Source organism: Luteimicrobium album, from assembly GCF_030161555.1.
Lineage (GTDB): Bacteria > Actinomycetota > Actinomycetes > Actinomycetales > Cellulomonadaceae > Luteimicrobium > Luteimicrobium album.
In genome coordinates this window covers 1,020,021-1,926,739 of sequence record NZ_BSUK01000001.1, presented here as the reverse complement: position 1 = coordinate 1,926,739, position 906,719 = coordinate 1,020,021, and the positions used below count along the sequence as shown (strand labels likewise).

The 906,719-nt window shown below is 72.2% G+C and carries 848 protein-coding genes, 6 tRNA genes, 3 rRNA genes, 136 pseudogenes and 3 riboswitches (1 of these 996 only partly in view); of the genes and pseudogenes, 465 read left to right on the top strand and 528 right to left on the bottom strand.

The window, feature by feature from the left end; genetic code table 11:
- A protein-coding gene (pulA, locus tag QQK45_RS10005) for a pullulanase-type alpha-1,6-glucosidase (protein ID WP_284293138.1) crosses the window boundary here: on the bottom strand, positions 1-1,722 show its 5' portion. Its footprint begins 1,599 nt before the window's first position; only the first 1,722 of its 3,321 coding nucleotides appear in the window; the start codon lies at positions 1,720-1,722; its stop codon lies beyond the left edge, outside the window.
- Positions 1,723-2,402: 680 nt separating this feature from the next.
- Between pulA and QQK45_RS22155 the strand changes: the two genes are divergently transcribed.
- Entirely contained in the window at positions 2,403-2,741 is a 339-nt protein-coding gene (locus QQK45_RS22155) for a DinB family protein (RefSeq protein ID WP_348525197.1), read from the top strand.
- A gap of 18 nt (positions 2,742-2,759) precedes the next feature.
- On the opposite strand, the pseudogene QQK45_RS09995 reads toward QQK45_RS22155, so the two are convergent.
- The 4 genes and pseudogenes from QQK45_RS09995 to QQK45_RS09980 all read right to left on the bottom strand — a co-directional run bounded on the left by QQK45_RS09995 (position 2,760) and on the right by QQK45_RS09980 (position 6,882).
- Positions 2,760-4,225: pseudogene (locus QQK45_RS09995) on the bottom strand (sugar porter family MFS transporter).
- A gap of 112 nt (positions 4,226-4,337) precedes the next feature.
- Positions 4,338-4,754 carry a DUF779 domain-containing protein gene (locus QQK45_RS09990; protein WP_284293136.1) on the bottom strand — a complete coding sequence of 139 codons (417 nt, stop codon included), beginning with the start codon at positions 4,752-4,754 and terminating at the stop codon, positions 4,338-4,340.
- Between the two features lie 13 nt (positions 4,755-4,767).
- Entirely contained in the window at positions 4,768-6,291 is a 1,524-nt protein-coding gene (gene adh, locus QQK45_RS09985) for an aldehyde dehydrogenase (protein ID WP_284293135.1), read from the bottom strand.
- Between the two features lie 135 nt (positions 6,292-6,426).
- A complete protein-coding gene (locus tag QQK45_RS09980) occupies positions 6,427-6,882 on the bottom strand; it encodes a hypothetical protein (protein WP_284293134.1) in 456 nt (151 codons plus the stop codon).
- Positions 6,883-7,404: 522 nt separating this feature from the next.
- On the opposite strand from QQK45_RS09980, the gene QQK45_RS09975 reads away from it, so the two are divergent.
- Complete coding sequence (locus tag QQK45_RS09975) at positions 7,405-9,021, top strand: HNH endonuclease signature motif containing protein (protein ID WP_284293133.1); 1,617 nt, start codon at positions 7,405-7,407, stop codon at positions 9,019-9,021.
- Positions 9,022-9,240: 219 nt separating this feature from the next.
- On the opposite strand, the gene QQK45_RS09970 is transcribed toward QQK45_RS09975, so the two are convergent.
- Positions 9,241-9,798 carry a GNAT family N-acetyltransferase gene (locus QQK45_RS09970; protein WP_284293132.1) on the bottom strand — a complete coding sequence of 186 codons (558 nt, stop codon included), beginning with the start codon at positions 9,796-9,798 and terminating at the stop codon, positions 9,241-9,243.
- A 71-nt stretch (positions 9,799-9,869) separates the two neighbouring features.
- Positions 9,870-11,126 carry a GAF domain-containing protein gene (locus QQK45_RS09965; RefSeq protein WP_284293131.1) on the bottom strand — a complete coding sequence of 419 codons (1,257 nt, stop codon included), beginning with the start codon at positions 11,124-11,126 and terminating at the stop codon, positions 9,870-9,872.
- Positions 11,127-11,203: 77 nt separating this feature from the next.
- On the opposite strand from QQK45_RS09965, the gene QQK45_RS09960 reads away from it, so the two are divergent.
- Positions 11,204-12,070, top strand: coding sequence for an SDR family oxidoreductase (locus QQK45_RS09960; protein ID WP_284293130.1), 867 nt, complete (start codon positions 11,204-11,206; stop codon positions 12,068-12,070).
- Between the two features lie 43 nt (positions 12,071-12,113).
- Positions 12,114-12,715 (top strand): annotated as a pseudogene (locus QQK45_RS09955) (TetR/AcrR family transcriptional regulator).
- Positions 12,716-12,724: 9 nt separating this feature from the next.
- On the opposite strand, the gene QQK45_RS09950 reads toward QQK45_RS09955, so the two are convergent.
- Entirely contained in the window at positions 12,725-13,117 is a 393-nt protein-coding gene (locus tag QQK45_RS09950; RefSeq protein WP_284293129.1) for a DUF6194 family protein, read from the bottom strand.
- 134 nt (positions 13,118-13,251) lie between these two features.
- On the opposite strand from QQK45_RS09950, the gene QQK45_RS09945 reads away from it, so the two are divergent.
- On the top strand, positions 13,252-13,974 hold the full coding sequence (locus QQK45_RS09945; protein WP_284293128.1) for a MerR family transcriptional regulator: 723 nt from the start codon (positions 13,252-13,254) through the stop codon (positions 13,972-13,974).
- Here QQK45_RS09945 and QQK45_RS09940 read toward each other — a convergent pair.
- Positions 13,971-14,971: pseudogene (locus tag QQK45_RS09940) on the bottom strand (IS481 family transposase). The gene QQK45_RS09945 and the pseudogene QQK45_RS09940 overlap by 4 nt on opposite strands.
- 127 nt (positions 14,972-15,098) lie before the next feature.
- On the bottom strand, positions 15,099-15,524 hold the full coding sequence (locus tag QQK45_RS09935) for a hypothetical protein (protein WP_284293127.1): 426 nt from the start codon (positions 15,522-15,524) through the stop codon (positions 15,099-15,101).
- Between the two features lie 190 nt (positions 15,525-15,714).
- Here QQK45_RS09935 and QQK45_RS09930 point away from each other — a divergent pair, with 190 nt between their 5' ends.
- Positions 15,715-16,380 (top strand): biliverdin-producing heme oxygenase, encoded by a 666-nt coding sequence (locus QQK45_RS09930; RefSeq protein WP_348525196.1) that lies wholly within the window; start codon positions 15,715-15,717, stop codon positions 16,378-16,380.
- Here the strand turns inward: QQK45_RS09930 and pdxR are convergent.
- Positions 16,334-17,794 carry a MocR-like pyridoxine biosynthesis transcription factor PdxR gene (gene pdxR, locus QQK45_RS09925; protein WP_284293126.1) on the bottom strand — a complete coding sequence of 487 codons (1,461 nt, stop codon included), beginning with the start codon at positions 17,792-17,794 and terminating at the stop codon, positions 16,334-16,336. The two genes, QQK45_RS09930 and pdxR, sit on opposite strands and share 47 nt — an antisense overlap.
- Positions 17,795-17,935: 141 nt before the next feature.
- Here pdxR and QQK45_RS09920 point away from each other — a divergent pair, with 141 nt between their 5' ends.
- Positions 17,936-18,346 (top strand): carboxymuconolactone decarboxylase family protein, encoded by a 411-nt coding sequence (locus tag QQK45_RS09920; protein ID WP_284293125.1) that lies wholly within the window; start codon positions 17,936-17,938, stop codon positions 18,344-18,346.
- On the opposite strand, the gene QQK45_RS09915 is transcribed toward QQK45_RS09920, so the two are convergent.
- On the bottom strand, positions 18,309-19,232 hold the full coding sequence (locus QQK45_RS09915) for a WxL protein peptidoglycan domain-containing protein (protein ID WP_284293124.1): 924 nt from the start codon (positions 19,230-19,232) through the stop codon (positions 18,309-18,311). The genes QQK45_RS09920 and QQK45_RS09915 overlap by 38 nt on opposite strands.
- Before the next feature lie 245 nt (positions 19,233-19,477).
- Positions 19,478-21,358 (bottom strand): hypothetical protein, encoded by a 1,881-nt coding sequence (locus QQK45_RS09910; RefSeq protein WP_284293123.1) that lies wholly within the window; start codon positions 21,356-21,358, stop codon positions 19,478-19,480.
- Between the two features lie 596 nt (positions 21,359-21,954).
- On the opposite strand from QQK45_RS09910, the gene QQK45_RS09905 reads away from it, so the two are divergent.
- Complete coding sequence (locus QQK45_RS09905; RefSeq protein WP_284293122.1) at positions 21,955-22,335, top strand: hypothetical protein; 381 nt, start codon at positions 21,955-21,957, stop codon at positions 22,333-22,335.
- Between the two features lie 9 nt (positions 22,336-22,344).
- Positions 22,345-22,509 carry a hypothetical protein gene (locus tag QQK45_RS09900; RefSeq protein WP_284293121.1) on the top strand — a complete coding sequence of 55 codons (165 nt, stop codon included), beginning with the start codon at positions 22,345-22,347 and terminating at the stop codon, positions 22,507-22,509.
- Between the two features lie 412 nt (positions 22,510-22,921).
- On the opposite strand, the gene QQK45_RS09895 is transcribed toward QQK45_RS09900, so the two are convergent.
- The 4 genes and pseudogenes from QQK45_RS09895 to QQK45_RS09880 form a co-directional block, all read right to left on the bottom strand.
- Positions 22,922-24,415, bottom strand: a complete 1,494-nt coding sequence (locus QQK45_RS09895; protein WP_284293120.1) for a hypothetical protein — start codon at positions 24,413-24,415, stop codon at positions 22,922-22,924.
- A 370-nt stretch (positions 24,416-24,785) separates the two neighbouring features.
- Positions 24,786-25,160, bottom strand: a pseudogene (locus QQK45_RS09890) (ATP-binding cassette domain-containing protein); the annotation flags it as partial.
- A 142-nt stretch (positions 25,161-25,302) separates the two neighbouring features.
- On the bottom strand, positions 25,303-26,349 hold the full coding sequence (locus QQK45_RS09885) for a FecCD family ABC transporter permease (RefSeq protein WP_284295003.1): 1,047 nt from the start codon (positions 26,347-26,349) through the stop codon (positions 25,303-25,305).
- 86 nt (positions 26,350-26,435) lie between these two features.
- A complete protein-coding gene (locus tag QQK45_RS09880) occupies positions 26,436-27,590 on the bottom strand; it encodes a heme/hemin ABC transporter substrate-binding protein (RefSeq protein ID WP_284293119.1) in 1,155 nt (384 codons plus the stop codon).
- Between the two features lie 152 nt (positions 27,591-27,742).
- Between QQK45_RS09880 and QQK45_RS09875 the strand changes: the two genes are divergently transcribed.
- The gene (locus QQK45_RS09875; protein WP_284293118.1) at positions 27,743-28,345 is read left to right on the top strand and encodes a nitroreductase family protein; all 603 of its coding nucleotides are present in this window, start codon (positions 27,743-27,745) and stop codon (positions 28,343-28,345) included.
- 99 nt (positions 28,346-28,444) lie between these two features.
- On the opposite strand, the gene QQK45_RS23150 is transcribed toward QQK45_RS09875, so the two are convergent.
- From QQK45_RS23150 to QQK45_RS23585, 6 genes and pseudogenes are all read right to left on the bottom strand, one after another.
- Positions 28,445-28,624, bottom strand: a complete 180-nt coding sequence (locus QQK45_RS23150; protein ID WP_431310332.1) for an Ig-like domain-containing protein — start codon at positions 28,622-28,624, stop codon at positions 28,445-28,447.
- Positions 28,625-29,157: 533 nt separating this feature from the next.
- Positions 29,158-30,102, bottom strand: a pseudogene (locus QQK45_RS23145) (beta-N-acetylhexosaminidase); the annotation flags it as partial.
- Positions 30,072-30,419: a glycoside hydrolase family 20 zincin-like fold domain-containing protein gene (locus tag QQK45_RS23140; protein ID WP_431310331.1), complete on the bottom strand. Its 348-nt coding sequence runs from the start codon at positions 30,417-30,419 to the stop codon at positions 30,072-30,074. The pseudogene QQK45_RS23145 and the gene QQK45_RS23140, both read right to left, overlap by 31 nt.
- A 127-nt stretch (positions 30,420-30,546) precedes the next feature.
- Entirely contained in the window at positions 30,547-30,891 is a 345-nt protein-coding gene (locus QQK45_RS23135; RefSeq protein ID WP_431310330.1) for a carbohydrate ABC transporter permease, read from the bottom strand.
- Positions 30,892-31,441: 550 nt separating this feature from the next.
- A complete protein-coding gene (locus QQK45_RS09855; protein ID WP_284293115.1) occupies positions 31,442-32,434 on the bottom strand; it encodes a carbohydrate ABC transporter permease in 993 nt (330 codons plus the stop codon).
- A 13-nt stretch (positions 32,435-32,447) separates the two neighbouring features.
- Positions 32,448-33,586 (bottom strand): annotated as a pseudogene (locus tag QQK45_RS23585) (extracellular solute-binding protein).
- Positions 33,587-33,941: 355 nt separating this feature from the next.
- Between QQK45_RS23585 and QQK45_RS09840 the strand changes: the two are divergent.
- A complete protein-coding gene (locus tag QQK45_RS09840; protein WP_284293114.1) occupies positions 33,942-34,778 on the top strand; it encodes a GntR family transcriptional regulator in 837 nt (278 codons plus the stop codon).
- Positions 34,779-34,802: 24 nt separating this feature from the next.
- On the opposite strand, the gene QQK45_RS09835 is transcribed toward QQK45_RS09840, so the two are convergent.
- From QQK45_RS09835 to QQK45_RS09810, 6 genes are all read right to left on the bottom strand, one after another.
- The gene (locus tag QQK45_RS09835) at positions 34,803-35,972 is read right to left on the bottom strand and encodes a magnesium and cobalt transport protein CorA (RefSeq protein ID WP_284293113.1); all 1,170 of its coding nucleotides are present in this window, start codon (positions 35,970-35,972) and stop codon (positions 34,803-34,805) included.
- A 234-nt stretch (positions 35,973-36,206) separates the two neighbouring features.
- Positions 36,207-36,560: a low temperature requirement protein A gene (locus QQK45_RS09830; RefSeq protein ID WP_284293112.1), complete on the bottom strand. Its 354-nt coding sequence runs from the start codon at positions 36,558-36,560 to the stop codon at positions 36,207-36,209.
- Positions 36,561-36,648: 88 nt separating this feature from the next.
- Positions 36,649-37,374, bottom strand: a complete 726-nt coding sequence (locus QQK45_RS09825) for a low temperature requirement protein A (RefSeq protein ID WP_284293111.1) — start codon at positions 37,372-37,374, stop codon at positions 36,649-36,651.
- Between the two features lie 9 nt (positions 37,375-37,383).
- Positions 37,384-38,106: an HAD hydrolase-like protein gene (locus QQK45_RS09820; RefSeq protein WP_284293110.1), complete on the bottom strand. Its 723-nt coding sequence runs from the start codon at positions 38,104-38,106 to the stop codon at positions 37,384-37,386.
- A gap of 41 nt (positions 38,107-38,147) precedes the next feature.
- The gene (locus tag QQK45_RS09815; RefSeq protein WP_284293109.1) at positions 38,148-38,615 is read right to left on the bottom strand and encodes a hypothetical protein; all 468 of its coding nucleotides are present in this window, start codon (positions 38,613-38,615) and stop codon (positions 38,148-38,150) included.
- A 76-nt stretch (positions 38,616-38,691) separates the two neighbouring features.
- Positions 38,692-39,276, bottom strand: coding sequence for a TetR/AcrR family transcriptional regulator (locus QQK45_RS09810; RefSeq protein ID WP_284293108.1), 585 nt, complete (start codon positions 39,274-39,276; stop codon positions 38,692-38,694).
- A gap of 61 nt (positions 39,277-39,337) precedes the next feature.
- On the opposite strand from QQK45_RS09810, the gene QQK45_RS09805 reads away from it, so the two are divergent.
- On the top strand, positions 39,338-40,102 hold the full coding sequence (locus QQK45_RS09805; RefSeq protein WP_284293107.1) for an SDR family NAD(P)-dependent oxidoreductase: 765 nt from the start codon (positions 39,338-39,340) through the stop codon (positions 40,100-40,102).
- A gap of 26 nt (positions 40,103-40,128) precedes the next feature.
- Here the strand turns inward: QQK45_RS09805 and QQK45_RS09800 are convergent, their stop codons facing one another.
- Together QQK45_RS09800 and QQK45_RS09795 are read right to left on the bottom strand one after the other, a co-directional pair.
- Complete coding sequence (locus QQK45_RS09800; RefSeq protein ID WP_284293106.1) at positions 40,129-40,341, bottom strand: hypothetical protein; 213 nt, start codon at positions 40,339-40,341, stop codon at positions 40,129-40,131.
- A 2-nt stretch (positions 40,342-40,343) separates the two neighbouring features.
- A complete protein-coding gene (locus QQK45_RS09795; RefSeq protein ID WP_284293105.1) occupies positions 40,344-41,564 on the bottom strand; it encodes an MFS transporter in 1,221 nt (406 codons plus the stop codon).
- Between the two features lie 123 nt (positions 41,565-41,687).
- Here QQK45_RS09795 and QQK45_RS09790 point away from each other — a divergent pair, with 123 nt between their 5' ends.
- Positions 41,688-42,545, top strand: coding sequence for a helix-turn-helix transcriptional regulator (locus tag QQK45_RS09790; RefSeq protein ID WP_284293104.1), 858 nt, complete (start codon positions 41,688-41,690; stop codon positions 42,543-42,545).
- Here the strand turns inward: QQK45_RS09790 and QQK45_RS09785 are convergent.
- The 3 genes from QQK45_RS09785 to QQK45_RS09775 form a co-directional block, all read right to left on the bottom strand.
- The gene (locus QQK45_RS09785; protein ID WP_431310253.1) at positions 42,542-44,485 is read right to left on the bottom strand and encodes an NHL domain-containing thioredoxin family protein; all 1,944 of its coding nucleotides are present in this window, start codon (positions 44,483-44,485) and stop codon (positions 42,542-42,544) included. The two genes, QQK45_RS09790 and QQK45_RS09785, sit on opposite strands and share 4 nt — an antisense overlap.
- 35 nt (positions 44,486-44,520) lie before the next feature.
- Entirely contained in the window at positions 44,521-44,976 is a 456-nt protein-coding gene (locus QQK45_RS09780) for a hypothetical protein (protein WP_284293103.1), read from the bottom strand.
- Between the two features lie 122 nt (positions 44,977-45,098).
- Entirely contained in the window at positions 45,099-45,377 is a 279-nt protein-coding gene (locus QQK45_RS09775; protein ID WP_284293102.1) for a nuclear transport factor 2 family protein, read from the bottom strand.
- A 60-nt stretch (positions 45,378-45,437) separates the two neighbouring features.
- Between QQK45_RS09775 and QQK45_RS09770 the strand changes: the two genes are divergently transcribed.
- Positions 45,438-45,716, top strand: a complete 279-nt coding sequence (locus QQK45_RS09770; RefSeq protein ID WP_284293101.1) for a hypothetical protein — start codon at positions 45,438-45,440, stop codon at positions 45,714-45,716.
- A gap of 161 nt (positions 45,717-45,877) precedes the next feature.
- On the top strand, positions 45,878-46,576 hold the full coding sequence (locus tag QQK45_RS09765; protein ID WP_284293100.1) for a S41 family peptidase: 699 nt from the start codon (positions 45,878-45,880) through the stop codon (positions 46,574-46,576).
- A 76-nt stretch (positions 46,577-46,652) separates the two neighbouring features.
- On the opposite strand, the gene QQK45_RS09760 is transcribed toward QQK45_RS09765, so the two are convergent.
- A complete protein-coding gene (locus QQK45_RS09760; RefSeq protein WP_284293098.1) occupies positions 46,653-48,377 on the bottom strand; it encodes an MDR family MFS transporter in 1,725 nt (574 codons plus the stop codon).
- Positions 48,378-48,385: 8 nt separating this feature from the next.
- Positions 48,386-49,039, bottom strand: a complete 654-nt coding sequence (locus tag QQK45_RS09755) for a helix-turn-helix transcriptional regulator (RefSeq protein WP_284293097.1) — start codon at positions 49,037-49,039, stop codon at positions 48,386-48,388.
- A 183-nt stretch (positions 49,040-49,222) separates the two neighbouring features.
- Between QQK45_RS09755 and QQK45_RS09750 the strand changes: the two genes are divergently transcribed.
- Complete coding sequence (locus tag QQK45_RS09750; protein ID WP_284293096.1) at positions 49,223-49,945, top strand: alpha/beta fold hydrolase; 723 nt, start codon at positions 49,223-49,225, stop codon at positions 49,943-49,945.
- A gap of 101 nt (positions 49,946-50,046) precedes the next feature.
- Here the strand turns inward: QQK45_RS09750 and QQK45_RS22140 are convergent, their stop codons facing one another.
- From QQK45_RS22140 to QQK45_RS22130, 3 genes are all read right to left on the bottom strand, one after another.
- Positions 50,047-51,087 carry an alpha/beta hydrolase family protein gene (locus tag QQK45_RS22140; RefSeq protein WP_348525193.1) on the bottom strand — a complete coding sequence of 347 codons (1,041 nt, stop codon included), beginning with the start codon at positions 51,085-51,087 and terminating at the stop codon, positions 50,047-50,049.
- Positions 51,088-51,151: 64 nt separating this feature from the next.
- Entirely contained in the window at positions 51,152-51,454 is a 303-nt protein-coding gene (locus QQK45_RS22135; RefSeq protein ID WP_348525192.1) for a hypothetical protein, read from the bottom strand.
- A gap of 29 nt (positions 51,455-51,483) precedes the next feature.
- The gene (locus QQK45_RS22130) at positions 51,484-52,227 is read right to left on the bottom strand and encodes a TolB-like translocation protein (RefSeq protein WP_348525191.1); all 744 of its coding nucleotides are present in this window, start codon (positions 52,225-52,227) and stop codon (positions 51,484-51,486) included.
- Between the two features lie 91 nt (positions 52,228-52,318).
- Here QQK45_RS22130 and QQK45_RS09740 point away from each other — a divergent pair, with 91 nt between their 5' ends.
- Entirely contained in the window at positions 52,319-53,743 is a 1,425-nt protein-coding gene (locus QQK45_RS09740; protein WP_284293095.1) for a DUF2252 domain-containing protein, read from the top strand.
- A gap of 255 nt (positions 53,744-53,998) precedes the next feature.
- Here the strand turns inward: QQK45_RS09740 and QQK45_RS09735 are convergent, their stop codons facing one another.
- The 4 genes and pseudogenes from QQK45_RS09735 to QQK45_RS23575 all read right to left on the bottom strand — a co-directional run.
- Positions 53,999-54,937: a hypothetical protein gene (locus tag QQK45_RS09735; RefSeq protein WP_284293094.1), complete on the bottom strand. Its 939-nt coding sequence runs from the start codon at positions 54,935-54,937 to the stop codon at positions 53,999-54,001.
- Between the two features lie 291 nt (positions 54,938-55,228).
- Entirely contained in the window at positions 55,229-56,083 is an 855-nt protein-coding gene (locus QQK45_RS22125; protein ID WP_348525190.1) for a cytochrome c oxidase assembly protein, read from the bottom strand.
- Positions 56,084-56,115: 32 nt separating this feature from the next.
- Positions 56,116-56,490: a CopD family protein gene (locus tag QQK45_RS23580; RefSeq protein WP_488803253.1), complete on the bottom strand. Its 375-nt coding sequence runs from the start codon at positions 56,488-56,490 to the stop codon at positions 56,116-56,118.
- 290 nt (positions 56,491-56,780) lie between these two features.
- A pseudogene (locus QQK45_RS23575) lies at positions 56,781-57,104 on the bottom strand (copper resistance protein CopD); the annotation flags it as partial.
- Between the two features lie 472 nt (positions 57,105-57,576).
- Between QQK45_RS23575 and QQK45_RS09725 the strand changes: the two are divergent.
- A complete protein-coding gene (locus QQK45_RS09725; protein WP_284293093.1) occupies positions 57,577-58,047 on the top strand; it encodes a hypothetical protein in 471 nt (156 codons plus the stop codon).
- A gap of 7 nt (positions 58,048-58,054) precedes the next feature.
- On the opposite strand, the pseudogene QQK45_RS23130 reads toward QQK45_RS09725, so the two are convergent.
- From QQK45_RS23130 to QQK45_RS09695, 5 genes and pseudogenes are all read right to left on the bottom strand, one after another.
- Positions 58,055-59,480: pseudogene (locus tag QQK45_RS23130) on the bottom strand (dihydrolipoamide acetyltransferase family protein).
- A 35-nt stretch (positions 59,481-59,515) separates the two neighbouring features.
- Positions 59,516-60,568, bottom strand: a complete 1,053-nt coding sequence (locus tag QQK45_RS09710; RefSeq protein ID WP_431310252.1) for an alpha-ketoacid dehydrogenase subunit beta — start codon at positions 60,566-60,568, stop codon at positions 59,516-59,518.
- Entirely contained in the window at positions 60,565-61,758 is a 1,194-nt protein-coding gene (gene pdhA / locus QQK45_RS09705) for a pyruvate dehydrogenase (acetyl-transferring) E1 component subunit alpha (RefSeq protein WP_284293091.1), read from the bottom strand. The genes QQK45_RS09710 and pdhA overlap by 4 nt, the downstream gene beginning before the upstream one ends.
- A 266-nt stretch (positions 61,759-62,024) precedes the next feature.
- Positions 62,025-62,561 (bottom strand): DUF11 domain-containing protein, encoded by a 537-nt coding sequence (locus QQK45_RS09700; RefSeq protein ID WP_284293090.1) that lies wholly within the window; start codon positions 62,559-62,561, stop codon positions 62,025-62,027.
- A complete protein-coding gene (locus QQK45_RS09695; RefSeq protein WP_284293089.1) occupies positions 62,558-66,070 on the bottom strand; it encodes a DUF7507 domain-containing protein in 3,513 nt (1,170 codons plus the stop codon). Before QQK45_RS09695 ends, QQK45_RS09700 begins: the two co-directional genes overlap by 4 nt.
- A 750-nt stretch (positions 66,071-66,820) precedes the next feature.
- On the opposite strand from QQK45_RS09695, the gene QQK45_RS09690 reads away from it, so the two are divergent.
- Entirely contained in the window at positions 66,821-66,961 is a 141-nt protein-coding gene (locus QQK45_RS09690) for a hypothetical protein (protein ID WP_284293088.1), read from the top strand.
- 148 nt (positions 66,962-67,109) lie between these two features.
- On the opposite strand, the gene hisC is transcribed toward QQK45_RS09690, so the two are convergent.
- Positions 67,110-68,261, bottom strand: coding sequence for a histidinol-phosphate transaminase (hisC, locus tag QQK45_RS09685; RefSeq protein ID WP_284293087.1), 1,152 nt, complete (start codon positions 68,259-68,261; stop codon positions 67,110-67,112).
- Between the two features lie 75 nt (positions 68,262-68,336).
- Between hisC and QQK45_RS09680 the strand changes: the two genes are divergently transcribed.
- Positions 68,337-68,726, top strand: a complete 390-nt coding sequence (locus QQK45_RS09680; protein ID WP_284293086.1) for a phage holin family protein — start codon at positions 68,337-68,339, stop codon at positions 68,724-68,726.
- On the opposite strand, the gene QQK45_RS09675 is transcribed toward QQK45_RS09680, so the two are convergent.
- Together QQK45_RS09675 and QQK45_RS09670 are read right to left on the bottom strand one after the other, a co-directional pair.
- On the bottom strand, positions 68,689-70,113 hold the full coding sequence (locus QQK45_RS09675; protein WP_284293085.1) for a hypothetical protein: 1,425 nt from the start codon (positions 70,111-70,113) through the stop codon (positions 68,689-68,691). The two genes, QQK45_RS09680 and QQK45_RS09675, sit on opposite strands and share 38 nt — an antisense overlap.
- A gap of 4 nt (positions 70,114-70,117) precedes the next feature.
- On the bottom strand, positions 70,118-70,432 hold the full coding sequence (locus tag QQK45_RS09670) for a hypothetical protein (RefSeq protein ID WP_284293084.1): 315 nt from the start codon (positions 70,430-70,432) through the stop codon (positions 70,118-70,120).
- Between the two features lie 107 nt (positions 70,433-70,539).
- On the opposite strand from QQK45_RS09670, the gene purB reads away from it, so the two are divergent.
- A complete protein-coding gene (gene purB / locus QQK45_RS09665; protein ID WP_431310329.1) occupies positions 70,540-71,991 on the top strand; it encodes an adenylosuccinate lyase in 1,452 nt (483 codons plus the stop codon).
- A 197-nt stretch (positions 71,992-72,188) separates the two neighbouring features.
- Here the strand turns inward: purB and QQK45_RS09660 are convergent, their stop codons facing one another.
- The 7 genes from QQK45_RS09660 to QQK45_RS09630 all read right to left on the bottom strand — a co-directional run bounded on the left by QQK45_RS09660 (position 72,189) and on the right by QQK45_RS09630 (position 78,996).
- Positions 72,189-73,415, bottom strand: a complete 1,227-nt coding sequence (locus QQK45_RS09660) for an SH3 domain-containing protein (protein ID WP_284293082.1) — start codon at positions 73,413-73,415, stop codon at positions 72,189-72,191.
- 199 nt (positions 73,416-73,614) lie between these two features.
- Positions 73,615-74,817, bottom strand: coding sequence for an FAD-dependent oxidoreductase (locus tag QQK45_RS09655; RefSeq protein ID WP_284293081.1), 1,203 nt, complete (start codon positions 74,815-74,817; stop codon positions 73,615-73,617).
- A gap of 450 nt (positions 74,818-75,267) precedes the next feature.
- The gene (locus QQK45_RS09650) at positions 75,268-75,405 is read right to left on the bottom strand and encodes a hypothetical protein (protein ID WP_284293080.1); all 138 of its coding nucleotides are present in this window, start codon (positions 75,403-75,405) and stop codon (positions 75,268-75,270) included.
- Positions 75,402-76,940: a cation:proton antiporter gene (locus tag QQK45_RS09645; protein WP_284293079.1), complete on the bottom strand. Its 1,539-nt coding sequence runs from the start codon at positions 76,938-76,940 to the stop codon at positions 75,402-75,404. The genes QQK45_RS09650 and QQK45_RS09645 overlap by 4 nt, the downstream gene beginning before the upstream one ends.
- Before the next feature lie 37 nt (positions 76,941-76,977).
- Positions 76,978-77,229, bottom strand: a complete 252-nt coding sequence (locus QQK45_RS09640; protein ID WP_284293078.1) for a hypothetical protein — start codon at positions 77,227-77,229, stop codon at positions 76,978-76,980.
- Between the two features lie 142 nt (positions 77,230-77,371).
- Positions 77,372-77,707, bottom strand: coding sequence for a DUF952 domain-containing protein (locus QQK45_RS09635; RefSeq protein ID WP_284293077.1), 336 nt, complete (start codon positions 77,705-77,707; stop codon positions 77,372-77,374).
- Entirely contained in the window at positions 77,704-78,996 is a 1,293-nt protein-coding gene (locus QQK45_RS09630) for a glutamyl-tRNA reductase (protein ID WP_284293076.1), read from the bottom strand. Before QQK45_RS09630 ends, QQK45_RS09635 begins: the two co-directional genes overlap by 4 nt.
- A 47-nt stretch (positions 78,997-79,043) precedes the next feature.
- Between QQK45_RS09630 and hemE the strand changes: the two are divergent.
- From hemE to QQK45_RS09595, 7 genes and pseudogenes are all read left to right on the top strand, one after another.
- A pseudogene (gene hemE, locus QQK45_RS09625) lies at positions 79,044-80,140 on the top strand (uroporphyrinogen decarboxylase).
- Between the two features lie 73 nt (positions 80,141-80,213).
- Positions 80,214-80,795, top strand: a pseudogene (locus QQK45_RS09620) (protoporphyrinogen/coproporphyrinogen oxidase); the annotation flags it as partial.
- 113 nt (positions 80,796-80,908) lie between these two features.
- Positions 80,909-81,664, top strand: coding sequence for a protoporphyrinogen/coproporphyrinogen oxidase (locus tag QQK45_RS09615; protein WP_284295150.1), 756 nt, complete (start codon positions 80,909-80,911; stop codon positions 81,662-81,664).
- A gap of 92 nt (positions 81,665-81,756) precedes the next feature.
- Positions 81,757-82,053, top strand: a complete 297-nt coding sequence (locus tag QQK45_RS09610) for a helix-turn-helix transcriptional regulator (RefSeq protein WP_284293075.1) — start codon at positions 81,757-81,759, stop codon at positions 82,051-82,053.
- Positions 82,050-82,178 (top strand): hypothetical protein, encoded by a 129-nt coding sequence (locus tag QQK45_RS09605; protein WP_284293074.1) that lies wholly within the window; start codon positions 82,050-82,052, stop codon positions 82,176-82,178. The genes QQK45_RS09610 and QQK45_RS09605 overlap by 4 nt, the downstream gene beginning before the upstream one ends.
- Positions 82,166-82,999, top strand: coding sequence for a type II toxin-antitoxin system HipA family toxin (locus QQK45_RS09600; protein ID WP_284293073.1), 834 nt, complete (start codon positions 82,166-82,168; stop codon positions 82,997-82,999). The genes QQK45_RS09605 and QQK45_RS09600 overlap by 13 nt, the downstream gene beginning before the upstream one ends.
- A gap of 43 nt (positions 83,000-83,042) precedes the next feature.
- Positions 83,043-83,429 (top strand): VOC family protein, encoded by a 387-nt coding sequence (locus QQK45_RS09595; protein WP_284293072.1) that lies wholly within the window; start codon positions 83,043-83,045, stop codon positions 83,427-83,429.
- A 9-nt stretch (positions 83,430-83,438) separates the two neighbouring features.
- Here QQK45_RS09595 and QQK45_RS09590 read toward each other — a convergent pair whose 3' ends face one another.
- Entirely contained in the window at positions 83,439-84,335 is an 897-nt protein-coding gene (locus QQK45_RS09590) for an alpha/beta fold hydrolase (protein ID WP_284293071.1), read from the bottom strand.
- A 116-nt stretch (positions 84,336-84,451) separates the two neighbouring features.
- Here QQK45_RS09590 and hemC point away from each other — a divergent pair, with 116 nt between their 5' ends.
- The 7 genes and pseudogenes from hemC to QQK45_RS09555 all read left to right on the top strand — a co-directional run bounded on the left by hemC (position 84,452) and on the right by QQK45_RS09555 (position 90,727).
- Positions 84,452-85,477 carry a hydroxymethylbilane synthase gene (gene hemC / locus QQK45_RS09585; protein WP_284293070.1) on the top strand — a complete coding sequence of 342 codons (1,026 nt, stop codon included), beginning with the start codon at positions 84,452-84,454 and terminating at the stop codon, positions 85,475-85,477.
- A 2-nt stretch (positions 85,478-85,479) separates the two neighbouring features.
- Positions 85,480-86,346: a uroporphyrinogen-III synthase gene (locus tag QQK45_RS09580; protein ID WP_284293069.1), complete on the top strand. Its 867-nt coding sequence runs from the start codon at positions 85,480-85,482 to the stop codon at positions 86,344-86,346.
- Positions 86,343-87,331 (top strand): annotated as a pseudogene (hemB, locus tag QQK45_RS09575) (porphobilinogen synthase). Before QQK45_RS09580 ends, hemB begins: the two are co-directional and overlap by 4 nt.
- Positions 87,328-88,662, top strand: coding sequence for a glutamate-1-semialdehyde 2,1-aminomutase (gene hemL / locus QQK45_RS09570; protein WP_284293068.1), 1,335 nt, complete (start codon positions 87,328-87,330; stop codon positions 88,660-88,662). Before hemB ends, hemL begins: the two are co-directional and overlap by 4 nt.
- Before the next feature lie 130 nt (positions 88,663-88,792).
- Positions 88,793-89,380 carry a nucleotidyltransferase domain-containing protein gene (locus tag QQK45_RS09565; RefSeq protein ID WP_284294998.1) on the top strand — a complete coding sequence of 196 codons (588 nt, stop codon included), beginning with the start codon at positions 88,793-88,795 and terminating at the stop codon, positions 89,378-89,380.
- A gap of 2 nt (positions 89,381-89,382) precedes the next feature.
- Complete coding sequence (locus QQK45_RS09560; protein ID WP_284293067.1) at positions 89,383-89,769, top strand: hypothetical protein; 387 nt, start codon at positions 89,383-89,385, stop codon at positions 89,767-89,769.
- Positions 89,770-89,896: 127 nt separating this feature from the next.
- The gene (locus tag QQK45_RS09555; protein WP_284293066.1) at positions 89,897-90,727 is read left to right on the top strand and encodes a siderophore-interacting protein; all 831 of its coding nucleotides are present in this window, start codon (positions 89,897-89,899) and stop codon (positions 90,725-90,727) included.
- A gap of 11 nt (positions 90,728-90,738) precedes the next feature.
- Here the strand turns inward: QQK45_RS09555 and QQK45_RS09550 are convergent, their stop codons facing one another.
- Together QQK45_RS09550 and QQK45_RS22115 are read right to left on the bottom strand one after the other, a co-directional pair.
- On the bottom strand, positions 90,739-91,134 hold the full coding sequence (locus QQK45_RS09550) for a sensor histidine kinase (RefSeq protein WP_348525349.1): 396 nt from the start codon (positions 91,132-91,134) through the stop codon (positions 90,739-90,741).
- Positions 91,120-91,779: pseudogene (locus tag QQK45_RS22115) on the bottom strand (histidine kinase); the annotation flags it as partial. The pseudogene QQK45_RS22115 and the gene QQK45_RS09550, both read right to left, overlap by 15 nt.
- 113 nt (positions 91,780-91,892) lie before the next feature.
- On the opposite strand from QQK45_RS22115, the gene QQK45_RS09540 reads away from it, so the two are divergent.
- Positions 91,893-92,795 carry a LuxR C-terminal-related transcriptional regulator gene (locus QQK45_RS09540; RefSeq protein ID WP_431310328.1) on the top strand — a complete coding sequence of 301 codons (903 nt, stop codon included), beginning with the start codon at positions 91,893-91,895 and terminating at the stop codon, positions 92,793-92,795.
- Between the two features lie 57 nt (positions 92,796-92,852).
- Here QQK45_RS09540 and QQK45_RS09535 read toward each other — a convergent pair.
- A pseudogene (locus tag QQK45_RS09535) lies at positions 92,853-94,883 on the bottom strand (MMPL family transporter); the annotation flags it as partial.
- Between the two features lie 337 nt (positions 94,884-95,220).
- On the opposite strand from QQK45_RS09535, the gene QQK45_RS09530 reads away from it, so the two are divergent.
- Entirely contained in the window at positions 95,221-95,886 is a 666-nt protein-coding gene (locus QQK45_RS09530; RefSeq protein ID WP_284293065.1) for an NAD(P)-dependent oxidoreductase, read from the top strand.
- Positions 95,887-96,028: 142 nt separating this feature from the next.
- Here the strand turns inward: QQK45_RS09530 and QQK45_RS09525 are convergent, their stop codons facing one another.
- Both QQK45_RS09525 and QQK45_RS09520 read right to left on the bottom strand, forming a co-directional pair.
- On the bottom strand, positions 96,029-96,451 hold the full coding sequence (locus QQK45_RS09525; RefSeq protein ID WP_284293064.1) for a carboxymuconolactone decarboxylase family protein: 423 nt from the start codon (positions 96,449-96,451) through the stop codon (positions 96,029-96,031).
- Between the two features lie 77 nt (positions 96,452-96,528).
- Complete coding sequence (locus QQK45_RS09520) at positions 96,529-96,945, bottom strand: hypothetical protein (protein ID WP_284293063.1); 417 nt, start codon at positions 96,943-96,945, stop codon at positions 96,529-96,531.
- A 194-nt stretch (positions 96,946-97,139) separates the two neighbouring features.
- Between QQK45_RS09520 and QQK45_RS09515 the strand changes: the two genes are divergently transcribed.
- Positions 97,140-97,535, top strand: coding sequence for a hypothetical protein (locus QQK45_RS09515; protein WP_284293062.1), 396 nt, complete (start codon positions 97,140-97,142; stop codon positions 97,533-97,535).
- Positions 97,536-97,686: 151 nt separating this feature from the next.
- Here QQK45_RS09515 and QQK45_RS09510 read toward each other — a convergent pair whose 3' ends face one another.
- The gene (locus tag QQK45_RS09510) at positions 97,687-97,851 is read right to left on the bottom strand and encodes a hypothetical protein (protein WP_284293061.1); all 165 of its coding nucleotides are present in this window, start codon (positions 97,849-97,851) and stop codon (positions 97,687-97,689) included.
- 333 nt (positions 97,852-98,184) lie between these two features.
- Here QQK45_RS09510 and QQK45_RS09505 point away from each other — a divergent pair, with 333 nt between their 5' ends.
- Positions 98,185-98,496 (top strand): hypothetical protein, encoded by a 312-nt coding sequence (locus QQK45_RS09505; protein ID WP_284293060.1) that lies wholly within the window; start codon positions 98,185-98,187, stop codon positions 98,494-98,496.
- 21 nt (positions 98,497-98,517) lie between these two features.
- On the opposite strand, the pseudogene QQK45_RS09500 reads toward QQK45_RS09505, so the two are convergent.
- The 12 genes and pseudogenes from QQK45_RS09500 to QQK45_RS09450 form a co-directional block, all read right to left on the bottom strand.
- Positions 98,518-99,026: pseudogene (locus tag QQK45_RS09500) on the bottom strand (glutathione peroxidase).
- A gap of 78 nt (positions 99,027-99,104) precedes the next feature.
- Positions 99,105-100,580 (bottom strand): sucrose phosphorylase, encoded by a 1,476-nt coding sequence (gene gtfA, locus QQK45_RS09495; protein WP_284293059.1) that lies wholly within the window; start codon positions 100,578-100,580, stop codon positions 99,105-99,107.
- Positions 100,577-100,909, bottom strand: coding sequence for an aldolase/citrate lyase family protein (locus QQK45_RS09490; RefSeq protein ID WP_284293058.1), 333 nt, complete (start codon positions 100,907-100,909; stop codon positions 100,577-100,579). Before QQK45_RS09490 ends, gtfA begins: the two co-directional genes overlap by 4 nt.
- Complete coding sequence (locus QQK45_RS09485) at positions 100,891-101,427, bottom strand: HpcH/HpaI aldolase family protein (protein ID WP_284293057.1); 537 nt, start codon at positions 101,425-101,427, stop codon at positions 100,891-100,893. The genes QQK45_RS09490 and QQK45_RS09485 overlap by 19 nt, the downstream gene beginning before the upstream one ends.
- A 71-nt stretch (positions 101,428-101,498) precedes the next feature.
- Positions 101,499-102,179 carry an aldo/keto reductase gene (locus tag QQK45_RS09480; protein ID WP_284293056.1) on the bottom strand — a complete coding sequence of 227 codons (681 nt, stop codon included), beginning with the start codon at positions 102,177-102,179 and terminating at the stop codon, positions 101,499-101,501.
- Positions 102,180-102,280: 101 nt separating this feature from the next.
- Positions 102,281-102,412: pseudogene (locus QQK45_RS09475) on the bottom strand (aldo/keto reductase); the annotation flags it as partial.
- Between the two features lie 70 nt (positions 102,413-102,482).
- Positions 102,483-103,619: a sialidase family protein gene (locus QQK45_RS09470; protein WP_284293055.1), complete on the bottom strand. Its 1,137-nt coding sequence runs from the start codon at positions 103,617-103,619 to the stop codon at positions 102,483-102,485.
- A 240-nt stretch (positions 103,620-103,859) separates the two neighbouring features.
- A pseudogene (locus QQK45_RS09465) lies at positions 103,860-105,217 on the bottom strand (ATP-binding cassette domain-containing protein); the annotation flags it as partial.
- Positions 105,214-105,510, bottom strand: coding sequence for an ATP-binding cassette domain-containing protein (locus QQK45_RS22110; RefSeq protein WP_348525189.1), 297 nt, complete (start codon positions 105,508-105,510; stop codon positions 105,214-105,216). The pseudogene QQK45_RS09465 and the gene QQK45_RS22110, both read right to left, overlap by 4 nt.
- A 28-nt stretch (positions 105,511-105,538) precedes the next feature.
- On the bottom strand, positions 105,539-106,921 hold the full coding sequence (locus QQK45_RS09460; RefSeq protein ID WP_284293054.1) for an ABC transporter substrate-binding protein: 1,383 nt from the start codon (positions 106,919-106,921) through the stop codon (positions 105,539-105,541).
- A 348-nt stretch (positions 106,922-107,269) separates the two neighbouring features.
- Positions 107,270-108,145, bottom strand: coding sequence for an ABC transporter permease (locus QQK45_RS09455; RefSeq protein WP_284293053.1), 876 nt, complete (start codon positions 108,143-108,145; stop codon positions 107,270-107,272).
- Positions 108,138-109,091, bottom strand: a complete 954-nt coding sequence (locus QQK45_RS09450; RefSeq protein ID WP_284293052.1) for an ABC transporter permease — start codon at positions 109,089-109,091, stop codon at positions 108,138-108,140. The genes QQK45_RS09455 and QQK45_RS09450 overlap by 8 nt, the downstream gene beginning before the upstream one ends.
- A gap of 303 nt (positions 109,092-109,394) precedes the next feature.
- Here QQK45_RS09450 and QQK45_RS09445 point away from each other — a divergent pair, with 303 nt between their 5' ends.
- From QQK45_RS09445 to QQK45_RS09435, 3 genes are read left to right on the top strand one after another with little or no spacing between them, the layout of a single operon-like run.
- Complete coding sequence (locus QQK45_RS09445) at positions 109,395-110,534, top strand: four-carbon acid sugar kinase family protein (RefSeq protein WP_284293051.1); 1,140 nt, start codon at positions 109,395-109,397, stop codon at positions 110,532-110,534.
- A gap of 32 nt (positions 110,535-110,566) precedes the next feature.
- A complete protein-coding gene (gene pdxA, locus QQK45_RS09440; RefSeq protein WP_284293050.1) occupies positions 110,567-111,577 on the top strand; it encodes a 4-hydroxythreonine-4-phosphate dehydrogenase PdxA in 1,011 nt (336 codons plus the stop codon).
- The gene (locus QQK45_RS09435) at positions 111,522-112,427 is read left to right on the top strand and encodes a DeoR/GlpR family DNA-binding transcription regulator (protein ID WP_348525348.1); all 906 of its coding nucleotides are present in this window, start codon (positions 111,522-111,524) and stop codon (positions 112,425-112,427) included. Before pdxA ends, QQK45_RS09435 begins: the two co-directional genes overlap by 56 nt.
- Positions 112,428-112,436: 9 nt before the next feature.
- On the opposite strand, the gene QQK45_RS09430 is transcribed toward QQK45_RS09435, so the two are convergent.
- A complete protein-coding gene (locus tag QQK45_RS09430) occupies positions 112,437-112,880 on the bottom strand; it encodes a hypothetical protein (protein ID WP_284293049.1) in 444 nt (147 codons plus the stop codon).
- Between the two features lie 29 nt (positions 112,881-112,909).
- The gene (locus tag QQK45_RS09425) at positions 112,910-113,413 is read right to left on the bottom strand and encodes an HdeD family acid-resistance protein (RefSeq protein WP_284293048.1); all 504 of its coding nucleotides are present in this window, start codon (positions 113,411-113,413) and stop codon (positions 112,910-112,912) included.
- A gap of 319 nt (positions 113,414-113,732) precedes the next feature.
- Between QQK45_RS09425 and QQK45_RS09420 the strand changes: the two genes are divergently transcribed.
- Genes QQK45_RS09420 through QQK45_RS09410 form a run of 3 tightly spaced genes read left to right on the top strand, consistent with a single transcriptional unit; the run spans position 113,733 to position 116,796 of the window.
- Complete coding sequence (locus tag QQK45_RS09420) at positions 113,733-114,068, top strand: metal-sensitive transcriptional regulator (protein WP_284293047.1); 336 nt, start codon at positions 113,733-113,735, stop codon at positions 114,066-114,068.
- A gap of 23 nt (positions 114,069-114,091) precedes the next feature.
- Complete coding sequence (locus tag QQK45_RS09415; RefSeq protein WP_284293046.1) at positions 114,092-114,325, top strand: heavy-metal-associated domain-containing protein; 234 nt, start codon at positions 114,092-114,094, stop codon at positions 114,323-114,325.
- 29 nt (positions 114,326-114,354) lie between these two features.
- A complete protein-coding gene (locus QQK45_RS09410) occupies positions 114,355-116,796 on the top strand; it encodes a heavy metal translocating P-type ATPase (protein WP_284293045.1) in 2,442 nt (813 codons plus the stop codon).
- Between the two features lie 118 nt (positions 116,797-116,914).
- Here the strand turns inward: QQK45_RS09410 and QQK45_RS09405 are convergent, their stop codons facing one another.
- On the bottom strand, positions 116,915-117,934 hold the full coding sequence (locus QQK45_RS09405) for a hypothetical protein (RefSeq protein ID WP_284293044.1): 1,020 nt from the start codon (positions 117,932-117,934) through the stop codon (positions 116,915-116,917).
- A gap of 385 nt (positions 117,935-118,319) precedes the next feature.
- On the opposite strand from QQK45_RS09405, the gene QQK45_RS09400 reads away from it, so the two are divergent.
- The 4 genes and pseudogenes from QQK45_RS09400 to QQK45_RS09385 form a co-directional block, all read left to right on the top strand.
- Complete coding sequence (locus QQK45_RS09400) at positions 118,320-119,108, top strand: CPBP family intramembrane glutamic endopeptidase (protein WP_284293043.1); 789 nt, start codon at positions 118,320-118,322, stop codon at positions 119,106-119,108.
- A gap of 45 nt (positions 119,109-119,153) precedes the next feature.
- Positions 119,154-120,398, top strand: a complete 1,245-nt coding sequence (locus tag QQK45_RS09395; protein WP_284293042.1) for an NAD(P)/FAD-dependent oxidoreductase — start codon at positions 119,154-119,156, stop codon at positions 120,396-120,398.
- A gap of 31 nt (positions 120,399-120,429) precedes the next feature.
- A pseudogene (locus QQK45_RS09390) lies at positions 120,430-121,068 on the top strand (LacI family DNA-binding transcriptional regulator); the annotation flags it as partial.
- Between the two features lie 2 nt (positions 121,069-121,070).
- Positions 121,071-121,439: pseudogene (locus QQK45_RS09385) on the top strand (substrate-binding domain-containing protein); the annotation flags it as partial.
- A gap of 7 nt (positions 121,440-121,446) precedes the next feature.
- Here QQK45_RS09385 and QQK45_RS09380 read toward each other — a convergent pair.
- Positions 121,447-122,337 carry an HdeD family acid-resistance protein gene (locus QQK45_RS09380; protein WP_284293041.1) on the bottom strand — a complete coding sequence of 297 codons (891 nt, stop codon included), beginning with the start codon at positions 122,335-122,337 and terminating at the stop codon, positions 121,447-121,449.
- A gap of 108 nt (positions 122,338-122,445) precedes the next feature.
- On the opposite strand from QQK45_RS09380, the gene QQK45_RS09375 reads away from it, so the two are divergent.
- Together QQK45_RS09375 and QQK45_RS09370 are read left to right on the top strand one after the other, a co-directional pair.
- Positions 122,446-123,813, top strand: a complete 1,368-nt coding sequence (locus QQK45_RS09375) for a hypothetical protein (RefSeq protein ID WP_284293040.1) — start codon at positions 122,446-122,448, stop codon at positions 123,811-123,813.
- A gap of 62 nt (positions 123,814-123,875) precedes the next feature.
- The gene (locus tag QQK45_RS09370; RefSeq protein ID WP_348525347.1) at positions 123,876-125,024 is read left to right on the top strand and encodes a lysylphosphatidylglycerol synthase transmembrane domain-containing protein; all 1,149 of its coding nucleotides are present in this window, start codon (positions 123,876-123,878) and stop codon (positions 125,022-125,024) included.
- Between the two features lie 248 nt (positions 125,025-125,272).
- Here QQK45_RS09370 and QQK45_RS09365 read toward each other — a convergent pair whose 3' ends face one another.
- Positions 125,273-126,025 carry an SDR family oxidoreductase gene (locus QQK45_RS09365; RefSeq protein ID WP_284293039.1) on the bottom strand — a complete coding sequence of 251 codons (753 nt, stop codon included), beginning with the start codon at positions 126,023-126,025 and terminating at the stop codon, positions 125,273-125,275.
- 8 nt (positions 126,026-126,033) lie between these two features.
- Entirely contained in the window at positions 126,034-126,459 is a 426-nt protein-coding gene (locus QQK45_RS09360; protein ID WP_284293038.1) for a hypothetical protein, read from the bottom strand.
- Between the two features lie 74 nt (positions 126,460-126,533).
- Between QQK45_RS09360 and QQK45_RS22105 the strand changes: the two genes are divergently transcribed.
- Positions 126,534-126,938 (top strand): sigma factor, encoded by a 405-nt coding sequence (locus QQK45_RS22105; RefSeq protein WP_348525187.1) that lies wholly within the window; start codon positions 126,534-126,536, stop codon positions 126,936-126,938.
- A gap of 124 nt (positions 126,939-127,062) precedes the next feature.
- Entirely contained in the window at positions 127,063-127,449 is a 387-nt protein-coding gene (locus QQK45_RS22100) for a sigma-70 family RNA polymerase sigma factor family protein (protein WP_348525384.1), read from the top strand.
- A gap of 9 nt (positions 127,450-127,458) precedes the next feature.
- On the opposite strand, the gene QQK45_RS09350 is transcribed toward QQK45_RS22100, so the two are convergent.
- A complete protein-coding gene (locus QQK45_RS09350; protein WP_284294994.1) occupies positions 127,459-128,208 on the bottom strand; it encodes an alpha/beta fold hydrolase in 750 nt (249 codons plus the stop codon).
- 54 nt (positions 128,209-128,262) lie between these two features.
- On the opposite strand from QQK45_RS09350, the gene QQK45_RS09345 reads away from it, so the two are divergent.
- Positions 128,263-128,703 carry a MarR family winged helix-turn-helix transcriptional regulator gene (locus QQK45_RS09345; protein ID WP_284293037.1) on the top strand — a complete coding sequence of 147 codons (441 nt, stop codon included), beginning with the start codon at positions 128,263-128,265 and terminating at the stop codon, positions 128,701-128,703.
- 34 nt (positions 128,704-128,737) lie between these two features.
- Here the strand turns inward: QQK45_RS09345 and crcB are convergent, their stop codons facing one another.
- The 4 genes and pseudogenes from crcB to QQK45_RS09325 form a co-directional block, all read right to left on the bottom strand.
- On the bottom strand, positions 128,738-129,121 hold the full coding sequence (crcB, locus tag QQK45_RS09340) for a fluoride efflux transporter CrcB (RefSeq protein ID WP_284293036.1): 384 nt from the start codon (positions 129,119-129,121) through the stop codon (positions 128,738-128,740).
- A pseudogene (locus QQK45_RS09335) lies at positions 129,118-129,548 on the bottom strand (fluoride efflux transporter FluC). Before QQK45_RS09335 ends, crcB begins: the two are co-directional and overlap by 4 nt.
- Positions 129,549-129,644: 96 nt before the next feature.
- Complete coding sequence (locus tag QQK45_RS09330; protein ID WP_284293035.1) at positions 129,645-131,195, bottom strand: YibE/F family protein; 1,551 nt, start codon at positions 131,193-131,195, stop codon at positions 129,645-129,647.
- A gap of 142 nt (positions 131,196-131,337) precedes the next feature.
- On the bottom strand, positions 131,338-131,619 hold the full coding sequence (locus tag QQK45_RS09325) for an HU family DNA-binding protein (protein WP_284293034.1): 282 nt from the start codon (positions 131,617-131,619) through the stop codon (positions 131,338-131,340).
- Positions 131,620-131,808: 189 nt separating this feature from the next.
- On the opposite strand from QQK45_RS09325, the gene QQK45_RS09320 reads away from it, so the two are divergent.
- From QQK45_RS09320 to QQK45_RS09310, 3 genes are read left to right on the top strand one after another with little or no spacing between them, the layout of a single operon-like run.
- Complete coding sequence (locus QQK45_RS09320) at positions 131,809-132,762, top strand: metal ABC transporter solute-binding protein, Zn/Mn family (protein WP_284293033.1); 954 nt, start codon at positions 131,809-131,811, stop codon at positions 132,760-132,762.
- A complete protein-coding gene (locus QQK45_RS09315; RefSeq protein ID WP_284293031.1) occupies positions 132,749-133,591 on the top strand; it encodes a metal ABC transporter ATP-binding protein in 843 nt (280 codons plus the stop codon). The genes QQK45_RS09320 and QQK45_RS09315 overlap by 14 nt, the downstream gene beginning before the upstream one ends.
- A gap of 2 nt (positions 133,592-133,593) precedes the next feature.
- Complete coding sequence (locus QQK45_RS09310; protein WP_284293030.1) at positions 133,594-134,493, top strand: metal ABC transporter permease; 900 nt, start codon at positions 133,594-133,596, stop codon at positions 134,491-134,493.
- Between the two features lie 38 nt (positions 134,494-134,531).
- On the opposite strand, the gene QQK45_RS09305 is transcribed toward QQK45_RS09310, so the two are convergent.
- From QQK45_RS09305 to rpmB, 7 genes and pseudogenes are all read right to left on the bottom strand, one after another.
- Positions 134,532-135,620 carry a CobW family GTP-binding protein gene (locus QQK45_RS09305; protein WP_284293029.1) on the bottom strand — a complete coding sequence of 363 codons (1,089 nt, stop codon included), beginning with the start codon at positions 135,618-135,620 and terminating at the stop codon, positions 134,532-134,534.
- Between the two features lie 4 nt (positions 135,621-135,624).
- Positions 135,625-135,786, bottom strand: a complete 162-nt coding sequence (gene rpmF / locus QQK45_RS09300) for a 50S ribosomal protein L32 (RefSeq protein ID WP_284293028.1) — start codon at positions 135,784-135,786, stop codon at positions 135,625-135,627.
- Between the two features lie 10 nt (positions 135,787-135,796).
- A pseudogene (locus tag QQK45_RS09295) lies at positions 135,797-135,907 on the bottom strand (ribosomal protein bL36); the annotation flags it as partial.
- Positions 135,904-136,191 (bottom strand): type B 50S ribosomal protein L31, encoded by a 288-nt coding sequence (locus QQK45_RS09290; protein WP_284293027.1) that lies wholly within the window; start codon positions 136,189-136,191, stop codon positions 135,904-135,906. The gene QQK45_RS09290 and the pseudogene QQK45_RS09295, both read right to left, overlap by 4 nt.
- A 58-nt stretch (positions 136,192-136,249) precedes the next feature.
- Complete coding sequence (rpsN, locus tag QQK45_RS09285; RefSeq protein WP_284293025.1) at positions 136,250-136,555, bottom strand: 30S ribosomal protein S14; 306 nt, start codon at positions 136,553-136,555, stop codon at positions 136,250-136,252.
- The gene (gene rpmG / locus QQK45_RS09280; protein WP_284293024.1) at positions 136,555-136,725 is read right to left on the bottom strand and encodes a 50S ribosomal protein L33; all 171 of its coding nucleotides are present in this window, start codon (positions 136,723-136,725) and stop codon (positions 136,555-136,557) included. Before rpmG ends, rpsN begins: the two co-directional genes overlap by 1 nt.
- On the bottom strand, positions 136,725-136,961 hold the full coding sequence (gene rpmB / locus QQK45_RS09275) for a 50S ribosomal protein L28 (protein WP_284293023.1): 237 nt from the start codon (positions 136,959-136,961) through the stop codon (positions 136,725-136,727). Before rpmB ends, rpmG begins: the two co-directional genes overlap by 1 nt.
- Before the next feature lie 101 nt (positions 136,962-137,062).
- On the opposite strand from rpmB, the gene QQK45_RS09270 reads away from it, so the two are divergent.
- A complete protein-coding gene (locus QQK45_RS09270) occupies positions 137,063-138,193 on the top strand; it encodes a CobW family GTP-binding protein (RefSeq protein WP_284293022.1) in 1,131 nt (376 codons plus the stop codon).
- A 23-nt stretch (positions 138,194-138,216) separates the two neighbouring features.
- Here QQK45_RS09270 and QQK45_RS09265 read toward each other — a convergent pair whose 3' ends face one another.
- The 9 genes from QQK45_RS09265 to QQK45_RS09235 form a co-directional block, all read right to left on the bottom strand.
- Positions 138,217-138,492: a type B 50S ribosomal protein L31 gene (locus tag QQK45_RS09265; protein ID WP_284293020.1), complete on the bottom strand. Its 276-nt coding sequence runs from the start codon at positions 138,490-138,492 to the stop codon at positions 138,217-138,219.
- Positions 138,493-138,593: 101 nt separating this feature from the next.
- Positions 138,594-138,932, bottom strand: a complete 339-nt coding sequence (locus QQK45_RS22095; protein ID WP_348525186.1) for a beta C-S lyase family protein — start codon at positions 138,930-138,932, stop codon at positions 138,594-138,596.
- The gene (locus tag QQK45_RS22090; protein WP_348525185.1) at positions 138,929-139,426 is read right to left on the bottom strand and encodes an aminotransferase class I/II-fold pyridoxal phosphate-dependent enzyme; all 498 of its coding nucleotides are present in this window, start codon (positions 139,424-139,426) and stop codon (positions 138,929-138,931) included. The genes QQK45_RS22095 and QQK45_RS22090 overlap by 4 nt, the downstream gene beginning before the upstream one ends.
- Complete coding sequence (locus QQK45_RS22085; protein ID WP_348525184.1) at positions 139,423-139,773, bottom strand: beta C-S lyase family protein; 351 nt, start codon at positions 139,771-139,773, stop codon at positions 139,423-139,425. Before QQK45_RS22085 ends, QQK45_RS22090 begins: the two co-directional genes overlap by 4 nt.
- Positions 139,774-139,864: 91 nt before the next feature.
- Complete coding sequence (locus QQK45_RS09255; protein WP_284293019.1) at positions 139,865-140,563, bottom strand: hypothetical protein; 699 nt, start codon at positions 140,561-140,563, stop codon at positions 139,865-139,867.
- An 82-nt stretch (positions 140,564-140,645) separates the two neighbouring features.
- Positions 140,646-141,092, bottom strand: a complete 447-nt coding sequence (locus QQK45_RS09250) for a hypothetical protein (RefSeq protein ID WP_284293018.1) — start codon at positions 141,090-141,092, stop codon at positions 140,646-140,648.
- A gap of 26 nt (positions 141,093-141,118) precedes the next feature.
- A complete protein-coding gene (locus QQK45_RS09245; RefSeq protein WP_284293017.1) occupies positions 141,119-141,472 on the bottom strand; it encodes an alpha/beta fold hydrolase in 354 nt (117 codons plus the stop codon).
- 46 nt (positions 141,473-141,518) lie between these two features.
- Positions 141,519-142,400 carry an alpha/beta fold hydrolase gene (locus QQK45_RS09240; protein WP_284293016.1) on the bottom strand — a complete coding sequence of 294 codons (882 nt, stop codon included), beginning with the start codon at positions 142,398-142,400 and terminating at the stop codon, positions 141,519-141,521.
- A gap of 132 nt (positions 142,401-142,532) precedes the next feature.
- Positions 142,533-144,290: an ABC transporter ATP-binding protein gene (locus tag QQK45_RS09235; RefSeq protein WP_284293015.1), complete on the bottom strand. Its 1,758-nt coding sequence runs from the start codon at positions 144,288-144,290 to the stop codon at positions 142,533-142,535.
- A 73-nt stretch (positions 144,291-144,363) separates the two neighbouring features.
- Here QQK45_RS09235 and QQK45_RS09230 point away from each other — a divergent pair, with 73 nt between their 5' ends.
- Positions 144,364-144,723, top strand: a complete 360-nt coding sequence (locus QQK45_RS09230; protein WP_284293014.1) for a TraR/DksA family transcriptional regulator — start codon at positions 144,364-144,366, stop codon at positions 144,721-144,723.
- A gap of 82 nt (positions 144,724-144,805) precedes the next feature.
- Here the strand turns inward: QQK45_RS09230 and QQK45_RS22080 are convergent, their stop codons facing one another.
- The gene (locus QQK45_RS22080) at positions 144,806-146,371 is read right to left on the bottom strand and encodes a glucose 1-dehydrogenase (RefSeq protein ID WP_348525183.1); all 1,566 of its coding nucleotides are present in this window, start codon (positions 146,369-146,371) and stop codon (positions 144,806-144,808) included.
- A gap of 434 nt (positions 146,372-146,805) precedes the next feature.
- Here QQK45_RS22080 and QQK45_RS09215 point away from each other — a divergent pair, with 434 nt between their 5' ends.
- Complete coding sequence (locus tag QQK45_RS09215; protein WP_431310251.1) at positions 146,806-148,350, top strand: dicarboxylate/amino acid:cation symporter; 1,545 nt, start codon at positions 146,806-146,808, stop codon at positions 148,348-148,350.
- Between the two features lie 271 nt (positions 148,351-148,621).
- Here the strand turns inward: QQK45_RS09215 and QQK45_RS09210 are convergent.
- A pseudogene (locus QQK45_RS09210) lies at positions 148,622-149,907 on the bottom strand (amidohydrolase).
- Positions 149,908-150,069: 162 nt separating this feature from the next.
- On the opposite strand from QQK45_RS09210, the gene QQK45_RS09205 reads away from it, so the two are divergent.
- Complete coding sequence (locus QQK45_RS09205; RefSeq protein WP_284293013.1) at positions 150,070-150,243, top strand: hypothetical protein; 174 nt, start codon at positions 150,070-150,072, stop codon at positions 150,241-150,243.
- Here QQK45_RS09205 and QQK45_RS09200 read toward each other — a convergent pair.
- Together QQK45_RS09200 and QQK45_RS09195 are read right to left on the bottom strand one after the other, a co-directional pair.
- Positions 150,240-150,539, bottom strand: a complete 300-nt coding sequence (locus QQK45_RS09200) for a hypothetical protein (protein ID WP_284293012.1) — start codon at positions 150,537-150,539, stop codon at positions 150,240-150,242. The two genes, QQK45_RS09205 and QQK45_RS09200, sit on opposite strands and share 4 nt — an antisense overlap.
- An 83-nt stretch (positions 150,540-150,622) precedes the next feature.
- The gene (locus QQK45_RS09195; protein WP_284293011.1) at positions 150,623-151,468 is read right to left on the bottom strand and encodes a helix-turn-helix transcriptional regulator; all 846 of its coding nucleotides are present in this window, start codon (positions 151,466-151,468) and stop codon (positions 150,623-150,625) included.
- On the opposite strand from QQK45_RS09195, the gene QQK45_RS09190 reads away from it, so the two are divergent.
- The gene (locus QQK45_RS09190; RefSeq protein WP_284293010.1) at positions 151,459-152,280 is read left to right on the top strand and encodes an SDR family NAD(P)-dependent oxidoreductase; all 822 of its coding nucleotides are present in this window, start codon (positions 151,459-151,461) and stop codon (positions 152,278-152,280) included. The genes QQK45_RS09195 and QQK45_RS09190 overlap by 10 nt on opposite strands.
- 19 nt (positions 152,281-152,299) lie before the next feature.
- Here the strand turns inward: QQK45_RS09190 and QQK45_RS09185 are convergent, their stop codons facing one another.
- Together QQK45_RS09185 and QQK45_RS09180 are read right to left on the bottom strand one after the other, a co-directional pair.
- Positions 152,300-152,881 carry a phosphotransferase gene (locus tag QQK45_RS09185; RefSeq protein WP_431310327.1) on the bottom strand — a complete coding sequence of 194 codons (582 nt, stop codon included), beginning with the start codon at positions 152,879-152,881 and terminating at the stop codon, positions 152,300-152,302.
- A 313-nt stretch (positions 152,882-153,194) separates the two neighbouring features.
- Complete coding sequence (locus QQK45_RS09180; RefSeq protein ID WP_284293008.1) at positions 153,195-153,689, bottom strand: DUF4829 domain-containing protein; 495 nt, start codon at positions 153,687-153,689, stop codon at positions 153,195-153,197.
- A 75-nt stretch (positions 153,690-153,764) separates the two neighbouring features.
- Here QQK45_RS09180 and QQK45_RS09175 point away from each other — a divergent pair, with 75 nt between their 5' ends.
- A complete protein-coding gene (locus tag QQK45_RS09175) occupies positions 153,765-154,046 on the top strand; it encodes a respiratory nitrate reductase subunit gamma (RefSeq protein WP_348525346.1) in 282 nt (93 codons plus the stop codon).
- Between the two features lie 15 nt (positions 154,047-154,061).
- Here the strand turns inward: QQK45_RS09175 and QQK45_RS09170 are convergent, their stop codons facing one another.
- The 3 genes from QQK45_RS09170 to QQK45_RS09160 all read right to left on the bottom strand — a co-directional run bounded on the left by QQK45_RS09170 (position 154,062) and on the right by QQK45_RS09160 (position 156,790).
- Positions 154,062-154,367 (bottom strand): SHOCT domain-containing protein, encoded by a 306-nt coding sequence (locus QQK45_RS09170; RefSeq protein WP_284293007.1) that lies wholly within the window; start codon positions 154,365-154,367, stop codon positions 154,062-154,064.
- A 261-nt stretch (positions 154,368-154,628) separates the two neighbouring features.
- Positions 154,629-155,327 carry a response regulator gene (locus QQK45_RS09165; RefSeq protein WP_284293006.1) on the bottom strand — a complete coding sequence of 233 codons (699 nt, stop codon included), beginning with the start codon at positions 155,325-155,327 and terminating at the stop codon, positions 154,629-154,631.
- A complete protein-coding gene (locus tag QQK45_RS09160; protein WP_284293005.1) occupies positions 155,324-156,790 on the bottom strand; it encodes a sensor histidine kinase in 1,467 nt (488 codons plus the stop codon). Before QQK45_RS09160 ends, QQK45_RS09165 begins: the two co-directional genes overlap by 4 nt.
- A 112-nt stretch (positions 156,791-156,902) precedes the next feature.
- Between QQK45_RS09160 and QQK45_RS09155 the strand changes: the two are divergent.
- A pseudogene (locus QQK45_RS09155) lies at positions 156,903-157,906 on the top strand (5'-3' exonuclease).
- A gap of 32 nt (positions 157,907-157,938) precedes the next feature.
- Here QQK45_RS09155 and QQK45_RS09150 read toward each other — a convergent pair.
- The 9 genes from QQK45_RS09150 to QQK45_RS09110 all read right to left on the bottom strand — a co-directional run bounded on the left by QQK45_RS09150 (position 157,939) and on the right by QQK45_RS09110 (position 164,115).
- Positions 157,939-158,733 (bottom strand): amidohydrolase family protein, encoded by a 795-nt coding sequence (locus QQK45_RS09150; protein ID WP_284293004.1) that lies wholly within the window; start codon positions 158,731-158,733, stop codon positions 157,939-157,941.
- 5 nt (positions 158,734-158,738) lie between these two features.
- A complete protein-coding gene (locus QQK45_RS09145; RefSeq protein WP_284293003.1) occupies positions 158,739-159,221 on the bottom strand; it encodes an amidohydrolase family protein in 483 nt (160 codons plus the stop codon).
- Positions 159,218-159,958, bottom strand: coding sequence for a sugar phosphate isomerase/epimerase family protein (locus QQK45_RS09140; protein WP_284293002.1), 741 nt, complete (start codon positions 159,956-159,958; stop codon positions 159,218-159,220). The genes QQK45_RS09145 and QQK45_RS09140 overlap by 4 nt, the downstream gene beginning before the upstream one ends.
- 295 nt (positions 159,959-160,253) lie before the next feature.
- Entirely contained in the window at positions 160,254-160,403 is a 150-nt protein-coding gene (locus QQK45_RS09135; RefSeq protein WP_284293001.1) for a BBE domain-containing protein, read from the bottom strand.
- Complete coding sequence (locus QQK45_RS09130; RefSeq protein ID WP_284293000.1) at positions 160,400-161,197, bottom strand: hypothetical protein; 798 nt, start codon at positions 161,195-161,197, stop codon at positions 160,400-160,402. Before QQK45_RS09130 ends, QQK45_RS09135 begins: the two co-directional genes overlap by 4 nt.
- Positions 161,155-161,715, bottom strand: coding sequence for an FAD-binding oxidoreductase (locus QQK45_RS09125; RefSeq protein WP_284292999.1), 561 nt, complete (start codon positions 161,713-161,715; stop codon positions 161,155-161,157). Before QQK45_RS09125 ends, QQK45_RS09130 begins: the two co-directional genes overlap by 43 nt.
- A 56-nt stretch (positions 161,716-161,771) precedes the next feature.
- On the bottom strand, positions 161,772-162,188 hold the full coding sequence (locus QQK45_RS09120) for a hypothetical protein (protein WP_284292998.1): 417 nt from the start codon (positions 162,186-162,188) through the stop codon (positions 161,772-161,774).
- A 14-nt stretch (positions 162,189-162,202) separates the two neighbouring features.
- Positions 162,203-162,859, bottom strand: a complete 657-nt coding sequence (locus QQK45_RS09115; RefSeq protein ID WP_284292997.1) for a sugar phosphate isomerase/epimerase family protein — start codon at positions 162,857-162,859, stop codon at positions 162,203-162,205.
- The gene (locus QQK45_RS09110; RefSeq protein ID WP_284292996.1) at positions 162,856-164,115 is read right to left on the bottom strand and encodes a M24 family metallopeptidase; all 1,260 of its coding nucleotides are present in this window, start codon (positions 164,113-164,115) and stop codon (positions 162,856-162,858) included. Before QQK45_RS09110 ends, QQK45_RS09115 begins: the two co-directional genes overlap by 4 nt.
- 155 nt (positions 164,116-164,270) lie before the next feature.
- On the opposite strand from QQK45_RS09110, the gene QQK45_RS09105 reads away from it, so the two are divergent.
- Positions 164,271-165,020 carry an isochorismatase family protein gene (locus QQK45_RS09105; protein ID WP_284292995.1) on the top strand — a complete coding sequence of 250 codons (750 nt, stop codon included), beginning with the start codon at positions 164,271-164,273 and terminating at the stop codon, positions 165,018-165,020.
- A gap of 54 nt (positions 165,021-165,074) precedes the next feature.
- On the opposite strand, the gene QQK45_RS09100 is transcribed toward QQK45_RS09105, so the two are convergent.
- The 10 genes and pseudogenes from QQK45_RS09100 to QQK45_RS09055 form a co-directional block, all read right to left on the bottom strand.
- The gene (locus QQK45_RS09100; RefSeq protein WP_284292994.1) at positions 165,075-165,404 is read right to left on the bottom strand and encodes an ABC transporter ATP-binding protein; all 330 of its coding nucleotides are present in this window, start codon (positions 165,402-165,404) and stop codon (positions 165,075-165,077) included.
- 24 nt (positions 165,405-165,428) lie between these two features.
- Positions 165,429-165,940 (bottom strand): annotated as a pseudogene (locus QQK45_RS09095) (ATP-binding cassette domain-containing protein); the annotation flags it as partial.
- Complete coding sequence (locus QQK45_RS09090) at positions 165,933-166,787, bottom strand: ABC transporter ATP-binding protein (RefSeq protein ID WP_284292992.1); 855 nt, start codon at positions 166,785-166,787, stop codon at positions 165,933-165,935. The pseudogene QQK45_RS09095 and the gene QQK45_RS09090, both read right to left, overlap by 8 nt.
- Complete coding sequence (locus QQK45_RS09085; protein WP_284292991.1) at positions 166,784-167,629, bottom strand: ABC transporter permease; 846 nt, start codon at positions 167,627-167,629, stop codon at positions 166,784-166,786. The genes QQK45_RS09090 and QQK45_RS09085 overlap by 4 nt, the downstream gene beginning before the upstream one ends.
- Before the next feature lie 118 nt (positions 167,630-167,747).
- Complete coding sequence (locus QQK45_RS09080; protein ID WP_284292990.1) at positions 167,748-168,767, bottom strand: ABC transporter permease; 1,020 nt, start codon at positions 168,765-168,767, stop codon at positions 167,748-167,750.
- Positions 168,768-168,840: 73 nt separating this feature from the next.
- On the bottom strand, positions 168,841-170,280 hold the full coding sequence (locus tag QQK45_RS09075; RefSeq protein ID WP_284292989.1) for an ABC transporter substrate-binding protein: 1,440 nt from the start codon (positions 170,278-170,280) through the stop codon (positions 168,841-168,843).
- Between the two features lie 139 nt (positions 170,281-170,419).
- Positions 170,420-170,851 (bottom strand): amidohydrolase family protein, encoded by a 432-nt coding sequence (locus QQK45_RS09070; protein ID WP_284292988.1) that lies wholly within the window; start codon positions 170,849-170,851, stop codon positions 170,420-170,422.
- The gene (locus QQK45_RS09065; protein ID WP_284292987.1) at positions 170,848-171,426 is read right to left on the bottom strand and encodes an amidohydrolase family protein; all 579 of its coding nucleotides are present in this window, start codon (positions 171,424-171,426) and stop codon (positions 170,848-170,850) included. Before QQK45_RS09065 ends, QQK45_RS09070 begins: the two co-directional genes overlap by 4 nt.
- A gap of 450 nt (positions 171,427-171,876) precedes the next feature.
- On the bottom strand, positions 171,877-172,545 hold the full coding sequence (locus tag QQK45_RS09060) for a GntR family transcriptional regulator (protein ID WP_284292986.1): 669 nt from the start codon (positions 172,543-172,545) through the stop codon (positions 171,877-171,879).
- A gap of 127 nt (positions 172,546-172,672) precedes the next feature.
- Positions 172,673-173,122, bottom strand: a complete 450-nt coding sequence (locus QQK45_RS09055; RefSeq protein ID WP_284292985.1) for a VOC family protein — start codon at positions 173,120-173,122, stop codon at positions 172,673-172,675.
- A gap of 393 nt (positions 173,123-173,515) precedes the next feature.
- Here QQK45_RS09055 and QQK45_RS09050 point away from each other — a divergent pair, with 393 nt between their 5' ends.
- The 3 genes and pseudogenes from QQK45_RS09050 to QQK45_RS09040 all read left to right on the top strand — a co-directional run.
- Complete coding sequence (locus QQK45_RS09050; protein WP_284292984.1) at positions 173,516-174,016, top strand: VOC family protein; 501 nt, start codon at positions 173,516-173,518, stop codon at positions 174,014-174,016.
- A 223-nt stretch (positions 174,017-174,239) separates the two neighbouring features.
- Entirely contained in the window at positions 174,240-174,692 is a 453-nt protein-coding gene (locus QQK45_RS09045; protein WP_284292983.1) for a CBM35 domain-containing protein, read from the top strand.
- Positions 174,611-177,151, top strand: a pseudogene (locus QQK45_RS09040) (CBM35 domain-containing protein); the annotation flags it as partial. The gene QQK45_RS09045 and the pseudogene QQK45_RS09040, both read left to right, overlap by 82 nt.
- A gap of 190 nt (positions 177,152-177,341) precedes the next feature.
- Here the strand turns inward: QQK45_RS09040 and QQK45_RS09035 are convergent.
- From QQK45_RS09035 to QQK45_RS09015, 5 genes are all read right to left on the bottom strand, one after another.
- Positions 177,342-178,091 (bottom strand): amino acid ABC transporter ATP-binding protein, encoded by a 750-nt coding sequence (locus tag QQK45_RS09035; protein ID WP_284292982.1) that lies wholly within the window; start codon positions 178,089-178,091, stop codon positions 177,342-177,344.
- Between the two features lie 23 nt (positions 178,092-178,114).
- Positions 178,115-179,002, bottom strand: a complete 888-nt coding sequence (locus QQK45_RS09030; RefSeq protein ID WP_284292981.1) for an amino acid ABC transporter permease — start codon at positions 179,000-179,002, stop codon at positions 178,115-178,117.
- A complete protein-coding gene (locus QQK45_RS09025; RefSeq protein WP_431310250.1) occupies positions 178,999-179,739 on the bottom strand; it encodes an ABC transporter substrate-binding protein in 741 nt (246 codons plus the stop codon). Before QQK45_RS09025 ends, QQK45_RS09030 begins: the two co-directional genes overlap by 4 nt.
- Positions 179,718-179,891 (bottom strand): hypothetical protein, encoded by a 174-nt coding sequence (locus QQK45_RS09020; protein ID WP_284292980.1) that lies wholly within the window; start codon positions 179,889-179,891, stop codon positions 179,718-179,720. The genes QQK45_RS09025 and QQK45_RS09020 overlap by 22 nt, the downstream gene beginning before the upstream one ends.
- Positions 179,892-180,019: 128 nt before the next feature.
- Complete coding sequence (locus tag QQK45_RS09015) at positions 180,020-180,943, bottom strand: prenyltransferase/squalene oxidase repeat-containing protein (RefSeq protein WP_284292979.1); 924 nt, start codon at positions 180,941-180,943, stop codon at positions 180,020-180,022.
- A gap of 501 nt (positions 180,944-181,444) precedes the next feature.
- Between QQK45_RS09015 and pgi the strand changes: the two are divergent.
- The 3 genes and pseudogenes from pgi to QQK45_RS09000 all read left to right on the top strand — a co-directional run bounded on the left by pgi (position 181,445) and on the right by QQK45_RS09000 (position 184,884).
- A pseudogene (gene pgi, locus QQK45_RS09010) lies at positions 181,445-183,183 on the top strand (glucose-6-phosphate isomerase).
- Between the two features lie 154 nt (positions 183,184-183,337).
- Positions 183,338-184,447: a fatty acid desaturase family protein gene (locus QQK45_RS09005; RefSeq protein WP_431310249.1), complete on the top strand. Its 1,110-nt coding sequence runs from the start codon at positions 183,338-183,340 to the stop codon at positions 184,445-184,447.
- A gap of 101 nt (positions 184,448-184,548) precedes the next feature.
- Entirely contained in the window at positions 184,549-184,884 is a 336-nt protein-coding gene (locus QQK45_RS09000) for a YdeI/OmpD-associated family protein (protein ID WP_284292978.1), read from the top strand.
- Between the two features lie 7 nt (positions 184,885-184,891).
- Here QQK45_RS09000 and QQK45_RS08995 read toward each other — a convergent pair whose 3' ends face one another.
- From QQK45_RS08995 to QQK45_RS08985, 4 genes are all read right to left on the bottom strand, one after another.
- Positions 184,892-185,992, bottom strand: a complete 1,101-nt coding sequence (locus QQK45_RS08995; protein ID WP_284292977.1) for an ATP-binding protein — start codon at positions 185,990-185,992, stop codon at positions 184,892-184,894.
- Positions 185,989-186,606 carry an AlbA family DNA-binding domain-containing protein gene (locus QQK45_RS23125; protein ID WP_431310248.1) on the bottom strand — a complete coding sequence of 206 codons (618 nt, stop codon included), beginning with the start codon at positions 186,604-186,606 and terminating at the stop codon, positions 185,989-185,991. The genes QQK45_RS08995 and QQK45_RS23125 overlap by 4 nt, the downstream gene beginning before the upstream one ends.
- Before the next feature lie 78 nt (positions 186,607-186,684).
- Positions 186,685-187,470 carry a methyltransferase domain-containing protein gene (locus tag QQK45_RS08990; protein WP_284294988.1) on the bottom strand — a complete coding sequence of 262 codons (786 nt, stop codon included), beginning with the start codon at positions 187,468-187,470 and terminating at the stop codon, positions 186,685-186,687.
- On the bottom strand, positions 187,467-188,147 hold the full coding sequence (locus QQK45_RS08985) for a methionine ABC transporter permease (RefSeq protein ID WP_284294987.1): 681 nt from the start codon (positions 188,145-188,147) through the stop codon (positions 187,467-187,469). The genes QQK45_RS08990 and QQK45_RS08985 overlap by 4 nt, the downstream gene beginning before the upstream one ends.
- A 422-nt stretch (positions 188,148-188,569) precedes the next feature.
- On the opposite strand from QQK45_RS08985, the gene QQK45_RS22075 reads away from it, so the two are divergent.
- Positions 188,570-188,803, top strand: coding sequence for a hypothetical protein (locus tag QQK45_RS22075; protein ID WP_348525383.1), 234 nt, complete (start codon positions 188,570-188,572; stop codon positions 188,801-188,803).
- On the opposite strand, the pseudogene QQK45_RS22070 reads toward QQK45_RS22075, so the two are convergent.
- Together QQK45_RS22070 and QQK45_RS08975 are read right to left on the bottom strand one after the other, a co-directional pair.
- A pseudogene (locus QQK45_RS22070) lies at positions 188,764-189,273 on the bottom strand (ATP-binding cassette domain-containing protein); the annotation flags it as partial. The gene QQK45_RS22075 and the pseudogene QQK45_RS22070 overlap by 40 nt on opposite strands.
- Positions 189,274-189,456: 183 nt before the next feature.
- The gene (locus QQK45_RS08975; protein WP_284292976.1) at positions 189,457-190,383 is read right to left on the bottom strand and encodes a MetQ/NlpA family ABC transporter substrate-binding protein; all 927 of its coding nucleotides are present in this window, start codon (positions 190,381-190,383) and stop codon (positions 189,457-189,459) included.
- Positions 190,384-190,880: 497 nt separating this feature from the next.
- On the opposite strand from QQK45_RS08975, the gene QQK45_RS08970 reads away from it, so the two are divergent.
- Together QQK45_RS08970 and QQK45_RS08965 are read left to right on the top strand one after the other, a co-directional pair.
- A complete protein-coding gene (locus tag QQK45_RS08970; protein WP_284292975.1) occupies positions 190,881-191,852 on the top strand; it encodes an ATP-binding cassette domain-containing protein in 972 nt (323 codons plus the stop codon).
- Positions 191,849-192,679, top strand: a complete 831-nt coding sequence (locus QQK45_RS08965) for an ABC transporter permease (protein ID WP_284292974.1) — start codon at positions 191,849-191,851, stop codon at positions 192,677-192,679. Before QQK45_RS08970 ends, QQK45_RS08965 begins: the two co-directional genes overlap by 4 nt.
- Positions 192,680-192,830: 151 nt before the next feature.
- On the opposite strand, the gene QQK45_RS08960 is transcribed toward QQK45_RS08965, so the two are convergent.
- Entirely contained in the window at positions 192,831-193,544 is a 714-nt protein-coding gene (locus QQK45_RS08960; RefSeq protein WP_284292973.1) for an SDR family oxidoreductase, read from the bottom strand.
- A gap of 56 nt (positions 193,545-193,600) precedes the next feature.
- Here QQK45_RS08960 and QQK45_RS08955 point away from each other — a divergent pair, with 56 nt between their 5' ends.
- Positions 193,601-194,686, top strand: a complete 1,086-nt coding sequence (locus tag QQK45_RS08955) for a TetR/AcrR family transcriptional regulator (protein ID WP_284292972.1) — start codon at positions 193,601-193,603, stop codon at positions 194,684-194,686.
- Between the two features lie 10 nt (positions 194,687-194,696).
- Here QQK45_RS08955 and QQK45_RS08950 read toward each other — a convergent pair whose 3' ends face one another.
- Complete coding sequence (locus QQK45_RS08950) at positions 194,697-195,590, bottom strand: diacylglycerol kinase catalytic domain-containing protein (RefSeq protein ID WP_284292971.1); 894 nt, start codon at positions 195,588-195,590, stop codon at positions 194,697-194,699.
- Positions 195,587-196,615: an SPFH domain-containing protein gene (locus QQK45_RS08945; protein WP_284292970.1), complete on the bottom strand. Its 1,029-nt coding sequence runs from the start codon at positions 196,613-196,615 to the stop codon at positions 195,587-195,589. The genes QQK45_RS08950 and QQK45_RS08945 overlap by 4 nt, the downstream gene beginning before the upstream one ends.
- Before the next feature lie 97 nt (positions 196,616-196,712).
- On the opposite strand from QQK45_RS08945, the gene QQK45_RS08940 reads away from it, so the two are divergent.
- Together QQK45_RS08940 and QQK45_RS08935 are read left to right on the top strand one after the other, a co-directional pair.
- Entirely contained in the window at positions 196,713-197,462 is a 750-nt protein-coding gene (locus tag QQK45_RS08940; protein WP_284292969.1) for an NUDIX hydrolase, read from the top strand.
- A gap of 118 nt (positions 197,463-197,580) precedes the next feature.
- On the top strand, positions 197,581-198,246 hold the full coding sequence (locus QQK45_RS08935) for a class I SAM-dependent methyltransferase (protein ID WP_284294986.1): 666 nt from the start codon (positions 197,581-197,583) through the stop codon (positions 198,244-198,246).
- Positions 198,247-198,291: 45 nt separating this feature from the next.
- On the opposite strand, the gene thiC is transcribed toward QQK45_RS08935, so the two are convergent.
- The 6 genes and pseudogenes from thiC to QQK45_RS08910 all read right to left on the bottom strand — a co-directional run bounded on the left by thiC (position 198,292) and on the right by QQK45_RS08910 (position 204,358).
- A complete protein-coding gene (thiC, locus tag QQK45_RS08930) occupies positions 198,292-200,013 on the bottom strand; it encodes a phosphomethylpyrimidine synthase ThiC (protein ID WP_284292968.1) in 1,722 nt (573 codons plus the stop codon).
- Between the two features lie 153 nt (positions 200,014-200,166).
- Positions 200,167-200,604 (bottom strand): SRPBCC family protein, encoded by a 438-nt coding sequence (locus tag QQK45_RS08925; RefSeq protein WP_284292967.1) that lies wholly within the window; start codon positions 200,602-200,604, stop codon positions 200,167-200,169.
- Positions 200,605-200,728: 124 nt separating this feature from the next.
- Complete coding sequence (locus QQK45_RS08920) at positions 200,729-202,117, bottom strand: MFS transporter (RefSeq protein WP_284292966.1); 1,389 nt, start codon at positions 202,115-202,117, stop codon at positions 200,729-200,731.
- A 40-nt stretch (positions 202,118-202,157) separates the two neighbouring features.
- The gene (locus QQK45_RS08915; protein ID WP_284292965.1) at positions 202,158-202,871 is read right to left on the bottom strand and encodes a GNAT family N-acetyltransferase; all 714 of its coding nucleotides are present in this window, start codon (positions 202,869-202,871) and stop codon (positions 202,158-202,160) included.
- A gap of 17 nt (positions 202,872-202,888) precedes the next feature.
- A pseudogene (locus QQK45_RS23120) lies at positions 202,889-203,311 on the bottom strand (GNAT family N-acetyltransferase); the annotation flags it as partial.
- Positions 203,312-203,386: 75 nt separating this feature from the next.
- On the bottom strand, positions 203,387-204,358 hold the full coding sequence (locus tag QQK45_RS08910; protein ID WP_284292964.1) for an NADP-dependent oxidoreductase: 972 nt from the start codon (positions 204,356-204,358) through the stop codon (positions 203,387-203,389).
- A gap of 162 nt (positions 204,359-204,520) precedes the next feature.
- On the opposite strand from QQK45_RS08910, the gene QQK45_RS08905 reads away from it, so the two are divergent.
- On the top strand, positions 204,521-204,955 hold the full coding sequence (locus QQK45_RS08905; protein WP_284292963.1) for a winged helix-turn-helix transcriptional regulator: 435 nt from the start codon (positions 204,521-204,523) through the stop codon (positions 204,953-204,955).
- Between the two features lie 112 nt (positions 204,956-205,067).
- On the opposite strand, the gene QQK45_RS08900 is transcribed toward QQK45_RS08905, so the two are convergent.
- The 3 genes and pseudogenes from QQK45_RS08900 to QQK45_RS08890 form a co-directional block, all read right to left on the bottom strand.
- Complete coding sequence (locus QQK45_RS08900) at positions 205,068-206,726, bottom strand: ABC-F family ATP-binding cassette domain-containing protein (protein ID WP_284292962.1); 1,659 nt, start codon at positions 206,724-206,726, stop codon at positions 205,068-205,070.
- Positions 206,727-206,851: 125 nt separating this feature from the next.
- On the bottom strand, positions 206,852-207,592 hold the full coding sequence (locus tag QQK45_RS08895; protein WP_284292961.1) for a GNAT family N-acetyltransferase: 741 nt from the start codon (positions 207,590-207,592) through the stop codon (positions 206,852-206,854).
- 29 nt (positions 207,593-207,621) lie between these two features.
- Positions 207,622-209,495 (bottom strand): annotated as a pseudogene (locus tag QQK45_RS08890) (cation:proton antiporter).
- Positions 209,496-209,703: 208 nt separating this feature from the next.
- On the opposite strand from QQK45_RS08890, the gene QQK45_RS08885 reads away from it, so the two are divergent.
- Genes QQK45_RS08885 through QQK45_RS08875 form a run of 3 tightly spaced genes read left to right on the top strand, consistent with a single transcriptional unit; the run spans position 209,704 to position 211,079 of the window.
- Positions 209,704-210,117 carry a phage holin family protein gene (locus QQK45_RS08885; protein ID WP_284292960.1) on the top strand — a complete coding sequence of 138 codons (414 nt, stop codon included), beginning with the start codon at positions 209,704-209,706 and terminating at the stop codon, positions 210,115-210,117.
- A gap of 34 nt (positions 210,118-210,151) precedes the next feature.
- Complete coding sequence (locus tag QQK45_RS08880) at positions 210,152-210,529, top strand: SHOCT domain-containing protein (protein ID WP_284292959.1); 378 nt, start codon at positions 210,152-210,154, stop codon at positions 210,527-210,529.
- 22 nt (positions 210,530-210,551) lie between these two features.
- Entirely contained in the window at positions 210,552-211,079 is a 528-nt protein-coding gene (locus tag QQK45_RS08875; RefSeq protein ID WP_284292958.1) for a GNAT family N-acetyltransferase, read from the top strand.
- A 3-nt stretch (positions 211,080-211,082) separates the two neighbouring features.
- Here QQK45_RS08875 and QQK45_RS08870 read toward each other — a convergent pair whose 3' ends face one another.
- The 3 genes from QQK45_RS08870 to QQK45_RS08860 all read right to left on the bottom strand — a co-directional run bounded on the left by QQK45_RS08870 (position 211,083) and on the right by QQK45_RS08860 (position 212,661).
- Entirely contained in the window at positions 211,083-211,742 is a 660-nt protein-coding gene (locus QQK45_RS08870) for a copper resistance CopC family protein (protein WP_284292957.1), read from the bottom strand.
- Complete coding sequence (locus tag QQK45_RS08865; protein WP_284292956.1) at positions 211,739-212,458, bottom strand: YcnI family copper-binding membrane protein; 720 nt, start codon at positions 212,456-212,458, stop codon at positions 211,739-211,741. The genes QQK45_RS08870 and QQK45_RS08865 overlap by 4 nt, the downstream gene beginning before the upstream one ends.
- Positions 212,459-212,523: 65 nt before the next feature.
- Positions 212,524-212,661 (bottom strand): hypothetical protein, encoded by a 138-nt coding sequence (locus QQK45_RS08860; RefSeq protein WP_284292955.1) that lies wholly within the window; start codon positions 212,659-212,661, stop codon positions 212,524-212,526.
- 729 nt (positions 212,662-213,390) lie between these two features.
- Between QQK45_RS08860 and QQK45_RS08855 the strand changes: the two genes are divergently transcribed.
- Positions 213,391-214,128 (top strand): dienelactone hydrolase family protein, encoded by a 738-nt coding sequence (locus tag QQK45_RS08855; RefSeq protein WP_284292954.1) that lies wholly within the window; start codon positions 213,391-213,393, stop codon positions 214,126-214,128.
- A 177-nt stretch (positions 214,129-214,305) separates the two neighbouring features.
- On the top strand, positions 214,306-215,439 hold the full coding sequence (locus QQK45_RS08850; RefSeq protein ID WP_431310326.1) for an ATP-dependent DNA ligase: 1,134 nt from the start codon (positions 214,306-214,308) through the stop codon (positions 215,437-215,439).
- Between the two features lie 16 nt (positions 215,440-215,455).
- Here QQK45_RS08850 and QQK45_RS08845 read toward each other — a convergent pair whose 3' ends face one another.
- From QQK45_RS08845 to QQK45_RS08835, 3 genes are all read right to left on the bottom strand, one after another.
- A complete protein-coding gene (locus tag QQK45_RS08845; protein WP_284292952.1) occupies positions 215,456-215,650 on the bottom strand; it encodes a hypothetical protein in 195 nt (64 codons plus the stop codon).
- Between the two features lie 339 nt (positions 215,651-215,989).
- Complete coding sequence (locus tag QQK45_RS08840) at positions 215,990-218,140, bottom strand: MMPL family transporter (protein ID WP_284292951.1); 2,151 nt, start codon at positions 218,138-218,140, stop codon at positions 215,990-215,992.
- Positions 218,141-218,401: 261 nt separating this feature from the next.
- The gene (locus QQK45_RS08835; RefSeq protein ID WP_284292950.1) at positions 218,402-219,091 is read right to left on the bottom strand and encodes a TetR/AcrR family transcriptional regulator; all 690 of its coding nucleotides are present in this window, start codon (positions 219,089-219,091) and stop codon (positions 218,402-218,404) included.
- Between the two features lie 98 nt (positions 219,092-219,189).
- On the opposite strand from QQK45_RS08835, the gene QQK45_RS08830 reads away from it, so the two are divergent.
- A complete protein-coding gene (locus QQK45_RS08830) occupies positions 219,190-219,609 on the top strand; it encodes a nitroreductase/quinone reductase family protein (RefSeq protein ID WP_284292949.1) in 420 nt (139 codons plus the stop codon).
- A gap of 10 nt (positions 219,610-219,619) precedes the next feature.
- Here the strand turns inward: QQK45_RS08830 and QQK45_RS08825 are convergent.
- From QQK45_RS08825 to QQK45_RS08745, 18 genes and pseudogenes are all read right to left on the bottom strand, one after another.
- Positions 219,620-221,947 (bottom strand): annotated as a pseudogene (locus tag QQK45_RS08825) (S9 family peptidase); the annotation flags it as partial.
- Between the two features lie 77 nt (positions 221,948-222,024).
- Positions 222,025-223,190, bottom strand: a pseudogene (locus tag QQK45_RS08820) (DNA polymerase domain-containing protein).
- A 74-nt stretch (positions 223,191-223,264) separates the two neighbouring features.
- Positions 223,265-223,555, bottom strand: a pseudogene (locus tag QQK45_RS08815) (TfoX/Sxy family protein); the annotation flags it as partial.
- A 58-nt stretch (positions 223,556-223,613) separates the two neighbouring features.
- Entirely contained in the window at positions 223,614-224,159 is a 546-nt protein-coding gene (locus QQK45_RS08810) for a DUF4760 domain-containing protein (RefSeq protein WP_284292948.1), read from the bottom strand.
- Positions 224,160-224,201: 42 nt separating this feature from the next.
- Positions 224,202-225,041, bottom strand: a complete 840-nt coding sequence (locus QQK45_RS08805) for an alpha/beta fold hydrolase (RefSeq protein ID WP_284294985.1) — start codon at positions 225,039-225,041, stop codon at positions 224,202-224,204.
- 28 nt (positions 225,042-225,069) lie between these two features.
- The gene (locus tag QQK45_RS08800) at positions 225,070-226,179 is read right to left on the bottom strand and encodes an AGE family epimerase/isomerase (protein ID WP_284292947.1); all 1,110 of its coding nucleotides are present in this window, start codon (positions 226,177-226,179) and stop codon (positions 225,070-225,072) included.
- Positions 226,143-226,334, bottom strand: a pseudogene (locus QQK45_RS08795) (AGE family epimerase/isomerase); the annotation flags it as partial. The pseudogene QQK45_RS08795 and the gene QQK45_RS08800, both read right to left, overlap by 37 nt.
- A 1,568-nt stretch (positions 226,335-227,902) precedes the next feature.
- Positions 227,903-228,967, bottom strand: coding sequence for a glycosyl hydrolase 2 galactose-binding domain-containing protein (locus QQK45_RS22065; protein WP_348525182.1), 1,065 nt, complete (start codon positions 228,965-228,967; stop codon positions 227,903-227,905).
- Positions 228,964-229,911, bottom strand: a complete 948-nt coding sequence (locus QQK45_RS08785; protein ID WP_284292945.1) for a carbohydrate ABC transporter permease — start codon at positions 229,909-229,911, stop codon at positions 228,964-228,966. The genes QQK45_RS22065 and QQK45_RS08785 overlap by 4 nt, the downstream gene beginning before the upstream one ends.
- A complete protein-coding gene (locus tag QQK45_RS08780; protein WP_284292944.1) occupies positions 229,908-230,861 on the bottom strand; it encodes a carbohydrate ABC transporter permease in 954 nt (317 codons plus the stop codon). Before QQK45_RS08780 ends, QQK45_RS08785 begins: the two co-directional genes overlap by 4 nt.
- A gap of 118 nt (positions 230,862-230,979) precedes the next feature.
- The gene (locus QQK45_RS08775) at positions 230,980-232,320 is read right to left on the bottom strand and encodes an ABC transporter substrate-binding protein (RefSeq protein ID WP_284292943.1); all 1,341 of its coding nucleotides are present in this window, start codon (positions 232,318-232,320) and stop codon (positions 230,980-230,982) included.
- A 243-nt stretch (positions 232,321-232,563) separates the two neighbouring features.
- Positions 232,564-233,346 (bottom strand): LacI family DNA-binding transcriptional regulator, encoded by a 783-nt coding sequence (locus tag QQK45_RS08770; protein ID WP_284292942.1) that lies wholly within the window; start codon positions 233,344-233,346, stop codon positions 232,564-232,566.
- Between the two features lie 152 nt (positions 233,347-233,498).
- Positions 233,499-233,720, bottom strand: a pseudogene (locus QQK45_RS23115) (LacI family DNA-binding transcriptional regulator); the annotation flags it as partial.
- 78 nt (positions 233,721-233,798) lie between these two features.
- Positions 233,799-234,722: a DUF2332 domain-containing protein gene (locus QQK45_RS08765; protein ID WP_284292940.1), complete on the bottom strand. Its 924-nt coding sequence runs from the start codon at positions 234,720-234,722 to the stop codon at positions 233,799-233,801.
- A gap of 463 nt (positions 234,723-235,185) precedes the next feature.
- A complete protein-coding gene (locus QQK45_RS08760) occupies positions 235,186-236,214 on the bottom strand; it encodes an extracellular catalytic domain type 1 short-chain-length polyhydroxyalkanoate depolymerase (protein WP_284292939.1) in 1,029 nt (342 codons plus the stop codon).
- Between the two features lie 47 nt (positions 236,215-236,261).
- Positions 236,262-239,681: an Ig-like domain repeat protein gene (locus QQK45_RS08755; protein ID WP_284292938.1), complete on the bottom strand. Its 3,420-nt coding sequence runs from the start codon at positions 239,679-239,681 to the stop codon at positions 236,262-236,264.
- Between the two features lie 273 nt (positions 239,682-239,954).
- Entirely contained in the window at positions 239,955-241,406 is a 1,452-nt protein-coding gene (locus QQK45_RS08750; RefSeq protein WP_284292937.1) for a glycosyl hydrolase, read from the bottom strand.
- On the bottom strand, positions 241,403-242,965 hold the full coding sequence (locus tag QQK45_RS08745; protein WP_284292936.1) for a glycoside hydrolase family 30 protein: 1,563 nt from the start codon (positions 242,963-242,965) through the stop codon (positions 241,403-241,405). The genes QQK45_RS08750 and QQK45_RS08745 overlap by 4 nt, the downstream gene beginning before the upstream one ends.
- Before the next feature lie 204 nt (positions 242,966-243,169).
- On the opposite strand from QQK45_RS08745, the gene QQK45_RS08740 reads away from it, so the two are divergent.
- The 5 genes and pseudogenes from QQK45_RS08740 (at position 243,170) to QQK45_RS22060 (ending at position 246,999) form a co-directional block, all read left to right on the top strand.
- Positions 243,170-243,919 carry a carbohydrate binding domain-containing protein gene (locus QQK45_RS08740; RefSeq protein WP_284292935.1) on the top strand — a complete coding sequence of 250 codons (750 nt, stop codon included), beginning with the start codon at positions 243,170-243,172 and terminating at the stop codon, positions 243,917-243,919.
- Positions 243,907-244,842 (top strand): glycosyl hydrolase, encoded by a 936-nt coding sequence (locus tag QQK45_RS08735; RefSeq protein ID WP_284292934.1) that lies wholly within the window; start codon positions 243,907-243,909, stop codon positions 244,840-244,842. Before QQK45_RS08740 ends, QQK45_RS08735 begins: the two co-directional genes overlap by 13 nt.
- Positions 244,742-245,518, top strand: coding sequence for a hypothetical protein (locus QQK45_RS08730; protein ID WP_284292933.1), 777 nt, complete (start codon positions 244,742-244,744; stop codon positions 245,516-245,518). Before QQK45_RS08735 ends, QQK45_RS08730 begins: the two co-directional genes overlap by 101 nt.
- Before the next feature lie 39 nt (positions 245,519-245,557).
- Positions 245,558-246,565: pseudogene (locus QQK45_RS08725) on the top strand (glycoside hydrolase family 26 protein); the annotation flags it as partial.
- On the top strand, positions 246,472-246,999 hold the full coding sequence (locus tag QQK45_RS22060; protein ID WP_348525345.1) for a ricin-type beta-trefoil lectin domain protein: 528 nt from the start codon (positions 246,472-246,474) through the stop codon (positions 246,997-246,999). The pseudogene QQK45_RS08725 and the gene QQK45_RS22060, both read left to right, overlap by 94 nt.
- Positions 247,000-247,044: 45 nt before the next feature.
- On the opposite strand, the gene QQK45_RS08715 is transcribed toward QQK45_RS22060, so the two are convergent.
- Complete coding sequence (locus tag QQK45_RS08715; RefSeq protein WP_284292931.1) at positions 247,045-248,004, bottom strand: LysR family transcriptional regulator; 960 nt, start codon at positions 248,002-248,004, stop codon at positions 247,045-247,047.
- Positions 248,005-248,081: 77 nt separating this feature from the next.
- Here QQK45_RS08715 and QQK45_RS08710 point away from each other — a divergent pair, with 77 nt between their 5' ends.
- Entirely contained in the window at positions 248,082-248,813 is a 732-nt protein-coding gene (locus tag QQK45_RS08710; RefSeq protein ID WP_284292930.1) for an aspartate/glutamate racemase family protein, read from the top strand.
- A 104-nt stretch (positions 248,814-248,917) separates the two neighbouring features.
- On the opposite strand, the gene QQK45_RS08705 is transcribed toward QQK45_RS08710, so the two are convergent.
- Positions 248,918-249,370, bottom strand: coding sequence for a MarR family winged helix-turn-helix transcriptional regulator (locus QQK45_RS08705; protein ID WP_284292929.1), 453 nt, complete (start codon positions 249,368-249,370; stop codon positions 248,918-248,920).
- Positions 249,371-249,454: 84 nt separating this feature from the next.
- Between QQK45_RS08705 and QQK45_RS08700 the strand changes: the two genes are divergently transcribed.
- A complete protein-coding gene (locus QQK45_RS08700; protein ID WP_284292928.1) occupies positions 249,455-250,300 on the top strand; it encodes a quinone oxidoreductase family protein in 846 nt (281 codons plus the stop codon).
- Between the two features lie 346 nt (positions 250,301-250,646).
- On the top strand, positions 250,647-250,856 hold the full coding sequence (locus tag QQK45_RS08695) for a hypothetical protein (RefSeq protein ID WP_284292927.1): 210 nt from the start codon (positions 250,647-250,649) through the stop codon (positions 250,854-250,856).
- 14 nt (positions 250,857-250,870) lie between these two features.
- Here the strand turns inward: QQK45_RS08695 and QQK45_RS08690 are convergent, their stop codons facing one another.
- The 8 genes and pseudogenes from QQK45_RS08690 to QQK45_RS08655 all read right to left on the bottom strand — a co-directional run.
- Positions 250,871-251,257 (bottom strand): hypothetical protein, encoded by a 387-nt coding sequence (locus QQK45_RS08690; RefSeq protein WP_284292926.1) that lies wholly within the window; start codon positions 251,255-251,257, stop codon positions 250,871-250,873.
- On the bottom strand, positions 251,254-251,877 hold the full coding sequence (locus tag QQK45_RS08685) for a TetR/AcrR family transcriptional regulator (RefSeq protein ID WP_284292925.1): 624 nt from the start codon (positions 251,875-251,877) through the stop codon (positions 251,254-251,256). The genes QQK45_RS08690 and QQK45_RS08685 overlap by 4 nt, the downstream gene beginning before the upstream one ends.
- Positions 251,878-251,930: 53 nt before the next feature.
- Positions 251,931-252,605, bottom strand: coding sequence for a pyridoxine/pyridoxamine 5'-phosphate oxidase (locus QQK45_RS08680; RefSeq protein ID WP_284292924.1), 675 nt, complete (start codon positions 252,603-252,605; stop codon positions 251,931-251,933).
- A 4-nt stretch (positions 252,606-252,609) separates the two neighbouring features.
- Positions 252,610-253,788 (bottom strand): (Fe-S)-binding protein, encoded by a 1,179-nt coding sequence (locus QQK45_RS08675; protein ID WP_284292922.1) that lies wholly within the window; start codon positions 253,786-253,788, stop codon positions 252,610-252,612.
- Positions 253,677-255,590, bottom strand: coding sequence for an FAD-binding and (Fe-S)-binding domain-containing protein (locus QQK45_RS08670; protein ID WP_284292921.1), 1,914 nt, complete (start codon positions 255,588-255,590; stop codon positions 253,677-253,679). Before QQK45_RS08670 ends, QQK45_RS08675 begins: the two co-directional genes overlap by 112 nt.
- A gap of 998 nt (positions 255,591-256,588) precedes the next feature.
- Positions 256,589-257,161 (bottom strand): annotated as a pseudogene (locus tag QQK45_RS08665) (FAD-binding oxidoreductase); the annotation flags it as partial.
- A gap of 129 nt (positions 257,162-257,290) precedes the next feature.
- Positions 257,291-259,234, bottom strand: a complete 1,944-nt coding sequence (locus QQK45_RS08660) for a heavy metal translocating P-type ATPase (RefSeq protein ID WP_284292920.1) — start codon at positions 259,232-259,234, stop codon at positions 257,291-257,293.
- A gap of 174 nt (positions 259,235-259,408) precedes the next feature.
- Positions 259,409-260,385: pseudogene (locus QQK45_RS08655) on the bottom strand (MFS transporter); the annotation flags it as partial.
- A gap of 79 nt (positions 260,386-260,464) precedes the next feature.
- Between QQK45_RS08655 and QQK45_RS23110 the strand changes: the two are divergent.
- From QQK45_RS23110 to QQK45_RS08635, 5 genes and pseudogenes are all read left to right on the top strand, one after another.
- Positions 260,465-260,581 (top strand): annotated as a pseudogene (locus QQK45_RS23110) (type II toxin-antitoxin system Phd/YefM family antitoxin); the annotation flags it as partial.
- A gap of 124 nt (positions 260,582-260,705) precedes the next feature.
- Entirely contained in the window at positions 260,706-261,110 is a 405-nt protein-coding gene (locus QQK45_RS08650; RefSeq protein ID WP_284292919.1) for a PIN domain-containing protein, read from the top strand.
- Between the two features lie 61 nt (positions 261,111-261,171).
- Positions 261,172-261,357 (top strand): hypothetical protein, encoded by a 186-nt coding sequence (locus QQK45_RS08645; protein ID WP_284292918.1) that lies wholly within the window; start codon positions 261,172-261,174, stop codon positions 261,355-261,357.
- Positions 261,339-263,075, top strand: a complete 1,737-nt coding sequence (locus tag QQK45_RS08640) for a molybdopterin-binding protein (protein ID WP_284292917.1) — start codon at positions 261,339-261,341, stop codon at positions 263,073-263,075. The genes QQK45_RS08645 and QQK45_RS08640 overlap by 19 nt, the downstream gene beginning before the upstream one ends.
- Before the next feature lie 27 nt (positions 263,076-263,102).
- On the top strand, positions 263,103-263,366 hold the full coding sequence (locus QQK45_RS08635) for a DUF6457 domain-containing protein (RefSeq protein ID WP_431310247.1): 264 nt from the start codon (positions 263,103-263,105) through the stop codon (positions 263,364-263,366).
- Positions 263,367-263,373: 7 nt separating this feature from the next.
- On the opposite strand, the gene QQK45_RS08630 is transcribed toward QQK45_RS08635, so the two are convergent.
- Both QQK45_RS08630 and QQK45_RS08625 read right to left on the bottom strand, forming a co-directional pair.
- Positions 263,374-264,753, bottom strand: coding sequence for a carbohydrate-binding protein (locus tag QQK45_RS08630; RefSeq protein WP_284292916.1), 1,380 nt, complete (start codon positions 264,751-264,753; stop codon positions 263,374-263,376).
- Positions 264,754-264,809: 56 nt separating this feature from the next.
- Positions 264,810-266,102: a lamin tail domain-containing protein gene (locus tag QQK45_RS08625; RefSeq protein WP_284292915.1), complete on the bottom strand. Its 1,293-nt coding sequence runs from the start codon at positions 266,100-266,102 to the stop codon at positions 264,810-264,812.
- A gap of 133 nt (positions 266,103-266,235) precedes the next feature.
- Here QQK45_RS08625 and QQK45_RS08620 point away from each other — a divergent pair, with 133 nt between their 5' ends.
- Both QQK45_RS08620 and QQK45_RS08615 read left to right on the top strand, forming a co-directional pair.
- Positions 266,236-267,009 carry a phosphotransferase family protein gene (locus QQK45_RS08620; RefSeq protein ID WP_284292914.1) on the top strand — a complete coding sequence of 258 codons (774 nt, stop codon included), beginning with the start codon at positions 266,236-266,238 and terminating at the stop codon, positions 267,007-267,009.
- A complete protein-coding gene (locus QQK45_RS08615; protein ID WP_284292913.1) occupies positions 267,009-267,275 on the top strand; it encodes a hypothetical protein in 267 nt (88 codons plus the stop codon). Before QQK45_RS08620 ends, QQK45_RS08615 begins: the two co-directional genes overlap by 1 nt.
- A 32-nt stretch (positions 267,276-267,307) precedes the next feature.
- Here QQK45_RS08615 and QQK45_RS08610 read toward each other — a convergent pair whose 3' ends face one another.
- The 4 genes from QQK45_RS08610 to QQK45_RS08595 form a co-directional block, all read right to left on the bottom strand.
- A complete protein-coding gene (locus QQK45_RS08610; protein WP_284292912.1) occupies positions 267,308-267,790 on the bottom strand; it encodes a hypothetical protein in 483 nt (160 codons plus the stop codon).
- Complete coding sequence (locus tag QQK45_RS08605; protein ID WP_284292911.1) at positions 267,697-269,391, bottom strand: glycoside hydrolase family 31 protein; 1,695 nt, start codon at positions 269,389-269,391, stop codon at positions 267,697-267,699. Before QQK45_RS08605 ends, QQK45_RS08610 begins: the two co-directional genes overlap by 94 nt.
- A 157-nt stretch (positions 269,392-269,548) precedes the next feature.
- Positions 269,549-269,860: an alpha-glucosidase domain-containing protein gene (locus tag QQK45_RS08600; RefSeq protein WP_284292910.1), complete on the bottom strand. Its 312-nt coding sequence runs from the start codon at positions 269,858-269,860 to the stop codon at positions 269,549-269,551.
- Positions 269,861-269,994: 134 nt separating this feature from the next.
- Positions 269,995-271,395, bottom strand: coding sequence for an ABC transporter substrate-binding protein (locus QQK45_RS08595; RefSeq protein ID WP_284292909.1), 1,401 nt, complete (start codon positions 271,393-271,395; stop codon positions 269,995-269,997).
- Positions 271,396-272,035: 640 nt separating this feature from the next.
- On the opposite strand from QQK45_RS08595, the gene QQK45_RS08590 reads away from it, so the two are divergent.
- From QQK45_RS08590 to QQK45_RS08575, 5 genes and pseudogenes are all read left to right on the top strand, one after another.
- Positions 272,036-272,566 carry a substrate-binding domain-containing protein gene (locus QQK45_RS08590; RefSeq protein ID WP_284292907.1) on the top strand — a complete coding sequence of 177 codons (531 nt, stop codon included), beginning with the start codon at positions 272,036-272,038 and terminating at the stop codon, positions 272,564-272,566.
- 174 nt (positions 272,567-272,740) lie between these two features.
- Positions 272,741-273,337, top strand: a complete 597-nt coding sequence (locus QQK45_RS08585; RefSeq protein WP_284292906.1) for a hypothetical protein — start codon at positions 272,741-272,743, stop codon at positions 273,335-273,337.
- A gap of 32 nt (positions 273,338-273,369) precedes the next feature.
- Positions 273,370-273,537 (top strand): hypothetical protein, encoded by a 168-nt coding sequence (locus tag QQK45_RS08580; protein ID WP_284292905.1) that lies wholly within the window; start codon positions 273,370-273,372, stop codon positions 273,535-273,537.
- A gap of 58 nt (positions 273,538-273,595) precedes the next feature.
- Positions 273,596-273,967 (top strand): annotated as a pseudogene (locus tag QQK45_RS23105) (serine hydrolase domain-containing protein); the annotation flags it as partial.
- A 17-nt stretch (positions 273,968-273,984) separates the two neighbouring features.
- Positions 273,985-275,031 carry a serine hydrolase domain-containing protein gene (locus tag QQK45_RS08575; protein WP_348525181.1) on the top strand — a complete coding sequence of 349 codons (1,047 nt, stop codon included), beginning with the start codon at positions 273,985-273,987 and terminating at the stop codon, positions 275,029-275,031.
- 229 nt (positions 275,032-275,260) lie between these two features.
- Here the strand turns inward: QQK45_RS08575 and QQK45_RS22055 are convergent.
- Positions 275,261-276,076 (bottom strand): annotated as a pseudogene (locus QQK45_RS22055) (hypothetical protein); the annotation flags it as partial.
- Positions 276,077-276,183: 107 nt separating this feature from the next.
- A pseudogene (locus QQK45_RS22050) lies at positions 276,184-276,666 on the bottom strand (ATP-binding cassette domain-containing protein); the annotation flags it as partial.
- Between the two features lie 281 nt (positions 276,667-276,947).
- On the opposite strand from QQK45_RS22050, the pseudogene QQK45_RS08565 reads away from it, so the two are divergent.
- Positions 276,948-277,459 (top strand): annotated as a pseudogene (locus tag QQK45_RS08565) (pyrimidine dimer DNA glycosylase/endonuclease V).
- Here QQK45_RS08565 and QQK45_RS08560 read toward each other — a convergent pair.
- The 5 genes from QQK45_RS08560 to QQK45_RS08540 all read right to left on the bottom strand — a co-directional run bounded on the left by QQK45_RS08560 (position 277,398) and on the right by QQK45_RS08540 (position 281,528).
- Positions 277,398-277,943 (bottom strand): DnaJ family domain-containing protein, encoded by a 546-nt coding sequence (locus tag QQK45_RS08560; RefSeq protein WP_284292902.1) that lies wholly within the window; start codon positions 277,941-277,943, stop codon positions 277,398-277,400. The pseudogene QQK45_RS08565 and the gene QQK45_RS08560 overlap by 62 nt on opposite strands.
- A 156-nt stretch (positions 277,944-278,099) precedes the next feature.
- On the bottom strand, positions 278,100-278,936 hold the full coding sequence (locus QQK45_RS08555; protein ID WP_284292901.1) for a 2-phosphosulfolactate phosphatase: 837 nt from the start codon (positions 278,934-278,936) through the stop codon (positions 278,100-278,102).
- Positions 278,929-279,315, bottom strand: coding sequence for a cupin domain-containing protein (locus QQK45_RS08550; protein WP_284292900.1), 387 nt, complete (start codon positions 279,313-279,315; stop codon positions 278,929-278,931). The genes QQK45_RS08555 and QQK45_RS08550 overlap by 8 nt, the downstream gene beginning before the upstream one ends.
- 49 nt (positions 279,316-279,364) lie before the next feature.
- Positions 279,365-280,774 carry a Si-specific NAD(P)(+) transhydrogenase gene (sthA, locus tag QQK45_RS08545; protein WP_284292899.1) on the bottom strand — a complete coding sequence of 470 codons (1,410 nt, stop codon included), beginning with the start codon at positions 280,772-280,774 and terminating at the stop codon, positions 279,365-279,367.
- Between the two features lie 55 nt (positions 280,775-280,829).
- Positions 280,830-281,528, bottom strand: coding sequence for an HAD-IA family hydrolase (locus QQK45_RS08540; protein WP_284292898.1), 699 nt, complete (start codon positions 281,526-281,528; stop codon positions 280,830-280,832).
- Positions 281,529-281,587: 59 nt separating this feature from the next.
- Between QQK45_RS08540 and QQK45_RS08535 the strand changes: the two genes are divergently transcribed.
- Both QQK45_RS08535 and QQK45_RS08530 read left to right on the top strand, forming a co-directional pair.
- Positions 281,588-281,923, top strand: coding sequence for an ArsR/SmtB family transcription factor (locus QQK45_RS08535; protein ID WP_284292897.1), 336 nt, complete (start codon positions 281,588-281,590; stop codon positions 281,921-281,923).
- On the top strand, positions 281,920-282,393 hold the full coding sequence (locus QQK45_RS08530) for an SRPBCC domain-containing protein (RefSeq protein ID WP_284292896.1): 474 nt from the start codon (positions 281,920-281,922) through the stop codon (positions 282,391-282,393). The genes QQK45_RS08535 and QQK45_RS08530 overlap by 4 nt, the downstream gene beginning before the upstream one ends.
- A 44-nt stretch (positions 282,394-282,437) precedes the next feature.
- Here the strand turns inward: QQK45_RS08530 and QQK45_RS08525 are convergent, their stop codons facing one another.
- Both QQK45_RS08525 and QQK45_RS08520 read right to left on the bottom strand, forming a co-directional pair.
- Positions 282,438-285,374: a carbohydrate binding domain-containing protein gene (locus QQK45_RS08525; protein WP_284292894.1), complete on the bottom strand. Its 2,937-nt coding sequence runs from the start codon at positions 285,372-285,374 to the stop codon at positions 282,438-282,440.
- 26 nt (positions 285,375-285,400) lie between these two features.
- On the bottom strand, positions 285,401-286,492 hold the full coding sequence (locus QQK45_RS08520) for a peptidyl-prolyl cis-trans isomerase (protein WP_284292893.1): 1,092 nt from the start codon (positions 286,490-286,492) through the stop codon (positions 285,401-285,403).
- Between the two features lie 242 nt (positions 286,493-286,734).
- On the opposite strand from QQK45_RS08520, the gene QQK45_RS08515 reads away from it, so the two are divergent.
- The 11 genes from QQK45_RS08515 (at position 286,735) to QQK45_RS08465 (ending at position 298,079) form a co-directional block, all read left to right on the top strand.
- Complete coding sequence (locus tag QQK45_RS08515; protein WP_284292892.1) at positions 286,735-287,754, top strand: LacI family DNA-binding transcriptional regulator; 1,020 nt, start codon at positions 286,735-286,737, stop codon at positions 287,752-287,754.
- 107 nt (positions 287,755-287,861) lie between these two features.
- The gene (locus tag QQK45_RS08510) at positions 287,862-289,895 is read left to right on the top strand and encodes an FAD-dependent oxidoreductase (protein WP_284292891.1); all 2,034 of its coding nucleotides are present in this window, start codon (positions 287,862-287,864) and stop codon (positions 289,893-289,895) included.
- Positions 289,793-290,557, top strand: coding sequence for an extracellular solute-binding protein (locus tag QQK45_RS08505; RefSeq protein WP_284292890.1), 765 nt, complete (start codon positions 289,793-289,795; stop codon positions 290,555-290,557). Before QQK45_RS08510 ends, QQK45_RS08505 begins: the two co-directional genes overlap by 103 nt.
- Positions 290,443-290,892 (top strand): extracellular solute-binding protein, encoded by a 450-nt coding sequence (locus tag QQK45_RS08500; protein WP_284294983.1) that lies wholly within the window; start codon positions 290,443-290,445, stop codon positions 290,890-290,892. The genes QQK45_RS08505 and QQK45_RS08500 overlap by 115 nt, the downstream gene beginning before the upstream one ends.
- On the top strand, positions 290,889-291,818 hold the full coding sequence (locus tag QQK45_RS08495) for a carbohydrate ABC transporter permease (RefSeq protein WP_284292889.1): 930 nt from the start codon (positions 290,889-290,891) through the stop codon (positions 291,816-291,818). Before QQK45_RS08500 ends, QQK45_RS08495 begins: the two co-directional genes overlap by 4 nt.
- Positions 291,818-292,570: a carbohydrate ABC transporter permease gene (locus QQK45_RS08490; RefSeq protein ID WP_284292888.1), complete on the top strand. Its 753-nt coding sequence runs from the start codon at positions 291,818-291,820 to the stop codon at positions 292,568-292,570. The genes QQK45_RS08495 and QQK45_RS08490 overlap by 1 nt, the downstream gene beginning before the upstream one ends.
- A complete protein-coding gene (locus tag QQK45_RS08485) occupies positions 292,567-292,755 on the top strand; it encodes an ABC transporter permease family protein (RefSeq protein ID WP_284292887.1) in 189 nt (62 codons plus the stop codon). Before QQK45_RS08490 ends, QQK45_RS08485 begins: the two co-directional genes overlap by 4 nt.
- Positions 292,752-294,812 carry a beta-galactosidase gene (locus tag QQK45_RS08480; RefSeq protein ID WP_284292886.1) on the top strand — a complete coding sequence of 687 codons (2,061 nt, stop codon included), beginning with the start codon at positions 292,752-292,754 and terminating at the stop codon, positions 294,810-294,812. Before QQK45_RS08485 ends, QQK45_RS08480 begins: the two co-directional genes overlap by 4 nt.
- The gene (locus QQK45_RS08475; RefSeq protein WP_284292885.1) at positions 294,809-296,056 is read left to right on the top strand and encodes a glycoside hydrolase family 1 protein; all 1,248 of its coding nucleotides are present in this window, start codon (positions 294,809-294,811) and stop codon (positions 296,054-296,056) included. The genes QQK45_RS08480 and QQK45_RS08475 overlap by 4 nt, the downstream gene beginning before the upstream one ends.
- Positions 296,053-296,772: an alpha/beta hydrolase gene (locus QQK45_RS08470; protein ID WP_284292884.1), complete on the top strand. Its 720-nt coding sequence runs from the start codon at positions 296,053-296,055 to the stop codon at positions 296,770-296,772. Before QQK45_RS08475 ends, QQK45_RS08470 begins: the two co-directional genes overlap by 4 nt.
- Before the next feature lie 119 nt (positions 296,773-296,891).
- The gene (locus QQK45_RS08465; protein WP_284292883.1) at positions 296,892-298,079 is read left to right on the top strand and encodes a low temperature requirement protein A; all 1,188 of its coding nucleotides are present in this window, start codon (positions 296,892-296,894) and stop codon (positions 298,077-298,079) included.
- Here QQK45_RS08465 and QQK45_RS08460 read toward each other — a convergent pair.
- Positions 298,069-298,251 carry a PLDc N-terminal domain-containing protein gene (locus QQK45_RS08460; RefSeq protein WP_284292882.1) on the bottom strand — a complete coding sequence of 61 codons (183 nt, stop codon included), beginning with the start codon at positions 298,249-298,251 and terminating at the stop codon, positions 298,069-298,071. The genes QQK45_RS08465 and QQK45_RS08460 overlap by 11 nt on opposite strands.
- Positions 298,218-298,763 (bottom strand): VOC family protein, encoded by a 546-nt coding sequence (locus QQK45_RS08455; RefSeq protein ID WP_348525180.1) that lies wholly within the window; start codon positions 298,761-298,763, stop codon positions 298,218-298,220. The genes QQK45_RS08460 and QQK45_RS08455 overlap by 34 nt, the downstream gene beginning before the upstream one ends.
- A 209-nt stretch (positions 298,764-298,972) precedes the next feature.
- On the opposite strand from QQK45_RS08455, the gene QQK45_RS08450 reads away from it, so the two are divergent.
- Entirely contained in the window at positions 298,973-299,179 is a 207-nt protein-coding gene (locus QQK45_RS08450; RefSeq protein WP_284292881.1) for a hypothetical protein, read from the top strand.
- Complete coding sequence (locus tag QQK45_RS08445) at positions 299,176-299,901, top strand: DNA-3-methyladenine glycosylase family protein (protein ID WP_284292880.1); 726 nt, start codon at positions 299,176-299,178, stop codon at positions 299,899-299,901. Before QQK45_RS08450 ends, QQK45_RS08445 begins: the two co-directional genes overlap by 4 nt.
- A gap of 125 nt (positions 299,902-300,026) precedes the next feature.
- Here the strand turns inward: QQK45_RS08445 and QQK45_RS08440 are convergent, their stop codons facing one another.
- Positions 300,027-300,602, bottom strand: coding sequence for a ClpP family protease (locus QQK45_RS08440; protein WP_284292878.1), 576 nt, complete (start codon positions 300,600-300,602; stop codon positions 300,027-300,029).
- A 176-nt stretch (positions 300,603-300,778) separates the two neighbouring features.
- Between QQK45_RS08440 and QQK45_RS08435 the strand changes: the two genes are divergently transcribed.
- A complete protein-coding gene (locus QQK45_RS08435) occupies positions 300,779-301,234 on the top strand; it encodes a helix-turn-helix domain-containing protein (protein WP_284292877.1) in 456 nt (151 codons plus the stop codon).
- Positions 301,235-301,248: 14 nt separating this feature from the next.
- On the opposite strand, the gene QQK45_RS08430 is transcribed toward QQK45_RS08435, so the two are convergent.
- The 5 genes from QQK45_RS08430 to QQK45_RS08410 form a co-directional block, all read right to left on the bottom strand.
- The gene (locus QQK45_RS08430; RefSeq protein WP_284292876.1) at positions 301,249-302,133 is read right to left on the bottom strand and encodes a PP2C family protein-serine/threonine phosphatase; all 885 of its coding nucleotides are present in this window, start codon (positions 302,131-302,133) and stop codon (positions 301,249-301,251) included.
- Positions 302,134-302,159: 26 nt separating this feature from the next.
- Complete coding sequence (locus tag QQK45_RS08425; protein ID WP_284292875.1) at positions 302,160-303,059, bottom strand: GAF domain-containing protein; 900 nt, start codon at positions 303,057-303,059, stop codon at positions 302,160-302,162.
- 88 nt (positions 303,060-303,147) lie between these two features.
- Entirely contained in the window at positions 303,148-304,881 is a 1,734-nt protein-coding gene (locus QQK45_RS08420; RefSeq protein ID WP_284292874.1) for a glycoside hydrolase family 13 protein, read from the bottom strand.
- Between the two features lie 22 nt (positions 304,882-304,903).
- Positions 304,904-305,122 (bottom strand): helix-turn-helix domain-containing protein, encoded by a 219-nt coding sequence (locus QQK45_RS08415; RefSeq protein ID WP_284294982.1) that lies wholly within the window; start codon positions 305,120-305,122, stop codon positions 304,904-304,906.
- A 145-nt stretch (positions 305,123-305,267) separates the two neighbouring features.
- Positions 305,268-305,498: a hypothetical protein gene (locus tag QQK45_RS08410; protein ID WP_284292873.1), complete on the bottom strand. Its 231-nt coding sequence runs from the start codon at positions 305,496-305,498 to the stop codon at positions 305,268-305,270.
- Between the two features lie 177 nt (positions 305,499-305,675).
- Between QQK45_RS08410 and QQK45_RS08405 the strand changes: the two genes are divergently transcribed.
- The 3 genes from QQK45_RS08405 (at position 305,676) to QQK45_RS08395 (ending at position 308,185) form a co-directional block, all read left to right on the top strand.
- Entirely contained in the window at positions 305,676-305,996 is a 321-nt protein-coding gene (locus tag QQK45_RS08405; RefSeq protein ID WP_284292872.1) for a cupin domain-containing protein, read from the top strand.
- Entirely contained in the window at positions 305,918-306,457 is a 540-nt protein-coding gene (locus tag QQK45_RS08400; RefSeq protein ID WP_284292871.1) for a helix-turn-helix transcriptional regulator, read from the top strand. The genes QQK45_RS08405 and QQK45_RS08400 overlap by 79 nt, the downstream gene beginning before the upstream one ends.
- Before the next feature lie 129 nt (positions 306,458-306,586).
- Positions 306,587-308,185 (top strand): MFS transporter, encoded by a 1,599-nt coding sequence (locus QQK45_RS08395; protein WP_284292870.1) that lies wholly within the window; start codon positions 306,587-306,589, stop codon positions 308,183-308,185.
- Positions 308,186-308,198: 13 nt separating this feature from the next.
- Here the strand turns inward: QQK45_RS08395 and QQK45_RS08390 are convergent, their stop codons facing one another.
- Entirely contained in the window at positions 308,199-309,275 is a 1,077-nt protein-coding gene (locus QQK45_RS08390) for a Gfo/Idh/MocA family protein (protein ID WP_284292869.1), read from the bottom strand.
- Between the two features lie 107 nt (positions 309,276-309,382).
- Here QQK45_RS08390 and QQK45_RS08385 point away from each other — a divergent pair, with 107 nt between their 5' ends.
- The 3 genes and pseudogenes from QQK45_RS08385 (at position 309,383) to QQK45_RS08380 (ending at position 310,387) form a co-directional block, all read left to right on the top strand.
- Positions 309,383-309,781 carry a PPOX class F420-dependent oxidoreductase gene (locus tag QQK45_RS08385; protein WP_284292868.1) on the top strand — a complete coding sequence of 133 codons (399 nt, stop codon included), beginning with the start codon at positions 309,383-309,385 and terminating at the stop codon, positions 309,779-309,781.
- Positions 309,774-309,932, top strand: a pseudogene (locus QQK45_RS22045) (TetR/AcrR family transcriptional regulator); the annotation flags it as partial. The gene QQK45_RS08385 and the pseudogene QQK45_RS22045, both read left to right, overlap by 8 nt.
- Positions 309,933-309,979: 47 nt before the next feature.
- The gene (locus QQK45_RS08380) at positions 309,980-310,387 is read left to right on the top strand and encodes a hypothetical protein (RefSeq protein WP_284292867.1); all 408 of its coding nucleotides are present in this window, start codon (positions 309,980-309,982) and stop codon (positions 310,385-310,387) included.
- Between the two features lie 30 nt (positions 310,388-310,417).
- On the opposite strand, the gene QQK45_RS08375 is transcribed toward QQK45_RS08380, so the two are convergent.
- Positions 310,418-311,242, bottom strand: coding sequence for an MBL fold metallo-hydrolase (locus QQK45_RS08375; protein ID WP_284292865.1), 825 nt, complete (start codon positions 311,240-311,242; stop codon positions 310,418-310,420).
- Between the two features lie 173 nt (positions 311,243-311,415).
- Between QQK45_RS08375 and QQK45_RS08370 the strand changes: the two genes are divergently transcribed.
- Positions 311,416-312,180 carry an SDR family NAD(P)-dependent oxidoreductase gene (locus QQK45_RS08370; protein ID WP_284292864.1) on the top strand — a complete coding sequence of 255 codons (765 nt, stop codon included), beginning with the start codon at positions 311,416-311,418 and terminating at the stop codon, positions 312,178-312,180.
- Here the strand turns inward: QQK45_RS08370 and QQK45_RS08365 are convergent.
- Entirely contained in the window at positions 312,165-312,713 is a 549-nt protein-coding gene (locus QQK45_RS08365) for a hypothetical protein (protein ID WP_284292863.1), read from the bottom strand. The two genes, QQK45_RS08370 and QQK45_RS08365, sit on opposite strands and share 16 nt — an antisense overlap.
- Before the next feature lie 24 nt (positions 312,714-312,737).
- A complete protein-coding gene (locus QQK45_RS08360) occupies positions 312,738-314,015 on the bottom strand; it encodes an MFS transporter (RefSeq protein WP_284292862.1) in 1,278 nt (425 codons plus the stop codon).
- Between the two features lie 84 nt (positions 314,016-314,099).
- Here QQK45_RS08360 and QQK45_RS08355 point away from each other — a divergent pair, with 84 nt between their 5' ends.
- Positions 314,100-314,699 (top strand): TetR/AcrR family transcriptional regulator, encoded by a 600-nt coding sequence (locus QQK45_RS08355; RefSeq protein ID WP_284292861.1) that lies wholly within the window; start codon positions 314,100-314,102, stop codon positions 314,697-314,699.
- 49 nt (positions 314,700-314,748) lie between these two features.
- A complete protein-coding gene (locus QQK45_RS08350) occupies positions 314,749-315,930 on the top strand; it encodes an MFS transporter (RefSeq protein ID WP_284292860.1) in 1,182 nt (393 codons plus the stop codon).
- Positions 315,931-315,933: 3 nt separating this feature from the next.
- Here the strand turns inward: QQK45_RS08350 and QQK45_RS08345 are convergent, their stop codons facing one another.
- The 3 genes and pseudogenes from QQK45_RS08345 to QQK45_RS08335 all read right to left on the bottom strand — a co-directional run.
- Positions 315,934-316,479, bottom strand: coding sequence for an LbetaH domain-containing protein (locus QQK45_RS08345; RefSeq protein ID WP_284292859.1), 546 nt, complete (start codon positions 316,477-316,479; stop codon positions 315,934-315,936).
- Between the two features lie 47 nt (positions 316,480-316,526).
- Complete coding sequence (locus tag QQK45_RS08340) at positions 316,527-317,339, bottom strand: ATP-binding protein (RefSeq protein ID WP_284295149.1); 813 nt, start codon at positions 317,337-317,339, stop codon at positions 316,527-316,529.
- Positions 317,340-317,458: 119 nt separating this feature from the next.
- Positions 317,459-317,614 (bottom strand): annotated as a pseudogene (locus QQK45_RS08335) (ATP-binding protein); the annotation flags it as partial.
- Between the two features lie 128 nt (positions 317,615-317,742).
- Here QQK45_RS08335 and QQK45_RS08330 point away from each other — a divergent pair.
- The 18 genes and pseudogenes from QQK45_RS08330 to QQK45_RS08245 all read left to right on the top strand — a co-directional run bounded on the left by QQK45_RS08330 (position 317,743) and on the right by QQK45_RS08245 (position 331,942).
- The gene (locus tag QQK45_RS08330) at positions 317,743-318,345 is read left to right on the top strand and encodes a histidine kinase (protein WP_284292858.1); all 603 of its coding nucleotides are present in this window, start codon (positions 317,743-317,745) and stop codon (positions 318,343-318,345) included.
- Positions 318,342-319,232, top strand: a complete 891-nt coding sequence (locus QQK45_RS08325) for a DUF4097 family beta strand repeat-containing protein (protein ID WP_284292857.1) — start codon at positions 318,342-318,344, stop codon at positions 319,230-319,232. Before QQK45_RS08330 ends, QQK45_RS08325 begins: the two co-directional genes overlap by 4 nt.
- Positions 319,233-319,376: 144 nt before the next feature.
- On the top strand, positions 319,377-320,342 hold the full coding sequence (locus tag QQK45_RS08320; protein ID WP_284292856.1) for an ATP-binding cassette domain-containing protein: 966 nt from the start codon (positions 319,377-319,379) through the stop codon (positions 320,340-320,342).
- Positions 320,339-320,776: pseudogene (locus QQK45_RS22040) on the top strand (ABC transporter permease); the annotation flags it as partial. The gene QQK45_RS08320 and the pseudogene QQK45_RS22040, both read left to right, overlap by 4 nt.
- Before the next feature lie 116 nt (positions 320,777-320,892).
- Positions 320,893-321,201, top strand: a complete 309-nt coding sequence (locus QQK45_RS08310; protein WP_284292854.1) for an ABC transporter permease — start codon at positions 320,893-320,895, stop codon at positions 321,199-321,201.
- Between the two features lie 126 nt (positions 321,202-321,327).
- Positions 321,328-321,957 carry an NADPH-dependent F420 reductase gene (locus tag QQK45_RS08305; RefSeq protein ID WP_284292853.1) on the top strand — a complete coding sequence of 210 codons (630 nt, stop codon included), beginning with the start codon at positions 321,328-321,330 and terminating at the stop codon, positions 321,955-321,957.
- Positions 321,958-321,985: 28 nt separating this feature from the next.
- Positions 321,986-322,270 (top strand): annotated as a pseudogene (locus QQK45_RS08300) (type II toxin-antitoxin system PemK/MazF family toxin); the annotation flags it as partial.
- Positions 322,271-322,334: 64 nt separating this feature from the next.
- The gene (locus QQK45_RS08295) at positions 322,335-324,554 is read left to right on the top strand and encodes a right-handed parallel beta-helix repeat-containing protein (RefSeq protein WP_284292852.1); all 2,220 of its coding nucleotides are present in this window, start codon (positions 322,335-322,337) and stop codon (positions 324,552-324,554) included.
- Between the two features lie 104 nt (positions 324,555-324,658).
- The gene (locus QQK45_RS08290; protein WP_284292851.1) at positions 324,659-325,741 is read left to right on the top strand and encodes a ketopantoate reductase family protein; all 1,083 of its coding nucleotides are present in this window, start codon (positions 324,659-324,661) and stop codon (positions 325,739-325,741) included.
- A gap of 104 nt (positions 325,742-325,845) precedes the next feature.
- A complete protein-coding gene (locus QQK45_RS08285) occupies positions 325,846-326,418 on the top strand; it encodes a dihydrofolate reductase family protein (protein ID WP_348525179.1) in 573 nt (190 codons plus the stop codon).
- Positions 326,419-326,497: 79 nt separating this feature from the next.
- Complete coding sequence (locus QQK45_RS08280) at positions 326,498-327,001, top strand: DinB family protein (RefSeq protein ID WP_284292850.1); 504 nt, start codon at positions 326,498-326,500, stop codon at positions 326,999-327,001.
- 116 nt (positions 327,002-327,117) lie between these two features.
- A complete protein-coding gene (locus tag QQK45_RS08275) occupies positions 327,118-327,309 on the top strand; it encodes a hypothetical protein (RefSeq protein WP_284292849.1) in 192 nt (63 codons plus the stop codon).
- Positions 327,310-327,415: 106 nt separating this feature from the next.
- A complete protein-coding gene (locus QQK45_RS08270) occupies positions 327,416-327,853 on the top strand; it encodes a hypothetical protein (protein WP_284292848.1) in 438 nt (145 codons plus the stop codon).
- A gap of 50 nt (positions 327,854-327,903) precedes the next feature.
- Positions 327,904-328,488 (top strand): dihydrofolate reductase family protein, encoded by a 585-nt coding sequence (locus QQK45_RS08265; RefSeq protein WP_284292847.1) that lies wholly within the window; start codon positions 327,904-327,906, stop codon positions 328,486-328,488.
- A 349-nt stretch (positions 328,489-328,837) separates the two neighbouring features.
- Positions 328,838-329,353 (top strand): FBP domain-containing protein, encoded by a 516-nt coding sequence (locus QQK45_RS08260; protein ID WP_284292846.1) that lies wholly within the window; start codon positions 328,838-328,840, stop codon positions 329,351-329,353.
- Between the two features lie 68 nt (positions 329,354-329,421).
- Positions 329,422-329,874: a MarR family winged helix-turn-helix transcriptional regulator gene (locus QQK45_RS08255; protein ID WP_284292845.1), complete on the top strand. Its 453-nt coding sequence runs from the start codon at positions 329,422-329,424 to the stop codon at positions 329,872-329,874.
- Entirely contained in the window at positions 329,871-331,322 is a 1,452-nt protein-coding gene (locus QQK45_RS08250; RefSeq protein WP_284292844.1) for an MFS transporter, read from the top strand. The genes QQK45_RS08255 and QQK45_RS08250 overlap by 4 nt, the downstream gene beginning before the upstream one ends.
- Positions 331,323-331,369: 47 nt before the next feature.
- A complete protein-coding gene (locus QQK45_RS08245) occupies positions 331,370-331,942 on the top strand; it encodes an isochorismatase family protein (protein ID WP_284292843.1) in 573 nt (190 codons plus the stop codon).
- Between the two features lie 10 nt (positions 331,943-331,952).
- Here QQK45_RS08245 and QQK45_RS08240 read toward each other — a convergent pair whose 3' ends face one another.
- Positions 331,953-332,324, bottom strand: coding sequence for a winged helix-turn-helix transcriptional regulator (locus QQK45_RS08240; RefSeq protein ID WP_284292842.1), 372 nt, complete (start codon positions 332,322-332,324; stop codon positions 331,953-331,955).
- A gap of 99 nt (positions 332,325-332,423) precedes the next feature.
- Between QQK45_RS08240 and QQK45_RS08235 the strand changes: the two genes are divergently transcribed.
- Entirely contained in the window at positions 332,424-333,281 is an 858-nt protein-coding gene (locus QQK45_RS08235; RefSeq protein ID WP_284292841.1) for an SDR family oxidoreductase, read from the top strand.
- Between the two features lie 261 nt (positions 333,282-333,542).
- Here the strand turns inward: QQK45_RS08235 and QQK45_RS08230 are convergent.
- A pseudogene (locus tag QQK45_RS08230) lies at positions 333,543-333,722 on the bottom strand (GntR family transcriptional regulator); the annotation flags it as partial.
- Between the two features lie 32 nt (positions 333,723-333,754).
- A complete protein-coding gene (locus tag QQK45_RS08225) occupies positions 333,755-334,606 on the bottom strand; it encodes a hypothetical protein (RefSeq protein ID WP_284292840.1) in 852 nt (283 codons plus the stop codon).
- 62 nt (positions 334,607-334,668) lie between these two features.
- Here QQK45_RS08225 and QQK45_RS08220 point away from each other — a divergent pair, with 62 nt between their 5' ends.
- Positions 334,669-335,196, top strand: a complete 528-nt coding sequence (locus QQK45_RS08220; RefSeq protein ID WP_284292839.1) for a hypothetical protein — start codon at positions 334,669-334,671, stop codon at positions 335,194-335,196.
- A gap of 199 nt (positions 335,197-335,395) precedes the next feature.
- Here the strand turns inward: QQK45_RS08220 and QQK45_RS08215 are convergent.
- Together QQK45_RS08215 and QQK45_RS08210 are read right to left on the bottom strand one after the other, a co-directional pair.
- Positions 335,396-336,327, bottom strand: a pseudogene (locus QQK45_RS08215) (aldo/keto reductase).
- Between the two features lie 34 nt (positions 336,328-336,361).
- The gene (locus QQK45_RS08210) at positions 336,362-337,234 is read right to left on the bottom strand and encodes an aldo/keto reductase (RefSeq protein WP_284292838.1); all 873 of its coding nucleotides are present in this window, start codon (positions 337,232-337,234) and stop codon (positions 336,362-336,364) included.
- Between the two features lie 76 nt (positions 337,235-337,310).
- On the opposite strand from QQK45_RS08210, the pseudogene QQK45_RS08205 reads away from it, so the two are divergent.
- Positions 337,311-338,069: pseudogene (locus QQK45_RS08205) on the top strand (LysR family transcriptional regulator); the annotation flags it as partial.
- The gene (locus QQK45_RS08200; protein ID WP_284294981.1) at positions 337,958-338,203 is read left to right on the top strand and encodes a LysR substrate-binding domain-containing protein; all 246 of its coding nucleotides are present in this window, start codon (positions 337,958-337,960) and stop codon (positions 338,201-338,203) included. The pseudogene QQK45_RS08205 and the gene QQK45_RS08200, both read left to right, overlap by 112 nt.
- A gap of 61 nt (positions 338,204-338,264) precedes the next feature.
- Here the strand turns inward: QQK45_RS08200 and QQK45_RS08195 are convergent.
- Positions 338,265-338,734: pseudogene (locus QQK45_RS08195) on the bottom strand (MarR family winged helix-turn-helix transcriptional regulator).
- A 151-nt stretch (positions 338,735-338,885) separates the two neighbouring features.
- Here QQK45_RS08195 and QQK45_RS08190 point away from each other — a divergent pair.
- The 4 genes and pseudogenes from QQK45_RS08190 (at position 338,886) to QQK45_RS08175 (ending at position 341,797) form a co-directional block, all read left to right on the top strand.
- Entirely contained in the window at positions 338,886-340,076 is a 1,191-nt protein-coding gene (locus QQK45_RS08190) for an MFS transporter (protein ID WP_284292837.1), read from the top strand.
- Between the two features lie 24 nt (positions 340,077-340,100).
- Positions 340,101-340,928, top strand: coding sequence for an aldo/keto reductase (locus QQK45_RS08185; protein WP_284292836.1), 828 nt, complete (start codon positions 340,101-340,103; stop codon positions 340,926-340,928).
- 62 nt (positions 340,929-340,990) lie between these two features.
- Positions 340,991-341,283: pseudogene (locus QQK45_RS23100) on the top strand (SDR family NAD(P)-dependent oxidoreductase); the annotation flags it as partial.
- 157 nt (positions 341,284-341,440) lie between these two features.
- Positions 341,441-341,797, top strand: a complete 357-nt coding sequence (locus QQK45_RS08175; protein ID WP_284294980.1) for an SDR family NAD(P)-dependent oxidoreductase — start codon at positions 341,441-341,443, stop codon at positions 341,795-341,797.
- Here the strand turns inward: QQK45_RS08175 and QQK45_RS08170 are convergent, their stop codons facing one another.
- The 8 genes from QQK45_RS08170 to QQK45_RS08135 all read right to left on the bottom strand — a co-directional run bounded on the left by QQK45_RS08170 (position 341,798) and on the right by QQK45_RS08135 (position 345,818).
- The gene (locus QQK45_RS08170; protein ID WP_284292835.1) at positions 341,798-342,121 is read right to left on the bottom strand and encodes a DUF6510 family protein; all 324 of its coding nucleotides are present in this window, start codon (positions 342,119-342,121) and stop codon (positions 341,798-341,800) included.
- Between the two features lie 24 nt (positions 342,122-342,145).
- The gene (locus tag QQK45_RS08165; RefSeq protein WP_284292833.1) at positions 342,146-342,970 is read right to left on the bottom strand and encodes a ferredoxin reductase; all 825 of its coding nucleotides are present in this window, start codon (positions 342,968-342,970) and stop codon (positions 342,146-342,148) included.
- A gap of 2 nt (positions 342,971-342,972) precedes the next feature.
- Entirely contained in the window at positions 342,973-343,569 is a 597-nt protein-coding gene (locus tag QQK45_RS08160) for a molybdopterin-dependent oxidoreductase (protein WP_284292832.1), read from the bottom strand.
- Between the two features lie 50 nt (positions 343,570-343,619).
- A complete protein-coding gene (locus QQK45_RS08155) occupies positions 343,620-343,868 on the bottom strand; it encodes a hypothetical protein (protein ID WP_284292831.1) in 249 nt (82 codons plus the stop codon).
- Positions 343,850-344,335 (bottom strand): hypothetical protein, encoded by a 486-nt coding sequence (locus QQK45_RS08150; RefSeq protein WP_284292830.1) that lies wholly within the window; start codon positions 344,333-344,335, stop codon positions 343,850-343,852. The genes QQK45_RS08155 and QQK45_RS08150 overlap by 19 nt, the downstream gene beginning before the upstream one ends.
- Before the next feature lie 105 nt (positions 344,336-344,440).
- Positions 344,441-345,082: a siderophore-interacting protein gene (locus QQK45_RS08145; protein WP_284292829.1), complete on the bottom strand. Its 642-nt coding sequence runs from the start codon at positions 345,080-345,082 to the stop codon at positions 344,441-344,443.
- 197 nt (positions 345,083-345,279) lie between these two features.
- A complete protein-coding gene (locus QQK45_RS08140) occupies positions 345,280-345,681 on the bottom strand; it encodes a type II toxin-antitoxin system VapC family toxin (RefSeq protein WP_284292827.1) in 402 nt (133 codons plus the stop codon).
- Positions 345,678-345,818: a hypothetical protein gene (locus QQK45_RS08135; protein WP_284292826.1), complete on the bottom strand. Its 141-nt coding sequence runs from the start codon at positions 345,816-345,818 to the stop codon at positions 345,678-345,680. Before QQK45_RS08135 ends, QQK45_RS08140 begins: the two co-directional genes overlap by 4 nt.
- Before the next feature lie 207 nt (positions 345,819-346,025).
- On the opposite strand from QQK45_RS08135, the gene QQK45_RS08130 reads away from it, so the two are divergent.
- From QQK45_RS08130 to QQK45_RS22035, 12 genes and pseudogenes are all read left to right on the top strand, one after another.
- The gene (locus QQK45_RS08130; RefSeq protein WP_284292825.1) at positions 346,026-346,823 is read left to right on the top strand and encodes an ATP-binding cassette domain-containing protein; all 798 of its coding nucleotides are present in this window, start codon (positions 346,026-346,028) and stop codon (positions 346,821-346,823) included.
- The gene (locus QQK45_RS08125) at positions 346,820-347,491 is read left to right on the top strand and encodes a hypothetical protein (protein ID WP_284292824.1); all 672 of its coding nucleotides are present in this window, start codon (positions 346,820-346,822) and stop codon (positions 347,489-347,491) included. Before QQK45_RS08130 ends, QQK45_RS08125 begins: the two co-directional genes overlap by 4 nt.
- Positions 347,492-347,631: 140 nt before the next feature.
- Positions 347,632-348,495, top strand: coding sequence for a class II fructose-bisphosphate aldolase (locus tag QQK45_RS08120; protein ID WP_284292823.1), 864 nt, complete (start codon positions 347,632-347,634; stop codon positions 348,493-348,495).
- Complete coding sequence (locus tag QQK45_RS08115) at positions 348,492-349,295, top strand: HAD-IA family hydrolase (protein ID WP_284292822.1); 804 nt, start codon at positions 348,492-348,494, stop codon at positions 349,293-349,295. The genes QQK45_RS08120 and QQK45_RS08115 overlap by 4 nt, the downstream gene beginning before the upstream one ends.
- Complete coding sequence (gene dhaL, locus QQK45_RS08110; RefSeq protein ID WP_284292821.1) at positions 349,292-349,942, top strand: dihydroxyacetone kinase subunit DhaL; 651 nt, start codon at positions 349,292-349,294, stop codon at positions 349,940-349,942. The genes QQK45_RS08115 and dhaL overlap by 4 nt, the downstream gene beginning before the upstream one ends.
- Before the next feature lie 145 nt (positions 349,943-350,087).
- Positions 350,088-350,974: pseudogene (locus QQK45_RS08105) on the top strand (dihydroxyacetone kinase subunit DhaK).
- A gap of 122 nt (positions 350,975-351,096) precedes the next feature.
- A complete protein-coding gene (locus QQK45_RS08100; protein ID WP_284292820.1) occupies positions 351,097-352,149 on the top strand; it encodes a hypothetical protein in 1,053 nt (350 codons plus the stop codon).
- Positions 352,146-352,652 carry a hypothetical protein gene (locus tag QQK45_RS08095; protein ID WP_284292819.1) on the top strand — a complete coding sequence of 169 codons (507 nt, stop codon included), beginning with the start codon at positions 352,146-352,148 and terminating at the stop codon, positions 352,650-352,652. The genes QQK45_RS08100 and QQK45_RS08095 overlap by 4 nt, the downstream gene beginning before the upstream one ends.
- 31 nt (positions 352,653-352,683) lie before the next feature.
- A complete protein-coding gene (locus tag QQK45_RS08090; protein ID WP_284292818.1) occupies positions 352,684-353,778 on the top strand; it encodes a hypothetical protein in 1,095 nt (364 codons plus the stop codon).
- Positions 353,688-354,137, top strand: a complete 450-nt coding sequence (locus tag QQK45_RS08085) for a hypothetical protein (protein WP_284292817.1) — start codon at positions 353,688-353,690, stop codon at positions 354,135-354,137. Before QQK45_RS08090 ends, QQK45_RS08085 begins: the two co-directional genes overlap by 91 nt.
- Positions 354,138-354,488: 351 nt before the next feature.
- A pseudogene (locus tag QQK45_RS08080) lies at positions 354,489-355,322 on the top strand (DUF222 domain-containing protein); the annotation flags it as partial.
- The gene (locus QQK45_RS22035) at positions 355,296-355,670 is read left to right on the top strand and encodes an HNH endonuclease signature motif containing protein (protein ID WP_348525344.1); all 375 of its coding nucleotides are present in this window, start codon (positions 355,296-355,298) and stop codon (positions 355,668-355,670) included. The pseudogene QQK45_RS08080 and the gene QQK45_RS22035, both read left to right, overlap by 27 nt.
- 57 nt (positions 355,671-355,727) lie before the next feature.
- Here the strand turns inward: QQK45_RS22035 and QQK45_RS08075 are convergent, their stop codons facing one another.
- A complete protein-coding gene (locus QQK45_RS08075; protein ID WP_284292816.1) occupies positions 355,728-357,191 on the bottom strand; it encodes an APC family permease in 1,464 nt (487 codons plus the stop codon).
- Between QQK45_RS08075 and QQK45_RS08070 the strand changes: the two genes are divergently transcribed.
- A complete protein-coding gene (locus QQK45_RS08070; protein ID WP_284292815.1) occupies positions 357,179-357,325 on the top strand; it encodes a hypothetical protein in 147 nt (48 codons plus the stop codon). The two genes, QQK45_RS08075 and QQK45_RS08070, sit on opposite strands and share 13 nt — an antisense overlap.
- Positions 357,322-357,972: a histidine phosphatase family protein gene (locus QQK45_RS08065; RefSeq protein ID WP_284292814.1), complete on the top strand. Its 651-nt coding sequence runs from the start codon at positions 357,322-357,324 to the stop codon at positions 357,970-357,972. Before QQK45_RS08070 ends, QQK45_RS08065 begins: the two co-directional genes overlap by 4 nt.
- Before the next feature lie 29 nt (positions 357,973-358,001).
- Here QQK45_RS08065 and QQK45_RS08060 read toward each other — a convergent pair whose 3' ends face one another.
- The 8 genes and pseudogenes from QQK45_RS08060 to QQK45_RS08025 all read right to left on the bottom strand — a co-directional run bounded on the left by QQK45_RS08060 (position 358,002) and on the right by QQK45_RS08025 (position 363,373).
- The gene (locus QQK45_RS08060) at positions 358,002-358,721 is read right to left on the bottom strand and encodes an ABC transporter ATP-binding protein (protein ID WP_284292813.1); all 720 of its coding nucleotides are present in this window, start codon (positions 358,719-358,721) and stop codon (positions 358,002-358,004) included.
- Positions 358,708-359,715 (bottom strand): ABC transporter ATP-binding protein, encoded by a 1,008-nt coding sequence (locus QQK45_RS08055; RefSeq protein ID WP_284292812.1) that lies wholly within the window; start codon positions 359,713-359,715, stop codon positions 358,708-358,710. The genes QQK45_RS08060 and QQK45_RS08055 overlap by 14 nt, the downstream gene beginning before the upstream one ends.
- Positions 359,712-360,299: a branched-chain amino acid ABC transporter permease gene (locus QQK45_RS08050; RefSeq protein ID WP_348525342.1), complete on the bottom strand. Its 588-nt coding sequence runs from the start codon at positions 360,297-360,299 to the stop codon at positions 359,712-359,714. The genes QQK45_RS08055 and QQK45_RS08050 overlap by 4 nt, the downstream gene beginning before the upstream one ends.
- A 188-nt stretch (positions 360,300-360,487) precedes the next feature.
- Positions 360,488-360,775, bottom strand: a pseudogene (locus tag QQK45_RS22030) (ABC transporter permease subunit); the annotation flags it as partial.
- A gap of 215 nt (positions 360,776-360,990) precedes the next feature.
- Positions 360,991-361,467, bottom strand: coding sequence for an ABC transporter permease subunit (locus QQK45_RS08040; protein WP_284292810.1), 477 nt, complete (start codon positions 361,465-361,467; stop codon positions 360,991-360,993).
- Complete coding sequence (locus tag QQK45_RS08035) at positions 361,464-362,057, bottom strand: branched-chain amino acid ABC transporter permease (RefSeq protein WP_284292809.1); 594 nt, start codon at positions 362,055-362,057, stop codon at positions 361,464-361,466. The genes QQK45_RS08040 and QQK45_RS08035 overlap by 4 nt, the downstream gene beginning before the upstream one ends.
- 78 nt (positions 362,058-362,135) lie before the next feature.
- Positions 362,136-362,486 (bottom strand): type 1 periplasmic-binding domain-containing protein, encoded by a 351-nt coding sequence (locus QQK45_RS08030; RefSeq protein ID WP_284292808.1) that lies wholly within the window; start codon positions 362,484-362,486, stop codon positions 362,136-362,138.
- Positions 362,483-363,373, bottom strand: a complete 891-nt coding sequence (locus QQK45_RS08025; protein ID WP_284292807.1) for a branched-chain amino acid ABC transporter substrate-binding protein — start codon at positions 363,371-363,373, stop codon at positions 362,483-362,485. The genes QQK45_RS08030 and QQK45_RS08025 overlap by 4 nt, the downstream gene beginning before the upstream one ends.
- Positions 363,374-363,788: 415 nt before the next feature.
- On the opposite strand from QQK45_RS08025, the gene QQK45_RS08020 reads away from it, so the two are divergent.
- Positions 363,789-363,992, top strand: a complete 204-nt coding sequence (locus QQK45_RS08020) for a cold-shock protein (RefSeq protein ID WP_284292806.1) — start codon at positions 363,789-363,791, stop codon at positions 363,990-363,992.
- Between the two features lie 82 nt (positions 363,993-364,074).
- Here QQK45_RS08020 and QQK45_RS08015 read toward each other — a convergent pair whose 3' ends face one another.
- The 4 genes from QQK45_RS08015 to QQK45_RS08000 form a co-directional block, all read right to left on the bottom strand.
- On the bottom strand, positions 364,075-364,872 hold the full coding sequence (locus tag QQK45_RS08015) for an amino acid ABC transporter ATP-binding protein (protein ID WP_284292805.1): 798 nt from the start codon (positions 364,870-364,872) through the stop codon (positions 364,075-364,077).
- On the bottom strand, positions 364,869-365,909 hold the full coding sequence (locus QQK45_RS08010) for an amino acid ABC transporter permease (protein ID WP_284292804.1): 1,041 nt from the start codon (positions 365,907-365,909) through the stop codon (positions 364,869-364,871). Before QQK45_RS08010 ends, QQK45_RS08015 begins: the two co-directional genes overlap by 4 nt.
- A 28-nt stretch (positions 365,910-365,937) precedes the next feature.
- Entirely contained in the window at positions 365,938-366,861 is a 924-nt protein-coding gene (locus QQK45_RS08005; RefSeq protein ID WP_284292803.1) for an ABC transporter substrate-binding protein, read from the bottom strand.
- Positions 366,862-366,995: 134 nt separating this feature from the next.
- Positions 366,996-367,697, bottom strand: a complete 702-nt coding sequence (locus QQK45_RS08000; RefSeq protein ID WP_284292802.1) for an LmeA family phospholipid-binding protein — start codon at positions 367,695-367,697, stop codon at positions 366,996-366,998.
- Between the two features lie 26 nt (positions 367,698-367,723).
- Here QQK45_RS08000 and QQK45_RS07995 point away from each other — a divergent pair, with 26 nt between their 5' ends.
- From QQK45_RS07995 to QQK45_RS07980, 4 genes are all read left to right on the top strand, one after another.
- Positions 367,724-368,509, top strand: coding sequence for a uracil-DNA glycosylase (locus tag QQK45_RS07995; RefSeq protein ID WP_284292801.1), 786 nt, complete (start codon positions 367,724-367,726; stop codon positions 368,507-368,509).
- Positions 368,510-368,518: 9 nt separating this feature from the next.
- A complete protein-coding gene (locus QQK45_RS07990; RefSeq protein ID WP_284292800.1) occupies positions 368,519-369,658 on the top strand; it encodes an NAD(P) transhydrogenase subunit alpha in 1,140 nt (379 codons plus the stop codon).
- A gap of 16 nt (positions 369,659-369,674) precedes the next feature.
- Positions 369,675-370,271: an NAD(P) transhydrogenase subunit alpha part 2 gene (locus QQK45_RS22025; RefSeq protein ID WP_348525178.1), complete on the top strand. Its 597-nt coding sequence runs from the start codon at positions 369,675-369,677 to the stop codon at positions 370,269-370,271.
- A 120-nt stretch (positions 370,272-370,391) separates the two neighbouring features.
- Positions 370,392-371,744: an NAD(P)(+) transhydrogenase (Re/Si-specific) subunit beta gene (locus QQK45_RS07980; protein ID WP_348525177.1), complete on the top strand. Its 1,353-nt coding sequence runs from the start codon at positions 370,392-370,394 to the stop codon at positions 371,742-371,744.
- Here QQK45_RS07980 and QQK45_RS07975 read toward each other — a convergent pair.
- The 3 genes from QQK45_RS07975 to QQK45_RS07965 form a co-directional block, all read right to left on the bottom strand.
- Positions 371,731-371,889 carry a hypothetical protein gene (locus tag QQK45_RS07975; RefSeq protein ID WP_284292799.1) on the bottom strand — a complete coding sequence of 53 codons (159 nt, stop codon included), beginning with the start codon at positions 371,887-371,889 and terminating at the stop codon, positions 371,731-371,733. The two genes, QQK45_RS07980 and QQK45_RS07975, sit on opposite strands and share 14 nt — an antisense overlap.
- A gap of 164 nt (positions 371,890-372,053) precedes the next feature.
- Entirely contained in the window at positions 372,054-372,419 is a 366-nt protein-coding gene (locus tag QQK45_RS07970) for a UBP-type zinc finger domain-containing protein (protein WP_284292798.1), read from the bottom strand.
- 73 nt (positions 372,420-372,492) lie between these two features.
- A complete protein-coding gene (locus tag QQK45_RS07965) occupies positions 372,493-373,224 on the bottom strand; it encodes a phosphotransferase (protein ID WP_284292797.1) in 732 nt (243 codons plus the stop codon).
- 161 nt (positions 373,225-373,385) lie between these two features.
- Between QQK45_RS07965 and QQK45_RS07960 the strand changes: the two genes are divergently transcribed.
- Entirely contained in the window at positions 373,386-374,108 is a 723-nt protein-coding gene (locus QQK45_RS07960; RefSeq protein WP_284292796.1) for an HNH endonuclease family protein, read from the top strand.
- A gap of 26 nt (positions 374,109-374,134) precedes the next feature.
- On the opposite strand, the gene QQK45_RS07955 is transcribed toward QQK45_RS07960, so the two are convergent.
- From QQK45_RS07955 to QQK45_RS07940, 4 genes and pseudogenes are all read right to left on the bottom strand, one after another.
- Positions 374,135-374,986 carry a family 1 encapsulin nanocompartment shell protein gene (locus QQK45_RS07955; protein ID WP_284292795.1) on the bottom strand — a complete coding sequence of 284 codons (852 nt, stop codon included), beginning with the start codon at positions 374,984-374,986 and terminating at the stop codon, positions 374,135-374,137.
- Between the two features lie 142 nt (positions 374,987-375,128).
- Positions 375,129-376,148, bottom strand: a complete 1,020-nt coding sequence (locus tag QQK45_RS07950; protein WP_284292794.1) for a Dyp-type peroxidase — start codon at positions 376,146-376,148, stop codon at positions 375,129-375,131.
- A gap of 43 nt (positions 376,149-376,191) precedes the next feature.
- Positions 376,192-376,661: pseudogene (locus QQK45_RS07945) on the bottom strand (aminoacyl-tRNA deacylase).
- 74 nt (positions 376,662-376,735) lie between these two features.
- Positions 376,736-378,538, bottom strand: coding sequence for a PASTA domain-containing protein (locus QQK45_RS07940; protein ID WP_284292793.1), 1,803 nt, complete (start codon positions 378,536-378,538; stop codon positions 376,736-376,738).
- Between QQK45_RS07940 and QQK45_RS07935 the strand changes: the two genes are divergently transcribed.
- A complete protein-coding gene (locus tag QQK45_RS07935; protein ID WP_284292792.1) occupies positions 378,531-378,929 on the top strand; it encodes a hypothetical protein in 399 nt (132 codons plus the stop codon). The two genes, QQK45_RS07940 and QQK45_RS07935, sit on opposite strands and share 8 nt — an antisense overlap.
- A gap of 12 nt (positions 378,930-378,941) precedes the next feature.
- Positions 378,942-379,415 carry a hypothetical protein gene (locus tag QQK45_RS07930; protein WP_284292791.1) on the top strand — a complete coding sequence of 158 codons (474 nt, stop codon included), beginning with the start codon at positions 378,942-378,944 and terminating at the stop codon, positions 379,413-379,415.
- Here QQK45_RS07930 and QQK45_RS07925 read toward each other — a convergent pair.
- The 3 genes and pseudogenes from QQK45_RS07925 to QQK45_RS07915 all read right to left on the bottom strand — a co-directional run bounded on the left by QQK45_RS07925 (position 379,363) and on the right by QQK45_RS07915 (position 381,506).
- Positions 379,363-379,659: a hypothetical protein gene (locus tag QQK45_RS07925; protein ID WP_284292790.1), complete on the bottom strand. Its 297-nt coding sequence runs from the start codon at positions 379,657-379,659 to the stop codon at positions 379,363-379,365. The genes QQK45_RS07930 and QQK45_RS07925 overlap by 53 nt on opposite strands.
- Positions 379,660-380,038: 379 nt before the next feature.
- Positions 380,039-381,061: pseudogene (locus QQK45_RS07920) on the bottom strand (aldo/keto reductase).
- A gap of 34 nt (positions 381,062-381,095) precedes the next feature.
- A complete protein-coding gene (locus QQK45_RS07915) occupies positions 381,096-381,506 on the bottom strand; it encodes a MerR family transcriptional regulator (protein WP_284292789.1) in 411 nt (136 codons plus the stop codon).
- A 36-nt stretch (positions 381,507-381,542) separates the two neighbouring features.
- On the opposite strand from QQK45_RS07915, the gene QQK45_RS07910 reads away from it, so the two are divergent.
- On the top strand, positions 381,543-382,706 hold the full coding sequence (locus tag QQK45_RS07910) for a hypothetical protein (protein WP_284292788.1): 1,164 nt from the start codon (positions 381,543-381,545) through the stop codon (positions 382,704-382,706).
- On the opposite strand, the gene QQK45_RS07905 is transcribed toward QQK45_RS07910, so the two are convergent.
- Complete coding sequence (locus QQK45_RS07905) at positions 382,687-383,010, bottom strand: DUF2087 domain-containing protein (RefSeq protein WP_284292787.1); 324 nt, start codon at positions 383,008-383,010, stop codon at positions 382,687-382,689. The two genes, QQK45_RS07910 and QQK45_RS07905, sit on opposite strands and share 20 nt — an antisense overlap.
- A gap of 102 nt (positions 383,011-383,112) precedes the next feature.
- Here QQK45_RS07905 and QQK45_RS07900 point away from each other — a divergent pair, with 102 nt between their 5' ends.
- The 8 genes and pseudogenes from QQK45_RS07900 to QQK45_RS07870 all read left to right on the top strand — a co-directional run bounded on the left by QQK45_RS07900 (position 383,113) and on the right by QQK45_RS07870 (position 388,367).
- Positions 383,113-383,625, top strand: a complete 513-nt coding sequence (locus QQK45_RS07900) for a hypothetical protein (protein ID WP_284292786.1) — start codon at positions 383,113-383,115, stop codon at positions 383,623-383,625.
- A gap of 69 nt (positions 383,626-383,694) precedes the next feature.
- A pseudogene (locus tag QQK45_RS23095) lies at positions 383,695-384,318 on the top strand (phosphatase PAP2 family protein); the annotation flags it as partial.
- Positions 384,319-384,626: 308 nt separating this feature from the next.
- Positions 384,627-384,695, top strand: a pseudogene (locus tag QQK45_RS23090) (hypothetical protein); the annotation flags it as partial.
- A gap of 60 nt (positions 384,696-384,755) precedes the next feature.
- Positions 384,756-385,397, top strand: coding sequence for a diacylglycerol kinase family protein (locus QQK45_RS07890; RefSeq protein ID WP_284292784.1), 642 nt, complete (start codon positions 384,756-384,758; stop codon positions 385,395-385,397).
- A gap of 7 nt (positions 385,398-385,404) precedes the next feature.
- Positions 385,405-386,459, top strand: a pseudogene (locus tag QQK45_RS07885) (LLM class flavin-dependent oxidoreductase).
- Between the two features lie 134 nt (positions 386,460-386,593).
- Entirely contained in the window at positions 386,594-387,148 is a 555-nt protein-coding gene (locus QQK45_RS07880) for a hypothetical protein (RefSeq protein WP_284292782.1), read from the top strand.
- A 65-nt stretch (positions 387,149-387,213) separates the two neighbouring features.
- On the top strand, positions 387,214-388,044 hold the full coding sequence (locus QQK45_RS07875; protein WP_284292780.1) for a GAF domain-containing protein: 831 nt from the start codon (positions 387,214-387,216) through the stop codon (positions 388,042-388,044).
- 32 nt (positions 388,045-388,076) lie between these two features.
- Positions 388,077-388,367: a sensor histidine kinase gene (locus QQK45_RS07870; RefSeq protein WP_284292779.1), complete on the top strand. Its 291-nt coding sequence runs from the start codon at positions 388,077-388,079 to the stop codon at positions 388,365-388,367.
- Here the strand turns inward: QQK45_RS07870 and QQK45_RS07865 are convergent.
- Positions 388,358-389,041, bottom strand: coding sequence for a response regulator (locus QQK45_RS07865; protein WP_284292778.1), 684 nt, complete (start codon positions 389,039-389,041; stop codon positions 388,358-388,360). The two genes, QQK45_RS07870 and QQK45_RS07865, sit on opposite strands and share 10 nt — an antisense overlap.
- A 154-nt stretch (positions 389,042-389,195) precedes the next feature.
- Between QQK45_RS07865 and QQK45_RS07860 the strand changes: the two genes are divergently transcribed.
- Complete coding sequence (locus QQK45_RS07860; protein ID WP_284292777.1) at positions 389,196-389,894, top strand: universal stress protein; 699 nt, start codon at positions 389,196-389,198, stop codon at positions 389,892-389,894.
- Positions 389,891-390,091 (top strand): annotated as a pseudogene (locus QQK45_RS23085) (universal stress protein); the annotation flags it as partial. The gene QQK45_RS07860 and the pseudogene QQK45_RS23085, both read left to right, overlap by 4 nt.
- Positions 390,092-390,213: 122 nt before the next feature.
- Here the strand turns inward: QQK45_RS23085 and QQK45_RS07850 are convergent.
- Positions 390,214-390,807, bottom strand: coding sequence for a TMEM175 family protein (locus QQK45_RS07850; protein WP_284292775.1), 594 nt, complete (start codon positions 390,805-390,807; stop codon positions 390,214-390,216).
- Between the two features lie 4 nt (positions 390,808-390,811).
- Positions 390,812-391,243: an EF-Tu/IF-2/RF-3 family GTPase gene (locus tag QQK45_RS07845; RefSeq protein ID WP_284292774.1), complete on the bottom strand. Its 432-nt coding sequence runs from the start codon at positions 391,241-391,243 to the stop codon at positions 390,812-390,814.
- Between the two features lie 125 nt (positions 391,244-391,368).
- Here QQK45_RS07845 and QQK45_RS07840 point away from each other — a divergent pair, with 125 nt between their 5' ends.
- Complete coding sequence (locus QQK45_RS07840) at positions 391,369-391,713, top strand: gamma-glutamylcyclotransferase family protein (RefSeq protein WP_284292773.1); 345 nt, start codon at positions 391,369-391,371, stop codon at positions 391,711-391,713.
- Here QQK45_RS07840 and QQK45_RS07835 read toward each other — a convergent pair.
- Positions 391,689-392,318 (bottom strand): nucleoside/nucleotide kinase family protein, encoded by a 630-nt coding sequence (locus QQK45_RS07835; protein ID WP_284292772.1) that lies wholly within the window; start codon positions 392,316-392,318, stop codon positions 391,689-391,691. The two genes, QQK45_RS07840 and QQK45_RS07835, sit on opposite strands and share 25 nt — an antisense overlap.
- Positions 392,319-392,363: 45 nt before the next feature.
- Positions 392,364-392,639, bottom strand: coding sequence for a FitA-like ribbon-helix-helix domain-containing protein (locus QQK45_RS07830; protein WP_284292771.1), 276 nt, complete (start codon positions 392,637-392,639; stop codon positions 392,364-392,366).
- Between the two features lie 305 nt (positions 392,640-392,944).
- On the opposite strand from QQK45_RS07830, the pseudogene hrpA reads away from it, so the two are divergent.
- From hrpA to QQK45_RS07805, 5 genes and pseudogenes are all read left to right on the top strand, one after another.
- Positions 392,945-395,205 (top strand): annotated as a pseudogene (hrpA, locus tag QQK45_RS07825) (ATP-dependent RNA helicase HrpA); the annotation flags it as partial.
- Complete coding sequence (locus QQK45_RS07820) at positions 395,185-396,378, top strand: DUF3418 domain-containing protein (protein WP_431310325.1); 1,194 nt, start codon at positions 395,185-395,187, stop codon at positions 396,376-396,378. The pseudogene hrpA and the gene QQK45_RS07820, both read left to right, overlap by 21 nt.
- A 33-nt stretch (positions 396,379-396,411) precedes the next feature.
- A complete protein-coding gene (locus tag QQK45_RS07815) occupies positions 396,412-397,257 on the top strand; it encodes a DUF3418 domain-containing protein (protein WP_284292770.1) in 846 nt (281 codons plus the stop codon).
- Positions 397,258-397,369: 112 nt separating this feature from the next.
- A complete protein-coding gene (locus QQK45_RS07810; protein WP_284292769.1) occupies positions 397,370-397,615 on the top strand; it encodes a hypothetical protein in 246 nt (81 codons plus the stop codon).
- Between the two features lie 82 nt (positions 397,616-397,697).
- On the top strand, positions 397,698-397,904 hold the full coding sequence (locus tag QQK45_RS07805) for a PspC domain-containing protein (RefSeq protein WP_284292768.1): 207 nt from the start codon (positions 397,698-397,700) through the stop codon (positions 397,902-397,904).
- Here the strand turns inward: QQK45_RS07805 and QQK45_RS07800 are convergent.
- Positions 397,882-400,821 (bottom strand): helix-turn-helix transcriptional regulator, encoded by a 2,940-nt coding sequence (locus QQK45_RS07800; protein WP_284292767.1) that lies wholly within the window; start codon positions 400,819-400,821, stop codon positions 397,882-397,884. The two genes, QQK45_RS07805 and QQK45_RS07800, sit on opposite strands and share 23 nt — an antisense overlap.
- A 43-nt stretch (positions 400,822-400,864) precedes the next feature.
- Complete coding sequence (locus QQK45_RS07795) at positions 400,865-401,014, bottom strand: hypothetical protein (RefSeq protein ID WP_284292766.1); 150 nt, start codon at positions 401,012-401,014, stop codon at positions 400,865-400,867.
- Between QQK45_RS07795 and QQK45_RS07790 the strand changes: the two are divergent.
- Together QQK45_RS07790 and QQK45_RS07785 are read left to right on the top strand one after the other, a co-directional pair.
- A pseudogene (locus QQK45_RS07790) lies at positions 401,013-402,430 on the top strand (beta-ketoacyl-[acyl-carrier-protein] synthase family protein). The gene QQK45_RS07795 and the pseudogene QQK45_RS07790 sit on opposite strands and share 2 nt — an antisense overlap.
- Positions 402,431-402,527: 97 nt before the next feature.
- On the top strand, positions 402,528-404,387 hold the full coding sequence (locus QQK45_RS07785) for an AMP-dependent synthetase/ligase (RefSeq protein WP_284292765.1): 1,860 nt from the start codon (positions 402,528-402,530) through the stop codon (positions 404,385-404,387).
- Here the strand turns inward: QQK45_RS07785 and QQK45_RS07780 are convergent.
- Complete coding sequence (locus QQK45_RS07780) at positions 404,378-404,755, bottom strand: hypothetical protein (protein ID WP_284292764.1); 378 nt, start codon at positions 404,753-404,755, stop codon at positions 404,378-404,380. The genes QQK45_RS07785 and QQK45_RS07780 overlap by 10 nt on opposite strands.
- A gap of 214 nt (positions 404,756-404,969) precedes the next feature.
- Between QQK45_RS07780 and QQK45_RS07775 the strand changes: the two genes are divergently transcribed.
- Together QQK45_RS07775 and QQK45_RS07770 are read left to right on the top strand one after the other, a co-directional pair.
- On the top strand, positions 404,970-405,593 hold the full coding sequence (locus QQK45_RS07775) for a DNA-3-methyladenine glycosylase I (protein ID WP_284292763.1): 624 nt from the start codon (positions 404,970-404,972) through the stop codon (positions 405,591-405,593).
- A 165-nt stretch (positions 405,594-405,758) separates the two neighbouring features.
- Complete coding sequence (locus QQK45_RS07770) at positions 405,759-407,213, top strand: choice-of-anchor A family protein (RefSeq protein ID WP_284292762.1); 1,455 nt, start codon at positions 405,759-405,761, stop codon at positions 407,211-407,213.
- Between the two features lie 149 nt (positions 407,214-407,362).
- Here QQK45_RS07770 and QQK45_RS07765 read toward each other — a convergent pair whose 3' ends face one another.
- From QQK45_RS07765 to QQK45_RS07740, 6 genes are all read right to left on the bottom strand, one after another.
- The gene (locus tag QQK45_RS07765) at positions 407,363-408,106 is read right to left on the bottom strand and encodes an anti-sigma factor family protein (RefSeq protein ID WP_284292761.1); all 744 of its coding nucleotides are present in this window, start codon (positions 408,104-408,106) and stop codon (positions 407,363-407,365) included.
- Between the two features lie 4 nt (positions 408,107-408,110).
- Complete coding sequence (locus QQK45_RS07760) at positions 408,111-408,629, bottom strand: sigma-70 family RNA polymerase sigma factor (protein WP_284292760.1); 519 nt, start codon at positions 408,627-408,629, stop codon at positions 408,111-408,113.
- A 52-nt stretch (positions 408,630-408,681) separates the two neighbouring features.
- Positions 408,682-409,272 carry a YceI family protein gene (locus tag QQK45_RS07755; RefSeq protein WP_348525175.1) on the bottom strand — a complete coding sequence of 197 codons (591 nt, stop codon included), beginning with the start codon at positions 409,270-409,272 and terminating at the stop codon, positions 408,682-408,684.
- On the bottom strand, positions 409,194-410,546 hold the full coding sequence (locus tag QQK45_RS07750) for an App1 family protein phosphatidate phosphatase (RefSeq protein WP_284292759.1): 1,353 nt from the start codon (positions 410,544-410,546) through the stop codon (positions 409,194-409,196). The genes QQK45_RS07755 and QQK45_RS07750 overlap by 79 nt, the downstream gene beginning before the upstream one ends.
- Positions 410,547-410,735: 189 nt before the next feature.
- On the bottom strand, positions 410,736-411,260 hold the full coding sequence (locus QQK45_RS07745; RefSeq protein ID WP_284292758.1) for a gamma carbonic anhydrase family protein: 525 nt from the start codon (positions 411,258-411,260) through the stop codon (positions 410,736-410,738).
- Complete coding sequence (locus QQK45_RS07740) at positions 411,260-411,913, bottom strand: lysophospholipid acyltransferase family protein (protein WP_284292757.1); 654 nt, start codon at positions 411,911-411,913, stop codon at positions 411,260-411,262. Before QQK45_RS07740 ends, QQK45_RS07745 begins: the two co-directional genes overlap by 1 nt.
- A 172-nt stretch (positions 411,914-412,085) precedes the next feature.
- Between QQK45_RS07740 and QQK45_RS07735 the strand changes: the two genes are divergently transcribed.
- Positions 412,086-412,700, top strand: coding sequence for an MBL fold metallo-hydrolase (locus QQK45_RS07735; RefSeq protein WP_284292756.1), 615 nt, complete (start codon positions 412,086-412,088; stop codon positions 412,698-412,700).
- On the top strand, positions 412,697-412,939 hold the full coding sequence (locus QQK45_RS07730; RefSeq protein WP_284292755.1) for a hypothetical protein: 243 nt from the start codon (positions 412,697-412,699) through the stop codon (positions 412,937-412,939). The genes QQK45_RS07735 and QQK45_RS07730 overlap by 4 nt, the downstream gene beginning before the upstream one ends.
- 47 nt (positions 412,940-412,986) lie before the next feature.
- Here the strand turns inward: QQK45_RS07730 and QQK45_RS07725 are convergent, their stop codons facing one another.
- Positions 412,987-413,508: an NUDIX hydrolase gene (locus QQK45_RS07725; RefSeq protein ID WP_431310324.1), complete on the bottom strand. Its 522-nt coding sequence runs from the start codon at positions 413,506-413,508 to the stop codon at positions 412,987-412,989.
- A 123-nt stretch (positions 413,509-413,631) separates the two neighbouring features.
- Here QQK45_RS07725 and QQK45_RS07720 point away from each other — a divergent pair, with 123 nt between their 5' ends.
- The 4 genes from QQK45_RS07720 (at position 413,632) to QQK45_RS07705 (ending at position 418,246) form a co-directional block, all read left to right on the top strand.
- Positions 413,632-414,399 (top strand): MerR family transcriptional regulator, encoded by a 768-nt coding sequence (locus QQK45_RS07720; RefSeq protein ID WP_284292753.1) that lies wholly within the window; start codon positions 413,632-413,634, stop codon positions 414,397-414,399.
- 60 nt (positions 414,400-414,459) lie between these two features.
- A riboswitch (SAM riboswitch) is annotated at positions 414,460-414,562 on the top strand.
- A 39-nt stretch (positions 414,563-414,601) separates the two neighbouring features.
- On the top strand, positions 414,602-415,591 hold the full coding sequence (locus QQK45_RS07715) for a methylenetetrahydrofolate reductase (protein WP_284292751.1): 990 nt from the start codon (positions 414,602-414,604) through the stop codon (positions 415,589-415,591).
- Between the two features lie 34 nt (positions 415,592-415,625).
- The gene (gene metE, locus QQK45_RS07710) at positions 415,626-417,941 is read left to right on the top strand and encodes a 5-methyltetrahydropteroyltriglutamate--homocysteine S-methyltransferase (RefSeq protein WP_284294976.1); all 2,316 of its coding nucleotides are present in this window, start codon (positions 415,626-415,628) and stop codon (positions 417,939-417,941) included.
- 107 nt (positions 417,942-418,048) lie between these two features.
- Entirely contained in the window at positions 418,049-418,246 is a 198-nt protein-coding gene (locus QQK45_RS07705) for a PaaI family thioesterase (RefSeq protein WP_284292750.1), read from the top strand.
- 91 nt (positions 418,247-418,337) lie between these two features.
- Here QQK45_RS07705 and QQK45_RS07700 read toward each other — a convergent pair whose 3' ends face one another.
- On the bottom strand, positions 418,338-418,580 hold the full coding sequence (locus QQK45_RS07700; RefSeq protein ID WP_284292749.1) for a hypothetical protein: 243 nt from the start codon (positions 418,578-418,580) through the stop codon (positions 418,338-418,340).
- Positions 418,581-418,637: 57 nt separating this feature from the next.
- Positions 418,638-419,432, bottom strand: a complete 795-nt coding sequence (locus tag QQK45_RS07695; RefSeq protein ID WP_284292748.1) for a hypothetical protein — start codon at positions 419,430-419,432, stop codon at positions 418,638-418,640.
- Between the two features lie 828 nt (positions 419,433-420,260).
- Between QQK45_RS07695 and QQK45_RS07690 the strand changes: the two genes are divergently transcribed.
- Together QQK45_RS07690 and QQK45_RS07685 are read left to right on the top strand one after the other, a co-directional pair.
- The gene (locus tag QQK45_RS07690) at positions 420,261-420,836 is read left to right on the top strand and encodes a YdeI/OmpD-associated family protein (protein WP_284292747.1); all 576 of its coding nucleotides are present in this window, start codon (positions 420,261-420,263) and stop codon (positions 420,834-420,836) included.
- A gap of 29 nt (positions 420,837-420,865) precedes the next feature.
- A complete protein-coding gene (locus QQK45_RS07685) occupies positions 420,866-421,735 on the top strand; it encodes a PhzF family phenazine biosynthesis protein (protein ID WP_284292746.1) in 870 nt (289 codons plus the stop codon).
- Here the strand turns inward: QQK45_RS07685 and QQK45_RS07680 are convergent.
- Together QQK45_RS07680 and QQK45_RS07675 are read right to left on the bottom strand one after the other, a co-directional pair.
- Complete coding sequence (locus tag QQK45_RS07680; protein ID WP_284292745.1) at positions 421,725-422,129, bottom strand: SRPBCC family protein; 405 nt, start codon at positions 422,127-422,129, stop codon at positions 421,725-421,727. The two genes, QQK45_RS07685 and QQK45_RS07680, sit on opposite strands and share 11 nt — an antisense overlap.
- Entirely contained in the window at positions 422,126-422,374 is a 249-nt protein-coding gene (locus QQK45_RS07675; RefSeq protein WP_284292744.1) for a DUF2630 family protein, read from the bottom strand. Before QQK45_RS07675 ends, QQK45_RS07680 begins: the two co-directional genes overlap by 4 nt.
- An 87-nt stretch (positions 422,375-422,461) precedes the next feature.
- Between QQK45_RS07675 and QQK45_RS07670 the strand changes: the two genes are divergently transcribed.
- The 3 genes from QQK45_RS07670 to QQK45_RS22020 all read left to right on the top strand — a co-directional run bounded on the left by QQK45_RS07670 (position 422,462) and on the right by QQK45_RS22020 (position 425,073).
- A complete protein-coding gene (locus QQK45_RS07670; RefSeq protein ID WP_284292743.1) occupies positions 422,462-423,817 on the top strand; it encodes an MFS transporter in 1,356 nt (451 codons plus the stop codon).
- A complete protein-coding gene (locus tag QQK45_RS07665) occupies positions 423,814-424,497 on the top strand; it encodes an ArsR/SmtB family transcription factor (protein WP_284292742.1) in 684 nt (227 codons plus the stop codon). The genes QQK45_RS07670 and QQK45_RS07665 overlap by 4 nt, the downstream gene beginning before the upstream one ends.
- A gap of 255 nt (positions 424,498-424,752) precedes the next feature.
- On the top strand, positions 424,753-425,073 hold the full coding sequence (locus tag QQK45_RS22020) for a hypothetical protein (protein ID WP_348525174.1): 321 nt from the start codon (positions 424,753-424,755) through the stop codon (positions 425,071-425,073).
- An 18-nt stretch (positions 425,074-425,091) separates the two neighbouring features.
- On the opposite strand, the gene QQK45_RS07655 is transcribed toward QQK45_RS22020, so the two are convergent.
- Both QQK45_RS07655 and QQK45_RS07650 read right to left on the bottom strand, forming a co-directional pair.
- The gene (locus tag QQK45_RS07655; protein WP_284291717.1) at positions 425,092-425,379 is read right to left on the bottom strand and encodes a hypothetical protein; all 288 of its coding nucleotides are present in this window, start codon (positions 425,377-425,379) and stop codon (positions 425,092-425,094) included.
- Between the two features lie 20 nt (positions 425,380-425,399).
- On the bottom strand, positions 425,400-426,311 hold the full coding sequence (locus QQK45_RS07650; RefSeq protein ID WP_284291714.1) for an IS5 family transposase: 912 nt from the start codon (positions 426,309-426,311) through the stop codon (positions 425,400-425,402).
- A 165-nt stretch (positions 426,312-426,476) separates the two neighbouring features.
- On the opposite strand from QQK45_RS07650, the gene QQK45_RS07645 reads away from it, so the two are divergent.
- Both QQK45_RS07645 and QQK45_RS07640 read left to right on the top strand, forming a co-directional pair.
- Positions 426,477-428,138 (top strand): MDR family MFS transporter, encoded by a 1,662-nt coding sequence (locus tag QQK45_RS07645; protein WP_284292741.1) that lies wholly within the window; start codon positions 426,477-426,479, stop codon positions 428,136-428,138.
- 121 nt (positions 428,139-428,259) lie between these two features.
- Positions 428,260-428,613: a MarR family winged helix-turn-helix transcriptional regulator gene (locus QQK45_RS07640; RefSeq protein WP_284292740.1), complete on the top strand. Its 354-nt coding sequence runs from the start codon at positions 428,260-428,262 to the stop codon at positions 428,611-428,613.
- Positions 428,614-428,646: 33 nt separating this feature from the next.
- On the opposite strand, the gene QQK45_RS07635 is transcribed toward QQK45_RS07640, so the two are convergent.
- Both QQK45_RS07635 and QQK45_RS07630 read right to left on the bottom strand, forming a co-directional pair.
- Positions 428,647-429,063: an NUDIX domain-containing protein gene (locus QQK45_RS07635; protein ID WP_284292739.1), complete on the bottom strand. Its 417-nt coding sequence runs from the start codon at positions 429,061-429,063 to the stop codon at positions 428,647-428,649.
- A 95-nt stretch (positions 429,064-429,158) separates the two neighbouring features.
- Complete coding sequence (locus tag QQK45_RS07630) at positions 429,159-429,392, bottom strand: LuxR C-terminal-related transcriptional regulator (RefSeq protein WP_284292737.1); 234 nt, start codon at positions 429,390-429,392, stop codon at positions 429,159-429,161.
- A gap of 343 nt (positions 429,393-429,735) precedes the next feature.
- Between QQK45_RS07630 and QQK45_RS07625 the strand changes: the two genes are divergently transcribed.
- The 5 genes and pseudogenes from QQK45_RS07625 to rlmC all read left to right on the top strand — a co-directional run bounded on the left by QQK45_RS07625 (position 429,736) and on the right by rlmC (position 433,792).
- Positions 429,736-430,362 carry an SDR family oxidoreductase gene (locus QQK45_RS07625; RefSeq protein ID WP_284292736.1) on the top strand — a complete coding sequence of 209 codons (627 nt, stop codon included), beginning with the start codon at positions 429,736-429,738 and terminating at the stop codon, positions 430,360-430,362.
- Positions 430,356-430,772, top strand: a complete 417-nt coding sequence (locus QQK45_RS07620) for an SDR family oxidoreductase (protein WP_284292735.1) — start codon at positions 430,356-430,358, stop codon at positions 430,770-430,772. Before QQK45_RS07625 ends, QQK45_RS07620 begins: the two co-directional genes overlap by 7 nt.
- Positions 430,769-431,140 (top strand): annotated as a pseudogene (locus QQK45_RS23080) (trehalase-like domain-containing protein); the annotation flags it as partial. The gene QQK45_RS07620 and the pseudogene QQK45_RS23080, both read left to right, overlap by 4 nt.
- A 128-nt stretch (positions 431,141-431,268) precedes the next feature.
- Positions 431,269-432,372, top strand: a pseudogene (locus QQK45_RS07615) (glycoside hydrolase family 15 protein); the annotation flags it as partial.
- 271 nt (positions 432,373-432,643) lie between these two features.
- On the top strand, positions 432,644-433,792 hold the full coding sequence (rlmC, locus tag QQK45_RS07610) for a 23S rRNA (uracil(747)-C(5))-methyltransferase RlmC (RefSeq protein WP_284292734.1): 1,149 nt from the start codon (positions 432,644-432,646) through the stop codon (positions 433,790-433,792).
- On the opposite strand, the gene QQK45_RS07605 is transcribed toward rlmC, so the two are convergent.
- The 6 genes and pseudogenes from QQK45_RS07605 to QQK45_RS07580 form a co-directional block, all read right to left on the bottom strand.
- Positions 433,770-434,204: a hypothetical protein gene (locus QQK45_RS07605; RefSeq protein WP_284292733.1), complete on the bottom strand. Its 435-nt coding sequence runs from the start codon at positions 434,202-434,204 to the stop codon at positions 433,770-433,772. The two genes, rlmC and QQK45_RS07605, sit on opposite strands and share 23 nt — an antisense overlap.
- An 80-nt stretch (positions 434,205-434,284) precedes the next feature.
- Entirely contained in the window at positions 434,285-434,992 is a 708-nt protein-coding gene (locus QQK45_RS07600) for a ThuA domain-containing protein (RefSeq protein ID WP_284292732.1), read from the bottom strand.
- Between the two features lie 2 nt (positions 434,993-434,994).
- Complete coding sequence (gene gcvH / locus QQK45_RS07595; protein ID WP_284292731.1) at positions 434,995-435,372, bottom strand: glycine cleavage system protein GcvH; 378 nt, start codon at positions 435,370-435,372, stop codon at positions 434,995-434,997.
- A 66-nt stretch (positions 435,373-435,438) separates the two neighbouring features.
- Positions 435,439-436,620 carry a glycine cleavage system aminomethyltransferase GcvT gene (gene gcvT, locus QQK45_RS07590; protein ID WP_284292730.1) on the bottom strand — a complete coding sequence of 394 codons (1,182 nt, stop codon included), beginning with the start codon at positions 436,618-436,620 and terminating at the stop codon, positions 435,439-435,441.
- Positions 436,621-436,716: 96 nt separating this feature from the next.
- A pseudogene (gcvP, locus tag QQK45_RS07585) lies at positions 436,717-439,643 on the bottom strand (aminomethyl-transferring glycine dehydrogenase).
- A gap of 194 nt (positions 439,644-439,837) precedes the next feature.
- Positions 439,838-439,947: riboswitch (glycine riboswitch) on the bottom strand.
- Positions 439,948-439,973: 26 nt separating this feature from the next.
- On the bottom strand, positions 439,974-440,897 hold the full coding sequence (locus tag QQK45_RS07580) for an alpha/beta fold hydrolase (RefSeq protein ID WP_284292729.1): 924 nt from the start codon (positions 440,895-440,897) through the stop codon (positions 439,974-439,976).
- 26 nt (positions 440,898-440,923) lie between these two features.
- Between QQK45_RS07580 and QQK45_RS23075 the strand changes: the two are divergent.
- The 4 genes and pseudogenes from QQK45_RS23075 to QQK45_RS07565 all read left to right on the top strand — a co-directional run.
- A pseudogene (locus QQK45_RS23075) lies at positions 440,924-441,286 on the top strand (MarR family winged helix-turn-helix transcriptional regulator); the annotation flags it as partial.
- 178 nt (positions 441,287-441,464) lie between these two features.
- Positions 441,465-442,130: a TetR/AcrR family transcriptional regulator gene (locus QQK45_RS07575; protein ID WP_284292728.1), complete on the top strand. Its 666-nt coding sequence runs from the start codon at positions 441,465-441,467 to the stop codon at positions 442,128-442,130.
- A gap of 263 nt (positions 442,131-442,393) precedes the next feature.
- The gene (locus tag QQK45_RS07570) at positions 442,394-442,579 is read left to right on the top strand and encodes a hypothetical protein (RefSeq protein ID WP_284292727.1); all 186 of its coding nucleotides are present in this window, start codon (positions 442,394-442,396) and stop codon (positions 442,577-442,579) included.
- A gap of 94 nt (positions 442,580-442,673) precedes the next feature.
- On the top strand, positions 442,674-442,991 hold the full coding sequence (locus tag QQK45_RS07565) for a hypothetical protein (RefSeq protein WP_284292726.1): 318 nt from the start codon (positions 442,674-442,676) through the stop codon (positions 442,989-442,991).
- A gap of 27 nt (positions 442,992-443,018) precedes the next feature.
- Here the strand turns inward: QQK45_RS07565 and QQK45_RS07560 are convergent, their stop codons facing one another.
- On the bottom strand, positions 443,019-444,224 hold the full coding sequence (locus tag QQK45_RS07560) for a pyridoxal phosphate-dependent aminotransferase (RefSeq protein WP_284292725.1): 1,206 nt from the start codon (positions 444,222-444,224) through the stop codon (positions 443,019-443,021).
- An 8-nt stretch (positions 444,225-444,232) separates the two neighbouring features.
- Positions 444,233-444,886: a TetR/AcrR family transcriptional regulator gene (locus tag QQK45_RS07555; RefSeq protein ID WP_284292724.1), complete on the bottom strand. Its 654-nt coding sequence runs from the start codon at positions 444,884-444,886 to the stop codon at positions 444,233-444,235.
- Positions 444,887-445,083: 197 nt separating this feature from the next.
- On the opposite strand from QQK45_RS07555, the gene QQK45_RS07550 reads away from it, so the two are divergent.
- Positions 445,084-446,667 (top strand): MFS transporter, encoded by a 1,584-nt coding sequence (locus QQK45_RS07550; RefSeq protein WP_284292723.1) that lies wholly within the window; start codon positions 445,084-445,086, stop codon positions 446,665-446,667.
- A gap of 95 nt (positions 446,668-446,762) precedes the next feature.
- Here QQK45_RS07550 and QQK45_RS07545 read toward each other — a convergent pair whose 3' ends face one another.
- Both QQK45_RS07545 and QQK45_RS07540 read right to left on the bottom strand, forming a co-directional pair.
- Positions 446,763-446,939, bottom strand: coding sequence for a YegP family protein (locus QQK45_RS07545; protein ID WP_284292722.1), 177 nt, complete (start codon positions 446,937-446,939; stop codon positions 446,763-446,765).
- Positions 446,940-447,056: 117 nt separating this feature from the next.
- Positions 447,057-447,617, bottom strand: coding sequence for a low molecular weight protein-tyrosine-phosphatase (locus tag QQK45_RS07540; RefSeq protein WP_284292721.1), 561 nt, complete (start codon positions 447,615-447,617; stop codon positions 447,057-447,059).
- Between the two features lie 83 nt (positions 447,618-447,700).
- On the opposite strand from QQK45_RS07540, the gene QQK45_RS07535 reads away from it, so the two are divergent.
- Entirely contained in the window at positions 447,701-449,707 is a 2,007-nt protein-coding gene (locus QQK45_RS07535) for a winged helix-turn-helix domain-containing protein (RefSeq protein ID WP_284292720.1), read from the top strand.
- A gap of 58 nt (positions 449,708-449,765) precedes the next feature.
- The gene (locus tag QQK45_RS07530) at positions 449,766-450,506 is read left to right on the top strand and encodes a DUF4232 domain-containing protein (RefSeq protein ID WP_284292719.1); all 741 of its coding nucleotides are present in this window, start codon (positions 449,766-449,768) and stop codon (positions 450,504-450,506) included.
- 300 nt (positions 450,507-450,806) lie between these two features.
- Here QQK45_RS07530 and QQK45_RS07525 read toward each other — a convergent pair whose 3' ends face one another.
- The gene (locus QQK45_RS07525; protein ID WP_284292718.1) at positions 450,807-451,496 is read right to left on the bottom strand and encodes a TetR/AcrR family transcriptional regulator; all 690 of its coding nucleotides are present in this window, start codon (positions 451,494-451,496) and stop codon (positions 450,807-450,809) included.
- 126 nt (positions 451,497-451,622) lie between these two features.
- On the opposite strand from QQK45_RS07525, the gene QQK45_RS07520 reads away from it, so the two are divergent.
- Together QQK45_RS07520 and QQK45_RS07515 are read left to right on the top strand one after the other, a co-directional pair.
- Positions 451,623-452,222, top strand: a complete 600-nt coding sequence (locus QQK45_RS07520; RefSeq protein ID WP_284292717.1) for an NAD(P)H-binding protein — start codon at positions 451,623-451,625, stop codon at positions 452,220-452,222.
- Positions 452,219-452,581, top strand: coding sequence for a Rossmann-fold NAD(P)-binding domain-containing protein (locus tag QQK45_RS07515; protein ID WP_284292716.1), 363 nt, complete (start codon positions 452,219-452,221; stop codon positions 452,579-452,581). Before QQK45_RS07520 ends, QQK45_RS07515 begins: the two co-directional genes overlap by 4 nt.
- A gap of 130 nt (positions 452,582-452,711) precedes the next feature.
- Here the strand turns inward: QQK45_RS07515 and QQK45_RS07510 are convergent.
- Positions 452,712-453,883 (bottom strand): IS3 family transposase gene (locus QQK45_RS07510; protein WP_431310231.1). Its coding sequence is split into 2 segments (ribosomal slippage): positions 452,712-453,602 and positions 453,605-453,883, totalling 1,170 coding nucleotides; the frame shifts between segments, so codons are not numbered across the junction.
- Between the two features lie 276 nt (positions 453,884-454,159).
- On the opposite strand from QQK45_RS07510, the gene QQK45_RS07505 reads away from it, so the two are divergent.
- Positions 454,160-455,482 carry an ISL3 family transposase gene (locus tag QQK45_RS07505; protein WP_284292202.1) on the top strand — a complete coding sequence of 441 codons (1,323 nt, stop codon included), beginning with the start codon at positions 454,160-454,162 and terminating at the stop codon, positions 455,480-455,482.
- Between the two features lie 1,295 nt (positions 455,483-456,777).
- Here QQK45_RS07505 and QQK45_RS07500 read toward each other — a convergent pair.
- The 6 genes from QQK45_RS07500 to QQK45_RS07475 form a co-directional block, all read right to left on the bottom strand.
- Positions 456,778-457,602 (bottom strand): RHS repeat-associated core domain-containing protein, encoded by an 825-nt coding sequence (locus tag QQK45_RS07500; RefSeq protein WP_284292715.1) that lies wholly within the window; start codon positions 457,600-457,602, stop codon positions 456,778-456,780.
- A gap of 554 nt (positions 457,603-458,156) precedes the next feature.
- The gene (locus QQK45_RS07495; protein ID WP_284292714.1) at positions 458,157-458,618 is read right to left on the bottom strand and encodes a DUF4265 domain-containing protein; all 462 of its coding nucleotides are present in this window, start codon (positions 458,616-458,618) and stop codon (positions 458,157-458,159) included.
- Positions 458,615-461,203: an RHS repeat-associated core domain-containing protein gene (locus QQK45_RS07490; protein WP_488803262.1), complete on the bottom strand. Its 2,589-nt coding sequence runs from the start codon at positions 461,201-461,203 to the stop codon at positions 458,615-458,617. Before QQK45_RS07490 ends, QQK45_RS07495 begins: the two co-directional genes overlap by 4 nt.
- Positions 461,119-462,558, bottom strand: a complete 1,440-nt coding sequence (locus QQK45_RS07485) for a hypothetical protein (RefSeq protein WP_284292712.1) — start codon at positions 462,556-462,558, stop codon at positions 461,119-461,121. Before QQK45_RS07485 ends, QQK45_RS07490 begins: the two co-directional genes overlap by 85 nt.
- Positions 462,555-464,537 carry a SpvB/TcaC N-terminal domain-containing protein gene (locus tag QQK45_RS07480; protein ID WP_284292711.1) on the bottom strand — a complete coding sequence of 661 codons (1,983 nt, stop codon included), beginning with the start codon at positions 464,535-464,537 and terminating at the stop codon, positions 462,555-462,557. Before QQK45_RS07480 ends, QQK45_RS07485 begins: the two co-directional genes overlap by 4 nt.
- A 436-nt stretch (positions 464,538-464,973) precedes the next feature.
- Positions 464,974-467,676 (bottom strand): LamG-like jellyroll fold domain-containing protein, encoded by a 2,703-nt coding sequence (locus QQK45_RS07475; protein ID WP_284292710.1) that lies wholly within the window; start codon positions 467,674-467,676, stop codon positions 464,974-464,976.
- 559 nt (positions 467,677-468,235) lie between these two features.
- Here QQK45_RS07475 and trpS point away from each other — a divergent pair.
- A pseudogene (gene trpS, locus QQK45_RS07470) lies at positions 468,236-469,323 on the top strand (tryptophan--tRNA ligase).
- On the opposite strand, the gene QQK45_RS07465 reads toward trpS, so the two are convergent.
- From QQK45_RS07465 to QQK45_RS07435, 7 genes are all read right to left on the bottom strand, one after another.
- Positions 469,224-469,772 carry an MFS transporter gene (locus QQK45_RS07465; protein WP_284292709.1) on the bottom strand — a complete coding sequence of 183 codons (549 nt, stop codon included), beginning with the start codon at positions 469,770-469,772 and terminating at the stop codon, positions 469,224-469,226. The pseudogene trpS and the gene QQK45_RS07465 overlap by 100 nt on opposite strands.
- On the bottom strand, positions 469,769-470,320 hold the full coding sequence (locus QQK45_RS07460) for a MarR family winged helix-turn-helix transcriptional regulator (protein WP_284292708.1): 552 nt from the start codon (positions 470,318-470,320) through the stop codon (positions 469,769-469,771). Before QQK45_RS07460 ends, QQK45_RS07465 begins: the two co-directional genes overlap by 4 nt.
- A gap of 33 nt (positions 470,321-470,353) precedes the next feature.
- A complete protein-coding gene (locus tag QQK45_RS07455; RefSeq protein ID WP_284292707.1) occupies positions 470,354-470,989 on the bottom strand; it encodes a histidine phosphatase family protein in 636 nt (211 codons plus the stop codon).
- A 112-nt stretch (positions 470,990-471,101) separates the two neighbouring features.
- Complete coding sequence (locus QQK45_RS07450; RefSeq protein ID WP_284292706.1) at positions 471,102-471,371, bottom strand: hypothetical protein; 270 nt, start codon at positions 471,369-471,371, stop codon at positions 471,102-471,104.
- A 142-nt stretch (positions 471,372-471,513) separates the two neighbouring features.
- The gene (locus QQK45_RS07445; RefSeq protein ID WP_284292705.1) at positions 471,514-472,200 is read right to left on the bottom strand and encodes a uracil-DNA glycosylase; all 687 of its coding nucleotides are present in this window, start codon (positions 472,198-472,200) and stop codon (positions 471,514-471,516) included.
- 34 nt (positions 472,201-472,234) lie between these two features.
- On the bottom strand, positions 472,235-472,591 hold the full coding sequence (locus tag QQK45_RS07440; protein WP_284292704.1) for an A1S_2505 family phage non-structural protein: 357 nt from the start codon (positions 472,589-472,591) through the stop codon (positions 472,235-472,237).
- A 75-nt stretch (positions 472,592-472,666) separates the two neighbouring features.
- Complete coding sequence (locus QQK45_RS07435) at positions 472,667-473,629, bottom strand: GGDEF domain-containing protein (RefSeq protein ID WP_284292703.1); 963 nt, start codon at positions 473,627-473,629, stop codon at positions 472,667-472,669.
- 113 nt (positions 473,630-473,742) lie between these two features.
- On the opposite strand from QQK45_RS07435, the gene QQK45_RS07430 reads away from it, so the two are divergent.
- Positions 473,743-474,801 (top strand): hypothetical protein, encoded by a 1,059-nt coding sequence (locus tag QQK45_RS07430; RefSeq protein WP_284292702.1) that lies wholly within the window; start codon positions 473,743-473,745, stop codon positions 474,799-474,801.
- A 10-nt stretch (positions 474,802-474,811) separates the two neighbouring features.
- Here QQK45_RS07430 and QQK45_RS07425 read toward each other — a convergent pair whose 3' ends face one another.
- On the bottom strand, positions 474,812-475,417 hold the full coding sequence (locus QQK45_RS07425) for a TetR/AcrR family transcriptional regulator (protein WP_284294975.1): 606 nt from the start codon (positions 475,415-475,417) through the stop codon (positions 474,812-474,814).
- A gap of 296 nt (positions 475,418-475,713) precedes the next feature.
- Here QQK45_RS07425 and QQK45_RS07420 point away from each other — a divergent pair, with 296 nt between their 5' ends.
- Together QQK45_RS07420 and QQK45_RS07415 are read left to right on the top strand one after the other, a co-directional pair.
- Positions 475,714-476,364, top strand: coding sequence for a hypothetical protein (locus tag QQK45_RS07420; RefSeq protein ID WP_284292701.1), 651 nt, complete (start codon positions 475,714-475,716; stop codon positions 476,362-476,364).
- Entirely contained in the window at positions 476,294-476,677 is a 384-nt protein-coding gene (locus QQK45_RS07415) for a VOC family protein (RefSeq protein ID WP_284292700.1), read from the top strand. The genes QQK45_RS07420 and QQK45_RS07415 overlap by 71 nt, the downstream gene beginning before the upstream one ends.
- Positions 476,678-476,914: 237 nt before the next feature.
- Here QQK45_RS07415 and QQK45_RS07410 read toward each other — a convergent pair whose 3' ends face one another.
- Together QQK45_RS07410 and QQK45_RS07405 are read right to left on the bottom strand one after the other, a co-directional pair.
- A complete protein-coding gene (locus tag QQK45_RS07410) occupies positions 476,915-477,577 on the bottom strand; it encodes a hypothetical protein (protein WP_284292699.1) in 663 nt (220 codons plus the stop codon).
- A gap of 154 nt (positions 477,578-477,731) precedes the next feature.
- Positions 477,732-479,011, bottom strand: a protein-coding gene (locus QQK45_RS07405; protein ID WP_284292387.1) for an IS3 family transposase whose coding sequence is annotated in 2 segments (ribosomal slippage) — positions 477,732-478,708 and positions 478,708-479,011 — 1,281 coding nt in all. Because the reading frame shifts where the segments join, the coding sequence is not laid out codon by codon here.
- A 51-nt stretch (positions 479,012-479,062) separates the two neighbouring features.
- Here QQK45_RS07405 and QQK45_RS07400 point away from each other — a divergent pair.
- Positions 479,063-479,461 (top strand): annotated as a pseudogene (locus QQK45_RS07400) (DDE-type integrase/transposase/recombinase); the annotation flags it as partial.
- Positions 479,462-479,852: 391 nt separating this feature from the next.
- Here the strand turns inward: QQK45_RS07400 and QQK45_RS07395 are convergent.
- Complete coding sequence (locus tag QQK45_RS07395; RefSeq protein WP_036955350.1) at positions 479,853-480,044, bottom strand: hypothetical protein; 192 nt, start codon at positions 480,042-480,044, stop codon at positions 479,853-479,855.
- Positions 480,045-480,325: 281 nt separating this feature from the next.
- On the opposite strand from QQK45_RS07395, the gene QQK45_RS07390 reads away from it, so the two are divergent.
- Positions 480,326-481,324, top strand: coding sequence for an IS481 family transposase (locus tag QQK45_RS07390; RefSeq protein WP_284292406.1), 999 nt, complete (start codon positions 480,326-480,328; stop codon positions 481,322-481,324).
- A gap of 40 nt (positions 481,325-481,364) precedes the next feature.
- Here QQK45_RS07390 and QQK45_RS07385 read toward each other — a convergent pair whose 3' ends face one another.
- From QQK45_RS07385 to QQK45_RS07340, 10 genes are all read right to left on the bottom strand, one after another.
- The gene (locus QQK45_RS07385) at positions 481,365-482,438 is read right to left on the bottom strand and encodes an FtsX-like permease family protein (RefSeq protein WP_284292698.1); all 1,074 of its coding nucleotides are present in this window, start codon (positions 482,436-482,438) and stop codon (positions 481,365-481,367) included.
- Positions 482,439-482,442: 4 nt separating this feature from the next.
- On the bottom strand, positions 482,443-483,132 hold the full coding sequence (locus QQK45_RS07380) for an ABC transporter ATP-binding protein (RefSeq protein WP_284292697.1): 690 nt from the start codon (positions 483,130-483,132) through the stop codon (positions 482,443-482,445).
- Positions 483,129-483,518, bottom strand: a complete 390-nt coding sequence (locus tag QQK45_RS07375; protein ID WP_284292696.1) for a hypothetical protein — start codon at positions 483,516-483,518, stop codon at positions 483,129-483,131. The genes QQK45_RS07380 and QQK45_RS07375 overlap by 4 nt, the downstream gene beginning before the upstream one ends.
- A 631-nt stretch (positions 483,519-484,149) precedes the next feature.
- A complete protein-coding gene (locus QQK45_RS07370; protein ID WP_284292695.1) occupies positions 484,150-485,073 on the bottom strand; it encodes a hypothetical protein in 924 nt (307 codons plus the stop codon).
- A 44-nt stretch (positions 485,074-485,117) separates the two neighbouring features.
- Positions 485,118-485,504: a peptidase inhibitor family I36 protein gene (locus tag QQK45_RS07365; RefSeq protein ID WP_284292694.1), complete on the bottom strand. Its 387-nt coding sequence runs from the start codon at positions 485,502-485,504 to the stop codon at positions 485,118-485,120.
- A 233-nt stretch (positions 485,505-485,737) separates the two neighbouring features.
- Positions 485,738-486,403, bottom strand: a complete 666-nt coding sequence (locus tag QQK45_RS07360) for a ScbR family autoregulator-binding transcription factor (RefSeq protein ID WP_284292693.1) — start codon at positions 486,401-486,403, stop codon at positions 485,738-485,740.
- Between the two features lie 189 nt (positions 486,404-486,592).
- Positions 486,593-487,210 (bottom strand): hypothetical protein, encoded by a 618-nt coding sequence (locus QQK45_RS07355; protein WP_284292692.1) that lies wholly within the window; start codon positions 487,208-487,210, stop codon positions 486,593-486,595.
- Positions 487,186-487,998 carry a hypothetical protein gene (locus tag QQK45_RS07350; protein WP_284292691.1) on the bottom strand — a complete coding sequence of 271 codons (813 nt, stop codon included), beginning with the start codon at positions 487,996-487,998 and terminating at the stop codon, positions 487,186-487,188. Before QQK45_RS07350 ends, QQK45_RS07355 begins: the two co-directional genes overlap by 25 nt.
- A gap of 200 nt (positions 487,999-488,198) precedes the next feature.
- Positions 488,199-488,690 (bottom strand): RNA polymerase sigma factor, encoded by a 492-nt coding sequence (locus QQK45_RS07345; protein WP_284292690.1) that lies wholly within the window; start codon positions 488,688-488,690, stop codon positions 488,199-488,201.
- Positions 488,687-489,346 carry a hypothetical protein gene (locus QQK45_RS07340; RefSeq protein ID WP_284292689.1) on the bottom strand — a complete coding sequence of 220 codons (660 nt, stop codon included), beginning with the start codon at positions 489,344-489,346 and terminating at the stop codon, positions 488,687-488,689. The genes QQK45_RS07345 and QQK45_RS07340 overlap by 4 nt, the downstream gene beginning before the upstream one ends.
- 508 nt (positions 489,347-489,854) lie before the next feature.
- On the opposite strand from QQK45_RS07340, the gene QQK45_RS07335 reads away from it, so the two are divergent.
- From QQK45_RS07335 to QQK45_RS07325, 3 genes are all read left to right on the top strand, one after another.
- Complete coding sequence (locus tag QQK45_RS07335) at positions 489,855-490,067, top strand: mechanosensitive ion channel protein MscS (RefSeq protein ID WP_284292688.1); 213 nt, start codon at positions 489,855-489,857, stop codon at positions 490,065-490,067.
- Positions 490,068-490,300: 233 nt separating this feature from the next.
- Entirely contained in the window at positions 490,301-491,191 is an 891-nt protein-coding gene (locus tag QQK45_RS07330) for a site-specific integrase (protein ID WP_284292687.1), read from the top strand.
- 113 nt (positions 491,192-491,304) lie between these two features.
- On the top strand, positions 491,305-492,798 hold the full coding sequence (locus tag QQK45_RS07325) for a hypothetical protein (protein ID WP_284292686.1): 1,494 nt from the start codon (positions 491,305-491,307) through the stop codon (positions 492,796-492,798).
- A gap of 270 nt (positions 492,799-493,068) precedes the next feature.
- On the opposite strand, the gene QQK45_RS07320 is transcribed toward QQK45_RS07325, so the two are convergent.
- A tRNA-Leu gene (locus QQK45_RS07320) sits at positions 493,069-493,150 on the bottom strand.
- A gap of 269 nt (positions 493,151-493,419) precedes the next feature.
- Between QQK45_RS07320 and QQK45_RS07315 the strand changes: the two genes are divergently transcribed.
- From QQK45_RS07315 to pknB, 8 genes and pseudogenes are all read left to right on the top strand, one after another.
- A complete protein-coding gene (locus QQK45_RS07315) occupies positions 493,420-494,175 on the top strand; it encodes an FHA domain-containing protein (RefSeq protein ID WP_284292685.1) in 756 nt (251 codons plus the stop codon).
- Positions 494,176-494,185: 10 nt separating this feature from the next.
- A complete protein-coding gene (locus tag QQK45_RS07310) occupies positions 494,186-494,482 on the top strand; it encodes a hypothetical protein (RefSeq protein ID WP_284292684.1) in 297 nt (98 codons plus the stop codon).
- Positions 494,467-494,750, top strand: a pseudogene (locus QQK45_RS23070) (FHA domain-containing protein FhaB/FipA). The gene QQK45_RS07310 and the pseudogene QQK45_RS23070 overlap by 16 nt, the downstream one beginning before the upstream one ends.
- Before the next feature lie 6 nt (positions 494,751-494,756).
- Positions 494,757-496,190 carry a PP2C family protein-serine/threonine phosphatase gene (locus QQK45_RS07295; protein ID WP_284292683.1) on the top strand — a complete coding sequence of 478 codons (1,434 nt, stop codon included), beginning with the start codon at positions 494,757-494,759 and terminating at the stop codon, positions 496,188-496,190.
- Between the two features lie 88 nt (positions 496,191-496,278).
- The gene (locus QQK45_RS07290; RefSeq protein ID WP_284294973.1) at positions 496,279-497,757 is read left to right on the top strand and encodes an FtsW/RodA/SpoVE family cell cycle protein; all 1,479 of its coding nucleotides are present in this window, start codon (positions 496,279-496,281) and stop codon (positions 497,755-497,757) included.
- Positions 497,754-499,207: pseudogene (locus QQK45_RS23065) on the top strand (peptidoglycan D,D-transpeptidase FtsI family protein). Before QQK45_RS07290 ends, QQK45_RS23065 begins: the two are co-directional and overlap by 4 nt.
- Entirely contained in the window at positions 499,204-500,667 is a 1,464-nt protein-coding gene (locus QQK45_RS07280; protein ID WP_284292682.1) for a serine/threonine-protein kinase, read from the top strand. Before QQK45_RS23065 ends, QQK45_RS07280 begins: the two are co-directional and overlap by 4 nt.
- Positions 500,668-502,853: pseudogene (pknB, locus tag QQK45_RS23060) on the top strand (Stk1 family PASTA domain-containing Ser/Thr kinase).
- A gap of 87 nt (positions 502,854-502,940) precedes the next feature.
- Here pknB and QQK45_RS07265 read toward each other — a convergent pair.
- The 3 genes and pseudogenes from QQK45_RS07265 to QQK45_RS07255 all read right to left on the bottom strand — a co-directional run bounded on the left by QQK45_RS07265 (position 502,941) and on the right by QQK45_RS07255 (position 504,337).
- Positions 502,941-503,573, bottom strand: coding sequence for an aminodeoxychorismate/anthranilate synthase component II (locus tag QQK45_RS07265; protein ID WP_284292679.1), 633 nt, complete (start codon positions 503,571-503,573; stop codon positions 502,941-502,943).
- Entirely contained in the window at positions 503,570-503,749 is a 180-nt protein-coding gene (locus QQK45_RS07260) for a hypothetical protein (RefSeq protein ID WP_284292678.1), read from the bottom strand. The genes QQK45_RS07265 and QQK45_RS07260 overlap by 4 nt, the downstream gene beginning before the upstream one ends.
- A gap of 97 nt (positions 503,750-503,846) precedes the next feature.
- Positions 503,847-504,337: pseudogene (locus QQK45_RS07255) on the bottom strand (DUF881 domain-containing protein).
- Between the two features lie 487 nt (positions 504,338-504,824).
- On the opposite strand from QQK45_RS07255, the gene QQK45_RS07250 reads away from it, so the two are divergent.
- Both QQK45_RS07250 and QQK45_RS07245 read left to right on the top strand, forming a co-directional pair.
- A complete protein-coding gene (locus QQK45_RS07250) occupies positions 504,825-505,043 on the top strand; it encodes a cell division protein CrgA (protein ID WP_284292677.1) in 219 nt (72 codons plus the stop codon).
- A complete protein-coding gene (locus tag QQK45_RS07245) occupies positions 505,022-505,096 on the top strand; it encodes a cell division protein CrgA (protein ID WP_284294972.1) in 75 nt (24 codons plus the stop codon). The genes QQK45_RS07250 and QQK45_RS07245 overlap by 22 nt, the downstream gene beginning before the upstream one ends.
- A 126-nt stretch (positions 505,097-505,222) precedes the next feature.
- Here the strand turns inward: QQK45_RS07245 and QQK45_RS07240 are convergent, their stop codons facing one another.
- Positions 505,223-505,921, bottom strand: coding sequence for a rhomboid family intramembrane serine protease (locus QQK45_RS07240; RefSeq protein WP_348525171.1), 699 nt, complete (start codon positions 505,919-505,921; stop codon positions 505,223-505,225).
- Between the two features lie 179 nt (positions 505,922-506,100).
- Positions 506,101-506,639: pseudogene (locus QQK45_RS07235) on the bottom strand (peptidylprolyl isomerase).
- 91 nt (positions 506,640-506,730) lie between these two features.
- Here QQK45_RS07235 and QQK45_RS07230 point away from each other — a divergent pair.
- Positions 506,731-507,747, top strand: a complete 1,017-nt coding sequence (locus tag QQK45_RS07230) for a hypothetical protein (protein ID WP_284292676.1) — start codon at positions 506,731-506,733, stop codon at positions 507,745-507,747.
- A gap of 75 nt (positions 507,748-507,822) precedes the next feature.
- Here the strand turns inward: QQK45_RS07230 and QQK45_RS07225 are convergent.
- The 12 genes and pseudogenes from QQK45_RS07225 to dnaA all read right to left on the bottom strand — a co-directional run bounded on the left by QQK45_RS07225 (position 507,823) and on the right by dnaA (position 520,128).
- Positions 507,823-507,894 (bottom strand) — tRNA-Ala (locus QQK45_RS07225).
- 16 nt (positions 507,895-507,910) lie between these two features.
- The gene (locus QQK45_RS07220) at positions 507,911-508,030 is read right to left on the bottom strand and encodes a DLW-39 family protein (RefSeq protein ID WP_284292675.1); all 120 of its coding nucleotides are present in this window, start codon (positions 508,028-508,030) and stop codon (positions 507,911-507,913) included.
- A 23-nt stretch (positions 508,031-508,053) separates the two neighbouring features.
- Positions 508,054-508,130: transfer RNA gene (locus QQK45_RS07215), tRNA-Ile, on the bottom strand.
- A 90-nt stretch (positions 508,131-508,220) separates the two neighbouring features.
- Positions 508,221-508,880: a DUF3566 domain-containing protein gene (locus QQK45_RS07210; protein ID WP_284292674.1), complete on the bottom strand. Its 660-nt coding sequence runs from the start codon at positions 508,878-508,880 to the stop codon at positions 508,221-508,223.
- 209 nt (positions 508,881-509,089) lie between these two features.
- Positions 509,090-511,629, bottom strand: a pseudogene (gene gyrA, locus QQK45_RS07205) (DNA gyrase subunit A).
- Between the two features lie 197 nt (positions 511,630-511,826).
- Positions 511,827-513,938: a DNA topoisomerase (ATP-hydrolyzing) subunit B gene (gene gyrB, locus QQK45_RS07200; RefSeq protein ID WP_284292673.1), complete on the bottom strand. Its 2,112-nt coding sequence runs from the start codon at positions 513,936-513,938 to the stop codon at positions 511,827-511,829.
- A gap of 16 nt (positions 513,939-513,954) precedes the next feature.
- Positions 513,955-514,704 (bottom strand): DciA family protein, encoded by a 750-nt coding sequence (locus tag QQK45_RS22000; RefSeq protein ID WP_348525170.1) that lies wholly within the window; start codon positions 514,702-514,704, stop codon positions 513,955-513,957.
- Positions 514,694-515,293, bottom strand: a complete 600-nt coding sequence (locus QQK45_RS21995) for a DNA replication/repair protein RecF (protein WP_348525382.1) — start codon at positions 515,291-515,293, stop codon at positions 514,694-514,696. Before QQK45_RS21995 ends, QQK45_RS22000 begins: the two co-directional genes overlap by 11 nt.
- A 503-nt stretch (positions 515,294-515,796) precedes the next feature.
- Positions 515,797-515,961: pseudogene (locus QQK45_RS23055) on the bottom strand (AAA family ATPase); the annotation flags it as partial.
- 76 nt (positions 515,962-516,037) lie between these two features.
- Positions 516,038-516,939: pseudogene (gene gnd / locus QQK45_RS07185) on the bottom strand (phosphogluconate dehydrogenase (NAD(+)-dependent, decarboxylating)).
- An 87-nt stretch (positions 516,940-517,026) separates the two neighbouring features.
- A pseudogene (gene dnaN / locus QQK45_RS07180) lies at positions 517,027-518,156 on the bottom strand (DNA polymerase III subunit beta).
- Between the two features lie 436 nt (positions 518,157-518,592).
- Positions 518,593-520,128 carry a chromosomal replication initiator protein DnaA gene (gene dnaA, locus QQK45_RS07175; RefSeq protein ID WP_284292672.1) on the bottom strand — a complete coding sequence of 512 codons (1,536 nt, stop codon included), beginning with the start codon at positions 520,126-520,128 and terminating at the stop codon, positions 518,593-518,595.
- A gap of 665 nt (positions 520,129-520,793) precedes the next feature.
- Here dnaA and rpmH point away from each other — a divergent pair.
- From rpmH to QQK45_RS07135, 8 genes and pseudogenes are all read left to right on the top strand, one after another.
- The gene (gene rpmH / locus QQK45_RS07170) at positions 520,794-520,931 is read left to right on the top strand and encodes a 50S ribosomal protein L34 (protein ID WP_036955291.1); all 138 of its coding nucleotides are present in this window, start codon (positions 520,794-520,796) and stop codon (positions 520,929-520,931) included.
- Positions 520,870-521,289 (top strand): ribonuclease P protein component, encoded by a 420-nt coding sequence (rnpA, locus tag QQK45_RS07165; protein ID WP_348525169.1) that lies wholly within the window; start codon positions 520,870-520,872, stop codon positions 521,287-521,289. Before rpmH ends, rnpA begins: the two co-directional genes overlap by 62 nt.
- On the top strand, positions 521,286-521,594 hold the full coding sequence (gene yidD / locus QQK45_RS07160; RefSeq protein ID WP_284292670.1) for a membrane protein insertion efficiency factor YidD: 309 nt from the start codon (positions 521,286-521,288) through the stop codon (positions 521,592-521,594). Before rnpA ends, yidD begins: the two co-directional genes overlap by 4 nt.
- A gap of 40 nt (positions 521,595-521,634) precedes the next feature.
- Positions 521,635-522,567: a membrane protein insertase YidC gene (gene yidC / locus QQK45_RS07155; protein WP_348525168.1), complete on the top strand. Its 933-nt coding sequence runs from the start codon at positions 521,635-521,637 to the stop codon at positions 522,565-522,567.
- Positions 522,568-522,875: 308 nt separating this feature from the next.
- The gene (locus QQK45_RS07150; RefSeq protein ID WP_284292669.1) at positions 522,876-523,379 is read left to right on the top strand and encodes a Jag family protein; all 504 of its coding nucleotides are present in this window, start codon (positions 522,876-522,878) and stop codon (positions 523,377-523,379) included.
- A gap of 1,867 nt (positions 523,380-525,246) precedes the next feature.
- The gene (gene rsmG / locus QQK45_RS07145; RefSeq protein WP_348525167.1) at positions 525,247-525,990 is read left to right on the top strand and encodes a 16S rRNA (guanine(527)-N(7))-methyltransferase RsmG; all 744 of its coding nucleotides are present in this window, start codon (positions 525,247-525,249) and stop codon (positions 525,988-525,990) included.
- Between the two features lie 657 nt (positions 525,991-526,647).
- A pseudogene (locus tag QQK45_RS07140) lies at positions 526,648-527,580 on the top strand (ParA family protein).
- Between the two features lie 352 nt (positions 527,581-527,932).
- Positions 527,933-529,138, top strand: a complete 1,206-nt coding sequence (locus QQK45_RS07135) for a ParB/RepB/Spo0J family partition protein (protein WP_431310323.1) — start codon at positions 527,933-527,935, stop codon at positions 529,136-529,138.
- Between the two features lie 117 nt (positions 529,139-529,255).
- Here the strand turns inward: QQK45_RS07135 and QQK45_RS07130 are convergent, their stop codons facing one another.
- The 10 genes from QQK45_RS07130 to QQK45_RS07085 form a co-directional block, all read right to left on the bottom strand.
- Entirely contained in the window at positions 529,256-530,227 is a 972-nt protein-coding gene (locus tag QQK45_RS07130) for a D-alanine--D-alanine ligase family protein (RefSeq protein WP_284292667.1), read from the bottom strand.
- A gap of 163 nt (positions 530,228-530,390) precedes the next feature.
- Complete coding sequence (locus tag QQK45_RS07125; protein ID WP_348525166.1) at positions 530,391-531,800, bottom strand: aminotransferase-like domain-containing protein; 1,410 nt, start codon at positions 531,798-531,800, stop codon at positions 530,391-530,393.
- 126 nt (positions 531,801-531,926) lie between these two features.
- Positions 531,927-532,268, bottom strand: coding sequence for a thioredoxin (trxA, locus tag QQK45_RS07120; protein ID WP_284292666.1), 342 nt, complete (start codon positions 532,266-532,268; stop codon positions 531,927-531,929).
- Positions 532,269-532,336: 68 nt separating this feature from the next.
- The gene (gene trxB, locus QQK45_RS07115) at positions 532,337-533,293 is read right to left on the bottom strand and encodes a thioredoxin-disulfide reductase (protein WP_431310246.1); all 957 of its coding nucleotides are present in this window, start codon (positions 533,291-533,293) and stop codon (positions 532,337-532,339) included.
- Between the two features lie 189 nt (positions 533,294-533,482).
- Positions 533,483-533,755, bottom strand: coding sequence for a hypothetical protein (locus QQK45_RS07110; RefSeq protein ID WP_284292665.1), 273 nt, complete (start codon positions 533,753-533,755; stop codon positions 533,483-533,485).
- An 8-nt stretch (positions 533,756-533,763) separates the two neighbouring features.
- The gene (locus QQK45_RS07105; RefSeq protein ID WP_284292664.1) at positions 533,764-534,075 is read right to left on the bottom strand and encodes a hypothetical protein; all 312 of its coding nucleotides are present in this window, start codon (positions 534,073-534,075) and stop codon (positions 533,764-533,766) included.
- Positions 534,048-535,379 carry a protein kinase family protein gene (locus QQK45_RS07100; RefSeq protein ID WP_284292663.1) on the bottom strand — a complete coding sequence of 444 codons (1,332 nt, stop codon included), beginning with the start codon at positions 535,377-535,379 and terminating at the stop codon, positions 534,048-534,050. Before QQK45_RS07100 ends, QQK45_RS07105 begins: the two co-directional genes overlap by 28 nt.
- A 75-nt stretch (positions 535,380-535,454) precedes the next feature.
- Positions 535,455-537,287, bottom strand: coding sequence for a murein biosynthesis integral membrane protein MurJ (murJ, locus tag QQK45_RS07095; protein ID WP_284292662.1), 1,833 nt, complete (start codon positions 537,285-537,287; stop codon positions 535,455-535,457).
- 110 nt (positions 537,288-537,397) lie between these two features.
- The gene (locus QQK45_RS07090) at positions 537,398-539,785 is read right to left on the bottom strand and encodes a DUF6049 family protein (RefSeq protein WP_284292661.1); all 2,388 of its coding nucleotides are present in this window, start codon (positions 539,783-539,785) and stop codon (positions 537,398-537,400) included.
- Positions 539,782-540,390: an NUDIX hydrolase gene (locus tag QQK45_RS07085; RefSeq protein WP_284292660.1), complete on the bottom strand. Its 609-nt coding sequence runs from the start codon at positions 540,388-540,390 to the stop codon at positions 539,782-539,784. The genes QQK45_RS07090 and QQK45_RS07085 overlap by 4 nt, the downstream gene beginning before the upstream one ends.
- Between QQK45_RS07085 and QQK45_RS07080 the strand changes: the two genes are divergently transcribed.
- The 5 genes and pseudogenes from QQK45_RS07080 to QQK45_RS07060 all read left to right on the top strand — a co-directional run bounded on the left by QQK45_RS07080 (position 540,389) and on the right by QQK45_RS07060 (position 544,127).
- The gene (locus QQK45_RS07080) at positions 540,389-541,960 is read left to right on the top strand and encodes a CCA tRNA nucleotidyltransferase (RefSeq protein ID WP_431310245.1); all 1,572 of its coding nucleotides are present in this window, start codon (positions 540,389-540,391) and stop codon (positions 541,958-541,960) included. The genes QQK45_RS07085 and QQK45_RS07080 overlap by 2 nt on opposite strands.
- Before the next feature lie 112 nt (positions 541,961-542,072).
- Positions 542,073-542,276 (top strand): hypothetical protein, encoded by a 204-nt coding sequence (locus tag QQK45_RS07075; protein WP_284292658.1) that lies wholly within the window; start codon positions 542,073-542,075, stop codon positions 542,274-542,276.
- A gap of 112 nt (positions 542,277-542,388) precedes the next feature.
- Positions 542,389-543,527, top strand: a pseudogene (locus QQK45_RS07070) (inorganic phosphate transporter).
- Positions 543,528-543,549: 22 nt separating this feature from the next.
- Positions 543,550-543,822, top strand: a complete 273-nt coding sequence (locus QQK45_RS07065) for a hypothetical protein (protein WP_284292657.1) — start codon at positions 543,550-543,552, stop codon at positions 543,820-543,822.
- Positions 543,823-543,824: 2 nt separating this feature from the next.
- The gene (locus QQK45_RS07060; protein ID WP_284292656.1) at positions 543,825-544,127 is read left to right on the top strand and encodes a DUF3349 domain-containing protein; all 303 of its coding nucleotides are present in this window, start codon (positions 543,825-543,827) and stop codon (positions 544,125-544,127) included.
- A gap of 9 nt (positions 544,128-544,136) precedes the next feature.
- Here QQK45_RS07060 and QQK45_RS07055 read toward each other — a convergent pair whose 3' ends face one another.
- From QQK45_RS07055 to QQK45_RS07045, 3 genes and pseudogenes are all read right to left on the bottom strand, one after another.
- The gene (locus QQK45_RS07055) at positions 544,137-545,501 is read right to left on the bottom strand and encodes an MFS transporter (protein ID WP_284292655.1); all 1,365 of its coding nucleotides are present in this window, start codon (positions 545,499-545,501) and stop codon (positions 544,137-544,139) included.
- A gap of 103 nt (positions 545,502-545,604) precedes the next feature.
- A pseudogene (locus QQK45_RS07050) lies at positions 545,605-546,695 on the bottom strand (inositol-3-phosphate synthase).
- Between the two features lie 88 nt (positions 546,696-546,783).
- Complete coding sequence (locus QQK45_RS07045; RefSeq protein WP_284292654.1) at positions 546,784-547,362, bottom strand: PadR family transcriptional regulator; 579 nt, start codon at positions 547,360-547,362, stop codon at positions 546,784-546,786.
- Between the two features lie 277 nt (positions 547,363-547,639).
- On the opposite strand from QQK45_RS07045, the gene QQK45_RS07040 reads away from it, so the two are divergent.
- From QQK45_RS07040 to rplI, 7 genes and pseudogenes are all read left to right on the top strand, one after another.
- Positions 547,640-549,802 (top strand): transglycosylase domain-containing protein, encoded by a 2,163-nt coding sequence (locus tag QQK45_RS07040; RefSeq protein ID WP_284292653.1) that lies wholly within the window; start codon positions 547,640-547,642, stop codon positions 549,800-549,802.
- Positions 549,799-550,116: pseudogene (locus QQK45_RS23050) on the top strand (PASTA domain-containing protein); the annotation flags it as partial. The gene QQK45_RS07040 and the pseudogene QQK45_RS23050, both read left to right, overlap by 4 nt.
- Positions 550,117-550,226: 110 nt before the next feature.
- Positions 550,227-550,670, top strand: a pseudogene (locus QQK45_RS23045) (PASTA domain-containing protein); the annotation flags it as partial.
- Between the two features lie 30 nt (positions 550,671-550,700).
- Positions 550,701-550,991, top strand: a complete 291-nt coding sequence (gene rpsF, locus QQK45_RS07030) for a 30S ribosomal protein S6 (protein WP_036955255.1) — start codon at positions 550,701-550,703, stop codon at positions 550,989-550,991.
- 127 nt (positions 550,992-551,118) lie between these two features.
- A complete protein-coding gene (locus QQK45_RS07025; RefSeq protein ID WP_284292651.1) occupies positions 551,119-551,628 on the top strand; it encodes a single-stranded DNA-binding protein in 510 nt (169 codons plus the stop codon).
- Between the two features lie 96 nt (positions 551,629-551,724).
- Positions 551,725-551,961, top strand: coding sequence for a 30S ribosomal protein S18 (rpsR, locus tag QQK45_RS07020; protein ID WP_284292650.1), 237 nt, complete (start codon positions 551,725-551,727; stop codon positions 551,959-551,961).
- Between the two features lie 25 nt (positions 551,962-551,986).
- A complete protein-coding gene (rplI, locus tag QQK45_RS07015; protein WP_284292649.1) occupies positions 551,987-552,436 on the top strand; it encodes a 50S ribosomal protein L9 in 450 nt (149 codons plus the stop codon).
- A 102-nt stretch (positions 552,437-552,538) separates the two neighbouring features.
- On the opposite strand, the pseudogene QQK45_RS07010 reads toward rplI, so the two are convergent.
- Positions 552,539-553,830, bottom strand: a pseudogene (locus QQK45_RS07010) (MATE family efflux transporter).
- 381 nt (positions 553,831-554,211) lie between these two features.
- On the opposite strand from QQK45_RS07010, the gene QQK45_RS07005 reads away from it, so the two are divergent.
- The gene (locus QQK45_RS07005) at positions 554,212-555,363 is read left to right on the top strand and encodes a DnaB-like helicase N-terminal domain-containing protein (RefSeq protein WP_284292648.1); all 1,152 of its coding nucleotides are present in this window, start codon (positions 554,212-554,214) and stop codon (positions 555,361-555,363) included.
- A 79-nt stretch (positions 555,364-555,442) separates the two neighbouring features.
- The gene (locus tag QQK45_RS07000) at positions 555,443-557,599 is read left to right on the top strand and encodes a DnaB-like helicase C-terminal domain-containing protein (RefSeq protein WP_284292647.1); all 2,157 of its coding nucleotides are present in this window, start codon (positions 555,443-555,445) and stop codon (positions 557,597-557,599) included.
- A gap of 107 nt (positions 557,600-557,706) precedes the next feature.
- Here the strand turns inward: QQK45_RS07000 and QQK45_RS06995 are convergent, their stop codons facing one another.
- From QQK45_RS06995 to QQK45_RS06950, 10 genes and pseudogenes are all read right to left on the bottom strand, one after another.
- The gene (locus QQK45_RS06995; protein ID WP_284292646.1) at positions 557,707-558,249 is read right to left on the bottom strand and encodes an FAD-dependent oxidoreductase; all 543 of its coding nucleotides are present in this window, start codon (positions 558,247-558,249) and stop codon (positions 557,707-557,709) included.
- Positions 558,249-559,172, bottom strand: a complete 924-nt coding sequence (locus QQK45_RS06990) for an FAD-dependent oxidoreductase (RefSeq protein WP_284292645.1) — start codon at positions 559,170-559,172, stop codon at positions 558,249-558,251. The genes QQK45_RS06995 and QQK45_RS06990 overlap by 1 nt, the downstream gene beginning before the upstream one ends.
- Positions 559,151-559,327, bottom strand: a pseudogene (locus QQK45_RS06985) (FAD-dependent oxidoreductase); the annotation flags it as partial. The gene QQK45_RS06990 and the pseudogene QQK45_RS06985, both read right to left, overlap by 22 nt.
- Before the next feature lie 13 nt (positions 559,328-559,340).
- Positions 559,341-559,997: a bifunctional 4-hydroxy-2-oxoglutarate aldolase/2-dehydro-3-deoxy-phosphogluconate aldolase gene (locus QQK45_RS06980; protein ID WP_284292644.1), complete on the bottom strand. Its 657-nt coding sequence runs from the start codon at positions 559,995-559,997 to the stop codon at positions 559,341-559,343.
- The gene (locus QQK45_RS06975) at positions 559,994-560,956 is read right to left on the bottom strand and encodes a sugar kinase (protein WP_284294967.1); all 963 of its coding nucleotides are present in this window, start codon (positions 560,954-560,956) and stop codon (positions 559,994-559,996) included. Before QQK45_RS06975 ends, QQK45_RS06980 begins: the two co-directional genes overlap by 4 nt.
- Positions 560,953-561,291, bottom strand: a complete 339-nt coding sequence (locus QQK45_RS06970) for an FAD-dependent oxidoreductase (protein ID WP_284294966.1) — start codon at positions 561,289-561,291, stop codon at positions 560,953-560,955. Before QQK45_RS06970 ends, QQK45_RS06975 begins: the two co-directional genes overlap by 4 nt.
- 29 nt (positions 561,292-561,320) lie before the next feature.
- Positions 561,321-561,527 (bottom strand): annotated as a pseudogene (locus QQK45_RS23040) (FAD-dependent oxidoreductase); the annotation flags it as partial.
- 101 nt (positions 561,528-561,628) lie between these two features.
- A pseudogene (locus tag QQK45_RS23035) lies at positions 561,629-562,563 on the bottom strand (FAD-dependent oxidoreductase); the annotation flags it as partial.
- Positions 562,564-562,627: 64 nt separating this feature from the next.
- Positions 562,628-563,248, bottom strand: a complete 621-nt coding sequence (locus QQK45_RS06955) for an enolase C-terminal domain-like protein (RefSeq protein ID WP_284294965.1) — start codon at positions 563,246-563,248, stop codon at positions 562,628-562,630.
- Positions 563,249-563,304: 56 nt separating this feature from the next.
- Complete coding sequence (locus QQK45_RS06950; RefSeq protein ID WP_284292643.1) at positions 563,305-563,766, bottom strand: hypothetical protein; 462 nt, start codon at positions 563,764-563,766, stop codon at positions 563,305-563,307.
- A 182-nt stretch (positions 563,767-563,948) separates the two neighbouring features.
- Here QQK45_RS06950 and QQK45_RS06945 point away from each other — a divergent pair, with 182 nt between their 5' ends.
- The 9 genes and pseudogenes from QQK45_RS06945 (at position 563,949) to QQK45_RS06905 (ending at position 572,676) form a co-directional block, all read left to right on the top strand.
- Complete coding sequence (locus QQK45_RS06945; RefSeq protein WP_284292642.1) at positions 563,949-564,623, top strand: LacI family DNA-binding transcriptional regulator; 675 nt, start codon at positions 563,949-563,951, stop codon at positions 564,621-564,623.
- A gap of 28 nt (positions 564,624-564,651) precedes the next feature.
- Positions 564,652-564,957, top strand: a pseudogene (locus tag QQK45_RS06940) (substrate-binding domain-containing protein); the annotation flags it as partial.
- Between the two features lie 190 nt (positions 564,958-565,147).
- Positions 565,148-566,524: an ABC transporter substrate-binding protein gene (locus QQK45_RS06935; RefSeq protein WP_284292641.1), complete on the top strand. Its 1,377-nt coding sequence runs from the start codon at positions 565,148-565,150 to the stop codon at positions 566,522-566,524.
- A gap of 158 nt (positions 566,525-566,682) precedes the next feature.
- Positions 566,683-567,522 carry a carbohydrate ABC transporter permease gene (locus tag QQK45_RS06930; protein WP_284292640.1) on the top strand — a complete coding sequence of 280 codons (840 nt, stop codon included), beginning with the start codon at positions 566,683-566,685 and terminating at the stop codon, positions 567,520-567,522.
- On the top strand, positions 567,519-568,454 hold the full coding sequence (locus QQK45_RS06925) for a carbohydrate ABC transporter permease (RefSeq protein ID WP_284292639.1): 936 nt from the start codon (positions 567,519-567,521) through the stop codon (positions 568,452-568,454). The genes QQK45_RS06930 and QQK45_RS06925 overlap by 4 nt, the downstream gene beginning before the upstream one ends.
- A gap of 46 nt (positions 568,455-568,500) precedes the next feature.
- Positions 568,501-571,551, top strand: a complete 3,051-nt coding sequence (locus QQK45_RS06920; RefSeq protein WP_284292638.1) for a hypothetical protein — start codon at positions 568,501-568,503, stop codon at positions 571,549-571,551.
- A gap of 2 nt (positions 571,552-571,553) precedes the next feature.
- Positions 571,554-571,727, top strand: a complete 174-nt coding sequence (locus QQK45_RS06915) for a DOMON domain-containing protein (RefSeq protein ID WP_284292637.1) — start codon at positions 571,554-571,556, stop codon at positions 571,725-571,727.
- Positions 571,728-571,810: 83 nt separating this feature from the next.
- The gene (locus QQK45_RS06910) at positions 571,811-571,954 is read left to right on the top strand and encodes an NAD-dependent epimerase/dehydratase family protein (RefSeq protein WP_284292636.1); all 144 of its coding nucleotides are present in this window, start codon (positions 571,811-571,813) and stop codon (positions 571,952-571,954) included.
- A complete protein-coding gene (locus QQK45_RS06905; protein WP_284292635.1) occupies positions 571,951-572,676 on the top strand; it encodes an NAD-dependent epimerase/dehydratase family protein in 726 nt (241 codons plus the stop codon). Before QQK45_RS06910 ends, QQK45_RS06905 begins: the two co-directional genes overlap by 4 nt.
- A 24-nt stretch (positions 572,677-572,700) precedes the next feature.
- On the opposite strand, the gene QQK45_RS06900 is transcribed toward QQK45_RS06905, so the two are convergent.
- Both QQK45_RS06900 and QQK45_RS06895 read right to left on the bottom strand, forming a co-directional pair.
- The gene (locus tag QQK45_RS06900; protein ID WP_284292633.1) at positions 572,701-573,912 is read right to left on the bottom strand and encodes an FAD-dependent oxidoreductase; all 1,212 of its coding nucleotides are present in this window, start codon (positions 573,910-573,912) and stop codon (positions 572,701-572,703) included.
- Complete coding sequence (locus QQK45_RS06895) at positions 573,830-574,960, bottom strand: FAD-dependent oxidoreductase (RefSeq protein WP_284292632.1); 1,131 nt, start codon at positions 574,958-574,960, stop codon at positions 573,830-573,832. The genes QQK45_RS06900 and QQK45_RS06895 overlap by 83 nt, the downstream gene beginning before the upstream one ends.
- Before the next feature lie 106 nt (positions 574,961-575,066).
- Here QQK45_RS06895 and QQK45_RS06890 point away from each other — a divergent pair, with 106 nt between their 5' ends.
- Together QQK45_RS06890 and QQK45_RS06885 are read left to right on the top strand one after the other, a co-directional pair.
- On the top strand, positions 575,067-577,151 hold the full coding sequence (locus QQK45_RS06890) for a beta-galactosidase (protein WP_284292631.1): 2,085 nt from the start codon (positions 575,067-575,069) through the stop codon (positions 577,149-577,151).
- 224 nt (positions 577,152-577,375) lie between these two features.
- The gene (locus QQK45_RS06885) at positions 577,376-578,557 is read left to right on the top strand and encodes a glycoside hydrolase family 16 protein (RefSeq protein ID WP_284292630.1); all 1,182 of its coding nucleotides are present in this window, start codon (positions 577,376-577,378) and stop codon (positions 578,555-578,557) included.
- A 15-nt stretch (positions 578,558-578,572) separates the two neighbouring features.
- Here the strand turns inward: QQK45_RS06885 and QQK45_RS21980 are convergent, their stop codons facing one another.
- Both QQK45_RS21980 and QQK45_RS06880 read right to left on the bottom strand, forming a co-directional pair.
- On the bottom strand, positions 578,573-578,803 hold the full coding sequence (locus tag QQK45_RS21980; RefSeq protein WP_348525340.1) for a hypothetical protein: 231 nt from the start codon (positions 578,801-578,803) through the stop codon (positions 578,573-578,575).
- 147 nt (positions 578,804-578,950) lie between these two features.
- Positions 578,951-580,578: pseudogene (locus QQK45_RS06880) on the bottom strand (alpha-galactosidase); the annotation flags it as partial.
- Between the two features lie 297 nt (positions 580,579-580,875).
- On the opposite strand from QQK45_RS06880, the gene QQK45_RS06875 reads away from it, so the two are divergent.
- Both QQK45_RS06875 and QQK45_RS06870 read left to right on the top strand, forming a co-directional pair.
- Entirely contained in the window at positions 580,876-581,211 is a 336-nt protein-coding gene (locus QQK45_RS06875; protein WP_284292629.1) for a YnfA family protein, read from the top strand.
- 29 nt (positions 581,212-581,240) lie between these two features.
- On the top strand, positions 581,241-581,558 hold the full coding sequence (locus QQK45_RS06870; RefSeq protein ID WP_284292628.1) for a hypothetical protein: 318 nt from the start codon (positions 581,241-581,243) through the stop codon (positions 581,556-581,558).
- Between the two features lie 49 nt (positions 581,559-581,607).
- Here the strand turns inward: QQK45_RS06870 and QQK45_RS06865 are convergent, their stop codons facing one another.
- Together QQK45_RS06865 and QQK45_RS06860 are read right to left on the bottom strand one after the other, a co-directional pair.
- On the bottom strand, positions 581,608-582,048 hold the full coding sequence (locus tag QQK45_RS06865) for a hypothetical protein (RefSeq protein WP_284292627.1): 441 nt from the start codon (positions 582,046-582,048) through the stop codon (positions 581,608-581,610).
- Between the two features lie 79 nt (positions 582,049-582,127).
- Positions 582,128-582,724, bottom strand: a complete 597-nt coding sequence (locus tag QQK45_RS06860) for a TetR/AcrR family transcriptional regulator (RefSeq protein WP_284292626.1) — start codon at positions 582,722-582,724, stop codon at positions 582,128-582,130.
- A gap of 146 nt (positions 582,725-582,870) precedes the next feature.
- On the opposite strand from QQK45_RS06860, the gene QQK45_RS06855 reads away from it, so the two are divergent.
- The 3 genes from QQK45_RS06855 (at position 582,871) to QQK45_RS06845 (ending at position 585,366) form a co-directional block, all read left to right on the top strand.
- Positions 582,871-583,380 carry an NAD-dependent epimerase/dehydratase family protein gene (locus tag QQK45_RS06855; protein WP_284292625.1) on the top strand — a complete coding sequence of 170 codons (510 nt, stop codon included), beginning with the start codon at positions 582,871-582,873 and terminating at the stop codon, positions 583,378-583,380.
- Positions 583,377-585,023, top strand: coding sequence for an MFS transporter (locus QQK45_RS06850; RefSeq protein WP_284292624.1), 1,647 nt, complete (start codon positions 583,377-583,379; stop codon positions 585,021-585,023). Before QQK45_RS06855 ends, QQK45_RS06850 begins: the two co-directional genes overlap by 4 nt.
- A 169-nt stretch (positions 585,024-585,192) precedes the next feature.
- Complete coding sequence (locus tag QQK45_RS06845) at positions 585,193-585,366, top strand: hypothetical protein (protein WP_284292623.1); 174 nt, start codon at positions 585,193-585,195, stop codon at positions 585,364-585,366.
- Positions 585,367-585,370: 4 nt separating this feature from the next.
- Here the strand turns inward: QQK45_RS06845 and QQK45_RS06840 are convergent, their stop codons facing one another.
- On the bottom strand, positions 585,371-586,144 hold the full coding sequence (locus tag QQK45_RS06840) for a methyltransferase domain-containing protein (protein ID WP_284292622.1): 774 nt from the start codon (positions 586,142-586,144) through the stop codon (positions 585,371-585,373).
- A 153-nt stretch (positions 586,145-586,297) separates the two neighbouring features.
- Here QQK45_RS06840 and QQK45_RS06835 point away from each other — a divergent pair, with 153 nt between their 5' ends.
- The gene (locus QQK45_RS06835) at positions 586,298-586,900 is read left to right on the top strand and encodes a TetR/AcrR family transcriptional regulator (RefSeq protein WP_284292621.1); all 603 of its coding nucleotides are present in this window, start codon (positions 586,298-586,300) and stop codon (positions 586,898-586,900) included.
- 38 nt (positions 586,901-586,938) lie between these two features.
- On the opposite strand, the gene QQK45_RS06830 is transcribed toward QQK45_RS06835, so the two are convergent.
- Positions 586,939-587,814, bottom strand: a complete 876-nt coding sequence (locus tag QQK45_RS06830) for a sigma-70 family RNA polymerase sigma factor (RefSeq protein WP_284292620.1) — start codon at positions 587,812-587,814, stop codon at positions 586,939-586,941.
- 82 nt (positions 587,815-587,896) lie between these two features.
- Here QQK45_RS06830 and QQK45_RS06825 point away from each other — a divergent pair.
- Positions 587,897-588,058 (top strand): annotated as a pseudogene (locus QQK45_RS06825) (DoxX family protein); the annotation flags it as partial.
- Between the two features lie 34 nt (positions 588,059-588,092).
- Positions 588,093-588,443: an amidohydrolase family protein gene (locus QQK45_RS06820; RefSeq protein WP_284292619.1), complete on the top strand. Its 351-nt coding sequence runs from the start codon at positions 588,093-588,095 to the stop codon at positions 588,441-588,443.
- Positions 588,444-588,466: 23 nt separating this feature from the next.
- On the opposite strand, the gene QQK45_RS06815 is transcribed toward QQK45_RS06820, so the two are convergent.
- The gene (locus tag QQK45_RS06815; RefSeq protein ID WP_284292618.1) at positions 588,467-588,955 is read right to left on the bottom strand and encodes a hypothetical protein; all 489 of its coding nucleotides are present in this window, start codon (positions 588,953-588,955) and stop codon (positions 588,467-588,469) included.
- A 13-nt stretch (positions 588,956-588,968) separates the two neighbouring features.
- On the bottom strand, positions 588,969-590,135 hold the full coding sequence (locus QQK45_RS06810) for an ROK family transcriptional regulator (protein ID WP_284292616.1): 1,167 nt from the start codon (positions 590,133-590,135) through the stop codon (positions 588,969-588,971).
- Positions 590,136-590,395: 260 nt separating this feature from the next.
- On the opposite strand from QQK45_RS06810, the gene QQK45_RS06805 reads away from it, so the two are divergent.
- From QQK45_RS06805 to QQK45_RS06790, 3 genes and pseudogenes are all read left to right on the top strand, one after another.
- Positions 590,396-594,562: a glycoside hydrolase family 3 C-terminal domain-containing protein gene (locus tag QQK45_RS06805; protein ID WP_284292615.1), complete on the top strand. Its 4,167-nt coding sequence runs from the start codon at positions 590,396-590,398 to the stop codon at positions 594,560-594,562.
- Positions 594,563-595,058: 496 nt separating this feature from the next.
- Positions 595,059-598,054, top strand: a pseudogene (locus QQK45_RS23030) (GH92 family glycosyl hydrolase).
- Positions 598,042-598,404, top strand: a complete 363-nt coding sequence (locus QQK45_RS06790; RefSeq protein WP_284292612.1) for a hypothetical protein — start codon at positions 598,042-598,044, stop codon at positions 598,402-598,404. The pseudogene QQK45_RS23030 and the gene QQK45_RS06790 overlap by 13 nt, the downstream one beginning before the upstream one ends.
- Before the next feature lie 36 nt (positions 598,405-598,440).
- Here the strand turns inward: QQK45_RS06790 and QQK45_RS06785 are convergent, their stop codons facing one another.
- A complete protein-coding gene (locus tag QQK45_RS06785; protein WP_284292611.1) occupies positions 598,441-599,121 on the bottom strand; it encodes a TetR/AcrR family transcriptional regulator in 681 nt (226 codons plus the stop codon).
- A 59-nt stretch (positions 599,122-599,180) separates the two neighbouring features.
- Here QQK45_RS06785 and QQK45_RS06780 point away from each other — a divergent pair, with 59 nt between their 5' ends.
- From QQK45_RS06780 to QQK45_RS06765, 4 genes are all read left to right on the top strand, one after another.
- A complete protein-coding gene (locus tag QQK45_RS06780; RefSeq protein ID WP_284292610.1) occupies positions 599,181-600,038 on the top strand; it encodes an SDR family NAD(P)-dependent oxidoreductase in 858 nt (285 codons plus the stop codon).
- A 47-nt stretch (positions 600,039-600,085) separates the two neighbouring features.
- Complete coding sequence (locus QQK45_RS06775; RefSeq protein WP_284292609.1) at positions 600,086-600,490, top strand: nitroreductase/quinone reductase family protein; 405 nt, start codon at positions 600,086-600,088, stop codon at positions 600,488-600,490.
- Positions 600,491-600,593: 103 nt separating this feature from the next.
- The gene (locus QQK45_RS06770; protein WP_284292608.1) at positions 600,594-601,079 is read left to right on the top strand and encodes an SRPBCC family protein; all 486 of its coding nucleotides are present in this window, start codon (positions 600,594-600,596) and stop codon (positions 601,077-601,079) included.
- Positions 601,076-601,405 (top strand): ArsR/SmtB family transcription factor, encoded by a 330-nt coding sequence (locus QQK45_RS06765; RefSeq protein ID WP_284292607.1) that lies wholly within the window; start codon positions 601,076-601,078, stop codon positions 601,403-601,405. Before QQK45_RS06770 ends, QQK45_RS06765 begins: the two co-directional genes overlap by 4 nt.
- Here the strand turns inward: QQK45_RS06765 and QQK45_RS06760 are convergent.
- Positions 601,380-602,399 (bottom strand): hypothetical protein, encoded by a 1,020-nt coding sequence (locus tag QQK45_RS06760; RefSeq protein ID WP_284292606.1) that lies wholly within the window; start codon positions 602,397-602,399, stop codon positions 601,380-601,382. The genes QQK45_RS06765 and QQK45_RS06760 overlap by 26 nt on opposite strands.
- Before the next feature lie 150 nt (positions 602,400-602,549).
- Here QQK45_RS06760 and QQK45_RS06755 point away from each other — a divergent pair, with 150 nt between their 5' ends.
- Both QQK45_RS06755 and QQK45_RS06750 read left to right on the top strand, forming a co-directional pair.
- Positions 602,550-602,954, top strand: coding sequence for a hypothetical protein (locus QQK45_RS06755; RefSeq protein WP_284292605.1), 405 nt, complete (start codon positions 602,550-602,552; stop codon positions 602,952-602,954).
- A 38-nt stretch (positions 602,955-602,992) separates the two neighbouring features.
- Positions 602,993-603,646: an AI-2E family transporter gene (locus QQK45_RS06750; protein ID WP_284292604.1), complete on the top strand. Its 654-nt coding sequence runs from the start codon at positions 602,993-602,995 to the stop codon at positions 603,644-603,646.
- Positions 603,647-603,648: 2 nt separating this feature from the next.
- Here the strand turns inward: QQK45_RS06750 and QQK45_RS06745 are convergent, their stop codons facing one another.
- Together QQK45_RS06745 and QQK45_RS06740 are read right to left on the bottom strand one after the other, a co-directional pair.
- On the bottom strand, positions 603,649-604,833 hold the full coding sequence (locus QQK45_RS06745) for an FAD-dependent monooxygenase (protein ID WP_284292603.1): 1,185 nt from the start codon (positions 604,831-604,833) through the stop codon (positions 603,649-603,651).
- 37 nt (positions 604,834-604,870) lie between these two features.
- Entirely contained in the window at positions 604,871-605,335 is a 465-nt protein-coding gene (locus tag QQK45_RS06740; RefSeq protein WP_284292602.1) for a hypothetical protein, read from the bottom strand.
- A gap of 102 nt (positions 605,336-605,437) precedes the next feature.
- On the opposite strand from QQK45_RS06740, the gene QQK45_RS06735 reads away from it, so the two are divergent.
- Positions 605,438-605,950, top strand: a complete 513-nt coding sequence (locus QQK45_RS06735) for a TetR/AcrR family transcriptional regulator (protein ID WP_284292601.1) — start codon at positions 605,438-605,440, stop codon at positions 605,948-605,950.
- 74 nt (positions 605,951-606,024) lie between these two features.
- Here QQK45_RS06735 and QQK45_RS06730 read toward each other — a convergent pair whose 3' ends face one another.
- A complete protein-coding gene (locus QQK45_RS06730) occupies positions 606,025-607,164 on the bottom strand; it encodes a winged helix DNA-binding domain-containing protein (protein WP_284292600.1) in 1,140 nt (379 codons plus the stop codon).
- 70 nt (positions 607,165-607,234) lie between these two features.
- Positions 607,235-607,705, bottom strand: a complete 471-nt coding sequence (locus tag QQK45_RS06725) for a MarR family winged helix-turn-helix transcriptional regulator (RefSeq protein ID WP_284292599.1) — start codon at positions 607,703-607,705, stop codon at positions 607,235-607,237.
- Between the two features lie 94 nt (positions 607,706-607,799).
- On the opposite strand from QQK45_RS06725, the gene QQK45_RS06720 reads away from it, so the two are divergent.
- Positions 607,800-608,471 carry a hypothetical protein gene (locus QQK45_RS06720; RefSeq protein ID WP_284292598.1) on the top strand — a complete coding sequence of 224 codons (672 nt, stop codon included), beginning with the start codon at positions 607,800-607,802 and terminating at the stop codon, positions 608,469-608,471.
- Here the strand turns inward: QQK45_RS06720 and QQK45_RS06715 are convergent.
- Positions 608,468-609,211 (bottom strand): IclR family transcriptional regulator, encoded by a 744-nt coding sequence (locus QQK45_RS06715; protein ID WP_284292597.1) that lies wholly within the window; start codon positions 609,209-609,211, stop codon positions 608,468-608,470. The genes QQK45_RS06720 and QQK45_RS06715 overlap by 4 nt on opposite strands.
- A 140-nt stretch (positions 609,212-609,351) precedes the next feature.
- Between QQK45_RS06715 and QQK45_RS06710 the strand changes: the two genes are divergently transcribed.
- The 9 genes and pseudogenes from QQK45_RS06710 (at position 609,352) to pdxH (ending at position 618,524) form a co-directional block, all read left to right on the top strand.
- On the top strand, positions 609,352-609,813 hold the full coding sequence (locus QQK45_RS06710; protein ID WP_284292596.1) for a mobile mystery protein A: 462 nt from the start codon (positions 609,352-609,354) through the stop codon (positions 609,811-609,813).
- Positions 609,810-610,427, top strand: coding sequence for a mobile mystery protein B (locus tag QQK45_RS06705; RefSeq protein WP_284292595.1), 618 nt, complete (start codon positions 609,810-609,812; stop codon positions 610,425-610,427). Before QQK45_RS06710 ends, QQK45_RS06705 begins: the two co-directional genes overlap by 4 nt.
- Positions 610,428-610,522: 95 nt before the next feature.
- A complete protein-coding gene (gene hutH / locus QQK45_RS06700) occupies positions 610,523-612,103 on the top strand; it encodes a histidine ammonia-lyase (RefSeq protein WP_284292593.1) in 1,581 nt (526 codons plus the stop codon).
- Positions 612,100-613,751 (top strand): annotated as a pseudogene (hutU, locus tag QQK45_RS06695) (urocanate hydratase). The gene hutH and the pseudogene hutU overlap by 4 nt, the downstream one beginning before the upstream one ends.
- A gap of 13 nt (positions 613,752-613,764) precedes the next feature.
- A complete protein-coding gene (locus QQK45_RS06690) occupies positions 613,765-614,991 on the top strand; it encodes an allantoate amidohydrolase (protein ID WP_284292592.1) in 1,227 nt (408 codons plus the stop codon).
- Positions 614,988-616,127, top strand: a complete 1,140-nt coding sequence (locus tag QQK45_RS06685) for a formimidoylglutamate deiminase (protein WP_284292591.1) — start codon at positions 614,988-614,990, stop codon at positions 616,125-616,127. The genes QQK45_RS06690 and QQK45_RS06685 overlap by 4 nt, the downstream gene beginning before the upstream one ends.
- A pseudogene (gene hutI, locus QQK45_RS06680) lies at positions 616,124-617,280 on the top strand (imidazolonepropionase). The gene QQK45_RS06685 and the pseudogene hutI overlap by 4 nt, the downstream one beginning before the upstream one ends.
- A 150-nt stretch (positions 617,281-617,430) precedes the next feature.
- On the top strand, positions 617,431-617,727 hold the full coding sequence (locus QQK45_RS06675) for a DUF4287 domain-containing protein (protein ID WP_284292590.1): 297 nt from the start codon (positions 617,431-617,433) through the stop codon (positions 617,725-617,727).
- 122 nt (positions 617,728-617,849) lie between these two features.
- Positions 617,850-618,524 carry a pyridoxamine 5'-phosphate oxidase gene (pdxH, locus tag QQK45_RS06670; protein WP_284292589.1) on the top strand — a complete coding sequence of 225 codons (675 nt, stop codon included), beginning with the start codon at positions 617,850-617,852 and terminating at the stop codon, positions 618,522-618,524.
- Between the two features lie 39 nt (positions 618,525-618,563).
- Here pdxH and QQK45_RS06665 read toward each other — a convergent pair whose 3' ends face one another.
- Positions 618,564-618,836, bottom strand: coding sequence for a hypothetical protein (locus QQK45_RS06665; RefSeq protein ID WP_284292588.1), 273 nt, complete (start codon positions 618,834-618,836; stop codon positions 618,564-618,566).
- 19 nt (positions 618,837-618,855) lie between these two features.
- Between QQK45_RS06665 and QQK45_RS06660 the strand changes: the two genes are divergently transcribed.
- The 3 genes from QQK45_RS06660 to QQK45_RS06650 all read left to right on the top strand — a co-directional run bounded on the left by QQK45_RS06660 (position 618,856) and on the right by QQK45_RS06650 (position 619,799).
- Positions 618,856-619,170 (top strand): zinc-binding dehydrogenase, encoded by a 315-nt coding sequence (locus tag QQK45_RS06660; RefSeq protein WP_284292587.1) that lies wholly within the window; start codon positions 618,856-618,858, stop codon positions 619,168-619,170.
- 99 nt (positions 619,171-619,269) lie between these two features.
- Positions 619,270-619,524, top strand: a complete 255-nt coding sequence (locus QQK45_RS06655; protein WP_284292586.1) for a type II toxin-antitoxin system Phd/YefM family antitoxin — start codon at positions 619,270-619,272, stop codon at positions 619,522-619,524.
- Positions 619,521-619,799 carry a type II toxin-antitoxin system RelE family toxin gene (locus QQK45_RS06650; RefSeq protein WP_284292585.1) on the top strand — a complete coding sequence of 93 codons (279 nt, stop codon included), beginning with the start codon at positions 619,521-619,523 and terminating at the stop codon, positions 619,797-619,799. Before QQK45_RS06655 ends, QQK45_RS06650 begins: the two co-directional genes overlap by 4 nt.
- 18 nt (positions 619,800-619,817) lie before the next feature.
- Here QQK45_RS06650 and QQK45_RS06645 read toward each other — a convergent pair.
- A pseudogene (locus QQK45_RS06645) lies at positions 619,818-621,654 on the bottom strand (oleate hydratase).
- An 86-nt stretch (positions 621,655-621,740) separates the two neighbouring features.
- Between QQK45_RS06645 and QQK45_RS06640 the strand changes: the two are divergent.
- Positions 621,741-622,103: a CHY zinc finger protein gene (locus tag QQK45_RS06640; RefSeq protein ID WP_284292584.1), complete on the top strand. Its 363-nt coding sequence runs from the start codon at positions 621,741-621,743 to the stop codon at positions 622,101-622,103.
- A gap of 65 nt (positions 622,104-622,168) precedes the next feature.
- On the opposite strand, the gene QQK45_RS06635 is transcribed toward QQK45_RS06640, so the two are convergent.
- The gene (locus QQK45_RS06635) at positions 622,169-624,046 is read right to left on the bottom strand and encodes a GAF domain-containing protein (RefSeq protein WP_284292583.1); all 1,878 of its coding nucleotides are present in this window, start codon (positions 624,044-624,046) and stop codon (positions 622,169-622,171) included.
- Between the two features lie 215 nt (positions 624,047-624,261).
- Between QQK45_RS06635 and QQK45_RS06630 the strand changes: the two genes are divergently transcribed.
- Positions 624,262-624,816: a COG4315 family predicted lipoprotein gene (locus QQK45_RS06630; protein WP_284292582.1), complete on the top strand. Its 555-nt coding sequence runs from the start codon at positions 624,262-624,264 to the stop codon at positions 624,814-624,816.
- Positions 624,817-625,202: 386 nt separating this feature from the next.
- Here the strand turns inward: QQK45_RS06630 and QQK45_RS06625 are convergent, their stop codons facing one another.
- Complete coding sequence (locus QQK45_RS06625; protein WP_284292581.1) at positions 625,203-625,844, bottom strand: TetR/AcrR family transcriptional regulator; 642 nt, start codon at positions 625,842-625,844, stop codon at positions 625,203-625,205.
- Between the two features lie 66 nt (positions 625,845-625,910).
- Between QQK45_RS06625 and QQK45_RS06620 the strand changes: the two are divergent.
- From QQK45_RS06620 to QQK45_RS06575, 10 genes and pseudogenes are all read left to right on the top strand, one after another.
- Positions 625,911-627,364 (top strand): annotated as a pseudogene (locus tag QQK45_RS06620) (MFS transporter).
- 353 nt (positions 627,365-627,717) lie between these two features.
- Entirely contained in the window at positions 627,718-628,536 is an 819-nt protein-coding gene (locus tag QQK45_RS21975) for a LacI family DNA-binding transcriptional regulator (RefSeq protein ID WP_348525164.1), read from the top strand.
- Positions 628,463-628,747, top strand: coding sequence for a substrate-binding domain-containing protein (locus QQK45_RS06610; protein WP_431310244.1), 285 nt, complete (start codon positions 628,463-628,465; stop codon positions 628,745-628,747). The genes QQK45_RS21975 and QQK45_RS06610 overlap by 74 nt, the downstream gene beginning before the upstream one ends.
- A gap of 152 nt (positions 628,748-628,899) precedes the next feature.
- The gene (locus tag QQK45_RS06605; RefSeq protein ID WP_284292578.1) at positions 628,900-630,168 is read left to right on the top strand and encodes an extracellular solute-binding protein; all 1,269 of its coding nucleotides are present in this window, start codon (positions 628,900-628,902) and stop codon (positions 630,166-630,168) included.
- Between the two features lie 73 nt (positions 630,169-630,241).
- Positions 630,242-631,084 carry a carbohydrate ABC transporter permease gene (locus QQK45_RS06600; RefSeq protein ID WP_284294964.1) on the top strand — a complete coding sequence of 281 codons (843 nt, stop codon included), beginning with the start codon at positions 630,242-630,244 and terminating at the stop codon, positions 631,082-631,084.
- Between the two features lie 11 nt (positions 631,085-631,095).
- Positions 631,096-631,959, top strand: a complete 864-nt coding sequence (locus tag QQK45_RS06595) for a carbohydrate ABC transporter permease (protein WP_284292577.1) — start codon at positions 631,096-631,098, stop codon at positions 631,957-631,959.
- Positions 631,960-631,995: 36 nt separating this feature from the next.
- On the top strand, positions 631,996-633,174 hold the full coding sequence (locus tag QQK45_RS06590) for a glycoside hydrolase family 1 protein (protein WP_348525162.1): 1,179 nt from the start codon (positions 631,996-631,998) through the stop codon (positions 633,172-633,174).
- A 70-nt stretch (positions 633,175-633,244) separates the two neighbouring features.
- Positions 633,245-634,039, top strand: coding sequence for a glycerophosphodiester phosphodiesterase (locus QQK45_RS06585; protein ID WP_348525161.1), 795 nt, complete (start codon positions 633,245-633,247; stop codon positions 634,037-634,039).
- On the top strand, positions 634,036-634,890 hold the full coding sequence (locus tag QQK45_RS06580) for an HAD-IIA family hydrolase (protein WP_284292576.1): 855 nt from the start codon (positions 634,036-634,038) through the stop codon (positions 634,888-634,890). The genes QQK45_RS06585 and QQK45_RS06580 overlap by 4 nt, the downstream gene beginning before the upstream one ends.
- An 18-nt stretch (positions 634,891-634,908) precedes the next feature.
- Complete coding sequence (locus QQK45_RS06575; RefSeq protein WP_284292575.1) at positions 634,909-635,607, top strand: MgtC/SapB family protein; 699 nt, start codon at positions 634,909-634,911, stop codon at positions 635,605-635,607.
- A gap of 111 nt (positions 635,608-635,718) precedes the next feature.
- On the opposite strand, the gene QQK45_RS06570 is transcribed toward QQK45_RS06575, so the two are convergent.
- Positions 635,719-636,717, bottom strand: coding sequence for an IS481 family transposase (locus QQK45_RS06570; RefSeq protein ID WP_284292574.1), 999 nt, complete (start codon positions 636,715-636,717; stop codon positions 635,719-635,721).
- Between the two features lie 120 nt (positions 636,718-636,837).
- Here QQK45_RS06570 and QQK45_RS23025 point away from each other — a divergent pair.
- A pseudogene (locus QQK45_RS23025) lies at positions 636,838-637,017 on the top strand (peptidase); the annotation flags it as partial.
- 219 nt (positions 637,018-637,236) lie between these two features.
- Here QQK45_RS23025 and QQK45_RS06560 read toward each other — a convergent pair.
- Positions 637,237-640,389 (bottom strand): golvesin C-terminal-like domain-containing protein, encoded by a 3,153-nt coding sequence (locus QQK45_RS06560; RefSeq protein WP_284292572.1) that lies wholly within the window; start codon positions 640,387-640,389, stop codon positions 637,237-637,239.
- Positions 640,389-641,081, bottom strand: coding sequence for a sugar-binding domain-containing protein (locus QQK45_RS06555; RefSeq protein WP_284292571.1), 693 nt, complete (start codon positions 641,079-641,081; stop codon positions 640,389-640,391). The genes QQK45_RS06560 and QQK45_RS06555 overlap by 1 nt, the downstream gene beginning before the upstream one ends.
- Before the next feature lie 238 nt (positions 641,082-641,319).
- Here QQK45_RS06555 and QQK45_RS06550 point away from each other — a divergent pair, with 238 nt between their 5' ends.
- From QQK45_RS06550 to QQK45_RS06515, 8 genes are all read left to right on the top strand, one after another.
- A complete protein-coding gene (locus QQK45_RS06550) occupies positions 641,320-642,396 on the top strand; it encodes a LacI family DNA-binding transcriptional regulator (protein WP_284292570.1) in 1,077 nt (358 codons plus the stop codon).
- The gene (locus QQK45_RS06545; protein WP_284292569.1) at positions 642,393-644,012 is read left to right on the top strand and encodes an FAD-dependent oxidoreductase; all 1,620 of its coding nucleotides are present in this window, start codon (positions 642,393-642,395) and stop codon (positions 644,010-644,012) included. The genes QQK45_RS06550 and QQK45_RS06545 overlap by 4 nt, the downstream gene beginning before the upstream one ends.
- A 71-nt stretch (positions 644,013-644,083) precedes the next feature.
- Positions 644,084-644,614, top strand: a complete 531-nt coding sequence (locus QQK45_RS06540; protein ID WP_284292568.1) for an ABC transporter substrate-binding protein — start codon at positions 644,084-644,086, stop codon at positions 644,612-644,614.
- On the top strand, positions 644,539-645,180 hold the full coding sequence (locus tag QQK45_RS06535; RefSeq protein ID WP_284292567.1) for an extracellular solute-binding protein: 642 nt from the start codon (positions 644,539-644,541) through the stop codon (positions 645,178-645,180). The genes QQK45_RS06540 and QQK45_RS06535 overlap by 76 nt, the downstream gene beginning before the upstream one ends.
- Before the next feature lie 59 nt (positions 645,181-645,239).
- A complete protein-coding gene (locus QQK45_RS06530) occupies positions 645,240-645,413 on the top strand; it encodes a hypothetical protein (protein WP_284292566.1) in 174 nt (57 codons plus the stop codon).
- Positions 645,410-646,111 carry a carbohydrate ABC transporter permease gene (locus QQK45_RS06525; RefSeq protein WP_284292565.1) on the top strand — a complete coding sequence of 234 codons (702 nt, stop codon included), beginning with the start codon at positions 645,410-645,412 and terminating at the stop codon, positions 646,109-646,111. Before QQK45_RS06530 ends, QQK45_RS06525 begins: the two co-directional genes overlap by 4 nt.
- Entirely contained in the window at positions 646,006-646,344 is a 339-nt protein-coding gene (locus tag QQK45_RS06520) for a carbohydrate ABC transporter permease (protein WP_284292564.1), read from the top strand. Before QQK45_RS06525 ends, QQK45_RS06520 begins: the two co-directional genes overlap by 106 nt.
- Positions 646,334-647,281, top strand: coding sequence for a carbohydrate ABC transporter permease (locus tag QQK45_RS06515; RefSeq protein ID WP_284292563.1), 948 nt, complete (start codon positions 646,334-646,336; stop codon positions 647,279-647,281). Before QQK45_RS06520 ends, QQK45_RS06515 begins: the two co-directional genes overlap by 11 nt.
- Here QQK45_RS06515 and QQK45_RS23020 read toward each other — a convergent pair.
- The 4 genes from QQK45_RS23020 to QQK45_RS06500 all read right to left on the bottom strand — a co-directional run bounded on the left by QQK45_RS23020 (position 647,271) and on the right by QQK45_RS06500 (position 650,424).
- Entirely contained in the window at positions 647,271-648,881 is a 1,611-nt protein-coding gene (locus tag QQK45_RS23020; protein WP_431310243.1) for an IS3 family transposase, read from the bottom strand. The genes QQK45_RS06515 and QQK45_RS23020 overlap by 11 nt on opposite strands.
- 95 nt (positions 648,882-648,976) lie before the next feature.
- Positions 648,977-649,321: a transposase gene (locus tag QQK45_RS23015; protein WP_431310242.1), complete on the bottom strand. Its 345-nt coding sequence runs from the start codon at positions 649,319-649,321 to the stop codon at positions 648,977-648,979.
- Between the two features lie 22 nt (positions 649,322-649,343).
- Entirely contained in the window at positions 649,344-649,856 is a 513-nt protein-coding gene (locus QQK45_RS06505; RefSeq protein WP_284292562.1) for an FAD-dependent oxidoreductase, read from the bottom strand.
- A 49-nt stretch (positions 649,857-649,905) separates the two neighbouring features.
- Positions 649,906-650,424, bottom strand: coding sequence for a GNAT family N-acetyltransferase (locus tag QQK45_RS06500; protein ID WP_284292561.1), 519 nt, complete (start codon positions 650,422-650,424; stop codon positions 649,906-649,908).
- Between the two features lie 229 nt (positions 650,425-650,653).
- On the opposite strand from QQK45_RS06500, the pseudogene QQK45_RS06495 reads away from it, so the two are divergent.
- Together QQK45_RS06495 and QQK45_RS06490 are read left to right on the top strand one after the other, a co-directional pair.
- A pseudogene (locus tag QQK45_RS06495) lies at positions 650,654-651,642 on the top strand (threonine aldolase family protein).
- A gap of 123 nt (positions 651,643-651,765) precedes the next feature.
- Positions 651,766-653,202: an amino acid permease gene (locus tag QQK45_RS06490; RefSeq protein ID WP_431310241.1), complete on the top strand. Its 1,437-nt coding sequence runs from the start codon at positions 651,766-651,768 to the stop codon at positions 653,200-653,202.
- 33 nt (positions 653,203-653,235) lie between these two features.
- On the opposite strand, the gene QQK45_RS06485 is transcribed toward QQK45_RS06490, so the two are convergent.
- Together QQK45_RS06485 and QQK45_RS21970 are read right to left on the bottom strand one after the other, a co-directional pair.
- Positions 653,236-654,525 carry an RNA polymerase sigma factor gene (locus QQK45_RS06485; RefSeq protein ID WP_284292560.1) on the bottom strand — a complete coding sequence of 430 codons (1,290 nt, stop codon included), beginning with the start codon at positions 654,523-654,525 and terminating at the stop codon, positions 653,236-653,238.
- A complete protein-coding gene (locus QQK45_RS21970; RefSeq protein ID WP_348525160.1) occupies positions 654,522-654,755 on the bottom strand; it encodes a YciI family protein in 234 nt (77 codons plus the stop codon). Before QQK45_RS21970 ends, QQK45_RS06485 begins: the two co-directional genes overlap by 4 nt.
- A gap of 236 nt (positions 654,756-654,991) precedes the next feature.
- Here QQK45_RS21970 and QQK45_RS06475 point away from each other — a divergent pair, with 236 nt between their 5' ends.
- The 3 genes from QQK45_RS06475 to QQK45_RS06465 all read left to right on the top strand — a co-directional run bounded on the left by QQK45_RS06475 (position 654,992) and on the right by QQK45_RS06465 (position 656,846).
- Entirely contained in the window at positions 654,992-655,363 is a 372-nt protein-coding gene (locus QQK45_RS06475; protein ID WP_284292559.1) for an NAD-dependent epimerase/dehydratase family protein, read from the top strand.
- A 63-nt stretch (positions 655,364-655,426) separates the two neighbouring features.
- A complete protein-coding gene (locus QQK45_RS06470) occupies positions 655,427-655,948 on the top strand; it encodes a DUF1731 domain-containing protein (RefSeq protein ID WP_284292558.1) in 522 nt (173 codons plus the stop codon).
- A gap of 22 nt (positions 655,949-655,970) precedes the next feature.
- Positions 655,971-656,846: an NAD-dependent epimerase/dehydratase family protein gene (locus QQK45_RS06465; RefSeq protein WP_284292557.1), complete on the top strand. Its 876-nt coding sequence runs from the start codon at positions 655,971-655,973 to the stop codon at positions 656,844-656,846.
- A gap of 35 nt (positions 656,847-656,881) precedes the next feature.
- Here QQK45_RS06465 and QQK45_RS06460 read toward each other — a convergent pair whose 3' ends face one another.
- Positions 656,882-657,625: a TIGR03620 family F420-dependent LLM class oxidoreductase gene (locus QQK45_RS06460; protein ID WP_284292556.1), complete on the bottom strand. Its 744-nt coding sequence runs from the start codon at positions 657,623-657,625 to the stop codon at positions 656,882-656,884.
- 279 nt (positions 657,626-657,904) lie between these two features.
- Positions 657,905-658,618, bottom strand: a complete 714-nt coding sequence (locus tag QQK45_RS06455; protein WP_284292555.1) for a TetR/AcrR family transcriptional regulator — start codon at positions 658,616-658,618, stop codon at positions 657,905-657,907.
- Between the two features lie 96 nt (positions 658,619-658,714).
- Between QQK45_RS06455 and QQK45_RS06450 the strand changes: the two genes are divergently transcribed.
- Entirely contained in the window at positions 658,715-659,401 is a 687-nt protein-coding gene (locus QQK45_RS06450; RefSeq protein ID WP_284292554.1) for a nitroreductase/quinone reductase family protein, read from the top strand.
- A 79-nt stretch (positions 659,402-659,480) separates the two neighbouring features.
- Here QQK45_RS06450 and QQK45_RS23010 read toward each other — a convergent pair whose 3' ends face one another.
- Entirely contained in the window at positions 659,481-659,981 is a 501-nt protein-coding gene (locus QQK45_RS23010) for a DUF2000 domain-containing protein (protein ID WP_431310240.1), read from the bottom strand.
- On the opposite strand from QQK45_RS23010, the gene QQK45_RS23005 reads away from it, so the two are divergent.
- The gene (locus QQK45_RS23005; RefSeq protein ID WP_431310239.1) at positions 659,964-660,581 is read left to right on the top strand and encodes an Lrp/AsnC family transcriptional regulator; all 618 of its coding nucleotides are present in this window, start codon (positions 659,964-659,966) and stop codon (positions 660,579-660,581) included. The genes QQK45_RS23010 and QQK45_RS23005 overlap by 18 nt on opposite strands.
- A gap of 28 nt (positions 660,582-660,609) precedes the next feature.
- Here the strand turns inward: QQK45_RS23005 and QQK45_RS06440 are convergent, their stop codons facing one another.
- Positions 660,610-662,196 (bottom strand): ATP-dependent DNA ligase, encoded by a 1,587-nt coding sequence (locus QQK45_RS06440; protein WP_431310238.1) that lies wholly within the window; start codon positions 662,194-662,196, stop codon positions 660,610-660,612.
- 87 nt (positions 662,197-662,283) lie between these two features.
- On the opposite strand from QQK45_RS06440, the gene QQK45_RS06435 reads away from it, so the two are divergent.
- Entirely contained in the window at positions 662,284-662,478 is a 195-nt protein-coding gene (locus tag QQK45_RS06435) for a hypothetical protein (protein WP_284292552.1), read from the top strand.
- Positions 662,479-662,508: 30 nt separating this feature from the next.
- Here QQK45_RS06435 and QQK45_RS06430 read toward each other — a convergent pair whose 3' ends face one another.
- The gene (locus QQK45_RS06430) at positions 662,509-663,090 is read right to left on the bottom strand and encodes a TetR/AcrR family transcriptional regulator (RefSeq protein ID WP_284292551.1); all 582 of its coding nucleotides are present in this window, start codon (positions 663,088-663,090) and stop codon (positions 662,509-662,511) included.
- Positions 663,091-663,185: 95 nt separating this feature from the next.
- Here QQK45_RS06430 and QQK45_RS06425 point away from each other — a divergent pair, with 95 nt between their 5' ends.
- On the top strand, positions 663,186-663,659 hold the full coding sequence (locus QQK45_RS06425) for a DUF1772 domain-containing protein (protein ID WP_284292549.1): 474 nt from the start codon (positions 663,186-663,188) through the stop codon (positions 663,657-663,659).
- Between the two features lie 30 nt (positions 663,660-663,689).
- On the opposite strand, the pseudogene QQK45_RS06420 reads toward QQK45_RS06425, so the two are convergent.
- A pseudogene (locus QQK45_RS06420) lies at positions 663,690-664,678 on the bottom strand (ribose-phosphate diphosphokinase).
- 81 nt (positions 664,679-664,759) lie between these two features.
- On the opposite strand from QQK45_RS06420, the gene QQK45_RS06415 reads away from it, so the two are divergent.
- Positions 664,760-665,335, top strand: coding sequence for a GNAT family N-acetyltransferase (locus tag QQK45_RS06415; RefSeq protein WP_284292548.1), 576 nt, complete (start codon positions 664,760-664,762; stop codon positions 665,333-665,335).
- A 7-nt stretch (positions 665,336-665,342) separates the two neighbouring features.
- On the opposite strand, the pseudogene ppdK reads toward QQK45_RS06415, so the two are convergent.
- Positions 665,343-668,140: pseudogene (gene ppdK / locus QQK45_RS06410) on the bottom strand (pyruvate, phosphate dikinase).
- Between the two features lie 82 nt (positions 668,141-668,222).
- Here ppdK and QQK45_RS06405 point away from each other — a divergent pair.
- Positions 668,223-668,903 carry an MOSC domain-containing protein gene (locus QQK45_RS06405; RefSeq protein WP_284292547.1) on the top strand — a complete coding sequence of 227 codons (681 nt, stop codon included), beginning with the start codon at positions 668,223-668,225 and terminating at the stop codon, positions 668,901-668,903.
- On the opposite strand, the gene QQK45_RS06400 is transcribed toward QQK45_RS06405, so the two are convergent.
- Positions 668,891-669,211 carry a hypothetical protein gene (locus QQK45_RS06400; RefSeq protein ID WP_284292546.1) on the bottom strand — a complete coding sequence of 107 codons (321 nt, stop codon included), beginning with the start codon at positions 669,209-669,211 and terminating at the stop codon, positions 668,891-668,893. The genes QQK45_RS06405 and QQK45_RS06400 overlap by 13 nt on opposite strands.
- Before the next feature lie 102 nt (positions 669,212-669,313).
- Between QQK45_RS06400 and QQK45_RS06395 the strand changes: the two genes are divergently transcribed.
- The 4 genes from QQK45_RS06395 to QQK45_RS06380 all read left to right on the top strand — a co-directional run bounded on the left by QQK45_RS06395 (position 669,314) and on the right by QQK45_RS06380 (position 671,490).
- A complete protein-coding gene (locus tag QQK45_RS06395; RefSeq protein ID WP_348525159.1) occupies positions 669,314-669,745 on the top strand; it encodes a VOC family protein in 432 nt (143 codons plus the stop codon).
- A gap of 322 nt (positions 669,746-670,067) precedes the next feature.
- On the top strand, positions 670,068-670,430 hold the full coding sequence (locus QQK45_RS06390) for a hypothetical protein (protein ID WP_284292545.1): 363 nt from the start codon (positions 670,068-670,070) through the stop codon (positions 670,428-670,430).
- Positions 670,431-670,458: 28 nt separating this feature from the next.
- Positions 670,459-670,794 carry a hypothetical protein gene (locus QQK45_RS06385; protein WP_284292544.1) on the top strand — a complete coding sequence of 112 codons (336 nt, stop codon included), beginning with the start codon at positions 670,459-670,461 and terminating at the stop codon, positions 670,792-670,794.
- Between the two features lie 186 nt (positions 670,795-670,980).
- The gene (locus QQK45_RS06380; RefSeq protein WP_284292543.1) at positions 670,981-671,490 is read left to right on the top strand and encodes a phosphotransferase; all 510 of its coding nucleotides are present in this window, start codon (positions 670,981-670,983) and stop codon (positions 671,488-671,490) included.
- Positions 671,491-671,533: 43 nt separating this feature from the next.
- Here QQK45_RS06380 and QQK45_RS06375 read toward each other — a convergent pair whose 3' ends face one another.
- From QQK45_RS06375 to QQK45_RS06365, 3 genes are all read right to left on the bottom strand, one after another.
- On the bottom strand, positions 671,534-672,325 hold the full coding sequence (locus QQK45_RS06375) for an ABC transporter permease (protein WP_284292542.1): 792 nt from the start codon (positions 672,323-672,325) through the stop codon (positions 671,534-671,536).
- A gap of 10 nt (positions 672,326-672,335) precedes the next feature.
- The gene (locus QQK45_RS06370) at positions 672,336-673,352 is read right to left on the bottom strand and encodes an ATP-binding cassette domain-containing protein (RefSeq protein WP_284292541.1); all 1,017 of its coding nucleotides are present in this window, start codon (positions 673,350-673,352) and stop codon (positions 672,336-672,338) included.
- Positions 673,353-673,458: 106 nt separating this feature from the next.
- Positions 673,459-674,100 (bottom strand): FMN-dependent NADH-azoreductase, encoded by a 642-nt coding sequence (locus QQK45_RS06365; protein ID WP_284292540.1) that lies wholly within the window; start codon positions 674,098-674,100, stop codon positions 673,459-673,461.
- A 190-nt stretch (positions 674,101-674,290) separates the two neighbouring features.
- Here QQK45_RS06365 and QQK45_RS06360 point away from each other — a divergent pair, with 190 nt between their 5' ends.
- Positions 674,291-674,857 (top strand): hypothetical protein, encoded by a 567-nt coding sequence (locus QQK45_RS06360; RefSeq protein WP_284292539.1) that lies wholly within the window; start codon positions 674,291-674,293, stop codon positions 674,855-674,857.
- Entirely contained in the window at positions 674,854-675,177 is a 324-nt protein-coding gene (locus tag QQK45_RS06355; RefSeq protein WP_284292538.1) for a transcriptional regulator, read from the top strand. Before QQK45_RS06360 ends, QQK45_RS06355 begins: the two co-directional genes overlap by 4 nt.
- Positions 675,178-675,278: 101 nt before the next feature.
- Here QQK45_RS06355 and QQK45_RS06350 read toward each other — a convergent pair whose 3' ends face one another.
- From QQK45_RS06350 to QQK45_RS06330, 5 genes are all read right to left on the bottom strand, one after another.
- Positions 675,279-676,310 carry an HNH endonuclease signature motif containing protein gene (locus QQK45_RS06350; protein WP_284294961.1) on the bottom strand — a complete coding sequence of 344 codons (1,032 nt, stop codon included), beginning with the start codon at positions 676,308-676,310 and terminating at the stop codon, positions 675,279-675,281.
- A gap of 11 nt (positions 676,311-676,321) precedes the next feature.
- Positions 676,322-677,047: a hypothetical protein gene (locus QQK45_RS06345; RefSeq protein WP_284292537.1), complete on the bottom strand. Its 726-nt coding sequence runs from the start codon at positions 677,045-677,047 to the stop codon at positions 676,322-676,324.
- Between the two features lie 72 nt (positions 677,048-677,119).
- Positions 677,120-678,373: a D-arabinono-1,4-lactone oxidase gene (locus tag QQK45_RS06340; RefSeq protein WP_284292536.1), complete on the bottom strand. Its 1,254-nt coding sequence runs from the start codon at positions 678,371-678,373 to the stop codon at positions 677,120-677,122.
- Between the two features lie 145 nt (positions 678,374-678,518).
- Positions 678,519-679,019, bottom strand: a complete 501-nt coding sequence (locus QQK45_RS06335) for an NUDIX hydrolase (protein ID WP_284292535.1) — start codon at positions 679,017-679,019, stop codon at positions 678,519-678,521.
- On the bottom strand, positions 679,016-680,050 hold the full coding sequence (locus QQK45_RS06330; RefSeq protein ID WP_284292534.1) for an NAD(P)/FAD-dependent oxidoreductase: 1,035 nt from the start codon (positions 680,048-680,050) through the stop codon (positions 679,016-679,018). Before QQK45_RS06330 ends, QQK45_RS06335 begins: the two co-directional genes overlap by 4 nt.
- 70 nt (positions 680,051-680,120) lie before the next feature.
- On the opposite strand from QQK45_RS06330, the gene QQK45_RS06325 reads away from it, so the two are divergent.
- The gene (locus QQK45_RS06325) at positions 680,121-680,726 is read left to right on the top strand and encodes an XRE family transcriptional regulator (RefSeq protein ID WP_284292533.1); all 606 of its coding nucleotides are present in this window, start codon (positions 680,121-680,123) and stop codon (positions 680,724-680,726) included.
- A gap of 13 nt (positions 680,727-680,739) precedes the next feature.
- On the opposite strand, the gene QQK45_RS06320 is transcribed toward QQK45_RS06325, so the two are convergent.
- The 4 genes and pseudogenes from QQK45_RS06320 to QQK45_RS06305 all read right to left on the bottom strand — a co-directional run bounded on the left by QQK45_RS06320 (position 680,740) and on the right by QQK45_RS06305 (position 683,143).
- Complete coding sequence (locus tag QQK45_RS06320; RefSeq protein ID WP_284292532.1) at positions 680,740-680,922, bottom strand: hypothetical protein; 183 nt, start codon at positions 680,920-680,922, stop codon at positions 680,740-680,742.
- Positions 680,923-681,085: 163 nt separating this feature from the next.
- Positions 681,086-681,646: pseudogene (locus QQK45_RS23000) on the bottom strand (class I SAM-dependent methyltransferase); the annotation flags it as partial.
- Positions 681,647-681,788: 142 nt separating this feature from the next.
- On the bottom strand, positions 681,789-682,466 hold the full coding sequence (locus tag QQK45_RS06310) for an SRPBCC domain-containing protein (protein WP_284292530.1): 678 nt from the start codon (positions 682,464-682,466) through the stop codon (positions 681,789-681,791).
- Positions 682,467-682,585: 119 nt separating this feature from the next.
- The gene (locus QQK45_RS06305; protein WP_284292529.1) at positions 682,586-683,143 is read right to left on the bottom strand and encodes a hypothetical protein; all 558 of its coding nucleotides are present in this window, start codon (positions 683,141-683,143) and stop codon (positions 682,586-682,588) included.
- A 182-nt stretch (positions 683,144-683,325) separates the two neighbouring features.
- Here QQK45_RS06305 and QQK45_RS06300 point away from each other — a divergent pair, with 182 nt between their 5' ends.
- Entirely contained in the window at positions 683,326-685,656 is a 2,331-nt protein-coding gene (locus QQK45_RS06300) for a glycoside hydrolase family 3 C-terminal domain-containing protein (protein WP_284292528.1), read from the top strand.
- 108 nt (positions 685,657-685,764) lie between these two features.
- Here QQK45_RS06300 and QQK45_RS06295 read toward each other — a convergent pair whose 3' ends face one another.
- Positions 685,765-687,240 carry an MFS transporter gene (locus QQK45_RS06295; RefSeq protein WP_284292527.1) on the bottom strand — a complete coding sequence of 492 codons (1,476 nt, stop codon included), beginning with the start codon at positions 687,238-687,240 and terminating at the stop codon, positions 685,765-685,767.
- Positions 687,241-687,350: 110 nt separating this feature from the next.
- On the opposite strand from QQK45_RS06295, the gene QQK45_RS06290 reads away from it, so the two are divergent.
- Positions 687,351-688,256, top strand: coding sequence for a helix-turn-helix transcriptional regulator (locus tag QQK45_RS06290; RefSeq protein WP_284292526.1), 906 nt, complete (start codon positions 687,351-687,353; stop codon positions 688,254-688,256).
- Positions 688,257-688,278: 22 nt separating this feature from the next.
- Here QQK45_RS06290 and QQK45_RS06285 read toward each other — a convergent pair whose 3' ends face one another.
- Positions 688,279-689,112, bottom strand: a complete 834-nt coding sequence (locus tag QQK45_RS06285; RefSeq protein WP_284292524.1) for a peptidoglycan DD-metalloendopeptidase family protein — start codon at positions 689,110-689,112, stop codon at positions 688,279-688,281.
- A 287-nt stretch (positions 689,113-689,399) separates the two neighbouring features.
- Here QQK45_RS06285 and QQK45_RS06280 point away from each other — a divergent pair, with 287 nt between their 5' ends.
- From QQK45_RS06280 to rrf, 6 genes are all read left to right on the top strand, one after another.
- Complete coding sequence (locus QQK45_RS06280) at positions 689,400-691,496, top strand: MMPL family transporter (protein WP_284292523.1); 2,097 nt, start codon at positions 689,400-689,402, stop codon at positions 691,494-691,496.
- A 59-nt stretch (positions 691,497-691,555) separates the two neighbouring features.
- Positions 691,556-692,509 carry an HAD family acid phosphatase gene (locus tag QQK45_RS06275; protein WP_284292522.1) on the top strand — a complete coding sequence of 318 codons (954 nt, stop codon included), beginning with the start codon at positions 691,556-691,558 and terminating at the stop codon, positions 692,507-692,509.
- On the top strand, positions 692,506-693,228 hold the full coding sequence (locus QQK45_RS06270; protein WP_284292521.1) for an HAD family acid phosphatase: 723 nt from the start codon (positions 692,506-692,508) through the stop codon (positions 693,226-693,228). Before QQK45_RS06275 ends, QQK45_RS06270 begins: the two co-directional genes overlap by 4 nt.
- Positions 693,229-693,865: 637 nt before the next feature.
- Positions 693,866-695,384, top strand: a 16S ribosomal RNA gene (locus QQK45_RS06265).
- 534 nt (positions 695,385-695,918) lie between these two features.
- A 23S ribosomal RNA gene (locus tag QQK45_RS06260) occupies positions 695,919-699,028 on the top strand.
- 85 nt (positions 699,029-699,113) lie between these two features.
- Positions 699,114-699,230 (top strand): 5S ribosomal RNA (gene rrf / locus QQK45_RS06255).
- Together the 16S, 23S and 5S rRNA genes form the textbook arrangement of a ribosomal RNA operon.
- 309 nt (positions 699,231-699,539) lie before the next feature.
- On the opposite strand, the gene QQK45_RS06250 is transcribed toward rrf, so the two are convergent.
- The 6 genes from QQK45_RS06250 to QQK45_RS06225 form a co-directional block, all read right to left on the bottom strand.
- The gene (locus tag QQK45_RS06250) at positions 699,540-700,874 is read right to left on the bottom strand and encodes an ISL3 family transposase (RefSeq protein WP_284292520.1); all 1,335 of its coding nucleotides are present in this window, start codon (positions 700,872-700,874) and stop codon (positions 699,540-699,542) included.
- 576 nt (positions 700,875-701,450) lie between these two features.
- Positions 701,451-702,095, bottom strand: a complete 645-nt coding sequence (locus QQK45_RS06245; protein ID WP_284292519.1) for a zinc ribbon domain-containing protein — start codon at positions 702,093-702,095, stop codon at positions 701,451-701,453.
- Between the two features lie 65 nt (positions 702,096-702,160).
- A complete protein-coding gene (locus tag QQK45_RS06240) occupies positions 702,161-702,670 on the bottom strand; it encodes an NAD(P)/FAD-dependent oxidoreductase (RefSeq protein WP_284292518.1) in 510 nt (169 codons plus the stop codon).
- Positions 702,565-703,572, bottom strand: a complete 1,008-nt coding sequence (locus tag QQK45_RS06235; RefSeq protein ID WP_284292517.1) for an NAD(P)/FAD-dependent oxidoreductase — start codon at positions 703,570-703,572, stop codon at positions 702,565-702,567. Before QQK45_RS06235 ends, QQK45_RS06240 begins: the two co-directional genes overlap by 106 nt.
- A 59-nt stretch (positions 703,573-703,631) precedes the next feature.
- The gene (locus QQK45_RS06230) at positions 703,632-704,174 is read right to left on the bottom strand and encodes an SRPBCC domain-containing protein (RefSeq protein WP_284292516.1); all 543 of its coding nucleotides are present in this window, start codon (positions 704,172-704,174) and stop codon (positions 703,632-703,634) included.
- A gap of 129 nt (positions 704,175-704,303) precedes the next feature.
- Positions 704,304-708,140: a discoidin domain-containing protein gene (locus QQK45_RS06225; protein WP_284292514.1), complete on the bottom strand. Its 3,837-nt coding sequence runs from the start codon at positions 708,138-708,140 to the stop codon at positions 704,304-704,306.
- A 329-nt stretch (positions 708,141-708,469) separates the two neighbouring features.
- On the opposite strand from QQK45_RS06225, the gene QQK45_RS06220 reads away from it, so the two are divergent.
- Positions 708,470-709,075: a DinB family protein gene (locus tag QQK45_RS06220; protein WP_284292513.1), complete on the top strand. Its 606-nt coding sequence runs from the start codon at positions 708,470-708,472 to the stop codon at positions 709,073-709,075.
- A 33-nt stretch (positions 709,076-709,108) separates the two neighbouring features.
- Here QQK45_RS06220 and QQK45_RS06215 read toward each other — a convergent pair whose 3' ends face one another.
- The 9 genes and pseudogenes from QQK45_RS06215 to QQK45_RS06175 form a co-directional block, all read right to left on the bottom strand.
- Positions 709,109-711,751: a glycoside hydrolase family 3 protein gene (locus tag QQK45_RS06215; protein ID WP_284292512.1), complete on the bottom strand. Its 2,643-nt coding sequence runs from the start codon at positions 711,749-711,751 to the stop codon at positions 709,109-709,111.
- Positions 711,706-714,000 (bottom strand): carbohydrate binding domain-containing protein, encoded by a 2,295-nt coding sequence (locus QQK45_RS06210; protein WP_284292511.1) that lies wholly within the window; start codon positions 713,998-714,000, stop codon positions 711,706-711,708. Before QQK45_RS06210 ends, QQK45_RS06215 begins: the two co-directional genes overlap by 46 nt.
- A 203-nt stretch (positions 714,001-714,203) precedes the next feature.
- A complete protein-coding gene (locus QQK45_RS06205; protein ID WP_284292510.1) occupies positions 714,204-714,743 on the bottom strand; it encodes a hypothetical protein in 540 nt (179 codons plus the stop codon).
- Positions 714,740-715,657: a BadF/BadG/BcrA/BcrD ATPase family protein gene (locus tag QQK45_RS06200; protein ID WP_284292509.1), complete on the bottom strand. Its 918-nt coding sequence runs from the start codon at positions 715,655-715,657 to the stop codon at positions 714,740-714,742. The genes QQK45_RS06205 and QQK45_RS06200 overlap by 4 nt, the downstream gene beginning before the upstream one ends.
- A complete protein-coding gene (locus QQK45_RS06195) occupies positions 715,654-716,679 on the bottom strand; it encodes an SIS domain-containing protein (RefSeq protein WP_284292508.1) in 1,026 nt (341 codons plus the stop codon). Before QQK45_RS06195 ends, QQK45_RS06200 begins: the two co-directional genes overlap by 4 nt.
- A complete protein-coding gene (locus tag QQK45_RS06190) occupies positions 716,676-717,851 on the bottom strand; it encodes a Gfo/Idh/MocA family protein (protein WP_284294960.1) in 1,176 nt (391 codons plus the stop codon). The genes QQK45_RS06195 and QQK45_RS06190 overlap by 4 nt, the downstream gene beginning before the upstream one ends.
- On the bottom strand, positions 717,848-718,612 hold the full coding sequence (locus QQK45_RS06185) for a sugar phosphate isomerase/epimerase family protein (RefSeq protein WP_284292507.1): 765 nt from the start codon (positions 718,610-718,612) through the stop codon (positions 717,848-717,850). Before QQK45_RS06185 ends, QQK45_RS06190 begins: the two co-directional genes overlap by 4 nt.
- A gap of 29 nt (positions 718,613-718,641) precedes the next feature.
- On the bottom strand, positions 718,642-718,902 hold the full coding sequence (locus tag QQK45_RS06180) for a Gfo/Idh/MocA family oxidoreductase (RefSeq protein ID WP_284292506.1): 261 nt from the start codon (positions 718,900-718,902) through the stop codon (positions 718,642-718,644).
- Positions 718,903-718,991: 89 nt separating this feature from the next.
- A pseudogene (locus tag QQK45_RS06175) lies at positions 718,992-719,690 on the bottom strand (Gfo/Idh/MocA family protein); the annotation flags it as partial.
- A 263-nt stretch (positions 719,691-719,953) separates the two neighbouring features.
- On the opposite strand from QQK45_RS06175, the gene QQK45_RS06170 reads away from it, so the two are divergent.
- The 5 genes and pseudogenes from QQK45_RS06170 (at position 719,954) to QQK45_RS06150 (ending at position 725,481) form a co-directional block, all read left to right on the top strand.
- On the top strand, positions 719,954-721,618 hold the full coding sequence (locus QQK45_RS06170) for an ABC transporter substrate-binding protein (protein ID WP_284294959.1): 1,665 nt from the start codon (positions 719,954-719,956) through the stop codon (positions 721,616-721,618).
- Between the two features lie 113 nt (positions 721,619-721,731).
- Positions 721,732-722,714, top strand: a pseudogene (locus QQK45_RS06165) (ABC transporter permease).
- Positions 722,715-722,813: 99 nt separating this feature from the next.
- Positions 722,814-723,668 (top strand): ABC transporter permease, encoded by an 855-nt coding sequence (locus tag QQK45_RS06160; RefSeq protein WP_284292505.1) that lies wholly within the window; start codon positions 722,814-722,816, stop codon positions 723,666-723,668.
- Positions 723,665-724,525, top strand: coding sequence for an ABC transporter ATP-binding protein (locus tag QQK45_RS06155; RefSeq protein WP_284292504.1), 861 nt, complete (start codon positions 723,665-723,667; stop codon positions 724,523-724,525). The genes QQK45_RS06160 and QQK45_RS06155 overlap by 4 nt, the downstream gene beginning before the upstream one ends.
- A complete protein-coding gene (locus tag QQK45_RS06150) occupies positions 724,522-725,481 on the top strand; it encodes an ABC transporter ATP-binding protein (RefSeq protein WP_284292503.1) in 960 nt (319 codons plus the stop codon). The genes QQK45_RS06155 and QQK45_RS06150 overlap by 4 nt, the downstream gene beginning before the upstream one ends.
- Positions 725,482-725,484: 3 nt before the next feature.
- Here the strand turns inward: QQK45_RS06150 and QQK45_RS06145 are convergent.
- The 4 genes and pseudogenes from QQK45_RS06145 to QQK45_RS06135 form a co-directional block, all read right to left on the bottom strand.
- Positions 725,485-726,248: pseudogene (locus QQK45_RS06145) on the bottom strand (GntR family transcriptional regulator).
- Positions 726,249-726,382: 134 nt separating this feature from the next.
- Positions 726,383-727,860: pseudogene (locus QQK45_RS06140) on the bottom strand (aldehyde dehydrogenase family protein).
- Positions 727,861-727,863: 3 nt separating this feature from the next.
- Complete coding sequence (locus QQK45_RS21965; protein ID WP_348525339.1) at positions 727,864-728,115, bottom strand: copper amine oxidase; 252 nt, start codon at positions 728,113-728,115, stop codon at positions 727,864-727,866.
- A 101-nt stretch (positions 728,116-728,216) separates the two neighbouring features.
- A pseudogene (locus QQK45_RS06135) lies at positions 728,217-729,869 on the bottom strand (primary-amine oxidase); the annotation flags it as partial.
- Between the two features lie 179 nt (positions 729,870-730,048).
- Here QQK45_RS06135 and QQK45_RS06130 point away from each other — a divergent pair.
- The 8 genes and pseudogenes from QQK45_RS06130 to QQK45_RS06090 all read left to right on the top strand — a co-directional run bounded on the left by QQK45_RS06130 (position 730,049) and on the right by QQK45_RS06090 (position 740,471).
- On the top strand, positions 730,049-731,449 hold the full coding sequence (locus QQK45_RS06130; protein WP_284292502.1) for an APC family permease: 1,401 nt from the start codon (positions 730,049-730,051) through the stop codon (positions 731,447-731,449).
- Between the two features lie 366 nt (positions 731,450-731,815).
- Positions 731,816-732,525: pseudogene (locus tag QQK45_RS06125) on the top strand (GntR family transcriptional regulator); the annotation flags it as partial.
- A gap of 166 nt (positions 732,526-732,691) precedes the next feature.
- Positions 732,692-734,350 carry a glycoside hydrolase family 9 protein gene (locus QQK45_RS06115; protein WP_284292501.1) on the top strand — a complete coding sequence of 553 codons (1,659 nt, stop codon included), beginning with the start codon at positions 732,692-732,694 and terminating at the stop codon, positions 734,348-734,350.
- A 97-nt stretch (positions 734,351-734,447) separates the two neighbouring features.
- Complete coding sequence (locus QQK45_RS06110; RefSeq protein WP_284292500.1) at positions 734,448-735,518, top strand: LacI family DNA-binding transcriptional regulator; 1,071 nt, start codon at positions 734,448-734,450, stop codon at positions 735,516-735,518.
- A 132-nt stretch (positions 735,519-735,650) separates the two neighbouring features.
- A pseudogene (locus tag QQK45_RS06105) lies at positions 735,651-736,812 on the top strand (Gfo/Idh/MocA family protein).
- A gap of 41 nt (positions 736,813-736,853) precedes the next feature.
- Complete coding sequence (locus QQK45_RS06100) at positions 736,854-738,050, top strand: dihydrodipicolinate synthase family protein (RefSeq protein WP_431310322.1); 1,197 nt, start codon at positions 736,854-736,856, stop codon at positions 738,048-738,050.
- The gene (locus QQK45_RS06095) at positions 738,047-738,976 is read left to right on the top strand and encodes a sugar phosphate isomerase/epimerase family protein (RefSeq protein ID WP_284292499.1); all 930 of its coding nucleotides are present in this window, start codon (positions 738,047-738,049) and stop codon (positions 738,974-738,976) included. Before QQK45_RS06100 ends, QQK45_RS06095 begins: the two co-directional genes overlap by 4 nt.
- 59 nt (positions 738,977-739,035) lie before the next feature.
- Positions 739,036-740,471 (top strand): annotated as a pseudogene (locus QQK45_RS06090) (NAD-dependent succinate-semialdehyde dehydrogenase).
- A gap of 6 nt (positions 740,472-740,477) precedes the next feature.
- Here QQK45_RS06090 and QQK45_RS06080 read toward each other — a convergent pair.
- The 3 genes from QQK45_RS06080 to QQK45_RS06070 all read right to left on the bottom strand — a co-directional run bounded on the left by QQK45_RS06080 (position 740,478) and on the right by QQK45_RS06070 (position 743,062).
- The gene (locus tag QQK45_RS06080; RefSeq protein WP_284292496.1) at positions 740,478-741,482 is read right to left on the bottom strand and encodes a LacI family DNA-binding transcriptional regulator; all 1,005 of its coding nucleotides are present in this window, start codon (positions 741,480-741,482) and stop codon (positions 740,478-740,480) included.
- A 102-nt stretch (positions 741,483-741,584) separates the two neighbouring features.
- Positions 741,585-742,538, bottom strand: coding sequence for an aldo/keto reductase (locus tag QQK45_RS06075; protein ID WP_284292495.1), 954 nt, complete (start codon positions 742,536-742,538; stop codon positions 741,585-741,587).
- Positions 742,535-743,062, bottom strand: a complete 528-nt coding sequence (locus QQK45_RS06070) for a hypothetical protein (protein WP_284295148.1) — start codon at positions 743,060-743,062, stop codon at positions 742,535-742,537. The genes QQK45_RS06075 and QQK45_RS06070 overlap by 4 nt, the downstream gene beginning before the upstream one ends.
- Here QQK45_RS06070 and QQK45_RS06065 point away from each other — a divergent pair.
- The 5 genes and pseudogenes from QQK45_RS06065 to QQK45_RS06045 form a co-directional block, all read left to right on the top strand.
- Positions 742,989-743,141 (top strand): annotated as a pseudogene (locus QQK45_RS06065) (sugar ABC transporter substrate-binding protein); the annotation flags it as partial. The gene QQK45_RS06070 and the pseudogene QQK45_RS06065 sit on opposite strands and share 74 nt — an antisense overlap.
- Before the next feature lie 143 nt (positions 743,142-743,284).
- Entirely contained in the window at positions 743,285-744,145 is an 861-nt protein-coding gene (locus QQK45_RS06060) for an extracellular solute-binding protein (RefSeq protein ID WP_284292494.1), read from the top strand.
- Between the two features lie 86 nt (positions 744,146-744,231).
- Positions 744,232-744,894: a carbohydrate ABC transporter permease gene (locus QQK45_RS06055; protein ID WP_284292493.1), complete on the top strand. Its 663-nt coding sequence runs from the start codon at positions 744,232-744,234 to the stop codon at positions 744,892-744,894.
- Positions 744,783-745,157, top strand: coding sequence for a carbohydrate ABC transporter permease (locus QQK45_RS06050; RefSeq protein WP_284292491.1), 375 nt, complete (start codon positions 744,783-744,785; stop codon positions 745,155-745,157). Before QQK45_RS06055 ends, QQK45_RS06050 begins: the two co-directional genes overlap by 112 nt.
- Positions 745,158-745,290: 133 nt before the next feature.
- Positions 745,291-746,055, top strand: coding sequence for a carbohydrate ABC transporter permease (locus tag QQK45_RS06045; protein WP_284292490.1), 765 nt, complete (start codon positions 745,291-745,293; stop codon positions 746,053-746,055).
- Here QQK45_RS06045 and QQK45_RS06040 read toward each other — a convergent pair.
- Both QQK45_RS06040 and QQK45_RS06035 read right to left on the bottom strand, forming a co-directional pair.
- Positions 746,052-746,294 carry a hypothetical protein gene (locus tag QQK45_RS06040; RefSeq protein WP_284292489.1) on the bottom strand — a complete coding sequence of 81 codons (243 nt, stop codon included), beginning with the start codon at positions 746,292-746,294 and terminating at the stop codon, positions 746,052-746,054. The genes QQK45_RS06045 and QQK45_RS06040 overlap by 4 nt on opposite strands.
- Positions 746,287-746,973 (bottom strand): DsbA family oxidoreductase, encoded by a 687-nt coding sequence (locus QQK45_RS06035; protein WP_284292488.1) that lies wholly within the window; start codon positions 746,971-746,973, stop codon positions 746,287-746,289. Before QQK45_RS06035 ends, QQK45_RS06040 begins: the two co-directional genes overlap by 8 nt.
- A 95-nt stretch (positions 746,974-747,068) precedes the next feature.
- Between QQK45_RS06035 and QQK45_RS06030 the strand changes: the two are divergent.
- The 5 genes and pseudogenes from QQK45_RS06030 (at position 747,069) to QQK45_RS06015 (ending at position 750,680) form a co-directional block, all read left to right on the top strand.
- Positions 747,069-748,195 (top strand): annotated as a pseudogene (locus QQK45_RS06030) (VIT1/CCC1 transporter family protein).
- A 162-nt stretch (positions 748,196-748,357) separates the two neighbouring features.
- Positions 748,358-749,137 carry an MFS transporter gene (locus QQK45_RS22995; protein ID WP_431310237.1) on the top strand — a complete coding sequence of 260 codons (780 nt, stop codon included), beginning with the start codon at positions 748,358-748,360 and terminating at the stop codon, positions 749,135-749,137.
- Positions 749,134-749,733: an MFS transporter gene (locus tag QQK45_RS22990; protein ID WP_431310236.1), complete on the top strand. Its 600-nt coding sequence runs from the start codon at positions 749,134-749,136 to the stop codon at positions 749,731-749,733. Before QQK45_RS22995 ends, QQK45_RS22990 begins: the two co-directional genes overlap by 4 nt.
- 118 nt (positions 749,734-749,851) lie before the next feature.
- Positions 749,852-750,124 (top strand): HPr family phosphocarrier protein, encoded by a 273-nt coding sequence (locus QQK45_RS06020; protein ID WP_284292487.1) that lies wholly within the window; start codon positions 749,852-749,854, stop codon positions 750,122-750,124.
- A gap of 31 nt (positions 750,125-750,155) precedes the next feature.
- On the top strand, positions 750,156-750,680 hold the full coding sequence (locus tag QQK45_RS06015) for a hypothetical protein (protein ID WP_284292486.1): 525 nt from the start codon (positions 750,156-750,158) through the stop codon (positions 750,678-750,680).
- Positions 750,681-750,693: 13 nt separating this feature from the next.
- On the opposite strand, the gene QQK45_RS06010 is transcribed toward QQK45_RS06015, so the two are convergent.
- Positions 750,694-751,539 carry a helix-turn-helix domain-containing protein gene (locus QQK45_RS06010; protein ID WP_284292485.1) on the bottom strand — a complete coding sequence of 282 codons (846 nt, stop codon included), beginning with the start codon at positions 751,537-751,539 and terminating at the stop codon, positions 750,694-750,696.
- Between the two features lie 75 nt (positions 751,540-751,614).
- Between QQK45_RS06010 and QQK45_RS06005 the strand changes: the two genes are divergently transcribed.
- Complete coding sequence (locus QQK45_RS06005) at positions 751,615-752,463, top strand: alpha/beta fold hydrolase (protein WP_284292484.1); 849 nt, start codon at positions 751,615-751,617, stop codon at positions 752,461-752,463.
- Between the two features lie 494 nt (positions 752,464-752,957).
- Here QQK45_RS06005 and QQK45_RS06000 read toward each other — a convergent pair whose 3' ends face one another.
- The 4 genes and pseudogenes from QQK45_RS06000 to QQK45_RS05985 form a co-directional block, all read right to left on the bottom strand.
- On the bottom strand, positions 752,958-753,539 hold the full coding sequence (locus QQK45_RS06000) for a hypothetical protein (protein ID WP_284292483.1): 582 nt from the start codon (positions 753,537-753,539) through the stop codon (positions 752,958-752,960).
- A gap of 12 nt (positions 753,540-753,551) precedes the next feature.
- Positions 753,552-754,070 carry a matrixin family metalloprotease gene (locus QQK45_RS05995; RefSeq protein ID WP_284292481.1) on the bottom strand — a complete coding sequence of 173 codons (519 nt, stop codon included), beginning with the start codon at positions 754,068-754,070 and terminating at the stop codon, positions 753,552-753,554.
- Between the two features lie 283 nt (positions 754,071-754,353).
- Positions 754,354-755,665, bottom strand: a pseudogene (locus QQK45_RS05990) (ISL3 family transposase).
- A gap of 249 nt (positions 755,666-755,914) precedes the next feature.
- Complete coding sequence (locus QQK45_RS05985) at positions 755,915-757,303, bottom strand: PTS transporter subunit EIIC (RefSeq protein ID WP_284292480.1); 1,389 nt, start codon at positions 757,301-757,303, stop codon at positions 755,915-755,917.
- Positions 757,304-757,500: 197 nt separating this feature from the next.
- Here QQK45_RS05985 and QQK45_RS05980 point away from each other — a divergent pair, with 197 nt between their 5' ends.
- The 4 genes and pseudogenes from QQK45_RS05980 (at position 757,501) to QQK45_RS05965 (ending at position 759,301) form a co-directional block, all read left to right on the top strand.
- Complete coding sequence (locus QQK45_RS05980; RefSeq protein WP_284292479.1) at positions 757,501-758,244, top strand: GntR family transcriptional regulator; 744 nt, start codon at positions 757,501-757,503, stop codon at positions 758,242-758,244.
- Between the two features lie 58 nt (positions 758,245-758,302).
- Positions 758,303-758,545: a PTS sugar transporter subunit IIB gene (locus QQK45_RS05975; protein ID WP_284292478.1), complete on the top strand. Its 243-nt coding sequence runs from the start codon at positions 758,303-758,305 to the stop codon at positions 758,543-758,545.
- Between the two features lie 31 nt (positions 758,546-758,576).
- Positions 758,577-758,837 (top strand): annotated as a pseudogene (locus tag QQK45_RS05970) (PTS sugar transporter subunit IIB); the annotation flags it as partial.
- Positions 758,837-759,301, top strand: coding sequence for a PTS sugar transporter subunit IIA (locus tag QQK45_RS05965; protein WP_284292477.1), 465 nt, complete (start codon positions 758,837-758,839; stop codon positions 759,299-759,301). The pseudogene QQK45_RS05970 and the gene QQK45_RS05965, both read left to right, overlap by 1 nt.
- A gap of 113 nt (positions 759,302-759,414) precedes the next feature.
- On the opposite strand, the gene QQK45_RS05960 is transcribed toward QQK45_RS05965, so the two are convergent.
- From QQK45_RS05960 to QQK45_RS05950, 3 genes are all read right to left on the bottom strand, one after another.
- Positions 759,415-759,621 (bottom strand): hypothetical protein, encoded by a 207-nt coding sequence (locus QQK45_RS05960; RefSeq protein ID WP_284292476.1) that lies wholly within the window; start codon positions 759,619-759,621, stop codon positions 759,415-759,417.
- 29 nt (positions 759,622-759,650) lie between these two features.
- The gene (locus QQK45_RS05955; RefSeq protein ID WP_284292475.1) at positions 759,651-760,100 is read right to left on the bottom strand and encodes a DivIVA domain-containing protein; all 450 of its coding nucleotides are present in this window, start codon (positions 760,098-760,100) and stop codon (positions 759,651-759,653) included.
- 212 nt (positions 760,101-760,312) lie between these two features.
- Entirely contained in the window at positions 760,313-761,014 is a 702-nt protein-coding gene (locus QQK45_RS05950; protein WP_284292474.1) for an NUDIX domain-containing protein, read from the bottom strand.
- Positions 761,015-761,071: 57 nt separating this feature from the next.
- Here QQK45_RS05950 and QQK45_RS05945 point away from each other — a divergent pair, with 57 nt between their 5' ends.
- Positions 761,072-761,836, top strand: a complete 765-nt coding sequence (locus QQK45_RS05945; protein WP_284292472.1) for a DeoR/GlpR family DNA-binding transcription regulator — start codon at positions 761,072-761,074, stop codon at positions 761,834-761,836.
- Between the two features lie 94 nt (positions 761,837-761,930).
- The gene (gene uidA / locus QQK45_RS05940; protein ID WP_284292471.1) at positions 761,931-763,760 is read left to right on the top strand and encodes a beta-glucuronidase; all 1,830 of its coding nucleotides are present in this window, start codon (positions 761,931-761,933) and stop codon (positions 763,758-763,760) included.
- A gap of 72 nt (positions 763,761-763,832) precedes the next feature.
- Here the strand turns inward: uidA and QQK45_RS05935 are convergent, their stop codons facing one another.
- The 4 genes and pseudogenes from QQK45_RS05935 to QQK45_RS05920 all read right to left on the bottom strand — a co-directional run bounded on the left by QQK45_RS05935 (position 763,833) and on the right by QQK45_RS05920 (position 765,605).
- The gene (locus QQK45_RS05935) at positions 763,833-764,300 is read right to left on the bottom strand and encodes a nuclear transport factor 2 family protein (RefSeq protein ID WP_284294957.1); all 468 of its coding nucleotides are present in this window, start codon (positions 764,298-764,300) and stop codon (positions 763,833-763,835) included.
- Positions 764,301-764,547: 247 nt separating this feature from the next.
- Positions 764,548-764,652, bottom strand: a pseudogene (locus QQK45_RS05930) (sigma factor); the annotation flags it as partial.
- A 68-nt stretch (positions 764,653-764,720) separates the two neighbouring features.
- Positions 764,721-765,092, bottom strand: coding sequence for an SgcJ/EcaC family oxidoreductase (locus tag QQK45_RS05925; protein ID WP_431310235.1), 372 nt, complete (start codon positions 765,090-765,092; stop codon positions 764,721-764,723).
- A 72-nt stretch (positions 765,093-765,164) separates the two neighbouring features.
- Complete coding sequence (locus QQK45_RS05920; protein WP_284292469.1) at positions 765,165-765,605, bottom strand: winged helix-turn-helix transcriptional regulator; 441 nt, start codon at positions 765,603-765,605, stop codon at positions 765,165-765,167.
- Between the two features lie 77 nt (positions 765,606-765,682).
- On the opposite strand from QQK45_RS05920, the gene QQK45_RS05915 reads away from it, so the two are divergent.
- Positions 765,683-766,390: an SDR family oxidoreductase gene (locus QQK45_RS05915; RefSeq protein WP_284292468.1), complete on the top strand. Its 708-nt coding sequence runs from the start codon at positions 765,683-765,685 to the stop codon at positions 766,388-766,390.
- Between the two features lie 46 nt (positions 766,391-766,436).
- On the opposite strand, the pseudogene QQK45_RS05910 reads toward QQK45_RS05915, so the two are convergent.
- Positions 766,437-768,216 (bottom strand): annotated as a pseudogene (locus QQK45_RS05910) (pyruvate dehydrogenase).
- A gap of 143 nt (positions 768,217-768,359) precedes the next feature.
- Between QQK45_RS05910 and QQK45_RS05905 the strand changes: the two are divergent.
- Complete coding sequence (locus QQK45_RS05905) at positions 768,360-768,512, top strand: hypothetical protein (RefSeq protein ID WP_284292467.1); 153 nt, start codon at positions 768,360-768,362, stop codon at positions 768,510-768,512.
- A gap of 34 nt (positions 768,513-768,546) precedes the next feature.
- Here QQK45_RS05905 and QQK45_RS05900 read toward each other — a convergent pair whose 3' ends face one another.
- The 3 genes and pseudogenes from QQK45_RS05900 to QQK45_RS05890 form a co-directional block, all read right to left on the bottom strand.
- Positions 768,547-769,131, bottom strand: a complete 585-nt coding sequence (locus tag QQK45_RS05900) for an MFS transporter (protein WP_284295147.1) — start codon at positions 769,129-769,131, stop codon at positions 768,547-768,549.
- Between the two features lie 50 nt (positions 769,132-769,181).
- Positions 769,182-769,649, bottom strand: a pseudogene (locus QQK45_RS05895) (MFS transporter); the annotation flags it as partial.
- A gap of 473 nt (positions 769,650-770,122) precedes the next feature.
- Positions 770,123-772,114 (bottom strand): glycoside hydrolase family 30 beta sandwich domain-containing protein, encoded by a 1,992-nt coding sequence (locus tag QQK45_RS05890; protein WP_284292466.1) that lies wholly within the window; start codon positions 772,112-772,114, stop codon positions 770,123-770,125.
- 195 nt (positions 772,115-772,309) lie between these two features.
- Between QQK45_RS05890 and QQK45_RS05885 the strand changes: the two genes are divergently transcribed.
- From QQK45_RS05885 to QQK45_RS05875, 3 genes and pseudogenes are all read left to right on the top strand, one after another.
- Positions 772,310-773,335, top strand: a complete 1,026-nt coding sequence (locus QQK45_RS05885; RefSeq protein WP_284292465.1) for a LacI family DNA-binding transcriptional regulator — start codon at positions 772,310-772,312, stop codon at positions 773,333-773,335.
- Positions 773,336-773,447: 112 nt separating this feature from the next.
- Entirely contained in the window at positions 773,448-774,047 is a 600-nt protein-coding gene (locus QQK45_RS05880) for a hypothetical protein (protein ID WP_284292463.1), read from the top strand.
- 63 nt (positions 774,048-774,110) lie between these two features.
- Positions 774,111-775,111: pseudogene (locus QQK45_RS05875) on the top strand (IS481 family transposase).
- On the opposite strand, the gene QQK45_RS05870 reads toward QQK45_RS05875, so the two are convergent.
- Entirely contained in the window at positions 775,108-775,572 is a 465-nt protein-coding gene (locus tag QQK45_RS05870; protein ID WP_284292462.1) for a MarR family winged helix-turn-helix transcriptional regulator, read from the bottom strand. The pseudogene QQK45_RS05875 and the gene QQK45_RS05870 overlap by 4 nt on opposite strands.
- Positions 775,573-775,732: 160 nt before the next feature.
- Here QQK45_RS05870 and QQK45_RS05865 point away from each other — a divergent pair, with 160 nt between their 5' ends.
- Entirely contained in the window at positions 775,733-776,830 is a 1,098-nt protein-coding gene (locus tag QQK45_RS05865) for an MFS transporter (RefSeq protein WP_284292461.1), read from the top strand.
- A 9-nt stretch (positions 776,831-776,839) separates the two neighbouring features.
- Positions 776,840-777,115: an MFS transporter gene (locus QQK45_RS05860; protein ID WP_284292460.1), complete on the top strand. Its 276-nt coding sequence runs from the start codon at positions 776,840-776,842 to the stop codon at positions 777,113-777,115.
- Between the two features lie 56 nt (positions 777,116-777,171).
- On the opposite strand, the gene QQK45_RS05855 is transcribed toward QQK45_RS05860, so the two are convergent.
- The gene (locus QQK45_RS05855) at positions 777,172-777,444 is read right to left on the bottom strand and encodes an MFS transporter (RefSeq protein ID WP_284292459.1); all 273 of its coding nucleotides are present in this window, start codon (positions 777,442-777,444) and stop codon (positions 777,172-777,174) included.
- Between the two features lie 150 nt (positions 777,445-777,594).
- Here QQK45_RS05855 and QQK45_RS22985 point away from each other — a divergent pair, with 150 nt between their 5' ends.
- On the top strand, positions 777,595-777,816 hold the full coding sequence (locus QQK45_RS22985) for a zinc ribbon domain-containing protein (protein WP_431310234.1): 222 nt from the start codon (positions 777,595-777,597) through the stop codon (positions 777,814-777,816).
- A 269-nt stretch (positions 777,817-778,085) separates the two neighbouring features.
- On the opposite strand, the gene QQK45_RS05850 is transcribed toward QQK45_RS22985, so the two are convergent.
- On the bottom strand, positions 778,086-778,667 hold the full coding sequence (locus QQK45_RS05850; RefSeq protein ID WP_284292458.1) for a TetR/AcrR family transcriptional regulator: 582 nt from the start codon (positions 778,665-778,667) through the stop codon (positions 778,086-778,088).
- 123 nt (positions 778,668-778,790) lie between these two features.
- Between QQK45_RS05850 and QQK45_RS05845 the strand changes: the two genes are divergently transcribed.
- From QQK45_RS05845 to QQK45_RS05835, 3 genes are all read left to right on the top strand, one after another.
- Entirely contained in the window at positions 778,791-780,341 is a 1,551-nt protein-coding gene (locus tag QQK45_RS05845) for an MFS transporter (protein ID WP_284292457.1), read from the top strand.
- 57 nt (positions 780,342-780,398) lie between these two features.
- Positions 780,399-780,722 carry a GNAT family N-acetyltransferase gene (locus QQK45_RS05840; RefSeq protein ID WP_284292456.1) on the top strand — a complete coding sequence of 108 codons (324 nt, stop codon included), beginning with the start codon at positions 780,399-780,401 and terminating at the stop codon, positions 780,720-780,722.
- An 84-nt stretch (positions 780,723-780,806) separates the two neighbouring features.
- On the top strand, positions 780,807-781,139 hold the full coding sequence (locus tag QQK45_RS05835) for a GNAT family N-acetyltransferase (RefSeq protein WP_284292455.1): 333 nt from the start codon (positions 780,807-780,809) through the stop codon (positions 781,137-781,139).
- A gap of 21 nt (positions 781,140-781,160) precedes the next feature.
- Here QQK45_RS05835 and QQK45_RS05830 read toward each other — a convergent pair whose 3' ends face one another.
- Complete coding sequence (locus QQK45_RS05830) at positions 781,161-782,840, bottom strand: esterase-like activity of phytase family protein (RefSeq protein ID WP_284292454.1); 1,680 nt, start codon at positions 782,838-782,840, stop codon at positions 781,161-781,163.
- Positions 782,841-782,962: 122 nt separating this feature from the next.
- Between QQK45_RS05830 and QQK45_RS05825 the strand changes: the two genes are divergently transcribed.
- A complete protein-coding gene (locus tag QQK45_RS05825) occupies positions 782,963-783,874 on the top strand; it encodes an IS5 family transposase (protein ID WP_284291714.1) in 912 nt (303 codons plus the stop codon).
- Between the two features lie 20 nt (positions 783,875-783,894).
- On the top strand, positions 783,895-784,182 hold the full coding sequence (locus QQK45_RS05820; RefSeq protein WP_284291717.1) for a hypothetical protein: 288 nt from the start codon (positions 783,895-783,897) through the stop codon (positions 784,180-784,182).
- A 103-nt stretch (positions 784,183-784,285) separates the two neighbouring features.
- Here QQK45_RS05820 and QQK45_RS05815 read toward each other — a convergent pair whose 3' ends face one another.
- Together QQK45_RS05815 and QQK45_RS05810 are read right to left on the bottom strand one after the other, a co-directional pair.
- Positions 784,286-784,825 carry an AAA family ATPase gene (locus QQK45_RS05815; RefSeq protein WP_284292453.1) on the bottom strand — a complete coding sequence of 180 codons (540 nt, stop codon included), beginning with the start codon at positions 784,823-784,825 and terminating at the stop codon, positions 784,286-784,288.
- A gap of 130 nt (positions 784,826-784,955) precedes the next feature.
- On the bottom strand, positions 784,956-785,354 hold the full coding sequence (locus QQK45_RS05810) for a MarR family winged helix-turn-helix transcriptional regulator (RefSeq protein ID WP_284292452.1): 399 nt from the start codon (positions 785,352-785,354) through the stop codon (positions 784,956-784,958).
- 128 nt (positions 785,355-785,482) lie between these two features.
- On the opposite strand from QQK45_RS05810, the pseudogene QQK45_RS05805 reads away from it, so the two are divergent.
- Positions 785,483-785,584 (top strand): annotated as a pseudogene (locus QQK45_RS05805) (oxidoreductase); the annotation flags it as partial.
- Positions 785,585-785,762: 178 nt separating this feature from the next.
- A pseudogene (locus QQK45_RS05800) lies at positions 785,763-786,272 on the top strand (SDR family NAD(P)-dependent oxidoreductase); the annotation flags it as partial.
- 107 nt (positions 786,273-786,379) lie between these two features.
- On the opposite strand, the gene QQK45_RS21955 reads toward QQK45_RS05800, so the two are convergent.
- From QQK45_RS21955 to QQK45_RS05775, 6 genes and pseudogenes are all read right to left on the bottom strand, one after another.
- A complete protein-coding gene (locus QQK45_RS21955) occupies positions 786,380-786,676 on the bottom strand; it encodes an RNA polymerase sigma factor (RefSeq protein ID WP_348525158.1) in 297 nt (98 codons plus the stop codon).
- Positions 786,643-787,500 carry an RNA polymerase sigma factor gene (locus QQK45_RS05795; protein WP_348525157.1) on the bottom strand — a complete coding sequence of 286 codons (858 nt, stop codon included), beginning with the start codon at positions 787,498-787,500 and terminating at the stop codon, positions 786,643-786,645. Before QQK45_RS05795 ends, QQK45_RS21955 begins: the two co-directional genes overlap by 34 nt.
- 126 nt (positions 787,501-787,626) lie before the next feature.
- The gene (locus QQK45_RS05790; protein ID WP_284292451.1) at positions 787,627-788,037 is read right to left on the bottom strand and encodes a YciI family protein; all 411 of its coding nucleotides are present in this window, start codon (positions 788,035-788,037) and stop codon (positions 787,627-787,629) included.
- A gap of 93 nt (positions 788,038-788,130) precedes the next feature.
- Positions 788,131-788,769 carry a TMEM175 family protein gene (locus QQK45_RS05785; RefSeq protein WP_284292450.1) on the bottom strand — a complete coding sequence of 213 codons (639 nt, stop codon included), beginning with the start codon at positions 788,767-788,769 and terminating at the stop codon, positions 788,131-788,133.
- Positions 788,766-790,471, bottom strand: a pseudogene (gene pgm, locus QQK45_RS05780) (phosphoglucomutase (alpha-D-glucose-1,6-bisphosphate-dependent)). The gene QQK45_RS05785 and the pseudogene pgm overlap by 4 nt, the downstream one beginning before the upstream one ends.
- A 50-nt stretch (positions 790,472-790,521) precedes the next feature.
- The gene (locus QQK45_RS05775) at positions 790,522-792,015 is read right to left on the bottom strand and encodes an MFS transporter (protein WP_284292449.1); all 1,494 of its coding nucleotides are present in this window, start codon (positions 792,013-792,015) and stop codon (positions 790,522-790,524) included.
- A 64-nt stretch (positions 792,016-792,079) separates the two neighbouring features.
- On the opposite strand from QQK45_RS05775, the gene soxR reads away from it, so the two are divergent.
- Entirely contained in the window at positions 792,080-792,592 is a 513-nt protein-coding gene (gene soxR / locus QQK45_RS05770) for a redox-sensitive transcriptional activator SoxR (protein WP_284292448.1), read from the top strand.
- Here soxR and QQK45_RS05765 read toward each other — a convergent pair.
- Both QQK45_RS05765 and QQK45_RS05760 read right to left on the bottom strand, forming a co-directional pair.
- Positions 792,558-792,929: a type II toxin-antitoxin system VapC family toxin gene (locus QQK45_RS05765; protein ID WP_284292447.1), complete on the bottom strand. Its 372-nt coding sequence runs from the start codon at positions 792,927-792,929 to the stop codon at positions 792,558-792,560. The two genes, soxR and QQK45_RS05765, sit on opposite strands and share 35 nt — an antisense overlap.
- A 20-nt stretch (positions 792,930-792,949) precedes the next feature.
- The gene (locus QQK45_RS05760) at positions 792,950-793,216 is read right to left on the bottom strand and encodes a type II toxin-antitoxin system VapB family antitoxin (RefSeq protein WP_284292446.1); all 267 of its coding nucleotides are present in this window, start codon (positions 793,214-793,216) and stop codon (positions 792,950-792,952) included.
- Between the two features lie 81 nt (positions 793,217-793,297).
- Here QQK45_RS05760 and QQK45_RS05755 point away from each other — a divergent pair, with 81 nt between their 5' ends.
- The 5 genes from QQK45_RS05755 to QQK45_RS05735 all read left to right on the top strand — a co-directional run bounded on the left by QQK45_RS05755 (position 793,298) and on the right by QQK45_RS05735 (position 797,899).
- Positions 793,298-794,377: a M15 family metallopeptidase gene (locus QQK45_RS05755; protein ID WP_284292445.1), complete on the top strand. Its 1,080-nt coding sequence runs from the start codon at positions 793,298-793,300 to the stop codon at positions 794,375-794,377.
- 92 nt (positions 794,378-794,469) lie between these two features.
- Entirely contained in the window at positions 794,470-794,985 is a 516-nt protein-coding gene (locus tag QQK45_RS05750; protein WP_284292444.1) for a hypothetical protein, read from the top strand.
- 74 nt (positions 794,986-795,059) lie between these two features.
- A complete protein-coding gene (gad, locus tag QQK45_RS05745) occupies positions 795,060-796,490 on the top strand; it encodes a glutamate decarboxylase (RefSeq protein WP_284292443.1) in 1,431 nt (476 codons plus the stop codon).
- A gap of 35 nt (positions 796,491-796,525) precedes the next feature.
- Positions 796,526-796,966: a hypothetical protein gene (locus QQK45_RS05740; protein ID WP_284292442.1), complete on the top strand. Its 441-nt coding sequence runs from the start codon at positions 796,526-796,528 to the stop codon at positions 796,964-796,966.
- Between the two features lie 153 nt (positions 796,967-797,119).
- A complete protein-coding gene (locus QQK45_RS05735) occupies positions 797,120-797,899 on the top strand; it encodes an LLM class F420-dependent oxidoreductase (protein ID WP_284292441.1) in 780 nt (259 codons plus the stop codon).
- Positions 797,900-798,073: 174 nt separating this feature from the next.
- On the opposite strand, the gene QQK45_RS05730 is transcribed toward QQK45_RS05735, so the two are convergent.
- Positions 798,074-799,153: a DUF4037 domain-containing protein gene (locus QQK45_RS05730; protein WP_284292440.1), complete on the bottom strand. Its 1,080-nt coding sequence runs from the start codon at positions 799,151-799,153 to the stop codon at positions 798,074-798,076.
- A 307-nt stretch (positions 799,154-799,460) separates the two neighbouring features.
- Between QQK45_RS05730 and QQK45_RS05725 the strand changes: the two genes are divergently transcribed.
- The 5 genes from QQK45_RS05725 to QQK45_RS05705 all read left to right on the top strand — a co-directional run bounded on the left by QQK45_RS05725 (position 799,461) and on the right by QQK45_RS05705 (position 803,078).
- Positions 799,461-799,874 carry a hypothetical protein gene (locus QQK45_RS05725; RefSeq protein WP_284292439.1) on the top strand — a complete coding sequence of 138 codons (414 nt, stop codon included), beginning with the start codon at positions 799,461-799,463 and terminating at the stop codon, positions 799,872-799,874.
- A gap of 5 nt (positions 799,875-799,879) precedes the next feature.
- A complete protein-coding gene (locus QQK45_RS05720) occupies positions 799,880-800,638 on the top strand; it encodes an ABC transporter ATP-binding protein (RefSeq protein WP_284292438.1) in 759 nt (252 codons plus the stop codon).
- Between the two features lie 110 nt (positions 800,639-800,748).
- Positions 800,749-801,783, top strand: a complete 1,035-nt coding sequence (locus QQK45_RS05715; protein WP_284292437.1) for a hypothetical protein — start codon at positions 800,749-800,751, stop codon at positions 801,781-801,783.
- 151 nt (positions 801,784-801,934) lie between these two features.
- Complete coding sequence (locus QQK45_RS05710) at positions 801,935-802,603, top strand: hypothetical protein (protein WP_284292436.1); 669 nt, start codon at positions 801,935-801,937, stop codon at positions 802,601-802,603.
- A complete protein-coding gene (locus tag QQK45_RS05705) occupies positions 802,590-803,078 on the top strand; it encodes a hypothetical protein (protein ID WP_284292435.1) in 489 nt (162 codons plus the stop codon). Before QQK45_RS05710 ends, QQK45_RS05705 begins: the two co-directional genes overlap by 14 nt.
- A 69-nt stretch (positions 803,079-803,147) precedes the next feature.
- Here the strand turns inward: QQK45_RS05705 and QQK45_RS05700 are convergent.
- Positions 803,148-804,319, bottom strand: a protein-coding gene (locus QQK45_RS05700) for an IS3 family transposase (protein WP_431310233.1) whose coding sequence is annotated in 2 segments (ribosomal slippage) — positions 803,148-804,038 and positions 804,041-804,319 — 1,170 coding nt in all. Because the reading frame shifts where the segments join, the coding sequence is not laid out codon by codon here.
- Positions 804,320-804,439: 120 nt separating this feature from the next.
- Here QQK45_RS05700 and QQK45_RS22980 point away from each other — a divergent pair.
- From QQK45_RS22980 to QQK45_RS21945, 3 genes and pseudogenes are all read left to right on the top strand, one after another.
- Positions 804,440-805,270: pseudogene (locus QQK45_RS22980) on the top strand (GTP-binding protein); the annotation flags it as partial.
- A gap of 44 nt (positions 805,271-805,314) precedes the next feature.
- Positions 805,315-806,228, top strand: a pseudogene (locus tag QQK45_RS22975) (elongation factor G); the annotation flags it as partial.
- A 6-nt stretch (positions 806,229-806,234) separates the two neighbouring features.
- Positions 806,235-806,552, top strand: a complete 318-nt coding sequence (locus tag QQK45_RS21945) for a hypothetical protein (protein ID WP_431310321.1) — start codon at positions 806,235-806,237, stop codon at positions 806,550-806,552.
- A gap of 34 nt (positions 806,553-806,586) precedes the next feature.
- Here the strand turns inward: QQK45_RS21945 and QQK45_RS05690 are convergent, their stop codons facing one another.
- Positions 806,587-807,216 (bottom strand): GNAT family N-acetyltransferase, encoded by a 630-nt coding sequence (locus QQK45_RS05690; protein ID WP_284292433.1) that lies wholly within the window; start codon positions 807,214-807,216, stop codon positions 806,587-806,589.
- A gap of 51 nt (positions 807,217-807,267) precedes the next feature.
- On the opposite strand from QQK45_RS05690, the gene QQK45_RS05685 reads away from it, so the two are divergent.
- Both QQK45_RS05685 and QQK45_RS05680 read left to right on the top strand, forming a co-directional pair.
- The gene (locus QQK45_RS05685; RefSeq protein ID WP_284292432.1) at positions 807,268-808,089 is read left to right on the top strand and encodes a DUF5926 family protein; all 822 of its coding nucleotides are present in this window, start codon (positions 807,268-807,270) and stop codon (positions 808,087-808,089) included.
- 145 nt (positions 808,090-808,234) lie between these two features.
- Positions 808,235-809,026: a glycosyltransferase family 2 protein gene (locus QQK45_RS05680; RefSeq protein WP_284294956.1), complete on the top strand. Its 792-nt coding sequence runs from the start codon at positions 808,235-808,237 to the stop codon at positions 809,024-809,026.
- On the opposite strand, the gene QQK45_RS05675 is transcribed toward QQK45_RS05680, so the two are convergent.
- Both QQK45_RS05675 and QQK45_RS05670 read right to left on the bottom strand, forming a co-directional pair.
- Positions 808,965-811,391 carry a hypothetical protein gene (locus QQK45_RS05675; protein ID WP_284292431.1) on the bottom strand — a complete coding sequence of 809 codons (2,427 nt, stop codon included), beginning with the start codon at positions 811,389-811,391 and terminating at the stop codon, positions 808,965-808,967. The genes QQK45_RS05680 and QQK45_RS05675 overlap by 62 nt on opposite strands.
- A 45-nt stretch (positions 811,392-811,436) precedes the next feature.
- A complete protein-coding gene (locus QQK45_RS05670; protein WP_284292430.1) occupies positions 811,437-812,573 on the bottom strand; it encodes a diacylglycerol/lipid kinase family protein in 1,137 nt (378 codons plus the stop codon).
- A gap of 202 nt (positions 812,574-812,775) precedes the next feature.
- Between QQK45_RS05670 and serS the strand changes: the two are divergent.
- From serS to QQK45_RS05640, 7 genes and pseudogenes are all read left to right on the top strand, one after another.
- Positions 812,776-814,055 (top strand): annotated as a pseudogene (gene serS / locus QQK45_RS05665) (serine--tRNA ligase).
- Positions 814,052-814,273, top strand: a pseudogene (locus QQK45_RS21940) (HAD family hydrolase); the annotation flags it as partial. The pseudogenes serS and QQK45_RS21940, both read left to right, overlap by 4 nt.
- 212 nt (positions 814,274-814,485) lie before the next feature.
- Positions 814,486-814,911 (top strand): HAD family hydrolase, encoded by a 426-nt coding sequence (locus tag QQK45_RS21935; RefSeq protein WP_348525337.1) that lies wholly within the window; start codon positions 814,486-814,488, stop codon positions 814,909-814,911.
- 17 nt (positions 814,912-814,928) lie between these two features.
- Complete coding sequence (locus tag QQK45_RS05655) at positions 814,929-815,954, top strand: LacI family DNA-binding transcriptional regulator (protein ID WP_284292429.1); 1,026 nt, start codon at positions 814,929-814,931, stop codon at positions 815,952-815,954.
- A 599-nt stretch (positions 815,955-816,553) separates the two neighbouring features.
- Complete coding sequence (locus QQK45_RS05650) at positions 816,554-817,567, top strand: ABC transporter substrate-binding protein (RefSeq protein ID WP_348525155.1); 1,014 nt, start codon at positions 816,554-816,556, stop codon at positions 817,565-817,567.
- An 85-nt stretch (positions 817,568-817,652) separates the two neighbouring features.
- Positions 817,653-818,633, top strand: a complete 981-nt coding sequence (locus QQK45_RS05645) for a carbohydrate ABC transporter permease (RefSeq protein ID WP_284292428.1) — start codon at positions 817,653-817,655, stop codon at positions 818,631-818,633.
- On the top strand, positions 818,633-819,562 hold the full coding sequence (locus tag QQK45_RS05640; RefSeq protein ID WP_284292427.1) for a carbohydrate ABC transporter permease: 930 nt from the start codon (positions 818,633-818,635) through the stop codon (positions 819,560-819,562). The genes QQK45_RS05645 and QQK45_RS05640 overlap by 1 nt, the downstream gene beginning before the upstream one ends.
- A gap of 74 nt (positions 819,563-819,636) precedes the next feature.
- On the opposite strand, the gene QQK45_RS05635 is transcribed toward QQK45_RS05640, so the two are convergent.
- Positions 819,637-820,026, bottom strand: a complete 390-nt coding sequence (locus tag QQK45_RS05635; protein ID WP_284292426.1) for a DUF805 domain-containing protein — start codon at positions 820,024-820,026, stop codon at positions 819,637-819,639.
- 153 nt (positions 820,027-820,179) lie between these two features.
- Between QQK45_RS05635 and QQK45_RS05630 the strand changes: the two genes are divergently transcribed.
- A complete protein-coding gene (locus tag QQK45_RS05630) occupies positions 820,180-821,079 on the top strand; it encodes an EamA family transporter (RefSeq protein WP_348525154.1) in 900 nt (299 codons plus the stop codon).
- Between the two features lie 12 nt (positions 821,080-821,091).
- Here the strand turns inward: QQK45_RS05630 and QQK45_RS05625 are convergent.
- Positions 821,092-821,750: pseudogene (locus tag QQK45_RS05625) on the bottom strand (bacterial proteasome activator family protein).
- A gap of 18 nt (positions 821,751-821,768) precedes the next feature.
- Positions 821,769-822,746 carry an NAD(P)H-quinone oxidoreductase gene (locus QQK45_RS05620; RefSeq protein ID WP_284292425.1) on the bottom strand — a complete coding sequence of 326 codons (978 nt, stop codon included), beginning with the start codon at positions 822,744-822,746 and terminating at the stop codon, positions 821,769-821,771.
- A gap of 153 nt (positions 822,747-822,899) precedes the next feature.
- On the opposite strand from QQK45_RS05620, the gene QQK45_RS05615 reads away from it, so the two are divergent.
- The 7 genes and pseudogenes from QQK45_RS05615 (at position 822,900) to QQK45_RS05585 (ending at position 831,009) form a co-directional block, all read left to right on the top strand.
- Entirely contained in the window at positions 822,900-823,157 is a 258-nt protein-coding gene (locus tag QQK45_RS05615; protein ID WP_284292424.1) for a recombinase family protein, read from the top strand.
- Between the two features lie 7 nt (positions 823,158-823,164).
- A complete protein-coding gene (locus QQK45_RS05610; RefSeq protein WP_284292423.1) occupies positions 823,165-824,589 on the top strand; it encodes an RNA-guided endonuclease TnpB family protein in 1,425 nt (474 codons plus the stop codon).
- Between the two features lie 317 nt (positions 824,590-824,906).
- Positions 824,907-829,007, top strand: coding sequence for an ATP-binding protein (locus QQK45_RS05605; protein ID WP_284292422.1), 4,101 nt, complete (start codon positions 824,907-824,909; stop codon positions 829,005-829,007).
- A 90-nt stretch (positions 829,008-829,097) separates the two neighbouring features.
- Positions 829,098-829,547 (top strand): roadblock/LC7 domain-containing protein, encoded by a 450-nt coding sequence (locus QQK45_RS05600; RefSeq protein ID WP_036954345.1) that lies wholly within the window; start codon positions 829,098-829,100, stop codon positions 829,545-829,547.
- Positions 829,548-829,640: 93 nt separating this feature from the next.
- Positions 829,641-829,990, top strand: a pseudogene (locus QQK45_RS05595) (DUF742 domain-containing protein).
- Positions 829,991-830,203: 213 nt separating this feature from the next.
- The gene (locus QQK45_RS05590; RefSeq protein ID WP_085998078.1) at positions 830,204-830,758 is read left to right on the top strand and encodes a GTP-binding protein; all 555 of its coding nucleotides are present in this window, start codon (positions 830,204-830,206) and stop codon (positions 830,756-830,758) included.
- A 166-nt stretch (positions 830,759-830,924) separates the two neighbouring features.
- Positions 830,925-831,009 (top strand) — tRNA-Ser (locus tag QQK45_RS05585).
- 18 nt (positions 831,010-831,027) lie between these two features.
- Here QQK45_RS05585 and QQK45_RS05580 read toward each other — a convergent pair.
- Positions 831,028-831,783: an SDR family NAD(P)-dependent oxidoreductase gene (locus QQK45_RS05580; RefSeq protein ID WP_284292421.1), complete on the bottom strand. Its 756-nt coding sequence runs from the start codon at positions 831,781-831,783 to the stop codon at positions 831,028-831,030.
- Positions 831,784-831,906: 123 nt separating this feature from the next.
- Here QQK45_RS05580 and QQK45_RS22970 point away from each other — a divergent pair.
- Together QQK45_RS22970 and QQK45_RS05575 are read left to right on the top strand one after the other, a co-directional pair.
- A pseudogene (locus QQK45_RS22970) lies at positions 831,907-832,284 on the top strand (gamma-glutamyltransferase); the annotation flags it as partial.
- A gap of 118 nt (positions 832,285-832,402) precedes the next feature.
- Positions 832,403-833,434, top strand: coding sequence for a gamma-glutamyltransferase (locus tag QQK45_RS05575; protein ID WP_284292420.1), 1,032 nt, complete (start codon positions 832,403-832,405; stop codon positions 833,432-833,434).
- A 28-nt stretch (positions 833,435-833,462) separates the two neighbouring features.
- Here the strand turns inward: QQK45_RS05575 and QQK45_RS05570 are convergent.
- Positions 833,463-835,270: pseudogene (locus tag QQK45_RS05570) on the bottom strand (GMC oxidoreductase).
- Between the two features lie 258 nt (positions 835,271-835,528).
- Between QQK45_RS05570 and QQK45_RS05565 the strand changes: the two are divergent.
- Positions 835,529-836,185, top strand: a complete 657-nt coding sequence (locus tag QQK45_RS05565; protein ID WP_284292419.1) for a nucleoside/nucleotide kinase family protein — start codon at positions 835,529-835,531, stop codon at positions 836,183-836,185.
- A gap of 18 nt (positions 836,186-836,203) precedes the next feature.
- Here QQK45_RS05565 and QQK45_RS05560 read toward each other — a convergent pair whose 3' ends face one another.
- The gene (locus QQK45_RS05560; protein ID WP_284292418.1) at positions 836,204-838,873 is read right to left on the bottom strand and encodes an LGFP repeat-containing protein; all 2,670 of its coding nucleotides are present in this window, start codon (positions 838,871-838,873) and stop codon (positions 836,204-836,206) included.
- A 467-nt stretch (positions 838,874-839,340) separates the two neighbouring features.
- Positions 839,341-839,943 (bottom strand): annotated as a pseudogene (locus QQK45_RS05555) (LamG-like jellyroll fold domain-containing protein); the annotation flags it as partial.
- A 244-nt stretch (positions 839,944-840,187) separates the two neighbouring features.
- Between QQK45_RS05555 and QQK45_RS05550 the strand changes: the two are divergent.
- Positions 840,188-840,276, top strand: a tRNA-Ser gene (locus QQK45_RS05550).
- Positions 840,277-840,297: 21 nt separating this feature from the next.
- Here QQK45_RS05550 and QQK45_RS05545 read toward each other — a convergent pair.
- Entirely contained in the window at positions 840,298-840,681 is a 384-nt protein-coding gene (locus QQK45_RS05545) for a hypothetical protein (protein WP_284292416.1), read from the bottom strand.
- The gene (locus QQK45_RS05540; RefSeq protein WP_284292415.1) at positions 840,678-842,399 is read right to left on the bottom strand and encodes an MDR family MFS transporter; all 1,722 of its coding nucleotides are present in this window, start codon (positions 842,397-842,399) and stop codon (positions 840,678-840,680) included. Before QQK45_RS05540 ends, QQK45_RS05545 begins: the two co-directional genes overlap by 4 nt.
- 92 nt (positions 842,400-842,491) lie before the next feature.
- Here QQK45_RS05540 and QQK45_RS05535 point away from each other — a divergent pair, with 92 nt between their 5' ends.
- Positions 842,492-843,184, top strand: a complete 693-nt coding sequence (locus QQK45_RS05535; RefSeq protein ID WP_284292414.1) for an SDR family NAD(P)-dependent oxidoreductase — start codon at positions 842,492-842,494, stop codon at positions 843,182-843,184.
- Positions 843,185-843,190: 6 nt separating this feature from the next.
- Here the strand turns inward: QQK45_RS05535 and QQK45_RS05530 are convergent, their stop codons facing one another.
- Both QQK45_RS05530 and QQK45_RS05525 read right to left on the bottom strand, forming a co-directional pair.
- A complete protein-coding gene (locus tag QQK45_RS05530; RefSeq protein WP_284292413.1) occupies positions 843,191-843,814 on the bottom strand; it encodes a hypothetical protein in 624 nt (207 codons plus the stop codon).
- Positions 843,811-844,476, bottom strand: coding sequence for a TetR/AcrR family transcriptional regulator (locus tag QQK45_RS05525; RefSeq protein WP_284292412.1), 666 nt, complete (start codon positions 844,474-844,476; stop codon positions 843,811-843,813). Before QQK45_RS05525 ends, QQK45_RS05530 begins: the two co-directional genes overlap by 4 nt.
- A gap of 103 nt (positions 844,477-844,579) precedes the next feature.
- On the opposite strand from QQK45_RS05525, the pseudogene QQK45_RS05520 reads away from it, so the two are divergent.
- Positions 844,580-845,628 (top strand): annotated as a pseudogene (locus QQK45_RS05520) (zinc-binding dehydrogenase).
- A gap of 6 nt (positions 845,629-845,634) precedes the next feature.
- Here the strand turns inward: QQK45_RS05520 and QQK45_RS05515 are convergent.
- Genes QQK45_RS05515 through QQK45_RS05500 form a run of 4 tightly spaced genes read right to left on the bottom strand, consistent with a single transcriptional unit; the run spans position 845,635 to position 847,611 of the window.
- Complete coding sequence (locus tag QQK45_RS05515) at positions 845,635-845,787, bottom strand: hypothetical protein (protein WP_284292411.1); 153 nt, start codon at positions 845,785-845,787, stop codon at positions 845,635-845,637.
- A complete protein-coding gene (locus tag QQK45_RS05510) occupies positions 845,781-846,380 on the bottom strand; it encodes a hypothetical protein (RefSeq protein WP_284292410.1) in 600 nt (199 codons plus the stop codon). The genes QQK45_RS05515 and QQK45_RS05510 overlap by 7 nt, the downstream gene beginning before the upstream one ends.
- Positions 846,377-847,015: an FtsX-like permease family protein gene (locus QQK45_RS05505; protein WP_284292408.1), complete on the bottom strand. Its 639-nt coding sequence runs from the start codon at positions 847,013-847,015 to the stop codon at positions 846,377-846,379. Before QQK45_RS05505 ends, QQK45_RS05510 begins: the two co-directional genes overlap by 4 nt.
- Entirely contained in the window at positions 847,012-847,611 is a 600-nt protein-coding gene (locus QQK45_RS05500) for an ABC transporter ATP-binding protein (protein WP_431310232.1), read from the bottom strand. Before QQK45_RS05500 ends, QQK45_RS05505 begins: the two co-directional genes overlap by 4 nt.
- A 416-nt stretch (positions 847,612-848,027) precedes the next feature.
- Here QQK45_RS05500 and QQK45_RS05495 point away from each other — a divergent pair.
- A tRNA-Arg gene (locus tag QQK45_RS05495) sits at positions 848,028-848,100 on the top strand.
- A 505-nt stretch (positions 848,101-848,605) separates the two neighbouring features.
- On the opposite strand, the pseudogene QQK45_RS22965 reads toward QQK45_RS05495, so the two are convergent.
- From QQK45_RS22965 to QQK45_RS05485, 3 genes and pseudogenes are all read right to left on the bottom strand, one after another.
- Positions 848,606-848,725 (bottom strand): annotated as a pseudogene (locus tag QQK45_RS22965) (DUF1214 domain-containing protein); the annotation flags it as partial.
- Between the two features lie 26 nt (positions 848,726-848,751).
- Complete coding sequence (locus tag QQK45_RS05490; protein WP_284292407.1) at positions 848,752-849,753, bottom strand: DUF1254 domain-containing protein; 1,002 nt, start codon at positions 849,751-849,753, stop codon at positions 848,752-848,754.
- 44 nt (positions 849,754-849,797) lie between these two features.
- Positions 849,798-850,796, bottom strand: coding sequence for an IS481 family transposase (locus QQK45_RS05485; protein ID WP_284292406.1), 999 nt, complete (start codon positions 850,794-850,796; stop codon positions 849,798-849,800).
- Positions 850,797-851,645: 849 nt separating this feature from the next.
- Here QQK45_RS05485 and QQK45_RS05480 point away from each other — a divergent pair.
- Entirely contained in the window at positions 851,646-851,828 is a 183-nt protein-coding gene (locus QQK45_RS05480; protein ID WP_284292405.1) for a hypothetical protein, read from the top strand.
- A gap of 120 nt (positions 851,829-851,948) precedes the next feature.
- Here QQK45_RS05480 and QQK45_RS05475 read toward each other — a convergent pair whose 3' ends face one another.
- The 5 genes from QQK45_RS05475 to QQK45_RS05455 form a co-directional block, all read right to left on the bottom strand.
- The gene (locus QQK45_RS05475) at positions 851,949-852,395 is read right to left on the bottom strand and encodes an Hsp20/alpha crystallin family protein (RefSeq protein WP_284292403.1); all 447 of its coding nucleotides are present in this window, start codon (positions 852,393-852,395) and stop codon (positions 851,949-851,951) included.
- Between the two features lie 274 nt (positions 852,396-852,669).
- Entirely contained in the window at positions 852,670-853,260 is a 591-nt protein-coding gene (locus tag QQK45_RS05470; RefSeq protein WP_284292402.1) for an MFS transporter, read from the bottom strand.
- On the bottom strand, positions 853,176-853,634 hold the full coding sequence (locus tag QQK45_RS05465; RefSeq protein WP_348525336.1) for an MFS transporter: 459 nt from the start codon (positions 853,632-853,634) through the stop codon (positions 853,176-853,178). The genes QQK45_RS05470 and QQK45_RS05465 overlap by 85 nt, the downstream gene beginning before the upstream one ends.
- Complete coding sequence (locus tag QQK45_RS05460) at positions 853,634-853,897, bottom strand: hypothetical protein (RefSeq protein WP_284292400.1); 264 nt, start codon at positions 853,895-853,897, stop codon at positions 853,634-853,636. The genes QQK45_RS05465 and QQK45_RS05460 overlap by 1 nt, the downstream gene beginning before the upstream one ends.
- Positions 853,894-854,538 (bottom strand): ArsR/SmtB family transcription factor, encoded by a 645-nt coding sequence (locus QQK45_RS05455; RefSeq protein WP_284292398.1) that lies wholly within the window; start codon positions 854,536-854,538, stop codon positions 853,894-853,896. The genes QQK45_RS05460 and QQK45_RS05455 overlap by 4 nt, the downstream gene beginning before the upstream one ends.
- A 103-nt stretch (positions 854,539-854,641) precedes the next feature.
- Here QQK45_RS05455 and QQK45_RS05450 point away from each other — a divergent pair, with 103 nt between their 5' ends.
- A complete protein-coding gene (locus QQK45_RS05450; RefSeq protein WP_284292397.1) occupies positions 854,642-854,806 on the top strand; it encodes a hypothetical protein in 165 nt (54 codons plus the stop codon).
- A gap of 30 nt (positions 854,807-854,836) precedes the next feature.
- On the opposite strand, the gene QQK45_RS05445 is transcribed toward QQK45_RS05450, so the two are convergent.
- Both QQK45_RS05445 and QQK45_RS05440 read right to left on the bottom strand, forming a co-directional pair.
- Complete coding sequence (locus tag QQK45_RS05445; RefSeq protein WP_284292396.1) at positions 854,837-855,169, bottom strand: tryptophan-rich sensory protein; 333 nt, start codon at positions 855,167-855,169, stop codon at positions 854,837-854,839.
- Entirely contained in the window at positions 855,061-855,348 is a 288-nt protein-coding gene (locus tag QQK45_RS05440) for a tryptophan-rich sensory protein (RefSeq protein WP_284292395.1), read from the bottom strand. Before QQK45_RS05440 ends, QQK45_RS05445 begins: the two co-directional genes overlap by 109 nt.
- Positions 855,349-855,489: 141 nt before the next feature.
- On the opposite strand from QQK45_RS05440, the gene QQK45_RS05435 reads away from it, so the two are divergent.
- Positions 855,490-855,627, top strand: coding sequence for a hypothetical protein (locus QQK45_RS05435; RefSeq protein WP_284292394.1), 138 nt, complete (start codon positions 855,490-855,492; stop codon positions 855,625-855,627).
- 697 nt (positions 855,628-856,324) lie between these two features.
- Positions 856,325-857,422: a type I restriction endonuclease gene (locus tag QQK45_RS05430; protein ID WP_284292393.1), complete on the top strand. Its 1,098-nt coding sequence runs from the start codon at positions 856,325-856,327 to the stop codon at positions 857,420-857,422.
- Here the strand turns inward: QQK45_RS05430 and QQK45_RS05425 are convergent.
- Together QQK45_RS05425 and QQK45_RS05420 are read right to left on the bottom strand one after the other, a co-directional pair.
- Positions 857,413-858,399 carry a DinB/UmuC family translesion DNA polymerase gene (locus QQK45_RS05425; protein ID WP_284292392.1) on the bottom strand — a complete coding sequence of 329 codons (987 nt, stop codon included), beginning with the start codon at positions 858,397-858,399 and terminating at the stop codon, positions 857,413-857,415. The genes QQK45_RS05430 and QQK45_RS05425 overlap by 10 nt on opposite strands.
- Positions 858,400-858,461: 62 nt before the next feature.
- Positions 858,462-858,695 (bottom strand): annotated as a pseudogene (locus QQK45_RS05420) (Y-family DNA polymerase); the annotation flags it as partial.
- A gap of 214 nt (positions 858,696-858,909) precedes the next feature.
- Between QQK45_RS05420 and QQK45_RS05415 the strand changes: the two are divergent.
- Together QQK45_RS05415 and QQK45_RS05410 are read left to right on the top strand one after the other, a co-directional pair.
- The gene (locus tag QQK45_RS05415; RefSeq protein WP_284292391.1) at positions 858,910-859,401 is read left to right on the top strand and encodes a hypothetical protein; all 492 of its coding nucleotides are present in this window, start codon (positions 858,910-858,912) and stop codon (positions 859,399-859,401) included.
- Between the two features lie 98 nt (positions 859,402-859,499).
- Positions 859,500-860,396: an HpcH/HpaI aldolase/citrate lyase family protein gene (locus tag QQK45_RS05410; RefSeq protein ID WP_284292390.1), complete on the top strand. Its 897-nt coding sequence runs from the start codon at positions 859,500-859,502 to the stop codon at positions 860,394-860,396.
- A 12-nt stretch (positions 860,397-860,408) separates the two neighbouring features.
- Here QQK45_RS05410 and QQK45_RS05405 read toward each other — a convergent pair whose 3' ends face one another.
- Together QQK45_RS05405 and QQK45_RS05400 are read right to left on the bottom strand one after the other, a co-directional pair.
- The gene (locus QQK45_RS05405; protein ID WP_284292389.1) at positions 860,409-861,473 is read right to left on the bottom strand and encodes a hypothetical protein; all 1,065 of its coding nucleotides are present in this window, start codon (positions 861,471-861,473) and stop codon (positions 860,409-860,411) included.
- A gap of 117 nt (positions 861,474-861,590) precedes the next feature.
- The gene (locus tag QQK45_RS05400) at positions 861,591-862,274 is read right to left on the bottom strand and encodes a hypothetical protein (protein WP_284292388.1); all 684 of its coding nucleotides are present in this window, start codon (positions 862,272-862,274) and stop codon (positions 861,591-861,593) included.
- 98 nt (positions 862,275-862,372) lie between these two features.
- On the opposite strand from QQK45_RS05400, the gene QQK45_RS05395 reads away from it, so the two are divergent.
- Positions 862,373-863,652 (top strand): IS3 family transposase gene (locus QQK45_RS05395; protein WP_284292387.1). Its coding sequence is split into 2 segments (ribosomal slippage): positions 862,373-862,676 and positions 862,676-863,652, totalling 1,281 coding nucleotides; the frame shifts between segments, so codons are not numbered across the junction.
- 317 nt (positions 863,653-863,969) lie between these two features.
- Here QQK45_RS05395 and QQK45_RS05390 read toward each other — a convergent pair.
- From QQK45_RS05390 to QQK45_RS22955, 8 genes and pseudogenes are all read right to left on the bottom strand, one after another.
- The gene (locus QQK45_RS05390) at positions 863,970-864,590 is read right to left on the bottom strand and encodes a hypothetical protein (protein WP_284292386.1); all 621 of its coding nucleotides are present in this window, start codon (positions 864,588-864,590) and stop codon (positions 863,970-863,972) included.
- A gap of 81 nt (positions 864,591-864,671) precedes the next feature.
- The gene (locus QQK45_RS05385) at positions 864,672-866,690 is read right to left on the bottom strand and encodes an efflux RND transporter periplasmic adaptor subunit (RefSeq protein WP_284292385.1); all 2,019 of its coding nucleotides are present in this window, start codon (positions 866,688-866,690) and stop codon (positions 864,672-864,674) included.
- 99 nt (positions 866,691-866,789) lie between these two features.
- Positions 866,790-867,794, bottom strand: coding sequence for a hypothetical protein (locus tag QQK45_RS05380; protein WP_284292384.1), 1,005 nt, complete (start codon positions 867,792-867,794; stop codon positions 866,790-866,792).
- 53 nt (positions 867,795-867,847) lie between these two features.
- Positions 867,848-869,080, bottom strand: coding sequence for an ABC transporter permease (locus QQK45_RS05375; RefSeq protein WP_284292383.1), 1,233 nt, complete (start codon positions 869,078-869,080; stop codon positions 867,848-867,850).
- On the bottom strand, positions 869,077-869,877 hold the full coding sequence (locus QQK45_RS05370; protein ID WP_284292382.1) for an ABC transporter ATP-binding protein: 801 nt from the start codon (positions 869,875-869,877) through the stop codon (positions 869,077-869,079). Before QQK45_RS05370 ends, QQK45_RS05375 begins: the two co-directional genes overlap by 4 nt.
- The gene (locus QQK45_RS05365) at positions 869,874-870,269 is read right to left on the bottom strand and encodes a permuted SH3 domain-containing protein (protein WP_284292381.1); all 396 of its coding nucleotides are present in this window, start codon (positions 870,267-870,269) and stop codon (positions 869,874-869,876) included. Before QQK45_RS05365 ends, QQK45_RS05370 begins: the two co-directional genes overlap by 4 nt.
- A gap of 45 nt (positions 870,270-870,314) precedes the next feature.
- A pseudogene (locus QQK45_RS22960) lies at positions 870,315-870,494 on the bottom strand (RND transporter); the annotation flags it as partial.
- A gap of 188 nt (positions 870,495-870,682) precedes the next feature.
- Positions 870,683-871,222 (bottom strand): annotated as a pseudogene (locus tag QQK45_RS22955) (efflux RND transporter periplasmic adaptor subunit); the annotation flags it as partial.
- A 138-nt stretch (positions 871,223-871,360) separates the two neighbouring features.
- On the opposite strand from QQK45_RS22955, the gene QQK45_RS05355 reads away from it, so the two are divergent.
- Both QQK45_RS05355 and QQK45_RS05350 read left to right on the top strand, forming a co-directional pair.
- A complete protein-coding gene (locus QQK45_RS05355; RefSeq protein ID WP_284292379.1) occupies positions 871,361-871,726 on the top strand; it encodes a DUF488 domain-containing protein in 366 nt (121 codons plus the stop codon).
- Between the two features lie 117 nt (positions 871,727-871,843).
- Entirely contained in the window at positions 871,844-871,993 is a 150-nt protein-coding gene (locus tag QQK45_RS05350; protein ID WP_284292378.1) for a hypothetical protein, read from the top strand.
- Between the two features lie 74 nt (positions 871,994-872,067).
- On the opposite strand, the gene QQK45_RS05345 is transcribed toward QQK45_RS05350, so the two are convergent.
- From QQK45_RS05345 to QQK45_RS05320, 6 genes and pseudogenes are all read right to left on the bottom strand, one after another.
- Positions 872,068-873,648, bottom strand: coding sequence for an MFS transporter (locus tag QQK45_RS05345; protein WP_284292377.1), 1,581 nt, complete (start codon positions 873,646-873,648; stop codon positions 872,068-872,070).
- 348 nt (positions 873,649-873,996) lie between these two features.
- Positions 873,997-874,913, bottom strand: a pseudogene (gene pip, locus QQK45_RS05340) (prolyl aminopeptidase).
- Positions 874,914-874,995: 82 nt separating this feature from the next.
- Entirely contained in the window at positions 874,996-875,319 is a 324-nt protein-coding gene (locus tag QQK45_RS05335; protein WP_284292376.1) for a DUF4235 domain-containing protein, read from the bottom strand.
- Positions 875,320-875,377: 58 nt separating this feature from the next.
- Complete coding sequence (locus QQK45_RS05330; protein ID WP_284292375.1) at positions 875,378-876,448, bottom strand: LacI family DNA-binding transcriptional regulator; 1,071 nt, start codon at positions 876,446-876,448, stop codon at positions 875,378-875,380.
- Positions 876,449-876,572: 124 nt separating this feature from the next.
- On the bottom strand, positions 876,573-876,836 hold the full coding sequence (locus QQK45_RS05325; RefSeq protein WP_284292374.1) for a class II fructose-bisphosphate aldolase: 264 nt from the start codon (positions 876,834-876,836) through the stop codon (positions 876,573-876,575).
- Between the two features lie 119 nt (positions 876,837-876,955).
- A pseudogene (locus tag QQK45_RS05320) lies at positions 876,956-877,564 on the bottom strand (class II fructose-bisphosphate aldolase); the annotation flags it as partial.
- Positions 877,565-877,753: 189 nt separating this feature from the next.
- Here QQK45_RS05320 and QQK45_RS05315 point away from each other — a divergent pair.
- The 11 genes and pseudogenes from QQK45_RS05315 (at position 877,754) to QQK45_RS05270 (ending at position 889,526) form a co-directional block, all read left to right on the top strand.
- The gene (locus QQK45_RS05315; RefSeq protein WP_284292373.1) at positions 877,754-878,974 is read left to right on the top strand and encodes an FGGY family carbohydrate kinase; all 1,221 of its coding nucleotides are present in this window, start codon (positions 877,754-877,756) and stop codon (positions 878,972-878,974) included.
- Between the two features lie 280 nt (positions 878,975-879,254).
- Positions 879,255-880,292: a substrate-binding domain-containing protein gene (locus tag QQK45_RS05310; protein ID WP_284292372.1), complete on the top strand. Its 1,038-nt coding sequence runs from the start codon at positions 879,255-879,257 to the stop codon at positions 880,290-880,292.
- A 31-nt stretch (positions 880,293-880,323) separates the two neighbouring features.
- Positions 880,324-881,316, top strand: coding sequence for an ABC transporter permease (locus QQK45_RS05305; protein WP_284292371.1), 993 nt, complete (start codon positions 880,324-880,326; stop codon positions 881,314-881,316).
- Positions 881,317-881,318: 2 nt separating this feature from the next.
- Positions 881,319-882,139, top strand: a pseudogene (locus QQK45_RS05295) (ATP-binding cassette domain-containing protein).
- Positions 882,139-883,140, top strand: a complete 1,002-nt coding sequence (gene mgrA / locus QQK45_RS05290; RefSeq protein ID WP_284292368.1) for an L-glyceraldehyde 3-phosphate reductase — start codon at positions 882,139-882,141, stop codon at positions 883,138-883,140. The pseudogene QQK45_RS05295 and the gene mgrA overlap by 1 nt, the downstream one beginning before the upstream one ends.
- Positions 883,141-883,216: 76 nt before the next feature.
- Positions 883,217-883,335, top strand: a riboswitch (TPP riboswitch).
- A 70-nt stretch (positions 883,336-883,405) separates the two neighbouring features.
- Positions 883,406-884,509: a thiamine ABC transporter substrate-binding protein gene (locus QQK45_RS05285; protein ID WP_284292367.1), complete on the top strand. Its 1,104-nt coding sequence runs from the start codon at positions 883,406-883,408 to the stop codon at positions 884,507-884,509.
- A gap of 763 nt (positions 884,510-885,272) precedes the next feature.
- A complete protein-coding gene (locus QQK45_RS21930) occupies positions 885,273-885,884 on the top strand; it encodes an ABC transporter permease family protein (RefSeq protein ID WP_348525381.1) in 612 nt (203 codons plus the stop codon).
- Complete coding sequence (locus QQK45_RS21925) at positions 885,779-886,240, top strand: ABC transporter permease subunit (protein WP_348525335.1); 462 nt, start codon at positions 885,779-885,781, stop codon at positions 886,238-886,240. Before QQK45_RS21930 ends, QQK45_RS21925 begins: the two co-directional genes overlap by 106 nt.
- Positions 886,225-887,037, top strand: a complete 813-nt coding sequence (locus QQK45_RS21920; RefSeq protein ID WP_348525153.1) for an ABC transporter permease — start codon at positions 886,225-886,227, stop codon at positions 887,035-887,037. Before QQK45_RS21925 ends, QQK45_RS21920 begins: the two co-directional genes overlap by 16 nt.
- Positions 887,034-888,128, top strand: a complete 1,095-nt coding sequence (locus QQK45_RS05275) for an ABC transporter ATP-binding protein (RefSeq protein ID WP_284292366.1) — start codon at positions 887,034-887,036, stop codon at positions 888,126-888,128. Before QQK45_RS21920 ends, QQK45_RS05275 begins: the two co-directional genes overlap by 4 nt.
- Positions 888,129-888,191: 63 nt before the next feature.
- Complete coding sequence (locus tag QQK45_RS05270) at positions 888,192-889,526, top strand: MFS transporter (RefSeq protein WP_284292365.1); 1,335 nt, start codon at positions 888,192-888,194, stop codon at positions 889,524-889,526.
- A gap of 30 nt (positions 889,527-889,556) precedes the next feature.
- Here the strand turns inward: QQK45_RS05270 and QQK45_RS05265 are convergent, their stop codons facing one another.
- The 6 genes from QQK45_RS05265 to QQK45_RS05240 all read right to left on the bottom strand — a co-directional run bounded on the left by QQK45_RS05265 (position 889,557) and on the right by QQK45_RS05240 (position 895,725).
- Positions 889,557-890,780 (bottom strand): CAP domain-containing protein, encoded by a 1,224-nt coding sequence (locus tag QQK45_RS05265; protein ID WP_284292364.1) that lies wholly within the window; start codon positions 890,778-890,780, stop codon positions 889,557-889,559.
- Between the two features lie 224 nt (positions 890,781-891,004).
- Positions 891,005-891,373: an anti-sigma factor domain-containing protein gene (locus tag QQK45_RS05260; RefSeq protein ID WP_284292363.1), complete on the bottom strand. Its 369-nt coding sequence runs from the start codon at positions 891,371-891,373 to the stop codon at positions 891,005-891,007.
- 40 nt (positions 891,374-891,413) lie between these two features.
- A protein-coding gene (locus QQK45_RS05255) for an IS3 family transposase (protein WP_431310231.1) occupies positions 891,414-892,585 on the bottom strand; the annotation gives its coding sequence in 2 pieces (ribosomal slippage) (positions 891,414-892,304 and positions 892,307-892,585; 1,170 coding nt in all).
- Positions 892,586-892,716: 131 nt separating this feature from the next.
- Entirely contained in the window at positions 892,717-893,640 is a 924-nt protein-coding gene (locus QQK45_RS05250; protein ID WP_284292361.1) for an ABC transporter permease, read from the bottom strand.
- Positions 893,627-894,589: an ABC transporter ATP-binding protein gene (locus QQK45_RS05245; protein ID WP_284292360.1), complete on the bottom strand. Its 963-nt coding sequence runs from the start codon at positions 894,587-894,589 to the stop codon at positions 893,627-893,629. The genes QQK45_RS05250 and QQK45_RS05245 overlap by 14 nt, the downstream gene beginning before the upstream one ends.
- Positions 894,586-895,725, bottom strand: a complete 1,140-nt coding sequence (locus QQK45_RS05240; protein ID WP_284292359.1) for a LolA family protein — start codon at positions 895,723-895,725, stop codon at positions 894,586-894,588. Before QQK45_RS05240 ends, QQK45_RS05245 begins: the two co-directional genes overlap by 4 nt.
- A gap of 128 nt (positions 895,726-895,853) precedes the next feature.
- On the opposite strand from QQK45_RS05240, the gene QQK45_RS05235 reads away from it, so the two are divergent.
- A complete protein-coding gene (locus tag QQK45_RS05235) occupies positions 895,854-896,183 on the top strand; it encodes a DUF4235 domain-containing protein (protein WP_284292358.1) in 330 nt (109 codons plus the stop codon).
- A gap of 72 nt (positions 896,184-896,255) precedes the next feature.
- On the opposite strand, the gene QQK45_RS05230 is transcribed toward QQK45_RS05235, so the two are convergent.
- Complete coding sequence (locus tag QQK45_RS05230) at positions 896,256-897,401, bottom strand: GNAT family N-acetyltransferase (protein WP_284292357.1); 1,146 nt, start codon at positions 897,399-897,401, stop codon at positions 896,256-896,258.
- A gap of 127 nt (positions 897,402-897,528) precedes the next feature.
- Here QQK45_RS05230 and QQK45_RS05225 point away from each other — a divergent pair, with 127 nt between their 5' ends.
- A complete protein-coding gene (locus QQK45_RS05225; protein WP_284292356.1) occupies positions 897,529-897,882 on the top strand; it encodes an RNA-binding S4 domain-containing protein in 354 nt (117 codons plus the stop codon).
- An 80-nt stretch (positions 897,883-897,962) separates the two neighbouring features.
- Here the strand turns inward: QQK45_RS05225 and QQK45_RS05220 are convergent, their stop codons facing one another.
- The gene (locus QQK45_RS05220; RefSeq protein ID WP_284292355.1) at positions 897,963-898,790 is read right to left on the bottom strand and encodes a lytic polysaccharide monooxygenase; all 828 of its coding nucleotides are present in this window, start codon (positions 898,788-898,790) and stop codon (positions 897,963-897,965) included.
- Between the two features lie 59 nt (positions 898,791-898,849).
- Entirely contained in the window at positions 898,850-899,956 is a 1,107-nt protein-coding gene (locus QQK45_RS05215; RefSeq protein ID WP_284292354.1) for a branched-chain amino acid aminotransferase, read from the bottom strand.
- A gap of 316 nt (positions 899,957-900,272) precedes the next feature.
- Here QQK45_RS05215 and QQK45_RS05210 point away from each other — a divergent pair, with 316 nt between their 5' ends.
- The gene (locus QQK45_RS05210; protein ID WP_284292353.1) at positions 900,273-903,650 is read left to right on the top strand and encodes a S8 family peptidase; all 3,378 of its coding nucleotides are present in this window, start codon (positions 900,273-900,275) and stop codon (positions 903,648-903,650) included.
- A 76-nt stretch (positions 903,651-903,726) separates the two neighbouring features.
- Here the strand turns inward: QQK45_RS05210 and QQK45_RS05205 are convergent.
- The 4 genes and pseudogenes from QQK45_RS05205 to QQK45_RS22950 form a co-directional block, all read right to left on the bottom strand.
- Positions 903,727-903,954 (bottom strand): annotated as a pseudogene (locus QQK45_RS05205) (VOC family protein); the annotation flags it as partial.
- Positions 903,947-904,351, bottom strand: a complete 405-nt coding sequence (locus tag QQK45_RS05200) for a VOC family protein (protein ID WP_284292351.1) — start codon at positions 904,349-904,351, stop codon at positions 903,947-903,949. The pseudogene QQK45_RS05205 and the gene QQK45_RS05200, both read right to left, overlap by 8 nt.
- The gene (locus tag QQK45_RS05195) at positions 904,348-905,178 is read right to left on the bottom strand and encodes a deoxyribonuclease IV (RefSeq protein WP_284292350.1); all 831 of its coding nucleotides are present in this window, start codon (positions 905,176-905,178) and stop codon (positions 904,348-904,350) included. The genes QQK45_RS05200 and QQK45_RS05195 overlap by 4 nt, the downstream gene beginning before the upstream one ends.
- A gap of 10 nt (positions 905,179-905,188) precedes the next feature.
- A pseudogene (locus QQK45_RS22950) lies at positions 905,189-906,606 on the bottom strand (MDR family MFS transporter).
- Positions 906,607-906,719: the final 113 nt, after the last annotated feature.

The following is a 906,719-nucleotide window of genomic DNA, read 5'->3' as shown; positions in this document are numbered from 1 at the left end:
GAGGTAGTGGAGCGGGTCGTAGCCCCAGTTGTAGGCGTCGAAGTCCGTGACCGCGCCGACGCAGGCCTGCTGCTGGTCGGAGTCGGGGGCGTACGACGCGAGATCGCAGTCCGGTGTCTTCTGCTGGGAGCGGTCCTCGTTCACCGTAGCGAAGTCGAACGTCGGCTGCAGGTGGACCGTCGTCAGGCCCGCCTTCGCGAGGGTCTTGAGGTGCTTCGAGCCGTCGCTGTTCGTCGCGAAGGCGCCGTACGTCCCGCGCAGCGCGGCCGGGACCGTGGGGTCCGTGGCCGAGAAGTCGCGGACGCTCAGCTCGTAGATCGTCTGCTGCGTCGGGTCGCCGGCGCGCGGGGACGCCGTCCGGGCCCACTGCGACGGCTCGAGCGACCGGTCGGCGAGGTCGACGAGCACCGAGCGGGTCGAGTTCGTCGTGAGGGCGACCGAGTACGGGTCGGTCACGTCGTTCGTCTCGATCCGGCCCGTGGTGGGCGCGTAGACCTTGACCTCGTACAGGTACTGGCGGTTCCTCCACGACGGCGCGCCCGCCACGGTCCACGTGCCGTCCGACGCGCGGTGCGCCTGCACGCGCTGCGCCTTGCCCGTGCCCGACGCCGGGTAGAGCAGCAGGTCGACGTCCTGCGCCGTCGGCGCCCACAGCGCGAGTTGCGGCGCGTCGTGAGCCCACGTCACGCCGAGGCTGCGGCGCTGCGCGGAGGTGCCGTCGACGTCGTCGAGCACACCGGGGACCTGGACGCCCGTGAGGGCCCTGAGCGTGCCCTCGCCGTCCCAGGCCGCGAGGCGGAGCTCGCCCTGCAGCGCCTGCTCGACCGCGGCGCGGGACAGGTGGCGCGGATGGAGCGCGACGTAGCCCTTGAGGGCCGGGAAGCGCTTGAGCTGCGCGGCCGTCAGGCCCTTCGGGTCCGCGGTGAGCGGGATCTTCGTGCCACCGCTGACCGCGCTCCCGTCGCGAGTGAGCGACGCGTCGGACGACGAGTAGAGGGCCCAGGTCGTGGCGTCCGCCGCGAGGTCGGCGGGGACCGCGACGGTCCGGGCGTCGACCCACGGCGCGGCGTCCTCGGCCTCGCCGGCGACGGGCGCGTCGGTGACGTCGATCGCGAGCGCGTGCGTGGCGAGGGTGTACGTCAGCACGACCTGCTTGCCCGAGTCGACCGTGAACGGGATCGGGTCGCCACCCTTCGCGCCGCTCTGGCCGTAGACCTCGTCGTCGGACAGGCCGTGCGCGACACGCACGTGGTACGTGCCGGCCGTCAGCCCGGTGAGCTTCGCCGTGTAGATCCCGTTGCCGTCGGGGTCCTCGAGCCAGGCACCGAGGCAGCCGGCGTCGTCGTCGGACGCGCAGCCGAGCTGCGTCTGGAAGTCGCCGACCGCGGAGACGATCGGGTCGGCCGCCGTGTTGGTCGCCCAGTGCGTGACCGGGTCGTAGAAGAACGTGACGGGCTTCGAGCCGTCTGTCGTGTACGTGATGTTGTCGCCGCCCTGCGCGCCGCCTGCGCCGTAGTTCACGTCCCACGAGTCGTTCAGCGCGGCCTTGTACTCGTAGCTGCCGGCGGGGAGGTCGTAGGTGCCCGACCACACGCCGTCGGGGCGCTTCGTGAGCTCGGCCTGCGAGCAGCTCACGTCCCAGTCGCTCGCGCAGCCCATCTCGGTGTTCTGCGTGCCCGGGATGCTGACGTGCTGAGCGTCCGCAGCGGACGCGGACAGCACGCCCGGGACCGCCGCGAGGGGACGAGGACCGCTGCCGCGGCGCCGGCCGCGAGGGTTCGAGGCACCCGCGCCGTGCGGCGTCGGGCTCTGGAGGGTCTGGTCGACATGCGCTCTCCTTCGAGGGTGACCACCCCGCAGCACGGCTCAACGCACGACTGCAACGTCGTGCAAACCATGCAACAGGAAGAAACGCTGACCACCGTAGACGCCCGAAGAGTCGCGAACAAGACGACGCGGCAGCACAGCGCAGTTCAGATATTGCTGGTGCTCCGCGAAACGTACGTTGCAGCACGTTGCCGCACGGAAGCGGGCGTGACCCGGTGCAGCGAGGGCGGGGAGCGGGTGATGGCGCGCGGTCGTGGTGGGTCTGGCGGGAGCGAGCGAGGGACGAGCGAGCGGATGGTAGACCGCGCGCTATCACCCGCTCCCCGCCCGCCCCGACCACAACCGCCTAGCCACCGACGAGAGCCGTACGCTCTGACACGTGACCGACGACGCGAGCACCAATGGGATCGCCCCCGATACGAAGGACTGGACCTGGGTCCTCGAGCGCCCGTGCGCGGAGTGCGGCTTCGAGGCGGGCCGGCTCGAGGTCGAGGACATCGCCCCCCTGGTGCGCGACTCCCCCGCTGGCGTGCTCGCCTCACCGCCGACGACGCCCGGGTGCGTCCGGAGCCGGGGTGTGGTCGCCGCTCGAGTACGGCGCACACACCCGCGACGTGTTCCGGGTGTTCGACGTGCGTCTCGCGTCGATGCTGGAGTCCGACGACCCGCTGTTCGCCAACTGGGACCAGGACGCGGCGGCCCTGGAGGACGACTACGCGAGCCAGGATCCCGCCGTCGTCGGGCGCGAGCTCGAGGCGGCGGGCACAGCGATCGCGGGACGTTGGGACGTCGTGACGCCGGACCAGTACGAGCGCCCGGGGCGCCGGTCGAACGGGTCGGTCTTCACCGTCCGCACGCTGGGCCAGTACTTCGCGCACGACCTCGTGCACCACCTGCACGACGTCGGCGCCTGACGCAGCCGGCCGGCTCGCTCAGGCGGCGCTCTCGGCGACCTGGGTCTTGCCTCCACGACGCACGACGGCGGCGTCGTCGGACATGTCCTCGAGCTCGCGGCCCTTGGTCTCGGGGACCTGCCAGAACACGAAGAAGAACGACAGGATCGCGAAGAACGCGTAGAACCCGTACGCGAACGTGAGCCCGATCTCGGAGAACTTCGGGAACGTCGTCGAGATGAAGAAGTTGGCGAGCCACTGCGCGGCGGCTGCGACGGCGAGCGCGGTCGCGCGGATCGAGTTGGGGAACATCTCGCCGAGCAGCACCCAGACGAGCGGGCCCCACGTCGCGCCGAAGAACACGACGAAGCCGTTGGCCGCGACGAGCGCGACGGTGCCCCAGGCGCCCTCGAGGCTCGGGTTGTCGCCGGAGCCGGTCGCCTGGGAGAAGGCGATCGCCATGGTCGTCAGGCAGACGCCCATCCCGGCCGATCCGACGAGCAGCATGGGCCGCCGTCCGACCTTGTCGACCAGGAGGATCGCGACGACCGTCACCACGATGTTGGTGATGGACGTGATCACCGACTCGAGGAGCGCGTCGGACTCGTCGAAGCCGACCGACTGCCACAGCGACGACGAGTAGTAGAAGATCACGTTGATCCCCACGAACTGCTGGAACACCGACAGCAGGATCCCGACCCACACGACGGGTTTGAGCCCGAACCGGTTGCCCCGCAGGTCGCCCAGGGACTCGCGCTTCTCCTTGTCGATGGTCTTCTCGATCTCCTGGATCTTGAGGTTGACGTCGAGCTCGCCGGAGAAGTCGTGGAGGACCCGCGAAGCCTTGTCGTAGTCGCCCTTGTGCACGAGGTAGCGCGGAGACTCGGGCAGCCCGAGCGCGGCGATGCCGTACACGGCCGCGGGGATCGCGGTCACGAAGAACATCCAGCGCCAGGCCTCGAGGCCCCACCACAGGGTGTCGGACGCGCTGCCCGCGGTGTTCGCGAGGAGGTTGTCGGACAGCAGCGCGACGAAGATGCCGAGGACGATCGCGAGCTGCTGCAGCGAACCCAGGCGGCCGCGGACCCTGGCGGGCGACACCTCGGCGATGTACGCGGGTGCGATCACGGACGCGGCGCCCACGCCGAGGCCGCCGAGGACGCGCCACAGGATGAAGAGCGGGAGGTCGGGCGCGAGCCCCGTGAGGATCGACGAGACGAGGAACAGCCCCGACGCGATCACCATGACAGGGATGCGGCCGAGGCGGTTCGCCACTCCCCGGCGAACCAGGCACCGACGGCGCAACCCAGGAGCGCGGACGACACCGCGAAACCCTGGAGCCCCGTGTTGGTGATGTCGTAGTGCTTGTTGATGGACTCGACGGCCCCGTTGATGACGGACGTGTCGAAGCCGAACAGGAAGCCACCGAGCGCGGCACCGACGGAGATGAGGACCACCCGTACGTTGAACCTCGAGACGGTGGGCTTCTCGTTGGCGTTCGACATGACGTACCCCCGCTGGTCTCGGCGATCCGGTTCCTCTTCGGACCCTACCGAGCGTGCGACGACCCGCCACCGGAGCGGCGGGCCGTGCACGGTGCGGCGTAGGCTGCGCGATTCACGGGGAGGCGGCGTCGCCCTCGAGCGCGGCCCACTCGTCGTCGGTGAGCAGGCGGGAGCGGATCAGGAACCGCACACCCTCGGGCGCCTCGACGCTGAACCCGGAGCCCCGCCCGGGCACCACGTCGATCGTGAGGTGCGTGTGCTTCCAGTACGCGAACTGCGCGGCGCTCATCCACACGGGCACGGTGAACGACGACGGCGGGTCGCCGTCCGCACCGGGCTCCGCGATCACCAGGTCGCCCAGGCGGACGTCGGCGGGCTCGGAGACGAGGAGGTCGCCGTCGGGGTAGCACATGGGCGACGAGCCGTCGCAGCAGCCGCCGCTCTGGTGGAACATGAGCTCGCCGTGCCGGCGCCGCAGCCGCGCGAGGAGCGCGGCCGCGGCGTCGGTGACGTCGACCCTGTCGGTCACGTCGGGCCGCCGATCAGAAGAAGCCGAGCTTCTGGGGCGAGTAGCTGACCAGGAGGTTCTTGGTCTGCTGGTAGTGGTCGAGCATCATCTTGTGGTTCTCGCGTCCGACGCCGGACCCCTTGTATCCGCCGAACGCCGCCGCCGCGGGGTACGCGTGGTAGCAGTTCGTCCACACGCGGCCGGCCTCGATCTCCCGGCCCGCCCGGTAGGCGGTGTTCGCCTCGCGCGACCAGACGCCCGCGCCCAGCCCGTAGAGGGTGTCGTTCGCGATGCTGATCGCGTCGTCGAAGTCGGTGAAGCTCGTGACTGCGACGACCGGCCCGAAGATCTCCTCCTGGAAGATCCGCATCGAGTTCTTGCCCTCGAAGATGGTCGGCTGGACGTAGAAACCGTCCGCGAGGTCGCCGCCCAGCTCGGCCGGGGCCCCGCCCGTGAGGACCTTCGCGCCCTCGGCCTTCCCGATGTCGATGTACGACAGGATCTTCTCGAACTGGTCGTTGCTGGCCTGCGCGCCGATCATCGTCTCGGTGTCGAGCGGGTTGCCCTGCTTGACGGCCTCGGTGCGGGCCCTCGCGTCCGCGAGGAAACGGTCGTAGATGGACTCCTGGATGAGCGCACGCGACGGGCACGTGCACACCTCGCCCTGGTTGAGGGCGAACATCGTGAACCCCTCGAGGGCCTTGTCGTAGAAGTCGTCCTGGGCGCGGGCGACGTCGTCGAAGAAGATGTTCGGGCTCTTCCCGCCCAGCTCGAGCGTGACCGGGATGATGTTCTGGCTCGCGTACTGCATGATCAGGCGGCCCGTCGTGGTCTCGCCCGTGAACGCGATCTTGCGGATGCGCGGGCTGCTGGCCAGCGGCTTGCCGGCCTCGACCCCGAACCCGTTGACGACGTTCACGACACCCGCGGGCAGGAGGTCCGCGATGAGCTCCATGAGCAGCAGGATCGACGCGGGCGTCTGCTCGGCCGGCTTGAGCACGACCGTGTTGCCGGCCGCGAGCGCCGGCGCCAGCTTCCAGGTCGCCATGAGGATCGGGAAGTTCCACGGGATGATCTGCCCGACGACGCCCAGCGGCTCGTGGAAGTGGTACGCGATGGTGTCCTCGTCGATCTCGGAGATCGAGCCCTCCTGCGCACGGATCGCGCCCGCGAAGTAGCGGAAGTGGTCGATCGCGAGCGGGATGTCCGCGGCGAGCGTCTCGCGGACCGGCTTGCCGTTCTCCCACGACTCCGCGACCGCGATCTCCTCGAGGTGCTCCTCCATGCGGTCGGCGATCTTGTTGAGGATGTTCGCGCGCTCCGTGGCGCTCGTGCGGCCCCACGAGCGCGCGGCGCCGTGGGCGGCGTCGAGAGCGCGCTCGATGTCGGCGGCGTTACCGCGCGCGACCTCCGTGAACGTGTGGCCCGTGACCGGGCTGGGGTTCTCGAAGTAGTCGCCCGACGACGGCGGGACGTACTCGCCGCCGATCCAGTGGTCGTACCGGTCCCGGTACCTGACGATGCTGCCGGTCGTGCCCGGCGCGGCGTACACGGTCATGGCTGCCTCCTCGCAGTCGTGCCCCCGGCGCCCGGGGTGGGGGCGCCGCCCGGCGCGGTGCGCCGTCGGGACCGACGGTAGGAGCGCGACCGTTGCAGGTGCGTTGCACCCCAAAGGGCGCCGGACCGTCGCGTTTCAGGTGGCGTCCGAGCGGTAGCCCGTCCGCCTCTTCCAGGCGATCGGGGGATCGTAGTCGTCGTCCCACGGCATCGGCTGGTACGAGCGACAGCTCGGTTGCCGCGGGCCCGGCCACGGGCCTCCGAACGACCTGCGGCACGGGCAGACGTCAGCCGTGTTCGGGTTGCGGAGCACCCGGAACCGGGGCGGCTTGAGGCGGGCCGTGTAGTCGAGGACAGCGCCGGGCAGCACCGCGGCAGCGGCCGGTCCGACCGCCAGCCACGCACCCGGGCAGCCGTACCGTCGGGCGCCGTCGGGCAGGGCGTCGGCAGGGACGGACGCGAAGACGTAGGTCGAACCACAGCACCCGGCGTCCTCGACGTCGATCAGCACGCACCCGCCGAGCGCCGCGAGCTGGTCGATCGCCGCACGCGTCACGTCGAAGGGCGGGAGCACGGTCACGTCGTCGTCCACGTGGTGTGGTCTACCCTCGCCCACCCACACACCCGTCGACGGTGACATGCTGTTCGCCGACGGCGACGCTCCGGAGGGCGTGCCGCCCGCGGCCGTGGTGCGATCCCCGACGGTCCGTCCGTCGAGAGAAGTCGTGTCCGGGCGGGCACCTTCCCCGGGGCGCGGATGTCGGTGGCATCTGGCACACTCGAACGCATGTTCGAATCGACGTCTCCAGCCATGCACGATGAGGCCGTGCCGTGGTGGCTGGACGTCGAGCTCGAAGCGCATGGTGCTGATCCGCTCGGGCCGGCCGGGGCTGGTGTTCTGGTGGATCCGTTGGATGACCTCCTGGTCGAGGTGGCGGGGTTCGAGCCGCCGTCGGATGCTCCATCGCTCGGCGCCCTGCACACCGGCGCTGCGTTCACCGGCGCCGGGTGTGTCGAAGCGTCGGGTGCCGGGGGTCACGGACTGGAAGGTCTGGAGGACGTGGCCCCGGGGGCGGCTCTCGCGCGCGTGCTGGAGCGGCTCGAGGTTGCGGACGTGTCGGACGAAGCGTTGATCGAGGTGGTCGCCGCGGCCGAGCGGCTGCGGTCGTGGGCACTCGGTGCGCAGGTGACCGCGGTGGCCGAGCTGACAGCGCGAGCGGGTGGGTCGTCGGTCGCGGTCGACGGAGTGGGCGCCCAGGTCGCTGCGCGGTTGTGCGTGACGGGGCGTGCCGCGGACCTCCTGGTGGATCTCGCCGCTGGTCTGGGGGAGCTGCCGGAGGTTGCGGACGCGCTGATGGACGGGCGCGTCGACGAGCGACGGGCCCGCGTGCTCGTCGACGCGGTGGTGGATGTGCCACAGCAGGACCGGCGCGACCTGATCGCCCCGCTGGTCGGAACACGGGCGGTGCCTGGACCGGCGTGTCGCCTGACCGGGCCGCGCCTGCGGGACCGGGTGCGGCGTGTTGTCGCAGCCCACGATCCGACCGGTGCGAACCGGCGACGCGAGCGGGTCCGTGGCACGCGGTGCGTGCGGTTCGAACCGGCCGGGGACGCGATGGCCTACCTGACGGCCTTGTTGCCTGCCGACGACGCAGCGCGGGTCCGTGCGCACCTGGACGCTCTGTCCGTCCCAACTCATCGGATGCCGGACGAGGCCCGGAGCCTCGACCAGGTCCGGGCCGACACTCTCGTCGCGCTGCTCACCGGATCCCGGCCGGCCCTCGGGGACGACGCCGGCGAACCCTGCGATTCCGGCCAGGTCAGGGGCGCCGGCCGCGCCGTCACGGGCGACCCGGTGGGCGTCCACGCTGGCAGGCCCAGCTCTGCGGCCGTGGCTGCCTGGACCCCGCCGTCGGTGCGCACGGTCGTGCACGTCACCGTGGCCGCCTCGACCCTGCTCGGGGCCGACGACGCTCCCGGCGACCTGGCCGGGTTCGGTCCCATCGCCGCCGAGCTCGCCCGTGAGCTGGCCTCCGCCGGCGGGCCGAGTGGTGGGGACGTGACGTGGCAGCGGATCCTGACCGACCCTGTCACGGGCGCCGCGACCGACGTCTCCCGTCGTACCTACCGTCCTGGCGTGGTGCTCGGGGACCTGGTGCGGACCCGGGACGCCACGTGCACGTTCCCGGGCTGCCGGGTGCCCGCGTCTCGCTGCGATCTGGACCATGTCGAGCCCTTCGACCACCGCCGCGCCGAGGCTGGTCGCAACGTTCGAGGCAACGACGGAGGCGACGGCCGCGGAGCGGCCGGGCCGAGGCCGCCGGGGCAGACCCGCGCGGACAACCTGCATCCGGTGTGCCGACGTCATCACAACCTCAAGACGCACCACGGCTGGTCCACGACGCGCGACCCGATGACCGGGACGGTCACGTGGACCACGCCCTCCGGTCACGTGCACGAGGTTGGCGCCCACGTGACCGACCTCGCACGCCTGGACGACGACTTCAGTGCAGCTCCCGGCGACGGCGGCGTCGCGGGCAGCGACACGCGTCAGTCGGGCCCGTGGACCGAGGGTCGCGCGCGCACGTCCCACGGCGTCCGGACCCGACGCCCGAGCCCGAGCAGCGACCGTCGCTCGACAGAACGCCGGCCCGCTGAACGCCCGACGAACAAGGATCAGGCGACCGAAAGCCCGTCGGACCGACAGCCGGACGACGAGCCACCCTTCTGATACCACCCGGTCTGAGGCGCGTCAGAATCAGGCTTGGGGCTTCGATACCCAGCGCGCGGGGCCCCGCTGCACCGCGCGGGGACACCCCGGTCGTGGAGCGTCGCGCGAGCGTCTCGAAGGCCCGCCGCGTTCTCGTCCTGCGAGGCAGTGGCCGGTCGATCGCACTTCGAACACCCGGGCATCCCGCCGGTGGGCGATCAACGCGGGGACGGCCCTGGCTCAGTCGTCAGGAGTCACGGTTCCGATCTCTGCACAGGACTGGCAGAAGCCTGGAGCGAATTCGCAACCGGACTCGTTGCTCCAGCCCTGACCGGCTCCGGAAGGATTCCCGTGCGTGTGGCGCTCACACGGTCGCGGGTGCGCGCTAACGGACGTGCCGGACCTCGGCGAGGTCGAGCTCTTCATCGACGAAGCGTGCGCCGTCGGCCTTGAGGCCGTTGCGCTCGTAGAACCGTCGCGCTCGCGGGTTCTGCTCGACGACCCAGACCTGCGGGGCGTGCGCGGTGGGAGGACCGCGTCTAGCAGAGCCTGGCCGACGCCGGTCCCGTGGTGGGCCTCGAGCACGTAGAGGAGCCAGAGCTCGCGCTCGCGGGCGGGCGGGTGGTCCCCGATCTGCCGCCCGACGCTGCCGAAGGCAATCCCGATGATCTCGCCCGCGTGCTCGGCGACGGTGACGGTCCCGTCGCCCGCGAGCCAACGCTGCCATGTCGCGGCGCGCACCGTGAGGGTGTCGGATTCCCAGTGGTCAGCGGGAAGCAGCACGGAGTACGTCTCCACCCATTCACCGGAGGGGCCGCATCCCGTCTCCCAGCACGTCCGCGCGAGGCGCACTCCGCCGACCATCCAGCTCAGCGGCCGCCCGCACCGCCGAGACCGAACGTCCGGTCGAGGAGTGCGAGGCGACCGAGCGCGCGGGCGCGCGCGGCGCTGCCCGGCGGGCTGAGCCGGGCGAGCCGGGTCCAGGCGGCGTGGTCGTCGGCGCCCTCGCGGCGCCCCGTCCACCGTTCGACGACGGCCGGGTCGGCGCTGCGCAGGACGGCGGAGCGCACGTCGGCCTCGAGCTCGTCGCGCACCCGTTCGACGCCGGGCGCGACGGAGCGCGGGAGCACCGGGCCGGTGTAGGCGTGGAGGGCGCCCGCGACGTCGTCGGCCGCGAGACGCGCACGGACGTCGGCGACGTCGGTGGCGAGCGGCACGGCCAGGCGGTAGGGCCGGCCGCCGTCGAGCAGGGGCCCGACGACGCGGCGCAGCCGGGAGATCTCGGCGCGCACCGTGACGTCCGAGAGCGCACCCGGCGCGAGGAGCACGGCGAGCTCGTCGGCGGTGGACCCCTCGGCGCCCTCGGCCAGGAGGACGAGCAGCTCTGCATGGCGAAGGCTGAGCCGCTGCGTCGGGGCGCCGGGGAGGCGGAGCGCGGGCACCGGGCCGAGCACCTGCAGGCCGGGCCGCGCGTCGGGCGGTCGCCGACCGCCGAGATCGCTCCGCGCGAGCTCGCGCTCGACGGCGGCGGCCGACGCGCGTACGAGCGACAGCATCACGCCCGACGCCGCGGGTGCGCCGCCCGTGACGTCGAGGACGCCCAGCACCTGGCCGGTCGCGAGGTCGCGGACGGGAGCCGCCGCGCACGAGTACGCCTGGACGGGCCGGGTGAAGTGCTCGGGGCCCACGACCTGGACGGGTCGCCCGGTCGCGAGCGCGGTGCCGGGGGCGTTCGTCCCGACGACGTCCTCGCGCCACACCGCACCCTCGACGAAGCCGATGCTCCCGACCTCGTCGCGCACGCGCCGGTTCCCCTCCACCCAGAGGAGGCGGCCGGCGTCGTCGGACAGGGCGACGATCAGGCCGTCGTCGGCGACAGCATCCACGAGGAGGTCGCGGACGATCGGCATCGCCGCGGCGAGCGGGCTGCGCGAGCGTTCGCCGACGAGGTCGGCGTGCGTGAGCGACACCTCGGTGCGCGGGCTGTCGGGGTCGAGTCCGCGGCGCAGGCTGCGCTCCCACGAGTCCGCGACCAGGGCTCGGACGCCCGGACGGCCGTGCACGGACGCGACGTCCCCGGACACGACGGCCTCGTACGCGACGTTGACACGACGGTCGACGGCCACCGGCACCTCCCGGGGTGACGCCCGCGACGTCGCGGGCCGAGGTGCAGCCAGTGTAGGTCGGGGCGCACGATGAGCCCATGGGTGAAGAAGCCTCCCTGGCACGCGTCGCGGTCACGGGCTCGACGGGACACCTCGGCGGCCTGGTCGCGCGCCTCCTCGCCGACGACGGCGTCCCCCAGCGTCTGCTCGTCCGCTCGCCCGAGCGGGCCCCGGACCTGCCGGGCGCGCAGGTGCTGCAGGCGGCGTACGGGGACCGGGACGCCGTCGAGCGGGCGCTGGAGGGTGTGGAGGTGGTGCTGTTCGTGTCGGCGACCGAGTCGGTCGACCGCACCGACCAGCACGAGCGGTTCGCGGAGGCGGCCGTGCGGGCCGGGGTGCGGCACGTCGTCTACACGTCGTTCCAGGGCGCGGGCCCCGACGCGTCGTTCACGCTCGCGCGCGACCACGCGGCGACCGAGGAGATCCTCCGGCTGTCGGGGATGGCGTGGACGTTCCTGCGCGACAGCCTCTACCTCGACGTCCTGCCCGCGTGGGTGGGCGACGACGGCGTCCTGCGTGGGCCGGCGGGCGACGGCGCGGTCGCGGCGGTCGCACGCGCGGACGTCGCGCGCTGCGCCGCGGCCGTCCTGACCGACGTCCTCGCCGACCCCGGCACGCACGGCGGCCGCGCCTACGAGCTCACGGGTCGCGAGGCGATCACGCTCGACCAGGCGACCCGGACGATCTCCGACGTCACCGGCCGGTCTGCCCGCTACCACGCCGAGACGCTGCACGAGGCCTACACGTCACGGGCGGTCTACGGGGCGCCGCGGTGGCAGGTCGACGCGTGGGTCTCGACCTACACGGCGATCGCGGAGGGCGCCCTCCGGCACGTCAGCGGAGACGTCGAACGGCTGACCGGGCGCGAGCCGATGACGCTCCGGGACGTGCTTCAGGCCACGTGAACGGGCGTCCAAGGTTATGACGTCCCGATGTTACCGTGTCAGCATGCCAAAGATCATCGGGGGTCGCTGCACGAGCACCGTGCGCAGACCCGGCAGAAGCTCTTCACCGCCCTGTCCACCCTGATGACCGACCGAGGCTTCGACACCATCACCCTCGCCGAGATCGCCGCGGCCGCCGGCGTGGGCCGCACGGCCGTGTACAACCACTTCCCGGACAAGGAAGCGATGCTCCTCGGCTTCATCACGCACGAGACCGAGCAGTACGTGCACACCCTCGAGCGGGCGCTCGCCGACGTCGACGACCCCGTCGAGAAGCTCCGCACCTACGTCCGTCAGCAGGCCCGGCTGTCGCGCGTGTTCCACCTCGCGCCCGGCCCCGACCTCCGGAGCATCCTGTCCAAGCAGGCCCAGCACCGGCTCCGCGAGCACGTCGTCCTCGTCGAGACGATCCTCCGCGACATCCTCGACGAGGGCGTCCGGACCGGGGAGTTCCCGCCGCAGGACGTCGAGGTGACCGTCGGGCTCGTCAATGCCTGCCTGTCCGGGCGCCTCATCCCCGAGTCCTCACCCGAGCGTGAGCGCTGCATCGCAGCGACCGAGTCGTTCGTCCTGCGCGCGGTGGGCGCACAGCCGGTCGCGGCCTGACCGGTCGCGTCAACCCTCGACCCCACCCCGACCCGCGCGTCTGCGCTCCACACGTCGCTGATCCGCGAGGTGCGCCTGCCGGAGCGCCACCAGAAGGCGGCCCATGGTGCGGCCGGCCGGGTTGACGACAGCCACCCAGCCGTAGTCGCCGTACAGCGGGTGCGGGAGGAACACGTCGGTCTCGCCGAAGTCGATCGCTCCGCGCTCCGCCCCAGCTGGCGGGTAGCCGACCAGCTCGGCGAACAGCTCGGCGCCCACGTGCACGTTGACCCTCCACCGGTCGGGCGCACGCAGGCGCGACCAGGAGTCGTCCGGGTAGTCCTTCGTGACGATCGTCGCGTACGGCTGTCGGGCGCGGGGCACCTCGCCGTCCGGCGCGTAGTAGAAGAAGAAGTCCCCCACGAGATCGGGGGCTGCTTGCTCCCCACCTGCGGAGCGAGCTCGAGCACACCGGGAAGACCCCGGAGTTCCGTGAGAACCTGGTCCATCGACATGGTTCAAGTGTCATCTTGAAGCGCTTGTGGAGGGTTGATCGCGTGGACCACGCGATGACGACGGGCGACCTGGCGGCCGCGGCAGGGTACTCGGTCCAGCAGGTTCGCGACCTCGAACGACTCGGCGTGATCCCTTCCGCCGCGCGTTGCCCCAACGGCTACCGCCGCTTCGGGACCGAGCACGTCGACGCGCTCCGCGCGTACCGCGACCTCGCGGCCGCGGTCGGCCCCGTCGAGGCACGGAGCATCATGCCCGAGATCCGCACCGTTCCTCACGACGATGCCGTCGCCCGGATCGTCGCCCTCCACACCGCGCTGGCCCGGTCCCGCGACGACACGCTCGCCGCCCTCCGAGCGCTCGACGACATCGTCGAGGAGGCCGCGCACGACGACCCGCCGGCGCCGGGCGACGCGCTGAGTATCACCGAGCTGGCGCGTGCGCTCGGGGTGCGGGCGTCCGCGTTGCGCTTCTGGGAGGGTGAGGGCCTCGTCCGGCCGGAGAGGGTTGGCGCGCACGGTGCGCGGGTCTACCCGCCGAGCGCGGTGCGGGACGCGCGGATCGTCGCCGCACTGCGCGCGGGCGGCTACCGGATCCCGGCAGCACGAGCCGTGATGAGCTCCATCGGGAGCGCCCACGGCACGCGCGAGGCGCGCTCGGCGCTCCATGACCGGCTCCGGGCGATCGCCATGCAGTCAGAAGCCCTGCTGCGCGTGGGCGCCGAGCTTCTCCCGCTCCTGCCGGCGCCCACAGACGCCGACGGCTAGATGTGATGTCCAGGGAGGTTGGTCAGCCGGGTGATCGGTGGCTGGTTGCCGATCGCGGAGTGGGGTCTGTGGTGATTGTAGAAGTGGAGCCATCCGGGCAGGGCGGCCCGGCGTTCGGTCTCTGAGGCATAAAAGCGGGCGTAGGCCCAACCGTCGCCGAGCGTGCGGTGGAAGCGTTCGATCTTCCCGTTGGTCTGCGGACGGTAGGGGCGGGTGCGCTTGTGAGTGATCCCGAGCTGGTTGCAGGCATCGCGCCAGGCGTGGGAGCGGTAGGCCGATCCGTTGTCCGAGAGCACTCGCTCGACGTTCACTCCGCGTTCGGCGAACCAGGCCACGGCGCGCTCGAGCACGCCCACCGCGGTCGTGCCCTTCTCATCGGAGCAGATCTCGGCATAGGCCAGACGGGAATGGTCATCGATGACCGTGTGGACGTAGGCGCGCCCGATCAACGGGTTGTGCCAGCGGTTGCGGGGACCACCGGTCCGCTCGGTGGTAGCGATCCGGTTGCGGTCTCCTTGCTGACGCCCGACGTAGCGGTGTCCGCCCCCGTCGGGGATGTTGCCGAACTTCGTGACATCGACGTGGATCAGCGAGCCAGGGTGGTCGTGCTCGTAACGGCGCAGCGGTTCGCCGGTGACCCGGTCGATCCAGGCCAGCCGGTTGATCCGGCACCGCACCAGCACCGCGTGGACCGTGGAGGCAGGCATGCCAAGGCGTCCAGCGATCTGGACCGGGCCCAGGCGGTGACGCCACCGCAACCGCACGACCTGCTTGACCACGTGCTGCGGGGTGCGGGTCGGGCTGCGACGCGGACGCGAGCTGCGGTCGCCCATCCCGCGGCGCCCTCGGCCCGGTACCGATCGGCCCACTTCTTCGCGGTGCGCGCCGAGACCATGAACATCTTCGCCGCGGCCGAGTAGGTCCAGCCGCTGTCCACGACCACGCGTGCGAGTCTCAGCCGCGTCTTCGAGGTCAGCAGGGCGTTAGCGTGGGACATGAAGGCCTCCGGTTGGTGCGAAGTGGTTCCTCGACAGCTCCACTTCACAACCGGAGGCCTTCGTCATCCGGTAACCCGAGCCCGTGTCGCCATCACGAGATCGGAACAACGTCCCTGGACATCACAGCTAGAGGCCGACGAGCTCGTCAGGGGCCAGCCAGCGCACTCCCCGACGGTGGCTGAGGAGCTGGCCCCGCAGCCGCACGCCCGCGGTGCGGCACGCCTGCGCGAGCTGCGCCGCCCACGCCCGGTCGAGCGTCGTGGCCCGGTCGTCGAGCCGCCGCTCCCACACCACCACGACCCGCGCCGCGCCGAGCTCCTCGATCATCGCCGCGAGCGACGCCGCGAGCTGCTCGGCGTGGCCGTCGTCGGGGCTCGGCGGGAAGTCGGGGACGGGCAGCAGCACGGGGAGCTGGCAGTCGTCGTCGTCGAGGAAGAACAGCCAGAGCTGGCGGCGCGCCGCAGGCCCCACGATGTCGCGCACACGCTCGGTCACGTCCTCGTCGGTCGCGAGCGGAAGGTCCGGCAGGTCCAGGGCGTCGGGGATCGTCATGGGCCCAGGGTGTCGCCTGCGAGCGGCCGGCCACCGGCGCCCGACGCACGCTGTGCACAAGCCGCACCTCACCGGCGCAGGGGGTGGCCGTCGTCGGGCAGAAGATCACAGTGTGAGATAAGGGTAGGCAAGGCTAACCTTCCTCGCGTACTCTTCCTGACAACGTGTCATCTGCACCCGAGGAGAGATCGTGAGCCTGACCGTCGCACCCGACGTCCTGCCCACCACCACGCTGTCGCTGCGCCTGCGCGAGGGGACCCGGCCCGAGCACGAGCAGGCCGAGGCGTCCGGGTTCGTCGAACAGCTCCTCGCGGGGAACCTCGACGTCGCCGCCTACGCCGACCTGGCCGCCCAGCAGCTCGCCGTCTACCGCGCGCTCGAGGCCGAGAGCACGGCGGTCCGCGCCGACGCCCGCGGCGCGCGCCTCGTGTTCGACGAGCTCACCCGCACCCCCTCGATCGAGCGCGACCTCGCGTTCCTCGTCGGGCCGGACTGGGCCGAGCGGATCGTGATCCGGCCCGCGACCCTCGCGTACGTCGCGCACCTGCAGGGCGTCGGCGGCGACCTCGCGCGCTACGCGGCCCACGCGTACACGCGCTACCTCGGCGACCTGTCCGGCGGGCAGATCATCAAGCGCATGCTCGAGCGCCACTACGGGCTCGGCCCCGACGGCCTCGCGTTCTACACGTTCGACGAGATCCCCAAGTCCAAGCCGTTCAAGGACCTGTACCGCGAGCGCCTCGACGGGCTCGGGCTCGACGAGGCCGAGGTCGCGCGCGCCGTCGACGAGGCGAGGCTCGCGTTCCGCCTCAACGCGGCGATGTTCGCGGACCTCGGGGCCGTGCACTGCGCCTGACCGCCTCGGCCAGCACGGCCACGGTCGCGTCGATCGCAGCCGCGTAGCCGGACGCGGGCGGCGCCCCGAACCCGACGACGACGCAGCGTTCGTCCGCGTCCGACGGGTCACCGGATCCGGGGCCGCCCGCGCGGAAGTCGGCCAACGCCTCGAACCGGACGCCGTGCCGCTCCCCCGCCGCGACGGCCTCGCTCGCGCGGACGCCGTCGGGCAGCTCGACGACGACGTGCAGCCCGGCGGGGAGCCCGCGGAGCCGGGCGTCGGGCACGCGGTCGGCGAGCGCCGCGGCGAGCCGGGCGCGGCGGTCGCGGTAGGAGGCGCGCACCCGCCGGACGTGGCGGTCGTAGGCGTGCGTCGCGAGCAGGTCGGCGAGCACGGCCTGCGCGAGCCCGTCCGAGCGCACCCCGCTGGCGGCGCGCAGCCGGTCGAGCTCAGCGACCAGCCACCCGGGTCCGACGGCCCAGCCGATCCCGAGCGCGGGCGAGAACGCCTTGTTCGCCGTCCCCGCGTAGACGACGTGCCCGGGCGCGAGGGCCTGCAGGGCGCCGACGGGGCGGCGGTCGTAGCGGAGCTCGCCGTCGTAGTCGTCCTCGACGACCAGCCCGTCGGTCGCCTCGGCCCAGCGCGCGACGGCGACCCTCCGCGCCGGGGCCAGGGGAACGCCCGTCGGGAACTGGTGTGCCGGGGTGAGCAGGACGGCGTCGGCGTCGAGAAGGTCGACGCGGGCGCCGTCCTCGTCGACGGGCAGCACCTGGAGCTCGAGCCCGGAGGCTCGGACGATCGCGCGGTGCGCCTCGTGCCCGTACTCCTCGATCGCGAGCCGTCGCGCGCCGCTCGCCCGCAGGGCCGCGCACACGAGCGCGAGGGTCTCGCTGAAGCCCGTGGTCACGACGACGTCGTCCGGCGTCGCGACGACGCCGCGCGTGCGCCCCACGTACTCCGCCACCTGCGCGCGCAGCCCCGGCAGCCCGACGCGCGGGGTGTAGCCGAGGTCGTCCGGGCCGAGAGTGGCGAGCGCGCGCCGGGTCGCGCCCGCCCAGACGCCCCGGGGGAGCTGGGTGCCGTCGGGCAGGCCGGCGCGCAGGTCGGTGGTTCGCCGGGTGGCGCGTGAGGGCGGCGCCGGGCGGGGTGCCGGGCGAGGCGGCTCCCCGACCCACGTGCCCGCGCCGACGCGCGCCTCGAACCAGCCCTCCGCGACGAGCTGCCCGTACACCTCGGCGACCGTGTTGCGGGCGATCCCGAGGTCGGCGGCGAGGGTGCGCGACGACGGCACGCGCGTCCCTGGGGCCAGGCGCCCGGTCCGGACGGCGTCGCGCAGCGCGTCCTCGAGGGCGCGGCGCGGTCTCGTCCCGCGCGCCGCACCGGGGTCGAGGAACAGGTCGAGGCCCGCGCGAGTGGCCCACGTTTCTGTCATCGAAGTGGACTCTACGCGCGGGCCGATGCCGCGTAACGTCGAGGACATGACCACCACAGAGACCAGCGCCTCGGCAGAGGCCCCCGTCACCATCCCCGTCCGCCTGGCCATCGAGAAGGCCGCCCCGGCTTCGCCGCGGCCATGAACCGCCTGCACCGCGCCGCCGAGGCCGAGCTCGACCGCGTCGGCTTCGACGCGCGCCTGCGCGACCTGGTCCGGCTGCGCGCCTCGCAGCTCAACGGCTGCGCCTACTGCGTCGACCTCCACACCACGGACGCCCTCGCCGCGGGCGAGCATCCGCAGCGCGTCACCGCCGTCCCCGTGTGGCGTGAGGCGCCGTTCTTCACGGCTCGCGAGCGCGCCGCCCTCGACCTCGCCGAGCAGGTCACGCTCCTCGCGCAGACCCACGTGCCCGACGCCGTCTGGCAGGAGGCCACGCGGCACTTCACCCCGGACGAGCTCGGAGCCCTCGTCGCCGCACTCACGACCATCAACGCGTGGAACACCATCAACGTCACGACGCGGACGTGGAACCCGGCGCTCCGGGACTGACCGCCGCGTCACCCACAGCGGGGCGGCGGCGGTCGAGCAGGCGCGGCAGCAGGACGGCGCCCAGCACGACGAGCACCACCACGACCAGCACCGCCCACGGCACCGCCCACGCCGACGCGGCGCCCGACGCGGACGCCGTCGCCCCTCCCCCGACGCCGACCGCGACCGCGTGCACGTCGACGTCCGCCGACGCGCGGCCGAGCGGGCGCACCCCAGGCACGGTGACCGTCCGCACGACGCTCGACCCGGGCAGGACCTCGGGGGCGTCGTCGGGCAGGGAGACCTTCGCCCACCCGAACGGGCCGGTGACCGTGATGGTCCCCGCCGGGACGATGCGGGCGTTGCCCGTGTTGGTGACGCGGTAGCGCACCGTCACGGGCACGGTCGCCACGGGGTTCACCGAGCTGCCAGCGGCGACGTGGACGTCCGAGACGGTCATCGCGGGCGCGAGCGCCCCCGCGACCCGCAGGTGCATGCGCAGCGCGAGGCGGCGGTCCACGGTCACCGTGGACCCGGCGGCCTGCTGCGCGAGCGACGTCACGATGCCGGCGCTGTGATCGCCCGGCGCGGCGTCCTTCGGGACCCGCACCGTGAACCGCACGGTCTTCGACCCGTGCGCCGGGACGTGCACGGACGACGTCGCGACGGTCGTCCACGCACCCAGGTCCACCGACTTCTTGCCCGCGGCGAGCAGGTCGAGCTGGCCCGACGCCGTCGTGAACGCGTCCGCCGCGTACACGCGCAGGTCCAGGGCTTCGGCCGAGTGGTTCGTGACCACGACGGCGTCCTCGACCGTCGTCCCGGGCTTCGCCGCGTACGCGTAGTTGGCGCGGCTACCCCCGAGACGTCGGCCTTCGGCGCCTTCGAGGTGGGAGCGAGCCCCCACGAGACCGTGCCCGACGGCGCGGCGCTCGGCGAGACCGTGGCCGCGAGCGCCGTCGTCGGGAACGCCACCAAGAGGCTGCCGACGACGATCACGAGCGCGACCCCTCGCCGAAGTAGGCCCCCGGGGGCCCAGTTCGCGAGGAGACGGGGCGGGGCGGGGAGGTGGGGGCGTCGATCATCATGTTCCTCCGGGTCGCCCCGGCGGCCGGTCCGTGAGCACGGGCCGGCCGCCGGGGCTCGGGTGCGTCAGCCGACCGCGGTCAGCGTGAGCGTGCCGGCGTAGTCGCCGGCCGCCGTGTCGAGCGGGATCTGCAGGGTCAGGCCGGCGTCGACCGTGACCTCGCCCTTCGGGTGGCCGACGGCCGCCGACGCGAGGGTGCGCGACGCCGCGAGGCCGTCGTTCACGCCGGGAGCGACCTCAGTGCCGGCGACGGCGCCCACGGTGTTGGCACCGACGGCCGGCTTCCAGCCGAGGTACTTGCCGCCGAACGACGCGGCGCCGTCCGACGAGCGGAAGTCGGTCACCGAGCCGGACAGCGTCCACGCCGGAGCGTCGGTGCGCGTGTCGGTGACCTTCACCTGGCGCAGCGCGCCGGTCGCGGTGAACACGTCGGTGCCGGCGGTCGCGGTGCCGAGGTCCACGGCGCCCGAGCCGAGCACGGTCCACGAGAACTCACCGGGGTCGCCGGGCTCGCCCGGGTTCTCGCCCCCGGTCTCGGGGACGGTCACGTCGACCGGGACGTCGCCGTCGCCGACGAACGTCAGCGCGGTGAACGTCTCGTAGCCCGGCTGCGCGGCACCGCCGCCCGGGTAGGTGTAGATGCCGTAGCGGCCGTCCGTGAGGCCCTTGGCGGTCGCGGCCTCGTCGGCGGCGTCCTTCGAGACGGTGAACGTCGTGGTGAACGAGCCGTCGGCCGACAGCTCGATGGCGCCCTTCGAGGGCCCGCCGATGGTGTCGATGTCGGCCGCGGACACGGCCCACTTGACGTCCGCCGTCGGGCGGGTCGACGACGCGGCGCCGCCCGAGGGCTTCCAGTCCTCGGCGAACTTGCCGAACGCCACGTACACGCCGGCGGGCTTGCCGGCGAGCGGCGGGCGCGACGCGATCGCGGCCGACGGGTCGAAGCCGGTGCCCTTGACGGTGACCTCGGTCTCGCCCGACGCGGAGAGCGTCGTCTTCGAGACGGTGACCTTCGGGTCGAGCGCCGGCGCCGCGGGGACGTCCCACGCCACGCTGAGCGGTGCGGCGACCTTGCGGGCGTCGGTCGAGCCGCCCGACGAGTACCAGTACGAGCTCTGCCCCGTGAGCTGCTGGAAGTCGACGAACGACTGCGGGAACGAGCCCCACGTCGCGCCGCTCGTGCTCTGCGCCGTGCCCGAACCCGTGTCCACGGACACGCCCAGGTACTCGGGGGTCACGGTGAAACCGTCCGCGTCGACCGTCACGCCCTTGAGGTTCGCGAGCGTGATCGTCGTGGGGGTGAGGGCCGTCCACTTGGACGTGTCGTTCATGTCGGCGCCCCAGCCCGACGCGGTGCCGGTGAGGGTCGCGGTGCCGTCGGCGGCGACCTTGAGCTCGGGATCGGAGACCGTCCAGTAGGTGAGGCCGCCGTAGTAGACGACCGTGAACGAGCCGTCCCACGTGATGTCGGCGGTGCCGGCCGCGGTGTCGACCGTGCCGGCGCCGTTCTTCAGCTCGACGCGGTTGCCCGACGTGCTGGTCGCGGCGGTGGTGACCGCCTTGCCGTCCTTGTCCTGGCACTTGGTGGCCCAGGTGGGCTGCGCGTAGTCGCCGGCCGCGTTCGGCTTCTCGATCGTGACGTCGCCGTCCTGCGTCTTGTAGAAGCCGTCGGCCTCGGTCCAGAGGCGCGACGAGCCGGCGTTCCCGGCCGCCCCGGCGGACAGGAAGTTGCAGCCGCCGAAGAAGGCCCCGCCGCCCGACTCGGCGTTGACCGCCCAGTCGAGCTCGACGCCGCTGACCGACGTGCCCGCCGCCTGCGCCGCCCCGGCGCCGACCAGCGCGCCCGTGACGCCCAGCGCGAGCGCCCCGACCCCGGCCGCGAGCCGACGGCCCGCTCGCCATCGTGGCGTGTTCGTGTCCATGATGTCCTTTCGTGTCGGCACCACGCGGTGCCTGTCTCGTTGACGCGAGGCGCACGGCTCTGCCGTGCGCATGGGTGCCGTCGCCGGCACGTGCCGTCCCGCCGTCGGCCGGTGTCCAGACCCCGGCGGCGGGGCGGGTTCACCCCAGGAACGGGAGGACGAGCCACCCCCTCCGGAAGCCGTGGACCGCGCCGGCCGCGAGCACCAGCAGCCCGGCCGTCGCGTACGTGAGGACGTCCCCGCCCGACGGCGCAGCCGCCGTGAGTGCCGGGACGAGCGCCTTGCCCCCGCCGACCGTGGGTGCCGCAGCGGCGACGAAGGCCGCCTGGCCGGGGTCGGAGGCGATCGGGTCGGTGGGGTCGAGCGCCGACGGGGTGCCCGCTCCCCCGGAGCCCGGGCTTCCCCGGGAGAGCGGGTGCCGGACGTCCCGGAGCCGCCGTCGTCCGCGCCGCCCGAGCTGCCGAAGCCGCCCGTCCCCCGGACGACGCCGGCGGCTCGCTGACCGCGTTGGTGGGCCCGTCGCCGGACCCGCCCCCGTGCCCCCGCCCGTGGTCGTGTCGCCTGGGTCGACCGCGACCGGCGCGTCGGCGTCGTAGCTCACGTAGACCGGCGCGGCGACCTTGAACGGATCCCGCTGCCCGCCCGACGCGAACCAGTACGAGAGCTGTCCGGTCTTCGCCTGGAAGTCGACGAAGCTCTGCGGGAACGAGCCCCAGTACGACGCGTTCTCCGACGTGCGCGGCGCCTGCGCCGTCGCGCCGGCGGGCACGGTCACGGCCGTCCCGACGTACGCCGGGACCACCTTGAAGCCCTTGGCCCCGGTGAGCGGGACACGCTTCAGGTCCGCCAGAACGACCGTCGTCGCGGGGAGCGCGTCCCACTTCGACTGGTCCTCCATGGACGTGCCGTACCCGCCCGCGGTCGCGGTGAGCGTGCCCGTACCGTCGGCCTTGACCGTGAGCACCGGGTCGCTCGCCCACCAGTACGTGAGCCCGCCGTAGAACACGGACGTGAACGTGCCCTTCCAGCGGATCGTCGCGGTGCCCTGGTCGGGGTCGACGGTCCCGGTGCCGCCGTCGACGACGACCTGCGTGCCCGTGCTCAGCCCGTTCCCCGTCGACACCGTCTGCCCGCCGGGCGCCTGGCATCGCGACGCGAACGTCGCCGCCCGGTAGACGCCCTTGGCGTCGGGCTTCTCGACGCTCACCTTCCCCGCGGTCGCGTGGTAGTACGTCGCGTCGGTCCAGACCTTCCCGCCGTGCGTGTTCCCGTCCGTGCCGGGCCGACCCGCCATGAGGAAGTTGCACCCGCCGAAGTAGGCGCCGCTCCCCGCCTCCGCGTTGAGCGCCCAGCGCAGGCTCGCGTCGGACACGGTGAACGGTCCGTCCGCCTTCGCCGTGTCCGGGACGGTCACGGTGATCGGGATGTCGTCGTCCGTGGCGACGGCGCCCGACGACGTCGCGGACGCGGGTGCACCGGTGGCGGCCGCGAGAGGCGCGCCCAGGGCGACGGTGGCGAGCACGAGGGCGGCGACACGTCCGACCGTGCGCGTCGCACGGCTCGTGGCGCGATGCGTCGCGCGGCGCGTCACGCGTGCCTCCCCGTCGGGACGGGCTGGGTAGACGGCCCCGTCGGCGGCTTCGCCAGGATCGGGAAGAGTGCCTCGGCCTGAGCGGCGGCCGCGTCGGGCGGCTCGGGCGCTGCCTGCGGCGCCGAAGGCTCGACCGGCTCGCCCGGTGTCCTCTCCGTCTCCGGCGCGGCCGGCGTCCCCGGTTCGCTCGGCAGACCCGGCTCGGTCGGCGCCTGCGCCCGCGCGGCCCGCTTGCGCCGTCGGGCCGTGACGAACGACGACAGGATCACAGCGAGCAGCAGGAGCGCGGCCACGCCGACGGCGATCTCGGCGGGCGACCAGCCGTCGTCCTTCGCGCTCGCGGCGGCCGCGGCACGGGCGGCTGCGTCGGCGGCGGACGCCTCGGCCGGGTCGCGCCGGACGGTGAGCGCGACCTCGGGCGCCTGGCCCGACTTCGCGCCCGTGAGCTTGAGCGTGTGCGTGCCGAGCCGGGTGTCGTCCGGGAGCTGGAGGACGCCCGCGACGTCGCCCTGCGCACCCGCGGTGAGCGGGCCGACCGCGAGGACGCCGTCGTCGAACGAGCCCACGACCTGCTCGCCGGGCGTGAAGCCCTGCGCGACGAAGCTCAGGACGTGCCCGGCGACCGCCGTCGTCTTGTCGACGCCGAGCGTCGCGCTCGCGGGCGCCTCGGCGTTCTTCGCGGTCGTGCCGGTTCCCGCGGACGTGCTCGCCGCGCCGTCGGCGGCCGTGTCGGTGCCGGCCGAGCCGGCGCCCGACGAGCCCGCGGTCCCGCTGCCCGCCGAGCCGGCGCCGCTCGAGCCGGCCCCGTTCGCCGCCGAGCCTGACGCCGAGCCCTGCGCGGCGCCCGAACCCGAGGCGCTCTTCTTCGTGGCCGACCTCGCGCCCTGCAGGTCGACGAAGCTCACGGCCGTGAACGTCTCGTTGCTCGGGTTGACGACGCCGTGCGCGCCGATCGTGATGACGCCGCACGTGACCTTGCGGCAGTCGACCGTGACGGTCGTGCCGTCGCGGTCCTGGGTCTGGAACGTCGGGCCGGGGACGACCAGCGTGGTCTTCCAGGTGCCGTCGGCCTTGATCTCGCCGCCGTTGGCCGCGTACTCGGTGTCCGAGCCGGGGAACGACACGAACTTCTCGAAGCCCTTGTTGTCCTTGGTCTCCGAGTCGGGGACGTAGCGCAGGTCCGTGCCGGTCTTGCCGCCCTGGCTGGGCCGCCAGGAGCCGCCCTGCGGGTCGTCGACCCACCCGAACAGCACGTAGATCCCGCCGAAGCCGCCCTTGATGGACTGGAACCCGCTGCCCGCGAGGGTGAGCGTCGTGGAGTAGGTCAGGTCGGCGTGGGCGGCGCCGTCGGGCCCGCTCACGGTGACGCGCGGCTCGGCGGACGCGGGGACGGCCGCGGCGACGAGGCCCGCGCCGGCGAGCAGCGCCGTCGCGAGCGTCCCGACGACGGCGCCGGCGAGGCGGGCGCCCGGGCGGCGGACGTGGGTCATGCTCGGCTTCCTTCGGTGGTGGCCGTGCTCGCGGAGGAGCGCCCCGCACCGGGAGCACGAGCAGCTCGCCGGTGTCGGGGTGGCGCAGGGTCTGCACGGGGTGGTCGTAGACGCGGCTCAGCAGCTCGCTCGTGAGGACGTCGTCGGGCGTGCCGACGCCGGCGACCTGCCCGCGCTCGAGCACGACGACCCGATCGGCCCAGGCCGCGGCGAGGGACAGGTCGTGCAGCACGACGACGACGGCGTCGCCCGCCCGGGCCCGCGCGCTCGCCTGCGCGAGCACGTGCTCCTGGTGGCGGATGTCGAGGGCGGCGGTGGGCTCGTCGAGCAGCAGCAGGCGTGGCGTCTGCGCGAGGACGCGTGCGAACGACGTGCGCGCCTTCTCCCCGCCGGACAACGTGGGGAACCGTCGCTCGGCGAGGTGCAGGACGTCGGCGGTGAGAAGCGCGCGGGCGACGACCGTGTCGTCGTCCTCGGGCTCCGGCTCGCCGGGGACGCCGCCGCGCGCCCAGGGCGCGCGACCCATCCGCACGACGTCGACGACCCGGAACGGGAAGCTCAGGGTCTGCTCCTGCAGGAGCACGGCCCGGCGGCGGGCGAGCTCAGCGACCGGGAGGGACGCGACGGGCTCGGCGGCGAGGAGCTCGCGGGCGAGCGGGTCGTCGGCGGCGGCGCCCGGGACGGGCGGGAGCGTCGACATCCACGTGAGCGTGCCGGTCGTGGGCGTGACGTCGCCCGCGAGCACGCCGAGCAGCGTGGACTTGCCGGCGCCGTTCGGCCCGACGAGCGCGAGCACCTCCCCGCGCGGGCCTCGACGTCGACGCCGTCGAGGATCGTGTGCCCGTCGATGCGGTGCCCGACGCCGCGCGCGACCAGGACGGGGGCGCTCATGCCCAGCCTCCCGCGCTCTTGCGCGTGCGGCGCAGCAGCCAGAAGAAGAACGGGCCGCCGACGAGCGCGGTGAGCATCCCGATCGGCAGGTCGGCGTAGGCGACGGCGGTGCGGGCGGCCAGGTCCGCGGCGAGCAGCAGGACGGCGCCCCCGAGCGCGCTGGCCGGCACGAGCACGCGGTGCCCGGGGCCGACGATCATCCGCACGAGGTGCGGCACGACCAGCCCGACGAACGCGATGATCCCGCAGAACGCGACGGCGGCAGCGGTGAGCAGCGCGATCGCGACGATGCACACGAGTCGGAGCCGCTCGACGTCGACGCCCACGTGCCGGGCGGCACGCTCGCCGAGCGAGAGCAGGTCCAGCCGGGGCGCGAGGATCACCGCGACCGCGATCCCGACGACGACGAACGGCGCGACGATCCCGACGTACGGCCAGCGGGTCCCGTTGAGGCTGCCGAGCTGCCAGAACACGATCTGCTCGCGGGCCTGCTGGTCCGCGAGGAACGTGAAGAACGCGATCGCGGCCCCGCACACCGCGTTGACCGCGATCCCGGTGAGGACGAGCGTGACGACCTCCGTGCGCCCGTTCGAGCGCGCGAGCACGTAGACGAGGAGCGTGGTGACGAGCCCGCCGACGAACGCCGCGGTCGCCGTCGTCCACGGGCCGAGGGTCGACAGGCCGAACACGATGGTCGCGCAGGCCGCGACCGCGGCCCCCGCCGAGACGCCGATGACGCCGGGCTCGGCGAGCGGGTTGCCGAACACGCCCTGCATGAGCGCGCCACCCGTCGCGAGCGCGGCCCCCACGAGGAGCGCCATGGTGACGCGCGGGAACCGGATGGTCCACAGCACGGCGTCACCGTTGACGTGCTCGGGTGTCGGCCCGACGCCGAGGCCCAGGTGGTGCAGCACCGACCCGACGACCTGGGCGGGCGGGATGTCGAGCTGGCCGATGCCGGCGGAGAGGACCGCGAGCACGACCAGGAGCACGCCGAGCACGACGAAGAGCGCGGTCGCGCGGGCGGGGCGCGCGGGCGGCAGGACGGCCGGGCCGTCGAGCGCGCGGACGGCGTCGACGGCCTGGCGCTCGTCGAGCTTCGCGGCCGGCGCGGGCGCGGTGGGTGCGCTCACTTCGCGCTCCCCGGCGCGTAGACGGCGCGGGTGACCGCGTCGAGGACGTTCGCGGTCTCCGGACCGAAGCTCAGGATCTCGGTGTCGTCCATGTCGACGATCCGGTGATGCTTCCCGGCCGGCGTCTGCGCGACGGCGGGGAGCTTCTCGAGCAGACCGTCGACGCCGCCCACGGACTCGAGGCCCTTGGTCATCATGAGGATGACGTCGGGCGCCGCCTTGACGAGTCCCTCGTCGTTGATCGGCTTCATGCCCTTCCAGCCGATCTGGGACGCGACGTCGACGCCGCCGATCGAGTCGATGAGCGAGTCCGCGCCCGAGCCCTTGCCGAACATGTAGTAGATCCCCGCCTGTCCGCGGACGTAGAGGAAGACGATGCGGGGGCGCTCGGCGACGTCCTTCGGGACGATCGCGGCGATCTCGGCGGTCTTGGCCTTGATCTCGTTGTCGGTGCGCTCCGCGAGCGCGTCACCCTGCTCGGGGACTCCCAGGGCGTCGGCGACCTCGTGGACGAGCGTGCCCACGTTGTCGAGGTTGCGCTTGGAGTCGACGACGACGACCGGGATGCCCGCGTCGCGCATCTGCAGGACGACGTCCCACGGGCCGAGCGACGTGTCCGTGATGATGACGGTCGGCGCGAGCTCGAGGATCGCCTCGGCGTTCAGGTCGTGCCCGTTCTGGGTGACCAGCGGCTTGTCCTTGATGCCGTCGAACGCGGACGACACGTCCCGGCCGACCACGCGATCTCCCAGGCCCAGGTCGTAGACGATGCGCGACGTCGAGCCGTACAGGTCGAGTGCCAGGATGCGGCTCGTGTCGGTCACGGTGACCTTGGTCCCCTGCGCGTCGGTGACGGTCGCGGGCAGCGTCGCCTTCGGGTCCTTCGCGACCGGGTCGACGGCGTTCTTCGCGAGCCGCGCCGTGCTCGGGCCGGTGAGGTCGCGCGGGTGGGCCACGACGTCGAGCTTGCTGAGCGGGGTCGTGTCGACCACTCCGCCGTCGTCGGAGCCGCTGGTGCCCGACGCGCCGGCGAGCGAGCAGCCGGTGACCGCGAGCGCCGTGACGAGGAGCGCGGCGAGCGAGGCGACGACGCGCGGTCCTCGCTGACGGGACGCCGGGCGGCGACGGACGGGCGGCTGCGGTGCGGGCATGGCGGGGCTCGGGCTCCTCGGACGGGGTGCCCGGCATCCACGGCCAGGCGGTAAGTCTCGCCTAACCTAAGTGAGGCCAGCCTTACCTGACAAGCCCGTGTCTCAGGATCTGAATGTGTGTCAGATCACGCCGACGGTGGGATGCTTCCCGCATGGAGTTCCAGGACGTCGTCGACCGCCGCCGCATGACCCGCAGCTACACGACCGAACCGGTCGACCCGGCGGTGGTCGACCGGGCGCTGCGCAACGCGGTCCGCGCCCCCAGCGCCGGCTTCAGCCAGGGCTGGGGGTTCCTGGTCCTCGACACCCCCGACGACGTCCGCCGCTACTGGGAGGCCACCGCCGACTCGGAGGACCCCGACGCGTGGCTCGAGGGCATGATGCGCGCCCCCGTCGTCGTGATCCCGTGCAGCAGCAAGAAGACGTACCTCGACCGGTACGCCGAGCCCGACAAGGGCTGGACCGACCGCGACGAGGCGCGCTGGCCGCAGCCGTTCTGGGACCTCGACACCGCGATGGCGAGCCTGCTCATCCTCCAGACCGTCGTGGACGAGGGGCTCGGGGCCCTGTTCTTCGGGATCCCGCCCGAGGCCGACGCCGCCGTGCGCGAGGCGTTCGGGATCCCCGACGACCACGACCCCGTCGGCGCCATCACCATCGGCCACCCCGCTCCGGGCGGGGCGACCGGGTCGGCCGCGCGCCGCCCACGCCGCGCGATGGACGACGTCGTCCACCGCGGCCGCTGGCAGGCGTAGGTCTATGGCGGCCCGACCGCGCGGCCGCAAAGAATAGCTGGCGATCGCGCACGATACTTTCCGCCGACGACGACGCCGACGTCGTCCACGAACCCCGCCTCAGCCGCGCGGGAGCACCCCGAACTCATGGGCGGCCGAGGCGAGCGGGATCCCCGCGGCGTCCGTCGAGCGGACGTGGACGGCGTGCCGTCCCGCCGGCAGCGCGCCGGGCGTCGTGTACACCCACTCACCCAGGGCGACGCGGTCCGCCCGGGTCCACGCGGCGCCGTCGACGCGCACCCACACGTCGGCGTCCGCCTGCCCGCTGACCTGGCCGGTGAACACGATCCGTTCGTCGTCGCGGTGATGCTGATGGTCATGGCTGGTCCTTCCGGGCTGCCCTGGTCGTCGGTCGGCGCGAACCGTTCGCGCGTCGTGGTTCGATCCAACCCCGGACCGGGCCACGCTTCCGACCACGCCGCCCCGCCCGTGCGCGGATCGCCCGACGACGTGCGCCCGGACGGCCCGGCCGTGCGTCGGGCGCCGGACCTCGTGCGCGGCCGGGGCGCCGCGTCGCGGTCAGGCGGGGCCGAGTCCCACCAGCCGACGCAGGTGCGCGTCGAGCTCGTGCCGCTCGAGCGGCGAGCCGGGGACGCCGGGGCGCTCCTGCCAGGGCCGCGGACCGTCGGCGCGCCGCAGCTCGACCCCCACGCCTCGAGCCGGCGCTCGTGGACGGCGAGCCGCTCCCGGAAGTCGTCGGGATCCGACGGCGCACCCCGCCACACGACCTCGGCGAACGCGGCTAGCCGCGGGAACACGCGGTAGTCGAGCGCGCGCGGCGAGTCGAGGTGCTCGGTCCACAGGTGCGCCTGGGCCCCCAGCAGGCGGCCCGACTCGTCGCCGGTCACGCCACGGCGCGGGTCGAACCGCAGCACCCGGTCGACGTCCGTGACGACCCCGACCGGGACGGGCTCGCGCGGGTCGTCCGACTCGCGGTAGTCGAGGTACACCTCGTCCGCGGGGGCGGCGACGACGTCGTACCCCTGGGCCAGGCCGGTCGCGACGCCGTGCGAGCCCCGCCACGACGCGACGACCGCGCCGCGCACCGGGGCACCCTCGAGCACCTCGTCCCACAGCAGGACCCGGCGACCGCGCACGCGGGCCCGTTGGGCGAGCCAGTCGAGGAGCCAGTTCTGCGCGTCGGCGTCGCGGTCCAGGCCGAGCTCGGCCCGACGCCGGACGACGTCCGGGTCCGCATGCCAGCGGACCTTGGGCGACTCGTCGCCGCCGAGAGCGAGCACCGGGCCGGGGAACTGGTCGAGGACGTCGTCGAGGATCGCGCCCACGGTCTCGACGACGTGCTCCGAGAGCCCGAGCACGTGGTCCGAGATCCCCCAGCGCGTCCACACCTCAGGCGCCACGGGGCGCCCGTCGGGGGCCCGGTCGAGCCCCGCCCCCAGCTCGGGGTACGCCGCGAGCAGCGCCTGGACGTGGCCCGGCAGGTCGATCTCGGGCACGACGGTCACGTGCCGCTCCGCGGCGTAGGCGACGATCTCGGCGACGTCCGCGCGCGTGTAGTACCCGCCGTGCGGCCTCCCGTCGTCGGGTGCGTCGTCGCCGGCGCCCACCTGCGACGCACGCCGCCACGACGCGACGGCCGTGAGCGCCGGGAACCCGTCGATCTCGAGCCGCCAGCCCTGGTCGTCGGTCAGGTGGAGCTGGAGCGTGTTGAGCCGGTGCGCCGCCATCAGGTCGACGAACCGCAGAACCTCGCGCACGGGCAGGAAGTGCCGGACGACGTCGAGCAGGACCCCGCGCCACGCGAACGCGGGCTCGTCCCGGACGGTGCCGCACGGGAGCTCCCACGGCGGCGGCACGACGACGGCCGCGCGGTACGCGTCGGGGGCAGGAGCTGGCGCAGCGCCGCGATCCCGTACGACGCCCCCGCCGGGCCGCCGGCCCGCACCTCGACCCGCTCGGGCAGGATCTCGAGGACGAACGCCTCGGGCCCGAGCGCGTCGTCGAGCCCGAGCCGGACGGTCGCGGAGAAGTGCCCGGCGGGTTCGAGGTCGAGGCCGCCGCTCGCGCCGAGCAGGCGGCGCAGCCGACGCGCCTCCCCGCGAGCGCGGGGTCGGCGTGCAGGGTGGAGCGCTCGTCGAGCACGTGGACGCCGGGCCGGGGGCGCCAGGCAAGGGGCGCCGGGACGAGCGGCGGGACGGCGCTCATCCCTTGACCGCCCCCGCCGTCAGGCCGCCGGTGACACGGTTCTGCAGGACGACGAACACCAGCAGCACGGGCAGCATGAACAGCGTCGACGCGGCCATGGTCGCGCCCCAGTCCGTCCCGAACACGTTGTTGAACGACGACAGCCAGACGGGCAGCGTGCGGCTGTCCTGGTTCTTGATGATGAGCGTGTTCGCGAACGCGAACTCGTTCCAGGCCGTGATGAACCCGAAGAGCGACGTCGAGAGCAGGCCGGGTGCGAGCAGCGGGAAGACGATGCGCCGGAACGCCGTGGCGCGCGAGCAGCCGTCGACGCGCGCCGCCTCCTCGAGCTCGACGGGGATCGCCTCGAGGAACCCCGGATCGTGAGGATCGTGAACGGCAGCGTGATGACCATGTAGATGACGAGGAGGGTCACGAGGCGGTCGAGCAGGTCGACGTCCCGGACCACGATGTACATCGGGATGAGGAGCGCCTCCCAGGGCGCCATCTGGGCCGCGAACACGACGAGCACGAAGATGCCGCGACCGCGCCAGCGCAGGCGCGCGACCGCGAACGCCGCGAGGGCGGCCACGACGAGCGCGACGAGGACCGAGCCGAGCGTCACGAACAGGCTGTTGCGCCAGAACGCCCAGAAGCCGTCGGCGTCGAGGGCCGTGCGGAAGTGGTCGAGGGTCAGGGCGCGCGGCCAGAGCGTCGGCGAGCCCGACTGCAGGTCGCGCGTCGGCTCGAGCGCCGTGCGGACCATCCAGTACACGGGGAAGACCGACGCGAGGATCGTCACGACGGCGGCCGCGGCGAGCGCGACGCGCCCGGGCCGTACCCGCCGTCGCCGGCCCGACGGCGCCCGGCCGGCGGGGGCAGTGGTGGTGGGGACGGGGGTGGTGGCGCTGGTCATCGGTCGCCCTCCTGACGCAAGGTCTGACGGAAGTACACGAGGAGCAGCAGGGTGAGCATCACGACCGTCACGACCGAGATCGCCCCCGAGAGCCCGTAGCGGTGGAGCGACTGGGCCACCTGGTAGGCATAGACCGGCAAGGTGGTGGTCGCGTCGTCGGGCCCGCCCTGGGTGATCGCCCAGATCTGGGCGAACGCCTTGAACACCCAGATCACCTCGAGCGAGGTGATGAGCCCGAACAGCGGCCGCAGGATCGGGAACGTCACCGACCGGAACAGCCGGAACCCGGACGCGCCGTCGATCCTGGCCGCCTCGAACAGCTCGTGCGGCACGGTCGTGAGGCCCGCGTAGAGGGTGAGCGCGGCGAAGGGCACGGACTGCCAGACGATCAGCAGCACGAGCATCGCGAACGCGGCGGTGCCGTGGGCGAGCCACGAGTAGCCGTCGAACCGGTCCAGACCGAGCCCGACGAGCGCCCAGTTCACCACCCCGCGCTGCGACTGGAAGAGCCACTGCCAGATGGTCGTCGCCGCGATGATCGGGGTCGCCCACACGACGACGAGGCCCGCCATCACGGAGAACCGCAGGACGCGGCCGAGCGCGCCGATCATGAGCGCTACGAGCGTCGACAGCACCATGATCAGGACCACGTTGATCGCCGTGAAGACGAGCGTCCGCACCACGACACCCCAGAACGTGCCGTCGGAGAGCAGCTCGGTGTAGTTGTCGAGCCCGACGAACCCGGCTCCCCCACGGATCAGCTCGCGCAGGCCGTAGTCCTGGAACGACATCACGACGTTGCGGACGACGGGGTACCCGAGCACGACGGCGATCGCGACGACCGCCGGCGCGATCAGCAGGTAGGGCCAGGGGCTCGGACCCCGCCGCGGGACGGACGACCCGGCGCCCGTCGCCGCCGGGGCGGGCCCGGAGGCCCGCCCCTCGGTGAGGAGGGGGTCGCGGGGAGCGGGAGACGCCGCACCTCCCACGACCCCCTCCAGCTCAGCTCGACGCATTGAGCGTCTTCGCGATGGAGTCGGACGCGGCCTTGCCGGCGACGGCCGGGTCCGCCCCCGTCAGCACCTGCGTCATGTAGTTCTTGATCGGGTTGTTCGCCTCGACCGCAGCCCAGTTGGGCGAGTTGGGCGTCGCGTGGCCGTTGGCCGCGCCGACGGCCATGGCGGCCGCGCCGGGGTCGCTCGCGAGGGCGTCCGCGAGCGTGGTCTTGTTCGGCACGTAGCTCATCGCGACGGCGAGCTTCTTCTGCCACTCGTCGCCCGTGAGCTCCTTGATGAACGTGTACGCCTGGTCGGGGTTCGCCGCCGCGGTCGGGATCACCAGGTCGGAGCCTCCCGTGAAGACGGCGCCGGGCTGGTCCGCCCTCTTGCCGGGGATCGGGAAGAAGCCGATCTTGTCCTTCATGGCGGCGTTCGCGGCGGTGACCTGGGCTGCGGCTCCCGGTGTCGCGATCATCTGCGCGACCTTCCCGCCCGCGAACACGTCGATCTGCGGCGGGTGCTGCTCGTCGGCGTCCTTGGGGCCCTTGCCGAGCTTCTGGAGCTTCCCGTAGAAGTCGATCGCTGCGGCCGCGGCCGGGGTGTCGAGCCCGCCCTTCCAGGTGCCGCCGTCCTGCGTCGCGAGCTCGCCGCCCTCGTCCCAGAGGAAGCCGGCGAAGGTGTACCAGTTCTGGCCGGCCAGGTAGATGCCCTGGTTGCCGCCGGCGTCGAGCTTGGTGGTGTCCTGGAGCCACTCGTCGCGGGTCTTCGGGGGTCGGTGATCCCGGCCTTCGCGAAGAGGTCCTTGTTGTAGAGCACCACGCGGTTCGCCGCGTAGTACGGGATGCCGTACTGCTTGCCGTCGATCTTGCCGGGCTCGGCGAGCCCGGGGATCCAGTCGGAGCCGCCGAGGTCGGACACCTTGTCGGTCAGGTCCCCGAGCCCGCCGCTCGCGGCGTACTGGGCGACCTGCGTGTTGCCGACCTCGATCACGTCGGGGGCGTCGTCGCTGGCCAGCGCCGAGATGATCTTCTGCCCGATGCCGTCCCACTCCTGCACCTGGACGTCGACCTTGACGTCCGGGTGAGCCTGCTCGAACCCCGCGACGAACTCCTGCTGGAACGCGTCGGAGATGCTGTCTCGCATGAGCCAGACGTCGATCGTCGTGGCGCCCTTCGTGCTCGTGCCCGGGTCGTCCGAGCCTCCGTCGGACGAACAGGCCGCGACGGTCAGGGCCAGGGCCGCTGCCGTCGCCGCGGCCGTGCCCGCGGTGCGGAACTTCCTCATGGTTCACCTCGCCTCGTTGTTTACCAGTTGGTCAACTGGTAAGTGAGAGTGAAGATGGCACGCCGCGCGACGCGGCGTCAAGAGGTTCCGGTGGTCGTGATCAGAACGAGATTCCGCGGTCATCGGCCCGAAGCGATCCGAGTCGAGCCGCAGACCGCAGCGAGGGTGGCATACTCACCAGTGGTCAGTTCTGTGGCAACCAGGAGGAGCACGCGTGCCCGACAGCCCCGCCGCGCCCACCCGCAAGCGCGAGCTCGTGCGCGACCACATCCTCGAGCTCGTCGAGTCCCAGCCCGCCGGCCACCCCCTGCCGTCGGAGCGCGACCTGTCGCACCAGCTCGGCGTCTCGCGCCCGACCCTGCGCGCCGCCGTCGACGAGCTCGTCGGGGCGGGCCTCGTCGTCCGCGAGCACGGGCGCGGCATGTTCGTCGCGCGTGCGAAGGTCACGCAGGAGCTCGTCGCGCACGACACCGTGGCCGAGGTCCCGCGTGCGGGCGGCACCTGGTCGAGCCGCGTCCTCGACCTGGGCACCCAGCCCGCCGGACCGCGCGTCGGGCGGCGCCTGCACCTGTCGCCGTCGGCGACCGTCGTCCACGTCGCGCGGCTCCGGCTGGTGGACGGCGAGCCGATCGCGATCGAGTACCTCTACCTGCCGGCCGAGGTCGTCCCGGACCTCGACCCCGCCGACGTCGAGTCGGGCGACTTCTACGAGCACCTCGCCGCGCACCACGGCGTGCGCGTGGCCAGCGCGACCCAGGCGATGGAGGCGACCGTGACGAGCGAGGAGGAGGCCCGCATCATGGGCGTGCCACCGTTCTCCGCCGCGCTGATGTTCGAGCGCCTCACGCTCGACGACGCCGGCCGGCCCGTCGAGTACGTGCACTCGGTCTACCGGGGCGACCGGTACCGGATCGTCTCGCGGCTCTCGCTCGCCGAGGTGCGCACCGGCGAGCCGACCGAGACTCCGAGCCGGACGACGGGTCACTACCCGGGCATGCCCGCCAGCGACACCTCGGTCGCGTACGTCACGCGCGGCGAGGTCCAGCGCTGAGCCGGGCCCGCGCCGTCGGGCAGGTCAGATCCAGCGCCTCGCCTTGAACACGCCCCACAGCCCGACGCTCACGAACGCCATGGCGACCAGCGCCAGCGGGTAGCCGTAGTGCCAGCCCAGCTCGGGCATGTCGTCGAAGTTCATGCCGTAGACCGTCCCCACGAGCGTCGGCGCGAACAGGATGGCTGCCCATGCGGAGATCTTCTTGACCTCCTCGTTCTGGGCGTTGCTCGCCTCCGACAGGGCCCGCATCTCCTCGTTCTGCCGCTGCGACACGAGGGTCGCGTTCACGGTGAGGATGTCCCGCAGCGCGACGCGGAAGCTGTCGATGCGCTCGGCGACCTCGGTCGCGTGGTCGGCGACGTCGCGCAGGTAGCTCTGCAGCTCCTCGTCGATCTGGTACTTGTCGAACCCGGCGCGCAGGGCCGTGAGGATCTGACGCAGCGGCCGCACGGCCCGCTGGAACTCGACGACCTCGCGGGACAGCTCGTAGATGCGCCGCGACACCGACGCGTCCCCGCGGAACACCTCGGTCTCGATCTCGTCGATGTCGTTCTCGAGCCCCGCGACCACGGGCGCGTAGCCGTCGACGACAGCGTCCAGGATCGCGTAGAGCACGGCCTCCGGGCCGCGGGCCAGCATCGACGGGTCCGCCTCGGTACGGCGGCGCACCGCCGTGAGGTTGGGCGACTCCGCGTGCCGGACGGTCACCACGAAGTCCGGCCCGACGAACACGTGCAGCTCGCCGAACTCGACCTCCTCGGTCGCGTCCACGTAGCGGGCGGCCCGCAGGACGACGAACAGCGTGTTCCCGTACCGCTCCAGCTTGGGGCGCTGGTGGGCGACGATCGCGTCCTCGACCGCCAGCTCGTGCAGGTCGAACTCGACCGCGAGCCGGGTCAGGTCGTGCTCGCTCGGCCGGTACAGGCCGATCCAGGCCATCGCGTCGTCCTCGGCGCGCAGCGCGCGGAACGTGTCCGCGAGCGACGCGGGGGTCGCGACACGGCGGCCCTGCACGTAGATCGCGGAGTCGACGATGCTCGAGCCGGGCTCGGTCGCGGGGAGGGCGCCGTCGGGCACGGGCAGGGCGGGGAGGCCGCCGCGGCGGCTGCGGGCGACGTCGGCGTCACGGCGCGTCAGCAGGTGCGGGCGGCGGGCGAGGGTGGCGAGACGGGTGATCGAACGGTCGGTCATGACGGGCTCCGGGACAGCGCTGGCGCACCGTCGAGCACACGGGTGCTGCGGCTCAGGGGCCCGCGGCGCCGGGCGCGCGCGGGTCGTCAGCCGCGCGCGAGGCGTGCGGGACGGTGCTGGAGGTGCAGGGACACACCGCGGCTCAGGCCGCGGGAGCGACTATCACTGGGAGGTTCGCTGCGCATGGCGGTCCTCCTCGCTCAGCACGCGTCGCGTGCGGTGTCGGTGCTGCTGTCAGCCCTGACCGGGCCGTCGTCCAGGATAACGCCGTTCGCCGCCGATCGCGGCCACCACGACGAGCGCGAGGACCACGAGCTGCACCGCGAGCGACGTCAGGCGTGCGAGCGGGACCGTCGCCAGGCAGACCGCCGCCGCGACCACCCGCCACGCCCACGGACCCAGGCGGAGCGTGCGGCGGTAGTCGGCATCGCCGACGAGGAACGCCGCCGTGCCCCCGGCGACGAGCCACGCCGCGGCGACGTCGGGCGGCTCGAACGGCTCGCCCGCCGCCAGGTGCAGCCCCGCCCCCAGGCCGATGAGCCCGAGCAGCATGAGCAGGTGGTCGACGTAGAACGCGTGCAGCGCCACGGACGTGCGCCGCAGAGGGGCGCCGCGCCGAACGCGTGCTCGGCACGCTCGTCGTCGCCGGAGAAGTAGCACCACCAGAGCGACCCGATCACCGCGACCGCGAGGACGATCGCCACGACCGCCTGCCCGCCCAGCCCGTGCTCCCCGACGTCCGCACCACGGACACGACCGACTCGCCCAGCGCGATGATCACGAGGAGTCCGTGGCGCTCGACGAAGTGGCTCGCGGTCAGGTCGAACGGGCTCCGACGGGCGATCGACGACGCGACGAGGATCAGCGCCACCGGGAGGAGCGCCAGCGCCCAGCGCGCGGCGTCGCGGCCCTCACCGAGCAGCGCGGCGACGAGGAACGGCACCCCGATCAGGACGTTGAGGGGCGCGACGCAGAGAAGCACGGCCGTCGTCCCGGCCCCGCCCCTGGCCAGGTAGAGGCTCCCGTGGATCGCGGCGACGACCATGAACGCGACCGCGAACGGGACGCCGCCGGGCTCGAGCGCGTCCGGGAGCCCGACCGAGAGCACGAGGAAACCGGCCATCGCGCCGATGAGGAGCAGGCGCACCGCGGCGGTGTCACGGACCGCCTGGTTGGTGAGCCACGCGAACGCGTCGTACATCCACCACACGGCCACCATGACGAGCACGACCCGCCCGATCGTCGGCCAGGTCGGGTCCTCCGCCACGACGTGGGCGACCTGGCTCACCGTGAAGACGAAGACGAGGTCGAGCAGGAGCTCGAGCGTCGAGACGCGCGAGGCGGCGCGACCGGGACCGACAGCCCGCGCGACCGGGCCGGGCGACGCTCCACCGGTGCTCACGCGAGCAGGCTACGGGGCGCCGAGCAGCAGGTCTGTGAGCTCGCGCGGCGTGTGCACGACGGCGACCGCGCCCGCGGCCTCGAGCTCGCCGGGTTCCGCGTAGCCCCAGGCCACGCCGACGGTGGCGATCCCGTGGCGGCCCGCACCGAGGACGTCGTGCTCGCGGTCGCCGACCATGACGGTCGTCGCTGGTCGCGCGACGACGCCGCGCTCGGCGAGGCTCGCGAGCGCGTGCGCGACGACCTCCGCCTTGCCCGCACGCGTGCCCAGGTCGGTGTCCGCGCCGAACACCCCGTCGAGGCCGTGGGTCAGGTGGGCGTCGAGGCCGAAGTGCTCGGCGATCTGCCGCGCGTAGACCTCGGGCTTGGAGGTCGCGACGGCGAGCACCGCGCCGGCGTCGCGCAGCGCGTCCATCGCTTCCTCGATGCCCGGGAAGACCGCGTTGTCGAACATGCCGCCCGCCGTGAAGTGGCGGCGGTACGTGGTCACGAGCTCGTCCACCCGGTCGGCCGGCGCCCCGCTCGCCCGGAGCATGCCCGGCAGGGGCGGGCCGACGAACCGGCGCAGGGCTGCGTCGTCGGGCACGGGGAGGCCGGCCTCGGTGAGTGCCGCGCGGAGCGAGCCGACGATGCCGGGCGCCGAGTCGGTGAGGGTGCCGTCCAGGTCCAGGAGGACGACGCCGGGCGGCAGGGCGGGCAGGTCGAGCGACGAGGCCGGGGCAGGTACGGTCACGGTCGGAAGGCTACGGGTTCGGCGCGCGGAGCCGTACGCCGCTAACCCGCGGACGCGGTCGAGCTGTGGCTCCGGCGCCGCTCGGAGGCCTCGACGACCCCGAGGAGGAACGCCTGGTCCTGCAGCGGGACGTCGGGCGGGACGACGAGGGAGAACCGGTTCGTCATCGTCCCCGCACGCCGGGCCTCGCCGATCTGGACGCCGCCGCGCAGCACCTGGAACGCGGTCGAGAACAAGCCCTGCTTGAGCTCGTAGCGGGCCGCAGGCGTCGCGACGTCCCAGGTGTAGCTGAAGAAGGACCGCCGGGTCGCCCAGAGCTGGAACGGCGTCGGCGAACCGACCGGGCCCGTGCCGAGGATCCCGCCGCCGGGCTGCCTCGCGTACTCCCATGTCTCGGTCCCGAGGTGGACGGTCGTCCGCTCGCGGAACGTCCCGGTTTCGAACCGGCCCACGGTCGTCCCGTCCAGCACCAGCTCCTGGTTGCCCCAGCTCCTGCCCCACGTCAGCATCTGGGCACGCTAGCAGCCGCGAGCCGCCAGCCTCGACGGGGAGCGCTCCCCACGAGCGCGCAGCCGCGGGCGCCGGTCAGGAGGCGCGCAGGTGGTCGAGCAGCACGTCGAGCGCGGCCTCGAGGTGCGCCGTCTCGCCCGTGGTCCGCAGCAGGAGGACGCCGCCCTGGATCCCTGCGACGAGCGCGGCGGCGGTCCGCTCGGGCGAGAGGTCGGCGCGCACGTCGCCGGTGGCCTGCATCGCTCGGATGCCGTCGGCGAGGTGTCCCTGCCAGCGGCCCACGAGGGTGCGGGCGACGTCGGCGGCGCCGGGCACCCCGCCGACCTGGCCCATGAGGGCGTTGAGCGGGCACCGCGTCCCCTGGGCGCGGTAGCGGGCGACGACGGCGTCCCGCCAGCGCTCCCACGACGCCCACGTCGTGAGGTCGCCGAGGTAGGGCTGCTGGTCGTCGAGGACGCGGTCCGCCTCGAGCCGGACGACGGCGAGCAGCAGCTCGTCCTTCCCGTCCGGGAAGTAGTGGAAGAGCTGGCCCTTGCTGGTGCCGGTGAGGGCGCGGACGTCGTCGAGCGTGATCTCGCCGTCGTCCGTGCCGCGCAGGTAGTCGGCGGCGCCCTCGACGATGCGGGCACGGGTGGCGAGGCCTTTCGCTGTCAGCGACATGGAAGCAGCGTAGGCAGTTCTGGACTTGAGAGTCCATTTTCATGCTCCTACCGTCGCAGCCATGACACAGCGACTGCAGGGCCGGACGGCCCTCGTGACAGGTTCCACCAGCAACATCGGGCGCGCGATCGCCACCGCCCTCGCGGCCGAGGGCGCGCACGTCGCCGTCTCCGGGCGCGACGAGGACCGTGGCCGCTCCGTCGTCGACGTCATCCGCGCCGCGGGCGGCACCGCGGACTTCGTGCGCGCCGACCTCGACGGATCGTCCGCGGCCAGCCGCGAGCTCGCCGAGCGGGCGCTCGACGTCCTCGGCGGACGGGTCGACGTCCTCGTCAACAACGCCGGCATCTTCCCGCTCCACAGCACCGCCGACGCCGACGACGCCCTCGTCGACCGCGTCCTCGCCGTCAACGTCAAGGCGCCGTTCTTCCTCACCCAGGCACTCGTGCCCTCCATGGCCGCCTCGGGCGGTGGCGTCATCATCAACCTGGGGTCGTGGGTCGCGCGGCTCGCCCTGCCCTCGAGCCCCGTCTACGCGTCGTCGAAGGGCGCCGTGGAGACCCTGACCCGCGCCTGGTCGGCCGAGCTCGCACCGCAGAACATCCGCGTCAACGCGGTCTCCCCGGGCGTCGTCCGCGCCGACGAGCCCGACGGCCCCGACGCGCTCGAGGCGATCATGTCGGGCACCCCGGCGGGGGCGACCGGCCGCCCCGAAGCCATCGCGGCGGCGGCCGTCTACCTCGCGTCCGACGACGCCGCGTTCGTCCACGGCACCGTGCTCGACGTCGACGGCGGCCGGACGGGCGTCGCGGTCGTCGCCGCCTGAGCCGCGCCGCCCGGCCGCCGTCGACCTCACGCGGCGGCGACGACCGGGCCCGCCTCGACGTGGGCGCTGCGACCGGGCAGGCGGAGCGCGACAGCGACCAGCACGGCGGCAGCGAGGCAGACGAGGCCGTTCACCCCGACCGCTGCCCTGATCCCGGGGAGCAGCCCGCGGGCGGCCTGGCTGCTGCTGACCGCGGACATGACCGGCGTCCCGAGGGCGATGCCGACCTGCTGGCTCATGGTCACCAGCCCGGTCGCGAGCCCCTGCTGCGCGTCGGGCAGGCCTGACGTCGAGGCGACGACGTAACCGACGATCGCGACGAGGTTCGCGACCCCGCCCAGGAACGCGAGCGCCAGCAGGGGACGACCCATGCCCGGCTGTCCCCGACGAAGGCCAGCGGGATCGTCGCGAGCGCCTGCACCCCGAAGCCTGCGACGATCGCTCGCTTCGCGTCGGTGCGGGCGATGACCCGCGACGCCAGCAGCCCGCCCACAACCGTCCCGGTCCCGAGGACGCCGAACGAGAGACCCGCGGCCAACGGCGGCAGGCCCAGGACGTCCTGGAGATAGAGGGTGAGGGGGAACACGAGCGACGTCTCGGTCGCGAACGCGAGGAGACCGGCGACGTTGCCCCAGGCCACGTGACGCTCGGCGAGCACCTTCAGGGCGATCAGAGGCTCGGACACCCGCCACTCCACCAGCCAGAAGAGCACGAGGAGCACGGCCGCCGCGGCGAGGCCCGCCCAGACGACGGGGCTCGTCCACCCGCTCGCGCCGGCCGTGGTGGCCGCGCACACGATGGCGACGAGCGCCAGGCTGACCGTCGCCGCGCCCGCCAGGTCGACGCGCGGCCGACGCTCCGACCGGTTCTCGCGCAGCACGGCGGGTGCGACGGCCAGCACGACGACCGCGACGGCGACGTTGACGAAGAACGCCCACCTCCAGCTGAGGACGCCGGTGAGCACGCCGCCCAGGATCGCGCCCGTCGTGAAGCCCGCCGCCATCAACGAGCCGTTGAGGCCCAGTGCGCGGTCACGGGAGGGCCCTTCGGGGAACGTCGTGGTCAGTAGCGAGAGGGCCGACGGGGTGACCATCGCGGTGGCGGTGCCCTGCGCGGCCCGCGCGGCCAGGAGCGTCGCGGGGTCGCCGGCGAGACCGCCGCACAGGGACGCCGCGCCGAGGAGGGCCATGCCGACCAGGAACAGGCACCGGCGGCCCACGCGGTCCGAGACCCGGCCGAACAGGAGGGTGAGCCCCGCTGCGCACAGCGCGTAGGTCGTCGAGATCCACTGGAGGTGCTCGGTGGCGATCCCGACGTCGCGGCCGATCTGCGGCAGCGCGACGGTGAGGATCGAGAAGTCGACGGCGAGCGTGAAGGCCGCGGTCAGCAGGACGGCGAGCGCGAGTCGCTCGCGCGATGACATCCGGGCCGGTCGGGCGGGGGAGGCTGCGGTGGCGGACATGGTTTCCTTCCTGGGTCGGTCGGTCCCCACGCTGGCCCCGCCGCACCTCGGCAGCCAGGCACCTCCCGTTCCTACCCTTCGGAGGGTCAGGCAGGCTCGGCCGCACCGGCGCAGAATCGGGACATGCCCACGGCCACCATCCCCTCGACCGGCAGCGAGCTCGGCGAGGTCCTCCGCACCCGACGCGACGCCCTCACCCCGGAGGACGCCGGCGTCGTGAGCTACGGGACACGGCGGGTGCCGGGCCTGCGCCGGGAGGAGCTCGCGCAGCTCGCGGGCGTGTCCGTCGCGTACTACACCCGCCTCGAGCAGGGCCAGTCGATCGCGGCCTCCGAGGCGATCCTCGACGCGCTCGCGCGCGCCCTGCAGCTCCGCGACGACGAACGCACCCACCTCTTCGAGCTCGCCCGACCGCGAGCCGCCCGACGACGCCGCGCCCCTCGCGCCGAGCGCGCGACGCCCGGTGGCCTCCAGCTCCTCGAGGCGATGCCGGGCGTGCCCGCGCTTGTCCTCGGGCGCCGCAACGACGTGCTGGCCTGGAACCGGCTCGGTCACGCCCTGTTCGCCGGGCACCTGCCATTCGACGCCCCGCAGGACCCGTCGACCCGACCGAACCTCGTCCGGATGCTGTTCCTCGACCCGCACACCCGCGAGCTGTACCGCGCCTGGGACGAGGAGGCGGCACTCGTCGTGGCGTCGCTCCGGTTCCTCGCGGCCCACTACCCCGACGACCGCGGCCTCGCGGAGCTCGTCGGCGAGCTGAGCATGAAGAGCGGCGAGTTCGCCGCCCTGTGGGCGAAGCACACGGTCCGGCTCTGCTCCAGCGGCACCAAGCTCCTGCACCATCCCGAGGTCGGCGACCTCGAGACCGACTACGAGGCCCTGCACCTGCCGGACACCGACGGTCAGCGCCTGCTCACCCACACCGCGCGTCCCGGCAGCGGGTCGGCGAACGCGCTCCGGCTGCTCGCGGGCTCCTAACCGAGCAGCGGGAGGACCAGCTCCGCGGCGCCGTCGGCCGTGATCCGGACGGGCACGCCCCAGTCCTGCTGCGCGAGGTTGCAGGCGGGGAACTCGACGGGCTCGCCGTCCGGCCCGAACGCGTCGCACGACGCCGCCCGCGCGCTCACGTGCAGCACGCCCTCGAGCGTCTCGCCCGGGTGGGGCGTCGCGAGGACGAGCCCCCGGTCGAGGTCGGTGTCCGTGCCGTCGCCGGCGAGCAGCAGGCTCGACGGCGTGGCGCTGACCGAGAGCTGGGTCGACGGGCCGAACCGGTCGTCGAGCTTCTGACCCGGCGCGGGCGTGAACGGCACGCGCAGGCTCAGCGCGCCCGGGGCCAGGTCGGTGACGGGCCGCCGGGTGCGGTGGGCGCCGTCGTCCACGGTGCTCCCGAGCGAGCGGAGGTCGGCCGGAAGCGCGACCCGGGTGATCCGGTGCGCGGCCGACTCGACGACCAGCACCTCCAGCCCGCCCTCCGCCTCCCGCACGACGACGCCGCTCGGCTCCGCGAGCCCCGTCACCACGGTGGTGACCTCGCCGCCACCGGGGGCTGCGTCGTCGGGAGCGAACCGGCGGAGCGCGCCGTCGTAGGTGTCAGCGACGAGGACCGAGCCGTCCGGGAGGGTCGCGACACCCAGCGGGTGCTGGAAGAGCGCCTGGTCGGCGGGCCCGTCGCGGTGACCGAAGTCGAAGAGCCCCTGCCCGACGGCGGTGCTCACCGTGCGCGTCGCGGTGTCGACCCGGCGCAGGGCGGACGTCTCCGAGTCCGCGACCCACACGGCACCTCGCTCGACGGCGAGGCCCGACGGCTGCGCGAACCACGCGTCGTCGAGCGGACCGTCCTGGAGGCCCTCGTTCATGGTCCCGCCGAGCAGCTCGATCGAGCCCTCCTTGCCGTCGAACGCCCACAGCGTGTGGTTCCCGGCCATCGCGACGACGAACGCCGCGAGCTCGGGCACCCACGCGACGTCCCACGGCGACGAGAGCTTCACCCAGCGCGGCGGGACGTGGAAGCTCGTGCTGAACGTTTCGCCTGCCGCGCCCTCGGTGAAGTTGTCGGGCGCCCCCACCATGAACTGCTCGCCCGTCCCCGCGACGGTCGTGACGGTGCCGTCGTCGAGGCGCACGCCCCGCAGCACGTGGTTCGCGGTGTCCGCGACGACGACGTCGTACCCGAGCCACGGGCGCAGCTCGTCCGGGACGAGGCAGAGGCCGTTCGGCTCGGCGAACCGCGCGTCGCCGGGACCGCCGTCGGCGAGCCCGCGCTCGCCGGAGCCGATCCGCCGGACCAGGGTCTCGGCGTCGGGCGCGAGCTCGGCGAGGCTGTGGTGCCCGGCGTCGGCGACGAGCAGGTTCCCGTTCGGGAGCGCGACCGCCGTGGCGGGGAAGCGCAGGGTGGAGGGCTGCGGCGTCGGCGGGACGTACGGGCCGTCGCCCTCGCGCAGCGTGCCCTTGGCGCGATGCTCCGCCACGAGCTCGGCGACGAGCGCCTCGATCGACGCCGCGTGCCCCTCGCCCGCGAGCTGCGCGACGACGTAGCCCTCGGGGTCGACGACGACGAGCGTCGGCCAGGCGCGGGCGGTGTACGCCTGCCAGGTGACGAGGTCGGGGTCGTCGAGCACGGGGTGGTGGACCTCGTACCGTTCGACCGCGGCGGCGAGCGCGTCGGGGTCGGCCTCGTGCACGAACTTCGGCGAGTGGACGCCGACGATCGTGAGGACGTCGCCGAACCGCTGCTCGAGGTCGCGCAGCTCGTCGAGGACGTGCAGGCAGTTGATGCAGCAGAAGGTCCAGAAGTCGAGCAGGACGACGCGGCCGCGGAAGTCCTCGAGGCTCAGCGTCCTGCCACCCGTGTTCAGCCAGCCGCGTCCCACGAGGGCGGACGCGCGGACACGGGGCAGGCGGGCGGGCACAGCAGTCACGGGGTCAAGTCAACCCCACGCGCCTGGGGGTGTCGTCAACCCGCGTCGACGACGACGTCGCCGTGGTACGCCGCGCAGTCGGCAGCCGGCCCCGCGTGCTGCGGACAGTAGTCGTACGTGCTCCCCGACACGACCAGCGAGGCGTCCCCCGCGTGAGCGTCGGCCGGGATCGTCACGGTGGTGGCGAACTCGCCGTGCGTGCCCACCTCGACCGTCCCGACGACGGCGTCGTCCTCCATGGAGCGAAGGTGCAGCTCGTAGTGGGTATAGCCGCGGTCGATGGTGCAGGACACCTTGCCGCTGCGGACCGTGACCTGGCCGCCCGGCGCGACCGTGCCCGGCGAGACCTCGAGGGGCCCGGGTGTGCACGACGGTTCCGGGTCGGGGTCGAGCGCGTCGCACGCCGCGAGCAGCACGCCCGCCGTGAGCAGGAGCGCCGCCAGGAGGCACCGCCCGATCGGCAACAGCCGCACGGCACGCGTCGTCGTCATGGTCGGACGCTAGCACCGTACGGGGAACGCGCGGCCGGCGGGTCGCCGTTCGTGGCCGACCTGTGACCCTCACGTCGGGCTGATCACCAGCCGGGCGATCCGGTCGCCGGCGAGGGTGAACGTCATGGGGCCGGTCCCGTTGTAGCCGTCGCCCGTGACGGCCAGGACGACGACCCACTCCCCGGTCCCGCGCCCGGCTCCGCGGACACCGGCTCGAAGTGCGACCGCTTGCCGATGTTGTCGGTCACGTTCCAGCGGGCGACTCCGTCAGACCCGGTGAACGTCCGCCCCCAGTCGTCGAGGACGGCGTCGGGAGTGAAGGCGGCGACGAACGCGTCGCTGTCACCGGCGTTGGTGGCGTCGACGAACGCCTGGACTGCGGCAGGAAGGTGCACGGCCATGCGGCAAGTCAACTCTCCGGGGATGGCCCGGCCACCCCTGGCCTCGATACGGTGGCGCCCATGCGCGCCGACGGGTACCTCGGACCTGACCGTAGCGGGATCGACTGGCTGATCGACTCGGACAGCCCGGCGATGCGTGCCCTCGGGCCCGACATCGCCGCCCGCACCCCTGACAGTCCCGTCGACGTCGACGCCCTGATCGAGGACGTCGCCCTCCTTCCTCGGCTGATCCGCAAGCGCCACGTCTTCGTGGTGCTGGGTCGCACCGGTCCCGAGGCCGCGGACGCCGTCCTCGACGCGTGGGTCGCGCGGCTGCGCGCCGAGCGCCCGACGACGTGAGGCGAGGCGATCGGCGACGCCGCGCTGTCGCTGCGCGAGGCCCTCGGCGACAACCACCACGGCATCCTCGGGAACGCCGCGCCGCGCCCCTGCGCCCGACCCTCGGTGAGGACCCGGGTCCGGCGTGGGAGTCCGTGGTCCGGGCGACGCCGTCGGGCGACGTGGCGACGGTCCGTATCCGCACACTCTCGGACTCCGAGGACGGGTCGCCCCGGCTCGAGGCGGGCGCCACCGACCGCAGCCCGCTCGAGCACGACCGCGTCGTCGTCGACCTGCGCGGGAACGGCGGCGGGAACGACGCCTTCATCAGCCGGTGGATCGCCGACGCCGTCGTCCACGCCCACGACGCACCGAGCGAGCGGTGCCTGTCGGTGGGCGACAAGCCCGTCATGGTGTGGAACGCGATCGCGCTGGAAGCGGTGCGGCACCCCGACGCGCCGCCGCCGACCTCGCTGCTTCCCTACGCCCACGTCCCGGCGCCGGAGGACGAGCTGCGCGTCGAGCTCCACACCGAGCACGTCCCCGCCGGCACCAGGCCGTTCCGGGGTCGGATGCTCGTGCTCGTCGACGGCAGCACAGGGTCGTCGGGCGAGTCGAGCACGCTGATGCTGCGTGACGGTCTCGGCGCCCGGGTCGTGGGCGTGCCCAGCATGGGACTGCTGGAGTCCGCGAACGTCGCGCCGTACGTCCTCCCGCGGTCGGGGCTGACGCTGACCTTCCCGACGCAGTGGGGCGCGACGCCCGAGCCCATGGAGTTCGTCGGGATCCGGCCTGACGTCGAGCTCGACGTCACGACGCCGCTCACGGCGGTCGCGGACCGGTTCGACGAGCTCTGGGCCGCCGGCGAGCACGGGGTCTGAGCCCGCCGAGCACGGGCCTTCCGTCCGTCCACCGGATCAGACGGGCCGAGACCCCTTGGTCGGCGAGGGGGCGGGATCAGGAGGACGTGGCGGCGTCACGCTCCGCGTCCTCGGCCGCACGACCCTGGATCCCCGAGACGTTGCGCAGCGGCAGCTCGGGCAGCACCGCACACAAGACGATCCCGATCACGATGATCCCGGACGCGATCAGCATCACGAGGTCGACGGAGTCGCTGAACCCCACGAGGAACGGCTTCGCGAGCCTCGGGTCGAGCTCGTTGATGAACGACGAGTCGTTCAGGCTCGGCACCGAGGCGGTCCCCCCGTGCTGGGTGGCCTGGACGAGGTCGAGCACGGGCTTGTTGGCCGGGTTCGACGTGACCGCCGGGTCGTGGAGCGCGGCCTGGAAGTCCGCCGTCGGGACGATGGACCTGAACGCGGCCGCGATCTTGTCGCCCACGGTCGAGAACAGGATCGAGAGGAAGACGGCGGTGCCGAGCGTCCCGCCGACCTGCCGGAAGAACAGGGACGACGACGTCGCCACCCCCATGTCGCGGACCGGCACCGCGTTCTGCACGGCCAGGACGAGGGGCTGCATGGTGAACCCGAGGCCGAGGCCGAAGACCAGCGACGCGACGGCGATCCAGCCGTACCCGGTGTCGGCGTGCAGGCGCGTGAACAGCACCGCGCCGATCGCCATGAGCGTCGTGCCGGCGACCGGGAAGATCTTGTACCGCCCGGTCCGGGACGTCGTCTGGCCGGCGGCGACGGACCCGCTCATGATCCCGAGCGTGAAGGGCAGCAGCGCGAGGCCCGCCTTCGTCGGCGACATCCCCTGGACGATCTGCAGGTACAGCGGCAGCACGGCTATCCCGCCGAACATCCCGAGGCCGATCACCGTGTTGGCCGCGGCCCCGAGCGAGAACACGCGCTCGCGGAACAGGCGCAGCGGGAGGATCGCATCGTCCTTTGCCCGGCGCTCCGCGAACCAGAACGCAGCGAGCCCCAGCACGCCGACGGCGTAGCAGCCGAGCGCTCGGCCCGAGGTCCAGCCCCAGTCACGCCCCTGCTCGGCGACGAGGAGCAGCGGGACGAGCCCGACGACGAGCGCGAGCGCGCCCTCCCAGTCGATGTCGTGCTTGACCTTCCGCAGCGGCGGGAGGTGGAGCACCCGGACGATGACGAGGAACGCGATGATGCCGATCGGGACGTTGACGAGGAAGACCCAGCGCCAGCCCGCGATCCCGAGGATCGAGCTCGCCCCCGCGAAGAAGCCGCCCACGACGGGGCCCAGCACCGACGACGTCCCGAAGACGGCGAGGAAGTAGGCCTGGTACTTGGCGCGCTCGCGCGGCGCGACCAGGTCACCCAGGATCGTGATGGCGAGCGCCATCAGGCCGCCGGCCCCGAGCCCCTGCAGGCCGCGGAAGATCGCGAGCTCGTACATGGACGTCGACGTCGACGAGAGGAACGAGCCCACCACGAACAGCGCGATCGCCAGCAGGTAGAACGGCTTGCGACCGTAGATGTCCGACAGCTTCCCGTACAGCGGGGTCGTGATCGTCGAGGTCAGCAGGTAGGCGGTGGTCACCCACGCCTGGAGCGACAGTCCATGCAGGTCGTCGCCGATCGTGCGGATCGAGGTCGCGACGATCGTCTGGTCGAGGGCCGCGAGGAACATGCCGATCATCAGCCCGCCGAGGATCGTGACGATCTCGCGGTGGCTGGGGCCGACGGCCGGGGCGGGGGTGGTCGCCTGGCTCGTGCGGGCGGGCGTGGGGGCGCCGTCGTCGGGGGTCACGGAAAAGGTTAACCGGTGTCAACCTCTTCCGATTCCCTGCGTCCCTCGTCCCACCCGTGCCCGACGACGGCGGCCGCGTCGTCCGGCGGCTCGCCCACGTCCTCGACGGGTCGCGGCTCGTAGCGCTCGGCCGTGAGGTCGGCGCGCTCGACCCGGTCGAGGCGGAACCACCGCGTGCCCTCCTGGTCACGGCACCACGCGACGAGGTACCAGCGGCCGTCGGTGTGGGCGAGGAGCTGGGGCTCGATCCGGCGTCGGGTGATGCGGCCGTCCCGCGACCGGTAACGGATCGCGAGCACGCGCGCCTCCCCGAGGGCCTGCTCGACGGCGCGGAGCACGCCCGCCGAGGTGCCGCCGTCGGACGTCCCGGTCGCGCGTGCGCCACCGGCGGGCACGCCGCGCGTCCAGACGCGCGCAGCCATGCGCGACGCCCGCTCCCGGTCGCCGGGGCCGAGGGCGTCCCAGAGCTTCGCGCGCGCCGTCGCGGCGTCGACGGCGAACGGGCTCCCGGGTGGGAGCAGCGCGAGCGCGACCGACAGTGCGACGGCCTGGGCGGGCGTGTAGTTGACGGGCGGGAGGGTCGCCGCGGCGTCGAGCACGTAACCGCCACCGGGCCCCGCCTCGGCACGCACCGGCAGCCCGGCCTGCTGGAGCGCGGACACGTCCCGTTTGATCGTCCGCCACGCTGACCTCGAGGGCGGCGGCGAGCCGCGCGCTCGTGGTCCCCGCGCGCCCGGCCCGCCTCAGCTCCTCGGCCACCGCGTACAGGCGGTCGGTCCGGTTCACGCGACCTCCCGAGAATAGGTGACAGACCGGTGTCACCAGGGTGGGTCGAGACTCGTCCCATGACAACCCCCAGCACACACGTGGTCCTCGTCCCCGGCTTCTGGCTCGGCGGCTGGGCGTGGGACGACGTCGTCCCCGCGCTCCGCGACGCCGGCCTCGTCCCGCACCCCGTCACGCTCCCCGGGCTTGGCCCCGACGACACACGCGAGGACCGCGCGGCCGTCACGCGCGCCGACCACGTGGGCGCCGTCGTCGGGCTCGTCGAGGGGCTCGAGGGCCGCGTGGTGCTCGTCGGGCACAGCGGCGGCGGGGCGCTCGTCGGGGAGGTCGTCGACCGCGTGCCCGGCCGGGTCGACCGGGCCGTCTACCTCGACTCCGGACCGCTCGTCGACGGCGCCGCGCTCAACCCCGGCCTGCCCGACGGCGTCACGGAGATCGCGCTCCCGTCCTGGGACGAGCTGGCCGCGCAGGGGTCCAGCATCGACGGGATCGACGACGCCGGTCTCGCCCGGTTCCGCGGGCACGCCCGCCCCCACCCGGCGCGCGTCGCGACCGAGCCGGTGCACGTGTCGGACCCGGCGCGCTTCGACGTCCCGGTCACCGCGATCTGCACGAGCATCAGCGCCGAGCAGCTCCAGGCGGTGGCCGGGCCGGGCGCCCCGTTCCACACCGAGCTGCTCGACCACGACGTCACGTGGGTCGACCTGCCGACCGGCCACTGGGCGATGTTCTCCCGTCCGGCCGACCTCGCGGCGACGCTCGTCGAGGCCGCCCGCGCCTGAGCACGGGATCCGAGCCCGCCGAGCACGTGCTGCCCGCCCGTCCAGCGCAGCGGACGGGCGGGGACGCCGTGCTCGGCGAGGGAGAGACCGGAGCCCGGGGCTCAGCCCAGGACGGGCGGCAGCCCCGGGTACGCGTCGTCGGCGGGCGCGACGCCCAGCACGTGCTCGGCGAGGAACGCGAGCACGACCTGGTACCAGACCTTCGCGTGCTCGGGCGTGAGCACCCAGTGGTTCTCGTCGGGGAAGTAGAGGAACCGGTGGACGGTCTTCCCGTCGGCGTCGGCGGGCAGACCCGACTTGGACAGCAGCTCGTACCAGAGCCGCAGGCCCTCGCCGATCGGCACCCGGTAGTCCTTGTCGCCGTGCACGACGAGCATGGGCGTGCGGATGTCCCCGACGAACCGGTGCGGCGAGTTCTCGAGCGCGGCCTCCGGGCTGAGCTCGCGCTCCCAGTAGAACGAGGCATCTGTCGTCGGGCCGAACTGGTCCAGCGCCCAGAGGCTGGCGTGCGTGACGATCGCGCGGAACCGGTCGGTGTGGCCGGCGATCCAGTTCGCCATATAGCCGCCGAATGAGCCGCCCATCACGCCGGTCCGGGTCTCGTCGATGTCGTCGCGCGCGACGACCGCGTCCGTCACGGCCATGACGTCCGTGAACGGCTTGTCGCCCCACGCACCCCAGCCGCGCTGCACGAAGTCCTGCCCGTAGCCCGTCGACAGCGCGGGGTCGGGCAGCAGCACCGCGTACCCGGCCGCGACGAGCAGCCACGGGTTCCAGCGCCAGCTCCAGGTGTTCCACGACCCGAGCGGCCCGCCGTGCACCCACAGCGCCAGGGGCGCCGGGTTCTCGGCGCTCGCGCCCTCGGGCAGTGCGAGCCAGGCGCGCACGCGGACGTCGTCGGACGCGGGGGTCTCGACCTCGACGAGCGTCCCCGGCAGCGCGGGCGGCGGGACGGGCCCGCGCAGCAGCGTCGGCTCGACGGGCGTCCGCCTGCCCTCCTCCTGGGCGAGGAACGCGGCGAGGTCCACGCGCACCGGCTCGGCCGGCGCCAGGTAGCTCGACCGCAGCGCGTAGAACGCCGACCCGTCGCGTGCGACCCGCACGTCCGTGTACACCGCGTCGCCCGCGGTGACGCGCTCCACCGGGACGATCCCACCCCCGTGGCGGCGACGTGGAAGACCGGGCCGCGGCCGTCGTCGTCGGCGGTCACCAGGAAGCCCGAGCCGTCGGGGAGCCATGTGAGCGACGACGGCCAGCGGTCCCAGTGCGTCGTGAGGCTGCGCGGGCTCTGCTGGGGGCGAGCGCCACGACGGCGAGCGTCACCTCGGGCGCACGGTGCGGCGTCGTCACGGTCTCCCGCACGTACGCGACGAACCGGCCGTCGGGCGACACCTTCGGGCCGAAGACGTCGGCACCCTTGTCGTCGACCAGCACGTACTGCTCGCCGGTCGCGGTGTCGATCGCGACGAGCGTGCTCCGCATCGTCGGGCCGGGACCGGTGACGCGCAAGCTCGTGACGAGCGTGCGACCGTCGGGGCTCAGGTCGGCGTCCGCGTCCTCGAGCGCCGGGCCCGGGGTGGGCGTGAGGTCGCGGAGCTCGAGCCGGGCGCCTTCGGGGGCTCGGGCGTCTCCTCCTCCTTCTCGCCCGACGACGGCGCAGGCACGAGCGCGCCCGGAACCTCGTCCGTGAGCGCGGCCAGGTCCGCGACGAACCGGTGGGGCCGGTCGGGGCCGAGGTCGTGGTCCCAGTACCGGACCGGGTAGCCGTCGTGGAGGATCGCCGCGACCTTGTGGTCCTTGCGGGCCTTGCGGCGCTTCGCGTCGTCGTCGAGACCGGTCGAGGACGGCAGGAGGCTCGCGGCCACCGAGACCGTGCTCCCGTCGCGGGCCACGGTCACACCGCCGACGCCGCCCGGGGCCGTCGCCACGACGCGCGCCTCTCCGCCACCCGCGGGCAGGAGCCAGAGCGCAGGTCTCGGAGCGCCGTCGTCGGTGTCGCCCGTGTCGGCGTCGGGGCGGGCCGACGTGAAGAGCAGGTCCCCGTTCGCCGCGAACAGCGCCGACGACTCGCCCTTCGCGGAGCGCGTGAGGCGTCGCGCCGGCGACCCGCCCGTCGGGTCGACCTCCCACAGCGCCGTCACGTAGCGGGTGCGCTTCGGGTCGAGCGTCTGGACGGCGGTCACGAGCCGCGAACCGTCCGGGGAGAGGGTCAGCCCGGCCAGCCGCGGCAGGGCGACATAGGCGTCGAGGTCGTGGAAAGGGGTCGCCGCATCGGTCGTCACCGGTCCGTCCTATCACAGCGACGGGCCAGGTCCCGCGGGTGAGGTCCACGTCCCGCCGGGCAGCACCCTCCGCGCGGACGCACAATGCGGCATGGCCACGCGCACGACGGCGGACTCCGCCCCCGCCCTCCCCGACTTCGGCAGCGCCCGACCGGCCGTGGCGGAGCGGGCCGAACGCGGGCGTTCGTGGCGCTCTGACACCCCGGTCGGAGCCTTCGCCGACTGGACGCCGTCGTCCGACCGGCCCGACCCGGTCGCCCTGCTCCGCGAGCAGGACGCCACCCGCGTCGCGGAGCTCGTGCCCATCCGGTACGGACGCATGAGCGCGTCCCCGTTCGCGTTCTACCGCGGGTCGGCGGCCGTCATGGCCGCGGACCTCGCGACGTTGCCGCGCACCGGCGGCACCACCCAGCTCTGCGGCGATGCCCACGTCGCCAACTTCGGGGTCTACGCCGCCGCCGACCGGAGCCTCGTCTTCGACATCAACGACTTCGACGAGACCCTGCCCGGCCCGTTCGAGTGGGACGTCCTGCGGCTCGCCGCGTCGCTCGTCCTCGCGGCACGGGACCGCGGCTTCGAACCCAAGGTCGCTCGCGACGCGGCCCGGGCCGCCGCCCGGGCGTACCGGATGGCGACCGCCCGGCTGGCCCGCCAGCGCACGCTCGACGTCTGGTACGCCCGCGTCGACGAGGACCGCATCATGCGCACGCTCGACACCGCCGACGTCGGCAAGCGCACCCGTCGGACCGCGACCGCGACCTTCGACAAGGCCCGCACCAAGACGAGCCTCCGCGCGGCCGAGAAGCTCACCGAGCTCGTCGACGGGCACGTGCGCTTCCGCGAGGCGCCGCCGCTGATCTCGCGAGAACCCCTGCGGCCGCTCGACCGCGAGCAGTACGACGCCGTCTTCGCGGACTACCGCTCCACGCTCGACGACCCCCTGCGGCTCCTCCTCGACCGGTTCGAACGGGTCGACGCCGCACGCAAGGTCGTCGGGGTGGGGAGCGTCGGGACGCAGGCGTACGTGATCCTCCTCGCCGGCCGGGACGACGACGACCCGCTCGTCCTACAGCTCAAGCAGGCCCAGCCGTCCGTGCTCGAACCTCACCTCGGGGCGAGCGCGTACGACCACGCCGGGCAGCGCGTCGTCAACGGCCAGCGTTACGCCCAGGCGGCCAGCGACATCCTGCTCGGCTGGGCGACAGGGCCTGCCGGCCGCCACTTCTACGTGCGGCAGCTCCACGACATGAAGGGCTCGGTCGACCTGGCCCGCGTCCGACCGCGCGGACTGACCGCGCTCGGCGAGCTCTGCGGCGCGACCCTCGCCCGCGCGCACGCCCGCTCCGGTGACGCCGTCGCCGTGTCCGCCTACCTGGGTGACGACCCCGACGACGTCACGTTCGACAAGGCAATCGGCCGGTTCGCGCGACGGTACGCCGACCAGGCGGAAGCCGACGCCGCGCAGCTCGACGACGCAATCCGCGCCGGTGATGTCGAGGCGGTCACCGGCGTCTGAGCTCCTGGGGCGTCGGGGGCGTCCGTCGTAGACCGTCCCACCCCGACCACAACCACCCCACCCCACCTCACCCCGACCATGCGATGACGCACCATCCCGACGGCCGACCATGCGGTGACGCACCGTTTCTGGTTCGAACATGCGACTGTTCGCATGATCGGCACGCCTGGGCGGCATCAGATCGCATGGTCGACACCGACACGCGACGCCCCTACCTCCGCAGCATGCGCAACGCACATCGAACGGTCCGCGACATCACACCGTCGACATCCCGCGCCGTGAACCGCAACACCTCGAAGCGGCCCGTCGAGACGATCCCGTTCTGCCGAGACCTGTCGGCAAAGGCAGCCTCGGGAACGTCGTGCACCTCCTTCCCGTCGACCTCGGCCACCAGCCACCGGTCCCCGCCGAGATGCCAGCCGAAGTCCCCCGTTCGGGGTACGGCGAGTCGTCGAGCGGCAGCTGCAGCGTGTCCGGCGGGACACCGCCGTCGATGCAGTCGAGCCGGCCGAACGACTCCGGCGCCGACTCCGACCTACCGTCCGCGAGCTCCCACAGGTGGTGAGCCGCCGCGATCCCGCGACGCCCGCGCGCCAGGTCGTGCGCGCGTTCCAGACCATCAGGTGTCAGGAGCCCGAGGTGCAGGACCGAGTCGAGGACCGCGAGCCCGTGACGACGCGGCAGCTCGGGGACCGCCTGCGCGACGGCCCACTCGACCGATGCGACCCGACGCCCTCCGACGACGACGGTGCGCAGCCCCGCGTCGAACTGGCGGGCGTGCATCCCGTCCCGTGCGAGCCGGTTGCTGGCCTTCGGCAGGGCAGCCTCCGGACGGATCGTCGTCGGGAGCCCGACGACCTTGTGCAACGCGAGGGCGCTCGCACCGATGGCGACCGCCTCAGGACCGAATGCGAGCATCGCCGCCCATGCCGCCCTGCATCGTCGGGCATCCCAGGGCAGCGCCGACAACGATCCGATCCGTGTGTCGAAGACACCCTGGGTGAGCCTGCGCCAGGTGCGGTTCCCGACCATCGTGGCGATCCGTCGTCCTGAGATCCCTGCGGTGCGCGCCTGGCTCGTCGAGACGAGGCCGAGCTGGGTACGCGCGACGTCTTCGAGCTCGGGAGGGATCGCGAGCGTCAGCAGCAGGTCTCGCTCCGGCTGCACGGTCATGGGAGTAAGGACGGTCGTCATGGGCACGAGTGAACCGGCCGACGACGGTGGCGAGGGTGCCCGTGTGTACCGCCTGTGCACGGCCGGCGCCGTCCACAGGTGTGCCGTCGACCCCCGCCCGCGGAGCGCGACGACGAACCAGTGGCGGCGCACGCACCGGCGTCTGCCGACCATGCGATCAAGCCCAGTACACCCCGACGAGCATGCGACCAGTCGCATGCTCGAGCAAGAAACGGTGCGCCATCGCATGTTCGGCGCGGGAGGAGGGCGCCATCGCATGCTCGGCGCAGGAGGACAGGGCGTGGCAGCGGCTCAGCGAGGCGGCGCGGCCTCGTCGCGATCCGCGAGCTTCTCGAGCATCGCGTTGTACTCCCGCAGCTCGGCGTCGCCGTCCCGGTCGGCCTTGCGGTCCTTGCGCTTCGCCTCGCGCTCGTCGGACCGCGCCCACGACGTCGCGACGAGCACCGCGAGCAGCAGGGTCGGCAGCTCGCCGATGCCCCAGGCCACGGACCCGCCGGTCTGCTGGTCCTCGATCGCGGACGCGCCCCAGGTGCGGCCGAGGAGCCCGAACCAGTCGGGGACGAGCAGGGTCTCGGAGCTGATGAGCGCGACCCCGAAGAACGCGTGGAACGCCATGGTCGCGAACAGCAGGATGAGCCGCTGCGGGTACCCGAGCCGGTTCGGTCCGGGGTCGATCCCGATCAGCGCGTTCGCGAACAGGTACCCGGCGCCGGTGAAGTGCACGACCATCCACAGGTGCCCGACGTACGAGTGCAGGGACCAGGAGAACAGGGGCGTGTAGTAGAAGACGATGAGCGAGCTCGCGAACAGCACGGCCGAGACGACGGGGTTGGCGATGAACTGCCCCCACCGCGAGTGGACGAGGATCAGCAGCCATTCCCGCGGTCCCCGCGAGCCGTCCTTGCGGGTCGGCAGCCCGCGCAGCGCGAGCGTCACGGGCGCGCCGAGGACCAGGAGGATCGGCACGACCATCGCGAGCACCATGTGCTGCGCCATGTGCGCGCTGAACAGGACGTGCCCGTACAACGCCGGCCCGCCCGACGTCGTCCACCACAGCACGACCATGCCGACGCACCAGGAGACGGTCCGGCCCCAGGACCACCGGTCCCCGCGCCGGCGGAGCCGCAGCGCCCACCCGACGTACACGATGACGCCGGCGGCGCACGCGACCGTGAGGATCAGGTCCCAGTTCCACTCGGTGAACCAGCGCGTCGAGGTGAGGGCGGGGGCAGGACGTGCCCGGTGACCCGTTCGGACGGCGTGAGGTCCTTGCCGACGACCTCGCTCACCGGCGGCGCCGACGACGCGAGCGCGACCGCGACGCCCATGACGGCGCCCATGACGGCGAGCTCGACGGCGGCGAGCCGCCAGAACAGGCCACGCGGCCGGGCGTCGTCACGGCCGAGCCGGGCGATCACGAGCGTGCGGTGCGCGTACCCGATGAGGCCCAGCACGACGAGCAGGACGAGCTTGACGAGCAGCAGCACGCCGTAGCGGGTCGCGAACCCGTCGATCGACCCGGCGCGGATCCAGCCGTTGACGAGCCCGGACACGGCGACGAACGCGAGGCACCAGAGCGCCGTCGGCGAGTACCGCCCGACGACGACGGCCAGGTCGGGCCGCGCGCCGTCCGCCCGGGCCGCACCCGCGCGGCGGGCGGTGGCGCCGCCGTCGGACCCGCGCCCCGCCCAGAAGACGACGCCGAGGGTCGCGAGCCCCCGATCCACACGCTCGCACCGAGCAGGTGCAGGAACAGGGACGAGATCGCGAGCTCGTGGCTCGACGTGCCGGCCGCGTGCCCGGTCCCGGCCTGCAGGGAGAGCGCCGCGACGGGCAGGAGCGCCGTCCACGCGGTGCCCGTGGGGGTCCGGACGAGCAGCAGCAGCGTGGAGGTGACGGCCGCCAGCACGACGATCTCGAGCAGGGTCCGCCCGTACGCGACCTGGGTCATGAACACGCCGAGCTGCTGCCCGAACGCGGGGTCCGTCAGCGACATGCCCGCGATGTTGGCGTCCTCGAGGACGAGCTGGACGAGCCCGGCCACCGCCCACAGGCCCGCACCGACGGCCGCGGTGACGAGGGCACGGCGGAACCCGACGCCGTCGGACGGTTCGCGCCACGGCAGGACGAACAGCGCGAGCGCGAGCGACCCGACGGTCACGGCCATCGACAGCTCGGTGACCAGCGTCGCGACGGGCAGCCCGAGGCGCACGACGACGCCGGGGTCGAGCAGTCCGGTGCCGGGTGCGGCGAAGGCCTGCGTGAAGGCGCCCGCGAGCAGCACGGCCACGATCCCGATGACGACGGTGCCCGGCGCGGCGAGCACGACCCACCACGGCCGCCCCGCGAGGGTGGGCGTCGGGCCGGGGCTCTGCCGGGCGCGAGCGGGCATGGAGGCGGACGACGTCACCCGCCCAGCGTAGGCGCGTCGACGGGGAGCGCGGGCCCCGTCCACAGGGGCCCGTGGCGGACGTCACCCGGGTGGAGCGCGCCGGCGGGCTTGCGTTTCGTACCCTGCGCTTGCTTATGCTGTGCGACAGTCGCGCGCCCGGTGGTGCCGACGTCATCGGCAGGGGAAGCCGGACCACGACCCTTCGTCACGAACCGTGGAGCATCCAGAGCCCCGGGAGGTCACGCGCATGGCGGCGCTCGCAGGTCTCGTGCCACCGCTCCTCGTCTCGTTCGCGGTCGTCGCCGGGTTGCGCCGGGCGACCCGGCACAGCCCGGTCGACGCCGCCGCCCGCCCGGCTCCCTGTCCGGGCACGACGCCCCTTCCCGGCCTGATCGGTCCGACGCTCGTCGACGAGCCCGCGCCGGCCCGCCCCCAGCCACCCGCCGCGCCGAGGCTCGAGCTCGCGTGCCGCGCCTGCGGCTGGGCTCTCGACCGGCCGGGCTGGGTGGACGACAGGCCGACGGCGGCGATCTGCGACTGCTGCGCGTGCGAGGCGGGCATCGACGACGTCACCCCGGAGCGGGCGCGGGCGCACCGGCGCCGGTGGGTCGAGCACGGCGCCGAGTGGTTCGACCCGGGCAGCCGCCCCGAGGCATGGGACCTGTACGCGCACCTGTGCGAGCTGGCCCCGGTCGGACGCGGCCTCACCCCGGGTTAGGCCCGGCTCAGCCCCAGACGAGCCCGCGCGACGGCTCCTCGAGCACCGCGGCGACGTCGGCGAGGACGCGCGAGCCGAGCTCGCCGTCGACGAGCCGGTGGTCGAAGCTCAGCGCGAGCTGCGTGATCCAGCGCTTCTTGATCTTGCCCTTGTGCACCCACGGCTGCTGCCGGATCGCGCCGAACGCGAGGATCCCGGCCTCGCCGGGGTTGAGGATCGGCGTCCCGGTGTCGATGCCGAAGACGCCGACGTTGGTGATGGTGATGGTGCCGTCGGCCATGTCGCCGGGCGTCGTGCGCCCCGAGCGGGCGGTCGTCGTGAGGTCGGCGATCGCGACGGCGAGGTCGTGCAGCCCGAGGCGGTGCGCGTCCTTGATGTTCGGCACGACGAGCCCGCGCGGCGTCGCGGCCGCGATCCCGAGGTTCACGTAGTGCTTGTAGACGATCTCCTGCGCGTCGTCGTCCCAGCTCGCGTTGATCTCGGGGTGGCGACGCAGCGCGAGGAGCAGCGCCTTCGCGGTGATGAGCAGCGGCGTCACGCGGACGTCGGCGAACTCGCGGTCCTCGCGGAGGGCCGCGACGAGCTTCATCGTCTTGGTGACGTCGACCGTCACGAACTCGGTGACGTGCGGCGCGGTGAACGCGCTCGCGACCATCGCCTCGGCCGTGCGGCGGCGGACCGACTTCACAGGCACGCGGGTGCGGCGGGCGTCGGGGCTGACGGTGCCGCTCGCGAGCCACGGGTTGTCGTCGCCCGGGTAGGTGGCCAGGGTCTCGGGGTGCGCCGCCTCGGACGCGAACGCCTGGACGTCCTCGCGCGTCACGATCCCGCCGGGGCCCGTGCCGGGGACGCTGAGCAGGTCGACGCCGAGGTCCTTGGCGAGCTTGCGGACCGGGGGCTTCGCGAGGACGCGCACGCTCACGGCGGGGATCGGCTGCGGCGCGGCCGGCGCGGGGACCGGCGCCTGGGGGCGCGGCTCTCCCCGGTCGCCCCGGTCCGCCGACGACGGCGCCCGCCACCGGTGGCGCCACCGCCCGTCCCGTAGCCCACGAGCACGGCGCCGCCACCCGCGTCGTCGGACGCCGCAGCGGCCACGGTCGCAGGGTCGGTGTCCGCGGGGTCGACCTCGGCGGCGATCTCGAGCGCCGCGGCCGCGGGGTCGCTCCCGGGAGCGCCCGACCCGGGCTCCCCGCCGTCTCGATCCGCACGATCGGCGTCCCGACCTCGACGGTCGTGCCCTCGACCACGAGGATCTCGACGACCGTCCCGTCCCACGGCGACGGGAGCTCGACGAGCGACTTCGCCGTCTCGATCTCGACGATCGTCTGGTTGACGCGCACCGCGTCCCCGGGCGCGACGCGCCACTGGACGATCTCGGCCTCGGTGAGTCCTTCACCGGCGTCGGGCAGGCGGAACTCCTGGATGGTGGGCACGGGGTGCGTCTCCGTTTGCGTCTGAGGGGGCGGGGTCAGTGCGCGAGCACGCGGTCGACGGCGTCGAGGACGCGGTCCACCGACGGCAGGTAGTCGTGCTCGAGCTTCGCGACCGGGTACGGGGCGTGGTAGCCGCCGACGCGGAGCACGGGCGCCTCGAGCGCGTAGAAGCACTCCTCGGTGACGCGTGCGGCGATCTCGGCGCCCACCCCGTGGAACGTGGGGGCCTCGTGCACGACGACGCAGCGGCCGGTCTTCTTGACGCTCGCCACGACGGTGGGCACGTCGACCGGGGACACGGAGCGCAGGTCGACGACCTCGATGCTCGTGCCGTCCTCGTCGGCGGCCGTTTTCGCGGCCGCGAGCGCGGTGTGCACGGTCGGGCCGTAGGCGACGACGGTCACGTCGGTGCCGGGGCGGACGACGGCGGCGTGGTCGAGCGTGCGGGCCGCGGCGCCGACGCCCACGGGCGCGTCGAGGTCGACGTCGCCCTTCTCCCAGTACCGGCCCTTGGGCTCGAGGAAGAGCACGGGGTCGGGGCTGGCGACGGCCTCCTGGATCATCGTGTACGCGTCTTGGGGCGACGACGGGCTGACGACGCGCAGGCCCGCGGTGTGCGCGAACAGCGCCTCGGGGCTCTCGCTGTGGTGCTCGATCGCGCCGATGCCGCCGCCGAACGGCACGCGGATGACGACCGGGAGCTCGATGCGGCCCGCGGTCCGGAAGTGGATCTTCGCGAGCTGCGTGGTGATCTGGTCGTAGGCCGGGAAGATGAAGCCGTCGAACTGGATCTCGACGACGGGCCGGTAGCCCCGCATCGCGAGGCCGATCGCCGTCCCGACGATCCCGGACTCCGCGAGCGGCGTGTCGACGACGCGGTCCTCGCCGAACTCGGCCTGCAGGCCCTCGGTCACGCGGAACACGCCGCCGAGCGCGCCGATGTCCTCGCCCATGAGCAGGACCTTGTCATCGGAGGCGAGGGCGGCGCGGAGGCCGGCGTTGATCGCCTTCGCGAACGGCATGCCGGCGACGCCGTGGGGCAGGTCCGACGGCGCCGGACCGGCGGGGCGTACAGCGGTGGCGGTCATCGGTTCCCTCCGGTGGTGGCAGGCGAGTCGAGCAGCCCCTCGAACGGTGACGACACGGGCTCCCCCGCCTCGTACGCCTCGAACGCGGCCCGCTCGGCCGCGACCTGGGCCTGCGGCGTCGCGTAGACGTGCTCGAACAGGCGTGACGCGGGCGGCGCGTCCATCGCACGGACCGTCGTCCGCACGTGCTCGCCGAGCTCGTCGGCCTCGGCCAGGAGCGCGGCCTCGCGGGCGTCGTCCCAGGCGTCGTACTTCTCGAGGTAGGCGCGGACGCGGGCGATCGGGTCCCGGCGGCCCCACGACTCCTCCTCGTCGGAGGTGCGGTAGCGGGTGGGGTCATCGGACGTGGTGTGCGCGCCCATCCGGTAGGTCACGGCCTCGACGAACGTCGGGCCGCCGCCGGAGCGGGCGCGCTCGAGCGCCTCGTCGGCCACGGCCCAGCTCGCGACCACGTCGTTCCCGTCGACACGGACCCCGGGCATCCCGAAGCCCCACGCACGGCGGGCCAGCGGGACACGGCTCTGCTTCGCCGTCGGGACGGAGATGGCCCACTGGTTGTTCTGGCAGAAGAACACGACCGGGGCGTTGTTCACGGCCGCGAAGCCGAGGGCCTCGCTCACGTCGCCCTGGGAGGTCGCACCGTCGCCGAAGTAGGCGACGACGGCCATGTCGCGCGCGGCGTCGCCGGTCCCGACGAGCCCGTCGCGCTGGACGCCCATCGCGTAGCCGGTCGCGTGCAGCGCGTGCGACCCGATGACGAGCGTGTAGATGTGGAAGTTGTGGGCCGCGGGGTCCCACCCGCCGTGCTCGACGCCGCGGAAGATCGGCATGACGTCGGCGAGGTCCATGCCGCGCGTCCACGCGACGCCGTGCTCGCGGTAGGACGGGAACACGTAGTCCTGGCTGCGGAGCGCCCGGCCGGACCCGACCTGTGCGGCCTCCTGACCGAGGAGCGGCGGGAACAGCGCGAGCTCGCCCTGCCGCTGCAGGCTCGTGGCCTCGACGTCGAACCGCCGCACGAGCGCCATGTCGCGGTACAGACCGCGCAGGCGCTCGGCGGCGGCGTCGGGCTCGGGACCGTCGAGGAGGTAGCGCGCGGCGCGCTCCCGGTAGGGGGCGTTCGCCTCGGACACGACGGGTTCGCCGTCGGGTCCGACGAGCTGAACGAGCTCGTCGGAGTGCTCGATCACTGGTACTCCTCACGTCGTCCGGATCGCCCGGGGATGGCGGGCGGTGCGGCGGGGGCGCAGCGACGGGACACGAAGCCTCGTCGCTACCTACGGTTCCGTAGCCTACGCAAGCGTAAGGTACGGCGCCGGAGGGACGGGAGATGTCCGGTCGTGCGAGTTCCCCACCCGCGTTTGTAGGGTCCCTCCAAACGCGGGTCCGACGGCAGACGGCGGGCCCGACGGCGCGGCGGGGGCGCTCCCCCGGTCCTCACCGCCCCGTCCCGCGGTCAGTCCTCGTGCCGCCGCCGGCGACGCGAGAGCCAGGTCAGACCGAGCCCGACGAGCAGCAGCACCACGACCACCACCGCGACGGGCAGCACGTCCGCGCCCGTCACCGCGAGCCCGCCCCCCGAGGACGGGGGCGGGGTCTCGTGCGCACCCGGCGACGACGGCCCCGCCGTCGGTGACGGGCCGGGCGTGCTCGTCCCCGTCGGGGACGGCGTGGGAGTGGGCGTCGGGCGCGGCGTCACGCGCAGCGTCGCCGACGCCGTGTCGTCCGCCGTCGAGGTCTGCTCCGACGACGTCGAGACCGTCGCCGTGTTGACGTGCGTGCCCACCGCGGTCGCATCCGCGGTGACCGTGAGCGTCGTCGAGGCTCCAGCAGCCAGCGTCCCGAGGTCGCAGCTCACGTCCTGCCCGTCCACGTCGCACCCGTCCGTGCCCGTGACGGCGCGCGGCACCACGCCCTCGGGGAAGTTGTCGGACACACGCACGTCCTCGGCCGCGCCCGGGCCGTCCTGGGTGATGCGGATCGTGTAGGTCACGGTCGAGCCTGCCGTGACCGTGCCGGGCCGCACGCTCTTGTCGATTGCCACGTCGACGGGCGCCGGCGTCGCGGCGACCGTCGCCGAGGCCGCGTTGTTGCCAAGGTCCGGGTCGTACGGGTACGCACCGTCACGGTCCGAGGACGCGGTGTTCGTGATCTCCCCGCAGTCGTCACGCGCGCGGTGATCGTGAGGGTCTCCGCAGGCCCGGCACGCGGTGCCCGCGGGAGCGTCACCGGTGCGAGCGTCCCGACGTCCCACACACCGGCGGACGGGTCGTAGCTTCCCGCGGACGCGCGCGACGACACGTAGTCGAGCCCCGCAGGTAGGACGTCGTCGACGGTCACGTCCCGCGCCGGATCGGGGCCCCAGTTGGTCACCCCGACCGTAAAGGTGACCTCGTCACCCACCGCAGGGGTTGCGTCGTCTACCGTCTTCGTGACCTCGACGTCGGCCGCCGGGACGAAGAGCCTCGCCTGCGCCGTGTCGTTGTCCGGCTCAGGGTCGTAGGCGTCGCTCTGCCCGATCGCGACCGTGTTGACGAAGGTCCCGGTGCGCTGGTCGAGGAGGACGGTCACCGTCAGGGTCGCGTGCTCACCGTCGTCGAGGGTCCCGATGCTCCACACCCGGGAAGCCCGGTCGAAAGTGCCCTGGCTGGCGTTCACGTCTTCGATGTCCGCGGCGATCGGCATGGGGTCGACCGCGGTGACGTCGTGCGCGGTGTTCGGGCCGTGGTTCGTCACGGTGATCGTGTACGTCACGGTGTCGCCGGGCTGCGCCGTCGTCGGGTCGACGGTCTTGCTGATGCCGAGATCGGCCAGCCGCACCACGACGACCGCGGCGATCGCCTGGTTGTTCGTCGGGTCGGTGTCCCGCTGGTCGACAGAGTCCAGCGCGACGGAGTTGACCTGGAGCCCGGCGGTGTCGGCCGTCACGACCACCTGGCAGGTCGCGGTGTCGCCAGACGCGAGCGTACCGACGTCCCAGAGCCCCGTGTCGGCGTCATAGTCGCAGCCGTCGCTCGACACGTACGTCACCCCCGCGGGGAGCCGGTCCCGCAGCAGGAGACCCGTCGCGTCCGTCTCCGTCCCGTCCGAGGCGGGCTGGTTGGTCGCGGTCAGCATGTAGGTCATCGTCGTCCCCAGCGGGACGGCGGAGTGAGAGACGCCTTCGGGGGTCGTGACAGACTTCCCGACCGCGATGTCGAGCGGCGGCTCCGACGAGACGAGCGTCGCCGAGTCGGTGTTGTTGTCGGGGTTCGGGTCGCTCACGTCCGGTGCGCTGACCGTGACAGTGTTGGTCTTGGTCCCTGCCGTGTCGACCTGCGCCGTGACCTCCACCGTGGCCGACGCGCCGCTGTCGAGGTGCCCCACCGTCCAGGTCCCGGCGTCGTCCGAGACCGTGCCCTGGGACGGCGTCCCGATCGAGACCACGGTCACCCCCGTCGGCGGGTCGTCCGTCACGACCACCCCATCGGCCGGGTCGGGCCCGGCGTTGTGGACGGTCACGTGGTAGGTGACCGTGTCGCCCACCTGGGCGGCGGTCGGGTCCACGGTCTTGGTGACCGAGAGGTCGGCCGTGGGATCGACCACCACGAACGTCGCAGTGTCGGCGTCGTTGGCGGAGTTGGGGTCGTCGGGGCTCGAGTCCGCGCGTGCGGCCACGTTCGTGTACCGACCGTTCGTCTCACCTCGGACGGTCATCCGGAGGCTCGCGTCGTCGCCGTTCGCGAGGGCTCCGACGGTCCACGTCCCCGTCACGGCGTCGTACGAGCCGTCGCCCGACGCGGACACGAACGCCAGGCCGGCCGGCAGCGCGTCGTGGATCGTCACCCCGGTCGCGTCGCTCGGCCCGTCGTTCCGTGCGGTCACGACGAACGTGCCCTCCGTGCCTCGCGCGATCGTCGCGTCCCCGTCGACCTGCTTGGTGACCGCGATGTCCGCGATCGCTCGCGCCGTGATGGTGACGGAGGCGCGGTCGTTCGTGGTGTCCGTGTCGACCTGGTCCATCGCAGTGCGCGCCGCGGTGTTGGTGATGCTGCCGTTGCTGGTCACGCGGGTCGTAAGCGTCAGCGTGGCGGTGCTGCTCGCGCCCGCGGTGCCGAGCGTGCCCACCGTCCACTCGCCCGTCACCGGGTCGTACGCACCCTGCGACGGGCTCGAGCTCACATAAGTCAACCGGTCCGGAAGCTGGTCGGTGACGACCACGCCCGTCGCGACCCCCGGCCCGTGGTTCGTCGCCCGGACGGTGAACGTGACGTTCGCGCCGACGTCCGGCGTGCTGTCGTTCACGGACTTGGTGATGCCCACGTCCGCGTTGACGCCGATCGACGCGGCGTCGGTGTCCGCGACCTGCTGGCCGATCGGTGTCTGCGCCGTGACGGTGGCGGTGTTCGTCACGCTGCCCGACGACGCCACGTCGACCGACTTGACCGTGTACGTCCCGGTGCATCTCATGCTCGCGTCGGGCGCGAGCATGTTCTCCGGGCACGAGAGGTCCGCGTTCGCGATCCGGTCGTCGGCGAGGGCGACGTTCACGAGGTCCGAGTCACCGGTATTGGTGACGACGTACGCGTACTCCACGGACTGCCCGACGAGATAGGGCGGGTCGCTCGTCACCGACTTCTCGACCTGGACCGCGGAGTGCAGCGGCACCGTCACGCTCGACTCGTTCGAGGTGACGGTCCCGTTTCCCGGGTCGAGCGCCGTCGTCGTCGCCGTGTTGTCGACGCGCCCGGCCGACGCCTCGGCCGCGGTCACGACGTGCGTGCCCGTGCAGGTGATCGTGGCCGCGGGGTCGGGTGCGGGCGGGACGTCCACGTCGGGGCAGGTGACGGTGCCGTCGACGTTGTCGTCGTCGACCGCGACGCCGTGCAGCATCGTCGAACCCGTGTTCGTGATCGTGTACTGGTAGGGGATCGTCTCGCCGGCGCCGACGTCGGGCGGCAGCGCACCGTTCGTCCGGTCCACCTGCTTGACGAGCTGGAGTTCCTCCAGGGGGTCGATCGTCTGGACGACGACGTTGCGGACCAGGTGCACGTTCGTCGAGCCACCCGTCGACGCCGAGAACCCGAACTTGTACGTGCCCGGGAGGTTTGACGGCGCGGGGACGTCGAGCTCGGTTGTCCACGGGCCGCCGTCGGTATACCGGACCTGCACGATCACCCGCGAGCCGCCCGGCGAGTCGGAAGGCGTCACCTGGACGTTCACCGTCCGGGCCTGGTCCTCCGTGGAGCCGCTGCCCTCGAGGTTCCCCGCGAGCGTCGACGCACCGAAGTCCGAGGCGGTGGAACCTTGGAAGCAGTAGACGGTCGTGCCGCTGCCTGGCCCGCGCACCGTGATCGTGTTGATGCCGCGCGTTCCGCTCGTGCCGACCGGCGACACCTGGTTGTCGGGACAGCCGAGCCCGCGGCTCTCGCTGTCGTTGAAGAAGTTCCCGTAGACGTCCAGCCCGACGCCGACGACGCCGCCCTCGATGCCCGGATCGAGGTTGCGCTGGGCGTAGCCCATGCTCCCCCGTCGGAGCCGGTGTCGGTGAGGTCGGTCGAGCCGTCCACGAGGAAGAACCCGATGCCGTCGCCGCCCTCCGGGCCGGACCGGGCGTACTGCCACTGCTGGAACGTCACCGAGATGCCGGCGGTCGCGGGGATCGGGCGGTTGTAGAGGATGCCTCCGGTCCGGAAGCCACCGCTGTCGGTGAGCTGGAGGAATCCGTCGCCCGCAGCGGCTCCCATGGGCGGGGGCTGCTGGTCGCTCGTTCCCCAGTAGTCCGAACCGCCCTTCTGATGGGCGACACAGCTCGGCAGCGGCGACCCCGTGGTCGGCGTCGGGGCGCCGCTCGCCATCCCTGTCAGGCAGGTGTCCCCGAGCGGCTGCCACGCGTCGTCGGGCACGGTCGGGTTCGCGAACGTCTCGTCGACGACCGTCGTGCCGCCCGCGGGCGGGTCCGCCGCGGCGCGCTGCGCCGTCGGCACGACGATCAGCGAGGACAGCGCGAGGGCAGCGGTGCCTGCCGCTGCCCTCCGTCGACCACATCGTCCCACCGCGAGCACGCGCGCTCCCCTCGGCCTCCCGCTGCCTTCCCACTATCAGCGGAGGAGACGCGCTGGGCAACAGCGGGGACCGTGCGGCCGGGCGGCCCAACGACAGGTACGGCCCGCCCTGCCCGTACAGCCCGGGCGGCGGGGGCGTCTGCGCTTGGGACCGCCAGGCCTCGAGCTCACGCTGGAACGGCCACCGGAGAACGCGAAGACGAGGAACATGATCGTGTTGAGGACCGGCACGAAGGCCACCAGGATCCACCAGGCCGAGTGGCCGGCCTTCTGGATCACCCGGATCCCGGCCACGGGGAACAGCACCCAGAACGCGATCGCGACCGGGACGACGGCGATTCCGCGCTGACCATCTGCTTCTCCGCCCGTCGGCGCGCGGCCATCGACGACGGCGCTCCGGCGCACTCGAAGCGACCCGCTCGCCCTGCGGCTGTGCCGGCGAGCGGACGGGAGTCCGGCCGAGCACGGACCGACGCGCGTGGTGGGGGCGCCCGGGCTCAGCGCCGCCAGGACGCGGCGACCCGCAGGAACGCGTCGTTCGCCTCGCGCTCGCCGACCGTCACCCGGATGCCCTCACCCGCGAACGGGCGGACCAGCACGCCGGCCTCCCGAGCCTCAGCGCCGCGCCGCACCGTCTCCTCGCCCAACTCGAACCAGACGAAGTTGCCCTGCGCGTCGGGCAGCTGCCAGCCCTGGTCCCGCAGCTCGCCGAGCACGCGCGCCCGCTCGACGACGAGCGCCTCGACCCGCTCGAACAGCTCGTCCTGCGCGTGCAGGCTCGCGATCGCGGCCCGCTGCGCGAGGTCGGAGACGCCGAACGGCGTCGACACGGACCGCACGCCCGCGGCGAGGTCGGGGCGCGCGATCGCGTACCCGACGCGCAGCCCCGCGAGACCGTACGCCTTCGAGAAGGTGCGGAGCACGACGACGTTCGGGTGGGCCGCGTAGACGGCGAGGCCGTCCGGGACCTCCGGGTCGCGGACGAACTCGACGTAGGCCTCGTCGAGGAGCACGAGGACGTCGGACGGGACGGCCGCGAGGAACGCCTCGAGCTCGTCGCGGTGCACCGCGGGGCCTGTCGGGTTGTTCGGCGTGCACACCGCGACGACGCGCGTCCGGTCGCTCACTGCGGCCGCGAGCGCCGGCAGGTCGAGACGGCCGTCGAGGGGTGCGCCGTCGGGGGCGGTCCCGGACGCGAGCGGGACGGGGACGAACGTCGCGCCGGACACGGCGACCGCGATCGGGTAGGCCTCGAACGAGCGCCACGGCACGACAACCTCGTCGCCGGGCTCACAGACGGTCTGGAGGACGTGCGCGAGCACCGCGACCGAGCCGGTGCCGACGACGACCTCGTCCGGGGTGACCGTGAGGTCGATCCGCTGGGCGGCGGCGTGCCCGGTGAGCGAGGCGGCGATGGTCTCGGTGAGCTCGGTCGCGTACATGTCGGGGTAGCGGTGGGTGTCACCCGCGGCCTCGCGGATCGCCTCGAGCACCGACGGCAGCGGCGGGTACGGGTTCTCGTTGGACGACAGCTTGAACGTCCGCGCCCCGGGCTCGGTGCGCGCACCGGGGACGTAGGGCGGGAGGGCTGCGACGGCGGTGCGCAGCGGGACGCCGGAGGTACGGGACGCGGGGGTGTCGGTGCTCACCGGCCCAGGATGCCACCCGCGCGCCGTGGCCCCGAACGCTGGGCGCCGCCCGCCCCGGATGGCAGGATGTCGCGCATGTGGTTCATCGTCCGAGTTGCCGTGACCGCGTTCGCCGTGTGGCTGGCGACTCTGATCCTCGGCGACCACCTCTGGATCGTGCCCAAGGACGCGGAGGCCGGCAAGACCGTCGTGATCCTGCTCGCGGTCGGCCTGCTGCTCACGCTCGTCAACCTGATCGTGAAGCCGATCGTGCACGTCATCGCCTTCCCGCTGTACATCCTCACGCTGGGGCTGTTCTCGCTGGTCGTGAACGCGCTCCTGCTGATGCTCGTCGCCTGGATCACGGAGCAGACGGACTGGGGCATCCGCGTGGACGGGTTCTGGTGGGCGGTGCTGGGCGCGCTGATCATCGCGATCCTTCAGACGATCATCGGGGCGGTCGTGCCGGGGTCGCGCCGACGCTGACCTCAGCGCCCCCGTCGTCCGAGGTCGCTCGGCCCGGGGCGACGACCGCGGCACCTCCGCGCTGGCCGCGGAAGTACCAGGTGCGGGTCGCGGCACCGGGTGTGCCGGCGCCGAGGGACGTGTCCAGCTCGGCGAGTGCCCGGTCGAGCGCCGGGTCGTGCCGGGTCCGCGCCTCGGCGAGCACGGCCGCGTGCACGGCGAGGCCGTGGGTCCCGCCGCCGTACGGCGCCCCGTCGAGCGCCTGCCGGACGACGTCGTCCTCCCCCGATGCGTGCACGACGACGTGCCGGGGCCCGGGCGGGTCGGGCCCGGGGTCGAGCGCGGACACGAGCTCGCGCGCGTTCTCCACGTTGAGCGTGAGGGTGTCGTCGGGCACCCGGATCCCGCCCGACGGCGCCCCGGCGGTGACGAGCCCGGTGAACCGGTAGCGCCGGCGCAGCACGGGGTTCGTGACGACCCGGGTCGCAGCGATGCCGCCGAGCGAGTGCCCGACGACGACCACCGACGCCCCCTCGGGCACGACCCGCGCGAGCGCCTCCGCGGCCTCGTCCGTGTAGTCGCTGGCCCGCCCGCCGACGAGGTCGAGGTCGCTCGTGAGGTCCCGCGGGTTGGCGAAGTCCCCCGCGCCGTCGCCGACGACGTTCCAGTCCTGGGTGCCGGGCAGCAGGACGACGTACCGGGCGTCCGGCCCGTCGCCGATCCGCTGGACCGCCATGACGCCGTCGCCCGCCTTGTTGGGGACCTCGAGCATGCCCAGCGCGCCCTCGACGCTCCCGGGCGCCGCGAGGTCCGGCAGCGGCTGGTCGGGACGGCCGTCCACCGTGCCCCGCGTCACCTCCTCGACGCGCAGCCCGCCGCCCCGCTGGGCGTGCGCGGCGCCGTCGAACGCCCACGAGGCCGCGCCCGCGACCGACGCGACGGCCGATCGGCCATCGCCTCCGCCGGCCCACGGCGGCACGAACCGGCCGAGCTCGGCGGCGAGGACCTGGATCCCGGCCGGGACGGCGGCGTCGAGCAGGCGGACCGCGATGCCGTCGTGGTCGTCGTAGAGGCGCGCCGCGCGCAGCACCGCGAGCGCGAGCGACTCGAGCGCGCCCGCCGCTCGCAGCACCGCACCGTCGGCCGCGGCCACGTCGTCGAGCGCGGCCCCGACCGCGGCGAAGGCGTCGGCGCCCCAGCGCGTCGTCCAGACCTCCGTGCCGGACCACGGGACGACGGCGCCCGCCCACGGGACCTCGCCGGTCCGCAGCGCCGCACGGGCGCGCGCGGCGTCGAGGCGGGCGTCGTCGAGGCGGCCGGCCGCGTCCCGCAGCGCGCCGGCGGCACGCCGCATCGTGTCGGTCTCGGCGGCCGTGTACCCGCCCGTGATGGTGATCCCGTCGCCCACGTCGTCACCGCCCGCCCGGATGGCCCGCCAGGCACGCGGGCGGTTCGCCGTCCCGTGCCCGCTGCTCGGCCGCCCGCGCGGCCCCGGCGGCGCCGTCGAGCAGGGTCACGGCGTCGTCGACCGCGCCCAGCGCCTCGTCGATGCGCCCGTCGTAGGCGCGCGCGGCCCGCGAGACCCAGTCGACGTCGAGCGCGCGGGCGGCGACGACGCGCGCCTCGGCGGCAGCCTCGGCGGCGGCGTCGAGGGCGCGGCTCGCGGTCGCGTCGACCGCTGCGGGAGGCGGGACGGTGCGGGCGAAGGGAGCGGGCTGGTCGGTCACGGCGGGGACGCTACGGTGCGGGCCCACCAGGGCGTCGCGGCCGGTACGCACGCTGGGGATCCCGCGCCCCGGACGCGCCCTGGGGGTGGCCCCCGCCGCATGGGACACTGAGGTACGTGAACCTTGCCGACGTGACGCCCCCGATCGCCCTCGGTCCGCTCGACGGCCGCTATCGCCCCGCGGTCGCCCCGCTCGTCGACCACCTCTCGGAGGCGGCGCTCAACCGGGCGCGCATCCATGTCGAGGTCGAGTGGCTCATCACCCTGTGCGACGGCGTCCCGGGCGTGACGCAGGGCGCGGTCGTCCCCGGCGCGCCCGGCCTGTCCGACGCCGAGCGCGCCTACCTGCGCGGGATCCCCGAGGCGTTCGGCGCCGACGAGATCGCCGAGCTCGCGACCATCGAGCGCGAGACGGTGCACGACGTCAAGGCCGTCGAGTACTTCGTGAAGCGCCGCCTCGCCGTGGCGCCCGAGGTCCTCGGCGCCGACACCGTCCTGCCGGGCGTCGGCGAGCTCGTCCACTTCGCGTGCACGAGCGAGGACGTCAACAACCTGTCCTACGCGCTCATGGTCCAGGGCGCGGTGCGCTCCGTCTGGCTGCCCGCAGCGACGGCGCTCGCCGACCAGGTCGCAGACCTCGCGCGCGAGCACGCGGCCGTCCCGATGCTGAGCCGCACGCACGGCCAGCCCGCGACGCCCACGACGCTCGGCAAGGAGCTCGCCGTCCTCGCGCACCGCCTGCGCCGTCAGCTACGCCGCGTCGAGGGCGCCGAGTACCTGGGCAAGCTCAACGGCGCGACCGGCACGTACGGCGCGCACACCGTCGCCGTCCCCGGCGTGGACTGGCCGGCCGTCTCGAAGCACGTCGTCGAGCACCTCGGCCTGGTCTGGAACCCGCTCACCACGCAGATCGAGTCGCACGACTGGCAGGCCGAGCTCTACGCCGACGTCGCCCGGTTCAACCGGGTGCTGCACAACCTCGCGACCGACGTCTGGACGTACATCTCGCTCGGGTTCTTCGTGCAGATCCCCGTCCCGGGCGCGACGGGCTCGTCGACGATGCCGCACAAGGTCAACCCGATCCGCTTCGAGAACGCCGAGGCGAACCTCGAGATCTCGTCCGCGCTGCTCGACACGCTCGCGTCGACGCTCGTGACGTCCCGCATGCAGCGCGACCTCACCGACTCCACGACGCAGCGCAACATCGGCACCGCGTTCGGGCACTCGCTGCTCGCCGTCGACAACGTCCGCCGCGGGCTGGGCGGCCTCGCCGTCGGGACGACCACGCTCGACGCCGACCTCGACGCCAACTGGGAGGTGCTCGGCGAGCCCGTCCAGTCCGCGATGCGCGCGGCGTCGGTCGCGGGCGTCCCTGGCATGGACAACCCGTACGAGCGGCTCAAGGAGCTCACGCGCGGCCAGCGCATCGACGCCGCGCAGCTCCGGGAGTTCGTCGCCGGCCTCGGCCTGCCCGACGACGTCGCCGCCCGGCTCTCCGCGCTTACCCCGGCCACCTACACCGGCCTGGCGGAGCAGCTGGTCCGCGACTACCTGGCCTGACGCACGCCGCGCCGTCGTCGCCCCTCCGTCGAGCAAGCGGGTTTGCCCCCGAGCAAGCAGTTGAACCCTGCTTGCTCGGCGGGAAACCCGCTTGGTCGGCGGGCAGCCCCTCAGCGCCCCTGCCGACCGCCGGCACCCGGCTCGTGCGAGCCCCGCTCACCAGGGTGACGCTCGTCGTCGTGCAGTGAGCCACACGCTCACTTCGTGGTGCGCAGGTACTCCGTCGCGACGTAGCCGGTGTGCCCGGACGCGCTGACCTTCTGCCAGCCCTTCGACGCGGCCGCCTGGGGCTGCACCGCCGTGTTCTTCTTGAGCTTGGCGACGACCTTCGACGACGTCGACGCGCTCGCCCGCAGGTTGAGGGTCGTGACGTTCACGTACTTGAGCGCGTAGAGGGCCTGTGCCTTGGTGGCCTTGAGGTACTCCGTGGCGACGTACCCGGTGTGCCCACCGGACGTGACCTTGACCCAGCCGGACTTCGAGACGCTGCCCTGGTAGGTGACGGCGGCGCCGCGCTTGAGCTTGGCGACGACCTTCGACGACGTCGACGCGCTCGCCCGCAGGTTGAGGGTCGTGACCGCGACGTAGCGGACGGGCTTGCTCGGCGCGGGGACGGCGACCTTGGAGGGGCCCACGTAGCTGGAGTCGACCCAGCCGGACCGGGTGCCGTACTTCACGGGCAGCCACCCGTTCGACTTGCTGCCGGGCTTGGTCGTGAGCGTCGCGTTGACGGGCAGCACGACCTCGCTCGGCGTACCCGTGCTCGCCCCCACCCGCAGGTTGAGACGCGTCCGCGCGTAGTACGTGCACGACGACGGCACGGTGCGCTTGATCGCCGACGTCGCCCCCGCGGTCAGGTTCACCCCGTGAGCCTTCATGTACGGGAGGGGGTCCGTCGAGGACACGCCGTAGCCGCCGGGCCAGACCTCGAGGTGGAGGTGGGGGCCGGTCGCGACGCCGTTCGAGCCGACGTCGGCGATGTGCTGGCCGGCCTTGACCGTCTGCCCGGCCTTGACGTACTTGGTCGCGTTCCACATGTGGCCGTACACGGTCGAGACCTTCTTGCCGGCGATCACGTGGTCGATGACGATCCACTGCCCGAACCCGGATACGGCCCCGGCCTTGCGGACGACGCCGTTCGCGACCGCGTAGATCGGCGTCCCGTCGGCTGCGGCCAGGTCCTGGCCGAGGTGCCAGTCGGACGCGTCCACCGTCGGCATGCACCGGGGCCCGTAGTACGACGACAGCCGGTACTTCCCGGACTTGAGCGGGGTGACGACCTTGGTGGTGTTGGTCGGGGTCGCAGCCTCGAGCGCGGCAGCGAGGACCGCGGGTTCGATCGTCGCGGTCCCGGGTGTCGCGGCGCCGGCGGCCGTCGCCCCCACGCCCGCGAAGGCCAGCGCGGCAGCGACCGTGAACGTCACCCTCCGGGTGCCGGCGCCGTGCACGGGGCGCGCTGCGACGCCGCCCCCGCCCGCTTCGAATCGATGCGAACCATGGTCGTGCCTCCCCTCAGGACCCCTGTGGCGCTGTTCCCGGACCCGTCTCCACGGGTCCTTCACAAGCCTTCGCAAGATATCCCGAGAGAACCGGTTCCGCGCGCGCTGAGCGCGTCACCGCAGGTCAGGGACCCGGCCCGCCGGAGAGGGAGCGTGACCGGGCCGTCGACCGACCACGCTCACTCCACGTCCGGCCCGACCCCTGGCCGGCGGCGCCGAAGAACTCGACGAAGCTCTCCGGCGCCCGGTCGCCGAGGCACAGGTCGAGGAGCTCGCGTGCGTCGACGGCCTCGGCCGCGCTCCGCGCGAACATGGCCTCCTCGAACGCCGCGATCGCGGCCTCGACGTCGTCCGGGTGGGCGGCGACGGCCTGGGCAAGCTCGGCGGCGTCGAGCATCGCGAGGTTGGCGCCCTCGCCCGACGGGGGCATGAGGTGCGCGGCGTCCCCGATCAGGGTGACCCCCGGGACGTGGTCCCAGCGGTGGTCGCCGGGCAGGCCGTGGATCCTGCGCGCGACCGGGGCGGTCTCGCCGTCCGTGATCAGCGCCGTGAGCTCGGGCGCCCAGCCCTCGAACTCGGCGGCGACGCGCGCGGTCGCGGCCGCCGCGTCGTCGAAGTCGATCGCGTCGACCCAGGCCAGCGGGCGCGCGAGCTCGACGTAGGTGTGCAGGACGCCCCCGGCCTCCCGGTGCGCCACGATGCCCTGGCCCGGCGCGAGCGCCGACATCGCCCCGGCTCCCACGATCTCCGCGGTGCGCGGGTGACGGGTGTCGACGTCGCGCAGGTACGTCTCGACGAACGTGTAACCGCTGTACTCGGGCCGGGCGCCCGAGACGAGCGGGCGGACCTTCGACCACGCGCCGTCGGCGCCGACCAGGAGGCCGGTGGTCACGACCTCGCCGTCGGTGAAGGTCAGCTCGTGACGCCCGTCGCCCAGCGCGCGGACGCCCGCGACTTTGCGACCCCACCGGACGGTGCCCTCGGGGAGCGAGTCGAGCAGGACCCGGCGCAGGTCGCCGCGCAGGACCTCGGGCCGGTTGCTCGTGCCGTCGTCGGGCAGGTCGAGGAGCAGGACGCCCTGGGCGTCGCGGATCGACATCGCCTCGGCGCCGGCGTGGATGATCGCGTGGAACGCCTCGGTCAGCCCGGCGGCCTCGAGAGCGACCTGGCCGTTGTGCGGGTGGATGTCGATCTGGCCGCCCTGGGTGCGGGCGTCGGCCGACGGCGCGGCCTCGTAGACCGTCGCGGGGATGCCGTGGACGTGCAGGACGCGGGCGAGGGTCAGGCCGCCCAGGCCTGCGCCGACGATGGTGACGGGTGTCGTCATGATGGTTCCTTCCGACAGAGACTCTGGAACGTTGTTCCATTTCCATGGTGGAACGCTGTTCCAGCAATGTCAAGGGCATGAGCGGGTGCCTCGGAACGACCGTTACCGGGACCAGGCCCTGTGCGCGGGTGGACTCGTCGGGGTGCATTGCACCGTCGAGGACATGCCGGGCGACTCGGACTGCGTCGTGCGTGCGGTGCGCGCCGTGTTCGTCGATCGACACTCGGCTTCGAGGTCGTCCGTTCGTCCGCGTAGCCGCACCAGCCACCACAACGCCGCGCCCACGCTGGACACGAGTCGGACATACAGCCCGGAAGGTCGCCACCGACCCGGGCGTCGGGGGTCCTGGCGCGGAGCTGTGGTGACTGGTGCGGCTACGACCCGGCGCGGGGCGCCCGCGATCCTCACAACGTGTCCAGGGACGTGGTCCCTGGGTGAGTCGACGCGCCGTCAGCCCGCGAGCCGACCCCGGAGGTCGATCGCGATCTCGTCGGCGTCGAGGTTGGAGAGCGCGTCCTCGAGCAGGTCGGCGTCGAACGTGCCGTTGTCCCGGGCATCGAGCAGCGCCGCCCGCTGCGCCGCGATCACCCCGAGCCGGTAGTTCTTCTGCTCCGCGAACTGCTCGGACCGCGGTTCCCCCTCACGCGCCGGGGCTCCTCGACGCCCGCCGAGCTGGACCGCAGGATCTCGAACAGCCGCGTCCGCTCGGCGCTCGACCGTTCGGCGGCCGCCGCCTCGTCCACCGGGGGCGCGAGCCGCCGGAGCAGCGGGCCGATCGTGCCGCCCTGGACGAGGAGCGACAGCGCCGCAACGGTGTACGCGACGAGCACGAGGACCGAGCGCTGCGGCGTGTCGTCCGGGAGCGTCTGCGCGGCCGCCACCGTGACGGCACCGCGCATGCCCGCCCACACGACCGCCGTGCCCTCGCGCCACCCGAGCGGCTCGCGTAGGAAGTACTCGACGTCGGCGAGGCCGCGCGTGATCCGGACCGCGAAGCGGTCGAGGTCGCTCTCCGAGGGACGGCGCCCGGGACGCGCGCTCGCCCGCTCCAGGATCTCCTGCTTGCCCTCGGGCGTCGTCATCTTCTCCTGCATCTCGACGAGCCGAGGCTGCAGCTTCTCGCGCCGCCGGGCGCGCCGCCCCAGGCTGACGAGCAGGGACGAGACGTAGACCGCCCGCACCAGGACCGTGATCGCGAGCGCTCCGAGCGCGACGAGCACCGCCGTCCCCACCCCGGCGTGGTCCCGCTCGACGTGCTCGACGACCTCCTTGAGCTGCACGCCCATCGTCAGGAACACGGCCCCCTCGAGGACGAGCTCGACCGTCCGCCAGTTCTGCGAGTCGGACAGCCGGTTCTCCGGCGACAGCAGTCGCGGTGCCCGGATCCCGGTCATCAGACCCGCCACGACGGCCGCCACGAGGCCGGACGCGCCGAGCGCCTCCGCCGGCACGGCTGCGATGAACGGCACCGTGAAGGAGATCACCGTGTTGACGGTCGCGTCGGTCACCCGCCGACGGACCACGAGGTTCAGCCACCCGACCACGCCCCCGACGGCGACCGCCACGACCACCGAGTACGCGAACGTCCCGAGGGCGCCCCAGAACGAGAAGGACGCCGACGTCGCGACGATCGCGGTGCGCAGGATCACGAGCGCCGTGGCGTCGTTGAGGAGGCTCTCGCCGTCGAGCATCGCCACGACCCGTTTGGACACCGACGTCTGTTTGATGATCGACGTCGCCACCGCGTCCGTGGGGCTGACGATCGCGCCGAGCGCGACGCCCCACGCGAACCCGATCCCGGGGATCACGAGCGCGAAGAACAGGCCGAGCACGAGCGAGCTCGCCACCACGAGCACGACCGACAGGCCACTGATCGCCCCGAACTCGCGCCGGAAGTTCATGGTCGGCATCGACACCGCGGACGAGTAGAGCAGCGGGGGCAGCACTCCCTCGAGAATCCACTCCGGCTCGATCCGGGCGGAGCCGAACGCGGGCAGGAAGCTTGCGGCGACCCCGACCGCGACCAGGACGAGGGGTGCTGCGACCCCCAGGCGCGGGCCGTAGACGGTCGCGGCGGCGATGACGAGAAGGCCGCTGACGATGACGACGAGGAGCTCGGTCACCCGGTCAGACTGGCAGCACCACGACCCGGCGGCGACCTCAGCGGTACCGACGACGGCGGACGGCGTCCACCGCGCCGAAGCACGCCCGCGCGGCGCCGCGGCCGAGCACGCGGCCGACGGACGTCGTCGTCGGGGCCGGAGGAAGGTCGAGGGGGTCCAGGCGCCGGCGGGCGGCGAGCTGCACCGACGCCGAGGGCAGGAGCCCCGACAGGTCCGCGTCCGTGCCGCGCGCGGCGAGCGCCGCGTCCAGGCGCGGGGAAGGGTGCGGCACGCCGTCCGGAGCGGTCATCGGTCCTCCTCGGGTTCCCCGTCGAACCCTGTTCTGCCCCTGATGGATCGCCCCCGCGGCCCGCGGCGCGGACCGGGGACCACACTAACCACGCCCGACACAGATCGCGATACCTCCCGGGCGGGGTGTCAGACCGACCGCGTCACCCGGGCGGCGGGGCGAACGCGCCGTCCGGCCCGGGCAGCCACGGGTCCGCACGGACGACGGCGCGCACCGGCAGCGGGCCGTACAGGTGCGGGAACCAGGCGGCGGCCGGGTCGGCCGGGTCACCCGGCTCCCAGCGCAGGGGCGCGTCGACGAGGGCCGGGTCGACCGTGAGGAGCAGCAGGTCGCGGGCGCCACGGTGCAGCGCGTTCGCGGGGATGTGGACCGTGCCGCGGTCGGAGAGGTGGACGAAGCCGTCGGCCTCGAAGCCCGCGGGGACGTAGGCGGCAGCCGTGGGGTCCCACGCCGCCGCCGGGCAGAAGTGGTAGATCACGACGACGACGCGGCCGACCGCAGCGACACGATGTCGCGGTGCAGGCGGGCCCGCACCTCGCGGCGTGCGGCGAGCTCGACCTCCTCCGCGTCCACCTCGACGCCCTCCGCGGCCGCCTCCGCGAGGCGCTGGGCCACGAGCCGATCGATCTCCGCGTCCGCCGCGCGCACGAGGTCGACGACGCGCGCGTCGGACGCCCGGTAGCCCTCGCCCTGCACGAAGTGCTCGGCGGCGTGGTCGACGATCGCCGCGGCCTCCGCGACGGCGGCCCCGGAGACGTGCGGGGCGCGCGCCTGCAGCGCGGCGAGGTCGTAGAGCAGGACGCCGTCGACATCGGCGACCTGCGGCGCGACGTCCCGGGTGAGCGCGAGGTCGAGGACGACGAGCGGGCGGGTCGTCGCGTCGTCGCCCGCGGCCTTCGCGGCGCGGGCGCGGGCGCCGAGCACGTGGGCGGCGTCGAGCGCGGGCCTCAGGGACGCCGTCGGGTCGCCCACGCGGCCGCCGCCCGAGCACGCGACGACGAGGTCCACGTCCTCGAGCTCGACGAGGAGGTCGGCGGCGGGCCTGACGTCCACGTCGTCGGCGTCGTGCGAAGCCACGAACGCGTCCGCCCGGCCGGACCGGGAGAACACGCGCACGTCGGTGACGCCGCGGGCACGCAGGGCGGCGAAGCTCGCGCCCGCGTACGAGCCGGTGCCGACGAGCAGGGTCCGGACCTGCGACCACGGCGGGAGGTCGGCGCCCGCGAGGTCCAGCCCGAGCGAGACGAGCGAACGCCCGGCCGCGCTCAGCGCCGTCTCGTTGCTCACGCGCTTGGACGCGCGCGCCGCGGCCTGGAAGAGCCGCTCGAGGGGCGCCGTCGTCGTGCCCGCGGGGCGCGACGCCTCGAGGGCCCGCTTCACCTGGCCGGCGATCTGTCGCTCCCCCACGACCATCGAGTCCAGGCCGGACGCGACGGCGAACAGGTGGCGGGCGACGTCCTCGTCCGCGCGGACGGTGAGGGCGGCGAGGGCCTCGTCCGACGTCAGCGCCGACGACGACGCCACGACCCGGGCGACCTCGCGCGCCGCGTGCTCGCGGGCCAGCCCGTTGACCGGACCGCCGTCGGCCTGCTCGGCGACGTCCACGTACACCTCGAAGCGGTTGCACGTCGCGAGCACGACGGCACCGCTGATGGGGTCGCACCGCACCAGATCCGACTCGACGACACGGTGGGCGCCCGACGAGAGGCGCTCCAGCGTCTCCAGGTCGAGGTCGTGATGACTGGCGGTGAAGGAGAGCAGAGGCACAGTGCTTCGATTGAAGCACCGCGGCCCCGTCGCGGCACAATCGAAGGGTGACCCCCGGCAAGCCCCTTCCCGACGCGCACCCGCTCGCCTCTTCACGCACCAGCGAGGCGCCCTCGTGCGCGCGCTGCGCGGTGACCGGCCCGACGTGCTGCCCGTCTGGTTCATGCGCCAGGCCGGCCGTTCGCTGCCCGAGTACAAGGCCGCACGCGAGGGCACGACGATGCTCGAGTCCTGCCTGAACCCCGGCCTGAGCAGCGAGATCACGCTGCAGCCGGTGCGCCGGCACGGCGTCGACGCGGCCGTCTTCTACTCGGACATCGTCGTGCCGCTGCTCCTCGCCGGGGTGGGGGTGGAGATCCAGCCGGGCGTCGGCCCGGTCATGGACCGGCCCTACCGCACCGCCGACGACGTCGCCCGGCTGGTCGAGCACGAGCTCACCTGGGAGGCGCTCGCCCCGGTGCGCGAGGGGTCGAGCTGACCGTCTCGGAGCTGCGTGAGATTCCTCTCATCGGGTTCGCCGGGGCACCGTTCACGCTCGCCGCGTACCTCGTCGAGGGCCGGCCGTCGCGCGACCACCTCGCCGCGCGGACCCTCATGCACGCCGACCCGGGGACGTGGTTCCGGCTCGTCGAGTGGGCTGCCGACATCACGGGGACGTTCCTGCGCGCGCAGGTCCTCGCGGGCGCGAGCGCCGGGCAGCTCTTCGACTCGTGGGCCGGCGCGCTGTCGCTCGACGACTACTCGCGCTACGCGCTGCCCGCGTCGTCGCGGGCGCTCACGCACGTCACCGACCTGACCGTCGGTACCGGCGCTGACGCGCCCGGCGTCCCCCTCGTGCACTTCGGCACGGGAACCGGGCACCTGCTCGAGGCGATGCGCCACGCGGGTGCGGGAGCGATCGGCGTCGACTACCGCACCCCCTCGACGAGGCCGCGAAGCTGCTCGGCGGCACGACGCCGCTCCAGGGCAACATCGACCCCGCCCTCCTGTTCGCTCCGTGGGAGGTGCTCGAGGAGCACGTGCGCGACGTCGTCGAGCGGGGAGGTACGCGCCCGCGCACGTCGTGAACCTGGGGCACGGGGTCCCGCCGACGACGGACCCGACCGTCCTGACGCGCGTCGTCGAGCTGGTCCACTCCCTGTGACCCCCGCTGCCCCCCACCCTGCGCGAAGTAGTACGGCCGCCGTACTACTTCGCGGGAGAGCGGGGGCGCGGGAATGGCTGAGCGGTGGGACGCCGTCGTGCTCGGGGCGGGCGTCGCGGGGCTGGTGGCCGCGTACGACCTCGCGCGGGGCGGGGCGCGCGTGCTCGTGCTCGACGGCGCAGCCCGCCCGGGCGGGACGGTCGCCGGCGCGACGATCGCCGTGGGCGACGGGCGCACCGTCGATGTCGATGTCGGTGCCGAGTCGTTCGCGACCCGCACCCCCGCGGTCGGCGACCTCGCGCGCGAGCTCGGGCTCGCCGTCGTCGACCCCGACCCGCGTGGCGCCTGGGCGTACGCCGGTGCCGGCACCGAGGACGACCCGGCCCGTGCGCTCCCGCTCCCCCGCACCGCGACCCTCGGCATCCCGACGACCCCGTGGGCGCCCGACGTGCGCCGCGTCCTCGGGCTCGGCGGCGCCCTGCGCGCGTGGTGGGACCTCGGGATGGCGCGCACGCCCGTCCCCGACTCGCTGGCGGAGTGGGTCACGCAGCGCCTCGGCCCGACCGTCCTGGAACGGCTCGTCGCACCCGTCGCGGGCGGCATCCACTCGGCCGACCCCGCGACGCTCGACCCGCGTGCCGTCGCGCCGCAGCTCGTCGCCGCGTACGAGAAGACGGGCTCGCTGCTGCGCGCCGCGTCGACGCTCGCCGACGCCCCCGGCCGGGGAACGCCAAGCCCGGCTCGGCGGTCGCGGGGATCGACGGCGGCATGCACCGCCTCGTCGAGGCGCTCGCCGACGCCGTCCGTGACGCGGGTGGCGAGCTCCGGTTCGGCATCCACGTCGACGGGCTCGAGCACGACGGCGGGCTCTGGCGCGTCACCGGCACCACCGGCGCGGGGGCTGTCACCGCCGAGGCGCCGCGCGTCGTCGTCGCGCTCCCCCGCACCCCCGCACTCGGGCTCCTCACTCCGTTCCTCGAGGACCTGTCAGAGCCTGGTTCACCTCTCCGGGATCGTGGTTCTGACACGGCGCGGGGCGGGTCGGACGTGCGGCTCATCACGCTCGTCCTGCGCGCCCCCGTGCTCGACATCGCGCCCCGCGGCACCGGCGTCCTCGTCGCCCCCGGCGCGGACGTCCGCGCCAAGGGCCTCACGCACGCGAGCGCCAAGTGGCCGTGGCTGCGGGCGCAGCTCCCCGACGGCGTGCACGTGGTCCGGCTCTCCTACGGGCGCGCGGGCGACCCCGAGCCGACCGTCCCGCCGACCGTCGACGAAGCGGTCGCCGACGCATCCCGGCTGCTCGGCGTCCCGCTCGACCCCTCGCAGGTGCTCGACCACCTCGACACGCACTGGCCCGACGCCCTCGCGCCCGCCCGCCCGGCGGACCGCGCCACCGCCGACGACGCCGTCCACCGCCTGCCCGGGCTCGCCGTCGTCGGGGCGTGGGTCGCGGGGACGGGGCTGGCGGCCGTCGTCGAGCAGGCGCGGGCAGCGGTGGACGGGACCCGCGCCGCCGGACGCTGACGCGTACCTGCGACTCCCTCTTCTTAAAGAGCGCCATAGCGACCCTTAACCCCTATAGTGGTCACTATCTCGACCACTATTCGGGAGAACTCATGGCTGCACCACTCCCAGCCGTCATCCTGAGGTCGGCCCGCGAGATCGGACTCGACTTCGCGGGCTGGCGGAAGATCCTCGGGCTTACCGCCGCGCAGGTCGCCGAGCGAGCCGACATCACGCGTGGCACGCTGCGCAAGCTCGAGCAGGGCGACCCGAGCGTCAGCTTCCACGTCGTGCTGCGGGTCGCCCGGACTCTGGGCGTCCTCGACACCCTCACCGAGGCGCTCGACCCCCTGGCCAGCGACCTCGGTCGAGCACGCGCCGGTCAGCTCGAGCGGAAGCGCGTGCGATGACGCTCTACGACGCACTCGAGGTCCACGTCGAGCTCGACGGGACGACCGTCCTCGCCGGGCGCGCGCAGTCGGCTCCGATCCCGTCGACACGTTCCTGGATCCCGGGCACGACGTGCCACGGCTGATCCACCTGCCCGAGCTGCTCCACGCGGCCGACGTCGCCGCGCGAGACGGTGCCGGTCAGCTCGACGCCGTGAGGGCGCTGCTCGCAGCGGGCACCGGATCCCTGGGCGGGGCGCGCCCCAAGGCGGCCGTGCTCGACGCCGACGGCCACCAGCTGATCGCGAAGTTCCCGCACCACGACGACGACTGGGACGTCATGGCCTGGGAGGCGACCGCGCTGGATCTGGCCGGTGCTGCCGGCGTCCAGGTCGCACAGCACCGCCTCGTGCAGATCGAGGGACAGCATGTCCTCCTGCTCGATCGGTTCGACCGCGACGCCGCCGGCAACCGCGTCGGGTACATGAGCGCGATGACCCTGCTCGAGCAGCGAGACGGCGATCACGGCGACTACGTCGACGTCGTCGAGCGCCTCGCCGAGGTCGGCGCCCGCGCGAAGGACGACGCGCACCAGCTGTTCCGTCGCGTCGCTCTCAGCGTCGGGCTGAACAACACCGACGACCATCTCCGCAACCACGGATTTGTCCGCCATCGCGGCGGGTGGGCGCTGAGCCCGGCGTTCGACGTGAACCCCAACCCGGATCCGGACCTGCGCCAGACGACTATCGCCGGCGCCGACCGTCCCGACGACGAGCGAGAGGGCCTCGTCGAGCTCGCACGGTCCTGCAGGCTCACGCCTGCCGAGGCCCGGTCGGTGTGCGACGAGGTCGCCGGCGCGGTCGACCACTGGCAGGAGATCGCGGTACGCAACGCGGTGCCGGAGTCCCAGCTCAGCCGGTTCGAGGACTCCTTCTCTTCCGGGCTCCGGACGCTCCGCGCGGTCTGACACGGCGCTCGCGCGGACGGCGCCGGAGCGAGAGGATCTCCGGATGAGTTCCCTGACCGGTATCGACCACCTCGTCCTGACCGTCGCCGACGTCGACGCGTCCGCCACCTTCTACGAGCGCCTCGGGCTGCGCCACGAGACGTTCGGGGAGGGCCGGCACGCCGTCGTCGGGCCGGGGTTCAAGATCAATCTGCACCCTGCGGACGGCGACCCGATCGAGCCGCGCGCCGCCCGACCGACGCCCGGCAGCGCGGACGTGTGCCTCGTCAACGACGGCCCGCTCACCGAGGTCGTCGCGCTGCTCGACGACGCCGGCGTGCCCGTCGAGCTCGGTCCCGTCCGGCGCACGGGGGCGCGCGGGCCGATGACGAGCGTCTACGTGCGTGACCCCGACCGGAACCTCGTGGAGCTCTGCTCCTACGAGGGCTGAGGGCCGATCTCAGTACCGCGGCTGCACCGCCGACGCCCCCTGGAAGAACGGCTCGAGGAGGTCGGCGACGCGGGCGGGGTCGCCGTCGTTGTCGGGGTCGTTGTGCGTCATCCCGCTCAGGGTGACGCGGTGAGCGTGCGGGAGGACGTCGACGAGCGCCGCGAGCGCGACATCGAAGTAGGCGGGGCTCTTCGCACCGCCCAGGAGGAGGACGTCGGCGGTCACGGCTGTGTAGTCGGGGGTCGTGTCGGCGAGCTCGGTCACGAGGGCCATGTCGTGGTGCATGGCCCGGATCACGTCGGACGTCGACGCGTCACCGGGCGCCGGGCGCTGCAACAGCAGGACGAGCCGCAGCAGCGGCGTCACGAGGAACGACGGCAACCGGAAGAACGCGGGCGCGACCCGCAGCCCGACCATCGCGGTCCGCATCGCGGCGGCGAGGCGTCCGGCGGCGACCTGACGGTCATAGGTCGGGACCCACGCGGTCGGGACGGACCCGCCGACCGAGAGCGCCGGCTCGTACAGCGCCAGCCGGGTCAGCTCGGGGATCTCGGTGGCGGCCCGGAGCGCGACGAGCCCGCCCGCGCTCAGCCCGAACACCGCGTGCGCGCCTGTCGCCTCGACGAGCGCGCGCAGGTCCTCGACCTCGCGCGCGGCGTGCTCGCCGTCGGGCCCGCTCCAGGGGCTCGCGCCGCGCCCCCGTCGGTCGGGGACGATCACGTCGAACGACCCCGCGAGCGCCTCCGCGAGGCGCACGAGGTTCTGTCCGGCCTGGAGGCCGCCGTGCAGGAGGATCACCGCGGGGCCGTGCCCGGTCCGGCGGTAGCCGATGCGGGTGCCGTCCGCGGAGACGACGTGCCCGGTCGTGAAGGGCGCCGGGTTCGGCCGGCCCGTGCTGGTGTCCATGCGACGATCGTCGGCGCGGGCGCTGCCAGATCGCTGACGTGGCGCTGACAGTGGCGCCGATCTGACGGCGGGTCAGGTGATTTCGCGCGTCCCCCGCCCGGGCGGACACTGGACGGGTGACCTCCACCCTCCCGACGGCGACCGTGCGCGTCGGCACCCGCGGTTCGACGCTCGCCCTCACCCAGACGCAGACGATCGCCGACCGGCTCGCCGAGCTCACCGGGCTCGAGGTGGAGCTGGTCCGCATCACGACCGACGGCGACGTGAGGACCGGGTCGCTGGCCCAGCTCGGCGGGACGGGCGTGTTCGTGACGGCGCTGCGCGAGGCCCTGCTGGACGGCCGTTGCGACGTCGCGGTCCACTCCCTCAAGGACCTCCCCGTCGCGCCCGCCCCGGGACTGCGGCTCGTGAGCCCTGAGCGCGAGAACCCGCGCGACGTCCTGTGCTCGCGCACCGGCGCGGGCCTGTTCGCCCTGCCCGACGGCGCCCGCGTGGGCACCGGGTCGCCGCGCCGCGCCGCGCAGCTCCGCGCCGCCCGTCCCGACCTCGACGTCGTCGACATCCGCGGCAACATCGACACCCGCCTCGGCCGGGCGCACCCCGAGACCGGGGACCTGGACGCCGTCGTGCTGGCCCGGGCCGGGCTCGCCCGGATCGGCCGGCTGGACGCGGTCGCCGAGGCGTTCGAGCCGGGGGTCATGCTGCCAGCGCCGGGGCAGGGAGCGCTCGCCGTCGAGGTGCGCGAGCCCGGGCCGGAGCCCACCGGGCTGGACCGCGCCCTGCAGGTGGCGCTCGACGCCCTCACGGACCGGGAGACCACACTGTCCGTGACGGCCGAGCGCGCGTTCCTCGCCCGGCTCGAGGCCGGCTGCGCCGCGCCGCTGGGCGCGCTCGCGCACGTCGAGATGACCGTCCCCGACGTCGACGACGACTCCCTCGCCCCCGAAGGCGTCACGAGCTCCGAGGAGCTCGTGCTCGAGGCGGTCGCCGTCACGCTCGACGGCCGCACCTCCGAGCGCCGCACGGCGCGGCTCCAGGCCACCGGCGACGACATCACGACCGACGACGCCACCCGCCTCGGCACCCAGCTCGCCGACGAGATCGCAGCGGCCATGCCGGACGTCGTCGGGACCGGGCGCTGACCGTGACCGAGCGTCCCCTCGACGGGCGGACCGTCCTCGTGCCGCGCTCGCTCGACCGCGCGGTCGGGCTCGCGGCGCGCCTGCACGAGCTCGGTGCGCGCGTGCTGGTGAGCCCCGTGATCGAGCGTGCGCCCGCCGACGACCTCGACGCCCTCGACGACGCCGCCCGCGACCTCGCCGCCGGCGGCTACGCGTGGGTGCTCGTGACGAGCGTGAACGCGGTCGACGAGCTCGCTGCCGCCTGGGCCCGGGTCGCCTCCGGGTCGCTCGGGGACGCACCCGCCCGGTGGGCCGCCGTCGGGCCGTCGACCGCCCGCGCGCTGCGCGAGGCCGGCGTCGAGCCCGCGCTCGTCCCCGAGGACCACTCGGCGCTCGGACTGCTCGCGGCCCTCCGCTCCCTCGCCGCCCCCGCTCCCGGCGTGTCAGAACGTGGTTCACGTATCCGGGACCCTCGTTCTGACACGTCCGACGACGGCGGCCCGCGCGTCCTCCTGCCCCTCGGCGACCTGGCGCGTCCGACGCTCGAACGGGGGCTGACCTCGATGGGGGCTCGCCCGCACGTCGTGACGGCATACCGCACGGTGACGCACCTGATCGACGGCGAGGCCCGCGAGGCCTGGGCCGCCGGCACCGTCGACGCCGTCGTCCTGACCTCCGGGAGCGTGACGCGCGAGGTGGTGACGCAGCTCGGGGCGCGGGACGACGTCGTCGGCGTCGCCATCGGCACCCCGACCGCGCGCGCCGCCGAGGATGTGGGGCTGCGGGTCGCGGCGGTCGCCGCCACCGCGGACGACGCCGGGCTGGCCGACGCGACCGTCCGCGCCCTCACCCCCGCCTCCGAGACCACCGACCGAGGAGCCTCCTCATGACCACCCCGCCCCGCCCGTACGTGCGACCGCGCCGTCTGCGCACCACCCCGCGCTGCGGCGTCTCGTGTCGGAGCACCGCCTGCACGCCGCGGACCTCGTGCTGCCGCTCTTCGTCAAGGAGAGCCTCACGGAGCCCGCGCCGCTCGGCTCGATGCCCGGCGTCGTGCAGCACACGCTCGACAGCCTCGCGGCGGCCGTCAAGGAGGCCGCGGACGCCGGCGTCGGCGGGGTCATGCTGTTCGGCATCCCGGCCGTGCGCGACGCGGTCGGCTCGCAGGCCGACGACCCCGACGGCATCCTCCAGCGCGGGCTCCGCGTCGCGGTCGAGGCGGCCGCCGGGAGGCTGGTGGTCATGTCGGACCTCTGCCTCGACGAGTTCACCGACCACGGCCACTGCGGCGTGCTCGACGGCGCAGGCCGGGTCGACAACGACGCGACCCTCGTGCGCTACCAGGCCATGGCCGTCGCGCAGGCCGAGGCGGGCGCCGACGTCCTGGGGCTCAGCGGCATGATGGACGGCCAGGTCGCGGCGTGCCGCGACGCCCTCGACGACGCCGGGTACATGGACACCGCGATCCTCGCCTACACCGCCAAGTACGCGAGCGCGTTCTACGGCCCGTTCCGCGAGGCCGTCGACTCGGAGCTCCAGGGCGACCGTCGGACGTACCAGCTCGACCCCGCCAACGGGCGCGAGGGGGTCCGCGAGACGGACATCGACCTGCTCGAGGGCGCTGACGTCGTCATGGTCAAGCCCGCCGGGAACCTCGACATCCTGGCCGAGGTCGCGCAGCGCTCGGAGGTGCCCGTCGCCGCGTACCAGGTGTCGGGCGAGTACGCGATGATCGAGGCCGCGGCGGCGAACGGGTGGATCTCGCGTCGCCCCGCGATCGAGGAGTCGCTCACCATGATCAAGCGCGCCGGCGCGGACGTCGTGCTCACGTACTGGGCGGTCGAGGTCGCCGGCTGGTTGAAGGAGAACCGATGACCACGAACCACGAGGCGTTCGCCCGCGCGCGGGCCGCGATCCCGGGTGGCGTGAACTCGCCCGTCCGCGCGTACGGCAGCGTCGGCGGGGACCCGCGGTTCCTCGCCGGCGCCCGCGGCGCGTACGTGACCGACGTCGCGGGCCGCGAGTACGTGGACCTCGTCTGCTCGTGGGGCCCCGCGCTCCTCGGGCACGCGCAGCCCGACGTCGTCGCTGCGGTCCAGGAGGCCGCTGCGCGCGGGCTGTCGTTCGGGGCACCGACGGTCGGCGAGGTCGAGCTGGCCGAGGAGATCCGCCGTCGGGTGCCGCTCGCCGAGCGGGTCCGGCTCGTCTCGACGGGCACCGAGGCCACCATGACGGCGATCCGCCTGGCCCGCGGCGTGACCGGGCGCGACCTCGTCGTGAAGTTCTCGGGCTGCTACCACGGGCACGGCGACGCGCTCCTGGCCGACGCCGGGTCCGGCGTCGCGACGCTCGCCCTGCCCGGCTCCGCAGGCGTCACCGAGGCGACCGCGGCCGAGACGATCGTCGTGCCCTACGGCGACCTGTCCGCCGTCGAGGACGCGTTCACCCGGTACGGCTCCCAGATCGCCGCCGTCATCACGGAGGCCGCGCCCGCCAACATGGGCGTCGTCCGGCCTCCCGAAGGCTTCAACCAGGGCCTGCGCCGCGTCACCGCCGAGCACGGCGCGCTGCTCATCCTCGACGAGGTGCTCACCGGGTTCCGGGTCGGGCCGTCGGGGTGGTGGGGGCTCGAGTCGGGCCTCGACCCGGCCGGCGACGACTACTACGCACCCGACCTGTTCACGTTCGGGAAGGTCGTCGGCGGCGGCATGCCCGTGGCGGCGCTCGCCGGGTCCGCCGAGGTCATGGACCAGCTCGCCCCGCTCGGCCCCGTCTACCAGGCGGGCACGCTGTCGGGGAACCCGGTCGCGGTCGCCGCGGGCCTCGCGACCCTGCGCCTCGCCGACGACGCCGTCTACGCCCACGTCGACGCCGCCGCCGCTCGCCTGTCGGCCGCCGTGCACCGCGCGCTCGACGACGCAGGCGTGCCCCATGTCGTCCAGCACGCCGGGAGCCTGTTCTCGGTGTTCTTCGGGGAGCTGGCCGCACGGTTCAGCGTCACCACGTACGCACAGGCCAAGACCCAGGACGCCTTCCGGTACACCGCGTTCTTCCACGCCATGCTCGACGCCGGGGTGAACCTGCCGCCGTCGGTCTTCGAGGCGTGGTTCCTGTCCGCCGCGCACGACGACGTCGCGCTCGGCCGGATCGAGGCCGCCCTCCCCGCGGCCGCCCGGGCGGCGGCGGAGGCCACCACCCCCGCCTGAGACACCAGCACCCAGGATAGTGGATGCACATCTATTAAAGTGGATATGCATCCACTATCCTGGGCGAATGGATCTTCGGAGTCCGATCGGCACGATCATCCCGTCGGTCGACGGGCTGGTCCTGCAGGTGATGGCGCGCGCCGGACTACCACTGACCGGCCTCCAGGTCGCGAGCCTCGCCGGTGCTTCGCCCGAACGCACCCGACAGGTGCTCCGGCGCCTGACCGACGACGGCCTGGTCGTCAAGCGTGAAGCCGGGGCCGCCTTCGTGTACTCGGCAAACGCGGACCACATCCTGTGGCCGGCCGTCCGCACGCTGGTCGACACCTGCGACAGCACCGTCCTCCTTCTCAAGCAAGAGGCCGTCCGGGCCTGCGGCGAGCACGCAACTTCCAGCACACTTGACCGCCTCACCCTCGCCTTGTTCGGTTCGGTCGCCCGAGGCACGCCACGATCTGACAGCGACATCGACATCTTGCTGATCGTTCCGGACGACATCTCCCCCGAGCTCACCGAGACGCTCGTCGCAACCCTCATCGAGACGCTCGGCGTCGCCAGCGGCAACGAGGCCAACGTTCTCGCCCTGACACGCGCACGATTCGACGAGATGGTGCGTCACCACGACCCTCTTGTCGAGACGCTCGCCACTGACGCGCAAGTGTTCAACGGCCCGGACTTTCGACGACGGCTGACAGGAGCATCGTGGGACGACGAGTGATGATGAGCGCGGCCGACGTACGCGGCCGTGCACGGTCCGCACGCGAGTTCCTCCAGGTCGCTCAGGAACGCGTCGAGATCGCGCCGGACGGCCCGTCCGAGATCGCCCAGGTCGCGGCGGCCAACGCCGTGCACGCCGCGATCGCGGCGGCCGATGCGATCTGCGGTAGGTCGCTGGGTTACCACGCCTCAGGTTCCGACCATCGTGAGGCCGTCGGCCTGCTCAGGAGCGTGCCCGGCGCCGGCGCACGGCTCGCTCCCAAGCTCGCGCGCCTCCTGTCGGACAAGACCGAGTTCACCTACGGCGGCTTCTGTACACGTGCAGAAGCCCAACGGGCAACGAAGGACGCGGGCGCCCTCGTCGAGGAACTCGACCGACTCTCGCTCTAGCAGCCCGGGCAACGTCGCTGCCTTCGCAGCACATCGAAGCCGCCCTCCCCGCGGCCACCAGGCTCAGTGCCCGAGGGTCGACCATCGGCCGGTTAGGATGACCTAACCCGACGAGAAGAGGATCTTCGTGACCGACCGTCCCCGGCGCCCCGCCAGGCCGCAGATCGAGCTCGAGGTGCTGAGCACCCGACGCCTGTCCCCGCACCTCGTGCGGCTCGTCCTCGGGGGCGAGGGGTTCGCGCGCTTCACCCCGAACGCGTTCACGGACCGCTACGTCAAGATCTTCTTCTCACCGTCGGGCGAGGAGCTCCACCCGCCGTTCGACGTCGCCGAGCTCCGCGCGACCCTGCCCGCCGACCGCGTGCCCGTCACCCGGACGTACACGGTCCGCGAGGTGAACGAGGCCGAGGGGTGGCTGGCCGTCGACTTCGTCGTCCACGGAGACGAGGGCCTCGCCGGGCCGTGGGCCGCGTCGGCCGTCCCGGGCGACCACGTCGTCCTGACCGGTCCGGGCGGCGGCTACGCGCCGGACCCGACCGCCGACTGGCACCTCCTCGTCGGCGACGAGTCCGCGCTCCCCGCGATCGCGGCCGCGCTCGAGGCCTTGCCCGACGACGCCGAGGGCGACGCGTTCGTCGAGGTCGCCGGCCCGGAGGACGAGGTCCCCCTGACGGTGCCCGCGGGCGTCGCACTGCGCTGGGTCCACCGCGGCCCCGACGTCTCCGGCACGCCGAGGCTCCTCGCCGACGCCGTCGCCGCGGCTCCCTGGCGCGACGGCCGGGTGCACGCGTTCGTGCACGGCGAGCGCGAGTCGGTCAAGGCGCTGCGCGACGTCATGCTCTACCAACGCGGCGTGGCCCGCGAACACCTGTCGATCTCCGGGTACTGGGCGCGCGGCCGTGCCGAGGACAGGTTCCAGGCCGAGAAGCGCGAGCCGATCGGCCAGATCCTGCCCTGACGCCCGCGGCCTCACCCTGCGAGCGGGACCCGGATCGTCGCGACCGTGCCGCCGTCGGCCGGGCTCTCGAGCGTGAGCGATCCGTCGAACGCGCCGAGCCGCCGCGCGATCCCGGCCAACCCGGACCCCTCGGCGGCCGCCGCGCCGCCCGCGCCGTCGTCGGAGACCACGACGACGAGCGGACCGGGCCGGGAGACGTCCACGGTGGCCCGCGTCGCCCGGGCGTGCTTCGCGACGTTCGCGAGCAGCTCCGACACCGCGAAGTAGACGGCCGACTCGACAGGCATCGGCACAAGCCCCTCGAGCGTCGACGCGACCTCGACCGGCAGTGGCGCCTCGAGCGCGATCGTCCGGACGGCGTCCACGAGCCCGCGGTCCGCGAGCACCGGCGGGTGGATCCCGCGCACGAGGTCGCGCAGCTCCTGCAGCGCCGCCGACGACGACGCCTTGGCCTCCGCGAGCATCGCCCGCGCGGCCTCGGGGTCCGTCTCCATGAGCCGCTCCGCCGCCGTGAGGTTCATGCCCATCGCGACGATGCGTGCCTGTGCGCCGTCGTGCAGGTCCCGCTCGATGCGGCGGACCTCGGCGGACGCGTCGTCGACGGCATCGGCACGGGACCGCGTGAGGTCCTCGACGCGCTGCTCGAGCGCCCGCGCCGGGGGCGACAGGACGAGACGAACCCACCGCGCGTGCCAGCCGAGCGCGGGCCGCGCGAGGAAGTACCCGAGGACCGCCGCGGCGACGCCGACCCCGGCCCCGATCACCGCGGTGGTCTGATCGCTGACGGGAACGAACAGGAACCACTCCGTCCCGCCGTCGTACCGGGTCACGGTGGGCCAGATGGCGAGGAGCACGAGGCCCCACGCCATCTCGAGGATCAGCGCGACCGGGAGCAACGCGACGAAGAGCCCGACGACCGGGTCGACGACCACCCAGAGCACGTCCCGTCCCGTCGTCGGGTCGCGGACCAGTTCGACGAGCCGCCGCCACGGGGCGAGCGCGCCGGACCCCAGGGGGCGTCGTCGAACGGCCTGTAGTACTCCGGGACCTCGATCCCGGCGTACTCCTTCGCGAGCCGGCGCTGCCGTCGCGCGGCGTTCCGGATCGCGGTGAGCGCCCCGGGGACGAGGTACCCCCGACCCACAGGAGCGAGAGCGCGGCCGTGATGATCAGCCAGACGAGGAGCCCCAGCTCCCAGAAGGCGAGCCCGGCGAGGACGAGGCTGTGTCGCAGGGCGCCTGGCCGGGAGACGACGACGCGCGGCGCGGCGGGAGTCTCGGTCGGGGGCGCGGTCGTGGTCACAGGACCACCTTGCCTGATCGGAGCGGGCGCGTCACGCCCGTCTCGGCTTCGGGGAGCCCGTGACCTGCGACGACACCGGAAGCTAGGCTGGCGGCGACCCCGACCGATCCCGAAGGGACCCCGTGCGCATCGTGCTCGCCGAGGACCAGTTCCTCCTGCGCGACGGCCTGACCCGCCTGCTGGCGACGCACGGCGTCGAGGTGGTGGCCGGCGTCGCCCACGGGGACGAGATCCTCCCCGCGATCGAGGAGCACTCCCCGACCTGGCCCTGCTCGACGTGCGCCTGCCGCCGTCGTTCGCGGACGAGGGTCTGCGCGCCGCGCTCGAGGCGAGGCGCCGGTTCCCCGGGCTGCCCGTGCTGCTGCTGTCGCAGTACGTCGAGCAGCTGTACGTGGACGAGCTCCTCGCGGACGGCGCGGGCGGCGTCGGGTACCTGCTCAAGGACCGCGTGTTCGACGACGTCCAGTTCGTCTCGGCGCTGCGCACCGTGGCGGCGGGCGGCACCGCCGTCGACCCGGAGGTCGTGCGGGCGCTCATGCAACGCCGGTCGGCGTCCGCGCTGCTCGACCGGCTCACGCCGCGCGAGCTCGAGGTGCTCGCGCTCATGGCCGAGGGCGAGGGCAACACGGGCATCGCGGAGCGGCTGGTCGTCACGGAGAAGGCCGTGGCGAAGCACATCAACTCGATCCTCACGAAGCTGGACCTTCCTGCGTCGGCGACGGTGTCTCGTCGGGTGGTCGCGGTGCTCACCTATCTGCGCTCCTGAGCTCGGGGCACCCTGCCCGACGACGGCACGCGCCCCGCGGAGGCCGGGCCACCAGAGCCGGCGTCGGGCGAGCATCATCGTGGCGGGCAGCAGGACCAGGCGGACGACCGTCGCGTCGAGCACGACGCCCACGACCAGCCCCACCCCGAACTGCTTGAGCTCGATGAACCCGAGGACACCGAAGAGGCAGAACACCCCCACCATGACGGCCGCCGCGCTCGTGATGGTCCCGGCGGTGCGGGAGACGCCGTCGAGGATCGCCTCGCGGGTCGGCATGCCGAGGCGGGCGTTCTCGCGGATCCGGCTGACGACGAACACGTGGTAGTCGAGCGACAGCCCGGACAGGACCACGAACAGGAGCATCGGCACCCACGACACGACGTGCCCGCTCGACGTGAAGCCCAGCAGCCCCTCCGCCCAGGTGCCCTGGAAGACGAGGGTGAGGACCCCGAACGACGCGGCCATCGACAGCACGTTCAGCACGACGGTCAGCCCCGCGACCGCGACCGACCGGAACGCGACGAGCATGACGAGGAACGTCAGACCGAGGACCGCCGCGGCCACGATCGGCGTCGCGTGGCGGAGGTTCGCCGTGAAGTCGAGCGAGCTCGCGGCGTCCCCGCCGACGTCGGCCGTCGCTCCGTGGATGCTTCCGACGGTCGCCGGGACGACGGTGTCGCGGAGGGTGGTCACCGAGTCGTTGGCGATGTCGGAGGCGCTCGCGGTCCCGCCCGTCGAGGTGCCCGACGACGGCGCGGCCGTGGCGACGTCGACCGTGAGGACCGCGGTGCGCCCGTCGGGCGAGTACCAGGGCTTCTCGGTGCCGGCGAACACGTCGGGGTGGCGTGCGACCTCGGCGTCGAGGGCCTTGACCTGCGTCCGGAGCTCGGCCTCCTGGCCGGCGGGGACCTGGACCACCACGGTGTCGGGCGCGGCGCCCTGCGGGAACTCGGCGACGAGGCGGTCGTACGTCTGCATGGTCGTCAGGGTGCGGGGGAACTCGTCGACGTCGCCGTTCGCGAGCGAGATCCCGAGGACGGGCGCCGCGAGCGCCAGCAGCCCGACGACGGCCGCGAGGGTCGCGGCGACGGGGCGGGCGAGGACGCGCCGCAGCAGCGCGGGGACGAGCCGCGGACGACCGCCGGTCAGCCGCCACAGCACCGGGACGCGCGGGCGGTCGGCCCAGTGGCCGAACAGCGCGAGCATCGCGGGCAGCACGGTCACGGACGACACGAGCGCGACGAGGACCACGAGGATCGAGCCGGTCGCCATCGCGGAGAACGTCGCGTTGCCCGCGAAGTACAGCCCGGCCATCGACAGCGTGACCGCGAGCCCGGAGACGACGACCGAGTGCCCCGCGGTCTTGGCCGCGATGCTGATCGCGTCGACGGTGGCGGCGCGGTCGACGCCGAGACGCTTCCGCTCCTCGCGGAACCGCCGCAGGTAGAACAGCGAGTAGTCCACGCCGACCGCCATCCCGACGAGCACGAGCAGGTCGGTGACCGTCCCGGGGTCGGGGAGGAGCTGCGACGCGGCGGCCCAGAGCCCGAGCCCGGCCGCGACCGACGACAGCCCGAGCACCACGGGGATGCCTGCCATGACGATCGCCCCGAACACGACGAGCAGGATCACGAGCGTCAGCGGGACGCTCAGCAGCGTCGCGCGCCCGAGCTGGCTTCCGAGCCAGTCCTGGAATTGCGCGTCGATCGACGCCGTCCCGACCTCCTCGACACGCAGGTCGGGATGGTCCGTCTGGACCGACGCGACGGCGGACTGGAGTGCAGGGACCCGGGCGTCGGCGTCGGCCTCGTCCACCGACATCGTCGCCTGGACCAGCACAGCGGTGCCGTCCTTCGACGTGACCGGGTCGGCGACGGACGCGACCTCGTCGAGCGCGCCGAGCCGCTTCACCAGGGCGTTCGCGGCCGCGTCGGCCTCGTGGCGGTCGAGCTTCCCCGAGCGCGCGGTCACGAGCGCGTTCTCGACGACGGGGTCGGGGTGCCCGGCGTCGGCGGCGGTCTGCGCGGCGCGGCCGGACTCGCCGACGCCGAGGTCGAGGTCGGTGGCCTGGCGCGGCGCCACGAACATGCTGATGCTCGCGGCGAGGACGATGAACAGCGCCCAGAGGCCGATGGCCGTCCAGCGGTGCGTGGCGCTCCACACCGCGATGCGCTGGGTCGCCCCGCGGGGCGGAGCGGGTTCGGAACCGGTGGCGTGCCCGCCGGCCGGGTCGTGCGTGCCGTCTCGGTCGTCATGTCGATGCCGTCCTGTCGAGGACTCGTGCCGGCTGATCGGAGGATCAGGTCCGGACGTCGTCCGGACCTGATCCATCCTTCGCACGGCGGCCCCTCGGCACAGGGGTGCAGGCACCACTCTTCGTGCGCTCCGGCCTGCGCGGCGCCGTCGGGCGCGGGAGAGTTGAGCCATGTCCCGCATCGCCGTGATCGGCGGCCACGGCAAGGTCGCCCTCCTGCTCGCCCCGATCCTCGTCGCGCGCGGCGACGAGGTCACGTCCCTCGTCCGGCGCGCGGACCAGGTCGCCGACGTGAACGCGACCGGGGCACGCGCCGTCGTCGCCGACGTCGAGCAGCTCTCGGCGTCCGAGCTGTCGGACGTGCTGCGCGGGCACGACGCCGTCGTGTGGTCGGCGGGCGCCGGCGGTGGCGACCCACGACGCACCTACGGAGTCGACAGGGACGCCGCGATCCGGTCCATGGAGGCGACGCGCGGCGCGGGCATCACGCGGTACGTCATGGTGTCGTACCTCGGCGCCGGCCTCGACCACGGCGTTCCGCCGGACAGCTCGTTCTACGCGTACGCGCAGGCCAAGGCCGCAGCCGACGACTACCTGCGTGGCACCGACCTCGAGTGGACGATCGTCGCCCCCGGCACCCTCACGCTCGAGCCGGGGACCGGCGCCATCGACGCCGGTTCGCCCGACGACGGCGACGCGCCCGACGGCGGCAGCGTCCCCCGCGAGGACGTCGCCCGGGTGATCGCGGAGGTGCTGCAGCGCAGGGACACGATCGGGCGGTTTATCGCCTTCGTGAGCGGCGCCGACGCGATCGCGGACGCCGTCACACCGTCGTAGCGGGTCGCACGACTCGACAAAGTGTCGACTGGATCGCCTACAAACTGTCGACTGTGCAGGTGAGACGTGCTGCGGGCGGTCTCGGGTCGTGCGACTCAGCCCAGCTGGCCCACCTCGTAGCTGCCACCCCGGACCCCGAACATCACGTTGAGCCGGTTGAAGGCGTTGATGACCGCGACGACGCAGACCAGGGCGGTGAGCTGCTCCTCGTCGTAGTGCTCCGCGGCGGCCGCCCACGCCTCGTCGGTGACGTGCCCGACGTCGGCGAGCCGCGAGCCCTGCTCCGTGAGCTCGAGTGCGGCGCGCTCCGCCTCCGTGAAGACCGACGTCTCGCGCCAGGCAGCGACGAGACCGAGGCGCAGCGGGTCCTCCCCGCGGCCAGCGCCTCCTTGACGTGCATGTCGAGGCAGGCGCCGCAGCCGTTGATCTGGCTGGCCCGGATCTTCACGAGGTCCCGGGTCGAGCGGGGCAGCGTCGAGCCGGCCAGCGCGTGGTCCGCGGAGACGAGGTGCTTGACCGCCTTCGGGCCGATGACGGTCACGGTGGGGTTGAGCCGGGCGTCCATGGGTTTCTCCTTGGTCGAGGTGGTTGCCTTCACCTCGACGACGGGAGCGAGCCCCGGGACGTCACCGGCCGCCGTCGTCAGGTCGCGGGCGCCGGCTCCGGGACCGCCGTCCGCAGCTCGTCGGCGAGCGCGCAGGCACGCTTGCCGGCCGCACCCCATCCGACGACGGCCTCGGCGTGCACGACCTTGCGCTTGCGCGTGACCTCGACGATCCACGGCTTCTTGAACGCCACACGCGCGAGCACGAACAACGGGAGCAGGAGCAGGAGGAGCAGCACCTCGCCGACGACCATCAGGGCGAGCACGATGATCGGGAGCGCCACGATGATGCCGATCACCAGCAGGATCGCCCCGAGGACGCCCAGGTGGTCGACGTCGGGGACGTCGAGCGCGTCGAGGAGGTCCCAGTCGGGCTTCTCCCTGATCTTGCGGCGCCACGGCAGCACCCGTCGGTGCACGCGGTACGTCTCGCCGGCGGGGGTCACGATCTTCACGGGCGCACCCTAGCGGGCGCGCACGCCCCGCCGCGCCGTCGTGCACGAGACGGGCGCGATACCGACCCCTGGTCCGGCACCCCGGGCAAACACCCCGCGCCCGTCGGGCCCTTCACAGGTGGCACCCACCTCCGATATCGTCCGCTCAGCCTGCGCGCCGCGGGCAACGATCACGGCGAGGAACGGTCGCGTTCATGCAGGTGAAGCGGGAGGCCCGTACCTGGGCCGGTCTCGTGGCGGCGACCGTGATGGTCCGAAAGCTCGCCGGCGGCCGCACGACCCGCACCGTGGGCCCCGCCGGCTCGACCGACCTGGACCTCGACGACAGCGGCACGAACCTCGCCTACGTCGACCCCACCCGTCACGTCCGGCTCGTCGACCTCGGCTGGGCAGTCGCGCCTGGGAGGACGATCGTCGACCACGCCGCGCCGCCCGTGCCGTCGCTCTACTGGCCGGGCCAGCGCTCGATCTGGCCGTCCCCCGCGCCACGACGACGTGCTTCCAGGCGCGGTCCGGGGATGGAGCGGGCAACTACTCGGCCTGGTCGGCGACGTTGTGCGGCATCGTCGACGGCACGGCGCCGCGACTGACGGTTCACGGGCCGGCGTCCGCCACGAAGGCCGTCAACGGGAAGGCCACCGTCACGGTGAGCTACCAGGCGACCGACGACACCTGGGTCAAGAGCTACGACGTGCGGTACAAGAGGGCCGCGAAGGGCTCGACGACGTACGGGGCCCGGGTCTACCCGTCCTCCTGGCAGGGCACCACCGCCTGGTCGAAGAGCGTCACGGCCACCACCGGGCAGCGTGTCTGCCTGTCGGTCCGGGCGAGGGACGGCGCGAACAACGTGAGCGCCTGGTCGAGCTCGCGCTGCACCTTCGCGGACGGCACCAAGCCGAAGCTCACGAAGGTCGTGGCGCCCGGTCGTTGGTACGGCGTCCCGAAGTCCGGGAAGGTCCGCGCGACCGTCCGGCTCGCGGACAAGGACGACCACGCGCTCCGTTTCGACGTCCGCGTACGCAAGGCGACGGTAAAGGGCCCGCTGGGCCCTGGGCGACCATCGCCTCGCGAACCACGAAACGCTCCGCCACGATCACGCCGACGTCCGGGCAGCAGGCGTGCTTCGAGGTCCGCGCCCATGACACGGCGGGGAACGTCAGCTCGTGGTCGAAGGCACGCTGCGCCAACGTCGCCGTCTCGGCTGCCTCGAAGAGCCTGACGGCCGACCACCGCGCCACGGTGAGCCACGCCAAGGTCGCGGTCCTCAAGAACTCGGTACCCCCGCGCATTCGGACCTGGTGGGACGCCAGCATCGTCCAGGATGCGCACGCGCGCGGGATCCGACTCCAGGTCCGCACATGCCCGTCGTGCGGCACCATCCAGGTTCAGGTCGGCAACAAGCTCATCTACGTGCGCACCGCCGCCAAGAAGGCGGGCTGGACGTGGGTCACGCTGACCTGGAAGGCGCAGAGCGGGTACATCACCTTCGACGAGAAGACCCCTACCCGCACCCCAAGGTCACCACGTCCTGCATCCGCTCCTGGACCCTGATCCGCTGAGGGTGGGCCGGGGTCACGCGGGCAGCGCAGCCTCGATCGCGGCGACGACCTCGGGGGCGTCGGGCTTGGTGCGTGGGCTGAACCGGGTGACCCTGCCCTGGGGGCTGACGACGAACTTCTCGAAGTTCCAGGTGATCCGGCCGGACTTGCCGCCTTCGACGGGGACGGTCGTGAGCTGCTGGTAGATCGGGTCGGCGTGCTTGCCGTTGACGCGGATCCGGGCCGACATGGGGAACGTGACGCCCCAGGTCGTCGAGCAGTACTCCTCGATCTTCTCCTCGGAGCCGAGCTCCTGGAGGAACTGGTTACTCGGGAAGCCGATCACGGTGAACCCGCGGTCGGCGTACGTCTTCTGCAGCTCCTCGAGCTGCTCGTACTGGGGGCGAGCCCGCAACGCGAAGCAACGTTGACGACGAGCGCCGCCCGGTCGCCGACGAGGGCGCCGAACGTGGTGACCTCGCCCTGGATGGTGGTCACCGGCAGGTCTGCGAGGTCAACGGTCGGGGTGTCCTGGACGGTCATGTCAGCTCTCCTCGGTTCAGCCAACAGAGGCACCACGGCAGGCTCCGAGGGCCCAGCACGGCGCGCAGCTCTCCCACGCTACTCTGACGACCCGCTGAGGCCGATCGATCGTTCCACCACGCCCGACGCCCGGAGACGCGCAGAGGGCGCGGCCAGGTCGACATCGAGGACGGCGTACGCGTCCCCCGCCAGCCACGAGAGAGTCAGACGGGAGCCGTCGACGACGTGCTCGAACACCCCGTCGAAGGCGGGATGCGTCTTGCGGAGCGCGAGCAGCTCCAGCTGACGCACGACGACCGGGTCACCCAGGGCAGCTTCCAACTCGTCCGGCGTGTATCGGTGCCTGTTGATGTCGCGACCGACACCGGTAGACGCGAGCAGCGCCATGTCGTTGCGCCCCGCCAGCAGCCCGACGTAGTAGACCTGCGGAACGCCGGGCACGAAAAGCTGGATCGCCCGGGCGATCAGGTACGCCCCGGGGTCGCTCAGAGCGTCGTAGTAGGTGCAGTTGACCTGGTAGACGTCGAGGTTGGACGCCGCCCAGCCCGTGGCGCGGCGCGACTGGCCGCCGGAGCGCCCGTGGATGCTCTCAACGAGGTCCTCCACCTCCTGCGCGGTCAGGAGACCCGCCCGCTCGGGCTCGAGCTGGTCGGGTCCCACGTCGATCACGCCTATGCCGTCATGGGTGTCCAGCACCGTCATCGCGTTGGCCGGGCGTACCTCGAGCCACCGGCCAAGGGCCGCCGGGGAACCGGTGTAGAGAGTGTGCAGCACCAGAGGCCCGAGCGCGAAGTCGTAGACCCAGTCCACGCGCCGCGCGAGCTCGACCTGCCGTGCGAAGTGGGCGTGGGTCTCGACGAGCACTTCGACCCCGATGCCGTGTGCCTTGGTCACCAGACCGTCGATGAACTCCAGGGTTTCGTCCGTCATGAACGACGAGGTGCCCGCCGTCTTCACCGCGTACCCGACCGCGTCGAGCCTGACGACCGTGGCGCCGCCCGCAGCGAGCGCCCCGAGGACCCGGTCGAGGTAGGCACCCCCGCCCGGGCTGCGCACGTCGAGGTCGATCTGCTTCGGGGTGAAGGTCGTCCACACGAGTCGGCGGCGCCCGCCGAGCGTCATCGGGGTGAACGGCAGCCCCGGGCGTGGCCGGAAGATGCCCGCGAGATCCGCCTCGATGGCGCCCTCGGGGTACACGTCGGACATCGTGAGGAACATGTCCGCGTACGGCGAGGCGTCGCCGCGGGCGAGCACGTCCCGGAACTCATGAGAGTCCGCGGACACATGGTTGACGATCAGGTCGACGGCCAGCTCGCGTCCGTCCGCGAGCGCCTGCACGTCGTTCCACGTGCCAAGGCGCGGATCGACCACGGTGTGGTCGACGGGGTCGAAGCCGGCGTCCGCCCCGTCGTACGGCGTGAAGAACGGCAGCAGGTGCACCCCGGCGAAGGCCTCAGCGAGGGGCCCCCGGAGCACCTCGTCGAGGCGTGCGACGGTGCCTCCCAGCCGGTCCGCGTAGACAATCAGCTGGGGTCCGCGGGACTGTCCCGTCATGGCCTGCTCCCGTCGGACGGCCGTCCGACGCCTCGGAACGGGAGCACACGCCCACCCGGGTGGTCGTCGGTGCCACGCCGCGCGCGGTCCAGGTGCTCCCGGGCCGCTGCCTCGAGGTGGACGACGTCGCTCGCGACCGTGACCACGGTGAAGCCCTGCGCGATCCGGAGCGCGGCGGCCGCCCCGTCGGGCGTGTGCACCCCCGCGACGACGCCGGCTGCGCGCGCCGCGGCGAGGACCCGCTGGATCGCCGCGTCGAACCGGTCGTCGACGTCGTGGTCGCGCGTCGTCGTCCCGCCGATCGCGAGCCTCAGGTCGGACGGGCCCACGTAGACGCCGTCCAGGCCGGGGTCCGGCAGATCTCCTCGACGTTCTCCAGTCCCCGCGCGGTCTCGATCATGGCGAGGCAGAGCGTGGCCTCGTGCGCCTGCGCCGGGTCGGGCCCGATCCGCAGCCCGGACCGCATAGGCCCGTAGGACCGCACGCCGAGCGGCGGGTAGCGGCAGGCGGCCACCGCGCGGGCCGCCTCGTCGGAGTCGTCGACCATCGGGACGATGACGGCCTGCGCGCCGGCGTCGAGCGCCTGACCGATGGCGGTCATGTCGTTCGCGGGCACTCGCACGACGCCGGCCGCGGGCGGATGGGCGCTGCCGAGCGCCGCGGCATCGATGGCCATGAGGCCGTCGCGCCACCCCGAGTAGCCCATGAGCCCGTGCTGGGCGTCCAGGGCCACGTAGTCGTAGCCGACGCGCGCGACGCGCTCGGTCGAGACCGGCGAGTCGAGGACGCACCAGTACCCGAGCACCGTCTGGCCCGAGCGCACGCGCTCGGCGAAGGACACCGTCATCTCAGCACCTCGTCGATCCGATCCTGGTCGCGGGCCGGGGGCACCACGGGCCCCGGTGTCCCGATCCTGTGTCATCTGTTGTACGCCGGCATGGCTCCGCGCACGTCCGCGACGACCGCGTCGCAGCGGTCGAGCACGTCCTGCGGCAGAGGACCCCGTGCCAGGGCGTCGAGGCTCTCGCCGAGCTGCTCGGGCCGCGACGCGCCCAGGAGCACGCCGGTCGTGACCTCCTGACCGTCGACCCAGCGCAACGCCAGCTCGACCCGGCTCAGCCCGGCGTCGGCGGCGAGCTCGGCGAGCCCGCGCACCGCGCGGACCATCGGCTCGGTGAGGTAGCGCCCCCGGTACATCGTCGCGAGGCGTGAGGTCGAGAACCTCGACCCGCCCGGCCCGTCGGCACCGAGCGGCGCGACCAGGAGGCCGCCCGCGAGCGGGTTGTAGACGACGGTCGCGAGCCCGCTCTCGCGGGCGAACCCCGCGTACTCGTCCTCGATCCGGCGGGCGAGGAGGTTGTAGACCTGCTGCGCGAGGACCGGTCGCGCGCAGCCCACCTGGTCGCAGACCTGCTCGACGCGCGCGATCTGCCAGGCCGCGAAGTTGGAGACTCCGAGCTCGCCCACGAGACCGTCCGCCTGCAGCCCGGCGACCGCCGACAGCGTCTCGGAGAGCGGGGTCTCACCGTCCGGCTGGTGCAGGTAGAGGACGTCGAGGTGGTCGACCCCCAGGCGTCGCAGGGATCCTCGACGCACCACCGCACGGCCCTCGCGGACAGCGGGTGCTCGCCGCGGGCGTCGGCGTGCGGCATCCCCACCTTGCTCGCGACGACGACGTCGTCTGGCAGGGTGGGAAGGATCGGAGCGAGGATGCGTTCAGCCTCGCCGTCGGTGTAGACGTTCGCCGTGTCGAGCATCCGCACGCCGCGTGCGACGGCGAGCTCGACGACGGACCGTGCCGTCTCCGCAGGGGCCGTGTCGCCGAACGTCATGGTGCCGAGCGTCGCGGGACGCAGCGGCACGCGTGCAGTCGAGGACTCCCCGGCACCGCCGTGGAGGCCGTCATCGGGCGCCGTCCCCGGAGGAGGGTGCCACGAGCTCGGTCGACGGGACCCGCACGACCTTGATCGCGACCCGGTCGTACGAGTAGGACAGCCACACCGCGTCTCCGTCCCGAACGACGCTGGGGTACGACATCTCCGCGGCGTCGGGCAGGCCCGCCCACACGGCCTCGCCGGCGCGGTCGGTGCCCGCCTCCACGACCACCGCGACGCCCCAGGTGAGCCCGTCGTCCTCGGACACGGACAGGACGAGCGGCACCCTGCGCACGCCCCACACCGCCTCGCGGTCGAGCTCGCTGCGCTCACCGGCCGCGACGATCTTGCTGGGGTCGTCGTCGACCGCGACCGGAGGAGACATGGCGGCGTTGACCGGGTTGTGGGCGAGCACCAGCCGTCCGTCGCCGAGCCGGGCGGCCTGGATCGACGAGTTGTTGTTGGGCACGTCGAGCGGCTGCGGCGCCGTCCAGGAGCGGCCGTCCTGCGACGTGGCGCGATACACGAAGTCCGCCCAGCGGCTCCGGAAGAACGCGACGAGCCCCGTGCCCGCTCGGTCCGGCAGGACGTCCATGTGCACGAGCCCCGTGGTGCCCGGCACCTCGACCAGCTCCCAGGTCCGGCCACGGTCACGCGAGAGCGCGACGAGCGACACGTCGGCGTCGCCCTTCCACGACCTGCCGGGGAGAGTCGTGCAGCGGAACACGGGCAGCAGCACGAGCCCGTCGCGCAGCGTCGTCGGGCGCTGACGGATGAAGAGCCCGGGCTCGTCGAAGACCTGCTCCACGTCACCCCACGTGCGCCCGCCGTCGGTCGAGCGCCGACGGCGCACCACGGACGTGTCCTGGCTGCCGAGGACCTGCGCCGTGTACAGCAGCTCGAGCGTCCCGTCCTCGGGAGACCACAGCACCGGGTTCTGCTCGGAACGGCCGGGGTCGTCGCTGAGCTTGACGGCCGGAGTCCACCGCGTGCCGCCGGCGGGGAGCCGGGAGGCGTAGATCGACACGTCGGGCTTGCCCTCGTGCGTGCCTCCGAACCACGTGCACCACAGGTCGCCGTCCACGCCGCGGTGGAGGAACGACGCGTGGTTGTGGCCGACGGGCGTCGGCACGGTGCACGAGGACAGCTCCTCGTGGCCCGGCACGGACACGACCGTGCCCGCGGGAACGGTCGGGATCAGGGGGCGCTACTGGCACGGATGCTCCGCTCGTCGAGGTCGACCGACTGCTGGGGCGGCGACCGGGTGTACGTCGGGGGATGGTCAGGAGACCGGGACCTGCTCCACCGGGTCGACGGACGCCGCTGCGGCCTTGCGGCGGCGCAGGCGAGCCTTGCGCTTCTCCGCCTGCACGGCCGGGTCCGCTACCGGCGCGGCCTCGATGAGCTCCTGGGTGTAGCTGGTCTTCGGCGCGCGTAGGACCTCGTCGGTCGGCCCGTACTCCACGAGCTCACCCCGCCGCAGGACGGCGACGTTGTCCGCGAGCGACTCGACCACCGCGAGGTCGTGGGTGACGAAGAGGCAGGCGAACCCGTGCTCGCGACGCAGCTCCTGGAAGAGTTCGAGGATCGAGCGCTGCACCGAGACGTCGAGCGCGGACGTGGGCTCGTCGGCGACGAGGAGCCGCGGCTCGAGCGCGAGCGCCCGGGCGATGCTGACCCGCTGCCGCTGGCCCCCGACAGCTCCCGCGGGTACCGCCCGGCGTAGGCCGAGCCGAGCCGGACGTCGTCGAGCAGGGACTCGACCCTGCGGTTCGCCTCCTTCGACGACATCTGGCCGCGCATGCGCACGGCCTCGAGCAGGCTGTCCCGCACGGTGCGACGCGGGTTCAGAGACGCCGCCGGGTCCTGGAACACGATGGAGTACTGGTGGCGGATCTCTCGCAGCCGGCGCCCTCCCATCGAGGTCACGTCGACCCCGCCGATCAGGACCCGGCCGGAGGAGGCCCGGTTGAGCCCGACGACGGTCTTGGCGAGGGTCGACTTGCCCGAGCCGGACTCGCCGACCAGGCCGAGCAGCTCACCGGGCTCGAGGCTCAGGCTGACGTGGTCGACCGCTGCGAACGCCGGGCTGAGCATCCGGCGCCGGTAGACGACGCTCACGTCGTCGAGCTTGAGCGCAGGGACGCCCTGGTCCTGGCGTGACGGGGCACCCGCTCCCCGACCGGGACGCTGCACGACGCGGGCGCCGCCACGCGTACCCGCTTCGGCGGGTGCCGAGGCGTCGTCCTGTGACGAGCCGAGCCTCGGCACCGCCGCGAGCAGGACCTTCGTGTACGGATCGCGCGGTGCGGCGAAGAGTTCGCGCGCCGGGGCGGTCTCGACGAGCAAGCCGTCCTTCATGACGGCGACCGTGTCGGCGAGGTCCGCGACGACGCCCATGTCGTGGGTGATGAGGAGCGCCCCCATGTCGAGCTCGGCGCACAGGTCGCGGACGAGGTCGAGGATCTCGGCCTGCACGGTGACGTCGAGCGCGGTGGTCGGCTCGTCGGCGATCAGGAGCGCCGGGTCGCACGCGATGGCGGACGCGATCACGGCGCGCTGGCGCATGCCGCCGGAGAACTCGTGCGGGTACTGGTCGACCCGCCTGGCGGCCTCCGGCACGCCCACGAGGTCGAGCAGCTCGATCGCTCGCCTGCGTGCCGCCGCCCTCGACATGCCCCGATGGACGACCAGAGGCTCGGCGATCTGCTTGCCGACGCTCACCACGGGATTCAGGTAGACGCTGGGGTCCTGGAAGATCATGCCGATCCGGTTGCCCCGGATACCGCTGAGCTCACGTTCGTCGAGGGCCACGAGGTTGTGTCCTCGAACGTCGCCGAGCCTTCGACCCGTGCGTTGGCGGGGAGCAGACCGGTGAGCGAGAACGCGGTCGCGCTCTTGCCGCAGCCCGACTCCCCGACGAGGGCGAGCACCGAGCCCCGCTCGACCGACAGGTCGATCCCGCGCACGGCGTGGACGTCCTCGCCGCCGGGCTGGCGGGAGGCGTAGGTCACGCGCAGGTCGTCCACGCGCAACAGGGACTCGGTGCTTGCCATCGTCTGTCTCACTGCTCCGGTCGGTCGGTCACTTGCCGGTCTTGTAAGCGTGGTCGAAGTCGAGGAAGCCCCAGTACTCCTGGGTGCCCTGGACGACGGTCCGTTGCAACGTCAGGGACTTCTGGCGCACGATCACACCGTAGGTCGCGTCGTCCATGAGCTGCGTGAGCATCTCCTTGTAGAGGGTCGCCTGCTTGGCCGCGTCGACGGTCTTCGCCGCCTCGTCCATCGGCTTGGTGACGGCCGGGTTGTCGTAGTCGACCCAGTTCTGGGCGCCACCCGGGCCCCAGTACACGGAAGCGAAGTCCGGGGTGAGCGGCGTGCCCCAGCCCCATGTCGCCATGTCGAAGTCGCCGGAGACGAGCCGCTGCTCGAACACGGTCTCCTCGAGCGGGACGGTCTTGAGCTCGATGCCGATCTTCGCGAACTGCTGCTTCCACAGCTGGGCGATCGTGGCGTCGGGCTCACGTGACTGGTAGATCAGCGTGGCGTTGACGGGCGTCTTGATCCCGGCCTTCGCCATGAGCGACTTCGCCTTGTCGACGTCGAAGTCGTAGGTGTGGTCGAGCGAGTCGTCCCAGCCGGGCATCGAGTCGTTCCACAACGGGACCTGGGCGGGCTCGGAGTAGTCGGGGTTGACGACCTTGGAGATGGTGGCCCGGTCCATGGCGGTCTGCGCTGCCTGGCGGACGAGCTTGTCGTTGAAGGGCGCCTTCTTGTAGTTGAAGCCGAAGGTCCCGGGGTAGCCGTTCTGCGAGGTGAGCTTCAGGACCTCGATGGACGAGGTCGAGGCGACGCTCTTGAGCATCGAGCTGTCGGGGTCACCGACGACGTCGATCGTCCCGGCCTTCAGGCCCGAGACTGCGGCTCCCGTGTCGCGCAGCATCTGGTAGTCGATGCCGTCGAGGTACGGCAGCGGCTTCCCGTCGGTCCCCTTGTCCCAGTAGCCCTTGTACGCGACGACCTGGGTGTCCTGGTCCTGGGTGAACGACTTGAGCTGGAAGGGGCCGGTTCCGGCCTCGTGCATCGCGAACCAGTCGGCGCCGTTCTTCGTGTACGCGTCCTCGGACACGATGCCGGTTCCCACTCCTGCCGAGTCCGAGAGTCGGATGAAGATCGACGGGCTGGGCCCGGTCAGGGTGAGCTGGACCTTCGTGTCGTCGAGCACCTTGACGGACTTGATGTCGGTCAAGGTCGCCTTCTGGTTGGAGTCCTTGTCCTTGACCATGCGCTCGATGTTCCACGCCACGACCTCGGGCGTGAGCTTGGAGCCGTCGTGGAAGGTCACGCCCTGGCGGATCGTGATCGTCGGGTGGACCGGGTCCTTCAGGCTCCAGGCCGTCGCGAGCGCCGGCTGGATCTCCGAGGCACCGCCGTCCTTGGGACCGTAGTGGAAGAGGGGCTCATACATCGTCTTGTACGGCCCGACGTTGGTGTTGGTGACGTGCGGGTCGAGTGTCGTCCACTTGTTGTTGGTGTCGCCGACGACGAGCGTGCCGCCGCGGACGACGTCACCGGTCGACGTGCCGACAGCGGCCGCCGTGGGGGATCCTCGGAGCCGCCCTTGGCCGGGGAACAGGCGGCGAGCGCGACGAGAGCCGTCGCCGCCGTGGCCGCCACGGCCGCCCTCTTCAGGCGGCCAGCGTGTGTGCTGAGCATGCGGGTGTCACTTTCTATCCGACGTTGGACGAGATGGTGATGGGGTGATCGGGACCGACCGTGACCGCGGGTCGCGCGGGGATGCGGCGGACCGGGTCGGTCAGGGGTCGACGACGCTCTCGCGCAGGCCCTCGCCGACGAAGTTGATGGCGAGGACGGAGAGGAAGATCGCGGCGCCGGCCGACATGGAGATCCAGGGCGCGTCGGCGAGCGAGTTGTACCCGTCCCGCATGAGGGCGCCCCAGCTGGGGGTCGGGGGTTGGATGCCGAGCCCGAGGAAGCTCAGCGCAGCCTCGGTGAGGATCGCGGAGGACATGAGGATGATGCCCTGGATGATCGCGGGGCCGACGACGTTCGGGAAGATGTGCCGGACCACGAGGACCGTGTCCCGTAGGCCGAGGACGCGGGCCGCCGAGACGTAGTCGAGTTCGCGCACGACGAGGACCTGGCCGCGAACCACGCGGGCGACCGTGGGCACCGCGACGATGCCGACGCCGAACGCGACGGTGGTGATGCTGGGGCCGAGCGCTGCGGTGAGGGCGAACGAGAGGATCAGTCCGGGAAACGCCTGGCCGGCATCCATGACGCGCATGAGCGCCTCGTCGGCCCACCGGCCGAGGTAGCCGGCGGCGAGCCCGATGACCAGCCCGCCCACGAAGGCGACGAGCACGGCGCCCGCCCCGACGAGCAGCGAGGCCCGTGAACCGAAGACGACGCGAGAGAAGATGTCGCGACCGATGCTGTCGGTGCCGAACCAGTGGCTCGACGAGGGCGGCGCGAGCAGCGCGTCGTAGTCCTGGGCGTTCGGGTCGTGGGGAGCGACGAGGGGTGCGAACACGGCGACGACGACGAGGACGGCCAGCACGATCAGCGAGGGCAGCGCCAGGCGTGAGCGCCGGAACCGGCGCCACAGCCGGTGACGGTCGACGTCGTCGACGAGGGCGGCGGCGGCGACGGGTGCAGCGATCTCACTCATAACGGATCCTCGGGTCGACGACGGCGTAGACGATGTCGGTGATCAGGTTGATGACGAGGACGAGCGAGCTCAGGACGACGAGGAGCCCGAGGATCACCGGGTAGTCGCGTCCGGAGATCGAGTCCACGAGGAGAAGGCCGACGCCGGGCACCGTGAAGATCGTCTCGGCGAGGATTGCGCCGCCGACGACGCCGCCGACCTGGAGCCCGGCTGCGCTGATGACCGGCACCGAGGCGTTCTTGAGGACGTGGTGCAGCACGACGCGGCGTCGATTCGCGCCCCGGGCGCGGGCCGCGACGGTGTACTCCTGGCCGAGGGCGTCGAGGACGGCTCCGCGGATCTGTCGGGCGAGGATCGCGGCGGGTGCGACGGCGACCGTGATCACGGGGAGCACGAGCAGCTGCAGGTGCTTGACGGGGTCGTCGGCGAACGCGACGTAGCCGGACGGCGGGAGGAGCCCCCAGGTCAGCGAGACGACGAAGACGAGGAGCGCGCCGAGCCAGAAGGGCGGGATCGCGATGCCACCGAAGCTGACGACGGTGAGCAGCACGTCGGTGGTCTTGTTGGCGCGCAGCGCCATGACGACTCCCAGGATCCCGCCGATGACGAGCGCGAGGAGGATCGCGAGCAGCCCGACCTCGAGGGTGATGGGGAGGCGGGAGAACACCGCGTGGGAGACGGGGGTGTTGAGGCGGAAGGACGTGCCGAGGTCTCCGTGCAGGAGGCCACCGAGCCAGGAGAGGTAGCGCTGGAGCGGCGGCTTGTCGAGCCCCAGCTCGGCGCGCGCCTGGGCGAGCGCGGCGTCGCTGACGCCGTTTTGCTGGATGCCGGAGTTCGCGAGCGCCGCGTCGCCGGGCATGACCGTCACGAGCATGAACGACAGCGCCGTGACGATGATGACGACCGGTATGAGCGCGACGATGCGCCGGCCGATGAACCGCAGCATGTGCCTCCTCCTCATTGAGCGAGCCGCCGAGCGAGCCGCCGTGGGTGATCCGACGAAACCTTGTCACGATTGCGCGCAACGCGCAAGCGGTCTAGCGTGACGTGCGCAATCATTTCGATTTGACCCGAGAACGTGCCACACTATGCGCATCACACGCATTCGTCGTCGACTGTGAGGAGGAGGGGCCGTGAGACCGGTCTTTGCCGTCGCGGACGACCTCACCGGCGCCGTCGAGTGCGCCTGGTCGCTCGGGGAGTCGCCCAAAGGGTCGCTCGCAGATGCGCCGACACGAGCCACCCCCTGGTGCTCCTCGGCACTCCCGGAAGGCACCACGCCCCGTCCTCCGTCGTCGTCGACGCGAACACCCGGTCCACCGACGAGGACGAGACCGCGCGGATCGTGCTCGAGCTCCTGCGCGGCGCAGGCGATCGTCGACGCTTCGTCAAGATCGACTCTGCGTTGCGCGGGAACGTCCGCGGCACCCTCGCCGCGGTCGCGCAGCTCGGTCCCGTCGTCGTCACCCCCGCCCTCCCCGTCCTCGGGCGCACCACGCGAGACGGCGTGGTGCTCGCCGGCGGGCACCCGGTCTCGGCGGGGCTCGTCACTGCGACAGGTGAACGCCCAGGTCTCACCAGCCTGCTGGAAGCCGTCCCCGCCACAGCCGAGCACGCCCACGTGGACGTGGCCTGTCTCCGCTCGCCGACCGGCCGGCACACGCTCGCTCGAGCGACCGCGCGCGGGGCCGTCGTCACGGTCGACGCCGAGACCGACGACGACCTCGATCTCCTGGTCGAGCTCGTCGGGGACCGCGCAGACGTCACCCTCGTCGGGTCGGCGGCGCTCTCCGCCGCCATCGCACGCTCCTCACAGGCCACCGCGGCACAGGCCGCCGCGGACGCGCCTCTGAGAACACCGAGAACACCGACAACACCGGACACACCGGGCAATGCCACCGCCGGTGAGATGGACCCGGGCGAGTCCCACCGCCCGGTGCTCTACGTCGTGGGTTCACGCGCACCGGTAGCCCGACGGCAGGTCGCCTCTCTGCCGCCCACCGTGCGCACCGTGGTCCCCGACCTCGCCGACGCCGGCTCCACAGCCGGCCGGATCCGCACCGAGCTCCGGTCCGGCCGGTCCGTCGCCCTGATCTCGCCCGACGACGAAGCAGACGCCGAGACGGTCCGTCACGCCTTGTCCGACGCCACGGCGCACGCCGTCACAGACACCCCCGGCACGACGCTCGTCCTCGTCGGCGGTCAGACCGCCCGGGAAGCGTGCGAACAACTCGGCGTCCACACCCTTCAGCCCGTGCTGACCGTCGGCTACGGGACCGTGCTCTGTCGCGCCGACGACGGCCGGCAGATGGTGCTCCGCCCCGGCAGCTTCGGCGACGACGACGACCTCGCCGCGCTCCACCGGCACCTCACGAACTCGAACCACTGAACGAACTCGAACCACAGGGAGAACACGACATCATGACCCACCTGCCGTACGTCGCCGTCACGATGGGCGATGCCGCCGGGATCGGCCCGGAGGTTATCATTCCTGCCGTGCTCGATCGCGAGGTTCGGGAGCGGTGCCGCCCCGTCGTGATCGGCGACGCCCGCCGTCTCCAGGACGCCGCACGGATCGTCGGGCTCTCCCCCACTATCGAGATCATCGAGAAGCCAGCGGACGCGAGCGGGGACGACAACACCCTCTCCGTGATCGACCTGGACAACGTCGACCCCTTCCTCCCGTGGGGCGAGCTCTCGGCGGCCGCCGGTGAAGCCGCCTACCAGTACGTCGCCCGCGCCGCCGAGTACGCGGTCGCGCACGAGGTCCAGGCGATCTGCACCGCACCGCTGAACAAGGCCGCTCTGCACGCCGCCGGGCACCCCTACCCGGGACACACCGAGATGCTCGCGGCGCTCACGAACACCGATGAGGTGTCGATGATGCTCAGCACCCCGGCCCTGAAGGTGATCCACGTGACGACCCACGTCGGGCTCATCGACGCCGTGGGCCTCGTCGAGCCCGGCCTCGTCCACAGGACCATCGTCCGCGGGCACGAGGCGCTGGTCCGCGCAGGCGTCGAGCACCCGCGCATCGGGGTGTGCGGGATCAACCCGCACGCCGGTGAGAACGGCCTGTTCGGCCACGGCGAGGAGGCCGAGAAGATCGCGCCGGGTGTCGAACGCGCCGTCGCCGACGGCGTCGACGTGGAGGGGCCGCTCGCCGCCGACACGCTCTTCTACCGCGCTGTGCGGGGCGACTTCGACCTCGTCGTCGCGATGTACCACGATCAGGGACACGGCCCCGTGAAGGTCCTGGGGATCGAGTCCGGGGTGAACATCACGGTCGGTCTTCCGGTGATCCGGACCTCCGTCGACCACGGCACGGCGTTCGACATCGCCGGGACCGGCCGTGCCGACAGCGCGAGCATGAGAACTGCGCTGCTCCAGGCCGCCGAGATGGCCGACCGCTCGACTGTCGGCGCGCGGTAGAACCAGGCGTCGGAGCAGGGGAGAACCAGGTGGCACGCAGACGGACGGACCTGCCGCGAGAGGAACGTCTCGCGATCATCCTCGAGCGCGCGAGAGAGGGGCGGACACGTCGGTCACGGGACTGTCCCAGGAGTTCGACGTCACGGCGTCGACGATCCGCCGCGACCTCGCGCAGCTGAACCAGGAGGGCCTCCTGGTTCGCGTGCTCGGCGGCGCACTGGCACCGATCGAACGTGAACCGAGCCTCAACGAGAGGCTGGGCGCTGCCTACGCCGAGAAGCGCGCGATCGCGCGATGCGCTGTCGCGAGCCTCGAGGAGAACGACGTTCTCTACCTGGACGCCGGGTCGACGGTCGCGGCTGCGGCCGAGGAGCTGCGATCGGCACGCCGCCCCGCAGGCCTCACGGTGGTGACGACGAGCGTGGCCGTGCTCGAGATCCTCGGCGGTGTCGACCAGGTGACGCTCTACTGCACGGGAGGGCTCTTCCGTTCGACGAGCGGCGCCCTCCTCGGCGCGCAGGCCGAGGCCATGGTTCGGTCGTTCCACTTCGACCGGGCGTTCTTCGGAGCCGATGGCGTCGACCCGAAGCTCGGCCTGTGCGAAGCCGAGCTCAGCCAGACCGCGCTCAAGGAGCTCGTCGCGTCGAGGTCCACCCACGTGACGGTGCTCGCCCACTCGGCGAAGCTGCTCACGCGGCCCTTCCCCTACTGGGCCACGCTGCCTACGCCCTGGCAGGTCGTCACCGAGGCCGCGTCGCCCGAGGTCACCGCGCGGTTCCACGAAGCCGGCGTAGGCCTGGTGGAGGCCGTCCAGCGGGTGGCACCGTCCGCCGGCGGCTCCGCCGCCTGACCCGGCCGGCTACCTCCGCCGCACCCGGTCGATCGCCCGTCCGACGGCCCCCGCGACCGGACCGAGCGTGAGCCCGATCCCCACCGCGCCGAGCGCAGCCACGGCGAACGACGGTGCGTCGGCCGGCGGCGCCGTCGTGCCCGGCAGAACCGTCGCGCCCGCGAGGCACAGCGGCCCGACGACGAGCGAGAACTGCCAGGGCAGCCGGGTCTGGAACGCGTCGGCCCAGGCCAGGAGCGCCAGGAACCAGAGCCCGAACACGACCGCGGCGTACCAGGCCGTCCAGGCATGCGTCGCGGTGAGCGCGGCGCCCAGACCCAGGAGCCCCGCACCCGACGCGCTCAGGGCAGTCCACCCCAGCGGCGGGGACTCACGGGTCGGTGACCAGGTGGCGGGTCGCCGACCCGAGCGGTGCCGTGGTGGGCGCGTGTCGTGTCCGACGGTCTGTGCCATAGGTCATCCCCTGCGTGGCGCGACCCGATTCAGACCGTCAGGTCCGCTCTCCCGAGCCGCCGCACCTGGAAGCCGATCACGATGAGCAGGATCCCGGCGACGAACGCCCAGATGCCGACGACCCATACGAGCGCGGCGATGCTGCTCTTGGGCCAGACCAGGAGCATGATCCCGAGGACGACGGTCAGCGCCGCCGTCAGCGCGCCCCAGCCCCAACCGCTGCCGACGGTCTTACGCAGGTCGATGCTGGCGGCGAGGCCGACGAGACCGACGAGGATCGCCCAGATGCCGACGATGACCGCGAACACGGTGACGGTCGGTCCGGGCCAGGCGAGCGCCACGATGCCGAACGCGACCGACAGCACACCGAACGTGAGGCCCAGCGCGGTCCCGCCCGAGGCGCGGTAGCGGATCGCGTCGAAGATCTCGAGGAGCCCGTCGACGATCGCGAAGATCGCGATCGTCCACAGGATCGCGAGCGCGGTCACGCCGGGCCAGATCACGGCGACGAGGCCGAAGGCGATCGTGAGCACGCCGCGGAGCACCGGCAGCCACCAATACTGCCGGGCGACTCCTTGGACGGCGCTGGTGAGCGGGTCGGGGGGACGGGGACGTCGGTCATGGCAGCTCCCTGGCGGTCGGCCGGTGCTCCGAGTCTGCGTCGATGCAGGTCCGGAACGGTGGACGGTGGTGCGGCTCTTCGGGTCCATCGTCGTCCTCGGACCACCGACCCGCGCGGCGAAAGCGAAACCGGGAGCGCGACTCACTCTTGACGGAATACCTGGGAGGGGTATGGTGGTTGCCGAGGGATACCCCCGATGGGTATTCGACGGCGCTCGCGAAGGAGTCCCCATGAGCACCACGCCCCACGTGCACGACCACGGCACCCACGCCGCCACGCCCCTGGCTCGCGGCTACGCGCAGGACAAGGAGGCGTACCTCAAGCGCCTGCGCCGCATCGAAGGCCAGGTCCGCGGCATCGCCCGGATGGTCGACGAGGATGCCTACTGCATCGACGTCCTCACCCAGGTCTCGGCCGTCACCAAGGCGCTCCAGGCCGTGAGCCTCGGGCTCGTCGAGGACCACCTCGGGCACTGCGTCGTCGACGCCGCCCGCGAGTCCGACGAGGCCGGCCAGGCCAAGGTCCGCGAGGCCGCCGACGCGATCGCGCGCCTCGTCCGCAGCTGAACCCCAACCAGAAGAGAACCGTCATGAGCACCGCACCCGCCCAGCTGACCCTCGACGTCACCGGCATGACCTGCGGCCACTGCGCCCACTCCGTCACCACCGAGCTCACCGCGCTCGACGGCGTCACGTCCGTCGACGTCGCCCTCGTCCCCGGCGGCACCACCCCCGTGACAGTCACCACCGACGCCCGGGTGAGCGAGGACGCGCTCCGCGCCGCCGTCGACGAGGCGGGCTACGCCGTCGTCGGCATCCACTGAACCGCACCCTTTCAAGGAGACGACCACCCGTGACGACTCCGACCCACCCCGTTCCTCCGACCCACCCCGCTCCGACACCCCTGGAGATCGACCTCGCCGTCGAGGGCATGACCTGCGCCTCGTGCGTGGCGCGCGTCGAGAAGAAGCTGTCCGCCCTGCCCGGCGTGACCGCCACCGTGAACCTGCCGCTCGAGTCGGCGCACGTCGTCCTCGAGCCGGGGGCCGCGACGTCCGACGACGAGCTGGTCGCCGCCGTCCGCAAGGCCGGGTACGACGCGCGGGTCACCGGTCGGCACGGCGCCACACCGGCCGTCGTCGGGCACGAGGACATGTCGCACGAAGGCATGGGCCACGACATGCCCGGCATGTCCGAGGAGGAGATGGCGCTCTCCGGCCACTCCATGGCCCCGGGCCACGTCATGGTCGAGGGCGAGGACACGTCCGCACCCACGCCCGACCGCGGGCACGACCTGCTGCGGCGCCTGCGCGTCTCGGCAGTCCTCGCGGTGCCCGTCGTGGCGCTGTCGATGATCCCCGCGCTCCAGTTCGACGGGTGGCAGTGGGTCGTCGCGGTGCTCGCGCTGCCCGTCGTGACGTGGGGCGCGTGGCCGTTCCACCGCGCCGCGTGGCGGGCGGGCCGGCACGGCTCGTCGACCATGGACACGCTGGTCGCGCTCGGCGTGATCGCCGCGACCCTGTGGTCCCTGTGGGCGCTGCTGTTCGGCGGCGCGGGCGAGATCGGGATGGAGATGCGCCCGACGCTCGTCCCGTCCGCCGCGCACCCCGGCGCGACGCCCGAGCTGTACTTCGAGGTGGCCGTCGTCGTGACGACGTTCCTCCTCGCGGGGCGCTACGCCGAGTACCGGTCCCGCCGGCGCTCCGGGGACGCGCTGCGCTCGCTGCTCGAGCTGGGCGCGAAGGACGTGACACGGGTCGTCACCGGTCCCGACGGCGGGCGCTCCGAGGAGCGCGTCCCGATCGCCGCGCTCGCCGAGGGCGACCTGTTCCGGGTGCGTCCGGGCGAGAAGGTCGCGACCGACGGCGAGGTCGTCGAGGGCCGCAGCGCCGTCGACACGTCGCTGCTCACCGGCGAGCCCGTCCCCGTCGACGTGGGTCCGGGCGACACCGTGACCGGCGCGACGGTCAACGCGTCCGGCACCCTGCTGGTGCGCGCGACGCGGGTCGGCGACGAGACGACGCTCGCCCAGATCGGGCGCCTCGTCGCGCGGGCGCAGACCGGCAAGGCGCCGGTGCAGCGACTCGCGGACCGCATCTCCGCGGTGTTCGTGCCCGTCGTGCTCGTGATCGCGCTCGGGACGCTCGCCGCGTGGCTGATCGGCGGGTCGAGCGTGCAGATGGCGTTCACCGCGGCCGTCGCGGTGCTGATCATCGCGTGCCCCTGCGCCCTCGGCCTCGCGACCCCGACCGCGCTGCTGGTCGGGACGGGCCGCGGCGCCCAGCTCGGCGCGCTCATCAAGGGCCCGGAGATCCTCGAGTCCACGCGCCGCGTCGACACCGTGGTGCTCGACAAGACCGGCACCGTCACCGAGGGCCGGATGAGCGTGGAGGGCGTCGACGTCCCCGCGGCCGTCGGGACGTCTACCGAGGCGCTGCGGTTCGCCGGGGCGGTCGAGGCGCTCAGCGAGCACCCCGTCGCGCAGGCCGTCGCCGCGTCCGCCCGGGAGGCGGACGGAGCCACCGGGCTCCCCGACGTCACCGGGTTCCGGAACCACGCGGGCGGTGGCGTCGAGGGCACGGTCACCGACGACAACGGCGCCCACCATGTCCTCGTGGGTCGCCCCGCGTGGCTCGCCGAGCAGGGCGCGGCGGTCGGCGACGAGGTGGCGCACGCCGTCACGGTCGCGCAGGAGTCGGGCGCGACGGCCGTCGTCGTCGCGTGGGACGGCAGCGCACGCGGCGTCGTCAGGCTCCGCGACACGGTCAAGGCCACGTCCGCGGACGCCGTCGGGCAGCTCCGGCAGCTCGGGCTGCGGCCCGTCCTCCTGACGGGCGACAACGCGCCGTCCGCCCGTGCGGCCGCGGCCGCGGTCGGGATCGCCGAGGACGACGTGATCGCCGACGTCCGGCCCGAGGACAAGGTCGCGGTCGTCGAGCGGCTGCAGGGCGAGGGCGCGGTGGTCGCGATGGTCGGCGACGGCGTCAACGACGCCGCGGCGCTCGCGCAGGCCGATCTCGGCCTCGCGATGGGCACCGGCACCGACGTCGCGATCGAGGCGAGCGACATCACGCTCGTCCGCGGGGACCTGAGGGTCGCGGCGACCGCGATCCGGTTGTCGCGGCGCACGCTGCGCGTGATCAAGCAGAACCTGTTCTGGGCGTTCGCGTACAACGTGGCGGCGATCCCCCTCGCCGCGGCCGGCCTGCTCAACCCGATGATCGCGGGGGCGGCGATGGCGGCGAGCTCGGTGCTCGTCGTCGGGAACTCGCTGCGCCTGCGCCGCGCGGGCTGAGCACCGGGCGCCCACTCCGACGAGTCCGCCGAGCAAGAAGGTCCGGCGTCGAGCAAGCGGCTGATGGCTGCTTGCTCGACGCCGGACCTTCTTGCTCGGTGGGTGCGGCGCGAACCTGTCAGGAGGTTGCGTCCCCCTGCGCCCCGGCGGCGGACGACGCACCCGCACCCGCGGCCGCGTCGGAGGACGTCGTGGGCTGCGTCGTCGCCGGGCTCGTCGGCTCGGTCGACCCGGAGCCGTCCGACGACCCGTCGGACCCCGTGGAGCCCTGGTCACCGGTCGACGTGCCGTCCTGCGTGCCCGAACCCGTCGACCCGTCCGAGCCCGTCGAGCCACCGGCACCGTCGCTCGAGCCGGAGTCGCCCGTGCCCGTACCGGTGCCCGTCGAGCCGCCCGGCGTCGTCGTGGGCTGCGGGGTCGAGGTCGTGCCGTCCTTCGACCCTCCGCCCGTCGAGCCCGAGCCGGACGAGTCCTCGTCGCTCGGGGTCGTCGTCGTGGTCGGGGTCGGGGCGGGCGCGCTCCCGCCGCCGTCGCCCCGGTGGCGCGTGACGTCGGAGATGCTCGTGCCCGAGCCCTCGGTGCCGTGCAACAGGTTGGACAGCGGCTTGCCGACCACGAGCTCGACGACCGTCACCGCGGCCACGAGCACCGCGAACAGCGAGATCGCCGCCATGACGAGCCGACGGCGCTGGCGCCGCTTCGCCTCGTCGGGAACGGCACCCTCGGGTGCACCGGGGGCGGCGGGAGGCATCACACCCGCACCGGAGGACGAGGGCCGCAGCCCACCGTCGGGCACGCGCGAGGACACGCGGGTCACGGTGGTGGTGCGCGCGGCCTCGGCCGCCGACGCCCCCGCGCCCAGCCGGGCGCCCGTGCGCAGCGCCGTCGCGACCTTCTGGTGCGCGCGCAGCATCGACCGCTGGTAGACGAAGTTCCCGAGCACGGTCAGGACCGACGCGATGCCCGCCCCGACGATGGTCCCCGCGACCCCGAGGTACGACAGGAGGACCGTCGACGAGACGGCCGCGAGCGCCGACGCCGTGATCTGGACGACCGACGGCCGGGGTGCGCGCTCCTCGATGCGCTCCGCGACGTCGTCGGCGGCGTGCGCGTCGGGGACGTGCGTGCGGACCGGCACCGCCGTCGTGGGCAGCGCGGTGCGACCGGCGGACGCCTGCGCCGTCGGGCGGGCGGACCGGGACTGCGGGTGCGCGCCGACCGCCCGCCGGGGCGGGATGGAGGGCGGCAGGGGCCGGGTGGGGGTGACGTCGTCGTCGCGGTCGGGGACAGGGGGAGAGGCTGGGTGCGAGGCGTCACGGGGCGTTTCGGGTCGGTGCGCGGTCAGGTTCGGGGTCCTCGGAGGACGTCCGTTCCACGGTACCCACGGGCCTCGGGTGGTTGCTCGGTGACGTCGCACACGCGGGGTGACGATCGTGTGGACGACCCGTGCACCACGCCCCACGGAAGGGCAGGTCGCAGTGCTATAACCGCAGCATGACGACGACGCCCGCTCCCCTCCTGTGGTGTCGCCCACATCGACGCCACCGTGGCTGCGCCGGCCGCGGATCGTGGCCGAGATCTGGATCCTCCTCGGCCTGAGCCTCGGCCAGTCGGCGGTGTACGCGATCGTGGCGCTGATCGCGGCGCTGTCGCAGGGTCCGCTCAAGGGCCAGTCGACCGCGATCAACACGAGCCAGTCCGCCCGCCCGTACCTGGACCTCACGTACCAGGTGCTGAGCATCGTCTTCACGCTCGTGCCGGTGGTCCTTGCGCTGTACCTGCTGTCGAACCGGGGCCGCTCCGCGACCCGGGCGATCGGCTTCGACCTGCAGCGGCCGGGCAAGGACCTCGCGTGGGGCGTGGGGCTCGCGGCGCTGGTCGGCGTCCCGGGGCTGGCGTTCTACGCGCTGGGGCGTGCGATCGGGATCACCGTGCAGATCCAGGCTTCCGCGCTCAACACCTACTGGTGGACGGTCCCGATCCTCGTGGCGCGCGCGATCATGAACGCGCTGCTCGAGGAGATCATCGTCGTCGGCTATCTGCACGAGCGTCTGACCGACCTGGGCTGGGGGCGCGTGAAGTTCGTGGTGTCGAGCTCGGTGCTGCGCGGCTCGTACCACCTGTACCAGGGCTGGGGTCCGTTCTTCGGGAACATGGCGATGGGCGTCCTGTTCTCGTGCTTCTACCTGTCCAAGTGGGGGAAGCGGCGGACCATGCCGCTCGTCGTCGCGCACTCGATCCTCGACATCGTGTCGTTCGTCGGGTACGCCCTGGTCCCGCAGAGCGTGAAGGACTCGCTCGGGCTCACGTGACGGCCAGCACAAGCAGCCGGGCGCCAGTGGTCGTACGGTCGAGTCATGGCTGCAGCGCAGATGGAACCCGACGTCATCGTGGTGGGAGGCGGCTTCGCGGGTGTCGCGGCCGCCCTGGAGCTCGGGCGGGCGGGGGTGCGCACGCTCCTGCTCGACACCAACGGGTACACGCAGTTCCAGCCGCTCCTCTACCAGCTCGCGACGGCGCAGGTCGGGGAGTCGGCGATCGCGCGCCCGCTGCGCTCGATCTTCCGCCGGCTCCCGGCCGTGCGGGTGCTCCGCACCGAGGTCACGAAGATCGACGCCGCCCAGCGCTCCGTCACGACGGCCGACGGCGACACGTTCCAGGCGCCCTCGCTCGTGGTCGCGTGCGGCGCCGTCCCGAACTTCTTCAACACCCCGGGCGCCGAGGAGCTCACGTACCCCCTGTACTCGGCGCACGACGCCCGCAAGCTCGGGAACGCGCTCGTCGACCTGTTCGACCGGGCCGACTCCGAGGGCAAGCCGGTGCGCGTCGCCGTCGTGGGTGCCGGGCCGACGGGTGTCGAGACCGCCGGTGCGATCGCGGAGAACATCCGCTACGTGATCCCCGAGCTCTACTCGAAGGACCTCGCGGACCGCAGCTCCGTGGCGCTCGTCGACATGCTCCCCCACCCGCTCATGCCCTTCTCGGAGCGGTCGCAGCAGTACACGGCCCACCAGCTCGAACGGCGCGGCATCACGCTCGCGCTCGGGTCGCCCGTCACGGCGGTGTCGTCGGACGGGCTCACGCTCGGCGACGACAAGCTCCCCGCCGACCTCGTGGTCTGGGCCGGCGGCCTCAAGGCCGGGGCGCTGCTCGCCGAGTCGGGGCTCCCGCAGGGACGAGGCGGCCGCATCGACGTCCGGCCCGACCTCACCGTCGAGGGCTTCGAGGGCGTGTACGTGCTGGGCGACGCCGCGAACATCACCGACGCGCGCGGCGACCACCTGCCGCAGCTCGGCTCGGTCGCCAAGCAGTCCGGGAAGTGGGCCGCGAAGAACATCCTCGCGACCCGGGCGGGCGGGACCCCGCAGCCGTTCGGCTACATCGACCGGGGCTACATGGCGATGATCGGCCGCGGCGCTGCCGTCGCCGAGCTCGGGCGCAAGCGCGTGTTCCTCGGCGGGTTCCCCGCGTTCCTCGCGTGGCTGGGCGTGCACCTCGTGCTGCTGTCCGGATGGAACCAGCGGATCCGTGCCGTGGCGTCGTGGGTGCCGGACTACATCACGCAGTCGCGGCCGCACGTGTTCATCGGCCAGACCGACTGAGGCACCGCCGGTACGCGGCTACGCTCGGGCCATGCCCACGATCGCCGACGTCGCGCGGCTCGCGGGCGTGTCCGTCTCCACGGTCAGCTACGCGCTGTCCGGCAAGCGCCCGATCTCCGCGGCGACGCGGGAACGGGTCGCCGACGCGATCCGGCAGCTCGGCTTCAGCCCGCACGCGGGCGCGCAGGCGCTCGCCAGCAACCGCACCGACGTCATCGGCCTGGTCGTGCCCTTGCGGGCGCTCGAGACGAACTCCGCGACCGTCATGGAGGTCGTGACCGGGGTCATCACCGCCGCGCGGAGCCACGGCGACGACGTCCTCGTGATCACCGAGGACGACGTCGCCGCCGTCCGACGCCTCGCCGCCGGCTCGCGCGTCGACGCGCTCGTGCTCATGGACGTCGAGCGCCACGACCCTCGCCTGCCGCTGCTGGAGGAGGTGCGGCAGCCGGCCGTGCTCATCGGCGTACCCAGCGACACGCACGGCCTCGCGTGCGTGGACCTCGACTTCGCCGCGGCCGGGCGCCTCGCCGTCGAGCACCTCGCCGGGCACGGCCACACGAGCGTGGCGCTCCTCGGGGCGCCCGCCGCGGCGATCCAGCGCAACGCGAACTACGCCGTGCGGATCATCGGCGGTTTCCGCGCGGAGGCCGTGCGGTCGGGCGTCCGGCACACCGTCGTGCCGTGCGAGGCCTCGTACCCGGGCGCCGCGGAGGCCGTCGCGCAGGCGTTCGACGAGGTCGGGGCCTCACGGCGCTCGTCGTCCACAACGAGGCCGCGCTGCCGGGCGTGCTCGACGCGCTCGCCCACCGAGGGCTCTCCGTGCCGGGTGACGTGTCCGTGCTCGCCGTCAGCCCCCGCGGCCTGGCGGAGCACCTTGCCGTCCCGCTGTCCGTGATCGACGTGCCGAGCGTCGAGATCGGACGCATCGCGGTGCAGATGGCCGTCGAGCGTCAGGACGAGCCCCTGCCCGCCGAGACCCGCCTGCTCGCCCCGGTGCTCACGGAGAACGGGAGCTGCGCCGCGCCGTCGGCGGGGTGAACGGCACTCAGCTCCCGTTCTCGTCGCCGGGCTCGTGGTGCGGGCGGTCCGTGGGCTCCGTCGTCGGGAGGATCTTCGTCGACGGCTCGGCTGCGGGCCGCGTCGTGGCCGTCTTCCGCTCCGGGCCCGACGGCGCGGCCGGCTTCTTCTCCTTCTCCGCGGGGCGCTCCGGCCGTGCCGGGCGGGGGCTGGTCGCGGAGCACCCTCCCCCACCCCGCCGAGCACGAGCCGCGCTGGCGCGGCCGCGCCCCCGCTCGGCGAGCTGGGCGCGCAGCGACCCCAGCTCGAGCGCGAGCGTCCGGGTGGCGAAGCCCGTCACCACGTAGATCGCGCCCATGACCCAGGCGAAGAAGGCGAAGACGAGGGCCGTGGTCTGCTGGACGTCGTCGTCGGGCTGGCGGAACACGAGGAGGATCCCGAAGAGGAACGACACGACGCCCGCCGTGAGACCCCAGGACCACTCGAGGTCGCGCGAGCGCGCCAGCACGCCGGCGGTGACGATGAGCGTGACCCCGAGCGCGATGACCCACGCGGCGAGCACATAGTAGAGGGCCTTGGCGGTGAGGTCCGGCCACGCGAGCACCACGACACCGAGGACGACGTCCACGGCGCTCTGCGTGAGCCACACCTGCCAGCTCGACTGGTTTCGGTGCCACACGGCGGCCAGGGCGGCGACGAGGGCGTCCGCGATCATGAACGCGCCGAACACCCAGCGCATGCGGTCGAGGTCGCTGCGGACGGGGTCGATGAGCAGCAGGAGCCCGAGCACGAGCAGCAGCACCCCGCGGACGATCGCCACGAGCCACACGCGCCGGAACTCCGGCGGCGCCTGGTCCTTCGTGCCCTTCGCCCCACCGCGCGGCTCGTCGCGCTGCGGCCCCGACGTCGTCGCTGTCATGACACCACGCTAGGGCGAGTACGGGATCTGAGCCCTCCGAACACGGGGCCGCGAGACACGGCGCGCTCGTCCCGGGCAGGAAGACACCCCGCACCTAGACTCGGCAGCATGCCCGGCCCCGCGCACGACGACGAGGTGGTGCGCGTCGTCGACACCCCCGCCATGCGCGTGCGTCACCCGAGCGACGCGGTCGGTGTCGTCGTGTCGGCGCTGGGGATCGTCGTCGTGCTGCTGCTCGCGGTGTACGCGCACGGCACGACCGAGGGCGTCGCGCAGGACGTGCACGGGTTCTCGAGCCTGCTCGCCCGGATCCTCGTGGTCCCGGTCGCGGTCCTCGAGGGGCTGGTCACGGTCTTCGTGCCGCTCGCGGTCCTCACGGAGCTCGCGGTCCGGCGCCTGGGCCGGCAGATGCTCGAGTCCGTCGGTGCGGGCGTCGTGGGCCTCCTGCTCGCCGTCGCCGCCGACGCCGCGATCCGCGCCTGGGGCTCGGACGAGATGATCTCCGGTCTGAGCGTGTGGACGGGCAGCGAGTACGGCGTGGTCCTGCCCGGGTACGTCGCGGGCATCGCCGGCCTCCTCACCGTGGCCGGTCCGCGCTCGCGCCGCCGCACCGTGAAGTGGTCGTGGAACCTGCTGTGGGTCGCGCTGGCCGTCGTCTTCGTGACGGCGCAGATCACGCTTCCGGGCGCCGTGATCGTCCTCCTGCTCGGCCGGATGGCCGGGCAGGGCATGCGGTACGCGTCGGGAGTGCGCAGCGAGCGCGCCTACGGCCCGGACCTCGTCGACGGCGTCCGCCGGGCCGGGTTCGCGCCCACCTACCTGGTCCGGGTGCGCGACGTCGCCGACCCCCAAGGCGTCCTGCGGCGCCAGCGCGTGACCAGCGTGGGCGACGGGCACGTCACGGGCGAGGTCGACGTCGCCGACCTGCGCACCGGCGAGCACCCGTCCGTCGCGCAGACGGTCCGGCACCCCGCCGAGGCGATCGTCGCGACCTGGGACCCCGCGGCCGTCGCGCTGACCCGCGCGGGCGACAACCGCGTCTACGCGCTCTTCACGTCCGACGGTGTCCGCCGCGACGTCGTCGTGCTCGACGGCGACCGGCAGGTCGTCGGCTTCCTCACCCGGCTGTGGCGCTCGCTGCGCCTGCGCGGGCTCGAGACGCGGACCGCGATCTCGCTGCGCGCGGCGGCCGAGCGTGCTGCCCTGCTGAGCTACGCCGCGGCGTCGGCGGGCGTCCGGACCCCCGCCTGCTCGGTATCGCCGAGTCGGTGGACTCGATGCTCCTCGTCCAGGAGCACGTCGACGGGATCGTGTCGCTGCGCGACGTGGACCACGACCTCCTCGACGACGACGTCCTCGCCGACGCGTGGACGCAGCTCCGCACGGCCCACGACGCCGGGCTCACCCACCGGGCGCTCACGTCCGACGTCGTCCTCGTGGGCTCCGACCACGGCCCGAGGCCGCGCGTCTGGCTGAGCGGGTGGGAGTCGGGCGAGGTCGCGTCGCCGGAGCTCGCGCGCCGGCTCGACCTGGCGCAGATGCTCGCGCTGCTGGCCCTCGCCGTGGGCCCCCGCCGGGCCGTGGAGTCGGCCGCCCGCGCGCTGAGCGCCGACGACCTCGAGTCCGTCGGGCCGATCCTCCAGTCCATCGCGCTGCCCGCGTCGACGCGCGAGGAGGTCCGGGGCGACAAGGAGATCCTCAAGCAGCTCCGCGCGGAGATCGTCGACCGCATGCCAGAGGCCGACCTCGAGCCCGAGAACATCACGCGCTTCTCGGTGCGCACGATCATCACGCTGACGCTGACGATCGTGGCCGTCGCGGTCATCATCACGACCATCAACGCGGACGAGATCACGTCTGCGATCGCCGACGCCAACCCGTGGTGGGCCGTCGGGACGTTCGCGCTCGGCATCCTCACGTGGATCGGCGCGGCCCTGACGCTGATCGCGTTCTCCCCGGTCAAGATCCCGTGGCTGCGCACGTTCCTCACGCAGATCGCGGGCTCGTTCGTCGCGCTCGCCGCGCCCGCCGGCATCGGGCCCGCGGCGCTCAACCTGCGCCTGCTCACCAAGCGCGGGGTCACGACGTCGCTCGCCCTCGCGACCGTCGCGCTCGTCCAGCTCACGCAGTTCGCGGTGACCGTCGCGATCCTGCTCGTGCTGTCCCTCGCGTCGGGCGACGGCGGGGCGCTCGTGTCGCTGCCGTCGACGACGATCATGGTCGCGATCGGCGGGCTGGCCCTGGCGGCCGCGGCCACGCTCCTCGTGCCGTCCGTCCGCCGGTGGATCGTCAAGCGCGTCGGCCCGACGCTGTCCCAGGTGTGGCCTCGCCTGTCCCAGATGCTCAGCCAGCCGTCGCGGCTCGCGCTCGGCGTCGGCGGCAACGTGCTGCTGTCGATGGGGTACGTGCTCGCGTTCGACGCCGCGCTCGCAGCGTTCGGGCAGAGCCTCAACCTCGTCGACGTGGCCGTCATCTACCTCGTCGGCAACGCGGCCGGGTCCGCCGTCCCGACGCCGGGCGGCATCGGCGCCATCGAGGCGGCCCTGATCCTCGGGCTCACGACGGCGGGGGTGTCGGCGCCGATCGCGACGTCGGTCGTCGTCCTGTTCCGCGTGGCGACCTACTGGGCTCGCATCCCGATCGGCTGGGGCGTCATGCGGTACCTGCAGCGCCAGGGTGATCTGTAGGGCCGAGCTCGCCCAGCACGAGCTCGACGCGCGGCGAGGATCGCCGGCGCCCCGCGCCTGGTCGTAGCGGCACCAGCCACCACAACTCCGCTCCGGAGCCCTCGACGCCCGGCCCGGCGACGACCTACCGGGCGATATGCCCGACTCGCACCACGGGTGGGTGCGCCGTTGTGGTGGCTGGTGCGGCTACGCGTGCGGCCCACCCGCGTGCGGGGCCTGGTCCCGCGCGCCTCACGACCGGCTGGGGACTACGCAGCGCCGGCGCGACCTGGGGCTACGTCACCGAGCCACTCGTCGAACGTCTGCTTCCCGAGGCGCGCGCCGGCGTCGGGCAGCAACGAGCCGTCCCGCATGCCGCGGCCCCAGGCCCCCGGAACGGGAACCTCGAGCACGCGACCGCCCCTCCCCCGGGCCGCCAGGTACCGCCGGACCAGGTCGGCCATGCGCTCCTCGCGAGGGCCGGCCAGGTCGGGCACGAGGCCCGCCGGCTCGCCCGCCGCGATCGCGGCGAGCTCGGCGGCGACCTCCGCGGCCGCGATCGGCTGCGAGCGCATCGTCGGCACGACCTGGAACGGCCCGACCTTCCCGTGCTCGACGAGCTGGGCGGCGAACTCGTGGAACTGCGTGGCGCGCAGCAGCGACCAGCCACCCTCCTCTGCCATGACGAGCTCCTCCTGCAGGGCCTTGCCCGCGTAGTAGTTCGCCCGGACCTTCGCCGCGCCGACGATCGAGACGGCGACGTGGTGCGCGACCCCCGCCTCCCGCTCGGCGCGGAGCAGGTTCCGTGTGACAGCCCCGAAGAAGGCGACGGACGCCTTGGCGGACGTGCTGCTCACGGACGACGCGTCGACGACGGCGTCCGCGCCGCGCAGCAGGTCGGCGAGGCCGTCGCCCCGGACCAGGTCGGCGCCCGAGCTCCTGTTGAGCGACACCGGCTCGTGACCGGCCGCCTGGAGCGCGTCCACGACGTGACGCCCGAGGGTGCCGGTCCCGCCGGCCACCGCGATCCTCATCGGGTCACCGCCACGAGCTCGACCCGCGTCCGCGGGGGCAGGAGCAGCACCAGGCCGAGGGCCGCGCTGAGCGTCAGGCTCACGACGTTGCCGACGACGTCCAGCGCCGATCCCTCGAGATGCTGCACGTGGTACGCGAAGTGCAGGACGCCGAACGTCGCCCACGCGAGCCCCACGACGCGGGCCGGCGCCGCCGAGCGGCTGGCGATCGCCGCGAGCCCGGCGACCGCGAGCCCGAGGTAGAGGCCGCCGACGTCGCGGACGAGGTGCTCGTCGTACGAGCCGGCGGCGTCGATCCAGTGCAGGCCGAAGCCCGGGAACGAGCGGTAGAAGGCCTCGGGGAAGAAGGCGGCCCAGATGCCGACGTAGCAGCCCAGGGCTGTCGCGACGCCCAGGACGACGCGACGTGATCGTGTGTTCATACCCTCCTGACCGCGCAGCTCCGAGGAATGTGAGGCCCGACCTCACAGATCGGCCGCCCGCGCGGTCTCATGGGATGAAGGAGGAACCGATGACACCCGACGAGCCCGCCGGTCCGGATGCGGACGTGCTGTCCGAACGTCGCCACCTGGTCTCGCTCGCGTTCCGGATGCTCGGGACCGTGGCGGAGGCCGAGGACGCGGTCCAGGAGACGTACATCCGCTGGTACCGGCTGACCCCGAGGAGCGCGACGTCGTCGAGGTGCCGCGCGCCTGGCCGACGCGCGCCGCGAGCCGCGTGTGCCTCAACGTGCTGGACTCGGCGCGCCGTCGGCGTGAACGCTGCGTGGGCCCGTGGCTCCCGGAACCGGTGCCGACCGACGCGTTCCCGGCGGCACCGCCCGTCCCCGAGGACCCGGCCGACCGTGCGACCCTCGACGACTCCGTCAGCACGGCCCTGCTCGTGGTGCTCGAGTCGATGACGCCCGCGGAGCGCGTGGCGTTCGTCCTGCACGACGTGTTCGCGCTCCCGTTCGACGAGGTCGCCGAGGCCGTGGGGCGCTCCCCGCGGCATGCCGCCAGCTCGCGACGTCCGCCCGGCGGCGGGTGCAGCAGAGCCGCGGCCGGCGCGTCTCGCGCGTCGAGCACGACGACGTCGTCCGGGCCTTCGGTGCCGCGGCGCGGACCGGCGACCTCGCGCGTCTGGTCGCGGTGCTCGACCCGCGGGTTGAGCTGCGGTCCGACGGCGGCGGGCTGGTCTCGGCGGCCCGCAGGCCCGTGGTCGGGCCGGACCGGGTCGCGCGGTTCCTGCTCGGCGCGCTGACGAAGAACCCGGGCACCGTCGTCCTGGAGCAGGAGACGCCGGACGGCCTCGGCTTCGCGATGTGGGACGAGGGCCGGATCGTCGGCGTCGTCACGCTCGAGGTGGCTCACGGTGTCGTGAGCGAGCTCCGCATGATGGTGAACCCGGACAAGCTCACGCTCTGGAACTGAAACGCGAGGTCAGCGGGCGAAGCGGGCGACGACGTCGGCGAGGAGCTCGGGGCTCTCGAGCTGGGGCAGGTGGCCGGTGCGTGACAGCAGCTCGAACTGCGCACCCGGGATCGCAGCGGCGAGCGCCCGCCCGTAGCCCGGGTCGGCGATGCGGTCGTCCTCGCCCCAGACGACGAGGGTCGGGACCTCGACCCCGCGCAGCCGCGCGAGCAGGGTCGGGTCGGTCATGCCCGCGCCGGCGTACACCGCGAGAACGGCGCGGTTCGCGGCGAGGACGGCGTGTCCCTCGGGCGGGAGCGCGTCGGGGTCGATCCGGAAGCGCTCGGGGTCGTGGTAGCTGAGCCGCGCGAGCTCGGGGAACGTCAGCGCGAAGAAGTCGGCGACGGGGTGGCCGGGGACCTCGACGCCCACGGAGTCGACGAGCACGACCCGCCCGACGCATGTGGAGCCGAGGAGCGCGAGCTCCTGCGCGACCCAGCCGCCGATCGAGTTCCCGACGACGGTGACCTCGTCGAGGTCGAGCTCGTCGAGGAGGCGGGCGTAGAGCGCAGCGAGCTCGCGGACCGTCGTGAGTCCGTCGGGGCGCTCGGCGCCGGCGAACCCGGGGTGGGTCGGGACGAGCACGCGGGCGCCGAGCCGGTCGGCCAGGAGCGGGACGAACGGCGCGACGGAGGCCGGGCCACCCCCGCCGTGCAGCAGGAGCACCGGCGCGCCGGTCCCGACGTCGGACAGGGTCAGGGGCACGGAGTCGATGATCATGCCGCTCACGCTATATCAACATCCTTAGATAAGGACCTTGATACAGTGGGTGCCATGGCCGACAGGACCACCTACGAGGACGGACAGCTCGGGCTCGCGGTCAAGCGGCTCCAGGTGCGCCACCACCGCGCGCTCGAGGCGCGCCTCGCTCCGCTCGGGTTGACCCTCGCCCAGTGGGACACCCTGCGGCACCTGCACGCGCACCCCGGCGCCTCGCTGCACGACCTCGCGGTCCTGACGTTCCAGAGCGACCAGGCGATGGGGACGCTCGCGGCCCGGACGGTCGCGCGTGGGCTGCTGGAGCGCGCCGACGGGCCCGGACGCGCCGTCCGGCACCGCATCACCGAGAAGGGCGAGCGGCTCCGCGTCGCCGGCCAGCGCGAGGCGGACGCCGTGCTCGCGAGCTCGCTCGCCCCGCTCGAGCCGGCCGACCGGCAGCGCTTCGGCGCGCTCCTCGAGCGGATCCTCGGCCCGGACATGCCGGGCGCCCTCTGATCGGGCGCGCCTCAGCACGCCGGCAGCGCGGCCGTCACCAGACGAGCGAGGCCAGCCCAACACCCAGCGCGGCCGCGCCGACGCACACGATCAGCGTGCCGAGCCCGCTCCCGACGGCGCGGCGCACGTCGCCGGCCTGGACGAGGCGCACGGTCTCGACCATCGCCGTAGAGAAGGTGGTGTACCCGCCGCAGAAGCCGGTGGCCAGCAGGAGGTACCCGTTGGCGGTCAGGGGTCCGTACGCCTGCGCGCCCGCGAGGACGCCGATCACGAACGAGCCGGTGACGTTGATCGAGAAGGTCGCGACGGGGAAAGCGCGGGTCCAGCGGCCCTTGATCGCGCCGTCGACGACGAACCGCGCGACCGCGCCCACACCTCCCAGCACGCAGACGAGCACCCAGGCGAGCGTGCCGCTCACAGCCCGAGCTCCGAGGCGTCGGGGTCGCGCGGCAGCAGCACCACGAGCCGGCGGTGGTGACGGGCCGCGAGCATGACGCCCGCGAGGCACACCGCGAACCCGACGACGACGCTCCCGACGCCGTACGTGAACGCGAGCCCCACCCGGCCGTCCTGCAGCAGGCGCTCGACCTCGAGCGCGAGGCTCGAGAAAGTCGTGAAGCCCCCATGAAGCCCGTGCCGATGCCGAGGCGCAGCACTCGGCGCCCGTGGGTCTCGCGGCCCGCGCGGACGAGGAGCTCGAGCAGGATGCCCAGGAGGAACGCACCGATGAGGTTGGCGACGAGCGTCGGGACGGGTAGCCCGTGCTCGACGTGGAAGACCTTGGTCAGCCCGTAGCGGGCGCACGTTCCGAGGCCGCCCCCGACGGCGACGACGAGCAGCAGCACCGGGTCGAGGTGGTGCGGGCGATGCCTCGTGGCGGGCACAGCTCTCCTATCCGCGCGGAACGTTGCAGACAGGAACCATCAGCCGGGAGAGGCGGTTCAGGCGCGGCCGCGCCGGTCGGACCAGAACTCGCTGTCGCTCATCTGGCCAGTGCCGGCGACGGTGGCCTCGGCGGGATCCATCGCCGTGGCCGAGTCTACCGGGCGCCGCACCTCGCCCGGCCGCCTGTCCGGTCGTGCGTCCGGTCGTGCGTCCGCCGGTCGACCGCCGCCCGGCCCGCCGGGCACGCAGACGGCCGCGATCGCCGTCGTGAGCGGGATCGCGAGCACCAGCCCTATGGTGCCGACGAGGGTCCGCACCACCTCCTCGACGATCGAGCCGGTCGTCAGGGAGATGCTGAGGGGCTGCTCCTGCAGCCACACCGCGAGCAGGAGCGGCAGGGACGCGCCGAGGTACGCGAACGCGATCGTGTAGACGGTCGACGCGATGTGGTCGCGCCCGATCCGCAGCGCCGACGTGAACAGCGACCGCCGGCTCGCGTCCGGCGCGACGGCGCGCAGCTCCCAGACCGACGATGCCTGCGTGATGGTCACGTCGTTGAGCGCCCCGAGGCCGGCGAGGATCATGCCGCACAGCGCGACGCCCGCGAGGTTCACGTGCGGCGCCTGGCTGGGGAGCCAGTACGACTCCTCGCTCGTCGCACCCGTGACCTGCGCCGCGCCCGACGCCCACCAGGCGAGCGCCCCGGCGATCGCGATGCCTGCGAGCGTCCCGAGCAGGGCGGTCGACGTGCGGATCGTGAACCCGTGCGCCAGATACAGCGTCACGAACATGACCGCGACCGCGGTGACGAGCGCGACCCCGAGCGCCGAGTGGCCCTCGAGCAGCGCCGGGACCGTGAAGAAGCCGACCGTGACGAGCGCGACGGCGAGACCGGCCAGCGCGGCGAGACCGCGCCATCGCGCGACCACCACGACGAGGACCGCGAAGGTGATCGCGAGCAGGCCGACGGGGAACGAGCGGTCGAAGTCGACGATGCCGTAGGCGCTCTGGTTGCCGAGGTCGACGCTGCCGTCGACGGGGTCGCCGCCGGCGTTCCCGGCGCTCCCGTCGCCCGTCGTCGCGTCCTGGTTGCCCGCGGCGTCGCCGGTCCCCGAGCCTGCTGCCTGGTCCGCGGCCCCCGTCGGGAGGTAGAGGACCGTGACCTTCTGGCCGGCCTTGAAGCCGTACTGCGCCAGCTCGGTCGGGGCGCTCGCCTGGACCTTCTGGCCGACCTTCACGGGCGAGGTCCCGCTGTCCGACGACGGCGCGGTCGGGTCCGGCGTCGGCTTGCCGACCCGGGTCACGCGGACGGGCACGTTCCCGCTCTTGTCCGCCGGCCCGGTCACGGTGCCGTGCAGCACCACCGCCCCGGGAACGCTGCCCGAGATCTTGTCGGGCAGGCGGTCGCCGCTCGGCCAGAGCACGACGGCGCCCACGACGGTCGCGACGAGCACCGGCAGCAGCAGCGCCAGCACGACGACCCGGGTGCGCGTCGTCGTGCGGACGGACGCCGCGAGCGCCGGGTCGTGGCCGTGACCGTGCGCGTGCCCGTGCGCCTCGGGGCGCGACGCGGGACGGGGACGCTCGGCATGCCGGGGGCTGCTCACGCGGGCGATGCTCGCACCCCTGCCTGTGAGGCGGCTCGCGACGCGCCCGGGGACCGTGAAGACGCAGCGAGGGGTCGCACGCGGACGTGCGACCCCTCGGGCGGGCACCGCCCCGCCAGGGGCGGTGCCGGTGATGCTGGTCTCAGGCGGAGACGGCCTTCTTCAGGAGGCTGCCGGCCGAGAGCTTCACACCGAAGCCGGCGGGGATGGCGATCTCCTCGCCGGTGCGCGGGTTGCGACCGGTGCGGGCGGCGCGCTCGACGCGCTCGACCGAGAGCAGGCCCGTGAGCTTGACGGCCTCGCCCTTGCCCAGCGACTCGATCAGCACCTCCTGGAAGGCGTTGAGCGCGTCCTCGGCCTGCGCCTTCGTGAGGTCGGACTTCTCCGCGATGGCCGAGACGAGCTCGGACTTGTTGAGCGACATGCCATTCCCTTCATCGTGTGGACCAGAGCCAACGGTGGCCGACGGCCCCCGTGCCGGCTCTGCGGCCCGTCCGGACCGCCGGACGTCGGCCCAACTCTAGGGAATCCGCGGCTCCGATGCGCACTCGACAGGCCGGTGGGGCGTCTCACGGTTTGCTTCCCGAGAAGGATTCTCATTATGGTTATCGACATGAGCTTCCGTGCCCACCCCTCCCGACGTCGCCGACTCGCCCTCGCCGCCACCGCCACGCTCGGCGCGGCGAGCCTCCTCACCCTCGCCGCGTGCTCCTCCTCGGACGACGCCGGCGCCAAGACCACCTCCGGCGCCTGCCCGGCCGCGCCCGTCGACGTCGTCGTCAGCGTCGACCAGTGGGGCGACCTCGTGAGCCAGCTCGGAGGCGACTGCGCGCAGGTCAGCACCGTGCTCGCGAGCTCGTCCGTCGACCCCCACGACTACGAACCCTCCCCGGCGGACGCGGTGAAGTTCACCAAGGCGAAGCTCGTCGTGGTCAACGGTGCCGACTACGACCCGTGGGCGTCCAAGCTCGCCGCGTCGTCCGCGAAGTCCGCCCCCGTCGTCGACGCCGGCGAGGTCGTCGGCGCCGACGACGGCGCGAACCCGCACCTCTGGTACTCGCCGGACTACGTGAGCAAGGTCGCCGACGCCGTCACGCAGGAGCTCGAGACCCTCGCACCCGACGCCAAGAGCTACTTCGAGGACCAGCGCACCGCGCTCACCGCGACGCTCAAGCCGTACACCGACCTCGTCGCGAAGCTCAAGAGCGAGGCGGCCGGCAAGACGTACGGCGCGACCGAGGGCGTCTTCGACTACATGGCGCAGGCCGTCGGGCTCGTCGACAAGACCCCGGAAGGCTTCGCACGCGCCGCCGCCAACGAGTCCGACCCTTCGCCCGCCGACCTCAAGGAGTTCCAGACCGCGATCGCCGCCAAGCAGATCGACGTCCTGATCTACAACACGCAGACCGAGGGCTCGATCCCCGAGCAGGTCCACCAGGCCGCCGAGAAGGCGGGCGTGCCGATCGTCGACGTCACCGAGACGGTGGCGCCCGGCGCGTCGTCGTTCGAGGATTGGCAGGTGTCCCAGCTCACCGCGCTCGCGAAGGCCCTCGGTGTCGACGCCTGACCCCACCGCCACCGCCCCGGCCGCCGACGTCACGTCCGCGGCCGGGGCTGCGGCCGCGCCCCCGGCGCTCGTCTTCGACGACGTGAGCGTCGTGCGGGGCGGGCGCCTCGTCTGGTCCGAGGGCACGTTCGAGATCCCCACCGGGTCCGTCACCGCGATCATCGGCTCCAACGGCTCCGGCAAGACGACCATGATCAAGGTCATCCTCGGGCTCGTCCCGACGGCGTCCGGCCGGGTCCGGGTGCTCGGGCACGCCCCGGGCGAGGGGCCGTCGTCGGGCCGTGACGACATCGGCTACGTCCCGCAGGACTACACCTCGACGGCGGGCGACGCGATCCGCGCGCGCGACGCCGTCCTGCTCGGGCTCACCGGGAGCCGCTGGGCGTTCTCCCGGATCACCCGCGAGCAGCGCGAACGCGTCGACCAGGCGCTCGCCGCCGTCGACGCCACCGAGTTCGCGAACCGCCGTGTGTCCCAGCTCTCCGGCGGGCAGCGGCAGCGCGTCGCCATCGCGCAGGCCATCGTGTCGAGGCCCCGGCTCGTCGTCCTCGACGAGCCCCTCGCGAGCCTCGACCTGCGCAACCAGCGCGAGATCGTCGACCTCCTCGGGCGCCTCAACAAGGACCTCGGGGTCACCATCCTGGTCGTCGCGCACGACCTCAACCCCCTGCTGTCGGTGCTCGACGGCGCCGTCTACCTGCTCGACGGGCACGCCCACCACGCGCCCCTGTCGGGCGTCGTCGACGAGGACCTGCTCAGCCACCTGTACGGGACGCGCATCGAGGTCGTCCGTACCCCGCAGGGCGAGCTGTTCATGAGGAGCGTGTGATCGTGCGGACCGTCGACCTCGTGACCTACCAGGACAACTGGTGGGAGATCCTCACCTCCGACTTCATGCGCAACGCGCTGCTCGGCGGGACCATCGTGGCGCTCGCCGCGGGCCTCATCGGGTACTTCGTGATCGTGCGGAACACCGCGTTCGCCTCGCACGCGCTCGCGCACATCGGCCTGCCCGGGGCCACGGGCGCCGTCCTGATCGGGATCCCCGTGAGCCTCGGGCTCGGGATCTTCGCCGTCGGGGGCGCGCTCGTCATCGGCGCGCTCGGCAAGAAAGCCGCCGACCGGGAGGTCGCGACCGGCACCGTCCTCGCCATGGCGACCGGGCTGGGCCTCTACTTCAACTCGCTCGCGACCAAGTCGTCGTCGACCATGACGAACGTCCTGTTCGGCAACCTCCTCGCCATCACGAACGACCAGCTCGTCGTGTTCGCGATCATGCTGGTCGCGCTGGCCGCCGCCGTCGCGCTGATCTACCGGCCGCTGCTGTTCGCGTCCGTCGACTCCGAGGTCGCCGAGGCGCGCGGCGTGCCCGTCCGGACGCTCTCCGTGGTCTTCATGGCGCTGCTCGGGCTCGTCATCACGATGGCCGTGCAGGTCGTCGGGACGCTGTTGCTGTTCGCGCTCGTCGTGACGCCCGCCGCCACCGGCATCCAGCTCACGCCGCGACCGCGGCGCGCCATGGCCGTGTCCGCCGCGATCTCGCTCGTCTCCGTGTGGGCGGGGCTCGCGTTCTCCGCGATGCTCAACCTGCCGCCGAGCTTCGTCGTCGTGACCATCGCGTGCCTCGTGTGGTTCGTCGTGTGGCTGTCCGCGCGGGCGTCGCACCGCGCCGGCGGGGCGATCGTGGGCGCGCCTACGCGCGCCACCGCAGAGCACCCGGTCCACGCCTGACGACCGCGAAGCAGGCCTCCCGGAGGCCTGCTTCGCGGTCAGGTGCTGAGGCGGCGATGGCGGACGAGGCGACGCAGGCCGTCGCTCCTGGCGGACGCCGCCCGGCCCGCGTCCGGGCGCAGGGCCGAGGCCAGGCGGCCACGCACCTCCCCCTCGTCGAGGTGCGGCCCGATCGCGACCAGCCCGTCCGGGCCGTGCGGGCCGCCGTCGTGCGAGGCGATGTACACCTGTCGCCCGACGAGATGTACCACGTACCTCCGCAAGGCCCTGCCTGTGTCGACGACGACCGTCCCCTTGAGCCGGTAGACCCCGGCAGGCGGGTCCTCGAGCAGGTCGACGAGCGCCCCGGGGTCGACCGGCTCGGGTGCCAGGACCGCGACCGTGTCGGCGTGGGGATGCTCACCGTGGCGGTGATGGCGCTCACCGGAGCGGACGAGAGCGCCCAAGGGGAGCTCGTCGGCGGGGTCAGCCGCAGCGGCGGCGTCGAAGACGAGCGCCGGGTCGATCCGGCCACCGGGCGCCACGACGACCGTCACGTCCGGGTTCCTCGCCCGCACCGCCGCCGTGAGGTCGCGCAGGCGCGGCGCACGCTCGGCCTCGGCGAGAAGGTCCGTCTTCGTCACGACGACGAGCGACGCGGCCGCGAAGCGCTCCGCCCGCAGGGTCCCGTCAGCGAGGAGTCCGGGCGCTGCGAGAGCGTCGAGCACCTCGACGACGCCGCCCGGCCGGACCCGCTCGACGCCGCTGAACCGCACCAGCCGGCGGAGCACACGCGGGTCGGCGACGCCGCTCGCCTCCACGACCACGACGTCGAGGCGGAGGCGGGGGTGCGTGAGCCGCTCGAGGGCGTCGTCGAGACCACCGGCGTCGGGCAGGCAGCACAGGCACCCGCCCGCGATCGACGCGGGCTCGTCGACCTGCCCACGCACGAGCGCGGCGTCGCCGCCGATCGCGCCGAAGTCGTTGATCACGACCCCGACCCTCGCCCCGGGCGCGCACAGCAGGTGGTTGAGCAGCGTCGTCTTGCCGGCGCCCAGGTACCCGGACAGCACGACGACCGGCACCTGGGCGGTGCCGGTCGTCGGGGTGCCGGTCGAAGGTGCGCCCGACGGCGGGCGGAGGCTCATGCCCTCAGATCAGGCCGCGTCGCACGGCGTTCACGAGCCGCGGCGGGACCTGCGCCCGCTCCCCGGACGGTGTCCGGACGGTCACGAGCACGGGGAGGCTCGCCTTCCACTGCGCCCGCCGGCTGCGGGTGCGGCTGCGGGACGTCTTGCGCTTGGGGACCGCCATCAGCCCTGGCGGCCCTCCAGTGGGGGTTCTGCTTGTTGATCACGAACGTCTTGCCCCGACGCCGGACGACCTTGGAGCCCGGCTTGTCCTTGAGCGAGCGCAGCGACGCGCGAACCTTCATCGGGTGCTCCTCTCCTGCCGCCCGTAGCGGCGGTTGAACTTCTCGACGCGGCCCGCGGTGTCCACGACGCGCGCGTTGCCCGTGTAGAACGGGTGGCTCGCCGAGGAGATCTCGACGTCGACCACGGGGTAGGTGTTCCCGTCGGCCCACGCGACGGTCTTCTCGGGGCGCCCGGGGTTGCCCGGGTTGTCGGCCGCGAGCGTCGAGCGGGTGAGGAACGCGACGTCGGCCGACGCGTCCCGGAACACGACCCAGCCGTAGCCGGGATGGATGTCCTGCTTCATGAGTCCTCCTGGGAAGGGTGGGGCGACTGGGAAGAGCGGGGCGGCCGGCCGGGGCCGGTCACCAGCTGGACTTGGTGACGCCGGGCAGCTCGCCGCGGTGCGCCATCTCGCGCAGCCGGATGCGGCTGAGCCCGAACGCCCCGACGTAGCCGCGGGGGCGTCCGTCGACGACGTCGCGGTGGCGCAGCCGGGTCCGGCTGGCGTCGCGGGGCTGCTTCTGGAGCTCGACGACGGCGGCCCGTCGGGCCTCCGGGGTGGAGGCAGGCGAGGCGACGACGCGCTTCAGCTCGGCGCGCCGCTCGGCGTACCGCTCGACGACGGCGCTGCGCTGCTCGTTGCGCACGATCTTCGACGTCTTGGCCATCAGCGCTCCTCACGGAAGTCGACGTGGCGGCGGACGACCGGGTCGAACTTGCGTAGCACGAGCCGGTCGGGGTCGTTGCGGCGGTTCTTGGTGGTGACGTAGGTGAAACCTGTCCCGGCCGTCGAGCGGAGCTTGACGACGGGGCGAAGGTCGGCGTGCTTGGTGGCCATCAGAGCCTCTCTCCTCGAGCGAGGATCTGCGCCACGACGACGTCGATCCCCCGCTTGTCGATGATCTTGATCCCCTCGGTGGACACCCTGAGCCGGACGTGCCGGCCGAGCGAGGGCACCCAGTACCTCTTGCGCTGGACGTTGGGGTCGAACCGGCGCTTGGTGCGCACGTGCGAGTGCGAGATGGCGTGGCCGAACCCCGGGCGCTTGCCCGTGACCTGGCAGACGGCGGACATGGCCGCTCCTTCCGTGGTTGATCCGGCCACACTAGCGAATGATAATCGTTCTCACCAACGCGCTAGCATGGCCAACAATTCCCGCCCCGGAGAGGAACCTCATGACCCGCCGTCCCCGCCCCGACCGACCCGAGCGCGTCCCGGTGAGCGTCCTCGCGACGACCGACCCGGTCCTGCGCGAGCTCGCGATCCTCGACCTCCTGGTCGACGCGCCCCGCACCGTCGTCCTGCGCCACGACCTGCACGTCGACGACGGCGAGCTGCACCGTGTCGTCCTCGACGGCACCGCCGTGCTCGCCGACGAGCGGATCCCCCTCGCGCACGCGTGCCTGAGCTGCTCGGTGCGGGAGGACGCGATCCCGACGATCGACCGGCTCACGCGCGACGGCCGGTGGGACGCCGTCGTCCTCGCGCTCCCGGTCACCGCCGAGTCCCTGCCCGCAGCCCGCGCCCTCGCCTGGGCCACCCGACCCGCAGGTGGAGAGCTGCGCCGCGCGCGGCTCGCGTCCGTCGCGTGCGTCGCCGAGGCGGCGCGCCTCGAGCACGACCTCCTCGACGACGACACGCTCGAGGAGCGGAGCCTGGCGCTCCACGCCGACGACGACCGCTCGCTCGGCGAGGCGATCGCCGCCCAGCTCGAGCACGCGGACCTCGTCGTCCTCGCCGAACCCGTCGGGGAGGACGCGACGCGCGCCGAGGTCCGCGGCTCGCAGCTCGTCGACCACCTCCGCGGACCGGGCACCGCGCGGATCGACGGCCTGACGCACCTGACGTCGTCGACCCTCGCCTCGCTCCGGCACGACGCGCGGGCCGCCGAGCACCGCTCGGACCCGCTGCACGCGCACGTCCGTCCCGGCCAGGGCGACGTGTGGTCGCTCGAGCTCGCGAGCGACCGCCCGTTCCACCCGGAACGGCTCGTCGAGCAGATCGAGCAGCTCGGCGCCGGGCGGATCCGCGGCCGCGGCGTCTTCTGGGTGCCGAACCGGCCGGACACCGTCTGCGTCTGGGACGGCGCGGGCGGTCAGCTCCACGTCGGGACGAACGGGCGCTGGGGGCGCCGGGCGCGACGGACCCGGCTCGTGCTCACGGGCGTCGGCGACGAGCGGCCCGCACTGGCGCAGGCCTTCGACGACGTGCTCGCTACCCCGGCCGAGGCGGCCGACGGCGGCCTCGCGTGGCTCGGCCGCGACGACGTGCTCGCGCCGTGGCTCGGCGACCGGGCCGACGCGTGAGCGTCAGCCCGGGCAGGTGAGCGTCAGCTCTTGCGGCCGTACCGGCGGTTGAACTTCTCGACGCGACCCGCGGTGTCCACGACGCGCGCGGTGCCCGTGTAGAACGGGTGGCTCGCGGACGAGATCTCCACGTCGATCACGGGGTACGTCTTGCCGTCGGTCCACTCGACCGTCTTCTCGGGACGGCCCGGGCCGCCGGCGTTGTCGGCGGAGAGCGTCGAGCGGGTCAGGAACGCGAAGTCCGCCGACGCGTCCCGGAACACGACCCAGCCGTACTCGGGGTGGATGTCGTTCTTCATGGTCGGCTCCTCGGTCCTCGTCGTCGGCGCTCCTTCGAGCGTCCCCCGCACGAACAGTGATGGCAACCCCGGAATTCCTCCGGGCCCGGGCGGCCGCGGCGTCAGACGACCGACGCCATCCGCTCGACGGCCTCCGCGAGGATCGCGCGCGACGTCGCGAGGTTGAGCCGCACGTGCCCGGCTCCGCCCGGTCCGAACGTCAGCCCGGGGTTGAGCGCGACCCGCCCCCGGTCGAGGAACGCACGGGCGGGGTCGTCCCCGAGCCCGAGGCCGCGGCAGTCCAGCCACGCGAGGTAGGTCGCGTGGTCGCGGCGATAGCCGACGCCGGGCAGCCGGTCCGCGAGCAGCCCGGCCAGCAGGGCGCGGTTCGCGTCGAGCGCCGTCAGCACCTCGTCCAGCCACCCGCACCCCGTCTCGAGCGCCGCGGTCTGGGCGATCACACCCACGTGGTTGACGCCGTCGAGCGCGTGCTCCGGAACCTTCGCGAGGTCCGCGGCCGCGCCGGGTCCCGCGACCAGCAGCGCCGCGCGGAGCCCGCGAGGTTCCAGGCCTTCGACGGCGACACGAGCGCCAGCGCGCGCTCCCCGCCCGGCACCTGCAGGACCGACGTGAACCGCGGGACGTGGTCGACGCCGGGACGACCGCTGAGCGGCGCGTGGATCTCGTCCGACACGACGCGCACGCCGTGCCGGTCGGCGAAGACGAGCAGCCGCTCGAGCTCGTCCGGCGTGTGCGCGGTGCCGGTCGGGTTGTGCGGGTTGGCCAGCAGGTACACCGCGGCCCGGCCCGACGCCCGGGCCTCGCCGAACGCCCGGTCGAGCGCGCCGCCGTCGGCCAGGTCGAGCCTGCCCTCGGGTGTGAGGGGCGCGTCGATCGTCCGCCGGCCCGCGCCGGGCACGAACTGGTAGAAGGGCGGGTACACGGGCGGGCTCACGACGACGGCGCCCCGGGCTCCGTGAGCGCCCCCAGCGCGTACACGATGCCCGTCATGACGTCAGCCACCGTCATGGTCAGGGCCGGGTCGACGTGCCAGTCCCACCGGTCCGCCGCGTACGCGGCCCACGCCTCCGCGTACCGGAAGCCGTGGTCGTAGCCCGTGTCGCCGTCGTGCAGCGCCCGGGTGACCGCCTCGACGATCCCCGGCGCGAGGACGGCGTCCATCTCCGCGACCCACAGCGGCAGCATGTCCGGCGCGTACTCGCGCCACTTGACGCTCGTGCGCGTCCGGAGCTGGTCGAGGGTCAGCGTGTTGAGCGGGTCGAGCGGCGTCGCGGCAGTCACAGGACGAGGCTAGCGACGCGCCGGACGGGCGCACCCCGCGAGGGGTGCGCCCGTCCTGGGACCAGGTGCGGCGTCGACCGCGGGGACGGAGTCAGACCGCCGGAGCCGGCACCGCACGGACGACGTCGCTCCAGACCTCCGGGGCGAGCGTGCGCGGCTCCTCGCCGTCCACGGCCGCCCAGGCGCGGCACCGCGTGATGGTCGAGTCGAGAAGACGACGCAAGCGCACGTCGACGTCCGGGCTCGCGGACTCCGCGATGGCCAGCACCGCGGACCCGACGATGCTCGGCGCTGCGTCGCGCACGAACCGTGCCGGCTTCGCGATCGAGCCACGGCAGAACTCCTCGGCCCAGGCCGTCGTCGCCGGGGCCTCCGCGAGCGCCGACCGCGACTCGAGGGACCGCGTGCCCGGCTCGCGGGCGTCGAGGTCGTCGAGGATCCGTTCGCACGCGATGATCGCGACCGCGAGCGTGCGCTGACGGTACTCGGGGGCGTCGGGCAGCGCGGCGACGGCGGCGTCGAGCGCGATCTGGATGTCCCAGTGCGGGTCGTCGCTGCTCACGCCGATGACCGACGGGATCAGCGGGGCGAGCTGCGGGCGTCCGGTGTCGGACGTCAGGTCGTTCACGGCGCGTGCCAGCATCGCGAGCAGCGGATGCGTGCACGCCGGGTGGTCCGACCACTTCTCACCCGCCAGGTACGACGCCAGCTCCATGAAGCAGGCGCCCTTGCGCGGGTTGCGGTGCTTGCCACGTCCCAGCATCGGCAGGACGTCGTACGCGGTAGCCATGAGGGCCACCCCTCGGGTCGGTCAGCACGGTTTCGAGAGCCAACACCCGGCGTCGTCGCCGGTGGTTCCAGTGTCGCGCGGGTCACACCGTGTCGCAACGGTGAGAAACCAGATCGCCTCCGTCCGAACGCGACCAGAGGGCCACGACGGCCTCGACCACCCTCTCCGGGTGCTCGAGAGCGACGAGGTTGAAGACGTGATCGACGACCTCCATCGAGGCGTCCGGGGCCACGGACGTCAGCGTCGTGGCGTACCGCTGCGCGGCCTGCGCGCTCTGGGCGCCGACCACGGCGACGGTCGGGCAGACGATGTGCCGCCCGATGACCTCGGCCGGTGGTGCCGGCCGCAGCTCGCTCATCCCGACCCGGAACACGCCGAGCCTGGACACTCGAAGCGCGCCGCCGCTCACCACCACCGCCGCCTCCGGGTCGTACCGCCTGCGCCGGGGGCCGAGCGCCCCGAGCATCAGGAGCTCGACGAGCGGGGCGACCGAGCCCACTGCGAGCTGCGCCACGAGAAGCACCCGCATGATGGCACGCTGCCACCACACACGCCTCAGGTCGAGCGAGCCCAGCAGCGCGAGGGACCGGACCCGGTCGGGGTGCCGCGCGGTGGCCACCAGGCCGACCCGCGCACCCCAGCCCTCCCCACCCAGTCGGCGTCGGCGACGCCGAGGGTGTCCAGCACGGTCATCGCTGCATCGGCGCACTGGGCTGAGGTGAACAGGGACGGCGGCGGCTGGCTCGCACCGTGCCCCGGGCCATCGATCATGATGAGAGCGCGATGCCGGACGAGCGCCGGGAGCACGCGAGCCCACTCCTCGCTGTCCACCACCAGGCTGTGCCACAGCAGCGCGGCCGGGCCGGAGCCGACGCGCTGCACGTGGAGTGCCCCGACGCAGGTAGGCACGACCAGATCCACTGCGCCGCCACCAGACTCGCCCATCCATCACCCCTCACGCCACGAACGACTCTCCTCCTCGCGGCGACGACGATCCATGGTCCGACCAACCCCAGATGCACGCGTCCCAGTGCCTGAGCACAAGCTTGACGGTCTCCTGGGGACGTTCGACCGGCGCGAGCCGGAACACGGACTCGAGCACGTCGCTGGACCCATGCGGCATCGCGCCGGCGACCAGCGCAGCGTCGGCGGCGGTGAAGGCCGCGTCCGCGCCTCCCGCGACCACGAGCGTAGGCACCTCGATCCGGCTGAGGACGCCGCTCAGATCCTCGGGGTGCAGGAGGGTGTTCCGCACGCTGCGGGTCATCGCGACCCGGTCGGCGCCGAGGAACGCCCGGCTCACCAGGATCGCGGCCTCGACGTCGGTGCGGCGCGCCCGCTCCCCCAGCAGCTCTGTCATGACGGCCTCGGTCACCGGCGCGAGCGGGCCGAGCACGCGGTACGGGACGAGCAGCGACGCCGACAGGTGCCGCCACATCGCGGGCAGCCGGTAGGGCGACGAGCTGAACATCGCCAACGACCGGAGCCGCTCGCCGTAGGTGGCGGCAAACGTCAGGCCGACACGCCCGCCCCACGCGACCCCCAGCCAGTCGACGACGCCGAGGTCGAGCGCGTCGAGCACGTCGAGCGCGGCGGCGGCGCAGTCGTGGATGCCGAACCGCCGCGGCGGGCACGCGCTCCGGCCGTGGCCGGGGGCGTCGACCATGACGAGCGTCCGGCGCTCCGCGAGGTCGGCTTCGACGCGGCACCACGACGACGAGTCGACGAGGAGGCTGTGCCACAGGAGGGCCGGCGGCCCGCTGCCCACGACGCGCACCGTCAGGTCGCCGAGGCAGGTCGGCACCTGCGTCGTCGTGTCCTGCCGTGCATCGGTCACGTGCCTGCGCTCCGTCGTCCCGGGGCTCACGGGAACCGCGCCCCTGCGCACGGGTCCGTCCTACGGTGAGGGGAGCCTTCCCGCGGAGGATCGTGACGCGGTTCCGACGCGTTTCACCCGCTCGCCGGGGCGTCAGGCGGAGTGCATCCGGGCGTACGTGCCGCCGCGCTGCACCAGCTCGACGTGGCCACCGACCTCGACGACGCGCCCGTGCTCCATCACCACGATGCGGTCCGCGCCCTGGATCGTCGACAGACGGTGCGCGACGACGAAGGTCGTGCGGCCCTTCATGAGCCGTCCGAGCGCCTCCTGCACGAGCCGCTCGGACGTGGTGTCGAGCGCCGACGTCGCCTCGTCGAGCACGAGGATCCGAGGGTCCCGGACCAGCGCGCGGGCGATCGCGAGCCGCTGACGCTGGCCTCCCGACAGGCGCGACCCGCGTTCGCCGATCACGGCGTCGAGGCCACCCATCTGCTCGACGAACTCGAGCGCGTTGGCGTCGTGGAGCGCGGCCAGGACGGCGTCGTCGGGCACGTCGACCCCGTAGGTGACGTTGTCCCGGACGGAGCCCTCGAAGAGGATCGACTCCTGCGGCACCACGGCGAGGTGCGTGCGGTAGGACCGGAGGTCGACGCCCGCGAGGTCGGTGCCGTCGACGAGCACCCGACCGGACCAGGGCGTCAGGAAGCCGATCACGGTGTTGAGGACGGTCGACTTGCCCGACCCGGACGGTCCGACGAACGCGACGGTCTCGCCGGCCCGGACGTCGAGGGTGAGGTCGTCGAGCGCGAGGACGGTGTCACCGCCCGGCTCGTCGTAGAGGTAGGTGACGTGGTCGAACGTGATCGCGCCGTCGACGTGGTCGATGCGTCGCTTGCCGTGGTTCTGCTCGACGTCGTTCGCGCCGAGCACGTCGCCCATCGACCGCACCGACTCGAGCCCCTTGGTGACGATGGGCACGAGCCCCACGAGACCCGTGACCGAGGCGATGAGCGTGACGAAGTAGCTCGAGAGCATGACGACGTCGCCCGCGGACACGGGGAAGAAGCCCGTCCACGCGACCCATGCCGCCCCGACCAGGCACACCACGGACAGGAGCTGGAACATGGTCCAGCTCAGCGCGCCGAAGCGGGTGTTGAGCACGTCGAGGCGGATCCCGGCCTGGCGCACGCGCGTGAGCGTCCCGTTCATGCGGTCGAGCTCGCGCGACTCGAGCGCGTGCGCGCGGGTCACCGGGATGAGGTGCGTCATCTCGCTGACACGCGCGGACATCTGCTCGACCTCGGCGCGGAAGCTCGCGTTGCGCTGGTTCATGCCGCGGCGCGTCGTGAAGATCAGCGCGGCGGACGCGGGGACCGCGAGCGCGAACACGGGCAGGAACTCGGGCACGTTGATCCCGGTGAGGACCATCGCACCGACCAGCGTGACGACGGCCGCGAGTCCCGCGTCGTAGGCGGAGCGGCTGGCCTCGACGACGTTCTCGACGTCGCGGACGATCTTCGCCTGGAGCACGCCCGCGCTGGTCCGACGGTGGTAGCCGATGCTGAGCTCCTGGAGCCGCTGCGTCAGGCCCATGCGGAGCGTCGTCTCGGTGTGCCGGACGGCCAGCGAGAGCTGGCGACCGTAGATCGTGGAGACCGGGAGGTTCTGGGCGATCACCACCGCCATGATCGCGGCGGAGATCCAGAGCTCGCGCAGGGGCCGGTGGTCGACGACGACGTCCACGACGCGCGCCGTGAGCGCCGGCATGAGGAACACGGGCGAGTGCTTGACCACGAACGCCAGTGCCGCGGCGAGCAGGTGCCACCGCTGGGGTCGGTAGATGCGGGCGATGGTGCGGAGGGGTCGGGTGCCGTCGTAGTCGTCTTCCAGGCGCGTCACATCCTCCATTGTCGGGGCGCGGGCACCAGAACACGAAACGATTCGACCCGCGAGGCAAGGCTTCACCGCGGATGATGGCGGGATGACCGACAGCCCGCGTGAACGGCTGGCCGCGGTGCGGCGTGACGCGATCGAGCGTCTCGCGTCGCTCGAGGCGCAGCTGGACGACATCGCCGAGGCGCGACGTGGGGCGAACTCCGACGACGAGCACGACCCCGAGGGCTCGACCCTCGCGTTCGACCGCGCCCAGGCCGCGGTGCTCGCCGCGGACAGCCGGCACGTGATCGAGGAGGTCGACGCCGCCGTCGGACGACTCGACGCCGGCACCTACGGCGTCTGCGAACGGTGCGGGCGGCCGATCGGCGCGGCGCGGCTCGAGCTCCGCCCCACCGCGCGGCTGTGCGTCACGTGCCAGGCGCAGGCCGAGCGACGGAGCGGGTGACGCCGAGTCAGCGGGGATCCTGCGGGTCGGTGCCGATCCGGCACTGACTCGAGGGGGACCCGCTGACTCGGCGGGAGGCCCGTCAGTGGTGGGCGCGCAACGGGACGCCCGCCACCAGCCCACCGTCGACGACGAACTCCGCACCGGTCGAGTAGCTCGACTCGTCGGACGCGAGGAACACGACGAGCTGCGAGACCTCCTCCGGCTTGGCGGCGCGGCCGAGCGGGATCATGAGGTCGTCGGGGTTGAGGGACGCGGTCATAGGCGTCTCGATGAACCCGGGGTGGATCGAGTTGACGCGCACGCCGCGCGGCCCGAGGTCGAGCGCGACGGACTTCGTGAGCCCGCGGACGCCGAACTTCGAGGCGACGTAGCCGTGCAGACCCGGGCTACCGCGCAGGCCCTCGACGGACGAGATGTTGATGATCGACCCCGACCCGGCCTTCGCCATGATCCCCGCGACGGCGTGGATGCCGAGGAACGTGCCGGTGAGGTTGATGTCGATGATCTTCCGCCACATCTCGGGCGTGAACTCGGTGATGGCGGCGCCGTTCGCGATGCCGGCGTTGTTGACGAGCACGTCGACGGTCCCGAACGCCTCGACGGTCGCCGCGACGGCAGCCGCCCAGTCGTCCTCGCTCGTCACGTCGAGGTGCACGTAGCGTGCGGCGTCGCCCAGCTCGGCGGCGAGCGCGGCGCCCTTCGCGTGGTCGAGGTCGGCGATCATCACCTTCGCGCCCTCGGCGACGAGCGCCTTCGCGTGCGTGGTGCCCATGCCTCCGGTCCCTCCGGTGACGATGGCGACCTTGTCCTGTACACGGCCCATGGTGGGGCTCCTCTCGTGAGACCTCGTGGGTGCCGGTGTGATCCCGCGGTCGGCGGGTGGTCTCAGGGGTGGCCGGGTCCGGTGGGGCGGCGGTCCACCACGCGGGCAGCACGGCGCGCGCGACCCGCGGGAAGAAGTCGGGGTCACGCGGGGCGGGCGACGCGAGCCACGTCTCGAGCGCCCCGATGGAGCCGAGGGCCACGTAGCGCGCGTATGCCCGGACCTCGCGTGCTTCCGCTGCGTCGCCGACGACGGCGCTCGCCTCGGCAGGGTCCACCGCCTGGCCGTCGGGTCGCCCGGGCGCCAGATGGCCGGTCTCGCCAGGGGCGACACCGGGCGCCGTCGGGCGGAGCTCCGCAGGGGACGCAGCCACGGGTGCCGGGCCAGGAACGTCTCGAGGGTGCGCGTGAAGTGGTCGGCGAGCAGCGTGGACAGGGGCGCGCTGAGGGTCGCGCCGGACGTGGCGGGGCCTTCGTCCGCGGGCGACCACGACCCGGAGCGCTCCTGCTCGTCGGCGCCGACGAGCGCACGCTCGTAGACCGCCGCGTGGCGCTCGACGTGCTCGGCGACCGCGCGCGCGACCTGGTCGACGACCCCGAGCGGGTCGGGCGGCGCGGCGGCGCCCCGGCTGGCATCCGACGCGGCGTCGGGGTCGAGGAGCCGGGTCCAGATCTCGTCGAGCTCTTCGGCGAGGACCGCGACGAGCAGCGCCGCGGGGCTGGTCGCGTGGTCGTAGAAGGTAACCCGGTTGATCCCGGCGCGACGCGCGACCTCGACCACGGAGAGGTCGCCGACGTCGTGCTGCGCGGCGAGTTCGAGCACGGCGGCGCGCAGCGCGCGCGCGTGCGGACGGTCCGACGGTCCACGACACCTCCTGGGGAGCTCTCCCCTCGAGGGTACGCCGCTCGGCGCACATTAGGCAACATGTGTCGCCTAGCCTCGGAACGTTTCGTCTCTTATGACGAGACGTTTGTCCGGGGTGTGGACCAGTTGTTAAGGTTCCTCTTCGTACCGACCGGTACCCACTCCACCACCCAGGAGATCCCCGTGCCCGAGCGCCTGTTCACCGCGCGCCGCGACGTCGACTACCGACACGTCGCCAGCGCGCTGTGTCGCTGAACAGGTAGCGCTCCCTCCGAGCACACGGCCGCCGGCACCGCTGCCGGCCGCACCGAGCGGTTCCCGCTCACCCGGCCCCCGCACCACCTCCTTCGCCGCGCGCACCTGCGCGGTCGTCGTGCGGCCGGTCGAGCCCCATGCCACGTCAGCGTCCCGGCGCGCGTCGGCACCCAGCAGCACGACTCCGTCACCACCAGACAAGGAACCCCTGTGTCCACGTCCTCCCCCGCCGCCCGGCCCGACGCCGCCGCGGCTCCCGACGCCCCCGACCCAAGCGCGGTCCGCGCTGGCCGTCGTTCAGCGTCCAGATCATCGCGGGCCTCGTGCTCGGCCTCCTCCTCGGCTGGGTCGCCCGGTCGATGGGCGAGGTCGGCCCCGCCGGCCACGAGACGCCGAACTGGCTCACCACGACCCTCGGGACCATCGGCTCCGACTTCGTGACCCTCCTCAAGGCCGTCGTCCCGCCGCTCGTGTTCCTCGCGATCGTCGTGTCCATCGCGAACCTCAAGGGCGTCGCCAACGCGGCCCGCCTCGCGTGGAAGACGCTCCTGTGGTTCGCGATCACGTCGCTGATCGCGGTGGCCATCGGTATCGGGATGGGTCTGATCTTCCAGCCGGGCAAGCACACGTCGCTCGACATCTCCCAGGGCTCGGCCCCCAGCCACACCGGCACGTGGATCGACTTCCTCACCGGCCTGATCCCGGGCAACTTCCTCGGCCTCGGCGCCTCGACGCAGATCACCGACGGCTCCGCCGAGACGAACGTCAGCTTCAACGTCCTCCAGATCGTCGTCATCGCGATCGTCGTCGGGATCGCCGCCTACAAGTCCGGCAAGAAGGCCGACCCGTTCATCACGTTCAGCCGGTCCGCGCTCGCGATCGTCCAGAAGGTGCTGTGGTGGATCATCCGCCTCGCGCCCCTCGGCACCCTCGGCCTCATCGGCAACGCCGTCGCGTCGTACGGCTGGGACCTGCTGTCCCCGCTCGCCCGCTTCGCGATCGCGATCTACGTGGGCCTCGCGCTCGTGCTGTTCGTGGTCTACCCGGTGATCCTGCGCAGCAACGGCCTCAAGGTGTCGAGCTACTTCCGCGGCGCCTGGCCCGCGATCCAGCTCGCGTTCGTGTCGCGGTCCTCGATCGGCACGCTGCCCGTCACCGAGCGTGTGACCGAGCGCAACCTCGGCGTCCCGCGCGAGTACGCGTCGTTCGCCGTGCCGCTCGGCGCGACCACCAAGATGGACGGCTGCGCCTCGATCTACCCCGCGGTCGCCGCGATCTTCATCGCGCAGCTCTTCGGCATCCACCTGTCGATCACGGACTACATCCTCATCGCGTTCGTCTCCGTGGTCGGGTCCGCCGCGACCGCCGGCCTCACCGGCGCGCTCGTCATGCTGACGCTCACCGTGTCGACGCTGGGCCTCCCGCTCGCGGGCGTCGGCCTGCTCCTCGCGATCGACCCGATCCTCGACATGGGCCGCACCGCGACCAACGTCGCCGGGCAGGTGCTCGTCCCGGTGGTCGTCGCCAAGCGTGAGGGCATCCTCGACACCGAGCAGTACGACGCCGCCACGGCCGAGGACCTGTTCACCGACGACGACGCCGACGCGACGACCCCCGAGGCGCCGGCCACCGACGCCGAGGCGACCGAGGCGGAAGGCGAGCTGGTCGGCTCGGCGCGCTGACGCCGTCGGGCAGCGAAAGCGCCACGCGAATCAGTGCGAAACCCCGGGTCAGCGTCGAAATGACGCTGACCCGGGGGTTTCGCGCTGACTCGGCGGGGTGGCGGGAGCTCAGCGGCGCGTGGCGCGGCCCAGGTAGGTGAGCGGGCCGGCGTCGGGCACGTCGATCGCGGGGGCCGTCGTCGACGACGAACAACAGGTCGGGCTCGAGCGTCGCGTAGCGGCCCCCGTGCGTCCCCCTCGCCGAACACAGCGTCACCGTCGGCGACAGGGCTCAGTCGGTGAAGCGCTCCGAGCGCTCCGTCACGACGCCCGCGCCGAGGCCGCCGTTCGCGGCCGCGTCCCAGCGGTAGACCTCGGTGCCGGTGACGAACACCTGCTCGGCCCGGCTGTTCACGTCGAGCGGGTCGCCTGACCACACGACGACGTCGCCGTCGAGCCCGGGCGTGAGCGCGCCGACGCGGTCGTCGAGCCGCAGGAACGACGCCGGGTTCACGGTCAGCGCCTGCAGCGCCACGTCGCGGTCGAGCCCTCCTTGACCGCGAGCGACGCCTGGTGGACGAGGAAGTTGATCGGCACGACGGGATGGTCGGTCGTGATCGCGACCCGCACGCCGGCACGGGCGAGGCGCCCGAGGTTCGCGATGGCCCGCTGCCGGAGCTCGACCTTGGACCGGCTCGTGAACATCGGGCCGAAGATCACCGGGACGTCGCGCTCCGCGAGCACGTCCGCAAGCTCCGCGCCCTCGGTGCCGTGGTTCACGACAAGCCGGTAGCCGAACTCGTCGGCGAGGCGCAGAGCCGTCGCGATGTCGTCGGCACGGTGCGTGTGCTGGTCCCACGCGAGCTCGCCCTGCAGGACGCGGACCAGCGTCTCCTTGCCGAGGTCGCGGTCGAACGGCTCGCCCTTCTGCTCCGCGGCGTCGCGCTTCGCGGCGTAGTTCTGCGCGTCGACGAACGCCTTGCGGATCACCGCGGCGACGCCCAGCCGGGTCGCGGGCGCCTTCTTCTGGTCGCCGTACACGCGCTTGGGGTTCTCGCCGAGCGCCGACTTCACGGACACGGCGTCGGCGACGATCTGCTCGTCGACGGTCCGGCCGCCCCACGTCTTGATCGCGACGGTCTGGCCGCCGATCGGGTTGCCCGAGCCCGGCTTCACGACGACCGTCGTGACACCGCCCGCGAGCGCGTCCCGGAAGCCCTCCTCCTCGACGTTGATGCCGTCGAGCGCACGCAGGTGCGAACCGTTGGGGTCGGTCATCTCGTTGGTGTCGTTCCCGGCCCAGCCCTCGCCCTCCTCGTGGACGCCGACGTGGCCGTGCGACTCCACGAAGCCCGGGAGGACCCAGCGCCCACCCGCGTCGACCACGCGGACGCCGTCGGGCACGGTGACGTCCGACGACGTCCCCACGGCCTCGATCACGCCGTCCGTCACGAGGACGGTCCCGCCCTCGATCGGGGGCGAGGCGACGGGCACGACGTAAGCGTTGGTGATCGCGACGCTGCCGCGAGTGGTGGTGATCGGTCGGGTGGTCGGACGACTCTCGTGAGGATTGCTCATGAGATCCATCTTCGCCCTGCTGTCGATTCGGTCCGTGCCCGTCCGACGTGGTGGTGCAAGGGCACGCCTTCGGGTCCGACGTTCGATCGGGGGACGTCGCCGACCGCGCGCTCGGCCCGCTCCTCGCCGTCGACATCCGCGGAGACCGACGGGGCGCAGCGCGTGACGCCCTACGACCATCTGCCCGCCGTCCGCGCCGGCCTGCTGCGCCGGCTCGAACGCCCCGACGATGCCGCGGCCGCCTACCGCGAGGCCCTCGCCCTCACGGCCAACGACGTCGAGCGGGCTTTCCTCGCGGAACGGCTCGCCGACCTTCACCAGGGTGACGTGCGCTAGGAGTCGCGAATCGCCTCGATGAGACGATTCGCGAGCACGTCGTCGATGAAGTCGGAGACGGCCACATAGTCCTTCGCATCCTTGAAGCGCGAGACTCTGATCGCCTCGCGGCTCTCGTCCAGTGCCCGCTGGAGCACCAGTCGCAGCGCATCCGGGCCGAGCTGCTCCCACGAGACGACACCCTGCGAACGCACCAGCCGAAAGTCCCGGCAGACGGATTCCTGAACGGCCTCGATCAGCTCGTCGAACCGGCGGCGCGCTCGTCGGGGCAGCTCGACCTCGTACTCGTCGCTCACCTGGGGGTACCCGCCTCTTGTGTCGTCCGACAGTCACTCCACGGCCCACTGCGGTCGACACGCTAGACGTCCGGTCGGCAGCATCACCCGGCGACGCGCTGGGTGCCGAGGACGATCGCGAGCGCCAGCCGGTCGACGTCGTCGGTCCCGGGCTCGGCGGTGTAGACGGTGATGACCAGGTCGTCGCGCGCCACGGTCAGGTTGTCGCAGTCGAGCGTGATGAGCCCGACGGCGGGATGGTCGATGACCTTGTGCCGTGAGCGGTCGGGGTCGGCGTCGAGCTCGGCGGTGTCCCAGAGCTCCCGGAACCGGGGGCTCGCGGCCTCGAGCTCGCCGATCAGCCTGCGCAGTGCGGGGTCGGCCGGGTAGCGGCTCGCGGTCAGCCGGAGTCCCGCGACGAGGCTCTCCTCGAAGACGACCCGCTCCTCAGGCGCGTGGACAGCGCTCGTGCCGGGGCCGACGAGGTTGCGCCAGACGCCGTTGCGCTCGTTGCCGCGCCACGCGGACGTGTCGCCCATGAGCGCGTCATAGGGGGCGTTGGCGGTGACGAAGTTGAACGCTGCGTCCTGCACGATCACGGGCGTGTGGTCGAGGCGGTCGAGAAGGCGCTGGATGCTCGGCGTGACCCTGCCGGGAACGAGCCCCGCCCCGGGCGCGACCAGCCCGGCGAGCTCGAACAGGACGTCGCGTTCGCCGTCGGACAGCCGCAGCGCCCGCGCGAGCGCCTCCACGACCTGGCCCGACGGAGAGACCGCACGCCCCTGCTCGAGCCGGGTCAGGTAGTCGACCGAGATGCCCGCCAGGCCGGCGAGCTCCTCGCGTCGCAGCCCGGCCGCACGGCGACGGCGCCCCTCGGGCACGCCGACCGACTCCGGGGCAGCCCGGTCGCGCCACCGGCGCACGGCGGTGCCGAAGTCCCATGCCTCCATGGAGCCAGTCTGCGCGCGTCGAGGGCCGCCGTCCTGGCCCTGACAGTCCTACGACAACGGGACGACTGCCTGTCGCGCGGCTCCCGGCGCAGTCTGGAGGACATGACGACAACACTCATCACCGGGGCCAACAAGGGCTCGGCAAGGAAACCGCCCGACTGCTCCTCGCCGCGGGCCACACCGTCTACGTCGGCTCGCGGGACGAGGCCCGCGGCCGCACCACCGCCGACGAGCTCGGCGCCCGCTTCGTCCAGCTCGACGTGACCGACGACGCGTCGGTCGCCGCCGCCCTCGCGCGGATCGAGGCCGACGGCGGGCTCGACGTCCTCGTCAACAACGCCGGCATCGCGCTGCGCACGGGCGACGGCGGCGCCGAGGCGCTCGACGGCCCGAGCGTCCTTGCCGTGTTCGACACGAACGCCGCGGGGATCGTCCGGGTCACCGAGGCCGCGCTGCCGCTGCTGCGACGGTCCGCGAACCCGGTGGTCGTGAACGTGTCGAGCGCGCTCGGGTCGTTCTGGGCGGTGCACGAGCCGTCGCGCCCGGCGTCGCGGTTCCCGTCGATCGTCTACGGGTCGAGCAAGGCCGCGGTCTCGATGATCACCGTGCAGTCCTCCCGCGCGGTGCCGGACGTGAAGTTCAACGCCGTCGAGCCGGGCATCACCGCGACCGAGCTCGGCGGGGCCGGCGCCGAGAACCACCCCGGCCGCCCCGCCGCGGAGAGCGCGGAGGTCGTGGCGCGCCTCGCGACCATCGGCCCCGACGGCCCGACCGGCACCTTCCAGGAGGACGCCGGTGAGCTCGGCTGGTGAACCCGGCGCGCGGCGCGCGTCAGCGGGCGCACGCCGCGCGCAGCGCGTCGCCGTTCTCCTCCAACCACGCCCGACGGCGCAGGATCACGTCCCCGACGCCCTCGCCCCACATGCGGGCCCAGCCACCCCCGAGCGTCGCGGCGCGGTGTCGCATGAGGTGCCACGATCGCGCCGTCCGCAGCAGGGCGGCGTCGACGATCCTCGCGCGGTCGGCCTCCGACGCGTCGTAGGCGTCGAGCACGAGCCGCACCCGGCGCGACACGTCGACGTCGCGCAGCAGGGGGTCGCGGTCGACGGGGTCGACCAGCGGCGCCCACCACACGAGCAGATTGACGAGCTCGTCGACGCGCGTCGCCGGGCCAGCGAGGTCGAAGTCGATGAGCGCGACAGCCTCACCCTCGCGGAACACCACGTTCTCGGGCGTGATGTCGAGGTGCCCGACGATCTCGGGCTCCTCGGCGGGCGCGGGCGGCGTGTCCGGCGGCTCCTCCGCCACCCCGCGTTCCGCCCGGACGCCGGCGGGCGGGACGAACGACGCCGTCGCGTCGTCGTACCGGCGGACCAGCCGCGTGAGCGACACGAGCCGGTCCTCGTCGGCGATCCAGTCCGGCCGAGGCCGCCCCGCGACCTCCCCTCGACGAAGGTCAGCGTCTCCCGGCCCTGCGCGTCGAGCCCCAGGAACCGGGGTGCGCCGTCGAACCCGACGGCCTCGAGGTGGCGCAGGAGGGCGTGCACGTACGGCGAGTTGGGGTTGGTCGGACGGCGCACGGTCGCCCCGACCCGCACCACCCCGACCGTCACGTCGCCGCCGGGCAGCAGGATCTCGGGCTCGTCCGGGTCAGTCGCGGGGTCCGTCGGCTCGCTCACCCAGCGACCCTACGCAACGATCGCTCGCTCACGAGCGCACGCGGGTCTCAGCCCTGACCCTGGTCGTAGACGAGCCACGGCGACGACGCGTCGGCGCGCTCCAGGAAGATCCCCCACGTGACGTCGCCCGGTCCGACCGTCGCATCACCGCCCTGCATCTCGAACGAGACCGCAGCCATGGCAGCCCGGTCGGGATCGAGGTCGGTCCCCGCAGCCGCGTCCTCCCCCATCAGCACGTTCGTGATCGTCGGGTGCCCGTACCCCGACCGCGACCCGAGCCCGTACAGGCTGTGCTTCAGCCACGCCTCCTGGATCTCGTCGAACATCCCCGGCGTCGTGACCGCACGGAGCACGCGCTCGTCGTCGGCGTTCACCGCGTCCAGGTACGCCTGGACGACCTGGCCGGGCGTGGCGTCGTCGGGCGGGAGAGCGACGTCGGACCCGTGGTCCGAGGACCACCGCGCGCCCGTCCCGAACGCCGCCGCGAGCGCCAGCGCACCGACACCCGACAGCCCGACGACGCGCCACACCCTTCGTGCCATGCCGCGCACCCTAGCGGTCCCCGACCTGCGCCCGCTCTGGCCCACCGTTGGCGTGAATGACGCGAGACCGACGGCATTTCCTCCCATCCGGCCGCGGGTGGACGCCCCGACACGCGCGTCCTGGCGGCGCCCACGCTGCTCGGCGCGTGGGCGACCGTCGCGACGCAGCCCCTCGAGGGGCACGGCAGGTACGACTTCCGCGAGACCATCTCCCCGTGGTTCCGGTCGCTCCGGTACCTCCAGCCCGACCCGTCTTTCATAGCGGGGGTGGGACCCGTCCGAACGCCCGGGAGCGACCTCCCGCCGCTGACCCGCGTTGTCAGAACGAGGGTCCCGTATTCGGGGTCCTCGTTCTGACACGCGCGGGCTCGCTCACGGCTGGCGCGTGAGCACCTCGAGCCGGGCGCGGTACTCGGCTTCGTCGATCTCCCCGCGGGCGTAGCGCTCGCCAAGGACCCCGATCGCCGTCTGGTTGCCTCGCGCCCACGGCGGGCCGTACGCGCCGCCGGACTGCCAGCGCCGTCGGGCGCCGCGCGCCACCAGGAACACGATCGACGCGATCAGCAGGAACCACAGGATCGGGAAGACGACCCACCAGCCGAAGCCGGGGCCGCCGCCGCCGTGCCAGTAGGGGTGGGCGACCACGGCCGCCTGGGCCGGGACGAGAGCGCTGAGCATGATGACCTCCTCCGTCACGCCGGGCCGTTCTCCGGGGCCCGACGACGGCCGCTTCAGCCGCACCCTCACCGTCACCCGCCGGGCGTGGCCGGGTCGTCCCCCGAGAGTTGGCGACCTGGTACCTCCCTCGTGCCGTCGTAGCGGCACCAGCCACCGCGGCGCACAGGGTCCGGCCACTCGGCACGGTGATTCGTGCCGATATGCCCTCAACTCGGATGCGACCGGACGGGAGCTGTGGTGGCTGGTGCCGCTACGAGCGGGTCAGTCGGTCCACCCCGGCCGGACGAGCCCCGCCTCGTACGCCAGCACGACGAGCTGAGCACGGTCCCGGGCCCCGAGCTTCGTCATCGTGCGGGAGACGTGCGTCTTGACCGTCGACTCCGAGAGGTACAGTGCCCGCGCGATCTCGTCGTTCGACAGCCCGCGCGCCACCTCGACGAGCACCTCGCGCTCGCGGGGCGTGAGGTCGTCGAGGCCGGGCGGCGGTGCGACGGGCCGGGTCGCGTCGGCGACGCGCGCGAGCAGGCGCCGCGTCACCGTCGGCGACAGGAGCGCGTCACCGTGCGCCGCGACCCGCACCGCACGGACGAGGTCGGCGGGCTCGGTGTCCTTGACCAGGAACCCGCTCGCCCCCGACCGGATCGCCTCGGCCACGTACTCGTCGAGCTCGAACGTCGTCACCACCACGACGTGCGTGCCCGACGCCGCCGGGTCGGCCACGATCCGCCGGGTCGCCTCGAGCCCGTCGAGCCCGGGCATGCGGATGTCCATGAGCACGACGTCGGGCCGCAGGTCGTGCGTGAGCCGCACGGCGTCGTCGCCGGTCGACGCCTCCCCGACGACCGTCATGTCGGGCTCCGAGTCGACCAGCGCGCGGAACCCGCCCCGGACGAGCACCTGGTCGTCGGCCAGCAGCACGCGGATCGCGCCGTCGTCGGGCACGCTCGCTCCCCCGCTCATGTGCCCTCACCCTTCGCGTCCGGCCTGTCAGAACGTGGTGCCCGTATACGGATGTCTCGTTCTGACACGCGGGTCGGGTGCGCGTGGGTGTCAGAACCGGGTTCCTGTATCCGGGCACCACGTTCTGACAGGTCCGGGGGTGCGAGGGGGACGCGGGCCTCGACCTCGAACCCCGGCCGTGCGTCGTCGCGGGCCCCCGCCCGCACGACGCCGCCCGCCGCCTCGACCCGCTCACGCATCCCCCGCAGCCCGTACCCCGACGACGGCGCAGCCTCGCCCTCCGCGGCGGGTCCGGGCCCGTCGTCGCTCACCCGGACGACGAGCGCGCCGCCGCTCGAGGGATCGGCCTCGAGCTGCACGTCGACGCGCGTCGCCCCGCTCGCGTGCCGACGGGCGTTGGTCAGCGCCTCCTGCACCACCCGGTAGACGACGCCCGCGACGTGCGGCGGCACCTGGGCGCGGAGCCCCGGATCGAGGGCGTCGTCGAGCGTCGCGACGGGCCCGCCGGGGACGGTGAACTCGTCGACGAGTCGCGGGAGCGCGTCGAGCGTCCACGAAGGTGCACGGGGTGCGGGACCGGCGCCCGCAGGATTCCCGGTGTCGCCCGCTGTCGGAGCCGCCACCGTCGCCCCACCCGACCCCGTGCCCGGTGTCGCGGGTCCGCCCGCGGGAGCGCCGTCGTCGGCCCGGACGATCCCCAGGACCGACCGCACCTCGTCGAGGGCGTCGCGGCTCGTCGACCGGATCTGGGTCAGTGCGGACCGCGCCTGCTCGACGTCGCGGTCCAGCAGGTGCAGCCCGACGCCCGCCTGCACGGTGATCGCGGAGAGCGAGTGGGCGAGGACGTCGTGGAGCTCGCGGGCGATGCGGAGGCGTTCGGCGGTGACGGCGTCGTACTCGCGCCGGTCGGCGGCCTCGCGAGCCCGGGCCCGACGTTCGGCGAGCCGGTCGAAGCGGCCCCGCAGGGCCCGCGAGCAGCAGCAGCACGCACGACCACGCGACCCCGCCGACGATCGCCGCGGACGACGGGAACGCCTCGTCGCGGGCCGTGAACGCCAGCGGCACGACGACCGCGAGCGCTCCCAGACCCGACCAGGCGGCGATCCGCCCCGACCGCGCCGGGCCGCTGAGGACGAGCGCGACGAGCACCCCTTCGGTCGAGCCGAACACCGGCCCGAGGGGTAGCCCGCGAGCACGTACGCGCCGAGCGCAGCGACGGTGACGACGACGGCGGTCACGCGCCGGCGCAGGGAGAACGCCACCACGAGCGGGGCGACGGCCAGCAGGAGGACGGCGCCGACATCGAGCGCGCGGGCGTCGTGCGCGAACCGGTGCGACGCCCCCAGGGTCCCGACGAACGCCACGAACGCGAGCGCGATCGCGAGGAAGAGGCGCGGTCGGCGGCGGTCGAGCGGGCCGGGCGGGGCCGGGAAGGTCGTGCTGGTCGTGCCCGCCCCGGTCATGCCCTCCACCGTATTCGCGGGTGGCGTGCCGCGCGTCGGACCCGGGGCCCACGCCGACCGGTACCCGGGTGCCGGGCGGTGCTGTCGGTGCCCACCGGGCAGGATGGGGCCCATGACCGGCCGTCTGCTCCTCCTCGACACCGCCTCGCTGTACTTCCGCGCTTACTTCGGGGTGCCGGACTCCTCCGCGCGCCCGACGGCACGCCCGTCAACGCGGTGCGCGGGCTGCTCGACATGATCGCGACGCTCGTCACGGACCACCGGCCCACGCGCCTCGTGGCGTGCTGGGACGACGACTGGCGGCCGGCCTTCCGGGTCGCGGCGATCCCGTCGTACAAGGCGCACCGGGTGTCCTCCGAGGTTGCAGCGGAGACGCCCGGGCCGGACGTCCGCCCGGGCTGGGTCGAGGAGGTGCCGCCGGCGCTGGTCGCGCAGGTGCCGGTGATCGTGGAGGTGCTGACGGCGCTCGGCATCGCGCGCGTCGGGGCGCCCGGCTTCGAGGCCGACGACGTGATCGGCACCCTCACGGCCCGCGAGGTCGCTCGCCCCGCCGACGAGCGGGACCTCGTCGACGTCGTCACGGGCGACCGTGACCTCTTCCAGCTCGTCGACGACGACGCCGGCGTCCGCATCCTCTACCCGGTCAAGGGCATCAAGAACCTCCTGACCGTCGACCAGGCGGTCCTGCGCGAGAAGTACGGCATCCCCAGCGGCCCCGCGTATGCGGACATGGCGATCCTGCGCGGCGACCCGTCCGACGGGCTCCCGGGGGTCGCGGGCATCGGCGAGAAGACGGCCGCGGCGCTGATCGAGAAGTACGGCACGCTCGACGGGATCCTCGCCGCCCGCGACTCGACCGACCCCGGGCTCACCGCGACGCAGCGCCGCCGGCTCACCGAGGCGTCCGACTACCTCGACGTCGCGCCGGGCGTCGTGCGGGTCGTGCGCAGCGCGCCCGTGGCGCTCCCCGCCTCGTCGCCCGCCCGCCCCGTGCCCGACGACGTCCCCGCCGCCCCCGCGGACCCGGACGCGCTCGAGGCGCTCGTCGAGCGGTGGGGGCTGGCGTCGAGCGTGCGCCGCGTGACGGAGGCCTTCTCGCAGCGCACTGCGGGCTGACGGCCCCTGCCTGCGGGACGCCCGGCGATGCCTCAGGTCTGATGGAAGCCGATCGTCCCTCCGGCGACGACCATCCAGCGCCGGGGCTGGTCGAGCAGCACCGTCTCGGGATCGACGGTGTCGAGGACGACGAGGTCCGCGGGAGCTCCGACCGTGACACCACAGGTCACGCCTGGCTCGACGACTCCGGCGGGGACCGTGGTCACCGCGTCGAGCAGCCGGTCGAGGTCCGACTGCTCCGACACGTGACCCACGCGCGCGGCCAGGAGGGCGATGTCGAGCAGGTCGGCCCGACCCGTCGGGGTGAAGGCGTTGCGGACGTTGTTGGAGGACAGCGCAACCCGGACCCCGTGTGCCCACAGATCGTGGAGCGGAGCGACTCCGCGGCGCACGTTGACGGTATCGCCTCGCCCGCCGAGGTGAAGGTCCGTGGCGGGGAGCACGGTTACCGCGACGTCGGCGGCCGCGAGCGCGTCGAGCACCGGCCCCCGCACTCCCGGTGCCATCGCGGCGAGGCTGGTGACGTGGCCGATCGCCACGCGACCCTGGAGCCCTCGGGCGACGGTCGAGCGGGCCACGTACTCGGCGAGCGTGAACCTCGGGTCGTCGGCGTCGTCGGCCAGATCGAGGTGCAGGTCCGCCGGCACGCCGTAACGGACGGCGAGGTCGAGGACCAGGTCGACGTGCGCACGCGCGTCGTCGGCCGTCGCCTCCACGTAAGGGCAGCCGCCGACGACGGCGCCCGGCAGGTCGAGGGCCTCCTCGAGGAGTTCGAGCGTCCCGGGCCGGACGAGCAACCCTTCCTGCGGGAAGACGGCGAGCTGCACGCGTGTCAATGGTGCGACGCGGGCGGCGGCCTCGAGCACCCCTGGACCCCGACCAGGCCGACACCGGGATCGACCTCGGTGTGTGCCCTGATGAGCGTCGTACCGTTGCTCGCAGCCAGCCGCGCGACGTGCTCGGCCCTGGACGCGACGTCCTCGACCGTGAATGAGGCCTTGCGGCGGGTGGTCCAGACGATCGCACCCGCCAGCCCGACGCCGCCGGCCGGCCCGCCCAACCACGCTTTGTCCAGGTGGAGGTGGGACTCAACCATCCCCGGGACGACCACCCGGCCGGACAGGTCCACCACCGTGTCCCGTTCGTCGGACGACGAAGGCGACACGTCGTCGGTCGGCACAGCGTCGGCCGGGGCAGCACCGGTCTGCACGGCGCCGGTCTCGACAACGGCGCCGACCCGCCGAACGAGCCCGTCCGCGATCTCGACGTCCCACAGCCCGGCACGCCCCCGCAACCGTGCGTTCGTGAGGATCATGGCGCGACACGCGCTCCGACGCGTCGGAGCTCCTCCACGCTGGAGACGACGAAGCTCAACGCGCCGTCGTCGTCCACGGGGCCCCGGAGCTCGTCGAGCGCGAGCGCGCCGCCGGCTTCGGCGCGCTCCTCGTAGGCGGTGGTCATGCTCCTCAGCGTTGCGAGCTCGTGCGCGTCCAGGTCGGGGTCAGCGGCGTACCACCGTGGGTCGTCCACCCACAGCGGCATCTCGGCCCGCGTGCCGATGACGCCCTCCACCGACAGCGGCACCGACGGGTTGGCGACCAGCAGCACCGCCAGGATGGCGTCCCAGTCCAGCACCCCCTCACCGACGGGGAGCAGGAATCGCCCGATGCCGTCCGCCGTCCGCCACAACCCCACGTCGCGCAGGTGCGTGGCACGAACGTACGGCGCGACGCGGCGCGCGGCCGCGACCGGATCCTCCCCTCGGACGACCACGTTGGCCGAGTCGAACGTGACCCCGAACGCGTCCGGCCCTGCCTCTTCGACGAGCCGGACGACCTCGCGTGACGTGATCTCCTCGTGCGTCTCGAGGTTGAGGTGGGCGTCGTTCGCGCGGAGCACCGGCGCGAGCAGGCGCAGCACCTTCGCGGTCGCGGCGAGCTGGGCGGGCCACGTCACGTCGGTGCGGAACCGGTCGCAGGCAAGGATCGAGGCGAAGCGGAACTGGTAGTTGCACGTGGCGGCCCACAGGTCGTGGACCCCGAGACCGGCCACCAGCTCGATGAGGCGACCGAAGCCCCGCAGGTAGTCGCCGTCGCCGACCTGCCGGAGCTGGGGAGCTCCGGGGCCGTGAAGGGGTTGACCTTCCCGATGCCGACCTGGACGTAGAGCCCGAGGTCGCGCGCGTGCGCCACGGCCTCGGCCATCTGGCCGCGATCCAGGGTGGGGCTCAGCTCCCACGGCGTACGCAGGAACACTCCGTCGAGACCGAGCTCGTGCGCGCGGTCGAAGGTCCACGCGGCACCGTGCTCGGCCGCGCCCGGAAACTTGCTCGAGTCGGTGCCGACCCTCACCGGTCCTCCCCGCTGAGGTCGACGAGCCCGCGCGCGAAGACGTTGGTGGGGTCGTACGCACGCTTGATGCGGATCAGACGCTCGTACTTCGGCCCGTACACCGCCCGCGCGACCTCCTCGTCCCCGGCGTCGGACGCGAAGTTCACGTACGTCCCGGCCTGGAAGGGCGCGAGCGCGGCGTCGAACGCCTTGGCCCAGGCGACGAGCGGGGCCTTCTCCCCGGGTACTCCCAATCGGCGCCGATGTTCGCACTGAACGGCGCACCGACCCCTGCCGTGGAGTCCCCCGACGAGTCCCGGGGCGTGCGTGACCCGGCGATCATCTCGATGGGGCACATCAGCTGGTGGGCGATGAACGCGCTCGAGTTGAGGGCACGTCCGGGATACGCGTCGGCATGCTCCAGCATCGTGTCGATGGCCTCAGGGGTCAGGTCCTGCAGGAACGTGTGCTTCCAGTAGTGGGCGACGCCGTACCGGAACTCGTCGTCCGTCGAGTGCTGCAAAGTGACGTGCGGGATGGTGCGCAACGACGTCCACAACGGCTCGAAGCCTTCGAACATCCCCTCGGTGAGGGCGGGTTCGTCGGCCGGGTCGCCGTAGGTCACCGTGGCCACCGAGATGATCGGCTCACCGCGATGGGCCGCGGGCACCTGCGACCAGTACTCGGGTGCCCGCAGCAGGCGAACGTACGTCCCCACGGTCGACGGTGCGTCCAGGCCCCAGCGGGCGAAACGTTCGAGAAGGGGACGCCTGTCGGCGGCACCGAAGAGCGCCTGGCGCACGGTCGCGAGCCCCGGGAGCGGGACGTACCGGAAGACGAACTCCGTCGCCACACCGAAGTTGTGGCCCGCTCCCCGCAGTGCCCAGAAGAGGTCGGGATGCTGGGTCTCGCTCGCTCTCAGGACGCGGCCGTCGGCGACGACGACCTCGATCTCGAGCACGTGGTCGACCGTTGCACCGAACTGTCGGGCGAGGTAGCCGAAGCCCCTCCGAGCGTGAGACCCGCCACCCCGGTGTGGGACACGACTCCGGCGGGGACCGCGACACCGAGCTCCGCGGCGGGGCGGTCGACGTCGCCCCACCGGCACCCGGCGCCGACCGTGACCGTCCCTGCGTCCGTGTCGAAGCGGACGTGGTCGATGGCGGCAGTGTCGATCAGCACCGCACCGTCCGCCACGGAGGTGCCGGCGAGGTTGTGGCCGCCCGAACGGACCGTCACCGGAACGTCGTGCTCGGTGCACCACACGAGTACAGCTGAGACGTCGGCTGCGGACCGGCACGCGACGATGGCTGCGGGGTACCTGTCGATGTCCGCGTTCCAGACCCGACGGGCCTGGTCGTAGGCGACGTCGGTGGGCGCCAGGACGACGCAGTCCAGGACGGCGGCGAGCTCGCCTGCGACGGCCAGGCTCCCGGCACGCTCCGGTGCGTCGAGAGTCGGGGTGCTGGTGGTCGGCATGGGGGTCCTCCAGGTGGCGGGCACTGTCGGGTCGTGAACGTCGTCTGCCGCAGGTGTCACTGCGGTCCTGCCCCGGCCGGGGCAGGCTTCAGGTCTTCTCCGGAGAGCGATGCGAGCACCGAGCGCAGGTGGGCCGCGCTCCGCGCCACGAACTCCTCGTGCGCCGGCAGTGCCGGCCGGGGCGCCCGGAGCTGTTCGAGTGTCTCCGCCTCGCCGGCGCGGGCGCGGTCCGCGTAGTCGTCGGCGAGCGACCTCAGCCGTGCGAGCTCGTCGTCGCTGAGGTCCAGGTGGCCGGCACGCCAGACCGGGTCCTGGTCGAGGATCGGCATCTCGGCGCGCACGGGTCCGATCCCCTCGATCGTCAGGTCGAGCTCCGGCCGGTGTTCGAGAACGTCGTGAAGCACGGTCGACCAGTTGATGACCCCCTCGCCGCAGGGTGCGAGGAAGCGGCCGATGGTGGGACCGAGCGGCACGAGGGCGGCGTCTCTCAGCTGCGTCGTGCGCACGTACGGCGCGACCCGGCGCACCCCGTCCTCCGGCACCTCCCCCGCACCGGCAGATTCCCAGGGTCGAGGCAGATCCCGATGGCGTCGGGCCCGACCTCCTCGACGAGCCGGGCCAGCTCGAAGGTCGTGACCTCTTCGTGGGTCTCGATGTTGAGGCTCACCCCGAGGTCTCGCAACGTGGGTGCGAGCAGGGTGAGGAACGACGTCGTCGCGGCCAGCTGGTCGGCCCAGGGCGCTTCGGCTCGGAACCGGTCGGTGATGTACAGGCCGTCGTACTGCCCCTTGAAGCCACCGAGGGCCGTCCAGGTCTGCGTCCACCCGTGGGCCGCGCACGCTTCGAGCATCCGCTGCATGCCGGCGAGGTAGCTGCCCTCGCCGATGTCACGGACGCGCGGCAGCTCAGCCGTCATGTAGGGGTTGACCTTGCCGACGCCCATCTCGACGTACAGCCCGAGCGCCTGCGCGTGCTCAGCGACCTCCCGCAGGGCTCCGGGGTCCAGGGTCGGGCTGATCTCGTCGATCGTCCGGAACAGCACTCCGTCGAGACCCGCCGCGGCTACCGCGTCGAGCGCCTCGTGCGGGGTCCCCCACAGCGACTTTCCGTCGACGATCTTGACGTCGCTCCCGATCCGGGTCATGCCGGCACCACGTGCACGGTCTTGGCGAGCGTGTTCAGCTCCTCGATCCCGTCCTCGGTGAGCATCACGGTGCCGCCGATGCAGATCCTGCGGTGACCGCGGATCGCGTTCGGCTCGAACGCGAACGCCATGCCGGGCGCGAGCTCGATGTCTCCGTCCTGCGGTTTGACGGGTGGCAGTGCCAGACCATCGAACATCGGGTCACCTTGCGTGTTCACGTGCGTCGCGGTGTTGGGCCAGCAGGGCCCGACGCCGTGCACCTGGGGTCCGGTGTTCCAGAACCCGTCGCGCAGCATCGGTGCCATCATGGCCTCGGCCAGCTCGTCGAACGTCGCCCCCGGACGTGCCAGCACGGCGAGCCCGGCGTCGTACGACTCGTGGCACGTCGCCTCGAGCGCCCGGGCGATGCTGTCGAGTTCACCGATGTGGGCCTCGATCTGCTGCTGGGTCTCGAAACCGCCGTAGAAGCTGAAGAGCTCAGCGGCCGCGGAGTCACCGGCCACCAAGACGCGGCCTCCTCCGCCCATCCCGATCCACTCGGGGCGCCCCCAGGAGAACCTGTCGCGGCCGGCCCGGAAGCAGACCACGGGGTCGTACGACCAGCCGCCGGCGGCGATCGTCGCACCGAGCGCCGCAGCGGCGACCTCGGTCTCACGGACACCGGGTCTCGTCGCGTCGACGAACGCGGCGCACGCCATCTCCCCGATCGCTGCGGCCTTGCGCACCATGGCCCGTTCCTCGGGGCTCTTGACGAGCGCCATGCGCTCGAAGTCCCCGCCCGCGTCGACGAACCGGACTGCGGGGAGGAGCTCGAGGACGCGGTGCCAGGTGGTGTATGCGATCCAACCGTCGTCGGCGCCGAACCCGAGCCCGGTGAGTCCGACGACGCCGACGGTCGCACCCTTGCCGAGCCCGTGCTCGGCAAGGAGGTCACGCAGGACCTCCGGGACCGGTCCCTGGCGGACGTCGTCGACCCATCGCTCGTAGCGGTCTCCGGACGGGTCCAGGCGCGCGAGCGGGTAGCGGCCGATCACGGTTGCGGTCGTCGCCGTCAGGACCGCGACGGTGCCGAGCTGTTCGTTCGAGATGTATCGGTCGTAGCCGTCTCTCCCGTTTCCGAAGACGACGAGCGCGTCGAGACCGTCGCGCGACATCCCGGCCCGCAAGGCCCCGTACCGCCGGTCCCTCTCCGCGAGCGAGAGCATCGGGAAGTCGTCGCTCGGGGGCAGCAGCGGTGCGATGATCGGATACGTCATGACAGTCCTTTCGTGGCCTCGTTGGTATGCAGAATGCCATCTACATTCCGGCCAGGGCATGCCTGATGTGTTACATCGCGGTAAAAACTGCCGAAGGGTCCTACCGAGGCACCGCTCTCATGTCAGAGTTGGTATGCCAACACGAAGGAGCACTCATGACCACCACCTCGCCAGAAGCTGTCGCCGGGACCATCCAGGACGACCCCGAGGCGCTCGCCGCGCAGATCGAGCAGCAGATGTCGGACACCATCGAGCTGCTCGGCCGATGGCGGGACTCCGCCGGAAAGAAATGGGGCCAGGTCGGCCTCGGCTCGCGTCCCGCGATCGTGGTGATCGACCTCGCCCGCTTCTGGACCCAGCCGGAGTACGCCGCCTACTGTCCCGGCGCCGAGAACACCGTCGCAGCGGTCAACGACCTGCTGGGACACGCGCGGTCCGCGGGCGTGCCCGTCGTCTTCACGACCCAGGCCTACCAGTCGACCGCGCGCGGACTCGTGTCAGCGACCGGGATGGCACGGAAGTTCCCCGGCAGCGGCGATCTCGCGCTCGGCAGCCGGGGCACCGAGCTCGACCCGGCCCTCGAGGTGCAGGAAGGTGAGCACCTCATCGTGAAGACCCAGTCCAGCGCGTTCGCGCACACCTACCTCGCGACCGTGCTCCACGACGCCGGCGTCGACACCGTCATCCTCACCGGCGTCGTCACGTCCGGCTGCGTCCGGGCGACCGCGGCAGACTCCCTGGCCAACGGCTTTCGCACGATCGTCGTGCCCGAGGCCGTCGCCGACCACCTCCCCGGCGCACACCAGTGGACCCTCTTCGACATCTCGACCAAGATCGGCGACGTCGTGCCGCTCGCAGACGTCAACGACTACCTGGACCGGGTCGGCGCGTCGACCGACTCCTGAGAGGGACACCACCGGTCATCTTCCTCGTCGACCCCTCTCGTCGGCCGCGGCGCGTCACGCCGCTCGTCGTCCCTGCCGCACGGCACGACGCGCACGCTCCCCAGCCGGGTCGAGCCGCGGCACCGCCTCCAGCAGCGCCTGGGTGTAGGGGTGGCGGGGAGACCCGTAGATCTCGTCACGAGTCCCCGACTCGACGGCCCGGCCGTCCTTGAGCACGACGAGCCTGTCGCACAGATAGCGCACCACCGCCAGGTCGTGCGCGATGAACAGGATCGACAGGCCCAGCTCCGTCCGCATGTCCGCCAGAAGATTGAGCACCTGGGCCTGCACCGAGACGTCGAGCGCGGAGACGGGCTCGTCGCAGACGAGCAGCCGAGGCTTCACGACGAGCGCGCGCGCGATGGCGATCCGCTGCCGCTGACCACCCGAGAAGGCGCGCGGGTGTCGATCGAGTGCCGACGCGTCCAGTCCGACGCGCTCGAGGACGTCGACCACCCGGTCGAGCCGCTCGGACGCCGGCACTCCCCCGCCACGACGAGCGGTTCAGCGACCAGGCTCCGGACCGTCATCCTGGGGTCCAGGCTGGAATACGGATCCTGAAAGACCATCTGGACCTCGCGCAGGAAGCGGCGGCGCCCCGAGCGTGACGGGGAGACGAGATCGATCCGGTCGAAGTCCAGGTCGCCGCCGTCGGGCTTCTCGAGCCCCATCACGCAGCGGACCGTCGTCGACTTCCCCGAGCCGGACTCCCCGACCAGCCCCAGCACCTCTCCCTCGGCCAGCTCGAAGGAGACGTGGTCGACGACCGTGTGCGCGGTGCGACCGGTCCCGAAGCTCTTCACGAGGTCGAAGACCTGCAGCAGGGGCCTCGACGTGGTGCTCTCGAACGGCACGGATCCCACTCTCGTCGATTCAGGCATCAGCGCTCTCCCGGGTGTCGTCCACCGCGTCGGCCACGGTCCGCAGCCTCTGCCCGGGTGCCGCGTCGATGCGCGGCACGGACTCGAGCAGGCCGCGAGTGTACGGGTGGTGGGGGTCGGCGAACAGCTCGTCGACAGGACGGGTCTCGACGAGGGCACCGGAGCGCATCACCGCCACGCGGTCAGCCAGGCCCGCAACGATCCCGAGGTCGTGGGTGATGAGGAGCACCGCAAGGCCGAGCTCGCGCGACTGCTCCTCGATCAGGTCCAGCACCTGCTCCTGGACCCGGACGTCCAGCGCGGTCGTGGGTTCGTCCGCGACCAGCAGGCGTGGCCCGCCGACGAGCGCGGCCGCCATCACGACGCGCTGGCGCATGCCACCCGAGAAGGCCGTGGGATAGTCGTGGGCCCTGCGGGCCGCGTCCGCCACCCCCAGCCGGTCCAGCATGGCCACGGCCAGCCGGCGTGCCTCACGCCGCGGAACGCCGCGGATCACCAAGGGCTCGGCTACCTGGTCCAGCACTCGTCGCACCGGGTTGAGCGCCGTCATCGGGTCCTGGAAGATCATGGCTATCCCGGAGCCTCGAACACGTCGCAGGTCCCCCGGCCGCGCCCCGACCAGCTCCCGGCCGTCGAACCGGACCGAGCCCGACACCTCGACGGTCCGGTCCAGCTGGACGAGCGCCTTGGCCACGGTCGACTTCCCCGAGCCGGACTCGCCGACCAGTGCGAGGCGCTCACCGGCCGCGATCTCGAAGGAGACGTCCCGAACGAGACGCGGCCCCTCGGACTCCCGGACCCGGACAGCGAGGTCCCGGACCTCGAGCAGGGGGCCGCCGGCGCTCATCCTCGGACCACCGTCGGGTCGAGGCGTGTGCGCAACGCGTCGCCGAAGAGGCCGAACGCGACCGCGGCGACCGTGATCGCGGCGCCGGGGAAGAAGGCCACCCACCACGCCGTCGTCACGTACTCCCGGCCGGCAGCGACCATCGAACCCCAGTCGGCACTCGGCGGGGCGGCACCCACACCTAGGAAGGCGAGGCCGGCGATCAGCACGATCGCGCCGGAGACGTCGAGCCCCAGCTGGACGTACAGCGAGTCCAACGAGTTCGGCAGGACGTGCCTGAGCATCGCCCGCCGCCGGGACATCCCGGTCAGGCGTGCGGCCTCGACGTACTGGGCCGCCATCGTCTCGCGCATGACGGAGCGCACGAGCCTCGCCGTGGCCGGCCACATCGCGATGACCATGGCGACGACCACGGAGGTCAGCGACGGGCCCAGCGCTGCGGCGACCCCGAGGGCGAGCACCATCGACGGGAACGCGAGGAACATGTCGACGACGCGCATGATCACCTCGTCGAGCCAGCGGGGCGATGCCGCCGCGAGGGTCGCGACGGCTGCCCCGACCGCCGCACTCAGAACGACCACCGCAACCGAGGAGAGCAAGGTCGCGCGAGTGCCCGCCAGCAGGCGTGACAGGATGTCGCGGCCCGAGTCGTCCGTGCCGAGCAGGTGCCCCGCCCCTGGTGGCAGGAGCGCCGTCGCCGGGTCGGCCCGGTACGGGTCGTGCGGCGCTAGCCAGGGCCCCACGGCCGCCAGGACCAGGAGCACGAGGACGAGCACCGTGGCGAGAACGTCGAGTGCGCCCGCGCGGCGACCCGCGAGACGGCGAGAGCCTCGGGCCAGCACCGCGCCGATCCTCGCGGTCGTCCAGCGCGGGGGCGTTCGCCACGGGAGTCCCGGGCTTCGACGTCGTCGGCCGGGGCTCGGTGCTCGACCAGATCGGGTGAGGACATGGGGCGCTCCCTCATGCGTGGGCCAGGTGCGACGAACGCACCCGCGGGTCGATGGCCATCTGGATCAGGTCGACCACGAGGCCGGCGAGAACGAAGACGGCACCCGTGACCAGGACGCCGCCCAGGACGGCGAAGGTGTCCTGGTTGAGGATCGCGGTGTACAGGTAGGTGCCGAGGCCGGGCATCGCGAAGACCGCCTCGACCAGGAGCGCTGCTCCGAGCATGAAGCCGAGCTGCATGCCGAGGATCGTCAGCGTCGAGCTCGCAGCCGCGGGTAGGGCGTGCCGGACGACGAGGCGCCAGGTCGTCACCCCCTTGGCGACGGCGAAGCTCGCGTAGTCCGTGCCGAGCACACCCAGCATGGTGGACCGCACGTTGCGCACCACCACCGCCAGGAAGGGCGCGCTCAGCGCGAGGGCAGGCAGGACGAGATGGGCCGCGGAGTCGGCGAACATCTGCGGGCTGCCGGCCAGGAGCGAGTCGACGAGCGTCGCGCCCGTGACAACAGGCGGGTCGAGGCCGTACCCGTTCGCTCCCGAGATCGGGGTCCAGCCGAGTCGCACGGCGAAGAGCCACTGCAACACCAGCGCGAGCCAGAACACGGGGACTCCGCCGCCCAGGATCGCGACGAGCCGGGTCGCCGCATCCGCGGCGCTCCCGTGACGCAATGCGGCGAAGGTCCCCAGCGGGATCGCGACCACCACGGTGAAGACCATGGCCACCAGGACCAGCTGCAGCGTGACGGGGAAGGCGACCTGGAGGTCCACCGCGACGGGCTGCTTGGTCGAGGCCGACCAGCCGAGGTCCCCGTGCAAGAGGCCGCCGAGGTAGTGCAGGTACTGCTCGACCATCGGCCGGTCCAGTCCCAGCCGTTGGCGCGCGGCCTCGATCTGCTCGGCGGTGGCGGTGCGTCCGGCCGCGACGCGTGCCGCGTCGCCGGGGATGAGCTTGGTCATGAGGAAGACCAAGGTGGCCACACCCCAGACGGTGAGGACGGCGAGCCCGACTCGCCGGAGCACGAAACGCGTCACCGCTGCTCCCTTCGGATGCCTGCTGCGTGGGCGGGGTGGCCTCGGCGTGCGCACGAGGCCACCCCGCGTGTGATCACTTCTGCACGAGGGTCGAGACGTCGAAGAGCTGGCTCGTGGGGTCGTAGCTGATCGACAGCCCCTTGCGGAGCTCGACGGTGGTGACCGGGTTGGAGATCATCGCCGCGACGTGGTCGTCGACGATGAGCTTCTGCGCCTGCGTGTAGTCCTCGCAGGCTGCGTCGGAGTCGGACTCGCTCAGCCCCTTCTCGAGGAGCGCGTCGACCTGGGGGTTCGAGTAGCGCGCGTAGTTCGTCTGGTCGATGAAGGCGGAGTCGTAGACCCGGTAGAGCATCGGCCCGATGGCGGGGTAGTACGGGAAGTCCCAGAGCAGACCGAGGTCGGGTGTGGTTCCGGCTTTCTTGATCATCGCGGTGTACTGCGGGTACGTCACAGGCTGGAGCTTGAGGTTCAGCCCGATGTCCTTGAGGTTGGACTGCAGGAGGGTCGCGGCCTTGGCGTGCTCGGGGATCGTCGTCTGGTAGGCCATCGTGACGGTCTTGCCCGTGGCTCCGGCCTCGGCGATCAGCTCCTTGGCCTTGGCGACGTCCTGCTTCGACGTCCCTGCGTCGTAGCGGCAACCGACGGAAGGCGCCGCGAGCCCCGACGCGATCTGACCCTGGTTCTGGAGGATCGACGACAGGTGCCCCTGGTAGTCGTACGCGAGCTGGATGGCCTCACGCACGCGGGGGTCCTTCGTGACGGCACCCTGGGTGTTGAACATGACGAAGAGCTCGAGAAGGCTCGGCAGGCTCTCGGCCTGGACGTCCTCGAGCTTCGCCACGGCGGCGGCGTCGGTCGGTGCCAGGCCGGTAGCGACGTCGACCCCGCCGGAGGTGAGCTCGTCGCGCAGCGTGCTGCTCTCCGCGATGTAGCGGTAGACCACCTGCTTGGGGCGGTCGTCGGTGTAAGCCCAGTAGTCGGAGAAGCGGGTGACCTCGGTCTGCTGGTTCGCCGCGTACTTCGCCAGCGTGTACGGCCCGGAGCCCGCGTCGTGGGTGGCGAGCCACTGCTGTGCGTCGTCGCTGCCCTCGTTCTGCTTCACGAGCGCGGAGTCGAGGATGTAGACCTTGCTGAGCGCTCCCACGAACGACGCGTCCGGCTTCTTGAGCGTCACCACGACGTGCGTGTCATCGGTGGCCTTGGCGCTGGCGTAGTCGGAGATGAACGAGGCGACTCCCAGCCCGATCTTCTTGTCCCGGTCGAGCGTGTACACCACGTCTGCCGCAGTGAGCTTGTTGCCGCTGTGGAACGTGACGTCGTCACGCAAGGTCAGCTCGACGGACGTGGCGCCCGTGCCGACCTTCCAGGCGGTGGCCAGCTCGGGGACCTCCTTGCCCGACTTGTCGTAGGTCAACAGCTTGTCGTACATGGACGAGACCGTGAAGTCGGTCTGGACCTCGTCCGCGATCGCGGGCTCGAGGCTCTGCGGGACCGCGCCGGTCCCGATGATCACCGTGTCGGAACGCCCCCGGCGCTTGCCTGATCGCTCGCGGTGGTCTTCTGCGCCGCACCGGCGCAGGCCGACAGCAGCAGGCACACGACGGAGGCGGCTGCGGCCGCGGTGACGGTGCGGTGACGCGATGGTGCCATGGTCAGCTCCTTGGGGAGGTCGGTAGTGGGGCGGACGGGGTTCGTGGGGGCGTGCCGACCCGGGCTTCGCTCTCGGCCGCATGGGTGCAAGGCGTGCTCAGCGAGCCACGGGACGGCCAGCGTGGGTCGGGGCCGGATTCGAGCAGCTCGCCGGACCGCACGACGGCGCGAGGCGCGTCCGCCGCGACGGCCTCGGCGGCACTGCGCGCGTCGACGACGAGCAGGTCGGCCGGGGCGCCGGGTGACAGCCCGTAGCCGTCGATCTGCAGCGCACGGGCGGCGGCGTCGGTCGCGAGGTCGAGCGCGACCGCGAGGTCGTCGTCGTCGCGGAACCCCGACTGGTAGGCGATGGTCCGTGCGACACCGAGCATGTCGCCGTCCCCGAAGGGCCACCAGGCGTCCCGGATGTTGTCGGTGCCCGCGAAGACCGTCACGCCCAGCGCACGGAGGGCGAGGACGGGGGCATCGGACCTGCGGGGCCGTTGGTCATCACGGCGACGCCAGCGGTGGCGAGGCGCTCTCCGACGGCACCCAGCTCGGTGGCGGTGAGAGTGCCGAGTCCGTACGCGTGGCTGACGACGACCCGGCCGGCCATCCCGAGCGCGACCGTGCGGTCCGCAATCATTCCGAGCTGGCGTGCGGCCCGGGCCCCGAGGTCGTGGAGATGGATGTCGACGGGGGTGCCGTGGCGGGAGGCGAGGCCGAAGACCACGTCGAGATGTGCTTCCGCGTCGCCGTCGAAGCCTGCGGGGTCGAGGCCGCCGACCACGTCCGCTCCGAGCCGGAGCGCCTCGTCCAGCAGCCCGGCCACACCCGGCGACGCCAGGATGCCGCTCTGGGGGAAGGCGACGGTCTCGATCCGGAGCTGGTCCGCGAGCGCCTCGCGGAGCACGAGGACCTGCTCGAGCTGTGTCAGCCCGACCTGGAGATCGACGTCGACGTGCGTGCGGACGGCACCGGTTCCGGCACGGACGAGCTGGTCCGCGAGTGCTCGTGCACGGACGGACACGGGTGTCTCGAGCGCGGTGCGGAGCTCCTTCTCGGCGGAGACCCTCGCAGCGACGGAGGGGCCACCGCGGTGGGGCTGCCAGGCACCTCCGACGAGAGTCTTGTCGAGATGTGCGTGCCCGTTGACGAGAAGGGGAGGACGAGACGCCCGGCGACGTCGACCCGGACGACGCCCTCGCGCGGGGACGCGCCGCTCAGCCAGGTGGCGAGCTGGACGTCGGTCGAGCCGTCCGGCACGTGGGAACCTGCGGCCGTCTCGGTCGATCGGACGGACGTGATCAGCCCACCCTCGATCTCGACGTCGACGAGTCGGCCGTCGGCGAAGCGCCCCCGCGCAGGATGAGCCGGTACGTCACGTGGCAGCCTCCAACAGTCGATGCATTCCGGTATACAAAATGCCATCGGACTGTTTCGGGGCAAGCGGTCGGGAGTTAACTCCCTGTTACCGACCTCACGCGCGCAACCGCTGTCGCATGATCGCCAGCGACTCGCTCTTGGAGTGCTCGACGTGCGCGAACGCGAGCGACCCCGCGAGCTCGACCCGGCCGTCGAGAATGGCGCGGCACAGGTCGCGGTGCTCGGCGCACAGCACCTGCTGGTCCCGCTCCGCCTCCAGGAAGAACAGGCGACGCACCCGGCCATTGACGGGAACCATGAGCATCTCCAGCAACGAGTTGCCGGACAGGGCCAGGATCTCCTCGTGCAGCGACGAGTTCACGGCCGCGATCGCGGCGTCGTCACCAGACTCGAGGGCCGACTCCACCTTGTCGAGCGCCTCCTTCAGCCCCGTGCCGTGAGCGCCGCGCTCGCAGGCGCTCGCCGCGAGGCGCGCCGCGAGCACCTCGAGGCTGGAGCGGACCTCGAAGAGCTCCTCGACATCGCGCAACGTCAGCTCGGAGACCACGGCCCCGCGCCTCGGCACCGTGCGGATGAAACCCTCGGCCTCGAGTCGCGGGAACGCCTCGCGCAACGGGATGCGCGAGACGTCGAGCTCCTCAGCGAGATCACGCTCGCGAATCCGCTCTCCCGGCCGGATCCGGCCCTGGATGATCCGCTCACGAAGCTCGACGTAGATCTTCGTCGACAAGGACTGATCAGCGAGTCCGAGTGTGGTCGCCACCACGCACCTCCCGTTGTCCGCGGCGACGAGCCCGCCAAGGGCTGGCCCGCCATATCACCGGTCTAATGTATGCCATGTCGTCCGCTCAGCGGTCTCGAGCGTTCTTCCGGCTACCCCACGAAGACCGTCAGCCCACGAACACGCAGAACGGGTGCCCGTCGGGGTCGGCATAGACGCGCAGCGGCTCCTCGGGGTCGTCGGCGCGGTCCAGGAGGAGCGTCGCCCCGAGCGCGAGCGCCCTCCCGTGCTGCACCGCGAGCGCGGCGACATCGGGCACGGTCGTATCGAGGTGGAGCTGCTGCGGAACCCTCGGATCGGGCCACGTCGCCCGGGACAGTGCGTCGACCTGCTGGAAGGCCAGCCCGAAGTCCTCGCCCGGTTGCCGCAGCACGAGCCAGTCCGCGCCGTTCGGGTCGGGCTCGCCGGACGCCGGCGGCTCGTCGCCGCTCCGGTACACGAGCCCGAAGAGCTGCCGGTAGAACTCGGCGAGCCGACGCGCGTCGGTCGTGTCGAGGACGACCTGCCGGATCCGTGCGACAGGCGCCGGGGCCGACGCGGACGTACTGGCCTCGTCCATGGGACACCACCTCCCCGTCGAGACTCGCACCGTCGTGCGATGAGTTCCATGCGAGCGCACGGTCGATACAAGCACAACCCCATCGACCCACCGAGCTCACCAAGGAGAGACCATGCCTGCACGTGGAGAGGTGCCCGCGGGCGCCCCGATCTGGAACGACCTCACGACGGACGACCTCGACGCGACCGTCGCGTTCTACTCCGGGCTCTTCGGCTGGACCCACGAGGGTCGCGGCGAGGAGTACGGGAGCTACGGGACGTTCTCGCTCGGCGGCAAGCCGGTCGCGGGCGTCATGCCGCCCATGGATCCCGGGCAGCCGCTCGTGTGGTCCGTGCACCTGCACGCCCCTGACGTCGCCGCCGCCGTCGCCGCCGCCCGGCCGCCGGCGGCACGGTGCTCGTCGACGCGATGGACGTCATGGACCTGGGCAGGCTGGCCGTCGTCGTCGACCCCGCCGGCGCCGCGTTCTCGCTGTGGCAGCCCGGCACCCACCAGGGGTTCGCGGTCGTCGCCGAACAGGGCGCGCCCGGCTGGCACGAGCTCCACACCCAGGACTTCGACGGTGTGCTGCCGTTCTACGAGGCGCTCGGCTGGACGACGAGCGTCGTGTCGGACGAGCCGCACTTCCGGTACGCCGTCGACGAAGCAGGCGGCCAGCAGTACGCCGGGATCATGGACGACCCTCGCTCGGGCATGCCCGGACCGTCGTCCTGGCTCACGTACTTCGGTGCCGACGACGCCGACGCGACAGCCGCCCGCATCACCGAGCTCGGCGGGACCGTCGTCCGGGGGCCTGAGGACACCCCCTACGGCCGGCTCGTCAACGCGAAGGACCCGCGCGGCTCCGAGTTCTCCGTGATCGGCCCGAACATCGGCGACGCTCAGCCGGGCTGAGCCCGACGGGTTGGCGACGCCCGCACCGAGAGCCACGCTCCGGTGCGGGCGTCGCTGTGTCCGCACGCGCTCTTGCGTGGCGTCGCCCGGCTCGGTACGGTTTAGCGCAGAGGTTTAGCGTTAAATGTTGCTCAGGCCCTGACAGGCGACGACATCGTCGACCTCCCCGGCAGCACCAGCCGGGACCTCGAGCCGCCAACGACGGCGGCTCCCGACGAAACGGATGACCGTGTCACCAACACCACGCATCTTCACCGCCCCACGCCCGCACAGCGGCCGGCTCCGACGGACCACGGCCGCGCTCACGGCCCTGGCGACCGCGCTCACCACCGCCGCCGTCCTGGCCGTCGGCACGGCACCGGCCCACGCCTCGACGGCCCGCTACGAGGCGGAGAGCGCGACGCTCTCCGGCGGCGCAGACGTCGAGCACGACCACACCGGCTACAGCGGGTCCGGCTTCGTGGGCGGCTTCACCGACCAGAACCAGGGCACGGCGCGCGTCACCTTCCAGGTCACCGTGCCCGACGACGGCCCCTACGACCTCGCCCTCGGCTACGCCGACGGCACCTCGACCACCCGCACGGTCTCCTCGCCGTGGACGGTGGCAGCCCGCAGCAGGTCACGCTGCCCGCCACGGACAGCTGGGACGCCTGGGCGACCGCCACGATCCGCGTGACGCTGACCGCAGGCAGCCACAGCGTCGCGTACTCGTACGGGACGGGCGACAACGGCAACGCCAACCTCGACTACCTCGACGTGACCAGCGCCGACGGTGGCACCGGGACGAGCGAGCCCTCGACGGGCCCGCTGTTCGAGGCCGAGGACGCGACGCTCGCCGGAGGCGCGGTGGTCCACGACGACCACACCGGCTTCACGGGCTCAGGCTTCGTCGGCGGCTTCACGGACGGCAACAAGGGCAACGCGGCCGTCTCGTTCGAGGTCGCGATCGACGCGGCCGGCGACCACGACCTCGCACTGAGGTACGCGAACGGGACGGGATCCACCCGGACGTTCACCCTCACCGTCGACGGGGTGTCCCGCCAGGTCAGCCTGCCCGCGACCGCGAGCTGGGACTCCTGGGCCACCGTGACCCAGAGCATCTCCCTCGATGCCGGCGACCACACCGTGACCTACGCGTACGGCACCGCGGACAACGGCAACGCGAACCTCGACAGCCTCACCGTCACAGCGACCGAGCCGACCGACCCCGGCGACCCGGGCGACCCCGGGAACCCGCCGGCAGCAGGCAGTGGCGAGGCCGAGGACGCGTTCCTCTCGGGCGGCACCGAGGTGGCCACCACGATCGGCGGGTTCGCCGGCACCGGGTACGTGCACGGCTTCCAGTCCGACGGCGCACGCGTGGTCCGCACGCTCGCCGCCGACGCCGCCGGCGCTCAGGACCTCACGGTCCGGTTCGCCAACACGTCCGGCGCGACGCGCGACCTCGCGGTCGTCGTGAACGGGCGCTCCACAGGCACGCTCGCGCTGGCGAACGGCTCGGGCTGGCAGGACGCCACGGTCGCCGTCGCGCTGCGCGCCGGGCTGAACACCGTCCAGCTCCGGGCCACTGCGGCCGGCGGCGACGTCGCCGTCGACTCCCTGACCGCCGAGGACGAGGGGACGCTCGCGTCCCGGGGCGCCACGCGCCCCTACACGGAGTACGAGGCCGAGGACGGCGCACTCGTCGGCGGCGCCACGGTCCTCGGGCCGGACCGGACGTACGGCACCGTGGCGGCCGAGGCGAGCGGACGCGAGGCCGTGCACCTCGGCGCGCCCGGGCAGGGCGTGAGCGTGACTCTCACCCAGCCCGCGAACGCCATCACCGTGCGCTACTCGATCCCGGACACGAGCGACGGGGCCGGGCAGACCGCCCCGCTCGCGGTCTACGCCGACGGGACCAAGGTCGCCGACCTGTCCACCACGTCGGTGTACTCCTGGGTCTACGGCGCCTACCCGTACACGAACGTCCCGTCCCAGGGCTCCCCGCACCACTACTTCGACGAGGCCCGGGTGCGCGTGGGCGACCTCGCGGCGGGCACGGTGCTCACGCTCCGCAAGGACGCCGACGACACCGCCGGGTCGTACGACATCGACCTGGTGGACGCCGAGACCGTGCCGACGGCGGCCACCGCACCGGCGGGCGCCGTGTCGATCACGTCGTATGGTGCCGCCACCGACGGCTCCGACTCCGCTCCCGCGATCGACGCCGCGATCAGCGCGGCGAAGGCGCAGGGCTCGCCCGTCTGGATCCCGCAGGGGACGTTCACGGTCTCGCGACGCATCGACGTCGCCGGCGTGACGGTCCTCGGCGCGGGACCCTGGTACTCAGCGATCCGCGGCAAGGACGGCAAGGGCGGCTTCTTTGCCACCGGCAGCGACGTCACGCTCGCCGACTTCGCGATCCTCGGGGACGTCCGCTACCGCGACGACCAGAACTTCGACGCCGCGCTCGAGGGGAACTTCGGCTCCGGCTCGCTCGTCCAGAACCTCTGGATCGAGCACACGAAGGTCGGTGCCTGGGTCGACTCGGGCACGCGCGGCCTGCTCATGACGGGCCTGCGCATCCGCGACACCTTCGCGGACGGCGTCAACCTGCACGCCGACGTCCAGGACACCCGGGTCGAGCAGTCCACCGTGCGCAACACGGGCGACGACGGGCTCGCGATGTTCTCCGAGGGTTCGCCGGTGACCCGTTCGGCCTTCGTGTCCGACACCGTCCAGGCGCCCATGCTCGCCAACGGCGTCGGCATCTACGGCGGGGCGTCGAACGCCGTGACCGACACCGTCGTCGCTGACACCGTGACGGCGTCCGCGGGCATCGCCGTGAGCACGCGCTTCTCGCCGGTCCCGTTCAGCGGGACGACGACGGTCGCCCGCGACACCCTGACCCGGACCGGCGGTTACGAGCCGAACTGGGCCAGCCAGCTCGGCGCGCTGTGGATCTACGCGGACACGGCCGACATCACGACGCCGGTCCGGGTGACCGACATCCGGATCGACGACAGCACCTACCAGGGCGTGCTCATCAGCTACGCGCGGACCGTCACCGGGGCCGCGTTCGACGGCGTCACGATCGACGGATCCGGCACGTACGGGATCGAGCTCAACGCCCAGGGCAGCGCGTCGTTCACGGACGTCGCGGTGTCGGGCAGCGGCTCCGGGGTCTCGACAACCTCACCGGCTACACGCTGGTGCGGGGCTCGGGCAACTCCGGCTTCTGAGACGGGCCGTGCGTCGCGGGTCAGGGCCCCACGACGCACGGTCGCACCGAGCGGCGGGGCGACGGACACTCTCGGGTCCGCCGCCCCGCCGTGCCCTGTGTCGCTCAGCCCTGGTCGAGGATCCGGCCCAGGAACTGGCGGGTGCGCGCCTCGACGGGGTCGACGAGCACCTGCTCGGGCGGCCCCGACTCGAGCACGCGCCCGCCGTCGAGGAAGACGACGCGGTGCGCGACGGCACGCGCGAAGGCCATCTCGTGGGTCGCCATCACGATCGTCCGGCCCTGCTCGACGAGCTCGCGCACGAGGTGCAGCACCTCGCCCACGAGCTCGGGGTCGAGCGCGGACGTGATCTCGTCGAGCAGGAGCAGCCGCGGGTCGCAGGCGAGCGAGCGTGCGATCGCGACCCGCTGCTGCTGGCCGCCCGACAACCGGTCGGGGTACTCGTCGGCCTTCGCGCCGAGTCCCACCCGCTCGAGGAGCTCACGCGCCCGCGCCTCGGCCTCGGCGCGCGGCACCCGGTGGACGCGCCGCGGCGCGAGGGTCACGTTGTCGAGCACCGACATGTGCGGGAACAGGTTGTACGCCTGGAAGACGACGCCGATGCGCCGCCGCACGGCGTCCTCGTCGACCCTCGGGTCGGTTATGTCCTGACCGTCCAGGCGGATGATGCCGTCGTCGACGACCTCGAGCAGGTTGATGCAGCGCAGGAGCGTCGACTTGCCGGACCCGGAGGCGCCGATGAGCGCGACCACCTCGTGCTCGCGCACGTCGAGGTCGACGCCGCGCAGCACCTCCGCCTCGCCGAACCGCTTGACGACGCCCGCGCACTCGAGCACCGGAGTCGTGGTGCCCACCGCGGCCGACGACGTCTCCGCGCTCACAGCACGGCCCCCGCTCGCTCGCGGCTCTCCCGGCGCCGGGCGACCCGGTCGGCGAACCGCGCCGTCGGGACGGCGAGGCACACGAAGAGCAGGCCCGCGACGACGTACGGCGTGAAGCTCGCCGCACGCGCGGACTCGATCTGCGCGGCCCGGACGGCGTCCACCGCGCCGAGCACCGAGATCAGGCCGACGTCCTTCTGCAGCGCGACGAAGTCGTTGAGCAGCGGCGGCAGGACCCGGCGCACGGCCTGCGGCAGCACGACGACGCGCATCGACTGCGCGTACGAGAGCCCGAGCGAGCGGGCCGCCGCGCGCTGCGACGGGTGGACCCCCTCGATCCCTGCCCGGAACACCTCGGCCACGTAGGCGCCGTAGCAGAGCACGAGCGCGATCGTCCCGAGCACCACCGGCGACGTCGGGACCCCGCTGAGCCGCAGCCCGGGCAGCCCGAAACCGACGATGTACAGCAGGATGATGAGCGGCATCCCGCGGAAGAAGTCCGTGTAGGCCGCGGCGAGCAGCCGCAGCGGGAAGAACACGGACGCCCGCAGGGTCCGGGCGAACGCGACGAGCAGCCCCACCGCGAGGATGCAGAGCTCGCTCACCACGAGCACCCGGACGTTGAGCCACAGCCCCTCGAGCACCGGGACGAACGACTCCTTCGCGACCGGCCAGCTCAGGAAGGACTGCTTGACCCGCGGCCACCCGGGCGAGTGCGTGATCCCGAACCACACGACGACCGCGAACACGACCGTGCTTGCGAGCGCGACGCCCGTCGACCGCCGCGACCGCGAGCGCCGGTACGCCTCGCGATCGAGCTGGACGGCGCTCGGCCCGCCTGCGGTCGGTGCGTCCCCGCCCGCGGCCGGCAGGGCCGTGCTCACGACAGCTCGGGCGCGTTGCCCTCGCTGCTCAGCCACTGCTTCTCGAGGGCGGCGAGGGTGCCGTCCTCACGCAGTGCGTCGACCGCGGCGCTCAGGCAGGAGGTGAACGCGCTGCCCTTGTCGAGGACGAGCCCGAACTGCTCGGGGGTGCCGCCCGACTGCGGGAGCTGCCCGACGATCACCCCGTCGTCGAGCTGGGCGGAGGTCATGTAGAACGCGGTCGGCAGGTCGACCACGAGCCCGTCGATCTGCCCGTTCTTGAGGGCCGCGAGCGCGTCGTCGTTGCTGTTGTAGACGCGGGGCTTCTTGCTCGGGTCGAGGGCGGTCGCGGCGTCGTACGACGTCGTGCCGACCTGCGCGCCGAGCTGGACGTCCTTGAGCGCGGCGAGGCTCGTCGCGGACGCCGCCTTGTTCCCCTTGAGCGCGATGACGGTCTGGCGCACGTCGTAGTACGGGGACGAGAAGTCGACGTTCTGGCGACGCTCCTCGCTGATCGAGAACTCGTCGATGTCGGCGTCGAAGGTCTTGGGGCCGGGCGCGATGGCGTTGTTGAACGTGACGCGCTTCCACACGACGTCGGCGGGGTCGAACCCGAGCTTGGTCGCGATCGCCGCGGCGACGGCACCCTCGAAGCCCTTGCCGTTCTCGGGCTTGTCGTCGACGAACCAGGGCTCGTACACCGGCTGGTCCGTCGCGAAGGTCAGCTTGCCGGCCGTCAGGGTCTCTCCTCGGCGCACGTGGCGGGGTCGACCGCCGCGGTCGAGGCGCCGGCCGCCGTGGAGCCGCCGGTGGACGACGTGCCCCCGTCGTCCTCGGGCGAACACGCCGCGACGGCCAGGGCGAGCGCAGGGGCGAGGACGGCGACCGCGAGTGCGGGACGCATGCGCATGATGACTCCTGTTCGTCGGGTTCCCCTGCGAGGCCCGGGCGACGTGCGGACTCGCGACGCCGCGCGCGGATGGCTCATCGTCGCCGGTCGCGCGGCAGCCTGTCCATGCCGGGCCGGGCCGGACGGTTTCAGCCTGCAGATCCGAGGGTCACGAGCGCGAGCAGGACTGTCGCGCTCGTCCACACGAGCGGGGCCGTCCCCGACGGGCTGCCACCTGCGAGCACCTTCTCGGGGAACGACCCGGCCGGCGTGCGGTGCGCGTCGAGCCAGTCGAGCAGGCGCGTCGCGAGCGTCCGGTCCGCGGTGGCGGTTCCCGACGCGGCCCCGAGCGCGACGAGCGCGGTCTCGGGCGTCCAGCTCACGCCGTCCTCGGCCCAGTGCGCACCCGGCGCCAGGCCTCCGGCCGGCCGTTGCATCTGCCCGACGGCGGAGCGCAGGGCCGCGCGCACGTCGCCGTCGTCGGGCGCTGTGCCGGGCTGGAAGGGAGGCAGCAGGAAGGCGCCGGCCGCGTCGCGGGCGCTGCTGCCGGGGTACCGGCCGTACGACGGCGCGAACCCGGCGTCGATCCCCGCGGACAGGCGCTGGCCGGCGGTCCCGGCCGAGCGCACGCCGTCGGCGTCGCCGAGCAGGCCGTAGAGGTGGGTCGCGGCGCGGAGCCCGGCCAGCAGCGGGGCCGCGGTGCCGAGCGTGACCGTGTCCTCGCGCTTCTCCCAGTAGTCCGGCGACGGCGCGGGCAGGCCAGTGGCACCGAGCGCACGGACGGCCGCGGTGGTCCCGCGGTCGAGGAGAGGCTGGAACTGTGCGAGGACGGCGGGACGCGCGGCGGCGGGCGCCGCGTCGACCGTCTCGCCCAGCGCCCACAGGAGCCAGCCGATCCCGTCGGTCTGGGGGTGCGGTCGTCGGGCGGACCGCTGCCGTCGGGCAGGTAGCGAGCCTCGACGGTGCCGTCGGCGGCCTGCGCCCGCTGGTAGAAGGCGAGGACGCGGCGGGCGTTGTCGAGGTGGCCCGTGCGGGCGTACGCGACCGCGACGAACGCGCCGTCGCGCGGCCACGCGTACCGCCAGGACGCGGAGCCGGACGCGAGGACGGCGCCGTCGTCGAGGGTCATGGTGCGCAGGTCGAGCAGGGCGTCGCGGGCCATGTCCTCCCAGCGCGTCCCCGCACCGGGGACGCTGCCGGACGCGAGCCAGGTGCGCTGCGCGGCGGCCTCCGCGGTCGCGCCCGCGACGGCACGGGTCCCGGGCTCGAGCCCGGTCCCGTCGACGGCCACGCGGACGAGGTCGCCGTCGGCGTCGCGCGCCATGGCCGCGAGGTAGAGGGGCTTGTCGGAGTACGCCGTCCGGCCCAGGTGGTTGGTCCCGGCGACCCCCAGCGTCACGACGAGCGCGGCTCCGGCGACGAGCGCGAGCTCGCGACGCCACCATCGGCGTACACCAGCTCGTCGTCCCACGGTCATCGACGCACTGTACGCCCGGGCCGCCGCCGATCACGACGGGGTCGGCGCGGAGGTAGGCAGGGACGCGTACGAATTCACCTCCGACTATCGTCGGAGCGTGACCGAGAACTCCGCCGCGCCCGCCTCCCCCAGCTCCCCCGTGGACCCCACGACGACGACCGCCTGGACGGCCCTCGCGAGCCTCCGGGACGGCCTCGAGCCGGACCTGCGAGGCTGGTTCGCCACCGACCCGGGCCGCGCCGAGCGCCTCACGCTCCAGGCCGGCGACCTCACCGTCGACCTGTCGAAGAACCTCGTGACCGACGACGTCCTCGCGCAGCTCGTCGCCCTCGCGCGCGACGTCGACGTGCCCCGGCGCTACGCCGCGATGCTGCGTGGCGACCACATCAACGTCACCGAGGACCGCGCCGTCCTGCACACCGCGCTGCGTCGCCCCGACGGCGCCGAGCCCGAGCTCGTCGTCGACGGCCAGCACGTCGACGACGACGTCCACGAGGTCCTCGGCCGCGTCTACGAGTTCGCCGACAAGGTGCGCTCGGGCGAGTGGACGGGCGTCACGGGCAAGCGCGTCGAGACGGTCGTCAACATCGGCATCGGCGGGTCGGACCTCGGGCCGGTCATGGTCTACGAGGCGCTCAAGCCGTACGTGCAGCCGGGCCTCGAGGCGCGGTTCGTCTCCAACATCGACCCGTCGGACGTGTACGAGAAGACGGCTGACCTCGACCCCGAGACGACGCTGTTCATCGTCGCGTCCAAGACGTTCGGCACGCTCGAGACCCTGACCAACGCGCGCCTCGCCCGCCAGTGGCTCTGGGACGCGCTGGTCGCGAACGGTGCCATCAGCGACACCGACGAGGCCCGCACCGCGGCCGTCGGCAAGCACTTCGTCGCGGTCTCGACGGCGCTCGACAAGGTCGCGGCGTTCGGCATCGACCCGGCGAACGCGTTCGGGTTCTGGGACTGGGTCGGCGGCCGCTACTCGGTCGACTCGGCCATCGGCACGTCCGTCGCGATCGCCGTCGGCCCGGACGCGTTCGAGGAGTTCCTCGCCGGGTTCCACGCGATCGACGAGCACGTCCGCACGACGCCCCTCGACCAGAACGTGCCCGTCCTGATGGGGCTGCTCAACGTCTGGTACACGAACTTCCTCGACGCGCACACCCACGCCGTCCTGCCGTACGCGCAGTACCTGCACCGCTTCCCGGCGTACCTCCAGCAGCTCACCATGGAGTCGAACGGCAAGTCGGTCCGCTGGGACGGCACGCCGGTCACGACCGAGACCGGCGAGGTCTTCTGGGGCGAGCCCGGCACGAACGGCCAGCACGCGTTCTACCAGCTCATCCACCAGGGCACGCGCCTCATCCCGGCGGACTTCATCGCCGTCGCGAACCCGGCCCGGCCCCTCGCGGACGCCACCGGCGACGGCGGTGCCGTCCAGCCGGGCGCGGACGTGCACGCCCTGTTCCTCGCGAACTTCTTCGCGCAGACCAAGGCCCTCGCGTTCGGCAAGACCGCCGACGAGGTCCGTGCCGAGGGCACCCCGAGGCGATCGTCCCGGCCCGCGTGTTCTCCGGGAACCGTCCGACGACGTCGATCCTCGCCCCCACGCTCACGCCGTCCGTCGTGGGACAGCTCATCGCGCTCTACGAGCACATCACGTTCGTCGAGGGCACGGTCTGGGGCATCGACTCGTTCGACCAGTGGGGCGTCGAGCTGGGCAAGAAGCTGGCGCTCGAGATCGCCCCGGCGGTCGAGGGCGACGCGGCCGCGCTCGACGCTCAGGACCCGTCGACCAAGGCGCTCATCGCGAAGTACCTGGAGCTGCGCGAGTCCTGACGCCACCACGCCCGACGGCGAAGGGGCAGTGCGCTGCTCCCCGCCCCGGACCCAGCCAAGATCCAGGTCCACCGCGTAGAGTGTGGGTGATCCGCACCACGAGCGTTCGCTCATCTCCAGGCTGGGAAGTCGACCCGAGCACCTGCGAGGCAGCGTGACCGCACTCACTCCCACCGTCCGTCCGGCCGTGACGCCGGGCTCCGCGACACCACGCGAGGCCGCGACCGGCACGTACGCGGCCCTCCTCCGGACGGTGCGCGACGCGGGTCTCCTCCGTCGCACGCTCGGGTTCTACGGCACGACGGCGGGTGTGCTCGCCGCGGCGTTCGCCGGTGTCTTCGTGGGCGTCGCGCTGCTGGGCGACACGTGGTGGCAGCTCGCCCTCGCCGGCGTCCTCGGCGTCGTGCTGACGCAGTTCGCGTTCCTCGGCCACGAGGCGTCGCACCGGCAGATCTTCACGTCGGGCCCGGTGAACGACCGGGTGGGCCGGTGGCTCGCGAACGGCGTCGTCGGGATCTCGTACTCGTGGTGGATGAACAAGCACACGCGGCACCACGCCAACCCGAACAAGGTCGGCAAGGACCCGGACATCGAGTTCGACACGATCTCCTTCACCGAGGAGCAGGCCTCGCAGCAGAAGGGCTGGCGGGCCGTGCTGACGCGCCGGCAGGGCTGGATGTTCTTCCCGCTCCTCACGCTCGAGGGGCTGAACCTGCACTTCGCGTCGATCAAGAGCCTCGTCACCGACCGACGCGAGGGCTGGGTCCGCGAGATCGTCACGATCTCCGTCCGCCTGGCCGTGTACCTGGGCCTGGTGTTCTGGCTGCTGCCGCCCGGTATCGCGGCGGCCTTCGTCGGGGTGCACCTCGCGGTCTTCGGCGTGTACATGGGGGCGTCGTTCGCGCCGAACCACAAGGGCATGGCGATCATCCCTCACGACTCGAAGCTCGACTTCCTGTCGCGCCAGGTGCTGACGTCGCGCAACATCGTGGGCGGACGGATCGTCTCCGACCGTGGCCTGACCCAGGTCTACGGCGGCCTCAACTACCAGGTCGAGCACCACCTCTTCCCGAGCATGCCGCGGCCGCACCTCGCGAAAGCTCGCGAGATCGTCCGGGAGCACTGCGCGCGAATCGGCGTGCCGTACACGGAGACGACGACGCTGCGGTCGTACGGGATCGTCGTGAAGTACCTCAACCGCGTGGGCCTCGCGGCGCGCGACCCGTTCGACTGCCCGACGTTCAGGACCCTACGGCGCCAGTAAGGGGTCCGGGCGCCGTGGCGCCGGCGTTTGTGCGCCCGCGCGTCGCGCGCGTCGCGCGCGAGGATCGAACCTGCGCACCCGACGGAGGGCAGGGAGACGACATGAGGTTCCGCGCGACGCTCGAGCTCAATGGGAAGACCGCTACCGGGATCGAGGTGCCGCCCGACGTCGTCGAGGCGCTGGACGGCGGCAAGCGGCCCGCCGTCCGCGTGACGATCGGCGACCACGCGTACCGCTCGACGATCGGCGTGGCGGGCGGGCGGACGCGGCTCCCGGTGAGCGCAGAGAACCGCGCGCGGGCAGGGATCGCCGCGCGCGCCGCGTTCGACGCGGTGTCGTTCAGCGGGAAGCGCCGCTACGTGGACCCGATCGTGCAGGCCAAGGCCCCCGAGACCCGCGAGCGCCGTACCGCCAAGGCCGTCGCCGACCTTGACTGAGCAACGCTCAACGCTTCGTCCTACTCGTCGGAAGCCATCGAATGGCCGGCCCCCGTTGGGGCCCTTCCGGATCCTTGATCACCACGTTGGCTGCCCTGAGCTCGTTGAGCATCTGTGACGCCTGCTGAACGTCGAGGTCGAACATGTTGCGGATGGTCTTGTTGGTGATCCATCCGTATTCGTTGAGATGCGCCTCCACGCGTGGCCGAGCAGATTCGGCCCTTGCTCGATGCTGGACGGCCGTCCCTAACGCGGATGCCACGCTGGGTCGGAGCCGCCAACGCAGACCTCGACGAGCATCTCCGTCCCTCTCGATCAGCGCATCAGCCCCGACCGCGAGGACTTCGAGCCGGTCCGTCGCTTCTTGCTCGCTGACCTGCAGCAGGCGAGCCGCGTCTGCCGGCGTGGCAGTCGGGCGCTGACAGAGGTGAGCAAGGACGAGCATCGCGTCCACGTTGTCTCGCATCGTGCGTGGGAGCGTGGCGACAAAACCAGCGAATGCGCGATTCGGCGCGCCGCTCGTGAAATAGACCTCGACCGAGTAGTCGTCAGTCCTGATGCCCGGCGCCTGCTGCCCGACTCGAATCTGCTCTCGAAACATTCGGTCGATGCCCCGAGACGCGCGCTCAGCGAGCCCCAGCTGCTGGAGTGCCGCCATCAACGTGACGTTTCGGGGCGTCGAGACCGTGCTCAACAGACGATCCTCCGTCACCCCGAACGGCAAGGCGCCGGGCGACCACACCCTGAGCGCGTTCGGCGAGTGGTCGACGACGACCCGTTCCGGTCTCGCGTAGTCGCGATGCACCAAGGCGTTCGTGACAGCCTCGTCCACGGCGATCGGTGAAAAGTCCGGTAGTGCGACTTCCTGCCCGCCTGCGAGCGCGATGTGACCGACCTCCGGGTCGATCGCGGAGCGGATCGCGGCGAGCGTGTTCGGGAGCAACAGGACCAGGGGTTCACGGAACCGTCGGATCGATGGCTCGGCTCCCGCCGCAGGTCGCGACAGCATGTCGAGAACGTCGAGTTCCGGAGTGCAGAAGAGGATCTCGCCTGCGGTCAGCAGCCGATCGTCACGGTCGACGACGTTGAGCGAGCGGAGCAGGCTCACGTCATCGAGGTCCGCCATCTGGCTCCGGAGGTCCACGAGCCGGCCGAGTAGCCGCCGCGCCTCTTGGAGTGCCGACGAGGAGACCTCACTGATCGAGCGATCCGAAGGTCGAGCAGTGAAGTCGGGGTTCCGCCGATCGTGGGCGAGAGCGCGACGAGCATCTTCTGTGAGTGGAGCACAGGAGGTTCCGGACCGAGCCAGGGCCTTGCCCTTGCTGTCAGTGACGAGATCGAGCGCCTCGGGGACGGTGACCACACCAACAGGCGAACACCGAGGTACTCGATCTCCTCGATCGGCACTGTCAGAGCCGGTCGAGTGTTCCCGTAGATACGGTTGCGGAGGAAGGTGGGGTCTTCGTTGGTCCCGAGGAAGGCGGCCGCCCCTGGCGTGCGGTCATCGACGCCGAGCACGATCCGCCCGCCCCGTCCGTTCGCAAAGCAGACCACAGCGTCCACGAGCTCCTCGACGAGACGAGCCCGCGGGTTCCCAGGAGCCCCGCGACCCGTCACGGTGTGCGGATCGCGTTTGAAGTCGAGCGTCTCCGTCTCGACCGAGCGCGCCTCGGCGCCGTCAGCGATGCGTTGGAGCGCGTCACCCAGCGGATCGAGTTTCATAGTGAGTTTCGAGCACAGCAGACACTGCAGCGAAGCAAGAAACTCGGAAAAAACTCCGTGCCGTCGGGCCCAGGAACGTCAGTCCCGCGTCGCGACGACGAACGTCCGCCGGAACGGCAGGACGGTCCCGTAGGCGCGCTCCGGGTACGCCGCCCGCAGCCTCGCCTTGTACTCCTCCACGAAGGCCGGCCGGACGTCGTCGGGCAGTGCGGCGAGGACCGGTCGCGCGCCGGTCGCGGAGATCCAGGTGAACACCGCGTCCGGCCCCTGGAGGACGTGGAGGTACGTCGTCTCCCAGGCGTCGACGGTCCAGCCCGGCTGTGCGAGGACCTCGAGGTACTCCTCGGCGCGATGCACGTGGACGCGCGCCGTCCCCTGCGTCCAGCGGGCGTACGGCTCGGTCGCCGCGAGCTCGTTCAGGATCGCGTGGCTGGGCGCGTCCTGGTTCGCGGGGACCTGGACCGCCAACGTGCGTGCTCCCGGGCCTCGCCCCAGCAGGTCCCTCCAGCGCGCGAGCACGTCCAGGTGCCCGGGCACCCACTGCAGGGCGGCGTTGCTGACCACAAGGTCGGGGGCGGCGTCGGGCGCGTAGTCCGCGAGGTCACCGAGGACGAACTCGGCCTCGTCGCCGTGCTCCGCCCGCGCCTGCTCGACCATCGCGGGCGACGAGTCGACCCCGGTCACGACGGCGTCGGGCCAGCGGGCGTGGATCGCCGCGACCAGGTGGCCGGGCCCGACGCCCAGGTCGAGCACGGTGCGCGGCGTCCCCGGGACCCGGGCGAGGAGGTCGACGAACGGCCGGCTGCGCTCGTCGGAGAACCGCAGGTAGTGGCGGGGGTCCCAGTCGGACGGGCGCGCGGTCACCGGTGCAGGACCCGCCGCGCGAGCGTGTTTCCGAGCATCTGCGCGAGCTGCACGAGCACGATGATCACGGCCACCGCGACCCAGGTCACGATGTCGTTGTAGCGGTTGTAGCCGTACTGGATCGCGAAGTTGCCGAGCCCGCCGGCACCGACGGCGCCCGCGACCGCGGACATGTCGAGGATCCCGACGAACAGGAACGCGTACCCGAGGATGAGCGGCGCGAGGGCCTCGGGCACCAGGACGCGGACGAGCGCGTTGACCTTCGACGCGCCCATGGCGCGCGCCGCCTCGATGACGCCCGGGTCCGCGGAGACGAGGTTCTGCTCGACGAGGCGCGCCGTCGCGACGATCGTCACGACCGTCATCGGGAAGATCGCGGCCTGGACGCCGAGCGTCGTGCCGGTGATCGCGAGCGTCGCGGGCCGCACGGCCGTGAGGAAGATGATGAACGGGATGGGCCGGATCAGGTTGACGACGAAGCTCAGCACCCCGTACGCCCAACGGCTCTGGTAGAGGCCGCCGCGACGGGTCGCGTAGAGCGCGAGACCGTAGACGAGGCCGATGATCCCGCCGATGACGAGCGCGGCGAGGACCATCTGCAGGGTCTCGCCGATGGCCTGGCGCAGCAGCGGGCCGTCGTAGTCCCAGGTCCACTCGTTGGTACCGTGCACGATCATCGGGCGCCTCCTCCTCCTCGGGCAGGACCCAGCGGGCGTCGGGCCGCGGGTCGGCGGCGGTCCCGAGGTCGACGACGGACGCCGCCTCGGCGAGGCGCGCGAACGCCTCGTCCGCCTGGGGTCCGGTGAGCTCGAGCGTGAGCGAGCCGAACGGCCGCTCCCCGACCTCGGTGACGCCGCCGAACACGACGGCCGCCCGCGCGTCGAGCCCTGCCGTGAAGGTGGTGACGTCGAACCCGCGACCCGTGTCCGGGAGCGCGACGACGGCGAGACGGCCCGGGTGCCGGTCGCGCAGCCGCTCGACGACGTCGGGCGCGGGACGGTCCTTGAGCGCGGTCTGGATGAACCGCCTGGTCGCGGGCGTCTGCGGGTCGGCGAAGACCTGGTAGACGTCGCCGTGCTCGACGACCTTCCCCCGCTCCATGACCGCGACCTTGTGGCACACGTACTGGACGACGCTCATCTCGTGCGTGATCACGACGATCGTCACGCCGAGCTCGCGGTTGACGCGCCGGAGGAGGTCGAGGACGTCGCGCGTCGTCTCGGGGTCGAGGGCGCTCGTGGCCTCGTCGGCGAGGAGGATGTGCGGCGACGTCGCGAGCGCGCGGGCGATCCCGACCCGCTGCTTCTGCCCGCCCGAGAGCTGCGCCGGGTAGGAGCGGGCCTTGTCGGACAGCCCGACGAACTCGAGCAGCTCCGCCACGCGCGCGCGGCGCTTGTCGCGCGACCAGCCCGCGAGCCGCAGCGGGTACTCGACGTTGCGCGCGACCGTCCGCGCGCCGAACAGGTTGAACTGCTGGAACACCATGCCGATGTTCGCGCGCAGCTCCTGCAGGCCGCGCTCCCCGAGCTCGGTGACCCGGCGGCCGTCGACGTCGACGGTCCCGGCGTCGGCGCGCTCGAGCGCGTTGATCAGCCGGACGAGCGTCGACTTGCCCGCCCCCGAGTAGCCGACGACGCCGAAGACCTCGCCCCGCGCGATCCGGAGGCTGACGTCGTCGACGGCGCGCACACCCCGCGCGACGCTCGCCTCGCCCCGGCCGCGCCCCGCGAAGAACTTGGACACGCCGTCGAGCACGATGATCGGGTCGGCGCCCGTCCCCGTCGTTCCTGGTGCTGCACTCATGCGGCTCCCGCTGCCTCCTCGGCTGGCCCTGCCGTCGTCCTGCGTCCGATCACACCACCGCCGTCGCGGTCCCGCCCGCGAAGACTCGCGAAGCAGTCCTCCGCGCGGACTACCTCGCCGAAGTACCCAGCCCGGGACGACCGCTTCGGCGAGGTGGTCGTCCGGGCGGGGTACGTCGCGGAGTCAGCCCTGCTTGAGCTGGCCCTCGACGTCGGTCAGGTACTTCTGCAGGTTGGCGGCCGACTCGTGGACGATGACCGCGGTGCCGCCGGAGTTCTTCTTCAGCGCGTCCTCGACCTCGGCGGTCTGCGCGAGCTCGACGAGCTTCGCGTAGACGGCGTTGTCCTTGTCCTTGGCGCGCGTGGCCCAGATGTTGATGTACGGCTTGGCGGCGTCGCTGGACGGGTCGTCCTGGGCGATCGCATCCGTCGGCTCGAGGCCCGTGTCCTTGATGTAGTCGTTGTTCACGACGGCGCCCGCGACGGACTTGTCCTGCAGCGACCGGGCGGTCTGGTTCGCGGCCACCGAGGTGACCTTGACCTTCGACGTCGAGGTGTCGACGTCGGCCGGCGCGGCCGAGAGCGACGGCGTGCCGTCCTTGAGCGTGATCAGCCCGGCCGAGGCGAGGACGCCGAGCGCTCGCGCCTGGTTGGTGCCGTCGTTCGGGATCGCGATCTGCGAGCCGGCCGGGATCTCGTCGACGCTCTTGTACTGCTTTGAGTAGAGCGCGAGCGGGTAGATGGCCGTCGAGCCGATCGGCACGAGGTCGCCCTTGCTGTTGTTGTTGTAGTCGGCCAGGAACAGGATGTGCTGGAACTGGTTGAGGTCCAGCTCGCCCGAGCTCGTGGCGGGGTTCGGCTGCTGGTAGTCGCTGAAGTCGACGAGCTTCACGTGGATGCCCTGCTTCTCGGCGAGGTCGGTGAAGACCTTCCACTGGTCGCCGTCGGCGCCGACGACGCCGATCTTGACCGGGTCGGACGCGGAGCCCTTGGTCGCGTCGTCGCTGCTGCCGGAGTCACCGGACGAGCAGGCGGCGAGGACGAGCGCGGTGGCGGCGGCGACGGCCGTCGCGACGAGCGAGCCGCGGAACCGGCGGCGGGTGCGGGACATGTGGTTCTCCAGTGGGTCGGGGCGCGGGGTCGCGCCCGGTGGGGTGCCCGTGGTGCGGGCCGAGCGGGAGTCCGGTTCTCGTCGACGACGACCGGACGGCGGGCAGCACGCGGAGTGCCGGGGTTGGTGCCGGGCGGACCGGCGGGCGCTCGCCGGTGGCGTGGGCGGACGCGCGGCGCTCGCCGCGGTCCCGCCGACCGGAGGTCAGAGCACGGGGCGACAGCACCGACAGCCCGCGGCGCGCACGACGGGCGCCTGGGGCATTCGCTCGCCGCAGCGGGCGGTGGTCGGGGTCATGTGACAAGCCTGTGCCGGATCCGGGCCGGAGTCCAATCGATCGGCATCACATCTCACTATCCGAGACGCGCGAATGAGACGCGCGTCACCCGTTGACGGTCGCGGTCACTTCTGTTTATGGTCTACACACTGCGTACGAGATACACACCGCGTGCGACGCACACGGTGGCTGGAGCACCACGAACGACAGGAGACAGGCCATGAACGACCCGATGATCGCCGTCCGGGACCTGCGCAAGTCCTACGGCTCGCACCACGTCCTGCGCGGCGTCGACCTCACGGTCCGGCGCGGCGAGATCTACGCCCTGCTCGGCCCCAACGGTGCCGGCAAGACCACCACCGTCAACATCCTCACGACCCTGGTCCCCGCCGACGCCGGGACCGTCACGGTCGCCGGCGCCGACGTCGCGAAGCACCCCGCCCAGGTCCGGGCGCTCGTCGCCCTCACCGGCCAGTACGCCGCCGTCGACCCGTTCCAGACCGGCGAGGAGAACCTCGTCATGATGGGCAACCTCGCGCACCTGCCCCGCCGGGCCGTCCGATCCCGCGCCCAGGAGCTGCTCGAGCGCTTCGACCTCACCGACGCCGCCCGGCGCCCCGCCTCCACCTACTCGGGCGGCATGCGGCGGCGCCTCGACCTCGCGATCAGCCTCGTCGCGTCCCCCGCGGTGCTCGTCCTCGACGAGCCCACCACCGGCCTCGACCCCGCGTCGCGCGCCCAGCTCTGGGAGGTCGTCCGCGACCTCGCCGGCGACGGCACCACCGTCCTCCTCACCACGCAGTACCTCGAGGAGGCCGACCGCCTCGCCGACACCATCGCCGTCCTGCACGACGGCGTCGTCGCGGCCCGCGGCACCGCGAGCGAGCTCAAGGCGCTCGTCGCCGGCGACCACGTGCGCATCGCGTTCGAGGACGCCACGTCCCTCCGCGCCGCCCGCGACCTCGCCCCCGCGGCGGGGCTCGCCGTCGTCGACGTGGACGAGCGCGACCTCGCGCTCACCACCCCCGCGACCGACCCCGTCGCCACGATCCGCGAGGCGCTCGCCCTCGCCGACCAGCACCACCTCGCCCTCGCGGGTGTCAGCGTCGTCAAGCCCACGCTCGACGACGTCTTCCTCGCCGTCACCGGCGCCCCCACCAGCACCACGGCCAGCAAGGAGAACGCACGATGACCACCCTCGCTCCCACCGCACCCGCACCGCGGCACCTGCCCGTCGCGACCGCCACCCCCGCCGCGCCGTCCGTGCTCACCGGGCTCCGCGACATGGGCACCATGACCGCCCGCGAGATCCGCCGCACGCTCCGCAGCGTCGACGGCCTGATCACCGCGTTCGCGATCCCCGTCGCGATCATGCTCGTGTTCGTCGTCATCTTCGGCGGCGCCATCGACAGCAGCGGCGACTACATCAACTACGTCGTGCCCGGCACGCTCGTCCTGTGCCTCGGCTTCGGCTCGGCCGCCACCGCGACCGCCGTCGCCCAGGACATGACGAGCGGCACCATCGACCGGTTCAAGACCCTCCCGATCCTCGGACCCGCGCCCCTGTGGGGGCACGTGATCGCGAGCGTCGTGCGCAACCTCGCGTCCGCGGCCGTCGTCCTCGGCGTCGCGGTCGCGCTCGGGTTCCGGCCCGACGCCGACCTCCTCGGCTGGGTCGCCGTCGTCGGGTACGTCGTCCTGACCGTCCTCGCGTTCACCTGGATCTGCGCGGCCGCCGGCCTCGTCCTCAGCGTCGACGCCACGCAGGCCCTCAACACGGTGTTCCTGTTCCTCCCCTACCTGTCCAGCGGCTTCGTGGCGGTCGGCACCATGCCGAACTGGCTCCACGGGTTCGCCGACAACCAGCCCTTCACCCCGATCATCGAGTCGCTCCGCGGCCTGATGTCCGGCACGCCGGACGCCTCGACGATCTGGACAGCCGTCGCCTGGCTCGTCGGCTTCCTCGCGGTCTCGATCACGCTGGGCTCGCTGGCCTACCGCCGCCGGACGGCCCGCTGAGCTCGTGGCGACCGTGGTCGGGCCCGGCGAGAAGGTGGGGTGGGGTGTGCGCGACCTACCATCCGGCCGCTCGTTCCTCGCGGCCTCCCGCCAGCCCCGCCACGGTCGCGCACACCCCACCCCACCCCTCGCCTCCTGCGTCCGGCTCGGTTCAGAGCTGGCCCAGCGGACGGATCACGACCTCGTCGATCGCGACGTCCGACGGCTGGTCGAGGGCCCACGCGATCGTGCGGGCGACGTCGTCGGGACCGAGCACCGGTCCCGGCGGCGTGCCGCCGCGTGCGGCCCAGAACTCCGTGTCGACGCGGCCCGGGGCGATCAGGGTGACGCCGACGCCGTCGGGCACGGTGAGGAGGCGCGTGTTCTCCGCGAGGGCGCGCGTGGCCCACTTCGTCACCGAGTACATGTTCCCGGGAGTGTTCCTGATACCCGCGACCGAGCCCACCATGACGATGCGGCCCCGCGTCTCGCGCAGGTGCGGGAGGGCGGTGCGGACGAGGAGTGCGGGGCCGAGGACGTTGACGTCGAGCATGGCCCGCCAGGCGTCGGGGTCGCCGGTCGCGACGTCGTCGTGCGACGAGAAGCCGGCGTTGGCGACGACGGCGTCGAGCCTGCCGAACGCCGTGACGGTGTCCGCGACGGCGCGTTCGACGTCCGGCTGGACCGACGCGTCGGCGACGACCGTGATCAGGCGGGCGGCGCCGTCGTCGGGCAGGGTGGCGGCGAACGCCTCGAGGCGCGCCGCGTCGCGTCCGGTGACGGCGACGTGGTGCCCGGCGTCGAGCAGGAGGCGGGCGGTCGCGGCCCCGATGCCGCTCGCGGCGCCGGTGACGAGCGTGACGGGCGGTTCCGTGGGAGTGGTCATGCACCGATCGAACACCGCGTCACCCAGGATGGACAGCGTGCAGGAGGATGGACGACGTGACTGAGCCCGACCCGACCGACGCGACCCCACCCGCCGAGGCGCCCGAGCTGCCCCACGGGCTCGCGCTCGCCTGGGGCGTCGCAGCCAGCCCGAACCGGGGCCCGCGCCGCGAGCTCAGCATCGAACGCATCGTCGACGCCGCGATCGAGCTCGCCGACGCCGACGGCCTCGAGGGCGTCTCCATGGCGAAGGTCGCGGCCCGTCTCGGTTACACCACGATGTCCCTGTACCGGTACGTGACCAGCAAGGACGACCTGCTGCTCCTCATGCAGGAGGTCGTGCTCGACGTCGAGGCGCCGCCCGCGCACGAGCCGCCGGACTGGCGCGCCGAGCTGCGCGAGTGGGTGCTGTTCACCAAGGCGGTCCTGGGCGCGCACCCCTGGTACCTCGACATCCCCGTCCAGGGTGCGCCGCTCACGCCGAACAACCTGCGGATCGTCGAGAGCGGCTTGCGCGCCCTGCGCGACACGCCGCTCGACCAGGAGGAGAAGATGTCCGTCATCCTCCTCGCGTCGAACTACGGCAAGTCCGCCGCGCAGCTCGAGCGGGACCTCGCACGGGCCGTCGAGGCAGCCGGCGGCAACGACGAGGTGCTCGGCGGCGCCTACGTGGCGGTGCTGCGCGACCTCGTCGACGGCGAGCGCTTCCCCTACCTGCGGCCGCTCGTCGAGACCGGCGCGTACGTCGGAGAAGGTCAGATCGACGACGGCGCGTTCGGGCTCGAGCGGCTCCTCGACGGGGTCCAGACCTACATCGACGCGCGCGCGGCGGGGCTGCCGGGGGCCGGCCGGGACTTCGGCGGAGGCGCGGACCGGGTGGAGGGTCCGGCGCGCGTCGGCTCGCTCACGGGTTCCGACGACGACGTCCGCGCGGCCGCGGCGCTCGCGTCCCGCTACGCGCGCGACCCCCAGGTGAAGAAGGCCGCCGAGAAGCGCAAGGACGCCGAGAAGCGGGTGCGGGAGCTGCAGAAGGCCGTGCACGAGGCGGAGAAGAAGGTCCGCGAGGCCGAGAAGCGCGTGCGGGAGCTGCAGAAGGCCGAGGCGGAGGCGGCCAAGGCCGCCGCGCAGCGCGACGGCTCCTGAAACGACCCCCTCACGCGGCGAGGTGGAGACGGCGCGGCCCGAGCCCGACCCGGATCTCCTGGCCCCACGAGGCGATCAGCCGGTCCGACTCCATCCCGTCGCCGAAGACCACGAGCTCGTCCGAGGCGACGACCACCACGAGCTCGCCGTCCGGGCCGAGCACGCCCTCCGTGAGCTCGACGCCGGTCGTCGGCGACGGCCACGCCTCGCGGACGAACCAGGCCAGACGGTCGTCGGTCGGGCCGGGCAGCGCGCGCCCGCCGCGGTCGTGCGCGATCGAGGCGCACCAGCCGGTCGCGCCGGTGCCCGTCGAGACGATCAGGCCCGACGACGACTGCCGCTCGACGCGCCCACCTCCCGACCCGCCCAGCTCGATCCGGTACCGCGCCGACTGGTGCGACGGGTGCCCGACGAACACCTCGTTCAGCGCGGTGAGCTCCTGCCCGTCGTCGAGGACGGCGCGCACGGTGGTGAGCGGTGCGACCTGCGCCCGCCCGGGCGCGGCGAGGAGGCGGCCCGCGGCCCGCGCGTCGTGCCGGACGAGCACCCCGGGATTCGCGCCGGGCTCCGGGTCGACCCCGATCACGAGCTGCCCGTCGAGGTACTTCGCGACGTTCGCGACGAGGCCGTCCTGCCCGACGACCACGACGACGTCCTCGGGCGCCCACAGGAACCGTCCGAGGTCCGCGCGCTCGACCTCCGCGAACGCCCAGTCCCCCGGCACCGCGGCCGCGACGGACGCCCGCGCGGCGACGACGGCGTCGTGCCGGCGCTGGACGTCGTCGAGCGTGCGGCCACGGGTCCGGAGGAAGAACTCCGCCTGCCCGCGGGTGCCGTGCCGGTCGAGGAGCTCGTCGAGCTCGGTGCGCCGGTGCACGACGACGGCGCGTCGCCGCAGGCTCACCGCGCACCTCCGGCGGCCTGCGCGAACGCGGCGAGCGCGCCGGTCAGCAGGTCGGGCGTGATGGTGAGGTTGTCGACCTTGGGCAGCGAGCCGGCCGCGTCGCGCAACGCGAGGGCCAGCAGCGTGCTGCGGTCGACGTCCGCGTAGACGGCCATCGCGGCGGCGTCCTTGGCGGCCTCGGCCTCGCCGATGACGCGCACCTCCTGGGCGTGGGCGGTCGCGTCCACGTCACGACGCTCGGCGGCGGCCCGCGCCTCGACCAGCGCGGCGGCCGCGGCCTCCTCGGCCTCGCGCCGCGCGTTGGTGCCCTCCTGTGCCACGAGGTCCTCGCGCCGTCGGGCGAGCTCGATGCGGCTCGCGAGCTCGTTCTCCGAGATGGTGCGCTCCCGCTCGACGGCGAGCGCCCGCCGCTCGTAGGTCGCGCGGTCGGCCTCGGCCTGGACGCGCTCGCGGACCGGCGTCTGGAGCGCCTTCTCGACGTCGGCCTCGGGCCGGACCGCGAGGACGTGCACGCCGAGCACCTCGATGCCGGTCGACGTGAGGCGCGGGTCGGCGGCAAGAGCGTCCGTGAGGACCTGCCGCACCTGCCCGACGCCGACCTCGAGCGCCTCGGTGAGCGTGAGGGTCGCGACGTGGTCGACGGCGCGGCTCTGGGCGAGCTGGCCGATGATCGTCGCGACCTGCTGGCGGCCGGTCGCGACCGCGCCGGCGCCGTCAGGGCCTCCGGGGCGCGGCGGGAAGATGCCGAAGTCGAGGCGCTGCGCGACCGTGACGGGGTCGGCGAAGCGGAAGGTGACGTTGGTCTGGACGGTGACGTCCTGGTGGTCGCGCGTGGTCGCGTGGAAGAGGACCGGCAGCTCCTGGTCGGTGGCCGGGACCTCGCTCAGGACCGAGGTGGTCGGCGTGAACCAGAACGCCTGCCCGACGCCCTCGTGGCGGACGCGGCCCTTGGTGAGATGCACGACGTAGTCCGTCGGGGTGCCGAGGAAGCGGCGGCGTGCGGGGTAGTGCTTGATCGTGGCCATGGTGGCCTCCTTGGTCGGTTCTTCGTTGTCGTCGTATTGACGATAAGCCGGTTCCGATGTTCTCGTCAACTCGACGACAACCGGTTAGGCTGGGCCCATGAGCCGCGCCATCCCCACCCCGGGCCTCCCGCCCACCGCCGCGCTCCTGCCCGTGACGGTCGACGTCATCGGGCTCACCGTGCGCGGCGGCGTCCTGCAGGTGCTGCTCGTCCAGCGGCTGCTCGAACCCTTCGCGGGCGTGCTCGCGCTGCCCGGCGGGTTCGTCCTCCCCGACGAGACCCTCGAGGCCGCTGCCGCGCGCGAGCTCGTCGAGGAGACCGGCGTCGCGCCACCCGGGCACCTCGAGCAGCTCCGCACCTACGGGCCGCTCGACCGCGACCCCCGCGGACCCGTCGTGTCGGTCGCGCACCTGCTGCTCGCCCCCGCGTTCGGGTTGCCGGCCGCGGGCGGTGACGCGGCCGACGTCGCGTGGCACGACGTCCGCCCCCTGCTCGCGGGGCGCGGGGGCGCCGGGCGGGCGCTCGCCTTCGACCACGCGCGGATCCTCGCCGACGGCGTCGAACGGGCCCGCGCGAAGCTCGAGTACTCGGCGCTCGCGACGGCGTTCTGCGGGACGGAGTTCACGGTCGCCGAGCTCCGCTCGGTGTACGAGGCGGTCTGGGACGTCCGGCTCGACCCCCGCAACTTCCACCGCAAGGCCACCGGCACGCCCGGCTTCCTCGAGGACACCGGCCGGACCACGTCGGGCGGCACCGGGCGGCCCGCGGCGCTCTACCGGCTGGCCGAGGCCGCGGGCGACCCAGCCGCCGTCGTCCTCAACCCGCCGCTCATGCGCCCGGACGCCTGACCCGCCGACCCCGCCTCGCGCCGCCCCACCCTTCCCGCCGAACACGGGGTCTCCGCCCGTCCCGCTGCGCGGACAGACGCGGAGCCCGTGCTCGGCAGGCGGAGACCCCGTGCTCGGCATGGGGGTGCGAGACTCTCGACGTGCCCCGCCCCTCCAGAGCAGTCCACCCGGATCGGGCCGCGACCCGTCGCGCTGGCCCGCCTACAACGCACGACAGCTCGGACGGCCTCCGCGCGCGCTCCTGGCCCGCGCGCTCGACCTCGCCGGACCCGGTACCGGACGGCACGCCCTCGACCTCGGGTGCGGCGCGGGGATCGAGACGGCTGCGCTCCTCGCGGCGGGGTGGCGGGTCACGGCGGTCGACGGGTCGCCTGGGACCGCGGACCTCGTGCGCGCCACGGTTCGCGACGCCGGCCTCACGCCCGCCGACGGCGAGCTGACCGTCGTCGAGGCGGATCTCGCCACGACGCCGCTCCCGGCCGCAGACCTCGTCTACTCGGGCTACGCGTTGCCGCACCTGCCGCCGACGGCGTTCGGGCGGGCCTGGACGTCGGCCCGGGCGGCACTGGTGCCGGGCGCATGGCTCGCGGTCGACCTGTTCGGCGACCGCGACTCCTGGACCTCCGACGGTGCCGAGACCTACCTGACGCGCGGCCAGGTCGAGCGCCTGCTCGACGGGCTCGACGTCGTCGCGCTCGACGAGTCCGAGCACGACGGGCCCGCGTTCAGCGGCCCGAAGCACTGGCACGAGCTCACCGTGCTGGCGCGGCAACCATCCACCTGACCGGCTCCGTGCCGTGCGCCGAGCACGGGGTCGTGGGGTGACCGGTCAGGTCGAGGCAACCGGGAGGTAGACCCGACTCCCGGCGTCGACGAACTCCTCCGCCTTCTCGGCCATCCCCGCCTCGATCGCCTCGACGCTCGTGAGCCCGTGCTCCTCGGCGTACGCGCGCACGTCGGCGGAGATCCGCATGGAGCAGAACTTCGGCCCGCACATGGAGCAGAAGTGCGCGGTCTTCGCGGGCTCGGCGGGCAGCGTCTCGTCGTGGAACGCGCGCGCCGTGTCGGGGTCGAGCGCGAGGTTGAACTGGTCGGTCCAGCGGAACTCGAACCGGGCTTTCGACAGCGCGTCGTCCCGCTCCTGCGCGCGCGGGTGCGCCTTGGCGAGGTCGGCGCTGTGCGCGGCGATCTTGTAGGTGATGACGCCGACCTTCACGTCGTCGCGGTCGGGCAGGCCGAGGTGCTCCTTGGGCGTGACGTAGCAGAGCATCGCGGTCCCGGCCTGCGCGATCATCGCCGCGCCGATCGCCGAGGTGATGTGGTCGTAGGCGGGCGCGATGTCGGTCGCGAGCGGCCCGAGCGTGTAGAACGGCGCCTCGTCGCACCACTTCTCCTCGAGGCGCACGTTCTCGGCGATCTTGTGCATCGGGACGTGGCCGGGACCCTCGATCATGACCTGCACGCCGTACGACTTGGCGACCCGCGTGAGCTCGCCGAGGGTGCGCAGCTCGGCGAGCTGGGCGGCGTCGTTGGCGTCCGCGATCGACCCGGGCCGCAGCCCGTCGCCGAGCGAGAAGGTGACGTCGTAGGCGGCGAGGATCTCGCAGAGCTCCTCGAAGTGCTCGTAGAGGAACGACTCGCGGTGGTGCGCGAGGCACCACGCCGCCATGATCGACCCGCCGCGCGACACGATCCCCGTGACCCGACGCGCCGTCAGCGGCACGTACCGCAGCAGCACGCCCGCGTGCACGGTCATGTAGTCGACGCCCTGCTCGGCCTGCTCGACGACGGTGTCCCGGTACACCTCCCACGTGAGGGCCGCGGGGTCGCCCTTGACCTTCTCGAGCGCCTGGTAGATCGGCACGGTCCCGACGGGGATCGGCGCGTTCCGCAGGATCCACTCGCGGGTCTCGTGGATGTCGCGCCCGGTCGAGAGGTCCATGAGGGTGTCGGCGCCCCAGCGCGCGGCCCACACCATCTTCTCGACCTCCTCCTCGATCGACGAGGTCACAGCCGAGTTCCCGATGTTCGCGTTGATCTTCACCGCGAACTTCTTGCCGATGATCATCGGCTCCTGCTCGGGGTGGTTCCGGTTGGCCGGGATCACGGCACGCCCCCGCGCGACCTCGGACCGCACGAGCTCGACGTCGACCCCCTCGCGCGCCGCGACGAACCGCATCTCGTCCGTCACGACGCCGGCCTGCGCCCAGGCGAGCTGGGTGCGGGCGGTCCCGCGGTCGGTGGGGGCGGCGTCGGGCACGCGCCACGACGCGCGGAGCCGCGGCAGCCCGGCCCGCACGTCCGGCCGGGCGGGCTCGTCCTCGGTGCCCTCCGTGTACGGACCGGAGGTGTCGTAGACGTCGAGGTGCTCGCCGTTGGTGAGGTGGATGCGGCGCGCCGGGACGGCGAGCACGGTGGGGGCTGCGCCGTCGGGCGCGGTGCCCGGTGGCGGGACGGGCAGGTACACCTTGGTGGACCCCGCGATGGGGCCGGTGGTGATCTCGGTGGTGCGGCCAGCGAGCGCGCGGGCGCGCGCAGAGCTCTCGCTCATGATGTCTCCCTACGTCGGCATGACCCGGACAGGTTCGTGCGGTCGGCGACGCGTCAGTCGCCCTCTCAGCCCGCTGCTGCGGACTCCCGTGCTGTGCAGTTGTGCCGCCCACCCTAGCGCGCCTCCGGAACATCCCGGAGGCGCCGCAGCGGGTCAGTGCCAGTCGCTGATCTGGACGTCTCCGGGGGCCGGCTCGCCCACCCCGGTCTCGCCGAGTCGCTTGAGGCTCATGAGGAACGTCGCCCACTTGGTGGTGCAGTGCGCCATGAACTCGACCGGCTCGGCCCAGCCCTCGTGCCGGAACCGGACGATCGTGTACTCGCTCTCCTGCGCGAGCTCGAAGACGATGTGCGTGCCGATCCACTCCGCCGGGCCGTCGACGACCTCCCACCGTACGAGGTCGGGCCGGGACTCGAGCACCCGCACCGTGATGCTGCCGGGCTCGAAGTCGAACCGGATCTCGCCGCCGACGGCCGCGTCGCCCTTCGTGTCCTGGGTCCACCAGCCGGCGAGCCCTTCGATCGTCGTCAGCGCGGCGTGCACGGTCTCGCGGGGTGCGACGACGCCGACCCGCTGCAGGATGTCCACCATCTCGGTCTCCTCCCGGGAGCGCGGCCGTGTGTCACGGGCTGCGCACACCTGCAACCTGCAGGTTGCATTCCACAGTAGGGGTCCCGCATGCGATATGCAACCTCTAGGTTGCATTAGTGCGGCGCTACGCGACCGTCGGGCGCGCCGGCCGTGCGGCGCGGTTCGTGATCCCGACGGCGGACACCGCCCCACCCAGCGCGAGCAGCACCGCGCACAGGACCATCGCCCGGTGGAACCCGGCGACGTCGAACACGCTCCCGACGACGATCCCCGCGCACGCCACCGTGACCAGCCCGGCCACGCGCGCGACGGCGTTGTTGACGGCGGACCCGATGCCGGCGTCCTCGGTGGGCACGGCTCCGAGGATCGCGGCGGTCAGCGGCGCGACCGTGACCGACAGGCCGAGCCCCAGCAGGACGACGCCCGGCAGCACCTGCGACACGTAGCTCGCGTGGGCGTCGGTCCGCAGCAGCGTCAACATCCCGACCGCGGCGACCAGCGGCCCGGCCGCCATGAACCAGCGCGGCCCGAGCCGGCCCGCGAGCGCCCCGAACCGCGTCGACAGCCCGATCATCACGACCGTCGACGGGAGCTGCGCGAGCCCCGCCTGGAACGCCGAGTACCCGGCGACCTGCTGCAGGAAGATCGAGATCGCGAACGACACGAGCCCGAGCGCCCCGTAGACGACGAGCGTCGCCACGTTCCCGACGGCGAAGTTCCGGGCGTTGAAGAGGGACATCGGCAGCATCGGATCGGGGTCGTGGAGCTCCCAGACCACGAACGCGGCCAGGGCGGCGAGGCCGACGACGACGGGCGCCCACACCAGTGCGCTCGCCCAGCCCCTCGCGCCGAGCTCGATCAGCCCGAACACGGTCCCGGCGAGGCCGACGGTCGCCAGCGTCGCCCCGAGCCCGTCGATGTGCCGACCCGAGACGGTCGCCCCGCGCGGGACGCCGCGCAGCAGCCAGAGCGTCACGGCGATCGGGATCACGTTGATCGCGAAGACCCAGCGCCAGGAGAACGCGTCCACGAAGATCCCACCGACCAGCGGGCCCGCGAGCCCCGCGACGCTCGTCCAGGCGGTCCACGACCCGATCGCCTTCGCCTGGGCGGCGCCCGTGAACGTCGCGATGATGAGCGCGAGCGAGCTCGGCACGAGCAGCGCACCAGCGACCCCTTGGAGCGCGCGCGCCACCACCAGGAACACGCCGGTGGGCGCCAGGGCGCACGCGACCGACGTGACCCCGAAGCCCACGATCCCGACGACGAGGATCCGCTTGCGCCCGTGCACGTCGGACAGCGAGCCCGCGAGCAGGATGAGCGCCCCGAGCGTCACGAGGTAGGCGTCGACGACCCACTGCTGCAGCGCGAGCGCGTCGAGCCCGGAGTCGAGGGGTCCGGCGAGCTCGTCCGAGATCGCCGGCAGGGCCACGTTGACGACCGACCCGTCGAGGAACGCGACGAAGGACGCGAGGATCGCGACGGCGAGCACACGCCGCTGGGCTGGGGTCACGGGGTCCAGCGTGCGCCGCCTGGAACCGGCCCGCGCGGCGTCAGCCCGCGCGCTGCCACTCCGCGTCGATCCCGGCCGGCCGGAAGCCGAGGGCCACGTTGATCCCGAGCATCGCGTCGTTCTCCTGGGCGTTCCAGGTGTGGACGCGCTCCGCCGCCGGCCGGGTCCGGGCGAGCTCGGCGAGCAGCGTGGCCTTGACGAGCATCCCGAGCCGGTGGCCGCGGTGCTCGCGCAGGACGAGCGTGTCCTCCTGGAAGACGACGGCCGGCCTGCGGTCCGGCAGGGACACGACCGTGAAGCCCGCGAGCGTCCCGGTCGGCACGTGCTCGACGGCGCACACCACCGGGTGCGCCCCGCTCGCCAGGGTCCGGGCGAAGGCGTCGCGGACGCGCTCCGCGTCCCAGGGGTCCTCCTGGAAGTCGAGGCCGCCCGACGGCGCGTCGGTGCTCATGCGGGTCTGGAGCACGGCGATCCCGGCGAGGTGTTCGTCGGGGACCTCGTCCGTCCACACGTGCACCTGATAGTCCGGCCCCGCGGCGGCCTCGGCGCCGGCCCGCAGGGCGTGGAGGTGGTCGGAGTCGACCGGCAGGTCGAGCACCGAGTGCCGCGCGACCTGCTCGAGCGTGAACCCGTGCCCGACGGCGAAGCGGACGCCGGCGTCGGCGGCGGGGGCGCGTCCGACGCCGGTCGCGGGCTCGAGCGCACCGGGTCCGGGCGGCGGCTCGGGCGTGTGCGGCGAGTCGCCGGTGAGCACAGTCCGCCCCGCCCCCGGGCGATCCGCTCGACCGTCCGCCACAGCGCCTCGCCGACGCCGCGCCGTCGGGCGGACGGGACGACCGACACGTGCACGCTCGCGCGGTGCGTGTTGCTGGTGAGCGGCAGCAGGACGAACGCCCGGCCGACCGGCTCGCCGTCGAGGGTCGCGACGAAGCGGCGGATCCGACGGTGCTCCCCTCCGCGAGGCCCGCGACGACGCTGCCGGCGTCGAGCGTGTTGTCGGTGTTGCCCTGGACGTCGAGCTCGACTGCCTCGGACACCGCGACCGTCGCGTGGACGGGCCAGGCGTCGGGGGCGTCGAGGGACGTGGGCACGGTGACCTCGACGATCTCGAGGCCGGCCGGGGCCGGGCGGGGAGGGTCCTGCTGCGGGGTGCTCATCGCCGCCAGCCTGGACGCCGCGGCACCCGCCGAGCAAGCGAGTTTCCCGTCGAGCAAGCGGGCCGGTGCCGCTTGGTCGGCGGGAAACTCGCTTGCTCGGCGAGAGGGGTCGTCAGCTCACGAGGACGAGCTTGCCGCGGAGCCCACCCTTCGCGAGCCGGCGGTGGGCGTCTGCCGCGTCGGCGAGCGGCAGCTCCTCGGCGACACGAGCCGGAACCGTGCCGTCCGCGGCGTCGCGCAGGACGCTCGCGAGCCGGGACGGGTCGGGCTCGACGAAGACGGCGTCGAGCCCGACACCCCGCGCCGGCTCGGGCACGAACACGCCCGCTGCGCTCACGAACCCGCCACCGTCGCGGACGGCGTCGAGCAGCTCGTGCGACGCGAGGCCCGCGTTGACCACCCCGTCGACGCCGTCCGGGTCGACGGCGCGCGCTGCTGCCGCGATGCCCGCGGCGTCGGTCCGGGGCAGGACCTCGGCCCCGAGTCCGGACACGAAGGCGTCGTCGTCCACGGACCCGACGGCGAGCACCCGGGCCCCGCGCCGGACGGCGTAGCGGACGGCGGCCGCTCCGACCGCCCCGCTCGCGCCGGTGACGAGCACGGTGACCCCGTCGAGGTCGCCCGTGTGGCTCGCGAGCAGGTCGACCGCGGCCGCACCGGTCGGGCCGTTCATCCCGAGGACGGCGGCCTCGGCGTCGGTCACGCCGTCCGGGACCGGCGCGACCCAGGCCGGGTCGACGACGATCACCTCGGCGTAGGTGCCTGCACCTGCCGCCTCGCCGAACCACGGGACGAACCCGGCCACCCGGGTCCCGGCCGCGAGGACGCCGTCGGGCGCGACCTCGGGGACGGCCGGGGCGTCGTCGAGCAGGGTCCCGGCGAAGTCCCAGCCGAGCACGGCAGGGAACGTGAGGCCGGGAGTGAACGCAGCGAACGCTCCGGCGCGGCCGCTGAGGTCGGCCGGGTTGACGGAGCGAGCCGTGACGCGGACCCGCACCCGCCCGGGCACGGGCTCGGGGGTGGCCTGGTCGACGACCTCGAGAACCTCTTCGTCGCCGTACTGGGAGAGCTGGACGACCTGCATGGTGGTGCTCCTTCGGTGGGTCGGTGCCCGGTGGGGTTTCCTGACCGAGCGGTCGCGGCTACCGTAGGGATCCGCGGGAACCAGCGGGAAGTAGGTACCTCAGAGTGCCTACCTCACCCGCGGGGACCCTTGTTCACCAGCCCCGACGCCCCGGAGGACCCCGTGCCGACCCTCACCTCAGCCCAGGAGCGCGAGCTCGCACGGCTCGAGTACAACGCGTTCTTCGACGCCTGCCCCAGCCGCCGGGTCCTCGAGACCATCGGCAACAAGTGGGCGTGCCTGGTCGTCAACGCGCTCGAGGGCGGACCGCTGCGCCACTCGCAGATCGCCCGGACCGTCGCCGGCGCGAGCCAGAAGATGCTCACCCAGACCCTGCGGACCCTCGAGCGCGACGGCATCGTGACCCGCACCATCACCCCGACCGTCCCCGTACGGGTCGACTACGAGCTGACCGAGCTCGGCGCGAGCCTCACGCCGGTGCTGCACGCGCTCAAGGCGTGGAGCGAGGGCCACATCGCGCAGATCCTCGACGCCCGCGACGCGTACGACGCGCGCGACGGCGAGCCGGCGGTCGCGGGGGTCGCGGCGAGCGCCTGAGCCTGCCGCTGTCGTCGAGCGACGCCGAACGCTCGCCGAGCTCGAGCGTTTCCGCCGAGCACGAGCGCGTCTCCTCGATCTCGACGCAGACGCTCGATCTCGGCGAGGGCCGTCAGCTCAGCTCGAGCGTCGGCCAGTCCGCCAGCTCGTCGCGCATCCGGCGATCGTGCGTCGCGACGACGACGGCGGCCGAGGTCGCCTGCAGCGCGCGCGTCAGCTCGTCCACGAGGTCGATGGACAGGTGGTTGGTCGGCTCGTCGAGGATCAGCAGGTGCGGCACGGCGAGCAGGGCCCGGGCGAGCTCGAACCGGCGCCGCTGCCCCGCGGACAGCTCGGCGAGCGGCCGGTCGAGGTCGTCCTCGGTGAGCAGCCCGAGCGCGGCCACGGGGACGAGCAGCTCGGGGTCGAGGGCACCGGCGGCCAACAGGTCCAGGGCCTCGCGGGCGTACGCGTCGAAGCCGGTCGCGAGCCGTCCGTCGCCCATCCGCAGCCCCACGGGGACGGACTCCTCCTGTCCGACGACCCCGATCCGCGCACCGTCCACGACACGCCGCGCACCCCGGTCGAGCGGAAGGGTGCCCGCGAGCGCCCCGAGGAGCGTCGACTTGCCGGACCCGTTCGGCCCGACGACGAGCAGCCGGCCCGACGGCGGGACGGCCACCCGCGTGCCGGGCAGGTCGAGGCGACGGCCGACCCGGGGGTTGCGGAGCTCGACGACGGGCTCGCCCGGGTCCCATCCCGGCGACATCGCGAGGAGGTCGGGGAACCGCAGCTCGAGCGGCGGGACGGGCACCTCGACGGCCTCGGCCTCGAGCCTCTGGACCAGCCGGTCGGCGGCCTTGACGTGGATCCGGGCGCGCGTCCCGCGACGGTTCTTGTTCGACCCCTTGGGCGGCCGCCACTCGTCGGACAGCCCCTCGTAGGAGGCGTCGAGGCGCTCCGCGAGCTGCTCGGCGCGCTTGCGCTCCGCCGTGTACCGCTGCCGCCAGCGCACGAGCGCCTGGTTCTTCGCGAACCGGTACGACAGGTAGCCCGGCTGTCCGTAGAGGGTGGGGGTGCCGTCCATGGACGGGTCGAGGTCGAGGATCGCCGTGGCGACGTCGTCGAGGAGCTGCCGGTCGTGCGTCACCACGACGACCCCGCCCCGCCACGCGGCGAGCTGCTGGGTGAGGAACCCGATCGCGGCGTCGTCGAGGTGGTTGGTGGGCTCGTCGAGGAGCAGCAGGTCCGTGCGCTCCGCGAGCCGGCACGCGAGCCGCACCCGGTAGCGCTCGCCGACGCTCAGCTCGTCGAGGAGCCGTGCGTGGTCGCGGCACGCGCCGAGCCGCGAGAGCGCCTCGTCGACGCGGCGGTCCGCGTCCCACGCCTCGAGGTGCTCGGCGCGGGCGAGCAGCTCGGTGAGCTCCCCGAGCCCCGCCGAGCCGGCGTCGTGGTCGAAGGCGCGCGCCGCGGCGTCGAGCGCGTCGGCGGCGACCCGCACGTCGGCGAGGGTCGCCCGCACGACGTCACCGACCGTCGTCCCGGGCGGCGTCCGCAGCTCCTGCTCGACGAGCGCGAGGGTGCCGTGCCGCACCACCGCCCCCGACGACGGCGCGAGCGGGTGCCCGTCCGCGCTCTCGCCCGCCAGCACGTGCAGCAGGGTCGACTTGCCCGACCCGTTCTCGCCGACCACACCCAGCCGGACGCCGTCGGACACGCGGAACGACACGCCCCGGAACACGGGGCGGCCGGGGTGCGCGAAGCCGAGGTCGCGCGCGACGAGGTGGGGCATCGGTCCAGGCTACGAGGTCTCGCGCCATCCCTGGTCGGCCGGTCGGGGGTCATGATCCGGGCGCGGCACGGCGCTCCGTCCGCTCGCCACCGCCGCCGAGCTGCGCGCCACGCGTGAGAACGGGGTCAGCCCTCGGGGGTGCGCGCCACCACGAACCGGACCGGTCGGCGCACCTCGAACCCCAGCCGCTCGTAGAGCCGGATCGCGTCCTCGTTCGCGGAGGCCGCGTGCAGGATGGCCTCGTCCCCGCGCTCCCTGACGCCGTGCGCGACGGCGCGCACGAGCCGCGCCGCGAGGCCCTGCCCGCGGTGGTCGGGGTCCGTGCAGACGGCGCTGACCTCGGTCCACCCCGGCGGCCGCATGCGCTCGCCGGCCATCGCGACCAGCCGGCCCTCCCGGCGGATCCCGAGGTACGTACCGAGCTCGACGGTGCGAGGACGGAACGGTCCGGGCTGGGTGCGGTCGACCAGGTCGAGCATCTCCGGGACGTCCGCGGCGCCCAGCACCACGGCCTCGTCGTCGGGCTGCGCGTCCACGCCCACGGCCACCATCTGGACGCCGTCGCCGGCCCACCCGATCGCCCACCCGTCCGGGACGTCGGTGAGCGGACCGGTCAGGCCGAGCTCCACGCCCGGCCCCACGAGCGCGGCGAGGTCATCGAACGCGCCGGCAGGGGCGCCGTCGGGCAGGGCCACGAACGGCGAGACCTCGGGGTCGTAGCGGAGCGCGAGCCCGTGCTCCTGCGCGAAGCGTCGGTGCGCGCCGCGCAGCGCGTGCCATGCAGGGTTGTCCAGGACAGCGACGTCGCGGGCTGGCGCAGCTGTGTCGCCGGACTCGGTCGGGGCGGGGGCAGGCGTGGTCGTCACGCATCCGCAAACCCCCGGGCACGGCCGCGCTATTCCGCGGCACGCGGCGCGGGGTCGCCTTCGTCGTGCGAGCCGCGCAGCTCGAGCCCGATCTCGTCGGCGTCGAGCACCTCCAGGACGCTCCCGAGCGCGTCCGCCGAGTACGTCCCGACGTCGCGGATCCTCAGGAGCTCGTCGCGCTGCGCCTGGATCACCCGGATGCGCAGCTCCCGGTACTGGTCGTAGCGCGTGTTCTCCGTGCCGGGGACGAGGTCGAAGCCGTTCTCGTCCACGATCCGGACCGACTCGCGGCGGACGAGCGCGACGACGTCCGGGTCGTAGGGCGAGCCGTCGGCGCGCACGAGGTCGTCGCGCGAGCACTCGTCGGCCGCCTTTCCGGCGAGCTCTGCGACGAGCTGCTGGCGCTCCGTGCGGGCCGAGCTGCCGTCGTCGCCCGCGAGGTCGAGCCGGCGCACCACCCAGCCGAGCGTCCCGCCCTGGAGGAACAGGCTGCCGGCCGCGACGATGAAGGCGATCAGGACGAGGAGCGCGCGGTGGTAGTCGTCGTTGCCGGTCACGGCCTCAGGCAGCGTCTGGGCCGCGGCGAGCGTCACGACGCCGCGCATGCCCGCCCAGACGAGCACGACGCCCTGCTTGGCGCCGAGCGGCTCGCCCGTCAGGTAGTCGATGTCGGCGACACGGCGGTCGACGAAGTCCTGGATGCGGCTCTTGCGCTGCTCGCGCTGCTCGGCGCGCTGCTCCTCGTCGAGGTCCTCCATGCGGGCACGGCTCCTCTCGAGCCGCCGCTTGAACTGGCGCTGCTGGCGCTCGGTGAGCGCCTTGCCCGCCAGGTTGGTCAGCGGGAGCTCGCGGCGGGGGTTCGACCCGTCGGCGTCGGTCCGCAGGTCTCGCCCCTGCTCGTCCTGCGCCCCGAGCCGCTCCTGCGCCTTGGCGAGGGCGACCCGTTGCTGCTTCATCTCCCGGCGGTCACGCCGCAACGCGAAGAGGAACGGCACGAGGAACGCGGTCCGCACCACGAGCACGCCCGCGAAGGCGACTGCCGCGATCACGACGGCCTTCATCGCGCTCTGGTGCTCCTCGTGCACCTCGGTGACCAGGCCGAACAGCTCGAGCCCCATGAGGAGGAACACCGCGCCCTCGAGCAGCAGCTCGACGGTCCGCCAGTTCGACTCCTCCGCGCGCCGGTCCTGCGGCCGCAGGTAGCGCGGCGCCCCCTGCCCCATGACGAGGCCCGTCACGACGACCGCCACGAGCCCCGACGCACCGAGGTGTTCCGCCGGCAGGTACGCGACGAACGGCACCACGAAGGACGCCGCCGTGTTGAGGACGGCGTCGTTGATGCGCGCTCGGAGCATGAGGCTCACGCGCCCGACGACGAACCCCACCGCGACCGCGACGACCACCGCGTACACGAAGTCCCAGGCGACGTGGCCGAGCGAGACGGCGCCGGCCATCGCGGCGACCGCCGACCGCAGCACCACGAGCGCGGACGCGTCGTTGAGCAGCGACTCCCCTCGAGGATCGTGACGATGCGCGGGGACACCCCGAGCCGTTTCACGATCGACGTCGCCACCGCGTCCGTGGGGCTGATGATCGCGCCCAGCGCGACACCCATCGGGAAGTTGATGTCGGGGACGACGAGGTACAGCACCCACCCGATCAGCACCGACGTGACGACGACGAGGATCACGGACAGCCCGCCGATGAGCTTGAAGTCCCGCCGGAAGTCCATGGTCGGCATGCTGACGGCCGACGAGTACAGGAGCGGTGGCAGGACCCCGCCGAGGATCAGCTCCGGTTCGAGCTCGACCGCGGAGACGAAGGGCAGGAAGCTCACGGCGACGCCGACGACCACGAGGATCAGCGGCGCGGCGATCCCGAGGCGCGGCGCGAAGGCCGTCACGACGATCACTGCGATCGCGCCCAGGACGAGGGGGATGGCAAGGTCCACAGGCGGCCTCCGGGCGGCGGGTGACGGGTTCCCAGGTTATCGTCCCGGCACCCGTGCCAGGCCCGGCGAACCGGTACGAACTCATCCGTTCAGGGTGGCCTTCGCACTTCGCCCGCAGTTCACCGCGCCGCGCACGCGGCCCGGCGCTACCTTGAGCGCCATGGTGGTCTTCCTCATCCGGACGGGGATCTTCCTCGGTTCCGCGGCACTCGGGCTCTGGGTGGCGTCGCTGCTCATCGACGACGTCCACCTGACCGTCGGCGGGTTCCTCCTCGCCGTCGTCGTCTACTGCCTCGTGCAGTGGATCCTCACGCCGTTCATCCTCAAGATGACGCGGCGCTACGCGAACGCTTTCATCGGGGGTGTGGGGCTCGTCTCCGCGTTCCTCGGGCTGCTGCTCGCGTCGCTGATCGGCGACGGGCTGTCGATCACCGGCGGCGTCGTCCCGTGGATCCTCGCGACGCTCGTCGTGTGGCTCGTCACGGCGATCGCGACGCTCGTCCTGCCCCTCATCTTCCTGCGCAACCGGCGCCAGGGAACGGGGCGCCAGAACAACGGCGCCGCCCCGGCGTGACGGCTCTTCCCCAACTCTCGAAAGGTGACCGACCGTGACCGTGTGGGACTACTTCTGGTGGATCATCGGTGTCTTCCTCTTCATCGCCTACATCTTCGTCCTGATCCAGATCTTCACCGACCTGTTCCGTGACCGGGAGCTGTCGGGCGGCTGGAAGGCCGTGTGGATCATCTTCCTCATCGTGTTCCCCGTGATCACCGGGCTCGTCTACCTGATCGCGCGCGGCCAGGGGATGGCGGCGCGGCAGGCCTCGGCGGTCGTGCAGGCGAAGAACGACACCGACGCCTACATCAGGCAGACGGCTGCGAAGTCCCCGGCCGACCAGATCTCGACCGCGAAGTCGCTGCTGGACGCCGGGACGATCTCGCAGGAGGAGTTCGACCGCCTCAAGGCACGCGCGCTCGCGGGCTGAGCGCGGCCGTCAGCGGGCCGGCATGGGCAGGGTCGACGTCGTCCGCGCGACGGCGGACGACTGGGCGGCGATGCGTGACATCCGTCTCGAGATGCTCGCCGACACCCCGCTCGCCTATCTCGAGACCCTCGCGACCGCCCAGGCCCGGACGGAGCCCGAGTGGCGCGAGCGAGCCCGGCAGCACACGCTGCCGGGCTCGCTCGTGCTCGGGGCCGTCCCGCTCGCCGCGGACGGCACGCGGACGGGCCGCTGGGTCGGCACGATGAGCGGCTACCGCCGGCCCGACGGCGTCCCGTGCCTCGCGTCCGTCTACGTCGCCCCCGCGCACCGGGGCAGCGACCTGCCGCGCCGGCTCCTCGCGGGGGTCGTCGTGTGGGCCCGCGACGAGGTTGGCGCGGACCGGCTGCTGCTCGAGGTCCACGAGCACAACCCTCGCGCGCGGCGGTTCTACGAGCGTGAGGGCTTCGTGCTCACCGGGGGCGGGACGCCCTACCGCCTCGACCCGAGCACCCGCGACCTCGAGATGGCGCTCGAGCTGCCACGGCCCTGACGGTCACTCTCCCGGCGCCTGCGGGGCGTCGTCCGGGGCGCCGTCGGCCGCGGCGTCCGGCGCGGCGTCGAGCGAGCGGCGTGCCCGCCGGGTCAGCAGCACCGCCACGACGGCCGCGAGCACGACGACCGCCACGACGATCCCGACCACGACGCCCGGCGAGACCGCGCTGCTGCCGTTCGCCTTCGTGGCCGTGGCCGCGCCCGCCTGCGCGGTCGAGCCGCCGCACGGGGACGCGGCCTGTCCGGCGGCGCTCGTCGTGCCCGACGGCGGCCGGTACTCAAACCCGAACGTCCCGGACACCGGGTGCCCGTCCGCGGAGACGATCCGCCACGTCACGGTGTACGCACCGGCGTCCCCGAGCGCGGTCGGCACCGAGATCTGCCGCCCCGAGACCGCGGGGCACGACGTCTCGAAGTGCTTCCCGGACGGGTCCGTCACCTGGAGGACCGTGGTGGACCCGTCGTGCTGCGGGTCGAGGACGACGTCGTCGAACGTGACGTCGACCGTGGGCACCGCGGCGTCGGCGGTCGTGTCGGCCTTCGGGGTCGTCGAGACGACGTAGTCGTGCGCGGACGCGGGGGCCGCCACGAGGACGGCGCCCGCGAACCCGGCGACGAGGGCGAGTGCGGCGAGCCCGCCACCGAGCCGGCCGCGCCTCACGCGTCCGCCCGTCGGGTGCGGCGCAGCGCGACGACCCCGGCCCCGAGGCCCGCGGCGCCGAGCACCAGGCCGCCGACGCCCAGCCCGACGGCCACCCCGGACGAGGACCCGTCGGAGTCGTCCGACGCCTCCGGGCTCGCGTGGCCCGGCTCGCCGGCGGGCACGACCTGCAGCACGGGCGCCGGGTGCTCGGGCTCGTCGCCCGACGCCGGCGTCGCCTCGTCCCAGTCCACGACGCTCCCGTCGGAGTACGTCTGGTGGGCGGGCAGCTCGAGGCTCGTGACGTCGTCGGGCACGGGGCCCGCGGCGACGGTGAACTGCTGGAACTGACCGGGGGCGACGTCATGGCCGCTCTCGGCGGTCCAGATCACCTGGGTGGGCGCCTCGGTGATCGTCGCACCGGCCTTCGTCTCGACGGGCTTGGTGAGCTTCGTCGTGACGACCTTCGTGGTCCAGCCGGGGACGGGCTGGTAGGAGACCGAGCTGAAGGGGTGGTCGGCGGGGAGGTCCACGACGACCTTCGTGGTCGACGCCGTGGCCGACTCGGTGGGGACGCGGAAGGTCAGGACGGCGTAGCTGCCGGCCGTGGCCTGGCCCGGGTCGACGCGGACGTGCGCCTGGGCGGCGAGCGGGACGGCGAGCGTGAGGGCGAGCGCCGTGGCGCTCACGGCGAGAGGTCGGGCCGCGCGGCGACGCGCGAAGGGCAGGACGGACATGACGAAGAGGCTCCTGGTTGTCGGCAGGACGAACGGGACCACCCGTCGTCCGGTCGACGACGGGCTCAGGCTGCGAGGGCGAACGCCGGGCGCGGCGGTCCGCGGCGTCCCAGCCCGCGGCGCGCGACGACGAGCGCCCGGCACGGGCGGGGCGCGGCGTCCACGGTCGCGGCGCGGGGCGGCACGACGACCGGACCCGCCACGACGGCCTCGACGCGCGGCCGGACGACCGACCACCAGCGGACCGCGGCGAGCGCGGCCCGGTCCCCGACGACGAGGAGGAGGCGGTCACGAGTACCGCGACGGTGTGCGCGGCGACCATCGCGGGCGACGTCGTCATGTGCATGGCGGGCGCGGCGGCGGCGCTCGCGAGCGCCGCCGGGTCGACGGTCATGCCGGCCATGGCGTGCGGTCCGCCCGTGGGCACCGCGGCGTGGGCCGCGGGGGTGAGCACGTCGAGACCGAGGTGCAGGACGACCTGCAGCGCGCCGAGCGCGGGCACGAGGGTGACGGCACGGAGCCGGCCGAGCGCGAGGAGCCCGGCGACGACGAGGCAGAGGGTCGCGAGCGCCGCGAGTCCCAGCCCGCCGGGGACGCGGCTGCCGCCGAGGAGGTGAGCGCCGAGGCCCGTCGCGAGCGCCGTCGAGCCGATCAGGACGACGCGGGCGCCGCGCGCGTAGGGCCGCACGGCGGCGCTCAGGAGGCCTGCGCCGTCCGAGCTGCCGCGGGTCCCGTCCACCCGGCCAGGGTACCCGCGCCGCCACCCCGGGTCCCCACACCGCTCGCGCCACGTCCTCGGGGGCCGAGATCGCGTGCTCGGGCGTAACGTCCGAAGACATGACCGCTCCGTCCGACTCCGCCCCCGTTTCCCGACGACGGCGCCCGCCACCCCGTTCGACCCGTCCGCCTACCCGCCCGCCTGGCACGACGTCGTGGCGAGCGTCCCCGAGCCCGCCGGCTCGCGCGTCGTCGGCGGCGAGGTCGGATACGTGCACGACGGCGCCACGCCCCTCGAGGGCTACGTCGCCTGGGACGACGCGCTCGACCCCGCGCACCCTCGCCCCGCCGTCCTGCTGGTCCACGACTGGCTCGGGGTCGGGCCGACCGTCCGGGCGCGCGCCCACATGCTGGCGCGGCTCGGGTACGTGGCGTTCGCGGCCGACGTCTACGGGCTCGACGGGCGCCCGGCCACGCACGACGAGGCCTCCGCCACCGCCGGCCGCTACTACCAGGACCTCGGCCTGCTCCGCGGGAGGCTGCACGCCGCGTACGAGTGGCTCGACGCCCAACCCGCCGTGGACGCCGGCCGGGTCGTCGCGGCGGGGTACTGCTTCGGCGGGTCGGGCGCGCTCGAGCTGGCCCGCACGGGCGCGGACCTGCGGGGCACGGTGGCGTTCCACGCGCGCCTGGTCACGCACGACCCGTCCGACGCGGGCGAGATCCGGGGCAGCGTGCTGATCCTGGGCGGCGGGGACGACGCCGTCGTGCCCGACGACGCGGTGCACGCGTTCACCGACGAGCTGCGGGCCGCCGGGGTGCCGTGGGAGGTGACGCTGTACGGCGGCGCACCGCACGCGTACACGATCGCGGACCAGCCGTCGTTCCGCCCGGAGGCCGACCGCCGCTCGTGGGTGGCGTTCACGGACTTCCTCACGCACGTCCTCGCCTGACCGGCCCACAACCCCTTCCGCCGAACACGGGGCCCGCGCCCGTCCGCTCGAGCGGACGGGCGCGCAGGCCGTGCTCGGCGGGCTGAGATCCCGTGCTCGGCCTAGCGTGGGGCCGTGGCCGACGACGACTCCCCCGCGCGCTTCGCGTCCCTGCCCGTGCGCCCACCCGTCCTGCCGATGCTCGCCAAGGCGGTCGGGACGATCCCCCGCGACGGCACGGACCCGGACTCCGGCTGGTCGTACGAGCCCAAGTGGGACGGGTTCCGCTGCATCGTGTTCCGCGACGGCGACGACGTCGAGCTCGGGAGCCGGAACACCAAGCCCCTCACGCGGTACTTCCCCGAGGTCGTCGAGGCGCTGCTGGCGGCGCTGCCGGAGCGCTGCGTCGTCGACGGGGAGCTCGTGGTCGTCCGGCCGGAGGGCGCAGTCGACGAGCAGGGGGCTCCGTCCTCAGCCACCCGCCTCGACTTCGACCGCCTCCAGGACCGCATCCACCCCGCCGCGTCCCGCGTGAAGCTGCTGGCCGAGCAGACGCCCGCCTCGCTCGTCGTGTTCGACCTCCTGGCGCTGGGCGACGACGACCTCACCGGGACGCCGCTCGCGGAGCGCCGCAGGCTCCTGGAGGACGCCCTGGGCGACGCGAGCCGCACCCGGGCGACGTCCGCTGCGGACCTGACGACGTCGTCGGGCGTGTACCTCTCCCAGACCACGCGCGACCCGGACGAGGCGCAGCGCTGGTTCGAGGTGTTCGAGGGCGCGGGGCTCGACGGCGTCGTCGCCAAGCCGCTCGCCTCGACCTACCAGCCCGACAAGCGCGGCTGGGCGAAGATCAAGCACGAACGGACGGCGGACGTCGTCGTCGCGGGGTACCGCCTGCACAAGACGTCGACCGCGGAGCGGCCGCTGCTCGGCTCGCTCCTTCTCGGCCTGTACGACGACGGCGGCACGCTCCACCACGTGGGCGTCGCCGCGTCCTTCACCACGGCGAGGCGGGCGGAGCTCGTCGACGAGCTGAAGCCCCTCGAGGTGCCGCTCACCCAGCACCCGTGGGCGAGGTGGCAGACCGACGCGACGTCCGGGGACTCGCGGCTGCCCGGCGGGGTGTCGCGGTGGAACGCGAAGAAGGACCTGTCGTTCGTGCCGCTCGACCCCGTGCTCGTCGCCGAGGTGCGGTACGAGCACATGGAGGGCGACCGGTTCCGGCACACCGCCCGGCTCGTGCGGTGGCGCGACGACCGCGACCCCGAGACCTGCACCTACGAGCAGCTCGAGGAGGTCGCACGGTACGACCTGGCGGACGTCCTGCACTGACCGCGAAATCGGCGGGTCAGGCCCGCTCGAGCTCGAGGTCGGTGTCGGACGGCTGGTCCACCCAGAACAGGTAGTGGTGGCGGCCCACCGTGCGCCGATAGACCGTCGCGGGGTACTCGCCGTCCGCGTAGTCGCGGTCGAGCGTCCACCCCGCGCCCTCGAGGACTGCAACGGCCTCAGCACTACCCGACGACGTACCCACGAGGTACATGTCGTCGCCGCTGTTGTCGCAGGCACCACCCCTGGCTCGTTCTCGCCCAGCGCGTCGGGCCAGACCGCACGGAGCTCGGCGAGGCTCTTGCGATCCTGCTCCTCGCACGACTCGGAAGGGCCGCACCCGGCCAGCCCGGTACCGAGGACGAGCGCACCGACGACGACGGCGGCCCGCGCCCGCGCCCGCGCCCGCGCCCGCGTGAGATTCATGCCGGGAAGCGTAGGGCTCGACGACGCGACCCTGGACGCGACGAGAGGTCACGTTCTGCACCGATTCCGTGAGGAACCTGCAGACCGTGACCTCTCAGCCGGCCGTACTACGTCGGCGGGAGGGGCGTCAGGCCGACGCTCCCACCGGCTCCTTCTCGCGCTCCGCTGCCTTCGCCTCGAGACGCTTGACGAGCTTGTCGCCCTCGACGTCCAGGTTCGGCAGGATCTTGTCGAGCCACTTCGGCAGCCACCAGGCCTTCTCGCCGGCGAGCGCCATGACGGCCGGGATGAGGGTCATCCGGACGACGAACGCGTCGATGAGGATGCCGAACGCGAGGGCGAAGCCGATCTGCTTGATCATCGTGTCGTCCCCGAAGATGAAGCCGGAGAACACGGAGATCATGATGATCGCCGCCGCGACGACGACGCGCGCCGCCCCGCGGAACCCGTCGACGACGCCCGCCACGCCCGGGTGCCCGTGGACGTGCGACTCGCGCATCGAGGACACGAGGAACATCTGGTAGTCCATCGCGAGCCCGTAGAGGATGCCCGTGACGATGATCGGCAGGAAGCTCAGCACCGGGCCTGCGGTGTCGAACCCGAAGAGGCTCTTGAGCCAGCCCCACTGGAACAGGGCCGTCGTCGCGCCCATCGAGGTGCCGATGGTGAGGACGAACCCGAGGGTCGCGGTGACCGGCACGTAGATCGACCGGAACACCAGCAGCAGGATGACCAGCGAGATCACGACGATGATCGCGACGTACGGGATGAGCGCGTCGGAGAGCACCTTCGACATGTCGATGTTCATCGCGGTCACGCCGGTGACCCCGAGGTCGGAGCCCGCGGTGGCGGCCAGCGCGGGGGCGCGCAGGGCGTGCACGAGGTCGATGGTGCTCTGCGCGGTCGGACCGGCGTCGGGCACGACGGTGAAGGTGGCGGTGCGCCCGTCCGCCGAGACGGCCCCGGGGATGACGGCGCTCACGTGGTCGACGTCGGCGAGCGTCTCCTTGACCGAGGTGACGCCCTTGGCGCCGAGGGCGTCGTCGTCGCTCGCGACGACGAGCAGGGGGCCGTTGAAGCCCTCGCCGAACCCGGCGGTGACGGCGTCGTACGACTGCCGCTCGACGGTCCCGGTGTTCGCGGTGCCCGACGACGGGAGGTTGAGGTCCATCTTGGTGAACGGCACGGCGAGGGCGCCGAGGAGCACGACGACACCGACCGTCACCCAGGCGGGCCGCTTCGCGATGCCCTGCGCCCAACGGGTCGCGGGGCCGTGCACGGCACCCTCGGGGTGCTGGGCGGCCTTGGACGCGTTCTTCTCGCGCTGCTTGGGCGTGACGAGCCGCTCCCCGACGAAGCCGAGCAGGGCCGGGAGGAGCGTCAGCGCCACGAGGACGGCGATGATCACGGTGCCGGCGGCGACGAGCGCCATGGTCGTGAGGAAGCTGATGCCGATGATCGACAGGCCCGACAGCGAGACGACGACGGTGAGCCCAGCGAAGAACACCGCGGACCCGGCCGTCCCGACGGCGCGGCCCACGGCCTCGTGGGCGGCGAGACCCTTGTCGAGGATGAGCCGCCTCGCCCGGTTGGTGATGAACAGGGCGTAGTCGATGCCGACGGCCAGACCGATCATCAGAGCGAGGATCGGCGTCATCGACGTCATGTCGATCACGGACGACAGCGCGTACGCGGAGCCCACCCCCACCCCGACCCCGACGATCGCCGTGAGCAGCGGCATCCCGGCGAGGCGCAGCGAGCCGAGCGTGATGAGCAGGACGATCGCGGCGATGACGAGCCCGACGATCTCCTTCGCCCCGATCGGGGATTCCAGCTTCTGCGTGAGCTCGGAGCTCGGGAGGACGGTCAGGCCGGCGTCCTGCGCCTTCTCGGCGGACGCGACGATGGCATCAGTCGCGCCGCCGGGCAGTGCCATCGGGTTGTCGGTGAGCTGGAACTGCAGCATCGCGACGCGCCCGTTGGTGGACACCGTCACGCCGTCGACGACGGTCGCGTCCGGGCCCTTGCCCGTCATGAGCGGCTGCATGGTCACGTCGCCCGCGGGGGCCATCGCCTTCTGCAGGTCCGCGTCGACCTTGCCGCCGCCGTCGGACGCCTGCTCCTTGACCACGTAGTCGCTCGTGTGGACGTCCTTGACGACTTGTTCGATCGCCGCCGTCCGCTCGGCGGTGTCGACGCGCTGGCCCTCGGGGGCCTCGAACACGACGGACACGCTCGTGCCCGACGACGACGGGATCTCCTGCTCGAGCTGGTCCATGACCTCCTGGGACGCGGTCCCGGGGATGGAGAACTCGGTGGAGGTCTGCGGGGGTTGATCGCCAGCAGCGCGCCGACGGCGACGAGCACGACCAACCAGATCGCGAGGACCCGCCCGCGCGCCCGGTAGGCGAGCGAGCCGAGTCGGTACAGCAGTGTGGACACGGGTGACTCCGATCGAGGTGGTGTGGCTACGTCGTCGGAGCCGGAGCGGTGAAGTGTGGTTCGTGGTGGAGACGGGCGGCGGGCAGGGTTCGTGACGTCAGGTGCAGTAGTCGGCCATGGGCGGGAGCAGCGACCGGAGCTGGCCGATCACGTCGTCGAGGGCGAGGGACTCGGGTGCGTCGCCGTCGACCTCTCGGATGTGCAGGCGCCGCGAGTAGACGGCGCCGACGGTCGCGATGATCGCTCCGGGGATGGCGTAGGCAAGGACGGGTTGCAGCTCGACGCCGGGCTCGGCGAGCGACTTGCGGCGCATGAGCTCGACGACGTGGTCGCCCGCCGTGTGCTCGATGCCCGCGAGGTGCGGGACGAGCTCGGGGCTGTCCTCGGCGAGACGGATGAGCGCGCGGAACGTCTCGACCGAGTCCGTGGACAGCAGCGTGCGGACGGCCAGGTCGAGGAGGTCGTAGCCGGCCTTGTCGGCGCCTTGCGAGTCCTGCTGCTCGCCAGCGATGCGGGTCTCGACCTCGTCGAGGAGCGAGGAGATCCGGAGCCCGACGACCGCGGTGACCGCCTGCTCCTTGGACGTGAAGTAGTTGAAGAACGTGCGGCGGGACACGTCCGCGCGGCGGGCGACGTCGTCGACGGTGAACCCGTCGAGGCCGTGGTCGCGAGCGAGCGCGAACGCCGCGGTCGCCAGCGCCTCGCGCGTGGCCTCGCGCTTGCGGGCGCGGAGGTCGGGCGCCGGGGGCGCGTCTGCGGGGGCGAGCAGGGTCATGCCCTCCAGCATGCGCCGCTCATTGCACAGAGTGCAACTCTGCACGAAGTGCAATACATGTGAGTCGTGTCACGGCGGCGCCCGACGACGGCACGGCGCAGGATGGACGGATGACCGACGATCAGCAGCTCGCGACCAACCGGCACGTCATCGAGCAGTTCCGGGCCGGCGGCCCGGTCGACGGGATGCACCGCGACCGGCTGCTCCTGCTCACGACCCGCGGCAGGCGCAGCGGCGAGCCTCGCACCACGCCGATGCTCGTCGTCGACGACGGCCCGACCGGTCTGCGGTTCGTCGTCGCGTCCGGCGCGGGGTCGCCGCAGGTGCCGGCGTGGTTCCACAACCTGGTCGACGACCCCGTCGTGCACGTCGAGGTCGACGGCGACGCGTACGACGCCGTCGCCCGCGTCGCGGCGGGGTCCGAGCGCGCCGGGCTGTGGGAACGCCTCGTCGCCGCCTACCCGTTCTTCCCCGACCACGAGGCGAAGGCCGGGCGCGAGCTCCCGCTCGTGATCCTGGACCGGCGGTGAAGCGAGGCGATCAGGCGCCCGCGACGCCCAGCACGTCGAGGATCCATGCGTCCTCGAACGCGATCTCCTCCCACCGGGCGTACCGCCCCGAGACGCCACCGTGCCCCGCGCTCATCTCCGTCTTGAGCAGCACGGGCGCGCCGACGTCGCGCAGCCGGGCCGTCCACTTGGCCGGCTCGACGTACAGGACGCGCGTGTCGTTGAGGCTCGTCGTCGCGAGGACGCGCGGGTAGGCGGCGTCGTCGCGCACGTTCTCGTACGGCGTGTACGACTTCATGTACCGGTAGACGTCGGCGTCGTGGAGCGGGTCGCCCCACTCGTCCCACTCGACGACGGTCAGCGGCAACGACGGGTCGAGGATCGACGTCAGCGCGTCCACGAACGGCACGCCCGCGTGGATGCCTGCGAACAGCTCGGGCGCGAGGTTCGCGACCGCGCCCATGAGGAGCCCGCCCGCGCTGCGGCCGTCGGCGACCATGCGGTCCGGGCTCGTCCAGCCCGCCCCGACGAGGTGCCGGGCGACCGCGACGAAGTCCGTGAACGTGTTCTTCTTCGTCAGCTCCTTGCCGTCGTCGTACCACCGCCGGCCGAGCTCGCCCCCGCCGCGCACGTGCGCGACGGCGAACACCACGCCGCGGTCCAGCAGCGACAGGCGCGGGATCGAGAACGACGGGTCGATGCTCGTCTCGTACGAGCCGTACCCGTAGAGCAGCAGCGGCGCCGGCTCCGCACGGGTCCCCGCCGTGTCCAGGCCCACCGCGTCCCGCCGCCAGACGAGCGACACCGGGACCTGCGTGCCGTCGTCGGCGGTGGCCCACTCGCGGCGCTGCACGTACTCCGCCGGGTCGAACGGGCGGCCGTCGGGATCGGGGAGGACCGGCTGGCGCTTGAGCTCGCGCAGCTCCCCCGCGGCGACGACGTAGTCGTAGACCGTCGCCGGCTCGACGAACGACGCGTACGCGAGGCGCACCGCCGGCTGCCGGCACTCCGGGTTGGCGCCCGTGCCGACCGTGAAGAGGGGCTGGTCGAACGGGATCTCGCGCAGCTCCCACGGCGCCTCGCCTCGCGAGTTGTCAGAACCACGTTCACCTATACCCTCACCAGGTTCTGACAACTCGGTGAAGTTCGGGGCGAACGGGCCGGTCAGCGGCGAGAGCGGCACGACGCCGACCCGCGCGAGGCCCTCCTGGCGGTACGACACGACGACGTGCCCGTCGAACGCGTCGACGTCCTCCAGGCGCGTGCCCGACGACGACGGCACGACCGTCACCGCGTGCTCCGGCACGAGCGGGTCCCCCGTCGGGACCTTGGACAGCGCGAGCTCGAAGTTCTCCGGCGCCTCGCCCGAGCCCCCGTTGTGGAGGACGAGCAGGACGTCTTCCTGGTGCCCCAAGAACTGGAAGCGGCCTTCGGGGCCGGCCGCGGCGCGAGCCATCTCGCGCTCGGCCTGCTGCTCGGGCGTCGGCGCCTCCCACAGGCGTACGTGCTCGACGGAGTACTCGACCCCCTCCCGGCGCGGCCAGACGACGAGCGGCTCGCTCACGACGTCGGCGGCGTCGAGCAGCCACACCTCCGACGTGATCTTCGAACCCATCTCGATGACGACGTACCGCTTCGACCGGGTCAGCCCTGCGCCGAGCCAGAACCGCTCGTCGGGCTCGTGGAACACCTTCACGTCGTCGTCGACCGGGGTTCCGACGCGGTGACGCCACAGGGTGTCGGGCCGCCACGCGTCGTCGACGGTCGTGTAGAAGAGGTGCTCGCCGTCGGGCGCGAAGAACGCCCCCGGGAAGGTGCCGGGGATCTCGTCGGCGAGGTTCTCGCCCGTCGCGAGGTCGCGGACGCGGAGCGTGAAGCGCTCGCCGCCCTCGACGTCGACGGCGTAGAGCGCCCGGGTGCCGTCCGCGGTCACGTCGAACGAACCGAGCGAGAAGAAGTCGTGGCCCTCGGCCTCGGCGTTCTGGTCGAGGAGGAGCTGCTCGCCGGGGAGCGCGCTGCCGCCGTCGGGGAGCGCGGGCGGCGTCCAGTCGTCCTCGTCCGTGACCGGGACGCGCACGTGGACGGGGTACTGCTTCCCCTCGACCGTCCGCGTCACGTACCAGTACCCGCCCTCACGGACCGGGACCGACAGGTCGGTCTCCTGCGTGCGCGACCTGATCTCCTCGAACAGCCTCGACCGCAGCGGGGCGAGGTGCGCCGTCGCGTCCTGCGTGTAGGCGTTCTCGGCCTCGAGGTACGCGATCACGTCGGGGTTCGACTTGTCGCGCAGCCACTCGTAGTCGTCGACGAACGTGTCGCCGTGGTGGGTGCGCGTCGTCGGGCGCTTGTCGGCGCGGGGGTGTCGGGGGTCGCAGGTGTGGTGGGTTCGCTCACGTCGGACACCAGGCCACCCTAGGCGCTCAGCCCCAGCGTGAGTCAGTCCGCGGGCTTGCGCGCCCGGCTCGGCTGGACGCGGCGCGGCTCGCCGGTCATCTTCGGGTGCTCGGGCGGGTACGGGAGGTCGCCGAGGCCCTCCTCCTCGTCGCGCTCGTACCAGGCGAGGAGCGGTTCGAGCGAGTGCGCGACGTCGTCGATCTCGGCCCACGGGTCGACGCCGTCGCCGTTCGGCCCGCCACCGGGCTCCAAGCGTGCAGGCACGGTCCCGACGTGGAAGACGCGCGGGTCGTCGAGCTCGGCGAGCTCGTCCCACGTGACCGGCGTGGACACGGGGGCGCCCGGCTTGGGGCGGATCGAGTAGGCGCTGGCGATGGTGCGGTCGCGGGCGTTCTGGTTGTAGTCGACGAAGATCGCCTCGCCCCGCTCCTCCTTCCACCACGCCGTCGTGACGCCGTCGGTGCGGCGGCCCAGCTCACGACCGAACGCGATCGCCGCGTGCCGCACGTCCGTAAACGTCCAGCGCGGCTCGATCCGGACGAACACGTGGATCCCCCGGTTGCCCGACGTCTTCGGGAACCCCGGATCCCCACCTCCTCCAGCAGGTCGCGTGCGACCATCGCGACCCGGCGCGCGTCGGCGAAGTCGGTGCCGGGCTGCGGGTCGAGGTCGATGCGGAGCTCGTCGGGGTGCTCGACGTCCTCGAGGCGCACCGGCCACGGGTGGAACACGATCGTGCCCATGTGCGCCGCCCACACGGGCACGGCAGGCTCGGTGGGGGCGATCTCGTCGGCGGTCCGTCCCGACGGGAACGCGATGGTCGCCGTCTCGACGTACCCCGGCGCCCCCGACGGCACGCGCTTCTGGTAGAACGCGTCCGGGCTCTCATGTGTCCCGCGCGCTGCTCCCTCACGCGTGGCCAGCACCATGCCCTCGCGCACGCCGCGCGGCCACCGCTCGAGCGTCGTCGGGCGGTGCCACAGCGCGCGCAGCAGCCCGCCCACGTCCGACGGCGCACCCCCGGCGACGGCGGCAGGGCGCGACTCCCCGGGCCGTCCGCCGAGCGTGGCGACGGCCGCGTAGTAGCGCGCGACGTCGAGCTTGGTGACGGCGGGCGTGCGGTCCGTGGCCTCGAAGATGACCCGTTCCGGGCTGGACACGCGCACGGCGCGCCCTGCGACCTCGATCTCGACGGCGTCGTTGGCCATGCCTCGAACGTACGGGCAGGTTCCGACGCCGGCGACCGCTCACTCCCCGGCAGGCGGGCGGCGGACTCGACGCCGGTGCGGATCCAGGTCTCGAGAGCGTCGTCGTCGAGGACATCGCCCTCGACGATGATCCAGCCCCGCATCTCCCGCCCGCCCATGACGGCCTGGCGGGTGCCGGGCTCGGTGAGGGCGAGCTCGACGTCGTCCGGCCCGACGCGCAGCAGCAGCCCGTCGCCGCTGACGGCGACCGCGATCCGCCCGTCCCACAGGAACGAGAGCCCACCGAACATGCGCTTCTCGGTCACCGCGAGGTCGGCGCCGATCCGGTCGCGGACGCGCTGGGCAAGGACCTGGTCGTAGGCCATGGACCCATCGTGGTGGACGCCACCGACACGGACGAGCCGAGGCCCCGGCGAAGCAGTCTCAGACCTGGACCGGCGGGTCGTCGCGCTCGAGCAGGCGCACCGACGTGGGCGCACGACGCGCACGACGGGCGCCGCCGTTGGCCCAGTCGTCCAGGAGCCCCTCCAGCTGGACCATGAAGGTCGGCGGGTGCTCGGTGCTGCGGATCCACCGCACGTAGGGCGCGTAGCTCGACCAGATGTGCTCGAGCCTCGGCCCCAGCTGGGCGACGAGCATGTCGTGGTCCAGGACACCGAACCGCGCGCCCGTGGCGACGGACTCCCAGTGGTTCAGGTAGTCGCGGATCGCGCGACGGGCCTCCTCGTCGGTCCGCGCCCGTTCGACGAGCGCCGCGACGGCCTCGGGGTCGCTGTCCCGCGGGAGAGGGATGCCGACGTCGTGGTTGAGGTAGCCGGCGGCGTACAGGCGCATGGTCTCCTGACGACGCAGGAAGACGGTCTGCTCCTTCCGCACCCGGGTCCCGTCGACGAGCTGCCACACGATGAAGGCGGCGCTCAGGAGGCTGACCCCCGCGAGCGCCCACGTCGCGACTGCGGTCGCGTCCATTCGATCCTGCCTCTCCGGCTCGCGCCCTGGAGCGGGGTGCCGCTAGGGGTTCGCCGCCGCGGTGCGCGAGGCCAACCAGGTCATTGCGTCGCTGCTGAACGGGATCGTGCTGATGTGCCCGCCCGGCTCGGTCCGCAGCGTGCTCGCGGGGAGCTCCGCGGCGAGCCACCGTGCGTGGGACACCGGGACGAAGGTATCGCCGGTGCCGTGGACGAGCAGGGTCGGCGCGCTGATGCTGTCGAGACGGAAGCCCCAGTCGGACAGCGAGGCGAGCTCGTCCTCGATCACGCCCTCCGTCGTGTCGGCGCCCGCCGCCGCGAGCTGCCACTCCCAGAACGGCCCGTGCATCGCCGCGAGGTCCTCGGGGGCGAACACGCTCGGGTCGAGCTCTGCCGTGCCCAGGTGCGCACGCAAGGCGTCGGCACCGCGCAGGGCCGCGTCGAACTCCGCGCGGTTCGCCTCCGACATCCCGGCGAACCAGTCCAGACCGACCGCGCCGAAGGGCGCCGGGCACCCGAGCACCGCAGCAGCAAGCACCCGCTCGGGCGCGAGCGCGGCGGCCGCGAGCGCGTGCATCCCACCCGCCGACAGTCCGAGGACTCCCGCCGACGCGATGCCGAGCGCGTCCAGGACCGTCACGACGTCGGCGGCGCCGTCGGCGACAGAACGACCCGGCCGCGCCCCGGACGCCCCGTACCCCGGGCGGTCGTGGGCCACGACCCGCACACCCAGGGCGTCGGCCGCGTCGAGGAGCGGCGTCGGCGGCAGGCCGCTCATCCCGGATCCGTGCAGCCAGTAGACGACCCGCGGGGCCGGACCGCCGACGCTGTCGTAGACGTGCAACCGGCGGCCGTCGTCGGCTCCGACCTCAGTCTCGATCACGCGAGGAGCGTAGCCGTCGGCGCCGCCGTCAGGGGCGGAGCAGGCCCTCGGCCACGGCGGTCGCCATCGACGGCGCGAGCGGGAGCCGTGGCACGAGCGTCGTCTGGAACGCGTGGTAGAGGTCCGCCTTGCCGGGCCACACGGTGCCCGCAGGCGCGTTGGACGGGTCGAGCTCGTGGAACCACGACCCGTGCTCGTGGTCAAGGACGTGCCGGTCGGCGTAGTCCCACCACCGGGCGTACAGGTCGGCGTACCGGTCGGCGGCCGTCTCGTCGCCGGCGCGGACCGCCCGTGCCTGGAGCGCAGCAGCTGTGTTGACGGCCTCCGCCACGACCCAGTGCATCCGCTGCCGGACGACGGGCTTGCCCTCCCAGTCGGTCGTGTAGACGAACCCGGGGGCGCCGTCGGCGTCCCACCCGTCGGCGACGGCCCGGTCGAACAGGGCCGCGGCGGCCAGGTGCAGGTCGGCTGACGACGACAGCCCGACACCGTCGAGCGCCGCCTCGAGGTGCAGGAGGAGGCGCGCCCACTCGAGCCCGTGCCCGACGGTCGCACCGTACGGCTTGAACGGGTCGTCGGGACGGTCGCGGTTGAGCTCGAGGTCGGGCACCCAGTCGGGCCCGAAGTGCTCGGGGATCCGCCAGTCGTGACTCTTCGCCTGCCCGACGACGAACTCCGCGATCCGCGCGGCCCGGCGGAGCCACGCGGGGTCGCCCGTGACGTCGGCGGCGGCCAGCATGGCCTCGACAGAGTGCATGTTGGCGTTGACCCCGCGGTAGGGGTCGAGGGTCGTGAAGGCGGTGTCCCAGGTGTCGACGGCGAGGCCGGCGTCGTCGTCCCAGAACCGCTCGAGGTACACCCGGGTCGCCTCGTCGAGGAGCTCGCGGGCGCCGTCGAGCCCGGCCCGGACCGCGGACGTGGCGGCGAGCACGACGAACGCGTGCTGGTACGCCTCCTTGCCCTCGGAGTGGGTGCCGTCGGGCAGGACGGTCCCGTACCAGCCGCCGTGCTCGACGTCGCGCAGGGGGCGCCCGGGCCGACGAGCCCGTCGAGCGCGCCCTGCGCGACGTCGCGTGCTCCCGGGATGCCGAGCAGGGTGCCGAGCGAGTAGACGTGCACCGTGCGGCCGGTGATCCACGTCTGGACGCCGCGTTCCGTCTCAGGTCTGCCGACCGCGTCGAGCCAGTACGCTCCCCCGCCGGGCGCGGCCGTCCGGCGGCCGAACGCGAGCAGCGACTCGGCGTGCTGCTGGAGCCACGCACGGTGCGTGGGGAGGTCGGTCCAACGGGTCATGCGCCACTCCTTGACGGTTCGTTGTGTGACAACGCTGTCGAAACCTTAGCGGACCCACCGGGCCACGAGGTCGTTCGCGGACCGCAGCACGCGCGGCCCGGTCAGCTCGGACGGGTCGATCGTGACCGCCGCTCGACCGCGCGACCCGGTCCGTGGCAGCGCGGCACCGGGGACGAAGCCGGCGTCGCGGACCCGGACGTCGAACGTGGTCGTCTCACCCGGCAGGAGGGTGACGAGCCCGTCCGTCGCCTCGAGCGACGGGTCGACGACATCGGCGAGGAGCGTGAGGTCCCGTACGAGGTTCTCGGCCGTCACGGTCACCCGCCACGCGCCACCCTCCGCGACCGCCCGTGCCTGAAGCCGGGGCGCCTCGAGCGCCGAGTCGCGCGCCTCCGCGAAGAACCACAGCCCGCGCTGCTCGCCGAGCGTCGCGACGAGCACCTCGTCGCGCGGGTCCCCGGGAGCCCCCAGCGCCGCGGGAACCGCCACGGTGGCCGTCCCGCGGGCCGCGACCTCGACCGCGACCTTGGTCGCGTCCTCCTCGAGCCCCTCGAACGTCAGGCGCTGCAGCACCACGTCGCCGCTCCACGGCACGGCCGTGTCGTTCACGACGACGACCGCGAGCCCGCCGTCCCGCGGCTGGACCGTGACCAGCCGGTCGGCGTGCGCGTGCGCGAGCGCGTGCAGCAGGGGCTTCGCGTGCCCGTCGCCGTCGACCGCCGCCCACGACGTGACCGGCCAGCAGTCGTTGAGCTGCCAGACCACCGAGCCCATGTTCCGCGGCGCCCACGACCGCAGGTGCTCGACGGCGAGTTGCACGGCGTTGGCCTGGTTGAGCGACATGGCCCAGTGCCAGTCGCCCATGTCGTCGGGCAGGGGCAGGTGCGCCACGAGGCCGTCGGTGAGCTTGTCGTTGCCGCTCATCGCCTTCTGGTGGACCAGCATCCCGGGCGACTCGGGGGTCAGCGGGGCGTCGTGGAGCGCGCGCGTGAGCGTCGACCATGCGGGCGGACCCTGCCAGCCGAACTCCGCCATGAACCGCGGCACCTCGTCACGGTAGTGCGGGTAGTCCTGGCGGTTCCACAGCTCCCACGAGTGCATCGACCCGTGGTCGGGGCTGTTCGGGTCGAGGTCGGTGCGGATCGGCAGGTCGCCCGACCACGGGCTCGACGGCGAGTACGGACGACCCGGGTCGAGCTCGTGCACGACCGACGGGAGCAGGTCCTCGTAGTACCCGAGCCCCCACGAGCGCCCCTGGAGCCGCTTCTCGAAGCCCCAGACCCGCACGCCCCAGACGTTCTCGTTCGACCCGTTCCACAGCACGAGGCTCGGGTGCGGCATGAGGCGCGCGACGTTGTCGCGGGCCTCAGCCTCGACCTCCGACCGCAGCGGGTCGTCCTCGCTGTAGGCCGCGCAGGCGAACAGGAAGTCCTGCCACGTGAGGATGCCGCGCTCGTCGCACAGGTCGTAGAAGTCGTCGGCCTCGTAGATCCCGCCGCCCCACACGCGGAGCAGATTGATGTTGGCCGCCTCCGCCTGGGCGATCCGGGCCGCGTACCGGTCACGGTTCACGCGGTGCGGGAACGCGTCGTCGGGGATCCAGTTCGCGCCCTTGACCCACACCGGCTGGTCGTTGACGACGAACGTGAACGACGTGCCCAGCTCGTCGGGCAGCGTGTCGAGCCGCACGGTGCGGAAGCCGACGCGCCCCTCCCACCGGTCGAGCGCCGCGCCCCCTCGGGGGCGACCTCGACGCGCACGTCGTACAGCGGCTGCTCGCCGTACCCGCGCGGCCACCACAGCGCCACGTCCGTGACGTCCACGGGCACGACGACGTCGCTCGTCCCCGCGGGGACGGTCGCCGACACCGTGGTCGGCTCGCCCGGGGCGCCGACGGTCACCGTGACGACGAGCCCGGCCTCGGACGTCGCCCGGTCGAGGACGACGTGCACGTCGAGGTGGCCGGTCGTGGCGCCGTCGGACGCGGTGCTCACGCTCGCGACGGGACGCACGGACGCGAGGCGCGCCGTCCGCCACGACTCGAGCCGCACCGGGCGCCAGATGCCGGACGACGCGGTGTCGATCCCCCAGTCCCACCCGAAGCTGCACGCCATCTTGCGGATCGCGTTGAACGGGTGCTTGTTGACCTGCGGGCGGTAGCCGAGCGCAAGGCTCTGCGCGTCCGCGTACCGGACCGGGGAGGCGAACCTCACGACGAGGTCGTTGCTGCCCTCACGCAGGAGCGCTCCCACCTCGAAGCGGTAGGTGCGGTGCATGTTCGCCGTGCGTGCGACCTCGGTGCCGTTCAGGACGACGGTCGCCACCGTGTCGAGTCCGTCGAAGACCAGCTCGTGCCGGTCGGCGCCGTCGTCGGGCGACCAGGCGAACGTCGTCCGGTACTCCCAGTCGCACAGGCCGATCCACTTGAGCAGCGCCTCGTTGTCGTCGAGGTACGGGTCGGGGATCGCGCCGGCCGCCAGGAGGTCGGTGTGCACCGACCCGGGGACCGTCGCCGGGTAGGAGCGCCCGTCGACCCCGCCCGCGACGGGCCCGCCGACGGCACGGACGGTCCAGCCGTCGTGCAGCCCGCGCCGGACGAGAGCGGGGGCGGACAGGGTCGAGAGGGTCGTCACTTGGTGGCTCCAGACGTCAGGCCGTTGTAGATGAACCGCTGCAGGGCGAGGAAGGCGACCAGCGTCGGGACGATCACGAGGATCGTGCCCGCCGAGATGACCTGCCACTGCGAACCGAAAGGCCCCTTGAACGCGAAGAGCGAGGTCGAGATGACCTGCAGATCGGGCTGCGGCATATAGAGGAAAGGGATGTAGAACTCGTTGTAGACGGCGATGCCCTTGATGATCACGACGGTAGCGATCGCGGGCTTCAGGAGGGGAAAGATGATGCGGGTGAAGATCGTCAGCCGGTTCGCGCCGTCGAGCATCGCGGCCTCGTCGAGCGAGCGGGGGATCGACTTCATGAACTGCAGGAAGATGTAGATCGAGACGATGTCGGTGCCCATGAACAGGACGATCGCGGACCAGCGCGTCCCGACGAGCCCGAACGCGTTGACGACCTGGTAGGTCGCGACCTGCGTCGTGACGCCCGGCACGAACGTGGCGACGAGGAAGCCGAACGCGACGAGCCACTTGCCCCGGAACTGGAAGCGGTCGAGCGCGTAGGCCGTCATGGCGCCGATGATCACGCTCCCCACCACCGAGATCACCAGGATGATCAGGGTGTTGAGGAAGCCGCGGACCATGTTGCCCTGGGTGAACGCGGTGACGAAGTTGTCGACGTTGAACCAGTTCTTCGGCGGGGTCAGCGGGCCTGAGGTCCGGTACTCCTTGTCGGTCTTGAACGAGGCCATGAGGATCGTCAGGATCGGCGTGATCGCGAACAGGCAGGCCGCGACCAGCGACAGGTACTTCAGCACCGTCGCGACGGGTCCGGCCACCGGGCTGCTCGCCCGCTGCCAGCGGGCGATCGTGCCGCGGACGCGGTCGGCCCCGGTGATCGGGACTCCGGGCGCCGGCTCGGGCTGCGTCGTCGGGCGGGCGGGAAGGGTCGGGGCGCTCATGCGCGGTCCTCCTTCTTCTGCTCGGGGAAGACCGTGCGCTGGATCGCGGCGACGAGCAGCACGATCAGCAGCAGGACGACGGCCATGGCGCTCGCGAGGCCGACCTGCCGGAAGTTGAAGGCGGTGTTGAGGGTCTGGATGACGAACGTCATCGTCCCGTTCGCGCCGCCGGTCATGATGTACGGGATCTCGAATGCGGACAGCGACCCGGAGACCGACAGGATCATCGTGAGCACGAGGATCTGGCGGATGCTCGGCGCGATGATGTAGCGGAACTTGTGCCACGAGGTCGCGCCGTCGAGGTCCGCCGCCTCGTAGAGCTCCGCGGGCACCGACTGGATCGCGCCGAGGAAGAGCACGAAGTTCAGACCCAGGTACCGCCACACCGACGTGCCCGCGAGCGACCAGTTCGCGATGTCCGGATTGCCGAGCCACTGGGGCGTGTCGTGGATCCCGACCAGCCCGAGGACCGAGTCGAGGGTCCCGCCCGGCCGGAAGAAGAACAGGAAGATCAGGCTGATCGCGACGCCGTTGATGAGGTAGGGGAAGAAGATGATCCCCTTGAAGAGGTTCCGCAGCCGGGTCTTGAAGCTGAGGATCGTCGCGAAGTAGAGCGCCAGCACGAGCTGGACGACCGAGCCGACCAGGTAGAAGAGGCTCACCACGAAGACGCGGAAGAGCGACGGCTCGGTGAAGAGCTTGACGTAGTTGTCGAGCCCGACGAACGGCATCTTCGCGTCGAGGCCGTCCCACGACGTGAAGCTGTAGCCGAACATGTTGAAGACGGGCACGTAGGTGAACGTGACCAGGAACGCGACCGGGACGAGCAGGAAGAGCCACGGGGTGATCCGCCAGCCGTGGCGGGACAGCGTGTCGTGGCTCCCCCGGCGTCGCCCGCGGCGGGACGGCGCCACGCGGGGTGCGGCGACCGTCTCCTCGAGTGCAGCCATGGTGGGGACCTCTCGGTCGGACGTCGACGACGTCGGGGTGGTTCTGCGGCCGCCGGCACGGCGGCCGCGGCGTGCGCCCGGAAGAGCCCCGGACGCACGCCGCCTCGGACGGTGTGGGCTACTGGGTGGCGACCTGCGCCCGGGCCGCGGCCCAGCGCTTGTTGAGGTCCGCGAAGAACGAGTCCTTGTCGCCCTTCGCCGCGCCACGCGCGACGTCGATCATCTGCTTGCGGTAGTTCGGCCCCTGGAGGTCGATCTGCGACGCGTTCTGGATGTCGGTGTCGAGCGTCTCCTGGCCCTTGGGCGCCGGGTTGAGCTCGACGAGGTCCACCCCGAAGTCCTGGAACGGCTTGAGGATGTCGGGCATCGCCCCGTCCTTGTTCGCGGGGATCCCGCCGTTGAGCTGCGCGAACCCGGACTCGTTCTCGAACCAGTCGAGCCACGCCTTCGCGGTCGCCTTGTTCTTCGAGTACTTGCTGATGCCGACCGTGTAGTCGCTGCCGATGATCGACTGGAACTTGCCGTCCTTCTGGAAGGGCATCGGCCAGAAGGCGATGTCGTCCTTCGACGCGCCGGACTTCACGGCCGCGTCCTGCATCTGCGGCGCGGCCCACGAGCCGAGCTGCATCATCGCGATCTTCCCCGTGCCGAGGAGGTTCTTCGACTCCTCCCAGTTGGTCGTCGTCGGGTCGGCCTCGGACAGCTTCTGGTGGACGATGTCGTAGAGCAGGCCGTCGATCTGGTACTGCTCCTTGCCCGAGTCCCACGGCGAGTCGTCGGCGTCACGGATCTTCGTGGCGTCGGGGCCGTTGATCGCGCCGGCGTTGTTCTGCCAGTTCGACAGCGGCCAGCCGTCGGCGTAGTTCGTGTAGTACGGCGTCGCCTTGGTCTTGTCCTTGATGGCCTGGAGGTCCTGGAGGAGCTCGTCGGTGGTCTTGGGCGGGGCAGTGATACCCGCGTCCTTCCAGACCTTCGCGTTGAGGACGTAGCCCTGCGCGGTGCCGAACGTCGACAGCGCGTAGACGTTGTCGTTGTACGCCTGCGCGTTGATGAACCGGTACGTCTTGCCGAGCTCGTCGACCGTGCCGAGCGGCTCGAAGAACTGCGGGAGCTGGTCCTTGGTGACCTTGTTCGGCACCAGGAGGACGTCGCCGTAGTTGTGCGAGTTGAGGCGGATGGTGACGTCGTCCTCGTAGTTGGTGATCGCCTCGAACTTCACGGTCGTGCCGGGGTACTTGGCCTCGAACTGCTTGGCGTAGTCCGCGAGCGTCGTCTTGACGAGGTCGGTCCGGTTGGTGAGGACCGTGATGGTCCCCTTGACGTCGCCCTGGAAGGCGTCGGTGGCAGCCTTCGTGTCGTCGCCGCCGGAGGCACCGCCCCCGCCGCCCACGCACGCGGTCAGCGTCAGCGCGACCGCCGCGGCGGTGACGCCCGCCGCGAGGATCCGTCGTGTGGTCATGTCGTGTCCTGCTTCCTGTCGTCGTTGACGTGTCGTCGTCGACCCGTCGGCCGCGCCGACGGTAGAACGCTTAAGTAGCACCACTCGCCTGAGGAGTCCGCTGAAAGGTCAGCGGTCGATGCCTCTGTGCGTCGCTGGTGTCACCGTTGTCATGATGGGACTAGTGAAGCGGTTAAGTTTGCGCGCGTCAAGACCGGTCGATCACGGTCGGATCACGATCCGCGAGGTAGACCGGCGGCCGTACTACCTCGCGGGGACGGGGGCCGTCGTGCCGCGCGGGCGCAGCACCGGCGTCGAGTCGAGGAAGCTCGCCTTCGGCTTGCCGTCGACGGCGTCGAAGAGCCGGCGGGCCACGTGCGCGCCGTAGCGCGTCACGTCGTGGCTGAGCGCCGACAGCCGGGGATAGGTCGCCGCGCACAGCGGCGAGTCGTCCCACGCGATGATCGACAGTTCGTCCGGGACGCGCACGCCCAGCTCGCTCGCGACCCCGAGCCCCGCGAGCGCCATCACGTCGTTGTCGTAGATGAACGCCGTCGGACGGTCGGCCTCGCCCGACGTGAGCAGCGACCGCGTCGCGGCGGCGCCCTGGTCCGGGGTGTAGTCCGTCCGGGCCACGTACCCGCGCACCCCCAGGCGCTCCGTCTCGTCCCGGAACGCGTCGTCACGGATCAGCGTGTGGCCGTAGCCCTCGACGCCGGCGACGCGCGCGATCCTCCGGTGGCCCACCGCGTGGAGGTACCGCACGGACTCGCGGATCGCGGCGGCGTCGTCGGTCCACACGTTCATGAGGCCGTTCGCGAGGGTCGGGTCCCCGACGACGACGGCGGGGAGCGCGTCCGGCTCCGACAGGAGCGCGACACGGGGGTCGTCGATGCGCGGGTCGACGCACACGACCCCGTCGACGCGGCGCGCGGCGCGCCACGTGCGGTAGGTCGCGAGCTCGACGTCGAGCGTCGGGACCACCTGGAGCAGCAGGCCGTACGACCGCTTCTCGAGCTCGGACTCGATGCCCGCGATGAACTGCATGTAGAACGACTCGACGCCGAGCGTCGACGGGTCGCGGGCGAGGACCAGGCCGACGGTCTCGGTCTTCGCGCCCGAGAGGAGCGCGCCGCGGACGACGGCTGCCAGCCCAGCTCCGACGCGACCGCCAGGATCCGTTCCCGGGTCTCGCGCGAGACGCCCGGCCGGTTGTTGAGCGCGTACGACACAGCGCCCGTGGACACGCCGGCACGGCGTGCGATGTCCGAGATCGTGATCCGGGCCACCGTGTCGCTCACTCTCCGCTCGTCGTCGGACGGGCCTCGCGCCCCGACCACGGTCAGCGTATCCGCGGCGAAGCCCTGGGCGGGCGAGCGCCCACACGACGAGGGGACGGGGAGAGCATCCGACGCCGCCATCCACGATCTTCTTCAGGCCGTCATCCGGCGTGCCACCGACACCAGCCGGCGGGTCAGAAGTGATCGTTTCCTAACAAGTTACAAGTGGGTGATGCTGCGCCCATGAGGGTGCGTCCTGGCTACGGGGACGTCGTCGATGGAGAGCACGGTCCGTCCATCGTGGGGCAGGCCGCTCGACGATGGCAGGACCCCGGCTCCCTCGTTGGCTACCCATGTCCCGTCCAGGGACCGCATCCGTGCGATAAATCGTTCCCTGGACGAGGGGTCGACGTAGACCAGGACCGCACTGTGGAAGACAACGAGGTGCGCGTCGGCGGGCCTGTCGTCGAGAAGGGGGTCAAGATCGTTCAGTAGATCCCCTCGAACCAGATGCGGCGGATCGAGGGCGGCGATCGCGCACGCAGCCCGCAGTCGTTCGCGACGGTCGTCATGCTCTGGCCAGATCAGTGTCTGGAGCCAGGCGACGTCGTCTGGATCGGTCACGTCGAGGGGGTTGAGATCGATCCCCGCGCGCCACACGACCTGAGGCAGGGTGGCAGGAATTTGTGCCGGGTCGTCGACCGCGCAGTCGATGACGACCGACGAAGGGCCGTCCGGCGGATCGAGCGCGATCGTCGCGCCCGGAGAGCGATACCGGTAGGAGTAACGGTCAGGGTAGAGACACAGCCCCGCAGAGGCGCCCACCTCGACCAGAGCCAGCGGCCCGTCTAGCTTCGCCAGAGCCTGCAGGAGCACAGCACACCGCGCCGCCTCGTTCGTCTGGGTCGCACGTTCGAGCGCGACCGTCGCGAGCGCTCCCCAGCGCTCGACGAACCAGTCCCGGACCTGTTCGTACGGCGCGAGAGGAATGCCGACCATGCGTGCGGCCGCGAAGACGAGGTTGGGTTGGCGCTTTCCTGCCGGTAGCGCCTCGACGAGTTCCCGAACGTGGTCGTCGGCGGCGATCGATCGCGCCCAGTCGTCGTAGAGGGTGAGGACCCATACGCCTCGAGGTCGGCCCACCGAACGTATGCCTCAGCCAACGTCGCCACCTGCTGAGGATACGCACGAGCCGGGGACGTAGGTCTCGTTCCACCACCGGCGCACCTGGGCTTGTGCCGCTTCAGCGCCGATCAACGGCCCGTAGTGCGAAGGAATCACGGTCTCCCCGTACCTGCAGATCGCGCCGACGTCCTCCGGCTCGGCGTCACGAACCACTGCGCCAGTCGTAGTCGTCATCACCGTTTCCTTCCAAGACACCCGTACCCGCGCGCCGGCCCCCGGCCGCCTTCTCGCCTCACCACGGCACGCCCGTGACGAGCGCGCCCATCCTGGCGCGGTTTCGATCACCCAGGACCATGAATCGGCCGGATCCACTAGCACTCGCAGTCGCTTCTGGGGTACCACGTCGAGGGCCGCGGGTCTGATCGACATCGTGATCAGAGCCCGGCCCCCCGATTGGGGGCCGGGCTCCGGTGGTCTGCGGTCAGCGACGGGGGTGCGCCGCGAAGAAGTCCCATAGGAGCGCGCTCGCGCTGATCTCCTGCGTGACCGTCCCGTTCTCCGACTGGTCCGCCGTCGTCCCGGGCCAGGTGTGACCGCCGCCCGAGACCCGGTAGAGCTCGACGTCCGCGCGACCGTCGCAGCGCGAGTAGGCGAACCGTGTGACGTGCTCGCTCACCGCCGTCGACGACGGCCCGACCCGGCAGCCGTCGAGCCGCGCCCAGGTCTGCACCGCGACGGGCACGGCGTAGCCCCAGCGCAGGTCGGTGCTGCCCTGGTACGGGTTGGTGTAGTCGGCGTCGCCGTGGAACTCGACCACGGGAACGGGACGCGACGGGCGGCAGTCCGCGACGTCGGGCACGCTCGTGTCGAGCGGCGACGGGCGCCCGGCCCGCAGCCCGGCGACCGTCCCGACCGCCGCGAACTGGTCGGACCGCTCGCACGCGAGGGCCGACGCCATGCGTGCGCCGCCGGAGTACCCGGTCGCGTAGACCTTGTCGGGGTCCGCGCAGGCCCTAGCGCCGACCTGGGTGGCGACGGCGCTGAGGAAGCCGACGTCGTCGCGCGCGTCCGCGGGCGGCAGCTGGCCCGCCGTGGTCGGGACTCCCGGCACGTTCCACGCCCAACCGCCGTTCAGGGCGATCGCTGCGGTGGGGTCGGCCACCACAAAGCCCTTCGCGTCGGACAAGGAGTCGAAGCCGCTGATCGCGGACTGCGCCGCACCGTCGGCGCCGGACCCGTGGAGGTCGAGCACGAGCGCCGGCCCGCCGGATCGGCCGCCCGAGCCGTGGTGCGCGGCCGTCCGTGCCGCCGACGCCGGCACGTGGACGCGCACCTGGTACGTCGCCCCGCCGTAGGTCACGGGCACGTCCTGGGTGCCTGCGGCCAGCCCGGGCGCACAGCGTGACGCGGCGTGCGACGTCGACCCGTGCCCCACAGCGGTGCCCGCGCCGAGGGCAACCGTCCCGACGGCGCCCGTCAGAGCCGCTGCCGCGAGCACCAGTCCGCCCACGCTTGCCCCTACCGTCCGCCGTGCACCGAGGTGCCATGTCGTCTTTCTCATCGTCTCGCTCCCTTGAGGACGTACAGCCACGCCGAGCCGTGCGCCGGCGCGTAGGTGGGGTCGCCCGCGTAGTCGAGCGCCAGCCGGACGGTGCCCGGCGTGGGCGGCGCCGTGACCTTCACGGTCGCGCGGCCCTTCGCGAGCGTCGCGGTGCCCATCGGGACGCCGTCCTCATCGCGGACGGTGACGGTGCCCGTGGCCGTGCCGCGGAGCCCGAGGACCTGCACGAGCACGTCGACGCGGTCGCCGGCCCGGGTGACCGGCGGCAGGGCGAGCGCGAGCACGGCCGACCCGGCGGTCCCGGTCGCCTGGGTCGTGCGAACCGCACGGACGTCGTCGACGTCGAGCACGCCCGTCCCGGAACCGCCCAGGTAGAACGAGAGCTGGGTGACGGACGTGAGGTCGAGCGGCCCCTCGCCCGACGCCCACGACGGCGGCACGAACGCGTCGAACGGCACGGTCACGACGCCCGCAGCGGCGGGGCCGGTGCCCGGCAGCGTCGCCTCGTAGTAGGCGCCGTTGGCGACGATCTGGACGCTCAGGCTCTGCCCCGCGCCGACCTTGCTGCGGTCGAGCCACAGCGACAGTCCGTCGTAGCCCCACCAGTCCTGTGCCGTCCCGAACGTGCGGGTCACGCCCGCGTAGCCCGGCGAGCCCAGGTCGTAGGTGAGGCGCAGCGCGTTCCCGTGCCCGGTGCCCGCACCCGACGGCGTGAGGGTCGGCGTGATCGCCCCGCCGCCGGTGTTGCGCACGTACGCGGCCGCGACGTCCGCACCGGTCGCGTACGACTCGAAGTCGTCCGCGGTGGTCGGGGTCGTGGGCCGGGTGGCGGTCCTGAAGGACGCGACCTTCGACGACGACGTGCCGGCGCCGTTCACCGCGGTGACCTGCCAGTAGTAGCGGGCCGCCTCGTCGAGCGCGATCGCCGGCGTGAACGTCGTCGCGCTCGTCTCGGTACTCGCAACCGGGTCGCGCAAGTCGGCGTGGCGGGACAGCGTCACCCGGTAGACGGCGGCGCGCGCCGTCGCCTTCCAGGTGAGCGCGGGCACCCCGCGCACGTCGGTGGCGGCGTCGGCCGGCGCCGTGGTCGTGACCGCTGCGGGAGCGGCGACGCCGTCCGCCGCGCTCGCGAGCAGCCGCAGGTCCCCGAGCTGCTGCGCCCACTCGGGCGTGCTCCCGTCCGGCCATGTCACGCGCACGTGCCGGACGCCGGACAGCCCGCGCACGCTGTACGCGTCCTTGGTCCAGCTCCCGCCGACCGCGCCCGGGGTCGTCGTGACCGCCGGGGTCACGTCGCGCCAGGTGGCGCCGTCGTCGGACACGGCGAACGTGAGCGGCTCGGCCGCCTGGTCCGGCCAGTAGTACGCGGTCGCGTCGAAGCCCGTCAGTCCCTGCGGAGCGTCGGACGACGAGACCGACCACTCGGCCGACCCCGCGCCCGCCGACGTCCGCGTCGCACGACCCGTGTCGCCGCCGAACAGCGTGGCGTTGCCGGAGTCGATGCCGACCGTGCTGGTGTGCGCGGACGTCAGCGACAGGTCGTCGAGCGGGTCGGCGAGCACCGCCTCGTCGGGGGTAGCGCGCAGCGCGACCCGGGTCAGGCCGGTCTCCGTCGCGGCGACGCCGGCCGGCCAGGTGACGCGCAGCCGGTCGGCGCCCGCGGGGGCGTCGGCGGTCACGGTCCAGCGGCCGTCGCCCGCGGTGGCGGCGTGCGCGTCGAGCGTCGTCCAGGTGCCGTCGGCGGTTGCGGCCTCGAGCGTCAGGGCGGGAGGTGCGTCGGCCGCGACGGACAGCGTCACGGAGCGGAGCCCCGGCGCCGACCATGTCGCCGAGCCGCCGTCGGTGCTCGTCGGCACGACGACGGCGTCCTCCCCCAGCGGGTGCACCGCGAGGCCCGTGTGCGTGGCGAGCGGGGTGAGACTACCCACCGCGTCGACGGTGAGCTGCTCGCCCGCGCCGACCGTCACCGGGTCGGACGCCGGGCCGTGGGTCCCGTCCGCCGCGACGGGCACGACGCGGTACGTCGCGGCGCCCTGGGTCGCGGTGTCGAGCCAGGGCGCGTCGCCCACGGGGTCGGTCGTCAGGGTGGTCCACGACGTGCCGTCCTCGCGCTGGACGAGGTAGCCGGTCGCTCCGGTGGCGCCGCGCCACGCCAGGCGGTGGAGGCCGTAGTCGCTGGTCACGGACGTGACGAGCGGGGCTCGGGTGATCGTGGGGGCGACCGCGGTACCGAGCGAGCGGGCGTAGTCCTGCTGCGCCGCGACGTTCGCGCGCATCGTCGCGTCGTCGGCCGGGTAGTGGATCTGGAAGCCGTCGTCGTGCTGGACGAACCCGCTCGTGTCGTCGTGCGGGAACAGCGACCAGGACAGCATGCCGGTCACGTTCGCGTCAGCCGTGAGAGACGGCAGGACGGTCGCTGCGGCGTTCGAGTCGTACTCGCCCGCGATGTAGGCCTTGCCGGCGTCGGTGATCGTCTTCGCGTCGGCGGTCACCTTCGCGACCGTCGGCGGGTAGTAGTGCACGTCGACGACGTCGACCTTGCTCGCCGCCAGGGTGTCGGGGTCGATGTCGAACCGGCGGCCGGCCGCGACGAGCTGCCGCGGCGCCTCGTCCTTGAGCTGGCTCGAGATGGTGTCGATCCACGACGGCGTCATGCCTTCGAGCTCGTTCCCGAGCTCCCACGCCATGACCGTCGGGTCGTCCTTGAGTGCGAGCCCGGTGTACGGGTTGACGTGGTTCAGGGCGGTCCGGACGTAGTCCTGGAAGTCCGCGATGATCCGCGGGTCGGAGTAGAACTGCGGGCAGTCCGCGGACGAGTCCTCGCACAGCCCGTACGTCCGCGCGAAGTCGCGGAGCCCGCCGTGGTAGTACGCCCAGTTGTCGGTCAGCGGCAGGACGAGCCGGATGCCCTTGCTGCCGGCGTACGCGATCGCGTAGTCGATGGTCGACCACGCGTCCTCGTTGTAGCCGGCCTCCTTCGACGGGAGGAGCGACTTGGCGTTGCCGGTCGAGACGAGCATGTGGGACCGGATCACGGTCGCGCCGAGGTCCTGGGCTGTGTCGATCGCGTCGCGGATCCGGAAGAAGGTCGGGTAGTCGACGGTGCCGGGCGGCACGTTCTCGTCGAGGGCCAGCCAGTAGGCGTTCGTCCCATTGAAGCGGAACGTCTGGCCGTCGAGCCGGAGGTGCGCGCCGTCGTGCGTGACGAAGCTCGTGTTGAGCGACGCCCCGATCTCGGCGGCCGACGGGTCGGTGAGCCTGCTCTCGGTCACGGGTGCTCCTGCTGGGCCGGCGCCCGCGGCGTGCGCCGCGGTCCCGGCGAGGACGGGTGTGCCGACGGCGAGCGCCGCCGTCAGCGCGGCCCCGACGGCAGCACGCGTGCGTCGTCGGCCGGTCCTGCGTGGATGGGTGTTCATGGTGCTCCGCGCTCCTTCGCGTGGGCTTCGGCGACGCTCGGCGCGCGCCGGTCGGACGACTGGTCCGCCATGCGAAAACTTAACCGCTTCATCGCATTCGGTCAACGGTGTCAGAGGAACGTGGGGCCAGCGCCGACCATGACGTTGTCCCCCCGATCAGGGGGCGAACGGGAGGACAACGTCATGCTCGGCACGACACGGGGGAAAACGTCATGCTCGGCGGGGTGCACGCCGCGCACGGGACGACGTGGCCGTGCGGGAAGCAGGACGAGATCAGCCCGCAAGACTCCACTGCTGGTTCGTCTGTCCGTTGCACGTCCAGACCTGCAGCGGCGTCGAGTCGGCGCTGTTCTGCCCCGTCACGTCGAGACACTTCCCCGCCTGCGGGTTGCGCAGCGTCCGGGTGCCGTCGTCGTACGTCCACTGCTGCGCCCCGGACCCGTTGCAGGTCCAGAGCTGTACGGGCGTCCCGTCGGCGGTGCCCTGACCGGTGACGTCGAGGCACTTGCCGGAGCCGGCGTTGACGACGGTCCCGGTCCCGCCCGGTGCGGCCACGGTCCAGGTCTGCGCGACGCCGGCGGCGCACGTGTAGAGCTGGACGACGGTGCCGTCGGCGGTCCCGGACGCCCGCGCGTCGACGCACTTGCCGGCGAGCCCGGTGATGGCGCCGGTCCGCGCCCCGCTGCCGGGGTCGCTCCCTCCGCCGGAGGCCGGCAGGGAGAGCTTGCCCTGGTAGAGCACGCGGGGGTTGAAGTAGGTCGCCTGGATCTCGGCGTCGGTGTTGTTCCCCTGGAGCTGCTCGGACCAGATCATGAAGTACGACCACTTCGGCTGGCTCGCGAGGAACGACTCGGTGGGCATCTTCCCCATCTCGGCGATGGCGATGGGCTTGCTGCCGGCGATGGACTGGATCTGTTGGTAGTCGCCCGCGCTCGGGTAGCTCTTGTACCAGGCGTCGAGGCTGACGACGTCGACGTACGACGAGCCCGGGTAGTAGGTGGACCAGCCGCCGGCGGGGTTGTCCTGGACGTTCCACACCCAGATGAGGTTGGTGAGGCCCTTGCTCACGAGGTAGTCGTGGGTGATCCGGTAGAGCTGGGCGCTCTTGGCGCCGTAGCCGCCCCACCAGTTCCAGGTCTCGTTCATCTCGTGCAGCGGCCGGAACAGCACGGGCACACCCGCGTCCTTGAGCTGCTGGAGGTAGGGCACGGCCTCCTGGAGCCGGTTCTTCCAGGCGGTGTTGAGGGCGGTCCCGTCGGTGATCACCTGGTCGAACTGGTCGTTGGTGATGCGGGACTTCACGCCGCCGTCGAACGAGCACGAGCTGCCCATGGTGGGCGGGCAGACGTGCCAGGTGAGGGCCACGAGCGACCCGTTGGCCCACTCGGTCTTGGCCTGGTCGATGACGCGCTGCCGGTTGGCGACGTCGGACGGGTTGAACATGAGGTCGCCGCCCCACAGGCCGGGCCACTGGCCGGTGACGTTCTTGACGACCTGGCTGTAGTGGTTGGGCTGGGTGGCGGGTTCCTTGTTGTGCTGCCCGGCCACGACGTGGTTCCCGCTGATCGAGGCGAGGTAGTCGAGGACCTGCTGCTTCGAGGACGCGGGGAAAGCCTGGGCGGGGGCACTCACGGCGAGGCCGGCTGCGCCGACGAACAGGGCCGCGACCAGTCCGGCGACGATCCGACGACGGCGCGCGCCCCGGGCGAGGCGGCCCGCGTTCACCGGTCGCTCCAGCTGTAGGAGCCGACGCCGTCGGCGGGGAGGGTGGCACGGAACGTGCTGTCGCCGACTCGCACGGCGAACGCCTGCGTGGCCTTCGCGGTGTTGTGCACGACGACGGCGAGCGTGCCGTCGGGATTGCGGAAGGCGACGGAGTCGAGCTGCGCCGTCTGGCCGTCGACGTTGTTGACGGAGGTGCTCATGATCCGGGTCGCGCCGGGCGTGACGAACCGCGAGAACTGCGCGAGCAGGTAGTAGCGCGGGTTGTAGGTGACGGCCTTGGTCGTCGAGTCGACCGTCACGAGGCCGGTGCAGGACTCGCAGCCGCCGACGAAAGGCCCGTGGTTCTCGTCGAGCGCGACGTTCCACGCGGTGACGGCCTGCCCCCAGTTGCGCAGGCTCCCGATGGCGTCGTTGATGTCGAGCCCCTCGCACTCGGTCTCGAGGATCTCCTTGTCGGGGTGGAGCGTCTTGAGGGTGCTCTGGATCGCGGGGTCGCCGTAGTAGCAGTGGTAGGCGGTGCCGTCGATCCAGCGTGCTGCCTTGGTCTGGAGCAGCGAGAACGGGTAGTCGGCCTCGGGGCTGCCGTTGACCTGCTCGAGGCGACCGGCGTCCCAGGGGTGCACCGACCAGTTGTGGTCGAAGCCCAGGATCTTGGTCTTCAGCCCGGCCCTCTTGATCGCCGGGCCGAGCTTCTCGATGACCTTGGCCTCCTGCGCCACGTCGAGGTTCGTCCCCGGGTAGTTGCTTCGGTCGAGCGCCTGGGGCTCGTTCTGGACGGTCAGGTAGTCGACCCGGACCCCCGCCTTCTGGTACGCCCGCAGGAACTTCACGAGGTACTCGGCGTACGCCTGGTAGATGCGCGGCGAGTCGATGAGCTTTCCGTCGATCATCGAGTCGGACGTCTTCATCCAGCCGGGCGGGCTCCAGGGCGTCGCCATGATCGTGAGCTTCGGGTTGAGCTTCTTGGCCTGGCGCAGCAGCGGAAGGATCTGGTCCTCGTCGTGCGCGATCGAGAAGTGCTTGAGGGCGTAGTCCTTCTGGCCCTGCGGCATGTCGTCGTAGCTGTAGACGGTGCGCGCGAGGTCGGACGCGCCGATCGGCTGGCGCAGGAAGCTGAGCCCCGCGCCCTGGTCCGGGTCGAAGAGCTGGGTCATGACGGCGTCGCGGTCGGCCTTCGGCAGGAGCGACAGGTCATACGCGGAGGCATCGGTCAGGGACGCACCGAACCCGGTGATCTTCTGGAACCGGAGCGACGGGTCGACGGTGACGGTCGTGCCCGTCGGGAACGCCGACGACGTGGTGTCCGCGAGCGCCGAGGCCCGGCCGGCCGAGTCGGAGGAGGCCTGCGCCGTCGTGCGGGTCAGCGCGAGGTGCTGCGTGGTCGGGCTGGGGTGGTCGGGCGTCGAGACCGACGCGGTGACGGAATCCGAGGTGCGCGCGGCGGGCGTGGTGGGATGGCTTCCCGCGGACGCCGACCCGCCGGCGAGAAGGGGAACAGCGACGAGCGCGGCGAGGGCCGCGCCCGTGGCGAGCGTGCGTGTGGTGCGTGGGCTGAGCATGCGAAACCGCCTTTGTTCCGTTGCTGATGCGTCACGTGCGGGGCCCCGCGGAATGCGCGGGGCGAAGGTGTGCTGCGGTGGATCACCTCCCGTGAGGACGGCGTCGTCCTCTTGCATCACTTAACCGCTTCACACAGAATGTGTCAACGTTGGCAGACAGGGGCGCGTCACAGGAGACGCACGCCCCGCGACAAGGAGGTCACCGTGCGACGCACCACCGTCCCCCCACCCGGACCCACCCGGCGACGACGACCCCGGGCGGCTGCGCTCGCGTCGCTCGTCGCCGTCGGAGCGCTCGCCGCGAGCACCCTCGGCGGCACGGCCGCCGCAGCCCGTCCCGCCGCAACGGACGGCGCCACGACGAGCGCGGAGAGCCCCGCCGCCCCCTACACGCGCGCCCTCGAGGACGTGGAGGGATACGCCGACGACGCGGCGCTCTCCGCCGCGTACTCCCGCAACGCGAACGGCGGGGCCACGGCGCTGCACCTCGTGGACGGGCTCCACGAGGGCTCGACGCACGCGCTGCGCCTCGACTACACGTACGCGAGCGGCTACGCCGGCGTCTCGCGCCCGCTGGCCGACGGGTACTGGCCGGGTCTGCAGGCGATCGACCTCTGGGTGCAGGACCTGACGCCGGGCCAGGACGTGCTGCTCCAGCTCAATGACGGTGCGTCGTACGAGGCCCACCTGTCGAAGGTCGCCGGGTTCGACCCGACCTCGACCGCGCCCCAGCACCTCACGATCCCCGTCGCCGACTTCGCACCCAAGTCGGGCAGCGGCACGCTCGACCTCAAGGGCGTGACGTCGTTCGCGGTGTACGCGAACCAGGCGGCCGGGGTGCCCACCGGGTCCGTGGTGCTCGACGACCTCTCGCTCGTCTTCGACCAGGAGCCCGTCGTGCCCACCGTGACGTTCCCCACCACCGCGTCACCGCGGACAAGGTGTCCAACCTGATCACCCTGTTGAACCAGACTGCGTCCAAGCCCGAGGGCTCGACGATCGTCCAGGCCACGTGGACGTCGTCGGACCGGAAGGTCCTCGCGGACGCCGCACGCCTCGCACCGAAGGGCGAGTTCCAGGCGAACGGGCGCACGCGCGTCCATCTCACGAGCCTCACGCTGTTCTCGGACGGCACGACGTTCACGCTCACCCCCGACGTGACGCTCGACGTGACCGTCAAGCGCCTGCCCGCCGCGGTCGGCGTCGTCGACTACCTCACGAGCCTCACGGGCAAGGGCATGCTCTCGGCGATGCACCACGACCAGTCGTACGCCGACCCGGCCGCGGCGGACGTGCTGCACCAGCGCGTCGCGCGTGAGTTCGGCGTCTACCCGGCCCTCTACAGCGCGGACTTCCTCACCGGCCGGACCGTGCCCTACCGGCAGAACATGATCGACGAGGTCAAGCGACAGTGGGCCAACGGCAACCTCGTGCAGATCATGTTCCACGTCTCGCCGCCGCAGTACACCGTCGAGCAGGAAGCGGAGGGTGACTGGGGCGGCGACTCCGGCCCCGAGACCATGGCGAGCCCGAACCGCATCTACTCGTACCTCTACCAGGACCAGTTCGACGAGCTGCTCACCGACGGCACGCCGCTCAACGAGAACTGGAAGAAGCGCATGGACGAGTACGCGCGCTACCTCCAGCAGCTCGAGGACGCGGGCGTGACCGTGATGCTGCGCCCGTTCCACGAGATGAACCAGCACGTGTTCTGGTGGGGCGGTCGCCCCGACGACCCGTCGACTCCGCAGGCCGAGGAGCCCGGCGCTGTACCGGATGTTCCACGACTACCTCGTCAAGACGAAGGGTCTGACGAACATCGTCTGGGTCTGGGACGTCCAGGACCTCCCCGACGACTACGGCTTCGCCGACGGTGACGCGAAGTTCGACCGGTACGAGGGCGTGCCCGGCGGGCTCGCCGAGTACGACGCGAACGACTGGCGCCGGTTCGACCCGGGCAAGGACTACTACGACGTGCTCGCGGTCGACTACTACGACCTCGACAAGTACCAGCAGAAGTACTACGACCAGGCCACGTCGATCGCGGCCGAGGACGGCGGGAAGCCGATGATCATCGGCGAGACGTTCTACCTGCCGACCGCGGCGCAGCAGGCGGCCGCCCCGGACTACTCGCTGGCGATGCCGTGGGGCGCGCGGACCTGGAACGCGGAGAACACCGGGCACGACGGCATGGCGGACTTCTACTCGCGGTCGATCGGCGCGTCCGGCACGCCGCGGTTCGCGACCCTCGACACCTCCCTGCGCCCGACGGCGCAGCCCACCGTGCACGGGACGCCCCGCCTCGGGGCCCGGCTCACCGTGGATCCGGGGCGCTGGTCGCTCGACGACACGACGTTCACCTACCAGTGGCGTGCCGGCGGCCGCGACGTCCCGGGCGCGACCGCGTCGTCGTACACGCCGCGGCTGCGGGACCTCGGGAAGCGCGTGACCGTCGTCGTGACCGCGCACCGGCCCGGCGCCGCGGACGGAACCGCCACCACCGCCCCGACCCGGCCGGTCACGCTGTTCGCCCACCACGGCCGCCGACGCTGACCGCTCGGCACACGATCCCCGACGAAGTGGAGAAGCACGATGAACCGACGCACGACAGCCCGCACCCTGGTCGCGACAGCGCTCGTCGCAGCGCTCACGACCACCGCCGTCACGGCCCTGGCCACCACGGCCTCCGCGGACCCGCCCGCGCCACCCGGAGTGACCGCAGCCGACGAGGTCGCCTATCTCGCCGGGCTCACCGGGCAGCGGACGCTCTCCGGCCAGCAAGGAGGCGCGAACGCCGACCCCGGACAGTGGGTCCGGAAGGTGCACGACATCACCGGCGTGTACCCCGCCGTCTGGAACGGTGACTTCGGCTTCAGCCAGAACGACATCGACCACCGGCAGACCGTCGTCGACTACGCCGAGGCGCAGTGGGCGGCGGGGACACTGCCCGGCCTGATGATGCACGCCTGCCGACCCGACGTGGCGACCTGCTCGTTCGAGGGCGGTGCCAGCCCCGTGAAGGGCAGCCACCTGTCGGACAGCGAGTGGTCCGCGCTGCTCACCGACGGGACCGCGCTCAACACGGACTACAAGCACAAGCTCGATCAGTTCGTCCCCTACTTCCAGCAGCTCAAGGACGCCGGCATCCCCGTGCTCTTCCGGCCCCTGCACGAGATGAACGAGGGCTGGGCCTGGTGGGGCGGACGGCCCGGAAGCTCCGGCAGCGCTGCGCTCTTCCGCCTGACCCACGACTACCTCGCGGCCAAGGGGCTCGACAACATCGTGTGGGTCTGGGCTCCGAAAGACGTGCAGGGTGGTGCCGCGAGCGCCGCGTCGTACTACCCGGGCGACGCGTACGTCGACGTCGTCGGTCTCGACGTGTGGAACCAGAAGTTCCCGTCGACGGACTGGTACCAGGCGCTCCAGGCGATCGCGGGCAGCAAGCCGATGGCGCTCGCGGAGGTCGGCAGCGTGCCGCAGCCGGCACAGCTCGCGAGCCAGCCGAAGTGGGTCTACTGGAACGTCTGGATGAACTGGCTGACGGACCCGTCGTACAACACGAACGCCTCGATCAAGGCGGGCTACTACGACGCCCGCACCGTCAACCAGGGGGTGTCACGGTCCCCACCGGCACGACACCCCCGGCCGACGCCACGGGACCGATCACCGGCGTGGGCGGCCGGTGCGTCGACGTGGCGGGCGGGGCCACCGCCAACGGGAGCCCCGTCCAGCTCTGGACGTGCAACGGCAGTGCGCAGCAGCAGTGGACCGTCCGGCCCGACGGCACGGTCCGAGCGCTGGGCAAGTGCCTCGACGTCACCGGCCAGGGCACCGCGAACGGCACGAAGCTGCAGCTGTGGGACTGCAACGGCTCCGGCGCGCAGCAGTGGACCGAAGAAGCGGACGGGCACCTGCTGAATCCCCAGTCGGGACGCTACCTGGACGCTCCGGGTGGAGCCACGACCGACGGCACACGCCTGCAGATCTGGGACCGCAACTCGAACGCGTGGCAGCTCTGGCAGCTCCCTGCCTGAGCCTTCGACGACCGCCCCGGGCGGCGCCGGCGTGCGGCCCTCAGGTCACGCGCCGGCGCCGGTGCGTGTTCGTGTCGTCCCACCTCGTGCCGGTCGCCGCAGCGCACCGAGCAGCGCGGAGACCGCGGGAACCCGTTCCACGCCCGCACGATGTGCGGCGTGCAGGCTCCGCGCACCGAGCCCCTCGACGGTGCGGGTGGCGACGTCGGGGTGCCGGTACGCCGCGAGCGCCGTCCGGGGCAGCGCGGCGACCGCGAGCCCGCGCGCGACGAGCTGCTGCACGACGACGTAGTCGTCGGTCTCGTGCCGGACGCGCGGGGTGAAGCCCTCCGTCGCCGCGCACGCCACGAGGTGCTCACGGCAGCGCACGCACCCGGCGACCCAGTCGTCGTCGGCGAGGTCGGCGAGGCGGAGGTCGCCGCGGTCCGCCGCGGGATGGGTGGTCGGCAGGACGACGTCGACGGGGTCGGTGCCGAGCCCGACGCCCCGCAGGTCCGACGGCACGCCCGGCGACTCGGCGTAGCCGAACGTCAGCGCGACGTCGACGTCGCCGGACCGCACGAGCTCGACCGCCTCGGGCGGCTCGGCCTCGACGAGCCGCACCTCGACCCCCGACGTCGCGGCGAGCCGTTCGAGCGCGGGCGGGACGAGGACGGCGAGTGCCGACGGGAACGCCGCGAGCCGCACGGTGCCGGCGCCGAGCGCGGCGAGCTCGGCCACCTCGCGGGACGCCGCGTCGAGGTGCGCGGCGATGGCGTCGGCGTGCACGATGGCGGCCCGGCCGGCCTCGGTGAGCGTGACCCCGCCGCTGTGGCGCAGCAGGAGGGGCGTGCGGGCGCTGCGCTCGAGCGCCTGGAGGTGCTGGGAGACCGCGGGCTGGGTCCAGCCGAGCGCGCGGGCGCCCGCGCTCATCGACCCGGCCTGCGCGACGGCGCGCAGGATCAGGAGGCGGCGCGGGTCGAGCGCGGACGGGTCGTCGGGACCGGTCGCGGGAATGCTCGTCATGGCCCAAGCATGGCTTATGGCTGCGCGCAGCAACACGGGGATTCCGTGATGGGTGCACGCCCGGGAGGCTGGGGCGCATGGCCCTCACCGACGCATCCCCCGCGCCCACGGCCCCGACCCTGGGCATCCTCGGCGGCATGAGCTGGCACTCGACCGTCGAGTACTACCGCCTCCTCAACACGGCCGTCGCGGAGGCGCTCGGCGGGCACCACAGCGCGCGGCTCCTCCTCGCGTCCGTCGACTTCGACGACGTCCGTCGGCTCCAGGTCGACGGGGACTGGGACGGTGCGGGCGCGCTGCTCGCGGAGCGGGGCGCCGGGCTCGAGCGCGGGGGCGCGGACGCCGTCCTCATCGCGACGAACCTCATGCACAAGGTGGCGCCCGCGGTCGAGGCCGCCGTCGACGTGCCGTTGCTGCACATCGCCGACGCCGTCGCCGACGCTGCGCGCTCCCGCGGGCTGACGCGGCTCGGGGTGATCGGGTCCGGCTGGGTCATGACCGAGACCTTCTACGGCGAGCGCCTCGCGCGGCACGGGATCGAGGTGGTGCGGCCGTCGTCGGGCTGGGACGACGACGCCGCGACCGTCGACCGCGTCGTCTTCGACGAGCTGACCCAGGGCGAGGTGCGCGCGGAGTCGCGGGACGCCGTCGTGCGCGTGCTGGAGCGGCTCGCCGACGCCGGGGCCGAGGGCGTCGTGCTCGGCTGCACCGAGCTCGACCTGCTCCTCGACGAGTCCGTCTCGCCGCTTCCGCTCGTCGACTCGACCGCCGCGCACGTCGACGCGGCGGTGCGCTTCCTCCTGGGCTGAGCCCCTACCGACGCCGAGCAAGCGGGTCTCGCGCCGAGCAAGCGGGTAGAAGGCGCTTGCTCGGCGCGAAACCCGCTTGCTCGGAGTGGGGGTGGCGGGCGGGCTCAGTGGAGGCCCGCGTCGACCAGCTTCTCGAGGAGTGCCTGGAGGCGCCGCTGCTCGCTCGGGGTGAGCGCCGTCGTCGACGGCACGAGGGCCGCGCGCACCTGCGCGGTGCCCCGCTCGGCGAGGCCCCGGCCCTCGTCGGTGAGGTAGACCTCGACGGCACGCCCGTCGGTCGCGCTCGGCCCCCGCGCGAGCAGCCCGCGCTTCTCGGCGCGGTCGACGAGCCCGCTCATGGTCGAGCGCTCGAGGCCGAGGTAGTCGGCGAGCGCGCTCATCCGCAGACGGCGGTCGCGCAGGATCGCGAGGACGCGAAGCTGGGTGAGCGAGAGGTCGTGCTCGGCCGCGACCCGGGTCAGGACGGTCGTCACCGCGTGGGCGGTCTGGGCGAGCGCGTCGAGGACGTCGTCGTCGGGGGTGCGCTCGACGCGATCGGTCGGGGTGTCGTCCGTCATAGAGCCCACCCTACCGTTGACAGTCGTTCGTATCACGACCTAGTTTAGTTCGCAGTACGAATGACAACCAGCTCAGGAGACATCATGAAGGCCGCCGTCGTCACCGCGTTCGACACCCCGCCCCGCTACCAGGACGCCCCCGCACCCACCCCCGCCGAGGGCGAGGTCGTCGTCGACGTCGTCGCCGCCGGACTGCACCCGCGCGTGCGGTCCCAGGCCGGCGGGTCGCACTACACCAGCACCGACGAGCTGCCGCTCGTGCCGGGCATCGACGGGGTCGGCCGCGACCCCCAGGGCGCGCTGCGGTACTTCGTGCTGCACGACACCACCCAGGGCGCGATGGCCGAGCAGACCGTGATCGACCCGCGCCGCAGCGTCGTCCTGCCCGACGGCGTCGACCCCGTCGCCGTCGCGGCCGCCATGAACCCGGCGATGTCGTCGTGGGTCGCGCTGCGGCAGCGCATCGCCTTCGAGCCGGGGCGGTCCGTGCTCGTGCTCGGCGCGACCGGCAACGCCGGACGCATGGCCGTCCAGGTCGCGAAGCTCCTCGGCGCGGGCCGTGTCGTCGCGGCGGGGCGCGACCCGGAGCGCCTCGACGCGCTCCCCGCCCTGGGCGCCGACGCCGTCGTGAGCCTCGCCGGCACGCCGGACGACGTCGCGGCGCGCCTCGCGGAGGCGGCCGCCGACGTGGATGTCGTCGTCGACTACGTGTGGGGCCCCGCCGCGGCGGCGGCGATGGTCGCGATCGTCACCGCGCGTCCGGACCGCGGCAAGCCGCTGACCTGGGTCGAGATCGGCTCGATGGGGGCCGCGAGGCCTCGATCCCGTCGGCGGCGCTGCGTGCGGCACGGCTCCAGCTCGTCGGCAGCGGTCAGGGGTCCGTCGGCACGCGCGAGATCGTCGCGGAGCTCGGCGCGCTCGCCGACGTGATCGCCCAGGGCTCGCTCGCCGTCGACGCGCGGGCCGTCCCGCTCGCCGAGGTCGAGGCGACCTGGGGCGAGTCGAGCACGGACCGCGTCGTGCTCGTCCCCTGACGCCGGGGCGCCTGTGGACGGGCGCCGGGCGACCCACGTCGGCTCTGGTACCTTCGCCGCGCCGCGCGACCGCACGGCCGCCCCCGAGCACGAGGACCCACAGACATGGCCGCCGAGGACATCCTGACCACCGCTCACCCCGCGCAGGCGCGCGACCTGACCTACGGCGTCTTCTCCGCGGAGGGTGCGAGATCCGGCCGATCGACGAGTTCTCGGCGCAGGTCGTGCGCGGGTCCGCGTCGATGACGGCGCTGTTCGGCGCGTTCGCCGGGAAGAACCGCCAGCACCTCACGTACACGGTCCAGGTCTTTGCATCGCCCGACGGCGCCGGCTCGGTCGTCCGCATCGACCGCGGCAACACCGGGGCCATGGCGGGAGCGATCGGCGTCGCCCGCGCGCGCAAGGCGTTCACCGAGTGGCAGGGGCGCATCGGCGCCGCGCTTCCGCACTGACCCCGGGCGACCCGCTACCGGACCGACCGGTCCGGCTCGCGCCACGCGAGCACCGCCGCGACCAGCAGGACGACGGCGCACACGCCCTGCTCGACGATCATCCAGCCCGGCAGCGGCAGGAACGCGAGCACGGCGAGCACCGCGACGCAGAGCACCGTGAGGACGAGCCGCAGACGGAGCAGAGCCCGGTGCTCGCGGCGGATCGCGCCCTGCACGAAGCGCAGGGTGAGGAACGCCGTCCCGGCGACGATCACGCCCCGCACCCAGGCCTGCGGCGTGACGTCGTCGGGTGCGGCGATGCTGACGACGACGAGCGTCACGACGGTCGCGAGCCCGAGCGCGAGGTAGACCAGGACGAGGCGCCGGACGAGCGGCAGCCGGGACGTGACGACGGCGGTCATGACGGGTCCTCCTGCGCCGTGCGGCCGGTGGGTGCCACCGCGAGGTCGAAGAGCCGCGCCGTCTCCGCGACGTAGCGGTCGAGGTCGGTCCCGGGATGCTCGACCAGGTGGAACGCCGCCCGGTCCACGACCGCCCGCACGGCGAGGGCCATGAGCGCCGGGTCGAACTCGCCGAGCTCCCCGGCAGCCTGACCGTCGGCCAGGATCCGCGCGAGCGGTACGGACGCGTCGACGTCGAGCTCGCCGACGAGCCCCGCACCGAGGAGGATCCGCTGCACGGCCGCGACGTGCGCGACGTGCGCGGCGACGAACCGCAGGTTCGCGTCGAGATAGACGCGCAACCGCTCGCGCGACGAGCCGGCCTCCCGCAGTCGCTCCCCCATGACGGCTGCGCCGGCATCGTAGAGCGCGGAGACGACGGCCTCGTCCAGCCCTTGCTTGGACCGGAAGTGGTACAGGACCGTGCCCTTGCTCGTGCCGGCGTGCCGCGCGATCCGGTCGACCGACGCGGCGGCGTAGCCCTCGCGGTTGATGACGTCGACCGCCGCGCCGATCAGGTCCTCGCGCCGGGCTCGTTGGGTCCGGGTCAGCGTCTCGCCGGAACTCTTGTTTGACCGCATGGTCAAATCTTAGACCATTTGGTCAGAGTTTCGCTGAGGGCCGGCACTACGAGTCACGGCCAGAGGAGGCCCGCCCGCCACGGTCGCCCGACGCCGTCCCGCTCGTACGCCCACCGGACCGCACCACCGCCGGCGACGGCCTGCCAGAACTCGACCCGGACGGCGTCGACCGCGTAGAGCGCCCACGCCGCGTCGACGAGGTCAGGGTCGGCCTGCACCCGTGCGAGCGATGCGTCGAAGGCGGCGCCCAGCTCGGCGCGCGAGCCCAGCGGTTCGCTCTGCCGCCCCACCAGGGTCGCCGCTCGCGACGCCTCGGGGCGGGCCGAGAAGTCGGCGGCCGCGACGTCGTCGGGCAGGCGACGAACCCGCCCCGACACCCGGACCTGTCGCCCGTGCGTCGGCCAGAAGAACGTCATCGCGGCGTGCGGGTTCGCCTCGGCCGCGCGGGCCTTGGGGCTGGTGCGGTGGGTCGCGAAGAGCCACGCCGCGTCGTCGGTCACGTCCTTGACGATGAGCGTCCGCGCCCCGACGACGCCGTCCGCGGTCGCCGTCGCGAGGACCGCCGCCTGCGGGGTCGGCGCGCCGGCGGCGAGCGCCTCCTCGAGCCAGGCGACGAACAGGGTGCGCGGATCAGCAGGCGCGTCGGCCGGGTCGTGCTCGGGGTCGAAGCGCGGGAGGTCGGGCGGGAACGACGGCAGCGCGCGCAGGCGCTCACGGAGCTCGGTCACGCCCTCATCCTGCCGCCCGTCTCCCCGAGGTAGACGGCGCGGACGTCCAGTTCGGCGGAGAGGCGGGGCGAGTCAGGCGTTCGAGGGTGACGACGACCGACTCGTACGGCCTGCCGGTGTCGTGCTCGAGCCCGAGCTCGCAGGTCCGGTTCCCCGACACCCAGGCGTCGGCGTCGACGCCCGCGAGCTCGGCCACCTCCTCGAGCGTCGCGGTCTCGGTGAGCTCGGGGTGCAGCATCGCGCGGTCGCCGGCCGTCCCGCAGCACGTCGCGACGACGGGCTCCACCACGTCCTCGGCCACGATCCCCGCGAGCGCCCGCAGGTGGTCCGCGATGCCGAGCGTGTGCATCGAGCACGTCGGGTGCACGACGACGGTCCCCAGCGTCGGGTGGTCGCCCAGCGCGGGTACGACCTCGCGCAGCACCCAGGTGGTCGCGTCGAGGACGGTGAGGTCGTCGTGGAGCGCGCGGTGCGCGTCGTCGAGGTGCGGCACGACCTCCTCGAGCACCCCGAGCGTGCAGGACGCGGCGTCGACCACGACGGGCAGCCGCCCGCCGTCGGACCAGCGGTGCAGGTCCTCGACGAGGCGCGCGGCCATGAGCCGGTTGCCGGCGTCGAGGCCCTTGGACTGCCAGATGGTGGCGCAGCAGTCGTCGCCGAGGTCGTCGGGGATCCAGAGGTTCTTGCCGGCCCGTTCGGCGAGCGCGACGAGTGCCTCCGTCACGGTGAGGGCGCCCCGGGACCCCGGCGGCGGCCCGAAGATCCGGTTGATGCAGGCGGCGAAGAGGACGGCGTCGGCGGTCTGCTGGGTCGCGCGCGTCCGCGGCACCCGCGGCGCGGGGCCGGGGATCGCGTCCAACCACCGCGGCACGAGGTCCTCGCCGAGCAGCGCACGCCCGGCGTTGGTGACGCCCGCCAGCGCGGCGCTGCCCGCGCTCCCCAGCCCCCGCCGGACGACGTCCGCGGCGCCGACCGCGACCCTCGCCCCGGCGGCACCCACGCCCCACCGGCGCGCGACCTCCTCGCCCACACGTTGCGCCGCCGGAGACCACGCGTCCCGCCGCACCTGCTTCATGACGTGCCCGGTGTCGATGTCCACGGGGCACGCGATCGCGCACGACGAGTCGCCCGCGCACGTGTTGACGCCCGCGTACTCGTACTCGTCGACGAGTGCCGCCTCCACCTCCCCGACCACCCCTGCCGCGCCATCTCGCGCTGCAGGACGATCCGCTGGCGCGGCGTCGTCGTGAGGTTCCGCGACGGGCAGACGGGCTCGCAGAACCCGCACTCGATGCAGCGGTCGAACTCGGAACCCAGCGTCGGCATGGTCTTGAGGTCCCGGAACGCGACCTCGGCGTCGTCGTTGAGGAACACGCCGGGCGCGAGGATCCCGTGCGGGTCGAGCGCGCGCTTGACCCGCCACATGAACCCGACGGCGTCGGCGCCCCACTCGCGCTCGACGAACGGCGCCATGTTCCGCCCCGTGCCGTGCTCGCCCTTGAGGGAGCCGTCGTAGCGGTCGACGACGAGCGCCACGAGGTCCGTCATGAACGCCCGGTAGGTCGCGACCTGACCCGGCTGCGACGCGTCGAGGTACAGGTAGAAGTGCACGTTGCCCGCCGACGCGTGCCCGTTCACCGCGCCCAGGAACCCGTGCTTGACGAGCAGTGCCTCGAGGTCGCCGCACGCGTCGGCGAGGCGGTCGGGAGGGACGACGACGTCCTCCGTGATGAGCGCGGTGCCGTCGGGGCGGGCGGCGCCGATGATCGCGAGCAGGCCCGAGCGCACGGCCCAGTAGCCGTCCGCGAGGGCCGGGTCGCGCGTGAAGTCACCGCCGACGGCGGCGCCCGGCGCCCGTGCGCCCCCGGCAGCGCCGACCCCCTCGCCCCGCCCGACGACGGCCCTCGCCTTGGTCTCGAAGGCCTCCAGGGCTGCGTCGTCGTCGGCGCGGACCTCCGTGAGGATCGCCGCGTCGGTCGCGTCGGGGCCGAGGCTCGCGACCCACTCCGGGGCCCCCGAGGTGCGAGCGGCGGCCCGCAGCGACGCCGCGTCCATGATCTCGACGGCCTCCGCCCCGGCCTCGTTCAGCCCGGGGACGACGGCCGCGGCGTCGTGCAGCGTCGCGAACCGGAACAGCGCCGTCGTGCGCAGGCGGCCCAGCGGGACCGTCCGCCAGACGGTGTCCGCGACGAACGCGAGCGTCCCCTCCGACCCGACGGCGAGCCCGCGGAGGGTCCGCGCGTTCGAGTCCTCGTCGAGGAACGCGTCGAGGTGGAAGCCGGACGTGTTCTTGATCGTGAACTTGCGCCGGATCCGGTCCGCGAGCGCATGGTCGGCACGCAGGTCGCGGCGGATCGCGTCGAGCTCGGCGCAGAGCTCGGGTTCCGCGGCGCGGAGGCGCTCGTCGGCGTCGGACGCGGCCGTGTCGACCACGGTCCCGGACGCGAGCACGAGCGTCGCCGACTCGAGCGTGTAGTACGAGTTCCGCACGACGCCGCACGTCATGCCGCTCGCGTTGTTCGCCACGACGCCGCCGATGGTCGCCGCGGCCGAGCTCGCCGGGTCGGGGCCGAGCTTGCGGCCGTGGCGGCGCAGCAGCGCGTTGGCGCGGGCCGTGATGTGGCCCGGTCGGGCGCGGAGGCGCGCGCCGTCGTCGAGCACCTCGGCCCCGGTGAAGTGGCGGCGCACGTCCACGAGGACGTCGTCGGACTGGGACTGCCCGTTGAGGCTCGTGCCGCCCGCGCGGAACGTGAGCCCGTGCCCGCTAGCGCGCGCCCACCGGACCAGCCGGACGACGTCGTCGGTGTCCCGGGCGACCACGACGACGCGCGGCACCAGGCGGTAGGGGCTGGCGTCGGACGCGTAGCGCACGAGGTCGAGGGGGCTGTCGAGGACGGCGCGGTCGTCGCCGAGGAGTGCGCGCAGCTCGGCGGCGACGCGGGCCCCGGACGCCTCGAGCACCTCGGCGCCCGCACGGCCCGGCATGGGTGGTGCCGGCGGCCGGGCGAGCCCGCGCCTGATGTCCGACCCGATCGACCCGCGCATCCGCATCCTCCTCGACGACGACCTCCACCGTACGGCGCGGCGATGCAGGCGACTCGCGGAGAACGATGAGGGTCAGGCGGCGCGGCGCTCCCCACCGGATGGTTCGCGACGATCCGCCGCTCCGGGTCGACGGCGTCCCGGACCGCGTGCAGCCTGGCGCACGTGGCGTCGTCGTACGCGGTGGCCGCGGCGGTCGTCACCTCGGAGAAGCTGAGGTACGTGCGGCCGCGGGACCACGGGCGCACGGCGTCGACCAGCCGGACGGCGTCGGCCCGGCCCTGCGCCGCGACCTCGGGCGTCGGCGCCACCGCGACCCCGAACACGAGGAAGTCGCCGTCCAGATGAGTGAGCGCGCCGCCGCCGGACGCGGGACGTCCCACGGCCCCGCCGAGCTGGCGGACCTCCGCGGCCAGCAGGCTCGTCCCCGACTCGGGGCCGGCCGCCTCGAGGATCGCGTCGATCGCGTCGTCGGGGAGCTCGTCGACGAGCACCGACTCCGACACCGACGGCGTCGGGCCCTCGGGATCCATGTGCAGGCGCACGACGGCGCTCGACGGGACCCGCCCGAACGTGTCCAGCTCCGGCTCGAGCGCGCGCAGGGGGCCAAGGAGCTCGGCGGCGCGCTCGTCGGAGTCGAGGACCGCGCCGTCGACCGCGACGACCTTGCGTCCCCGCAGGAACGGCGGCAGATCGGGCAGGGGCGGGAGGTTGAGGAGCCGCAGGCTCGTGGTGATCTCGTCGGGGGCGGTCGGCGCCCACGCAGCCCAGGCGTGGAGCACGTCGTCGGCGCGCGACCCGTCCCACAGGAGCATGCCGGCGTGGACGGTGGGCAGCTCGAACAGCTCGAGCTCGAGCGCCGTCACGACGCCGAAGCTCCCGCCGCCGCCGCGCAGCGCCCAGAACAGCTCGGGGTTCTCGTCGGCCGACGCGCGGACCGCGGAGCCGTCGGCGAGCACGAGCTCCGCGGCGACCAGGCTGTTGCACGCGAGCCCGAGCGCCCGCGAGTAGACGAACGTGCCGCCACCGAGCGTGTAGCCGACGACGCCGACGTCGGGCGACGAGCCGTGCAGCCCCGTCAGCCCGTAGCGGGACGCAGCCTCGATCACGGTCTCCCAGACGGCGCCCGCACCCACGCGGGCGACGCGCCGTGCCGGGTCGATCGCGACGTCGTCGAGCGCGCCCGTGCGGACGAGGACGACGTCGCTCAGGTCCTGCACGGCCAGCGGGCCCGCGTTGTGTCCCGTGCCCTGCGCGGCGACCCGCAGGCCCGACGCGCGGGCCGCGCGGACCGCCACGGCGACGTCGTCGGAGGTGCGCGGCTCGACGACGGCGGCGGGCCGCTGGTCGACCGCGACGTTCCACGGGAGGCGGGCGCCGTCGTAGGTCGGGGAGCCGGCGGTGTGGACGGCGGCGTCGGAACCCTGCGCGGCGACGGCGGCCGCGAAGGTCGCGGCGCGGGCGTCGCGGCGCGGGGTGGTGGTGCCGGTGGTCCCGGTCGTGGGGAACGTCATCGGTCGTCCTCTCGGTGCTGTGGTCGCGCGGTGCGGTCGCACGCGCATACCGGTTCGAGAGGAGGGCGGTCGGTGGCGAGATACAGGCCGGCCCGATCTCACCCGCGCCGAGGGACACCGGCGGCCGTACTACTTCGCGAGGGTGGCGGGCTGGCGGGGGACGTACGCCGGCGCGGGCCGCTCCGCCGACGACGTCGGGAGCCGCACCTCGTCCGCCCGGCCGCGGGCACGCAGGCCGTTGAGGATCGCGACGAGGTCGACGGCCTCCTGCACGAGGGCACCGATCACCGCCGGGATGACCCCGAACGCCGCGACCAGCATGAGCACGACGGACAGCCCGATGCCCAGCCAGATGCTCTGCTTCGCGACGAGCACGGTGTCGCGGGCGATCCGCGCGGCGCGCGCCACGTCGGAGACGCGGTCGTGGAGCAGGACGACGTCCGCGGACTGCGACGCCGCCGTCGAGCCGCGCGCACCCATGGCCACGCCGACGTCGGCGGCCGCGAGGACGGGCGCGTCGTTGACGCCGTCGCCCACCATGAGCACGGGCCGCGGCTCGGCCGACGACACGGCGGCCACCTTCTCCGCGGGCAGGAGACCGGCGCGCACGTCGTCGATGCCGACCTCGGCGGCGACGTGGCGGGCGGTGACCTCGCCGTCGCCGGTGAGCATCATGACGTGCCCGACGCCGCCCGCCCGCAGGTCGCGGACCGTGCCGGCGGCGTCGGGGCGCACGGCGTCCGCGAGCACGACGGCGCCCGCGTACGCGCCGTCGACGGCGACGAGGACCGCGAGCTCCCCGGGAGCCAGCTCGGGGGCCGAGGCGTCCGGCGCGACCGACCCGACGTACGCGGCCTTCCCGACGACGACGCTCCGCTGGGTGCCGGCGTCGTGCACGAGCGCCTCGACACCGCTGCCGACGACCTCGCGGACCCGTCCTGCCGACGACGGCGCGAGCCCGCGCTCCCGGGCAGCCGTGACGACGGCGTGGGCCAGCACGTGGGCGGACGCCTGCTCGGCGCTCGCCGCCAGGTCCAGCACGTCGTCCTCGGAGCGCCCCGCCGCCGGCACGACCCGTACGACCTCGGGCGCGCCGCGCGTGAGCGTGCCGGTCTTGTCGAGCGCGACGGTGCGGACGCGCGCGAGGCGTTCGAGCGTCGCGGCGGTCTTGACGATGATCCCGTGGCGGGTGGCGCGGTTCGTGCCCGACAGGAACGCGACCGGTGCCGCGATGAGCAGAGGGCACGGGGTCGCGAGCACGAGCACCTCGGCGAAGCGGACCGGGTCGCCGCTCGCGGCCCACGCGACCCCGGCGATGAGGAGCGAGACGGCCGTGAAGGGGACCGACCACCGGTCGGCGAGGCGCACGAACTCGGGCCGGCTCTCGGCCGCTCCCCGCACGAGGTCGACGATCTGCTGGTACTGCGAGCGGGCGGCGGTCGCGGTCGCACGGACGCGCACGAGGTCGGCGCCGACCACGGAGCCCGACAGGACGCCGTCGCCGGCCGCGCGCGTCACCGGCAGCGGCTCGCCCGTGAGCGACGACTCGTCGAACACGCCCGACGCCGACACGAGCGTCCCGTCGACCGGCACGACCTCGCCGGGCCGCACCACCACGACGTCCCCGACCCGGACCTCGGCCGCGGGCACCCGGCGGAGCGCGCCGCCGTCGTCGAGCGTGGCGTCCTGGGGCGCGCCCGCGAGCAGGGCCTCCAGCTCCGCCGACGCACGGGCTCCCGCGTAGTCCTCGAGCGCCTCGCCGCCCGTGAGCATGAGGACGACGACGAGCGCCGCCGCCCAGTCGCCCACGACCACGGTGCTGACGATCGCGATCACCGCGAGCACGTCGAGGCCGACGGTGCCGTGCAGGAGGTCGCGGACCATGTCCCACGCCTGGCGCGCAGCGACGAGGAGCGCGAAGCCGGAGCCGAGCCAGCGGGCGGCGTCGCCGGCGCCGGCGAGCCAGAGCCCGGCGGTGACCAGCCCGACGACGACCGTGGCCGCGACGAGCGGGTAGCGCCGGAGCTGGCCGAGCAGGTTACCGGTGCTGGGGTGGCGGGTGGCCGGAGGCATGCCCCCAGTCTGGCTTTCCTGAATGTTTGCCGCTAGCAAGCCAAGTCTTGCCTAAGTGTGCTGAGGCTTGCCTCGGTACGTCCGGAGTTGTCAGAACCTGGTGCCCGTATACGGGCACCAGGTTCTGACAACCCGAGGAGTGTGCCGCGCCGGCGGCAGCGCCGGGCGGACCGTTCAGATCGAGCGGGCCGCCAGTCGCGACCCGGGGCGCTGGTACACGGCCCACGTGACGACGCCCATGACGAGGTACACCCCGATGAACGCCCACAGGGCCGGTACGAGGCTGCCCGCGTGGTTCGTCGACGCGGCGAACCCACGCGGGATGAGGAAGCCGCCGAACGCCCCGATCGCACCGGCGATCCCGATGCAGCCCGCGGCGGCCTTGCGGGCGCCGTCAAACAGGGCGGGGCGGGCGGGGGCGGCGCCGTCGTCGGGCACGGACGCCTCGGCGTCGGCACGGAAGATCGCGGGGATCATCCGGTAGATCGACCCGTTGCCCACGCCCGACGCCACGAACAGCACGAGGAACGAGCCGAAGAACAGGCCGAAGCTGTGCTCGTGGAGCGCCCCGATCGCGCCCAGGGCCCCGAGCGCCATGACGACGTACGACGCGATCGTCACCCGCGTGCCGCCGACCCGGTCGGCGAGCGTCCCGCCGAACGGCCGTGCCACCGACCCGACGAGCGCGCCGAGGAACGCGAGCTGGATCGTGACGTCGGGGAACTCGTCGACGCCGAACGACGTGTCGGGGTGCTGCACGACGACCGCGAGCGCCGTCGTCGGGAGCAGGAGGAGCAGCGCCGACACGATGGTCCAGTTGCGACCGCCGAACGCGGTCACCGCGAACGTGTAGGGGATGCGGAGGGTCGCGCCCACGAGGCTGGGGATCGACACGAGCCAGAACTGCTGGTCGACGGTCAGGGTGAAGCCTGCCCCCGCGAGCTGAGGGACGACGATCGACCACAGGACCCAGACGAGAACCCGAGGAACTCCGCGAACATCGAGATCCACAGATTGCGGCGGGCGACGAGCCGGCCGCCGTCACGCCAGAACGTGGCGTCCTCGGGGTCCCAGTGCTCGATCCAGCGGCGCCCGAGGCGGCGTCGCGGCGGGGCTGCCTGCCCGGTGACAGGTGGGTGCGCCCGCGTGAGGCTCGGATCTCTCGGAGCGGCAACCTCGCATCGGCGGTCTTCTTCATCAGATAATCAGATCTCGGGGTACTCTCGAGGCATGAAGACGGTGACAGCGACCCACGCCTCACGCGGGTTCTCCGAGGTGCTCGACCGCGTCGAACGCGGCGAGACCATCAGGATCACCCGAGCCGGTCATGCCGTCGCCGAGCTGCGCCCCGTCGCGCCGACCACAGGGCGCGAGCTGCGTCTGGCGCTCGCCGACCTCCTCCCTTGGACGACGCCCTGGAAGCTGACATCGCGGCCGCAATCGAGCTCACGACGAACGAGACCAACGGGTCATGGCCCGTCGACTGATCCTCGACACGAACACCCTGATCGCGTTCGAGCGCGGCTCGTTCGACCCCACGGAGCTGGACGACGACGACCTGGCGATCGCGGCGATCACCGTGGCGGAGTACCGGGTCGGTATCGAGCTCGCCCTTACTGCAGCACAGTCCGCCGCCCGCTCCCGCGTGCTCGCGGTCGTGCTCGACGTGATCACCGTGCTCGACTACACGGAACGCACAGCGGTCGAGCACGCGCGGCTCCTGGCCCATACCCGTCGCCTCGGGATCCCCCGTGGCGCGCACGACCTGATCATCGCGGCCCATGCCCTCGAACACGGTCGCCAGGTTCTCTCCGTCGATGCGAAGGCGAGGTTCCACGACCTCCCCGGCGTCGACGCGGTCGCCCCACAGGCCTGAACGACGGCACCTCGGGCATCGACACGGCTCACGACGTCCGCGTCCGCCCTACGGTGGGGCCGTGGACTCACCCGCCCCGCTGCGCACCGCCCGCGAGCACGCGCGTCGCGCGGTCGCGCTCGTCGAGCCGCTGCCCGTCGTCGACCTGGCGCTCGACGAGGTGGTCGGCGCGGTCCTCGCCCGCGAGCTCGTCGCCCTGCTCGACCTCCCCCGTTCGACGCCGCAGCGATGGACGGGTACGCGCTGAGACGCGCCGACACCACGGGCCCGGTGACGCTGCGGGTCGTCGGTGAGGTCGCGGCGGGGACGTCCTGGCAGGGCACGCTCGCCCCCGGCGAGACCGTCCGGATCATGACGGGCGCCCCGCTGCCCGACGGCGCGGACGTCGTCGTGCCCGTCGAACGGACCTCGACCGGCACGTTCGCGCCCGACGGCGCACGCCCCGACGCGACCGACGTCACCGTCCCCGCGCTCTCCCCGGGCGACCGGGCGCACGTCCGTCGGAGGGGCGAGGACGTCGCAGCGGGGGACGTCGTCGCGCCCGCCGGCACCGTCGTGACCGCGCGTCTCGCCGCCCTCGCCGCCGCCCTGGGCCACGCGACGCTCGCCGTCCACCGCGCGCCCGTCGTCGCGGTCCTGTCGACGGGCGGCGAGCTCACCCCCGCCGGCGCACCCCTCGGCCCCGGCCGCATCCCGGACTCCAACTCGGTGCTCGTCGCGGGCGCCGTCCGCGACGCGGGGGCCTGCGCCCTGCGCACCGGCGGCGTCCCCGACACCCCCGAGGCCCTCGCCGCCGCGCTCGACGCCGCCGTCGGGGCGGGCGCCGACCTGATCGTCACGACGGGGGGCGTGAGCGTCGGCGCGCACGACGTCGTCCGCACCCTCCTCGCGACCCCGCCCGGTCCCGACGCCGGCGCGTCCGACGTGGACGTCGCCGCCGTCGGCATGCAGCCCGGCAAGCCGCAGGCCCTGGCCCGGTGGCGCGGGGTGCCGTGGCTCGCGGCCCCCGGCAACCCGACCGGCGCGTACGCGTCGTTCGAGCTGTTCGTCCGGCCGATGCTCGCGCGGCTGCGGGGGCTCGCGGGCGACGCCGACGGCGCGGACGATGCGCGCGTCGTCGCCGAGGGGTGGCGCTCGCCTCGCGACCGTCAGCAGCTCGTCCCGGTCCGGACCGACGACGACGGCCGGGTCGCGCCCGTGGGCGACGGCCACCGGCTGTCGGCGCTGGCGCTCGCGGACGGGCTCGCCGTCGTGCCCGCCGACGTCGTCGAGGTGCGCGCGGGCGACACGGTGGCCGTGCGGCGGTTCGCCGCCGCCGGGCGACCACGGACCGGCACCGCCCCGGGCGTCGTGTTCGACGCGGTGGTGCTCGCGGGCGGGCGGGCGCAGCGGCTCGGGGTGCCCAAGCCCGGCGTGACGCTCGCGGGCCGGACCTTGCTCGACCACGCGCTCGCGGCGGCGCGGGATGCTCGGCGCACGGTCGTCGTCGGGCCGGCGGAGCTCGCCCGCGACGGCGTCACGGTCGTGCGCGAGGATCCGCCGTTCGGGGGCCGGTCGCCGGGCTCGCCGCCGGCCTGGCCGCCCTCCCCGGCCTGCACGAGGCGGCTCGGAGGTGCCCGTGCTCGTCCTCGCGTGCGACGTGCCGCGCGCGCACGCCGCGGTCCCGCTGCTGCTCGCGGCCGCGTACGGGCCCGAGGCCGACGCCCCCGACGGCGCGTACCTCGTCCGCGACGGGCACGCCCAGTGGCTCGTCGGGGTGTACGCCCGGGAGGCGCTCGAACGCGCGCTGACCGACGTGGCGGCCGGCGCGGGCGGGCTCGCGGGCGCGAGCGTGCGATCGCTCGTCGCGGGGCTGCGCTGCGCCGAGGTCGCCGACCCGGACGCCCTGAGCGACGACGTCGACACGTGGGACGATGCGGCCAGGCTCGCCGCCGCACTCGCCCCCGGCGGCCCGCAGGACCCTGATCGCGCAGACGACCCGAGGAGGTCATCGTGAAGGAGCTCGACGACTGGCTGCAGGCACTGGCGGACGAGGTCGGCTTCGACCCCGCCGACGTGGACGTCGAGGCCGTGCTGGACCTGGCGGGCGACGCCGCGCACCACGTCGTCCGGCCGGCGGCGCCGCTGACGACGTACGTCGCGGGCTACGTCATCGGGCTCGCGGCGGCACGCGGCGAGGAAGGCACGCCGCGCGCCACCGAGGTGCTCGACCGGATCGCCGCGTTCGCGCGCGCCTGGGGTCCGACGACCGCGTGACGCGTCGTCAGTCGACGAGCTTCCAGGGGCCGTAGGGCGCGCCCGGCTGCTCGCCCGACGTCCACCACTGCGCCTGGTAGACGTGCCCGCCGTACGTCACCCGCTCGCCGCCCACGTAGACGGTGGCGGCGCTCCACGCGGGCACGGTCCCGGGCGCGACGGCGACGATCTCGCTCCACGGCCCGCCGACGCCGCCGGGCGCCTGGTTCCGCGTCCACCACTGGGCTTTGAACGTGCGGCCCTGGTAGACGACGACGTCCCCCGCGTCGAACACGCGCGACGCGGTCCAGGCGGCAGTGCCGTCGGCCGCGGTGGCGATCTCGGCCCAGGCCCCGGTGGCCGAGGCCCCCGGCTTCTCGCCCGACGTCCACCACAGCGCCTCGAAGACCGCGCCGTCGTAGGACACCCGGTCGCCCGCGTCGTAGACCTTCGTCGCGTCCCACGCGGCCGGGCCCGGCGGGACCCCCTGGTCGCCGAGGCCGAGGTCGCACGAGATCCGCCCGCTGTACAGCGCGTGCCCCTCGCCGGCCGAGCCGGGCCCCGTGCCGTAGATGCCGTCGTCGGACCAGAGGACCTCGCGCGTCCCGTCGGCGCACGTCGACGCCGGGGCGACGGCGAAGCCCTCGAGGTTGTCGACCGGCAGACCGGCCGGCTTGGCGTAGGTGACCTCGGGGACGATCGCACCCGTCGTGCTCACCTTGAGCACGGTCGAGGCGACGCCGCACGTGTTGTCGCACAGCGCCCAGATCCGCTGCGTGCTCGCGTCGAACTGGACGTCCATGACGTGCCCCATGCCCGTGTCGACGACGGCGACCCGGTGGTACGTGTGGTCGGCGTCGAGCGCGTAGCCGTAGAGCTTGCCGTCGTTCTCGAGTCCCGCGAAGAACAGGCCGCTCCCGTGCCCCGGGTAGTCCGCCGGCCGGTACGTCGTGCCGGTCGACTCGTCGACGAACCCGTTCGCCGTCAGGTAGCTGTCCGGGACGAACGCGACGCCCTCGAACCCGAGGTTGGCCTCGGTCTTGTTCCCGGCGTGCAGCTCGGGGAACTCCGAGGTCAGGTCCCACTGGTCCGTCGCGACCAGCGTCGTGCCGGTCTGCGTCGGGTCGAAGCGCAGGACCGAGTTGAGCGGGACGTCGTTCTTCTGGTTGTTGCGCTCGGTCGTGACGTAGAGCGCGCCGTCCGGGCCGACCGTGAGGCCCTCGGTGTCGGGCTGGTTGGTCTGCGGGTCGTCGCTCCCGGGGAAGAAGATCTCCTTGCCCGCGCCCCAGCCGTTGCTCGTGTCGGGGACCCAGAGGCCGTCCTGCGGCACGAGGCGGAAGACCCAGCTCTTGTTCTTGACCGCGTAGAGCACGTCCGGGTCGCTCGGGTCGAAGGCCAGGCCGCTCACGTCACGACCCTCGGGGCCGGTCGTGGTGGTCCAGGCGCACTGCGTGTCGGCGAGGCTCACGTCCGCGCTGCCGGGCCAGGCCGTGGCAGGGAGCGCGGTGGCGGGCAGGGCGCCGGTGCCCTCGGGGCCTCCGGCTGGCAGTTCAGCGTCGAGCCGCCGCCGGCGCCCGGGTCGGTCACAGGCGACTCGCACGCGGTGGCGTTGGAGGCGCCGAAGCTCTTGAACGCCACGGACGTGAAGTCGCCGGTGCCGTCCGGGCAGCGCGCGAACGCGCCCGCCCCGAAGTCGGTGCCCTCGTCGGTGCCGGCCTGGCCGGCCGTGTAGCTCACCTGGTCGACGAGGGTGCCGGCCGTGCCGCCGGGGCCGTCGGGCAGGTAGAGCTTCACGCCGTCCCCGCCGCTGCCGAGGCCCTTGGTCGACGAGAAGTACACGTAGCCGTGCGCCGGGATCGTCGTGGTCGCGGTCCCGTCGGGGAGCTTCGCGGCGAACGGCGTGGCGCTCGCGGCCGCGCCGCTGTCGATCTGCAGCCAGCCCGTGATGCTCACGTCCGACGCGCCCGTGTTGACGAGCTCGATCGCGTCGCCGACCGGGGTGTCGCCGTTGTCGGACGAGACCTCGTTGATGCGGACGTCCGCCCAGTGCGGGTCGATCCCGGCGCCGCTCCCCGGGTCGCCGCCGTCACCGCCGTCGGACGCGCGCGGGTCGCGGCCGTCCCCGAACCGGCTCGTGCCCGGCGAACCGACGTCGGACGCGCCGCCGACGGTCGCGGCCCACGCGTGGTCGTCGTCCCCGGCGACGGAGAGCCGCCACTGGCTGGCGTCGTTCGCGCCCAGCGCGGCCGCCGTCTTCGGCTCCCCGGAGACGCCGTCGGTGCGCGGACCCTTGACCGTCCCGGTCCCCTGGTCGTTGTAGGCGAGCTGGTCGACCAGCGTCCCGGCGGCGTCGTAGACCTCGACGTCGTCCGCGCGCCCGATGTTGTGGGTCACGCCCCCGACGATCTTGACGTCGGCGTCCAGGCCCCACTGGGACCGGAAGGTCGCGGCGGGCGCCTCGGTGATCACGACGGACTCGCCCGCCCCCACCTCGCCGAACGCGGACAGCGGGACCTGGCCCGGGCCGCCACCGCTGGCGGCGTACGACCAGCCGGTGAGGTCGACCGGCGCGGCGCCGACGTTGGTGAGCTCGACGAACTCGCCCGCGGTGGCCTCGTTCTTGTACATCCACTCGGTGATCCGGACGGTGGACGGGCCGGCGTCCGCCTGCGCGGCACCGGGCACGGCGAACGCGAGGACTCCGGTGGTGGCCGCGACCGCGAACGTCGCGAGGGCCCGGCGAGCATGGGTCTGCATGGTGCGGATCCTGGCGGCGCGCGACGTCTTCCGGTCGTCCGGACGGTGAACGCAGCGCGAACATCCGCTTCCGGTCGGCGCGTGCGCTTTCGTCCGTTTTTCACGAGACCTCCGAAATCGTTACGCTCACCTGGTGACGACGCCCCCGCAGCCGACGCCCGCGCTCACCGACGCGCAGCTCGCCGCGCTCTGCGCACCCCTCGGCCGACCCGTCTCCAGCGAGCGCCTGGCCGGCGGTCTGTTCGCCGCCGTGCACGCCGTCACCCTCGACGGCGGCCGCCGCGTCGTCGTCAAGGCCGGGACCGCCGACGAGTCCCGGCTGCTCACCTACGAGCACGGCATCATCGGCACCGAGGCCGCGTTCCTGCGCCTGGTGCACGCGACCCCGGGAGCGCCGTCGGACGTGCTGCCCGAGCTGCTCCACGAGGACCGCAGCCGGACCGCCTTCCCCGGGGACGCCGTCGTGATGACGCACCTCGACGGGGCGCTGTGGTTCCAGGTGGCCGCCGACGCCGAGCGCGCCGGCGCCCCGCTCGACGCCGCGACGACGGCGCGCGTCCAGCGCGAGGTGGGCGGGGCGCTCGCCCGGCTCCACCGGGCGACGGGCACGGCCTACGGCTACCCGGCGCCCGAGGCCGGGCTGGCCCGCACCACCTGGCCGGACGCGTTCGCCGCGATGATCGAGGCGGTGCTCGACGACGCCGCGCGGTGGGGCATCGAGGTGCCGGCGTTCGCGGTGCGCGAGGCGGTCGTGCGGGGCGAGCAGGCCCTCGCACGGGTCACGACGCCGCGGCTCGTGCACGGGGACCTGTGGGCGGGGAACGTCTTCGTCGACCCGGCGACCTACGCCGTCACAGGCGTCATCGACGGCGAGCGTGCCCTGTTCGGCGACCCCTCTTCGACCTGATGGCCGCCGACCCGCTCGGGACCGGCGGGATCCCCACGCCGTTCCTCGAGGGGTACCGCGCGGCCGGCGGGGAGCTCGCCGAGCCACGGACGCCCGCCGCCGAGGACGAGGCCGTGCGGCTCAGGCTCTACCGGCTCTACCTGCACCTCGTGATGCACGTGGAACAGGGTCCTCGCGGCCCGGCGGCCCCGGAGCACCGCGCGCTCATCGCGCAGAACCTCGAGGCGATCGTCGGGAGGCTGGCCGCGCGGCCGGTCGCCGTCTGACTGCCCCCACGCCGAGGTAGTCCTCGCCGGCGTCAGTGTGACAGGAGGAGCTCGCCGAGCGCCGTCTCGAGCGGGCGGTCCAGGCCGAGCGCCTGGAGGCGCGAGACCCGCGTCGCGACCGGCTCGTCGGCGGTCGCGACGGCGAGCAGCCGCTCCTTGAGGTCGTAGCCGATCTGCGCGCGGTCGAGCAGGTCGAACACGCGCCCGGGCAGGTCGCCCGCGTCGAGCGCGGTCCCCGCCCCCAGCCCGACGACGACCTCCGCCTCCACGGGGACGTCCGCCACGGTCACGGCGAGCGCCGTCCCCCGCGGGTCGGCCGCCAGGGTCACGCGCCGGACGTCCGCCTCGACGCGCACCCCGTCGACGGTCACCGCGACCGTCGCGGCCTCGTCGGCACCCAGCGCGCGCAGCGACGGGAACGTCAGCGTCCAGGTGCGCCGGGCGGGCAGCGCTGCGAGCCCCGCCGCTCCCCGCTCGCCGGCCCGACGACGGCGCGTCCGTCGGCCTGCGACCATCGCACCGGGGTGCGCACGACGTTCGGCGCGTCGGGGCCGGGGACGGGGGCGCCGTCGTCCTCGACGAGGTCGAACGCGCCGTCCGCGCCGACGACCACGAGCACCTCGACCGCCTCAGGACAAGCGAGGTCGTTCCCGGGGACCGCCGCGGCGTCGAGCGGCACGATCCCGCCCGCGGGAGCGAGCACGGGCACGGACGCGAGCGGCCGGTGCAGGACGATCTCCCGCCCGTTGTCGGACCCGGCGTCGTACACCTGACCGGTCAGCACGTCGACCCAGGTGCCCGCCGGCAACCAGGTCCGGACCTCGCCGAGGCGCGTGGCGCCGTCGGCGGGCGAGGTGATCGGCGCGACGACCAGCTCCGACCCGAAGAGGAACGTGTTCCGCGCGCCGTACGCCCCGGCGGCGCCCGGCCACCGGTGGTAGAGCGGGCGCACGAGCGGCGTCGCGTCGAAGGCCGCGCGGTGGTTCATCGCGTGCAGGTACGGCACGAGGCGGTGGCGCAGGCGCAGGAACGCGGTCATGGTCTCGCGCGCCTCGGCACCGAACGCCCACGGCGCCTTGGTGATGAACGGGTTCGCGCCCGAGTGCAGCCGCATGATCGGCGACAGGACGCCGAGCTGGAACCAGCGGGTCGCGAGCTCGTCGTCCTTGGCGCCGTGGAAGTGGCCGCCGATGTCGTGCGACCACCAGCCGTACCCGATGTTCGACGCCGACGCCGTGAAGTACGGCTGGAAGTCGAGGCTCGCCCACGAGATGACGCTGTCGCCCGAGAAGCCCACGGGATAGCGGTGCGATCCCGGCCCGGCGTAGCGCGAGAAGGTGAGCGGGCGGTCGTCGCGCACGGCTTGGCCGTCCGCGGTCCGGGTCAGCTCGCGCGGCCGCGCGTTGTCGAGGAAGTGGTAGTGGTTGAGCATCCAGAGCGGGTCGATGCCCGTGACGCGCGAGTGCGGCCCGGACTGCCAGTCGAGCCACCAGAAGTCGACGCCGTCGCGCTCGAGCCGGCGGTGCAGCACCGCGAAGTACGCCTCGAGGAAGGGGCGGTCGGTGACGTCGAACGCGATCGGGTCGCGCTGCGAGGTGTCGTGGCCGAGCGCCGCGGCCATCGCCTGGTACGCGTCCTCGTGCGCGCGGACGCCGTCGGCGGGGTGCACGTTGAGCGTGACCCGCAGGCCGCGCTCGTGCAGCCAGGCGAGGAACTTGGCGGGATCGGGGAAGAGCGACCGGTTCCACGTGTAGCCGGTCCAGCCGCTGCCGAGCTCGGGGTCCACGTCGACGACGTGCCAGTCCATGTCGACGACGCTCACCGAGAACGGCACGCCCTCGGCCGCGAACCGCTCGATCAGCGCCTCGTACGACGCCGCCGTGTAGGGGTGGTAGCGGCTCCACCAGTTCCCGAGCGCGAACCGCGGCAGCAAGGGCTGGGGTCCCGAGACGGCGTAGAACGCGCGGAGCGCCTCGGCGTGGTCGGTCCCGTACGCGAACACGTACAGGTCCTCCCGCCGGCCCGACGACGCAGCCCCGGCACCCGTCCGGTCGCCGCCGCGCGGGGCGACCCAGCCGTCGTCGGTGAAGAGCATGGAGGCGGAGTCGTCCAGCACGGCGAACCCCGTGCGCGAGACGACGCCGAGCTCGAGGGGATGGCGCCGTCGGCCTCGTCGAGGGTGCGGGCCGTGCCACGGAGCCCGGGCATCCCGGCGACCGTGCCGTCGGCGTCGCCGAGCTCCTCGCCGTAGCGCCAGACCGAGTGGTAGACGGTCACGCCCCCTGGACGGCGACGGACAGGCCGCTCGTCGAGAACGGCCCCTTGTCGTAGACGAGCCGGAACCGGTTGGTGACGACCTCGAGGTTCGGGCCGTCGTCGAGCACGCGGAACGCCGGGACGGGGAGCCGCCGCCGGATCGCGAAGGTCGAGGCGCGGTCCTCGAACACGCCGTCCTCGGCGTACTCCAGCCGCACCAGCCCGTCCGTGAGGACCGTGATGCGGTACCGGTCGCCCTGAACGACGGCGCGCGGGTCGGCGACGGGGTCCGTCGCCAGGACGGGGAGGCTGCGGGCGTCGTCGGGCATGGGTCCAGTGTTCCTCGTCGGTGTAGGGAAAGGTCCGTCGAACAAAGATGCGCCGGCCGGTGGGCGGAGCGGAGCCCACCGACCGGCGCACGACGCCGGCCCAGGTCCGGATGACGGGCCGGAGATCGGGTGCGTCAGCTCGCGGAGTCGATCGCGCGCTGCGCCTGCGTCTGGGCGTCGGACAGGAGCTTGCCGATGTCCGCGTCCTTCTTGGTGAGGATGCTCTGGACCACCGGGTCGAGCTTCGAGTACACGTCCTGCGTGGCGACGCCGGGCTCCGGGACGAGCGGCTGCTTGAAGACGTTGTCCGTGTAGCCCTTCATCTGGTCCAGGGGGACGTTGATGTACGGCTTGATCCACTCCTGCTGCTGGTTGTACGTCGCCTGGTCGAAGATCGGGAGCTGCGGGGCCCCGACCGGCTGCTTGTTGGCGACGGACTGCTGCGCGGACGCGACGGCGGCGTCCTTGTCGACGAGCGGCTGGACGTAGTAGAAGTCGATCCACTTCACGGACGCGACCTGCGCCTGCTCGTCGGCCTTGGCGCTGACCGCGGCGAGCGTGCCGCCGCCGAGGACGCCGGCGTCGTCGCCCTGGAGCGGGAGGACCGTCAGGCCGTAGTCCTTCATGTCCATGTTGTTCTGGGTGATGAGGTTCGGCAGGTTGCCGCCGCCCGACACGTACATGCCGATCTTCCCGGCGGCGAAGTCCTGGTTGATGCCGTTCCAGTCGTACAGGAAGTTGGCACCCATCGAGTTGTCTTCCCAGCGCATGTCGTGGATGTACTGGGCGACCTGCTTCGCCTGGTCGGTGGCGATGGTGGCGGTCGTCTTGCCGCCGTCGGTGGCCTCCACGCGGCCGCCGAACGCGTTCACCATCGTGGTGAAGATCCAGCCGCCGGTGTTGTCCTTGGTCATCATCGCGAGGCCGGCCTGGCCGGTCGTGTCCGCGATCTGCTTGGCGTCGGTGCGGACCTCGTCCCACGTGGTCGGCGGCTTGTCGGGGTCGAGCCCGGCCTGCGTGAAGAGCGTGCGGTTGTAGTGCAGGCCCTGGCCGTAGGCGGCGATCGGGACGGCCCACTGGCTGCCGTCGGACGCCTGGCCCTCGGCCGCGATGTTCTCGTTGAAGTTCTTCGCGTACGGGAGCTGGGACACGAGGCCGCTGATGTTCGCGACCTGGTTCTGCGCGATGAGGCCGCGGCCGTCCGTGAACGGCACCGTGAACACGTCGGGGAGCGTCCCGCCGGCGAGGTCCGCGGTGAAGGTCGTCGCGGTCCAGGTGTACTCCTGCGACTTGACCGTGATGAGCGGGTTCGCCTTCTCGAAGGCGGCCACGCGGGCGTCGAACTGGTCCTTGGCGTCCTTGCTCAGGCCCTTGTCGATCGCGACGCTGATGGTGACGGGGCCGCTCAGGGTCGCGGCCGCCGTCGGGCTGGGGGACTTGTCGGTGGCGCCGGAGTCGCCGCTGCTGCAGGCGGCGAGGGCGCCGAGGCTCACGATGCCGACGACGGCGACCGCAGCCTTGATCGATGACTTCATCGTCTTCTCCTTGAAGGTCCGGCACGGGGGCCGGGGTCCGGGCGGGGGCGCTGCGCCGTCGGGCTCTCGCTCCTCAGGTTTAGCGCTACACGTTTAACGCTAAACGCAGGTAGGATCGGACGTCAAGACGCCGACGGCGGCGGGACGGTCACGATGTGGTCACGGCCCGTTGGCCGTCGACGACCCCGAGGACAGGAGGCACGGTGGCCCGGGTCACCCTCAAGGACATCGCCCACGAGGCCGGCGTCAGCGTCATGACCGTCTCCAACGTCGTCAACGGCAACCTCGGACGGGTCTCCGCGACCACCGCCGACGAGGTCCGCCGGGTCATCGCCGCCCGCGGGTACGTGCCGAACGGCTCCGCCCAGTCGCTCGCCGCCGGCCGCACCCGGCTCGTCGGGCTCCTCGTCCCGCCCGGCACCGAGGACCAGAGCCTGCTCGTCAGCGCGCACGACGTCAGCGTCGTCGGCGCCGTCGAGGCCACGCTCCGCCACCACGACAACCACCTCATGCTCCGCAGCGCCGGCACCGCCGACGACGTGCGCGAGTCCGTGCGGCGCTGGAACCTCGACGGCATCGTCGTCATGAACTACACCGACGCCGAGCTCGAGGACCTCGACCTCCCCGGGACACGCCCGTCGTGCTCGTCGACGCGTACGAGCGGGAGGGCGGGGACGGCAGCTCTCGGGCCACCGAAGGCTCGCGGGTGGCCCGCGTCGGGTCCGACGACGCCCAGGGCGGGCGGCTCGCCGCCGAGCACCTCCTCGCGCTCGGGCATCGGCGGATCGTGTTCACCGGCCCGACGACGACACCCAGCCGCGTCGTCGCCGAACGACTCCGCGGCTTCCGAGAGGCACTCGAGGCGGCCGGCGTCGCGTGGGACGACGCCCTCGTCGTGCCGGCGAACACGAGCTTCGACGAGGGGCTGCGGGCCGGGGCCGTGGTGGCCGACGAGCACCCCGACGCCACTGCCGTCCTCGCGACCGCCGACATCCTCGCCGCCGGGGTCTCGCGGGCCCTGGCACGGGCGGGCCGCGTCGTCCCGGACGACGTGTCCGTCGTCGGGTACGACGACACCGACGTCGCCGAGTACGTCACCCCGAGCCTCACGACCGTCCGACAGGACGTCGTCGCCAAGGGCGCACCGCGGCCACGCTGCTGCTGGAGATGATCGACGGCGAGCGCCCCGACGACCCCGCGCGCCTCGGCGTCGAGCTGGTGGTGCGGGAGTCGACAGCCCCCGCCCCGAAGTAGGTCACAGGTGCGTCACAACTGCCGTCGTCGCAGGTCGGACGCGCGGCGTCGCTGCTAGCGTCGCGCGCATCCGGCTGGACGAGGGGTTCCTGTGCACGCTCACCGACACGCCCGCGCGCGGAGGTTCGTCGTCGCACTGACGGCGCCGTTCGCCCTTCTCCTCGCCCTCCCGACGACGGCCCACGCCGCCGAACCCGTGTCGCCTCCAGCGCCGGGGACGACGGCGCCGTCCTCGGTCCTCGCGTCGATAGCGCCCGGCGGCCAGGCGTACCGCACGGCGGCCCACTACATCCTCGACGCTCCCGACAGCGAGACCGCCGTCGCCAAGGGCTTGACGCTCGGCACGCCTCACGCGCTGCTCTACTACGACGACGCCGACCGGGTGGCGTCCACCATCGGAGGAGACGAGCTCGTGTCTCCGACCGGTGGCGTCGAATGGGTCGTCCTCGCCCACCAGGGCGACGAGACGGTCGGGATGTTCACCCTCCGCGACGACGGTCAGGTCGACTCGTACGGCGGTGGTGACGGTGCGGCCTTCGAGATCATCGTCGAGGCGCTGCCCGCGGACACGCTGCTGCTCGTCGCGGGACCTCCGGTTCGGTCGTCCTACTACACGCTGAGCGACGATCGCCGGATCGTCACCCCCTCGACGCCGAAGCGCGAGAGGCCACGGGTGCCAAGCCTCTGAGCGCGGCGACGTTCCGCTCGGCGCAACGCGAGGTGTACGCCACCTGGCTCGCGACGTCCGACGGCGGCGTGCCGGAGACGCCACCGGCCGGCACGGACGTCGCGCTCTCGTTCGCGATCCTGGGAGCCGTCGCAGCGGGCGGCATCGTCTGGGCGGTGCTGGTCAACCGCCGTCGGCACCGCCTCGGCCTGGGAGCCTGACGAGCGGGGCGCGCCAAAGAGGGCCCGCGCCGCGTATGCAGGCTGCTAGCGTCGCCGGGTGCCGCCCCACTCGCTCCTGCCCCGCTCGGCGCCGGCCCGAGAAGCGGTCTCGTCCCGGGCCGTCGCAGCCCTGCTGGACCGGCTCGCGGAGAAGACGGTCGAGTGCCACTCGCTGATGGTCGTGCGTCACGGGCACGTCGTCGCCGAGGGCTGGTGGGCCCCGTACTCCGCCGAACAGCCCCACCTCCTCTACTCGCTGACGAAGTCGTTCACCTCGGTCGCGGTGGGCTTGGCGATCGAGGACGGTCTGCTCTCGCTCGACGACCGACTGGTCGACGTGCTGCCGGAACATGTCCCGGATGACGTGCCGGCGCAGGGACGGCGCATCACCGTGCACCACCTGCTCTCGATGACCGTGGGGCATCCGACGGACAGCCTCGAGGAGGCGTGGCGGCTCGAGCCGCGCGATCTGGTCAAGGGTTCCTGCGCGTGCCCTTCACCGCGCCCGAGGGCACGGTCCACACGTACGACAACGCCACCACCTTCGTCCTGGCCCGCATGGTGGAACGGGTCACCGGCCGCGGCCTTCCCGACTTCCTCGACGAGCGACTGTTCCGCCCGATGGGCATCGAGGACGTCGAATGGGATCGCGTCTCGAGCGGCCTCGCGTTCGGGTTTCACGGGCTCCACCTGACCACCGAGGCGGTCGCCGCCTTCGGCGAGCTGCTGCTGCGCGGCGGCCGTTGGGGCGAGCGGCAGCTGGTGCCCCGCGACTACGTCGAGCTCGCGACACGACCGCACGCTGCCAGCCGGAACCCTGACGAGGGCGCCGACCGCGCCGACTTCCTCAGCGGCTACGGCTATCAGATCTGGCTCTCGCGTCACGGCTTCCACGGCAACGGCGCCTACGGGCAGCACTGCGTCGTCGTCCCCTCGCACGACCTCGTCGTGGTCGTGACCTCCGCCCAGCGCACCGTGCAGCACGCGCAGGACGTGCTCGACGCCGTCTGGGACTGCCTGCTTCCTGGCATCGACCACGCAGACAGCCCTGCCGACGACGAAGCCCTCGCCGAGCGGCTGCGCGCCCTCTCCCTGCCGCTGCCCCAAGGCTCGTCCGGCCCGCAGCTCCCTGTCACCGCGGCGCTCGACTCCTCGTCGCCGGACTCCGCCCTGCCCGACGGCACGGTGGTGCTCCTCCAACCGAGCCACGACGGCTGGCGGGCGCGGTTCGAGGGGCTCGTCGACGTCCCGATCGGCGACGGCCGATGGGCGGACAGCTCGCCGCTCGGGCGCCCCGTCCGTGCCGCCGGAGCCTGGGACGGCACCACCTTCGTCGCCGACGTCTACGTCATCAGCAGCCCGCACTGCGTCCGGCTCACGGTCGAGCCCCGCGCAGGGGTCGCCCACGCGGAATGGACCACGGTGCCGTTGACCGGCCCGGACCTCCTGCTGCACCTCCGATCCCCTCTGATGACGCGGCCCGACGTCGCGTAGAGCGGCGTCAGGACGCGAGCCGCACCGCACCCCCGCGCTCGACCTCCCAGCGCGTCCCGACCTCGACCCCCGCCCCGATGCGCCGGAGGAACGCGTCGTCGTGGCTCACGACGACGAGCGCCCCGCGGTACCCGTCGAGGGCGTCGGCGAGCTGGTCGATGCTGGCGAGGTCGAGGTTGTTGGTGGGTTCGTCGAGGACGAGGAGCTGCGGCGGCGGGTCGGCGAGCAGGACGCGCGCGAGCGCGACCCGAAACCTCTCGCCCCCGGACAGGGTCCGGACGGGCCGGTCGACGGTCGCCCCCGCAGCAGGAACCTCGCCAGCCGGTTCCGCACCTCGCCCGGGGTGAGCTCCGGAGACCCCGAACGGACGGTGTCGAGGACGCTGGCGTCGTCGTCGGGCAGGGTGAGGCGCTGGGCGAGGTAGCCGACCCGGTCGGTCAGCAGCCGGCCGCGCGGCTCGCCCGACGGGGGCCGGAGCCCGAGCAGCTCCTCGATCAGCGTCGTCTTGCCGGCGCCGTTGGGACCCCCGAGAGCGACGCGCTCGGGGCCCTGGAGGACGATCGGCCGCCCGTCGGCGCCGTCGAGCTCGAGCAGCCGGCGACCGCTCGGGACCTCGGTGCCGGGGAGGTCGACGCGGATGTGGTCGTCGTCGCGGACACGTGACTCGGCGTCCTCGACGGCGGCCCTCGCCTTCTCGAGGCGGTCGTCGGCGAGGGCGCGGGTGCGACCGGCGGTGGCCTCGGCGGCGTTCTTGCGGGCGTTGGCGAGGATCTTCGGCATGCTCTCGGCGGCCTTCTTGCCCGCCTTCGCCGACCGGGCGATCTTGGTCTCCGCCTCGATCCGCTCGCGCTTCTCGGTGCGGAGCCGCTGCTCGGCGGTCCGGACGGCGCGGGCCGCGGCCTCCTGCTGGACGGCGAGGTGCTCCTCGTACGCGCTGTACGTCCCGCCGTAAACCTCGAGCGAGCCGTCGCGGAGCTCCGCGGTGGAGTCCATGAGGTCGAGGAGGGTCCGGTCGTGGCTGACGACGACGAGCGTCCCCCGCCACGCCTCGACCATGGCGTAGAGGCGCCCGCGGGCGTCGCGGTCGAGGTTGTTGGTGGGCTCGTCGAGGAGCGTCACCGGCGTGTCCGCGAGGCGAAGCCCCGCGAGCGCCGCCAGGATCGTCTCCCCGCCGGACAGGGTGCGGGCGGGCCGGTCGAGGTCGGCGACGTCGAGCCCGGCGGAACGGGCTGCGTCGGCGGCCCGCTGCTCGACCTCCCAGTCGTCGGCGAGCGCGTCGAACGCTGCCTCGAGCTCCTCGGGGTCGGCGGTGCCGGACTCGATGAGCCGGAACGCGCGCAGCCGCGACCCGACGCCGAGGAGGTCGGCGACGGACGCGCCCTCGTCGCGCACGGTGAGGTGCTGCGGGAGGTACGCGACGTCACCGGTGGTGGTGACGCTCCCCGACGTGGGGACGAGTTCCCCCGCGACGAGGCGGAGCAGCGTGGACTTGCCGGCGCCGTTGCGACCGACGAGGCCCGTGCGGCCGGTGGTGAAGGACGCCGTCAGGTCGCGGAGCGCGACGGTGCCGTCGGGCCAGGCGAACGTGAGGCGGGTGAGGACGACGGAGGGTGCAGAAGAAGGGCGAAAGGCCATAGAAGGCTCCCGGGATTCGGCGAAGAGACGCCGACCACCTCTGCGAGCGGGGGCTCGAGCAGCAGGTGGGTCAGCGCGCGGACGCTGAGCGGGGAGCGATCCTCACCGGGTGCCTTCCGTCGGGGGCAGGGGGATGCCCCGACGCGGTGGCGCGCGGGGGCACGGGTCCACTGTCGCATGCCCCGGCGAACGGCACCAGCGTTTATGCCGGCGGCGTAGGCCACCGGCCGACGCGCGACGGTCCTGGCCGGTAGCGTCGGCGTCCGACGATCGGAGGACCCGTGAGGCTGTGGAGCGTGCACCCGCGGTACCTGGACCGCCAGGGCCTGACGGCGTGCTGGCGGGAGGCGCTGCTCGCCCAGGCGGTGCTGGCCGGCCGCACGACCGGGTACCGCAACCACCCGCAGCTCGAGCGGTTCCGGGCCGCCGACGACCCGCTCCGGACGGTGGGTGCGTACCTCGCCGCCGTCGCCGACGAGGCGTCTGCGCGGGGCTACCGGTTCGACCGCGCCCGCATCGACGCACCCCGCGCACGGCCGTGCCCGACGACGTCGTCCCTGTCCCGCGGATGCCCGTCACGGCCGGACAGCTCGCGCACGAGTGGGCGCACCTGCGGGCCAAGCTCGACGCGCGGAGCCCGGACCTCGCGGCACGGTGGGCGGACGTGACCGCACCCGACCCGCACCCGTCGTTCGTCGTCGTGCCCGGACCGGTGGCGTCGTGGGAGCGCGTCAGCGACGGTTCCGCTGCCGCCAGCGCGCGACCTCCGCGTCCACGTCCCGCAGCGGGGTGACGACGGGCGGACCACCCAGGAGCTGACGACGCGCCTCGATCACGCGCCGGTTGAACTCCTCGAGAGCCTCGCGGACCCGCGTCTCGGAGAACTCCCGGTCGAGCCGCGCGTCGAGCCCGGCGTCGTCCTTGCGGAGCTGGAACGCCTCCGGCAGCACGCCGCTGATCTGCTCCCGTTCGACGAGCTGCTTGATCCACCAGTCCGGGTCGTGGTGCGTGCCGAGGTTCGGGATGGGCTTGCCGGCGAGCGGGAGGTCGTCGAACTCGCCGCGCTCGATCGCCTCGTCGACGAGGTGGTCGACCCACCGCGACCGCAGCTCGAGCTGGTGCCGCGCCCGCAGCCGGGCCTGCGGCGAGTGCGGGTTCTCGGAGCGCTTGCCCTCCTCCTCCCGACGACGGCGCTCGGCCCGGCGCTCCGCGGGTTCCGGGTCGCGAGGCGCGTCTCGGGGCTCGGGGGCGGGTGCTGCGGCGGCGGGATCGGTCACGGTGTACTCCGGAGCTCGGGCTCCCTCACGCTAGCGCACACGCGTAGCGACACCCACCGCCACAGCTCGCCACGACCGTGCCCGATCTGCCCGAGCTGCCCCGCGCGTCGACGGCGACGCGCCGAGCCGTCAGGGGCGTTGTGGTGGTGGGTGTGACTACGACGCCGTCACCGCCCGGCTCGATCGCGGACGCACAGCACGGAACGCGCCGTCGACCAGCACGGGGACGACGTCGTCGGCGTCGAGGTCTGCGGCGACGACGACGTCCTCGGCGAACCCGGCGTCCGCGAGCTCTCGGCCGCTCGAGCACGCGGCCAGCGACGCCGCGAGATCGTGCTGTACAGCCTCGAAGGCCGCGAGTGCAGCCGCGGCCTCCGGCGAGAGACGCCGCGCGGGGAGGCCTGCGTGGCGCAGCTCGGCGACGAGCGCCTCGACGACGCCGCCCGCGCCCCAGAAGTCCTCGACGGCAGGCCGCAACGTGTCGTCCGGCCACCGCTCCCCCGCCGCGACCACCGCGACGGGGCCGGGAGGCGCGGACCGAGCGAGCCACCGCGCGACTGCCGCACGAGTCCGGAGCGACGCCGCGACGACCTGCGCCCCGGCGTCGGCCAGCCCCGCCACGATCGTCGAGCCGTTCGGTGACGGGAGCACGACCCGGTCGCCCCGGAGCGCGCCCGCCCTGGCGGCGCGCACCATGCCGGCGGGCGACAGGCTGACGGGAGGGACAGCGTCGGGCGCGAGCGTCCGGGCCTCGAGCCGGCCGACGGCGAGGCGGGCGCCGCGCTCGGCCGCGAGGTCCGCGGCCCGTGCGTCCTTCCACCGGCAGGGAACGATCTCGACGCCCCCGGCGACCGCGACGCCGACCGTCGTCGTGAAGCTCAGGACGTCCACGACCACCACGACGGCAGCACCGCCGCTGATCGCCGCCCCGCCGTTGGGACCCCAGTCGAACCGGACGTCGAAACCGTCCTGCGACCGGGGGTCATCACTCATCGACGACGAGCTCCTGGAGCGCCGCGGTCCGCTCACCACCGGCGTCACCGGTGTTGACCGTGCCGCGCGGCTCGAGCAGCAGGGCCAGCACCTCGTCGTCGGCGCGCGGGCAGTGCTCGACGCCTCGCGGCACGACATACACGTCGTCGGGCCCGAGCTCGACGTCGTGACGGGCTCCGTCGGCGTCGCGCTGCTGGATGACGAGGTGCCCGGAGCGGACGAGGAACAGCTCGTCCGTCTCGGGGTGGCTGTGCCAGACGAACTCGCCGTGGAGGCGCACGACCTTGACGTCGTAGTCGTTGACGCTCGCGAGGCGCCGGGGCTGCCAGGGCTCGGCGAAGGATTCGAATGCGGCTGCGATGTTGACGACGTCGGGCATGTCGTCGACCTTACGCGCGGGCCTCGGGACCCCGCCCACAGGGCCTTCGTCAGCCGCCGAACCGCGAGACCGCGCGGAGCTTGTTGACGACGTCCAGCGCCGCGACCTTGTACGCCTCCGAGAGCGTCGGGTAGTTGAACACCGTGTCGACCAGGTGGTCGACGGTCCCGCCGCACGTCATGACGGCCTGCCCGATGTGCACGAGCTCGGTCGCGTTGGTGCCGAAGACGTGCACACCCAGCAGGTGCCGGGTCTCGGTGCTCACGAGCAGCTTGAGCATCCCGTACGAGTCGCCGAGGATCTGCCCGCGCGCGAGCTCACGGTAGCGCGCCATGCCCACCTCGTACGGGACGGCCGCCCGGGTGAGCTCGTCCTCGGTGTGCCCGCAGAAGCTGATCTCGGGGATCGTGTAGATGCCGATGGGCTGCAGCTCGAGCAGCGAGCTCACGGGCTCGCCGAACGCGTGGTAGGTCGCGAGCCGCCCCTGCTCCATGGACGTCGCCGCGAGCGCCGGGAACCCGATCACGTCGCCTACGGCGTAGATGTGCTCGACGTCGGTGCGGAACAGCTTGTCGACCTGCAGCCGGCCCCGGGAGTCGGTCTCGAGCCCGGCGGCGGCGAGGTCGAGGTCGGCGGTCGCACCCTGCCGGCCCGCCGAGTACATGACGGTGTGGGCGGGGATCCGCTTGCCGCTGGTGAGGGTGGTGACGGTGCCGTGCTCGTCGGCGTCGACCCGCGCGACGGTCTCCCCGAACCGGAACTGCACCGACAGGTCGCGGAGCTGGTACTTGAGGGCCTCGACGACCTCGTCGTCGCAGAACGGCAGCATCCCCTCGTGCGACTCGACGACGGTCACGCGCGTGCCGAGCGCGGCGAAGATCGACGCGTACTCGATGCCGATCACCCCGGCTCCGACGACCACCATGGACCGCGGCACGTCGGTGAGGTGGAGGATCCCGTCGGAGTCGACGACGCGCACGTCGTCGAAGCCGACCTGGTCGGGGCGGACCGGCGTCGTCCCCGTCGCGATGACGACCTTGTCGGCGGTCGCGCGCGAGCGGGAGCCGTCGGACGACGTGATCTCGACTTCGTGCGGCCCGACGAACCGCGCGGTCCCGGTGAGCAGGTCGACGCGGTTGCGCATGAGCTGGTCGCGCACGACCTCGAGCTCGCGGCCGATGACGTGGTTGAGCCGCGAGAGCAGGTCGGTGATCGTGATGTCCTGCTTGACGCGGTAGTTGCGGCCGTACGTCTCGCGCATGTTGAGGCCGGTCAGGTAGACGACGGCCTCGCGCAGCGTCTTGGACGGGATGGTGCCGGTGTTGAGGCACACCCCGCCGACCATCTCGCGGCGCTCGACGACGGCCGCCCGCTTGCCGAGCTTCGCCGCGGCGATCGCGGCCTTCTGCCCTCCGGGACCGGACCCGAGGACGAGCAGGTCGTACTGCGGTGCGTCCATGCGCCCCAGTGTGCGCCCGCGGCGCCGATCCGTCATCGGATCCGCGTGGCCGTCCTCAGACGACGGCACGCAGGACGACCGCGTCGCCCTCGACGACGGCGCGTACGTCCGCGAGCGAGCCCACCACCCAGTCGGCGTCGGCGAGCTCGGAGGCGGGGTACGTCGTCGTGAGCGCGAGGACGCGCATGCCCGCGGCCTTCCCGGCGGCGATCCCCGCGGGCGCGTCCTCGACGACGACGCACGCGTCGACCTCGAGGATGCCGAGCTGGTCCGCGGCACGCAGGTAGGGCTCGGGGTGCGGCTTGCCGAGCTCGACGTCCTCGGACGTGACCATGACGGGCGGAAGCGGGAGGGCGAGCGCTTCGACGCTCGACCCGGCGAGGCGGCGGTCGCCGCTCGTCACGATGGCCCAGCGGTCGGCGGCGTCGCGCGCGAGCGTCGTGACGAGCTCCCGTGCTCCCGGCATCCAGCGCACGTGCCCGGCGGCCGGGTCGGACATCCGGATCAGCAGCTCGTCGGTGAGCGCGGCCCGCTCGGCCTCGTCGAGGCGCCCGGGGAGCGCGAGCTCGAGCGCCTGCGACCCGGGGATGCCGTGGATGTACGGCTCGAGGGTCTCGAACGGCACGCCGAGGTGCTCGGCGCCCCACCGCCACGCGGCCTCGACCTTCTCCGTGGTGTCGACGAGCGTGCCGTCGAGGTCGAGCAGGAGGGCGGCGGCGCGGGCGCCGTCGTCGGGCAGGGCGGGGTGGCTCACCCGGCCAGACTACCGGCGACATCTTGATAGGTGACCAAACAGTCACCTATTCTGGAGGCGTGGAGGGCGACGACCGGGTGTTCAAGGCGCTCGCCGATCCCACCCGCCGCCTCCTCCTCGACACGCTCCTCGACCATCCCGGCGCGAGCCTGACCGAGCTCGAGTCCGCCGTCGCCGCCGAGGGAGCCGCGATGACACGCTTCGGCGTCATGAAGCACCTCAAGGTGCTCACCGAGGCCGGGCTCGTGGTGACGCGCCGCGACGGACGCCGCACGCTCCACCACCTCAACCCCGTTCCCGTCCAGCTCATCCACGACCGGTGGATCACCCGGTTCACCGAGGGGCCCACGCAGGTGCTCGCGGACCTCAAGCACACGCTGGAGGACCAGCTATGAGCAGCACGCCCGACGACGCAGCCCCGCTCGTCCCGCCCGTCACGACGACGCAGGTCTACCAGGTCGTCGTCCGCGCCACCCCGCAGGCCGTGTGGGACGCGCTCGTCGACCCCGAGCAGACCACGCGGTACTTCCACCGCGCACGGATCGAGGTGGTCGGGGACCGGATCGTCTCCCACGGGCCCGACGGCGACCTGTGGACCGACGGCGCGATCCTCGAGAGCGACCCTCCCCACCGGCTCGTCCACGAGTGGCGTTCGCTCTACGACCCGGTCGGCGCGGAGGAGCCCGCCAGCCGCGTGACGTGGCAGATCGACGACCGCGGCGACGGCACCGTCCTGCTCACGACCGTCCACGACCGGCTCGACGGCTCGCCGCACACCGCCTCGAGCGTGTCCGGCATCGGGTGGACCACCGTGCTCAGCGGCCTCAAGACGCTCCTGGAGACCGGCGAGCCACTGGTCTGCTGACGCGGCCGGCGCCCGCCGCCAGGGACGAGCGCCGGCCGCTGTCGCTACGAACGCGCCGCGACCACGATCTTCAGCGTCGCCGTCGAACGGCGGCCCGCCGTGTCGGTGACAGCCGCGAGCAGCGTGTGCGGGCCGAGCTCGAGCGACGCCGTGTCGAGCGACGCGACATAGGTGCGAGAGGCCGGCTGCCACACGTACTGCACGCCCTCCGAGTCGATCCGCAGGTTGTAGGCCTGGAGATCGTCGCCCGACAGTGCGACCGAGACCTGCACCTCGCCCGACACGGTCGAGCCATTCGCAGGCGCGACGAACGACACGCTCGGCGCATTGTGGACGATGAAGGACACGGTGCGTTCGGTCGTGCCGCCGTCCTTGCCGACCGCGTCGACCTTGAGCCGATAGCTCCCGTCGGAGAGCGTCGTCGTGTCGACGGTGAGCCTCGGGTGGGCGCCCGCGTTCGTGCTCCCGAGAGCGAGCGCCTCCTTCGTCGTGTTGTCAGTAACCCAGGTTCCGCCCCGGTTGAGCTCGATGTACGTGTACGAGACGTCGTCGGGATCGGCCCGAGTGACGTCGAACCGCGCTGTGCCGCTCACCGTCTGCCCGTCGTGCACCGAGACGTCGGCGATGCGCGACGATGGGGCGACATGGGCGAACGCTCCGCGGTCCGGTTTCGTCCCTGCCGCCACCGCCGTCCCGGCGTAGTCCCGCCCGCCGTTGGCGTGCTTGCCATCGACGGTCGTGCCGGCTGCCGTCTCGACGACGACGCCGCTGCCGATGCTGGACGAGCCCGCCTTCAGCGCGTAGCCCCCGAGGTCGGGAGCCTGGTAGGCGCCGCCCGCGACCGTCGTCGTCGTGCCGGTTCCCGCCGCGACCAGACCGGGGTCGGAGGTCAGCTTGTGCGGGTCGTCCGGCTCGCCGTCGGTGTGCTGACCGTAGATCGTGTTGCCATCGAAGGTCAGCGCGTCGGAGATGTCGTGGCCCTGGTCGACGTAGTTCCACCTCGCCGCGCCGTCGAGGTAGAACACGTTGTCGTAGAACGCCGCCGACGTCGGGTAGGTACCGTTCCACGCCCAGAAGTTCACCGGGCTCGCTTCGATGCCGTCGCCGACGTAGATCGTGTTGTTGTAGATCAGCGCGCCGTCGGAGTACCCGCTGAACATGAAGCTCCGTGCGCGGTCGTTCTGGCTGACGTTGTACCGGATGACGGCGTCCTGCGACGTCACCCCGCTCCCCGGCCCGGTGTCGTTCGAACCCTGCCCAGGGGCGCACAGAAGCATGAAGCCCCCGTCGTTGTCGTGCGAGTAGTTGTACTGGTAGACGGTCCCCGTCTGGCCGTAGTCGACGTCGTAGCCCTGGCCGTCCTGGGTCGAGTGCCCGCCCGAGGCCTCGTTCTCCTGGAACACCGTGTCGTCGGCGTTCCACGCCCAGATCCCCGCACTGGCGCCCCCGCTGCGCAGGTTGAACCCCGCCACGGTGTTGTGCTCGACGAGCGCCGCCTCGGTGACCTGGGGCAGGATCCCGTCACCGGCGACGTCGGAGACGTAGTTGTCGCGGATCACGACGTCCGTGCTGGGGTACCAGGGCGACAGCGACCGTGCGATCGGGTCGGCCAGATCACCCACGTTGTCGATGTCGGCACGCAGGTTCTGACGCGAGTTGGTCACGATGCCCTGCCGGTTGACCGTGTGCACGTAGTTGCCGTCGACCAGGACGCCGTCGTAGTTCGACCGGACGTCCGTGTCGGGCGCCTTGAGCATCACGGTGAACATGATCCCGGCGCTGCCCCAGTACGTCTTCGCGGCTTTGTCCCCGAGCACGTCGTGGACGTCGTTGTCGAGGACCTGGATGTCGTGGAGCGTGCCGGCGTCGTGGTTGAGCACCAGGATCCCGGTCCGCAGGGTCGAGTCGCCGGTCGTCCCGGTCGAGCTCGGCGCGCGGTTGCTCACGTCGAGGTCACGGACCACCCAGTGCTCCTGGTTGTCCAGGTGGACGGAGGCCGAGAAGTCCTGCGTGGCCGGTTCCAGGTGGCTGTCCGCGCCCTTCACGAGGTTGTAGGTGTCCATCGTCGTGATGTCAGCACCACCGTCGATGTGCGGCCGCTCGGTCGTCGAGCCGTAGCGACCGAGAGTGATCGGTCGGCCCACCGTGCCGCTGCCCTGCGGGTGCAGCGTCACGCCCTCCCACGAGTCGCCGGCCTTCAGGAGGACGTGGTCGCCCGCAGCGAAGGTCGACGCGTTGACCTTCGCGACGGACTTCCACGCAGTCGCCGCCGAGAGGCCGTCGTTGTCGTCGTCACCCTCGGACGACGACACGTAGTAGGTCGTGTCACCCGGCGACACGACGCCGTCGACCGGTTCCCCCGGCTCCGTGGGGTCTGTAGGGTCGGCCGGTGGGTCGGCGTCCACGACCGCGACGTCGTCGAGGTAGCCCGCCCCGTCGCCGCTGGTCGCGGAGTTCTGCGCGAGGATCCCGACCACGCTGTGGGTCGCGTCCGTCTGGAAGTCGATCTCGAACCGCGTCCAGTCGGCCCCGTCGACGCGGTGCTTCTCGGCCTCCACGACGTTCGCGTGGTCACCGTCGAAGTAGCGCAGCGCCACGAACAAGGAGTCGACTCCGGAGTCAGCACGGGCGTAGCCGCTGACGACGTATCGATGGCTCGACTGCAGCCCGCTGACGGTCTGCGACAGGCTCGAGCCCGCCGGCAGCTCGGCGAACCGCTCCCCCTCGTCAGGGTCGCCGGCCCCGGCGCCCGACCCCACGACCTGCACCCGGTCGGCGGGGTACTGGGTCCACGGGGCGATGCCACCCGACTCGAACCCGCCGTTCACGGCGAGGTTGTCAGGCGTAGCGGACGCCGTGGTGACGGACGTGGCAGCACCGCCCGCAACGGCCGCCGACGCGGACGCTCCGGGGACTGCGAGCGCCTGCCAGCCGAGCGCGAGAGCGCCCGCGGCGGCGAGCGCAAAAAGACGTAACGACACAGATCCTCCTCGATCCGAGGCCGGTATCAGGGCAGGGCGCGGCTGAGGTCGACGTCGACGTCGACGTGGGCCCTGCTCACCAGCCGATCTACGTGCTTGCTGTACTGGTCGTGCTCGTAACGGACTCGGGTCTCGTCCTTCACCTCCTCGAAGGTCGGCGCGGCACCTGCCGTGCGGCTCACGGCCTGGACGACGAGTAGCCCGCCGTCGGCGTCGTCACGGACGACCGTCGCGTGGCCGGGCTCGAGGTCCGGCGCGGCGGCGGCCAGGGACGGGCGCGTCCGCGCAAGATCGGCGTCGGCGAGGTCGAGCCTCTCGGAGCGCACGGTCGCGTGGAGCCCGTGCGCGCGGGCCGCGCCCTCGAGGGACGTGCCCGCGGACACGGCGGCGGCCGTGCTGCCGGCGGCACGGCGACCGGATGAGGAGTCGTCGGCTCGCACGGTCCGGACTGTCAGCGTGCCGGCGGTGACGGGGTACTCGGCCACGTGTGCGCGGTAGTGCGCGCGGAGCGCGGCGTCTGACGGACGGATCTCGCCGGTACGGACCAGGTCGTCGAGGAGCTGCTGCTCGACCGTTGTCTCGACGCGCGCGTAGTAGGTCGCGAGGTTGTAGGACGACGGGCCGTAGACGACCCCGCCGCCGGCCTCGTCCTGGGCGCGCGACGCGTTCTCCTTCGCCAGCTCGCGCTGGACGTCCTCGAAGTCGACGGCGGTCACCAGTCCCCGCGACGCCGCCTCGATCTGCGCGACCTTGAAGCGCTCGATGTCGTAGAGCGCGGAGCGCCGTCCCTTCGCGGTTGTGAGGTCGGCACCGGACACAGCCGCGGAGGTGCGCAGCTCGTCTGCGGTGATCGCGTGCCCATCGACCCGCGCCACGACGGTGTCCGCGTGGGGCGACCGCATGGCCGCGCCGGTGGAGGGCGGCGTCGACACGCCGATCGGGCTTCGGTGCTCCGCAGTCCCCGCGGTCCCCGACCGCGCGACGGCCCAGGCGCCCGTGGCGGCGAGCGCCGATGCGAGGATCACGGCCGCCGGCAGCCAGGCCGCGGCGCGCCACCGCCTGCTCGTTCGCTCGACGGGCCGGCAGCGAGGTCGACCCGAGGTTGTTCGCGTGCCCACGACGGCTCCTTCGCCCTCGGCTGGTGGGACCGGCGGTGGTGCGGTCCATCGCCCGAATGATAGTAGCGCTTCACGTGATGCGCGTCGCAAGATGCGTCGCGATGAGAGCGATAAGGTCGGCTCGATGCCGAGAGCGCCGCTGTCGGCGCACGCACCGCGGCGACAGCCGCTCGGCAGGAGGCACAGTGGGCACAGCGGGACGTCGGGACGAAACGAGCACGGGCACGGACGTCGCCCCCAGGGTGCGTCGGCGTCCCACCCAGGCGGACGTCGCCCGGCAGGCCGGCGTCTCCGTCAGCATCGTCTCGGCCGTCATCAACGACCGCCAGTACGGCAACATCCGGGTCTCGGACGCGACCCGCCAACGCGTCCGGAAGGCCGTGCAGGAGCTTGGCTACGCCCCGAACCTTGCGGCCCGCGGCCTCGCCGGCGGGACCAACCGCCTGATCGGCGTCTTCACCTTTCAACGGATCTTCCCTCTCGCCAAGGAGGACTTCTTCTACGAGTTCCTGGTCGGCGTAGAGGAGGCGGCCGAGGAAGAGGGCTACAACCTGCTGCTGCTCACCGCCGCCAAGGACAAGGCGGGCCAGCGCTCGCTCTACCCCGAGGGCACCAACGGCATGCAGCTCGCGGACGGCGGCGTCCTCGCCGGGTGGGACGAGTCCGCCGACGAGATCCGCCGTCTCGCCGCCGAGGCCTACCCGTTCGTGTTCATCGGACGACGCGAGATCCCAGGGGTCGAGCTGTCGTACGTCGCGGCCGACTACCGCTCGGCGACACGCGAGCTCACGGACAGGATCCTGCGCTCGGGGCGGACCGTCGCGTTCGTCCGCGGTTCCTCCGCCCCCGAGCTCGTACCCGGGCGACAGCAAGGTTTTCGCGAGGCGCTCGGCGCCAGCCCGACAAACCAGCGAGACGACGCCACCTTCGCGACCCTGCCCCCGGAGCCGTCGCTGCTGGACTACGCCCAGCTCGTGACCTGGGCGAGCGAGCACTCGGTCGACTGCCTGCTGGTCGAGAACTCCCGGCACGCCGTCGGCGTCGACGAGGTCGCTCGTTCGCGGCCGTCGGGCGCACGCCTCCAGGTCTTGAGCCTCGGCGGTGCCCCCGAGGAGGAAGCTGCAGCGCGACTGGGCGGGCTGGTCATCCCGCGCCGGGAGATGGGCAGGGAGGCGGTACGCCTCCTCGTCCGCCTCATCACGGAGCCCGGGGCCGGCCCTCAGCGCACGACCCTCCCGGTCGAGGTCCACGTCCCCGCCTGAGACCTCCGATCGGCCGCCACGGCATCGCGAGCAGTGAAACCTGGGTAGTTGATGCGCATCACCTAAAGCGCTACTATCACTCCTCGAACCACTGCGAAGGAGCACGAGTGAGCGAGTACCAGGCAGACATCGCCGTCGTCGGGGGCGGGTTGGGTGGCATAGCAGCCGCCCTGGCCGCCGCACGTGAGGGCAAGCGGGTCGTCCTCACCGAGGAGTCGACGTGGCTGGGCGGCCAGCTGACCAGTCAGCTCGTACCCCCGGACGAGCACCCGTGGATCGAGGCCACCGGGCGCACGAGGTCGTACGCCGAGCTCCGCGACCGCATCCGCGCCTACTACCACCGCAGCTACCCGCTGTCGCCGGCTGCCGCGTCCGAGGTCCGGCTGAACCCCGGCCAGGGTGGGGTGAGCGCGCTGTGCCACGAGCCGCGCGCCGCGCTCGCGGCCATCGACGAGATGCTCGCGCCGTACGAGGCCGATCGACGGCTCGTCGTCCTGCGCGAGCACGAGCCCGTCCGCGTCACGACCGATGGCGACCGCATCGCGTCGGTCACGGTGCGCGACCGGCGATCCGGCGACGAGCACGACCTCGTCGCCTCGTACGTGATCGATGCGACCGAGCTCGGCGACCTGCTGGAGCTCGGCGGCGTGGAGCACGTGATCGGCGCGGAGTCACGCGACGACACGGGCGAGCTCCACGCGGTCGACGGGCCTGCGGCTCCGCTCGACCAGCAGGCCATCACGTGGTGCTTCGCGCTCGACTACCTGCCAGGCGAGGACCACACCATCGAGCGCCCGGCCGGGTACGACGCCTGGCGCGACTACAAGCCCGAGTTCTGGCCGGGCCCGCTGTTCAGCTGGACCGACGTGCTGCCCACCACGCTCGAGGAGCGCACCGAGGCGATCTTCGCGGCGCCCGACTCCCCGCGGGGCGGCGTGCACCGCGACCGCTGGAACTTCCGCCGCGTCCTGTCCTCCGCGCACTACCCGGCCGGACGCTACCGGTCCGACATCACCGTCGTGAACTGGCCGCAGGTCGACTACTGGCGGGGGCCACTGCTCGGTGTCGACGAGACCACACGCGACCGCAGCCTCGCCGAGGCGCGCGAGCAAGCCCTGTCGTTCGTCTACTGGATGCAGACCGAGGCACCCACGCTCGACGGCACGAACGGCTATCGGGGCTTGCGCCTGCGCCCCGACGTCACGGGCACCCCAGACGGGCTGGCCATGCGCCCATACATCCGGGAGTCGCGACGACTCCTCGCCGAGACCCGCGTCCTCGAGGAGCACGTCGGCGTCGAGGCTCGCGAGCGAGCCGGGCTCCCCGACGGCGCGGCGACCTTCCACGACACCGTGGGCGTGGGCTCCTATCGCATCGACCTGCATCCCTCGACCGGACGTGACGGCCACGAGCACCCGCGCACCTACGTGGACGTCTCGAGCTACCCGTTCCAGATCCCGCTCGGAGCGCTGCTTCCGCGGCGTGTTGACAACCTGCTCGCCGGCGGGAAGAACATCGGCACGACCCACATCACGAACGGCTGCTATCGGCTGCACCCCGTGGAGTGGAACATCGGAGAGGCCGCGGGCGCGGCCGCGTCCTATGCGCTGGACCACCAGGTCGCCCCCGGGGGATCCGGGCCGACGAGCGACTGCTCGCGGACTTCCAGCGTCACCTCTCGCAGGAGCTCGGCTTCTGCCTCGAATGGCCCGAGTGGGCGCGCACCATTCGGAACTGACGCGAGCGGTCGCAGACGACCGACGCACCACCGAAGGAGGAAACTATGGCAGTTTCAAGGGCACTCACGCTCCGCCCGCGACTGGCCGCGGGGGCGATCGTCGCCAGCGCGGCGATCGCTCTCGCCGGCTGCGGTCTTGGCGGCGCCTCGGGTGACGGCGACGACGGAGGAAGCACCTCAGGCTCGAAGAGCCTGTCCGTCTGGTTCCCCGGCAACGACCCGAACGAGTCCAAGCTCGTCGAGAAGACGCTGGTCCCCGAGTTCGAGAAGCAGACCGGGGCGCACGTCGACGTCACGTACGTGGACTACGACAACCTGTCGCCCAAGCTCTCTGCGGCGCTCGCTGCGGGCACCGCGCCCGACGTGTTCGGCAACGGCCCGGCGGCCGTCGCCGACCTCGTGACCAACGACCGGATCGAGGACCTCACCCCGTACGTCGACAAGCTGAGCCAGTCGGACCGCGACGACCTCGGGGCCGCACTCCCCGGCGGCCAGGTCGGCGGCAAGCAGTACCTCGTGCCGCTGCAGATGCAGGGTCAGCTCCTCGCGTACGACAAGGCGGACTTCAAGGCGGCGGGCCTTGACCCGGACAACCCTCCGACGACCTGGGAGGGCATCCGCGACGCCGCCGCGAAGCTCACCAAGCGCGACTCGTCCGGGAAGATCACCCGGTCGGGCATCCTGCTCGCGACTGACCCGATCGGACGCCAGCAGTCCTTCGCCACGCTGCTCGCTTCCGCCGGCGGGACGCAGCTCAACGACGACGGCACGACCGCGTTCAACTCCCCGCAGGGAACCGCCGCGCTCGACTACTACACGAGCCTCTACCGCGGATGGGACGGCAACAAGCCGGTCGCGACCGGCATCGGTGTCACGTACTCGGCCAATCCCCCGCGCAGCAGCCGCTCGTCCTCGACACTGCGTCAATCACCAACCTCAACGTCAACGGCATCGTCAAGATCGCGCAGGCCAACCCGAAGCTCGACCTCGGCGTCATCCAGCCGCCGAAGCTCGCCGACGGCGAGCAGGGCGAGGCATTCGGTGGCGCCGGTCCCGGCCTCATGATCAACAAGGACTCCAAGAGCAAGGACCTCGCCTGGCAGTTCATCGAGTTCATGGTCGGCAAGGACGTCAACCTGCAGTACGTCCAGTCGTTCGGCGGCCTACCGGTCCGCACCTCGGCGGCGGACTCCGACTACGTCAAGGACTCGCCCGTCCTGCAGGCGGCGCTCCAGGCGTTCAAGCAGTTCGTTCCCAACCCGAACGTCGCCGGCTGGGTCCAGGCGCGCGACACGATGGACACGTACCTCGAGCAGGCCCTCAACGGCAAGCTCTCCACGAAGGACACCCTCGCCAAGATGAGCACGGAGGTCGACTCCGTGCTGAAGAAGAGCCGATGACCACGACCCCCGTCCAGGGTCGGACCGCGTCGCGGCCGGCGGAACTCCGCCGGCCGCGACGCTGGACCCGACAGTCGCTCGCCGGCCTCGGCATGGCCACACCGGCGATGCTGTACATCCTCGTCTTCAGCCTGGTCCCCGTGGTCTACGGGCTCTGGCTCAGCTTCACCAGCTACAACCCGCTGCGCAGGACACCGCCGCAGTGGGCAGGGTTGTCGAACTACACGGACATCTTCACGTCGGGCGAGTTCGGGAACGCGCTCAAGGTGACGGCCCTGTTCGTCGTCATGGTGCTACCCCTGACCGTCGCGATCGCGACCGGGCTGGCGCTGCTCGTCAACCGACCCTTCCGTGGCGTCGGGTCGGTGCGTTCCGCGCTCTACATCCCGAACATCGTCTCGCTCACCGCGGTCTCGATGATCTGGCTGTGGATGTACTCGCCCAACGGGCTGTTCAACGAGGTGCTCGGCCACCTCGGGCTGCCGTCGCAGGACCTCCTGCACGACGAGCACTGGGCGCTCGCAGCCGCGGCCGTCATGCGGATCTGGAAAGCGCTCGGCTCGAACATGGTCCTCGTGCTCGCAGGGCTCCAGTCCATCCCGAAGGACCTCTACGAGGCCGCCCGCGTCGACGGCGCCGGGCCGTGGGCGCAGTTCCGCTACGTCACGCTGCCGGGTCTGCGGCCGATCTTCGTGTTCGTCGTCGCGATGGACATCATCTATCTGGCGCAGAGCTTCGCCGAGATCTACGTGCTCACCCAGGGCGGTCCGCTCGGCTCGACGACGACCGTCAACTACCTCATCTACACGACCGCGTTCCAGTACAACCAGTTCGGCTCGTCCGCCGCAATGGCGTTCGTGCTCTTCGCCTTCATCGGCGGGCTCTCGGTGATCTCGGTGCGCGGCATGCTCGGGAGGTCCCGCTGATGGCGACCCAGACCCTGACACCGGCGACCGGGCGCCGCGACGGGCCCGGCACGGCCCGCCGCACACTCTCGCGCAGCGGCCAGCGTCGGGCGGCGAACTCGACACGGATCGCGCTCCTCGTGGTCGTCACCGTGCTCGTGCTCGTCCCCTTCATGTGGATGCTCTCGCTCGCGTTCACACCCGAGGACCAGGCTTTCGGCTCGGTCAGCCTGTTTCCGGCCCACCCCACGCTGGCCAACTTCGACGCCGCGCTGCACCAGATCGACCTGCTGCGCGCGCTCGGCAACTCGCTCGTCGTCGGCGCGCTGGCCGTGCTCGTGAACTGCATCGTCGCGCCGCTCGCGGGCTACGCCTTCGCCCGCCTCAAGTTCCCGGGCAGCGGCGTCGCCTTCTTCGCCATCGTCGCGACGACCGCGATCCCGGTCTCGGTGACGATGATCCCGCTGTTCCTCATGACGAGGTCGATCCCGCTCACAGGCGGGAACGACCTGTTCGGCGTCGGCGGCACCGGCCTGCTCAACACGCTCCTCGGTATCTCGATCCCGCACCTCGTCGGCGCGATGAACATCTTCCTGTCCCGCCAGTACTTCTCGACGATGCCGGGCGAGCTCGCCGAGGCGGCGCGCCTCGACGGCGCCAGCGAGCTGCGGATCTTCTGGGGCGTCTACCTCCCCTCGCGAGGCCCCTGCTCGCCGTCGTCGCCATCTTCTCGTTCACCGGCACGTGGGACGACTTCCTCTGGCCGCTCGTGACGACCACCTCGGAGAAGGCCTACACAGTCCAGCTCGCGCTCGCGCAGTTCAACGCCACCGGGAACGTCCAGTACGGCCCGCTGATGGCCGGCGCAGTCCTCATCACGCTCCCTGTCCTCGCGGTCTTCCTCTTCAACCAGCGCTCCTTCATCTCCGGCCTGGCCGACGGGAGCGTGAAGGGATGAGGACGAGACCCGCCCCGGGCGCCCTCGTCTTCGGCGCCGACTACAACCCCGAGCAGTGGCCCGCCGAGACGGTCGAGGAGGACGTCGCCCTGATGCGCGAGGCCGGCGTGAACCGCGTCAGCCTCGGGATCTTCGCCTGGTCGGCGCTCGAGCCCTACCCGGGTGTGTACGACGACGCGTGGTTCGGTCGTGTGCTCGACCGGCTGGCTGACGCGGACATCGGCGTCAACCTGGCGACACCCACCGCGTCACCGCCACCGTGGCTCGTGCGTGCGCACCCGGAGATGCAGCTCGAGGACGCGCACGGCCGCCGGGTGCCCGCTGGTGGGCGCCTCTCCTGGTGTCCCAGCTCGGACGTGTTCTCCGCGCAGGCGGAACGTATCGTCACGCACGTCGCCGAGACGTTCGGTGACCATCCCGCCGTGCGCCTGTGGCACGTGTCGAACGAGCTCGGAAACGAGAACGCCCAATGCTTCTGCCAGGCGTGCGCTCGCCGCTTCCGGTCCTGGCTCGCCCGCCGCTACGGCGACGTCGGCACGCTCAACGAGGCGTGGGGCACCGCGTTCTGGGGGCACGGGCTGTCCTCGTTCGACGACGTCCAGTCGCCGCGGGCGTCGCGGAACCCGCCCGACCCGGCGCTCGCTCTCGACTACCGGCGGTTCTGCTCGGACGCTCTGCTCGGCCACTATCGCCACGAGGTCGAGATCCTGCGGCGTGTCACCCCGGCCGTGCCCGTGACGACCAACTTCATGGTCGCGCAGGCGCAGGATGCCGTGGACTACGCCACGTGGCGCGACCACGTCGACCTCGTCGCCAACGACCACTACACGGTCGCGGCCGATTCTCGCCGCCACGTCGAGCTCGCCCTCAGCGCGGACCGCACCCGCGGGCTCGCGCGTGGCGAGCCCTGGCTCCTCATGGAGCACTCGACGAGCGCCGTCAACTGGCAGGCCAGGAACCGCACCAAGGAGCCCGGCGAGATGCTGCGCGACTCGTTGACCCACGTCGCACGCGGCGCGGACGGGGCGATGTTCTTCCAGTGGCGTGCGTCGCTGGCGGGCAGCGAGCAGTTCCACTCCGCGATGCTCCCGCACGCCGGGACCGGGACCCGCGTGTGGCGCGAGGTCGTCGAGCTCGGCGACGTCCTGCGACGGCTCGCGCCCGTGCAGGGGACGCGCGTCGAACGCGCGCAGGTGGTCCTGCTGTGGGACGTCCCGTCGCAGTGGGCGCTGGAGGCAGCTCGGCCGCCCAGCGTCGACGTCCGCTACGCCGACGTCCCGGCGGCCGCCTACACGGCGCTCTTCGACCGGCAGGTCGCCGTCGACGTCGTCCCGGCCGCGGACGCGGCCGAGCGGGCAGCGCTCGACGACAGGCGCGTGATCGTCGTGCCGACGACATATCTCGCTCACAGCGGCCTCGCGGGGCGACTGGAGGATGCCGCGCGCCGCGGCGCCCACGTGGTGGTCACAGCACTGTCCGGCGTGGTGGACGACACGGCACGGGTGATCCCCGGCGGCTACCCCGGCGCGTTCCGCGGGCTCCTGGGGGCATGGTCGGAGGAGTTCCTTCCGCTGCAGGAGCACGAGACGGTCGACCTCGACGACGGGAGCGTCGTCAGAGTCTGGACCGAGCACGTGCACGTCGCGGACGGCACCGAGGTCGTCGCGGCGTACGCCAGCGGGCCGCTCTCGGGGCTGCCTGCGATCACCCGGCGCGCGCTCGACGAAGGGACGGTGACCTACGTGTCGTGCGTCCTCGAGCAGGCAGCGCTCGCGCGGCTGCTCCAGGACGTCGTCGCGCGGGCCGGCGTGCTGCCCGTTGCAGCCGCCGACGCCGGGATCGACCTCGTCCGACGCAGCGGCCAGGGCCGGAGCTTCCTCTTCTGCCTCAGCCACCTCGAGCACGCAGGCAAGGTCGACGTCCACGGGAGGGACCTCGTCTCGGGCCGGCTTCTGTCAGGGGTCACGGAGATCCAGGCCGGCGGCGTCTTGGTGGTGGACGAGGTCCCATCCTCGCACCAGCAGCTCGACGGACAACTCGACGGAGAGGACGCATGATCACCACAGGGCGGGCGCCCGCGCCCGACGACGCGGGAACTGCCTCGACGCCCGAGCTCCGCTTCCCTGCCGGCTTCTGGTGGGGCGCCGCGACCGCCGCACACCAGGTCGAGGGCAACAACACGACGTCGGACTGGTGGACGCGAGAGCATCGCCGCGACAGCGACCTGCCCGAGCCGAGCGACGACGCCGTGGACTCCTACCACCGCTATCCCGAGGACGTCGCGCTGGTCGCGGACGCCGGTCTCGGCATGTACCGGTTCTCCGTGGAGTGGGCGCGCATCGAGCCGGAGCAGGGCTCGTTCTCGCGAGCCCAGCTCGACCATTACCGGCGCATGGTCGACGCGTGCCGCACCCGCGGCGTGGAGCCCATGGTGACGTTGCACCACTGCACCAACCCGCTGTGGTTCGCGCGGCGCGGCGGGTGGCGGGAGGACGATGCCCCCGACCTGTTCGCGCGCTACGTCGAACGAGTCCTGCCCGTGCTCGACGACGTCACCTGGGTGTGCACCATCAACGAGCCCAACATGCTCGCCTCGTTGCGGGACTGGGAGGCCGTCGAGATGCTCGCCTCGCGCCGTCCCGAGCCGGACGTGCACGTCGCCGAGGTCCTGGTTCGCGCCCATCGCGGCGCACGCGAGGTCCTGGCCTCGTCTGGCGGGCTGCTCACCGGCTGGACGATCGGGACGCAGGACTTCCAGCCGCTGCCCGGGGCCGAGGACGTGGCCCGGGACTACGGCTACTATCGCGAGGACTTCTTCACCGAGTCCGCCGCGGGCGACGACTTCATCGGGGTCCAGAACTACTCCCGGACCGTCATCGGTCCGGACGGCCCGCTCCCCTTGCCGCCCGGGGTCGAGACGAACATCCTGGGGTGGGAGTACCACCCGGCCGCGCTCGGCAACGCCCTGCGCCACTCGTGGGAGCTCGGGCGTGGGACCCCTCTGATCGTCACCGAGAGCGGCCTCGCCACCCGCGACGACGAACGACGCATCGATCACACGGCAGCGGCGCTCGAAGGGGTTCGCGCGGCCCTCGACGACGGTGTCGACGTCCGCGGCTACCTCTACTGGTCGCTGCTGGACAACTACGAGTGGGGCAGCTACGACCCGACGTTCGGCCTCGTGGCCTGGGACCGCGAGACCTTCGAGCGGCGACCGAAGCCGTCGCTCCGCTGGCTGGGCGACGTCGCTCGCACGGGAGTCGTACCGTCTCGACCTCGGGCACGTGGCTCGGCGGCGTGACGGCGCCTCCGCTCCGACTCGGGGATCCGGCGCTGGCGCACCGCGACGGGTTCGTGGTGGTGCTCCCGGGCGGCGGCTACCGCCTGCGCGCGGAGCACGAGGGCATCCAGGTGGCGCAGTGGCTCGCGTCCGAGGGGATCCGGGCGGGCGTCCTCGACTACACGGTCGACCCGTCCCCGGCCTCGATCGTGCTGGGCGAGGTCCTCGGTGCCGTCGCGGACGTTCGTGCCGGCCGCTACGGCGCGGTGATGGGGCCCGTCGCGTTGCTCGGCTTCTCGGCCGGCGGCCACCTCGCCGGGCTCGCGGCCACGGCGACAACCGCCGAGCTTGGGCCGGATCGCGCGCGACCTGACCTCGTCCTGCTCGGGTACCCCGTCGTCTCGATGGTCCGATCACCTCACCAGGGGTCACGGAAGTCGCTGTTGTCGGGTGCGCCGGGCCGAGAGCGCGCCACGCTCGCACGTGCCCTGTCGGTCGAGCAACGTGTCGACGACACGACTCCGCCTGTCTTCGTGTGGCACACGGCCGACGACGAAGTCGTGCCCGCGTCGCACACGGTGGCCCTGGCAGCTGCGCTGATCAACGCGCGCTGCGAGGTCGAGGCGCACGTCTACCCCCGCGGCGAGCACGGCCTCGGTCTCGCCGCCCTCCCCGACGGACGCAGCTGGCGGCCCACGGCGCTGCAGTGGCTCCGCTCGCACGGGATCGGAAGGTAGGTCCCGCACCAGGGACCCGGCCAGGGTGCCCGACGGACGCGACCCGCCGCCCCGTGGGCGGATCGTCGTGCCATGGACACCACGACGACCCGCCTCGCCCTGCAGGCGCACCCCGTCCCGTGACGCCCGCGAGACGGCTGCGCGACGTCGTTCCCGTCCACGCCGGCCACCGGGTCACGATGTTCGAGATCTTCTTCGACCTCGTGTTCGTCTTCTCGATCACGCGCGTCGTGGCCTACCTCGAGGAGGACCGCACCGCGGCGGCGCCGGTCCAGGGGGTCGTGCTGCTCCTGCTCCTGTGGTGGGCGTGGTCGGCGTTCACGTGGCTCGGCAACCGGGTGCGCGCCGACCGCGGCTTCATCAAGCTCGGCATGGTCGCCGCGATGGCAGGGCTGTTCCTCGCGGGCGTCGTCGCACCCGGCGCCTGGCAGGACGACGGCGGCCCGCTCGACGCGCCGCTCGTCCTCGCGCTCGCGTTCGCCGGGGTCCGTGTCACCTACGTGCTGCTCTTCCGGGCCGCGGCGCGAGACGACGCCCGCCTGCGCATGCAGATCGCGATCGACGCCGTCCCGCAGACCGTGTCCGCCGTCCTGCTCGTGACCGGGGCCCTGCTGGGCGGGACGGACCAGACGGTCCTGTGGTCGTGCGCGCTCCTCGTCGACTACGCGGGCGGGCGGCTCACCTCCGGGTACCGCGGCTGGCGGGTCATCAGCACGGGCCACTTCGTGGAGCGCCACGGGCTCGTCGTGATCATCGCGTTCGGCGAGACGCTCGTGTCCGCGGGGACGGGCGCCGGGGACCACGTGATGCGGTGGCCCGCCGTCGCCGCCGGGAGCCTGGGCTTCCTGCTCGCCGCCACCCTGTGGTCGGCGTACTCCGCGCGGCTCTCGGGCGCCGCCGGAGACGTGCTCGCCGCCGCCTCCGCGCGTCGTCGGGCCGAGCTCGCGCGCGACGGCTACGTGCTGGGGCACGCCCCGCTCGTCGTCGGGATCGTCGCCGTCGCGCTCGGGCTGCGGCTGCTGCTCGCCGGCGTCGACGACGGCGGCGCGGCCGGCTGGGCCGCCTCGGCCGCTCTCGCCGGCGGCGCCGCCCTCTACCTGCTCGCGCTCGAGCTGTTCCGGTGGCTCCTGCTGCGCGAGGTGCACGTCGTCCCGCTGCTCGGCGTCCTCGCGCTCGTCGACGTGACCGTCGGCGCGCACAGCGGACCGCCGCTGCTCGTCCTGAGCCTCACGACCGCCGTCGTCGTGGCCGTCGTGGCCGTCGAGCAGGTGGCCGCGCTCCTGCCCGGCGTGCGCGTCAGTCGTTGAGACCCAGGCCCTTGCGCCCCTTCGCGAAGTAGGCGATCGGGCCGACCCAGTTCGCGAGCATCGCCACGCCCCACGCGAGCTTCGACCCCTCGACCTCGTCCGCGGACCGCTTCGCCAGGTCGCGGTAGCCCGCGACCGTCAGCGAGATCTGCGCGAGCGAGACCACGACCACCAGCAGCTTCTTGCCGCCGCTGAGCTCGCTCCAGGACTTCTTCCGGGCCATGGGCACCCCTCCCGTGTCGGTCGGACGATCGTTCCGACGACGCTACGCGCGGTTCCCCGGGTGCGCGCGACGGCGCGCTTACCCTCCTCGACCACGGACAGCACGTTCCCCGCGGGGTCGGTGAACCACGCGATGAGCGGACCGCCGCCCCGGAAGACGCCGTCGTCGTCGGTCGCCATCGGCGAGCCGGCGTAGCGCTCGAACTGGACGTCGAGCGCCGTGAGCTCCGCGACCTTCGCGGTCACGTCCGCCACAGGGAAGTTGAGGACCGTGAACGACGCCGGCTGGTGCGCGACTCCCTTGTCGTAGATGAATATCCCCGAGTCGCCCGGGACGAGGATCCGCATCCCCATCTCGTCGCGCTCCACGCGCAACCCCAGGACGTCCGCGTAGAAGTGCTGCGCGGCGTCGAGGTCGTCGACGGAGAAACCGCTGAAGCAGCGGTCGAACAGTGCGGCCATGATGCTCACCTCCAGTGCCCGGCCGACGACGCCGCCCGGGTGCGGCCGGCGGGTCCGGCCCGCTCGTACCGACCCGTCCAGCGTCGCGCAGTCATCGGTCCTTCACCCGCCGAGACGCTGAGTGCGGAGCTTTTGTGCGACACGCCGGGCGTGCCGCACAAGAGTTGCGCACTCGGCGGGAGGAGCGTCGCGCGTGTGACCATGGGTGCGTGCTCGCCCCCGCCCGACCGCTCGTGGCCACCGGCTCGTTCCGGCTCGCCGCGCCCGTCGACGTGCGCGCCACGCTCCTCCCCCACCGTCGCGGCCCGCTCGACCCGGCCTTCCAGGTGGGGCCCGACGGCGCCGTCTGGCGGGCGACCCGCACCCCGACGGCGCAGCGACCCTGCGGATCCTGGCGACCGGTCCCGCCACCGTGACGGCGACCGCGTGGGGGCCGGGCGCCGAGGCGGCGCTCGCCGACGTCCCGGGGCTGCTCGGCGACGACGACCCTGAGGACTTCGACCCGCCTCCGGGCCGCGTGCACGACGCCTGGCGCCGGACCCGCAGCGTGCGGATGACGCGCAGCGGGAACGTCCTCGAGGCGATCGTGCCGGCCGTGATGGAGCAGCGCGTCGTGACCCGTCAGGCGCACGACGCGTGGCGCTGGCTCCTGCGCCGGCACGGCGAGCCCGCACCCGGCCCGGTCGCCGACCGGATGCGCGTCCCGCCGACCGCCGAGGTCTGGGCGGCGGTGCCCGTGTGGGACTTCCACCGCGCAGGGATCGACCCGGGCCGCGCGCGGACGGTCGTGGCGTGCGCACGCGTGGCCGCGTCGCTGCAACGGTGTGCGGGCCTCCCCGCGGACGACGCGCGGCGACGCTGGCAGTCCGTCCCGGGCGTCGGCGTGTGGACGGCGGCCGAGGCCGCTCAGCGGGCGTTCGGGGACCCCGACGCGCTCGCCGTGGGCGACTTCCACCTCGCCGGCCAGGTCGGCTGGGCGCTCACCGGAGAGCGCGTCGACGACGACGGCATGCTCGCCCTGCTCGAGCCGTACCGCGGGCAGCGGCACCGGGCCGCGAAGCACCTGCTGCTCGCGGGCTACGCGCGCGGCGTGCGTCGCGGCCCGCGTGTCCCGCTCGAGGACCACCGCCACCGCTGAGACGCCGCCGACGACGCCGTCCAACCGGGGGACGAGCCGTTCGTGCCTCCCGGGTGCGCCGAGGCGGGCGAAAACGTGCTTCAGAGCCGGTCGGAAGAACAGACTTCCCCGCCTCGACGAGGGTGTCATACACCGACAGGCAGCCGGAGGTCGACGACGTGGTCGACGAGGCCGTACTCCTTCGCCTCCTCGGCGGTGAACCAGTGGTCGCGGTCGGCGTCGGCGGCGATCCGCTCGACGCTCTGCCCGGTCTGCTCGGCGGTGATCCGGGCGATGAGCTCCTTGGTCTGCTTGAGCTGGTCGGCCTGGATCCGGACGTCGGTGGTCGAGCCGCCGATGCCGCCGAGCGGCTGGTGCATGACGATCCGGGTGTGCGGGAGCGCGAAGCGCTTGCCGGGCGTCCCGGCGGTGAGCAGCACCTGCGCCATCGACGCGGCGAAGCCCATCGCGACGGTCTGGACGTCGCACGGGACGAGCCGCATGGTGTCGAAGACGGCGAACCCCGCCGACACCGAACCTCCCGGCGAGTTGATGTAGAGCTGGATGTCGGCCTGCGGGTCCTGCGCGGCGAGCAGCAGGATCCGGCCGCAGATCTCGTTGGCGTCGTCGTCGCGGACCTCGCGTCCGAGCACGACGATCCGGTGCTTGAGGAGCTCGCGGGCGAGCTCGCGGTCGACGGGGGCGGTGGTGTCCTCGGGCATGCTCCGATCCTGCGGCCACGGCCCCGCGGCGGGACCCCCGTTCTGCCGTGAGCCGATCTGCCTGCGGCGATGCGTCGATCTGCTCAGGGCGCAACGCCCGACGGCGCGTCCGGCGCGCCCCCGGGCTAGCGTCAGGAGCGAGCCGATCGACGGAGGGACGCACCATGCAGGACGACGTGACCACACGTAACCGGCCCGCGCCCGTGCGGCCCCTCGCCGCCTCGACGCCGACCCTCCTGCGCACCGCGCTGGGCGCCTCGCTGCGCCGTCGACGCGACGAGCAGGGCCTGCGGATCGTCGACGTCGCGGAGCGCGCGAACCTCTCGGTCGCGTACGTGTCGGAGGTCGAGCGGGGGCGCAAGGAGCCGTCGTCGGAGGTGGTGTCGGCGATGTGCGACGCGCTGGGCGCGCCGCTCGCCGAGGTCCTCCGTGAGGTCGTCGACGCCCTGGAGCGCGAGGCCGCGCGCGCTCGGCTCGCAGAGCTCCGCGACCAGGCCCGTCGCGACGGGCGTGCCCCGCTGCGCGTGCTCGACCTCACCGCGCGCGACGAGGCCCGTGCCGACGTCCGCGGGGACGCCCTGCCCCGCGTGCGGTCGCACACCCGCTTCAGCGGGCTCGCGCTCGCCGCCTGAGGCTCCCCGACCACTCAGACCGGGTCGACGCGGAGGGTGAGGACGGCGATGTCGTCCTCGTGCAGGTCGCCGGGGACCAGGGCCCGGACGACCTGGACGGGCACGACCCGGGGTGGGCCGTCGTGCGCCGCCGCGGCCACCGGCTCCCCGGTCGCACCGGCGCCCGGTCCCCCGCCCGCGAGGACGGCGGCCAGCCGGTCGAGCCCGCGGTGCAGGTCCTCGCCGCGGCGCTCGACGAGCCCGTCCGTGTACAGGACGACGGTGTCGCCGGGCCACAGCTCGGCGGTGTGGTCGTTGCGCGCCGCCCCTGGTGCGACCCCGAGGATGAGGTCGCGCTGACCCTCGAGCCGCTGCACCGCCCCCGACGCCCGCACGACGAACGCGGGCGGGTGCCCGGCGCTCGACCACGTCAGCGTGCGGGACCCGTCGGCGCCCGGGGCCCCGACCCGCGCCAGGAGCACCGACGCCGTCGCGCGAACCCCGGTGCCCACGTTCGCGGCGTCGAGCTGCGCGAGCGTCTGGGCGGGGGTGCGGTCGTCGCGCCACAGGTAGCCGCGCAGCAGCGACCGGAGCTGGCCCATGAGCGCCGCGGCGTCGATGTCGTGGCCGGTCACGTCCCCGATCGTCACGGCGACGTCGCCCGACGGGAGGACGAGCGCGTCGTACCAGTCGCCGCCCACCTGGTCGCCCAGGACCGCGGGGACGTACGCGCCGTCGAGGGTGACGCCGTCGGGCGTGGGCAGGTCGGTGAGGAGCGCGGTCTGCAGGACGTGCGCGACGTCGTGCCGGTGCTGGAGCAGGCGCGCGCGCTCGAGGGCGACGGCCGTGTACCCGGCGATCGTCGTCAGGAGGTCGCGGAACGGGTGCTCGAAGACGACACGGCTCGACCACCGGGCCACGACGACGCCCAGTGCCGCGTCCCGCGTCAGGAGGGGAGCAACGCGGCTGCGCCGGGCACGTCGCTGGGTGCCGCGCCGGGGAACTGCTCCCGGAGCGTCGCGAAGTCCTCGAAGTACAGCGGCTCGCGTGACCGGACGGCCCGCACCGACGGAGAACGTTCGTCGCCGACCTCCTCGCCGCCGGCGACGGCCGGCGAGGAGGCGTCGTCCACGGCGGTCCCGTCCTCGCATCGCACCCAGCACAGCACCTTGCCACGTGCGTCGGCGAGCGCGACGGAGCCGTGGAGCGCACCCACGCGGTCGACGACGAGCCCGGTCACGACGTCGAGGACCTCGTCGACGGTCGTCGTCGCGGACAGCGCCTCGGCGACGTGCAGGAGGGTCCGGGCGTTGCGGTGGCGCCGAGTCGCGGCGAGCTCGGCCGACCGGGCCCGCGCGCTCTCCTGGCGGAGGCGGACCTGGGTGGCGCACGCCTCGGCGAGGTCGGCGAGGACCGTGAGCTCGCGCTCGGTCCAGTCGCGCGGCTCGTGCGTGATCGCGCACAGGGTGCCGACGGTCACGCCGGACGTGTCGACCACGGGGTAGCCCGCGTACGCGGCGACGTCGAGCTCCCGCAGGGCGGGGCTGTCGAGGTGCTCGGTGGCGCGCACGTCGGGCAGGACGAGCGGGTCGCCGGTCGCGAGGACCTGGCGGCAGAACGAGTCCTCGATCGCGAGGACGCGTGTGCGGGCGTATGCGCCCGTGAGCCCGACGGCACCCGGGAACCCGACGTAGTCGTCGTCGCGCTTGAGCGAGACGAGGGCGATCGGGACGTCGAGGTGTGCGGAGAGGAGGCGCGCGAACCGCTCGTAGGCAGGGTCGGGCGGTGTGACGGGGGACGCTCGCGTGGTCGCTGGGGCCGCGACGGAGCCAGGCGTGTGCGTCATGCGGGCATCATGGCAGGTCGTCCGGGACGTTCTCTGGACCCTGCTCGCACGTGTCGGAGGTGAGAGCGCTCTCGCCCTTCGCGCCCGGTCACGGCGCCGTGGACGTCCCGCGCGCGAGCCTCGCCCACGCCTCCCACGGCCGCAGACGTACGGCGTCGTCCTCGGGCGGCGTCGGGTCGGTGAGGTTCGCGAGGACGACGTCGCCCAGGGCCGTTCCCGCCGGGGCGAGGTCCGCGAGCGCCACCTCCTGCGGCTCGGACGACACGTTCACGACGACGACGAGCCGGTCGCCGTCGAGCTCGCGCGCGTAGGCGTAGACGTGCGGGTGGTCGCCGGCCAGCATCGTGAAGTCGCCATCCGCGACGACGGGCTCGTCGTGCCGCAGGGCGATCAGTGCGCGGTAGTGCGCCAGGACCGACGCCGGGTCGTCGCGCTGCGCGTCGGCGTTGAGCCACGTGTGGTTGGGGTTGACCGCGAGCCACGGGGTGCCGGTCGTGAACCCGGCGCCGGGCTCGGCCGACCACTGCACCGGGGTGCGCGCGTTGTCGCGGCCCATGGCGCGGATCCCGTCGAGCAGGACCTCCGGGTCGTGGCCCGCCGCGGCCTGCTGGAGGTAGAAGCCGCGGGACTCGACGTCGTCCACGTCGTCGATCGAGGTGACGGGCGCGTTCGTCATCCCGAGCTCCTCGCCCTGGTAGACGTACGGCGTCCCACGGTGCAGGTGCAGGAGGGTCGCGAGGGCGGTCGCGGACGCGCGCCCGTGCGCGCCGTCGTCGCCGAACCGGGAGACGGCGCGCGGCTGGTCGTGGTTGTCCCAGTACAGGGAGTTCCAGCCCACCGAGCCGAGCTCAACCTGCCAGCGGCCGAGGGACGCCTTGAGGTCGCGCAGGTCCAGGGGCACCGGGTCGAACTTGCCGCCGGGCCCGTGGTCGAGGCCGACGTGCTCGAACTGGAACACCATGTCGACCTCGCGCCGGTTCGGGTCGGTGAACGCGATCGCCTCCTCGAGCGTCACGCCCGGCGTCTCGCCGACCGTGAGGAGCTCACGGTCCGGGTAGCGGTCGAAGACCTCGCGGTGCATCTCCTGGAGGTACTCGTGCACGCGCGGGCCGGTCGTGTAGAGCGGGCTGCCGTCGCCCAGGGCGCCGTGGCCGTTCGGGGCGCCGTCGCGCAGCGGCAGGACCTTGGAGATGAGGTTGATGACGTCCATCCGGAAGCCGTCGACGCCGCGGTCGAGCCACCAGCGCATCATCGCGTAGACGGCGTGCCGGACCTGGGCGTTCTCCCAGTTGAGGTCGGGCTGCTTCCGGTCGAAGAGGTGCAGGTAGTACTCGCCGGACGCCTCGTCGAGGGACCAGGCCGGGCCCGAGAAGAACGACTCCCAGTTGGTCGGCTCCGCACCCGGCGCCCCCGGGGCGAAGCCCTCGCGCGGCGGCCGCCACCAGTACCAGTCGCGGTGCGGGCCGTCGGGGCCGCCGTCGCGCGACGACACGAACCAGGGGTGCTCGTCGCTCGTGTGGTTGACCACGAGGTCCATGACGAGCTTGATGCCGCGATCGTGCAGGGCCGCGAGCAGCCGGTCGAAGTCGTCCAGCGTCCCGAACATCGGGTCGATCCCCTGGTAGTCGGCGATGTCGTAGCCGTTGTCCGCCTGGGGCGACGTGTAGATCGGCGACAGCCACACCACGTCGACGCCCAGGTCGCTCAGGTGGTCCAGACGCGACTCGATGCCCGGCAGGTCGCCGACCCCGTCGCCGTTCGAGTCCGCGAACGACCGCGGGTAGATCTGGTACACGACCGCCGACTTCCACCACGAGCTCATGGCTCCACGCTACGGGGACCGATCAGGGGGCGCTGTGCTCCGGGGTGTCGAGCTCGACGTCGACACGCTGCCCGTTGATCGTCACGCTGAGCGTGATGTCCGTCCCTCCGGCCGCCGTCAGGTAGCCCACGAGCGTCGACCAGAGCAGGTCGGACCTTCGCTCGGCTCGGGACACGGTGTTCTGCCCGACGCCGAGCCGTTCGGCCAGCTCGACCTGCGTGAGGTCCGCCGCACGACGGATGGCCGCGAGGAGGCTCGGTACCGCTCGTCCTCCTTCGCCATCTCCTCACGTAGCACATCGACGAGTGGCGACCGCGCGGGGTCGCTGCGAAGCCGCTGAAGCCGCTCGTTCCCGCGGACGAAGCCGTCAGGCGCGTCGTCGCTCTTCATCTCCGCCCCTCCCCTTCACGAAGCCATCGGTCGATGATCTGATCGGCTCTCGCGCCGACCGAGTCGTAGAACGCGTCCCCCATCTGCTCGCGAAACGGATGCGAGAGACGCCATACGTCATACCGCCGTGACTGTCGCACCAGCTTCAGCGTGGCGGTGTCGCCCCTGGGCGGCCCCTCCAGCGAAGCCACGTAGTCGAGCTGAGCGACGAGCAGGTCGAGCGTCACGCCGCATGCCGATCACCCGCTCGGGCCGCCGTCTCGAGCACGTCGAGATACCGGTCGAAGTCGGCGGGCCAGTCGATCAGCATACCCCGAATATACCTCTGCAGGGATATCCTTCGAAAGGGATGCCAGGATGACCCGCGTCTCACAACGCGCGGCCCGGTTCCTAGACTGCTCCCCGTGGTCTCGGTGTCCGCGCTGCGGATCGTCCTCGACGTCGGGGACGTCCCGAGCATCGTCGTGCCGCTGGACGGCTCGACCCGGCTGCCCACCCACGCGCACCCGCAGCACCAGCTGACGTGGGCCGTCGACGGGGTGCTCACGATGGAGGCCTCCGACCGCCGCTGGGTGGTCCAGCGGTCGCGGGCGCTCTGGATCCCCGGGGCGTCCCGCACGCGGTCGCACCAGGTTCCGCGGACCGGATGCTGTCGCTCTACTTCGAGCCCGCCGAGTCCCCGCTGGGCTGGGAGGTGCCCACCGTCGTCGACGCGACCGGGCTGACGGGTCCGCTCCTCGAGTACGTGGTCGCTCTCGGCTCCACCGCGCACGACCGCCGCTCGCACGCCCTCACCGTCCTCTGGGACCTGCTCCTGCCGGTCCCGGTGGCGGCGATCCCGAGCATCCTGCCCGACGACGCGCAGACCCGCGCCGTCGCCCTCGCGATCCGCGCGAACCCGGCCGACGGCCGCTCGCTCGCCCGGTGGGGCCGTGACGTGGGCTCCTCGGCGCGGACGCTCTCACGCCGGTTCAGGAGCGAGACGGGGGTGAGCTTCGAGAGCTGGCGCACCTTCGAACGGCTCAACGCGGCGCTCCCGCTGCTGGCTGACGGGCTGCCCGTGTCACGGGTGGCCCGCGAGGTCGGCTACCTGACGTCCAGCGCGTTCATCGCCGCATTCCGTCGCGAGCTCGGCACCACGCCGGCCGCCTACTTCAACGGGACCTCGGCCACTTCGACGGACTGACCTCCGTCTGGCCGATACGCGCGATCGCCTGTCCGGATACGTCGTTCCGGACGGCCTCCCACCCGACCTAGCGTCGAGATCGCGGCGGCAGACAGCCGGTCCGCGACGATCGCCGACGGGAGACGACCGATGAGCACCACCACCAGACGCGCGAACGACCGACCACCCACGCAGCCGCGCACCGGACGGCCCGGGACCGTGCTCTTCCTGGTGTGCGCCGCCATCTTCATGCTGATGCTCGACACGACCGTGGTGTCCGCGGCGCTCGCCGACATCCGCGCCGACCTCGACACCTCGATCGACGGGCTCCAGTGGGTGATCGACGGCTACGCGATCCCGTTGGCGGGTCTGCTGCTGACGTTCGCCACCGTCGGCGACCGCTACGGCCGCCGACGCCTCTTCCTCGCCGGCATGGCCGTCTTCACGGCCGCGTCCCTGGCCCTGGCGCTCTCCGGGACCATCCTCCAGCTCGACGTCCTCCGGGCGGTGCAGGGCGTCGGCGCCACGATGCTCTTCGCGACCGCGCTCCCGCTGCTCTCGGTCGCCTTCCCCGACCCGGCTGCACGGATGAGGGCCATCGGCGTCTACGGCGCGGTGATGGCCGGCGCCACCGTGGCTGGACCGGTGCTCGGCGGGGCCCTGGTCACGTCCTTCGGCTGGCGTTCGATCTTCCTGGTCAACGTACCGATCGGCGTCGTGATCCTCGGCGTGGCTACACGACGTCTGCCCGAGTCGCCGCGGGCGCTCGGTCGACGCGCCGACTGGCTCGGCTCGGTGCTGCTGACGGGCGGGCTCGTGGCCGGGGTGCTCGCGCTCACGCGCGGCAACAGCCTCGGCTGGACCTCACCGACCCTCGTGGCACTGGCAGGCGCGGCTCTCGCGCTGCTGGTCTGCTTCGTGGCGTGGCAGTTCCGGGCCCCGCACCCGCTCCTCGACGTCGGGATGCTGCGCAAGCCCGGTTTCGCGGGCACCGCGATCGTCTCGGTCGGGCACATGGCCACGCTCATGGCGGCGGCCAACTTCCTCGCGCTCTTCATGATCGGCACCTTCGGCTGCACGCCCCTGGAGATGGGCCTGCGCCTCCTGCCGATCAGCGGGGCCGCGCTGATCGCCGCCCCCGTCGCCGCAGCGCTCGCCAAGCGTGTGCCGCTACGCGTCTCGCTGCCGGTGACGATGGGTCTCGTCACGGCCGGGATGTGGTGGCTCGGCCGGCTGGAGCCAGGAGACACGTGGCTGCACTTCGTGCCGGGCCTGGTCGTCGGCGGCCTCGGGCTGGGCGCCATCACCGCGCTCACGCAGGCCGCCTCCCTGACGTTCGCGTCCCAGGAGAACGCCGGCATGGCGAGCGCGACGTTCGGCACGCTGCGACAGGTGGGCATGGCGGTCGGGGTCGCCGGGCTGGGCGCCGTCTTCAGCCACGTCGCACGGGACCGTGCCACGGCGGGCGTCGACGCGCTGCCCGGGGCGTCCGGGGTGCCGACGGACCTGCGAGAGCAGTTCGCGGACGCGATCGGGGCCGGCGCCGGCCACGAGGCGCTCCACGACCTGCCGTCCCAGCTGCACGCCGCCGCCCCCGCGCTGGCCCGCGTCGCCGACGCGGCGTCGATCGACGCCCTCAACGCCATGGTGAACCTGGGTGCAGTGGTCGGCGCCGTCGCGACCGTCGGCGCGACCGCGGCGTTCTGGCTGGGCGGCCGGGCGGCGGCGGGGGCGCGGCCCGGCTCGTGACCCCCGCTGGCACTCACACCTCGACGCGGCGACCCTCCCGCGCGGCGACCCGGGCGGCGTCGAGCACCTCAGCCGTGCGGACGGCGTCCGCCGGGTCGACGGGCGCCGAGCGCTCGCCGGCGGCCCACGCGGCGACGAGCCGGTAGAAGTCGGCGTGCCCGCCGGGCGCGCGCGGCACCGGGGTCTTCTCGCGCCCGCGCACGAGCCAGCCCTCGGAGCCCGCGGGCGCGTCGGCGTCGAGCACCTCGAACGGCGACGCCTCGGACGCCGTCTCGTAGGTCGTCACGAGGTACGCGGCACCCCGGCCGAGGACGCGTGTCCGGGGGCCGGGCGCACCGACGACGGACCCGGCCCACAGGCGTGACACCACGCCGCCCGGCACCGCGCCGGCGCCCTCGACCGCGCCACCCTCGGCGTGCTGCAGCTCGAGGAAGACGTCGTCCTCGGTGGGGGTGGTGAGCGCGCGCAGGTGCGCGGACACGGCGGTGACGGGCCCGAAGAGCTGCGTCGCGGAGTCGACGAGGTGCGGGCCGAGGTCGAGGAGCAGCCCACCGCCGACGGGGTCGTTCTCCTTCCACCGGTCCCGCGGGACAGGACGGAACCTCTCCCAGCGCCGCTCGAAGGTGTGCACCTCGCCCAGCTCTCCCCGCCCGACGACGGCGCGCAGGGTGAGCTGCTCGGGATCCCACCGGCGGTTCTGGAAGACGGTGAACGGGGTGCTGCCCGCTGCGGCGACGACCTCGCGGGCCTGCGCGGCGGAGGTCGCGAGCGGCTTGTCGAGGACGAACGGCACCCCGGTGGCAGAGACCGCCGCGGCGTGCTCGGCGTGCAGGGGCGTCGGGCTCGCGACCACGACGACGTCGAACGCCGGCCCGGCGGAGCGGCCGCCTTGGCCGTCGCGTGACGCGAGGAGGGACGTGACGTCGTCGTGCAGGCGGACGGCGGGCCAGTCGCTCGCCGCCTGCATGCGGCGGCCGGGGTCGCGGGCGACGACGTCGGTGACGACGCCACCGGCTTCCCGGATCAGGCGGGAGTGGATGCCGCGGCCGGCACCGCCGTAGCCGACGAGGGCGTAGCGCGTGGTGGTCATGCGCCATTGTCCCGTCCAGCGGGTCGCGGCGCCGGGTCTTGTCGCGGTCGGCGTGCCGCGCTACGGTGCAAGTAAGTAGTTACTTATGCCGATGGCAAGGATCCACCATGTTCACTGCACGACCGGTCACCCCCGAGCTGCTGCGTGACCAGAGGACCATCAGCCTCGAGACCCGCAAGCGGGACGGCACGTGGGTCGGGACGCCCGTGAGCGTCGTCGTCGACGAAGATGGCCGCATGTACTTCCGCACGTACGACGCCGCGGGCAAGCACAAGCGGCTCCGGAACTTCCCCGAGGTGCGCGTCGCCCCCGCGACGATGCTGCGCGGCCGGCCGACCGGACCCGCCGTGAGCGGCACGGCCTACCGCGTGGCGGGCGCCGACGAGGCCCGAGCCCGCGAGCTCCTCGCCGCGAAGTACCCGGTCCTCCAGCGTCGCCTCGTCCCCTGGATGCACCGGCGCAAGGGCTGGCAGACGCTCCACTACGAGCTCACGCTCGATGCCTGAGGCGGGCACCCGCGACGCGATCGTCGTCGCCGCGATGGACCTGTTCGGCAGGCAGGGGTACAAGGCGACGACGGTCGCGCAGATCGAGGCGGCCGCCGGTCTGTCGCCGGGCGCCGGCGGCCTGTACCGCCACTTCCCGTCCAAGCTCGCGCTGCTCGAGGAGGGCTGCGCCGCCAGGCCGAGCAGGGCCAGAGCCTCGTGGCCTTCCTCGACGACCCCGCCGCGCTGCCCGCGCTGCCGCTGCGCGACCGGCTCGCCGCCGTCGCGCGGGCCGGCCTGCGCCGTCTGGAGCAGGAGCGCGACGTCAACCGGCTCCTCGTCCGCGACCTCGCGGCCTTCCCCGACCTGCTCGCGCAGGTCCGCGAGCAGGAGCTCGCGGCCGTCGTCGGGACCGTCGCCGGCTGGCTCCGCGCGCAGCCCGAGGAGCCCGCGGGCGCGCCGGACTGGGACGCGCTCGCGTCCGTCCTGATGTCCGCCGTCAGCCACTACTGGGTGCTCCGCGACGTCTACGACGGCACGCACCCGCACGGGATCGACGAGGACCGGTACCTCGGCGCGCTCGCCGACCTCGCGGCGCGCGCCTGGCGGACGCCCGCCGACCGGTAGCCCTCCGCGCCTGGCCGTGCGCGGCGCCGGTCAGGTGAGATGGTCGAAGTCGCCACGCGCCCAGCCGGCGTGACGGTCCGCCGACCGGCGCAGGACGCCTCGTCCGTCGGAGGCGATGCGTCCGTGGAAGTTGTGGTAGATCCGGTCGAACTCGAGTGGGTCGAGCCGGTCGGCGATCCGCTCGACGACCGCGGCGGACAGCGGGATCCGGTTCGGGTACGAGCGCATGAAGCTCACCGACGTCCGATCCGGGTTGACGAAGACGGTGTCGCCGGACAGGAGCGCGCCCTTGCCGTCCTCGGTGCCCGTCCAGTGCACGACGCCGCTGCCGGGGAAATGTCCACCCACCTGCACGAGGGTCACGCCGGGCACGACCTCGCGCTCGCCGGACCAGGTCTCGATCACGTCGTCGGCTCGCGCGACCCAGGACGCGTCGGCCGCCGCGACCAGCACCGGCACCCCGCCGAGCCGACGGCTCCACTCGACCTGCACCCCGTACATGTGGGGGTGGCTCGCCGCGATCGCGACGACGTCGCCCAGCGCCCGGACCGCGGCGACGGCCTCGTCGTCGAGGTAGCCGAGCGGGTCCCACAGCAGGTTGCCGTGCGGCGTGACGACGACCTTCGTCTCCTGCCCGATCCCCACGCCCGGGTCGCCTCGCAGCGCGTGCAGCCCGGGCTCGAGCTCGTCGACCCGGACGCGGCTCCCCTCGGCCGCGAGCTCGGCGAGCGTCGTCCAGGCCTGCCCCGCCTCGGGCACCCATTGGCGCTCGTCGGCGCAGATCGCGCAGACGTCAGGGCGGTCGGCGTGCTCGACGCCGCACGTGCGGCAGATCCAGAAGTCCTCGGAGGTCATGGCTCCGATCCTTCCCGACACCCCCGACATCCGCCCCCCGGACGTGACCTGCGGAACAGCCCGGGCGCCGTCGTCGGGCGTACGCTTGAACTGTTGCCGGGGTCGACTGTCTGGTCCGCCTCAGTCGCGACGGACCCGCGTCCCCGACAGCTCGAGAATCAGGTGACGCCCCCATGGCAGAAGCAGCAGGACAGTTCGCAGGCAAGACGGCGCTCGTGACGGGCGGCGCGTCAGGGATCGGCAAGGCGGTCGCGATCGCGCTCGCCGCGAAGGGCGCGAACGTCGTCGTCGCGGACCTCCGCGAGGACGCCGCCCAGCAGGTCGTCGACGAGATCACCGCCGCCGGCGGCACCGCGAACGCGATAGGCGTCGACGTCGGCAAGGCGGACCAGGTCAAGGCGATGGTCGACGGCGCGGTCTCCACGTACGGCGCGCTGCATCTCGCGTTCAACAACGCCGGCATCGGCGGCCCGAGCGGGCTCCTCGCCGACATCGACGACCTCGACGCGTACCACACGCTCATGGCCGTCAACCTCGACTCCGTGTTCTACGGCATGAAGTACGAGATCCCCGCGATGATCGCGGCGGGCGGCGGCGCGATCGTCAACACGTCGTCGATCCTCGGCCTCGTCGGCGAGCCCGGCGCGGCCCCCTACACGGCCGCGAAGCACGCCGTCGCCGGACTCACCAAGGCCGCCGCCGCGGGCTACGCGAACCAGGGCGTGCGCGTGAACTCCGTGCACCCGGGCTACATCGACACCCCGCTGCTGCAGGGAATGCCGCGCGAGGCGTACGACGCCCTCGTGTCGAAGCACCCGATCGGCCGCCTCGGGACCGCCGAGGAGGTCGCGGGCCTCGTGCTCTTCCTCCTGTCCGACGAGGCGAGCTTCATCACCGGCTCGCAGCACGTCGTCGACGGCGGCTACACGGCGGTCTGACGCCGTTCCCTCCCCCGGCGGGCGGCGAGCCACCGGCCCGCGCCCGCCGGCAGCGCCCCCGCGACAACGCCCCACACGAGCACTCCGGCCGTGATCGGGTCGACGTCGCCGGGGCGTTCGAGCTCCCCTCGCACCGCGAGCGCCACGAGCGCGCCGCCGACGACGGCCCCCGCGACCGCGAAGACGGTCACCGCCACCTTCTCGTGATGGGCGGGCGCAGCGAACCTGCGGACCGCGGACTCCAAGAGCCACGCCATCGAGAACCCCGCGATCACGGTCACGCCGACGGCGCCGAGCCCGCCGACGAACCCGAGCACCATGCCGAACCCTGCGAACGTGGTGTCCCCGGGCTCGTCCGCCGTCAGGGCGCCGTCGACGAACGCGGCCAGCAGCGTCACCACGACCCACAGCCCGACCTGGATCGCGAGCGCGTACCCCGTCGTCCGCCAGGCGAGCGTCGTGACCGGGACCGGCTGCGCGGGGTCGGGCGCGCCGTAGCGCGCCACCCGCAGCCCGTCGGGCACCTGCCGCATCGAACCTCCCCGCTCGTCCGTGCCCTAGTCTGCCCTGCGCGGCCGACCGGTGAGCAGCAGCACGGCCGTCGCCACGACAGCGAGCCCGATCGCGACGAGCGCGTAGCCCTGCGCCGTCGCGAGCAGCCCGCCGCCGTGCACGACGAGGTACCCGGCGACGACGGCCGGCACCCCCATCGCGACGTACGCGACGACGTAGAGCACGGACAGCAGCCCGGCGCGCTCGTGCTCGGCCGCGAACGGCACCGTGAGCCGGATGCCGCCGGTGAAGCTCGCGCCGAACCCAAGCCCCGCGACGACGGTCCCGACGAAGAAGAGCGCGAGCGACCCCGTCGACAGGGCGACGAGCGCGATCCCCAGCCCGACGACGAGCGCGGGCATCGCGAGCAGCAGGACGGTCCGCGCGGGGACCGACCGCACCAGGTAGACGCTCACCGCGCCGCTGCCGGCGAGCGCGAACAGCGACGCACCCCCGGCCAGCACCCCCGCCGACGGCGCGAGGAGCCGGACGAGCGACGGCCCGAGCGCCCCGTAGAGGCCCGCGAGCGACCAGCTCGCGACGAGCGCGGGCACCACGCCGAGCAGCGTGAGGCGCGCGGCCCGTGGAGCGCCCAGACGGGGGCGGAGCGACGCGAGGGCGCCAGGCCGGGCGGCCGCGAGGGTCTCCGCCATGAGCAGGACGCCCACCGCCTGGAGCACGAACACGCCGATGAGGACGTCGTAGACGAGATGCGTCGGCTGGGGCAGGTACTGCACGAGGACGCCGGCACCGAGCGCGCCGAGCGCCGTGCCCACGGGGGTCGCGACGGCGTTGGCGAGCGTGCCGTGACGAGCCGACAGGTCGAGCAGCGCCGCGCCCACCGCCCCGGCGGCCGCGCCCGTCGCGACCCCCTGGACGACCCGGGCGAGCATGAGCTCGTCGACGCCCGCCGCCGTCGTGAAGACGACCATCGCGCCGATCTGCAGCCCGACGGCGCCCAGCAGCACGGGCCGGCGGCCCACGTGGTCGGACAGCCGTCCCGCGACGAGCAGCGCCGCGAGGACCGCCACGGCGTAGATCCCGAAGACGTGGGTCGTCGTGATGGGCGTGAAACCCCACTCGGCCTGGTAGGTCGCGTAGAGCGGGGTCGGCGCGCTCGACGACGCGAGGAAGAACACGATCACCGAGAGCAGGAGCGCGAACGCCGCGGCGTCGGGCAGACGGCGGCGCGAGCGTCCGACGACGGCCGGAGCGGGCTGGGCGGACGGTGCGAGGGGGCCGGCGGCCGGGCAGGCCGCGCCGGGCGCCTGGGTGTCGAGCATGTCGTCCTCCGGGTGATCGATCAGCCAGACAGGTCTGTCTGGCGAACCTTCACACTAGACAGACCTGTCTGTTAGAGTCAACACATGAGCACGACAGCCACCGCCGGCACCACGGGGTCGGCCACCGACCGCCGGACGGCTCGCGAGCGCCTGCTCGACGCCGCGAACGAGCTGTTCTACGCGGAGGGCGTCCACACAGTCGGCATCGACCGGATCATCGAGCACGCGGGGGTCGCGAAGGCGTCCCTGTACAGCACCTACGGGTCCAAGGACGAGCTCGTCCGCGCGTACCTCGTCCTCCGGCACGAGCGCATCCAGGCCCGGATCGAGCGGCACGTCGCCGCGCACACGGACCCACGTGAGCGCGTCCTCGCCGTCTTCGACGCCCAGGCCGAGCGGTTCGCCGAGCCCGGGTACCGCGGGTGCGCGTTCACCGCCGCCGCAGCGGAGTCCGAGCCCGGCAGCGCGGCGGTCGAGGAGACCGAGAGCTACCGCGCCTGGCTGCTGGGCGTGCTCACCGACCTCTCCCGCGAGGCGGGGGCGAAGAACCCCGAGACCCTGGGCCGTCAGCTCCAGATGATCTACGACGGCGCCGGCCTCGCCATCCGCATCGACCGCGCCGCGACAGCGGGCCCCGAGGCCCGCGACGCCGCCGCCGCCCTGCTGGACGCAGCGCGCGCCTGACCGCGCACCGCCGCTCGCATCGTTTCGACCCGCGTGCCAGAGTGACCGGGTGACCTACTCCCGCCCGACCGCCGCCGAGCCGGCGTCGAGCATCCGCGACGCCGCGGGCGGGATCGTCGCCCTCACGCTCGCGACGTTCGCCGCGATCACCACCGAGATGCTCCCGGTGGGGCTGCTGCCCCAGATCGGGGACGCCTTCGACGTCTCGGACTCGACCGTCGGGCTGCTGGTCACGGTCTACGCGTTCATGGTCGCCGCGCTCGCGCTGCCCCTCACCCTCGGCACGCGTCACCTGCCCCGCAAGGGGCTCCTCCTGACGACGCTCGTCGCGTACACGGTGAGCAACGGCGTCGTGGCCGTGGCCCCTGCGTTCGGGGTCGTCGCGGGCGCCCGCGCGCTCGGCGGGGTCGCGCACGCGCTGTTCTTCTCGCTCAGCATCGGCTACGCGGCGCGCCTCGTCCGGCCCCACCTGACCGGCCGGGCGATGGCCCTCGTGACCGCGGGGGCGTCCGCGGGCTTCGTGCTCGGCGTCCCGCTGTCGACGACGCTCGGCACCGCCGTCGGCTGGCGGCTCGCCTTCGCGGTGCTCGCCGGCGTGTGCCTCGTGACGACCGTCCTCGTCGCGGCGTTCCTGCCTCCCGTCGCGTCGGAGAACGAGCACACGCACCCCGTCGCCGGCCGTCGCCCGCAGCTCGCGGCCGCCGTCACGACCAACGCCGTCGTCTACCTCGGGCAGTACGTCGTCTACACCTACGTCGCGGTGCTGCTGCTCCACGCGGGCGTCGCGGAGGGCGCCGTGGGCGCCGTCCTGCTCGGGGTCGGAGCGGTCGGCCTGCTGGGGCTCTGGTTCAGTGCCGCCCGGCTCGACGTCGCACCCCGCCAGAGCGCCGTCCTCGTGCTCGCCGTGCTGGCGGCCTCGCTCGTCGCGCTCGCCCTTGCCTACCCGTCACGCGGCGGCGTGCTCGGTGCGACCGCCGTGTGGGGCGCGTCGTTCGGGGCGATCGCGTCGATCTTCCAGACGGCGGCCGTCCGGGCCCGGGGCGCCTCGCCCGACGTCGCGGGCGCGCTGGTCAACGCGACCGCCAACGTCGGGATCGGGGGCGGTGCGGCGCTCGGGGCCCTGGTGCTCCACGTCGGCAGCCTGGGCGTGCTCCCCTGGCTGGGCGCCGGGCTCGTCGCGGCCGGGCTGGTGATCGTCCTCGTGGCACGCCGGACGTTCCCCTCGGCCTGACGGTCAGACCCAGGTCCGGCGGACGGTCGCCTTGGTGCCCGTGACCAGGGTCCCGGCCGGGACGTCGTCGGCGACCACGGCCCCCGCCGCGACGACGGCGTCACGACCGATGGTCACGCCCGGCAGGATCGTCGCGCCGGCCCCGATCCAGACGCTCTCAGCGACGTCGATGGGACCGCCCGTGAGGTAGTGGTGCCGGGGCTCGGGGTGGACGGGGTGCCCGACCGTGATGAACGTGACCTTCGGCGCGACCATCGTGCCCGCGCCCAGCCGGATGCCCGCGTAGTCGAGGAACGTGCAGCCCTGGTTCACGAAGACGCGCTCCCCGAGCTCCAGGTTCAGCCCGTGGTCCGTGTAGAAGGGCGGGTGGATCGTCACGCGCTCCGGCAGCGGGTGCCCGAGCAGCTCCTCGAGGAGCGCGGCCTTGCCCTCGCGGTCCTCGAACGGCAGGGCGTTGAGCCGCGCTGTCAGCGCGTACGCCTCCTCGACACGGGCCGCCATCGCCTGGAACTCGGGGCTGCGGATCTCCATCAGGTGGTCGCTCGGCACCCCGCGATCCTGGCACGCGGCGCCCACGCGGGCGGGCAGCGTCGGGGTCAGAGGGGGACCGCGACGTCCGACCCGCCCTCGTGCGTCCAGCGCGCCGCGACCTGCACCACCGACGCCTCGGGCACGAAGCCGCCCGCGAACAGGGCCTGCCCCTGCAGGAAGTGGGGCGAGGCCGCGAGCAGGTCGGCGGGCGCGTACCCGAAGACGTCGCCCAGCTCGGCCAGGTCGCGCGGCGAGCTCATCCGCATGAGTGCGAGGTTGTCGCACTGCGAGAGCGCGTTGACGTGCACCTTCGAAGGCCGCTGCGTCGACAGGACGAGCCACAGCCCGTACTTGCGCCCCTCGGCGGCGATCTGCACGATCCGCTCGGTCAGTGCGGCCTCGACGTCGGTCTCCGGGTCGGGCCGGCACAGGTTGTGCGCCTCGTCGATGACGATGAGCATCGGCTCGCGCTGCTCGCGCGTCGCCCAGAGGTGGTCGAGGACCGCGAGCGCCGCGACCTTGGCCTCCTGCGGCTCGCGGAAGCCGCCGAGGTCCACGACGGTCGCTCGGGGGTGCGCGTCGACGACGTCCTCCGCGGACGCCTGCCCCCGCGCCCAGACGTCCCACTCGAGCACGCCGAGGTTCTCGAGCCGGCGAAGCAGGGCGTGCTTGGCGGGGTCGTCGGACTCGCGCAGCACGGTGGCAAGGCGGTCGCTCTCGAGCGGCCCGATCTCGCCCTCGAGGTGCAGCAGGACGTTGTACTCGTCCGCGTCGCGGACGGGGTCGATCTGGAGGAGCGCGGCCCGGGCCCGCAGCGCCATGTCGACGTACCGGACGTGCAGCGGCTCCGCACCACCGACACCGCGCGGGCGCAGCACCCGGACGTCGAGGGCGCCCAGGGCCGCGGCGGCCTCGGGGTCGGTCTCCTCACGGACCTCCCCAGCCGGACGAAGTCCGCGTTGGGGTCGAGGACGAGCATCGGCAGCCGGGTGCCGACGAGCAGTCGCTCGAGGACGACGCCGAGCGCGTACGTCTTGCCCGAGCCGCTCTGCCCGCACCAGAACGTGTGCCGGTTGAACCGGGAGGCCCGGAGCGTCGCGCTGCTCCCGCCCGCGGTGTCGGCGAGGGTCCCGATGGTGATGTCGCCCGTCATGCTCGCAACCTAGCGGCGCCCCGACGACGGCGCAGCGCGGGCGCGCGTACGCCACCTGCCACCACCCCTGCGAGTCCGTGGTGTCATATCCGTTGACGTGACATCATCATGGTGTCATGGTTGGTGTCATGGAACTTCACGGATACGTCGACGAACTCCAGCGCCAGCTCGTGGCGGCAGCCGAGGCCGCCGGGGACGAGGCCCGCGCCGTCGCGGAACGGCTCGTCCTGCCGCTCGACGCCGCCACCCGGCTCGTCCTGCTCGAGGCGCTCTCCGAGGCCGCGGGCGAGATCAGCGCCGAGCTCGCGCCGGGCGGCGTCGACGTGCGGCTGCGCGGGCGCGAGCCCGAGTTCGTCGTCAACGCGCCCGTCGCCCCGGCCTTCGCCGAGCGTGACACCACGCCGACACCACTCGCGCCCGCCGTGACGTCGCCGGTCGCGACCCAGCCGAGCGCCGTCGTCGACGACGCCCCCACCACCCGCACCACGCTCCGCCTCCCCGACGCGCTCAAGACACAGGTCGAGGCGGCCGCCGTCCGCGACGGCGTCTCGCTCAACACCTGGCTCGTCCGGGCGGTCGCCGCCGCCCTCGAGACCACCCCCGCCCCCAGCCCGGCACCACGCCCGCCGTCGCCGACGGCCGCCGCGTCACCGGCTGGGCCCGGTAGGCAACCCGACGTCCGACCATCACACGCCAGTCCGACCATCACGCAGCAAGGGGAAAGACCATGACCGTCCAGACCAGCACCCCCGCCCCGCAGCAGTTCCCGACACCCGGTCCCGTGGTCCTCGACGCCGAGCTCGCCTGGGCGCGGCTCGACGTCGTCGCGAGCGAGCGGGACGACACCGTCGTCACCGTCACGCCCCACCGCCCCGACCGCAGCGGCGACGCCCGCCTCGCCTCCGAGACGACCGTCGAGCTCGCGGACGGCGTCCTCCGGATCCGCACGCCGCGCTCGTGGCGGTTCAACCCGCTCGGCCCCTCCAAGGACTCCGTCGACGTGCTCGTCGAGCTGCCCGAGGGCTCCGAGCTCCGCGGTCGGCTCGCCGCGGGCAACCTCGTGACGCGCGGCGCCCTCGGCGCGGTCACGTTCCGCACCTCCGCGGGCGACCTGCGCGTCGACGAGGCCGGCCCGCTCGAGCTGCAGAGCTCCGCCGGGGCGATCACCGTCGGCCGGGCCACCGGAGCGGTCACGCTGACCGCGGCAGTCGGAGCGGTCCGGGTCCGGGAGATCGCCGGCGACGCGACCGTGAAGTGCCACAACGGCTCCACGATCGTCGGCGAGATCACCGGCACCCTCGCCGTCCGGAGCGCCCACGCCGACGTCACCGTCGAGAACGCGCGCGGCGACGTCGAGATCAAGGGCAGCTACGGCCAGACCGTCGTCGAGCGCATCGACCGCGGCCAGGTCCGGGTCGAGTCCGGCTACGGCTCGATCGACATCGGCGTCCCCGAGGGCGTCGCCGCGTGGCTCGACCTCGGCAGCACGAGCGGGTCCGTCCGCAGCGAGCTCGAGCCGTCGTCGGCCCCGTCCGCCGACGACGCCGACAGCCCGACCGTGGAGATCCACGCCCAGACGAGCTGGGGCGACGTCACCGTCCGCCGCCCGCGCCCCTGACCACCCCCGCGAAGTAGTACGGCCGCCGTACTACTTCGGCGAAAGGCACCCGTACTCACCCAGGCCGCCCGGCCCCCTCGGCCCGCGGCACGGTTTCGCACACCCTGAATCAGGACCGACATGCCCGTGATGAGAGGAATCACCATGCTTCCCAGCGCAGCACCGGCCATCGAGGTCGAGCACCTCCGCCGGTCCTACGGCGACCACGTCGTCCTCGACGACGTCTCGCTCACCGTCCCCGCCGGCAGCGTCTACGCGCTTCTCGGCCCCAACGGCGCCGGCAAGACGACGCTCGTGTCCACCCTCGCGACGCTCCTTCGCCCCGACTCGGGGACGGCGCGGGTCGCGGGGTACGACGTCGTCCGCTCGGCCGACGCGGTCCGCGACGCCATCGGCGTCACCGGCCAGCTCTCCGCCGTCGACGACCTGCTCACCGGCACCGAGAACCTCCGGCTCATGGCGGACCTGCTCCACCTGCCCCGGGCCGAGGGACGTCGTCGGGCCGCGGAGCTGCTCGAGCTCTTCGGCCTCACCGAGTCCGCCGACCGCACCGCCGCCACCTACTCGGGCGGCATGACCCGCAAGCTCGACCTCGCCATGACCCTCGTCGGCGGACCCAGCGTGATCTACCTCGACGAGCCGTCCACCGGCCTCGACCCGCGCAGCCGGCGCGAGCTGTGGGACATCGTCCGGGAGATCGTCGCGGACGGCACGACCATCCTCCTCACCACGCAGTACCTCGAGGAGGCGGACCAGCTCGCCGACACCGTCGGCGTGCTCGACTGCGGCCGGATCGTCGCCGAGGGGACGCCCGCCGAGCTCAAGCGCCGGGTCCCGGGCGGGCACGTCCGGGTCGGGGTCGCCGACCCTGCTCAGCTCGACGCCGTGACCCGCGCCTTCCCCGACGCCGTCCGCGACGACGCCACCCTCAGCGCCCGCATCCCCAGCGGCGACGAGCTGGCGGCCGTCCGCGGCGTGCTCGACCGCCTCGAGGACGCCGGCGTCACCTCGGCGAGCATCAGCGTCGAGACCCCCGACCTCGACGAGGTCTTCCTGTCCCTCACCCGGCCCGCCGGCGCCACGGCGTCCGTCGCGAAGGAGCTGTCATGACCACCGCACCGAGCACGCTCGCGCCGTCCCACCCCGCACCCGCGGCCCGACGACGCCCCTCCACCGCGTGCGACTGGGTCACCATGCTGCGGCGCAACCTCCTGCACGTCCTGCGGTACCCCGGCCTCACGGTCTTCGTGATCGGCGGCCCGATCCTGTTCCTCCTGCTGTCCGTGTACGTGTTCGGCGGGACGCTCGGCGCCGGTCTCCCGGCCGACGTGCTCGCCCTCACCGGCGGCGAGACGGACCGCGCGGCCTACCTCGCGTTCGTCGCACCCACGATCCTGGTCATGGCGATCGCGGGGGCCGCGTCGGGGGCCGCGATCTCCGTGTCGATGGACGTGACGCGCGGCATCGCGTCGCGGTTCCGGACCATGCCCGTCTCACGCGGCTCGATCATCGGCGGGCACGTGCTGGCGGTGACGATCGAGGCCGTCCTGACGTCCGCCGTCGTGCTCGGGCTGGCGCTCGTCATGGGCTACCGGCCGGCGGCCACCCCGCCGACTGGCTCGCCCTGCTGGGCGTCGTCGTCCTGCTGTCGTTCGCGATCGTGTGGCTCGGCGCCGCGTTCGGGCTCGTCGCGAAGAGCGTCGAGACCGCGAGCAACCTGCCGATGGTCCTCATCCTCCTGCCGTTCCTCGGCAGCGGGTTCGTGCCCGTCGACTCGATGCCGGGGTGGCTGGCCTGGTTCGCCGAGCACCAGCCGTTCACGCCGTTCATCGACACGGTCCGCGGGCTCCTGGCCGGGTCGGTCGAGACGTCCGACGTCGTCGCGACCGCGATCTGGGCCGTCGTCATCGGGGTCGGGTCGTACGTGTGGGCGCTGGCGCTGTTCCGCAAGGAGCGCGCCGCCGCCTGACCACGGCGCTCTCACGAGGCGGGCGAGCTGGAGCCGGGGTGCGGCGTCGGACGCGCGGACGGACGCTGGACGGGAAGGGGTCGACCGCCGTCGCGGGCAACCTTCCGAAGACGAAGGAGGAGCGTCATGACGAGCGTGAGCATCATCGGGGCCGGCGGGATGGCCCGGGCGATCGCGGGGGTCGCGCTGGCCGCCGGTGCGGACCTTCAGGTGGTGAGCCGGGCACCCGAGGAGGCCCGCGCGGTGACCACGGAGCTCGGCGACGGCATCCCCGGTGCCCTCGGAGACCCGTTGGCCGGGGAGATCGTCGTGCTCGCGCTCCCGTTCGCGGCCGCGACGGAGGTCGCCGCGCAGCAGCGTGACGCGCTCGCGGGCCGGGTCGTCGTCGACATCACCAACCCGGTGGACTTCTCGACGTTCGACGCGCTCGTCGTCCCGGCCGACTCGTCGGCCACGGCGGTGATCCAGGAGGCCGCGCCCGACGCGAGGGTCGTCAAGGCGTTCAGCACCACGTTCGCGGCGGCGCTGGCGCGGGGCACGCTCGCCGGCGCGCCCCTGACGGTGCTCGTCGCCGGCGACGACGGCGGCGGCCGCCAGGCCGTCGTCGACCTCGCGAACGCGGCGGGCCTGCGGGGCGTCGACGCGGGCGGCCTGAAGCGCGCGCGTGAGCTCGAAGCGCTCGGCTTCCTCCAGATGACGCTGGCGTCGTCGGGAGCGACCGCGTGGGACGGGGGCTTCGCGCTCGTCGCCCCGTGACGTCACCGTCGACGGGCAGAAGGTCCGGCGCGTCGTGATCGTGTCGAACGACGCCCGCAACCGGGCTGCGCAGCGCTCGGGGCGTGGGGTCCTGACGATCGTGCCGCTGACGACCAACGTCGCCCGCGTCCTGCCGTTCCAGGTGCTCGTACCGGCCGGGACCGCCGGCCTGGACCGCGACTCGAAGGCGCAGGCCGAGCAGGTCCGCTCGCTCGACGTGGAGCGGTTCGTCGGCCGGGCCGGTGCGCTCGACGCCCTCACCCTGGCCGCGCTGGACGAGGCGCTGCTGCTGCATCTCGGCCTCGGCCGCTAGCAAGGCGACCCGTCGGATCTTCACGCAAGATTGCGCAAAAAACTCACAGTTCGATGACGGTTCCGTGCTTGCACCTTGTGGTGTTCCTGCGCGCGGGCCTACGCTCGCCCCAGCCCGCGACGACGCGGCTGCGGCCCGAGCGGCCGCCGGCTCCACCGAGAGAAGACGAGTCGACGATGACACGACAGCTCCCCGGCCCGGCCGGTCACGACGACGCGCGGTCACCGCCCGCGCCGTCGCGACGACCGCGGCCCTGACGACGGCGATCGGTCTGGCCGCCACCACGGGCGGCACGGCGCTCGCCCACGGCACACCGTCCACGCCCGCCCCCACCAAAGTCACGACGGCGGGCATCGACCCGTCCCTCACGACGGGGCGCGGCGCATCCCTCGGCGTCACCGAGTACGAGGCCGAGAACGCGGCCACGAACGGCACGGTCATCGGGCCGGGCCGTGACGCCTACACGCTTCCCGCCGAGGCCTCCGGGCGCTCCGCGGTGAGCCTCGCCCGCGGCCAGTACGTCGAGTTCACGCTCGCGAAGGCCACGAACGCCCTCACGGTCCGCTACTCGATCCCGGACGCGCCGAAGGGCGGTGGGATCACCTCCCCGCTCACGGTGACGTCGTCGGGCAAGAGCCTGCTACCGCTGAACAAGACGATCACGCTCACCTCGCAGTACGCGTGGCTCTACAACGCGTACCCGTTCACCAACGACCCCACCCTCACGACGTCCATCCAGCCCGACTGGTGGACCGTGGAGTGCAACTGCTCCCCCGGCACGACGACGACGTTCGCCGCGCCGTTCCGGCCCAACCACTTCTACGACGAGCAGCGGGTGCTCCTCGGCCGGACCCTCCCGGCGGGGACGACGGTCCGTCTCGCGGTGCCGAAGAACGCGACGGCCGCCACCACCACCACGATCGACCTCCTCGACACCCAGCAGGTCGCCGCCCCCAAGTTCGACCTGATCGCCGCGAACGTCCTGTTGTTCGGCGCCGACCCGACCGGCAAGCGCGACTCCGCACCGGCGATCGAGAAGGCCATCGCGTTCGCCAAGAAGGCGCACCTCAAGGTCTACATCCCGGCGGGCACCTACCAGGTGAACCGGCACATCGTCGTCGACGACGTGACGATCGAGGGCGCCGGCTCCTGGTACACGATCATCAAGGGCCACCAGGTCACGCTCGACAAGCCCGCGGCCGACGGCTCCGTCCACACCGGCGTCGGCTTCTACGGGAAGTCCGCGGCCGACGGCGGCTCGAAGAACGTGCACCTGTCCGGGTTCGCGATCGAGGGCGACGTCCGCGAGCGCATCGACACCGACCAGGTCAACGGGATCGGCGGGGCGCTGAGCAACTCGTCGATCGACGGCCTGTACATCCACCACACCAAGGTCGGCATCTGGCTCGACGGCCCGATGAAGAACCTCACGATCACGAACAACGTCATCGCCGACCAGATCGCCGACGGCCTGAACTTCCACACGGGGGTCACGGGCTCGGTCGTGCGCAACAACTCGTTCCGCAACACGGGCGACGACGCGATGGCGATGTGGTCCGACGGCACCGAGGACGCGAACGACACGTTCGACCACAACACCGTCCAGACGCCGGCCCTCGCGAACGGCATCGCGCTGTACGGCGGCCGGGATCTCACGGTGTCGAACAACCTCGTGTCCGACCCGATCCGCGAGGGCTCGGCGATCCAGATCGGCTCCCGCTTCGGCGCGACCGCGTTCGCGGGGACGATCGCTGTCGCGGACAACACGACGGTGCGCGGCGGCCCGCTCGAGCTGAACTGGGACTTCGGGCTCGGCGCGCTGTGGATCTACGCGCTCGAGAAGAGCATCGACGCCGACATCGAGATCACCGGCGACCACTTCCTCGACAACACGTACGCGGCGCTCATGGTGGTGTCCGACTACGGCGTCAAGGACCAGGTCTCGGTGCCGAACGTCCACATCAAGGACGTCCGCGTCGACGGTGCCGGCACCGACGTGCTCATCGCCCGGGCCGCGGGCCACGCCACGATCCAGAACACCGACGTCCGCAACATCGGGTGGTGGGGCGTGAACAACTGCGGTTCGTTCAACTTCACGGCCGCGGGCTCCGAGTTCGGCATCGACGACCTCGGCGGCAACGACGGCGTGGACACGAACGAGTTCCACGCCGGCACCAACTGGCTCGCCCCGTACACGCCGAACGCGATCACGTGCAACGACCGGCCCACGGTCGTCGCGCCGCCCGCGCCCTCGACGTGGGTGCAGCCGACGCACGGGCTCTGACCCGCTGACCCGGCGCCGTCGGGCGGGGCTCCCCTCCCGCCCGACGGCCTCGGAGCGCTGGGAAACCGTCAGGATCGGGCGGGCCGGTGTGACAAGGTGGCCGGATGCGCTACGTCGTCGTCGGCGCAGGCGCGATCGGCGGGACTCTCGCCGCACGCCTCGCCCAGCACTCACCCGCCCACCCGCCCCTGCTCGTCGCGCGCGGCGCGACCGCGGACACGATCGAGCGATCCGGCTACCGGCTCCGCTCCCCCGACGACGACGTCACCGTCCGCGTCGAGGTCGCCCGCACCCCGGCCGAGGCCCGGCTGCGCACCGACGACGTGCTCGTGCTGGCCACGAAGACGCACCAGGCGCCCGCCGCCCTGCAGACGTGGGTCGACGCGCCGGTCGTCGCGGCCGACGCCGACCCCGACGACCCGCCGGTCGGCACCGCCGGCGAGCTGCTCCCGATCCTCGCCCTGACCAACGGCGTCGCCGCCGAACGCATGGCGCTGCGGCTCTTCGAACGCGTGCTCGGCGCGTGCGTGTGGCTGCCCGCGACCCACCTCGTCGCCGGCGAGACCGCGGTACGGATCGCGCCGCACAGCGGCACGTTCATCGTCGGCGCCTACCCGCCCGGCGCTCCCCGCCCCTCCGACGACGCCGACCGGGCCATCCTCGACACCCTCGCCGACGACTGGGGTGCGGCGACGTTCACGGTGCACGCCGTGGACGACGTCCTGCGCTGGAAGCACCGCAAGCTCCTGCAGAACCTCGCGAACGCGCTCCAGGCGCTGCTCGGCGCCGACGGTGCGATCGGACCGATCGGGCCGCTCGCCTCGCGGCTGGTGGCGGAGGCCGAGGGCGTGTACCGCGCGTCGGGCATCGCGTGGGCGACCGACGCCGAGGAGGACGCCTGGCGCGGGGACGTGTTCGACGTGCGGCCCGTCCCGGGGATGCCCGACGTCGTCGGCGGCTCGTCGTGGCAGTCGGTGGCGCGCGGCGACGGGTCCATCGAGACCGACTACCTCAACGGTGAGATCGTCCTGCTGGCGCGGCTCGCCGGGATGCCCGCGCCGCTCAACGCGACGGTCCAGCGCTTGGCGCGCCAGGCCGCCGTCGACCGCCGCCCGCCCAGCTCGATGACCCCCGACGACCTCGCCCGGCTCCTCGACCTCGCCGAAGGAGGCCTCCCGACGGGGTAGGTCGCGAAGTAGGGCTCCCGGAGGCCTACGTCGCGAGGTCTGGACCGATGAGTTCGGGCGGCCGCGGCGGTCATCTCCAGCAACGACGACGAGAGGCAGGACACATGGGAACGGTGACGTGCGGGATGGCGGTGTCGCTCGACGGGTACGCCGCGGGGCCCGACCAGAGCGTCGAGAACCCGATCGGGGTGGACGGCGTCGCGAAGCTCATGGCGCCGTGGATGTTCGACGAGGCCGGCCAGCACGACGCGGAGATCGCGTCGCTCACGACCGCGGGCGCGTACGTGATGGGCCGCAACATGTACGGCCCGGTGCGCGGCGGCTGGGACGACGACGAGCGCTTCCGCGACTGGCGCGGCTGGTGGGGTGACGAGCCGCCGTACCACGCGCCGGTCTTCGTGCTCACGCACCACCCGCACGACAGCATCGAGATGGAGGGCGGGACGACCTTCCACTTCGTGACGGACGGTGTCGAGGCGGCGCTGCGGCGCGCGCAGGAGGTCGCGGGCGACCGGCCCGTCGACGTGTCGGGCGGCGCGTCGACCGTGAACCAGTTCCTCGCGGCCGGGCTGATCGACGAGCTGTGGCTGCACGTCGTCCCGCGGACCCTCGGCGCCGGCGAGCGGCTGTTCGAGGGGTCGGACCGCTCGAGCTCGAGCTGCTCGAGTCCCGCGTGACCCCGTCCGTCTCGCACCTGCGCTACCGCGTCCGGCACTGACCGCGCCTGGTCGGGGCCGGGGGTCTAGCGTCGGGAGCGTGACGTCCAAGAGGCCGGCCCTCGACGAGCCCGAGCCGTTCGCGGACGACCGCGAGCTGCTCCTCGGCTGGCTCGCGTTCCACCGCGACGCCCTCGCGCGCAGCTGCGCCGACCTCACCCCGGAGCAGCTCGTCGAACTGTCGGTGCCGCCGTCGGACCTGTCGCTGCTGGGGCTCGTGCGGCACCTGACCGAGATGGAGCACTGGTACCTCGAGGGCGCGCTCGGCCCCGCGCCCGTCGAGCCGCTCTACTGTCCCGACGACGACCCGGACGGCGACATCCTCGGCATCAACGCGACCATGGTCGAGCCGTCGATGACGCGGTGGCGCGAGAAGCAGCGCACGGTCGACGCGCTGCTCGCGCGGCACAGCCTCGAGGACCCGACGCGCTCGGGCGCCCGGTCCGTGCGGTGGTGCGTCGTCAAGGTGCTCGAGGAGTACGCGCGCCACAACGGCCACGCCGACCTGCTGCGCGAGCGGATCGACGGGGCCGTCGGCGATTAACCGACTGCCGCCTGGGAAGCGAGGGCCACGGGAGGCGAGACCTGACGAGCGGACTGTCCGACGAGGACCTCGACGCCCTGATCGGCATCGTGGCGGGCGTCTCAGCGGCGCTGCAGGTGAGGGAGCACGAACCCGAGCAGTTCGACGCGAACCGCGCCGGCCTGCTCGACCACCTCCTCGCGCGCTTCGAGCAGGACACCGGGCGCCTGCCCCTGCCGACGTCGTCAGGCACGCTCGGCGCGGCGGAGCAGCTCGTCGAGCGCCTGCGCGAGGCGCGCGGGGAGTACGACGGCGTCGGACGCTCCTGAGACAACGTCGTGGCGGCACTCGACGAGATCTTCGATCGCCTCACGCAGGGCTGGCCCGCGTCGCGGCCGGCCTGAGCCTGCCGACGCCCCGCGAGATGATGGGCCTATGGCTGCTGCACGCTCGGCGTCCCGCTGGTCCCTGTGGTCGCAGGACAGCGTCCTGTCCATCGCCTCGAACGGCTCCGTCCTGTCGATCGGGTCCGTCGGCTCGGTCCTGTCGTTCGCGTCGGTGGGCTCGTTCGCGTCGTCGTCGTCGATCGGCTCCGCGATGTCCTGGCTGTCGATCGGGTCGTTCCAGTCGGCGGCGTCAGTGCTGTCGGGGCAGTCGAACCGGTCCGTCCTCTCGTGGCAGTCGAACCACGCGGTCCGGGGCCACCGGGAGGACGGCGCGGTCCGCGGCCCGCTGGGCGCCGTCGTCGTCGCCGGGGTGGCGCTGACCGTGGCGGCGACCGTCGCGGCCACGCTGCCCCCGACCCTCCGCGGCCGCGGCCGCGCCGCACGCGCGACGAGCCGGTTCGACCCCGAGGCCCACGCGCTCCGATGAGTCACCCGTCCGGGTCGGGTCTACCCGGGCAGGACGGCGGAAGGACGACCATGGCACGCCTGCGGTACCTCATGCTCGTGTCCCTCGACGGCTACGCGGTCGACGCGGACGGCCGCTTCGACTGGGCCATGCCCGACGAGGAGCTCCACGCCGCGGTGAACGACCAGAGCCGCGACGTCGGGACGTACCTGTACGGGCGGCGCATGTACGAGGTGATGACGCCCTGGCAGACGATCGCCCCCGACCACCCGGCGCCCGGCGAGCCCGAGGAGGACTCGGCCGCCGTCCGTGACTTCGCGCGGATCTGGCGGGCGGCCGACAAGATCGTGTACTCGGCCACGCTCGACGACGTCTCGACGCCCCGGACGGACCTCGTCGAGCGCTTCGACCCGGACGAGGTGCGCGCGCTCGTCGCTGCGGCGGACCACGACGTGGCGGTCGGTGGGCCGACGCTCGCCGCGGCCGCGTTCGCCGCGGGCCTCGTCGATGCGGTGAGCCTGTGCGTGTTCCCCGTGAGCGTCGGCGGGGGCCTGCCCGCGCTGCCTCGCGACCAGCGCGTGGACCTGCGGCTCACGGGCGTGCGGCGGTTCGCGTCGGGCGTCGTGCAGCTCGACCACGACGTCATCGCGAACTGACTCCGCGCGAAATCCGGGCCCCGGCCCGCGCCGTCGTGAGGCACACTGGACGGGCCGGTCGCGCCGCGACCGAGGACACCGACGGACGAGGAGCGAGCGGATGCAGGGCGTCACCGCAGGTTGTGGGGTGGCCGCGACGGCCTGCTCGGGCAGTCCGTCGGCCCGCCCCGTGCGCTGACCCGGCCTTTCCCGGCCACCGGTCACGGGCGCACGACGCGGGCCGTGTCGTCGTCCTCCCGCGCTCCCGCCGTCCGCCTGCCGCGGTCAGCGAGGTGAGCGCCGCCGTCGTCTCTTCGACACGTTGCCGCGTGCCCGGGCGACGGCGCCCGACCGACCGGAAAGCACCCCCATGCACCCCTTGACCGAGAAGCAGATCCGCGCGTCGTTCGTGAACGCGTCGCGCCGCGAGGCCGCCCAGGCCACGATCCCCGACCTGTCCGCCCTGGACTGGGATCGCCTCGACTACCTGGGCTGGGTCGACCGCAAGGCCCCGCTGCTCGCGTACGCCGTGGTCCCGGGCACCGCGCTCGACGGCGGCCCCACCGGCGTGCTGCTGCGCGCCACCGACCCCGCGCTCCGGACCCGGCGCAGCGGCGTCTGCGCGTGGTGCGAGGACGTCGTCCACACCGAGGACGTGTCGCTCTACGTCGCGCGCCGCGCCGGGGCCTCCGGGCGCCGCGGCAACACCGTCGGCACCCTGCTGTGCACGGAGTTCCTGTGCTCGCGCAACGTGCGGCGCCGTCCGACGCTCGCCGAGACGGGACGGGACGACGCCGACCTTCGCGCCGCGGTGATCGAGCGGCGGATCGCGGGCCTGCAGGAACGTTCGGCCCGGTTCCTGGCCGAGGTGCTGCGGACCGAGTGACAGCGGGCCGCCGGGTCGGGGGTATCGACAGGGTTGACTGTGCAGTTATCCCTGCCTATTGTCGTGGGGTGACCACCTCGCCCGACCCGGCCCTCGCCGACGACGCCGCGCGCACCGCCCGCGAGCTGCGCTCCGTCGTCGGGCAGCTGCGCCGGCGGCTGCTCGAGATGTCCGACAACCACGAGCTCACCCCCTCGCAGACCGCGCTGCTCAGCCGACTCGGCAAGCACGGTCCCGCGACGGCGAGCGTGCTCGCGAGCGCCGAGCGCGTGCGACCCCAGTCGGTCGCGGCGACCCTCGGCGTCCTCGAGGAGCGCGGCTACGTGCTCCGCACCCCCGACCCCGACGACGGCCGCCGTCAGCTCGTCACCCTCACGCCCGCGGGGCAGGAGGTGTTCGAGGGGCGCCGCCAGGCCGGCCACGAGTGGCTCACCCAGGCCCTGCACGACGGCCTCGACGCCGACGAGCGTCACACCCTCGCCGAGGCCATCGCCCTCATGGAGAGACTGATCCGCTCGTGACGTCGCTGCTGCACCGCGGCCGGGCGCAGTCGGAGCACGCCACTCCGCCCGCGCGACCCGACCGCTTCGACCGCCGGCTCATCGCGCCGATGATCCTGGGGTCGATCCTCAACCCCATCAACTCGTCGATGCTGGCGGTCGCGCTCGTGCCGATCGCCACCGCGTTCGGCGTGGCCTCGTCGCAGACGGCGTGGCTCGTGACCGCGCTCTACCTCGCGACCGCCGTCGGGCAGCCCGTGGTCGGCCGGCTGATCGACATGTTCGGGCCGCGCACCCTGTTCCTCGTCGGCACGGGGCTCGTGGGCGTCGCCGGAGTCCTCGGCGCGGTCGCCCCGAACCTCGGCGTGCTGATCCTCGCGCGCGTGCTCCTCGGCTTCGGGACGTGCGCCGGCTACCCCGCGTCGATGTACCTCATCCGCAGCGAGTCGAAGCGCACGGGCAACCCGAGCCCGAACGGCGTCCTGTCCGCGCTGACCATCTCCAACCAGGTCATCGCCGTCATCGGCCCGACGCTCGGCGGGTTCCTCGTCTCCGGCGCCGGCTGGCGGTCGGTGTTCACCGTGAACATCCCGCTGTCAGCGGCGTGCCTCGTCCTCGGGTCGCTCTGGCTGCCCCGCGGGCTCGGTTCCGCCGACGACGGCGCAGCCACGGGCGCGGGCGGTCGCCGCCCCGGCGGCATCGACCTGGCCGGGATGGTGCTGTTCTCGGGTGCGCTCGTCGCGCTCATGCTCTTCGTCATGGACCCGCACGCCTCGGACGCGTGGCTGCTCGGCGTGGCAGCCGTCGTCGGCGGAGGGTTCGCCTGGCGCGAGCTGCGCGCCGTCGTCCCGTTCGTCGACCTGCGGGTCCTCGGCGGGAACGTCCCCCAGCTCGCCACGTACGCCCGACAGTTCCTCGCCGCGACCGTCCAGTACTCGCTGCTCTACGGGTTCACCCAGTGGCTCGAGGCCGGGCGCGGGCTCAGCGCGTCCGGGGCCGGGCTGCTGCTCATGCCGATGTTCGCGTCCGCGATCGTCGTGACCGCGATCACCGGTCGGCGGGCGGCCGTGCGCGGCAAGCTCGTCGCGGGCGGGATCTTCCAGGTCCTCGTCTGCGCGGGCCTGCTGCTCGTCTCCGGGGACACCGCGATCTGGTTCCTCGTCGCGATCGGGCTCGTGTTCGGCCTGCCGCAGGGCCTCAACGGCCTCGCCAACCAGAACGCCCTCTACCACCAGGCCGAGCCCGCCCGGATGGCGTCCGCCGCCGGCCTGCTCCGGACGTTCGCCTACGTGGGTGCGCTCGCGTCGTCGGCCGCGACGGCCGCGTTCTTCGGCGAGCGCGCGACGACCGGCGGCTTGCACGACCTCGCCTGGTTCACGCTCGGCTGCGGCGTCGTGTTCCTGGCCCTCGTGCTCGTCGACCGGTCGCTGACCCGCATCGGGCGCACGACGACGAGCGCCGCCTCCTGACCTGCACCCACCGTACGGACCGCACCACCACGAAAGGCACCACCCTCATGGCAGTCACCACTCTCGACCCGAAGTCTGCGCTCGTCGTCATCGACCTGCAGAACGGCATCGCGTCGATGCCGACCCAGCCGCACGCCGCGAGCGACGTGATCGCTCGCACCGTCCGCCTCGCCGAGGAGTTCCGCGCCCACGACCTGCCCGTCGTCCTGGTGCGCGTCAGCTTCTCCGGGCCCGACGACGTCCCCGGCCGCACCGAGGCCGCCCGCGGCGCCGGCACGGCCACGCCCCGGCCCGAGGGCTGGGACCAGGTCGTCGACGTGCTCGCGCCGCTCGGCGACGCCGTCGTCACCAAGCACAACTGGGGCGCCTTCCACGGTACCAACCTGGACGTCCAGCTCCGCCGTCGCGGCGTCACGCAGATCGTCCTCACCGGCATCGCGACCAGCATCGGCGTCGAGTCGACCGCCCGCGCCGCCTACGAGCACGGCTACCACGTGACCGTGGTGACGGACGCCGTCGGCGACCGCAGCCTCGAGGCCCACGAGAACAGCGTCAGCCGCATCTTCCCGCGCCTCGGCGAGACCGGGACGACGGACGAGGTGCTCGCCCTCCTCCCCTGAGCCTCGCGGTCTACTTCGCGAGGATCTCGTCGGCGTTGTCGGCGATCCACCCCATGAGCGGGAGCAGGTGGGCCACGAGCCCCCGACCCCGGTCGGTCAGCGCGTAGTCGACGCGCGGCGGGACGCTCGGGGTCACGGCACGGTCCACGATGCCGTCGGCCTCGAGCGTCCGCAGCGTCTGGGCGAGCATCTTCTCGCTGATGCCCTCGACGACGCGACGCAGCTCGCCCCAGCGCATGGAGCGCTCCGAGAGCGCGACGAGCAGCAGGACGCCCCACCGGCTGGTGACGTGGTCGAGCACGATCCGGCTCGGGCACGCGGCGGCGAGCTTGCCGTCCGTGAGCAGTCGATCCAGCACGCTGACCTCGTTACTTACCGTCATATTCGTACCTTACTTCGAAGTGGGTACCGAAGTTCGGGAAGGTACCCCGCACGGGCGCGGTTGGCACCGACGAGATACTCATCCACCGAGAGGAACGTCATGTCGATCGTCGTCACCGGAGCCACCGGACACCTGGGCCGCCTCGCCGTCGAGGGGCTCGTCGCCGCGGGCACCGACCCGTCCACCGTGGTCGCCGCCGGACGCAATCCCGAGCGCCTCGCCGACCTCGCGTCGCGGCACGGGGTCCGCACCGCCGTCGTCGACTACGCCGACCCGTCGAGCCTCGAGACCGCGTTCGCGGGTGCCGACGTGCTCCTGTTCGTGTCCGGCTCCGAGGTGGGGCAGCGGGTCGCCCAGCACACCGCGGTGATCGACGCGGCCGTCGCGTCCGGCGTCGGGCGCGTCGTCTACACGAGCGCCCCGCACGCCGACACGAGCGAGCTCGTCCTCGCCCCCGAGCACAAGGCCACCGAGGAGGCGCTGCGCGCGTCAGGGCTGACGTGGACGATCCTCCGCAACAACTGGTACACGGAGAACTACGCCGGGACGCTCGCCCAGGCCCGCGCGACCGGCGAGGTCGTGACGAGCACCGGCGACGGCCGGGTCGCGAGCGCGACGCGCGCCGACTACGCGGCCGGCGCCGTCGCCGTCGTGCTCGGCGAAGGGCACGAGAACCGGGTCTACGAGCTGTCGGGCGACGTCGCATGGAGCTTCGACGAGTTCGCCGCGACCGCGTCCGAGGTGCTCGGCGTGCCGGTGGCACACCGGAACGTCACGGCCGACGAGCAGCTCGAGATCCTGCGCGGGGCGGGGCTGGACGACGGTACGGCCGGCTTCGTCGTCGCCCTCGACCAGGGCATCGCGCGCGGCGACCTCGCCGACGCGACGGACGACCTGCGCACCCTGATCGGCCGCCCGACGACGCCGCTGGCCGACGCCCTCCGCGCCCTCCTCTGACCTTCCTCGCCGAAGTAGACCGGGGCCGTACTTCATCGCGAAGTAGTACGGCCGCCGGTCACTTCGGCGCGGGGACGCGGCGGGCTCGGGCGCGCGGGCGGGACCGAGCCGGGCCCAGGCGGCGTCGAGGGCGTCGTGCGCCGCCCGCGCGTCGAGCCCCAGCTGCGCGGCGACGACGACGAGCGCTTCGGCCGCCGCGTCGAGGTCGGCACGGGCGGCGGCGCGCCCAGGCCCGGGAGCGGGCGTGAGCACGACCGTCCCGTGCCGGCCCCGCGTCTCGACGAGCCCGTCGCGCGCGAGCGCGTCGTAGACCTTGTTGACGGTGCCGCGGGCCAGGCCCAGGTCGGCCGCGAGGTCCCGTACCGACGGCAGCCGAGCCCCCGGTTCCAGACCGCCCGACAGCACGAGCCGCTCGATCTGCCCGCGGAGCTGCTCGAACACGGGCACGGGGGAGGTGGCGTCGATCCGGACGATCACGACGGCACCGCCTCCGGCCCGACGACGCCGGCCCAGGCGCCCCCCGCGACGAACGACCGCGGGGGCCGGGGAGACGCCCGGTGGAGTGCCCACCCCGTCACGGCGAGGCTCCCGACCGCGAGCGCCGGCCCCACCCACGCCGGGCCGCCTGACCAGGGCAGGAACGCGCAGGTCCAGCCGGCGCCGAGCGCGGCCGCGGCGAGGGCGAGCCACGCGACGGTCTCACCCGCGAAGGCGCGGAGGCGGGCGTCGACGGCGGCCGCCCGCGGGTCGTCGACGACACGTCGCCGACGCCGGACGGCCCGCAGCGTGAAGGCCGCGACGCCGACGAGCAGCGCTGTCGCGACCGCCATCAGGAGGGCGCCGAGACGTCCGGTCGCGACGGCGCAGCCCAGGCCGACTGCCACGGCCGCCCCGGCGACCGCCCACGCCGTGCGGACGAGCCCGCCCCGGGGTCCGGGCGAGCGGGGCGCGAGGGAGGCGACGGCGGGGCCGACGAGCCGCCGCAGCCGGTAGGTCTCGGCGGACAGCGCGCCGACGACGGTCCCCGCGAGAGCGCAGAAGAGGACGTCGGCGAGCGGGCTGGCCCCGCCCACGCCCGCCCGCACGGTCCCGTACCAGCGCACGCCCACGACGACGGCGAACCCGACCCCGGCGAGACCGCCGAGGACGCGGCGCGTGCGATGGCGGGCGAGGTACAGCCGGTAGACGCGCGCCTCGTCGTCGGGCACCGCGGCGGAGCCGGCCAGCCAGGCGACGTCGCGTGCGGTCACGCGGCGCGCACGGCCCACCACGGTCGCCAGGACGACCATCAGGACGGCCGTGAGGAGGAGCGCGAAGACAGCCACCGATCACCCTTCCTCATGGCACGCCCCTTGGCGCACGTTCATTGGCACACTACAGTGTGCCAATGCTGATCGCCAGGGTCGCCGACGACGGCCGCTCGCACCTCGACGCGCTCCTGCCGCGCCGGAGGAGAGGGGCTGAGGTCCTCGGCGTGGCGCTCGTCGTCACCCTGCTCGTCGCGGCCTGGATCTCGCCGCAGCTCCTGCGCCCGCGGCTCACGGACGTCCACGAGGCCACGTGGTCCGCGAAGCCCGCCGGCGTCGTCGAGACGGCGGTCGGGACCGGCGCCGACGCCTGGCCGTGGCTCGTCCTCACCGGCGTCGACGACGTCCCCGGCGCTCGCGTCGTCTCCGTGACCGCGCAGGACGGCACGACGGGCGTGGCGCTCGACCGGCTGCGCGCCAGGGACGACGCGGTCGTCGTCGTCCGGTGGCAGGTCACCGACTGCGACGCCCTCGACCCGCGGACGCAGCCCGTGGTGCACCTCCGCGGCCCGCTCGGGACCACGACGACGCAGCGCCTCCCCGCGATGGCAGGACCGGGGTTCGACCTCGAGACGCTGCGCTCGTCGGGCACGTGCTCGGGCAGATGACGTCGGCTGATCGCGCGGGTCTGGTCAACCCGACCAGACCCGCACGACAACCTCGCTCCTGACCGCCGACGCCGCGCTGCGCCGTCTCCCCGGGCTGCACACCCTCTGGTGACGCCTCGTGCCGAGATGCGGCGATCTGCAGACGGCGCTCCGCGAGACTGCGGATCGCCGCATCTCGCGAGCGACGCCGTCGGGCGGATCAGGGGACGGTGTGACCCGCCGCACGGAACATCTCGTACCACTCGGCGCGCGTGAGCGGGATCTCGGAGCCGAGGGCGGCGTCCGCGACGCGCTGCGGGGTCGTCGTCCCGAGCACGACCTGCATCTGCGCGGGGTGGCGCGTGATCCACGCGGTCGCGATCGCGATGGCCGGGACGTCGTACGTCGCGGCGAGCCGGTCGATCACGGCGTTGAGCTCGGGGTAGTCCTCGGAGCCCAGGAAGACGCCGTTGAAGAACCGCGCCTGGAACGGCGACCACGCCTGCAGGGTGATGCCGTGGAGGCGGCAGTAGTCCACGATCCCGTTGTCGCGGCTGATCGACTGGTCCAGGTCGCCCATGTTCATGGCGACGCCCTGGGCGACGGACGGCGCGTGCGTGACCGAGAGCTGGATCTGGTTCGCGACGAGCGGCTGGGTCACCGACCGCCGCAGCAGCTCGATCTGTCCGGGCGTGTGGTTGGAGACGCCGAACGCCTTGACCTTGCCCGCGGCGTGGAGCTCGTCGAAGGCCTTCGCGACGTCGTCGGGCTCGACGAGGGCGTCGGGGCGGTGCAGCAGCAGGATGTCGATGTAGTCGGTCTGCAGGGCGCGCAGCGACCCTCGACCGACTCGACGATGTGCTCGTACGAGAAGTCGAAGTACGGACCGTCGGGAACGATGCCGCACTTGGTCTGCAGGGTGATCTCGGCGCGCTCCGACGGCGTGAGCGCGAGGGCCTCGGCGAACCGCTCCTCGCACTTGTGCAGCGCACCGCCGTAGATGTCGGCGTGGTCGAAGAAGTCGATGCCCGCGTCGCGGGCGGTGCGCACGAGGGTGCGGATCTCGTCGTCGGTCTTGTCGGCGATGCGCATCATGCCGGCGACGACGTTCGGCGCGGTGATCTCGGTGCCGGGCAGGGTGATGGTCTTCATGGGGATCCTCGCTGATCGGGGGTGGGTCAGTGGGTCAGGCGGTGGCCGCGCTCAGGCGCGCGACCTCGTCGGGCGTGAGCACGAGGTCGGCCGCCTGCGCGGAGTCCTGGATGCTCGCGGGGCGCGACGCGCCAGGGATCGGCACGACGACGGGTGCGAGCGCGAGCTCCCAGGCGAGCGCGACACGGAACGGGCTGACGCCGTGCGCGGAAGCGACCTCCTGAAACGGAGCGTAGGCGTCGTCGAGGTCGCCCGCCCGCGCGAACGTGATGCCGCCGAGCGGGCTCCACGGCAGGAAGGCGATGCCGAGCTCGGCGCACAGCTCGAGCTCCGGGAGCGACGAGCGGAAGCGGGGCGAGAACTGGTTCTGCACCGACACGAGCCGGCCGCCGAGCACGTCGTTCGCCTCGCGGATCTGGTCGGGGTTCGCGTTCGAGATGCCGGCCATCTCGATGACGCCCTCGTCGAGCAGGTCGCGCAGGGCGCCGACCGAGTCCGCGTAGGGGACGGACGGGTCCGGCCGGTGGAACTGGTAGAGGCCGATGGCGTCCACGCCGAGCCGCTGGGCCGAGGCCTTGGCGGCCTCCTTGAGGTAGGCCGGGTCGCCGTTCTGGGTCCACCGGCCGTCGCCGGGACGCAGGTGGCCGCCCTTGGTCGCCACCAGGACGCCATCCGTGTCGCCGCCGTAGGTGCGCAGGGCACGTGCGATGAGCTCCTCGTTGTGGCCGACCTCGCCTGCGTCACGGTGGTACGCGTCGGCGGTGTCGATGAAGGTGACGCCGGCGTCGAGCGCGGCGTGGACGGTCGCGATCGCGCGGTCCTCGTCGGGACGGCCCTCGATCGACATGGGCATGCCGCCGAGGCCGACGGCGGAGACGGAGCGGTGTCCGATGGTGCGCTGCTGCATGTCTGCGAGCCTAGGTTCGGCGTAACCTAGAAGTCCAACAACTAGCACTGATGCCATTCAGAAGGCGGAGCGATCAATGGATCTGCGGCAGATGGAGTACCTCGTGGCGCTCGCGGACGAGCAGCAGTTCACGCGGGCCGCGGCGCTGTGCGGCGTCTCGCAGTCCGGGCTCTCCGCTGCGGTCCGCAGCCTCGAGGACGAGCTCGGCACGACGCTCTTCCACCGCACGACGCGGCGGGTCGAACCCACCGACGCCGGGCTCGCCCTGCTCCCTCACGCCCGGGCGATGCTCGCGGCGTCGACGGCGGCGAGGGACGCCGTCGTGCGGGTGACGCGCCAGGTCACCGGGACGGTCCGGGTCGGGGCCGAGCAGTGCCTCGCGGCCGTCGACCCGCCTGCGCTGCTGGAGCGGTTCCACGAGCGCTACCCGCACGTCGAGATCCACTTCACGCAGGACGGCTCGCACGACCTCCTCGCGCAGCTCCGCGCCGACGAGCTCGACGTCGCGTTCGTCGCGACCGCCGACCACCTCGGGGCGCTCGAGCGGACCCCGATCGCGAGCGAGCCGATCGTGCTGCTCGCGCCGGCGGACCACCCGCTCCCGGCTCGCGCCCGGGTCGAGTGGGAGGACCTGGACGGCCTCGACTTCGTCGACTTCCAGCGGTCCTGGGGCGTGCGACCGCTCAACGACGAGGCGTGCGAGGCCCAGGGGTGCGGCGCCGCGTGCGGTGCACGGTCAACGACATCCACACGCTGCTGGACCTCGTCCACCGGGGGCTGGGCGTGGCGCTCGTCCCTCGTCAGATCAGCGCGAAGCCACAGGCCGAGGGCCTCGCAGTCCTGCGCCTGCCCGACGCCACCACGCCGCGCTGGCAGGTCTCGGCGGTCACGGGATCGTCCGACCACGCCGTCGCGCTCGCCCCCAGGCTCCTGGAGCTCCTCGACCGCCCGGCGGCCGTCGCCGCGTGACCGGGCAGGGCCACAGGGCGACGCGACGGCGCCGGGACCCGCGCGGCCGCAGGCTTCGGGGCTAGACGACCGCCGCCTCGGGTGTCCCGAGGAGGTCGCGGTCGGCGAGCGCCCCGACGAGCCCGGCGAGCTCCGGGACGTCGGCCGCCTCGTCGAGCGCGCCCGCGAGGGCACGGTCGTGGGTGGGCTGCGCGTCGGCGAGAAGCCGCTCCCCGCGGGCGTGAGCTCGGTGTAGATGCCGCGACGGTCGTCGGCGCAGAGGATGCGCGTGAGGAGTCCGCGGTCCTCGAGGCGGGTCACGAGCCGGGTGGTGGCAGACGCGCTGAGGGCGGCCGCGCGCGCGAGCTGCTGCATGCGCATGTGCCAGCCGTCCTGGCGAGAGAGGGCGTCGAGCACCGTGTACTCGACGACGGACAACCCGTGCTCACTCTGGAGCGCGCGCTCCAGGTCGGCCTCGATGAGCCCGTGCAGGGCGGCGAGCGTGCGCCAGCCGCGCGCCCTGATCTCCACCGCGTCGTCCGCGATCCCCATGTCGAACACCTCGTCCCGTGTGACACCCAGCATACCGCTTGCGCGTTTATCCCGCGTGTGCAACTATCTAATACAGCGCGTCTGCAACTACTGCACACGCCTTTTATCCGCCAACGCAGTTGGCATCCTCGATCATCCCGGAGCTGTCGTCATGCCTCTCGCACTGCTCGCGCTCGCCGTCGGCGGGTTCGGCATCGGGCTTACCGAGTTCGTCATCATGGGCCTCCTCCCCGAGGTAGCCTCCGACCTCGACGTCACCGAACCCGTCGCCGGCTACCTCATCTCGGGGTACGCCCTCGCGGTCGCCGTCGGGGCCGTCGCCCTGACCGCGGCCGTCACGCGGTTCGACCGCAAGACCGTCCTCGTCGGCCTCATGGGGTTGTTCGTCGCCGGGAACCTGCTGTCCGCGCTCGCCCCCGGGTACGAGACGCTGCTCGCCGGGCGCGTGCTCGCCGCTCTGTGCCACGGAGCGTTCTTCGGGATCGGCTCGGTCGTGGCCGCCGGTCTCGTCGCGCCGGAGCGGCGCGCGTCCGCGATCGCCCTCATGTTCTCCGGCCTGACCGCGGCCAACGTCCTCGGCGTCCCCTTCGGAACGTTCCTCGGGCAGCAGCACGGCTGGCGCGCGACCTTCTGGGCCATCACCGCCATCGGCGTCGTCGCGCTCGTCGGCATCGTCGTGCTGGTTCCCTCGACCCGCGACGCCGCGCGCCCCGCCTCGCTCCGCACCGAGCTCACGGCGTTCCGGTCCCCGCAGGTCTGGTGGAGCGTCGTCGTGACCGTCCTCGGCTACGGCGGGATGTTCGGCGCCTTCACCTACATCGCCTACACGCTCACCGAGGTGTCAGGGTTCGCCCCGGCGACGGTCCCGTGGCTGCTCGTGCTGTTCGGCGCCGGGCTGTTCGTCGGGAACTACGCCGGCGGGCGCCTCGCCGACCGCGCCCTCGCCCCCACCCTGCTCGGCCTCTTCGCCGCACTGACCGTCGTCCTCGCGGTGTTCGCGGCGACGGCGTCCAACCCGGTCGCAGCGATAGTCGGGCTCGTCCTCATGGGGGTGTTCGGGTTCGCCACCGTGCCGGGGCTGCAGATGCGCATCATGGGCCACGCCACGCAGGCGCCCACGCTCGCCTCCGGCGCCAACATCGCCGCGTTCAACGTCGGCAACGCGTTCGGGGCCTGGGTCGGCGGGCTCACCATCACCCTCGGCCTCGGCTACGCCGCGCCCCTCGGCGCAGGCGCCCTGGTCACGCTCGCCGGCCTCGCCGCGCTCGCCGTCGCGACGCTGCTCGAACGCCGCGCCATCCACCACGACGCACCCACCCCGGCGCTGTCGACCGCCTCCTGACCCACCAGCCCCCGGAGAAGAACCATGAGCACCATGCCCCACGTCAGCCTCGCCGGACGCACCCCCATGCCGCAGCTCGGCTTCGGCGTCTTCCAGGTGCCCGACGACGACACCGCCGCCGCCGTGTCGGCCGCCCTCGAGGCCGGGTACCGTTCCGTCGACACGGCCGCGATCTACGGCAACGAGCGCGGCGTCGGACGCGCGCTGGCCGCGTCGGGCCTGTTCCGCGACGAAGTCTTCGTCACCAGCAAGCTGTGGGTCGACGACCTGGGGCCCGGCCAGGTCCGACACGCCTACGAAGCGACGCTCGAGCGTCTCGGTCTCGACGCCCTCGACCTGTACCTCGTCCACTGGCCTGCCCCGGGTCGCGGTGAGTACGTCGGCGCGTGGGAGCAGCTCCTCGAGCTGCGCGCCGCCGGGCTGGTGCGCGAGGTCGGCGTCTCGAACTTCGAGCCCGCCCACCTCGACGCGCTGCGGGCCGCGACCGGCGAGCTGCCGCCGATCAACCAGGTCGAGCTCCACCCCGCGCTCCAGCAGCGCGAGCTGCGCGCCTACCACCGGGAGCACGGGATCCTCACCGAAGCATGGAGCCCGCTCGCGCAGGGCGCCGTCCTCGACGACCCCGCGATCGCCCGGATCGCCGCCGCGCACGACGTCACCCCCGCCCAGGTCGTCCTCCGCTGGCACCTCCAGTCCGGGAACGTCGTGATCCCCAAGTCCGTCACCCCGGCACGGATCGCCACAAACCTCGACGTGCTCGGGTTCGAGCTCGACGCCGACGAGCTCGCCGCCGTCGACGCCCTCGACGCCGGGCACCGCACGGGACCGCACCCGGACCTGTTCAACGGCTGACGCCCTCCAGCCGCCCTCGTGGCCGCCCATCCGAGAGCGTCGTCGGATTGTCGCCAGACCTCATGACGGCCCCCTGCTGTGCTGGAGCCCGGACGGTCGCCCGACCCGGGGGCCGCGGACGACAGGCGGACCTGATCGTGAAGATCGCACTCGTGACCGGTGGCACCCGGGGGATCGGGCTGGCGTCCGCCAGGCGGCTGGCCCGCGACGGCGCGCACGTCGTGGTCGCCGCGCGGCGGCCCGAGGCCGTGAGGAGGCAGCGGACCAGCTCGTACGAGACGGCTACGCGGCGAGCAGCGTCATGCTGGACGTCACCGAGCCGGCCTCCGTGCGGGCAGCCGCCGCCCAGGTCGCCGCGCGGTTCGGGCGTCTCGACGTGCTCGTCAACAACGCAGGCACCCTCCCGGAGGCGAGCCCGCCGACCCGGCGGAGGTGGTCGACCTGGCGATGTTCGAGCAGACGTACGCGACCAACGTCCTCGGCCCGGTCGCCGTCGTCGAGGCCTTCCTCCCCTGCTCCGCCGCAGCCCGGCCGGACGGATCGTCAACGTCTCGAGCACCGTAGGGTCGCTCGCGCACCAGACCGACCCGGAGTCACCCTGGCACGCCATGATCGTTCCGGCCTACCAGTCGTCCAGGGCCGCCCTCAACGCGATCACGCTCGTGGTCGCCAAGGCGCTCGCAGACACCTCGATCAAGGTCACCTCCGTGTGCCCAGGCTGGGTGCAGACGGACCTGGCCCCGGGCAACCGCGAGCAGGCGCCTGTCACGCCGGAGCAGGCCACCGAGGTCGTCCACCGCGCCGCGACCCTGGCCGTGACGGACCCGTCGGGCACCTTCGTCGACGCGGACGGGACCGTGCGCTGGTGATCAGCGGCCGGCAGCCGCCACCGGCGCGAGCTCGAGCTCCGCGATCCCGCTGAGGTCGACGCGCACCCGGCCGGGCGTCGCGACGTAGCGCAGCAGCACCGCCTCGCACGACGGGCACCGCCCGACGACGCCCGGCCCGTGCGCCCACACCATGAGCGCGGCGAAGGGTCCGGCGTCCCCGCACGCGCGGCACCGGACGAGCGCCGTCGTGATCTCGGTGACGAACACGGCCGCGAGCGCCCCCGCGACGGCGTTCCCGTCGACGTGCCCGTCGCTCGGATCGAGGGGGCCGCGCTCCTCGAGAAGCGTCCCGTCCTGGGTCATGGCGGTCCTTCCGTCCGACGCCGGTCAGTCGCCTGCGGGCCCGAAACGCTCGGCCCGGATCGCGGCCGGGTCGTGCCCGAGCGCGAGGAGCATCCGGGTCACGGCCTCGACGAAGCCCGTGGGTCCGCACACGTAGCAGACGGGCCGCAGCTCGGGCGGCCAGCCGTGCGCGGCGACGTCCTGCAGGCCGATGCGCCGGGCCTCGCGGGCGGCGTCCAGCGGCGCGGCGCGCGTGTAGAACACCTGGGCCTCGACGCCGTCGGCACGGCCGCGAACCCCGGTGAGCTCGTCCGTGAACATCGCGTCGTCGGGCGTGCGCACGGAGTACAGCAGCCGGAACGAGGTTCGATTCCCCGCACCTCGGCGCGCGCGCACCATCGCGATCAGCGGCACGATCCCCGACCCACCGGCGATCAGCAGCACCGGCGCAGCGTCCGCGAACCCCGGTTCCCACACGAACCACCCGCCGACCGGCCCCCGCACCTCGATGAGCTGACCCGGCTCGAACGCGTCGACCAGGTAGGGCGACACCTCGCCGTCCGGCACCCGTTGGACGGTCACCGCGACCCGCCCGGGCGCGGCGGGGTCGAGCGGCGCCGACAGCGAGTACGCCCGCTCGGCCGTGTACCCGTCGGCGGCGGTGAGCCGCAGGTCGACGTGCTGCCCCGCCAGGTGCCCCGGCCAGTCGAGGACGTCGAGCTCGAGCGTCCGCGCGGTCGCGCTCTCCGCGTGGGCGGAGGCGAGCGTCGCGACGCGCCAGCCGCGCGTCGTCGCGAACCGCTCCCCCAGGCGCGCGGGCGCGGCCGTACCGGCCGTCCCCAGCTCCACCCCGCCCGACGGCGCAGCCACGGTCAGTCCCCCTGGTAGCGCTGCTCGCGCCACGGGTCGCCGTAGTCGTGGTAGCCGAGCTGCTCCCAGAACCCCTGCTGCTCGTCGCGGAGGAGCTGGATCGAGCGGACCCACTTCGCGGACTTCCACAGGTACAGGTGCGGGACCAGGAGGCGGGCCGGGCCGCCGTGCACCGGGGCCAGCGGGGCACCGTCGTACGTGTGGGCGATCCAGGCCTTGCCGCCCAGCAGGTCCGCGACGGGGAGGTTCGTCGTGTATCCGCCGTAGCAGCCGACGAGCGCGTACTGGGCGGTCGAGGTCACGTCGGCGAGCAGAAGGTCGAGGCTCACGCCGCGCCAGCTCGTGCCGAACTTCGACCACCGCGTCACGCAGTGCAGGTCGACGTGCGGGTCCTCCTGCGGCAGGCGCTGGAGCTCGTCCCAGCACCAGCGCCAGTCGGCGCCGTCCTCGTTGCGGATCACGAGCTCCCACGAGTCGAGGGGCACGCGCGGCGTCGGTCCGGCGGACAGGACGGGGAAGTCGGTGACCTCGTACTGGCCGGGCGGCAGCGCCACGCCGGTCGGTCGCGGTCGTCCCTGGAACCCCGGGGTGAGGGTCATGGGCTCACGCTAGATGCGCGGCCCGCGACCCGCCAGACCACTGTCGGGCTCTAGACGGGTCGGGCTCTGATCGTTGCCGTGATCCGCTGCCAGCCCATCGCCCACTGCGCGAGCAAAGGATCGACCGCCTCGAGCACGATCCGCATGTTGGTGAGCTGAGCCTGCACGTTGTTGGTGTTCAGCAGTGGCTCGAGATGGGCCACGCGGTTGCGCAGCAGCAGCACACGGTTCACGGCGTTGGTGAGGTCCCGGGGCGCCCGGCTCCAGACTGGAAACGCGTTCACGATCGCTTCCTCCACAGGAACTGGCGGCCCTCGTCGTTGTCCGGCAGCAGATAGCGCCAGGTGCCAAGACTGAGATTGGCGAGGACGTCGGCATGCTCGACCGGCGCATGTTTGCGGGGTCCTGTCCGCCGACGGGCCGCGACACCGGCGCGCCGCTTCGCCTCGGCGATGTCCTTGCCGGCCAAGCGGTTCAGTAGGGACGCCGGGTCCATCAACCAGTCACGCCCAAGACCTGCACCATCGCGAACCTGCTCAGCGTTCCACCTGCACAGCTGAGCATCGATCGCGTTGCGGAGCGCGACCTCGAAGAAGTGCAAGAGCTCGTACGCGGCCGCCGAGAGCTCGATGTTCCACTGATACAGCCGGATCGCGTCGTTCGTGTTCGAGCCCGTCTCGGCCAGATACGGCTTCAACCGGGCGGTGCTGACCGCAGACCGGACGGCCGCGTCGGTAGCGCTCAGGATTGCTCCGCTCGAGGTCACTGTCGTAACCTAGGGCACGAAGGCAGAGGCAGGTCTCTCTGTTACAGCTTGGAGCGAGGGTCCATCGGTAGATGCCGATGGGCCCTTTCTCGCGTTCAGGCGAGCTCAGCCGCCGTCGTGCCCCTCGATCCAGTACGCCTGGGTGTACTGCCGGTCCCGCCCGACGCCGAGGTCGCGCGCGTACGACCGGACCGCCTTGACGAGGCGCCGTTCGCCGCCCGCCCACACGTACGTGTCGGCGGGGTCGACGTCGTGCTCCCGGAGCGCGGCGACGACGTCGTCCCCGTCCTCCACCCACGTGAGCTTCGTGTTCTCGCGCTCGGGGAGCGGCAGGTCGGTGCGGTCGGGGTGGGCGTCCGCCAGCACGACGACGGCGCGCGTGGCCGGCGGCAGCGCGTCCAGGACGGTGCGCACCGCGGGGACGGCGGTGGTGTCGCCGGCCAGGACGACCGTTCCGGCCGCGAGGTCCACGCGGTGCTTCTGCGTCGTGATCGCCACCTCGGCCGTGGACCCGACGACGGCGTCCCTCCCCCACACGCCCGCCGGGCCTTCCGGCTGGTGCAGGACGAGCTCGAGGCTGAACCGTCCGGCGTCGTGGTCGACGTCGAGGATCGTGTAGCCGCGCTGCACGAGCTTGTCCCGCGTGAGCGACGGCACCCACAGGCGCAGCCAGATCGTGGGGTGCGGCTCGAGCGTCGCGACGAAGCTCGGCGCGCTGACGCGCAGGCGCCGGTACCAGGGCGTCACGTCCTCGACGCCGACGACCTCGAGGGGTGGTTGTGGACGCCCATCGCCCGGAGGACACCACGCTGCCAGTTCGCCGCCATGGCCCAGGACGCTAGTCCGCCATGGCAAGTTAGGCAAGGCTTGCCTTAGTGTTCAGTGCAGCGCGTACTTCAGCAGGACGACGAGGACCCCGAAGCATCGCCCACGACAACGCCGAGTCAGCCGTCGGCGTCGAGCCCGAGGACGACGACCTGCCGGTTCAGGGCCTCGCGCGTGAGGCGCTGGTCGAACGTCGCGAGCGGCACCCCGAGCTGCTCGGCCGTCGCGAGGACGCACGCGTCGGACATCTTCAGCGCAACGGGGCTCGTAACCGCGCGAGCGCCTCCCTCCGGCGAAGGCCCGCCGTCGGGCGCGAGGCCGAAGCCCGCCGCCTCGGGCACGCGCCGCGCGTGCGCCTCGGCTCCACCCCGCGCCGGACCGACGAGGATGTCGGCCATCGTCAACGGGTGGAGCACCATCCCACCGCCTCCGTGCTCGGCGACGATGCGCTGCGCGGCGTCATGGTGCAGGTGAGCGGGCGTGGTCGCCGCTATGACCACGCCCGCGTCGACGACGATCACTCCGGCCAGCCCTCACGGAGGTCCTCCAGGTAGCCGTCCGGGTAGTACTCCGCCAGGCTCGTGAGCTTCTCGACGGCACGCCGGTGTTGCCGCTCGCCGGCGCTCAGCTCGCCCTCGACGGCGTTCGCGCCCGTCACGACCAGATGCGTCAGCAGGGCGGACGGCCGGTCTCTCGGCCACCGGCGACGCGCGACGTCGAGCGCCGTGCGCGATGGCGTCGGTCTCCGTGATCGCGTGTCAAGGTCGCGTGGTCGGCATGTCCACACGTGTAACACTTGGAGCACTGGTGTCACACCATGCGGTGCGCGCGCCGCTGGGCTGCCGCCGCGCGCTAGGGTCGGCGCGTGCGTCTCGTCGCGGTGACCCAGCGCTACGGCGACGTCGACGTGCTCGCGGACGTCGACCTCGACCTCGAGGGCTACGTCGCGGTCCGCGGGCCGAACGGCTCGGGCAAGTCGACGCTGCTGCGGATCGCGGCGGGCGCGCTCGAGCCGACGTCGGGCCGCGTGGTCGGGCGCCCGCGCCATGTCGGCTACGTCCCCGAACGATTCTCCCCACCGGGCACCATGCGCGCCGACGAGTACCTGCGCCGCACCGGCCGCGTCCTCGGGCTCGGCGCCGCGGAGGCGGCCCGGCGCACGGACGTCCTGCTCGACCGGCTCGACCTGCGCCCCAGCCCCCGCGCCCGGCTGGGCTCGCTGAGCAAGGGCAACCGGCTCAAGGTCGGGCTCGCGCACGCGTTCCTCGCACCCGTCGGGCTCGTCGTGCTCGACGAGGCGCGCGACGGCCTCGACGAGGCCGCCTCCGCCGAGCTCGCCTCCCTCGTCGACGAGGCGGTGGCACGCGGCGCGACCGTCCTGCGGGCCACGCACGACGACGTCACTCCCGGCGCGCTCGAGCTCCGGGTGGGCGGTAGCCGGGTCGTGCGGGAGGTGGCCCGCCGCCCCGGGGTCGACACCACCGGCCCGCGCGACAGCCACGGTGCGGTCAGGGCGCTCGTGCGCGAGCCCGACGGGACGGAGCGCGCCCTGACCCTCGCGGCGACGGACCGCGACGCCGCGCTGCTGGCCGTGCTGAGCCATGGCGGGTCGGTCCTCGACGTGCGCCCCGCACCCGGGGCCCGCAGCGAGGAGGCCCGGTGAGCGCGCTCGTCTCCTACACGGTCGCCCGGTGCTCGCGCGCCCAGGTCTGGGTCGCGCCGTGGCTCGCGTTCGTGGTGGGCGTGCTGCTCTTCGACGCGTCCTCCGGGCGGGCGCCCGACGCGCTCGCCCTCAATGCCGTGGTCCTCCTGTTCGTCGCGGCGTGGCTGACGCTCACGACGCTCGGCTCGCAGGCGGCCGAGCAGTCGGCCGTGCTCGCCGCGGCCGTGGGTGGGGCTCGCCGCGAGCGCCTCGGCACGCTCGCGGCCGCGGTCGTGGGCAGCGTCGCGCTCACGCCCGTCTCCTTCGTGGTCGCGTGGTTCTCGTCCCGCGACCCCGTGCACCCGGCGTCGCCCGCGCACGGGATCACTGCGACGCTGGCCGTGTGCGCGGTGCTCGCGCACGTCGTCGCGAGCGTGTGCGGCGTCGTCGTCGCGGGGGCCCTGTCGCGGCCGCTCGTCGCGAGCCGCACCGCGTCGCTCCTCCTGCTGCTGCTCGTCGCGGTGCTCCTCGTCGTCGTCCCGCAGGCCCCCGTGTCCGTGGCCGTCGAACGGACCGGGCACCCGGGCGCGACCGGGGTGGCCGTGCTCGCGGGCGTGGCGTGCGCCGTCGTCGGGGTGGGCGGGGCGCTCGCGTGGTGGACGGCCGGGCTGGCCGCGCGCCGCCGCTGACGCGGACCCAGCCGCACCCGGCCCCTACCCCGCCCCCCACAGGGCGTGGGGGAAACACCCCATGCCGGTCGCGCCCGCCCCCTGCCTACGGTGCGAGGGAGCCGCCCCGTCCGGGCGGGCCCGCGAGCGAGGAGGCAGCGGTGGCGGTCGTATCCCTCAAGGAGATCGTGGACGCGGCGTTCGACGAGCGCTACGGGGTCCCGGCGATCAACATCGTGAACGACCTGTCGCTCGAGGCGGTGCTCGCGGGCGCGGTCGAGGCGCGGTCGCCGCTGATCGTCCAGACGTCCGTCAAGACGGTCAAGGCGTACGGGTCGAAGGTCCTGTTCGGCATGTGGAAGACCATGACCGAGGGCATCGAGGTGCCGGTCGCGCTGCACCTGGACCACTGTCCGGAGCGCGACGTCATCACGGACTGCCTCGAGCAGGGCTGGAACTCCGTCCTGTTCGACGCGTCGACCATGCCCGTCGAGGAGAACCAGCGGCAGACCGTCGAGGTCGTCGCCGAGGCGCGGCGCTACGGCGCGCACGTCGAGGGCGAGATCGAGTCCATCACGGGCGTCGAGGACGGCATCGGTTCGGACACCGAGTCGCACCGGCAGTCCCTCGAGACGGCGGTCCGGTTCATCGAGACCACGGGCGTCGACGTGTTCGCGCCGGCCATCGGGAACGCGCACGGCGTCTACTCGGCGCGGCCCGACCTCGACTTCGAGCGGGTCACCCAGCTCGTCGACGCCACACGCACCCCGATCGCCCTGCACGGCGGCAGCGGCCTCGCCGACGACCAGTTCGCCGACCTCATCGCCCGCGGCTGCGCGAAGGTCAACATCTCGACCCAGCTCAAGATCACGTTCATGCAGTCGAACCTCCGGTTTCTGCGCGAGACGGCCGAGCCGACGGACAAGTGGGACCCGCCGTCGCTGTTCCGGGCCGTGCGCCAGGACCTCGTCGACATGACCGGCGCCCTCGCCCGGAAGTTCGGGAGTGCGGGGAAGGCGTCGTGAAGGCGCTCGTCTTCGACTGCGACGGCGTCCTCGCCGACACCGAGCGCGAGGGCCACCTGCCCGCGTTCAACCAGACGTTCCGCGAGCTCGGCGTCCCGGTCCAGTGGTCCGACGGCGAGTACGCGCGCCTCGTGCGCATCGGCGGTGGCAAGGAGCGCATGCGCAGCCTGCTCACACCCGAGTTCGTCGCCGCGAACGACTACCCCGCCGCCGACGACGGCCAGGCCGAGCTCCTCGCGACCTGGCACCGCCGCAAGACGGAGATCTACACCGACCTCGTCGCGAAGGGCCGACTGCCCGCACGGCCCGGCGTCGCGCGGCTCGCCGCGGAGGCGGACGCCGCCGGGTGGGCGCTCGCCGTCGCGTCGACGTCGGCTGAACCCTCCGTCCGGGCCGTCCTCGAGCACGCCGTGCCGGGAGCCCTGGCGAGCCGGTTCACGGTGCTCGCGGGCGACGTCGTCGCGCACAAGAAGCCCGCGCCCGATATCTACCTGCTCGCCCTCGAGCGCCTCGGTCTCGACCCGGACGACGTGGTCGTCGTCGAGGACTCGGGCGGCGGCCTGCGGGCCGCGCTCGCCGCCGGACTCCGCACGGTCGTCACCGTCAGCGCCTACACCGGGGACGACGACTTCACGGGCGCGTCGCTCGTCGTCGCGTCCCTCGGCGAGCCCGGGGCACCCGCCGACGTCCTCGCGGACCCCCTCGGCCTCGGCGCCGACGGCGTCGTCACGATCGGCACCCTCGAGGCGATCCTCGCCGCGCCCCGCCCACCCCTCCCGGAGTCGAAGGAGACCCCATGACGACGCAGAGCTTCGCGGACGTCGAGTTCGTCGTCCGCAGCATCGCCCAGATCTGCCTGGACAACGAGAAGGAGTTCGGCGACCTCGACGCGGTCGTCGGCGACGGCGACTTCGGGTACTCGCTCGCGCGCGGGTTCGAGGTCGTCGTCAAGGACTGGGACACCTACGACCGCAGCGACATCGGCACGTTCCTGCAGAAGATCGCGGTCGCGATCACCGGCCGGATCGGCGGCACGTCCGGTCCCATCTGGGGCACGGCGTTCCTGCGCGGGGCGACCCTCGCGAAGGGCCGCGACGAGCTGACCGGCGACGACGTCGTCGCGATGCTGCGGTCCGCGATCGACGGCATCAAGGCGCGCGGCAACGCCGACGTCGGCGACAAGACCCTCCTCGACGCGCTCGTGCCCATGACCGACACGATCGAGGCGTCGCTCGCCGCCGGGAAGGACGGCGCGACGGTCGTCGCCGACGCCGCGGCGTCCGCACGCGAGGCGGCCGACGCGACCGTCTCGATGCTCGCCAAGCGCGGCCGCGCCGCGTACAGCGGCGAGCGGTCCATCGGCTCGGTCGACGCCGGCGCCACCGCGGTCGCCGTCATCCTCGAGCGGCTCGCCGCCCAGTGGCCCGACCGGCCGACCGTCGCCTGACTCTCACCCACCCCTCGCACGACCCCAGGAGACCGCCGTGAAGAAGTTCGTGAACGACCCGCAGCAGTACGTCCCCGAGATGCTGCAGGGCATCGCGCTCGCCAACCCGGACACGCTCACCTACGTGCCCGACTACAACCTCATCATGCGCACGGACGCGCCCCGCGACGACAAGGTCTCGATCATCCAGGGCTCGGGCTCGGGCCACGAACCCGCGCACGTCATGGTCGTCGGCAAGGGCATGCTCGACGGCGCCTGCCCCGGCGACGTGTTCTCCGCGCCGCCCATGGACTACGTGTACGAGACGACCAAGCTGCTCGCGTCGCCGAAGGGCGTCCTGCTGCTCGTGAACAACTACACGGGCGACCGGATGGCGTTCGACATGGCGTCCGAGATGAGCGCCGCCGACGGCGTGAACGTCAAGACGCTGTTCATCGACGACGACGTGTCCGTCCAGGACTCCACGTACACGGTCGGACGCCGCGGCGTCGCCGGGAACTTCTTCGTCATGAAGGCCGTCGGCGCCGCCGCCGAGGAGGGCGCGGACCTCGACGAGCTCGTCCGGATCGGCGAGAAGGTCAACTCCGTGACCCGCACCATGGGCCTCGCGCTCACCGCGTGCACGCCCCCGCAAAGGGCTCGCCCCTGTTCGAGCTGGGCGACGACGAGATCGAGATCGGCGTCGGGATCCACGGCGAGCCGGGCCGCCGGCGCGCGAAGTGGGCGCCCGCGAACGACCTCGTCGACGAGCTGCTCAACCCTGTCGTCGCGGACCTGCCGTTCCAGTCGGGCGACCGGGTGGCACTCATGGTCAACGGGCTCGGCGGCACCCCGATCAGCGAGCTCTACCTCGTCTACGGGATCGCGCACCGCAAGCTCGCGGACCTGGGGATCTCGGTGGCCCGGTCGTACGTGGGCGAGTACTGCACGTCGCTCGACATGGCCGGCGCGTCGATCACGCTCGTCAAGCTCGACGACGAGATCGAGCGGCTCCTCCTCGCGCCCGCCGAGGTGGCGGTGCGCGTCTTCTGACGTGCGGGTCCGGCGCACGGGCTGGCCGGGCGCGGGTGCGAGGATGTGCCCGTGCCCGGTACCGCCGCCGGGGGCGGGGGCGACGCACGTCGCCCCGGCCCCTCACCCTCGCCGTCGTCGTCGTGGTCCTGCTCGCCCTCGGTGCCGGGGTCGCATGGCAGGTGGGCGCCCTCCTCGGCCTGAGCCACGCGCCCGCCGACGTCCCCGTCGAGCGCACGACGACGCAGCCCGCCCGCGCGGACGTCGCGGCCCCGGCGCTCCGGCTCGTCACGGCCCCCGACGAGAGGCCCGTGCGGCTCGCCGCGCAGGCCGTCGGCGACGCGTACGCCGGACGTGGCCTCGCCCGCCCGGCGATCGCCGCCGCGGACCTGACCCGTGGCCCGGCCGGCGCGGTGCTGGCGGTCCGGGTGGCGCCGTCGTCGGGCCTGAGCGGGGAGAAGTTCCGGCTCTCGCGCTCCGGCGCGGGCCTCACGCTCGACGCGGGCACCTCCGCCGGGGCGGCCGCGGGCCTCTACCAGGTCGCCGACCGGGTCCGGTCCGCGAGCGCCGTCCTGCCCGACGACGAGGACGGCGTCGCCCGGGGCCCGCGACTCGGCCTGCGGCTGACGGACGTCGGGGCGGTCGGGCTCGACGACGACCCGGCCCGGTTCGCGGCGGGCGACGACTACTCCCTCAACTCGGACGTCGTCGGTTCGGCCCTGCTCCCGCACGCGCCCTGGGTCGACCCGGACGCCGTCGCGACGATCTCCACACAGTTCCGTGCGCTCGTCGACCACGCGCTGCAGCAGGGCTACAACGGCGTCGTGGTGCCCGGGTTCCTCGAGTACGTGACGTTCGCCGACCTGGGCGTCTATCCCGACGGCGACCCGCACGCCGCCCGGGCGCAGGCGCTGGTGCAGGCGTTCGCACCGGTCTGGAAGTACGCGCACGACCTGGGCATGAAGGTCTACCTGTCGACCGACATGCTCGCCGTCGACCCGCCGCTCGAGGCCTATCTGCAGCGGACCGTCGGGAGCCTCGACACGACGTCCCCGAAGCTCTGGTCCGTCTACCAGGACGGGCTGCGCGAGCTCTTCGGCGCCATGCCGTTCGTCGACGGGCTCATGATCCGCGTCGGCGAGGAGGCTCGGCCTACCAGCTCGCCGGCTGGGACTACGGGTCGAAGCTCGCCGTGACGACGTCGGACGCGGTCCAGGCGATGCTGCACGCGTTCCTCGCGACCGCGGGCGCGGCGGACAAGGACGTCGTCTTCCGGACGTGGACGGTCGGGATCGGAGCCGTCGGCGACCTGCACACGAACCCGGCGTCGTACGAGGAGGTGCTGGGAGCGATCCACGACCCGCACCTGATCGTGTCGACCAAGTACTCCGCCGGCGACTTCTACAGCTACCTGGCGCTCAACCCGACGCTCGCCGTCGGGGACCAGCGGCGCATCGTCGAGCTGCAGGCGCGCCGCGAGTTCGAGGGCCAGGGCGCACTGCCCGACGACCTCGGCGCGCTCGACCAGGCCGCGCTGCAGAGGTTCCTTGCCGCGAACCCGAACGTCGAGGGGATCTGGGACTGGGCGCAGACGGGCGGTCCGCTGTACGCCGGGCCGCGGGACCTCTCTCCGGGACGGGTTCTGGCAGCTGTGGGACCTGAACGCCTACCTCGCCGCGCAGCTCGCGGCCGACCCTGACGCCGACGTCGCGCGGCTGCGCGGCGACTGGGTGCGGCAGACCTTCTCCTCGGACCCGGCGACCGTCGCCGCGATCTCGGACGCGCTCGCCCTGTCGCGGTCCGCGATCACCGACGGCCTCTACCTCGGCCCGTACGCCGAGCAGTCGGTCAAGGCGCTGGGCCTCGAGCCCCCGCCCATGATGTGGATCTTCGAGTGGGACATCGTCTCGGGCGACACCGCGACCTTCGACACGATCTACACGCTGACGACGCCGCACGTCGACGAGGCCGTCGCGCAGGGGCGTCGTGCCGTCGCGACGGTCGAGAAGATGCGGGACCTGGTCGTGGGCACCGCCGCGTCGTCGTGGGCCTCTCCGGACGCGCGCACGCAGTTCGTCGCCGCGCTCGACTACGAGCAGAACCTGTTCACGACGCTCGACGCGTACCGCGAGACCGTCCTGCGCCACGCGCAGTGGCTCGACACCGGGTCGGGCGCCGCGAAGGCCGCCTGGAAGTCCGCGGAGACGCGGTTCCGCGCCGCCCTCGCCGACCACGAGCACCGGTACGGGGACGACCTCCAGCTCCCGGCGTACAACTTCACGGCCGCGAACCTCGGGCTCGAGCGCGCCGACCGGGACGTCGCCATGGCGTGGGTCGCGCGGGGGCTCCTGGTGCTCGTGGTGGCGGCGCTCGGACTGGGGGCGTGGTCCGGGCGTCGACCCCGGTTCCCCGGGCACCGGGCGCTGCACGCGCTGTGGACCGGGGGACGCGGCCGTGGCGGCTCGGACCGGTCGACGTCGTGGACCGCGCCGGCCTGGCCGGAACCCCCGACGGCGGTGCGCCCGGGCGCGTCGACCGTGTGCTGGTGTGGGCTCTCCCGGCCGTCGTGCTGGTGCTCTCGCGCCTCGCGTACACGTGGTTCGACGCACCGGTGCACCTCGCCCTCACGCTCGGCGCGTGGGCGCTGTTCGCGCTCACCGCCCGGGCGCTCGTCGGGCGGCGGGACGGGTTCTGGCTGTGGAGCGCGGTCGGTGGGGTGGCGCTCGTCCGGTCGGTGCTGCTGCTCGCGGTGCTCGCGTGGCGCGGCCCGGGCCGCTACTGGTTCGGGTTCTGGACGGTGCCCGTCCAGCGTGCCGCCTACGTGACCGTCGCGTTCGCGCTGTTCTGCTGGTTGTTCGTCGCGACGTTCGCGGTGCTGCGCGCGCGGTACGGGCTGACCCGGCGACGCGCCGCGGGCGTCGTCGCCGTCGCCGCCGGGGCGCCGCTGGTGGTCGGGGGCGTGGTCGTCGCCGGGGTCGGGCTCGAGACGACGCTCACCGCCTGGAACGACCAGCTCGCCCTCCTCCCCTGGGGCCTGCACCGGATCCTGGGGATCTGCGTCTACCTCGGCATCCCCACCGCCCTGCCGACGTGGATCGCGGTCGGCGGCGCCGTCGTCGTCGCGGGCGGCGCCCTCCTGCTCGTCCGACGAACGCGCGACCGGGCGGCCTCGTCCCGTGGGTGACGCGCCCCGGCGACCCCTCCCGTGTCGAACAGGTGTTCGAGCAAATGTCAGTGGGTCGGTGTTGACTGGTCGCATGACCTCGACGGAGCCCCGAACCGCGGACGACGGCGCAGCGCGCCTTCCCGCGGTCGCCGGCGCCGGGGTCGTGTCCGGCGGTGAGCGTGGGCCGGTGGGGGCGGAGCTGATGGACCGGGCGATCACGGCGGTCGTGGAGGTGGAGCACGCGATCCTGCGGCTCACGGCGCTGCGGACGCTGATCCTGAACACCGCGCGCCGTCAGGTCCCCTCGCCGAGGCGACCCTTCTCGACCCGGAGTCGGCGGCGGCTCGCGCGCCCCTCACGGAGCAGCGGGCCGAGCTCGCCCACCGGGCGTTCGTGGCGGACCTCGCGACCGCCCTGCAGCTCCCGGAGACGACCACGTCGAGGCTCGTCGAGGAGGCCGAGGTCCTGGTCGAGGGGCTGCCCCGAACCCTGGACGCGATGGCAGACGGGACCGTCTCCTACCGGCACGCGCAGGTCATCGCCGAGCACACGGCCGGGCTCGAGGCGCCGGCCCGCGAGGCCGTGGAGACAGCCGTGCTCCCGTTCGCTTCGACCTCCACGCCCACGGGCCTGGGGCGCCGGGCACGTCGCGCCCGCGAGCTCGTCCACCCCGAGGCCCTGGCCGAACGCCACCGCCGCGCCGCAGCCGACCGGCGCGTGCGCCTGGACCCTGCACCGGACGGGATGGCCTGGCTCAGCGCGTTCCTGCCCGCCGCGGCGGGGCACGCGATCCTCGACCGCCTCGACCACGCCGCTCGCACCCTCGTCGGCCCCGACGAGCCCCGCACCCCCGACCAGCTCCGCGCCGACACCCTGACCGCGCTCCTGCTCGACACCCCGGGCACCGCCGACACCGACCCCGCGGACGGCACCGCCGGGGCGGGCGGTGTGAACGGTGGGCTCGCACGTCACGCCCGCGGCCTGGTGCCCCGGGTCGCGGTCACCGTCCCGGTCCTGACGCTGCTCGGTGGCGACCAGCCCGCGACCCTCGACGAGTACGGGCCCATCAGCCCCGAGGAGGCACGCAAGCTCGCCGCCGCGGCGCCGACGTTCACACGGATCCTGACCCACCCCGAGACCGGGGCCGTGCTGTCCGTGGGGCGCACCAGCTACGCCGTGCCCGCGGACCTGCGCCGCCACCTCGCCGTGCGTGACGGCACGTGCCGGTTCCCCGGCTGCGGCCGGCCCGCGGCCCGCTGCGACACCGACCACGTCACCGCGTTCGTCGACGGTGGCGCCACCGACGCGGCCAACCTCCTGCACCTGTGCCGGCGCCAGCACCGGCTCAAGCACGAGACGTCGTGGTGTGTCCGTGTCGACCAGCGCACCCACGACGCCGTGTGGACCTCACCCACCGGACGCCAACACGTCGTGCCGCCGGCCGTCGTGGTCGGGGGCGACCCACCGAAGGGCTCGCCACCAACGTCGCCACCACCAACGTCGCCACCACCAACAGGGAACCGCGACGGCACCGGACCGCCACCGTTCTGACCCGCGACGCGCTCGCCGGGGCAGCGGTCGTCGTCGCCCTCGCGGGCGCGGCGTCGATCAGCGCGCGCCGGGGGCGACGTCCACGCGCGGGCCGGGCCCACCGCCCTCAGGACCGCGACGCCTCTCGCGAAGAACCAGGACGACCAGGCCCAGCACGAGCCAGCCCGCGGCGACCTCGAGCGCGAGGTGGCTGGCAAGCACCAGCACCGCGACGACGATCACGACCCCGACGACGGGCACGACCGTGTGGAGCACGCGGCCCTCGGTACGTCGACCGACGACGTAGTACCCGACGACGGCGACGTGCAGGAAGACGAACGCTGTCAGCGCCCCGACCGTGACCATCGACGACAGCAGGTCGAGCCCGTCCGACCGGAGGGCGGCGGCCACGGCGATGACGGCGGTCGCGACCGCGGAGACGAGGATCGCGAGACGAGGCACGCCCGTGCGACGGCTCACGGAGCCGAGCCGCGCCGGGAGCTGCCCGTCGCGGGCCATCCCGTACATGAGGCGGCTCACCGCGGCCTGCGCCACGAGGGCGGAGAGCACCGGCCCCACTGCTCGCACCGTGGTGACCGTCGTGCCGAACCACGACCCGATCGAGTCGCCCAGCATCGTGTAGAAGATCGTCCCCTGCTCGTCCGGGTGCGCGGCGAGCTCCGCGGGCGTCGTCGTCGTCAGGAGCGCGCCCAGGTAGGTCTGGAGGACGAACAGGAACCCCGCGAGGACGAGGCAGAAGACGAGAGCCCGGCCGACCTGCCGGGGAGAGCCGGTGCTCTCCTCCGCGAACGTGGCGATCGCGTCGAAGCCGAGGAACGCGAGGGCCGCCACCGAGACCGCGCCGATCACGCCGGTGAGCGTGAACCCGTCGAGCCCGACGAGCGGGGACAGCCACGGCCGGGCCGGGCCGTCCTGTACGAGCACGACGACGGCGCCCACGCAGAAGCCCGCCAGGACGACGATCTCCACGACCAGCGACACGAGCCCCACCGTCGCCGCGAGCCTGACACCGGCGAGGTTGAGGCCCGTGATGACGACCACCGCCGTCGTCGTGAACACCCAGACGGGCACCGCCGGGACCAGGGCGTGACTGGCGATCCCGGTGAAGAGCGCGGCCAGGCTCGGGATGAAGAGGTAGTCGAGGCCGATCATCCAGCCGGCCATGAAGCCCGGCCGCCGCCCCAGCCCCGCGGTCGCGTAGGCCGAGACCGACCCCGCCTTCGGGACGGCGACGGACATGCGCGCGTACGACCACGCCGTGAACGCCATCGCCAGGGTCGCGACGAGGAACACCAGCGCGACGGCGCCGTTGCTGCGCGCGTCGAGGACGCCGAAGGTGCCCATGGGCGCGGTCACGCCGATGAACAGGAGCCCGTAGATGACGAGGTGACGGAGGGACAGGCTCCGGTGGAGGGTGCCCTCGGGCGCGGAAGCGGACGCCTCGCGCGCGGGTCGGTGCTCGGTGGACGCCGTACTCAGCTCCTCGGTCGTCGACGGTGGGCGCCTCGGTGCTCCGCGCACCGGTCGCCCCACGCCAGCCTGCCGTCCCGGACTCCCTCGCGCTCACCGGACGCGACGGCGTCCACGGGCACGGCGGGCACGGGAACGGGTTCGACGTGCTGCCACGGCCGCGCGCCACGACGATGGACCCGTGACCTCCTCTCCCGGCCCCCAGCTCGTCCTCGTCCGCCACGGTGAGACGGAGTGGTCGCTGAGCGGCCGGCACACGGGCACGTCCGACCTCCCTTTGACCGCGCACGGCGAGGAGCAGGCGCGGGCGGCGGGCGTCCTGCTCGCGTCGCGCGTCGCCGCCGGGCAGCGTCTCCGCACGGTGCTCACGAGCCCCCGGGTGCGCGCGCGCCGGACGGCGGAGCTCGCGGGCTTCGGGGGCGCCGTCGTCGACGGGGACCTGGCCGAGTGGGACTACGGGCCCGTCGAGGGGCGCACCAGCGCGGAGATCTGCGCCGAGACCGGCACGGACTGGGAGATCTTCCGCGACGGCGTCCACGTCGTCGGGCCGGAGCATGCGGCCGTGCCCCACCCGACCGCGGGTGAGACCCTCGACGACGTCGCCGCCCGCACCGCGCGCGTCGTCGAGCGGGTGCTGCCCACGCTGGAGGCCGGCGACAGCGCGCTCGTGTTCGCGCACGGGCACGTGCTGCGCGTCCTCGCGACCACCTGGCTCGACGTCCCCCCGACGACGGGTGCGCTCCTCGCGCTCGGGACGGCGTCGATCTCGCTGCTCGGGTTCGGGCACGGGATCCGCACCCTCGAGGGCTGGAACTACCCGTCGGGCGCCTGACCGCCGTCGTCACCGCCGCTCGGCGGGTGTCAGGCGACCCCGAGGTACGCGGCCTTGACCGCCGGGTCCACGAGCAGGTCCTGGCCCGGGCCCGTCGTCGTGACCTCACCCGTCTCCAGGATGTACGCGCGGTCCGACCGCGAGAGTGCCTGCTGGGCGTTCTGCTCGACGAGCAGCACCGTCGTGCCCTGGTCGTGGATCTCGCTGATGATCCGGAAGATCTGCTGGATCACCATGGGCGCGAGGCCCATCGACGGCTCGTCGAGAAGCAGGAGCTTCGGCCGAGCCATCAGCGCGCGGCCGATCGCGAGCATCTGCTGCTCGCCGCCGGACATCGTGCCGCCGACCTGCGTCCGGCGCTCGTGCAGCCTCGGGAACAGGTCGAAGACGTTCGCGAGGGTCGCGTCGTGCTCGGCCTTCGTCTCGAAGGTCCGGGCGTAGGCGCCCATCTCGAGGTTCTCGATGACGGTCATCCCGGGGAAGACGCCACGACCCTCGGGTGCCTGCACCACGCCGGCCAGGACCCGCTTGTGCGCGGGCATCCGGGTGATGTCCTGGCCGTCGAAGCGGATGGTCCCGCTCGACAGCGGCCGGATGCCGGAGATCGCGCGCATCGTAGTGGTCTTGCCGGCCCCGTTGGCGCCGATGAGGGTGACGAGCTCCCCCTCGTCGACCGTCAACGACACCCCGCGGACCGCTTCGATCCGCCCGTAGGCGACGGAGACGTTCTCGAGCTCAAGCAGTGGCATCGTCGGGCACTCCCAGGTAGGCGGCGATCACGGCGGGGTCCTCGCGGATCTCAGCAGGAAGGCCCTCCGCGATCTTCCGGCCGAACTCCAGCACGACGATCCGGTCGGTGACGCCCATGACGAGGCGCATGTCGTGCTCGATAAGGAGGACGGTGAACCCGTCATCACGGATCTTGCGGACGAGCTCCTGGAGCTGCTCCTTCTCGGCCGGGTTGAACCCGGCGGCCGGCTCGTCGAGGCAGAGCAGCTTGGGCTCGGTGGCGAGCGCGCGGGCGATCTCGAGCCGACGCTGGTCCCCGTAGGGCAGGTTGCGCGCCTGATGCGTGGCGCGCGCCCCGATCCCGACGAACTCCAGCAGCGCCATGCCGCGGTCGATGGCGTCGCGCTCCTCCCGCCGGTGGCGCGCCGAGCGGAAGATCGCGCCCGGCACCGAGGTGCGGTGCCGGGCGTCCGTCCCGACGACGACGTTCTCGAGCGCCGTCATGTCGCTGAACAGGCGGATGTTCTGGAACGTCCGTGCGATCCCGAGGCGCGTGATCTGGTTGCGCTTGACCCGTACGAGCGGGCGCCCGTCGAACACGACCCGGCCCGACGACGGCCGGTACACGCCCGTCATCGCGTTGAACGCCGTGGTCTTGCCGGCGCCGTTCGGGCCGATGAGCCCGAGGATCTCGCCGCGGCGGATGTCGAACGACACGTCGTCCAGGGCAGTGAGGCCGCCGAACCTGACGCTCACGCCCTCCATCCGGAGCAGGGGCTCACCGACCTCGGCGTGCACCGTGCGGTCAGCGGCGACGATCTCCGCGACCGTCGCCTCGTCCGCGAGATCCGGGTTGACCGTGGCGAGATCGACGTCGACCTCGAGGACACCACCGTCGGGCAGGTCCTCCTCACGCCCGTCCTCGGAGGTCACGACCTCACCGTCGGGGGCGAGGAACTGCTCCCCGCTCTCCGTGCCCGCCCGCAGGGAGTCGGGGCTGTTGGGCTCGCTCATCGCTCACCTCCGTCGATCGTCCCGGGACCGTCCGGCACCGGCTTCGCGCCGCCCGTCGGACCGTCGCCGCCCCCGACGGGCGCCAACGCCACGCGCCGGGCCGCCTGGTAGAGCTGGCGGGAGTACGCGAGCAGCTTCTGACGGGCAGGTAGCAGCCCCTGCGGTCGGAAGATCATCAGGATGATGAGCGCGAGGCCGAAGAACAGGTACTTGTAGCTCGCGATCGTGTCGCCGTCGATCGAGATCCCGAACAGGTCGGTCCGGCCGAGGAAGAAGTTCGGCAGGTACACGATGATGAAGGCGCCGAGGATCACGCCGAGCTTGTTCCCCTGCCCGCCGAGCACGACCGCGCAGAGGAAGAACATCGAGTTGACGACGTTGAAGCCCTCGGGCGAGACGAACTGGACCTGCCCCGCGTAGAGGGCGCCCGACAGCCCGCCGATCCCCGCGCCGATCACGAACGCCCAGAGCTTGAACTTGAAGGTCGGCACGCCCATGATCTCGGCGGCGTCCTCGTCCTCGCGGATCGCCACCCAGGCCCGGCCCACGCGAGACCGTTCCAGGTTTCCCACCACGAGCAGCACGACGATGATGAGCACGATGGAGACCCAGAACCACCACAGCCCGGAGTTCCAGGGCGCGTTGCTGTTCCCTGCCGAGAAGACCCCGTCCGGTGCTCCGCACTGGATCCGACCTGAGGGTAGGCGACCTTCGTCAGGCCCTGCCCGCCTCGAGTGAGGGGCGTCAGGTTGTCCGCGAGCAGGCGGACGATCTCTCCGAAGCCGAGAGTCACGATCGCCAGGTAGTCGCCACGCAGCCGCAAGGTCGGCGAACCGAGGATCAGTCCGGAGAGCGCCGTGATCGCGATGGCGATGGGCACGCAGAACAGCCATGCCCAGCTCTCCGACAGCCACTGGTCGGTGAGGTTCCACGGGCTGTCCGGGCTGGTCAGGAGCGCGACGGTGTAGGCACCGATCGCGTAGAAGCCCACGTAGCCGAGGTCGAGCAGGCCCGCTTGCCCGACGACGACGTTCAGACCGATCGCGACGAGCGCGATCATCCCGAACTGCGCCATGACGCCGCCGAAGTCGGTGCCGACGGTCGTGAGGACCGGAATGCGGAGCACCGGCAGGAACGCGATGAACACGATGAACGGGACGCCGATGAGCCACTGTGTCGGGCGGGCCTGGGCGTCCCACCAGAGCCGGAACCGGTCGCCGACGCCGTGGTACGGGCGGCCGCTGCCGGTCGTCGCGGGGGTGCTGGTCGTCGTCGTCATGCGCGTGCCCTCCCGAGAGACTCGCCGAGGATGCCGGTCGGTCGGAACAGGAGCACCAGGACGAGGACGACGAACGCGACGACGTCGCGCCACTCCGTCCCGAAGAGCGCCTGCCCGTAGAGCTCCATGACGCCGAGCAGGAGGCCGCCGAGCAGCGCCCCGCGCAGGTTGCCGATGCCGCCCAGCACTGCGGCCGCGAAGGCCTTGATGCCGAGGATGAACCCGCCCGAGTAGATGATCCCGTTGGGGATCTTGAGGCTGTAGAGCATCGCCGCGGCCCCTGCCAGCACACCACCGAGCAGGAACGTGAGCATGATGACCCGCTCGCGGGACACGCCCATGAGCGTCGCCGTGACGGGGTCCTGGGCCACTGCCCGGATCCCGCGCCCGAACTTGGTCGCGTTGACGAACCGGTCGACGAGGAACGCGAGCACGAGGGCGGCCACGACGATCACGATGTCGACGTTGCTCACATCCGCACCGCCGAACGAGAAGACCGTGACCTCCTGCACGAGCCGGATCGGCTGCTGCGCGGTCGTCCCGCCGAAGTTCCCCCGGTGAGCTTCGGGAGCACGAAGTGGACGAACTCCTGGAGCACGAACGAGGCGCCGATGGCCGTGATGAGGAACGTGAGCGACGGGGCGCCGCGCCGGCGCAGCGGCCGGTACGCGACCCGTTCGAGCCCGACGGCGGCGCCGCCCGAGACCGCCATGCCACCGATCATCGCGATCAGCAGATAGAACACCGTCAGTGCGGTGCCCTGGCTGTAGACGTCGCCTCGCGGCGCGAAACCGAGGCCCCACAGGACCGCGTACTGCCCGAACATCCCGAGCATGAAGATCTCGGAGTGGGCAAAGTTGATGAGCCGGAGGACGCCGTAGACCAGCGTGTACCCCACCGCGATCAGGGCGTAGATCGCGCCGTAGGTGAGTCCGTCGACGGTGAGGGACCAGAAGCTGGAGAACAGGCGGGAGGTGTTGAAGTCGATGACGCTGTCCGCGGCGAGCACGGCGTGCGCCGTGTGGGCGGACACGAGGACATCAGGGAGCAGGAGAGCGCTCATGGAGCTCCTCGGGGTGGATCCGGTGCGAGGTCACGACGCCGCGGCGGCCGGGCATCGAGGCCCGGCCGCCGCGATCAGTCACTTGACCTGGTAGATCCAGATGAGCGCCGAGGAGAGCTCGCCGGTGTCGCTCCACTCGTAGTGGCGGGCGAGCCCGTCACCCTTGTAGTTCTTGACGAAGTCGACGAGCTTGGCGCGGTCCGTGATCCCGGAGTCGATGCCCTTGAGCATGATCGTCGTCAGGTCGTAGCCCTCGACCGAGTAGACACCCGGGGTCGCACCGGCGTTGGTCGACTTGTAGTCGCTCGCGAACTGGTCGGGCGCCGGGCCGCACGGGCACGAGAGCAGCGCGTCCTTGGAGGCGCTTCCCGCCTGCTTGACGAACTCGGGGTCGTTGGTGCCGTCCGCCGACACGAAGGTCGCTTTCACGCCCGACGAGCGGAGCTGCGAGACGAAGGAGCGGCCTCGGGGTAATAGCCGGCGTAGAAGACCGCGTCGGCGTCGGCGCTCTTGACACTCTGCACCGTGGCCGAGAAGTCCTTGTCACCGGTCTTGACGCTCGCGGCGCAGTCCTCGTCGGCGGCCGAGCCCAGAGCGTCGGTGACGGCCTTGGCCAGGCCCACGCCGTAGTCCGAGTCGTCCTGGACGACGCAGACCTTGCTGAACTTCTTGGTGTCGACCAGGTAGTGCGCGACCGCCGGCCCCTGCACGCCGTCGTTCGCGAGACCGCGGAAGAAGTTCGTCCAGCCGTTCTTGGTCAGGTCCACGTTGGTGGCGGACGCCGTCAGCGACAGGAGGTTGGCCTGGTGGAACACCGCGCCGACCGCGGCAGTCTCGCCAGAGAACGCCGGGCCGAGCAGGCCGATGACGTTCTTGTTGGACACGATGGTCGGCGCGACCTGGGTGGCCTTCTGGGGCGTTCCCTCGGTGTCGTAGCCCTTGAGCTGCACCTGGCAGTCCGGGTTCGCCTTGTTGTGCGCGGCGACGGCCACCTTGGCGCCGTCGATGATGTTGATGCCGAGCGCGGCATTGGGCCCGGTGAGCGCGCCCGCCATGGCGATCGTCGTCGTGGCGGCGCACGTGGCCTTGCCGTCGCCGGCCGGGTCGGCGGCGTTCGAGGAGTCGGCCGCAGGGACCTCCTTGCCGGACTCGTCGATCTGGACGACCGGCTGGATCGACAGAGCGCCGGAGCTGGTCGTGCTCCCGCCCGTCGACCCTCCTCCGCCGCCGGAGTCGTCCTTCGACGAACAGCCCGCGACGAGCAGGGCGGAGGCCATCGCGACGGCGACAGCTGCGGTGGGGAGAGTGCGACGCATCTGGTTCCTCCAAGGTCGTGAACCCGTGCCGGGCCCTGGCCTGCGCGGACGAGATGCGCAAGCCGACGTGGCGAGCAAGTTACTCCCGCGTAGGTACAAAAAACAGACATCTGCGAGGGCGTGTCGAAATTGTGATGGTCCGGAAACGGGTACGAAACGTCGCCCGGGAGGGCGCGACATCCCCGGAAATCGTCGACGAAGTCGTAGTGATGCAGGTCACAGCCTGATTCCCGGCCATCGCGGCGCGTCGTGAAGGCCCTCGAGGGCTCGCGAGCCCAGCCCTGTCGGTCGACGGGCACCTCCGGTAGAGTGTTCGCCGAGTGCTTGCTTGTCTTCTTCACCGGAGTCGACGACGAACACCGTGCATGCGCCCTCGAAGGTCGAGGGCGTGTACCGACTCCTGAAGGAGATACCCATGGCTACTGGCATCGTGAAGTGGTTCAACGGCGAAAAGGGCTACGGCTTCATCGCCCCCGACGACGGCTCCGCCGACGTCTTCGCGCACTACTCGGCCATCCAGTCGACGGGCTTCCGTTCGCTGGACGAGAACCAGCGCGTCGAGTTCGACGTGACGCAGGGCCCGAAGGGCCCGCAGGCGGAGAACATCCGCCCGCTCTGATCTGAGCAGCAGCACCCGCACGGGCGCTGACGACGAGCCCGGTACCCCACGAGGGGTACCGGGCTCGTTCGCGTCCGGGCGCCTAGAGCACGCTCGCCAGGAAGTCCCGCGTCCGCGTCTCCTGCGGGTTCTCCAGCACCCCGGCGGGTGTCCCGCGCTCGACGACGACGCCGTCGGCCATGAACACGACCTGGTCGGCGACCTCGCGCGCGAACCCGAGCTCGTGGGTGACGACGACCATCGTCATGCCGCTGCGGGCGAGGTCGCGCATGACGGCGAGGACCTCCCCGACGAGCTCGGGGTCGAGCGCGGAGGTCGGCTCGTCGAAGAGCATGAGCTCGGGGTCCATGGCGAGGGCCCGCGCGATGGCGACGCGCTGCTGCTGCCCGCCGGAGAGCTGGGCGGGGTAGTGCTCGGCCCGGTCGGAGAGCCCGACGCGGCGGAGCAGCTCGTCGGCGCGGGCTCCCGCCTCGGCCTTGGAGCGCCGGAGCACCCGGATCTGGGCCTCCATGACGTTCTGCCGCGCCGTCATGTGCGGGAACAGGTTGAACCGCTGGAAGACCATGCCGATGCGGGCACGCTGCCGGGCGATGTCGCGGCTGCCGAGGCGGAAGAGCGCGGGCTTGCCGCCGCGGGTGCCTTCGCGGTAGCCCATGAGCTCGCCGTCGACGCGGACGCGCCCGGCCGTGATGTCCTCGAGCTCGTTGATGCACCTCAGGACGGTGGACTTCCCGGAACCGGAGGGCCCGAGGATCACGCACACGCTGCCCTGCGGGACGTCGAGGTCGATGCCGCGCAGCACGTGCAGGTGCCCGAACTCCTTGTGGAGGCCACGGATCTCGACCATCGGCACGACGCCGCTGGTGGTGGGCTGGCTCATCGAGCACCTCCCGCGCCGCCGCCGTGCGGGCGGCCCATGTCGTCGAACACCGCGATCTCCGGCGTCGTCCCGGCTTCCGCGATGGCTTCCTGGCGCGTGGCCCGCCCGCCTGGGCCGCCGCCGGCCCGGCCGCCGTGGTGCTCGTCGAACCCCCGCCCGTAGTGCCGCTCGAGGTAGTGCTGCCCGACCATGAGGACGCTCGTGATCGCCAGGTACCAGATGGCGGCGACGACGAGCAGCGGGACGGGGAGGAAAATCCGCGTCCCGATCGCCCGCGTTGCGTAGTTGAGGTCGAGGATGAACGGGACCGCGAGGACGAGGGACGTCGTCTTGAGCATCGAGATCGTCTCGTTGCCGGTCGGCGGGACGATGACACGCATGGCCTGCGGCAGGATGACGCGCCGCAGGATCGTCGAGTCCTTCATGCCGAGCGCCCGGGAAGCCTCCTCTTGGCCCCGGTCGACGGACTGGAGGCCGGCCCGGACGATCTCGGCCAGGTAGGCGGCCTCGTTCAGCCCGAGCCCGAGGATGGCCGCGCGGGACGCCGTGACGAGCTCCGTCGTCGTGAAGTGGAGCCACTCCGGACCGAACGGGACGCCTAGCGACAGCTTCGGGTACAGCACGGAGATGAGGCCCCAGAAGACCAGCTGGGTGTAGATCGGCGTGCCACGGAAGAACCAGATGTAGATCCAGCTGACGTACCGCATGACGGGGTTCTCGGACCGCCGCATAACCGCGAGCAGCACCGCGAGGACGATCCCGATGACCATCGCGGCGACGGTCAGCCACAGGGTCCAGCCGACGCCGCGCACGACCTGCTCGTTGAAGAGGTACTTCCCGACGGTCGGCCAGTCGAACTTGTCGTTGGTGACGAGCCCGTGCACGACCATCGCCGCGAGCACGAGCACGACGACGGCGGACGCCCACCGGCCGGGGTGGCGGACGGGGACGGCGTGGATGCGGTCCGGGACCGGGTCGGAGGTGGAGGCGGCAGGGTCGGGCGACTTTGCCCGGCCCTGCCCTGCGAGGTCGCTCATGGCGCTCAGCCTGCTCCGGTGCGAGCCGTCAGCCGACGGACGGGTTGAGCTCGGCGGTCGTCACGGCGCCGTCCTCGTTGCCCCAGGCCTTGAGGATGTTGCCGTAGGTGCCGTCGTCGATGAGCTTCTGCACCGTCTTCTGGACGACGTCCGTGAGGGCCTGGTCGCTCTTGGAGACAACGATGCCCTGCGGCGCCGTCTCGATGACGTCACCCGCCTGCTCGAGCTGGCCGTTCGTCTGGGCGATCGCGTAGGCGATGATCGGCGAGTCGGCGAACATCACGTCCGCCTTGCCGCCGACGAGGTTTGTCGTCACGTCGGCCTGCGACTCATACTTGAGCGGGTTGATCGCGTCCTTACCCGCGTCGGTGCACTTCTTCGACAGGTCGGCGAGCTCGTCGTCCTCGACCGTGCCGCTCTGGACCCCGACCGTCTTGCCGCACAGGTCGCCGGTGTCCACACCCTTCGGGTTGCCCTTCTGGACGGCGAACGCCTCGCCGGCCTGGAAGTACTGGACCATGTTGACCTGCTTCTCGCGGTCGGGGTTGATCGTGAACGACGAGACCCCGATGTCATAGCGCGAGCCGATCGACGGGATGATGTTGTCGAACGACGCCGTCTGGATGTCGGCCTTGAGGCCGAGGGTCGCGGCGATCGCCTTGGTCAGGTCGACGTCGTAGCCGACGGGCGTCTTGCCGTCGTCGCCGATGTACTCGGCAGGCGCGTACGTGGTGTCGGACCCGACGCGCAGGGTGCCGGCGCTCTTGACCGCAGCCGGGACGGCGGCGGCGAGCGTGTCGTCCTTGGCCACCGAGCTCGGGTCGAACGTCGACGCGCCGGACGTGGACGTGCCGCCCGAACCGCTGTCGTCCGAGTCGGAGCAGCCGGCGAGCACGACGGCCAGGGTGGCCGTGGCCACGAGGGCGGTGCTGATGGTGCGAAGTCGTCGCATCGTTCCTCCTGAGGGTCGCGCCGCAGCGCTGCGGCCCAGACGCCGCACCTCGCGACGTCGCGGGTCACAGTATGCGCGTCGTGTTACTACCTCGTAACCGGCGTTCGCACCGTGGGCGCGGGCGGGCGGGCGGGTCAGGACGACGCGAGGTGTTCGAGCGCCACGTCCGACCCGGTCGCGCTGACCCGGACCCCGCCGTCGTCGTCGCCGCTCGCGGGCACGACGTCCGCGCCGGTGAGGGTGACGCCCTTCGGCAGGTCGAGCGGGACCTTGAGCCCCGAGACGGTGTTTGCGAGGCCGCCGGGGAGCGAGTCCGCGGAGACGGTCGCGCCCGCGATCTTCGCGCCCTTGACGTCGACGGCGAGCGCCCCACCGGACACCTTCGGGTCGAGGACGAGCCCGACCCCGATGCCGAGGACCTTCGTGGTCGCGACGAGGCCGTCGTCGGTGGCCGCGATGGTGACGTCGGAGCCGGTGCGCTGCGCGACCACCTGCTCGAGGGTGGCGACGGGCACGGTCGCGTGGACCGTCCCGTCCGTCACGACGTACGGCGAGGTCAGGCTCACGCCGCTGCCGTCGACGTCCACGTCGGTCACGGTCGTCCCACCGAGACTCGCCGACCCGGCTCGGACGGTGACGTCGTCGAGCGAGCCGTTCCAGAGCTGGGTCAGGAACGGGAAGCCGTGGATCGAGGCCGAGACGCCGTTCGCGTCGGTCTGCGCGGTCGCCTCGCGCGCAAAGGTCCGTTCGAACGCCCAGCACGCCACGCGGTCGGCCGCGACGGCGAGGAGGGCGAGCACGACGACGGTGATCAGGAGTCTGCGGAGGAAGCGCACCCCGGTACGGTACGGGGCCGGAGCGGGTGCGACGATCGACGGGTGCCGCCCTCCCCGAGCCTTCACCGGACCCGACGCAGAACCCGGCTCACGCCGCGGCCGCGCCGGACCTCGCGGCGCTCGACACGCTCGTCGTCGGCTGCCGCGCGTGCCCGCGCCTCGTGGCCTGGCGCGAGCAGGTGGGCTGCGAGCGCCGGGCCGCGTTCGCGACCGAGGAGTACTGGGCGCGACCCGTGCCGAGCTTCGGCGATCCCGCGGCCGGAATCCTCGTGGTGGGTCTGGCGCCCGCCGCGCACGGTGGGAACCGGACGGGTCGGATGTTCACGGGCGACCGGTCCGGAGACTTCCTGATCGCCGCGCTGCACCGGGCGGGTCTGGCGTCGCAGGCCACGTCGGTCGCGCGCGGCGACGGCCTCGAGCTGACCGGCGCGCGCCTGGCGGCTCCGGTCCACTGCGTCCCGCCGGAGAACAAGCCCACGCCGGCCGAGCGCCGCACCTGCTCGGTGTACCTCGCGCGCGAGCTCGAGCTCGTGGCACCGCGGGTCGTCGTGACGCTCGGGGCGTTCGGCTGGAACGCGACCCTCGACGTCCTCGCGGGCGCCGGCTGGGCGGTCCCACGCCCTCGCCCGCGGTTCGGGCACGGTGCCGAGGTGGTGGTTTCACGTGAAACGTCGGACGACGGCGTCGGCCCTGGTCAGGTGACACTTCTGGGCTGCTTCCACCCCAGCCCGCACAACACGTTCACGGGCAAGCTCACGCCTGACGCGATGGACGCCCTGCTCGCCCGCGCGCGAGCGCTCGCCGCGTCATAGGTTCGTCACGTGGCCCTGACGCCGGACGCACCACCCGTGAGCGTGGGGGTGCTGCGCGAGCACGGCGCCGGCGAGCGACGCGTCGCCCTGGTCCCCGAGGTCGTCGGGCGGCTCACGCGCGAGGGCCTCGCGGTCCTCGTCGAGCGCGGGGCGGGCGAGGCGGCCTTCTTCCCCGACGCGGCCTACGAGGCCGCGGGCGCGACGCTCGGTGACCGGACCGCGGTCCTGGCGGCGGACGTCCTCGCGTGCGTCCACGCGCCCGACGCCGGTCTCGCACCCTCGCTGCACCGTGGCCAGGTGGTCGTGGGTCTCCTCGCGCTCGGCGGCCACGTCGAGCAGGCGCACGCCCTGGGAAGCGCCGGGGTGGTCGCACTCGACCTGGCGCTCCTGCCCCGCACCCTCTCGCGTGCGCAGAGCATGGACGCGCTCACGTCGCAGGCGTCGGTCGCGGGGTACCGGGCGGCGATCGTCGCGGCCGAGGCGTTCGGGCGCTTCTTCCCGATGATGATCACGGCCGCGGGGACCGCGAAGCCCGCGCGGGTGCTCGTCCTCGGGACGGGGGTCGCGGGACTCCAGGCGATCGGGACGGCGCGCCGGCTCGGCGCGCAGGTCACGGGCTACGACATCCGCCCGTCCTCGGCCGACGAGGTCCGGTCGCTCGGCGCGACGTTCCTCCAGCTCACGAGCACGCCCGAGGGCGCGGGCGAGGGCGGCTACGCGCGGGAGCTCACCGAGGACGAGCGCGCCGCCCAGCAGGCCGAGCTCGCCGGCCACGTGGCGGGTTTCGACGTCGTCATCACGACGGCGCAGGTCCCCGGCCGACGCCCGCCCGTCCTCGTGACCGCCGACACGGTGGCCGCGATGCGCCCGGGGAGCGTCGTGGTCGACCTCGGCGCGAGCGACCTCGGCGGCAACGTCGAGGGTTCCGTTCCCGACGAGCGCGTCGTGACCCCAGGCGGCGCGACCGTCGTGGGCGCGGGCAACCTCGCGGCCGAGCTCCCGACGGCCGCGTCGTCCGCCTACGCCCGCAACGTCGCGGCGGTGCTGCGCGCCGTCGTCCGGGATGGACGCCTGGACGCCGACTCCGACGACGAGGTCGTCAAGGCGATCCGCGTCCCGGCGCCGGCCCCTACCGCTCCCCCACCCTGACCGAGGAGGCACCGGCATGACCCCGGAGCTGGCGTCGTCGATCAGCATCTTCGTCCTGGCCCTGCTGGTCGGCTTCGAGGTCATCAGCAAGATCCCGACGACCCTGCACACCCCGATGATGTCGGGTGCGAACTCGATCCACGGCGTCGTCCTGGTCGGCGCGATCCTGGTCGCGGGCCTCGCCGGCGACCCCCTCGGCTACGTCCTGGCCTTCCTGGCCGCGGCGTTCGCAGCCATGAACGTGGTGGGCGGCTACGTCGTCACGGACCGCATGCTGGGCATGTTCCGGGGAAGACCGTCACCGTCGGCGAACCCGACGTCACCCTCGGCGAACGGAGCGTCACCGTCGACGGACGCGGACGCCGACGCGAGCCGGACGCGCAGGGAGGCACAGCGGGTCGACCCCGCGCCCACCACCGCGGACGCGGGGGCGAGCCGAACGCCGGAGGCCGCGGGGCGGGCGGGGGCTGCGCCCGACGATGCGAAGGGCGTGGCGGGACTGGCGGGAGCCGAGCGAGGAACGAGCGAGGCGGATGGTAGCCCGAGCACGTCGGGCGCAGCCCCCGCCCGCCCCGCCGCCGCCGCACCCGACCAGAACGGAAGCGACCGATGAGCGCTACGCTCACCGTCACGTGGACCGTCTACCTCGGCGCCGCGGTGTGCTTCGTCCTCGGGCTGCACCTGATGCGCTCCTCGCACGGCGCGCCGCGGCAACGTGGTGTCGGCGTCGGGCATGACGGCGGCGGTGCTGGTGACGGCGTTGCTGCTGCTGGACGAGGACGGCGGCGGTGTCGGGTGGCACGGGGGTGTGTGGGCGGGGGTCGCGCTGGGTGGCGGGATCGTCGTCGGGGGCGGCTACGGCCTGTTCGCGGCGCGGCGCGTGAAGATGACGGCGATGCCGCAGCTGGTGTCGTTGTTCAACGCGGTGGGTGGCGGCGCGGCGGCGACGGTCGCGCTTGCTGACGCGTCGCGGGAGCTGGCGGCGGGTTCGTGGGACGGGTTGTCGGTGTCGTTCTCGGTGCCGGTGGCGTTGGACGTGCTGATCGGCGCGGTGACGTTCTCGGGGTCGTTGGTGGCGGCGGGCAAGCTGCAGGGCTGGGTGCCGGGTGCGCCGATCACGTTCCGCGGTTCGCGGGCGCTGGCGCTGGTGGCGGCGGTGGTGGCGGTGGCTGCGGGCGTGGTGGTGGCCGTGGTGGGCAGTGGTTCGAGCGACGGCGCCCGGACGACGACGACGGTCGCGCTGGTCGTGGCGGTCGTCGCGGCGCTGCTGTTCGGTGTGCTGATGGTCCTGCCGATCGGCGGGGCGGACATGCCGGTCGTGATCTCGCTGCTCAACGCGTTCACGGGCCTGGCGGTGGCGATGGCGGGGTTCGTCGTCGACAACGAGGTGATGATTGTGGCGGGTGCGCTCGTCGGGGCGTCGGGCTCGATCCTCACGAAGCTCATGGCGGACGCGATGAACCGGTCCGTGGCGTCGATCCTGGTGGGCGGGTTCGGCACGGGGGACGCGCCGTCGGCGGCGGTGCCAGGGGGCACGTCGGGGGCCACGGTGCGCACGGTCGACGCCGACGACGTCGCGATCCAGCTCGCGTACGCGCACCGGGTGGTCCTGGTGCCGGGTTACGGGCTGGCGGCGGCGCAGGCGCAGCACGAGCTCGCGGAGCTGGCGAACCTGCTGGCCTCGCACGGGGTGGCGGTGTCGTACGCGATCCACCCGGTCGCGGGTCGCATGCCGGGTCACATGAACGTGCTGCTCGCGGAGGCGAACGTGCCGTACGAGCAGATGAAGGAGCTGGAGGAGGCGAACGCGGAGCTCGACCAGTGCGACGTCGCGCTGGTGGTCGGGGCGAACGACGTCACGAACCCGGCGGCGCGCCGCCCGGGCACGGCGATCTCGGGGATGCCGATCCTCGACGTCGACCACGCGCGCTCCGTCGTCGTGGTCAAGCGGTCGATGGGCCACGGGTACGCGGGCATCGACAACGAGCTCTACACGGACCCCCGGACGGGCATGCTGTTCGCGGACGCTAAGGACGGGCTCGCCCAGCTCGTCGCGGCGGTGAAGGAGTACGTCACCGCGGGCTGACGCGGCGCTCGGCCAGGCGCACGGGGCGCCCGGCGACGCGGCGAGCGGTCCGTGCCGTCTCGAGTCGCGCCAGGACCTCCATGCGCCGGAGCTCGCGTTCCCACGGCTCGGGCAGCGCCGCGTCGTGCCCCCGGCGCCTCGTCATGACTGCCATCCGCTTCCCCGTCCCCTGCCGACGCCCGCGCGCTCGCGGCGTCTCCCCGATCCCGGTCGTTGTGGACGGCGCCTTTCGGGGGCGCCGTCGAAGGAAGAGAGCAGCGGGCTCGTCGTCCGTGACGGCCGTGACCAGGTGAGATGCGGGTGAAGTGCTCAGTGGATCAGCTCGCGCCAGTCGTCCGGGACGCGGCCGGCCGGGCCGGGCGCGCCCTGGTCCGCCGGGTGCGCGAGCGGCGGCGCCAGCTCGGGCCCGTCCGTGTAGTCGTTCGTGCGGTAGTCCCACCACCAGTCCTCGCCCGGCTCGTAGGACCGCATGACCGGGTGCCCGGTCTCCTGGAAGTGCCGGCTCGCATGCTGCTCGGGCGAGCTGTCGCAGCAGCCCACGTGCCCGCACTGGGCGCACCGGCGCAGGTGCACCCACCAGCCGCCGCCCGCCTCGCACTCGACGCACCCGGGACCGGTCGGGGGCACGCTCGGGTCGATGCCGGGGTCGCCGGCCTGTCCGCTGGGTTCTGCCATGGGGGTCTCCTCTCGACCTGCCCACCGTAGGCCGCGGCGACGACGGTGGCACCGTGGACCGGGTGCCCGGCGGTCAGCCCTGCGCGAGGACCGCGATCCGCTCGACGTCGCGCCGGTACATGACGGCGTGCGCCGCGAGGTCGTCCCGGCCGGTCTGCGCTGCCCGGTCCTCCGTGAACGCGGCGAGCTCCTCGAGCCGCGCGACCATGGTCTGCAGCACGTCGGCGGGGGTGATCGGGTCCCAGCCGTAGACCTCGACGATCCGGTTGAGGCGGGCCGCGCGGGCGTCGTCGTCCCCGCGCCAACCCTCGACGTGGATGTACGGGGCGAGCCAGTACGCCAGGTAGGCCAGGTCCCAGATCCGCGGCCCGGGTGACGCCGTGTCGAAGTCGATCAGCCCCACGAGGCGCCCACCCCGGAACACCATGTTGTAGGGCGCGGCGTCGTTGTGGCAGACCACCTCGGCCGGCTCGTGCACGGGCAGGCGCCATGCGGGCGACGACGCCACGAAGCCCACCGAGGCGTCGTGCAGCCGTCGCAGGAACAGGACGGCGTCATCGAGCACCTCGGAGCCCCAGACCCACGCGGGGCTGTCGTGCGGCACGTCGCCCTCGAGGTAGGAGACGATCTCGCGCCCGCGGTCGTCGACGCCGAACGGTTCGGGGATCCCGCGCATGCCCGCGGACCGCAGGTGCCGCAGGTAGGACTGGATCGTCGTGGTCCACGGGCCGGCGGCGCGGCGCACGGTGTCGCCGATCCGCAGGACGGGCGTGGTGTTGCCGCCGGGCAGGTGCTCTTCGATCATCGCGACCCATCGTGCCCGACAACGCTGCATTCGTGAACTCGACCCGATCCGCGGAAGGGCGGGCCCTGGCGCACGACGCCCCACCTGGGGACGCGGCCGGTCGTGCACAGGCACCGGTCCCGGGCCGCGGCGGCGGCGCGCCGGTCCGGCAGGCTCGGCCCGTGCCCCACCCTCGTCCTACCCCTCGCCCCCGTGCCCGACGCCGCACGCGCGCCGCCGGCGCGCTCGTCCTCCTCGCGGCGGTGGTCGCGGCGGCGACGGGCGTGCCGTACGTCGTCGCGCACGCCCGGGCGGCGCGCTACCCCGTCGCCGCGACGGAGCTGACGCGGGCGACGCGGGAGCTCGCCGACGTCCCCGTGCGCGACCGGGCGCCGTCGGACGGGTACACGCGGGAACAGTTCGGCCGGGCCTGGGAGGACGTGGACCACAACGGGTGCGACACGCGCGACGACATCCTCGCGCGGGACCTCACGAGCGTGACGTACACGTCGGGGAGCGGTGACTGTACAGTCGCGTCCGGTGTGCTGCACGACCCGTACACCGGCCGCACGATCGACTTCCGCCGCGGTCCCGACTCGGCCGCCGTCCAGATCGACCACGTCGTCGCGCTCGCCGACGCCTGGCAGACCGGCGCCCAGGACTGGCCCGCCGCCACCCGGCTCGCGTTCGCGAACGACCCCGCCAACCTGCTCGCCGTCGACGGGCCCGCCAACCAGGACAAGAGCGCCGACGACGCCTCCACCTGGCTCCCGCCGAATCCCGGATTCCGGTGCGTGTACGTCGTCCGGCAGCTCCGCGTCAAAGCCGCCTACGGGCTCTGGGTCACCCGCGCCGAGCACGACGCGATGGCCCGCACCCTGCGGACCTGCGCCACCGTTCGGTGACCGGTCTCCTCGCCGACGCGCGGCCGTCAGCGCGTCAGCGCGACCGACGCCTCCGCCGTGTACGAGAGGAACGTGAACGACTCCTGCAGGTACAGCTCGACCGAGTCCGCCGTGTGCGACGTGTACCCGATCGACACGTCCTGCCCCAGCACCAGCTCGTAGTCGCCGCCGCGCGTCGACAGCAGGTACCCGCCCCGCAGGGCCGGCGCCCACACGATGTCGCTGTCCACCATCCGCTCGAGCTGCGACCGGATCGGGTAGCCGTAGTCGCGCGTCTCCGACACCGCCGTGTACAGGTCGGCGTCCAGCACCAGGGCGTACGGCCCCTCGACACCCGCGAGCCGCAGCTCCGTGACCGCGTGCGCCACCGCGTCCGGGAGCTCGCGCGGATCCTCCGGCACCGCGACCGGCGCGTTGTCCGAACCCGGCCCCAGACCCCCGATCCGCGCCGCCTCGTACCCCTCGAAGATCGCCCGGTCCTCGACCCGCGCCAGCACCGTCGCGGCATCCTTCACCGGCTGCCAGTCCGAGTCCTTCGACCCACGGAGCACGTCGTCCACCGCCTGGCGGTCCAACGTGAACGGCACCCGCAGCTCCACCAGCGGCGCGACCTCCCGCAACCGCGACCGGGTCCCCTCGTGCGGTGCGTCGATCGCCGTCACGTGACCCGTGTTCGCCGCCGCCGTCTCCAGCCCCAACGGGCCCGTCACGTCCACCACGCGGCGCCCCGCCACGTTCCGGCGGAACGTCCGCGACGCCTCCTCCGCGATCTCCGACCACGCCGCGTCGCTCACCGGCGCGAGCCACCGGTGCAGGTTGGACGCCCCCACGACCTGCGCCACCGGCTGGACCGTCACGTCGGGTTCGTTGCTGCTCATTGGGGTTCCTCTCTCAGGCTGCCGATGCGGAGGTCGTCGTGGTGGTGGTCGGTCTCTCCCGGGGTGCTTCCGGGGGCGGACGGGGCGGAGGAGCTCGGCCCACCGTCCGCCTCGCTCGCCGGGCCACGTTCCGACACCCGCTTCAGGTCCGCCGACGTGACCGTCGGGTCGTCGCCCTCCGCCAAGGACTCCAGGAGCTCGAGGGACGGGACGAAGAAGAGGGAGCCCGTGACGGCGGTGGAGACGTCGAGGATACGGTCGTAGTTGCCGGGGGCGCGCCGACGAACATGCGCTCGAGCATCAGCTCGGTGATGGTCGGGTCGTCCGCGTAGGCGATGAAGAACGTGCCGTACTCGCCCGCGGACGGGTCACCGAACGCCATGTTGTCGCGGAGGATGTCGTGCTCCTCCCCGGACTCGTCGACGATCGTGTTGAGGGTGACGTGGGAGTTCGTCGGCTGGACGTCGTCGTCGAGCTCGACGTCGTCGAGCTTCGTGCGGCCGATCACCCGCTCCTGCTCCTCGACCGGCATCGCGTGCCACGCCGCGAGGTCGTGCACGTACTTCTGCACGACGACGTAGCTCCCGCCCGCGAAGTCCGGCTCGTCCTCGAGCGACACGATCGACGCGGCGGCCGCGTCGCGGCCGGTCGGGTTCTCCGTCCCGTCCACGAAGCCCAGGAGATCGCGCGAGTCGAAATAGCGGAACCCGACGGTGTGGTCCTCGACCTGCACGTCGTCACCCAAAGCGTCCATCAGCAACCGCGTCAGCTCGAACGCCAGGTCCGCCCGGTTCGCCCGCACGTGGAAGAACACGTCCCCGGGCGTCGCGACTGCGTCGTGCCTGGCGCCCTGGATCGGACGGAACGGGTGCAGGTGCGCCGGACGCGGCCCGTCGGGTCGCACCCGGTCCCAGTACCGCGACCCGAGCCCGACGATGCACGTCAGGCCTCCCTCCGACTGCCGGAAGCCCACCGCCCGCACGAGCGAGCCGACGTCCGCGGCGACGTCGAGCACACGGTCAGCAGCGCCCGGCGTGTCGCGCACGCTCACGACGAGGAAGACGGCGGACGAGGTGAGCGTGCCGAGCACCGCCTGCGACTCGGGCACGTCGGCGGGGACACCCGGCGCGGTGCCGGTCCCTTCGATCGCGTTCAGGGGCACGGCACGAGCCTTTCACGTGCGGTGACGCCCTGCACCCGTGCCATCACGACGCCGGAGCCTCGTCCGTGACGTCCGCGACCGTCGCCCCCAGGACGCGGACCGCGTCGTCCGCCGCGAGCCGGACTCCGACCCCGTGCGCCCCGCCGCCGAGCGAGATCGTGCCGTCCACGCGCTCGTCCGCGACCACCGGCCAGGCGCGGGTCGCGCCGAACGGCGTGATCGTGCCGCGCTCGTACCCGGTGACGTCCTTCGCGACCGCGGCGTCCGGCATCGACAGCCGCGAGACGCCGAGCAGCGCACGCAGCTTCGGCCACGAGATCGTCCGGTCGCCCGGGACCAGGACGAACAGGTAGTCGTCGTCGCCGCGGCGCACGACGAGCGTCTTCACGATTCGGCTCGGTTCGACGCCCTGGAGCTCGGCCGCCTCGACGAGGAGCGCGCCCGCGTGTGCTGCGTCAGCTCGTACGGGATCCCGGTGGCGTCCAGGGCGGCGACGACGGTCTCGGTGCTCATGTCACCGAGCGTAGGTCGTGCGGCGGGACGCGTCAGCCGGGCCTACCCGTGCGATCGCCGAGAGCCCGACGACGTCACTCGGTGTCCGCCTCGCGCGCCGCCTCCGTGGGGGCGGCCGTGGGGTCGGTGGTGCCCCCGGTCGGTGCGCTGGTCGCGGTGTCGCCGGTCGGCGTCGGCGTCGGGGTGCCGGTGGGAGTGGGAGCGGGGGTCGGGTCGCTGCCGTCCGGCCCGGACGAGACGACGATCGTGACCGTCGAGCCCGCATCGACCTCGGAGCCCTCGACCACCTCGATGCCGTCGCCCCGCGTCAAGCTCAGCACGCCACCCGCCGGCACGGTGTCCGACGGCTGCTCGGTCGGGTCGACGACGACCTTCAGCCCCAGGTCCACGAGCGCCGCCTGCACCGCGTCGGCGTCCTGGCCCACGAGCCCGGTCGGGATCGTCACGGTCGTCGCGGGCTTCTGGCCCTGCGACACGACGACCTGGACCGTCGAGCCGGCCTTGACCGCGGTGCCCGCACCTGGCGTCGTGCTGACGACCGAGCCCTTCGGCACGTCGTCCGAGTACGCCGTCGTCGGGTCCGCGACCTTCAGGCCCAGGGCCTTGAGCTTGGCCTGCACCGTCGCGAGCGGCTGACCTGCCAGCCCGTCGGGGATCTTCACCGTCGTCGCGGGCTTCTGGCCCTGCGACACGACGACCTGGACCGTCGAGCCGGCCTTGACCGCGGTGCCCGCGCCCGGCGTCGTGCTGACGACCGAGCCCTTCGGCACGTCGTCCGAGTACGCCGTCGTCGGGTCCGCGACCTTCAGGCCCAGGGCCTTGAGCTTGGCCTGCACCGTCGCGAGCGGCTGACCCGCCAGCCCGTCGGGGATCTTCACCGTCGTCGCGGGCTTCTGGCCCTGCGACACGACGGCCCGGACGGTCGAACCCACCTTGACCTTGCTGCCCGATCCGGGCGTCACGCGCAGGACCGAGCCCGCCTTCACGGTGGCCGAGTACGCCTTGGTCGGCTTCGCGACCTTCAGGCCGAGACCCTCGAGCTTCTTCTGCACCGTCGCGAACGGCTGCCCGACGAGGCCCTTCGGGACCACGATGGTCGCCGCAGCGGGCTCCGGCGTCGTGGGCGTGGTCGTGCGGTCCGACGGCGCCTGCGGCGCGTCCTCGACGTCGACCGGGGCGGAGACCCCGGTGTAGTCCGTGACGGGAGTCCCTGTCGGGAGCAGGCCGCCCCCGTGGAACTCGAAGTGCCACGGCTCGGGCTTGCTGCCGTCGAGGTGCGCCCACGACGGGTTGTCCCAGCCGTACGCGGGGCCGTGCTGACGCAGCCACTGGTACTCGGCGGACAGACCCGTCGAGATGGGATAGCCCATGTCGACGGCGATGCCCCAGCCGTGGTTCGACGTCCCCGGAACGGCCGCAAGGTCGGGCTTGGTCTTGCGGAGCTCGATCTGGACCGCGAGCGGACGGTAGGAGTCCGTGATCGGGATCGGGTGCCCGAACTGCTTCTCGAAGAGCTCGCTCAGCGCCTCGAGCCGGTTCGCCGCGTCGCAGCGCAGCCTGTGGCCGGGTGCGAAGTCCAACGGGCACAGCACGGAGTCGGGAAGCTCTCCGTTCTTGTACCCGTCGATGCTGGTCCCGTAGCGGTCGACGAGCGTCGTGAGCTGGTCGGCCAGGCTACCGGTGAGGGGCGCGGTGCCCACGTTGTCGACGGCGCCCGGCTCCGCCAGGCTGTCCGCCTCGACGTCAGCGGCCTCGGCCGCGTCGAGGACGGTCGCGAGACGCTCGGCGGCAGCGACGACGTCGTCCCAGGTCACGGGCGTGGCACCGCCCTGCTCGTCGGGGTCCGCGAGCGGGTCTGTGGTGGCGGCCGTGCTCACGCCGGGGGCCGAGGATCCAGTCCCTGCCGACGACGGCCCGGAGGGCGCCGACGCATCCGTCCCCGTGCCGGGCGTCGCCGTCGCCGACGGGGTGGGGTCGCTCGACGGGGTGCTCTGGTCCGTCGGGGCGGCGGTCGGCGGGGCGATAGGCGTCGCGACGGAGCCGTCGGGGCCGGTCGTCGGTACCGTGCCGGGGGTCGTGGTCGCGTCGTCCGAGGGCGCGGGGACCGTGCCGGCCGGGCTGGTGGGCGCGACCGTCGGTCCCGGGGTCGGTCCCGCGGTCGGAACGTCCGACGCCGGCGCGGGGGACGGAGCCTCCGTCGGGGCGGCCCCGGTCGGCACCGCGGTCGGGGTGGCGCCGGGAGGGGTCGCGGACGGGCTCGTCGGCTGATCCACCGACGGCATGCTGCCCTGGACCGCCGTCGTCGCCGGGTCGGGGATCAGGGAGTCGGCCGTGCCGTCGTCGAGCGTCCCGGCGGGGCTCGTGGGGTTCGCCTGCGGCACGTCCCCGGTCGTGGACGGGTCGGCGTCCGCAGCCACGCCGGCCGGGTCGTCCGGCCCCGCGGGGGCGTCGGCCGCGGTGTCCGTCGGCGTCGACCCGGGTGTCGGCAGCGCGCCCGTCGGAGCGGCGCCCTCCGCGGCCAGGACCCCCGTGGTCGCACCGTCGCTCGGCAGGGTCGGGGACGCCGTGCTGGTCGGGGACGACGTGCTCGAGGGCGCGGGACTCTCGGTCGATGTCGGTGCGGTGGCGTCCGTCGTCGGCGTGGCCTCGTGGTCGGCGCTCGCCGTGGTCTTCCCGACCGCCTTGTCCCACGGCGACGTCGTCAGCGGGTCGGGCGGCTCGAGCGCGCTGACCGGCAGGTCGACGGGGGCGTGAGCGCGGCGGTCGCGGCAACCTGCGCGTCGTAGGTGACCAGGAGCATCCCGGTCTCGCTCGCCGCCTGGGCGACGGGGCCGCCGACCGCCTCGATGTGGGCGGCGACGTAGTCGTCGGCGCGGGTGAGGAGCGCGAGGACGTCGTCCCGGTCGAGCGCGGGCGTGGGGGCCGTCGCGACGTGCGGCGTGGTCGTCGTCGCGCTCACGCTCACGCCCGTCGTGCCGCCGGTCGTCGTCGGTCCCATGACCGACGGGGACGACGCCCCAGCCGGTACGTGGGCCCCGACACCCTGGGCGCTCGCGGCGCCGAGGGCTCCGAGGAGGCTGCGGCGGCGAGCGCGACGACGACGCTCGCCCGGCGGGCCGGACCGCCGGACCGCTTGCGCGTGGTGGGACGGGTCTGCATGACTCCCCTGGTAGACGTGGCGTCGCGCCCGGTGACCGCGGTCACACGTGAGGCGCCGTTCCCAGCCTGCGCCATCTTCGCGTCGTGCGCTACATCGCGTCCCACGGGATGCACCTTACGTCCTCGAGATGACTGCGTGACAACGCTGCCATCCAGAAGAGTTCACCCGGACGCCACCGCGCGGTCGCCGAGCCTCCGACGCGACCCGGCGCGCCCCGTCACCGCCCCAGGGCCGACATGTCCTCGTAGCGCTCCCCGGTGACGTTCTCCGGACGGAAGGCGGAGTCGAGGGTGGCGAGGTCGGCGTCGGACAGGCGGACCGCAGCGGCCCCGACGTTGTCCTCGAGGTACCGCTCGTGCCGCGTCCCCGGGATCGGCACGACGTCGTCGCCCTGGGCCAGGACCCACGCGAGCGCGACCTGCGCCGGCGTGGCGCCGAGCCCTCCGCGATCCCGCGGACGACGTCCACGAGCGCCAGGTTCGCGTCGAACGCCTCCCCGGCGAACCGGGGGTTGCTCGCCCGGAAGTCGCCGTCGCCCAGCCGGTCGCGCGTGACGGCACCCGTGAGGAACCCCGGCCGAGCGGCGAGTACGGCACCAGCCCGATGCCCAGCTCGCGCAGGGTCGGCAGGATCTCGGGCTCGACATCACGGCTCCACAGCGAGTACTCGGTCTGGAGGGCCGTCAACGGGTGGACGGCGTGCGCCCGACGGATCGTCGACGCGCCCGCCTCGGAGATCCCGAGGTGGCGCACCTTCCCGGCCTCGACGAGCTCGGCCAGCGCACCGAACGTCTCCTCGACGGGGACGGTCGGGTCGACCCGGTGCTGGTAGTAGAGGTCCACGTGGTCGAGCCCGAGGCGGCGCAGGCTGCCGTCGATCGACTCGCGCACGTACGCGGGGCTGCCGTCGAACCCGCGGTCCACGGGGCGGGGCCCGGTCACCTTGATGCCGAACTTCGTGGCGACCACGACGTCGTCCCGGTCCACCCCGAGCTGCGCAGCGCCCGGCCCAGCAGCTCCTCGTTCGTGTGCGGGCCGTACATGTCGGCGGTGTCGAAGAACCGCACGCCCAGCTCGAGCGCGCGGTGGATCGTCCGGACGGACTCGGCGTCCGTCGTCGAGCCGGAGCCCGAGGACGCGCCGTAGAACGCGGACATGCCCATGCAGCCGAGGCCGAGGGCCGAGACGGTGAGCGCGGCGTCGCCGGCGCCGAGGACGCGGGAGGAGAGCGTGGTGGTCATGCCGTCGAGCGTGGACCTTCGAGCGCGCTCGAGGTCAACCCCGCCCCTCCAGGTCGAAGCAGACGAGCCGCTGCTCGTAGATGCCGATCTTGGCGTCGATCGCGCGCAGGTTCTCCCGCGTCGCCTCGAGCTCCGCGAGCACCCGGTCGCGGTGGGCGCGCAACAGGGTGAGTCGCGCTTCCTCGTTCCCGTCGCCCTCGCGGCACAGCGCCGCGTACTCCCGGAGCTCGGCGATGCCCATGCCCGTCGCCCGGAGCCGGGTCAGCATGACGATCCAGCCGAGGTCCGCCGGCGAGTACCGGCGGTGGCCCGACGGCGCCCGGTCGACCGGGTCCAGCATGAGCCCGTCGCGCTCGTAGTAGCGCAGCGTGTGGACGGTGAGCCCGGTCGCAGCGGCGGCGTCGGCGATGCTGAGGCCGCCGAGGGCGGCCGTGGTGGTGGTCACTCTCCCAGTGTGCGCCGAACGCTAGGGTGACGGCCCATGGACCTGCTGAGCACGGCCACGGACCGCGACGTCGCCTTCACCGCCGCCGTCCTCGGGATCGCCGGGTTCGCCTGGTTCGGCTGGGCGCAGGAGGCACCGCCCGCGTCGTGGCGCCTCCCGCTCGGGATCGCGTCCGGGCTCTGCTTCGCGGCCGCGGTCGTCGGGGGCGTCCTGGGTGTCCGCTGGTGGGACACGCCGACGGCACTCGCGACGTCGTCCGACGGCGTCCGGTTCGGCGTGATCGTCGCGATCGAGGCCGTCCTGTGCGCGGCCGGGGCGGTCGTGCTGGCCCGGACCGGCAACGCCGCCTGGGTGAGCGCGTGGATCTGCGGCGTCGTCGGGATCCACTTCGTCCCGCTCGCGCGCGTCTTCCACGACACGGGGTTCGTCGTGCTCGCGGTGCTCCTCGTCGGCTTCGCCGTGGGCTCCTGGGTGTGGGGCCGGGGTCGAGCCTCGCGCCCAGCGCGCTCGTCGGGGTCCTCGCCGGGTCGACGTTCGCGCTGTTCACCGCGCGTGCCCTCGTCACGTTGGCGGTCGGGGACGGGCCCGCCGCGACGGAGCACTAGCCACGCAGGACCGGCACAAAAAGGTCACAGCGTTCCCAGGTCGCTGCGGCACGATGGACCCATGCCCACCGATCTCGACGTCGTCACGTCCGCCGCCGCGACCCGCCCGGAGCGCCGCAACGCGGGCAGGCACGCATGGGACGGCCGCCGCAGCGTCGTGGGCGCCGTCGTCGGGCTGGCCCTGGTCGCACCGCTCGCGGCGTGCACCGGCGACGGGACGGTCGACACGGACGCGGTGCGCCAGTTCGTGCAGGACGCGAGCGAGCAGACGCAGCAGATCACGTCCGACGTGCAGCGCCTCGGCAGCCAGCTCGGGTCGATGAAGAGCCAGGGGAACGCGGCGCTCCAGCAGGCGCAGCAGGCCGGCGACGAGGCGCGCAAGGCGCTCGACGAGGCGCAGAAGTCCACGTCGACCCTGTCGACGTCCGCGCGTCAGAAGCTCGACGACGCCTACGCGGACCTCGAGGACGCCCGAACCAAGCTAGAGACGCTCAAGGGCAAGCTCCCCACCACGAGCCAGGCCCGGGCCACCATCGACGACGTCCAGAAGCAGCTCGACAGCCTGGCCACGTCGATCACGAAGACGGTGGGCTGACCGGCTCGTCCGGGCCGCGACCGTCCCCGAGCTCGTCGAACACCGTCACGAGCGTCCGCCAGTAGGTCGCACCGTCACGCGTCCGGGTCACGAGGCCCCGGTCGACGAGGTCACGCCGGACGCCGACGGGGTCGTCGACGAAGGTCGCGAGGCGGTCGGTCAGCTCGCGTTCAGTGACGGGCTCGTCGAGCACGAGGACCCGGGTCGCGACGTAGGCGAACAGCAGGTCGCGGTCCGCGGCGCGCCGCGGCAGACGCTCGAGCCGACCGCGCACGAGGAACCGGGTGGGGTCAGGAGTGCTCACGGCACCACTCTCGCACCGCCCTCCACCGAACCTCCACGAGTTTGTAACCCCTACTCTGTTTTCACTCTGTCTTCTCGCAGGAAAGCACGGCAGACTTGTGCCGTGACGTCGCCGCTGACCTCAGGCCCGATGTCGTGGCGCGAGGACGCGGCCACGACGTCTCTCGCGGCGCGCTACGCAGCGGCAGGCCTCCTCGCCGTCGCGGCCCTCCTCTTCCTCGGCGGTGGCCACGAGGCCCTCGCCACCGCCCTGCACGACGCCCGCACCCAGACCGCCGCGCTCGACGTCGACCTCGCCCGGGTCGACGGCGAGCTCGATGCCCTCTCGGGGGCGCTCGCCACCGAGGTCACCGACGCGGTCGAGTCCGCCCGCGCCGCGACCGTCGCCGCCGAGGAGGCGCTCGCCGGTGCCGCTCAGGACGTCGTCGACGCCGCCGACGAGGCGCGCGCCGCCGTCGCACTGTCCGACGCGCAGGTCGCGCTCGAGGCTGCGGCTGCCCAGGTGCGGCACGTGCGCGGCAAGCTCAGCGGTGGCCCGGTCGGCGGCGGCGCGGTCGGCGAGTCGCTCACCGAGCTCCTCGCCCACCTCGACGCTCTCCGGCTCGGCCAGGCCTGAGCCCTCCGCTCCATCTGTCCCCCGCGCCGCGCCCGAGCGCGGAGCCGCCGTCGTGCGTAGCGTCGGACCGTGACCTCGACCGTGACCACCGCCGACGCCGTCGGGTCGCGTGCCCGGCGCACCTGGGTCCGCGCCCGGCTGGCGCTCTCCTCGCGCGGACGTCAGGGCCCGTTCGCGCCGCACGAGCGGTGGCCCGCGCTCGCCCGGCTCGACCGTGAGGTCGCCGTCCGCACGGACACCCTCGACCTCGGCCGCGCGGCCGACAAGGCGCTGCGCGGGCTCAGCCGGCTCGCGGACCACTCCGTCCTGTGGGCCGGTGTCGGGGCGGGGCTCGCCGCCACGGGTCCGACCGGGCGCCGGGCCGCGGTCCGGGGCGCCGCGACGCTGGCGGCCGCGAGCGCCGTCGCGAACCTGGTCGCCAAGCCGTTGCTGGGCGGCGAGCGGCCCGCCGCGTCCGGGCTGGACGTGCTGCGCCACCTGACCGACCCGCCGACGTCGGGGTCGTTCCCGTCGGGTCACAGCGCGTCGGCGGCGGCGTTCACGCTCGGGGTCGCGACCGAGTGGCCGGCGGCGGGGGCCGCGCTCGCCCCGCTGGCGGCGGCCGTCGCGTACTCGCGGCTGCACGTCGGGGCGCACTGGTTCTCGGACGTGGCAGGTGGGCTCGCGATCGGTGTCGGCGTCGCGGCCGTGGGACGGCTCGTGGTGCCGAGGCCCGTCCGGCAGGAGCCGCCACCGGCGCCCGCTCCGGCCGCGGACGTCCCCGCGCTGCCCGACGGCGCCGGGCTGTTCGTCGTGGTGAACCCCGCCTCGGGCCCCGACGACACCGACCTGGGCGCCGCGATCCGGTCCGCGCTGCCGGAGGCGCAGGTCCACGAGCTCGCCGAGCACGACGACGTCGCGCGCCTCGTCGCGGACGCGGTCCAGGACGGCGCCCGGGCCGTCGGGGTCTCGGGGGTGACGGGACGGTCGGCTCGGTCGCTGCGGCGGCGCGCTCGGGCGACGTGCCGCTCGTCGTCTTCCCCGGCGGGACGCTCAACCACTTCGCCAAGGCCGTGCACCTCGACGGACGGGACGTGGACGACCCGGTCGCGCTCGTCGCGGAGGCCGTCCGATCCGGCACGGGCGTCGTCGTGGACGTCGGCGACCTCGAGGTCCACGTGCCCGGCGACGAGCGCGTGACCCGGACCGTCCTCAACACGTTCGCGGTCGGCGCGTACCCGGACCTCGTGGCGCGGCGCGAACGGCTCGAGTCGCGGCTCGGCAAGTGGGCGGCCGCGGTCGTCGCGGCGGCCCAGACCCTGCCCGGCGCCGAGCCGCTGCCCGTCAAGGGTCCGCTGGGCGAGCGGGCCGTCTGGTCGCTGTTCGCCGGGATCGACCGGTACGCGCCGCGCGGCCCGGCGCCCGTCGAGCGGACCCGCCTCGACGACGGCATCCTCGACGTCCGCGCCGCCCTCGCCGAGCGCCGACCGAGCCGCACCCGCGTCCTCGCACGCACCGTGCTCGACGGCGTCGGGTCGCGCCTCGCGTCCCGGATCCCCCGGACCCGGGCCTGGCTCGCGACCGCCGCCGACGAGGTCGACACCCTCGAGCTCGAGCTTCCCGCCGGGACGGTCGTCGCGCACGACGGCGAGACCCTCACCCTGGGCGAGCCGGCGTCGTCGGGCGAGGGTGCGCCGTCGGACGACGCCCGGGTGCGGGTGCGGCTCGCGCTGCGGCCCGGGGCGCTGCGCGTCTACGCACCCGCGGAACAGCAACCGGACCCGGAGAGTTGAGGCGGACATGACGCTGGAGCTCGGCCTGGACACGTTCGGTGACGTCACCGCCCTTCCCGACGGGACCCCTCGACCGGCAGGACAGGTGATCCGCGACGTCGTCGAGGAGGCCGTCCTCGCCGACCGGGTGGGCCTCGACTTCTTCGGGATCGGGGAGCACCACCGCGCCGACTTCGCGGTCTCCGCGCCCGAGGTCGTGCTCGCCGCGATCGCCGGCCGCACGGAACGGATCCGGCTGGGCTCCGCGGTGACGGTGCTGTCGTCCGACGACCCGGTGCGCGTGTACGAGCGGTTCGCGACCCTCGACGGCGTGTCCGACGGGCGCGCCGAGGTGATCCTGGGCCGCGGGTCGTTCGTCGAGTCGTTCCCGCTGTTCGGGTACGACCTCACCGAGTACGAGGACCTGTTCGAGGAGAAGCTCGAGCTGTTCGACGCGCTGCGCACCGAGAAGGCCGTGTCGTGGGCCGGGTCGAAGCGCGCCTCCCTGAAGAACCAGCACGTCTACCCCAAGACCGAACGAGGTTCGCTGACCACGTGGATCGGCGTCGGCGGGTCGCCCGAGTCCGTCGTGCGGACCGCGCGCTACGGCCTGCCCATGATGCTCGCGATCATCGGCGGCGAACCCGCCCGGTTCCGCCCCTACGTGGACCTCTACTGGCGGGCGCTCGGCGAGTTCGGGTGGTCGGAACAACCCGGCGGCGGGCCGGGACGCGTCGGCGTCCACTCCCCGGGCACGTCGCCGAGACCGACGAGCAGGCCCGGGAGGAGATCTACGAGCACTTCGAGGCGACGAACAACCGGATCGGCGCCGAGCGCGGCTGGCCGCCCTACTCGCGCTCCCGCTTCCGGCACGACGTCGGGCCCGACGGCTCGCTGTACGTCGGGTCGCCCGAGACCGTGGCCCAGAAGATCGCGGCGACCGTCGACCGGCTCGGCGCGACCCGGTTCGACCTCAAGTACTCGACCGGGACGCTGCCCCACGAGACGCTGATGCGGTCGATCGAGCTCTACGGGACGCAGGTCGCCCCGCGGGTCCGGGAGCTCCTGGCCGACGCGAACTGAGGACGGCGGCCGCTACGCGGGGACCAAGGTCCCACCCGTCCGCGACCTTGGGCTCAGGATCGGTCGACCCCAGGGCGAAAGACTCTTCTCAGAAGCCGGGGACACCGAAGAACCGGTCGATGAGAGGAACGATCATGAGCACGCTGGAACGCTCGCACACACTGCCCAGCATGGGCGCGTGGAAGACGCCGCTCGTCGCGGTCGCCAACACCCCGACCCGGGTCGTGCTCGCACTGACCCGCGTGGTCCTCGGGTTCTACTTCCTGTGGGCCTTCCTGGACAAGACCTTCGGACTCCACTTCTCGACCCCGACCGCGAAGGCCTGGATCCGGGGCGGCAGCCCGACCACCGGGTACCTCAAGGGCGTCGCCGGTCCCTTCAAGGGGGTCTTCAACTCGATCGCAGGCAACACGGCGGTCGACTGGCTCTTCATGATCGGCCTCCTCGGCATCGGCGTCGCCCTGATCCTCGGCGTCGGCATGCGGATCGCGGCGGTGTCGAGCCTCGCGATGCTCACGTTCATGTACCTCGCGTCGCTGCCGCTGACCACGAACCCGGTCATCGACGACCACGTGATCGAGGCGCTCGGCATCCTGGTCGTCGTGCTCGTCGGCGCCGGCGACGCGTACGGGCTCGGCACCTGGTGGAAGGGCACGAAGATGGTCCAGCGGTTCCGCTGGCTCGCCTGACCACCCCTGAACGGCGCACGAGGACGGCCCCGCCCTGGGCCGTCCTCGTGTGCGACACTCCGACCGTGGCCGACACCGCACCTTCCGCGCACGCCGAGCCGCTGGGGAGCGACGCGACCCAGCGGCTCGTCGACGCGCTCGTGGCGATCACCAGCCCCCTCGACCTCGACACGATCCTCGCCCGCATCGTCGAGGGCGCCATGACCATGACGGGGGCGCGCTACGGCGCGCTCGGCGTCTACGACGGCACCCGCCTCGAACGCTTCCTCCCCCACGGCCTCACCGAGGACGAGATCGCCCGGATCGACCACTGGCCGCACGGCGAGGGCCTCCTGGGGCTCGTCATGGACGAAGCCCGCCCGGTGCGCGCGGACGACATCGCGCGCGACCCACGGGCGGCGGGGCTCCCCGCCGGACATCCGCCGATGACGACGTTCCTCGGTGTCCCCATCACGGTGCGCGACACGGTCTACGGGAACCTCTACCTCACCGACAAGGCCGGCGGAGCGCCGTTCGGCGCCGAGGACGAGAGCGTCGTCGTCGCGTTCGCGTCCGCCGCCGGGGCCACGATCGAGAACGCGCGGCTCCACCACCGGGCCCGCGAGGCGGCCGTCGCCGACGACCGGGAGCGCATCGCGCGCGACCTGCACGACGTCGTCGTGCAGCGCCTGTTCGCCGCGGGCCTGGGCCTCATGTCGGTCGTCCCTCGCCTGTCCGACGACGTCCGGGCCGTCGTCGAGGCCACCGTCACCGATCTCGACGAGACCATCAGCGAGATCCGCACGACGATCTCGGACCTGAGGAGCAATCCGTCGAAGGACGCGCTCCCCTCGCCGAGCGCGTCGCGGACGTCGCCGCGGCCGCGCGCCGCGTCCTGGGCTTCTCGCCCCGGGTGACCGTGGTCAGCGAACCGGGCACGGAGGTCGCCGTGGAGGTCGCGGACCAGCTCGTCGTGGTGCTCGGCGAGGCGCTCACCAACGTGGGCCGCCACGCCTCGGCCCGCGACGTGGCCGTCGAGCTGCGCGTCGATCGGGACGCCGTCGTGCTCGAAGTGGCGGACGACGGGGTGGGCTTCGAGCGAGGAGGCCACGAGAGCGGGCTGCGCAACCTCGCGAGCCGCGCCGAGCGTCTCGGCGGTCTGCTCACCGTCGAGACCGAGGAGGGAACGGGCACCCGGCTGCGCTGGACGGTCCCCGTGGACGGTCCCGTTCAGCGCTGAGCGCCGCGTCGGGGGTCGTCGGTCCGTGCCGCCCTGCGCTCGGTCGCGAGAACCGCCACCTGGGTGCGCCGCTGGAGCCCCAGCTTCGCGAGGACGTGCGAGACGTGGTTCTTGACCGTCTTCTCGGCCAGGAACAGCCGAGCGCCGATCTCACGGTTCGTGAGCCCCTCCCCGATCAGCGACACGATCTGTCGCTCGTGCGGCGTCAGCGCCCGCAGCGGGTCCTCCTCCTCGTTGCGTCGGCTCGCCTCGCGCAGCCGCTGCATCACCCGTGCGGTGCTCGCCGCATCGAGCAGCGACCCGCCCGCAGCCACAGTCCGGACGGCGCCCACGAGGTCGCTGCCGTGGATCTGCTTGAGCACGTAGCCCGCGGCACCGGCGAGGACCGCGTCGAGCAGCGCCTCGTCGTCCGAGAACGAGGTGAGCATCAGGCACGCGAGGTCCGGCCGCGACGAACGCAGCTCACGGCAGACCTCGACCCCCGAGCCGTCAGGAAGGCGCACGTCGAGCACCGCCACGTCCGGGCGCACGGCCGGGACTCGCGCCAGCGCCGAGGCCGCGGTGCCCGCCTCCCCGACCACGGTGATGTCGGGCTCGGCCTCGAGCAGCGCTGCGACGCCCCGGCGCACGACCTCGTGGTCGTCGAGCAGGAAGACACGGATCGGTTCGGCCACGGTCCAGACGCTACGCGTGCCACGCCCCCGCTCGCGACCACGACGCGGCACCGGACGGGACCAAGGTCCCGCGCCGACAGGACCTCGGCCCGTCGAGGGTGTGACGACAACCCGGGTAGACCGGTAGGAGCGAGCAGCAACAAGGAGGCGCACCATGAACCACGACGACCCGGGCAGCGGCGGCTCCGCGATCCTCGTCGGCGTCGATGGGTCCGCCGCGAGCGGGCGAGCGCTCGACTGGGCGGGCCAGGAGGCCGCGGCCCGCGAGTGCGAGCTCCTCGTCGTCTACTGCGAGTACGCGCCCCTGCTCGAGCAGCCGTTCGTCGCCGGGGACTACGCGGATCCCGACCCCAGCGTCGCGCGGTTCGGGGCTGCGGTGCTCGCCGCCGCGGTACGACGCGTGCACGAGAGGCAACCAGGCGTCCTGGTCCGGACCGAGCTGCGCACCGGGCCCGTGTTCGACACGCTGCTCCGCGCGGCCGCCGAGGAGCTGCCGCAGGTCCAGCTCGTCGTGCTCGGTCGTGAGGGCATCGGTGCCGTCGGCGGCGCGTTCCTCGGCTCGTCCAGCATCCGTGTCGCCGCACACAACACGGTCCCGACGGTCGTCGTCCCCGGGACGCTGCCCTTGACCGGCGACGGCGACGGCCAGCGGTTCGACGCGGCGCCCGCGGGGTCGGTCGTCGTCGGGTTCGACGGCTCGGCCCACGGCAAGGCGGCCGTCGCCTGCGCCCTGGACGAGGCCGCGCTCCGCGACACCGGGCTCACCGTCGTCGTCGCGGGCCGGCACCGTCTCCCCTCGCGGGTCTCGGCGATCCGCGGCCGCGGACCGGGCGAGGCGCAGCCGGGCAGCTGACCTCACGCGACGCCCTGCTGCTTCGTCGCGCCGTCGAGTCCGCGGCCCGGGACCGCGTGCACGCCCGCGAGCACACGGTCCCCCTGCACGTGCGCGTCGTCGACGCCGAACCCGGGCGGGCCCTCGTCGCCACCGCCCGGCAGGCGTCGCTGCTCGTCGTCGGGGCACGCGGCCTGAGCCACGGCGCCGGTGTCCCGCTCGGTCCCGTGAGCCACGCCGTCGTCGGCCGCGCACCGTGCCCCGTCGTCGTAGTACCGCTCCCGCACCCGCAGCCGTCCGAGGCAGGCAGCCCGGCACGCGGGGCGCAGCACTCGAGCGATCAGCCTTCGGACGCCCCGTGCTCGGTGACGAATCGTTCCACCCGGCGATCCGGCACGAGCCACAGCAGTGCGACCGCCGCGTACAGCGCCACGCCGACGTACGGCACCCAGAACGAGGCGATGATGCCCGCCAGGTAGGCGACCGGCGAGAGCTTGCCCTTGCGGTCGGCGCCGATCGCGCTCGCGAGCGGACCGGCCGGTCCCTGCCCGCGGATGAGCGTCCGCTGCAGGAGCCAGTACGCGGCAGCCGCGGCGAGCAGGTCGATGCCGTAGACCCCCGTCGGGACCGGGTCGAAACCGGTGTCGTCCATCCACGACGTCGTGAACGGGAGCAGCGAGAGCCAGAACAGCAGGTGGAGATTTGCCCAAAGAACCGTTCCGTTCACCTTCGACACGAGCTGGAGCAGGTGGTGATGGTTGTTCCAGTAGATCCCCACATAGACAAAGCTCAGCAGGTACGTGAGGAAGGTGGGCACGACCTCGCGCAGGTCGTGCCACGAGGATCCCTCGGGGGTGCGGAGCTCGAGCACCATGATCGTGATGATGATGGCGAGCACGCCGTCGCTGAACGCCTCGAGCCGGGACTTGCCCACGTCCTCAGCCCGCCCTGCGCAACACGTCGCCGCGCTCGAGCTCGTCGCGTCTGACACCCCGGAGGAGGATGCCGGCGGCGTCACCGGCGGTGGCCGTGTCGGTGCGCCTGCGGAACTGCTCGATCCCGTCGATCGCCGTCCGCGCGACGACGGTCCCGCCCCGCACCACCTCGATGGCGTCCCCTCGGTGAGCGGTGCCCTCCGCGACCGTGCCGGTCGCGACGGTGCCGCGCCCGGTGATCGAGAACACGTCCTCGACCGTGAACGAGAACGGGACGGACGTCAGGTCCGCCGTCGACGCGGTGGACGTCAGCGTCACGTCGGACGGCGCCGGCACGGCGGGCACGGCCGCCTCGTGCGCACCGATCATGCCCGGCACGGGTGCGTCGGGGGATGCGGTGAGGAAGGGCTCACGCCTACGCCGGAACAGTCCCATGCGACGAGCCTGCCACACGAGGGCAGGCGGTCCCGTCGCACCGCGCGGGATGCCGAGCCGCAGGCACCCCGGGCTGTGACGGCGCCGGTCCCCGAGAGAGTCTCCCGACACCGTAGGTTGAGCCGGTGACCGAGCTGCTGTTCTCCTACGGGACCCTGCGCCTGCCGACCGTACAGCGAGCGAACTTCGGCCGACTGCTCGACGGCACCAACGACACACTCCCCGGGTTCCGTCTCGGGACGGTCCGGATCACGGACCCGGCCGTCGTCGCACAGTCGGGCTCGGACGAGCACCCCGTCCTCGTACGCACCGACGATCCACGCGACCAGGTCGCGGGGACAGCACTCGAGGTCACGCCGGACGACCTCACCGCTGCGGACGCGTACGAGGTCGACGACTACGTGCGCACCCGGACGACGCTCGCCTCGGGCCGCGAGGCGTGGGTCTACGTGGCGGCCGACGACGCCTGAGCGCCCCCCGCAGTGGACGCGGCGACTGCGGCCGCGGCAGCGGACCGGGCCGGCTCGACGAGCCTCGGGCTGTCGGGACGGGTGTTGTCGACCACGAGCGACGCGCGCCCCCATGGCCCGGCGGCCGCGAAGTAGAGCCGTTGCGCGCCCTCGTAGCGCCCGTGCCGGGGGTCGTCGGGCGCGAGGCCGTCCCGCTCGGACATCCGCCGGGCCGCCTCGGCGAACGGCACGTCCAGGAAGACCGAGAAGTCCCACAGCCCGACGAGCTCGTCGCGGTGCAGGAACGCGCCCTCGACGAGGACGAGCGCGTCGCGCGTCGCACCCGGCGGCTCGCGAGCCGCTGCGGCGAGGGCGCCGAGGTCGTACGCGTCGAGCCAGAACCCCTCCGGGGAGCTCCTCCCCCGGGCGTGACGCACGGACGGCGGGTTGAAGAAGTCGTCCGCGTGCAGGACGACGACGGGCCGACCGGTGACGCGCTCGGTCAGGCTCGACGCGAAGCGGGTCTTGCCGCTGGCCCCGATGCCGTCGACGGCGACCCGCGCCGACGTGTCCTGCGGGATGGCGCGCGTCAGCCGCTCGACAACCGCATCGAGGTCATCACTCACCTGTTCCTCCCTCGGTCTACGAGCTCGTGGGGGTGTCGAGGACGATCACTCGTCGCCCCCGAGCTCATGCCCGGAGAAGTCCGGTGTCCGGGGAGCGTCGTGCTGCCGCACGTCGAAGAGACTCGGATCATCCCCCGCGAGCCCGCCGAGCTGTTCGACGAGCCACGTACCGAGCTTGCGTTCCGCGGGGCTCGGCACCGAGACGGCCTCGGTGAGGATCTCCCGGACCTCGGCCTCCATCGAGCGCCCGTGCGCCGCGGCCCGGACCCGGATCTTCTGCTTCACGTCGTCGTCGAGACCTCGGACCGTGATGGTCGACATGTGGCCATCTCGCTCATGTCAGCATTGACAGCAACGCTAGCAAGTGGCGCGGCGGCGAATGAGGTTGCCACGAGTTGAGAGAATGGAAGCCCGTGAGCACCGAACCCCGCACCCCGACGCCCGACCCCGGGCAGCGCCGTCGAGCGCGCCTTGACGCCGGCGGCGACGCGCACGCGGACGTCGCGCGCCCCGAGGTTGGCCGGCGGTCGGGCGGTCGGTCGAGGCGCGGCAACCGCCGCCGCGGCAACGGGCCCCGCAGCGACCGGCCCACGACGCCCCGCGTGAGCACCGCCCACCTGGAGCGCATGCGCGCGAGGCGCGACGCCGTCGTCGTGCCGCCCATCACGTACCCCGAGCAGCTCCCGGTGAGCGCGCACCGCGACGAGATCGCGGAGGCTATCCGGGACCACCAGGTCGTGATCGTCGCGGGCGAGACGGGCTCCGGGAAGACGACGCAGCTTCCCAAGATCCTCCTCGACCTGGGGCGCGGGCGGGCAGGCCAGATCGCGCACACGCAGCCGCGTCGTCTGGCGGCCCGGAGCGTCGCGGAGCGCATCGCGGAAGAGATCGGGACGCCGCTCGGCGAGATCGTCGGCTACCAGGTCCGGTTCACGGACGAGTCGTCAGACGGGACGCTCGTCAAGGTCATGACCGACGGCATCCTGCTGGCCGCGATCCAGCGGGACCCGCAGCTCCTCGCGTACGACACGATCGTCGTCGACGAGGCGCACGAGCGGTCCCTCAACATCGACTTCCTGCTCGGGTACCTGTCGCGCCTGCTGCCGCAGCGGCCGGACCTCAAGCTCGTCATCACGTCCGCGACGATCGACTCCGAGCGGTTCGCGAGGCACTTCGGGTCCGACGGCGCCCCCGCGCCCGTCATCGAGGTGTCGGGCCGCACGTACCCCGTCGAGCTCCGGTACCGGCCTCTCACGGGCGACGCGACCGCGGACGGAAGGAAGCGCGAGGACCGCGACCTCGTCACGGGCATCGTGGACGCCGTCGACGAGCTCATCGCCCACGACCGCACCCGCCACGACCCGGGCCCCGGCGACATCCTGGTGTTCCTGTCGGGCGAGCGGGAGATCCGCGACGCCGCCGACGCCCTCACCGGCCACTTCGGGGACCGCACGCACGATGCCCGCCAGCCGGGCTACGTCGAGATCCTGCCGCTGTTCGCGCGCCTGTCCGCGGCCGAGCAGCACCGCGTCTTCGCGTCGCACCCCGGGCGGCGCATCGTCCTCGCGACGAACGTCGCCGAGACGTCGCTGACCGTCCCCGGCATCCGGTACGTCGTCGACCCGGGCACGGCCCGCATCTCGCGGTACTCGCGGGCGTCGAAGGTGCAGCGCCTGCCCATCGAGCCGATCAGCCAAGCCAGCGCCAACCAGCGCTCGGGCCGGTGCGGCCGCGTGTCCGACGGCGTCGCGATCCGCCTCTACTCCGAGGACGACTTCGACGCGCGCCCGCCCTTCACCGAGCCCGAGATCCTCCGCACGTCCCTGGCGTCCGTGATCCTCCAGATGATCTCCGTCGGCGTGGTCTCCGCGCCCGACGACGTCGCCCGGTTCCCGTTCGTCGACCAGCCCGACACGCGCGCCATCCGCGACGGCGTGCAGCTCCTCACCGAGCTGGGCGCCCTCGAGGAGGCCGACGGCGCGACCCGCCTGACCGACGTCGGGCAGCAGCTCGCGCAGCTCCCCATGGACCCGCGCCTGGCCCGGATGATCGTCGAGGAGCGCGCCGCGGCGTCGCCCGCGAGGTCACGATCATCGCCGCGGCCCTCTCCATCCAGGACCCCCGCGAACGCCCCACGGAGGAGCGTCCCCAGGCCGACCAGCTCCACGCGCGCTTCCAGGACCCCACGTCCGACTTCCTCACGTACCTCAACGTCTGGTCGTACGCGCGCGAGCTCCAGCACGACCTCTCGGGCAGCCAGTTCCGCCGACGCGTCCGCTCGGAGTACCTGAACTTCCTGCGAATCCGCGAGTGGCAGGACCTCGTCACCCAGCTCCGCGACACCTCCAAGCCCCTGGGCATCCGCTGGGGCGACCCAGCCCGAGCCCACGGCGCGTCACCCTCGGCGACCACGCGCGTGAACGCGGACGCGAAGGCGAGCGGAACGCCCGAGGCGGCGGGGCGGGCGGGGGCTGCGCCCGACGATGCGAAGGCCGTGGTGGGACTGGCGGGAGCCGAGCGAGGAACGAGCGAGGCGGATGGTAGGCCGAGCACGTCGGGGGCAGCCCCCGCCCGCCCCGCCGCCGGAAGCACCCCGTCGACCTCGAGCTCCGACCCCTACAAGCGCGCCTGGGACGGCGACACCATTCACAAGGCGCTCCTCGCCGGCCTCCTCTCGCAGGTGGGGATGCAGCAGACGGCGGAGATCAAGGCGTCGGCCCGCACGGGCCGGGACGCCGCCCAGCTCAAGCGCATGGCCCGCCAGGCCCGCAACGAGTACCTGGGCGCGCGGGGGATCCGGTTCGCGATCTTCCCGGGTTCGCCGCTGAACAAGAAGCCGCCGGCGTTCGTCATGGCGGGCGAGCTCGTGGAGACGAGCCGCCTGTGGGCCCGCGACGTGGCACGCATCCAGCCCGACTGGGCGGAGGAGGTCGGCGCGCACCTCGTGAAGCGCACGTACTCGGAGCCGTCGTGGTCGTCGAAGCGGGGTGCGGCGACGGTCCGGGAGAAGGTGCTGCTGTTCGGGGTGCCGACCGTCGCGGACCGCCAGGTCCTGTACTCGCGCGTCGACCGGGAGGCGGCGCGGGAGATGTTCGTCCGGCACGCGCTCGTCGAAGGCCAGTGGACGACGCACCACCGCTTCTGGGCGGAGAACCAGCGCATCCTCGAGGAAGCCGAGGAGCTCGCCGCCCGCTCCCGACAGCGGGGCCTCGTCGTCGACGACGACGTCCTGTTCGACTTCTACGACGCGCGCATCCCCGACGACGTCGTGTCCGCGCGGCACTTCGACCAGTGGTGGAAGGGAGCCCGACGCCGCGACCCCGACCTCCTGACGTTCACGCTCGACCTCCTCGTCCCCACCGCCGACGAGATCGACACCTCTCTCTTCCCCGAGCGCTGGCCGCAGGGCGAGCTCGAGCTCCCCCTCACCTACCAGTTCTCCCCCGGCACCGACGCCGACGGCGTCACCGTCCACCTCCCCATCTCCGTCCTCAACCGCGTCGTGCCGGACGGGTTCGACTGGATGGTCCCCGGTCTCCTCGACGAGCTCACCGTCGCCACCATCCGCGCCCTCCCCAAGCCGGTGCGCGTCCAGCTCGTCCCCGCGCCCGACGTCGGCCGCGACGTCGCCGCCTGGCTGCGCGCCAACAGGCCCGAGTGGGACGACATGGCGCGCGCCGGGGACATGGCCGAACCCTTCCGCGTCGCGTTCACGCGCGCCGTCCGCGACCTGCGCGACGTCGACATCCCCGACGACGCGTGGGTCGGCGTCCCCGAACGGCTGCCCGCGCACCTGCGCGTCACCTACCGCGTGCTGTCCGAGCCGGAGCGGGGGTGGCGACGGTCCTCGGCGAGGGGAAGGACCTGCTGGGGCTGCAGCGTCGTCTCGCGTCGCGGGCGGAGGCCGCTGTGCGGACTGCGGTGCGGGCGGCGTTGGAGGCTGCGGTTGCGGAGTCTTCCGCGGCTGGGGCGGGCGAGCCGGGGGCGACGGAGGGGGCGCTTCAGGCGGGGCTTCGGTGCTCGTCAGGGAAGTTGCCGTCGTCTCCGGCTGGCCCTCTGACCTCGGGGGCTCGAAGGAGGCGCGCTGCCCCCTGTGGTGGAGACGCGGGTCGGAGCCGGGACCGTCGTCCGGGGGTACCCCGCGCTCGTCGAGGAGCAGGACGCCAAGGGTGGGCCTGTCGTCGCGCTGCGGGTGCTCGGGGACGCTTCGAGCCAGGCCGTGGAGCACGCGCGCGGGGTGAGGCGGCTGCTGCTCCAGGAGGTCGGGCTGGCCGGCGCCCGGATCACCAGCCGGTGGACCGGGACGCAGGCGCTCACGCTGGCCGCGAGCCCGTACCGGACCACGGACGCGCTCGTGGCGGACGTGCAGCTCGCCGCGGTGAACGCGCTCGTGCCCGACGCCGCCGACGTGCGGGACGCCGCCGCCTACGCGAAGGTGCGCGACCGCCTGCGGGACGAGCTCGAGGACGAGGTGTTCCGCGTCGTCGGGCACGTCGTGGCCGTGCTCACCGCGTCGCGGAACCTGGACGGCGAGATCCGGGCCGCCACGTCGATGGCACTGCTGAACACCCTGACCGACCTGCGGGACCAGGTGGCCGGGCTCGTCCACGACGGGTTCGTGTCGCAGACCCCGCCGCGGCGCCTGCCGCACCTCGTCCGGTACGTGCGGGCGGCGTCCTACCGGCTCGAGAAGGCCCAGAGCAACCCCCACCGGGACGCCGAGCTCGCGTGGCGCGTCCACGACGTCCAGCAGGCCTACGAGCGCGCGCTCGCCGCGTACGCGGCCGGACGACCCGACCCCGCGCGCGCGGCCGAGCTCGCGGAGGTGCGCTGGCTGATCGAGGAGCTGCGGGTGTCGCTGTTCGCGCAGCAGCTCGGCACCGACGGGCCTGTCAGCGAGAAGCGGATCCGCAAGTCCCTCGAGCCCGGCGGCTGGTGAGTCGCCCACCTCGGCCTCTTGCGGAGCACCCTCGATCCCGCCCCCAGGAGCAACCCACCCGTACCAGCGCCGCCGTCGCCGCGACACCGTCCGGACGTTCGTCTGGCTGGGCATGGTGCTCGCGATCTCGTTCCCCGAGGTCCCGCTCACGATCGACGCCACCGTCGCCCTCGTCATGGCGATCGTCGTCCTCGCGGCGCAGCTCGCGCTCGTCCGGCCGCGCCCGAACAGGCGGTCCGACGCCGTCCTCGCCGGGTACGAGGGGCCGCGGTCGCACGCGCACCTCTGGTACGTCGGGACGGAGAGCGTCAAGGTCGTCGCGCTCCTCGTCGGCGGGATCCTCGCGCTGGCCGGCTGAGTCGCGTCCCGGGGTGACGCCCGGGTCGGTTCGGGGGCCTCCCCCATGGTCCGGGGCGGGGACGCGCGCCTACCGTCGAACCATGAGCACCACAGCCGCCACCACCCCGAAGCTGTCACGGCCCCGCAGCGGCCGCATGATCGCCGGCGTGTGCGCCGGCCTCGCCCGGCGGTTCGGGCTGAGCACCACCCTCGTCCGGTGGATCGCCGTGGCGTCGGTGCTGCTGCCCGGGCCGCAGGTGCTGATCTACCTGATCCTGTGGATCCTCATCCCGAACGACCCGGAGTAGCGGCCAGCAGTCCCCGCTGGTGGGCGACGGACACCGCTTCGGCGCGCGTCGCAGCGCCGAGCTTCGCGAGCACGTTCGAGACGTGCACGCTCACGGTCTTGCCCGAGATGAACAGCCGCTCGCCGATCTGCCGGTTCGACAGGCCCTGCGCGACGAGCATCATGACCTCGGACTCGCGCTCGGTGAGCGTGTCCGACGACGCCGGCCGGACGCCGCCGACGTCCAGGCGCGCGCGCCGGGCGAGGGCGCGGCAGGCGTCGGCCAGCGGGCGGGCGCCCATGGCGTCGGCCTCGGCGAGCGCCTCGGCGAGCCGGGTCCCTGCCCCCGCGCGGTCGCCCGCGGCGACGAGGGCCTCGGCCCACCGCCACCGGGACCGCGCGACCTCGTAGCGGTACCCGAAGTCGAACTCGCGTGCGGCGGCCTCCCAGAGCGCGGGGGCGTTCTCGCCGACCCCGCCCGCGGCCTGCAGCCGCGCGTGCTCGGCGTGGACGCGGGCGAGCCAGCCACGGCCCTCGGGTCCGAGGACCCCGCCGCGAGGCCGGCCGCGCTCGGCGGTGCGGACCGCGGCGTCGAGGAACTCGTCCCCGTGCGCGACGAGCGCCGCGACGTCCTGCCCGACGAGCGCGTCCCGCTCCGCCTGGTCCGCGAGCGCCGACAGCGCGAGCGCGGAAAGCCAGATCCGGCCGAGGAACGAGTCGGACCACTCGCGCCCCAGGAAGACGATGACCTCTTCGGCGAGCGCGACGGCTTCCTCGTCGTCGCCCCGCCAGACGAGGGCGTCGACGGTGCACCCGCCCGCGACGAGGGCGATCTGGCCGTCCGTCGTCCAGGCGGGCCGGAGCGCACGGCCGCGTTCGACGGCATCCGCGTCGCCGCGCGCGGCTGCCGGGTAGAGCTGGAGCGCCTGGTACCCCGCGGCCCAGCTCTCGGGGACGGGGCCGGGGTCGGCCGGCGAGAGGTCGCCGAGCAGGTAGGCGCCGAGCAGGACGAACATGTGGATCGTCATGCCGTAGACGCTCCAGGTCATGCCGGTGTCCTGGGCGTAGCGCGACGCCTCGTCCGCGAGGCGGGCGGCCTCGTCGAGGTCCCCCGCGTAGTACCGGTTCGCGACCAGGTTGGACATGCAGCGGAGCTCGGTCTCGAGGTCGCCGGCGGCGTGCGCGCGCTCCTTGGCCTCGATGAGGAGCTCCGCGGAACGTTCCGCGTCGTCGACCTCGAGCACGGCGAGGGTGCCGAGCGCGTCCGCCTCGACGTCGGGCGCGTCGACCGCCTGCGCCTCGGCGACGGCGCGGACGGCGTCCTGGCGGGCGACGTCGTCGAGGTCGAGGTTGAGCGCGGCGCGCGCGTGCATCGCGAGGGTCCAGGCGCGGTCGCGCGAGGGCGGGTCGACGGGCAGGATCTCGAGCGCCGACGCGGTGCGGTCGAGCATCTCGTCGAGCTCGTCGGCAGCGAGCAGGTAGCCGGCGAGGACGTGCTGGAGCGAGGCATGGTGGAGCGGGTCGCCGACGTGCGCGTCGACGACGGCGCGCGCGAGGTGGACGGCCCGCTCGGGGGCGCCCGACCAGGAGGCGGCGGAGGCAGCCGCGAGCGCGACGTCGTCGTGCGACTCGCCGAGGAGCTCCGCGGCGTCGGGGACGGCGTCCCACAGCGCGAGCACCTGCTCGAGGTGGCGCCGCTTCTCCGCGGGCGCGAGGACGCGGGCGGCCTGGCGGGCCGCGTCGCGGCTCGCGACGAGCGTCGTCGGGAGGTCGTGGGCGCGGAACGCGTGGAACGCGCGGACGGCCGCCGAGCCGAGGTCGGGGTCGGCGAGGAGCGCGTCGAGGTAGGCACGGTGGACGGCGGCCTGGTCGCCCGGCAGCAGGTCCCCGTACACGGCCTCGGCGAGGAGGGCGTGGCGGAACACGATGCGGTCACCCTCGGGATGCAGCACCTGCTGCGCGACGGCCTCCCGCAGCGCGGCGTCGGTCTCGGCGCCGCCGGTCGGGCCGCCGTCGAGCACGGGGCCTGCGGCGACGGCGCGCAGCAGCGGCTCGGACACCTGCCGCCCGGCCGCCGACGCGACGCGCACGAGCCGTTGCACGTCGGGCGCGAGGCGTTCGAGCCGGGCGTGGAGCACGTCGGCGAGCGTCCAGGGCAGCTCGCCGGGCCGGACCCCCGACTCGACGAGCTCCTCCGCGAAGTAGGCGTTGCCCTCGGAGCGCCGGCTCACCGACTCGAGGGCGGCGGCGTCGAGCGGGCTCCCGGCGATCGCCGTCGTGAACTCGCGCAGCTCGTCGCGCGTGAAGGGCTCGAGCTCGATCCGTTCGACGCGCGGGTGCCGGCCCAGCTCGGCGAGCACGGGGCGCAGGGGGTGGCGGCGGTGCAGGTCGTCGGCACGGTAGGAGGCGACGACCAGGAGGTTCTCGTCGCGCAGCCGGGCGACGAGGTAGCGCAGGACGTCGAGCGTCGAGGCGTCCGCCCAGTGGATGTCCTCGATCACGAGCACGAGCGGCGACGACGGCGCCCCGGCACCTCCGAGCACGGCGGCCAGCCCGTCGAGGAGCTGCAGGCGGCCGGCGGGCTCGGAGGTGGGGGTCGCTCCCGGGTCGGCGTCGAGGAGGCGCGCCAACGCGGGACGCTGGGCGGCGACGTCGTCGACGATCGAGCAGCGTCGCCGCAGGTCGGTGAGGGCCTCGACGAAAGGCAGGAACGGCAGCCCGACCGATCCGAGGTCCACGCAGTGGCTCACGACGACGGCCGCACCCGCCTGCTGGGCGAGCTCGGCGGCACGGGTCAGGAGCCGGGTCTTGCCGATGCCGGCGTCACCACCGACCAGGACGAGCGCCGGCTCACCCTCGGCGGCGCGGCGGACCGCGTCGGTGAGGAGCTCGAGCTCGGCTGACCGCGCGACGAAGGGCGCGGACGCAGGTGCGGCCATGTCCCCCAGTGTGTCAGCGGCCGCCCACGTGAGCGCCACCGTTTCAGGCGGCGCGGTGGTTCAGGTGCAGACGGCGGCCGAGCCGGTGCCAGCGCGTGTCCGGCTGACCGGCGTGCGGACGGTAGGACGCGCGTGCCTGCTCGCGCAGGTACTCGACCTGGGCGTCGACCGCGGGTCCGAGCTGTTCCAACATGATTCCCCCTCGAGAGTCGTGGCGACGGGGTGCCGCCGTGACTCCGACTCTGCGGGTAAGGCGGGGTCGCGCAGATCGGACGGTCGCCCAGTCCTGGGCGCTGAGGTGCCTCAGATGCGCGGTGCGCGTCGTCCGGTCGGGCATGGTTCCGAAACGCGACGGGTCGCGAGTGCGATGGTTGAGGTGCCGCCGTCCCACGCACGGTAGGTCCGAGAGGGGAGTCGCGCATGACCAGAGCCGTCGTGACAGGTCTTGGCGCCGTGACACCGGTGGGTACGACCGCCGAGGCGACGTGGGCCGCACTCGTGGCCGGCCGCGGGGGGTCGAAGCGCTCGACGACGACCTCGTCGGCGAGCTCCCCGTCCGGATCGGGGCGCCGGTCGACGACGCGTTCGCGGCCGGCCTGCCGGTGCGCGAGCTGCGTCGCACCGACCGGGCCGAGCAGCTCGCGCTCGTCTCCGGGCGGGCGGCGTGGGAGCACGCGGGAGTGCCCGACGTCGACCCCACGCGCCTGGCTGTCGCCGTCGGCTCGGCGAACGCCGGGATCGCCAGCACGATCGCGCAGTCCCGCATCCTCGACGAGGAGGGCGTCCGGCACGTTTCGCCGCACACCGTGACCATGCTGATGGCGAACGGACCGGCGGCCTGGCTGTCGATCGTGCTCGGCGCCAAGGCGGGGGCGCACACACCGATCAGCGCGTGCGCCGCGGGGGTGGAGGCGATCGCCATGGGACGGGACATGATCCGCGCCGGGCGGGCCGACGTCGTCGTCTGCGGGGGCGTCGAGGCCGCCCTGCTGCCGTTCTCGCTGGCGGCGTTCGGGCAGTCGCGCGCACTTTCGACCCGTAACGACGAGCCCGGGCGTGCTTCACGCCCCTTCGACGTGGACCGCGACGGGTTCGTGATGGGTGAGGGTGCGGCCCTGCTCGTGCTGGAGTCCGAGGAGCACGCCGCGGCCCGCGGCGCCGTGACCTACGGCGAGGTGAGCGGTACGGCTGTGACGTCGGACGCGTTCGACATCGTCGGTGGCGATCCGGAGAACCAGGCGCGCACCATCACGCTCGCCCTGCGCGACGCCGGGCTCACGCCTGGCGACATCGGGTTCGTGCACGCGCACGCGACGTCCACACCGCGCGGAGACCGGAACGAGGCGTGGGCGCTCCGGTCCGCGCTGACCGACCCCCGCCCGTCACGTCGACGAAGGGGGCGACGGGTCACCTGCTCGGAGCCTCCGGCTCGCTCGGAGTTCTGGTCGCGCTGCTCGCGCTGCGCGACGGGACAGTCCCGCCGACGCTGAACCTGGACGTCCAGGATCCGGAGATCGAGCTGGACGTCGTCGCTGGCGCGGCACGTGCGACATCAGCGCGGCACGCTCTCGTGAACGCGTTCGGTTTCGGGGGCACAGTGCCAGCGTGATCGTGTCGGCCAGAGGATGCCGATACCCGGGGTAGCATGTATCACGAGCCCGCGTCGGAGCGGGCCTTCCCATGCAGCGGACGACGAGGTACAACGCATGACCGCACCGGCCACCACTCCCGCGGACCGACCCGCCACCCACCTCGACCTGAGCGACTCCCGCCTGCGGATCGCGCGCTCGGTCACCGCCCTGTACGACGCGCGGGTGCGCGACCACGCGGGCGAGCTCGCCTACCGCTCGCCCGACGGGCAGGGTGGGTGGATCGACCACACCTGGCGCGACGTCGACGCGCGGGTCCGCCCACTGACGGCGGCGTTCGTCGAGCACGGCATCGTCCGCGGCGACCGGATCGCCCTCATGGCGGGCACGAGCTACGACTGGATCGTCGTCGACCAGGCCATCCAGCAGGCCGGCGCCGCCACCACCTCGATCTACCCCATCGCGACCCCCGACGTCCTCGAGTGGATCCTGTCCGACTCCGGATCGCGGATCGTCGTCGTCGACAACACCGAGCTGCTCGAGCAGGTGCGCGCGGTCCGCGCGAAGACGCCCGCGCTCGAGCTCGTCGTCGTCGTGGACGCGACCGGCGCCACGCTGGGCGACGGCGAGCGCTCGCTCGACGACCTCACGGAGTCCGGCCGCGCCTACGACGCCGCCCACCCCACCGCCGCCGACGACGCCCACGCCGAGCTCGGCCCCGACGACCTCGCGACGCTCATCTACACGTCGGGCACCACGGGCCTCCCGAAGGGCGTGCGTCTCACCCACTACAACTGGACCGGGGAGGCCGCGGGCATCGACGCCCTCGGCATCCTCTCCGACCAGCACACCCAGATGCTGTGGCTCCCGCTCGCGCACGTGTTCGCGAAGACGTTCGTCGTGGCGCAGCTCCTCATCGGCTACCCGACGGCGGTCGACGGCTCGATCCCGAACCTCGTCGGGAACCTCGCGACCGCGCGGCCCGTGTTCATGGCGGCCGCCCCGCGCATCTTCGAGAAGGTCCACGCCGGCATCACCGCCCAGGTCGAGGCCAAGGGTGGGATCACGCTCGCGCTGTTCCGCTGGGCCGTGCGCGTCGGCGAGCAGAAGGTCCGGGCCCAGCAGTCCGGCGAGACCGCGTCCTGGTGGGTGCGCGCGCAGGCCGCGCTCGGCTCGGCGCTCGTGTTCTCGAAGGTCCGCAAGCGGTTCGGCGGTCAGCTCCAGTACTTCATCTCCGGCTCGGCGCCGCTGTCGCGCGAGATCCTCGAGTTCTTCGAGGCGACCGGCATGCCGATCCTCGAGGGCTACGGCCTCACCGAGACGTCCGCGGCGATCACCGTGAACCTCCCCGGCGAGTCGCGCTTCGGGACCGTCGGCCCTGTGCTCCCCGGCCACCAGATCAAGCTCGCGTCCGACGGCGAGATCCTGGCCCGCGGCCCCGCCGTCACCCCGGGGTACTTCAACAACCCCGACGCGACGGCCGAGGCCATCGAGGACGGCTGGTTCCACACCGGCGACATCGGCGAGATCGTCGAGGACCGGTACCTCAAGATCGTCGACCGCAAGAAGGACCTCTTCAAGACGTCGAACGGCAAGTACGTCGCGCCGGGACTCGTCGAGGTGTCGCTGTCGTCGAACAGCACGATCATCGGGCAGGCCGTCGTCGTCGGGGCGGGACGTTCGTACTGCGTGGCGCTCGTCAGCATCGACTCCGAGGGCCTCGTCGGCTGGGCGAAGACGCACGGGCTGAGCGGCTCGTACGAGGAGCTCATCGCCTCGCCGCAGGTCCAGGCCGAGGTGCAGGCCGCCGTCGACCGGACCAACGCCGGGTTCGCGCGCTGGGAGCAGATCAAGAAGTTCGCGATCCTCCCCCGCGAGATCACCGTCGAGTCCAACGAGCTCACGCCGTCGCTCAAGCTGCGCCGCAAGCCCGTGATCGAGAAGAACGCCGACCTGATCGAGTCGCTCTACTCCTGACCCGCCCGCACCGGTCTCGTCGCGAGGTCCGGCCACGGTCGGTCACCCAGATCGGCCGATCGAGCCAGGACGACGCCGCGCAGGACGTCCCGGTCCAGCCCGAGCTCGAGGCCCCGGTAGCGGAGGGTGTCGAGGTCGACGACGCGACCGTCGATCCGACACGTGTCGCGCCCGAAGCCACGGCCCGCAAGGTCCGTGAAGACGGCCTCGGCGTCCGCCTCGGGCGCCGGCAACCCCAGCTCGCGAACCTCGTCGCTGGCGAGGATCTTCTGGACGGACGCGATGTGGAGCAGCCCCACGGCCTCCCGGCCGAAGCTCCGACTGCGCGCACCCGTCACGGGGTCGACCAGGATCCCGAGCAGGAGCATCCGAGGTCGAACACCACGAGCTGGTGCAGGCCGGGCGCACGCTCGGGCGCGACGCCGACGGGCAGGTAAGACGCGGCCACGATCCGATCTAGCACGCGCTGAGGGTGCTCGCCGCGCGACGCGACCACCACGCACAGATGCACCCGCGCGACCGTCGTGCACAGGGCACGTCCCGTCCGGGCGCGACGTCGGCGGCCTGCGGCACGCTGGGGTCATGACCGACGCGAGTCTCGACCTGACCCCCTCCCGTCCCGCGCGCTGCTTCGGCAACGGCGACCCCCTCTACGAGAGCTACCACGACACCGAGTGGGGCGTGCCGGTGCACGGGGAGCGCGAGCTGCTCGAACGGCTCGCGCTCGAGGGCTTCCAGTCGGGGCTGTCCTGGCTGACGGTGCTGCGCAAGCGTGAGGCGTTCCGGTCCGCGTTCGCGGGCTTCGACGCCGAGACGGTCGCCGCCTACGGGCCCGACGACGTCGAGCGCCTGCTGCAGGACGCTTCCATCATCCGGAACAGGCAGAAGATCGAGGCCACGCTCACCAACGCGCGCGCCCTCGTCGCGCTTCACGACGCCGGCGGCTCGCTCGACGAGCTCGTGTGGTCGTTCGCGCCCGAGCCGCGAGCGGAGCGTCCGACGGGCTGGGCCGACGTCCCGGCCAAGACGCCCGAGTCGCTGGCGCTGTCGAAGGCGCTCAAGAAGGCGGGGTTCGTGTTCGTCGGACCGATCACCGCGTACGCGACGATGCAGGCCTGCGGCCTCGTCGACGACCATCTCGCCACGTGCCCCGTCGTGCTGGCGCGCGGTTCCGACGACCTGAAGGCCGTCGGCGCCACGTCCTGACGCAGACCGGACAGGACGCGTACTTCACCCACACCGAGAGAAACGGGTGAAGTGTAGCGGATGGATTTGTACGCGCCGCTTGCGTACCGGTAGCGTGCCGTGGACCGTCCCCTCCTGCGCGCGCACCGTCGCCCGCGTCCAGGCACCGATCGAAGGAGCACTTCCTTGAGCACGCGTCCCCTCGGCCCTGCCCACCAGGGCCGCACGTTGATCGGCCGGACAGCGGCAGCCCTCGCCCTCGCGGGTGCGGGCGTGCTCGCCGCGACCGGTGGCGCGAACGCCGCCGAGACCTGCACGACTCCGGGCATCGGGCAGGGCACTCCCGGAGAGGTCGCCGGCACCGACAACACGGTCAACGTCTACGCGGCCGGGGACTTCACGGTCAGAGGTGCTGCCGAGGCTGAGGGCGTCGTGGTGGTCGGCGGGGACTTCAGCACCGACACGCACTACAACGTCGGGGTGGCCGGCGGGGGATCGCTCGTGGCACCGACGGCAGGGTCGGTGATGCTCCGCGTGGGCGGCGACGTCGAAGGTCACGGCACGATCGACGTCGGTTCCGGACTGGGCGGCGACGCGATCGTAGGAAGGTCCGTCGCCTCTGGGGTCTCCTTCGAGCTCAACGGTGGGAAGCTGACCGCGAATGCCACGACCGAGACCGCGCTCGGCGACGACGCGAATCTCACGACGAGACTGCAGTCCGAGTCCGGACGGCTCGCCGCCCTGCGGGCGACGGGCACCGTGACGACCGACGAGTGGACCACCACGCTCGTCGGCGACGGGACCTCGGCCCAGCAGGTGTTCGACGTGGACGGGGCGACGCTGCACGGGAACGGGCACGGCATCACGGTGGCGTTCGACAAGATCCCCAAGTCTTCGACGGTCGTCGTCAACGTCCACGGTGCAGACATCGACACCGACGTCCTCGACATGCGTGAGACGGGCGGCCAGGCATTTGCCCAGGGGGCCGACAACGCGGGGCTCGGGTCGTACGCGTCGCGGACGGTGTGGAACATCCTGACCGACAAGTCGCCCAAGATCTCCGGCACCGCGCAATGGGTCGGCTCGGTCCTCGTCCCGACGGCAGGTGGAACCACCACGGTCGACGTGCCAGGCGTCAACGGCCGCACCTGGGTCGCCGGCGACCTCGACCACACGTACGGCGGCGGAGAGTTCCACAACTACCCGTTCACAGGCTCGGAGGTGCTGACCTGCACCACCGACACCACGCCGACGGACGACAAGACGCCCACCGACGACGAGACACCGTCGGACGAGGAGTCCCCGTCCGACGAGACGACCGACACCCCGAGCGACGACTCCACCGAGACGCCGACCGACGACACCACGGACACGCCGAGCGACGACCGGTCCACCCCGCCGACCACCGACGAGGACACATCGTCGACCACGCCCGCCGACGTGGCGTCGCCCTCCCCGACCGGCACGACCGTCGTCCTCGCGGCCGGTGGCACCGCCACGCCGACCCCGACGACCACGGCGCAGGGCGAGGGCGTGCTCGCCCACACCGGTGCGAACGCGGTCCCCTTCGCCGTCGCGGCCGCGGTGCTGGTCGCCGCCGGCGCGACGCTGCTGGTGCTGCGCCGCCGCCGGACGGCCTGACCGCACCACTCACCGAGCTGCGCGCTCCGTCCCCTCCTTCGGGGTGCGCCGCGGGTCCTCCGGGACGCGCACGCGGGCCCGGTCGCCTTCCACGGGGCGACCGGGCCCGCACCCGTTGCCGGGCCCGACGACGCGGCCGGCCCACGGAGTCAGACGTCGGCGCGCGCGACGGCGACCCCGCCCAACCGGAGCTCGACGCTCGTGACGTCCTGCTTCGCGAGCGACGTCGAGGCGTGCAGGCCCGTCGCCCCGGTACCAATCGCCTCCCACGTCCCCACGGTCGTCGCGCGGCCCGAGCCGTCGAGCAGCACCAGCGCGTACGTCGCGGCCGACGGCGCGCCCGTCGCGTACGGGCCGCCCGCCGTCGGCGTCGCCGCGTCCGGGTAGTGGCACGACCACGACACCCGGGTGCCCCACGCCACGGCGTCCATGCTGAGCTGTGCGGTCACGCCCGACCCGCCGACCGGGGCGAGCGACAGCGTGGTCGCCGCGGCGCTCACGGACGTGCCGCCGTCGGACGACACTGCCGACGACACCGCCCACCCGGCCCCACCGCCGACCACCAGCAGCCCCGCCGCCACCGCGGCCGCGGTCCAGCGCCGGCGCACCTGCCCACGGCGCAGCCGAGCGGCCACGGCGTCCAGGTCGACGACGTCCGCGGACGTGTCCGCCGGAGCGCCGCCCGGCACCTCGTCCGACGGCACCAGGGCGAGCAGCGCGGGCATCCCGGCGAGGTCGGCGACGGCGTCCCGGCACCGGTCGCAGGTGGCGACGTGCCGCTCGTAGGCCCGGCGGTCCTCCGGGTCGAGCGCCCCCAGCACGTACGCGGCGTCCCAGTCGGCGACGCGCTCGTGCTCCGCGGCGACGTCGTCGGGCGTGCGGGCGTCGGTCATGACGTCACCCCCTCTCCTGGAGCGCGAGCCGCAGAGCCCGCAGGCCGTAGTGCAGCCGGGACTTGACCGTCCCGGCGGGGATGCCGTTCTCGGCGGCGAGCTCGGCCACGCTGCGTCCGCCGTAGTACGCCCCGACGACGACGGCACGATGCTCGGGCGAGAGCGTCGCCAGGGCGTCGCCGACCAGCCACGCGTCGAGGACGGACTGGGTGTCGTCGCGTGCAGTCGGGGCACGGTCGAGACGATCGAGCACACCGGGCTCGCCGACGACGGCCTCCCGCCGGTGCCGCGCGCTCCGGCGGTCGTCCACCACGAGGTGCCGGGCGACGGTGAAGAGCCACGCGCGCACCTGGTCGTCACCGCGCGCGAGCACGTCGGGGTGCCGCCAGGCCCGGACGAGCGTCTCCTGGACGACGTCCTGCGCGAGCCCTTCGTCCCCCGTGAGCCGGAGCGCGAACCGGTACAGCGCACCGGCGTGCGCGTCGTGGAGGGCCCGGAGCCGCGTGTCGGGGGACGCGGTCACGACACCCTCACGAGGTGCAGGTCGAGCTCGATCGCGCCGTGGTCGTCGACGGTCACGAAGGGCAGCCGGGGGCGTCGACCCCATAGTCGGCCCAGGTCACCGGGAGGCTCGCGACGATCTCCGCGCCCGCCTCGCCCGTGGCCGACTGGGCGGGCACCGTCACGTCCCGCGTCACGCCGTGCACCGTCAGTCGTCCGGGCAGGCTCACCGTGCCCGACGACGCCGGGACGGGCTGCGCGAGGGTGAAGGTCGCCGTCGGGAACTTCGACGTCTCGAGAGCGGTCGAACGGAAGTAGGAGTCCCGCGGGGGCTCGTCGGTGCGGATCGACGCGACCTGCACCGTCACCGTCGCGGACGTGACCCGTCCGCCCGACACGGTGACCGTGCCCGCGACCTCGTCGGTGCGCCCGGTCACGGTCGCGTCGTGGCCCTGGAGCACCTCGTGGACCCGGTAGCCCGCGAACGACCCCGAACCCACGGTCCATCGGCCGTCGGCGAGCGGTCCCGCGGCACCCACCGACGCGCTCCCCGTGCTCAGGGTCGGCACCGGGTCGGCGTGCCGGTTCACCAGCCCCGCGTACACCGCGGGCCCCACGAACGCCGCGACGACGAGCACCACGACCACCCCGGCGCCCCAGAGCACGAGCGCGCGTCGTCGGTGCCGACGCCGGCGCGGGGCCTCAGGTGCCATGGCCGTCCCATCCGTCCAGTCTCGCGCCGGCCCGGTCGGGCCGACACCCCCACGACGAGACGGGGCCCCGGATGGTTCAGCGGGTGCGGCTCACCGGACGGTGCCCAGCAGCGCCTGGCGGAGCTCTGCCCCGTCGTGCCCCCGGACGACGGGGACCCGGTCCGCCGTCGACGGCGTCGCCGTCCGGTCCCCGCCGGACGGCCCGACACGTCGGTCCCGTGCGGGCCGTGCACCGTGCCGTGCCACCAGGCGTCCGTGCCGCGCGGCGGCGGGAGCGGGACGGGCAGGCCGTGGGACAGCACCTGCTGCGCGGGCGTCAGCTGGCGGATCGCCACGGCCGCCACGTGGTCGGGACGCTCGCGTGCGACCCGTTCGTAGATCACGGGGTCGTGCTGACCGTCGTCCCCGACGAGGAGCCAGCGGATCCCCGGCAGCTCGTCGAACAGCCGCTCGAGCTGTCCGTGCTTGTGCGCCGCGCCGCTGCGGAACCAGCCGGTGTTCGTCGGGCCCCAGTCGGTGAGCAGCAGCGGTCCCGGCGGGAAGCCGTGCACGTCCAGGAAGCGGCGCAGCGTGCCCGCCGTGTTCCACGCGCCCGTCGAGAGGTAGACGAAGGGCGCGTCGGGATAGCGGGCGCGCAGCCCCGCGTAGAGCTCGGCCATGCCGGGCACCGCCCGTCGCGCCCGGGGGTGCAGGACGAACGTGTTCCAGAACGCGATGAGCGGGCGGGGCAGACGGGTGTCGACGACGGTGTCGTCGATGTCGCTGACCACGCCGAACGTCGTGTCCTTCCCGACGACGAGCAGCGGGCACGACGCGACGCGCCCGTCCTCGGTGGTCACCGACGCGGCGTGCCAGCCGGCGGCGAGCGGCGCGGGCAGCTCCAGACGGGCGTCGATGTAACCGGCACGGTCCGCGACCAGGACGGCGTGCGCCCCGCCGACGGCGACCCGCAGCACCTCGCCCGGCGCGGGGACGGACAGGTAGCTGCGCCAGCCGCGACGGTCGTGGGCAGGGGTGGGATGGGGGTCGGGCGGTGCGAGGACCGCGCGCGCCAGGACGCGCACCCACGTCTCGCAGCCGTAGCCCGTGTAGGCCTCGACGTGCCGGGTCCATCCCTTACGGCGACAGAGCCGGCCCCCGAGCACGTCGAAGAAGCGGTCCTCGACGCGGGCCGCGATGTGCGGACGCGTCGACGTGGGCGCGTTGACGGGTTCGGGCTGGGTCACCAACGGCTCCTCGGGGGCGTCCTCGGGGTGTCGCCTCCACCTTCGCACACGCACGGGCCCGCCGAGGCGGACGACCTGGCAGAACGTGGTTCACGTATACGTGCCCGGGAATCTGACACGCGCCTCAGGCTCACGAGTTGTCAGAACATGGTGCCGGTATACGTGAACCACGTTCTGACAGGTGGCGGGTCAGGCGTCGAGCGGGTGCGCCTCGTGAGCGTGCTGGCGCGTGAGCTCGGTGTACGCGTCGGCGTTGGAGCGGATGTGCTGCAGCTCGGCGGCGGTGATCGCTCGTCGCACCTTGGCGGGCAGCCCGACGACGAGCGAGCCCGGCGGGATCTGCGCGCCCTCGGGCACGAGCGCGTTCGCGCCGATGAGGCTGCCCGCTCCGACGTGGGCCCCGTTGAGGACGGTCGCGCCCATGCCGACGAGGACGTCGTCGTCGATGGTGCAGCCGTGGAGGACGGCGTTGTGCCCCACGGACACCCCGGTCCCGACGGTCACGGGGAACCCGGGGTCGGTGTGCACGACGACGCCGTCCTGCAAGTTCGAGCGGTCCCCGATCGCGATGGGCTGCATGTCGCCGCGAAGCACGGCGCCGTAGAAGACGCCCACGTGCTCGCCGAGCGTCACGGAGCCGACCACGGTCGCGCCGTCCGCCACCCAGGCGGTGTCGGCGACGTCGGGGACGCGGTCGCCCAGGCGGAGGATCATCAGGCCGCCAGGTCCTGGCCGCTCATGGCGTGGATGCTCGTCATCACGCTGTCCGTGAGCTCGCGGCGCGCCTGCGCGGGACGCTGGGCGGCGGTGATCTGGTGCGACGGGTCGATGGGCCGCCCGAAGTGGATCTCGACCCGGTGCCCGCGCGGCAGGTGCAGCATCTTCTTGTCGGCGGACTGAACCTTGTCCGTGTTGACGAGGGCCACCGGGACGATGGGCGCGTGGCCGCTCAGGGCCAGCCAGGCGACGCCGGTGTGCCCCTTGTGGAGCTTGCCGTCGCGCGACCGGGTGCCCTCGGGGTAGATGCCGAAGACGTCGCCACGTTCCAGGACGACGAGCGCGTCCTCGAGCGAGCGGATCCCGGCGCGGGGGTCGTCGCGCTGGACGGGGATGTGCCCCATCGTCGTGAAGAACCACCGCGACAGACGGCCCTTGATCCCGCGTCCGGTGAAGTACTCGGCCTTGGCCATGAAGGTGACCTGCCGCGGGGCGACGAGCGGGATGAGGATCGAGTCGATGAACGACAGGTGGTTGCTCGCGAGGATCACGGGCCCCGTGCGGGGGATGTTGTTCCGGCCGGTCACCTTGGGCCGCAGGCACACGAACGCGACCAGCGACAGCACCAGCCGCAGTACCCGATACGTCATCGCAACATTGTGCACGCACGCGCGAGGAACGGGTCCGGTGGCGTACAGGTGGCCGGAAAGGTTCTGTACGACTGCCGAGACGTGTCGCACGCGTGACCGCGTGACCGGATCCATGCGTCTCATGGCGCTCGAGCCCCTCGCGCCGCGCGGTCCCGGGCGCAACGCTGGGCGCATGACCACCGTCCCCGCACCGTCCGGCACCACCGTCCGCGCGACCCTCGTCGGGGGCCCGACCGTGCTCCTCGAGTACGCCGGCCTCCGCGTCCTCGTCGACCCCACCTTCGACGAGCCGCGCAGCTACGAGGGCGCCGTCACCCTCACCAAGCTCGCGGGCCCAGCCCTGTCGGCGGACGCCGTCGAGCCCGTCGACCTGGTGCTCGTCTCGCACGACCAGCACCCCGACAACCTCGACGCCTCAGGCCGTGCGCTCGTGGAGCGGGTCCTCGCCGACGGCGTCCCCGTCCTCTCGACGCCGGCCGCGGCGGACCGCGTCCCGGGCGTCACGGGGCTCGAGCCGTGGAAGGCGATCGAGCTCGACGGCGCACCCGGGCTCGTCGTCACGGCCGTGCCCGCGCTGCACGGCCCGGAGGGTGCGGACGCCCCGACGCTCAGCGGCCCCGTCACGGGCTTCGTGCTCGAGGCCGCCGACGCGCCCACGGTCTACGCGTCGGGCGACAACGCGTCGGTCGCGCTGGTCGGGGAGATCGCCGCGCGGTTCCCCGGGATCGCCGTCGCGATCCTCAACGCCGGCGCCGCCGACGTCGGCCGCTTCCCGGGCAGACCGTGACGCTCCGCGGCACGGACGCGGCCGAGGCGGCCGGCCTGCTCGGGGACGCGCTCGTCGTGCCGGTGCACGCCGACTCGTGGGCGCACTTCACCGAGTCCGTCGACGACGTCCGGACGGCCTTCGAGGACGCCGGCCTCGCCGGGCGCCTCCAGGTCCTCGCGCCGGGTGTCCCGGCGGCGCTCCCTCTCGAAGAAGCCGCCTGGGACGTGTCGACCGAGGACGGGCTCTCCGACCGATGACGTGACGGTCGGCGCCCTCCCGGGCGATCACGAACATGCCCGCACGATCAGCCGAGCGCGGAGCGCGCCCGCCCGATGGCATAGGCGACCCGCGACGGCAGGTTCTCCGGCACGTCGTTGGGCAGGGCGTCGACGTCGAACCACCGGACGTCCTCGCTCTCGTCGCTCACGACGACCCGGTCGCTCGTGGACGCGAGCGCCACGTACCCGACGTCCCAGTGGGCACGGCACGCCCCGAACGCCGCGGCGAGCTCGTGCCGGTTGAGGTCGGCGGGCTCGGTCGTGACGAGCCGGACGTCGGTGAGCCCGGACTCCTCGCGGGCCTCCCGCAGCGCGGCGTCGGGCAGCGACGCGTCGGACGGTTCCACGTGGCCGCCGACCTGGACCCAGAACTGCCCCTTGCGGTGGTAACAGAGCAGCACGCGCGTCAGGTCCTCCGAGAGGACGAACGCGCTGGCCGTGAGGTGCTCGGGTCCGCCGTCGCGGCGAGCAGCCCCTCGCCCTGCCCGGCCACGAACGCGCGGTAGGCGTCGCGAAGGGCGGACTGGTCGCCGTCGGGCGCGGGCCAGGTACGCAGGGTCCGCGACAAGGCAGTGGCAGGAAAGGCGTCGACAGCACTCACCGCTCGACCCTAGCCGCGACCCGGCGTCCCGCTTGACCTTGACGCGGCGTCAACTTCTACGCTCGATCCCATGAGCACGGACCGGTCCATCCAGGAGGTCGCGCGCCTCGCCGGCACGACGAGCCGCACCCTGCGCCACTACGACGACGTCGGCCTCCTCCGACCGAGCCGGATCGGCTCGAACGGGTACCGCTACTACGACGCCGACGCGCTCGTCCGCCTGCAACGCATCCTGCTGCTGCGCGACCTGGGCCTCGGGCTGCCGCAGATCGCGCAGGCCCTGGAGAGCCAGCCCGACGAGGCCCGTGCGCTGCGCGCCCACGCCGCGTGGCTGCGCGCCGAGCAGGAGCGGATCGCGCGCCAGATCGAGACGGTCGAGCGCACGGTCCGCACGATCGAGGAAGGCGAGGAACCGGTGGCTGAGCAGATGTTCGAGGGCTTCGACCACACGCAGTACCGCGAGGAGGTCGAGCAGCGGTGGGGCAGGGACGCGTACGCGCGGAGCGACGGGTGGTGGCGTGGGATGTCCGACGACGACCGGGCCGCCTGGCAGGAACGCAGCGCCGCCCGGGTCGCGGCCTGGCGGGAAGCGGCCGGCCGTGGCGTCGACCCGACGTCGGCGGAGGCACAGGAGCTCGCGCGCGAGCGCGTGGCGTGGCTCGCGTCGATCCCAGGGACGCCCCGGACTCCGGACGGCCGGGACGCGCCCGACGCGTACGTCGTCGGGCTGGCGGAGACGTACGTCGCGGACCCGCGGTTCGCCGCGACCTACGGCGGCGAGGACGGCGCACGGTTCGTCCGGGACGCCCTGGTCGCGTTCGTCGAGGGGCGCGCGTAGCGCCGTCTCACCTCCCGGACGAACCCTGGTCCGCTGGATGACCCGCGCGTAGCATCGACGTCACCATCCAGAGCGGTCGAGAGTCCTGGCTCGTCGACACCGCAGCAACCCCCAACGGAAGCCTCCCGAGGGACGAGGGTGCTAACGCCAGGTCCGATGGAGAGACCGTGTTCGTAGAGGCAACTGTTTTCGAGGCGTCCGCATGAGCGTCGCCTTGCCCTCCGTGGCGACCAGCCGCCCGACGGTGAGCTTCGAGCTCATGCCGCCGCGCAACCCGTCGGCCGCGCCCAAGTTCTGGGGCGTGGCCGAGCGGCTCGTCGCCGCGCGCCCCGACTTCATCTCGGTCACCTACGGCGCGGCGGGCAACGACCGACACACGGCCCGGGAGGTCGTCGCGCGTCTCCTGCGCGAGACGCCGGTCCTGCCGATCGCCCACCTGACCTGCGTCGGTGCCGCCCGGCACGACGTCGCCGAGATCATCGACGACTTCCTGTCCGACGGCGTCCGCTCCTTCCTCGCGCTGCGCGGCGACCCGCCCGTCAACCACCCGGACTGGCAGCCCGACCCGGACGGCCTGACGTCGTCGGACGCCCTGGTGGCGCTGCTGCGCGAGGTCGAGGCCGAGCGCTGCGCCGCCCACCCGGGCAACGCCCTGCGCTCCGCCGCCCGCCCCCTGACCATCGCCGTCGCGACGTTCCCGGGTGGCAACCCGGCCGCCGGCACGACGCCCGAGCAGGAGGTCCAGCGCCTGCTCGAGAAGCAGCAGGCCGGCGCCGACTTCGCGATCACCCAGCTCTTCTACGAGGCGGAGACGTACGTCGCGTTCGTCGACGCCGCCCGCGCGGCGGGCGTCACGATCCCGATCCTCGCGGGCCTCCTCCCCATGACGGAGCCCCGTCGCCTGCACCGCGTCGAGGAGCTCACGGGCGTCCCCGTGCCCCGGCACGTGCTGCCCGCGCTCGAGGCCGCGCCCGACGACGCCGCGCGCCACGCGATCGGCGTCGCGCGCACCGTCGAGGTCGCCCGGGCGGTCCTCGACGCCGGCGCGCCCGGGCTGCACATCTACACGTTCAACAAGCACGAAGCTGCACTGGACCTGCTCGAGGGCGTCCACCTCGGCGGCGGCGCGACCGACGCGTCGGACCTGGCCAGAGGGCCGCGGGTCAGCGCATCCACCGAGAGAGACGGATGACTGACATGACCACTGCCGCCCTTCCCCGGGCACGATCCTCGGCTACCCCCGGATCGGCCCGAACCGCGAGCTCAAGAAGGCCGTCGAGTCCTTCTGGGCCGGCCGCATCGACGCAGGCGAGCTCGAGGCCCAGGCCGCCGCGCTCCGCTCCCGCACGCGCGCCCGGCTCGCGGAGCTCGGCCTCGCCCGCACGGGCGCCGCGATCCCCGAGACGTTCTCGTTCTACGACCAGGTGCTCGACGCCGCGGTGACCGTCGGCGCGCTGCCCCGCCGGTTCGACGGGCTCACCGGGCTCGACGCGTACTTCGCGGCCGCGCGCGGCACGTCCGGCGACGCCGGTGAGCGCGCGCCGCTCGAGATGACCAAGTGGTTCGACACGAACTACCACTACCTCGTCCCCGAGATCGGCCCGGACACGACGTTCGCGCTCGACGCCGCCCGCCTCGTCGCGCAGGTGACCGAGGCCGTGGCGGAGGGTTACGAGACCCGGCCGGTCGTCGTCGGGCCCGTGAGCTTCCTCCTGCTCGCCAAGCCATCCGACGACGCACCCGCCGGGTTCTCGCCGCTGTCCCGCCTGGGCGACCTGCTCCCCGTGTACGCGGGGCTGCTGCGCGAGCTGCGTGAGGCCGGGGCGACGTGGGTCCAGCTCGACGAGTCGGGCCTGGTCGCGGACCACCTCACGGACACGAGCGACGTCACACCCGAGGCCACCCGCGCCGCGGTGACCGAGGCGTACCGCGTGCTCGCGACCGAGCTCGATGCGGCCGAGCGGCCGGCGATCCTGCTCCAGGCGTCGTACGGCAGCCTGGGCGCGGCCCTCCCCGTCGTCGCCGCGACGGACGTCGAGGCGGTCGCGCTCGACCTCGTCCGGGGCGCCCTGCCGACCGGTCCCGTGGACGGGCTGGAGTCGAAGACGCTCGTCGCGGGCGTCGTCGACGGCCGGAACATCTGGCGCGCCGACCTCGCCGCCAAGCTCGACCTGCTCGAGCGGGCGCAGGGGCTCGGTGCGGCGGGCGTCGTCGTCGGCACGTCGACGTCGCTCCAGCACGTCCCGCACGACGTGACGACCGAGCGCTGGGACGACGCGACCCTCGACGCGAACCTGCACGCGTGGCTCGCGTTCGCGGACCAGAAGGTCGCCGAGGTCGCCGTGCTCGCGAAGGCGCTCACGGACGGCCGCGACGCGGTCGCCGACGAGGTCCGAGCGTCGTCGGACGCGGTGGCCTCCCGCCGCGACGCCGCCGGGGTGCGCGTGGACGCCGTCCGCGCTCGCACCGCCGCGCTGTCGCGGCACGACTTCGAGCGCGGCGAGCACGACGCGCGCGTGGCCGAGCAGGCCTCGCGCCTCGCCCTCCCGCCCCTCCCGACGACGACGATCGGGTCGTTCCCGCAGACCGTCGACATCCGCAGGGCGCGCGCCGCGCACGCGAAGGGCGAGCTGTCGACCGAGGCGTACGAGCAGGCCATGCGCGACGAGATCGCGCGGGTCGTGACGCTCCAGGAGGAGCTGGGCCTCGACGTCCTCGTGCACGGCGAGGCCGAGCGGAACGACATGGTCCAGTACTTCGCGGAGCTGCTCGACGGCTTCGCGGTCACGTCGAACGGCTGGGTCCAGTCGTACGGGTCGCGCTGCACCCGCCCGTCGATCCTGTGGGGCGACGTGTCGCGGCCCGAGCCCATGACGGTCCGCTGGACCACGTACGCGCAGTCGCTGACCGAGAAGCCCCTCAAGGGCATGCTGACTGGGCCGGTGACGATCATGGCGTGGTCGTTCGTCCGCGACGACGTGCCGCTCGCCGAGACCGCGAACCAGCTCGGCCTTGCCCTGCGCGACGAGATCGCCGACCTCGAGGCGGCGGGCATCGCCGTCGTGCAGGTCGACGAGCCCGCGCTGCGTGAGCTGCTCCCGCTGCGCAAGGCCGACCAGGAGACCTACCTCAACTGGTCGGTCGGGTCGTTCCGTCTCGCGACCGCCGGGGTGCGCCCGGACACGCAGATCCACACGCACCTGTGCTACTCGGAGTTCGGCGAGGTCATCGGCGCGATCGACCACCTCGACGCCGACGTCACCTCGATCGAGGCGGCCCGCTCGCGCATGGAGATCCTGCCCGAGCTGCGCGACGAGGGCTTCGGCCGCGGCGTCGGGCCGGGGGTCTACGACATCCACAGCCCGCGCGTCCCGTCCACCGGCGAGGTCGTCGAGCTGCTGGAGCTCGCGGTCAAGACCGTCGACCCGACGCTCCTGTGGGTCAACCCCGACTGCGGCCTCAAGACCCGCGGCTACGCCGAGGTGAACCCGTCGCTCGAGCACCTGGTCGCCGCAGCGCGCGAGGTCCGCGCGACGCTCTGACGCTCACGACGACGAAGGGCCGGGCACGCGCGCAGCGGGCCCGGCCCTTCGCGGCACGCGCACGAAGGTGCCCGTGACCCGCCCGCGCGACCTCCTCGAGTCCCGGCATGACGAAGCTCCCCTTCACCGAGGACCAGCTCAAGGTCAACTACATCCGTACCGTCCCGGTCGACGGCCGCACCCTGACGGGCACGGGCACGATCATCCACGCCGGCCGCAGCACCGCGATCGCCGAGGGCAAGGTCGTCGACGACGACGGGAGGCTCGTCGCGCACGGGACCACGACCTGCATGATCTACCGCTGAGGGCGCCCGCCTTCGGACAAGCACAGACGAAGCCGGCCGGGCCGGGAGGGCGAGGCACTCCCGGCCCGGGGCTGGTCCGTGGGGTGGTGCGTCAGTGCTTGTGGAACGTCATCCCGACGAAGAACGGCGAGCACGCCACGACGAGGCCGAGGCTGAAGACCCACGCGTTCCCGTTGCCGTCGTCGCCCCACGAGGCACCCGCGCCCATGAGGAACATCCCGACGACGAAGAGCACGAACAGCGGGACGAAGCGCAGCCACGCGCCCGGGCGACGCTCGGTGCGGGTGACGGTGAACGGCTCGTGCGACGGAGCGGGGGTCTGCTGCGCGGTCATGGTCCCAAAATACCGCCCGCGCGCGATCCCGGTCGCCCGGCGTCCGTGGAAGTGCCTCTACAGCTCGTAGAGCTGAGCCAGGTCGACGAGATGAACGTCGGCGCGCGTCGACGCGGCCTCGGTCAGGTTGAAGTCGAACCCCTCCCGGCTGAAGACCGCCAGGTTGGCGTCACGGGCGTCGTAGCCGCGCGTGACGAGGCCGTCACGGATTGCCTCGAGGCGCGCGAGGTCCGACAACGTTCGCTTCTTCGTCGTCGACTTCGCCTCACCGAGGACCACGATGCGAGCGTCCTTCTTGCCCGAGTCGTGACCGCGTGCGAGCCCGACGACGTCGAGCTCGTGCTGCGACCGGCTTCGAGCGTCGGAGATGACCGCGGGCCCGACGCCGCCGAGTCGCTCACCCCACCGGTCACCGGAGTACCGGCTCGTCCACACCCGAGCCAGGTGCTCGAAGTGGGGACCGAGGATCCTGCTCGACAGGGCCGGCTGTGCGACCTCCCAGGCATCCCTGATCTCCCCTTCCTCGAGAAGGTAGCGGTACGGCTCGACCACGGTCTCGGCAAAGCGGACGATCGGGTCGGCCAGGAAGTAGAGCGGACGACGGCCGGTGAGCTGGTCCTCGACGCGGCGAAGGAAGCCGGCGCCCTCGAGGACCGACAGCGGGTATCGCAGCTGGTTGAGGTCACGCGAGACGACACCGCCGATCTCGGTCGCCTTGTGCGCCCCACGCGCGACGGCCGACAGGATCGAGTTGTAGACCGCCTTGTCGGTGATCCGGGGTCCTCCCGCAGGAGGTAGTCCTTCTCGCTGTAGAGTGCACGCGAGGGGGACATCAGTTCGGCACCGACCCACGCGGGGAGCCCCCGGAGCTTCCTCGGCGGGGGCGAGGACACGAGTGCCTTGTACCCGGGCGTGCCACCGAGGACCGCATCGACACGAAACGCCACGGCCGGGTCCTCGATCTCCCAGTACCGCGCCGCGAGCCTGTAGTCGAACGCCCGGAGACGCATCTCGAGGCGCGCCCGACCGCGAAGCGGCTGGGCACCGGAGAGCAGGTCGAGCATCACGGAGAGCGCAGAGCCGCAGAGGACGACCGTGGTGCGCCGAGCGTCCGGTCGCTGGTGGCTCTCGTCGTAGAGGAGCTGCAGGACCGAGGGGATCTCGGGGAGTGCCCCAGGAGGTACGGGAGCTCGTCGATGACAAGGACCCCGCGGGGCGCGCCGGGCCCGGTGGCGCGCGCGGCCCCTCCGCCGGCAGATCGAGGGCGAACCGCAAGGCGGTCTCCCACTCGTCGAACCGGAGCGTGCCCGTGGGGAGCGATCGTGCGCGCGCGACATCGTCCGCGAAAGCCTGGAGCGCCTGGGAGCGGCCGACCTCGAGCGCCTGGTGGTAGAGGCCACCGGCGGCCGACACGATGCGGCGCAGGAGGAAGCTCTTGCCGTGCCTGCGGCGACCCGACACGACGCCGAGAAGCATCCCCGACGCGTCGCTCGTCGAGAGGTCCGACAGGTCGGCCCACTCGGTCGTACGGTCGAAGAGGTCGTCCGGTCGCTCGAGCACAGCACCTCCAGGTGTAACTCCATTTACTATAACTAGAGTTATATCAGGGCGGCCCGATTTGGGCAGCCTTTCATGGCCGTGTGACGGGGCCGTGTCACCGGCGCCTGGGAGCGTGGGCGCATGACCCAGCCCGCCGCACCCGAGCCGTTCGTCGTCGCCGACCACGCCGCGTGGCGCGAGTGGCTGACCCTCAACGAGGACACCCACGACGGCGTCTGGCTCCTCCTGGCGAAGAAGGGCACCACCGACCCGACGTCCCTCACGTACGCGGAGGCACTCGACGAGGCGTTGTGCAGCGGGTGGATCGACGGACAGGTCAAGAGCCTCGACGACGCGACGTTCCTGCGGCGCTTCACCCCGCGCCGGGCCCGGTCGATCTGGTCGAGGCGCAACGTCGAGGCGATCGCCCGCCTCGAGGCCGAGGGCCGGCTCCGGGACCGTGGCCGGACGGAGGTCGCGCGAGCCCAGGAGGACGGCCGTTGGGACCGCGCCTACGCCGGACCGGCCACCGCGGAGGCCCCGCCCGAGCTCGCGGAGGCGCTCGCCCGGCAGCCAGCGGCGCAAGCGGCGTTCGCGGCCCTCACCGGCTCGGACCGCTTCAGCGCGCTCTTCCCGATCCTCACGGCGACCACCGACGCGACCCGCACGCGGCGGATCGACCTGCTCGTCGCGAGGCTCCGGGAAAAGTCCGCGTGAGCCCCGGGCAGTCTGTCTAGGCTGGCCCGGTGAGCGCATCCTTCCCGTACCGCGAGGTCGACGTCTTCACGCACGAGCCGCTGCTCGGCAACCCGGTCGCGGTGGTGCACGACGCCGTCGGGCTGGACGACGACCGCCTCGCGGCGTTCGCGCGCTGGACGAACCTGTCGGAGACGACGTTCCTGCTCCCGCCGACCCCGGAGGGCGCGGCGGAGGGCGCCGACTACCGGCTCCGGATCTTCACGCCGGCGGGCGAGCTACCGTTCGCCGGGCATCCGACGCTCGGCTCGTGCCACGCGTGGCTCGAGGCGGGCGGCACCCCGCACCGGGCGGGCGTCGTCGTGCAGGAGTGCGGCGTCGGGCTGGTGGCGGTGCACCGGGACGGCGACGCCCTCGCGTTCGAGGCGCCCGACCTCCTCGCCGACGAGCCGCTCGAGCCCGAGACGCTCGACGCGTTCGTGACGGCTCTCGGGATCCCCGCGGGCGCCGTCGTCGACCACCGCCTGCTCGACAACGGCCCCGGCTGGCGGGTCCTCCTGCTCGACTCGGCCGAGCGGGTCCTCTCCCTCGCCCCGGACTGGTCGGGGGTGGACGTGGAACGCTTTCGGGCCATCGGCGTCGTCGGGCCGACGGGTACGACCGCCCCCGACGAGCCGGCCTTCGAGGTCCGCGGGTTCGTGCCCGGCATCTCGGTCCCCGAGGACCCGGTGACGGGGAGCCTCAACGCGGTGATCGGCCAGTGGCTCACGTCGACGGGGCGCGCACCCGACCGCTACGTCGCCCGCCAGGGCACCGCGCTCGGCCGCGACGGGCGCGTGCACGTGACCCGTGCCGCAGACGGCACCGTCCGGGTGGGCGGCGGCACGGTCACCTGCGTGACCGGCACCGTCACGCTGTAGCGCGCGACTCCACGACGCGCGCCAGCGCCTCCAGGTCGGCGTGCACCGCCGCGACGTCGCGTTCGAGCTCGGCGTCGCTCATCCCCCGACGACGCACGGTGAAGATCACCTCCGAGCCGCCCGGCGCGGGCACCACCCGCATCGGGTTGGACGTCGTCGTGCCGTCGGGCTCGACGACGTCGTGGTCGAGCACACCGAAGTCGTTGGGCGGCGCGAAGCGCAGCTCGACGCGGCCCATGGGCGAGTCGGCGAACCACCGGTCGCCGTCGTGGACCACCCCGGACGCGAGGCCCGCCGCCCACTCCGGCAGGTGCGCGGGGTCCGACGCGTACGCGTAGACCTCCGCGGCAGGGCGCGGGACCCGCACGCTGACGTGCCGCGACTCGTCGGTCATTCCAGGTAGCCCTCGACGACGTCGCTCGGGCGCACCCGGGCGTCGTCGGGGTTGCGGCCCGCGTCGCGGAGGGCGTCGCGCTGGCGGAGCAGGTCCCAGCACTGGTCGAGCTGCGTCTCGACGGCGCGGAGCCGGGCGTGCTCGTCGGACTCCCCGATCTCGCGGTCCGCGAGCTGGGCGCGCAGCGTCTTCTCCTCCTCGACGAGCGAGCTGATGGTGCGGTGGATGTCGGGGTCGTCGGCCATGAGCCCACGCTAGTTCGCTCTCGCGCTCGCGGCACGGGCGGCGGCCGACCTCTTGCCAACCCTTCTTTGCAGAGCTATCTTTGCAACATGTCCTCTGCACTCGGCGGTTCCTTCTACCGGCTCTGGAGCGCGTCCCTCGCCTCCAACCTCGCCGACGGCCTCCTCGCGGCCGCCGCACCGCTCCTCGCGCTCCGACTCACCGACGACCCCTTCGCCGTCTCCGCGATCGTCGCCGCGAGCTTCCTGCCGTGGCTGCTGTTCGCCATCGCGTCCGGCGGGCTCGTCGACCGCCACGACCGTCGCCGCGTCATGGGCACCGCGAACACCGTGCGGTTCCTCGTGGCCACGAGCCTCGGGATGCTCGTCGCGACCCACCACCTGCCCCTGTGGACGCTCGTCGTCGCGGTCTTCGTCCTCGGCAGCATGGAGACGGCCTTCGACGGCGGCGCCCAGGCCCTCGTCCCCGCCGTCACGCCCCGCGAGCAGCTCGACCCTGCGAACAGCCGCTTCCAGGCCGGCGAGATGGTCATGCAGGGCTTCGTCGCGATGCCGATCGGCGCGGCGCTCTTCGCTCTCTCCGAGCCGCTGCCCTTCGCGCTCTCCGCCCTCACGTTCGCGGGCTCCGCCGCGCTCGCCCTCACGCTCCCGGCGGCCGCCGCCCGCGCCCGCTCCGCCGACCGCCCGACGGCGTCCCCCACCCCCGCGTCCGGCTCGCCGACACCGGTCCCCCGGCAGGGGTTCGTCCACGAGCTCGTCGAGGGCGCACGGTTCCTCTGGCAGCACGACACCCTGCGGCCCCTCTGGATCTTCTCGACGCTCAGCGCGACCGCGCTCACGTTCGCCCAGGGCGCCCTGGTCGTCTACGTGGTGAACGGGCTGGGCATCCCGCAGGGTGCGGTCGGCGCTTTCACCGCGCTCGCCGCGGTCGGAGGCCTCGCCGGGGCGACGCTCGTCGGGCGGGTGCGCCGTCGCTTCGGCCGGGCCACCTCGATGGTCGGGAGCGAGCTGCTCACCGGACCGGCGCTCGTCCTCCTCGGCCTGGTCCCCGCCAGCCTCGGTGGGCAGGTCGCCGGCTGCGTCGCCTTCGCGCTCGCCGCCATGTTCGTGATGATCTGGAACACCAACGCCATGACGGTCCGCCAATCCCTCATCCCGGGCGAGCTCCTCGGCCGCGTCAACGGCACGTGGAGGACCGTGGGATGGGGGCTCACCCCCGTCGCCACGCTCCTCGGCGGGCTCGTCGCCCGTGCGGGGCTGCGCCTGCCGTTGCTGATCGGCGGCGCGCTCTCCCTCGTCATCGTGCTCGTCATGGGTGCTCGCGTGCACCGCGCGCTCACGGCCGCAGAGAGCACCGTGTCCGGGGACGCCGGCGCCGACGACACCCCGGCCAAGGCCGAGGGACCAGCCGCCGAGGCGGTGACGGTCAGTACGCTCGAGACATGAGCACCTCGCCCGACGTCGACGCCGCAGGTCCGGACGCACGCCGCCCCGCCGAGGTGGTCGCCGACGTCCTCGACGACGCGCGCGACCTCGACCTGGCGACCCTCAAGGCGCTCTCCCACCCGCTCCGGGTCCGCCTGTGGGACCTCCTCGTCACGGCCGGGCCGGCGACGTCGACCACCCTCGCCCGCCAGACCGGCGAGTCCACCGGCTCCACGAGCTACCACCTGCGCCAGCTCGCCTCCCACGGCCTCGTCGAGGAGGTGCCCGAGCGGGGGACCGGGCGCGAACGGTGGTGGCGTGCGGCACCGGGCGCGCTGCGCGTCCGCGGCAGCGGCGGGGAGTACGACACGCCGTCGGGCGGGGAGGTCATCCGAGCCTTCGGGTCGCAGTGGGCGAGCCTGCGCGCGAGCAGCCTCGAGCGTTTCCACGAGCGGGTGATCGACCGCGTCGAGCCCGAGCGCTGGGTCGACGCCTCGGTCGACGCGACCTCGTTCGCCTACCTGACGCTCGAGGAGCTCGACGACCTGTCCACCGAGCTCGGGGCCGTGCTCGAGAAGTACGCCGGGGCCGCACGCAGCCGCGACGACCGCCCCAGCGACGAGCACCGGCGCATCGAGGTCCAGATCCTGGCCTTCCCGACCATCGACCCCGCCGTCGAGGGCTTCGCCGCCGATGCCTGACGCGCGCACGCTCGGCGCGCGCGACGACGTGGTCGCCGCCGTCGGGCACGTGCCGCAGCGCATCGCGGTGGCCGGGGTCTCCGGCGCGGGCAAGACCACGCTCGCCCGACGCATCGCCGACCGCCTCGGGCCCCCCACACCGAGCTCGACGGCCTCTACCACGGCCCCGGCTGGACCCCGCGCGGGTCGTTCGTCGACGACGTCCGCGCCGTCCTCGCGCAGCCCGCCTGGGTCACCGAGTGGCAGTACCGGCGGGTGCGCCCGCTGATCCTCGAGCGCGCCGAGCTGATCGTGTGGCTCGACCTGCCGACGCCCGTCGTCATGCGGCAGGTCGTCGGCCGCACCGTCCGGCGCCGACGACGCCGCGAGGTGCTCTGGAACGGCAACCAGGAGCCCCCGCTGCGGACCTTCTTCACGGACGACGACCACATCGTCCGCTGGGCGTGGTCGACACGGAACAGCCTTCGTGGGCTCGACGAGCGCCTCGCGGCCGAGGCGCCTCACCTCGTCGTCGTGCGCCTGCGCACGCGGGCCCAGACCGAGGATTGGGTGCAGCGACTCCCCCGCGCCGTCTAGGGCCTGTTTCGGAATGGGTTAGCGCCGGCGGATCCAGGTGAGGATGTCTTCGGCGATGGTGTGGGGGTCGGCGGCGGTGGTGATGTCGTGGGCGCCGGCGGCGGGATCGAAGCGGTCGAGCTCGAAGCCGCCGAATGCGCTGATCTTCTTGGAGACGGCGTAGGACCACTCGAGGTCGTCGTCACGTGGGAAGACGATGAAGAACGTGTTGGTGTCGGTGTCGAGCTCGTTGACGAGGTCGATCAGGTCGCCCCGGTCGGGCTGATCAACGTCGTCGCGTCCTTCGGGGGCGGCGTAGTACTCCACGCCCGCAAGGATGCCAGCGCTCAGGCGGCCCGGACGATCGCGGCCACCCAGTCGTCGATCGCGGCAACGGTCACGGTGGTCTCGTAGCGGACCTGGAGCTTGTCGAACCGGGTGGCCACCGCCCGCCACCGCTTGAGGCGGTTGAACATGCACTCGACCGCGGACCGCAGCTTGTAGTCGGTGAAGTCGACCTTCGGCGGTCGCCCACCGGCCGAGCCCTTCTTCTTGCGGTTGGCCTGCTGATCGACCTTCTCCGGGATCGTCGCGGCGATCCCACGGGCACGCAGCAGGGCCCGGTTGGTGGCCGAGGTGTACGCCCGGTCGGCGCGGACTCGGTCCGGGCGGGTGCGCGGGCGACCGACCCCACCGGGACGGGCCACCTTGACGGTGGCGAGCACGGGCGCGAACTGCGGGCTGTCGCCGCGGTGCCCGGCCGTGACGACCATGCCCATCAGCTTCTGCCCCTGCTCGGCGGCCGCGTGCACCTTCGTGGTCCACCCGCCCCGGGAACGCCCCAGCCCGTGGTCGACCGGCTCGGCGCCCGGCGGCTCGGTCTGCGCCTGCGGGTCACGGCGAGCACCGGCGGCGTGCTGGTGAGCGCGAGCGATCGTGGAGTCGATGTTCAGGTCCCACCCGATCAGCCCGGCCCCGTCGCTGATCGTGCGCAACCGGTCGATCACCTGCCCCCAGGTCCCGTCGCGCTGCCAGTCCCGGAACCGGCGATAGCAGCTACCCCACGGCCCGTACCGGTCGCCAGGAACGTCCCGCCACGGGCACCCCGTGCGGACCCGGAACCGGATCCCGTCGATCTGCCGACGCAAGAACCGCGCCTTGCGTCCACGCGCCCTGACCGGCAGCAACGGCGCCAGCACCGCCCACGCCTCATCGCTCAGATCATGCCGCCCCGGCCCATCGCCCACGACCTCAATCATGACGAAACCGCAGGTCACATCACAATTCCGAAACAGGCCCTAGTTGCCTCTGCGCAATGACTTGCCCTATGGTTGCACAACGCAATCATCCCCAGGGCCGGGCGACGCGCCCGGGGCGACCGCCGGTGCGCGGACGCCGCGGCCGCCCGCCCCGAAGGAACCCCCATGCCCCAGGCGTCCACGTCGTCGCGACACGCGCACGACGACGACCAGCCGATGACGCACAAGCAGATCCTCGAGGCCCTGAGCGGCCTCCTGCTCGGTCTGTTCGTCGCGATCCTGTCGTCCACCGTCGTCTCCAACGCGCTGCCGACGATCATCTCCGACCTGCACGCCAGCGAGACCGCGTACACCTGGGTCATCACCGCGACGCTGCTCGCCATGACCGTCTCGACGCCGGTCTGGGGCAAGCTGTCCGACCTGTTCAGCAAGAAGCTGCTCGTCCAGCTCGGCCTCGTGATCTACGTGCTCGGGTCCTGCCTCGCCGGGCTCTCCCACAACGCGGGCACCCTGATCACCGCGCGGGCCATCCAGGGCATCGGTGCGGGCGGCATGACCGCACTCGTCCAGACGATCATCGCGACGATGATCCCGCCCCGTGAGCGCGGGCGGTACTCGGGCTACATGGGCGGCGTCTTCGCGCTCGGCACGATCGCCGGCCCACTCATCGGCGGCGCGATCGTCGACACCTCGTGGCTCGGCTGGCGCTGGTGCTTCTACGTCGGGGTGCCGTTCGCCGTCGTCGCCCTCGTCGTGCTCCAGCGCACGCTCCACCTGCCGACCACGAAGCGCGCCGTGAAGATCGACTGGACGGGCGCCACGCTCGTCACCGCAGCGGCGTCCCTGCTCCTCGTCTGGATCTCCTTCGCCGGCTCCAAGTACGACTGGCTCTCCTGGCAGACCGCCGCCATGCTCGGCGGCTCGGCGCTCCTGTGGCTCGCGTTCGTCGTCGTCGAGCGCCGGACGAAGGAACCGATGGTGCCGCTGCACCTGTTCGCGAACCGGTCCATCGCGCTCGCCGTCGTCGCGTCGCTCCTCATCGGCGTCGCCATGTACTCGGGCACCACGTTCCTCAGCCAGTACTTCCAGCTCGCCCGCGGCGACTCCCCGACCGAGGCGGGCCTGCTGACGCTCCCGATGATCATCGGGCTCGCGGCGATCTCGCTGCTCTCCGGGCAGTTCATCAGCCGGACCGGCCGCTGGAAGGGCGTGCTCGTGCTCGGCGGAGTCCTCACGGTCGCGGGCCTGGCGCTCATGGGAACGGCACGGGTCGGCACCGCTTACGGGCTGCTCGCGGTCTACATGTTCCTCATCGGGGCCGGGCTCGGGATGACCCAGCAGAACCTCGTCCTGTCCGTGCAGAACCAGGTCGCCCGCAGCGAGCTGGGCTCGGCGAGCGCGCTCGTCGCGTTCATGCGGACCCTCGGCGGCGCCGTCGGCGTGTCCGCCCTCGGTGCCTTGCTCGCGCACCACGTCATCACCTACATCACCAGCGGGCTCGAGGGGATCGGGGTGGGTGCCGGGGCGACGTCGTCCGGCACGGTACCGAAGGTCTCGACGCTCCCCGAGCCCGTGCGCGGCGTCGTCGAGGCCGCCTACGGGCACGGCGTCGCCGACGTCTTCCTGTGGTCGGCGCCGGTGGTCCTGCTCGGGCTCGTCGCGATCCTCTTCATCAAGGAGGTCCCGCTGCGGACGGCGAACGCCGCAGCGCCCCTCGAGGAGCTCGCCGCCGACGCCGGGGTCGTCCTGCTCGACGACGACCTCACCGGCGCGGACGCCGGCTCCGAGCGGCTGGCGACCCCGGCCGTGCAGGCCGCGCGACCTTGACGGCGATCGCGGGAGCGGTCCTCGGGGCGGCACACCCGGAGGCGACGGACGAGGCGGGCATCGACGCCGTCGAGCGCGAGCTCGCGATGCTCGTCCGCCGCACCCGGGGGCCTCCCGCCGGATGGCGGAGCAGGTCCACCGCGGCGTCGACGCCGCCGCCTACAGCCTGCTCGTCCGGCTCGCGGAGGCCGGGGAGAGCCGGCCGAGCGACCTCGCGGAGCACTTCGGCGTCGGGAAGCCGACCGTCGGACGCCAGCTCGCCTGCCTCGAACGTCTCGGGTTCGTCGCGCGCCGCCCCGACCCGGACGACGGCCGCGCGCACATCCTCGGCCTCACGGAGCTCGGGGAGGGCTGGGTCGCGACGCAGCGCGAACGTCGGAAGACGGCGCTCGGTGCGAGCTTCGCGGATTGGTCGGACCACGAGCTCACCGACCTCGCCGTCACCCTGGCGCGCCTCAACGACGCGCTGCGCTAAAAGCCCCGGCCTCGTCCCGGTGCGACGACGGGCTCACGGGAAACGCGCGACCAGGGCCTCGACGATCGGGACGTCGCCGTCCAGCCAGGGCACGTCGAGCCACGACCCGCGCGGCAGCCACCGGAGCTGGTCGTGGACCTCGATCGGTGCCGGCTCGCCCGACACCACGCGGGCGAGCCACAGCCGCATGACGTGACGGGGCGTGATCGGCCAGGCGCCGCCGTCGGGCGTGGTGAACTCAGGACCGAGCTCGGCCACCACCCCGAGCTCCTCGGCGAGCTCCCGGTGCAGCGCTGCGACCGGGTCCTCGCCCTCGTCGACCTTCCCTCCGGGGAACTCCCACCGGCCCGCGAGCTCCGCCGGCCAGGTCCGCCGGCCCGCGAGGAGCACGCTCGGGGCGGCGACGTCGTCCACGATCGCGGCGGCGACGACCAGGCGGCGGGGTTCCATGACGGAAGTCTCCCACCCGGAGCCGTCCGCCTCGGGTGCTGCGGCCCGTCGTGCGTCCGCGGCGTTGCGGGCGCCCGACGACGGGCCGTGGGTGGTCAGCGCAGGCCGACGCGGCGGGCGTACTCGAGCGCCTCGGCGCGCGTCGAGACCCCGAGCTTGCGGTACAGCGAGCGGACCTGCGACTTGACGGTGTTGCGCGTCACGAAGAGCTGGGTCGCGACCTGCTCGAGCGTCACGTCCTCCGAGAGGTGAGACAGCACCACGCGCTCGCGGCGCGTCAGGGTGCTCGCGAGGTCGGCGTCGGGTCGAGTCATCTCCATGATGCTCATCTGATCCTCCAGGTGTTCCCCGGTCCTCGGGGTGCGTCCGGGACCGAACGGTGTTGGTACATGGAGAGACGGAGGACACGTGGGTTCATGACGCGAGTTCGCGAAGATTCTTTTCGAGCGGTCTGTCGCGGCGCTCACTGGCCCTGCGTGGGGGTCCGTGCGATCTGCAGTTGTGACCCCGGCACCCGGCGACACCGCCGGAGCGACCGGTGATCGCAGCGCCAGTCTCCGGGCCCGCGGACGAGCCCGCAACCGCGCGAGGTCACGGTTCGGCGACGGTTTCCCTGCTCCTCGCACGGCCGCCGTCGTGCGAGGGGTGCGCCCTCGTGCCTGTAATCGAGGCATGTCGACCGGGAGCGCGCCGCAGGGCCGTGGGACCGTCGTCGTGACGGGGGCGAGCGCCGGCATCGGGCGGGCGACCGCCGTCGAGCTGGCGCGGCGGGGAGGCACCGTAGCGCTGCTCGCGCGAGGCCGGGTCGGGCTGGAGGCGGCAGCCCGGGACGTCGCGGCCGCCGGCGGGCAACCGCTCGTGGTCGAGGTCGACGTGTCCGACGCGGACGCCGTCGAGGCGGCCGCCCAGCGCGTCGAGGACGAGGCAGGACCGATCGAGACCTGGGTCAACGTCGCGTTTACGTCCGTGTTCGCGCCGGCGCACGAGATCGCCCCCGACGAGTTCCGGCGCGTCACCGAGGTGAGCTACCTCGGCTACGTCTACGGGACCCTCGCCGCGCTGCGCCGGATGCGGCCGCGCGACCGCGGCGTCGGCGTGCAGGTGGGATCGGCCCTCGCCTACCGCGGGATCCCGCTGCAGAGCGCCTACTGCGGCGCGAAGCACGCGATCCAGGGCTTCACGGAGTCGGTGCGCTGCAAGCTGCTGCACGAGAGGTCCCGCGTGCGGATCACCATGGTCCAGATGCCCGCGGTGAACACGCCGCAGTTCTCGTGGGTGCTGTCGCGGCTACCATGGTAGGCGCAGCCGGTCCCCCGATCTACCAGCCCGAGGTCGCGGCGCGCGCGGTCGCGTGGGCCGTAGACCACCCGCAGCGTCGGGAGTGGTGGATCGGTGCCAGCACGGCCGGGACGATCGGGCTCAACGCCGTCGTGCCCGGGCTCCTCGACCGGTACCTCGCGCGCACAGGCTTCGACTCGCAGCAGACGGCGGACCCGCGCTCGCCCGACCAGCCGGCCAACCTGTGGGAGGCCGCCGATGGGCAGGACGGCCGCGACTTCGGGGCGCACGGCATCTTCGACGATCGTGCCCACGGCTCGAGCGTGCAGGCCTGGGCGACGCGGCACCGCCGGGTGCTCGAGCTCACGGCGGCGGGGGCGGTGGCGACGCTGGCCGGCCTCGCGTCCGCGCGGGCGGCGGGCCGTTCGTGAGCCCCCGCTCCGGGCCCCCGGCCCGCCGCGGCGCAGCACCCTCGCAACCGCGCGCGTGGGAGCACTACGGTCCGCACCCGCAGCGCGACTACGCGTTCCTCGGGGACGGCCACCGCGGCGCGCTCGTCGGGCCGCGCGGCGACCTCGTCTGGCTGTGCGCGCCGACCTGGCACGACGACGCAGTGCTGTCCGCTCTCGTCGGCGGGGAGGGCGTCTACGCCGTGACGCCGCTCGTCCCGTACGTGGCGGGCGGGTCGTACGAACCGGGGACGCTCGTGTGGGGCGCGCGCTGGATCACGGCCGGAGCGACGATCGCCGGACGGGACGCGCTCGTCGCGCCCGGCGACCCGCACGTCGTGAGGCTCCTGCGGAGCGTCCGCGCGGACACGGAGGACGTCCCCCTGCGGATCGTCCTCGACCTCCGGGCGCACTTCGGCGCCGACCGTCCGCGCGACGTCCGGCGGCCGGAGGGCACGGGCCGGGCCTGGGGGCGCGCATGGAGCGGGCGGGTGGGCGACCTGTGGTTCCGCTGGTGGGGGCCGACGACGCGACCCGGCCCCGGTCCGGGCCCTGGCGCGGGACGTTCGTGGTCGAGACGACGCTCGCCGCGGGTGAGCACCGGGACCTGCTGCTCGAGGTGTCGGACCGGCCCTTCGACCGGGACGAGAGCGAGCCGCCGTCGGCGGCGCAACTCTGGGACACCACCGCGCAATGGTGGGCGGCCATGGTGCCGCCCTTCGAGGACACGGTCAGCCCCCGCGACGCGCGGCACGCCTACGCGGTGCTCCGCGGCCTCACGGTGCCGGGCGGCGGCATGGTCGCGGCCGCGACCCTGGGGCTCCCGGAGCGCGCCGGCGGCGGGCGCAACTACGACTACCGGTACGTCTGGCTGCGCGACCAGGCGTACGCGGGGCACGCCGCCGCCGTCGACGAGCCGCACCCGCTCCTCGACGACGCCGTGGCCTACGCGGTCGCCCGCATCCTCGAGCACGGGCCCGCCCCCGCCCCCGCGTACACCGTCGACGGCGCCGACCTGCCCCGCGAGCGCCGGCTCGACCTGCTCGGCTACCCCGGCGGTTCGGACGTCGTCGGGAACCACGTGGTCGACCAGTTCCAGCTCGACACGGTGGGCGAGGTGCTCCTGCTCCTGGCCCGGGCGGCGGCTCTCGACCACCTCGACGGCGACGGACGGCGCGCGCTGGAGCTCATGTGCGAGGTCGCACGGGACCGCTGGGACGAGCCCGACGCGGGGATCTGGGAGCTCGACGACGACTGGTGGTCCCAGTCCCGGCTCGCCGTCGTCGCGGGCCTGCGGGCCGCCGCGGCGGTGAGCGACCGCCACCGGGGCGGGGAGCTCGCGACGCTCGCGGACACGATCCTCGCGCGCACCTCGGAGCGGTGCCTGCGGCCCGACGGCGCGTGGGCCCGGAGCCCGGGCGCGGCGGGCACCGACGCGAGCCTGCTGCTCGCGCCGGTGCGTGGCGCGCTGCCGGCCGACGACCCGCGCACCCGCGCCACCCTGCGGGCCGTGGTGTCCGAGCTGGCCCGCGACGGCTTCGTCTACCGGTTCGCCCCCGACGAGCGTCCGCTGGGCGAGGCCGAGGAGCGTTCCTGCTCTGCGGCTTCACGACGGCGCTGGCCTGGTGGTACGAGGGCGACCTGGCGGAGGCGTTCCGCTGGTTCGAGCGGACGGCCGCCGCGTGCGGCCCGCCCGGCCTGTTCGCCGAGGAGTACGACGTCGCCGAGCGGCGGCTCCGCGGCAACCTGCCGCAGGCGTTCGTGCACGCGACGCTGCTCGAGACGGCGCAGCGCCTGGCGCGTCCGCCGGCGTGAGCTTCGGACGGTGGGCGGAGCGCCCGTAGGCTCGGTGCGTGCAGTGCCCCCACTTCGACGCCGGCGAGTGCCGGTCGTGCGCGCTCATGGGGCAGCCGTACGCGACGCAGGTCATGGACAAGGTGGCGCGGTGCCGGGAGCTGCTGGACGCCGTCGGCGGCGGGGAGGCCGTGTGGCTCGAGCCGTTCGTCGGACCCGAGTCGGGCTTCCGCAATAAGGCGAAGATGGTCGTGACGGGCTCCGTCGACGCGCCCGTCCTGGGGATCCTCGACCACCGCGACCACTCGGGTGCGACGGGGGTCGACCTGACCGACTGCGGGCTCTACCCCGTGAGCCTCCAGGCGGCGTTCGGGCCGCTCGCCGCGTTCGTGACCCGGGCCGGCCTCGTCCCCTACGACGTCCCCACGCGGCGCGGCGAGCTCAAGTACGTCATCGTGACCCAGGCGCCGTCGGGCGAGGTCATGGTGCGGTGGGTGCTGCGCTCGCAAGAGCCGGTCGCCCGCATCCGCAAGCACCTCGGGTGGTTGCGCGGGGCGCTGCCGGGACTCGCGGTCGCGTCGGTGAACGTCCAGCCGGAGCACAAGGCTATCCTCGAGGGCGACCTCGAGATCGTGCTGACCGAGCGGGAGACGCTCGAGATGCGGGTCGGCGGGCTCGATCTCCACCTGCGGCCGCAGAGCTTCTTCCAGACGAACACCCTCGTCGCGCAGGCGCTGTACGACCAGGTCGCCGCCTGGGTCGACGAGGCCGCGCCCGCGCGCCTGTGGGACCTGTACTGCGGCGTCGGCGGGTTCGCGCTGCACTGCGCCGCGCCGGGTCGCGAGGTCGTGGGCGTCGAGACCAGCCGGGAGGCCGTGGCGAGCGCCGCGCTCACGGCCCGCGACGCGGGACTGGAGGGCATGCGGTTCGTCGCCGACGACGCCACGAGCTTCGCGCTCGCGTCCGCGCCCGACGACGTCCCCGACCTCGTGGTGGTCAACCCGCCCCGGCGCGGGATCGGGTCGGAGCTCGCGGGCTGGCTCGAGGCGTCAGGGGTCCGGGACGTCGTCTACTCGAGCTGCAACGCCGTGACGCTCGCCCGGGACCTGGCGGCGATGCCGTCGCTGCGTCCCACGCACGTGCGGCCGCTCGACATGTTCCCGCAGACGCACCACTACGAGGTCGTCACGCGGCTGACCCGCCGCTGACCCCGCCGCGGGGCGTCCACGAGCCGTCGGACCGGACGACCCACACGTCCGCGTCGAGCGGGTCGGGGCGGTCGACGACCGCTTCCGCCACGACGCCCTCGGGCGCCGCGTAGACGGGCGGCGGGAGCGGCTTGCGCCCGAGGTAGATGTCCTGGACCTCGCCCAGCCCCTGCATCCCGGGGCCGACGACGCGGCGCACGGGGGCGGGGTCCTTGCGCACGGCCTCGCGGACGACCCGCCAGACCACCGCGACGGCGAAGACGCCGTAGAGGAAGAACGACGCGACCGCGCCCCAGACGCTGCCGTCCTGGTCCCGGGTCCAGACGAGGAGCCCGAGCCACACGACGACGGTCGCGGACACGATCGCCCACGTGAGCACCGTGGAGCGTCGGCGTCCGCCTTCGGGCGTCATGGTTCCGTCCTCCCCCGAGCCGGTGTGCCTCCATCGTGGCACGCCGCGGCCCGTAGGGCACGGCCTCGGTACGACGACCCTCAGCCCAGCACCCACAGCGCTTCGCGCTGCAGCAGCCGGCGCCGGACGGGCTCGCGGTAGGCGCGCGCGTCGTGACCGAGCGCGTCGTAGACCGTGAGCCCGCCGTGCGCGTCGTGGGTCCAGACCACGGGGTGGTCGACGTCGTCGTGGCGCTGGGTCACGAGGACGTGCGCCTCGGGCGCCACGTCGAGGTAGGAGTAGCGCTCGTCGTCGGCGGTGAGGGTCGCGTCGGGGCCGGCGAGCCCGCGCGTCACCGGGTGCGCGAGGTCGCGGACGTCGAACGTCCCCGGCCCGCGCTCGGGGTGCATCGAGCGTCCCGGGACCCAGCTCCCGCCGAGCATGCCGTGCCAGGTCTTAGCCCACGCCGGGCGGTCCTGGAAGGCGTTCGCCGCCTGGTGCAGCGCGAGCAGCCGCCCGCCCGACGACGCCCACGCGCCCAGGGCGGTGAGCGCGTCGCCCCAGGCGTCGTCGTCCCCGTCGATCTCACCATCAGGGGCGGGACGCGCGGAGCAGGCGTTCACGACCACGAGGTCGAACGCGGCCAGGTCGCCGAACGCGCCCGTGAACGTCCCGCGGACCTCCGCGGCGACGCCGACCTCGCCGAGCGCCGTCGCGACCTCGTGGGACGTGGCGGCGGTGTCGTGCCACGGGTCCTCGTACCGGCCGCGGCCGGCGAGCACGAGCGCCCGCCGGCCCGCGGCGCGCACGCTCAGGCCCCGACCTGGGCCTGGTACTCCTCGGCCGTCAGGACCGGGCCGACCTCGCTCACGTCGACCTTGAGCAGCCAGCCCTCGCCGAACGGGTCGGAGTTCACGAGCGACGGGTCGTCGACCGCGGCGTCGTTGACCGCCACGACCGTGCCCGTGACGGGCGAGTAGAGCTCCGAGACGGACTTGGTCGACTCGATCTCGCCGATCACGGTGCCGGCCGTGATGTCGTCACCGACCGCGGGGAGCTCGAGGTAGACGATGTCGCCCAGCGCCTCGGCAGCGGTCGAGGTGATCCCGACGACCGCCGGGTCGGAGCCGTCGAGCCACTCGTGCTCGACGGTGTACTGGAGCTGCGCGGGGAAAGTCGCGTCGGCCATGGGTAGTCCTTCCGGTGGTCGGCTCAGCGGGTCTGAGGTCGGGGGTTCGTGGGCGGGAGGCGCCCGTCAGGCCTTCTCGGGACGACGGTAGAACGGCAGCTCGACGACCTCCATCGGCTCCTCGCGCCCGCGGACGTCGACGGCGAGCTCGGACCCGACCGCCGACACCTCCGGGGTCACGTACGCCATGGCGATCGCGTGGCCGAGCGTCGGCGACGGCGCACCGCTCGTCACCGTCCCCACGACGATCTGGGGCACGTGCCCCCGCACGACGACGTGGTCGCCCTCGCGTGCGGCCCGGCGGCCCGCGGCGCCCAGGCCCACAAGCACGCGGGCCGGCTCGGAGGCCCGACGCGACGCGAGGGCCGCGCGGCCCACGAAGTCGAGGACGGCGCCGTCGTCGGTGGTCTTGTCGAGGCGCACCACGCGCCCGAGGCCCGCGTCGTAGGGGGTGGTGGTGAGGTCGAGCTCGTGCCCGTAGAGCGGCATCCCGGCCTCGAGGCGGAGCGAGTCGCGCGCCGAGAGGCCGGCGGGGACCAGGCCGTCCTCGGCGCCCGTGCCGAGCAGGGAGCGCCACAGCGCGACCGCGTGGTCGGCCGGGACGAAGAGCTCGAACCCGTCCTCGCCCGTGTACCCGGTACGGGCGACGAGCGCCTCGACCCCCGCGACCGTCGCCGGGACGCTCGCGTAGTACCTCAGCGCGCGGACCTTGTCGGCGTCGCCCGCGGCGAGCCCGGTGACGATCTGCTCCGCGAGCGGGCCCTGCACCGCGATCAGCGCGGTCGCCTCCGACTCGTCCGTGACCTCGACGTCGAAAGGGGCCGCGCGGCTCACGAGCTCGCGCGCCACGACCGGGGCGTTCGACGCGTTCGCGACGACCATGAAGTCGTCGTCCGCGAGCCGGTACACGACGAGGTCGTCGATCACCTCGCCGAACTCGTTCGTGATCATCGAGTAGCGCGCCCGGCCCGGCTGGACCTGGGACAGCCAGCCCACGAGGGCGACGTCGAGCGCGGTGCCCGCCTCCGGGCCGCGGAGGCGGATCTCGCCCATGTGCGACAGGTCGAACAGGCCCGCCGCCGACCGCACGGCACGGTGCTCGGCGAGGTCGCTCGCGTACCGGAGCGGCATCAGCCAGCCGCCGAACTCGGTGAGCGTGGCACCGAGCGCGACGTGCTCGTCGTGGAGCGGCGTGTGCCGCGGTTCGGTCGTCGCGGCGTCGTCGGGGGTCTCTACGGAGGTCGTCATCGGTCTCCTCTCTCGTCGTCTCGAGGCTAGTCGCTGGGTGGGCGCTGCGAACGCCCGACTCCCGCGAAGTAGTACGGCGGCCGAACTACGTCGGGGTCAGTCGGCGAAGGACTCGACCGGCGGGCACGCGCACACGAGGTTCCGGTCCCCGTAGGCGCCGTCGATCCGGCGGACCGGCGGCCAGTACTTCGTCATCGCCCGCCCGGGGTGCCCGACGACGGCCGCGGCCTCCTCGCGCGAGTACGCCTTGTCCCAGTCGCCCGCGAGCAGCGCGCCGGCCGTGTGGGGGCGCCCCGGAGCGGCGACTCCTCGACGGCCCACCGGCCCTGCTCGACGGCGTCGACCTCACCCCGGATCGCGACCATCGCGTCGACGAACCGGTCGAGTTCCGCGAGGTCCTCCGACTCGGTCGGCTCGACCATGAGCGTGCCCGGCACGGGGAACGCGAGCGTCGGGGCGTGGAACCCGTAGTCCATGAGCCGCTTCGCGACGTCCTCGGCGGTCACGCCCGTGCGCTTGGTGATGTCGCGCAGGTCGAGGATGCACTCGTGCGCGACGAGGCCGTCGGGGCCCGCGTACAGCACGGGGAAGTGCTCGCGGAGCCGCGCCGCGAGGTAGTTGGCGCTCAGCACGGCGCCCTCGGTCGCGGCCGTCAGCCCGTCCGGGCCCATGAGCGCGACGTACGCGTAGGAGATCGGCAGGATCCCCGCGGACCCGTAGGGCGCCGCGGACACCGGGACACCGCCCTGGGCCCCGCCGTCGAGCGGGTTGCCCGGCAGGAACGGGACCAGGTGCTCGGCCACCGCGACCGGGCCCACGCCCGGGCCGCCGCCGCCGTGCGGGATGCAGAACGTCTTGTGCAGGTTGAGGTGCGAGACGTCGCCGCCGAACCGGCCCGGGCGGGCCACCCCGACGAGGGCGTTGAGGTTCGCTCCATCGATGTACACCTGGCCACCGGCGTCATGTACCAGAGCGCAGACGTCGCGGACGTGCGCCTCGTAGACGCCGTGCGTCGACGGGTAGGTGATCATGATCCCGGCCACCTGGGGGCCGTGCTGGTCGAGCTTGGCGCGCAGGTCGTCGAGCTCGATCGACCCGTCCTCCGCCGTCGCGACCACGACGACGCGCAGGCCCGCGAGCGCCGCCGAAGCCGCGTTGGTGCCGTGCGCCGACGCCGGGATGAGGACGACGTCGCGGCCGTCGTCGCCGCGCGACCGGTGGTACCCGCGGATCGCGAGCAGGCCCGCGAACTCGCCCTGCGAGCCGGCGTTCGGCTGCACCGACACCCCGGCGTACCCGGTGATCTCCGCGAGCCAGCCCTCGAGCGTCTCGACGAGCTCGCGGTACCCCGTCGCCTGGTCGGCCGGGACGAACGGGTGCACGTCCGCGAACTCCGGCCAGGAGATCGGCTCCATCTCGACGGTCGCGTTGAGCTTCATCGTGCACGAGCCCAGCGGGATCATCGTGCGGTCGAGCGCGAGGTCCTTGTCGGACAGCGCTCGGAGGTACCGGAGCATCGACGTCTCCGAGCGGTGCGCGGAGAAGACCGGGTGCGTGAGGTACTCGGTCGTGCGGAGCGCCCACGCCGGCAGCCCGGCGTCCGCGGCGACGTCGGCCGGCGCCGAACCCGTGAGCACGCGGAGGAGCGTGGCGATCGTCTCCGGGGTCGTCGTCTCGTCGCAGGACGCCTGGACGTGGTCGGCGTCGGGGGCGTAGAGGTTGATGCCCGCCTCGCAGGCGGCCTCGACGAGCGCCGCCGCGCGGCCCGGGACGTGCAGGCGGACGGTGTCGAAGAACGCGTCGTGCACGACCGTCAGCCCGGCCGCCCGTGCGCCTGCCGCCAACGCCGCCGCGCGCGAGTGCACGCGCTCGGCGATCGCCCGGAGCCCGCGCGGGCCGTGGTAGACCGCGTACATCGACGCGACGATCGCGAGCAGCGCCTGCGCGGTGCAGATGTTCGACGTCGCCCGCTCGCGGCGGATGTGCTGCTCACGCGTCTGGAGGGCGAGGCGGTAGGCGGGGGCGCCGTCGGCGTCGACCGACACCCCGACGAGGCGCCCCGGCAGCGACCGCTCGAGACCCGAACGGACGGCCATGAACGCGGCGTGCGGGCCGCCGTAGAACAACGGGACCCCGAAGCGCTGCGCCGAGCCGACCGACACGTCCGCACCGAGCTCGCCGGGCGAGACGAGCATCGTGAGCGCGAGGAGGTCGGCGGCCACGGTCACGAGCGCGCCGCGCTCCTTCGCCGCGTCGACGAGCGGACGCAGGTCCCGCACGACGCCCGACGTCCCGCTCTGCTGCAGGACGACCCCGACGAGGTCGCCCTCGACCTCGGGGAGGCCGTCGGTCAGGTCGGCGACGACGACGTGCAGCCCCGCGGCGTCGGACCGCCCCTGCGTGACGGCGAGGGTCTGCGGGAACAGCTCGGCGTCGAGCACGACGGTCCCGCCGGCGGCTCCGCGCGCGCCCTTCGACCCGGTCTTGTGGGCGCGGAACATGAGCGCGACGGCCTCGGCGACCGCGGTGGCCTCGTCGAGCAGGCTCGCGTTCGCGATGGCGAGGCCCGTGAGGTCCTCGACGACGGTCTGGAAGTTGAGCAGCGCCTCGAGCCGGCCCTGCGAGATCTCCGCCTGGTACGGCGTGTACGACGTGTACCACCCCGGCGACTCGAGGACGTTGCGGCGGATCACTGCGGGCGTCGTCGTGCCGTAGTAGCCGAGCCCGATCATCTGCGTCTTGACGACGTTCTTCGCTGCGATCCGGCGCAGGTCGGCCGTGACCTCGGTCTCGGTGCGCGCCGCCGGCAGGTCGAGCGGGGCGTGCTCGCGGATCGAGGCGGGGATCGCGGCGTCGACGAGCGCGTCGAGCGACGGCTGCCCCAGCACGGCAAGCATCCGGACGACGTCGCCGGGCGTGCCGTCGGCGGCCGCCTCGACGCCCGTCCGGACGCCGCGCGGGCCGATGTGCCGGGTCGCGAAGTGGTCGCGGTCGAAGGCCGCAGGTATGTGCTGCTCGTTCACGGTGTGCTCCGGGCGGGCGAGGTCCGACGCGACGGCCGGACCGGTGGGCTGGGCCCTCCCCGCTCTGTCACCGGACGCGAAGCGTCCACCTGAGAGTTTTGCCGGTCCGCCGTTCGCGGGATGGTCCCGCCCGGGGCGCGCCGACTTGCACCGTCGGTGGGTGCGCGCACGCGCGCACCGCTTTCCAGAGTTGCCTCGCCGTGTCGGTACGGGGGCCTGAGAGATTCCGGGGAGGACTTGCTCCTTCGGCGTCCGGCGGCCTCCGCCGGGGCGGACGACGCGCGGACTCTCCCGACACGGTTCGAGTGGCGTGAAGCTGAAGTTGTGCGCTCATCGTACCCGCGCGGGCGCGGGTTCCCGGGCGGCGAGGTGGTCGCGGACGGCGGCGACGACGGCGCCCGGGTTCTCGTCGAGGAGGAAGTGCCCGCCGGGCACGGTCCGCGCCTGCACGACGTCGGCTCGCGACCGGGGCGGGGCCACGAGAGCGGGCGGGATGTAGGCGTCGTGGTCGCCCGCGACCATGAGGGTCGGGACGTCGTAGGCACGGCGCCCGTCGCGCCGCAGGACCATCCGGGCGATGTCGTGGAGCACGAACGCGCTGTGCAGGCGCCGTCCGGCGTGCGCGACGTCCGGGCGGGCCGCGACGTTCGCGTAGACGTCGACGAGCTCGTCGGTCCAGACGGCGCGGTCGCGCGCGTCGCGGCTCAGGAACCACCGCACGACGCCACGCCGCCGCACGACTGCCGAACCGAGGCCCGGGACCTCGAACAGCGCGGTGACCCACATCCGCCACAGCCGCGGGACGAGCCGTCGCTGGAGCGGCCAGGGGTGCAGCTCGGACACCGCGACGAGCCGACGCACGCGCTCGGGCGCGTCGAGCGCGACGCGGAACGCGAGCCACGCACCCCAGTCGTGCCCGACGACGTCCACGGGCCCGGTCAGGCTGAGCGCGTCGAGCAGGGCGACGGTGTCGCGGGCGCGCTCGGTCGTCGTCCAGCCGTGCGTCGCGGGCTCGCTCCAGCCGAAGCCGGGCAGGTCGGGCACGACGACGTGGCGGTCCCGCGCGAGGTCGTCCACCACCCCGCGCCAGGCGTACCAGTGCTGGGGGAACCCGTGCAGGAGGAGGACGACCGGTGCGTCGTCGGGCCCGGCCTCGGCGACGTGCACCGCCGCCCCGCGGACGTCGACCCACCGGTGCCGGACCCCCGCGACGTGCGGGAGCTCCGTGTGCTGCTCGTCGATGCGCTCGGTCACGATCCGCCTCCGATATAGTCAGGTACATGACCATCTTGCCTAGCAGCGACGAGGTCGTCAAGGACCTGACTACCGCGGACCCGTGGTGCCCGCCCGGCCACACCGCCCTCGGCGACCGCACGCTCGGCGACCTGATGCGCATGGCCCAGCAGACCCTGGTCCGCCACCTCGACCTGGCGCTGCGCGACGCGGGCTACGACGACCTCGGCGCGGCGCACGCGTCGGTGCTCAACGCCGTGGACGCGCAGGGCACCCGCCTCGCAACCCTGGTCGACCGCGTCGGCCGGACGAAGCAGGCCACCGCCGAGCTGGCGGGTCGCCTCGTCGCCCGCGGGTACCTCGAGCTCGAGCCCGACCCGACGGACGGACGCGCCAAGCTCTACCGGCCCACGGCCACCGGCAGCCGCGCCCTGGCGGACGGTGCGGCGATCGTCGGGGGTACGAGGTCTGGCTCGACGACATGCTCGGGCCGGACGGCGTCGCACAGCTCCGCACGGCCCTCACGACGATCGTCGAGAGGGGCGACCGAGGGCGCTGACGCCAGACGCGGACCACTACGATCGGGGAATGCCGCGCGTCGACATCCCGGTCGTCAGCCCGACCGAGCCCCAGCTCCGCCTGATGGAGGCGGCCGAGCGCACCGTCGAGCGCGCCGGGCTCCGGGGCGCCACGTCGGCGGCGATCACACGGGAGGCCGGGCACCGCAACCACTCGGCCATCGCCTACCACTTCGGGACCTACGAGGGGCTCCTCGACACGGTCTACTACTGGCGCTCCAAGCCGATCAACGCGCACCGGGCGGCCCTGGTCGCCACGGCGGAGGCGACCGGGCGCGTGCGCGACGCCGAGACGCTCGTCCGCGCGTACGTCGAGCCGTTCGCGGAGCACCTGCGAAGCCACGAGCCGAGCTACTGGGCCCGGTACACGGACGCCGTGCTCGCGGCCCGGCCCCTCCAGTTCGTGCAGTGGATCGAGGCGGACGTCAAGCGCTACGACGACATGGAGGTCCCGCTCGAGACCACGATCGACCTCCTGTACCGCATGGCGGCGCTCATCACGGGCGGCCTGAGCGCGCACGCGCTGGTGCGCGTGTCGGGCTACTCGCGGTACGTCGTCACCGTCCTGGGCGCATGGGAGCGCGACCAGGAGCTCGACCTGCTCGAGAAGATCTCGCTCGACGACGTCGTCCGCGAGATGGTCGCCGTCGGCGTCGCCGTCCTTCAGGCGCCGTGACACACGACCGGCCGCGGCGGTCCGTCGTCCGCGGCGACGTTCCTGTGGCACGACCACGGCCCTAAGAGCATCCTCCTAAGAGAAGCCCACGCGTCGTGTGGGAGCACCAGGGGAGGAGAGCGCGGCATGTCGCAGCCCGACACCGGCACCCGCGAGCGCGACCGCGAGATCGAGGGAGCGGTCCCCGACGACACCTTCGCCGCCGTCGGATCCGGGCGACGGCGGCGCGGTCACCGTGGTGACGGCAGCGGTCGCTCACGAGCGTGCTCGCGGTCACCGACGTGACCGTCGTCGCGATGTCGGTCGAGACGCTCGACACGCTCGTGCGCCGCAAGCCCGCGCTGGCACGCGACATCGGCCGCTCGATCGACAACCGGCGGTCCCTCGCGGCCACGGCCTCACGGCAGGTGACCCAGCGGCGCACCACGTCGCGTGTGACGTCCGCGTGAGCACGCGGCCGAACGGTGGCCGGAGGCCGCGCTCGGCGTCACAATCGAGTGGAGGGTCCACCCGTGATCCCCTGCAGCGACGTAGGAGGACGACATGACCACGACGCCCAGCGACGACTACGACACCTCCGGCCTGGTCTCCGGGCGCGACGGTTTCACGGGCGAGGACGACGGCGCCACCCCCGGCCCGGGGCCGCGTGGCGAGGACCTCGGGGAGACGTCCGAGGAGGTCGCCAAGCGGGCTGCCGAGCTCGCCGACCAGCAGAGCCGGACGCCGGGCCCGGGGCCCGACGGTGCCGACCTCGGGGAGCCCGAGGAAGAGGTGGCTGAGGTCCGCAAGGAGCACATCGCCAAGCACGCCGCCGACCACGGGCACACGCCCGGGCCAGGCCCGGAGCCGCGCGACGGCTGAGCCCGCGCTGGGCCGGTACGTGGGGACTCAGCTCCCGTCGGCCAGCCCCCGCTGCCACGCCACGACGCGGTCGACCGCCTCGGCGACGGTCGCGGGCGCCGCGGCGAAGCTCAGCCGCACCCACGAGCCGCCTCGGACGCCGTCGAAGTCGGTGCCCGGAGTGAGTGCGACACCGGTGTCGGCGAGCAGCCGCTCGCAGTACGCCACCGAGTCGGCAGGCCTGCCGTCACCCGGCCCGGCCGAGAGGAACCGTGAGACGTCGCCGTAGAGGTAGAACGCGCCGTCGGCGGGGGCGATCGGATCCCAGCCCAGGTCCCCGGCGCGCTCGAGCAGGAGCGCGCGCGACGTCGCGTAGGTCGCGACGTTGGCGGCCGCCGCGTCGTACGCCTCCTCGGTGAACGCGGCGATCGCGGCGTGCTGCGCGAGCGCGGGAGGGCAGAGCGCGACGTTGCTGGCCAGCGCGTCGACGGCACCCACGAGGTCGTCCGGCAGGACGAGCCAGCCGAGCCGCCAGCCCGTCATGGCCCAGTACTTGGAGAACGAGTTGACGACGATCGCACCGTCGTCGAGGTGGGTGGCCGCGGTCGCGACGGCCGGCCCGCCGTAGGTGATGCCGTGGTAGATCTCGTCGGAGACGAGCCGCACGCCGTGCGCCGCGCACCAGCGTGACAGCGCCTCGAGCTCGGCGGCCTCGATCATGGTGCCGGTCGGGTTCGCGGGGCTCGCGACGACCAGCCCGGCCACGGGGGCCTGGGCTTGGAGTGCGTCGAGCTGATCGACGGTCGGCTGGTAGCGCGTGGCGGGCCCGCAGTCGAGCTCGACGACGTCGCAGCCCAGGGCCGTGAGGATGTTCCGGTAGGCGGGGTAGCCGGGCCGGGCGAGAACCACCCGGTCGCCGACGTCGAACGCCGCGATGAACGCGAGGAGGAACCCGCCCGAGCTGCCGGTGGTCACAGCGACCCGGCCCGGCGAGACGTCGACGTCGTGCCAGCGGCGGTAGTGGCCGGCGATCGCCTCGCGCAGGCCGGGTGCTCCGAGGGCCTCGGTGTAGCCGAGGTCGCCCGAGCGGAGGATCTCGACGGCCCGCTCGCGCACGGGCTCGGCCGCGCCCGACGACGGCTCGCCGGCGCACAGGTTGAGGACGGACTCGCCCGCCGCGCGTCGGGCGTTGGCGGCCGCCAGCACCTCCATGACGGCGAAGGCCGGGACGTGCGAGCGCTGCGAGACCTTCACGCGGCGGGTCAGACGGACGCGAGGTTCTCGGTGCGCGGCGACGCCTCCGCGGCGGGCGCCCCGTACCGGAGCCCGTCGAGGACGAGCGCCAGCACGCGCTTGGTCCGCTCGGGGTCCTGAGACGCGGCGGCCGCCATGCACATGCCGGAGACGCTGCGCAGGATGTCGAGCGGCTCGGCGTCGGTGCGGGCCATGCCCGCCTGCTGAGCGGCGCCCAGGAGCAGCGACGCGGCGCCCTCGAGGCGCTCGTGCACGTCGGCGAAGATGGCGTCGGAGTCGGGGCCCATGGCCTCGCGGAGCGCGGACGTCATGCCCTTCTTGCGGCTCACGTAGCCCACGAAGCCGTCGACCCAGGTGGCGAGCGCGTCGAACGGGTCGAGCTGCTCGAGCAGGCGGGGCGCGGCCGCGCACACCTCGTCGACGCTGTGCCGGTAGACCTGTTCGACGAGGCACGCACGCGTGGGGAAGTGCCGGTAGAGGGTGCCGACCCCGACGCCCGCACGGCGGGCGATCTCCTCGAGCGAACCCTCGGTGCCGTGCTCGGCGAAGACCTCGGTGGCGGCCTCGAGCAGCTTCTCGCGGTTGCGGGCAGCGTCGGCTCGCAGCGGGCGGCACGGCTGGTCGGAGCCAGACGTCCGCCCGTCCGTCGCTTGCGTTCCCACGGTGACCTCCTTCGCGCGAACCGCACCGTTGCGGCCTCGTACGCCGTGACGATACTCGCCCGTTCCCGGGGCGGGGAAACGGGTGGACCCGCGCTGTTCTCGATTACCTCTTGCACAACCGGAGGAACCCTCCGTATAGTCCTAGGTGTCTACCGGAGGCTCCTTCCACTTTCCATCCTACTTCGTGGAGGCCAGACGTGTCCTCACCCTCGACCACCCTCTCCCCAGCGGCTCCCGCAGCCGCGGGGCGCGGCCACTCCTCACCCCTGGTGCTGGCCGCGATCCTCACCACCCAGCTCATGATCGTGCTGGACGCGACCATCGTGAACGTCGCGCTCCCCGACATCCAGAAGGCCCTCGGCTTCTCGGCCGCGAGCCTGTCCTGGGTCCTCAACGCCTACACGCTCGCGTTCGGCGGGCTCCTTCTCCTCGGCGCACGAGCCGGCGACATCCTCGGCCGACGTCGCACGCTTCTGCTCGGCATCGGCCTGTTCACGCTCGCCTCGTTCGCGGGCGGATTCTCCCAGGGGCCCGGCGAGCTGCTCACGGCCCGCGTCGTCCAGGGAATCGGTGCGGCCTTCGCTGCCCCGTCCGGCCTGGCCCTGCTCATGGCGCGCTTCCCCGAGGGTCGTGAGCGCGCCCGCGCGCTCGGCTACTACGCCGCGGTCTCGATCGGCGGCTCGGCGGTCGGCCTCATCGCCGGCGGCCTGCTCACCGAGTGGGTCTCCTGGCGCTGGGTCCTGTTCGTCAACGTCCCCATCGGCATCGGCCTGATCTTCCTCGCGCGGGCCGTGCTCCCCGAGACCCCGCGCCAGCGCGGCAAGTTCGACCTGATGGGCGCCGCCACCTCGACCCTCGGCATGAGCGCGGTCGTGTACGGCTTCATCCGCGCCGCGAGCGACGGCTGGAGCGACCCCGAGACCGTCCTGGCGTTCGTCCTCGGCGGCGTGCTGCTGCTCTCGTTCGTGCTGGTCGAGCTGCGTGCCCCGGCGCCCATCACGCCGCTCAAGCTCTTCGCCGACCGGACACGTGCCGCCTCGTACGTCGGGCGGATCCTGCTCGTCGGCGGGATGTTCGGGATGTTCTTCTACCTGACCCTCTTCCTGCAGGACGTCCTGGGCTACACGCCGATCGTGACCGGTCTCGCGTTCCTGCCCCTCACCGTCATGCTGTTCGGGTTCTCGCGGGTCAGCGCAGCCCTCGTCGTGCGCGTGGGACCGAAGCCGCTCCTCCTGGTAGGCCTGAGCCTGTCCACGGTGGCGCTGCTCGTGCTCTCGCGGCTCGGCGCGGACTCGTCGTACGTCGCGATCCTGGTCCCGCTCCTGCTCTTCGGCATGGGCAACGGGCTCGCGTTCGTGCCGCTGACCGCGATCGCGCTGCAGGGCGTCGACCCCAAGGACGCCGGCGCGGCGTCCGGCCTGGTCAACGTCATGCAGCAGGTCGGCGGCTCGCTCGGCCTCGCCGTGCTCGTCACCGTCGCGACGACCGCCACGCAGCACGCCGCCCCCGAGGGGTCGGACGCCGCGGCGATCGCGCAGCACGCGTTCGTCGTGGGAGCCGACCGGGCGTTCCTGACGTCCGCGATCCTGCTCGCGGCGACCGTCCTGCTGCTCGCCGTCGCGGTGCGGTCCCGCGCCCCGCAGGCCGCGCACGCTCCGGCCACCGTGGCCGGACCCGCGGAGTCCGACGTCGACGGACCGCGGATCGTCGCTCCCGAGGACGCCGCGGCGCTCTTCGAGGAGGAGATGGCCGAGGCGGTCGGCCGTCCCGCGGAGGCCTGACGCCGTCGGCCACCCGACACGACGGGCACCACGCGAGCGGGCCGTGCGACCGGAGAGATCCGGCCGCACGGCCCGCGCGTCGTCCCGGAGCGTCGTCAGGTCTCGTCGACGACCTCGGCGTCTCCTGCCCGCTGCTTGATCGATTCCACCGCGGACACCGCGGAGGACTTCTGGGCGTACTGCTCGCTGCTGGCCAGGATGTTGCCGTTGCTGGCGACGATCCGGAACCAGTACTGCCCGGTCTTCTCGCTCTTCTGGATGGTGAACTTCACGAGGGCCTCCATCGGTCCTGCTCGCGACGCGGTCCGACGACCGCCGGGGCGCCTTGTCCCGGTGTAAGAAAGTGTTCTCCCGACGGCGGGATCGCGCGCGGCGAGCCGGCGGCCACCTCACCCCGCCCGACGGCGCAGCTCGCCCTCCACGTACGCGACCACCCCGTCGGCACCGGCCTCGACCTGGGCCAGGCACGACTCGAAGTCCTCGCGGTCGCCGTACCAGGGGTCGTCGATGTCGAGGCGGTAACCGTCCGGCCCGTCCGGGTCGACCTTCGGGGCTGCCGGGTCGAACGTCCGGTAGAGCCGGACGCGTCCGTCGTCGACGGCGCCCTCGGACCGCACGAGGCGGCGCAGGGATCGCTCGTGCAGCACGGTCATGGGGAGCACGAGGTCGCGCGCGGCCAGATCGGACGCGCGCACCTGCCGCGCCCGGTGCGGTCCCGCGGGTCCCGCGAGCCCCGCCAGGTCGTAGCCGTGCGCCTCGAGGACCGCCACGGCCCGCCGGTCCATGGGCCGGCCCTGCTCCTCGTCGCTGATGCCCGTCGAGTCGATCAGGACCCGATCGCCGAGCCCGGCCGCGTCGAACCGGGCGCGCAGCACCACCTCGGCCATCGGCGAACGGCAGATGTTCCCGGTGCAGACGGTCATGACGCGGTAGGGGTCGTGGGCAGCCATGCGTCCATCCTGCCAAGGGTCCGTGAGGCGTCGGCCCGGGCGTTCGCCTCGGCGAGCGGGACACCGTCGTAGAGTCGGTCCGCGTGAAGCTGCTGCTCCTCGAGGACGACGCCGAACTCGCACCCGCGCTCGTGGCGGCGCTGCGCGACCAGGGCTTCGTCGTCGACCACGTCACGACCATCGCCGACGCCGACGTCCTGGTGGCCACGTCGCACCACGACGTCCTGGTCCTGGACCGGGCGGTGCCGGACGGCGACGCGCTCGACCTCGTCGACCGGCTGCGTCGCCGGGACGTCGCGACGCCGGTCCTGCTGCTCACGGCACGCGGGCAGGTGGCCGACCGGGTCGCGGGATTCGAGCACGGCGCCGACGACTACGTCGTGAAGCCGTTCGCGCTGCCCGAGCTCGTCGCGCGCATCCGGGCCCTGGCCCGCCGCCAGGGCACCGAACGGGCGCGGGTCCTCACGAGCGGACGGCTCGAGCTCGACGTCGTGCGGCACCGGCTGACCCTCGACGGCATCCTCCTGAGCCCTACGCCCAAGGAGTTCGCGGTGCTCGAGGTGCTCCTCGAGCACGCAGGCGAGGTCGTGACGCGCACCGAGCTCGTCGAGCGGTGCTGGGACGAGCTGACGGAGCCGTCGTCCAACGTCGTGGACGTGCTGGTCGGCCAGCTCCGTCGGCGGCTCGGCGACCCGGACCTCATCGAGACCGTGCGGGGCGTCGGGTACCGGTTGGCCGACGACGCCCCGGCCGCTCCCCGGAGCGAGCCCGGCGATGACCGGCGCGACCGCGGACCCGGCGCTCGGCTCGGCGCGCCGGCGGATCAGCCGGATCCGTTGGACGACGACCGTCGTCTTCGCGGCGACCACCGCCGTGTGCCTGGGCGTGCTCGTAGCGATCGCGCTGCGCGTCGACACGTCCGCACAGACGAAGGCGTTCGACGAGGGCCTGCGCCAGCAGGCTGGGTCGCTCTCGGAGCTCGTGAGCATCGGCGACGACGGCACGCTCGACCTCGGCCGCCTCAACGCTACCCAGGTCGGCCGGACGACGTCGGTGCTCGGCGTGGTCACGCCGTCGTCGATCGAGTATGCGGAGCCCGACCAGGACGCCCTGCCCACGGACGACGAGCTGCGGCGCGTCCTCGCCGCGCAGCAGAAGGACGCGGGCGTGACGGGCTTCGTGGCGGCGCAGCAGCGCGGGCCGACGCTGCACTGGGCGGCGGCGCCGGTCTTCGACTCGACGAAGATCACGTCGTCGACGCCGGTCGGCGCCGTGCTGCTCGTCGGCGGTACCGTGCCGGGGGCGGCGGAGCACGCGGCGCTCCGCAACCGGCTGCTGCTCGGGAGCATGCTGCTCGTGGTCGCGGCGAGCCTGCTGGGCCACGTCGTCTCCGGCCGTGCGATGCGGCCCGCGGTCCGGGGCTCGCGTCGCAGGAACGGTTCCTCGTCGACGCCGCCCACGAGCTCCGGACCCCGCTCAGCGTCCTCCAGCTCGAGGTCGACCGTGCCTCCCTGCACCCGGACGACCTCGCGACGCAGCAGGCCGCCGTCGAGGGCGCCGGACGCCAGGTGCGGCGGCTCACCGCGCTCACGGATGCCCTCCTGCTGCGCGCTCGGGCGGCCGTCGGGACGGCCGACCTGTCGCGCGAACGGCTCCGGCTCGACCAGCTCGTCGAGCGGGTCGTCGCCGAGGTGGCCGGGACGGAGACGGGACCACGGGACGACACGCCCGAGAGCGCCCGCGTCACCGTCCGGCCCGACGCGCTGCCCGCCGTCGTCGTACGGGCGAACGCGGACGTCCTCGCGCTCGGCGTCCGCAACCTCGCGGAGAACGCGCTGCGGCACGGGCGCCCGCCGGTCGTCGTCGAGGTGCGGGCCGACGCCGTCGTCGTGACGGATGCCGGGCCCGGCATCCCCGCGGCCGACCGCGCCCGGATGGTCGAGGCGGGCACGACCGGCGACTCACGTGCCGGAACCGGCTCGGGGCTGTCGATCGCGTCGTGGGCGGCCCGCGTCAACGGCGGCAGCCTCGACCTCGACGACGCGCCGTCGGGCGGGCTCCGCGCCATCCTGCGTCTGCCGCTCGCGTGAGCGGCGCATGAGGGCCGCCCTCATGCTCCGCTCATGCACGTCACGCCATGCTCGAGGCATGACACGTCGACACCTGCACGCGCCCCACGTGGCGCGGACGACGACGGCCGCGGTCGCGCTCGTCGTCGTCGGACTGCTGAGTGCGGGCACGCTTGCCGCCTGCGACAACGGGACCCAGGACGCGGCCTCGCCCGCGACCCGAGGCTCCACCGAGACCACTGCGGCACCGCCGTCCACCCCGGACGACACCGCCGGCTCGGTCTCGACCCCCACCACCGACTCCACCGACGACGGCGCCGGGAACGGCGCGACGTCCGGAGCCACGAAGGGCACGGGCTCCACGCCCTCCCCCAGCTCGCTGCGGGTAGCCCGATGCACGGCTGACCACCTCACAGGCACCCTCACCGACGGGGAGGGCGGCGGCGCGGGCAGCACGTACCCGTACCTCGTCCTGAAGAACACGGGCGGCTCGCCGTGCCAGCTCCAGGGCTGGCCGGGCGTGTCGTTCGTGGGTGACAGCAACGGCACGCAGCTCGGCGCCGCGGCCACGTTCGACCGGTCGAGCCCCCACGCGACCGTGACCCTGCTCCCGAACGGCCACGCGCACGCCCCGCTGAAGATCGCGCAGGCGGCCAACTACCCGAAGAGCACGTGCAAGCCCGCGAAGGCCGACGGCCTGCGCGTCTACGTGCCCGGCGAGACGCGCTCGATCTTCGTCAAGGCGTCGGGTCTCACGGCCTGCACCAACAGCAAGGTCCAGCTCCTCCAGACGCAGGCGATCCAGCCGGGCGCGAACTGACGGCTCTCCCGTCGGCGAAATCGCTTGGCACGACGGCGCACGCCGCGTAGCGTCGTCGGCACATGGGAAAGGAGGTGATCCGACCAGTGAAGACTCTTCGGACGCATGAGGTGATCGCGCGCTAGCTCGCGCGGCACGTCTCCGGACGAGCTGGCGAAACCAACGCCATCACCGGGCCCGTGGGTGTCGCGGAATCGTCCACCGCGACAGGCGGTCCTCCCTTTCCATGGGGGACCAGACCGCCAGCCCACGGGCTTTCTCATGCCCGACGACGGCCGCAGTGCCGTGCGGGCGGCCCGCCTACGCGAGGCCCACGAGGTCCCCGAGCAGCCCCACCTGGTAGTCGAAGAAGCCGTCCCGGTCGGTGAGCGTGCCGGGGCCCCACTGGTCGAAGACGTCGAACGAGACGAGGCCGAACAGGCCGGACCAGAGCTGGAACCCCGTGGCCAGCGCACCGGCGGGGAGCTCGAGCCCGAACTCGGCGCGGATCCGCTCCATGTCCGCGCGGACGCCGTTCGGCACCTCGCGCTGCGGCGGGCGGAGCCCGCCCGCCTCCGACGCCGCGACCATGATCCCGACGAGCGCGAGGACGACCCGGGTCCCGGGCTGGGTCGTGAGATCGGCCGGGGCCGCGTAGCCGGGGACGGGCGTCCCGTACAGGAGCGCGTAGCTCGAGGGCGCGCGCAGACCCCACGTCCGGACAGCCCGGGCCGCCGCGAGCAGGCGGTCGCGCGGGCCGTCGGGGGCGTCCGCGAGCGCCGCGTCGACGGCGTCGCCGAGCTCGTCGTAGGCGTCGACGATGAGCAGGGTCAGGAGCTCGTCGCGGCTGCTGACGTACCGGTAGACGGCGGACGACACGACACCGAGCTCGCGCGCGACGGCGCGCAGCGAGAGGTCGGCGGGGCCGACGGTGGCGAGCTGGGCGCGTCCGATCCGCACGATCTCGCGCATCGTGTGCTCGCGGGCGAGCTGCCGGGGCGTGGGTGCCATGCCCTTGATCCTGCCTCACGAGGTCGCGGGACACAAAAGTGAGCACTGCTCTTGCAATCTCGACGAACAGGGTCCATGCTCGTGTCGTCAGCAACCGAGAGCACTGCTCACAGATAGGACGTCACCATGAGCATCGTCATCGCAGGAGCCGGCCCGATCGGCACGACCGTCGCCCGCCGCTACGTCGACCAGGGGACGCCCGTCCGCGTCCTCACCCGGTCCGGATCGGGCCTCGACCACCCGCTCGTCGAGCGTCGGCGGGTCGACGTGACCGACGCCGCCGCCCTCGCGGACGCCGTCCAGGACGCCGAGATCATCCACTTCTGCATCCACGCCTCCGCGTACGACGCGAAGGTCTGGGCCCGCGAGCTCCCCACCGCCGAACGGACCGTCCTCGCCGCCGCGGAGGCCGCAGGCGCCGTCGTCGTGTTCCCGGAGAGCCTCTACGCGTTCGACACGTCGGGGACCGTCACCGAGGCGACCCGGCACGACGCCGTCGGCGGCAAGCCGGGCGTCCGGGCACAGCTCCTCGCAGCGCGGGCCGCGTCCCCCGTCCCGACGGCGAGCGTCGTCGCGTCCGACTACTTCGGCCCCGGCGCCGGGGCGAACGCCCACGCGGGCGACCGCATGCTCGGCCCGGCGACGTCCGGCGGGACGGTCCGGCCCCTCGGCAACGTCGACCTCCCCACTCGTGGACCTACCTGCCCGACCTGGCCGCCGCGATGATCCGTGCCGGCGAGCTCACCCGTGACCGCGGGCGCACCGCCGGTGCCGACGCCGGCACGACCGACGGCATCTGGTTCGCGCCGGTCTCCTCGAACTGCAGCCAGCGCGAGCTCGCCACCGCCTATGCGCGGTCCGCGGGGCGCAGCGGACCGCACGTCAGCCCGATCCCGATCTGGCTCCTGCGTGCCGTCGGCCTCGCCCACCGAGGCACACGCGAGCTCGTCGAGATGGGTCACCTGTTCACCCGCCCGCTCGTCGTGGACGCGTCGGCGAGCGACGCGAAGCTCGAGCTCGAGCCGACCCCGTTCGACGACGCCGTCCGGGCGACCGTGGACGCCTACCTCGCCGGGGCTCGCTGACCGCACGGGCCGGACCACTCGACGGTGGGACGGGTGTACCAGCACGACTCGCCCAAACTGGCGACACAGACTCGAATGAGAGCCAGGATCCAGCTGGGGGGACTGCTGCACGAACGGGTGACAGGTGATCTCAGGCGGCGAGTGCGACCTGAGTGGTGATGATGGTCTCGAACTCGATCGGGGTCAAACGTCCCAGACGCTGCTGGCGACGGCGCCGGTGGTAGGTGCGTTCGATCCAGGTGATGATCGCGATTCGCAGGTCGTGGCGGGTGGACCACCTGCGCCGGTCCAGGACGTTCTTCTGCAGGAGCGCGAAGAACGACTCCATCGCGGCGTTGTCACCGGCGGAGGCGACCTGGCCCATGGATCCGACCAGGTCATGACGTCGCATCGCGGCCAGGAATTTCCGGCTTCGAAACTGGCTGCCCCTGTCGGAGTGGACGATGCATCCGGCCACGTCGGCACCGTCCACGGCCCGCCGGGCGACGGCGTTCTCGAGCGCCCGGACGGCCAGGGAGGACTTCATCCGGTCGCTGATGGAGTACCCGACGATCCGGTTCGAGTACACGTCCTTGATAGCGCACAGGTAGACCTTTCCCTCGCCGGTGGGATGCTCGGTGATATCCGTCAGCCACAGCTCGTTCGGTGCCTCGGCGGTGAAGTCCCGGTTCACGAGGTCGTCATGCGCGGGCGGCCCGGGTCGCTTGCCGCCCTTGCCCTTCTTCTTCCCGAACACGCACCACCACGAGTTCTCTGCGCAGCGACGCCACATGGTTCGGTCGCACGCCTCGTGCCCGGCCTCGCGGGCCTCGTCCGCGAGCAGCCGGTACCCGTACTCCGGGTCGTCACGGTGGGCGTCGAACAGGGCGTTGGCGAGGTAGGCCTGCTCCAGCTCACGGTCGGTCACCGGCTGCGCGAGCCACCGGTAGTAGGGCTGGCGAGCGAGTTCGAGCACCCGGCACGTCACCGCGACGGGGATCCCGTCACCGGCGAGCTCACGGACGAGCGGGTAGCTCATTTTCCCGGCAGGTGCGCCTGGGCGAAGTACGCCGCAGCCCGGCGGAGCACCTCGTTCTCCTGCTCGAGCAGACGCACCCGGCGACGTGCTTCGCGCAGCTCGGCCGACTCGGACGCGGTCACGCCGGGCTTGGCGCCGTCCTCGACGTCAGCGGCGTGCATCCAGTTGCGCAGGCACGACTCGGAGATGCCGAAGTCCTTCGCGATCTGCTTGACCGGGGCCTCGCCGCGACGGGCGACAGCCACGACATCGTCGCGGAACTCCTTGGGATGGGGTGCGGGCACAAGGCACATCCTTCCAGTGACGCCTCACGGCACCACAAGTGAGGTGTCACCTATCCGTGCAGCAGTCCCATACTCAACAGCGCCGTCCCCTGCGGATCCGCCACCAACGTCGACACACCCGCCAGACCCGTGCCCGTGCGCACCGCGACCGTCTGCCCCGCAAAGCGGCTCTTCCCAGATGAGGGTGTAGGTCGGGCTGGCGCGTCGGTCCGCGGGTAGGTGTCGAGGTCTCCCGAAGATGGAAGTTCTGACGCTCACCATCTGGAAGACCTCGACGTGCTTGACGCTACCCCGCCGGCTGGATTCGGCCACCCCGACCTGACGACCTTCGCCCGACTCGACGGCCTCGGCCTGGTTGTGGTCGGCCAGCGCCTTGAGCTCGACCGTGCCGTCCTCGCGTGCCGCGTTGTCGAGCCCGACCGCTGGTGCCGCCGCTGCGGCGGGGAAGGTCTTGCACGTGACAGCGTGGTTCGGCGACTCGCGCACGAGCCGCTGGGCTGGCGCCCGACCGTCCTCGAAGTCCTCGTGCGCCGCTACCGGTGCCGCGAGTGCGGACACGTGTGGCGACAAGACACCACCGCGGCGGCCGAACCGCGCGCGAAGTTGTCGCGAGCCGGGCTGCGGTGGGCGCTGGAAGGGATCGTCGTGCAGCACCTGACCGTGGCCCGTGTCGCCGAAGGTCTCGGAGTCGCGTGGGACACCGCGAACGACGCCGTTCTGGGCGAAGGGCAGCGTGTCCTGATCGATGACCCGGCCCGGTTCGAGGGTGTGGCCGTGATCGGCGTCGATGAGCACGTGTGGAGGCACACCAGGCGGGGTGACAAGTACGTGACCGTGGTCATCGACCTCACCCCGGTCCGCGACGGCACCGGGCCCGCGCGGTTGCTGGACATGGTCGCCGGCCGTTCCAAGTCCGCGTTCAAGACCTGGCTCGCGGCCAGGGCGAAGGCGTGGCGTGACGGCGTGGAGGTCGTTGCGATGGACGGGTTCACCGGGTTCAAGACAGCCGCCGCTGAGGAGGTCCCGGACGCGGTCGCAGTGATGGATCCCTTCCACGTCGTGCGGCTGGCCGGCGACGCCCTCGACCGGTGTCGGCGACGCGTCCAGCTGCGGATCCTTGGCCACCGCGGGTTCAAGGACGACCCGCTCTACAAGACCAGGCGGACCCTGCACACCGGCGCCGGCCTGCTCACCGACCGTCAGGTCGAGCGGATCACTGCCCTGTTCACCGACGACCAACACGTCGAGGTCGAAGCGACCTGGGGCATCTACCAACGCATGATCACCGCCTACCGCCACGAAGATCGTCGCCGTGGCCGCGAGCTGATGGACAAGCTCATCACCGACCTGAGCGCCGGCGTCCCGAAGACGCTGACCGAGTTGATCACGCTGGGCCGGACGCTGACCAAGCGCGCCGCCGACGTGCTGGCCTACTTCGACCGGCCCGGCACATCCAACGGCCCGACCGAGGCCCTGAACGGCCGGCTCGAACACCTCCGCGGGTCCGCCCTCGGATTCCGCAACCTGACCAACTACATCGCCAGATCCCTCCTGGAGACCGGCGGCTTCAGACCCCGACTACACCCTCGATTGGGATGAGCCCGCAAAGCTGTAGTACCGCTTCGCCGACAGCGTCTGCGTCGAAGTGTTCAACATGAGCTCTTCACCACCAGGCAGATACGCCGTCACACTCGTACCCTGCCGGCGAACCAACCGGTCCCCGTCCGCGCTGTAGACCGCACCGTCCTGACTGGTTGTCCCGGCCTTCACGTCCGACAACTCACCCCGCGCATCCCACGTCAACGTCTGCGCCGTACTACCCGCCATCGCACGCGAGGTCATGTTCCCCGCCCCGTCATAGGCGAACGACGATGCGGTGGTGCCGACACAACCCCGAAATTCACACGCTATGGCACATACCCTATGGTTTGATTTGTGGATCCCAGAAAGCTGCCCCTCCACCCGCAATCGCAACAGCAATAGAGCGATCTGCTGCGGTGACCACCCATGTCTGATAGTCCGGATCTGACGAAACGGAAATGTGTGATCCAACGCCGGCTCAAAACTTCCGGCAGAACGTTGGCATCAAAACCAGTCAACGGTGATCGTCCGAAACACATCTCGCCCACTGAAGCAATTCATCTCGAGCCAGGCCAAGCCTTGGAATTCGATTCCACCACCAACATCCATCGACTCTTGCGTGTTGGGCGAATCGGAGTAGAGTATCTTGACTATCCACGATTGAGTATTCACGAAACTCCTCGTCCGGAACCTCGACCGCTTCCTGGAGTTCTTCCTTGATTGAACCAGACGCCGACAACGCTGCCTCATGTATCTGATCGCGAATTTCCAATGAGGCGACAAGATCATGAGCGCCCCACACGAACTTGTACTCTGGCCGCGTAGCGTCCAACTGAAGCCGCGCAACATGTGCCCGCCACGCGTCAACCAGTTCTGCGAGGGTGCTCGTGCGGCCATGGGCCAACCGCACCTCGACGCGAGTCAATCCCTCCACTCAGCTCACTTCCCCGGGTAATACGACGTGCTTCGCCATGGGACATCTTCGTTGATGATGACACGCACACCCTTGTAGTCGATCTGAACTGAATTTTGACCTGGAAGCCGCGTAGCATTCCCGCGATCAAGCGTTGTCCGAATTTCTTGGAGCGACGGTCGACCCGGGATATCTCCGGCACCCACATGCTGATAGGTCAACTCAGCCAACTCATCAGCATCGTAGTCAGATGCACCCCCGCTTGGGTGGTATCCACCCCCGGCGCCACCGCTCCGACTCGACTCGCCGGTTGAGCGCTGCATGACTTCGACGCGATCCTCGCCCGAGGCTGCGGGCAGGAGTGTCTGCAACGACGTGCTGGTCAACGCGCCGCCACCCACTACCTCGGCGAGGCCAAGCGCGATCGCCGGGCCTCCGACCACGCACCCGACGCCGGTGAGACACGCGAGCCCCCGCCGAGGATCGTCCCGCCGCCCTCGAACATCGTGCCCACACCAGCGATGAACCCGGTTCCCGCCCAGGGGTGGTTGATCATCGCGTTCCCGAACGACGCCGCCGCGTTCACCACGTCCGCGGTTGCGTCGCGCACCCAGTTGCCCGCCGTGTTGTACCAGTGCTGCTTCTTCGCAACCGGAGCCTTCACCGGCGGCGTGACGGTCGCCGCCTGGTAATGCGAGTTCGCCACAGACGACGGCTGTGCGGGAGCCATTCCCGGTCCGGGATCGTCTCCCTTGGACGCTCTGCCCCACTGGGCGTCGGTCATCCCGTCCGGGTGCGGGTTCACGATCATCAGACCCGAGGGGTCGGAGAACGTGACCGGGTTGTTGCCCGCATACGCGTACGCGTTCCACTGCTGCGGGTTGGTCGTGTCCAGCACCGGGTCCACCGACACGAACCGGCCCGTCGCGGTGTCCAAGAACCGGGCGCCCACCTGCGTGAGCCCCGACGCGTCCAACACCTTGTCCAACATCTGGTGGTCACCCGGCCAGGCCGGCTTCGAACCCCGCACGTTCCCGAACGGGTCCGTGTACCTACGCGACACCACGTTCGTGCCGTTCGCGATACTCAACAGCGCCGTCCCCTGCGGATCCGCCACCAACGTCGACACACCCGCCAGACCCGTGCCCGTGCGCACCGCGACCGTCTGCCCCGCAAAGCTGTAGTACCGCTTCGCCGACAGCGTCTGCGTCGAAGTGTTCAACATGAGCTCTTCACCACCAGGCAGATACGCCGTCACACTCGTACCCTGCCGGCGAACCAACCGGTCCCCGTCCGCGCTGTAGACCGCACCGTCCTGACTGGTTGTCCCGGCCTTCACGTCCGACAACTCACCCCGCGCATCCCACGTCAACGTCTGCGCCGTACTACCCGCCATCGCACGCGAGGTCATGTTCCCCGCCCCGTCATAGGCGAACGACGATGCGGTGGTGGTGCCCGAGGGGGCCGTCGTCGTGATCCCCGTCACCGCGTGCGGACGAGCAGACCCAGCCGACGGGTACGTGTACTCCGCGACCGTGTCACCACCCGACGCATGCGTCGTCTGCGACGTCCGGTCCCCGACCGCGTCATACCCCCACGACTCCCAGTACGGGGCAGCCCCACCCAAAGTCAGCGACGACGCCGACCCGGTGCACGAGTTCGACGACGGCGTCCACGCCTGCGTCAACCTGCGCAATTTGGACGATGAGCCAAAAACCTCGCATTACATATCATCCATGGGATGCCGGGCGAACACGATCGATACGGCACCATGCAAAACTAGCCGGGCATCCGCTCCATCTCTATTGAGCCCCCCAGCAGAAGAAGGGACTCGAAAAGTTCTTCATTGGAGCCTCCCTTTGCAAGATTGACGGCCACATAGCCTGGCGCGAACCACTCGGAAAGATAGCCGAGACGGCCCAATAGTTCGTGAAGTCGAGAATGCACCACTTCAACATCCTTTGAAAACTTCACGGCAATCCTCAAAACCTCATTGCCTGACCTACGGACCACCTCCTGGACCAGGTATCCAGCGTTGGGATCTGCCCGAACGACATCGCCCAACGCTATCCCGTAGACAAAGAATGGTATGCAAGCAATTTCGAACAGGTGACTGTCTACGCGCTTTGTCCAGAGCTGCTCGAACCCGTCGGCCTCTCCGACGTTATCAAGGCGGGCCCGCACCATGAAACTGGGGCTTGGCCGTCGAATTGGGTTCGAATGGACTGCTATTTTCATCATCCCGCACCTCCGTAGGTTGCGTTCCACCACTCAGACATGCGCGTCGGCCAGAACGATGGCGGCCATTCTCCGACGTATCCAGGCGGTGGATTCACGGGTGCTGGCCTTGCCCCCTTCGACAAGTTGCACCATGAACAAGCAGGGGTCAGGTTGTCTGGCGACAGGTCGCCACCCTGGCTCCTTGGGATGACGTGATCCAGGTGCTCCGCGGGGTTTTGCTGGCAGTACGAGCATGTAGGAGTCTCGGCGCCATCTCGAAAATACTGGCTACGCACCGACGATGATATCCGGCTACCCGACGTCGCGGCGTCAGCTGTTGACCCAGCTGGGATTTCACTTGCTCCCGCTGCCTCCGCCGTTCCGGTCTCTGCCGCTGCGGCCACGCCCGCGTCGGCGGTGGCTTCTTCGGTCACGCCCGCGGCGATCGCTCCACCAGCGCAGAACTCCACGAGTGCCGCGCACACCACCCAGCCACCCGCAAGCGCGACCACGCCGAGCGCGATCCAACCACCGTATGGGCTGGACTGCCCGCACACGTTCGCACACGCCGGGTATCCGCTCGAGGTCGGCGCAGGTGCCGCCGAGTGCACTGGAGCATGCCCACTCGACTTCTTGCCGCCTCCGGTGGTGATGCTCCCGCCACCGGTCGCATACGACGAGATCGTCACGTGCACCGGCGGGCTGACCTTGCGACCCGTGTGGATCGGGTTCGATGCGGAGGACGACTGCGCCGGTGCCGTGCCCGGGCCCGCCGGACGCCCGTGCTTCGCGTTGCCCCACTGCTTGTCGTTCATCCCGTCCGGGTGCATGTTCGGGATGAACAGCCCCGAGGGGTCGGAGAACGTGACCGGGTTGTTCCCCGCATACGCGTACGCGTTCCACTGCTGCGGGTTCGCCGTGTCCAGCACCGGGTCCACCGACACGAACCGGCCCGTCGCGGTGTCCAAGAACCTCGCGCCCACCTGCGTCAACCCCGACGCATCCAACACCTTGTCCAACATCTGGTGGTCACCAGGCCACGCCGGCTTCGAACCCCGCACGTTCCCGAACGGGTCCGTGTACCTACGCGACACCACGTTCGTGCCGTTCGCGATACTGACCAGCGCCGTCCCCTGCGGGTCCGCCACCAGGGTCGACACACCCGCCAGACCCGTGCCCGTGCGCACCGCGACCGTCTGCCCCGCAAAGCTGTAGTACCGCTTCGCGGACAGGGTCTGCGTCGAGGTGTTCAACGTGAGCTCTTCACCACCAGGCAGGTACGCCGTCACCGTGGTGCCCTGCCGCCGGACCAACCGGTCCCCGTCCGCGCTGTAGACCGAACCGTCCTGATCCGTGGACCCGGCCTTCACATCCGACAACTCGCCCCGCGTGTCCCACGTCAACGTCTGCGCGGTGCTACCGGCCATCGACCGCGACGTCATGTTCCCCGCCGCGTCATAGGCGAACGACGACGAAGTCGTGCTCCCCGACGGCGCCGTCGTCACGATCCCCGTCACCGCGTGCGGACGAACAGACCCAGCCGACGGGTACGTGTACTCCGCGACCGTGTCACCACCCGACGCATGCGTCGTCTGCGACGTCCGGTCCCCGACCGCGTCATACCCCCACGACTCCCAGTACGGGGCAGCCCCACCCAAAGTCAGCGACGACGCCGACCCGGTGCACGAGTTCGACGACGGCGTCCACGCCTGCGTCAACCTGCGCAACCCGTCATACGTGAAGCACTGCGTGTCCGCCTTGCCCCCCGCCACCGTCGGCCGGTCCGACACCGACGTCACATTCCCCACGTCGTCATACCCGTACATGGTGTGCAGGACCTCACCCGTCGCGTTCTCCAACCACAACCCCTGCGACACGAGCCGACGCGAGGCCTGGTCGTAGGTGTACGTGAGCTGATCCACGTAGGAATTGACCAGATCCATCGACAGCATCTCGCCGTAGGAGGAGTACGTGTCCTCCGAGACGTATGTGCCCCACCCGTACGGACCCGCCATCCACTCCGGACGGTTCAGCTTGTCGAAGTAGGTGATGACCTTCTCCGCACCCAGACCACCACCGGCAGGCAACGACACCGACTGCAACTGCTCGTCCAGCGCGTACGAGTAGGTGGTCGTGTACGTGCCGGCGAGCTTGCCCTCCGACGCCGGGATGGTCACCGACTGTCCCAGCGGCTGGTACGCGTTGTCGTAGCCCGTGACCGCCGTGGTGTACGCGTTCGACCCCGCATAGCTCGTCGAGCTTGTCAGCTGCCCCTTGGCGAGGGTGTCGTAGGTCCACTTCGCCAGGACCGTGCCGGTCGCGGAGGTGTCGCGCTCCTCGGTCTTGCGCCCGAGCGCGTCGTAGACGTACCAGAGTGTCTTGCCGCGGGCGTCCTTGGTCGAGGTGACCTGGCCTGCGTTGTCGTACGTCGTGGTGGTGGTGCCCTTGTCCGGGTCCTTCGCGCTGATCTGACGGCCGCGCACGTCGTAGGTGTAGGCCCACGTGTTGCCCGCGGGGTCCTTCATCGAGACCAGCTGGCCGCCGTGGTCGTAGGAGTACGTGGTCGTCTGCGAGGCGCCGGTGGTCGACCCGGCGGTGTACTCGATCTCCTGGGAGGTGTTGCCGCGTGCGTCTGTGACCGTCGTGGTCGGGGATCCCCGGACGGCGGGGTGACCGTGGTCCGGTCACCCCCGTAGGCCGTGGTCGTCTTCCACCGGTCGACCTCGTCGTCCTGGAACACGTCCGCGGTCTGCCGCCCGACGCCGTCGTAGGTGTAAAGGTCCCGCGACGGGATCGAGTCGGGTGTGGTCACCACGGTCGCCGACGGCGAACCGGTCGTCGGCCACGCGTTGTTCGCCTTGATCAGCAAGCCCCGGGAGTCGTAGAACTTGTCCGTCACGAGCCGCCCGCCCGTGTCCCGGTTCGCTCCCGGCGTCTGGGTCTGCCGTTCGCGCAGCAGACCGTCGGAGATCGTCACCGAGCTCAGGTACGTCGCACCGTCCTGGTTCAGGGTGCTCGTGGTCACGGCGTTGTGAGCCGAACCCACGGTGTAGGCGTACTTGACGGACGCGGACGCCGTGGTCGCACGTCCCGGCTTCCACACTGCTGTCAGCCGTCCCAGGCCGTCGTAGGTGGCCGTGGTGACCTTGCCCGCCGGGTCCGTCGACTTGGTCGGCACACCGCGCAACGGATCCAGGACCGTGGTCGTGGTCTGGGCCGTCAGCGCCCCGGTCCCGTCCGGGTCAGGCGAAGTGACCGTGGTCTGGGTGACAGGCCCGCCCGTGGCAGGCGTGTACGCCGTGGCGGTCTTGCGGCCGAGCGCGTCCGCCGTCGAGGTCGCGCGGCCGTTCGCGTCGTAGGTCGTCGTCGACGTGGTCACGTACGAACCGGTCGACCCCGTGTAGGACGACGCCTCCTGCGTGCCCGTGACCAGACCCTTCGTCGGGGCCGCCCCGTAGGCGCCGCCGTCGTAGAGGGTCCGGGTGTCAGAGATGACGTCACCGGGGTAGGTCGCCGCGTCCACGTCCGCGCACCGCACACCCAGCGTGTACGTCCGCTTGATCGTCGTGACGATGTTCGCGGCCGTGTTGCGGGCGTACTCGTTCGTCGTGCACCGGTCGTCCGAGGCCGTGGCCACGTCACCGATGTCGTCCACCGTGACAGGTGTGCCGTACGTCGAGTCGTACGTGGTGACGGTCTTGGTGACCCGCTCCCCACCGGCCAGCGCCGGCGCGGTCGTGTGCGTCTCGGTCGTACCGACGCCGAGCAGGTAGGACTTGGTGCCGTCCGACGCGGTCGAGGTCGCAGCCGACCGCCACGGGGTGCTGAGGGTGTCGGTGACCACGGACGAACCGTTGTACGTGATCTGCTCACGCAGGAACCCGTTGGAGCGGTCGGTGTCGTCGATCCCGTCGACCTGCGCCGAGCGGCTCGTGCCGTCGGCTTGGTGGTCGCCGTTCATCCCGCGGAAGTAGCGGTAGCGGACCCGCTCACGGTTCGAGGTTCCCGTCGACCCCGTGTAGACGTCGACCGTGCCGTACCCCGGAACTCCGACCAGGTCCGCTGGTCCACCGGGACCAGCTCGTTGTCGTCGTAGTGCCACGCCGGCGACCCGACATAGTCGTAGTCCGTCTCGACCGGCAGCGAGGTGGCGTCACCCCCGTACTGGATCAGCGCCGTCACGACGTACTTGTGGAAGTACTCCACCCGTGGGCCGCCGGAACCCTCCGGATCCCACACCACCGGGTAGCACATCCGCGTGTTCGAGTCCTGTCCCTCCGCGGAGGTCGACGGGTGGTCGCTCGTGGTGCAGTCGGGTGCCGAGTAGTCGACCGTCAGCGTGCCGCCGGCTTCGGTCGTGATCCCGCTGACCCGGTACCGGTACATCTGCGGGCCGTAGTCGCCGGTGTCGTCGACCCGGTTCGGCATCTGTGTCCCTGAGAAGGTCACGGCAGGCAGGGCGACCGACCCGTTGGACTTGCCCGTGTGGGCGATCTTCGCCAGCCACAGCACCTGGTTCGAGCCGTCACCGGGGTCCGGGAACGACTGGGTCAGCGCCCAGGAGTCCACGTCCTTGTACGCACCGCCCGTGTACACCTGCGTGGTCACGGCCGTCAGCCGCTTACGGGTGAAGAACGACGGTGAGGTCTGGGTGGCGCAGCTGGTAGAGGACGAACAGATCAGGTCGAACGGCACGTCGGGCCAGGACGACGCAGTGCTCGAGGTCAGCGACGAGCAGTCGGAAGCAACGCACCGCTCGGCGACCGTGAAAGCGACGTGCTGCGGCGCGGCAGCGGCGGTCTCCGAACCCTTGCGCTGCCCGTAGTCGATGCCCGTCAGGTACCCGCCCCGAACGTAGGACGACACCGCCCGGTTCACGTTCCGGCCGTAGTAGTTGGTCTCCTTGGCGTACTTGTACGTCATCGTGTTGCCCGCGGTGTCCACGACGTAGTCCAGGTTCCACCGCCACGCCTGCTGGCACCACGAGTCCGCGAACGCGCTCGCGTGGCACGGCTCGCCGGCGTTGTTGCCGTAGACCGGAACAGTCCACGCCGAGTTCAGGGCCGCGGCGTCGGTGGGCCGCTGGTCCTGCCCGAAGAAGTACTGGGTGCCGTCGGTCGTGATGACCTCCCAGTACTCGTGGTCGTCGTCCCCGTTGGCCGCGCCGGTCAGGTGCTTGACGAGCGTCCCGTCGTCGTCCTTGGGGTGCCAGACGTCGCCCGTCCCGTCCTGCACGAGCTCGACCGCCTTGCCCCCGAACACAAGCGTCGCGTTGTCCGTCTTCCAGCACAGGTCCCCGGTCTTGTGCCCCGCGTTGTTCGCGCCCGAGCTCGTCGAGTCGTCCGCGCACGAGGCATATTTGCGCTCCACGTACCCGGCATCCAGGTCCCAGCCGTCACCGATCCACGACGTCTGGTTGTTCGTGGTCGCGACCTTGCCGTCGACCGACCCCGAGTCGTAGGAGATCGCCAGATCGGGCGACGGGCCACCCTGAGTCGCCGGAACCGACAAGGGGTACGACCACGTGAAGTCACCCGTCTGGTTGCTTACCTGCCACGCGGCCGACGCGGACAACGGCGTCGCAGACCAGTTGCCCGACGAACCCGACGCCGTGGCCGCCAAGGCCATCACACCCATCGAAGCCGTCGCGACCGTCGCGGTCACGGTCTGGCTCCCCGCGTCGTTGGTCGAGCCCGACACCGGTGTCTGGGTACGGCACGCCGCCTTGTCCGGGCTCGTCAACGCACAGTCCGGCAGACTGACGAGCCGGAGCCGTGAAGCCCAGTCACCCCCGTAGGCGCCCGCAAAGCCCGAGTAGTCGACCGAGACGTCGACCTTTCCCGACGTCTTCGCGTCGGTCGCCCGCAAGTCCAGCACGACACCCTCGACGCCTGCCTTCGCCGCGGCGACGTGATCCGCAACAACGACGTCGACAGCCATTGCGGAATCGCTCGCGGCAGCGCGCGCGGTCTGGTCGTGCGCGGCCACGGTCACCGGCAGCCCGCCGGGCGCGCCCCTCCACTTCGCTGAACCCTTGGGCCCGACACGCGCCACCGTGTGGCCCGAGCTGGGCCAGCGCACGCTCGGCCGCGCCGCCGACGCCAGCGTGTCGACACCGTCATCCCCGTCGGCGCCGGGACCGAGCGCAACAAGTCCACGTCGGCCACCGACTTCTCCAGCTCGTGACCGTAGTCGCGGCGTTGAGCATCAGTCCACGTCGCCCGATCCGGGCCTGCGTCGGCACTCGCAACCGGTACAACCAGGCCCACCGAGACGAGCGCCAGCGTCACCCCTGCCGCAACCAGAGCGCGGGGATGCGCGACCGGGTGCCGATTCACCATCCGCCTCATGCCCCCTCCCAGACGCCCGATGCGGCTCATGCGCCGGCCCCCGCACACGTGTCGTGGATCTGCCCGGCCGACAAGATCCCCTGGTAGACGTGGACCGGACCGATCGCGCCCGGCCATGGATCGGTCGCCGCGTCGTTATACAGCCCCCGGCCGACCTGGAGGCTCCCGAAGGCCATCCACGGCGTCGTGAACGCCGCGCTGTTCGCGACCGGGTTGGTCAGCGACCCCGGCGTACACACATAGAGCGTCGCGGTCTTCGCAGTGGCGTCGTACACACCCGTGAGCTGGACCCACTGGCCGGTCACCACCTCGTCCGGGGCCGTCACGGACGTGGTCGTCGGCTTCGCCGCGTCGGCGCCGTTCATGAAGAAGCCCCAGCACCCGTTGGCTGGCGCGCCCACGCACTCAGCCCCCGACCGGTGGGCAAGCTGGAACGCGCTCGCGTGGTCGCCGTCGACACTGACAGCGGTCGCATTCCGCCCTGCGGAGTCGAGCTCGACCATCGCCGAGACCGAGAAGCTCCGGTCCGTCGCGAGCGGCTCGAAGGCGGTCTGCGCGTAGTGCCCCGCCGCACCGTCGAAGTGGATCGCGTGGGAATCCGCGTGCCCGTCGCCGTCGAGGTCCCCGATCGGACCGTCGACCCACGTCGCCCCGGTCAGTTTCAAAGCACGCGACGAGTCCCCAGGATGTTGGGCGTCCGCCACCGTCGTGCCGGTGTTCTCCGCCATGCGCCACTCCGACTCAACGCCGGTCACCCGCACGTAGAACACGAACTCCGCGTGCTTGCTGCTCGCCCAACCCGCCCGATCGATCGACTCCACGTACAACGTGTGCTTGCCCGGCTCCTTCGGAGTGAACGCCACGTTCGCGCCAGGGCTGGCGGCCTTCGTCATGGCGTCGTCGTCGAAGTTGTACTTGTAGGACACGATGTCGTTCGCCCCGCCAGTCGTGAACGTGAACGTCCCGGGAGTTCCCACCGCCCCGCTCGGCGTCGTCGAGTTGTGGTACGGGCCCGAGACCACCGTCACGCCGGGTGCGACGGAAGGAGGTGAGGTCTCGATGTAGAACTCGCACTTCGTCGAGACCGGGCCCGCCTTGCCAGACTCGTCCGTCGCATAGGCGTCGAAGTAGTACGCCACCCCGTCCTTGAGCTTGCCGGCCGAGACCTTGACCGGGATGTCGACCTGCGCGTTGTGGAACGAGGTCGTGTCGTAGGACCACACCTTGCTCGACCCGCTCACGGTGTAGATCGCGTAGTGGCCCTTCAGCTGGTCCTGCGAGGCGCTGTCGTTGTCGTCCGGGTCATTCAGCCGGGCGCTGACCGTCGGAGTGTCGCCGCGAAGCACAGGACGCGCCGAGTCCGTCGTCGTGCAGGCGCCCGCTGGGTCCGTGAACTTCAGGTTCGTCGGCGCGTACGGCGCACGCTCGATCGTGATCGAGATACTCGCGTCTTTCCGATACCGCTTCCACCCCTGCTGCATGCTCGCCTCGGTGTGCGCCTTCAGCCCGATCGCGAACGACGACTTGTTCGTGTCCGCGGCCCACTTCGCCGCCTTCGTGATGTCCCACGACACGAACCTCGTCGGCGAGTCCGGGCACCCCGACTTGTGCGCCACCGTGATCTGCTGCTGCGCAACATAGTCCCCGGTGCCCCACAGGCTCGCGTTGGAGTTCCACGTCGTCCCCGTCGAGATGTTCTTCGACACGTACGCCGTCACACCCCGCGGCGTGCAGTCCCACGAATGAGTACCGAACACCTTGAACGTCGCCTTCGTGACATCCGCGGCCGAAAGGTCGCCGAGCCAGTCAAGGTCATCGAACTCCCAAATCAGCCGCTGCTTGTTGGTCTTGGTGCACGCAGTCGTGACCGCGTAGTCACACAGGCCCACACCCTGATCCGGGCTGAACTTGTACGTCGTGGTGTCCGGCCAAGCCGACTCGATCATCACCCACTCGGCCGGCGTCTTGGCCTTGACCTTCGGATCGATGAACACTGGCCACGTCGTGTCGGAATCCGTGAGCATCGCATCGTCCGGCTCGATCGTGACATCCTGGTCAGTGACCGTGGTCTGCATCTGCGCGACGCGGTCACCCTCGACCGGCGCCACCGTGCGGTCCGCCGCGACGTCGTCGCCCAGCACGTCCGCGGCCCACGGAGTCTCGACCACAGGGGCGGCGCTCTCGTCGTCGGTCACGCCGAACGGCGCGGCCAGGATCGCCTGAGCGTTCGCCTGCGCGATCACGCCGTCCGCCGACGAGTCCCACATCTGCGGCTGCGGAGCCGTGAACACCGCCTCACCAGCAGAATCACGCGCCTCGAACCCACCGCCCGCGCTCACCACGTCCAGGTCATCGCTCGTGGCCAGCGGGAACTCCAGCTCATCGAGCGCCGGATTCGCCGCCGCCTGCGGCGAATCGACCCGAAGCACCTCACCGAACCCGGCCGTGTCGTCATCCACCGTGACGATCAGGTCGACCCCAGGCAGCACGTCGCCGTAAGTCAGCTGCGAACCCGAAACCTCCGGCGCAGGCAGGTCGAACGGCACATCCATGCTCAACTCGTGGCCGCCGGTCGTGATCGTCGCCAGCGGCTCGCCCGTCGTGCCGTCCGAGAACGTCATCGGCGCCAGCGGCGAGGCAACCTCAATCCCCTCGGCCCCACCGACGAGCGAACGATCGATCGGCTTCCAGGCCCCCGACACCTTGGTCCGCACCGGCTCCGAACCCATGTCGTACGTCGTCGTACCGTCAGGGTTCACATGCACCGTCTCATACGCCGTATCCGCGCTCGTCAGCTCCACCGGCGACGCACACGCCACCGCCTGCGCGACCGCGTCGGCGGCCTGGTCCGCCTGCCCCGTACACGAACTCGAGGAAGGCTCCTCGGCCACCGCCGAGCCAACCGAGAGGGGCAACAAGCCGACGACGAGGGCAACTGCGACGCCGCCTCGCAGGGCACGGATCGGACGGGATATCGTTCCGGCGCCTTCCTTGGCAAACCTAGAAATGGGCGCACTCGACCATCGCAATGACATGGCCCGTCCTCTATCTTTCCGGACCGTCGTTCCAAAGAAAAGCGGACACAACCTTGCGCGTCCCCCTCGGACGAGCCATGCATCAGCCCTATGTCACGCACAGGCAACTGATGGCGAGCGACAACCTACCGACGTTCTTGCGTTACGGCAATACCCAAATGCCTGTGGATACGGGGAGGTTGCACGAGCACTCGAGGAGCGATGCTCATCTGACTGCCGCAGCCAGCTGGCGCACCGCGATACCCTCGTGACCGTGTCCAGCACCGCCAGCTCCCCCGCCCCGACCGCGTCGTCCGACACGTTCGCCGAGTCGCTCCGCCGCACCGAGGCGATCCGCTCGGACCTCGACGCGCACCCTGAGCGTTACCGCGTCCTGACCGGCGACCGCCCGACCGGGTCTCTGCACCTCGGCCACTACTTCGGGACGCTCGCGTCGCGCGTCGTCCTGCAGGACCAGGGCGTGGAGACGTGGGTGCTGGTCGCGGACTACCAGGTCATCACGGACCGCGAGACGACCGAGAACATCCAGGACAACGTTCACGGGCTCGTCCTCGACTACGTGGCGGCGGGGATCGACCCGGAGCGGTCGACGATCTTCACGCACTCCGCGATCCCGGCGCTCAACCAGCTCCTGCTGCCGTTCCTGTCCCTCGTCACTGAGGCGGAGCTCCTGCGCAACCCGACCGTGAAGTCGGAGCTCGCGGCGTCGGGCCGGGCGCTGTCCGGGCTGCTGCTCACCTACCCCGTGCACCAGGCCGCGGACATCCTGTTCTGCAAGGGCAACCTGGTCCCCGTCGGCAAGGACCAGCTCCCCCACATCGAGCAGACCCGCGTCGTCGCGCGCCGGTTCAACGAGCGGTACGCGAAGAAGAACCCGGTGTTCCCGGAGCCGCAGGCGCTGCTGTCCGACTCCCCGAGATCCCGGGCCTCGACGGCCGCAAGATGTCGAAGTCGTACGGCAACGCGATCGGGCTCGGCATGACCGCCGACGAGACCGCGAAGCTCATCCGCAAGGCACCGACCGACTCGGACCGCCACATCTCCTTCGACCCGGAGAGTCGCCCCGGCGTGTCGGCGCTGCTCACGTCCGCGGCGCTCGCCACCGGCGGCGACCCCGTCCAGATCGCCGCGGAGATCGGCGACGGCGGCGGGGGCGCGCTCAAGGCGTACGTCACCGAGGCGATCAACGAGCGGTTCGCGGACCACCGCGCCCGACGCGCGGAGCTCGCCGCCGACCCCGGCTACGTCCACGAGGTGCTGCGGCGGGGCAACGAGCGGGCCAACGAGGTCGCCGAGAAGACGCTCGACGAGGTCCGCGCGGCTATGGGGATGGTGTACTGACGTCCTCGTCGGCGGGCTGCGGCCGGGCGACGGGCACGCGGTAGCCGCGCAGCCCGCGAACGCGCAGGGGCCCCCGCCGAGCCTGCCGTCGTCTGCAGGGCCACGAGCCCGAGGAGCGCGAGGGGCGGTAGGCCGCCGCCGAGCGCCTGCACGACGAGCACGGCCGAGACGACGAGCTGGGCGAGGTTGGCGCCCAGGACGATGCGGCGGCGGTCGTGCCGGTCGGCGAACGACCCGGCGAGCAGCCCCACGACGACCAGCGGCACGACGTGCGCGATGCCGACCGCACCCGTCCAGGCGGTGCTGCCTGTGTCGTCCCAGAGCTGGAGCATGACGGCGGTCGCGGTCATCTGGGTGCCGAGCTGGCTGCCGGTCGAGCCGAGCCAGAGCCGGCGGAAGGGTGCGTCCTTGAGCGGTCGGACGTCGACGAGCGCGGTGAGCGCGCTCACGACGACGGCCGGACGGTACCGGCGTCATCGGGGCGCGCAAGCGTCATCCGGGCCGAGATCCGGTCGCGGAAGGACCGGCGGGTGAGGGCGGCGTGGAGGTCGTCGACGACGCGGGTCAGTGGGTACGGGAGCTCGGCCTCGAGCTCGCGCACGGCTGCCTCGGTGGCATTCCACTCGTCGACGAGGTAGGCGACGAGCGACCGTCCGCGGTCGGTGAGCTCGACGAGGCGGGTGCGCGCGTCGGGACCGCTGGCGCTGCGGACGAGGTCGGCGTCGCGCATCGCGGAAACCGTCTGGCTCATCGCCGAGTGCGTCACGTCGCAGCGCTCTGCGAGGGTGCGGATGGTGAGGGGGCCGTCCTGGTCGAGCCAGACGAGCGGGAGCGAGTAGCGCGGCTTGAGGCCCTCGATCCCGGCGCTCGTGTAGAGCGAGGCGATCTGGTCGTCGAGGTCGCGCAGCAGGAGGGTGAGCGGGCGCCAGACGACGGCGTCGAGGCGCTCGGGCATGGGTCGCGCGGGCGGGTGGGCAGGGGTCGGGGACTCGCTCACCCGGCCATCCTAACAGCGCTTATATAAGCACTCTCACAACTCGCGGAGATGGGTGACATCGAACAGCGACACCACGTCCCACGCCCCGCCCGGCCGCTCCACGAGGCGCGTCACCGAGCAGTGCCCGACGTCGGGCGCGACCACCGCCGCGCTCGGCACCAGCGCCGCGACCAGCGCCGACACCGTGGCACCGTGCCCGACGAACACCGCGCGCTCCCAGTCGCCCCGCGCCCGCCACGCGTCGGCCAGCCAGGTCACCCGCCGCGCCACCGACGCCTCGTCCTCGGGGAACCCCGGGTACGTGGCCCGCACGGCGAGCTCGTCCGGGACCGCGTACAGCGCGCCGAACCGCGCCCGGTAGTCGGCCAGGTCGATCCCGTCGAACGCGCGCAGCGGCTCGTAGAGGAAGTGCTCGCACATCCGGACGTCGAGCGCCGCGGGCACGACCACGTCCGCGAGCGCCGCCGCGCCCGTCTGCGCGGCCCGGAGGAAGGGGCTCGAGACGGCGACGTCGGGCGCGAACGCGGACACCACCGGGCCCAGCAGCGCGGCCTGTGCCTCGCCGCGCGGCGTGAGCGGCGGGTTCGACGGGTCCGCGACCTCGCGCGCGCCGTCGGGCTCGACGGTGTTGTAGGCCTCGCCGTGCCGGACGACCAGCACCTCCCTCACCCCGGTGACCGCGCTCAACGCTGCTGCGCCCCGCGCGGCTTCATCGAGAGGAGCGCCGCGAGCCCGGTGGGCGGCGACACGATCTCCACCGGCTGCTCGCCGAGACGCGACGTCACGAGCGCGACCTCGCGGGGGTCAGCGCCGCAGTCACGAGCCCCTCGTGCACGCCCCCGACGAGCGCGCCGTCGGCCCCGACGAGCATGACGTGCGTGTACCCGGCGACCCGCTGCACGTCCGCCCGCGCGCGGCGGACCCGGGCGTCCGACGACGGCGCGTCCACGCCACGGCCGGCTTCCGCGACCTGGACGCGGACCCGCCGGGCCCAGCGGCGCCGTCGTCGGGCACGCAGGGACTCGAGGGCACTGGTGACGACGGCCGGCACGTCCGCGCCGTCCGCCCGCACGTCGACGTCGGCGACGGCGACGTGCGCGCCGAGCGCCGACGCGACGACCGCGAAGCGGGCGGCGGCGACCGCCGGGTCGGTGGTGCGCCCCCGACCTCGAACCAGGTGCGGGGACCGTCGCTCACGGCAGGGTCCAGTCGATCGGGTCCGCGCCCTGCTGGGCGAGGAGCTCGTTGACCTTCGAGAACGGCTTCGAGCCGAAGAACCCGCGGTACGCGGACAGCGGCGACGGGTGCGCGGTGGCGACCACGGGGATGTCGCCGAGGCGCGGCCGCAACGACTGGGCGTCGCGGCCCCAGAGGATCGCGACGAGCGGACCCCCGCGGGCGGCGAGCGCGTCGATCGCGCGGTCCGTGACCTCCTCCCAGCCCTGGCCGCGGTGCGACCCCGGCGTGCCCGGCGAGACCGTCAGGACCCTGTTGAGCAGCATGACGCCCTGCTCGCACCAGGGCGTGAGGTCGCCCGTCGACGGCTCGGGCGCGCCGACGTCGTCGTGCAGCTCGGTGAAGATGTTCCGCAGGCTCCCCGGCAGCGGCCGCACCTGCGGCTGGACGGAGAACGACAGCCCCATCGGATGGCCCGGCGTCGGGTACGGGTCCTGCCCGACGATCAGCACACGCACCGCGTCGAACGGGTACGTGAAGGCGCGGAGCACGCTGGACCCGGCGGGCTGGTAACCGCGCCCCGCGGCGTTCTCGGCGCGCAGGAACTCGCCCATCCGGTGCACGACCGGCTCGACGGGCGCCAGCTCGCGCGCCCAGCCCGGGTCCAGGAGCTCTGCGAGGGGTGCGGGCGTCGTCGTCGTCACGCGGCCAGCCTAAGTGCCACGGCGACCGTCGCGGTCAGACGCCCAGGACCGTCGCGAAGGCCTCCGGGAGCAGGACGTTGTCGGGTGCGCCGGCGAAGAGCGGTGCGACGTCCGCGGCGTCCCACCCGGCGATGCCCGTGCCGACCGGGGTGAGCAGGAAGGTCAGCTCCCGGTGCTCCTCGGCGAAGACGAGGAACGCGCGCACGTCGGCGACGAGCGCGTCCCACCCCGACATGGTGTCGATGGCGTACGACCGCCCCTGCAGCCCGTGGCCCTGGCCCCACACGGCACCGAACCGCTCGTACGCGACCCGCGCGGCGCCGCCGCCGTGCGCCCCGGCCGCGTTGGAGCCGAACACGAAGACCTCGCCGTCCGCGAGCTCCGTGATCACCTGCGGACTCGTCGGACGCCGCCCAGCACTCATCTCTCGACGATAGGACGCCGGGCCGTGTGAGCGCCGCCCGCGTCACGACGCGCGGGCGAACCCTCCGGTGGTGCGCAGGAGGCGGCGTTCGGCCTCGCGGACCAGCTCGTCCGGGCTGCCGGCACCCGCGACCGACCACACGACGGACGAGCGCAGCGCGGGCCAGAGCTCCGGTCCGACGGCCTCCGGGGCTGCCGCGAGCTCGCCGAGCACGTGCTGCCGCAGCGCGTCGGCGGACGCCGCGGCGGCGATGTCGTCCATCGCCGGCAGCGTGGCGAGGACGGCGAAGCGGTCCCCGTCGACACGTCCCACCTCGCACCCGCGGGGCACGACCGCCCGGAGCCGACAGGCGAGCGCCGCGAGGACGGCGTCGCCCGTGCCCTGCCCGTGCCGGGCGTTGATCCCGGCCATGTCGCGGACGTCGAGCAGGAGGAGCACGACGCGCGTCCCGCTCCCGCGCAGCAGCCCGCACCGGTGCGCCAGCGCGTGCCACGTCGCGGGGCGCGTGGGCAGACGGGTCAGGGGGTCGTGGGTCGACCGGTCGGTGAGCGCCGCGACGAGCGACCGCATGACGTCGGCGGTGCTGGCGCTGCTCCACGACGTCCCCGCGACCAGGACGTCGTCGTACCGGTGCGCGTCGACGCGCTCCATCGCACTGAGCGCCACCTCGGACACGGGCAGCCCGAGCGGGACGACGAGCGGCGACCAGTCGGTGATCTCCGCCGTCGGCTTGCGGTCGAGGACGGCCCTCCCGTACCCGAGCCGGCCGGTGAGGGCCGCCGCCAGGCCGGCGCGCGTCACGAGCCCCGTCCCCCGTTCGTCACCCTCGTCCTGGACGGCGACCGACGTGACCTCCGGGCGGCGGAAGATCACCTCCAGCTGCCCGACCGGCACGCTCGAACCGACCACGAGCACGGGTTGGGCGAGGTCGCCGACAACCCCGGCGAGCGGGGCCCCGGGTCGGGACGCCACCGTGCGGGCCAGCCGGGAGATCTCGTCGTGCACAGCGGGAGTATGTCGGGGTCCACGGGCCCGTGACAGGGGGTTCGGCCACCGTTCCTCGAACGTTCGCCGCGTGGTCGGCCGGGCGTCGCGGAGCGTTCGGGGAGAATGGAACCGTGCCTGTGCTCTCCCACCTGGTCGGCAGCGTCTCGCAGCCCGACGCCGAGTCCGTGTTCCGTGTCGTCGCCGAGACCCTGGGCGAGGGCGTGGCCCGCATCCCCGACGGCGAGGTCGGCGAGCGGTTCTACTGGATCCAGTTCCAGAAGTCGCGCTTCGACGCGACGCCCGGGCTGGTGCGCGTCGGCGAGCCGGGTCCGCTGCTGCGCGGGCTCTTCGACAACCGGCCCATCGCCGTCGCGCCGGGCGTGGACGCTGCGTCGCTCGAGCTCCCGCCGCTCGGCTACGCGGACGCGGCGCTCGAGTCGTACGGGACGTTCGCCCGCCTGCGCGACGACGGCGTGATCCCGGCGGACGTCCGGTTCCAGGTGTCGCTGCCCACCCCGGCGGGGGTGGTCGGCAGCTTCTTCGCCGACGACGCGAAGGCCGCCGTGGAGCCCGTCTACGAGCGCGCGGTGCTCGCCGAGCTCGACCGCATCCTCGCCGGGATCCCGCACGCCGACCTCGCGATCCAGTGGGACACGGCGCTCGAGTTCGGGTTGCTGGAGCGGGTGGAGATCCGCGGGTACCGCATGCGCGCGTGGTGGTCCGACGACCCGGCCGAGGTCCTCGCGGGCGTCGTGGAGCGAGCCGTGCGCTACGCCGCCGCCGTGCCCGACGACGTCTCCCTGGGCTGGCACCTGTGCTACGGCGACGTCGAGGAGCACCACTTCGTCCAGCCGAAGGACGCCGGAACGCTGGCCGACGTCGTGACCGGCATCGCGCGGTCGGTGACGCGCCCGGTCGACTGGATCCACCTGCCGGTCCCGATCGAGCGCGACGACGAGGCGTACTTCGCTCCCCTGGCCGACGCCGAGTGGCCCGACGGCGCGACCGTGTTCCTCGGGCTCGTCCACCACGAGGACGGCGTCGAGGGGGCGCTGCGACGCGCCGCCGCGGCGCGGACGGCGGTCCCGGAGTTCGGCATCGCGACCGAGTGCGGGTTCGGGCGCGGGCCGGCCGAGCGCACCGTCCCGCTGCTGCGGCTGCACGCCGAGGTCGCCGCGGCGCTCGCCTGACCGCGGCCGGTCAGCGCTCGACGAGCGCGGCGAGCTGTCGGACGCCGCGCGTGAACATCGCGTCGTCGTCGAACCGGCCCGCGAGCGCCGCGGTGCGGGGGTACGCGTCGGCCGGGACGACCGGTTCGGGCCGCAGCGGCTGCTGCACCGGCTCGGCCTGCTCCTGCGTGACGAACCCGGTCACGTAGCTGAGCAGGACGTCCGCGACGACGACGGCGTCGTCGTCGGGCAGGCCGGCGTCGGCGAGCGTCGCGAGCAGTCGCTCCATGAGTCCGAGCGCCCCGGGCCCGAGGGTGCCGGGGCTGCTGGACAGGAGCCGCGCGCTGCCCTGGTGCCGCAGGAGGCTGACGCGGAGCGCGGCGAGCTGAGCGACCACGCGGTCGCGCGGCGTGGCGTCCGCGGGCAGGCCGGCGAGCGCGGCCGTGCCGGCGTCGAGGCCCTCCTGCGCGACGCGGTCCGCCATGAGCGCGACGAGCATCCCCTTGTTGCGCACGTGGTAGTAGAGGCTGGCCGCCTGCACGCCGAGCCTGGACGCGACGAGCCGCATCGACAGCCGCTCGTATCCGACCTCGGCGAACACCGCCATGCCGGCCTCGACGATCCGGTCCACGTTCATCGCCACGGCACGAGCCTATCGAACGGCGTTCGATCGGCAGCCTCTTGATCCACCCGAAGCAGGCGAGTACCTTCACCAACAGGGGTTCTAACGATGTTAGAAATGGAGGAGAGTCTCATGGTCGAGATCGCCTCGTCGGTCGTCACCGCGGTGCTCATGCTGCTCATGCTCCGGGCCGCGGCGGCGCTCGTGGACCCGCGGTCGGCCGTGGCCGGACGGACGGTCCCGTGGGCCGCCGTCGCCCTGACCGGCCTCGCCGTCGGGGGCTCGTCCTCCAGGCCGCATGGACGGGCGCCATGGCCACCCTCGACGACGACCCGTCGCGCACCGGCTGGTGGCGCCCGCTCACCGCGGTCTTCCTCCAGAACGGTGGCGTCGCAGGGGCCACGTGGAACCTCGTGACCCTCGTGCTCGTCGCCGCCGCGGCCTGCCTGTGGTGGGGCGACGTCGTCACCGTGCTGCTCTTCGTCGCGGGCGCCCTTCTGCCCGGTCTCGTGGGCGGGGTCGGCGCGGCGGCAGCGACGGACCCGCGCAACTTCGCGGGGAGCTCGGGCGCGACCTACTTCCTGGCGGCGACGCTGGCCGCGGCCGTCGTCCTGCACGGAACCGCCCCTCTGCGCGAGCGCGTGCTCGCCGCGCTCGTCCCGATCCTCGGGCTCATCGCCCTCGTCGTGGTCGACGACGCCCACGGGCTCGTGACCGCCGAGGGCTTCGTCGTCGGGCTCGTGGTCGCCGGCACGGTCACCGCGTCGCCGCTCGCCCGTCGGATCACCCGCCCCCGGGTCTTGCTCCCCACGGCCGGAAGGCGTTCGCTGGACGGTGAGGGATCCGCGGCACCGTCGCCGGGTTCCGACCCGGCCGACGACAGGAGGGGTCATGCCCCGTCGAGTGGTGCACTTCGAGCTTCCGTACGACGACGCCGACCGCGCGTCCGCGTTCTACCGTGACGTCTTCGACTGGGGCCTGGAGACGTGGCCCGACGCCGGAGGCTACGTCCTCGCGTCGACCGGCCCCAACGGGGACCGCGGTCCGACCGAGCCCGGGTTCATCAACGGCGGGCTCCTGGAGCGAAGCCCGGACCACACCGCCCCGAACGTCGTGATCGACGTCGACGACATCGACGCGGCGCTCGAGGCGGTCGAGGCCGCCGGGGGCACGCGCCTCGAGGAGCGCGCACCCGTCGGCGACATGGGCTGGGCCGCCTACTTCACGGACACCGAGGGCAACGTCGTCGGGCTGTGGCAGACGAAGACTTCCTGACCGCACCGGGCAGATCGTCGACGGGTCCGCGCGCAGCAGCGGCCGGACGCGACGTCGCCGGCGCGACGAAGACGACGAGACCCCCGGTCGGACATCCGACCGGGGGTCTCGTTCACTGTGGGAGGTTTCCGAATCGCCACGGCCTGCGGCAATGGGGAGGCAGCAGAACGCCCAGGCACACCCAATCCGCTCCTCTGGGCACACCTGCTCAGCGGCACGGCCCGGTCGATGCGGGGCTCAGTCAAGCACGTTACTGATAGCTTCCGCGATCGGACCCCACACGTCCCAGACGTCGCCGATCACTCGTTGGCCCGGGAGCGTCTTGCCACTGAACCTGTGCCGTTCGAAGTCGGCACGGATGTAGATCATGTCCCCGTCAACGCGGGCGACTCCCGAAGCTTCGAGAACTGCAGCGGCACGGGTGAACTCGCTGCCCTTGACGGACTGGCGGCCTTCAAGCTTCTTGACGAAGGAGCCGCGCTCACCAGAATGACCGTGCGTACGGGTGAGGTTCATCAGCATGTTGAGGAACCGCACAGCCCGATCCGAAGTGTCAACCGACGCGGCCTCCTCAAGGGTCTGGCGGTACTCGTGCCACGGGTAAGCGAGCGTCGTGGCTGGTGGGACGCGGAGCTCAAAGTCGCCGGGCAGGGGTCTGCGCGCAATCTGGGGCGGCAGGACGAGATGTCCCTCGACCTCGAAGATGACCATACCGACCGATGGGTCCGCGGCTTGGCCGGGCACCGCCCGGTTCGCGAACTCGACAGAGGCACCGTCAACGACGAGGTCCAGACACCGAATGAACAAGTCGGGGCCCAGGACGGTCGACGGACGGTGCACCGGGACGACGACACGGCCGCTGGTCTGCACCGTTAGGCCTTCAAGCGGTCCGAACAGCATCAGTGTGCCAAGGTCTTCGGGGATGAGCGTGAACGAGCCGACGATCGGTTCGTCCCGCCGGAAAACTCTGAGGTCGACGTCGAAACCACCCTCAGGATCCTGCCTGAGCAGGACCGTAGAGAGTGAACCGCACTGGCTTCTGTAGAGGCTCGATCTATTTGATTTCGGCCAGGGCGTTGGGGCCCTGCTGGGTAGCGTAGAACGCCTCCTCGAACTCGGTAGGCGGGACGTCGCCAAGGTAGCCGTGCAGCCGCTGGCTGTTGTGCCAGTAGACCCAGGACAAGGTCGCCAGTTCGACGTCCTCGACGGTGCGCCAGGGCCCCGTGCGAGCAGGGCCGCGGATCAGCTCAGCCTTGTAGTAGCCGTTGACGGTCTCGGCCAGGGCATTGTCGTAGCTGTCGCCCACGGTTCCGATCGAGGGCGTCGCGCCGATCTCGGCCAGCCGCTCGCCGTAGCGCAGCGAGGTGAACTGCGACCCGGCGTCGCTGTGACACCGCAGCCCGGGCAGGTTCGTGCCGCGGGACCAGCGGGCCATCTCGATCGCGTCCAGCACGGTCTCGGTCCGCATCGTCGAGGCGCACCGCCAGCCCACGATCATCCGCGAGTAGGCGTCGATGATGAAGCACACATAGGCGATGCCGGCGAACGTCGGGACATAGGTCAGGTCGGTCACCCACAGCTGGTTCGGGCCGGTGGCGGTGAAGTCCCGTTTGACCAGATCCGGGTGCCGGGCAGCGGTCGGGTCCGGCCGGGTGGTCTTGACCCGCCTGGTCCGTCGAGCGCCTTCGATGCCCTCGGCCCGCATCAGCCGGGCGACCTGGTCACGGCCGATATCGTGGCCGGCACGCCGGGCGGCCTTCCACAGCTTCCTGGCCCCGTAGACCCGAAAGTTGTCGTGCCACAGCTGGCGCAGCAGCGGGCGTAGCTTCGCGTCACGCACCGCCCGGGCCGAAGGCGGCCTGCTCTTCGTGGCGTAGTAGGTGCTCGCAGCCACCTGGATCCCCGCAGCGCGTAGGACCGTGCAGATGGGCTCGACTCCGAGCACCGTGCCTTCGACAACGTCGTGACGGTTCGCGTCGATGAACGCGACTACCTCTTGTGCTGGCGGTCGAGCTCCGCCCCGAAGAAAGACGCGGCCCGCTTCAAGATCTCGTTGGCCCGGCGCAGCTCGCGGTTCTCCTGCTCCAAGGCCGCGATCCGATCGCCTGCTTCGCTGCTCACGCCAGGCTTCACACCGGCGTCGATGTCGGCCTGCTTGACCCACGAGCGCACCGACTCCACCCCGTAGCCGAGCTGCTGTGCGACCCGCTGGACCGTGCCGTGCTCGACCCCAAGCTCAGCCCGCAGCGTACGGACCATCCGGACCGCAGCATCCTTCTCCTCCTGGCTGTACCGACGCGTCGTCGGCTTCCCAGGCTTGTGCTCCTTCGGCATAACTCCATCCTCGTTTCAAAGGGCTGGAGCCTCCAACAGAGCCAGTGCGGTTCACTCAGCCATATCGACCGAGTTAGCGGTGAGTCGATCCGCCGTTACGAGCACGACCACCCCGGCTCGCTGATCCATGTCGACGTCACGAAGTTCGGCAACATCCCCGATGGTGGCGGCTGGCGATTCGTCGGACGCGTCCAAGGCGAGCGCAACCGGGAAGCCACCGCCAACCGCACGAAGAACAGGAACCACCGTCACGAGCCCAAGCTCGGCACTGCGTTCGTGCATACCGTGATCGACGACCACTCCCGCGTCGCCTACGCAGAGATCCATGCCGACGAGAAGGCAGACACCGCGATCGGTGTCCTGCGCCGCGCGGTGTCCTGGTTCGCTGCCCGCGGCGTCACCGTCGAGCGGGTTCTCTCGGACAACGGGTCTGCCTACAAGTCCCACGCCGCTTGCTTGGCTCGTTGGACGGGTGTATCCGCGCGAAGACTGCGCAGTCTCGATCGCCCTTGTCGGCGCTGAGCAGGGCGAGTGTCTGCGCGAGCGCCTCACCGCCATAGCTGAGACCCCGAGCGCGCACATGCCTCGCGATCACGTGGATCACGTACTGCTCTTGAATCGGGTTCCACGCGGAGTAACTCACCGCCGCGATCCCGACCGCGTCGCTTCCAACCAGGAGTGCCTCATCTCCTGGCCGTGGGGGTGGGTCGTTCGCACTACGGTCTGAACCTCACGCTCCCCGGGCCTGGGATGGTAGGCGCCTCGACGCGGTTCATAGCTCGTATCAGCAGGATCAGCGCAGACAAACCGTTCTAGTTCTACGCGGTCAGACCTGCGTGCCTCATGCCAGGTCAGCACGCTCAGCGATGAGTCGCTCGCGGACGAGATGCATCACCGACTCCGGGACTGGCCGGTTGGATTCCTCGAGGTAGCGCCGCGCCATCGCGATGCGCTCCTGAGTCGTCAGACCGTCGTCACCGACGTGGCCGCGCCGCGCAAGGCGGCGAGCTTCGGGAACAACGGTCGTGGGCACGTGGTAACGCTACGGGAGCGCAGGAGATCACACCAGACGCCACGCTTCTACCCGAGCATCCGGCCAAACCGCTCGGCTCAGATCACAACGCCTGATCAACAGCGGCCACAAGTCTGACTGCCAGGCCGTCGTGTCGCCGTCGGGATGGTTCCGTGGTCGACCTAGCTGTGATGTCCAGGGACGTTGTTTCGGCGACACGGCCGTGAAGAGCTGAGGGTGAGGGCCTCCGGTTGTGAAGTGGAGTTGTTGAGTTCAACCGCTTCACGAACCGGGAGGCCCTCGTGTCCCACGCTAACGCTGCTCTGACCCCGCGTGCCCGGCTGCGGCTGGCGCGCTTGATCGTCGAGGATCACTGGTCGCCGCAGGTCGCAGCGAAGATGTTCATGGTCTCGCCCGTCACTGCCCGCAAGTGGGCGGCCCGGCTGCGTTCGGAGGGACCCGCCGGGATGGCCGATCGTTCGAGCCGACCATGGTCGATGCCGACGAAGACACCACTGCCCGTGGTTAAGCAGATCGTGAAGAGGCGGTGGCGACGCCGACTGGGACCGATACAGATCGCCGGCGAGCTCGGCCTGCCCGCATCGACCGTTCACGCGGTCCTGGTGCGCTGCCGGATCAACAGGCTCAGCCATATCGACCGAGTTAGCGGTGAGTCGATCCGCCGTTACGAGCACGACCACCCCGGCTCGCTGATCCATGTCGACGTCACGAAGTTCGGCAACATCCCCGATGGTGGCGGCTGGCGATTCGTCGGACGCGTCCAAGGCGAGCGCAACCGGGAAGCCACCGCCAACCGCACGAAGAACAGGAACCACCGTCACGAGCCCAAGCTCGGCACTGCGTTCGTGCATACCGTGATCGACGACCACTCCCGCGTCGCCTACGCAGAGATCCATGCCGACGAGAAGGCAGACACCGCGATCGGTGTCCTGCGCCGCGCGGTGTCCTGGTTCGCTGCCCGCGGCGTCACCGTCGAGCGGGTTCTCTCGGACAACGGGTCTGCCTACAAGTCCCACGCCTGGCGCGACGCCTGCACGCAGCTCGGGATCACCGCGAAGAAGACCCGCCCCTACCGGCCGCAGACCAACGGGAAGATCGAGCGCTTCCACCGCACCCTCGCCGACGGCTGGGCCTACGCCCGCTTCTACGGATCCGAATCCGAGCGCCGATCCGCGCTACCCGGCTGGCTCCACTTCTACAATCACCACAGGCACCACTCCGCCATCGGAGCCCCACCCATCAGCAGGATCGACAACAACCTGCCTGGACATCACACCTAGCGCGCACGGATCGCTGCGAGAGGTGGCTCACGCACAGCCTTCACCGCGGGTAGGAGAGAGCCCAGTGTGTTCGCGACGAGACTTGCCAGGACTCCGAGAGCGAGCAGGCCCCTGGGATGCTGAGCGCAGTCTCGCTGACAAGCGCCCAGACCGCAGCCGCGGCAACGCCTGCGAGGGTTCCCGTGAGTCCTCCGATCGTGCCGGTGATGGCGGCCTCGAGGACGATAGTTCCGGAGACGAACACGCGACTGGCGCCGATGGCCCGGTAGAGGCCCAGGAGTCGACGTTCGGCCATGACCCGGAAGAAGGTGCCGACGGTGACGGCGAGCGCACCGACGACGAGCAGGGCTGCCGAGACGAGCAGGACGAGCGTGTTGACCGACCCTGTGACGCTGTCGCGCAGGTTTGCGGGCTCGGGCGGATATGCGACCAAGACGGAGCTCTCGTTGCCTGGTGCGATCTGGGTGGCGAGCCTGTCTCCCACGTAGTTGGCCCATCCTGGATGCACCTGGACCACCAGCTCGCCGGAGGTGGACAAGTCCGGCTCTGTTGCTGGTCGTACGAGAAGTGCCGCCTGGAGGAGGTCCGGAAGGACTGGGGAGGACGTCACCGTGCCGTCGAGAATGACGGGCGTGCCGCCGACGAAGACATGGCTGAATCGGGGCAGACCGGCCCGAGCTAGGTCGCTTGCTCCTCCTAGGTACAGGCCCGCGGTGAGCTGCGACGTCGTGTTGTCCAGCGTGAGTCCCAGGGCCGCGGGGTTCTCGTAGACGGTCCACAAGCGCGTCGATGTCGGGGTGCGGGGGTCGGCCGCGAGGCTGACGTCGCGGGAGGTCACCCAGGCAACGGCGACGACGCCGCGGATGTGCTCGATCGCGGTCATCTGAGGGCGGGTCAGGATGGGGTCTGCGAGGCCCCGGATGGGGGTGGTCACCTGGAGCCGTGTGGCTGCTAGAGAGTCGAAGTCGCCGGTGATCCGGTCCTGGCTCGAGCTCGCCTGGGTGACGCCGAAGGCGAGCAGTCCCGCCGCGAGGAACGCCGCCGCCGCGAATGCCGCGCTCCGTCCCCATGCCCGGGTGATGTTGGTGGCGACGTGGGTGAGGGCGTCGCGCATCAGGTCACCGCGGATTCGAACGCGGGGCGTAGACCTCCCCGGTCACCTGCAGGGCGCGCGCGCAGCGTTGGGCGAGGTCGAGGTCGTGGGTGACGACGACCACGGCTGCTGCTGTGGCGTACTCGCTGAGGAGGGCGAAGACGCGCTCGGTGTTGGCCGGGTCGAGGTTGCCGGTCGGTTCGTCGCACAGCAGGACCGGTGGGCGGTGAGCGATCGCACGGGCCACCGCGACGCGTTGGCGTTCACCACCGGACAGGTCCCCCGCATAGGTGTTCGCGCGGCGGCTCATATCGGTCTTACTGAGAGCCTCGTCGGCCAGGAGGCCCCGTTCGTGCGCACCGATTCCGGCGAAGGCGAGGCCGAGTGCGACGTTCTCTCGGGCTGTCCGTCGGGGGTCGACGAGGGCATCCTGGAAGACGAACCCGAAGTGCCGGGCCCGAAGACGGGTGACCGCCCTGTCGTCGAGTGTGGAGACGACGGCACCGCCGACCAGGACGGTTCCCGCGTCGGGTTCGTCAAGCAGGCCGACGATGTTGAGCAGTGTTGTCTTGCCGGATCCGCTCGCCCCGATGAGTGCGAGCGAGCCGGGCCCGTCGATCGTCAAATCGACGTCTTCGAGCGGCCGCACTTTTCCGCCGTCGAAGGTGCGTGTCACCGCGCGGAGCTCGACGGGCGCGACGTGGACAACGCTCATCGCACTACCACATCGTCACCCGGATGCAAGGCCCCGCCGGTCGGGGTTACCTCGCAGCGGTCGGCGTCGCACAGGCCCTGCGTGACCTGGACGCTGTGGTGCTTGGCCCCCTCGACCACGTCGACCGTGGTGGTCCCGTCGGCTTGTGGTTGCAGGGCCACGCGGGGAGCTGCCAGCACCGGCTTGGACGTGGAGGCGGTGACGACCAGCGCCCCGGCGATCTTGTCGGGCAGCGGCTTGTCTGCCTGGCTGGAAAGGAGCGTCTGTGACGATGTCGAGCTGACCTTGGTCAGGGTGCCCGTCCAGTCGGTCTCACCGTCGTCGCCCTGTAGGCGCAGCTCCTGGCCCGCGTGGACGGTTCCGGCCGCTGCACCGCCATCGCCCACGGCGAGGACATCGCTGCGCCGCGTGATCGCGATCGCATGATCTCCATCGACTCTGACCCCGACCGACAGGCCGGGAGCCTGCAGACGAGACCCCGTCCGGTCGACGGGAGCGATGCTGGCGACGCGGAGCGGGGTTTGCGAAGCCGGGAGTCGGCCCGTCCGAGTGCGTCAAACGTCGACTGGGACAGCGCTGCTGTCGTGCTGCCGTCGAACAACCCGGCCTTCTTGAGGCCGTCCTGGACCGCTCGAGCGTCCGCACCAGTGGCGCCGACATCGAGGTCGCGCCACAGAGCGAACGGCATTTCGAGCGCGAGGACAGGTTCGTCGTTGACGTCCGCGATGACGTGCCCACCCTTGACGGCCGCACCGTCCTTGACCGGCATGGCCGTGACGATTCCGGAATCAGCCACAACGTCGGTCCGCGATGCTGGGGTCAGACTGCCCGTCAGCACCTGGGTCTGTTCGATCGTCGTCTGGGTGACAGGTGCCGTGACGGGAACGCGGTCATCCTTGCTTGTCGGCCGGTCCGCGACGCTGCTCGGGACTCCGACCGTGAGCGCGAGCACGATGACGATCACGCAACCGAGCACGAGGCCACATCCACCCGCCACCATCGTGAGCAGGCGGCGGCTCACGATCGCTTCGCCAGCAGTTTGAGCGCGTGGTCGTTCATCTCGCGGTAGGCACTGACGACACCTTGCTTGGAGTTGAGCGCCTTGTCCGCCGCATCGACAAACGACTCGTCGGCGGCCGTGCCGAGGCCGCTCGACGTCTTGCAGTCCTTGTCGGCGACAGCCAACGCGGCCTCCTTAGCCTGTACCTGCTGCACCGTCATCTTCCCGTCTACGGCCCCGGTCAGCCAGTCCGACAGGGCCTGCCCAAGCTCGCTCGGGTCCTTGGCCGTGTACGACTTCTTCTTCATGCACGAGGACCAGGCCCCGACGGTGGAGCGGACCTTCTTCGACGAGACGGCCTCGGCAAGAACGTCCGCCACCTTGGGCATCTCGTGGCGGGCGCGCTCATAGTCCACGGCCGGCACGCCATACATCTGCTGTGTCGCCTGACCGAAGCAGCCGCCGACCGGTACCTGGACCTCGCCGCCATCTCCGATGGAGAAGGTCAGCCAGTCCTTCGGATCGTCTGTGCTCCCGTACACAACGGTGTCGTAGTCGTCGGGGTAGCCGGTGTGAGTCGACCCGTCCTTGCTCTCCCCCGCCATGGCCGCCCTCAGGCTAGCGAGCACCGTAGGGTCGCTCAACGAGCGAGCGACGCCGAAGTCCCGCGGTGCGGTCAGCCACAAGGTCGCCACGTCGGGGACGTAGCTTGCCGGGTCCGGCTGGGTCAGGTCGGGCGGGGGTACCTTCAGGCCTGTTGCTTCGACGCAGTCATGAATGAGCTGGGTCTGAAGATTGCCCATCTGAAAGCCGAACGACGATTGCTCGTCGTAGGGGTAGTCCAGGTCGTGGATGCGCTGCGTCACCTGTTGCGCCAGCGCGCCAGAGAGATAGTCGTCCGAAGGTGTGGGGCCGGAGCCGCACGCTGCGACCGCTGCCACCAGGGCACCGGTCAGGCATACGGCCCCGGCCCGACGAAGAGAGGTCACAGGCATCCGCTGTCGGGCGCCTTCCAGTTGTGGCTGTTACCCCGGTTCGCCTTCGAAGACGGGATCGAACTCACCTTCACGCCCTTGCGGACGCAGTACATGACCTCGATGTTCGCGTTGTAGTTGTACGTGAAGATTGCCTGGCCGGATGTGCCGTCGTTCCAGACGGACAAGTCCTTGTTGGCGATCCCGGAGGGCCAGCTGAGCTGGTTCATGGCCGACCCGTAGTAGGTACCTGAGTACCCGGTGTCGACCCACCAACAGGTATAGGTCGAGGCACAGTCGCTCGTCGACGCCTGCGCTCCGGCAGCGGTAGCAACCGCCGCCCCGCTCGCAGCCAGGCCCGCGACGAGCACCGCCGCTAGACGCCTTCTGACACGCATCGATCTCCCCTTCCAGTCACTGGAACTGTGTCCTGCGGGTCGTCACCGCCGGACGGAAACAAAGTATGACGCTCAACTTAGTTCATCAACAGCAGGCGCGAGCTCCCCACTCTCGACGTCGGATCTCCTCGGTCGCGTCGGATGGGTCGCGTCGGGCCGAGGCGGCGGCGCCCTCGCACCACGAGCCTGAGCAGGCGGCCGCTGCCTTGGCGGCCGCGGTCGACGTGGCCCACCTACCTCGCGCGGCCGGAGGGCTGCACCCCGAAGAGCTCGGCCACCAAGGCGCGAAGATGCGGCCTCTGGTCAGGAGCGGTGATGGCGTCGATCATGACGTGCCACATCCGCTGTAAAGACGGATAGAGGTCGTCACGGTCGGTGAGCACCTTTGAAATCATGTGCACGCCGGTGAAGAATGGGACCAGGATGTCTGCAATCTCCTGCAGGGTCAACGACGAATCGAGTTCATTCATGTCTTGAGCCTGTTGCAGGGCCGGCACTAGGCCGTCCATCCACCCGCGGTAGAAGCCGCGTGTTGCAGGCCACTGCGAACCCTGTTCGATAGAGAGCCGGATCCCCGCTTGAACGACGACGTCACGCAACATCAAACTTGCAATAGCCTCTGATGTGCGCACCAGTACCTCTATTCCCGCGCAACCGTCGCCAACGCTCGCCATCACGTCGAACGTACGCTGGTACTGCTCCTCAATAACAGAGAGCGCGAGAGCCTCCTTGGTTGGAAAATAGAAGTAAACCGACCCCATGGTCGCGCCAGCGGCAGTGGCGATCTGCTTGAGAGAGGTCTGGCCGTATCCGAGCTCTTCAAACATCGTCGCCGCGCCGATCAGGATCGACTCGCGCCTGGCGTACCCTCGATCCTGCTGGGGTTCCCGCCCCTCCATGCGTCCGCCTCCCATCCAGAGCTGAGCACTTCGACTGGTGCCAACTCTAGATGAAGCGATACGAGCGTGAGCCAGGACGGCCGCCCGTGCGAGCCTGGTTGGCGGCCAGGAGGACCTACGCCTGACCCTCTGTCGAATGTCGCCGCGGTTAGGCCTCGGCATCGCTAACAAGGTTTCCCGGCTTGTTGCCTATGGTGAAAGGTCCAGGATCGTGTAGCGACCACATTCGATGCGGGCTAGTTGCCCGGCGGGCCATGACTGGCGCGCCAGGTCGAGATTAGGGCTATGCGCGTCTTGGATGACGAATCCAATGTGGCCGAGGTGGTCGTTTCGGTTGACGAGCCACACGTATGGCTGGAGTTGGCTGTTGACCTGGACAAGCGATCGGGGATCGGCCGCGTAGGCCTTTGCAGCCCTCACAGTCCAGAACTGTCCCGCACCAACTTTACTGGACGCGTTTACCCAGTTGACGACGCACTGGAGGTCCGCGTCGCGGCCCGTCGCTCCGTGCACGGTGGCGGGCAGCCCCAGGCCAACCAGTGCCGCGAGAGCGACGCCAGTAAGCACCTGCAGTCGAGTCCTACGTCGCCAGACCGGTGCAGGGACGAGGTCTTGTAGAACAGTGATCGCGAGCACAGGCAGGAACACCCACGGCTGAAGATATCGATCGGCCTGGGTGCCCGTGGCGACCGCACCGAACAACGTCACGACCGGCGAAACGACGCCGACGAGCCCAACCATCGCGGGCCCGGTCAAGCGTCGGCGGGCCGCGACTACCGCGACTACAGCTGACAGGGCGATGACCACAGCGGTGATCCCGAGGAGAGCGCACCGGTGGGACTGTGCGGCGTCGTACCCGCCTGGCTGGCGTAGTAGTCCAGGGACGCACTCCATTGATGGGGCCGTAGATAGTTCTCTGGATCCGCGACGATGAACCGTGCCAGCGGGGTCCGTGCGGCGTACCCGAGGCCTGTGCCCGCGAGCATTGCGAAGGCGAGCACGACCGTCGTACGGGCCAACGCCAGCTTGCGGACAGCGACGATCCCGAACGCAACGAGGGCCGGGGCGGTCACCCACCCGGCGAACAGAGGGTTGGTGAGCGTCGACACGGTCGCGACCGTTCCAAGGAGCCAAGCCAGCGGGCGTGCACGCTCGGGTCGATCGAACGAGCGCCTCACGAGTCCGATCGCGACGACCCCGCCGATGACCGTCGCCGAGTAGTACGTGGTTGTCGTGAGCAGGGAGGCGAGCTGGAATCCGGAGCGTCCTCGGCCGCCATCAAGGAGCGCGAGAACACAGAAGGATGCGAATGCTGCGAGGGCCCCGATGACGGGAGCGCGGTGGTTACGCCGCGCCCCCGCGACGAGGCGGATCGCGGCGTAGAGGCCGATGAAGTTCAGCAGGGCGTTCAGGACGAGTGTCTCGCGTGTTGTCATGCCGAGGAGCGAGAGCCCAAGGTAGAGGCCGATCTCCGGAAGGAAGAGGACTGGGGACATGGCCCAGTCCTGCGGTTGCCCGACTGAGAGGGACCGTTGGACGAGGACGACGACGAGGGAGTCGGAGTCTTCGAACATGAGCCAGGCCTGTGTCGTCACTGCGTGCGCCACGACGACGAGCGCCAGCGCACTTGCTGCAGCGAATCCGAGGAGCTCGGCTCGCCAGGCCCGGAGTGGCTGTACCTGCCCAAGTAGGTCGGCTCGATCGCCGCGATGCACACGGCCCCGCGGCTCACGAAGACGTTGCGTCGTCTGTCCGGGTCGTGGTCGAGTGGGGATTGTTCGTGGGCCGGCCGGCTTCAGCACGGGGAGGCCGTCAGCAGCTCACGAAGGACGCTCTTGGCCCGCTGGTACCGCCCGCGGGCGGTCGACGCCGGTATGCCCTGGAGCTGCGCGGCCTCGACCAGAGTGAAGCCGTCCCAGTGGATGAGAGTCACGAGTTCACTCAGCTCGGGGTCCAGGTGCTCGAGCGCGATGCGCACGTCGTCGCGCGTGTCGGGCGGCAGCGACCGGAGCTCGAGCTCGACCGCGCTGCGCAGCCGATCGGCAACCTCAAGGCGACGGACCTCGGTACGTTGCGCATTGCGGAGGACGTTGCGCGCGATCCCGAACAGCCACATGCGCGCCTCGGTGCTGTCGGGCGGTAGCCGTCGGTGCTGGCGCCACGCGATCGCGACCGTCTCTGATACCAGGTCGGCGGCGTCCGGTCCGCCGCGGCGAGAGAAGTACCGCAGGAGGTCAGGTGAGCAGCGGTCCACGGCGATAACGAAGCGCTCCCGTGCGCCGCTCACCAGGTCTCGCCCTTGCAGCGTGTCTGCCCGGTGTACGAGGGGCCAGAATGCCCAGCAGCCGCGGCTGCGGCGAGGATCTCGGTCTGGACGGCCGCCGTGACGGCCTGGTCGTACTCGTAGTCGGCGTTGTAAAACGGCGTGCCGAATCCGCCTTGGACCATCTTTCCGTCCGGACTGTGCACCTGGTAGTCCTCGGAACGGAGCTTCGAAATCGCGGCGCGAACGTCCGCACCGGCCACGAGATCGGTCGAGCGCATGAACTTCGTCGCGAATGCCTCGCTCGCGGGATCAGCAGCGTCGACTTCGCCGAGCCGCTGCTCGCAGGTCCCACCACCTGGGAGCCTGTACGTCAAGGTGGCGGCAGGATGCTCCGCCCACGAAGCCCAGCTTGTCCCCTTGCCCCAGGAGTAGTCCTCTGCTGGCTGGGAACCAATGGCCGCCCCACCCACTCCAGACGCGGCGAGCGCTGCCACCGCGCCAACCCCGGTGAACCACCGGCGCCTCCGCGCACGCTGTCGGAGCCCCGCCGCGGCGCGCGTCACCGCGTGCAACTCCGTCAGGACAGCGCCCGTCACAGCAGGTACTGGCGGCGCAGCGGACCGCAGCAGTTCTGAGAACTCGCGATCCTCCGCGACGGATCCATCGATCTCCGACATGACGAAACCCCCATCCAGACTGACGCTCCTACCTCCTACATGTCTGGCGGTGGCCGAAACGTCCACCCCGAGCCGTGTCCACAAGAAGTTCACGCGCCGCATCGGGCGGGCGCTGATCTTCTCTCGGACGCGGCAGCAGGCTGTACCGTGGGATGCAACGCCCCGGAACCGTCCCTGTGACTCGTATGAGTCGATCAGACGGCCGGGGCTTTGCTCTGCCTGGCGACGTCCGCAACCGAGATGGTCTCGGCACGCGTCGGGCGTGCCGCTCGTGACGCCGGGCCCTCTCGTGCCTACATTGGTTCTCAGTTGCCCGTACCTGGTGCGGGGACAGCCGCACGCTCTGGGCCATCGGCCACGTGGCGCTCGAGATCAACCGACCAGCATTACTCGCCGGCCTGACCACCCGACACGAACGGATCCGCCGTTCTGTAGGAACAGCTTCGTTTGTCGTCGTGTCAGGTTCGGACGAGGGGTGAGAAGGGTGACCGAGCGCCAAGAACGTCCCGTGGTGATCCGGCCTGCACGCTCAGGCCGGCCCTCAACCCACGAGCGTGTCTACAAGCCTGACGAACTCGTGCGCTTCGACGCCCGGATCCCGGCACGCATCGCCCAGCGGCTGTACGAGGCCGCCTACCAGGCAGGGCGCCCGGTAACGGCCGTGCACGCAGACCTTCTGGCCAGGGCTCTCGACGACTCCGACGAGGGTGCGATGGGCTGACCGCGGTCGGCGCAGGACGCCGAGAACGCGAAACGGGCCCAGGAGCTACAACTCCTGAACCCGATCGCTTCGCTTGAGCGGGCGGACTCCCGCTGCATTCAGACCCGTCGAGTACCTCCGGGGGTACTTCTATGTCTTCAGCACGTACAGACTGCGATTCTGGAACTGGCCTCGTCAACCCGTGCGCCGGCGACACGCCGGAACAGAATGAAGCGGATCGCGCGGTCGCCGCGGTGAAGAAGTACGTCCCGCACGCGGTCCGACCCGAGGACTGGGAGCCCGTCGCCGACTTCACTCGCGCGGTCGTCCTCGACGTCCACCCCGAGCAGGCTCGAGCGGCAATCGAGGCGATGCGGACGACCTCGCAGTTCGTCGTGTGGGCCCACCGCCAGGGGCTGCCACTGGACCGTGAGGCGATCTTCACCCCGGACGTCGTCGAGCGGTATATAGCAATCGGATGCCCGAACCTGGTGGAGTCATCGCGAGCGACGCGCCGCTCAGACCTTCGCCGGTTCTCGGTGCAGGTCACCAAGAAGGCGCCGTGGCGTCCCGCGCCGCCGCGGCTCCGCGGGGACTACGCCGTCATCCCGTACACGCCCGACCAGGTCTCGCGCATGCTCGAGGTCGCCTCCCAGCAGCGCACACCTGTGCGCCGTCGGCGCCTCACCGCCGTCCTCGCCCTCGGTCTGGGGACCGGGACCTACCCGCGTGAGATCTGGCAGCTGACGACCGAGAACCTCGTCGAACGGCACGGGCACCTGTGCCTCGCGGTGCCCGGGGCGAATGCACGCATCGTGCCGGTCACCCCGCCGCATGACCAGACCCTCGCCCGGATCCGGGCCGAGGACCCCGGTTCGACCCTGCTCGGCTTCGCAGCCCGGGAGTGGGACCGTTCCAGGCTCTGGCACATGATCGAGCACGCCGAGCTCCCGCCCGACTGCCCACCTATCAAGCTCTCCAACCTCCGGGCCACATGGATCCTTGGGCACCTGATCAACCGGGTCCACCTCAACGGGCTCGCGCGGATGGCCGGCGTCTCCTCGTGGAAGACGTTCGGTCACCTCATGGCCTACATGCCACCGATCGACGAAAGGGCGCTGGTCGAGGAGCTCACCCGCCGATGACCGCCGCTGCGGGGTCGAGCGACTACTCGCGACGTACAGCGTCGGGGGTCTCCAGAATCGTCCTCGTCCCGGAGGGACTGGGCCAGTGGCAGCGGGTGCGACGGGCCCGTGCCATGGCAGATCAGCCGCGCGTGCGTGCTGTCGCCGACGCATGCACCGCCGCCTACGGTCGCCCCCGCAAGCTCTCGCTGCAGTCCGTCCTCGCGATCGGATACCTCCACGCGTTGAGCCGGCCGACCCACATGACCGTCACTGGCATGCTGCGGACCCTGGACCAGCTGTCCGACTCCGAACGCCGACACCTCGGGGTGCCCGCGCACCTGCACGTCCGCCACAAGCACGTGTGGGGAGGGCTTCGCCGCCTCGCTCAACACATCCGGGACGGACTTCAGTTGCCCGGCGAGCACCACCACGAGCCGTCCGAGCCCTGCACGACCGCATGCCAACAAGCGGTCGCTCTGACCGAGGACGACATCTCGACGATCCTCGTCCAAGCGTCGCTGCCTTCGACCTTTCCACGCACAGGTGCAGTCGACGTCGACGGCACCGACATCGAGTCGCACGCGGTCATGCACTGGCGCCCCGACCACTCCGGCTGGACGTGCACCGACCACGAGCTAGGCGGAGGGCACCGGACCCCGACAGACCGCCGGCCCAATCCGTTCTTCGCCGGATACGAGGGACATCTGGCGACCTATGTCCTACCTGCAGGGGTCAAGGGCGAGATCCCGCTCCTGTTCGCGGGCCTCGCCCTACGGCCAGGCGTGCAAGACCGAGCAGGAGCCTGCGTCCGCCTCGTGGGCGCCCTCACCGCGTTCGGGCCCATCCACGAGGTGATCTACGACCGCGGCTACTCCACGTCGAAGCCTGAGAAGCTCGCAGCCGTCCTTCGTGAGATGGGCGTCACCGCGACGTTCGACCTGCACACCAGCCAACGCGGCATCAAAGCTGGACCCAAGCCCGGCACGATCTGGTGCGACGGCACCCTCTACTCGACCGCGCTCCCCGAGGCCCTTCGCAACCTCGAACCACCAGCGATCACGATGACCGCCGAACAGAAGGCCCGCATCCGTGACGTCTTCGATGCCCGGGCCCCCTACGCCTTCGTCCCCCACTCCAAACCAGTCCCGGGACGCCACGCTCGCCGGTTCAAGGGCCCCGCCCTCGCCGGACACGTCCGCTGCCCCAACTGGCCCAAGTCGATGCGACTCGGTCCCGAGATCCCGACGACCAACTGCGTGCCGGGAAGCGATTGCGGATGCGGCAAGACCGTCTCCGTCCCGGACACCATGAACGAACGCGACCGGCAGCCGCTGGCCTGGCAGTCCAACGCGTGGGCCAAGTCCTACAACCGGCGCACCCGCATCGAGGGATGCCAACGCGCAGATCCGGTACCAAGACCTCAACGTCAACCGCGGCTTCTTCCGCATGCTCGGCCGCACTGCCACCGCACTGCTCCTCGCCCTGACCCTCGCCGGGAACAACGCCCACCACCTGCACCACTGGTACCTCGCCCGCGGCAAACCCGAACCCTGGGCCGTCGAACTCGACGAACCCGCCTACGACGGACCCCTGCGCCGCTACACCAGAACCCGTGGACGACGTAGCCACGCACCACCCCGCAGCTCCAGCACCCCGGCGACAACCCAGTAACAGCACCACCCGACGACAACGACGTCGCCGCGCCCCCGCACGCATCCAGCTCGGTCGCAACCGAGCCGACGGGCTTCACAGCGCCCCGCGCACAGCCACCCGGACGAGCCCGACGTCGTCCCAACACGCCAGGAGGCGCCCGTACACGACGAAACCCCCGGCCGGATCAACCGACCGAGGGTTTCGGAAACGGGACTGCCTCCGACTCGGAAACATCCCCACTGTGCGCGAGGGGGACTTGAACCCCCACGCCCTTGCGGGCACTGGCACCTGAAGCCAGCGCGTCTGCCATTTCGCCACTCGCGCGCGCCGAAGAAGATTAGCACGCGGCACAGGTGCCCTCCGAACCCGCTGGTCCCGTCCTCGTGGGGAGCGGATCTCCACACCGCCCACGCATTCGATCCGCAGGTCTCCCGCACCGCGCGTCAGACCAGCGCGCCTGGCTGGCTACGATCTAAGGGCGTGCGACCATGCCCACCCGTGCTCGGTCATGCGTGACTGACCGCGTGGACCCGCGACACCGCCCCGATCCGTGGGCACCCGGCGTCGCACCGCACGACCGAGGAGGAGGCGCCGTGGGCGTACTGGACCGCTTCGAGCAGAACGTGGAGCGCGCTTTCAACAACGCGTTCGCCAAGCTCGGTCGGGGTGAGGTCAAGCCGGTCGACCTGGCGAGCGCGCTGCGCCGCGAGGTCGACGACCGCGTCGCCGTCGTGGGCCGGGACCGTGCGGTCGCTCCCAACGAGTTCACGATCCGTCTCGCGTCGGACGACTTCGCACGCATCGAGGACTGGGGTGCCGAGGCCCTCGCCGACGAGCTCGCGGCGACGGTCACCGACCACGCGGCCGAGCAGCACTACGCGTTCGTCGGCCCCGTGTCCGTGACGTTCGACGAGGACGGCGGTCTCCACCCGGGCCAGTACCAGGTCCACTCGGCGAGCGTCCGCGGCGCGGCGCCGGGCGGCAACGGCCAGCCCGCGTACGGCCAGCCGGCGTACAACCAGGGCCCCGTGCCGAGCGCCCCGACGCCCAGCCTGCGTCACCCCCTCATCGACATCGACGGCCAGCGGTACCTGCTGACGGGCCCGGTCACGGTCATCGGCCGCGGCTCGGAGGCGGACATCGTGGTCGACGACCCCGGTGTCTCGCGCCGCCACCTGGAGATCCGGGTCACGCCCAACGGCGTCGTCGCGACCGACCTCGGCTCCACCAACGGCCTGTTCGTCGAGGGCCACCAGGTTCCCGCGGCGACGCTCCTGGACGGGAACAGCCTGACGATCGGCCGGACCCGCATCATGTTCTGGACGGGCGCCGCGGACGAGGCCGGGTGATCGGGCCTCGATGAGCGAGCTCACCTTCACCCTGCTGCGCCTCGGCTACCTGGTCCTGCTGTGGCTCCTCGTGCTCTTCTCGATCCGCGTCCTGCGGCGTGACCTCGCCGACCCCCGTCCGCCGCACACCCGCGCCGACGAGCTCCAGGCCGCACCCCACGCCCCCGGTGTCCTGACGGCCCCGAGCGCGGAGGGCGCCGTCGTCGTCGGGGCGCACCACGCCCCTGCGAGCCCCGCGCCCACCCCGGCCGCGGGCGTGACGCGCACCCCGCCCTGGCGCAGAGCGCGTCGATGCGCCTCGTGGTGACGGAGGGCGCGCTGCGCGGCACGACGCTTCCCCTGTCGACGTCGGCCGTGCTCATCGGGCGTGCGCCGAGCTGCACGCTCGTGCTCGACGACGACTACTCGTCCTCGCGCCACGCCCGGATCTTCCCGCAGAACGGGGGTGGTTCGTGGAGGACCTCGGCTCGACCAACGGCACGTACCTCGAGGGCCACCGCCTCGAGGCGCCGGTGCCGGTGCAGCCGGGCGAGGAGATCCGGATCGGCCAGACGACCATGGTCCTGCAGGGGTAGCCGCGGATGAACCTCGCGCTGCGCTACGCGGCACGGTCCGACGTCGGGCTCGTGCGCGCCGACAACCAGGACTCCGGATACGCGGGCCCGGACCTCCTGGCCGTCGCCGACGGCATGGGCGGGCACGCGGGCGGCGACATCGCGTCGACGCTCGCGATCCGTGCCCTCGTCCCCCTCGACGGCCACCAGCACGTGCCCGACGGCGCCCTGGGCGAGCTCGAGCACGCCATCGAGTCGGCCAAGCAGGCGATCGTCGACCGGTCGGAGGCGGAGCCGCAGCTCGCGGGCATGGGCACGACGGTCACCGCGATCCTGCGCGCCGGCAACCAGCTCGTCATGGCCCACCTGGGCGACTCGCGCGCCTACCTGCTGCGCGATGACGAGCTCACCCAGGTCACCACGGACCACACGTTCGTCCAGCACCTCGTCGACACGGGCCGCATCGCGCCCGAGGACGCGGAGCACCACCCGCAGCGCAACGTCGTGATGCGCGTCCTGGGCGACTTCGAGGTCGACCTGACGCCCGACCTGTCGGTCCGGGAGGCGCGCCCGGGCGACCGCTGGCTCCTGTGCTCGGACGGTCTGTCCGGGTTCGTGACGCCGGACATGATCGCCCAGATCCTCATCTCGGTCGTCGAGCCGGGCGAGTGCGCCGACACCCTCATCCAGCTCGCCCTGCGCGCGGGCTCCACGGACAACGTGACGGCGATCGTCGCGGACGTCGTCGACCTCGACGCCGACGACGAGCCGGTCGAGGGCGCGGTACCGCACCCGGCGGACGCGCTCGCCGACGAGCCCCTCCCCACGAGCCCCGAGGTCGTGGGCAGCGCGGTGCGCGCCGACCTCCTGCCCGGGACGGCGCCGCTCGCGACGGACGACGACGGCACCGAGGTCGAGGGCGCGCCGGGCGTGAACGACGACCCGGAGGCCGACGAGGCCGCAGCGGCACTGGCCGCACAACCGGGCAAGGGCAAGGCCCGACGGCGCGCGCTCGGCGCCACGATCACCCTCGTCCTGGTGCTCGCGATCCTCGGCGGCGGGTACGCGGCGTACGGATGGACGCAGAACCAGTACTTCGTCGGCGAGTCGGAGGGCCAGGTCGCCGTCTTCCAGGGCGTGCCCCAGAGCATCGGACCGTTGCACCTGTCGTCACCGGTCGAGCTCACGGGGACGCAGGTCGACACCCTGCCGTCGTACGTGCAGGACCGGCTGTCCGCGACCATCCCCGCGACGTCGCTCACCGACGCGCGCGCCCGTGCGGCCGAGGTCACGACCGACACCACGACGCCCGAGCCCACGACCACGCCGACCCTGCCACCCACCCCGGCGACACCCGCCCCCACGACGGCGCCGGCAGGCACCCCCACCACCTCGACCACACCGACGAAGCCGTCCGTGCAGACCACGCACGGTCCCGCGACCCGGGGCAAGGACGCGTGATGGCCGCAGTCGCGCACGCGCCCGTCCAGGGTGCCGAGCTCCCGGGCGCCGCGGAGGCACGGCTCCCCGGCCCGGTCGCCGCGCCGAGCTGGGGCTGCTCGTCGTCGCGCTCGCGATCGGCATCGGCGCGTACGCGCTGGTCAGCATCAAGGTCGTGGACCGTCTCCCCGGCGACTTCTACGCGCAGGCCCTCGGGTTCGTCGCGGTCGCCCTGGTCGCGCACCTGATCCTGCGCTGGAAGGCGCCGTACGCCGACCAGGTCATCCTCCCCGCGACGATCGCGCTCAACGGGATCGGCCTGGCGATGATCTACCGCCTCGACCTGGCGTCGCAGTCGTCGGCCAAGCCGCACGACCTCGCCGGTCGCCAGCTCGAGTGGACCGCGATCGCCGTGGTCGCCGCGCTGGCGGTCGTGTGGTTCCTCAAGGACCACCGCCTGCTGCGCCGGTACACGTACATCGCGATGCTCGTGGGCCTGGGGCTCGTGGTCCTCCCGCTCATCCCGCACGTCGGGCGGACCATCAACGGAGCCCACATCTGGGTCGCGCTGGGTCCGCTGTCGCTGCAGCCCGCGGAGCTCGCGAAGATCGCGTTCGCGATCTTCTTCGCCGGCTACCTCGTGACGCACCGCGACACGCTCGCCCTCGCCGGGCCCAAGGTGCTCGGCCTGCAGCTCCCCCGCCTGCAGGACCTCGGCCCGATCCTCGTGGTCTGGGCGGCGTCGATCCTGGTCCTCGTGGCCGAGACCGACCTCGGGACGTCGCTCCTGTTCTTCGGGCTGTTCGTCGCGATGCTCTACATCGCGACGCAGCGGTTCTCCTGGGTGCTCATCGGCCTCGTGCTCATGGGCGCGGGCGCGGTCTTCGCGGCGAGCGCGTTCGCCCACGTCCAGGTCCGCTTCGACATCTGGCTCCACGCCTTCGACTCCGACGTCTACAACGCCGCGCCCGGCTCCGGCCAGCTCGTCCGCGGCCTCTACGGCCTCGCGAACGGCGGTCTGTTCGGGACGGGCTGGGGCGCCGGATACCCGTACCTCGTGCCGTACGCCTTCTCCGACTTCGTCTACACGTCGCTCGGCGAGGAGCTGGGTCTCACGGGGATGCTTGCGATCCTCATGGTCTACCTGATCGTCGTACAGCGCGGTCTGCGCACCGCCCTCGGCGTCCGCGACGGCTTCGGCAAGCTGCTCGCCGCCGGCCTCGCGTTCACGACGGCGTGGCAGCTCTTCGTCGTCGTCGGCGGGGTCACGCGGGTCATCCCGCTGACCGGACTGACGATGCCCTTCGTCGCCCAGGGCGGCTCGTCGCTGCTCGCGAACTGGCTGGTCATCGGCCTGCTGCTGAGGATCTCCGACAGCGCGCGGCGGCCGTCCCTGGCGCCCGAGCGCGGCCAAGTCGCCCCCGGCGGCATCCTGCCCGACGACGACCCCACCGGGCCGGGCGGGCTCGAGCCCGCCGCGCCGCCCACGCCGGAGGCCGGCACGCAGGTGACCGAGATCGTCAGGCCGACCCCTCCCCCGCCACCCCCGCCGGGTGACGGCGCGACCGGGGAGGTGGCGCGCGGATGAACGTCCCGATCCGCCGTCTCGCGACGGTCGTCCTCGCCATGGTGCTCGTCCTCATGGGCGCGACGACGTACCACCAGTTCTTCCAGGCCGACAAGCTCAACAACGACGGCCGCAACGTGCGCACGCTGTACCGCGCGTACGGCGTCTTCCGCGGCCCGATCGTCGTGGACGGGAAGTCGGTGGCGCTGTCGACGCCCGTGGACGACCCGTTCAAGTTCCAGCGGAAGTACACCGACGGCTCGCTGTACGCGGCCGTCACGGGCTATTACTCGCTCGTCTTCGCGCCGACGATGATCGAGGCGTCGGAGAACTCCGCGCTCAACGGCACGGCCGACGAGCTGTGGCTGCAGCGGCTCCGCCAGCTCGTGACCGGTGAGCAGCAGCAGGGCGCGTCCGTCGAGCTCACCCTCGACGCCAAGGCACAGGAGGCCGCGGCGAAGGCCCTCGGAGACCAGAAGGGCGCCGTCGTCGCGATCGAGCCGAAGACCGGCAAGATCCTCGCGCTCTACTCGTCGCCGTCGTACGACCCGAACCAGCTCGCCGGGCACGACACCGCGAAGGTCAACCAGAACTGGCAGAAGCTGCTGGGCGACGACGGGTCGCCCCTGACCAACCGGGCGATCGCGGGCGACACCTACCCGCCCGGGTCGACGTTCAAGCTCGTCACGTCCGCCGCAGCGCTGGAGTCCGGGGACTACACCCCGACTCCGTCATCCCCGCGCCGCACCGGCTCACGTACCCGGGGTCCTCCAAGGAGCTCCGGAACTTCGGTGACGAGGTCTGCTCGTCGAGCGGCAAGATGACCCTCGACGCCGCCCTCGAGATGTCGTGCAACACCGCGTTCGCGGGGCTCGGGGTCGAGGTCGAGAACGACGCGATGGTCGAGCAGGCGCAGAAGTTCGGCTTCGACACCCCGCTGTCGATCCCGATGACGGTGACGCAGAGCCACTTCCCCTCGACGACCGACGAGGCCGAGCTCATGCGGCAGTCGATCGGGCAGGGCGACGACCGCGTCACGCCGCTCCAGATCGCCATGGTCTCCGCCGCGATCGCCAACGGCGGCAAGCAGATGGCGCCCTATCTCGTGGACACGGTCCGTGACGCGTCGCTACGGGTCGTGTCGAAGACCTCGCCGTCCACGCTCCGCACCTCGGTGTCCGAGCACACCGCCGACGAGCTCACGAGCATGATGGAGGACGTCGTGCGGTCCGGGACCGGCACCGCCGCGCAGATCCCCGGCGTGACCGTCGCCGGCAAGACCGGCACCGCCGAGAACACGCCGGGGCAGAGCCCGCACGCGTGGTTCACCGGCTTCGCGCCGGCCGACGACCCGAAGGTCGCCGTCGCGGTGATCGTCGAGCACGGCGGATCCGACGGGTCTGAGGCAACCGGCGGCGCGACCGCCGCCCCGATCGCGAAGGCCGTCATGGAAGCGGTGCTGAACGGATGAAGCCGACGCAGGGCCTCTCGCTGGGCAACCGCTACCGCCTGGTGCGGCGCATCGCGGTCGGCGGCATGGGTGAGGTGTGGGTCGCGACGGACACCGCGCTCGGTCGCGAGGTCGCGGTCAAGGTGCTGCGCGAGGAGTTCGCGGGCAACGTCGACTTCCTCCAGCGCCTGCGGACCGAGGCGCGGAACAACGCGCGCCTGTCGCACCCCGGCATCGCGCAGATGTACGACTACGGCGAGCAGGCCGGCTCCGGCTACCTCGTCATGGAGCTCGTCATCGGCGAGCCGATGTCGGACCTGCTCGAACGCGAGCCCGTCATCCCGGCCCACCGCCTCGTCCCCATCCTCACCAAGGCCGCGCGAGGTCTCGCGGCCGCGCACGAGGCCGGCGTCGTGCACCGCGACGTGAAGCCGGGCAACATCCTGCTCGCGCGCGCGGGCGGCGTGAAGCTCACCGACTTCGGCGTCTCGCTCGCGTCCAACCAGGTCCCCATGACGGCGACGGGCATGGTCATGGGCACCGCCCAGTACCTCTCGCCCGAGCAGGCCATCGGGAAGCCCGCGACCCCGGCGTCGGACCTGTACGCGCTCGGGATCGTGGCCTACGAGTCGCTGGTGGGGCGGCGGCCCTTCACCGGGCCGACGCCGGTCGACATCGCGGTCGCACACGTCAACCAGCCCGTGCCCGCACTCCCGGCGACCGTCGACAAGGAGCTCGGCGCGCTCGTGATGTCGATGCTCGCGAAGGACCCGATGCGGCGCCCCGTCGGCGCCGCGGAGCTCGCCGAGACGCTCGAGGAGATCGGCCTGCGCCTCGCCCGGTCGCGGCGCAGCGCGGGGCCTCGCGCCACGTCGACGATCACCGCGCCCGCGGAGCAGCGCGCCTGGCCGCCGCGCTCCGCCGCGGCGAAGCCCGAACCCCGCACCCAGCCCGCCGACGACGACGCTCCCCGCGCGTACCCGTCGCGGCGCGTCGTGCAGTCCCGCGCCGCCGAGCGGTCGTCGGCCCGGCCGGCGGGGCGCCACCGCGAGCACGTCGCGGAGCGCCCGTCGTCCCGCCGCCCGACGCCGCACGCGACCACTCCCCGGCCCGGTCGCCCCGGCCCGCGCCGTCGGACCTGTTCGGGAACGAGGCCGAGCCGGCCGCGCCCGTCGAGGCGCCGTCGACCCGGGCGGCGACACGGGCCGCCCAGGGCGTCGGCGCATCCGGCCGGTCCGGTGCGGGCTCCGGGTCGCGTCACCTTCCGGGCATCTTCGGGATGCGGCTCGGGGCTTCCCTGGCCTGCCGTGGCGCTCGTCGTGCTCGTGCTGGTCGTGCTGGTCGCGGCCATCCTCGGAGGCGCCAAGGGGCGCGACCGCTCCGAGGGCTTGGACCTGCATCCCCACGGGGATGGGATGATCTTCCTGTCCGTGGCGTCCTCGCACGCCCTGGACGACCCGTCGAACGAGAAGGACACGTAGGTGGTGGAGAACCCGCAGCGGATCCTCGCCGGCCGTTATCAGGTCGGCGAGCTGATCGGGCGTGGCGGCATGGCCGAGGTGCACATCGGGCACGATGCGCGGCTCGGCCGCACCGTCGCGATCAAGATCCTTCGCGCCGACCTCGCACGCGACCCGTCGTTCCTGGCCCGTTTCCGCCGAGAGGCGCAGGCCGCGGCCTCGCTCAACCACCCGGCCGTCGTCGCCGTCTACGACACGGGCGAGGACGTGCAGACCGACGCAGCGTCCGGGCAGACGACGCACACGCCGTTCATCGTCATGGAGTACGTCGAGGGCCACACCGTCCGCGACATCCTCCGCGACGGTCACGCGGTGCCCATCGACGAGGCCATCGAGATCACGTCGGGCGTGCTGTCAGCGCTCGAGTACTCGCACCACGCCGGCATCGTGCACCGCGACATCAAGCCCGCGAACGTCATGATCACGCCCACCGGCGCGGTCAAGGTGATGGACTTCGGCATCGCCCGCGCGATGGCCGACTCCGCCGCCACGATGACGCAGACGCAGGCCGTCGTCGGGACGGCGCAGTACCTGTCGCCCGAGCAGGCGCTCGGCCAGACCGTCGACGCGCGCAGCGACCTCTACTCGACCGGATGCCTGCTGTTCGAGCTCCTCACGGGTCGCCCGCCGTTCCAGGGCGACTCCCCCGTCGCCGTCGCGTACCAGCACGTCGGCGAAGTCCCCCGAAGCCGTCCGACGTCGCACCCGACGTCCCCGAGGTCCTCGACCGCATCACGCTCAAGGCCCTCACCAAGGACCGCAACCAGCGCTACGGCTCGGCCGCGGAGTTCCGCAGCGACCTGGACGCCGCGATGCGCGGCGGCGCCGTGTCCGCACCAGGGCTCGGCGCGCTCGGGGCCGGGGCAGCCGCGGGTGCGGCCGCCGGGGCTGCGTTCGCCGACCCCAACCCGACCGTCGCGTTCGACGGCGCCACCCAGGTGCTCGCGCCCACGCCCGCAGGCTGGGCGACGCCCGCCCCGGCGTCGGTGCCGCCACCCACGCAGACGTCCGTCTTCCCCGACGAGGTCGGACCTGGCGACGAGGAGCCGAAGAAGAAGTCCAACAAGGGCCTCATCTGGACGCTCGTGACCATCGGGGTGATCGCGCTGGCCGCGATCATCACGATGCTCGTCATCAACGCGAACAAGACGCCGCCGGTCGAGAAGGTGACCGTGCCGAACGTCATCGGACTGACGGAAGACAAGGCCAAGGAGACGCTTGCGTCCGCCCACCTCGAGATGAACAAGGTCATCGACGAGGACTCCGACAAGCCCGCGGGCGAGGTGACCAAGCAGGACCCGGACAAGGACCAGTCGGTCGCTGAGAACAGCACGGTCAAGGTGTCGGTCTCCGCCGGTCCCAAGACCGGCGAGGTCCCGAACCTCAAGGGCAAGTCGCAGAAGGAGGCCCGCGACGCGCTCAAGGCCCTGGGCTTCACCGTCGCCGACGAGGTCCGCACCGAAAACAGCAAGGACGTCCCCCTCGACTCTGTTACACGTACAGATCCCAAGGCTGGTTCTGTACGCGACAAGGGCACCGAGGTCGTCCTCTACGTCTCCAACGGGCTCGTGACGCTGGACGACCTGGTCGGGAAGACCAAGGACGAGGCGCTTGCTGCACTCGACAAGGCCGGACTGCAATCGGACACCGAAGAGCAGGAGACTCCGGACGCGAGCAAGGTCGGCCTCGTGCTGGAGCAGGCGCCTGCGGCAGGTTCCGTCAAGCAGGGGACGCGGATCAAATTGACGATCGGCAAGGAAGAGGACAATTCCGTCACGATCCCGAACAACATCGTCGGGATGAGCCAGGAGGATGCCGAGAACACGCTCGGCCAGCTGAGCCTCAACGTTAATCCGAACGGCCCGACGCTCCAGCCCAGCGACACGGTGCCTGCTGGAATCGTCATCGACTCCAACCCGAAGCAAGGAACGACGGTCCAGGTCGGTGACCCTGTCACGCTCGTCGTGTCGTCCGGGCCCGCGACCCCCGGTGGCGATCAGCAGACGCCACCGGGCGACGGGCAGGGCACGGGAGACGGGACCGGCGACGGCAACGGCGACGGCGACGGCGACGGCGACGGCCAGAATCAGGGCCTCGGCCGGAACGACGACTACTCGGACGAGCTCAAGAGCTTCCTCGGCCTCTGACCGCCCCCCCCGGCTCGTCGGCGACCACGAACGGCCCGGCACCTCCGTCGCGGAGGTGCCGGGCCGTCGTCGTCGGGCGGGGGAGCGTCAGCGGCGCACGAGCGGCGCGAGCCCCTCGGACCGGGCGACGGCGTCGTCGGACCCGCAGACCTCGAGCCAGTTGGCGAGGAGCCGGTGCCCGCCCTCGGTGAGCACGGACTCGGGGTGGAACTGGACACCGTGGAGCGGGAGCGTGCGGTGCTGCAGCCCCATGACGACGCCGCTCGCGGTCTGGGCGGTGATCTCGAGCTCGTCGGGGACTGTATCCCGGACGACAGCCAGCGAGTGGTACCGGGTCGCGGTGAAGGGGTCGGGCAGGCCGGCGAGTACACCCTCGCCGTCGTGCTCCACGAGGCTGGTCTTGCCATGCATGAGCTCGGGGGCGTGCGTCACCGTGGCGCCGAAGGCCTCCCCCAGCGCCTGGTGGCCGAGGCACACGCCCAGCAGCGGGGTGCCAGACGCCGCACAGTCGCGGATGACGTCGAGCGAGTCACCGGCGCTCTTGGGGTCGCCGGGCCCGGGCGAGATCAGCACGCCGTCGAAGCCGCCGCGCTCCTCGAGCGGGGGCACGGCGTCGTTCCGCACGACCACGGTCTCGGCCCCGAGCTGGTCCAGGTACCCGACGATCGTGTAGACGAACGAGTCGTAGTTGTCGACGACGAGGATGCGAGGGCTGCTCATGGGGTGGCTCCGGGGCTGGTGTCCACGACGGTCTGGTCGTCGAACGGCATGTACGGCGCGATCGCCGGGAACGCCCAGCGGAACAGCACGACCACCACGACAGCGGCGAGGACCGCGAGCAGGAGCACGCGCAGCCACGCGGGCCCGGGCAGCAACCGCCACAGCGCTCCGTACATGCTCGTCCTCGGTTCGTCCGACAGGTGGGTTCCCAGTATCCCCCACCGCTCGCACCGCCCGGTAGGCCGCCCACCGCGAGGTATCCCGGCGGCCGTACTACTTCGAGGCGTCGGAGAAGGGGTCCGTGCCCTTCGGGACGGTCGCGTACTCGAGGGACGACGGCGGTGCGGCGGGCAGGGAGAGGTGGTCGTCGTCCTTGACCTTCCAGCCGAGGTCGACGGCCTGGACGTACTGCTTGTAGATCGCGATCTCGGGCGAGCGGTCGAGGGCGGCGCGCAACGCGTCCGGGTCGCCGATCGCGCTGACCTTGAAGGGCGGCGAGTAGAGCCGGCCGCCGAGCGAGAGGACGTTGCCGACGCACCGGAACGCGGTGGTCGCGGTGACGCGCTGGTCCTGCAGCATCATGGCCTCCGCTCCCCGGCCCACAATGCGTTGATGACGGCCTGCACGTCCTGCTGGTGGACGACGAGGTCGTCGGGCGTGATCTCCGCGGGGTAGTTCCCGGTCGTGGGCGCGTCGGTGAGCGCGACGACGACTCCCGGGCCGCTCACCGCCACGAGACCCGCTTCGACGCCGCTGTTCTCCATCGTCTCGGCGTCGCCTGTGGGGACCGCGCCGGGCTCGGCGGCGGAGAGCTGGTCCACCTGCGAACGGAGGCCCTCGACCTTGCCGGCCAGAGCGTCTGCCCGGTCCGACTCGGACTCGACGAGCTGCGGGAGGTCCTCCGGGTGGCGCCGCTCGGTGCCTCGCGCGAGCTGCGCCGACGCGGTGAAGAGCACCCCGGCGAGCGCGAGGACGAGCGCGACGGACAGCGCCGCCCGCACGCGGCGCGGCGCCAGGCGGGCGCGCAGGACCGCCGCGACACCGCTGGGCCCGTCGACGGCGGGATCGTGTGTCTCGCGGTCTCGCGCGCCCTCTGGGGAGGTCATGGGGCCATTGTCGCAGGGGCGGCTCGGTGCTCCCTGCACGGGCCGCTACGCTGGGCGCACCACGGGCGTCGACGACGATGCCGGCGACGCCCGCCCGTGAGAACCGATCGTCGGCCATCGGCCGCCAGAGCAAGGAACACACCTCGTGCCCGAGTCCAAGCGCCGCAAGAAGAAGTCCGCCAGCAGTGGCTCGACCGCTGCTGTGTCCGTCCCGTCGGCCCGTCATGAGACCGGGAATCCGACCTGGTTCGTCCCGGTGGTCCTGGCGCTGATGCTGGTGGGCCTCGCGTGGGTCGTCGTCTTCTACCTGACGAGCGGGAAGTCCGACCTGCCGATCCCCCGATCGGCCGCTGGAACCTCCTGATCGGCTTCGGGCTCATGATCACTGGATTCGGGATGCTCACGCGCTGGAAGTGATCGTCGCGCTGGGGACATCCTCTGCGATGTCCCCAGCGGTGGACGACCGTGTGGATAACTACACGGATGTAACTCCACACCTGTGAGTAACCCTGGGGAGAGACGTCCAGCCTGTGGATAACTCGGCTACACCGCGCCGTAGTTGACCGCCGCGAGGACGACCAGCACGACGAGCAGCAACGCCGACGCTCCCCAGCCGACGAGCGCGCGCCGCTCCCGGGGCGCGTACGCGAAGGCCGCGCCCAGCGCGAGGCCCGCGATCATGCCACCCAGGTGGGCCTGCCATGCCACGTTCGCGATGAAGAACCCGAGCGCGAAGTTCACGACGATCAGGCCGACCATCTGGGTCGCCTGGAGCCCGCGCTGGCGCAGGACCGGGATGGCGGCGCCGAAGAGGCCGAAGACGGCGCCCGACGCCCCGATCGCCGCGGTGTACCAGGCACGGTCGTGAGGGCCGCCCGCGAGCAGGAGGACGCCCACCGACCCGGCGACGGCGGTCAGCAGGAAGAGCGTGAGGAAGCGGGCACGGCCGAGCAGCGGCTCGAGGAACTGGCCCATCACCCACAGCGCGTACATGTTGAACAGGATGTGCAGCGGGTTCGTGCTGTGGAGGAACGCCGTCGTGAGGAAGCGCCACGGCTCGTCGCGCGCGATGAACGGCGCGAACGCCCACCGCTCGGTCCAGGACCCGTCCGTGACGAGCTGGAGGATCCAGCTCACGGCGCAGATCCCGATGAGGGTGAACGTCACGACCGGGCGACCGGAACGCACCCGCGCCCCGTACACGGTCCGCGGCGCCGGCGTCGCCTTCTGCCCCTGGCGCACGCAGTCGACGCACTGGATCCCGACCGCCGCAGGCCGCTGGCACTCCGGGCATGCCGGCCGACCGCAGCGCTGGCACCGCACGTACGACACCCGGTCCGGGTGCCGCGGGCACACGGGTACCTCGGCGGGTGCAGAACCGCCCGGCCCGTAGGGGCCGGGCGGCGTCGGCGCGGACAGTCTCAGTCCTCGATCGTGACCGACTGGATGACGACGTCGTCGACCGGGCGGTCCCCCGGACGCACCGGGGTCTTGCCGATCGCGTCGACGACGGCGCGGCTCTCGTCGTCCGCGACGCGGCCGAAGATCGTGTGCTTGCCGGCGAGCCAAGGCGTGGCGACCGTCGTGATGAAGAACTGCGAGCCGTTGGTGCCCTCGACCTCGCCCGAGATCGGGTTGCGACGCTTGCCGGCGTTCGCCATCGCGAGCAGGTACGGCTGGTCGAACTGCAGCTCAGGGTGGATCTCGTCGTTGAACGTGTAGCCCGGACCGCCGGTGCCGGTGCCGAGCGGGTCCCCTCCTGGATCATGAAGTCGTCGATGACGCGGTGGAAGATCACGCCGTCGTACAGCGGGTCGTTGCGCTCGGCCCCCGTGCGAGGGTCGGTCCACGTCTTGCTGCCGGTGGCGAGCCCCGTGAAGTTCGCCACGGTCTTGGGCGCGTGGTTCTCGAGGAGCTCGAGCCGGATGTCCCCGGCGTTCGTGTGCAGGGTTGCGAACATGCGGCCATTCTCGCATGCGAGCCTGGAGGACTCGGTGGCAGAGTGGGAGGTCAGCGACCGTCACCAGCAGACCTCAGGAGAGGCAGCACCCATGGCAAAGCGCACCGCAGTGGACACCGAGCACCTCAAGGACCAGGCGGCGCAGCTCGCCGGGCAGGCCCAGGACGCGGCGTCGGCCGCGAAGGACGCCGCCCTCGCGGCCAAGGACTGGACCACCCCGCGCGTCGAGGCGTTCCTCGAGTGGCTCAAGCCGCGCGTCGAGGACGCGTACCACCAGAGCCTGCAGGCAGCGGCCCCGCAGGTCGAGAAGGCCGCTGTGAAGGCCGCACCCGTGATCGACTCGGCGCACGACCGCCTGATCGACGAGTTCCTCCCCCGCATCGTCGCCCGCATCAACGCGCTCGCGGCCCAGGCGGGCGAGGGTGCCGGCAAGGCCACGTCCGTCGGCCTGACCGCCGGCGCGGACGCGCTCAACAAGGCACCCGAGAAGGTCGCCGAGGTCGCGAAGGCGGCCGCCGAGTCCGTGGGCGCCGAGACCGTCGGCGGCGCCGAGGCCGTGCGTGACGCGGTCGACGCCGCAGCCTCCAAGGCGGCCAAGCTGGCCGACGCCGCGGACGAGCAGGGCGGGAAGTCGCACAAGAAGTGGTGGTTCTTCGGGCTGCTCGCGGCCGGGCTCGCCGCCTACGGCGCCTGGCGCCGGTCCCGCCCGCAGGTGGACCCGTGGGCCGAGCCCGGCCCGACGCCGTCGCACAGCTTCGGCGCGCTCGTCGACAACACCAGGGCCGCCGCGGGCGACGCTGCGGAGGCCGTCGGGGAGGCGGCGGGTGCGACCGTCGCCCGTGGACGCGACGCCCGGCACAAGGTCGCCGACGCCGCCGGGGACCTGGGCGAGAAGGTGAGCGACGCGACGGAGGACCTGACCGACAAGGTCTCGGACGCCGTCGACCAGGCCGTGAGCGCCACCAAGAAGGCTGCCTCGAAGGCCACGCCGCGTCCACGCAAGCCGCGCGCGTCGGCCAGCGACAGGGCGGAGGACGCCGTCGAGTCGGCTGCCGACAAGGCGACCGAGACCATCACGGGCGTCGACTCGGAGGACCAGGGCTCCTGATCTCCCGGTCGAGAACGGCCCAGGGACGAGAAACGACCCGGGACATCCTGTGATGTCCCGGGTCGTTCTTCAGGGTGGAGCCAAGGGGACTCGAACCCCTAACCCCTGCTTGCAAAGCAGGTGCGCTACCAATTGCGCCATGGCCCCGAGCGCGGAGCCGCAGTCACTCGAAGGTGTCGGTGACCTCGGCCCAGAGATCGCGTGCGCCGTCGTCGCCCGACACCTTGCGCCAGACGAGGATGCCGACGCCCGCGGCGATCAGGAGCAGCAGGAGCTTCTTCATACGTCCCCCTCGATGGGTTCCGGTGGTGGGCCTAAGAGGACTTGAACCTCTGACCTCTTCGTTATCAGCGAAGCGCTCTAACCGTCTGAGCTATAGGCCCGTGCGCGCTACGTCGCGACCGTGGTGAACGGCCGTCGGCGGGTTGCGGCGCACCGAGACTACCCCAGGTGCGCCGCGTCTCCCAAACCGATCAGTCGTCCGTGAGAGTGACGTGCACCCCACCGACGAGGGCGGCGGCGATGTTGTAGAGGAAAGCGCCGAGCGTCGAGAGCGCGGTGATCAGGACGATGTTCGCGACCGCGATGAGCGTCGCCATCGACATGGTCCGTGAGAACGCCACGTACTGGAGCACGTTGACCTGCGTCTCGTCGCCCACGACCGACTCGACGAGGTCGTTGACGTTCGCGAACAGGTGCAACCCGTTGAGGATCGTCCAGACGACCGCGGCCGCCACGACCGTGATGATGCCGATCGCGATGGACAGGAGGAACGCCATCTTCATGACCGACCACGGGTTCACCCGCGAGACCACGAGACGGACGCGCCGCGCCGAACCCGCGTGCGACGCCGTCGTCTGGAGCGACGACTGAGCCTGCGGCTGGGGCTGGACCTGCGGCTGGGGCTGAGCGGCAGCCGCCGGGTAGCCCGCGGCGCCGGCATAGACGTACGCCTGCTGCTGGGACGCGGGCTGCGCGGCGGACTGGCGGACCGGCTGCGCGGGCGCCTGCTGCGGCGGCGCCGACGGCGCGGCGACGACGGGAGTCGCACCCGTCTCGAGGCCACCCTCACCGGTCACGACCGACGTCACCTTCTTGGCGGCCTTGCGCATCGCGGCGATCGTCGAGGTCACCGACCCGGTCCCGCTGTCGCTCGTCGGGGCCGAGGCGCCCGACGGCGCACCCCTGGTAGCGCTCGTGCGTCCGGTCGTCGGTGGCGACCGCCGACGGCGGGGGAGGCGGGACGGCGATCGGACCCTGCACCGACGGCAGGTCAGGACGCGGTGCGGGCGACTGCGGTGTGATCGCCGGGGAGCGGTGTGCTTCTCGTCGGTCATCCGGCTCATCCTTGTTCGCTCGTGTCGTTGCCGGCTGACCCTGCGTCACCGGCATCGCCCGTGGGGGCGTCGGCGCCGTCGTCGGGTGCGGCCTGGTCGGTCGCTTCCACGGTATCCCGATCGTCCCCGAGGTTGCGCTCGACGTTCCGGGCGACCCCGATGATGCGATCGCCCTTGTCAGGCTTGGCGAAGTTGACGCCCTGGGTGGAACGACCGGTCGGGTTCACCTCGTCGACGGCTGAGCGCACGATCTTTCCACGCTCCATGATCACGAGTACCTCGTCGTCGCCGTCGACCACGAGAGCCCCCACAAGGTCTCCACGTGATGCGGGCAGGTTCGCCACCTTGATCCCGAGGCCCCCGCGGCCCTGGACGCGGTAGTTCTCCGGCGTGAGCGCCGTCCGCTTCGCGAGCCCGCCCTCGGTCACCGTGAAGAGGTAGGCGTCCTCGCGCACGACGTCTGCGGCGAGGAGCTCGTCGTCCTCGCGGAACTTCATGCCCGTCACGCCCGACGTCGCGCGGCCCATCGGGCGCAGCGCCTCGTCCGTCGCCGTGAAGCGCACGGACTGCCCCTTGCGGGACACGAGGATGAGGTCGTTGCCGCCGTCCACGAGGAGCGCCGAGACCAGCTCGTCCGCGCGACCCTCATCGTCCTCCCGCAGGTTGATCGCGATCAGACCCCCGAGCGCGGGGAGTTGTAGTCCTGCAGGCGCGTCTTCTTCACGAGCCCGCGGCGCGTCGCGAGCACGAGGTACTCGGCCGCGTCGTAGTCGGGGAGCGCCAGCACCTGCGCGATCCGCTCGTCCGGCTGGAACGCCAGCAGGTTCGCGACGTGCTGACCCTTCGCGTCCCGGCCGCCCTCGGGCAGCTCGTACGCCTTGGCGCGGTAGACCCGCCCCAGGTTGGTGAAGAACAGCAGCCAGTGGTGCGTCGTCGTGACGAAGAAGTGGTCGACGATGTCGTCCTCGCGGAGCTGCGCCCCGCGCACGCCCTTGCCGCCCCGCCGCTGCTGGCGGTAGTTGTCGCTGCGCGTGCGCTTCGCGTAGCCGCCGCGCGTGATCGTGACGACGACCTCCTCCTCGGCGATGAGGTCCTCGATCGAGACGTCGCCGCCGTAGGGGAGGATCGTCGTCCGACGCTCGTCGCCGTACTTCGCGACGATCTCGTCCAGCTCCTCCTGGACGATCTCGCGCTGCCGCGGCTCCGACGCGAGGATCGCCTGGTAGCCCTTGATCTTGTGCTCGAGCTCGTCGTGCTGCTCGACGATCTGCTGGCGCTGCAGCGCGGCGAGACGACGGAGCTGCATGTCGAGGATCGCGCGTGCCTGGATCTCGTCGACGTCGAGCAGCTCCATGAGGCCGTCGCGCGCGACGTCCGCGTCAGGGGAGCGGCGGATGAGGGCGATGACCTCGTCGAGCTGGTCGAGCGCCTTGAGGTAGCCGCGGTAGATGTGGATCTGCTTCTCGGCCTCGCGCAGCTCGAACTGCGTGCGCCGGACCACGACCTCGATCTGATGCGCGACCCAGTGCCGGATGAACGCGTCGAGCGACAGCGTGCGCGGCACCCCGTCGACGAGCGCCAGCATGTTCGCGCCGAACGTGTCCTGAAGCTGCGTGTGCTTGTACAGGTTGTTGAGGACGACCTTCGCGACGGCGTCGCGCTTGAGCACGATGACGAGGCGCTGGCCCGTGCGGCCCGAGGTCTCGTCCTTGATGTCGGCGATGCCCTGGACGCGGTTCTCGCGGACGAGCTGGGCGATCTTCTCGGCCAGGTTGTCCGGGTTGACCTGGTAGGGGAGCTCGCTGACGACGAGGCACGTGCGGCCCTGGATCTCCTCGACCTCGACGACGGCACGCATCGTGATCGAGCCGCGTCCCGTGCGGTACGCGTCCTCGATCCCGTGCCGGCCGAGGATCGTCGCGTGCGTGGGGAAGTCGGGCCCCTTGATGCGCTCCATGAGCGCCTCGAGCAGCTCTTCCTTGGTCGCGTCCGGGTGCGCCAGCGCCCAGCGCACGCCCTCGGCGACCTCGCGCAGGTTGTGCGGCGGGATGTTGGTCGCCATGCCGACGGCGATGCCGGCCGAGCCGTTGACCAGCAGGTTCGGGAAGCGCGAGGGGAGGACCGACGGCTCCTGGGTCTTCCCGTCGTAGTTGTCCTGGAAGTCGACCGTGTCCTTGTCGATGTCCCGGACCATCTCCATGGCGATCGGCGCCATGCGGCACTCCGTGTACCGGGGAGCCGCCGCGGGGTCGTTGCCCGGCGAGCCGAAGTTGCCCTGTCCGGCGACGAGCGGGTACCGGAGCGACCAGTCCTGGACCAGCCGGACGAGCGCGTCGTAGATCGCCGTGTCGCCGTGCGGGTGGTACTTGCCCATGACGTCGCCGACGACGCGCGAGCACTTGTTGAACCCGCGGTCGGGGCGATAGCCGCCGTCGTACATCGCATAGAGCACGCGTCGGTGGACCGGCTTGAGGCCGTCCCGGACGTCGGGCAGCGCGCGCGTCACGATGACGCTCATCGCGTAGTCGAGGTACGACCGCTGCATCTCGACGTTGAGGTCGACGGCCTCGATGCGTCCGTGCAGGACGGCGGTGCCGTCACCGGTCGGCTGCTGCGGCTGGTCGTTCTCAGGGGTGTCGGTCACGGATTTCCTCTGTTCTCCTCGTGGGTCCCGGGCGCCTGCGGTGCGTCCTGTACATCAGCGGTCGGTCACCGCCGTCATCATGTACAGAACGACGCAGGTCAGATGTCCAGGAACCTCACGTCCTTCGCGTTGCGCTGGATGAAGCTGCGCCGCGACTCCACGTCCTCGCCCATGAGGACCGAGAAGACCTCGTCGGCCGCCGCTGCGTCGTCGAGCGTGACCTGGAGCAGCGTGCGGTGCTCGGGGTCCATCGTCGTCGTCCACAGCTCGGTGTAGTCCATCTCGCCGAGACCCTTGTAGCGCTGGATCCCGTTGTCCTTGGGGAGGCGCTTGTTGTGGGCCAGCCCGTCGGCCACCACGGCGTCACGCTCACGGTCGCTGTACACGTAGTCGTGGTCCGCGTTCGACCACTTGATGCGGTAGAGCGGCGGCTGCGCGAGGAACACGTGCCCGTTCTCGATCAGCGGCCGCATGTAGCGGAAGAGGAGCGTCAGCAGGAGCGTGCAGATGTGCTTGCCGTCGACGTCGGCGTCGGCCATGAGCACGATCTTGTGGTACCGGAGCTTGGCGAGGTCGAAGTCCTCGCCGATCCCGGTCCCGAACGCCGTGATGAGCGCCTGGACCTCCTGGTTCGACAGCGCCTTGTCGAGACGCGCACGCTCGACGTTGAGGATCTTGCCGCGGATCGGGAGGATCGCCTGGTTGTGCGGGTTCCGCCCCCGCACCGCGGAGCCGCCGGCCGAGTCACCCTCGACGATGAAGACCTCGCAGTCCTCGGGCCGGTTCGACTGGCAGTCCTTGAGCTTGCCGGGCATGCCGCCCGACTCGAGAAGACCCTTGCGTCGCGTGGCCTCGCGCGCCTTGCGCGCCGCGACACGGGCGGCCGAGGCCTGGATGGCCTTGCGGATGACGTCGCGCGCCTCGTTCGGGTGCGAATCGAGCCAGTCGCCGAGCTGCTCGTTCACGACGCGCTGCACGAACGTCTTGGCCTCGGTGTTGCCGAGCTTCGTCTTGGTCTGACCCTCGAACTGCGGCTCGCCCAGCTTGATCGAGAGGACGGCCGTCAGACCCTCGCGGATGTCGTCGCCCGTGAGGTTGTCGTCCTTCTCCTTGAGGATGCCCTTGTCCTTCGCGTACCGGTTGATCAGCGAGGTCAGCGCCGCGCGGAAGCCCTCCTCGTGCGTGCCGCCCTCGGTCGTCGTGATGGTGTTCGCGTAGGTGAAGACCGACTCCGAGTACGCCGTCGTCCACTGCATCGCGATCTCCACGGAGATGCGCTTGTCGGTGTCCTCGGCCTCGAAGTCGATGATCTCCGGGTTGACGAGCTCGACGCGCTTCGCGGCGTTGAGGTGCCGCACGTAGTCCGTCAGGCCGCCGTCGTAGCGGTAGCTCACCGTCATCGCGCCGCTCGGCGTCGTCGTCACGATGTCCGACGGCCCCTCGTCGGGAGTCCCGTCGCCCTCGCCCGACGACGCAGCACCCACGACCTCGTCCGCCAGGACGTCGTGGTGCTGCGTGCGCTCGTCGGTCAGCGTGATGCGCAGCCCCTTGTTGAGGAACGCCATCTGCTGGAAGCGGGCGCGCAGCGTCTCGAAGTCGTACTCGGTGGTCTCGAAGATCTCCGGGTCCGCCCAGAACGTCTGGGTGGTGCCGGTCTCGTCGCTCGCCTCACCGCGCTCGAGCCCGGTCACGGGCGTGCCGCCGTTCGCGAACTCCTGACGCCACACGTAGCCCTCGCGGCGGACCTCGGTGAGGACCCGCGTGGAGAGCGCGTTGACGACGGAGACGCCGACGCCGTGCAGGCCACCGGACACCGCGTAGCCGCTGCCGCCGAACTTGCCACCCGCGTGCAGGATCGTCATGACGACCTCGACCGTGGGCTTGCCCTGCGTCGGGTGCATGTCGACGGGGATGCCGCGGCCGTTGTCCGCGACCCGGACGCCGCCGTCGGGAAGGATCGTCACGTCGATGTGGTCCGCGTAGCCGGCCAGGGCCTCGTCGACCGAGTTGTCGACGACCTCGTACACCAGGTGGTGGAGGCCTCGCTCACCGGTCGAGCCGATGTACATGCCCGGCCGCTTGCGGACGGCCTCGAGACCCTCCAGCACGGTGATGGCGCTGGCGTCGTACGTGCCGCCCGGCGAACCACCTGTCGTCTCGGAACCTGGGTTACCGGTCGTATCCGTCACGTGCGACAACTCTCCCGTCATGAGTCGCGCGTGGTCGTCACCACCTGTCGTGCTCGTGACACTCGGGCCGGCCGATCACCAGCCCGATGTCGGCGGCGGAGGTGGTGACCCACGCGCGTCTGTACAGCACAGAGTCTACCTGGGAATCACTGGAGACGCCCGGAACCAGGCCCTTATCCACAGCGATCTCCACAACCTCCACGCGGCTCTCAACCCCAGGTGTCGCGCGCCCCACGGCCCTGCACGGACCGGCGTCCGCGGCGGAAGCTCGGGCCCCCGGACCCAGGACGCGCACCTGCTCCACGACCCCCTCGCCGACCTCCCGGGCGAGCGCCTCGAGCAGCCGCGGAACCAGGAGCTCGACCTGGGTCGCCCAGGCCGTCGAGTCGGCCCGCACGACGAGCACCTTGTCGTCGAACGACTCCGGGACGCAGTGCGCGGCGACCGCGTCGCCCACCACCTCGGGCCAGCGCCCGACGACGCCGCCCACGGACACACCCTCGACCCACCCGCGCGCCTTGAGCAGGTTCGCGAGCACGTCCGCCACGAGCTGGGGGTCCCGGCCGCCCGGGTTGTGCACCCGCTGCGGCCCGTCCGCGGTCAGCGGGCGACGGACGACGCCCGGGCGCAGTCCCTTCGCACGCGCAGCCTGCTTCGCACGGGCGAGTGCCTCGCGCGCGACCTCGTGCGCGGGAGTGAGGTCCGCCGCGACCTCGTGGACAGGGAGCGCGGGATCGCGGGCGGGCCGGTCGTCCGTGCCGTCGTCGCGGTCGTCGTCAGGGGACACGCGTCACCTCCCCGGCGTGCACGTCGAAGCGGGCGCCGACGAGCCGCTCCGGCACGTCGCTCGCGACGGCCGCCGTGATCAGGACCTGACGGGCGTCCGCGACCAGGTCGGCCAGCCGGTCCCGACGGCGGCTGTCGAGCTCGGCGAACACGTCGTCCAGGACGAGCACGGGCTCGCTGTCCTCCGCCCAGCCCGCGCCGAGCGGATCGGCCCACGGCGCGTCGTCGCCACCGCCCGGGCCCACGGGCAGCGTGGACGGCCCCACCGTGAGGAGCCGGTAGGACGCGAGCCGCAGCGCGAGCGCGAAGGACCAGGACTCGCCGTGGCTCGCGTACCCCTTCGCGGGCAGCTCGCCGAGCCGAAGCTCGACGTCGTCCCGATGGGGACCGACGAGGCACACGCCGCGCTCGAGCTCCTTGGGACGCAGCTCCGCCATCGCCGCCAGCAACGCGGCCTCCGCGTCGCCGGGGCTCGGGATCGTCGCGTCGTCGGGCAGCGGCACCGAGGGGCGGTACGTCGTCGTCGCAGCGCCCTGACCTGCGCTGACAGCCTCGTACGCGTCGCGGACGTACGGGGCGAGCGCGGCCACGAGCCGCGCGCGCAGCGCGACGATCTGACCACCCAGCGCGGCGAGCTTGGCGTCCCAGACATCGAGGGTCGAGAGCTCCGACGACGCGCGGCCGTCGTCCTCGGAGTCGGGTGGCGCGGGGCGCTCCGCCCCCGGGCACGACCACGCCCGAACCGCGCGGAACCGGCCGACTTCAGCAGGGCCGAGCGCTGCCGGACGGTGCGCTCGTAGTCCTGCAGCACACCCGCCATGCGCGGGACGAGGAGGACCGTGAGGTCGTCGAGGAACCGGCGGCGGCCGTCGGGGTCGCCCTTCACGAGCGCGAGGTCCTCGGGCGCGAACACGACCGTCCGCACGAGGCCCAGCACATCACGCGGGCGTGGGACCGGCGCCCGGTTGACCCGTGCCCGGTTCGCCTTGCCGGGGACGAGCTCGAGGTCGATCGTGCTCGCCCGGTCCCCCCGGACGACGCGGGCGCGCACGACCGCGCGGCTCGCCCCCGCGCGGATCAGCGCGGCATCCGTGGGAGCCCGGTGGCTGCGCAGCGTCGCGAGGTACCCGACGGCCTCGACGAGGTTCGTCTTGCCCTGCCCGTTGGGACCGACGAAGGCGTTGATCCCCGGTTCGAGCTCGAGGTCGACCGACGGGTACGACCGGAAGTCCGTCAGGGAGAGGTGGGAGACGTACATGGTGTGCTGCGTCGTCGTCGGGACAGGGGAGCGGACACCGCCTCCGCGGGCCGGACGCGAACGGTGAGCGCGCTGGTCACGAGCCCGCGGGCTTGACCGCATGGCCGCCGAACTGCTGCCGCAGCGCCGCCACGGCCTTGAGCGCGGGAGAGTCCGGCTGACGCGACGCGAACCGCGCGAACAAGGCCGCGGTGATCACGGGCAGCGGGACGGCGTTCTCGATGGCCTCGTCGACCGTCCAGCGGCCCTCGCCGGAGTCGTCCACCCAGTCGTCGATCGCGGCGAGCGCCGGGTCCTCGTCGAGAGCCTTGACCAGGAGGTCCAGCAACCACGAGCGGATCACCGTGCCGCGACTCCACGCCCGGAGCGTCCCCGGCACGTTCGTCACGATGTCCTTGGCCTCGAGCAGCTCGTAGCCCTCGGCATAGGCCTGCATGACCCCGTACTCGATGCCGTTGTGGACCATCTTCGCGTAGTGGCCGGCACCCACCTCGCCGGCGTGCACGAAACTCTCCTCACGCGGTCCCTCGGGCCGTAGCGCGTCGAACACCGGCAGCAGCGCCTCGACGTGGGCCGCGTCGCCGCCCGCCATGAGCGCGTATCCGTTCTCCAGCCCCCACACACCGCCCGAGACACCGACGTCGACGTAGCCGATCCCGTGCTCCGCGAGCGCGGCCGCATGGAGCTGGTCGTCCGTGTAGCGCGAGTTGCCGCCGTCGATCACGACGTCGCCGGGGAGAGGAGCTCCGCGAGCTCGTCGACGACGCCCTGGGTGATCGCACCCGCGGGGACCATTACCCAGACGGCACGGCCACCCTCGGGGAGCGCGGCGACGAGGTCCGCGAGCGAGGCGACGTCCGAGACGTCGGGGTCGCGGTCGTAGCCGGTGACGGTCAGGTCGGCCCGACGCAGCCGCTCGCGCATGCCGGCACCCATCCGGCCGAGGCCGACGAGACCGAGGTGACGGACGGGTTCCATGATCGCTCCGTTCCTGCTCGGCCGCGTCGGTCCGGGCGTGGTGACGATGGGGCTGAGGCCGTGCTGTTTCTCGCTGCCGCCTCGCGGTCAGCTCGCGAAGCGGATCGGGACGAGCAGGTAGCGATAGTCGGCGCGGGCGGCGCCGTCGAGCGAATCCTGCCCGGTGAACTCGACCGGCTTGTTCGGGTGCGTGAACCCGAAGCGCACGAAGTCTGCGCCGAGCGCACCCAGCCCGTCGAGGAGGAACTGGGGGTTGAAGGCCACCGAGATCTCCTCGCCCTCGAGCTTCGCCTCGAGCGCCTCGGACGCCTGCGCGTCGTCGCCCTGACCTGCGTCGAGGACCACCTGGCCGTCCGTGAACGACAGGCGGATCGCCGTGTTGCGCTCGGCGACGAGAGCCACGCGCTTGGCAGCGTCGATCAGCGGCTGGGTCGCGACGACCGCGTGGATCGGCGTCTCGTCGGGGAAGAGCCGGCGCACCGGCGGGTAGTCGCCGTCGACCAGCAGCGAGGTCGTCCTGCGGCCGCCGGCCTCGAAGCCGATGAGGTCGACGCCCTGCCCGGTCGAAAGAGCGACGTCCACGTCGCCCGACGCCCCGAGAGACTTCGCGACGTCAGAGAGCGTGCGGGCGCGGACGAGCGCGACCGTCGAGATGTCCGGCCACGCCGGCTTCCAGGTCAGCTCCTTGAGCGCGAGACGGTAGCGATCCGTCGCGAGCAGCGTCACCTTCTCGCCCTCGATCTCCACGCGGACACCCGTGAGGAGGGGAGCGTGTCGTCGCGGCTCGCCGCGACGCTGACCTGGGCGACCGCGTGGGTCAGGTCGTCGCCCGACACCGAACCGGAGGTCTCCGGCATCGAGGGGAGCGCGGGGTAGTCCTCGACCGGCATGGTGAGGAGCGTGAAGCGGCTCGCGCCGCAGGTCATGGTGATCTTGGAGCCCTCGAGGACCACGTCGACCGGCTTGTCCGGCAGCGCACGGGAAATCTCGGCCAGCAGCCGGCCGGAGACGAGAGCACGTCCCGGCTCGGAGACGTCCGCGGGTACCTGGGCGCGGGCGGACACCTCGTAGTCGAAGCTGGCCAGACCGAGGACACCGCTCGCGTCGGCGTCGAGGAGGACGCCGGCGAGCACCGGCGCCGGCGGCCGCGTGGGCAGCGTGCGCGCGGTCCACGTGACGGCTTCGGCGAGGACGTCACGCTCGACCCGGAACTTCATGCCACTCCCTCTTCGGTGCCTGCTCAGGACCCTCGCTGCACGGTGTTCGGCGCTGCGTCACGGATCCACGATTCTTGGAAGCACCCTACGCGACGGCGCCCACGCCGTCAGCCGAGTCGGAGCGTGTTCAGCCGTTCGCCACCACCGCTCGTTGTGACGGCGCGTGGCGGCCTCGGGGAGAGAACTTTCGTCGTCGTCATAGCCCTTGTGCAGTCTGTGGACGAAGGGTCTTGTCGCAGGTCAGAGGTTCTCCACCGGTGTGGACATCGTGGGGGATGGGATGTCGACAACTCGCGTGACGTGTGGACGGCGGGTCGGCGCCCACACGACGTCCACCGCAGACCGGCTGCGGTCCACAGGTCTACGGCGCGCCGTCCACACTCATCCACAGGCTTGTGCACAAGTGTGAACAACGCCGAAGCGGTCAAAACGTGCGTCAGCCGCGGTGCTGCTGCTTGATCCGGCTCGTGAGCTCCGTGACCTGGTTGTAGATCGACCGCCGCTCCGCCATCTGCTCGCTGATCTTCCGGTTCGCGTGCATCACGGTCGTGTGGTCGCGTCCCCCGAACTGCTGGCCGATCTTGGGCAGCGAGAGGTCGGTCAGCTCGCGGCACAGGTACATCGCGATCTGGCGCGCCGTCACGAGGACGCGCGAGCGTGAGCTGCCGCACAGGTCGTCGATCGTCAGGCCGAAGTAGGCCGCCGTCTGCGCGATGACGCTCGCGGCGGTGATCTCGCCGGCGTCGTCGTCGGTGATGAGGTCCTTGAGGACGATCTCCGCGAGGGACTGGTCGACCGGCTGGCGGTTCAGGTTCGCGAACGCCGTCACACGGATCAGGGCACCTTCGAGCTCGCGGATGTTCGTCGAGATCCGGCTGGCGATGTACTCGAGGACGTCGTCCGGGGCGTCGAGGCGCTCCTGCATCGCCTTCTTGCGGAGGATCGCGATCCGGGTCTCGAGGTCCGGGGGCTGGACGTCCGTGATGAGCCCCCACTCGAACCGTGAGCGCAGGCGGTCCTCGAAGCCGTTGAGCTGCTTCGGCGGCAGGTCGGACGTGATCACGACCTGCTTGTTCGCGTTGTGCAGGGCGTTGAACGTGTGGAAGAACTCCTCCATCGTCTGTTCCTTGCCCTGCAGGAACTGGATGTCGTCGATGAGGAGGACGTCCACGTCGCGGTAGCGGCGCTGGAACGCGCCCGCCTTGCCCTCGCCGATCGAGTTGATGAAGTCGTTCGTGAACTCCTCCGAGTTCACGTACCGGACCCGGACGTTGGGGTAGAGGCTCTGGGCGTAGTGGCCGATGGCGTGGAGCAGGTGCGTCTTGCCGAGGCCGGAGTCGCCGTAGATGAAGAGCGGGTTGTAGGCCTTCGCGGGAGCCTCGGCCACGGCTACGGCCGCGGCGTGGGCGAACCTGTTCGAGGCGCCGATGACGAACGTCTCGAACAGATACTTCGGGTTGAGCCGGCTGTTCTCACCGAGCGGGGTCGGCTCGGCGTGGCGGGGCGCGTGCTGGGCCCCTCGAGCGGAGCCCGGCGCCGCGGGCATGGCTTCCGGAAGGCCGGCCGTGGCCCCGAAGCCGACTGGCGTCGGTCCCTGGCCGGAGTCGTCCAGCGCCGTGCGCGGGCCTGTGGGCGAGGGCGAGGCGCCCGGTACCGGCCGGACGTAGACCGGAGCCACGGGGTCGGTGTCGTCGTCGGCGATCTGCAGGTCGGGGTCGACGGAGATCGCGAGCTTGGGCTCGTACCCGAGGACGCCGGCGAGCGCACCGACGAGGTCCGCACGAAGGTTCGTCTCGATGAAGGAACGGATCGGCTCGTCCGACACCTTCAGGAAGACCGTGTCGTCGATGTGCGCGAGCGGGGCCACCAGCCGGACGTAGCCGCGCTGCCGGGGCGTGACGTCGGGGTCGTTCTCGAGCTGGACGCGCGCCGCGGACCAGACCTCGGCGATGGTGGCTGGCTCGTTCGGCACGGGCGGGATCCTTCGGGACGACTGGAGGCGGGTGGGGCTGGTGGTGCTGTCGGCCGACGGAGCAGGACGCCCTTGTGCTGCCGTCGACGAGGGCCCCGGCTCGGGCTCGGAGGAGGGCGCACCGGACCGCTCGCGGGCCTGGCTCAGTCTGCCACGGAGGATCGCTGTCCACATAGTTGTCCACAGCTTGTGGGTAACGGAGAGACGTCGTTCACACCACGGTGGACGCAGGATGGACAATGCGCAAACGCTGGGACGGCAGCGGCGCGTGCGCCTCAGTCGACGCCCGGCCGACGTGCGGTGATGGGGATTCCCACAGGCTGTGTGGACAACGAGGCCCGACGGCGCAGCCGCTCGTCCCCAGGTGTGGAAATCTCGGCACGACCTGCCATCGAGGTCGCGAGGGCCGCCGTCGGCACGGATACGGGACGCGGGCCTATGTCGGTCCGTCGTGCAGGCCTTCCGCTCCGGGTTTGACCCTCGGCGGCGCGGTGACGTAGCGTTGGACAGCCGTTCTGGGCTTTCTCGGCGTGCCCGCGCACTTGCGTCGCGCGTGCCCCTGGTTGTGTGGCGAACACGACGCCAGTCCCGGAGCAACAGACGTGTACGACCGTGATCCCCGGCGTTGTCGGGGACGCACCTCCCGACGTTCTTGGAGAGCCCCCGTGAGCAAGCGCACCTTCCAGCCGAACAACCGCCGCCGTGCGAAGACCCACGGTTTCCGCCTGCGGATGCGGACCCGTGCCGGCCGCGCCATCCTTTCGGCTCGTCGCCGCAAGGGCCGCGCCGAGCTCTCCGCCTGAGCCCTCGACGGTGCTGCCCGCAGCGCACCGCCTCCGCCGCCCGCAGGAGTTCAGCGCGACGGTACGGACGGGGGTCCGCGCGGGACGGTCGACCTTGGTGGTCCATCTCGCCCCAGCAGGGGGCGGCGGGCCCGCCAAGGTCGGTTTCGTCGTATCCAAGGCAGTGGGGAACGCCGTGATCCGAAACCTCGTGAAGCGCCGACTCCGGGCCGCGTCGCTCCGGGACGTCGGCATGCTCCCAGCCGGCTCGTCGGTCGTGGTCCGCGCTCTGCCCGCGTCCGCCACCGCGAGCTTCGACGCACTCGCCGACGATCTCGGCGGTGCTCTCCGCTCGGCTCTCCGGAAGACGGCGCGATGAGCCGCGCCGCCCAGGCCGTGCGTCGCGCGCTCGTCGCTCCGATCCGTTGGTACCAGCGGTTCGTCTCACCGATGCGACCCGCGACATGCAAGTACTACCCCTCGTGCTCGAGCTACGCGGTCACCGCGGTCGAGCGCCACGGGATCCTCAAGGGCCTCGTGCTGGCTGCCTGGCGACTGCTGCGTTGCAACCCCTGGAGCAAGGGTGGGGTCGACGACGTCCCACCGCTCGGGGAGTGGCGCTCGCCGACCCTCCACGAGGGTCAGCACACCGACCACCACCGCCTGTCCGGCACTGCGGTCTGATGCCGCGCCACGGGACCCCCGAACCAGGGAGCACTGACACATGTTCGACACGATCCTCGGGCCCATCGAATGGGCCGTCGCATGGATCATGTACGCCTGCCACTGGGTGCTGACCCACGTCGGTTTTTCCGAAGGGCCCAGCTTTGCGTGGGTTCTGTCGATCGTCGGCCTGGTCATCGTCATCCGGATCATCCTGATCCCGCTGTTCTTCCGGCAGATCAGGGCGTCGCGTGGCATGCAGATGATGCAGCCCGAGCTCCAGGCGATCCAGAAGAAGTACAAGGGCAAGAGCGACCCGGCCTCCCGTGAGGCGCTCTCTCGCGAGACCATGGCGCTGTACCGGAAGCACGGGACCAACCCGTTCGCGTCCTGCCTCCCGATCCTGCTGCAGTCGCCGATCTTCTTCGCGCTGTTCCGTGTGCTCAACCACCTGCCGGACATCGCTGACGGCAAGCGTGGTGCCATCGGTCCCATCAACGCGTCCGTCGCCCACGACATCGAGACGTCGCAGATCTTCGGCGCGCAGCTCTCGGACGTGTTCAAGAGTGCCGAGGGCACCAACGCCAAGGTCGCCGCGGCCATCCTCATCGTCGCGATGTGCGCCACGACGTTCTTCACGCAGCGCCAGCTCACCATGAAGAACATGCCGAAGGCGGCGCTCCAGGGCCCGATGGCACAGACCCAAAAGCTCATGCTCTGGGGCTACCCGGTGGTCTTCGCGATCTCGGGCATCAACTTCCCGATCGGTGTCCTCGTCTACTGGACCACGACGAACCTCTGGTCGATGGGTCAGCAGTTCTACACGATCAAGCGGATGCCCGCCCCCGGGTCCGAGGCGGAGCGCATCTACAAGGAGAAGAAGGCCGCTCGGGACCGCGCGAAGGGCATCATCCCGGAGGAGCCTCTGATCATCGAGGCCCCCGCGGCCAGCGTCAGCAGCCCAAGCGCAAGGACAGGAACAAGGGTCCGGTGAAGCCTGCTGCAGCTGGCGGCGCGAGCGGCGATGCTGTGGCCGAGAACCCGCCGGCTCGCTCGGAGCCGACGACTCAGCCGGAGGCTTCCGCACCGAAGGGTGCGACGAGCGGGAAGACGGGCGGAGAGCAGGGCGGCGGTCGGGGTGCGGGTGCAGCCGCGAGCGGCTCCCAGAAGCGTCCGGCCGGCCCCGGCTCCGGCAAGAAACGCAAGAAGCGGTAGCGGTCCGCGCTCGTCAGCCCCACCAGACAGAGGTCCGCCTGCGCAGTGTCGCGCGGCGACCGCCCGCTTGAACCGAAGGAGAAACCCATGACGTCGTCCGAGACGCAGCCGGTTGCGCCGAGCCCGACCAAGCGACTCGAGGACGAGGGCGAGATCGCCGCCGACTACCTCGAGGAGCTCCTCGACATCGCCGACCTCGACGGCGACATCGAGATCGACGTGGAGAACGATCGCGCGGCCGTGGAGATCGTGGCCGAGGCGCCGGGCGCCCTCAAGCACCTCGCCGGCTCCCACGGCGAAGTGCTCGAAGCCCTCCAGGAGCTCACGCGGCTCGCGGTGCAGACCCGGACGGGCGAGCGCAGCCGTCTCATGCTGGATGTCGCGGGCTACCGTGCGGCTCGGCGTGCCGAGCTGGTCACGCTCGCCGAGTCGGCGATCGCGGCGGTCCGCGAGAGCGGTCAGGAGGTCGCGCTCGACCCGCTCAACGCGTTCGAGCGCAAGGTCGTGCACGACCAGGTGGCTGCGGCCGGGCTGTCGAGCGACTCTCGAGGCGTCGAGCCGGAGCGGTACGTGGTGGTCCTCCCCGCCTGACCCCGCCTGAGTGACACCTCGAAGGGGCGTCGAGCCGGTCGGCTCGACGCCCCATTGCTCTCTCGGCTTGGCGCCTCGGTGCGAACTCTCGTCGCGCGCGGTGTCGGTGGAGCGTGTGCCGCGAGACTGCTGAGCGGTGCCCGCGGATGCTCTCGGTCACACCGCGTGCCCGGGTCGGTCGCTCCGACGAGGAGCTCGGTTCCTCGCGCGCTGTTCGGCCCTCTCGGTCGGCGTGTTCCACGTGAAACATGGCGACCGGGTTGCTTGTTCGACGCCGACGCCGACGCCGACGCCGACGCCGACGCCGACGCCGACGCCGACGCTTACCGTCGAGCTGTGCGGCTTCGTCCGGATCCGGTGCGCCGACGGATCTGGCGCGCCACGTCGGAGGCGGAGCCGGACGTTGAGGAGACCGGGAGAAGTGGACCGTTGGCCTTGGGTCGACATGGATGCGGATACGCGGTTGGCCGGACGGCGCTGGCGGGGTGCAAGGCTGCGCGCAGAACGGTGCCGGGCCATTTCACGCCCGGATCTCGGGCCTCGATAGGCCACCGATGCGATTCCGATTCGCGCCCATGACAGTGCACCACGGCGGTCGAGCGGGCGAGCGGGCGCTGGACGTCGAGCTTCGAGCGAGACGATCGTCGTCGACGGCCTGGCCTCTGCTGTGCGTTGTCCCGGCAGCGGGACGGCGGTGTGGACGTTGTCGGTTCTCGCGTTGATGTCGTGCACCGGAGCCCAGCAAGGGCCGGGTCGCATGGTGAGGCAGGCATCAGCACCTCGGCGAGATGGTTTCACGTGAAACAGGGACGCGGTCGATCGCTCGGCCGCGCGGACCTCCGGACCTCCGGACCTCCGGACCTCCGAACCTCGCACTGCTGCGCTGCGGGTGTTGGTCTCGCGGCGCCGGACCACGCGTTCATAGGGTTGAGCGATGGGCTCCGCCGTGGTCCAACCTGTCGCGGCACGGGACGTGGGGCGCCTCGTGCGACGAGTTGATCGTGGCGCGATCAGGCAGGCCGCTGACGCGCGCGGCGTGTACCGGGATGCAGTGAGCCGGAGGAGTGCACGTGAGGGGCGTGGAGGCGTCACGAGAGGCTGACCCGGTCCGGGACGTTGGCCATGACGAGAGTTCCTCGGGCGGAGATCCCGCGCCAGGCGATGGCTCGCCGACCGGGGCGAACGGCCCCCGGTCGGAAGCAGGGAGCTTTCGCGAGAGCGCAGGTGACTGTCGCCGGAGCTGCCCGGCCGCTGGGAGCACGAAGCCGTTAGAGCCGGTCGGTCGCAGCGGTCGGGAGCAATTCCGTGGTTCGACGGAGTCGCCTGGACTTCGTCACCCTGATGCAGGCGTGGCAGTGATGGCGACAACACCTGGAAGCTCGGCAGCGGAACAGAATCGACCGCCCGCTGCGGGTGCCGAGCTCGTTGATCGAGGGTGTTTCACGTGAAACAGCATCGGGACGTCCGGCCGTGTCGCTCCGCACTCCCATCCAGCAAGTTCCACAGTCGCTCGACGCTCGACTGCTCGGCGTACCTCAGCAGAACGCGGTGAGCACACGGCGGCGGGGCGGTTCTCCAGGCCGCCCCGACCATGACCGCTGCCTGGGCTTTCGGGGATGTCGGCGGCACCACGCCGTCCGCGGGCGGCGCGAGTACCGGAGCGCGTCCCGTGCCTCTGGGGAGGGTGTCGGCACCGGTTTCGAGCCCCCGCCCGAAGAGAGGGAGGGTGCCTGATGTCAGCGAGGAAGGTAGCGTCGCGCCAGCCGTAGCTCGATCGATCACCCGTGTCTCGATGGTCAGGCATGGCAGCCGGTGACAGTCGGCCGCGCGGGTGCGGGGAGGGGTCCCGGTAGGGAATGATGGGCCGGTGAACTCGCAACCGCACGATGGAGCTCAGGCGTTCGAGGCGCCCCCGGTACAGGACGGTGGTCCCGGAGCGGATGAGCTCTCGTCCGAGGGTCCCGACGACGTTTCACGTGAAACCGCCGCCCGTGACGCCGCGCTGGCTTACTTCGGACAGGCCTTTGCGAAGGTGGAGCTCTTTGCCAACCGGCTCGCCAGCGACGGCGAGGAGCGCGGCCTGATCGGGCCGCGTGAGGTCGACAGGATCTGGTCGCGACACATCTACAACTCGGCCGCTGTGGTGCCCTATCTGCCGACAACGGGCAGCGTCGCCGACCTCGGCTCAGGTGCAGGTCTCCCAGGCATCGTCATTGCGGCGATGCTGCCCTCGGTCCAGGTCATGCTGATCGAGCCCATGGAACGCCGCTGTACCTGGCTGGGGGAGATGTCCGACGCGTTGGAGCTGTCGAACGTCGAGGTCAAGCGGGGGCGCGCGGAGGAGTTCCACGGCGCCTTCGAGGTCGACGCGGTGACGGCCCGGGCTGTCGCGTCCCTCGACAAGCTGGCGCGGATCGGCCTGCCACTCCTCCGTGAGGACGGCGAGCTCGTGCTGCTCAAGGGCCGGAACGTCGAGCGCGAGGTTCCGGCGGCGCGCAAGGTGCTTCGTCGTCTCGGAGCAGGCGATCCGACGATTCTTCGTGCGGCGACGATTCCTGTCGTGGAGGACACGGTCGTGGTGCGCGTGCCTCGCCGAGGATCCGCGCGATGACCTGTAGCGTCAGCCGAGAACTTCTCAGTAGCGATGCCAGACGACAAGGACGGTGACAGCGGGATGCCACGGGGTGGATCGGGCGGCTGGTTCTCACGATTCTCACGGCACAATGCTTCCGATTCCACGAACCGCGAAGACCGCGCGCCTTCGGACGGCCTCGCGACGGTGGCGTCGCACGACGACGGACTCGGAGCGTCGCCAGGCGACTCCGCAGTTTCACGTGAAACACCGTCGGACACTCCGACGGTCCTGATGCCGATCGTGGCGCCACCCGCCACCCTGACCGCCGATCCGCCGCAGGCGCTCGAGGAAGGGGGCGCGGTCGAGGATCCCGAGGCGCCCCATGCCCAGGCAAGGCGGAACGATGTCGCGGAGGACGGGGACAGCCGGCCTCGCACGAGGTCCGCGACGCCCGATCACGACGGCGGGCCAAGCACATCGGTCGAAGCGAAGCCTGTGGAAGCAGCTCCGACGGACACAAGCGACAATCCACAGATGGTTGTGGATATCGACGTGGACGCGAGCGAAGAACCGCAGAATCCTGCGGGTGAGGATGGATCTGTGGCTGGGGACAACAGCAACGTGCCTGGGATGTTGGACCCCGTGCTCCCGTTGCCGACCGCTCATGACACGCGCGCCGAGCTGCTCGCCGCGATGCCAGAGATCGACGACTCGACACCCCTGGCGGCGGAGCTGGCGCGGGACGTGAGGCGTCGGATCGAGCTCGAGGGCCGGACCTTGGCGCGTCCCGACCGGACCCGGGTCATCACGGTGGCCAACCAGAAGGGGGCGTAGGCAAGACGACGACGACGGTCAACCTTGCCGCTGCGCTGGCGAGGTCGGGCCTCCAGGTACTCGTCATCGACAACGATCCCCAGGGCAACGCATCGACCGCGCTCGGCGTCGACCACCGCGCTGGAACGCCGTCGATCTACGAGGTTCTGATCGAGGACGCGCCGATCGCCGAGGTCGTGCAGCAGTGCCCCGATATCGAATCGCTGTGGTGCGTGCCCGCAACGATCGATCTCTCCGGGGCCGAGATCGAGCTCGTGTCCGTCGTTTCACGTGAAACACGGCTCCGGCGTGCCCTCGATGCCTACATGGCGGAGCTCGAGCGCGAGGAAAGCCTCCGCTCGACTACATCTTCGTCGACTGCCCCCGAGCCTGGGACTGCTCACCGTGAACGCCTTCGTCGTGGGCAGGGAAGTGCTGATCCCGATCCAGTGCGAGTACTACGCGCTGGAGGGCCTCACGCAGCTGCTCAAGACGATCGGGCTGATCCAGTCGCATCTCAATCCGGAGCTGCACGTCTCGACGATCCTGCTGACGATGTACGACGCGCGCACCAATCTCGCGCAACAGGTGGCGAGCGAGGTTCGGCAGCACTTCGCGGCGCAGACGCTTCGCACGACGGTTCCGCGATCGGTGCGGATCTCGGAGGCGCCCAGCTACGGGCAGACCGTCGTGACGTACGACCCGAGCTCGTCGGGCGCCCTCGCGTACCTGGAGGCGGCGCGCGAACTTTCAGAACGTGGTCCGGTGACGGCCGGCGCGGATCGCGCTGTCCAGGAAGAGCAGGTGAGCTGAGATGAAGGAACGTCGGCGTGGCCTCGGACGTGGTCTGGGCGCCTTGATCCCCACGAGTTCCGAGGGGGAGCGGCCGGTGGACGTCTTCTTCCCCGCTGCCGCGTCAACGGGCGGAATACGCGAGGCAGGCGTCGCGACCATCGACCGGCCAGAGGACGCGTCCGCGGCTGACGAGGAGGTCGCCGACGTTTCACGTGAAACCAACGCGGCTACCGACGCGCCGGGCCTCGATGTCGAGACCGCGTCCGGTGCGACCGGAACAGCGGAAGCGGAGTCGTCACGTGCGCCCCTGGGGGACGTCGAGGCGGTGGACCCGGGCGGCAGGTCCGGCGCATCGGCGCCAAAGCCCGAGGTGTCGCCCGAGTCGACGAACCAGGAGAGCGCTGCGGACGCGACGGCGAGTGACGGGCGCGGCGTGGACGCCGATCCGGAGGCGCTGGCCGCCACAGAGACCGGCGACGCCTCGCGGTCAGATGTCGTCTCGGCGACTGAGGACGCTGCCCCGCATGCTGTGGCGGAAAGCGCCGGGGAAGGCGACGGCGACCGCGCCGAGGCGACCGCTGAAGAGCCGGGTACGGACGAGGCACAGAGCGGCGCCTCGCACGACGACGCGAGCCAGGGTTCGAATCCTGACGTGGGCACGGCAGAGGACGCGGGCACGGCAGAGGGAATCTCGACGACGTCGGGCGGTGTGACGGCTCCGGTCGCCGACGGACAGGACGGTCTCGTCCCCGTCCCGGGCGCGTCCTTTGCGGAGCTCCCCGTCAACAGCATCCGGCCCAACCCGCGTCAGCCCAGGACGGTCTTCGACGAGGGTGAGCTGGACGAGCTCGTCGGCTCCATCAAGGAGATCGGTGTCCTCCAGCCGGTCGTCGTGCGTCCCGCACCCGATGAGGCTGGACAGTACGAGCTCATCATGGGGGAGCGGCGGTGGCGTGCCACCCAGGCCGCCGGCCTCGACGTCATCCCCGCGATCGTCCGTGTCACCGACGACGAGGACCTCCTGCGGGACGCGCTGCTCGAGAACCTCCACCGCTCGGCGCTGAACCCCCTCGAGGAGGCTGCCGCCTATCGCCAGCTCCTCGACGACTTCGGCTGCACCCACGACGAGCTCGCACTGCGGATCTCCCGGTCTCGCCCGCAGATCTCGAACACGCTGCGGCTCCTCCGACTGCCTCCGCTCGTCCAGCGCCGCGTCGCCGCGGGGGTGCTGTCGGCGGGCCACGCCCGTGCACTGCTGGGGCTCTCGGACGGCGCAGCGATCGAGCGGCTCGCGCAGCGGATCGTGTCCGAGGGGCTGTCGGTCCGGGCGACCGAGGAGATCGTGGCGCTCGGGGTCGGCGACGAGAAGGCGCCTCAGCACCGGCCCCGGGCCGGCCAGCGGAGCGAAGCGGTCGACGAGCTGGCCTCTCGCCTCTCCGACCGGTTCGAGACGCGGGTCCGGGTCGACCTCGGGAAGTCGAAGGGGAAGGTCACGATCGAGTTCGCATCGGTCGAGGACCTCAACCGGATCCTCGACGTCATGGCGCCGGAGGACCCGGGCCTCCTGCGCCGCTGAGCTCCGAGCCCGGCCAGGAGAGCATGAGGGCGCCCGTCGACGGACGGGCGCCCTCACGTCGTTCGAGGTGGCGGGCAGGATCGGCGAACCGAGGGAGTGGGCCCCGGAGCCGTCCCGTCACACGGTGCGGGCGGCGCGCTCGACGACGTCGCGATAGACGCCTGCGAGCGTGGTTCCCGAGGCCAGCACGGCCTGCGGGAAGAGCGACGTCTCCGTCATGCCGGGTGCGACGTTCGTCTCGAGGAAGTGCGGCACGCCGTCGTCGTCGACGATGAGGTCGACACGACCCAGGTGGCGCAGCCCCAGGGCGCGGAAGGCCGTCACGGCCGCTGTCGCGACGCGCTCGGTGACGTCGCCGTCCAGCCGTGCGGGGGCGAAGTACTGGCTCCGCCCGGGGTTGTACCGGGCGTCGTAGTCGTACGGTCCGTCGGTGACGATCTCGACGGCGGGGAGGGCGGTGGGGCCGGCCTCGGTCTCGACGATGCTGACGGCGACCTCGGTGCCGACGATCGCGCGCTCGACGAGCGCCGTGTCGCCGTAGGCGTACGACGCGACGAGCGCGCGGGCGAGGTCACCCGGACGATCGACGATGCTGACACCGAGGGCGGAGCCTCCGCGCGACGGCTTGACGACCAGAGGCACACCGATGCGGTCGACGATGGCGTCCATCACGGACCCGGCGCCGAGCTCACGGAAGAGGTCCTGCTGCAGGGTGACGGAGTCCGGGGTTGCGATGCCCGCCGCGGCGACGACCCCCTTCGCGATCTCCTTGTTCCAGGCGACCCGGCTGCTGCGGGGACCGGTCCCGACGTACGGGAGGCGGAGCAGCTCGAGGATCTCGCGGACGGATCCGTCCTCGCCGGTCGCGCCGTGGAGCAGCGGCCAGACGACGTCCGGCCGGAGCTCCTGGAGGGTGGGGACGAGGTCGGCGTCGACGTCGTGAACGACGACGTCGACGCCGGTGCTCCGCAGCGCGTCGGCCACGCGCCTGCCGGAGCGGACCGAGACGTCACGCTCGTGCGAGAGCCCGCCGGCGAGGACGACGACGCGGAGGTCGTTCGAGGTGCGGCTGCTGCTGGGCGGTGTCACGTGAGGCCTCCGGGTCGCGGCGTGCTGAGAAGGGTGAACGGGCGGCACCCCGTGCCCTACGGGCCGTCGGGGACGAATCGGACCTGCCTGTCACGCAGGGCGCCCGACGGCACGAGAGCCGGCCAGGTGTCGAGCGGCACGGGGCGTCCCGACGGTGCGGCGGTCAGGCGAGGTCGGGACCGGGTGCCTCGACGTCCTCCGGGGAGGACCGACGGCTCTGCGACGCCGGGGAGTCTGCGGTGCCCGTGCCGAAGATCGTCGCGAGGTCAAGCTCGTTCGAGACGACGCCGGCGAGCCGCCGGACACCCTCGCGGATCTGCTCGGGCGTGGGGTAGCAGAACGACAGGCGCATGTGGTCGGCGCCCGACCCGTCGGCGTAGAACGCGGTCCCGGGGACGTAGGCGACGCGCGCGGTCACGGCGCGGGGCAGCATGGCCTTCGCATCGAGGCCCTCGGGCAGTCGCACCCAGGTGTAGAAGCCGCCCGCCGGCACGGTCCAGGACGCCGACGGGAGGTGCTCGGCGAGCGCGCCGACCATCGCGTCGCGACGCTCGCGGTAGAGTTCGCGGAACTGCTTGACCTGACCCTGCCAGTCGCACGTCGCCAGGTAGGTCGAGATAGCCATCTGCGACGCGTTGGACGGGCACAGGATCGCGGCCTCGGAGGCGAGGACGAGCTTCTCCCGCACGGCGTGCGGCGCGACGGCCCAGCCGACCCGGTACCCGGGGGCGAAGGTCTTGGAGAACGACCCGAGGTAGACGACGCCGTCGGGGTGGTACGACTGCAGCGCGGGGAGGGTCTCGCCGTCGAACCCGAGGAGCCCGTACGGGTTGTCCTCGAGCACGAGGACGCCGTGGCGCTGGGCGATCTCGACGATCCTGGGCCGACGCTCGAGCGAGATCGAGACGCCGCCCGGGTTGTGGAAGTTCGGGATGAGATAGAGCAGCTTGACCGTCTTGCCCGCGGTCTCGAGGCGGGTGAGCGTCTCCTCGAGGATCTCCGGGACGATGCCGTGCTCGTCGATGGGCGAGTGCACGACCTCGGCCTGGTAGGAGCGGAAGACGCCGAGCGCCCCGACGTACGACGGCGCCTCGGCCACGACGACGTCGCCCGGGTCCACGAAGATCCGGGTCACGAGGTCGAGCGCCTGCTGCGACCCCGTGGTGACGACGACGTCGTCGGGGTGCGCCGCGACGCCCTCGAGGCGCATGACCTCGATGATCTGCTCACGTAGGGTCTCGTCGCCCTGGCCGCTGCCGTACTGGAGGGCGGTCGCCCCGCGGGTGGCGACGAGCTCCGCGACGGACGCGGCGATCGTGTCGAGCGGCAGCCCCTTGAGGTAGGGCATGCCCCCGGCGAGGGAGACGACCTCGGGGCGGTTGGCGACGGCGAACAGGGCGCGGATCTCGGAGGCACGCATACCGTGCGCCCGGTCCGCGTAGGAGCCGAACCACGGGTCGAGGCGCGTGCCCGCGGGTGCTGCCCCGGAACCTGCCGCTGCCGCGCGCGCCGCTGCCGCGGCGGAAGCCGTGGTCGGGGACGTCGCGGGCTGGGGGCTCAGGTTCTCGGTCACGTTGCCCAGTGTCGCACGCGTGTCGTGACGAGAACGTGAAGACGGCCGGGGCGGCCGGACCACGCGGATCCGGCCGCCCCGGCCGTCGGTGTCGGGAGGTCCCGGAACGATCCGGGGCCTCGCGCGTCAGGCCTCGGCGCCCTCGAGGACTGCGTCGATCTCCTCGGCGAGCGCGCGCTTGGGGCGGCCGCCGACGAGCGAGCGCACGAGCTCGCCGCCGCGGTAGAAGTTGAGCGTCGGGATCGACACGACGCCGTACGCCGCGGTCACCTGCGGGTTCGCGTCGGTGTCGAGCTTCACGACCTTGACCTTGCCCTCGTACTGCTCGGCGAGCTCCTCGAGGATCGGCGCGACCTGGCGGCACGGCCCGCACCACTCGGCCCAGAAGTCGACGAGGACGGGCACGTCGGACTCGAGGACGTCGGCCTTGAACGAGTCGTCGGTGACGGGGGCGGTGTAGTCACCCATGAGAACCTCCGGTGAGAGGACGGGCCGGCCGTGGGCCGGCGTCGGGCTGTGGGACGGTGGGGAGTCGCTCAGGCGACGACGGCCTCGACGGCCTGCTCGGGCAGCGAGGACACGCCGGTGACCTCGTCGAGGTAGGCCTGCGCGTCGAGGGCGGCCGAGCAGCCGGACCCGGCGGCCGTGATGGCCTGGCGGTAGCGGTGGTCGACGGCGTCGCCGCACGCGAAGACGCCGGGCAGGTTGGTCAGGGTCGTCCGGCCCTGGACCAGGATGTAGCCGTTCTCGTCCAGGTCGACCTGGCCCTTGACGAGGTCCGTCCGGGGCTCGTGCCCGATCGCGACGAACAGGCCGGTCACGTCGAGCTCACGCTCGTCGCCCGTGACGGTGTCGCGCAGCGTGAGCCGGTCGACCTTCGCGTCGCCGTGGACCCCGATGACCTCGCTGTTCCACGCGAACTCGATCTTCGGGTCCGCGGCCGCGCGGTCGGCCATGATCTTCGACGCGCGGAGCTGGTCGCGGCGGTGCACCATGACGACCTTCGACGCGAACCGCGTGAGGAACGTGGCCTCCTCGACGGCGGAGTCCCCGCCGCCGACGACGGCGATCACCTGGTCGCGGAAGAAGAACCCGTCGCAGGTCGCGCACCAGGACACGCCGCGGCCCGAGAGCCGCTTCTCGCCCTCGAGGCCGAGCTCGCGGTAGGCGGACCCGGTCGCGAGGATGACGGCCTTGGCCGTGTACGTCTCGCCGTTGGCGGTGCGGATGACCTTGACGTCACCGTCGAGCTCGACCTCGGTCGCGTCGTCCCACTCGATCTGCGCGCCGAACCGCTCGGCCTGCTTCTGCATGGACTCCATGAGCTCGGGGCCGAGGACACCGTCGGGGAACCCGGGGAAGTTCTCCACGTCGGTGGTGTTCATGAGGGCGCCGCCGGCGGTCACCGAGCCCGCGAGGACCAGCGGGTTGAAGCCCGCGCGCGCCGCGTACACGGCCGCCGTGTAGCCGGCCGGCCCGGAGCCGACGATCACGATCTCGCGGGGGTGGTGTCGGGGACGACGGCGGGCGTCGTGGGCGTGCTCTCGGTCACTGCTGCTCCTCGGGTGTGTCGCCGCCTTCAACCACGGCCTGCCTCCCATTGTTCCGTCTTCACGGACGACGGCGCACGCCCCGCTCGGGTGGTCTCCCGCCGTCGTCGGCGGAGGGAGGCGACTGAGGTGTCAGGAGATCTGGATCTCGTTGAGCTCCACGCGGTTCTTGCCGTCCTCGGTCGTGGGCAGCTCGGTGATCCACAGGACGAAGCGCTTGGCCTTGACGGGTTCGTCGAACTTCAGCGTCGTCTCGGCGGAGAAGCTCGCCTCGGCAAGCACGGTGCCGTCCGTGGGGTGCTCGGCGTCGGTGGCCCGGACCTCGACGTGCCCGCCGGTGTTGTTGGTGTCGAGGACGATCCTGCTCACGGGTGCGGACTGCTCGAGCGTGATCTCGTAGCCCACGCCGGACTTCAGGCCGGAGAACTGCTGCGTGTTGTAGGTGCGCGTGTACCAGTAGGTCTTGAGGTCGCCGTCGTAGGCCCGGTCTGCGGCCTCGGGGTGCTCGTTCTGGTCGCCCTGGGGCGGCGGGTCGACCTGCTGCCCCTTCGCGATGACGGGGCGGACGTCCTCCTGCGGGGAGCGGTCGCCTGCTCGGTCGAGCCGGGTGTCGTGGTGGGCTGAGGCCCGGCGGCGGCTGCCGGTGTCGCCTTCTCGTTGTAGACGAGCGCCGGCTTGAAGTTGTGGGTCAGGCCGATCACCGCGAACACGGTCGCGACGACCACGCCCGCGGTGAAGAGCGCGAGGACGACGCGGGTGGGGTCGAAGCGGTGCCGCTCGACCTCGTCCGCAGACCGGGGAGACGATCGCGGGAGAACCGGGGCGGTTCGGGCTGGAACGGCGACGGCCCGCCTCCGGGCACGCGGCCTCCGGGTCCGCTCGGTCCGCCCCACCCGGCACCGCCGGGCTCCTGGTTCGGGGGCACGGTGCCGGACGGCGCAGCCCAGGCGGCCTGCCGCGGCGGGCCCGCCGGGGCGGGCGCGGAGGCGGTCGCCCCAGGCCCCGCGAGCGTCGGGCCGGCGACACCGGAAGGGTCCCGCACGACGGGGGCCGCGCCAGCTGCGGCGACGCCTGCGCCTGCGAGGGCGCCGGCCGCGCCGCCGCCTGTCGCGGCGCTCGTGGCACCGGGATGAAGGACGGACTCTCGCGCCGGTGCGCCGGTCGCGGCCACGGTGGGCGCGGCGGTCCGGGTGGACGTGGCCGGAGCGGGCGCCGCCGGTGCCTCGCCGGGCAGGGCCGCCCAGGGTTCGAGCGCCGCGACGACCTCGGCGGGGGTGCGCGGACCGGTGCCCGTCGTGAACGTCGCGGCACACAGGGTCACGAGGTCCCCGGGAGCCTGCGGGGCGAGCTGGTCGAGGCCGACGGGCGCGCCGTCCCGCGAGCGGGGTGCCGGCGCCGGCCGAGGGGCGTCGCCCAGGAGCCAGTCGCCCTCGAGCTCGTGCCCCGGCCACCGGCCGGACTGCAGGTGGTACAGCAGGCCGACGAGCGCGTCCGCATCGCGTCGCGACCCGACGTCGCCGTCGGGGTCCTCGAGCCCGCTGACGGGCCCGTCGACGCCCAGGCCGGTCACGAGCACGCGGTCGCCGACGACGCGGACGGCCTCGGGTCGCAGGGCCCAGTGGTGCAGGCCGCGGCGCCGCGCGGACTCGAGCGCCGCCGCGGCCTCGCCGACGATCGTGCGCGCGACACCGGCGCTGAAGGGCGCGGCCGCGACGAGCTCGCCGAGCGTCCTGCCCGGGATCGTCTCGGTGACGACGTAGGGCACCTCGGTGCCGGGTCCACCGAGCGTGTCGGCGACGCGGTCGACGCCGACGTCCAGGACGCGCAGCAGGCGGGGGTCGCTCACGAGGGCCGCTCGACGGGCCGCGTCGAGGGTGGCGGCGACGTGCGGACCGGACGGGAGCACCACGCGGACCTGACGGCCGAGGACCTGGTCTTCGGCGGCCCACACGGCCACGTTCGTCAGGTCGTGCGGCAGCGGCGCGGTGAGCGCGTAGCGCGCGACGAGCGTGGTGCCGATGTCGGTCACGTGTCCTCGCTGGGGTCGTGGGCGGAGTTCGGCTTCATGGTACGCATCGGCACCGGTCACGACCCGGAGGCACGGTCAACGGCGCGCGAGCCTGCGCAGCTTGTTCACGAAAGGTGCCAGGAGGTCGGCCAGCTCGGTGACGCGAAGCACCCGGAGACCGCCGACGTAGACCCCGGACATGATCGTGCCCACCAGGACGAGTGTCCCGAGCGCCGCGAACCACGACCGCATGAAGTCGCCGGGGAGGATCGCGAGGACGAAGGCGCCGGCGATCGCCGAGACGATCGTCGCGAGGGCGACCCTGACGTGCTGCCCGATGATCCTCTGGCCGTCGAGCCCGTGCAGAAGGCGGGAGACCCCGGCCGTGCGTAGGAGGACGGTCGCGGTGTTGGAGACCGCCATAGCGATGCCGATGCCGACCACCCACAGGTGGGGTGGCAGGACGAGGGTGCCGATCCAGGACAGGAGGACGAGCAGTCCTGTCGCGGGGACCTGGATCCAGAAGACCGTGCGCCCGTCCTCGAACGCGAAGTAGACCCACTTCATGAGGACCATGCCGCCGAGCCCCACGAGCCCGAAGGCCATGGCGGCGAGCACCTCGGCGATCGCGGTGCCGTCCAACCCGGTCGCGGACGGAACCAGGACCTTCGTCAGCGGTCCGGCGAGCAGCGCCACGACCGCGGTCGCGAAGAACGTGAACACACCGACGGTCCGCAAGCCGTGGGAGAGCAGGCGGCGGACCGCGTCGAGGTCGGCCCGGGAGGCTGCTGCGGCGATCCCGGTGAACAGGGCGGTCGCGATGGACACCGTGACGAGAGAGTGCGGGAGCAGGTAGATCATCAGGGCCTGCGAGTAGACCGCGTTGCCCGCGACGTATGCGTGCGACGCGTCGTTCGCCGACGAGGCCGCCGATGCGAACCGGGTGATGAATGCGATCCCGACCTGCTCGAGCAGGACGGCCATGAACGTCCAGCCCGCGACGTTCCCCGCGGAGCGGAGCCCGATGCCGTGCAGCCCGAGGCGTGGGCGCCAGCGGAACCCGCGACGGTAGAGAGGGACGAGCAGGATGAGGGCCTGTGCCGCGATTCCCGCCGTCGCCGTGCCGGCGAGGAGGGCGATCTGGGCGCTGTCCCAGGTCGTGACGTCCGCCGTCGGGCCGTTCGTCGTGTACCGACCGTAGATCCAGATGTAGACGACTGTTCCCGCGATCGCCACGATGTTGTTGAGGACGGGCGCCCACATGAACGGCCCGAACTGCCCGCGCGCGTTGAGGACCTGGCCGAGCAGCGTGTAGACGCCGTAGAAGAAGAGCTGGGGGATGCACCAGAAGGCGAACGCGACAGCCAGGTGCAGGAGGGCGGGCGACCAGCCCTTGGTGTAGAAGCCGACGACGACGCTCGCCCCGAGCGTGAGGAGGGCCGTGACGACGACCAGCGCGAGGCCGGCCAGGGTGAGGAGCTTGTCGAGGCGCTCCTGGGCGTTGTGGGCCCGGTAGGCGCGGACGATCTGGGGCACGAGCACCGCGTTGAGGACGCCGCCCGCGAGGATCGCGAACAGGATGTTCGGGAGCTTGTTCGCCACGTCGAAGGCGTTCGCGACGTCTCCCGTCACCCCGACGGCCGCGACGAGCACGATGTTGCGCACGAGCCCGAGCACGCGAGACACCGCGGTGCCCGCCGCCATGACCGCGGTGCTGCGCCCGAGCGACGCCTGCGCGCCGGTGGTCGCCTCGGGCTCGGTGGTGTCGTGGTCTCCGGCGAGCCCCTCGACCGCGGGGCTCCCGGGTGCGCCGGGCTCGACGACCGGGATCGGGATCGTCGTGGTCGCGAGGTACGCCTCCTCGAGCGCGGGCACGTCGATGTCGCCGAGCGCCGCGCGACCCGCGACGTCGACGTCGTTGCCCAGCACGTCGGACGTGTCGTCCCACCGCGCGTCCTGCGCGGCCGCGGACGGTCCCGGCCGTGCGGCCCGGGCCTGGCGGTCCCACGGCTTCGGCGCGCGCGCCGGCGCGGACCCGCTCAGGCGGGACCGCTGCGGCCTGCGGGCGTGGCGGGGTCCGATGGCTGGTCCTCCGTGTCGTGGCGTGCGGGATCGTGGGGCGCTGGGGGCGGGGTGCCGAGCCCGTGCGGGGGCGGGCCGGGAGGGACGTTACCGGGTGCCGGCGGCGCCACGGGGACCTGACCCGTGGCCTCCGGCGTGCCCGCGACCTCGGCCTCGGGGGCCTGGGCGCGGGTCACACGGGCGCTCGACCGTCCACGACGCACCGTACGCCAGATCCCTGCGACCAGCCCGAGCCCGAGCAGCACCACGATGACGGTCGTGGCGACCGTCTCCCAGGACGCGCGCACCCGGACGTCGAACGCGGGCGCCGTCGTGATGGTGCTGCCGGACGGCGTGAGGAGCTCGACGTAGGCGGACACGTTGCCGTTCCCGATGGCGCGCACGGGCACCCCGACGGTCTGGCTGTCGTGCGCCGCGACGGTCACCTCGGGCGTCTTGAGCACCTTGAGCTTGGGGTCGGTCGAATGGAGCTCGACGCGCACGCGCGCGGGCTGGTCGAGGCTGTTCCGGACCGTGACCGGGAGGTCGCCCTGCGCGCTGATGATGTTGAGCGTGCTGCCCCCGACGACGGACACGCTCGCCGTCACCGCGCGGGCGGCGTCGAGGCCGGAGCGGACGGCGTGGGCGCGGGCCTCGGCGTCGGCCCGGTAGGCGACCGCGAGCGGCGCGAGCGTGTCCGACTCGATCGGGGCGGTCACGGCCTGGGGGTCCTCCACGACCGTCGCGAACCGTCCCACGGACGAGCGTGCGCTCAGCAGCGCGTCCACGGACTCCGGGTCGAGCTCCTTGTCCGACGCCGACGACGCGGCGGGCGCCCGGCGCACCACGTCGTCCGGCTGGGCCTTGGCGAGGGTGCTGAGGGGCTGAAGTGCGATCCACGGCGCGTCGTCGAGGGCGGCGAGCTCGGTGCCCGCGGTCGTGGGGTCCGGGTCCCAGCTGCGGGGGAGCGTCGCGAGGAGCTGGGCGGCCTCCGTCGGGTCGGAGTCGGCCTGGCGCGCGATCACCGCGGTCTGCGCGAGCACGAGCTGGATCGCCTCGGCGGTGTCGTGGGTCCGGGCGAGGAGGTCGCTGAGCTGGTCGTCCGCGACCAGCGCCGTGGCGTCCCCGGCCGGGGTGTCGACGGTCGTGACGGCGTCGGGCGTGGTCGCCGTCGGGGTGACCGGGGAGAGCGGCCCGTCCTCGCTGCCCCGCGCGACGACGAGGGAGCGCCCGGAGCGCACGGACGCGGCGTACGTGGCCTTGTCCGGCGTCCCGGTGGCCGGCCACGCGAGACCGTCGTTCCAGGCGTGCCGGAGGTCCGTTCCGGTCTCGGACGTGCCGCAGCGCGCGGTGGTCGCGGACGCCGACCCGCGCGGGACGTCGTGGCCGGCGTGCGCGAGGGCGGCGACGTCGGCGTCGAACGCGGGCAGGAGGTAGGTGTCGCGGGCCTTGGCGGCGGCGCAGACCTCGCGGGCCCACGCGGCCGACCCGCTCGAGCGGGAGGCCGACGCGACGAGCGCGGGGTCCGCGACCCAGGTCACGCCGTCGGCCGCGGCGGTCGCGTCGACGACGTGCGCCAGGCGGCCCGACGTCGCGGCGTCGAGCGCGGCCGCGGCGGCAGACGACGTCGCAGCAGCCGTGCCGTCGGAGCTGGTGCTGTCCGACCCCGCGTCGTCGCCGGTCGTCTGAGCGTCGGGGTCGGTGGGCTCGACGGCCGGGCCGGTGAGCGGGACGGCGATCGACAGGTTCACGGGCGTGACGGTCTCCGACGACGCGGCCGCCCCCTCGGCGCCCACGGGGTACCAGAGGAGGAAGGAGCGCAGGACCGCGAGCCGGGGCGCCGTCGTCGGCGACGAGCCCTCGCCGTCGGTGACCGTCACGGCGAGGGGGCGTGGGCCCCAGACGGCCGTCAGGCCGATCGTGTCGGCCTTCGCGGTGACCGTCGCGCGCCAGGTGGCCCCGGGTGCGAGCGCGTCCGGCGCGTCCTGGCCCGCCAGGACGGCGCCGACATCCTCGGTCGGTGCCGCCTTGACCCACGCGTCGACGTCGGCCCGTGTGGACGGGCGGACCCGGCTGAGGGACAGCGAGACGCGGGGCTCCGCGACGGTCTTCGTGGTGCCGTTGTGGACCTCGACCGTGACGGCGACGTCCTCGCCGGGGCGCGTGACCTGCGGGCTGATGCGCACCAGGGTCGCGGTCACCGCCTTCTTGGCGGCGGCTGCCGTCGTCGTCGGGACGTGCGCGGGTGCCGCCGTCGCGGCCGTCGCGAGAAAGGCCCCGGCGAGCAGCGTGGCGAGCACGCCGACGAGGACCGCCCTCGCCGACGCCCGGGTGGCCCGCCCGGGCTCGGCGTGCCGACGCCTCATGCGTCCGACGCGCGGTGCGTCGTGATGCTCGAGCTCACGTGCGTCCAGGTGGGCCGTCCGCGCAGCGCCTCGTGGGCCGCGTGGGCGATGCGCCGCTCGTTCGGGTACGCCAGACGGGACTCGAGCTCGTCGAGCGGGATCCACGCCGCTGCCTCCGCCTCCTGGTCGGGGTCGTCCTCGACCGTCAGGATGCCGCCGACCGCGCGCAGCAGGAAATGGTGCACCACCTTGTGGACGCGCCGGTCGTCGCCCGTGAACCAGTAGTCGATGGTCCCGACGTGGCTCTCGACCGTGCCCTGGATACCCGTCTCTTCGCGGATCTCGCGGACGGCCGCCTCCTCGGGCGTCTCGTCGCCCTCGAGGTGACCCTTCGGCAGGCACCACTCGAGCCGTCCACCGCGGTTGCGCCGGGCGATCACCGCGGCGCGAGGGACGTCGTCGTCGTCGACCACGAGGCCCCCGGCCGAGATCTCCTCGGAGACGGGCAGCGACGCCGACGGCGACACGTGCACCTGACGGAGCTCGTCCGGGTCGACCCACAGCGCGTGCCCACCGGGCGGCGTCGGGATGCCCTGACGTCCTGGGGGTGGTGCGGGCGTGGGCATGGATCAACTTTACCGACCTTGTTCGCTGGGGTCGGTCATCGACGCGGCCGGGCGGCCGTCGTGCAGCGGCACCCACTCGGTAGGCTTGACCCTCGTGCCGAACCCCACGCCCGACGAGCTCGAGCTGCAGCGCCGTGCGCTCGCTGTCCTGACGGAGCTCGCGCCCGCGGCGATCGAGCTCGGCGCCATGTTCCGGGCGGCGGGCCACGAGCTGTCCCTGGTCGGCGGACCGGTCCGTGACGCCTTCCTCGGCCGGGCCAGCAACGACCTCGACTTCGCGACCTCCGCGACGCCCGACCAGACGCTCGCGCTGCTGTCCGCCTGGGGCGACGCGCACTGGGACATCGGCAAGGCGTTCGGCACCATCGGGGCCAAGCGCTTCGGTGGCCGCGCGGGCCGGGCGGAGGGCGACGTCGTCGTCGAGGTCACGACGTACCGCTCGGACGCCTACGACCACGTGACGCGCAAGCCCGTCGTCGCGTTCGGGGACTCGCTCGAGGGCGACCTGTCGCGCCGCGACTTCACCGTGAACGCGATGGCCGTGCGGGTGCCCGACCTGGTCTTCGTCGACCCGCACGGGGGCCTCGGCGACCTCGCCGGCAGGATCCTGCGGACTCCGATCGAGCCCGAGAGGTCGTTCGACGACGACCCCCTGCGCATGATGCGGGCGGCTCGGTTCGCGGCCCAGCTCGGGTTCACGGTCGAGGACGCGACGTTCCAGGCGGCGCAGGGGATGGCCGACCGGATCGAGATCGTCTCGGCGGAGCGCGTGCGCGACGAGCTCGACAAGCTGCTCCTGTCGGGGAACCCCCGCGCGGGCCTCGAGGTGCTGGTCGCGTCGGGGCTCGCCGACCACGTCCTGCCGGAGCTGCCGGCGCTGCGTCTCGAGATCGACGAGCACCACCGCCACAAGGACGTGTACGAGCACACGCTCACCGTCCTCGAGCAGGCGATCGACCTGGAGACCGGCCCCGAGGGCGCGGTCCCCGCACCCGACCTCGTCCTGCGCCTCGCGGCCCTCCTGCACGACGTCGGGAAGCCGGCGACGCGGCGCTTCGAGGCCGGCGGCGGGGTCAGCTTCCACCACCACGAGGTCGTGGGCGCGAAGCAGACCGCCAAGCGACTCAAGGCCCTGCGGTACGACAAGGAGACGATCAAGGCTGTCTCGCGGCTCGTCGAGCTGCACCTGCGCTTCCACGGGTACGGCGACGGCGCGTGGACCGACTCGGCGGTGCGCCGCTACGTGACCGACGCCGGCCCCCTGCTCGAGCGCCTGCACCGGCTCACGCGCGCCGACTGCACGACCCGCAACCGCCGCAAGGCGCGCCGGCTCTCCGAGGCGTACGACGACCTCGAGCGCCGCATCGAGCGGCTGCGCGGCGAGGAGGAGCTGGCCCGCATCCGGCCCGACCTCGACGGCCAGCAGATCATGGAGATCCTCGGCATCGGCCCGGGTCCGGTCGTGGGGCAGGCGTACCGGTTCCTCATGGAGCTGCGCATGGACCGCGGCTCGATCGGAGAGGATGCGTCGCGCGAGGAGCTGCTTGCGTGGTGGGCCGCGCGGTCCTGACAGGTTCCGCTGGATCTTGCCGCCCGCGGGCGCGCCGCGGCCGTGTGGGCGGCCTCCGGGAGCATGCTCGGTGGTGGGGCACCTAGACGACGACGGAAGGAAGGGTCCCGGGATGAGCGCTCTGGCTGCTGACGAACGAGAACGGGCTTCGACACCCGTCGCCGCGCCGGCCCTGGTCCCGGACGCCGCGGCCGCGGGCGAGTTCTGTCGGGACTGCGGTGAGACGCTCCGCGACGGCGACGACGCCCTGTGCCGCTGGTGCGACGACAACCGCAGGCTCGACCCCGCCTGGTACGAGGCGCCCGGCGCGGCCTGAGGCCTGGGCGCCGCTGCTCCGCCGACGACGGACCGTGACCGCGTGCTGAACAGTCGGTGAACTCTGTCCCGGTGCACTGACAGTATGCCGTCAAGGGGGCCAACCTGGAGGCGTGGACACTGGTCTCCTCGTCGTCGTGGTGCTGACCGCGCTCGCGTTCGACTTCACCAACGGCTTCCACGACACGGGCAACGCGATGGCGACGTCCATCGCGACCGGTGCGTTGAAGCCGCGGTTCGCGGTCGCCCTGTCGGGGGTGCTCAACCTCGTGGGTGCGTTCCTCTCGCTCAGCGTCGCCGCGACCATCGCGTCGGGCATCGTCGAGCAGGGCGTCGTGACGTTGCCCGTGGTGTTCGCCGGGCTCGTCGGCGGGATCGTCTGGAACCTCGCCACCTGGTACCTCGGCATCCCGTCGAGCTCGTCGCACGCGCTCATCGGCGGTCTCGTCGGCTCGGCGCTCGCTGCCGCGGGCACGTCGGGCGTGGTGTGGAGCGGGCTCGTGTCGAAGGTGATCGTGCCGGCGCTCGTCGCACCGGTCGCCGCCGGGCTCGTCGCGAGCATCGGCACCTGGCTCGTGTACCGGATCACGCGCGACGTGCCCGAGCGCAACCGCACCCGGGACTTCCGCTGGGGCCAGATCGGCTCCGCGTCGCTCGTCTCGCTCGCGCACGGCACCAACGACGCGCAGAAGACGATGGGCATCATCCTGCTCGCGCTGATCGCGGGCGGCGCAGTGCCCGCGGATTCGGGCGTCCCGCTCTGGGTCGTCTTCGCCTGCGGCGTCGCCATCGCGATGGGGACCTACCTGGGCGGCTGGCGGGTCATCCGAACCCTCGGCAAGGGCCTCATCGAGATCCAGCCGCCCCAGGGCATGGCCGCGGAGACGTCGTCGGCCGCCGTGATCCTGCTGTCGAGCCACTTCGGCTACCCGCTGTCGACGACGCACGTCGCGTCGGGCTCGATCCTCGGCTCCGGCCTGGGGCGGGGGACGCAGTGCGCTGGAACGTCGCAGGGCGGCTCGTCTCCGCGTGGGTGATCACGCTGCCGGCCTCCGGCGCGGTGGGCGCGGTGGCGTACTTCGTGCAGCACGGCATCGGGGGTGGGCTCGGCGACGCGGTCGTCCTGGCGGCCCTCGTCGTCGCGTGCGCCGGGTTCTGGTGGGCGGCGCGGCGCAAGCCCGTCAGCCACGACAACGTCAACGACGAGTGGGACGCCGGGATCCCGGCGCCGCAGCCCGCGACCGCCGCATGACGGCGACCCGAGGAGGGACGCGATGAGCTCCTACGTCGACTGGTCCGCGCTGGGTCAGGTGGTGCTCGCGAGCGTGCTCGTGGGCGCGGGCCTCCCCGCCCTGTTCGCCCTGGGCCTGCGGGGCGTGTTCCAGGCCGAGGGCCGGATCGAGGAGCGCGGGTCCGCCGGCGGGGACGGCTCAGACGTCGCACTCGCGCCCCCGCGGCGCGTGCTCGGGACGGTGACGGCGGTCGTGTGCTTCGTGGTCGTGCTGGCCGCCGTGGTGGGTGGCATCGTCCTGATCGTGAGGAGCTGAGCGTGCCGTCCCGCGTTGCGAACGTCGTCGGCTGGCTGCGCGAGGGCTACCCCGCGGGCGTCCCGGAGCACGACTACGTGCCTCTGTTCGCGCTGCTGCGGCGGACCCTCACGGAGCAGGAGGTCGAGGACGTCGCGGTCGCCGTGATCCAGCAGCACGACCGCGGCCCGATCACCCACGAGGCGATCGAGGACCTCGTCGCCCGCACGACGGCGCAGGAGCCTCTCGAGCGCGACGTCGCCCGGGTGCGGGCCGTCCTCGCGGCCGCGGGCTGGCCGCTCGCGGACCCGCCGTCGGAGGACTGAACCCGATCCTCAGGCCGTGTCGGCGCGGGTTCCCCATGCCGACGGGTCGACCGGTGACGCCGTGCGCGCACCCCATCTGCCGAGCACCACCGCCAGCACGACGTACGCCGCGGCCATGGCGACCAGGACGCCCGGGGCGTCGCCGTCGTCGGGCAGGGTGGCGGCGGCGAGCGCGGCGGAACCCACGAAGCCGGCGTTGTACAGGACGTCGTAGAGCGAGAACGCCCGCCCGCGGAAGGCGTCGTCGACGTCGCGCTGGACGATCGTGTCGACGGCGATCTTCGCGCCCTGCGCGGCGAGCCCGAGGAGCGCGGACGCCACGAGGATCGTGGGCAGCGCGACGTGCACGGTGATCCCCTGCGCGACCGCGGCGAGGCTCAGGCACAGGACGATCCAGCGTTGCGGGCCGGTGTACCGGCTGAGCGTCGGCGTGAGGACGACGGCGAGGCCGAAGCCGAGGCCGGTCGCGCCGAGCACCGACGCGAACTTCACGGCGCCGCCGTCGACGTCGGACGGGTCCGACAGCAGGTTGCGGCACTGCAGGAGCCACGCGATGAAGACCATGCCGTACAGGAACCGGGTCCCGAAGACGATGCCGAGGCCCTGCGCCGGCGTCCTGCGGGCCAGGAGGTAGCGCGCGCCGTCGGCGAGGTCGCGCCCCGTCCGGGCCAGCTCGGTGCGCAGCTCGTCGCGGCTGCGGAGGACCTCCGGTCCCAGGTCGGACCGGGCGAACCGGGTCGCGAGCAGCGACGCGGTCGCGAACGCCAGCGCGGCGAACGCCAGCGCCCCGGCGTCCTGGGCGCGTCCGTCGGGCAGGGCGAGGCGCGTCACGAACCCGACGGCGCCGCCCACGCCCGCGGCGATCGAGCCGAGCGTCGGGACGAGCGCGTTCGCGGTGAGGAGGTGGCTGCGCGGCACCACGTGCGGCAGCGACGCCGAGAACGCCGACAGCAGGAACCGGTTGACGCTCAGCGCCGTCAGCGCGAGCACGTACACGGCGACGTTCACGCCCGACGACGCCATCACGGCCGTCAGCGCGACCGCCAGCACCAGCCGCACCAGGTTCCCGTAGACCAGCACCTGGCGGCGGCGCCACCGGTCGAGGAACACCCCGGCCCACGGTCCGACGATCGTGAACGGCAGCAGCATCACCGCGAACGCGGCGGCGACCTGCGTGGCCGTGACGCCCTTCGGTGACGTGGTCGCGGAGAAGAAGAAGAGGCTTGCGAGGCCCACCTGAAACATGCCGTCGCCGAGCTGGCTCGTGAGGCGCGCGGCCATGAGCTTCCGGAACCCGTCGAGGCGGCCGAGGTCTCGCAGGTCGGTGAGCACGGTGCTCTTGGCCGTGTCCGTCGGCGGCTCGTCGGGTACCACCGGCACAGCCTACGGGTGCACGACGCACTCGCCGCCAAAGCCCGAGGGCCCGGCACGGTTCGACCGTGCCGGGCCCTCGAAGGGTGCTGCAGAGCGGGAAGGCTCAGCGCTCCCGCTCGCCGCGGATGAACGCCTCGAGCTGCGCGCGACCCTCGGTGTCCTCCGTCTGCACGGGCGGGGACTTCATGAGGTAGGTCGACGCGGAGAGGATCGGGCCACCGACCCCACGGTCCTTCGCGATCTTCGCGGCGCGCACGGCGTCGATGATGATGCCGGCCGAGTTGGGGAGTCCCAGACCTCGAGCTTGTACTCGAGGTTCAGGGGCACCTCGCCGAACGCGCGACCCTCGAGGCGGACGTACGCCCACTTGCGGTCGTCGAGCCAGGCGACATAGTCCGACGGGCCGATGTGGACGTTCTTGTCGTCCTTCTTGCCGGCCAGCGGGCCGGAGAGGTTCGACGTGACGGCCTGCGTCTTCGAGATCTTCTTGGACTCGAGACGCTCGCGCTCGAGCATGTTCTTGAAGTCCATGTTGCCGCCGACGTTGAGCTGGTACGTGCGGTCCAGCACGACGCCGCGGTCCTCGAACAGGCGGGCCATGACGCGGTGCGTGATGGTGGCGCCGACCTGCGACTTGATGTCGTCGCCGACGATCGGGACGCCCGCGGCCGCGAACTTCGCGGCCCACTCGGGGTCGGACGCGATGAAGACGGGGAGCGCGTTGACGAAGGCGACGCCCGCGTCGATCGCGGCCTGCGCGTAGAACTTGTCGGCCTCCTCGGAGCCCACCGGGAGGTAGGACACGAGCACGTCGACCTTGTTGTCCTTGAGGACCTGGACGACGTCGACGGGGGCGGCGTCGGACTCCTCGATGGTCTGGAGGTAGTACTTGCCGAGACCGTCGAAGGTCGGGCCACGCTGGACGGTCACGCCGGTCGGCGGGACGTCGGTGATCTTGATGGTGTTGTTCTCGGACGCGTTGATGGCGTCGGCGAGGTCGAAGCCGACCTTCTTCGCGTCGACGTCGAACGCGGCGACGAACTCGACGTCCGAGATGTGGTAGTCACCGAACTGGACGTGCATGAGGCCCGGGACGGTCGAGTCCGGGGCGGCGTCCTTGTAGAACTCGACGCCCTGGATGAGGGACGACGCGCAGTTGCCGACGCCTGCGATGGCGACGCGGATGGAGGACATCCTCGCTCCTTACCTTCTCAAGTGCCGGGGCGACGTTCGCCGTCGGCTTGCTGGGTTGCCTGCGGACCGGGTGGTCCGGGGCGGCTCGTCAGTGCGGTCGCGAACGACGGTCGCGTTCCGCGGTGATGAGCCCGTCCAGCCAGCGGACCTCACGCTCGACCTGTTCGAGACCGTGGCGCTGGAGCTCCCACGTGTACTCGTCCATGCGTGCGCGAGACCGGTTGGTGGACTCACGGACCGCCTCGAGCCTCTCGGTGAGCCGGGAGCGCCGGCCCTCGAGGATCCGCAGGCGGGTGTCGGCGTCCGTCTGCCCGAAGAGGGCGAAGCGGACGTCGAAGTTCTCGTCCTCCCATGCGGCAGGCCCGGCCTGCGCGAGGAGGGTCTGGAGGTGCTCCTTGCCTTCGGCGGTCAGCTCGTAGACGATGCGGGAACGCTTGCCGGCGAGCGCGGGCGCGAGGTGCGCTGTGTTCGCCTCGGCGCTGTCGGTCCCGACGATCAGGCCACGGGTCACGAGGGACTTGAGGGCCGGGTAGAGCGAGCCGTAGGACAGGGCACGGAAGGACCCGAGCACGAGGTTGAGCCGCTTGCGCAGCTCGTAGCCGTGCAGGGGCGACTCCTTGAGGAGGCCCAGGATGGCGGTCTCGAGCACGTCGGATCGGCTGCGCATGCGGGCACCTCCCTCGGAAATCAGAGTCGATGTATCGAGTTGATACATCGGGAGGTTACGTCGAGTCGATGCCTCGATGCAAACACCCGTGCTTCGCGACGGCTTGTGAAGGTCCGGCGGACGGCGCGGGCAACTGTGGCGAAGCATCGGCTCGCGGCACCGTCCGGTCCGGTCCGGACGAAGGGTGACCGCCTATTCTTCCGAGGGGCGTGGCGTGCGGTCGGTGACCGCGACCGCCGCGTCAGCAGTGTCCTGACCGTCCGACGAGAGGCAGAGCGTGAGCTCCGCAGGCGACGCGAACGGCGGCCTCCCCGGCCGTCCGAACTTCAGCAGCACCACCGGCTCCGACGGTGCTGCGCGCGGTCCGGTCCGCCAGAGCGCCACGCGCCCGACGACGTCGCGCACCTCCGCCCGCCGGGGCACCTCCGCGACCGGTCGTCCGGGTGCCGGTGGCCGGACGACGTCGTCGGCGAGCAAGGGCGCTGCCGCAGGGAGCCGGGCCGCCATCAAGCGCGGGAACCCGCGCACGGGCTGGCGTCGCCACGTCAACTACCCGCGCTACCACGTGAAGAGCTTTCGCCGATGGCTGCCGTCGTGGCGCGTGGTCGTCGGGGCGTTCCTCGGGGTGTTCGCGCTCGGGGTCGGCGTCGTGGTCGCCGCGTACGCGACGACGAAGATCCCGCAAGCCGCCGCCTACACGAAGCTCCAGACGTCCACCGTGTACTACGCGGACGGCAAGACCGTGATCGGCACCCTCCGGTCGTCGTCGAGCCTTCAGGACTCCGACGACCCCTACAAGAACCAGAACCGTAAGATCGTCGAGCTCACCGACCTTCCGGACTACGTCAGCCAGGCCGTCGTAGCGTCCGAGGACCGCTCGTTCTACAAGAACTCGGGCGTCGACCCCAAGGGCATCGCGCGCGCTCTCGTGACGAACCTCAAGAACGTCGGGGGGCGTCAGGCGGGTGGCTCGACCATCACGCAGCAGTACGTCGAGCGCTACTTCCACACGGGCTCGACGACGGGGTACGTCGGCAAGTTCAAGGAGGCCCTCACCGCGATCAAGGTCTCGAAGGAGACCCCGAAGGACCAGGTGCTCCAGGACTACCTGAACACCATCTACTTCGGTCGTGGTGCGTACGGCATCGAGACCGCGACCGAGCAGTACTTCGGCACGACCGCCAAGAAGCTGACGCCGTCACAGGCCGCGTTCCTCGCTGGCATCATCCCGTCGCCGTCCAACTGGGACCCCGCCAAGGGCGCCGATGCCAAGGCGACCGCCACGCAGCGCTGGGAACGGTGCGTCAACTTCATGGCCGAGGACGGCTACATCACGGCCGACGAGCGGGACAAGGCGCTCAAGGCCGGTCTCCCGAAGACCAAGAAGGTCGTCGTGTCGAAGGCGCTGTCCGGCCAGAAGGGCTACCTCATCGACATGGTCCGCCACGAGCTCACCGCCTCGGGAATGACGGACGAGCAGATGGACACCAAGGGCATGAAGATCGTCACGACGATCGACAAGCCCATGGAGGACGAGGCCGTCGCGCAGATCAAGACGACGCCCAAAGACGCGGACAAGCGCTTCGGGCAGGGGCTGGCGACCGTCGACCCGTCCGACGGCTCGATCCTTGCGATCTACGGCGGGCCGGACTACCTGAAGACCCAGTACAACGCGTCTGCGTCCGGGTTCGACGGCATCAACGGCGCGACAGCGCAGGCCGGATCGACGTTCAAGACGTTCGCGCTCGCCGCCGCGCTCGAGCAGGGCTACTCGCTCGACCAGACGTTCGACGGTCGGAAAGACCAGATCATCCCCGAGTGGAACCCGACCAAGCCCATCGCCAACTTCGAGGGCGAGGGCTTCGCGAACGAGCCGCTTCGCGAGGGCTACTACAACTCGGTCAACACGGTGTTCGCGCATCTCAACGTCGACATCGGCCCCAAGAGCACCCAGGAGATGGCCGAGCGGCTCGGCATCAAGGGTGTCAAGGACAACTACGCCAACGTGCTCGGTACCGACTCGGTCTCGGCGCTCCAGATGGCCAGTGCGTACGCCGTCTTCGCCTCCGGCGGGTTGAAGACCACGCCGCACGTGATCAAGAAGGCGACCGACTCCGAGGGCGACGTCGTCTACCAGGGCCCCACCAAGCAGAAGCGGGTGCTCTCGGAGGAGGTCGCGAACGGCGTCGTCTCCGCGATGCAGGACGTCCCCACCAAGGGCACCGCCAAGACGCTGCCTGACACCTACCAGAACCCGACCCAGGTGGTCGGGCGGCCGATCGCCGGCAAGACCGGGTCGGCGCAGGACAACGTGGCCGCCTGGTTCGTGGGCTTCACCCCGCAGGTCTCCACCGCCGTCGGCAACTGGCAGGCGACCAAGAAGGGGGCAACGACACCATCACGCCCTTCGGCTGGTGGAAGCAGCGCGGCTACACGATGACCGGTGGCTCGTGGCCGGTCGCGTTGTGGACGACGTACATGAAGGCGATCACCGCCGACATGCCGGTCGAGCAGTTCCCCGAGTACGACCCGACCATGTCCACCTGGACGCCGACGGCGACGCAGACGCCCACCGAGACGGCGACCGAGGAACCGACCGACGAGCCCACGCAGGACCAGGCCACGCAGGTGCCCCAGGGTCTGGTGGGGCAGAACGTCGCTGCGGCACGGCAGGCGATCCGGAACGCCGGGCTCAAGCCGACCGTGACCAAGCAGTACTCCGACACGGTCGCCCCGGACGTCGTGATGAGCGTCTCGCCGGGTGAGGGCTCGACCGTCAACCAGGGGACGACGGTCCTCGTCGTCATCTCGCAGGGCCCCGAGCCCAAGGCGACGACCCAGGTGCCGGGGGTCTCGTCGGGGGATCCTCCGACGCGGCCCAGGCGGCCGTCAACGGTGCCGGCCTCAAGGCGGTGGTGGTGGAGCAGCCCTCCGACTCCGTCGCTCAGGGTGTCGTCATCGGCGTCAACCCGGGCGAGGGTGCCATCGTCGACCAGGGCTCGACCGTCACGATCGTCGTGTCGAGCGGTCCTGACCAGTCAGGCGGCGGCAGCCCCCTCCCACGACGCCACCCGCCACGGAAGGGCCCAGCGGCGGGCAGTCCGGTGGTGGCAAGGACGGCGGCCGGGGCGGCGACGACGGCTGAGCCGCGCACCCGGAGGAGGCACCGCTGGATTTCCGATCCGGCGGTGCCTCCCGGTACTCTGGAGCGTTGCCGTGCGCCCGGATCCCCGGGGCGTGCGCCCGGGCATCCGTCCGGCGTCGCGTGCGCGGCAGACGCAGACCCTCCTGTCACGGAAGGACCGTGACCGCAAAGACCACAGGAGGTGGGTTCACACATGCGTCAGTACGAACTGATGGTCATCCTCGACCCCGAGATCGAGGAGCGCACCGTTGCTCCGTCTCTCGACAAGTACCTCTCGGTCGTGACGACCGACGGCGGCTCGGTCGACAAGGTCGACATCTGGGGCCGTCGTCGCCTGTCCTACGACATCAAGAAGAAGTCCGAGGGCATCTACGCCGTCGTCGACTTCACCGCGGAGCCGGCCACCGCCAAGGAGCTCGACCGCCAGCTCGGCCTCAACGAGGTCGTCCTGCGGACGAAGGTCCTGCGCACCGACGCCGACTGAGTCCGGAACCGAGACCGACGAGCATCACGCTCTCGGACGGTGAAGCCGGACCGCGCCACACCCTCGCGGATGTGGGCGACACCTGGCAGCATCGCCGCAACGGGAACGACCGACCGAAGGAGCAGGCATGGCAGGCGAGACCATCATCACGGTGATCGGCAACCTCACGGGTGACCCCGAGCTGCGGTTCACGCCGTCGGGCGCCGCGGTCGCCAACTTCACCGTGGCGTCCACGCCCCGCACCTTCGACCGCCAGTCGAACGAGTGGAAGGACGGCGAGACGCTGTTCATGCGCTGCTCGATCTGGCGGGAGGCCGCGGAGAACATCGCCGAGTCCCTCACCAAGGGCACCCGCGTGATCGCCTCCGGCCGCCTGGTCCAGCGTTCCTACGAGACGCGCGAGGGCGAGAAGCGCACCGTCGTCGAGCTGCAGGTGGACGAGATCGGTCCTTCCCTGCGCTACGCCACGGCCAAGGTCACGCGCGCGTCGCGTGGCGGCGGTGGTGGTGGCTTCGGCGGCGGTCAGTCGTCCGGCGGTTTCGGTTCCTCCTCCGGTGGGGCGCCGCAGGACGACCCGTGGGCGACCGCGGGCCCTGCGTCGTCGTCGAGCTCGTTCTCGGACGAGCCGCCCTTCTAGCCCCACCGCACCCCTTACACGAGAACCCGGTCTCCACGCACCGCCGTCGTCGCGACGGCGCGCGGACGGTCCGGGAGTACACGAAGGAGCAACACCATGGCCAAGCCTGTGGTGCGCAAGCCGAAGAAGAAGTCCAACCCGCTGAAGACCGCCAAGGTCGAGACCGTCGACTACAAGGACGTCGCTCTCCTCCGCAAGTTCATCTCGGACCGCGGCAAGATCCGCGCGCGCCGCGTGACCGGCGTCTCCGTCCAGGAGCAGCGCCAGATCGCCCGCGCCGTGAAGAACGCGCGCGAGATGGCCCTGCTGCCCTACACGTCGACCGCCCGCTGACGGCCGGACAGGGAAGGACAGAACCATGGCAAAGCTGATTCTCACGCACGAGGTCACCGGCCTCGGTGAGCCCGGCGACGTCGTCGAGGTCAAGGACGGGTACGCCCGCAACTACCTCGTGCCCCGCGGCCTCGCGACCGCGTGGTCCAAGGGCGCCGAGTCGCAGGTCTCCGCGATCCGCAAGGCCCGCAAGGCCCGCGAGATCGCGTCGCTCGACGACGCCAAGGCGATCCGCGACTCGCTGCAGTCGAAGCCGGTCGTCGTCTCCGCCAAGGCGGGCCAGTCGGGCCGCCTGTTCGGCGCGGTGACCACCACCGACATCGTCGACGCCGCCAAGACCGCCGGGTTCCCGGCGTTCGACAAGCGCAAGGTCGAGATCGGTCAGCCGATCAAGGCCACGGGCACCTACACGGTGTCGGTCCGCCTGCACCCCGAGGTGTCGGCGAACGTCAAGGTCACCGTGGTGGCCGCCTGAGCCTCGCGCTCTGACAGGCCCGGCCTCCCGCGACATACGTCGTGGGGGCCGGGCCTTCGTCGTCCCTGGGGCGCTGCGCCGTCGGCGCCTGCGGGAGGGGATTCAGGCGCCGGTGCGCATCCAGTCGGTGCCGCGGGCGCGCCACCCCGTGGTCAGCGCCCGGGCCGCCATGAAGACCCCCGCGAAGGCGAACCACAGCCACGCGAGGCCGGCTGCGCCGTCGGGCGCCCAGGCCCGGACGGCGAGCGCGACCGGGACGTAGACGACGAACGTCAAGACCCCGACCCACGCGAGGTAGCGGCCGTCGCCGGCGCCGATGAGGACGCCGTCGAGCACGAAGACCCACCCCGCCATGGGCATGAGCAGCCCGCACACGGCCATCCCGACGGCGATGGCGACGCGGACGTCGTGGTCCTGGGTGAACAGGAGTGCGAACCACCAGCCGCTCCCCGCGATGACGACGCCGAGCAGGGCGCCCGCGCCCACGCCCCACTGGAGGGTGCGGCGCAGGACGCGGCGGGTGGTGGCGACGTCGCCCGCGCCGAGGCGGTGCCCGACGAGGGCCTGGGCGGCGATGGCGAGCGCGTCGAGGGCGAAGGCGGCGAACCCCCAGACGGAGTTGACGACCTGGTAGCCGGCGAGCGCGACCTCGCCGAGCGCCGTCGCGACGAACACGGTGACGAGGATCGCGGCCCGGAGCGAGAGGGTCCGGACGAACAGGGGGATGCCGTCGCGCGCGTTGGCCCAGATCCCGCCCGCGTGCGGGACGAGCGAGGCGCGTTCCCGGCGGGCGCCGCGCACGACGACGGTGCAGAGCACGGCGCCCATGGTGAGCTGGGTCGCCGCCGTGCCGATGCCGGAGCCGGCGATGCCGAGGCCCGCGCCGTAGACGAGGGCGATGTTGAGGCCCGCGTTGACGACGGCGCCCCCGACGCCACCCACAGCGGGGTGCGGGTGTCCTGCAGCCCGCGCAGGACGCCGGTCGACGCGAGGACGACGAGCATCCCCGGGAGCCCGCACGCGGACCAGCGGAGGTAGACGGCGGCGTAGTGGGCGACGTCGTCGGCGGCGCCGAGCGTGTGGGCGGCCCACGGGGCGACGAGGGCGAGGAGCGCGCCGAGTGCGACGCCGAGGCCGACCGCGAGCCAGAGGCCGTCGACGCCGGACTGGAGCGCCTCGCGCCGGTGGCCGGCGCCGACCCGGCGCGCGACGGCGGCGGTGGTGGCGTAGGCGAGGAAGACACAGAGGCCGACGAGGGTGGTCAGAAGGGTCGACGCGACGGAAAGGGCTGCGAGCTGCGCGGTGCCGAGGTGACCGACGACAGCGCTGTCGACGAGGACGAAGACCGGCTCCGCGATGAGGGCGCCGAGGGCCGGGACCGCGAGGGCGAGGATCTGGCGGTCGAGGGTGCGGGAGTGGGCGGGCGCGCCGCCGGTGTGCTGCGGCGTGTCGCGCGAGAGATTTCCGTCCACAGCTCCACAGGCTAACGAACGTTGCAGTTCTGGGATTCTGTGACAGCCAGAACGGACAACTCGCGTGTTTTCCACAGCCTTGTCCACGGCCTGTGCACAGCGCTCGGGTGACTGTCCCCAGGTTGTCCACACCGCCGTCCACAGGTCCGTTTGTGCGTCGTCGGCGGTGCGCCTACTCTCGCGGAGGCTCCCGCAGCGGGACCGTGGTGCCGGACCGGCTCCGCGGCTGTCAGGGGTACGGAGTAGAACAGGTGTTCGTATCCGCGCAGACCGTGCGGCACGGACGAGGAGGGGACGCGGCGTATGTCGATCGACGAGCTCGAGGCAGGCTACGACGCTCCTGACGCGGCGCCCGGTGGCGGGTTCGACCGCACGCCCCCGCAGGACGTGGCCGCCGAGCAGTCGGTCCTCGGGTCGATGCTCATCTCCAAGGACGCGATCGCGGACGTCGTCGAGGAGATCCGCGGCACCGACTTCTACCGTCCGGCGCACGAGACGATCTACGACGCGATCCTCGACCTGTACGGGCGGGGCGAGCCCGCGGACGCGATCACGGTCGTCGCCGAGCTCACGAAGCTCGGCGAGCTCCAGCGGGTCGGGGGTGCGCCGTACCTGCACGACCTGATCTCCCGCGTGCCCACCGCCGCGAACGCCGGCTACTACGCGCGCATCGTCCGTGAGCGGGCGATCCTGCGCCGCCTCGTCCAGGCCGGTACGCGCGTCGTGCAGCTCGGCTACGCGACCGACGGCGGCGACGTCGACGAGATCGTGAACAACGCGCAAGCAGAGGTGTACGCGGTCACGGAGCGTCGGGCGAGCGAGGACTACGTCCCGCTCGCCGAGATCCTCGGCCCGACGGTCGACGAGATCGAGGCCGCCGGGCACCGCGGCGAGGGCATGGTCGGCGTCCCCACCGGGTTCGCCGACCTCGACCGGCTCACCAACGGACTGCACCCCGGGCAGATGATCGTCGTCGCGGCCCGACCCGCGATCGGCAAGGCGCTCGCGCTCGACACCCCGCTCCCCACGCCGACCGGCTGGACCACCATGGGCGACGTCCAGGTGGGGGACGAGCTGCTCGCCGCCGACGGGACCCCCACGCACGTGGTCCGGGCGACCGAGGTGCTCGTCGGACGGCCGTGCTACCGGGTCACCTTCGACGACGGCACCGAGGTGGTCGCCGACGCGCTGCACGAGTGGTCGACGTCGACGCGTGACACCCGGCGTACGTCGGGGCTCGAGGAACCGTGCGGACCACCGAAGAGCTCGCCGCGACCGTCCACGCGGACACCCCGGACCGGCGTGCCAACCACGCCGTCGCGACCACGGCGCCGCTCGTCCTGCCCGACGTCGCACCCGCGGTGCCTCCGGGCGTTGTCGGGTCGGCCGTGGCCCGGGAGAGCTGGCGCGGATCCCGCTCGACTACCTGCGAGCGGGCGAGCTGCAGCGGCGTGAGCTCCTCGCGGGCGTCGCCGACGACGCCGGGCACGTCCTGCGGTCGGGTCTCGTCAGCCTCGACCTCGCCACGGGTTCGGTGGCCGACGACGTGCGCGAGCTCGTCGTCGGGCTCGGGTACCGGACGGAGCCGGTCGCGGAGACCGGGGTCGCGAGCGTCGTCTTCGAGGCCGACGACGACGTGTTCACGCGCGACGACCTGAGGCTCCTGCACAAGGAGCTGCGGCCGTCGCGGCGGTTCGCGGCGCGGCTCGTGGTGTCCGTCGAGCCGGTCGCCTCGGTGCCCGTCCGATGCGTCGAGATCGACCACCCCGACCACCTGTACCTGGCGACGCGCGCTATGGTGCCGACTCACAACTCGACGCTCGGCATCGACATCGTGCGGTCCGCGGCGATCAAGCACAACCAGGCCGCCGTCGTCTTCTCGCTCGAGATGAGCCGCAACGAGATCACGATGCGTCTGCTCGCTGCCGAGGCACGGATCCACCTGCAGAAGCTCCGCAACGGTCAGCTCGGCGACGAGGACTGGCAGAAGCTCGCCGCCACCATGGGCAAGATCTCCGAGGCGCCGCTGTTCATCGACGACTCGCCGAACATGACCCTGACGGAGATTCGCGCCAAGTGCCGCCGGCTCAAGCAGCGGCACAACCTCAAGCTCGTGGTCATCGACTACCTGCAGCTCATGACGTCCGGTAAGCGCGTCGAGTCCCGGCAGCAGGAGGTGTCCGAGTTCTCGCGTGCGCTCAAGCTGCTCGCCAAAGAGCTCGAGGTGCCGGTCATCGCGATCTCGCAGCTCAACCGTGGGGCCGAGCAACGCACGGACAAGAAGCCGGCTATGTCGGACCTCCGTGAGTCCGGCTGCCTCACCGAGGACACCCGGATCTTGCGTGCGGACACCGGCGCCGAGACGACCATGGGTGAGCTCTTCGCGCTCGGGTCCCGCGACGTCCCGGTGTGGGCCCTGAACGACCGGCTGCAGTACGTCCGCCGACACCTGACCCACGTCTTCCCGACGGGCGTGAAGCCGGTGTTCCGGGTGCGGCTGGCGTCCGGCAAGCAGGTCGAGGCCACCGCGAACCACCCGTTCCTCACGTACGGCGGGTGGACGCCGCTCGGTGAGCTCGAGGTCGGTTCGCGCGTCGGTGTGCCTCGACACGTGCCCGGGCCGGAGCAGAACGCCGAGTGGGACGACCGCAAGGTGATCATGCTGGCGCACCTGCTCGGCGACGGGTCGTTCGTGAAGCGTCAGCCGATCCGGGACGCATCGATCGACGAGAAGAACCTGGCGATCGTGTCCGAGGCGGCCGGTGCCTTCGGGATCACGCCGATCGCGGAGTGGCTCGACGACCTCGGTCTGTTCGGGCTGCGGAGCCACGAGAAGTTCGTCCCGGAGGGCGTGTTCCACCTTCCGAAGGAGCAGATCGCGCTGTTCCTCCGGCACATCTGGGCGACGGACGGCTCGGTGACGGTAAACGCGAACGGCCGGAGCGGGAGGATCTACTACGCGTCGACCTCGCGGCGGCTGGTCGACGACCTCTCTCGGCTGTTCCTGCGGTTCGGGATCTCGACCCGGCTCCGGACGGCAACTCCGAAGGCTGGCTACCGGTCCTGCTACACCCTCGATGTGTCGGGTCTCGACGACCAGCGCCGGTTCCTCCAGGAGATCGGCGTCCACGGGGAGCGCGGCGAGTCAGCCGCTCGGCTCCTCGAGATCATCCGCGACAAGCAGGCGAACACGAATGTCGACACCGTTCCTCGCCAGGTGTGGGACGACGTCAGGGACGTGCTCGTCGAGCGTGGCATGACGCACCGGGAGTTCGCCGCCGCGATCGGCACGCAGCTCTGCGGGAGCACCCCGTGGAAGCACGCGCCGTCGCGGCAGCGTCTCGGACGGATCGCCGCGGTCCTCGAGTCCGAAGAGCTCGAGATCATGGCCGTCAACGACCTGATGTGGGACGAGGTCGTGGCCATCGAGCCGATGGGGGAGAAGCAGGTCTTCGACGCGACCGTCGTCGGGACACACAACTTCGTCGCCAATGGCATCGCTCTGCACAACAGCATCGAGCAGGACGCGGACATGGTGATCCTGCTCCACCGCGAGGACGCCTACGAGCGCGAGTCCCCGCGAGCGGGAGAGGCCGACCTCATCGTCGCCAAGCACCGCAACGGCCCGACCGATGTCATCACCGTGGCGTTCCAGGGCCACTACTCGCGGTTCGTCGACATGCAGATGTAGGTACGAAGTGCGGGCCGGTGCCCTCGACGTGGGTTGATGTCGTCACGCCGTCGAGGCGACCACCGGCGACCGCGTTGCACATCGACGGCTCTGCTGGTCCCTTCGATCTAGAGCGGCTCGACCAAGCGCGGCACGGCGACGTCGGCCGGGCACGGCGTCGTCCGGATGTCCTCAGGCCACTCGAGGGTGCTGCCGAGGGTGCCCCGCAGGAGCCGCTGGATGTCGGCGACGTGCGAGCGAGACGTGGCTGCGTCCTGGCTCGTGATCCGGTGCCGGACCAGGTGGGCGGCGAGGGTTGCGGCTGCCTCACCCGCGGACCACTCGACCGGGTGCAGGCGGAGCGCACCGTTCGAGATGTGCGTCGTCCCGATGCCCTTTGCGGCCGGGACGAGGTTCGTGACCGTCCGGCACACGAGGGCGCGCAGGGGGATCTGGAAGGGGTAGCAGTCGACGTCGACGTAGCTGCGCCCGGCCGGAGTCGGGTGCAGGTCGATGCGGTAGGCGCCGATACCGACGGTGTCCTCGAAGACGGTGGATCCGCCGGGCGAGGCCTCGACGCCGACGTCGAGCTCCGTGACCGTGCGCAGTGTCAGCGCGCGCCGTGACTCACGGACGTACGGCCGCTGCGCGAAGCCGTCCGTGGTGCCCATCAGGTCGGGGCGGAGGAGCAGCCCCGGGTGCCCGGTGCCGCCGTCGGCTCGGGGGCCTCGGTCTGCATCCAGTAGAGGAAGGCCCGCGAGAGCGCCTTCGCGTCACGCGCGGCCGCGCTCTCGTACCAGGGTTGCGCCGACGTGGGGTCTGTCGAGTCGACGAGCGGCCGGGTCCAGCAGTCGTTCTGCGGCCAGTTGACGAGGGTGACGTCCTGCTCGGTGCTGCGGTCGGCGAGCAGCGACCGGGCGCCGATGCGGCGGTAGGTCCAGCGGTCGCGGCGCAGTCCGGGCTCGTGGAGGCGGATCGTGCGGGGGCGGAGACGGATCGGGTCGAGATCGGTCCACGACAGCTGTGACCCCGGCCAGAAGGGCCAACGCCGGTCTCTCCAGGTCTCGTAGTCGTGCGGCTTGGCGATGGTGTGGTCCTCGCCCGCGCGATCTTCGACCGCGAAGCACCACGTGATGGCTTGCTGGTCGTCCGGGTTCGGCTCGTCCGGTGCGTGCGGCTCGCCGGTCTCGGCTGCCGACTCCGCCCCGACCGTGTGCTCGGCACCCGCGAGCGCCAGGAGTTTCCCCGTCTCGGTGGCATCGAGGACGACGTCCGCGGCGACCACGAGACGGTCGCCGTCTGCGAGCGCGAACTCGACGGCGCGGATCGTGTCTGCGTGACGGTCGGCACCCACGGGACGTGCGTCGCGGACGATGCGGAGGGTCTCGGTGGCGACGTGCGGAGCGAGGAGCGTCTCGACCGCCCGCGCGTTGACGGACGGCGGTGCGCACAGGCCGCTGACGTCACCGAGGCCGGGGTTGAGCAGGGGTCGGTCCTGGCCGCCTGGGTGAGCGCGCGGGTGGCCCGGTACTCGTCGCGGATCAGGCTGCGCAGCCGGCGGTACCGCGGGGACGCGTACCGCGACTCGACCCACGGGTGCTCGTCCGGCGGGACGGCCTGGCTGGTGAGCTGACCGCCGAGCCAGGCGCCGTCCTCGGTGAGGGTGACGTTCACGCCGAGCTCGCACAGGATCAGCGCGGCTGCGACTCCTCCCAGCCCCCGCCGACGACGAGGACGGGGCTGGCCCATTCGTGCGTCGCGGTCACGACGGGTTCCTGCCCGCCGTCGGTGCGGTGCCCAGGAACTCGGCGCGTTGGTCGGCGAGCCGGCCGACCGCGGCCCGGATTTCGGCGGGCGTCCCGTCGAGCAGGGCGCCTCCGAGGCCGCACCCGACGGCCCCTGCCTTCCACCATGCGGGGACGTCGTCGAGGGCGATGCCACCGGTCGGGACGAGGGCGACATGCGGGAGCGGGCCTCGGAGCTCCCGCAGGTATCGGGTCCCCAGCGTGCCCGCGGGGAAGAGCTTGACCACGCGAGCGCCGTGGGTGGTCGCGGTGACGATCTCCGTCGGTGTCATCGCGCCGGGGACTGCCGGGACGTCTTCACGCGCGGCGAGGGACAGTACCCCCACGTCGACCGCAGGGGAGACGACGAACTGCGCGCCGGCGTCGATCGCGGACCGTGCGTCGGTCTCGTTCGTCACGGTGCCGGCGCCGACGAGGGCGTAGGGCGCGGCGGACCGCAGGGCTTCGATGATCCGCAGCGCACCGGGCGTCACCAAGGACACCTCGAGGGCGCCGAGCCCTGCGGCGAGGGCCGCGTCCGCGCGGGTGCGGGCGGAGTCGGCGTCCGCTGTTCGGACGATGCCGAAGGCACCGTGGCGGTCGATCGTCGCGAGCAGCTGCTCGGTGGGGGTCATCGCGCGGCCTCCAGGTCGCCGTTCGACCAGGCTTGCTCGACGACGCGCAGCTGGTCGCGGTCCGGACAGGCGTCCTGGTCGCCGGCGACCGTGACCGCGAGCGCGCCGAGGACAGCGGCGCGGGAGAGGCATGCGGCAGGCGCGAGGCCCTCGAGCAGCGCGGAGACATAGCCCCCGGCGAAGGCGTCCCCTGCGCCGACGGGGTCGACGGCCGTGACGGGGAAGGGATCCTGACGGATCGTGCCCGTAGCCGACACGGCCCTGGACGTCGCGTCGGCGCTACGGACGACGACCGTGTGGGCGTCACCGGCGAGGAGGTCGTCGGTGGCTCGGTCCGCCGAGCTCTCGGTGAGCAGCTCGAGCTCGCGCTCCGAGGCGAGGACCACATGTGCCGCGCGGAGCAGAGGGCGCACGACGCGACGCCAGCGATCGGGCAACCCCAGGGTCAGTCGGACGTTCGGGTCGAACACGATGGTCGTCCCGTCGTCTCGGCACGCCGAGACGAGGGCCGCGGTCGCAGCGCGGGTCGACGCCGACAGCATCGGCGTGATCCCGCTGATCAGGAGCACCCGCGGACAGGTGCCCGCCGCGCGGCTGGCGTCGGCGATGTTCCAGCCCGTGGCCGCCGATCCGGCGCGGTGGTAGTCGACCTGGACCGGCCTCGTAGGCGTGGAGTCGCGGACGAGCAGCCCGGTCGGATGCGTCGGGTCGGTGCGCACGAGCCCGACGTCGACGCCTCGGCCACGCAGGTGTTCGCAGATCCGACGTCCCGCGCTGTCGTGGCCGACGACACCCGTCCAGGCGACCCGGTGCCCGAGCGCCGCGACTGCCGCAGCCGCGTTGACTTCCGCGCCCACCACGTGCGGGTGGAGAACGGTGGAACGCGCGGGGTCGGTGCCGCCCGGTGCGAGCAGCGCGAGCAGCGCCTCGCCCGCGACGAGGAGGTCGACGTGGCTCACCAGAGGGTCCCGGCCGGCCAGCGGAGCTCGATCCCGTCGCCGCTCACTTCGCGCTGCAGGTCCTCGAGCTCGTTCTCGTCCTGGAGCACGCTGTGCGGTTCGACACCGGTCCGCAGGGCGCGCGCGGCGGCGATGCCGGCGGACTCGCCGATGTTCCACTCCACGGGATGCAGCCGGTAGCACCCGTTGGTGATGTGGGTGGTCCCGATGTTCTTGCCTGCAGCAAGGAAGTTGCGGACCCTGCGTGGGACCAACGCGCCGAACGGGATCTCGAAGGGCTGCGGCCGTCCCCCGCCGGCATCGAGCCGGCGGTGGTCGCGTGGCGGTCGAGCCAGTAGTAGTGGCCGATGCCCACCGTGTCGACGTAGTGCTCGGCCCCCTTGTCTCCGCGCAGCTCGACCGAGACGTCCTGCTCGACGATCGTCCGCGTCGCCTGGATCCGCCGCGACTCGCGGATGTACGGCTCCATGGCGAGACCGTCGTCTGTCCCGCTGACCTCGGGGAGGAGGCGCAGACCGGGGTACCCGTGGCCGCCGTCGGGCCGGGGAGCCTCGGTCTGAAGCCAGTACATGAGCGAGAGACTGAGCTGCCGCGCGGCGTCACGGTGCCCGTCGGAACCCGGGCCGAACACCGGCCCCCGGTGTAGTCGTTCATCGGCCAGTTCACGATCGTGATGTCGCTCGCGTAGCTGCCCGGAGTGAACTGGCGGCGCGCGGCGATGCGCCGGTAGGTCCACAGCTCCGGCCCGAGCGGCATGTGCCGATGGTCGGTGTCGACGGACTGGGGGTCGTCGTCGGGGTTGATCGTGAGGTGGTAGGGCCGGGCGATGCCGGTGTCCTCGCCCGGACCGGTCCAGTCGAGGATGCGTGCGCCTCCCCAGGCTGGTGGCCGAGCGTCCCGCCACAGGTCGTAGTCGCGCGGCCGGTCGATGGTGAAGTCCTCGCCGGCGTGATGCTCGACGGCGAAGCACCAGGTCGCCGACTGCATGTCGCCGGGGTGTGCCGTGGCCGCGGCGCCCGGCTCACCGGTCTGGTCGCGGGACTCCCGCCCTGTGACGTGCTCGATCCCGGCGAGAGGGAGGAGGTCACCAGTCTCGGTCGCGTCCAGGACGTAGCGGGCTTCCACGGTCCGCGTGGTCCCTTCGGGGCCGACCAGGTCCACGGCTCGGACCAGATCACCCTCCGCATGGGCCGCCGTCGGGCGGTGTTCGAGCCAGAGGCGGATGCGCCCGGACGCGATATACGGCGCCAGCATCGCCTCGAGCACGGACACGGCCGCCCTGGGCTCGACGCACAGCGGGCTCACCCACCCGGCGCCGGGGTTGAGGAGAGGGTCGCGCCGTGCGCGGTCGGTCAGCGGGTAGAACCTGCGGTAGTGGGCACGCAGGTTCTCCCGCAGCGCGCGGTAGGTCGCGGTGGCCCCGAGGCGTTCGATCCGTCGATGTTCGTCGAGCGGGACCATCTGGGTCGTCAGTGCGCCCCCACCCACCGTGTCGGTTCGGTCAGGACGACGGTCGCGCCGTGCCTGGCGGCTGCGAGCGCGGCTGCGATGCCGCCCATCCCCGCGCCGACGACGAGGACGTCGACGTGTGTGCCGGAGATCTTCATGGTGTCCTCTGTCGTCCACGGGGGTGGGCGGATCGGTGGTGCGTGGATGCGGGCTTGCGGTCGGTCACCATTCGGTGAAGCTTCCGTCGGACCTGTGCCAGATCGGCGAGCGGAAGCGGTGGTCGCGTGCGGCCTGGCGCACTGCGGCTTCGTCGATCTCGAGCCCGAGGCCGGGTCCGGTGAGCAGGGGCACGGAGCCGTCGACCGGCCGCAGGGGAGTCGTGTCGACGAGCCACGAGAGCGCGTCGGAGCGTCCGGCGTGGATGTCGATCGACTGTTCCTGGATCAGGAACGTGGGCGCCACGGCGTCGACCTGAAGGCTGGAGGCGAGCGTCACGGGCCCGAGCGGGCAGTGGGGTGCGAACGCTGCGTCGAACATCTCGGCGAGGTCGGCGATGCGGCGGGCCTCTGTGATCCCTCCGGCGTGCGACAAGTCCGGCTGGACGACGGCCGCCCCGGCTTCGAGGGCTTGCAGGAACTCGTGCCGCGCGTAGAGACGCTCGCCCATCGCGATGGGGACGGTCGATGTGCTCGTGATCCGGTCGAGGCGGCCGACGAGCTCGGGGCGTACTGGCTCTTCGATGAACAGGGGCTTCAGCGGAGCGAGTGCCTCGATGAGGATGCGGGCCTGGGGCAGGGTGGCGCGTCCGTGGAGGTCGAGCATGAGGTCGACGTCGTCCCCGATCGCGGACCGGATCGCTGCGACCCGGTCGACGATCTCGCGAACGGCGGTGGTACCGGTCAGGGGGCGAGGGCGCGCGCCGGCGCGAGCTTGACGGCGTCGTAGCCCTGCTCGAGCCGGAGCCGGGCGTGGTCGACGAGGGCCGCGGTGTCGGCACCGTGCAGCCAGGCGTAGACGCGGGTGCGGTCGCGCTGCGCCCCGCCCAGGAGCGCGTGGACGGGGAGCCCCACGGCTTTGCCGAAGATGTCCCAGAGCGCCTGGTCGAGGCCCGAGACGGCGCTCGCGAGGATGGGACCGTTGCGGTAGTAGCTCCCTTTGGTGAGGGTCTGCCAGTGCCGGACGACCTGGGTCGGGTCTTGCCCGATCAGGAGCTCTGCGGCGGCTTCTACCGCCGCCAGCACCACTTCGGCGCGGCCTTCGAGGACGGGCTCGCCCCACCCGACGAGCCCGTCGTCGGTCTCGACACGGCAGAGTGCGAAGCGTGGCGCGATCAGCAGAGTCTCGACTCTGGAGACCTTCATGAGGCAGCACTGCCCTTCGTTGCGGGATCACGCCGCACGAGCGGCGCAAACCCTTTTGTATCGCGGTCCACCTCTATGATGCAACCCGGCGACGCTCGAGCCGGGCCGAGGCGATGTGGCAGCGGCGTGACCGAGCGTGCCGCGGCGAGCGCGCGTTTCCGCGCAATGATCGGAGAGATGGCATGGTCGAGGCTGGTCGGTCGGTGCCGCGGCGTGTCGGGATCAAGGACGTGGCCCGCGCGGCCGGGGTCAGCATCACGACCGTGTCCCACGTCCTGAGCGACCGTCGTCCGGTCTCGCGGGAGACCCGTGAGCGCGTGTTGGCCGCGATCGAGGAGCTCGGATATCGGCCGAACGCTGCGGCACAGAGCCTGATCACGCGCCGCACCAACACGATCGGGTTGGTGATCCCCGACATCACCAACCCGTTCTACCCGGCACTGGCGAAGGGGATGCTCGACGTCCTCGACCCGGCCGGCTACTCGTTGATGATCTTCAGCACCGACGGCGACCCGGAGGCCGAGGCGCGGGTCATCGACCGGATGCTCGGGCACGGTGTCGACGGCCTCGCCTTCGCGGGCTACCAGGGCTACGCCGGCCAGCTCGAGAAGGTCGTCGAACGGGGATCCCTGCCGTCGCGTTCGGGCTCGCCGAGGAGCTACCGGGCATCGACGTCGTCGGTGTCGACGACCGTGGCGGCGGTCGGCAGGCGACCGAGTTCCTTCTCCGCGAGGGCCGTACCGCGATCGCCTTCGTCGCCGGCACGGAGCCGGGCCAGCGCACGGACCGCTTGTTGGGGTACCAGGACGCGGTCGCCGCTGCGGCGCTGGAGGAGCGCGTCGTGCACGTGGACCTGACGCGCGCCGGCGGGGCGGCGGCGATCAGGTCGCTGCTCGACGAGGGGGCCCGCTCGACGGCGTGGTGACCAACAACGACGTCGTCGCTCTCGGGGTGCTCGACGGCGCGCGCGAGCGAGGCCTCGCGGTCCCGGACGAGCTCGCGGTGATCGGTTTCGACGACATCGACGTGGCGGGCCTGCTTCGTCCCGCGCTCACCACCGTCCGCATCCCGGCGAGCGAGGAGGGCGGTGCGGCAGCCGAGCTGTTGTTGTCCCGGTTGCGGGAGGACGTCGTGCGACCGCCGCGAGCCGTGACCTTCAGCACCGAGGTCGTGCGCCGCGAGTCGGCCTAGGCGTCCGGCTGGTGCGAACCGAGACCGCCCCTGGCGCGGGCCCTTGCATGGGTGCGATGTGTGCTCGTCGTGCTGGGGTTGACAAACGAAGTGGCGAGGACGATGCTCTCAGCCACAGAGCAAAACGCTTTGCAAAACGGCACCGACGCCGTGGTGCGCCCCGGGCCGACGAAGCTTCCGAGGAGATCTCATGAGAAATGGACGTCGCGGGCTCGCCGCGCTCGTGGCAGTGGGCCTCGTTGCCACGATCGCTGCGTGTTCATCCGGAGGCGGCGACGACGACACCGTCGACACGTCGGCGCCGGTGACCATCAAGGTGCAAGGCCTGCCGGTCGCGACCGACAAGGCGAACCGCGCCGCGTTCCAGAAGAACGTGGAGCAGTTCGAGGCCGACAACCCGAACATCACCGTCAAGGCCACCGACGAGATCTACAGCTCCGCAGCCTTCACGACCCAGTTCGCCGGCGGGACGGCGCCGACGGTGATCGTCGTCCCCTTCACCGAGCCCGCGGCCCTGATCGCCCGCGAACAGGTCGCCGACATCTCCAAGGAGATCGCGGACATCGGTGAGCTGGACAGTCTCAACCCCGCCGCCCTCGGCGTGCTCAAGGCGGACGACAAGCTCTACGGCGTCCCGCAGAACGTGTACGCCCTCGGCCTCGTCTACAACCGGGAGCTCTTCACCAAGGCCGGCCTCGACCCCGACAAGCCACCCGCGACCTGGGACGAGGTCCGCGCGGACGCGAAGGCGATCAAGGAAAAGACAGGAGTCGCCGGGTTCGGGTCCATGACCTCCAACGGCACCGGCGGCTGGCAGCTCACCGCCCAGACGGTCTCGTCGGGCGACGTGATCCAGAAGGCCGACGGCGACAAGTTCACCTCCACGATCGACAACCCCGCGACCCGGTCGATCCTGCAGTGGCAGCACGACCTGCGCTTCACCGACGACTCGATCGGCACCAACGTGCTGCGCGAGCAGCCCGACGCCGAGAAGGCCTTCGCGAGCGGGCAGGTCGGGATGATCATCGCGACCCCGTCGTACTACAACCGCTACATCGGGCAGTACGCCGGCAAGCCCGCCGACTTCGGCGTCACGTCGATGCCGCAGGCGAACGACGCCAACAAGGCACTCATCGGCGGCACCGCCGTGATGGTGACCTCCACGGCCTCCGCGGCCGAACGCGCGGCCGCCGTCAAGTGGATCTACTACGAATACGTCCGGCCCCAGCTCGACACGACCGCGGCCGCGAACCAGGCCAAGGCCAACAACGCCGACGGGATCGGTGTCGGCGTGCCGCTGCTCCCGCTCTTCGACGACGAGACCCAGGCGAAGATCAGCGCGGCCATCAAGCCGTACGTCAACATCGACCTGGACCACTTCGCGCCCTACATCGACGGCGTCAAGAAGCTCACCTTCGTTCCGGAGCCGTCGGTCGCGACCCAGCAGATCTACAAGAGCCTCGACACGGTCGTCCAGCAGGTGCTGACCAAGCCGGACGCCGACATCGACGCGCTGCTGCAGAAGGCCGACAAGCAGGCGCAGTCACTCATCGACCAGGCCGGCTGACACGGCACCCGGCCGGGCACAGGGAAGGCACCACCGATGGCATTGAGTACCGACACCGCCGCAGGCGACGGGTTCGTGACGAAGGCTCCCCTGTGCCCGGCCCGGCGCCGCGCGCCCGGCGCCACAGAAGCTGGCGATCGCCGCGAGCGTGGTGGTCCGTGGCGTTCCTCGCGCCGACGGTCCTCGTCTTCGCGGCCTTCTCCTGGTGGCCCATCGTGGGCGCGGTCAGGCTGAGCTTCCAGAAGACGAACCTGGTCACGCCGGCGCACTGGGTGGGCACCGACAACTTCCGGCGCGTCCTGGACGACCCGCTCTTCGGGACGGCGGTCAGGAACACGGCCGTCTTCACGGCGCTGGATCTCCTGATCTGGTTCCCCGTGGCCGTCCTGCTCGCGGTCGTGATCTCCGAGCTGACTCGGGCGGGTGCGCTGTACCGGACCCTCGTCTACCTGCCTGTCGTCATCCCCCCGGTCGTCGGGGTGCTGCTCTGGAAGACCTTCTACGACTCCGACTACGGGCTCTTCAACGACATCCTCGGGCTGGTGGGCCTTGGACCGTACCCGTGGTTGCAGGACTCCACCTGGGCACTGCCCAGCCTGGTCCTCCAGCACGTGTGGGCGTCGCTGGGCGGGGCCGTGCTGATCTTCATCGCGGCGCTCGCGAACGTCCAGCGCGAGCTCTACGAAGCCGCCGAGATCGACGGGGCGAAGGTGCGTCACCGGTTCTGGCACATCACCTTGCCGCAGATGCGCGGCGTCCTGCTGGTGATGTTCCTGCTGCAGGCGATCGGCCTCTTCCAGATCTTCACGGAGCCCTTCGTGATGACGAACGGTGGTCCCGCGGACAGCACCATCACGATTCTTCAGCTCATCTACCGCTACGGATTCGAGTACGGGCAGTACGGCACCGCCGCCGCGGCATCGGTGATGCTCGCCGTCGTGCTGTGCCTCCTGTCCGCCGTCTACCTCTGGGCGACCAGGAAGTGGGGCTCCCGATGACCGCGACGCAGGACGTGACGATCGGCCGTCGGCCCCGGCGCAGCCGGGCGTCCACAGAGACGGTCGGCGGGCTCGTGTCACCGGCCGACCGGCGGCGGCGTGGGGTGCGCACCACGCTCGGCGGGGTCAACGCCCTCGTCCTGATGGCGCTCGTCGTCATGGGTGCGGCTCCCGTCTACTGGACCGTCAAGGCGGCGCTCTCGGGGACCCAACAGCTGCTCCACGAGCCCGCCCGGCTGTGGCCGGACCCCACGATGTGGTCGAACCTCTCCACCGCCTGGTCGCAGCTCGGGATCGGGAAGTACCTCGTCAACACGGTGGTGCTCGTCCTCGGGACGTGGCTGGTCGGCCTGTTCGTGACGATCACGGGTGCGTTCGCCGTCTCCGTCCTGCGACCGCGATTCGGGTCCTGGGTGTACGCCGGCGTCCTCGCCACGCTGTTCGTGCCGGGGACGGTCACGCTGATCTCTCTGTACGTGACGATCCTCGACGTCCCCTTCACGGGCTGGAACCTCGCGAACACCCCGTGGGCGATCTGGTTGCCGGCCTCCGCGAACGCCTTCAACTTCCTGATCATGCGGCAGTTCTTCGACGGCATCCCTCGCGACCTCTTCGAAGCGGCCGAGCTGGACGGGGCCGGACCGATCCGGCTGCTGCGCCACCTCGTCCTGCCGATGTCAGGACCGATCATCGCGACGGTGTCCCTGATCACGATCATGGCCGCGTGGAAGGACTTCCTGTGGCCGCTCATCGTGCTCACGGAGCCATCCGTGCAGCCTCTGTCGGTCGCCTTGCCGCGCCTCGCTGAGCGTGCAGACCTCAGCGTCCTGATCGCGGGCATGCTCATCGCGCTCGTGCCGCCCGTGATCATCTTCGTCATCTTCCAAAGGTTCATCGTGCGGGGCATCGGCTTCACCGGCCTCAAGGGCTGAGGACCCCGACTCCGCCACGTCCCAGAGCTTCATCAACGAAGGAGTTGTGAACGCCATGGTCAGCAGGGCTTCTCGATACCGGGGGAGGCGGCGCACCGTCGCGGCCCTCGTCGCGGTGATGGGGCTGTCGATCGCCGGGGTCGTCCCGGCCGCCGCGTCGGACGCGTCCGTCGGCGCCTCGACATCGACATCAGCCGCGGCCAGCGCGACGCTCGGCGCGTCGCCGCAGTGGGTCGGCATGGCCGGAAACCCCGGCGACGGCACGTCCGCGGTCTCGTCGTCTGCGACGACGAAGGACGGACGTGAGTGCTGGTCGACGGCGACGACGCCGGTGAGAAACGACTTCCTCTACTTCAGGGTGGACGACGATCACAAGCCCGACCCGGGCGGGTACGCGTTCGTGACGGTCGACTACTACGACGCCGGCGGCGGCGACTTCACGGTGCAGTACGACGGTCCTTCGGGCACCGTGTCGAGCGACGTCGTCCCGCTCACGGGATCGAAGTCGTGGAAGAGCTACACGTTCCAGCTCGCGGACGTCGAGTTCGCCGGAGACCTGCCGACGGGCGCCGACTTCAGGGTCGCGTCGTGGGACTCGCGCTTCGGGCGGTCGTCGACCGACGTGTGCGTGAGCGCCGTCGCCGTGTCCTTCGCCGCCGACGCGGCGCTCACGCTCGCGCCGACGGACCTCGTCTTCTCGGGCGACGAGCAGCGGACGGTCCCGTTCGCCTCCAGTGCCGCTGCGGTCGACTGGACCGCGTCGGACGAGCAGGGCGTCGAGCGGGCCGCAGGAACGGCGTCGTCGTCGACCGGGTCGATCGACCTGTCGAGCCTCCCGCTCGGCTACTACGACGTGCGGGTGACCGCGACCACGCCGGCGGCGACGCTCGAGCGCACGCTCCCGATCGCACTGCTCGCCGCGAGACCGTCGGCGAAGGCGACTGCATCGTCGCCGTTCGGTGTCAACGTCCACGTGAGCAAGGGCAACCCGTCGACGATCTGGGATCCCCTCGACGAGGTCGGCTTCTCCCGTGTGCGTGACTCGATCCGTTGGGAGTACGTCGAGAAGACGCAGGGCGTCTACTCGCTGCCGAGCTGGGGCACGTCCCTGGTACAGCAAGCGGCCGCTCACCACGTCGATCTGTCGTTGACGCTCGCGCTGACCAACAAGCTCTACGACGACAACAAGACCCCCAGCTCGCCCGAAGGCATCGCCGCGTTCGCGAACTACGCGAGTGCGCTCCTCGACCTGACGAAGACCAACCGCGTCGAGGTCTACAACGAGTTCGACGGGAGCTTCAACAACGGCACCTGCGGCAAGACGGCGGACTGCTACCTGCCTCTGCTGAAGGCAACCGCGACCCAGGTGAAGCAGGACCACCCGGACGCGGTCGTGGTCGGCCCCGCAGGCGGGTCGAGCGGCTTCTGGGACCGGCTGTTCGAGCTCGGTGGCCTCGGCTACCTGGACGAGGTCAGCCCCCACCTCTACGGCTTCCCGGCGCCACCGGAGCAGTCGGGGATGACGGGCGTGAGCGCGCTGGACACCCTCATCAAGGAACACAACGACGGCGTCGCCAAGCCGATCTCCGTCACCGAGAACGGGTACCCCACGCACACCCCGGGTGGCGTCACCACCGAGCAGCAGGGCGACCAGCTCGTCCGGGGCATCGCCCTCGGCCTCTCGGAGGGGATGACGAGCTACTACTACTACGACTTCCTCGATGACGGCATGAACCCGGCGGCGCAGGAGCAGAACTTCGGGTTGATGAGGCCCGCCGGGTACCTGGGGCTTCCGGTGCTGTCACCCAAGCCGGCACTCGTGACCCAGGCCGTCATGATCAGGCAGCTCGTCGGAATGACGTACGCGGGTACCGACGACCTCGGCGACGACGCCCACTCGGTGCGGTTCGAGGGTGGGGACGCCCCGGTCCGCGTGATGTGGTCCACCACGCCCTCCACCGTGCGGATGCGGACGACGCACGCGCTCAAGGTCGTCGACGCCTACGGCGAGCAGACCACGGTCCAGCCGTCGGGCGGCTACGTCGAGCTTGCCTTGGGCGAGCACCCGATCTACGTGAAGGGCGAGGTCCGTTCGCCGGCCCTGGTTGCGTCGCCGGTCTACCAGATGTCGGTTCCCGCGACCGTGGCCCAGGGCGAGACCGTCGACGCCACGTTCACCGTGGACCGGACCCACGGCGAGTCGGCACCCGAATGGGTCAACTTCCGGGTCGACGGGAAGCGAGTCGCGGTGCACTCGACGTCCGGAAAGGCCGTGAGTGCCACCGTGACCCTGCCGGCCGTCGACGAGGTCGGGAACCACACCGTCTCGGCGACCGCCGGTGCCGGGTCCACCGCGACGGCGCACCTGGCCGCGGACGTATCGGTCGTCCGTCCTCTCAGCGTCAGCGCTTCACCGGTGGTGACGTCGACCTCGCCCTTCGGGGCGGCGCTCGACGTCACGGTCAGGAACAACAGTGCGAAGTCGGCCGCGGACCCGGGCGAGATCGTGTGGACGGTCGGAGCGGCGAGTGGTGAGGTGACGCAGCTGGGCGAGATCGACGCGGGTGGCACCGTCACGCGGCGGATCGTCGTACCCGACGTGCAGCCGTGGGCGAGCTACTCCTACACGGTGAGCGTGCAGGGTGGCACGGCTGTCGCCGCGGTCTCGGGCAGCACCGGCTTCGATCCCGTCACACCGGAGGGTGCGACGTCCGACGACGCCGTCCCGCCGATCGACCTGGTGGCCGACGGCAAGGTCGACTACCGGCACCAGACCTACGGCGGCGACTCGGACCTGTCCGGTACCGTCAAGCTGTCGTGGACCGACACGGGTCTGGTGGTCAAGGCGAACGTCGAGGACAACCTCTTCAGCAACGTGCAGCAGGGCAACGCAGGCTGGAACGGTGACGCGATCCAGCTGGCCGTGACACCGACGCTGCCAGGAGCGTCGACGCAGCGCGTGGAGATCCTCGCGGCCCTCGAGTCCGACGGTCCGACCCTCCTCGCCCTTTCGGCAGCGCCGGGGCAGGTCGCGGGCGAGATTCCCGGGGTACGGTGTCGATCACCCGGTCCGGCACCACGACCGCGTACGAGCTGACGGTGCCGTGGGCCGCACTCGGGTTCTCAGCCAAGCCGTCCAATCCCTTCGGCCTGTCGCTGGTCGTCGCGGACGACGACAACGGGCAGGGCCGGGCGGGCTGGATCGAATGGGGTGGCGGTATCGCGACGACGAAGGACCCGAGTCTGCTGCGTCCGGTCCAGCTGATCGAGTGACGCCTGGCGACACGGGCCGCCGGCCCGAGCAGACGGAACCCGACGAGGTCGAAGCCGACAGGACGAGAGGAAGAGGAGGCTCGATGGGGCTGCGCTACGAGCGGGTTCTCGTGACGGGTGCCGCGGGCCGGCTCGGCAGCGCAGTGCTGACGGCGCTCCACCGCGCGGAGGTCGAGGTCGTGGCCCTCGACCTCCGCGCACCCGGGGCCCCGCGGCCAGGACCGTGATCGGTCCGGCGTACGACGTCGCTGCGGTGGACGAGGCGATGGACGGCGTCGACGCCGTGGTGCACTGTGCGGCGATGGCGTCACCGACGTTGGGAACGGCGCCCGAGCTGTTCCGCGCCAACAGCATGTCGACCTTCGTCGTCCTCGAGTCCGCGGTTCGTCATGACGTCCGGGCGGCGGTGATCGCCTCGAGCCTCTCGGTGACGGGCCTGCCGTGGGGGGACGTGCCGGCGCCGTGGCTCCCGCTCGACGAGCGGGTCCCGCTCCAGGTCCGGGACGTGTACGCGCACTCCAAGCAGGTCGACGAGGCCACCGCGGCCTACCTGGCGGCTGCTCACGAGATCGGGGTGGTCGCGTTGCGCTACCCGCTGCTCGGTGTCCCCGAGCGGGAGCTCGGCCGGGACGCTGCGGCGTTCCTCACCGACCCGGGCGCCGGCGCGCGATCGCTCTGGGCCTACCTGGACACGCGCGACGCCGCGACTGCGGCGTTGCTCGCCCTCGAGCACGCCGAGAGGCTCGGGTTCGAACGGTTCTTCCTCTCGGCGCCCAACACGCTCGCGACTCTTCCTTCCCAGGAGCTCGTCGACCGCTTCCACGCGGGGGTTCCGGTCCTGCGGCGCCTGCGCGACCACGAGGCGCTGGTCGACACCTCCTGGGCGGCGGAGCTGCTGGGCTTCGCGCCGGAGCACGTCTTCGACCCCTTCACCGTGGTGTCGGGGTAGACGAACGGGCTCCGATCGCTCCGGTCAGCGCCAGACGCGCAGGCCGGACACATGGGCGCAGGGTGCTCCGTTCGTCGCGAGCACGACAAGACGCACCGCGTCGGCGCGCACCGGGACCTCGAGCCGGTGGCGGACGTGGCGGCGACGGTTTCCCGTCACGTGGGCGACCGTCGTCCATGTGTCCGCGAGCAGCGCCTCGACGCGATAGTCACGGACGAGCTCCGGGACCACGTCGAAGGGCGTGGTGTGGTGGTGCAGGTTGATGAGGTCCTCCTCGACGTCGTCGTCGAGGACGACCGCGACCTCGCTGAACGTGACGGTGTGGTCCCAGTCGAGGGTGAGCGTGGGTTGGGGGTCGCGGTCGAGGGGCTGCGAGACCCACAGCTGTGGTCCACCCCAGGGTCGGGCGAAGCCGCCTACGGCCCGGTCGGGGGACCAGGCCGTGGTGGGGCCGGCGTCGAGCACGGGGAGGTCGCGGTGGGCGAGGCGCTTCCAGGCGCGCCACTCGCGGGGGTCGTCGAGAGGCTCCGCGGGCAGGTCGCGTAGGACGAGCGTCGTGACGCCGGGCACCGGACTCGCGGCACGCACGAGCCGGAGGTGGGGGTTGGAGTCGAGGACGAGGAACGCGTTGGCCGGTTCGGCCGGTCGCCACACCAGGGGAAGCGCGACCCACGTCGGACCGGTGGAGCTCACGTCCACGCTCGCCTTGGCCACCTCGGCGCCCGGCAGGTAGTTGCGGGGGTGGGAGGTCGCGTGCAGCCGGGCGCCGACGGTCGTGGGCTCGTCGGCCTCGACGAGGAGCCGGATCTCCTCGAGCGCCGGGTCCACGGGCAGGACGACGCCGATCGAGCGGTCGAGGGCGAGAGATTCGGCCGCCGGTTCGGGTGGCACGGTCAGCTGAGTGCTTGTGGACGACGCCGTGACCCTCGCCTGCAGGGCGAGATCCTCGGGGTCGTCGTGGCCGATGCCCTGCACGGAGGCGTCCGCGCGGACGAGTGCTCGGCGAAGCTCGGTGAGATGGGTGGTCGCGACCTGCTGCGGCCGGCAGCCGTTCCAGGCGGCGACCGCCGCGGCGATCCCGACCGCCTCGCCGAGGATCGCGCACGTCGCCATGACACGGGTGCTGCCGAACGCCACGTGCGAGGCGGAGATGTCACGGCCCGCGACCCACAGGTTCGCGAGGTCGCGGGCGTAGAGCACCCGCAGGGGGATGTCGTAGGTCCCGTCCGAGTACACGTGGCGCGAGCCCGGCCCCTGGGCGTAGATCCCCCCGGGGGTGCAGGTCGAGCGACCAGCCGCCGAAGGCGACCGTGTCGCTGTGCTGGGCCTGGGCGAGGATGTCCTGCTCGGTGAGCGTGTGGTCGCCGACGAAGCGGCGGTACTCGCGTCTGCCCGGTACCGAACCGACCCATTCGAGGGTGAGGTCGTCGGCGTCGAACCTGCCGGAGTTCTTGATGTAGTCCCAGACGCCGAGCGCTGCGCCTTGGAGCTCGAGGCGCAGCTGGTCGTCGTCGTGGACGACGTCGCGGTCGCCGCCGAGCTCGATCCACCAGTAGGCGCAGCCGTTCGCGGCCGGGCTGATGTACCGGGTGGTGGGGACGGACGTCGAGGCGATGTCGACGGCCCAGGGAGGCGCGACGTACCGCACCGGGTGCCCGGCGTCCCTGACGTAGAACAGGATCGTGCTTCCCAGCGTCTCGTCGTCCGGTTCGACGGGCGCGAGCTTCTCGCCGTACTCGGCGTGCGATTCGCGCCCGGTCCGGTACCGGGCGCCGGCGAGGAAGCCGACGGTGCCGTCGCCGCTCGCGTCGACGAACTGCTCGGCCTCGAGCCGGAACACGCGTTCCGACCCGGCCATGACGGCCCCGACCGCCACGATCGTCCGGCCCTGGTCGCCGTCCTCCACCTCGACCTCGTCGACGTGGGTGCCGAGGAGCAGCCGGATGCCCGGCTCGGCCAGGACCTTCTCGAGCAGGAGCTGGTCCCAGTAGTAGGGGTTGCCGTCCCGGTTGCGGTACTGGTTCTCGACGAAGAGCTCACCCATGATCCCGGTCTCGCGGGCGTAGTGGTGCTCGCCGTGAGAGGTGGCACCGCAGACCCAGACGCGGATCTCCGACGACGAGTTGCCGCCGAGTACGGTCCGGTTATGGACGAGAGCCAGCCGCAGGCCGGCGCGCGCCGCGGCGATCGCCGCGCAGACGCCCGCGAGTCCTCCGCCCACGACGACGACGTCGTAGCGGTCGTGCTCGACCCCGACCTGATCTCGGAGAGCGTGCTTGCGCACGGACACGATCCTGCCTCCAAAGCGTTTTGCTAATACTCTACGACACTGAGGGCAGCAGAGCCACCAGCGCGACGACGCGGGCTCCCCACACGAAGGAGCACCAAGGATGGCCGGAGCACGGTGGAATCCCGAACGGATCGCCTACGGCGGCGACTGGAGTCCCGAGCAGTGGCCGGAGGCCGACTGGCCCGCCCAGCTCACGGCGCTCCGGGACGCCGGCATCACGACGGTCACGCTCGGCGTCTTCGCCTGGGCCAGGCTGCAACCGCACCCGGACGTCTGGGACTTCGCATGGTTCGACCGCGCGCTCGACCTGCTCCACCGTGAAGGGTTCGACGTGGTCCTCGCGACGCCGACGGCCTCGCCGCCCGTGTGGTTCTCCCGCGCCCACCCGTCGTCGCGCGTGGTGGACCGTGACGGCGTGCGTCTCGAGCTGGGCAGCAGGCAGAACTGGTGCCCCTCGTCGCCCGACTATCGGCGTCACGCGTCGGAGGTCACGCGCCGGCTCGCCGAACGCTACGCGGACCATCCCGCGGTCGTCCTGTGGCATGTGAACAACGAGCTCGGCTGCCACAACGCCGAGTGCTTCTGCGAGGTCTCGGCCGAGGCCTTCCGCACCTGGCTCCGTGGGCGGCACGAGACGATCGACGAGCTCAACCGGGCCTGGGGGACCGCCTTCTGGTCGCAGCGGTACGGGAGCTTCGACGAGATCGGCGCCCCGGCACGGAGCACGACCTTCCTCAACCCGGCCCAGGTGCTCGACTGGAGGCGCTTCTGTTCCCACGAGCTGCGGCGCGTGCTCCAGCTCGAACGCGACACGCTGCGTTCCGCGGGCGCCAAGGCGCCGGTGACGACCAACTTCATGATGGGGATGGGACACGCGCCGGGGGCCCTCGATTACCACCAGTGGGCACAGGACGTCGACGTCGTCTCCAACGACCACTACGAGGTCGGGTGGGGCGACGACGAGGCCCGGCTGCACGAGCAGGTCGCGTGGGCCGGGGACCTCAGCCGCGGCGTCGCGGAAGGGCGCCCGTGGTTCCTGATGGAGCACGCGCCGAGCGGCGTGAACTGGCAGCGGGTCAACCGTTCGCGCCGTCCGGGCGAGCTGAGGCTCGCGACGCTCGGTCACGTCGCGCGCGGCGCCGACGCGGCCTGCTTCTTCCAGCTCGTCCAGTCGGTGGCGGGTGCCGAGAAGTTCCACTCGGCAGTCATCCCTCACGCCGGCACGCAGAGTCGCACCTACCGCGAGGCCAGCGCCCTCGGGCGTGAGCTCGCCACGCTCTCCGAGGTCGTCGGGAGCACGGTCGAGGCCAGCGCTGCGCTCCTGTTCGACTGGGAGTCCGCGTGGGCGATGCAGGACCCCACGATGCCGTCGAACGACCTCCAGCCGATGGACACCATCCGCGCGGCGCACCGCGCGCTCGGGAGGCTGGGTACGACGGCCGACGTCGTGCACCCCGATCGCGACCTCGCCGGCTACCGGCTGCTCGTGGTCCCGAGCCTCTATCTGTGCGACGACGCTCTCGCGGCGCGCCTCGAGGGCTACGCCCGCGCGGGCGCCGAAGTCGTCGTGACCTTCTTCTCGGGCATCGCCGACCGTGACGACCGGGTGCGCACCGGAGGCTATCCGGGTGCCTTCCGTGGGCTCCTGGGGGTGCGTTCCGATGCCTTCACGCCGTTGCTGCCCGGCATCGTCGTGCGTGCGGGAGGTTCGGACGTCGGGGAGCTTGCTGCGCGGACCTGGACCGAGGAGGTCGAGGTCCGGGACGCTGTCGTCGTCGCACGCTACGACGACGGCCCGTGGCCGGGCGCGGCGGTGCTCACCCGGCGAGCCGTCGGGAGGGGAGGCGCGTGGTACCTCGCGTCCCAGCTCGACGTCGCCGGGTGGCGTGCCGTGCTGGCGCGCGTGGGGGCCGAGCTCGACGCGCGGACGCCCGTGCCCGAGCTCTCGCCTCGCGACGGGCTGCTGACCGACGAGGTAGTGGAGGCGATCGCGCGGGGTGACCTCGAGCTCGTGCGCCGCACCGGTTCGGGGCGGGCCTGGACCTTCGCGCTGAACCACGGAACGGACCCGGTCCGCGTCCGGCTGCCGGGGGAGGACCTGCTGACGGGGCGCTGTGCCCAGGTGGTCGAGCTCGGTGCGGGCGGGGCGGCCGTCGTGCGGGCGGAGGTTGCCGGGGCTGTCTGAGCCCGGGTGCGTGGGCGCCCCCTGGCGGCGGGGGAACGACGAGGCCCCCGGGGGTGCGCCCTTGACTCGCTGGCACTGCGTGGCATAGTGGCCAGTGCGCAAAGCCTTTTGCGCATGTCGCTACAGAGAGGTAGGGATCATCCATGTCGCGTTCCACACGAACCCGGCTCCGCACTCGAACCGCGTGCGTCGCACTCGTCACAGCCGCCGTCGCAGGAGGGGTGGTGGCGGCCGGCGCGCCGAGCGCCACCGCCGACAGCGCGTGCGCCGACTACAAGATCTGCGTCACCTCCCCGCACTACGGGACGGACGTCTCGGGTCAGGTCACCATCGACTTCACCGCACCCGGGATGAAGAACGGCGACGTCAGGATCTGGCACCAGCCCGACGCCACCCACACCGACAAGTGGGGCTACGACCGGTGGACCGAAGCCATCCCGGCAGCGGACGGCACAGCCTCCGCGACGATCGATGCCGACGACTACCCGTCAGGGCCGATGGTCGTCGAGATCAGCGTCTGGGACTCGCCTCCCGGCGACAACTCCTACACCCACTCCGACAACGTCTATCTGTCGCTGTTCAACACCGGCGGGGTCGACTGGTCGGTGGGGGCGACGGACACGCCGGGGCAAGCAGCCGGGCTCACGCTCAGCTACGACGACGAGTTCACCGGCCCTCTGTCGATCTCCAGGACCGGGGTCGGCACCACCTATGCTTCCGCGACCCCGTATCAGTCAGGTGGGGGCGAGTTCGGCGACGCGGTCTTCGCGGAGGCCGGGAGTGCGAACGACCCGTTCACGGTCAAGAGCTCCCAGTACCTGCGGATCCGCGGCCAGAAGGCCCCGGACGGCTTCGTCGACCCCCAGGGCTGGGGCCGGACCTACACCTCGGGCTTCCTCGCCTCGATGGGCACCGACGGCCAAGGCTTCGCCGCCTCCGACGCGTACTTCGAGGCGCGGATCCTCATGCCCGGCGGGTACGGCACCTGGCCGTCCTTCTGGGTGATGGGCAAGAACCGGATCACCAACGGAACGAGCGCGCCCTACACCGAGCTCGACGCCGTGGAACAGCACGGACAGTCCGTCAGCATGAAGCGCACCAGCCAGTCGACCCACTGCTGGGCGTGCACCCCGGTCGTGCACGACACGCACGTCCAGAGCACGTTCGCGCACGGGCTCGACGCGGGACGCACCTGGCACACCTACGGTGTGCGGGTCGCCGGCAACGAGGTGAACTACTACATCGACGGGGAAAAGATCGACACCTACTACCCGGCGGACTCCTCGGCGCACCAGCCGCTGTTCTTCATGCTGGACCTCGCGATGGGCTCGGGGTGGCCGATCGACCTGAGCCAGCAGGAGAACAAGGCCGACATGTACGTGGACTACGTGCGCGTCTGGTCCTGACGCGCGGCCCCGCGCTCACCGGGCGGTGAGCTCGACGATCGCGAGGTCGCCAGGCCGCAGCGTGGGGCACCGCAGACCGGTCGTCATGAGCACGCGGCCGGGGACGACGACGCCACCCGAGGGGTCCTCCTCACGACCGTCGGCGCCGCGCACCACACGAACCCGGTAGCGCACCTCCGGGTCCAGGTCGCGGAGCAGCAGCATCCCCGGTGTGGAGTCGAACGGCGTTGCCAGCCGGGCCGCCACGAAGACCGCCCGGGACCGGTCCTGCGACACCACCCCGTGCACGGCAACGGCGTCGTCGTCGAGACGGTCGAGACGCACCACGTCACCGCTGTGCGCGAGCGAACGCACGTCGCGATGCCAAGAGATCCACTCGCGGAGCTCGGCGAGCGAGCTCTCGTCCACCCGGGTGAGGTCCCACTCCACGCCGAGGTGATGCAGCAGGGCAGTCCCGGCACGGAAGGCGAGTCCCGTCTGCCGTCCCGTCGTCTTGTCGGGCGATGCGCCGATGTGGGCGCCGACGAGTTCCGGCGGCACCAGCTGAAGGGTCCAGGCGTTGATCTGCTGACGCTCGTACGGGTCCAGGCAGTCGCTGGCCCAGACCCTGTCGGTGCGTTCGAGGATTCCGAGATCGACGCGGCCTCCGCCCGACGCGCACGACTCGATCTCCAGCCCCGGGAAGCGTCGGCGCAGCTCGTCCATTAGCCGGTAGGTCGCCAGCGTCTGCTCGTGCACGCCGCCGTGGCCGTCGGGCGAACGGCCGGCGTCCACGAGGCCCCTGTTGTGGTCCCACTTCAGGTAGGCGATGTCGTAGGTCTCGAGGAGCGCCACGAGCCGACCGCGCACGTAGTCCCAGGCTGCCGGGTTGGTCAGGTCCAGGACCTGCTGATGGCGCGAGCGCACGGGCAGGCGCCCGCCGGTCCGCATGATCCAGTCCGGTTGGGTGCGCGCGACGTCGCTGTCCTCGTTCACCATCTCGGGCTCGACCCACAGACCGAACTCCATGCCGTGCGACTGCACCGCGTCGATCAGGGGGCCGAGACCGTCCGGGAACCGTGCCGGGTCCACGACCCAGTCGCCGAGCCCGCGCGAGTCGTCCGTGCGGCCGAGGAACCAGCCGTCGTCCAGGACGTACCGCTCGACCCCTGCCGCGCCGGCCTGCTGCGCGAGCCGCAGCAGCGTCGGCATGTCCTGGCGGAAGAAGACGGCCTCCCAGACGTTGAACGTCACCGGCCTGGGGCGCTTCGGATGCCCCGGGCGTGCCCGCAGCATCCGGTGCACACGCCGCGCCTGGTCGTCCAGGCCGTCGCCGTAGACCGCGTAGAGCCATGGGCTCGAGTAGGCCTCGTCCTCGCCGAGCCGTACCTCGCCGGGGAGCAACAGCTCGCCGCCGCCGACCACCCTCGTCCCGTTCGGCAGCCGCTCGGCGTAGTGCCGGGAATTGCCGCTGAAGGCGACGTGGACGCCCCAGACCTCGCCACCCGCGAATCCGAAGCCCGGAACGCCGGCGCTCAGCATGGTGGCGCTCTCGTGGCCGGGACGACCCAGACGCGCAGTCCGTTCGTGGAGGCCCACGGTGTAGGCATGTCGTTGCGGGGCCCGTTCGTGCGCCCAGCGCCCCGCGAGGTCGAGGATCTCATGGGCGCGGCGCGGGACGGGAAGCGCGAGACGCAGCGCGTCGAGCGTGTAGGGGAGTCCGATCGGTTCGTGACGGTTGCGCGGAGCCGGACGACTCCGTCGGGCATCAGCTCGGTCGTGACGGTGAGCTCGAGGCCTGCCACCTGGTCGTGCGCCCGCGCTTCGAACGTCCCTGCGCCGTGCTCGTGGAGGCGCGGGGAAGAAGCTCGCTCGACGGAGGCAGACCCCAGTGTGATCCCGGTGACGCTCCAGCGCGGTGACCAGTCGGCGCCGTCGCGGTGACCCTCGAGGCCGGGCTCCCCGGTCCAGCCCGTCCACGACTCGGGGACGACGCTGACGCGCGCGGGTTCGTCGATCCCACCGTTCTCGGGTCCGTCCATGAGCAGCGCCTCGAGCGCCGACGGGTCGACGCCTTCGAGAGAACCCAGATCGTCCCCCAGTGGACGACCGATGGAAGCAGGCTGGGGCCGCACATCAGGAGAAGGCTCACCCCGCCGGACCTCAGGTGGAACCAGTCGTAGACGGCAGCGTCGTGCGTCGAACCCGATCCGCGCATCCGAGCACGCTATCGGATGAGATCCGACCGCGGGCCGTCGACTCGCAACCGGCTACGCTCGAAGCCGCTGCGGCGCCTCTCGGGGCGTGATGCACCTCGTCGCGGCCGGGGAGGAGTGACGATGACGGTCGCGCGGTCCATCGTCCTGTTCGTCGTCGCTGCGCTGTTCGAGATCGGCGGTGCGTGGCTCGTCTGGCAGGGCCTGCGCGAGCACAAGGGCTGGGCGTGGGGCGGCGCGGGCGTGATCGCGCTCGGGCTCTACGGCTGCGTCGCGACGCTCCAGCCGGACGCGAGCTTCGGTCGGATCCTCGCCGCGTACGGCGGCGTCTTCGTCGCGGGCTCGCTCGCGTGGGCGGTGGTCGTGGACCGGTACCGGCCGGACCGGTGGGACGTCGTCGGGGCGCTGATCTGCCTCGTCGGTGCCGCCGTGATCATGTACGCGCCGCGGGGGTCGTGAGGAGGGGGGACCCCTATCCGGGTACTGCCGTGACCTTCTACCCTGACGGCGAGGTGCGGATCCCGCACGAGAAGGACCCCGTACCGCAGCCCGACGACCCGGCCGTCGCGGCGCGGCGGTTCACGCGGCTCCTGGTCCGGACCGCGTTCATCAACGGTGTGATCCTTGCGGTGGCGGTGATCATCGCGTATGTCGTCCCGGTGACGGACGACGAGAACGTGCAGCTTGCCGTCATCCTTGTTGCCGCGTTGGTGTGTGCGGCGCACATGTCGTGGATCGTGCTGCGCGACCCGCACCGTCGTTCCCGGGCCGTGGAGGCCGCGAGGACCGGCCTGTACCCGGGCTGATCGGACGGCGAGCGCTCAGGGAGGCGCTGCGGGGTCGCGGGGGCTTGGGTCAGTGCGCGAGGAGCTTGAGTGCGATCACGACGATCCCCAGCAGCGCCAGGACGCCGAGTGCCGCGAGCTTCTGCAGGGCGGTGAGGTCGGTGCGTCGGACCCCCATCCAACCGACGACACCGAGCGTCACCGTGAGGACGGCGCTCGCGGCGGTCAGCGCGCCGGTGACGCTCCAGGCGCCGGCTCCGGCCAGACCGATCAGCAGGAGCGGTGCGACGACGGAGCCGAGGGCGCCGAAGCTCACACGGAGCATCTGTCGGAGCTCGGTGCTGCCGGGCAGCACGCCGTGCACGGCGAGGTGAGACACGAGGTCGGCGGCGAAGGCCGCTGCGACCGTTCCGAGCGCCGTCACGACGAGGGTCGCGGCCGCCGTCCGCGCGGAGAGGTGGGTCGCGTGCGTGTTGAGCGTGAGCACGACGGCGAGGCTCACGAAGGTCACGTAGACGCGTTCGCGCAGCCGATCCGCGACGGCCTCGACGGCCTCGTCGTCGGCCGAGTCCGGGCGCGCCCGGTCCTTCTCATGCGCTCTCCTGGTGTGATTCGAGCCCGCGGACGAACGCCTCGGCGCGGGCGCGGGTGCCGTCCGTCGTGTCGTGCCGACCGCTGAGGACGCCGTAGAAGATGGGACCGACCAGACTGGCGGCGGCCTCGTCGGGTGTGGTGCCGCCGAGCCGGGCGCCGAGCGAGCGTTCGATGACGACGCGTGCGCTGTCGCCGAGGATGTCGTGCTCGCGCAGCAGCTCTGCGACAGCGGTGTCGTGCTGGGCCTCGCCGACGAGCGCCCGGTAGCCCGCGCCGGTCCCGGACCGGGTCAGGAACCGTATGAGTGCCTCGAGGTAGGAGGCGACGTCGTCGATCGGGTCGTCGTGCGGTGAGACGGTGAGCTCGCCCCGGGCGTCGTCGACCGTGGCCTCGAGCAGGATCTCGGCCTTCGTCGACCACCACCGGTAGACGGTCTGGCGGGAGACGCCGGCGCGCGCGGCGATGTCCTTCATGGTCATGGCCGCGTAGCCGACCTCGAGCAGGAGGTCGTCGACGGCATGCAGGACGGCGGTGCGGGCTTCTTCACTGCGGGGGCGTCCGCCCGGCCCTGTCCGCGTGTGCTCGTCGTTCACCCCAGCAGCCTACCTGGACACCGTGTCTCGTTTCCTGTATTCTCGTTTCTGGACACGGTGCCTCGTAACTGCTGAGGGCCAGGTTCGCGCGGCGCCGCCCGGCTTCCGCGCCGTTCGGAGCCCCGCGGGGCGAGGAGGAAGCCGTCATGCGTGTGTTCGTCACCGGAGCCAGTGGCTGGATCGGATCGGCCGTCGTCGAAGAGCTGCGGAAGGCAGGACACGACGTCGTCGTGCTCGCCCGGTCGGAGTCGTCCGCCGCGGCGGTCGAGCGGAAGGGTGCCACCGCCCTGCGCGGCGGGCTCGACGACCTCGACGTGCTGCGTCGGGGGCGAGCGCCGCCGACGGCGTCGTCCACCTGGCCAACAAGCACGACTGGGCGAACCCCGCCGAGAGCGACCGGGCCGAGCGGCCGCCGTCGAGACGCTCGCCGACGCGCTCGTCGGTACCGGACGCCCGCTCACCGTCGCGAACGGACTGTCCGGCCTCGTGGCCGGCCGCCCGGTTCTCGAGACCGACGCCTCGCCCGCATTCGGGCCGGCGTGACGTCCGCGGGGGCAGCGAGAACCTCGCGCTGGGCTACGTCGACCGAGGTGTCCGGAGCGTCATCACCCGGTTCGCGCCGAGCGTCCACGGTGCGGGCGACTGGGGCTTCGTGAGCTTCCTGGCCGCTGCGGCGCGCGAGCGCGGCGTCTCCGCCTACGTCGGCGACGGGTCGGCGCAGTGGTCGGCGGTCCACCGCTCCGATGCGGCGAGGCTGATCCGCCTCGGGCTCGAGCGCGCCGAGGCCGGCACCCGCCTCCACGCAGTCGCCGAGGAAGCGGTCAGCACGCGCGCGATCGCCGAATCCCTCGGACGAGCCCTCGGGCTGCCGGTCACCTCGGTCGCCCCCGAGGACGCGGACGAGCACTTCGGGTTCGTCGGCGCCTTCTTCGCCATGACGATGGCCGCGTCGAGCGTCCTCACCCGCGCCGCCGTCGGCTGGGAGCCCACCGGGCCGACACTCGTCGCCTACGTCGGCTGCCGGCGCCTACGTCGGCTGACGCCGCCGCCCTCGATCCAGGAGGTTCTCGTGCAAGACTTACGAGCGCCCCGTACCCGCCCATTCCCCTTTCGCCGCCCCGTGCAGGGCACGACCACGTCTCCGGTGCCGCAGGCGTCGGTCGCCGCGATCCCGCCGAGCGGGCGCCGTCCGACCCGCGAGCGCGCGGTGCTCGCCTGCGTGTGTGCGTGCACGATCCTCGTCGTCGGGTTCGTCGCCTCCGTGAATCTCGCGGTCCCCGCGCTCGCGGCGAGCCCGCTCCAGCCGACGTCGTCGGAGCTGCTGTGGATCGTCGACGCCTACGTCGTGCTGTTCGCGTGCCTGGTGGTCCCGGCCGGAGCGCTCGGCGACCGCGTCGGCCGCAAGGGCGTCCTGCTCGCTGGGCTCGGCGTGTTCGCCGCCGGGTCGCTGCTCTCGGCGCTCGCAGGAGACGTCGGCCTCGTCCTGGCCGGACGCGCGCTCACGGGTGTCGGCGCGGCGTGCGTGCTGCCGAACGGGCTGGCCGTGCTCGTGCACGCGACGTCCCCCGCCCGACGGCCACGCGTCCTGGCGACCTGGGCGGCGATGTCGGGCCTCGGTGGGCTGGTGGGGAACGTCGTCGGCGGCGCGGTGCTCGGCGCGGGGTCGTGGCGCTGGCTGTTCGCCGTCGTCGCACCGGCTTCGATCGCCTGCGCGGCATGGGCTGCGCGGGTCGCGCCGCGCAGCCCACGTCGTGCGCGCGGGCTGGACCCGGCCGGCACGGTCCTCCTGACCGTCGCGTCGCTCGCGCTGTTCGTCGCGATCATCCAGGGACCGGAGGTGGGTTGGGGGAGCGCCGTGGTGGTCGGTGCCTTCGGCGCATCGGCCGTGCTCTTCGTGGCCTGGGCGATCGTCGAGCTGCGGGTGGCCGAACCGCTGCTCGACCCGAGGTTGTTCGCGCTGCCGCGCCTGCGTGCGGCATGCCTCGGCATGCTCATCGTCTTCTTCGGGATGTTCGGTCTGTTCTTCGTGAACGCCTCGCTGCTGCAGTACGTGCACGGGTTCACGGTGCTCGCGGCCGGGCTCGGGGTCGCACCCTCAGCGTCCCGCTTCTCGTCCTCACCCGGTTCGTCCCCGGCCTGGTCGGCCGGTTCGGGGAGAGGGTCCTGCTGGCGGCGGCGTTCGTCGTCGTCGGCACAGGAACCGCCGGGCTGGCCGCGACCGTCGACGCCGGGTACCCGGCCTACGCGTGCTGGCTCGTCGTGGTCGGGGCGGGCGCCGCGCTCGCGCTGCCGACGCTGACCGCGGCGATCGCGGACTCGCTCCCGCGCGAGCGGGCGGGCGTCGCCGGCGGTCTCCAGGCGACGACGCGGGAGCTCGGCAGCGCGCTCGGCGTCGCCGTGGTCGGGACGCTCGTGACGTCCGGGTTCGTCCACCACCTGTCGCGGGGGCTGCTCCCGGCGGCGGGAACGTGCCGCGCACGGTCGCCGAGGCGCTCGCCGACGGGCCGATGCAGCATGACGCCGCCCTCGCGGCCTACGCGTCCGGCGCCGGCTCGGCCTTGCGGGTCGCCGCGCTCGTCGTCCTGGTCGCGGGCGCGCTCGCCACCGCGGAGATGGCGCTCGCCGCCCGACGGCGCCGCTGATCGCTCACACGTCCTGGCGCCGCATCGCGGTCAAGGCCAGCGTGGTGAACGGGATCGTGAAGCTGCCGCCGCGGACGTCGATCGCGTCGCCGACGGCGGCCAGCACCTCGGCGAGCCGGTCCGCGTCCAGCCGGGTCAGGCCGCCCGTGGTGGGCAGCAGCTCGAGCCAGGCGTCGCGCGTCCAGGTGCGCTCGACGTCGAACCGCCAGTGCTCGGGGGCCTCGAAGAGCCCGGTCGCCCGGACTGTGTCCGCGACCGCGGCGTAGCCCGCCTGGTACGCCTCGACCGGCCGGCGGCCCGACCCGCCCACGAACGGCGACTCGGGCACCACGCGCCGGAACACGTCGGCGAACGCCTGCGCGACGTCGTCGGGCGGTTCGAAGACGTGGCCGAACACCGCCAGCCGGCCCCCGGGGCGCAGGACGCCCGCGGCCTTGGCGGCGCCCACCGCCGGGTCGACCCAGTGCCACGACTGGGCGGCGGCGACGACGTCGAACGTGCGCGCCGCCGGGTCCCAGGTCTCGAAGGTCGCGACCTCGACCGGCAGCCCGTGCTCGCGGGCGAACGCGGCCATGCGGGTGTCGGGCTCGACGCCGAGCACGGCGAAGCCGGTCGCCTGGAGCTGGCGGGCGGCGATCCCGGTGCCGCAGCCGACGTCGAGCGCGTCGCGCGCGGGACCGTCCGGGCGCGTGCCCACGACGGCCGCGATCAGCGCCTCGGGGTAGGGCGGGCGCGCCCGGTCGTAGCGCTCCGCGTCGGCGCCGAAGGACTCCGCCATGGCGCGAGCGCCGTGGATCGGGGGCGGGGAGGAGCGGGCTGGGTGGGCGTCGTCGGCATGCCCGCCACGCTAGTGGGCACTTGCCCATTCGGGCAACGGCGACGCCGGGAGATGACAGACTGCGACCAGGTCACGACGACGGGAGGAGGGCCGATGCCCACCGGCGTGCGCCTGCACGACCCCCGCCAGCAGCTCTTCGACGCCGCCGAGCGCGTCCTGCTCCGTGACGGCCCGTCCGCCCTGACGAGCCGCGCCGTGACCGACGAGGCCGGCTGTGCCAAGGGCGTCCTGCACCGCCACTTCGACGACTTCGACGGCTTCCTCGTCGCGCTCGTCCTCGACCAGGAGGCCCGGCTGGCGCACGAGGCCGAGGTCCTGCGCGCGGCGGCCGGGAGGGGCGACGTGGTCGACAACCTCGCCCGCGCGCTCCTGGTGCTCTTCGGTCCGGTCCCGCTCGCGATCATCCCGCTCGTCACCTTCCGCGACGAGCTTCGCGCCCGGCTCCGCGCCGCCGTCCCCGGCGGGGGAGTCGCGGTCCTCGCACCCGTGACCACGGCCGTCGGCGCCTACCTGCGCGCCGAGCGCGACGTCGGACGGATCTCTCGGGACGCCGACGTCGACTCGCTGACCCTCACGCTCGTCGGCGGCGGGCACCTGCTCCTCGCCGGCGCACCGTCCAGCGACGCCCACGACCGCGACGACGTCCGCCGCCTCGTCACGACGGCGCTCGCGGACGTCCTGCCCAGGACGCGCTGACCCCGCGCGCCCGCGGGGTCCCCGCCGCGGTCCGCCGGTCACGCCACCTGCGGGGGCAGGTCGACGGTCGCGAGGACCCGGGGGTCGACGACGGACGTGACCTCGACGATCCGGTCCTCGACGACCGTGCACGCCATGAGCCCGAGCGGCGTGCCCGTCGGACCCCACGTCATGATCCCGGGCTCGCCGTTGACGAGCACGCGCCGGCCGGTCAGGCGTGCGTCCTTGCCGCGCACCGCCTGACGCGCGAGCTCCGTCGCGCCCAGGCGGACCGTGGTCCCGTGCGCCGTGTGCGTCGTCCAGACCACGTCCGGGTCGAGCACGCGCAGCAGCGCCTCGAAGTCGCCCGCGCGCGACGCCGCGAGGAACGCGTCGACGACCGCGCGCTGCCGACGGCGGTCGGAGGGCTGCGGCGTGCCCTGGACCTTGCGCCGCGCCCGGCTCGCGAGCATCTTCGTGGCGTCGGTGGACTTGTCGAGGACCCGCCCGATCTCCTCGAACGGCACCGCGAACATGTCGTGCAGGACGAACGCCAGCCGTTCGTCGGGGCGCAGCGTGTCCAGCACGACGAGCAACGCGAGCCCCACGGAGTCCGCGAGCGCCGCGTCCTCGGCGGGGTCGTCGTCGTCCTCGGTCACGACGAGCTCGGGGAGGTCCTCGGCGCCGCTCTCGGGGTGCGTCCGGCGGGTGCGCAGCGTGTCGATGCAGATCCGCCCGACGACGGTCGTGAGCCAGCCCGCCAGGTTGTCGATCGCGTCGGCGTCCTGGCGGGCCAGGCGGAGCCACGCCTCCTGGACGGCGTCCTCCGCGTCGGCGCGCGAGCCGAGCATGCGGTGGGCGACCGCGACGAGCCGTCCCCGTTCCTGCTCGAACGCCTCCGCGAGCGTCCCGCCGTCCGACTGGTGCTGGTCCACGTCCGTTACCTTCCCTCACCCGGTGCCGTCGTGGGGGATGACGGGCCCGGGAGGGCCGAGGTAACCGGCGGGAGGAGCTGTCATGGACGTCGCGGTGTGGGTCGTGTCCGGGGTGCTGGCGGCAGTGTTCCTGGTCGCGGGGACGAACAAGCTGGTCGTCCCCCGCGAGAAGCTCGCGGCCGCACCGGGCGGGGGCTGGGTGAACGACTTCGACGAGTCCTTCGTGAAGACGCTCGGTGCGCTCGAGGTGCTGGGCGCCGTCGGGCTGGGGCGGGGCCGTGCCGTACCACTGGGGACGGTACCGCGGGCTGGCCGACCTGCTGGGCCGCCCGCCGATCGACGAGCACCTCCTGGGGAACGTCTTCTTCGACACCTGCGTCTACCACCAGCCGGGGATCGACCTGCTGCTGGGCGTGGTCGACACGAAGAACGTGCTGTTCGGGTCCGAGATGGTCGGCGCGGTGCGGGGGATCGACCCGACCACCGGGCACCACTTCGACGACACCCGACGGCACGTCGAGGCGGCCAACCTGACCCCTGGGCAGCGCGAGGCGATCTACGCCCGCGACGGCCTGCGCGTCTACCCCCGGCGGGCCGCGCACCTCGGGGCGGGAGCGCCCTCACGCTGACGGTCACGTGGGTCCAGCGTGGCTCATGCGGGGTGGCGGCCCGAGGTGTCGACGACCTCACGGAAGCCGAGCGCGCGCGAGAGCGCGCCCAGCGCCCTGCGCGCTGCGACGAGCTGGCCGAGGTCGGCGGCGCTGAGGGTCGACAGCGCGTACCGGACGCGGCGGGCGCCCTGTTCGCGGGCGCGATCGCGGATCTCGTCGGCGACCGTGGTCGGCCGGTACCTCGTCTCGCCGGGCCGCTCGTGCGTGGCCGCGACGAGGTGGCTGCGTTCGAGCTGGTGGAGCACCTGCCGCACGGAGGTCGACGGGTGGTCGGTCACCGCGACGAGCTCCTTGAGGGTCGACGGCGGGTGGCGCATCAGGTGCATCAGCACGACGACGCCGAGCTGCGGCACGGGTTCGATGCCGCTGCGGCGCTCGGCCTCGCGGCGGACGTGGTGGTTGACCTGGTCGAGGATTTCGGCGAGGTCGACGACGGAACGGACGAGGTCCTGGGCGGGTTCGCCTGTCACGGGACCGCGTCCGTCATCGCGGGACCGCGCTGGCTGCGAGCTGCAGCGCGCCCACGAGCTCGGCGCTGGTCGACAGCTCCGCCGGGACCACTTCGAGGACGGCGGCCGTCGCGGGCTGGGCGTGCCGGGTGATGGACGCCTGGACGCCCTCGATCAGTGCGCGCCCGGCGTCGCCGAGCTCCCCGCCGACGACGACGGCGCCGGGGTTGAGGAGGTTGCACAGGTCGGCGAGGACTCCGCCGAGGGTCCGGCCCGCCTCGTTGAGGATGCGGTCCGTGATGCTGTCGTGCACGGTGGCGAGTGTGAGCGTCGCCGGGTCGAGCGCCGGGTGCGTGTGAGCGATCTGCTCCCGGATCGAGTCGACCGACACGACGGCCTCGAGGCAGCCGCGGTTGCCGCAACGGCACATCTGGGTCTGCCCGGGCAGGTGGGTGTGCCCGATCTCGCCGGCGATCCCCGTGGCGCCGCGGTAGGGCGCCCCGCCGATCACGAGGCTCGCCCCGATGCCGTGCGAAGCCTTGACGTAGAGGTAGTTCGCGTAGTGCCGGCCGACGCCGCGCGTGAGCTCCCCGTACGCGCCGAGGACGGCGTCGTTCTCGACGTGAACACGCGTGCCGAGCCGTGCTCCGAGCTCGTCGGCCGGGGCGAGCCCCACCCAGCTCGACAGGATGGTGGGTGACTGGACGAGCCCGGTCGCGGCGTCGAGGGGCCCGGGGATGCCCGCCACGACGCTGCCGAGGCCGTCAATCCCGTGCGCGCGGCGGAGGCGTGCGAGCAGGTCGGCCGCGGTGTCCATGGCCTCGGAGGCCTGCAGGTCGACGTCGAGCTCGATGCGCTCCTCGCCGACGGTGCGCCCGAGACCGTCGGCCACGGCCACGTAGATGTGGTTGTGGCCGAAGTCGATGCCGGCGACGTGCGCGCCCGCGGCGACGGCGGAGAGCCGGGTCGCGGGCCGGCCGCTGCCGGAACCGGGACCCTTGGCGCTCGGCTCGGTCTCCTGGATGAGCCCGTCCGCAATAAGCCTGCTGACGGCATGGTTGACCGTCGAGCGAGACAGCCCTGTTACCTCTACGAGGGCCGAGCGGGTGACTTCCTCGCTCGTCCGGATCAGCCAGTAGAGGTCCTCTCGCGTGCGCTCGCGCGGCGAGGAGTGCGTCGTCTGCTGCGGCGTCGCTGCCATGGCCCGACTCTACTGCAGGCGATGGCATTTGCGTAACGAGCAGCTAAAAATATGGCTCCTGCCAACTCGAAAACACCGCGGACGGCCGCATGTTTAAGGCATTGACAGTGCTAAAAAAGCGGTCCTAGTCTGTGGTGGTCCGCAAGCCGGTTGCGGACGACGCACTCCTGGAGGAGCCCAAGGCCGGGCGCCGTCAGGGTCCCCCGAGAGATCTCGGACCGGTTGTCAGAGAGGACAACGACATGCAACGTGCTTCACGTGTGCACCACATCCGCCGCGCCGCACTACCGCTCGCCCTCGCAGGTGCGCTCGTAGTATCGGCGTCGCTCGCTGCCGGGGCGGCGACGACCAACCCGAGCCCGGGCGCGCTCGAACTCACCAACGCGGCACTGTCCGAGCGTGCTGCCACCCAGGGCATGGTGCTGCTCGAGAATCATGACTCAGCTCTGCCTATGCAGAAAAGCGGTAACGTCGCCCTATTCGGCGTCGGTGCGTACAAGACCGTCAAAGGGGGCACAGGATCCGGTCGCGTCAACAACCGCTCCACGGTTTCCGTGCGCCAGGGGCTTGAGGGTGCCGGCTATCGGGTAACGACATCGGACAGCTACTACGACACCATGGTCGACGCGTTCGTCAACGCCTACGGAGACGGAGGTGACGACTCGTTGAAGGCGCCAAAGATCGACTACTCCTCGGTCGAGCAAGCGCTCGACTCATCAACGGTAGCGCCGACCTCGCCGACAGAGACGGCAATTTACGTCCTCGCGCGAAACTCTGGAGAGGCGTCTGATCGGAGTTCCGGGAAGGGAGACTACGAGCTCGCCGACGTCGAACGGGCGAACATCGAACTTATTGGCCGGACGTACAAGCACGTCATTGTCGTCCTAAATGTCGGTGGCGTGGTCGACACGGCGTTCTACCACGAACTCAACAGTTCGGAGGTGGATCCCGACGGTGGCACGGCAATTGATTCACTCCTGCTGATGAGCCAGGCCGGGCAAGAGTCTGGCAATGCATTGGTAAAGGTCCTCAATGGCCAGGTCACCCCCTCTGGCAAGCTGACGGACACGTGGGCTGACAAGTACTCGTACTACCCGGCGTCGACAACCTTCGGGAACAACGACGGAAACAGTTCCACCGAAAAATACACCGAGGGCATTTACGTCGGTTACCGCTACTTCGACTCGTTCTACCGCACGATCGACGCCGCAAACCCTGGTGACGCCGTCAACTACCCGTTCGGGTACGGCTTGTCCTACACGGACTTCCATATCGACCCGCAAAAGGTAGCTGCCGACGTCGATCACGTCACTGTCAAGGCCAAGGTCACCAACGTCGGACTTGAATATACAGGCAAAGAAGTTGTAGAAGTATATGCATCCGCACCCCAGGATGGACTCGACGAGCCGTACCAGCAGCTTGTCGGATACGCCAAGACCTCGGAGCTCGCTCCAGGCGGCGCGCAGACGCTCACCGTCCGTTTCGACACCTCGTCGCTTGCGTCCTACGACTCGGCTAAGGCGGCGAACGTGCTCGCCGCTGGAGACTATGCGATTCGCATCGGAAACTCATCTCGCAATACGCACGTCGTCGCGAAGCTGAGGGTAGGATCGGCGACCACCGTCGAGCAGCTCGCAAACGAGCTCGATGGTGCCGACCCCTCGACGGACCGGGTCAGTGATCCGGCGAACTTCTACAGCTATCCGGGCGAAGCGGCCGAATTGGCCGCGGCTCCAACGATTAAAATAGATACGGACGGTTTCCGTCCCATCAATAGTGCTTCGTCTCTGGAGCAGGACGTGCCAGTCGCAAGTTCTTCCATGTATTACGGTACCGACGGGTCTCTGATGGGGTCGACTACAGCTTATGTGTCGAACACCGAGGAAAACTGGGAGAACACGGGAGCTCCTTATGTCGCGAGGAGTGGAGAGAGCCTGAGCCCCGTGAGAACGGATCCCAAGGCCACGCTTTACGACGTAGCGACCGGGCGGACCACGATGGAGCAGTTCGTGGCGGGTATGACCGTCGCGCAGCTCGCGGACATCGTCGAGGGCTCGAGCATCCGAGGGACGACGCTGTCCGTGGCCGGGTCGGCTGGGTACACGACCGCGAAGTATGAGGCGCTCGGTATCCCAGGAATGAGCCTGACGAACGGGCCTGCTGGCCTGGGCATCACCCAGAAGATCGCGAGCTCGCCGGCTACTTACGAGTTTGCAACGGCCTGGCCAGTTGGCACGTTGCTGGCCCAGAGTTGGGACCAGGACCTCGTGCGCGAGGTGGGCGCCGCGATCGGGGCGGAGATGCGGGAGTATGGCGCCACATTGTGGCTCGCGCCCGGTATGAACATCCATCGTGACCCTCTCAATGGCCGCAACTTCGAGTACTACTCCGAGGATCCCTTGGTTTCTGGTCTTATCGGTGCGGCGACAACGTTGGGCGTCCAGAGCGTCCCGGGTGTTGGGGTGACGATCAAGCATTTCGCTGCGAACAACCAGGAAGCGTCACGTCAGAGTATGAATGCTGTGATCAGTGAGCGCGCACTGCGCGACATTTATCTCAAGGGCTTCGAGATTGCGGTGAAGAGTTCTCAACCGATGGCGGTGATGTCGTCCTATAATAAGGTGAACGGGACCTACTCGTCGCTCAACTACGACCTCAACACCGACGTGTTGCGAGGCGAGTGGGGGTTCCGGGGCCTGGTCATGACTGACTGGAACAGCAATCACGGTATAGCCACCACGATGTACTCAGGCAACGATCTTGCAGCTCCGGGTGATAACCCGGCTTCGGTGATCAATGCCACCGTCGCCGTTGCTCCGACCATTGACCATGACGGCCTTCCGGCCTATACGAAGACGACCTCGGCGGTTGGCAGTACCTCGTACACGTGGCAGGTCGGCGCGCTCACGCTGTCCGCCTCCGGTGCAGAGAGCTTCAGCACCGTGGTGAACTCGGAGACCGACCTGTCCAAGGCGTCGCTTTCGAAGGCGGTGACCGTCGACTATCTCAACAGTCAGACGGTGGTGTCAGTGCCGGCTTATGGAACCGTCGATGGTGCCTATCGTGCCGTCAGCTCGTTCCTGTCTTCCTCCAACTCGGCGCTGTCATCGTCAGCCAAGGCGGCAATCTCGGTGGCTGACATCGTTCGGGCGGTGCCGGATGACAGCTCGTCGCCGGTCACCTCGTACAAGGTCACCGTCAAGGGAGATTACAAGCCGACCAATCGCACAATGCGGCTGGGAGATCTCCAGCGCAGCGCGATGCGGGTGCTGAATGCCGCGATGCAGAGTGCACCGTTTGCCGAACTGGCCAACGAGCAGGGTGTATCCGGCATTCGAGTTTCTCCCTACACGGAGCAGTTCACCAATCTCGAGCAGTACGTCGACGTGTCCAAAGGCAATGTGACCAACGAGACGGGGCCCGCCCCGGCGTTCACCGTCGTGACCACGCCGGCGGTTCCCGCCAGCGGTTGGTATACCGGCCCCGTGAGCGTGTCGGTGTCGGCGTCGGACGGCGACATCGTCACGGTCGCCGTCGATGGCGGCGAGTCCCAGGTATACACGGGGATCCCGGTGACGGTGTCGGGAGACGGTGAGCACCAGGTGCTTGTCGCGGTCACGAAGGACGGCTCAAAGCCTGGCCTCAAGGCGCTGACCCTCAAGACCGACAGCACCGCGCCTACGGTTTCGGTCACGTCGGCGGCGTCGGGCGGGCTGACGCTCAAGGCTACGGATGCGCTCTCGGGCGTGAAGTCGGTCCAGTACTCGCTCGACAAGGGCAAGACCTGGAAGACGTACACGTCGGCGGTCGCCATCCCTGGTGCGCCGAAGGCCGTCAGCTACCGGGCCACCGACAAGGCCGGCAACGTCAGCGCTGCGAGGTCGGTGACGGTCCAGGGCGTGCTCACGCTCTCGACGCCGTCGATCAGCGGTACGGTCGCTGTCGGCCACAAGGTGAGCGCCAAGGTCACGAGGCACACGGCCGGGGCGAGCCTGTCCTACCAGTGGAAGCTGAACGGCAAGGTGGTCAAGGGCGCCACCAAGTCGTTCTACACGCTGCCCGCCTTCGCCAAGGGCAAGCACCTCGCGGTCACTGTCACCGAGAAGAAGTCCGGCTACGCCACCGTCACCAAGACATCGGCAGCCAAGACCGTCAAGGCGGGCACCCTGACCCTGTCGACCCCGTCGATCAAGGGCACCGTGATCACCAAACACACGGTCAAGGCCTCGGTGTCCCGGCACACCTCCGGTGCGAAGCTGTCCTACCAGTGGAAGCTGAACGGTAAGGCAGTCAAGGGCGCCACCAAGGCCAGGTACACCCTGCCGAAGTCGGCCAAGGGCAAGAAGGTGACCGTCACGGTCAGCGAGAAGAAGTCCGGCTACACGACGATCACCAAGACCTCCGGGTCCAAGACCGTGAAGAAGTAGCGGACCCACCCCACGGGGCCCCGTCGTCCACCCGGACGGTGGGGCCCCGCGCCTGCGCCCGGACCGCTGTCTGTGCGCCACCTGTCATCCCGAGGCCCCGGCCGGACATACCTGTGCGGCGGTGGCCGGCGCGCTCGTCGTGCTGCTCATCTCGTGCCGCGGGCGTACGTCCGAGGTACCGGCCGAGGCCGCGCCGCCTGCTGTCTGCCACAAGCTTGCCGTGGCGGCCGTGGCGGCCGTGGCGGCCGTGGCGGCCGTGGCGGCCGTGGTCGAGTGCCCGACGGCGCGGCGCGGCGTGGCGCCGTCCGAACCCCGTCTGGCCCCGCCGCGGACTTCCCGCGGCGGTGCCGTCGTCGTCGGCGACAGGCGCCCGGCTCCTTGACACCACGCGACGGCGCGGGATAGACACCTAGAGGCTTAGACAACGCTGTCAGCCAGCGATGTCAGGCCCGAGTGCGTCACACATCCCACCGCACGCAAGGGCAGGAGACCGACGATGGTGCACCACCCCGCGCCAGGACGTCGCGCATGGCGCGTCCTGGCAGCCTCCGGAGCAGCGGCAGCGCTGCTCGCCGGAGCCTTCACCGCAGGACCCGCGCAGGCAGCGCAGAAGCTGCCGGCGCTCGTCAAGAACCCCGCCACGTACGTCGACCCGATCATCGGGACGTCGAACGCCGGCAACACCTACCCCGGCGCCGTCGTGCCGTTCGGCATGCTGGCCTGGAGCCCGCAGACGTCGACCGGCAACCAGGTGTCGACCCCCGCCCCCGGCGGCTATCGCTACGACGCGACCAAGATCCGCGGCTTCAGCCTGACCCACCTCAACGGGGTGGGCTGCTCGGGCGCCAACGGCGACATCCCGATCATGCCGTACGTGGGTGACGTGACCAGCTCGCCCACCTCCGACACCAAGGACGAGACCTACGCGAGCACGTTCTCGCACGCCAACGAGAAGGCAGAGGCCGGCTACTACTCCGTCCGGCTCGACAGCGGCACCAGCGCCTCGCTCACGACCACGCAGCGCACCGGAACCGGGCTGTTCGGCTTCCCGGCGGGCAAGTCGGCGAGCATGCTGTTCCGCACCTCCAACTCGGAGTCCGGCAGCACCGACGCGACCGTGAAGGTCGACCCCAAGACCCAGACGGTCTCGGGGTCCGTCGACGCCGGAAACTTCTGCGGACCGCAGAGCGCCAACAACCGCACCGACGGCTACACCCTGTACTTCACCGCGCACTTCGACACCGAGTTCGCGTCCGAGGGCACTTGGAAGGACGACACTCTCACCCCCGGCTCGACGTCGACGTCGGGCGGGACCGGGTACTCCTCCAGCGGCAACCCCGTCGCGGGCAAGGGCTCAGGGGCCTACGTGACGTTCCCCGCCGGGACCCGGCAGGTCCAGGTCAAGGTCGCCGTCTCGTACGTCAGCAAGGCCAACGCCGAGCTCAACCTCAAGGTCGAGAACCCCAAGAACCAGACCTTCGACAAGACCCGCCACCAGGCGACGAAGGCATGGAACACGGCGCTCAAGTCCGTGCAGATCGGCGGCGGGACGCAGGACCAGCGCACCACCTTCTACACAGCCCTCTACCACTCGATGCTCGAGCCCACGCTGACGAGCGACGTCGACGGGCGCTACCTGGGTGGTGACCGCAAGGTCCATCGGGTCACCAAGTACCAGGACGAGCAGTACGGCACCTTCTCGGGCTGGGACCAGTACCGCGGTCAGGTGCAGCTCCTCGCGCTCCTCGACCCCGATGTCGCGAGCGACTACGCCCAATCCCTCAAGAACTACGCCGACCAGCGCGGCGGGGAGTGGGACCGCTGGCTCCTCGAGAACGCCAAGACGAGCGTCATGTCGGGCGACCCGTCGGCTGCGGCGCTCGCTGGCATGTACGCGTTCGGGGCGCGCGGGTTCGACGTCAAGGGGCGCTCGCGTCGCTCGTGACCGCCGCGACCGTGCCCACGGAGAACGACTCGAGCAGCGCGGGCTGCAACGTCGAGTGCGTCGGCCAGCGGCCGGCGCTCGACCAGTACCTGAAGATCGGGTACGTCCCCGCGGACGACTGCCACTGTTGGGGCGGCGCGGCCGAGACCCTCGAGGACTCCGCGGCCGACGCCGGCATCTCGGAGCTCGCCTCCGCGCTCGGGCGGGACGACGTCGCTTCCGAGTTCCGCGACCGGTCGGCCGCGTGGACCAACGTGTTCGACCCGGACGCGACCTCCGACGGCGGCTACATGCGCAACCGGAACGCGGGCGGCACCTGGACCGGCGCGAGCTTCAGCCCGTCGACCGGGTCCGGCTTCGTCGAGGGCTCGAGCGCGCGGTACACGTGGATGGTCTACTCCGACGTCGCCGGCCTCGCGTCGGCGCTCGGCGGCAAGCAGGCGACCGTCGACCGCCTCGACGCGTTCTTCCGCGCCGACGACGGCTCGTTCGACTTCTCGGCTGAGGACGACACGAAGTACGACCCGACCAACGAGCCCGACATCAACGCGCCGTACCTGTACGACTACGTGGGCGCGCCGTACAAGACGCAGGAGACGGTCCGGGCGGAGCTCGACCAGCTCTGGACGCCCGACTCGGGCGGCATCCCCGGCAACGACGACGCCGGGACCATGTCGTCCTGGTACGTCTGGTCCGCGCTGGGCATGTACCCGCAGGACCCGACGCGTGCTGACCTGGTCCTGACCTCGCCGCTGTTCCCGCGCGCCGTCGTGCACACGGGCAACGGCCGGACGATCGACGTCAACGCCCCGGCGGCGTCCTCGAAGAACCTCTACATCAAGGACGTCCAGGTCACGGGCGCACCGTCGAACCGGCCGTGGGTCCCCGCGTCGTTCGTGAAGAAGGGCGGCACGCTCGACTACACGCTCGTCGCCAAGGCCCAGAAGTCGTGGGGCAAGGCCGCGGCCGACGCGCCGCCGTCGGACCGGAGCGGTGAGATCCCGGCGTTCGTCCGATCGTCCGACCCGTCTGTGAAGGTCGAGCCGGGGTCCACGGCGAAGACGTCGCTCACGATGTCGACCATGACCGGCAAGCAGGTCCGGGTGCGCTGGAGCGTCGAGGCACCTGACGGGCTCAAGGTCACGCCGGCGTCGAGCGCGGTGACCGTGCCGAAGTCCGGTGAGGTCACCGTCCCGGTCACCGTCAAGGCCACGAAGAAGGCCGCCGACGGCGTCTACACGCTCCCGCTCATCGTCACCACGACCGACGGGCGCAGGATCACGGCGGCACCGCTGACCGTGACCGTCGGTACGAGGGGAACGCTGAGCTGGTACGTCAACAACCGGGGCATCTCGGCCTCGGACGACGACCCGAAGGCGAACTTCGACGGCGAGGGCTGGAGCTACTCCGCGGCGGCCCTCGCGGACGCGGGCGCGACCCCGGCGGGACGGTCTCGGCGAACGGCTTCGACTTCACGTGGCCCGACGTCGAGGCAGGCTCGCCCGACAACGTCGTGGCGGGAGGCGCGGACCAGGTGCTCGACCTGAGCGCGTCGTCCGCGGGCGCGACGAAGCTCGCGTTCCTCGGGAGCGCGAGCGAGGGCCAGGCGTCGGGCGACGTCACCCTCACGTACACGGACGGGTCGACGCAGACGGCCACCATCGGGTTCAGCGACTGGACCCTCGGCGGCGGCGGCGGTTCCCCGCAGTTCGGGAACGTCATCGCGCTGCAGACCGCATACCGCGACCAGTCGGGCCTGGGCAAGGACCCCGTGAAGACCGACATCTTCGCGACCGCGCCCATCGCTCTCGAGGCCGGCAAGCAGCTCCAGAGCGTGACGCTGCCCGACAAGGTCGACGGCGGGGACATCCACGTCTTCGCGGTCGCCACGGCCTGACGGCCACCTGACGGACGGCCCGGCCGGGGTGGGTGCTCAGCCCCCGGCCGGGCCGTCGTCGTGCCCGGGCATCGAGCCCCGGAGGAGGCGCGCCAGGATGCCGGCGAGCCGCGGCTCGACGTCGACGAGCGCGTGCCCGAGCCGCGGGTCGCTGCGGTAGAGCGCGAGCACATCCTCGCCAGGGGTCGCGATCTGCCAGAACGCGCCCGCGAGCGCGACGGCGGTCGCGACGACGTCGACGGCAGCCTTCTCGGGGAGGTCCGGGAGCGCGGCGCGTGTGGCCGCGACGATCCCGTCGAGCTCCTCGTGCGTGACGAGCTTGAACGCGCGCACGGCCTCGACGGAGACGTTCCGCTCGAGGTTGAGCGGCGCCTGAGCGAGCAGGTCGCAGAAGGGCCCGCGGGCGGCCAGGGTCCGCGCGTAGGCGGCGGCCACGGACGACGGCGTCGGGACGTCGTCGTGCGCGAGCTCGGAGCGCAGCACGGGTCCCCATTCGCGCCAGCCGTCGGCGGTGAGGCGCAGGAAGATCTCCTCCCGCGTCTCGAAGTACCGCAGCAGCGCGGACTTGTGCATCCCGACCGCCTCGGCGATGTCGGTGAGCGTGATCTCGCGGATGCCGCGCTCGGTCGCGAGGCGCCGGGCGGCGTCGAGGATCGCCTGCTCCCTGGCCTGCTTGGCCTCGGCGCTGCGGGCGCGCTGGAAGGTGGTGGACGTCACGCCGCCAGTCTAGCGCAACCCTGTTGCGCTATTAAGAGAACGGTGTTGTACTAACTGTCATGCAGCAGACATGGTTCATCACCGGTTCCTCGCGCGGCTTCAGCCGTGCCCTCGTCCGCGCGGCCCTCGAGGCCGGCGACACGGTCGCCGCGACCGCGCGCCGACCCGAGGCCCTCGCCGACCTCGTCGCCGAGTACGGCGACCGGGTCCGCCCGATCGCCCTCGACGTCACCGACCCGGACGCCGTCCGCGCGGCCCTCGCGGAGGCCCGTGAGGCCTTCGGACGCGTCGACGTGATCGTCAACAACGCCGGGTACGCGAACGTCGCCCCCATCGAGACGGCGGACGACGCCGACGTCCGCGAGCAGTTCGAGACCAACTTCTGGGGCGTGTACCACGTCTCGAAGGCCGCGATCCCGCTCCTGCGCGCGCAGGGCGGCGGCCTCGTCATCCAGTTCTCGTCCGTGGGCGGGCGCGTCGGCGGGTCGCCGGGCATCGCGTCCTACCAGGCCGCGAAGTTCGCGATCGACGGCTTCAGCCGCGTGCTCCGGGCCGAGACCGCTCCGTTCGGTGTCAAGGTGCTCGTCGTCGAGCCGAGCGGGTTCCGGACCGACTGGGCTGGGTCCTCGATGACCGTCCACGACGTGCCGGAGGCGTACGCCTCGACCGTCGGGGCGGCCGTCCGCGACCCCGCGACGTTCCCCGGCGACCCCGAGCGCGCGGCCGCGATCCTCGTCCGTGTCGCCAAGCGCGACGACGTCCCGGAGCACCTGCCGCTCGGCGCGGTCGCGTCCGCGATGTCCGTGGCGCAGGACGAGCGCCTGCTCGCGTCGGACCGCCGGTGGGCGGCCGTGAGCGCGTCGGCGGACGTCGACCAGCCGTTCCCCGTCGAGCTCCCGGACGACGTCGTCGGCTGAGGGCGAACGCCCAGGTCGGCTGGGCGTCCGGGGTACAGACTGGGCGCATGACCGACTGGAACAAGGGCATCATCGACGAGTTCCGCGCCACCGGCGGGACCGTGACCAACTTCGGCCGGGGCCTCGTGCTCCTGCACCACCGCGGCGCGAAGACCGGGACGGAACGGGTGAGCCCGGTCGCGGCGATCCGCGAGTCCGACGACTCGTGGTTCGTCGCGGCCTCGAAGGGCGGCGCCCCCGACAACCCCGCGTGGTTCCACAACCTGCTCGCCCACCCGGACGTCGAGATCGAGACGCCCGACGACGGCACGGTCGCCGTGCACGCCGTCCGGCTCGAGGGGGCCGAGCGGGACGAGGCATGGGAACGGTTCAAGGAACGGTCGGAGGGCTTCCGGTCGTACGAGGCGAAGACGACGCGCGTCATCCCGGTGCTGCGGCTCACGCGACAGTGAGTCGCAACCGAAAGGTTGCGTCGTGGCGTCGGCGTGTGCAACTATCGGGTTGCGCACGTCGCGCCGGGACGACCGCCCCGACGACCGAGCGAGAGGGAGCGCCATGACCACGACCAACGAGCCCGCCGTCGTCGACGACGAGACGTTCCGGGTGACCCGCACCATCCGCATCGCCGCGCCGCGCGAGCGGGTGTGGGCCGCCCTGACCCAGGAGGACCTCATCGCGCAGTGGTTCCCGCAGCGCGCAAGCCTGCCGGACGCGCGCCCGGGGACCGAGGGCACGTTCACGTTCGACGGCTACGGCGACGTGCCCGTCCGCGTCGACGAGCTCGACGAGCCCGACGTCTTCGCCTACACCTGGGGCTCGCCCGGCTTTCCCCTCGCACCCGACAACGCGACCCAGGTCCGGTTCACGCTCGTCGCCGACGGCGACGCCACCGTCCTGACCGTCGTCGAGACCGGGTTCGAACGCCTCGCCGACCCGGCAGGTGCCATGCGCGGCAACCGCGAGGGCTGGACCAGCGAGCTCGACGAGCTCGTGGCGTTCGTGGAGGCGGCGGCGGTCGACGCGGGGAGCCCCGCGTCATGACCACCGGCTCCACCGCGGCGGGGGTCGTCCCCGTGTTCAACGCGCTGGGTGACGACACCCGGTGGACGATCCTCCAGCATCTCGGCGAGGCCGACCTGTCGGCGTCGGCGCTGGCCGAGCGGCTTCCGGTGACGCGGCAGGCGATCGCCAAGCACCTCGCCGTCCTCGCGGACGCGGGCCTCGTCGAGCCCGTGCGGGTGGGCCGCGAGGTGCGGTACCGGGCGCTCGGCGCGCGGCTCACCGAGACCGCGCGCGCTCTCGAGGCCGTCGGAGCCGCGTGGGACCGGCGCCTCGACGCCCTCAAGCGGCTCGTCGAGGAGGCGTAGCCGGGCAGGGATCAGCCGGCCACGAGCGCGAGCAGCTCGGGGGCGCGGTCCGCGGCGTCGACTCCTCCGTCCAGGTACGGCGGCACCCGTCGAGCTCGACCCACACCGGGTTGCCGGTGTCCTCGCCCAGCACCGGGAGGAGCACGGCGAACCGGGTGGGTTCCGTCGTGCACGACGGCGCGAGCGGGCCCTCGCCGGGGAGCGCCAGGGCGCGCGCGACGTCGTCCCCCACGAGCTCGCCGCCCGACGAGAAGGTGCCCACCGCGATGGGGGTGCCGTCCGCGATGTCGATCTCCTGGGCAGGGTCGACGTCGTAGCGGCAGACGCGGACGGCGTCGACGGCGGTGCTGGGCGCGTCGGGCGGCGCGGTGGTCGCGTGCGACGACGGCGGCTCGAGCTTCCAGCCGGTCTCGCAAGCCGCATCGAGGGCGGCGCGGGGCGTGATCAGCCTGACCTTCGTCGTCTTGCGGGATGCCACGGTGAGGTCGTGGAGCGCCCCGGCCACGCCCGCCTTGGTGTGAGAACACTCGTCGAGCGGCCAGTGCGCGAGGATCGCACGCCCTCGTGCGTCCACGAGCCACAGCGGCGGAACGAGCTCGGCGTAGGCGGCGCACGCCACGTTGGGCGGGAGGGCGTCATCCGGCTCGGACAGTGCCGCGAGCAGCCGCGTGAGGTCGCCCGAGTAGCGGACCTCCTCGACCACGGACCACAGGCCGTCCGCGTCCGTCACCGTCGCGTTCACCGGGCACTCGACGGCGGCGACCGCGGTGAATCCGTCGGGAACCCGCCCCGCTTCCGGAAGCGTCGGTGTCGGGGTGCCCGTGCCGTTCTCGGGGAGCGGGCAGGTCACGCCGTCCTGGACGACCGCATCCGGGACGGGCGTCGCCACCGGGTCGGCGACCCCTGACGCGGTGTCGCACCCGGCGAGCAGCAACGCACCGAGCGCGAGCGTGAGCGTCGTACGGACGGCGGTGCCGCGACGTCGGGAGGCCACGGATCCATCGTGCCGCCCCGCAGAGCCCGCGCCCAGGCCGAGCCGGTCACGATTCGGCACCGACCGACGGCGGGTCCGCCGCGCGCGAGGGCGTGCGGGGCGGGAGGATGGCCGCTCAACGGCACCCCGACGGTCAGGAGCACACGTTCGATGGAGCACACCCACCGTGGCCTCGCGCCGTCGACCCGCATCCTCCTGACGCTTGCCGCTGCCGTCGTCGCGCTCGCCGGGCTGCACGCGGCCCGGGGCGTCTTCGGACCCATCGCGCTGGGCGCGGTGATCGTCATCATCGTGCTCCCGCTGCGCGCGCCGCTCGTGGCGCGCGGGTGGCCGTCGTGGCTCGCCAACACCGCCGTGATCGTCGCGGCCTACCTGATCCTTGCGATCCTGCTCGCGATGCTCGTGTTCGCGGGCGTCCAGTTCGGGAACCTCGTCGCGGAGCACGTCGACGATCTCCGGCAGGCCGCGACCGACCTGACGGACCGGCTCACCGACCTCGGCCTCGCGTCCACCACCGCCGACGACGCCGCCCGCTGGCTCGACCCTCGAAGCTGATCTCCATCGGCACCACGATCAGCGGCACCGCGGTCTCCGTGGCGGGGGCGTTCTTCTTCGTCCTGGCCTACGTGATCTTCATGGCCGCCGACGCCGCCCGGTACAGCTACGCGCGCGGCCTGTTCGGGGCGACGCGCGGCGCCGTGATCGATCGGACCGTGGCCTTCAACGACGGTGTGCGGCGCTACTTCGTCGTCAACGCGACGTTCGGGGCGATCGTTGCCGCCGTCGACGGGTTCGCGCTCTGGCTGCTGGGCGTCCCCGCCCCGGCCGTGTGGGCGATCCTCGCGTTCGTCACCAACTTCATCCCGAACATCGGGTTCGTCCTCGGGCTGATCCCGCCCGCGGTGCTGGCGCTCGTCGTCGGCGGGTGGCCGCTGGCGCTCGCGGTGGTGGCGGTCTACTGCGTGGTGAACGTCGTGCTGCAGGTGCTGGTCCAGCCGAAGTTCGTCGCCGACACGGTGAACCTGAGCCTGACGCTGAGCTTCGCGTCGGTGGTGTTCTGGACGTTCGTGATCGGGCCGCTCGGGGCGATCCTCGCGATCCCGCTCACCCTGCTCGTGCGGGCGCTCGTCCTCGAGCCCGACCCCGGGGCGGGCTGGCTTCGCTGGCTGTCCGGCGACCCGGCGGCGCGCGACCCGGAGCCGCCCGCGGTCGAACCCGTCCCCGACGAGGTCGCGCCCACCGCCTGAGCTCACGCGACCGGCGGCTGCCAGTCGAGGATCCAGTCGAGCCGCCGCGCCGCCCGGGGCAGCACCCACCTCCCGACGGCGCGCATGCCCAGGTCGCGCGCGCCGACGAGCAGGGGCGAGCGCCACGTCGTCGCGGCCCCGACCTGCGCGGACATCCGTGCCACCCCCTGCGTCCGGCCCTTGCGTGCCGCCGTGTACGCGGCGAGCGCGGGGCCGATCACGGCGGCGGAACCGGGCGCCGCCCGGAGGTTCGCGGCGAGCACGACGGCGTCCTCGATCGCCTGCGCCCCGCCCTGCCCGAGGTGGGGTGTCATGGCGTGCGCGGCGTCCCCGAGGAGGGCGACCCGCCCGACGTCGTAGCGGGGGAGCGGCTCCTTGAGCCAGCGCAGGTCGTGGTGCAGGAGGGTCGCGGGGTCGAGGTCGCCGAGGAGCGCGCGCAGCGGCGGATGCCAGTGCCCGAACCGCCGCTGCAGCTCGCCGACCTCGTCGCGGAAGCGCGTGCCCTCAGGGAGCGTCGCGGTGAGGTAGCAGTAGACGCGACCGTCGGCGAGGGGCGTCAGCCCGACGACGGACCCGCGCCCCCAGGTCTCGGCAGGCTCGACCGCCACGGGTTCCGGGGTGACGAACCGCCACGCGGTCGCGCCTGCGTAGACGGGTCCGGGCTGGCCGGGGAACAGGGCGGTGCGAACGGGGGAGTCGATGCCGTCGGCGGCCACGACGACGTCCGCGGCGAGGCCGGCCTCCTCGCTGTCGTCGCGTGCCCGCACCCGGACGGTCGCACGCTCCGACGGGCCTCCGGGGTCCACCCGGGTGACGGTCACGCCGAGCCGGACGGCGCCGTCGTCGAGCGCGCCGCGGAGCAGGTCGACGAGCTGCGAGCGGTGGAGCAGCACGGTCGGCTCGGGCCCGACCATCGACGCGTCGCCGCGGACGAGCCAGCGGCCGTCGGGGCGCCGCAGCCCGACCGGCCCCTGGAGGGCCGCGAGGTCAAGGACGGGGTCGCCGAGGCCGATGCTCTCGAGCGCGCGCACCGCGTTCGGCGCGAGCGCGATGCCCGCGCCGACGGGCTCGAGGGACGTCGCCCGCTCGAGGACCGTCGCGTCCCACCTCCGACGTCGCAGCGCCACCGCGGCCGTCAGCCCGCCGATCCCCGCCCCGACGACGATCGCGGTCCTGTCGTGAGCCATCCGCCGATTCTGCTCCGGGTCCGGCCGTTCGTCCCGGTCAACGGCGGCGCCAGAGCAGGACGACGGCGCCCAGCCCTGCGAGGCACGGGAGCACCTGGAACCAGGCGACGGCGGGAGCGAGGCCCACGTCGCCGGACGTGTCGGTGACGGTCAGCCCGGTGAGCGCGAGCCCGGCCCCCAGGACGAGGAGCGCGGTCGCGAGCCACGGCACCCAGCGCCTCTCTCGGCGTGCCCCGCGGATCGTGACGAGCCACCCGGCGGTGCCGAGCACGCCGGCGGTCGCGAGGATCGCCAGGTAGGCCGTGACCGCGGCGTCGATCTCGTGCGCGGAGTACGCCGGGTACCCGGCGCGAACGTGGTCGGCGAGCACGTGCGTGGTGCCAGCGTCGACGAACGGCACGACGGTAGCGACGACCGTGAGGGCGAGCCCCGGCCAGAGGGTGACCGTGAGGCGACCGTCGCGGGTGACGGGACGGTCGACGGAGATCGATGAGGTGCTCATGTCGATCCCTTCTGAAAGTGACTGTCTACCGGAAGTGACTCCATGCTAAGCCTCTGGAAAGTCGCTGTCACTCAGATAAATACTGTCCGATACGATCGGCCTATGGCCGGTCTCCGTGAGCAGTGGCGTCGCAGCGCGATGCAGACCATCCAGGAGCGCGCGCTGGACCTCTTCGACGAGCGCGGCTTCGCCGCCGTCACCATCGAGCAGGTGGCCGCGGCGGCGGACGTGTCCCCGTCGTCGGTCTACCGGTACTTCGGCACCAAAGAAGGGCTCCTCGTCGCGGACGAGTTCGACGCGATGGACGACGACGCCCTCGCCGGGGTGCTCGACCCTGCCGACCCGGTCGGCAGCATGGTGCGCGTCGTGCAGCGCTACGAAGGGACGCCGGGCGAGGGCGCCACGGGCGGCGTTCCTCGGCGTCGGGTGCGGTACTTCTTCACGGAGCCGTCGGTCCGGACGGCGGTGTGCGCCGCGCTCGATCGCGCCGCGCAGCGCGTCGCGCCCCTGCTGACCGGGGCCGGGGGCTCACAGCGCCGCAGGCCGGGTCGCCGCGCACGCGGTCGCGTTCGGCTACTTCGCCGCGCTCGAGTCGTGGTTCGACGACGGCGGTGAGCGTCCGATCGCCGACTACGTCGAGGAGGGACTCGCGCCCCTGCGGGCGATCTGGTCCTGACGCTCCGGCGTCGTCAAGCGCCGAGCAGGCGCACCTGGGCCGCCGGAAGCGTCGACCACCAGTGGTCGTAGCGCGCGTAGAGGCGCGGCTGCCGGTCCGCGAGCAGCGCGCGGAGGCCACGCGACTCGTCGTCGAGCCCCGCCCAGACGTCGTCGGGCAGGTCGTGGAACGCGGTGGCCTCGATGCCGCCGTCGGTCGTGCGCCAGACCCAGGCGACGTGGTCGTCCACGAGGAGCGTGGGGAGCACGTCGCCGTTGCGGCGCAGGACGTGCGGCGCGTACGCCGGCGGCAGGAAGCGGGTCCGGTCACGGTGTGCGAGCAGGACCTCGTCCCACATGCCCAGCAGGCGAGGCGGCGCGGGCGTGGTTGCCGGCGGGCGGGGTGCGTCGGGCAGGTCGAAGAGCCGTGCGCCGTCGGGGCCTTCGAGCTCGACGAGCTCGTCGCGCAACGCCGCGACCGCCGGCCCGGTGAACGGGCGGCGGAGCATCGCGAACTGCCCGAAGTCGGCCTCCGACGCCGGCCCGAACGCCTCCAGGTAGCGGCGCAGCAGGTGCACGACGGCGGGGTCGCCGGGCGGCATGGCGTCCGCCGCGGTGGGGGCGAGGGCCTGGAGGGTGCGGCGTCGGGGGTCGTAGGACCACGGCGGGCCGGTCGGCACGTAGCGGAGCGGCGCGAACGTGCGCAGCGCCCACCAGGCCGCCTTGGCGCGGGTCTCGTCGCCGAGACGGTCGGTGAGGAACACGACGATCTCGTCCTGGGTGCGGGGCTCGTCGGCGAACGCGAGCAGGACGTCGCGGAGGTCGTTCGCCTCGGGGATCGTCAGGCCGGCGGGGAGGAAGCGGCGGTCGCCCAGGCGGGAGCGCCGGAGCGGGTCGGTGACGGCGCGGTGGAACGGGGCCCAGTCGTCGGCATCGACGGCGTGGAGCGTGATCCGCATGAGCGTCGCCCGCACGACTGTGCCGTCCGCGAACGCCGCGTCGAGGTCGGCGGGCTTGAAGCCGTCGACCCGGTTCCACAGCGCGACGTACGGGGACGCGGGCTCCTGGGCCTGGAGCGCGCCGACCCGGCGGACGGCCTCGGGGACCGTGACCGGTTCGCGCGCGAGCAAGAGCTGGCGGGCGAGGGTGGCGCGGGCGAGGTCGTCGAGCGTCAAGGGCGCCTCTCGACCCTCCGGTGCGCGGGCGCGGCGCGCAAGGGCAGGCGAGCCGTGGTCAGGCGGGCGGTCAGCTGCCGTCGTCGGGCGGGACGTCGGCCAGGCGCGAGGCGAGGTCGAGGAACGTGCGTCGCTGGGCCGGGGTGAGCGGGGCGAGGAACCGCTCCTGCACGCCGTCGATCACGGCGTCGAGCTCGCGGAGCCGCCCGACGCCGCCGGGTGTGATCGCGACGATCTTGCGGCGCGCGTGCGCGGGGTCCGTGTGGCGGGTGACGAGCCCGCGCGGCTCGAGGTCGCCGAGCGCGCCGGTCACGTCGCTGCGGTCGATCCCGGTCCGTCGTCCGAGGTCGGCCTGGCTCATGGCGCCCCACTCGTTCAGGGCGGCGAGCAGCCGGTAGTGGTAGCTGCGCAGGCCGTCGCCGTCGGCGTCGAACGCGGCGCCGAGCAGACGCGTCACGCGCGCGTGCATCCGGCTGACCCGCCAGGTCGCGCGGGCTTCGAGCCGTGCCGGAGTGTCGGCGGGGTCGTGGTGGGCGGTCACCGGTCGAGCCTAGCCCTTGTAGGTGCGACCAACACTCGCTACGGTGAGGAAACAATGTTGGACGTGCCAACACATCCCACGAAGGGTCGGACCCATGACCACCTCATCCACGGTCGCGCGGGCGCGCGTCCTCGTCGTCGGCCGCAGCCCGAGCGTGCTCGAGGGCGCCGTCGAAGCCCTGCGTGCCGACGGCTTCGACGCCGACGCCACGAACCAGTTCGGCCGCGTTCTCGACGACTACGACGCCCGCGCCGTCGACGTCCTCGTGTTCGGAGGGATGGTCCCTGCCGACGCCAAGGAGCGGCTCCGCGACGCATTCTCCGACCGGAACCCGAAGGTGACGGTCGTGCAGGGGCTCGCCGGGATCGCGGGCCTCATCGCCGCCCAGGTCCGCGCGGCCACGTCGCCCGGCGCGCCCGCCGTCGTCTACGACCCCGACGCCCGGGCCGTCACGTTCGCGCTGGACACCGCTGCGCATGTCGTCGTCGAGGCGTGGTGGGCCGTGTCCATGACACCGCCCGAGCCCACGAGCGCGTCTCTACGCGTGCTCGACGCGCGGCTCGAGGCCGGGGCGCACACCGTTCCCCTGCCCGACGACGTCCCGTCCGTCGCGTCTTTTGCTGCGGTGATGGTCGGGCGATCCACGGCGGTGCTGGTGGTCGGACCGATGCCACGCGCGGTCACCCAGCTCGCCCCGAGGACCGGCGCCGACAGCAGCCTCCCGCCCGTCCGCGCCGTCTCGACGGGTGCCCGGGTGGCGGACTAGCGGAGCCGGTCGGCGACCTTCTCCGCCGTCCGCTGCAGCGCTTCGACGATTCGCTCGGTGTCCACGTCCTGCCGTCCCTCCCACGTCACGGCGACGGCGGCTCGCACGTCGGGCGAGTCCACGACGACGGCCACGCTGCGGAACCCGAGCGTGACCTCGCCGTCCTCGACGGCGTACCCGCGGCGCCGGGTCTCGACCAGGACGGCGCGGAGCTGGGACGGCGTCGTCGGACCGAGGCCCGTGCGGTCGGTGAACGCGGCGCGGTCGGGGTAGAGCGCGCGCACCTGGGACGCGGGCAGCGCGGCGAGGACCGCGCGGCCCGACGCGGTGAGGTGCGCGGGCAGCCGCACCCCGACGTCCGTGACGAGCGGCGGGCGCCCCGGCGCGCGCTCCTCGAGGATGTAGACGACGTCCGACCCGTGCAGCACCGCGAGGTGCGAGGAGTGCCCGACCTCGTCGACGAGCCGCGCGAGCGGGATCCGCGCCAGCCGCGCGAGCCCCTCCTGGCGGCTGTAACCCTGCCCGACCTCCCACGCCGCCAGTCCGACGCCCCACGTGCGGTCCTCGGGGTAGTGCACGACGAACGATTCAGCAGCCATCGCGGTGAGCAGGTGGTACGTCGTCGAGCGGGGCAGGTCGAGGTGCGCGGCGATCGCCGCCGCGGGGACCGGCGACGGGCGCGTCGACAGGTACCGCAGAACGCGGAGCGTCGCGGTCGCGGCGGGCACGGGGCGGGGCATGAGGCCATCGTCTCGCGTGTGCGGTCAGCGCGGCCGTCGAGCGCGCGCCCCGCCGTCCAGAGGAACCTCTGGGTATCGAAACGACCCAGGAATACGATACTTCAAGGTATCCTTTCAGAGGAGGAGAAGGGAACCTTGACGTGTCGAACGCTGAGATGATCCGCAGGTCGATCGACCGACGGGTCGAGCCGCTCCGCAAGCACTCGTCCGCGACCGCAAGGCCGGCGGGTGGCTGGGTGCGTGCCGTCCGGTCGGCCCTCGGCATGTCGACGACCGACCTGGCGCGTCGTCTCGGAGTCACCCCCGTGGCAGTGCGCAAGCTCGAGGCGAGCGAGCGCAACGGCGTCGTCCGGCTCGACACGCTCACTCGGGCGGCCGACGCCATGGGATGCGACGTGGTCTACGCCTTCGTGCCCCGGACGTCGCTCGAGGAGTTCGTCGAGGTGCGTGCGCAGGAGCGCGCCGACACGGAGCTTGGCCAGGTCGACACGACCATGGCACTCGAGGCGCAGCGCACGAGCCAGGCGGAACGGGCCCATCTCCGCGACCAGCTCGCGGCCGAGCTGACCCGGTCGAGCCGCTTGTGGCGCGATCCCTCGTGAGCGTCGGCCCGGAGCCCGACGGCGCGACGCCGCTCGCCGACGAGGAGCGCGTGGGTCTGATCGCCGACTGGGTCGCGACCCGCGAGGACCTCAACGTGGTCGAGCAGGCGAACGTCGCTCGAGGGCTGACGGGTGTTCTTCGAGGTCGACCGCCCTCGCTGGAACGAGCCCTCGACGACGTCTTCCTTCGTGGGCTGCACCGCCGGCTGTTCGGCGCGGTGTGGTCGTGGGCCGGCACGTACCGGACGACCGAGCGCAACATCGGGCTCGATCCGTGGCAGGTGCCCGTCGCGGTCCGCAGCCTGCTCGACGACGCCCGGTACTGGCTCGCGCCCGGCGTCGAGTGGATCACCGTCGACCAGGCGCTGTGCCAGGTTCATCACCGGGTGGTCGCGATCCACCCCTTCCCGAACGGGAACGGGCGCACGGCGAGGGCCTACACCGACGCCCTTGCCCGGGCGGCTGGACGACCCGTGTTCACGTGGGGTGGTGGCGGTGATCTGCAACGCGCGACCCCGGACCGAGGCGCGTACCTGAGAGCGCTTCGCGCGCTCGATCGCGGGCCGGAGGACAGCCAAGCGCTCGACGCCCTCGTCGCCTTTGCACGTTCGTAGCCGTCTGCACCTCAGGGTCTGTTTATCTCGGATCCGAGACTCGATCGCCCCGGAGTGCCTGGGATCGGCGCGCTCCCACGCGCTTCCATGGTGCTGTGGAAACCGTTGCTACCCGGACCGTGCTCGTCGGCGTCGGCCCCCTCGACCCCGCCGACGTCGTCGTCGTCGCCCGTGAGGGCGTGCCTGTCGCCCTCGCCCCCGACGCGCGGGAGGCGGTCGCGGCCTCGCGCGCCGTCGTCGACCGCCTGGCCGCGAGCGACGAGCCCGTCTACGGGGTCTCGACCGGGTTCGGCGCGCTCGCGACCCGGCATATCGCCCCCGCCGACCGCGCCCGGCTGCAGCGCAGCCTCATCCGCTCGCACGCCGCGGGCACGGGGCCGCGCGTCGAGGACGAGGTCGTGCGGGCGCTCATGCTGCTCCGGCTCTCGACCCTCGCGAGCGGCCGCACCGGCGTCCGGCTCGAGGCCGCCGACGCCTACGCGGCGCTCCTGTCCAGCGGCCTGGTCCCGGTCGTCCACGAGCACGGCAGCCTCGGCTGCTCCGGCGACCTCGCACCCCTCGCGCACTGCGCGCTCGCGCTCATGGGGGAGGGGGACGTCGTCGACGACGGCGTCGTCCGGCCCACGGCGGAGGCGCTCGCCGACCACGGGCTGGCTCCCGTCGAGCTCGCCGAGAAGGAGGGCCTGGCCCTCATCAACGGCACCGACGGGATGCTCGGCATGCTGCTCCTCGCGCTGGCCGACCTCGACGCGCTCGCCGACGCGGCCGACCTCGCCGCCGCGATGTCCGTCGAAGGGCAGCTCGGCACCGACCGGGTCTTCGCCGCGGACCTCCAGGCGCTCCGCCCCCAGGCGGGCCAGGCCGTCTCGGCCGCGCACCTGCGCGCGCTGCTCGCCGGGTCGCCGATCGTCGCGAGCCATCGGCACGGCGACGGCGTCGTGCAGGACGCCTACTCGCTGCGCTGCGCGCCCCAGGTCGCGGGCGGCCTCCGCGACACCATCGCCCACGCGCGCCTGATCGCCGGCCGCGAGCTGGAAGCCGCGATCGACAACCCGTCCGTCCTCCTCGACGGCCGCGTCGAGTCGCACGGCAACTTCCACGGCGCCCCGCTCGCGTACGTGCTGGACTTCCTCGCGATCCCCGTCGCCGACGTCGCGAGCATGAGCGAGCGGCGCACCGACCGGTTCCTCGACGTCGCCCGGAACCGCGGGCTCCCGCCGTTCCTCGCCGACGACCCCGGCGTCGACTCGGGCCTCATGATCGCCCAGTACACGCAGGCCGCGATCGTCTCCGAGCTCAAGCGCCTCGCCGTCCCCGCGAGCGTCGACTCGATCCCGTCGAGCGCGCTCCAGGAGGACCACGTGTCGATGGGCTGGTCGGCGGCGCGCAAGCTGCGCCGCGCCGTCGACGGGCTCGCCCGCGTGCTCGCGATCGAGATCCTCACCGCCGCGCGCGGGATCGACCTGCGCGCGCCGCTGCGGCCCGGGCGCGCGACCGGCGCCGCGATCGCCCGCCTCCGTGAGGTCGCCCCCGGTCCGGGCCCGGACCGCTTCCTCGCCCCCGAGATCGACGCCGCGACCGGCCTCGTGCGTTCGGGCGAGCTCGTCGCTGCGGCGTTCGCCGCCGCGGGTATCCCTCGCACCGGAACCCCGACCGGATCGGAGCACACCTCATGACGCACCCGCCCGTCCGCGCCCCCCGCGGCACCACCCTCTCGGCCAAGTCCTGGCAGACCGAGGCGCCCCTGCGCATGCTCATGAACAACCTCGACCCCGAGGTCGCCGAGCGCCCCGAGGACCTCGTCGTCTACGGCGGCACCGGCCGCGCCGCGCGGAGCTGGGAGGCGTTCGACGCGATCGTCCGGACCCTGCGCACCCTCGACGACGACGAGACCCTCCTCGTCCAGTCCGGCAAGCCCGTCGGCGTCTTCCGGACGCACGCCTGGGCGCCGCGCGTCCTCATCGCCAACTCGAACCTCGTCGGCGACTGGGCGACCTGGCCGGAGTTCCGCCGTCTGGAGGCCGCGGGCCTCACCATGTACGGGCAGATGACCGCCGGGTCGTGGATCTACATCGGCACCCAGGGCATCCTCCAGGGCACGTACGAGACGTTCGGCGCCGTCGCGCGCAAGCGGTTCGGCGGCACCCTCGCCGGGACCCTCACCCTCACGGCCGGCTGCGGCGGCATGGGTGGCGCGCAGCCCCTCGCCGTCACGATGAACGGTGGCGTCGTGCTCGTCGTCGACGTCGACGAGGCCCGCCTGCGCCGCCGCGTCGAGCACGGCTACCTCGACGGCGCGACCGACTCCTACGACGACGCCGTCGCCCAGGTCCTCCGGGCCAAGACCGAGGGGCGCGCCCTGTCCGTCGGGCTCGTCGGGAACGCGGCCGAGGTCTTCCCCGGGCGCTCGCGGACCGGCTGCCCGTCGACGTCGTCACCGACCAGACCAGCGCCCACGACCCCCTCGCCTACCTGCCCGTCGGCACCACGGTCGAGGAGTGGAAGGACGAGGCCGCGCGCGACCCCGAGGGCTTCACCGAGCGCGCCCGCGCGTCGATGGCCACGCACGTCGAGGCCATGGTCGGCTTCATGGACGCCGGCGCCGAGGTCTTCGACTATGGCAACTCGATCCGTGAGGAGGCGCGGCTCGGCGGCTACGACCGGGCGTTCGCGTTCCCCGGCTTCGTCCCCGCGTACATCCGGCCGCTGTTCTGCGAGGGCAAGGGCCCGTTCCGGTGGGCCGCGCTCTCGGGCGACCCCGCGGACATCGCCGCGACCGACCGCGCGATCCTCGACCTCTTCCCCGACGACGAGCACCTGCGCCGGTGGATCACCCAGGCCGGCGAGAAGGTGCACTTCGAGGGCCTGCCCGCCCGGATCTGCTGGCTCGGCTACCAGGAACGCCACCTCGCGGGGCTGCGGTTCAACGAGATGGTCGCGTCGGGCGAGCTGTCCGCGCCCGTCGTCATCGGGCGCGACCACCTCGACTCCGGCTCGGTCGCCTCCCCGTACCGCGAGACCGAGGCCATGGCCGACGGCTCCGACGCGATCGCCGACTGGCCGCTGCTCAACGCGCTGCTCAACACCGCGTCGGGCGCGACGTGGGTGTCGATCCACCACGGCGGCGGTGTCGGGATCGGGCGGTCCATCCACGCGGGCCAGGTGATCGTGGCCGACGGCACCGACCTGGCCGCGGAGAAGATCGCGCGCGTGCTCGTCAACGACCCGGGCACCGGCGTCATGCGCCACGTCGACGCCGGGTACGAGCGCGCGGCCGAGGTCGCGCGCGAGCGCGGGCTCCGCGTCCCCATGACGGAGGGCTGAGCGGGTGGGCTCCGTGACGCCCGGGGTGACGGCGCTGCTCGACGACATCGCCGACGTCGGCCGCGCCCGCTCCGGCGGGTACCGACGCTTCGCGTGGACCACCGAGGACCTCACGCTCCGCGACTGGTTCGACGGCCAGGCCGCCGCGCGCGGGCTCGAGGTCGTCGAGGACGGCAACGGGAACCGCCTCGCCGTCTGGGGCACGTGGGCCGGGAACCCCGGCGAGGATGCCCTGCTCATCGGCTCGCACCTCGACTCCGTGCCCGACGGCGGCGCGTACGACGGCCCGCTCGGCGTCGCCTCGTCCTTCGCGGCGGTCGACCGGCTGCGGGCGGGCGGGTTCGAGCCGACCCGTCCGATCGTGATCGGGAACTTCACCGACGAGGAGGGCGCACGCTTCGGCGTCGCGTGCCTCGGGTCGCGTCTCGCGTCGGGCGCCACCACGCCCGAGCGTGCGCTCGCCCTCCGCGACGACGACGGCACGACCCTCGCCGAGGCGATGCGCGCCCAGGGCCGCGACCCCCGCGCCGCCGGACCCGCCGCTTGGCTCGCCGGCGTCGGGCAGTTCGTCGAGCTGCACGTCGAGCAGGGGCGCGGGCTCGTCCACGACGACGCGGCCGTCGGCGTGGCGACCGCGATCTGGCCGCACGGCCGCTGGCGCCTCGACTTCTGCGGCGAGGCCAACCACGCCGGGGCGACCCCCATGGGTGACCGCAAGGATCCCATGCTCACGTACGCGGCGACGGCGCTCGCAGCCCGTCGCCTCGCGGGCGACGCGCGTGCCACCTTCGGCCGCCTCGCCGTCGCGCCCAACGGGACGAACGCGATCCCGTCGCGCGTCACCGCTTGGCTCGACGCCCGCGCGGCCGACGAGGGCGATCTCGAGCGGCTCGTCGACGGGATCGTCGCGGAAGCCCGGTCCGCGGCCGCCGCCGACGGCACGACCGTCGACGCGTCCGCCGAGTCCGTCACGGGCGCGGTGACGTTCGACGTCCCGCTGCGCGACCGGCTCGCCGCGCTGCTCGACGCGCCCGTGCTCCCGACGGGCGCCGGCCACGACGCGGGGATCCTCGCCGCAAGCCTCCCCACCGCGATGCTGTTCGTCCGCAACCCGACGGGCGTCTCGCACGCCCCGTCCGAGCACGCCGACGACGCCGACTGCGACGCCGGCGTCGACGCGCTCGCGGCCGTCGTCAGGGAGCTCGCCGGTGGGCGGGGGCCGGTGGGGGAGACGCCGTGAAGCACGCCGCGTTCGCGAACTGCCACAGCCACGTGTTCCACCGCGCGCTGCGCGGACGGGAGGTCGGCGGCGACACGTTCTGGGCCTGGCGGGACCGCATGTACGCGGTCGCGGGCGTGCTCGACCCGGACCTCCTGCACGCGCTCGCCCGCGCGACCTACGCCGAGATGCGGCTCGCCGGGATCGGCGCGGTCGGCGAGTTCCACTACGTGCACCACGCTCCGGGCGGTGCTCCCTATGCCGACCGGCACGCGATGGCGGACGCGCTCGTCGACGCCGCCCGCGACGTCGGGATGCGGCTCTGCCTGCTCGACACCTGCTACCTGCGCGCGGGCTTCGACGATGAGCCGACGAGCCCCGTGCAGCGCCGCTTCTCCGACGGGACCGTCGACGCCTGGGCCGAGCGCGCCCAGGACTTGGCCTCGCGATACGCGGAGGCGGGTGCCGTCGTCGTCGGGGCGGCGATCCACTCGGTGCGCGCGGTGCCGGAGGACGACCTCGCGACCGTCGCGGCGGCCCTGCCCGACGCGCCCCTGCACGTGCACGTGTCCGAACAACCGGCGGAGAACGAGGCGTGCCTCGCGGCCACGGGCCGCACGCCCGTCGCCCTTCTCGCCGACGCGGGCGTCTGGTCGCCGCGCACCACCGCGGTCCACGCGACCCACCTCACGCCCGACGACGTCGCGACCCTGGGCGCGTCCGGCTCCACGGTCTGCCTGTGCCCGACGACGGAGGCCGAGCTCGCGGACGGGATCGGCCCGAGCGTCGCGCTGCGCGGGGCCGGGGTGCGGGTCACGCTGGGGTCGGACAGCAACACGGTCATCGACCCGTTCGTGGAGGCGCGCGCCGTGGAGATGCACGAGCGGCTCGTGAGCGGGCGGCGCGGGTCGTGGTCGGCGGCCGAGCTGTGGCGGGTGGCCACGACGGACGGCTACGCGTCGCTGGGCTTCGACCCGGCGCTCGCCGCGGGTGCCGACGCGTTCGCGCTCGCGCCGGGCTCGGTGCGGCTCGCCGGCGCGACCGAGCCGCTGTGGGCCGCGACCGCCGCCGACGTCGTCCCGCCCGCCGAACTCGACCCGGGCCGGGGCGCCGCCGACCTCGCCGCGGCGATCGACGCGATCTGGGAGCGCGTGTGAGCGCCCGCCTGGTGACCGGGATCGGCGAGCTCACCACGTGGGACGCTGAGCGGCCCGTGCTCGCGGACGCGGCGTTCGTCGTCGAGGGTGGGCGGGTCGCCTGGTGGGGCAACGCCGCGGACGCCCCCGCCGTGGACGAGCGCGACGACGTCGGCGGCGGCGCGGTGATACCCGGCTTCGTCGACTCGCACACGCACCTCGTGTTCGCGGGTGATCGCGCCGCGGAGTTCGAGGCGCGCATGGCCGGCGAGCCGTACCGGGCGGGCGGGATCCGCACCACGGTTGCCGCGACCCGGGCCGCGTCCGACGACGACCTCGACGCGGGCGTCCGGCGCCACCTCGCGGAGATGTGCCGTCAGGGCACGACGACCGTCGAGATCAAGAGCGGCTACGGGCTGACCGTGCCCGACGAGGAGCGCGCGCTCCGCATCGCCCGCCATCACACCGACGAGACCACGTACCTCGGGGCGCACGTCGTGCCCTCGGGGACCGAGGTGGCCGAGTACGTCGCGCTCGTCACCGGCCCGATGCTCGACGCCTGTGTGCCGCACGCCCGCTGGATCGACGTGTTCTGCGAAGAGGGGCTTTCGACGCGGACGCCGCGCGCGCCGTCCTGCGGGCCGGGATCGCCGCGGGGCTCGCGGCGCGCGTGCACGCGAACCAGCTCGGGTACGGGCCGGGTGTCCAGGTCGCGTGCGAGGTCGGGGCCGCGGCCGCGGACCACTGCACCTACCTCACCGACGCCGATGTCGACGCGCTCGCGTCGAGCGGCACCGTCGCCGGGCTGCTCCCGGGGGTCGAGTTCTCGAGCCGCGCGCCCTACCCCGACGCGCGGCGCCTCCTCGACGCCGGCGTCACCGTGGCCCTCGCGACCGACTGCAACCCGGGCAGCAGCTACACCTCGTCGATGCCGTTCTGCATCGCGCTCGGCGTGCGCGAGCTGAGGATGACGCCCCGCGAGGCGCTGTGGTGCGCGACGGCCGGGGGAGCGGCGTCGCTGCGACGCGACGACGTCGGGCACCTGCGCGTCGGGGCGCGAGCCGACTACGCGGTGCTCGACGCGCCGTCGGCGGTGCACCTCGCCTACCGGCCGGGGGTTCCGCTGGTGCGGCAGACCGTCGTCGGCGGCGCGCCGGCCGGCGAGTCAGCGTGAAACCCGCGAGTCAGTGCCGGATCGCCGCTGACTCGCGACAGATCCGCTGACTCGGCGCGGGTCCGCGATGAGTTGAGGCGACGACGCAGGTCAGAGAGGGTGAAGCGGCGACGCCCATCGCGTAGCCCCCACCCGAGCAGGAGGACCACCATGTCGTTCCAGGCCTACCTCGACGCCGTCGAGACCAAGACCGGCAAGACGCCGCGCGAGATCGTCGACGAGGCGACCGCCCGGGGCTACGCCGACCCGTCCGTGAAGGCGGGCGTCATCCTCGAGTGGCTCAAGGACGAGTACGACCTCGGCCGCGGGCACGGCATGGCGATCGTCCACGTCGTGAAGAACGGTCCGACGATCAGCTCCAAGCACGTCGGGACGTCCGGGTCGCACGCAGACGCGTCCGACACCCTCTGGCTCGACGGGAAGGCGACCGACCCGGCCCGCGCCTGAGCGACAGCGACAGGACCAGTCGACGCCCCTGCGCGTCGATCTCGCTCAGGGCGTCAGACGGAAGCGTGGCGAGCGGACGCTCGAGGTACTCGCGTGACGACCCGGTGACCTACGCTGCGAGCGTGATCGTCCACACGGACTACGCCGGCGACGGCCTCGCCGAGGCTGCGCTCGCCCCCACCCCGCTCGAGCAGGTCCGTCGCTGGGTCGACGCGGCTCGCCGTCGTCAGGCGGAGCGCGGGGACGTGCCCGAGCCGACGGCCCTGTCCGTCGCGACGGTCGACGCGGCCGGTGCGCCCGACGTGCGCACCGTCCTGATGCGGTTCCTCGACGCGCGCGGCCCCGGCTTCGTGAGCGACCTGCGCTCGGCGAAGGGAGCCGAGATCGCCGCGACGGGCGGGGTCGCCGCGGCCCTGACCTGGCCGGCGATGTACCGGGCGGTGCGGTTCCGCGGACGGGCCGTGGAGCTCGGGCGCGACGAGGTCGCCGAGTACTTCGCCGGCCGGCCCTGGGGGTCGCGGATCAGCGCGTGGGCGTCGCACCAGTCGAGCCCGGTCGCCGACCGTGCCGCGCTCGAGGCCGCCTACGACCGGTACGCCGCCCTCTACCCGGACACGGGCTCCGCCGCCGACGTGCCCCTTCCCGGCCACTGGGGCGGGTGGCGTATCGACTGCACGGAGGTCGAGCTCTGGGCAGGCCGGCGCAACCGTCTGCACGACCGGCTGGTCTACGTCCGGGTCGAGTCCGGAGACCTCGCCGACGCGGCCGCGTGGGAGGTCACGCGCCGTCAGCCGTGAGGCGCGCCCGCCGGTCGGCCCCTGCTCGACGGCGTCCGGTCAGCCGCGCAGCCCCGCCACCAGTAGCCCCACGAGCCGCCGGGCGTCGAAGCCGTGGTTGCTGGTCGCGCCCGCGCACAGGTTCCCGACGCCGCGCATGAGCTCGATCGGCTCGATCGGCGTCGTGATCTCGCCGCTCGCGGTGGCGGCGTCGACGAGCTGCTCGCACACCGGCACGAGGCGCTCGAGGAAGGAGGTGTGCAGCGGGTCGAAGCAGGCGTCGTCGGACTGGAGGACGGCGGCGAGGCCGTGCTTGGTCACGAGGAAGTCCACGAACCCGTCGATCCACCGGGTGAGCGGCCCGGGCCTCGCCGACCTCGCGACGGCGGCGGGTCCGCGGGGCACGCTCGTCACCGTCGGCTGGCTCGACCCTCGCCCCGCGTCCATGCCGATGCAGGCGCCCCTGACCATCCACCGCTACATGAGCTTCGAGCACACCCTCGACCCGGTCGTGGTCCGGCGGATGGCGGCGTTCCTCGGCGCTGGCCTGCGCACCGGCGCGATCGTGCCGACCGTGGACCGGACGTTCACGCTCGAGCAGGCGGCCGAGGCGCACCGGCACCTCGAGCAGGGCGACCCGTTCGGCAAGATCGTCCTGACCGTCTGACGCTGCGGGGCGGGTCCCGCCCCCGGGTCAGGCAGAACAACCTCGGTGCCTACGTCCACGTCATTGTGTACACAATGTCTCATGCGTACCATGGTGACCATGGGCATCCCGATGCGCGAACTGCGCGACAACCTCTCCGACACCGTCGCGCGCGTCGCGTACACCCACGAGCGCGTCACCGTCACCAAGAACGGCAAGCCGGTAGCCGCCCTGGTCTCCGCTGACGACCTCGACCTCCTCGAGCAGATCGACATGGACGCAGACGTGCGCGCCTACCTCGCCGCGAAGAAGGCCGACGACGGCGAGCGTATTTCACTCGCGGACCTGCGTGCTGACCTGCTCGCCGGCCGATGACCGGCAGTTACACGGTCGAGTTCACCACCGGGGCGGCGCGTGAGATCAAGAAGCTCCCGCTGAAGGTGCAGGTTGCGGTCCTCGACGCCGCCGGCGCTCTCGAGTCCGACCCTCGTCCACACGGGTGCAAGCAGCTCTCCGGGCACGACGCGTACCGGATCCGCGTCGCCGGCGACTACCGCGTCATCGGCGAGGTGGACGACCGGAGGGTCCTGGTGACCGTGCTCACCGTGGGGAACCGGCCGGACGTCTACAGGAAGCACGGCCGCACGTAGCGCAGGGTCCGACCCGCCCTACTCGACGGCGTCGTCCGCGCGTGCCCGGCGTGTGGCGGCCGACGTCTCCGGGATGAGCCCGAAGTCCGTGAGCAGCTCGCCGATCTGCGTGCCGTCCAGACGGCGCAGCAGCCGCTCGCGCAGGAACTTCGGCCCGGGCAGGTCGACCTCCTCGCCGTCGCGCAGGCGACTCGTCGCGGCGAGGAGCTTGCGGACGTCGTACGTGGAGCCGAAGACCTCGGGCACGCCGCGCTCGACGTCGAGGAGCTGGTAGGCGGCCTCCATGCCGGTCCGCACCGAGTACTCGGTCGTGAAGATCGTGTCGCGCGTGGTCTCGGCGAACTGGCCGATGAACGCGAAGTTCACCGACCCCTCGGGCACGACGTCCGGCCGGTCGCCGGCGCGACGCGGCATGAAGAACGACGTCACGTACGGCATCATCACGGGCACGCAGGTCGCGGCCTCCGCGGCGAGCGTCGGGATGTCCTCGACCGGAATCCCCAGGTGGTAGAGCCACTCCTGGGTGATCTCTTCGCCGGTGCAGTCCTGGAGCGCCTTCTTCACGTAGTCGCCGGGCGTCTCGACGAACAGCCCGTACACCCACACGACGATCTCGTCGGGCGACTGCTGCTTGAAGTGCGGCTGCCGGTTCACCGTCCAGCTCATGAGCCACGACGAGTCGCGCGCCGTCACGATGCCGCCCGTGACGACCTTCCCGCTGAACGGGTCGCGCTGCGCGATCCGCTGGATGTACTCGGGGATCCGCTTGTCGAGCGTCGTGACGGTCGCCGACTGCCACTTCGACTTCGGGATGTCGCCGCAGAACACCTCCGGGCGCCCGAACGCCGGGTCTTTCGCGGCGATCTTCTTCCACAGCTCCCAGCCCGCGGCGGGCCCTCGTCGATGCGGGCCGGCGTGTGCTGGTCGCCCTCGTCGGAGTTCTCCGTGAGCCCGCCGATGGTCGCGAGGACCAGGTCGTCCGGCCCGAGGTCCACCCCGCCGACGGCGTCGGCCGCGCTCGCGCCACCCTCGCCGCTCGACGCACGCTTCACCCAGTGGAGGCGGGTCGCCTGCTTGCGGCCGCCGTCGAACGTGAAGTCGATGTCGGTGACCTCGGTCGCGAACCGGAACGTCACACCCTGGTCGAGCAGCCACCGGTAGAGCGGCAGGACGAGCGACTCGTACTGGTTGTACTTCGTGAACTTGAGCGCCGACAGGTCCGGCAGACCGCCGATGTGGTGCACGAACCGGTGGATGTAGAGCTTCATCTCGAGCGCCGAGTGCCACTCCTCGAACGCGAACATCGTGCGCCAGTACAGCCAGAAGTTGGACTTCAGGAAGTCCTCGCCGAAGACCTCGTCGATGCGCTTGCCCTCCATCTCCTCGCGGGGCGCCATGAAGACCTTGATCAGGTCCTTCTGCGCCTTCTCGTTCAGGGTGAAGAGCTTGTTCGTGTGCGCGTCCTGGCCCCGGTTCTCGGTGACGCGACAGAGCGAGTAGTTCGGGTCGTCCTTGTTGAGCCAGTAGAACTCGTCGAGCACCGACCCCTCGACCTCGAGCGACGGGATGGTCCGGAAGAGGTCCCACAGGCACTCCATGTGGTCCTCCATCTCGCGCCCGCCGCGGATCACGAAGCCCTTCTTCGGCTTCCTGATGCCGTCGAGCGCGCCGCCGGGCAGGGGAGGCGCTCGAGGATCGTGATCCGGTCGCCCGCGAGCTGCCCGTCGCGGATCAGGAACGTCGCAGCCGCCATCGACGCGAGGCCCGCTCCGACCAGCCACGCCGACTTGTCGTCGACCCCCGCCGGCTTGCGGGGCCGGGCGAACGCCTCGTAGTTGCCGTTGCTGTAGTACATGCGGTGCTCCCTGCGGCCGTCGTCGGGGTCGGTGGGGCCGTGCGCCCCCGCCGGTTTCGACGGTAGGTCGGGTAGCGTCGGGCGGCATGGTGGAAGCACGAACGTGCACCGGGGACGCGCCTGCGCGGCTCCCGCTCCCGCCCGTGCGGGGCGCCGTCGTCGACCGCGAGACCCGCTGCGTCCACTGGTCCTCACCCCTCGACGTCGTCGCGCTCCGGTTCTGGTGCTGTGGCGCCTGGTGCCCGTGCTTCGCGTGCCACGAGGACGACGCCGACCACCCCGCCCGGCCCCGGCCGCGGTCCGCGTGGGACGAGCCGTCCGCCCTGTGCGGGGTGTGCGGGCACGTCATGACGACGCCCGAGTACCGCGCGTCCGACGCGTGCCCCCGGTGCGCCGCGCCCTTCAACCCCGGGTGCCGGACGCACGCGCACCTGTACTTCGCCGACTGAGCCTCGCCGCTCGAAGGAGACCCGCGACCGGCTTCGAGCCGCGCGAGGAGCCGCAGGGGGAGCGGTCAGAGGACGCTGTCCAGCGGGTCCGGGCGGGTGCCGAGCGCCGCGCGATTCGGCGCGCCCGTCTTCCGGAGGATCGCGCCCACGTGCTTCTCGACGGTCTTCACGGAGATCCCGAGCCGGCTCGCGACCTGCTTGTAGGCGAGCCCCTCCTCGAGGAGCCCGCGGACCTCGCGCTCGCGCGCGGTGAGCGGCCTGCCCGGCCCGGAGCCGCCCGGCGTCGTGAACAGGTCGGCCCCGACGAGCGAGTCCCCGCGCGCCGCGGCGACGACCGCGCGCGCGAGCCCCGCGCCGTCGACGTCGTGGCTCACGAAGCCGACCGCGCCGCCCTGCGCGGCGTCGCGGACGCGGTCGTCCGCGACCGACCCGACGAGGAGCACCACGGCCGCGTGCGGGTGCGACGCGCGCAGGTAGGAGGTGAGCTGCACGCCGTCGACGTGCGGCATGTGCAGCGGCCCGAGGACGACGTGCGGGTGCAGCAGCTCGTACGCCTCGAGCGCCTGCGCCGGGTCGGCGACCTCGCCCACCACCTGCACGTCGGGCTCGACGGCGCCGAGCATGTGCACGAGGCCCGCGCGGACCACGGGGCTCGGGTGGACGACGAGCACGCGCCACCGCGACCGGGTCCCGTCCGCGAGGCCGGTCGCGTAGGGGACCTCGGCCCGCACGCGCGTGCCCCAGCCGGGCGTCGAGTCCACCACCACCGTGCCGCCCAGGTGCCGGGTCCGCGCCCACAGCCCCTGCAGCCCGAGGCCACGAGTCTGCCCCGGTTCAGGCGGCAGCCGGAGGGCCGCCGCGTCGAACCCGTCGCCGTCGTCCTCGACGATCGCCGCGACCGACTCGTCCCCGAACACCAGCCCGACGCGCACCGAGCGCGCGTGCGCGTGGTCGACGACGTTCGTCAGGCACTCCTGGACCACCCGGAAGAGCTGGCGGGACACGTCCTCCGCGAGCGGGCGCTCGTCGCCCACGGTCACGAGCCGCGTCTCGAGCGACGCCGCCGAACCCGCCCACGTGAGCTCGAGCCCGACCGCCTCGGCGAGCGACCGCCCGTCGAGCAGGGACGGCCCCAGGCCGAGCGCCGTCCGGCGCGTCTCGGCGAGCGCGGCGCGGGCCGCGGCTCGCGCCCTGCGGACGGCGTCACGCGCCCCGCCCGACGACGACCCGTGCGTCCCGGTCGCGGTCGCGAGCCGCTCCTCCGCGCCGTCGAGCTCGAGCAGCACCGCCGCGAGGCCGCGCCCGACCGTGTCGTGCACGTCCCGGACCACGCGGTCACGCTCCGCGAGGGTCGCCGCCTCCTGCGCGCGCCGCGCCGCCTCGGCGTGCAGGCGGGCGTTCGTGATCGCGATCGCCGCGTGCGTCGCGAACAGCTCGAGCAGCGCCGCCTCCGCCGGCGTGAAGCGGCGCAGCGGGTCGCGGCTGAACACCACGCACGCCCCCACGATCGACCCGTTCCACCGGATCGGGACCCCGATCACGCCGTGCAGCGCGCTCCGCTCCGGCTCCGGGATGTGGCCGCCGGCGACCTGCGCGTACTCGTCGAGGATCACCGGCGAGCGCCGACGCACCACCTCGCCCGTGACGCCCTCGTCGAGCGGGTACGTGCGCCCGGCCCGGCACGCGACCCCCAGGTCGACCTCCTTGCGGTACGTCCCCGCGGCCTCGTCGACCGTGCACACCGAGCCGCTGTCACAGCCCAGCAGCTCCATCGTGTGCCGCAGGATCCGCTCCAGCAGCGGCTCCAGGTCGAAGTGACCCGCCAGGTCGCCGGCCATGCGCGCGAGCGTGTCGAGCTGGCGCTCCGCCGGCGGGGTGGGGGTCGCGGAACCCGCCGACCTGGCCGCAGGGTTCGCCGTCGGACGGCTCGTCGTCGTGCCCACGCTCGCACTCCTCGGACGGTGGCGACGGCCCAGCACACGTCCGCGGCGTCGTCGCCAGAGCGGTCCCCTGCTCTGCGCATTGTCCGCCGCCGGCCGGGGAAGAGCCAGGGAACGCGGAGATGAACCGGCCGCCCCCGCACCTCGTGTCAGGGGTGAGGTCCGCACGACCCCGCCACCGGCGGGACGACGTCGGCGGCGGCCGGGAGGAGCACGACATGGGACGACGCACGGCACGAGCCGGAGCAGTGGGACTGGCGCTCGCGGGCGCGCTGGCGCTCGCGGCCTGCAGCTCGGGAGACTCGGGAGGCTCGGGCGGCGGTGGCACGGACCCGGCGCCGTCGACAGCCGCAGGCTCCGGTGGCGCGGTCGAGGTCGAGGCTCACCAGGGCGACCTCGGCACCTACCTCACCGACAGCAAGGGCAACACGCTCTACCTCTTCGTCGCCGACCCGGCCGGGAAGTCCACGTGCTCGGGCTCGTGCGCGGCGGCATGGCCGCCCCTCGTGGCGTCCGGGAAGCCCACCGCCGGCGACGGCGTGGACGCCGCGAAGCTCACGACGATCATGCGTGACGACGGCAGCGAGCAGGTCGCGTACGACGGCCACGCGCTCTACTACTTCGTGAAGGACACGTCGGCGGGCGCGACCACCGGTCAGGGCGTCGACGGGTTCGGCGCGCTGTGGTGGGTCGTGGCGCCGTCGGGCTCCGCGATCACGAGCATGGCCGGGTCGTCGCCGTCGCAGTCGTCGCAGGGCGACCTCGGCTACTGAGTCCCGCCGCCCGCCGTGTTCGCCGATGGTGATGTGGTCGGGTTCGCGGGTGGGTGCGCCGAGGTGGTTCGGGCTGTCGTGCTTCGGCCCTGGGGGCCGTGCGCACTCCTTGACGCCCTTCACCACCTCCCCGCACCCACCCGCTCGACCCGTCGGCTCACCCCCGATGTCGGACCACGCGCACGTCGGTGTCGTCGTCGAGCATGCGGTTGCGCACCGCTCGCTTCGTCGAGCATGCGGTGAGGCACGGGCGCTGGCGCCGAACATGCGAGTGGTCACATGGTCAGCGCGGACATGGTGCGTGTTCGCATGATCGGCCGTAGCGGCAGGGCTGATCGCATGGTCGGCACGTCACCGTCGGCGAACGGAGCGTCGCCGTCGGCGGTTCAGGACTCGGGGGCCGGCTCCGGGGCGAAGGCGGCGAGGAACGTGTCGACGCCCTCGGTGACGGCTCGGTCGACGACAGCCGGGTCGACGGGCCGGGCGCCGAACCCGCTGTTGACGAGCGGCTCGTCGCTCACGAGAGCCATGAGCTGGCGGGCGGCGCGGCCGGGGTCGCGCAGGCGCAGGTGGCCGGTCGCGGCGAGCTGCGCGAGCTTGCCGGCGAGGAGGTCGAGCGTGCGGTCCCGGTTGCCGTCCCGGACGCGCGAGATGAGCTCGGGGAACCGGGCTCCCTCGACGAGCTGGAGCCGCATGGTCGCGGAGCCGGCGCCGCCCTGGAGGCAGTGCACCAGGCTGCGGGCGAGGGTCTCGAGCTCGGCCCGCAGGTCCTCGGGGTTCGTGGAGGTCGCGGCGATGACGTCCGCGACCCGCGCGTTCGCGTCCTGCGACGACGTCTCGACGACGGCGGCGAACAGCCCGGCCTTGTCGCCGAAGTGGTTGTAGATCGTGGGTTTCGCGACGCCGGCGACCTCGGCGACCTCGTCGAGGTTGGTGTCGGCGTAGCCCTGGCGCGCGAAAACGTCGAGCGCCGCGTCGAGGATCGCGCGGTGCTTGTCGACGCGTCGCGTCGTCCCGGTCACCACCATGACCCCATCGTAGCCGGAGTGGATCGGGGGTTGCGCTCGTTGTACTCGTGAGTTCAAAATTAACGCATGAGTACAACTGAGCGTCCTCTCGGGTATTCGGCGGCGTCGCCCACGCTGGCGCCGGGCCGGTCCGAGCCCCGCCTCGGACCCCGCCTCGCCCTCCTTGTCGCTGGCGGCCTCCTCGCGCTCCTCAACACGACCGTCACGGGCGTCGCGATCCCCGACGTCGCCGCCGACCTCGACGCCCCGCTCGGCACCGTCCAGTGGGTCGGCACCGCGTACGTGCTCGCCGTGGCCGTCGCGATCCCCGTGAGCGGGTGGGCGTCGATCCGGTTCGGCATCCGCGCCCCTGGCTCGCGGCGCTCGCGCTCTTCGGCGTGGGGGCGGCGGCCTCGGCGTTCGCCTGGTCCCTCCCGGCGCTCGTCGTGGCCCGCGCCGTCCAGGGGTTCGGGGGCGGGATGCTCGAGCCGCTCATGCTGACCGCCGTCGCGACCCTCGCCGGCCCCGCCCGGATGGGCCGGATCATGGGCCTCGTCGCCGGTGCGATCGGCATCGGGCCGCTGCTCGGGCCGCTCCTGGGCGGTGTCGCCGTCGACGCGATCGGCTGGCGCGGGCTCTTCGCGGCCTTCGTCGTCGCGGCCGCAGCGGTCCTCGTCGTCTCGTGGCGCGCGCTGCCGGGCGGCGTGCCGCTCGACCCCGCGCTCCGTCTCGACCGGCTCGGGCTGGCCCTCCTCTCCGTGGGCTCCGTCGCGGTCCTCGTCGGCCTCGCCGAGACGTCCGAGGACGGCGGGACGCTCGCCGTCGTCGGGCCGATCGTGCTGGGGCTCTCCGTCCTCGCCGCGTTCGCGCGGCACGCCGCCCGCCGGGGCGGCGCCGCCGTCGTCGACGTGGCCGTCCTGCGGAACCCGACCGTGCTCTCCGCGACGCTCGTCATGCTCACCCTCGGCCTCGCGATCTACCCGCTGTTCTACGGGCTGCCGCAGTTCTTCCAGGGCGTGCGCGGGTACGGGGTGCTCGCGTCCGGCCTGCTGCTCGCACCCCAGGGCGCCGGGTCGCTCGTCGGGATGATCCTGGGCGGGCGGCTCTCCGACCGCGTGAGCGCCCGGGTCCTCGTGCCGTCCGGGGCGGCGGCCGTCGTCGTCGGGATGGCGGTCTACCTCGTCGTCGGCCCGACGGCGCCGATCGCCGTCCTGGTCGCGACGTCCGTGGCCGCGGGGCTGGGCGTCGGGTTCGTGGGCGGTCCCACGACGTCGTCGCTGTACCGGGTGCTCACGCCCCACGAGATCCCGAACGCCACGACCACGCTGTTCGTCGCGAACCAGCTCGGCGGTGCCGTCGGGATCGCGGTGCTCACGGGCATCGTCACGGCCGCCGGCGGCGCGCACGCCACCGGGTGGACACCGGTCGCCGGGGGCACGCCGTTCTGGCTGCCCGTCCTCGCGGGCGTCGCGGTCGCCGTCGGCGGGCTGTGGCTCCCGCGCGGGGTGACGCTGTCGGAAGGGACGGCGCAGCCTCAGTAACTGCGGCCGTCGGTGCACAGACGCCCGCAGCCCGTCGGTGCTCCACGGCACCTGCTGCCTTCGCGATTCTTGCGTGGATCCGATCCCGGGCCTCGTCTCGATCTGGGGAACCCGGTTGCACCCCGCCCCGCAGTACGAGCGCATCGCCCTCGGCCTCGCCGCGGGCGAGTAAGGGGTCGGAGGACTCGAGCGTCGTGCGGGCGCGGGGCACCACTCCTGCTGCATGCCGTGGGGGCCGGGCGTTTCGGGTAACGTGCCGGGGCGGCTGGAAGGTCGCCCGGTCCGACGGGGCGGGGACGTCGATGAGGGAGGGTGCGATGCCGCGACGCGGGGGTCGACCGACTGTCTATGACGTGGCGGAGCGCGCCGGGGTGTCGATCGCGACGGTCTCGTTCGTGTTCAAACAGCCCGGACGTGTCCGTGACACCACACGAGCCGATGTCCTGCGCGCGGCGCGCGAACTCGGGTACGTACCGAGCGCGAGTGCGCGCGGCCTGGCTAATGGGAGCACCGGCGCTCTGGGGCTGTACTCGTTCGACATGCTCCTGGAGACGGCAAAGTTCGTCTCGGGGCTTCCGTCCGGCCCGGCCGAAGAACCTGACCCCCGGTCGTTCCCGTTGTATGTCGACGAGGTGCAGCGCGGGTTCGAGCTGGAGTGCTGGCAGCAGGGGATGGCGCTGCTCCTGAGCGCCGAGCGCTCTTCCGGGGTGTCGGTCATGGCGGGTGTCGCGGGCCGTGTGGACGGGCTGGCCGTGTTTCCGGGCGCGATCTCAACGGAGGAGCTGGAGCTGACCGCTCGCGCGATCCCGGTGTTGGCCTTCAGCAGGGCTCCCCAGGACGGGGCCGTGCACTACGTGACGGTCGACAACCGCGGGGGCGTGCGTGCTCTGCTCGCGCACCTGGTCGACGTCCACGGCGTGCGCCAGACGCGGTTCGTCGGCGCCCCCGTGCTGCCGGACCTCGCGGAGCGGTTCGCCGGCTACCAGGAGGCGTCGGCCAGGACGGCCGTGCCGGACGACGCGCCGCCCGTGGGTGCGGAGGGGGCTGGGCGGCCGAGCTCGCGGCTCTCGTGGAGGCGGGGAGCTCCCGGACGCGCTGTTGTGCGCGAGCGACCAGCTCGCAGTCACGGTGCTGGACGTGCTGCGCGACCTGGGGGTGGGCGTCCCGGGTGACGTGATCGTCACCGGGTTCGACGGGATCCTCGCGGGTCGTGTCGCGCGGCCCGCCCTGACGACCGTGCGGCAGCCGCTGGTCGAGATGGGGCGGCACGCGGCCCGCGTTCTCGTGGAGCAGATCAGGGGCGTCGGGGCGTCGTCGGGTTCGCGCCAGTTCGACGTCAGGCTCGTGGTGCGCGAGAGCTGCGGCTGTCGCGCCGCCGGGTGAGGACCCCGGCTCCTGATCCGTTGACTTGTCGTCGTGGCGGGGTGCCGGGTAACGTGCCCACGTCTGTTAAGCGCTTAGATCAGTTAAGCGCATAGATCGGTTGAGGCACGCACATCTCGACCGGGAGCTCGATGACCTCAAGGAGGAGCGACATGAGACGAGGCACCACAAGCACCGGCCTGACGGCCCTGGCACTGGTGGCGGCGCTGGCCCTCGCCGCGTGCGGCCGGTCCGATGACCCCACCGCCGGAGCCGACGCCGACACGACGACGACCGTGGGAGACGGGCCCGCCACCGGGAACCTGACCATCTGGGCCGAGGGCGCCGAGGGCGACGCGCTCAAGGACTTCGCCGTCGGCTTCACCAAGGAGAACCCGGACGTGAAGATCGACGTCACGTCGATCCCGTGGGCCTCCGCCCACGACAAGTTCGTCACCGCCGTCGCAGCAGGCAACACCCCGGACCTCGCGATGGTCGGGACCACCTGGATGGCGGACTTCAAGGACGCGTTCGCCCCCGTGCCGTCCGACGTCGAGACGGGCGACCTGTTCAGCGGCGCCCTCGACGCCGATGGCCTGGCCCTGCCGTGGTACGTCGACACCCGGGTGCTCTTCTACCGCACCGACCTCGCGAAGAAGGCCGGCTGGGACAGCGCCCCGACCACGTGGGACGAGCTCGAGCAGCTCGCGTCGGACTACCAGACGAAGGCCGGCACCAAGTTCGGGATGCGCATGCCCTCCGGCGGCGACGGGTCGTTCCGTGACTCGCTCTGGCTGCCCTGGTCCAACGGCGCTTCCCTGACGAACAGCGACAACACCGCGTGGACGCTCGACAGCGCGCCGATGGTCGAGGCCTACGACTACCTGGCGAGCTTCTTCACGAAGAAGATCTCCGACCCCGACGCCGACATCTCGACGGGCGCGGCCGAGGCGGACTTCGTGTCCGGGCGCACGCCGATGTTCGTGGGCAGCCCGGCTTCCGTCAGCACCATCGCCTCCGTTGGCGGCGACGGCTTCGACTCTAAGTACGCGACGGCCGTCCTGCCGGCCGCCGAGTCGTCGACCTCGTTCCTCGGCGGGTCGAACCTCGCCGTGTTCAAGAAGAGCGGCAACCAGTCGAGCGCCTGGAAGTTCATCGAGTGGATGCTCGAGCCCGCACAGCAGGTCGCCTGGTACAAGGCGACGGGCGACCTCCCGGCCTCGCAGAAGGCGTGGGACGACGCGACGCTCTCCTCCGACGCCAAGCTCGCCGTCTTCGGCAAGCAGCTCGAGTCGGCTGAGGCGCCGCCCACGTCGACGAGCTGGAAGGAGGTCTCCGTGGCCGCCGAGGGCGCCGTGGAGAAGATCGCGCGCGGCAAGCAGACGGCCGCCGAGGCGCTGAAGGCGCTGCAGTCCCAGGCCGGCAGCATCGGGGTGGGATGACGTGACCGTCGCAGCGGACCACACGCGCGGCCCCGTGAGGTCGCGTCGTCGCAGGCAGGCGCTCATCGCATGGATGTTCGCCCTCCCGTTCGTCCTGGTCTTCGGTGCGTTCATGGTGGTTCCGCTGGTCAGCTCGTTCGGGATGTCCTTCACCGACCTGTCGGCCAAGGACATCCCGAACCCGCTGGCGGTCAACTTCGTGGGCCTCGACCAGTACGCCCAGCTCTTTGGGGACACCCGGTTCCTGAACGCGCTCAAGGTCACGGGCCTCTTCGTCGTCATGGGGATCCCCACGACGGTCGCTTTCGCGCTCGTCCTTGCCCTCGCGCTCAGCTCGGGCATCACGAAGTTCCGGTCGGCGTTCCGCGTGGGCTTCTACGCGCCCGTCGTGACGAGCATCGTCGCGGTGTCGGTGGTCTGGCGCTACCTCCTGCAGGACGACGGCCTCGTCAACACCGCCCTGGGCTGGGTCGGGATCGACGGGCCGGCCTGGCTGAGCAGCACCACCTGGGCGCTCCCGGCTCTGACCGGGATGGCAGTCTGGCGCCACGTCGGCACCCTCATGGTCATCTTCATCGCCGGCCTCCAGGGCATCCCCGACGACGTCCAGGAGGCCGCGAAGGTCGACGGGGCCGGGCCGTTCCGCCGGCTGTGGAGCATCACACTGCCGCTGCTGAAGCCAACGATCCTGCTGGGCGTCGTCCTTATCTCCGTGAGCTTCCTGCAGTTCTTCGAGGAGGCGTTCGTGATGACCCAGGGCGGTCCGCTCGACTCGACCCGGTCCGTCGCCTACTACACGTACGAGAAGTTCGGCATCGGACAGTACGGGCTCGCATCCGCAGCGAGCTACGTGCTCTTCGCCGCGATCGCCCTGTTCTCGCTGCTGCAGTTCCGCCTGCTGCGGTCCCAGGACTGAGGGGAATGACCATGACTCGACACCCGAGCGTGGCCGCACGGCCGCGCACCCGCCGCTCGATGAACCCGTGGAAGGCCGTCACCTACGCCGTCCTCGTCGTCGGCGTCGTCGTCTGGCTGCTGCCGTTCGTCTGGATGCTGCTCGGCTCCGTCAAGACGCCGGGTGAGGTCCTCCAGCGGCCGCCGACGTGGTGGCCGCACCACTTCACCCTGGAGAACTTCCGGACCTGGCTGACCGAGCTGAACTTCGGCCAGTTCTTCACGAACAGCATGGTCGTCGCCCTTGTGACGGTGCTCGGCAATATCCTGTTCTGCTCGATGGTCGGCTACGCGCTGGCGAAGCTCGAATTCCGTGGCAAGAAGATCCTGTTCGGCCTCGTGATGGTGACGCTCATGGTGCCGGGCATCGTGACGTTCATCCCGCTGTTCGTGATCGTCTCGAAGCTCGGGCTCGTCAACAGCTACCTCGCGCTGATCCTGCCGTTCCTCACGCAGCCGATCGGGGTGTTCCTGATGCGCCAGTTCATGTCGGCAATCCCGGACCCGTTGCTCGAGGCAGCCCGCATCGACGGCGCCGGCGAGCTGCGGATCTTCTTCCGGATCGTCCTGCCGCTGTGCGGGCCACCGATAGCGACACTTGGGATCCTCACGTTCCTGTCCTCGTGGAACAACTTCCTGTGGCCGCTCGTCGCGGCCCAGAGCGAGAAGATGTACACCCTCCCCGTGGCCCTGTCGCTGTACTCGACGGGCGAGAACGCCACCAACTACGGGCTCCTCCTTGCCGGATCCGTCCTCATCATCACGCCCATCGTCCTTCTGTTCGTGTTCCTGCAGCGCCACTTCGTGCAGGGCATCGCGACCACCGGACTGAAGTAGACGCCGCGCATCGCGGCCACCGGAGACCTCAGAACCTTGACGGACCACAGCACCGTGCTCACCTTTCCCGACGGCTTCCTCTGGGGAGCGGCCACCGCCGCGCACCAGGTGGAGGGCAACAACCTCAACACCGACTGGTGGGTCCGGGAGCACGCTCCCGGCACCGACCTCGCCGAGGCGAGCGGAGACGCCGCCGACAGCTACCACCGCTACCCGGAGGACATCGCCCTGCTCGCCGAGTTGGGCTTCGGCTCCTACCGGTTCAGCATCGAGTGGGCGCGGATCGAACCGGAGGAAGGCGTCTTCTCCGCTGCCGAGCTCCTGCACTACCGGGCGATGGTCGAGACCTGCCTGGCGTACGGCCTCGAACCGGTCGTGACCCTCCACCACTTCACGCACCCCCGCTGGTTCGTCGACGCCGGCGGCTGGCACTCGCCGCGCGCTGTCGACCTGTTCACCCGGTACGTGGAGCACGCTCTCCCCGTCCTGGGTGACGACGTCCGGTGGGTCTGCACGATCAACGAGCCGAACATCCTCTCGATGACGTACCGGGGGACGCGCGGCGCCGAGCTGGCTGCCGCGACGCTCCCCGCGCCCGACCCGCAGGTCTCGGAGGCGCTCGTCGCAGCGCACCGGGCGGCCCGGCTCGTCCTCGCGGCCGAGACCGACGCCGCGACCGGCTGGTCCGTCGCCACCCAGGCGTTCCAGCCCCTTCCCGGGTACGAGGACGCGACCCGCGAGTATCGGCGCGCCCGCGAGGACCTGTTCCTCGAGGCGGCCGTCGGTGACGACTACATCGGGGTCCAGGCCTATCTGCGGACGTTCCTCGGACCGCACGGGCCGGTTCCGGTGCCCGACGACATCGAGCGCACCCAGACGGGCTGGGAGTTCTTCCCCGAGGCCCTCGGCGTCGGGGTGCGGCACGCGTGGGACCTTACCCAGGGCACCCCCGTCCTCGTCACGGAGAACGGGATCGCGACCGACGACGACGACCGGCGCATCGCGTACACGATCGGCGCCCTCGCCGGCCTGCGCGCCGCGATGGACGACGGCGTCGACGTGCGCGGGTACCTGCACTGGTCGGCCCTGGACAACTACGAGTGGGGCTCGTACGCCCCCGGTTCGGGCTGGTCGGGTGGGACCCGCAGACGTTCGAGCGCACGGCGAAGCCGAGCGGTCGGTGGCTCGGCGAGGTCGCGCGGACCGGCAGGCTGACGACGCAAAATGGGCCACGGCCCAGCGAGGAGTGGCCCGCCTGGGCCACCGTGACGGAGGTGCGGTGAGGATGGGTCCGACGACGGGTTCGAGGGTCATGGCGCACCGGGGCGACTCGGCACGGTTCGCCGAGAACACCCGGGCTGCCTACGTAGGCGCCGTCCAGGCTGGGGCGGACGGCATCGAGTGCGACGTCCGCTTCACCCGCGACCGGCAGCTCGTCTGCCTGCACGACCCCACGGTGGACCGCACGTCGAACGGGCACGGCCCTGTCGAGCATCACACGCTCGCTGAGCTTCGCTCGCTCGACTGGAGCTCCTGGCATCCTGGCGACATCGCGACTTTGCCGTCCAGCGCCGTCGGGCCTCAGATCCTCACGCTGCCCGAGATGATCGAGGTCGTGCTCGCGGAGCTCGGTAGCGGCGACCGCCCGTTTGACCTGGCGATCGAGACCAAGCACCCGAGCCCGTTCGGCCACCTCGTCGAGGACGACGTGGTCCGGATCCTCGACGCATTCCGCGCCACTGGCCAGCTGAACCGCCTCGCGATTCGGATCATCACGTTCTCGCGCGCCGCGGCCGCGCACCTGCACGAGATCGGAGCGCCTTACCATGTGGAGCTGCTCGTCGACGAGATCGACGAGGACGCTCTCTCTGGTCGGCTACCGGCGGGTGTCAGAACGCTCGCGCCTGCGATCGGAGCGTTGCGTGCGCACCCGGACGTCGTGCAAACACTTGGTCGCCGGGGATACGACGTGCACCCGTGGACCGTCGACGACATCGACGACGCCCGCTTCGCCCAGGACCTCGGTGTCAGCATCATCACGACGAATCGGCCGGGCCCCATCAGGGCGGCGCTCGGATGAGCGACACACTGCGTCGGCCGGAGGGCCTGTTCGACGCCTACTTCTTCGACCTGGACGGCACGATCTACCTCGGTGGGGAGCTGCTTCCCGGCGCAGCGCGCACAGTCCGGGAGTTACGACGGCGCGGGATTCCCGTGCGCTTCCTGTCCAACAACCCGACCAAGGACCCGGCGCGGTACGCCCACAAGCTGGAGTCCCTGGGGCTTCCCACCTCGCCGGGTGACGTCGTGAACACCGTGGTGTCGATGGTCCGGTGGCTGGAGCGAGAGCATCCGGCTGCCACGATCTTCGCTATCGCGGAGGCGCCCTTGCAGCAGGCTCTGGCGCGAGCGGGCTTCGTGCTGAGTGAGGACCCGGCCGAGATCGACGTGGTGGTCGCGAGCTACGACCGCGGCTTCGTGTACCGCAAGCTGCAGATCGCGTTCGACGCACTGCGCAGCGGGAGGGACGTCGTTCTGGTGACGACTAATCCGGACCCGTACTGCCCGTTGCCCGGAGGTGCGGCGGAGCCGGACGCCGCGGCGGTTGTCGCCGCGATTGAGGCCTGCACCGGAGTGATGTGTACCAAGAACGTCGGCAAGCCCGACCCGGACATCCTCACCGCCGCGCGCGCGGGCATCGAGGCCAGCATCGAACGGTGTGTCATGGTCGGCGACCGGATCGGCACCGATATTGCGATGGCGTTGGCGGCAGGCATGACGCCGGGTCTCGTGCTCACGGGGGAGGCGACCGAGGACGACGCGCGGGGCCTGTTCGCGGGCGGCTTCCCGGGCTACGCGATGCGCCGAGTAGACCATCTGATCCCCGCGGCGGTCTGGGACGAACTGGGTTGGACAGAGGGCGAGAACTGACGACGAAAGGGCGACGACATGCAGTGGTGGTCAGCGGACTCTCTCTCTGAGCTCGGTTCTCTCCTGCTGGCCTTCGCGTTGGGAGCATGCATCGGGTTCGAGCGGCATCGGAGGCTGAAGAGTGCGGGCCTGCGTACGCACGCCGTAGTCGGTGTCGGATCGGCGGCGTTCACGCTCGTCTCCGCGCACGGGTTCTCCAACGTGCTCGGTGCCGACGTCGGCCTCGACCCGTCGCGCATCGCCGCGCAGATCGTCTCCGGGATCGGCTTCCTCGGTGCCGGGGTGATCTTTGTCAGGGGTGACGGCGTCCGCGGTCTGACGACGGCGGCGTCGGTCTGGCTGAGTGCCGCCGTCGGCATGGCCTGCGGCGCTGCCCTGCCGGTCGTGGCGTTGGGTGCGACGGCCCTCTACCTCGTGGCCGTCACCGGGCTGACGAGCATCGCGCGGCTCGTGACGCCGGAGGCCCGCACGACGACGGTCCTGGTCCGCTACCGCGTGGGCAAGGGCGTTCTGCGGACGGCGCTCGAGCTCGCTGTGGAGCACGGCTTCCGTGCGAGCCTTGAGAGCTCGCGAGTCCTCGAGCGTTCCGGCCACAAGGACCGGGTCGAGGCAAGGCTTCAGGTGTCTGGGACGAACGGTGACGCCGGGGACCTGGTTGCTGTGTTCGCGGAGATCCCCGGGATGTCGTCGGTCAGGCTGGTCGCCGAAGATGTCTGATGTATTCGGTGGGAGGACGCCGCCCCGAGGGCTCACCGGTGAACGGGGCCGTGCCGCGCGTGGCATGCCGTTGGGATAGTTCACTCCCGGCACAACGAGGTGCGCCACGGCCTAGATGTGATGTCCAGGCAGGTTGTTGTCGATCCTGCTGATGGGTGGGGCTCCGATGGCGGAGTGGTGCCTGTGGTGATTGTAGAAGTGGAGCCAGCCGGGTAGCGCGGATCGGCGCTCGGATTCGGATCCGTAGAAGCGGGCGTAGGCCCAGCCGTCGGCGAGGGTGCGGTGGAAGCGCTCGATCTTCCCGTTGGTCTGCGGCCGGTAGGGGCGGGTCTTCTTCGCGGTGATCCCGAGCTGCGTGCAGGCGTCGCGCCAGGCGTGGGACTTGTAGGCAGACCCGTTGTCCGAGAGAACCCGCTCGACGGTGACGCCGCGGGCAGCGAACCAGGACACCGCGCGGCGCAGGACACCGATCGCGGTGTCTGCCTTCTCGTCGGCATGGATCTCTGCGTAGGCGACGCGGGAGTGGTCGTCGATCACGGTATGCACGAACGCAGTGCCGAGCTTGGGCTCGTGACGGTGGTTCCTGTTCTTCGTGCGGTTGGCGGTGGCTTCCCGGTTGCGCTCGCCTTGGACGCGTCCGACGAATCGCCAGCCGCCACCATCGGGGATGTTGCCGAACTTCGTGACGTCGACATGGATCAGCGAGCCGGGGTGGTCGTGCTCGTAACGGCGGATCGACTCACCGCTAACTCGGTCGATATGGCTGAGCCTGTTGATCCGGCAGCGCACCAGGACCGCGTGAACGGTCGATGCGGGCAGGCCGAGCTCGCCGGCGATCTGTATCGGTCCCAGTCGGCGTCGCCACCGCCTCTTCACGATCTGCTTAACCACGGGCAGTGGTGTCTTCGTCGGCATCGACCATGGTCGGCTCGAACGATCGGCCATCCCGGCGGGTCCCTCCGAACGCAGCCGGGCCGCCCACTTGCGGGCAGTGACGGGCGAGACCATGAACATCTTCGCTGCGACCTGCGGCGACCAGTGATCCTCGACGATCAAGCGCGCCAGCCGCAGCCGGGCACGCGGGGTCAGAGCAGCGTTAGCGTGGGACACGAGGGCCTCCCGGTTCGTGAAGCGGTTGAACTCAACAACTCCACTTCACAACCGGAGGCCCTCACCCTCAGCTCTTCACGGCCGTGTCGCCGAAACAACGTCCCTGGACATCACACCTAGATCCTGATCCTCACCGGCGACGCGGCGGAGACGCTCGAAGTCTTCTACCCCTACCAACGGCTCCAGGAGGCCGGGTACGAGGTGGACATCGCCGCCCCCGAGAAGAAGAGGCTGCAGTTCGTCGTCCACGACTTCGTGGACACGTTCGACACATACACCGAGAAGCTCGGGCGCACGTGGGAGGCGGACGTCGCCTTCCGCGACGTGAACCCCGACCACTACGTGCCCGTCGCCGTGCCCGCAGATCGCGGTCGACGTCGTCGACGGCAACCTCGTGTCCGCGCGGGCGTGGCCCGACGACGGCCCGTGGATGAAGGCGCTCCTCGGGGTGCTCGAGAAGGCCGGCGTCCGATGCGCGGAGGGGCGGCGCGGCGCGCCGCCCTCCGCGCCCGAGGCCGGTCAGGGCACGAGCTCGCCGTTCGCGACCCGTACGGAGCCCACGGTGACGTCGCCGAGCAGCATCGGCTCGGACGCGATCTTCAGCACCGAGGTCCCGGTTCCCTTGCTCGGCGCACCCTTCCACACGCGGGCTCCGTCCACGTACAGGTCGAAGGTGTGGTCGGCGTGCACGACGGCGCGGTAGATATGGTCGACCGTCGTGTCGAGCGTGGAGATTGTGGTCGCGTCGCCGTAGCCATCCGCGACCGTCCCGGTCGCCCCGTGGTTTAGCACAACCCGGGCGTAGTACGCGCCGGAACGAACGCCGACCTCTGAGCTGCCTGCGTTCGCCGAGTCGTTGGTGTGCGCCGTGAACTCGAAGGTGAAGGCGCCGGTCGGCGCGGCGAAGCCGGTCCGGGTGACAGCCTTGTAGAACGCTGTGCTGCTGTCGACGAGGCGGAGCGCGCCGTCGGACCAGTTCGCGGTCCCGCCGTTGCCGCCAGGCGTCCATGCAGCGCCCGAGTCCATCGGGTCGTCGACGACGTCCCAGGGCCCCGTCGGCGTGGTGGTCCCGCCCTCGTCGGAGGTGGTGGTGACGGTGTAGGGGGCGTTGGTGGCGCGGTGGGAGCCGTTGTTGTCGGGGTCGTCGTCCCAGGTGGTGTAGACGTCCCATTCTCCCGAGGTGGGGAGGTCGGGGGTCCAGGTGATGGTGGCGGTGGCTGGGGTGGCTTTGTCGGCGTAGACGAGGTCGCCGCCTTGAGAGGTGGGCTTGTCGGCGTGGGTCCAGGTGCCGGTGGTGGTGGCTCGGTCTTCGTCGAGGGTGATGGTGGTGTCGTCCTGGCGGAACTGGACGGCGTCGGCGACGACGCGGTTGTTCGCGTCGTTGGTGAGGGTGATGTGGCAGTTCTTCCCGGCTTCGCACGTGTACCGGCCGAGGTACTCCCACGTGGTGCCGCTCGCGGGTGCGCGGGTCTGGTCGATCGTGTGCCTGGTGGTCGGGTCGGTGTCGACCCGCTGGAAGGCGACGGCGTCGGCTGCGAGCACCGTCGACGTGCCTCCCGCGACGAGGGTGAGGCTCGTCGAGGACTGACCCTTGGTCATCGTGCGCGGCCCGCCGGGTACCTCGACCCAGCCTGGCGTGCTGACGTCGATGGTCTGGTCGGCTTGTTGGAGGCCGCCGTCCTCCCACGTGAGGCTGACCTTCTGGGTGCCGGTGAGCCCGGCGGGCACGTGGACCAGGACTTGGTAGTCACCGTCACTACCGAGGTAGGGCGTGTAGCGCGCAAAGTCGTCGGCCTGCACGGCCGCGGTCGCTGCCGCGTCCTTTCCGTAGGTCTTCGCGTACGCCGTCGTTCGAGTCAGCCCGCTCGAGGAGGTCCCGTCGACGTCGTTGTCCATAACGATCGTGTCGTCGCCGGGGGTGGTCTGGACCGGGGAGGGTTCGGCGTCGGTGCCGCCGAAGGTGAGGGTTTCGTCGTAGCGGGTGGTGCCGGACTTGGTGACGGTCAGGTGTAGGTCGAGGTTCTTGGTGGGTGCGGGGCCGGTGACGATGTCGTGGGTGACGTAGCCGCCGAGGGGGACGTCCTGGGTGAAGGTGCCGGTGTTCAGGGCCTCGCCAGTGTCGCGGTTGGTGAGGGTCCAGGTGGCGGTGAGGGCGGTGGTGCGGTCTTTGAGGTCGGAGTTGAACAGGTAGAGGGTGCGACCGGCGGAGTAGGACGTCGTGAGGCTGGAGGACTTCATGGCGTTGTCGACCCAGTCTTTGTCGAAGACGGCGACGGGTGCGTAGGAGTCGGCCCACAGTTGTTGGGACGAGGGGGTGTATTCGGGCATGGTGTTGTCGGTGGCCGGGGTGGTGTAGGGGTTGAAGATCGAGTTCCACATGTATTCGGCGTGGTAGCCGGGGCCGTTGATCTGGTCTTTGGTCCACGGGATCTTGATCTTGGAGTGGGCCTGGTCGGGTAGGGCGAAGACCTTTTGGAAGTTGTAGAACGCGAGGGCGATCTTGGCGTCGTAGCCCAGGCTCATGCGTTGCTGGCGGAAGATGCGCATGGAGTCGACCACGGACGACCGGCGCGCGTCGTCCGTCAGCTTGATGTAGGACGCGTTCTCTTCGTAGTCGAACCACGTCTTGTTCGTCGTCTCGTGCAGGTAGGTGCCGCGATACCCGCCGGAGGCGACCGTATCGGTCTCCGCGTTGGTCGAGACCAGCTGGATGTCGGGGTTGACGGCGGGTTGCCCGGCATAGCCCGTCTTCATGCCTGCGGTGAGGTCATCGTTGTAGGCAGGATTCTCGTTGGAGATGGACCACATGACGATCGACGGGTTGTTCCGGTAGTGCTTGGCGATCTGCAGCATCATGGAGAGCCCGGACTGGCGGTACTGATCTGTGAGAAGGGGCTCCCACGTCCGGATGATGACGGGATTCTCGCCGATGAGCATCATGCCCTTCTCGTCCGCGATCTCGACGAGTTCCTTGTTGAGGGCCCAGCCGCGGTGGATGCGTAGGACGTTGATGTTCATGGATTTGGCGACGTCGATGACGTGGGAGAAGTAGGTGCGGGTCAGGGCCCAGTTGCCGTTGAACGTCAGGCCGTCCTGGGCGATGTTGTCGACGCCTTGGCCGACGGTGTTGGTCTCGATGGATTCTCCGAACAGGGCGGTGCGTACGCCGTTGACGTAGACGCCTCGCTTGGTGGGGTCGGAGCTTTCGACGGCGTGGACGTCGCGCACGCCGAACCGGTTGATGGCTTGGTCGAGCTGGAGGGGTCCGAGCTTGAGGGTGGTGACCATGTTGTAGAGGGTGGGGTCGTCGGGCCACCAGAGTTTGTAGTCGCGCCAGGTCTGGGTGACGGAGAGGGTGGTCTTGCCGGGTTTGAGGATGCGGGTGGGGTTGGAGGTGAACTTCAGGGCGGTCTTGCCGGCGGGCCAGGTCTTGATGGTGTTGGTGATGGAGACCGGGGCGGGTAGACGGGTCTGGTTGTTCACGGTGACTTCGACGGTGACCTTGTCGTGGTTCTGGTCGGGTCGCACGAACACGTCCTCGACCGAGACCGGGGGCACCGCTTGCATGGATACGTCCCCGAAGATCCCCGACTTCATGTCGTGGTAGCTGCGCGGCGTCGCGCCGTCGTTGCGGTTCCAGTACTCGCCCCGGACCCCGATCGGATACTTCATCACGTGGTCCTCGTTCGGTGACTCGCCGACGAAGTTCGCGGTGACGTCCTGGACGACGATGCGCAGGGTGTTGTGGTGGGAGCCGGGTTGGACGAGGTCGGTGATGTCGACGTCGAAGGGGTGAGTGCGAACTCGTGGGTGAAGTCGTCGTCCTCGAAGCCTGCGGAGTGGGCGAGCTTGCCGTTGACGTAGACCCAGGCCTTCCAGTCCACGCCTTCGAAGTGCAGCCGGACGTGGTTGCCCACGTAGGAGACGGGCACGTCGAAGGTGCGCCGGTACTCGCCCTTGTGCAGGTAGTGGTAGTAGGAGGGGAAGTCGAACTCGTCGACGCTGTTCCAGGCCATCGGGACGCGGACGTCGGTCCAGGTGTTCCAGTCCTTTTCGGGGACGGCGTCGATGGCGTCGCGGATGAAGGACCGGTCGAACTTCGAGTCGTCCTTCTCCCAGCCGAAGAACGGCATCTTGACGGGCTTGAACTGCCACGCGTCACCGTTGAGCGACACGTCCTTGCTCGGCGTGGTTCCGAGGAGCCGGGCCGGTGCCACCGCCGTCGGCGTGCCGATGCCGCGGGATCGCGTCGTCGCACCCGTGGCAGGGGCGGTCAGTGCGAACGCGAGCCCGAGCGTGGTCGCCAGTGCGACGAGTCGTGCGAGGGCGCGGCCCTTGTGCCTGCCTGGTCGGAGTGTCGCCATCGATCTCTCCCTGGGTACGGGTCGGCGTCGTCGCCGACGGGTCGTCGCGGCCAGCATGTGATGACCGGGTACCTACGGGTCAAGACCGATTATGCGGATTAGCAAGTAGGGAGCGCGGCCCTCTCTTGCTGCCGAAGAGCAAGTGCTGTGGGCTAATAATGCGCATTATCGAATTGACTGTGGCGAGCGACGGATCGCAGACTCGGCGGCACGGTGCCCCACACTCGAGGAGGAGAACGTGCCGCGCCATCGCATCACCCAGGCCGACGTGGCCACCATCGCCGGAGTCAGTCAGGCCACCGTGTCGTTCGTGCTCAACGACAGCGCTCCTGCCGGCGTCAGGATCAGCGCCGAGACCAAGCAGCGTGTGCTCGACGCGATCCGCATCACCGGGTACAGCGCCAACCCCGCGGCGCAGCGTCTGGCCGGAGGTCTCACGCAGATCCTCGGCGTCTTCACCTACGAGTCGACGTTCCCGCGCAGCGGACGCGGGTTCTACGGCAACTTCCTCGTCGGGATCGAGCACGCGGCAGAGCAGCTCGGGGTGGACATCCTCCTGTTCACCAGCGCGCGCGTCGTCGACGGCCGCCGGCAGCTCACCCGTGACGGCTGGCAGCGCCTCGGCGTCGCCGACGGCTGCCTGCTGCTCGGCCAGCAGGAGGACCGCGGCGAGCTGCAGCACCTGCTCGACACCAACTACCCGTTCGTCTTCATCGGAAAGCGTGGCAGTGACAGAGGACGGCTCCCGTACGTCGGGGCGGACTACGTGTCGGCCACGACGAGGCAGATCGAGCGTCTCGTCGCGCTCGGGCATCGGCGGATCGGATACGTCGGCCTCAGGGGCACCGACCAGCCGACCCTCGACAGGATCGAGGGCTACCGGCTCGGCATGAAGGAACGGGGGCTCACGGCCCGCTTCGTCGAGCTCGACGACGTCGGTGCGACCGCCGCCGAGATCGTCGACCAGGGCTTCACGGCGATCCTCGTGGCCCCCGAGAACTACCCGGACGAGCTCGTGGACGAGGTCGAGCGCCGGGGTACGCGCGTGCCGTCGGACCTGTCCGTCCTGCTGCTCGGACAGCCGCACCACCCGCGACCGGGCGGACGCGCCTGGTCCGGCTTCTCCATCCCGCGCGAGGAGATGGGGGCCCGTGCGCTGCATCTGCTGTCGCGCCTCGTCGCGGCCGACACCTCGCGTGCCGGCACCCGCCGCCCGCAACCACCAGAGCTGCACCAGATGCTTGCCTGCGTCGACGTCGAGGGCTCGACCCTCGCCGCCCGCGACGGCGCTGATCACAGAACGGAAGACGCGTGACCCAGGAGATCAAGACCGACGTCCTCGTGGTAGGGGCCGGGCTCGGCGGCATCGCCGCAGCCCTGGCTGCCGCAGAGCGGGGCGCACACGTCGTGCTGACCGAGGAGCACCCCTGGATCGGCGGCCAGCTGACGTCGCAGGCCGTCCCGCCCGACGAGCACCCGTGGGTCGAGAGTTTCGGCGTGACCGCCCGCTACCGCGCCCTGCGTGGCGGGATCCGTGACCTCTACCACCGGCAGTACCCCCTTACCGATGCCGCACGGGCCCTGCCGGCCCTCAACCCCGGTGCCGGGTGGGTGTCCAAGCTGTGCCACGAGCCGCGCGTCGGGGTGCTCGTGCTCGAGGAGATGCTCGCCCCGTGGCGTTCGATCGGCCGGATCACGCTCCTCGAGCGCACGCGCCCCGTCTCCGCCGTGGTTGACGGCGACCGTGTGTCCGCCGTGACGCTGCGTTCCGTCGTGGACGACGCGACCTATGAGGTCGCAGCCGGCTATGTCGTCGACGCCACCGAGACCGGGGAGCTCCTCCCGCTGACCGGCACCGAGTACGTCACCGGCTTCGAGTCGGCCCACGACACCGGCGAGCCCAGCGCGCCCGACGAGGCGCAGCCCGACAACGTCCAGGCGTTCAGCGTCTGCTTCGTCGTCGAGCACGCCGACGGGGACCACACCATCGACCGTCCCGAGCGTTACGGCTTCTGGCGAGACCTGCGGCCCGCGCAGTGGAACGGAGAGCGCCTCCTCTCGTGGCGCGCGCCCAACCCGCGTACCCTCGCCATCGACGAGCGCACCTTCACGCCCGACCCAGGGGACGACGTCTACGCGGTCGACGCCGACCAGTCCCGCAACGCGGGCGACAACGACCTCTGGACGTTCCGGCGGATCGCGGCGCGCGACCTCTTCGACCGCGGCACGTACCAGGGCGACCTGACGCTCGTGAACTGGCCCAGCATCGACTACTTCCTCGCGCCCGTGCTCGACGTCGACCGTGCGACCGAGCTCGCGCGCGTGGAGGACGCCCGTCAGCTGAGCCTCTCGATGCTGTACTGGATGCAGACCGAGGCACCGCGTCCCGACGGAGGTACCGGCTACCCGGGCCTGCGCTTGCGACCCGACGTCATGGGCTCCCCGGACGGCCTCGCGCAGGCGCCCTACCACCGGGAGTCGCGGCGCATCCAGGCCGTCACTCGGGTGACCGAGAACGACGTCTCGTACGCGGTCCGCGGCGATCGTGGCGCCACGCGCTACGAAGATTCCGTCGGTGTGGGGATGTACCGGATCGACCTGCACCCCTCGACGGGCGGCGACACCTACATCGACGTCGCGTCGACGCCGTTCGAGATCCCGCTCGGCGCGCTGCTCCCGCAGCGCGTCGTCAACCTGGTCGCTGCGAACAAGAACATCGGCACCACCCACATCACGAACGGCTGCTACCGGCTCCACCCCGTGGAGTGGAACGTCGGTGAGGCGGCCGGCCAGCTTGTCGCGCACTGCCTCGCCACCGGACGCGAACCGTCCGCCGTCCAGTCGAAGTCCGACTATCTCGCCGACTTCAGCGCCGAGCTCGACGTCGTCGGTATCGAGCGGCGCTGGCCCGCCGGCGTCTACCCCTACTGACCTCCGACCCACACCGACCGAGCCGGGCACCGACCCCGGCTCGAGCACGACACCAGTCCGAAGGAGAACTGATGCGCACCCCCGCCTCACGTCCGCGCCCGATCCGTCGCACGGCCCTCGTCGCGCTTCCCCTGTCCGCAGCCCTCGCGCTCACCGCGTGCAGCGGCGGCTCGTCGAGCGGCTCCCTCGAGTCACCCGACAAGCCCAAGGAGCCGGTCTCGCTCCGCATGACCGTGTGGACGGCCGACGAGACGCAGCTCAAGCAGTTCCAGGAGATCGCCGACGCCTACGTGGCCGACCACCCGGACCTCGTCAAGAGCGTCAAGTTCGACCCGATCCCGTTCGACGACTACACGCCCACGCTCACCACCCAGCTCGCTGGCGGGAACGCCCCCGACCTGGCGTGGATCCTCGAGAGCTACGCCCCGCAATTCGTCGAGTCCGGTGCGCTGGCCGACATCAAGCCGGTGCTGTCCAAGGACGCCGACTACAAGTTCGACGACATCGTGCCGTCGGCGCTCAAGTTGTGGGAGAAGGGGACGGGCTCTACGCCTATCCGTTCTCGAACAGCCCGTTCGGGATCTTCGTCAACGAGGACCTGATCAAGAAGGCAGGCCAGACGGACCCCCAGACCCTCGTCGACTCGGGCAAGTGGACCTACGACGAGGCCGAGAAGATCGCGGCCGCGACCGCCGCGGAGACGGGCAAGCAGGGTCTCGTCGTCCGCGACTTCGACTACAAGGCGTGGGAGAACCTCGCCTCCGTGTGGGACGCCTGGGGCGCGGCACCGTGGAGCGCGGACGGCAAGACCTGCACCCTCACGGACCCGAAGATGGTCGACGCGATGACGTGGATCCACGACGCCGTGTTCCAGGACAAGGCGATGCCCGGCCCGGGGACGACCGCGGACTTCTTTGCGGGGGAGTCTGCCATGACGATCACCCAGATCAGCAGGGCCTCCGCGCTCGACGACTCCTTCAAGTGGGAGCTGCTCCCGCTCCCGTCCGGACCCGCCGGTCACCAGAACGTCATCGGCCAGGCCGGGATCGGCGTCCTCGCGAAGGGCAAGAACGCCGCCATCGCCGCCGACTTCCTCGCGTACTTCACCGACCCGGAGAACGCCGCCAAGCTCGCCGCGTACTTCCCCCGCCGCGTGAGTCGCTCCTGAATGCCGAGACGCTCGCCGCGGCCAACCCGAAGCTCAGCGCCGACCAGCTGCAGGCCGTCGTGGTCGACGGCGTGAAGGACGCCGTCACGAAGCCCACGCACGCGAACTTCGCGAAGCTCGAGGACACCGTGCGCGCGCAGCTCGACCCGATGTGGACCGCGGACGCCGACGTGAAGAAGGTGCTCACGGACACGTGCTCCGCGATCGGGCCGCTGCTGGACGGAGGAAAGTGACCGTCCTGACGGGCGGCCGGGCCGCGGAGCGAGGCGGGGCCACCCCGCGCCGCTCCGCGGTGCGCCGTAACGACCGGATCGTCGGCTACGCCATGATCAGCCCGGCGGTGCTGGGTGCGGTCGCGTTCGTGGTGGTGCCGCTCGTCGTCGTCGCCTGGTATTCGCTGCACGACTGGAACGTCCTGGCCGGGACGTTCAGCTGGAGCGGCGGTGACAACTACGAGCGCATGCTGCACGACCAGGGGCTGCACGACGCGCTGCTCGCGAGCCTCTGGTTCTCCGTCGGGCTCGTCGTCCTCAACGTCGTCCTCGCCCTCGTCCTCGCGGTGCTCCTCAACCAGAAGCTCCCCGGCACGACGACGTTCCGCACGTTCTTCTTCTCGCCCGTCGTCGTCTCGCTCGTGGCCTGGACCATCGTCTGGGGCTTCCTGCTCCAGGCCGACGGAGGGATCAACGGATTCCTCGCGACCGTCGGCATCGACGGGCCCAACTGGCTGCGGCACGGCCCCACGGCGATGGGCTCGGTGATCGTCGTCCAGGTGTTCAAGAACGTCGGGCTCAACATGATCCTGTTCCTGGCCGCGCTCCAGGGGTGCCCGAGGAGATCCAGGAGGCCGCACGGCTCGACGGCGCGAACGCGTGGCGCCGGTTCCGGTCGATCACGCTCCCGCTCATCAGCCCGACGGTCCTGCTCGTGACGATCCTGACGGTGTCGGGCTCGCTGGAGGTATTCGCCCAGATCGATGTCCTGACCGGCGGTGGCCTGGGGACGTCGACGACGGTCCTCGTCTACTACCTGTACCAGCAGGCCTTCCGGTTCAACGACTTCGGGTACGCGAGCGCCGTCTCCGTGCTCCTGTTCCTGATCGTCCTGGCACTGACCCTCGTGCAGTGGCAGACGCGCAAGAGGTGGGTCTTCCATGAAGCCTGAGCTGATCGAACGCCCCGACGTGGCGCAGACCCCGGCCGCTTCCGAGCCGGGACACGACGGACGCGCGTCTGGCCGCGTGCGCACCGACGCCCGTCCACGACGACGAGGCCCACGACTCGCGCGGGTGCTGCTCGTCGCCGTGCTCGTGGTGCTCAGCATCCCGTTCGTGTTCCCCACCTGGTGGATGGTCACGTCGAGCCTCAAGCCGATGTCGGAGATCCTCCGAAAGACGCCGACGCTCTGGCCGCACCATCCGACGTTCGACGCGTACGGGGACGTCTTCCGGCTGCAGCCGTTTGCGCAGCAGTACTGGAACAGCATGTACATCGCGGTGCTCGTGACTCTCGGGACGCTCGTCGTGTCGTCGCTCGCCGGCTACGCGTTCGCGCGCGTCCGACTCCCCGGCGCCAACGTGCTCTTCGTCGTCGTGCTCGTGGGGCTGCTCGTTCCGGCCGAGGTCACGATCGTCCCGCTGTTCAGGATGATGAACTCGCTCGGTCTCGTCGACACGCACTGGCCGCTCATCGTGGTGCCGATCTTCGGGGCGCCGAGCGTCCTCGCGTCGTTCATCATGCGGCAGTTCTTCGTCTCCCTGCCGGGTGAGCTCGAGGAGGCGGGACGCATGGATGGGCTGGGCCGGTGGGGCCTGTTCTGGCGGATCGGGTTCCCGCTCTCGCGATCGGCGCTCGCAGCTGTCGCCATCTTCACGTTCCTCAAGTCGTGGAACATGTACCTCGAGCCGATCGTGTACCTGTCGAGCAAGAGCAAGTTCACGCTCCCGCAGGCGCTGACGCAGTACGTCGACGCCTACGGCGGGCCGATGTGGAACGTGCAGCTTGCCGCGACCACGCTGACCGTCCTGCCCGTGCTCGTCGTGTTCCTGTTCGCCCAGCGGCAGTTCGTTCAGGGGCTCGCCCAGACGGGCCTCAAGGGCTGACCGGCCCGTAAGAGCCGGCGGCGCTGAACCCGTCGCCACGTTCGATGCCTCGCACGTCCGTCGGGACGTGCGAGGCATCGTGCGTTGGGGAGGGCGGTCCGGGTCGTCGACGCGGACCCAGGGAGGACTGCGTAGCTCGGCGCGGCCGCACCGCTCGCCTTCGAATGGCCCGGCACACCTGCCGGAAGGTCGAGGCCCCCGTGGAGGCGGAGCCTCGAGAGCATGAGGGACGGGTGCTCCGCGCAGAGGAAGGACTCGGGTGCTTCCAGCTCCGCCCTGTCTCGGGGGTTCGCATGTCCGGGACGGATATCCCTGCGGCGTCGGCGTCGGCGTCGGCGTCGGCATTCGTCGTCGGCACCGTCGCGAGGGTCCCCGCATCCCCGTGGCCCGCATGCACGTGCAAGGGAGGGGACGGCGCACGCGGCGCCGTCCTCCCTCGCTTGCGACTTCGGGTGCTAGGAACCCTGGCCGCCGGTGGTGGTGACGGTGTAGGGGGCGTTGGTGGCGCGGTGGGCGCCGTTGTTGTCGGGGTCGTCGTCCCAGGTGGTGTAGACGTCCCATCCTCCCGTGGTGGGGAGGTCGGGGGTCCAGGCGATGGTGGTGTCGTCCTGGCGGAACTGGACGGCGTCGGCGACGACGCGGTTGTTCGCGTCGTTGGTGAGGGTGATGTGGCAGTTCTTCCCGGCTTCGCACGTGTACCGGCCGAGGTGCTCCCACGTGGTGCCGTGAACCGCACTGGGTCTGATGGAGGCTCTCGTCGTTTGATTTCGACCAGGGCCTGGTCGCCCTGCTGGGTAGCGTAGGACATCCCTTCGAACTCTGCCGGTGGGATGTCGCCGAGGTAACCGTGCAGCCGCTGGTGGTTGTGCCAGTGCACCACCCGAGTGTCGCCAGCTCGACGTCCTCGATGGTGCGCCACGGCCGGGGCCGGGCGGGCCCGCGGATCAGTTCGGCCTTGTAGTAGCCGTTCACGGTCTCGGCGAGCGCGTGCGTTATCGAAGGAGTCGCCGACGGTCCCGATCGACGGCACGGCACCGATCTCGGCCAGCCGTTCGCCATAGCGCAGGCTCGTGAACTGGCTCCCGGCATCGCTGTGACATCGCAGCCCGGTGAGCTGGGTGCCGCGCGACCAGCGAGCCATCTCGATGGCATCGAGCACCATCTCGGTGCGCATGTGCGAGGCGACCCGCCACCCCACGATCATGCGCGAGTAGGCGTCGACGATGAAGCACACGTAGGCGATCCCGGCGAACGTCGGCACGAAGGTCAGGTCGGTCACCCACAGCTGGTTCGGCCCGGTGGCGGTGAAGTCCCGCTTGACCAGGTCCGGATGACGCGCAGCAGTGTCATCACGCCGGGTGGTGCGCACCCGCTTGGTGCGCACGGCGCCGGCGATGTCCTCAGCGCGCATCAGCCGGGCGGCCTTGTCACGCCCGACCTCCCAGCCGGCACGCCTGGCGGCCTTCCACAGCTTCCGGGCGCCGTAGACCCGGTAGTTGTCTTCCCACAGATGGCGGATCGCCGGTCGAAGCACCGCATCACGCGTCGCCCTCGCTGAGGCCGGCCGGGTTTTGGCGGCGTAGTAGGTGCTCGGAGCCACCTGCAGCCACGCCCTGGTGAGCGTGGCGCAGGTGGACTCGACTCCGAGCTTCTTGCCCTCGACGACGTCGTCGAGGTTCGTGTCGATGAACGTGACTACTTCTTGTGTTGGCGGTCGAGTTCCGCCCCGAAGAAAGAGGCCGCTCGCTTCAGGATCTCGTTGGCTCGTTTGAGCTCGCGGTTCTCCTGCTCGAGCTCTCGGATCCGACGCGCTTCGGCTGTGCTCACGCCCGCGACATGGCCGTCGTCGATGTCGGCCTGCTTGACCCACTGACGCACCGACTCCACGCCGTAGCCCAGTTGCGCGGCGACCCGCTGGACCGTCCCGTGCTCGGTACCGAGCTCTGCACGCAGCGTGGGGACCATCCGGACCGCCGCTGCCTTCTCCTCCGGGGAGTGTCGCCGCGTCCGCGGCTTCCCGGGCACCTGCTTCCTGGGCACGTGCTCATCCTCGTTTCCAAGGTCACGAGCCTCCAAGAAAACCCGCCTCGATCCGCCCGTCCGACCCGAGGATCACGGCCGTGCCGTCGGGGAGAGGCGGGCGTCGTCGTCGTGCACGACGGCGCCGCGCGTCCGGGCCGCGGCGAGGAGCGCGAGCGGCAGCCGACGCCCGTCGACCCGGGCTGCCTGCGACACGTGGACCGCGGCGAGGTCGGCCGACGTCGGCGAGCGCGTCGTCGTCGCGCGAGAGCCACAGCCCGCCGACGACGCGGTACCCGACCACGTCGGAGACGTTCCCGCCCAGCACCTCGCCGAGGCCGCGCACCGCCTCCGGGTAGTACCGGACGGCGGCCGCGTACGCCTCGACGAAGCCCGGCTCCGTGATCCCGAGCGACGCCCGGACGCTGCCTGCCCCCGCGAGGGTCGCGGCGCCGTCGTGCAGCCGGTCGACGACGACCACCTCCGCCCCACGGCGGGCGAGGGACCAGGCCACGGACGCGCCGGCGACGCCGGCGCCCAGGACGAGCACGCGCATCGGTCGACCGTAACCTGCGCCGGGGCCCTCACAACCTGCAGCTGCATGGTCACGGGTGTTCGACGTCGAGCCGGATCCAGCTGTCCGGTGGGAGGTCAGGCCGGTTCGGCACGTCGCGGTGCTCGTGCACCCACGACGGATCGAGCCCGGCGGCGACGTCCGCCCAGAAGCGAGCGGCACGCGTGTTGGCGTCCTGGTACGCGACGGCCCAGCGCCCTGGACGTGTGGTGAGCACCGCCCGGGCAAGCTGGCGGCCGAGACCACCTCGACGGGCCGCGGCCACCACGAAGAAGCTGCTGAGCACGTGCTCGGGCTCGTCGAGAGCCCGGGCGACGGCGAGGCCGACGGGGTGCGGTCCCGCGGTCGCGAGCCACGCCTGCCAGCCCGGCTGCGCTGCCAACGCGTGATCGAGACGCTCGCTGCGGTAGCGGCCGTCGCTGTCGGGAAGCGCCCCGCTGTAGGGCGACATGTCGTGTCGGAACAGGTTCCACAACTGGGTCAGGGCCGGGCCGTCGTCCGACGTGGCCGGCCGGGCGACGACCGGGGAGGGAAGGGAGGTGCTTGTCACGGCGATGTGCATACACGAAAGCCTCGATCTGCATCCGCAGGTCCGAGGCTCTTTCCCCTATTCTCTCATGCGCGGGCCGGGGACCGTCGGCCCGCACGAGCAGGACAATGACGGGGTGACGACCGTTCCCCGCGTTGCCTCGGCGCGCACCCCCGAGCCCGCGCCCCTGCCCGACGTCTCGTTCGCGTCCGACAACTACGCCGGCGCCCACCCCGAGGTCCTGGAGGCGATGGTCGCGGCGAACCGCGGCCACGCCGTGTCCTACGGCGCCGATCCGTGGACGGCGCAGCTCCAGGACGTCGTCCGGGGGCACTTCGGCGACCAGGCCGTCGCGTACCCGGTGTTCAACGGGACGGGCGCGAACGTCGTGTCGCTCGCGTCGATGCTGCCGCGGTGGGGCGCGGTCGTGACCCCGTCGACGGCGCACGTCGTGACCGACGAGAACGCCGCCCCCGAGCGGGTCGCGGGGATCAAGCTCCTCACCGTCCCGACGCCGGACGGCCGCCTCACCCCGAGCTGCTCGACCGCGAGGCGTGGGGCTGGGGCGACCCGCACCGCGCGCAGCCGCTCGTCGTGTCGGTCTCGCAGGCGACCGAGCTGGGGACGGTCTACGCGGTCGACGAGCTGCGGGCGCTGACGGATCATGCCCACGCCCTCGGCATGCGCGTCCACCTCGACGGCGCACGCCTCGCCAACGCGGCCGCGCACCTGGGCGTCGGGCTCGGGGAGCTGACGACCGCGGTCGGCATGGACGTCGTGTCCCTCGGCGGGACGAAGAACGGGATCGTGCTCGGCGAGGCCGTCGTGGTGCTGGACCCGTCGGCCGTGGACGGCGTCGAGTACGTCCGCAAGCTGACCATGCAGCTCGGGTCGAAGCTCCGGTTCGTGTCGGCGCAGCTCGTGGCGCTGTACGGGTCGGCGCTGTGGCTGCGGTCCGCGGAGCACGCGAACGCGATGGCGTCCCGGCTGCGGGCGGCCCTCGAGGCGGGGGCCGCGCCCGGGCGTCTCGTGCTCACCCGGGACACCGAGTCCAACGCCGTCTTCGCGGCCCTCCCGCCCGACGCCGCCGCCGGCCTGCGCGAGCGCTGGCGCTTCTACGACTGGGACGACCACCGCGACGACGGCCTCGTCGAGGTGCGCTGGATGTGCGCCTGGGACACGACCCCCGAGGCCGTGGACGCGTTCGCCGCGGATGTGCGGGCCGCCGTCGGGAGGTGACGGCCCGCGGCCGGCGCGTACCGCGCGTCGGCTGGTGGACACCCGCGGCGGGGAGTAGGCCTGAAGGGACGACGACGTCTCGACGGAAGGGTCAGGATGCCCGACGACGGTGCAGCACCCAGTGTGAGCAGGTCGGGTCCGGGGCTGCGGAGCGTCTGGCGGCGCAAGCCCATCGAGCCGTCGGACGAGTCGAGGGGCCTCAAGCGCAGCCTCGGTCTGTGGCAGCTCACCGCGATCGGGCTGGGCGCGATCATCGGCGCGGGCATCTTCACGCTCGCGGGCGCCGTCGCCCACACGGACGCCGGCCCGGGCGTGACGATCTCCTTCCTCGTCGCGGGGATCGCGAGCGCGTGCGCGGCCCTGAGCTATGCCGAGTTCGGCGGGATGATCCCGCAGGCGGGCTCGGCGTACACGTACGGCTACGCGGTGCTCGGCGAGGCGGTCGGCTGGTTCATCGGCTGGGACCTGCTGCTCGAGTACACGGCGATCGTGGCCGTCGTCGCGATCTCGGTGTCGGGGTACCTGTCGTTCCTGCTCGAGTCGGTCGGCGTGCACCTGCCGGCCTGGATGCTGGGCGCGCCGGGCACCGGCTCGGGCCACAAGGTCGACCTGTTCGCGATGGCGCTGTGCCTGCTCGTGGCTTTCCTGCTGACCCGGGGCATCAGCTCGTCCGCGCGTGTCGAGACCATCCTCGTGTTCGTCAAGGTCGCGATCGTGGTCGCGGTGATCGTCGTCGGCGCGTTCTACATCACGAAGTCGAACTACTCGCCGTACCTGCCGTTCGGGATCGGCGGCACGATCACGGGCGCCGCGACGGTGTTCTTCGCCGTGTTCGGGTACGACGCCATGAGCACCGCGGCCGAGGAGTCCAAGGAGGCCCAGCGGAACCTGCCGAAGGCGATCGTGCTGTCGCTCGCCATCGCCATGGTGCTGTACCTGCTGGCGGCGACGGTCCTGACCGGCATGCAGAGCTACCGGGACCTCGACCCGACGCGCGCCTTCGCGGTCGCGTTCGACTACGTGGGGCTGCCCGGGTTCGCGAAGGTCGTGGCCGTCGGGGCGATCATCGGGATCTTCACGGTGCTCTTCGCGTTCACGCTCGGGGCATCGCGCGTGTGGTTCTCCATGAGCCGTGACGGGCTGCTGCCCGGATGGTTCGCCCAGACGAACCGCAACGCGGTGCCGCACCGGCCGACGTGGATCATCGGCGTGGTCGCGGCGGCGATCGCCGGCTTCACACCGATCCTCGACGCCGCGGAGCTCACGAACATCGGGATCCTGCTGGCGTTCATCGTGGTGTCGGGGGCGGTGGTCGTGCTGCGGTACCGCTCGCCCGAGGTGCCCCGGACGTTCCGGCTGCCGTGGATGCCCGTCGTGCCGATCATCGGCATCGGCTTCTCGATCTACCTCATCACCAAGCTGCAGCCCGTGACGTGGCTGCGGTTCGTCGTGTGGTTCCTGATCGGCGTCGTCGTGTACGCGTTCTACGGGTACCGGCACAGTCACATGTCGCCGGACCGGCCCGGGGACGCCCCGACGTCCGAGGTCTCGGACGCGTAGCCGGTCGGGCGTGAGCCAGGCCCTGCCGCGACGTCACGCGAGCTCGTCCCGGCGACGCTCGAGGAACAGGCGCTCGACGTCGTTCTGCGTCAGCCGCACTGCGTCGTCGTAGGCGGCCCGCGCCTCGTCGGGTCGCCCGAGCCGGCGCAGCAGGTCGGCACGCGCCACGTGCCAGGGCGCGTAGGCGTCGAGCCGCAGTCCGTCGACGACGTCCAGGGCGGACCCAGGCCCGGCCACCTCGGCGAGCGCGACCGCCCGGTTGAGCGCGACGACCGGCGTCGGCGCGACGACGAGGAGCTGGTCGTAGAGCGCGACGACCTGCCGCCAGTCGGTCCCGTCGGGCGTGGGGGCGTCGTCGTGCACGGCGGCGATGGCGGCCTGCACCTGGTACGGCCCGGGCGGGCGCCCGGTCAGCCGGGCCCTGCGGAGGAGCGAGCGCACGATGCCTTGCCCCTCGGCGATCCGGCCCGCGTCCCAGAGGGCCCGGTCCTGGTCGGCGAGCAGGACGAGCTCGCCGCCGGCGTCGGTGCGGGCGGCGCGACGTGCGTCGGTGAGGAGGAGCAGCGCGAGGAGGCCGGCGGCCTCGGGCTCGTCGGGCATGAGCTCGGCGAGCAGCCGGGCCAGCCGAATCGCCTCGGCGCACAGGTCGTCCCGGACGAGCTCCGCGCCGGCCGACCCCGCGTACCCCTCGTTGAACACCAGGTACACGACGTCGAGCACCGACCGCAGCCGGTCGGGCAGGTCCGCGTCCGACGGCACCCGGTACGGGATGCCGGCGTCCTTGATCTTGCGCTTGGCGCGTACGAGCCGCTGCGCCATCGTGGGCTCGGGGACCAGGAACGCGCGTGCGATCTCGCCGGTCTCGAGGCCGCCGAGCAGGCGGAGCGTGAGCGCGACCTGCGTCGCCCGGTTCAGCGCCGGGTGGCAGCAGGTGAAGATCAGCCGCAGGCGGTCGTCGCGCACCGGGCCCTCCTCGGGGTCGTCGTCCGCGGCGCCGCCGACAGCCCCGGCGTCGTCACGCACCCCCGACGCCGCCCCGTGCACCAGCGCGGCCTGCGCGTACCGCGCGGACCGGGTGGACTCGCGCCGGACGACGTCGAGCGCCTTGCGGCGTGCCGTCGTCGTGATCCACGCACCCGGGTTCGGGGGCACGCCGTCGACGGGCCAGCGCGCGACCGCGACGACGAACGCCTCCTGCACCGCCTCCTCGGCGAGCGCGATGTCGCGGAACTGGCGGACGAGGGTCGCCACGCACGCCCCGTACTCGGCCCGGAAGACGTCCGCGACGGCGGGCGCCCCCGGGCCGGGCCCGGTCGCGGTCACGCCTCGGGCTCGTCCTGGAACGGGCGGACCTCGACCGGGCCGCCGCACGCGACCGCGCCCTTCTTGGCCCAGGCGAGCGCCGCGTCGAGGTCCTCGGCCTTGATGACCCAGAACCCCCGAGGTACTCCTTGGTCTCGGCGAACGGCCCGTCGACGACGAGGACGTCGTCGCCCTGCGGCCGGACGGTCGTGGCGACGTCGGGCGGGAAGAGCCCGCCGGCGAACACCCACGCGCCCGCCTCCTGGACCTCGGTGTTGAACGCGGCGACGTCCGCGTACATCCGCTGGATCTCGTCGCCCGACGGCGTCGGCTCGCCCTGGATCCCGTTCACGGCGAGGAAGTACTGCTTCATGGCTGTCTCCTTGCGTCCGGAGCCGGGAGGTCCGGCTCTCACCGACACTACGAACGAGATCGCCGCCGATCGACACCGAGAGCGCGGGGAGCGCGACCTCTTACGCTGAAGCCCATGTCACGCGTGGTGGTCGCCGGCGGGTCCGGGAGCCTCGGGCGCGCGCTCGTGGCGGACCTCGCGGGGCGCGGTGCGGACGTCGTCGTCCTCACCCGCCGGCCCGACCCGGCGTGGGCGGTGCGCCAGGAAGAGTGGGACGGCCGCAGCGTCGGGCCGTGGGCCGCTCTCTTCGACCTGCCCGACGACGGCGCGCGCCCGGTCTCGGTCGTGAACCTCGCCGGGCGTCTGGTGGACGTCCGCCCGACGGCCGCGAACGTCGCGAGCCTGAGGTCGTCGCGCGTCGACGCGACGCGGGCGCTGGTTGCCGCGAGCCGCGCCGCCCGCCGTCCCGTGGCCCGCTGGGTGCAGATGTCCACGACCGCGATCTAGTCCGACGCCGGGGAGCAGCACGTCACGGAGGCGACGCCGCTCCCCGGTCCCGGCCTCCCGCAGATGACGGGCGTCGCGGAGCCGTGGGAGGAGGCCGTCGTCGGAGCGCACGCCGATCACGTCGTCACGCTGCGGACGTCGCTCGTGCTCCAGCCCGAGTCGCCGGTCGTCGGGCGGCTCGAGCTGCTGACCCGGTTCGGGCTGGGCGGGAAGGTCGGCTCGGGGCGGCAGTGGGTGAGCTGGATCCACGTCGACGACTGGCTCGCGCTCGTCCGGGCCGCGCTGGGGCCGGACGTCGGCGACGTCGGTGCGCCGGCCATGCCGGACGGCGTCCTCGTCGCGTCCGCCCCCACGCCCGTCCGCAACGCGGAGCTCATGGCGACCCTGCGCGCGGTGACCGGCCGACGGCTCGGGGTCGCCACGCCGGCACCCGTCGCCCGGCTCGGCTCCTGGCTGCTCCGCAGCGATCCGGCGCTCGGGCTCACCGGACGTCACTGCACGTCCGAGGTGCTCGCCGGGCTCGGCTGGCACTTCCGGTACCCGACGCTCGAGCCCGCCCTGCGCGACGTCGTCGGGCACGGTTGAGCGCGGCCGATAGCCTGGCCGCATGGCACGCGTGGTGGTGACGGGCAGCAGCGGCAAGCTCGGGCAGGCGGTCGTGACCGACCTCGCCGAGCACGGGTACGACGTCGTGACGGTCGACCAGGTGTCGCCCCCGCCCGGGCAGCCCGGGCAGTTCACGCGCGCCGACCTCACCGACCTCGGGCAGGTCGTCGAGCTGCTGACCGGCGTCGACGACCGCTACTCCGGCGTGGACGCCGTCGTGCACCTCGCCGCGATCCCCGCACCTGGGCTCCGGACCAGCGGCGCGACCTTCCACAACAACGTGCCGTCGACGTTCGACGTCTTCCAGGCCGCGAAGATCGCCGGCGTCAAGAAGGTCGTGTGGGCGTCGAGCGAGACCGTCCTCGGGCTGCCGTTCGACGTGCCTCCGCCCTACGTCCCGGTCGACGAGGCGTACGCCGTCCTCCCGAACTCGACGTACTCGCTCGGCAAGGCGGTCGAGGAGGAGATGGCCCGGCACTTCGCCCGCTGGGACCCCGAGCTGTCGATCATCGGCCTCCGGTTCTCCAACGTCATGGCGCTCGCGGACTACGCCGAGTTCCCGTCGTGGCAGAACGACGCGAAGCGGCGGCGCTGGAACCTGTGGGGCTACATCGACGCGCGCGACGGCGCCCAGGCCGTGCGGCTCGCCGTCGAGACCGAGGTCAAGGGCTTCGAGGCGTTCGTGATCGCCAACGCGGACACCGTGATGGAGCGGCCGTCCGCCGACCTCGTCGCCGAGGAGTTCCCGGGCGTCGAGGTGCGATGTCCGCTCGAGGGCACCGAGACGCTGCTCTCGATCGACAAGGCGCGACGACTGCTCGGGTTCGAGCCGCAGCACTCGTGGCGTGACGCCGTCGGGCACGCGTCGTCCGTCTGAGCGCCCGACGGCGTCGCTTCCGTCGGGAGGCCGGGTCAGCTCAGGCCGAGCTCGGCGGCCAGGCGCGCGAAGCCGTCCTCGACCGGCTCGCCGGGCTCCCCGGCGACGAGCTGGACCGCCACCTGGTCGGCGCCGGCATCGAGGTGCTCGGCGAGGCGCGCCGCCACGTCGGCCGGGGTCCCGTGCACGACGACGGCGTCGACGAAGCGGTCGCTGCCGCCGTCCGAGATCTCGTCCTCGGTGAAGCCGAGGCGCAGCCACGAGTTCCGGTAGTTGGCCATCCCGAAGTAGTTGGTCAGCGCGGTGCGGGCGGCTTCGCGAGCGCGGACGGGGTCGGCGTCGAGCACGACGTGCTGCTCCGGGACGAGCAGCGGACCGGTCCCCAGGATCTCGCGAGCCTCGCGCGTGTGCTCGGGCGTCACGAGGTACGGGTGCGCGCCGGCCGTGCGGTCGCGGGCCAGGCCCAGGACGCGCGGGCCGAGGGCGGCGAGGACGACGTTCTCGCGCGGGACGTCGTCGGCGTCGAGCGTGTCGAGGTACTCGACGAGCGCGGCGTAGGGGTGGCGGCCTTCGCCCCCGACGCCTCGCGGTGCCCGGTGCCGATGCCGAGGACGAACCGGTCGGGGTCGGCGTCGAGGACCCGCAGCGTGGACGCAGCGACCTCGTCGGCGGGTGATGCCCAGATGTTGACGATGCCCGTCCCGACGACGAGCGTCCGCGTGGCCGCCAGCAGCTCCTCGGGCTTGGCGAGGGTCGCGTCGGGCGAGCCGCCGATCCACACGGCGCCGTAGCCGAGGCGTTCGAGGGTTGCCGCGAGGCGGCCGTCGAGGTCGAGGCCGCGACGCCACACCCCGTACCGCCCGCCGAGGTCGATGCCGGTCGCTCCTGTGCTGTCCGTCGTCGTCATACCGGCGGCAACCCGGCCGGTGGGCGGCCGATTCCCACGGCGGTCGTCGGTGCCCTCGCCGAGTTCGAGGGATTCCGGCGAGATCGAGGCCATGGCGCTCGTTCTCGGTGGAGATGCTCGAACTCGGGGCGGGGGTCGGGGGTTCGGCAGCTCAGCCGGGACCGACGATGTCGTCGAGCTCGCGCTCGAGGAGCAGCGCCGGGTCGAACCCCATGGTCGCGAACTGGCCGTTGACCTCGAGGCCGATGAGCCCGTGCAGGCGGGTCCAGGTGAGGAGGACGTCGGCGAGGACGGCGCCCGGGATCGCGCCGTGCAGCTCCTCGGGGATCCAGGGCGCGCGTTCGAGCTGCTGCTCGAAGAGGCTCGGCGGCGCCACGGGGCGGCCGCGTCGCGACTCGATGTCGACCATGGCCTCCATGACCGACCCGATGCTGGCCTGCGCGGCCTCGAGCGCGGCGTCGGGGGCGTGGTACCCGGAGAACGGGGTGCCGAAGAGCAGCAGGTACCGGTGCGGCTGGGCGAGGGCCCAGGCCCGCATCGTGCGGCCGAGCGCGCGGATCTGCTCGTCGGGGCCGTCGGGCGCGGCGTCGGCGACGGCGCGGGTCAGGGTCGTGCCGAGGTCGTCGTAGGCGTCGACGATCAGCGCGGTGAGCAGCTCGTCCCGGCCGGCGAAGTACCGGTAGAGGGCCGGCCCGGTCATGCCGAGCTCGCGGGCGATGGCGTTGAGCGAGAGCGCGGCCTGCCCGCCGGTCGCGAGCTGGTCGAGGGCGATCCGCTTGGCCTCGTCCCGCGTCTCGGTGCGGTAGCGGTCGCGGCGGCTCTGTGGTTGCCGGGGCGATGACTGCGGGGGAGACGGCTCGGTCACGGGGCTCTCTTCGTCGGTGTGTCGAGGGGTTGACACGATCCAGTGACACCCTCACTCTGAAGTTAGAGGCTCTAACGGAAGCGAAGGAGTGTCACCGTGTCCATCGTCGCACCTGCACCGCACATCCCCCGAGGGCTCGCCGTCGGCACGCTCGTCGCAACCGTTCTTGTCTGGAGTCCGTTCGCCCTGTGGCCCGGCGCCGTCTGGCAGCCGCTCGCCCAGACCGGCTCCTACGTCGCGCTCTTCGTCCTGACCTGGACGAACCCGAAGGTCAAGGTGCTGCTCGTCCGCACGCTCCAGCGCTGGGTGATCAACCCGCTCGTCCGCGTGGGGTTCGCCGTCGGGCTCAACCCGTTCGGCGTCGCGGTCCTCGAGACCCGTGGTCGCGTGAGCGGGCAGCCGCGCCGCACGCCCGTCGGCAACGGACGCCGCGGCGACGAGCTGTGGATCATCGCCGAGCACGGCGAGCGCGCCGGCTACGTCCGCAACATCCGCCACGACCCGCACGTGCGCATCCGGTTGCGGCTCGGGCTGCGGCACCGCTGGGTCGACGGGATCGCGACCGTCCGCCCCGACGACGACGCCCTCGCCCGTCAGCGCAGCGTCATCGCGTGGCACCCGCTGCGAGCCCTCAACGCCGTGAACGTGCGGGTCCTCGGCGCGGACCTGCTCAGCGTGCAGGTCCGGCTCGACCTTCCCGGCCGTGCGCTGGTTCACGACGACGCGTCGACCGTGACGACGTTGGCCTCGGTCCACTCCCTGAGCGCCGACAGAACCGGCTGACGCAGCGCGCCGCAGGACCTCGCATCCCGCCGGGGTCGCCCCGGTCGTCGTCGACGTCCTGGCCGTCACGCGCTCGCCGTCACGCGCCGAGGAGTGGCAGCCGCTTCGTGATCTTGGTGACCTGGTTGCGGCGGCCGGCGACGACGAGCGCCACGATGTCGGCGTCGGCTTCCCGGGCCTGGGCGAGGTCGCTGAGGTACGCGTCGTAGGTGCGGGCCTGCCGGGCGACCTCGGTGAGTGCCAGCACGGTGGTCCCTTCTTGCGCCGCCGCCTGACGGAAGAGCACCCTCAGCTCCTCTGCGCCTGTGACCAGCACGGGGACCGGGGTGGTGACGATTCCCTCGTAGACCGTCCCGGACGCGTCCACGGCGTCCGGGCCCAGCGGCAGGTCGCGTACGGCGCCGATGCTGGCGCCGAGCACCGCCGCGGCGTTCGCGGCCAGGTTCGACGGCAAGCCCTCGCGCACGACGAGGACGACCTTCACCTCGGCGGAACGGGTGCTCTGGGTGGTGGTGGCATCGGCGGGAAGAGGCCCCGCGGCCGGATCGAGTGTGGCTATCACGTGTTCTGTTCGGCTCATGGCGTCGATGCTGCACGAATCCAGCAGTGCCATCAACAAGGCTTTGTGTATGTTCGGTTCTATGGCGGCGAAGGTGAACATCGATCGGATCGACGCGCAGATCGTGGACGAGCTCCAGCGGGACGCGCGTACCCCCTGCGCGACCTCGCCGAGATCGTCGGCGTCGCGGCCTCGACCTGTTCCGAACGGATCCGCCGACTCCAGCGGCAGGGTGTCATCACCGGCTTCCACGCAGAGGTCGACCTGGAGGCGCTCGGCCGACCCGTGCAGGCGCTGGTGGCCACCCAGATCCGGCCCCTCAACCGTCAGGTCATCGACCGCTTCTACCGCGATGCGCTCGAGATGCCCGAGGTCATGGCCGTGTTCGTGCTGGCGGGTGGGGACGACTTCCTGCTCCATGTCGGGGTCGGGGACGTTCAGCAGCTCCACGCGTTCCTTGTCGACACCCTGAGCAACCGCAAGGAGGTCACCGAGTTCCGCAGCTCGATCATCTACACCCACGGCCAGAAGCGGTCGCTGGAGAACCTGCGGGGGCTCGACGCGGCCTCGGCTCAGGCGGCGGCCGGCGCACCCAGGATCAGTCGGAGGCCGTCCAGGTAGAGGTCGTCCACGGTTCGGCCGGAGCGGATCAGCCGGGCGTGCCGAGCGCGCGGACGGCGTCGATCGTGTCCGCCTCGGCGGGAGTCTTGTCGTCCCGGTACCGCACCACCCGCGCGAACCGGAGCGCGACGCCGCCGGGGTAGCGGGTGGACCGTTGCACACCGTCGAACGCGATCTCCACGACCTGCTCGGGCCGCACCTTCACGACGTACCCGTCGGTCGGTCCGTCGGCGAGCTCGGTGAACCGTTCGGTCTGCCATGCGAGCATCGCGTCGGTCATGCCCTTGAACGTCTTGCCGAGCATCACGAACCCGCCGTCGGGGTCGCGCGCGCCGAGGTGGATGTTCGACAGGTACCCCTGCCGTCGCCCGGAACCGCGCTCGACGGCGAGCACGACCAGGTCGAGCGTGTGCCGCGGCTTCACCTTGACCCACCCGGCCCCGCGTCGTCCGGCCGCGTAGGGCGCGTCGAGGGACTTCACGACGACGCCCTCCTGCCCGCGAGTGACGGCGTCCGTGAAGAACGCGGCGGCTTCGTCCGGGTCCCCGGTCACGAGCCGTGGCACCGCGTAGGGCCCCGCGATTCCGTCCAGCACCGCCAGCCGGTCGCGCAGCGGCTCGTCGAGGAGGTCGTGGCCGTCGGCGTGCAGCACGTCGAAGAAGAAGGGCGTCAGCTCGACGGCGGCGAGCGCCTCCGCTTCTTGGGACGCCGACCGCGACGCCGTCTCCTGGAACGGGCGCGGAGTGCCGGACGCGTCCACGGCCAGGGCTTCGCCGTCGAGCACGAAGGTCTCTGCGCCCAGGGCGAGTGCGGCGGCGACGATCTCGGGGACGCGGGGCGTGATGTCGTCGAGGCTGCGCGTGAAGACGCGGACGTCGTCGCCGGACCGGTGCACCTGGATGCGGATGCCGTCGAGCTTGGTGTCGACCGAGACCTCCGCGTCGGGCGGTCCGAGCTTGTCGAGCGCGGCGGCGACGTCGGGCGCGGACTGCGCGAGCATGGGTCGTACCGGTCGCCCGACCTCCAGCCCGAACGCGTCGAGCACCTCGCCGGCCGCCGCGGGGTCCGGCGCGCGCAGCGCCGCGACGGCGACCGCTCCGGTGTCCCCGCGGAGCATCACGGCCCGTCGCACCGCCTCGACCGCCGCCCCAGAGGCCTCCGCGATCGCGTCCACGACGACGGCGTCGAGCGCCCCCTGCCGCAGCTCGCCGGCCACGAGCCCGCGGAGGAATCGTTGCTCTCGTTCGGTCGCGGCGCCGAACAGCGCCGAGGCCTCCGCGGCGCGGGCCGCGTCCGACCCGGGCCCCGACAGCCCGGCCATGCGCTCGAACGTGGCGTCGACGCCGGCGACCGTGAGCGTCGCGGTCGCAGCCGGCGCGGGGAGCGAGCGGAGCGACGCCCACCCGAGCCCGGTCCGGCGCTGCCGGAGCTGCCCGGCGAGGTACGACGTGACGACGGCGAGCTCGTCGGGACCCGGCCCGTCGTCGCCGACAGGGGGTCCTCCTCGGCCGCGAGTCGCAGCAGCGCCGCGATGGAGGCGCGCTTCGCGATGCGGGACCTCGTGGCCGCGACGGCTTCGGACGTGGCGGCGACATCGTCGAGCAGCATGTCTCATGCTCCCCCGACCGCCCACGCTCACCCGCCCGCAACCCGGGCCGGGAGCCCGGAGCCCTGCGGTCGGGTGTGCGCCTAGGGTGGGCGGATGGCGGAGTCGAGGAGCGAGGGGCGTCCGGCGAGCTCTCGCGGGACGGTGTGGTTCGTCGTGGCGCTGGTAGCCGCGGCGCTGCTGGTCACGTCGGTGTCGGCCGGGAGCCAGCCGGTGCTGTCCTGGCCACTGCTGTGGGCGGCCGTGCTGGTGGTCGCGCTGCTCATGCTGGTGCGCTCGCGACGCCTTTGAACGCCCCGCGGGGCTGCGACGCGACGGGGGTCAGCTCCGAGACTTCACCAGGGCGAGGAGCCGGGTGAGGCGCGCGTCGTGCAGGTCGGGTCGGAGCCGCCCGCTGCGGACGAGCGAGGCGAGACCGTGCAACGCGCTCCAGACGACCTCCGTGAGGACCTCCGCCTCGGTGCCGCGGGCGGAGGGTGCGAACGCCAGCCGCAGCTCACCGAACGCGTCCTGCAGGGCCGGCGGTGCGTCGGGCGTCCCGAACGGGAGGCCTGACGGCATCGTGAAGATCGCGTCGTAGAGCGCGGGGTGGGCCGCCGCGAAGTCGAGGTAGGCCTGCGCGACGGCGGTCGCGGCGTCGTCCTCGGTCCCGGCGCGCGCGGCCCGGAGCGTCGACGCCAGCTCGGCAGCGCCCTCGACGACGACGGCGTCCACGATCGCGGCGCGGTTCGCGAAGTGGCTGTAGAGCACGGGCTGCGAGTACTCGATGGTGTCGGCGAGGCGACGCGTGGTGACGGCGTCCCAGCCCTCGGCTTCGGCGAGCTCGCGCGCGGAGTCGACGATGAGCTGACGCCGTTCGGCGCGCTCACGCTCGCGGCGGCGCTGGGTGGGGCTCTCGGTCATGACTGGATTCTAGCAGCGCTAGACAGCGAAGTGCTGACAGGTTAGTGTCGCTCTCGTACCTAGCGCTGATAGATCGACCGACAGGGAGACCGACCATGGAACTCGCCAGCTACCTCATCGCCGTCGTCGCCGTGCTGTGCGCGGGCATGATCTACGGCACCGACGCCAGCGGGGCCCTCGTCCTGCGCCCCACCTACGCCCGGCTCGACGACCGCGCCCTCGTCGCGGTCACCGGCTTCGGCCACTACTACGGCGACCGCCGCTTCCCGATCCCCGGCGTCCTCAGCGTCGTCGCGACAGTCCTCGCGGGCGTGGCCGCCGCCGTCGCGGGCCGCGGGTGGGCCACGGTCGCGGCGGCCGTCGCCACGGTCGCTCTCGTGACGTGGCTCGTGATCTACAAGGTCGTCGCGGCGCCCATCAACAAGCGGCTCACCGCGGCGGCCTTCGCCGGCGAGGTCCCCGCGGACGCCCGTGCCCTCCAGGACCGGTGGGAGAGCGTCGTCACGCTCCGCTTCGTGCTCCAGGGCGTCGCGGTCGCCGCGCTGTGCGGGGTCCTCGCCCTCCCGTGACCGGTCGCCCCGCCGCCGACGCAGCCCGGGTCAGGAGCGCGCGGCCACCCGGGCGCGCGAGCGCGGCGGGGCGTGCGTCGGGTCGACGCCGTCGAACATGCCGCTGATCGACTCACCCTCGTGGATCCGCCGCATGGCCTCCGCGAACAGGTCGGCCACCGACAGCACGGTCAGCTCGGGCCAGTCGGACACCTGCGGGACGGTGTCGGTGGCGACGACCTCACGGATCATCGGGTGGCCGCGCAGCCGCTCGTGCGCCTTCCCGGTGAAGAGCCCGTGCGTCGTCGCGACCGACACCTCACGGGCACCTTCCGCGGCGAGCCGTTCCAGCAGCTCGACGATCGACCCACCGGTCGCGATCTCGTCGTCGAGGACGATCGCACGCTTGCCGGCGACGTCCCCGACGATGGTGTCGATGACGACCGTGTCGTCGCCGAGGCGCCGCTTGCTGCCGGCCGCGACGGGCAGGCCGAGCAGGCGGGCAAACTGGTTCGCCGTCTTCGCGTTGCCGAAGTCCGGCGACACGACGACGGTGTCGGTCAGGTCCTGCACCCGGAAGTGGTCGGCGAGGATCCCGAGCGCCGTCAGGTGGTCGACCGGCACGGAGAAGAACCCGTGCACCTGCGGAGCGTGCAGCGTCATGGTGAGCACCCGGTCCGCGCCCGCCGTGACCAGCAGGTCCGCGACGAGCCGGGCGCCGATCGAGATGCGCGACGCATCCTTCTTGTCCGACCGCGCGTACGCGTAGTGCGGGATGACCGCGGTGATCTGCGCCGCCGACGCACCCTCGCGGCGTCGAGCATGAGCAGCAGCTCCATGAGCGCGTCCTGCGTGGGCGGGACGAGCGGCTGCACGAGGTAGACGTCGCGCTGGCGGCAGTTCGCCTGGAGCTGGACCTGCAGGCAGTCGTTCGAGAACCGGGTGATCTCGACGGGCGACAGCTCGACGCCGAGCGCCGCGCACACGTCCTCCGCCAGGCCCCGGTGGGCGGTTCCGCTGAAGACGACGATCTCGCGCACGCGCACGCTCCCGGGACGAGCCGCTGGTCAGGTTCGGATTCTATCGACGGGTGCGGCCGACGTCCTGGCTAGGCTCGGGCGGTGCTCGTCGTGACCTCTCCCCGCGTGCCTCTGCCCGACGGCGTCGTCCTCCGCCTGCTCGCCCCCGACGACGCCCGCGCCCTCGCCGCGGCCTACGCGCGCAACGCCGAGCACCTGGCGCCGTGGGAGCCGGCCCGCGCCGACGACTTCGCCACCGAGCGCGTCCAGGCGGTGCGCGTGGAGAACCTGTTGGCCGGCGTGCAGAAGGGCTCAGCGTTGCCGCTGGTGCTCGTGCGTCCGGCGCCGGGCGCGTCGGCCGACGACGAGATCGTCGGGACCCTCACCGTCTCGGGGATCACCCGCGGCGCGTTCGAGTCCGCGGACCTCGGCTACTGGACGGACCGCGGGCTGCAGGGGCGGGGGATCATGTCGGCGGCCGTGAGCGCCGTCGTCGGGATCGCGCGGGACGACCTCGGGCTGCACCGGCTCCAGGCGGGCACGCTGCCGGAGAACGAACGCTCACAGCGGGTCCTGGCCCGCGCGGGCTTCGAGCGGTTCGGTCTGGCGCGCGACTACCTGCGCATCGCGGGCCGCTGGCGCGACCACGTCCTGTTCCAGCGCATCCTCCACGACTGACGCGCGGCTACCGGCCGGACGACGACGGCGCAGCCGACGTCGCCGCTCGGCCCGCCTCGAGCCGGGCCACCGGCACGCGAAAGGGCGAGCACGACACGTAGTCGAGCCCGGCGTCGTGGAAGAACCGGATCGACTCGGGGTCGCCACCGTGCTCCCCGCACACCCCGAGCTCGAGCCCGGGCTTCGTGGCGCGCGCCTCCTCGACCGCGATCCGAACGAGCCGCCCGACGCCGTCGGCGTCGATGGTCTCGAACGGCGAGATCGTGAGCACGCCGTTGTCGAGGTAGGTGCTGAACAGGGTCCGTTCGACGTCGTCCCGCGAGAAACCCCACGTGGTCTGGGTGAGGTCGTTGGTGCCGAACGAGAAGAAGTCGGCCTCGGTCGCAATCCGGTGCGCGGTGAGCGCGGCGCGGGGAGCTCGATCATCGTCCCGACGGGCACCTCCAGGTCCACCCCGGCGAGCTCGGTGACCCCGCGCACGACGGACTCCACCTCGTCGCGGACGATCTGCAGCTCCCGCACCGACCCGACGAGCGGCACCATCACCTCGGGGCGCGGGTTCCTCCCCTCGCGCACCAGCCCGACCGCCGCCTCGACGATCGCCCGGACCTGCATCGCGAACAGGCCGGGCACCAGCAGCCCGAGCCGCACGCCCCGCACCCCGAGCATGGGGTTGGCCTCGTGGAGGCGTTCGAGCGCGGCGAGCTTCGTCTCGTCGGCGGCGAGCTCGTCGTCGGACAGCGCGCCCGCGCCGCCGCCCTCCCGCCGGGACCGCTCGACCGCCACGCGCACCGCGAGCTCGGTGTGGTCGGGCAGGAACTCGTGCAGCGGCGGGTCGAGCAGCCGGATCGTCACGGGCAGCCCGTCCATGGCCTCGAGCAGCCCGCGAAAGTCGTCGCGCTGCAGGGGGAGCAGCCGGTCGAGGGCGATGTCGCGCTCGGTGACGTCGTCCGCGAGGACGATCTGCTCGACGAGCGCCCGTCGCTCCCCGAGGAACATGTGCTCGGTCCGGACGAGCCCGATGCCCTGCGCGCCGAGCCGTCGGGCGCGGGCGGCGTCGTCGGGCACGTCGGCGTTGGCCTCGACGCGCAGGCGACGGCGCGCGTCGGCGTGCCGGAGCAGCCGGTCGACGGACTGCACGAGGCTCAGGGTCTCGTCGTCGAGCGCGGCGCCCTCGGCCCCGACGACGGCGTCCAGCCCCTCCTCGAGGTACCGCTCGACGGGCGACGACACCACCGGCACGGCCCCGAGGAACACCTCGCCGGTGGACCCGTCGATGCTGATCTCGTCGCCCGCGTGCAGCACGGTCGGCTCGCGCCCGGCACCCCGGACGGTCACCGTCCCGGCGTCCTCGTCGACGTCGAGGTCCTCCGCCCCGACGACGCACGTGCGGCCCATGCCGCGCGCGACCACGGCGGCGTGCGACGTCTTGCCGCCGCGCGACGTGAGGATGCCCTGGGCGGCGATCATCCCGCCGAGGTCGTCGGGGTTGGTCTCGCGGCGCACGAGGATCACGCGCTCCCCGCGCTCGGCGGCGGCGACGGCGTCCGACGACCGCAGCACGACGGTCCCCACCGCCGCCCCCGGCGAGGCGGCCATGCCGGACGTCAACGCCCGGGGCGCTGCGCCGTCGTCGGACGGGCCCGTGGCGAACTGGGGGAACAGGAGCGACGCGAGCTGGTCGCCCGTGACCCGCTGCAGGGCCTCGTCCTCGGTGATGAGCTGCTCGTCGACGAGCGCGGTCGCGATCCGGAACGCCGCGGCGGGCGTGCGTTTCCCGACCCGCGTCTGCAGCATCCACAGGTGTCCGCGCTCGACGGTGAACTCGACGTCGCACAGGTCCCGGTAGTGCGTCTCGAGCCGCCGCATGGCTTGCAGGAGCTGGTGGTGCGACAGGGGGTCGATGCGGTGCAGGTCGTCGAGCGAGAGGGTGTTCCGGATGCCGGCGACGACGTCCTCGCCCTGCGCGTTCTGCAGGTAGTCCCCGTACGCGCCGGGGGCGCCGGTGGCGGGGTCGCGCGTGAACGCGACGCCCGTGCCGCTCGTGTCGCCGAGGTTCCCGAACACCATCGTGACGACGTTCACGGCCGTCCCGAGGTCCTGAGGGATGCGCTCGCGCCGCCGGTACAGGCGCGCGCGGTCCGTGTTCCAGGAGTCGAAGACGGCGAGGATCGCGAGGTCGAGCTGCTCGCGGGGGTCCTGGGGGAAGTCGCGACCGGTGCGCTCGCGGACGATGTCGCGGTACGTGGCGACGAGCGCGCGCAGGTCGTCGGCGGTGAGGTCGACGTCGGCGACCGGGCCGTCGCCGGCCGCGCGTCCGCGGGCCGCCTTGGCGTCGTCGAGGGCCGCCGCGAACACGTCGGCCGGGATCCCGAGGACGGTCGCGCCGAACATCTGGATCAGGCGCCGGTACGAGTCCCACGCGAACCGCTCGTCGGACGCCTCCTCCGCCAGGCCCTGGACCGACTCGTCGTTGAGCCCCACGTTGAGGACGGTCTCCATCATCCCGGGCATCGAGAACCGGGCGCCCGACCGCACCGACACGAGCAGCGGGTCCCGGCGGGTGCCGAGCCGCCGTCCGACCTTGTCCTCGAGGTGCCGCAGCGCCGTCGTCACCTGGACGCGGAGCGCGCCCGGCTCGTCGCCCTGCGCGAGATACTCGCGGCACGCCTCGGTCGTGATCGTGAAGCCCGGGGGGACCGGGAGGCCGAGGCGCGTCATCTCCGCGAGGTTCGCGCCCTTCCCGCCGAGAAGGTCGGCCCGGTCCTTGTCGCCCTGCGTGAAGTCGTACACGTACGTCGTCATGGCGGACCTCCGGCGTCGACACCTGGGCTCTTCCAGGCTGGTGTGCGACCTGCGTCCGCGCAAACGCGGGAGGATGGGGCGCATGTCCCCTGTGCCATCGGCGTCCGGCACCGTGCTGGCGGTGTGCCGCGTCCACGCCCTCCTGCCCGACGACGGCGCCGTGGGCGTCACCGCGATCGACAAGCGTCCGGTCGAGGGTCCGGTCCACGTCCGGCGGCTCGGCCTGTTCGCGGACCTCCAGGCGGACCGTGCGCACCACGGCGGCGAGGAGCAGGCCGTCTACGCGTACTCCCAGGAGGACGCCGACTGGTGGGCCGCCGAGCTGGGTCACGCCGTCCCGCCCGGGCTGTTCGGCGAGAACCTGCGGACCCGGGGGCTCGAGGCGAGCCGCGCCGTCGTCGGGGAGCGATGGCGCGTCGGGACCGCGCTGCTCGAGGTCACGCACGAGCGGGCGCCCTGCGCGACGTTCGCCCGCCGGATGGGCCTTGCGCGCTGGGTCAAGCGGTTCACCGACGCCAACCGGGTGGGCTGCTACTTCCGCGTCCTGGAGACCGGGGACCTGCAGGTCGGGGACGAGGTCGTCGTCGAGCACCGGCCCGAGCACGGGGTGACGGTCGCGGACTGGTTCGCGGCGAGGACCACCGCCCCCGGCACGCGCGGGCGTGTCTCGCGCGCGCTCCTCGATGCCGAGGCCGCAGGCCAGATGCGGCTCTCGGACAAGGTCCGCGAGCGCGCGGCGCAGATGGTCGGTCAGTCGGCCTGACTGCTCGCCGCCTGGTCGGAGAGCGCCCAGGCAGCGCCCGCCGCGACCCCGGCGACCGTGAGCACGGACGGCCACGCGCCGATCCTCTTCGCGAGCGGGTGCGACAGCCCGAACGCGCCGACGTACGTGACGGCGAGTGCCGTCGTCGTCGCCGGACCCGACCGGGCGAGCCACTGCCGCCCGGCGAGCACGCCGCCCGCCGCGAGGACGACGCCCGCGAGCGCCCGGACCTTCGTCGCGCGCCCGACGGCGTAGCCCCCGACGAGCGAGCCGGCGACGAGGGGAGCGGTGGGGAAGCTGGAAGCCATGGTGCGACGCTAGTCCCGCTCGATGAGAAATCGGGGCACGGAGGGTCTGTCCTGGTGTGAGGGGGTGGGCACACGGTCCGCCCGGGAGCGAAGGAGCCGGTCATGGGCAGCACCTACCTGGGCCTCTGGTACGAGTCGAGGGCCGAGGAGGCCGCGGAGCTGTACGTCTCGATCTTCCCGAACTCGCGGATCATCCAGACCGTGCTGCACGACGAGGCGATTCCCGACCAGGGGCCCGGCGTGGCGGCCGTGCCGGGCTCGGTGTTCCTCGTCGACTTCGAGCTCGACGGCCTGCACGTCCAGGCGCTCAACGGCGGGCCGACGTTCCCGCACACGGAGGCCGCGTCGATCGTCGTGGACTGCGACGACCAGGCGCAGGTCGACGAGTACTGGGAGAAGCTGACCGCCGACGGCGGCGAGCCCGGCCCGTGCGGGTGGCTCAAGGACAAGTTCGGGCTGAGCTGGCAGATCGTGCCGAAGCGGTTCGCCGAGATCATGGTCGACCCGGACCGGGTCGCGCGTTCGACGCGATGATGAAGATGGGCAAGCTGGACATCGCGGCGCTCGACGCCGCGTTCCGCGGCGACGAGACGTAGCGCGTCATCGAACCGACGCAGGTTGTCGCTCTCAGCCCTCACGGACGACGATCAGCGTCGGTTCGACGGGGCGGCCGGGCTCGCCGCACGACCGGGTGTCGGACGTACGCTGAGAAGGCGGGTGGCATGCATGCCCGTGCGGCGGTGAACCTCGCCGCGCCCCCGGTCCCGCGGCGACGTGGGCGAGGGCCGAGCTGCCGGACGGCCGACGGGTTCTGACGACGAACCGCCCGCGGGCGGTACGAGCGCCGGAGGTCGCCATGACCGGTTCAGTGTTGCGCAACGTCGAGGTGGACCGCCCGTCGGGTGCGGTCGGACGGCTGTGGTGGCTGCCCGCGGGCGGTCAGGGCAACGGGCTCGACGACGTCGGGTGGGCGCCCCTCGCCGACCTTTTCCCGGAGACGGTCGTGCCGGTGCTCGAGGCGCTCCGCGTCGCCGGGGCGGCGGGCTACGTCGCGCACGTGCCGCCACGGCACCTCGGGACGATCGCGGGGAGCACGGGGGAACGCCGTCGTCCGTCGTCCCGGCTCTGGGTGGGCGTGAGCACCGATCAGACCGCCGAGGACACCGTGGCGTCGGTGCTCCGGTCCCTGGACCCGGGACGAGCCGAGACCGAGCCCTGACCAGCGTGCGCCGGGCTACGGTCGGACCGTGACGGACTGCATCTTCTGCGGCGAGCCCGCGGTGTGGCTCCACCGCCTCGACGCGCGCCTCGCCGGCTTCCGGTACGACGGCGAGGGCCGGACGTTCGGGGGAGACGTCGGCACGTGCGCCGGGTGCGAGGCGCTGTGGGCCGCGGGTGACGACGAGGCGATCGTCGCCCGCTGCGTCGGACGCCGGGACGGCGAGGGGTGGCCGAGGCCGAGGCTCGCGTCGAGGTCGAGGTGCTTCGCCGAGCGGACCTCGGTCCGGTGTGGTGCGACGACCTGCTCCCGCCCGGAGCGGTCGCCGTGCGTGACGCCGGGTTCACCCCGCTCGAGGACGTGACCGGCCACCAGGGCGCCTGGCGGCTCTGGCCCGAGGCGCACCGGCGCAGCGTGCCTGAGACCAGGCCCGAGTGGCTCACGGAGAACGACGTCGGACAGACGGACGGCCGGTACTGGCTGGTGCGGTCGCCGTGGCCGGGGCTGACGGTCGTCGACGTCCCGAACGTGCTGTGGCGCGAGACCGAGCGTGGGCTCGCTCCTGAGGACTACGACGCCGACGACGGCCGGCTCGCGGACGTCGCGCACCGGGTGTTCGGGCTCGACGAGGACGGACTCGGGGCCCTCCTTCCGGTCTGCCGGTCCCGGGCGGGGCTCAGACACCGTCCCGGGGTGGGAGGACGCCGAGCTGCCCGAGCAGTCCGAGGGCGTCCATGAGGATGCGGCTCTCGACGAGCCGCCCGCCCCGGTAACGGTCGAGCGCCCATGCCTCGACGCGGACGGCGTCGTCGGGCTGATCGACTGGAGCGCGACCGGACTGGGTGACCCGGCGTGCGACGCGATGGTCGCGTGGGCGCTCCCGACGGTGGCGCGGCCAGTCTTCCGCGAGCACGCCGGTTTCGACGACGCGACGTGGGCGCGCGGACGCGGGTGGGTGATCCAGCAGGCCGTGGCGTTCATCCCCTACTACCGGACGACCATCCCCGACGGGGTCGAGGCGGCGTGGCGCCGCCTCGACGCGGTGCTCGCCGAGGCTTGAGCCCACGGACGCGCCGGTCGGCGTCCCGACCCGGCCGGCCCGGTCAGCGGCTCGTCGACCGGCGGTACTGGAGGTTCGCGAGCGGCACGAAGATCAGCAGGATCACGACGGTCCAGATCAGCGTGTACAGCGCGGCGTGCTGGAGCGGCCAGGCGGTCGTTTCGGGCGTCCCGGCGGGGATGTTGCCGAACAGCTCGCGCGACGCCTGCGTCGCCGACGACACCGGGTTCCACTCGGCGATCGACTGCAGCGGGCCGGGCAGGGTGTCGAGCGGGACGAACGTCACCGCGATGAACGTGAGCGGGAAGATCACGATGAACGACGCGTTGTTCACGACCTCCGGGCTGGGCACGAGCATCCCGATCCACGCCATGATCCACGACACCGCGTACGCGAACACGATGAGCAGCAGGTAGCCCGCTGCGGCGTCCCAGAAGCCGTCCCGGATCCGCCAGCCCACGATCAGGCCCGTGAGCGACATGACGACGAGCACGATGACGTTGTTGATGACGTCCGACAGGGTGCGGCCCGTGAGGACCGCCGACGGCGCCATCGGCAGCGACCGGAACCGGTCGATCACGCCCTTCTTCACGTCCTCGGCGAGGCCAGCGCCCGTGATGGTCGCCCCGAAGATCACGGTCTGCGCGAAGATCCCCGCCATGAGGAACTCGCGGTACTCCTGCGCGTTCCCGTTCTGGCCGATCGCCCCGCCGAACACGTACGCGAACAGCAGCACGAACATGATCGGGGAGAGCGTCGTGAAGACCAGGAGGTCGGGCACGCGCTTGATCTTGATGATGTTGCGCCACGCCACGACGGACGCGTCGGACAGCACGTAGGGGCTCTCATCGGACCGTCTCCTTCGCGTTCGCGTCGGCGCCCTCGGTGGCACCCGGGTCGTCGTCGTCCTCGGCGACGTGCCCGGTCAGCGTGAGGAACACGTCGTCGAGGGTCGGCCGCCGCAGCCCGACGTCGTCGAGCTCGATGCCCGCGGACTCGAGCTCCCGCAGGGCCGCGGTGAGCGCCTGGACGCCCGTCCCGACGCTCACCGAGAACGTGCGGCGCTCGCGGTCGACGTACGGCCGGCCGGATCCGAGCGGCGTGAGGAGGCGCTCGGCGTCGTCGAGCCTCGCCGCCTCGCGCACGGTGACCTCGAGCTGCTCCCCGCCGACCTGGCGCTTGAGCTCGTCCGCCGTGCCGCGGGCGATGATCCGGCCGCGGTCGATGACGACGATGTCATCGGCGAGCATGTCGGCCTCCTCGAGGTACTGGGTCGTGAGGAGGAGGGTCGTGCCGCCCGAGACGAGGGACCGGATGACCTCCCACATGTCGGTGCGGCCGCGCGGGTCGAGACCGGTCGTGGGCTCGTCGAGGAACAGGACGGGCGGGTCGGCGACGAGCGCGCCCGCGAGGTCCAGCCGACGGCGCATGCCGCCCGAGTACGTGCGCGTGGGGCGGTCGCCGGCCTCGTCGAGGCGGAAGTCGGCGAGGAGCTCGCGCGCCCGTTCCGCACTGCGCTTCTTGCCCAGGTGGTAGAGCCGGCCGATCATCACGAGGTTCTCGAAGCCGGTCAGGTACTCGTCGACGGCCGCGTACTGCCCCGACAGGCCGATCTGGCGCCGGACGCCTGCGGGGTCGCGCCGGACGTCGACGCCGGCCACCTCTGCCGTGCCCTCGTCCGCGGGCAGGAGGGTGGACAGGATGCGGACGATCGTCGTCTTGCCGGCGCCGTTGGGGCCCAACAACCCCAGGACGGAGCCGCGGGGGACGTCGAGGTCGACGCCCGCGAGGGCCGTGACCTCCTTGTAGCGCTTCACGAGTCCGCGGGCGCGGACGGCGAGATCGGGGTCCGTGGGGTCCATCGGAGTTCCTTCTGACGGTTGCGGCGGGCACGTAAGTGTGATCTGGGTCACACCCACGCTAGAGGGAGACTCCGACACGGTGCCCGACTCATCGCGCCCGTCGCGGTCAGAGGTGCGCCGCGAGCGCCTCCAGCTCCGTGGTCGCGGCGGCGAAGCGCTTCTCGAAGCGCTCGCGGTCGTCGACGAACGCCGGCGTCGTGAGGCTGAGCGTGCGGTCCACGACGACGACGTGGACGTCCATCCCGAGCGCCTCGCCCAGGATCAGCCGAAGCACCGGCAGGGCGTGGTCGCGACCCTCGGCCTCGGAGTCGCCGTCGTGGGCGGTGCCGCGCGTCGCGACGACGACCGCGGGCCGTCCGCGCAACGGCTTCGGTCCGCCCTCGCCGAACGGTGCGGTGGTGCCAGGGACGTGCACCTGGTCGACCCAGGCCTTGAGCGTCGCGGGCAGCCCGTAGTTGTAGAGCGGCGCGCCGATCACGACGGCGTCCGCGGCGAGGAGCTCGTCGAGGACGCGCGCCTGCGCGGCGCTCGCGTCCGCCGGTACGAGAGCGTCCGGCCCGCGGAGCCCCGGCGCCCAGTGCAGCGCCCCGCTTCCGGGCGGTGGGACCGGGTCCGTGCGCAGGTCGTGCTCGACGACGGCGCGGCCCGGCCCGCCCGCGAGCCACGACCGGGTGAAGGCGTCGGTGAGGAGGCGGGAGACGGAGGCCGCGTCGTCGTAGGAGGAGTCCAGGCGGAGGAGGGTCGGCACCCTCGTCACGCTAGTCGGCGCTGTTCACGGCCGGTGGCCGCCGTCCGAGGTCCCGAGCTCTTCTGCGGGCCAGCGGGAACCTCGCGAGTCAGTGGGGGATTCCCCGTGTCTCGCGAGGTTCCCGCCGACTCGGCGAGGAGCGGCGTGTTGTGACTTGACGACATGGAAAGTGACGGGCACACTTTCCAACATGGAAAACGATGCCACCGGCGCCCCGCAGCCCGAGTCCCCACAATCCGAGTTGCCTCGGCCCGACGCCCCGCAGACGGACCCGGGGCGCGCTCCCGTCCCTGCTGTCGGCGACGCGGACGCCGCCCGCGCCGCCCTCGACGCCGTCGCCGAGTCGAAGCTGCTCGTCGCCGAGCGCATGCGTCGCGGCCCGCGCTGGTACAACCCGGTGTACGGGGCGCTCTGCGGGCTCCTGATCCTGTCGATCGGGTTGCCGGACGTCTGGTTCATCGCCGGCGTGCTCGTCTCGGCGATCGGGCTCGGCATGCTCGCCGGCATCTACCGGCAGCGCACCGGCATCGTTCTGGGGGCGGGCAATCCCCGACCGCGTGGGCTCTACCCGTGGCTCATCGTCGTGCTCGGGGTCGCGGCCGTCGCGTCCTACTTCGACGGGCACCACGGGTTCCCGCTCGGTGTGCCGATCGTCGCGATCTGCGCCGGGGTGGCGTGCTGGGTCCTCAGCCGCCGGTACGACGCCGCGCTCTTCGAGCTCCTCGAGGGGCAGGACGACGGCGGGCACCAGCGATGACCGCCGAGCTTCGCTTCGACGAGGTCATCCACGCCCCGCAGCGGCTGCGGATCGTCGCGATGCTCGCGTCGGTCGCCGGACTCGAGTTCGCGGCCGTGCGCGACGCGCTCGACGTCTCCGACTCCGTCCTGTCCAAGCACCTCAAGGTCCTTGAGGACGCCGGCTACGTGAAGGTCCAGAAGACCAGGCGGTCCGGCCGGACCTGGACCTCCGCGTCGCTGACCCGGGCCGGCAGGTCCGCCTACGAGGGCCACGTCGCGGCACTGCGGGCGATCGTCGACGGGGCTGCAGCGACGACCGCCGTGACCGAGCAGCGCTGAGGCGACCGCGCGGTACTCACATGATCGAGCAGCGCTGAGGCGACCGTGCGGTGCTGAGGTGATGAGCAGTGCTGACGCTCGGGGTCGGTCCGAGCGGTGCGTCAGAACGGTGGATCCCCGAGCGGGTCTACGGGCGCTGGGGCGGTCCCCGACGGTGGAGCGCCCGGGTCGTGCGGTTCGGCTCGGCGTGGTCTTGGTCGCGCTGGGCTCACCGCGTCGGGTGCGTGGCTCGGGCTGCTCGGTGTGGGCGGGACGCGGTACTCGTGCCCCGACGGCGCGCTCCACGTGATGCTCCCGTCGTCGTCGGCGCGCGTCGACCAGCCGTCGTGCGTCTTGGCGTTGTGGTGAGCCCGGCACACGGGGTGGAGATTCGAGGCCCTTGTCTGTCCGACCGTGCTGTGCGCAGGGTCGAAGGGCTCGATGTGGTCCAGGTCGCACCGTGCGGAGGGCACCTGGCAACCCGGAAAGGTGCAGACCGGCTCGCGGGTGCGGACGAGGTCACCGAGGACGACGCCCGGCCGATAGCCGGTGCGCGACACGTCGGTCACGGCACCGGTCGTGGGGTCGGTGAGGATGCGCCGCCAGGTGGCGTCACCGTCGGAGGCGAGCACGCGAGCGACCGCGGCGGGCACCGGCCCGTAGCCCGCGAGCTGAGCGGGTGACTCGTCCAGCCCGAGCAGGGCGTCGGCGGAGACGGTGACGTTGACGACGGTCTTCACCACGGGAACAGGTCGCGTGGGCTCGCTGTCCGTGGCCACGGTCAGGACACCGTCCTCGGCCGCGCCCGCGGTATCGCGTCCGATCGGAGCCGAGGGCGTCGAGCGTTCGCTGCCGTGTGTGGCGGGCGCTGCCGTGCCGTCGGTGCTGGTGGTGACGAGCTGTGTCAGGGCGTCCGCGCGAAGCTGGCCGAGCGTGCGGTCCTCGCCGGGCAGGCGCACGGCGTGGCGTGCCGATGCGTCGAGGCGCGCCCAGATACGGGCCGCGTCCGCAGCGGGCAGGTGCGCGGTCAGCCAGGCCATCTGGTCGGGTGCGGGGTCGATCCAGACGTGGCGTTCCGCTGCCGCGGTCTCGGCTCGCTGCGCCGCGGCGTCGGGGTCGGTCTCGATGGCGGCACGACGGAGACGGTCCCGCAGCTGTCGTGGTGTCAGCCCGGTCGCGGGTCCTGGCCGCTCGGCCGAGCCGACGAGGTCGGCTGCGACCTGCTGACGGAGAGGGGCGGGACGGTCTCGCTGCTGAGGAGCGCGTCGGCGCGTGCGGTGTCGATGCGACCGTCCGCGAGGGCGTCGGCTACCTCAGGCGTCACCGACAGCGCCGCCGCACGCCCGGCGAGCTTGGCTGCCGTGTGGCGGGACGTCACGAGCGCCGCTGTGAGCTCGTGGGTAACGGCTTCGAGTGCCACCGCCGACGCGCCGCCACGCGCGAGGAGCTCACCGACGACCCGCGCCTGCGCCGCCGCCGCCCACGAAGCGACGTGCTGCCACCCCACGACGGCGTCGATCAGGGCGTCGTCGCCCAGGTCGGCGAGCGCGGCGCGCGAGAGCGCGTCGGCCTTGCCCAGGACGGCCGCGTCGATGCCCGCACGGTCGTGCGCCGGGTCGCTACCGGTCCCTTCGTGCGGGGTGCCGCCGCTCGCGGCCGGATCGTCCCCTCCGCTGGCCGGCCGGGCGATGCCATGGCTCCAGCTCTCCTCGCGGAGCTCGAGCGCCCTGGTCAGCAGGCTTGCGAGCGCGAGGTCGAGGATCGATGAGCTGCCGTGCGGCTCGTGGTCGGCGCGGACTGAGGTCGTGTCGAGATCGCTCGAGGCGCGGCGGGCGTGGTCCGACGCGGGGGCGCCCGTAGCGCCTTCGTCATCCCTCCACGATTCGAACATGTGTTCGATTATAGCGGGAACGGAGTGTCCGCGCCAGACCCGACCGCACGCTGTGGAGAGCCCGCGCCCGGCTCAGCGCCCCAGCACCCGGTCGATCGCGTCGTTGCGGAACGTCCCGGACGGGTCGCGGCGCGCGACCAGCTCGCGGGCGTCGTCGAACCGTGGGTACCGCCCGGCGAGCGTGGCGGCGTCGAGCAGGTGGACCTTCCCCCAGTGCGGACGCGCGCCGAACGGCTCGAGCGCGGCCTCGATCGCGGGCAGTACGGCCAGGACACGCGCCTGATCGTTCCGCCAGGTGAAGTGGAGGGCGAGCGAGTCGCGCCCGTACGCGGGGCTGAGCCAGAGGTCGTCGGCCGCGACCGTCCGCAGCTCCGTGACGACGAGCGCGTCGACGAACCCGGGCGCGACCGCCCGCACGGCCCGCAGCGCGTCGGCAGCGTCCTCCCGCGCGACGAAGTACTCGGTCTGGATCTCGTCCCCGACGCTCGGGGTCGCGTCGAACCGGAAGTGCGGCAGGCGCTCGTTCCAGGCGCCCGACGTCAGGTGGGCGGTCGTGTTGACCTCGTCGGTCGGGACGATGAGCGGCTGCGCGAGCCCGGAGGCCGGTACGCCGAGGAGGTCGGGGACGGCGTCGTCCTCCGGTCCCTCGACGCCCACGCGACGCTTGACCCACACCTGCTCGACGGCGTCGTCCACCCAGTTCGTGAACACGCTGACGCTGTACCCGGCGCCCGTCACGGCGGGCAGGTCCGCGAGGATCGCGTCCCACGGGACGTCGCGGTAGGAGTCCTGGCGGACCAGGTAGGTGGGCTCGACCGCGAGGGTCACGCGCACGACGACGCCCAGCGCGCCCAGGGCGACGACGCTCCCCTCGAGCTCGGGGTCGTCCGCGCGGAGGGTTCGCAGCGCGCCGTCGGGCCCGACGATCTCGAGCCCACGGACCGCCGTCGACAGCGAGCCGTTGCCGTCGCCCGACCCGTGCGTGCCGGTCGCGACCGCGCCGCCGACCGAGATGTGGGGGAGGGACCCGAGGTTGTGCAGCGCCCAGCCGCGGCCGGCGAGCCAGCCGGCGAGCTCGCCGTAGCGCGTGCCGGCGCCGACGGTCACCGTGCGCGCGGCCTCGTCCAGCACCGGGTCGGCCGGGATCGAGGTCACCGTGAGGAGCGTGCCGGTGGTGTCGGGGAGGTCGTTGAACGAGTGCCGGGTCCCGAGGGGGCGGACGCGGTCGGCGTCCGCGACCGCGCGCTGCACGTCCTCGACGGTGCGCGCCTCGACGAGCGCCCGGCCGGTGATGTCATGGTTCCCCGCCCAGTTCGCGATCTGCATGGCCCCATCCCATCACCCCTGGCCCCCACCTCGTCGCCGAACACGGGGTCGCCGTCCGTCCGAGCCGGCGGACGGGCCGGGGCCACGTCCCCGTGGGGCGGAGATCCCGTGCTCGACGGCGCACGGCAGGGCGAGCGCCAGGCGTTCAGCGCACGAGCTCGCCGCCCGCGAAGAACGCGGCCCGCTCGTCGTCGGCGAGGGCGGCGTCGATGCGCGCGCGCATGTCCTGGCCCAGAGCCGGCAGGCGCGAGACGGCGCACCAGCGCGCGTCGGTGTTCTCGCCGTCGGCGGGGTGCGGTTCGCCTGACCGCCACTCGAGCCGGAACGTCAGTTCGATGAACTGCACCTGGTCGCCGTTGGGGTAGACGCCCGGCTCTGTGACGCCGACACGGGCCAACCGGACCGGGACCGCCTCGACCCCGGTCTCCTCGGCGACCTCACGCACCACCGCGTCGGCGGGGTGCTCGCCGGGGTCGACGATGCCGGTCACAGGCGTCCAGGCGCCATTGTCGGCGCGTCGCACCATGAGGACCTCCGGGTCCGGGGCGTTCGCGTCCCGGACGACGACGCCCGTCACCCCCGGCAGCCACAGCGGCGCGTGGCCGACCTTCTCGCGCAGGGCCAGGACGAACTCGGGGGTGCTCACCCCGCCACGGTAGCGGCGCGCGCGGCGACGGCCGCCGCGACCTCCTCCTCGACGAGCGCGTGGTTGACCCCCGCGCCCGCCATCGTCCCGGCCGCGATCGCGACGGGGACGTTCGCGTAGGCCGCGACGACGTTCCCCGCGGCCCAGACGCGCGGGACGGTCGTGCGCCCCAGCATGTCGACGGGCACCTGGCCGGGCAGCGGCCCGCCGGGTCCCGCACCCGCTGAGGCACGCTCGGCGCCGAGGCGCAGGAGCAGGTCGTCGCCCGGGCGAGGTGCGGGTGCGGTGAAGACGGCGTCCACGTCGAGCGGGCGGCCGTCGTCGAGGACGAGCGCGGCAAGGCGCTCGCCGTCGGGTCCGAGCGTCGTGTCCGCGCGCACCGCCCGCCCACGCTCGACGCCGATCCCGCGTGCCTCGAGCGCGGCGAGCTCCTCGCCGGTCGGGGCGGGAGCGTCGTGCACGACGTACGTCAGCCGGTCCGACCACTGCCGGATCAGCTGCGCCTGCCCGATGCTCGCCGGCCCGGTCCCGAGCACGACGAGCCGCTGGTCGCGTGCCTCGTACCCGTCGCAGTAGGGGCAGTGGGCGACGCCGCGTCCCCAGAACCGCGCGAGCCCCTCGACGGCGGGCAGCTCGTCCCGCAGGCCCGTCGCGACGACGAGGTGACGAGCGCGGTGGGTGTCGCCGTCGGAGGTCGTCACGGTCACGGAGCGCTCGTCGGCGGTGGCGTCGACGACCTCGGCCGGCCGGACCGCGCCCCCGTACGACGCGACCTCGTCGCGGCCGTCCGCGAGCAGCCGGGCCGGTGAGGTGCCGTCGCGCCCGAGGACGCCGTGCATGTGGGTGGTGAAGCGGTTGCGCGGCGCTCCCGCGTCGAGGACGAGCACGCGGCGTCGGGCGCGTCCGAGCATGAGGGCCGCGGCGAGCCCGGCGACGCCCCCGCCCACGACGACGGCGTCCCAGATCTTGTGCGCGGCCGTCTCGTGCGCGGAGGTCGGTTCGGTCGGGGCGGGGGCGGGTGTCGTGGTCATGCCTCCACGGTCGTCGCCCTCAGGCTGATGTGGCAACGTGTGTTGCGGTATCGGCAACACGAGGAGCGACATGGCCACGCACGAGCACCCCGCACCCGAGACCGGCGAGACGGACCTGCGCGAGCTGCTCGACGGCGTCGGACCGCGCCTGCGGGACCTGCGCCGTCGGCGGGGGATGACGCTCGCCCAGGTCGCGGAGGCGACCGACGTCGGGGTCAGCACCCTGTCCCGGCTCGAGTCCGGGGGTCGCCGCCCGACGCTCGAGCTGCTCGTCCCGCTGGCCCGGACCTACCGGGTCGCGCTCGACGACCTCGTCGGCGCACCCCCGACGGGAGACCCGCGCGTCCGCCCGCGCCCGCTGCGCCGCCACGGCAGCATCTACCTGCCGCTGACTCCGCACGCGCAGGGCGTGCAGGCGTTCAAGTCGATCATCCCGGGCCGCGACCCCGAAGCGCCCGTCCGTCTCGGCCGGCACGAGGGCTACGAGTGGTTCTACGTGCTCAGCGGGCGCGTCCGCCTCGACCTCGCCGACCGCTCCACGATCCTCGAGCCCGGCGAGGCGGCCGAGTTCGACACGCGTACCCCGCACGCCATCGTGAACGCGGGCCGCGAGGTCGCGGAGGTGCTGCACCTCTTCGGCCCCCAGGGCGAGCAGGTGCACGTCCGGGAGGGCTGACGGACTCCTTCGGTCACGCCTCGGGCTGGCGCGGGTGCCAGACCACGAGCTGGGAGCGCGCGGCGATCGCTCGCGCGGCGGCGGGTACGTACGCCATGAGACTCCAGGGCCAGTCCTGCCAGGCGCCGACCTCGGCCGTCGGCTCCGGAAGAGGCCAGCCCGACGGGTCGAGCGCCGGCTCCTCGCAGCCCCTCACCTCCAGTCCGGCGCTCAGTGCGGCGCGCAGATACTCGCCGATCGTGTGCCGGTAGGTGGGGGCGAGCCGCGGCTCGCCGGACGGGCCGAGACCCTTGATGGCCGAGCCCCTTGATGGCCGAGCCCACGGTGACGAGCTCGTGGTGCACGTCGGAGATCACGAGATCGCCACCGGGGCGCAGGACGCGTGCCAGCTCCGCCATCACCGGCCCGAGCTCTTTCACGTGGACGAGGGCGAGGGCGCACACGATCACGTCCACCGAGTCGTCCGCCAGCGGCAGCCGGTCGAGCTCGCCGAGATGGAACTCGCCGCTCGGTACGCGCCGTCGTGCGTGGGCGAGCATGTCCGGGGAGCCGTCGACCCCGATAACCCGATGGCCCCGGGACGCGAGGTACTGCGCGAACCGGCCGGTTCCGCACGCCGCGTCCAGCGCGACCCCGCGTTCCCGGTCCTCCAGGAACGCGGCGACGACGGGCTCGTCCAGGGCGAACAACCCGCCGCCAGCCCCCGCGTCGTAGCCGGCGGACGCCTGCTCATAGGCGGTCGCGGCGTCGACCGATTCGACGAGGACCCCGCGGTCGCGCAGCTGAGGGTCGTCGAGCAGTCGCCGGATCTCCGCGACCCGGGCCTCGACGAACGCACGGTCATGGTCTCCGGCCCACGCGTCCAGGAGGGCGGTGCCTTCGAGGCCGAGCAGGTACGCCAACGGGTCCTGGTAGATCACGAGCAGCAACGATAGGCACCGTGGGGTGTCGGCGTGGAGCCCTTTCTGCCCCGGGGACTGGCTCTCCGGAGCCCGTCGCGCGAAGGCTGCCCCGCTGTCACCGACGAGACGACGCCGGCGGTCGGCCGCCAGACCCGGAGGGTCAGCTCCCCGGCTCGCCCAGGTACGCGGCGACGGTCCGCCCGGCGGCGGCGAGCGCCGCCCCTTCCTCGACCCCCGACGCCGCGTGCGCGTGCCCCCACTCCCGTCCGGAGTGCCGGACGAACGCGACGCCGTCGGGCGATGCGAGCCATGCGGTGGCGTCCTGCGCCGTGCGCGAGGACCGGGTCGCGAGGTAGCGGACGAGCCCGACGAGCGCGAGGTCCCACCCGATCCCGACGGCGCCGGGCCCGTACGCGTCCCACTGGGGTGCGCGGGGGAGGAGGTGGGAGAGGGTGAGGCGGGTGGCGTCGTCGTCGCCCGACTCGGACTCCTCGCGTTCGAGCCCGACGGTCACCCACGACGTCTCGTCGCCGAACTCCCAGGTGATCCGGAACCGGTGCGGCGGACGGCAGTCGAGCACGGTCCCGCTGGCGTTGCCCTCGAGCTGGTAGTGGCCGCCGTCGGCGAGGTCGCCGCTGACGGGGACGAACCAGGAGCTGATGCGTGACGCCTCGGTGACGGCGGGCCACACCGCGTCGATGTCGTGGGGGAGCGTGATCGCGAGGACGACCTCGTCGCGCAGCGCGCCGTCCTCCTCGCGGACGTCGACGGTGCGGGCGACGGTGCTCAGCGGCCCGCCCGACGGCGTGGGCTGCTCGGGTGCGGGGGCGTCGCTCATCGGGTCCTCCGGTGGTGCGCGGCGGTCGGTCGGAAGGTGCCGACCTGTCATGTCCACCGTAGCCAGGTCAAGCCCTCCCCGCGCCGCGTCCCGCGTGAGACCTCAAGGCCAGGTGCAGGTCAGCGCCGACGCGCGGCCGCACCTCCGAGCCGCACGAGCCCGTCCCGCTCGACCCGCCGGCGTCGCCGCACGCGACGCAGCTCGAGCCCGCCGACCACGATCGCGGTGATCCCGACGACCGCGACGGCCAGCACCGCCCCGTGGTGCTTCACGAAGTCGGTCGACGCCTCCAGCGGCCAGATCGCGAGCGCGGCGACGGCGGCCAGCGCCAGCCCGACGACGAGCGTGCGGACCACGACCCGTGGCCAGGGCGACGGCGCGGGTGCGAGCGCACGCTGGACGGTGCGGACGTCGTCGGCGGTGCACGGCTCGCGGGTGACGGGGTCCTCGAACGTGTACCGCGGGGTGCCGTCGACGAGGGTCACGTCGACGTCGCAGCGCAGCCGCGACCCGGGGAGCGTGACCTTCGCGGTGCCGTGGTCGGGCGTGAGGCGCCCCATCGCGGCCTTCGCGTCGTAGGAGCGCAGGTGGGCGACGAGCCCGATCGTCGCGGTCTTGAGCTGCGCCCGTCGGGCGGTCTGCTCGGGGCTGTACGTCGCGGTGCGGGTGCGGGCCATCTCTCACGTCCTCGTGCGGTCGTCCGTCGGTGCGGCGTCACGCTAGGGACGGAACGTGAAGGTTCGCCGGGACGAACCTTGGTCCTCGCTGTCAGTCCGGCCCGGCTCGACCCGGCCCCGCCCGGGGAGCACGATGAGCGCAGCGCACCACCGACCGCCTCAGTGCAAGGAGCGACCTGACGATGACGTCCGTGCCCGACCTGCCCACCACCCCGCGCCCGCCCCTCGCGCACCCCGACGTGATCGGGCGGCTCACGCTCGAGCAGAAGGCGTCCCTCGTGTCGGGCGCGGACTTCTGGCACACGCAGGGCGTGCCCGACGCCGACATCCCGTCCGTCATGGTGACGGACGGTCCGCACGGCCTGCGCAAGCAGTCGGACCAGGCCGACGCCGTCGGGCTGGGCGGCTCGAACCCGGCGACGTGCTTCCCGCCCGCGGTGGCGCTGGCGTCGGCGTGGGACCCGGACGCCGTCCGCCGCGTGGGCGCCGCGATCGCCGACGAGGCGCGCGCCGAGCAGATCGCCGTCGTCCTGGGCCCGGGTATCAACATCAAGCGGAGCCCGCTGTGCGGGCGCAACTTCGAGTACGCGTCGGAGGACCCGTTCGTCGCGGGCGTCTTCGGCGCAGCGATGGTCGAGGGGATCCAGTCGCGCGGCGTCGGGAGCTCGCTCAAGCACTTCGCCGCGAACAACCAGGAGACCGACCGGCTCCGCGTGAGCGCCGACGTCGACGAGCGCACCCTGCGCGAGATCTACCTGCCCGCGTTCGAGCACGTGGTCACCACGCAGCAGCCGACGACCGTCATGTGCTCGTACAACAAGGTCAACGGCACCTACTCGAGCCAGAACCCGTGGCTCCTCACCGACCTCCTGCGCGGTGAGTGGGGCTTCGAGGGGCTCGTCGTCTCCGACTGGGGCGCGGTGTCCGACCCGGTCGCCGCCGTCGCCGCCGGGCTCGACCTCGAGATGCCGCCGTCGGGCGGCGAGGCCGTGATCGTCGCGGCGGTCCGCGAGGGACGGCTCGACGAGGCCGTGCTCGACGTCGCCGTCGACCGGCTGCTGACGCTCCTCGACCGGACGCACGACGCCCTCGCGGCGCAGGACCCCGCGTTCGACGACGAGCGCTACGCCCGCCACCACGACCTCGCCCGCGAGGCCGCCGTCGCGTGCGCGGTGCTCCTCGAGAACGACGGCACGCTCCCGCTGGACCGCGCCGGGGCGGAGCGCATCGGCGTCGTCGGCGCGTTCGCGAGCGAGCCGCGCTACCAGGGTGCGGGCTCGTCGCAGGTCGTCCCGACCCGCCTCGACGACGCGCTCACCGCGATCCGTGCCGTTGCCGGCGAGGACCGTGTCGACTACGCCCCGGGCTTCCGGCCCGACGGCGCGCCCGACGAGGCGCTCGCGGACGAGGCCGTCGCCGTCGCGCGGAACGCCGACGTCGTGCTCGCGTTCCTCGGCCTGCCCGGCGCCGCCGAGTCCGAGGGCTACGACCGCACCACCATGAGCCTCCCCGACGACCAGCTCGCGCTGCTCGAGCAGCTCGTCGGCGTGAACGACAAGGTCGTGGTGATCCTCTCGAACGGCTCGGCCGTCACCGTCACCGAGTGGCGTGACGGCACCGCCGCGATCCTCGAGGGCTGGCTCCTCGGGCAGGCGGGCGGCTCCGCGACCGCGGACCTCCTGTTCGGCCTCGCCTCGCCCAGCGGCCGCCTCACCGAGACGATCCCGCACCACCTCGAGGACACGCCGTCGTACCTGAACTTCCCCGGCGGCGACGGCCACGTCCTCTACGGCGAGGGCGTGCACGTGGGCTACCGCTACTACGACACGCTCCACGTCCCCGTCGCCTACCCCTTCGGGCACGGCCTCACCTACACGACCTTCGAGTACGGCGAGCCGACCGCGACCCCCGCGCCGGATCGCGGTCCGAACTCCTGGGACGTCCACGTCACCGTCACGAACACGGGTGAGCGCGCCGGTTCCGAGGTGGTCCAGGTCTACGTGCACGACGTCGCAGCCCGGGTCCCGCGCCCGGCTCACGAGCTGCGGGGGTTCAGCAAGGTGTCGTTGGAGCCCGGTGCCTCGGCCGATGTCGTCGTGCCGCTCGACGCCCGCGCCTTCGCGTTCTGGTCCCTGCGCGACCACCGCTGGGAGGTCGAGGCGGGGGACTTCGAGATCGAGGTCGGCGCGTCGTCGCACGACGTCCGCGGTCGCGTGACCGTCACGTCCGACGGCGACGGTGCCCCGCACCACCTCGACGCGACGTCGACGATCGGCGAGTGGCTCACCGACCCCGTGGGTGCCCAGGTGCTGGGCGCGGCGCTCGCTGCGGCCGGCGACTCGGCAGGGATGCTGGCGTCCGCCGCGGAGCCGTCGCCCGGACCCGACGCGGGCTGGGGCGAGATGGTCCGCCAGATGCCGATCGGCAAGGTCGTGAGCTTCACCGACATGGTGACGCGCGACCAGGTCGACCAGCTCGTCGCGGCCTACGACGCGGCATCGCAACCTCGCTGACCCACCCGCCCACCGACGCGCCGAGCAAGCGGGGACTCCGTCGACCAAGCGGTCAGGACCCGCTGGCTCGGCAACGTCTCCGCTTGCTCGGCGAGGTGCGGGGAGCGCTCAGGCCCCGCCTCCGGCGAGCTCCACGGCTGGTGCACCCGCCGGACGCCAGACCCGCAGCCCGAGCCCGACGACGACGGCGGCCACGAGCACGATCGCCGCGTCGAGCGCGAGCACCACGTGCACCCCGCGCTCGAGGCTGGTGGCGGTCGTCGCGAGGACGCCGAGCAACGGGATGCCGACCGTGATGCCGACCTGCTGCGTCGTGGTGACGAGGCCGGTGACGAGGCCCTGCTGGTCGTCGGCGACCCCGGACGTCGCGGTGACGCCGTACGAGATGATCGCGCCGAGGTGGAAGACGGACGCGATCGAGACCCCGGCGACGGCGAGCCACACCGACCCGCGTCCCGTGCCGAGCGCCAGCAGCGTCGCCACGAAGAGCCCCTGGCCGACCAGGGCCCCGACGAGCGTGCGTGCTCCACCGAACCGTCCGACGAGCCGCGGGGCGAGCACGCCTGCACCGACGGACAGGACGCCCTGCGCCCCGAACACGAGCCCCGTCCGGAACGCGTCGAGCCCGAGCACGTCCTGCAGGTAGAGCGTCAGGACGAACACGACGGTGCTCATCATCGAGAAGGTGACGAGCCCGCCCAGGTTCCCCCAGGCGACCGTCCGGCGCCGCAGCAGCGGCAGCGAGACGAGCGGCTGCGCGGTCCGCGACTCGACGACGACGAACGCCGCCAGCAGCCCGGCCCCCAGGACCAGCGCGCCGAGCACGTCCGGGTGGCCGAACCCGCGCGACGCGGCCGTCGAGAGCGCGTAGATCACGGCGAGCAGGCCGCCCGTCACGGTCGCGGCGCCCGGCACGTCGAGCCGAGGACGGTCGGGGCCTTCGTGCCGGGACTCGCTGAGGAAGACGCGGGCGAGCGGCAGGACGAGCGCTGACGCCACGGTGAGGAGCCCCATCGTCGACCGCCACCCGAGCGTGTCGGTGAGCACGCCGCCCAGCACCATGCCGACGGTGAACCCGAGCGAGAGCAGGGTCCCGGCGACCCCGAGCGCCCGGGCTCGGCGCGGACCCTCCTCGAACGTCGTGGTCAGCAGGGCCATCGCCGTCGGGACGATCGCCGCCGCGCCCAGGCCCTGCAGCGCGCGCCCCGCGAGGAACACGTCCGACGACGGGGCGAGCGTCGTGACGAGCGATGCCGTGCCGAAGAGCGCGAGCCCGCCGAGGAAGAGCCGGCGCCGGCCGTAGAGGTCGCCGGTCCGGCCGAGCAGGAGGAGGAACCCGCCCGACGGGAGGGCGAACGCGGTGATCGCCCACTGCAGGGTCGACGCGGACATCGCGAGGTCGGTGCCGATCGTCGGCAGGGCGACGTTGAGGATCGAGAAGTCCAGGGCGACCATGAACTGTGCCGCGCACAGGACCGTGAGGACGAGGAGCTCGCGTCGCGCGAAGCGTGTGCCGACGGGCTCCGGCGCGGACGAGGGACCGGTCGTGCGACCGGTGTCGGTGGTGAGGGTCTCGGTTGCCATGCGACGAGCCTCGGGCTCGCAGGACAAACGTGGGGAGCCTCCGCTTATGCTGGTGGCCGCACCACCAGGCAGCCGCTGCCGGCGGTCGCCGTGAGGACGGGGGAGCAGAGATGGCCGAGCTGGTCGAGGCGCGTCCCGCGCCGAGCACGTCGGGTTCGGGCGCCGCAGCGGCGCGCCGCGCCGAGCTGCGTGACTTCCTCCGCACCCGGCGAGCCCGCCTGAGTCCCGCCGACGTCGGCCTGCCCGACGCCGGACGCCGCCGCACCCCGGGCCTGCGCCGCGAGGAGGTCGCCGTCCTCGCGGGCGTCGGCGCGTCCTGGTACCAGTGGCTCGAGCAGGGCCGCGACATCCAGGTGTCGCCGCAGGTGCTCGACGCCGTCGCCCGGGTCCTGCTCCTGTCGAGCGCCGAGCGTCGTCACCTCTACGCGCTCGCGGGGCTCAACCCGCCGTCGGCCGAGACCGACGACGACGCGCGCGGCGTCGGCGAGGGCCTCATGCGGCTGCTCGACTCGTGGCTGCCCTTCCCGGCGCACGTCATGGACCGCTACTGGAACTGCGTCATGTACAACGAGGCGGCGGCGGTCGTCCTCGGCATGCGTCCCGACACGCCCCAGAACTGCCTGATCACGTTCTTCACGGACGACCTCTACCGGGGACGTGCCCGCAACTGGGAGGCCAACGCGGACGCCGTCGTCGCGCAGTTCCGGGCGGCCTGCACGGCGAGCCCCGGCGACGACGGGTTCGCGGCCGTCGTCGACCAGCTGAGCGCCGTCAGCCCCGAGTTCGTCGAGCGGTGGGGGCAGCACGACGTCGCCTCGCCGGGGTTCCTCGCGAAGGAGCTCGAGCACCCGACGCTCGGCACGCTCTTCATCGAGGCGACGCAGCTCCAGGTCCCGGCCCGCCCGGATCTCACGCTCGTCCTGCACAACCCCGTGCCGGGCACGGGCACGCGCGAGAAGCTCGAGCGGCTCCTGTCGGAGGACGAGCGCCGCGCGGCGCTGCGCCTCGTGGGCTGAGCGGCCCCGACGACGGCCCGCGTCAGCCCCGCCGCAGGCGCGAGTCGAGCACGAAGCCGCGCTTGCCACCGACCGACACGTCGCGCGAGTGCTTGATGTGCGCGTACACGACGGTGATCTTCGTGCCCTTCTTGACGGCCTTCACGTGCTTGTAGCCGGTCGACGGCCCGGTGCGCATCCAGGTGTCGTGCGTGACGACGTAGGTCATCTTCGTGGTGCCGCTCGACCCGACCTTCGTCGGCGACACGTAGGCGGCGCTCGCCCAGCCCTTGGTCTTCCCGACGGTGACGGGCACGAAGCTCCCGGTCTTCTTCCCGGGCTTGGAGATCATCGCCGTGTTGCGGGGAACGGTCTTGAGCACCCGGTAGCCGGTCGACGGCCCTGAGCGGATGTTGAGCCTCGACGCGGTCGAGTAGTAGGTGCAGCTCTTGGGCGTCTTCACGCCCTGGTCGAAGATCCGCGCCTTGGCGATGCTGACGCCGTGCGACCTCAGCCAGGTGTAGGGGTTGACGTGCGTCTTGCCGTACCCGCCCTTCCACACCTCGAGGTGCAGGTTCGGGCTGGTTGCGGGCCCGCTCGACCCGACGAGCGCGATCCTCTGCCCGGCCTTGACCTTCTGCCCCGCGTGGACGTACTTCGTGGCCTTGGCCATGTGGATGTAGACGAGGTCGTACCGCACGCCGCCGACCGAGCTCTTCACGATGACGTAGCCGGCGTCCCCGCCCTTCGGGTTGACGGCGTGCGTCACGGTCCCCGCCACCACGGCGTAGATCGGGGCGTTGTTCTGCGCCTCGAGATCGATCCCGAGGTGCCAGGCGCTCGCGTTCGCGACGGGCAGGCAGCGCGGCCCGTACATCGACGACGTGTAGAAGGTCTCCGCCTTGAGCGGTGAGACGTACGTCGAGGCCGCCTGCGCCGCGCCCCGGGCCCGAGCAGAGCCGGTCCGGCGAGCACCGGCACGACGACGGCCAACGCGACGGCGAGCAGCCCGGCGAGAAGGGTGGTCACCCGGCGGACCGGGCGTCGGCGGTCGGTCATGCCCTCCACCGTGCGCCCGACGTGTGCCGCACGCATCCGGGATCAGGGACGGATCGGGGTGCTCCCGGGGTTCCCTGTGCGCGGGCTGGGACACAGACTGGGACGGTGCCCCGGATCGCCGCGTGGATCACCTACCGATGGACCAAGTGGATCGTCATCGGTTTCTGGCTCGTCGTGCTCGCCGTCCTCGGTCCCCTCGCGGGGAAGCTGAGCGGCGTCGAGTCGAACGACGCCAAGAACTGGCTCCCGGCGAGCGCGGAGTCGACCCAGGTGCTCGACGTCGCGTCCCGCTTCTCCGACCCGGACACGCTGCCCGCGGTCGTCGTGTACGTGCGCGACGACGGCGGGAAGCTCACCCCTGCGGACCTCACGTCGGTCGCGGCGGACGCGAAGGAGTTCGGCCAGCGCGACGACCTCGACGGCAAGGTCGTCGGGCCCGTGCCTTCCCAGGACGGCCAGGCCGCTCAGGTCGTCGTCCCGCTCAACCTGGGCCCGAACGGCTGGGACCAGGCGTCCGACGTCGTGGACCAGCTCCGTCAGGTCGCCGACGACGGCGCACCCGACCTCCGCGCGTACGTCACCGGTCCGGCGGGCCAGGGGGCCGACTCGTCGAAGGCCTTCGAGGGGATCGAGTCGACGCTGCTGTTCGCGGCCGCCGGCGTGGTGATCGTCATCCTCCTGCTCACCTACCGCAGCCCGATCGTGTGGCTGCTGCCGGTGATCTCGGCGGGCGTCGCGCTGACGGTCGCGCAGGCCGTGATCTACCTGCTCGCCGACCATGCGGGGCTGACGGTCAACGCGCAGTCCGCCGGCATCCTCACGGTGCTGGTCTTCGGGGCGGGGACGGACTACGCCCTCCTGCTGGTCGCGCGGTACCGGGAGGAGCTGCGCCGGCACCACGACAAGCACGAGGCGATGGGGCTCGCCCTGCACCGGGCGTCCCCGGCGATCATCGCGTCGGGCGCGACGGTCGCGCTCGGCATGCTGTGCCTCCTGATCGCCCAGATGAGCTCCACGAGCGGGCTGGGCCCGGTCGCGGCGATCGGCATCGTCGTGGGGCTGCTCGTCATGCTGACCCTGCTCCCCGCCCTCCTGGTCGCGTGCGGTCGCTGGGTGTTCTGGCCCCGTGTCCCGCACGAGGGCCAGGCCGAGCCCACCGAGAACGGCGTCTGGGCGCACGTCGGGCGGCGCATCGCGCGCGGTCCGCGGCGCACGTGGGTGGTGACGTCGTTGATCCTCGCGGTCTGCACGCTGGGCGTGACCCAGCTGAACGCGACCGGGCTGTCGACGGCGGAGTCCTTCCGCGGCGAGCAGCCGTCGGTGACCGGTCAGCAGGTGCTCGAGAAGCACTTCCCGGGCGGCGCCGGGGAGCCGGTCGTGGTGGAGGCGAACGCGGCGCAGGCGCCCGAGGTCCGGGAGGCGTTCGCCGGCACGGAGGGCATCGACGCGTCGACCGTGACCAAGCCCGTGGTCGCCGACGGCGTGGCTTACCTCGAGGGGACGCTCACGTCCGCGCCCGACAGCCAGGCCGCGTACGACACGGTCGACCGGGTGCGCGACGCCGTCCACGCGGTGCCCGGGGCGGACGCCAAGGTCGGCGGCTCGACCGCCGTAAACCTGGACGTGCTGAGGGCGTCGTGGAGCGACACCGAGCGGATCATCCCGCTCATCCTGCTCGTCGTGTTCGTGATCCTCGCGCTGCTGCTGCGGGCGATCACCGCGCCGCTCATCCTCATAGGCACGGTCGTGCTGTCGTTCGGGGCCGCGCTGGGCGTGAGCGCGCTGTTCTTCCGTCACGTCTTCGGCTACGCCGGGGCCGATCCGTCGCTGCCGCTCTTCGTCTTCGTCTTTCTGGTCGCGCTCGGCATCGACTACAACATCTTCCTCATGACCCGGGTGCGCGAGGAGGCGTCGAAGCTCGGGACCCGGCGAGGCGCGCTCGTCGGGCTGGCGGCCACGGGCGGCGTGATCACGTCCGCGGGGCTGGTGCTCGCGGGGACGTTCGCGACGCTCGGCACGCTGCCGCTCGTGACCTTCGCGGAGATCGGGTTCGCGGTCGCGTTCGGTGTCTTGCTGGACACGCTGATCGTGCGCTCGGTGCTCGTCACGGCGCTCAACCTCGACGTCGGACGCTCCATGTGGTGGCCCAGCCGGCTGTCCCGCGAGGAGCGCAGGTCGGGGGCACCTGAGCCTGTCGCGTGAAGTTACTGGGTGGTACGTTCGCGAGGGTCCGCACCGCCGCGAGCCCGAGGGAGACCCCCGTGAGCAGCACCCGCAGGATCGTCACCACCGTCGTCGCCGGAGCCGTCGGGCTCGGGCTCACCGTCACCACCGCCGTCCTCCCCGCGGACGCCCACGGCAGAGGAGGTGGCCATCCCGGCGGGCCGTCGTCGGGCAGCAGCCAGCAGCTCGCCCCGCGCACGCAGTTCACCATGGCGCCCGACGGCTCGAGCGGGCTCACCCAGGGTGGCGAGGGCATCCCGAACATCGACTCGGTGAAGAAGACGATCGCCGCCTACTACGGCGACCCCGGCACCGGCATCGCCGACAAGACCTCCTCGCCGTACATCAGCGAGATGGAGGGGATCGTCGGCAAGGAGCTCCGCAAGCTTCCGAAGCTCCTCGCCGACGCGAAGCGACACCACGAGAAGCCGGCCATCGTCCTCGACAGCGACGACACGACGCTCTGGACCTACGACATGGAGGTCGGGGACATGAAGTTCGTGTACTCGCCGGCCGAGCAGGACGTCTGGGTCCAGGGCAAGGACCCGGCCAAGCGGTTCTCCGCGACGCCGGCCATGGTGCGGTTCGTCAACACCGCGCAGGCGATGGGCTTCACGATCTTCGGCCTGACGGGTCGCAACGACGACCAGAAGGCCGCCACGCTCGAGGACCTGGACCGGCTCGGCTACCACGGCTTCACGGCGTCGCGCTTCTACACCAAGTGGACGGGCACCGGCTCCTCGCAGCAGCCGTCGTACATCACGTGCCAGACGTCGTCGTGCACGACCGTCGAGTTCAAGGCCCTGACGCGCAAGCACATCGAGGACCTCGGCTACACGGTCACGCTCGACGTCGGTGACCAGTGGTCCGACCTCCAGGGGGCTACGCGGACCACACGCTCAAGCTGCCCAACCCGACGTACTACCTGCCGTCGGCGGACCTGCCCGGCAAGCACGAGTCGCAGCTCGCCCCGCGCACGCACTTCACGATGAAGGCCGACGGCTCGAGCGGGCTCAGCCAGGGCGGCGAGGGCATCCCGAACATCGACTCCGTCAAGAAGACGATCGCCACGTACTACGGCGACCCTGGCACCGGCATCGCCAGCAGGACGTCGTCGCCGTATCTCACCGAGATGAAGCGCCTCACCCGGACGCTCACCCCGCAGGTCGCGGCCCAATGTGCCGTGGGCAGGCTGCTCCACCGCAACCCGGCCATCGTCCTCGACGCGGACGACACGACCCTGTGGACGTACGACATGGAGGTCGGGGACATGAAGTTCGTCTACAGCCCTGCCGAGCAGGACGTGTGGGTCCAGGCGGAGAAGTTCGCCGCGACGCCCGGCATGGTCGCGCTCGTGAACACCGCGAAGAAGGCCGGGTGCACGGTCGTGGGGCTGACGGGCCGCAACGACGACCAGAAGGCTGCGACCCTCGGCAACCTCCGAGCCGTCGGGTACCAGGGCTTCACGTCCTCGAACTACTACACCAAGTGGACGGGCAAGGGCGCGTCGCAGCAGCCGGCGTACATCACGTGCGCCGCGGCGTCGTGCACGACGATCGAGTACAAGTCGCAGACGCGGGCACACGTGGAGTCACGCGCCGGCGGGGGATACGACGTGGTCGCCAACGTCGGGGACCAGTACTCCGACCTCATCGGCGGGCACGCGGACCGGGCGATCAAGCTCCCGAACCCGACGTACTACCTGCCCTGACCAGCACCGAGCCGCCGCGGACGCCGGTCCCCTCGCCCGGGGTCCGCGGCGGCGTCGCGTCCGACGGGCGGGCGTGGTCGGAGCCACCCCGGGGAGGTGCTACGCTAGTGATCCCCCCGGGCTGTGAGGGACGGACGAGCTGGCTCGCAAGAGCACGGCGAGGCTGTTCGCCACCGGAGGGCGACCCATCACGAAAGAACCCGGCACATTTGCGTGCCCTGGGTGCTGTCGTGACGGACGGATCTTTATGTGATTCCGTCTCGCAGATCGAAATCCAGCGGATTTGATCGGCAGGCCGAGAATCGGATAGAGTTCGGAAGTCGCCACGGAGAAGGCCTGAAAGGGCCGGACGGTGGTGAGCGTCCGTTTCTTGAGAACTCAACAGTGTGCTTGATAGTCAATGCCAATTTAACTCTCGTCGGGTTGCTGGTGGCTGGCCTTGGGGTTGGTTGTTGGTGGCCTGGTTGGGATTCCTTTGGACATGGATCGAATCTGATGGTTTTTGCCGGATGGTTTGGTTCTGGCCAGTTTGATTGATCGCCCCCTTTTTGTGGGGGTGTTCTTCGTATGGTTTGTTGACTGTGTCTGTTCTGCTGGGCTTTGGTCTGGTGGGGTGGGTGTGGTTGGCGTTGAAACATTTACGGAGAGTTTGATCCTGGCTCAGGACGAACGCTGGCGGCGTGCTTAACACATGCAAGTCGAACGGTGAAGCCCAGCTTGCTGGGTGGATCAGTGGCGAACGGGTGAGTAACACGTGAGTAACCTGCCCCTGACTTTGGGATAACTCCGGGAAACCGGGGCTAATACCGGATATGAGGCGTGCCTGCATGGGTGTGTCTGGAAAGATTTATCGGTTGGGGATGGGCTCGCGGCCTATCAGCTTGTTGGTGGGGTGATGGCCTACCAAGGCGACGACGGGTAGCCGGCCTGAGAGGGCGACCGGCCACACTGGGACTGAGACACGGCCCAGACTCCTACGGGAGGCAGCAGTGGGGAATATTGCACAATGGGCGCAAGCCTGATGCAGCGACGCCGCGTGAGGGATGACGGCCTTCGGGTTGTAAACCTCTTTCAGCAGGGAAGAAGCGCAAGTGACGGTACCTGCAGAAGAAGCGCCGGCTAACTACGTGCCAGCAGCCGCGGTAATACGTAGGGCGCAAGCGTTGTCCGGAATTATTGGGCGTAAAGAGCTCGTAGGCGGTTTGTCGCGTCTGCTGTGAAATCCCGAGGCTCAACCTCGGGCTTGCAGTGGGTACGGGCAGACTAGAGTGCGGTAGGGGAGACTGGAATTCCTGGTGTAGCGGTGGAATGCGCAGATATCAGGAGGAACACCGATGGCGAAGGCAGGTCTCTGGGCCGCAACTGACGCTGAGGAGCGAAAGCATGGGGAGCGAACAGGATTAGATACCCTGGTAGTCCATGCCGTAAACGTTGGGCACTAGGTGTGGGGCTCATTCCACGAGTTCCGTGCCGCAGCTAACGCATTAAGTGCCCCGCCTGGGGAGTACGGCCGCAAGGCTAAAACTCAAAGGAATTGACGGGGGCCCGCACAAGCGGCGGAGCATGCGGATTAATTCGATGCAACGCGAAGAACCTTACCAAGGCTTGACATACACCGGAAACGGCCAGAGATGGTCGCCCCGTAAGGTCGGTGTACAGGTGGTGCATGGTTGTCGTCAGCTCGTGTCGTGAGATGTTGGGTTAAGTCCCGCAACGAGCGCAACCCTCGTCCCATGTTGCCAGCGGGTTATGCCGGGGACTCATGGGAGACTGCCGGGGTCAACTCGGAGGAAGGTGGGGATGACGTCAAATCATCATGCCCCTTATGTCTTGGGCTTCACGCATGCTACAATGGCCGGTACAAAGGGCTGCGATACCGTAAGGTGGAGCGAATCCCAAAAAGCCGGTCTCAGTTCGGATTGGGGTCTGCAACTCGACCCCATGAAGTCGGAGTCGCTAGTAATCGCAGATCAGCAACGCTGCGGTGAATACGTTCCCGGGCCTTGTACACACCGCCCGTCAAGTCACGAAAGTCGGTAACACCCGAAGCCCATGGCCCAACCCTTGTGGGGGAGTGGTCGAAGGTGGGACTGGCGATTGGGACTAAGTCGTAACAAGGTAGCCGTACCGGAAGGTGCGGCTGGATCACCTCCTTTCTAAGGAGCTTTTGCTTCTGTCGAGCGCCGTGGGCCGGCTGGTCTGCCTCTTGTTGGGGTGGGTGGTTGGTCTGTGGTTCATGCCGGTGCCGAACGTGTGCCGGGTGGTTGCTCGTGGGTGGAACATTGACGAGCTGGCCCTGTCGGGTTGGTCGCTGCTAGTACTGCTGGGGTTCCTTCGGGGGCCTGGGTGTGGAAGGTGGTGGCCGGCTGGTGGGGTGGGCGATGAGCACACTGTTGGGTCCTGAGGGAACGGCCGTGAGCCGCCCGGACCACTGCGTGTGAGGGTCGGTCAGCCTGTGAGGGTTGGTCGAGCTTCGTGCGGGGTGGGTGGTGGGTGGTGGTTGTTGCTTCTGATGCGGGCCGCGGGGATCTCGTGCCGTAGGGCGTGGGTGAGTTGCGGGATCGTCGGTTGCTTGAGAACTGTACAGTGGACGCGAGCATCTTTGTGAATCACAGATGGCATGCCCGCCGGTCGCCTTTCGTGGGTGGCCGAGAGGGTGTGTGTCCGTGGTTTCTGCAATTTTGTTGTTGAGTTAAGTTTTTAAGGGCACAGGGTGGATGCCTTGGCACCAGGAGCCGAAGAAGGACGTCGTAGCCTGCGATAAGCCTCGGGGAGTTGGCAAACGAACCGTGATCCGAGGATGTCCGAATGGGGAAACCCGGCCACAGTCATGTGTGGTCACCTGCACCTGAATATATAGGGTGTGTGGAGGGAACGCCGGGAAGTGAAACATCTCAGTACCGGCAGGAAGAGATATTCCGTGAGTAGTGGCGAGCGAAAGCGGAACAGGCCAAACCGTGCACGTGTGAAAGCTGTCAGGCGTTGCGTGTGCGGGGTTGTGGGACCCTTCTGGATCTGCTGACACGGGTCCGGGGAGTCAGAAAGCTTCGTCATAGTCGAAGGGCATTGAAAGGCCCGGCACAGAGGGTGCGACCCCCGTAGACGAAATGGCGTGGCCTCCCGAAGGGGATCCCAAGTAGCACGGGGCCCGAGAAATCTCGTGTGAATCTGGCAAGACCACTTGCTAAGCCTAAATACTACCTGGTGACCGATAGCGGACTAGTACCGTGAGGGAAAGGTGAAAAGTACCCCGGGAGGGGAGTGAAATAGTACCTGAAACCGTGTGCCTACAATCCGTTGGAGCCTCCTTGGCAGGGGTGACAGCGTGCCTTTTGAAGAATGAGCCTGCGAGTTAGTGCTCAGTGGCGAGGTTAACCCGTGTGGGGAAGCCGTAGCGAAAGCGAGTCCGAACAGGGCGTCTGTAGTCGCTGGGTCTAGACCCGAAGCGAAGTGATCTAGCCATGGGCAGGCTGAAGCGCGGGTAAGACCGCGTGGAGGGCCGAACCCACCAGGGTTGAAAACCTGGGGGATGACCTGTGGTTAGGGGTGAAAGGCCAATCAAACTTCGTGATAGCTGGTTCTCCCCGAAATGCATTTAGGTGCAGCGTCACGTGTTTCTTGCCGGAGGTAGAGCTACTGGATGGCCGATGGGCCCTACAAGGTTACTGACGTCAGCCAAACTCCGAATGCCGGTAAGTGAGAGCGTGGCAGTGAGACTGCGGGGGATAAGCTCCGTAGTCGAGAGGGAAACAGCCCAGACCACCAGCTAAGGCCCCTAAGCGTGTGCTAAGTGGGAAAGGATGTGGAGTTGCACAGACAACCAGGAGGTTGGCTTAGAAGCAGCCACCCTTGAAAGAGTGCGTAATAGCTCACTGGTCAAGTGATTCCGCGCCGACAATGTAGCGGGGCTCAAGTACACCGCCGAAGCTGTGGCATTCACATATTGCTAGGCCTTCGTGGTCCAGGCGTGTGGATGGGTAGGGGAGCGTCGTGTGGGCAGTGAAGCTGCGGGGTAACCCAGTGGTGGAGCCTACACGAGTGAGAATGCAGGCATGAGTAGCGAAAGACGGGTGAGAAACCCGTCCGCCGAATGACCAAGGGTTCCAGGGCCAGGCTAATCCGCCCTGGGTAAGTCGGGACCTAAGGCGAGGCCGACAGGCGTAGTCGATGGACAAGGAGTTGAGATTCTCCTACCGGCGAAGAACCGCCCATACCGAGCCCGGTGATGCTAAGCGCCCGAATCCCCCGCCGTTCCTTCGGGAACACTGGGTGGGCCTAGCGCGCGACCCGACCTGGTAGTAGGTAAGCGTATTAACAGGGGTGACGCAGGAAGGTAGCCCGGCGTGGCGATGGTTGTCCACGTCCAAGGTCGCAGGGTGAGCAGCAGGCAAATCCGCTGCTCGTGAAGCCCGAGGGCCGATGGTGACCGCATCAGCGGGATAACAGGGTGATCCTATGCTGCCAAGAAAAGCCTCGGCGCGAGGTTCTAGCCGCCCGTACCCCAAACCGACTCAGGTGGTCAGGTAGAGAATACTAAGGCGATCGAGTGAATCGTGGTTAAGGAACTCGGCAAAATGCCCCCGTAACTTCGGGAGAAGGGGGCCCCAAGCGTGAAGCCGCTTGCCGGCTAGCGTGGAGGGCCGCAGAGACCAGGGAGAAGCGACTGTTTACTAAAAACACAGGTCCGTGCGAAGTCGCAAGACGATGTATACGGACTGACGCCTGCCCGGTGCTGGAAGGTTAAGAGGACGGGTCAGCTCCCTTGGGAGCGAAGCTCAGAATTTAAGCCCCAGTAAACGGCGGTGGTAACTATAACCATCCTAAGGTAGCGAAATTCCTTGTCGGGTAAGTTCCGACCTGCACGAATGGCGTAACGACTTCTCCGCTGTCTCAACCGCGAACTCGGCGAAATTGCACTACGAGTAAAGATGCTCGTTACGCGCAGCAGGACGGAAAGACCCCGGGACCTTTACTATAGCTTGGTATTGGTGTTCGGTGCGGCTTGTGTAGGATAGGTGGGAGACTGTGAAGCGCACGCGCCAGCGTGTGTGGAGTCAACGTTGAAATACCACTCTGGTCGCTCTGGACTCCTAACCTCGGTCCGTGATCCGGATCAGGGACAGTGCCTGGTGGGTAGTTTAACTGGGGCGGTTGCCTCCTAAAATGTAACGGAGGCGCTCAAAGGTTCCCTCAGCCTGGTTGGCAATCAGGTGGCGAGTGCAAGTGCACAAGGGAGCTTGACTGTGAGACTGACAGGTCGAGCAGGGACGAAAGTCGGAACTAGTGATCCGGCGGTGGCTTGTGGAAGCGCCGTCGCTCAACGGATAAAAGGTACCCCGGGGATAACAGGCTGATCTTGCCCAAGAGTCCATATCGACGGCATGGTTTGGCACCTCGATGTCGGCTCGTCGCATCCTGGGGCTGGAGTAGGTCCCAAGGGTTGGGCTGTTCGCCCATTAAAGCGGTACGCGAGCTGGGTTTAGAACGTCGTGAGACAGTTCGGTCCCTATCCGCTGCGCGCGCAGGAAACTTGAGAAGGGCTGTCCCTAGTACGAGAGGACCGGGACGGACGAACCTCTGGTGTGCCAGTTGTTCCGCCAGGAGCACCGCTGGTTAGCTACGTTCGGAAGGGATAACCGCTGAAAGCATCTAAGCGGGAAGCCTGCTTCAAGATGAGGTTTCCAGACCCTTCGGGGTGAGAGGCACCCAGCTAGACCACTGGGTAGATAGGCCGGATGTGGAAGCGGGGACGAAAGACCCGTGGAGCTGACCGGTACTAATCAGCCGACAACTTACCAACAACACTTTCCGTGTTTCGCGTCCACTGTGCGGTTCTAGAGCCACCGGCACACCCCCGAAAAGGGTCCCGAACAGGTTCATAGAGTTACGGCGGTCATAGCGAAGGGGAAACGCCCGGTCCCATTCCGAACCCGGAAGCTAAGCCCTTCAGCGCCGATGGTACTGCCCTGGTGACGGGGTGGGAGAGTAGGACGCCGCCGAACACCCATTCAACCGAAGGCCACCCCGATCCGGGGTGGCCTTCGGCGTATCTGCAACGACGCACCGTCCGCGACGAGACCACACAGACGAAGCACCCGGGCCCTCCGGCCGCGGGGGTGCATCAGTATCCGAACGCTCACGAGACCGGACCGGCGGCGCGTCGGCGGTCCGTTCAGTGTGCTGGTCGGTGCTTGACGTCGCCGCACACGGTCTTGTCGGAGATGAGCAGCGGGTCGCTGTCGGGCTCGGTGGAAGCCATCTCCAAGTCGGCGACCGTCAGCTGGACGGAGCCGTCGGGCGCCTTTGATGGCTCATGGGACATCCGGTGGGGGCTTGAGGTCGAGTCCGCCGGCGGCGAGGAGCATGCGGAGGCGGTAGTTGTCGCGGTTGCGGTAGCCGCGGGCGAGGCGGCGGTGGAGTTCGATGAGCCCGTTGATGGCTTCGGTGGGTCCGTTGTTCTGGCGGCCGGTGGTGAAGTAGGCCAGGAATGCCCCGGACCAGCGCCGCAGGGTCCGGCCGAGGCGTGCGACTTCGGGGATCGGGCAGGTGTGGAACGAGTTCAGGACCTTCTCGGCGCGCTTGCGGCCCTCGGCGAGGTCCGCGGCGCGGTAGGCGGCGCGTAGGTCCTGGGCACACTGCCACGCGACGAACACTTCTTCGTGGGCCTCGTTCGCTTCGATCGCACGGGTCAGGCGCGCCCACTGCTTGTCGGTGAGGTTCTCGGCCCCGGCACGCAGGATGGTCTGGATCCCCAGCAGCGGGTCGCCCTTGCGTCCGCGGTGCCCGGTCGTGGTCTGCTGGACGCGGCGTCGGACCTCGTCGACCACGGCGGTGCCGAGCTTGACGACGTGGAACGCGTCCAGGACCGCGGTCGCGTCCTCGAGCTGTTCGTCGATCGCGGACTTGTAGCCCCCGAACGGGTCGAGCGCGGCGACGCCGATCCCGGCCCGGAAGCCTTCGCCGCGCTCGGTGAGCCAGTCGACGTAGGCCTTCTTCGATCTGCCCGGGACCAGGTCCAACAGGCGGGCGTGCACCCGACCCCCGCCGTCGCGGGTCAGGTCGACCATCCCAGTCAGCTCCTTGGGGCCCTTGGTGCGGCGGTCACCGTGGTGCCACACGTGCTCGTCCACACCCAGCGACGTCACGCTGGCGAACCGGGACTCATCGCCCGCCAAGTCCTCCAGGACCGGCCTGACCGCGCGCCACAGCGTCTTCCACGCGACTGCGAGGCGGCGGGCCAGACCAGCGATCGTCGCGTGATCATGACGCAGCTGCCCGATCGCCCAGATCACCGCCCGGCGCGTGAGCGACCCGCGCGGGCGCACCAGCGCGCGATGCTGCTCGACGAAGGCCCCTACGCCGCATCCCGGGTCCGGGCACCTCCAGGTGCGCTGACGCCACCGCACGACCACGGGCTGTTCACCGGGCACGTCGTGCAGCACCCGCACCCGCCGACCGCGCGCCTCGGCCACGACCCCGCAAGCCGGACAGCCCATCACCTGTGACGGTGTGGAGACCGTGACCGTCAACCGCGTCGGGCCACGCTCGACACGCTCGACATGAACACCCTCGACACCCAACAGGGCATCACAGCGCGGGCACGGCTCGATGGTGGGTGCGCCGACACACCCCGTAGCGTTGGACAACGTCGAGGTCCTCGAGAAGAGCAGAGAGCTTGGTCGCCTCTGATCCTCGGGGACCTCGACCCCATCACTCCAGCACCACGCTCACCGGCGAGCCGCCCCCACCCGATGTCCCATGAGCCCCTTTGCCGCGGTAGCGATCCCGTCACCATGGATCTGTAGGTACCCGTGGTGGTCCTTCGTGGTCATCGGTCCCCGGAGTTCGCTGCCGGCGACCTGGACGGCGAGAGACGGAGTCCCCTGGTCCGAGTCCTTGTCGGCCGTCGACGGTGCGAGGCCCGTGTCGAAGGTGTCGTCGCTGTTCAGCAGGCGGGACGCGGACGGGAGGTCGAACCGTCCGCTCCTGCCACCGCTGGAGGTGACGTGCGCGGCGCCCTATGCTGCCGCCTTGCTCGGGGGACGCGCCGGCGCGATTGCCGCCGCTCGGGTCGTTGGTCGGCCGGGCAGAGGTAGACGTCCGCTCCGATCCCCTGAGGGCCGTCGCCGGCGGCAGTGCCCGAGGTCGTCCCGCACGCGGCGAGAAGGAGCACGGTCAGCGAGACTCCGGCGGACGCCGTCGTCCGGCGAGAGGACGCGCGGTCACGTCCTGGCGCGGGTCCCGCACTCGGGACAGAACCTCGCGCCGTCGGGGAGCTCGGCCGAACAGCCGTCGCACGTCGACGTGCGGGACAGGGAGGACCCGCATTCGGCGCAGAACTTCCCACCGGTCGCACGAGCGCCGCAGGAGGGGCAGGTCGCGACGACGTCTGAGGCGATGTCGGTGCCCTGGAGGAGATCGGCGGCGGCGAGCCGGTCCCGCACCTGAACGCGGCGAGCCTCGGCCTGGAGCTTCGCGAGCTCGTCGTGCAGAGGCGGGGCGCACCGGACGCACTGGCCGACGGGCTCGTTCCAGCATGCGTCCCGGCAGACCCAGTCACCGCAGGCCTTGCACTGTGTGAACTCCGGCGAGATCTCGGCGACGGCCTTCGCAAGAGCGCGGTCCTTGGCGGAGGAGTTCGTCCCGCGGTTGAGGACGAAGTCGTCGGCAGCGTTGCCGATGTCGCGGAGCGGCCCACCCACCATGTCGCCGAGCGAGCGCAGGAGCCCGCGCCCCGTCATGGCCTTGTCCGGCTGGAACGCCGAGCGATAGCCGTTGCCGCACCGCTCGCACCGGAACTCGAACTGGTAGCCGTTCGAGTTCGACAGGTCGTTGTAGTTGTCGGTGAAGGGGATTGCCTGGCTCACGGCGACACGATACCGGGACGGTGGCCCGAGTCGACAGACGGGCGCCGGGGTGAATGCGGGCGCACCTACAGGTCGGCGTCCGCGCGCTCGGCATCGGCCGCGGCCTTCGCCTCCTGCTTCGATTGCGGGACAGCGCGCTTCGGTCGGACCGCCGGGACGTCACCGACGATCGGGACGGGTTTGCGGTTGAAGCGGAACCCGTAGCGTACGGCGAGGCCCGCCATGGTGGTGATCCGGTTGCGGGCGCCGAGGAGCGACCCGATGTGGACGAAGAGCCACACCCACCACGCTGGGTAGGCCGTGAGCTCGACGACGCGCGACATCCCGGGTACCTTGCGCAGGAACGGGATCGCGTGGAGCACCGGCAGGTTCGCGATGCCGGGGAGCTCACCGATCGCGGAGCGGCGTCCGATGATCGCGAGCTGACCCTTGTCGTAGTACTCGAAGGCTTCGGTAGGCTCGCCCGCGATCAGGCGGAGAATCTGCTTGCCCGCGTGCCATCCACCCTGGATCGCGGGTTGCGCGAGCTGCGGCAGGTCCTGGGGTGAGACGGCGACGTCGCCGGCCGCGAACACACCGGGCAGTCCCTCGACCTGCAGGTCCGCGCCTGTGCGGATGCGGTTGCCCTCGTCGAGGGGAGCGACCAGTCGGTGACCTCTTCGTGCGGGGCGACACCGGTCGCCCAGATCGTGAGGTCGGACGGGACGAGCCGACCGTCGGTGAGCTCGACGGCGTCGGGCAGGACCTTGGCCACCCCCGCGCCGAGCATCAGCTCGACCCCGCGGTGCTGGAGCTGGTGGGACGCGTACTCGCGGAGCTTCGGCGTGAAGGGCTTGAGGACGTCCTTGCCTCGCTGCACGACGGTGATGGAGAACGCCTCGCCGTCGATCTCCGGGTAGGCCGGCATGAGGCCCTGCTCGCGGAGCTCGGCCAGCGCGCCGGCCATCTCTACGCCTGTGGGTCCGCCACCGACGATCACGACCCGGAGCCCGTCGTGACGGGTCGGGCTCTGGGCGGCCTTCTCGAGACGCGTGAACAGGGTGTCGCGGATCTTGATCGCCTGGGACCGCGAGTACATCGAGAACGCGTACTCCTTGGCGCCCGGGGTCCCGAAATAGGTGGTCGTGACGCCGTTCGCGAGGACGAGGTAGTCGTAGTCCAGGCCCTCACCGTTGAGGAGCGTGATGCGCTTCGCCTCGGTGTCGATCTCCATGAGGTGCTCGTGGACGACGTCCACGTTGTCCTGCTTGAAGCGCAGCGCTCGCAGGAAGTGCGTCACGTCGCCCGGGTTCAGGCCGCCGGTCGCCACCTGGTAGAGCAGCGGCTGGAAGGTGTTGTAGACGCGCCGGTCGACGAGGGTCACCCGGACGGGCGCGCCCGCGAGGGCCTTGACCACGTGGATGCCCGCGAACCCGCCGCCGACGACCACGACGTGCGGGCGGCGGTCAGGTGCGGTTCCGGTCTGCGAGTTCGTCACAACCCTCCACGGTACCGGCGTCGGCGGGGCTACGCGGACCGCGGGCGCCGCGATGTGGCTCAGGTCTCGTCGTCCTCACCCGGGATGGGCGCGCCGGCGGGCATCCCGACGTCGACGTACTGCTCGTAGTACGCCCGCCAGCACTCCTTGGCCTCGGGCGTGTGCGGGCCGGTGGGGTCGTCGTCGGCGAGGTGGGCCTCGAGCTCGTCGAGGCAGACCTCCCAGCCGGCGGCGTTGCGTGCGGCCGAGTCGCGCAGGTCGAGGACGTCGGTGAGCACCAGCCGGGCGGCGGGCTCGCCGTCGTCCGTCGTCTCGCCGTCGGACACCTCGAACCACAGCTCGTCCTCGCCCCAGGTGAAGGCGAAGGATCGCGGCGGGTCGTACGCGAGGACCTCGCCCTTGGCGGACGGCAGGTTCGGGTCGTCCGTGAGCTCGACGGCGCTGCCGACGTGCGGGTGGTAGGTGACGGTCTGGGGGAACCAGGTCCGCATGTCGGCGGGTTCGCTCACGGCGCGCCACACGCGGTCCGCCGTCGCGGGGAGCTCGAGGGTGAACCGGACGCCGACGCGCCCGTCCAGGTCCACCAGGGTGCCGTGTCTCATGCCGCCTCCCACGCCGTCGTGCTCCTCCCACGCTAGCGCGGCACGGTCGCCCCAGCCCGACGACGGCCGCCCTCCGGTGGGAGGACGGCCGCCGTGTGCCGGGCCGGGGACGGGCCCCGGCGTCGGCAGTCAGTTGCGGACGATCGTGAACGTGCTGGTCGTGTTCTTGATGTCCTGGGCGTTGTTCGCGAGCGTCAGCCCGTTGAACGTCGCCGAGCCGACGGCGGGACCCTGGCCGGCCTCGGGCTGCTCGTTGACCCAGATGCCGAACCCGGACTTTGCGTCGAAGGCGTCACCGCTCTTCTTGGCACCGGTGATGGACACGCTGGTGAAGACGGTGTCCTCGATCGGGTTCTGCGGGCTCGAGCCGACGTAGTTCGTCTGGAACATGATCCCGGAGTACGTCGGGTCGATGATGTCGACGTCGTTCAGCCGGATCGCCGTGAACTTCTGCGACGCGGAGAACAGCCAGATCGCGGGGAACGTCTGCGAGCCCCAGAAGTGGCCGCCGTCGCGTTCGAGCGTGATCCCGTCGAAGACGGTCTGCTTGGGCCCGAAGTCCTCCATCGAGTACCCGAAGTTCAGCGACGAGATCGTGATGCCCGCGTAGACCAGGGTGTCCGCGACGTAGACGTTGCGGACCGTGTTGTCCTGGCCGCCGTAGATCGCGATGCCCGCGGCGCGCCACGTGAGCTTGGCGGTGAGGTTCTCGAGCACGTTGCCCTGCTCCCCGGTGCCGCCGTTGTCCTTGGCGGCGAACAGCGCGAAGCTGTCGTCGCCCGTGGAACGCGCCTCGTCGTTCGCCACACGGTTGCCGCTCGACCCGTTGGTGAGGTTGATGCCGTCCGCGAAGGTGTCGCGGATCCGCATGTTCGTGAACGTCGAGGAGTCGACGTTCGTGCCCCACACGGCGCAGACCTGGTGCTCGACCCAGATGTCGTCGATCGTCAGGTTCGAGACGCCGGTCAGGTCGAAGACCTTGCCCGGGCCGTCGATGCGCTGGGTGTAGTTGCCGAACCACGCGAAGTCACGGAACTTCGAGCCCTGCGCGGTGGTGTCGACGCGGAAGCCCGTGTCGGTGTTGGACTGCGACGGGTCGGAGTGGAACCGGGTGTACCAGACGCCCGCGCCGACGACGTCGAGCGCCTTGCCGTAGACCTGGAACTTGTTCGAGACCGTGTAGTCGCCGGCGGGGAGGTAGACGCCCTTGATCTTGCCCGTGGTGTCCTGGCGGGCCTTGTCGAGCGCATTCTGCACGTCCTGCTGGGTGAAGCCGGTCGGCTCGACGTACGCGGAAGCGTCGGGGTTGGCCTGCTGCGCGGCCTGCTCGAGGTCGACGAAGTCGATCGCGATGTTGCCCGAGTTGGCCGCGTCCTTCTGCAGCCGGATGGTCGAGCCCGCCTTCACCGTCGTGCCGAGCAGGATGTTCGCCTCGTCGTACACGTGGCGCGGCGCCCCCGATCCGGGCGTGTTCTGCGGGTTCGTCTCGTCGCCGTACAGCCAGGCGTACGCGGACGTCAGCGGCAGGGCCTTGAGGAAGGTGCCGTCGACGTAGACGTTCACCGACGACGTCGTCCCGTCGGGGATGGAGAACCGCGCGACCAGGGTGTTGGTCGACGCCTTGGTGGTCCACTCGACGTACGAGCCGGTCTGGTTCAGCGCCACGGCCTTGCGGCCCGACGCCTCGCCGGCGAGGTCGCCCACGGTCCGGTTCGGGCCGAGCACGACGGCGCCGCCGCCCGTCCGGCCGTCCTCGGCCTCGTAGGTGTCGTACGGCATGTTGGCGCCGCGCCCCACGAAGAACGACTGCGACTGCGTGTTGTTGGCCTTCTTCGCGGCGATCTCGTTGGCGTCGTCGGCGACGGTCACGGTGACCGTGTACTTGCCGTCCGCCGCCGTCCACGAGCCGAGACCCGTCTGGGCGTTGCCGTTCGCCGGGATCGCGCCGCTCACGGAGCCGGTGAGCGTCTTGACCGTCGTGCCGTTCGCGTCCTTGACCGTCGCGGTCACCGCGTGCGACCCGGAGGCCGCGGCCACGTTGCCCTGGTTCGCGACCACGGCCGTGAACTGCACGGTGTCGCCCGCGGCCGGCGTCGACGGCGACCACGAGACCGTGGGCACGAGGTCGGAGCTCGGGACCGCGCTGACCACGAGGGCCGTCGGCGAGGTGTAGGCGTTGTCGGTCTCGTCCTGCTCGACGACGACGCCCGCGGAGTCCGCGGTCGCGCCGATCCGGTAGGAGTCGGCGTTGAGCGGGCCCACGTTCGCGGTGACCGTCGCCTGGCCGCCCGCCGCGATCGCCCCGACGGGCTTCGTGGCGACGGTCGTGCCGTTCAGCTGGAACGAGACGCTGCTCGCAGCAGCGTCACGGTTGCCCGTGTTCTTCACGACGGCGCTCAGCGTGACCGCGTCCGTCTCGACCGGGTTCGCGGGCGACGACGTGACGCTCGTGACCTGGAGGTTCGGGTTGGGCGCCGGGGTGCCGTAGACCTCGAGCTCGGCGACCTGGCCGTTGCTCGAGCCGCTGTTCGCGGTGAACGTCAGCCGGACGTCTGACGCGGTGCCTGTGACAGGGACCGTGACGGTGTTCCCGCTGGACGGGTTGAACGAGTACGTCGCGGACGACTTGAGCGTGGTCCACGTCGACGAGCCCGCCGCACGACCCTCGATGCTCAGGGTCTGGGTGCGCGCACCCCACGCGGAGTCCGGGTTGAGCCTGAGGACCACGTCCGAGAGGGTCGTGTCCGAACCGAGGCTCACCGCGAGGGTGCTCGGGTACGCGCCCGCCGCGCCCTCCCAGTAGGTGGCGACGTCGCCGTCGTTCGCGTTGGTCGCCGCGTACGTCCAGTTCACGGACGAGGCGGTGATGGTCTTGCCGAGCGCGACGTTGCTGCCGGTCGGCGTGCCGGGGTCGGTCGTGCCCGGGTCCGTGGGCTCCGTGGTGCCGGGGTCCGTCGGCTGTCCGTCGCCCGCGCCGTCGCCGAAGACCTGCAGCTCCGAGAGCTGCGCCGCGCTCCAGCCGCTGTTGGCGCTCACGGTCACGCGCACGTAGCGCGCCGCCTGGTCGGGCAGGTCGAGGTTCACGGTGTTGCCCGACGCCGGGTCGAACGTGTAGGTCGCGGCGGCCTTCGCCGTCGTGAACGACGACCCGTCGGTGCTCGTCGACACCGCGAGGTTCTCGGTGCGCGACCCCCAGCCGTCGGGGAGCTGGAGCGCGACCCGCTGGACTGTCCGGCTCTGGCCGAGGTCCACCTGCGCCCACTGCGGGAACTGGCCGTTCGTCCCCTCCCAGTAGGAGGACTTGCTGCCGTCGGTCAGGTTCGATGCCACGTAGGGCGCGTTGCTCGAGCTGGTCGTCGCGGTCTTGCCCTGCGAGAGCAGCGTGCCTTCGGTACCGCCGTCGCCCGTGCCGGTCGGGCCGCCGGTGCTGCCGCCGTCGCCGCTGCCCGACGACGAGCCGTGCACCACGAGCCCCGAGAGCTGGCCCGCGGGCCAGCCCGTGTTCGCGCTGAAGACGAGGCGGACGTAGCGTGCGTCGGCGTCGGGCGTGTCGACGGCCACCGAGTTCCCGGACGCCGGGTCGAACGTGTAGCCCGTCGCGCCGACGAGCGAGGAGAAGCTCGAGCCGTTCGAGCTCGTCTGGATCTGGATGGTCTCCGTGCGCGTCGCCCAGGACGCGCTGTTCGGGAGCTGGAGCACCAGGTCGGTCACGTGCTGCGTGCTGCCGAGGTCGACCTGCACCCACTGGGGCAGGGCGTTGTTGCTCGACTCCCAGTAGGTGCTCTGGCTGCCGTCCGTGATGTTGTTCGCCTGGTACGTCTGCGACACGCTCGAGGCGCTCGCGGTCTTGCCCTGGGCGAGGTCGCTGCCCGCGGCGCTCGCGCTGCCGCCGAGCACGAGGCCCGCCGACAGGAGCAGCGCCGCGCCCGCGGTCGCCGCGAGGGTCTTGCTGACTGTTCGTCTCATGATCGTCGTCGATCTCCTTGTGGTCCCTGGTCGGACGGACCGAGCGCGCGAGGCGCCCCGATGGTGGTGGGGCTCGCGCGGCGCCGTCGTCGTCGACGAGTCGCGCGTCATGCCGCTCCGCTTGCCTGCGCTCGGGTACTGCAAGCTGCTTGCGCCAATCGGTACGTCGGTGTGCGAGACGCAAACGGCTTCTTTCGTTCCCCTGGGGTGACCTTACGAACGGGAGCCAGTGACGGCAAGAGGAAGCGGAGAAATAGGGCGATGGGTGCGCTCCCACACCCCTGTGTCACGCGGGGGCGGGCGTCTGAGGGCCGTGCGAGGGTGGCGGCATGGCAGAGACACCCGCCCCGTTCCCCGCACCCGAGGTCGACTGGACGCTCTTCGAGGTCCCGAGGGCGCTCGCGATGGTCCGCGGGCAGCTCGCGTTCTCGTGGACCGTGCTCGCGCAGCGGCTCGCGACCCTCAGCCAGGACGACCTCGACTGGGAGCCCGGCCCGGACGCCCTGCGAGTGGTGCGACGGGGCGAGCAGCGGGCGCCGCGCGTCGTCGGCGCGGGGGAATGGGTCTCGGAGTGGCCCGCAGGCGAGGAATCAGCCCAGCCCCGGACGATCGGCTGGCTCGTCGCCCACCTCACCGAGGCGTTCTTCGAGCGGTGGGAGTGGACGTTCGGGGAGCACCGCCGGCGCCGCGACGACGTCGAGCTGTCGGGCGAGGTCGGGCCAGCGGTCGCGGCGCTCGTCGACCAGGTCACGCGGTGGCGCGCGGCCGTGGACGCGCTCGACGACGACGCCGCGTTCGTCGTCGGGCTCGGCCAGGCCACGGAGATCGACCAGGCGGCGCCCTTCGGGCACCTCGTGCTCCACATGAACCGCGAGCTCATCCACCACGGCGCCGAGATCACGATGCTGCAGGACCTGCGCCGCGCCCGCGGCTGAGCGGGTCGTTCCGCTCAGCCGCGGGCGGGGCGGTCAGCGGCCCAGCTTGATCACCTTCGCCGTCGACGGCGAGGTCGCCGTCCCGTCGTGGTAGCCGGCCTTGCTCGCGGTCACCGTGACGGAGAGCCGCTTGCCGACGTCGCCCGCGACGGGCGTGTAGACGGCCTTCGTGGCGCCCTTGATCGGGGTGCCGTCGGTGTTCCACTGGTAGGTGATCTTCACCCCGGCGACCGACCACAGGCCGGGCGTCGCGACGTACGGCAGCCCGACGACCGGCAGCCCCACCGCGAGCGGCGGGAGCAGCGCCTTCGGGGCGGCCTTGAGCGGAGGCGTCGTCACGTCGACGCCCGCTACCTTCGCGAGCGTGACCACCGCGTCGTACGCGTCCCCGGCCTCCTGCAGGTGCTCGGCGTCGGCGGTCGCGGTGACGTCCGCCTTCGCGGGCGAGCTGCCCTGCCCGACGACGGCGTCCTGCGCGAGGTCCCGCGCGAGCGACACGACGGTGTCGGCCTGGGCCAGCACGGTCGCGTCGATCGGGTGCTGCTGTGCCTCGTCGATGCCGTACGCGTCGACCTGCGCCTTCGTGGCCTGCGTGAGGGTCTTCGCGGCGGCCGCGACGAGCCGCAGCCCGGCGTCGGTGTCGCTCAGGGTCCCGTCCGCCTTCCAGACCTTCGCGTCGAGGAGCGCCTGGACTGCCTTCTTCGGCTCTCCCGTGAGCGTGCCGACGAGAGCGGTGAGGCGGTCGCGCGGGGCGTCCGTCCGCAGACCCCAGCCGTACGCCCAGGCCGGGTCGTACGACGTGTCCCCGACGTTGATCGGGAGCTGGTCCACGGACTTCGACCAGGTCAGCGGCAGCCGTCCGGTGAACGGCGTGTCGCCGAGCAGGACGCTCGCGACGCCCTCGCCCTCGGTGCCGGGCAGGAAGCCGGCGACGATCGCGTCGGCCTCGTCCTGCACGTCGCCCAGCATCATCGGGCGGCCCGAGACCACGAGCACGACGCACGTCGGGATCGCCGCGCACACCGTGTCCACCGCCTTCTTGTCCGCCGCGGTGAGGTTCAGGGTGTGCCCGTTGTTGCCGACGTCGCCCTGTCCCTCCGCGTAGGGCGTCTCGCCGACGACGACGAGGCCCGCGTCGTACCCGGTCGGGTCGGCCGAGGCGGTCTTCGAGTAGGTCACGGACAGGCCCGGCGCGGCGGCCTCGATCCCGTCGAGGATCGTGGTGCCCGTCGTGTGGGTGCCCGACTGGCCCTGCCAGGTGATCGTCCAGCCACCGGTCTGGTTGCCCAGGTCGTCGGCGTTGGAGCCCGCGACGTAGAGCTTCCCGGTCTTCCTCAGGGGCAGCGCGCCGCCCGTGTTCTTCAGGAGGACCTGCGACTCGGCGGCGGCCTGCGCGGCGGTGGCCCGGTGGGCTGCGCCGCCGAACTGGTCGCGCTGGCTGTCGTCCGTGAACGGGTGCTCGAAGAGCCCGAGCTCGAACTTCTGGGTGAGGATCCGGCGGACGGCGTCGTCGACGCGCGCCTGCGGGACCTGCCCGGCGTTCACGCCGTCGACGATCGCGGTGATGAAGTCGCCGAAGTTGTACGGCGCCATCGCCATGTCGATGCTGCCTGTGGTGACAGCCCGCACGGCCTTCTGCGCGTACGTCCCGCCGGGCAGCTTGTCGATCGCCTGGTAGTCGCTGATGAGGAAGCCGTCGAAGCCCATCCGGTCCTTGAGCAGCGACTGGTTGAGCGGCTCCTCGGTCATGCGGACCGGCGTCGAGCCGTCGACCGACAGCGCCGAGTATGACGGCATGATCGACCCGACGCCCGCCTGGATCGCCGGCACGTACGGGGTCGCGTAGAGCTTCTCGAAGACGTCCTGCGACGGGACGTTCGTGATGCCCTGGTCGATCGGGTAGCCGCCCGTCCCGGCGACGGACTGGTCGTAGGTCGTGCCGCCGTCGCCGGCCCAGTGCTTCGCGGACGCGAGCACCTCGTCGGCGCCGGACTTGTCCGCCGGGTCGGAGCCCTGGAGGCCCTCGATCGACGCCTTCGAGAACGACGACACGAGCGCCGGGTCCTCGCCGAACGACTCGTACGTCCGGCCCCACCGCTCGTCGCGCGCGACGCAGAGGCAGGGAGCGAACGCCCAGTTGACGCCCGTCGTCCGGGTCTCGGACGCCGTCTCCTCGCCGACCTTCTCGACCAGCGCGGGGTTGCGCGTCGCACCGAGGCCGATGTTGTGCGGGTAGATCGTCGCGTCCTTGACGTTCGAGTGCCCGTGCACCGCGTCCGCGCCGTACAGGAGCGGCACCTGCAGCGGCGTGGCGAGGGCCTCGCGCTGGTAGCCGTCGATCATGTCGGCCCAGGCCTGCGGGGTGTTCGCCGCGGGAGTCGATCCGCCTCCGGAGAGCACCGAGCCGAGACCCAGGTCGGTGATCTGCTGCGGCGTGGACAGGCCCAGCCGCTCGGCCTGCGCCATCTGTCCGACCTTCTCCTGCAGGGTCATCCGGCCCAGCAGGTCGTCGACACGCTGCGCCGTCGACAGGGAGGAGTCGAGGTACGGCAGCCCGTGCGCGTTGACGACCACGCGCGGCGCCTCGGCCGGCCCGGTCGCCCCCGCGGACTTCAGCGTGACCGGGATGGTCAGCGCCTCGCTCGCGGGCGTGCCCGCGGTCGTGGCGACGTCCACGGTCTGCGTCGTGCCGGACTCGGTGCCCTCGTCGAACGTGAGCGTGCCCGAAGCCGCGGTGAAGTCCGTGCCGTCCTTCGCCGTGCCGCCACCGGTCGACCAGTCGACGGTGGCCGCCTTGGCGAGGGCTTGCCGTCGGCCGTCGTCAGGCCGACCTTGACGTGCGCGGTGCCGCCCGCGTCGACGAGGTAGGCGTCCTGATCGGTCGTGATCGTCGTCGCTGCCGCGACGGCCGGGGTGCCGTACAGCTCGACGTCGTCGATCGAGTAGGGCGTGGCGCTCGCGGTCCCGGCCGGGAACGTGAACGAGTACCCCCACGACGACGTCAGGTCGAGCGTGCCGTTCCTCGTCTCGTCGCTGCCGGGCTGGTTCGCCCCGAGCTGGAACGCGGAGAAAGGCAGCGAGACGAGCTTCCAGCGCGAGCCGTCGGCGCTCCAGTTGTCCTTGAACGTCGCGACCCAGCTCTCGGCGTGCTCGCCGTCGGGACCGCCGTCCTTGAGCTCGACCTGGATGCTCGCGCCCGCCGTCGGCGACGCCGGGTTGTTGGCCTGCGAGGCGTACCACCAGAAGCGGATGCCCCGGAAGGACGACCAGTCCTGCGCGGCGGCGAGGTTGTCGGAGAAGCCGCCGTAGCCGCCGTCGGGCACGAGGTACTGGCCGCCGAGGACGTGGTTGTCGGCGACGTCGCCGCGGGCGAGGCCCGTGGCCGCGAGCGTGACCTGCGCGTTCGCCGAGCCCCACGCGAAGTAGCCGGTCGCGGCGGTTGCGTCGCCGCTCACTCCGTGCTCGAAGTCGTCGAGCAGGACGGCGCGCTGGTCGAGCGAGAAGCCGTCGAACGTGAACGTGCCCGCGCCGAGGCCCGTCAGGGTGACGGCGAAGCCCGTCGAGGTGGCGGGCGCGAACGCCTTGGCGGTCACGCCGCTCTTCGGCTTGAGGTCCTTGAACAGGACGCTCACCTTGCGCCAGCCCGTCGAGTCGTCGGTGACGTCGGTCGCGAAGCCGAGCTCCTTGTCGCTCGCGTCCCGGTCGTGCAGCTCGAACGAGAACGTCTTGCCGGTGCCCTGGCCGAGGAACCAGAACGAGAAGCCGTCGTACGCCGACCAGTCGAACGTCTCGGAGGCGTTGTCGATCCGGTGCTCGTAGGTGAAGCCCCCGTACGTGCCCGCGGCCGCGACGGTCGCGGTGAGCGCGTGGTTCCCGTCCGCGGCACCCGGGACGGACCCGTCGGCGACCGTCGCGAGCGCCGGGGTGGCGCCGGCGTCCGAGCCCCACACCGCGTACGTCGACGGCACACCCTGCTCGAAGCCCTCGAGCAGCGTGGACGTGCCGGCGTCGGGCAGGGTGCCCGTCGGGGTGAGGGTCACGGTCGTGGACGCGGCATCGGCGAGCGCGAGCCCGTCCGACGGGTCCGACAGCGCGACGGTGAACGTCCGGTCACCGGCCAGCGCGCCCGCGCTCGTCGTGTGCACGACGACGGACTGCTGGGTCTCCCCGGCCATGAAGGTGAGGTCCTGGTCGACGGCCTCGTAGTCAGAGCCCGCCTTCGCGGTGCCGTCCTTCGTGGCGACGTGGACCTTCTGGTCGGTGCTCGCCGGGTTGCTGAGCGTCACGGGGACCGTGACGTCCTTACCGGCGCCGACGCTGAGGGTGCGGGCGCCGACGGCGACCTGCGGCGTGTCGAACGCGCCCGCAACGGAGAGCGTGTAGATCGAGTAGCCGTAGTAGTGGAGCTTGGGGGCCTCCCACGTGGACGCCGCTCGCTGCACCATGTCGATCCGCACGTACCGCGCGTGGGTCGGGGCGTCGAAGGTGATCGCGTCGGTGCCGCCGTCACCCGTCGTCGTGCTGTACGCGGTGCTCCACGAGTCCGGGTCGTCGGGGTTGCCGAGCGCGGTCTCGACGTCGTACGCCACCGCGTACGAGGCCTCCCACTTGAGCGTGATGCCGTTGACGGTCGCGGGGGCACCCAGGTCGGACGTGAGGGTCGCGGTGTACGTCGCGTCGGCGTCGTCAGGCCCGTTGCCGCTGGCCCAGCGGGTGGAGTCGTCGCCGTCGATCGCGTTCGACGCGGGGAACGTGCCGTCCCCGTCGTCCTGGAAGGCCGACGCCGTCACGGTGCCCAGCCGGGCGAGGTCGGTGGGGGCGTCGTCGGCGGCCGCGGCGAGGGGCGCGACGGCCCCCGTGGCGGCGACCGCGAGCCCCGCGACGAGCGCGAGACCGCGCGCCCGCCGGTGGTCGAGTCGTCTCAAGGTCACTCCTTCGTGAGCGGTCGGACGGCGTCGTCCGACCGTGCGTGACCGGTCGGGGCGTCGCTGCCGTCCGGCCGGGTGGAGCCGATTGCGTTCCATTGTGTTCAACCTGTGAACTCAATGTTCCAGCAGTCTGCCCACGTCAGACGCCCCGGTGCAACCGTCCGCGACGGTCGAGGTGGGCGCGCGCGACGCCGAGCCTTTCAGCGGGGCAGCATCAGGGCCATGCCGGACAGCGTGACGGCCAGACCTGCGGCGCGTTGCCATCGCCCGCCACCGGCGACGGCGCCGTCGGGAGCGGCGTCGTCTCGACCGCCCGACACCGCAGAGCCCGCCGTGCCGGCCGCCCGCAGCCGCATCGTGAGCAGCCGCGCGACGGCCCACACGGCGCACAGCACCCACGCGGCGATCGCGGCGTGCCCGGCGCTCATGCTCATCGCGCCGTGGGTTTCAGCGTGCCCGGCGGACGACATCGGCCCGTGCGGGGACGGCTCCCCGCCGTCACCGGGTAGGTCCCCGATCACCGGGACGAGCAGGAGCGCCGCCATCGCGGCGCAGTCGAGGAGGTGGTCGCCGCGGCCCGGATGCTCCCGCAGCACGACCGCCAGGCCCGGCAGTGCGAGCAGCAGAACCAGGCCCGAGCCGACCGCCCAGACCGGCGACGTCGCGTGCGCCATCGCCGTGGCCATCGCACCGACCATGGCACCGTGCGCGGCGAGCCCGCGAGGCGGTCGAACCGTCACGGGCGCGGGGTGAGCACGAGCCGACGGGCGAGCTCGACGGCGCCGGCGACGGGCTCGTCGTCGAGGACGACGAGCGTCCGCGGCTCGTCGAGGGCGGCCAGACGGGTCGCGAGCGCGGTGGCGAGCCGGGGCTGGCCTCGCACCACGCTCCCTCCGGCGACGACCGCCGAGCCGACGCAGCCGCGCGCAGCGAGCGACGCCACGAGGCCCACGAGATGGTCGGCCGCGTGGTCGACCACGCCCACCGCCAGCATCGACCCCGCGTCGGCGGCGGCGAACACGGCGCGCGCGTGGGGCGCCCAGCGTTCGACGCGAGGGTCGTCGTTCACGGCGCGCGCGAGGTGTTCGGCGTCGTCGACCGCGAACGCCGCCAGCAGGGCGCGGCCGAGCGGGTCCAGCGGAAGGCCGGCGTCGGCTGCGGCGAGGACCGTGCGCGTCGCCTCCCGGACGAGGCCCGTCGCGCCCGCGTCGTCGCCGAGGACCCAGCCCCACCCGCCCGCGCTGCACGGGTCCCCGTGGCTCGTCGTGCCGACGGCGATCGCGCCGGTGCCCGCGACGACCCCGAAGCCGGTCTCGAGGCCGGCGGCCGGCACCAGCAGGGCCGCGTCGTTGACGACGCGCGCACGCAAGCCCCGCTGAGCGAGCGCCCGCTCGACCGACCCGCCGATGGCGCGCGTGTTGCATCCCTGGGCGCCCACGCCGACGGCGTCGCACCGCAGCGCGGCCGGCAGGACCCGAGCCAGCCGGTCCGCGAGCCAGCCGGCCGCGTGCTCGGCGGGCTCGGCCTCCCAGCCGTCGGCGGGCAGGCGCTCGTCGAGGACGCGCGTCCCCGAGACGGTCTCGACGCGCACCGCGACCTTCGTCCCGCCGACGTCGAGGCCCGCCACGAGCGAGTCGGGACCGGGGCGCCTCACTCTCCCTCCGCGGGCGTCGCCGTGACCTTCGTGTCGTCGTTGTGGAAGACGAACTCCTCGACGTCGACCCCGCGCGCCTCCGCGGCCCGAGCCGCCAGGAGCTGGAGGACGAGCGCCTCGAGCAGGGCGCGTTGCGCCGCGGGGCGGCGCTCCATCCGCAGGGGATGGAGTCGCGCGGTCGGTGCGACGTCCGCGGCCGTCACCAGGAGCACGTCGTGGCCCGCGTCGGCGAGCGTCTGAGCGAGTGCGACCTCTCGCTCGTCGCCGAACAGCACGTGCAGGCCCTCGTTCGCGGACTCCATCGAGCCGTGGAGGTACTGCCGTGTGCTCATCGCGGTCGACGGGATCCTCGCGACCTCCCGCAGGAGCAGGGCACCGGCCTCGGCGGACCCGACGGCTGGGCCGGTCCCCACGAAGTCGGCGTAGCCGACCCGCTCGAGCACGGGAGTCAGGTCGGCGAGCCGGTCCGCCAGCCTCGCCTCCGTCAGCGTCGCGGCGTCAGGCACCCCGTCCCACCCCGGGTCGATCGTGCCCCCGTCCCAGGCGTCCGCGAGCATGCCGAGCGCACCGACGGTGGCCGTGTACCCGATCGTCGACGCGTAGCTGTCGCGAAGGTTGCCGAGCGAGATCACGACGGACGCGAGCTCGGAGAGCGGGGACGGCGTCGTGTTCACGACGGCGAGGCGACGGTCGTCCGGGACGGCCGCGAGCACCGCGAGGGTCTCCGCGCTTCTCCCGCTCTGCGAGATCCCGACCACGGCGTGTCGCGTCGTCGGGTACGGGATCGGCTGGTCGCCGGCTCCCGCGCGCCACGAGTCGATGCCGCGCGATCGCAGCGCCCAGACCGGCGCTGCCGCAGCCGCGAGGCTCGCGCCGATGCCGACGAACAACGGGGCCGAGTCGGTGAGGAGGCCGGAGGCGGTGAGCACCCTGATCTGCTCGGCGACCGTCGGGAGCGTGCGACCGAGCTCGGCGGCCTGCGTCGCGCGCGCCGCCTCGAAGGTGATGTAGCCGGGGATCATCGATCGGCCTCTCGTTCGGGGGTCTGCGAAGGTTCCGGCGTGACGGTCGCGTGCCGGGGATCCCACTCGGGTGGCACCGGCCTGGGGCGGCCGGCGGTCGACGTGACGGCGACCGGGGTTCCGCCCGCGCTCGCCGACTCCTCGATCGAGACGAGGACGTCCAGGACGTGGTACGCGAGCTCGCCGCCGCACCGGACCGGGTCGCCCGTGCGGATCGCACGGGCCAGGTCGACGACGCCGGCACCGCGCGACCGCGGCCTGCCCCGTGCGGGCTCGGTCGTCCAGGAGTGCGTGCGGTCCTCGCCGTCGAGCAGCTCGGTCGGGCCGTCGAAGCCGCTGACGGGGACACGCAGGGCGCCGGAGTCTCCGGTCAGCTCGAACAGCTGCCGTCGCTGCGGCGAGTCGAAGCTGTAGATCGAGGTGCCGACGACGCCGCTCGCGAACGTGGTGAGGACGGAGAGGTGCGTGTCGACCCGGACCGGGAACGTCGTCCCGGCGTCGGGGCCGGACCCGATCACGCGCTCGTCGCGTGCCCGGTGCCCCAGCGCCTGCACCGAGACGACGGGTCCCAGGAGCTGGACCATGGTCGTGACGTAGTAGGGGCCGATGTCGAAGAGGGGGCCGGCCCCCGGCTCGAAGAGGAACTGGGGGCGCGGGTGCCAGCCGTCCGGACCGGGACCCTGCATGAGGGTGAGCAGGGTCTGCGGGGCACCGATCCGTCCTGCGTCGAGCAGCGCCTGCGACGTCTGGATGCCCTCGCCCAGAACGGTGTCCGGTGCGTTCCCCACGAGCAGGGACCGGTCGCGTGCGGCCTCGAGCACCCGGCGGGCGGCGGCACGGTCGAGCGCGAGCGGCTTCTCCGTCCAGACGTGCTTGCCGGCGCCGAGCGCCTGGAGGCTGACCTCGGCATGCACCGCCGGGATCGTCAGGTTGACGACGAGCTCGATGTCGGCTCTGCTCAGCAGCTCGGTGACGCCGCCCGAGAACGGCACACCGTGGCGCTCCGCCTGCGCGGCCGCACGCCCGGTGTCGAGGTCCGCGATCCCGAGCACACGGACGTCGAGAGCCGCACGCAGGCCGGTCAGGTACTCGTCCGAGATGTTGCCCGCGCCGATCAGCCCGACCCCGACGGGTCCCTGGACGGCGGACCCGGCGCCGGACCGGGCCGTCACCGTGCGTCCTCGGTCGCGAGCGCCTGCCGGAAGAAGCGCGCGTTCCGTTCGAGCGCGGGCCACAGCTGGGCGTCGTCGACGACGATCTCGACGACGGGCAGCTCGAGCCCGGTGACGGTCCGCGCGAGCGCGAGGACCTCCTGGGACCGACCGGTGAGGTCGACGCGTGCCGGGGTCTCCCCGGGCCGCAACGGCTCGTCCTTCACGTGGAGCAGCCGGATCCGCTCGCCGTGGCGGCGCAGCAGGTCGAAGACGTCGGCTCCGCCGACGCTGGCCCAGTAGGTGTCGAGCTCGAGCACGACGCGTTCGTCGAGGTTCTCGACGAGCAGCTCGTAGGCGGGCCGGCCGTCGACGGACGCGGCGAGCTCGAAGTCGTGGTTGTGGTAGCCGAGTCGGATGCCGCGCTGCGCGGCGGGGTCCACCTCGGAGTTGATCCGTTCGGCGAGGCGCAGGACGCGGTCGCGCTCGTCGAACGTGGCCCGGTCGACGAAGGGGACCACGACCGTCGTCACGCCGAGCAGCTCGGCGGCGGGGAGCACGGCGTCCCGGCCGAGCTCGGTGATCTTCGCGTGCGCGGTGGTGGCGCGCAGGCCGGCGGCGTCGAGCGCGGACCGCAGCGCCACCGGGTCGCTGACGATGTCGTAGGGCTCGGCATGGGTGTAGCCGAGGCGGGCGAGCCGCTCGAGCGTGCGGCCGAGCTCGGGTCCGAGGTGGTCGCGCACGCTGTAGAGCTGGACGCCGAGCTGTGGTGGGTGGTTCACGGGCTCTCCTGTGGTGGTGGGCGACGGCGTCAGTGTCCGGACGGTGCGACGGGCTCCCAGCGGCCCGTGCGCATCGACCGGTAGCAGGCGTCGAGGATGCGGTTGACGACGACGCCGTCCTCGAAGGTCTCGGTGGGGGCGGCGCCGTCCTCGAAGCGCTCGACGAAGTGACGCATCTCCTGGCTGAAGCCGTAGGCGCGCGTCTCCTCCGGTACTGGGTAGACCCAGCCCGTGTCTGCGTCAGCCTTCTCGACGAGGTAGCCCGCGGGGTTCTCGATGAAGCCCCACACCGACGTGTTGGACGTGTCGGTGACGATCCGCCCCCGCTCCCGACGAGCTCGTGCCGCAGGGCCATGCCACCCTTCTCCACCCACGACGACTCGACGGTCGCGAGCTGGCCGCCGGCGAAGCGGAGGAGCGCGACAGCCGTGTCCTCGCCCGTCGTCTTGTCACCGTGCAGCAGCGTGGCGCCCCACGCGAAGACGTCCACGACGGGGTTGTCCTTGCCGAAGAAGTGCCGGGCGGACTCGACGGTGTGGCAGCCCATGTCGAGCAGCGCGCCGCCTCCCGCGGTCTCGGCGTCCCAGAAGTGGGGCGCGTGGGGGCCGGAGTGGGCCTCCCGAGCGCGCATCGTCAGGACGTCGCCGATCGCGCCTGCCGTGACCATCTCGTGGGCCTTGGCGATGTTGGGGGAGAAGACGGAGCTCTCGGCGTAGCCGTGCCAGACGCCGGCGTCGACGACCGTGCGCAGGATCTCCGCCGCCTCGTCGCCGGTGCGCGCGAGCGGCTTGGTGCAGACCACGCCCTTGCCGGCGGTCGCCGCGGCGCGGACCGCCGGGAGATGCGCCTCGTTGGGGAGCGCGACGACGACGAGGTCGACGTCCGGGTCCGCGCAGAGCTCCTCCATGGTGGCGTGCTGGGTGGGGACGCCCCAGCGGCGACCGAAGTCGGCGGCTCGACCGGGGTCGCGGGAGTAGTTCGCGACGAGCTCCGCGGACCGGACGTCGCGCAGCGCGTCGGCGTACGTGTCGCTGATGAAGCCGGAGCCGAGGAGGCCGATGCGGGTCTTGCGGGCCACGGAGCGTCCTTTCGTCGTGACGGGCGTGCGTCGCGCTCGTGCAGGACCACACCCTAACCAGAGTTGTATCGTGTGGTCTAGAAGTGGACTTGGTTACAAGATTGATACACATACCTCTTGCAACCTCTAGTTACCAGGAGCATGCTGTCGTCTCATCGCCCGTCGAACCCGGGCGGGAGCCAGGTCGGACCAGCCGGCCGCCGGTCGCCGAGCAGAGCGCTCGGGCGCCGGGACTACGTGGACGCGAGGAGAGGCCCGTGAGAATGACCCGCCGAGGGGGTGTGCGCTTCGCCGCGGTGCTCGCCGCCGCCGCCGCAACCGCCGCCCTGACAGCGTGCTCGCCGTCGAGCTCGAGCTCGTCCGGCCGCTACGTGAGCATCTACACCGGCAACCCCGGTGCCATCCCCGACAACTTCAACCCGTTCTCGAGCAGCGTCTACTGGAGCGGCGCCGGCGCCGTCCTCGGTGCGGTCTACGAGCCGCTCTTCTACTACAACACCGCGCAGGCCGGGAAGCCGGCGCCGTGGCTCGGGAAGAGCTTCACGGTGAGCTCCGACGGCACGACGTACGACATCACGCTCAACAGCGGCGTCAGCTGGCAGGACGGCAAGCCGTTCACCGCGGCGGACGTCGCCTTCACCTACAACCTCATCCGGACCAACCCGGCCCTCAACATCTACGGGCTCGACCTCGCGAGCGCGACCGCGACCGACGACACGCACGTCACGATCAAGCTCAAGAAGCCCAACTTCCCGAACGAGAACGCGCTGCTCGGCGAGGTCTTCATCGTGCCCGAGCACCTCTGGAAGTCGGTCGACGACCCGGCGAAGTTCCTCGACACCAAGCCCGTGGGGACCGGCGCGTTCACCTTCGAGAAGTACAGCAGCCAGGCGTTCTCGCTCAAGAAGAACCCGAGCTACTACGTCAAGGGCCAGCCCTCGGTGCCCGGCCTCAAGCTCGTCGCGGAGGACGGCAACACGGGCGGGCTCAACGCCCTCAACGCCGGGCAGGTCGACTGGGCCGGCATCGCGCTCACCGACGTCAAGAAGTCGTTCCTCGACAAGAACGAGCACAACAAGATGGTCGTCATCCCCGCGGACATCAAGGTGCTCATCCCCAACCTCACGAAGGCGCCGTACTCCGACCTCAAGTTCCGCGAGGCGCTGAGCCTCGCGATCGACCGGGACTCGATCATCCAGAAGGCGTTCGGCGGCACCGACACCCCCGCCAACCCCACCACGCTGCTCCAACCACGTGACGAGGCCTTCACGCCCGCGGCCTACAAGGGCAAGACCCTCACCCAGGACGTCGCGAAGGCCAAGCAGATGCTCGCGGACGCCGGCTACAAGACCGACCGCAGCGGGCACCTGCTCGGCAAGGACGGCAAGCCGATCGTGATCCGGCTCGCGACCGTCACGGGATACACCGACACGATCACCGCGAACCAGCTGCTGGCCGAGAACTTCGAGGCCCTCGGCATCCAGGTGAAGCAGGTCCAGCAGTCCCTCGGCGCCTACACGACGGCACGTGCCACCGGCGACTTCGATCTCCTCGACGACCGCATCAACACGGGTGCCACCCCGTTCGACCAGTTCAACGGGGCGTTCAACTACGCGCTCAGCGCACCGGTGGGCAAGTCGGCGAGCAACGACTTCGCCCGCGTCAACGACCCCGAGGTGCAGAGTCTGCTCGCGCAGGCCGCCGCGACGAACGACGAGGACACCCTCGCGACCGTCTACGGCAAGCTCGGCACGTACTGGGCCGAGAACCAGCCCTACATCGTCCTCAGCCAGAACGGCGCCGTGACGACCTACCGGGACGAGCACTTCACCGGCTGGCCGACCAACGACGACCTCTGGGCGAACCCGTCGAACTGGATCGCCCAGAACGTCGGCTACGTCGCGAAGCAGCTCAAGCCCCGGTCCTGACGAGAAGACCGTCTCCCGGTGCGGGTGCGGCGGGCGTCCCTTCCTCGTGAAGGCACCCGCCGCACTCGCGCAGACCGTCCCCGCCGCCCGCGGGCGCCACCCAACGAGGACCCATGCGCTACTACCTCCGAAAGCTCGCGTTCTACGCGTTCGCGGGCTGGATCGCCATCACGCTCAACTTCTTGCTGCCACGGATGGTCAAGGGTGACCCGGTGCAGGTCGTCCTGGCCAAGGCGCAACGGCTCGCGCCCCTGCCGGCCTCGGCGAGGCACGCGCTCGAGCTGCAGTTCGGCCAGACCCACGACTCCCTGCTCGTGCAGTACTGGCACTACCTCGGGAGCATCTTCACGGGGAACTTCGGGCTGTCGGTCACCTACTACCCGTCGCCCGTCTCGCACATCGTCGCGAGCGCGCTGCCCTGGACCGTCGTCCTGGTCGGGCTGTCGACGATCATCAGCTACGTCGTCGGGCAGCTCCTGGGCTCGTACGTCGGTTGGCGGCGGGGAGCTGGCTTGACGGGCTCGTCCCGGTCTCGACGTTCCTGTCCGCCATCCCGTACTTCTGGCTCGCGCTCGTCCTCGTCTACGTCTTCGGGGTCACGCTGCAGTGGTTCCCCGTGACGGGCGGCTACGACTCGTCGCTCACCCCGTCCTTCACGCCGGAGTTCATCGGCTCGGCGATCTACTACGGCCTGCTGCCCGCCTTCACGATCGTCCTCGCCTCGGTCACGAGCCAGATCCTCAGCGCTCGCAACATGATGGTGTCCACGATGGCCGAGGACTACGTCGTGACCGCACGGGCCAAGGGCCTACGACCCGCGCGGGTCTTCGGCTCGTACGCGATGCGCAACGCGCTCCTACCGAGCGTGACCGGCTTCGCGATCTCGCTCGGCTTCATCGTGAACGGCTCCGTCGTCACCGAGAGCGTCTTCTCCTACCCCGGGGTCGGCTACACCCTCATCCAGGCCGTCGAGAACGACGACTACCCGCTGATGCAGGCGCTCTTCCTCATCATCACGCTCGCCGTGCTCGGCGCGAACTTCGTCGCGGACCTGGTCTACGGCGTGATCGACCCCCGCACGCGACAGGGAAAGTAGGCCCACGATGACGTTCTCCGAACAGGACCTCACCCGTCCCGACGGCGGTGCGCCACCCGACGGCCCCGCCGCGCCCGCCGCGGCGGGGACGACGACGTCGTGCTCGGGCGCCGCGGCTCGTGGAAGCTGCGGGTCGGTCTGACGATCTGCGCCGTCTTCGCCGTCGTCGCGGTGCTCGCGCCGTTCCTGGTGCACCACCCGAACCGGAGCGGCCCCGACGGGCTCCAGCCGCCGTCGCTGCACCACCTCTTCGGCACGACGGACATCGGCCAGGACGTGTTCAAGCAGGTCCTCGCCGGCACGACGGGCTCGGTGACCATCGGCGTGGTCGCCGGCGCGCTCACGGTCGCGCTGTCGATGCTGTTCGGCGTCGGCGGGGCGTTCCTCGGCGGCCTCTGGGACGACGCGGGGTCGCTGCTCAGCAACGTCTTCCTCGTGCTGCCCGGGCTTCCGCTGCTCATCATCGTGACGGACTACGTCGACTCCCGCAGCGTGCTCGTGATCGCCCTGGTGATCGCGATCGTGAGCTGGGCGGGCGCCGCGCGAGTGCTGCGTTCCCAGACCCTGTCCGTGCGCTCCCGCGACTACGTCGACGCGGCGCGCGTGGCCGGCGAGTCGCGCTGGCGGCTCATGCTGCGGGAGATCCTGCCCAACCTCATGCCGATCATCGCGTCGCAGTTCGTCTTCGGTGCGCTGGGCGCGATCCTCGCCGAGGCCGGGCTCTCGTTCCTCGGCCTGGGCGCGGCGAACGGTGCGTCGTGGGGCAGCATCCTCTTCTTCGCCCAGAACGCGCAGGCGATCACGCTCGGTGCCTGGTGGTGGTTCGTGCCACCCGGGCTGTGCATCGCGATCCTCGGCGCTGCCCTGGGCCTCATCAACTTCAGCATCGACGAGCGGATCAACCCGCGGCTGCGCGCCGCGGCCCAGGCGCCGCGGCGAGGAGGCAAACGGTGAGCGCTCCGTTGCTCAGCATCGACGACCTCACGGTCGAGTACCGGACGGCGCGCCCCGTGCGCGCCGTCGACCACGTGAGCATCGAGATCGCGCCGGGCGAGATCTTCGGCCTCGCGGGCGAGAGCGGGTGCGGCAAGTCGACGCTCGCGTACGCGGTGACACGCCTGCTGCAGCCTCCCGCCGAGATCGTCGGCGGCGCCATCCGCTGGACGCCGGACGGCGCGGACCCGCTCGACGTGCTCGGCCTCGACGGCCGGGAGCTGCGGGCGTTCCGGTGGAGCGAGATCTCCATGGTGTTCCAGGGGGCGATGAACGCGCTCAACCCCGTGCACACCGTCCGCTCGCAGATCGAGGACGTGTTCGTCGACCACCGCAGCGGACTGAGCCGCACGGAGCGTCGGGCGCGGGCGGAGGAGCTCCTCGCGACCGTCGGGATCGACCCGCGGCACCTCACGAGCTACCCGCACGAGCTCTCGGGCGGCATGCGTCAGCGCGTCATGATCGCGATCGCCCTCGCGCTGCGCCCTCGGCTCATCGTCATGGACGAGCCGACGACCGCGCTCGACGTCGTGGTCCAGCGCACGATCCTCGACGAGATCGACCGGCTGCGCAGCGAGCTCGGGTTCGCGGTCCTGTTCATCACCCACGACCTCGGGCTCCTGCTCGAGATCAGCGACCGGGTCGGGATCATGCTCTCGGGCCGGTTGGTGGAGCAAGGCTCGTCCCGGCAGATCCAGGACGCACCCCGCCACGACTACACGCAGCACCTGCTGCGGTCCTTCCCGAGCCTGCGCGGCGACATGCCCGCGACGGGCACGCGCTACGTGGACCGTGAGCCCGAGAGGAGGCCGTCATGACGACGTTGGAGGTCCGGCACCTCACCAAGGACTACCGCAGCCACCGAGGGCACGGCGCCGCGCTGCGGGCGGTGGACGACTTCTCGGTCCGGGTGACCGCGGGCGAGACCGTTGCGCTCGTCGGGGAGAGCGGCAGCGGCAAGTCCACGGTGGCGAAGATGGCCGTCCGGCTCGTCACGCCGACCGCGGGCGAGGTCCTGCTCGACGGCGTCGCGCCGGCGCGGGGCGGGCGGGCCGACAAGCGCTACCGGTCGCGGGTGCAGATGGTCTTCCAGGACCCCTTCTCGTCGCTCAACCCGTCGCTCCCGATCGCCTACCAGCTGGCGCGGCCGCTGCGCATCCACGGCGTGGTGCGCTCGGCCGCGGAGGAGGAACGCGAGCTGCTCCGCCTGATGGAGGCCGTGAACCTCTCCCCGGCCAAGGAGGTGCTGCGCAAGTACCCGCACGAGCTGTCCGGCGGGCAGCGACAACGGGTCGCGATCGCGCGGGCGCTGGCGCCGCGCCCGGAGGTGCTGATCGCGGACGAGCCGGTGTCGATGCTCGACGTCTCGATCCGGCTCGAGATCCTCCAGCTCCTCGACGACCTCAAGCGGGAGAACGACCTGGCGGTCCTCTACATCACGCACGACCTCGCCACCGCCCGGCACTTCTCCTCGCGCATCGTCGTGATGCGGCGGGGGCGCGTCGTGGAGCGGGGACGTAGCGACGACGTGATCCTGACTCCGGTCCACCCGTACACGCAGCTGCTCGTGCGTGCTGCGCCCGATCCGGCGTCGGGGCCGTTCGCCGTCGATCTCCAGCGGTACGAGCGCCATCCGGAGGTCACGCTCGGGGCGCTGGATCCCGACCTCGACACCTGGCCGGAAGACGCGCACTGGGCCCGCGACTGGCGGGACGACGACGCGGACCGCTCGCTCGTCGAGGAGCTGACGGGGCTCGCCGCCGCGTCGCGGTGAGCATCAGTCGGAGGTGCGGGTGAAGGAGGTCCGCAGGCGGTAGCGGTCGCCGGCGTAGACGATCTCGGAGACGAACAGGGGCTTCGAGGCGTCGTCGTAGGCGAGCTCGTGCATCGAGAGCACGGGCTGTCCCTCCGGGAGGCCCAGCGCGTCGGCCGTCAGGGGGTCGACGCCTGGGCCTCGATGGTGGCTTCGGCGCGCACGGGCTCGGCTCCGGCCGACGCGAGCACGTCGTAGAGCGAGCCCGTTGTAAAGTCGGTCTCGGCGAGGGCCGGGGCGACGTGGGCGGGTACCCGGGTCCGGTCGATCGCGGTGGGGATGCCTTCGAGGAGCCGGACGCGGTCGAGGTGGAAGAGCGGCGTCCCGGGTGCGATGCCGAGCTCCTCGGCCTCGTCGAGGGTCGCGGGGTCGACCGAGGAGCGCAGGACCCTCGACGTCGGGGTGAGGTTCATCCGCGCCGCCGTCTCCGAGAAGGACTCGAGCCGGTTGGGCCAGTCCTTGCGCTCGCTGCTCGTGGCCGCGACGTACCAGCCCCGACCGTGCGAGGGGCGCAGCACGCCTTCCTCCACGAGATGGCTCAGCGCCTTGCGCAGCGTGACCCGAGAGACGCCGAGCCGCAGGCAGAGCTCGCGTTCCGCCGGCAGCCGCGAGCCCGCTCCGAGACGCCCGGTCGAGACGTCCTCGGCCACGAGCGCCGCGACCTGGAGCCAGAGTGGATCGGGGTGATCGCTTCTCACGGTCCTGCTGTCCGATCCGGCCGTTGCCATCGCCTTCCCCTCGCTCGCGACGTCCGACGTCGTGTGCAGCGTAGTGGAGGCGGCGGGGTTCCGCGGCGACACGAGGGCGGGCAGCCGTGGACCGCGGTCCGGGGCCGCCCGCGCCTCGTGGCGGAGCCTTCTCGTCAGTAGGGGTACTCGGGCCTCCCGTGCTGCACGCTGATCCAGCGCCGCTCGGTGAACTCCTCGACGTTCGCCTGGCCGCCGGCGCGACCGCCCAGGCCGGAGGCGCCCACGCCTCCGAAGGGTGCGGTGGCCTCGTCGGTCGGCGTGGCGTCGTTGACGTGGACCATGCCCGCGCGCAGCGCCGCGCGACGCGCTCGGCGCGGGCGACGTCGGTGCCGAGCACGGCGTCGACGAGGCCGTACGCGGTGTCGTTCACGAGCGCGATCGCCTCGTCGTCCGTGCGGAACGCCAGGACGGGGGCGATCGGCGCGAAGACCTCGTCGGTCCACAGCGACGAGCTGCGCGGGACGCCGGTCACGACCGTCGGGCGGAAGAACAAGCCCTCGCGCGTGCCGCCCTCGACGACCGTCGCCCCGGCGGCGACGGCGTCGCGGAGCAGCCGTTCCCCGCGGGCGGCCTGGCGCTCGTTGATCATGGGTCCGATCCCGGTCGCGGTATCGGAGGGGTCTCCGACCGTAATCCTGGCCGCGCGCGCTGCGAGCTTGGCCACGTACTCGTCCACGATGCTCTCGTGCACCAGGTGGCGGCCCGCGCTGATGCAGGTCTGCCCCTGGTAGTGGAACGTCGACCAGGCGCCGATCATGGCCGCCCGGTCCACGTCGGCGTCCTCGAGGACGACGAGGGCGTTGTTGCCGCCGAGCTCCAGCGAGACCTTGGTGAGCCGTGCGCCTGCGGCGGACGCGATCTGGGCTCCGACGGCGGTCGAGCCGGTGAAGTGCACCATGTCGACGCCGTCGTGGACCGTGAGCGCCTCGCTGAACTCGAGCTCGCCGCACACCGCCTGGAAGAGGCCCGCTGGGGCGCCGACGTCGGCGAACAGCGACGCGATCGCCAGGCCGCCGGAGAGCGGGGTCTCGGGGGACGGTTTGAGCAGGACCGCGTTCCCGAGGGCGATGGCGGGCGCGATGACGCGCATCGCGAGAATGAGCGGGAAGTTCCAGGGGGTGATCGTGGCCACCACGCCGACCGGAACCCGTTCCGACACGCTCGTGCGACCCGGGTCGTGCGAGGCGAGCAGCTCGCCACGCGGCTGCGCGGCGAGCCCGGCCGCGGTCAGGAGCTCGTCGATCGCTCCCGCGACCTCGTACTCGGCCTTGCCGCGGATGGATCCCGTCTCGCGGACGATGAGGTCGGCGAACTCGTCGGCCCGCTCCGCAAGCCGCGCGGCGACGTCGCGAACGAGGCGTGCGCGGACGTCGTAGGGCTGGGCGCCCCAGTCCGCCTGTGCGGTTCGTGCGGCGACGACGGCGGTGTCGAGGTCGGGCAGCGAGCCGAGCCCGGCCGTGCCGAGCGTGCTGCCGGTCGCCTTCTCGAGGACCGTGATCGAGGACCCGAGCGTGCGGAACTCGCCCGCGAGGTAGCCCAGCCCGCCGGTGAGCACCCGGTCCCAGTCGGTGAGCCGTGTGTCGATCGACATCTGTCAGCGCTCCTTTGCGTCGTCGGAACGGTGCGCGTGCTGCGCATCGTGGTGGTGGTGCTCGTGGTGCTCGTGGTGGTGGTGGTCGCCGGGCTCTCCGGGGACGTGGCACGACGTGCTCTCGGGGACGTCGAGCGACGGGTTCCGACCGAAGAATCCGAGCGGCTTGAAGGTGAAGCCGGCCTTGTCGACCGGCATGACGGGCCAGTCCTCGATGCGCGGGTAGTGCGTGAGGCCGAAGGTGTGCCAGAGCACGATGTCGGTGCCGTCGACGTCCCGGTTCGCGGCGGTCCACCGGGGAGGCCGTCGCCGCCCCGGTGCAGGTTGACGAGGTCGCCGGCGGGGTAGAGCTCGTCGGGCGCGTACGGCGTGACCCACAGGTGCTTGGTCGCGTAGGTCGCGCGCCGCGTGATGTCCGCGTCGGCGTCCGCGAGCAGGAGCTCCCGGCCTTGCGGGAAGAGCCCCCAGGCCACGGGCGCGCCGAGCCGGTTCGGCTTCTCCGGGTTGCTCACGAGCCAGAACCGGCCCTTGCGGTTGTCGGCCTCCCGCTGGGCCTCCGACTCGTCGTGGAGGCGCGTGAATGACTGCGTGTAACCGGTCCCGTACGGGTTGTCGGGCCCGCGCGGGACCATGACGGACTCGACCTCGTCCACCGCGTTCTCGGAGCCGTCGACCATGACGTCGAGGCGTGCGCAGAACAGGTGCTGGTGGTTCGGCGCGCCGAGCCCGGGCGCGACCTGGGTCGCGAACCGGTAGCCCTCCCCGGGGTACGCGGACGTGAAGACGATGCCGGTCGCCTTGATCTCGAAGTCGATGGTCCCGTCGAGACCGAAGTACCAGTAGAAGCCGTAGTCGTAGTTCCCGACGGTCATGAAGAAGCTCACGACGAGGCGCCGGTTGCGACGGGTCTGCGACGAGCCGTTCCAGCCGTCCGTGTGCTTCCACAGCACCCCGGCGTCCTCCTCGTGGATGCAGATCGCCTGCTTGATGACCCGGGGAGCACCGTCGTTGCCGGCGACGACGGCGTCGAGGTAGGTGATCTCGCCCAGGCAGTCGCAGCCGAGGACGAGCTCGTTGGCGAAGCCGCCGAACAGGTACTCGCCGCCGTCGAAGAAGTTCTGGAACCACCGCTGCGGGCTGGGGTCGCCGTACGGCACGACCATCTCGGCGATGGAGCCGCGGTACAGGACGGGCCGCGCGCCGCCGTCGTCGTCGACGGAGACCGTGCGCACGACCAGCCCCTCGCGCTGGTCGAAGGCGACCTGGAGCCGCCAGCCGAGCCAGTCGAGCACGCCGTCGTCGTCGATCGTGAAGCTCGGCCCCTCGGGCTGCGTGATCGCGATCGGCTTCACGCCCTCACGGTCGGGTCCGCGCCAGGACGGCAGGTGGTAGTTCCCGTCCTCCTGCGGGACCGGGAGCAGAGCGTGGTCCTGCACGTCGAGCACCTCGCGGGTGACGACGTCGACCATGACGGTGACGCCGTCGACGGGGTGCGCCCACCCGAGGTCGTCGGGCGTGCGCTGGACGAACGTGAAGCACCGCTGGATCCGGTGGCCGCGCTCGCCGTCGGCCAGGACGCCGGCGGAGAGCGGGTTGACGCGCAGCGTGCTGAGGTCGGTGAGTCCGCGGCGTGCCATGGCGGCGAGCCAGCGCGGGTCCCGGTGGACGACCTCCTCGACGATGGTGAACTCGTCGAGGACGACCGGGACGGCGCCGTCGACGTCGGGATCGAGCGTGCGCGCGCTGACGAGCGTCGCGGTCGTCACCGACACGACGGTGTCGTGCGAGGCTCCGGTCGAGAGGTCGACGAGGAAGCTCCGGACGCGTCGGTCGGAGGTGCCGGCCCCGAGCGCGTCGCGCTTGTCGGGATCGACCAGCCCGACGTAGGCGAACCGGGTCTCCGGGCCGACGAGCCCGGCCTGCTTGAGCACGTCCCGGTTCGTGGTGATCTCGTCGGTGCCGAGCGTCCGCAGCGCGTGCGCCAGCTCGGGCGTGAACGGTGAGGTCATGCGTTCCACTCCTTCGTCCGCGGACGGCACGGCTGCCGCCCGTTCGTCTCCCGGGTGCCAGGCACGCTAGCGGGGAAACGCTTTCCAACCAAGAGGTTCGTCGGTACATTGCGACGCACGCCCAGGTGCCGCAGGGGGTTCGGGAGCGTCGGGGCGACCGAGAATCGAAGGAGCGCGTCATGACCGAACCCCTGCGCGGGACCACCTCGACGGCCCTGAGCTCGCCCGCTGCGCCGCGCTTGCGACGCTCTCTGGGGACCCCGTCCCTGCTGCTCTTCGGGCTGGCCTACATGCTGCCGCTGGCCGTCTTCACGACGTACGGGATCGTCACCGAGGTCACCCACGGGCACCTCGCCGGGGCGTACGTCGTGACGACCGTCGCGATGCTCTTCACCGCGGCCAGCTACGCCCACATGGTGCGCGCCTACCCGACGGCGGGATCGGCCTACACCTACACCCAGAAGACCTTCGGCCCGCACCTCGGCTTCCTGACCGGTTGGGCGCTGCTCCTGGACTACCTCGTGCTGCCGCTGCTCAACTACCTCATCATCGGGCTCTACCTCCACACGAGCTTCCCCTCGATCCCCGCGTGGGTGTTCGTCGTGGTCTCCGCGATCCTCGTGACCGGGCTCAACGTCGTCGGCATCCGGCTCGTGTCCGGTGCGAACCTCGCTCTGGTCGGCGTGCAGCTCGTCTTCGTCGTGGTGTTCGTCGTCGTGGGAATCTCCTACGCGACCGGGCACTCGAGCACACCCGGCCTGCTCCAGCCCTTCGGAGGGGACGGCGCGGGCATCGGCACGCTGATGTCCGGCGCCGCCTACCTGGCGCTCGCGTTCCTCGGGTTCGACGCGATCTCGACCCTCTCCGAGGAGACCAGGGACGCGCGCCGTGCGATTCCTCGGGCGATCGTGCTGTGCACGCTCGTCGGCGGGCTGGTCTTCGTGGTGGTGGCCTACGTCGCGGGGCTCGTCTTCCCGGACTACGCGAGCTTCACGGACTCCGACACCGCATCGCTGGACCTCATGCGCCGGATCGGCGGCGGTGCGCTGAACTCGTTCTTCACCGCCGCGTACATCGCGGGGAGCTTCGCGTCGGTCATCACCTCGCAGGCCAGCGTCTCGCGGATCCTCTACGCGATGGGTCGGGACGGGCAGCTGCCGCGCCGGTTCTTCGCGGCGGTCCACGTCCGCTTCCGCACGCCCTGGCTCGGGATCGGCGCGGTCGGGCTCGTCGGCATGGTCGGCTCGATCGTGCTCTCGCTCGACTTCGTCGCGTCGGTCATCAACTTCGGCGCGCTCGTGGCGTTCAGCTTCGTGAACCTGGCCGTGGTCAAGCACTACGCGGTCGACGAGGGGCGCCGTGGCGTCGTCGCGATGCTGGCGTACGTGCTGGCGCCGGCGATCGGCTTCGCGCTCATGGTCTGGCTGTGGACCAGCCTCTCGCGGACGGCGCTGATCGCGGGCCTGGTGTGGGTCGGCGTCGGCGTGGTGATCCTCGCCGTCGTGACGCACGGCTTCCGCCGTCGGCCGCCCGTCATGGACCTCGTCGAGGACGACGACGTCGTGGTCGCGTCGGCGTGACGGAGCCCCGGGCCGGTCGGGTGCCCGCGTCGGGCACCCCGACCGGCCCGGGCCTGAGGCACCGGTCGGTCGGTGAGCACGTGGCACGCGGTCATGAGGGTGTGTCTCCGAGGGGCCGTGCGGACGGGAGCCGCGGTGTCTGCCGAGACCTAGAGGTCAGTACTGGTATCCGCATGGTACGCACTGGATAGCAGAATTGGCGGATCGCCCGCCCTGCCCGGTCGCCGAGACGCCGCATGCTGAGGGCGCACCCATGGTCGTTGCTGTTGCCATCCCCTGAAGACTCCGCCGATACGTCCCGGCGGAACACCTCCGCTGTCGCAACTGGACTCAGTGGTATTAGATGGACTTTAATACTCAGAGTAGATGGTGGAGGGGGCGAGTCGTCATGAGAGCCGGGTCCCGGGGGCACGCCCGATGAGCGCACTGCAGTCGTTCGCCGCGGCGATCAGCGCCGAGCGGCCGGAGCCGTTGTGGCTGCAGGCCGCAGCGCTGATCTCTGAACAGATCGCTCGGGGAGAGCTCGCCCAGGGCGCGCGTCTTCCCTCCGAGCGCGAGCTCTGCCACGGGCTCGGCATCTCGCGGGTGACGCTGCGCAAGGCCCTCGGTCGACTCGTCGAGGACGGTCTGCTGCTGCCGTCGCACGGTCGCGGCTGGTACGTGGCACAAGGCCCGAGCCCGAAGGAGTGGCCGAACAGCCTGGAGTCCTTCAGCGAGACCGCCCGGCGGATGGGTCTGGAGTCGTCCTCCCGCGTCCTGTGCTCGGTCCGGCGGCCCGCGACCTTCGACGAGGCAGAGAGCCTCCAGATCGCCCCTGGCGCGCTGATCTTCCAGCTCGAACGCGTCCGGTGCCTCGACACGATGCCCGTCGCCGTGGACAGCACCGAGATCCCCGTCGACCAGGTCGTGGGGCTCGACAGCGTGGACTTCTCGAGCGCGTCGCTCTACGACGAGCTCGCGGGTCGGGGCTCGCACCGGCCCGTGCCGACGCGACCATCGAGGCGCAGCAGGTGGACGCCGACCTCGCTCGGCTCCTGGACCTCGAGGCGGACAAGCCGGTCCTCGTGATGCGCCAGGTCGCGTACGACGAGACCGAACGCCCGCTGTTCGTGTCGACGATCCGGTACGCGGGGACCGCTACCGGCTGCGCACGTCGTTCGCCCGGCACACCTTCCGAGCCCGGGACCACGGGTGAGGGCGGAGGCGACGGGTGGCCCGCGCGGCCTCGCGAGCCACGTGGGGATGACGACCGGGCCCGGCCAGGCGGTCGTCCTCGAGCTGTCGGACCACCGTGCGCCGGCGCGGGTCGTGCTGCGACACCTCGCCTCGGGCGCAGGGACCGAGGGACGGGCCGAGCTGTGGTGCGGGCCGCCGGAGCGCGTGGTGGGGTGGCGCCGCGGGCCCTTCGCGCGGGTCGACCTGCCGCCGCTCGAGCCCGGCGACCACGTGGTGGAGGTCGACGGGTGCCCCGTCCTCGCGTTCCGCGCGGAGCCGGACCGGCTCCAGCGTCAGGTGCTGTCCGACGTCCTCGCCTACTTCCGGGCCATGCGGTCGACGGGTGAGATCGACCGCAAGGACCGCGTGGCGCTGCGCTGGGGCGACGAGAGCGGGCTCACCGTCGACGCGCGCGGTGGATGGCTCGACGCGAGCGGCGACACCAGCAAGTTCCTCAGCCACCTTACGTACACCCGCACGATGAGCCCTCAGCAGATCCCGTTGTGCGCCTGGGCTATGTTCGCGGCGCACGACGTCCTCGCGACGACGCACCCGGCGCTGCTGCGGTCGGTGGGCGCGCGCCTGCGGGACGAGGGCCTGTGGGGCGCCGACTTCCTGGTCCGGTTCCGGGCCCCCGAAGGCTACTTCTACACGGGGATCTTCGACGCGCTGACCAAGGACCTGCGAGAGCGCGTCGTGACGGCTCCGCTGCAGGACTCGGTGCGGACGTCCCGCTACCAGGCCGCCTACCGTCACGGCGGCGGGCTCGCGATCGCGGCGCTCGCGCGGGCCTCACGGCTCGACGACGACGGCGACCTGCCCCGGTCCCGCTATCTCGACGCCGCGGTGGCCGGGTTCGTCCACCTCGAGCAGCACAACCGTGAGTACCTGTTCGACGGCGAGGAGTCCGTGGTCGACGACTACACCGCTCTCCTCGCGGCCGCCGAGCTCGTCGGTGCAGGGGTGGACGCCGCGGAGCCGGCGGCGCGGGCCCGTGCAGCCGCGCTGGTCGCGCGCTACGTGCGCCCCGAGGACGGCCCGGGCTGGTTCGTCGGCGACGCCGAGGGCCGTCCGTTCTTCCACGCGGTCGAGCCCGGGCTCCCGATCCTCGCACTGCTCCGGTTCGCCGAGCTTCTTCCGGATCGGCCGGAGGCCGGGCCGGCGCGTGCGACGGCCGTGCGGGCGATGCTCGACGTGCTCGTGCGGACCGGCGGGGTGGCCAACCCGTTCGGCTATCCGCGGCAGCGGACCCAGCCCGTCGGCGGCGCCGTGCGGGACGCGTTCTTCTTCCCGCACGCGAACGAGACCGGGTACTGGTGGCAGGGCGAGAACGCGGGGATCGCGTCGTTCGCGGCCGCGGCGTCCGCAGTCGCACGGTCGGGCGTCTCCGACGACGACGCGGCGCGGCTCGATGCGTTCGCCCACGACCAGCTCGCCTGGGTGCTGGGCCGCAATCCCTTCGACGCGTGCATGCTCCACGGCAAGGGGCGCAACAATCCCGAGTACGCGAGCGACTTCCCAAACTTCCCGGGCGGGATCGCGAACGGGGTCACGAGCGGTCACGCCGACGAGGAGGACGTCGCGCTGCTTCCACCGGACGCACCCGAGGGCGACCGGTGGCGCTGGGCCGAGCAGTGGATACCGCACACCGGGTGGTTCCTGCTCGCGGTGGCGTCGGCGCGCTGACGCCCGGTCCGGTCCGTCGCGGACGCGCCGCGCTAGTCTCCCGGGGTGGGCTGCCGTCCGGTGGCCGTGCCGGCGGCGACCGAAGGCGGGCGAGGACGTGGCGGAGCGGGAGCGCACCGTGTCGAGGAGGGCGACCCTCGTCGACGTCGCTCGCGACGCGGGCGTCTCGCTCGCGACCGCCTCGCGTACGCTGAACGGCTCCGTCGACCGCGTCGTCGGCGCCGAGCTGCGCGCGCGGGTGCTCGCGTCGGCCGCGAGGTTGCACTACTCGCCCGACGCGAACGCGCAGGCGACGGCCCGCGGCCGGACGACGACCATCGGGCTCGTGGTCCACGACATCGCGGATCCCTACTTCGCGGCGATCGCCGCGGGGGTGACGGCGGCTGCCGACCGGGAGGGCCTCGTCGTGACCCTGGCGAGCACCGGCAACGACCCGGGCCGCGAGCTGGGGTTCGTCGAGCTGCTCGACCGTCAGCGGGCCCGGGCGGTCATCCTCGCTGGGGCGCGGATGGGCCGGGGGATCGCGGACGACACGGCCGGCAGCGACGCCGGGTTGGGCACCGCGCTCGCGAGGTACCGGGAGCGTTCGGGCGCCGTCGCGACGATCGGCCAGGCGGTCGGGGACCTTCCCGGCGTCCTGGTGGCGAACCGGGACGGCGCGGCCGAGCTCGCGCGCGTGGTCCACGATCTCGGCTACCGCTCCTTCGCGATCCTGTCGGGTGCGGGGCGGAACCGATCCGCTGCGGACCGGGTCGAGGGCTTCGTCTCGGCGCTCGCCGGACTGGGGATCGACCGGGCGTCCGTCGCGGTCGTCCCGTCGGCATTCACCCGGGACGGCGGGTACGCGGGGATGCGGTCTTTGCTCGAGTCGGGCACGGCCCGGCCCGAGGTGGTGCTGGCTGCCAACGACGTCATGGCGATGGGGGCGATCACCGCGGCGCGGGATCTCGGCCTCTCGGTCCCTCGGGACGTCGCCGTCACCGGCTTCGACGACGTGCCGAGCGCCGTCGACGTGATGCCGGCGCTGACCACCGTGGCGCTGCCGCTCGCGCGCATGGGTGAGCTGGCGGTCGGGCTCGCGCTCGCGACGCCGGACGGGGACGCGCCGGCGCGCACGACCGTCACCGGCGTGGTGCGCGTGCGGGCGTCGACGCCTCGGCGGCCGTAGGCCCTCCGACCGTTCGCCCCCGGCCGTCCGCTGCGACCGCCGTCGTCGATCTTGACTCCGGCGGTGAGTCTCTCTAGCCTGGTAAACGCTTTCCCCCAGGCTGTGAGCCGCCGACCGACACGACGGAGTGAGATGACCGAGCGAACCCTGACCATCGCCATGAACGGCGTCACCGGCCGGATGGGCTACCGGCAGCACCTCGTGCGCTCGATCCTGGCGATCCGCGACGACGGAGGTGTGAGCCTCCCCGGCGGTGGCCGCGTCCAGGTCGAGCCGATCCTGGTGGGCCGCAACGGGGAGAAGCTGGCCGAGCTGGCCGAGCGCCACGGCGTGGACCGCTGGAGCACGAGCCTCGACGACGTCCTCGGCGACCCCGACGTCGACGTCTACTTCGACGCCCAGGTCACCTCGCGGCGCCACGACGCCCTGACCGCCGCGATCCGCGCGGGCAAGCACGTCTACACCGAGAAGCCCACCGCGGAGACCCTCGAGCAGGCGGTCGACCTGGCGCGGCTGGGCGCGTCGTCGCAGGCGACGTGCGGTGTCGTGCACGACAAGCTGTACCTGCCCGGGCTCGTGAAGCTGCGCGGACTGGTCGACGAGGGGTTCTTCGGTCGCATCCTGTCGCTCCGGGGTGAGTTCGGCTACTGGGTCTTCGAGGAGACCACCAGCCTGCCCAGCGGCCGAGCTGGAACTACCGCGCCGAGGACGGCGGGGGATCACAACCGACATGTTCTGCCACTGGAACTATGTCCTCGAGGGCATCCTGGGGAGCGTGCGGACCGTGACGGCCCGCACCGTCACGCACATCCCGGAGCGCTGGGACGAGGACGGGAAGGCCTACGCGGCGACGGCCGACGACGCCGCGTACGGAATCTTCGACGTCGAGACCCCGAGCGGCGATCCCGCCGTGGCGCAGATCAACTCCTCGTGGGCGGTGCGTGTCTTCCGGGACGAGCTCGTCGAGTTCCAGGTCGACGGGACGCACGGCTCCGCCGTCGCCGGGCTCCGCCGCTGCGTCGCCCAGCAGCGGGCGCACACACCGAAGCCCGTCTGGAACCCCGACCTCCCGGTCACGGAGCCGTTCCGGGACCAGTGGCTCGAGGTGCCGGCCAACGCCGACCTCGACAACGGGTTCAGGCTGCAGTGGGAGGAGTTCCTGAAGGACGTCGTCGCCGGGCGTCCGCACCGGTACGGCTTGCTGTCCGCCGCACGCGGCGTGCAGCTCGCCGAGCTGGGGCTCCGGTCCTCGGCCGAGGGGCGCCGCCTCGACGTGCCGGAGATCGTCCTGTGACCGCGCTCGTGGCGAGCTCATCGTCCGGGGCCCGGGTCAGGCTGCCCCGGTTCGACCACGCGGGCCTGACGATCGGAGTCGAGGAGCGGGACCTCGGCCTGCCGGGGCCGTGGACGCGCCCGACGACGCCGATCCGGTCACGGGCGGCGCTCGCCGCGGCGCACGTCGTGCCGCTGCCGGGCGCCGACAACACCCCGGGTGGGCGTCCGCACGTCGACTGGGACGCGACGCTCGCGTTCCGGCACGAGCTCTGGTCGTACGGGCTGGGCGTCGCCGACGCGATGGACACCGCGCAGCGCGGGATGGGCCTGGACTGGGAGACGACCCGCGAGCTCGTGCGACGGTCCGCCGCCGAGGCCCGGACGGTCGGTGGCCGCATCGCGTGCGGGGCGGGCACCGACCAGCTCGACCTCGCCTCGGTGCCGGAGGGTCGCGCCGGGCTGCAGGCGGTCGTGGACGCCTACCGCGAGCAGGTCGAGACCGTCCAGGCGGCCGGTGCGCAGGTCATCGTCATGGCGTCGCGTGCGCTGGCGCGCGTGGCGTCCGGGCCCGAGGACTACCAGTGGGTCTACGACGCCGTGCTCGCGGAGGTGGCCGAGCCGGCCGTCCTGCACTGGCTCGGAACCATGTTCGACCCGGCGCTGGAGGGCTACTGGGGCACGCACGACGTGCTCGGGGCAACGGACGTCTTCGTCGACCTCGTCCGCAGCCACCAGGACAAGGTCGACGGGGTCAAGGTCTCGCTGCTCGACGCCGACCACGAGGTGGCGCTCCGAGCGCGGCTCGCGGCGCTCGACCCGTCGGACGGGGGACCGGTGCGCCTGTACACCGGCGACGACTTCCACTACCCGGAGCTCGTCGTCGGGGATGCCCGCGGGCACTCGGACGCGCTGCTCGGCATCTTCGCGGTGATCTACCCGGCCGCCTCCACGGCGCTGCAGGCCCTCGACTCCGGCGAGACCGCCCGCGCCTACGAGATCCTCGCGGCGACCCAGGCCCTGGGGCGGCACGTGTTCGCGGCTCCCACCGTGTACTACAAGACCGGCGTCGCGTTCGTGGCATGGCTCAACGGCCACCAGCCCGGGTTCCAGCTGCTCGGCGGGCTCCACGCCGGGCGGTCGCTGCCGCACCTGGTCGAGCTGTTCCGCCTGGCCGACACGGCCGGCCTGCTGGACGATCCCGAGCTCGCGGCCCGCAGGATGGGCGCTCTCCTCGAGGTCGCCGGAGGCAGGCCATGAGCGGCGCGGACCTGAGCAGGCTGTCGCTCAACACGGCGACCGTGAAGCATGCTGACCTGCGCACCGCGGTCGACGCCGCCGCGAGCGCCGGCTACGGCGCCGTCGGGCTCTGGCGCGACCGGGTGCAGGAGGTCGGGGCGGAACGGGCGGCGAGGATCGTCGCGGAGGCGGGTCTGCGGGTCTCGAGCCTGTGCCGAGGGGGCTTCCTGACCGCCGCGGACGACGCGGGGGTCGAGGCCGCACTCGACGACAACCGTCGTGCGATCGACGAGGCCGCCACGGTCGGGACGCGTGAGCTCGTGTTCGTCGTCGGCGGGCTGAGCGGCTCCAGTCCGGGCGGGCCCCCGGGGGCCGCGACCGATCGGGACCTTGTCGCGACGCGCTCCCGGGTGGCCGACCGCCTCGCCGAGCTCGCCCCCTTCGCCGAGGCCCGCGGCGTGCGGATCGCCCTCGAGCCGCTGCACCCGGTGTTCGCCGCTGACCGCGCCGTGATCTCCACGCTGGCCCAGGCGCTCGACCTTGCCGCTCCCTTCGCGCCCGGCGCGGTCGGCGTCGTCGTGGACACGTACCACGTGTGGTGGGACCCCGAGCTTCGCGCGGGTGTCGCGCGAGCGGGGCGCGAGGGCCGTCTCGCGTGCTACCAGGTCTGCGACTGGATCCTGCCCCTGGCCTCGGACGCGCTCCTGTCCCGCGGGCACGTCGGCGACGGCTACGTCGACTTCGCGGCCGTGACCACGTGGGTCGCGGATGCCGGCTATCGCGGTGACGTCGAGGTGGAGATCTTCAACGAGACCGTGTGGGACGCGCCCGTGGCAGCCACGGTCGCCACGGTCGCCGAGCGTTGGGAGCGACACGTCGCACCGCATCTCGCACCGTCACCGGGAGCGGGAATGCGCTTGCTTGACGCTCCAGGGGAGCGCCCGTAGTGTCCGCGACAGGTCAGGTGCGCCCCGCGAGCGCGCGCACCGTCGACAAGGAGGCACCGATGCCCAGACCGAACCGGATCCCCGACGGAGAGCTGCACGTCGACGGCAGGTGGATCGGGGTGGACGAGCGCACGACGTTCGACGTCGAGGACCCCGCCCGCCGCAGCGTCGTCGGCCGGGTGCCCGTCGCGACCGACGACGACGTGGACGCCGCGCTCGAAGCGGCGGACCGGGCGTGGGTCCCGTGGCGCGAGACGAGCCCGCACCGCCGGGCCGAGATCGTGATGGGTGCCGCGCAGCTCCTGCGCGAGCGTGCGGAGCCGATCGCCCGGGCCATGACCCTCGAGAACGGCAAGCCCTACGGCGACTCGCTCGACGAGGTCGCCTACACCGCCGACATCATGGACTCGATGGCGACGGACGGCACGCGCACCTACGGCAGGGTGCTGCCGGGCTCCGCGGACGGCCGCATGATGGTCCTGCGTGAGCCGGTCGGCCCCGTCGCGGCGTTCACGACCTGGAACTACCCGCTGACGGTCCCGGGTCGAAAGCTGGCCGCAGCGCTCTCCGCCGGCTGCACGGTCGTGCTCAAACCGGCCGAGGAGACTCCCGCGTCGGCGGTGTTCCTCGCGCACGCGCTCGAGGACGCCGGCCTGCCGGCGGGCGTCGTCAACGTCCTGTTCGGCGACCCCGAACGGATCTCGGCGCGCTTGATCGCGTCACCCGTGATCCGCAAGGTGTCGTTCACCGGGTCGACTGCGGTCGGCCAGCACCTCGCGCGCCAGTCGGGCGCTCTGGCCAAGCCGACGATGCTCGAGCTCGGCGGGCACGCGCCCGTCCTCGTCTTCGCCGACACCGACCCCGAGGCGGTCGCGGCACAGGCGCTCGGTGCCAAGACGCACAACACCGGCCAGTCCTGCGGGTCGCCGATCCGGTTCTTCGTCCAAGAGGCCGTCTACGACCGGTTCGTGGCGCGGTTCGCCGAGCTGCTCGACGCGGTCGAGGTCGGGGACGGCTTCGACGCGGTGGACATGGGGCCGCTCGCGAACGCGCGACGGTTCGAGGCGATGGCGCCCTACGTCGACGACGCGCTCGCCCGGGGTGCGCGGCTCGCGGCGGGCGGGACGGGGACGACGCCGTCGGCTACTTCTGGCGTCCGACGCTGCTCGCGGACGTGCCCGACGACGCGCTGGTCATGCGTCAGGAGCCGTTCGGCCCGATCGCCGCCGTGACGCGATTCCGGGACGAGGACGAGGTCGTCGCGAGGGCGAACTCCGTGCCGTTCGGGCTCGGGGCCTACCTGTTCACCGGGTCGGCCGACCGCGCGCTGCGCGTCCCGCCGCGGCTCGACGTGGGCATGGTCAGCGTCAACCGCTTCGGGGTCGGCGCACGGGACACCTTCTTCGGAGGACGCAAGGCGAGCGGCTACGGCTCGGAGGGCGGGCCGGAGGCCCTGGACGAGTACCTCGTCAGCAAGCTCGTCGCACAGGCCTGACCGCGCTCAGCCGAGCAGCGGGGTCGAGTCCCGGAGCACGACCGTCGCGGGGACCAGTGCAGGAGCGTCGCGTCGTCCGGTGACGACGTCGACGACGAGTGCCCCGACCTCGGCCAGGGGGATCCGGACGGTCGTGAGGCCCGGCGTGACGTCGCGGAGGCTGCGGATGTCGTCGAACCCGGCGACGGCGACGTCCCGCGGGACCTGCATCCCGCGCCCACGCAGGCCGGCGATCGCACCGAGCGCCATCTCGTCGTTGAGCGCGAAGATCGCCTCGGTACGCTCGAGGACGGCGTCGTCGAGCTCGCTCACCGCGCGGCGTGCACCCTCCCAGCTGAAGTCGCACGCGACCACAGCCTCCTCGGGCAGGTCGATGCCGCGCTCCGCGAGCCCCGAGCGGAAGCCCTCGATGCGGTCGTGCATGGTGACGAGCCTGCGGTCGCCCGCCAGCACGAGGAACCGCCGGTAGCCGAGCCGGGCGAGCGCACCGCCGAGCTTGCGGGCGCCTCCGACGTTGTCGAGGTCGAGATGGTCGAAGGGCAGCTGCGTCCTGCTGACGATCACCACCTTGCCCCCACCCCGCTCGTACGCGCGCAGCTCTTCGGCGAGCCGGTCGGCGCCCTCGGGCGTCTGGAACCCGGTCTCGGCCATGACGATGGCTCGGGCCCGTTGCGCCCGCAGCGCCCGGACGAGCTCGATCTCGCGCTCCATCCGCCGCTCGCCGACGGCGATCGTCACGTCGAGGCCCGCGCGCTCGGCGTTGGCCATCACCGCGGCCGCCATCGACGAGAAGTAGTCGGTGGCGATGTCGCTCACGAGCAGCGCGACCGTGGTCGTCGTCCCGCGCGCGACCGCCTGGGCCTGGACGTTGGTCGCGTAGCCGAGCTCCTCCGCGGCGGCGAGGACGCTCTGCGTCAGGGCGGGGCTCACGGACCTCGCGCTGCCGTTGACGACGCGGGACGCGGTCGCCTGCGACACGCCCGCGGAGCGGGCGACGTCCGCCAGCGTCACGGGCCTGAAGCGGGCCTGCTCGGCGCTCGGCACTCGGGTCCCCTCCCTCCGATCCGGTCACACTCTAGCGGCGCCCGAGCGGCCGGGCGCGGGGCTGTGTCGTCAGGCGTCGACGGGGTCCTGCCACGTGGACGCGTCGAGCGATACGGCACGCACTGCGTCCCAGACCTCGTCGGGAATCTCGATCTCGTCGAGCTCGATCGACGCCTCCAGGTCGCCGACCGTACGCATCCCGACGATCGTCGAGGTGATGCGTGGGTCGCGCGTCGAGAACTGCAGCGCGGCCGCGGCGAGCGGGATCCCGGCGTCGGCGCAGATCCGCCCGATCTCGTTGGCGGCGGCGACGAGGGCGGGCGCGCCGTCGCCGTAGGCGTAGCGACCGGGCTCGACCGGCCACCGGGTGAGCATGCCGCCGCCGTAGGGCGCCGCGTTGAGGACCCCGAGGCCCCGCTCGGACGCAAGCGTCAGCAGGTGGTCCGCGCTGCGGTCGACGAGCGTGTGCCGGTTGTGCGTGATGAGGAGCTCGAACTGCCCGCTCTCGACGAAGCGCTCGAGCAGGTCGGTCGGCCCGCCGGAGATCCCGAGGTGCCCGATAGTGCCTTCGTGCCTCGCCTGGACCAGCGCCGCGACCGGGCCGTCGGCGGCCATGGCCTCCTCCCACGTCGTGTTCTCGGGGTCGTGCAGGAAGACGATCGGGAGGTGGTCGAGCCCCAGCCTTTCCATGCTCTCCTCGAGCGACCGGCGCATCCGTGCGCCGGAGAAGTCGCCCGTGGCGGTGTCCCGGTCCGCCTTCGTCTGCAGGACGAAGCCGGGCGGCAGTCCGCCCGCGGCCCGGATGGCGGCGCCGATGCGTCGCTCGCTCTCGCCGTCGCCGTAGTTGTTCGCGGTGTCGAGGTAGCGCACGCGATCGCTACCGAGCAGCGCCCGCGCGAGCGGCGCCGTCTCGTCCTCGCCGACGCTGCCCCACGGATGGTCCTCGTCCCGCCACGCGGCAGCACCCGCGCACAGCCGCGTGACCTCGATGCCCGTACCGCCGAGCGGTCGCAACTCCGTCATCTTCCACCTCCGACATCGCCGTGTGCGCAGTCCGCCGCCATCGCCGACGTGCGGAATGCGGTTGCCATCTGAGAACGGTGATCGCGACGGGGGCATGAGGCCACTATTTCTCGTGCCTCGTTGCGGTCGATCGTGGTCCTTGACACGTTCTCAGGCGTCAGCATAGCCTGAAGTTGGAAAGCGCATTCCACCCTGGTGTCACGTTGCAGCCTCCCGCGGACGAGCGTTCCTCCGCGCCACCCACCATCGAAGGAGATGTCCACGGTGAAGAAGTTCCTGCGCGTACCGGTGATCCCGTTGGGGCTCGCCGTCGCCGTCGCGGGTGGGCTCACGGCCTGCTCGTCGTCCGGTTCCTCCGACTCGTCGTCGGGCCCGTCGGGCGCGTCGTCCTCCTCGGGGTCCGGGTCGGACGCGGTCGTCCACCTCACGTTCGTGAACTGGGACAACGGCATGGACAAGGTCGTCGCGGCCTGGAACCAGGCCAACCCGAAGATCCAGGTCAAGCTCATCAAGCCGTCGGGCACGGGCTACACCCTCTACAACAAGCTCATCACCGACACCAAGGCGGGCACCAACCCCGACATCGCCGAGATCGAGTACCCCGCGATCCCGCTCATGGTGGCGAACAAGGTGATCGTGCCTGTCGACGACTACATCTCGTCGCTCGACAACTACAGCGCCAACGTCCTCAGTCGCGTCCAGTTCGAGGGAAGACCTACGGGGTCCCGCAGAACATCTGCCCGCTGGTGTTCTTCTACCGCAAGGACGTCTTCGACGGGCTCGGCCTCAAGGCGCCGACCACCTGGGACGAGTTTGCGCAGGACGCCGCGATCATCCACAAGGCCAACCCGAAGCAGTACATCAGCAACTTCGACGCCAACAGCCCCGAGTGGTTCGCCGGGCTCTCCGAGCAGGCCGGCGGGAACTGGTGGAGCGCGAGCGGGGACACCTGGTCGGTCAACATCGACGACGCCGCGACCCAGAAGGTCGCGAGCTACTGGCAGGGACTCGTCGACAAGGGTCTCGTCGCACCGGGGCCGAGCTGGTCGACCCAGTGGAACACCGACATGAACAAGGGCAACATCGTCGGCTGGATCTCCGGGCAGTGGGCACCCAACCAGTTCCCGTCGATCGCCCCTGACACCGCCGGCAAGTGGGCAGCCGCCCCCGTGCCCGCCTGGACCGCGGGCGACAAGACGATCGGCACCTGGGGCGGTGAGGTCGAGGCCGTCACAGCGAACTCCAAGCACCCCGCTGAGGCCGCCAAGTTCGTCGACTGGATGAACAACAGCGAGGAAGGCCTCAACCTGCTCATCAAGAACGTGCAGGTCTTCCCGGCCGCGCAGAAGTTCCAGTCGCTCCCCGCGCTCAAGACGCCGCCGCCCTTCATGAGCACGCAGCCCGACTACAACGCGCTCATGGCCGAGCTCGCGGCCAACGTCCGCGGGTTCGACATCTGGGGCCCGAACGCCAACGTCACGTTCAACACCTACTCCGACGCCTTCGGCAAGGCCGTCCAGAACCACACCTCGTTCCTGGACGCGTTGAAGACCGTGCAGGAGACGACGGTGAGCGACATGAAGAAGGCCGGGTTCAAGGTCAGCTGACCCGACCCGACCCGACCGCGGCAGCGGAGGCGGGGTGCGGCCCGATCGCCCGCCCACCCCGCCTCCTCCACGACCGAAGGACCTCGATGACCACCTTGACCGCGCCGTCGGCGGGCACGCCCACCCGCCCACGGGCCCGCCGCAGGCGCACGGCGCTCCCCGTCGTGCTCGTCGCGCCCGCCGTCCTGCTTCTCCTTCTCTTCACCTTCGCGCCCGCCGTCTACGCGTTCGTGCTCAGCCTGCTGAAGGTCCACGTGTCGGGTGGGCTCCTCGGGACGACGACCGAGCGCGTCTTCGCCGGCGCGCAGAACTACACCTCGACCCTGGCCGACGCGGAGTTCTGGTCCAGCCTCGGCCGCATGCTGATCGTCGCGGCGATCGGCGTGCCGTCCGTGCTCTTCCTCGCGACGCTGTTTGCGCTCTGCCTGGACGCCGACCGTGCCCGCATGACCGGGTTCAGCCGGCTCGCGATCTTCCTTCCCTACGCCGTCCCGGGTGTCATCGCGTCGCTGCTCTGGGGCTTCCTCTACCTGCCGGCGACCAGCCCGATCGGCGGCGACGTCGTCGACTACTTCGGCAGCACGACGATCTTCTTCGCCGTCGCCAACGTCGCGGCCTGGGGGTCATCGGCTTCAACATGGTGGTGCTCTACACCGCCCTCCGTTCCGTGCCTCGCGAGGTGCTCGAGGCCGCACAGATCGACGGCGCGAGCGAGCTGCAGGTCGCCGTGCGGATCAAGCTGCCCATGATCGCGCCGGCGCTCGCCATGGTCGCGCTGTTCAGCGTGATCGGCGCGCTGCAGCTGTTCAACGAGCCGACCACGCTCAAGCCGCTGACCAACGCGATCAGCTCGACCTGGGTCCCGCTCATGCGGGTCTACTCGGACGCGTTCGTCAACAACGACATCTACGGCGGCGCGGCGAGCGCGTTCATCCTCCTCGTGATGACCGTCGGCGCCACGGTAGCCGTCCGGGTCGTCGGCAACCGGCTGAGCCGACGGAGCGCCCGATGAGCGCCCTGGCCGACACCCTCGTCCGCACGGGCACCGCGCCGACGGAGCCCAGCACGGCACCACGGCGGAAGGTCCGCCTGATCCCCACGCTGATCCTCCTCGCGGGTGCCGTGTACTGCGTCGTGCCCGTCCTGTGGATCGTGATCGCGTCCACCAAGTCCAACGGCGAGCTCTTCTCCACACCCCCGCTCGTCCCCTCGTTCACGGGGTCGTTCTGGGACAACATGAGGGGGTCCTCAGCTACGACCACGGGATCTGGCTCCGCTGGGCGGGAAACACGGTCGTCTACGCGGTCGGGGGCGGCGTCCTGTCCACGATCGTCGCCGCGTGCGCGGGCTATGCGCTCGGCAAGTACAGGTTCCGCGGCAGCACGCTGGTCTTCCGGACGATCCTGGCTGCGGTCCTGCTGCCGCCCGTGCTGCTGGCCGTCCCGCAGTACCTGCTGCTCGCGCCCCTGGGCATGACCAACACGTACTGGAGTGTGCTTCTCCCGCAGCTGGCCAACCCGTTCACGATCTACCTCTGCAAGATCTACGCGGAGGCGTCCGTGGCAGACGAGCTGATGGAGGCCGCACGTATCGACGGCGCCTCCGAGTGGCGGATCTTCCACGCGATCGGGCTGCGGCTCATGCTGCCTGCGCTCGTCACCGTGTTCCTCATCCAGTTCATCGGTGTCTGGAACAACTTCCTGCTGCCGTTCGTGATGCTCAGCGACAACCGGCTCTACCCGCTCACGCTGGGCATGTACGGCATGATCATGCCGACCGGCGGCCAGCCGAACCAGTTCTCGCTCGTGATCGCCGGAGTGTTCCTCTCGATCCTGCCGCTCGCGGTGCTGTTCCTGTCGCTCCAGCGGTTCTGGCGGATCGACCTGCTCTCAGGCGGCGTCAAGCTCTAGTCGTCGGAAGGCGCGCCAGAGTCCGGTCCGGCATCCGTCGAACCGGACGGGAGGGCGCAGACCCCGTCGACGCACACGCCCGCGTCGTCGTCACCGGCCACGACGAGGAACGGGGTGTCGCCCGCTGCTGCGCCGGCCACCTGGGCCAGACCGGGGAACGCCGCGGCGGCGAGGTCCACGCCCGGGGAGGGGACGTCGTCGGGCGCGGGAGCGCCGGGGGAGACGGGCTGCTCAGGCATCCGCGGTCTCCGGCTCGCGCTCGGCGACCACGCGCTCCAGGACGGTCGAGAGCGTCTCGGGCGACTGCGCGCCGGACACGCCGTACTTGCCGTCGAGGACGAAGAACGGGACTCCGTTGATGCCGAGGGCGCGGGCCTGGGCGATGTCGGCGGCGACGTCGTCGGCGTAACGGTGGTCCGTGAGCGCCGCGCGGGTCTCGTCCGCGTCGAGGCCGACCTCGGTCGCGAGGGCCACGAGGTCCTCGACGTGCCCGACGTGCTTCGACTCCGTGAAGTACGCGCGCAGGAGGCGCTCCTTCATCTCGTACTGGAGCCCGTGCGCCTTGGCGTGGTGCAGGAGCTCATGCGCGAGCAGGGTCTTCGTGTGCTTGAGCGAGTCGAAGTGGTACTCGAGCCCCTCGGCGGCGGCGAGCTGCGTCATCTGGCCGAGCATCTGCTCGACCTGCGCGGGCGCCATGCCCTTGTGGTGCGCCAGGAACTCGATCTCCGAGCCCTCGAAGTCGACGGGCGTGTCGGGGGACAGCTCGAACGAGTGGTACTCGATCTCCACGACCGGCGCCCCGGGCTGGGCGAGCGCGGTCTCGAGGCGGCGCTTGCCGATGTAGCACCAGGGGCAGGCGACGTCCGACCAGATGTCGATCTTCACGGGAGTCGCGGGGGCGGACGCTGCTTCACTCATGCTCAGGGCAACCGTGATCCCGCGCGCGTCATTCCCCCACACGGGTGTTCGCAGGTCCGAAAGCCTGCGGGCGTCCGGGTCGGCACACTGGAGCGGTGACCTCCGCCACCACGCCGAGCCCCGGGGCAGCCGCCCCGCCCGACGCGCGCACCCTCCGCCGCTGGCGCCGCTACCTCGCCGACGAGCGCGCCGAGGCCGCCGTCTACCGCGACCTGGCGAGCCGCCGCGACGGCGAGGAGCGGGCCATCCTGCTCGCGCTCGCCGACGCCGAGGGCCGCCACGAGCAGCACTGGCTCGACCTCCTCGGAGACCAGGCCGGTCCGCCGCTGCGCGGTGACTGGCGCACCCGGTTCCTCGGCGTGCTGGCCCGCCGGTTCGGCGGCGTGTTCGTCCTCGCGCTCGCCCAGCGGGCCGAGACCCGGTCCGAGTACGCCGAGGACGCCGACGCGACCCCCACCATGGCCGCCGACGAGCAGATCCACGCCGAGGTCGTGCGGGCGCTCGCGGCGCGCGGCCGGGTGCGGCTCTCCGGGTCGTTCCGTGCCGCCGTCTTCGGGGCGAACGACGGACTGGTCTCCAACCTGGCGCTCGTGCTCGGCGTCGGGGCGAGCGGGGTCGCGGCGAACGTCGTCCTGCTGACCGGGCTGTCGGGGCTCCTCGCCGGCGCGCTGTCGATGGGGGCCGGCGAGTTCGTGTCGGTCCGGTCGCAGCGCGAGCTGCTCGAGGCCTCCAACCCCAGCCCCGAGGCCGTCCATGCGCTCCCGCACCTCGACGTCGACGCCAACGAGCTCGCGCTCGTCTACCGGGCGCGGGGCATGACGGTCGACGAGGCGCAGAGCCACGCCGACGACGTCCTGCGGACCCTCACCGCCGCGACCGTGATCGCGCCGCCCGGCTCGACCCCGGCGCCGACGTCGCCCCGGAGGACGACGAGTTCGAGACCCACGGCACCGCCTGGGGCGCCGCGTGGTCGAGCTTCTGCTTCTTCGCGTCCGGCGCGATCATCCCCGTGCTGCCGTATCTCCTCGGGCTCACGGGGATCGGTGCGGTGGCGGTCGCCGCGGCGCTCGTCGGGATCGCGCTGCTCGGGACCGGCGCGGTCGTCGGGCTGCTGTCCGGGACGTCGCCGGTGACGCGCGGGCTGCGGCAGCTCGCCATCGGGTTCGGTGCCGCGGCGGTCACGTACGTGCTCGGGCTGGCGTTCGGGGGCGTCGTCGGCTGACGCCGTCGACCCGACGCCGAGCAAGAGGGTTTCGCGCCGAGCAAGAGGGAGAGGTCCGCTTGTTCGACGCGAAACTCTCTTGCTCGGCGGACCCGGGCGCCTCGGTCTCGGTGGGCGGGCGCGGTCGTCGGAACGATTCGACGCTCCCGTAGACTCCGACGAGTGCCCCGCCTGCTCGCCGACCTGACGCCCCTGCGCGTCAGCCCGGCGTACCGACGGCTCTGGCTCGGGCTCGGAGTCTCCAACCTCGGCAGCCAGCTCACCGTCGTCGCCGTAGGCCTCCAGGTCTACGCGATCACGGGCTCGACGTTCGCCGTCGGGGTGCTCGGCATGTTCGCCCTCGTCCCGCTCGTGCTGCTCGGCCTGTACGGCGGCGCGCTCGTGGACGCGTTCGACCGACGCAAGGTCGCGCTGCTCGCGTCCGCCGCGCTCTGGGTCATCACCGGCCTGATCTTCCTGCAGGCTGCGCTCGGGCTCGACAACGTCTGGGTGCTGTACGTCCTGATCGCCGTGCAGTCCGCGGCGTTCGCGATCAACAACCCGGCGCGCACCGCGATCATCCCGCGGCTCGTGCCGGCCCGGCTCCTCGCCCCCGCGAACGCGCTGCAGACGCTCTCCATGTCGATCGCGCTCACCGTCGGCCCGCTCGCGGGCGCGTTCCTCGTCGCGGCCAGCGGGTTCGCCAGCGCGTACGCGATCGACTTCGTGCTCTTCACGTTCGCCCTGTGGGCGCTGTGGCGCCTCCCCCGTTGCCCCCGCTCGAGACGACCGCCGACGCCGCCGTCACCCCGGAGGTCGAGCGCGAGCTGCACGACGGCGCGGGCGGCGCCCCGAGCGAGGCCGACAGCCCGGTCGTCGTGCCGCCGCGGCGGACGGTGGTCGGTCTCGGTTCGGTGCTCGAGGGCCTGCGCTACCTCGGGACGCGCCCCAACGTCCGCATGACGTTCCTCCTCGACCTCGCCGCGATGATCCTCGCGATGCCGCGTGTCGTCTGGCCCGCGGTCGGCGTCTGGTACCTGGGCGGCGGCTCGACGACGACCGGCTGGCTCAACGCGGCCTTCGCGATCGGGTCCGTGCTCGCGAGCCTGCTGTCGGGCGGCTTCGCGCACGTGCACAAGCAGGGCCGCGCCGTCGTGCTCGCGGTGTGGTCGTTCTCCGCGTCGACGCTGCTGTTCGGCGTCGTGCTCGTCCTCACGGGCCGGGACCGGCCCGACCACGTGCTGGTGTGGGCACTCGTCCTGGCCGGGGTCGCGCTGGCGCTCGCCGGCGCGTCCGACGGCGTGAGCGCGATCTTCCGCCAGACCATCCTCCAGACGGCGACCCCGGACGACATGCGCGGCCGCCTCCAGGGCGTGTTCATCGTCGTGGTCGCGGGTGGCCCGCGCCTCGGCGACGTCGTCGTGGGGGCCGGGGCGACCGGGCTTGGGGAGGCGTGGGCCGTCGTCGTCGGATCGATCGCGTGCGCGGTCGTGGTGGCGCTGCTGGTGCGCTGGAGCCCGCGCTTCCTCGCGTACGACGCGCGGCACCCGGAGGCCTGAGGTCGGCTCGTCCGGTCCGGCGCCCGGCGCTCCTGGCGCCAACTGGTCCAGACCACTACCCTGGGGTCACTCGTCCGCGCCCCGCGCCGCAGCGGGGCCGAACCGCAGGAGGAAAGACATGGAGCGCACTGTCGTCGTCGCGATCGAGGAGGGCCTGCACGCCCGACCCGCGGCCCTGTTCGTCCAGGCGGCCGGGGCCCAGCCCGTGCCCGTGACCATCCGGAAGTCGTCGGACACCGAGGACCTCGAGGCCGACTCGATCCTCTCCGTGATGACCCTCGGCGCCGGGGCCGGCACCGAGGTCGTCCTCACCACGCCGGGCGACACCGCCGACGACGTCGCGGCGCTCGACGCGCTCGAGACCTTCCTCTCGCAGACCGTCATCGCCTGACGACAGCGCACCGGACCACCGGGGCACGCGGATGGCCGCCTCGAACCGGACGCTCACCGTCTGGTGCTTCCTCGACGCGCGGGGCGCGGAGCTCGCGCTCGAGACCGTCACCAAGAACCTGCCGGGCGTCCACAGGGTCCTGCGCGAGCACGTGAGCATCGTCTGGCACGTGGACGTCCCCGCGCCCGGCTGGCACTACGTCCAGGACCGGGTCGGACGGCGTGACGACGACGCGCGGTCCGGGCCACGACGGTTCTTCCGCGCGGTCGCCGCCATGCTCGGCCGCGGGATCGAGTACCCCGGGACGCGCACCCTGTCCGACGCGTTCATCTTCGCCGGGATCGGCGAGGACGTGGAGGAGGCAGTCGTCGGGCGGCTCCACGTGGACAGCTCCGCGCTGCTGCTCCTCACCGACGGTCCTGGTCCCGACGTGGAGGCCGTCGAGCATGCGCGGCCGGTCCTGTCGCTCACGCGCCACGGCCATGCTGTGCGGCGCCTCTCGCTGCTGGAGGGGTTCGCTGACCTCGGCGGGGTCGACCGGTACCGCGGCACCTGACCCTGACCCGGCGTCACCGTCGGCGGGCGGGCCAGGCGACGTCGTCGACGGCGAGGAACGGCTCGGCGGCGAGGCGGGCGGGCGTCACGCCCGCGAAGCCCAGGACCTCCCGGTGCAGGTGCGACTGGTCCGCGTAGCCGCCGTCGGCCGCCGCGCGCCCCGGCTCGAGACCCGCGACGATCCGGTGCGCCGCACGGTCGAACCGGACGAGCGTCGCCGCACGCTTCGGGGCGGCGCCGAGCTGCGCCCCGAACCGGGTCCACAGCCGCTTGCGGCTCCAGCCGACCTCGGCGGCCAGCTCGTCGACGCGCACGGCGCCCTCGCTCGCGACGATCCGCCGCCAGGCCCACGCCACCTCGGGGTCGGGTGCGCCGTGGCCGGTGCGGCGGCCCGCCAGCCAGGCGTCCGTCGCAGCGAACCGCTCCTCCCACGTCGCGAGCTCCCCGAGTCGCTCGCCGAGCCGGGCGAGCTCGCGCCCCACGACGTCGTCGAGCGGGACGGCGATGCCCTCCAGCTCGGCGGGGGAGACGCCGAGTACGGACCTGGCGACCGTGGGGGAGAGCCGCACCTCGACGCACTCGACGTCGTCGGCACGCACCGCGAACGACCCGCCCGCGCCGAAACCGAGCCCGGCGACGTGACTGCCCCAGCGTCGCCGGCGGCCGTCGGCGTCCCTCACGACGGACCGTCCGCCGACCTCCACGAGGAGCATGACCGACGGGTGCGGCACGATCCGGACCGGGTCGGGGGCGGACCGCACCCGGAACCCGGCCATCGCGGCGCGGGGCGTCCGGAGCGGGCGACGCGGCGACGCCACGTCCCAGGTGCTCACGTCGGCCACGGCGGGCGAAGCGGCCATGATCCGAGCGTACGACCGGGCGTCGCGGAACATTCGTCCAAGACACGTGCCGCCGGGCGGGCGGACGCTCGCGGCATGACGTCCACCGACACCGTGCCCAGCACCGTCCCCGCGAGCCGCTCTGAGCAGACCGTCTCCCTGCCCGACGGCGACCTCCACGTCACCGACGAGGGTCCCCGTGGGGCGCCGGCCCTGCTGCTCGTCCACGGCTCAGTCTCGTCCGGCCGGTCCTGGGACCAGGTCGCGCCGTCGCTGGCGGCCAGGTACCGGGTCGTGCGTGCCGACCTGCTCGGGCACGGGCGGTCCGCGAAGCCCGCGGACGCCTCCTACACCGTCCCCGACCAGGCCCGGCGCCTCGCCGAGGTCCTCGACCGGCTCGGGATCGGGTCGGTGCTCGTCGTCGGGCACTCGAGCGGCGGGATCGTCGCGACCGCGCTCGCCGAGCTGCGGCCGGGGCTCGTGCGTGCGCTCGCGCTCGTCGACACGGGCCCGAGCCTCGGCTCCTACCTCGACCCGCCCGCGGGCGGGCTGGCCCCCGGGCACTGGCCGCCCACCGACGACGAGCTCCGCGCGGCGGCGCGGACGGCGCTCGCGAGCGACGACGTCCCCGTCCCGGACGTTCTCGTCGAGGACGCACGCCGGATGGAGCTCGCCAGCCTCGGCGCGATCACGGCCGCCACGACGGCGTATCTCGCCGACGAGCCGCTGCCCGACCGGCTCGCACCCCTGGGGAAGCCGCTCCTCGTGCTCTTCGGGGAGCTCGACCGCCGATGGGCGCCCGCGTCCGCCGACGACTACGCCGTCGTCCCGGGGGCCACGGTGACGCTGCTGGCCGGCGTCGGGCACTCGCCGATCCTGGAGAACCCCGCACGGACCGCGGCGATCCTCCTCGACTTCGCGGACGCCGTCGAGCGGGTCGGCTGACCTCGGCCGGGCGTCAGGGGATGGCGATCGTCCCGGTGCCGGCGACCACCGCCGTCCCCGAGACGCGCACGCGGGTCGGCTCCACGTCGACGCGGATCCGGCTCGGCCGTCCCGTGGCGTACCTCTGGGCGATGACGACCGGCCGCCCGGCGGCTGTGCCCGGCGCCGGGCCCTCTGCTATGCCGTCGGCCGGGTTGAAGAAGCGCGCGCCACGTCGGCGTCGATATCGCCGCTCTCCGTGGTTGGCGGCGGGTCGGGGATTCCGGATCAAATACCACGGGATTCACTAACGTGCCCGGTTGGCTGCGGATCGTTCATGAGTGCCACGAAGGCGCATCACTCTCCCGAAGGAGGAGTGATGCGCCCTTCGCGTCACTCGGCACCCGCGTTCAACTTATTTCGTCGGGCCACCAACAGCATCGCAGAGTGTCAAGTGCCCGCGCAGGGAACTTGCAGGCCTCCCCTGGAGGCACACTCGGAGCGTCGCCGTGCTATCAGCCGAGCGCTGACTCGGCGGTGAGTGACTCTGGAAGATTCTCGCCTGGTTCGGGATCCACTTGGGCAAACCCGGCGTCGTCCGCCGCGAGATTCGCCCTCGTGGATGCGGTGGAATTGGCTGATGCAGCGTACAGTCCCGCATTTCCCCCGGTGACGTAGTACTGCTTTGCGAGATCGCCGTCGAGACCAGAGGCAGTCAAGTACAGTAAGTATTCGGATCCTGGCTTGAGCAGAGTTGCCGGCGGCGCTTGCTCCTTCGATCCGAGCTGCCGGACGGTGATTGAGGCCCCCTCGGCAAACCCTCCCTTTAGGACCTTGTCGACTCTCAAGTCGGATAACGTGAAGTCGGTCGTTGCGTCGATGTCATCCACAGTCCTTGTTCCCGACACAGTTCCGACGATCACCGCTGAGCTATCCGATGCCATGTCCTCCGGAGAGTTATAGAGCCGGGCCCGAGAGCCGTCGGCGCCGCTTCCTTCAGAACCGGCCACGCCATCGTTCGCGCTGGAGCATGCCGCTAGCGCGGAGATGATGGCCGCGACTGGCAAGGCTATCGCGATTTGCTTGAGTTTAGTCATGACCACTCGCTCTCAGTAGATAGCGTTGATGCCGTTCACTTCGTCTGATGTTAGTTGGACAACTCCGTCATTGTAAGCTTTTGTGGCACTCGTATACATCACGTGATGGAGTCCTGATACGTGATCCAGGCCCATACAATGGCCCATCTCGTGCGACCAGACGATCCGGTCGTTGACGTCTGTTTCAGTCCCTGAAAGATAGTGAGTGTTGAGTTTCATTGCACAGTTGGCCTGAATTCCGAGCGGGCATGACCATTGTGCGTGAGCCTCCCACCCTGTAGCCCCATAGTTGCCGCTTGCGGCGGTCCACGAAGGTCCGCTGGCGGTTGTCCGAGTGATGTGAGGAGCTTGCGTCCGATTGTTGTAGTCCAGGATCGCGTACGAGATGCCGGTTGAGTAGGTGCTGGCCACCGAACTGGTCCTGATCTTCAACTCTGCTGAGTGCCATTTGCACCCGGTTTTTGTGTAGGCCATGGCGGGTGAAGTTATCGTGGTCAGTCCGAGCGTGGAGAGGATCAGGAGGACGATCACAAATGCGAGCTTGCGTCGCCCCCTGCCCTCGTCGGAACAACGCGCGGGTGGCCGCTGAATCTGAGTCAAGTCTCCTCCTTGCACCGACAGCTGTGAAGAACGTGTGCAAAGAATAGCGAGTCTCATCGCAACGTCAACAGGGAGGCGCCATGAGTCGCGACGCGCCGATCGGACGAGGGCAGCGAATCCTGCGTTGCCGGACCCGACGGTTCCGTGCGGACGGGTTGTTGGGCGCAGCTCACGATCGGCGGGCGGTGGCTGCGTCCGGGCTGGTCAAAGCGGCTCATCGCAGATGAGGGTGTAGTAGGGGTCTGAAGCCGCCGGTCTGGGGTATGGATCGGGCGATGTAGTTGGTCAGGTTCCGAAAGCCGAGGGCGGAGCCGCGTAGATGCTCGAGCCGTCCGTTGATTGCCTCGCTGGGGCCGTTAGAGGTACCGGGTCGTTCGAAGTAGGCCAGGACGTCAGCTGCTCGCTTCTTCAGTGTCCGGCCGAGCGTGATGAGCTCGCTCAGCGGGGTCGGGACGCTGTCGCTGACGGCCTCGATCAGGCTGGCCATGAGCTCGCGACCGCGGGCAGGGTCCGGGGTGGCGGTAGGCGGTGATCATGCGCTAGTAGATGCCCCAGGTCGCCTCGACGGCGGCGTGCTCGTCGACGGCGAACAGGGCCTCCAGTCGGATGCGCTGCTTGTCGGTGAGGAGGTCGGTGCCGGTGTGCAGGGTCCGCCGGGCTCGGTAGAGCGGGTCGCCGGCGCGTCCGCGGTGGCGGTGCAGGTCCTGCTGGACCCGGCGTCTGCACCGGTCCAGGGCGTCACCCGCGAGGCGCACGACGTGGAACGGGTCCATGACTGCCGTCGCGCCGGGTAGTTCCTCGACGGTGGCGGTCTTGAACCCGGTGAACCCGTCCATCGCAACCACCTCGACCGTGTCGCGCCACGCCTTGGTGCGGGCGGCGAGCCAGGTCTTGAACACCTGCTTCGAGCGGCCGGCGACCATGTCGAGCAGCCTCGCCGGCCCGATGCCGTCGCGGATCGGTGTGAGATCGATGATCACGGTCACGCACCTGTCCCCGCGGCGGGTGTGGCGCCACACGTGCTCGTCGACGCCGATCACGACGACGGCGTCGAACCGGGCCGGGTCATCGATCAGGACGCGCTGCCCTTCGGTGAGGACGGCGTCGTTCGCGGTGTGCCACGACACCGCGAGAGCCTCGGCGACCCGGGCGACCGGCAAATGTGCGACGACCAGCCCGACCAGTGCCCAGCGCACTGCGGCCCGGGGCAGCTTCGCCCGCGGCCCGGCATCCTTCGTGGTGTCCTGGCGCCACACGTGCGAGCATCCCCGGCACCGGTAGCGACGCACCCGGACCTCCAACACCGTAGGGCGCCAGCCCACCGGTTCGTGCGCGAGGCGCCGGATCACCGTTCCTCGCGGCACACCCTCGCACCCGCAGCGCCGGCACCACCGGTCGGGCTCGACCTCCCGGCAAGCCAGGACTGCACGACCCGGTTCAAGGCGTTGCCCGACAGCGACGAGACCGAGCTCGTCCAGGCCACAGAACGTCGTCAGGTCAGGAGGGCAGAAGGTAGCGTCGTCCACGTCGGGGTCTTCCGGATGGGCAGTGTGAGAACTTCCATCCTGGGGGATCTCGACCCCTACCGGGTCCCACCACCGCTACACCCTCATCTGCGATGAGCCGTCAAAGCTGCCGCCATGCACGGAACCGTTGTCCGTGGCGTCACGCTGCAACTCTTGGGCGGCGCGTGGGCAACGGCAGAGCCCCGGACCTCATGGGTCCGGGGCTCCGTCGGTTCAGCGGGTGGCTGGCCTGCGCATCGACCTGCGAGGTCAGGCGGTGGTGCCGCCGGTCCCTCCGCTCGGCCCGTCACCTGGCCGGTTGCCTGCGCCCTCGACGACGGACTCCACCGCGCGCTTTACAGCGGGGTCGGACTTCTCGGCCGCCGTCTCGGCGGGCTGGTCGAACAGCACCGAGTCCTGGCCGTTGGCGTCGTCCTCCTCGCGGCCGGGCGTCCGCAGCTTCCACTTGAGGATCACCCACCGGAAGATGAAGTAGTAGATGACGCCGTAGGCGAGGCCGATCGGGATCAACAGCAACGGCTTGGTCGCGATGTTGAAGTTCAGCAGGTAGTCGATCGTGCCGGCGGAGAACCCGAACCCGGACTTGATGCCCAGAGCGTTGACGAGGGCGAGCGACGTGCCGGTGAGGACCGCGTGAATCGCGTAGAGCGGGTAGGCCACGTAGACGAACGAGAACTCGAGCGGCTCGGTGACACCAGTTACGAACGAGACGAGGGCGGCGGAGCCCATGATGCCGGCGACGATCTTCCGGTTCTGCGGCTTCGACGTGTGGATGATCGCGAGGGCCGCGCCGGGGAGGGCGAACATCATGATCGGGAAGAAGCCCGTCATGAACGCACCGGCCGTCGGGTCGTGGTGCAGGAAGCGGTTGATGTCACCGTGATACGTCTGCCCATCGGCTGCCGTGTAGCTACCGAACTCGAACCAGGGGAAGAAGTTGAGCAGGTGGTGCAGGCCGAGCGGCACGAGCAGGCGGTTCGCAGTGCCGTAGACGAAGCCACCGAGGACGTCGTGGTGCGCGACCCACTTGCCGAGGTTGGTGAGGCCGAGATCGAACCACTTGTAGACCAGCGACATGAGCACAGACGCGACGATCGCCGCGAACGACGTGATGATCGGCACGAACCGGCGACCGCCGAAGAACGCGAGCGCCTGGGGCAGCTTGATCCGGTAGTACTTCTGGTAGAGCAGTGCGGCGATGATGCCGATCACGAGGCCGCCGAGCACCCCGTAGTTGACGAGCTCCTGGGTCTGGCCCTCGTCGGGCTTGCCCAGGACGTACGGCGACATCGCGTCACCGACCCCGGTGAAGACGAGGTAGCCGATGACAGCGGCGAGCGCCGTCGAGCCGTCGGACTTGCGGGCGTAGCCGACGGCGACGCCGACGGCGAACAGGAGCGGCAGGTTGTTGAACAGGGCGTTGCCGGCCGCGGCCATGACGTCGGCGACGGGCTGGAGCCAGCTCGCGTGCTTGGCGAGGCCGTCGGCGCCGAGCATGTCGGCCTGGCCGAGGCGCAGCAGCAGGGCTGCGGCGGGAAGCGAGGCGATCGGCAGCATCAGGGCGCGGCCGATGCGCTGCAGCTGAGCGAATCCGGGGATGCCTCTCTTGGTCGAGGCGTCCGCTGTGGTGGCGGTCATACGGGGCACTCCTCATCGTGTGCTCGTCGGCACCGAGCACGGCGGGCGCCCACCGTGGTCGGCGTCGTCGGCTCGGCAGCTTGCGGGTCGGGACGGACGGGGGAACGCCGGCCCGGTCCCACTAGGATGTCTGGACCAGTGGGCCTAGAGTGGTCTAGACATTCGGTCCTTGTCAAGGATTTGTGAAGGAGGCGGCGTTGGCTCCCGACTACAAGCACGTGCGCGTCCGCGACTACCTCCGCGGTCTCGTCGCGCACGAGCTCGCCGTCGGCGACACGATTCCCTCCGAGCGCGAGCTCTGCGAACGCTTCGGCGTCTCCCGCATGACCGTGCGCCAGGCCATCGACGCCCTCGTCAACGAAGGCCTCCTCCACCGCGAGCAGGGCCGCGGCACCTTCGTCGCGCCGCCCCGCACCGACATGGAGCTTCGCCTCGTCGGCTTCGGTGACGACATGCGCCGCCGCGGCATGACGCCGCACACCGACCTCCTCGACGCCGAGACCGTCGAGGCGCCGTGGGACGTCGCCGAGTCCCTCGAGCTCGAGGCCGGAGCCGCGGTCCACCACGTGCAGCGGCTCGGCTGGGCGGACGGACGGCCCATGGCCCTCGAGGAGGCGTGGGTGTCCGCGGCGATCTTCCCCGACCTGCTCGACGGCGCCCCCGACGCGTTCCCGGAGAGCCTCTACGCCACCTTCCGCGACCACGGCCACGACCCGGACTGGGGCGAGGACACCGTGTCGGCGTCGGACGCCTCGGAGCACGAGGCCGAGCTGCTGCGTCTCGGGAGCGCCCGCACCGTCCTGCGCATCGCGCGCCGCACTTTCGCGGGCCAGGTCGCGTGCGCCTTCTCGCGGTCGTGCTACCGGGCCGACCGGTACACACTGTGGGTACCCCTGACCGCACCGAACCCCGTCGTCACCCCCGCGCGTCGGCACCGGTGACCAGCAACCCCGGCGACGCCGCAGCGGCCAAGCCCGGGACGACCCAGGAGGTGAGGCGATGACGCCCCACGACGACCAGGCCGGCCGCATCCTGCGTGCGCTCGGCGGAGTCGACAACATCGTCGAGATCGAACCCTGCACCACCCGGCTACGGTCCGAGGTCAAGGACCCGGCCGTCGTCGACCAGGCCGCCCTGCGCGCGGCCGGCGCCCACGGCGTCGTCGTGTCCGGGCGGGTCGTGCAGGTCGTGATCGGCCCCTCGGTCGACGTGCTCGCCAGCGAGCTCGAAGACCTCATGTGACCACCCACCACCCCAACCGGAACAGGCGCAGAAGCCTGACTCCACCGAGAAGGAGCACCAGATGAGCAAGGCGGAGCAGATCCTCGCCGGACTCGGCGGGGACGACAACATCGTCGACCTCGAACCCTGCATCACGCGCCTGCGCGTCGAGGTCGAGGACCCGGCTCGCGTGAACGAGGCCGGGCTCAAGGCGGCCGGCGCGATCGCCGTCGTCCAGTCGGGCAAGGTCGTCCAGGTCATCGTCGGCCCCGAGGCCGACACCCTCGCGTCGGACATCGAGGACCTGCGCTGATGGGGGCCGTGCTGCCGGTCGCGGCGCCGCTCGGCGGCACGGTCGTCGAGCTGGCCCAGGTCGACGACCCGGTGTTCAGCGCGGCCCTCGTGGGGCCCGGGATCGCGATCGACCCCGGCACGGCCGCCGAGTCGACGGCCGTCGCGCCGGTCGCCGGGACCATCGCGAAGCTCCACCCGCACGCGTTCGTCGTGAAGACGGACGACGGCGTGGGGATCCTCGTGCACCTCGGCATCGACACCGTGCAGCTCCAGGGCGCCGGCTTCACGCTGCACGCCGCGGAGGGCGACCGGGTCGAGGCCGGGCAGGCGCTCGTCACCTGGAGCCCGGGCGACGTCGTCGCCGGGGGCCGGTCGGCCGTGTGCCCGGTCGTCGCGCTCGACCAGAAGCCCGAGGCCGTCGCGGTGGTCGCAACCGTCGGGGAGTCGGTCGCGGCCGGGGCGGGGCTGCTCGAGGTCGGCTGACCGAGCACGGGCTTTCCGCCCGCCGAACACGGGCTCTGGGTCCGTCCGCTTCAGCGGACGGACCCAGAGCCCGTGTTCGGCGTCGAGAGAAGGTGGGGGCGTGGAGCAGGGATTCAGGCGAGGCGGAGCGTGACGCCCTGGGGGCTCGCGTCGACCGCCACGACCCGCAGGACGGTCCCGTCCGGCGTCGTCACCGCCACGGTGTCGTTGCCCTGCGTGCGGATCGTCGCGATCTGGAGCTGCGAGATCAGCACCCGCGTCCCGAGTGCCGCAGCCTCCGGGTCGGGCGGCAGCGGCGTCGGCGTGACCGAGGCTCCCATGCCCTGGGCGCGCACCGCGGCGGCGGGCGTCAGCCCCCGGCGGGCGACGACGCCTGGGCGTCCCGGACCGCCTCGATGGCGGGCTGCGAACCCGTGGTCGTGGGCGCCGTCGGCTGGGGACCCGTCACCGCCGGGACGGCACCCGTCGCGGGCGGCACCGGCGGGACCGGCACGACGGGCTGGGCGCCCGTCGCGAGCACGCGCGCCCGGTGCTCCTGCAGGGTCTGCACGACGACGTCGAGCAGGTCGTCGACCTCGTCGATCGCGTAGCCCTCGCGGAACTTCACGGTGTCGAACACCTTGGCGAGGACGTCCTCCGGACTGATGATGCCGTGCGTCGTCGGCGCCGTGCCGCCTTCGAGCGACGCCAGCGTCTGCCCGATCTCGTCGAGGTAGCCGTCGACCTCCTCGATGTCGTAGCCCTCACGGAACTTCGTCGTGCTGAACCTTCGGGACCGGATGTCCTCGGCGGTGATCATCGCTCCTCCGTTCTCGACCCCCTCACCTGGTGCAACTCTCGCACGACCAACGCCCGGGGCGTAACACGAACGGACCTGGACGAACCGGGCAGTCGGTAGCCAGGGCTCTGCGAGCTCGAGCCCGTAGCCCCGCTTCACCCCCGTCCGCACGAGTGGCGGCCGCCCGATGCCTCCCGCAGTCGCGGGGGCGATACCCACCTGGAACCGTTCTCTCACAGGTCCTGTGTGGGTGTCATGAGCGGGTGTCTGGCGCCCCCGGCGGCGAACGGCCCGTCGAGCGCCGCCCACTGCAGGAGCATGACGGTCTTGCCGTCGACGATCCGTCCGTCACGGGTCATCGCGAGGGCCTCCGTGATCGGCACCTCGAGCACCTCGATGTCTTCGCCTTCCTCCTCGATCCCGCCGCCCGCGTCGGTGCGGTCGGCCGGGGTGTACGGGGCGGCGAAGAAGTGCAGCCGCTCCGTCACGGAGCCGGGGCTCATGTAGGCGTCGAGCACGTGGGTGAGCGGGCCGAGCGTGATGCCGAGCTCCTCGGCCGCCTCGCGACGGATCGCGGTCACGGGATCGTCGGCGTCGAGCAGCCCCGCTGCGGCCTCCACGAGCATGCCGTCGGGGTGGTCGTTCACGTAGGCGGGGTAGCGGAACTGGCGCGTGAGGAGCACGACGCCGCGGGCGGCGTCGTAGGGCAGAACGACGGCGCCGTTGCCGCGGTCGTACGTCTCGCGTTGCTGGCTTTCCCAACGTCCATCGCGGCGCCGGTAGTCGAAGGTCGTGCGTCGCAGGACGTGCCAGCCGTGGGACGTGAGCTCGACGTCGCGGACGACGATGTCGGGGTTGCGGTCGAGGCCGCGTCCAGCCTGGTCGAGGCCGGTACGCCCACGATGGTCGGGAGAGTCGATGCCGGGGATCACCACGCTACAATACAGCGAGAACGTGCAACACCCGGAAAAAACAAGGATCCAGGAGCGAGCATGCTGGCAGCCGAGCGACGCGACCACCTCCTCGGTCTGCTCGCCAGCGAGGGCAAGGTCGTCGCGAAGGACGTCGCCGTCGACCTTGGGATCTCCGAGGACAGCGTGCGCCGTGACCTGCGAGAGCTCGCCGCCGAAGGGCTGTGCCAACGTGTCTACGGGGGCGCGCTCCCGGTCTCGCCGGCCGTCGTCGACTACGCCGCCCGCCAGGCCATGGCGCCCGACGGCAAGCGCAAGGTGGCCGCCGTGGCGGCAGGTCTCGTCCGGCCCGACTGCGCGCTGATCCTCGACGGTGGCACGACCGCGCTCGCCGTCGCCCAGGCGATCCCGCCCGATCTTGCGTGCACCGTGATCACGCACAGCCCGACGGTGGCTGCGGCACTGCTCGACCACCCCCGGGCCGAGCTCTTCCTGCTCGGAGGGCGGGTCTTCAAGCACTCGGCGGTGACCTGCGGCGCCGCCGCGGTCGAGGCGGCGCAGAACGTCTCAGCCGACCTGTGCCTGCTCGGCGTCACCGGTGTCCACCACGAGGCGGGGCTCACCACCGGGGACGCCGACGAGGCGGCGATGAAGCGCGTGCTGTCCGCGCGGGCAGCGGAGACCTATGTCCTCGCCTCCTCGGAGAAGCTCGGCACCGCGTCACGGTTCCGCGTCCTTCCCTGGGGCGAGGTCACCGGGGTCATCACCGACGCCGGTCACGGCCACCCCGTCGTCGCTCAGGTCGCCGCACTCGGCGTGGAGGTCCTGTCCGCCGCGCGATCGTGAGCGGCGACCCGGGCCTGGGGCCCGCCGGGTCGACCGGCTGCGTACGCTGCTGCTCGCGGCGACCCGCCGCCGACGAGCCGCTGAAGGAGCCACCGTGCTACGTCCCCAGGACACCGCAACCCGCGAGACGAAGCGGCTCGACGGGCTGTGGTCCTTTCGGCTCGACCCCGACGGCGTCGGGCGCGACGAGCGCTGGTTCGCCGGGCCGCTGCCGGGTGCGTTCGAGATGCCCGTGCCGGCGTCGTACAACGACGTCCTGCCCGACGCCGCCGTGCGCCTCCACGTCGGGGAGGCCTGGTACCAGCGCACCGTGCGGGTGCCACACGGCTGGGCGGGGGAGCGGGTCGTGCTGCGGTTCGGGTCCGCCACGCACCGGGCGACCGTCTGGGTCGACGACGTCGAGGTCGTCCGGCACGAGGGTGGCTACACGCCGTTCGAGGCGGACCTGACGGGGCTGCTCGCCGGACGGGCGCCCGGGGCGGAGCTCCGCGTCACGGTGTGCGTCGACAACGAGCTGACGTTCGCGTCGATCCCGCCGGGGATCGTCGTCGAGACGCCCGGCGGGCGCCGGCAGCACTACTTCCACGACTTCTTCAACTACGCGGGCCTGCACCGGTCCGTCTGGCTCTACGCCACCCCGACGACGTACGTCGACGACGTCACGGTCGTCACCGGGGTCTCGCGCGGCCCGGGTGACGGTGACGAGGTCGTCGGGACGGTCGCGTACGACGTCGTCGCCGAGGGCCGGGACGTGGGCGGCGTCGAAGTCCGGGTCGAGCTGCGGGACGGCGACGGTCGGACGGTCGCGGCGGGGATCGGCGCTTCGGGGACGCTGCGGGTCGAGGGGCCGCACCTGTGGGCGCCCGGCGACGGGTACCTGTACGACCTCGAGATCCGGCTCGTCGGCGCGGACGGGGTGCTCGCGGACGTGTACATCCAGACGGTCGGCATTCGTACAGTCGAGGTCCGCGGGACGCAGTTCCTCGTCAACGGCGAGCCGTTCCGCTTCCGCGGCTTCGGGAAGCACGAGGACGCTGCGATCCGCGGCAAGGCCCACGACGCCGTCCTGCTCGTGCACGACCTCGCCCTGCTCGACTGGATCGGCGCGAACTCGTTCCGCACCTCGCACTACCCGTACGCCGAGGAGGTGTACGACCTCGCGGACCGACACGGCGTCGTCGTGATCGACGAGGTCGCGGCCGTCGGGCAGAACTTCGACCTGCAGGGCGGGCTGCCCGGGCGCGGGCGCACGTTCGGGCCGGACACCGTCGGTGCGGCCGCGCAGGCCAACCACGCCCAGGCGATCCGGGAGCTCGTCGCGCGCGACAAGAACCACCCGTGCGTCGTGCTGTGGTCGGTCGCGAACGAGCCCGAGTCCGAGACCGACGAGGCCCGCGCGTACTTCGAGCCGCTCTTCGAGCTCACCCGCGAGCTCGACCCGACCCGTCCGGTGGGCTTCGCCAACGTCGCCACCGCCCCGCACGGCGCGTGCCGCGTGAGCGAGCTCGCCGACGTCGTCATGCTCAACCGGTATTACGGGTGGTATGTCGACACCGGCGACCTCGCGTCGGCAGAGGCGCACCTGCGCGCCGAGCTCGAGGCGTGGGCCACCGACGGCAAGCCGATCGTCGTCACCGAGTACGGCGCCGACACCCTCGCCGGCCTGCACTCGGCGACCGGCGAGCCGTGGACCGAGGAGTTCCAGGCCGCCTACCTCGCCATGAACCACCGGGTGTTCGACGCCGTCGACGCTGTCGTCGGCGAGCACGTGTGGAACTTCGCGGACTTCGAGACGTCCGCCGGCGTGCATCGGGTCGACGGGAACCGGAAGGGCGTGTTCACGCGCGACCGCCGGCCCAAGGCCGCCGCGCACTTCCTGCGGGAGAGGTGGCGGAGCGCGAGGCGGTCCGCGCCGACCGCGTGATGTCCGCCGGTCCTGGCGACCGGACGGACGCGGAGCCCGTGCTCGGCGGGCGCATTGCCCGTGGTCGGTGACTCACACGGGCTCGCCCGCGCCGTCGAGGCGGCCGGGGAGGCCGAACGACGCGAAGACCACCGGGTCCTGGAAGACGGAGTTCCGGCTGACGCCGTCGGCCGTGACCGTGAGGACCTGGAGCGTGTGCAGCGCGTAGCCGTCGCCGTCGCGCCGGTAGGCCGCGAACCCGGGCTGCCCGTTGGCGGCGACCGGCCGCGTGGGCCAGTCCGTGCCGCCGACGCCGTAGACCCACCTCATGAACTGCCCGTACCCGTCGCGGCCGGTGAACCAGTTGACCATGGGCGGCATCTCCATGAGCACGTCCTCGGTGAGCAGCGCCTTGATCGCCTCGACGTCCGCGCTCACGAACGCGGCCGTGTACCGGTCGAGCCAGGCCCGCTGCTCGGTCGCCGATGGCTCCGATGCCTGCGCCGGGTCCGTGCCGGCCGACTTCATCCCGGCCCGCGCCCGCTGCAGGGCGCTGTTCACGGCGGCGACCGTGGTGCCGAGTACCTCTGAGGCCTCGGCTGTCGAGAACGCGAGCACGTCCCGCAGGACGAGCGCCCCACGCTCCCGCGCCGAGCAGTGCGTCGGGGAGCGGCTCGAGCCACGGCACCTCGCCGCGGACGAGCGGAGCGAGCGGCTCCGACTCCGCGACCAGCCCCGACGGCAGCGGTCGCCGGGCGCGGCCCTCGAGCGCCGTCAGGCACGCGTTCGTCGCGATCCGGTAGAGCCAGGTACGCAGTGACGCGCGGGACTCGTCGTACGAGTCCCGCGCGCGCCACGCCCGCAGGAAGGTGTCCTGGACCAGGTCCTCGGCGTCGTGCACCGAGCCGAGCATCCGGTAGCAGTAGGCGAGCAGCTCCCTGCGGTGCGGCTCGAGCCGCCCCTCGAAGCCGTCGAGCGTCGTCACACCCGGGCCGGGACCAGCACCGGGCTGTTGTGGTACGCCGCGATCTTCCACGAGCCGTCCTTCCTCTCGAGCACCCAGGTCGCGTTCACCCCGCCGGACTCGGGGGCGGTTGTCGCGCCGTCGGGCAGGATCGCGGACTCGCTCACGACGACCGCGGCGTCCCGGCCGAGGAAACGCACGCTGACGTGCTCGTTCCACGTCGAGGTCCCCCGGAGCGGGCCCGCGAAGCCGTGGGCCATGCTGTCGCGGATAGCGTCGCGCCCGAGGCGGCGCGAGCCGGGCAGGATCGCCGTGGCGTCGGGCGTGTAGTCGGCGACCATCGCGTCGGCGTCACCGGCGGCCCACGCCCGGTAGGGGCCGGCCAGCACGGTCTCGATGGCGGTCTCGCGAGTACGTACCGGCGAGGACGCAGGAACTCGTGGTGGCGCTCTCATCCCGGCTCAGGCCTGGCGGCGCACGGTGACGTCCTCCGTCCGAAGGACGCGGTCCCCGGCTACCGCAGCCGGCCGTACGCGCTCTCCGGCGGGGTCGACGAACTCCAGGTTCGGGGTCCCGGGGTTCGGCCGGTTGCGATCCGCCCAGTCCCCGAGTGCGAGCAGGACGAGCGAGAGCTCGTGCCCGGCGGGCGTGAGGACGTACTCGTCCCGGGTGCGGCCAGTATCGGGCTTGTAGGGGTGCCGGGCCATGACGCCCGCCTCCACCAGGGTGTCCAGTCGGCCCGCGAGGACGTCCCGCGGCAGCCCGAGGGACGTCTGGAACTCCGAGAACCGGGTCGCGCCGGCGAGCGCGTCCCGCACGACCATCAGCGTCCACTTCTCACCGACGACGTCCAAGGCCCGGGCGATCGGGCAGCGTGCGTCGCCTCCAAGGATTCCCAGCATGGGGCGAGTCTACCTAGGTTCGAAATATGGACTCAGCATGCTAGGTTCAGAAGATCGACTCAAGTATTGGAGGAGCCATGACGAAGATGGACGGCGCGACGGTCCTGGTGACAGGGGCGAACGGCGGGTTGGGACGCGAGTTCGTCTCGCAGGCGCTGGCGCGGGGCGCTGCGCGCGTGTACGCGACGGCACGGACGCCGCAGGCGTGGGACGATCCCCGGGTCGTACCGCTGGAGCTGGACGTCACGGACGACGCGAGCGTCCGAGCCGCGGCAGACCGTGCTGCGGACGTGACCGTGGTGGTCAACAACGCGGGGGTCGGCGGGGCGAGGTCGCTGCTGTCCTCGACGGTCGAGGAGGTCGAGGACGTCTTCGCCACGAACGTCTTCGGGGCGCTCCGTGTGGCCAAGCAGTTCGCCCCCGTACTGGCTCGAAACGGTGGTGGCGCACTCGTCGACGTGCTGTCGGTGCTGAGCTGGCTGGCGCTGTCTGGCGGGTACTCGGCGTCGAAGGCGGCACTGTGGTCGATCACGAACTCGCTCCGGCTCGACCTCGCGCCGCAGGGAACCCAGGTCGTCGGCGCGCACCTCGGTTACACCGACACCCCGTTGATCGCGGGCCTCGACGTCGAGAAGAACGATCCCGCCGAGGTGGTCGCGGCGATCTGGGACGCCACCGAGGCAGGGGCGCGTGAAGCCCTCGTCGACGACGTCAGCCGTCAGGTGCGGTCGGCGCTCGCCGGCCCGCTGGAGGTGCTCTATCCACAGCTGAGCGAGGCCTCGTGAGCCGGCCAGTACGGCCGGCCTCGCGCTGAGGTGCGCGGGGGACGCCTCAGGGCCGCGGGACGTTCCGCAGGTTCGACCGCGCCATCGACACGGCCTCGCCCATCCCGTTGCCCATGATCTCCTTGCTCATCGCGACGACGAACCCGCGCACCTGTCCGGCGGTGATCGTCGGCGGCAACGACAGCGCCCGCGGGTCCGTGACGACGTCGACGAGCGCCGGCCCGGGCCGGTCGAGCGCCCCTCGCAGCGCCCCTCGCACGTCCTGCGGCCGCTCGACGCGCACCGCCGGGATGCCCATGGCGTTCGCGATCGCGGCGTAGTCGAAGTGCGGCGACTCCGTCCCGAACTGCGGCAGCCCGTCGACGAGCATCTCGAGCCGGACCATCGCGAGCGACGCGTTGTCGAACAGCACGATCTTCACGGGCAGGTCGTAGGCCTTGATGGTGAGCAGGTCGCCGAGGAGCATCGACAGCCCCCGTCGCCGGACATCGCCACGACCTGGCGGCCCGGCTCCGCGGACGCGGCGCCGATCGCGTGCGGCATGGCGTTCGCCATCGACCCGTGCAGGAAGCTCCCGATCACGCGACGCTTCCCGTTCGGGCTGATGTACCGGGCGGCCCACACGTTGCACATGCCGGTGTCGACGGTGAAGACGGCGTCGTCGGCGGCCTCCTGGTCGAGGATGTCGGCCACGTACTCGGGGTGGATCGGGGTGACCTTCTCGACGTCCTTCGTGTACGCGCCGACGACGCCCGTGAGGGACTTGACGTGCTTCCTGCGCATCTCGTCGAGGAACTTCCGGTCCTTCTTGGCGTCGACGAGCGGCAGCAGCCCGCGCACGGTCTCCCCGGCGTCCCCGACGACGGCGAGGTCCAGCCGGGTGCGCCGGCCGAGGTGGGAGGGGTCGAGGTCGACCTGGGCGGTGCGCACGTCGGCGGGGAGGAACTGGTCGTACGGGAAGTCGGTGCCGAGCAGGATCAGCAGGTCCGCCTCGTGCATGGCGTCGTAGCAGGACCCGTAGCCGAGCAGGCCGGACATCCCGACGTCGAACGGGTTGTCGTACTGGATCCACTCCTTGCCGCGCAGGGAGTGACCCACGGGGAGGCGATCTTGTCGGCGAGGGCGAGGACGTCGTCGTGCGCGCCGCGGACGCCCGCGCCGGCGAAGATCGTGACCTTCTTGGCGCCGTTGATGGCGTCGGCGAGCTCGCGCAGGGCGTCGGGCGACGGGATGGACCGCGGGGGAGCGGGCGGGGTGACCAGGGGGTCGATGCCGGGCACGATCGGGGGCGCGTCGTGGTCGGCGACGTCGCCGGGGATGGTGAGGACCGCGACGCCGGGTCCGCCGAGCGCGTGCTGGATCGCGGAGTTGATGACGCGCGGGGCCTGCGCCGCGGACGAGATCATCTCCGAGTACACCGAGCACTCGGTGAAGAGCCGGTCGGGGTGGGTCTCCTGGAAGAAGCTCGTGCCGATCTGCGCGCTCGGGATGTGGCTCGCGATCGCGAGCACGGGGACGCGCGAGCGGTTCGCGTCGTAGAGGCCGTTGATCAGGTGCAGGTTGCCGGGCCCGCACGACCCCGCGCACACGGCGAGGCTGCCCGTGACCTCGGCCTCGCCCGCGGCCGCGAACGCGGCGACCTCCTCGTGGCGCACGTGTACCCACTCGATCTCGTCGGACCGCCGCACCGCGTCGACGACGGGGTTGAGGCTGTCGCCCACGATCCCGTAGATCCGCTTGACGCCGGCCGTGATGAGCTGGGCGACCAGCAGGTCCGCGACGGTCTTGTTGCGCTTGTCCTGGGGTGACTTGCGTCCGAGAGCCATGGCTCCCATGCTCCGCCCGCCGCGTCGGGGACGCAGTTCGAGGCGGTGTGACGTGCGCCCGTCGTCGGACATGGGGACTTGTCCCCATGTCCACCGATGCGTCCTTTCCGCTACGGTTCGCGTGCCGAGGCGAGGAGAGCAGGATGAGCGGTCAGCTGGTGGCCCTGCCCACCCGGGCACGGGCGTGGGACGGTCCCGACCCCGACGACGACGGCGGTCCGGCCGCGAGCGAGGACGTCGCGGCGCGCGTCGTCCGGTTGGGGGACAGGGGCCGGTCGCTCGCGTGCGTCGCGTGAGGACGTGCGGCACGCCCCGGTGGGGCCGTGCGCCTCAGACGTGCGCCTCGACGCGGATCCGGGCGCTGCGGCGGAGCACCGCGGCGGTCGCGAGGACGAGCGCGGCGGCGAGCCCTGCGGCGGCGAGCACCACGAGGTAGCCCGCGCGCGCGCCGTCGGCGTCGATCCGGGAGCCGGCGACGGCGGAGCCGATCGAGACGCCGATCCCGAGCGCGGTCCCGGCCCAGGCGAGGCCCTCGGTGAGCTGTCCGGGCGCGACGACCTGCTGGATGAGGCCGTTGCCGTTGACCAGCGTCGGGGCGATCGCGAAGCCCGTCACGAACATGACCCCGACGAGCGCGGGGATCGAGTCGACGAGCCGGAACATCGAGACGCCGGCCGCGAGCACGACCATCCCGAGCACGAACCGCTTCCACAGCGCGGACCGCCAGTGCCGGGCCCCGTACAGGAGCCCGCCGCACAGCGACCCGGCGGCGAACACGGCGAGGATCGCGCCGGCCCACGGCTTGTGGTGGTGCTCGTCGGCGAAGGCGATCGTGGAGACGTCGGTCGCGCCGAAGACGACGCCCAGCGCGACGAAGACCACGCACACGACGAGCGCCGCGGGGTTCCGGAGCACGGAGCGGTGCCGGGCGCCGTCGGCGGCGCGGGGGCGGGGGCGGGCTCGGTCGCGCGCAGCGAGAGGAACCACATGCCCCCGAGCAGTCCGGCGACCAGCGGCACCGCGAGCCCGGACCACGGCGCGACGCTCGTGGCGAGCAGCGTCGCGACGACGGGTCCGACGACGAACACGACCTCGTCGAGCGCGGACTCGAGCGAGTAGGCGGTGTGGAGGCGTCGGGGGTCGTCGAGGACGGTGGACCAGCGGGTGCGGACCATCGAGCCGAACGAGCCGGCGCCGCCGCCCGCGAGGATCGCGAACAGGTACAGCAGCGGTTCGGGCGCACGCGTCACGGCCGTGACGATCAGCCCGATCAGCCCGACGCTGGCGACGGCCAGCATGGGCAGCATGATGCGTCGCTGCCCGTGGCGGTCGACGAGCCGCGCGAGCTGGGGCGAGCACACGGCCTGTGCGATGACCAGCACGGCGGAGATCCGCCCGGCGAGCGCGTACGACCCGTACAGCCCCTGGATCATCAGGACCGTGCCGATCCCGACCATCGACATGGGCAGCCGGGCCACGAGGGCGGACGCCGAGAACTGCAGCGCCCCGGGCACGCGCAGGATCGCGGCGTAGGGGTTGCGCGACGTGCGGCCGTCGGGCGACGGCACGGCGACGGGGGGCGTGGTGGGGTCGGGGGACGGCGACGAGCCGACCAGCTCGTGGCTGGTCGGCTCGTCGTTCTGCTGGGGTGAGGGATCCTGAAGCATTTCTAGTACAACGGTACCAGAACCTTCGCGCAACCACCCGGACGTCGCGGCTGTGTGCTGAAGTCACGACAACGGCGAGCCGGGAGAAGAGCGGGCAGGAGGGGCCGGGGACGTGTTGAGCGACCGTGGCGGGTCTGGCGGGAGCCGAGCGAGGAACGAGCGAGGCGGATGGTAGGTCGCGCAACACGTCCCCGGCCCCTCCTGCCCGCGGACGCACCCCGCGGGCAGGAGACGTGACCTCAGCGATACAGACGCACGTCCGCCACACTCCACCAGGAGCCCGACGACGCGGTCTGCGTGATCTTCACGTACCGGGCGAGGGTGAGCCGGAGGTCGACGTTGGTGAGCTGCCCGACGCCGGTGCCGGTGGCCTTGGTGGTCCAGTGCTTCCCGTCGAGGCTGGTGCTGACGGCCCAGCCGCGGGGGTAGTCGCCCAGGTTGTCGCCGGCGTCGACGGCGACGCGGCGGAGCTCGGTGATCTTCCCGACGTCGAGCTGGACGTACTGCCCGGGGGTCTGGGCGGCGCCGGAGGACCACCGGGTGGAGGCGTCGGCGTCGATGGCGAGCTTCGCGTCGTCGGGCGCGCTGGACGCGGTCGCCGTGGCGTGGGCGAGCGAGACGGGCAGGAGCCCCGCGAGCGCGGTCCCGGTGAACGCGCCGCTGGTCGCGGACGCGGGCCAGGTGAACGTCGCGAGCGACCCGCCGGGGAGCGTGTACTCGAACGTCTTCGAGCCGACGGCGACCGCGAAGGACCGCGGGTCGTCGTTCTCGTTGTGGACGACGAGCGCGGTGGAGCCGTCGGGGTTGCGGAACGCGACGTCCATGAGCTGGCCGTTCCAGCCGGTGGTGCCGAACGACGTGGAGCCGATGCGGACGGCGCCCTGCTTCACGAACTTCGCCAGGTGCCCGATGGTGTAGTACTCGGCGTTCTTGCTGTAGGTGCCGTCGGGGTGGACGGCGAGGAACCCGGTGCAGGTGTCGCAGCCGCCCAGGTGCGGGCCGCCGTCGTCGTCGAGGGCGAGGTTCCAGTCCGCGACGGTCTTGGCCCAGTTGCGGGTGGTGCCGAGGGTGATGGTGCGGGCGTGCCACTTGAGGGTGTCGCTGAAGTACTGCGCCGGGGTGTCGGTGGCGCCGTGGGAGCCGGAGCACTCGGTGAAGTAGATGCCCTTGTCGGGGTGGGCGTCGTGGAGCGCGGTCTGGGCGCTGGGGTCGCCGGCGTAGCAGTGGTAGGCGGTCCCGGCGACCCACTTCGCGGCGGCGGAGTCGAGGATCTGGTACGGGTAGTCGGTCTCGCCGCCGGTCTCGTCGGGCGGGGCGGACGCGGCGTCGTTGGGGTGCGTGGACCAGTTGTGGTCGTAGGCGAGGATCTTGGTCTGCGGGCTGGCTTTCTTCAGGAGCGGGCCGAGCGCCTCGATGACCTTCTCCTCCTGCTTGACGCCCATGTCGGTGCCCGGGTACTCGGAGGGGGTCCGGTTCTGGGGCTCGTTCTGGACGGTCAGGTAGTCGACGGGGACGCCGGCGGCGGCGTACGCCTTGACGTACTTCACGAGGTAGCGGGCGTACGCGTCGTAGTACGCGGGGTCGTCCTTGAGGCGGCCGCCGACGAGCGAGTCGTTCGTCTTCATCCAGGCGGGCGGCGACCAGGGGGTCGCGACGACCTGGATGGACGGGTTGAGCTTCTTGGCCTGGCGGAGCAGCGGGAGGATCTGCTTCTCGTCGTGGGCGATGGTGAAGTGCTTCAGAGCGAGGTCGGTCTGGCCGGGGGCGACGTCGTCGTAGGTGTAGTGCTCGCTCGCGGCCGTGAAGTCGGACGACCCGACGGGCTGGCGCAGGAAGCTGACGCCGATGCCGTCGGACGGGCTGAACAGGTCCCGCATGGCCTGGGTGCGCTCGGCGGGGCTGAGCTGGTAGAGCACGGCCGCGGTCGAGTCGGTGAGGGCGCCTCCGAAGCCGTCCATCGTCTGGTAGGTGGTGGCGGGGTCGATCGTGATGGTCGTGCGGGTCGAGCTGCCGGTCGTGAACCGGGTGGGTGCCTGCTCGGTGAGGCGCTGCGTGCCGTCGGGCGTGGTCACCCAGACGCGCACGTCGTCGGCGCCGGCGTGGCCAGGGTGGGCGTCCGCGGCGAGCGCCGGGGTCAGCGCGAGCGCGGCGGACGCGGCGAGCGCGGTGCCCGCCACGGCGGCGCGGCGTCGCGGATGGTGCGCGGTGGATGGTGGCGTCGGTGACGTCATGGTCGTTCCTCTCGTCGTCGAGCGGTGGCTCCCCTGCCGCGGCGCCCGCGGAGCGCTCCGTCGTGGAACACTCCATGGAACATCTGCGTCCCAGGCGCCGTCTTCTCTCATCGATGCACCTGTTCTGGCTGGATGTCAACGCGTCCCAGTCCGTCGTTTATGATCCATCCGTGGAACGCAACGAGGCGCGCGGCGATGGGTAGGCGGCCCAGCGGCCGGGTCACCGTCCGGCAGGTCGCCGACGCCACCGGGTACTCCGTCGGGACCGTGTCGCGCGCGCTCAGCGGCCATCCCGCCGTCGCCCCTGCCACCCGCGAGGAGATCCTCACGACGGCCGCCCGCCTCGGCGCGCCCGCAAGCCCGCGGTCGCCGCGCCGCGCGCCCGACGCGCCCGTCCTCGTCCGCTGCCCCTACGTGCTCGACGACTACTTCGGGCGGGTCGTCACGGCCGTCGTCGAGACCCTCGCGCTCCACGGCCGCCGCGCCGTCCTCGACACCGGAGAGACCGCCCGGGACCGTCCGGCGGTCCTCGCACTCGCCGACGACCGCGACCTCGCCGGCGCCGTGCTCGTCCTCCCGCCCGAACCCGTGCGCACGCTCGAGGCGCTGCGCGCGGGCGGGTTCCCGTTCGTCGTCGTCGACCCCATGACCGCCCTGCCCGCCGACGTCCCCACCGTCTCCGCGGCGCACCTCACCAGCGCCCGCGCGCTCACCTCGCACCTGCTGGACCTCGGGCACCGGCGGATCGGCGTCGTCGGCGGGCCTACCGAGTGGCTCGCCAGCCGGTCCCGGCTCGCCGGGCACGCGTCGGCGCTCGCGGACGCCGGCCAGCTGCCCGACCCGACCCTGCGGCGCAGCGTCCGGCCGACGGCGGACGACGGGTACGCGGCTGCCCGCGAGCTCCTCGACGAGCCTGGCCCCGGCGGGCCGCCGACGGCGGTCGTGGCGTTCAACGACAAGGTCGCGTCGGGTGTCCTGCGGGCCGCGGCGGAGCGCGGGCTGCGCGTCCCGGGCGACCTGTCCGTGACCGGCTTCGACGACCTCGACCTCGCGCGCTCCACCGTCCCCGCGCTCACGACGGCGCACCAGCCGCTCGAGGAGATGGGCCGCATGGCCGTGTCGCTGCTCGTGCGGCTCGTGGCCGGTCAGGCTGTCGACGCGCTCCACGTGTCGCTCGCGACCGAGCTCGTCGTGCGCGGCTCCACCGCCCCGCCGAGGTAGACCGCGGAGGTCTACTTCGGCGAAAAGTTGGGGTCTGGCAAGCGTCAGGTCTGTTGCCCGGGCATCTGGTCTGGTAGACACCCCGCATGAGTCGTGCGCTGGCGCTCGGGGAGTGCTCGTCGTGGTCGGTGTGCTCGTGACCGCGGGGTGCGCGATCCAGTCCGACGCGGCGTCGTCGCCTCCCGCCCTGGCCCCGGCCTCGACCGGCCCGACGGCGTCGGCTGCGGACGACGTCGCCGACGGGCAACCAGGGCCCGCGCCGACATCGTCGTCTGGGGTGACGGGGGACGCGCGGTGCACCGACGGCAAGCCCGTGGCCATCAAGGGCTACGAGGTCGGCGCGTTCGAGGGCTGGTGGAACAGCACGCCTGCCGACGCCGACGGCGACTACTCCGACCCGTCGACGTGGCCGAAGGAGGTCCTCCAGCACCCGGCGACGGCGCGGGTCGTCACCGACACCGGTCACGTCCTCGAGGTCTGCGACCGGGGGACCGGACTCGACGTCGCGGGCTACACGGCCCCGAAGGACCACCACGGCTGGCCCCGGCACAGCGTCGTCCTGCTCGACGCACGGACCGGGAAGCTGCTGGCGACGCTGAGTTCCGGCTCTGCCGGCGCGTGGGGCCGGCCCGTGTCACCAACCCCTAGGTGTGATGTCCAGGGACGTTGTTCCGATCTCGTGATGGCGACACGGGCTCGGGTTACCGGATGACGAAGGCCTCCGGTTGTGAAGTGGAGCTGTCGAGGAACCACTTCGCACCAACCGGAGGCCTTCATGTCCCACGCTAACGCCCTGCTGACCTCGAAGACGCGGCTGAGACTCGCACGCGTGGTCGTGGACAGCGGCTGGACCTACTCGGCCGCGGCGAAGATGTTCATGGTCTCGGCGCGCACCGCGAAGAAGTGGGCCGATCGGTACCGGGCCGAGGGCGCCGCGGGATGGGCGACCGCAGCTCGCGTCCGCGTCGCAGCCCGACCCGCACCCCGCAGCACGTGGTCAAGCAGGTCGTGCGGTTGCGGTGGCGTCACCGCCTGGGCCCGGTCCAGATCGCTGGACGCCTTGGCATGCCTGCCTCCACGGTCCACGCGGTGCTGGTGCGGTGCCGGATCAACCGGCTGGCCTGGATCGACCGGGTCACCGGCGAACCGCTGCGCCGTTACGAGCACGACCACCCTGGCTCGCTGATCCACGTCGATGTCACGAAGTTCGGCAACATCCCCGACGGGGGCGGACACCGCTACGTCGGGCGTCAGCAAGGAGACCGCAACCGGATCGCTACCACCGAGCGGACCGGTGGTCCCCGCAACCGCTGGCACAACCCGTTGATCGGGCGCGCCTACGTCCACACGGTCATCGATGACCATTCCCGTCTGGCCTATGCCGAGATCTGCTCCGATGAGAAGGGCACGACCGCGGTGGGCGTGCTCGAGCGCGCCGTGGCCTGGTTCGCCGAACGCGGAGTGAACGTCGAGCGAGTGCTCTCGGACAACGGATCGGCCTACCGCTCCCACGCCTGGCGCGATGCCTGCAACCAGCTCGGGATCACTCACAAGCGCACCCGCCCCTACCGTCCGCAGACCAACGGGAAGATCGAACGCTTCCACCGCACGCTCGGCGACGGTTGGGCCTACGCCCGCTTTTATGCCTCAGAGACCGAACGCCGGGTCGCCCTGCCCGGATGGCTCCACTTCTACAATCACCACAGACCCCGCTCCGCGATCGGCAACCAGCCACCGATCACCCGGCTGACCAACCTCCCTGGACATCACAGCTAGTCCTCGTGCCCGACGTGTTCCTCGGGCACCTCGGACCACGCGTCGAGCAGCGCGCGGGCGTTGCCGGTGACGCGGGCCATGAGCTCGAGGAGCGTCGCCCGCTCCGCGTCGGTGAGTCCGGCGACGAGCTGCGCCTCGAGCCCGTCCAGGTCGGCGCGCAGCGGGCCGGCGACGGCGCGGCCCTCGGGCGTGAGGTAGAGGCGCACGAGGCGGTTGTCGGCGTCGTCCCGGCGGCGCACGACGAGCCCCGCTGACGCCATCCGGGTCGCCATCTTGACGATGGTCGGCGTCGTGACGTGGATGGCGGCGGCGAGCTCGCCGGGCGTCTGGCCGTCCCGCTCCGCGAGGCGCTCGACGACGAGGTTCTGGCCGAGGTGCAGCCCGTGGCGTCGCAGGACGACGGTCAGGGCCGCGCGGAAGGTCTTCGACGCGAGGGTGTACGCGTCGCTGACGTCGGCCATGGGTCCTCCTGAGGTCGTGGCTGCCGGTGGGTCGGCGCCCGCACCCCGATGGTATCGATCGCCGGCTATCGACCGGATGGTGATATCGATTGACGGCTAATGACCAGCCGTCTAGCGTGTCGATAGCCGGCAAACAATCGATCCGCACCGGAGGCACCCCATGACCACGACCGACCTGTCCCGGACCACCGTCGAGGCGCCCGCCGACCCCCGCCGATGGTGGGCGCTCGCCGCAGTGGCGACCCTGCAGCTCATGGTCGGCCTCGACCTCACGATCATGAACATCGCTCTGCCGTCGGCTCAGCGTGACCTCGGCTTCGCCGACGCCGACCGGCAGTGGGTGATCACCGCGTTCGCGCTGGGCTACGGCAGCCTGCTGCTCGTCGGCGGCCGGGTGTCGGAGGCGATGGGACGCCGACGGGCCCTGCTGGTCGGGGCCGCGGGCTTCGCGGCGGCATCGGTCGCCGGTGGGCTCGCCGGGGACACGGGCGTGCTCCTCGCCACCCGCGCCGCCCAGGGTGCGTTCGGCGCGCTCATGACCCCGTCCGTGCTCGCCACCCTGTCGACGACCTTCCCGGCCCCGCCCGAGCGCGGGAAGGCGTTCGGCGTCTACGGCACGGTCATGGGCAGCTCGTCCGGCCTCGGCCTCCTGCTCGGCGGCCTCCTCACGCAGTACCTCGACTGGCGCTGGTGCATGTTCGTCAACGTCGTCGTCGCCGCGGTCGCGGTCGGCCTCACGGTCTACGCGGTGCGGCCCGTGTCTCCTGTGCGTCGTCCGCTCGACCTCCCCGGCGCGCTGCTCGCGTCGCTCGGCCTGGTCGCGCTCGTGTACGGGTTCGCACGGGCGGAGACCGACGGCTGGGGCGCCGGCGTCACGGTCGGCGCGCTCGTCGTCGGCGCGGCGCTGCTGGTGGGCTTCGTCGCCGTCGAGGCGCGCGTCGCGAGCCCGCTGCTGCCGCTGCGCGTGGTCCGCGACCGGCACCGTGGCGGGTCCTACCTCGCCGTGCTCAGCCTGGCCGTCGGGATGTTCGCCGCCCTGTTCTTCCTGACGTTCTACCTGCAGGACGTGCGCGGGTGGTCGCCGGTCCGCACGGGCCTCGGCTTCCTGCCCCTGACCGTCGGCCTCATGGCGGGCGTCCGGTTCGTGAGCCCGCGCCTCGCACGGCCGTCGGCCGTGCTCCTGATCCCGTCGGGGCTGCTCGTGATCGCCGCCGGCCTGGCGCTGCTCGGCCTGCTCCACGCGGACAGCGGCTACTAGGCGCAGGTCATGCCCGTGTTCCTCCTTGTCGGGGTCGGCACGGGCTGGGTGCTCGTGACCGCCAACAGCGTCGCGACCGCCGGCGCGGGGCCCGACACGGCCGTCGCGGGTGCGATGGTCATGACCTCGCAACAGGTCGGCGCGTCGCTCGGCACCGCGCTGCTCAGCACCGTCGCGGCGGACGCGGCCGCGTCGTACCTCGCGCGTCACCGGGTCGCCCCCGTCGACGCCGTGGTGCACGGCTTCGGCGTGGCGAGCTGGGGGCGGCAGGGCTGCTCGTGGTGATGGCCGCCGTCGTCCTCCTGGTGCTGTCGCGGGGCACCGCGCGGGCGGCCTGACCCCTACCGGCCCGGCGCGACTCGCGGCCGGCCCCGTCCCGGGAGCCGGAGCGCGACGACCGCACCGACGAGCGTGAACGCCGTCGCCCACCAGAAGGCGTGCGCGAGGCCTGCGGGCCCGGGCCCGTGCTCGACGACGGCGCTCGCGATCGCGCTCTCGAGGACGACGGCGAGGACCGCGGTCCCGAACGACCCGCCGAGCTGCTGCGTGGCGCGCGTCAGGATGCTGGCGTGGGGGACGTCGGCCGGCTCGACCTCGAGGTACGCGGCGGCCATTAGGAGTGACCATGCATCGAAGTTCGGTGTGGAGCACCTGCAGGCGGCGCTCGGTGCGCAGCCGGCTGCTGGTCCTGGACGAGGCTGAGGTCGGTGACGATCGCGTGCGGGACCTGATCGAGATCTTGACCTTGTTCTGCGCGCGCCTGGATGGGCGCCGCTCCGTGCGCAGGCGGGCGGATGCCGCGGTGGCGGCGATGTCAGCGGCGGGTGGGAGCGTGGGGTCGTGACGTTGCAGGGGTTCCGGGTCGAGCTCGCGCCGGACGCTGTCGCGACCTGACCCTGGCCGACCGTCGGTGGACCTGCGAGTGCGGCACCACCCACGACCGCGACAGGACGGCCGCCCTCAACCTCCTACGCCTCGCCGCGTAGACGACCCGGTCGCCGGGCAGTTCCCCGGAGACCCAAAACGTCTGCCGAGACCACGTCAAACCCTGAATCCTCGGGGCAGAGGCCAACGAAGCAGGAAGAGAGAATCACCGAGATTCTCCGAACGGGAGGAGCAGCATCGCGCCGAGGAGATCCTGCTGACCGGCCGTGCGCTGACGCTCGACGAGATCGTCTCGATCGTCGACGAGGTGTTCCTCCCGCTCGTCTCGCCCCGCCCCGCCGCGCCGCAGTAGTACGGCAGCCTCTCTACTTCACGGGAGGGTGGGGCGCCGTACGCCCGCGAGGAGCTCGAGCGCGATGGTGCGGCTGGCGTCGCCCCGGTCCTCGACGGCGCCCATGGGGAAGGGCGCGTCGTCGTCTCCGATGGTCCCGAGGACGAGCGCGCCGAAGGCCAGGGTGGCGCGCAGGAACGCCTCGGCCGCGGCGTCGGGCCCGGCGAGGATCTGGACGAGGCGGCGCAGCTCTCGCCCGGACGCACCGTGGAACTCGTCGCGGTTCATCACGGTGGGGTTGGTCTGGCTGAAGCGCATGGCGAGGCCCAGGGGGCCGTCGAAGAGGGTGCGGAGGCGTTCGACGAGCTCGACGTCGCGTGCCTCGCCGGGTGGGACGGTCCCGAGCCAGTCGACGACGTCGCCGACGGTGCCGTAGTAGTCCTGGAGGGCCGCGCGGACGATGTCGTCCTTGGTGCGGAAGTGGTAGTAGAGCGCGGCCTTGGTGACGCCGACGGACTCGGCGATCTCGCGCAGCGAGGTCTTGTCGTAGCCCTGGTCCACGAACAGGCGCATGGCGGTGTCGAGGATCTCGCGGCGTGTGCCGGACCCGTCGCGTGGCATCGGACCTCCTGGCTCTAGGGCTCCGGCCAGCCTACCCGTCGGCCTACTTGACGACCGGCTAGGAACGTGCTTACCTGTCGTCCGGCAAGGTTATTAGCCGGGCGACAGGTAAGCGAGGATCCCATGACCACCACGACCCGCACCGAGGCGTCCCCCGAGGCGTCGGCGCCACCCCTCCGCATCGGGCTGATCCTCACGAGCCTCGTGCTCGCGATCGTCCCCATCCAGCTCGACGGCCTCGTCGCCGCCACCGCAGCCCCGACCATCGCGGGCGAGCTCGGCGGCTTCGCCTCGATCGCCTGGATCGCCACGACCTACCTGCTGACCATGGCCGTCGGCACGGTCCTGGCCGGCCGGCTCGGCGACATGTTCGGCCGCAAGCGACTCCTGCTGCTGGCGCTCGTCGTGTTCTTCGCCGGGTCCGCGTGGGCGGGCCTGAGCCAGGCGATGGGCGAGCTGATCGTCGCCCGCGGCCTCCAGGGGCTCGGCGCCGGCATGGCCCTCACCACGCTCCTCGCCGTCGTCGCCGACGTCGCCCCGCCCGACAAGCGCGCCCGCTACAGCGCCGCGCTCGGGGCGGTCGCGCCCTTCTCGATGATCATCGGCCCGTGGGTCGGGGGCATCGTGACCGACCACCTCGGCTGGCGATGGATCTTCCTGCTCAACCTCCCGATCGTCGCGCTCGCCATCGCCGGGGCCGCACTCCTCCTCCGGCTCCCCGCGGTCAGCAGGTCCGGCCGCGTCGACGTCGCCGGGCTCGCCGCGGTCTCGATCGCGAGCACCGGGATCGTCCTGGCCGTGACGTGGGGCGGGCACCAGTACGCCTGGGTGTCGTGGCAGGTGGTCGGCGCCGCGCTCGTCGCCGCCGCAGCCGTCGTGGCCCTCGTCCCGATCGAGCGCCGCGCCGCCCACCCGATCCTCCCGCCGGACCTGTTCCGCAACCGCGCCGTCGTCGCGAGCATCGCCGTGATGTTCTTCGGCACCGGCGCCATCCTCATGGGCGCCATGAACTACCTCCCGCTCTACCTGCAGCTCGTGCAGGGGCGGTCCGCCAGCAGCAGCGGACTGCTCCTCCTGCCGCTGCTGCTCCCGGCGATCGCCGTCGCGATGGTCACGGGCTCGTGGACGACGGCGCCGCGCCGGTTCCGCCCCGCGATCCTCGCCGGGACCGCGGTGCTGGTCGTGGCCTGCGGGCTCCTCGCCACGATGGACGCCGGGACGTCCGCCTGGGTCACCGCGGGCTACATGGCTCTGGCCGGGGCGGGCGTCGGGTTCCTGTTCCAGACGCCGCTCGTGCTCGTCCAGAACACCGCCGCCGCCCGCGAGGTCGGTGCGGCGACCGGCGCCGCGCAGTTCCTGAGGACCCTCGGTGGCGCGATCGGCGTCGGCGCGCTGGGGACGGTCTTCACCGGCACGGTCACGCGCCACGTCGACGCGGCGCTCGCGGGCGGGTCTTCGGGCGCTCCGTCCGGGCTGGACGTCGCGAGCCTCACGCCCGAGCAGCTCGGCACCCTCCCCGCCGCCGCGCGCGACGCCGTGACGTCCGCCGTCGTCGCCGGGAGCTCGGCCATGTTCTGGGTCGCGGCTGCGGGCGCTCTGGCCGCCGTCGTCGCCGCTCTCCTGCTCCCGCGCGTCGCCGCGACCCCCGCAGACGCCGTGACCCGCGCGAAGTAGGACGGCGGCCGTACTACTTCGGCGCGGAGAGGGTGCGTGGAGGGGGATGATCGGAGCATGGCCCCCTCCGCGCGCACTCCTGACATCGAGTTCGAGGTCGTCGACAACCCCGACGAGTCCCGCTACGAGGCGCGCACCCCGGACGGCGACGTCGTCGGGGTCGCGGACTACCGCCGCAGCTCCACCCCGCGCGGGCCGCGGATCGTCTTCCCGCACACGTTCGTGCTGCCCGAGCTCGAGGGGCACGACATCGCGGCCTCGCTGGCCCGGCGCGCGCTCGACGACGCCCAGGCGGCGGGGGCGCGCGTCGTCCCCGTCTGCTGGTTCATCGAGGGTTACATCGAGCGCCACCCCGAGTACGACGCGCTCGTCGAGCGCTGACCCGCACCCGCCCCCGCGCCGGCCCGCCACCCCCTGCGCCGAACACGGGCTGACGGGGGCGCCGTCGTCGGCCATGATGGGCGGGTGAGCGACGCCGACGCACTCCACCTGGTCGTGACCCACAACCGCGAGCACGAGCGGTACGAGGTCCGGACCGAGGACGGCCGGTTCGCGGGCTTCACCGCCTACTGGGTCCGTGGTGACCGGGTCGTGTTCCTCCACACGGTGGTCAAGGAGGAGTTCGAGGGGCACGGCGTGGGATCGTTCCTCGCGTCCCACGCGCTCGACGACGTCCGGTCGCGCGGGCTGCGGGTCGTCTCCGTCTGCCCGTTCATCCACGCGTACGTCGAGCGGCACCACAAGTACGACGACCTCGTCGAGGCCGCGCGCCCCGAGGACCTCGACCCGGACGCCTGAGCGTCCGGGTCGAGACCGTCGTCAGCGGACGGTGATCGTGACCTTCGCGGTCCGGGGCGCGTCCTTGCCCGCCAGCACGGCCTTCGCCTTGGCGACGTCGACGACGAGGTACGCGCCGTCGTCCTGCGTCCCGTTCGGCTGGAGCTTGGTGTGCAGGGCGAAGGGCGGCGCGACGTCCGTCGAGGCCTTGCCGTCGGCGCCGGAGAGCCCGTCGATGCCGAAGTCCGAGTCGTTCGACACGAGCAGCTTGCGGCCGCCGTCGACGAGGTCGATGCCCTCGACCTTGTCGTGGCCGAAGAACCCGCCGGACGCGTCGAGCTTCGTCACGAGCGCGCCCAGGTCGAGGTAGAGCGACTTCTTCACCGGCGTGACGCCCGCGGCCCGCAGGATCGCGTCGCCGTCGGGGCTCTGCGACGCGTCGGTGAACAGGTACTCGAGCGGTCCGGCGCCGGTGCTCGTCCCCGGGACCTCGAGGCCGTAGGTCGTGTCGTAGTGCGCGCCGCGGACCCGAGCCGACGGCCCGATGTCGGTCGCCTTCGCCAGGTCGATCTCGTAGACCTTCTTGTACGCGCCGGGCTCGGCGTTCCCGTCGCGCTCGTCGACGAGGAACTTGGTGCCCGAGACCGCCGTGATCTCGCTGACGGCCGTGCCCGTCGTCGCCGGGTCGTCGAGCACGTACGCGTACTCGTGCGTCGTGCGGGTCCTGAGGTCGAACGTGACGACGCGCGTGAACGGGATGTTCTTGCTCTTCGCCTGGTGGGCGGGGTCGATCGTGAGGGCCGCCTGCGTGATCCCGACGAGCGTCTTCCCGTCGGGCGTGATCGTCAGGCCCTCCATGCCCTTGTTGGGCTCGCGGAACTTCAGCTCGCGGGGCAGCGACCCGTCGAACGGCGAGAACCGCCCGAGCTCCTTGCCGTTCTTGTCGAAGTGGACGATGTACGGGCCGTACTCGTCGGAGACCCAGAAGGTGCCGTCCCTCGCGGCGACCAGGCCCTCGGAGTCGAGCCCGTTCGCGGACGTCGGGAGCGTCTGGCCGTCCATGCCGAGGATGGTCTCGCCGGCGTCCGCCTGCGGGTTCTCGAGGCCGTTGAGGGGCGTCCCGTCCTTCGCCTTGAGCGGGATGGTCCGCAGGAGCGTGGCCTGCCCGTCCGCGCCGAGGCGGAACTCGCCGATCGCCGGGGTGAACGACGGCAGCGGTTCGACCTTGCTGCCGTCCGGGCCGTCGACGTTGGGACCACGGTCCGTCAGCCCGTAGATCACGTCGTCGCTGCCGGGCTTCGCGACGACGGCCGACCCGTACGCGCCGCCCGAGATCTCGACGTCGCCCACCTTCCCGAGCGGGGCGACGTTCGTCGCGTACTGCGTCGCGGCGTCCGTGGTCGCGTAGGTGAACGCGTCGGTGCCGCGGAAGCCCTTGTCGGGCGTGTAGAGGAACGAGCCGTCGGCCTGCTGGGTCAGGGTGCCGTGCGCGGTCTTCGTGCTCGAGACGAGCTGGAGACCCTTCGGGTCGTTGGCGAGCGGCGTGAGGACGCTCGTGACGCCGCCCGTGACCGTGGCCTTGTCGGCACGCGGGGACGACGACGTCGCGTGCGTCGGGTGGGACGGGTGCGGGCTGCGGCCGTGCGCGATCGCGGGCGCGGCGACGCCGGCGAGACCGAGACCGAGGAGCGCCGCGACCGCGGCGGTGCGGGACCTGAGCATGGGGAACGACCTCTCGTGCGAGGGGCTCCACCGGTCGGGCGGTCTGCGTCCGCGCCGGCGGAGAGCGACGCTCGGGACGCTAGGGCCTGTTTCGGAATTGTGATGTGACCTGCGGTTTCGTCATGATTGAGGTCGTGGGCGATGGGCCGGGGCGGCATGATCTGAGCGATGAGGCGTGGGCGGTGCTGGCGCCGTTGCTGCCGGTCAGGGCGCGTGGACGCAAGGCGCGGTTCTTGCGTCGGCAGATCGACGGGATCCGGTTCCGGGTCCGCACGGGGTGCCCGTGGCGGGACGTTCCTGGCGACCGGTACGGGCCGTGGGGTAGCTGCTATCGCCGGTTCCGGGACTGGCAGCGCGACGGGACCTGGGGGCAGGTGATCGACCGGTTGCGCACGATCAGCGACGGGGCCGGGCTGATCGGGTGGGACCTGAACATCGACTCCACGATCGCTCGCGCTCACCAGCACGCCGCCGGTGCTCGCCGTGACCCGCAGGCGCAGACCGAGCCGCCGGGCGCCGAGCCGGTCGACCACGGGCTGGGGCGTTCCCGGGGCGGGTGGACCACGAAGGTGCACGCGGCCGCCGAGCAGGGGCAGAAGCTGATGGGCATGGTCGTCACGGCCGGGCACCGCGGCGACAGCCCGCAGTTCGCGCCCGTGCTCGCCACCGTCAAGGTGGCCCGTCCCGGTGGGGTCGGTCGCCCGCGCACCCGCCCGGACCGAGTCCGCGCCGACCGGGCGTACACCTCGGCCACCAACCGGGCCCTGCTGCGTGCCCGTGGGATCGCCGCGACGATCCCGGAGAAGGTCGATCAGCAGGCCAACCGCAAGAAGAAGGGCTCGGCCGGTGGGCGACCGCCGAAGGTCGACTTCACCGACTACAAGCTGCGGTCCGCGGTCGAGTGCATGTTCAACCGCCTCAAGCGGTGGCGGGCGGTGGCCACCCGGTTCGACAAGCTCCAGGTCCGCTACGAGACCACCGTGACCGTTGCCGCGATCGACGACTGGGTGGCCGCGATCGTCCGGGCCGCCTGAGCGCTGGCATCCTTGCGGGCGTGGAGTACTACGCCGCCCCCGAAGGACGCGACGACGTTGATCAGCCCGACCGGGGCGACCTGATCGACCTCGTCAACGAGCTCGACACCGACACCAACACGTTCTTCATCGTCTTCCCACGTGACGACGACCTCGAGTGGTCCTACGCCGTCTCCAAGAAGATCAGCGCATTCGGCGGCTTCGAGCTCGACCGCTTCGATCCCGCCGCCGGCGCCCACGACATCACCACCGCCGCCGACCCCCACACCATCGCCGAAGACATCCTCACCTGGATCCGCCGGCGCTAACCCATTCCGAAACAGGCCCTAGGCCGCACGGCGGAGGACGAGGCGACCGGCCGGCGTCGTGCGGGCGACGCGGTGGTGAACGTCGGGGGCGAGCTCCCGCAGGTCAGACCAGGCGCAGCCGTCCGAGCGCGACCTCGCGGCACAGCGCGTCGGCCGTCGTCTCGGCGGAGAGGTCGGACGTGTCGAGGGCGTGGCCGCCGAGCTCGCCGAGGTCCTCGAACTGCTGCCACAGGGCGAGGACGGGTCCGGGGTCGACGAGGGCGTCCGGGCCGGTGCGCTGCTGCGCTCGGCGCAGGGTGGTCGCCTGATCGGGCCGCAGGACGACGTAGTGCACCGCGACCTCGGGGTGCTGCGCCGCCACGCGTCGGTAGTGCGGCAGCATCCAGGGTCCGACGACGCCGTCGACGACCGTCGTGTAGCCGCCCGCCGCGTAGCCGAACGCTGCGGCGGCGATGATCCCGACGACCGTCTGGTTCTGCTCGTCGGCCTCCGGCAGGTAGGGCGGGACGGCGCCTCGGACGATGGCGTGCCAGAAGTCGTCGGTGTGGAGGTGGACGCTCCGGTCGAACCGTCGGGCGACGTGCCGGGCGACGGTCGTCTTTCCCGACCCCGGGGAGCCGCTGACGATGACGAGGTCCGTCACGAGGCGCCCCTCCTGGTGGTCGGCGCGGCGCCGACACCCGCCGGCTCGTGGGGCGACCAGGCGCCCTCGTCCCTGATGGCCCGGGTGATGCGCCGGCTGATCTCGCGCAGCTGCCGGGCCTGGGGCTGCGTCAGCCGGTCGAGGACGAGGCGGTGGACGGTCTCCGCGTGCCCGGGGTGGCGTCGTCCACCTTCTGCTGCCCGAGGTCGGTGAGGATCGCGAGCGTGAAGCGGCCGTCGTCGGGATCGGGCGTGCGTCGGAGCCAGCCCCGGGTCTCGAGACGTGTGGCCGCGCGGGACAGCCGCGAGAGCGAGCTGTTCGCGTACCCGGCCAGGACGCTCATCCGGAGCGTGCGGTCCGGGGCCGTGGACAGCGCGTAGAGGACGCCGTACTCGAAGTGCGTGAGCTGGGCGTCGCGCTGCAGCTGACCGTCGAGGGCGGCGGGCAGCCACTCCAGCACGGTCGCGAGGGCGGCCCAGATCTCGAGGTCGGCACCTTCGAGGACGGCGGCGGTGCGCGGGTCGGGCATGGCAGCAGCGTACCGACGTCTCGGCGCTCGCGGCACGACTTTCACTTGCTCGGGAAAGCCATGACATGTCACGATGACTTGACTGGGCAAGTGAAGTTGGACGAGTAGGACCGAGCGAGAGGGCGCACGTGGAGCTGGGGCTGACGGGGAAGAGGGCGTTCGTGAGCGGGTCGACGCAGGGGATCGGGTACGCGATCGCCGAGGCGCTGCTCCGCGAGGGGGTCAGGGTCGTGGTCAACGGACGTCACGAGGACGGGGTGCGGCGCGTGGCCGACCGGCTGCGCGCCGCCGTGCCGGGGCCGACGTCGCCGGGATCCCGGCGGACTTCGAGGACCCCGCGCAGGTGGGGCGGCTGCTCGACGAGCTGGGGAGGTCGACGTCCTCGTCAACAACGTCGGCGTCTTCGAGGTCAAGGAATTCGATCACATCACCGACGCGGACTGGCAGCGGTACTTCGACGTCAACGTGATGAGCGGCGTGCGGCTGTCCCGGCACCTGCTCGGCGGCATGCTGGCCCGCGGCTGGGGCCGGATCCTCTTCGTCGCGAGCGAGTCCGGCGTGAACGTTCCCGCCGACATGACGCACTACGGCGTGACGAAGGCCGGGACGCTCGCGCTGAGCAACGGCCTCGCGAAGCTCACTCGCGGCACGGACGTCACCGTGAACACGATCCTCGGCGGGCCGACGTACTCCGACGGCGTCGCTCGCGCGATCGAGGAGCTCGCGCAGGCCCAGGGCGAGCCCGTCGACGACCTCAAGAACGCGATCGCCGCCGGGAACCGGACGTCCCTGCTGCAGCGGTTCCTCGAGCCGGCCGAGATCGCGAGCCTCGCGGTGTACCTCGCGAGCCCGCTCTCGTCCGCGACCAACGGCGCTGCGGTCCGCGCCGACGGGGGCGCCCTCTCGGCGATCCTCTGACGCCGCGACGCCGCGACGCCGCGACGCCGCGACGCCGCGACGCCGCGACGCCGCGACGCCGCGACGCCCGACGGCGCCGGCGCCGGCGCGGCCGGCCGCGGGCGGGTTCAGTCCCCTGCAGGACCGGTGGGCAGGGCTGCCGCCCGCTCGTTCAGGTAGCGCTGCTCGACGACGCTCGTCGTGAGCTCCGCGGCGATCTCGTACTCCGCACGCGCCTCGACGGTCTCGCCGAGCCGTTCGAGCAGGTGGGCGCGCACCGCGTGCAGGCGGTGGTGACGCCGCAGCACCCGGTCGGTCCGGAGCGGCTCGACCATCGCCAGCCCCGCCGCCGGCCCGGCGACCTCGGCGACCGCGACCGCGTGGTTCATCGTCACCACCGGCCCGGGCGCGACCCGCTCGAGCATCCCGTACAGCTCGTCGATCTCGGCCCAGTCCGTCTCGTCCGCGGTCGCGGCCTCGTCGTGCACCGCGGCGATCGCGGCCTGGAGCTGGTACGGGCCCACGGGTCCGACGGGCAGCGCCGCCTCGACGAGCGCCACCCCTCGGCGATGAGGTCCCGGTCCCAGCGGCGGCGGTCCTGCTCGGCGAGCGGGACGAGCGCGCCGTCCGCCGTCGTCCGCGCCGCGCGTCGGGCATGGGTGAGGAGCATCAGCGCGAGCAGGCCCGTGACCTCGTCGTCGGACGGGACGAGCCGGTGCAGCTCGCGGGTCAGCCGGATCGCCTCGTCCGCGAGCGAGACGTCGACGAGCCCGGCGCCGGACGTCGTCGTGTGCCCCTCCGTGAACACGAGGTACAGGACCTGGGACACGGCCGCGACCCGCGCGGGCAGCTCCTCGACGGGCGGCGGGACGAACCGCGCCCCGGCCTCCCGGAGCCTGGCCTTGGCCCGCGAGATGCGCTGCGCCATCGTCGGCTCGGGGACGAGGTACGCGCGGGCGACCTGCGCCGTCGTGAGCCCCGCGACCGCGCGCAGCGTGAGCGCGACCTGCGACGCGGGCGGCAGCACGGGGTGGCAGCACAGGACGAGCAGGGTCAGGGTGTCATCGTGCTCGGGCGCCGCGAACGCGTCGGCCCCCGGCGCGAGCAGCCCGCCCGACGGCGTCCGCGCAGCGTCCTCCAGCTCGCGGCGCTCGCGGGCCGAGTCGGAGCGCCACGCGTCGACGTAGCGGCGCGACGCGACCGTGACGAGCCACGCCTTCGGGTCGCGGGGAGACCGTCGACGGGCCACGACCGCGACGCCGCGACGAGGGCCTCCTGCACGGCGTCCTCGGCTCGCCCGAAGTCGCCGTGGTGCCGGGCGACCGCGGCGAGGACGTCCGGCGCGTGGCGGCGCCAGACGTCCTCCAGGGCGGGGTCAGAGGACGTCGTCGGCTCCGAGCCGCTCGTCGTCGAAGACCATCCCGGGTCGCAGCTCGACGGTGTCGCCCGGCCCGGCGAACCGCGCCGCGACCGCCTCGGCGCGCTCGCGCGTCGCGCAGTCGATGAGGAAGAAGCCCGCGAGCTGCTCCTTGGTCTCGGCGAACGGGCCGTCGGTGGCGACGTGGTGGTCGCCGTCCCAGCGGTACACCGTCGACGACGCCGGCGACGCGAGGGCCTCCGCGACGACGAACTCCCCGGTCTCGTGGAGCTCGGTGAGGAGCGCGTCGAACTCGCGGTCCATCACGGCCCGCTGCTCGGCGGGGACCGCCTGGCCCTCGGGAGTGTGGTCGATCGTCGGGTGGCCCCACGGCTGGGGGTTGGAGTGGATGAGGACGACGTACTTCATGGTGATCTCCGTGTGCTCGGTCCGTGCGCCCGGAGGCGCCCTTCCTGGGGTACGTCGGAGCCCGTCGACCGTTCTCGACAGCCTCGACAGCTCTCAGCGGCCGGATCTGCGGGCCCGTGCCTGCAGCCACCGTGGCAGCCACCCTGCGGGGACGAGGACGAGCAGCGGCCACATGCTCCACGACGGGAAGACCAGCACCAGGACGAACGCGAGCGCGAACCCGCCCGCGGTGGCCCATCGCGCGGCCTGCGGGACGTCGGCGGCGGCGAGGAGCCCGTGCCGCTCGAGCTCGAGCTCCTCCAGCACGAGCGCGACGACGGCGACGAGCATCGTGCCGACGTACAGGCCGTGGGCTCCCCGGTCGTCGCTCTGCGCGTCGACGATCAGGACCGTCGGGACGGGCAGGAACGCGATGCACGCGAGCCAGAGGAGGTTGTAGGTCACGGCCCGGTGCGTGGCGCCGGTGGCGTCGGCGAACACGCCGTGGTGGGTCCGCCAGAACACACCCACGACGAGGAAGGTCAGCGCCGCGGCTGCGAGCTCCCAGCCGCTGTCCGAGACGAACTGGGCGGCGGAGCGGCCGTCGAGCTCGCGCGCGCTGTCGACGATCGGCAGCACGACGAGCGTGATCGCGATCGCGACGACCGCGTCCGAGAAGAACAGCAGCCGGTCGAACGCGGCGCCCCGGAAGACCCGCGGGCCGTCCGGGGCGCTCCGGGAGGCGTCGGTCACGCCGCCCCGCCGAGGGCGTCGGAGACCACGTCCTTCGCCTCGGCCTGGACCTGCTCGAGGTGCTCCGCGGACACGAACGACTCGGCGTAGATCTTGTACACGTTCTCCGTGCCGGACGGCCGGGCCGCGAACCACGCGTTCTCGGTCGTGACCTTGAGCCCGCCGATCGCGGCGTCGTTGCCGGGCGCCTTCGTGAGCCGGCCGGTGATCGCCTCGCCGGCGAGCGTCGTCGCGGTGACCTGGTCGGGCGAGAGCGCGGCCAGTGTCGCCTTCTCCTCGAGCGTCGCGGGCGCGTCGACGCGCGCGTACCAGGACTCGCCGTACCGCTCGACGAGGTCCGCGTGGTGCTGCGACGGCGACCGCCCGGTCGTCGCGAGGATCTCGGACGCGAGCAGCGCGAGGATCAGTCCGTCCTTGTCGGTCGTCCAGACGTGGCCGTCGCGGCGCAGGAACGAGCCGCCCGCGGACTCCTCGCCGCCGAACCCGACCGACCCGTCGAGCAGGCCGGGCACGAACCACTTGAACCCGACGGGCACCTCGACGAGTGTCCGACCGAGCCCCGCCACCACCCGGTCGATCAGGGCGGACGACACGAGCGTCTTGCCCACCGCCGCCGACGACGGCCAGCCCGGACGGCGTGCGCCGTCGTCCCCGGACCCGTACAGGTAGGAGATGGCGACGGCGAGGTAGTGGTTGGGGTTCATGAGGCCGGCGTCGGGGGTGACGATGCCGTGCCGGTCGGAGTCGGCGTCGTTGCCGGTCGCGATGTCGTAGGGCGTGGTGCCGTCGGCGGCGGGCTCCATCCGGTGGCGCAGCGACGCCATCGCGTACGGGGACGAGCAGTCCATGCGGATCTTGCCGTCCCAGTCGAGCGTCATGAAGCTCCACGCCGGGTCGACCGTCGGGTTCACGACGGTCAGGTCGAGCCTGTAGCGCTCGCCGATCGCGCCCCAGTAGTCCACCGACGCGCCGCCCAGCGGGTCCGCTCCGATCCGCACGCCCGCGCCGCGGATCGCGTCGACGTCGACGACGTTCTGCAGGTCGTCGACGTACGCCGCCAGGAAGTCGTGCTTCTGCGTGCTGGGGACGCTGACCGCGACCGACAGGGGCACGCGCTTCACCTGCCCGACGCCGGTCCGCAGGATCTCGTTCGCGCGGTCCGCGATCCAGCCGGTCGCCTCGGAGCCCGCGGGCCCGCCGTGCGGCGGGTTGTACTTGAAGCCGCCGTCACGCGGGGGTTGTGCGAGGGCGTGACGACGATGCCGTCGGCGAGGCCGGGCCCGCTCGTGCGGAGGCCGTCCGCCGACGTCGCGCCGTTGAAGGTGAGGATCGCGTGCGAGACCGCGGGCGTGGGCGTCCACGAGTCGCGCGCGTCGATGCGGACCTCGACGCCGGCCGCCGCGAGCACCTGCAGCGCCGACTCCCACGCCGGCAGCGACAGCGCGTGCGTGTCCCGCCCGATGAACAGCGGACCGTCGGTGCCCTGGCTGCGCCGGTACTCGAGGATCGCCTGGGTGATCGCGACGATGTGGTCCTCGTTGAACGCCGAGTCGAGGCTCGACCCCCGGTGGCCGGAGGTGCCGAAGACGACCTTCTGGGCCGGGTCCTCCGGGTCCGGGTGGCGGTCGTAGTAGGCGCCCACCACGGCGTCGACGTCGATGAGGTCCTGGGGCTGAGCGGGGGTTCCTGCACGCGGATCCATGGCGCCATCCTGCCAGCGCGGGGAGCCCTCCGCGCGGTCCGCGCCCGACGTCACACCGCGGGCAGCGGGACCTCCCGACGGCGCGGCCCGAGCCGGGCGGTGAGCGCCAGGCCGAGCGTCGCGGCGGCGACCGCCAGGCCGCACACGACGACGAACGCGCCGCTCGGCATCCCGGCCACGAGGGCTGCGAACACTGCGGCCCCGACGGCCAGCACGAGCGACTGGACGACGACGTCGTTGGTCTGCATCGCGGCGCTGTTCACGCCCTGCTCCGCGGGCCCCGACGCGTCCATCACCATGACCGCGAACGTCGGGTTCGACAGGCCCATGCCGAACCCCGCGAGCGTCCACAGAACGGCGACGGGCCACAGCGGGAGGTCCGGGGCGACCGCGAGCGCGCTCCCCGCCGCCCCCACGACGACGCACGCCGCCCCGAGCCGCACCCGCCGCGCCGGCGACGCGAGCACGGGCGCGTGCGCGCCGAGCCACGCCGCGGCCGACCACGCGACCGCCGACGCCGTGAGCAGCAGCCCCGCGGTCGTCAGCGACATGCCCCGGTGCTCGACGAGCGACAGCGGCAGGTACGTCTCGGCGCCGAGGTAGCCGGCCGCGACGAGGCTCCGCGCGCTCATCGTGCTCGGCAGCCCCCGCCGGCCCGTCCACGTGCCGACGGGGAGCAGGCGGGGTGCCGCGACGACGACGGCCGCGACCGCGGCGACCAGCAGCGCCGGTCCGACGAGTCCGCGGCCCTGGCCGGAGCCGCTCGTCACGAGGAGCGCGACCGACACCGGGAGCGACCACGCGAGGGCGCGGCGACCGGTGGCGGGGCGCTTGCCGCGGCTCTGTGCGGGCGCGGCGGGCTCGTCGTCGCGCTGCGCGGCGAAGGCCTCGTCGACCCGGCGCAGCGCACCCCGGAGGAGCCCGAAGGACGCGAGCGCGAGGGGCGGCACCGACAGGAACACCCAGCGCCAGCCGACCAGCTCCGAGACGAGCCCGGCGATCCCCGGCCCGACGAGCGCGGGGAGGACCCACGCCCCGGCCATGACGCTGAACACGCGGGCGCGCAGCTGCTCGGGGAACACACGGCCGACGAGCACCCACAGCCCGACGCCGGTCAGGCCCGTCGCGTACCCCTGGACGGCACGGGCCAGCAGGAAGACGGGCATGCTCGGCGCGAGCCCGGCACCGACGAGCCCGACGACGAACAGCCCCACCCCGAGCCGGAGCCCGCGGCCGGGTCCCCGGCGGTCCATCGAGCTGCCCGCCGCGGCGCGAGCGACGACGCTCACGGCGAGCGGCACGGAGAACGCGAGCGCGATCGCCCCCACGGCATGCAGCTCGCGCGCCACCGCGGGCATCGCCGTCGAGACGGCCATGGCCTCGAACGCCTCGAGGAACGCGAGCACGAACACCCCGACGAGCACCCGTCCCTGCGCCCCGGCCCAGAGCCGCTCGCGCGGCTCTCCCGGGGACGGGTCGGTGCCGCCGACCGGTGGGGAGGTGTCCTGCCCGGGGCGCCCGTCGAGGGCCGTCGCGTCCGCCATCCCCCTATCGCACAACCTCAACCATGGTTAAGGTCAAGGGGTGTCTACCAGCGGAGGTGCCGTGATGAGCAACGCGGAGGTCCGGCGCCACGAGCTGACGCCCGGGCAGGTCGCTGAACGGGCGGGGATCAGCGTCTCGGCCCTGCACTTCTACGAGCGCGAGGGCCTCGTCACGAGCGTCCGGACGTCCGGCAACCAGCGCCGATACCACCGGGACGTGCTGCGCCGCCTCGCGTTCGTCCGCGTGTCCCAGCGCGTCGGCATCGCGCTCGCCGACATCCGCGCGGCGCTCGCGACCCTGCCCGACGGCCGCACCCCCACCAAGGCGGACTGGGCGCGGCTCTCGCGGGGCTGGCGCGACCACCTCGACGCGCAGATCGACCAGCTCCAGCGGCTGCGCGACGGGCTCGACGGCTGCATCGGCTGCGGCTGCCTGTCCCTGCGCACCTGCACGCTCAACAACCCGGACGACCTCCTCGCGCGCACCGGGCCTGGACCGCGGCGCCTGCTGAGCGAGTCCGCGTCCGAGGCGGATGCGGTCGTCAAGGAAGCGCGCGCCGCACGTCTGTCTCCCTGAAGTCGTCGCCCTGGAACAGGAGCGGCTCGCCGGTGGTCACGGCCAGCGCGTACCCGAACGTGTCGCCGAAGTTGAGGCGGGCCCGATGCCCGGAACCGCGGCCGAAGTCGCGGTGGGCTGCGCGTGCCGTCCGAGCCTGCTCCACCGTGACGGGCTCGATCCGCAGCCCGAGGCTCTCGACGAGCTCGTCGAGCAGCCGGGAACGGGTGGGGTCGCCCAGCCGATCGACCACCGCGCCCGTCTCGACGTAGTTCGCCGCTGAGAGGCGAGGACCGGGGTCGGCTCGGATGGTCGCGAGGAACGCCTCGCGCTCCGGTTCCCCCAAGAGGATCGCCATGAGTGCCGACGTCTCGACGATCACAGGACGGGGAGCCCGTTCTCGTCGTACATGTCCTCCATGATCTGGCGGGCCCGTGCGCGGTCCTCGTCGGTGGTGCGCGCGTCGATCTCGGCCAGCACCTCTGCGATCCGTCTGTTGCGCTCGTCGCGTTCCGACTCCCGCTTCTCCCGTGCCAGGAGCTCCTCCAGCGCCCGCTCGATCACGCTCGTCTGGGACTGGCCCGTGACGCGCGCGGCCTCGCGCGCGAGCGCGTGCACGCGCTCGTTCTTGATGTTGAGGCTCATGCCACCATTCTACCCTGGTAGACAGTTGTTCTACCCAGGTAGAAACAGCGGGACCCAGACACGCTCCGTACCATCGACCTCATGACCACGACGGGCCGGCACCGGCCGGCACCGCCGCACGTCGCGCGCGCACCCCGCCCGGCAGCGGTGCGCCGCGCCGAGGCCGCCGCTCGCGCCAAGCAGCGCCGTCGGGCCCGCCGCCGCCGGACGTTCCTCGTCGGCGCCGTCGTCGTCGTGGTGGTCGTGGCGCTCGTGGTCGCCGTACCGGCCCTGCTCGGCCGCGACCACGGGAGCGCACCGGAGGCCGGCTCGAGCGTCCCCGCCGCCTCCCAGCCGTCCGCCACCCCGACGACGGCGCCCGAGCCCACGGCCCGCGACCTCGCCACCGCGACGATCACCACGGCGTGGACGGACCGCTGGCGGGGGAGCGCGGGCTTCCTCGGGACGGCGAGCGGGCCGGCGTCGTGCACGGGGAGCGAGGACGACCCCACGCGCTGCACCCGGAAGTACGCCGGCGGGACGCTCGTGTGGCGGCCCGCGAAGGACGCGACGACGCCGGGCCAGGGCGGCACCGTGTCCGTCGCGCAGACCGACGACCCGTCCACCGACCTCGTGATCGTGAACAAGAAGCGCCCGCTCGACCCGAAGACCTTCGCCCCGAAGACGCTCGTCGAGGTCGCGGGTCCCGCCGAGGTCATGCGGCCCGAGGCGGCGTCAGCGCTCCGCGCGATGTTCAAGGCCGCGTCCAAGGCGGGACTGCCCCTCCTCGTGCACAGCGCCTACCGCGCGCACGACGTCCAGGCGTCGACCTACGAGGGCTGGGTCGCGGCGCACGGCAAGGAGCAGGCCGACAACGAGTCCGCGCGACCGGGGTACTCGGAGCACCAGACGGGGCTGGCCGTCGACGTGCTCGACGCGTCCGGGTCGTGCGGGGCGATGTCCTGCTTCGGGTCGACGAAGCAGGCCGCCTGGGTCGCGAAGAACGGCTGGCGGTACGGGTTCGTCGTCCGGTACCCGAAGGGCGAGGAGAAGACCACGGGGTACATGTACGAGCCGTGGCACGTCCGGTACGTCGGGAAGAAGGTCGCGGCCGACGTGCGCGCGACCGGCGCGAAGACGCTCGAGGACTTCTTCGGGCTGCCGGCGGCCCGCACCTATTGAGCTCCCCTCGCCGCCTCCCGCACAGCTCCGGACTCGTTCCTGGTGGCTCGGAAGCCTGTCTGAGCGTGCTGCACGGTGGCAGACTCCCTGTCATGACCGCGGGCAAGCGTGACCCGTCGAAGCGAGACGGTCGGCTCCTGACGGCGACCGTCCTGTTCGCCGCGGCGCTCCTGGCCGGGTGCTCGTCGTCAGGCAGCTCGGCGACGGAGCCCTCGGCGTCGCCCCAGGCCATGACGGAGCCCTCCCCGGACCGGCTGGATCCATCGCCCGTCCCCGCGGGGATCGCGGGAACCCTCACCGACCAGCTTCCCGTGCTGGATCGTGCCCCGGCCGGCGCGACGTCGTTCCCGTGGAGGTACGTCGGATCGAGCGACGACTCCCTCCAGGTGATCTACGCGGCCACCGCCTGCTCGACCCTCGACGGCTTCACCGTCGACGAGGACAGAGACGACCTCACGGTCACGGCGTGGGCGACCCAGCCGGACGACGCGCCCTGCGCAGCCTCGCTCATGATCGCCGGCGGGACCGTGCAGCTCCCCGCGCCCCTCGCCGGACGCACCCTCGTCCACGGGCCCGTCACCGCGCGAGTGGCAGACCTGCTTTCCTGATCAGCCGAGGTCACCGATCGGGTCGGGACGCCTCCGCCGCGCACGCGCGTCCCTCCGGATCTAGCGTCGGAGCCATGGCTCACGCCGGTGGTCCGCACCGTCCCGTCCGCCGCGCCCGCGCGGCCGACCTGCGCGACGTCGTCGCCCTCGACCCCGTCTTCGCGCGGCCCGGCGAGGCGACCGAGCTCCCGCGGTTCCGGCTCCCGGACGCGCCATCGCTGCCCGAGACCGCGTACCAGATCGTCCACGACGAGGCCATGCTCGACGGCAACGCGCGGCTCAACCTCGCGACGTTCGTCGGGACCTGGATGGACGACCAGGCGAACCGGCTCATGGTCGAGGCCGCGGACAAGAACGTCGTCGACAAGGACGAGTACCCGCAGACCGCCGCCGTCGAGGAACGGTGCTGGCGCATGCTCGCGCACCTGTGGCACGCGCCCGACCCGCTGCACACGATCGGCACGTCGACGGCCGGTTCTTCGGAGGCGTGCATGCTCGGCGGGCTCGCGCTCAAGCGGCGGTGGGTGGAGGCGCGCCGCGCCGCGGGGAAGCCCGTGGGCACCCCGAACCTCGTCATGTCGAGCGCCGTGCAGGTCTGCTGGGAGAAGTTCTGCAACTACTTCGACGTCGAGCCCCGCTACGTGCCGCTGACCGAGGACCACCGCGTCCTCGACGGCCACGACCTCGACAAGTACGTCGACGAGAACACCATCGGCGTCGTCGCGATCATGGGAGTCACCTACACGGGCATGTACGAGCCCGTCACCGAGATCGCTGCCGCGCTCGACCGCATCCAGGCGGCGACCGGGCTCGACGTCCCCATCCACGTCGACGGCGCGTCGGGGGCGATGGTCGCGCCGTTCGTCCAGCCGGAGCTCGTCTGGGACTTCCAGGTGGACCGGGTCGCGTCGATCAACACGTCCGGGCACAAGTACGGGCTCGTCTACCCGGGGCTCGGCTGGGTCGTCTGGCGGGACGCCGCCGCCCTGCCCGAGTCGCTCGTCTTCCGGGTGAGCTACCTCGGCGGCGACATGCCGACGTTCGCGCTCAACTTCTCGCGACCGGGCGCGCCCGTGCTGCTGCAGTACTACACGTTCCTCCGGCTCGGCTTCGACGGGTACCGCACGGTGCAGCGCTCGTCGCACGACGTGGCCCGCTACCTCGCCGACGGAGTCGCCCGGATCGGCGCGTTCGAGCTGTGGAACGACGGGTCCGACATCCCCGTGTTCGCGTGGCGTCTCGCCGCCGACCACACCGACGCGGGCGCCGGGTGGACCCTCTACGACCTCTCCGAGCGCCTCCGCACGCACGGCTGGCTCGTCCCCGCCTACCCCATGCCCGACGACCTCACCGACGTCACCGTCCAGCGCGTCGTCGTGCGCAACGGCCTCAGCCGGGACCTCGCGGGCGCGTTCCTCGCGGACCTCGAGGCGGAGGTGCGGTTCCTCGACGCCCTGAAGACGCCCATGCCGGCGACGAGGGAGCGGTCGGAGTTCCACCACTGACGGCCTGCTCGAGGCCTGGCGGGACGACCGTGCTGGTGGCACGCTCGTCGGTCATGAGGCGTGGTGCGGCGCGGAGGGTCGTCGGGGGAGTCGTCGTCGGGCTGGCCGTGGCCGGGCTGGCGGCGTGCAGCGGGGTGCAGGGGTCGTCCCCGACGCCGTCGTGGTTCGCCGATCGCGAGCCGCTGAGCCCGTGCGGGTCCGTCACGTCCGCGCCCGGGAGCGACGGTGCCCTCCCCGCGGACGCCCTCGCCTGTCTTGCCGCGGGAGCGCACGACGGCGCCGAGCTCACCGTCGGCAGCTACATCACCGAGGGCGATCTCATCGTCAGCTACTACCGCGTCGGCCCCGGGATCGACGGGATCGAGGTGATCACCGACGCGACCCGAGACGCGTTCGGGCCCCGCGAGTGGAGGCTCGACCGCTGCCCCGACGCGACATCGGTCACCGATCTCGGCACGTGCGCGCCCGCCGGCTGACGCCCCCTCACCGAGCAAGCGGCGTCCGTGTCGACCAAGCAGCGTGTGCCCACTTGCTCGGCGGGGAGCTCGCTTGCTCGGCGGCGGTACTCGGCGGGGATCCTCGTCCTCGGCGACGTCGGAGGAGCGCCCGCACCGACATAGGCTCACGCCATGTCGTTCCCCTATCGCATCGCCGTCCAGCTCCAACCCCAGCACGCCGAGTACAGCCAGATCCGCGACGCCGTCCTGCGCGCCGAGGAGATCGGCGTCGACGTCATCTTCAACTGGGACCACTTCTTCCCGCTCAGCGGTGACCCCGACGGCAAGCACTTCGAGTGCTGGACCATGCTCGGCGCGTGGGCCGAGCAGACCAGCCGCGTCGAGATCGGCGCGCTCGTCACCTGCAACTCGTACCGCAACCCCGAGCTCCTCGCCGACATGGCCCGCACCGTCGACCACATCTCCGGCGGCCGCCTCATCCTCGGGATCGGGGCCGGCTGGAAGGAGAAGGACTACGACCAGTTCGGGTACGAGTTCGGCACCCCCGGCACGCGCCTCGCCGCCCTCGCCGAAGCCATGCCCCGCATCACCAAGCGCCTCGCCGCCGGCAACCCCGCGCCGACCCGCGACATCCCGATCCTCGTCGGAGGCGGCGGCGAGAAGAAGACCCTCCGGATCGTCGCCGAGCACGCCGACATCTGGCACAGCTTCGGCGACGTCGAGACCCTCATCCGCAAGTCCGCGATCCTCGACGAGCACGGCGCGGCCGTCGGCCGCGACACGGCGAACCTCGTCGAACGGTCCGTCGAGGTCAGCCGGCACACGCCCGCCGAGGTCGCCGACGACCTCGTCGCCGCCGGCGCCACGCTCTTCACGGTCGGCGTCAACGGTCCCGACTACGACCTGACGCGGGCGACCGAGTGGGTGGCCTGGCGCGACGCGCAGCGCTGACTCTCGTCGGGGCCCGTCGGTTGTCCGGCTCACCGCCGGGCGGCCTGCGAGGGACGGGGCGCGGATCTACCATCCGGCGCCTCGTCCCTCGGCACCTCCCGCCAGGCCCGCCACGATCCGCGCCCCGTCCCTCTCCGGCCGCCCTCAGGTTGCTCGGCTCGCCGACACCCGGGGTTAGGGTGCCTGCGGCGCTCGCTGTGAAGAGAGAACTGCGCGGGCGGCCGTCAGGCGGCGGGACGGGTCCATGAGGACATGGACGTCGTCGACCCACTGCTCGACGCAGCCCACGCCCCGGGGCAGTGCGAGGACCGCCGGGTCCGTGATCGACGCGCGCACCACCTCCGGCACCGGCGCGACCCCGCGGAACGGGCGGTCGAAGAACGGGACGGTCGCGCCGCCGTCGGGCAGGTCGTCCGGCACCGGCAGGCCGGAGCCGGCCTGGACTGCGAGGAGGACGTCGAGCGCGCGGGCGAGCGCGGCCTCCCGGTCCGGCCAGCCGGTCGCGGCGAGCGCGTCGCGCAGGTGCGGCCCCGCGGCCGACGCGGACGGGAGCGCCGCGAACGAAGTCCCCAGCCACTTCGCGTACGGCGCCCAGCGGCCCTCGAGCACGTGGCCCAGGTGCATCGCGACGCGCGCGAGCCGTCCGGCGAGGACCGCCGAGCCGAGCTCGTCCCCGCGGCTCCCCGTCCGCCCGACGAACGGCAGCTCCTGCCCGAGGTGCGCCCACGCCGAGGCGACGACGTACCGGCGGACGTCGTCGGGGTAGCGGGCGAGGCGCTCGCGGAGGGCCGTGAGCTCGCCGGGGCCGTCGTGGAAGACGGGCCCCGCACACACCTCGAGGAGGCTCTGCCCGGTCAGGGCGAGCCACTGCCACGGCTCGAGGCCGTCCGTCGGGTCGACGCCCAGGCGCGCCACGGCCAGCGCTCGGACGCTCGTGACCTCGACGCGGTGCCGCACCTCGGGGTCCCACGTCGTCGCGAACCGCACCGGGTGCCCGCGCCACGAGGACGGCAGCCGCCCCTCCAGCAGCGCCTCGACCTCGGACACCGCGGCGTCGTCGACGAGCACCGTGAGCCGCAGCCCCCAGTCGTGGTCGCGGGACGTGTCGTCGTCGAACCCGAGGACGTCGGAGCCGCTCCCGAGCCGGCCCGCCGCGTGCGCGACGCCCTCCGCCTGGAGGACGGGCGCGACGGCGTCGTCGTAATAGTCGCGCGCGAGGTCGGCGCCGGCGGGTGCGGGCGGGGACGTCGTCACCCGTGGAACGTACCAGCGAGGGGTCGCGCGCCCGCGGGCCAACACACGGGGACTGCGTTCCATTGCCATATGGTACCTTCGGGCGGCGCCTCACCTCGGCGCCTCACCTCGGCGCTTCACCTCGGCGCGTACAACGCGCTCCAGCGGTTCAGAGCAGAACTAGCAAGGAGCAATTTGTGGAACACCAACGGAGAGTCAAGCGGGTCCTCGGGGCCTTGTTCATTCTCGGCATGACGATCGTGCTAGGAACATCGGCGGCTCAGGCGCTGCCGGGGGAAACTGGGCGTCCGCGTCGTCGCCGCAGAGCGTGAACTATGCGGGCTGGACACCGGCGGCGTACTCGTACGGCACGTGGCAAGGCACCCGCGAAGACCAGGGCCGGGGGTCGCGTATTCAAGACTGGTCGGCGGACAAGACCCGCTCGACCTACGACCGTGGTGGATATACCCGCGAGAACTGGTACTGGAACGGTAGCTACTGCTACGTCTCGTCGTTCTCGTCAGCAGGCGCAGGCGCATCGTGCGTGAGCGGGTGGCACCCAGACGGACACACGAACTCGGGGTCGAACAACAGCACTACAACGTGGCAGTACTGGGAGGACTGGATCGGACTCGACCCGGAAGGCAACAGTGGTCGGGCGAAGATCCAGACGTGCTTCAACGTCAAGGCTGCACCTGATTCGTGCTCCTCGACCTACTACCTGCGCGGCTCGGAGTACTAACCGCGATGTCTGACAGCGTTCTGGAGTTTCGTGGCGTGTCGTTCGGGTATCGCCGGACGACCGTCCTCGAAGGATTCGATCTGACCGTCGGCGGAGGCCTGACGTTCCTCGTCGGTGAGAACGGCGCGGGAAAGACCACGACTTTTCGTCTCGCGCTTGGTGCTCTCCGTCCTCGCCGCGGTTCCATCGTCCGCCACGGCTCCGGGGCGCCCGCAGGACGGCTGCGGCAGAAGTCTGACCTGATCGGATATCTGCCGCAGTCGTTCACCGCACCGCCCCACATGTCGTTGCACCGTTATCTGGAGTACATCGGGTGGCTGAGGCTCATGTCAAAGCATGACCTTGTGTCCGCTGTGCCCCGGGCGCTGGCGCGCGTGGGGTTGGGGGATCGCGCCGCAGACCGCGTCGCGACGCTTTCCGGTGGGATGTTCCGCCGTCTCGGTGTCGCGCAGGCGATCCTTCACGAACCGTCCCTCGTCCTCCTCGACGAACCTACGGTCGGTCTCGACCCGCAGGGACGGGTCGACCTGCGCCGACTTATGCGCGATCTCGCCGAGGACACCGCTGTCCTCTGCTCGACACATCTGCTCGAAGACGCCGGTGCGACGAACGGCACGCTCGTCGCACTGAAGGACGGGCGGGTTGTGTTTCAGGGACACGCGACGGAGTTCCAGACGTTGGCGGCCACTGGGAAGCCGGGGTCGACGGACGAGGGTCTTACCCCGCTGGAAGCCGCCTTCCTCCAATTGATGGGGAAGTCATGAGTGCGCCGGCGACTGCAATGGGGGAATCAACGGTGGAGTTGCCTCGGCGTCCAGAGCCAGCGCCAAGGTGCGCCGACGGTTCGGGCCTCCGCCGCGGGTATCGCTGGGTCTTGTTGGTAGTCGGGCTCGCCTGGGCCGGCACGCTGGCATGGTCGTTCGCGACCGATCTCGACCTCTGGCGCTTCGACCTCCAGCAGGCGCTCGATGGTGCGGGCCTCTACTTATTCTTTATGACGCCGCTCTACGCGGCGGTGAGCGCCTGGCTCGCGGGTCGCGCAGTGGTCGACCTCGGCGTGGTTCTGCCTTCTCTGCCGGGCCGCTCGTTGGTTTGGCGACTGTCATTGATTCGGTTCGCCGTACTCGCGCTGGTTGCACATGGGGTCACTGTGCTGCTCTACGCGGTCACTGCGGTCGTCTCTGGAGCGGTTGGCGGAGCCGACATCGTCGCGCTGGCCGTCCAGTTCCTCGCGGTGGCGGCCTTTTGCGGGTTTGGTGCATGGGTCGGTTCGTACTTCACCGGCTACATCGCGCCGGCCGTGGTCTTTCTCTCGATCCTCGCGGGGAACACAGTCCTCGTTCAGTATGGTTTCCGACGCATCTCCAACGTGGGGACAGGCTCCGCCGACTTCGTCGATCTCACGTTCCGCGTCGGCTACCTTTATCCTCGCGCGCTCATGTTCCTTGCGTTCGTCATCTTTGCGCTCCCCCTGCGGGCCCTTGTGCGGCGACTCGTCGTGGTTCGGTTCGTGTGCGTCCTCGCCGTGTGCGTCCTCGCCTTCAACACCATGTCGGCGCAGGGCGATGTCCTGACATACACGCCGACCACCCCGCGCTGCCACGCAACCCCGGGCGGAGAGCGCGTGTGCGTCCCGAAGTCGTTGGCAGGTGAGGCGCGCCGAGTGGACGAACCGCTCGACCGCGCCCTCGCGCTGCTCCGGGACGAAGGGGTCACCGTTGTTCCGACGCGAACTCGCATTTACTCCCGTGGAGCGACTTCACTCGACCCGGACGCGGTCACGCTGACGATCTCGCCCGCGCAGATTCGCGACGAGGATGAGGTGCGTGCGGCTATCGCGCTCGGCCTGACCTACGCGCAGAACTGCGACGACCCACAGGGAAGGACTGGCCCCCTGACAACGTCCTGATCACACGGGCGCTTCTCGATGGCTGGCTCCAGGGGCAGATGGACGCCGTTCAACCAGGCACGTTTCCCGCGAATCAGCTCGCGAAGCTTGATGCTCTCGATGCGCGTGAGAAGTCCGCAGCCCTCCAGACGATGTTCACCGGTGTGTGGTCATGCTCGAGCACCGTCAGACCGCTGCCGTGACCTCAGAAGGGTTGCGCGAGAGGCTCTACGGCGCCTTACTATTCGCGCGTGCGCGGGTCAGCACTAGGGATTGGGTCGCGCTGTCGCTGTCGTTGTTCGCGTGTGTCCTGCTGCAGGGGCACAGCTTCGTTGCCCCCGTGGTTCCCTGGTCCGTTCAGGTGCTTACTACTCCTCTAGCACCCGCCGTGCCCGCAGCCTGTGTCGTCGTCCTGCTGCGCCGCGTCTCACCGGCGCTCGATACGACGCTGGATGTCGAGCGTCACCAGGCGGCCCGCGCGTTCTGGGTCGCTTTTCTCCTCGTGGCAGGTGTGGTCACCTGTGCTGTGGTGGCGACGATCGCGTCGGGCGGCCGCCAGGACGCTGCGGTGAGCGCGAGGTCGTACGCGTCCTTCTTTGGGCTCGAAGCCGTTGGAGCGAGCCTGTGGGGTGTCGAGACTGCATGGATTGCGCCGGCCTGCGTACTGACGGCCCACATATATTTCGGCCGGACGGCGGACCAAGTGCCGCTTTCCTGGGCATGGATCCTGTCCCCGGCCGGATCCCTCGCTTCCTGGTGCTTCGCGTTCGTGATCGCTGCATCAGCCGTCACCCTTTACATCCTTCGAGACACCGCTGGAGAGACTGATGAACGCACCTGAGCGCCGGACGGGCACAGCATGGCCGAGAGCACTCGCCGTCGTCGGTTCAGTTGCCGCGGCACTGGGTGCCGTCGTCCTGGTCGTGACTGGGCTGCACCTCGTCGGGCAGGTTCGCGATCAGGCCGACGAGTACGCGTGGCTGAGGACTCAGCCGACGATCTCGGAACGCGTGGTGGAAGTCGAGGACATGTATTCGCCCCACCAGGCGAAGGCTGTCTACGTCGCACCTCGGGGCGAACCCGAGGCCTTCATCTCGATGGAGGGCAGCAAACAGCAGGTCAGCCAGATCGGGCAGTCCGTGAACGTCAAGATCGACGCACGCGAGAGTCCAGCTGTGAGCTCTGGCGTCGCTGCCGATGCGGTCAACCGGTCGTTCAGAGGCGAGTATGTGCGCAAGTCGCTTCCATTCGTCGGGGCTGCGGCGCTCGCAGGGATCGCGTGGTGGCTGAGCCGTCGAACGTTCCGTCGGGCGTGAGATAGGTCCCCGCCCTTGAGGGGTCGCGCGCCGACCCGGGACTGCTGCACGAACGGGTGACAGGTGATCTCAGGCGGCGAGTGCGACCTGAGTGGTGATGATGGTCTCGAACTCGATCGGGGTCAAACGTCCCAGACGCTGCTGGCGACGGCGCCGGTGGTAGGTGCGTTCGATCCAGGTGATGATCGCGATTCGCAGGTCGTGGCGGGTGGCCCACCTGCGCCGGTCCAGGACGTTCTTCTGCAGGAGCGCGAAGAACGACTCCATCGCGGCGTTGTCACCGGCGGAGGCGACCTGGCCCATGGATCCGACCAGGTCATGACGTCGCATCGCGGCCAGGAATTTCCGGCTTCGAAACTGGCTGCCCCTGTCGGAGTGGACGATGCATCCGGCCACGTCGGCACCGTCCACGGCCCGCCGGGCGACGGCGTTCTCGAGCGCCCGGACGGCCAGGGAGGACTTCATCCGGTCGCTGATGGAGTACCCGACGATCCGGTTCGAGTACACGTCCTTGATAGCGCACAGGTAGACCTTTCCCTCGCCGGTGGGATGCTCGGTGATATCCGTCAGCCACAGCTCGTTCGGTGCCTCGGCGGTGAAGTCCCGGTTCACGAGGTCGTCATGCGCGGGCGGCCCGGGTCGCTTGCCGCCCTTGCCCTTCTTCTTCCCGAACACGCACCACCACGAGTTCTCTGCGCAGCGACGCCACATGGTTCGGTCGCACGCCTCGTGCCCGGCCTCGCGGGCCTCGTCCGCGAGCAGCCGGTACCCGTACTCCGGGTCGTCACGGTGGGCGTCGAACAGGGCGTTGGCGAGGTAGGCCTGCTCCAGCTCACGGTCGGTCACCGGCTGCGCGAGCCACCGGTAGTAGGGCTGGCGAGCGAGTTCGAGCACCCGGCACGTCACCGCGACGGGGATCCCGTCACCGGCGAGCTCACGGACGAGCGGGTAGCTCATTTTCCCGGCAGGTGCGCCTGGGCGAAGTACGCCGCAGCCCGGCGGAGCACCTCGTTCTCCTGCTCGAGCAGACGCACCCGGCGACGTGCTTCGCGCAGCTCGGCCGACTCGGACGCGGTCACGCCGGGCTTGGCGCCGTCCTCGACGTCAGCGGCGTGCATCCAGTTGCGCAGGCACGACTCGGAGATGCCGAAGTCCTTCGCGATCTGCTTGACCGGGGCCTCGCCGCGACGGGCGACAGCCACGACATCGTCGCGGAACTCCTTGGGATGGGGTGCGGGCACAAGGCACATCCTTCCAGTGACGCCTCACGGCACCACAAGTGAGGTGTCACCTATCCGTGCAGCAGTCCCCCCGGCCCGCGCGAGACTTGAGGCCATCCGGCGGCGCGGCGGGAGGCGTCCATGAGCAGCGCGAGCACGCAGACCCAGGAGACCGGTGCGGGCGGTGCGCCGCCGGGGTCACCGGTCCGGGTGGTCGCACTCGTCGGGCACGGGGGCGCCGGCAAGACGACGCTCGCCGAGGCGATCCTCCACGTCACCGGCGCGATCCCGCGGCCCGGCCGGGTCGAGGACGGCAGCACCGTGACCGACACGGAGCCCGAGGAGGTCGCGCGCGGCATGTCGCTCGCGCTCGGCGTCGCGCACGCGACCTGGACCGGGCCCGACGGCGCGCCGCGCACCCTCACGCTCCTCGACGCGCCCGGCCACCCCGACTTCGCCGGCCAGGTCGACACGGCGCTCGCGGTCGCGGACGTCGCGGCCGTCGTCGTGAGCGCGGCCGACGGCGTCCAGGCCGGGACCCGGGCGGCGTGGGCAGCAGCGCGCGACGCGGGGGTGCCGCGTGTCGTCGTCGTGACGCAGGAGGACAAGGCGCGCGCCGACTTCCAGGCGGTCCTCGCGGACCTGCGGACCTCGCTCGGCGCGGACGGCGACGAGCTCGTGCCGCTCGAGCTGCCCGTCGGGGAGGAGTCCGCGTTCCACGGGGTCGCGGACGTCCTCACCGAGGCCGGCTACGCCTACGACGACGACGGCCACCACCACGACCAGCCCCTCACCGACGCCGTGGCCGCGCAGGAGCACGCGCTGCACGTCGAGGTGACGGAGGACATCGTGTCCCACGACGACGCGCAGCTCGAGGCGTACCTGGGCGGCGACGAGCCCGAGGCCGCCGAGCTGGAGCGGACCCTCGCGCACGAGGTCGCGGACGGCGCGGCGTTCCCGGTGCTCGTGGCGTCGGGGCTCACGCGGACGGGCGTGGACCGGGTCGCGGACCTGCTGTGGGAGCTCGCGCCGTCGGCCGCCGAGCGCGACCGGGTCGTCCTGCTGGGCGACGAGCCGGTCGCGGTCGCCGCGGACCCCGGGGAGAGGTCCTCGCGCACGTGTTCCGCACGGTCGCGGACCCGTTCGTCGGGCAGGTCTCGCTGTTCCGCGTGCTCTCGGGGACCGTGCGGTCGGGGGACCGGCTCACCAACGCGACGACCGGTGCCGGCGAGCGCCTGCACGGCCTGTTCCGCGTCCAGGGCAAGGACCACCACCCGGTGGACGGGCTCGCGGCGGGCGAGGTGGGCGCGGTCGCGAAGCTCGTCGGGACGCCGTCGGGCACGATCCTGTGGGCACGTCCCGCGGGCGCCGGGGGGACGGGGGCGCGTCCCGTGGCGCCGCCCGCGCGCCAGCCCGTCTACGGCCTCAGCCTCGTCCCCGTCTCCCAGTCCGACGACGACCGCATGTCGACCGCCCTGGCCCGGCTCGTCGCCGAGGACCCGACGCTGCTCGTCGAGCGCGTCGCCGCACCCGGCGGGGACGCGACCGTGCTCCGGGGCCTCGGGGACACGCACCTCGCCGTAGCGCTCGATCGCCTCGCCCGCGTGTTCGGGGTGCACGTCACGACCGGGCCCGTGCCCGTCGCGTACCGCGAGACGCTGGCCCGGCGCGCGCAGGCCGAGGGCAAGGTCAAGAAGCAGTCGGGCGGGCACGGGCAGTTCGCCGTCGTCGAGCTGCGGGCCGAGCCGCTGCCGCGGGGGCCGGCTTCGAGCTCGTCGACAAGGTCGTCGGGGGCGCGATCCCGCGGTCCTACCTGCCCGCCGTCGAGAAGGGCCTGCACGACGCGCTCGCCGCGGGCGGACCCCACGGGTACCCCGTCGTGGACGTGCGGGTCGAGGTGTACGACGGCAAGGCCCACTCGGTCGACTCGTCCGAGATGGCGTTCCGGACCGCCGCGGCCGCCGGGCTGCGGGAGGCGCTCGCCGACGCCGGGACGGTCGTGCTCGAGCCCGTGAGCCGGGTGGTCGTCACGGTGCCGTCGGAGGTGCAGGGCGCGGTGCTGACCGACCTGTCCGGGCGACGCGGGCACGTGGCCGCGACCGAGGGTCCCGACGACGCCGGCCGGGTGAGCGTCGTCGCGAGCGTCCCCGAGGCCGAGCTCGCCCGGTACGTGCTGGACCTGCGCTCGCTCACGGCGGGGCAGGCCGAGCTCACCATCGAGCCCGAGCGGTACGACGTCGCCCCGCAGCGCTGAGCTGCTCCCACCGCGAAGTACCCCGCCGGGAGGCCTACGTCGCGGGAGGGGCGGGGCGGCGGACGACGGCGCGGCCCGGCGTCGGGCGCGCCGTCACCTCGAACCCGTGGGTCAGGAACAGGGTGAGCGTGCCGCGGTACAGGCCCGACGACGACGTCCTCGGCTTCTGCGCGACATCCACCGGGTACGCCTCGACCGCCGAGGCTCCGTTGCCGAACGCGTGCTCGACGGCCGCGTCGAGCAGCAGCCCTGCGACCCCCTGCCGGCGGTGTCCTGGCCGCACGGCGAAGCACGTGACGGACCACGTCCCGTCGTCCTCGCGCTGCTCCTCGGGCAGGGTCTTGAGCGCGGACGGGCTCGTGAACAGGCGCGGCAGGTCGGTGCGGGGCGCGACGGCGCACCACCCCACCGGCTCGTCCCCGGCGAGCGCGACGACGCCCGGGCTCGGCGCGGAGCCGTCGTGCGCGTCGTCGAGCAGGCCAGCCGTGAGCTCGCGCCGCTCGGACCGCTCGAGGTCGTCGAACGCCTTGCCGCGCAGCCGGTCCCACTGGCACCAGCAGTACGCCGGGTCGCCCCGCGCGAACACCACGTCGAGGTGCTCGATCCGCACGTCCGCGGTCGTCGTCAGGTCGGCGGGCGGTGGCGTCGTCGCAGGGGTCCCCATGCCGATCCACCGTAGCGGCGGGCGTCGCGCACGCCAGTAGACTCGGGCCCCATGGCGTCCTCTTCTGCGACCGACTTCGTGCTGCGCCCCTTCGAGGGCCTCCCCGGCGAGCCGGACTGGGTCGCGCTGCGCGAGGTCGTCCCCGCCGCGACCGCGACCGCCCGCACGACGGCGGAGCACGGGTCCACGGACGTCGTCGTCACGACCGTCCTCCCCGGCGGGTGGCAGGCGCTGCACCGCGAGGACGGGACGGTTCTCCTCGCACTCCAGGGCGTCGGCGCCTCGGACGACACGAGCCGCTACCTCGCCGCCGCGCTCCTCGAGGCGCTCGCGAGCGAGCCTGGTACCTCGGTCCTCATCGACCCGCCGGCAGCGGGCCCCCGCCTGCAGGACGTCCTCGACCTCACGGTCCCGTTCGAGGTCACGGTGCAGGACGGCTTCGAGTACTGGCTCGACGGCGGTGCCGAGCGCACCGACGAGGTCGAGGCCTCGCTCCAGCAGGCGGCCGAGTCGATCATCCCGACGGTCAAGCTCGCGTCGGTGCCGTCGGCGTACTGGTGCCGCATGAACCGCGAGTTCCTGCGCTGGGCGCTGCCCGAGGACGAGGACACGGTCATCGACGCGCTGGCCCGCCTCCAGGCCCGCCGGGCGAGCGGGTTCGCGGGCGGGAAGTTCGTGGGGGCGTTCCGTTCGTCGGGGCTCGTGGTGCCGGTCTGGGAGCTGCCGCGCGGCACCGAGGCGTCGGACCTCGAGGAGCCCGTGGCCGCGTTCAAGGCCACGCTCGACGAGGCGCTGGCCGCGGACGCGCCGCTCGACGCGAACGAGCGCCGGGCCCGCGCCGGGATCGTCGCCCGCCAGGTCACCCTACGGTGAGACGGGTGTCTTTGCCCGCACGCAGGGGAATCTGCGTCCATCTCTTGACTCGACTAGGCTGAACGACGTGACGAGCGCGCTGCCCGACCAACCGACGGACGACACGGGAAGTCGCCGACCCGCAACGGGCGAGGCGTCCGAGACGCTGCCCACCGCGAAGACGCCCCGGCCGCCGGCCCCCGACGGCGCGCACCCCGGCCGCTTCCGCCAGCGCGTCGCGGTCGTGATCCCCGCCAAGGACGAGGCCCGCCGCATCGCCGCGACGGTCCGTTCCGCACGGGCGATCCCGAACGTGGACCTCGTGCTCGTCGTCGACGACGGCTCCGAGGACAACACCCAGCACGTCGCCCGCGAGGCGGGGGCCGTCGTCGTGCGCCACTCGCACAACCGCGGGAAGGCCGCCGCGATGGAGACGGGCGCCGCGGTCGTGGCGATGCGCGACGTTCCGGGCCGCCCCGAACGGCTGCTCCTGTTCGTCGACGCCGACCTCGCCGACACGGCCGTCAACACGGCGCCCCTGGTCCCGCCCGTGCTCGAGGGAGTGGCCGACATGGCGATCGCGATCATCCCGCCGCAGGTCGGCGCGGGCGGTCACGGGTTCGTCGTCGGGGCGGCGCGCCGCGCGATCGCGGGCATGACGGGCTGGACCCCCACGCAGCCGCTGTCGGGCATGCGCTGCATGACGCGCGCGGCGTTCGAGGCCGCGACCCCGCTCGCGCGCGGCTGGGGCGTCGAGGTCGGCCTGACCATCGACCTGCTCCGGCAGGGCTACGTGGCCGTCGAGATCCCGTGCGAGCTGCGGCACCGCCCGTCGGGCAAGGACTTCAAGGGCCAGCTCCACCGCGCGGCGCAGTACCGCGACGTGCAGCTCGCGATCAGCGCGCGGCGGGTGCGTCGGACCGTGGACGTGGTGCGGCCGCACCACCCCGCGCCCTGACGTCGCGCAGCCAGTTCGCGTAGACCGCGAGGAGCACGGGCAGCGCCAGCACGATGCCGGTCGCGGGCACGAGGATCCCCGAGTCGTTGACGAGGAACCCGATCCCGAGGATCACACCCGTCGTGATGATGCCGGGCCGCAGCATGGGCGCGTACGCGGTGAGCTGGCTCAGCGGCGCGTCGGTGGTGATCCACTCGAGCGGCCCGCCGGCCGGGTGCGCGAGCGCCCCGCGCAGGGGCCGGCCGAGCACGTAGACGACGACGAGCAGCCCCGCGAGCGCCACGAGCGTCAGGTTGTTGTTGAGGTTGTCGAGGTTCTGCGCGAGCTTGCGCTGGACGACGTGCCACAGCTCGCCGTGCAGGACGTCGTCGACGAAGCGCCCGAGGTGGGTGCGCTGGTCGGGGGTCGCAGCCAGTCCGCGACGGCGAACGCGACGACCACGACGACCGCTGCCCCGAGGACCCCGACGACGCGCTGCCAGGTGAGCTTCACGCCCGCCGCCATGAGGGCGAGCAGGGCGAAGCCGGCGACGAGCCCGGGGTCCGCCGAAGTCGGCGCCGATCGAGGGGAGCCCGTCGAGTGCGGTCGCGACCACCCCGACGACGGCGACCACGCCCGCGGCGGCCTTGCGGCGTCCGCGGAGCACGAGCGGGTTCGCGAGCGCGACGGTCACCATGACGCACGCCGTGCCGAACAGCGCGTACGACGTGTTGTTGATGCCGTAGAAGCGACCCGCGACGAGCGGCTGCGTGCCCATGAGCCCGGAGAGCTGGAGCGGCGCGCCGCCGAGGACGTCGATCGCGAGCACGACCGCGGTCACCCCGCCGACGACGCCGAACGGCCACAGCGGTGCCCGGCGCCACGGGACGAGCATCGCGACGGCCGTGATGACGACGTCGAGCGCGACGACGATGCCCGCGAGCGTCCACGCGGGCGCGCTGGCACGCCACCAGGGGAAGGCGTTCGCGAGGGTCGTGGAGACGGGGATCGAGCCGAGCGCGATCCCGACGGCGACGAGCCCCTTGAGCACGCCGGACGGGTTCTCGCGCAGCCACCGGCCGACGGCGCCGAGCCGCTTCGCGTCGAGGCGCAGCAGGACGGTCGCGAACGCGTAGAGCGCGAGGTTCGCGAGGATGAGGAGCAGGTAGAAGTTCGCGATGAGCGGCTTGACCGCGGACGCGTGCCGGCTGACGTCGACGAGGCCGTCGAGCCGGTCGGTGCCCGACGCGTCGGACCGGGCGGTGCCGATGGTCGTGCCGACCGTGGCGCTCTCGGGGACGGACGCCCCGATCCCGACCGCGTGAACGACGGTCGGCAGGACGTCGGTGTCCTGGATCATGCCGGGCTGCCGCGTCGAGCCTGCGGCGAGGATGGTGTGGCCCCCGCTGGCGTCGCCGTGCGTCGAGAGCGCGGGGCCGGCTCCGAGGGCGAGCTGCAGGTGCGAGGTCCGGTTCGAGTCGGCGAGCGACGCGACGAGCACGGAGGTGTCGGCCGCACCGGGCGAGGCGGTCACCGCCGCGAGCACGGCGCCCACGTTCGCGTCGACGGCCTTCACCTGCTTCGCGTGCGAGGCTGCCACCTCCTCGGCCGGCAGCGGCTCCTCGCCGGGCTGAGCGGCCGGGTCGAGCACCGCGCCGGCGTCGACGACGACGAGGCGTGACGTCCCGAGCGCCGTCGTCACCGCGTTCTCGAGCCCGGTGACGTCCGCCGGCGCGTCGACGTGGGTGCCCGCGACGGTGCCGTCCTTGGTCGCGACCGCGATGGCGGCGCCCGGGCCGATCGAGGTCGTGGCCAGGCCTGTGGCCTCGACCGCGTCGCCGAGGGCACCGAGGGTCGCGTCGAAGCTCTGGTGCGCGACGGCGTCCTGGTACTCGGCCCAGTCCGGGACCGTGCCGCCCGTGCCGTCCGTGGACGAGTCGGTCGGGTCGTCGGGCACGCGGCAGGTGGGCTGGGTGTGCGGGGCGATGTCGCCCGCACGTCGACCGGACGAGACGGCGAGCCACCCGTCGACGGGGCACGTGCTCGACCGGACGGTCCGCACCACGTTGACCCCGGGCGCGACGCCGACGAGGTCGGCCGAGGCCGGGTCCGACCCGTCGGCCGGCGTGCCGCCGAGCGCCTTCCAGATGTTCGGCGTCGTGGTCGCGGAGACGTCCTCGGGCTGCACCCCGCCCGTGCCCACGAGGACGAACGGGCCGTCGGACGCTGCCGCCGCCGTCGCGTCCTTCGGGGCCGCCGTGGCGGTGCCCGCTCCGACCGCCCCGGCCAGGCCGATCGCGACCGTGACGGACGCGACGAGCGCCGTCGTCCGCCGGAGGAGGCGTCGGGGGCGGACGGGGGTCGTCGCGGGAAGGTCGAGCGGCACGGGCCCCAGCCTAGGGGAGCGTCCCCGCAGGCCGTCGGGCGCGCGTCAGGCGGAGCGCACGACGAGCGTGCCCGGCTCGACCCACGCGGTCACGCGCCGCGCCCGGCCGAGGAGGTCGCCGTCGACCTGGACGTGCTCGCCCGCACCCGGCTCGACCTCGATCCGCACGTGCCGGGCCGGGCTGGTGTCGATCCGGCCGGCGCGGGGCAGGTCGCCCGACGAGACTCCGATGCCCTGCATGACGACCTCACCGAAGACCTGCGCCCATCCCACCAGTCCGGCGCGGGCGTCGATCGCGACGACGTCGAGGCGGCCGTCGTCGATGACGGCGTCGGGGATGAGCGTGATCCCGCCGGGCAGGAGTCCGCAGTTACCGATCATGAGGCTGCGGACGCGCGTGTCGACGGCGGGGGCGTCGTCGAGCTCGATCCGCATCCGGGTGCGCCGCCCGTGCAGGTGCCGGACGCCCGCGAAGAAGTAGGCCAGCCAGCCGACCTTGGACTTCAGAGCGGGGTCGGCGTCGGCGACCATCGCGGCGTCGAAGCCGAGCCCGGCGATGACGAGGAAGAGGTGGTCGACGTCGCGGGCCCCCTCGCTGCCGGGCTCGGGGTTCTCGGCGTACTCGTCGACGCGCAGGCGCCCGACGTCGACGTGCCGGTCGTGCCCGGAGATGACGGTGGCGAGCGCGTCCTCGACGGAGGTCGTCGAGATGTCGAGGTTGCGGGCGAGGAGGTTGCCCGTGCCGCGGGGCAGGATGCCCATGGCCTTGCCCGTCCCGGCCATGGCCTCGGCCACCGCGCGGACCGTCCCGTCCCCGCCGACCGCCACGACGACGTCGGCGCCCGCCGCGAGCGCGTCCCGTGCCTGGCCGCGCCCCGGGTCCTCGATCGTCGTCTCGAACCAGAGGGGCTCGGGCAGGGCGGCGTCGAGGCAGGCGTCGACGAGCGTGTCCCGCAGCTCGGGCACGCCGGGCTTGGAGGGGTTGGCGACGAACGCGACGAGGCGCTCTCCGGGGGCCTCCGGCTCGCGGGGCCCGAGGCCGGTCCCGTACCGGCGGGCCGGGCGGCCCATGCGTCGTCCGGCCCTGCGGGCCTGGAGGTAGACGACGAGCGCAACCACCAGGGCGACCAGCGCGACGACGAGCGCCGCCACGCCGATCCACGTCTCCCAGGGGGTGCTCACGTGGCTCACCGTATCCGGACGTGGCCTCCGCGCACCCGGGAGATTTCGCGGCCCTGGAGGAGATGAGTGCTCCGAGCAGCGAGTTTGCTCCCGGGTGCGCCCGACGGCGTGCGCGGGATCACACGTCGGCGCACCGTGCGCGGCGCCGTCGGCGGGGCAGCGGCACGGCCGAGGGCGTCCCCCGCCCCGATACGCTGGGTCCGTGATCGACCTCAAGCTCCTCCGGGAGGACCCGGACACGGTCCGTGCCAGCCAGACCGCCCGCGGCGACGACCCCGCGCTCGTCGACGCCGCGCTCGACGCCGACTCGCGCCGACGCTCCGCGCTCACCGACTTCGAGTCGCGCCGCGCCGAGCAGAAGGCGCTCGGCAAGCAGGTCGCGCAGGCGCAGGGCGAGGAGAAGCAGGCCCTCCTCGCGCACACCAAGGAGCTCGCGGAACAGGTCCGGTCGCTCGACGCCGACGCCAAGGCCGCCGGCGAGGAGCTCGACGCCCTCCTCTTCCAGATCGCGAACGTCGTCGAGGGCGCGCCCCCGGGGGCGAGGACGACTACGTCGTCCTGCGGCACGAGGGCACGCCGCGCGACTTCGCGGCCGAGGGCTTCGCGCCGCGCGACCACCTCGAGCTGGGCGAGGGCCTGCGCGCCATCGACACCGAGCGCGGCGCCAAGGTCTCGGGCGCGCGCTTCTACTACCTCACCGGCGTCGGCGCCCGCCTCGAGCTCGCGCTGCTCAACGCGGCCGTCGACCAGGCGGTCGCGGCCGGGTTCACGCCCGTGATCACGCCGACGCTCGTCAAGCCCGAGGTCATGGCCGGCACGGGCTTCCTCGGCAAGCACGCGGACGAGATCTACCATCTCGGCACCGACGACCTGTACCTCGTGGGCACGAGCGAGGTCGCGCTCGCCGGGTACCACAGCGGCGAGATCGTCGACCTGGCGGACGGCCCCAAACGGTACGCCGGCTGGAGCGCCTGCTACCGCCGCGAGGCCGGCTCGTACGGCAAGGACACGCGCGGCATCATCCGCGTGCACCAGTTCCACAAGGTCGAGATGTTCAGCTACTGCCGCGTCGAGGACGCCGCCGCCGAGCACCAGCGCCTCCTCGCGTGGGAGGAGCAGATGCTCGCCAAGGCGGGGCTGCCCTATCGCGTCATCGACACCGCGGCCGGCGACCTCGGCTCGAGCGCCGCACGTAAGTTCGACTGCGAGGCGTGGCTGCCCACGCAGAACCGCTATCTCGAGCTCACGTCGACGTCGAACTGCACCACGTTCCAGGCCCGGCGCCTCGGGGTCCGGGAACGGTTCGAGGTCGAGGGCCGCACCGAGACGCGTCCGGTCGCGACGCTCAACGGCACGCTCGCGACCACCCGCTGGATCGTCGCGATCCTCGAGAACCACCAGCAGCCCGACGGCTCGGTGGTGGTGCCCGAGGGCCTGCGCGGCTACCTCGGCGGCCTCGAGGTGCTCGAGCCGGTCGGATGAGCCCGGTGGTCCCGGCAGCGGAGCCGCCCGTCGAGGGCGCGCGCCCGTCCACGTACCTGGTCGCGCTCGACATCGACGGCACGCTGCTCTCCTGGGACGAGGAGCCGCCGCACCACGAGCACATCTCGGACGCGGTGCGCGAGGCCGTCGCCGCGCTCCGGGACGCCGGCCACCACCCGGTCATCTCGACGGGTCGCACGGTCCTGGCGACCATCCCGGTCGCGCGCGAGCTCGGGCTGACCGAGGGCTGGCTCGTCTGCTCCAACGGCGCCGTGACGGCGCGGATCGACCCGACGACGCCCGAGGGGTTCGCGATCGAGGAGCGCGTGACCTTCGACCCGGCGCCCGCGCTGCGGGCAGTGCTCGAGGGCATCCCGGGCGCGCTGGTCGCCGTCGAGGAGCTGGGTCTCGGGCACCGCGTCAACGCACCGTGGCCCGAGGGCGAGATCACGGGCCGCCAGGAGGTCGTGCCGTTCGAGCAGCTCGCGTCCGAGCCGGTGACCCGCGTCGTCGTGCGCAGCCCCGAGCGCACGCGGGAGGACTTCCACGACCTCGTGGACCGGCTCGGCCTCGAGGACGTCACCTACGCCATCGGCTGGACCGCCTGGATGGACATCGCGCCCCAGGGCGTCACCAAGGGCACGGCGCTCGAGGGGTCCGCCGCCGGCTCGGAGTCGAGCCGTGGGCGACCGTCGCGATCGGTGACGGCCGCAACGACCTCGGGATGCTCGAGTGGGCCGCGCGCGGCGTCGCGATGGGCCACGCCGACGACGTCGTGAAGGCTGCCGCGGACGAGGTCACGGGCACGATCGACGAGGACGGCGCGGCCGCCGTCCTGCGCAGCCTGCTCACCTAGCGGCAGAATCGGGGACCGTGGCGAGCATCGAGGACGTTGCACGCACGGCCGGGGTCTCCACCGCGACCGTGTCCCGGGCGCTGCGCGGCCTGCCGAACGTCACGGAGGCGACGCGGGTCAAGGTCCTGACCGCCGTGGCCGAGCTCGGGTACGTGCCGTCGCCGTCGGCCGCGTCGCTGGCCTCGGGCCGCACGCGCACGATCGGCGTCCTGACGCCGGGCATCGCGCGCTGGTACTTCGGCGAGGTCGTCGACGGCGTCGAGCACGCGCTGCGTGGCCTCGGGTTCGACGTCCTCCTGTACGCGCTGGGCTCGCCGCGCGACGCCCTGCCGCGCCCACGCGTCGACCCGAACGTCTTGCGGCGGCGCGTCGACGGCACCCTCGTCGTGGGCCTCCCGCTCGAGGCCGCGGAGATCTCGTCGCTCGCGGCGTTGGGGGTGCCGCTGGCGTTCGTCGGATCGGGCCCGCGCGGCCAGGTCACGCACCGCGTCGACGACGTCGCGACCGGGCTCGCCGCCACGCGTCACCTGATCGCCCTGGGGCACCGCGCGGTCGGGCACGTCACCGGGGCGCAGGACCCCGTCTCCGAGTGGTCACCCGCCATGGGCCGCCGGGCCGGCTGGCGGAAGGCGCTCGCCGAGGTCGGCGTCGAGGCGCCGCCGTCGTGGGAGGTCGACGGGAACTTCGACCTCGACGGCGGACGCACGGCCGGGCACGCGCTCCTGGCGGCCCACCCGGAGCTGACGGCGGTGTTCGCGTCGTCGGACGAGATGGCGATGGGGGTGATCCTCGCCGCGCGCGGGCTGGGCCTGCGGGTCCCGGAGGACCTGTCGGTGATCGGCGTCGACGGGCACCCGTTCGGGGAGCTCGTCGGGCTCACGACCATCGCCCAGGACGCGTTCCAGCAGGGCCAGGACGCGGCGCTCGTGCTGCTGCAGATGGTGCTGGGGGAGCGTGCGCCCGAGGCGGTCACCTACCCGACGCGCCTGGTGGAGCGCTCGTCGACGGCCGCCCCGCGCGCGCCCGGGCCCGCCCCGCGCTAGCGTCGGCCAGAGGTGTGGGAGGGCTCCCACACCTCGTGCGCGACCAAGACGGTGCGTGACGCAATCGTTACGTGTCAGGCCTTGAAGAGAGGCCATGTAAACGCTTGCATGGCTGTAGCGGCCAACGACGGACGGCTACCACCTCCGTCGTCGGCCCCGGGTGGGCGGAACTTCGCCGCCGCCTAGGACGCACCACGACGAGGTGGAGGGGAAATGACACGCACTCGACTCCGCGCCCGGCAGGGCGTGGCACTCGCGGCGGGCGCCGCCGCGATCGCACTCGTGTTCGCCGGCTGCTCGAGCGACGACGACAACGGGGGAGGCGGCGGCACGGGGACGGGTACCCAGGCCGGCTCCGACTGCGCCGACTACACGCAGTACGGCGACCTCAAGGGCAAGACCGTGACGATCTACGCCGGGATCGTCGCACCCGAGGACCAGCCGTACGTCGACTCGTTCAAGCAGTTCGAGAAGTGCACCGGCGTCACCATCAAGTACACCGCCGACAAGAACTTCGAACAGCAGATCCTCGTCCAGGCGAAGGCCGGCAACCCCCGGACATCGGCATCGTCCCCCAGCCCGGGCTGCTCGCGCAGCTCGTGGCGACGGGCAAGGTCGTCAAGGCCCCCGACAAGGTCGCCGCCAACGTCGACAAGTGGTTCGGCGCCGACTGGAAGAAGTACGGCACGGTCGACGGCACGTTCTACGCGGCGCCGTCCGGAGCGAGCGTCAAGTCGCTCGTCTGGTACTCGCCCAAGCAGTTCAAGGACGCCGGCTACGAGGTGCCCAAGACGCTCGACGAGCTCAAGGCGCTGTCCGACAAGATGGTCGCGGACGGGAACAAGCCCTGGTGCGTGGGCATCAACTCCGGGGAGGCGACGGGCTGGCCGCTCACTGACTGGGTCGAGGACTTCGTGCTCCGCGACGACGGCGCAGACGTGTTCGACCAGTGGGTCGCCGGCACGGTGAAGTTCTCCGACCCGAAGATCGTCCAGGCGTTCGACGATGTCGGCGCCTACGTCAAGAACCCCGACTACGTGAACGCGGGCATCGGCGACGTGAAGTCGATCGCGACCACCACGTTCCAGGAGGCCGGGCTCGGCATCGACCCGACCCAGGGCGGCGGCACCTGCTGGCTGCATCGTCAGGCGTCGTTCTACGCGGCCAACTTCCCCAAGGGCACGGACATCTCGCCCGACGGTGACGTCTACGCGTTCTACCTGCCTGGCAAGAGCGAGTCGGACCACCCGGTCCTGGGTGCCGGCGAGTTCGTGACGGCGTTCTCCGACCGGCCCGAGGTCCAGGCCGTCCAGGAGTTCTGGTCGACCGACATCTGGGCGAACCTCAAGGCCAAGGCCAGTTCGGACGACACCGGCGGCGGCTGGATCTCCGGCAACAAGGGCCTCGACGAGGCGAACCTCGTGAACCCGATCGACAAGCTGTCGGTCGAGATTCTCAAGGACCCGAACACGGTGTTCCGCTTCGACGGCTCCGACCAGATGCCCGCCGCGGTCGGCTCGGGAGCCTTCTGGAAGCAGGCGACGTCCTGGATCACCGGACAGTCCACGCAGGACACCGTCCAGAAGATCGACGCCGCCTGGCCGAAGTCCTGACCTGAGGCGAACCGGGGGCGCGTGGCCAAGGCCGGTCGCGCGCCCCCTGTGCACCTCAGCGGACCTGGCTCCTTCAGGAGGAACGATGGATGTAGCTCCCAAGCTCTTGGACATGGTGTGGGCGATCCTGATCTTCGGGGCCGTCATCGCCGTGATCCTGGGCCTCGCGGCCCTGTACGAGAAGCGCGGCGGACGGCGGGCGGGCTGGTGGTTCGTCGGCCCGTCCCTCGTGCTGCTCGCGATCGGCCTCGTGTACCCCGCGCTCAAGACGCTGTGGAACTCGTTCCGCGACGCCGCCGGCGGGTCGTTCGTCGGGATCGACAACTACACGTCGATCTTCACGAACTCCGACGAGCTCGTAGTGCTGCGGAACACGGTGCTGTGGACCCTGGTCACCCCGTTCGTCGCGACCGCGATCGGTCTGCTCTACGCCATCCTGGTCGACCGGGCCAAGGGCGAAGCGGTCGCCAAGGCCGTGATCTTCCTGCCGATGGCGATCTCGCTTGTAGGCGCGTCGATCATCTGGAAGTTCATGTACGACTTCCGTGACCCGGCGGGCGGCACGACCAAGCACCCGATCCAGCAGATCGGCCTGATCAACCAGGTCATCGTGTGGCTGGGCGGCAAGCCGTACAACTTCCTTCTCAACAGCCCGTGGAACACCTTCTTCCTGATCGTCGTGATGATCTGGATCCAGGCGGGCTTCGCGATGACCATCCTCTCGGCGTCCATCAAGGCGATCCCCGCCGACATCGTCGAGGCCGCCCGCCTGGACGGCGTCGGAGGGTTCCAGATGTTCCGGTTCGTGACGTTCCCGAGCATCCGGCCCGCGGTGGTGGTCGTCCTCACGACGATCGCGATCGCCTGTCTCAAGGTCTTCGACATCGTGCGGACCATGACCGGCGGAAACTTCGACACCAACGTGATCGCCAACGAGTTCTACTCGCAGACGTTCAGCGCTGCCAACCAGGGCCTGGGCGCGGCGCTCGCCGTCGTCCTGTTCGTCCTGGTGATCCCGATCATCGTCTACAACGTCCGCCAGCTGCGCGCATCGGAGGGTCGATGATGGCTGAGCTCACCACACCCGACGTCGCCATCGACGGAGCCACCGTCAGCGAGAAGCCGCCCGTCCGCACGCGGGGAGAGATCGCCAAGCGAGGGCTCAGCTCCCCGTGGGCGTCGCTCGTCGCCGTGATCCTGGCGGTCGTCTGGACCATCCCGACGGCGGGTCTGCTGGTCACGTCGTTCCGGCCGTCGCTCGACATCAACAAGACCGGCTGGTGGACCGTCTTCACCAACCCGGACTTCACGCTGGACAACTACAAGCAGGTCCTCGACACGAGCCAGACCTCGTCGCTGACCCCGTACCTGATCAACTCGATCGTCATCACGATCCCCGCGGTGCTCCTGCCGATCCTGCTCGCGTGCCTCGCGGCCTACGCGTTCGCGTGGACCAAGTTCAAGGGCAAGAACGTCCTGTTCGTCGCGGTCTTCGCGCTCCAGGTCGTGCCCATTCAGGTCACGCTCCTGCCGCTCCTGACCCTGTACGTGAAGCTGCACCTCAACGGCACGTTCTGGGCGATCTGGCTCTCGCACACCATGTTCGGGCTCCCGCTCGCGATCTTCCTGCTGCACAACTTCATGCGGGAGATCCCGGGCGAGCTCATCGAGGCGGCGCGCGTCGACGGCGCCGGGCACGTCACCATCTTCTTCCGGATGATGCTGCCGATGCTCAAGCCCGCGCTCGCGGCGTTCGGCATCTACCAGTTCCTGTGGGTGTGGAACGACCTGCTGGTCGCCCTGACGTTCGCGGGGCCAGGTACGGCGACGGCGCCGATGACGAAGTTCCTGTTCGACCTCACCGGGTCGCGCGGGAACGCCTGGTACCTGCTGTCGGCGGGCGCGTTCGTCTCGATGATCATCCCGGTCATCGTGTTCCTGTCCCTCCAGCGGTACTTCGTCCGCGGGCTCCTGGCGGGCTCCGTCAAGGGCTGAGCCCGGTCCGCACGCACGACGACGGCCGCCCTCCTCGCGCGAGGAGGGCGGCCGTCGTCGTGCGTGCGGACCGGTCAGGCCTGGTAGGCGGGCACGGTCCCGGCGGCTGCCGGCGCCTTGGGCGACGGGCCGAACCGGTTCGGTCCGTCGCTGCCGGCCGTCGCGTAGAAGACGATCAGGATGATCTCGCCGACGAGGGGGATGAGACCGAGCAGGACGAACCAGCCCGACTTGTCGGTGTCGTGGAGGCGCCGCACCGCGACGGCGAGGCCGGGCACGATCAGTGCGAGGCCCACCAGCCCGTACAGCACCATGAAGATGCTGCTGGCCTGGCCCAGCGCCGCGAGGATGATGAAGACGACGGCAGCCGCGAGTGCAAACCACCAGTACTCGGAGCGGCGCGCGCGGCCCGAGAAGTTGGCGTAGTTGGTGAGGACGGAGCGGACGGAGTCGACGAGGGACATCGGTGACCACCTGGGGTGAGACGTGACGCCCGGCATCGTTGCCGGGCGGCCAGAGCCTAGAGCCCCGCGGCCTCGCCGGGAAGAGCCTTTCCACAGGCTCACCCGCCCGGGCCTCTGCGGCCCCTCGCCCGACGGCGCACGTAGGCTCGGCCGGTGAGCCGCCCGAGCCTGGACCGCGTGCCCGCGCCGGTCGTGCTGGTCGGCTCGGGCACGGCGATGTACGTGGGTGCGGCGGTGGCCGTCGGCCTGTTCGCCGCGGTCGGCGCGCCGGAGGTGGCGTGGCTCCGCACAGCCGTGGCCGCCGTCGTGCTGCTGGCGTGGCGTCGGCCGTGGCGCGAACGGTGGACCGCCGCGCGGTGGCGTGCGGCGGTCGCCTTCGGGCTCGCGCTGGCCGTCATGAACGTGGCGTTCTACGTGGCGATCGACCACCTCCCGCTCGGGACGGCCGTCGCCATCGAGTTCACGGGGCCGGTGGCCGTGGCCGCGTTCACGGGTCGTGGCTGGCGGGAGCGCGGGGCGATCGTCGTCGCGGCGGCGGGCGTCGTCCTGCTCGCGGGGGTCGCGCTCCGGCCCGGCCCGGGCCACGACCGGCACGACGTCGTCGTGGGGCTCGTCGCGGTCGGGATCGCCGCGGCCGCCTGGGCGGCGTACATCCTGCTGGGCCGGCGCGTCGCCGCAGCGGGCTCGGGGGTCACGACGCTCGCCGTGGCGATGACCGTCGGCGCGGTCGCGCTCGCCCCCGGCCTGGCCGCCCCCGCGGCGGTGGCGTTCACGGACGTCGGGCTCGTGTGGCGGACCGTCGTCGTCGGGCTGCTCTCGTCCGTCGTGCCCTACGCGCTCGAGCAGGTCGTGCTCCGCCGCGTCGGCGCGGCGACGTTCTCGGTGCTCATGGCCCTGCTGCCGGCGACGGCGGCGGTCGTGGGTGCGCTCGGCCTGCAGCAGGTGCCGACGGCGGGCGAGCTCGGCGGGCTGGCCTGCGTCACCGGCGCGCTGCTCATGACCGGCCAGCTCCGGCGGCGCACGCCACCGCCCGAGCTGCCGCCCGTGGCCTGAGCCTCACGGTCCCTACAGGTACTGACCCGGCGTCGGGCGCTGGTCGTCGGGGCCCTGCGGACCGCCCGGCGCGCCGGGCCCCTGGCCGCCGGGCGTCCCCGGGCCGGCCGGGCCGAACAGGCCGGGCGGCAGCCCCCGACGCATCTGGGAGAGCTGGTTCTGCGCGGCGATCTGCTGCGCCACGAGGGCGGTCTGGATGCCGTGGAACAGGCCCTCGAGCCACCCGACGAGCTGTGCCTGGGCGATCCGGAGCTCGGCGTCCGACGGCGTCTTGTCGTCCGTGAGGGGCAGCGTGATGCGGTGCAGCTCGTCGATCAGGTCGGGGAGAGCCCGTCCTCGAGCTCGTGGAGCGAGCGTTCGTGGATCGAGGCGAGCCGCGCACGCGCCGCCTCGTCGAGGGGCGACTCGCGGACCTCGTCGAGCAGGCGCTTGATCATCGTGCCGATCCGCATGACCTTCGCGGGCTCCTCGATCGAGGTCCGCTCCTCGTTCGTTTCCTCCGCGCCGTCGCCGGACGGCGAGACCCCGGGCGGCAGGACGAGCTGCGACGCGACCTGCGCGGCCGCGGCCTCGCGGACGGCGTCCTCGGCGGCCTGCTCGGCCTCGCGTTCGGCGCGCTCGTCGTCGGTGTCGGGCACGGCCGGTACCTGCTGCTCTGCGTCGTCGGGCATGGCGTCCAGTCTGCCCCGTCAGGGCAGCAGGAGCACCTTGCCGAACACGGTCCCCGACTCGACGAGCTCGTGGGCGCGCGCGGCCTCGTCGAGCGGCAGACGGGCACCGATCACGGGACCCAGGCGGCCGTCGTCGAGCCACGGCCACGCGCGGGCCGCGACGTCGGCCACGATCGCGGCCTTGGCCTCGCGGGTGCGCGACCGGAGCGTCGTCCCGGTCACGGTGAGACGCCGGGTCATGACCTCGCCGAGGTCGAGCTCCGCGCGGCGCCCCTGCTGCATGCCGATCATGACGAGCCGGCCCTCGTCCGCGAGCACCTCGACGTTCCGGGCCAGGTATCCGGCGCCGACGACGTCGAGCACGACGTCGACCCCATGCCCGTCCGTCGCGTCCCGGACCGCGGCGACGAAGTCCTCCGACCGGTGGTCGACCGCGAGGTCGGCGCCCAGCTCGAGGCACCGTGCCGCACGGTCCGGGCCGCCCGCCGTCGTCGCTCCCCACGCGCCGGAGGCCGCCACGAGCTGGATCGCGACCGAGCCGATGCCGCCCGAGCCTCCGTGCACCAGCACCCGCTCACCGGGACGCAGCCGTCCGGGCCCGGTGAGGTTGCTCCACGCGGTGCAGACCGCCTCCGGGAGCCCGGCGGCGTCGACGAGGTCGAGCTCGTCGGGGACACGCAGGAGCTGCCCGGACGGCACCACCAGCCGCTCCGCGTAGCCGCCGCCGGTGACCAGCGCTGCGACCCGGTTTCCGACCGTCCACCCGTCGACGCCGTCGCCCAGGGCCGCGATCGTCCCCGACGCCTCCAGGCCCGGCCAGGCGGGCGCGCCCGGCGGCGGCGGGTAGTGGCCCTGGCGTTGCAGCAGGTCGGCGCGGTTCACGCCGGCGGCCGCGACGTCCACGAGCACCTCGCCGGGGCCGGGCGACGGGTCCGAGACCTCGCGGACGGTGAGCTGCTCCGGCCCTCCCGGGCGGGTGATCTGGACGACGCGCATGAGCACGAGACTATGCCGGGGGTTGCGAACTGTTCGCGTGCTTGTCAGCGTTCTCAGTGGTGATGCAGTAGCTCAGTGTCGTGAGGTTGTCGGATTGGGCTCGTGAGCAGGGTGTCCGCTGTCGGACGGCGCGGCGTGGGCGCGTGAGGGAACATGCTTGTCCCGATCGTGAAGACGGCGACGGGCCGGTATCTCGCCCTGACCGAGGTGGCGGTCCGCGAGGGCCGGACGGTGGGGTACTGCCGGGTCACGGGCGCGGACCAGCAGGCCGATCTGGAGTGTCAGGTCGGCCGGGTCAAGCTCGGGGCGCTGGAGCGCGGGCTGCGCCTTGACGCGGTGGTCAGCGAGGTAGGGTCCGGGTTGAACGCCCGACGGGCGAAGTTCTCCCGACTGCTCGCGGACCGCCGGTGAGGCGATCGTGGTTGAGCATCGTGACCGTGCTGCCAGGTTCGGGCTCGAGCATCTCCAGGCCGCTCTCGGCGCGCAGGGCCGCTCGATCGTGATCCTGGACGACGGTGAGGTCGCTGACGATCTCGTGCGGGATCTGACCGAGGTCCTGACCTCGTTCCGCCCGCCTGTACGGGCGGCGTACGGATGCCGCGGTGGCGGCGATGTCGGTGGGGCCTGGGAGTGTGGCGTCGTGACGTTGCAGGGGTTCCGGGTCGAGCTCGCACCCGACGCTGCCCAGGGGTCCCGGTTGGCGCAGCACGCCGGTCTGCACCGGGTCGTGTTCAACCACTGCCTCGCACACGTGGTGGCGGTGATGGGACAGCGCGCCGCGGAACGCACCTACGGTCTTCGCGACGACGAGCTGACGCCCGCGATGGGCTGGTCGGCGCCCGCGCTCGAGAAGTACTGGCGGGCCACCCACCGCCAGGCCTACCCGTGGTTCAGCGATGAAGGGCTGTCCTCGCGGGTGCCGAAGGAGGCGTGCCGGGCATTGGCGGCCGCACTGGGCAACTGGGCCAAGTCCAAGACGGCGGCTCGTAAGGGTCGACGGGTCGGGTTCCCTAGGTTCCGGCGACGCAAGGACGGCGCGAGTTGCCGGTTCGACGCTCACACCGCCCACCCCGCCACGTCGCGGTTGGTGCACGTCCCGACGATCGGCAAGGTCTCCACGCGTGAGGACATGGGGTGGCTCACCGACCGCATCGCCGACCGGCGCGCCCGCGTCCTGGGCTCACGGTTCGAACGGCGGGCGGGAAGGTGGTGGGTCGCGTTCCAGGTCGAGGTGGACCGCACCGACATCAACGCCCGCCACAGGGCGCCCACCGGCGGCCCGGTGGTCGGGATCGACCTCGGGATCACGACGTTCGCGACGATCGCGGCCGATGACGGCACCGTGGTCGAGGTCCCGAACCCGCGCCACCTCGGGCACAAGCTGCGCCGGCTGCGGCGCGCGAACAAGGCCCTCGCCCGTAAGCAGAAGGGCTCGAAGAACCGGGCCAAGGCTGCCGCCGCTGTCGCGAAGGTCCACCTGGAGGTCGCGCACGCCCGGGCGGACTTCCTGCACCAGCTCACCACGTCGTTGACGAGAACCAAGTCGACGATCGTGATCGAGGACCTGTCCGTGGCGGGCATGGTCAAGAACAGGCGCCTGGCGCGGCACATCGCCGATGCCGGGTGGGCCGAGTTCCGTCGCCAGCTGACCTACAAGGCCACCTGGTACGGGTCCAAAGTGGTCGTCGCGGACCGGTGGTTCCCCTCGACCCGCACCTGCCCGACCTGCGCCGCGGTCAACCACGACCTGACCCTCGCGGACCGGATCTGGACCTGCCCCTGCGGGACCGTCCACGATCGTGACCGGACGGCCGCGATCAATCTCCTACGCCTCGCCGCGTAGACCAAGCACACGGTCGCCGGGCAGTTCCCCGGAGACCCGAAACGCCTGTCGAGACCGCGTAAGACCCCGCCCGCCAGGGCAGGCAAGGGTCGACGAAGCAGGAAGCAGGAATCATCGAGTTCCTCGAACGGTCTTGCGCTCGAGGGTGGTCATCGCTCAGGGTGGGAGGCGCTCGGACGCCCGCTCGCACCGCGGGCCCGACGCCGGAGGGGCTGCTCCGGATCGTGATCCGGATTAGGTGATCGTGGCTCGATCGCGGATAGTTAGCGGGAAGTTCGTTCGAGGCGTTGCACTACGCGCGCGGTCCCGTGACGTGCGTGAGCCGTCCCGGCAGAAGAAGGTGCTGGTCGCAGCGCCGACAGGAAGGTGCGTATGCTCCGCAGGTTGAGCGTTCGAGGAAGATCCTCGCCGCCCTCGCTGTGCCGGTCCTCGTCCTGTTCGTGGCCGCCGCGTACATCTCGTCCCAGGCGATCGCCGACGCGCGGGAAGCGCGCGCGGTCCACACGCTGACGGCCGTCTTCGCCAGCCAGGACGCGTTCCTCGACGCAGCCCAGGCCGAGCGACTCGCCACGGACCAGGTCACGGCCGGGGCCGCGGGCGACGACTCCGTGGACGCGATGAAGAAGGCGCGCAACCTCACGGACACGACGCTCGCGAATCGCGACAAGGAGCTCCGGGCGCTCGACCTAGGTCAGTTCAACACCCAGCTCGCGAAGGCGATCACGACGTCGCTCTCGGCCGGAGACCGGCTCGACACGGTCCGCCGCCAGGTCGACGTCGGGCTCTCCACCGGCTCGTCGGGGAAGACGGCCGGCTACATCGACACCTCGTACCAGAACGTGGTGTCGCTCGCGACGAACATCGGGACCCTCCTCTCGGAGACCGCGTCCGACCGAACGCTCGCGCAGTTCGTCGACGCGTACAACACCGCGACGACCCTGGCCAACCAGCTGTCGCTCGAGACGACCGCCGGCTACCAGGTCCTCTCCTACCCGTTCGAGGGCACCGAGACGATCGCGACCCTCGCCTCGAAGGGCGTCATCACGAACGCCGTCCAGGTCTCCGGCCTCATCAGCGACGACGAGACTCGTGCGTCGCAGCTCGCCAACGTGGTCGCCGCGCTCGGGATCCACGCGGACCTTCCGCCGTCGTCCGGCCTCTACCAGACGCTGCGGACCCAGATCGCGTCCGCGACCCCGACGGCGGCCACGCCCGCCAACGCGACCCAGTGGCTCTCGCTCTCGCAGAACCAGACCGCAGGGACGGCGTCCGCACGCGACGACGTCGCGAGCGCGGTCGACGCCAAGGCCGCCGACCTCCAGTCGTCCGCGACGACGCGTGCGGCCGTGACCCTCGGCATCGGCGTCCTCGCGTTCGCGCTGTCCGTGATCGTCGCGCTCGCGATCGCCCGCACGATCGTGCGCCCGCTCCGTCGCCTGACCGACGCCGCGGCGACGGTCCGTGAGGAGCTGCCGACCCTGGTCGAGCAGGTCGCCGAGCCGGGCCGTGGCCCGGACCTCATGCTCGAGGAGATCCCGGTCGAGTCCACCGACGAGGTCGGCCAGCTCGCCCGCGCGTTCAACGACGTGAACGCGACGACCATCACGGTCGCCAAGGAGCAGGCCGCGCTCCGTGGCTCGATCGCCGAGATGTTCGTCAACGTCGCGCGCCGCGACCAGGTGCTCCTCAACCGCCAGCTCTCGTTCCTCGACGACCTGGAGCGCACCGAGGAGGACCCGGGCTCGCTGTCGAACCTGTTCCGCCTCGACCACCTCGCGACCCGAATGCGTCGTAACGCGGAGTCCCTCCTCGTGCTCGCGGGCATCGACTCGGGCCGCCGTGTCCGTCAGCCCATGCCGACGTCGGACGTCATCCGTACGGCGTCGTCCGAGATCGAGATGTACGACCGGGTCCGCCTCATCCTCCCGGTCGACCCGCTGATGCTCGGGCACAACGCGCTCTCCGCCGCGCACCTGCTCGCGGAGCTCCTCGAGAACGCGACCCGCTTCTCCGAGCCCCACACGCCCGTCGAGGTCTCGACGAACCGCACGTCGTCCGGCGTGCAGGTCATCATCCGGGACTACGGCCTGGGCATGGGCACCGAGGAGCTCGCCGAGGCGCGGTCCCGCGTCACGTCGTCGGGCGCCTCCGAGGTGCTCGGTGCGCAGCGCCTCGGCCTCTACGTCGTCGGCCGCCTCGCGCAGCGCCTCGGCGCCTCGGTCGAGTTCACGTCCTCCGGCGACAACGGCGAGGGCACCACCGCCGTCGTGTCGTTCCCTGCCGTGCTGTTCGTCAGCGACTCGCAGGTCCCGCTCCCCGAGCCGACCGACCCGCTGGCCGCCGAGACGCAGGCCGCCGTCGGGCAGCTCGGGCGCCCGAGCGCGCCCGACAGCCTGCCCGCGCGCACGCCCGCGACGTCCGGACACCCGTCCGGCCCGCTGCCGGAGCCCGAGGTCGCCGTCCCCGTCGACCTCGAGGCGCTGACCGACGGCACGACCGCGTCCGGAATGCCGAAGCGTCGGACCGCCCGGCCCGACGGCGCCCCGGACACCTTCGGAAGCGGGCTCCCCGTCCGTGGGGCCGCGCCCACCGCGAGCGCGGCGAACGTCGTGCTGCCGCCCCTCAGCACGCCCGAGCTCCCCGCCGACCTCGGCGGCGAGGCCGCAGGCTGGACGCCGCCGACGCAGGCCGTCGCGGGCGCCGCCCTGCCGAGCCGTCGCCGCGACCTCCCGCCGGTGCCGGAGCCCAAGCCCCTCCTCGCGCCCGACCCGACGCCGTCCGCGCTCTCGCTCGAGCCGTCGGCCGCCGAGCCGCACCAGCTGCCCGACGAGACGTCCGTCGACCTCGTCCCCGTGCCCGAGGACGTCGTGCGCACGTCGATGTTCTCCGGCTTCCGGTCGATGAACCAGATCAACCAGCAGGTCGAGTCCGGCCCGTCGACGTCCGCGACCGCAGCCGTCCCGGCGGCACCGGCCCCCGTGGCCCCCGCGGTCGAGGAGACCGCCACGGTCGTCGGGAGCGACGAGCCGTCGTACGAGTCGCTCGTCGCACCCGAGGTGCCGGCGAGGCAGGAGCCGGAGCCCGCGTCCTGGACGTCGCCCGCGCTCGTCACGGACGTGCCCCCGGCCCCGCCCGCCGCGGAGCCCGCCTACGGGTACGCGCCGTCCGTCCCCGACGTCGACCCCAGCGCGTTCCAGCTCGAGGACACCGGCTGGGAGCCGCAGCTCGTCCTCGGCGAGCCCGCCCTCCCGTCGCGCGGCGAGCACGGGACCGGCTCGCCCGCCCTCTCCGAGGTGCAGTCGGCCGCCGCGCTGTGGGAGCCCCCGGCCGAGGGTGCACCGTCGTCGCCGTACTCCGACCTGGGCGGATACTTCGGGCGCCCGCAGGACGTCGAGACCGACGCGCCCGTGGCAGAGCCCGCGCCCGCCGTCGCTGCGTACCCGTCCGACGAGGCCTACGTGCCCGCGTCGGGCATCCCGGCGGACGGCGGCGAGAGCCACGACGACGCGCTCGGCTTCGACCAGGCGCTCCCGGCCTTCGACGAGCTGCTCACCAACCTGCCGACGCGCCGCGACGTCCGTGAGGCGGCGAAGCGCAACCGCGGCTGGTTCCGCCGCGGCTACTCGCAGCAGGCATACACGGAGGCGCTCCGCACGCTCACGCAGCCGACGCCGGTCGTGCCGGCCTCGTCGATCCACTCCGCCGAGGCCCTCGGTCTGACCGGCGTGACGCGGACGTCCGCGCTTCCCGCGCCGAGCCCGGTGAACGAGCCCGCGGTGGAGCGGGACGCCGTCGCCGAGCCCTACGCGCCCGTCGCCGAGCCGGCTGCGCCCCAGGTCGACGCGGCTCCCGCGCCGTACACCCCGGCGTACGACCCGGCTCCGGCCCCTTACGAGCCGGCCCCGGCCTACGAGCAGGCGCCGACCCCGGCGGCACCGGCCGCCCCGCGCTTCGACGCGGCGGCTCCCGGGCTCCCGGGACGGTCGCTGCGACCGCGCTCGCTCGACCCGCTGGACCCGGAGTACGTCGTCGACCCCGTGACCGCGAAGTCCGAGTGGCTCGCGTCCTCCGTCCTGTACGAGGAGATGACGACGCTGCTGCGCACGAACTCGTTCGACCCTGCGCCCACCGGTGCGACGTACCAGCCGGTCGTCGAGCTGACGACCGGGCCGACCCTCACGCGGCGTGCGCGCCGTCAGCAGGAGTCGTCCGGCCAGCAGAGCGCGAGCGACCGGATCGACCGTGACGCCGAGGTGCTGCGCGAGCGGCTCCGGGCCTTCCAGAGCGCGACCCGCCGGGCGCGCGAGGACGCTGTCAGCCAGCCTTCCGTGGATCTCGACGCCGAGTTCGAGGCCGCGTTCGGCGGGCCGTACGGCCGCACCGACGGACCGGGAACCGGGGACGGGTCCCGCGCCTAGCACTGCCCCGGCCCGGCCGTGGATGTCGCGAGACGGGCGAACGACGAACGAAGACTGTGCTGCACCCGCAGCACCTGACCTGGAGGAAGAGTGAACGCACTCAGCACCGAGGCAACCACGTTCGGGTGGCTCCTCGACAACTTCGTGCGCACGGTACCCGGGAGCCGTCACACGCTCGTCGTGTCCGCCGACGGTCTCCTCATGGCGATGTCGGAGAAGCTGGACCGCACGAGCGGCGACCAGCTCGCGGCGATCGTCTCCGGCATGTCGAGCCTCACGCGCGGCGCAGCCCGCCAGCTCGGCGGCGGCAACGTGCGCCAGGCCATCATCGAGATGGACAACGGCTTCCTGTTCCTGATGAACATCTCGAACGGGTCTGTTCTGTCCGTCGTCGCTGAGTCAAACTGTGATGTCGGATTGATCGGTTACGAGATGGCCATGCTCGTCTCGCGCACCGAGGCAACGCTGACCCCGCAGCTCATCTCGGAGATGCGGGGCAACCTGCCCGTCGACGGCGCCACGCGCGCGTCGCAGGGCTGACGACCAGGACGAGGTGAGGTCGGTGACGAACACGGTCCCGGGCGGCATCCCAGCTGTACCCGTACCCCCGGCGAGGTCTACGAGGCCGCCACGGTGCGCCCGTACGCGGTGACGGGGGACGCGTGCGCTCGGCGACGTCGGACCTTCCGCTCGAGGCGCTCGTCGAGGTGATGCCGGGCGCGGTCAACGGGTATGGCCTGCCGCCCGAGAAGCGTGCGATCCTCCAGCACGCCGCCCACAACTACGTCTCGGTCGCGGAGCTGTCCGCGCTCCTGCGCCTGCCCCTCGGTGTCGTCCGCATCCTCGTCGCGGACCTCTCCGACGAGGGCTACGTCACCGTCCACACGTCGACCCCCGTCAACGTCCACACCGGCCACGGTCACAACCCGGGGCTGTCGCTGAGCGTCCTGGAGAGTGTTCTCAATGGCATTTCCTCCCTCTGAGCACGCGCCGTCGGGCGCACCCGTGCGCACCCCGGTCGGCGTGACGGGGGCCCCCGGCGCACCGCTCGCCCCGCAGCAGGTGGCCACGCAGCCCGCGCCCCCGTGCTCCGTGGCGTCCCGACCGACGGTGGCCCGGCTGCGCCGTCGCAGCCCGCCGCGACCGACGGCTCGCAGGGCACCGCGGCCGAGGTCGGCCGCGCCGCCCCGACCGTCGTGAAGATCGTGGTCGCGGGCGGGTTCGCGGTCGGCAAGACGACCTTCATCGGGTCGATCTCCGACGTCGAGCCCCTCAACACCGAGGCCGCGATGACGGAGCACTCGGTGGGCGTCGACGACGCCGGCGGCGTGAGCGACCGCAAGACCACGACCACGGTCGCCATGGACTTCGGCCGCGTCGCGCTCCCGGGCAACCTGTGGCTGTACCTGTTCGGCACGCCGGGCCAGGACCGCTTCCTGTTCATGTGGGACGACCTGGTGCGCGGCGCGATCGGTGCCGTCGTGCTCGTCGACACCGAGCGCCTCGACCAGTGCTTCCCGGCGATCGACTACTTCGAGTCGCGGGGCATCCCGTTCGTCGTGGGCGTGAACTGCTTCGACGGCGTCGCCAAGCACCGCCTCGAGGACGTCCGCGAGGCACTCCAGATCGGTGGCCACGTCCCGATGCTCTACACGGACGCGCGCTCGCGCGCCGCGACCAAGCAGACGCTCGTCGCGCTCGTGCAGCTCGCCATGCAGCAGCTCCGCGCCCAGCAGGGCGCCGCGCAGTAGTTCTGCGCCCGACGACGGCCCCCACCTCCCGCGCGGAGGCGGGGCCGTCGTCGTCCCCGGCGGGGACGTCGGTGGCCGGACGGTTCGCGGGCGCACCGTCGCGCTGCCGCACCGTGCGGACCGGTGTCGCGCGCATGGAAGAATGGCGGCGCGCGCTCCGGCGCGAGGAGGGTTGACAGAGCGGCCTAATGTGACGGTCTTGAAAACCGTTGTCCCGCAAGGGACCGGGGGTTCGAATCCCTCACCCTCCGCTCTCGGCGTGGCCGTGCTCAGTGCACGGAGAACCCGCCGTCGACGGCGATGGACTGACCCGTGACGTACGCGGACGCGGGGCTCGCCAGGAACACGGCGGGCCCGGCGAAGTCCTCGGGTCGCCCGTTCCGGCCGACGAGCGTCCGTGCTGCGAGCGCCTCGACGGTCGTGGGGTCCGAGCTGAGGCGCTCGTTGAGGGGCGTCGGGACGAACCCGGGTACCAGGACGTTGGCCGTGACGCCGTGCGCCGACCACGCCTCGGCCTGCGACCGAGCGAGCCCCTCGAGCGCGGCTTTCGAGACGCCGTACGCGCCGCTCGCGGCGAACGCGCGGTGCGCCTGCTGCGAGCTGATGTGGATCAGCCGCCCGTAGCCTCGTCGGGCCATCCCGGGCGCGAGGCGTTGGCCGAGGACGAAGGGCGCGTCGAGGTTGACCGCCATCGTCGCGTCCCAGGTGGCGTCGTCGAGGTCGGGCATGGGCGGTCGGAGGTTGATGCCGGCGGAGCTCACGATCACGTCCACGTCCCCGACGGCGTCGGCGAGGGCATGGGCCCCGGCGCGGGTCGACAGGTCGGCGACGATTTCGTCCGCCGATCCGCCGTCGGCGAGGATCGCGGCCACGGTCGCGTCGATCGTGGTGCCCGTCCGCGCCGCCACGACGACGTGCGCCCCGGCCGCGGCCAGCGCGCCGGCGATCGCCCGCCCGATCCCCGAGCTCCCGCCGGTCACCAGCGCGGTGCGGCCGCCCAGCCCGAACATGTCCTCCAGGTGCATCGCGCCAGGTTATCGGCGGACCGTCGCGCCGTACGCCCGGGGTGCGGAACCGCCCTGTCGCGGGTCTACTGTCGTCCCGTGACCAGCACGTTCCGCACCGCCACCCGCTACGCCCCGCGCGGGATGGTGTGCACGGTCGACCACCTCGCCACCGCCGCCGGGGTCGACGTCCTCGCGGACGGCGGCAACGCCGTCGACGCCGCCCTCGCCGCCCACGCGGTCCTGGCCGTGACCGCCCCGCACCTGTGCGGGCTGGGCGGTGACCTGTTCGCCCTCGTGCACGACGGCGCCGGTGCGCCGGCGGCGCTCGATGCGTCGGGTCGCGCGGGCTCCGGCGCCGACCCGGACAGGCTGCGCGCGGAGGGGCACACGAGCATGCCGTTCCACGGCGACATCCGGTCGGTCCCGGTACCGGGGTGCGTCGACGGCGTCCTCGCGCTGCACGCCCGGTACGCGACGCGCGACCTCGCGGACCTCGTCGCGCCCGCGGTCCGGCTCGCCGAGGAGGGCTTCCTGCGTCCCCGATCCTGGTGCGGCCCGCCTCCCGGCTCGACGGGGTCGACGGCGCGGGCGACCTGCTCGCCGCCACCCACGCGGGCGCCGTCGTGCGGCGGCCGGGGTGGCGCGGACGCTGCGCGGGATCGCCGCCCACGGCCGCGACGCGTTCTACGGCGGCGAGTTCGGTGCCGGGCTGCTGGCCCTGGGCGCGGCGGGCGCTCGCGACGGCGTGCGGCCCGAGTACGACGCCACGGACCTCACGCGCCACCAGGCGGACTGGGTCACGCCGATCTCAGCGCCCGCCTGGGGGCACACGCTGTGGAGCACCCCGGCCGCCTCGCAGGGCTATCTGCTGCTCCTCGCGGCCGAGATCGCCGACGGGCTCGCGCTGCCCGACGATGCCGACGACCCCCTCTGGGCGCACCTCCTCGTCGAGGCGTCGCGCGCCGCGGGGCACGACCGCCTCGACGTCCTGCACCAGGGGGCCGCGCCGTCCGGCGAGGCCGCGGAGCTCCGCGCCGAGATCGACCCCGACCACCGGACCACGCGCTTCGACCCGCCGCAGCGCGACGGGGACACGACCTACCTGTGCGCCGTCGACGGGGACGGGCTCGCCGTATCCCTCATCCAGTCGAACGCGGCCGGCTTCGGCAGCCTGCTGTTCGAGCCGAGCACGGGCATCAACCTGCAGAACCGGGGCGTCGGGTTCAACCTCCGGCCGGGTCACCCCGCCGAATACGGTCCCGGACGGCGGCCCCCGCACACTCTCACCCCCGCCCTGGTGACGCGCCCGGACGGGTCGCTGCGCGCCGTCGTCGGGACGATGGGCGGCGACGCGCAACCGCAGCTCCTCCTGCAGGTCCTCGCGCGGATGCTCGCGGGCGGCGCGACCGCGGGCGAGGCGATCGGGGCGCCGCGCTGGAGGCTGCACGGGGGCGCGACGGGCTTCGACACGTGGGAGGACGCGGTGCGCGTCGAGGTCGAGCACGGGAGCACGTGGGCCGACGGGCTCCGGGGGCGCGGGCACGAGGTCGTCGAGGCGGCCGAGGGCGTCGGCTTCGGCCACGCGCACCTGATCGACGTCACCGACGAGGGCGTGCGCGCCGGCGCCGCCGACCCGCGCGCGGTCATCGGCGCGGCCTCCGGCGTCTGACTCACGCCGAAGGAGTACGGCCGCCGTACTACGTCGGCGAAGGCGGGCGGGCGGCGGAGCTGTGGCGGACCGCCACGACCGGCAGCATGGGCAGTCGCAGCGCCCCCGGCGCCGACGGCGGAACGACCGGCGACCGCGGCGCGACCGGCGCCAGCGGCACGTACGTCTCCCCGAGCGGCGGGCGGGCGTCGTCGTCCCCGCGGTTCGGCCACAGCGCGAACGCTCGCTCGGCCTGCGCGGTGATGGTCAGCGACGGGTTGACGCCGAGGTTCGCGGAGATCGCCGACCCGTCCACCACGTGCAGCCCCGCGTGCCCGAACACCCGCAGGTACGGGTCGACGACGCCCTCCTCCGCCGACGCCCCGATCGCGCACCCGCCCATGAAGTGCGCGGTCATCGGCACGTCGAACGGCTCGCCGATCGTCCCTCCGGGCGTCCCCGCATCACCCCGGCCATCCGCCGCACCGCCTCGTTCGCGGCCGGGATCCAGCTCGGGTTCGGGGCGCCGTGCCCCTGTCGCGACGTCATGCGCCGACCCAGCGGGCTCCGCCGGGTGAACGTGGTGATCGAGTTGTCGTCGGACTGCATGACCAGCGCGATCACCGTCCGCTCCGACCAGTGCCGCAGGTCGTACAGCTTCCGCAGGTCACGACGCTGCCGCCACAGCTCCGCGAGCCACGTGCACCAGCGCGCCCGCCCGGTCGCCTCGCGCCCGTCGGTGAGGACGGTCTGCAGCAGCCCCATCGCGTTCGACCCGCGCCCGTACCGGACCGGCTCCACGTGCGTGTGCGCGTCCGGGTAGAACGACGACGTGATCGCGACGCCCCGCGAGTAGTCGACGGCGTCGTCGCCCGCGATCGCCCCGAGGAGCGCCTCCGAGTTGGTGCGCGTGAGCGCGCCCAGCCGCGGCGACAGGTGCGGCAGGTTCCCGCGGTCGCGTTGCGCGTGCAGCAGCTTCTGCGTCCCGAGCGGCCCCGCGGCCAGCACCACCTGCGCCGCGGTGACACGTGCCCGACGACGTCCCTCACCCCGGCCGCTCGGGTTGCCGTCCGCGGGGCTCGCCCCGCGCGGCGGCCGCACGCCACCGGTGCGTCGGGTCCGGACCTCGTAGCCGCCGCCCGGCAGCGGCACCAGGTCGGTGACGGTGGTCAGCGCCCGGACCTCCGCGCCCGCCCGCTCGGCGAGGTGCAGGTAGTTCTTCACCAGCGTGTTCTTCGCGCCGTGCCGGCAGCCCGTCATGCACTCGCCGCACTCCAGGCAGCCGCGCCGCTCCGGCCCGACACCGCCGAAGAACGGGTCCGCCGCCGCCTCGCCCGGGCGGGGTGCGCCGTCGGGCCCGGGGTTGAAGAACACGCCCACCGGAGCCTTCCGGAAGGACGCGCCCACCCCCATCTCGTCCGCGACCCGGCGCATCACCGTGTCCGCGGGCGACTCGTGCGGGAGGTCCGTCACGCCGAGCATCCGCGACGCCTGGTCGTAGTACGGCGCCAGCTCCGCCTTCCAGTCGGTGAGGTGACCCCACGACGGGTCCTCGTAGAACGCGTCCATCGGCCGGTACAGCGTGTTCGCGTACACGAGCGAGCCGCCGCCCACGCCTGCACCCGCCAGGACCAGGACGTTCCGCAGCCGCGCGATCCGCTGGATGCCGTAGCAGCCCAGCGCCGGCGCCCACAGGAAGTCGCGCAGGTGCCAGGACGTGCGGGCGAAGTCCTCGTCGGCGAACCGGCGTCCCGCCTCGAGGACGAGGACCCGGTAGCCCTTCTCGGTCAGTCGCAGGGCCGCCACGCTGCCGCCGAACCCGGAACCGACGACCACCACGTCGTAGTCGAAGCTCATGCGGTGGGACGCTACGGCGTCCTGGGGCCCGGTCGCAGATAGTCGTGTCTCACCCCCGCCACCCTCTGTCCTCCGGCTCGCCTCGGTCTCCGGTTCCGCCCCGTCCGGCCGCCGTTGCGGCACCAGTTCCCTACAGCGCGGTCGTGCGGGAAGTCTTGGGCATTGATTTGTCCGTTTGAGCCAGCTTTTGTGTGCTGCGCGGCTGGAGCTGTGGTGGCTGATGCCGCTACGACGTGGGTGACCCGGCATGCTGGGGGCGTGGGGGTGCAGCCGACGAGCCGGGACGGGGTCGTCGAGCTGGTGGTCGCACGGGTCCTCGGGCTCACCGGGACCGGCGGGGCCGGCGGACGCCGCGTCAGGGTCCTGCTCGACGGGCACCCGTCCACCGAGCCCGGCGCTTGGGCCGACGCCCTGGTCGAGCCGCTGCGGGCGGCCGGGCACGAGGCGTTCCGGGTCAGCGCCGGGACGTTCCTGCGGGCGGCGTCGCTGCGGCTCGAACGGGGTCGTGAGGACCCGGACGCGCTCTACGAGTCGTGGCTCGACGCCGCGGCGCTCGAGCGGGAGGTCCTGCGCCCGTTCGGCCCGGGCGGGTCGGGGCGGTTCACCCCGAGCCTGCGCGACCCGGCGACCGACCGGCCCACGCGTGAGCCCGCCCGCGACGCCCCGCCCGGGTCGGTCCTCCTGCTCGACGGCGCCCTCCTCCTCGGGCAGGGTCTGCCCGTCGAGCTCACGCTCCACCTGGCGGCCCGGCCCGCGACGCTGCGCCGTCGCACCCCCGACGACGAGCGCTGGACGCTGCCCGCCTACGACCGCTACGAGCGTGAGGTCGCGCCCGCGGAGGAGGCGGACGTCGTCGTGCACGTGGACGACGCGCGCCACCCGGCGGTGCTGGACCGCACCACCGGGCGGCGCTGAGCGGGCGTCGGTCCCGGCTCACATCGACGGCACCACCGACTTCGACAGCGACGGCCCGAACATCTGGCCGATCTGGCTGACGCCGAGCCCGCCGGCCGCGAGCACGGACGCGGGGTCGATCCGGACGCCGTTCTGCAGGGGCACGCTGAACCGGTGGCTCGTGGTCCGCCCGCCGACGACGGCCTCCACGGACACCGTCACGTCGACGTGCGCCCCGCCGGACACGACCTCCACGCCGCCGATGCCGGGCTTCGCGTTGATCTGCGCGGCCTGGCCACCGGCGAGGGGAACCCCGTCGAGCACGAGCGTGAGCGAGTCGCCCGTGACGCCGAGCTTCTGGTCGATGCGGACGTGCGCCGCCTTGTCGTGCTGGGCGGTGACCCCGAGGACGGTCCGTGCGGTCCCGACGCCGCTGAGCGCGAGCGACGCCGTCTCGCCGGACGCGACCGGGGCCGTGACGTGCAGCTTCGACAGGCCGTGCCGGACGGCGTAGTCGAGGTTGCCGGCCCGGACGGCCTTGACCTGGTGCACGTAGTCGGACTCGGTCGCCGCGAGCTGGAGCGCGCCGAGCGCCGCCTGCGCGGCGGGGGTGAGCTTCGCGACGAGCTTCGGGTTGGCCACCACCTCGTGGACGGTGGCGTCGCCGAGCGCGCCGCTCACGGCGGGATCCTGGGCGAGCGCGGTCGCGACCTTGCTGCGGGTCACCCCGCCGGACGCGACCTGCTTGAGCGTGACCGACCCGAGCACGACCGTGATCGGCGGCCGCACCCCGAGGGTCACGTCCTGCACGGTCGCCCGACGGCGTAGCTTGACCTCCCCGACGACGGGTCGCCCCTGGGGCGTGGTCGCGACGGGCCCGGTGGTGACCGGTCCGGTGACGACGGGCCCGGTGTGGACCGGCGGGACGTGGACGGGGCCGTCGCCGGGATCCTTGACGATCGGACCGTCGACGGGCCGGAGCTGCGCGACCCTGCCGCCGCCCGTGGTGCGGCCGGCGTGGTAGCCGCCGACCCCGACGAACATCCCTTCGAGCGGCGCTCCGGAGGCCTCGAGCTGGCGGGCCCGCGCCCCGAACCCGTCGAGGTCGTTGCCCTGCAGGTCGGTGAGCGACACGGTCTCGGCGTCGGAGCCGAGGATCAGGACCGTGCCCGCGAGGATGAGCAGGATCGCGTCCCACACGGGCGTGTGCTCGCGCGAGCTGAGCAGGTGGAACGGCATGTAGTGCAGCCGGCCGCCGCTCGACGACGTCCCGTCGTACGTGGCGCCCGCCCCGGCGTAGTGGAACGTGTTGGCGTTCGGGTCGACCTGGAGGGTGCGGCTCGTGCTCGGGAAGTTCGGGTCGTGGACCGTGATGGTCCACGGGCTCGTCGAGGTGTCCCAGCCGATGGGCCGGATGCAGTGCGGCGCCCCGCTGAAGTCCGCGTTCTGTGCGATGCAGAGGACCGGGTCGTCGCCGCGGGCGGCGGCCGCCTGCGTCTCGAGGAAAACGGTCTTCGGGTCGTGGGTGTGGCCCGAGAGGAACTGGTCGACGAACCACCAGATCGGCGCCGACCCCACCTGGTACTGGTGCTTGGTGTTGAACGTCTCGACGAGCTGGTTCCAGTCGCCGAAGCGCGACAGCGGGAGGCTGAACGCGCTCTGCCCCTTGTCGACGTAGATCGACTCGAGGCTCATCCCGAAGCAGTTGCCACCCCGCGCGAGCCCGTCGATCACGAGCGCGTAGAAGAGCTGGTCGAGGTCGTCGTCGAGGTCCCACCACTCGGGCGAGGAGTCGACGTCGCTGAACGCCGCGGCGTAGTCCGCGTACGCGATGTCCTGCGTGCCGCGGTTCCCGACTGCCCACCAGTGGTCGTTCGCCGAGAAGCCGCCCGGGGGCGGCGTCGGCTGGACGGACAGCACGATGTCGTTGATGTTCGAGAAGTGCCCCGAGTGGAGCACCCCGCCGGACTCGCGCAGACCCCAGCCGTTCGCCATCGTGAGCTGCTTGGTCCAGGTTCCGAGGTGGTCGTCGCCGCCGCCGAACGGGGCGCCGTCGTCGGAGTCCCAGACGTCGATGGTGACGGTGAGGACCTGGTCGGCGCGGTTGGTGGTGATGCCGCCCTGGGCGGGGAGGCGGAGGTTCGGCTGGACGACGTTGTGGTCGTCGGAGTCGCCCGACGCCGGCCAGCGCTGGTTGACGATCATCGCCGGGCCCTCGGCCACCATGGCCTTGAGGTAGACGTCGTTCTGACCCATGAACAGGCCCTCGGACTCGACCGTGTCGACCTTGCTGAGGAACAGCGAGAACGACGTGGCGACGATGATCCCGTCGAACGTGCCGAACCACAGCAGGCTGCCGTTCTGGAACGTGTTGTACCGGGCGGGCGCGGGTGCGCCGGGGATGTCGCCCTCGTCCGACGTCGGGAAGCCGAGCTGGCCGCCCGGGCCGCCGAGGTCGCGGTACTTGCGGCGGATGTCGCCGTGCACCTCGAACGCGCCCGTCGCTCCCGACCAGTAGATCGTGCAGCTCTCGAGCTCGTTGTACCGGCCGATCGCGGTGTGGTCGCGGACGACGTCGCTCTCGTCGGTGAGCGGGAACCCCCAGGTCCCGGTCGCCCCGGTCGCGAGGAAGTGCGCGAGGATCGCGCCGTGCAGCTCGTGCGCGACCGTCGTCCCGGTCTTGAGGTAGAGCCGGGCGTTCTGGAACACCTGCTCGAGGCCACCGGGGACGGCGTCGGCGAATGCGGTGGGGAAGCCGAGCCCTGCCGCCTCGTTGAGCCGCTCGTAGGACAGGTACAGGTGCCCGACGACGGGGAACGCCCCGGTGCCGGCGGACCAGTAGATCCCGCCCCCGTGAACAGGGACTTGCGCCCGCCCGACGCGCGGCTGTCCGTCTCGTCGCTGACGAGCGCCCCGAGGGGGTTCGGGTCGGCGAGCGAGGCGTAGAGCTGCCAGATCGCGCCGTGCATCTCGAACGCGACGCCCGCGTCCTCCGCGTACATGAGGAGGCCGTTCTGGTAGGCCTGCGTGGACGCGCCGATACCCGGCGACCAGGTGACCGGAGAGCGCGGGTCGCCCAGGTCGAGCCCCGCCAGGACGAGCGACTCCTCCTTGTAGCTGAGGTACCACTCGGGCGCGGTGCGGTGCGCGTCGAGGAGGGCCTCGAGGGCCGAGGGGACGTCGTCGGACCAGCGGACGGCCGCCAGGGCCCCGTCGAAGTGGGACCCGCCCTGCGCGTCGGTGCCGAGGAAGAGCGCGCCCGCGGAGGCGACCGTGACGGTGCCCCGCGGGAACGCGTGCACGGCCTGGAGCGCGCCGTCGACGAAGACCCCGATCGTGTCGGTGTCGTAGACGAGCGCGACGACGTGCCAGGAGCCCGGTGAGATCGCCGTCGCGTACGTGGTGCTCGCGCCGTGCTTCGCCCCGGCGGCCGGGGTCACGTGCCCGACGACGGCGACGCCCGCGGGTGTGCCGACCGAGCGCTCGACCGTGAGCGAGAAGGGCAGGAGCGTGGACGCGAGGACGGTCTGCGTGCTGGTGGGGAGCGCGTCGACCTTGAGGGCGACCTGGACGGTGAAGCGCGTGGCGTCGGGGGCGAGCCCGGCGAGGTCGACCTTCGCCTTGCCGGCGGTGCCGAGGTCGAGCGCCTTCGGGAGGTTGCCCAGCGCGGTGTGGCCGGGGCCGGCGACGACCGTGACGCCGGCGAAGGTGACGGCCCGCGAGCCGTCGGGGTTGTGGACCGCCGCGCGGTCCAACGTGTAGTCGATGAGCGCGGACATGGTATGCCTCCGCGGGGATGCCTGCTGGGTCCCCGCTGACGGGTCGGGCGCTTGATGCGTCCGGCATCGCGGGGAACGACGCCGGGCTCGGGCCGCGTGATACGCGACGCACCGCGCGTCGGCGGGTGACTCGGGGGTGAGTTTTGCTCCCGGGCGTGCCGCACGGGTAACCTAGCGTCGCCTGGTCCGTAGCCGTCAGGCCCCCGGGTTCGCTCGTGGGGTCGGCCGGAACCGCGATCGGCGAGGAGACGTCGCATAGTCAGGTCTAGTGCGCCACCCTGCTAAGGTGGTAACGGGGCAACCCGTTCGAGGGTTCAAATCCCTCCGTCTCCGCTCACGGGTTCGCAAAGAACGTCATGAAGGCTCCGGCCGAGCATCGCTCGCCGGGGCCTTCTCCGTCTCCTCGCGCGGCTCCTCCGCGTCGCTCCCGCCGAGCGCCCGCGCGAGCGCGCTGAGCATCGAGGCGAGCTCGGTGTGCTGCTCCGGGTCCCATCCGTCGAGCAGCTCGGCGAGCGAGTCGCGGCGCGCCGCGTCGAGCGCGTCCGCGGCGGCCTGCCCGGCGTCCGTGAGCGCGACCGTCCCCGGCGGGTCGTCGTGGACGTACCCCAGGTCGACGAGCTGGTCGTACGTCTCGCTGATCCTCGGCAGGGCCGGGCCCGTGCGCGCCGAGATGGCCTTCCACTCGAGCGGCCCCAGGTGGTCGAGCTTGAGCAGGCACCACGCGCCCAGCGGGCTCACGCGGACCCCGCCTTGGCGGCGAGCCTCCGGTAGAGGTCGCGGCGCGCGTCCCGGCTGCTCAGCACCGACAGCGAGCGCTGGATCTCGTCGAGCGACGACCGCTCCGTCGGGGAGCCGCCGAGGCCCTCGCCGATGTCCGTGACGGCGACGGTCTTGCGCAGCGGCTGCTCCTTGACGAACCACGCCAGCACGAACGCGATCACCGCGATCGACGCGGCGTAGAGGAAGACCGTCGAGATGGAGTCGGAGTACGCGCCGATGATCGACCGGCCGACGTCGGCGGGGAGCTGCGAGATGACGTGCGGGTCGCCCTGGATGACGGACGGGTCGAAGCCGCTGGGCAGGTTCGTGCCCGCGAGCGCGTCCCGGACGTTCGACGCGAGCTGGTTGGAGAAGATGCTGCCGAACACGGCGACGCCGAACGACCCGCCGATCGAGCGGAAGAACGTGGCGCCCGCGGTCGCGACGCCGAGGTCCTCGTAGGGGACGGCGTTCTGCACGATGAGCACGAGCACCTGCATGACGAGCCCCAGCCCGAGGCCGAGGACGAGGAATGCGGCGCTCATCTCGAGGATCGAGCTGTCCACGCCCAGGCGGGACATGAGCCACAGGGCGATCGCGGTGATCCCCATGCCGAGGATCGGGTAGATCTTGTAGTGGCCGGTGCGGCTGATGATCTGGCCCGTCCCGATGGACGTCAGCAGCATCCCGAGGACCATGGGCAGCATCCGCACGCCCGACGTCGTCGCCGACACCCCGTGCACCACCTGCAGGAAGGTCGGGATGAAGGTCAGGGCGCCGAACATCGCGAAGCCCACGATGAACCCGATGCCCGACGTCACGTTGAACACGGGCAGCCGGAACAGCTTGAGCGGCATCACGGGCTCCGCGGCCCGGCGCTCGATGGGCACGAACGCGATCAGCAGGACGACGGCGATCCCGGCGAGCGCGTACGTCTGCCAGGAGCCCCACGCGTAGCTCACGCCACCGAGCGACGTCATGAGGACGAGCGACGTCGCGATCCCGGCGAGCACCAGGGTGCCCAGGTAGTCGATCTTGTGGCGGAGGTGGCTGCGCGGCAGGTGCAGCACCGAGCTGATCACCAGGAGCGCGACGATGCCGATGGGCAGGTTGATGTAGAACACCCACCGCCAGCTCAGGTGGTCGACGAACAGCCCGCCCAGCAGGGGACCGCCCACCGACGTCACCCCGAAGACCGCGCCGAAGAACCCCTGGTAGCGGCCGCGGTCCCGCGGCGGCACGACGTCGCCGACGATCGCCTGCGTGAGGACCATCATCCCGCCGCCGCCGATGCCCTGGATCGCGCGGAACATGATGAGCTCGGGCATGTTCTGGGCGATCCCGCACAGCGCGGAGCCGGCCAGGAAGATCACGATGCAGGCCTGGAAGACGCCCTTCCGGCCGTACATGTCGCCGAGCTTGCCCCACAGCGGCGTCGACGCCGTGGACGCCAGCAGGTACGCGGTCACGACCCATGACAGGTGCTCCAGGCCGCCGAGGTCCGACACGATGGTCGGCAGCGCCGTCGACACGATCGTCTGGTCCAGGGCTGCCAGGAACATCGCGAGCATGAGCGCCCCGAAGACGACCCAGACGTTCGCGCTCGCGTGGGCCGGCGGTCCCTCCGCCTGGGAGGGGATCCGGCAGGTCCAGGAGGCTGCGTCGTCGCGCTCACCGTTCCACTGTGCTCCTGGCAACCGTCCCGCGCGCGAGGAAGAGGAAGGAGTGGGACGGACGCCGCGCTCGGTAGCGTGGGCGATGACCCGACCGCAGCTCCCAGGAGGCCCCCATGACCGATGCAGCACGTCGAGCCCTCGTCGTCGGGGCGTCCCGCAACCTCGGGCTCGGGCTCGCGCGCGAGCTGCTCACCCGCGGCTGGGACGTCGTCGGGACGGTCCGCGGCGGCCGTCGGACCGGGCTCCACGAGCTCGCCGACGCCCACCCTGCCCGGGTGCGGATCGAGCGGCTCGACACCACGGTCCCCGCCGAGATCGACCGCCTCCGCGACCGCCTCGACCCGGCCTCGCTCGACCTGCTCTTCGTCAACGCCGGGATCACCGACGCCGACGTCCCGGCGGCCGAGGTCGGCGACGACGTCTTCACCCGTGTCATGCTCACGAACGCGCTCGCGCCGGTGCGCGTCGTCGAGCGGCTGGCGGACCGGGTCACGCCGCAGGGGACCGTCGCCGTGATGTCGTCGCGGCAGGGCAGCATCAGCCTCAACGAGCGCGGCGGGCACGAGGTGTACCGGGCGAGCAAGTCAGCCCTCAACCAGCTCGTCCGGAGCTACGACGCGCGGCGCACCGACCGACGCACCCTCCTCCTCGTCCACCCCGGCTGGGTGCAGACCGAGCTCGGCGGCGACGGCGCGCCGCTCACCGTCGAGCAGAGCGCCCCCGGGATCCTCGACATGATCGGGAAGCACACCGGCGACGGCGGCCTCCAGTTCCGCAACCACCTCGGCGAGGTCGTCCCCTGGTAGCAGGCGTCACCGCCGTCGGGCCGCCACCGTGGACAGGACGACGCCCGCCACGACGAGCCCGACGCCGACCACGAGCCAGGGCCAGGGGCTCCACTCCTCGGTGCCCGCGACGCACTGGCCGCCCGAGTACGCGGTGCACACGTCGCCCGGCCCCTCGCGGTTGAGGTACGCGACGACGAGCGGCAGGACCCCGGCGCCGCTCAGTGCGAGGAACGCGAGCTGGGCCGGCGGCCGTCGCACGCCGCTGCGCGCCGCGACGACCACGAGGACGACGGCGAGCACCGCGAGCAGCGCTGCGACGCCGAGGAGCGCGGTGGTGACGGCGTGCGAGCCCGAGTCGCTCACGCACGTCACCCCAGGCTCGGGCTGACACCCCGTGACCCCGGTGCTGCTGGGGCGCTCGCCGACGCCGATCACGAGGGCCGCGGCCGCGGCCACCGCGACCAGACCAGCCAGCGCCCAGCGTGGGCCGACGGTCGGCAGCAGCGCGGCCACGACGAGCGCCGCGGGCACGGTCGCGAGCCCGACGACGGAGATCACGAACCCGAAGCCCGCCCCCACGACGAGCCACAGCGCGCCGGCGAGCCAGGCGTCGGCCCGACCGCCGGTCACGCCGGTCACCGCGGTCACGGCCGGGCCGTCCGGGGCCGCGGCGCCCGACTCGCCTCGGTGGCCCGATCCGGCCCTGCCGAAGGACCCGGCTCCGGCTCGAGGAGCGCTGCGACCGTCCGTGCGCGGTCGAAGAGCCGGTCGGTCGTCGCGAGGCCGTCGCCCGCTCCGGCGAGCAGCTCGAGCCCGAGCAGCGTGGCGACGACGACGTGCGCGGCCTCCTCCGGCGGCACCATGCCGGCGAGGGGCACGAGCTCGAAGGCGCGGGCGACGGCGTCCTGCGCGAGCGCACGCCACGGCGCCAGCCGGGCCTCGACCTCGACGTCGAGCCCCGGTACCGACGCCGCCGCGACGAGCAGCTCGGTCAGCACCGCGACGTGGCCCGCGTCGACGTCCTCGGCCAGGACGCGCTCCGCCGCGTCGACGAGCTCGCGCAGCGTCCGCGCCCCGGCCAGCGTGTCCCGGTACTCCGCGAGCCGGCGCTCGCTGACGTCGTCGAGCGCGGCCAGGAGCAGACCCGTGACCGAGTCGAAGTGGTAGAAGACGAGCGCTTGGTTGCAGCCGGCCCGGCGTGCGATCTCCCGCGCGCTCGCGCCGGCGTACCCGACCTCCCGGAGCGCGTCCGTGGCGGCGTCGAGCAGGGCGCGGCGGGTCGCCGCGGTCCGCGGGTCGGAGGGCGTCATCGTGGCTCCCGGTCACCGTCAGCAGGGATTTCAAGCGGTCGCTCAAAAGTCTGCTCCGCTACGGTGGAACCCGCATCCCGACCCGCTTGCCAGGAGGACCCTCATGCGCGCTGCCGTCATCCACGGACCCCGGGACGTCCGGGTCAAGGACCGCCCCGACCCGAAGATCCTCACGCCCGGCGACGCCGTCGTCCGCGTGGTCGCCGCGTGCGTCTGCGGGTCCGACCTGTGGCCGTACCGGGGCGTCCGCGAGACGAAGTCGCCTCACCCGATCGGGCACGAGCTCGTCGGCGTCGTCGAGGAGGTGGGCGCCGACGTCGACGTCGCCGCGCCCGGCGACTTCGTCATCGCGCCGTTCTCCCTCTCCGACGGCACGTGCCAGTCCTGCCGCGCCGGGTTCACGTCCGCGTGCGACCACGTCACGATGTTCGGCGGCACCGACCGCGACGGGCTGCCGGTCGACGGCGCCCAGGGCGAGCACGTCCGCCTGCCCCTCGCGCAGGGGTCGCTCGTCCGGGTCCCCGGACCCGTCGACGACGCGCTCGTCCCCGACCTCCTCACCCTGTCCGACGTGATGTCGACCGGGCACCACGCGGCCGTCAGTGCCGGCGTCGGGCCCGGCTCGACCGTTGTGGTCGTCGGCGACGGCGCGGTCGGGCTCAGCGGGGTCCTCGCCGCGTCCCGCCTCGGCGCGGAGCGCGTCATCGCCGTGAGCCGTCACCCCGACCGCGCCGAGCTCGCCCGGGAGTTCGGTGCGACCGACGTGATCGCCGAGCGCGGCGACGACGGCGTCGCGGCCGTCCGCGACCTCCTCGGCGGCGATCTCGCGGACAGCGCCCTCGAGTGCGTCGGCACCAAGGAGTCCATGCGCCAGGCCCTCGGGTCGGTGCACGGCGGCGGTCGCGTCGGGTACGTCGGGGTGCCCGCGGGCGGCTCCGAGCTGCCGATCGGGTACCTGTTCTCGCGGAACCTCCGCGTGGGGGCGGGATGGCTCCCGCCCGCGCCTACATCCCCGAACTCCTGCCCGACGTCCTGTCCCGCACCATCGAGCCGGGGCGCGTGTTCGACCTCGAGCTGGGGCTCGAGGACGTCGCCGAGGCATACGCGGCGATGGACGAGCGGCGGGCGATCAAGGTGCTGCTCCGCCCGTAGCTCAGGTCACGAGTTGTCGGCGAGCGTGTGGGCCACCGCGCGGGTCGTCCAGGTCGCCGCCAGGACGAGCGCGGACGCTCCCAGCACGCAGAGCAGGAACTGCCCGACGACGGCCACGTTCGCCACGGCCGACACGCCCAGGACCGGCAGCATCAGCATGAGGGCGCCGACGGTCGCGACGCCGACCGCGACCACGAGGGGCACGAGCGTCTCGTCGAGGCGGGCCCGGTCGAGGGTGCGCTCGTCGGTCCCGGCGAGGCGTAGCGCCCGGTACTCGGTGCGCTGGTCGATGACGCGCCCCGCCTGCAGGACGCCCGTCGAGACGGCCGCGAGGATCCCCGCGATGGCGAGCGTGAGGAACCCCCGGTCTTGAGGTCGGCCATCATCAGACGGTCGGCGGACGGCTGGTCGGCAGGGTCGACCAGGGCGAAGACGCTGGTCAGCCCGGCCACGAAGGTGGCGAGAGCGACGCCGCCCACCGAGCGCCACGCCGTCTTCGGGGAGTCGACGATGCGGCGGCCGGCGAGGAGCGCGGGAACGCGGCGGGCGCGTCCGGCCGCCGCGCGGCCCGCGAGGGACATCGCGAACGGGCCGACGACGTTGAGCGTCGCGAAGCCGCCCACGAGCACGGTCGTCAGCACCGCGACGACGATCGCCGCCGACGCCCACGGCGTGTTCATGGCCACGACCATCGCGACGCCCGCGAGCAGGAACGGCAGGGCACGCGTCCACCGCAGCGCCGGCGGGGTCACGCGGGCCGCGACGCCCAGGGTGTGATCGCGACCCGGCGCAGGCTCACCAACGCCGAGGTGAGCGCGACCAGCACGACGCCGGCCACCGCGCCGAGGATCACCCACGGACCCACCCACAGCTCGCCGAGGTCGAACGTGCGGCTCTGGAACCGGAGCTGCGCCACGAGCGGGATCAGCGCGACGTAGCCCGCGACGCCGATCACCGCTCCCACCAGGGCCTGTGCGGCGGCGTCGAGCGCGGTGAGCAGCGTGACCTGGCCGGTCGTCGCGCCCGCGAGCCGCAGGGACGCGAGCCGGGCGTCGCGTCGGGCCGCCGCGAGCCGGGCGGCCGCGCCGCCCAGGGTCACGAGCGGCACGAGGAGCAGCAGCGACGCGATCCCCGCGTACAGCGGGTACTGGGTCGTGTACGAGGTGGTGTCGGCGTCGAGGCCCTCGGCGATGCCCGCCGACCCGCCCGCTCGCGCGACGAACGCCAGGAACCCGCCGACCACCACGAGCAGGATCGCCGTCGCCGTCGCGAACGCGACCACGGCCAGAGCCGTCGTGAGACGTTCGGGTTCGTGCGAGCCGCCCGCCTCCCGCGCCCGACGGCGCAGCAGCCACCACAGCCCGGCCGTGGCACGCAGGCCGCTCACCGGTCGGCCTCGGCGGCGTCCGCCGCGGGGGCCACGAACTCGCGGACGACGCGGCCGTCGCGCATCGCGAGCGTCCGCCCGCAGTGCCGCGCGACGCCCGGGTCGTGCGTGACCACGACGAGCGCCGCGCCCGACGCCTTCGCCGCCGACGTCAGGACGGCGAGCACCTCGGCGCCCGTCGCCTGGTCGAGGGCACCCGTCGGCTCGTCCGCGAACACGATGCCCGGCGATCCCACCAGCGCGCGCGCGATCGCGACACGTTGCGCCTGGCCGCCCGACAGCTCGCCCGGCCGACGCTGCTCGAGACCCGCCAGCCCCAGGTGGGCGAGCCACCCGGCGGCGACGCGTGTCGCCTCGGTGCGCGGGACGCCGTCGAGCATGAGCGGGATGGCCGCGTTCTCCACGGCGGGCAGCTCGGGGAGGAGCTGGCCCGACTGGAAGACGAAGCCGAAGTCCTGACGGCGCAGCGCCGTCCGGCGTGCCTCCGACAGCGACGCGAGATCCTCGCCGCGCCACAGCACCGCGCCCGACGTCGGCGTGATGATGCCCGCGAGGCAGTGCAGGAGCGTCGTCTTGCCCGACCCCGACGGGCCCATGATCGCGACCGACTCGCCGGGCGTGATCGTGAGGTCGACGCCCGCGAGCGCGTGCGTCGTCGCGCCCTCGGTCCCGTACGTCTTGGCGAGGCCGGACGCGACGAGGGGTGGGCGTCGTCGGACGCTGACCGACGGGGAGCCCGGGCTGCGTCGTGCTCGCCGGGGCGGGGGAGAGGATGGGCTGCGTCATGGTCCCAGCCTCCCGTCCGAGAGGGCCGGGGCGCGTCGGGCGGAGGTCGGGACCTGCGGTGGTACGCGTGCGACTCCGGGTGGACCCCGGGGAGCGGAGGGTCCGTCGCGGGTGTGACGTCGGTCTCGGACGGGCCTCCTTGGCCTGTTCGGCGGTCATACGGTTTGAGGAAGCGGGGTCGGGCACGGTAGTGTTTCCGACGGCCCGTTCGAGAGAACTGGGCCGCGCGCCCGTAGCTCAACGGATAGAGCATCTGACTACGGATCAGAAGGTTGGGGGTTCGAATCCCTTCGGGCGCACACACTGGAAGGCCCGGAACCGCAACGGTTCCGGGCCTTCGTCGTTCCTTAACGCTTTCGGTCTGGGGGCCAGCTCGGGGGCACAGTGCACACAGTGGTGCACGCATGGCTTCACTTCACCTGCTCGAAACGACCAGCGTCGTGTCGGCGGCGCGAGATCACCCGCAGTTCACCCTGCGGCCCCGGTATCGCGGCGAACTGGTGCCCCTACCCGGTCTGCAACGGGTCGATCGCCGGCCCGTACGTCGGTCACCACGCACCGGTGTGTGCCTCGCTCTCGCACGCCGGCCCGATGCGCGGGCCGACCCTGCGGGGTCCCTGCGCTCGACCTCGACGACGACATGAGCACCGCTCCACGGGCCGCCCCGACGCCCGACCCGCGGGCTATCGATCAGCCGACCTGTTCGATGAGTGGCGGCGTCCAGTGGTCATCGAAGTAGCGGCGGCTCGGCGAGTAGAGGCGCAGCATGAGGTTGAAGGGTGCGCCAGATGCGACGGGCAACCATCGAGACGTGGCCGCGCTCCCGGGGTCCTGGGCTTGGATGACCAGGTCGACCGATCCGTCGGGGTTCGGGGTGAGATCGGAGTGATTCCCGACTGAGTACCGGTGGATGGGGTTCGAGATGAGGAAGCCGGTGCTGTCGTAAGCGGTCAGCGACCAGAAGGCATCGGCCGGGGGAGTCCGCCAGCCTCGAAGTGGAGGGCGTATCGACGGTCGCCGTGCAGGGGTTGCCCTGAGCTGTCAGTGGCGATAGAGGGGTACACGGCATCTTCGGGCAGGTTCATCCCCAGGCCCCATTCGGCCACGCCTGCGCGCAGGAGGTATTTGACCCCGTATGAGCCGCCTTCTTGGGTGACGACCCAGCCGTGCTGGTTGTCCCCGTTGAGTCGGTCGTTCTCTGCGTGGACGTCCGCGCGTCCCAGCCCGATGCCCTCGACGATCGCCGCCTGGACGTCCGCGGGCTGGTCTGACAGGTCGAACGGCGAGGTGGGCTCGAGGCCGATGCGCGCCATCCTGTGCACGATCGGGTAGTCGACGAGCGCCGACGGGTTGTCGCTCCACAGAGACGTGAACAGGGAGAAAAAGTCCTGCGGCGTCATCGTGTCGACCGTCACAGGCGGGGGTGTGCGCATGTCGATCGACGGATCCACGGCACCCGCTGGGGCCGTGTATTCGTCACCCCAGGCACTGAGTGGCCTGAGGGTGAGCGCGTCCTGGAAGGCGTGAACCGCGGCAAGATCGTCGGCCCCGTTGACCTGTGTGCGGCCGATGAAGGATGCGATCTGCGTGGGGGAACGAATGAGCTCGACGCCTGCGGGGATCTCGCCGGCCCAGTCGGGGGCGGCGATGAGGTAGTGCCGAGCTGTCTCGGTCCCGGTTGTGCGCGTCCCAGGCACGGCGAAGACGTTGGTCCACATGTCGTAGAGCGGCAGCATGAAGTACCGCTCGGTCTGGGGGACCGTGAAGATCATCGGCTCGGGGCTTAGGTCGAGAAATCCCGAGGAATAGAGCGTATCGACGTTAGGGCGTACGACGACGGTGAACTCGGGTCCTGGGAGCTCCCGGGCGTGCGCGATCTGATTGATGGGTCCGAGCGGCTGGGCGGGGGCCCGGACGTTCGTGACTTGCTGGCAGGTCACGTGCTGGAGCACCAGCGGGTAGGCGTAGACGTAGGCATCGCGTGCGGTCTCACGTGCTAGGTGTGATGTCCAGGCAGGTTGTTGTCGATCCTGCTGATGGGTGGGGCTCCGATGGCGGAGTGGTGCCTGTGGTGATTGTAGAAGTGGAGCCAGCCGGGTAGCGCGGATCGGCGCTCGGATTCGGATCCGTAGAAGCGGGCGTAGGCCCAGCCGTCGGCGAGGGTGCGGTGGAAGCGCTCGATCTTCCCGTTGGTCTGCGGCCGGTAGGGGCGGGTCTTCTTCGCGGTGATCCCGAGCTGCGTGCAGGCGTCGCGCCAGGCGTGGGACTTGTAGGCAGACCCGTTGTCCGAGAGAACCCGCTCGACGGTGACGCCGCGGGCAGCGAACCAGGACACCGCGCGGCGCAGGACACCGATCGCGGTGTCTGCCTTCTCGTCGGCATGGATCTCTGCGTAGGCGACGCGGGAGTGGTCGTCGATCACGGTATGCACGAACGCAGTGCCGAGCTTGGGCTCGTGACGGTGGTTCCTGTTCTTCGTGCGGTTGGCGGTGGCTTCCCGGTTGCGCTCGCCTTGGACGCGTCCGACGAATCGCCAGCCGCCACCATCGGGGATGTTGCCGAACTTCGTGACGTCGACATGGATCAGCGAGCCGGGGTGGTCGTGCTCGTAACGGCGGATCGACTCACCGCTAACTCGGTCGATATGGCTGAGCCTGTTGATCCGGCAGCGCACCAGGACCGCGTGAACGGTCGATGCGGGCAGGCCGAGCTCGCCGGCGATCTGTATCGGTCCCAGTCGGCGTCGCCACCGCCTCTTCACGATCTGCTTAACCACGGGCAGTGGTGTCTTCGTCGGCATCGACCATGGTCGGCTCGAACGATCGGCCATCCCGGCGGGTCCCTCCGAACGCAGCCGGGCCGCCCACTTGCGGGCAGTGACGGGCGAGACCATGAACATCTTCGCTGCGACCTGCGGCGACCAGTGATCCTCGACGATCAAGCGCGCCAGCCGCAGCCGGGCACGCGGGGTCAGAGCAGCGTTAGCGTGGGACACGAGGGCCTCCCGGTTCGTGAAGCGGTTGAACTCAACAACTCCACTTCACAACCGGAGGCCCTCACCCCTCAGCTCTTCACGGCCGTGTCGCCGAAACAACGTCCCTGGACATCACAGCTAGGGCGGGGATCATGATCGTCACACTAGGGCGAGACTGACGTCCGCGCGGTAGGAAGCCGTGCCGCGGAGCGGTGAGCCGTGAAGACCGAACCTGAGTGCCGCCGCAAACCGCGCAACAAGACGAGCTCGTCCGCGAGCCGCCGGGAAGTCCACACGGCGGAAAGGATGTCAACGGCGGTACGGGGTCCGGTGCCTCCCACCCAGGGTCGGTGAGTTCAAGGGCGCGACGTCGCGCTGACCTGCGGGGGTCCGCCCGGTGGTGACCCACGAGACCGGCCCCTGGCAGCCTGCCGCCACGTCGCAGGCACGAGCGCTGCTGGTGGTGTGCTGGTTCGAGGACGCCGCCGGCATCCGTGTGCTCGCGCGAGACGCCGGGTCTCGTTGGCCACCGCCCACCGGTATCTGCACCAGGCGATTGGCGTCATCGCCTCCCATGCCCCGGGCCTGCACGACGTGCTGGCCATCGCCCGCACCGAGCAGTAGCCGTTCGTGTGCCTGGACGGCACCCTCGAGCCGATCGCTCAGCTGCACGGGCGGCCGAAGAACCCCTCCGGCACCGACTCCTGGCCTTCGGGCAAGCAGCACCGCTACGGCGGCAATATCCCAGTCGTGTGCGACGCGTCCGAGTACCCGGTGTTGGTCTCGCCCGTGAGCCCCGGCCCTCACTCACGGCATCGTCGCCGCCCGCGCCCACGTGCCGCCCGCGCTGTACCCCGCTAGCGCCGCGGAGTGCCGACACTGACCGACAAGGGCTACCAGGGCGCAGGCATCGGCGTCCTGCACCCGCTGAGTCTTCCGACGAACGCTCACGCCGACGACCTGACCTGCTTCAGCGAGATCACTGCCGCAGCCCTCGTACTCTCCACCTTCACCGAGGCGCCGGATCAAAACCCTGGTGAGACACTTCTCTGACTGCGATCAGGTCTTTGCGGGGTTCGAATCCCTCCGAGCGCACACACGAAGGGCCCGGAACCGCAAACGGTTCCGGGCCCTTCGTCGGTTCCGTGGCGGCCGACGGAGCGGCCTGCCGCGCTATGCCGCGCTCACTGCCGTCCCGGAGGACTCGATCGCGGTGGCGGAACCACGGCGCTGCACCTCGATGCGTCGCGGCTTCGCCTCTTCGGCCACCGGGATGGTCAGTGTCAGGACGCCGTCGTCGTAGGTCGCGGCGATCGCATCGAGGTCGAGCCCACGTCCGACGGTCAGCTGCCGAGCGTAGGTCCCTGCAGGCCGTTCCTTGGCCAGCCACTGCACGTCCTGCTCGGTGCGCGAGGAGCGCTGAGCGCGGATCGTGAGCGTACGGTCCTCGACGCTGATGTCGATCGACCCGGGATCGGCCCCCGGAAGGTCGACGTTGAGGACGTAGTGGTCGCCGGAGCGGTAGAGGTCCATCGGCATCGTCGCCGCGGCGCGGTCGGATGCGAGCACCTGACCCATGAGGCGGTCCATCTCGCGGAAGGGGTCGAATCGAGTAGCCACTGCCCGTCACCTCCTCGGTCGCGGTCCCGGGCCCTCCGGGACCTCAGCATCGCCCGGCGGACCCTGGTCCGCCGGAGGGCTACACCCAACTATTAGCACTCCGCGGTGCCGAGTGCCAAGTACCCTGCTCCGTCGGGCAGGCGGGTCGCCGCGTGCGGTCCCCGGCGAGGCGTACTCCCGGCTGCCGAGGCTCGATGGGTGAGCGGTGCGTCACGAGCCACGACGCCGGCCCTGTGCCTGCGCGCGTTGTGTCGGTGCGTGGGGGCGTTCTTCGTCAGCGCAACGTTCTGATCTGGCGGTTCGTCGCGAACACGGCGCACAGCACACTCATCGCGAGGCCGCTGCACACGGTCGCGACCAGGACCGATGACCGGCCTGCGGCCAGGCCGAAGAGGAAGACTGTCGCGGGCGTGAGCAGGAGGTCGCCGAGGTTGCTGACCGAGGAGACCCGACCGAGGTGGCTCGGTGCGATGATCCGCTGGAACGACCCGCTCAACCAGACGGAGGCCAGTCCCGCGGTGAGGCCGACCAGTGTCATGCCCGCGACGAGGGCGATGCGGCTCGGCAGGCCGACGGTCGCGAGGCTGACGCCTTGAAGCACGAGGACCAGGAAAGCCCTGCGCGGCAGGTGGTCGCCCTGCCAGCGGACGCCGGCGACGGAGCCCACGATCGCCGCAGCCGCGAACGTGGCTTCCGAGGCGCCCAACCAGCCCGAGCCCCAGTGGGACTGCGAGACCCGCAGCGCGACCCCGATGGAGAAGACCGGTGTCACGAACACGTTCAGCGCAGCAAGGCCGACCAAGAAGACGCGCGCGACGGCGGTCTGACGGATGTAGTCCCAGCCCGATCGCAACGACGCCCCCACGGACTCCTTCGCGGCGCGGGGAGCCGGAATCGAGTGCGGACGACCAGGAGCAGCACCATGGCGACGCCGAGGAAGGTCAGGCCGTCGACGAGCATCGAGACGCCGAACCCCCACTGGATGACGGCCGCGCCCAGCGGTGCGCCGAGCAACCGAGCGAGGCGGGAGCCGGTCTGTGACCATCCGCTCACCGTCACCAGATCGTCGCTGCGGACCAGCTGCCGTGCGAGCGTCGACGCGGCCGGGCTGCTGAGCCCGCTGATCGTCCCGAAGCAGACGGCGACGACGAAGAGCACCGAGCCTGCGTGCAGCCCGCTCCGCCACGCGATCGTGGCGAGGCCGAGGACGGCCACGCGGGAGAGCTGTCCGGCCATCATCACCCGGCGGGTGTGTCGAAGCGATCCGCGATGACGCCACCGAGGAGCGTGCACAGCGCCTGCGGCAGCATCTCGATGCCGAGGACCAGGCCCGCCGTGGCAGGGGCGAGGAGATGCACCGCGGTCCAGGCCAGTCCGATCGTGAAGACGGTGTCTCCGGTCGCGGACACCAGCGCGGCGAGCACGTACGCCTGCACCATGCGGTCCCGCCGGACGGCCGGCGGTTCCGTCCCGATGAGCTGTGGCCCGGCAGGCGTCGTCACACGGAACCAGGTTCGCTCGGGAAGACGCGCGCGATCATGCGCACCGGTCGGCGCTCGGCGTCGGGATGTTCCTCGGCGTCGGCGCGCACTTCCGTCGTCCATCGCCCGACAAGGGCGGTGATGCGTTCGGTGAGGTCTTCCATCTGTGCCGCAGTCGCCGGGAGGAAGGTGTCGGTCGCCAGACCGTGCCGCCATTGCGGCGGCAGCGTGTCGCGATCGCGCATCCACCGCACCACCGCAGCGGTGAGGTAGTCGAGGTTCGCTCGCTCCGCGGTATCCGCCATCTGCCGGCCGACGCTTCCGCCGGTGTACTCGTCGCTGCTCCACGACAACCGTCTCGTGACTCCCCGCCACCAGGACTCCCGGGTATCGCGCGCTAGCTCGGGCGCCGGCACGACGAACCCGGCCCGGTGCAGGGGCTTCAGATGATGGCTGATCGAGCCCACCGGAAGGCCGAGCCGACATGCAAGGTCCCCGACCGTCGCAGGACCCTCTTGACTCAAGACTTCGAAGATGCGACGCCGTACCGGGTGGTGCAGCGCGACCAACGCATCGATCAGGGCGGCTCCCGCAGGCGCGTCGGGCAGGTCCGCCGGTGGCGCTGAGTCCGAGTGCCGCTCCGCGGCGGTTCTGCGTGGCATGAGGACAAGCCTGGTCCGCTCGGACGGCATGCACAAGAGTCCTTGTATAACTCGAGGTGCCGGTCCCGATGCGTAGATCCTCAACCCTTTCTAGCCTGGTGCGATGTTGACTCTCGTGATCGTCCTGCTGGTCGTGTGGGCCGTGCTTGCGGTCCTCGGGTTCGCCATCAAGGGTCTCCTGTGGCTCGCGATCATCGGCCTCATCCTGTTCGTCGGCACGCTGATCATCAGCTTTGTGCGGCGGTCGGCGCGGAACGCGAAGAGCTGACGTCGGCCGCCGGGGGCGAGCCTCACATGCTCAACCGTCTCCGTTGCGCCGCCAGATGTCGGCGCTGAGCGCCGTCGCGAACGTGCACCACGCCGCGTAGGGGGCGAGCGCCCAGCCGTGCGCGCGGTCGGCGGCCGCGGCGCGGCGGGCCAGGTCAGCTGAGCTCGCGGCGAGCGCCAGCGCACCGACGGTTGCCACCGACGGTCGTCGGGCACGGAAGAACAGAACCGTCCAGCCGGCGTTCGCCGCGAGGTTCAGGCCGAGCGCGAGCCCGAAACGACGCGCGTGCGTGGGTCGGTGCGTCGGAGCCTCGTCAGCGTGGCCGCCGACGTGACGGCGATGTCGAGGTACAGGGTCGTCCACACGACCGGGAAGGCGAGGCGGGGCGGCTGCCACGGCGGCAGCTCGCGCCGGCGGTACCACCGGCTTTCGACGTCGGTCGCGAGGCTCCCGGTGACAGCCGTCGCGAGCGTCGCCGCGCTCGTGGCGGCGAGCACGGGCGGCGAGGAGGAAAAGCGTCGGACGAGATCGCGGACCGTCATCGTCCCGACGCTAGCGCCGCCGCCGTTCTAGGCATCCTCGTCAGGTGAATCGTCCGTCTCCAGGTGGCGCGGCACTGCGGGCCGCGTTCGATGGGGCGCAGGCGCTAGGACGTCGTCAAAAGGCTCCCCGGCCGGATCGTCGTGCTCGACGGCGGGTGGATCTGTGAGGAGGGCACGCGCGACGAGCTCGTCGACGGCGAGGGCCTGTACGCCTCGCTGTTCGCGCTCCAGGCAGACGCTCACCGCGGAGTCCCCGACCGGCCCTTGCGATCGACGTAGTCGAATGCGCTACGTCCGAACGGGCGGTCGGAGTGATGGAGGTGTCAGTGGCCGAGCGCAGGAACAGCCCGGTGTCGGTCCGGTTGTCGGGCGGCGAGCATGGAGCGCTCGACGCTCTGGCCCCGGAAGGTGCCTCGTGGGTATAGCTACGCCGACCATCTGCCTTACGACACCCCGGAGTCCCTCGACGAGCTGCAGGGCCCGACGTCGGGGGAGGTCCGGCTGCCGCCGCCGATCGACACGAGCCTCGACCCGACCTACGCGCTGTCCGACCCCGGTGCGGCTTCGATGGCTATACACGCGGGTGCTGCGGGAGGGGAGCGTCGCGCAGCAACGGGAGTACATCGATGGCAAGACACTGTCTCGGGTGTGGGGGAGCTCAAGCTGCCGGCCCGCTGTCGAGCGATCTGGGAAGCCAAGTTTCCGCTGCTTCGTTCGGCGGTTCCTCGGTGAAGCCGTTCCATCGCCGGCTCGCGGAGCTCGGGTTGGCGGCGACGCAGCGGTTCGGCTTCGCGCTTGCAAGCGGTGACAACAGGTGCGCCGAGATGGTCCCCCTGACGGACGATTTCGACAGCTGGAGCTTCGGGCGAGGGCGCGCCTATTTCACCCCTTGCGTCGCGAATCTCTCTCTATCCGACTGTTGCCCGCGGCGCTAGGCTCCGTCCGAGCAGCCCTTTCAACGGTGAGGTGGTGCAGGGTGGAGATCGGCGAGCGGCTGGCGTCACTGGCGGCGAAGATTCAGCAGCAGAAGTCGACGATCGGCACGGAAGAGGCGACGAAGAATGCCTTCGTCATGCCCTTCATCTCGTTGGTCCTTGGGTACGACGTCTTCGATCCGAACGAAGTCGTTCCTGAGTTCACGGCAGATGTCGGTACCAAGAAGGGCGAGAAGGTCGACTATGCGATCGTCAAGGACGGCGAGCTCCAGATCCTCATCGAGGTGAAGACGATCGGGTCGGCGTTGAGCGTCAACCACGCATCCCAACTCTTCCGCTACTTCGCGACCACCAACGCGAGGATCGCGATCCTGACGAACGGACAGACCTACCACTTCTTCACCGATCTCGAGCGGCCGAATCGGATGGACGAGAAGCCCTTCCTCCAACTCGACCTGCTCGATCTCGACGAGATGTTAATTCCCGAGGTGCAGAAGCTGACCAAGGATGCGTTCGATCTTGATTCGGTTGTGAACGCTGCCGAGGAGCTCAAGTACATCGGGGACCTGAAGCGCGCACTCGCTGCGCAGTTCAGGGACCCGGACGACGAGTGGATCAAGGGCCTCACGAATCGGGTCTACGACGGCTCCTTCACGCAGAGGGTCCGAGAGCAGTTCCGCATGCTCGTGGGCAAGGCGATGAAGCAGTTCCTCGCGGACCAGGTCAACGACAGGATCAAGGCCGCCCTCGGTGGCCAGGCCTACACAGAGGCGGCTGCAGCGCCCTTGACTGGCGAGGAGGCTGCTGGTGAGAGCGTCGCCCGCGCTGCCGATGGTCGCGACGAGAGAGGAATCGAAACCACCCTCGAAGAGGTGGAGGGCTACCAGATCGTCCGCGCGATCGCATGCAGCGAGGTCCCGCCGGCCCGGATCGTCGCGCGCGACACCAAGAGCTACATGGGCATCCTGCTCGACGACAACAACCGCAAGCCTCTGGCGCGGCTGCACTTCAACACGGGCCAGAAGTACCTCGGCCTGTTCGACGAGCAGAAGAACGAGACCCGCCACCCCATCGAGTCACTCGACGAGATCTACGCCTTCGCGGAGCAGATCCGCAAGGCCGCCCACTACTACGACTGACCAGGTTCAGCGGTCGTCGTCGGTAGATTCCGAGAGCTGCGGCGCAGCGAACCCCTCACCGTGACGCAGGAGGCTCGCCCGACGCACGCTCCCGGAGCCGAAGCGTTCAGCGACCTGGTCGACGGCGACGTCGAGCCCGTGCGTCTCCCGGCGGCTGCCGTCGACCGGGCGCGGCGGGCTCGCGCCCGTCCCGGCCACCCCGCGGAGGTCGAGGGGAGCGCGGGCTGGACGACGTCGTCGGAGGCCAGGTTCGTGAGCGCGACCCCGACGAGCGTGAGCCCGCGTTCCTGCACCAGCGAGGCGACGCCGTCGAGCAGGAGGAGCGCAGCGGCGGCGAGGTCGTCGCCCGAGTCGGTCGCGTGCGGGAACGTGTGCGAGCGGGTCGCGCGCGTGTAGTCGTCGAACCGCAGCCGCAGGACGACGGTCCGGGCGATCCGGTGCGCCCCACGCATCCGCCGGCACACGCGGTCGACCAGCCCGAGCAGCGCGGCACGGACGAACCCCTCCCGGTGCGGGCCGCGCCCGAGCGCCCGCTGCGCCCCGATCGAGCCTCGGCGTCGGCCGGTCTCGACGCGCTCGGGTGTCATCCCGTGCACGACGGCGAACAGGTGCCGCCCGGCAGCCGGCCCGAGCATCGAACGGAGGGCGACGTCAGGCAGGGCGGCGATGTCACCGGCCGTGACGAGCCCGTATCGCCTCAGCTTCGCCGCCGTCACGGCGCCCACTCCCCAGAGCTGCTCGACGGGCAGCGGGTGGAGGAACGCGTCCTCGCCGTCGGGCTCGACGAGCAGCAGGCCGTCCGGCTTCGCCACCCGGCCGGCGACCTTCGCGAGGAACGGCGTCCGCGCGACGCCCACGGTGATGGCCAGCCCCACCTCGTCCCGGACCAGCGCCCGCAGCCGTGCGCCGATCTCGACGGGCGGCACGTCGATGTGCCGCAGGCCCGCGACGTCCAGGAACGCCTCGTCGATCGACACCCCTGGACCTCCGGGGTGGTGCGGTGGAACACGTCGAAGACCGCGCGGCTCGCCGTGGTGTACGCGTCGAAGCGAGGCCGGACCACGATCAGCCCCGGGCACAGGCCGCGCGCCTCGCGCAGCCCCATGGCCGTCCGAACCCCGGCCCGCTTGGCCTCGTACGAGCACGCGAGGACGACCCCACCGCCGACGGCGACCGGCCGCCCCCGCAGGCGCGGGTCGTCGCGCTGCTCGACGGACGCGTAGAACGCGTCGAGATCGGCGTGCAGCACGGCTGCCCGGCGGGCGGACTTCATAGAACATATGTTCGAACAGAGGGTGGCTCGACGTCCAGCCCGTCGCCGTGCACCGACAGGCCCGCATCTCGCGGCTGGCACCGCCCGCGCGTCCCGACGACGGCGCGCAAGAGGCCCCGCGCGATTTCACCCGCTCTCCGACGCGCACGCCCGCGAGGCGTGCGCGTGGATAGGGGAAGAGGGTCAGCGGGGGCCGGCCCGACAGGGAGGCACCATGACGCCGTCGGAACACCAGCGCCGGGCCGAAGAGGCGGACGCGATCCTCGATCTCGTCGCTGCGGTCGAGGCGGTCCGTGCGGGTCGTGACTCGGACGTGCGGTTCCTCGTCGGCGGGCGGCTGGACCCGACGTTCCACGACCTCCTCGTCTCGACGGTCGCGCGCGCCGTCGCGGCGGCCGACCGCCCGCTCCCGGTCGAGCTGGGTGGGCTGAGCGCGCACACCTGGGTCGAGGTGCGTCGTCGGGCGCGGGAGCACGCGGGGGAGATCGTGCGGATCCCGGGGGCCTCGTCGCACCTGCCGCGGCACGCAGTCGAGGTGGTGCCCGCGTCGGTCGACCCGATCCCCGTGCAGGCACGGAACGCGGAGCTCGTCGAGGCGTTCGGCGCACTCCTCGACGCGGACGACGCGGTGCACGGCCAGGGCCACTCGGCGCGGGTCCTCGCGACGGCCCGGGACATGGCGCTGCGCGCCGTCCTGCCCGCCTGAGGTCGTCGGGCCCGGCGTCGCCGGAACGCACACCCGCGTGTGAGAGGCTGCCGTGACGGGCGCACCGTCGCGCCCTGCCACCCCCGCAGGAAGAGCGCATGACGATCGACGACCGCCCCACCACCCCGCCCGCCGGGACGTCCGACGGCGCCCCCACACCCCCGCGCGCCCCGCGTCCGGTCGCACCGGCGATCGCGCGGTCGTGGCTCCTCGTCAACGCGCTGAGCGGGGACTACGAGGGTGCGGCCCGGTCGCGCGCCGACCAGGTGGTGCTCGACGTCGAGGACGCCGTCGACCCCTCGGCGAAGGCGGAGGCGCGAGAACGGGTCGTCGCATGGCTGGGCGACGGGGACGGTCACACGTGGGTGCGGATCAACGACCGGTCGACGGCGTTCTGGTCCGACGACGTCGACGCCCTCGCCGGGCTGCCCGGCCTGGCGGGCGTGATGCTCGCGAAGACCGAGGCCGCGCAGGACGTCACGGAGACCTTCGACCGGCTCGGGGGCCGCACCCCGGTGCTCGCGCTCGTCGAGTCGGCGCTCGGGATCGAGGAGGCGGTCCACATCGCGCAGGCGCGCGGGGCGTTCCGGCTCGCGTTCGGGTCGGGCGACTACCGCCGCGACACCGGCACCTCCGCCGACGACCTCGCGATGGCGTATCCGCGGTCGCGCCTCGTCGTCGCGAGCCGCATCGGCTCGCTGCCCGGCCCCATCGACGGCCCGACGACGTCCCGCAACCACCCCGTCGTGCGCGAGCAGTCGGGGGTCACGGTGTCGCTGGGGCTCACGGGCAAGCTCGTCCTCGACGTCGACCAGGTGCCCGTCGTCAACGAGGTCATCAGCCCGGCCCCCTCGGACGTGGCGTGGGCGCGCGACTTCCTGGCTGACTTCGAGGCCCGTGGCCGCGTGATCCGCGACGGGTCGGACCTGCCGCGGCTCGGCCGGGCGCAGAAGATCGACCGGCTCGCGCGCGCGTTCGGGGTCAACCCGAGCTGACGCGCGGCCGCCTCAGGCGCGGGTGAGCGCGTCCGACGACGGCGGCTCCGGGCTGTCGAGCCCGGCCTCCTCGTCCTGGGGTGCGTCCTCGAGCAGGTGGTCGGCGTCGAGGCCGGGGTCTGCGTCGTCGGGCACGTCGAGGTCGGGGACCGCCGCGTCGGCCGCGGCGTCGTCGGGCACGAGGTCGCCGGTCACCAGCCTGAGGTCGATGGGGTCGGGCGGGAGCGTGGTGCCGTCGGCGAGCACACCGTCGTCGGCGGGGACGCCGAGGGGTGGGACCAGGACTCCCGGCACGCCGGGCAGGAACGGCGGCAACGCCGAGACGGGGATCACCGGCGCGGGCGCGATCCCCTCGCCCGGCAGCACGGACGAGGGCGCGTCGAGCGCCCGCTGGATCGCCTCCACGAGCGACGACGGCCTCGAGATCGTCCCGTCGACCGTCGTACCGAACCGCCGTTGCAGCGCGCGGATGGTGACGCCGTCGAGCTGGCCGTCGACGGCGGTGCGGAGCCAGCGCTGCATCGCCACGACCAGCATCGAGCCGCCGGTGCCGACGCGCAGGGACGCGACGTTCGCGTTGGCGCGCAGCCGGACCTGGCCGGTGATGACGCCGTCGGCCGGGGTGCCGAACCGGCGTTGGAGCGCCGTCGTCGTGAGCGAGCCCCAGACCCCGGTCACCGGGATCCGGCGGTGGGGCGCGCCCGTGTGGACGCGGACGCCGTCGATGTCCTCGGTCCAGCCGAGGTAGGGACCGCGGAAGGCGTCGGCGAGGTGCTCGACGCTCGACCACAGGCTGATCGCCGCGCCGTTCGTGGACACGACCTTGCCGTTGCCGAGGGCGACCGCGACGTGCCGGTACGGCGACGGCGTCCGGAAGAACACGGGCACGACGGCGCCCCGGGGCGGGGCTGTCGTGTGCCGGTGGGTCGCGTGCTCCCAGGCGGAGACCGCGGACGGGTAGCGCGGGCCGACGTTGAACACGGTGCGCGTGAACTGGAGGCACAGACCGGCGTGGGGCATACGCCCGCCGACGCGCCCGAGCGCGAAGGTCTGTGCGGCGGGACCGGTGCGGACCATGGGTACACCTTCTCTCCGACGAGGGGCGTCGTCACCCCCATGGACGGAGGGAGGGCCGTGACCCCCGGTCGCGTACACAATGGACGGGCGGGAAGGTGTCCCGGCTTGTGCACCTTCCTACGGGGGTGAGAGAGCCCGGTGGCGTCGGCCTCTGGCGACCTCGATCCGGTCGATTCCAAAGTCAAAGTCGAACATCCGTTGCCGATGGTGCTCGACCTCGTAGCCGCATCCGGGATCAGGATCCCTCAGCCTCGCGACGAGATCGCTCAAGCGGTCGTAAGGCCCGAGGTAGCTCGCGATGTCCAGGCTGGCCTCGAACAGTCCGCTTGGTCCGAGATCCCATCCCTGGAACGACGAGCCTGCCACGGCCCAGTTCCAGGCGATGTCTTCAGGATCGGGCCAACCATGGGGAAAGTCCTTGTGGACGGCACGGTCCGCGAGCGAGGACTGCAAACGCGGAAGCTGCGTTCTGAGTTTGTCCTCGAGCTTGGCGCGAGCGCTGTCGAACTCCCAGCCGGAGGCGGTCCCGATCCCTCCAGAGCACTCGATGGCGAGACCCGTCCTCTCAGCGGGGTCGACGAGCACCACATCGAGGTCGCCGACCGAGGTGGCGCCGCGCCGCATCGCCACCTCGGTGCTGATGAGAATCGGTCCCCGCACGGTCTTCCTGAGCCCGGCCGCGAGCTTGGCTCCGTGATCGATCCGCTTGGCGAAGTCCCGACCGAAGTGCTTGGGGTTCTGTCCTGCCAGGCGCAGGATCACACGCTCGATGTCGTTCTCCGTGGCGAGGCCGTTCGGCATGATGCAAACTCCCCCTCACCCCTGATAAGGGGAAGATGCCGTAGTGAACCGCACTGGCTCTGTTGGAGGCTCCAGCCCTTTGAAACGAGGATGGAGTTATGCCGAAGGAGCACAAGCCTGGGAAGCCGACGACGCGTCGGTACAGCCAGGAGGAGAAGGATGCTGCGGTCCGGATGGTCCGTACGCTGCGGGCTGAGCTTGGGGTCGAGCACGGCACGGTCCAGCGGGTCGCACAGCAGCTCGGCTACGGGGTGGAGTCGGTGCGCTCGTGGGTCAAGCAGGCCGACATCGACGCCGGTGTGAAGCCTGGCGTGAGCAGCGAAGCAGGCGATCGGATCGCGGCCTTGGAGCAGGAGAACCGCGAGCTGCGCCGGGCCAACGAGATCTTGAAGCGGGCCGCGTCTTTCTTCGGGGCGGAGCTCGACCGCCAGCACAAGAGGTAGTCGCGTTCATCGACGCGAACCGTCACGACGTTGTCGAAGGCACGGTGCTCGGAGTCGAGCCCATCTGCACGGTCCTACGCGCTGCGGGGATCCAGGTGGCTGCGAGCACCTACTACGCCACGAAGAGCAGGCCGCCTTCGGCCCGGGCGGTGCGTGACGCGAAGCTACGCCCGCTGCTGCGCCAGCTGTGGCACGACAACTTTCGGGTCTACGGGGCCAGGAAGCTGTGGAAGGCCGCCCGGCGTGCCGGCCACGATATCGGCCGTGACCAGGTCGCCCGGCTGATGCGGGCCGAGGGCATCGAAGGCGCTCGACGGACCAGGCGGGTCAAGACCACCCGGCCGGACCCGACCGCTGCCCGGCACCCGGATCTGGTCAAACGGGACTTCACCGCCACCGGCCCGAACCAGCTGTGGGTGACCGACCTGACCTATGTCCCGACGTTCGCCGGCATCGCCTATGTGTGCTTCATCATCGACGCCTACTCGCGGATGATCGTGGGCTGGCGGTGCGCCTCGACGATGCGGACCGAGACCGTGCTGGACGCGATCGAGATGGCCCGCTGGTCCCGCGGCACGAACCTGCCCGGGCTGCGGTGTCACAGCGACGCCGGGTCGCAGTTCACCTCGCTGCGCTACGGCGAGCGGCTGGCCGAGATCGGCGCGACGCCCTCGATCGGAACCGTGGGCGACAGCTACGACAATGCCCTGGCCGAGACCGTCAACGGCTACTACAAGGCTGAGCTGATCCGCGGCCCTGCTCGCACGGGGCCCTGGCGCACCGTCGAGGACGTCGAACTGGCGACCTTGTCCTGGGTCTACTGGCACAACAGCCAGCGGCTGCACGGCTACCTTGGCGACGTCCCGCCTACCGAGTTCGAGGAGGCGTTCTACGCTACCCAGCAGGGCCCCAACGCCCTGGCCGAAATCAAATAGATCGAGCCTCTACAGAAGCCAGTGCGGTTCATAGTCCGTCGCTGGTGAAGCTGTGTTGATCCGAGCGCACTTCTCACGACCGTAGGTCAGCAGCTCGACCGCGCGCGACACTTCACTGAACGTGCCGGCGTCGCGGAAGTGCCTCATAGTCGCCCGTGCCAGCGCCTCGGGCGAGACTCGGACGCACGTCCGATGCGGGAAGCGCAGGGCGAGTGCGACGAGATCACGGGCGGCCGCCGTCGCGTACAACGAGTGCCACACTCGCAGGATCGCTCGCACGGGAACGTCCTGAATTCTGTCGGCCGGGTCGACGACCTCTAGCCGGAAGGGGAGGGTGCGTCCCGCAGGGCGGCAGCCACAGTGACTTCTGCATTCTGGAACTCCCTTGCTTTGTACGCCCGGTGCTCGGACATAGGCAGACGCTGCAGGCCGCGATCGAGGCGCTCGATCTCCGAGCGCGCACGATCGGGCAATGCGGGGATGGCCCGGTTCTCCGACCATCCGGCCTCGGTCAGGACCGTGTCCAGGACGAAGGCGGTGATACGCCGCGGGCGGAGTACCTCGACACAATCGTCGACGACGTTGAGCGTGTAGCCGTACCAGCGGGGGAACCACCGGGCTGCGAGTTGGAGCTCGATGAAGTCGAACGCCGCATGGACGACCGCTTCGGGCCCTTGGCGCCGCGCGACCCCGCAGGGCCGTGGAAAACGCCATGCCCATTCGCAGAGGAGGCCGATCACATCGAGCCAGAGCATCCTGCTGACGCCGTGCTCGCCGAGGTCTTCCCCGCAATCCGCGTGGTGTCGAAAGCGCTCAAGGTCCGCGCAGTCGATCAGTTCGGCGAGATGGTCAGCCTCATCTCGCCAGAACGGCTGTCGAGCAACCCAGCGTTCTGCTCGGCGGAGCACCTTTTGGGCATTGTCTTCGTCCCCTGCCATGTGACCGCACCCTACTGACTGCCCCGGACACGGGCAGGAGATTGACAGGGTCTTCTTGTGCGTGGGCCGTGTCCGGGCGGCTCAGGGGCGGCTGCCGCCGCCGCTGAACCCGCCCGGGAAGCCGCCGCTGAACCCTCCCGGTACCTGGCCCGTGCGGCCCTGGCTGCCGCCCAGCCCGCTCAGCCCGTTGGAGCTCGAGTCGTCGGACCCGCTCGTGACGTCCTTGGTCAGGTCCGCGAGGATCACGGTGTCGCCCTTCTCCAGGCCCGACGTGATCTGCGTGACGTCGCTCCCGACCGCACCGACCTCGACCGCGACGGTCGTGGCCTTCCCGTCCTCGAGCACCTGCGCGGTGTGCTTCGTCCCGGAGACGGTGACCGCCGACGTCGGGACGACCGTCGCGTCCTTCGCGGCGGCGACCGCGATGTCGAGCTGGGCGGACGAACCGTCGTAGAGCTTCTTCGACGCGTCGTCCAGAGTGATCGACACCGTGTACGACGGGGTGGACGTCTCGGACTGGTTCACGACGCCGATGCTGCTGACCGTGCCGCCGAGCTTCTTGCTCGCGCCGACGACGCTGACGTCGGCCGTCTGGCCCGTCTTGAGCAGGTTCACCTTGGTCAGCGGGACGGTCGCGTCGACGACGTACCCGTTCTTGCCGACCACCGTGACGACCGCGCTCGACGACGACGCCGAGACCGCGTCGCCCTTGGCGATCGCGACCTTGGCGACCGTCCCGGCGATCCGGGACGTGAGCTGGTAGCGCTGGCGGTCGTCCTTGGCGATCGCGACCTTCGACTTCGCGAGGTCGACCTCGGCCTGGTCGGCCAGGATCTGCTCGGCGGTGATGGTCTTGGTCGCCGACGACTGGCCGCCCGCGCCGGACAGGCCCGAGCCGTTGCCGCCGCTGCCACCACCGGTGGCGCCGGCCCCGGTCGAGCCGGAGCCCGACGGCCTGCCGGACCCTGTCGAGCCCGACCCGGACGTCGTACCGGAGCCGGTGGAACCGGACGGTGCCCCCGAGCCCGATCCGGACGGCATCCCGGAGCCCGAGCCGGACGGCGTGCCCGAGTCCTTCGAACCGGAGCCTGACGCCGTGCCGGAGCCCGAACCCTTCGAGCCCGAGCCGGACGCCGTGCCGGAACCGGACGGCGTACCCGCGCCCGACGAGCCGGAGCCGGAGCCCGTGGAGCCCGTGCCCGCTGCGGCGACGGCCTTCTGCAGCGCTGCGACCGCGTCGTCCAGGTCGGTCGCGAGCGTCAGGAGCTTCTGCTGCGCGGCGTCGACGGCCTGCTGGTCCGCCAGGACACCCTTGACGGCGTCCTGGCAGTCCGCGAGCGCGTCCGCGAGGTCGCTGTCCGCGTCGGACGTGCCGTCCGTCGGGGTCGATGTCGGGGTCGACGTCGACGTCGAGCCGGACGACGTCGTGCCCGCGAGGAACGTGGCGCACGTGTCGCCGGACGCCGTGATGCCGTCCGAGCTCGCGGAGAGCGCCTGCTTCACGGTGTCGTACTGGGCGAGCAGGGCGTCCTGCGCGTCCTGGACCTTCTTCTTGGCGGCCTCCACCGTGTCGGTGTCGCTGCTCGCGGCGGCGACGGTCGTCGTGCTGGCGACGGTCGTCACGTAGGCCATGGTCGAGGTCGCCGTGCCCTGGGCCGCCGTCGTGCCGGACGAGCCCGACCCGGAGGGCGCCGTATATGCGGCGCCCTCCGCCGACGTGCTCGAGGACGAGCTCGAGCTGGAGCTCGAGCTCGACTGCGCGTCGAGGTCGTCCGCGAGCTGCTGCTGGGCGCTCGTGAGCGAGTCCTCGGCGTCGTCGACGGCGTCGTCCAGGTCGGACGTGTCGAGCGTCGCGAGCACCTGCCCGGCCTTGACCGTGTCCCCGACGGACACCTTGATCGTGCCGACGGTGCCGGCCACCGAGAACGCGGCGTCGTCGCGCGACGCGGAGGCCACCGTCCCGGTGGCCGAGATGGTCTGGTTCACGGTGCCCGTGGAGACGCTGGTGGTGCGGTAGTGCGTGTCGTCGCCGCGCGTGAACGCGTAGGCGCCTCCCGCCACCGCGACGAGCGCGACGGTCGTGATGCCGCCGACGATCACGCGACGACGGCGGGCCCGACGACGCTTGGAGCGGGCGCTGCTCGAGCGGGCGTGCCCGGGGAGGACGGCTCGAGCTCGTGGGGTGCGACGGACTGGACGTCAGGCATCGCTGCCGCCCTGACCGCCCTGACCGCCCTCGCCACGCTCTCCGCCCCGGAACCCGCCGAACCCGCCGAACCCGCTCGAGCAGCCGTCGTCGCCCTTGGTGCTGAGCGCGATGGTCGTGGCGGCCACGGTGCCCTTGTCGTCGGTCTTGCCCTGCGCGGTGAGGCACAGCCCGACCTTGATCGCGGACGTCTTCGCCGTCGTGGTGACGGTGTAGGTCGTCGACGAGTCGACGGTGACGTCACGGTCCGTCGTGGTGGCGTCCTGGCCGAATCCCGTCTGCTCGACCGTGAACCCCGAGCCCGAGACGGACTTCACCTTGCCCGTCGCGAACCCGTCGAACCCGCCGGCCCCGCGACCGCGGCCGGTGGCGCCCGACGGCAGGTCCGTCGGCATCCCGGACGGCAGGTCGGTCGGCATGCCCTGCGGACGCTCGCCTGTCCCGCCGGTCGGTGCGCCGGACGGCCGCTGGCCGCCGAAGCCGCCGAACCCGCCTCCCGTGCAGTCGCCCGAGGTGGACTGGACGACGACGGTCGCGGCGGTGATCGGGCCGTCCGCCGAGGCCGACGCGTCGCCGCCCGAGGACGCGTCGTTGCTCGACGACGTCACGAGGACGCACGAGCCGACCTTGACGTTCGCGAGCTTGCCCGCGACCTGCTGGGTGACCTTCGTGGACGACGTCCACGACACGGCGGTCTGGGAGTCCGTGGACTGGACCTGCGCCGTCGTGCCGGACACGGCGGCGATCTCGCCGGACGTGCCCGGGCGCTGACCCGAGCCCCGCCCGGCGCCCTGGCCGCCCTCACCCTGCTGGCCGCCCTCGCCCTGCTGGGCGCCCTGCTGGCCCTGGCCGGCGTCGGCCTGCGTGCTGCCGCCCGACCCGGACCCCGAGGAGCACGCGGCGAGGGACAGTGCGACTGCCGCGACGACGCCCGTCGCGGCGAGCACCAGCGAGGGCCGTGCGGCCCTCGGGCGAGAGGTGGGTCGAACGGTTGACATGGCAGCTCCCGAAGGGATGGAGTCGGTGGGGACGTGGTGGGAGGGGCGGGTCATCACTCGCTCCTCAGGGCGTCGATCGGCGCGAGGCGCGCCGCGCGGACCGCGGGGTAGACGCCGAACACGAGGCCGATGCCGACGGCGATCACGATCGAGCCGACGACGGCCGTGGGGGAGACGATGATCGACGAGTCGAGGACGCTCGGCAGGAGCTTCGCGGAGGCGATGCCCAGCGCCGCGCCGATGAGGCCGCCGCCCAGGCCGAGGACGGACGCCTCCGTCAGGAACTGGCGTCGGATCGCGACGGGCGGGGCGCCGAGGGCCTTGCGCAGGCCGATCTCCCGGGTCCGCTCGGTGACGGACACGAGCATGATGTTCATGACCCCGATCCCGCCCACGAGCAGGGACAGGGCCGCGATCCCGGTGAGCAGCACGGTGAGCGTCCGGTAGACCGACGTCGCGGTCGAGACGAGCGCGTCCTGGCTGCTGACCGTGAAGTCCGCGTCGTCCGCGTCGGTGATGCCGTGCAGGTTGAGCAGCAGGTTCTGCGTCTCCTGGTAGGCGGCCGAGATCTCGTCCGTGCCGACGGCCTTGACGTAGACGGTCGACACGGCGGTGCGGCTCGTGCCGCCGACGATCGTGTTCTGCATCGTGCTCATGGGCACCACGGCGGTGTCGTCGAGGTTGTCCGACGTGCTCGAGCCGGCCGACTCGAGGACCCCGACGACGGTGAACGTGACGTCGTTGATCGTGAGCGTCCGGCCGACGGCGCGCGGGCTGCCGAACAGCTCCGTGGCGGTCTCGGAGCCCAGCACGACGTTGGTCGTGCGGTCGTTCTCGTCGGCCGCGTTCAGGAAGCGGCCCTCGGAGACGGTCCGCGACCGGACGTCGAGCCACGAGGTCGACGTGCCGACGACCGTCGTCGTCCAGTTGGTGTCGCCGTTGACGAGCGACTCCGACGCCGACTTCTCGGCGGCGACGGCCTCGACGTCGGGCGCGGCCGTCTTCGAGGAGAGGGCGTCGGCGTCGGACGTCGTAAGCGTCGTCGACGACCCGAACCCGCCGCGGATGCCCGCGCTCGACGTCGTCGAACCGGGCGACACGATGAGCAGGTTGGACCCGAGCGAGCTGATGGACGCGCTCACGTCCTTCTGCGTGCCGAGCCCGAGGCCGACCGTGAGGATGACGGCGGCGATGCCGATGAGGATGCCGAGGACCGTCAGCAGCGAGCGCATCGAGTGCGCGCGGATCGCGTGCCAGCCGGTCGCGAGGGTCTCGCCCCAGCTCATCGGATCTCCTGGGTGTCGTCGTCGTGCGAGGTGGGGTGGTGGAGGTAGCCGCGGTCGTCGTGCAGGGCCGACGCCGGCCCGTCGCCCTGGATCAGGCCGTCGCGCACCCGCACGACCCGGCGGGCGCGCTCGGCGACCTCGGGCTCGTGCGTGATGAGGACGATCGTTCGGCCCTGGGCGTGGAGCTCGTCGAACAGGGCGAGCACGTCCTCGGTCGAGGACGTGTCCAGGTTGCCGGTGGGCTCGTCCGCGAGGATCAGCGCCGGCTCGCCGACCAGCGCGCGTGCGACGGCGACGCGCTGCTGCTGCCCGCCCGAGAGCTCGCCCGGACGGTTGTCGAGCCGGTCGCCCAGCCCGACCCGCTCGAGGGCGAGCGCCGCGCGCTCGCGCCGCTCGTGCCGCGGCACGCCGCGGTACATGAGCGGGAGCTCGACGTTGCGCCACGAGGCCAGCGACGGCAGCAGGTGGAACTGCTGGAAGACGAAGCCGATCTCCTCGTTGCGGATCTGGGCGAGCTCGACCTCGTCGAGGTCGCCCACGTCATGGCCGGCGAGCCGGTACGAGCCGGACGTGAGCACGTCGAGGCAGCCGAGGACGTTCATGAGCGTCGACTTGCCGGAACCCGACGGGCCCATGATCGCGACGTACTCGCCGCGCTCGATCCGCACGTCCACGCCGCGGAGCGCCTCGAAGGTGATGGAACCGGTGGTGTAGGTCTTGCGGCCGGCGCGCAGGTCGATGACGGGCGGCGTCGCGGACGCGGCCGAGGCCGAGGGGCCGGTGAGCGTGGCGGTCACTGGCCGCCTCCCCGCGGGAAGTCGAAGCCCGCCGGCGGGCCGCCCTGGTCACCGCTGCTCCCGCTCCGGCTGCCGTAGCCGCCGTAGCCGCGGCCGCCGCCCTCGCCGCCGCCGAAGCCCGGGAACTCGCCGTTCTGCTGGTTGCCGCTCCGGCCGGACGTGCCGCCCGGCGTGATGACGGTCTGCGTGTACTGGATCTTCTGGCCCTCGGTGAGGCCCTTCGTGATCTCGACGTTCTGGCCGCTCGTCTCGCCGACGGTGACGGTCGTCTTCGTGGTCTTCCCGTCGTCGCCGACGACCAGGACGGTAGACGTCCCGTCGGTCGTCGTGACCGCGGCCGACGGCACGGAGAGCACGTCGCTGCGCCGCTCGTAGACGATCTTCGCGGTCACGGAGACGCCGTCGTGCAGGCCCTTGGGGGAACCCGTGACCTTGACGGTGACCGGGTACGTCGCGGAGCCGGAGCTCGTCGAGGGGAGCAGGCCGACCGACGACACGGTGCCGTAGACGGTGTCGGACAGGTCGTCGCCCGTGAGCTCGACCTGGTCTCCCTTGGCGACGTTCTCGACGTCGTCCTCGCCGACGTTGACGTCGACCTCCCACGAGCTGGTGCCCACGATGGTGAACTGCGCCGTCGAGGACGAGCTGCTGCTCGAGGAGCTGCTCGACGACCCGTTGCCGCCGAGGCCGCCCGCACCGGAGCCGGTCGCACCCGAGCCCCGGAACCGGAGGAGGCGGCGGACGAGCTGCTCGACGACCCGGTGACGGCGTCACCCTTGGCGATGTTGACCGCGGTGACGAGGCCGGCTGCCGGCGCCTTGAGGGTCGCTGCGGCCATGGCGTCCTCGGCGTCGTCCTCGGACGCCTGCGCGACCTTGACGGCCGCCTCCTTGGCGTCGACCTGCTGCTCGGCGGCGTCGCTGCCGTCGTTCGCGTCCTCCGCGGACGCCAGGTCGGCCTTCGCGGTCGCGAGGTCCGCCTTGGCGGACAGCAGGTTCGCCTGGAGCTGGAGAGTGTCGATGGTGGCGAGGACGTCGCCCTTCTTGACCGTGTCGCCCTCCGCGACCTTCACCGACGTGACGGTGCCGGACGCCGCGAAGCTCACGTCCTCGTCGACGGTCGGCGTGAGCGACCCGGACGCGGAGACGGACTTCTCGAACGTGGACGTCCCGACGGTCGCGGTCTGCGTGACCTGCTTGATGCTCGGTGACGCGGACGCCTCGTCCGAGGGACGCAGGACGAGCCAGCAGACGACGGCGGCGGCGACGAGGATCGCGGCGACGATCCCGACGGTGAGTGCCCGGCTCCCTGGCCGGGCCCAGACGCGGTGGATGACGGCTCCCATGATCTCCCTCGGGCGGTCGAACGGCCCGGGAGCGGTCGTCCCGGGCGGACTGACCGTAGAGAAGGGCTCTGGAGCACCACTGTCGTGTACCTGTCTGCCACCTGTGCGCCCCTGCGGGGCGGTGGGAGCCTGGGAGGCATGGGCTACCGGATCAAGCGCGTCTACGAGGCCCCGGCCGACGACGACGGGTACCGCGTCCTCGTCGACCGGCTCTGGCCGCGCGGCGTGAGCAAGGAGAAGGCGGACCTCGACGAGTGGGACAAGGACATCGCGCCGTCGGACGAGCTGCTGCGCCGCTGGTACGGGCACGACCCGGCGAAGTTCGACGAGTTCGCCGAGCGGTTACGGGCCGAGCTGGACGCCCGGCCGGACGCCGTCGAGCACGCGCTCGCCTGGGGTGCCGGGCACCCGACGGTGACGCTCCTGTTCGGCGCCCACGACCCGGCGACCGCGAACGCGACCGTGCTCCGGGACTACCTCGAGGCGAAGTCGTCCGGCTCCTGACGGTCTCGGGTGCTCTGCCGGGAGCGACCGGCTTCGTCCAGGATGCGTAGCACCCGGGCTCGTGTGAGGGTCGCTCAGGCCGTCGCACAGCGCGGCGGCGTCGAGAGGAGGGCCCTCGTGCCTCTGTGGTTGATCATCCTGATCGTCGGTGTCGTGCTCGTGATCCTCGGGTTCCCGCTGGGTCACCTGCTGCTGTGGATCGGGATCATCGTCCTGGTCGTGGCGATCATCCTGGGCTTCGTCGGGCGGGGCCGCTGCCGCACCTGACACCCTGCACACACGACGGCGCCCCCTCCACCCGCAAAGGTGGAGGGGGCGCCGTCGTGTGTGTGCGGCGTGGGTCAGCCGGCCGCGACCGCGCCCTCGGCCGGCAGCGCGTCCTTCTTGGCGTTGATGAGGAAGATCGACACCAGGAGGCCGATGGCGAAGAGCATCGCGCCCCAGAAGTACCCGGTGTGGAACCCGTACACGCTGGCCGTGTGCTGGACCGCGAGGTCCTTCGGGTCGCTGCCGCCCTTGACGAGGTCGGTGAGCTTGGACGACGACGCCGAGATCGACAGCGTGCTGAGCAGCGCGAGCCCGAGCGAGCCGCCCACCTGCTGGGCGGTGTTGAGCAGCGCGGACGCGACGCCGGCGTCGTGCGGCTGGACGCCCACGAGCGCCGTCGACGACGCGGGGATGAACACGAGCGCCATGCCGAGGCTCATCACGATCATGGCAGGCAGGGCCGTGCTGACGTACGACGCGTCGGGGCTCGTCCGGATCAGCAGGAGCATGCCCGTGGTCGCGAGCGCGAGGCCCACGATCATGAGGGGCCGCGGGCCGAACCGGGGCAGGAGCCGCGACACGATGCCCGCCATGACGATGATCCCGAGGCTGAACGGGAGGAGCGCCAGGCCGGACTTGAGCGGCGACCAGGCCAGGACCTGCTGCAGGAAGAGGCTGAGGAAGAAGAACATCGCGAACAGCCCGGCGCCCACCAGCAGGAAGATCAGGTAGGACCCACCACGGTTGCGGTCGAGGGCGACGCGCATCGGCAGGAGCGGGTTCTTCACGCGGGTCTCCACGACGACGAACGCGACGAGCGCGACGACGGCGACCGCGAGGAGCGTGAGCACGAGCGAGTCGGTCCAGCCGACCGTCGTGACGCTGCCGTTCGGCAGGACCTTCTGCTTCGACGCCTCGGTGAACGCGTAGACGAGCGTTGCCAGCCCGACGATCGAGAGCGCCGCGCCCGGGATGTCGAGCTTGGTGTCGCCGTGTGCCTTCGACTCCGGCACGAGGCGAAGCGCGAAGAGCGCCGCGATGATCGCGACGGGGACGTTCACGTAGAGGCACCAGCGCCAGTCGAGGGAGTCGGTCAGGACCCCGCCGAGGATGAGGCCGACCGCGGACCCGCCGCCCGCGATCGCGCCGAACACGCCGAACGCCTTGGCGCGCTCGTGCGACTCGGTGAACATCACAGTGATCAGGGCGAGCGCCGCGGGCGCGAGCAGGGCGCCGAACGCGCCCTGGATGGCGCGGGCGCCGATGAGCATGCCCTCGTTCTGCGCGGCGCCGCCGAGCGCGGACGCCGCGGCGAATCCCAGGAGGCCGAGGAGGAAGATCCGCTTGCGGCCGGCGTAGTCGGCGATGCGTCCACCGAGGAGCAGCAGTCCGCCGAACGCCAGCGTGTAGGCCGTGACCACCCACTGAAGGTCCGACGAGGGGATGGCCAGGTCCTTCGCCGCGGACGGGAGGGCCACGTTCATGATGGAGGTGTCGAGGATGATCACGAGCTGGGCGGCGGCGATCACGGCGAGCGCGGCCCAGCGGCGCGGGTAGTTCGACAGCTCGGTGGGCGCCGTCCCCGTGTCGGGGGCGACGTGCTCGTCGACGGCCTTGACGCTTGCCGTCGGGGCGGGCTCCTCCAGGGAGCTCACCGATGGGTGCTCGGACACGCGTCCTCCAGGGACTCGTCATCGGGTGGGTAGCCGGCCGGGCGCCGTCGTGAAGGGACGGCGGAGAGGCGGTGAGGTTCCAGCACAGCAGCCGGTCGGGCGCACGTCAACAGTAAATGGAAACTGCCTCCGTTTGCTCGCAGCGAAGTGTTTTGGCAGGTCAACGGTTGGCGGTCGCGACGGTCGAGCCGACGGTCCCGGGTGGGCCTCTCCTCGAGAGACGGACCGGCCGGGTGAGACGTGACACGCCGCCGCGGGTGAGTTTCCCCGCCGACGACGGACGCCGCGGCGCCCGGGCCGGGCACCGCGGCGTCCGCGGTCGTCAGGGGGTCAGCGCGAGGCGAACCGGTCCGTGGCCTCGATGAGCTGGTGCAGCGTCCCGGGCTCGTCGAACGCGTGCCCGGCGTCGGGCACGATCACGAGCTCGGAGCCGGGCCAGGCCTGGTGGAGCTCCCACGCCGTGATCGGCGGGCACACGACGTCGTAGCGGCCCTGGACGATCACGCCCGGGATGTCGCGCAGCGCCGACGCCTCGTCGAGCAGCTGGCCCTCGCGGAAGAAGCCGTGGTGGACGAAGTAGTGGTTCTCGATCCGCGCGAACGCCGTCGCGTGGGCGGCCAGCGTCGACTCCTCGATCCGGTCCGGGTTCTCGAACAGCGACGACGTCGACGACTCCCACGTCGTCCACGCCTTGCCCGCGGGCACGTGGACCGTGGGGTCGGGGTCGAACAGGAGCCGGTGGTACGCGGCGATCCGGTCGCCGGGCGCGACGCCCGGGACCTGCTCGAGGAAGTCGGCGTAGCGCTCGGGGAAGAGCTGGCCGGCCGCGCCCTCGTAGTACCAGTCGAGCTCGCGGCGCTGCAGCGTGAAGATGCCGCGCAGCACGAGCTCGGTGACGCGCTCCGGGTAGGTCTCGGCGTACGAGAGCGCGAGCGTCGAGCCCCACGACCCGCCCAGCACGAGCCAGCGCTCGATGCCCAGGTGCTCGCGCAGCACCTCGAGGTCCTCGACGAGGTACCAGGTGGTGTTGGTGGCGAGGTCGGCGTCGGGCTCGCTCGCGTGCGGGATGCTGCGGCCGCAGCCCCGCTGGTCCACGAGGACGATCCGGTACTTCTCAGGGTCGAACAGGCGCCGGTGGGCGGGGTGGTGCCGCCGCCCGGGCCGCCGTGCAGGAACACCGCCGGCTTGCCGTCCGGGTTGCCCGACGTCTCCCAGTAGACCTGCTGCCCGTCGCCGACGTCGAGCATGCCGCTCGCGTACGGCTCGATCTCCGGGTACAGCCCGCGGAGGTCGTCGAGCGGGGTCGCGTCGCTCACGATCGCCACGACGTCAGAGCTCCGCGTGCGAGGAGTCGTGCAGCGTCGACTCGACCGCGTCGGCGCCGGGCGCGTGGATCCGCGCCGCGACCCGCTCGGCGCCTCGCGTGGCCGCGCGCTGCGCGATCGCCCCGACGGCGGCGGCGACGGCCGCGAACACGACGGCCGCGACCGCCGACACGTTCGGGTCCGCGGCGTTCTTCGGGGCCGACCCGGCGCGCTTCGCCCACACGGTACGGACGAGCTTCTGGGCCGCCCAGCCCGCACCCGCGGTGAGCACCGCCGTGAGGATCTGCGACGTCGCGGTCGGCTTGGGTTGGGGCTTCGGGTCGGCCACGGCTTGCCTCCGGTGGTGATGCGGGCTGTCGGTTCCCACCGTAGTGCCGACAGGGGCCTCAGGCGCGACCGCGGACCACGAGCGGTCCGGTCAGGTCCGACTCGACGCAGCCGCACGTCGTGCCGTAGATGATGTCGCACTCCACGTACCTCGTCCTCGGCTCCAGCTCCGGGCTCGCAGTGCGCTCGACGAGCAGTTGCATCGCCCGCGCCGTCATCGTCTCGACGGGCAGGATGGCCTGGGTCGGCATCACCGGAGAGATGTTCACGTCGCCGGTGCCGTCGAACGTCACGACGGCGACGTCCTTCGGGATGCGCAGTCCGAGCTGGGCGATCGCGGCCATCACACCCCAGTACATCCGGCTTCCGGTGGCGAACACGCCGAACGGTGGCTCGAGCGTGCGAAAGAGCGCCAAGGCGCCTGCGGTCGCATCCTCGATCGACAGATGTCCGTTCGACTCGTGCAAGGGAAGGCCCAGCTCGGTGACCGCCTCGACGAAGCCGCGCCGGCGTTCCATCACGCTCGATACCGTCGACTCGCCTCCGACCATCGCGAGCTCGGTCAGGCCGTGCGCCCCCGCCAGGTGCCGGGTCAGCTGCTGTGCCGCCTCGAAGTTCTGGACCAAGACGTGGTCGGCCTTGCCCTGCAACTCCTCGGTGGTGCGCTCGAGCACGACCACGGGAAGTCGGTGCGAGACGTCGATGAGCGAGGGCCCTCCGGCCGGAACGACGACGAGACCGTCGATCCGCTGCTGGCGGAAGAGGCGCAGGTATCGGTCCTCCTTCTCGGGGAGCTCGTCCGAGATTCCGAGCAGCATCGTCTGACCGGCGTTGGCGACCCGGGTCTCCATCGACTGCGTGAGCCGCGCGAAGAACCCGTTACGGATGTCCGGGACGACGAAGCCGAGGAACCCGGAGCGGTTGGTGCGCAGGGTGCGAGCGCGGCTGTCGCCGACGTAGCCGAGCTCGGCGGCGGTCCGCAGGACGAGCTGACGCATGGTCTCGGTGACGTACTGCTCGCCGTTGAGCACGCGTGAGACCGTCTTCACCGAGACCCCGGCCTGGGCTGCGACGTCGGACAGACGGACCGGGCGTCCGAAGCGCGCGGAGGTCGATTCGGGATCGGTCATGGGTGGATCCTAGTGAGTGAGCTTCCCAGGGCACGGTGTTGCCGGGTGGCCTCGGCGGGACCGGCGGGCCTTCGTCTCTCCCCGAGGGGGTAGACGGACGCACCGCCGGTCCGCGCCGTGAGGATCACGCCTGGACAGGACGGAAGGGCTCGAGGGCGTAGTCGCCCGTGTGGCCTGCCTGGCCGAAGATGCGCATGCGCTCCTCGAGGAGGGCCTGCATCCTCACGCGTCCGGCCCGTTCGGCCGGAGCCGGGTCGACCGTCATACCGTCCTCGTCGAGCGCGGTCCGCAGGGCAGCCATGTACGCCATGTGCGAGTCCATCCCCTGGTTGAGCTTGGTGACTCCGAGGGTCGTCGCGCGTGCCTTTTCGCTCTCCGGGACCCCCACGACTCGGGCAGCGTGCCGCCGTGCGCGTTGATGACCGTGCGGAGGTCCGCCGGAAGCGAGGAGGAGCCGTGCATGACGAGGTGGGTGTCGGGCACCCTGCGGGCGATCTCGGTGATGAGGTCCATGTGGAGGACCGTCCCGTCGGGCGGGCTCGTGAACTTGTAGGCGCCGTGCGACGTTCCGATGGCGACGGCGAGCGCGTCGACCCCCGTGAGGTTCACGAAGGACTCCGCCTGCTCCGGGTCGGCGAGAACGATCTCGGCATGCGCCGTGCCGTCTTCCGAGCCGCCGATGGTCCCCAGCTCGCCCTCGACGGACACGCCGCGGGCGTGCGCGTACTCGACGACCTCGACCGTGGCGGCGACGTTGTCCTCGAAGGTCGCCGGCTGATGGGTGACGCGGTCCAGGCTGCCGTCGATCATGACGCTGGAGAAGCCGGCGTCGATGGCCCGGCGGCACGTGTCGGGGTCGGGGCCGTGGTCGAGGTGGAGCACGGTCGGCACGTCCGGGTAGTGGTCGATCGTGCGCTGGAGCAACGACCAGAACAGTTCGTCACTGCCGTGCGCGGACGCGCCCGCGATCGTCTGGACGATCACGGGGGAGCCGGTCTCGCTCGCAGCGGTGAGGACGGCTTCCGTCTGGACCAGGTCCGTGACGTTGAAGGCGCCGATCCCGTAGCCGCCCGTACGTGCCTCGTCGAGCGCCCGGCGCAGCGTGATGAGTGTCATCTTCCTCTTCTCTGAGTGCCGCCGGGATGCTCGGGGAGCCTGCCGGCGGGCTGGTTCTGGCCCGTGCCACTGCTTGCCGCAGTCTGACAACGATAGACAGAATAGCGCGAACAGACAGACATGCCGCTTCGAGTCGAATCCGCGACTCGGATGGGGTGGGCTAGGGCCGTCGACGTGGAGGTGCGGTGCATGGGTGTGCAGGTGGTGGTCGGGCTCGACTTCGGGAGCTCGAGCGTGAAGGCGAGTGCCTTCCGTCCAGACGGTTCGCTCGTCGGGACGAGCCGTGTCGTGACCCCGACCGTGCGGACCAGCGACGGGGTGGACATCCCCGTCGCCGCGGCGCTGGAGGCCGCCGACGAAGCCGTCAGCGGCCTCGGCCTCGGACCGGCGGCCGTGGCGGCTGTGGGAGTCGCGACGATGGGTGAGGTAGGGACCGTGCTGACCGATGGCGGCCTCGCCGATCTCCACTTCCCGGCCTGGTACGACATGCGGGGGCAGGAGGTCGTCCGGGTGATCGCGCGCACGCTCGGCGAGCAGAGGGTGGCTGGCCTGACGGGCAACCACCTGCGCGCGACGTCGAGCCTGGCCAAACTGTCCTGGCTCGCCGGGCGAAGCCGACTCCCGGCGGGGACGTTCCTCGGGATCGGGGCCGCGTGGGTCTGGCGGATGACGAGGTCGGTCGTCGCCGAGGCCGGACTCCTGTCGACCACCGGCGCCTACGACCCGATCGCGCGGAGGCCCGTCGCTGATGTGTGGGAGCTCGGCGGGCTGGAACGCCAGGGCGTCGTGGTGCCTTGGGCGGCCCGGCCGGGTGCACGGGCTGTGACGGGCGTCGCGGAGCGGATCGGCCTGCAACCCGGCGCGCCGGTGGTGCTCGCGGGTCACGACCACCTCGTCGGCGCCGTCGGTGTGGGCCTGGCGGACGGCGAGGTGCTCGACTCGGTCGGGACCAGCGAGGGGCTGATCGCCTGGACGACACCCCCGGGCGAGGGTCGCGTCGCGTGGGCAGAGCACGCCGTCGCGCTCGGCCTGACCATCGAGCCTCGCCCGGGCGCCGGAGCGGACGAGGTCGCGCTGATCTGGGAGGGACTGCGCCCTGGACTGGCGATGGCCGCATTCGAGCGGGCATCGGGCCGTCCGCGGTCCGAGCTCGAGGGCGTGCCGGTCGTCGGCGCGGCCGCGACGAGCCGCGAAGACGCGGTCCTGTGGGAGGAAGGCCACGGCCCGGGAAGGGCCGACGACCGGGCGTGGGCGGCTCTGGTCACCTACTACGCCCAGGCCGCCGCGGACGGGGTCCGAACGGTCCGGGACGTCGCGCGGGTGGAGGGCGCCGTCGTGCTCACGGGGGTGGCACCCGGTCGGCGGCCTGGATGGGTGCAAAGGTGCGTGCCGTCGGCGAGCCCCTCGTGACGGCCTCCGGGGTCGAGTCCGCAGGACGCGGGGCCGCCGCCATCGCGGGCGTCGCTCTGGGGTGGTGGTCGACGCCTGCCGGGATGCCGGTCGGCGATGGTGTCCCACGGCCGGCCGGCCGGGACGAGATCCTGTGAATTGACCCTCGGATCGGACAGAAAACGGGCTTCTGCTAGACAACGATGTCAGAATCTGTCTAACCTCTGGCGGTACGAGACGGGATCTGGCTCGTACCCGACGGACCGTCCCGCTCGGGACACACTCAATGAGGAGAAGATCGATGAAGCTCACCCGTTCACGCCAGGTGCTGCGCGGCACCCTGGCGCTCGGTGTTGCCCTCGGTGTCGCGACCGCCATGACGGCGTGCAACCGTGACTCCGGCGGCAGCGGAGGCGACTCGACGGCGAAGACGCTCAAGATCGCCTTCGTCACCAAGCCGCTCGACAACGTGTACTTCGGCTCGATGGTCGAGGGAGCCCAGGACGAGGCGAAGAAGATCGGCGCGAAGCTCACCACCTCGGCCGCCCAGAATGTCAGCGACGACTCGGGACAGGCGACGAAGGCGAGCGCTCTGGTGTCGGCCGGCTACGACTGCTACATCGTGAACCCGACCAGCCCGACCAACCTCATCGCCCCGCTCGCGCAGGCCAAGGATGCGACGGTCGTCAACGTCGACCTCGTGATGGACAAGGAGAAGGCCGCGGCGCAGGGCGTCACCGTCTCGACCTACGTCGGCACCGTCAACGAGGACGCGGGCAAGGCTGCCGGGGAGCAGCTGCTCAAGCTCGTGCCCGAGGGCTCCAAGGTCGCCGTCGTCGGCGCACTCGCCTCGGACGCCGGCAGCCTCGCGCGCATCAAGGGCTTCAAGGAGGCCGTGCAGGGCAAGCTCGAGATCGTCCAGACGATCTCGGCCGACGCCGACCGGGCCAAGGCCAAGAACGGCGCCGCGGCGATACTGCGCGCGCACTCGGACATCAAGGGCTTCTTCACCGTGGCCGGCACCCAGGCGCTCGGCATCCAGGAGGCCGTCGACCAGGAAGGAAGGTCGGGTGAAGTCCAGGTCATCGGGATCGACGGGACCAAGGAGGAGCTGCAGGCCATCTCCGAGGGCAAGCTCGCTGCTGCGATCGAGCAGTTCCCCTACCTGATGGGGTCGCAGGCGGTCCAGGCTTGCCAGGCCGCGGCCCAGGGCAAGACGCTCCCCGCGTCGGTCGACACCCCCGTGCTCGCCGTGACCAAGGACAATGCCAAGGCTGCGCTCGACGCGTCCCCGCAGCCGCCCGAGGGCTTCGAGGTCCCCAACCCGTTCGAGGGCTGAGAGCCCGGCGAGAGAGAAAGGAACGTTCAGCATGACGGCGACGACGAACACGTTGACCGCCCGGGTGGATACCGGCCCAGGACTCCGGGGGCTGGTCCGCCGCGCAGGTGGCGAAGAGCTCTGGATGAAGATCGCGGCACCCGTGTCACTGGTGCTGGCTATGGTGATCTTCACGATCTTGAGCCCGACGTTCCTCACCTGGGACAACCTGGACGGGATGCTCGCGGACTCCGCCATCCCCGTCCTGCTCGCGGTCGGCATGACGTTCGCCGTCATGCTGGCGGGCATCGACCTGTCGATGGCGAGCACGCTCGCGCTCGCCTCGGTCGTTCTCGGCGCCGTCTACGACGGCGGCGGACTGGTCCTCAGCGTCCTCGCCGCGATCGCGGTCGGCGCGGCGGTCGGCGCGGTGAATGGCTTCTTCGTCGGCAGGGTCAAGATTCCCGACATGATCGTCACGCTCGGCACGATGGGCCTCGTCCAGGGCATCGGTCTGATCTGGTCCAAGGGTGTGCCGAAGCCGGTCTCCGACCATGTCCTGACCACGATCGCGTCGGACTCGGTGGGGATCTTCCGCTACAACTTCCTCATCGTGGCGGGCATCGTCCTCCTGCTGCACGTCCTGCTCGCTCACACGCCTGTCGGCACCCACCTGCTCGCTGTGGGCGACAACGCCGACGGGAGCAAGGCGATGGGCCTACGCGTGTCTCGGGTGAAGCTCGTCGGCTACATCGTCTGCGGCACGATGGCCGGTGTCGGGGCCGTCTTCCTCGTGCTCTACGTCGGTGCCTCGCAGCCGGCGACGAACACCGACTACGTCATGAAGGCCGTCGCTGCGACGGTCCTCGGGGGCACGAGCCTGTTCGGCGGGCGTGCGACCGTCTGGGGCCCCGCGCTCGGTGCTCTGCTCCTCACGGTCCTGCAGACCGGGCTGACGATGGTGGGCGTCGATGCGTTCTACGAGCCCGCCGTGGTCGGCGTGGTCGTGCTCGCGGCCGCCACCCTGATGCGAGGGAGGAAGTGACCATGGGAACCACCACGACAGCCGAGGCCGGGACGCCCAAGATCGAGCTGCGCGGGATCAGCAAGTCGTTCGGAAGCGTGCAGGCGCTCAAGGGGGCCTCGCTCTTCGCGAACGTCGGCGAGGTCACCGCGATCGTCGGGGACAACGGTGCCGGGAAGTCGACGCTGATCAAGTGCCTATCGGGCTACCACAGCCCGGACTCGGGGAGATCCTGATCGACGGTCAGCCCGTCCGGTTCGCCTCCCCGCTGGAGGCGCGCCGGTCCGGGATCGAGACGGTCTACCAGGATCTTGCGCTGGCGGACCAGCTCACCGTCTGGCAGAACGTCTTCCTCAACCGCGAGCTCACCTGGGGCCCGAAAGGCATCGGGATACTTCGACGGGCCGAGATGAGGCGCCGTTCGCAGGACCTGGTCCAGCGACTCGCCGTCAACGTGCCGTCGGCGACCCGCACGGTCAAGCGGTTGTCCGGCGGACAGCGGCAGGCCATCGCCATCGCACGGGCGGTCATGTGGTCGCGCCAGTTCGTGATCATGGACGAGCCCACGGCGGCGCTCGGCCTCCGGGAGACCGCGCAGGTCGAGGACCTCATCCGCCGGATCGTCGACGAGGGCACGAGCGTGCTGATCATCTCCCACAACTTCGAGCAGGTGATGCGCCTCGCCCAGCAGGTCTGGGTGATGCGGGCCGGCGAGGTCGTGAACGGGGAGCGGGTATCCGACATCAGCGGTGTCGAGCTGGTGGCCCAGGTGACCGGCGCTGCCGGTATGCCGCCGTCCACCGAGGCTCTGACCGCGGGGCCCGCCGACCGGGAGGCCAACTGATGCTGTACCGCAACGTGGGCCGGTCCGGCCTCGTCCTGCCGGTGCTCTCCCTCGGGCTCTGGCACAACTTCGGCCACGACGTGACCTTCGAACGCCAGCGGGCCGTCGCCCGCCGCGCGTTCGAGCACGGGATGGTCCACCTGGACCTCGCCAACAACTACGGGCCGCCGCCGGGTTCGGCCGAGGAGTCCCTCGGCCAGCTCCTGCGTACCGACCTGCGCGGCCACCGTGACGAGCTCGTGATCTCGACCAAGGCGGGCTGGGACATGTGGGACGGCGTGTACGGAGGACCGAGCGGGAGCCGCAAGCATCTGCTCGCGAGTCTGGATCAGTCGCTCGGGCGGATGGGCCTCGACTACGTGGACATCTTCTACTCGCACCGCCCCGACGCCTCGACGCCGCTCGAGGAGACCGCCGGTGCACTGCACACCGCGGTCACGTCGGGCCGGGCCCTCTATGTCGGGATCTCTTCCTACGGACCCGAGCAGACCAGACAGATCGCGGCGATGCTCTCGGACCTGGGCACCCCGCTGCTGATCCACCAGCCGTCGTACTCGATGCTGAACCGCTGGGTCGATAAGGACGGGCTGCTGGATGTCACGGCAGAGCTGGGCGTCGGCGTCATCGGGTTCAGCGCGCTCGCGCAGGGGATGCTCACGGACAAGTACCTGGACGGGATTCCCGAGGGCTCACGTGCGACGCAGTCGAAGTCGCTGGCCCCCGCTCTGCTCGCGCCGGAGACTGTCCAGAACCTGCGCGGTCTCGCCGAGCTGGCCCGCGGGCGCGGACAGAGCCTGGCGCAGCTGGCGCTCGCGTGGGGGCTCCGCGACGAGCGCGTGACCTCCCTCGTGATCGGCGCGAGCCGGCCGGAGCAGCTCGACCAGAACGTCCTCGCCCTCGAGGACCTGAGCTTCACCTCGGCCGAGCTCGCCGAGATCGACCGGCTCGCGGTCGACGCGGGCATCGACTTGTGGCGGGACGCGCGACTCACGGGTCGGTGAGCGTCGGGCTCGGTGGCGGCGCGGCCGAGACGGGCACCTGCCACGCCTCGAGGTGTGCCCAGGCGCTAGGGTTGGGGCTGAACGACAGGGGAGCGTCGTCCGCCCCGGCGGATGGGCGCTGAGAGTGCGGGACCACCGCAGACCCTCGAACCTGACCCGGTTAGTACCGGTGGAGGAAGTCGGGAATCTCTTCCGTCGTGGCGTTCGTCGAGCAGCCGCCCGGCGGACGCCACGCACGCCCCTCCAGCACCATGTGGAGGACACCTTGCAGCACATCACCGGCCGCGCCGCGTTCATGGCGGGCGTGGGTACCCTCGCCCTCGGTCTCGCCCTCGCGGGCTGCAGCAGCGACGACGGCGCAGCGGCGCCGTCGGGCAGCGGCACCGCCCCCGTCGCCGCGTCCACCGGGCCCGTCACCCTCATCACGCACGACTCGTTCGCCGTCGACAAGAAGCAGCTCGCCGCCTTCGAGAAGCAGACCGGCATCACCGTCAAGCTCGTCAAGCAGGGCGACGCCGGCCAGCTCACCAACCAGCTCGTCCTCACCAAGGACTCGCCGCTGGGCGACGCCGTGTTCGGCATCGACAACACGTTCGCGACCCGCGCCGTCGACGCCGGCGTCCTCGCCGACCACACGCCCGCCGGCCAGCCGTCGGAGGCCGCGCAGTACGCCGTCGACGGCAGCGACGGGAAGCAGCAGCTCACCCCGATCGACTACGGCGACGTGTGCCTCAACGTCGACCACACCTGGTTCACGAAGAAGGGCGTCGCCGAGCCGAAGACCCTCGACGACCTCACCCAGCCCGCCTACAAGGACCTGACCGTCGTCGAGAACCCCGCGACGTCGTCGCCCGGGCTCGCGTTCCTCCTCGCCACGATCAGCGCCAAGGGCCAGGACGGGTACCTCGACTACTGGAAGGCCCTCAAGGCCAACGGGCTCAAGATCGACCAGGGCTGGGAGGACGCGTACTACACCGACTTCTCCGGCGCCGACGGCAAGGGTCCGCGCCCGATCGTGCTGTCGTACTCGTCGTCGCCCGCGTTCACGCTCAGCAAGGACAAGACGTCCACCACGACCGGCGCGCTCCTCGACACCTGCTTCCGGCAGGTCGAGTACGCCGGCGTCCTGAACGGCGCCAAGAACCCGGCCGCCGCCGCGAAGGTCGTCGACTGGCTCCAGTCCACCGAGGTCCAGTCCACGATCCCGGACCTCATGTACATGTACCCCGTCGACCCGGCCGCGACGATCCCCGCCGCGTGGAAGAAGTTCGCGCCGCTCGCGACGAAGCCCCTCGACGTGCCCGCCGCGGACATCACGCAGCACCGTGAGCAGTGGATCAAGGACTGGACGGCTGCTGTCGTTGGCTGATGTCGTGCTCGGTCGGGTCCCGGGCGCCGGGCGGGGGTGTCGCGCGCGATCTTCCATCCGCCTCGCTCGTTCCTCGCTCGGCTCCCGCCAGACCCGCCACGATCGCGCGCGACACCCCCGCCCGACGCCCGTCCTGCACCACGCGGGCCTGGCCTTGGCGTCCGCATCCCTCCGTCTGACGGCGCCCGGGCATGCGGGTTGCGTCGGTCTTCGGGTTCCGGTCCTGCCCGACGACGGCGCATGGCCCGGGCGCCCGGGGCGACGCTCAGGCTGTGGCTGCGCCGTCGGGCCGGGCGAGCACGCCGAGATGGGGGAATCCGCTTCGACCTGGCTCGGAAGAACAAATTCCCCCGTCTCGCGAGGTACCCCGCCGGGAGGCCTGCTTCGCGAGGGGGCGCTATCGGCAGGGAGGGCGAGCCGTGAGCGCAGCACGTGACCGCTCGGTCGTACCCACCGTCCGGCTGCGGGCCGAGATGCGGAGATCTGCGGACGGCGCGCCGCGGAACTGCAGATCACCGCATCTCGCGGGCTGCGCCGTCGGGCAGCCCGCCACAACAGCACCTCGCCCGACGGCGAACCGGATTACGCGGGTCGTCGGCGCGCCCCAGCAGGAACGCGAGGCGTACGCGCCGGCGAGCCCCGCGGCGCCCTGGCGAGCCCGGGTGCGGGCCTGCGAAGGCGACCTGACAGCAAGGGGTCGGGAGGGGTTCGTGCACGCGACCGTGGCGGTTCTGGCGGGAGGACCCGAGGAACGAGGGTCCGGATGGTAGGTCGCGCGCACGAACCCCTCCCGACCCCGGACGGAACCGGGCGTCCGCACCGGATCGCGCCCACGGCGACCCGGGCGACGCTGTGGGGGCTCGCCGTCGTCGTTCCCCTCGCGTTCCTCGTCATCTTCTTCGCGTGGCCCGTCCTCACCCTCGTCGGCAAGGGGTTCGTCGTCGACGGGCACCTGGACCTCGGTGGGTTCGGTGAGGTGTTCAGCACCCTGCGCACGTGGCGGATCGTCGGGCTGACGTTGGGCCAGGCGGTGCTGGGGACGGTGTTGTCGGTGCTGCTCGGGGTGCCGGGGGCGTACGTGCTGTTCCGGTGCCGCTGGCCGGGGCGTGGGCTGGTGCGGGCGCTGGTGACGGTGCCGTTCGTGCTGCCGACGGTCGTGGTGGGGGTGGCGTTCCGGTCGCTGCTGGTCGAGGGGGCCCGTTGGGGTTCCTGCACCTGGACGGGACGTTCACGGCGATCGTGCTGGCGCTGGTGTTCTTCAACTACACGGTGGTCGTCCGGACGGTCGGCGGGTTGTGGGCGCGGCTGGATCCGCGGGCGGAGCAGGCGGCGCGGGCGTTGGGGGCGTCGTCGTGGCGGGCGTTCCGCACGGTGACGTTGCCGGCGCTGGCGCCGGCGATCGCGAGCGCGGCGAGCATCGTGTTCCTGTTCTGCGCGACGGCGTTCGGGGTGGTCCTGGTCCTGGGCGGGTTGCAGTTCGGGACGATCGAGACCGAGATCTGGATCCAGACGACGCAGTTCCTGGACCTGCGGACGGCGTCGGTGCTGTCGGTGGTGCAGCTCGTCGTGGTGGCGGTGGTGCTGCTCGTGGCGTCGCGGACGCGGGCGCGTCGGGAGCGGGCCCTGAGCCTGGGGTCGGACCGCGCGTCGGACCGGCGGCTGCGCCTGTGGGGGCGGGGCCCGGACGGCACGCGGTCGGTGCTGGGGGTGATCTGGTGCCGTTCGCGGTGACGGTCGTCGTCGTGGTGGTGCTGCTGGCGACGCCGCTGGTGAACCTGCTGGTCCGGTCGTTGCACGTGGACGGCGCGTGGTCCCTGGGGAACTACCGGGCGCTGGGCTCGACGGGGGACCGGGGCGCCCTGAGCGTCACGGTGTGGGCCGCGACGTGGAACTCGGTGCGGATCGCGCTGGTCGCGACGGTGATCGCGCTGGTGGTCGGCGGGCTCGTGGCGCTCGTCGTGTCCCGGCGCCCGCGGCGCCGGGTCGGGCGCCGAGCGGTCGCGACGCTGGACTCGCTGTTCATGCTGCCGCTGGGGGTGTCGGCCGTGACGGTGGGCTTCGGGTTCCTCGTGACGCTCGACAAGCCGCTCGGGCTCCCGGTCGACCTGCGGACCGCGGGCCTCCTGGTGCCGATCGCGCAGGCGGTCGTCGCGGTGCCGCTCGTCGTCCGGACCGTGCTGCCCGTGCTGCGGGCCATCGACCCGCGGCTGCGCGAGGCGGCCTCGACGCTCGGCGCGGCGCCCGGGCGCGTCCTGCGGACGGTCGACGTGCCTCTGGCGGCCCGGTCGCTCGGCCTCGCGGTGGGCTTCGCGTTCGCGGCGAGCCTGGGAGAGTTCGGGGCGACGTCGTTCCTCGCGCGCCCGGACGCCGCGACGCTGCCGGTCGCGATCTTCGACCTGATCGGCCGCCCGGGGCAGGGGAACTACGGCATGGCGCTCGCGGCGTCGTGCGTGCTGGCGGCCCTGACGGCCGCGGTGATGCTGGCCGCCGAGCAGCTGCGCGGCGAGCGTGACGGAGGTGAGCTGTGAGCGAGGGGCTGGCGGTGCGGGACGTCGTCGTCCGGTACGACACGGGCAAGGGGGCCGTGACGGCCGTCGACGGTGTGTCGATCGACGTCGCGCTCGGGGAGGTGCTCGCGCTCCTCGGGCCGAGCGGCTGCGGAAAGTCGAGCCTGCTGCGGGCGGTCGCGGGGCTCGAGCCGGTCGTGGCGGGCCGGGTGACGTGGGACGGCTCCGACCTCGACGGCGTGCCCGTGCACCGGCGCGGCTTCGGGCTGATGTTCCAGGACGGCCAGCTCTTCCCGCACCACACGGTCGCGGGGAACGTCGAGTACGGGCTGCGGGTCGCGCGGACGCCGCGCGACGCGCGGCGCGAGCGGGTCGCGGAGCTGCTGGGCGTCGTCGGGCTCGAGGGGTACGGCGGCCGGCAGGTCGCGACGCTCTCGGGCGGCGAGCGGCAGCGGGTCGCGCTGGCCCGCGCGCTCGCGCCGCGGCCGCGGCTGCTGCTGCTCGACGAGCCCCTGTCCGCGCTGGACCGCGGCCTGCGCGAGCGCCTCGCGACCGACCTGCGCGTGGCCCTGCGGGAGACCGGCACGACCGCCGTCTTCGTGACGCACGACCACGACGAGGCCTTCGAGGTCGCCGACCGGGTCGCCGTGATGGCGCATGGGCGTGTGCTGCAGGTCGCGACGCCGCCCGAGCTGTGGCGAGCCCCGGCGTCGCGCGCGGTCGCCGAGTTCCTGGGCTATCAGGCGTCCTGGCCGGCTTCCGCGCTCGAGCGGGGCGACATGTCAGAACCTGATGCCCGTATACGGGAGCGTGGTTCTGACAGGTCGGTGGCGGTCGGGCCCACGGGCCTCCGCGTCCTGCCCGACGACGGCGCAGCGCCCACCGCGCACACCTGGCCCGCGACCGTGGTCGAGTCGCTGTTCCGGCCGCGGGGCGTCGAGGTCACGGTCGACGTCGACGGCCCGGTCGGCGTGGAGCGGCTCGTGGCGGTGGCGGGCACCACCGCGCCCCAGCCGGGGACGCGGGTGCGGGTCGCGCTGGACCGGGCGGGCTGCGCCGTCGTCGGGCGGGAGGCGCCCGCGCCGCAGGAGTCCGTCCCGACCACCCCGTAGGGCGTGCCCGGCGCGCCCTCGCGAGGGGTAGACCTCCCGCAAGACGCGATATATCGTGTCTGGATGATCGAGCCGACGACGACACCGGGACGCGCCGACGAGGCGGTCGCGACGCCGCCGCCGTCCCTCTGGCACAACCGCCCCTACATGCTCCTCATGACGGGCAAGACCGTCGAGGTCGTGGGCTCCGGGATGGCGACGTTCGCGGTGCCGCTCCTCGCGCTCGCGCTCAGCGGCTCGCTGGTCGTCGCGGGTGTGATCGGGGCCGTCGCGCAGATCGGCGCGCTCGCCGCGACCATGCCCGCCGGGGTCATCGCGGACCGCTGGGACCGTCGCACCATCGTCGTCGCGTGCAGCGTCCTCGGGCTCGCGGCCTGGGGCAGCCTCGGTGTCGCCTGGCTCCTCGGCGGCATCACCACCGGGCACCTCGCGGTCGCCGCGTTCCTCGCGGCCGTCGCGCGCTCGGTCTACGAGCCGTCCGAGTCGGCAGCGATCAGGCACGTCGTCCCGACGCCGCAGCTCGGCTCCGCGATGGCCGCGGTCCAGGGCCGGTCGGCCGTCGCGAGCCTCGTGGCAAGTCCCCTCGGCGGGCTCCTCTACGCCGTCTCACGCGTCCTGCCGGCGCTCGCGGGCGCCGTCGGGCACCTCGTCGCGCTGGTCTGCGCGCTCGCGGTGCGGGTACCGCTGGGTGATCCCGTGAGGCACCGGAGCGAGCGCGAGCCGATGCGTCGCGAGTTCGACGAGGGCTGGCGCTACGTCATGTCGATCCCGTTCCTGCGCGCGTCGCTCGGGGTGTTCGCGCTGGTCAACCTGACGTTCAACGGGCTCTACGCCGGGCTGAACCTGCACCTCGCCGACCTGCACACCCCTCCGTTCCGGATCGGCCTGATCGACGGTGTGGGCGGCGCGGCGATGCTCCTCGGCTCGCTCGCCGCCGGACGGTTGATCGCGCGGTTCCGCGTCGGCCCGCTGGCCGTCGTCCTGCTGCTCGTCGTCGTCGTGGGCACTGCGGTCATCGCCTTCTCAGGGGCGTACGCCGGCTACCTCGTCGGGATGGCGATCGCCGGCCTCGCGGTCCCGGCCCTCAACGCAGGGCTGATCGGGTACGCGGCCGCCATCACGCCAGGCGCCCTCCAAGGGCGGATGAACGCTGTCCTCATGCTGTGCACGGCCGGCCTCACGCCGCTCTCCCCGTTCCTCGCGGGTGTCATGCTCAGCGTCTGGGGTCCGACCTGGACCTTCGGGATCTTCGCGGCCGGCCTCGCCGCGAGCTGGGCGATCGTGGCGTCGGTGCGCTCGATCCGCAGGATCGGAACGCCGGACACCTGGGCCGACGACGCCGTCGTCTGGCCGCCGCGCGGCGCCGCCGGCCGGGGCGAGGCTTCCGAGCGACCGTGAGGTCGCCCGCCGTCGCGCACGACGCCGTCCTCACCGCCCAGGCGACGGCATCCGCGTGAAGGCGTCGGCCACCCGGAGCTGACCGGACGAGAATGATGCCGTCGTCGCGAACGCAGGCTTCGGCGCGATAGGTGAGGTCTGCGTACCCGTCTGATCGGGTGCGCTCCCTGTCGTGAGGTTGTGCACGGCCGAGCAGATCAGCGAGGCGACGACCGGCGGCGACGCTTCGACAGAGCTCCAGGACGGCGGCTGAACAATCCGCGGCCCAGGCGAGACCGCGAGGTACTCGGCGGACGCGGTGTCCGCCTGCCACCGAAGCTTTGCGGACGCGCTCACGACGGCGGCCCTCTTGACCACCGACTTCGTGCGGGCCGCCTTGGCGAGCGCGGAGGCGGTCTGCTTCCCGACCACCCCGTCGACCTTCAGCCCCGCGTCGTGCTGAAAGGCGCGGACCGCATGGGAGGTGGCGGGACCGAACCTGCCGTCGACGCGGACCGGATGGCCGTGCACGCCGAGGCGGACCTGTACTGCGCGCACCTGAGGTCCGGTGGCTCCGAGGGCGAGACCGTGGGTGCTGGCGCGCGGCGACGACGTGGTCGGCGTGTGCCCGCTCGTGCCCGTCGAGTGGAGGTCTGACGAGCGGGATTCGTACCCGGTGGTGGGTTTGGACGCGACCTTGGGTTTGGGCGAGGCCTTGGTGCGCTTCGACGTGGGCTTGGGTTTGGGCGAGGCCTTGGTGTGCTTCGACGTGGGCTTGGGCTTGGGCGAGGCCTTCGTAGGCTTCGAGGCCGACTTCGCCTGCGGGTACGCCGCGAAAACCTCGGCTACGTAGGTGTGACCGTTCTTGGTGGCCCACCCGACGCCGAGGGACGTGAACGAACGGTTGAGGATGTTCGCGCGGTGCCCCGCGGACGCCATGAACGCCTGGTGCAAGACCTTCGCGCTGCCGGTGGTCGTGAAGCCCACGTTCTCACCCCATGCGGACCAGCCGGAGCGTATCCGCGACGGGGTCGACGGGTTGTGAGCGAGAGTGTCGGTTGCCGCCATGTGGTTGGCCCACGACTGGGCGACCGCGTTGAGGGAACCGTCATATCTGAGGGTTCTCAGGCCTGCGGAGGCTCGCGCGGCGTTGATGTCCGCGGCGAGCGTGCCCGGCCCGGACGCGTGTGCCGCACTCGGTGCGACGAACAGCGTGGCTCCGGCGACGACGACCGCGGCGAGCCACGCGCGGATTCTCCCCTGCGCACGAGTCATTCACCCATGGTGTGGAACTTCACCCGATCGCGCACGTCGAACCGTTTCGACGTGCGGGAATCGGTTGTTGCTACTACGGTCTGCCTGCGGTGGTCGCGCGACGGCGTCGCGCAGCCCGCCGAGCAAGAAGATTCTCCGCCGAGCAAGCGGGGAACGGCCGCTTGCTCGGCAGGAAACCTGCTTGCTCGGCGTGAGGCCGGCGGGGGACGTGAAGTCCGCGAGCCTCAGCCTGCCGGGCTCGCGGTGCCGGTCGTGGGGGAGCACGGGTTGCTGCTGTCCTCGATGCAGCCGTACTCCACGCGGCGGCCGTCGTCGTACGCCCAGAGCTGCGCGGTGGCGCCGTCCGGGACGGCCAGCCCGACGGAGACGACGCCCGCCCCGTGGTCGGGCCGTGCGACCGCGGTGGTGCGGACGTCGCCGTGGGCGCGGAAGACGAGGTCGAGGCCCTTCGAGCAGTGCTTCGAGGCACGGACGCAAGTGGCCGAGGCGCTGACCGACGCGGCGTCAGGGGGCAGCGACGTCTGCGTGGTCGCGGGGGCCGGCTTCGGCTTGCGCCGTCGTCTGTGCGGCGACGCCACCGCGACGACTGCCACGCGTGTTCGGGACTGCTGCACGAACGGGTGACAGGTGATCTCAGGCGGCGAGTGCGACCTGAGTGGTGATGATGGTCTCGAACTCGATCGGGGTCAAACGTCCCAGACGCTGCTGGCGACGGCGCCGGTGGTAGGTGCGTTCGATCCAGGTGATGATCGCGATTCGCAGGTCGTGGCGGGTGGACCACCTGCGCCGGTCCAGGACGTTCTTCTGCAGGAGCGCGAAGAACGACTCCATCGCGGCGTTGTCACCGGCGGAGGCGACCTGGCCCATGGATCCGACCAGGTCATGACGTCGCATCGCGGCCAGGAATTTCCGGCTTCGAAACTGGCTGCCCCTGTCGGAGTGGACGATGCATCCGGCCACGTCGGCACCGTCCACGGCCCGCCGGGCGACGGCGTTCTCGAGCGCCCGGACGGCCAGGGAGGACTTCATCCGGTCGCTGATGGAGTACCCGACGATCCGGTTCGAGTACACGTCCTTGATAGCGCACAGGTAGACCTTTCCCTCGCCGGTGGGATGCTCGGTGATATCCGTCAGCCACAGCTCGTTCGGTGCCTCGGCGGTGAAGTCCCGGTTCACGAGGTCGTCATGCGCGGGCGGCCCGGGTCGCTTGCCGCCCTTGCCCTTCTTCTTCCCGAACACGCACCACCACGAGTTCTCTGCGCAGCGACGCCACATGGTTCGGTCGCACGCCTCGTGCCCGGCCTCGCGGGCCTCGTCCGCGAGCAGCCGGTACCCGTACTCCGGGTCGTCACGGTGGGCGTCGAACAGGGCGTTGGCGAGGTAGGCCTGCTCCAGCTCACGGTCGGTCACCGGCTGCGCGAGCCACCGGTAGTAGGGCTGGCGAGCGAGTTCGAGCACCCGGCACGTCACCGCGACGGGGATCCCGTCACCGGCGAGCTCACGGACGAGCGGGTAGCTCATTTTCCCGGCAGGTGCGCCTGGGCGAAGTACGCCGCAGCCCGGCGGAGCACCTCGTTCTCCTGCTCGAGCAGACGCACCCGGCGACGTGCTTCGCGCAGCTCGGCCGACTCGGACGCGGTCACGCCGGGCTTGGCGCCGTCCTCGACGTCAGCGGCGTGCATCCAGTTGCGCAGGCACGACTCGGAGATGCCGAAGTCCTTCGCGATCTGCTTGACCGGGGCCTCGCCGCGACGGGCGACAGCCACGACATCGTCGCGGAACTCCTTGGGATGGGGTGCGGGCACAAGGCACATCCTTCCAGTGACGCCTCACGGCACCACAAGTGAGGTGTCACCTATCCGTGCAGCAGTCCCTTCGGATCACCGGCACAGTGTCCACCCCGTGCGATGAGTCGCCGCAACGCGGTGGACGCCGGTCAGCTCGTGACGTCCTTGCTCGTGAACCGCGCCCACGCGGCGGCGAGGAACACGACGACGTACGCGAGGTCGGTCAGCAGCCCGAGCGACAGGTCGTGCGTGTAGACCGGGTCGCGGAGCAGGTCGACGAGAGCGAGCTGGTGGTCGACGAGCAGCCACGGGTGCAGCCAGTGGAGCTGCTCGATCGAGTCGAGGATCCACATCGCGGTGCTGAGGATGATGATCCCGACGGTCGCGCCCATGGGCTGCTCGGTGAGCGTCGAGACGAACAGCCCGAGCGCCCCGAGCGCGGCGAGGTACGCGGTCACGTAGAGGACCACGAGCAGCAGCCGGACCAGTCCGGCGCCGAGCCCGAGCGTCGTCCCGGACAGCGTGACGACGGGGTGCAGCCCGAACAGCACGGCCCCCGCGACCAGCCCGACGACCGCCACCAGCACGACCCCGAGCAGCGCCCCGAGGACGAGCGCCACGTACTTCACGGCGAGCAGCCGCCCGCGCGTCACGGGCACGACGAGCAGCCCGCGCAGCGTCCCGACGTTCGCCTCGCCCGCGACCGCGTCCCCGGCGAGCACGGCGACGGCGAGCGGCAGGAAGAGGCCGATCTCGAGCGCGAGCGCGGCGAGCGCCACGAAGAACCCGTTGCCGGTGATCTGGTTGAGGAACGTCGCGTCGTCGCCGTTCGATGTCGGGTCCGCGACCTTCACGGCGATCGCGATGACGACCGGCACCGCGGCCAGCACCGCCAGCCCGACCTGGTTGCGCCGACGCCCGAGGATCAGCCGCAGCTCGGAGCGCAGGAACCGCAGCCACGCCCCGACGGCGCCGGGACGCGCGCCCTGCTCGGCCCGCCCGACGGCGTCCACGGGCTCGACGACCTCAGGCGCGTCCGCGGGCGCGGCCGGGAGAGCGTCACTCGTCGGCATCGAAACCTCCGCCGGTGAGCTCGATGAAGCGGTCCTCCAACGTCGCGTGCCGGACGACGAAACCGCGCACCGCGACGCCGGCCCCCACGAGCGCGGCGACCACCGCCTCGGGCGCGACGCCGTCGAGGGTCGCGGTGACGCCGTCGGGTGTGGGGGAGACGTCCGCGAGGCCGAGGCCGGCGAGGACCTCCGCTGCCCGCGTGGTGTCCGGGGTCGTGACCTCCGCCGAGGGGCGGGTCGACCCGAGGACGTCGGCGGACGAGCCCTGCGCGACCAGCCGCCCCGTCCGCATCACGCCGAGGTGCGTGCAGACCTGCTCGATCTCGGACAGCAGGTGGCTCGACACCAGCAGGGTCACGCCCTCCTGGTTCAGCCGCCCGATCAGGGTGCGGACCTCGCGCGTGCCCTGCGGGTCGAGGCCGTTGGTCGGCTCGTCGAGCACGAGCAGGTCGCGCGGCTGCAGGAGGGTCGCGGCGATCGCGAGGCGCTGCCGCATGCCGAGCGAGTAGGCGCGGAACCGTTTGCGCGCCGACCCGAGCAGGTCCACCCGGTCGAGCGCCTCGTCGACCCTCTGCGCGGACGTGCGCGGGTCGGCGAGGCGGTCGGCGGCGTCGAGCCGGGCCAGGTTCGCGCGCCCGCTCAGGTACGGGTGGAAGCCGGGCCCCTCGACCAGGGCCCCGACGCGCGGGAGGACGGTCGCGACGTCGTCGGGCATGCGGCCGCCGAGCAGGCGGACGTCGCCCGCGGTGGGGCGGACGAGCCCCAGGACCATCCGGATGGTCGTCGTCTTGCCCGACCCGTTCGGCCCCAGGAACCCGTAGACCGCGCCGCGCGGCACCGTCAGGTCCACGGCGTCGACAGCCGTCTGTCCGGTCTTCCCGCCGAACCTCTTGGTCAGGCCCGACGTCGCGAGGACGGGTGCGGCTGCGGCGTCGGCGGCGACGCTCACTGGGTCTGCGCGAGGGCCGACGTGACCACCGACGTCGGCACGGCGCCGACCGCCACGCGTCCGTCGTCCGTGAGGACGGCGGTGAAGAGCGTGCCCGCGAGGACGTGCCCGCTGCCCCAGTCACCCGAGACCGTCGGCAGAGTGTTCACGAGCGAGCCCGCCTCGCCGTTCTTCAGAGCGTTCTGCTGCTCGGTCGTGAGCGTCACGACGGCGACGGCGTCCCAGCCCTGGCCGACGACGTCGGGCTTCTGGGCGCCCGCCTGCAGCTCGGCCAGGGGCAGGTCGCCCGCGGTCGGGAGCTCGAGCTGCTTCACGGTCGCGCTCTTCGGGGCGGTGAACTCGAACGTCGAGTCAGCCGGGGTCCGGTAGCTGACCGACGTGAACCCGGCCTCGACGACGGGTGCGGTGCGCTTGGTCGAGTAGACCTCGACGCGCAGCGGCACGTGGGTCTTGGCGTCGACGGCGAGGGCGACCTTGTCGACCAGCGTGTCGTCCGTCTTCGGGTCGACCACGAGCTCGTAGGCGTCGTGCCCGGCCACGCGGGTGGTGCCGTCCGCGATGACCTTCGTCGTCGGGTCGACGGCGTCGAGCGCGGCCCGGGCGACGGCGTCGGGGGTCGTGAGCCCGGCGAGCCCCTCGGCGCTCCGCTTCTGCTTCTCCGTGCCCGACGACGACGGCAGCGTCGCGTGCGCGGCCGTGCGGTCCGCGCCCGACCACAGCCAGACGTCCGAGCCGTCGCGGATCACGTCGGACTCGCTGCCGTCCGCGAGGACGGCGACCTTCGAACGGTCCTGCCCGTCGGTCCACACGCGCACCGTGTGGGTGCCGGTGAGGAGCGACAACGCGCCCGTCGTGCCCTGGGCGCCGGCGCCCGTCACGCCGGCCGCGTCCGTCAGGCCCGGCACGCTCGGGAGGCCCAGGTCCGCCCTGACGGTCGCGGTGCCCTGCAGGGACTGCGCCGTCGGCTGCTGGAGGTCCACGAGGAGCTGCTCGGCCGTCGTCGGGGGCAGGTCGGGGCTGCCGGACGAGCGGGCCGTCGTGGCCGCGTTCGCCCCGACCGCGACGCCGGCGACGAGGACGACGGCCGCGCCCGGCACGATCCACCGGGCACGAGGGTGGCGCGTGAAGAGGCTCATACCCCGATCCTGCGCCTGTCGACGGGTCCGTGGCCAGGCCGCGCCCGCCCCCGACCGGGACCGCCACAGTTTCCCCACAGTCGGCCGCAGGCCGTGCCGGGGGACGGGGGCGCGGCTACCGTCGAACCATGACCGACTCCACCCAGGACGCGCCGGAGGACCCCGCCCGCGCGCAGGACCGTCGTCGTGCGGCCAAGATCCTCTACAAGCCGTTCGGCATCGTCAGCTCGATCGTCGGCGGGCTCGTCGCGGCGCGCGTGTTCCGGCTGATCTACAGGCGGGCCGTCCCGGGGCCCGAGGACCAGGCGCCCAAGCCCCTCGAGTCCGGTTACACCGCGCGGCAGGTCGTGATCGGGGCGCTGATCCAGGGCGCGATCTTCGCGGGCGTCAAGGCGCTCGTCGATCGGGCCGGGGCGCGCGCGTTCGAGCGGTGGACGGGGGAGTGGCCGGGCGACTGAGCTCGGCCTCTCCCACGTGTCAGAACGTGGTGCGCCTATACGGACACCACGTTCTGACAGCTCGGGGAGCGGTCAGGACGGGAGGCGGAGCTGCCAGCCCGCCCACCCGCCGTCGGGCCGGAACCCCAGCGCGACGTTGATGTCGAGCATCGGCCCGTTCTCCTCCGCGTTCCACGTGACGATGCGCCGGACGTCGGGTCGGCGCTCGGCCAGCGCCTGCAGGTTCGCGACCTTGAGGGCCATCCCGAGCCGGTGGCCCCGGTGCCCGGGATCGACGATGGTCGTGTCCTGGTCGGCGGTGGGGCGCGCGTCGTCGGGCTCGGCCGCGAGGACGAGCGCGGTGTAGCCGACGAGCCGGCCTGTCGGGACGTGCTCGGCGCCGCTGAGCAGGACCGTCTGCCCGCGTTCCGTGAACCGGGCCAGCCACGTCCGCATGCGGTCGGCGTCCCACGGGTCGGTCTCCACCTCGAGCCCGCCCGACGGCGCGTCCGTCATCATCCGGCTCTCGAGGGCAGCGACGTCGGCGAGCACCTCCTCGGGGAGGTCCCCGTCCCAGGTCCGGACCCGATAGTCGTCGCGGGAGTGCTCGGCGGCGGCCTCGGCGAAGCGGCGCAGCAGGCTCGGGTCGACGGGCAGGTCGAGGCGTGACATCCGCTCCATCTGCTCGAACGCGAGCCCGCGGGCCAGCGCGAAGCGCGTGGCGTCGTCGTCGGCGGGGATGCGGCCCGAGCCGGTCGAGGGCGCGAGCGCGCCCGGCCCGTCCGGCGGCTCGGTCGGGACGTTCGACCACACCTGCACGACGTGCCGTCCCATGCCGCGCACGAGATCGATGGCCGCCTCCCACAGGGCCGCTCCGATCCCGCGGCGGCGGTGGTCGGGGTGCACGTCGAGCTCGATCTCGACGGCGTCCGGGTTGGACGTCTGGAGCGCGCGGAGCCAGACGAACCCGACGACGTCGTCGGGCGAGGGGGCCACGGAGGCGGCTGCGTCGTCGGGCACGAGGACGGCGACGACGGCCTGGGTGCGCACGTAGTCGGCGTGCCACAGCTGCCCGAGCCGCTGGGCGACCGGGTCGGCGGCATCGGCATGACCGCGCGACGCGAGCTGCACGGCCCGGTCCACCCGGGCGACGCCGTGCACGAGCCAGGCGGCCGGGTCGTCGAGCGAGGCGGGGGCGTCGTCGGGGGTGAGCTGGACGAGCCGGAGCGTCGGTGCCATCGCTCCAGCGTGCGCGCGGGCGCCGGGCCGGTCCACCGCTTAACCGACCGGGTTGTCAGAACGTGGTGAGGCTCGAGACTCACCACGTTCTGACAACCCGGTCGGTGAGGCGTTGGACAATGGGGCGATGCGGGTCGACGTGTGGCTGTGGGCGGTCCGGCTGGCGAAGAGCCGGTCGGTCGCGACGGCGTGGTGCCGTGCCGGGCACGTGCGGGTCAACGGGTCCCGGGTCAAGCCGGCATCGTCGGTCAAGGTCGGGGACACGGTCGAGTTCCGCACCGACCGTGACCGCGTCGTCGACGTCGTGGCGCTGCTGCCCAAGCGGGTCGGCGCGCCCGAGGCCGTCGGGGCGTACGTCGACCGCTCGCCGGCTCCGCTGCCGCGCGAGTACGTCGCGCCGGCCGGGGTCCGCGACCGCGGGACCGGCCGCCCCACCAAGCGCGACCGCCGCGCGCTGGATCATCTGCGCGGCCGCGACTGACGCCGTCGTCGGGCCCGGACGTGTCAGAAGCTCGTGAGCCTCGAGGCTCACGAGCTTCTGACAGCTCAGGGAGAGGCGGGTCAGCAGGAGCTGACGAGCGTCCAGGGTCCCCACTGCTCGTTGCTGGGCGTCTGGCCCTGCGTCCACCAGTTCGCGCGCCAGATCTTCCCGTCGTACGACGCGAGGTCACCGCCGAGGTAGACGCTCGACGACGCCCACGCGGCGGCGCTGCACGTGCCGGGATCGGTCGGCGTGGTCGGGTCGGTGGGGGTGGTCGGGTCGGTCGGCGTGCCACCGTCGCCGGGGTCGGTGCCGTCCGCGACGACGTGCAGGTCGACGCACGAGTAGAACGCGTTCGCCGTGTCGGCGATGTTCCAGCGGGCGAGGATCGTGTGGTCACCCGTGGGCAGGCCCTCGATGGTCTGCGAGATGTTCGAGGCGGGCTGCTCGTTGCCGCCGTCGAACGTCCGGTACAGGACGCCGTCGAGGAAGTACTCCCACGACGCCGTCGAGTGCGCCGCGGTCAGGTTCCACTGGAACGTCACGGTGGTGCCGGTGGTCGTCCGGGGCCAGGGCAGGCTCGCGTCGTCGAGGATCGTGTAGCTGCTTCCCCCGCTGCACTGCGTGGAGCCCTTGGGGGCCTCGACGCTCTGTGGCTCGTACTTGATCTGGCCGCAGTCGAAGGACGTCTCTCCTCGGCGCAGAACCCTTGGCGGCTCTCGGGGGACGTGATCCAGCCGTGGGCGTTCGCGGCCGGTGCGGCCAGGAGCGGGGTGAGCAGCGCCGCGGCGGCCGCGGCCATCGCGACGAGCGTGGCTCGGATGCGGGTCATGGGTTCTCGCTTCCTTGCGTGAGGTGTCGGCCCGGCGCCGACCCCACGGCCGCGCGCCCCAGCTCGACCTGACCACTTCACGCTAGGGAAGCGAGAGAACCGGCACAATCGTGCGATTCCCGTACGGGTTTCCCGTCAGACGACGCGGCGGAGCCACCCGCGCAGGTCGGGCGTGCGCCCGTACTGGAGGTCGAGGAGCGTCGACCGCAGCCGGAGGCTCGTGGCTCCCGGCGTGCCGTCGCCGACCTGCTGCTCGTAGCCCGCGCCGGTGCCGTCCTCGCCGCGGATGCCGACTACCGGGGTGATCACGGCGGCCGTGCCCGCGGCGAAGACCTCGGTGACCGAGCCGTCGGCGAGGCGCTCGCGCAGCTCGGCGAGCCCGACGCGCCGCTCCACGGGCGTGAGGCCGAGGTCGGGGGCGAGCTCGAGGAGGCTGTCCCGGGTCACGCCTTCGAGGATGCTCCCGAGCGCGGGGGTGAGGAGCTCGCCGTCGGCGGTGACGAGGAAGACGTTCATGGTGCCGGCCTCTTCGAGCCAGGCGTGCTCCTCGCCGTCGAGGTAGAGGACCTGGTCGCAGCCGCGGTCGCGAGCCTCGGCCTGCGCGGCCAGGCTCGCTGCGTAGTTGCCGCCCGTCTTGGCGTCGCCCGTGCCGCCGCGTGACGCGCGGACGTACCGGTCGGTGACCCAGAGGTTGACTCCGTGGACGCCGCCGCTGAAGTACGCGCCGGCGGGACTCGCGACGACCCCGAACGTCGCCTCGTGCGCGGGCCGCACGCCGAGGAACGCCTCGGTCGCGATCATGAAGGGCCGTAGGTAGAGGCTGGTCTCCTGGCCGTCGGGCGCGTCGGGGACCCAGGCGGCATCGGCCCGCACGACCGCCTCGACCGCCGCGACGAAGTCGTCCTCGTCGAGCACGGGCAGCGCGAGGCGCTGGGCCGAGCGCGCGAAGCGCCGCGCGTTCTGGTCGGGCCGGAACAGCCACACGCTGCCGTCCGCGTGGCGGTACGCCTTGAGGCCCTCGAAGATCTCCTGCCCGTAGTGCAGGACGGCGGCCGCGGGGTGGAGCGTGAACGGCTCGAGCGGGTGCACGGCGGCGTCGTGCCAGCCGTCGTCGAACGTCCAGCGGGCGGTCGCCATGTGGTCGGTGAAGTACCGGCCGAAGCCCGGGTCTGCCAGGGCTGCGGCGCGTTCCGCGGCGGGGACCGGCTGGGACGAGGGGCGAAGATCCAGGTCGAGCGGCATTTCCGCATCGTACGGCGAAGTGCTCGGCCGGGTGGCCGCGCGCTCTGTGTTACGGGTGAGTAACATGCTCGCGACAGCGCTGTCCGGGCTCTTCTCAGCCCGTCGCACGCGACGTAGCGTGACGACGCAGCACGGCCAGGTCCACCCGCGTCGGGTCCGGTGGACGACGGTGTCCGAGGCGACCGGTGACCCCGGTCGGACCGAGGTGCCCTGGCCTCCCGCAACCCGGAGTCGAAGGGGATAACCGCGCATGACGCCATCAAGCAATCGAGCCGGACGGGACCGGCATCTCAGAACTGACAGCAGGGGAGTGAGGGTGGTGGCCGCCGTTGCCGCCACCCTCGTCGCGTCGGTCGGCGTTGCTGCCTCCGCGACCGCCGCCGACGGAGGTCCGAACGCGACGCCGGCACCTGTCGCGACGTCTCACGCCGTCGACCCGAGCACCAAGCTCGCGGGCTCGCTCGGGACGTCGGTCAAGGGCCGCCACTCCGTCTTCGTCCAGCTCGCCGGCCACGGCGCCGCCGACGCCTCCGCCGACGCGAGCAGCACGACGACGCAGAAGAAGGCCGCTGCGAAGGCGCGGCGGTCCGCTGTCGCCAGGACCGCGTCGTCGGTGGTCGGCACCGCCAAGGCGCACGACGACGACGCCACGAAGCTCTTCGAGGTCTCCAACGCCGTCCCCGGGGTCGCGGTCAACGCGGACGGTGCGGCGATCGAGGCCCTCGCGAAGCGCTCCGACGTCGTGAAGATCACGCCGCTCGTCCCCAAGAAGGTCTCGAACGCCAGCACCGCCAACCTCACCCAGGCCCTGGCGACGTGGCAGGACTACGGGAACACGGGCAAGGGCGTGTCGGTCGGCATCATCGACACCGGCATCGACCACACGCACGCCGACTTCGGCGGGCCGGGCACGGTCGCGGCCTGGGACGCGGCGCACGCGGACAGCGCGGGCGCGTGGACCCCGACCGCCAAGGTGGTCGGCGGCTACGACTTCGTGGGCGACGACTACGACGCCGACCCGCAGGACGAGACGTACCAGCCGGTCCCGCACCCCGACGCGAACCCGCTCGGCTGCAACGACCACGGCACGCACGTGTCCGGCACGGTCGCCGGGTACGGGGAGAACGCCGACGGCTCGACGTTCAAGGGCAGCTACAAGAAGCTCACCGCGGACAAGCTCGCGGCGATGAAGATCGGCCCCGGCATGGCCCCCGAGGCGTCGCTGTACGCGCTCAAGGTCTTCGGCTGCGACGGCTCGACCGACGAGGTCATCCCGGCGCTCGACTGGGCGCTCGACCCGAACGGTGACGGCAACTTCTCCGACCACCTCGACATCGTCAACATGTCGCTGGGCTCGGACTACGGCGTCGTGGACGACCCCGAGAACGCCGTGATCGACAACCTCGCGAAGCACGGCGTCCTGCCGGTCATCGCGATGGGCAACAACGGCGACCTCACCGACACGGGCGGTGCGCCCGGGAACGCGGTCCGCTCGCTCGCCGTCGCGAGCTCGGTGGACGCCTACCAGCTCCGGGACGGCCTGAAGGTCAACGCTCCCTCCGACGTCGCGGGCACGGTCGCGGGCCAGTTCTCGACCGCCTACGACTGGGCGAACAAGGCTCCCGTGACGGCCGACGTCGTCACGCTGTCCAGTGCGAACGCCGACGGCTGCGCCGCGCTGTCCGCCGAGGACGCCGCGAAGGTCAAGGGCAAGATCGCCTGGCTCGTCTGGGACGACAACGACGCGACGCGCAAGTGCGGCTCGGCCGCACGGGCCGACTTCGTGGCCGCTGCCGGAGCCTCCGGTGCGATCTTCACGTCCGGCCTCGACGTGTTCGGCGCGGGGATCCTCGGTGACGACAAGATCCCGGTCATCCAGCTCCCGAAGACGGCGACCGACCGCCTGCAGTCCGCGGTGGACGCCGGCACGCTCAACGTCACGTTCGACGGGTCCCTCGCGGCGACCATCAAGGACGTCACGCCGTCCATCACGGACACCGTGAGCTCGTTCAGCTCGCGCGGCACCCACGGCTCGCTCGGGGTCGTGAAGCCGGACGTCACGGCGCCCGGCGACACCGTCGCCTCGGCGGGCCTGGGCACCGGCAACGGAGTCCTGGTCGAGTCGGGCACGTCGATGGCCACCCCGCACGTCGCGGGCATCTCCGCGCTCGTCAAGGTCGCGCACCCCACGTGGAGCACGGAGCAGCTCAAGGCCGCGATCATGAACACCGCGGACCACGACCTGTACACGGGCGACGACAAGACGGGCGACATCTTCGGCCCGGCCCGCGTGGGCTCCGGCCGCGTCGACGCGCTGGGCGCTGTCAACACCTCGGTGCTGGCGTACGACACCGACGTCAAGGGTGCGGTCTCCGCGTCCTTCGGCGTCGTGGCTGTGCCGGTCACCAAGGCCGTCAAGACGCTCAAGCGCACGGTCAAGGTCCAGAACACCGGGAGCAAGGCGACGACGGTCACGCTCAGGTACCAGGGCATCGTCAAGCAGCCGGGTGTCACCTACACGGTGAGGCCGGCCGCGATGAACCTCAAGGCGCACTCGAGCAGGACCGCGACCGTCACCATGACGATCGTCACCAAGTCGCTGCGCAAGACGCTCGACCCGACCATGGCCGCGACCCAGACCAACCCGTACACGGGTGCGGCCGAGGCCCGGCAGTACGTCGCCGACGCGTCGGGTCGTCTGCTCGTCAAGCCCGCGGGCAAGTCTGCTCTTCGGGTCCCGGTCTACGGGGCGGCGAAGCCGACGTCGACCACGTCGACCAAGGCGACGACGTTCCGCAGTGGCAAGAACACCCTCACGGCGCTGACCCTCAAGGGCCACGGCGTCGCGCAGGGCAAGGGCTCGACGGCGTTCACGTCTCTGGCGTCCGTGCTCCAGCTCGGGGCGAAGAGCCCGAGGCTGCCGGTCTGCCGCGGCACCCAGACGGACGGCTGCACGACGAACACCACGGACACCTCGGGTGACCTGCGGTACGTCGGCGCCGGCTCGACCAAGGGGCTGCACGGCTACGCCGACGGCACGCTCACCTTCGGCATCGCGTCGTGGGGCGACTGGGCGACCATCGGCAACATGGTCATCCCGTACGTGGTGATCGACACGAACGGCGACGGCAAGGCCGACTACGAGGTGGACGTCCAGAACGCCACGTCGACGGACCTGCTCGAAGCGCTCGTGCTCGACCTGAACGACCGGGATCCGGACACGGGTGCGCCGACGCCGGTGAGCGTCTCGCCCGTCAACTACAACGAGGGCGACGTCGACACCAACGTGTTCGACAACAACGTCCTGCTGGTCCCCGTCGACCCGGCGGCGATCGGCGTGAAGAAGACCGACACGTCGTTCCCGATCACCTACCAGATCGGGACGTACTCCGGGTACACGGGCGCCGACATCGACGACTCGTCGGCGATCCAGTTCGACGTCGCCGACCCGGGGTCGTCGTCTCCAGCCCGCTGTACGTCGACCAGGGCGGGAGCTCGATCGTGTACTCGCTCGGCTCGGACGTCGCGAAGAAGGGCACCGACGCGCTCGTCCTGCATCTGCAGGGCACGAAGGGCAAGCGTGCCGAGGTGGTGCACCTGCCCAAGGCGTCCAAGCCGAAGGCCGCGCCGCACGGCAAGGAGCACGCGCCGTCGTACTCGCACCTCAAGGGCCACACGCACGCGTGGTCGCTGAGGGGCGCGAACGACTGACACACCGCTGGACGAAGGCCGCGGCCCGGTGGGATCCTCCCGCCGGGCCGCGGCCGTGCTCAGGCCTCGAGATCGGCCCAGCCCGCGATGTCGACGCCGTGGTTCTCCGGGGACGCGACCGTCCAGGTCCTCGGCAGGAACTCGCCGCTGACCACGCGACCCCCGGTCGCCACCGCAGCGCGCGTGCGCTCCTCGGTGAGCTCGGCGGGCAGCGACAGGTCGATGTGCGTGCGCCCCCGACCCGGACGCACGTCGGCGCCCCCTCTCCTGGGTGGTGAGCTACTGCACGTCCTGCACCAGACAGAACGGGTGTCCGGCCGGGTCGGCGTAGACGCGGAACCGGTCGGCCGGGTGGCCGTCCTCCTCGGGCGTGCCGCTGATGGGCCGCGCCCCCGCCGTGACCGCGGCGTCGTGCGCGTCCTCGAGCCGGTCGACGGCGACGTCGAGGTGCACGCGACCGACCGTCGAGTCCCGTGACCACGGCGGAGGGGTCGCGGTGGAGCGCTGGAAGGCCAGACGAGGGCCGTCGTCGGGGGCGACGAGGACGAGCCAGTCGTCGCCGTCGGGGTCCCACTCGGCGTGGCCCGGCGCGTACGGCCATTCGAGGAGCTCGCGGTAGAACTCGGCGAGCTCGCGCGGCTGGGGGCAGTCGAGGACGATCTCCCGCAGACGCAGCGTGGTCACGAGTGCGCCCCCTCGAGCTGGTTCTCCAACCACGCGACGTCGCGCGGGGCCTCGGCGTGCGTCTCGCAGATCACCGGCGCCCCCACGGCCTCGACCAGGGACACCAGCACGGCCGGGTCGATCTGACCGTCCGTGAGGCTCGCGTGCCGGTCGGCGCCCGACCCGAACGCGTCCCGGCTGTTGTTGGCGTGGACCAGGGAGACCGTCCCGACGACGGCGCTCACGTCCGCGGGCGCCGTCTCCAGCGCGATGCCGCTCGCCCACGCGTGGCACGTGTCGAGGCAGAAACCCAGCGGCACGCCGGCCTTCTCCGCCGCCGGCGCGACCACGGACCAGAGCTGCTCGATACGCTCGAGCCCGCGCGCCATCGCGCCGTCACCGCCCGCGGTGTTCTCGATCAGCACGGGGACCTCGGACTCCAGCGGCTCGATCGCCTTGCGCCAGTTGTCGAAGCCGACCTCGAGCGCGTCCCCCTTGCCGACGTGCCCGCCGTGCACGATCACGCCCTTCGCCCCGATCAGCGCGGCGCCCGTGACCATCTGCTGCAGGAGCTTGCGGGACGGGATGCGGATCCGGTTGTTCGTGCTCGCCACGTTGATGACGTACGGCGCGTGGACGTAGAGGTCGAGGTCCGCCGCCTTCGCGGCGTCCCGGAGGGCCGCGGCGCGCTCCTCGGGGGCGGCGTCGTCGGACCCGTGCACGGGGAATGTGAACTGCGGGCCTTTCCAGCCCTGCGGGTCGCCCAGGAACACCTGGGCCTGGGCAGCGCCCATGTCGAGAGACTGGGCGACGGCGTCGTGCTGGTCCACGTGAGCTCCGATGCGCATGGAGCCCAACCTACGCGGCGCCACCGACCGTCTGCCCGGGCGCCTCGTCGGCCACGGTCGCGCCATCGTCGGCGGGGACGACGACCGCGTCCGTCGGCACCTTGCGCGGCATGAGCAGCACGGCCACCAGCAGGAGAGCAGCGCCTGCGACGACGCCGACGAACACCCGGTGGACGGCGGTCGCGAGCTCCGGCCCCGAAGGGTGGCCGGCGTGCGTTCCGAGGGTCGCGTTGACGCCCGCGCCGTAGACGGCGACGCCCACGGCCGAGCCGATCGAGCGGGCGAACATGTTGGCGCTCGTGACGACGCCGCGCTCCGACCAGCCGACGCTCGACTGCGCCGCGACCATCGTGGGGACGGCGCTGAATCCCATCCCGACCCCGACGACGAGGCAGAAGGCGCCGACCTCCCAGGGCGTCGACGTGTCGTCGAGCATGAGCAGCAGGGCCGCGCCGAGGGCGACGATGACGGCGCCCAGCAGCGACGTCGTCCGGAAGCCCCAGCGCAGGTAGACGCGCCCGGCGAGCGACGCGGCGACCGGCCACCCGAGCGTCATCGTGGCGACCGAGAAGCCGGCCACGAGCGCGCCCGTCCCGAGGCTGATCTGGACGAACGTCGGCACGTAGGACGTGAGACCCAGGACGACGGCGCCGATCGCGAGCGAGGCGATCGTGGTGGTGACGAGGATCCGGCGCCGGAACACCCACAGCGGCAGGACGGGCTCTGGCGCGACGCGCTGGCGCAGCACGAACAGGACGCCCAGCACCACCCCGCCGCCGAGCACCGCCACCCCGGCGGCGGACCCCACGCCCACGCCTGCCCGCCCTCGAGCAGGCCGAGCAGCACGAGGATCGACGAGGCCGTGAGCAGGGTCGCCCCCAGGTAGTCGACGCGGTGCGGGCGCCGCTCGACCTTCTCGTGGAACGACCGCGTGAGGATCCAGCCCGCGACGAGGCAGAGGGGGATATTGACCCAGAAGATCCAGCGCCACGACACCCACTCGGAGAAGATGCCGCCGATCAGCGGCCCTGCGACCGCCGAGACACCCCATACGCTCGCGAGATAGCCCTGCGCGGTCGCGCGCTCCTCGACCGTGTAGATGTCGCCCGCGATGGTGATCGACATGGGCATGATCGCGCCGGCGCCGAGGCCCTGGACCGCGCGGAAGACGATGAGCGCCGGCATCGACCAGGCGAAGCCCGCCAGGACCGAGCCCGCGAGGAAGACGGCGACGCCCGCCAGCATGAGCGGCTTGCGCCCGACGATGTCGGCGAGCTTGCCGTAGATCGGGGTCGACGCCGCCTGGGCCAGCAGGTAGATCGACAGGAGCCACGGGAACTGCGTGAACCCGCCCAGGTCCGCCGTGATGGTGGGGATCGCGGTCGCGATGACGGTGGAGTCGAGCGCGACGAGCGCGGTCGACAGCATGAGGGAGAGCAGGATCGGGCCGCGCCCGGAGCGCAGGCCCACGGAGGCGCGGGAGACGCCGGAGGAGTTGCTTGCCACGAACGAACCGAACCGCAGCCGACGTCCTGGTGTTC

Excerpts from the sequence above, each read along its gene's own strand:
- adh (WP_284293135.1), bottom strand. The coding sequence starts at position 6,291 with ATGACCGTGTACGCCGCGCCGGGCACGACCGGCAGCATCGTCAGGTAC.
- QQK45_RS09960 (WP_284293130.1), top strand. The coding sequence starts at position 11,204 with ATGGGTGAAGAAGCCTCCCTGGCACGCGTCGCGGTCACGGGCTCGACG.
- QQK45_RS09935 (WP_284293127.1), bottom strand. The coding sequence starts at position 15,524 with ATGACGATCCCCGACGCCCTGGACCTGCCGGACCTTCCGCTCGCGACC.
- pdxR (WP_284293126.1), bottom strand. The coding sequence starts at position 17,794 with ATGACAGAAACGTGGGCCACTCGCGCGGGCCTCGACCTGTTCCTCGAC.
- QQK45_RS09920 (WP_284293125.1), top strand. The coding sequence starts at position 17,936 with ATGAACCGCCTGCACCGCGCCGCCGAGGCCGAGCTCGACCGCGTCGGC.
- QQK45_RS09895 (WP_284293120.1), bottom strand. The coding sequence starts at position 24,415 with ATGACCCACGTCCGCCGCCCGGGCGCCCGCCTCGCCGGCGCCGTCGTC.
- QQK45_RS09880 (WP_284293119.1), bottom strand. The coding sequence starts at position 27,590 with ATGCCCGCACCGCAGCCGCCCGTCCGTCGCCGCCCGGCGTCCCGTCAG.
- QQK45_RS09875 (WP_284293118.1), top strand. The coding sequence starts at position 27,743 with ATGGAGTTCCAGGACGTCGTCGACCGCCGCCGCATGACCCGCAGCTAC.
- QQK45_RS09835 (WP_284293113.1), bottom strand. The coding sequence starts at position 35,972 with ATGACCGACCGTTCGATCACCCGTCTCGCCACCCTCGCCCGCCGCCCG.
- QQK45_RS09815 (WP_284293109.1), bottom strand. The coding sequence starts at position 38,615 with ATGCTGACGTGGGGCAGGAGCTGGGGCAACCAGGAGCTGGTGCTGGAC.
- QQK45_RS09810 (WP_284293108.1), bottom strand. The coding sequence starts at position 39,276 with ATGTCGCTGACAGCGAAAGGCCTCGCCACCCGTGCCCGCATCGTCGAG.
- QQK45_RS09805 (WP_284293107.1), top strand. The coding sequence starts at position 39,338 with ATGACACAGCGACTGCAGGGCCGGACGGCCCTCGTGACAGGTTCCACC.
- QQK45_RS09800 (WP_284293106.1), bottom strand. The coding sequence starts at position 40,341 with ATGAGCCAGCAGGTCGGCATCGCCCTCGGGACGCCGGTCATGTCCGCG.
- QQK45_RS09795 (WP_284293105.1), bottom strand. The coding sequence starts at position 41,564 with ATGTCCGCCACCGCAGCCTCCCCCGCCCGACCGGCCCGGATGTCATCG.
- QQK45_RS09790 (WP_284293104.1), top strand. The coding sequence starts at position 41,688 with ATGCCCACGGCCACCATCCCCTCGACCGGCAGCGAGCTCGGCGAGGTC.
- QQK45_RS09780 (WP_284293103.1), bottom strand. The coding sequence starts at position 44,976 with ATGACGACGACGCGTGCCGTGCGGCTGTTGCCGATCGGGCGGTGCCTC.
- QQK45_RS09775 (WP_284293102.1), bottom strand. The coding sequence starts at position 45,377 with ATGGCCGTGCACCTTCCTGCCGCAGTCCAGGCGTTCGTCGACGCCACC.
- QQK45_RS09770 (WP_284293101.1), top strand. The coding sequence starts at position 45,438 with ATGCGCGCCGACGGGTACCTCGGACCTGACCGTAGCGGGATCGACTGG.
- QQK45_RS09750 (WP_284293096.1), top strand. The coding sequence starts at position 49,223 with ATGACAACCCCCAGCACACACGTGGTCCTCGTCCCCGGCTTCTGGCTC.
- QQK45_RS09740 (WP_284293095.1), top strand. The coding sequence starts at position 52,319 with ATGGCCACGCGCACGACGGCGGACTCCGCCCCCGCCCTCCCCGACTTC.
- QQK45_RS09735 (WP_284293094.1), bottom strand. The coding sequence starts at position 54,937 with ATGACGACCGTCCTTACTCCCATGACCGTGCAGCCGGAGCGAGACCTG.
- QQK45_RS09725 (WP_284293093.1), top strand. The coding sequence starts at position 57,577 with ATGGCGGCGCTCGCAGGTCTCGTGCCACCGCTCCTCGTCTCGTTCGCG.
- QQK45_RS09710 (WP_431310252.1), bottom strand. The coding sequence starts at position 60,568 with ATGACCGCCACCGCTGTACGCCCCGCCGGTCCGGCGCCGTCGGACCTG.
- QQK45_RS09695 (WP_284293089.1), bottom strand. The coding sequence starts at position 66,070 with ATGGGCTACGCCCAGCGCAACCTCGATCCGGGCATCGAGGGCGGCGTC.
- QQK45_RS09690 (WP_284293088.1), top strand. The coding sequence starts at position 66,821 with ATGATCGTGTTGAGGACCGGCACGAAGGCCACCAGGATCCACCAGGCC.
- QQK45_RS09680 (WP_284293086.1), top strand. The coding sequence starts at position 68,337 with ATGTGGTTCATCGTCCGAGTTGCCGTGACCGCGTTCGCCGTGTGGCTG.
- QQK45_RS09655 (WP_284293081.1), bottom strand. The coding sequence starts at position 74,817 with ATGACGACACCCGTCACCATCGTCGGCGCAGGCCTGGGCGGCCTGACC.
- QQK45_RS09640 (WP_284293078.1), bottom strand. The coding sequence starts at position 77,229 with ATGACCGCTCCGGACGGCGTGCCGCACCCTTCCCCGCGCCTGGACGCG.
- QQK45_RS09615 (WP_284295150.1), top strand. The coding sequence starts at position 80,909 with ATGCACCGCCTCGTCGAGGCGCTCGCCGACGCCGTCCGTGACGCGGGT.
- QQK45_RS09610 (WP_284293075.1), top strand. The coding sequence starts at position 81,757 with ATGGCTGCACCACTCCCAGCCGTCATCCTGAGGTCGGCCCGCGAGATC.
- QQK45_RS09605 (WP_284293074.1), top strand. The coding sequence starts at position 82,050 with ATGACGCTCTACGACGCACTCGAGGTCCACGTCGAGCTCGACGGGACG.
- QQK45_RS09595 (WP_284293072.1), top strand. The coding sequence starts at position 83,043 with ATGAGTTCCCTGACCGGTATCGACCACCTCGTCCTGACCGTCGCCGAC.
- QQK45_RS09590 (WP_284293071.1), bottom strand. The coding sequence starts at position 84,335 with ATGGACACCAGCACGGGCCGGCCGAACCCGGCGCCCTTCACGACCGGG.
- hemL (WP_284293068.1), top strand. The coding sequence starts at position 87,328 with ATGACCACGAACCACGAGGCGTTCGCCCGCGCGCGGGCCGCGATCCCG.
- QQK45_RS09565 (WP_284294998.1), top strand. The coding sequence starts at position 88,793 with ATGGCGCGCGCCGGACTACCACTGACCGGCCTCCAGGTCGCGAGCCTC.
- QQK45_RS09560 (WP_284293067.1), top strand. The coding sequence starts at position 89,383 with ATGAGCGCGGCCGACGTACGCGGCCGTGCACGGTCCGCACGCGAGTTC.
- QQK45_RS09540 (WP_431310328.1), top strand. The coding sequence starts at position 91,893 with ATGATCAGCCAGACGAGGAGCCCCAGCTCCCAGAAGGCGAGCCCGGCG.
- QQK45_RS09530 (WP_284293065.1), top strand. The coding sequence starts at position 95,221 with ATGTCCCGCATCGCCGTGATCGGCGGCCACGGCAAGGTCGCCCTCCTG.
- QQK45_RS09525 (WP_284293064.1), bottom strand. The coding sequence starts at position 96,451 with ATGGACGCCCGGCTCAACCCCACCGTGACCGTCATCGGCCCGAAGGCG.
- QQK45_RS09515 (WP_284293062.1), top strand. The coding sequence starts at position 97,140 with ATGCAGGTGAAGCGGGAGGCCCGTACCTGGGCCGGTCTCGTGGCGGCG.
- gtfA (WP_284293059.1), bottom strand. The coding sequence starts at position 100,580 with ATGACGGGACAGTCCCGCGGACCCCAGCTGATTGTCTACGCGGACCGG.
- QQK45_RS09485 (WP_284293057.1), bottom strand. The coding sequence starts at position 101,427 with ATGACGGTGTCCTTCGCCGAGCGCGTGCGCTCGGGCCAGACGGTGCTC.
- QQK45_RS22110 (WP_348525189.1), bottom strand. The coding sequence starts at position 105,510 with ATGGCAAGCACCGAGTCCCTGTTGCGCGTGGACGACCTGCGCGTGACC.
- QQK45_RS09460 (WP_284293054.1), bottom strand. The coding sequence starts at position 106,921 with ATGTATGAGCCCCTCTTCCACTACGGTCCCAAGGACGGCGGTGCCTCG.
- QQK45_RS09455 (WP_284293053.1), bottom strand. The coding sequence starts at position 108,145 with ATGAGTGAGATCGCTGCACCCGTCGCCGCCGCCGCCCTCGTCGACGAC.
- QQK45_RS09450 (WP_284293052.1), bottom strand. The coding sequence starts at position 109,091 with ATGCTGCGGTTCATCGGCCGGCGCATCGTCGCGCTCATACCGGTCGTC.
- pdxA (WP_284293050.1), top strand. The coding sequence starts at position 110,567 with ATGACCCACCTGCCGTACGTCGCCGTCACGATGGGCGATGCCGCCGGG.
- QQK45_RS09430 (WP_284293049.1), bottom strand. The coding sequence starts at position 112,880 with ATGGCACAGACCGTCGGACACGACACGCGCCCACCACGGCACCGCTCG.
- QQK45_RS09420 (WP_284293047.1), top strand. The coding sequence starts at position 113,733 with ATGAGCACCACGCCCCACGTGCACGACCACGGCACCCACGCCGCCACG.
- QQK45_RS09415 (WP_284293046.1), top strand. The coding sequence starts at position 114,092 with ATGAGCACCGCACCCGCCCAGCTGACCCTCGACGTCACCGGCATGACC.
- QQK45_RS09395 (WP_284293042.1), top strand. The coding sequence starts at position 119,154 with ATGGCTGCAGCGCAGATGGAACCCGACGTCATCGTGGTGGGAGGCGGC.
- QQK45_RS09380 (WP_284293041.1), bottom strand. The coding sequence starts at position 122,337 with ATGACAGCGACGACGTCGGGGCCGCAGCGCGACGAGCCGCGCGGTGGG.
- QQK45_RS09375 (WP_284293040.1), top strand. The coding sequence starts at position 122,446 with ATGCCCGGCCCCGCGCACGACGACGAGGTGGTGCGCGTCGTCGACACC.
- QQK45_RS09370 (WP_348525347.1), top strand. The coding sequence starts at position 123,876 with ATGCTCGCGCTGCTGGCCCTCGCCGTGGGCCCCCGCCGGGCCGTGGAG.
- QQK45_RS09360 (WP_284293038.1), bottom strand. The coding sequence starts at position 126,459 with ATGAACACACGATCACGTCGCGTCGTCCTGGGCGTCGCGACAGCCCTG.
- QQK45_RS22105 (WP_348525187.1), top strand. The coding sequence starts at position 126,534 with ATGAAGGAGGAACCGATGACACCCGACGAGCCCGCCGGTCCGGATGCG.
- QQK45_RS09350 (WP_284294994.1), bottom strand. The coding sequence starts at position 128,208 with ATGATCATCGACTCCGTGCCCCTGACCCTGTCCGACGTCGGGACCGGC.
- QQK45_RS09345 (WP_284293037.1), top strand. The coding sequence starts at position 128,263 with ATGGCCGACAGGACCACCTACGAGGACGGACAGCTCGGGCTCGCGGTC.
- QQK45_RS09325 (WP_284293034.1), bottom strand. The coding sequence starts at position 131,619 with ATGTCGCTCAACAAGTCCGAGCTCGTCTCGGCCATCGCGGAGAAGTCC.
- QQK45_RS09320 (WP_284293033.1), top strand. The coding sequence starts at position 131,809 with ATGAGCTTCCGTGCCCACCCCTCCCGACGTCGCCGACTCGCCCTCGCC.
- QQK45_RS09305 (WP_284293029.1), bottom strand. The coding sequence starts at position 135,620 with ATGAGCCTCCGCCCGCCGTCGGGCGCACCTTCGACCGGCACCCCGACG.
- rpmF (WP_284293028.1), bottom strand. The coding sequence starts at position 135,786 with ATGGCGGTCCCCAAGCGCAAGACGTCCCGCAGCCGCACCCGCAGCCGG.
- QQK45_RS09290 (WP_284293027.1), bottom strand. The coding sequence starts at position 136,191 with ATGAAGCAGGACATCCATCCCGGCTACGGCTGGGTCGTGTTCCGGGAC.
- rpsN (WP_284293025.1), bottom strand. The coding sequence starts at position 136,555 with ATGGCCAAGACGTCGAAGATCGTGCGCAACGAGCAGCGCAGCGCCGTC.
- rpmG (WP_284293024.1), bottom strand. The coding sequence starts at position 136,725 with ATGGCCACCAAGCACGCCGACCTTCGCCCCGTCGTCAAGCTCCGCTCG.
- rpmB (WP_284293023.1), bottom strand. The coding sequence starts at position 136,961 with ATGTCCGCCGTCTGCCAGGTCACGGGCAAGCGCCCGGGGTTCGGCCAC.
- QQK45_RS09270 (WP_284293022.1), top strand. The coding sequence starts at position 137,063 with ATGACCCGCCGTCCCCGCCCCGACCGACCCGAGCGCGTCCCGGTGAGC.
- QQK45_RS09265 (WP_284293020.1), bottom strand. The coding sequence starts at position 138,492 with ATGAAGAACGACATCCACCCCGAGTACGGCTGGGTCGTGTTCCGGGAC.
- QQK45_RS09255 (WP_284293019.1), bottom strand. The coding sequence starts at position 140,563 with ATGGCTACCGCGTACGACGTCCTGCCGATGCTGGGACGTGGCAAGCAC.
- QQK45_RS09250 (WP_284293018.1), bottom strand. The coding sequence starts at position 141,092 with ATGCGGGTGCTTCTCGTGGCGCAGCTCGCAGTGGGCTCGGTCGCCCCG.
- QQK45_RS09235 (WP_284293015.1), bottom strand. The coding sequence starts at position 144,290 with ATGGAGGATGTGACGCGCCTGGAAGACGACTACGACGGCACCCGACCC.
- QQK45_RS09230 (WP_284293014.1), top strand. The coding sequence starts at position 144,364 with ATGACCGACAGCCCGCGTGAACGGCTGGCCGCGGTGCGGCGTGACGCG.
- QQK45_RS09215 (WP_431310251.1), top strand. The coding sequence starts at position 146,806 with ATGCCACGTCAGCGTCCCGGCGCGCGTCGGCACCCAGCAGCACGACTC.
- QQK45_RS09190 (WP_284293010.1), top strand. The coding sequence starts at position 151,459 with ATGCCTCCATGGAGCCAGTCTGCGCGCGTCGAGGGCCGCCGTCCTGGC.
- QQK45_RS09195 (WP_284293011.1), bottom strand. The coding sequence starts at position 151,468 with ATGGAGGCATGGGACTTCGGCACCGCCGTGCGCCGGTGGCGCGACCGG.
- QQK45_RS09180 (WP_284293008.1), bottom strand. The coding sequence starts at position 153,689 with ATGGCACGAAGGGTGTGGCGCGTCGTCGGGCTGTCGGGTGTCGGTGCG.
- QQK45_RS09170 (WP_284293007.1), bottom strand. The coding sequence starts at position 154,367 with ATGCTCAGCGCTCTCGTCCCGGCCCAGGCGGCCGTGGTCGCCCACCCC.
- QQK45_RS09165 (WP_284293006.1), bottom strand. The coding sequence starts at position 155,327 with ATGAGCGGGGGAGCGAGCGTGCCCGACGACGGCGCGATCCGCGTGCTG.
- QQK45_RS09160 (WP_284293005.1), bottom strand. The coding sequence starts at position 156,790 with ATGACCGGGGCGGGCACGACCAGCACGACCTTCCCGGCCCCGCCCGGC.
- QQK45_RS09145 (WP_284293003.1), bottom strand. The coding sequence starts at position 159,221 with ATGATCCTCACGAACGCACGGTTGCGGGGGCGTGCCGGGCTGTGGGAC.
- QQK45_RS09125 (WP_284292999.1), bottom strand. The coding sequence starts at position 161,715 with ATGCCGACCACCAGCACCCCGACTCTCGACGCACCGGAGCGTGCCGGG.
- QQK45_RS09115 (WP_284292997.1), bottom strand. The coding sequence starts at position 162,859 with ATGACCCGGATCGGGAGCGACGTCAAGATCGTCGACGGAAAGTCGCTG.
- QQK45_RS09110 (WP_284292996.1), bottom strand. The coding sequence starts at position 164,115 with ATGACGTATCCGATCATCGCACCGCTGCTGCCCCCGAGCGACGACTTC.
- QQK45_RS09105 (WP_284292995.1), top strand. The coding sequence starts at position 164,271 with ATGACCACCACCTCGCCAGAAGCTGTCGCCGGGACCATCCAGGACGAC.
- QQK45_RS09090 (WP_284292992.1), bottom strand. The coding sequence starts at position 166,787 with ATGAGCGCCGGCGGCCCCCTGCTCGAGGTCCGGGACCTCGCTGTCCGG.
- QQK45_RS09055 (WP_284292985.1), bottom strand. The coding sequence starts at position 173,122 with ATGGACGAGGCCAGTACGTCCGCGTCGGCCCCGGCGCCTGTCGCACGG.
- QQK45_RS09045 (WP_284292983.1), top strand. The coding sequence starts at position 174,240 with ATGACCGTGTCACCAACACCACGCATCTTCACCGCCCCACGCCCGCAC.
- QQK45_RS09020 (WP_284292980.1), bottom strand. The coding sequence starts at position 179,891 with ATGCGCATGCGTCCCGCACTCGCGGTCGCCGTCCTCGCCCCTGCGCTC.
- QQK45_RS09000 (WP_284292978.1), top strand. The coding sequence starts at position 184,549 with ATGAGGTTCCGCGCGACGCTCGAGCTCAATGGGAAGACCGCTACCGGG.
- QQK45_RS23125 (WP_431310248.1), bottom strand. The coding sequence starts at position 186,606 with ATGAAACTCGATCCGCTGGGTGACGCGCTCCAACGCATCGCTGACGGC.
- QQK45_RS08985 (WP_284294987.1), bottom strand. The coding sequence starts at position 188,147 with ATGATCGTGCACGGTACCAACGAGTGGACCTGGGACTACGACGGCCCG.
- QQK45_RS22075 (WP_348525383.1), top strand. The coding sequence starts at position 188,570 with ATGACCGCGACCTTGTGGCACACGTACTGGACGACGCTCATCTCGTGC.
- QQK45_RS08975 (WP_284292976.1), bottom strand. The coding sequence starts at position 190,383 with ATGTCCCGCACCCGCCGCCGGTTCCGCGGCTCGCTCGTCGCGACGGCC.
- QQK45_RS08970 (WP_284292975.1), top strand. The coding sequence starts at position 190,881 with ATGAACGACCCGATGATCGCCGTCCGGGACCTGCGCAAGTCCTACGGC.
- QQK45_RS08965 (WP_284292974.1), top strand. The coding sequence starts at position 191,849 with ATGACCACCCTCGCTCCCACCGCACCCGCACCGCGGCACCTGCCCGTC.
- QQK45_RS08960 (WP_284292973.1), bottom strand. The coding sequence starts at position 193,544 with ATGACCACTCCCACGGAACCGCCCGTCACGCTCGTCACCGGCGCCGCG.
- QQK45_RS08945 (WP_284292970.1), bottom strand. The coding sequence starts at position 196,615 with ATGGCCACGATCAAGCACTACCCCGCACGCCGCCGCTTCCTCGGCACC.
- QQK45_RS08940 (WP_284292969.1), top strand. The coding sequence starts at position 196,713 with ATGAGCCGCGCCATCCCCACCCCGGGCCTCCCGCCCACCGCCGCGCTC.
- QQK45_RS08935 (WP_284294986.1), top strand. The coding sequence starts at position 197,581 with ATGGGGGTGCGAGACTCTCGACGTGCCCCGCCCCTCCAGAGCAGTCCA.
- thiC (WP_284292968.1), bottom strand. The coding sequence starts at position 200,013 with ATGAGCGAGAGCTCTGCGCGCGCCCGCGCGCTCGCTGGCCGCACCACC.
- QQK45_RS08925 (WP_284292967.1), bottom strand. The coding sequence starts at position 200,604 with ATGGTGGACATCCTGCAGCGGGTCGGCGTCGTCGCACCCCGCGAGACC.
- QQK45_RS08910 (WP_284292964.1), bottom strand. The coding sequence starts at position 204,358 with ATGCAGGTCGTCCAGCTCTCCCAGTACGGCGACGAAGAGGTTCTCGAG.
- QQK45_RS08900 (WP_284292962.1), bottom strand. The coding sequence starts at position 206,726 with ATGCCCCACCTCGTCGCGCGCGACCTCGGCTTCGCGCACCCCGGCCGC.
- QQK45_RS08885 (WP_284292960.1), top strand. The coding sequence starts at position 209,704 with ATGGTGGTCTTCCTCATCCGGACGGGGATCTTCCTCGGTTCCGCGGCA.
- QQK45_RS08875 (WP_284292958.1), top strand. The coding sequence starts at position 210,552 with ATGGGCAGGGTCGACGTCGTCCGCGCGACGGCGGACGACTGGGCGGCG.
- QQK45_RS08865 (WP_284292956.1), bottom strand. The coding sequence starts at position 212,458 with ATGTCCGTCCTGCCCTTCGCGCGTCGCCGCGCGGCCCGACCTCTCGCC.
- QQK45_RS08850 (WP_431310326.1), top strand. The coding sequence starts at position 214,306 with ATGCTCGCCAAGGCGGTCGGGACGATCCCCCGCGACGGCACGGACCCG.
- QQK45_RS08845 (WP_284292952.1), bottom strand. The coding sequence starts at position 215,650 with ATGTACCTCGTGGGTACGTCGTCGGGTAGTGCTGAGGCCGTTGCAGTC.
- QQK45_RS08840 (WP_284292951.1), bottom strand. The coding sequence starts at position 218,140 with ATGGACCAGCTCGAGCAGGAGATCCCGTCGTCGTCGGGCACGAGCGTG.
- QQK45_RS08835 (WP_284292950.1), bottom strand. The coding sequence starts at position 219,091 with ATGCTGGAGGGCATGACCCTGCTCGCCCCCGCAGACGCGCCCCCGGCG.
- QQK45_RS08830 (WP_284292949.1), top strand. The coding sequence starts at position 219,190 with ATGACCGACGATCAGCAGCTCGCGACCAACCGGCACGTCATCGAGCAG.
- QQK45_RS08810 (WP_284292948.1), bottom strand. The coding sequence starts at position 224,159 with ATGGACGCGACCGCAGTCGCGACGTGGGCGCTCGCGGGGGTCAGCCTC.
- QQK45_RS08785 (WP_284292945.1), bottom strand. The coding sequence starts at position 229,911 with ATGAGCGCCCCGACCCTTCCCGCCCGCCCGACGACGCAGCCCGAGCCG.
- QQK45_RS08780 (WP_284292944.1), bottom strand. The coding sequence starts at position 230,861 with ATGGCTGCACTCGAGGAGACGGTCGCCGCACCCCGCGTGGCGCCGTCC.
- QQK45_RS08775 (WP_284292943.1), bottom strand. The coding sequence starts at position 232,320 with ATGACCACACGACGGATCCTCGCGGCGGGCGTCACCGCCGCGGCGGTC.
- QQK45_RS08770 (WP_284292942.1), bottom strand. The coding sequence starts at position 233,346 with ATGCAGTTCATCGCGGGCATCGAGTCCGAGCTCGAGAAGCGGTCGTAC.
- QQK45_RS08755 (WP_284292938.1), bottom strand. The coding sequence starts at position 239,681 with ATGAACACCCATCCACGCAGGACCGGCCGACGACGCACGCGTGCTGCC.
- QQK45_RS08745 (WP_284292936.1), bottom strand. The coding sequence starts at position 242,965 with ATGCTCAGCCCACGCACCACACGCACGCTCGCCACGGGCGCGGCCCTC.
- QQK45_RS08730 (WP_284292933.1), top strand. The coding sequence starts at position 244,742 with ATGTTCCACGACTACCTCGTCAAGACGAAGGGTCTGACGAACATCGTC.
- QQK45_RS08715 (WP_284292931.1), bottom strand. The coding sequence starts at position 248,004 with ATGACGAGCATTCCCGCGACCGGTCCCGACGACCCGTCCGCGCTCGAC.
- QQK45_RS08710 (WP_284292930.1), top strand. The coding sequence starts at position 248,082 with ATGGCCCTCACCGACGCATCCCCCGCGCCCACGGCCCCGACCCTGGGC.
- QQK45_RS08705 (WP_284292929.1), bottom strand. The coding sequence starts at position 249,370 with ATGACGGACGACACCCCGACCGATCGCGTCGAGCGCACCCCCGACGAC.
- QQK45_RS08700 (WP_284292928.1), top strand. The coding sequence starts at position 249,455 with ATGAAGGCCGCCGTCGTCACCGCGTTCGACACCCCGCCCCGCTACCAG.
- QQK45_RS08695 (WP_284292927.1), top strand. The coding sequence starts at position 250,647 with ATGACGGCGCTGTTCGGCGCGTTCGCCGGGAAGAACCGCCAGCACCTC.
- QQK45_RS08690 (WP_284292926.1), bottom strand. The coding sequence starts at position 251,257 with ATGACCGCCGTCGTCACGTCCCGGCTGCCGCTCGTCCGGCGCCTCGTC.
- QQK45_RS08685 (WP_284292925.1), bottom strand. The coding sequence starts at position 251,877 with ATGCGGTCAAACAAGAGTTCCGGCGAGACGCTGACCCGGACCCAACGA.
- QQK45_RS08670 (WP_284292921.1), bottom strand. The coding sequence starts at position 255,590 with ATGCCGGGCCGTGCGGGCGCCGAGGTGCTCGAGGCGTCCGGGGCCCGC.
- QQK45_RS08660 (WP_284292920.1), bottom strand. The coding sequence starts at position 259,234 with ATGCCTCCGGCCACCCGCCACCCCAGCACCGGTAACCTGCTCGGCCAG.
- QQK45_RS08650 (WP_284292919.1), top strand. The coding sequence starts at position 260,706 with ATGGCCCGTCGACTGATCCTCGACACGAACACCCTGATCGCGTTCGAG.
- QQK45_RS08640 (WP_284292917.1), top strand. The coding sequence starts at position 261,339 with ATGGACGGGTACGCGCTGAGACGCGCCGACACCACGGGCCCGGTGACG.
- QQK45_RS08625 (WP_284292915.1), bottom strand. The coding sequence starts at position 266,102 with ATGCAGACCCATGCTCGCCGGGCCCTCGCGACGTTCGCGGTCGCGGCC.
- QQK45_RS08615 (WP_284292913.1), top strand. The coding sequence starts at position 267,009 with ATGGCCGCCGACCCGCTCGGGACCGGCGGGATCCCCACGCCGTTCCTC.
- QQK45_RS08610 (WP_284292912.1), bottom strand. The coding sequence starts at position 267,790 with ATGGTCGCAGGCCGACGGACGCGCCGTCGTCGGGCCGGCGAGCGGGGA.
- QQK45_RS08600 (WP_284292910.1), bottom strand. The coding sequence starts at position 269,860 with ATGCCCGACGACGCCCGCAGCCTCCCCGTCCTGGCGACGGACCCCGTC.
- QQK45_RS08595 (WP_284292909.1), bottom strand. The coding sequence starts at position 271,395 with ATGAAGTCATCGATCAAGGCTGCGGTCGCCGTCGTCGGCATCGTGAGC.
- QQK45_RS08555 (WP_284292901.1), bottom strand. The coding sequence starts at position 278,936 with ATGAGTGATGACCCCCGGTCGCAGGACGGTTTCGACGTCCGGTTCGAC.
- QQK45_RS08550 (WP_284292900.1), bottom strand. The coding sequence starts at position 279,315 with ATGCCCGACGTCGTCAACATCGCAGCCGCATTCGAATCCTTCGCCGAG.
- sthA (WP_284292899.1), bottom strand. The coding sequence starts at position 280,774 with ATGGACGCACCGCAGTACGACCTGCTCGTCCTCGGGTCCGGTCCCGGA.
- QQK45_RS08530 (WP_284292896.1), top strand. The coding sequence starts at position 281,920 with ATGAGCAGCACGCCCGACGACGCAGCCCCGCTCGTCCCGCCCGTCACG.
- QQK45_RS08495 (WP_284292889.1), top strand. The coding sequence starts at position 290,889 with ATGACCACGACCCCCGTCCAGGGTCGGACCGCGTCGCGGCCGGCGGAA.
- QQK45_RS08490 (WP_284292888.1), top strand. The coding sequence starts at position 291,818 with ATGGCGACCCAGACCCTGACACCGGCGACCGGGCGCCGCGACGGGCCC.
- QQK45_RS08480 (WP_284292886.1), top strand. The coding sequence starts at position 292,752 with ATGAGGACGAGACCCGCCCCGGGCGCCCTCGTCTTCGGCGCCGACTAC.
- QQK45_RS08475 (WP_284292885.1), top strand. The coding sequence starts at position 294,809 with ATGATCACCACAGGGCGGGCGCCCGCGCCCGACGACGCGGGAACTGCC.
- QQK45_RS08455 (WP_348525180.1), bottom strand. The coding sequence starts at position 298,763 with ATGGCCGCACTGTTCGACCGCTGCTTCAGCGGTTTCTCCGTCGACGAC.
- QQK45_RS08440 (WP_284292878.1), bottom strand. The coding sequence starts at position 300,602 with ATGCCCGAGGACACCACCGCCCCCGTCGACCGCGAGCTCGCCCGCGAG.
- QQK45_RS08425 (WP_284292875.1), bottom strand. The coding sequence starts at position 303,059 with ATGACGCACACGCCTGGCTCCGTCGCGGCCCCAGCGACCACGCGAGCG.
- QQK45_RS08420 (WP_284292874.1), bottom strand. The coding sequence starts at position 304,881 with ATGAGCTCGTGGTGGAAGTCGGCGGTCGTGTACCAGATCTACCCGCGG.
- QQK45_RS08400 (WP_284292871.1), top strand. The coding sequence starts at position 305,918 with ATGCTGTCGCTCTACTTCGAGCCCGCCGAGTCCCCGCTGGGCTGGGAG.
- QQK45_RS08395 (WP_284292870.1), top strand. The coding sequence starts at position 306,587 with ATGAGCACCACCACCAGACGCGCGAACGACCGACCACCCACGCAGCCG.
- QQK45_RS08390 (WP_284292869.1), bottom strand. The coding sequence starts at position 309,275 with ATGACCACCACGCGCTACGCCCTCGTCGGCTACGGCGGTGCCGGCCGC.
- QQK45_RS08385 (WP_284292868.1), top strand. The coding sequence starts at position 309,383 with ATGTTCACTGCACGACCGGTCACCCCCGAGCTGCTGCGTGACCAGAGG.
- QQK45_RS08375 (WP_284292865.1), bottom strand. The coding sequence starts at position 311,242 with ATGACCTCCGAGGACTTCTGGATCTGCCGCACGTGCGGCGTCGAGCAC.
- QQK45_RS08370 (WP_284292864.1), top strand. The coding sequence starts at position 311,416 with ATGGCAGAAGCAGCAGGACAGTTCGCAGGCAAGACGGCGCTCGTGACG.
- QQK45_RS08365 (WP_284292863.1), bottom strand. The coding sequence starts at position 312,713 with ATGCGGCAGGTGCCCGACGGGCTGCGGGTGGCGCGCTACGGCGCGCCC.
- QQK45_RS08360 (WP_284292862.1), bottom strand. The coding sequence starts at position 314,015 with ATGCTCGACACCCAGGCGCCCGGCGCGGCCTGCCCGGCCGCCGGCCCC.
- QQK45_RS08355 (WP_284292861.1), top strand. The coding sequence starts at position 314,100 with ATGAGCACGACAGCCACCGCCGGCACCACGGGGTCGGCCACCGACCGC.
- QQK45_RS08330 (WP_284292858.1), top strand. The coding sequence starts at position 317,743 with ATGGAACTTCACGGATACGTCGACGAACTCCAGCGCCAGCTCGTGGCG.
- QQK45_RS08325 (WP_284292857.1), top strand. The coding sequence starts at position 318,342 with ATGACCGTCCAGACCAGCACCCCCGCCCCGCAGCAGTTCCCGACACCC.
- QQK45_RS08320 (WP_284292856.1), top strand. The coding sequence starts at position 319,377 with ATGCTTCCCAGCGCAGCACCGGCCATCGAGGTCGAGCACCTCCGCCGG.
- QQK45_RS08305 (WP_284292853.1), top strand. The coding sequence starts at position 321,328 with ATGACGAGCGTGAGCATCATCGGGGCCGGCGGGATGGCCCGGGCGATC.
- QQK45_RS08290 (WP_284292851.1), top strand. The coding sequence starts at position 324,659 with ATGCGCTACGTCGTCGTCGGCGCAGGCGCGATCGGCGGGACTCTCGCC.
- QQK45_RS08285 (WP_348525179.1), top strand. The coding sequence starts at position 325,846 with ATGGGAACGGTGACGTGCGGGATGGCGGTGTCGCTCGACGGGTACGCC.
- QQK45_RS08270 (WP_284292848.1), top strand. The coding sequence starts at position 327,416 with ATGGCTGCTGCACGCTCGGCGTCCCGCTGGTCCCTGTGGTCGCAGGAC.
- QQK45_RS08265 (WP_284292847.1), top strand. The coding sequence starts at position 327,904 with ATGGCACGCCTGCGGTACCTCATGCTCGTGTCCCTCGACGGCTACGCG.
- QQK45_RS08260 (WP_284292846.1), top strand. The coding sequence starts at position 328,838 with ATGCACCCCTTGACCGAGAAGCAGATCCGCGCGTCGTTCGTGAACGCG.
- QQK45_RS08245 (WP_284292843.1), top strand. The coding sequence starts at position 331,370 with ATGGCAGTCACCACTCTCGACCCGAAGTCTGCGCTCGTCGTCATCGAC.
- QQK45_RS08240 (WP_284292842.1), bottom strand. The coding sequence starts at position 332,324 with ATGACGGTAAGTAACGAGGTCAGCGTGCTGGATCGACTGCTCACGGAC.
- QQK45_RS08235 (WP_284292841.1), top strand. The coding sequence starts at position 332,424 with ATGTCGATCGTCGTCACCGGAGCCACCGGACACCTGGGCCGCCTCGCC.
- QQK45_RS08220 (WP_284292839.1), top strand. The coding sequence starts at position 334,669 with ATGCTGATCGCCAGGGTCGCCGACGACGGCCGCTCGCACCTCGACGCG.
- QQK45_RS08210 (WP_284292838.1), bottom strand. The coding sequence starts at position 337,234 with ATGCAGCAGCGCACCATCGGACACCGCTCCGTCTCCGCCGTCGGCCTC.
- QQK45_RS08190 (WP_284292837.1), top strand. The coding sequence starts at position 338,886 with ATGCCTCTCGCACTGCTCGCGCTCGCCGTCGGCGGGTTCGGCATCGGG.
- QQK45_RS08185 (WP_284292836.1), top strand. The coding sequence starts at position 340,101 with ATGAGCACCATGCCCCACGTCAGCCTCGCCGGACGCACCCCCATGCCG.
- QQK45_RS08170 (WP_284292835.1), bottom strand. The coding sequence starts at position 342,121 with ATGACCCAGGACGGGACGCTTCTCGAGGAGCGCGGCCCCCTCGATCCG.
- QQK45_RS08160 (WP_284292832.1), bottom strand. The coding sequence starts at position 343,569 with ATGACCCTCACCCCGGGGTTCCAGGGACGACCGCGACCGACCGGCGTG.
- dhaL (WP_284292821.1), top strand. The coding sequence starts at position 349,292 with ATGACGACGCAGAGCTTCGCGGACGTCGAGTTCGTCGTCCGCAGCATC.
- QQK45_RS08060 (WP_284292813.1), bottom strand. The coding sequence starts at position 358,721 with ATGCCACTGCTTGAGCTCGAGAACGTCTCCGTCGCCTACGGGCGGATC.
- QQK45_RS08055 (WP_284292812.1), bottom strand. The coding sequence starts at position 359,715 with ATGAGCGAGCCCAACAGCCCCGACTCCCTGCGGGCGGGCACGGAGAGC.
- QQK45_RS08035 (WP_284292809.1), bottom strand. The coding sequence starts at position 362,057 with ATGAGCGCTCTCCTGCTCCCTGATGTCCTCGTGTCCGCCCACACGGCG.
- QQK45_RS08025 (WP_284292807.1), bottom strand. The coding sequence starts at position 363,373 with ATGCGTCGCACTCTCCCCACCGCAGCTGTCGCCGTCGCGATGGCCTCC.
- QQK45_RS08020 (WP_284292806.1), top strand. The coding sequence starts at position 363,789 with ATGGCTACTGGCATCGTGAAGTGGTTCAACGGCGAAAAGGGCTACGGC.
- QQK45_RS08015 (WP_284292805.1), bottom strand. The coding sequence starts at position 364,872 with ATGAGCCAGCCCACCACCAGCGGCGTCGTGCCGATGGTCGAGATCCGT.
- QQK45_RS08010 (WP_284292804.1), bottom strand. The coding sequence starts at position 365,909 with ATGAGCGACCTCGCAGGGCAGGGCCGGGCAAAGTCGCCCGACCCTGCC.
- QQK45_RS08005 (WP_284292803.1), bottom strand. The coding sequence starts at position 366,861 with ATGCGACGACTTCGCACCATCAGCACCGCCCTCGTGGCCACGGCCACC.
- QQK45_RS22025 (WP_348525178.1), top strand. The coding sequence starts at position 369,675 with ATGACCCCGGAGCTGGCGTCGTCGATCAGCATCTTCGTCCTGGCCCTG.
- QQK45_RS07980 (WP_348525177.1), top strand. The coding sequence starts at position 370,392 with ATGACGGCGGCGGTGCTGGTGACGGCGTTGCTGCTGCTGGACGAGGAC.
- QQK45_RS07975 (WP_284292799.1), bottom strand. The coding sequence starts at position 371,889 with ATGACGAGGCGCCGGGGGCACGACGCGGCGCTGCCCGAGCCGTGGGAA.
- QQK45_RS07970 (WP_284292798.1), bottom strand. The coding sequence starts at position 372,419 with ATGGCAGAACCCAGCGGACAGGCCGGCGACCCCGGCATCGACCCGAGC.
- QQK45_RS07965 (WP_284292797.1), bottom strand. The coding sequence starts at position 373,224 with ATGATCGAAGAGCACCTGCCCGGCGGCAACACCACGCCCGTCCTGCGG.
- QQK45_RS07955 (WP_284292795.1), bottom strand. The coding sequence starts at position 374,986 with ATGAGCAGCAACGAACCCGACGTGACGGTCCAGCCGGTGGCGCAGGTC.
- QQK45_RS07930 (WP_284292791.1), top strand. The coding sequence starts at position 378,942 with ATGCTGCCCTGGACCGCCGTCGTCGCCGGGTCGGGGATCAGGGAGTCG.
- QQK45_RS07925 (WP_284292790.1), bottom strand. The coding sequence starts at position 379,659 with ATGGGACCGACGACGACCGGCGGCACGACGGGCGTGAGCGTGAGCGCG.
- QQK45_RS07910 (WP_284292788.1), top strand. The coding sequence starts at position 381,543 with ATGGACCTGCTGAGCACGGCCACGGACCGCGACGTCGCCTTCACCGCC.
- QQK45_RS07880 (WP_284292782.1), top strand. The coding sequence starts at position 386,594 with ATGAGCACGCTGGAACGCTCGCACACACTGCCCAGCATGGGCGCGTGG.
- QQK45_RS07860 (WP_284292777.1), top strand. The coding sequence starts at position 389,196 with ATGAACCACGACGACCCGGGCAGCGGCGGCTCCGCGATCCTCGTCGGC.
- QQK45_RS07845 (WP_284292774.1), bottom strand. The coding sequence starts at position 391,243 with ATGGGACTGTTCCGGCGTAGGCGTGAGCCCTTCCTCACCGCATCCCCC.
- QQK45_RS07830 (WP_284292771.1), bottom strand. The coding sequence starts at position 392,639 with ATGTCGACCATCACGGTCCGAGGTCTCGACGACGACGTGAAGCAGAAG.
- QQK45_RS07810 (WP_284292769.1), top strand. The coding sequence starts at position 397,370 with ATGGTGCTCGCGATCTCGTTCCCCGAGGTCCCGCTCACGATCGACGCC.
- QQK45_RS07805 (WP_284292768.1), top strand. The coding sequence starts at position 397,698 with ATGAGCACCACAGCCGCCACCACCCCGAAGCTGTCACGGCCCCGCAGC.
- QQK45_RS07800 (WP_284292767.1), bottom strand. The coding sequence starts at position 400,821 with ATGGCCGCACCTGCGTCCGCGCCCTTCGTCGCGCGGTCAGCCGAGCTC.
- QQK45_RS07795 (WP_284292766.1), bottom strand. The coding sequence starts at position 401,014 with ATGTTGGAACAGCTCGGACCCGCGGTCGACGCCCAGGTCGAGTACCTG.
- QQK45_RS07785 (WP_284292765.1), top strand. The coding sequence starts at position 402,528 with ATGACCGCACCGGCCACCACTCCCGCGGACCGACCCGCCACCCACCTC.
- QQK45_RS07780 (WP_284292764.1), bottom strand. The coding sequence starts at position 404,755 with ATGCTCCTGCTCGGGATCCTGGTCGACCCCGTGACGGGTGCGCGCAGT.
- QQK45_RS07775 (WP_284292763.1), top strand. The coding sequence starts at position 404,970 with ATGACCGACGCGAGTCTCGACCTGACCCCCTCCCGTCCCGCGCGCTGC.
- QQK45_RS07765 (WP_284292761.1), bottom strand. The coding sequence starts at position 408,106 with ATGACCGACGCCCGCACGCCCGACGACGTCGCCGCGGAGCACGAGCGC.
- QQK45_RS07745 (WP_284292758.1), bottom strand. The coding sequence starts at position 411,260 with ATGATCCTCCGCCTGGGCGACCGCGTCCCCGACGTCGCCGACACCGCC.
- QQK45_RS07740 (WP_284292757.1), bottom strand. The coding sequence starts at position 411,913 with ATGACGTATCGGGTACTGCGGCTGGTGCTGTCGCTGGTCGCGTTCGTG.
- QQK45_RS07735 (WP_284292756.1), top strand. The coding sequence starts at position 412,086 with ATGACCACCGTCCCCGCACCGTCCGGCACCACCGTCCGCGCGACCCTC.
- QQK45_RS07720 (WP_284292753.1), top strand. The coding sequence starts at position 413,632 with ATGAGCACGGACCGGTCCATCCAGGAGGTCGCGCGCCTCGCCGGCACG.
- QQK45_RS07715 (WP_284292751.1), top strand. The coding sequence starts at position 414,602 with ATGAGCGTCGCCTTGCCCTCCGTGGCGACCAGCCGCCCGACGGTGAGC.
- QQK45_RS07705 (WP_284292750.1), top strand. The coding sequence starts at position 418,049 with ATGACGAAGCTCCCCTTCACCGAGGACCAGCTCAAGGTCAACTACATC.
- QQK45_RS07700 (WP_284292749.1), bottom strand. The coding sequence starts at position 418,580 with ATGACCGCGCAGCAGACCCCCGCTCCGTCGCACGAGCCGTTCACCGTC.
- QQK45_RS07690 (WP_284292747.1), top strand. The coding sequence starts at position 420,261 with ATGACCCAGCCCGCCGCACCCGAGCCGTTCGTCGTCGCCGACCACGCC.
- QQK45_RS07680 (WP_284292745.1), bottom strand. The coding sequence starts at position 422,129 with ATGACCGACGAGTCGCGGCACGTCAGCGTGCGGGTCCCGCGCCCTGCC.
- QQK45_RS07675 (WP_284292744.1), bottom strand. The coding sequence starts at position 422,374 with ATGGCCGACGACCCCGACATCCACCGCACCATCAGCTCGCTCGTCGAG.
- QQK45_RS07670 (WP_284292743.1), top strand. The coding sequence starts at position 422,462 with ATGTCCTCTGCACTCGGCGGTTCCTTCTACCGGCTCTGGAGCGCGTCC.
- QQK45_RS07665 (WP_284292742.1), top strand. The coding sequence starts at position 423,814 with ATGAGCACCTCGCCCGACGTCGACGCCGCAGGTCCGGACGCACGCCGC.
- QQK45_RS07650 (WP_284291714.1), bottom strand. The coding sequence starts at position 426,311 with ATGATTGAGGTCGTGGGCGATGGGCCGGGGCGGCATGATCTGAGCGAT.
- QQK45_RS07645 (WP_284292741.1), top strand. The coding sequence starts at position 426,477 with ATGCCCCAGGCGTCCACGTCGTCGCGACACGCGCACGACGACGACCAG.
- QQK45_RS07640 (WP_284292740.1), top strand. The coding sequence starts at position 428,260 with ATGGCGGAGCAGGTCCACCGCGGCGTCGACGCCGCCGCCTACAGCCTG.
- QQK45_RS07635 (WP_284292739.1), bottom strand. The coding sequence starts at position 429,063 with ATGGAACCCCGCCGCCTGGTCGTCGCCGCCGCGATCGTGGACGACGTC.
- QQK45_RS07630 (WP_284292737.1), bottom strand. The coding sequence starts at position 429,392 with ATGAGCATCATGGAGATGACTCGACCCGACGCCGACCTCGCGAGCACC.
- QQK45_RS07625 (WP_284292736.1), top strand. The coding sequence starts at position 429,736 with ATGTCGACCGGGAGCGCGCCGCAGGGCCGTGGGACCGTCGTCGTGACG.
- QQK45_RS07620 (WP_284292735.1), top strand. The coding sequence starts at position 430,356 with ATGGTAGGCGCAGCCGGTCCCCCGATCTACCAGCCCGAGGTCGCGGCG.
- QQK45_RS07605 (WP_284292733.1), bottom strand. The coding sequence starts at position 434,204 with ATGACGCCCGAAGGCGGACGCCGACGCTCCACGGTGCTCACGTGGGCG.
- gcvH (WP_284292731.1), bottom strand. The coding sequence starts at position 435,372 with ATGGCCGACGCGACTTTCCCCGCGCAGCTCCAGTACACCGTCGAGCAC.
- gcvT (WP_284292730.1), bottom strand. The coding sequence starts at position 436,620 with ATGACGACCTCCGTAGAGACCCCCGACGACGCCGCGACGACCGAACCG.
- QQK45_RS07575 (WP_284292728.1), top strand. The coding sequence starts at position 441,465 with ATGCCGCGCGTCGACATCCCGGTCGTCAGCCCGACCGAGCCCCAGCTC.
- QQK45_RS07565 (WP_284292726.1), top strand. The coding sequence starts at position 442,674 with ATGACCACGACGCCCAGCGACGACTACGACACCTCCGGCCTGGTCTCC.
- QQK45_RS07540 (WP_284292721.1), bottom strand. The coding sequence starts at position 447,617 with ATGGCTGCCCACGACCCCTACCGCGTCATGACCGTCTGCACCGGGAAC.
- QQK45_RS07530 (WP_284292719.1), top strand. The coding sequence starts at position 449,766 with ATGACACGTCGACACCTGCACGCGCCCCACGTGGCGCGGACGACGACG.
- QQK45_RS07525 (WP_284292718.1), bottom strand. The coding sequence starts at position 451,496 with ATGGCACCCACGCCCCGGCAGCTCGCCCGCGAGCACACGATGCGCGAG.
- QQK45_RS07520 (WP_284292717.1), top strand. The coding sequence starts at position 451,623 with ATGAGCATCGTCATCGCAGGAGCCGGCCCGATCGGCACGACCGTCGCC.
- QQK45_RS07515 (WP_284292716.1), top strand. The coding sequence starts at position 452,219 with ATGATCCGTGCCGGCGAGCTCACCCGTGACCGCGGGCGCACCGCCGGT.
- QQK45_RS07500 (WP_284292715.1), bottom strand. The coding sequence starts at position 457,602 with ATGTTGAACACTTCGACGCAGACGCTGTCGGCGAAGCGGTACTACAGC.
- QQK45_RS07495 (WP_284292714.1), bottom strand. The coding sequence starts at position 458,618 with ATGATGAAAATAGCAGTCCATTCGAACCCAATTCGACGGCCAAGCCCC.
- QQK45_RS07485 (WP_284292712.1), bottom strand. The coding sequence starts at position 462,558 with ATGAACGGCGACCACCAAGCCGACGGCACGAGCCGCTCGGCGCAGGTC.
- QQK45_RS07480 (WP_284292711.1), bottom strand. The coding sequence starts at position 464,537 with ATGGCTGTCGACGTCGTTGTTGCGGATCACGTCGCCGCGGCGAAGGCA.
- QQK45_RS07475 (WP_284292710.1), bottom strand. The coding sequence starts at position 467,676 with ATGGGTTCGGAGCCGGTGCGGACCAAGGTGTCGGGGGCCTGGAAGCCG.
- QQK45_RS07425 (WP_284294975.1), bottom strand. The coding sequence starts at position 475,417 with ATGAACGTGGACCGGATCGTCGAGGCCGGCATGGCGGTGTTCGCCGAG.
- QQK45_RS07420 (WP_284292701.1), top strand. The coding sequence starts at position 475,714 with ATGGCCACCCTCGACGACGACCCGTCGCGCACCGGCTGGTGGCGCCCG.
- QQK45_RS07415 (WP_284292700.1), top strand. The coding sequence starts at position 476,294 with ATGCCCCGTCGAGTGGTGCACTTCGAGCTTCCGTACGACGACGCCGAC.
- QQK45_RS07410 (WP_284292699.1), bottom strand. The coding sequence starts at position 477,577 with ATGCTGTTCGGACCGCTTGAAGGCCTAACGGTGCAGACCAGCGGCCGT.
- QQK45_RS07385 (WP_284292698.1), bottom strand. The coding sequence starts at position 482,438 with ATGCGCGACGCCCTCACCCACGTCGCCACCAACATCACCCGGGCATGG.
- QQK45_RS07380 (WP_284292697.1), bottom strand. The coding sequence starts at position 483,132 with ATGAGCGTTGTCCACGTCGCGCCCGTCGAGCTCCGCGCGGTGACACGC.
- QQK45_RS07365 (WP_284292694.1), bottom strand. The coding sequence starts at position 485,504 with ATGCGTGTCAGAAGGCGTCTAGCGGCGGTGCTCGTCGCGGGCCTGGCT.
- QQK45_RS07360 (WP_284292693.1), bottom strand. The coding sequence starts at position 486,403 with ATGGAGGGGCGGGAACCCCAGCAGGATCGAGGGTACGCCAGGCGCGAG.
- QQK45_RS07340 (WP_284292689.1), bottom strand. The coding sequence starts at position 489,346 with ATGTCGGAGATCGATGGATCCGTCGCGGAGGATCGCGAGTTCTCAGAA.
- QQK45_RS07325 (WP_284292686.1), top strand. The coding sequence starts at position 491,305 with ATGGCAGATCAGCCGCGCGTGCGTGCTGTCGCCGACGCATGCACCGCC.
- QQK45_RS07310 (WP_284292684.1), top strand. The coding sequence starts at position 494,186 with ATGAGCGAGCTCACCTTCACCCTGCTGCGCCTCGGCTACCTGGTCCTG.
- QQK45_RS07295 (WP_284292683.1), top strand. The coding sequence starts at position 494,757 with ATGAACCTCGCGCTGCGCTACGCGGCACGGTCCGACGTCGGGCTCGTG.
- QQK45_RS07280 (WP_284292682.1), top strand. The coding sequence starts at position 499,204 with ATGAAGCCGACGCAGGGCCTCTCGCTGGGCAACCGCTACCGCCTGGTG.
- QQK45_RS07265 (WP_284292679.1), bottom strand. The coding sequence starts at position 503,573 with ATGAGCAGCCCTCGCATCCTCGTCGTCGACAACTACGACTCGTTCGTC.
- QQK45_RS07260 (WP_284292678.1), bottom strand. The coding sequence starts at position 503,749 with ATGTACGGAGCGCTGTGGCGGTTGCTGCCCGGGCCCGCGTGGCTGCGC.
- QQK45_RS07230 (WP_284292676.1), top strand. The coding sequence starts at position 506,731 with ATGGCAAAGCGCACCGCAGTGGACACCGAGCACCTCAAGGACCAGGCG.
- QQK45_RS07220 (WP_284292675.1), bottom strand. The coding sequence starts at position 508,030 with ATGAAGAAGCTCCTGCTGCTCCTGATCGCCGCGGGCGTCGGCATCCTC.
- gyrB (WP_284292673.1), bottom strand. The coding sequence starts at position 513,938 with ATGACGGGAGAGTTGTCGCACGTGACGGATACGACCGGTAACCCAGGT.
- yidD (WP_284292670.1), top strand. The coding sequence starts at position 521,286 with ATGAGCCGCGCCGCCCAGGCCGTGCGTCGCGCGCTCGTCGCTCCGATC.
- yidC (WP_348525168.1), top strand. The coding sequence starts at position 521,635 with ATGTTCGACACGATCCTCGGGCCCATCGAATGGGCCGTCGCATGGATC.
- QQK45_RS07150 (WP_284292669.1), top strand. The coding sequence starts at position 522,876 with ATGACGTCGTCCGAGACGCAGCCGGTTGCGCCGAGCCCGACCAAGCGA.
- trxA (WP_284292666.1), bottom strand. The coding sequence starts at position 532,268 with ATGGGTGACTACACCGCCCCCGTCACCGACGACTCGTTCAAGGCCGAC.
- QQK45_RS07090 (WP_284292661.1), bottom strand. The coding sequence starts at position 539,785 with ATGAGGCGTCGGCACGCCGAGCCCGGGCGGGCCACCCGGGCGTCGGCG.
- QQK45_RS07080 (WP_431310245.1), top strand. The coding sequence starts at position 540,389 with ATGGATCAACTTTACCGACCTTGTTCGCTGGGGTCGGTCATCGACGCG.
- QQK45_RS07085 (WP_284292660.1), bottom strand. The coding sequence starts at position 540,390 with ATGCCCACGCCCGCACCACCCCCAGGACGTCAGGGCATCCCGACGCCG.
- QQK45_RS07075 (WP_284292658.1), top strand. The coding sequence starts at position 542,073 with ATGAGCGCTCTGGCTGCTGACGAACGAGAACGGGCTTCGACACCCGTC.
- QQK45_RS07065 (WP_284292657.1), top strand. The coding sequence starts at position 543,550 with ATGAGCTCCTACGTCGACTGGTCCGCGCTGGGTCAGGTGGTGCTCGCG.
- QQK45_RS07045 (WP_284292654.1), bottom strand. The coding sequence starts at position 547,362 with ATGCGCAGCCGATCCGACGTGCTCGAGACCGCCATCCTGGGCCTCCTC.
- rpsF (WP_036955255.1), top strand. The coding sequence starts at position 550,701 with ATGCGTCAGTACGAACTGATGGTCATCCTCGACCCCGAGATCGAGGAG.
- QQK45_RS07025 (WP_284292651.1), top strand. The coding sequence starts at position 551,119 with ATGGCAGGCGAGACCATCATCACGGTGATCGGCAACCTCACGGGTGAC.
- rpsR (WP_284292650.1), top strand. The coding sequence starts at position 551,725 with ATGGCCAAGCCTGTGGTGCGCAAGCCGAAGAAGAAGTCCAACCCGCTG.
- rplI (WP_284292649.1), top strand. The coding sequence starts at position 551,987 with ATGGCAAAGCTGATTCTCACGCACGAGGTCACCGGCCTCGGTGAGCCC.
- QQK45_RS07005 (WP_284292648.1), top strand. The coding sequence starts at position 554,212 with ATGTCGATCGACGAGCTCGAGGCAGGCTACGACGCTCCTGACGCGGCG.
- QQK45_RS06995 (WP_284292646.1), bottom strand. The coding sequence starts at position 558,249 with ATGGGCACCACGGACGGCTTCGCGCAGCGGCCGTACGTCCGTGAGTCA.
- QQK45_RS06980 (WP_284292644.1), bottom strand. The coding sequence starts at position 559,997 with ATGACCCCCACCGAGCAGCTGCTCGCGACGATCGACCGCCACGGTGCC.
- QQK45_RS06950 (WP_284292643.1), bottom strand. The coding sequence starts at position 563,766 with ATGAAGGTCTCCAGAGTCGAGACTCTGCTGATCGCGCCACGCTTCGCA.
- QQK45_RS06945 (WP_284292642.1), top strand. The coding sequence starts at position 563,949 with ATGGTCGAGGCTGGTCGGTCGGTGCCGCGGCGTGTCGGGATCAAGGAC.
- QQK45_RS06935 (WP_284292641.1), top strand. The coding sequence starts at position 565,148 with ATGAGAAATGGACGTCGCGGGCTCGCCGCGCTCGTGGCAGTGGGCCTC.
- QQK45_RS06925 (WP_284292639.1), top strand. The coding sequence starts at position 567,519 with ATGACCGCGACGCAGGACGTGACGATCGGCCGTCGGCCCCGGCGCAGC.
- QQK45_RS06910 (WP_284292636.1), top strand. The coding sequence starts at position 571,811 with ATGGGGCTGCGCTACGAGCGGGTTCTCGTGACGGGTGCCGCGGGCCGG.
- QQK45_RS06890 (WP_284292631.1), top strand. The coding sequence starts at position 575,067 with ATGGCCGGAGCACGGTGGAATCCCGAACGGATCGCCTACGGCGGCGAC.
- QQK45_RS06875 (WP_284292629.1), top strand. The coding sequence starts at position 580,876 with ATGACGGTCGCGCGGTCCATCGTCCTGTTCGTCGTCGCTGCGCTGTTC.
- QQK45_RS06855 (WP_284292625.1), top strand. The coding sequence starts at position 582,871 with ATGCGTGTGTTCGTCACCGGAGCCAGTGGCTGGATCGGATCGGCCGTC.
- QQK45_RS06840 (WP_284292622.1), bottom strand. The coding sequence starts at position 586,144 with ATGGCGGAGTCCTTCGGCGCCGACGCGGAGCGCTACGACCGGGCGCGC.
- QQK45_RS06835 (WP_284292621.1), top strand. The coding sequence starts at position 586,298 with ATGCCCACCGGCGTGCGCCTGCACGACCCCCGCCAGCAGCTCTTCGAC.
- QQK45_RS06810 (WP_284292616.1), bottom strand. The coding sequence starts at position 590,135 with ATGGCAGCGACGCCGCAGCAGACGACGCACTCCTCGCCGCGCGAGCGC.
- QQK45_RS06780 (WP_284292610.1), top strand. The coding sequence starts at position 599,181 with ATGCAGCAGACATGGTTCATCACCGGTTCCTCGCGCGGCTTCAGCCGT.
- QQK45_RS06775 (WP_284292609.1), top strand. The coding sequence starts at position 600,086 with ATGACCGACTGGAACAAGGGCATCATCGACGAGTTCCGCGCCACCGGC.
- QQK45_RS06770 (WP_284292608.1), top strand. The coding sequence starts at position 600,594 with ATGACCACGACCAACGAGCCCGCCGTCGTCGACGACGAGACGTTCCGG.
- QQK45_RS06765 (WP_284292607.1), top strand. The coding sequence starts at position 601,076 with ATGACCACCGGCTCCACCGCGGCGGGGGTCGTCCCCGTGTTCAACGCG.
- QQK45_RS06755 (WP_284292605.1), top strand. The coding sequence starts at position 602,550 with ATGGAGCACACCCACCGTGGCCTCGCGCCGTCGACCCGCATCCTCCTG.
- QQK45_RS06745 (WP_284292603.1), bottom strand. The coding sequence starts at position 604,833 with ATGGCTCACGACAGGACCGCGATCGTCGTCGGGGCGGGGATCGGCGGG.
- QQK45_RS06740 (WP_284292602.1), bottom strand. The coding sequence starts at position 605,335 with ATGAGCACCTCATCGATCTCCGTCGACCGTCCCGTCACCCGCGACGGT.
- QQK45_RS06735 (WP_284292601.1), top strand. The coding sequence starts at position 605,438 with ATGGCCGGTCTCCGTGAGCAGTGGCGTCGCAGCGCGATGCAGACCATC.
- QQK45_RS06720 (WP_284292598.1), top strand. The coding sequence starts at position 607,800 with ATGACCACCTCATCCACGGTCGCGCGGGCGCGCGTCCTCGTCGTCGGC.
- QQK45_RS06715 (WP_284292597.1), bottom strand. The coding sequence starts at position 609,211 with ATGCCCCGCCCCGTGCCCGCCGCGACCGCGACGCTCCGCGTTCTGCGG.
- QQK45_RS06675 (WP_284292590.1), top strand. The coding sequence starts at position 617,431 with ATGTCGTTCCAGGCCTACCTCGACGCCGTCGAGACCAAGACCGGCAAG.
- QQK45_RS06655 (WP_284292586.1), top strand. The coding sequence starts at position 619,270 with ATGGGCATCCCGATGCGCGAACTGCGCGACAACCTCTCCGACACCGTC.
- QQK45_RS06650 (WP_284292585.1), top strand. The coding sequence starts at position 619,521 with ATGACCGGCAGTTACACGGTCGAGTTCACCACCGGGGCGGCGCGTGAG.
- QQK45_RS06640 (WP_284292584.1), top strand. The coding sequence starts at position 621,741 with ATGGTGGAAGCACGAACGTGCACCGGGGACGCGCCTGCGCGGCTCCCG.
- QQK45_RS06630 (WP_284292582.1), top strand. The coding sequence starts at position 624,262 with ATGGGACGACGCACGGCACGAGCCGGAGCAGTGGGACTGGCGCTCGCG.
- QQK45_RS06625 (WP_284292581.1), bottom strand. The coding sequence starts at position 625,844 with ATGGTGGTGACCGGGACGACGCGACGCGTCGACAAGCACCGCGCGATC.
- QQK45_RS06605 (WP_284292578.1), top strand. The coding sequence starts at position 628,900 with ATGAGACGAGGCACCACAAGCACCGGCCTGACGGCCCTGGCACTGGTG.
- QQK45_RS06600 (WP_284294964.1), top strand. The coding sequence starts at position 630,242 with ATGTTCGCCCTCCCGTTCGTCCTGGTCTTCGGTGCGTTCATGGTGGTT.
- QQK45_RS06595 (WP_284292577.1), top strand. The coding sequence starts at position 631,096 with ATGACTCGACACCCGAGCGTGGCCGCACGGCCGCGCACCCGCCGCTCG.
- QQK45_RS06585 (WP_348525161.1), top strand. The coding sequence starts at position 633,245 with ATGGGTCCGACGACGGGTTCGAGGGTCATGGCGCACCGGGGCGACTCG.
- QQK45_RS06580 (WP_284292576.1), top strand. The coding sequence starts at position 634,036 with ATGAGCGACACACTGCGTCGGCCGGAGGGCCTGTTCGACGCCTACTTC.
- QQK45_RS06575 (WP_284292575.1), top strand. The coding sequence starts at position 634,909 with ATGCAGTGGTGGTCAGCGGACTCTCTCTCTGAGCTCGGTTCTCTCCTG.
- QQK45_RS06560 (WP_284292572.1), bottom strand. The coding sequence starts at position 640,389 with ATGAAGTATCCGATCGGGGTCCGGGGCGAGTACTGGAACCGCAACGAC.
- QQK45_RS06555 (WP_284292571.1), bottom strand. The coding sequence starts at position 641,081 with ATGGCGACACTCCGACCAGGCAGGCACAAGGGCCGCGCCCTCGCACGA.
- QQK45_RS06540 (WP_284292568.1), top strand. The coding sequence starts at position 644,084 with ATGCGCACCCCCGCCTCACGTCCGCGCCCGATCCGTCGCACGGCCCTC.
- QQK45_RS06515 (WP_284292563.1), top strand. The coding sequence starts at position 646,334 with ATGAAGCCTGAGCTGATCGAACGCCCCGACGTGGCGCAGACCCCGGCC.
- QQK45_RS06505 (WP_284292562.1), bottom strand. The coding sequence starts at position 649,856 with ATGCGCGTGCTCGTCCTGGGCGCCGGCGTCGCCGGCGCGTCCGTGGCC.
- QQK45_RS06475 (WP_284292559.1), top strand. The coding sequence starts at position 654,992 with ATGTCACGCGTGGTGGTCGCCGGCGGGTCCGGGAGCCTCGGGCGCGCG.
- QQK45_RS06470 (WP_284292558.1), top strand. The coding sequence starts at position 655,427 with ATGACGGGCGTCGCGGAGCCGTGGGAGGAGGCCGTCGTCGGAGCGCAC.
- QQK45_RS06465 (WP_284292557.1), top strand. The coding sequence starts at position 655,971 with ATGGCACGCGTGGTGGTGACGGGCAGCAGCGGCAAGCTCGGGCAGGCG.
- QQK45_RS23010 (WP_431310240.1), bottom strand. The coding sequence starts at position 659,981 with ATGAGCCGAACAGAACACGTGATAGCCACACTCGATCCGGCCGCGGGG.
- QQK45_RS06440 (WP_431310238.1), bottom strand. The coding sequence starts at position 662,196 with ATGAGACATGCTGCTCGACGATGTCGCCGCCACGTCCGAAGCCGTCGC.
- QQK45_RS06435 (WP_284292552.1), top strand. The coding sequence starts at position 662,284 with ATGGCGGAGTCGAGGAGCGAGGGGCGTCCGGCGAGCTCTCGCGGGACG.
- QQK45_RS06430 (WP_284292551.1), bottom strand. The coding sequence starts at position 663,090 with ATGACCGAGAGCCCCACCCAGCGCCGCCGCGAGCGTGAGCGCGCCGAA.
- QQK45_RS06425 (WP_284292549.1), top strand. The coding sequence starts at position 663,186 with ATGGAACTCGCCAGCTACCTCATCGCCGTCGTCGCCGTGCTGTGCGCG.
- QQK45_RS06405 (WP_284292547.1), top strand. The coding sequence starts at position 668,223 with ATGTCCCCTGTGCCATCGGCGTCCGGCACCGTGCTGGCGGTGTGCCGC.
- QQK45_RS06400 (WP_284292546.1), bottom strand. The coding sequence starts at position 669,211 with ATGGCTTCCAGCTTCCCCACCGCTCCCCTCGTCGCCGGCTCGCTCGTC.
- QQK45_RS06395 (WP_348525159.1), top strand. The coding sequence starts at position 669,314 with ATGGGCAGCACCTACCTGGGCCTCTGGTACGAGTCGAGGGCCGAGGAG.
- QQK45_RS06390 (WP_284292545.1), top strand. The coding sequence starts at position 670,068 with ATGACCGGTTCAGTGTTGCGCAACGTCGAGGTGGACCGCCCGTCGGGT.
- QQK45_RS06370 (WP_284292541.1), bottom strand. The coding sequence starts at position 673,352 with ATGGACCCCACGGACCCCGATCTCGCCGTCCGCGCCCGCGGACTCGTG.
- QQK45_RS06360 (WP_284292539.1), top strand. The coding sequence starts at position 674,291 with ATGGAAAACGATGCCACCGGCGCCCCGCAGCCCGAGTCCCCACAATCC.
- QQK45_RS06355 (WP_284292538.1), top strand. The coding sequence starts at position 674,854 with ATGACCGCCGAGCTTCGCTTCGACGAGGTCATCCACGCCCCGCAGCGG.
- QQK45_RS06345 (WP_284292537.1), bottom strand. The coding sequence starts at position 677,047 with ATGTTCGAATCGTGGAGGGATGACGAAGGCGCTACGGGCGCCCCCGCG.
- QQK45_RS06340 (WP_284292536.1), bottom strand. The coding sequence starts at position 678,373 with ATGCAGATCGCGAACTGGGCGGGGAACCATGACATCACCGGCCGGGCG.
- QQK45_RS06330 (WP_284292534.1), bottom strand. The coding sequence starts at position 680,050 with ATGACCACGACACCCGCCCCCGCCCCGACCGAACCGACCTCCGCGCAC.
- QQK45_RS06325 (WP_284292533.1), top strand. The coding sequence starts at position 680,121 with ATGGCCACGCACGAGCACCCCGCACCCGAGACCGGCGAGACGGACCTG.
- QQK45_RS06310 (WP_284292530.1), bottom strand. The coding sequence starts at position 682,466 with ATGAGCGACGCCCCCGCACCCGAGCAGCCCACGCCGTCGGGCGGGCCG.
- QQK45_RS06305 (WP_284292529.1), bottom strand. The coding sequence starts at position 683,143 with ATGGCCCGCACCCGCACCGCGACGTACAGCCCCGAGCAGACCGCCCGA.
- QQK45_RS06300 (WP_284292528.1), top strand. The coding sequence starts at position 683,326 with ATGACGTCCGTGCCCGACCTGCCCACCACCCCGCGCCCGCCCCTCGCG.
- QQK45_RS06295 (WP_284292527.1), bottom strand. The coding sequence starts at position 687,240 with ATGGCAACCGAGACCCTCACCACCGACACCGGTCGCACGACCGGTCCC.
- QQK45_RS06290 (WP_284292526.1), top strand. The coding sequence starts at position 687,351 with ATGGCCGAGCTGGTCGAGGCGCGTCCCGCGCCGAGCACGTCGGGTTCG.
- QQK45_RS06285 (WP_284292524.1), bottom strand. The coding sequence starts at position 689,112 with ATGTACGGGCCGCGCTGCCTGCCCGTCGCGAACGCGAGCGCCTGGCAC.
- QQK45_RS06270 (WP_284292521.1), top strand. The coding sequence starts at position 692,506 with ATGAAGGCCGACGGCTCGAGCGGGCTCAGCCAGGGCGGCGAGGGCATC.
- QQK45_RS06230 (WP_284292516.1), bottom strand. The coding sequence starts at position 704,174 with ATGAGACACGGCACCCTGGTGGACCTGGACGGGCGCGTCGGCGTCCGG.
- QQK45_RS06225 (WP_284292514.1), bottom strand. The coding sequence starts at position 708,140 with ATGAGACGAACAGTCAGCAAGACCCTCGCGGCGACCGCGGGCGCGGCG.
- QQK45_RS06220 (WP_284292513.1), top strand. The coding sequence starts at position 708,470 with ATGGCAGAGACACCCGCCCCGTTCCCCGCACCCGAGGTCGACTGGACG.
- QQK45_RS06195 (WP_284292508.1), bottom strand. The coding sequence starts at position 716,679 with ATGATCCCCGGCTACATCACCTTCGAGGCGGCGCGCGCGACGCAGGCC.
- QQK45_RS06170 (WP_284294959.1), top strand. The coding sequence starts at position 719,954 with ATGACCCGCCGAGGGGGTGTGCGCTTCGCCGCGGTGCTCGCCGCCGCC.
- QQK45_RS06150 (WP_284292503.1), top strand. The coding sequence starts at position 724,522 with ATGACGACGTTGGAGGTCCGGCACCTCACCAAGGACTACCGCAGCCAC.
- QQK45_RS06130 (WP_284292502.1), top strand. The coding sequence starts at position 730,049 with ATGACCGAACCCCTGCGCGGGACCACCTCGACGGCCCTGAGCTCGCCC.
- QQK45_RS06115 (WP_284292501.1), top strand. The coding sequence starts at position 732,692 with ATGACGACCGGGCCCGGCCAGGCGGTCGTCCTCGAGCTGTCGGACCAC.
- QQK45_RS06095 (WP_284292499.1), top strand. The coding sequence starts at position 738,047 with ATGAGCGGCGCGGACCTGAGCAGGCTGTCGCTCAACACGGCGACCGTG.
- QQK45_RS06075 (WP_284292495.1), bottom strand. The coding sequence starts at position 742,538 with ATGACGGAGTTGCGACCGCTCGGCGGTACGGGCATCGAGGTCACGCGG.
- QQK45_RS06055 (WP_284292493.1), top strand. The coding sequence starts at position 744,232 with ATGACCACCTTGACCGCGCCGTCGGCGGGCACGCCCACCCGCCCACGG.
- QQK45_RS06050 (WP_284292491.1), top strand. The coding sequence starts at position 744,783 with ATGGTGGTGCTCTACACCGCCCTCCGTTCCGTGCCTCGCGAGGTGCTC.
- QQK45_RS06040 (WP_284292489.1), bottom strand. The coding sequence starts at position 746,294 with ATGCCTGAGCAGCCCGTCTCCCCCGGCGCTCCCGCGCCCGACGACGTC.
- QQK45_RS06035 (WP_284292488.1), bottom strand. The coding sequence starts at position 746,973 with ATGAGTGAAGCAGCGTCCGCCCCCGCGACTCCCGTGAAGATCGACATC.
- QQK45_RS22990 (WP_431310236.1), top strand. The coding sequence starts at position 749,134 with ATGACGTTCCTCCTCGACCTCGCCGCGATGATCCTCGCGATGCCGCGT.
- QQK45_RS06020 (WP_284292487.1), top strand. The coding sequence starts at position 749,852 with ATGGAGCGCACTGTCGTCGTCGCGATCGAGGAGGGCCTGCACGCCCGA.
- QQK45_RS06015 (WP_284292486.1), top strand. The coding sequence starts at position 750,156 with ATGGCCGCCTCGAACCGGACGCTCACCGTCTGGTGCTTCCTCGACGCG.
- QQK45_RS06010 (WP_284292485.1), bottom strand. The coding sequence starts at position 751,539 with ATGGCCGCTTCGCCCGCCGTGGCCGACGTGAGCACCTGGGACGTGGCG.
- QQK45_RS06005 (WP_284292484.1), top strand. The coding sequence starts at position 751,615 with ATGACGTCCACCGACACCGTGCCCAGCACCGTCCCCGCGAGCCGCTCT.
- QQK45_RS06000 (WP_284292483.1), bottom strand. The coding sequence starts at position 753,539 with ATGACTAAACTCAAGCAAATCGCGATAGCCTTGCCAGTCGCGGCCATC.
- QQK45_RS05985 (WP_284292480.1), bottom strand. The coding sequence starts at position 757,303 with ATGACCGCCACCACAGCGGACGCCTCGACCAAGAGAGGCATCCCCGGA.
- QQK45_RS05975 (WP_284292478.1), top strand. The coding sequence starts at position 758,303 with ATGACGCCCCACGACGACCAGGCCGGCCGCATCCTGCGTGCGCTCGGC.
- QQK45_RS05965 (WP_284292477.1), top strand. The coding sequence starts at position 758,837 with ATGGGGGCCGTGCTGCCGGTCGCGGCGCCGCTCGGCGGCACGGTCGTC.
- QQK45_RS05960 (WP_284292476.1), bottom strand. The coding sequence starts at position 759,621 with ATGGGAGCCTCGGTCACGCCGACGCCGCTGCCGCCCGACCCGGAGGCT.
- QQK45_RS05955 (WP_284292475.1), bottom strand. The coding sequence starts at position 760,100 with ATGATCACCGCCGAGGACATCCGGTCCCGAAGGTTCAGCACGACGAAG.
- QQK45_RS05945 (WP_284292472.1), top strand. The coding sequence starts at position 761,072 with ATGCTGGCAGCCGAGCGACGCGACCACCTCCTCGGTCTGCTCGCCAGC.
- QQK45_RS05920 (WP_284292469.1), bottom strand. The coding sequence starts at position 765,605 with ATGCTGGGAATCCTTGGAGGCGACGCACGCTGCCCGATCGCCCGGGCC.
- QQK45_RS05915 (WP_284292468.1), top strand. The coding sequence starts at position 765,683 with ATGACGAAGATGGACGGCGCGACGGTCCTGGTGACAGGGGCGAACGGC.
- QQK45_RS05905 (WP_284292467.1), top strand. The coding sequence starts at position 768,360 with ATGAGCGGTCAGCTGGTGGCCCTGCCCACCCGGGCACGGGCGTGGGAC.
- QQK45_RS05890 (WP_284292466.1), bottom strand. The coding sequence starts at position 772,114 with ATGACGTCACCGACGCCACCATCCACCGCGCACCATCCGCGACGCCGC.
- QQK45_RS05885 (WP_284292465.1), top strand. The coding sequence starts at position 772,310 with ATGGGTAGGCGGCCCAGCGGCCGGGTCACCGTCCGGCAGGTCGCCGAC.
- QQK45_RS05870 (WP_284292462.1), bottom strand. The coding sequence starts at position 775,572 with ATGGCCGACGTCAGCGACGCGTACACCCTCGCGTCGAAGACCTTCCGC.
- QQK45_RS05865 (WP_284292461.1), top strand. The coding sequence starts at position 775,733 with ATGACCACGACCGACCTGTCCCGGACCACCGTCGAGGCGCCCGCCGAC.
- QQK45_RS05860 (WP_284292460.1), top strand. The coding sequence starts at position 776,840 with ATGCCCGTGTTCCTCCTTGTCGGGGTCGGCACGGGCTGGGTGCTCGTG.
- QQK45_RS05855 (WP_284292459.1), bottom strand. The coding sequence starts at position 777,444 with ATGGCCGCCGCGTACCTCGAGGTCGAGCCGGCCGACGTCCCCCACGCC.
- QQK45_RS22985 (WP_431310234.1), top strand. The coding sequence starts at position 777,595 with ATGGGCGCCGCTCCGTGCGCAGGCGGGCGGATGCCGCGGTGGCGGCGA.
- QQK45_RS05850 (WP_284292458.1), bottom strand. The coding sequence starts at position 778,667 with ATGCCACGCGACGGGTCCGGCACACGCCGCGAGATCCTCGACACCGCC.
- QQK45_RS05845 (WP_284292457.1), top strand. The coding sequence starts at position 778,791 with ATGACCACCACGACCCGCACCGAGGCGTCCCCCGAGGCGTCGGCGCCA.
- QQK45_RS05840 (WP_284292456.1), top strand. The coding sequence starts at position 780,399 with ATGGCCCCCTCCGCGCGCACTCCTGACATCGAGTTCGAGGTCGTCGAC.
- QQK45_RS05830 (WP_284292454.1), bottom strand. The coding sequence starts at position 782,840 with ATGCTCAGGTCCCGCACCGCCGCGGTCGCGGCGCTCCTCGGTCTCGGT.
- QQK45_RS05825 (WP_284291714.1), top strand. The coding sequence starts at position 782,963 with ATGATTGAGGTCGTGGGCGATGGGCCGGGGCGGCATGATCTGAGCGAT.
- QQK45_RS05810 (WP_284292452.1), bottom strand. The coding sequence starts at position 785,354 with ATGCCCGACCCGCGCACCGCCGCCGTCCTCGAAGGTGCCGACCTCGAG.
- QQK45_RS21955 (WP_348525158.1), bottom strand. The coding sequence starts at position 786,676 with ATGCTCGAGCGGGTCGCGCCCGGGCCGGTGGTGACGATGAACCACGCG.
- QQK45_RS05790 (WP_284292451.1), bottom strand. The coding sequence starts at position 788,037 with ATGAAGTACGTCGTCCTCATCCACTCCAACCCCCAGCCGTGGGGCCAC.
- QQK45_RS05775 (WP_284292449.1), bottom strand. The coding sequence starts at position 792,015 with ATGGCGGACGCGACGGCCCTCGACGGGCGCCCCGGGCAGGACACCTCC.
- soxR (WP_284292448.1), top strand. The coding sequence starts at position 792,080 with ATGAGCAACGCGGAGGTCCGGCGCCACGAGCTGACGCCCGGGCAGGTC.
- QQK45_RS05765 (WP_284292447.1), bottom strand. The coding sequence starts at position 792,929 with ATGGCGATCCTCTTGGGGGAACCGGAGCGCGAGGCGTTCCTCGCGACC.
- QQK45_RS05760 (WP_284292446.1), bottom strand. The coding sequence starts at position 793,216 with ATGAGCCTCAACATCAAGAACGAGCGCGTGCACGCGCTCGCGCGCGAG.
- QQK45_RS05755 (WP_284292445.1), top strand. The coding sequence starts at position 793,298 with ATGACCACGACGGGCCGGCACCGGCCGGCACCGCCGCACGTCGCGCGC.
- QQK45_RS05750 (WP_284292444.1), top strand. The coding sequence starts at position 794,470 with ATGACCGCGGGCAAGCGTGACCCGTCGAAGCGAGACGGTCGGCTCCTG.
- gad (WP_284292443.1), top strand. The coding sequence starts at position 795,060 with ATGGCTCACGCCGGTGGTCCGCACCGTCCCGTCCGCCGCGCCCGCGCG.
- QQK45_RS05735 (WP_284292441.1), top strand. The coding sequence starts at position 797,120 with ATGTCGTTCCCCTATCGCATCGCCGTCCAGCTCCAACCCCAGCACGCC.
- QQK45_RS05720 (WP_284292438.1), top strand. The coding sequence starts at position 799,880 with ATGTCTGACAGCGTTCTGGAGTTTCGTGGCGTGTCGTTCGGGTATCGC.
- QQK45_RS05710 (WP_284292436.1), top strand. The coding sequence starts at position 801,935 with ATGCTCGAGCACCGTCAGACCGCTGCCGTGACCTCAGAAGGGTTGCGC.
- QQK45_RS05705 (WP_284292435.1), top strand. The coding sequence starts at position 802,590 with ATGAACGCACCTGAGCGCCGGACGGGCACAGCATGGCCGAGAGCACTC.
- QQK45_RS21945 (WP_431310321.1), top strand. The coding sequence starts at position 806,235 with ATGGCGTTCCGGACCGCCGCGGCCGCCGGGCTGCGGGAGGCGCTCGCC.
- QQK45_RS05690 (WP_284292433.1), bottom strand. The coding sequence starts at position 807,216 with ATGGGGACCCCTGCGACGACGCCACCGCCCGCCGACCTGACGACGACC.
- QQK45_RS05685 (WP_284292432.1), top strand. The coding sequence starts at position 807,268 with ATGGCGTCCTCTTCTGCGACCGACTTCGTGCTGCGCCCCTTCGAGGGC.
- QQK45_RS05645 (WP_284292428.1), top strand. The coding sequence starts at position 817,653 with ATGGATGTAGCTCCCAAGCTCTTGGACATGGTGTGGGCGATCCTGATC.
- QQK45_RS05640 (WP_284292427.1), top strand. The coding sequence starts at position 818,633 with ATGGCTGAGCTCACCACACCCGACGTCGCCATCGACGGAGCCACCGTC.
- QQK45_RS05635 (WP_284292426.1), bottom strand. The coding sequence starts at position 820,026 with ATGTCCCTCGTCGACTCCGTCCGCTCCGTCCTCACCAACTACGCCAAC.
- QQK45_RS05620 (WP_284292425.1), bottom strand. The coding sequence starts at position 822,746 with ATGCGCGTCGTCCAGATCACCCGCCCGGGAGGGCCGGAGCAGCTCACC.
- QQK45_RS05615 (WP_284292424.1), top strand. The coding sequence starts at position 822,900 with ATGCTTGTCCCGATCGTGAAGACGGCGACGGGCCGGTATCTCGCCCTG.
- QQK45_RS05580 (WP_284292421.1), bottom strand. The coding sequence starts at position 831,783 with ATGCACCTGGAGGACATGTTCGGGCTGGGCGGCCGCACCGCGCTGGTG.
- QQK45_RS05535 (WP_284292414.1), top strand. The coding sequence starts at position 842,492 with ATGACCGATGCAGCACGTCGAGCCCTCGTCGTCGGGGCGTCCCGCAAC.
- QQK45_RS05525 (WP_284292412.1), bottom strand. The coding sequence starts at position 844,476 with ATGACGCCCTCCGACCCGCGGACCGCGGCGACCCGCCGCGCCCTGCTC.
- QQK45_RS05515 (WP_284292411.1), bottom strand. The coding sequence starts at position 845,787 with ATGCTGATGCTGCCGGTCCTGGGCGTGTCGGCCGTGGCGAACGTGGCC.
- QQK45_RS05500 (WP_431310232.1), bottom strand. The coding sequence starts at position 847,611 with ATGGGCCCGTCGGGGTCGGGCAAGACGACGCTCCTGCACTGCCTCGCG.
- QQK45_RS05465 (WP_348525336.1), bottom strand. The coding sequence starts at position 853,634 with ATGATGGCCGGACAGCTCTCCCGCGTGGCCGTCCTCGGCCTCGCCACG.
- QQK45_RS05455 (WP_284292398.1), bottom strand. The coding sequence starts at position 854,538 with ATGCCACGCAGAACCGCCGCGGAGCGGCACTCGGACTCAGCGCCACCG.
- QQK45_RS05450 (WP_284292397.1), top strand. The coding sequence starts at position 854,642 with ATGTTGACTCTCGTGATCGTCCTGCTGGTCGTGTGGGCCGTGCTTGCG.
- QQK45_RS05440 (WP_284292395.1), bottom strand. The coding sequence starts at position 855,348 with ATGACGGTCCGCGATCTCGTCCGACGCTTTTCCTCCTCGCCGCCCGTG.
- QQK45_RS05415 (WP_284292391.1), top strand. The coding sequence starts at position 858,910 with ATGACGCCGTCGGAACACCAGCGCCGGGCCGAAGAGGCGGACGCGATC.
- QQK45_RS05410 (WP_284292390.1), top strand. The coding sequence starts at position 859,500 with ATGACGATCGACGACCGCCCCACCACCCCGCCCGCCGGGACGTCCGAC.
- QQK45_RS05405 (WP_284292389.1), bottom strand. The coding sequence starts at position 861,473 with ATGGTCCGCACCGGTCCCGCCGCACAGACCTTCGCGCTCGGGCGCGTC.
- QQK45_RS05400 (WP_284292388.1), bottom strand. The coding sequence starts at position 862,274 with ATGCCGAACGGCCTCGCCACGGAGAACGACATCGAGCGTGTGATCCTG.
- QQK45_RS05390 (WP_284292386.1), bottom strand. The coding sequence starts at position 864,590 with ATGGCAGGGGACGAAGACAATGCCCAAAAGGTGCTCCGCCGAGCAGAA.
- QQK45_RS05380 (WP_284292384.1), bottom strand. The coding sequence starts at position 867,794 with ATGTCAACCGTTCGACCCACCTCTCGCCCGAGGGCCGCACGGCCCTCG.
- QQK45_RS05375 (WP_284292383.1), bottom strand. The coding sequence starts at position 869,080 with ATGAGCTGGGGCGAGACCCTCGCGACCGGCTGGCACGCGATCCGCGCG.
- QQK45_RS05355 (WP_284292379.1), top strand. The coding sequence starts at position 871,361 with ATGGGCTACCGGATCAAGCGCGTCTACGAGGCCCCGGCCGACGACGAC.
- QQK45_RS05330 (WP_284292375.1), bottom strand. The coding sequence starts at position 876,448 with ATGACCGATCCCGAATCGACCTCCGCGCGCTTCGGACGCCCGGTCCGT.
- QQK45_RS05315 (WP_284292373.1), top strand. The coding sequence starts at position 877,754 with ATGGGTGTGCAGGTGGTGGTCGGGCTCGACTTCGGGAGCTCGAGCGTG.
- QQK45_RS05310 (WP_284292372.1), top strand. The coding sequence starts at position 879,255 with ATGAAGCTCACCCGTTCACGCCAGGTGCTGCGCGGCACCCTGGCGCTC.
- QQK45_RS05305 (WP_284292371.1), top strand. The coding sequence starts at position 880,324 with ATGACGGCGACGACGAACACGTTGACCGCCCGGGTGGATACCGGCCCA.
- mgrA (WP_284292368.1), top strand. The coding sequence starts at position 882,139 with ATGCTGTACCGCAACGTGGGCCGGTCCGGCCTCGTCCTGCCGGTGCTC.
- QQK45_RS21930 (WP_348525381.1), top strand. The coding sequence starts at position 885,273 with ATGGTAGGTCGCGCGCACGAACCCCTCCCGACCCCGGACGGAACCGGG.
- QQK45_RS05270 (WP_284292365.1), top strand. The coding sequence starts at position 888,192 with ATGATCGAGCCGACGACGACACCGGGACGCGCCGACGAGGCGGTCGCG.
- QQK45_RS05265 (WP_284292364.1), bottom strand. The coding sequence starts at position 890,780 with ATGACTCGTGCGCAGGGGAGAATCCGCGCGTGGCTCGCCGCGGTCGTC.
- QQK45_RS05250 (WP_284292361.1), bottom strand. The coding sequence starts at position 893,640 with ATGCCGACGAGTGACGCTCTCCCGGCCGCGCCCGCGGACGCGCCTGAG.
- QQK45_RS05240 (WP_284292359.1), bottom strand. The coding sequence starts at position 895,725 with ATGAGCCTCTTCACGCGCCACCCTCGTGCCCGGTGGATCGTGCCGGGC.
- QQK45_RS05235 (WP_284292358.1), top strand. The coding sequence starts at position 895,854 with ATGACCGACTCCACCCAGGACGCGCCGGAGGACCCCGCCCGCGCGCAG.
- QQK45_RS05230 (WP_284292357.1), bottom strand. The coding sequence starts at position 897,401 with ATGGCACCGACGCTCCGGCTCGTCCAGCTCACCCCCGACGACGCCCCC.
- QQK45_RS05225 (WP_284292356.1), top strand. The coding sequence starts at position 897,529 with ATGCGGGTCGACGTGTGGCTGTGGGCGGTCCGGCTGGCGAAGAGCCGG.
- QQK45_RS05215 (WP_284292354.1), bottom strand. The coding sequence starts at position 899,956 with ATGCCGCTCGACCTGGATCTTCGCCCCTCGTCCCAGCCGGTCCCCGCC.
- QQK45_RS05195 (WP_284292350.1), bottom strand. The coding sequence starts at position 905,178 with ATGCGCATCGGAGCTCACGTGGACCAGCACGACGCCGTCGCCCAGTCT.